The 922,746-nt window shown below is 27.8% G+C and carries 892 protein-coding genes, 6 tRNA genes, 1 pseudogene, 8 riboswitches and 3 other annotated features (1 of these 910 only partly in view); of the genes and pseudogenes, 234 read left to right on the top strand and 665 right to left on the bottom strand.

Translation table 11 applies throughout. From position 1 onward, the window contains the following. A protein-coding gene (locus GFJ41_RS04445) for an ABC-F family ATP-binding cassette domain-containing protein (protein ID WP_025162992.1) crosses the window boundary here: on the top strand, positions 1–984 show its 3' portion. It extends 645 nt beyond the left edge of the window; the window shows 984 of its 1,629 coding nt (coding positions 646–1,629); the start codon falls outside the window, past its left edge; its stop codon occupies positions 982–984. A gap of 381 nt (positions 985–1,365) precedes the next feature. Then, a complete protein-coding gene (locus GFJ41_RS04440; RefSeq protein ID WP_035115975.1) occupies positions 1,366–1,875 on the top strand; it encodes a TDE2712 family protein in 510 nt (169 codons plus the stop codon). Positions 1,876–1,957: 82 nt separating this feature from the next. Here GFJ41_RS04440 and GFJ41_RS04435 read toward each other — a convergent pair whose 3' ends face one another. The 7 genes from GFJ41_RS04435 to GFJ41_RS04405 form a co-directional block, all read right to left on the bottom strand. After that, complete coding sequence (locus tag GFJ41_RS04435) at positions 1,958–2,818, bottom strand: SDR family oxidoreductase (RefSeq protein WP_035115978.1); 861 nt, start codon at positions 2,816–2,818, stop codon at positions 1,958–1,960. A gap of 96 nt (positions 2,819–2,914) precedes the next feature. Further along, positions 2,915–3,652, bottom strand: coding sequence for an amino acid ABC transporter ATP-binding protein (locus GFJ41_RS04430; RefSeq protein WP_170074707.1), 738 nt, complete (start codon positions 3,650–3,652; stop codon positions 2,915–2,917). Next, complete coding sequence (locus GFJ41_RS04425; RefSeq protein WP_052169131.1) at positions 3,653–5,098, bottom strand: amino acid ABC transporter substrate-binding protein/permease; 1,446 nt, start codon at positions 5,096–5,098, stop codon at positions 3,653–3,655. A gap of 444 nt (positions 5,099–5,542) precedes the next feature. Beyond that, on the bottom strand, positions 5,543–6,358 hold the full coding sequence (locus GFJ41_RS04420; protein ID WP_035115987.1) for an alpha/beta fold hydrolase: 816 nt from the start codon (positions 6,356–6,358) through the stop codon (positions 5,543–5,545). Between the two features lie 105 nt (positions 6,359–6,463). Further along, positions 6,464–7,867: an alanine/glycine:cation symporter family protein gene (locus GFJ41_RS04415; RefSeq protein ID WP_170074706.1), complete on the bottom strand. Its 1,404-nt coding sequence runs from the start codon at positions 7,865–7,867 to the stop codon at positions 6,464–6,466. A gap of 357 nt (positions 7,868–8,224) precedes the next feature. Then, a complete protein-coding gene (locus GFJ41_RS04410) occupies positions 8,225–8,617 on the bottom strand; it encodes a lecithin retinol acyltransferase family protein (RefSeq protein WP_052169132.1) in 393 nt (130 codons plus the stop codon). Between the two features lie 57 nt (positions 8,618–8,674). Continuing rightward, a complete protein-coding gene (locus tag GFJ41_RS04405; RefSeq protein WP_035115993.1) occupies positions 8,675–9,535 on the bottom strand; it encodes a YitT family protein in 861 nt (286 codons plus the stop codon). Between the two features lie 265 nt (positions 9,536–9,800). On the opposite strand from GFJ41_RS04405, the gene GFJ41_RS04400 reads away from it, so the two are divergent. Further along, complete coding sequence (locus tag GFJ41_RS04400; RefSeq protein ID WP_035115996.1) at positions 9,801–10,361, top strand: TVP38/TMEM64 family protein; 561 nt, start codon at positions 9,801–9,803, stop codon at positions 10,359–10,361. Between the two features lie 19 nt (positions 10,362–10,380). Here the strand turns inward: GFJ41_RS04400 and GFJ41_RS04395 are convergent, their stop codons facing one another. Then, positions 10,381–10,545, bottom strand: a complete 165-nt coding sequence (locus GFJ41_RS04395) for a hypothetical protein (RefSeq protein ID WP_170074705.1) — start codon at positions 10,543–10,545, stop codon at positions 10,381–10,383. Between the two features lie 381 nt (positions 10,546–10,926). Here GFJ41_RS04395 and GFJ41_RS04390 point away from each other — a divergent pair, with 381 nt between their 5' ends. The 5 genes from GFJ41_RS04390 to GFJ41_RS04370 all read left to right on the top strand — a co-directional run bounded on the left by GFJ41_RS04390 (position 10,927) and on the right by GFJ41_RS04370 (position 15,922). Further along, a complete protein-coding gene (locus GFJ41_RS04390) occupies positions 10,927–11,490 on the top strand; it encodes a hypothetical protein (protein WP_035115998.1) in 564 nt (187 codons plus the stop codon). Between the two features lie 110 nt (positions 11,491–11,600). Next, positions 11,601–13,250, top strand: a complete 1,650-nt coding sequence (locus GFJ41_RS04385) for a hypothetical protein (protein ID WP_035116001.1) — start codon at positions 11,601–11,603, stop codon at positions 13,248–13,250. A 141-nt stretch (positions 13,251–13,391) separates the two neighbouring features. Further along, the gene (locus tag GFJ41_RS04380) at positions 13,392–13,811 is read left to right on the top strand and encodes a MarR family winged helix-turn-helix transcriptional regulator (protein ID WP_035116004.1); all 420 of its coding nucleotides are present in this window, start codon (positions 13,392–13,394) and stop codon (positions 13,809–13,811) included. Positions 13,812–13,824: 13 nt separating this feature from the next. Next, a complete protein-coding gene (locus GFJ41_RS04375) occupies positions 13,825–15,195 on the top strand; it encodes an MATE family efflux transporter (RefSeq protein WP_035116007.1) in 1,371 nt (456 codons plus the stop codon). 115 nt (positions 15,196–15,310) lie between these two features. Beyond that, positions 15,311–15,922 (top strand): hypothetical protein, encoded by a 612-nt coding sequence (locus GFJ41_RS04370; protein WP_035116010.1) that lies wholly within the window; start codon positions 15,311–15,313, stop codon positions 15,920–15,922. A gap of 43 nt (positions 15,923–15,965) precedes the next feature. Here GFJ41_RS04370 and GFJ41_RS04365 read toward each other — a convergent pair whose 3' ends face one another. Further along, positions 15,966–17,060 carry an AI-2E family transporter gene (locus GFJ41_RS04365; RefSeq protein WP_052169133.1) on the bottom strand — a complete coding sequence of 365 codons (1,095 nt, stop codon included), beginning with the start codon at positions 17,058–17,060 and terminating at the stop codon, positions 15,966–15,968. 155 nt (positions 17,061–17,215) lie between these two features. Between GFJ41_RS04365 and GFJ41_RS04360 the strand changes: the two genes are divergently transcribed. The 9 genes from GFJ41_RS04360 to surE all read left to right on the top strand — a co-directional run bounded on the left by GFJ41_RS04360 (position 17,216) and on the right by surE (position 24,927). Next, positions 17,216–17,932, top strand: a complete 717-nt coding sequence (locus GFJ41_RS04360; RefSeq protein WP_035116013.1) for a pseudouridine synthase — start codon at positions 17,216–17,218, stop codon at positions 17,930–17,932. A gap of 15 nt (positions 17,933–17,947) precedes the next feature. Further along, a complete protein-coding gene (gene mnmM / locus GFJ41_RS04355; protein ID WP_081949226.1) occupies positions 17,948–18,532 on the top strand; it encodes a tRNA 5-(aminomethyl)-2-thiouridylate-methyltransferase MnmM in 585 nt (194 codons plus the stop codon). Between the two features lie 404 nt (positions 18,533–18,936). Further along, on the top strand, positions 18,937–19,134 hold the full coding sequence (locus GFJ41_RS04350) for a 4Fe-4S dicluster domain-containing protein (RefSeq protein ID WP_021430740.1): 198 nt from the start codon (positions 18,937–18,939) through the stop codon (positions 19,132–19,134). Between the two features lie 18 nt (positions 19,135–19,152). Then, entirely contained in the window at positions 19,153–20,301 is a 1,149-nt protein-coding gene (locus tag GFJ41_RS04345) for a 2-oxoacid:acceptor oxidoreductase subunit alpha (RefSeq protein WP_035116019.1), read from the top strand. Then, positions 20,283–21,095: a 2-oxoacid:ferredoxin oxidoreductase subunit beta gene (locus GFJ41_RS04340; protein ID WP_021430738.1), complete on the top strand. Its 813-nt coding sequence runs from the start codon at positions 20,283–20,285 to the stop codon at positions 21,093–21,095. The genes GFJ41_RS04345 and GFJ41_RS04340 overlap by 19 nt, the downstream gene beginning before the upstream one ends. Before the next feature lie 18 nt (positions 21,096–21,113). Beyond that, a complete protein-coding gene (locus tag GFJ41_RS04335) occupies positions 21,114–21,653 on the top strand; it encodes a 2-oxoacid:acceptor oxidoreductase family protein (protein ID WP_021430737.1) in 540 nt (179 codons plus the stop codon). Positions 21,654–21,894: 241 nt separating this feature from the next. Next, entirely contained in the window at positions 21,895–23,145 is a 1,251-nt protein-coding gene (gene gltS / locus GFJ41_RS04330) for a sodium/glutamate symporter (protein WP_021430736.1), read from the top strand. A 131-nt stretch (positions 23,146–23,276) separates the two neighbouring features. Next, on the top strand, positions 23,277–24,149 hold the full coding sequence (locus GFJ41_RS04325; protein ID WP_021430735.1) for a MurR/RpiR family transcriptional regulator: 873 nt from the start codon (positions 23,277–23,279) through the stop codon (positions 24,147–24,149). 19 nt (positions 24,150–24,168) lie between these two features. Continuing rightward, positions 24,169–24,927, top strand: a complete 759-nt coding sequence (gene surE / locus GFJ41_RS04320) for a 5'/3'-nucleotidase SurE (protein WP_170074704.1) — start codon at positions 24,169–24,171, stop codon at positions 24,925–24,927. A gap of 42 nt (positions 24,928–24,969) precedes the next feature. Here surE and GFJ41_RS04315 read toward each other — a convergent pair whose 3' ends face one another. After that, complete coding sequence (locus GFJ41_RS04315; protein ID WP_021430733.1) at positions 24,970–25,506, bottom strand: deoxycytidylate deaminase; 537 nt, start codon at positions 25,504–25,506, stop codon at positions 24,970–24,972. A 159-nt stretch (positions 25,507–25,665) separates the two neighbouring features. On the opposite strand from GFJ41_RS04315, the gene GFJ41_RS04310 reads away from it, so the two are divergent. The 5 genes from GFJ41_RS04310 (at position 25,666) to GFJ41_RS04290 (ending at position 32,825) form a co-directional block, all read left to right on the top strand. Beyond that, positions 25,666–25,935, top strand: a complete 270-nt coding sequence (locus GFJ41_RS04310) for an ArsR/SmtB family transcription factor (RefSeq protein ID WP_021430732.1) — start codon at positions 25,666–25,668, stop codon at positions 25,933–25,935. Between the two features lie 251 nt (positions 25,936–26,186). Beyond that, on the top strand, positions 26,187–27,092 hold the full coding sequence (locus GFJ41_RS04305; protein ID WP_170074703.1) for a DUF4097 family beta strand repeat-containing protein: 906 nt from the start codon (positions 26,187–26,189) through the stop codon (positions 27,090–27,092). A 178-nt stretch (positions 27,093–27,270) separates the two neighbouring features. Further along, the gene (locus GFJ41_RS04300; RefSeq protein WP_035116034.1) at positions 27,271–28,176 is read left to right on the top strand and encodes an HD domain-containing protein; all 906 of its coding nucleotides are present in this window, start codon (positions 27,271–27,273) and stop codon (positions 28,174–28,176) included. Between the two features lie 21 nt (positions 28,177–28,197). Then, a complete protein-coding gene (locus tag GFJ41_RS04295) occupies positions 28,198–31,767 on the top strand; it encodes an AAA family ATPase (RefSeq protein ID WP_170074702.1) in 3,570 nt (1,189 codons plus the stop codon). Positions 31,768–31,847: 80 nt separating this feature from the next. Beyond that, entirely contained in the window at positions 31,848–32,825 is a 978-nt protein-coding gene (locus GFJ41_RS04290; RefSeq protein ID WP_170074701.1) for an HD domain-containing protein, read from the top strand. Positions 32,826–32,847: 22 nt separating this feature from the next. On the opposite strand, the gene GFJ41_RS04285 is transcribed toward GFJ41_RS04290, so the two are convergent. Then, positions 32,848–33,195 carry a winged helix-turn-helix transcriptional regulator gene (locus GFJ41_RS04285; RefSeq protein ID WP_035116041.1) on the bottom strand — a complete coding sequence of 116 codons (348 nt, stop codon included), beginning with the start codon at positions 33,193–33,195 and terminating at the stop codon, positions 32,848–32,850. A gap of 140 nt (positions 33,196–33,335) precedes the next feature. Between GFJ41_RS04285 and GFJ41_RS04280 the strand changes: the two genes are divergently transcribed. The 7 genes from GFJ41_RS04280 (at position 33,336) to GFJ41_RS18955 (ending at position 39,835) form a co-directional block, all read left to right on the top strand. Continuing rightward, complete coding sequence (locus GFJ41_RS04280) at positions 33,336–34,055, top strand: SDR family oxidoreductase (RefSeq protein WP_035116044.1); 720 nt, start codon at positions 33,336–33,338, stop codon at positions 34,053–34,055. 52 nt (positions 34,056–34,107) lie between these two features. Continuing rightward, on the top strand, positions 34,108–34,824 hold the full coding sequence (locus GFJ41_RS04275) for an SDR family NAD(P)-dependent oxidoreductase (protein ID WP_170074700.1): 717 nt from the start codon (positions 34,108–34,110) through the stop codon (positions 34,822–34,824). 136 nt (positions 34,825–34,960) lie between these two features. Then, positions 34,961–35,701: an elongation factor P 5-aminopentanone reductase gene (ymfI, locus tag GFJ41_RS04270; protein ID WP_170074699.1), complete on the top strand. Its 741-nt coding sequence runs from the start codon at positions 34,961–34,963 to the stop codon at positions 35,699–35,701. 23 nt (positions 35,702–35,724) lie between these two features. Further along, positions 35,725–36,429 carry a YczE/YyaS/YitT family protein gene (locus GFJ41_RS04265; RefSeq protein ID WP_170074698.1) on the top strand — a complete coding sequence of 235 codons (705 nt, stop codon included), beginning with the start codon at positions 35,725–35,727 and terminating at the stop codon, positions 36,427–36,429. 139 nt (positions 36,430–36,568) lie between these two features. Further along, positions 36,569–36,895: a NifB/NifX family molybdenum-iron cluster-binding protein gene (locus GFJ41_RS04260; RefSeq protein WP_170074697.1), complete on the top strand. Its 327-nt coding sequence runs from the start codon at positions 36,569–36,571 to the stop codon at positions 36,893–36,895. A 233-nt stretch (positions 36,896–37,128) separates the two neighbouring features. Further along, a complete protein-coding gene (locus GFJ41_RS04255; protein WP_035116056.1) occupies positions 37,129–38,325 on the top strand; it encodes a NupC/NupG family nucleoside CNT transporter in 1,197 nt (398 codons plus the stop codon). Positions 38,326–38,509: 184 nt separating this feature from the next. Next, the gene (locus GFJ41_RS18955) at positions 38,510–39,835 is read left to right on the top strand and encodes a sensor histidine kinase (protein WP_152333251.1); all 1,326 of its coding nucleotides are present in this window, start codon (positions 38,510–38,512) and stop codon (positions 39,833–39,835) included. 266 nt (positions 39,836–40,101) lie between these two features. Here the strand turns inward: GFJ41_RS18955 and GFJ41_RS04245 are convergent, their stop codons facing one another. From GFJ41_RS04245 to GFJ41_RS04235, 3 genes are read right to left on the bottom strand one after another with little or no spacing between them, the layout of a single operon-like run. Then, positions 40,102–40,749, bottom strand: a complete 648-nt coding sequence (locus tag GFJ41_RS04245) for an amino acid ABC transporter ATP-binding protein (RefSeq protein ID WP_170074696.1) — start codon at positions 40,747–40,749, stop codon at positions 40,102–40,104. 10 nt (positions 40,750–40,759) lie between these two features. Continuing rightward, complete coding sequence (locus GFJ41_RS04240) at positions 40,760–41,371, bottom strand: amino acid ABC transporter permease (RefSeq protein WP_170074695.1); 612 nt, start codon at positions 41,369–41,371, stop codon at positions 40,760–40,762. Between the two features lie 9 nt (positions 41,372–41,380). Further along, on the bottom strand, positions 41,381–42,172 hold the full coding sequence (locus GFJ41_RS04235) for an amino acid ABC transporter substrate-binding protein (protein WP_170074694.1): 792 nt from the start codon (positions 42,170–42,172) through the stop codon (positions 41,381–41,383). 99 nt (positions 42,173–42,271) lie between these two features. Further along, positions 42,272–42,539: a binding site (T-box leader), on the bottom strand. Between the two features lie 173 nt (positions 42,540–42,712). Between GFJ41_RS04235 and GFJ41_RS04230 the strand changes: the two genes are divergently transcribed. The 14 genes from GFJ41_RS04230 to splB all read left to right on the top strand — a co-directional run bounded on the left by GFJ41_RS04230 (position 42,713) and on the right by splB (position 56,854). Beyond that, entirely contained in the window at positions 42,713–43,990 is a 1,278-nt protein-coding gene (locus GFJ41_RS04230; protein ID WP_170074693.1) for a ClC family H(+)/Cl(-) exchange transporter, read from the top strand. A gap of 131 nt (positions 43,991–44,121) precedes the next feature. Then, positions 44,122–44,871, top strand: a complete 750-nt coding sequence (locus GFJ41_RS04225) for an alpha/beta hydrolase (protein ID WP_206001496.1) — start codon at positions 44,122–44,124, stop codon at positions 44,869–44,871. A 98-nt stretch (positions 44,872–44,969) separates the two neighbouring features. Continuing rightward, the gene (locus GFJ41_RS04220; protein WP_052169136.1) at positions 44,970–45,674 is read left to right on the top strand and encodes a C40 family peptidase; all 705 of its coding nucleotides are present in this window, start codon (positions 44,970–44,972) and stop codon (positions 45,672–45,674) included. A 98-nt stretch (positions 45,675–45,772) separates the two neighbouring features. Continuing rightward, on the top strand, positions 45,773–46,429 hold the full coding sequence (locus tag GFJ41_RS04215) for a 4Fe-4S binding protein (RefSeq protein ID WP_035116074.1): 657 nt from the start codon (positions 45,773–45,775) through the stop codon (positions 46,427–46,429). Positions 46,430–46,568: 139 nt separating this feature from the next. Then, complete coding sequence (locus GFJ41_RS04210) at positions 46,569–48,287, top strand: cache domain-containing sensor histidine kinase (RefSeq protein WP_332841115.1); 1,719 nt, start codon at positions 46,569–46,571, stop codon at positions 48,285–48,287. 9 nt (positions 48,288–48,296) lie between these two features. Continuing rightward, positions 48,297–49,046 (top strand): response regulator transcription factor, encoded by a 750-nt coding sequence (locus GFJ41_RS04205; RefSeq protein WP_170074692.1) that lies wholly within the window; start codon positions 48,297–48,299, stop codon positions 49,044–49,046. A gap of 168 nt (positions 49,047–49,214) precedes the next feature. Further along, on the top strand, positions 49,215–50,279 hold the full coding sequence (locus GFJ41_RS04200; RefSeq protein WP_035116080.1) for a BMP family ABC transporter substrate-binding protein: 1,065 nt from the start codon (positions 49,215–49,217) through the stop codon (positions 50,277–50,279). 12 nt (positions 50,280–50,291) lie between these two features. Continuing rightward, complete coding sequence (locus tag GFJ41_RS04195; RefSeq protein WP_035116082.1) at positions 50,292–51,596, top strand: pyrimidine-nucleoside phosphorylase; 1,305 nt, start codon at positions 50,292–50,294, stop codon at positions 51,594–51,596. A 39-nt stretch (positions 51,597–51,635) separates the two neighbouring features. Next, positions 51,636–52,301, top strand: coding sequence for a deoxyribose-phosphate aldolase (gene deoC, locus GFJ41_RS04190; protein ID WP_025162429.1), 666 nt, complete (start codon positions 51,636–51,638; stop codon positions 52,299–52,301). 63 nt (positions 52,302–52,364) lie between these two features. Then, on the top strand, positions 52,365–53,186 hold the full coding sequence (locus GFJ41_RS04185; protein WP_035116085.1) for a purine-nucleoside phosphorylase: 822 nt from the start codon (positions 52,365–52,367) through the stop codon (positions 53,184–53,186). A 129-nt stretch (positions 53,187–53,315) separates the two neighbouring features. Continuing rightward, entirely contained in the window at positions 53,316–54,599 is a 1,284-nt protein-coding gene (locus tag GFJ41_RS04180) for a NupC/NupG family nucleoside CNT transporter (RefSeq protein WP_053831992.1), read from the top strand. A 21-nt stretch (positions 54,600–54,620) separates the two neighbouring features. Beyond that, complete coding sequence (gene fsa, locus GFJ41_RS04175; protein WP_170074691.1) at positions 54,621–55,265, top strand: fructose-6-phosphate aldolase; 645 nt, start codon at positions 54,621–54,623, stop codon at positions 55,263–55,265. A 141-nt stretch (positions 55,266–55,406) separates the two neighbouring features. Next, the gene (locus GFJ41_RS04170) at positions 55,407–55,649 is read left to right on the top strand and encodes a small, acid-soluble spore protein, alpha/beta type (RefSeq protein ID WP_021433053.1); all 243 of its coding nucleotides are present in this window, start codon (positions 55,407–55,409) and stop codon (positions 55,647–55,649) included. Positions 55,650–55,831: 182 nt separating this feature from the next. Beyond that, positions 55,832–56,854, top strand: coding sequence for a spore photoproduct lyase (gene splB, locus GFJ41_RS04165; protein ID WP_170074690.1), 1,023 nt, complete (start codon positions 55,832–55,834; stop codon positions 56,852–56,854). Between the two features lie 48 nt (positions 56,855–56,902). Here the strand turns inward: splB and nhaA are convergent, their stop codons facing one another. Together nhaA and GFJ41_RS04155 are read right to left on the bottom strand one after the other, a co-directional pair. Next, positions 56,903–58,036 carry a Na+/H+ antiporter NhaA gene (gene nhaA, locus GFJ41_RS04160; protein ID WP_332841120.1) on the bottom strand — a complete coding sequence of 378 codons (1,134 nt, stop codon included), beginning with the start codon at positions 58,034–58,036 and terminating at the stop codon, positions 56,903–56,905. Between the two features lie 395 nt (positions 58,037–58,431). Beyond that, on the bottom strand, positions 58,432–58,749 hold the full coding sequence (locus tag GFJ41_RS04155) for a hypothetical protein (RefSeq protein ID WP_021433050.1): 318 nt from the start codon (positions 58,747–58,749) through the stop codon (positions 58,432–58,434). A gap of 508 nt (positions 58,750–59,257) precedes the next feature. Between GFJ41_RS04155 and GFJ41_RS04150 the strand changes: the two genes are divergently transcribed. The 5 genes from GFJ41_RS04150 (at position 59,258) to GFJ41_RS04130 (ending at position 65,095) form a co-directional block, all read left to right on the top strand. After that, complete coding sequence (locus GFJ41_RS04150; protein WP_170074689.1) at positions 59,258–60,454, top strand: S41 family peptidase; 1,197 nt, start codon at positions 59,258–59,260, stop codon at positions 60,452–60,454. 563 nt (positions 60,455–61,017) lie between these two features. Continuing rightward, on the top strand, positions 61,018–61,704 hold the full coding sequence (locus GFJ41_RS04145) for a sporulation protein (protein ID WP_170074688.1): 687 nt from the start codon (positions 61,018–61,020) through the stop codon (positions 61,702–61,704). A gap of 240 nt (positions 61,705–61,944) precedes the next feature. Next, the gene (locus GFJ41_RS04140) at positions 61,945–62,286 is read left to right on the top strand and encodes a hypothetical protein (protein WP_021429244.1); all 342 of its coding nucleotides are present in this window, start codon (positions 61,945–61,947) and stop codon (positions 62,284–62,286) included. Positions 62,287–62,307: 21 nt separating this feature from the next. Continuing rightward, positions 62,308–63,423 carry a hypothetical protein gene (locus tag GFJ41_RS04135; protein WP_170074687.1) on the top strand — a complete coding sequence of 372 codons (1,116 nt, stop codon included), beginning with the start codon at positions 62,308–62,310 and terminating at the stop codon, positions 63,421–63,423. 148 nt (positions 63,424–63,571) lie between these two features. Next, the gene (locus GFJ41_RS04130; RefSeq protein WP_021433044.1) at positions 63,572–65,095 is read left to right on the top strand and encodes a YfcC family protein; all 1,524 of its coding nucleotides are present in this window, start codon (positions 63,572–63,574) and stop codon (positions 65,093–65,095) included. A gap of 48 nt (positions 65,096–65,143) precedes the next feature. Here GFJ41_RS04130 and glsA read toward each other — a convergent pair whose 3' ends face one another. Then, complete coding sequence (gene glsA / locus GFJ41_RS04125) at positions 65,144–66,073, bottom strand: glutaminase A (protein WP_170074686.1); 930 nt, start codon at positions 66,071–66,073, stop codon at positions 65,144–65,146. A 163-nt stretch (positions 66,074–66,236) separates the two neighbouring features. On the opposite strand from glsA, the gene GFJ41_RS18855 reads away from it, so the two are divergent. The 11 genes from GFJ41_RS18855 (at position 66,237) to GFJ41_RS04075 (ending at position 75,181) form a co-directional block, all read left to right on the top strand. After that, entirely contained in the window at positions 66,237–66,362 is a 126-nt protein-coding gene (locus GFJ41_RS18855) for a hypothetical protein (protein ID WP_263346362.1), read from the top strand. A 135-nt stretch (positions 66,363–66,497) separates the two neighbouring features. After that, positions 66,498–67,943 (top strand): glycosyltransferase family 2 protein, encoded by a 1,446-nt coding sequence (locus tag GFJ41_RS04120; protein ID WP_170074685.1) that lies wholly within the window; start codon positions 66,498–66,500, stop codon positions 67,941–67,943. 59 nt (positions 67,944–68,002) lie between these two features. Then, a riboswitch (FMN riboswitch) is annotated at positions 68,003–68,119 on the top strand. Positions 68,120–68,300: 181 nt separating this feature from the next. Then, positions 68,301–69,398: a bifunctional diaminohydroxyphosphoribosylaminopyrimidine deaminase/5-amino-6-(5-phosphoribosylamino)uracil reductase RibD gene (gene ribD / locus GFJ41_RS04115; protein ID WP_170074684.1), complete on the top strand. Its 1,098-nt coding sequence runs from the start codon at positions 68,301–68,303 to the stop codon at positions 69,396–69,398. Beyond that, positions 69,399–70,052: a riboflavin synthase gene (gene ribE, locus GFJ41_RS04110; RefSeq protein ID WP_170074683.1), complete on the top strand. Its 654-nt coding sequence runs from the start codon at positions 69,399–69,401 to the stop codon at positions 70,050–70,052. 21 nt (positions 70,053–70,073) lie between these two features. Further along, positions 70,074–71,270: a bifunctional 3,4-dihydroxy-2-butanone-4-phosphate synthase/GTP cyclohydrolase II gene (locus tag GFJ41_RS04105; RefSeq protein WP_035116108.1), complete on the top strand. Its 1,197-nt coding sequence runs from the start codon at positions 70,074–70,076 to the stop codon at positions 71,268–71,270. Positions 71,271–71,308: 38 nt separating this feature from the next. After that, a complete protein-coding gene (ribH, locus tag GFJ41_RS04100) occupies positions 71,309–71,770 on the top strand; it encodes a 6,7-dimethyl-8-ribityllumazine synthase (protein WP_021432998.1) in 462 nt (153 codons plus the stop codon). Positions 71,771–71,922: 152 nt separating this feature from the next. After that, positions 71,923–72,492: a GNAT family N-acetyltransferase gene (locus GFJ41_RS04095; RefSeq protein ID WP_053832007.1), complete on the top strand. Its 570-nt coding sequence runs from the start codon at positions 71,923–71,925 to the stop codon at positions 72,490–72,492. A 27-nt stretch (positions 72,493–72,519) separates the two neighbouring features. After that, positions 72,520–73,167: a class I SAM-dependent methyltransferase gene (locus GFJ41_RS04090; RefSeq protein WP_170074682.1), complete on the top strand. Its 648-nt coding sequence runs from the start codon at positions 72,520–72,522 to the stop codon at positions 73,165–73,167. 54 nt (positions 73,168–73,221) lie between these two features. Continuing rightward, complete coding sequence (locus GFJ41_RS04085; protein WP_170074681.1) at positions 73,222–74,028, top strand: nucleoside phosphorylase; 807 nt, start codon at positions 73,222–73,224, stop codon at positions 74,026–74,028. Between the two features lie 117 nt (positions 74,029–74,145). Beyond that, positions 74,146–74,373: a hypothetical protein gene (locus GFJ41_RS04080; protein ID WP_035116114.1), complete on the top strand. Its 228-nt coding sequence runs from the start codon at positions 74,146–74,148 to the stop codon at positions 74,371–74,373. A gap of 37 nt (positions 74,374–74,410) precedes the next feature. Continuing rightward, positions 74,411–75,181, top strand: coding sequence for a class I SAM-dependent methyltransferase (locus tag GFJ41_RS04075; RefSeq protein WP_170074680.1), 771 nt, complete (start codon positions 74,411–74,413; stop codon positions 75,179–75,181). 163 nt (positions 75,182–75,344) lie between these two features. Here GFJ41_RS04075 and GFJ41_RS04070 read toward each other — a convergent pair whose 3' ends face one another. From GFJ41_RS04070 to GFJ41_RS04060, 3 genes are all read right to left on the bottom strand, one after another. Beyond that, the gene (locus GFJ41_RS04070; RefSeq protein WP_170074679.1) at positions 75,345–76,100 is read right to left on the bottom strand and encodes a sugar phosphate isomerase/epimerase family protein; all 756 of its coding nucleotides are present in this window, start codon (positions 76,098–76,100) and stop codon (positions 75,345–75,347) included. 95 nt (positions 76,101–76,195) lie between these two features. After that, entirely contained in the window at positions 76,196–77,269 is a 1,074-nt protein-coding gene (locus GFJ41_RS04065; RefSeq protein WP_170074889.1) for an MFS transporter, read from the bottom strand. A gap of 3 nt (positions 77,270–77,272) precedes the next feature. After that, complete coding sequence (locus GFJ41_RS04060) at positions 77,273–77,443, bottom strand: hypothetical protein (RefSeq protein WP_170074678.1); 171 nt, start codon at positions 77,441–77,443, stop codon at positions 77,273–77,275. 160 nt (positions 77,444–77,603) lie between these two features. Here GFJ41_RS04060 and GFJ41_RS04055 point away from each other — a divergent pair, with 160 nt between their 5' ends. Continuing rightward, complete coding sequence (locus GFJ41_RS04055) at positions 77,604–77,939, top strand: hypothetical protein (protein ID WP_206001495.1); 336 nt, start codon at positions 77,604–77,606, stop codon at positions 77,937–77,939. 5 nt (positions 77,940–77,944) lie between these two features. Further along, on the top strand, positions 77,945–78,100 hold the full coding sequence (locus tag GFJ41_RS18455; RefSeq protein ID WP_226890214.1) for a hypothetical protein: 156 nt from the start codon (positions 77,945–77,947) through the stop codon (positions 78,098–78,100). Between the two features lie 461 nt (positions 78,101–78,561). Here the strand turns inward: GFJ41_RS18455 and GFJ41_RS04050 are convergent, their stop codons facing one another. Further along, complete coding sequence (locus GFJ41_RS04050) at positions 78,562–78,912, bottom strand: hypothetical protein (protein ID WP_170074677.1); 351 nt, start codon at positions 78,910–78,912, stop codon at positions 78,562–78,564. Between the two features lie 378 nt (positions 78,913–79,290). Here GFJ41_RS04050 and GFJ41_RS04045 point away from each other — a divergent pair, with 378 nt between their 5' ends. The 4 genes from GFJ41_RS04045 to GFJ41_RS04030 all read left to right on the top strand — a co-directional run bounded on the left by GFJ41_RS04045 (position 79,291) and on the right by GFJ41_RS04030 (position 82,830). After that, positions 79,291–79,749: a GNAT family N-acetyltransferase gene (locus GFJ41_RS04045; protein ID WP_170074676.1), complete on the top strand. Its 459-nt coding sequence runs from the start codon at positions 79,291–79,293 to the stop codon at positions 79,747–79,749. Positions 79,750–80,323: 574 nt separating this feature from the next. Continuing rightward, positions 80,324–81,337: a DUF4932 domain-containing protein gene (locus GFJ41_RS04040; protein ID WP_170074675.1), complete on the top strand. Its 1,014-nt coding sequence runs from the start codon at positions 80,324–80,326 to the stop codon at positions 81,335–81,337. Between the two features lie 344 nt (positions 81,338–81,681). Then, on the top strand, positions 81,682–81,951 hold the full coding sequence (locus GFJ41_RS04035) for a GNAT family N-acetyltransferase (RefSeq protein WP_170074888.1): 270 nt from the start codon (positions 81,682–81,684) through the stop codon (positions 81,949–81,951). Between the two features lie 147 nt (positions 81,952–82,098). Further along, positions 82,099–82,830, top strand: a complete 732-nt coding sequence (locus GFJ41_RS04030) for a sugar phosphate isomerase/epimerase family protein (protein WP_170074674.1) — start codon at positions 82,099–82,101, stop codon at positions 82,828–82,830. Positions 82,831–82,925: 95 nt separating this feature from the next. Here GFJ41_RS04030 and GFJ41_RS04025 read toward each other — a convergent pair whose 3' ends face one another. Further along, a complete protein-coding gene (locus GFJ41_RS04025; RefSeq protein WP_170074673.1) occupies positions 82,926–83,567 on the bottom strand; it encodes a Type 1 glutamine amidotransferase-like domain-containing protein in 642 nt (213 codons plus the stop codon). 199 nt (positions 83,568–83,766) lie between these two features. Between GFJ41_RS04025 and GFJ41_RS04020 the strand changes: the two genes are divergently transcribed. The 6 genes from GFJ41_RS04020 (at position 83,767) to GFJ41_RS03995 (ending at position 86,647) form a co-directional block, all read left to right on the top strand. After that, a complete protein-coding gene (locus tag GFJ41_RS04020; RefSeq protein ID WP_170074672.1) occupies positions 83,767–83,973 on the top strand; it encodes a DnaA ATPase domain-containing protein in 207 nt (68 codons plus the stop codon). 62 nt (positions 83,974–84,035) lie between these two features. Then, entirely contained in the window at positions 84,036–84,221 is a 186-nt protein-coding gene (locus GFJ41_RS04015) for a hypothetical protein (protein ID WP_021429232.1), read from the top strand. Positions 84,222–84,470: 249 nt separating this feature from the next. Beyond that, a complete protein-coding gene (locus GFJ41_RS04010; RefSeq protein WP_170074671.1) occupies positions 84,471–85,187 on the top strand; it encodes a manganese catalase family protein in 717 nt (238 codons plus the stop codon). A gap of 362 nt (positions 85,188–85,549) precedes the next feature. Beyond that, complete coding sequence (locus tag GFJ41_RS04005; RefSeq protein WP_035116127.1) at positions 85,550–85,759, top strand: spore coat associated protein CotJA; 210 nt, start codon at positions 85,550–85,552, stop codon at positions 85,757–85,759. A gap of 9 nt (positions 85,760–85,768) precedes the next feature. Further along, on the top strand, positions 85,769–86,032 hold the full coding sequence (locus GFJ41_RS04000) for a spore coat protein CotJB (RefSeq protein WP_035116132.1): 264 nt from the start codon (positions 85,769–85,771) through the stop codon (positions 86,030–86,032). 42 nt (positions 86,033–86,074) lie between these two features. Beyond that, positions 86,075–86,647 carry a manganese catalase family protein gene (locus GFJ41_RS03995; protein WP_035116135.1) on the top strand — a complete coding sequence of 191 codons (573 nt, stop codon included), beginning with the start codon at positions 86,075–86,077 and terminating at the stop codon, positions 86,645–86,647. A 166-nt stretch (positions 86,648–86,813) separates the two neighbouring features. Here GFJ41_RS03995 and GFJ41_RS19595 read toward each other — a convergent pair whose 3' ends face one another. Beyond that, positions 86,814–86,966 (bottom strand): DUF378 domain-containing protein, encoded by a 153-nt coding sequence (locus GFJ41_RS19595; RefSeq protein ID WP_263346454.1) that lies wholly within the window; start codon positions 86,964–86,966, stop codon positions 86,814–86,816. A gap of 452 nt (positions 86,967–87,418) precedes the next feature. Between GFJ41_RS19595 and GFJ41_RS03985 the strand changes: the two genes are divergently transcribed. The 16 genes from GFJ41_RS03985 to GFJ41_RS03915 all read left to right on the top strand — a co-directional run bounded on the left by GFJ41_RS03985 (position 87,419) and on the right by GFJ41_RS03915 (position 102,020). Then, on the top strand, positions 87,419–88,060 hold the full coding sequence (locus GFJ41_RS03985; protein ID WP_170074670.1) for a DUF305 domain-containing protein: 642 nt from the start codon (positions 87,419–87,421) through the stop codon (positions 88,058–88,060). 255 nt (positions 88,061–88,315) lie between these two features. Continuing rightward, the gene (locus GFJ41_RS03980) at positions 88,316–89,512 is read left to right on the top strand and encodes a heavy metal translocating P-type ATPase (RefSeq protein WP_264318546.1); all 1,197 of its coding nucleotides are present in this window, start codon (positions 88,316–88,318) and stop codon (positions 89,510–89,512) included. Beyond that, a complete protein-coding gene (locus GFJ41_RS18850) occupies positions 89,469–89,897 on the top strand; it encodes an HAD-IC family P-type ATPase (RefSeq protein ID WP_263349580.1) in 429 nt (142 codons plus the stop codon). Before GFJ41_RS03980 ends, GFJ41_RS18850 begins: the two co-directional genes overlap by 44 nt. Before the next feature lie 151 nt (positions 89,898–90,048). Next, positions 90,049–90,594 carry a GNAT family N-acetyltransferase gene (locus tag GFJ41_RS03975; RefSeq protein ID WP_052169140.1) on the top strand — a complete coding sequence of 182 codons (546 nt, stop codon included), beginning with the start codon at positions 90,049–90,051 and terminating at the stop codon, positions 90,592–90,594. Positions 90,595–90,695: 101 nt separating this feature from the next. Beyond that, positions 90,696–90,857, top strand: a complete 162-nt coding sequence (locus GFJ41_RS03970; RefSeq protein WP_021432973.1) for a hypothetical protein — start codon at positions 90,696–90,698, stop codon at positions 90,855–90,857. 282 nt (positions 90,858–91,139) lie between these two features. Next, positions 91,140–91,808 carry a response regulator transcription factor gene (locus GFJ41_RS03965; RefSeq protein WP_021431271.1) on the top strand — a complete coding sequence of 223 codons (669 nt, stop codon included), beginning with the start codon at positions 91,140–91,142 and terminating at the stop codon, positions 91,806–91,808. Continuing rightward, on the top strand, positions 91,805–92,812 hold the full coding sequence (locus GFJ41_RS03960) for a sensor histidine kinase (RefSeq protein ID WP_035116138.1): 1,008 nt from the start codon (positions 91,805–91,807) through the stop codon (positions 92,810–92,812). Before GFJ41_RS03965 ends, GFJ41_RS03960 begins: the two co-directional genes overlap by 4 nt. Before the next feature lie 144 nt (positions 92,813–92,956). Then, positions 92,957–93,340 (top strand): GntR family transcriptional regulator, encoded by a 384-nt coding sequence (locus GFJ41_RS03955; RefSeq protein ID WP_021431269.1) that lies wholly within the window; start codon positions 92,957–92,959, stop codon positions 93,338–93,340. Beyond that, complete coding sequence (locus GFJ41_RS03950) at positions 93,340–94,452, top strand: DUF1648 domain-containing protein (RefSeq protein ID WP_170074669.1); 1,113 nt, start codon at positions 93,340–93,342, stop codon at positions 94,450–94,452. Before GFJ41_RS03955 ends, GFJ41_RS03950 begins: the two co-directional genes overlap by 1 nt. A gap of 146 nt (positions 94,453–94,598) precedes the next feature. Next, entirely contained in the window at positions 94,599–95,276 is a 678-nt protein-coding gene (locus GFJ41_RS03945) for a response regulator transcription factor (RefSeq protein ID WP_170074668.1), read from the top strand. Continuing rightward, positions 95,266–96,507, top strand: coding sequence for a sensor histidine kinase (locus GFJ41_RS03940; protein WP_206001494.1), 1,242 nt, complete (start codon positions 95,266–95,268; stop codon positions 96,505–96,507). The genes GFJ41_RS03945 and GFJ41_RS03940 overlap by 11 nt, the downstream gene beginning before the upstream one ends. Positions 96,508–96,617: 110 nt before the next feature. Continuing rightward, the gene (locus GFJ41_RS03935) at positions 96,618–97,382 is read left to right on the top strand and encodes an ABC transporter ATP-binding protein (protein ID WP_170074666.1); all 765 of its coding nucleotides are present in this window, start codon (positions 96,618–96,620) and stop codon (positions 97,380–97,382) included. Further along, the gene (locus GFJ41_RS03930; RefSeq protein WP_170074665.1) at positions 97,372–99,384 is read left to right on the top strand and encodes an FtsX-like permease family protein; all 2,013 of its coding nucleotides are present in this window, start codon (positions 97,372–97,374) and stop codon (positions 99,382–99,384) included. The genes GFJ41_RS03935 and GFJ41_RS03930 overlap by 11 nt, the downstream gene beginning before the upstream one ends. A 117-nt stretch (positions 99,385–99,501) precedes the next feature. Then, complete coding sequence (locus GFJ41_RS03925; protein WP_035116155.1) at positions 99,502–100,728, top strand: aminopeptidase P family protein; 1,227 nt, start codon at positions 99,502–99,504, stop codon at positions 100,726–100,728. 157 nt (positions 100,729–100,885) lie between these two features. After that, entirely contained in the window at positions 100,886–101,308 is a 423-nt protein-coding gene (mscL, locus tag GFJ41_RS03920) for a large-conductance mechanosensitive channel protein MscL (RefSeq protein WP_035116157.1), read from the top strand. A 151-nt stretch (positions 101,309–101,459) separates the two neighbouring features. Further along, on the top strand, positions 101,460–102,020 hold the full coding sequence (locus tag GFJ41_RS03915) for a hypothetical protein (RefSeq protein ID WP_035116159.1): 561 nt from the start codon (positions 101,460–101,462) through the stop codon (positions 102,018–102,020). 34 nt (positions 102,021–102,054) lie between these two features. Here the strand turns inward: GFJ41_RS03915 and GFJ41_RS03910 are convergent, their stop codons facing one another. Beyond that, a complete protein-coding gene (locus GFJ41_RS03910; RefSeq protein ID WP_021431260.1) occupies positions 102,055–102,555 on the bottom strand; it encodes an HdeD family acid-resistance protein in 501 nt (166 codons plus the stop codon). Between the two features lie 306 nt (positions 102,556–102,861). Beyond that, positions 102,862–103,038 carry a hypothetical protein gene (locus GFJ41_RS03905; protein WP_170074664.1) on the bottom strand — a complete coding sequence of 59 codons (177 nt, stop codon included), beginning with the start codon at positions 103,036–103,038 and terminating at the stop codon, positions 102,862–102,864. Between the two features lie 183 nt (positions 103,039–103,221). Here GFJ41_RS03905 and GFJ41_RS03900 point away from each other — a divergent pair, with 183 nt between their 5' ends. Beyond that, the gene (locus GFJ41_RS03900; RefSeq protein ID WP_035116162.1) at positions 103,222–104,391 is read left to right on the top strand and encodes an AI-2E family transporter; all 1,170 of its coding nucleotides are present in this window, start codon (positions 103,222–103,224) and stop codon (positions 104,389–104,391) included. 252 nt (positions 104,392–104,643) lie between these two features. Beyond that, positions 104,644–106,479 carry an FUSC family protein gene (locus GFJ41_RS03895; RefSeq protein WP_170074663.1) on the top strand — a complete coding sequence of 612 codons (1,836 nt, stop codon included), beginning with the start codon at positions 104,644–104,646 and terminating at the stop codon, positions 106,477–106,479. Between the two features lie 47 nt (positions 106,480–106,526). On the opposite strand, the gene GFJ41_RS03890 is transcribed toward GFJ41_RS03895, so the two are convergent. Together GFJ41_RS03890 and GFJ41_RS03885 are read right to left on the bottom strand one after the other, a co-directional pair. Further along, positions 106,527–106,808 carry a hypothetical protein gene (locus GFJ41_RS03890; RefSeq protein ID WP_035116166.1) on the bottom strand — a complete coding sequence of 94 codons (282 nt, stop codon included), beginning with the start codon at positions 106,806–106,808 and terminating at the stop codon, positions 106,527–106,529. Between the two features lie 68 nt (positions 106,809–106,876). Continuing rightward, positions 106,877–107,461, bottom strand: coding sequence for a DUF2284 domain-containing protein (locus GFJ41_RS03885; protein WP_035116168.1), 585 nt, complete (start codon positions 107,459–107,461; stop codon positions 106,877–106,879). A 146-nt stretch (positions 107,462–107,607) separates the two neighbouring features. Here GFJ41_RS03885 and GFJ41_RS03880 point away from each other — a divergent pair, with 146 nt between their 5' ends. Further along, positions 107,608–108,504 carry a glycoside hydrolase family 73 protein gene (locus tag GFJ41_RS03880; protein ID WP_035116171.1) on the top strand — a complete coding sequence of 299 codons (897 nt, stop codon included), beginning with the start codon at positions 107,608–107,610 and terminating at the stop codon, positions 108,502–108,504. Positions 108,505–108,522: 18 nt separating this feature from the next. On the opposite strand, the gene GFJ41_RS03875 is transcribed toward GFJ41_RS03880, so the two are convergent. Further along, positions 108,523–109,749: a VanW family protein gene (locus GFJ41_RS03875; RefSeq protein WP_035116172.1), complete on the bottom strand. Its 1,227-nt coding sequence runs from the start codon at positions 109,747–109,749 to the stop codon at positions 108,523–108,525. 148 nt (positions 109,750–109,897) lie between these two features. Between GFJ41_RS03875 and GFJ41_RS03870 the strand changes: the two genes are divergently transcribed. Genes GFJ41_RS03870 through GFJ41_RS03845 form a run of 6 tightly spaced genes read left to right on the top strand, consistent with a single transcriptional unit; the run spans position 109,898 to position 114,256 of the window. Continuing rightward, a complete protein-coding gene (locus tag GFJ41_RS03870) occupies positions 109,898–110,542 on the top strand; it encodes a histidine phosphatase family protein (RefSeq protein ID WP_035116174.1) in 645 nt (214 codons plus the stop codon). 12 nt (positions 110,543–110,554) lie between these two features. Next, the gene (locus GFJ41_RS03865; RefSeq protein WP_170074662.1) at positions 110,555–111,760 is read left to right on the top strand and encodes a BaiN/RdsA family NAD(P)/FAD-dependent oxidoreductase; all 1,206 of its coding nucleotides are present in this window, start codon (positions 110,555–110,557) and stop codon (positions 111,758–111,760) included. Then, positions 111,760–112,125, top strand: a complete 366-nt coding sequence (gene aroH, locus GFJ41_RS03860) for a chorismate mutase (RefSeq protein WP_035116179.1) — start codon at positions 111,760–111,762, stop codon at positions 112,123–112,125. The genes GFJ41_RS03865 and aroH overlap by 1 nt, the downstream gene beginning before the upstream one ends. A gap of 11 nt (positions 112,126–112,136) precedes the next feature. Continuing rightward, positions 112,137–112,784 (top strand): (d)CMP kinase, encoded by a 648-nt coding sequence (gene cmk / locus GFJ41_RS03855; protein WP_025161907.1) that lies wholly within the window; start codon positions 112,137–112,139, stop codon positions 112,782–112,784. Positions 112,785–112,806: 22 nt separating this feature from the next. Next, positions 112,807–113,406 carry a lysophospholipid acyltransferase family protein gene (locus GFJ41_RS03850; protein WP_035116183.1) on the top strand — a complete coding sequence of 200 codons (600 nt, stop codon included), beginning with the start codon at positions 112,807–112,809 and terminating at the stop codon, positions 113,404–113,406. Between the two features lie 10 nt (positions 113,407–113,416). Then, complete coding sequence (locus tag GFJ41_RS03845; protein ID WP_035116199.1) at positions 113,417–114,256, top strand: 4-hydroxy-3-methylbut-2-enyl diphosphate reductase; 840 nt, start codon at positions 113,417–113,419, stop codon at positions 114,254–114,256. Positions 114,257–114,301: 45 nt separating this feature from the next. On the opposite strand, the gene GFJ41_RS03840 is transcribed toward GFJ41_RS03845, so the two are convergent. Further along, entirely contained in the window at positions 114,302–115,528 is a 1,227-nt protein-coding gene (locus tag GFJ41_RS03840; RefSeq protein WP_170074661.1) for an aminopeptidase, read from the bottom strand. Between the two features lie 393 nt (positions 115,529–115,921). Between GFJ41_RS03840 and GFJ41_RS03835 the strand changes: the two genes are divergently transcribed. Further along, complete coding sequence (locus GFJ41_RS03835) at positions 115,922–116,878, top strand: magnesium transporter CorA family protein (RefSeq protein WP_035116206.1); 957 nt, start codon at positions 115,922–115,924, stop codon at positions 116,876–116,878. Positions 116,879–116,931: 53 nt separating this feature from the next. Next, positions 116,932–117,765, top strand: coding sequence for an alpha/beta fold hydrolase (locus tag GFJ41_RS03830; protein WP_170074660.1), 834 nt, complete (start codon positions 116,932–116,934; stop codon positions 117,763–117,765). A 181-nt stretch (positions 117,766–117,946) separates the two neighbouring features. On the opposite strand, the gene GFJ41_RS03825 is transcribed toward GFJ41_RS03830, so the two are convergent. Continuing rightward, a complete protein-coding gene (locus GFJ41_RS03825; protein WP_170074659.1) occupies positions 117,947–119,062 on the bottom strand; it encodes a tyrosine-type recombinase/integrase in 1,116 nt (371 codons plus the stop codon). Positions 119,063–119,341: 279 nt separating this feature from the next. Between GFJ41_RS03825 and GFJ41_RS03820 the strand changes: the two genes are divergently transcribed. Next, a complete protein-coding gene (locus GFJ41_RS03820) occupies positions 119,342–119,833 on the top strand; it encodes a hypothetical protein (protein WP_170074658.1) in 492 nt (163 codons plus the stop codon). A gap of 39 nt (positions 119,834–119,872) precedes the next feature. Here the strand turns inward: GFJ41_RS03820 and GFJ41_RS03815 are convergent, their stop codons facing one another. Further along, on the bottom strand, positions 119,873–120,178 hold the full coding sequence (locus tag GFJ41_RS03815; RefSeq protein WP_021431241.1) for a DUF1540 domain-containing protein: 306 nt from the start codon (positions 120,176–120,178) through the stop codon (positions 119,873–119,875). 165 nt (positions 120,179–120,343) lie between these two features. Between GFJ41_RS03815 and GFJ41_RS03810 the strand changes: the two genes are divergently transcribed. The 3 genes from GFJ41_RS03810 (at position 120,344) to trmB (ending at position 122,619) form a co-directional block, all read left to right on the top strand. Then, positions 120,344–121,438 carry a hypothetical protein gene (locus GFJ41_RS03810; RefSeq protein ID WP_035116219.1) on the top strand — a complete coding sequence of 365 codons (1,095 nt, stop codon included), beginning with the start codon at positions 120,344–120,346 and terminating at the stop codon, positions 121,436–121,438. A gap of 339 nt (positions 121,439–121,777) precedes the next feature. Continuing rightward, complete coding sequence (locus GFJ41_RS18845) at positions 121,778–121,906, top strand: hypothetical protein (RefSeq protein WP_021431238.1); 129 nt, start codon at positions 121,778–121,780, stop codon at positions 121,904–121,906. A gap of 71 nt (positions 121,907–121,977) precedes the next feature. Beyond that, entirely contained in the window at positions 121,978–122,619 is a 642-nt protein-coding gene (gene trmB / locus GFJ41_RS03800; protein WP_170074657.1) for a tRNA (guanosine(46)-N7)-methyltransferase TrmB, read from the top strand. Between the two features lie 10 nt (positions 122,620–122,629). Here trmB and GFJ41_RS03795 read toward each other — a convergent pair whose 3' ends face one another. Then, on the bottom strand, positions 122,630–122,821 hold the full coding sequence (locus GFJ41_RS03795; RefSeq protein WP_021432939.1) for a hypothetical protein: 192 nt from the start codon (positions 122,819–122,821) through the stop codon (positions 122,630–122,632). Positions 122,822–123,081: 260 nt separating this feature from the next. Here GFJ41_RS03795 and GFJ41_RS03790 point away from each other — a divergent pair, with 260 nt between their 5' ends. From GFJ41_RS03790 to lexA, 10 genes are all read left to right on the top strand, one after another. Beyond that, the gene (locus GFJ41_RS03790) at positions 123,082–123,285 is read left to right on the top strand and encodes a hypothetical protein (protein WP_021431235.1); all 204 of its coding nucleotides are present in this window, start codon (positions 123,082–123,084) and stop codon (positions 123,283–123,285) included. A 79-nt stretch (positions 123,286–123,364) separates the two neighbouring features. Next, positions 123,365–123,934: a hypothetical protein gene (locus GFJ41_RS03785; protein ID WP_170074656.1), complete on the top strand. Its 570-nt coding sequence runs from the start codon at positions 123,365–123,367 to the stop codon at positions 123,932–123,934. Between the two features lie 101 nt (positions 123,935–124,035). Continuing rightward, positions 124,036–124,509, top strand: a complete 474-nt coding sequence (gene accB, locus GFJ41_RS03780) for an acetyl-CoA carboxylase biotin carboxyl carrier protein (RefSeq protein ID WP_035116229.1) — start codon at positions 124,036–124,038, stop codon at positions 124,507–124,509. Between the two features lie 13 nt (positions 124,510–124,522). Then, entirely contained in the window at positions 124,523–125,878 is a 1,356-nt protein-coding gene (accC, locus tag GFJ41_RS03775; RefSeq protein ID WP_170074655.1) for an acetyl-CoA carboxylase biotin carboxylase subunit, read from the top strand. An 18-nt stretch (positions 125,879–125,896) separates the two neighbouring features. Beyond that, positions 125,897–126,793 (top strand): acetyl-CoA carboxylase, carboxyltransferase subunit beta, encoded by an 897-nt coding sequence (accD, locus tag GFJ41_RS03770; protein WP_052169142.1) that lies wholly within the window; start codon positions 125,897–125,899, stop codon positions 126,791–126,793. Then, on the top strand, positions 126,774–127,724 hold the full coding sequence (locus tag GFJ41_RS03765) for an acetyl-CoA carboxylase carboxyltransferase subunit alpha (RefSeq protein WP_206001493.1): 951 nt from the start codon (positions 126,774–126,776) through the stop codon (positions 127,722–127,724). The genes accD and GFJ41_RS03765 overlap by 20 nt, the downstream gene beginning before the upstream one ends. A 196-nt stretch (positions 127,725–127,920) precedes the next feature. Then, positions 127,921–128,181, top strand: a complete 261-nt coding sequence (locus tag GFJ41_RS03760; protein ID WP_021432932.1) for a stage V sporulation protein S — start codon at positions 127,921–127,923, stop codon at positions 128,179–128,181. A gap of 99 nt (positions 128,182–128,280) precedes the next feature. Next, positions 128,281–128,469 (top strand): small, acid-soluble spore protein, H family, encoded by a 189-nt coding sequence (locus tag GFJ41_RS03755; RefSeq protein WP_021431228.1) that lies wholly within the window; start codon positions 128,281–128,283, stop codon positions 128,467–128,469. Between the two features lie 758 nt (positions 128,470–129,227). Beyond that, positions 129,228–130,367: a tyrosine-type recombinase/integrase gene (locus GFJ41_RS03750; protein ID WP_170074654.1), complete on the top strand. Its 1,140-nt coding sequence runs from the start codon at positions 129,228–129,230 to the stop codon at positions 130,365–130,367. A 96-nt stretch (positions 130,368–130,463) separates the two neighbouring features. Then, positions 130,464–131,099, top strand: a complete 636-nt coding sequence (lexA, locus tag GFJ41_RS03745; RefSeq protein ID WP_021430583.1) for a transcriptional repressor LexA — start codon at positions 130,464–130,466, stop codon at positions 131,097–131,099. 51 nt (positions 131,100–131,150) lie between these two features. On the opposite strand, the gene GFJ41_RS03740 is transcribed toward lexA, so the two are convergent. The 4 genes from GFJ41_RS03740 to GFJ41_RS03725 form a co-directional block, all read right to left on the bottom strand. Next, complete coding sequence (locus GFJ41_RS03740) at positions 131,151–131,420, bottom strand: hypothetical protein (protein WP_170074653.1); 270 nt, start codon at positions 131,418–131,420, stop codon at positions 131,151–131,153. A 293-nt stretch (positions 131,421–131,713) separates the two neighbouring features. Then, positions 131,714–132,361: a DNA-binding protein gene (locus GFJ41_RS03735; protein WP_170074652.1), complete on the bottom strand. Its 648-nt coding sequence runs from the start codon at positions 132,359–132,361 to the stop codon at positions 131,714–131,716. An 87-nt stretch (positions 132,362–132,448) separates the two neighbouring features. Next, positions 132,449–133,072, bottom strand: a complete 624-nt coding sequence (locus tag GFJ41_RS03730; RefSeq protein WP_170074651.1) for an OmpA family protein — start codon at positions 133,070–133,072, stop codon at positions 132,449–132,451. Beyond that, positions 133,062–134,444, bottom strand: coding sequence for a MotA/TolQ/ExbB proton channel family protein (locus tag GFJ41_RS03725; protein ID WP_170074650.1), 1,383 nt, complete (start codon positions 134,442–134,444; stop codon positions 133,062–133,064). Before GFJ41_RS03725 ends, GFJ41_RS03730 begins: the two co-directional genes overlap by 11 nt. A 576-nt stretch (positions 134,445–135,020) precedes the next feature. On the opposite strand from GFJ41_RS03725, the gene GFJ41_RS03720 reads away from it, so the two are divergent. Further along, positions 135,021–135,695, top strand: coding sequence for a Crp/Fnr family transcriptional regulator (locus GFJ41_RS03720; RefSeq protein WP_025163144.1), 675 nt, complete (start codon positions 135,021–135,023; stop codon positions 135,693–135,695). Positions 135,696–135,923: 228 nt separating this feature from the next. Then, positions 135,924–136,553: a manganese efflux pump MntP gene (locus tag GFJ41_RS03715; protein ID WP_170074649.1), complete on the top strand. Its 630-nt coding sequence runs from the start codon at positions 135,924–135,926 to the stop codon at positions 136,551–136,553. 92 nt (positions 136,554–136,645) lie between these two features. Here the strand turns inward: GFJ41_RS03715 and GFJ41_RS03710 are convergent, their stop codons facing one another. Next, entirely contained in the window at positions 136,646–138,538 is a 1,893-nt protein-coding gene (locus tag GFJ41_RS03710) for a tetratricopeptide repeat protein (protein ID WP_170074648.1), read from the bottom strand. A gap of 174 nt (positions 138,539–138,712) precedes the next feature. Between GFJ41_RS03710 and GFJ41_RS03705 the strand changes: the two genes are divergently transcribed. Further along, positions 138,713–138,865 carry a hypothetical protein gene (locus GFJ41_RS03705; RefSeq protein WP_021432924.1) on the top strand — a complete coding sequence of 51 codons (153 nt, stop codon included), beginning with the start codon at positions 138,713–138,715 and terminating at the stop codon, positions 138,863–138,865. Between the two features lie 50 nt (positions 138,866–138,915). On the opposite strand, the gene GFJ41_RS03700 is transcribed toward GFJ41_RS03705, so the two are convergent. The 3 genes from GFJ41_RS03700 to GFJ41_RS03690 form a co-directional block, all read right to left on the bottom strand. Further along, positions 138,916–139,581, bottom strand: a complete 666-nt coding sequence (locus tag GFJ41_RS03700) for an N-acetylmuramoyl-L-alanine amidase (protein ID WP_170074647.1) — start codon at positions 139,579–139,581, stop codon at positions 138,916–138,918. Positions 139,582–139,742: 161 nt separating this feature from the next. Then, a complete protein-coding gene (locus GFJ41_RS03695; RefSeq protein ID WP_021430573.1) occupies positions 139,743–139,976 on the bottom strand; it encodes a hypothetical protein in 234 nt (77 codons plus the stop codon). 97 nt (positions 139,977–140,073) lie between these two features. Beyond that, entirely contained in the window at positions 140,074–140,349 is a 276-nt protein-coding gene (locus GFJ41_RS03690) for a hypothetical protein (RefSeq protein WP_021432921.1), read from the bottom strand. Positions 140,350–140,852: 503 nt separating this feature from the next. Between GFJ41_RS03690 and GFJ41_RS03685 the strand changes: the two genes are divergently transcribed. Together GFJ41_RS03685 and GFJ41_RS03680 are read left to right on the top strand one after the other, a co-directional pair. Continuing rightward, positions 140,853–142,178 (top strand): MFS transporter, encoded by a 1,326-nt coding sequence (locus tag GFJ41_RS03685; protein WP_021430571.1) that lies wholly within the window; start codon positions 140,853–140,855, stop codon positions 142,176–142,178. Positions 142,179–142,342: 164 nt separating this feature from the next. Next, entirely contained in the window at positions 142,343–143,107 is a 765-nt protein-coding gene (locus GFJ41_RS03680) for a lysophospholipid acyltransferase family protein (protein WP_142731106.1), read from the top strand. Between the two features lie 17 nt (positions 143,108–143,124). On the opposite strand, the gene GFJ41_RS03675 is transcribed toward GFJ41_RS03680, so the two are convergent. The 4 genes from GFJ41_RS03675 to GFJ41_RS03660 form a co-directional block, all read right to left on the bottom strand. Further along, entirely contained in the window at positions 143,125–143,964 is an 840-nt protein-coding gene (locus GFJ41_RS03675; protein ID WP_021431003.1) for a radical SAM protein, read from the bottom strand. 28 nt (positions 143,965–143,992) lie between these two features. Then, positions 143,993–144,793, bottom strand: a complete 801-nt coding sequence (locus tag GFJ41_RS03670) for an XdhC family protein (RefSeq protein ID WP_025162949.1) — start codon at positions 144,791–144,793, stop codon at positions 143,993–143,995. After that, the gene (gene yqeB, locus GFJ41_RS03665; RefSeq protein WP_170074646.1) at positions 144,794–145,603 is read right to left on the bottom strand and encodes a selenium-dependent molybdenum cofactor biosynthesis protein YqeB; all 810 of its coding nucleotides are present in this window, start codon (positions 145,601–145,603) and stop codon (positions 144,794–144,796) included. 216 nt (positions 145,604–145,819) lie between these two features. Continuing rightward, positions 145,820–147,211 (bottom strand): YfcC family protein, encoded by a 1,392-nt coding sequence (locus GFJ41_RS03660; RefSeq protein WP_035116268.1) that lies wholly within the window; start codon positions 147,209–147,211, stop codon positions 145,820–145,822. A 143-nt stretch (positions 147,212–147,354) separates the two neighbouring features. Between GFJ41_RS03660 and GFJ41_RS03655 the strand changes: the two genes are divergently transcribed. The 3 genes from GFJ41_RS03655 to GFJ41_RS03645 are packed head-to-tail and all read left to right on the top strand — an operon-like array spanning position 147,355 to position 148,599. Continuing rightward, positions 147,355–147,834, top strand: coding sequence for a permease (locus GFJ41_RS03655; RefSeq protein ID WP_035116270.1), 480 nt, complete (start codon positions 147,355–147,357; stop codon positions 147,832–147,834). Next, the gene (locus GFJ41_RS03650) at positions 147,831–148,349 is read left to right on the top strand and encodes a permease (RefSeq protein ID WP_170074645.1); all 519 of its coding nucleotides are present in this window, start codon (positions 147,831–147,833) and stop codon (positions 148,347–148,349) included. The genes GFJ41_RS03655 and GFJ41_RS03650 overlap by 4 nt, the downstream gene beginning before the upstream one ends. 40 nt (positions 148,350–148,389) lie before the next feature. Beyond that, positions 148,390–148,599, top strand: a complete 210-nt coding sequence (locus GFJ41_RS03645; protein WP_035116276.1) for a hypothetical protein — start codon at positions 148,390–148,392, stop codon at positions 148,597–148,599. A 594-nt stretch (positions 148,600–149,193) separates the two neighbouring features. Here the strand turns inward: GFJ41_RS03645 and GFJ41_RS03640 are convergent. The 4 genes from GFJ41_RS03640 to GFJ41_RS03625 form a co-directional block, all read right to left on the bottom strand. Further along, positions 149,194–151,518: a type IV secretory system conjugative DNA transfer family protein gene (locus tag GFJ41_RS03640; protein WP_170074644.1), complete on the bottom strand. Its 2,325-nt coding sequence runs from the start codon at positions 151,516–151,518 to the stop codon at positions 149,194–149,196. 10 nt (positions 151,519–151,528) lie between these two features. Continuing rightward, positions 151,529–151,783 carry a hypothetical protein gene (locus tag GFJ41_RS03635; RefSeq protein WP_170074643.1) on the bottom strand — a complete coding sequence of 85 codons (255 nt, stop codon included), beginning with the start codon at positions 151,781–151,783 and terminating at the stop codon, positions 151,529–151,531. Positions 151,784–151,795: 12 nt separating this feature from the next. Then, complete coding sequence (locus GFJ41_RS03630; protein ID WP_170074642.1) at positions 151,796–152,224, bottom strand: hypothetical protein; 429 nt, start codon at positions 152,222–152,224, stop codon at positions 151,796–151,798. A gap of 246 nt (positions 152,225–152,470) precedes the next feature. Next, positions 152,471–152,632, bottom strand: coding sequence for a hypothetical protein (locus tag GFJ41_RS03625; RefSeq protein WP_170074641.1), 162 nt, complete (start codon positions 152,630–152,632; stop codon positions 152,471–152,473). A gap of 329 nt (positions 152,633–152,961) precedes the next feature. Between GFJ41_RS03625 and GFJ41_RS03620 the strand changes: the two genes are divergently transcribed. Beyond that, positions 152,962–153,216 carry a hypothetical protein gene (locus GFJ41_RS03620; protein WP_170074640.1) on the top strand — a complete coding sequence of 85 codons (255 nt, stop codon included), beginning with the start codon at positions 152,962–152,964 and terminating at the stop codon, positions 153,214–153,216. Between the two features lie 120 nt (positions 153,217–153,336). Here the strand turns inward: GFJ41_RS03620 and GFJ41_RS03615 are convergent, their stop codons facing one another. Beyond that, entirely contained in the window at positions 153,337–154,245 is a 909-nt protein-coding gene (locus GFJ41_RS03615) for an HNH endonuclease (protein ID WP_170074639.1), read from the bottom strand. A 703-nt stretch (positions 154,246–154,948) separates the two neighbouring features. Here GFJ41_RS03615 and hcp point away from each other — a divergent pair. Both hcp and GFJ41_RS03605 read left to right on the top strand, forming a co-directional pair. Continuing rightward, positions 154,949–156,625, top strand: coding sequence for a hydroxylamine reductase (hcp, locus tag GFJ41_RS03610; protein WP_170074638.1), 1,677 nt, complete (start codon positions 154,949–154,951; stop codon positions 156,623–156,625). A 387-nt stretch (positions 156,626–157,012) separates the two neighbouring features. Beyond that, positions 157,013–157,387: an SH3 domain-containing protein gene (locus tag GFJ41_RS03605; RefSeq protein WP_170074637.1), complete on the top strand. Its 375-nt coding sequence runs from the start codon at positions 157,013–157,015 to the stop codon at positions 157,385–157,387. Between the two features lie 743 nt (positions 157,388–158,130). Here GFJ41_RS03605 and GFJ41_RS03600 read toward each other — a convergent pair. The 30 genes from GFJ41_RS03600 to GFJ41_RS03460 all read right to left on the bottom strand — a co-directional run bounded on the left by GFJ41_RS03600 (position 158,131) and on the right by GFJ41_RS03460 (position 177,464). Further along, positions 158,131–158,910 (bottom strand): N-acetylmuramoyl-L-alanine amidase, encoded by a 780-nt coding sequence (locus GFJ41_RS03600; protein WP_170074636.1) that lies wholly within the window; start codon positions 158,908–158,910, stop codon positions 158,131–158,133. A 162-nt stretch (positions 158,911–159,072) separates the two neighbouring features. Beyond that, positions 159,073–159,357, bottom strand: coding sequence for a hypothetical protein (locus tag GFJ41_RS03595; protein WP_170074635.1), 285 nt, complete (start codon positions 159,355–159,357; stop codon positions 159,073–159,075). A gap of 100 nt (positions 159,358–159,457) precedes the next feature. Next, a complete protein-coding gene (locus GFJ41_RS18840) occupies positions 159,458–159,559 on the bottom strand; it encodes a CD1375 family protein (RefSeq protein WP_264318545.1) in 102 nt (33 codons plus the stop codon). Positions 159,560–159,563: 4 nt separating this feature from the next. After that, complete coding sequence (locus GFJ41_RS03590) at positions 159,564–159,893, bottom strand: hypothetical protein (protein WP_170074634.1); 330 nt, start codon at positions 159,891–159,893, stop codon at positions 159,564–159,566. Between the two features lie 11 nt (positions 159,894–159,904). Beyond that, positions 159,905–162,736: a phage tail spike protein gene (locus GFJ41_RS03585; RefSeq protein WP_170074633.1), complete on the bottom strand. Its 2,832-nt coding sequence runs from the start codon at positions 162,734–162,736 to the stop codon at positions 159,905–159,907. Next, on the bottom strand, positions 162,723–163,115 hold the full coding sequence (locus tag GFJ41_RS03580; protein ID WP_035116298.1) for a hypothetical protein: 393 nt from the start codon (positions 163,113–163,115) through the stop codon (positions 162,723–162,725). The genes GFJ41_RS03585 and GFJ41_RS03580 overlap by 14 nt, the downstream gene beginning before the upstream one ends. Further along, on the bottom strand, positions 163,115–164,788 hold the full coding sequence (locus tag GFJ41_RS03575; RefSeq protein ID WP_170074632.1) for a phage tail tape measure protein: 1,674 nt from the start codon (positions 164,786–164,788) through the stop codon (positions 163,115–163,117). Before GFJ41_RS03575 ends, GFJ41_RS03580 begins: the two co-directional genes overlap by 1 nt. A 247-nt stretch (positions 164,789–165,035) precedes the next feature. Further along, complete coding sequence (locus GFJ41_RS03570) at positions 165,036–165,581, bottom strand: hypothetical protein (protein ID WP_035116304.1); 546 nt, start codon at positions 165,579–165,581, stop codon at positions 165,036–165,038. Between the two features lie 14 nt (positions 165,582–165,595). Beyond that, positions 165,596–165,874: a hypothetical protein gene (locus GFJ41_RS03565; protein ID WP_152333254.1), complete on the bottom strand. Its 279-nt coding sequence runs from the start codon at positions 165,872–165,874 to the stop codon at positions 165,596–165,598. A 23-nt stretch (positions 165,875–165,897) separates the two neighbouring features. Further along, positions 165,898–166,245, bottom strand: a complete 348-nt coding sequence (locus GFJ41_RS03560) for a hypothetical protein (RefSeq protein ID WP_035116308.1) — start codon at positions 166,243–166,245, stop codon at positions 165,898–165,900. Positions 166,246–166,281: 36 nt separating this feature from the next. Continuing rightward, entirely contained in the window at positions 166,282–166,677 is a 396-nt protein-coding gene (locus GFJ41_RS03555) for a phage tail tube protein (RefSeq protein ID WP_035116310.1), read from the bottom strand. Between the two features lie 13 nt (positions 166,678–166,690). Next, complete coding sequence (gene gp17, locus GFJ41_RS03550; RefSeq protein WP_035116311.1) at positions 166,691–167,071, bottom strand: tail completion protein gp17; 381 nt, start codon at positions 167,069–167,071, stop codon at positions 166,691–166,693. Further along, entirely contained in the window at positions 167,065–167,502 is a 438-nt protein-coding gene (locus GFJ41_RS03545) for an HK97 gp10 family phage protein (RefSeq protein WP_170074630.1), read from the bottom strand. The genes gp17 and GFJ41_RS03545 overlap by 7 nt, the downstream gene beginning before the upstream one ends. Then, positions 167,495–167,791, bottom strand: a complete 297-nt coding sequence (locus GFJ41_RS03540) for a hypothetical protein (protein ID WP_035116313.1) — start codon at positions 167,789–167,791, stop codon at positions 167,495–167,497. The genes GFJ41_RS03545 and GFJ41_RS03540 overlap by 8 nt, the downstream gene beginning before the upstream one ends. Continuing rightward, positions 167,791–168,096 (bottom strand): phage head-tail connector protein, encoded by a 306-nt coding sequence (locus GFJ41_RS03535; protein WP_052169147.1) that lies wholly within the window; start codon positions 168,094–168,096, stop codon positions 167,791–167,793. The genes GFJ41_RS03540 and GFJ41_RS03535 overlap by 1 nt, the downstream gene beginning before the upstream one ends. 33 nt (positions 168,097–168,129) lie before the next feature. Then, positions 168,130–168,339: a Rho termination factor N-terminal domain-containing protein gene (locus tag GFJ41_RS18450; protein ID WP_206001491.1), complete on the bottom strand. Its 210-nt coding sequence runs from the start codon at positions 168,337–168,339 to the stop codon at positions 168,130–168,132. Further along, entirely contained in the window at positions 168,329–169,309 is a 981-nt protein-coding gene (locus GFJ41_RS03525) for a major capsid protein (RefSeq protein WP_035116315.1), read from the bottom strand. Before GFJ41_RS03525 ends, GFJ41_RS18450 begins: the two co-directional genes overlap by 11 nt. A 30-nt stretch (positions 169,310–169,339) precedes the next feature. Continuing rightward, positions 169,340–169,990 carry a DUF4355 domain-containing protein gene (locus tag GFJ41_RS03520; RefSeq protein WP_052169148.1) on the bottom strand — a complete coding sequence of 217 codons (651 nt, stop codon included), beginning with the start codon at positions 169,988–169,990 and terminating at the stop codon, positions 169,340–169,342. Between the two features lie 119 nt (positions 169,991–170,109). Then, on the bottom strand, positions 170,110–170,874 hold the full coding sequence (locus GFJ41_RS03515) for a minor capsid protein (protein WP_170074629.1): 765 nt from the start codon (positions 170,872–170,874) through the stop codon (positions 170,110–170,112). Beyond that, positions 170,864–172,207 (bottom strand): phage portal protein, encoded by a 1,344-nt coding sequence (locus GFJ41_RS03510; RefSeq protein WP_170074628.1) that lies wholly within the window; start codon positions 172,205–172,207, stop codon positions 170,864–170,866. The genes GFJ41_RS03515 and GFJ41_RS03510 overlap by 11 nt, the downstream gene beginning before the upstream one ends. Before the next feature lie 12 nt (positions 172,208–172,219). Next, positions 172,220–173,452: a PBSX family phage terminase large subunit gene (locus GFJ41_RS03505; protein WP_170074627.1), complete on the bottom strand. Its 1,233-nt coding sequence runs from the start codon at positions 173,450–173,452 to the stop codon at positions 172,220–172,222. After that, positions 173,449–174,150 (bottom strand): phage terminase small subunit, encoded by a 702-nt coding sequence (gene terS, locus GFJ41_RS03500; RefSeq protein WP_170074626.1) that lies wholly within the window; start codon positions 174,148–174,150, stop codon positions 173,449–173,451. The genes GFJ41_RS03505 and terS overlap by 4 nt, the downstream gene beginning before the upstream one ends. A 60-nt stretch (positions 174,151–174,210) precedes the next feature. Then, positions 174,211–174,540, bottom strand: coding sequence for a hypothetical protein (locus GFJ41_RS03495; RefSeq protein ID WP_170074886.1), 330 nt, complete (start codon positions 174,538–174,540; stop codon positions 174,211–174,213). A gap of 59 nt (positions 174,541–174,599) precedes the next feature. After that, a complete protein-coding gene (locus GFJ41_RS03490) occupies positions 174,600–174,770 on the bottom strand; it encodes a hypothetical protein (RefSeq protein WP_170074625.1) in 171 nt (56 codons plus the stop codon). A 103-nt stretch (positions 174,771–174,873) separates the two neighbouring features. Then, positions 174,874–175,716: a hypothetical protein gene (locus GFJ41_RS03485; RefSeq protein WP_035116321.1), complete on the bottom strand. Its 843-nt coding sequence runs from the start codon at positions 175,714–175,716 to the stop codon at positions 174,874–174,876. Between the two features lie 25 nt (positions 175,717–175,741). Then, positions 175,742–175,885: a hypothetical protein gene (locus tag GFJ41_RS03480; RefSeq protein WP_170074624.1), complete on the bottom strand. Its 144-nt coding sequence runs from the start codon at positions 175,883–175,885 to the stop codon at positions 175,742–175,744. 45 nt (positions 175,886–175,930) lie between these two features. Next, entirely contained in the window at positions 175,931–176,092 is a 162-nt protein-coding gene (locus GFJ41_RS03475; RefSeq protein WP_170074623.1) for a hypothetical protein, read from the bottom strand. Positions 176,093–176,239: 147 nt separating this feature from the next. Next, positions 176,240–176,371 (bottom strand) — tRNA-OTHER (locus GFJ41_RS03470). A 163-nt stretch (positions 176,372–176,534) separates the two neighbouring features. After that, entirely contained in the window at positions 176,535–177,002 is a 468-nt protein-coding gene (locus tag GFJ41_RS03465) for a hypothetical protein (protein WP_035116323.1), read from the bottom strand. 18 nt (positions 177,003–177,020) lie between these two features. Continuing rightward, positions 177,021–177,464: a RusA family crossover junction endodeoxyribonuclease gene (locus GFJ41_RS03460; RefSeq protein ID WP_035116325.1), complete on the bottom strand. Its 444-nt coding sequence runs from the start codon at positions 177,462–177,464 to the stop codon at positions 177,021–177,023. 226 nt (positions 177,465–177,690) lie between these two features. Between GFJ41_RS03460 and GFJ41_RS03455 the strand changes: the two genes are divergently transcribed. Together GFJ41_RS03455 and GFJ41_RS03450 are read left to right on the top strand one after the other, a co-directional pair. Beyond that, positions 177,691–178,164: a hypothetical protein gene (locus GFJ41_RS03455; RefSeq protein ID WP_035116326.1), complete on the top strand. Its 474-nt coding sequence runs from the start codon at positions 177,691–177,693 to the stop codon at positions 178,162–178,164. A 112-nt stretch (positions 178,165–178,276) separates the two neighbouring features. Further along, positions 178,277–178,732: a hypothetical protein gene (locus GFJ41_RS03450; protein WP_035118887.1), complete on the top strand. Its 456-nt coding sequence runs from the start codon at positions 178,277–178,279 to the stop codon at positions 178,730–178,732. 29 nt (positions 178,733–178,761) lie between these two features. Here the strand turns inward: GFJ41_RS03450 and GFJ41_RS03445 are convergent, their stop codons facing one another. The 17 genes from GFJ41_RS03445 to GFJ41_RS03370 form a co-directional block, all read right to left on the bottom strand. Then, positions 178,762–178,917 carry a hypothetical protein gene (locus tag GFJ41_RS03445; RefSeq protein ID WP_170074622.1) on the bottom strand — a complete coding sequence of 52 codons (156 nt, stop codon included), beginning with the start codon at positions 178,915–178,917 and terminating at the stop codon, positions 178,762–178,764. Between the two features lie 26 nt (positions 178,918–178,943). Then, positions 178,944–179,108 carry a hypothetical protein gene (locus tag GFJ41_RS03440; protein WP_170074621.1) on the bottom strand — a complete coding sequence of 55 codons (165 nt, stop codon included), beginning with the start codon at positions 179,106–179,108 and terminating at the stop codon, positions 178,944–178,946. 55 nt (positions 179,109–179,163) lie between these two features. After that, positions 179,164–179,739, bottom strand: coding sequence for a hypothetical protein (locus GFJ41_RS03435; RefSeq protein WP_170074620.1), 576 nt, complete (start codon positions 179,737–179,739; stop codon positions 179,164–179,166). A gap of 76 nt (positions 179,740–179,815) precedes the next feature. Then, on the bottom strand, positions 179,816–179,944 hold the full coding sequence (locus GFJ41_RS18835) for a hypothetical protein (protein WP_264318544.1): 129 nt from the start codon (positions 179,942–179,944) through the stop codon (positions 179,816–179,818). Between the two features lie 2 nt (positions 179,945–179,946). Further along, positions 179,947–180,423, bottom strand: a complete 477-nt coding sequence (locus tag GFJ41_RS03430; RefSeq protein ID WP_170074619.1) for a hypothetical protein — start codon at positions 180,421–180,423, stop codon at positions 179,947–179,949. A gap of 16 nt (positions 180,424–180,439) precedes the next feature. After that, entirely contained in the window at positions 180,440–180,703 is a 264-nt protein-coding gene (locus GFJ41_RS03425) for a hypothetical protein (RefSeq protein WP_170074618.1), read from the bottom strand. Between the two features lie 12 nt (positions 180,704–180,715). Further along, positions 180,716–181,225 (bottom strand): dUTP diphosphatase, encoded by a 510-nt coding sequence (locus GFJ41_RS03420; protein ID WP_170074617.1) that lies wholly within the window; start codon positions 181,223–181,225, stop codon positions 180,716–180,718. Between the two features lie 12 nt (positions 181,226–181,237). Further along, positions 181,238–181,615 carry a hypothetical protein gene (locus tag GFJ41_RS03415; RefSeq protein ID WP_170074616.1) on the bottom strand — a complete coding sequence of 126 codons (378 nt, stop codon included), beginning with the start codon at positions 181,613–181,615 and terminating at the stop codon, positions 181,238–181,240. Positions 181,616–181,656: 41 nt separating this feature from the next. After that, positions 181,657–182,523 (bottom strand): hypothetical protein, encoded by an 867-nt coding sequence (locus tag GFJ41_RS18445; RefSeq protein ID WP_206001490.1) that lies wholly within the window; start codon positions 182,521–182,523, stop codon positions 181,657–181,659. Positions 182,524–182,545: 22 nt separating this feature from the next. Continuing rightward, a complete protein-coding gene (locus tag GFJ41_RS03400) occupies positions 182,546–183,268 on the bottom strand; it encodes an MBL fold metallo-hydrolase (protein WP_170074615.1) in 723 nt (240 codons plus the stop codon). 2 nt (positions 183,269–183,270) lie between these two features. Next, entirely contained in the window at positions 183,271–184,164 is an 894-nt protein-coding gene (locus GFJ41_RS03395; RefSeq protein ID WP_021429034.1) for a recombinase RecT, read from the bottom strand. A gap of 1 nt (position 184,165) precedes the next feature. Then, positions 184,166–186,127, bottom strand: coding sequence for an AAA family ATPase (locus GFJ41_RS03390; RefSeq protein ID WP_170074614.1), 1,962 nt, complete (start codon positions 186,125–186,127; stop codon positions 184,166–184,168). 40 nt (positions 186,128–186,167) lie between these two features. Beyond that, a complete protein-coding gene (locus GFJ41_RS03385) occupies positions 186,168–186,389 on the bottom strand; it encodes a hypothetical protein (RefSeq protein WP_170074613.1) in 222 nt (73 codons plus the stop codon). 10 nt (positions 186,390–186,399) lie between these two features. After that, entirely contained in the window at positions 186,400–186,525 is a 126-nt protein-coding gene (locus tag GFJ41_RS18830; protein WP_264318224.1) for a hypothetical protein, read from the bottom strand. A 15-nt stretch (positions 186,526–186,540) separates the two neighbouring features. Further along, the gene (locus GFJ41_RS03380; protein WP_021432847.1) at positions 186,541–186,729 is read right to left on the bottom strand and encodes a helix-turn-helix domain-containing protein; all 189 of its coding nucleotides are present in this window, start codon (positions 186,727–186,729) and stop codon (positions 186,541–186,543) included. Positions 186,730–186,742: 13 nt separating this feature from the next. Further along, positions 186,743–187,477: an ORF6C domain-containing protein gene (locus GFJ41_RS03375; protein WP_170074612.1), complete on the bottom strand. Its 735-nt coding sequence runs from the start codon at positions 187,475–187,477 to the stop codon at positions 186,743–186,745. A 75-nt stretch (positions 187,478–187,552) separates the two neighbouring features. Beyond that, complete coding sequence (locus GFJ41_RS03370; protein ID WP_170074611.1) at positions 187,553–187,750, bottom strand: helix-turn-helix transcriptional regulator; 198 nt, start codon at positions 187,748–187,750, stop codon at positions 187,553–187,555. 185 nt (positions 187,751–187,935) lie between these two features. Between GFJ41_RS03370 and GFJ41_RS03365 the strand changes: the two genes are divergently transcribed. The 3 genes from GFJ41_RS03365 to GFJ41_RS03355 all read left to right on the top strand — a co-directional run bounded on the left by GFJ41_RS03365 (position 187,936) and on the right by GFJ41_RS03355 (position 190,008). Next, complete coding sequence (locus GFJ41_RS03365; RefSeq protein ID WP_170074610.1) at positions 187,936–188,382, top strand: helix-turn-helix domain-containing protein; 447 nt, start codon at positions 187,936–187,938, stop codon at positions 188,380–188,382. Positions 188,383–188,448: 66 nt separating this feature from the next. Further along, positions 188,449–188,865 carry an ImmA/IrrE family metallo-endopeptidase gene (locus tag GFJ41_RS03360; RefSeq protein WP_170074609.1) on the top strand — a complete coding sequence of 139 codons (417 nt, stop codon included), beginning with the start codon at positions 188,449–188,451 and terminating at the stop codon, positions 188,863–188,865. A 15-nt stretch (positions 188,866–188,880) separates the two neighbouring features. Continuing rightward, positions 188,881–190,008: a site-specific integrase gene (locus tag GFJ41_RS03355; RefSeq protein WP_170074608.1), complete on the top strand. Its 1,128-nt coding sequence runs from the start codon at positions 188,881–188,883 to the stop codon at positions 190,006–190,008. 163 nt (positions 190,009–190,171) lie between these two features. On the opposite strand, the gene GFJ41_RS03350 is transcribed toward GFJ41_RS03355, so the two are convergent. The 10 genes from GFJ41_RS03350 to add all read right to left on the bottom strand — a co-directional run bounded on the left by GFJ41_RS03350 (position 190,172) and on the right by add (position 202,561). Continuing rightward, positions 190,172–191,188: a M42 family metallopeptidase gene (locus GFJ41_RS03350; protein WP_052169153.1), complete on the bottom strand. Its 1,017-nt coding sequence runs from the start codon at positions 191,186–191,188 to the stop codon at positions 190,172–190,174. 139 nt (positions 191,189–191,327) lie between these two features. Then, on the bottom strand, positions 191,328–192,038 hold the full coding sequence (gene sfsA, locus GFJ41_RS03345) for a DNA/RNA nuclease SfsA (protein WP_306343035.1): 711 nt from the start codon (positions 192,036–192,038) through the stop codon (positions 191,328–191,330). Positions 192,039–192,041: 3 nt separating this feature from the next. Beyond that, positions 192,042–195,263: an ABC transporter permease gene (locus tag GFJ41_RS03340; protein WP_170074607.1), complete on the bottom strand. Its 3,222-nt coding sequence runs from the start codon at positions 195,261–195,263 to the stop codon at positions 192,042–192,044. A gap of 2 nt (positions 195,264–195,265) precedes the next feature. Continuing rightward, positions 195,266–195,970 carry an ABC transporter ATP-binding protein gene (locus tag GFJ41_RS03335; RefSeq protein ID WP_021430993.1) on the bottom strand — a complete coding sequence of 235 codons (705 nt, stop codon included), beginning with the start codon at positions 195,968–195,970 and terminating at the stop codon, positions 195,266–195,268. Positions 195,971–196,037: 67 nt separating this feature from the next. Further along, positions 196,038–196,238: a hypothetical protein gene (locus GFJ41_RS03330; RefSeq protein ID WP_150842723.1), complete on the bottom strand. Its 201-nt coding sequence runs from the start codon at positions 196,236–196,238 to the stop codon at positions 196,038–196,040. A gap of 150 nt (positions 196,239–196,388) precedes the next feature. After that, the gene (locus tag GFJ41_RS03325; RefSeq protein WP_170074606.1) at positions 196,389–198,128 is read right to left on the bottom strand and encodes a Na+/H+ antiporter NhaC family protein; all 1,740 of its coding nucleotides are present in this window, start codon (positions 198,126–198,128) and stop codon (positions 196,389–196,391) included. 132 nt (positions 198,129–198,260) lie between these two features. After that, positions 198,261–198,435, bottom strand: a riboswitch (Lysine riboswitch). Positions 198,436–198,528: 93 nt separating this feature from the next. After that, positions 198,529–199,719: a pentapeptide repeat-containing protein gene (locus GFJ41_RS03320; RefSeq protein WP_170074605.1), complete on the bottom strand. Its 1,191-nt coding sequence runs from the start codon at positions 199,717–199,719 to the stop codon at positions 198,529–198,531. A gap of 234 nt (positions 199,720–199,953) precedes the next feature. After that, the gene (locus tag GFJ41_RS03315) at positions 199,954–200,595 is read right to left on the bottom strand and encodes a lactate utilization protein (protein WP_035116366.1); all 642 of its coding nucleotides are present in this window, start codon (positions 200,593–200,595) and stop codon (positions 199,954–199,956) included. 2 nt (positions 200,596–200,597) lie between these two features. After that, the gene (locus GFJ41_RS03310; protein WP_025162954.1) at positions 200,598–201,473 is read right to left on the bottom strand and encodes a YihY/virulence factor BrkB family protein; all 876 of its coding nucleotides are present in this window, start codon (positions 201,471–201,473) and stop codon (positions 200,598–200,600) included. A 92-nt stretch (positions 201,474–201,565) separates the two neighbouring features. After that, complete coding sequence (gene add, locus GFJ41_RS03305) at positions 201,566–202,561, bottom strand: adenosine deaminase (protein ID WP_035116367.1); 996 nt, start codon at positions 202,559–202,561, stop codon at positions 201,566–201,568. Positions 202,562–202,653: 92 nt separating this feature from the next. Further along, positions 202,654–202,754: riboswitch (purine riboswitch) on the bottom strand. Positions 202,755–203,102: 348 nt separating this feature from the next. On the opposite strand from add, the gene GFJ41_RS03300 reads away from it, so the two are divergent. Next, positions 203,103–203,711, top strand: a complete 609-nt coding sequence (locus GFJ41_RS03300; protein ID WP_170074604.1) for a DUF6198 family protein — start codon at positions 203,103–203,105, stop codon at positions 203,709–203,711. A gap of 80 nt (positions 203,712–203,791) precedes the next feature. Here the strand turns inward: GFJ41_RS03300 and GFJ41_RS18825 are convergent, their stop codons facing one another. The 16 genes from GFJ41_RS18825 to GFJ41_RS03225 form a co-directional block, all read right to left on the bottom strand. Beyond that, positions 203,792–203,923, bottom strand: a complete 132-nt coding sequence (locus tag GFJ41_RS18825; protein ID WP_021430567.1) for a hypothetical protein — start codon at positions 203,921–203,923, stop codon at positions 203,792–203,794. Between the two features lie 137 nt (positions 203,924–204,060). Continuing rightward, entirely contained in the window at positions 204,061–206,496 is a 2,436-nt protein-coding gene (gene recQ, locus GFJ41_RS03295; RefSeq protein ID WP_170074603.1) for a DNA helicase RecQ, read from the bottom strand. 114 nt (positions 206,497–206,610) lie between these two features. After that, complete coding sequence (gene cspD / locus GFJ41_RS03290; RefSeq protein WP_021430592.1) at positions 206,611–206,811, bottom strand: cold-shock protein CspD; 201 nt, start codon at positions 206,809–206,811, stop codon at positions 206,611–206,613. A 122-nt stretch (positions 206,812–206,933) separates the two neighbouring features. Beyond that, positions 206,934–210,164: an SNF2 helicase associated domain-containing protein gene (locus GFJ41_RS03285; protein ID WP_170074602.1), complete on the bottom strand. Its 3,231-nt coding sequence runs from the start codon at positions 210,162–210,164 to the stop codon at positions 206,934–206,936. 157 nt (positions 210,165–210,321) lie between these two features. Then, the gene (locus GFJ41_RS03280; RefSeq protein WP_170074601.1) at positions 210,322–211,077 is read right to left on the bottom strand and encodes an alpha/beta hydrolase; all 756 of its coding nucleotides are present in this window, start codon (positions 211,075–211,077) and stop codon (positions 210,322–210,324) included. Between the two features lie 137 nt (positions 211,078–211,214). Beyond that, entirely contained in the window at positions 211,215–211,769 is a 555-nt protein-coding gene (locus GFJ41_RS03275; protein WP_226890213.1) for an ECF transporter S component, read from the bottom strand. Beyond that, positions 211,762–212,904, bottom strand: coding sequence for a pyridoxal-phosphate-dependent aminotransferase family protein (locus tag GFJ41_RS03270; protein ID WP_035116378.1), 1,143 nt, complete (start codon positions 212,902–212,904; stop codon positions 211,762–211,764). The genes GFJ41_RS03275 and GFJ41_RS03270 overlap by 8 nt, the downstream gene beginning before the upstream one ends. A 282-nt stretch (positions 212,905–213,186) precedes the next feature. Continuing rightward, positions 213,187–214,077, bottom strand: coding sequence for a fascin domain-containing protein (locus GFJ41_RS03265; RefSeq protein ID WP_035116379.1), 891 nt, complete (start codon positions 214,075–214,077; stop codon positions 213,187–213,189). A 136-nt stretch (positions 214,078–214,213) separates the two neighbouring features. Next, a complete protein-coding gene (locus GFJ41_RS03260) occupies positions 214,214–214,444 on the bottom strand; it encodes a YgjV family protein (protein ID WP_021430586.1) in 231 nt (76 codons plus the stop codon). A 48-nt stretch (positions 214,445–214,492) separates the two neighbouring features. Further along, positions 214,493–215,185, bottom strand: a complete 693-nt coding sequence (locus GFJ41_RS03255) for a DUF3298 and DUF4163 domain-containing protein (RefSeq protein WP_170074600.1) — start codon at positions 215,183–215,185, stop codon at positions 214,493–214,495. Between the two features lie 102 nt (positions 215,186–215,287). Next, positions 215,288–216,571, bottom strand: a complete 1,284-nt coding sequence (locus tag GFJ41_RS03250) for a sensor histidine kinase (RefSeq protein WP_035116380.1) — start codon at positions 216,569–216,571, stop codon at positions 215,288–215,290. A gap of 145 nt (positions 216,572–216,716) precedes the next feature. Then, a complete protein-coding gene (locus GFJ41_RS03245; RefSeq protein WP_052169155.1) occupies positions 216,717–217,739 on the bottom strand; it encodes a YkvI family membrane protein in 1,023 nt (340 codons plus the stop codon). A gap of 115 nt (positions 217,740–217,854) precedes the next feature. Continuing rightward, a complete protein-coding gene (locus GFJ41_RS03240; RefSeq protein WP_035116384.1) occupies positions 217,855–218,388 on the bottom strand; it encodes a GNAT family N-acetyltransferase in 534 nt (177 codons plus the stop codon). 121 nt (positions 218,389–218,509) lie between these two features. Then, positions 218,510–219,751 (bottom strand): peptidase U32 family protein, encoded by a 1,242-nt coding sequence (locus tag GFJ41_RS03235; RefSeq protein ID WP_170074599.1) that lies wholly within the window; start codon positions 219,749–219,751, stop codon positions 218,510–218,512. A gap of 191 nt (positions 219,752–219,942) precedes the next feature. Further along, positions 219,943–220,929, bottom strand: coding sequence for a GIY-YIG nuclease family protein (locus GFJ41_RS03230; protein ID WP_170074598.1), 987 nt, complete (start codon positions 220,927–220,929; stop codon positions 219,943–219,945). A 39-nt stretch (positions 220,930–220,968) separates the two neighbouring features. Then, the gene (locus GFJ41_RS03225; protein ID WP_170074597.1) at positions 220,969–221,157 is read right to left on the bottom strand and encodes a hypothetical protein; all 189 of its coding nucleotides are present in this window, start codon (positions 221,155–221,157) and stop codon (positions 220,969–220,971) included. A gap of 204 nt (positions 221,158–221,361) precedes the next feature. Here GFJ41_RS03225 and GFJ41_RS03220 point away from each other — a divergent pair, with 204 nt between their 5' ends. Both GFJ41_RS03220 and GFJ41_RS03215 read left to right on the top strand, forming a co-directional pair. Next, the gene (locus GFJ41_RS03220) at positions 221,362–222,189 is read left to right on the top strand and encodes a sulfurtransferase (protein WP_170074596.1); all 828 of its coding nucleotides are present in this window, start codon (positions 221,362–221,364) and stop codon (positions 222,187–222,189) included. 71 nt (positions 222,190–222,260) lie between these two features. Further along, positions 222,261–222,791: a hypothetical protein gene (locus GFJ41_RS03215; RefSeq protein ID WP_035116390.1), complete on the top strand. Its 531-nt coding sequence runs from the start codon at positions 222,261–222,263 to the stop codon at positions 222,789–222,791. Positions 222,792–222,890: 99 nt separating this feature from the next. Here the strand turns inward: GFJ41_RS03215 and GFJ41_RS03210 are convergent, their stop codons facing one another. The 4 genes from GFJ41_RS03210 to GFJ41_RS03195 all read right to left on the bottom strand — a co-directional run bounded on the left by GFJ41_RS03210 (position 222,891) and on the right by GFJ41_RS03195 (position 227,665). Beyond that, entirely contained in the window at positions 222,891–223,634 is a 744-nt protein-coding gene (locus GFJ41_RS03210) for an FtsZ/tubulin family protein (RefSeq protein ID WP_025161925.1), read from the bottom strand. A 785-nt stretch (positions 223,635–224,419) separates the two neighbouring features. After that, positions 224,420–225,361: an L-lactate dehydrogenase gene (locus GFJ41_RS03205; RefSeq protein ID WP_150885605.1), complete on the bottom strand. Its 942-nt coding sequence runs from the start codon at positions 225,359–225,361 to the stop codon at positions 224,420–224,422. A gap of 113 nt (positions 225,362–225,474) precedes the next feature. Further along, positions 225,475–226,737 carry a hypothetical protein gene (locus tag GFJ41_RS03200; protein ID WP_170074595.1) on the bottom strand — a complete coding sequence of 421 codons (1,263 nt, stop codon included), beginning with the start codon at positions 226,735–226,737 and terminating at the stop codon, positions 225,475–225,477. A 34-nt stretch (positions 226,738–226,771) separates the two neighbouring features. Beyond that, the gene (locus GFJ41_RS03195; protein WP_170074594.1) at positions 226,772–227,665 is read right to left on the bottom strand and encodes a LysR family transcriptional regulator; all 894 of its coding nucleotides are present in this window, start codon (positions 227,663–227,665) and stop codon (positions 226,772–226,774) included. 179 nt (positions 227,666–227,844) lie between these two features. On the opposite strand from GFJ41_RS03195, the gene GFJ41_RS03190 reads away from it, so the two are divergent. After that, positions 227,845–228,666, top strand: a complete 822-nt coding sequence (locus tag GFJ41_RS03190; RefSeq protein WP_170074593.1) for a nitroreductase family protein — start codon at positions 227,845–227,847, stop codon at positions 228,664–228,666. 147 nt (positions 228,667–228,813) lie between these two features. Here the strand turns inward: GFJ41_RS03190 and GFJ41_RS03185 are convergent, their stop codons facing one another. The 11 genes from GFJ41_RS03185 to ebgA form a co-directional block, all read right to left on the bottom strand. Continuing rightward, a complete protein-coding gene (locus GFJ41_RS03185; RefSeq protein ID WP_021430553.1) occupies positions 228,814–229,320 on the bottom strand; it encodes a PaaI family thioesterase in 507 nt (168 codons plus the stop codon). Positions 229,321–229,437: 117 nt separating this feature from the next. After that, positions 229,438–230,331: a ribose ABC transporter substrate-binding protein RbsB gene (gene rbsB, locus GFJ41_RS03180; RefSeq protein ID WP_021432808.1), complete on the bottom strand. Its 894-nt coding sequence runs from the start codon at positions 230,329–230,331 to the stop codon at positions 229,438–229,440. Positions 230,332–230,346: 15 nt separating this feature from the next. Continuing rightward, positions 230,347–231,315: a ribose ABC transporter permease gene (gene rbsC / locus GFJ41_RS03175; protein WP_021430551.1), complete on the bottom strand. Its 969-nt coding sequence runs from the start codon at positions 231,313–231,315 to the stop codon at positions 230,347–230,349. A 2-nt stretch (positions 231,316–231,317) separates the two neighbouring features. Beyond that, a complete protein-coding gene (rbsA, locus tag GFJ41_RS03170; RefSeq protein ID WP_170074592.1) occupies positions 231,318–232,808 on the bottom strand; it encodes a ribose ABC transporter ATP-binding protein RbsA in 1,491 nt (496 codons plus the stop codon). Positions 232,809–232,839: 31 nt separating this feature from the next. Next, a complete protein-coding gene (rbsD, locus tag GFJ41_RS03165) occupies positions 232,840–233,235 on the bottom strand; it encodes a D-ribose pyranase (protein WP_025161930.1) in 396 nt (131 codons plus the stop codon). Positions 233,236–233,239: 4 nt separating this feature from the next. Further along, positions 233,240–234,148, bottom strand: a complete 909-nt coding sequence (gene rbsK, locus GFJ41_RS03160; RefSeq protein WP_025161931.1) for a ribokinase — start codon at positions 234,146–234,148, stop codon at positions 233,240–233,242. A 12-nt stretch (positions 234,149–234,160) separates the two neighbouring features. Continuing rightward, positions 234,161–235,165 (bottom strand): LacI family DNA-binding transcriptional regulator, encoded by a 1,005-nt coding sequence (locus GFJ41_RS03155; RefSeq protein ID WP_021430547.1) that lies wholly within the window; start codon positions 235,163–235,165, stop codon positions 234,161–234,163. Between the two features lie 239 nt (positions 235,166–235,404). Then, the gene (locus GFJ41_RS03150) at positions 235,405–236,448 is read right to left on the bottom strand and encodes an aldose epimerase family protein (RefSeq protein WP_170074591.1); all 1,044 of its coding nucleotides are present in this window, start codon (positions 236,446–236,448) and stop codon (positions 235,405–235,407) included. Beyond that, the gene (locus tag GFJ41_RS03145) at positions 236,438–237,967 is read right to left on the bottom strand and encodes a UDP-glucose--hexose-1-phosphate uridylyltransferase (RefSeq protein WP_170074590.1); all 1,530 of its coding nucleotides are present in this window, start codon (positions 237,965–237,967) and stop codon (positions 236,438–236,440) included. Before GFJ41_RS03145 ends, GFJ41_RS03150 begins: the two co-directional genes overlap by 11 nt. 9 nt (positions 237,968–237,976) lie before the next feature. Continuing rightward, the gene (locus GFJ41_RS03140; protein ID WP_170074589.1) at positions 237,977–239,143 is read right to left on the bottom strand and encodes a galactokinase; all 1,167 of its coding nucleotides are present in this window, start codon (positions 239,141–239,143) and stop codon (positions 237,977–237,979) included. Between the two features lie 130 nt (positions 239,144–239,273). Beyond that, positions 239,274–242,342: a beta-galactosidase subunit alpha gene (ebgA, locus tag GFJ41_RS03135; RefSeq protein ID WP_170074588.1), complete on the bottom strand. Its 3,069-nt coding sequence runs from the start codon at positions 242,340–242,342 to the stop codon at positions 239,274–239,276. A 211-nt stretch (positions 242,343–242,553) separates the two neighbouring features. Here ebgA and GFJ41_RS03130 point away from each other — a divergent pair, with 211 nt between their 5' ends. After that, complete coding sequence (locus GFJ41_RS03130; protein WP_170074587.1) at positions 242,554–243,375, top strand: AraC family transcriptional regulator; 822 nt, start codon at positions 242,554–242,556, stop codon at positions 243,373–243,375. Between the two features lie 47 nt (positions 243,376–243,422). Here the strand turns inward: GFJ41_RS03130 and GFJ41_RS03125 are convergent, their stop codons facing one another. The 6 genes from GFJ41_RS03125 to GFJ41_RS03100 form a co-directional block, all read right to left on the bottom strand. Next, positions 243,423–244,325, bottom strand: a complete 903-nt coding sequence (locus tag GFJ41_RS03125) for a CPBP family intramembrane glutamic endopeptidase (RefSeq protein WP_025161937.1) — start codon at positions 244,323–244,325, stop codon at positions 243,423–243,425. A gap of 114 nt (positions 244,326–244,439) precedes the next feature. Continuing rightward, complete coding sequence (nrdF, locus tag GFJ41_RS03120; protein WP_025161938.1) at positions 244,440–245,411, bottom strand: class 1b ribonucleoside-diphosphate reductase subunit beta; 972 nt, start codon at positions 245,409–245,411, stop codon at positions 244,440–244,442. A gap of 11 nt (positions 245,412–245,422) precedes the next feature. Then, positions 245,423–247,522, bottom strand: coding sequence for a class 1b ribonucleoside-diphosphate reductase subunit alpha (gene nrdE, locus GFJ41_RS03115; RefSeq protein WP_021430539.1), 2,100 nt, complete (start codon positions 247,520–247,522; stop codon positions 245,423–245,425). Positions 247,523–247,840: 318 nt separating this feature from the next. Further along, positions 247,841–249,334 carry a PH domain-containing protein gene (locus GFJ41_RS03110; protein WP_170074586.1) on the bottom strand — a complete coding sequence of 498 codons (1,494 nt, stop codon included), beginning with the start codon at positions 249,332–249,334 and terminating at the stop codon, positions 247,841–247,843. A 2-nt stretch (positions 249,335–249,336) separates the two neighbouring features. Then, positions 249,337–249,840 carry a PH domain-containing protein gene (locus GFJ41_RS03105; protein WP_142730089.1) on the bottom strand — a complete coding sequence of 168 codons (504 nt, stop codon included), beginning with the start codon at positions 249,838–249,840 and terminating at the stop codon, positions 249,337–249,339. 126 nt (positions 249,841–249,966) lie between these two features. Further along, entirely contained in the window at positions 249,967–250,680 is a 714-nt protein-coding gene (locus GFJ41_RS03100; protein WP_170074585.1) for a hypothetical protein, read from the bottom strand. 211 nt (positions 250,681–250,891) lie between these two features. Here GFJ41_RS03100 and GFJ41_RS03095 point away from each other — a divergent pair, with 211 nt between their 5' ends. Continuing rightward, the gene (locus GFJ41_RS03095; protein ID WP_170074584.1) at positions 250,892–251,578 is read left to right on the top strand and encodes a lysoplasmalogenase; all 687 of its coding nucleotides are present in this window, start codon (positions 250,892–250,894) and stop codon (positions 251,576–251,578) included. A gap of 30 nt (positions 251,579–251,608) precedes the next feature. On the opposite strand, the gene GFJ41_RS03090 is transcribed toward GFJ41_RS03095, so the two are convergent. The 12 genes from GFJ41_RS03090 to GFJ41_RS03035 form a co-directional block, all read right to left on the bottom strand. Beyond that, on the bottom strand, positions 251,609–252,514 hold the full coding sequence (locus tag GFJ41_RS03090) for a hypothetical protein (RefSeq protein ID WP_170074583.1): 906 nt from the start codon (positions 252,512–252,514) through the stop codon (positions 251,609–251,611). 130 nt (positions 252,515–252,644) lie between these two features. Continuing rightward, entirely contained in the window at positions 252,645–253,178 is a 534-nt protein-coding gene (locus GFJ41_RS03085) for a GNAT family N-acetyltransferase (protein ID WP_170074582.1), read from the bottom strand. A 101-nt stretch (positions 253,179–253,279) separates the two neighbouring features. Further along, the gene (locus tag GFJ41_RS03080; RefSeq protein WP_170074581.1) at positions 253,280–254,437 is read right to left on the bottom strand and encodes a hypothetical protein; all 1,158 of its coding nucleotides are present in this window, start codon (positions 254,435–254,437) and stop codon (positions 253,280–253,282) included. Between the two features lie 11 nt (positions 254,438–254,448). Beyond that, a complete protein-coding gene (locus GFJ41_RS03075; protein WP_170074580.1) occupies positions 254,449–255,330 on the bottom strand; it encodes an ABC transporter ATP-binding protein in 882 nt (293 codons plus the stop codon). 11 nt (positions 255,331–255,341) lie between these two features. Next, positions 255,342–256,205, bottom strand: a complete 864-nt coding sequence (locus tag GFJ41_RS03070) for a hypothetical protein (protein WP_170074579.1) — start codon at positions 256,203–256,205, stop codon at positions 255,342–255,344. Continuing rightward, entirely contained in the window at positions 256,165–256,752 is a 588-nt protein-coding gene (locus tag GFJ41_RS03065; RefSeq protein ID WP_025161955.1) for an RNA polymerase sigma factor, read from the bottom strand. Before GFJ41_RS03065 ends, GFJ41_RS03070 begins: the two co-directional genes overlap by 41 nt. Positions 256,753–256,936: 184 nt before the next feature. Further along, positions 256,937–258,841, bottom strand: a complete 1,905-nt coding sequence (locus tag GFJ41_RS03060; protein ID WP_170074578.1) for an FtsX-like permease family protein — start codon at positions 258,839–258,841, stop codon at positions 256,937–256,939. After that, positions 258,841–259,587 carry an ABC transporter ATP-binding protein gene (locus GFJ41_RS03055; RefSeq protein WP_170074577.1) on the bottom strand — a complete coding sequence of 249 codons (747 nt, stop codon included), beginning with the start codon at positions 259,585–259,587 and terminating at the stop codon, positions 258,841–258,843. Before GFJ41_RS03055 ends, GFJ41_RS03060 begins: the two co-directional genes overlap by 1 nt. Positions 259,588–259,736: 149 nt before the next feature. Further along, positions 259,737–260,930, bottom strand: coding sequence for a cytochrome c biogenesis protein/redoxin (locus GFJ41_RS03050; protein ID WP_170074576.1), 1,194 nt, complete (start codon positions 260,928–260,930; stop codon positions 259,737–259,739). A gap of 144 nt (positions 260,931–261,074) precedes the next feature. Beyond that, positions 261,075–263,213 carry a YhgE/Pip domain-containing protein gene (locus GFJ41_RS03045; RefSeq protein ID WP_170074575.1) on the bottom strand — a complete coding sequence of 713 codons (2,139 nt, stop codon included), beginning with the start codon at positions 263,211–263,213 and terminating at the stop codon, positions 261,075–261,077. Positions 263,214–263,231: 18 nt separating this feature from the next. After that, on the bottom strand, positions 263,232–265,379 hold the full coding sequence (locus GFJ41_RS03040) for a YhgE/Pip domain-containing protein (protein WP_170074574.1): 2,148 nt from the start codon (positions 265,377–265,379) through the stop codon (positions 263,232–263,234). Between the two features lie 146 nt (positions 265,380–265,525). Then, positions 265,526–267,403 (bottom strand): PAS domain-containing sensor histidine kinase, encoded by a 1,878-nt coding sequence (locus GFJ41_RS03035; protein WP_170074573.1) that lies wholly within the window; start codon positions 267,401–267,403, stop codon positions 265,526–265,528. A gap of 196 nt (positions 267,404–267,599) precedes the next feature. Here GFJ41_RS03035 and GFJ41_RS03030 point away from each other — a divergent pair, with 196 nt between their 5' ends. From GFJ41_RS03030 to GFJ41_RS19020, 3 genes are all read left to right on the top strand, one after another. After that, positions 267,600–268,106 carry a hypothetical protein gene (locus GFJ41_RS03030; protein WP_170074572.1) on the top strand — a complete coding sequence of 169 codons (507 nt, stop codon included), beginning with the start codon at positions 267,600–267,602 and terminating at the stop codon, positions 268,104–268,106. An 81-nt stretch (positions 268,107–268,187) separates the two neighbouring features. Next, positions 268,188–268,802, top strand: coding sequence for a hypothetical protein (locus tag GFJ41_RS19025; protein WP_332841111.1), 615 nt, complete (start codon positions 268,188–268,190; stop codon positions 268,800–268,802). After that, positions 268,760–269,434, top strand: a complete 675-nt coding sequence (locus GFJ41_RS19020) for a hypothetical protein (protein ID WP_332841110.1) — start codon at positions 268,760–268,762, stop codon at positions 269,432–269,434. The genes GFJ41_RS19025 and GFJ41_RS19020 overlap by 43 nt, the downstream gene beginning before the upstream one ends. Positions 269,435–269,560: 126 nt before the next feature. Here the strand turns inward: GFJ41_RS19020 and ocd are convergent, their stop codons facing one another. The 5 genes from ocd to GFJ41_RS03000 all read right to left on the bottom strand — a co-directional run bounded on the left by ocd (position 269,561) and on the right by GFJ41_RS03000 (position 273,819). Then, the gene (gene ocd / locus GFJ41_RS03020; RefSeq protein ID WP_170074571.1) at positions 269,561–270,586 is read right to left on the bottom strand and encodes an ornithine cyclodeaminase; all 1,026 of its coding nucleotides are present in this window, start codon (positions 270,584–270,586) and stop codon (positions 269,561–269,563) included. Positions 270,587–271,066: 480 nt separating this feature from the next. After that, on the bottom strand, positions 271,067–272,566 hold the full coding sequence (locus tag GFJ41_RS03015) for a thiol-activated cytolysin family protein (protein ID WP_170074570.1): 1,500 nt from the start codon (positions 272,564–272,566) through the stop codon (positions 271,067–271,069). A gap of 147 nt (positions 272,567–272,713) precedes the next feature. After that, the gene (locus GFJ41_RS03010; RefSeq protein WP_021429386.1) at positions 272,714–272,971 is read right to left on the bottom strand and encodes a hypothetical protein; all 258 of its coding nucleotides are present in this window, start codon (positions 272,969–272,971) and stop codon (positions 272,714–272,716) included. Positions 272,972–273,008: 37 nt separating this feature from the next. Further along, a complete protein-coding gene (locus tag GFJ41_RS03005; RefSeq protein WP_021429378.1) occupies positions 273,009–273,665 on the bottom strand; it encodes a pentapeptide repeat-containing protein in 657 nt (218 codons plus the stop codon). A 78-nt stretch (positions 273,666–273,743) separates the two neighbouring features. After that, positions 273,744–273,819: transfer RNA gene (locus GFJ41_RS03000), tRNA-Met, on the bottom strand. Positions 273,820–273,963: 144 nt separating this feature from the next. On the opposite strand from GFJ41_RS03000, the gene GFJ41_RS02995 reads away from it, so the two are divergent. Beyond that, the gene (locus tag GFJ41_RS02995) at positions 273,964–274,881 is read left to right on the top strand and encodes a patatin-like phospholipase family protein (protein ID WP_021432766.1); all 918 of its coding nucleotides are present in this window, start codon (positions 273,964–273,966) and stop codon (positions 274,879–274,881) included. A 52-nt stretch (positions 274,882–274,933) separates the two neighbouring features. Here GFJ41_RS02995 and GFJ41_RS02990 read toward each other — a convergent pair whose 3' ends face one another. Together GFJ41_RS02990 and GFJ41_RS02985 are read right to left on the bottom strand one after the other, a co-directional pair. Further along, complete coding sequence (locus tag GFJ41_RS02990; protein ID WP_170074569.1) at positions 274,934–276,838, bottom strand: beta-N-acetylhexosaminidase; 1,905 nt, start codon at positions 276,836–276,838, stop codon at positions 274,934–274,936. 20 nt (positions 276,839–276,858) lie between these two features. Further along, positions 276,859–277,866, bottom strand: a complete 1,008-nt coding sequence (locus tag GFJ41_RS02985) for a DUF4003 family protein (RefSeq protein WP_170074568.1) — start codon at positions 277,864–277,866, stop codon at positions 276,859–276,861. A gap of 202 nt (positions 277,867–278,068) precedes the next feature. Here GFJ41_RS02985 and sstT point away from each other — a divergent pair, with 202 nt between their 5' ends. After that, positions 278,069–279,283, top strand: coding sequence for a serine/threonine transporter SstT (gene sstT / locus GFJ41_RS02980; protein ID WP_029878091.1), 1,215 nt, complete (start codon positions 278,069–278,071; stop codon positions 279,281–279,283). A 43-nt stretch (positions 279,284–279,326) separates the two neighbouring features. On the opposite strand, the gene GFJ41_RS02975 is transcribed toward sstT, so the two are convergent. The 7 genes from GFJ41_RS02975 to GFJ41_RS02945 form a co-directional block, all read right to left on the bottom strand. Then, the gene (locus GFJ41_RS02975) at positions 279,327–281,021 is read right to left on the bottom strand and encodes a BCCT family transporter (RefSeq protein ID WP_170074567.1); all 1,695 of its coding nucleotides are present in this window, start codon (positions 281,019–281,021) and stop codon (positions 279,327–279,329) included. Between the two features lie 102 nt (positions 281,022–281,123). Further along, the gene (locus GFJ41_RS02970; RefSeq protein ID WP_150842681.1) at positions 281,124–282,188 is read right to left on the bottom strand and encodes a DHHW family protein; all 1,065 of its coding nucleotides are present in this window, start codon (positions 282,186–282,188) and stop codon (positions 281,124–281,126) included. Between the two features lie 12 nt (positions 282,189–282,200). Next, a complete protein-coding gene (locus GFJ41_RS20810; protein ID WP_021429400.1) occupies positions 282,201–282,539 on the bottom strand; it encodes a DHHW family protein in 339 nt (112 codons plus the stop codon). Positions 282,540–282,547: 8 nt separating this feature from the next. Beyond that, complete coding sequence (locus tag GFJ41_RS02960) at positions 282,548–283,852, bottom strand: MBOAT family O-acyltransferase (RefSeq protein WP_306343034.1); 1,305 nt, start codon at positions 283,850–283,852, stop codon at positions 282,548–282,550. A gap of 254 nt (positions 283,853–284,106) precedes the next feature. Continuing rightward, positions 284,107–287,232, bottom strand: coding sequence for an AAA family ATPase (locus GFJ41_RS02955; RefSeq protein ID WP_170074565.1), 3,126 nt, complete (start codon positions 287,230–287,232; stop codon positions 284,107–284,109). Beyond that, the gene (locus GFJ41_RS02950; protein WP_170074564.1) at positions 287,232–288,434 is read right to left on the bottom strand and encodes an exonuclease SbcCD subunit D; all 1,203 of its coding nucleotides are present in this window, start codon (positions 288,432–288,434) and stop codon (positions 287,232–287,234) included. The genes GFJ41_RS02955 and GFJ41_RS02950 overlap by 1 nt, the downstream gene beginning before the upstream one ends. A 72-nt stretch (positions 288,435–288,506) precedes the next feature. Continuing rightward, positions 288,507–290,279: a sensor domain-containing diguanylate cyclase/phosphohydrolase gene (locus tag GFJ41_RS02945; RefSeq protein ID WP_170074563.1), complete on the bottom strand. Its 1,773-nt coding sequence runs from the start codon at positions 290,277–290,279 to the stop codon at positions 288,507–288,509. Between the two features lie 183 nt (positions 290,280–290,462). On the opposite strand from GFJ41_RS02945, the gene GFJ41_RS02940 reads away from it, so the two are divergent. Then, the gene (locus GFJ41_RS02940) at positions 290,463–291,185 is read left to right on the top strand and encodes a DUF4184 family protein (protein WP_170074562.1); all 723 of its coding nucleotides are present in this window, start codon (positions 290,463–290,465) and stop codon (positions 291,183–291,185) included. A gap of 67 nt (positions 291,186–291,252) precedes the next feature. Here the strand turns inward: GFJ41_RS02940 and GFJ41_RS02935 are convergent, their stop codons facing one another. From GFJ41_RS02935 to GFJ41_RS02900, 8 genes are all read right to left on the bottom strand, one after another. After that, on the bottom strand, positions 291,253–295,575 hold the full coding sequence (locus GFJ41_RS02935; RefSeq protein ID WP_170074561.1) for a 2-hydroxyacyl-CoA dehydratase: 4,323 nt from the start codon (positions 295,573–295,575) through the stop codon (positions 291,253–291,255). A 174-nt stretch (positions 295,576–295,749) separates the two neighbouring features. Then, entirely contained in the window at positions 295,750–296,214 is a 465-nt protein-coding gene (locus GFJ41_RS02930) for a pyridoxamine 5'-phosphate oxidase family protein (protein WP_170074560.1), read from the bottom strand. Positions 296,215–296,324: 110 nt separating this feature from the next. Beyond that, on the bottom strand, positions 296,325–297,557 hold the full coding sequence (gene gltS, locus GFJ41_RS02925; protein WP_085281708.1) for a sodium/glutamate symporter: 1,233 nt from the start codon (positions 297,555–297,557) through the stop codon (positions 296,325–296,327). Between the two features lie 128 nt (positions 297,558–297,685). Continuing rightward, a complete protein-coding gene (gcvPB, locus tag GFJ41_RS02920; protein ID WP_170074559.1) occupies positions 297,686–299,122 on the bottom strand; it encodes an aminomethyl-transferring glycine dehydrogenase subunit GcvPB in 1,437 nt (478 codons plus the stop codon). Continuing rightward, the gene (gene gcvPA, locus GFJ41_RS02915) at positions 299,123–300,523 is read right to left on the bottom strand and encodes an aminomethyl-transferring glycine dehydrogenase subunit GcvPA (RefSeq protein WP_052169160.1); all 1,401 of its coding nucleotides are present in this window, start codon (positions 300,521–300,523) and stop codon (positions 299,123–299,125) included. 47 nt (positions 300,524–300,570) lie between these two features. Then, on the bottom strand, positions 300,571–301,683 hold the full coding sequence (gcvT, locus tag GFJ41_RS02910) for a glycine cleavage system aminomethyltransferase GcvT (protein WP_170074558.1): 1,113 nt from the start codon (positions 301,681–301,683) through the stop codon (positions 300,571–300,573). A 155-nt stretch (positions 301,684–301,838) separates the two neighbouring features. Continuing rightward, positions 301,839–301,942: riboswitch (glycine riboswitch) on the bottom strand. Between the two features lie 94 nt (positions 301,943–302,036). Continuing rightward, positions 302,037–302,864, bottom strand: coding sequence for a DUF2971 domain-containing protein (locus tag GFJ41_RS02905; RefSeq protein ID WP_170074557.1), 828 nt, complete (start codon positions 302,862–302,864; stop codon positions 302,037–302,039). 255 nt (positions 302,865–303,119) lie between these two features. After that, a complete protein-coding gene (locus tag GFJ41_RS02900; RefSeq protein WP_170074556.1) occupies positions 303,120–304,841 on the bottom strand; it encodes a S41 family peptidase in 1,722 nt (573 codons plus the stop codon). A 204-nt stretch (positions 304,842–305,045) separates the two neighbouring features. Here GFJ41_RS02900 and GFJ41_RS19810 point away from each other — a divergent pair, with 204 nt between their 5' ends. Beyond that, positions 305,046–305,588, top strand: a complete 543-nt coding sequence (locus GFJ41_RS19810; protein ID WP_170074555.1) for a metal-dependent hydrolase — start codon at positions 305,046–305,048, stop codon at positions 305,586–305,588. Positions 305,589–305,661: 73 nt separating this feature from the next. Here GFJ41_RS19810 and GFJ41_RS02890 read toward each other — a convergent pair whose 3' ends face one another. The 7 genes from GFJ41_RS02890 to GFJ41_RS02860 all read right to left on the bottom strand — a co-directional run bounded on the left by GFJ41_RS02890 (position 305,662) and on the right by GFJ41_RS02860 (position 312,890). Beyond that, entirely contained in the window at positions 305,662–306,771 is a 1,110-nt protein-coding gene (locus GFJ41_RS02890; RefSeq protein ID WP_170074554.1) for a glycoside hydrolase family 10-like protein, read from the bottom strand. A 141-nt stretch (positions 306,772–306,912) separates the two neighbouring features. After that, a complete protein-coding gene (locus tag GFJ41_RS02885; RefSeq protein ID WP_142730124.1) occupies positions 306,913–307,056 on the bottom strand; it encodes a DUF4177 domain-containing protein in 144 nt (47 codons plus the stop codon). 16 nt (positions 307,057–307,072) lie between these two features. Beyond that, positions 307,073–308,218: a DUF362 domain-containing protein gene (locus tag GFJ41_RS02880; RefSeq protein ID WP_170074553.1), complete on the bottom strand. Its 1,146-nt coding sequence runs from the start codon at positions 308,216–308,218 to the stop codon at positions 307,073–307,075. 177 nt (positions 308,219–308,395) lie between these two features. Beyond that, complete coding sequence (gene clpB, locus GFJ41_RS02875; RefSeq protein WP_170074552.1) at positions 308,396–310,990, bottom strand: ATP-dependent chaperone ClpB; 2,595 nt, start codon at positions 310,988–310,990, stop codon at positions 308,396–308,398. 236 nt (positions 310,991–311,226) lie between these two features. Then, entirely contained in the window at positions 311,227–311,634 is a 408-nt protein-coding gene (locus GFJ41_RS02870) for a hypothetical protein (protein WP_035116479.1), read from the bottom strand. A gap of 171 nt (positions 311,635–311,805) precedes the next feature. Then, entirely contained in the window at positions 311,806–312,105 is a 300-nt protein-coding gene (locus GFJ41_RS02865; protein ID WP_021429418.1) for a (2Fe-2S)-binding protein, read from the bottom strand. Between the two features lie 158 nt (positions 312,106–312,263). Next, positions 312,264–312,890, bottom strand: coding sequence for an FMN-dependent NADH-azoreductase (locus tag GFJ41_RS02860; RefSeq protein ID WP_035116481.1), 627 nt, complete (start codon positions 312,888–312,890; stop codon positions 312,264–312,266). 176 nt (positions 312,891–313,066) lie between these two features. Here GFJ41_RS02860 and GFJ41_RS02855 point away from each other — a divergent pair, with 176 nt between their 5' ends. Next, positions 313,067–313,540, top strand: a complete 474-nt coding sequence (locus tag GFJ41_RS02855; RefSeq protein ID WP_170074551.1) for a MarR family winged helix-turn-helix transcriptional regulator — start codon at positions 313,067–313,069, stop codon at positions 313,538–313,540. Positions 313,541–314,410: 870 nt separating this feature from the next. On the opposite strand, the gene GFJ41_RS02850 is transcribed toward GFJ41_RS02855, so the two are convergent. From GFJ41_RS02850 to GFJ41_RS02840, 3 genes are all read right to left on the bottom strand, one after another. After that, positions 314,411–318,064, bottom strand: a complete 3,654-nt coding sequence (locus GFJ41_RS02850) for a bifunctional 2',3'-cyclic-nucleotide 2'-phosphodiesterase/3'-nucleotidase (RefSeq protein ID WP_170074550.1) — start codon at positions 318,062–318,064, stop codon at positions 314,411–314,413. Positions 318,065–318,594: 530 nt separating this feature from the next. Next, positions 318,595–319,572 carry a TDT family transporter gene (locus GFJ41_RS02845; RefSeq protein WP_170074549.1) on the bottom strand — a complete coding sequence of 326 codons (978 nt, stop codon included), beginning with the start codon at positions 319,570–319,572 and terminating at the stop codon, positions 318,595–318,597. Between the two features lie 12 nt (positions 319,573–319,584). Beyond that, positions 319,585–320,034: a C-GCAxxG-C-C family protein gene (locus GFJ41_RS02840; RefSeq protein WP_263349039.1), complete on the bottom strand. Its 450-nt coding sequence runs from the start codon at positions 320,032–320,034 to the stop codon at positions 319,585–319,587. 306 nt (positions 320,035–320,340) lie between these two features. Here GFJ41_RS02840 and GFJ41_RS02835 point away from each other — a divergent pair, with 306 nt between their 5' ends. After that, positions 320,341–320,538 carry a hypothetical protein gene (locus GFJ41_RS02835; RefSeq protein ID WP_170074547.1) on the top strand — a complete coding sequence of 66 codons (198 nt, stop codon included), beginning with the start codon at positions 320,341–320,343 and terminating at the stop codon, positions 320,536–320,538. Positions 320,539–320,578: 40 nt separating this feature from the next. On the opposite strand, the gene GFJ41_RS02830 is transcribed toward GFJ41_RS02835, so the two are convergent. The 5 genes from GFJ41_RS02830 to GFJ41_RS02810 all read right to left on the bottom strand — a co-directional run bounded on the left by GFJ41_RS02830 (position 320,579) and on the right by GFJ41_RS02810 (position 323,726). Further along, positions 320,579–321,037, bottom strand: coding sequence for a hypothetical protein (locus GFJ41_RS02830; protein ID WP_170074546.1), 459 nt, complete (start codon positions 321,035–321,037; stop codon positions 320,579–320,581). Between the two features lie 89 nt (positions 321,038–321,126). Then, complete coding sequence (locus tag GFJ41_RS02825) at positions 321,127–321,414, bottom strand: DUF503 domain-containing protein (RefSeq protein ID WP_035116486.1); 288 nt, start codon at positions 321,412–321,414, stop codon at positions 321,127–321,129. 74 nt (positions 321,415–321,488) lie between these two features. After that, entirely contained in the window at positions 321,489–322,559 is a 1,071-nt protein-coding gene (locus GFJ41_RS02820; RefSeq protein WP_170074545.1) for a YdcF family protein, read from the bottom strand. 180 nt (positions 322,560–322,739) lie between these two features. Beyond that, positions 322,740–323,264 carry a dihydrofolate reductase family protein gene (locus GFJ41_RS02815; RefSeq protein WP_170074544.1) on the bottom strand — a complete coding sequence of 175 codons (525 nt, stop codon included), beginning with the start codon at positions 323,262–323,264 and terminating at the stop codon, positions 322,740–322,742. A 123-nt stretch (positions 323,265–323,387) separates the two neighbouring features. Next, positions 323,388–323,726 carry an SdpI family protein gene (locus GFJ41_RS02810; RefSeq protein ID WP_170074543.1) on the bottom strand — a complete coding sequence of 113 codons (339 nt, stop codon included), beginning with the start codon at positions 323,724–323,726 and terminating at the stop codon, positions 323,388–323,390. 202 nt (positions 323,727–323,928) lie between these two features. Here GFJ41_RS02810 and GFJ41_RS02805 point away from each other — a divergent pair, with 202 nt between their 5' ends. After that, the gene (locus tag GFJ41_RS02805; RefSeq protein ID WP_170074542.1) at positions 323,929–325,326 is read left to right on the top strand and encodes a glycosyltransferase family 2 protein; all 1,398 of its coding nucleotides are present in this window, start codon (positions 323,929–323,931) and stop codon (positions 325,324–325,326) included. A 94-nt stretch (positions 325,327–325,420) separates the two neighbouring features. Here the strand turns inward: GFJ41_RS02805 and GFJ41_RS02800 are convergent, their stop codons facing one another. From GFJ41_RS02800 to GFJ41_RS02715, 18 genes are all read right to left on the bottom strand, one after another. Further along, positions 325,421–326,494, bottom strand: a complete 1,074-nt coding sequence (locus tag GFJ41_RS02800; protein WP_170074541.1) for a DUF362 domain-containing protein — start codon at positions 326,492–326,494, stop codon at positions 325,421–325,423. 312 nt (positions 326,495–326,806) lie between these two features. Then, positions 326,807–327,493 (bottom strand): 5'-methylthioadenosine/adenosylhomocysteine nucleosidase, encoded by a 687-nt coding sequence (locus GFJ41_RS02795; RefSeq protein WP_170074540.1) that lies wholly within the window; start codon positions 327,491–327,493, stop codon positions 326,807–326,809. A 303-nt stretch (positions 327,494–327,796) separates the two neighbouring features. Next, positions 327,797–328,345, bottom strand: a complete 549-nt coding sequence (locus GFJ41_RS02790; RefSeq protein WP_035116491.1) for a GNAT family N-acetyltransferase — start codon at positions 328,343–328,345, stop codon at positions 327,797–327,799. Between the two features lie 251 nt (positions 328,346–328,596). After that, positions 328,597–330,501 (bottom strand): endonuclease MutS2, encoded by a 1,905-nt coding sequence (locus GFJ41_RS02785; protein WP_170074539.1) that lies wholly within the window; start codon positions 330,499–330,501, stop codon positions 328,597–328,599. Beyond that, positions 330,494–330,814: a CD3324 family protein gene (locus GFJ41_RS02780; RefSeq protein WP_170074538.1), complete on the bottom strand. Its 321-nt coding sequence runs from the start codon at positions 330,812–330,814 to the stop codon at positions 330,494–330,496. The genes GFJ41_RS02785 and GFJ41_RS02780 overlap by 8 nt, the downstream gene beginning before the upstream one ends. Positions 330,815–331,104: 290 nt before the next feature. Beyond that, on the bottom strand, positions 331,105–331,638 hold the full coding sequence (locus GFJ41_RS02775) for a DUF4825 domain-containing protein (protein ID WP_052169171.1): 534 nt from the start codon (positions 331,636–331,638) through the stop codon (positions 331,105–331,107). A 240-nt stretch (positions 331,639–331,878) separates the two neighbouring features. Then, positions 331,879–332,355 (bottom strand): hypothetical protein, encoded by a 477-nt coding sequence (locus GFJ41_RS02770; protein ID WP_035116493.1) that lies wholly within the window; start codon positions 332,353–332,355, stop codon positions 331,879–331,881. Between the two features lie 209 nt (positions 332,356–332,564). Beyond that, complete coding sequence (locus GFJ41_RS02765; RefSeq protein WP_052169172.1) at positions 332,565–333,536, bottom strand: hypothetical protein; 972 nt, start codon at positions 333,534–333,536, stop codon at positions 332,565–332,567. Positions 333,537–333,721: 185 nt separating this feature from the next. Beyond that, positions 333,722–334,882, bottom strand: a complete 1,161-nt coding sequence (locus GFJ41_RS02760) for an iron-containing alcohol dehydrogenase (RefSeq protein ID WP_170074537.1) — start codon at positions 334,880–334,882, stop codon at positions 333,722–333,724. A 148-nt stretch (positions 334,883–335,030) separates the two neighbouring features. After that, complete coding sequence (locus GFJ41_RS02755) at positions 335,031–335,717, bottom strand: ferric reductase-like transmembrane domain-containing protein (RefSeq protein ID WP_035116495.1); 687 nt, start codon at positions 335,715–335,717, stop codon at positions 335,031–335,033. A gap of 174 nt (positions 335,718–335,891) precedes the next feature. Then, on the bottom strand, positions 335,892–336,371 hold the full coding sequence (locus tag GFJ41_RS02750; RefSeq protein ID WP_035116496.1) for a dCTP deaminase/dUTPase family protein: 480 nt from the start codon (positions 336,369–336,371) through the stop codon (positions 335,892–335,894). Between the two features lie 89 nt (positions 336,372–336,460). Continuing rightward, positions 336,461–337,297, bottom strand: coding sequence for a MerR family transcriptional regulator (locus GFJ41_RS02745; RefSeq protein WP_170074536.1), 837 nt, complete (start codon positions 337,295–337,297; stop codon positions 336,461–336,463). An 81-nt stretch (positions 337,298–337,378) separates the two neighbouring features. After that, positions 337,379–338,275, bottom strand: coding sequence for an FAD-dependent oxidoreductase (locus GFJ41_RS02740; RefSeq protein ID WP_170074535.1), 897 nt, complete (start codon positions 338,273–338,275; stop codon positions 337,379–337,381). A 2-nt stretch (positions 338,276–338,277) separates the two neighbouring features. Then, positions 338,278–339,699, bottom strand: a complete 1,422-nt coding sequence (locus GFJ41_RS02735) for an NAD(P)/FAD-dependent oxidoreductase (RefSeq protein WP_170074534.1) — start codon at positions 339,697–339,699, stop codon at positions 338,278–338,280. 202 nt (positions 339,700–339,901) lie between these two features. Beyond that, a complete protein-coding gene (locus GFJ41_RS02730; RefSeq protein ID WP_170074533.1) occupies positions 339,902–341,989 on the bottom strand; it encodes an ABC transporter permease subunit/CPBP intramembrane protease in 2,088 nt (695 codons plus the stop codon). Further along, positions 341,979–342,782, bottom strand: coding sequence for an ABC transporter ATP-binding protein (locus GFJ41_RS02725; protein WP_021430823.1), 804 nt, complete (start codon positions 342,780–342,782; stop codon positions 341,979–341,981). Before GFJ41_RS02725 ends, GFJ41_RS02730 begins: the two co-directional genes overlap by 11 nt. A 135-nt stretch (positions 342,783–342,917) precedes the next feature. Continuing rightward, the gene (locus GFJ41_RS02720) at positions 342,918–343,688 is read right to left on the bottom strand and encodes a Tim44 domain-containing protein (protein ID WP_170074532.1); all 771 of its coding nucleotides are present in this window, start codon (positions 343,686–343,688) and stop codon (positions 342,918–342,920) included. A gap of 131 nt (positions 343,689–343,819) precedes the next feature. Then, on the bottom strand, positions 343,820–344,662 hold the full coding sequence (locus tag GFJ41_RS02715; RefSeq protein ID WP_170074531.1) for an MBL fold metallo-hydrolase: 843 nt from the start codon (positions 344,660–344,662) through the stop codon (positions 343,820–343,822). Positions 344,663–344,966: 304 nt separating this feature from the next. Here GFJ41_RS02715 and GFJ41_RS02710 point away from each other — a divergent pair, with 304 nt between their 5' ends. Next, positions 344,967–345,362, top strand: a complete 396-nt coding sequence (locus GFJ41_RS02710) for a ParB N-terminal domain-containing protein (RefSeq protein ID WP_170074530.1) — start codon at positions 344,967–344,969, stop codon at positions 345,360–345,362. A gap of 51 nt (positions 345,363–345,413) precedes the next feature. Here GFJ41_RS02710 and GFJ41_RS02705 read toward each other — a convergent pair whose 3' ends face one another. Beyond that, positions 345,414–345,824 carry a PH domain-containing protein gene (locus GFJ41_RS02705; RefSeq protein ID WP_021430819.1) on the bottom strand — a complete coding sequence of 137 codons (411 nt, stop codon included), beginning with the start codon at positions 345,822–345,824 and terminating at the stop codon, positions 345,414–345,416. Positions 345,825–345,936: 112 nt separating this feature from the next. Next, on the bottom strand, positions 345,937–346,398 hold the full coding sequence (locus GFJ41_RS02700) for a GNAT family N-acetyltransferase (RefSeq protein WP_206001489.1): 462 nt from the start codon (positions 346,396–346,398) through the stop codon (positions 345,937–345,939). A 207-nt stretch (positions 346,399–346,605) separates the two neighbouring features. On the opposite strand from GFJ41_RS02700, the gene GFJ41_RS02695 reads away from it, so the two are divergent. After that, on the top strand, positions 346,606–346,788 hold the full coding sequence (locus GFJ41_RS02695; RefSeq protein ID WP_039966453.1) for a hypothetical protein: 183 nt from the start codon (positions 346,606–346,608) through the stop codon (positions 346,786–346,788). 105 nt (positions 346,789–346,893) lie between these two features. Here the strand turns inward: GFJ41_RS02695 and GFJ41_RS02690 are convergent, their stop codons facing one another. From GFJ41_RS02690 to GFJ41_RS02675, 4 genes are all read right to left on the bottom strand, one after another. Continuing rightward, positions 346,894–347,484, bottom strand: coding sequence for a GNAT family N-acetyltransferase (locus GFJ41_RS02690; protein WP_021430817.1), 591 nt, complete (start codon positions 347,482–347,484; stop codon positions 346,894–346,896). Between the two features lie 244 nt (positions 347,485–347,728). After that, positions 347,729–348,409: a class I SAM-dependent methyltransferase gene (locus GFJ41_RS02685; RefSeq protein ID WP_170074529.1), complete on the bottom strand. Its 681-nt coding sequence runs from the start codon at positions 348,407–348,409 to the stop codon at positions 347,729–347,731. A 66-nt stretch (positions 348,410–348,475) separates the two neighbouring features. Then, positions 348,476–349,030, bottom strand: coding sequence for a GNAT family N-acetyltransferase (locus GFJ41_RS02680; protein WP_143709795.1), 555 nt, complete (start codon positions 349,028–349,030; stop codon positions 348,476–348,478). 237 nt (positions 349,031–349,267) lie between these two features. After that, positions 349,268–350,056 carry an EcsC family protein gene (locus GFJ41_RS02675; protein WP_170074528.1) on the bottom strand — a complete coding sequence of 263 codons (789 nt, stop codon included), beginning with the start codon at positions 350,054–350,056 and terminating at the stop codon, positions 349,268–349,270. Between the two features lie 192 nt (positions 350,057–350,248). Here GFJ41_RS02675 and GFJ41_RS02670 point away from each other — a divergent pair, with 192 nt between their 5' ends. After that, positions 350,249–350,887, top strand: a complete 639-nt coding sequence (locus tag GFJ41_RS02670; RefSeq protein ID WP_021430813.1) for a biliverdin-producing heme oxygenase — start codon at positions 350,249–350,251, stop codon at positions 350,885–350,887. A 73-nt stretch (positions 350,888–350,960) separates the two neighbouring features. Here the strand turns inward: GFJ41_RS02670 and epsC are convergent, their stop codons facing one another. From epsC to GFJ41_RS02650, 4 genes are all read right to left on the bottom strand, one after another. After that, complete coding sequence (gene epsC, locus GFJ41_RS02665; protein ID WP_035116507.1) at positions 350,961–351,476, bottom strand: serine O-acetyltransferase EpsC; 516 nt, start codon at positions 351,474–351,476, stop codon at positions 350,961–350,963. Between the two features lies 1 nt (position 351,477). Further along, positions 351,478–352,380: a cysteine synthase A gene (gene cysK / locus GFJ41_RS02660; protein WP_035116508.1), complete on the bottom strand. Its 903-nt coding sequence runs from the start codon at positions 352,378–352,380 to the stop codon at positions 351,478–351,480. A 256-nt stretch (positions 352,381–352,636) separates the two neighbouring features. Next, the gene (locus tag GFJ41_RS02655; RefSeq protein WP_035116509.1) at positions 352,637–353,212 is read right to left on the bottom strand and encodes a PepSY domain-containing protein; all 576 of its coding nucleotides are present in this window, start codon (positions 353,210–353,212) and stop codon (positions 352,637–352,639) included. 219 nt (positions 353,213–353,431) lie between these two features. Then, positions 353,432–354,205: a sugar phosphate isomerase/epimerase family protein gene (locus tag GFJ41_RS02650; protein WP_035116510.1), complete on the bottom strand. Its 774-nt coding sequence runs from the start codon at positions 354,203–354,205 to the stop codon at positions 353,432–353,434. Positions 354,206–354,352: 147 nt separating this feature from the next. Here GFJ41_RS02650 and GFJ41_RS02645 point away from each other — a divergent pair, with 147 nt between their 5' ends. Then, positions 354,353–354,682 carry a hypothetical protein gene (locus GFJ41_RS02645; protein ID WP_021430808.1) on the top strand — a complete coding sequence of 110 codons (330 nt, stop codon included), beginning with the start codon at positions 354,353–354,355 and terminating at the stop codon, positions 354,680–354,682. Between the two features lie 335 nt (positions 354,683–355,017). Here GFJ41_RS02645 and GFJ41_RS02640 read toward each other — a convergent pair whose 3' ends face one another. The 8 genes from GFJ41_RS02640 to GFJ41_RS02605 form a co-directional block, all read right to left on the bottom strand. Further along, positions 355,018–357,129 (bottom strand): DNA topoisomerase III, encoded by a 2,112-nt coding sequence (locus tag GFJ41_RS02640; protein WP_035116511.1) that lies wholly within the window; start codon positions 357,127–357,129, stop codon positions 355,018–355,020. 111 nt (positions 357,130–357,240) lie between these two features. After that, positions 357,241–358,092, bottom strand: coding sequence for a L,D-transpeptidase family protein (locus GFJ41_RS02635; protein WP_332841109.1), 852 nt, complete (start codon positions 358,090–358,092; stop codon positions 357,241–357,243). Between the two features lie 147 nt (positions 358,093–358,239). Further along, positions 358,240–358,656, bottom strand: coding sequence for a gamma-glutamylcyclotransferase family protein (locus tag GFJ41_RS02630; RefSeq protein ID WP_035116512.1), 417 nt, complete (start codon positions 358,654–358,656; stop codon positions 358,240–358,242). Then, positions 358,650–359,291 carry a pyroglutamyl-peptidase I gene (pcp, locus tag GFJ41_RS02625; protein ID WP_035116513.1) on the bottom strand — a complete coding sequence of 214 codons (642 nt, stop codon included), beginning with the start codon at positions 359,289–359,291 and terminating at the stop codon, positions 358,650–358,652. The genes GFJ41_RS02630 and pcp overlap by 7 nt, the downstream gene beginning before the upstream one ends. A gap of 33 nt (positions 359,292–359,324) precedes the next feature. After that, complete coding sequence (locus GFJ41_RS02620) at positions 359,325–360,257, bottom strand: DUF979 domain-containing protein (RefSeq protein WP_021430803.1); 933 nt, start codon at positions 360,255–360,257, stop codon at positions 359,325–359,327. A gap of 14 nt (positions 360,258–360,271) precedes the next feature. Further along, on the bottom strand, positions 360,272–360,937 hold the full coding sequence (locus tag GFJ41_RS02615; RefSeq protein ID WP_053832311.1) for a DUF969 domain-containing protein: 666 nt from the start codon (positions 360,935–360,937) through the stop codon (positions 360,272–360,274). A gap of 347 nt (positions 360,938–361,284) precedes the next feature. Further along, positions 361,285–361,545 carry a hypothetical protein gene (locus GFJ41_RS02610; protein WP_021428990.1) on the bottom strand — a complete coding sequence of 87 codons (261 nt, stop codon included), beginning with the start codon at positions 361,543–361,545 and terminating at the stop codon, positions 361,285–361,287. Positions 361,546–361,706: 161 nt separating this feature from the next. Next, entirely contained in the window at positions 361,707–361,847 is a 141-nt protein-coding gene (locus GFJ41_RS02605; protein WP_170074527.1) for a hypothetical protein, read from the bottom strand. Between the two features lie 467 nt (positions 361,848–362,314). On the opposite strand from GFJ41_RS02605, the gene GFJ41_RS18820 reads away from it, so the two are divergent. Next, positions 362,315–362,443 carry a hypothetical protein gene (locus GFJ41_RS18820; protein ID WP_021429136.1) on the top strand — a complete coding sequence of 43 codons (129 nt, stop codon included), beginning with the start codon at positions 362,315–362,317 and terminating at the stop codon, positions 362,441–362,443. A gap of 117 nt (positions 362,444–362,560) precedes the next feature. After that, positions 362,561–362,899, top strand: coding sequence for a phage holin family protein (locus GFJ41_RS02600; RefSeq protein WP_025161297.1), 339 nt, complete (start codon positions 362,561–362,563; stop codon positions 362,897–362,899). A gap of 56 nt (positions 362,900–362,955) precedes the next feature. Here GFJ41_RS02600 and GFJ41_RS02595 read toward each other — a convergent pair whose 3' ends face one another. From GFJ41_RS02595 to GFJ41_RS02560, 8 genes are all read right to left on the bottom strand, one after another. Continuing rightward, positions 362,956–364,182, bottom strand: a complete 1,227-nt coding sequence (locus GFJ41_RS02595; protein ID WP_170074526.1) for a dicarboxylate/amino acid:cation symporter — start codon at positions 364,180–364,182, stop codon at positions 362,956–362,958. Positions 364,183–364,354: 172 nt separating this feature from the next. Beyond that, positions 364,355–365,419 (bottom strand): lysylphosphatidylglycerol synthase transmembrane domain-containing protein, encoded by a 1,065-nt coding sequence (locus GFJ41_RS02590; RefSeq protein WP_170074525.1) that lies wholly within the window; start codon positions 365,417–365,419, stop codon positions 364,355–364,357. A 177-nt stretch (positions 365,420–365,596) separates the two neighbouring features. Further along, the gene (locus GFJ41_RS02585) at positions 365,597–368,125 is read right to left on the bottom strand and encodes an FprA family A-type flavoprotein (protein ID WP_035116516.1); all 2,529 of its coding nucleotides are present in this window, start codon (positions 368,123–368,125) and stop codon (positions 365,597–365,599) included. 162 nt (positions 368,126–368,287) lie between these two features. Beyond that, a complete protein-coding gene (locus GFJ41_RS02580; RefSeq protein ID WP_035116517.1) occupies positions 368,288–369,493 on the bottom strand; it encodes a CD0519/CD1768 family membrane protein in 1,206 nt (401 codons plus the stop codon). Between the two features lie 271 nt (positions 369,494–369,764). Next, the gene (locus tag GFJ41_RS02575; protein WP_170074524.1) at positions 369,765–370,589 is read right to left on the bottom strand and encodes a carbohydrate ABC transporter permease; all 825 of its coding nucleotides are present in this window, start codon (positions 370,587–370,589) and stop codon (positions 369,765–369,767) included. 18 nt (positions 370,590–370,607) lie between these two features. After that, positions 370,608–371,552, bottom strand: coding sequence for a carbohydrate ABC transporter permease (locus tag GFJ41_RS02570; RefSeq protein WP_206001488.1), 945 nt, complete (start codon positions 371,550–371,552; stop codon positions 370,608–370,610). Positions 371,553–371,616: 64 nt separating this feature from the next. Next, entirely contained in the window at positions 371,617–372,915 is a 1,299-nt protein-coding gene (locus tag GFJ41_RS02565) for an ABC transporter substrate-binding protein (protein WP_021429017.1), read from the bottom strand. A gap of 148 nt (positions 372,916–373,063) precedes the next feature. Next, positions 373,064–374,344 carry a Gfo/Idh/MocA family protein gene (locus tag GFJ41_RS02560; RefSeq protein WP_170074523.1) on the bottom strand — a complete coding sequence of 427 codons (1,281 nt, stop codon included), beginning with the start codon at positions 374,342–374,344 and terminating at the stop codon, positions 373,064–373,066. Between the two features lie 213 nt (positions 374,345–374,557). On the opposite strand from GFJ41_RS02560, the gene GFJ41_RS02555 reads away from it, so the two are divergent. Further along, positions 374,558–375,727 carry an AraC family transcriptional regulator gene (locus GFJ41_RS02555; RefSeq protein WP_170074522.1) on the top strand — a complete coding sequence of 390 codons (1,170 nt, stop codon included), beginning with the start codon at positions 374,558–374,560 and terminating at the stop codon, positions 375,725–375,727. Between the two features lie 30 nt (positions 375,728–375,757). Here the strand turns inward: GFJ41_RS02555 and GFJ41_RS02550 are convergent, their stop codons facing one another. The 5 genes from GFJ41_RS02550 to GFJ41_RS02530 all read right to left on the bottom strand — a co-directional run bounded on the left by GFJ41_RS02550 (position 375,758) and on the right by GFJ41_RS02530 (position 382,668). Continuing rightward, entirely contained in the window at positions 375,758–377,158 is a 1,401-nt protein-coding gene (locus tag GFJ41_RS02550) for a peptide MFS transporter (RefSeq protein WP_170074521.1), read from the bottom strand. Between the two features lie 78 nt (positions 377,159–377,236). Further along, entirely contained in the window at positions 377,237–379,030 is a 1,794-nt protein-coding gene (locus GFJ41_RS02545; protein ID WP_170074880.1) for an aminopeptidase P family protein, read from the bottom strand. A 259-nt stretch (positions 379,031–379,289) separates the two neighbouring features. Further along, positions 379,290–381,080: an aminopeptidase P family protein gene (locus tag GFJ41_RS02540; protein ID WP_170074520.1), complete on the bottom strand. Its 1,791-nt coding sequence runs from the start codon at positions 381,078–381,080 to the stop codon at positions 379,290–379,292. Between the two features lie 292 nt (positions 381,081–381,372). Further along, a complete protein-coding gene (locus tag GFJ41_RS02535) occupies positions 381,373–381,669 on the bottom strand; it encodes a rhodanese-like domain-containing protein (protein ID WP_021429132.1) in 297 nt (98 codons plus the stop codon). A 78-nt stretch (positions 381,670–381,747) separates the two neighbouring features. Beyond that, positions 381,748–382,668, bottom strand: a complete 921-nt coding sequence (locus GFJ41_RS02530) for a ribonuclease Z (protein ID WP_035116525.1) — start codon at positions 382,666–382,668, stop codon at positions 381,748–381,750. Positions 382,669–382,875: 207 nt separating this feature from the next. Between GFJ41_RS02530 and GFJ41_RS02525 the strand changes: the two genes are divergently transcribed. Beyond that, positions 382,876–384,282: an MATE family efflux transporter gene (locus GFJ41_RS02525; protein WP_332841108.1), complete on the top strand. Its 1,407-nt coding sequence runs from the start codon at positions 382,876–382,878 to the stop codon at positions 384,280–384,282. A gap of 154 nt (positions 384,283–384,436) precedes the next feature. Continuing rightward, positions 384,437–385,492, top strand: coding sequence for an NAD(P)H-dependent flavin oxidoreductase (locus GFJ41_RS02520; protein WP_035116526.1), 1,056 nt, complete (start codon positions 384,437–384,439; stop codon positions 385,490–385,492). A gap of 104 nt (positions 385,493–385,596) precedes the next feature. On the opposite strand, the gene rbr is transcribed toward GFJ41_RS02520, so the two are convergent. The 11 genes from rbr to GFJ41_RS02465 all read right to left on the bottom strand — a co-directional run bounded on the left by rbr (position 385,597) and on the right by GFJ41_RS02465 (position 394,640). Next, a complete protein-coding gene (gene rbr, locus GFJ41_RS02515) occupies positions 385,597–386,133 on the bottom strand; it encodes a rubrerythrin (RefSeq protein ID WP_170074519.1) in 537 nt (178 codons plus the stop codon). A gap of 184 nt (positions 386,134–386,317) precedes the next feature. Beyond that, the gene (locus GFJ41_RS02510) at positions 386,318–386,662 is read right to left on the bottom strand and encodes a rhodanese-like domain-containing protein (protein ID WP_052169175.1); all 345 of its coding nucleotides are present in this window, start codon (positions 386,660–386,662) and stop codon (positions 386,318–386,320) included. Between the two features lie 81 nt (positions 386,663–386,743). Beyond that, positions 386,744–387,355 carry an NUDIX hydrolase gene (locus tag GFJ41_RS02505; protein WP_170074518.1) on the bottom strand — a complete coding sequence of 204 codons (612 nt, stop codon included), beginning with the start codon at positions 387,353–387,355 and terminating at the stop codon, positions 386,744–386,746. Between the two features lie 36 nt (positions 387,356–387,391). Continuing rightward, on the bottom strand, positions 387,392–388,414 hold the full coding sequence (locus GFJ41_RS02500; protein ID WP_170074517.1) for an ABC transporter ATP-binding protein: 1,023 nt from the start codon (positions 388,412–388,414) through the stop codon (positions 387,392–387,394). After that, the gene (locus GFJ41_RS02495; protein WP_035116529.1) at positions 388,401–389,204 is read right to left on the bottom strand and encodes an ABC transporter permease; all 804 of its coding nucleotides are present in this window, start codon (positions 389,202–389,204) and stop codon (positions 388,401–388,403) included. Before GFJ41_RS02495 ends, GFJ41_RS02500 begins: the two co-directional genes overlap by 14 nt. Before the next feature lie 8 nt (positions 389,205–389,212). After that, positions 389,213–390,070, bottom strand: coding sequence for an ABC transporter permease (locus tag GFJ41_RS02490; RefSeq protein ID WP_035116530.1), 858 nt, complete (start codon positions 390,068–390,070; stop codon positions 389,213–389,215). Beyond that, entirely contained in the window at positions 390,063–391,274 is a 1,212-nt protein-coding gene (locus tag GFJ41_RS02485) for an ABC transporter substrate-binding protein (RefSeq protein ID WP_170074516.1), read from the bottom strand. The genes GFJ41_RS02490 and GFJ41_RS02485 overlap by 8 nt, the downstream gene beginning before the upstream one ends. A gap of 86 nt (positions 391,275–391,360) precedes the next feature. Continuing rightward, positions 391,361–391,786 carry a rhodanese-like domain-containing protein gene (locus tag GFJ41_RS02480; RefSeq protein WP_052169176.1) on the bottom strand — a complete coding sequence of 142 codons (426 nt, stop codon included), beginning with the start codon at positions 391,784–391,786 and terminating at the stop codon, positions 391,361–391,363. Between the two features lie 126 nt (positions 391,787–391,912). Beyond that, the gene (locus tag GFJ41_RS02475) at positions 391,913–392,788 is read right to left on the bottom strand and encodes a metallophosphoesterase (protein ID WP_035116532.1); all 876 of its coding nucleotides are present in this window, start codon (positions 392,786–392,788) and stop codon (positions 391,913–391,915) included. A gap of 21 nt (positions 392,789–392,809) precedes the next feature. Then, positions 392,810–393,310, bottom strand: a complete 501-nt coding sequence (locus GFJ41_RS02470) for a QueT transporter family protein (RefSeq protein ID WP_021429059.1) — start codon at positions 393,308–393,310, stop codon at positions 392,810–392,812. Positions 393,311–393,509: 199 nt separating this feature from the next. Beyond that, the gene (locus GFJ41_RS02465; protein WP_170074515.1) at positions 393,510–394,640 is read right to left on the bottom strand and encodes an aldo/keto reductase; all 1,131 of its coding nucleotides are present in this window, start codon (positions 394,638–394,640) and stop codon (positions 393,510–393,512) included. 378 nt (positions 394,641–395,018) lie between these two features. On the opposite strand from GFJ41_RS02465, the gene GFJ41_RS02460 reads away from it, so the two are divergent. After that, the gene (locus tag GFJ41_RS02460; RefSeq protein WP_021432663.1) at positions 395,019–395,954 is read left to right on the top strand and encodes a magnesium transporter CorA family protein; all 936 of its coding nucleotides are present in this window, start codon (positions 395,019–395,021) and stop codon (positions 395,952–395,954) included. A gap of 229 nt (positions 395,955–396,183) precedes the next feature. Further along, positions 396,184–397,179, top strand: a complete 996-nt coding sequence (locus GFJ41_RS02455; protein WP_170074514.1) for a calcium/sodium antiporter — start codon at positions 396,184–396,186, stop codon at positions 397,177–397,179. Positions 397,180–397,243: 64 nt separating this feature from the next. On the opposite strand, the gene GFJ41_RS02450 is transcribed toward GFJ41_RS02455, so the two are convergent. After that, complete coding sequence (locus GFJ41_RS02450; protein WP_206001486.1) at positions 397,244–399,631, bottom strand: transglycosylase domain-containing protein; 2,388 nt, start codon at positions 399,629–399,631, stop codon at positions 397,244–397,246. Between the two features lie 86 nt (positions 399,632–399,717). Then, the gene (locus GFJ41_RS02445; RefSeq protein ID WP_170074512.1) at positions 399,718–402,081 is read right to left on the bottom strand and encodes an ATP-dependent DNA helicase; all 2,364 of its coding nucleotides are present in this window, start codon (positions 402,079–402,081) and stop codon (positions 399,718–399,720) included. 141 nt (positions 402,082–402,222) lie between these two features. Between GFJ41_RS02445 and GFJ41_RS02440 the strand changes: the two genes are divergently transcribed. After that, positions 402,223–402,471, top strand: a complete 249-nt coding sequence (locus GFJ41_RS02440; protein ID WP_035116537.1) for a hypothetical protein — start codon at positions 402,223–402,225, stop codon at positions 402,469–402,471. A 185-nt stretch (positions 402,472–402,656) separates the two neighbouring features. After that, positions 402,657–402,833, top strand: a complete 177-nt coding sequence (locus tag GFJ41_RS02435; RefSeq protein ID WP_021428941.1) for a hypothetical protein — start codon at positions 402,657–402,659, stop codon at positions 402,831–402,833. 29 nt (positions 402,834–402,862) lie between these two features. Here the strand turns inward: GFJ41_RS02435 and GFJ41_RS18950 are convergent, their stop codons facing one another. From GFJ41_RS18950 to GFJ41_RS02425, 3 genes and pseudogenes are all read right to left on the bottom strand, one after another. Then, entirely contained in the window at positions 402,863–403,222 is a 360-nt protein-coding gene (locus GFJ41_RS18950; protein WP_306343040.1) for a PTS sugar transporter subunit IIB, read from the bottom strand. 192 nt (positions 403,223–403,414) lie between these two features. Beyond that, positions 403,415–404,218 (bottom strand): annotated as a pseudogene (locus GFJ41_RS18945) (PTS transporter subunit EIIC); the annotation flags it as partial. Positions 404,219–404,429: 211 nt separating this feature from the next. After that, positions 404,430–405,380 carry a SpoIVB peptidase S55 domain-containing protein gene (locus GFJ41_RS02425; protein WP_170074511.1) on the bottom strand — a complete coding sequence of 317 codons (951 nt, stop codon included), beginning with the start codon at positions 405,378–405,380 and terminating at the stop codon, positions 404,430–404,432. A 124-nt stretch (positions 405,381–405,504) separates the two neighbouring features. Between GFJ41_RS02425 and GFJ41_RS02420 the strand changes: the two genes are divergently transcribed. Next, positions 405,505–405,960, top strand: coding sequence for a staygreen family protein (locus tag GFJ41_RS02420; RefSeq protein WP_170074510.1), 456 nt, complete (start codon positions 405,505–405,507; stop codon positions 405,958–405,960). A 39-nt stretch (positions 405,961–405,999) separates the two neighbouring features. On the opposite strand, the gene GFJ41_RS02415 is transcribed toward GFJ41_RS02420, so the two are convergent. The 5 genes from GFJ41_RS02415 to GFJ41_RS02395 all read right to left on the bottom strand — a co-directional run bounded on the left by GFJ41_RS02415 (position 406,000) and on the right by GFJ41_RS02395 (position 410,565). Continuing rightward, on the bottom strand, positions 406,000–406,716 hold the full coding sequence (locus GFJ41_RS02415; RefSeq protein WP_170074509.1) for a glucosaminidase domain-containing protein: 717 nt from the start codon (positions 406,714–406,716) through the stop codon (positions 406,000–406,002). A gap of 499 nt (positions 406,717–407,215) precedes the next feature. Continuing rightward, positions 407,216–407,464 carry a hypothetical protein gene (locus GFJ41_RS02410; RefSeq protein ID WP_021432655.1) on the bottom strand — a complete coding sequence of 83 codons (249 nt, stop codon included), beginning with the start codon at positions 407,462–407,464 and terminating at the stop codon, positions 407,216–407,218. Continuing rightward, positions 407,425–408,039 carry a hypothetical protein gene (locus tag GFJ41_RS02405; RefSeq protein WP_035116542.1) on the bottom strand — a complete coding sequence of 205 codons (615 nt, stop codon included), beginning with the start codon at positions 408,037–408,039 and terminating at the stop codon, positions 407,425–407,427. The genes GFJ41_RS02410 and GFJ41_RS02405 overlap by 40 nt, the downstream gene beginning before the upstream one ends. A 111-nt stretch (positions 408,040–408,150) precedes the next feature. Then, positions 408,151–408,759 (bottom strand): DUF975 family protein, encoded by a 609-nt coding sequence (locus GFJ41_RS02400; protein ID WP_053832345.1) that lies wholly within the window; start codon positions 408,757–408,759, stop codon positions 408,151–408,153. Between the two features lie 102 nt (positions 408,760–408,861). Continuing rightward, the gene (locus tag GFJ41_RS02395) at positions 408,862–410,565 is read right to left on the bottom strand and encodes an ABC transporter ATP-binding protein (RefSeq protein ID WP_170074508.1); all 1,704 of its coding nucleotides are present in this window, start codon (positions 410,563–410,565) and stop codon (positions 408,862–408,864) included. Positions 410,566–410,954: 389 nt separating this feature from the next. Here GFJ41_RS02395 and GFJ41_RS02390 point away from each other — a divergent pair, with 389 nt between their 5' ends. After that, positions 410,955–411,407: a hypothetical protein gene (locus GFJ41_RS02390; RefSeq protein ID WP_035116544.1), complete on the top strand. Its 453-nt coding sequence runs from the start codon at positions 410,955–410,957 to the stop codon at positions 411,405–411,407. A 204-nt stretch (positions 411,408–411,611) separates the two neighbouring features. Here the strand turns inward: GFJ41_RS02390 and GFJ41_RS02385 are convergent, their stop codons facing one another. Both GFJ41_RS02385 and GFJ41_RS02380 read right to left on the bottom strand, forming a co-directional pair. Continuing rightward, entirely contained in the window at positions 411,612–411,983 is a 372-nt protein-coding gene (locus tag GFJ41_RS02385) for a NifB/NifX family molybdenum-iron cluster-binding protein (protein WP_021429165.1), read from the bottom strand. A 2-nt stretch (positions 411,984–411,985) separates the two neighbouring features. Then, complete coding sequence (locus GFJ41_RS02380; protein ID WP_021432649.1) at positions 411,986–412,351, bottom strand: ArsR/SmtB family transcription factor; 366 nt, start codon at positions 412,349–412,351, stop codon at positions 411,986–411,988. 155 nt (positions 412,352–412,506) lie between these two features. Here GFJ41_RS02380 and GFJ41_RS02375 point away from each other — a divergent pair, with 155 nt between their 5' ends. Next, the gene (locus tag GFJ41_RS02375; RefSeq protein WP_170074507.1) at positions 412,507–413,247 is read left to right on the top strand and encodes a tyrosine-protein phosphatase; all 741 of its coding nucleotides are present in this window, start codon (positions 412,507–412,509) and stop codon (positions 413,245–413,247) included. A gap of 73 nt (positions 413,248–413,320) precedes the next feature. On the opposite strand, the gene GFJ41_RS02370 is transcribed toward GFJ41_RS02375, so the two are convergent. Together GFJ41_RS02370 and GFJ41_RS02365 are read right to left on the bottom strand one after the other, a co-directional pair. Beyond that, positions 413,321–416,323 (bottom strand): helicase C-terminal domain-containing protein, encoded by a 3,003-nt coding sequence (locus GFJ41_RS02370; RefSeq protein ID WP_170074506.1) that lies wholly within the window; start codon positions 416,321–416,323, stop codon positions 413,321–413,323. A gap of 76 nt (positions 416,324–416,399) precedes the next feature. Beyond that, positions 416,400–417,248 (bottom strand): DegV family protein, encoded by an 849-nt coding sequence (locus tag GFJ41_RS02365; protein WP_170074505.1) that lies wholly within the window; start codon positions 417,246–417,248, stop codon positions 416,400–416,402. A 273-nt stretch (positions 417,249–417,521) separates the two neighbouring features. On the opposite strand from GFJ41_RS02365, the gene GFJ41_RS02360 reads away from it, so the two are divergent. Next, a complete protein-coding gene (locus GFJ41_RS02360; protein ID WP_035116547.1) occupies positions 417,522–418,076 on the top strand; it encodes a TetR/AcrR family transcriptional regulator in 555 nt (184 codons plus the stop codon). Positions 418,077–418,141: 65 nt separating this feature from the next. Here GFJ41_RS02360 and GFJ41_RS02355 read toward each other — a convergent pair whose 3' ends face one another. The 3 genes from GFJ41_RS02355 to GFJ41_RS02345 form a co-directional block, all read right to left on the bottom strand. Beyond that, positions 418,142–419,806 carry an ABC transporter substrate-binding protein gene (locus GFJ41_RS02355; protein ID WP_170074504.1) on the bottom strand — a complete coding sequence of 555 codons (1,665 nt, stop codon included), beginning with the start codon at positions 419,804–419,806 and terminating at the stop codon, positions 418,142–418,144. 66 nt (positions 419,807–419,872) lie between these two features. Further along, on the bottom strand, positions 419,873–420,268 hold the full coding sequence (locus GFJ41_RS02350) for an HsmA family protein (RefSeq protein ID WP_021432642.1): 396 nt from the start codon (positions 420,266–420,268) through the stop codon (positions 419,873–419,875). Between the two features lie 80 nt (positions 420,269–420,348). After that, entirely contained in the window at positions 420,349–420,768 is a 420-nt protein-coding gene (locus GFJ41_RS02345; RefSeq protein ID WP_029878171.1) for a MarR family winged helix-turn-helix transcriptional regulator, read from the bottom strand. A gap of 121 nt (positions 420,769–420,889) precedes the next feature. Here GFJ41_RS02345 and GFJ41_RS02340 point away from each other — a divergent pair, with 121 nt between their 5' ends. Beyond that, positions 420,890–421,537, top strand: a complete 648-nt coding sequence (locus GFJ41_RS02340; protein ID WP_170074503.1) for a ferredoxin-like domain-containing protein — start codon at positions 420,890–420,892, stop codon at positions 421,535–421,537. Positions 421,538–421,613: 76 nt separating this feature from the next. Here GFJ41_RS02340 and GFJ41_RS02335 read toward each other — a convergent pair whose 3' ends face one another. From GFJ41_RS02335 to GFJ41_RS02325, 3 genes are all read right to left on the bottom strand, one after another. After that, positions 421,614–422,321, bottom strand: coding sequence for a YybI family spore inner coat protein (locus tag GFJ41_RS02335; RefSeq protein WP_170074502.1), 708 nt, complete (start codon positions 422,319–422,321; stop codon positions 421,614–421,616). 97 nt (positions 422,322–422,418) lie between these two features. After that, a complete protein-coding gene (locus tag GFJ41_RS02330; RefSeq protein WP_170074501.1) occupies positions 422,419–423,252 on the bottom strand; it encodes a metallophosphoesterase in 834 nt (277 codons plus the stop codon). 141 nt (positions 423,253–423,393) lie between these two features. Then, positions 423,394–424,062 (bottom strand): YkgJ family cysteine cluster protein, encoded by a 669-nt coding sequence (locus GFJ41_RS02325; protein WP_170074500.1) that lies wholly within the window; start codon positions 424,060–424,062, stop codon positions 423,394–423,396. Positions 424,063–424,321: 259 nt separating this feature from the next. On the opposite strand from GFJ41_RS02325, the gene GFJ41_RS02320 reads away from it, so the two are divergent. Then, entirely contained in the window at positions 424,322–425,920 is a 1,599-nt protein-coding gene (locus GFJ41_RS02320; protein ID WP_170074499.1) for a peptide chain release factor 3, read from the top strand. Positions 425,921–426,009: 89 nt separating this feature from the next. Here the strand turns inward: GFJ41_RS02320 and GFJ41_RS02315 are convergent, their stop codons facing one another. The 3 genes from GFJ41_RS02315 to GFJ41_RS02305 all read right to left on the bottom strand — a co-directional run bounded on the left by GFJ41_RS02315 (position 426,010) and on the right by GFJ41_RS02305 (position 431,583). Next, complete coding sequence (locus GFJ41_RS02315) at positions 426,010–429,159, bottom strand: DEAD/DEAH box helicase (protein WP_170074498.1); 3,150 nt, start codon at positions 429,157–429,159, stop codon at positions 426,010–426,012. A 25-nt stretch (positions 429,160–429,184) separates the two neighbouring features. Further along, the gene (locus GFJ41_RS02310; protein WP_170074497.1) at positions 429,185–429,634 is read right to left on the bottom strand and encodes a hypothetical protein; all 450 of its coding nucleotides are present in this window, start codon (positions 429,632–429,634) and stop codon (positions 429,185–429,187) included. Between the two features lie 209 nt (positions 429,635–429,843). Beyond that, positions 429,844–431,583, bottom strand: a complete 1,740-nt coding sequence (locus GFJ41_RS02305) for an ABC-F family ATP-binding cassette domain-containing protein (RefSeq protein ID WP_170074496.1) — start codon at positions 431,581–431,583, stop codon at positions 429,844–429,846. A 292-nt stretch (positions 431,584–431,875) separates the two neighbouring features. On the opposite strand from GFJ41_RS02305, the gene GFJ41_RS02300 reads away from it, so the two are divergent. From GFJ41_RS02300 to GFJ41_RS02285, 4 genes are all read left to right on the top strand, one after another. Beyond that, positions 431,876–432,628, top strand: coding sequence for an ABC transporter ATP-binding protein (locus GFJ41_RS02300; protein WP_035116554.1), 753 nt, complete (start codon positions 431,876–431,878; stop codon positions 432,626–432,628). Continuing rightward, positions 432,615–433,418 carry an ABC transporter permease gene (locus GFJ41_RS02295; protein ID WP_035116555.1) on the top strand — a complete coding sequence of 268 codons (804 nt, stop codon included), beginning with the start codon at positions 432,615–432,617 and terminating at the stop codon, positions 433,416–433,418. The genes GFJ41_RS02300 and GFJ41_RS02295 overlap by 14 nt, the downstream gene beginning before the upstream one ends. A 90-nt stretch (positions 433,419–433,508) precedes the next feature. Beyond that, positions 433,509–434,072, top strand: coding sequence for an ABC transporter substrate-binding protein (locus GFJ41_RS02290; protein ID WP_170074495.1), 564 nt, complete (start codon positions 433,509–433,511; stop codon positions 434,070–434,072). 309 nt (positions 434,073–434,381) lie between these two features. Continuing rightward, complete coding sequence (locus GFJ41_RS02285; protein WP_170074494.1) at positions 434,382–434,591, top strand: hypothetical protein; 210 nt, start codon at positions 434,382–434,384, stop codon at positions 434,589–434,591. 54 nt (positions 434,592–434,645) lie between these two features. On the opposite strand, the gene GFJ41_RS18670 is transcribed toward GFJ41_RS02285, so the two are convergent. Then, the gene (locus tag GFJ41_RS18670; protein WP_500048745.1) at positions 434,646–435,089 is read right to left on the bottom strand and encodes a hypothetical protein; all 444 of its coding nucleotides are present in this window, start codon (positions 435,087–435,089) and stop codon (positions 434,646–434,648) included. 346 nt (positions 435,090–435,435) lie between these two features. Between GFJ41_RS18670 and GFJ41_RS02275 the strand changes: the two genes are divergently transcribed. Beyond that, positions 435,436–435,645 carry a helix-turn-helix domain-containing protein gene (locus GFJ41_RS02275; RefSeq protein WP_170074493.1) on the top strand — a complete coding sequence of 70 codons (210 nt, stop codon included), beginning with the start codon at positions 435,436–435,438 and terminating at the stop codon, positions 435,643–435,645. A 210-nt stretch (positions 435,646–435,855) separates the two neighbouring features. Here the strand turns inward: GFJ41_RS02275 and GFJ41_RS02270 are convergent, their stop codons facing one another. The 9 genes from GFJ41_RS02270 to GFJ41_RS02230 all read right to left on the bottom strand — a co-directional run bounded on the left by GFJ41_RS02270 (position 435,856) and on the right by GFJ41_RS02230 (position 443,443). After that, complete coding sequence (locus tag GFJ41_RS02270; protein WP_170074492.1) at positions 435,856–436,917, bottom strand: acyltransferase family protein; 1,062 nt, start codon at positions 436,915–436,917, stop codon at positions 435,856–435,858. A 226-nt stretch (positions 436,918–437,143) separates the two neighbouring features. Then, a complete protein-coding gene (locus GFJ41_RS02265; RefSeq protein WP_170074491.1) occupies positions 437,144–437,923 on the bottom strand; it encodes an N-acetylmuramoyl-L-alanine amidase in 780 nt (259 codons plus the stop codon). 162 nt (positions 437,924–438,085) lie between these two features. Next, positions 438,086–438,370 (bottom strand): hypothetical protein, encoded by a 285-nt coding sequence (locus GFJ41_RS02260; protein WP_170074490.1) that lies wholly within the window; start codon positions 438,368–438,370, stop codon positions 438,086–438,088. Between the two features lie 22 nt (positions 438,371–438,392). Beyond that, positions 438,393–439,103 carry a gp53-like domain-containing protein gene (locus tag GFJ41_RS02255; RefSeq protein ID WP_170074489.1) on the bottom strand — a complete coding sequence of 237 codons (711 nt, stop codon included), beginning with the start codon at positions 439,101–439,103 and terminating at the stop codon, positions 438,393–438,395. After that, on the bottom strand, positions 439,096–439,470 hold the full coding sequence (locus tag GFJ41_RS02250; RefSeq protein WP_170074488.1) for a phage terminase small subunit-related protein: 375 nt from the start codon (positions 439,468–439,470) through the stop codon (positions 439,096–439,098). Before GFJ41_RS02250 ends, GFJ41_RS02255 begins: the two co-directional genes overlap by 8 nt. 175 nt (positions 439,471–439,645) lie before the next feature. Further along, positions 439,646–440,347, bottom strand: coding sequence for a hypothetical protein (locus GFJ41_RS02245; RefSeq protein ID WP_170074487.1), 702 nt, complete (start codon positions 440,345–440,347; stop codon positions 439,646–439,648). Between the two features lie 144 nt (positions 440,348–440,491). Further along, a complete protein-coding gene (locus tag GFJ41_RS02240; RefSeq protein ID WP_170074486.1) occupies positions 440,492–441,199 on the bottom strand; it encodes a hypothetical protein in 708 nt (235 codons plus the stop codon). A gap of 787 nt (positions 441,200–441,986) precedes the next feature. Then, positions 441,987–442,661: a tyrosine-type recombinase/integrase gene (locus tag GFJ41_RS02235; RefSeq protein ID WP_170074485.1), complete on the bottom strand. Its 675-nt coding sequence runs from the start codon at positions 442,659–442,661 to the stop codon at positions 441,987–441,989. Between the two features lie 317 nt (positions 442,662–442,978). Beyond that, positions 442,979–443,443 carry a hypothetical protein gene (locus GFJ41_RS02230; protein WP_170074484.1) on the bottom strand — a complete coding sequence of 155 codons (465 nt, stop codon included), beginning with the start codon at positions 443,441–443,443 and terminating at the stop codon, positions 442,979–442,981. 602 nt (positions 443,444–444,045) lie between these two features. Between GFJ41_RS02230 and GFJ41_RS02225 the strand changes: the two genes are divergently transcribed. Then, on the top strand, positions 444,046–444,501 hold the full coding sequence (locus GFJ41_RS02225) for a hypothetical protein (protein ID WP_170074483.1): 456 nt from the start codon (positions 444,046–444,048) through the stop codon (positions 444,499–444,501). A gap of 81 nt (positions 444,502–444,582) precedes the next feature. Here GFJ41_RS02225 and GFJ41_RS02220 read toward each other — a convergent pair whose 3' ends face one another. The 12 genes from GFJ41_RS02220 to GFJ41_RS02170 form a co-directional block, all read right to left on the bottom strand. Beyond that, the gene (locus tag GFJ41_RS02220) at positions 444,583–445,059 is read right to left on the bottom strand and encodes a hypothetical protein (RefSeq protein ID WP_170074482.1); all 477 of its coding nucleotides are present in this window, start codon (positions 445,057–445,059) and stop codon (positions 444,583–444,585) included. 40 nt (positions 445,060–445,099) lie between these two features. Next, complete coding sequence (locus tag GFJ41_RS02215) at positions 445,100–445,264, bottom strand: hypothetical protein (RefSeq protein WP_170074481.1); 165 nt, start codon at positions 445,262–445,264, stop codon at positions 445,100–445,102. 1 nt (position 445,265) lies between these two features. After that, entirely contained in the window at positions 445,266–445,781 is a 516-nt protein-coding gene (locus GFJ41_RS02210; protein ID WP_170074480.1) for a dUTP diphosphatase, read from the bottom strand. Next, positions 445,774–445,944 (bottom strand): hypothetical protein, encoded by a 171-nt coding sequence (locus tag GFJ41_RS02205; protein WP_170074479.1) that lies wholly within the window; start codon positions 445,942–445,944, stop codon positions 445,774–445,776. The genes GFJ41_RS02210 and GFJ41_RS02205 overlap by 8 nt, the downstream gene beginning before the upstream one ends. A gap of 128 nt (positions 445,945–446,072) precedes the next feature. Next, positions 446,073–446,300 (bottom strand): hypothetical protein, encoded by a 228-nt coding sequence (locus tag GFJ41_RS02200; protein ID WP_170074478.1) that lies wholly within the window; start codon positions 446,298–446,300, stop codon positions 446,073–446,075. Positions 446,301–446,341: 41 nt separating this feature from the next. Next, on the bottom strand, positions 446,342–447,232 hold the full coding sequence (locus GFJ41_RS02195) for a phage replisome organizer N-terminal domain-containing protein (RefSeq protein WP_170074477.1): 891 nt from the start codon (positions 447,230–447,232) through the stop codon (positions 446,342–446,344). A 133-nt stretch (positions 447,233–447,365) separates the two neighbouring features. Then, positions 447,366–447,608: a hypothetical protein gene (locus tag GFJ41_RS02190; protein ID WP_170074476.1), complete on the bottom strand. Its 243-nt coding sequence runs from the start codon at positions 447,606–447,608 to the stop codon at positions 447,366–447,368. Positions 447,609–447,618: 10 nt separating this feature from the next. Then, complete coding sequence (locus GFJ41_RS18815) at positions 447,619–447,744, bottom strand: hypothetical protein (protein ID WP_264318543.1); 126 nt, start codon at positions 447,742–447,744, stop codon at positions 447,619–447,621. A gap of 38 nt (positions 447,745–447,782) precedes the next feature. Continuing rightward, a complete protein-coding gene (locus GFJ41_RS02185; protein ID WP_035118896.1) occupies positions 447,783–447,968 on the bottom strand; it encodes a hypothetical protein in 186 nt (61 codons plus the stop codon). 44 nt (positions 447,969–448,012) lie between these two features. Then, positions 448,013–448,516 carry an ORF6C domain-containing protein gene (locus GFJ41_RS02180; RefSeq protein WP_170074475.1) on the bottom strand — a complete coding sequence of 168 codons (504 nt, stop codon included), beginning with the start codon at positions 448,514–448,516 and terminating at the stop codon, positions 448,013–448,015. A gap of 3 nt (positions 448,517–448,519) precedes the next feature. Then, on the bottom strand, positions 448,520–448,759 hold the full coding sequence (locus tag GFJ41_RS02175; RefSeq protein ID WP_170074474.1) for a hypothetical protein: 240 nt from the start codon (positions 448,757–448,759) through the stop codon (positions 448,520–448,522). A 27-nt stretch (positions 448,760–448,786) separates the two neighbouring features. Further along, positions 448,787–448,999, bottom strand: coding sequence for a DUF739 family protein (locus GFJ41_RS02170; protein WP_170074473.1), 213 nt, complete (start codon positions 448,997–448,999; stop codon positions 448,787–448,789). A gap of 155 nt (positions 449,000–449,154) precedes the next feature. Between GFJ41_RS02170 and GFJ41_RS02165 the strand changes: the two genes are divergently transcribed. Together GFJ41_RS02165 and GFJ41_RS02160 are read left to right on the top strand one after the other, a co-directional pair. After that, the gene (locus GFJ41_RS02165; RefSeq protein ID WP_206001484.1) at positions 449,155–449,619 is read left to right on the top strand and encodes a helix-turn-helix domain-containing protein; all 465 of its coding nucleotides are present in this window, start codon (positions 449,155–449,157) and stop codon (positions 449,617–449,619) included. 16 nt (positions 449,620–449,635) lie between these two features. After that, positions 449,636–450,112 (top strand): ImmA/IrrE family metallo-endopeptidase, encoded by a 477-nt coding sequence (locus tag GFJ41_RS02160; protein WP_170074472.1) that lies wholly within the window; start codon positions 449,636–449,638, stop codon positions 450,110–450,112. Between the two features lie 227 nt (positions 450,113–450,339). Here the strand turns inward: GFJ41_RS02160 and GFJ41_RS02155 are convergent, their stop codons facing one another. Continuing rightward, positions 450,340–451,707 (bottom strand): SNIPE associated domain-containing protein, encoded by a 1,368-nt coding sequence (locus GFJ41_RS02155; protein ID WP_170074471.1) that lies wholly within the window; start codon positions 451,705–451,707, stop codon positions 450,340–450,342. A gap of 224 nt (positions 451,708–451,931) precedes the next feature. On the opposite strand from GFJ41_RS02155, the gene GFJ41_RS02150 reads away from it, so the two are divergent. The 3 genes from GFJ41_RS02150 to GFJ41_RS02140 all read left to right on the top strand — a co-directional run bounded on the left by GFJ41_RS02150 (position 451,932) and on the right by GFJ41_RS02140 (position 455,237). Further along, entirely contained in the window at positions 451,932–453,446 is a 1,515-nt protein-coding gene (locus tag GFJ41_RS02150; RefSeq protein WP_170074470.1) for a recombinase family protein, read from the top strand. A 336-nt stretch (positions 453,447–453,782) separates the two neighbouring features. Next, entirely contained in the window at positions 453,783–453,965 is a 183-nt protein-coding gene (locus GFJ41_RS02145; RefSeq protein WP_170074469.1) for a hypothetical protein, read from the top strand. 207 nt (positions 453,966–454,172) lie between these two features. Further along, positions 454,173–455,237, top strand: coding sequence for a 4Fe-4S dicluster domain-containing protein (locus GFJ41_RS02140; protein ID WP_170074468.1), 1,065 nt, complete (start codon positions 454,173–454,175; stop codon positions 455,235–455,237). Positions 455,238–455,304: 67 nt separating this feature from the next. Here the strand turns inward: GFJ41_RS02140 and GFJ41_RS02135 are convergent, their stop codons facing one another. The 12 genes from GFJ41_RS02135 to GFJ41_RS02080 form a co-directional block, all read right to left on the bottom strand. Continuing rightward, positions 455,305–456,276 (bottom strand): DUF2804 family protein, encoded by a 972-nt coding sequence (locus tag GFJ41_RS02135; protein WP_035118770.1) that lies wholly within the window; start codon positions 456,274–456,276, stop codon positions 455,305–455,307. A gap of 176 nt (positions 456,277–456,452) precedes the next feature. Further along, positions 456,453–457,328 (bottom strand): hypothetical protein, encoded by an 876-nt coding sequence (locus GFJ41_RS02130; RefSeq protein ID WP_035118837.1) that lies wholly within the window; start codon positions 457,326–457,328, stop codon positions 456,453–456,455. Positions 457,329–457,457: 129 nt separating this feature from the next. Beyond that, positions 457,458–457,943: a thiol peroxidase gene (gene tpx / locus GFJ41_RS02125; protein ID WP_035118772.1), complete on the bottom strand. Its 486-nt coding sequence runs from the start codon at positions 457,941–457,943 to the stop codon at positions 457,458–457,460. 143 nt (positions 457,944–458,086) lie between these two features. Continuing rightward, complete coding sequence (locus GFJ41_RS02120; protein WP_035118774.1) at positions 458,087–458,935, bottom strand: DUF4438 domain-containing protein; 849 nt, start codon at positions 458,933–458,935, stop codon at positions 458,087–458,089. A gap of 84 nt (positions 458,936–459,019) precedes the next feature. Continuing rightward, the gene (locus tag GFJ41_RS02115; protein ID WP_035118776.1) at positions 459,020–459,595 is read right to left on the bottom strand and encodes a TVP38/TMEM64 family protein; all 576 of its coding nucleotides are present in this window, start codon (positions 459,593–459,595) and stop codon (positions 459,020–459,022) included. Between the two features lie 146 nt (positions 459,596–459,741). Next, the gene (locus tag GFJ41_RS02110) at positions 459,742–460,881 is read right to left on the bottom strand and encodes a YncE family protein (RefSeq protein WP_035118779.1); all 1,140 of its coding nucleotides are present in this window, start codon (positions 460,879–460,881) and stop codon (positions 459,742–459,744) included. Between the two features lie 13 nt (positions 460,882–460,894). Continuing rightward, positions 460,895–462,349, bottom strand: coding sequence for a HAMP domain-containing sensor histidine kinase (locus tag GFJ41_RS02105; protein ID WP_035118782.1), 1,455 nt, complete (start codon positions 462,347–462,349; stop codon positions 460,895–460,897). Between the two features lie 2 nt (positions 462,350–462,351). Next, entirely contained in the window at positions 462,352–463,041 is a 690-nt protein-coding gene (locus tag GFJ41_RS02100) for a response regulator transcription factor (RefSeq protein ID WP_052169323.1), read from the bottom strand. A 19-nt stretch (positions 463,042–463,060) separates the two neighbouring features. After that, positions 463,061–464,899, bottom strand: a complete 1,839-nt coding sequence (gene asnB, locus GFJ41_RS02095; RefSeq protein ID WP_035118786.1) for an asparagine synthase (glutamine-hydrolyzing) — start codon at positions 464,897–464,899, stop codon at positions 463,061–463,063. 198 nt (positions 464,900–465,097) lie between these two features. Continuing rightward, the gene (gene cspD, locus GFJ41_RS02090; RefSeq protein ID WP_021429181.1) at positions 465,098–465,301 is read right to left on the bottom strand and encodes a cold-shock protein CspD; all 204 of its coding nucleotides are present in this window, start codon (positions 465,299–465,301) and stop codon (positions 465,098–465,100) included. Positions 465,302–465,411: 110 nt separating this feature from the next. Then, on the bottom strand, positions 465,412–467,256 hold the full coding sequence (locus tag GFJ41_RS02085) for an ABC transporter ATP-binding protein (RefSeq protein ID WP_035118789.1): 1,845 nt from the start codon (positions 467,254–467,256) through the stop codon (positions 465,412–465,414). Continuing rightward, a complete protein-coding gene (locus tag GFJ41_RS02080) occupies positions 467,249–469,453 on the bottom strand; it encodes an ABC transporter ATP-binding protein (RefSeq protein ID WP_035118790.1) in 2,205 nt (734 codons plus the stop codon). Before GFJ41_RS02080 ends, GFJ41_RS02085 begins: the two co-directional genes overlap by 8 nt. Positions 469,454–469,604: 151 nt before the next feature. Here GFJ41_RS02080 and GFJ41_RS02075 point away from each other — a divergent pair, with 151 nt between their 5' ends. Further along, complete coding sequence (locus GFJ41_RS02075) at positions 469,605–470,048, top strand: MarR family winged helix-turn-helix transcriptional regulator (RefSeq protein ID WP_035118792.1); 444 nt, start codon at positions 469,605–469,607, stop codon at positions 470,046–470,048. Between the two features lie 33 nt (positions 470,049–470,081). Here the strand turns inward: GFJ41_RS02075 and GFJ41_RS02070 are convergent, their stop codons facing one another. Then, the gene (locus GFJ41_RS02070) at positions 470,082–473,315 is read right to left on the bottom strand and encodes a ligand-binding sensor domain-containing protein (RefSeq protein ID WP_170074467.1); all 3,234 of its coding nucleotides are present in this window, start codon (positions 473,313–473,315) and stop codon (positions 470,082–470,084) included. A 153-nt stretch (positions 473,316–473,468) separates the two neighbouring features. Continuing rightward, entirely contained in the window at positions 473,469–473,657 is a 189-nt protein-coding gene (locus GFJ41_RS02065; protein ID WP_021432614.1) for a ferredoxin, read from the bottom strand. Positions 473,658–473,869: 212 nt separating this feature from the next. Between GFJ41_RS02065 and GFJ41_RS02060 the strand changes: the two genes are divergently transcribed. Next, entirely contained in the window at positions 473,870–474,580 is a 711-nt protein-coding gene (locus GFJ41_RS02060) for an N-acetylmuramoyl-L-alanine amidase (protein WP_052169324.1), read from the top strand. Positions 474,581–474,611: 31 nt separating this feature from the next. Here GFJ41_RS02060 and GFJ41_RS02055 read toward each other — a convergent pair whose 3' ends face one another. Continuing rightward, positions 474,612–475,019 carry a hypothetical protein gene (locus tag GFJ41_RS02055; RefSeq protein WP_021428978.1) on the bottom strand — a complete coding sequence of 136 codons (408 nt, stop codon included), beginning with the start codon at positions 475,017–475,019 and terminating at the stop codon, positions 474,612–474,614. Between the two features lie 56 nt (positions 475,020–475,075). Next, a complete protein-coding gene (locus tag GFJ41_RS02050; RefSeq protein ID WP_035118795.1) occupies positions 475,076–475,465 on the bottom strand; it encodes a hypothetical protein in 390 nt (129 codons plus the stop codon). A gap of 160 nt (positions 475,466–475,625) precedes the next feature. Here GFJ41_RS02050 and GFJ41_RS02045 point away from each other — a divergent pair, with 160 nt between their 5' ends. Then, entirely contained in the window at positions 475,626–476,771 is a 1,146-nt protein-coding gene (locus GFJ41_RS02045; RefSeq protein WP_035118797.1) for a DEAD/DEAH box helicase, read from the top strand. A 23-nt stretch (positions 476,772–476,794) separates the two neighbouring features. Here GFJ41_RS02045 and GFJ41_RS02040 read toward each other — a convergent pair whose 3' ends face one another. From GFJ41_RS02040 to GFJ41_RS02025, 4 genes are all read right to left on the bottom strand, one after another. Beyond that, positions 476,795–478,072 carry a methionine gamma-lyase family protein gene (locus tag GFJ41_RS02040; protein ID WP_035118798.1) on the bottom strand — a complete coding sequence of 426 codons (1,278 nt, stop codon included), beginning with the start codon at positions 478,070–478,072 and terminating at the stop codon, positions 476,795–476,797. A gap of 169 nt (positions 478,073–478,241) precedes the next feature. Beyond that, positions 478,242–479,159: a hypothetical protein gene (locus tag GFJ41_RS02035; protein WP_035118800.1), complete on the bottom strand. Its 918-nt coding sequence runs from the start codon at positions 479,157–479,159 to the stop codon at positions 478,242–478,244. Positions 479,160–479,193: 34 nt separating this feature from the next. Then, the gene (locus GFJ41_RS02030) at positions 479,194–479,832 is read right to left on the bottom strand and encodes a nitroreductase family protein (protein WP_170074466.1); all 639 of its coding nucleotides are present in this window, start codon (positions 479,830–479,832) and stop codon (positions 479,194–479,196) included. A 237-nt stretch (positions 479,833–480,069) separates the two neighbouring features. Next, entirely contained in the window at positions 480,070–480,462 is a 393-nt protein-coding gene (locus GFJ41_RS02025; RefSeq protein ID WP_021429220.1) for a single-stranded DNA-binding protein, read from the bottom strand. A 223-nt stretch (positions 480,463–480,685) separates the two neighbouring features. Between GFJ41_RS02025 and GFJ41_RS02020 the strand changes: the two genes are divergently transcribed. Continuing rightward, the gene (locus GFJ41_RS02020) at positions 480,686–481,204 is read left to right on the top strand and encodes a peptidylprolyl isomerase (protein WP_226890231.1); all 519 of its coding nucleotides are present in this window, start codon (positions 480,686–480,688) and stop codon (positions 481,202–481,204) included. A gap of 30 nt (positions 481,205–481,234) precedes the next feature. Here GFJ41_RS02020 and bioA read toward each other — a convergent pair whose 3' ends face one another. The 8 genes from bioA to GFJ41_RS01980 form a co-directional block, all read right to left on the bottom strand. Continuing rightward, the gene (gene bioA / locus GFJ41_RS02015; RefSeq protein WP_170074465.1) at positions 481,235–482,596 is read right to left on the bottom strand and encodes an adenosylmethionine--8-amino-7-oxononanoate transaminase; all 1,362 of its coding nucleotides are present in this window, start codon (positions 482,594–482,596) and stop codon (positions 481,235–481,237) included. Between the two features lie 15 nt (positions 482,597–482,611). Beyond that, complete coding sequence (gene bioD / locus GFJ41_RS02010) at positions 482,612–483,298, bottom strand: dethiobiotin synthase (protein ID WP_170074464.1); 687 nt, start codon at positions 483,296–483,298, stop codon at positions 482,612–482,614. 11 nt (positions 483,299–483,309) lie between these two features. Next, positions 483,310–484,260 (bottom strand): biotin synthase BioB, encoded by a 951-nt coding sequence (gene bioB, locus GFJ41_RS02005; RefSeq protein WP_170074463.1) that lies wholly within the window; start codon positions 484,258–484,260, stop codon positions 483,310–483,312. A 157-nt stretch (positions 484,261–484,417) separates the two neighbouring features. Continuing rightward, positions 484,418–484,552, bottom strand: coding sequence for a DUF2639 domain-containing protein (locus GFJ41_RS18810; RefSeq protein WP_152333296.1), 135 nt, complete (start codon positions 484,550–484,552; stop codon positions 484,418–484,420). 127 nt (positions 484,553–484,679) lie between these two features. Beyond that, entirely contained in the window at positions 484,680–485,249 is a 570-nt protein-coding gene (locus GFJ41_RS01995; RefSeq protein ID WP_035118811.1) for a hypothetical protein, read from the bottom strand. A 15-nt stretch (positions 485,250–485,264) separates the two neighbouring features. Further along, positions 485,265–486,005 (bottom strand): protein kinase domain-containing protein, encoded by a 741-nt coding sequence (locus GFJ41_RS01990; protein WP_226890210.1) that lies wholly within the window; start codon positions 486,003–486,005, stop codon positions 485,265–485,267. Next, a complete protein-coding gene (locus tag GFJ41_RS01985) occupies positions 486,002–486,226 on the bottom strand; it encodes a hypothetical protein (protein WP_170074462.1) in 225 nt (74 codons plus the stop codon). The genes GFJ41_RS01990 and GFJ41_RS01985 overlap by 4 nt, the downstream gene beginning before the upstream one ends. A 190-nt stretch (positions 486,227–486,416) precedes the next feature. Continuing rightward, positions 486,417–486,914, bottom strand: a complete 498-nt coding sequence (locus tag GFJ41_RS01980; protein ID WP_021428944.1) for a PTS sugar transporter subunit IIA — start codon at positions 486,912–486,914, stop codon at positions 486,417–486,419. Between the two features lie 393 nt (positions 486,915–487,307). Between GFJ41_RS01980 and GFJ41_RS01975 the strand changes: the two genes are divergently transcribed. Beyond that, complete coding sequence (locus GFJ41_RS01975; RefSeq protein ID WP_438943011.1) at positions 487,308–488,765, top strand: alanine/glycine:cation symporter family protein; 1,458 nt, start codon at positions 487,308–487,310, stop codon at positions 488,763–488,765. Between the two features lie 32 nt (positions 488,766–488,797). Here GFJ41_RS01975 and GFJ41_RS01970 read toward each other — a convergent pair whose 3' ends face one another. The 17 genes from GFJ41_RS01970 to GFJ41_RS01890 all read right to left on the bottom strand — a co-directional run bounded on the left by GFJ41_RS01970 (position 488,798) and on the right by GFJ41_RS01890 (position 505,949). Beyond that, complete coding sequence (locus GFJ41_RS01970; RefSeq protein WP_035118818.1) at positions 488,798–490,777, bottom strand: fructose-bisphosphatase class III; 1,980 nt, start codon at positions 490,775–490,777, stop codon at positions 488,798–488,800. 194 nt (positions 490,778–490,971) lie between these two features. Beyond that, positions 490,972–492,534, bottom strand: coding sequence for a murein biosynthesis integral membrane protein MurJ (gene murJ / locus GFJ41_RS01965; RefSeq protein WP_170074460.1), 1,563 nt, complete (start codon positions 492,532–492,534; stop codon positions 490,972–490,974). A gap of 62 nt (positions 492,535–492,596) precedes the next feature. Continuing rightward, entirely contained in the window at positions 492,597–493,037 is a 441-nt protein-coding gene (locus GFJ41_RS01960) for a zinc ribbon domain-containing protein (RefSeq protein WP_035118829.1), read from the bottom strand. A gap of 9 nt (positions 493,038–493,046) precedes the next feature. After that, a complete protein-coding gene (locus GFJ41_RS01955; RefSeq protein WP_170074459.1) occupies positions 493,047–494,399 on the bottom strand; it encodes a hypothetical protein in 1,353 nt (450 codons plus the stop codon). 58 nt (positions 494,400–494,457) lie between these two features. Further along, the gene (locus tag GFJ41_RS01950; RefSeq protein ID WP_170074458.1) at positions 494,458–495,555 is read right to left on the bottom strand and encodes a Nif3-like dinuclear metal center hexameric protein; all 1,098 of its coding nucleotides are present in this window, start codon (positions 495,553–495,555) and stop codon (positions 494,458–494,460) included. Continuing rightward, complete coding sequence (locus GFJ41_RS01945) at positions 495,556–496,242, bottom strand: tRNA (adenine(22)-N(1))-methyltransferase (protein WP_170074457.1); 687 nt, start codon at positions 496,240–496,242, stop codon at positions 495,556–495,558. Between the two features lie 67 nt (positions 496,243–496,309). Beyond that, positions 496,310–497,482, bottom strand: a complete 1,173-nt coding sequence (gene rpoD / locus GFJ41_RS01940; RefSeq protein ID WP_021429080.1) for an RNA polymerase sigma factor RpoD — start codon at positions 497,480–497,482, stop codon at positions 496,310–496,312. A gap of 18 nt (positions 497,483–497,500) precedes the next feature. After that, positions 497,501–499,318, bottom strand: a complete 1,818-nt coding sequence (dnaG, locus tag GFJ41_RS01935) for a DNA primase (RefSeq protein WP_035117851.1) — start codon at positions 499,316–499,318, stop codon at positions 497,501–497,503. Between the two features lie 259 nt (positions 499,319–499,577). After that, the gene (gene aroF, locus GFJ41_RS01930) at positions 499,578–500,351 is read right to left on the bottom strand and encodes a 3-deoxy-7-phosphoheptulonate synthase (protein WP_021432589.1); all 774 of its coding nucleotides are present in this window, start codon (positions 500,349–500,351) and stop codon (positions 499,578–499,580) included. Then, positions 500,335–500,838: a 2-amino-4-hydroxy-6-hydroxymethyldihydropteridine diphosphokinase gene (gene folK, locus GFJ41_RS01925; protein WP_021432588.1), complete on the bottom strand. Its 504-nt coding sequence runs from the start codon at positions 500,836–500,838 to the stop codon at positions 500,335–500,337. The genes aroF and folK overlap by 17 nt, the downstream gene beginning before the upstream one ends. Continuing rightward, positions 500,831–501,196 (bottom strand): dihydroneopterin aldolase, encoded by a 366-nt coding sequence (gene folB / locus GFJ41_RS01920; RefSeq protein WP_053830929.1) that lies wholly within the window; start codon positions 501,194–501,196, stop codon positions 500,831–500,833. Before folB ends, folK begins: the two co-directional genes overlap by 8 nt. 7 nt (positions 501,197–501,203) lie before the next feature. Further along, positions 501,204–501,995 (bottom strand): dihydropteroate synthase, encoded by a 792-nt coding sequence (gene folP / locus GFJ41_RS01915; RefSeq protein WP_021428985.1) that lies wholly within the window; start codon positions 501,993–501,995, stop codon positions 501,204–501,206. 10 nt (positions 501,996–502,005) lie between these two features. Then, positions 502,006–502,578, bottom strand: a complete 573-nt coding sequence (gene folE / locus GFJ41_RS01910; RefSeq protein ID WP_035117847.1) for a GTP cyclohydrolase I FolE — start codon at positions 502,576–502,578, stop codon at positions 502,006–502,008. A gap of 39 nt (positions 502,579–502,617) precedes the next feature. Beyond that, positions 502,618–503,289: a hypothetical protein gene (locus tag GFJ41_RS01905; protein WP_170074456.1), complete on the bottom strand. Its 672-nt coding sequence runs from the start codon at positions 503,287–503,289 to the stop codon at positions 502,618–502,620. After that, positions 503,282–504,028, bottom strand: coding sequence for an aminotransferase class IV (locus GFJ41_RS01900; protein WP_170074455.1), 747 nt, complete (start codon positions 504,026–504,028; stop codon positions 503,282–503,284). Before GFJ41_RS01900 ends, GFJ41_RS01905 begins: the two co-directional genes overlap by 8 nt. Continuing rightward, complete coding sequence (gene pabB, locus GFJ41_RS01895; RefSeq protein WP_035117841.1) at positions 504,018–505,361, bottom strand: aminodeoxychorismate synthase component I; 1,344 nt, start codon at positions 505,359–505,361, stop codon at positions 504,018–504,020. Before pabB ends, GFJ41_RS01900 begins: the two co-directional genes overlap by 11 nt. After that, positions 505,362–505,949, bottom strand: coding sequence for an anthranilate synthase component II (locus GFJ41_RS01890; RefSeq protein ID WP_170074454.1), 588 nt, complete (start codon positions 505,947–505,949; stop codon positions 505,362–505,364). Between the two features lie 217 nt (positions 505,950–506,166). On the opposite strand from GFJ41_RS01890, the gene GFJ41_RS01885 reads away from it, so the two are divergent. Then, positions 506,167–506,331, top strand: coding sequence for a hypothetical protein (locus tag GFJ41_RS01885; protein WP_021429032.1), 165 nt, complete (start codon positions 506,167–506,169; stop codon positions 506,329–506,331). A 14-nt stretch (positions 506,332–506,345) separates the two neighbouring features. On the opposite strand, the gene GFJ41_RS01880 is transcribed toward GFJ41_RS01885, so the two are convergent. The 12 genes from GFJ41_RS01880 to GFJ41_RS01825 form a co-directional block, all read right to left on the bottom strand. Further along, positions 506,346–506,669: a hypothetical protein gene (locus GFJ41_RS01880; protein WP_021429202.1), complete on the bottom strand. Its 324-nt coding sequence runs from the start codon at positions 506,667–506,669 to the stop codon at positions 506,346–506,348. A 92-nt stretch (positions 506,670–506,761) separates the two neighbouring features. Then, on the bottom strand, positions 506,762–507,457 hold the full coding sequence (locus GFJ41_RS01875) for a polysaccharide deacetylase family protein (RefSeq protein WP_035117837.1): 696 nt from the start codon (positions 507,455–507,457) through the stop codon (positions 506,762–506,764). 26 nt (positions 507,458–507,483) lie between these two features. Continuing rightward, on the bottom strand, positions 507,484–508,485 hold the full coding sequence (locus GFJ41_RS01870; RefSeq protein WP_170074453.1) for a CAP domain-containing protein: 1,002 nt from the start codon (positions 508,483–508,485) through the stop codon (positions 507,484–507,486). 189 nt (positions 508,486–508,674) lie between these two features. Then, complete coding sequence (locus GFJ41_RS01865; protein WP_035117835.1) at positions 508,675–509,487, bottom strand: MORN repeat-containing protein; 813 nt, start codon at positions 509,485–509,487, stop codon at positions 508,675–508,677. Between the two features lie 349 nt (positions 509,488–509,836). Then, the gene (locus GFJ41_RS01860) at positions 509,837–510,703 is read right to left on the bottom strand and encodes a YitT family protein (protein WP_035117833.1); all 867 of its coding nucleotides are present in this window, start codon (positions 510,701–510,703) and stop codon (positions 509,837–509,839) included. A 36-nt stretch (positions 510,704–510,739) separates the two neighbouring features. Further along, positions 510,740–511,432: an LrgB family protein gene (locus tag GFJ41_RS01855; RefSeq protein ID WP_021429213.1), complete on the bottom strand. Its 693-nt coding sequence runs from the start codon at positions 511,430–511,432 to the stop codon at positions 510,740–510,742. After that, positions 511,425–511,799: a CidA/LrgA family protein gene (locus tag GFJ41_RS01850; RefSeq protein ID WP_021432575.1), complete on the bottom strand. Its 375-nt coding sequence runs from the start codon at positions 511,797–511,799 to the stop codon at positions 511,425–511,427. The genes GFJ41_RS01855 and GFJ41_RS01850 overlap by 8 nt, the downstream gene beginning before the upstream one ends. Before the next feature lie 113 nt (positions 511,800–511,912). Continuing rightward, positions 511,913–512,887: a WG repeat-containing protein gene (locus GFJ41_RS01845; RefSeq protein ID WP_052169263.1), complete on the bottom strand. Its 975-nt coding sequence runs from the start codon at positions 512,885–512,887 to the stop codon at positions 511,913–511,915. Between the two features lie 250 nt (positions 512,888–513,137). Beyond that, positions 513,138–514,526 (bottom strand): tetratricopeptide repeat protein, encoded by a 1,389-nt coding sequence (locus GFJ41_RS19015; protein WP_085281632.1) that lies wholly within the window; start codon positions 514,524–514,526, stop codon positions 513,138–513,140. 115 nt (positions 514,527–514,641) lie between these two features. Then, complete coding sequence (locus GFJ41_RS01835) at positions 514,642–516,027, bottom strand: hypothetical protein (protein WP_035117831.1); 1,386 nt, start codon at positions 516,025–516,027, stop codon at positions 514,642–514,644. 110 nt (positions 516,028–516,137) lie between these two features. Further along, on the bottom strand, positions 516,138–516,941 hold the full coding sequence (locus GFJ41_RS01830) for a protein phosphatase 2C domain-containing protein (RefSeq protein WP_170074452.1): 804 nt from the start codon (positions 516,939–516,941) through the stop codon (positions 516,138–516,140). Positions 516,942–517,012: 71 nt separating this feature from the next. Then, the gene (locus GFJ41_RS01825) at positions 517,013–517,339 is read right to left on the bottom strand and encodes a hypothetical protein (RefSeq protein ID WP_021432570.1); all 327 of its coding nucleotides are present in this window, start codon (positions 517,337–517,339) and stop codon (positions 517,013–517,015) included. Between the two features lie 143 nt (positions 517,340–517,482). Here GFJ41_RS01825 and GFJ41_RS19010 point away from each other — a divergent pair, with 143 nt between their 5' ends. After that, positions 517,483–519,252: a peroxiredoxin gene (locus GFJ41_RS19010; protein ID WP_114542563.1), complete on the top strand. Its 1,770-nt coding sequence runs from the start codon at positions 517,483–517,485 to the stop codon at positions 519,250–519,252. 114 nt (positions 519,253–519,366) lie between these two features. Continuing rightward, positions 519,367–519,538: riboswitch (Lysine riboswitch) on the top strand. A 125-nt stretch (positions 519,539–519,663) separates the two neighbouring features. Further along, positions 519,664–521,088, top strand: a complete 1,425-nt coding sequence (nhaC, locus tag GFJ41_RS01815; protein WP_170074451.1) for a Na+/H+ antiporter NhaC — start codon at positions 519,664–519,666, stop codon at positions 521,086–521,088. Between the two features lie 28 nt (positions 521,089–521,116). Here nhaC and GFJ41_RS01810 read toward each other — a convergent pair whose 3' ends face one another. The 3 genes from GFJ41_RS01810 to GFJ41_RS01800 all read right to left on the bottom strand — a co-directional run bounded on the left by GFJ41_RS01810 (position 521,117) and on the right by GFJ41_RS01800 (position 524,116). Next, entirely contained in the window at positions 521,117–521,875 is a 759-nt protein-coding gene (locus GFJ41_RS01810) for an acyl-CoA dehydratase activase (RefSeq protein WP_035117822.1), read from the bottom strand. A gap of 13 nt (positions 521,876–521,888) precedes the next feature. Continuing rightward, positions 521,889–523,043, bottom strand: a complete 1,155-nt coding sequence (locus tag GFJ41_RS01805; protein ID WP_035117820.1) for a double-cubane-cluster-containing anaerobic reductase — start codon at positions 523,041–523,043, stop codon at positions 521,889–521,891. A gap of 119 nt (positions 523,044–523,162) precedes the next feature. Beyond that, on the bottom strand, positions 523,163–524,116 hold the full coding sequence (locus tag GFJ41_RS01800; RefSeq protein ID WP_085281627.1) for a calcium/sodium antiporter: 954 nt from the start codon (positions 524,114–524,116) through the stop codon (positions 523,163–523,165). A 181-nt stretch (positions 524,117–524,297) separates the two neighbouring features. Here GFJ41_RS01800 and GFJ41_RS01795 point away from each other — a divergent pair, with 181 nt between their 5' ends. Further along, positions 524,298–525,116, top strand: a complete 819-nt coding sequence (locus tag GFJ41_RS01795) for a pyridoxamine kinase (RefSeq protein WP_035117816.1) — start codon at positions 524,298–524,300, stop codon at positions 525,114–525,116. A gap of 36 nt (positions 525,117–525,152) precedes the next feature. Here the strand turns inward: GFJ41_RS01795 and GFJ41_RS01790 are convergent, their stop codons facing one another. Further along, complete coding sequence (locus tag GFJ41_RS01790) at positions 525,153–525,656, bottom strand: hypothetical protein (protein WP_035117814.1); 504 nt, start codon at positions 525,654–525,656, stop codon at positions 525,153–525,155. 134 nt (positions 525,657–525,790) lie between these two features. On the opposite strand from GFJ41_RS01790, the gene pdaA reads away from it, so the two are divergent. Further along, positions 525,791–526,654, top strand: coding sequence for a delta-lactam-biosynthetic de-N-acetylase (gene pdaA, locus GFJ41_RS01785; protein ID WP_081949288.1), 864 nt, complete (start codon positions 525,791–525,793; stop codon positions 526,652–526,654). 30 nt (positions 526,655–526,684) lie between these two features. Here the strand turns inward: pdaA and GFJ41_RS01780 are convergent, their stop codons facing one another. Both GFJ41_RS01780 and GFJ41_RS01775 read right to left on the bottom strand, forming a co-directional pair. After that, on the bottom strand, positions 526,685–527,179 hold the full coding sequence (locus GFJ41_RS01780; RefSeq protein WP_021428911.1) for a hypothetical protein: 495 nt from the start codon (positions 527,177–527,179) through the stop codon (positions 526,685–526,687). A gap of 150 nt (positions 527,180–527,329) precedes the next feature. After that, positions 527,330–528,925: a Na/Pi cotransporter family protein gene (locus GFJ41_RS01775; RefSeq protein ID WP_035117812.1), complete on the bottom strand. Its 1,596-nt coding sequence runs from the start codon at positions 528,923–528,925 to the stop codon at positions 527,330–527,332. A gap of 184 nt (positions 528,926–529,109) precedes the next feature. Between GFJ41_RS01775 and GFJ41_RS01770 the strand changes: the two genes are divergently transcribed. After that, the gene (locus GFJ41_RS01770) at positions 529,110–530,513 is read left to right on the top strand and encodes a CehA/McbA family metallohydrolase (protein ID WP_035117810.1); all 1,404 of its coding nucleotides are present in this window, start codon (positions 529,110–529,112) and stop codon (positions 530,511–530,513) included. A gap of 7 nt (positions 530,514–530,520) precedes the next feature. Here the strand turns inward: GFJ41_RS01770 and GFJ41_RS01765 are convergent, their stop codons facing one another. The 19 genes from GFJ41_RS01765 to GFJ41_RS01675 all read right to left on the bottom strand — a co-directional run bounded on the left by GFJ41_RS01765 (position 530,521) and on the right by GFJ41_RS01675 (position 550,179). Then, positions 530,521–531,522, bottom strand: a complete 1,002-nt coding sequence (locus GFJ41_RS01765; RefSeq protein ID WP_170074450.1) for a SpoIVB peptidase S55 domain-containing protein — start codon at positions 531,520–531,522, stop codon at positions 530,521–530,523. A gap of 195 nt (positions 531,523–531,717) precedes the next feature. Further along, the gene (locus GFJ41_RS01760; RefSeq protein ID WP_035117808.1) at positions 531,718–532,365 is read right to left on the bottom strand and encodes a Dph6-related ATP pyrophosphatase; all 648 of its coding nucleotides are present in this window, start codon (positions 532,363–532,365) and stop codon (positions 531,718–531,720) included. A 222-nt stretch (positions 532,366–532,587) separates the two neighbouring features. Further along, positions 532,588–534,066 (bottom strand): Na+/H+ antiporter NhaC family protein, encoded by a 1,479-nt coding sequence (locus GFJ41_RS01755; RefSeq protein ID WP_170074449.1) that lies wholly within the window; start codon positions 534,064–534,066, stop codon positions 532,588–532,590. 35 nt (positions 534,067–534,101) lie between these two features. Continuing rightward, positions 534,102–534,887: a lysine 5,6-aminomutase subunit beta gene (gene kamE / locus GFJ41_RS01750; protein WP_035117806.1), complete on the bottom strand. Its 786-nt coding sequence runs from the start codon at positions 534,885–534,887 to the stop codon at positions 534,102–534,104. After that, positions 534,887–536,464 (bottom strand): lysine 5,6-aminomutase subunit alpha, encoded by a 1,578-nt coding sequence (kamD, locus tag GFJ41_RS01745; protein WP_170074448.1) that lies wholly within the window; start codon positions 536,462–536,464, stop codon positions 534,887–534,889. Before kamD ends, kamE begins: the two co-directional genes overlap by 1 nt. A gap of 18 nt (positions 536,465–536,482) precedes the next feature. Then, entirely contained in the window at positions 536,483–537,910 is a 1,428-nt protein-coding gene (gene kamC, locus GFJ41_RS01740; protein ID WP_500048744.1) for a lysine 5,6-aminomutase reactivase ATPase KamC, read from the bottom strand. 45 nt (positions 537,911–537,955) lie between these two features. Then, the gene (kamB, locus tag GFJ41_RS01735; RefSeq protein ID WP_170074447.1) at positions 537,956–538,975 is read right to left on the bottom strand and encodes a lysine 5,6-aminomutase reactivase subunit KamB; all 1,020 of its coding nucleotides are present in this window, start codon (positions 538,973–538,975) and stop codon (positions 537,956–537,958) included. 110 nt (positions 538,976–539,085) lie between these two features. Continuing rightward, positions 539,086–540,336 (bottom strand): lysine 2,3-aminomutase, encoded by a 1,251-nt coding sequence (gene kamA / locus GFJ41_RS01730; RefSeq protein ID WP_081949286.1) that lies wholly within the window; start codon positions 540,334–540,336, stop codon positions 539,086–539,088. Between the two features lie 18 nt (positions 540,337–540,354). Next, entirely contained in the window at positions 540,355–541,386 is a 1,032-nt protein-coding gene (kdd, locus tag GFJ41_RS01725) for an L-erythro-3,5-diaminohexanoate dehydrogenase (RefSeq protein WP_035117798.1), read from the bottom strand. Between the two features lie 16 nt (positions 541,387–541,402). Continuing rightward, positions 541,403–542,062 carry a 3-oxoacid CoA-transferase subunit B gene (locus GFJ41_RS01720; protein ID WP_170074446.1) on the bottom strand — a complete coding sequence of 220 codons (660 nt, stop codon included), beginning with the start codon at positions 542,060–542,062 and terminating at the stop codon, positions 541,403–541,405. Then, on the bottom strand, positions 542,063–542,716 hold the full coding sequence (locus GFJ41_RS01715) for a 3-oxoacid CoA-transferase subunit A (RefSeq protein ID WP_170074445.1): 654 nt from the start codon (positions 542,714–542,716) through the stop codon (positions 542,063–542,065). It abuts the gene before it with no gap. A gap of 21 nt (positions 542,717–542,737) precedes the next feature. Next, positions 542,738–543,583: a 3-keto-5-aminohexanoate cleavage enzyme gene (gene kce / locus GFJ41_RS01710; protein ID WP_170074444.1), complete on the bottom strand. Its 846-nt coding sequence runs from the start codon at positions 543,581–543,583 to the stop codon at positions 542,738–542,740. Positions 543,584–543,606: 23 nt separating this feature from the next. Beyond that, a complete protein-coding gene (gene kal / locus GFJ41_RS01705; RefSeq protein ID WP_035117789.1) occupies positions 543,607–543,987 on the bottom strand; it encodes a 3-aminobutyryl-CoA ammonia lyase in 381 nt (126 codons plus the stop codon). Between the two features lie 77 nt (positions 543,988–544,064). Then, positions 544,065–545,039, bottom strand: a complete 975-nt coding sequence (locus tag GFJ41_RS01700; protein ID WP_332841105.1) for an electron transfer flavoprotein subunit alpha/FixB family protein — start codon at positions 545,037–545,039, stop codon at positions 544,065–544,067. A gap of 55 nt (positions 545,040–545,094) precedes the next feature. Further along, positions 545,095–545,892 (bottom strand): electron transfer flavoprotein subunit beta/FixA family protein, encoded by a 798-nt coding sequence (locus tag GFJ41_RS01695; RefSeq protein WP_035117785.1) that lies wholly within the window; start codon positions 545,890–545,892, stop codon positions 545,095–545,097. A 27-nt stretch (positions 545,893–545,919) separates the two neighbouring features. Next, entirely contained in the window at positions 545,920–547,044 is a 1,125-nt protein-coding gene (locus GFJ41_RS01690; protein ID WP_170074442.1) for an acyl-CoA dehydrogenase, read from the bottom strand. A 110-nt stretch (positions 547,045–547,154) separates the two neighbouring features. Then, on the bottom strand, positions 547,155–548,363 hold the full coding sequence (locus tag GFJ41_RS01685; RefSeq protein ID WP_035117782.1) for an acetyl-CoA C-acetyltransferase: 1,209 nt from the start codon (positions 548,361–548,363) through the stop codon (positions 547,155–547,157). 228 nt (positions 548,364–548,591) lie between these two features. Then, a complete protein-coding gene (locus GFJ41_RS01680; RefSeq protein ID WP_170074441.1) occupies positions 548,592–549,503 on the bottom strand; it encodes a LysR family transcriptional regulator in 912 nt (303 codons plus the stop codon). A 238-nt stretch (positions 549,504–549,741) separates the two neighbouring features. Continuing rightward, on the bottom strand, positions 549,742–550,179 hold the full coding sequence (locus tag GFJ41_RS01675; protein ID WP_226883764.1) for a DMT family transporter: 438 nt from the start codon (positions 550,177–550,179) through the stop codon (positions 549,742–549,744). Between the two features lie 130 nt (positions 550,180–550,309). Between GFJ41_RS01675 and GFJ41_RS01670 the strand changes: the two genes are divergently transcribed. Both GFJ41_RS01670 and mnmL read left to right on the top strand, forming a co-directional pair. Further along, positions 550,310–550,852, top strand: coding sequence for a DUF308 domain-containing protein (locus GFJ41_RS01670; protein WP_170074440.1), 543 nt, complete (start codon positions 550,310–550,312; stop codon positions 550,850–550,852). A gap of 125 nt (positions 550,853–550,977) precedes the next feature. Beyond that, on the top strand, positions 550,978–551,922 hold the full coding sequence (mnmL, locus tag GFJ41_RS01665; protein WP_021432555.1) for a tRNA modification radical SAM protein MnmL/YtqA: 945 nt from the start codon (positions 550,978–550,980) through the stop codon (positions 551,920–551,922). Between the two features lie 34 nt (positions 551,923–551,956). Here mnmL and GFJ41_RS01660 read toward each other — a convergent pair whose 3' ends face one another. Beyond that, entirely contained in the window at positions 551,957–552,904 is a 948-nt protein-coding gene (locus GFJ41_RS01660) for a DMT family transporter (RefSeq protein WP_021429163.1), read from the bottom strand. A gap of 285 nt (positions 552,905–553,189) precedes the next feature. On the opposite strand from GFJ41_RS01660, the gene GFJ41_RS01655 reads away from it, so the two are divergent. Beyond that, positions 553,190–554,530 (top strand): sigma-54 interaction domain-containing protein, encoded by a 1,341-nt coding sequence (locus GFJ41_RS01655; RefSeq protein WP_170074439.1) that lies wholly within the window; start codon positions 553,190–553,192, stop codon positions 554,528–554,530. A 72-nt stretch (positions 554,531–554,602) separates the two neighbouring features. Here GFJ41_RS01655 and GFJ41_RS01650 read toward each other — a convergent pair whose 3' ends face one another. The 3 genes from GFJ41_RS01650 to GFJ41_RS01640 are packed head-to-tail and all read right to left on the bottom strand — an operon-like array spanning position 554,603 to position 557,213. After that, positions 554,603–555,169 (bottom strand): DJ-1 family glyoxalase III, encoded by a 567-nt coding sequence (locus GFJ41_RS01650; RefSeq protein WP_170074438.1) that lies wholly within the window; start codon positions 555,167–555,169, stop codon positions 554,603–554,605. Positions 555,170–555,178: 9 nt separating this feature from the next. Continuing rightward, a complete protein-coding gene (locus GFJ41_RS01645) occupies positions 555,179–555,967 on the bottom strand; it encodes an HAD family hydrolase (RefSeq protein ID WP_021429024.1) in 789 nt (262 codons plus the stop codon). Positions 555,968–555,980: 13 nt separating this feature from the next. Further along, a complete protein-coding gene (locus tag GFJ41_RS01640) occupies positions 555,981–557,213 on the bottom strand; it encodes a competence/damage-inducible protein A (protein ID WP_170074877.1) in 1,233 nt (410 codons plus the stop codon). A gap of 191 nt (positions 557,214–557,404) precedes the next feature. Between GFJ41_RS01640 and GFJ41_RS01635 the strand changes: the two genes are divergently transcribed. After that, positions 557,405–558,553, top strand: coding sequence for an AraC family transcriptional regulator (locus tag GFJ41_RS01635; RefSeq protein WP_170074437.1), 1,149 nt, complete (start codon positions 557,405–557,407; stop codon positions 558,551–558,553). A 26-nt stretch (positions 558,554–558,579) separates the two neighbouring features. Here GFJ41_RS01635 and GFJ41_RS01630 read toward each other — a convergent pair whose 3' ends face one another. The 4 genes from GFJ41_RS01630 to GFJ41_RS01615 are packed head-to-tail and all read right to left on the bottom strand — an operon-like array spanning position 558,580 to position 562,582. After that, on the bottom strand, positions 558,580–559,554 hold the full coding sequence (locus GFJ41_RS01630; protein WP_170074436.1) for an N-acetylglucosamine kinase: 975 nt from the start codon (positions 559,552–559,554) through the stop codon (positions 558,580–558,582). 23 nt (positions 559,555–559,577) lie between these two features. Then, positions 559,578–560,516, bottom strand: coding sequence for a 1-phosphofructokinase (gene pfkB / locus GFJ41_RS01625; RefSeq protein ID WP_170074435.1), 939 nt, complete (start codon positions 560,514–560,516; stop codon positions 559,578–559,580). Beyond that, a complete protein-coding gene (gene gatY / locus GFJ41_RS01620) occupies positions 560,494–561,369 on the bottom strand; it encodes a tagatose-bisphosphate aldolase subunit GatY (protein ID WP_170074434.1) in 876 nt (291 codons plus the stop codon). Before gatY ends, pfkB (GFJ41_RS01625) begins: the two co-directional genes overlap by 23 nt. A 19-nt stretch (positions 561,370–561,388) precedes the next feature. Continuing rightward, on the bottom strand, positions 561,389–562,582 hold the full coding sequence (locus GFJ41_RS01615; RefSeq protein ID WP_170074433.1) for an SIS domain-containing protein: 1,194 nt from the start codon (positions 562,580–562,582) through the stop codon (positions 561,389–561,391). Positions 562,583–562,759: 177 nt separating this feature from the next. Here GFJ41_RS01615 and GFJ41_RS01610 point away from each other — a divergent pair, with 177 nt between their 5' ends. Both GFJ41_RS01610 and GFJ41_RS01605 read left to right on the top strand, forming a co-directional pair. Next, positions 562,760–562,948 carry a hypothetical protein gene (locus tag GFJ41_RS01610; protein ID WP_170074432.1) on the top strand — a complete coding sequence of 63 codons (189 nt, stop codon included), beginning with the start codon at positions 562,760–562,762 and terminating at the stop codon, positions 562,946–562,948. A gap of 108 nt (positions 562,949–563,056) precedes the next feature. Beyond that, positions 563,057–563,317: a DUF1294 domain-containing protein gene (locus GFJ41_RS01605; RefSeq protein ID WP_081949284.1), complete on the top strand. Its 261-nt coding sequence runs from the start codon at positions 563,057–563,059 to the stop codon at positions 563,315–563,317. Between the two features lie 80 nt (positions 563,318–563,397). On the opposite strand, the gene GFJ41_RS01600 is transcribed toward GFJ41_RS01605, so the two are convergent. The 10 genes from GFJ41_RS01600 to GFJ41_RS01555 all read right to left on the bottom strand — a co-directional run bounded on the left by GFJ41_RS01600 (position 563,398) and on the right by GFJ41_RS01555 (position 573,699). Continuing rightward, entirely contained in the window at positions 563,398–564,552 is a 1,155-nt protein-coding gene (locus GFJ41_RS01600; protein WP_035780102.1) for a sodium ion-translocating decarboxylase subunit beta, read from the bottom strand. Positions 564,553–564,618: 66 nt separating this feature from the next. Beyond that, positions 564,619–565,002 carry a biotin/lipoyl-containing protein gene (locus GFJ41_RS01595; RefSeq protein ID WP_206001483.1) on the bottom strand — a complete coding sequence of 128 codons (384 nt, stop codon included), beginning with the start codon at positions 565,000–565,002 and terminating at the stop codon, positions 564,619–564,621. 17 nt (positions 565,003–565,019) lie between these two features. Continuing rightward, positions 565,020–565,406, bottom strand: coding sequence for an OadG family transporter subunit (locus tag GFJ41_RS01590; protein WP_052169257.1), 387 nt, complete (start codon positions 565,404–565,406; stop codon positions 565,020–565,022). Positions 565,407–565,420: 14 nt separating this feature from the next. Next, complete coding sequence (gene mmdA / locus GFJ41_RS01585) at positions 565,421–566,968, bottom strand: methylmalonyl-CoA decarboxylase subunit alpha (RefSeq protein WP_035117765.1); 1,548 nt, start codon at positions 566,966–566,968, stop codon at positions 565,421–565,423. A gap of 27 nt (positions 566,969–566,995) precedes the next feature. Then, a complete protein-coding gene (gene mce / locus GFJ41_RS01580; protein WP_035117764.1) occupies positions 566,996–567,406 on the bottom strand; it encodes a methylmalonyl-CoA epimerase in 411 nt (136 codons plus the stop codon). Positions 567,407–567,421: 15 nt separating this feature from the next. Further along, entirely contained in the window at positions 567,422–568,357 is a 936-nt protein-coding gene (gene meaB, locus GFJ41_RS01575; RefSeq protein ID WP_021429070.1) for a methylmalonyl Co-A mutase-associated GTPase MeaB, read from the bottom strand. Between the two features lie 13 nt (positions 568,358–568,370). Beyond that, complete coding sequence (locus GFJ41_RS01570; RefSeq protein WP_021429170.1) at positions 568,371–568,772, bottom strand: cobalamin B12-binding domain-containing protein; 402 nt, start codon at positions 568,770–568,772, stop codon at positions 568,371–568,373. 13 nt (positions 568,773–568,785) lie between these two features. Next, complete coding sequence (locus tag GFJ41_RS01565; protein WP_170074431.1) at positions 568,786–570,456, bottom strand: acyl-CoA mutase large subunit family protein; 1,671 nt, start codon at positions 570,454–570,456, stop codon at positions 568,786–568,788. Positions 570,457–570,791: 335 nt separating this feature from the next. Continuing rightward, complete coding sequence (gene scpC, locus GFJ41_RS01560) at positions 570,792–572,285, bottom strand: succinyl-CoA:acetate CoA-transferase ScpC (RefSeq protein ID WP_170074430.1); 1,494 nt, start codon at positions 572,283–572,285, stop codon at positions 570,792–570,794. Between the two features lie 40 nt (positions 572,286–572,325). After that, on the bottom strand, positions 572,326–573,699 hold the full coding sequence (locus tag GFJ41_RS01555) for an aspartate-alanine antiporter-like transporter (protein WP_170074429.1): 1,374 nt from the start codon (positions 573,697–573,699) through the stop codon (positions 572,326–572,328). Positions 573,700–573,903: 204 nt separating this feature from the next. On the opposite strand from GFJ41_RS01555, the gene GFJ41_RS01550 reads away from it, so the two are divergent. Both GFJ41_RS01550 and GFJ41_RS01545 read left to right on the top strand, forming a co-directional pair. Next, complete coding sequence (locus GFJ41_RS01550) at positions 573,904–574,773, top strand: LysR family transcriptional regulator (protein WP_035117756.1); 870 nt, start codon at positions 573,904–573,906, stop codon at positions 574,771–574,773. A 75-nt stretch (positions 574,774–574,848) separates the two neighbouring features. Next, positions 574,849–575,493 (top strand): Crp/Fnr family transcriptional regulator, encoded by a 645-nt coding sequence (locus tag GFJ41_RS01545; protein WP_052169256.1) that lies wholly within the window; start codon positions 574,849–574,851, stop codon positions 575,491–575,493. Positions 575,494–575,507: 14 nt separating this feature from the next. Here the strand turns inward: GFJ41_RS01545 and GFJ41_RS01540 are convergent, their stop codons facing one another. Further along, positions 575,508–576,710 (bottom strand): alanyl-tRNA editing protein, encoded by a 1,203-nt coding sequence (locus GFJ41_RS01540; RefSeq protein ID WP_035117753.1) that lies wholly within the window; start codon positions 576,708–576,710, stop codon positions 575,508–575,510. Between the two features lie 80 nt (positions 576,711–576,790). After that, a complete protein-coding gene (locus tag GFJ41_RS01535; RefSeq protein ID WP_170074427.1) occupies positions 576,791–577,672 on the bottom strand; it encodes a YegS/Rv2252/BmrU family lipid kinase in 882 nt (293 codons plus the stop codon). Between the two features lie 166 nt (positions 577,673–577,838). Between GFJ41_RS01535 and GFJ41_RS01530 the strand changes: the two genes are divergently transcribed. After that, complete coding sequence (locus GFJ41_RS01530; RefSeq protein WP_035117752.1) at positions 577,839–578,147, top strand: hypothetical protein; 309 nt, start codon at positions 577,839–577,841, stop codon at positions 578,145–578,147. Between the two features lie 89 nt (positions 578,148–578,236). Beyond that, entirely contained in the window at positions 578,237–580,150 is a 1,914-nt protein-coding gene (locus tag GFJ41_RS01525; RefSeq protein WP_170074426.1) for an ABC-F family ATP-binding cassette domain-containing protein, read from the top strand. Between the two features lie 35 nt (positions 580,151–580,185). Here GFJ41_RS01525 and GFJ41_RS01520 read toward each other — a convergent pair whose 3' ends face one another. Further along, entirely contained in the window at positions 580,186–580,773 is a 588-nt protein-coding gene (locus tag GFJ41_RS01520) for a hypothetical protein (RefSeq protein WP_168931763.1), read from the bottom strand. Positions 580,774–580,948: 175 nt separating this feature from the next. Further along, positions 580,949–581,166: a binding site (T-box leader), on the top strand. Between the two features lie 85 nt (positions 581,167–581,251). Here GFJ41_RS01520 and GFJ41_RS01515 point away from each other — a divergent pair. Both GFJ41_RS01515 and GFJ41_RS01510 read left to right on the top strand, forming a co-directional pair. Further along, a complete protein-coding gene (locus GFJ41_RS01515; protein ID WP_226890208.1) occupies positions 581,252–582,631 on the top strand; it encodes a YjiH family protein in 1,380 nt (459 codons plus the stop codon). A 233-nt stretch (positions 582,632–582,864) separates the two neighbouring features. Further along, positions 582,865–585,012 (top strand): YhgE/Pip domain-containing protein, encoded by a 2,148-nt coding sequence (locus tag GFJ41_RS01510; protein ID WP_170074425.1) that lies wholly within the window; start codon positions 582,865–582,867, stop codon positions 585,010–585,012. A gap of 31 nt (positions 585,013–585,043) precedes the next feature. Here the strand turns inward: GFJ41_RS01510 and GFJ41_RS01505 are convergent, their stop codons facing one another. Both GFJ41_RS01505 and asnS read right to left on the bottom strand, forming a co-directional pair. Then, positions 585,044–585,619, bottom strand: coding sequence for a DUF3867 domain-containing protein (locus GFJ41_RS01505; RefSeq protein WP_025162006.1), 576 nt, complete (start codon positions 585,617–585,619; stop codon positions 585,044–585,046). A gap of 220 nt (positions 585,620–585,839) precedes the next feature. After that, entirely contained in the window at positions 585,840–587,240 is a 1,401-nt protein-coding gene (gene asnS / locus GFJ41_RS01500; protein WP_025162005.1) for an asparagine--tRNA ligase, read from the bottom strand. A gap of 55 nt (positions 587,241–587,295) precedes the next feature. Continuing rightward, positions 587,296–587,528: a binding site (T-box leader), on the bottom strand. A gap of 128 nt (positions 587,529–587,656) precedes the next feature. Here asnS and GFJ41_RS01495 point away from each other — a divergent pair. After that, positions 587,657–588,052: a hypothetical protein gene (locus GFJ41_RS01495; RefSeq protein WP_170074424.1), complete on the top strand. Its 396-nt coding sequence runs from the start codon at positions 587,657–587,659 to the stop codon at positions 588,050–588,052. 48 nt (positions 588,053–588,100) lie between these two features. On the opposite strand, the gene GFJ41_RS01490 is transcribed toward GFJ41_RS01495, so the two are convergent. The 4 genes from GFJ41_RS01490 to GFJ41_RS19005 form a co-directional block, all read right to left on the bottom strand. Then, entirely contained in the window at positions 588,101–588,295 is a 195-nt protein-coding gene (locus tag GFJ41_RS01490) for a CDIF630_02480 family spore surface protein (protein ID WP_035117747.1), read from the bottom strand. A gap of 61 nt (positions 588,296–588,356) precedes the next feature. Continuing rightward, complete coding sequence (gene cspC / locus GFJ41_RS01485) at positions 588,357–590,033, bottom strand: bile acid germinant receptor pseudoprotease CspC (protein ID WP_035117746.1); 1,677 nt, start codon at positions 590,031–590,033, stop codon at positions 588,357–588,359. A 19-nt stretch (positions 590,034–590,052) separates the two neighbouring features. Beyond that, positions 590,053–591,723: a S8 family peptidase gene (locus tag GFJ41_RS01480; RefSeq protein WP_170074423.1), complete on the bottom strand. Its 1,671-nt coding sequence runs from the start codon at positions 591,721–591,723 to the stop codon at positions 590,053–590,055. Between the two features lie 5 nt (positions 591,724–591,728). After that, positions 591,729–593,366: a S8 family serine peptidase gene (locus GFJ41_RS19005; RefSeq protein ID WP_152333283.1), complete on the bottom strand. Its 1,638-nt coding sequence runs from the start codon at positions 593,364–593,366 to the stop codon at positions 591,729–591,731. A gap of 138 nt (positions 593,367–593,504) precedes the next feature. Here GFJ41_RS19005 and GFJ41_RS01470 point away from each other — a divergent pair, with 138 nt between their 5' ends. Then, on the top strand, positions 593,505–594,593 hold the full coding sequence (locus GFJ41_RS01470) for an AI-2E family transporter (protein WP_170074422.1): 1,089 nt from the start codon (positions 593,505–593,507) through the stop codon (positions 594,591–594,593). Between the two features lie 142 nt (positions 594,594–594,735). Beyond that, positions 594,736–595,443 carry a hypothetical protein gene (locus tag GFJ41_RS01465; protein ID WP_170074421.1) on the top strand — a complete coding sequence of 236 codons (708 nt, stop codon included), beginning with the start codon at positions 594,736–594,738 and terminating at the stop codon, positions 595,441–595,443. A gap of 21 nt (positions 595,444–595,464) precedes the next feature. Here GFJ41_RS01465 and GFJ41_RS01460 read toward each other — a convergent pair whose 3' ends face one another. From GFJ41_RS01460 to GFJ41_RS01395, 14 genes are all read right to left on the bottom strand, one after another. After that, positions 595,465–597,057 (bottom strand): hypothetical protein, encoded by a 1,593-nt coding sequence (locus GFJ41_RS01460; RefSeq protein WP_170074420.1) that lies wholly within the window; start codon positions 597,055–597,057, stop codon positions 595,465–595,467. 245 nt (positions 597,058–597,302) lie between these two features. Next, positions 597,303–598,340, bottom strand: a complete 1,038-nt coding sequence (gene gap, locus GFJ41_RS01455) for a type I glyceraldehyde-3-phosphate dehydrogenase (RefSeq protein ID WP_170074419.1) — start codon at positions 598,338–598,340, stop codon at positions 597,303–597,305. Between the two features lie 177 nt (positions 598,341–598,517). Next, entirely contained in the window at positions 598,518–598,724 is a 207-nt protein-coding gene (locus GFJ41_RS01450; RefSeq protein ID WP_021428970.1) for a hypothetical protein, read from the bottom strand. Between the two features lie 89 nt (positions 598,725–598,813). After that, a complete protein-coding gene (locus GFJ41_RS01445; protein ID WP_170074418.1) occupies positions 598,814–600,811 on the bottom strand; it encodes a penicillin-binding transpeptidase domain-containing protein in 1,998 nt (665 codons plus the stop codon). 113 nt (positions 600,812–600,924) lie between these two features. Continuing rightward, complete coding sequence (locus tag GFJ41_RS01440) at positions 600,925–601,563, bottom strand: YitT family protein (RefSeq protein ID WP_226888348.1); 639 nt, start codon at positions 601,561–601,563, stop codon at positions 600,925–600,927. Positions 601,564–601,687: 124 nt separating this feature from the next. Then, positions 601,688–602,104 carry a hypothetical protein gene (locus tag GFJ41_RS01435; RefSeq protein ID WP_170074417.1) on the bottom strand — a complete coding sequence of 139 codons (417 nt, stop codon included), beginning with the start codon at positions 602,102–602,104 and terminating at the stop codon, positions 601,688–601,690. 86 nt (positions 602,105–602,190) lie between these two features. Next, the gene (locus GFJ41_RS01430; RefSeq protein ID WP_025161264.1) at positions 602,191–603,060 is read right to left on the bottom strand and encodes a methionyl aminopeptidase; all 870 of its coding nucleotides are present in this window, start codon (positions 603,058–603,060) and stop codon (positions 602,191–602,193) included. 129 nt (positions 603,061–603,189) lie between these two features. Then, the gene (locus GFJ41_RS01425; protein ID WP_035117735.1) at positions 603,190–603,603 is read right to left on the bottom strand and encodes a SoxR reducing system RseC family protein; all 414 of its coding nucleotides are present in this window, start codon (positions 603,601–603,603) and stop codon (positions 603,190–603,192) included. Positions 603,604–603,713: 110 nt separating this feature from the next. Further along, on the bottom strand, positions 603,714–605,891 hold the full coding sequence (locus tag GFJ41_RS01420) for a hypothetical protein (protein ID WP_170074416.1): 2,178 nt from the start codon (positions 605,889–605,891) through the stop codon (positions 603,714–603,716). Between the two features lie 158 nt (positions 605,892–606,049). Next, positions 606,050–608,227: a membrane protein gene (locus GFJ41_RS01415; protein WP_035117733.1), complete on the bottom strand. Its 2,178-nt coding sequence runs from the start codon at positions 608,225–608,227 to the stop codon at positions 606,050–606,052. Positions 608,228–608,384: 157 nt separating this feature from the next. Beyond that, entirely contained in the window at positions 608,385–609,764 is a 1,380-nt protein-coding gene (locus tag GFJ41_RS01410; protein ID WP_170074415.1) for a C40 family peptidase, read from the bottom strand. Between the two features lie 288 nt (positions 609,765–610,052). Then, positions 610,053–610,616: a hypothetical protein gene (locus GFJ41_RS01405; RefSeq protein ID WP_035113667.1), complete on the bottom strand. Its 564-nt coding sequence runs from the start codon at positions 610,614–610,616 to the stop codon at positions 610,053–610,055. 85 nt (positions 610,617–610,701) lie between these two features. Next, the gene (locus GFJ41_RS01400; RefSeq protein WP_035113669.1) at positions 610,702–611,214 is read right to left on the bottom strand and encodes a transcription repressor NadR; all 513 of its coding nucleotides are present in this window, start codon (positions 611,212–611,214) and stop codon (positions 610,702–610,704) included. Between the two features lie 90 nt (positions 611,215–611,304). Then, positions 611,305–612,642 (bottom strand): AAA family ATPase, encoded by a 1,338-nt coding sequence (locus GFJ41_RS01395; RefSeq protein WP_170074414.1) that lies wholly within the window; start codon positions 612,640–612,642, stop codon positions 611,305–611,307. 152 nt (positions 612,643–612,794) lie between these two features. On the opposite strand from GFJ41_RS01395, the gene GFJ41_RS01390 reads away from it, so the two are divergent. After that, the gene (locus GFJ41_RS01390) at positions 612,795–613,544 is read left to right on the top strand and encodes a sulfite exporter TauE/SafE family protein (RefSeq protein ID WP_035113671.1); all 750 of its coding nucleotides are present in this window, start codon (positions 612,795–612,797) and stop codon (positions 613,542–613,544) included. Between the two features lie 44 nt (positions 613,545–613,588). Here the strand turns inward: GFJ41_RS01390 and GFJ41_RS01385 are convergent, their stop codons facing one another. The 5 genes from GFJ41_RS01385 to GFJ41_RS01365 form a co-directional block, all read right to left on the bottom strand. Further along, positions 613,589–613,864, bottom strand: coding sequence for a hypothetical protein (locus GFJ41_RS01385; RefSeq protein ID WP_035113673.1), 276 nt, complete (start codon positions 613,862–613,864; stop codon positions 613,589–613,591). A gap of 117 nt (positions 613,865–613,981) precedes the next feature. Then, positions 613,982–614,170, bottom strand: a complete 189-nt coding sequence (locus GFJ41_RS01380) for a hypothetical protein (protein WP_035113675.1) — start codon at positions 614,168–614,170, stop codon at positions 613,982–613,984. 53 nt (positions 614,171–614,223) lie between these two features. Continuing rightward, positions 614,224–614,904, bottom strand: a complete 681-nt coding sequence (locus tag GFJ41_RS01375; protein WP_035113676.1) for a hypothetical protein — start codon at positions 614,902–614,904, stop codon at positions 614,224–614,226. 61 nt (positions 614,905–614,965) lie between these two features. Then, entirely contained in the window at positions 614,966–616,033 is a 1,068-nt protein-coding gene (locus GFJ41_RS01370; RefSeq protein WP_170074413.1) for an ABC transporter permease, read from the bottom strand. Further along, a complete protein-coding gene (locus GFJ41_RS01365; RefSeq protein WP_170074412.1) occupies positions 616,033–616,749 on the bottom strand; it encodes an ABC transporter ATP-binding protein in 717 nt (238 codons plus the stop codon). Before GFJ41_RS01365 ends, GFJ41_RS01370 begins: the two co-directional genes overlap by 1 nt. Before the next feature lie 154 nt (positions 616,750–616,903). On the opposite strand from GFJ41_RS01365, the gene GFJ41_RS01360 reads away from it, so the two are divergent. Continuing rightward, entirely contained in the window at positions 616,904–617,494 is a 591-nt protein-coding gene (locus GFJ41_RS01360; RefSeq protein ID WP_170074411.1) for a TetR/AcrR family transcriptional regulator, read from the top strand. A gap of 36 nt (positions 617,495–617,530) precedes the next feature. Here the strand turns inward: GFJ41_RS01360 and GFJ41_RS19590 are convergent, their stop codons facing one another. The 16 genes from GFJ41_RS19590 to cspBA form a co-directional block, all read right to left on the bottom strand. Further along, positions 617,531–618,082 (bottom strand): sugar O-acetyltransferase, encoded by a 552-nt coding sequence (locus GFJ41_RS19590; RefSeq protein ID WP_170074410.1) that lies wholly within the window; start codon positions 618,080–618,082, stop codon positions 617,531–617,533. A 14-nt stretch (positions 618,083–618,096) separates the two neighbouring features. Beyond that, on the bottom strand, positions 618,097–619,758 hold the full coding sequence (locus GFJ41_RS01350; RefSeq protein ID WP_170074409.1) for an alpha-glucosidase: 1,662 nt from the start codon (positions 619,756–619,758) through the stop codon (positions 618,097–618,099). 146 nt (positions 619,759–619,904) lie between these two features. Beyond that, positions 619,905–620,693: an endonuclease/exonuclease/phosphatase family protein gene (locus tag GFJ41_RS01345; protein WP_170074408.1), complete on the bottom strand. Its 789-nt coding sequence runs from the start codon at positions 620,691–620,693 to the stop codon at positions 619,905–619,907. Between the two features lie 4 nt (positions 620,694–620,697). Next, positions 620,698–622,353, bottom strand: a complete 1,656-nt coding sequence (locus GFJ41_RS01340) for a PTS transporter subunit IIBC (RefSeq protein WP_021432492.1) — start codon at positions 622,351–622,353, stop codon at positions 620,698–620,700. Between the two features lie 260 nt (positions 622,354–622,613). Further along, positions 622,614–623,618, bottom strand: coding sequence for a LacI family DNA-binding transcriptional regulator (locus tag GFJ41_RS01335; RefSeq protein WP_035113691.1), 1,005 nt, complete (start codon positions 623,616–623,618; stop codon positions 622,614–622,616). Between the two features lie 170 nt (positions 623,619–623,788). Next, the gene (locus GFJ41_RS01330; RefSeq protein WP_021429010.1) at positions 623,789–624,076 is read right to left on the bottom strand and encodes a hypothetical protein; all 288 of its coding nucleotides are present in this window, start codon (positions 624,074–624,076) and stop codon (positions 623,789–623,791) included. 129 nt (positions 624,077–624,205) lie between these two features. Next, positions 624,206–624,433 (bottom strand): hypothetical protein, encoded by a 228-nt coding sequence (locus tag GFJ41_RS01325; RefSeq protein ID WP_021429178.1) that lies wholly within the window; start codon positions 624,431–624,433, stop codon positions 624,206–624,208. 88 nt (positions 624,434–624,521) lie between these two features. Then, positions 624,522–626,645 carry a DEAD/DEAH box helicase gene (locus GFJ41_RS01320; RefSeq protein WP_170074407.1) on the bottom strand — a complete coding sequence of 708 codons (2,124 nt, stop codon included), beginning with the start codon at positions 626,643–626,645 and terminating at the stop codon, positions 624,522–624,524. A 72-nt stretch (positions 626,646–626,717) separates the two neighbouring features. Continuing rightward, entirely contained in the window at positions 626,718–626,894 is a 177-nt protein-coding gene (locus GFJ41_RS01315; protein ID WP_156317145.1) for a hypothetical protein, read from the bottom strand. Positions 626,895–627,015: 121 nt separating this feature from the next. Further along, positions 627,016–627,104, bottom strand: a tRNA-Ser gene (locus GFJ41_RS01310). A gap of 113 nt (positions 627,105–627,217) precedes the next feature. Next, positions 627,218–630,442: a ligand-binding sensor domain-containing protein gene (locus GFJ41_RS01305; protein ID WP_170074406.1), complete on the bottom strand. Its 3,225-nt coding sequence runs from the start codon at positions 630,440–630,442 to the stop codon at positions 627,218–627,220. Positions 630,443–630,526: 84 nt separating this feature from the next. After that, positions 630,527–632,554 carry a sensor histidine kinase gene (locus GFJ41_RS18650; RefSeq protein WP_148550925.1) on the bottom strand — a complete coding sequence of 676 codons (2,028 nt, stop codon included), beginning with the start codon at positions 632,552–632,554 and terminating at the stop codon, positions 630,527–630,529. A 163-nt stretch (positions 632,555–632,717) separates the two neighbouring features. Beyond that, positions 632,718–632,918, bottom strand: a complete 201-nt coding sequence (locus GFJ41_RS01295; RefSeq protein WP_053830997.1) for a hypothetical protein — start codon at positions 632,916–632,918, stop codon at positions 632,718–632,720. 153 nt (positions 632,919–633,071) lie between these two features. Beyond that, positions 633,072–633,962 carry a sulfite exporter TauE/SafE family protein gene (locus GFJ41_RS01290; protein ID WP_035113698.1) on the bottom strand — a complete coding sequence of 297 codons (891 nt, stop codon included), beginning with the start codon at positions 633,960–633,962 and terminating at the stop codon, positions 633,072–633,074. Positions 633,963–634,112: 150 nt separating this feature from the next. Beyond that, the gene (gene cspC / locus GFJ41_RS01285) at positions 634,113–635,792 is read right to left on the bottom strand and encodes a bile acid germinant receptor pseudoprotease CspC (RefSeq protein WP_332841103.1); all 1,680 of its coding nucleotides are present in this window, start codon (positions 635,790–635,792) and stop codon (positions 634,113–634,115) included. Between the two features lie 10 nt (positions 635,793–635,802). After that, positions 635,803–639,045, bottom strand: coding sequence for a bifunctional germination protease/germinant receptor pseudoprotease CspBA (cspBA, locus tag GFJ41_RS01280; protein WP_263348110.1), 3,243 nt, complete (start codon positions 639,043–639,045; stop codon positions 635,803–635,805). A gap of 225 nt (positions 639,046–639,270) precedes the next feature. On the opposite strand from cspBA, the gene GFJ41_RS01275 reads away from it, so the two are divergent. After that, positions 639,271–639,726 (top strand): staygreen family protein, encoded by a 456-nt coding sequence (locus GFJ41_RS01275; RefSeq protein ID WP_035113703.1) that lies wholly within the window; start codon positions 639,271–639,273, stop codon positions 639,724–639,726. A 57-nt stretch (positions 639,727–639,783) separates the two neighbouring features. Here the strand turns inward: GFJ41_RS01275 and hydF are convergent, their stop codons facing one another. The 5 genes from hydF to GFJ41_RS01250 all read right to left on the bottom strand — a co-directional run bounded on the left by hydF (position 639,784) and on the right by GFJ41_RS01250 (position 645,484). Next, positions 639,784–640,971: a [FeFe] hydrogenase H-cluster maturation GTPase HydF gene (hydF, locus tag GFJ41_RS01270; protein WP_035113706.1), complete on the bottom strand. Its 1,188-nt coding sequence runs from the start codon at positions 640,969–640,971 to the stop codon at positions 639,784–639,786. A gap of 9 nt (positions 640,972–640,980) precedes the next feature. Then, on the bottom strand, positions 640,981–642,357 hold the full coding sequence (gene hydG, locus GFJ41_RS01265) for a [FeFe] hydrogenase H-cluster radical SAM maturase HydG (protein WP_021429230.1): 1,377 nt from the start codon (positions 642,355–642,357) through the stop codon (positions 640,981–640,983). A 13-nt stretch (positions 642,358–642,370) separates the two neighbouring features. Next, entirely contained in the window at positions 642,371–643,423 is a 1,053-nt protein-coding gene (hydE, locus tag GFJ41_RS01260; RefSeq protein WP_035113709.1) for a [FeFe] hydrogenase H-cluster radical SAM maturase HydE, read from the bottom strand. A gap of 278 nt (positions 643,424–643,701) precedes the next feature. Next, positions 643,702–645,102 (bottom strand): [FeFe] hydrogenase, group A, encoded by a 1,401-nt coding sequence (locus GFJ41_RS01255; protein WP_170074405.1) that lies wholly within the window; start codon positions 645,100–645,102, stop codon positions 643,702–643,704. A 205-nt stretch (positions 645,103–645,307) separates the two neighbouring features. Continuing rightward, positions 645,308–645,484, bottom strand: a complete 177-nt coding sequence (locus GFJ41_RS01250) for a (2Fe-2S)-binding protein (protein ID WP_035113714.1) — start codon at positions 645,482–645,484, stop codon at positions 645,308–645,310. 176 nt (positions 645,485–645,660) lie between these two features. Here GFJ41_RS01250 and GFJ41_RS01245 point away from each other — a divergent pair, with 176 nt between their 5' ends. Continuing rightward, positions 645,661–646,275, top strand: a complete 615-nt coding sequence (locus tag GFJ41_RS01245) for a DUF4397 domain-containing protein (RefSeq protein WP_170074404.1) — start codon at positions 645,661–645,663, stop codon at positions 646,273–646,275. Between the two features lie 14 nt (positions 646,276–646,289). On the opposite strand, the gene GFJ41_RS01240 is transcribed toward GFJ41_RS01245, so the two are convergent. Next, on the bottom strand, positions 646,290–646,790 hold the full coding sequence (locus GFJ41_RS01240; RefSeq protein ID WP_035113717.1) for a hypothetical protein: 501 nt from the start codon (positions 646,788–646,790) through the stop codon (positions 646,290–646,292). Between the two features lie 118 nt (positions 646,791–646,908). Between GFJ41_RS01240 and GFJ41_RS01235 the strand changes: the two genes are divergently transcribed. Continuing rightward, entirely contained in the window at positions 646,909–647,721 is an 813-nt protein-coding gene (locus tag GFJ41_RS01235) for a carbon-nitrogen hydrolase family protein (protein WP_170074403.1), read from the top strand. A gap of 26 nt (positions 647,722–647,747) precedes the next feature. Here the strand turns inward: GFJ41_RS01235 and GFJ41_RS01230 are convergent, their stop codons facing one another. Genes GFJ41_RS01230 through GFJ41_RS01220 form a run of 3 tightly spaced genes read right to left on the bottom strand, consistent with a single transcriptional unit; the run spans position 647,748 to position 649,005 of the window. Then, on the bottom strand, positions 647,748–648,188 hold the full coding sequence (locus GFJ41_RS01230) for a DUF134 domain-containing protein (RefSeq protein ID WP_025161383.1): 441 nt from the start codon (positions 648,186–648,188) through the stop codon (positions 647,748–647,750). Beyond that, positions 648,158–648,631, bottom strand: coding sequence for a Fur family transcriptional regulator (locus GFJ41_RS01225; protein ID WP_170074402.1), 474 nt, complete (start codon positions 648,629–648,631; stop codon positions 648,158–648,160). The genes GFJ41_RS01230 and GFJ41_RS01225 overlap by 31 nt, the downstream gene beginning before the upstream one ends. A gap of 17 nt (positions 648,632–648,648) precedes the next feature. After that, on the bottom strand, positions 648,649–649,005 hold the full coding sequence (locus tag GFJ41_RS01220; protein ID WP_170074401.1) for a NifB/NifX family molybdenum-iron cluster-binding protein: 357 nt from the start codon (positions 649,003–649,005) through the stop codon (positions 648,649–648,651). Between the two features lie 183 nt (positions 649,006–649,188). Between GFJ41_RS01220 and GFJ41_RS01215 the strand changes: the two genes are divergently transcribed. After that, positions 649,189–649,812 (top strand): GntR family transcriptional regulator, encoded by a 624-nt coding sequence (locus tag GFJ41_RS01215; protein WP_035113728.1) that lies wholly within the window; start codon positions 649,189–649,191, stop codon positions 649,810–649,812. Positions 649,813–649,873: 61 nt separating this feature from the next. On the opposite strand, the gene GFJ41_RS01210 is transcribed toward GFJ41_RS01215, so the two are convergent. The 8 genes from GFJ41_RS01210 to GFJ41_RS01170 form a co-directional block, all read right to left on the bottom strand. Beyond that, on the bottom strand, positions 649,874–651,415 hold the full coding sequence (locus GFJ41_RS01210; RefSeq protein WP_185948575.1) for a BCCT family transporter: 1,542 nt from the start codon (positions 651,413–651,415) through the stop codon (positions 649,874–649,876). Positions 651,416–651,583: 168 nt separating this feature from the next. Continuing rightward, positions 651,584–652,369, bottom strand: coding sequence for a PIG-L family deacetylase (locus GFJ41_RS01200; RefSeq protein ID WP_170074399.1), 786 nt, complete (start codon positions 652,367–652,369; stop codon positions 651,584–651,586). A gap of 159 nt (positions 652,370–652,528) precedes the next feature. After that, positions 652,529–653,311 carry a PIG-L family deacetylase gene (locus tag GFJ41_RS01195; RefSeq protein WP_035113733.1) on the bottom strand — a complete coding sequence of 261 codons (783 nt, stop codon included), beginning with the start codon at positions 653,309–653,311 and terminating at the stop codon, positions 652,529–652,531. A gap of 129 nt (positions 653,312–653,440) precedes the next feature. Continuing rightward, the gene (locus GFJ41_RS01190) at positions 653,441–654,214 is read right to left on the bottom strand and encodes an EFR1 family ferrodoxin (RefSeq protein ID WP_170074398.1); all 774 of its coding nucleotides are present in this window, start codon (positions 654,212–654,214) and stop codon (positions 653,441–653,443) included. A gap of 104 nt (positions 654,215–654,318) precedes the next feature. Next, positions 654,319–655,662: a M20 family metallopeptidase gene (locus tag GFJ41_RS01185; RefSeq protein WP_170074397.1), complete on the bottom strand. Its 1,344-nt coding sequence runs from the start codon at positions 655,660–655,662 to the stop codon at positions 654,319–654,321. Between the two features lie 167 nt (positions 655,663–655,829). Next, positions 655,830–658,448, bottom strand: a complete 2,619-nt coding sequence (locus tag GFJ41_RS01180) for a cation-translocating P-type ATPase (protein WP_170074396.1) — start codon at positions 658,446–658,448, stop codon at positions 655,830–655,832. A gap of 213 nt (positions 658,449–658,661) precedes the next feature. Beyond that, the gene (locus tag GFJ41_RS01175; protein ID WP_170074395.1) at positions 658,662–658,808 is read right to left on the bottom strand and encodes a hypothetical protein; all 147 of its coding nucleotides are present in this window, start codon (positions 658,806–658,808) and stop codon (positions 658,662–658,664) included. A gap of 40 nt (positions 658,809–658,848) precedes the next feature. Further along, complete coding sequence (locus GFJ41_RS01170; protein ID WP_081949168.1) at positions 658,849–661,467, bottom strand: cation-translocating P-type ATPase; 2,619 nt, start codon at positions 661,465–661,467, stop codon at positions 658,849–658,851. Positions 661,468–661,827: 360 nt separating this feature from the next. Here GFJ41_RS01170 and GFJ41_RS01165 point away from each other — a divergent pair, with 360 nt between their 5' ends. Then, the gene (locus GFJ41_RS01165; protein ID WP_035113748.1) at positions 661,828–662,376 is read left to right on the top strand and encodes a DUF2238 domain-containing protein; all 549 of its coding nucleotides are present in this window, start codon (positions 661,828–661,830) and stop codon (positions 662,374–662,376) included. A gap of 3 nt (positions 662,377–662,379) precedes the next feature. Here the strand turns inward: GFJ41_RS01165 and GFJ41_RS01160 are convergent, their stop codons facing one another. From GFJ41_RS01160 to GFJ41_RS01145, 4 genes are all read right to left on the bottom strand, one after another. After that, complete coding sequence (locus GFJ41_RS01160) at positions 662,380–662,874, bottom strand: hypothetical protein (protein ID WP_035113751.1); 495 nt, start codon at positions 662,872–662,874, stop codon at positions 662,380–662,382. A 192-nt stretch (positions 662,875–663,066) separates the two neighbouring features. Further along, positions 663,067–664,962 (bottom strand): PTS fructose transporter subunit IIABC, encoded by a 1,896-nt coding sequence (locus tag GFJ41_RS01155; protein ID WP_170074394.1) that lies wholly within the window; start codon positions 664,960–664,962, stop codon positions 663,067–663,069. Between the two features lie 5 nt (positions 664,963–664,967). Then, positions 664,968–665,885, bottom strand: coding sequence for a 1-phosphofructokinase (pfkB, locus tag GFJ41_RS01150; protein ID WP_035113757.1), 918 nt, complete (start codon positions 665,883–665,885; stop codon positions 664,968–664,970). Positions 665,886–666,003: 118 nt separating this feature from the next. Next, entirely contained in the window at positions 666,004–667,785 is a 1,782-nt protein-coding gene (locus GFJ41_RS01145; RefSeq protein WP_170074393.1) for a BglG family transcription antiterminator, read from the bottom strand. A 176-nt stretch (positions 667,786–667,961) separates the two neighbouring features. Between GFJ41_RS01145 and GFJ41_RS01140 the strand changes: the two genes are divergently transcribed. Continuing rightward, a complete protein-coding gene (locus GFJ41_RS01140) occupies positions 667,962–669,095 on the top strand; it encodes an AI-2E family transporter (protein ID WP_170074392.1) in 1,134 nt (377 codons plus the stop codon). A gap of 14 nt (positions 669,096–669,109) precedes the next feature. Here the strand turns inward: GFJ41_RS01140 and GFJ41_RS18930 are convergent, their stop codons facing one another. From GFJ41_RS18930 to GFJ41_RS01110, 6 genes are all read right to left on the bottom strand, one after another. After that, positions 669,110–669,889: a L,D-transpeptidase family protein gene (locus tag GFJ41_RS18930; RefSeq protein ID WP_170074391.1), complete on the bottom strand. Its 780-nt coding sequence runs from the start codon at positions 669,887–669,889 to the stop codon at positions 669,110–669,112. Between the two features lie 239 nt (positions 669,890–670,128). Next, positions 670,129–671,544, bottom strand: coding sequence for a carbon starvation CstA family protein (locus GFJ41_RS01130; protein ID WP_170074390.1), 1,416 nt, complete (start codon positions 671,542–671,544; stop codon positions 670,129–670,131). A gap of 174 nt (positions 671,545–671,718) precedes the next feature. Continuing rightward, on the bottom strand, positions 671,719–673,641 hold the full coding sequence (locus tag GFJ41_RS01125; protein WP_170074389.1) for an FUSC family protein: 1,923 nt from the start codon (positions 673,639–673,641) through the stop codon (positions 671,719–671,721). A gap of 129 nt (positions 673,642–673,770) precedes the next feature. Beyond that, entirely contained in the window at positions 673,771–674,484 is a 714-nt protein-coding gene (locus GFJ41_RS01120; RefSeq protein WP_170074388.1) for a carbonic anhydrase, read from the bottom strand. A gap of 80 nt (positions 674,485–674,564) precedes the next feature. Continuing rightward, complete coding sequence (locus tag GFJ41_RS01115; protein WP_035113772.1) at positions 674,565–675,041, bottom strand: LURP-one-related/scramblase family protein; 477 nt, start codon at positions 675,039–675,041, stop codon at positions 674,565–674,567. A 160-nt stretch (positions 675,042–675,201) separates the two neighbouring features. Further along, the gene (locus GFJ41_RS01110; protein WP_035113775.1) at positions 675,202–676,077 is read right to left on the bottom strand and encodes a sulfite exporter TauE/SafE family protein; all 876 of its coding nucleotides are present in this window, start codon (positions 676,075–676,077) and stop codon (positions 675,202–675,204) included. A gap of 506 nt (positions 676,078–676,583) precedes the next feature. On the opposite strand from GFJ41_RS01110, the gene GFJ41_RS01105 reads away from it, so the two are divergent. After that, positions 676,584–677,747 carry an SLC13 family permease gene (locus GFJ41_RS01105; RefSeq protein ID WP_170074387.1) on the top strand — a complete coding sequence of 388 codons (1,164 nt, stop codon included), beginning with the start codon at positions 676,584–676,586 and terminating at the stop codon, positions 677,745–677,747. A 191-nt stretch (positions 677,748–677,938) separates the two neighbouring features. On the opposite strand, the gene GFJ41_RS01100 is transcribed toward GFJ41_RS01105, so the two are convergent. Further along, positions 677,939–678,538, bottom strand: coding sequence for a hypothetical protein (locus GFJ41_RS01100; RefSeq protein ID WP_035113778.1), 600 nt, complete (start codon positions 678,536–678,538; stop codon positions 677,939–677,941). A 303-nt stretch (positions 678,539–678,841) separates the two neighbouring features. Next, entirely contained in the window at positions 678,842–679,903 is a 1,062-nt protein-coding gene (locus GFJ41_RS18635; RefSeq protein WP_226890206.1) for a YHYH domain-containing protein, read from the bottom strand. A gap of 272 nt (positions 679,904–680,175) precedes the next feature. On the opposite strand from GFJ41_RS18635, the gene GFJ41_RS01090 reads away from it, so the two are divergent. Next, positions 680,176–680,649: a hypothetical protein gene (locus GFJ41_RS01090; RefSeq protein WP_170074386.1), complete on the top strand. Its 474-nt coding sequence runs from the start codon at positions 680,176–680,178 to the stop codon at positions 680,647–680,649. A 157-nt stretch (positions 680,650–680,806) separates the two neighbouring features. On the opposite strand, the gene GFJ41_RS01085 is transcribed toward GFJ41_RS01090, so the two are convergent. Both GFJ41_RS01085 and GFJ41_RS01080 read right to left on the bottom strand, forming a co-directional pair. Continuing rightward, positions 680,807–681,169, bottom strand: coding sequence for an HIT family protein (locus GFJ41_RS01085; RefSeq protein ID WP_170074385.1), 363 nt, complete (start codon positions 681,167–681,169; stop codon positions 680,807–680,809). A gap of 47 nt (positions 681,170–681,216) precedes the next feature. Beyond that, positions 681,217–683,763 (bottom strand): DEAD/DEAH box helicase family protein, encoded by a 2,547-nt coding sequence (locus tag GFJ41_RS01080; RefSeq protein WP_226890205.1) that lies wholly within the window; start codon positions 683,761–683,763, stop codon positions 681,217–681,219. A 120-nt stretch (positions 683,764–683,883) separates the two neighbouring features. Here GFJ41_RS01080 and GFJ41_RS01075 point away from each other — a divergent pair, with 120 nt between their 5' ends. After that, positions 683,884–684,192: a nucleoside triphosphate pyrophosphohydrolase gene (locus GFJ41_RS01075; RefSeq protein ID WP_035113793.1), complete on the top strand. Its 309-nt coding sequence runs from the start codon at positions 683,884–683,886 to the stop codon at positions 684,190–684,192. Positions 684,193–684,630: 438 nt separating this feature from the next. Here GFJ41_RS01075 and GFJ41_RS01070 read toward each other — a convergent pair whose 3' ends face one another. The 6 genes from GFJ41_RS01070 to GFJ41_RS01045 form a co-directional block, all read right to left on the bottom strand. Continuing rightward, the gene (locus tag GFJ41_RS01070) at positions 684,631–686,190 is read right to left on the bottom strand and encodes an ABC transporter permease/substrate-binding protein (protein ID WP_035113796.1); all 1,560 of its coding nucleotides are present in this window, start codon (positions 686,188–686,190) and stop codon (positions 684,631–684,633) included. Position 686,191: 1 nt separating this feature from the next. Further along, positions 686,192–687,319: an ABC transporter ATP-binding protein gene (locus GFJ41_RS01065; RefSeq protein WP_170074384.1), complete on the bottom strand. Its 1,128-nt coding sequence runs from the start codon at positions 687,317–687,319 to the stop codon at positions 686,192–686,194. 283 nt (positions 687,320–687,602) lie between these two features. Beyond that, positions 687,603–688,676: a 2,3-butanediol dehydrogenase gene (locus GFJ41_RS01060; RefSeq protein WP_170074383.1), complete on the bottom strand. Its 1,074-nt coding sequence runs from the start codon at positions 688,674–688,676 to the stop codon at positions 687,603–687,605. Between the two features lie 239 nt (positions 688,677–688,915). Beyond that, complete coding sequence (locus GFJ41_RS01055; protein ID WP_035113806.1) at positions 688,916–690,853, bottom strand: sigma-54-dependent Fis family transcriptional regulator; 1,938 nt, start codon at positions 690,851–690,853, stop codon at positions 688,916–688,918. A gap of 353 nt (positions 690,854–691,206) precedes the next feature. Continuing rightward, a complete protein-coding gene (locus GFJ41_RS01050; protein WP_081949170.1) occupies positions 691,207–692,592 on the bottom strand; it encodes a peptide MFS transporter in 1,386 nt (461 codons plus the stop codon). A gap of 453 nt (positions 692,593–693,045) precedes the next feature. Next, the gene (locus tag GFJ41_RS01045) at positions 693,046–695,034 is read right to left on the bottom strand and encodes a tetratricopeptide repeat-containing diguanylate cyclase (RefSeq protein WP_035113809.1); all 1,989 of its coding nucleotides are present in this window, start codon (positions 695,032–695,034) and stop codon (positions 693,046–693,048) included. A 165-nt stretch (positions 695,035–695,199) separates the two neighbouring features. Here GFJ41_RS01045 and GFJ41_RS01040 point away from each other — a divergent pair, with 165 nt between their 5' ends. After that, positions 695,200–695,505, top strand: a complete 306-nt coding sequence (locus GFJ41_RS01040) for a hypothetical protein (RefSeq protein WP_035113811.1) — start codon at positions 695,200–695,202, stop codon at positions 695,503–695,505. A gap of 467 nt (positions 695,506–695,972) precedes the next feature. Beyond that, the gene (locus tag GFJ41_RS01035) at positions 695,973–696,236 is read left to right on the top strand and encodes a hypothetical protein (protein ID WP_035113813.1); all 264 of its coding nucleotides are present in this window, start codon (positions 695,973–695,975) and stop codon (positions 696,234–696,236) included. An 86-nt stretch (positions 696,237–696,322) separates the two neighbouring features. Here the strand turns inward: GFJ41_RS01035 and htpG are convergent, their stop codons facing one another. Then, positions 696,323–698,197: a molecular chaperone HtpG gene (gene htpG, locus GFJ41_RS01030; protein ID WP_170074382.1), complete on the bottom strand. Its 1,875-nt coding sequence runs from the start codon at positions 698,195–698,197 to the stop codon at positions 696,323–696,325. Between the two features lie 187 nt (positions 698,198–698,384). Between htpG and GFJ41_RS01025 the strand changes: the two genes are divergently transcribed. The 3 genes from GFJ41_RS01025 (at position 698,385) to GFJ41_RS01015 (ending at position 703,088) form a co-directional block, all read left to right on the top strand. Then, entirely contained in the window at positions 698,385–699,047 is a 663-nt protein-coding gene (locus tag GFJ41_RS01025) for a TetR/AcrR family transcriptional regulator (protein WP_025161441.1), read from the top strand. Between the two features lie 76 nt (positions 699,048–699,123). Then, the gene (locus GFJ41_RS01020; RefSeq protein WP_035113817.1) at positions 699,124–701,217 is read left to right on the top strand and encodes an efflux RND transporter permease subunit; all 2,094 of its coding nucleotides are present in this window, start codon (positions 699,124–699,126) and stop codon (positions 701,215–701,217) included. A 2-nt stretch (positions 701,218–701,219) separates the two neighbouring features. Beyond that, positions 701,220–703,088, top strand: coding sequence for a methyl-accepting chemotaxis protein (locus tag GFJ41_RS01015; RefSeq protein ID WP_170074381.1), 1,869 nt, complete (start codon positions 701,220–701,222; stop codon positions 703,086–703,088). A gap of 46 nt (positions 703,089–703,134) precedes the next feature. On the opposite strand, the gene GFJ41_RS01010 is transcribed toward GFJ41_RS01015, so the two are convergent. After that, positions 703,135–705,126 carry a sensor histidine kinase gene (locus GFJ41_RS01010; RefSeq protein ID WP_170074380.1) on the bottom strand — a complete coding sequence of 664 codons (1,992 nt, stop codon included), beginning with the start codon at positions 705,124–705,126 and terminating at the stop codon, positions 703,135–703,137. A gap of 206 nt (positions 705,127–705,332) precedes the next feature. Here GFJ41_RS01010 and GFJ41_RS01005 point away from each other — a divergent pair, with 206 nt between their 5' ends. Next, positions 705,333–706,574 (top strand): peptidoglycan-binding protein, encoded by a 1,242-nt coding sequence (locus GFJ41_RS01005; protein ID WP_170074379.1) that lies wholly within the window; start codon positions 705,333–705,335, stop codon positions 706,572–706,574. Positions 706,575–706,711: 137 nt separating this feature from the next. Here the strand turns inward: GFJ41_RS01005 and GFJ41_RS01000 are convergent, their stop codons facing one another. The 35 genes from GFJ41_RS01000 to GFJ41_RS00830 form a co-directional block, all read right to left on the bottom strand. Continuing rightward, positions 706,712–707,185 (bottom strand): EutQ-related cupin domain-containing protein, encoded by a 474-nt coding sequence (locus GFJ41_RS01000; protein WP_021429301.1) that lies wholly within the window; start codon positions 707,183–707,185, stop codon positions 706,712–706,714. Between the two features lies 1 nt (position 707,186). Continuing rightward, positions 707,187–708,278: an ethanolamine utilization protein EutH gene (eutH, locus tag GFJ41_RS00995; protein ID WP_021429370.1), complete on the bottom strand. Its 1,092-nt coding sequence runs from the start codon at positions 708,276–708,278 to the stop codon at positions 707,187–707,189. Positions 708,279–708,280: 2 nt separating this feature from the next. Then, complete coding sequence (locus GFJ41_RS00990; protein WP_035113822.1) at positions 708,281–708,838, bottom strand: BMC domain-containing protein; 558 nt, start codon at positions 708,836–708,838, stop codon at positions 708,281–708,283. Continuing rightward, complete coding sequence (locus tag GFJ41_RS00985; protein WP_021429325.1) at positions 708,831–709,103, bottom strand: EutN/CcmL family microcompartment protein; 273 nt, start codon at positions 709,101–709,103, stop codon at positions 708,831–708,833. The genes GFJ41_RS00990 and GFJ41_RS00985 overlap by 8 nt, the downstream gene beginning before the upstream one ends. Before the next feature lie 13 nt (positions 709,104–709,116). Continuing rightward, on the bottom strand, positions 709,117–709,797 hold the full coding sequence (locus GFJ41_RS00980; protein WP_170074378.1) for a TIGR02536 family ethanolamine utilization protein: 681 nt from the start codon (positions 709,795–709,797) through the stop codon (positions 709,117–709,119). Positions 709,798–709,811: 14 nt separating this feature from the next. Beyond that, positions 709,812–710,444 (bottom strand): ethanolamine utilization phosphate acetyltransferase EutD, encoded by a 633-nt coding sequence (gene eutD, locus GFJ41_RS00975; RefSeq protein ID WP_035113826.1) that lies wholly within the window; start codon positions 710,442–710,444, stop codon positions 709,812–709,814. A 12-nt stretch (positions 710,445–710,456) separates the two neighbouring features. Beyond that, positions 710,457–711,215 carry a cobalamin adenosyltransferase family protein gene (locus GFJ41_RS00970; RefSeq protein WP_035113829.1) on the bottom strand — a complete coding sequence of 253 codons (759 nt, stop codon included), beginning with the start codon at positions 711,213–711,215 and terminating at the stop codon, positions 710,457–710,459. A 74-nt stretch (positions 711,216–711,289) separates the two neighbouring features. Then, positions 711,290–711,577, bottom strand: a complete 288-nt coding sequence (eutM, locus tag GFJ41_RS00965) for an ethanolamine utilization microcompartment protein EutM (RefSeq protein ID WP_021429341.1) — start codon at positions 711,575–711,577, stop codon at positions 711,290–711,292. 60 nt (positions 711,578–711,637) lie between these two features. Then, entirely contained in the window at positions 711,638–713,107 is a 1,470-nt protein-coding gene (locus tag GFJ41_RS00960) for an acetaldehyde dehydrogenase (acetylating) (RefSeq protein WP_170074377.1), read from the bottom strand. A gap of 2 nt (positions 713,108–713,109) precedes the next feature. Then, positions 713,110–713,712: a BMC domain-containing protein gene (locus GFJ41_RS18925; protein ID WP_170074376.1), complete on the bottom strand. Its 603-nt coding sequence runs from the start codon at positions 713,710–713,712 to the stop codon at positions 713,110–713,112. A 9-nt stretch (positions 713,713–713,721) separates the two neighbouring features. Continuing rightward, positions 713,722–714,375 carry an ethanolamine utilization microcompartment protein EutL gene (eutL, locus tag GFJ41_RS00950; protein ID WP_021429304.1) on the bottom strand — a complete coding sequence of 218 codons (654 nt, stop codon included), beginning with the start codon at positions 714,373–714,375 and terminating at the stop codon, positions 713,722–713,724. Between the two features lie 22 nt (positions 714,376–714,397). Further along, positions 714,398–715,279 carry an ethanolamine ammonia-lyase subunit EutC gene (gene eutC, locus GFJ41_RS00945; protein ID WP_021429297.1) on the bottom strand — a complete coding sequence of 294 codons (882 nt, stop codon included), beginning with the start codon at positions 715,277–715,279 and terminating at the stop codon, positions 714,398–714,400. Positions 715,280–715,290: 11 nt separating this feature from the next. Beyond that, positions 715,291–716,655, bottom strand: a complete 1,365-nt coding sequence (locus GFJ41_RS00940) for an ethanolamine ammonia-lyase subunit EutB (RefSeq protein WP_021429282.1) — start codon at positions 716,653–716,655, stop codon at positions 715,291–715,293. A 17-nt stretch (positions 716,656–716,672) separates the two neighbouring features. Then, entirely contained in the window at positions 716,673–718,106 is a 1,434-nt protein-coding gene (gene eutA, locus GFJ41_RS00935; RefSeq protein ID WP_035113839.1) for an ethanolamine ammonia-lyase reactivating factor EutA, read from the bottom strand. A gap of 160 nt (positions 718,107–718,266) precedes the next feature. Continuing rightward, the gene (locus GFJ41_RS00930; protein ID WP_035113842.1) at positions 718,267–719,643 is read right to left on the bottom strand and encodes a histidine kinase N-terminal domain-containing protein; all 1,377 of its coding nucleotides are present in this window, start codon (positions 719,641–719,643) and stop codon (positions 718,267–718,269) included. A gap of 4 nt (positions 719,644–719,647) precedes the next feature. Next, on the bottom strand, positions 719,648–720,223 hold the full coding sequence (locus GFJ41_RS00925; RefSeq protein WP_021429366.1) for an ANTAR domain-containing response regulator: 576 nt from the start codon (positions 720,221–720,223) through the stop codon (positions 719,648–719,650). 20 nt (positions 720,224–720,243) lie between these two features. Further along, positions 720,244–720,669 carry a EutP/PduV family microcompartment system protein gene (locus GFJ41_RS00920; protein WP_021432396.1) on the bottom strand — a complete coding sequence of 142 codons (426 nt, stop codon included), beginning with the start codon at positions 720,667–720,669 and terminating at the stop codon, positions 720,244–720,246. Between the two features lie 2 nt (positions 720,670–720,671). Continuing rightward, a complete protein-coding gene (eutS, locus tag GFJ41_RS00915) occupies positions 720,672–721,022 on the bottom strand; it encodes an ethanolamine utilization microcompartment protein EutS (RefSeq protein WP_021429273.1) in 351 nt (116 codons plus the stop codon). A 187-nt stretch (positions 721,023–721,209) separates the two neighbouring features. Then, a complete protein-coding gene (locus tag GFJ41_RS00910; RefSeq protein WP_035113844.1) occupies positions 721,210–722,340 on the bottom strand; it encodes a 1-propanol dehydrogenase PduQ in 1,131 nt (376 codons plus the stop codon). A 145-nt stretch (positions 722,341–722,485) separates the two neighbouring features. After that, positions 722,486–723,886 (bottom strand): sensor histidine kinase, encoded by a 1,401-nt coding sequence (locus GFJ41_RS00905; RefSeq protein ID WP_206001482.1) that lies wholly within the window; start codon positions 723,884–723,886, stop codon positions 722,486–722,488. Continuing rightward, positions 723,876–724,562: a response regulator transcription factor gene (locus GFJ41_RS00900; protein WP_170074375.1), complete on the bottom strand. Its 687-nt coding sequence runs from the start codon at positions 724,560–724,562 to the stop codon at positions 723,876–723,878. The genes GFJ41_RS00905 and GFJ41_RS00900 overlap by 11 nt, the downstream gene beginning before the upstream one ends. Positions 724,563–724,590: 28 nt before the next feature. After that, a complete protein-coding gene (locus GFJ41_RS00895; protein WP_142730294.1) occupies positions 724,591–725,709 on the bottom strand; it encodes an FtsW/RodA/SpoVE family cell cycle protein in 1,119 nt (372 codons plus the stop codon). A gap of 170 nt (positions 725,710–725,879) precedes the next feature. After that, positions 725,880–726,029 carry a hypothetical protein gene (locus tag GFJ41_RS00890; RefSeq protein ID WP_021429281.1) on the bottom strand — a complete coding sequence of 50 codons (150 nt, stop codon included), beginning with the start codon at positions 726,027–726,029 and terminating at the stop codon, positions 725,880–725,882. 100 nt (positions 726,030–726,129) lie between these two features. Continuing rightward, positions 726,130–726,969: a pantoate--beta-alanine ligase gene (gene panC / locus GFJ41_RS00885; protein WP_170074374.1), complete on the bottom strand. Its 840-nt coding sequence runs from the start codon at positions 726,967–726,969 to the stop codon at positions 726,130–726,132. A gap of 13 nt (positions 726,970–726,982) precedes the next feature. Further along, on the bottom strand, positions 726,983–727,810 hold the full coding sequence (gene panB, locus GFJ41_RS00880; protein WP_170074373.1) for a 3-methyl-2-oxobutanoate hydroxymethyltransferase: 828 nt from the start codon (positions 727,808–727,810) through the stop codon (positions 726,983–726,985). Beyond that, on the bottom strand, positions 727,785–728,663 hold the full coding sequence (locus GFJ41_RS00875; protein WP_332841100.1) for a Rossmann-like and DUF2520 domain-containing protein: 879 nt from the start codon (positions 728,661–728,663) through the stop codon (positions 727,785–727,787). Before GFJ41_RS00875 ends, panB begins: the two co-directional genes overlap by 26 nt. 163 nt (positions 728,664–728,826) lie before the next feature. Next, positions 728,827–729,801, bottom strand: coding sequence for an arsenic resistance protein (locus tag GFJ41_RS00870; protein WP_035113850.1), 975 nt, complete (start codon positions 729,799–729,801; stop codon positions 728,827–728,829). 268 nt (positions 729,802–730,069) lie between these two features. After that, entirely contained in the window at positions 730,070–731,002 is a 933-nt protein-coding gene (locus tag GFJ41_RS00865; protein ID WP_170074372.1) for an SH3 domain-containing protein, read from the bottom strand. 799 nt (positions 731,003–731,801) lie between these two features. Then, on the bottom strand, positions 731,802–732,188 hold the full coding sequence (locus GFJ41_RS00860; protein ID WP_170074371.1) for a hypothetical protein: 387 nt from the start codon (positions 732,186–732,188) through the stop codon (positions 731,802–731,804). A gap of 77 nt (positions 732,189–732,265) precedes the next feature. Further along, positions 732,266–733,723, bottom strand: coding sequence for a sensor histidine kinase (locus GFJ41_RS00855; RefSeq protein WP_052169032.1), 1,458 nt, complete (start codon positions 733,721–733,723; stop codon positions 732,266–732,268). Then, the gene (locus GFJ41_RS00850; RefSeq protein ID WP_035113856.1) at positions 733,707–734,372 is read right to left on the bottom strand and encodes a response regulator transcription factor; all 666 of its coding nucleotides are present in this window, start codon (positions 734,370–734,372) and stop codon (positions 733,707–733,709) included. The genes GFJ41_RS00855 and GFJ41_RS00850 overlap by 17 nt, the downstream gene beginning before the upstream one ends. Positions 734,373–734,446: 74 nt before the next feature. Further along, positions 734,447–734,698 carry an EAL domain-containing protein gene (locus GFJ41_RS00845; RefSeq protein WP_035113858.1) on the bottom strand — a complete coding sequence of 84 codons (252 nt, stop codon included), beginning with the start codon at positions 734,696–734,698 and terminating at the stop codon, positions 734,447–734,449. 8 nt (positions 734,699–734,706) lie between these two features. Continuing rightward, positions 734,707–735,750 (bottom strand): calcium/proton exchanger, encoded by a 1,044-nt coding sequence (cax, locus tag GFJ41_RS00840; protein ID WP_025163127.1) that lies wholly within the window; start codon positions 735,748–735,750, stop codon positions 734,707–734,709. A gap of 177 nt (positions 735,751–735,927) precedes the next feature. Next, on the bottom strand, positions 735,928–736,512 hold the full coding sequence (locus GFJ41_RS00835; protein WP_035113862.1) for an accessory gene regulator B family protein: 585 nt from the start codon (positions 736,510–736,512) through the stop codon (positions 735,928–735,930). Between the two features lie 460 nt (positions 736,513–736,972). Then, on the bottom strand, positions 736,973–737,611 hold the full coding sequence (locus tag GFJ41_RS00830) for a nitroreductase family protein (RefSeq protein WP_150842336.1): 639 nt from the start codon (positions 737,609–737,611) through the stop codon (positions 736,973–736,975). A 181-nt stretch (positions 737,612–737,792) separates the two neighbouring features. Between GFJ41_RS00830 and GFJ41_RS00825 the strand changes: the two genes are divergently transcribed. The 3 genes from GFJ41_RS00825 to tnpA all read left to right on the top strand — a co-directional run bounded on the left by GFJ41_RS00825 (position 737,793) and on the right by tnpA (position 740,746). Further along, a complete protein-coding gene (locus GFJ41_RS00825; protein ID WP_170074370.1) occupies positions 737,793–739,145 on the top strand; it encodes an MATE family efflux transporter in 1,353 nt (450 codons plus the stop codon). 122 nt (positions 739,146–739,267) lie between these two features. Continuing rightward, positions 739,268–740,335: an FUSC family protein gene (locus GFJ41_RS00820; RefSeq protein ID WP_035113868.1), complete on the top strand. Its 1,068-nt coding sequence runs from the start codon at positions 739,268–739,270 to the stop codon at positions 740,333–740,335. 9 nt (positions 740,336–740,344) lie between these two features. Further along, positions 740,345–740,746, top strand: a complete 402-nt coding sequence (gene tnpA, locus GFJ41_RS00815) for an IS200/IS605 family transposase (RefSeq protein WP_021429371.1) — start codon at positions 740,345–740,347, stop codon at positions 740,744–740,746. A gap of 58 nt (positions 740,747–740,804) precedes the next feature. Here tnpA and GFJ41_RS00810 read toward each other — a convergent pair whose 3' ends face one another. The 4 genes from GFJ41_RS00810 to GFJ41_RS18990 form a co-directional block, all read right to left on the bottom strand. Next, entirely contained in the window at positions 740,805–742,760 is a 1,956-nt protein-coding gene (locus GFJ41_RS00810; RefSeq protein ID WP_170074369.1) for a sensor histidine kinase, read from the bottom strand. Between the two features lie 151 nt (positions 742,761–742,911). After that, positions 742,912–743,136 (bottom strand): alpha/beta-type small acid-soluble spore protein, encoded by a 225-nt coding sequence (locus GFJ41_RS00805; protein ID WP_035113871.1) that lies wholly within the window; start codon positions 743,134–743,136, stop codon positions 742,912–742,914. Between the two features lie 107 nt (positions 743,137–743,243). Then, the gene (locus GFJ41_RS00800; RefSeq protein ID WP_170074368.1) at positions 743,244–744,509 is read right to left on the bottom strand and encodes an MFS transporter; all 1,266 of its coding nucleotides are present in this window, start codon (positions 744,507–744,509) and stop codon (positions 743,244–743,246) included. 266 nt (positions 744,510–744,775) lie between these two features. Then, entirely contained in the window at positions 744,776–745,495 is a 720-nt protein-coding gene (locus GFJ41_RS18990) for a ribonuclease H1 domain-containing protein (RefSeq protein ID WP_035113874.1), read from the bottom strand. A 197-nt stretch (positions 745,496–745,692) separates the two neighbouring features. On the opposite strand from GFJ41_RS18990, the gene GFJ41_RS00790 reads away from it, so the two are divergent. After that, positions 745,693–746,112, top strand: a complete 420-nt coding sequence (locus GFJ41_RS00790; RefSeq protein WP_035113877.1) for a flavodoxin — start codon at positions 745,693–745,695, stop codon at positions 746,110–746,112. Between the two features lie 281 nt (positions 746,113–746,393). Here the strand turns inward: GFJ41_RS00790 and GFJ41_RS00785 are convergent, their stop codons facing one another. The 16 genes from GFJ41_RS00785 to GFJ41_RS00710 all read right to left on the bottom strand — a co-directional run bounded on the left by GFJ41_RS00785 (position 746,394) and on the right by GFJ41_RS00710 (position 763,287). Then, positions 746,394–747,089, bottom strand: coding sequence for a response regulator transcription factor (locus GFJ41_RS00785; protein ID WP_035113880.1), 696 nt, complete (start codon positions 747,087–747,089; stop codon positions 746,394–746,396). Positions 747,090–747,105: 16 nt separating this feature from the next. Then, positions 747,106–749,802 carry an ATP-binding protein gene (locus GFJ41_RS00780; RefSeq protein WP_035113883.1) on the bottom strand — a complete coding sequence of 899 codons (2,697 nt, stop codon included), beginning with the start codon at positions 749,800–749,802 and terminating at the stop codon, positions 747,106–747,108. A gap of 15 nt (positions 749,803–749,817) precedes the next feature. Beyond that, positions 749,818–750,387 (bottom strand): potassium-transporting ATPase subunit KdpC, encoded by a 570-nt coding sequence (kdpC, locus tag GFJ41_RS00775; protein WP_035113886.1) that lies wholly within the window; start codon positions 750,385–750,387, stop codon positions 749,818–749,820. A 20-nt stretch (positions 750,388–750,407) separates the two neighbouring features. Next, positions 750,408–752,468 carry a potassium-transporting ATPase subunit KdpB gene (gene kdpB / locus GFJ41_RS00770; protein WP_035113890.1) on the bottom strand — a complete coding sequence of 687 codons (2,061 nt, stop codon included), beginning with the start codon at positions 752,466–752,468 and terminating at the stop codon, positions 750,408–750,410. Positions 752,469–752,493: 25 nt separating this feature from the next. After that, the gene (gene kdpA, locus GFJ41_RS00765; RefSeq protein ID WP_332841098.1) at positions 752,494–754,239 is read right to left on the bottom strand and encodes a potassium-transporting ATPase subunit KdpA; all 1,746 of its coding nucleotides are present in this window, start codon (positions 754,237–754,239) and stop codon (positions 752,494–752,496) included. A gap of 172 nt (positions 754,240–754,411) precedes the next feature. Then, positions 754,412–755,233, bottom strand: coding sequence for an N-acetylmuramoyl-L-alanine amidase (locus tag GFJ41_RS00760; protein ID WP_052169035.1), 822 nt, complete (start codon positions 755,231–755,233; stop codon positions 754,412–754,414). 189 nt (positions 755,234–755,422) lie between these two features. Then, positions 755,423–755,959, bottom strand: coding sequence for a hypothetical protein (locus GFJ41_RS00755; protein ID WP_035113893.1), 537 nt, complete (start codon positions 755,957–755,959; stop codon positions 755,423–755,425). A 208-nt stretch (positions 755,960–756,167) separates the two neighbouring features. Then, positions 756,168–756,692, bottom strand: a complete 525-nt coding sequence (locus GFJ41_RS00750) for a coiled-coil domain-containing protein (protein ID WP_035113896.1) — start codon at positions 756,690–756,692, stop codon at positions 756,168–756,170. A 118-nt stretch (positions 756,693–756,810) separates the two neighbouring features. Next, positions 756,811–758,040, bottom strand: a complete 1,230-nt coding sequence (locus GFJ41_RS00745; RefSeq protein WP_035113898.1) for a nitrogenase component 1 — start codon at positions 758,038–758,040, stop codon at positions 756,811–756,813. 322 nt (positions 758,041–758,362) lie between these two features. Continuing rightward, positions 758,363–758,779 (bottom strand): hypothetical protein, encoded by a 417-nt coding sequence (locus GFJ41_RS00740; protein WP_332841097.1) that lies wholly within the window; start codon positions 758,777–758,779, stop codon positions 758,363–758,365. Between the two features lie 216 nt (positions 758,780–758,995). Continuing rightward, complete coding sequence (locus GFJ41_RS00735; protein ID WP_170074367.1) at positions 758,996–759,994, bottom strand: GGGtGRT protein; 999 nt, start codon at positions 759,992–759,994, stop codon at positions 758,996–758,998. Positions 759,995–760,016: 22 nt separating this feature from the next. Beyond that, on the bottom strand, positions 760,017–760,709 hold the full coding sequence (locus GFJ41_RS00730) for an iron-sulfur cluster assembly scaffold protein (RefSeq protein WP_035113903.1): 693 nt from the start codon (positions 760,707–760,709) through the stop codon (positions 760,017–760,019). 35 nt (positions 760,710–760,744) lie between these two features. Further along, positions 760,745–760,930 (bottom strand): hypothetical protein, encoded by a 186-nt coding sequence (locus tag GFJ41_RS00725; RefSeq protein WP_035113906.1) that lies wholly within the window; start codon positions 760,928–760,930, stop codon positions 760,745–760,747. 228 nt (positions 760,931–761,158) lie between these two features. Continuing rightward, a complete protein-coding gene (locus GFJ41_RS00720) occupies positions 761,159–761,644 on the bottom strand; it encodes a hypothetical protein (protein WP_170074366.1) in 486 nt (161 codons plus the stop codon). A gap of 130 nt (positions 761,645–761,774) precedes the next feature. After that, complete coding sequence (locus GFJ41_RS00715) at positions 761,775–762,845, bottom strand: efflux RND transporter periplasmic adaptor subunit (RefSeq protein WP_170074365.1); 1,071 nt, start codon at positions 762,843–762,845, stop codon at positions 761,775–761,777. A 139-nt stretch (positions 762,846–762,984) separates the two neighbouring features. Next, positions 762,985–763,287 carry a YjgN family protein gene (locus GFJ41_RS00710; protein WP_035113914.1) on the bottom strand — a complete coding sequence of 101 codons (303 nt, stop codon included), beginning with the start codon at positions 763,285–763,287 and terminating at the stop codon, positions 762,985–762,987. A gap of 195 nt (positions 763,288–763,482) precedes the next feature. On the opposite strand from GFJ41_RS00710, the gene GFJ41_RS00705 reads away from it, so the two are divergent. Continuing rightward, positions 763,483–764,775, top strand: a complete 1,293-nt coding sequence (locus GFJ41_RS00705) for an HdeD family acid-resistance protein (RefSeq protein WP_170074364.1) — start codon at positions 763,483–763,485, stop codon at positions 764,773–764,775. An 11-nt stretch (positions 764,776–764,786) separates the two neighbouring features. Here the strand turns inward: GFJ41_RS00705 and GFJ41_RS00700 are convergent, their stop codons facing one another. The 8 genes from GFJ41_RS00700 to yjeM (GFJ41_RS00665) all read right to left on the bottom strand — a co-directional run bounded on the left by GFJ41_RS00700 (position 764,787) and on the right by yjeM (GFJ41_RS00665) (position 773,773). Then, complete coding sequence (locus GFJ41_RS00700; protein WP_170074363.1) at positions 764,787–765,677, bottom strand: potassium channel family protein; 891 nt, start codon at positions 765,675–765,677, stop codon at positions 764,787–764,789. A gap of 163 nt (positions 765,678–765,840) precedes the next feature. Beyond that, positions 765,841–766,380, bottom strand: a complete 540-nt coding sequence (gene hpf, locus GFJ41_RS00695; RefSeq protein ID WP_021431434.1) for a ribosome hibernation-promoting factor, HPF/YfiA family — start codon at positions 766,378–766,380, stop codon at positions 765,841–765,843. A 198-nt stretch (positions 766,381–766,578) separates the two neighbouring features. After that, entirely contained in the window at positions 766,579–768,117 is a 1,539-nt protein-coding gene (locus tag GFJ41_RS00690; RefSeq protein WP_052169036.1) for a phosphoenolpyruvate carboxykinase (ATP), read from the bottom strand. A gap of 290 nt (positions 768,118–768,407) precedes the next feature. Then, the gene (gene rsiV / locus GFJ41_RS00685; protein WP_035113924.1) at positions 768,408–769,268 is read right to left on the bottom strand and encodes an anti-sigma-V factor RsiV; all 861 of its coding nucleotides are present in this window, start codon (positions 769,266–769,268) and stop codon (positions 768,408–768,410) included. 12 nt (positions 769,269–769,280) lie between these two features. After that, entirely contained in the window at positions 769,281–769,787 is a 507-nt protein-coding gene (sigV, locus tag GFJ41_RS00680) for an RNA polymerase sigma factor SigV (RefSeq protein ID WP_035113927.1), read from the bottom strand. 200 nt (positions 769,788–769,987) lie between these two features. Continuing rightward, positions 769,988–771,175, bottom strand: a complete 1,188-nt coding sequence (locus tag GFJ41_RS00675; protein WP_170074362.1) for a trans-sulfuration enzyme family protein — start codon at positions 771,173–771,175, stop codon at positions 769,988–769,990. A gap of 117 nt (positions 771,176–771,292) precedes the next feature. After that, positions 771,293–772,114: a hypothetical protein gene (locus tag GFJ41_RS00670; RefSeq protein ID WP_021431429.1), complete on the bottom strand. Its 822-nt coding sequence runs from the start codon at positions 772,112–772,114 to the stop codon at positions 771,293–771,295. 114 nt (positions 772,115–772,228) lie between these two features. After that, the gene (gene yjeM / locus GFJ41_RS00665) at positions 772,229–773,773 is read right to left on the bottom strand and encodes a glutamate/gamma-aminobutyrate family transporter YjeM (RefSeq protein WP_035113930.1); all 1,545 of its coding nucleotides are present in this window, start codon (positions 773,771–773,773) and stop codon (positions 772,229–772,231) included. A gap of 888 nt (positions 773,774–774,661) precedes the next feature. Between yjeM (GFJ41_RS00665) and brnQ the strand changes: the two genes are divergently transcribed. Beyond that, positions 774,662–775,945 (top strand): branched-chain amino acid transport system II carrier protein, encoded by a 1,284-nt coding sequence (gene brnQ, locus GFJ41_RS00660; RefSeq protein WP_035113934.1) that lies wholly within the window; start codon positions 774,662–774,664, stop codon positions 775,943–775,945. Positions 775,946–776,087: 142 nt separating this feature from the next. Here brnQ and GFJ41_RS00655 read toward each other — a convergent pair whose 3' ends face one another. The 10 genes from GFJ41_RS00655 to fdhF all read right to left on the bottom strand — a co-directional run bounded on the left by GFJ41_RS00655 (position 776,088) and on the right by fdhF (position 786,791). Further along, positions 776,088–776,534 (bottom strand): MOSC domain-containing protein, encoded by a 447-nt coding sequence (locus GFJ41_RS00655; protein WP_021430899.1) that lies wholly within the window; start codon positions 776,532–776,534, stop codon positions 776,088–776,090. Beyond that, the gene (gene moaC / locus GFJ41_RS00650) at positions 776,527–776,997 is read right to left on the bottom strand and encodes a cyclic pyranopterin monophosphate synthase MoaC (RefSeq protein ID WP_021430898.1); all 471 of its coding nucleotides are present in this window, start codon (positions 776,995–776,997) and stop codon (positions 776,527–776,529) included. Before moaC ends, GFJ41_RS00655 begins: the two co-directional genes overlap by 8 nt. 45 nt (positions 776,998–777,042) lie before the next feature. After that, on the bottom strand, positions 777,043–778,938 hold the full coding sequence (locus GFJ41_RS00645) for a molybdopterin biosynthesis protein (protein ID WP_170074361.1): 1,896 nt from the start codon (positions 778,936–778,938) through the stop codon (positions 777,043–777,045). Between the two features lie 92 nt (positions 778,939–779,030). Beyond that, complete coding sequence (locus tag GFJ41_RS00640) at positions 779,031–780,257, bottom strand: molybdopterin molybdotransferase MoeA (protein ID WP_170074360.1); 1,227 nt, start codon at positions 780,255–780,257, stop codon at positions 779,031–779,033. Beyond that, complete coding sequence (locus GFJ41_RS00635; protein WP_170074359.1) at positions 780,258–780,887, bottom strand: energy-coupling factor ABC transporter ATP-binding protein; 630 nt, start codon at positions 780,885–780,887, stop codon at positions 780,258–780,260. It lies immediately after the preceding gene. 1 nt (position 780,888) lies between these two features. After that, the gene (locus GFJ41_RS00630; RefSeq protein WP_170074358.1) at positions 780,889–781,578 is read right to left on the bottom strand and encodes an ABC transporter permease; all 690 of its coding nucleotides are present in this window, start codon (positions 781,576–781,578) and stop codon (positions 780,889–780,891) included. 9 nt (positions 781,579–781,587) lie between these two features. Next, a complete protein-coding gene (locus tag GFJ41_RS00625; protein ID WP_021430893.1) occupies positions 781,588–782,448 on the bottom strand; it encodes an ABC transporter substrate-binding protein in 861 nt (286 codons plus the stop codon). Between the two features lie 16 nt (positions 782,449–782,464). After that, positions 782,465–783,235 (bottom strand): formate dehydrogenase accessory sulfurtransferase FdhD, encoded by a 771-nt coding sequence (fdhD, locus tag GFJ41_RS00620; RefSeq protein WP_170074357.1) that lies wholly within the window; start codon positions 783,233–783,235, stop codon positions 782,465–782,467. Beyond that, positions 783,222–783,833, bottom strand: coding sequence for a molybdenum cofactor guanylyltransferase (gene mobA / locus GFJ41_RS00615; protein ID WP_170074356.1), 612 nt, complete (start codon positions 783,831–783,833; stop codon positions 783,222–783,224). Before mobA ends, fdhD begins: the two co-directional genes overlap by 14 nt. A gap of 279 nt (positions 783,834–784,112) precedes the next feature. Next, positions 784,113–786,791 carry a formate dehydrogenase subunit alpha gene (gene fdhF / locus GFJ41_RS00610; protein WP_332841096.1) on the bottom strand — a complete coding sequence of 893 codons (2,679 nt, stop codon included), beginning with the start codon at positions 786,789–786,791 and terminating at the stop codon, positions 784,113–784,115. Positions 786,792–787,089: 298 nt separating this feature from the next. On the opposite strand from fdhF, the gene GFJ41_RS00605 reads away from it, so the two are divergent. Beyond that, on the top strand, positions 787,090–788,817 hold the full coding sequence (locus tag GFJ41_RS00605; RefSeq protein ID WP_170074355.1) for an NADH-dependent [FeFe] hydrogenase, group A6: 1,728 nt from the start codon (positions 787,090–787,092) through the stop codon (positions 788,815–788,817). Positions 788,818–788,996: 179 nt separating this feature from the next. Here the strand turns inward: GFJ41_RS00605 and GFJ41_RS00600 are convergent, their stop codons facing one another. The 12 genes from GFJ41_RS00600 to GFJ41_RS00545 form a co-directional block, all read right to left on the bottom strand. Continuing rightward, the gene (locus tag GFJ41_RS00600; RefSeq protein ID WP_170074354.1) at positions 788,997–790,271 is read right to left on the bottom strand and encodes a 5'-3' exonuclease; all 1,275 of its coding nucleotides are present in this window, start codon (positions 790,269–790,271) and stop codon (positions 788,997–788,999) included. Positions 790,272–790,435: 164 nt separating this feature from the next. Beyond that, positions 790,436–793,129, bottom strand: a complete 2,694-nt coding sequence (gene mgtA, locus GFJ41_RS00595) for a magnesium-translocating P-type ATPase (protein ID WP_170074868.1) — start codon at positions 793,127–793,129, stop codon at positions 790,436–790,438. A 419-nt stretch (positions 793,130–793,548) separates the two neighbouring features. Next, a riboswitch (M-box (ykoK) riboswitch) is annotated at positions 793,549–793,705 on the bottom strand. A gap of 107 nt (positions 793,706–793,812) precedes the next feature. Beyond that, on the bottom strand, positions 793,813–794,070 hold the full coding sequence (locus GFJ41_RS00590; protein WP_025162785.1) for a hypothetical protein: 258 nt from the start codon (positions 794,068–794,070) through the stop codon (positions 793,813–793,815). A gap of 79 nt (positions 794,071–794,149) precedes the next feature. Next, positions 794,150–794,659 carry a DUF6241 domain-containing protein gene (locus GFJ41_RS00585; RefSeq protein ID WP_035113966.1) on the bottom strand — a complete coding sequence of 170 codons (510 nt, stop codon included), beginning with the start codon at positions 794,657–794,659 and terminating at the stop codon, positions 794,150–794,152. 230 nt (positions 794,660–794,889) lie between these two features. Beyond that, positions 794,890–795,492: an energy-coupled thiamine transporter ThiT gene (gene thiT / locus GFJ41_RS00580; RefSeq protein ID WP_025162787.1), complete on the bottom strand. Its 603-nt coding sequence runs from the start codon at positions 795,490–795,492 to the stop codon at positions 794,890–794,892. A gap of 16 nt (positions 795,493–795,508) precedes the next feature. Next, positions 795,509–796,129 carry a thiamine phosphate synthase gene (gene thiE, locus GFJ41_RS00575; RefSeq protein WP_035113969.1) on the bottom strand — a complete coding sequence of 207 codons (621 nt, stop codon included), beginning with the start codon at positions 796,127–796,129 and terminating at the stop codon, positions 795,509–795,511. A gap of 12 nt (positions 796,130–796,141) precedes the next feature. After that, on the bottom strand, positions 796,142–796,744 hold the full coding sequence (thiT, locus tag GFJ41_RS00570; protein ID WP_035113972.1) for an energy-coupled thiamine transporter ThiT: 603 nt from the start codon (positions 796,742–796,744) through the stop codon (positions 796,142–796,144). After that, a complete protein-coding gene (gene tenA / locus GFJ41_RS00565; protein ID WP_035113976.1) occupies positions 796,732–797,409 on the bottom strand; it encodes a thiaminase II in 678 nt (225 codons plus the stop codon). The genes thiT (GFJ41_RS00570) and tenA overlap by 13 nt, the downstream gene beginning before the upstream one ends. Next, a complete protein-coding gene (gene thiM, locus GFJ41_RS00560; protein WP_170074353.1) occupies positions 797,409–798,194 on the bottom strand; it encodes a hydroxyethylthiazole kinase in 786 nt (261 codons plus the stop codon). Before thiM ends, tenA begins: the two co-directional genes overlap by 1 nt. Before the next feature lie 31 nt (positions 798,195–798,225). Next, complete coding sequence (thiD, locus tag GFJ41_RS00555; protein ID WP_170074352.1) at positions 798,226–799,029, bottom strand: bifunctional hydroxymethylpyrimidine kinase/phosphomethylpyrimidine kinase; 804 nt, start codon at positions 799,027–799,029, stop codon at positions 798,226–798,228. Between the two features lie 115 nt (positions 799,030–799,144). Beyond that, positions 799,145–799,247: riboswitch (TPP riboswitch) on the bottom strand. Between the two features lie 54 nt (positions 799,248–799,301). Then, positions 799,302–800,558: a dicarboxylate/amino acid:cation symporter gene (locus GFJ41_RS00550; protein ID WP_025162792.1), complete on the bottom strand. Its 1,257-nt coding sequence runs from the start codon at positions 800,556–800,558 to the stop codon at positions 799,302–799,304. Between the two features lie 320 nt (positions 800,559–800,878). Next, entirely contained in the window at positions 800,879–801,760 is an 882-nt protein-coding gene (locus GFJ41_RS00545) for an SH3 domain-containing protein (RefSeq protein ID WP_052169038.1), read from the bottom strand. Between the two features lie 262 nt (positions 801,761–802,022). Between GFJ41_RS00545 and GFJ41_RS00540 the strand changes: the two genes are divergently transcribed. Then, positions 802,023–802,217, top strand: coding sequence for a hypothetical protein (locus tag GFJ41_RS00540; RefSeq protein WP_021430869.1), 195 nt, complete (start codon positions 802,023–802,025; stop codon positions 802,215–802,217). 60 nt (positions 802,218–802,277) lie between these two features. Here the strand turns inward: GFJ41_RS00540 and GFJ41_RS00535 are convergent, their stop codons facing one another. Next, complete coding sequence (locus tag GFJ41_RS00535; RefSeq protein WP_021430868.1) at positions 802,278–803,726, bottom strand: amino acid permease; 1,449 nt, start codon at positions 803,724–803,726, stop codon at positions 802,278–802,280. 457 nt (positions 803,727–804,183) lie between these two features. Next, positions 804,184–804,372: a hypothetical protein gene (locus GFJ41_RS00530; RefSeq protein WP_021430867.1), complete on the bottom strand. Its 189-nt coding sequence runs from the start codon at positions 804,370–804,372 to the stop codon at positions 804,184–804,186. A 440-nt stretch (positions 804,373–804,812) separates the two neighbouring features. Here GFJ41_RS00530 and GFJ41_RS00525 point away from each other — a divergent pair, with 440 nt between their 5' ends. Further along, positions 804,813–806,477: an ABC transporter substrate-binding protein gene (locus GFJ41_RS00525; protein WP_170074351.1), complete on the top strand. Its 1,665-nt coding sequence runs from the start codon at positions 804,813–804,815 to the stop codon at positions 806,475–806,477. 116 nt (positions 806,478–806,593) lie between these two features. Here GFJ41_RS00525 and GFJ41_RS00520 read toward each other — a convergent pair whose 3' ends face one another. From GFJ41_RS00520 to GFJ41_RS00455, 14 genes are all read right to left on the bottom strand, one after another. Next, positions 806,594–808,960 carry an HAD-IC family P-type ATPase gene (locus GFJ41_RS00520; protein WP_170074350.1) on the bottom strand — a complete coding sequence of 789 codons (2,367 nt, stop codon included), beginning with the start codon at positions 808,958–808,960 and terminating at the stop codon, positions 806,594–806,596. A 224-nt stretch (positions 808,961–809,184) separates the two neighbouring features. Continuing rightward, complete coding sequence (dapD, locus tag GFJ41_RS00515; protein ID WP_021430864.1) at positions 809,185–809,898, bottom strand: 2,3,4,5-tetrahydropyridine-2,6-dicarboxylate N-acetyltransferase; 714 nt, start codon at positions 809,896–809,898, stop codon at positions 809,185–809,187. A 14-nt stretch (positions 809,899–809,912) separates the two neighbouring features. Continuing rightward, positions 809,913–810,659 carry a 4-hydroxy-tetrahydrodipicolinate reductase gene (dapB, locus tag GFJ41_RS00510; protein ID WP_025162733.1) on the bottom strand — a complete coding sequence of 249 codons (747 nt, stop codon included), beginning with the start codon at positions 810,657–810,659 and terminating at the stop codon, positions 809,913–809,915. A gap of 10 nt (positions 810,660–810,669) precedes the next feature. Continuing rightward, a complete protein-coding gene (gene dapA, locus GFJ41_RS00505) occupies positions 810,670–811,548 on the bottom strand; it encodes a 4-hydroxy-tetrahydrodipicolinate synthase (protein WP_021430862.1) in 879 nt (292 codons plus the stop codon). Positions 811,549–811,566: 18 nt separating this feature from the next. After that, entirely contained in the window at positions 811,567–812,565 is a 999-nt protein-coding gene (locus tag GFJ41_RS00500; RefSeq protein WP_021430861.1) for an aspartate-semialdehyde dehydrogenase, read from the bottom strand. 329 nt (positions 812,566–812,894) lie between these two features. After that, a complete protein-coding gene (locus GFJ41_RS00495; RefSeq protein WP_021430860.1) occupies positions 812,895–813,620 on the bottom strand; it encodes a gamma-glutamyl-gamma-aminobutyrate hydrolase family protein in 726 nt (241 codons plus the stop codon). 212 nt (positions 813,621–813,832) lie between these two features. Then, positions 813,833–815,356 (bottom strand): FAD-dependent oxidoreductase, encoded by a 1,524-nt coding sequence (locus GFJ41_RS00490; protein WP_170074349.1) that lies wholly within the window; start codon positions 815,354–815,356, stop codon positions 813,833–813,835. Between the two features lie 251 nt (positions 815,357–815,607). Beyond that, the gene (locus tag GFJ41_RS00485) at positions 815,608–817,317 is read right to left on the bottom strand and encodes an AbgT family transporter (RefSeq protein WP_170074348.1); all 1,710 of its coding nucleotides are present in this window, start codon (positions 817,315–817,317) and stop codon (positions 815,608–815,610) included. Between the two features lie 453 nt (positions 817,318–817,770). Further along, the gene (locus GFJ41_RS00480) at positions 817,771–818,694 is read right to left on the bottom strand and encodes an LCP family protein (RefSeq protein ID WP_170074347.1); all 924 of its coding nucleotides are present in this window, start codon (positions 818,692–818,694) and stop codon (positions 817,771–817,773) included. Between the two features lie 118 nt (positions 818,695–818,812). Beyond that, positions 818,813–819,688, bottom strand: coding sequence for an FUSC family protein (locus tag GFJ41_RS00475; RefSeq protein ID WP_035113993.1), 876 nt, complete (start codon positions 819,686–819,688; stop codon positions 818,813–818,815). A gap of 225 nt (positions 819,689–819,913) precedes the next feature. After that, positions 819,914–822,226, bottom strand: coding sequence for a glycoside hydrolase (locus tag GFJ41_RS00470; RefSeq protein WP_170074346.1), 2,313 nt, complete (start codon positions 822,224–822,226; stop codon positions 819,914–819,916). Positions 822,227–822,280: 54 nt separating this feature from the next. After that, complete coding sequence (locus GFJ41_RS00465; RefSeq protein ID WP_035113997.1) at positions 822,281–823,171, bottom strand: glycoside hydrolase family 73 protein; 891 nt, start codon at positions 823,169–823,171, stop codon at positions 822,281–822,283. Positions 823,172–823,308: 137 nt separating this feature from the next. After that, positions 823,309–824,682, bottom strand: coding sequence for a sensor histidine kinase (locus tag GFJ41_RS00460; protein ID WP_035113999.1), 1,374 nt, complete (start codon positions 824,680–824,682; stop codon positions 823,309–823,311). After that, positions 824,675–825,322: a response regulator transcription factor gene (locus GFJ41_RS00455; protein ID WP_035114001.1), complete on the bottom strand. Its 648-nt coding sequence runs from the start codon at positions 825,320–825,322 to the stop codon at positions 824,675–824,677. Before GFJ41_RS00455 ends, GFJ41_RS00460 begins: the two co-directional genes overlap by 8 nt. A 184-nt stretch (positions 825,323–825,506) precedes the next feature. Here GFJ41_RS00455 and GFJ41_RS00450 point away from each other — a divergent pair, with 184 nt between their 5' ends. Further along, positions 825,507–826,043, top strand: coding sequence for a GNAT family N-acetyltransferase (locus GFJ41_RS00450; RefSeq protein ID WP_035114002.1), 537 nt, complete (start codon positions 825,507–825,509; stop codon positions 826,041–826,043). Between the two features lie 137 nt (positions 826,044–826,180). Here GFJ41_RS00450 and GFJ41_RS00445 read toward each other — a convergent pair whose 3' ends face one another. Both GFJ41_RS00445 and GFJ41_RS00440 read right to left on the bottom strand, forming a co-directional pair. Next, positions 826,181–826,654: a hypothetical protein gene (locus GFJ41_RS00445; RefSeq protein ID WP_035114003.1), complete on the bottom strand. Its 474-nt coding sequence runs from the start codon at positions 826,652–826,654 to the stop codon at positions 826,181–826,183. Between the two features lie 81 nt (positions 826,655–826,735). Continuing rightward, a complete protein-coding gene (locus GFJ41_RS00440) occupies positions 826,736–827,041 on the bottom strand; it encodes a PadR family transcriptional regulator (protein WP_021430758.1) in 306 nt (101 codons plus the stop codon). A gap of 124 nt (positions 827,042–827,165) precedes the next feature. Here GFJ41_RS00440 and GFJ41_RS00435 point away from each other — a divergent pair, with 124 nt between their 5' ends. Together GFJ41_RS00435 and GFJ41_RS00430 are read left to right on the top strand one after the other, a co-directional pair. Continuing rightward, complete coding sequence (locus GFJ41_RS00435; protein ID WP_035114005.1) at positions 827,166–827,822, top strand: ABC transporter ATP-binding protein; 657 nt, start codon at positions 827,166–827,168, stop codon at positions 827,820–827,822. Beyond that, positions 827,822–828,568, top strand: coding sequence for an ABC transporter permease (locus tag GFJ41_RS00430; protein WP_021432301.1), 747 nt, complete (start codon positions 827,822–827,824; stop codon positions 828,566–828,568). The genes GFJ41_RS00435 and GFJ41_RS00430 overlap by 1 nt, the downstream gene beginning before the upstream one ends. A gap of 60 nt (positions 828,569–828,628) precedes the next feature. Here GFJ41_RS00430 and ulaA read toward each other — a convergent pair whose 3' ends face one another. From ulaA to GFJ41_RS00340, 19 genes are all read right to left on the bottom strand, one after another. Next, a complete protein-coding gene (gene ulaA, locus GFJ41_RS00425; protein WP_025161494.1) occupies positions 828,629–829,993 on the bottom strand; it encodes a PTS ascorbate transporter subunit IIC in 1,365 nt (454 codons plus the stop codon). 27 nt (positions 829,994–830,020) lie between these two features. Next, positions 830,021–830,293 carry a PTS sugar transporter subunit IIB gene (locus tag GFJ41_RS00420; protein ID WP_021430754.1) on the bottom strand — a complete coding sequence of 91 codons (273 nt, stop codon included), beginning with the start codon at positions 830,291–830,293 and terminating at the stop codon, positions 830,021–830,023. A 1-nt stretch (position 830,294) separates the two neighbouring features. Beyond that, positions 830,295–830,696 (bottom strand): PTS sugar transporter subunit IIA, encoded by a 402-nt coding sequence (locus tag GFJ41_RS00415; RefSeq protein WP_170074345.1) that lies wholly within the window; start codon positions 830,694–830,696, stop codon positions 830,295–830,297. Between the two features lie 17 nt (positions 830,697–830,713). After that, positions 830,714–832,729 (bottom strand): BglG family transcription antiterminator, encoded by a 2,016-nt coding sequence (locus tag GFJ41_RS00410; protein WP_035114010.1) that lies wholly within the window; start codon positions 832,727–832,729, stop codon positions 830,714–830,716. 172 nt (positions 832,730–832,901) lie between these two features. Beyond that, the gene (locus GFJ41_RS00405; protein WP_035114012.1) at positions 832,902–833,501 is read right to left on the bottom strand and encodes an SdpI family protein; all 600 of its coding nucleotides are present in this window, start codon (positions 833,499–833,501) and stop codon (positions 832,902–832,904) included. An 18-nt stretch (positions 833,502–833,519) separates the two neighbouring features. After that, positions 833,520–833,777 carry an autorepressor SdpR family transcription factor gene (locus tag GFJ41_RS00400; RefSeq protein WP_035114015.1) on the bottom strand — a complete coding sequence of 86 codons (258 nt, stop codon included), beginning with the start codon at positions 833,775–833,777 and terminating at the stop codon, positions 833,520–833,522. Positions 833,778–833,970: 193 nt separating this feature from the next. Beyond that, on the bottom strand, positions 833,971–834,855 hold the full coding sequence (locus GFJ41_RS18610; protein WP_226890204.1) for a metallophosphoesterase family protein: 885 nt from the start codon (positions 834,853–834,855) through the stop codon (positions 833,971–833,973). A 66-nt stretch (positions 834,856–834,921) separates the two neighbouring features. Next, positions 834,922–835,356: a metallophosphoesterase gene (locus GFJ41_RS18605; RefSeq protein WP_226890203.1), complete on the bottom strand. Its 435-nt coding sequence runs from the start codon at positions 835,354–835,356 to the stop codon at positions 834,922–834,924. Positions 835,357–835,387: 31 nt separating this feature from the next. Then, entirely contained in the window at positions 835,388–836,806 is a 1,419-nt protein-coding gene (locus tag GFJ41_RS00390) for a metallophosphoesterase (RefSeq protein ID WP_170074344.1), read from the bottom strand. A 159-nt stretch (positions 836,807–836,965) separates the two neighbouring features. Beyond that, positions 836,966–837,721, bottom strand: coding sequence for a permease prefix domain 1-containing protein (locus tag GFJ41_RS00385; RefSeq protein ID WP_052169042.1), 756 nt, complete (start codon positions 837,719–837,721; stop codon positions 836,966–836,968). A gap of 3 nt (positions 837,722–837,724) precedes the next feature. Then, positions 837,725–838,054: a PadR family transcriptional regulator gene (locus tag GFJ41_RS00380; protein ID WP_170074343.1), complete on the bottom strand. Its 330-nt coding sequence runs from the start codon at positions 838,052–838,054 to the stop codon at positions 837,725–837,727. A gap of 263 nt (positions 838,055–838,317) precedes the next feature. Then, the gene (locus GFJ41_RS00375) at positions 838,318–840,063 is read right to left on the bottom strand and encodes a methyl-accepting chemotaxis protein (protein WP_035114017.1); all 1,746 of its coding nucleotides are present in this window, start codon (positions 840,061–840,063) and stop codon (positions 838,318–838,320) included. A gap of 162 nt (positions 840,064–840,225) precedes the next feature. Beyond that, complete coding sequence (locus GFJ41_RS00370) at positions 840,226–840,687, bottom strand: HugZ family pyridoxamine 5'-phosphate oxidase (RefSeq protein WP_035114019.1); 462 nt, start codon at positions 840,685–840,687, stop codon at positions 840,226–840,228. Between the two features lie 13 nt (positions 840,688–840,700). Then, positions 840,701–841,912 (bottom strand): nitrogenase component 1, encoded by a 1,212-nt coding sequence (locus GFJ41_RS00365; protein WP_170074342.1) that lies wholly within the window; start codon positions 841,910–841,912, stop codon positions 840,701–840,703. Then, entirely contained in the window at positions 841,899–843,188 is a 1,290-nt protein-coding gene (locus tag GFJ41_RS00360; RefSeq protein ID WP_170074341.1) for a nitrogenase component 1, read from the bottom strand. Before GFJ41_RS00360 ends, GFJ41_RS00365 begins: the two co-directional genes overlap by 14 nt. Before the next feature lie 13 nt (positions 843,189–843,201). Then, on the bottom strand, positions 843,202–843,987 hold the full coding sequence (locus GFJ41_RS00355) for an ABC transporter ATP-binding protein (protein WP_170074340.1): 786 nt from the start codon (positions 843,985–843,987) through the stop codon (positions 843,202–843,204). Continuing rightward, the gene (locus tag GFJ41_RS00350) at positions 843,987–844,970 is read right to left on the bottom strand and encodes a FecCD family ABC transporter permease (protein WP_035114029.1); all 984 of its coding nucleotides are present in this window, start codon (positions 844,968–844,970) and stop codon (positions 843,987–843,989) included. The genes GFJ41_RS00355 and GFJ41_RS00350 overlap by 1 nt, the downstream gene beginning before the upstream one ends. 2 nt (positions 844,971–844,972) lie before the next feature. Further along, entirely contained in the window at positions 844,973–845,857 is an 885-nt protein-coding gene (locus GFJ41_RS00345) for an ABC transporter substrate-binding protein (protein ID WP_170074339.1), read from the bottom strand. 32 nt (positions 845,858–845,889) lie between these two features. Then, complete coding sequence (locus GFJ41_RS00340; protein WP_170074338.1) at positions 845,890–846,633, bottom strand: nucleotide-binding protein; 744 nt, start codon at positions 846,631–846,633, stop codon at positions 845,890–845,892. 156 nt (positions 846,634–846,789) lie between these two features. On the opposite strand from GFJ41_RS00340, the gene GFJ41_RS00335 reads away from it, so the two are divergent. Beyond that, a complete protein-coding gene (locus GFJ41_RS00335) occupies positions 846,790–847,497 on the top strand; it encodes a helix-turn-helix transcriptional regulator (protein ID WP_170074337.1) in 708 nt (235 codons plus the stop codon). Positions 847,498–847,642: 145 nt separating this feature from the next. Here the strand turns inward: GFJ41_RS00335 and metK are convergent, their stop codons facing one another. From metK to GFJ41_RS00230, 21 genes are all read right to left on the bottom strand, one after another. Further along, entirely contained in the window at positions 847,643–848,833 is a 1,191-nt protein-coding gene (gene metK, locus GFJ41_RS00330) for a methionine adenosyltransferase (protein WP_170074336.1), read from the bottom strand. Positions 848,834–848,855: 22 nt separating this feature from the next. Continuing rightward, entirely contained in the window at positions 848,856–849,734 is an 879-nt protein-coding gene (gene speB / locus GFJ41_RS00325) for an agmatinase (RefSeq protein WP_170074335.1), read from the bottom strand. Further along, entirely contained in the window at positions 849,724–850,575 is an 852-nt protein-coding gene (speE, locus tag GFJ41_RS00320) for a polyamine aminopropyltransferase (RefSeq protein ID WP_142730353.1), read from the bottom strand. The genes speB and speE overlap by 11 nt, the downstream gene beginning before the upstream one ends. 169 nt (positions 850,576–850,744) lie before the next feature. Then, the gene (gene speD, locus GFJ41_RS00315) at positions 850,745–851,170 is read right to left on the bottom strand and encodes an adenosylmethionine decarboxylase (protein WP_021430742.1); all 426 of its coding nucleotides are present in this window, start codon (positions 851,168–851,170) and stop codon (positions 850,745–850,747) included. A 30-nt stretch (positions 851,171–851,200) separates the two neighbouring features. Then, positions 851,201–852,700, bottom strand: coding sequence for an aminotransferase class I/II-fold pyridoxal phosphate-dependent enzyme (locus tag GFJ41_RS00310; protein WP_052169043.1), 1,500 nt, complete (start codon positions 852,698–852,700; stop codon positions 851,201–851,203). A 492-nt stretch (positions 852,701–853,192) separates the two neighbouring features. Continuing rightward, a complete protein-coding gene (locus GFJ41_RS00305; protein ID WP_035114050.1) occupies positions 853,193–853,954 on the bottom strand; it encodes an ABC transporter ATP-binding protein in 762 nt (253 codons plus the stop codon). Next, the gene (locus GFJ41_RS00300; protein ID WP_206001480.1) at positions 853,954–855,048 is read right to left on the bottom strand and encodes a FecCD family ABC transporter permease; all 1,095 of its coding nucleotides are present in this window, start codon (positions 855,046–855,048) and stop codon (positions 853,954–853,956) included. Before GFJ41_RS00300 ends, GFJ41_RS00305 begins: the two co-directional genes overlap by 1 nt. Before the next feature lie 27 nt (positions 855,049–855,075). Next, the gene (locus GFJ41_RS00295; RefSeq protein WP_170074334.1) at positions 855,076–856,098 is read right to left on the bottom strand and encodes an ABC transporter substrate-binding protein; all 1,023 of its coding nucleotides are present in this window, start codon (positions 856,096–856,098) and stop codon (positions 855,076–855,078) included. A gap of 16 nt (positions 856,099–856,114) precedes the next feature. Further along, a riboswitch (cobalamin riboswitch) is annotated at positions 856,115–856,292 on the bottom strand. A gap of 116 nt (positions 856,293–856,408) precedes the next feature. Continuing rightward, entirely contained in the window at positions 856,409–857,119 is a 711-nt protein-coding gene (deoD, locus tag GFJ41_RS00290; protein WP_170074866.1) for a purine-nucleoside phosphorylase, read from the bottom strand. A 346-nt stretch (positions 857,120–857,465) separates the two neighbouring features. Continuing rightward, positions 857,466–859,091 (bottom strand): Na/Pi cotransporter family protein, encoded by a 1,626-nt coding sequence (locus tag GFJ41_RS00285; RefSeq protein ID WP_021428883.1) that lies wholly within the window; start codon positions 859,089–859,091, stop codon positions 857,466–857,468. Positions 859,092–859,359: 268 nt separating this feature from the next. Then, on the bottom strand, positions 859,360–860,355 hold the full coding sequence (argF, locus tag GFJ41_RS00280; RefSeq protein ID WP_170074333.1) for an ornithine carbamoyltransferase: 996 nt from the start codon (positions 860,353–860,355) through the stop codon (positions 859,360–859,362). Positions 860,356–860,484: 129 nt separating this feature from the next. After that, positions 860,485–860,673, bottom strand: coding sequence for a hypothetical protein (locus GFJ41_RS00275; RefSeq protein WP_021428893.1), 189 nt, complete (start codon positions 860,671–860,673; stop codon positions 860,485–860,487). 103 nt (positions 860,674–860,776) lie between these two features. Beyond that, complete coding sequence (locus tag GFJ41_RS00270) at positions 860,777–862,153, bottom strand: aldehyde dehydrogenase (RefSeq protein WP_170074332.1); 1,377 nt, start codon at positions 862,151–862,153, stop codon at positions 860,777–860,779. A gap of 220 nt (positions 862,154–862,373) precedes the next feature. Beyond that, positions 862,374–863,756 carry a tryptophanase gene (locus tag GFJ41_RS00265; protein ID WP_170074331.1) on the bottom strand — a complete coding sequence of 461 codons (1,383 nt, stop codon included), beginning with the start codon at positions 863,754–863,756 and terminating at the stop codon, positions 862,374–862,376. A 138-nt stretch (positions 863,757–863,894) separates the two neighbouring features. Further along, the gene (locus tag GFJ41_RS00260) at positions 863,895–864,509 is read right to left on the bottom strand and encodes an ABC transporter ATP-binding protein (protein WP_170074330.1); all 615 of its coding nucleotides are present in this window, start codon (positions 864,507–864,509) and stop codon (positions 863,895–863,897) included. After that, the gene (locus GFJ41_RS00255; RefSeq protein ID WP_085283616.1) at positions 864,499–865,431 is read right to left on the bottom strand and encodes an ABC transporter ATP-binding protein; all 933 of its coding nucleotides are present in this window, start codon (positions 865,429–865,431) and stop codon (positions 864,499–864,501) included. Before GFJ41_RS00255 ends, GFJ41_RS00260 begins: the two co-directional genes overlap by 11 nt. A gap of 8 nt (positions 865,432–865,439) precedes the next feature. Continuing rightward, a complete protein-coding gene (locus tag GFJ41_RS00250; RefSeq protein ID WP_170074329.1) occupies positions 865,440–866,309 on the bottom strand; it encodes an ABC transporter permease in 870 nt (289 codons plus the stop codon). Further along, a complete protein-coding gene (locus tag GFJ41_RS00245; RefSeq protein ID WP_170074328.1) occupies positions 866,309–867,301 on the bottom strand; it encodes an ABC transporter permease in 993 nt (330 codons plus the stop codon). The genes GFJ41_RS00250 and GFJ41_RS00245 overlap by 1 nt, the downstream gene beginning before the upstream one ends. Positions 867,302–867,322: 21 nt before the next feature. Further along, positions 867,323–868,948: an ABC transporter substrate-binding protein gene (locus GFJ41_RS00240; RefSeq protein ID WP_170074327.1), complete on the bottom strand. Its 1,626-nt coding sequence runs from the start codon at positions 868,946–868,948 to the stop codon at positions 867,323–867,325. Positions 868,949–869,155: 207 nt separating this feature from the next. After that, entirely contained in the window at positions 869,156–870,715 is a 1,560-nt protein-coding gene (locus GFJ41_RS00235) for an oligosaccharide flippase family protein (protein ID WP_170074326.1), read from the bottom strand. A gap of 73 nt (positions 870,716–870,788) precedes the next feature. Then, positions 870,789–872,357: a ClC family H(+)/Cl(-) exchange transporter gene (locus GFJ41_RS00230; protein WP_035114088.1), complete on the bottom strand. Its 1,569-nt coding sequence runs from the start codon at positions 872,355–872,357 to the stop codon at positions 870,789–870,791. Between the two features lie 176 nt (positions 872,358–872,533). Between GFJ41_RS00230 and GFJ41_RS00225 the strand changes: the two genes are divergently transcribed. Then, complete coding sequence (locus GFJ41_RS00225) at positions 872,534–873,082, top strand: metal-dependent hydrolase (RefSeq protein ID WP_035114093.1); 549 nt, start codon at positions 872,534–872,536, stop codon at positions 873,080–873,082. Between the two features lie 231 nt (positions 873,083–873,313). Here the strand turns inward: GFJ41_RS00225 and GFJ41_RS00220 are convergent, their stop codons facing one another. Then, on the bottom strand, positions 873,314–875,179 hold the full coding sequence (locus tag GFJ41_RS00220; protein WP_170074325.1) for a hybrid sensor histidine kinase/response regulator: 1,866 nt from the start codon (positions 875,177–875,179) through the stop codon (positions 873,314–873,316). A 95-nt stretch (positions 875,180–875,274) separates the two neighbouring features. Beyond that, on the bottom strand, positions 875,275–876,420 hold the full coding sequence (locus GFJ41_RS00215; RefSeq protein ID WP_081949180.1) for a sensor histidine kinase: 1,146 nt from the start codon (positions 876,418–876,420) through the stop codon (positions 875,275–875,277). Positions 876,421–876,741: 321 nt separating this feature from the next. Between GFJ41_RS00215 and aspD the strand changes: the two genes are divergently transcribed. Then, the gene (gene aspD / locus GFJ41_RS00210) at positions 876,742–878,364 is read left to right on the top strand and encodes an aspartate 4-decarboxylase (protein ID WP_170074324.1); all 1,623 of its coding nucleotides are present in this window, start codon (positions 876,742–876,744) and stop codon (positions 878,362–878,364) included. A 50-nt stretch (positions 878,365–878,414) separates the two neighbouring features. Here the strand turns inward: aspD and GFJ41_RS00205 are convergent, their stop codons facing one another. The 5 genes from GFJ41_RS00205 to GFJ41_RS00185 form a co-directional block, all read right to left on the bottom strand. After that, positions 878,415–879,884, bottom strand: a complete 1,470-nt coding sequence (locus GFJ41_RS00205; protein ID WP_035114099.1) for an alanine/glycine:cation symporter family protein — start codon at positions 879,882–879,884, stop codon at positions 878,415–878,417. A 105-nt stretch (positions 879,885–879,989) separates the two neighbouring features. Next, positions 879,990–880,916: a hypothetical protein gene (locus GFJ41_RS00200; protein ID WP_170074323.1), complete on the bottom strand. Its 927-nt coding sequence runs from the start codon at positions 880,914–880,916 to the stop codon at positions 879,990–879,992. Between the two features lie 183 nt (positions 880,917–881,099). Next, entirely contained in the window at positions 881,100–882,641 is a 1,542-nt protein-coding gene (gene yjeM, locus GFJ41_RS00195; RefSeq protein ID WP_035114102.1) for a glutamate/gamma-aminobutyrate family transporter YjeM, read from the bottom strand. Between the two features lie 360 nt (positions 882,642–883,001). Then, positions 883,002–884,444: an adenylosuccinate lyase gene (gene purB, locus GFJ41_RS00190; RefSeq protein ID WP_021428812.1), complete on the bottom strand. Its 1,443-nt coding sequence runs from the start codon at positions 884,442–884,444 to the stop codon at positions 883,002–883,004. 77 nt (positions 884,445–884,521) lie between these two features. Next, positions 884,522–885,430 (bottom strand): tyrosine-type recombinase/integrase, encoded by a 909-nt coding sequence (locus GFJ41_RS00185; RefSeq protein ID WP_021428859.1) that lies wholly within the window; start codon positions 885,428–885,430, stop codon positions 884,522–884,524. A 139-nt stretch (positions 885,431–885,569) separates the two neighbouring features. Between GFJ41_RS00185 and GFJ41_RS00180 the strand changes: the two genes are divergently transcribed. Next, positions 885,570–886,382: an undecaprenyl-diphosphate phosphatase gene (locus GFJ41_RS00180; RefSeq protein WP_021428909.1), complete on the top strand. Its 813-nt coding sequence runs from the start codon at positions 885,570–885,572 to the stop codon at positions 886,380–886,382. A 25-nt stretch (positions 886,383–886,407) separates the two neighbouring features. Here the strand turns inward: GFJ41_RS00180 and GFJ41_RS00175 are convergent, their stop codons facing one another. From GFJ41_RS00175 to GFJ41_RS00015, 33 genes are all read right to left on the bottom strand, one after another. Beyond that, positions 886,408–888,186, bottom strand: coding sequence for a UvrD-helicase domain-containing protein (locus GFJ41_RS00175; RefSeq protein ID WP_150886164.1), 1,779 nt, complete (start codon positions 888,184–888,186; stop codon positions 886,408–886,410). 177 nt (positions 888,187–888,363) lie between these two features. Next, complete coding sequence (locus tag GFJ41_RS00170) at positions 888,364–888,639, bottom strand: hypothetical protein (protein WP_168931983.1); 276 nt, start codon at positions 888,637–888,639, stop codon at positions 888,364–888,366. A 63-nt stretch (positions 888,640–888,702) separates the two neighbouring features. Continuing rightward, the gene (locus GFJ41_RS00165) at positions 888,703–889,626 is read right to left on the bottom strand and encodes a DUF523 and DUF1722 domain-containing protein (protein ID WP_150886166.1); all 924 of its coding nucleotides are present in this window, start codon (positions 889,624–889,626) and stop codon (positions 888,703–888,705) included. Positions 889,627–889,761: 135 nt separating this feature from the next. Further along, on the bottom strand, positions 889,762–891,285 hold the full coding sequence (rny, locus tag GFJ41_RS00160) for a ribonuclease Y (RefSeq protein ID WP_021428821.1): 1,524 nt from the start codon (positions 891,283–891,285) through the stop codon (positions 889,762–889,764). Between the two features lie 153 nt (positions 891,286–891,438). Then, a complete protein-coding gene (gene recA, locus GFJ41_RS00155) occupies positions 891,439–892,491 on the bottom strand; it encodes a recombinase RecA (RefSeq protein ID WP_021428792.1) in 1,053 nt (350 codons plus the stop codon). 278 nt (positions 892,492–892,769) lie between these two features. Next, positions 892,770–893,312 (bottom strand): CDP-diacylglycerol--glycerol-3-phosphate 3-phosphatidyltransferase, encoded by a 543-nt coding sequence (gene pgsA, locus GFJ41_RS00150; protein WP_021428714.1) that lies wholly within the window; start codon positions 893,310–893,312, stop codon positions 892,770–892,772. Continuing rightward, positions 893,299–894,633 (bottom strand): 30S ribosomal protein S12 methylthiotransferase RimO, encoded by a 1,335-nt coding sequence (rimO, locus tag GFJ41_RS00145; protein WP_025162350.1) that lies wholly within the window; start codon positions 894,631–894,633, stop codon positions 893,299–893,301. Before rimO ends, pgsA begins: the two co-directional genes overlap by 14 nt. Then, complete coding sequence (gene mnmH, locus GFJ41_RS00140) at positions 894,634–895,683, bottom strand: tRNA 2-selenouridine(34) synthase MnmH (RefSeq protein WP_170074322.1); 1,050 nt, start codon at positions 895,681–895,683, stop codon at positions 894,634–894,636. It abuts the gene before it with no gap. A gap of 2 nt (positions 895,684–895,685) precedes the next feature. Further along, the gene (locus tag GFJ41_RS00135; RefSeq protein ID WP_025162351.1) at positions 895,686–898,037 is read right to left on the bottom strand and encodes a DNA translocase FtsK; all 2,352 of its coding nucleotides are present in this window, start codon (positions 898,035–898,037) and stop codon (positions 895,686–895,688) included. A 136-nt stretch (positions 898,038–898,173) separates the two neighbouring features. Continuing rightward, entirely contained in the window at positions 898,174–898,929 is a 756-nt protein-coding gene (locus tag GFJ41_RS00130) for a ClpP family protease (RefSeq protein ID WP_021428855.1), read from the bottom strand. A 30-nt stretch (positions 898,930–898,959) separates the two neighbouring features. Then, on the bottom strand, positions 898,960–899,112 hold the full coding sequence (locus tag GFJ41_RS00125; RefSeq protein ID WP_170074321.1) for a hypothetical protein: 153 nt from the start codon (positions 899,110–899,112) through the stop codon (positions 898,960–898,962). 60 nt (positions 899,113–899,172) lie between these two features. After that, complete coding sequence (dapG, locus tag GFJ41_RS00120) at positions 899,173–900,384, bottom strand: aspartate kinase (protein WP_170074320.1); 1,212 nt, start codon at positions 900,382–900,384, stop codon at positions 899,173–899,175. 9 nt (positions 900,385–900,393) lie between these two features. After that, the gene (locus GFJ41_RS00115; protein WP_021428747.1) at positions 900,394–900,639 is read right to left on the bottom strand and encodes a YlmC/YmxH family sporulation protein; all 246 of its coding nucleotides are present in this window, start codon (positions 900,637–900,639) and stop codon (positions 900,394–900,396) included. A gap of 66 nt (positions 900,640–900,705) precedes the next feature. Beyond that, positions 900,706–901,950: a M16 family metallopeptidase gene (locus GFJ41_RS00110; protein ID WP_170074319.1), complete on the bottom strand. Its 1,245-nt coding sequence runs from the start codon at positions 901,948–901,950 to the stop codon at positions 900,706–900,708. Between the two features lie 119 nt (positions 901,951–902,069). Further along, positions 902,070–902,813 carry a polysaccharide deacetylase family protein gene (locus GFJ41_RS00105; protein ID WP_170074318.1) on the bottom strand — a complete coding sequence of 248 codons (744 nt, stop codon included), beginning with the start codon at positions 902,811–902,813 and terminating at the stop codon, positions 902,070–902,072. 327 nt (positions 902,814–903,140) lie between these two features. After that, positions 903,141–905,270: a polyribonucleotide nucleotidyltransferase gene (locus GFJ41_RS00100; protein ID WP_170074317.1), complete on the bottom strand. Its 2,130-nt coding sequence runs from the start codon at positions 905,268–905,270 to the stop codon at positions 903,141–903,143. Positions 905,271–905,460: 190 nt separating this feature from the next. Then, the gene (locus GFJ41_RS00095) at positions 905,461–906,294 is read right to left on the bottom strand and encodes a DegV family protein (RefSeq protein WP_170074316.1); all 834 of its coding nucleotides are present in this window, start codon (positions 906,292–906,294) and stop codon (positions 905,461–905,463) included. A gap of 176 nt (positions 906,295–906,470) precedes the next feature. Next, positions 906,471–906,725, bottom strand: a complete 255-nt coding sequence (gene rpsO, locus GFJ41_RS00090; RefSeq protein WP_035114144.1) for a 30S ribosomal protein S15 — start codon at positions 906,723–906,725, stop codon at positions 906,471–906,473. A gap of 107 nt (positions 906,726–906,832) precedes the next feature. After that, a complete protein-coding gene (locus tag GFJ41_RS00085) occupies positions 906,833–907,756 on the bottom strand; it encodes a bifunctional riboflavin kinase/FAD synthetase (protein WP_170074315.1) in 924 nt (307 codons plus the stop codon). 24 nt (positions 907,757–907,780) lie between these two features. Then, positions 907,781–908,686, bottom strand: coding sequence for a tRNA pseudouridine(55) synthase TruB (gene truB / locus GFJ41_RS00080; protein WP_053831186.1), 906 nt, complete (start codon positions 908,684–908,686; stop codon positions 907,781–907,783). A gap of 11 nt (positions 908,687–908,697) precedes the next feature. Next, positions 908,698–909,678 (bottom strand): DHH family phosphoesterase, encoded by a 981-nt coding sequence (locus GFJ41_RS00075; protein ID WP_170074314.1) that lies wholly within the window; start codon positions 909,676–909,678, stop codon positions 908,698–908,700. 3 nt (positions 909,679–909,681) lie between these two features. Next, positions 909,682–910,071 (bottom strand): 30S ribosome-binding factor RbfA, encoded by a 390-nt coding sequence (gene rbfA / locus GFJ41_RS00070; protein WP_021428779.1) that lies wholly within the window; start codon positions 910,069–910,071, stop codon positions 909,682–909,684. Between the two features lie 21 nt (positions 910,072–910,092). Then, positions 910,093–912,030, bottom strand: coding sequence for a translation initiation factor IF-2 (infB, locus tag GFJ41_RS00065; protein ID WP_148551105.1), 1,938 nt, complete (start codon positions 912,028–912,030; stop codon positions 910,093–910,095). Between the two features lie 14 nt (positions 912,031–912,044). Further along, positions 912,045–912,365, bottom strand: a complete 321-nt coding sequence (locus GFJ41_RS00060) for a L7Ae/L30e/S12e/Gadd45 family ribosomal protein (RefSeq protein WP_025162355.1) — start codon at positions 912,363–912,365, stop codon at positions 912,045–912,047. Continuing rightward, positions 912,358–912,630 carry an RNase P modulator RnpM gene (gene rnpM / locus GFJ41_RS00055; RefSeq protein WP_021428756.1) on the bottom strand — a complete coding sequence of 91 codons (273 nt, stop codon included), beginning with the start codon at positions 912,628–912,630 and terminating at the stop codon, positions 912,358–912,360. Before rnpM ends, GFJ41_RS00060 begins: the two co-directional genes overlap by 8 nt. 18 nt (positions 912,631–912,648) lie before the next feature. After that, positions 912,649–913,722, bottom strand: coding sequence for a transcription termination factor NusA (gene nusA / locus GFJ41_RS00050; RefSeq protein ID WP_021428826.1), 1,074 nt, complete (start codon positions 913,720–913,722; stop codon positions 912,649–912,651). Between the two features lie 36 nt (positions 913,723–913,758). Beyond that, entirely contained in the window at positions 913,759–914,220 is a 462-nt protein-coding gene (gene rimP / locus GFJ41_RS00045) for a ribosome maturation factor RimP (protein ID WP_021428857.1), read from the bottom strand. Between the two features lie 191 nt (positions 914,221–914,411). After that, positions 914,412–915,356, bottom strand: a complete 945-nt coding sequence (locus GFJ41_RS00040) for an alpha/beta hydrolase (protein WP_170074313.1) — start codon at positions 915,354–915,356, stop codon at positions 914,412–914,414. A gap of 110 nt (positions 915,357–915,466) precedes the next feature. Then, positions 915,467–915,541, bottom strand: a tRNA-Thr gene (locus GFJ41_RS00035). Between the two features lie 5 nt (positions 915,542–915,546). Then, positions 915,547–915,622, bottom strand: a tRNA-Asn gene (locus tag GFJ41_RS00030). Between the two features lie 9 nt (positions 915,623–915,631). Then, positions 915,632–915,705: transfer RNA gene (locus GFJ41_RS00025), tRNA-Cys, on the bottom strand. 93 nt (positions 915,706–915,798) lie between these two features. Then, positions 915,799–916,458: a CPBP family intramembrane glutamic endopeptidase gene (locus tag GFJ41_RS00020; RefSeq protein ID WP_170074312.1), complete on the bottom strand. Its 660-nt coding sequence runs from the start codon at positions 916,456–916,458 to the stop codon at positions 915,799–915,801. A gap of 104 nt (positions 916,459–916,562) precedes the next feature. Continuing rightward, positions 916,563–920,870, bottom strand: a complete 4,308-nt coding sequence (locus GFJ41_RS00015) for a PolC-type DNA polymerase III (RefSeq protein WP_170074311.1) — start codon at positions 920,868–920,870, stop codon at positions 916,563–916,565. A gap of 134 nt (positions 920,871–921,004) precedes the next feature. Between GFJ41_RS00015 and GFJ41_RS00010 the strand changes: the two genes are divergently transcribed. Beyond that, positions 921,005–921,673: a hypothetical protein gene (locus tag GFJ41_RS00010; protein WP_148551109.1), complete on the top strand. Its 669-nt coding sequence runs from the start codon at positions 921,005–921,007 to the stop codon at positions 921,671–921,673. Positions 921,674–921,699: 26 nt separating this feature from the next. Here the strand turns inward: GFJ41_RS00010 and GFJ41_RS00005 are convergent. After that, positions 921,700–922,746: SH3 domain-containing protein (locus tag GFJ41_RS00005; protein WP_170074310.1), on the bottom strand; the 1,047-nt coding region annotated here is incomplete at its 5' end.

Below are 922,746 nucleotides of genomic sequence, written 5' to 3'. Positions count from 1 at the left end.
TTAAACCAAATATGTACAAACATAGTTGACGTTGACTTTGGTAAAATACAAATGTATGTTGGTAACTATGATTTCTGGTATGAGTCAAGCCAATTAGCATTACAATTAGCTAAAGATCAAAACAAAAAAGCTGAAGAAAAAATAGCTCAATTAAAAGAGTTCATCGCAAGATTCAGTTCAAATGCTTCTAAAGCTAAGCAAGCAACTTCAAGAAAGAAACAATTAGATAAGTTAGAAGTAGAAGATATACAACCATCAAGAAGAAGATACCCTTATGTAGGATTTACTCCTGAAAGAGAAATAGGAAACGAAGTTTTAGAAGTAAATAACTTAACTAAGACTGTAGATGGAGTTAAAGTATTAGACAACGTATCTTTCAGATTAGATAGAGAAGATAAAGTAGCATTCTTAGGAGATGAGATAGCTATAACTACATTATTCAACATAATAATGGGTGAAGATACAGCTGATAGTGGAGATTTCAAATGGGGAGTAACAACTTCTCAAAGTTACCTTCCTAAAAACCACAATAAATACTTTGATGGTGTAGAATACTCATTAGTTGACTGGTTAAGACAATACTCTGAAGAAAAGAGTGAAAGTTTCATAAGAGGATTCTTAGGTAGAATGTTATTCTCTGGAGAAGAAGCTTTAAAAGAAGCTCAAGTTTTATCTGGAGGAGAAAAAGTTAGATGTATGTTATCTAAGTTAATGTTATCTAACGCTAACGTTTTAGTATTAGATGATCCAACTAACCACTTAGACTTAGAGAGTATAACTTCTGTAAATAAAGGTTTAGAGAAGTTCTCAGGAGTATTAGTATTTAACTCTCATGACCAAGAGATGATACAAACTCTTGCAAATAGAATAATAGAGATAACTCCTAACGGAATAATGGATAGAAAAACTACTCTTGATGAGTATTTAGATAATAAAGAAATACAAAAGCAATTAAAAGAAATGTACGGAGATGCAAAGAAATAATTGCTAATGATTATTTAAAGGCACTTAATGTGTATTAGACAGTATTAAAACTTAATAATATAGGTTTTGGAATACCTTTTATATTTGATAAGATGAAGAACGTCAATGTTCTACTTTTTCAAATATAGGAGGTATTTTTTTAGAATTAGTGTAAAATTATGGTATAATATTGGTTAAAAAATTATAGAAAGAGGTAATATTTTTGATTTTGTGATATACTTGTAATATGGTAGAACTTTCAAAACTGTAAAATATTCAATCAGAGTTGTTTCTATTCACAAGCCAATTAGGGGGGTTACTGGGAACAGAAACTGAAGATTAATTTAAGTGGAGAGTAGTTCGTAGATAAAAAAATATTTAAAGAAAAAAGGGGGATTTAACTTGGCTAAAATTGTAATTAAAAGTGAAATTTTAGAAATGATGCTTTATATTTGGGATTCAGTACATCAAAAGGAAAAGATAGCAGATTCATTTTTTATAGGACTATCGGATGAAACGGATATGAAATATCTATATGATGAAGACTTTACAAAGGAATCTGTAAGAAAGGTACTTTCTGCAATTTCAAACAGAGAACTTCTGAATAAACCAACAAAAAAGGAAAGTAGATACTGGAATAAACATATGTGGATGCTTGAAGATTTGGAATTTACAAATATGATGATAGCACCAGTAAAGCAGCTTAATTTAGACTATATGCAAGATAAATTAAGTAAGGAAGAATATGAGGTAATATTTATTCCAGGACATATGGATGAATATTATATTGATGAAAATAAATTAATAATCAATTTCTTTAATATTACAGTAGATTTATTTGGTGAAGGCCCAGTAACAATAGCAGGAAAACCATTTAATGAATATATAGAAGAAAAGCTTCTTAGTATGTAATTAGGAGCGATAAACATTTAAAATAAAACACTCAATTTATATTATATAGATTGAGTGTTTTTATGTTTAAAAATTATTAAAACTATCCATTTATTATTTCTCCGCCGTTTACATGTATAGTTTGACCGGTTATAAAAGATGCCTCTTCACTTGCTAAAAATACATAAGCACCTGAACACTCTATTGGTTGACCAGCTCTTTTCATTGGATTATTACTACCGAATTTTGCAACTTCTTGTTCAGAGAAGCTTGAAGGTATCAATGGAGTCCATATAGGGCCTGGAGCTACGGCATTAACTCTTATTCCTTTTGTTGCTAATTGCATAGATAAAGATCTAGTAAATGTTGTTAATGCTCCTTTAGTCATAGAGTAGTCTAATAGTGTTTCATGTCCATGATATGCAACAACAGATGTTGTATTTATTATACTATCACCACATTGTAAATGAGGCAGTACAGCTTTTGTTAGATAAAATGATCCATAGACATTAGTTTTAAAAGTTTTATCAAATTGTTCATCATCTATGTCAGTTAAGTTTTGTTGTGTGTATTGTACTGCTGAATTATTTATTAATATATTTATTTTCTTATATTCTTTTAAAGTAGCATCTACAGCCTCTTTACAAAACTTACTTTCCTTTATATCGCCTTTAATTAAAAGACATTTTCGACCTTCGTCTTCAACCTTTTTCTTTGTGACCATAGCATCATCATCTTCGTTATAGTATATTATGCTTATATCGCATCCTGATTTTGCAAAAGCAATAGAAACTGCTCTTCCTATTCCGCTATCTCCACCGCTAATGATAGCCACTTTATCTTTTAATTTATCATTTTGTTTATTATATAATGGACTGTCATATATAGGGCTTGGTGACATCTTATACTCAAGTCCTGGTTGACAATCTTGATGTTGCTTTGGAAATGAAGTTGGAAAAACCATAATCTTATTCTCCTTTTAAAATTTAGTATACGACTATGATTTCCATGTTAGTATAAATTATTCTTACTTGATACCAAGTTATATCAATGAAATTATTTATACATTTAAAACAACATTTAAGAAATCGGCAGTTCTCTTACTTTTCGGGTTATTAAATACTTGTTCAGGAGAACCATCGTCTAAAATATGACCTCCATCCATAAATATTACTCTATTTGCTACTTCTTTAGCAAAGCCCATTTCATGAGTAACTATTACCATGGTCATACCTTGCTTTGCTAGACTTTTCATTACTTGAAGGACTTCTCCAACCATTTCTGGGTCAAGAGCAGATGTAGGTTCATCGAATAACATTATATCTGGATCCATAGCAAGTGCGCGGGCTATAGCGACTCTTTGTTTTTGTCCTCCAGATAAAGAGTCTGGATAGGCATCCTTTTTATGAGCTAGACCAACGGACTCTAATAATTTAATAGCTCTTTTTTCAGCTTTGTTTTTATCCATACCTTTTATATCTATAGGTGCTAGTGTAATATTATCTAAGACTGATAAATGCGGAAATAAATTAAACTGTTGAAATACCATTCCTATATGTTGTCTTACTTTATTTATGTTAGTGTTTTTATCTGTTAAGTCAAACTTATCAACTAGCACTTGTCCACTAGTTGGTTCTTCTAGTTTATTCAAACAGCGTAGAAATGTGCTTTTACCAGAACCAGAAGGGCCTATAACGCATACAACATCTTTTTCTTTGATGGATACATCTATTTTATCTAGCACTAGATGGTCACCATATTTTTTTTCTAATTTGTTAACTAATATTTTTGTGTTCATTTATCTAAATCTCCTTTCTAATACCTTAGCAAGTTTTGTAAGTAGTGTAATTATAACTAAGTATATAACTGCTGTAATCAAGTAAACCTGAGAACTTTGTAACGTACGAGCAACTATAATTTTACTTGTTTGAAGTAGCTCGATAAGACCTATAGCAGATAATATAGTTGTATCTTTTAGTGATATTACAAACTGATTTACAAAAGAAGGAATCATAATTTTTATTGCTTGAGGAAGTACGATTTTTCTCATTGTCTTAGTATAAGAAAAACCAAGGCTTCGTGCAGCTTCCATTTGACCAATTGGTACAGCTCCTACACCACCACGTACAATTTCTGCTATATAAGCACTAGCATTTAGGGTTAATGTTATAACACCAGCTACATATTCATTCATAGGTTTTCCTGTTATATTTGGAATTCCAAAGAAAATAAAGAATGCTAATACAAGTAGTGGTATACCTCTAACAACATCAACATAGAAAGCAGATAACATACGTAATGGTTTTAACGGTGAAACACTGAATAGGCCGAAAATTATTCCTAATATCATAGCAAAGCCAAATGATATAAGAGTTAGAGTTAAAGTTTTTTCAAGCCCGCTCAATAAAGCTTTGTAATTATTTTTTATTAATCCAACAAAAGTTGATTCATCAATTGTATTATCATTACTTGAAATAGGAGTAGTTGACGTGTACTTATTAATAATTTTATCGTACTCTCCAGTGTTTTTTAATTCTTTCAAACCATCATTAAACATATGTAGAAGCTCTTTATTAGTACCTTTTTTTACAGCAAAGGCATATTCGCAACGTTCTTGTATATCACCAACTCTTTTTAAAGGCTTACCTTTTGTAATTGAATAATCAATGATAGGGTAGTCATCAAATATAGCATCGGCACCTCCTACGTTTATAACATCATAAAGGGCATCAGCTGAGTCGAATGATTTAATTGTAAACCCATATTTATCTTTAATTTTATCTACATAATTAGCGCTAACTGTTCCGGTTTTTACCGCAACCACTTTACCTTTTAAGTCAGTATAAGACGTAATATCTGTGTTGTCCTTGCGAACGGCCATAGATATACCACCTGTAAAATATGAATCAGAAAAATCAAAGCTTTTTTTACGTTCTTCTGTAACGCTCATTCCGGCAATCATACCATTTACTTGACCTGATTGAACAGCCTGAACAGAGCTATTGAATCCTAATGGTTTTAAATCGATAGTGAAATTTTGATTATTGGAAATTGCATTTAGTAAATCAATATCAATACCTATGTATTCTCCTTTATCATTTTGAAATTCAAAAGGAGCGAATGTTAAATCTGTACCAACTTTATATTTTCTACCTTCTGCATATGTTTTTTGAGGAGTGATGCTCAAAAATAAAGTTAAGGTTATAAAAAATATAAAACTAAAAATAAAATGTTTTTTTCTCAAAGTGAAAACCTCCTAAAATATGTTGTCATTTAAATGAATTTTCTGAAATGTTTATAATTGAATATTAAACCATAATATATAACAAAACTCAACAAAAATTTTTGTTTGGATTTTACATAAAATGTGTGTAGGTTATATAAATATATGTAGGGTATGGGTATAAGAAATATTTAAAAATAAGGTTTAATAGTTGAAGTTGCTAACTTTAATGAATTTAATATGAAGTTTGATTTATTATTCGGATGAATAAAGATTGGATTTAATAATATTTTAGTTTACAAAGATTTAACATTTAAGTAAATACAAATTTAAATTTTGAAATAAGAATAAGGCGCGATAAATAAAGAAGTTAGAATTTGAAAAGTTGTATAAAAGTTATCCATTATAAAATAAAAGCACGCAACATATGTTAAGTGCTTTTATTTTATAATTTTTTAGATGAAGTTAATCAATATTTATAAAATCTTCAAGAGATTTATTTATTTCATTCCTACACTCATAAAAAGCTCCATGACCTCCATCGGTCAAAGAAACTAGAGTAGAATTTTCTATGGTATCCCTCATATATTCAGCAAAAGAATATGGACACACGGTGTCATGTACACCATGCAATATTAGAGTAGGTACCTTTATTTTAGATAGATCATTAAATAGTTCTTCATCTCTAAGTGCATACAGTGAATTTACACTAGACCAACCAGCAGCTTCTAAACACATGTCAAAGAACCAATCCAATATTCCTTGGCTAGTGAATTTATAGAAAAATGATTCAGATGTAGTTCTTATTGCCTTAGGTCTATCATTTTTAAAATTATCTATAATACTATTTACTTGGTCTATAGTATATCCATATGGCCAACTAATAGATTTTACCCATTTAGGAACGGCAGCACTAAGTAAGCAGAGCTTAGAAACTCCGTAACCATTAAATTTAGCCATATATCGTGAACAGATTGCACCACCCATAGAATGACCCATTAAAGTGATGTTTTCTAGTTTGAGAGCTTCAATTATATGTCTTATATCTTTAGCCATTCTATCATAATCATAACCTGATGAAGGTTTATCAGATTTTCCATATCCTCTAAGGTCTATAGCTATACATCTATATCCTTTTTGTGCAAAGTTTTCAATTATATATTCATACATACGGTGGTTCAAAGGCCAACCGTGAACAAATAACATTGCTTTTTCTGAATCCTTATTTATATCCTCAACAAATAACCTTACATTTTTTTCGACTTTAATAAAATATTTCATAATATATCTCCCGTAGATGTTGTCCTTATATATTATGGTAGTTTGTATATATTTGTTAATGAATTAAAAAAAGCACTCATTTAGAGTGCTTTTTATTATATAAACCTATGTGGTAGGATTTTTCTTTTTCTTTTTACTACTAATTCCACCGTTTATACGAATGTAATCGTTATGAACGGATTTAACAACTCCAGTAAGAGCTAATAGACCAATTAAGTTAGGTATAACCATCAATCCATTAAACATATCTGACATTGTCCATACTATTGATACTTCACCTAATGTACCAAGGAAAACACAAATAGCTACAAGTACTACGTATATCTTAACAGCTTTTGTACCGAATAAATATTTTATATTAGCTTCTCCGAAGAAGTACCATCCAATTATAGTAGAGAATGCAAAGAAGAACATACAAATAGCTATAAATATATCTCCGAACTTACCAAACACTGATGAGAATCCAGCTTGAGTAAGAGCAGTCCCTATAAGAGATCCATCTGGAGTAACTGAACGTGTTGTAATTATAACTAAAGCAGTTAAATTTAATATAACAAAAGTATCTATAAATACTCCCATCATAGCGACGAATCCTTGTTCTGAAGGGTAGTCAACTTTTGCAACTGCATGAGCATGAGGAGTAGAACCCATACCAGCTTCATTAGAGAATAATCCACGAGCCACACCTTTACTCATAGCTTTTTGAATAGTAGCTCCTACAACACCACCAGCTATTGATTGAGGTGCAAAAGCTCCTACAAATATTTCTTCAAAAGCTAAAGGAATGTTTTTGAAATTAACTAATATTACAATTAACGCACCTATAATATAAAATAATGCCATAATTGGAACTATTGTTTCTGTAACTTTTGCTATTCTAGTTATTCCACCAGAGAATATTAAAACAGACAGTATAGCTAAAATTATACCTATAACAGCCGGACTTATACCAAATGCTGTATCAAAAGCATCTGCTATAGAGTTAGATTGAACTGCATTTCCCATAAATCCTAATGCTAATATGATAAATACAGCAAAAAAGCTAGCTAAAACTTTACCAAATTTACCTTTAAATGCGGCTTCTATATAGTAAACAGGACCACCTGTTACTGTACCATCTGCACCTATTCTTTTGTATTTTTGAGCCATTGTTGCTTCGGCATAAATTGTTGCCATACCGAAAAATGCACTGACCCACATCCAAAATATTGCACCAGGGCCTCCAACAGCTATCGCAGTAGCAGCACCTGCCAAGTTACCTGTACCTACTTGAGCAGCTATTGCAGTTGCTAAAGATTGAAATTGAGACATTCCATCTTTATCGGCTTTTTCACCCCTTTTAAATAAGCCACCGAAAGTTCTTCTAAAACCTTCTCCAAAACCTCTAATTTGGATGAACTTTAATTGGAATGTATACCACACACCTGTTCCGACAAGTAAGAATAGCAAAATATTCTTATCCCACAAAACACCATTTACAGATTCTACGATTTTTGTTAGTAACTCCAATATAACACAACCCCTTCGCTATTTTATTTTGCATACTATTTTAAGTGAAAAGTACGCACAATATATATCAAAGAATTTTTCAATATGTAGTTATGAATCAAAAAATAGAAAAACTCTGTGATAACACAATAATTTAAAGTAATATGTGTTTTAAAATATAAGTTTTTATAATGTAAGTATTAAAAATTTAAGGATTTAGTTTAAAGATTAAATTTGAAATGATATTGAAAAAATTTAAATATAAAAAGGTATTTCAATTATATTGTATATCTGTTTATTTTTATCTGCAATATAAATTGCAATTTATATAAATAAAGCAAAAATAAATAAACCTATTAATAAAAAAACTCTTTATAACTATAAAGAGTAATTCAATAATATAGTGAAAATTATAATTAAAATTATGAAATCAACTTGATTGGACTTACTAACTCCAGTTTTACACCAATGGCCAAAATGTTCGCAGTTATTAAAAATTATATTGAAGTTTTGCTCTCCAATACGAGAATTAGCTCTTTTTACAACTTCACAAGGTTCTGTGAAATTATTTTTAAACTTACAAACTTCGAAGTTTTCATTACCTGCTAAAAATCTATCCATATTAGTTTTTCTAATACACATCTTACGTAAAAATTTATCATCTATTTTTCCATCATAATGTATAACGCAATCTTCATTTATATATATGCCAAAATGCTTATACAATACATGATCTGAACATATTAAGTCTCCATAATTAGCATTAGACATAAAAAATCCTCCTAAAATCATATATAAGTAAATTATGATTTTAAGAGGAGAATGTTACTATGCTATTGATTTAAATCCTCGGCCTAAAACTTCATGAACATCACTAACAATTATGAATGCTGATGGATCTATATTTTTTATTACTTTTTTTAGATGAACTTCTTGTTTTTTAGAAACCACTACTAGTAAAACATTTTTATCTTCATTAGTATATCCTCCTTTACCTTGAAGGAAAGTTACACCTCTATCAAGTTCCTTAGTTATACCATCTCTTAAAATATCAGACTCATTAGATATAATCATAAATGCTTTTGAGTAATTAAGACCAGAAACTATGGCATCAACTATTTTAACTATAATGTAAAGTGCTACTCCTGAGTAAAGTGCTGTTTCTAAATTTTTACTAGCAATACCAGCAGATATAACAACCATACCATCTAATATAACCATAAACTTTGAAAGAGGGACACTTGGGAAAGCTCTATTTAGCATAAGTGCAATAAGATCTGTTCCTCCTGTAGAAGCATCCATTTTTAGTACTATACCAAGTCCAATACCAAGGCATAAGGCACCTGATATAGAACATAGTAGAACATCTTTTGTTACATCAAAATTAGATAGTGAAGATGTAACACCTAATATTATAGAAAATACAGTCATTCCAATAAGAGTTTTTATCGAATCCTTAACTCCTAATATCTTAATTGAAAATATTACTAAAGGAATACCTATAGCAAGCATTACAACAGGTATAGGAAGACCTGTAAGTTTTCCTAATACTAATGAAAGACCGCTAAGTCCTCCAGGTGCAATTGTATAGGGTTTAAAAAACATATTTATTCCTATACTCATAAAAATACATCCAACCACCAGTCCTAAAGACTGAAATAAAAAATCCTTAAAAACGTTTTTCTTCATAAAAACACCTCGCAAAAATATTTGGCATGATTCCATAGAGTATAGTATAACAAAATTATACTTATAAAGGGAATATGTTTTCCATTAGTGGAAATTTTAAAATAATTTGAAATAATAAATTAATATTAAAAAATATTTTTAAATCTGATTTTATTAAATATATATATTAAGTTTGAATATAATAATAAGTATAAAAAATATAAATTTAATTTTATAAAAAATATAAAACTTATAGATAAAGTCTAGATTAGGTAGGTGCTAATATATGGAACAAATAATATATAGCTTACAAGAATATAAATTATTAGTGGCTGCAGTAGGATTTATAATAATAATAGTAGAAACTTTTATACCGGCATTACCACTTGTTGCTATAGTAGGAGCTAATGCGTTTGTTTTGGGAATAGGACTTGGATTTTCGGTATCTTGGCTTGGATCAGTTATAGGATCGATAGTTTTATTTTTGATTTGTAGGAAATTTTCAGATTCTAAGTTCATAAAAAGAATAAATAACGAAAAAGTAGATAAATTTAAGAAGTGGGTAAAAAGACAGGGGTTTAGCATGATGTTTATAGTTTATTTATGTCCTTTTATACCTGATTTTTTAATAACTATAACCGCTGGAATATCAAAGATGAAATTGAGTAATTTTGTACCGGGGATGATACTGGGTAAATTTATTATGTTCTTAGTTATAAGTTACATAGGAAATGATATAAAAACTTTTATAACAGATCCTTTAAAAGTTGCGTCATTAATAATATTAGTTTTAGTGTTTTGGATTTTAGGAAACAAAGTAAATAAAAGAATCAATAGCGTAAAATAAGACTATACAAAGGTATAGTCTATTTTTTATTTGATAAACAATTCGGACATAAGTCAGATTTGGAATTTTTCACGTTTGTATTTTGTTCAAAGTAAGTAGAGTATGATAAACCGTTTAATTTGCATCCGCACTCTATACATCTATTATCTCTTTTAAGTATTAATTGTTCTTGTGTAAGCTTCATTATAATGCCTCCTAATAAGATTTTAAAAAGTAAAGTTTAATTCAAATAAAATTTAAAAAGTAATAAAAAATGTTTTTTCAAACTTAGTATACTATATTATATTAAAGTTGATTAAAAATGAGACATGTTTAGACAAAGTATTAAAAAAGATAAGTTAATTTATAAAACAATGGAATAAATAAAATTGAATTTTATATTTTACATTAAAAATTAACTTTAAATACAATTTATAACAATTATTTTGAAGTTTAATATTTTTAATGTAAATAAATTAAAATTTAAAAAATTACAAAAACAATATTTGAAGTTTGATTAAAATGGTGATAAAATAGAGTAGTTATCATAAATATTATTATAAGCAAGACATTGGGGGGTTAAATAATGCAGAAGATATATATAGTAACAACATATACAGGAACTGCTCTTTCTTACTTAATAAAAAGTATATCTAAAACTCCTTATGCACACGTATCTATAGCTCTTAATGAGTATTTAAGACCTATGTATTCATTTGGAAGATTAAATCCAAAAACACCTTTATTTGCTGGATTTGTAGAGGAAAATATAAATGAAGGTTTATATGCTATAAAAACGAATACTAGATGTAGAGTATACTCATTATATGTAACTAATGAACAATACAACAATTTATATAAAAATATATTAAATATAAGTGCAAACAGAGATAAATATGATTATGATGTTTTAGCACTTTTATATTTATCTAGAAACAAACCTAGAGAAGCTGAGAATAAATATGTGTGCTCTCACTTTGTAGCAGATATGTTAGAAGATAGTGGGATAAACTTATTTGAGAAGCCATCATGTGCAATTAAGCCAAATGACTTCTTTAATCATAAGGATTTGACACTTGAGTATGAAGGATTATTAAGTGAATATAGAGCAAAAGAAAAAATATTTGAATATAGTTTAAGTAGTGTATAAAGATAAATACTCCTTATAATTTTAAGGAGTATTTATTTTTTTACAAAAAATGGTTATAATTAATATTAACAAATATTACAAATATTTTAAAAATTAGGAAGGAGTAATAAATGAAAAAAATTTTAAAAACGTATGGAATAGCGTTGGTAATGGTAGCTATATATGCAATAATAAAATTACCTGTACTTAGATTAGATTTTACCTCGCTATTTTCAACACTAGTTATATTTTTCGTAATAGCTGGAGTACTAGATATGATGTTTGATAAAGGAGAGCAAACATCAAAGTTAGCTAAACGAAACTTCTCAATAGCTGCAGTGTTAATAGCTTACATTATAGTAGTGCCATTTTTAACATCGTCACCGGTATTACACTCAAAAGCATATAGAAATTTAATAGGAGATGTTAAGGAAAGTAACTTTGCAAAAGATGTAAGCCCTGTGAATGCAAATGAAATTAGATTAGTAGACGAAGATATGGCTATGAAATTAGGGGATAAAAAATTAGGTGAAGTACCTGCTATAGGTAGTGTATCGAAACTTGGAAAGTTTCATATTCAAAATGTAGATGGAGAATTATGTTGGGTAGCACCATTAGTACATAGAGATGCAATAAAATGGATTACGAATATAAAAGGGACAAGCGGATATGTAAGAGTATCAGCTACAAACCCACAAGATGTTAGACTTGTTCAAGAGGTTGATGGAAAACCTATAAAAATAGTATATCAACCTGAAGCTTACTTACATCAAGACTTAAGAAGACACATGTATTTAAAAGGATATACTAATGTAGGGATGACAGATTTTACATTAGAAGTAGATGATAATGGCAAACCTTATTGGGTAGTTTCATTATATGAAAATGCTGTTGGATATGGAGGTCAAAATGCCATAGGAATAGCAACTGTAGATACTCAGACTGGTGAAATTAAAAGTTATGATATAAAAGATGCTCCAAAGTGGATAGATAGGATACAACCAGAAGAATTTATAGTTAAGCAAATAAATGATTGGGGTAAATTTGTAAGTGGATTTTTAAATGCTGTTATATCTGAAAAAGGTGTACTAGTAGCTACGGAAGGAACATCATTAGTATATGGTGAAGATGGAAAATCATATTGGTATACAGGTATAACTTCTGCAGGAGGAGATGATTCAACTATAGGATTTATGCTAGTTGACACTAGAACTAAAGAAGCTAAACTGTATAAACAACCAGGAGCAACAGAAACCGCAGCTATGGTATCTGCAACAGGTAAGGTACAAGAAAAAAATTATGAGGCAACATTCCCCGTTGTTTATAATATATTAGGGAAACCTACATATGTAATGTCTTTAAAAGATAAGGCAGGATTAGTTAAGATGGTTGCTTTTGTTTCTGTAGAAGATTTTAATATAGTTGGAATAGGTGATAACAAAGAAGATGCTTTTAGAAGCTATAGAGAGCAATTAAAATCAAAAGGAAATACTGTAGAGCTTGCAAGTGATGATACTAAACAAGAAAGTACGGGTATAGTACAAAGAATAAACTCAGATGTAATAGATGGTAATACTGCATATTACCTTACAATAGAAGGAATGAATGACTCTATATTTGTTGTAACTTCTAAAGTTTCTCATGAAGTTCCTTTAACAAAAGAAGGCGACAATGTAAAAATCGGTTATGATAAAGAGCAAAAAGGGTTGATAGAATTAATTGAATTTGATAATATTAGTATAAATCAAGCAAAAGCTGAAGAAAGTAAACCCGAAAAGTAAAGATAACAAATAAAAGACTACATATATATGTAGTTTTTTATTTTTGTAAAAATAGTTGCAATAACAACTAATTTGTTGTATACTAATTTAGTTGTTATTGCAACTAAATTGATACTATCTTTATGATAGGGGGATTTTAATGTGAAGAAGGATTGTAACTATATTGGAAGATATATCTCTCAAATTCATAGAAAAGGAGGATCTTTCATATCTAAAGAGTTAAGTGGATTGGGAGTTGGGGCTGGCCAATTTATGTTTTTATTAGAACTATATAGAGGAGATGGAAGAAGTCAAGAAGATTTAGCGGAAACTCTTAATATAGATAAAGGAACAACTGCGAGGGCTATAAAAAAGTTAGAAGAAGAAGGTTTCTTAACAAGAGAAAAAGATGAAATTGATAAAAGAGCTTATAAATTATATCTAACTGATAAAGGAAAAAGTGTAAAAGGAATTATATATGAAGTTTTATCAAAATGGGAAGTTTATATGACAACTAACTTAACGGAAGAAGAAAGCAAGTTAGTGAGGACGCTTTTACAAAAAATATGTATGACAATATAAAGGAGGACAATTTATGAAAAATGAACAAGAATTGAGAAATCACTCAATACCAAGACTTTTATTAACATATTCTGTGCCTGCTATTATAGGAATGCTAGTAAATGCATTATATAACGTAGTAGACAGAATATTTATTGGTAACATACCTGGAGTAGGTCCGCTTGCAATAACTGGAGTTGGAGTATGTTTACCGATAATGACAATAATGCTAGCCTTTGCTATGCTTGTGGGTATAGGTGCTACAACTAATATATCTATAAAGTTAGGCCAAGGTAAAAAAGAAGATGCTGAAAAGATTATAGGAAATGCTATAAAGTTATCTGTTATAATTGGACTTATAATTAGTGTAGTAGGAATTATATTTGGAGATACGATACTTAAGGTGTTTGGAGCAAGTGAAGCTACACTTCAATATGCGAAAGATTATATATATATAATCTTAGCTGGAAGTATGTTTAATATGTTAGGATATACATTAAATAATACTATAAGAGGTGATGGAAGCCCTAGATTAGCAGCAACTATAATGATTGTGGGATGTTTAACAAATGTTGTATTAGATGCTATTTTAATATTTGGGTTCCACTTAGGGATACAAGGAGCGGCTATTGCAACAGTTGTATCACAAATAGTAACGGCTATATGGGGATTCTTATATTATGTTAGAGGAAAATCTAATTTAAAATTCCATAAATCAAGTTTAAAATTAGACAGTTCTTTAGTTAAAAAGATATTTGCTATAGGATCTGCACCATTTGCAATGCAAATAGCTACAAGTTTAGTTCAAGTTATATCTAACAATGCACTAAAAACTTATGGAGGAGACTTAGCTATAGGTGCTATGGCTACTATATCATCTATTTCTATGCTATTCTTAATGCCTATATTTGGATTGAACCAAGGAGCTCAACCTATAATAGGATTTAACTTTGGAGCTAAGCAGTATGATAGAGCTAATAAAACATTTAAACTATCAGCTTTAGCTGCTATAGTAATACTTACAACAGGATGGCTAATAATTCAAACTATACCAGAAGTTATGGTAGGTATGTTTAATAAAGATCCTAAACTTATGGAAATATCAGTAAAAGGCGCTAGAATATACTTATTAATGATGCCTATAATAGGAATATCTATAACAGGATCTAACTATATTCAATCTATAGGAAAAGCTAAAATGGCAATGGTTCTTAGCTTGCTTAGACAGGTTATAATATTAATACCTATGATAATAGTATTACCAAAATTCTTTGGTCTAGATGGGGTTTGGTATGCACAACCAGTTGCAGACTTTCTAGCAACAGCTATAACTGCGATTATATTATATAGAGAATTAAAAAGTTATAAAAAAGTTAAAGTAAAAGAACAAGAAATAACAATATAAAGTAAAAGCATAGACACATGTCTATGCTTTTTTTTATTAAAGTGTAAATTTTATTGCATGTGTTTAATATAATAAATTAAGACTTGTCACAATATACATCAAGGAGAACAGCATAATGGTAAGTATGGAAAAGGAGATACTGGTTTTAATGAGCCAAGTTAGATGTGCAACAGAGCAACAGTTTAATAAGTTTTTTTCTAAAAAAAGAAAAATAATGAAATCTCCTCACAAAAAAACTCTAAGAAAAATGTGTAGAGAGTTTACTCTTAAAAAATATCCATGCAATGTAGTCTATGGGGAGTATAAAGATAGTTCAGGAATTTATTATTTAAATGGAGGCAAAACATATAAAGGAAAAGAACTTTTAAAAGTTATACTAGGCTCAGAGATAGTTTTAAAGATGGAATCTTCAGGCTATGAAATAAAAAGATTTTACAGAAATGTAACGGTAGATAAAGATAAATATGATATATACATTGAATATATAGATAAAGATAAAAAATTAAAACAAAAGCTTATAGACATCAAATTAACAGAGGTATTTAAAATGAGTAAATATAAAAACTTGCATGCGAAAATTTTAAATTCAACAATACCTTTTTATGAAGTGCCCGAAGTCTTGTTAATATCACAAGATAATAATTTTGATCAAAAAAGATTGATGTCTATTAATGAAAATGTAAAAATAGTTGATATAAAACTAGAAAATTTAATAAAATATTTATAATTAAAAAACGTCTAAATTTAACTTTAGACGTTTTTATTTTTTACTATTCAGATTTTGGTATGTTTAAACTTTTTTCAATATATTTATCTAAATATGTTTTTATTACAGCTGCTACTGGAACGGATAAGAAAACTCCTATCAATCCGAATAAAGCACCACCTATTAATACAGCACATATTATCCAAAGTGGATGAAGCCCTACAAATTCGCCCATGATTTTTGGAGCAATTAGGTTACCATCGACTTGTTGAAGTACAAGTAAAAATATAGCAACCCAAAGAGCTTTTATAGGGCTGTATGATAAAGTCATAAGTATTGGAAGCAAAGCTCCTATAAATGGGCCAAAATAAGGAATCATATTAGTTATAAATACTATAAAAGATAAGAATAAACTACCTTTTATATTTATAAAGAATTTAAATCCTATGAATGTTATTATTCCGACAACCAAAGAAACAATTAAACTACCTATGATATAATGATAAAAAATTTTATTTATTATATCAAAGAATTCAATTATTGCATTGGCTCTTTTTTTTGAAAAAGTTGAATATAATAAGTTTTTTAGATTTTTTAAAATATTTTCTTTATCACAAAGTATATAAATAGATAAAATAATACCCATTATAATATTAAAAATTATAGATGTTATGCTGAAAATATATATTAAAAAGTCTGAAGAAATTGTATTTAACATTTTGACAGCGTGCTTTAAAGCTGAATCTAAATGCGCTTGTATATGAGGCAAAATGCTATCAAATGAATGATTATTAGAAACATATTTATTTAAAAGGGCATCTATCTTTAGTGTATAGTTTGGTATTTCTGTTATTAAAGTGTTCAGTGTATCTATCAATGAAGGCATTATTAAATTTATACAAAAGCAAAAAAATAAAAATATAAAAAAATATGAAATAAATATATTTAAAAGCCTCGGCATCTTGAATTTTTTTTCTAAAAACATAATAACAGGATTTAAAAGTAAACACATTAATACAGCTAATAAAAAAGGACTTAAAAACTTAAACAAGTCGTTTATACTAGATATAAAAACTGCAGGGTTATCTATAGCCTTATAAATCAATATAGATATGAAGGCTACAAATATACAATATTTAATATTATCTCTTGAAATCAAATCACACACCTCTTTTATTAGTACTTGTATATTATTATTAATTTTTCCAATTAATAAAATAAAATAATATAAAAAGGTAAATTTATTTTATTTTATTAAAAAAAATATAGTATAATAATCTAATGTGAAGAAATAAAGAAATTAAGGAGATAATTATGAGAATTAATAAATATATAGCATCTTGTGGAATTGCATCAAGAAGAAAAGCAGAAGAATTGATAATTGAAAATCGTGTTAAAGTAAATGGAAAAATAGTAAATGAATTATCATTTCAAATAAATGAAGCTGAAGATAAGGTAGAAGTAGATGGAAAGGCAATTGGATTAGAAGAAGAATTAGTATATATTATGCTAAATAAACCTGAAGGATATGTTACAACTGTAAAAGATCAATTTGACAGAAAAAGTGTTATAGACTTAATAAAAGGTGTGGGAGCTAGAGTCTATCCAATTGGAAGGTTAGACTATGAAACAAGTGGATTACTACTGTTAACTAATGATGGGGATTTGACATATAAATTGACTCATCCTAAGCATGAAGTTGATAAAACTTATGTTGCGACAGTAAAAGGAATTCCAAATGAATCTGAAATTAACAATTTTGAAAAAGGATTATATATAGAAGATTACAAAACAGCTCCTGCTAAGATAAAAATAGTTAAAAAAAATATTGAAAAAAATTACGCTGTTTGTGAAATAAAAATACATGAAGGTAGAAATAGACAGGTAAGAAAAATGTGCAGGGCTATAAATCATCCTGTTATGAACTTAAGAAGAAAAGCTATGGGTAAAATTGTATTAAAGGATGTGGAGATAGGTCAATACAGATATTTAACTAATGACGAGGTAAATTATTTAAAGAAATTAAAGTAAAAGGATTGAAGAGAAATGATGAAAGTAAAATATTTAACTAAAGTAACTGACTTAAATAAGGTGCTATTAGAAGATGTTATAAACGAAGGCGATATAGTAATTGATGCTACTATGGGAAATGGATATGATACAAAATATCTTGCAGAAAAAGTAGGCGAAAATGGCTTTGTATATAGTTTTGATGTTCAAGAAGAAGCTATAAAAAGTACAAAAAAAAGATTGGAAAAAGCAGAACTTATAGATAGAGTAAATTTAATTTTAGATGGTCATCAAAATATGGACATGTATGTAAACAAAGAGGTAAGTTGTGTTATGTTTAACTTAGGATATTTGCCAAGAGCTAAACATCAAGTTATAACAAAACCAGAAACAACATTAGAAGCTATTAAAAAAAGCTTAGAATTGTTAAAACCTAATGGGGTTGTAAGTATAGCTATTTATACAGGACATGAAGGTGGTATGGAAGAGTGCGATGAAGTATTTGGATATGTAAGTAAACTAGATCAAAGTGAATATAGTGTACTGAATTGTAACTTTGTAAATCAAATAAATCATCCTCCAAGATTAATAATGATAGAAAAAAAGAATAACTACATATAAAAAAAATAAAAAAGCAATGAGTTAGAAGTTTCTAACTCATTACTTTTTTATTTTTTTTATATGTATACAATATATTTTTGAAAAAAAACTACAAAATCTTAGAAAAAAGCTATTATTTTAGATTTATATTGAAAGTATATATAAAAAAAATTCTTTTTTACGTTTTAGAAGGACATTTAAGTGCAGAAAGTTAAGTATATAACAATTGGATAATATCAATGAACTTATACTTTGATTATAATTCAATTTTAAAAAATATAATAATACAGAGCTATAAGTATGAAAGTTTGCATAGCAAAATTGCAAAAATATAGGAAACATCGTGAAAATGAAATAATAATTGCAATTGGCAGAAAAAATAGCTACTATTAAAGAGAAAGTAAAAGTTGTAGGGGGGGATAAGTTTGGAAAAAGGAAAACTTACAATAGATACTAATTGGTGTAAAGGTTGCGGTATTTGTGTAGAATACTGTCCTAAAAAAGTTTTAAAATTAGAGAATAATATAATCTCTGTAGAAGATATAGAAAAATGTATACTTTGTGGATTATGTGAACTTAGATGTCCAGATTATGCTATTTATATATCTAAGGATGAAAAATAATAAGGGGGGTAGAGAGTTATGCATAAAAAAGTAAAATTGTTACAAGGAAATGAAGCTTGTGTACATGGTGCATTATATGCTGGGATGAAATTCTTTGCAGGTTATCCGATAACACCATCTACCGAAGTAGCTGAAATTTCATCATATATGTTACCGAAAGTTGGTGGCAAATTTATACAAATGGAAGATGAAATTGCATCCATGGCAGCAACGATTGGGGCTTCTTTAACAGGACTCAAATCGATGACTGCAACTAGTGGACCAGGGTTTTCACTTAAACAAGAAAATATAGGATATGCATCACTTGCAGAAATTCCATGTGTGATAGTAAATGTACAAAGATGTGGTCCTAGTACTGGACTTCCTACATCTCCAGCACAAGCAGATTTAATGCAAGCTAAGTGGGGAACTCATGGAGATCATCCAATAATAGCATTATCTCCAACGAGTGTTAGAGATACCTTTGATTTAACAGTTAAGGCATTTAATTTTTCAGAAAAATATAGAACTCCTGTAATATTGTTATTAGACGAAGTTATAGGACATATGAGAGAAAAGGTTGAATTACCTAATGAAAATGAACTTGAAATATATGATAGAAAAAAAGTTAAAGCAAACAAAGATGAATACAAAATATATGATCAAACAACTCTAGTGCCGCCAATGGCAAACTTCTCAGATGGATACAGATATCACGTAACAGGTCTTATGCACGATGAAACAGGATTCCCAACAAATAGCACAGCACAAACAAAAAAACTTATGGATAGATTAATGGATAAAATTAACAAAAACTTAGACGATATATTACTTTATGAACAATACAAGATGGACGATTGCGAAGAGTTATTTATAACTTTTGGATGTATGAGTAGATGTACAAAAGATGCAGTTGATACATTAAGAAGCAAAGGGGTTAAAGCTGGATTATTTACTATAAAAACAGTTTGGCCATTCCCTGAAGAAAAGGTTAAAGAATTAAGCAAACACGTACAAAATATATATGTTCCTGAACTGAATTATGGACAAATGATACAAGAGGTTCAAAGAGTTTGCGATAGTGATTGTAATATAGTTGGAATTAATAAATATAATGGAGAAATTATAACACCGGAAGATATAGTTGATAAGGTTATGGAGGTGGTAAAATGCCAAGTAGCGTTGTAGAAAATAATTTTAGAGCAAATAGGTTACCACATATATGGTGTCCTGGATGTGGACATGGTATCCTTATGAGATCTATTGCGGTTGCTATAGACGAATTAGGTTTAGATAAGGATAACGTATGTGTAGTATCAGGTATAGGATGTTCATCTAGGGCATCTGGATATTTAGACTTTAATACTTTGCATACAACACACGGTAGAGCTATACCGTTTGCTACAGGTGTAAAATTTGCAAATCCAGATATGCATGTAATTGTTGTAACTGGAGATGGAGACTGTACAGCAATAGGTGGTAATCACCTTATACATGCGTGTAGAAGGAACATAGATATAACTACAATTGTTTTTAATAATAATATATACGGTATGACTGGAGGCCAGTACTCACCAACTACTAATACTAATGACTTTGCTACAACAGCGCCTTATGGTAATATTGATAAACCGTTTGATATATGTGAGTTATCTAAGGGGGCAGGTGCTACATTTGTAGCTAGAGGAACTGCATATCATGCAAAACAAATGATAGAATACATAAAAAAAGGTATAATTCACAAGGGATTTTCTATCATAGAGGGTATGAGTTTGTGCCCTACTTACTATGGTAGAAAAAATAAAAAGGGCTCAGCTGTAGCACTAATGAATATTTTAAAAGATAATTATGTTGATATAGCACTAAAAGATAAATTGCCTGAAGAAAAACTTGAAAATAAACAATTCTTTGGTGTATTTAAAAGTGAAAAAATGCCAGAGTATACAGAGGAATATAAAAAAATAATAAATAGGGTGAAATGATTATAAGGAGAAATGAATATGAGAAAAGAGATAAGACTTAGTGGATCAGGAGGACAAGGACTGATTTTAGCTGGTATAATACTTGCAGAAGGAGCTATATTATCAAACTTAAACTCTGTTCAAACTCAATCATATGGTCCCGAAGCTAGAGGTGGAGCAAGTAAAGCTGAAGTTATAATCAGTGATGGAGAAATTAATTTCCCAAAGGTCAGAGAAGCTGATATATTATTGAGTTTAACTCAAAAATCTTTTGATGAGTATTCACATACTATAAAAAATGATGGAATTATTATTATAGATTCTACTGTGGATGAAAAAAATATAGACACAAAAAATGCAAAAGTAATTAAAGTTCCTATCATAGATAGTAGTAAGGAAAAATTAGGAAAAATTATGGTAGCTAACATTGTAGCACTAGGTGTTATAAGTGAAACAATAGAAGGTGTAGATAAGGAAATGTTAAAAAAAGCTATATTAGCTAGAGTTCCGAAAGGAACAGAAGAACTTAATGAAAACGCTTTCGAACTAGGAAGATCATTAGTTAGTTATGCATATTAAAAAGAGAAAGGAATCTTCCTTTCTCTTTTCATTAAAAAACAAAAAATATTAAAAAGATTTCGTATTTCAAAACGATTTATGGTATAATTTGAAATACGAAAAAAAATAACGTTAATTTTCAGAAAATAAAATCAAAAGAAGTAAAAAAATATCACGAATCATTTAAAATTTATTTTTTAATATTGTAATTATTTTTCAAAAGGTATTTAGTTGTTTTTTATATAATTTAGGAGGGATGCGTATGTTTGAATTATCAAAAGAATTAGGGATGATGACAATGAATTTAGATATGGTTCAAAGTCTTGCATTTACAACAATAGTACTTCTTATAGGATCTTTTATCAAATCTAAGGTTAGTATATTGCAAAAATATTGTATACCAGCACCAGTTGTAGGTGGATTTTCTTTTGCGATTATATCATTTGTTTTAAGACAGACAGGTGTAATTGCTATAGTGTTTGATACGACGCTACAAGGGATTTTAATGACAGCCTTTTTTACAACTGTAGGATTCACAGCAAGTTTTAAAGCTCTAAAAAAAGGTGGGTTAGGGGTAATAAAGTTTTTAATTGTTGCAGTTTTATTAGTTTTGTCTCAAGATATAATTGGTATTTTATCGGCAAAAGCTATAGGTGTTAATCCTTTACTTGGACTTATAGCAGGATCAGTATCAATGACAGGTGGACATGGATCTTCTGGAGCATTTGGACCTCTTATGGAGGCTCAGGGACTGAATGGAGCTCTTAGTATAGCTATGGCATGTGCAACATTTGGATTAGTTGCTGGAAGTATTATAGGGGGACCTATTGCAAACAGATTAGTAGAAAAATACAATTTAGGAAATAAAGATGATGAGTATGATAATTTAATAGAATTAGAAGCTGCAGGATTAGACTCTGATGCAAGCGCATGTGAAGTTAACTTACCTAAACTGTCTGAGCAAAGTTTAGTAAGTGGAGCTATACAAATTATAGTAGCTATGGGATTAGGAACTTTAATTTCAGCAGGATTTTCGAGTGTAGGAATTACTATGCCGAGTTACATAGGTGCTATGTTAATTGCAGCTATAATGAGAAATTTATCAGATGTAAAAGGAGTATGGAAAACTCCTGAAAATGAACTTTCTAGTATTGGTGGTATTTGCTTATCTTTATTTTTATCAATGGCAATGTGTAGTTTAAAACTTTGGGAGCTTGTAGATTTAGCAGTACCTATAATAATCTTATTAAGTATACAAACTATTTTAATGATTTTATTTGCATATTTTGTAACATTTAGAATAATGGGAAAAGATTATACAGCAGCAGTATTAGCTGCAGGGCACTGTGGGTTTGGAATGGGAGCTACTCCAAATGGAATAGCCAATATGGAATCAGTTGCAAGTAAGTTTGGGCCTTGTCAAAGTGCGTTTTTTATTTTACCATTGGTTGGAGCTTTATTTATAGAATTCTTCAATTCTGCAGTTATAACTACATTTATAAATTTGCTATAAATAAATAATGTAAAAAACTTATATATTGTTTAAAAAATGTAGCAAAAGATGGTATAATATAGTTATGTGAAATGTAAAAAAGGCTTATAGCTTAATATAAATAAATCATTAGTAATTATGAGGAGAAAAAAATGAACGAAACTAAAGATTTTAAAGATAGCAAACAACTAATTGATGACATTCAAAAGCAATATCCAAGACTTAGTAAGGGTCAAAAACTTATAGCCCAATATTTAATATCAAGTTATGATAAAGTTGCATTTATGACTGCATCTAAACTTGGAGAAGAAGTTGGAGTAAGTGAGTCTACTGTAGTAAGATTTGCAAATGCTTTAGGATTTTCAGGATATCCAAAACTACAAGATGCTCTTCAGGAACTTATAAAAAATAAGTTAACAACTGTACAAAGAGTAGAAATGAATCAGGAGTATTCAGATGACTGCAAGATTTTAAGTAAAGTTTTAAAAAGTGATATAGACAATATAAAGGATACTTTAGAAAACTTAGATGAAAGAATGTTCCAACAAGCTTCTGATAAGCTTTTAAATGCTAGAAAAATATATATACTAGGTATGAGAAGTTCGTTTAGTATAGCTCAATACTTAGGCTTTTATTTAGACATCATATTAGATAATGTTCATATTATAAGGATGGATATGGGAGATGCGTTTGAACAGGTTGTAAGAATAACAGAAGAAGATGTTGTTGTTGCAATAAGCTTCCCTAGATATTCAAAGAAAAGCTATCAAGTAGTAGATTATGCAAGAAGTAAGGGCGCACACATTATATCTATGACAGATAGTCTGTTTGCTCCAATTGCTACGGTTGCAGATACAACACTTTTAGTAAAAAGCAATATGGCATCATTTGTTGATTCTCTTGTTCCGGCACTTAGCTTATCGAATGCTCTTGTAGTATCTATAGGAATGAAAGAAAAAGATGATATAAAAGAATACTTTGATGATTTAGAAAAAATTTGGGAGAAGTTCTCTGTATACGAATAAAATAAATTAGGAGGTATATATGAATATATTAATCACTAACGATGATGGTATTTATGCTGATGGAATTTTAGAACTTGCTAAAACTATAAGTGATATAGCGAATGTTTATATTGTCGCTCCTCATACTCAAAGAAGTGCTACGGGTCATGCTATAACAATTCATGATCCTATAATGATTAAAGAAGAGAATATATCAGATAAAATAACATCGTACTCTATAAGTGGAACCCCTGCTGATTGCGTCAAAGTAGGAATTGAATCAATTTTAAAAGATATTGAAATTGATTTGGTTTTAAGTGGAATAAACAATGGAGCTAATTTAGGGACTGATGTAATTTATTCAGGTACTGTCTCAGCAGCTATTGAAGGACTTATACAAAAAAAGCCGTCAATAGCTATATCGTATGATGGATTTGATGTATCAAGTAATAATTACAAAAATGCCTCTATTTATGTAAAAAACATAGTTGAAAGCTTAACAGGTAAAATGAATATATTTACTGATTGTATTTTAAATATAAATATACCAAATGGAGATATTAAAGGATACAAAATAACTAAATTAGGTATAAGGGAGTATGATAATGTCATAGAGGAAAGAAAAAGTCCTTATGGCAAAAGATATGTTTGGATTGGTGGTAAAGTAAGAAAACTTGAGCAGGAAAAAGATAGTGACATACAAGCTATAGAAGAGGGATATATTTCTATAACTCCAGTAAACATAGATATGACTAATTATAAAAAAATTGATGTTTTAAACAATATAAATTTATTATAAAAATAGGTGTACAATAATTAAAAAATCATTGTACACCTATTTTTAATATCTTTTTGGTTTTGATAAAAATTCTTCGATTCTTTTTGCTTCATCTTTTTGTTTTAATTCAACAGATTTTCTTTCGCTCTCAAGCTCATCTTCATACTTTATATACTCAACACCAGATTCTTCTAATAGTTGAAGACCTAGTCCAGTAGGGTATTCTCCTTTAAATACAACTTTTTTAATTCCCGCTTGTATTAATGCTATACAACAAAACACGCAAGGTTGAGTTGTTACATATAAAACTGCACCATTACAACTAGTTCCATTTTTAGCACATTGTGTAATTGCATTAGCCTCTGCATGACCAGCTCTACATAATTCAAGACCTTGGCCTGAAGGTATACCTCTTTTTCTTCTCTCACAATATCCTATATCTGTACAGTGAATAGCCCCAGAAGGAGCTCCATTATAACCTGTACTTATTATTTGCTTATCCATGCATATAACTGCCCCTACTTGCCTAGATACACAAGTACTTCTAACTTTAGTTTGCTCAGCTATATTCATAGCCCACTCTGTAAATAGTATCCTCATAAAAGCCTCCTTCTAAAACGTGATATTATAATAATACCATAAACGTATAAATCTATAAATAAATATCTTATTTTGCAAATTATTGAGTGTACAATATAAGTTTTAGTAAATAAGTGTTATAATATATATAAAGAAAAAGTATTTGGAGGAATATAGTATATGAGTTATGAAGAGATATTTAAAGCTCTAGCTGATAAAAAAAGGTTAGAGATACTTAGAACTTTAAATAAAAAAGGTAGCACTTGTGTGTGTAAGTTAGTAGATGAGTTTGAACTTTCTCAGTCAAAACTGTCATATCATTTAAAATTGTTACTTGATAATAATCTTATAGTCAAAATTTCTCAAGGAAAATGGAATTATTATGATATAAATAAAGAAACTTTAAAGAATGTGTTAAACGAAAATATAATAGAAGAAATTTTAAAGTAAAAATATAACTGCCTCAAAATTGAGACAGTTATATTTTTTATATTATTAAACTTTACTCAGGCATTTACAATTATTTTGTTTAACTGTAATAAAATAATATTAATGGAATATATAAAGTAATAGGCATGTATATTTTAGGATATATTAAAGTATAAATTGGATAAAATAAAATTCTAAAATTAATATTAGTTGAAATTTAAAATATATTTTATTAAATATTTTGGATATAAACTAACAAAGGAGTTGTAAATATGAAAATAAAAACTATAGTTAAGGTATGTGTACTTGCTATTGGAGTTGGATTTATATTTACTGGAATGGGGTATGCTTTTAACAAAAATGTATTTATAGAAAATAAAAAAATTATAGATAGCGATAATTCTACTAATGAAGAATATTTAGTTGATAGTAAACAAATAGAAGAATTTAAAAATATAAATATAGAAACAGATTTAAATAATATTGAAATCATACCATCAGATCAGTATAAATTAGATTTAAAATATAAAAAGGATTATATAAAAATAAAATATAAAGTAGAAAATGAAACTTTGAGTATAAAAGAAGAAAAAATTAAAAGTGATACATACAACTTAGAATACTATAAAAATAATAAAGATAGTAGTATCAGGATATATATACCTAAAGGGTCAAAATTAAATAATTTAAGTGCATCGTCAAATATATCTAACATACACTTAAATGAACTCAATGTAGATAATATGGATTTAAGTTGTGATACAGGAAATATAAACATAGATAAATGCAAAGTAGAAAAATTAAATATTATAACTGCAACAGGGAGCATAAATGTAAATGAATTAGATAGCCTAGATTCCAAATTTAAGAGTAATATGGGAAACATAAATATATTAAACAGTAGTATAAAGGAAAATTTAGAACTGAGTAATAATTTGGGACATACTAAATTTAAAGGTAAAATTTTAGGCAATATTAATGTTTCTAATAATTTAGGAAATATTGAGCTTGATATAGATAAAAATGAAGCTGAATATAACTATAATTTGAAGACTGATAGTGGGAATATAATTATAAATGATGAAGTTAAAAGTAGAAAGTTTACAAAAGACAATAAATCCGAATTTAATATGAATTTAAAATGTAACTCTGGAAATATAAATTTAAAATTTAAATAGATAAAAAAGTACTTAAATCAATAAATAGACTTAAGTACTTTTTTTATGCTAATTAAATTATACTTACTAGAAATATTGGATAAATTATAAAATGTAGACGAATTAATATACTTTATATATTTTGTAAATAATAACTTTAAAATAACTTAAAATACATATGATTTAAAAGGAGGATAACATGACTCATAAAAAGGAATTTCTAAAGGATATAGATATGAATAAAAATTTTAAAACATCATTAATGGTAATGAAAAAAATACATAAAGATAGCAATATGACAACGTATATACTTACAGATAGAAGTGAAGAAATTAAAGCGAGAATATCTAATAAATTTAGGTTAAAACCAGGTCAAGTTATAGAGATAGAGAGTAAAAAAGAACCGACTATGGATGAAGTTAAAAGCGTAAGAATAATAGAGTCTGATTATGAATTAGATGACTATTTACCAAAAGTAAAGAGACCTATTCAAGATATTTTAAAAGAGATAGAAGAGATAAGTGATGAATTTATAAAATCTGAAGAAGCTAAAGTCTTAAATGATTACTTTTTTAAAGATGAAGAATTTTTGGACAAGTTTAAAAAGGGAATAGGTGGGGTATCAATGCATCATAACTACATAGGAGGTTTAGCAGAACATACTCTTGGAGTTATGTACTTATCCAAGATACTTTGTGATAGATATAATTGTAAGAATAAAGAGATAGCGATATTAGGAGCGAAACTTCATGATATAGGTAAACTTTATGAATTAGATTACAAAGGTCCATTTAAGTATACTTTGCAAGGTGAGCTAGAAGGGCATATAGCAATAGGTGTTCAAATGATAGACAAAGCTATAAATGAAATAAGTTATGAGTTTAGTGAAGATTTTATAAGAAGAGTTAAAGGGTGTATAATACAACATCATGGAAAACTTGAATATGGATCTCCTAGAGAATGTAACATGGAAGAGTCGTTTATAATAAACTTTGCAGATGGGATAGATGCAACTATGAATAAGATTAATCAGATTAAAGAAAAATCACAAAATGATGGATGGTCTGATTATGATAGAAGATTAGACACGCGATTATATCTATAAACTCTTAGAAAGGGGATAAAAATGATAAATATAAATGAAAAATTTACAGAGATACAAAAAAGCCTAGAAAAGGAACTTATAGGACAAAATGAATTTATTAAAGATTTATGTAACTACTTTAACTATAAGTTTTCAAACAATGAAAAAGGTATTTTAGTTTTAGTTGGAGAAAAGGAAACCGCAAAAAAAACTAGTATAAGACGAATATTTGAAAATTTAAAAGGTACCGACTTATTATATAATCCACAGGTAGATGAAATTGATTTAGGATCATATAATTTTAATTTAGGGTATAATGCTTTTTTAACAGATTTGTATGAAAAATTAAGTTCAGATTCAGCTTGTGTAATGTTTAAAAATATAGAAAAAGCAAGCGGAGAAATTCTAAAAGTATTATCAAGCTTATATCCAAATTCATGCTTAAACTTAAATGATGATTATATTATAAAAAATAAGTTTTTAGTTAAAGCAGATAATAAGGAAACAGGTACTATAGATAAAATTGTTTGTCATAATAAATTTTTAGTATATATTAGCAACAATGAAGAATTTGAAATAGATAAATATTTTAATGAACAATTTAAATTGAATATAGACAAAACTTTACATACAAAACCATTAAATAGAAATGAACGAAATAAAGTAGTAAAAAGAGAAGTGTTAAAAACTATTAGAAATGTAGAAAAAGAATTTAATATTAAAATAACTCTAGATATAAATGAAGATGATAAGGGTGATGAATATTTTGGAATATGTAGATTCCTTCAAGAAACATATCAAAAAGACTCAAATTTTGGAATAAGTGAATATGTTTCTTATAAACTATGTAAGCCATTAACCAATTTAATAAGAGAAGAGAGATTAAAAACTATAACTGATGCGCTTATATATGTTAAAGATAATGATATATATTGCAAAATAAATGATGAAGAATTGAACTTGAATGAATATTCAATGCCTACAGTAGAAGAAGCTGAGTATAAATTAAATTCTATAATAGGTATAGAAGATTTAAAAATATTTTTAAATAATGTTAAAAACAATTATAAAGTTCAAAAAATAAGAGAACGTTTAGGACTTAAGACATCTAATATATCTTTAAATATGATTTTTGCAGGAAATGCAGGTACTGGTAAAACTAACGCCGCAAGAATAACATTTGAATATTTAAATTCTCTAGGAATTTTATCAAAAGGAATATACAGAGAAGTTAGTAAAGCTGACTTTGTTACAGAAAATGTAGCTGATACATCAAAAAGAACTATAGATATAGTAAACTCTGCTATAGGAGGAGTTTTATTTATAGATGAAGCATACTCATTATGTGAAAGTGACGATGATAAAGTAGGAAAAGAAATCGTAGATGCTTTACTTAAGGGAGTAGAAGATAATAGAGATGATTTAGTTGTTATTTTAGCTGGATATGAAAAAGATATGGACAAATTTTTAACATTTAACTCAGGTCTTAAATCAAGATTCCCAAACATTATTCATTTTGAAGACTATACTCCTACACAGATGTACGAAATTGCGTTAAATATTGCAAAATCAAAGGGATATAGAATTGCAAAAAATGTAAAACATGATTTAATAGATTTATTTGCAAAGAATCAAATAAATGGTAAAAATGACTTAGGAAATGCAAGATTTGTTAGGAATATAGTTGAAAATGCTATATTGGATGCTTCTAAAAAATATTTAACAGATAAATCTAAACAAATAGATTTACTAGAGAGAGATAACTTTAACTTTAAAGCAAAAACTAAATTTGATCTTGAGGAAAAATTAAGCTCAATAGTTGGATTAACAGAAGTTAAAAATTTATTAAGAAGTCAATATAAACTAATTGTAGCTCAAGAAAAGCGAAAATCAGCAGGAGTAAGTACAAAAATTGAACAAAATTTAAATATGGTGTTCGCAGGAAATCCTGGTACAGGAAAAACTAGTATTGCTAGGTTAGTGGCAGAGATGTTAAACAGTATGGGACTTCTAAAAGTAGGACAACTAGTTGAGACAGATAGATCTAGTTTTGTATCTGAACTGCCAGGACAAACATCTAAAAAAACAGAAGAGAAGTTTAAAGAAGCTATAGGTGGAGTGCTTTTTATAGATGAAGCTTATACATTAGCTAATGATTCACTAGGAAGAGAGGCTATAGAAACATTACTTAAATTAATTGAAGATTACGGAAAAGACGTGGTTGTTATACTTGCTGGATATGAAGAAGAAATGGAAGACTTTTTTGATGTTAATATAGGTCTTAAGTCAAGATTTCCTATATGGACAGTTTTTAAGGATTATAATCCAAATGAGTTGCTAGAAATGTCTATAAAATTAATTGAGAATAAAGGATTTAAGTTATCTAAAAATGCATATACATCTTTAAAAACAAGTTTTGAGGCTATATATGAAGAGGCTGATTCACAGTCAGGCAATGGTAGAATGGTAAGAAATTATGTTGAAAGTTTGATTAGAAATCAAAGTATTAGAATAGCTGAAGAAGACATAAGTGTTTATGAAATGAATTTAATAACGGTTAAAGATATAGAAAAGATAAACATGTCAGACTATGAAAACACTTTTGATTTAGAAGAAAAACTATGCAACTTAAAAGGAAATTGTAAAGCTAAAGAATTTTTAAGAAGTCAGTATAAACTAATGAAGATAGAAGAAAAAAGAGAGAAGCTAGGAAAGAGAAGTAGAATAAATAAATATAAAAATATTATCTTTACTGGAGATACAGGTACAGGCAAAAAAAGAGTTTTAAGTATTTTATCTGAAATGTATTTTAGCAAAGGTCTTATAAAAGCTAAAAGTATAGTTGAAATAGATAAAGATGAGATAGTATCTAGTATAAACAGTGGGATGGATCTAGAAGATATATTAAATAAGTCTATAGGTAAAGTAGTTTTAATAGATAAGTTTGATTTACTTATTAATGAATATAATTACAATGAAATAGTATCTATGCTTATCAAGTTTATAGATAAAAATAAAAGTAAAATAATACTAGTTATATCAGGCAATAAAGTTGGAATTGATAAAATATTATTAGAAAATCAATCACTTAATTACAGATTTCCTTTATATTTAGATTTTAATGGATACAATGAAGAAGAACTTTATGAAATATGTTTAGATACTTTGGACAATAAAGGATTTATTTTAAATGAAGAAAGTTATGAAACGCTGAAAAATACAATGAACGAATTGTATAATAATAAAAATATACTTTTAAAAAATGCTTTTATGGTAAAAAGTTATATAGATACTCTTGTAAGGATTCAAAGTTGTAGAGTATATGATAATAAAGTAAATCCAAAGGATATAAATACTATAGAAAAAGGAGATATATTAAAAGGAAAAAAAGAATTTATTGATAAAAATCTAAATCAAAAAAATATTGAAGAAGAAAATAAAATAAATTCAATTGAGTTAGATGCAATTCCTAGTAGAGATAAAGAAATTAAAAAATACTCAGAAGTATCTCAAATAGATGAACTATTAAAATTAAAAAATCTATTAGATTTAAATGTGATAGATGAAAATGAATTTAAGTTATTAAAACATAAACTTATAAGTTGTATATAGAATAAAAATACTAGGGTAAAACCTAGTATTTTTATATGATATAATATAAAAAGCTATAAGACGTTATTAAGGAGGGTTATATGGAAAATAAGATAGTAGATTGCATATATGGAGAATTTGAATTAGAGGATGTTTTGATAGAACTTATAAATTGCGATGCAGTGCAAAGATTAAAACATATACATCAAGTAGGGGCTACATATTTAATTAAAGAAGAATTAAATGTAAATAGATTTGAACATTCAATTGGTGTTATGTTATTGATTAGGTTATTAGGGGGAAGTTTAAAAGAACAAATAGCGGGATTGCTTCACGATATATCACACACTGCATTTTCACATGTAATAGATTTTGTATTCGATAATAGTGATGAAGATTATCATGAACTTATATTTGACGAAGTTGTAATAAATTCTAAAATTCCATATATATTAAATAAGTATGGATATGACTTTAAAGAGATATTAGAAAATGAAGAGCAGTGGACTATACTAGAAAGAAAAGCACCTAGGTTATGTGCGGATAGAGTTGATTATACTTTAAGGGATATGTATAAATACGGGTTTACTAATAAAAATGAAATAAATGAGTTTTTAAAAAATATACAAGTAGTAAATGGAGAAATTGTTACAAACGATATAGAATCAGCTAGATGGTTTTTAGAGCTATACTATACAGAGGTTATAGATTTCTTTATGAATCCCATAAATGGGTATTCTTATGATAAGTTATCTAAAGCAATAAAAATTGCAATTGATGAGAATGAGTTGAATTTAAAAGATATATTAAAAACAGATAATGAGGTAATAGACATACTTAACAGATCTGAAAATAATAAAATAAAAAGTCTAATGAAATCATTAAACAAAAATGTAAAACTTAGGATAAATGAAGATAAGTACGATATATTTATAAAAGGGAAAACAAGACTTATAGACCCTGGAGTGGGTATACGAGGGAAAGTATATTCGTTATCAGAGCTGGATAATAGTGTAGAACTTATAAATACAAAGGCAAAAGCAAAGATGGAAAAGGGTGTTTACATAGAAATATTATAAAGGTGTTTATACACCTTTATAATTATTTACACTGAGGGTTTATAAGTTCATATTTATTAGTTAAGTTTTTCTCTCCCCACTCGCACATTGCCTCAAGTATTGGGTATAAACTCATACCTTTATCTGTTATACTATATTCAACTCTAGGAGGAACCTCTGGATAAACTGTTCTAGATATTAATCCGTTAGATTCTAATTCTCTTAGTTGATTAGTTAAAGTTTTATGAGATACATTACAAATAAATGATTGAATTTCACCAAATCTTTTAGTTCCTTCTTCTATTAAATAATAAAGTATTAAAGGTTTCCATTTACCACCAATAGCATTTAATGTTATTTCTATTTCACATGTTAATATAGATTTTTTCATAAATTTCCTCCAATGAATCTGTTGAAAATGCACAATAGTTACTTCTAGTTCACTATATAACAATTATGTGCGTACTTACAATATAATATCAAAGAATATATAATTATTCCATAATAAAAATAGTTATATGGAGGTTATGTATGAAAAAATTAGCTATAATAACAGGAGCAAGTTCAGGAATAGGAAGAGAAATAGCAAAAAAATTATCTAATAATGGTCATCCGGTACTATTATTATCTAGAAGACTTGATAAAATGGAAGAATTAAACTTACCTAATTCTTTATGTAAATCAGTGGATGTAACAAATATAGAAAAAATGAAAGAAGCTATAAAAGAAGCTGAAGAAAAATTTGGAAAAGTTGATTGCTTGGTTAACTGTGCAGGTATAATGCTACTTGGAGAGCCTAATACACAAAGTTATGAAGAATGGAGCAATATGATAGATGTAAATATAAAGGGTATACTTACAGGAACTAATATTGTATTAAATGATATGGTTTCTAGAAATGAAGGTACAATAATTAATATAAGTTCTATAGCGGGAAGAAAGACATTTGATAATCACTCAGTTTATTGTGGTACAAAATTTGCAGTACATGCAATAACAGAAAATATGAGAAAAGAAGTTGCAAGCTCAAATGTAAGGGTTATAACTATAGCTCCAGGTGTTGTAGAAACTCCTCTTTTATCACATACAACAGATGTTAATATAAAAGATAATTACAATGAATGGAAAAAAACTATAGAAGTAGGTCTTAATCCAGAAAAAATAGCAAGTTGTGTAGAATTTGCTTATAACCAGCCTCAAGATGTATGTATAAGAGAAATTGTTATAGCAAAGACTAAACAAGAAGATTAATAAAATAATTAAATTATGTAAACTGTTAAAAGTGGGGAGGGAGTATAATACAATGTATACTAATAAAGTTGTAGCAGTTACAGGGGCAAGTAATGGTATCGGAAAAGCTATTGCCACAGAGTATGCAAAGTTAAATGCATTAGTTATAGCGATAGATATTAAAGAATATAATTTTAATGATAAGAATATAATTTTTTACAAGGTAGATTTAAAAGATGAAAAAAGAATTAGGGATATATTTGAAGATGTGGTAAAAAAATATAAAACTATTCATGTATTAATAAACAACGGAGCTATAAGTAAGTTTAATAAATCTGTATATGATATAACTTTAAATGAATTTGATGAAGTGATGGATGTTAATTTAAGAGGAAGTTTCATATGTTCTCAAGAATTTATAAAAGCGAATCAAAATGAAAGTTATGGAAGAATAGTAAATATAGCATCTACTAGATTCAATCAAAATGAAGCTGGATGGGAAAGTTACGGAGCATCTAAGGGTGGACTTATATCTTTAACTAATACAATGGCTATATCATTATCGAATACTCCAATAACAGTTAATGCAATAAGTCCTGGATGGATAGAAACTCAGGATTATGAGGGATTAAGTGAAAGTGATCATAAAATTCATCCATCAGGAAGAGTAGGTAAACCAAAAGACATAGTAAATACCTGCTTATTTTTAACACATTTTGAAAATGATTTTATAAACGGATGTAATATAATTGTTGATGGTGGCATGACTAAAAAAATGATATATGACTAAAAACATACTAAAGCCAAATTTTTATTTTGGCTTTAGTATGTTTTTTTAATACTTATACTATATTTCTTTTATTATAATAGGTATTCATATATAATAGTGATTGAATATTGAAATTTTATGTGAAAGGGAGAGGTTGATGAATAAAAAAACAGCATTAGTTACAGGTGCATCTAGAGGAATAGGCAAAGCTATAGCTACTTTGTTTGCTGAAAGTGATTATAATGTTTTAATAAATTATAATAATTCAGAGAAAGAAGCTTTAGAACTATATAATGATTTAAAAAGTAGAGGGTTGTCAGTAGATACATATAAAGCAGATGTTTCAAAAAAAGAAGAAGTAAATTTCATGGTAAACTATTGCATTGGAAGATTTGAAAGCATAGACGTTTTAGTTAATAATGCAGGCATTAGTAGAACAAATTTATTTACAGACATAAGCTATGAAGAATGGAGTGAGGTAATAAACACAAACCTAAATAGTGTTTTTTTCACAACTCAAAAAGCTTTACAATATATGATACCTCAAATGAGTGGAAAGATAATAAATATATCATCTATATGGGGAATGGTTGGTGGATCTTATGAGGTTCATTACTCTACTAGTAAAGCTGCTATAATTGGAATGACTAAGGCGCTAGCAAAAGAGTTAGGTCCTTCAAATATTCAAGTGAATTGTATTGCTCCAGGAGTTATAAAAACAGATATGTTAGACAATATATCAGATGATACTCTTGAAATGCTAAAAGAAGAAACCCCTTTAATGAGGCTTGGTACACCTAATGATATAGCACAGTGTGCATTATTTTTAGCAAGTAGCAATTCAGATTTTTTAACAGGACAAATTATAAGTCCTAATGGAGGTTTTGTTATAGTTTAAATCAAAATAGAGGAGCGAATATAATGAAGCATGGAATGAAAAATTTTATACGGTTAGTTATAGGTTTATTTGTTTGTTCAATTGGAATAGTTTTAACTATACAGGCCAATTTAGGATTATCACCTTGGGATGCATTTCATCATGGATTATCAAAAAATTTAGGAATTACTATGGGGCAGGCAAGTATGCTACTTGGAATAATAGTTGTTATAGTAGATATGTTTTTAGGTGAAAATTTAGGTATCGGAACAATTTTAAATATGTTTTTAATTGGAATATTTATGGACTTTTTTATGATAAATAATATAATCCCTACATCAACAAATATAGTTATTGGATTTATAATGTTATTTATAGGGATGTTTATTATAGGAATTGGTTGTGTAATTTATATAGGAGCTGGTTATGGAAGTGGACCAAGAGATGGGTTAATGGTAGCTCTTCATAAAAAAACAAAAAGACCAGTTAAAACAATCAAAACATGTATAGAAATGTTTGCTCTTATATTTGGATTTATACTAGGGGGAAGTGTTGGGATAGGGACAGTAATAACTACCTTAGTATTTGGATTATTTATAGAATATTCATTTAAAATTTGTAAGTTTGACACAAATAGTATCAAACATAGATATATACTAGATGATATTAAGTGTATAAAGTATAGACTTTTTAATGACTCTTACAAAGAATGTATAAATCAGACAAATGTAGATGAAAATTCACATTAATAAAAAAAGAAAGCTATGCTTTCTTTTTTTATTTGTATTTTAATGTGTGAAAATTAAAGTAATTTGTAGAAAAAATAACACCTTTGATAAAAAATCTTCATATATTATAGCAAAGAATTAAAAATAAGGAGGAATTACATTGAAAATATGTATACCAATAAAAGATGAAAAAAGTTTTCAAGTATGTAATGATATAAATAATACTCCAAATATATTGATTTTTGATACAAATACTAAAAATTTTTACGTTAAAAATACATCTGAAATGAATTTAGGTAGAATAGTAGATTATTTACTAGATAATAATATAAGCCGATTAATTTCTAATGTAAGTGTTATACACCATCATAAATATATAGCTTGTAGAGATATAATTATATACAAGCCAAATGTTAGCGTTGATGCTTTTTCTAATATAAATTTATTTTCAGCAAATAGATTAGTAATAGATCAAAAAAAACATTGAGAATATAGTTAAAATAAGCTGGAAGCTTAAAAGTTAAAATGGGATATTTATGATATCCCATTTTTACATAAAGTATAAATAAAAACCTCAAAAATGCAGAGAATAAGTAGTATAAATGACTAATTAAACCACATAAATAAATTAAATTGTAAAAATAATCAAAAAGTGGTAGAAAAATGTCGAAAATAGTGTATAATATATTATTGAGAAAACTAAAGAAAAAGGAGAAAGCTATGTCAATAATTTTAAACATTTTAGGAATCATAGTGTTATTAGCTGGACTTTACCTAGCATCTTCTGACAAATCGTCGGTAAACAAGAAATTGATAGGAAAGGCTTTACTAATACAATTTGTACTTGCCTTTTTCCTAGTAAAATTCCCTATAGGTAGAACTGTTGTACAAGTAGTTTCTGACTTTGTAACTAATGTATTAGGTTATGGAATGGAAGGTTTAACTTTCGTATTTGGACCATTAGCTGATGGAAAAAGTGGATTCATATTTGCAATATCAGTTCTTGGTAACATAGTATTTATAGGAGCATTAGTTGGAGCTCTTTATTACTTAGGAATTATAAACTTTATAGTTAAAGTAATTGGTGGTGCAATACAAAAGGTATTAGGAACAAGTGCGGTAGAAAGTTTCGTTGCAGTTGCTAATATGTTCTTAGGTCAAACAGAATCTCCAATACTTGTAAGTAAATACTTACACTTAATGACTACAAGTGAACTTATGTTAGTTTTAGTATCTGGTATGGGAAGTATGTCAGCTACTGTTTTAATGGGATATGTAGGAATGGGAATACCTATGGAATACTTACTTATAGCAGGAGCATTAGTTCCAATAAGTAGTATAATAGTTTCTAAGCTATTAATACCTGAAACTCAACATGAAGAAGTTGTTGAAAAGGTAGAAATGGATAGAAAAGGTGCACATACAAACATAATGTCAGCTATATCAGAAGGAGCTACTAATGGTATGCAAATGGCGTTTGGTATAGGAGCAGCATTAATAGCTATAACAGGATTAGTTGCTTTAGTTAATGGTGGCTTAGGTATAGTAGGATTATCTTTACAACAAATATTATCATATGTATTTGCTCCACTTGCATTATTAATGGGACTTGATCCTTCACATGTATTAACAGCTGGACAATTACTAGGAAGTAAAATGGTATTAAATGAATTCATAGCATTTGGGGACTTAGGACAAATAATCAATACACTTGATCCTAGAACTGCTCTAGTTATATCAATATCTTTAGCAGGTTTCGCAAATATATCAAGTATAGGTATTTGTATATCAGGAATATCAGTATTTTGTCCTGAAAGAAGAACAGAAATATCTAACATAGCATTAAAAGGTATGATAGGTGGTTTCTTAGTTAGTACTTTATCAGCTATGATAGTTGGTTTAATATTATTATTCTAATAAAAAAAGATTTGAGTTAACTCAAATCTTTTTTTATTTTTTGAAAAAAGTTAATGTATAAGAAAACATAGAAAATAAAGTTATAAACTTATATTTAAATTGTAGTAAAAATATTATAGATATGTTAATATGAAAATGTAGATAAATGTAAAAAAATGATGATAAATAGAGGCTTGTGCAAGGGGTGATTAATATAAGTATTTCAAATATAATTTTAATGGGTATCCCAGAAGCTGTAGTTATGTTTTATTCTATTGGAATAGCAATTAAAGATATTAAACGGAAAGATATAGTATATATGTCATTTTTATATGTTTTTATTTGGTATTTTTTGGATAAAATAGTTCCTTTAGGAGTTAGTAATGTTTTACTATTTGTTGCTTCAGCTATAATTGTAAAGTTTTTTAGTAATCTAAATATAGCTCAATCATTTATTATAACCGCTATAGTATTAGGAATAAGAATGACATCAGAAGTAATAACAATTACTCTTATAAATGTTATGGGAATAAATCTTGATTTTATATTGAATAATTCAATATTAAGGATATTAGCCTGTTATATGGCTATTTTATTTATGGCTATTTTTATGAAGTTAATAAAATATAAATATTTTAAGCAAACTATGGATTTAAAAAGCATATCGCAAAAAAATAAATACGCGCAACAAGTACTTTTATATGTAAGCGTATTAATAATGGCTATAATTGGAATTTTAATTTTACTTTTATACAGTGTAAGTGGAATGCACTACGATGCAGAAATTATAGCAAGGATTTTTGTAGTGCTATCATTAATATTAATACTGATTGTCTTAATTTTTATGGTAATAAATTATGATAAAAGAAAAGCTCTAAATGAACTAGAAAAAAGTTTAATGGAAAAAAACTTAAAACAAATGGAAGATAGTGTAGATGCGCTGAGAATTCAAAGACATGATTATATGAATCATTTGCAAATAATTCTTATGCAAGTTACAAGTGGTAAAATTGAAGATGCAAGAAGATATATTTTAAGTATGGCAGATTATGATAGTAATGTATCTGTCGATTTTGTAACGGGCAATCACTGCATAGATGCTATATTAAATACGAAAAAATTAAGAGCATCTAAATATAATATAGATTTGACTGCGTGTATTGATAGTATACTAGAAAATATAGAATTAACAGATTCAGAAATAAGTTCTATACTCTTAAATATAATAGATAATGCAATTGATGAACTAAAATTTTCTGAAAAAGATTACAAATACGTTCATGTAGATATTTACGAAGAAGAAAGTTATTATAATATTTGCATTAAGAATAATGGTTCAAAAATAAAAGATACTAAAAAAATATTTGAAATGGCATATTCATCAAAAGGCGAAAATAGAGGATATGGACTATATTCAATTAAAAAGTTATTAGAAGGTTATAAATGCTCTATAGATGTAGAAAGTGATAATATGGAAACTGAATTTAACATTAAATTACCATTTGCAAAACATATAACTAATACAAACTAAATAAAAGACTATATAATAGAAAATCTATTATATAGTCTTTTATTTTTTTAAAATTAATAATTAGAATCCAAAGTTTCATATTGAAGTATTAGTTTTTCGTTTTTTAAACAATACATATAAAATAAAAAGAATAAAAATAAAAACAAAGTAAAAACTGCCATGAAATAGCCCCCTACATTTAAATTTAACTTATACTATTAAATCTAATTAACTATTATATTAGATATATTAGACTAAAAATCATAATATCCTTTTAATTGTAAAAATTAAATTTTTATACATCCATTTTCCATAGTAATAATTTTATCTCCAACTGATTTTGCAAAATTTTTATCGTGAGTAACTATTAATATAGATGTTTTGTTTTCTTTTAAGATGAAAAGTATTTCTTTTAAAATGTCTATATTATATGAGTCTAAGGCAGATGTAGGTTCATCTAAACACAATACTTTAGGATTTAAAGCTAATGCACGAGCTATAGCAACTCTTTGTTTTTGCCCCCCAGAAAGTTCAAAAGGGTAAGCATTATACTTATCTTCTAATTTTAATTTCTTTAATAAAGACAGTGCATTTTCAACTGCATCAAATTTATTTTGTTTTAAAATATTTACTGGAGATAAAGTTATATTTTCACAAACAGACATATGAGGAAATAAGTTGAAATTTTGAAATACCATACCAATCTCGCCTTTTAAATTCAATATATCTTTATAACTATTAACAATATTCCCATTTATAATTATTTTTCCACTATCAAAGCTTTCAAGTCCACATATACATCTAAGTAAAGTAGTTTTACCGCTACCGGATTTTCCAAGTAAAACACATATTTCGCCTGGATCTATGCTTAAAGATGTATTTTGCAAAACCGTAGTACTATCAAAGGATTTATTTAAATTATTTACTATTATCATTTTATGTCTCCTAATTATAATATGAAAGTTTTTGTTCTAAAGTTTTGAATATGTTACTTAAAATAAATATTAATATCAAGTACAAAGCTCCAACCTCTAGAAGGGGAATTAAACTTAAAGTTCTATTTGAATTTATTTGAGCTATTCTTAAAATATCATTCAACCCTAAAATATATACAAGGGAAGTATCTTTTATTAAGGTGATAACTTCGTTTAATATTGGAGATAAAATAGTTTTAAAAACCTGAGGAAGAATTATTTTTATAAAAGTGAGCTTTTTATCAAGTCCTAACATTAGACAAGCTTCATACTGACCTTTATCTATTGACTGCATTCCTCCTCTAAAAATTTCTGCAAAGTATGCACTGTAGTTTAATGAAAAAGCAAGCATTGCAACTGTAAATCTATCAAATACAATGCCTATAAGAGGTAACCCATAAAATATAAAAATTAATTGTAGTAGTAGAGGAGTTCCTCGAAAAACTAACAAGTAAGTTTTAGCTAAAAAATTTAGATATTTTAAACTAGATAGTCTGCAAAATGAAATTAGTACTCCTAGTGGTATTGAAATTATAAGCGTAAATAAAAATATTATTAAAACCAACTTTAAACCTTCTAACATAAGACCCTCCTATTGGTTAAACCATTTATTATAAATTTTATCGAATGTTTTATCTTGTTTTACTTCATATAAAGCATTGTTTACTTTATCACGAAGCTTTATATTGCCTTTTTTAAAACCAACTACAAAAACTTCTTTGCCTAAAATATCATTTGAAATTTTGAAGTTTTTATTTTTAGACTTAGCTATATAATATTTTGCTAAGACTTCATCAACTACAACTGCGTCAATTCGATTAGATTCTAAATCTCTAAAAGCATTATCAAAAGTATCGTAAAGGATAGGAGCCTTGTTGTTAAAGGTATTGACTAATTTAGCATCTTTCTCAAGCATATCAAGTCCTGAACTTCCTTGTTGAGTTGCAACTATTTTATTTTTTAAATCGTCTATGTTCTTAATAGATGAGTTTTTCACTGTAACAATAACTTGATTATTATTTAAATAAGGATTAGAATAATCAACTTTTTTACGTCTTTCATCAGTTAATGTATAACCATTCCATAAAACATCAATATTTCCTGAATTTAATTCTACATCCTTCATCGACCAATCTATATTTTGAAATTTAACTTTCATATTGAGTCTAGAAAAAACTTCTTTTGCTAAATCTATATCAAAACCTGACGGAACTCCTTTATCATTTAAAAAACCCATAGGTACAAACGTATTGTCGTACCCTACGATAACAGTATTTTCATTATGCTTTTGTGCATTTTTATTAGAATTATAACATCCTGTTAATGATAAAATAGCTAAAAACACTAACAAGAATAAACTTGAAACTTTAATCATATTTTTCATGTAATATCTCCTTAAATAGTAAGTTTAAAATTATATTTGAGTATATTTCTCTGCGCGCATAATGAAATAAACTAAAAAACTCCCATCCTCTAGCTAATGCTAGAGGACGGGAGTTAAATCTCACGTGGTTCCACCTCTATTTTATTAATATCTCGCGATACTAACCTCTTTGAGTACGGCAAACAATATTTGCTTATACTCTAGCACTATAACGGGTGCAGGGAATCCGGAATCAGCCTACTAAGAGAATATCCTTTCGGTGTTCAGCTCAAAGATGTGTTCAAAGTAAAATCAATTGCACCTCTCACCAAACGGTAGCTCTCTGTTAAAGATAATTACTTTTACTATTTCTTTTCATAGCATTTAAAATTAGATTTTGTTATTGATTTAAATAATAAAGCTATTTTTTTTATATGTCAATATATTTTTTATATTTTTATTATTTTTAAAATTTAATACATATTAGAACTATAAAATTCAAATTTAATTTTATAGTTAGATATACTCAAATGAAGGGTAATATTATTTTGAGGTGATACAATGGAAAATGCTAAAGATAATTTGAAAATTATCCTAAAAAGTATAGTAATAGGAGGTTGTGGTGGATTTGTAGTATCTATGTATAGACTTTGTACAAGCTACGCTCAAAAGATAAGTTTGAGAGCATACCATCTAATGTCAGAACATTTTATATATACAATTTTAGGAATACTAGTGTTTGCTATTATCGGGTATGTAGTAGGGTATTCAGTAGAGAAGGAGCCTATGATATCAGGCAGTGGTATTCCACAAATTGAAGGTTGTTTAAAAGGAAAATTAAATATAATACATTCTTTTAAAATTTTAAAAAGCAAGTTTATAAATGGAGTATTAGCTATGGGTGCTGGCTTATCATTAGGAATAGAAGGACCATCGATTCAACTTGCTGCAAGCTTTGCACATGGGATATCATCTAAGTTAAAATTAGATAAATTAGAAAGCAATTATTTATATTCAAGTGGAGCAGGAGCAGGTCTTGCAGCCGCTTTTAATGCTCCATTTGCAGGAGTTATGTTTGTTTTAGAGGAAGTACATAAAAGCTTTTCTCCGATGATATTTGTAACATCTATAGCAGCATGTGTAAGTTCAGATTTAGTAACTTGGCTATTTTTTGGAGAACAACATACTTTAAAAATAAATAAGCTTATATCTATTCCGTCTAAATATTATATACTTTTAGTTATTTTAGGTGTTGTAATTGGCGTTTGTGGAGTTATATACAATAAAGGATTACTTAAAACTATAGATATTTTTTCTAATATAAACTGTAAAACAAGATATAAAATGATAATTTCATTTATGTTTGCAATTTTATTTGGTATATATTTACCACAAGTGCTAGGTGGAGGAGATGACCTTATAAACAATTTATTTTCTAGCGGAGCAACTATAAAAATGGCTATAATTCTTTTAGCCTCTAAATACATATTTTCACTTATAAGTTTTGCTCCTAATACGCCTGGGGGAATATTGTTTCCTATATTAACTTTAGGCAGTTTAGTTGGAATTATATTTGCAAAAACAAGTTTATTCCTAGTAGGTATAGATACGAATTTAATAAATAATATAATAATACTATCAATGTCAGGAATGTTTGCTTCAGTTGTACGAGCTCCGATTACTGGACTAATACTAGTATTTGAAATGAGTGGAGCATTTACTCAATTAGGGCCTAGCATAGTTGTTTGTGGAGTTGCTTATATGGTTGCAAATTTATTAAATTGCCCCCCTATTTATGATTCTTTACTTGAGAATAAAATAAAAATTCAAAATAAATAAAAAGTGATAATAGAATAAATCTATTATCACTTTTTATTTATTTTAAAAGATTTGATATAAACAACTATCATATAGACAAAACTAAGAATATATTATAGGATTAAAATGAAAATTAAAAAAGGAGCAGAATAATGAAAAAGAAATCTCTAAAATTTAAGATTAGTATTAGTATAGTTGCTATTTTAGCCATACTAGTAGGTATATTTTTTATTTATACAAGTTCTTATTATAAATCACAATCATATGCTATAGAGTCATTAAAGTCAGATTCTAATGTGAAAGTTGAAACTGAACAAAATGGGGATATTTTCTTTAATCCTAAATCAAATAAAAAGAAAGTTGGATTTGTTTTTTACCCAGGAGCTAAAGTAGAAAATAGTGCATATTCGCCCATGGCTAGAGAAATAGCGTCTAAAGGATATCCTGTTATATTAAGTAAAATGAAATTCAATTTAGCAATTTTATCACCTAATAAAGCTAAGAATATATTAGATGAGTACCCAGATATAAATTCATGGGTTATAGGAGGTCACTCATTAGGTGGGGTTATGGCTTCTGATTATGCATTAAAAGATAATAAAATAAAGGGTTTAGTGCTGCTAGCATCATATCCTAAAGATAATAAGGATTTTACAAAGAGTGGGATAAATGTATTATCTTTATGGGGAAGTAATGATAAAGTTGCAGATTTAAATAAAGTAAAAAATGCAAAAAAAGTAATGCCTGCAAACTCTAAATTTATTGAAATTCCAGGAGGAAATCATGCTGGATTTGGAGATTATGGAGAACAAAAAGGTGATGGAAAATCTTTAATAAGCAATAAAGAGCAAATAAATATTACATCTAGCGAGATTATTAAGTTTTTAGAAGCTATAAAGTAAATACAAATTAAAACTAAATAAAATTAAAAAATAACCGTATTAAATATATATGGTTATTTTTTGTTATTTAAAAAAAATATAGAACAAGGAGATTTAGAATGGATGTAAGCCAATTAGTCACAATTAAGCTTTTAAATGCCGTAAATCAAGCAAATACAAATAATAAAAATGAGTTTAATAATAACTCTGATTTATTTAATTTAATTTTAGAAAATGCAATAGAAAATATTCCAACAAACAATTGCAAGTGTAGTTGTCATTGCAATAATAATCAAGATGAACATAGTTTGGATTCATTGCAAACACTGCAAAGCAATATAAATAGCAGTAAGATTAGCGATTACAACCAAAATTCAAATAAAACTAATGTAGAAAGCTCATTAGTGAATGCCGCCAAACAGGTAGAAAAAAATAATACAAATATATCTACATCTAATAATATGGATAAAGCGGTTGAGTTAATAGAAAGCAAAGTAGGCAATAGATATGTGTGGGGAGCTACTGGACCTAATTCTTTTGATTGTTCAGGATTAGTTCAATATGTTTATAAAAATGCATTAGGAAAAGACATACCAAGAACTTCATATGAACAAAGTAAATTTGGAAAAGCTGTAGATAAAAAAGACTTACAAGTAGGAGATTTAGTATTCTTTGATACTATGGGAAAAGGTAGAGTAAGTCATGTAGGGATGTATGTTGGAAATAATGAATTTGTACATGCTGCAAATGAAAAGGCTGGAATTAAAAAGTCAAAATTAACAGGTTACTATGAAACCCATTATAAAGGAGCAAGAAGACCTTAGTGTAAAAAATAAGAAATGTTACAAAGTCACAGAAAAAAATATCAAATAATTATACTATGTATTCATAAGATAAATTAAATTTAACTAGGAGGAGAAATATGGTTAAAGAACTTTATAAAAAGTATGGATACTTAATATTTTTAACTTTTTTAATTTTATCATTATTTGATATGAGATTTGCTATTATAGCTATAATATGTATGGTTGCACCAATTGCAGTTGCATTTTCAGGAAAAGGACGTTATTGGTGTGGAAATTATTGTCCGAGAGGCAATTTTTATGAAAACGTACTATCTAGGTTTTCGCCTAAAAAGAAAGTGCCTAAAATTTTAAAAAGTAAATTGTTTAGAGCATTTATGGTATTTTTTATAATATTTAATTTCTCAATGGGATTATATAAAAATTGGGGAAACCTATATGGAATAGGGTTTGTATTTTATAAAATAATAGTAATAACATCTATGATAGGAATTATTTTAGGTCTTTTTTACAATCAGAGAACATGGTGTAATTTTTGTCCAATGGGAACTTTATCAGCAGTTGTAGCAAAAGTAAAAGGTAGAAAATTAAACTTAGAAGTTAATAATAGCTGTGTAAGTTGTGGTTTATGTACAAAAGCGTGCCCAATGGGAATTTCACCAAAGGAATATAAAGAAGGGTTAGTAGAAGGTTCTGATTGTATATTCTGTAAAAAGTGTGTTTATAAATGTCCGAAAGATTCTATTAAGTTAGAAGTTGACAAAAAAGATAAATAAAATATATAAAAATAAGCATATAAAATTGATACACAATTTTGTTATGCTTATTTTTGTATACTTGGTTTTAAATATAAAAATATTGATTTAAATAGTCACATAAGATAAAATTATTAGTTGGAAATCTAAGAGAAAAGGAGTGATTATAATAAAAACAAATAGCATTACATTTAAGCTATTTCTATTGATATTTGTTTTGATTGTATTTATAACAGGAATTATTAGTGCCTGGGTTATAAATGATAGTAATAAGATTGTCCAAGAAGAAATACAAGTAATGAGATTACAAGTATTAGATGAGATATCTAATAATATTTCAATATTGCTTTCAAATGTAGAAAGTATAGGAAATAATATTGTCGCAGATAACAAGCTAATAGACATATTATCTAATCCAAAAGATAAGTATCAAGATGACACAGTAAACAAAGAAAATTACGATTATGTGGAAGGCTTATTAATGGATCAAATTTTTAAATATGGAAAATTTAATATGAAGCCAGAGTTATACATAGTTGGAGAAAACGGTTTAAGCTATGGAACATACTCTAAAAATAAGTATAATTTAGAAAATATTAAAAATCAAGAATGGTATGAAAAAATAGTAAAAGCAAATGGAAATACAGTTCTTATAAATACATATAGAGATGAAAATGGGATTGGACCATATAAGAATATATTAAAAATGGGTAGAGTTATAAAAGATTTTATAACTAATGAAACTTTAGGAGTTTTAATTATAGATATAAGCGAAACAATGCTATATGATAGATATTCAGATCTTTTGGAAAAAGGAACCTCAGTTTATATAGTGGATTCTACAGACAATATAATTTCAAGTAAAGATAAACGATTAATAGGAACAAAATATAAATCTAATAAAAATTCCCATAATATGAACTCAAGTAATATCGAAATTAAATCTAATATAGACTCCTATGGATGGAAAATCATTCAAGTTATACCTTCGAATATAATGTCGCAGGTATCTAATAAAATTGCTCAAAGGACACTTTATATAATCGCATTAATAAGCATTCCGGCACTAATAATTACATATAAAATATCAGTTTGGATAACAAATCCTATTTTAAAGATAAAGGATAAGATGGAATATGTTATGAAAGGTAATTTAGAGGTAGAAGTAGAGGTTGATAGAGATGATGAGATAGGTCAACTTCAAAGCTCTTTTAACAGCATGGTAAAACGGTTACATGAATCAATAGAAGATATTAAGAAGTATGAAAAACAAAAAAGGGTAGCTGAACTAAGCTTTTTACAAGCTCAAATAAATCCGCATTTTTTATACAATACATTAAGTGGTATAAGATTTTTAGTTTCAATGAATAAAACAGAAATAGCTGAAGAAATGCTTTATAGGTTTACAAAACTACTTAGAAGTATTTTACCTAGAGCAAGTGAAATGATTACATTGGAAGAGGAGTTAGAAAATATAAAAAATTATGTAGAGCTACAAAAGATGAGATATCCAAATTGTTTTGACGTAGAATATGAATTTGATGAAAATATAAAAGATTATAAAATACCATCATTTATACTTCAGCCTATCGTAGAAAATGCAATATTATACAGCATGGAAAAGGAAAATAATAAAGGGTATATAAATATAAAAGGTTATAGTCTAAAGGATAGTATACGAATAATTATAGAAGACAATGGAATAGGAATGTCTAAAGATAAATTAGATCGCGTTTTAAATAAAGAAGCTAGCATAAATAGTGTTGGAGTTATAAATGTACATGAAAGAATACAATTAAATTATGGACAAGACTATGGATTAAAGATAGATAGTTTAGAAGGTAAAGGAACTAAAATTACTTTTATACTGCCAAATTAGGAGGTAAATATGTTAGATATAATAGTAGTAGAAGATGAAGCACCTATAAGAGATTGGATAGCATATACTATTTCAAATATTTCCGATGAATTTAATGTTCTAGCAAGCGCATCAAATGGAAAAGAAGCATATGAATTAGCATTAAACCTAAAACCTAAAGTAATTATAAGTGACATAAAAATGCCGATAATGGGAGGTATAGAACTTACAAAAAAAATAAAAGAAGTTTTTCCAGATATTTATGTTATATTACTTACAAATTATGCCGAATTTTCTTATGCAAAAGAAGCTATAAGTTGTGGAGTGTATGAATACTTAGTAAAATCAGATATTAGGCCAAAAGAATTAAAAGAAATTTTAGATAAAGTAAATGAGTCTGTGAAAGAATTAGAAAAGAACAAGGCAAGTAGATTACAAAAAGAGAACACCTTAAGTGAAAGTAAGGAGGGATATTCAAAAACTATAAAAAAATCAATTGATTATATACATAAAAACTATAAACAGCACATATCTCTTCAAGATATATCTAACTATGTATTCTTATCACATGAATATTTTTCAAGGTTATTTAAGGAAGAAGTTGGAGAAAACTTTAGTTCTTATTTAACTAACTATAGAATGAAAAAAGCGGAAAGTTTAATAAAGAATACCGATATGAAAATTTCTCAAATTGCAATAGAAGTTGGATATACAAATGCAAGTTATTTTTCAAGAAGTTATAAAAAGTTTAAAGGAATATCACCTGAGGATGATAGATAGGTAAAGAATAATGTATATCTATGTCAATATAGTGCAAAAAATGTCAATATATTTAGACATAGATATACAAACATATCAAAAAATTAAAACTTTATATCAATAGGGTTTATAGAGTGAAAACGTTTTATTTAATATAATATTATTAAAGCAGAAGGGAATAATTAATAAATGAAATTAAACTATAAAAAACTTGTTATATTAACTGGTTTACTATTAATTATGATAATTGCTTATAAACAAGAAAGCAAAGAAACTAAATCAGAGGTTAAAAGTAATGAAAGCACAAAGATAGCAATTATTTTTAATGAAGCTGGTTTAGGAGATAAGGCTTTTAATGATTTATGCTATGATGGAATATTAAGAGCTCAAGAAGAATTAGGGATCGAGTTTGATTACACTCAATCAAAAAGCAAGAATGATTATGAAAAATTTGCTAGAGAGTACGCTAGTCTAAAAGACTACGATTTAATTATTTCTGTTGGAGGAGAGCAAGAAAGTGCTGTTGAAAAGGTTTCGAAAGAGTTTCCAAATCAAAAATTTACTATAATTGATTCTAAATTAGAACTACCGAACGTTAGTTCTATAAGTACGAAATGGGAACAACAAACATTTTTAAATGGAGTTATTGCGGGACTTGAGCTAGCTGATAGTGAAAATAAGTCAGTTGGAATTATACTAGGAAAAGATTTAGAGTATTTAAATGAAGGTGCTATTGGATTTGAAGCTGGAGTTAAGTATGTAAATCCTGATGCAAATGTTATGAAAGCTGTAGTAGGAGATTTTTCAGACCCTGCAAAAGCAAAAGAAATTGCACTTTCTATGTATAATAAAGGAGCTGTTTATATTCAACAATTAGCAGGACAATCTGGAATAGGAGTTTTTTTAGCAGCAAAGCAAGTTAATAAGTATGCATTTGGAGTAGATGGAAATCAAAATTCTTTTGCTCCTGAACATATAGTAGCAACCGCTACAAGATATGCAAATGACATTATATACCAAGAAGTAAAAAATATTAAAAATAATTCATGGAGTTCAGGCGTACATACGATTGGCCTTGGAGAAAATGTAATTGATTATACAAGAGAAGGATCAAGCGTTGAAATTAAAAAAAATACTATTAAAAATGTAGAATTAATTAAAAATGACATAATAAATAAAAACATAATAATACCTAAGAGCTCTGAACAATTGAATTCCTGGATTAAGATAAACAACTATAAAACTAATAGATAAGGGGATATTAAAATGAGAGTATACGATATCATATCTAAAAAAAGAGATAAAAAGGAATTATCTAAAGAAGAAATAGAGTTTTTCATAGAAAAATATACTAATGGTGAAATACCAGATTATCAAGCATCAGCATTATTGATGGCAATATATTTAAATGGATTCACTAAAGAAGAAACAGCAAACCTTACTATGGCTATGGTTAACTCAGGGGATGTAGTAGATTTAAGTATGATAGAGGGAATTAAATTAGATAAGCATAGTACTGGGGGAGTTGGAGACAAAACATCTTTAATTTTAGTTCCTATGGTATGTGCAGCTGGAGGTAAGGTTGCAAAATTATCAGGTAGAGGACTAGGACATACAGGTGGAACATTAGATAAATTAGAATCTATACCTGGATTTAACATATCAGTTGATGAGGATAAATTTAAAGACATGGTTAAAAATGCAGGATTAGTTATAGCTGGGCAAACTCAAAACTTAGTTCCAGCAGATAAAAAAATATATGCATTAAGAGACGTAACTGCAACTGTTGATAGTATACCTTTAATAGCTGCAAGTATAATGAGTAAAAAAATTGCTTCAGGATCGGATGCTATATTATTAGATGTTAAGTATGGTGAAGGAGCATTTATGAAAACTGCAGAAGATGCAAAAGAACTTGCTACTGCTATGGTAAACATAGGAAATAGTTTAGGTAGAAAAACATCAGCAGCTATAACATTAAATGGAGAACCTTTAGGATATGCAATAGGAAATGCACTTGAACTAAAAGAAGTTATAGAAGTTTTAAAAGGCGAAGGACCTGAAGATTTAAGAGAATTATGCTTACAATTAGGGGCTCAAATGCTAAAAATAGGAGATATAGAACCAGACGTTAAAAAAGGAAGAGAAAAACTTGAAACCGTATTAAAAGATGGTTCAGCTCTTAACAAATTAAAAGAACTAGCAACTCTTCAAGGCGGAGATCAAAAAGTTATAGAGAACCCTGAATTATTTGAAATATCACCATTAGGACATCAAGTAAAGGCAACTAAAGAAGGATATGTATATGATTTGAATGCAGAAAAAGTAGGAATAGCATCATTACTTACAGGTGCAGGAAGACACACTAAAGATGATGAATTAGACTATGGAGCAGGAATAATACTTGAAAAGAAAATGGGTGACTCTGTAAAAGTAGGGGATATTTTAGCAACTTTATATTCAAGTGATGAAGATAAGTTTGAAAAAGCTGAAGAACAATTACAAGAGGCTTATGATATAAGAAATGAAAAACCAGTAAAAAGCTTTATAATACATGAAATAATAGAATAATTAAATTCAATAAAAACAATAGACACAAGGAGAGTAACTATGGATAAAAAAATGATTTTAAGTACTGTAGATCATACTTTATTGAAGCAGACAGCTACTTGGGAGGATATTAAAATAATTTGTGAAGATGCAATGAAATATGACGTGGCATCTGTTTGCATTCCACCATCATTTGTAAAGCAAGCAAAAGAATTTGTAGGGGACAATATGAAAGTTTGTACAGTAATTGGATTCCCAAATGGATATAATACTACAGCTGTAAAGGTTTTTGAAACAAAGGATGCTATAAATAATGGAGCAGATGAAGTTGATATGGTAATCAACTTAGGTATGTTAAAAGATAAAAAATTTGAAGAAATTACAAATGAAATAAAATCTATAAAAGAAGCTTGTAAAGATAAAGTATTAAAGGTAATAATCGAAACATGCCTTTTAAGTGAAGAGGAAAAAATACAAATGTGTAAGTGCGTAACTGAAGCTAAAGCTGATTTTATAAAAACTTCAACAGGCTTTAGTACAGGAGGAGCTACATTAGAAGATATAGTTTTATTTAGAGAAAATGTAGGTAATGATGTATTAATCAAAGCTGCAGGAGGAATAAAAGATTTAGAAACTGCTCAAAGATTTATAGACAATGGAGCTAAAAGACTTGGGACAAGTTCTATAATAAAAATAATAAATAATGAAGAAGTAACAGGATATTAAAAATTTACATAACAAGAAAACGTTTTAAAAAACAAACATAAATAGAAAAGTGAGGTATATATAATGAACAACGTATATGAAAAAATAACAGAAAGTGCAAATTATATAAAATCTAAAATAAATTCAAATCCAACTATAGGACTTATACTAGGATCAGGGTTAGGTGTTTTAGGAGATGAAATAGAAAATCCTGTGATAATTAGCTATGATGAAATACCAAACTTTCCTGTTTCAACAGTTGAAGGACATAAAGGGCAACTTGTAATAGGTAAATTAGAAGGAAAAGATGTTGTAGCTATGCAAGGTAGATTCCATTTTTATGAAGGATATAAAATGCAAGAAACAACATTCCCTGTAAGGGTTATGAAAGCTCTTGGAGTGGAAACTGTATTTGTAACAAATGCTGCAGGAGGAGCTAATAAAGAGTTTAATCCTGGAGATTTAATGATTATAAAAGATCATTTAAATTTAGGTGGAAATAATCCTCTAATAGGTAAAAATGATGATAGATTAGGCGTAAGATTCCCAGATATGTCAACTGCATATACTCCAAAATATGTTGAATTAGCTAAAGAATGCGCAAAAAAATTAAATATTGATATAAAAGAAGGTGTGTATGCATTCTTCACTGGACCAACATATGAAACACCTGCTGAAGTAAGAATGGCTCAAATATTAGGAGCTGATGCAGTTGGAATGTCAACAGTGCCAGAAGTAATAGTTGCATCTCATAGCAAATTAAATGTTATAGGGATATCTTGCATAACTAACATGGCAGCAGGAATACTTGACCAACCTTTAAATCATGAGGAAGTAATAGAAACTACTCAAAGAGTAAAAGAACAATTCTTAAGTTTAGTAAAAAGTATAGTTCATGAAATATAATTAACGTCAAATTAAAAACTAACATATAAAGCTAATCAGATACTATTGAAATTTAAAAATATAAATAGTATCTGATTAAAATCACACCAATCAAAAAACTTATCATATAGAAAAACGAGGGCGATTAAAATGGCAATAGTGTTAAATATAGTAGGGATAGCTCTTTTATTAGGAGGATTATATTTAGTATCTCCAAATAAAAAAGATGTCAACAAAAAGATGATATTAAAAGCTTTAGGAATTCAAGTAGTTTTAGCATTTCTATTATTAAAGTTTCCTTTAGGAAGAATGGGGATAGAAAAAATATCAGACGTTGTAACAAAAGTATTAAGTTATGGAGCACAAGGTCTTGGATTTGTATTTGGACCTTTAGCAGATGCAGGTGCACCAACAGGAATGATATTTGGTATTCAAGTTTTAGGTAATATAATATTTATATCTGCACTTGTAGCAGCACTTTATTATATAGGTCTTATAGGTTTTGTTGTTAAGCTTATAGGAGGAGCAATAGAAAAAGTATTAGGAACAAGTAAAGTAGAAAGTTTCGTGGCAGTTGCAAATATGTTTTTAGGGCAGACAGAGTCACCTATACTTGTAAGTAAATATTTATCTGGTATGACTGAAAGTGAGATAATGTTAGTTCTAATATCAGGAATGGGTAGTATGTCAGCTACTGTTCTTGGTGGATATGCAGGTCTTGGAATTCCAATGCAATATTTATTGATAGGAGGAGCTTTAGTTCCTTTAGGAAGTATAATAATATCTAAAATAATACTTCCAGAAAAAGTATATGAAGTTGAAAAAGTAAGTAGTGAAACAGTAGAAACTGAAAATGGAACAGACACTATTGCTGTTGTAGAATGTGCTGCAACTACAATAAATAGTGATGAGGTAACAATAGATAATAAAGGAAATAATAGTAATATAATGGAAGCGATATCTCAAGGTGCTACTGATGGAATGCATATGGCACTTGGAATTGGAGCATCATTAATAGCTATAATAGCCTTAGTTGCATTAGTTAATGGAGGACTTTCAATTGTAGGGTTATCATTAGAAGGTATATTATCTTATGTATTTGCACCTATAGGATTTTTCATGGGAATACCAAAAGAAAGTATATTAACAGCAGGACAATTATTAGGAAGTAAATTAGCTTTAAATGAATTTGTTGCTTTTGGAGAATTAGGACAAATATTAAACACTCTTGACTATAGAACTGGATTAATGATGGCGATATCTTTAACAGGTTTTGCAAATATATCTAGTATGGGAATTTGTATATCAGGTATATCAGTATTCTGTCCTGAAAAAAGAGGACAACTAGCAGAATTAGCATTTAGAGGTATGATAGGTGGATTCTGTGTAAGTGTTTTAAGTGCGTTAATAGTAGGAGCAATAGTAGCTTTATAAAAATAAAAAGGAGACATAAAAATGAAAATATTTATAGATACAGCTAATATAAATGAAATAAAGGAAGCAAATACTTGGGGTATAATAGATGGGGTAACAACAAATCCATCTCTTATAGCTAAAGAAGGTAGAGATCTTCAAGAAGTTATAAATGAAATATGTAGTATAGTGGATGGACCTATAAGTGCGGAAGTAATAAGTTTAGAGTGTGATAAAATGGTTGAAGAAGCTATGGAATTAGTTAAACTACATAAAAACATAGTTATAAAAATACCTATGTGTATAGAGGGATTAAAGGCAGTTAAGATATTAACTGAAAAAGGAATAAAAACAAATGTTACATTAATATTCTCATCACAACAAGCATTACTTGCAGCTAAAGCAGGGGCAACTTATGTAAGTCCATTTGTAGGAAGATTAGATGATATAGGTGCTATAGGAGTAGAGCTTATAAGTGAAATAGCAAACATATTTGAAGTTCATAATATGCAAACAGAAATAATTTCTGCAAGTATAAGAAATCCAATACATGTATCAGAGTGTGCTATGGCAGGATCTGATATAGCGACTATACCATTTAAAGTTTTAGAACAAATAGCTAAACATCCTTTAACAGACATAGGAATAGCTAAGTTTTTAAGTGACTATGAAAAACAAGGAAAATAATATGAAATTTTGTTTACAATATTAAAAGGCTCCTATATAGGAGTCTTTTTTAGATTTAATTTTAAATATAATCCATTGAATTATATTTAAAATTAAGTGCATCCTATTGTATAAGTAAAACAAATGAAAGGATGTATGTTAATGAGTAAAACAATAAACAGCAATGCAAAACAAGCTTTAAATATGTTTAAAATGGAAATAGCTAATGAACTTGGATATAACTATAATATGCTAAGTGGTAAAGTTGAAAGTAATGCACCTCAAAATACTATAGAAGGAATATCTAAAAACGTTCTTGCTGGAGAACAAGTTGGAGGAGCTATGACTAAATCATTAGTTTCTAAAGGTGAAGAAATTCTTATGAAAATGAACAAAGAAAAATAAGTTAATTAATAAAAATGCAATAGGTTAAAACTATTGCATTTTTTGTACTTAATAAAATTACGTTTACTAAATATTTTTATATACTTTATTATTAATTATTTATGAATTATTAACATGGAATCTTTTACTTTAAGCAAAATTGGAGAAGCTATAAGAAATAATTAATTTTGAGAGGTGAAAAAATGTTTAATCCTAGAAGAGTTATATTTGAAAAAGGCTCAATAGATACATACATTGGAAAAAAAATTTATGACATGGTGAAAGACAATAAAAATGTAGAAATTATACAATTAACATCAAATAGGGTAAAGAGCAACATTCCAGGAGAAAATTTATTTGAACAATACAGATCAGGAAAAGAAACTTTAGTTGTTGGAAAAAGAAGTAGCTTAAAGTTTCAAACCTGTAAACCTTCAGCACACTATCAATTGCCAATTGTAAGTGGATGTATGGGTAGGTGTGAATACTGTTATTTAAATACACAATTAGGAGATAAACCATTTGTAAAAGTTTTTGTAAACATGGATGATGTATTAAATCAAACTAAAAAGTATATTGATGAAAGAGAGCCAGAGATAACTATATTCGAGGGATCTGCAACGTCAGACCCAATTCCATTAGAACCTTATACAAATTCACTAAAGCGTGTAATAGAATTTTTTGGAAAAGAAGATAAAGGAAGATTTAGATTTGTAACTAAATATAGCGATATAGACAGTCTTTTAAATATAAATCATAATAATCATACAGAAATAAGATTTAGTATAAATACGCCTAAAATAATAGATTCTTATGAGCATTATACGGCATCTTCTAATAAAAGAATTGAAGCTGCTGCAAAAGCAGCTAAAGCTGGGTATAAAATAGGATTTATAATTGCACCAGTTTTTTTATACGAAAACTGGAAATATGACTATAAAAAATTAATAAAACATATAAAGGATACATTACCTGAAAATTATCATGAAACACTGACTTTTGAAGTTATTTCTCATCGATATACGACTAAAGCAAAAAATAGGATAATAGAAATTTTCCCAGAAACTACTCTTACGATGGTTGATGATCACAGAACGTTTAAATATGGACAATTTGGATATGGTAAATACGTATACACAAAAGAACAGTTATTAGATATGAAAGAATTTTTTAAAGAGAACATACTAAATGAATTTCCTAAAAGTGAAATTAAGTATATTATATAGCGAAAAAATAAAAGGATTGAAACAAGTTATTGTTTCAATCCTTTTATTTTAAGCAGTCTTTTTATGTTTAAATGTATAGTTTTTGTTAAACGCAGTATTTTTGCTAGCAAAAGTAGCTATTATATAAGTTGAAATTATTGAAATTAAGGATGCTAACAATATAGAAATTTTAGCAATACTTACAAACTCAGGGTTATTAGCAAAAGCTATTTCTGAGATGAATATAGACATTGTAAAGCCTACCCCGGCAAGTATTGATACAGAGAAGATTGATAACCAAGTTGAGCCCTTAGGCTTTTCTGTAAGACCTAGCATTGTTGCTATAAATGCAAATGTCATTATACCTAACGGCTTTCCTATTGATAGTCCAGCTATAATTCCTTTGATTAAAGTATCACTACTAGAAATGTCTATATTTAAATTTAGGGTTATTGCAGTATTTGCTAAAGCGAATAGCGGTAGTATAAACAAATTGCACAATGGACTTAATTTATGTTCTAACTTATATGAAATAGTTTTTTTTTCATTTCTAAGCTTGGTAGATGGAATTGATATTGCAATTAAAACACCACTTATAGTAGCGTGAACACCACTTAAATATATAAGTCCCCATATAAAAAATCCAATTATCAAATATGGATAAATTTTATTGATTCTAAGTCTTATGTTCATGTATATTAGAATACAAGTAAAAAACAGTGCTAAATATAAAAATTTAAAATTTATATTAGAAGAATACAAAAATCCAATTACAAATATAGAGATTAAATCATCTACAACAGCTAAAGAAAGTAAGAATATTTTTAAAGCTGGATTTAATTTGTTTTTTAGTATCATAAAAATACCTACAGCAAAAGCTATGTCAGTTGAAATTGGAATTCCAACGCCAGCTTCAAATTGAGTCCCTTTATTAAATACCATAAATATAATTGCTGGAACAATCACTCCACCCAATGCTGAAAATATAGGAAAAGAAGCTTTTTTGAAGCTAGATAAATTTCCATATAGTAATTCATGTTTTATTTCTAGTCCTACTAATAAAAAGAATATAGCCATTAAAAAATCATTTACTAACATATGTATATTAAAGTGACCTAAAAATTTGAATTCTCCCAATAGATGATGATAAACAGATGAAAATGGACTATTTGCTAAGGTTATAGAAATTATAGTTGCACATATAAGTAAGCTTCCTGGTAAACACCTCAGAAGATACTATATTTTTTATATTAGATTTCATAAAATTAATTATCCCCCCTAATAGTTTTAAAAACATATATATAATTAACATTACATTAAGGTATACTACTCTTACATAGATATGTTGTCAACAACATGAAGCTTAGAATAAAAAAATAAAAAGAAAAGTTTTCATAAAAATATTAATAAAACTAACATATGAAGTTTACTTAATTATTATTAACATATATATAGTTCGAAGTGGTGCGAATTATATACTAAAAAGCTTATGATAATTTTATTCGGAAAAAATTTTTATATGAATTTATTAATAAAATTTAAACTAAAATAATAAAAGTATAGGCTATAAACTTTTTATATAGCCTATACTTTTATTATTATATAAATATATGTGCAATAAAACTAAAGAATCCAACAATATTATTTATTCCTAATATTATAGAGATAAGTACTAAAATTGATTTATCTCTTTTTTTATCTATAGCTATAAAACCTAAAGCACAAGCTAGGACTCCCAGGATGAATATAATAAATAATACAGCTATATGAATTTGATTTTTTGCTATAAACTTAAATCCGTAATAAGAAAAATCCCAAGACATTAAAGAACCAACTATAAAAAATATTAGAGTTAAAGCCATAATTATTACGCTATACTGTCCTAATTTAGTTCTTGGTAAAAAGTTAATTTTCATTTTAGGATCCTCCTGTTAAAAGTTAGACTTAGTAAATGGTTAGTATTAGTTTAATATTTAAACATGAAGTATATATGAAATTGATTAAAAATATCCTACTATATAAATTATAATATTTATAGGTTAAGGGTTAAACAGAATATATGTTAAATTTTAATAAATAAATAAAAAAATTCATATAAATATTGCATAATTTTTCTAATTATAATATAATATAATATCTATTGATTTTGAAAATTACATTAATTAATAGGGTAAATAAAATCTGAAAAAATATTATATAACTACTCTTTTATTAAGTGCTACCATAATTTTATGGTAGTATTTTTTTTAACTAAATATGTACATAATTTTATTGAAAAATAGAGAATACTAAGGATTATATTAAAAAATATAAATTTTAACATAATTTAAATAACTTTTTAAATGATTAATTAGCAACCTGGATTTTGTTGGAAAGGGATGTTACAATGTTTAAGGTTATTAGTGCAATAAGGAAGTGAATTAAATGAAAAAGAAATTATTATTTTTAATAATTGTTTTTGGATCTATAGTTATCTTTGGAAATAAGGTATACAGTAAATCGGATCAATTATCTACAACTGAAAAAGTAAGTGATTTTAAGTATATGTATAATACAATAAAAGAAGGATATCCATATTTAGATGTAAATACAAGATTAAGTGGAAAAGACTGGATATCTAACAAGAATAAATATATAAAGAGAATTAAAAATACTAAAAATGATGATGAATTTGTAGCTGAGATGTCGGATATATTATCAGAATTAGGAAATAAGCATACCGAGGTAATAAATAATAAAAAAAGATATGAAATGTTTAAAAAAGCATATTCGAAAAATAATTGGTATGATTTTCTTAATGATAAAAAAGTTATAGAAAGATACGATAATATAAAATCAGAAATTAAAATTTGTGATGGTAGTTTTTTAAAAAAAGAATTAGTTTTACAAGATGTAGTAAATGGTAGTGTTGGATATATGTATTTACCATCTATGGCACCACAACATGGTTCTATGAAAAATGATTTAAATATGATTGGAGATTATATAAAAACACTAGAGAATTACAAGGCTTTAATTATAGATATAAGAGGAAATAAAGGTGGGAGTGATAGTTATTGGCAAGGAATTGTTTCAAAGCTTATAAATGATGATATTAAAATAAGTGGTTATAGAGCTTATAGAAACAAAAGTGAATTAATAAAAAATTATACGGATGAAAGAAAAATAAAATTAAACCCTATTGATAAATTACCTCAGAGTATAAGAAAAAATGCGCCAAAAGAAATTTTTAATAAATTCGATGGATTTGAAAATACGTCTTATACAATAAAAGCTAGTAATAATTTGAATTTTAAAGGTAATATATATTTACTTACTGATAAAAAGGTATATTCATCATCAGAATTCTTTGCTATGTTTTGTAAAGAATCTAAATTTGCAACTTTGATAGGAGGTACCACTGGAGGAGATGGGGGTGGATTAGACCCTGCTTTGTTTGAATTGAAAAATAGTGGCTTGATAGTTAGAATGGCTAGTGGAATGTATTTAAATAAAGATGGAATATGTGATGAGGAAGTTAAAACTATTCCTGATTTTGAAATAAATAACTGTGAAAGAACTAAAAATGTAAAAGATGATAAATGCATAAATAAAGTTTTAGAGTTAGAACATATAAATTAGAATATAAGTTTTATGAAAGTTAAAAATATTAATTTTGACACTATAAATATAAAGGTTTTTTTAAAATAGTATAGAATAATACTATATTAATAGTGTAGAGTAAATATAAATATTTTTTAATAAATTATTATGTTTGAATTAAAATTGGATTAATTTAAATACAAAATTTTTTTGATTAATATATTTGTAAGTTGTATAATAAAATGTACAAATTAACGTTATAACTGAAAGGATAGGTTAAAATGATAAAACAAGAAAAAAAATCAAAAAACTTAGGAATGAAAAGAGTTGCTATATTTTTAATAATAATAGCATTTGTTGTTACTGCTGTTGCACCTATAGCTAGCTTTTTTATGTAAATAATATAAGTTTTAGGCGGGATATATTATACAGTTAAAAATTATTATTTGTTAAATAAATTTATTATACCGAAACAAAATAAGGGATTATATGTTGGACTTTAAAGTTCTGTATATATCCTTTTATTTTGCTTAAATAAGCATATTTTAGAGGGAAATATAATTAATAATATAGTAAAGAGTATTTTTAAATAGGGGGAGTACATGAGTAATTTAAATGAAATTAAATTAAAAACATTTATAAACTCAAGAGAAATATATCCAGATGAAGATATAGAAGGAGTTTGCGTTTTAAGTGGTTTGGATTTAAATAAAAAATTACATGATATAAAAATATATATAAAAACTAACTATATTAAAGATAAATATAAAAATATAGGCGGAAAAAAAGTAGTTTTACAAAAGGTAGAAATAAATTTAGACAAAAGTATAACTGAGGGTGGATTAGTAAAAGTTCCATTTAAATTTAAGATAAATAAAAAAGTTCCAGTATCAATACACAAAAGTCATATATGGATAAAGACATGTTTAAAAGAAAATGGTAAAAATAAATTAGAAGAAAAATATTATATAGATATATTACCTCCAAAATACATAGAAAATACAATTTATGTTATAGAAAATTTAGGGTTTTCTTTAATAGAAGTAGAGAATAAATATACAGAAAACAAATATGATAATTTACCATTTATTCAGTGCTTTAAATTCAGAAAATTGAAAGAAGCTTTGGATCAAAATGAAAATGATATTGAAATTTTTTTTAAGCAAAAAAATGAGTTTATAGAAGTATATTTAAATCAAAATATAAAAGTTACATTTGAATATAAATATATAAATGATTTAAATTATTTAACTAATAAAATATATTCTGTTATTAAATTTAAAATTTAGCATAAACATATAGTATAGGAAGAAAAACTTCCATGTCAAAAAATATAAATTTAATATTGAAATACACAATACAATACCAGATATTTATTACTGGTATTTTTTCTTTTTTTTATTTAGGACGAACATGTATATTAGCAAGATAAAATGAATTATATTGATTGAAAAAGATAAAAAATGTGTATATAATTAAATGACGATGTCAGAGAGAAATAGATATTCATATAAAGGGGAGAGCTAATTTTGAGTGGAAATGTTTTTTTAAAATTTAAAGATTTAATAATGGATAAAGTATTCAATATATATAAGCAGTACATACCAGAACATATATTGGTAAAGGGCTTAGAAAGAGAAGATATAGTTGTTTTAGCAGAACAACTATTAAATATACATTACACATTGCCAAAACTTTTTAGAGAAAGAGTAGAGTACGTTGATAAAATACATGATAAACATAAACCTAATGAAATAATTTATGAGTTGTTTGATCGAGATGAACAAGTTATTTTGTTACTATGTAAGAATTTAAAAAATAATGATACTAGTATAAAATGGGTAGATAAACTATGGTTATACTCAGTATAAATTTGGAGGTTGGATAAAAAGTTGAAAAGAAAAATAATTATTTTAGGTTTAACAGCACTACTGTCAATGGCAGTAGTTGGTTGTTCTGCAACAAAAAACGAAAATCTTAAAAAAAGTATAGATGGTGCTAGTTCTCAGTTAAATAAAATAAACAATGAAGAAATTAAGGGCTTAACTTATGAACAAGCTCAAGATTTAATGAAAAAAATAAACTCAGAGTTGTCAGAATTTAAACCTCAGTTAACTCCAGACAATCAAACTATAATTTTAAATTTAGCAACACGAGAAGTATCAGATAAAATAGAACAAGAGTATATAATGATAAACACTGTAGCTGATAAAAAAAATTATACAATTCAAATTGAAGGAAACATATTTAAGGATGAAGATGGAAATGTAGCTAAAAATGACGCATCAGTACAGGCACTATATGATTTATTAACAGCTACAAAAAACATAAATAATATAAGTTTATCAGAATGTATGGATGTGTTAAATAATAGTGAAATAAATAATGAAAATCTAAATAAAACACTTAAATCATTTGATAATGTAGACTTTGATTTTACAAAAAAAGAAATACACTTTAAACTTGAAAAAGTGTATAAAAGAATAGAATCAGTTTCAAAAAATAGAAAAATAACATATGAAGATTATAAAAAGGAAAGAACAACTTTAAAGGAAAGTCTTAAAAAATACACTGAAGATTTTGCAAAAGCTAATAATTTAAAGACAATAATAAGTGAAAAAACTTCAGAAAAAAATAATATAAATAGTTTTGGAATAAAAAATGATAATAATTTAGCTCAATCTATAACATTGACTACAGATATATCTAGTTTAAATTCGAAAACAATTACTAATATGTATGAGTTTAAAGTTCCTAGCAATAATGGAGATCCTAAAAGCTTACAATTAAGTAAAGATTTTTTGGTTGGAGCTATAAGGATTATAAACTCAACAACAAATTCAGATATAAATTATGGAAAAATAGAAGATGTTATAAAATCAAATAACATAAGAACTAAATATTTAGATAAAAATTCAAATTTCGAAACGGTTTTTGAATATTCAGGAAGCTTAGAAAGATCATTAACTAATAACAATTACAGACTTACTGAAAAATTGGAAATATAAAAACAGCCACTTTCACTATAAAGTGGCTATTTTTATATTTCCAATTACTAGGAAAATATTTAAAAAATTCAGAAATAAAATTAGGTTATTTAAAAATTATCAAAGTAGTGATATTATCTTATTAACAAGAAAAAAAGGAGGTAATTTTATGAAGAACAAGAAAAAGTTTTCATTTCCTACAGCGTATACTGTAATTCTAATTGTAATGCTTGTAGTTATGGGGTTAACTTACATAATACCATCAGGAAAATATGCAAAACTTAGCTATGACACTAATAGCTCAAAATTTATTGTAGAGCTTCCAAATGGAGAGTCTAATCAATATGCTGGAACTCAGGAAACACTAAATAAATTAGGAGTAAATGTAAACTTAAAACAGTTTACTAGTGGGGCTATCTCAAAGCCAGTTGCAATACCAAATACATATGAAAAATTAGCTAAAGAAAAAACAACAATATTTGGGGCTATAACAACATTTTTAAAAGCTCCGATACAAGGATTATATGATTCTATTGATATAATAGCTTTCGTATTAGTTATAGGGGGATTAGTTGGAGTTATAAATAGTACAGGAGCATTTACAGCAGGGATAAATGCACTATCTAAAGCATTAAAAGGAAAAGAAAAATGGATGATTGTAATTATAGCATCTCTTGTTGCTCTAGGAGGGACTACATTTGGATTGGCAGAAGAAACAATAGCCTTTTATCCTATAGTAGTACCTATATTCATAGCTGCTGGATATGATGCTATAGTTGCCATCGCTACAATTTTCTTAGGGTCATGTATAGGGACAATGGCAGCTACAGTAAATCCATTCTCAACTATAATAGCTTCTAATATAGCAGGTGTAAGTTTTACACAAGGTATGCCTCTTAGAATTTTAGCATTAGTTATAGCTCTTGTAGTTACTTTAATATACATAATCAAATATGGAGAAAAGGTAAAAAAAGATCCTACGAAATCTTTAATCTACGCTCAAAAAGAGGAAATAGAGAAAAGGTTTTTAGCTAGTGAAAGTGGAGACGTTGAAGTAGAATTTACATTTAGAAAAAAATTAATGTTATTAATATTTGGTTTATCTTTCATAGTAATGATTTATGGAGTTAAAGAATTAGGATGGTGGTTCATGGAAATGACAGCACTATTCTTTGCAGTAACATTTATAATGGTTCCATTATCAAAACAAAAAGAAAGTGAATTTGTATCAAACTTCGTACAAGGAGCAGCTGATTTATTAGGAGTAGCACTTATTGTAGCACTTGCTAGAGGAGTTACAATTATAATGGACGGAGGACTTATAAGTGATACTATATTATATTCATTAAGTACTGTCGTATCAAGTATGGGTGGAATAGCATTCTCTGGAGTAATGTATTTAGTTTATATAGTATTAGGATTCTTTATAAATTCATCTTCAGGACTTGCGGTTTTATCAATGCCTATAATGGCACCTTTAGCAGATGTAGTAGGTGTTAACAGAGATATAATAGTAACAGCTTATATGTTTGGGCAAGGTTTAATTGGTATAATAACACCAACTGGTTTAATATTAGCATCACTTGCTATGGTAAATGTAACTTATGACAAATGGTTGAAGTTTGTTATGCCGCTTGTTGGAATAATAATGGTACTATCAATAGCATTGCTTTGTATAGGATCATTTATATAGAATAATAAATAAAAAAGCAACCTAATAGATATTAGGCTGCTTTTTTATTTATTCAAATATATCTAAATCTAAAGTTTTAGACAGTTCTTGTAGTAACTTAATTCCAGCGATACTATTTCCTTTTGAATCAAGAGATGGGCCAAATATACCAATACCCATTCTATTAGGAACTGTTGCTAAAATACCTCCTCCAACACCAGACTTAGCAGGGACACCTATGTGAACGGCAAATGAACCTGATTCATCGTATAAACCACATGTAACCATTATTGATTTAACGATTGTACAGATATCTTCAGGTATTAATCTTTTGTTATTCCAAGGGCAAACACCTTTATTAGCTAGAACAGATCCTATTTTAGCTAAATCTAGGGCACAAACAGACATAGAACATTGTTTAAAGTATGAGTCCAAAATATCATCAACATCTCCTGAAATTACATTTTTACCTTTAAGATAATAACCTAAAGATCTGTTTATATCACCTGTTCTTTTTTCAGATAAGTAAATTTCTTCATTTATATCTATAAAATCATTATTAGCTAACTTTCTAGTAAAATTTAAAATTCTATCAGTTTTTTCTTCACTATCTTTCCCTTTAATTAAAGAATTAACTACTATTGCACCAGCATTTATAAAAGGGTTAGACGGAACATCTTTATTATTTATATTCATATTAAGTATTGAGTTAAATGGAAAACCACTGGGCTCCGTACCAATTTTTTGAAAAACATATTCTGGAGAATGATCCATCATAGCCATTATAAGTGTAATAACTTTAGATGTACTTTCAATTGCAAAGTTAGTAGTATAATTTCCAGCAAAATAATCTTTATAGCCATCTTTTGTCAAATCGATAATAGCTATTCCTAGTTGATTTTTATCCACCTTAGAAAGGGCAGGTATGTAATTAGCAACATCACCATCTTTTATATACTCCTTATTTTTCTCAACTAGGCCTTCTAGTAAACCAAACATTAAAATCGCTTCCTTTTTTATGAAATTTATAACTAATATTTAATTACCCAAAAAAATTAAAATAAAACTAAAATGGATATTGACTCCAATTAAGTAACAATGCTTATTTTAAAGACATATTATAATAAGTAACTATATTTAAATAGTTATGATGGTGATTAATATGATAAAAAGAGTAATAAAAATTATTTTAAATAATCCATCTCTAATATTAATTAAAAATTTATTATTTTCATCTATAGGTTTTTTAACAAGTGCAAGTAAGGACTTTACTGGTAAAGATTTATAAATTTCAGAGGTTTATCATATTAATTATGGTAAGCCTCTTTTTTAAAATCAATAAAGTAAATTGTATATTTATAAAAGTAACTTTTTATTAAATTTATAATTGGGAGTGGATAGATTGAAGAGTTTGAGTGTTTGTATGATAGTCAAAAATGAGGAAAAAAACATAAAGAGATGTTTAGATAGTATAGAGTCAATAGCAAATGAAATTATAATTGTGGATACAGGATCAAATGATGAAACTTTAAATATATGTAGTAATTACAATGCAAAGGTAATAAACCATAAATGGAACAATGATTTTAGTGAAGCTAGAAATGTATCTTTAGAGTATGCTACCAAAGATTATATATTATTTTTAGATGCTGATGAAAAAATCTCAAAAGAAAATTTAGAAAAATTGAAAGCATTATTAAGTAGCAAAAAATTAGCAGAGGGATATTTTTTTAGACTAACAAATATAATCAACGGAACTGAAGTAGGAGAATATGTAGTTTTTAGATTTTTTAAAAATAAAAGAAAGTATAGATTTAGAGGGAAGGTACATGAACAAATAGCTAATTGTATTCAAAAGCATAATAAAGATAAGTGTATTGAAAATATAGATATTAAGATTTATCATTATGGATATGACCCAAATAAGGTTAATATAGAGTCTAAATATAAAAGAAATATGGGGATTTTAAATACATACACAGAAGAAGAAAAAGATGCCTATTATTTTTATGTTTTAGGGAATGAATACGCAAGAATTACAGACTTTAAAAGTGCGATAGAGTCTTATGAAAAATCTTTAGACCTTATGGAGTTGAAATATAATTATGTTTTTTATCCATATTTAATTTTGAACATAGTAAAGGCATATTCAAATGAAAAACAATTTTATGAGTCTATAAAATTTATAGAAAAAATTAGATTTTCAATTCCAAATTTTAAAGATTTATATTTTATGGAGTGCTTAGCATATATTGAATGTGGTAAAATAAGCAAAGCACTAGAGTGTTTAAATGAGTATATAAATTGCCCAGTAGGAAATACTTACGAATATCCACATAACAATTTCGAAAAAATATATGAGATAAAGGAAATGAAAAAAAATCTAGAACAAGCAAGTACTCCTAATAATAACTTATTAAGTGCCTTAATGATAATAGATAAGTATGAAACTAGTATTATTAATACAATAAAAAGTTTCAATGAAATAGTATCTAATTTTACTATAGTAACTAGCAACAAATGTTTAGAAGTAACTGAATTAAAAAACATAGGTGCTAAAATAATTTATTCCGATGATAAAGACTTAAATTTATTAATAGAAAAATGCAAAAGTAAATATATTTTTATGGTTGATATAGGTGAAATTTGTTCAACGTTAAGCCAGAAAAAAATAATAGAATTGCTATCAAATACGAATGAAAAATTTTTTACTGTAAACATTGTAAACATAGCAAATAACACTAATTGTAAAGAAGTAAGGATTATAAAAAATGAGAACTCAAACTTTATAAATGAATATAAATATGCATTAATAAAAAATAAAAATGTAGTAGATAGCAACATATATATTCATAAGTCATTTAATTAAAAAATTAATTTTATATGTTGACAATTTAACCTATAAGAATTATTATCTAATTAGAATTGAATAATCTTCAGGGCAGGGTGAAATTCCCTACCGGCGGTAAAGCCCGCGAGCCGTAAATGGCATGATTCGGTGAAATTCCGAAGCCGACAGTAAAGTCTGGATGAAAGAAGATAATGTATTGTAATGTATATAAGCATATACTATTATTTTGATTTGTAAGCTCTGAAATATTTTATATTTCAGAGCTTTTTTAATTAATTTAATATGTGTATTTTTATGATACAAAAGCCCTGAGTTTTAAACTCAGGGCTTTTATTATTTTCTTTTATAAATCACAAGATGTGAAAGGAGAATATAATGGATGAATATTATATGGGTTTAGCTATTAACCTTGCAAAAAAAGGAATAGGAAAAGTAAATCCTAATCCTATGGTTGGAGCAGTTATAGTTAAAGATAACAAAATTGTAGGTACAGGTTATCATGAAAAGTATGGAGGAAAACACGCAGAGATAAATGCAATTGAAAATTCAAAAGAGAGCTTAAATGGATCAACGATGTATGTAAATTTAGAACCTTGTTCTCATTTTGGTAAAACGCCTCCTTGTGTAGATAAAATTCTAGAAAGTAAAATAAATAAAGTTGTTATAGCATCTGTAGATCCAAATCCACTAGTGCAAGGCAAAGGAGTTAAAAAACTTAGAGATGCAGGTATTGAAGTTAAAGTTGGAATTTTAGATGAAGAAAATAAAAAATTAAATGAAGTTTTTTTAAAATATATAAAAAATAAAAAACCATTTGTAGTTATGAAAGTTGCCATGAGTTTAGATGGAAAAATATCAACAACTACAGGTCAATCAAAATGGATAAGCTGTGATGAGTCAAGAAGATACGTACATAAGTTAAGAAGTGAAGTAATGAGTATATTAGTTGGAATAAATACTGTTATAAAAGATAATCCAATGTTAGATTGTAGGTTAGAAAACGGTAAAAATCCAATAAGGATTATAGCAGACACAACACTTAAAATACCTATAGATTCAAACATTGTATCTAGTGCAAAATCAATTAGAACTATTGTAGTAACTACAAAACATGCAAATAGAAATGTAATGAAATTACTAGAGGATAAAGGTGTTGAAATATTAACTGTTAATTTAAAAAACAACTTAGTTGATTTAAAAGAAATGATAAATCAATTAGGAGAATTAAATATAGATAGCATTTTACTTGAAGGAGGATCGAGCTTGAATTTTTCAGCAGTGAATGAAAATATAGTTGATAAAATTCAAGTATATGTAGCCCCTATTATCCTAGGAGGAGAAAGCTCTAAAACTCCTATTGGAGGACAAGGAGTAGATGATATAAAAGAAGCATTTAAACTTCATAAATTAGAGTATAAACAAGTAGGTTCAGATATTTTAATAGAGGGATATTTGAAAGGAAGTGACAATTAATTGTTTACGGGAATAGTTGAGGAAATCGGTACTATAACGCACATAAAAAATGGAGTTAAGTCATCTAAGCTTATTATTAATTGTAATAAAGTTTTAGAGACAACTGAAATAGGAGATAGCATTTGTACAAATGGAGTTTGTCTAACTGTAACAAATATAAACAAAGGAACATTTGAAGCCGATGTAATGGCAGAAACTATTAGAAAAAGTAATTTAAATACTTTAAAAATAGGAAGTAAGGTAAATTTAGAAAGGGCATTGAGTTTAAGCACTAGACTAGGAGGTCATTTAGTTAGTGGACATATAGATGGGATAGGATATATAAAAGATTTAAAAAAGGAAGATAGTGCAATTTGGATAACCATAAAAACTTCAGTAGATATACTTAGATACATTGTATATAAAGGGTCTATAACTATTGATGGAATAAGCCTAACAATAGCATATGTAGATGATGATGTATTTAAGGTTTCTATAATACCACATACACTACAGCAAACTATATTATCAAGCAAAAATATTGGAGATAGCGTAAATCTAGAATGTGACATTATAGGCAAATATGTTGAAAAGCTATTAGGAATTAATAAGCCTAACAAACAACAATCTAACAATATAAATGAAATTTTTCTTAAAGAAAATGGATTTATTTAAAATAAATTGGAGGTAGAAAAAATGTATAAATTTAATCACATTGAAGAGGCAATAGAAGATATAAAGGATGGTAAGATAGTTGTAGTTATAGATGATGAAGATAGAGAAAATGAGGGAGATTTGTTAATGGCCGCAGAAAAGGTAACTCCTGAAGCTATAAACTTCATGGCAACTTATGGTAAGGGGCTTATCTGTATGCCACTTACTGAGGAATATTTAAAAAGACTAAATATACCTCAAATGGTAAAAGACAACACTGATAATCATGAAACTGCTTTTACTGTAAGTATAGATCATATAGAAACAACAACTGGTATATCAGCTTACGAAAGAGCTTTAACTATACAAAAGGTATTAGAAAAAGAATCTACTCCAAATGACTTTAGGAGACCAGGACACATATTTCCGCTAAAAGCTAGAAAAGGTGGAGTTTTAGTCAGAAATGGACATACAGAAGCAGCTGTTGATTTAGCTAGGTTAGCTGGGTTAAAACCAGGAGGAGTAATATGTGAAATTATGAGTAAGGATGGAACTATGGCTAGAACTGATGAGTTAATAGAATTTTGTAAAATACATAATCTTAAAATTATAACTATAAAAGACTTAGTTGAATATAGAAAAAGTAATGAATGTCATATAGAAAGAGTTGTTGAAACAAATATGCCAACAAAATATGGAGATTTCAAAATGTATGGATTTATAAATAAGTTAAATGGAGAGCATCATGTAGCTTTAGTAATGGGAGATATTTTACCAGGTGATGAAGTATTAACAAGAGTTCACTCTGAATGTTTAACAGGAGATGTATTAGGCTCTAAACGTTGTGATTGTGGAGAACAATATGATGCAGCTATGAAAGCAATAGCAAAAGAAGGTAAAGGGATATTATTATATTTAAGACAAGAAGGTAGAGGGATAGGTCTAATAAATAAACTAAGAGTATATGCCTTACAAGATGAGGGGTTTGACACAGTAGATGCAAATTTAAAACTAGGATTCAAAGCAGATATGAGGGAGTATTTTATAGGTGCTCAAATACTTAAAGATTTAGGAGCTAGAAAACTTAGGTTAATGACAAATAATCCAAGAAAAATAAATGATTTAAGTGAACATGGGATAGATATAGTAGAAAGAGTACCTATACAAATGAATCATAATGATGTTAATGAATTTTATTTAAAAACAAAAAAAGAAAAACTAGGGCATTTATTAGCATAATTGCAAATTACATAAATTAAACTAAAGGAGATATGTATATGAGAATAATAGAAGGTAACTTAGTAGCTAAAGATATTAAAATAGGAATAGTTGTTGGTAGATTTAATGAGTTTATAGTATCTAAATTATTAGGTGGGGCGTTAGATGGATTAAAAAGACATGGAGTAGATGAAGATAATATTGAAGTTTCTTGGGTTCCTGGGGCTTTTGAAATCCCATTAGTTGCTAAAAAAATGGCACAGTCTAAAAAGTATGATGCTGTTATATGCTTGGGAGCTGTTATAAAAGGATCAACACCTCATTTTGATTATGTATGTGCAGAAGCTTCTAAGGGAATTTCATCTGTATCACTGAGTGAGGAGTTACCTGTAATATTTGGAGTTTTAACTACTGATACAATAGAGCAAGCTATAGAAAGAGCTGGTACTAAAGCTGGAAACAAGGGATATGATGCAGCAGTTACAGCTATTGAGATGGCTAATTTACTAAAATTAATTTAATAAAATATAAAAATAGCTAAACCATTATTTACGGTTTAGCTATTTTGTTACGTTAACAAATAATTTTTATATATAAATTATATACTCGAAAGGATATATATTTATTTAGTTTAATATTTTATAGTAACACAAATTGAAAAGAGGGAATGCGTATGTATTTAAAAAAGCTAATCGGTAAAAAAATATATTTATCTCCAATTGATAAAGAAGACTATGTTAAATATGCAGAATGGGTAAATGATATGGATGTTGCTATAGGAATGACATTTGCAAGTATGTTAATTGATGAAGAATCTGAAAAGAATGCATTAGAGAGATTGTCAAAAGCACAGTTTAATTTTGCTATTATACTTAAAGAAACAAATGAGGTTATTGGAAATGTTGGGTTCCCAAGTTTAGATTATATAAATAGAATTGGTGAGGTCGGTATATTTATAGGAGATAAGGATAATTGGGGAAATGGGTATGGAAAAGAAGCACTAAGTTTATTATTAGATTTCGGATTTAATTTGCTAAATTTGAATAATATATTTCTTAAAGTATACTCATTTAATAAGCAAGCAATAAAATGTTATAGTAAAATTGGCTTTAAAGAAGCGGGAAGATTAAGAGAAGCTAAGATTATTGGTTGCAACAAATATGATGAAGTATACATGGACATATTAGCTAATGAATTTAAATCACCATATATAATATCGATTTTAGAAAATAAACTTAATTAAATTATATTTTAAAACTAGGGGGATTTTATGGTGAATTGGATAGAGCTATATAAATCAATAAAAGAATTATATGGAGATGAGCCTGAACATAAACTTATAGAATATTTAGGATTAATTGAGAAAGGCAAGGTTTTAGACTTAGGAACAGGGTGCGGCAGGAATTCACTCTTTTTTTCAGAGATAGGTTTTGATGTTGAAGCAATTGATATTTCTCATCAAAATATAAATAAGTATATACAAAAGTCTAGTCAATTAAACTTAAATACAAAAGCAAAGGTAATGGATATTAGAAACTTTGATATAAGTGAAGGTTCATATTCTCTAATAATAGTTTCATGGGTACTAAATTTCTTTAAAAAAAGTGAGATTGATTTAATTATTAATAATATAAAAAAAGGATTAAAACCTAATGGAATTGTATATTTTACTGCATTTTCAACATTAGATGATTATTATATTAAAAACTTAGATAAATCTTGTGGAGAGAAAAATACTTTATACTTTGATGACTATGATTGCTATAGATATTATTATGATAATTCAGATGAAGTTTTAGAACTTTTTAAAGGGTTAGAGGTATTATCTGTAAGTTCAGGTATGGAACTAGATATAGATGAAGAAATAGGCAATCATTATCATCATACAATAGAATATATAGGTAAAAAGGTAGAATAGATTATTATTACTTAAAAGTTTGATATTATACAAATAAGAATTCAGGAGGAATATATGATACTTAAAGAGTTCGATAAAAATAAATCTGCTATAATTAATGCTTTTGATATTATTAAACCAATTGATGGATTTCCTAAAATTGTAGTATCATGTTTTTCAAAATTTACATTTGATAGATTGGTAAATGAACTCAATGCTGTTAAAATTACTTCAACTTATATAGCAAATATGGAAATTCCTATTTACAAAGCAAATTACAAGGGTCTTGAAGTTGCTTTGTTTACATCTTATGTTGGTGCTCCAGGCTGTGTTGCAGTAATAGAAGATATTTTTGCAATGGGTGCTGAAAAATTAATTGTTTTCGGTACTTGCGGTGTACTCGATTCATCTATAGATGACTGTTCCATAATCATACCTAATAAAGCTATGAGAGATGAGGGTACTAGTTTTCATTATGCACCACATTCAAATGAAATAGATGTAAATCCAAAATATGTAGATGTATTTGAAAATATACTAGATCATTATAATTTGAAATACCATATAGGAAAAGTGTGGACAACAGATGGAATATATAGAGAGACACATGATAAGGTTAAATTGAGAAAATCACAAGGATGTATTTGTGTAGACATGGAATGTTCAGCACTTGCAGCTCTTGCTCAATTTAGAGAAAAAGATATATTTCATTTTTTCTACGCAGCAGATAATTTAGACTGTGAAGAATGGGATGCAAGAAGTCTATCAAATGAGGCCAATACGTTACAAAAGGATAGAATTGCTACACTTGCTATGGAGTTAGCATGGTGTATTGGCTACAATAGACAACTTTCAAGTTTAAGTGTTAATTTAAATGAATAAAACATATACATATCACTTAGATACTTGTGAGAATACCAACTTAATAGGATATAGTAAACATTGTTTATATATAGGTAGAAAGAGCGTTTAAGTCAATTATATTAAAGGGGTATTCATATGAAAAAAGAATTTTTATCTAACTTAGCATCAATAATTTCATTAGTTTCAATGTTATTAGTAATTTTAAAATTATTTGGGCTGATGGAAATACCTATAATGCTCATAGCCTTATTATTTATAACGTTGTTAAGTGTTATGACATTGATGAATTATAAGAACAATAAGAAGGTTCAAATGTTTATAGGAATTTTGATTCTAATTATTTTTATATATTTAATGATTTAGAGAATATAATTGTATTAACAAATAGTAGGGGGTACATATGGATATAAGAAAACACAATGAACTTGCTTGGGATAATGAAGTTAAAATAGGAAACAAATGGACAATACCCGTAAGTTCCAGCGATATTGAAAGGGCTAAAAAAGGAGAGTACACAATATTATTAACACCAACAAAAGCTGTTCCTAAAAATTGGATTGGAGATGTATCAGGAAAAAATCTATTATGCCTGGCATCTGGAGGAGGGCAGCAAGGACCTATATTTTCAGCGCTTGGAGCTAATGTAACTGTTTTCGATAACAGCAAAGAACAATTATCAAAAGATAAAATGGTAGCGAATAGAGATGATTTAAATATAAACCTTGAACAAGGTGATATGAGGGATTTATCAAGATTTGATAATGAAACTTTTGACTTTATATTTCATGCAGTTTCTAACTGTTTTGTTGATAATATCGAAAAGGTATGGGCTGAGTGTTATAGAGTTTTAAAGCCAGGGGGAGTATTAATATCAGGATTTGCAAATCCTATTTCATATATATTTGATTTATACGAATGGGAAAAAAATAATAAACTTATTGTAAGAAACAGCATACCATACTCTGATATAGAACAGCTTCCAAAGGACCAGTTAGAAGAAAGAATAGAAACAAAAGATACATTAGAATTTGGGCATTCTTTACAAAGTCAAATAGGTGGTCAAATAGATGTTGGTTTTGTAATTAGTGGTTTTTATGAAGATAAATTAGGGGATGGATTATTAGATAATCATATTGACACATTTATTGCAACTAAAGCAATCAAATTATAATTAATCACATCGTTGATCCACTCAATGAACCTAGTATAAAATTATTAGAAAAGTTAGAGTTTGCAAGAGAGGAATATATTGAAAAGCTTAAAAGCATTTTATATGTAAAAGTATAAATATAAAAATGACCTTAAAATCTTTTTTGATTATAAGGTCATTTATTTTAAAGTCTTATAAACTTTTCTAAAATTAAGTAAGAGCTTTCTATATCTGACTCACAAGTTTCAAGGCACCAGATAGCATTTGGTGAGTGATTTTCTAAATTTTCTAATACGCTAGATATTTCAATACTGCCTTTATCTAATCCATTATGCTCATCTATTTTTCCATTATTATTATGCAAGTGAACGTATCCGATTCTATTTCCTAGATTTTCTATCCAATTAATTAGTGATTCTTCTGAATGGGCATTAACATGACCCATATCTAAACAGACCTTGAAGTTACTTAAATTTACTTTATCAACTAATTTACATATGATAGAACTGTTTAGTTCAAATTGGTTTTCTATATAAAAATTAATATCATTCCTACTTTCTAAAAATGAAATCCATTTTTCAGATGCTCTTCCTATCCAAGCTGATTCCCATGAAGTATTGGGTATATAACCATTATGAACGATTATATCTGTACATCCTAGTTCTTTTGCGATAGTATATGTAAAATCAAACATTTTAATAGTTACTTCAGTAATTTCTCTCATTTTGCTGCCTAAATTTAATTCCCAAAATGGAGCATGAATTGATTTACTATAATTAAAGTTTTTAAATAATTCTTTATATGTAATTTTTAAATTAGGATTTGTTTCTAATATATAAGGATCATGAAATGATTGAACCTCAATACCTAGATTATATTTTTTACTTAAGTTATATGCAAACTTAGGATTACAATTATCAGTTATAACTATATTTTTCAATTAATTAACCCCCTTTAAAATACTCTTTTTATTTAAAGCTTAGCAAAATAGTAATAAAAATATATGTTAATATAATTTAGGTGAAATTATTTTACTTATTCAATATTATGCTTACACAATAGTATACATTTTCGTCTATAAAACAGTATTAAAGCAATATATGCAATAGCTGAAATGACATATGGAATAGCTATATACATATAATCAAATAACATTCCATAGAACAACTGTCCTAATGGAACTAATCCAATAAACATTGTAGTGATAATTCCGTTAGATCTACCTATATATTTAATATCTATAGAGTTTTGAATTAAGGTCATAATTGCAATATTAAGAGGTCCTTCAACTAAACTTATTATAAAAAATAATATTAAGTACAGTACATATGAACCCAATAAGTTGTTTATAAAATTAGTACTTATTAATGAGATTAATAATATAAGTATTGCAGATATAAATATTGATAATTGAAATAGTTTTTGAAGTGATATTTTATTTTTAGTAAATGCATATAAAACTGGACCCATAAATGAGGCTATGACGCCTATAGTTTCTATTAGTGAAAACTGTTCATTACTTACTTTAAATTGTAGTTTAGCTATATATCCCGTTCCTACAGAGAACAAAGGAGCGGAAAAGAAATTAAAAAGCATAATAGTAACAGCTAAATACCACAGATTTTTATTATTAAAAATGTATGTTATTCCTTGAATAAAATCAGAATTGAATTTTTTAAAACTTAACTTATCTATAGTTTCTTTTTTAAGAGGTATATGTATTTTAAACTGTAAAATAGCAGCTAAAATAAAGCTTAAGCCATTTAGTAAAAATATAATTTTCAATCCAAATAAGCTATAAACAATAGCACCTATCATTGGAGCTATCATATATTCTATTGAGTCAATAAAAGAATTTACAGCGTATGCATCAGATAGATTCTTGTCTTTTACTATTATTCTTATTACTCCAGCACTTGTAGGTGAATAAAATGCCATTATAAATCCTAAGGTAATAACTATTGCATATATTACACTTAGTGTTATTTTGTTATTAAATAACAAGATTGTTGGAACTATTATTACCATAGCACTAATAATGTTTAAAATTACCATAAACTTCTTCCTATCAACCCAATCGGATATAACCCCACAAAATGGTCCTAATATTAGTTATGATAGTGATGATAATACCAATACACTTGCAAATTTTACACTGGATTGAGTAGTATCTAAAACGTACAATGAAAGTGCAGTATTTTGTACTATTGTACCTACTGTAGATATAAAGGTTGCAGCCATTAATAAACTAAAATCCTTATTTTTTAATAAACTTTTATTCATATACACCTCTTTTAAATTAAATGAATTTTCAAACTTCTACTTAAAGTGTAGCAGGAGTTAAGTGGTATTAAAAGAAAATTATAAATATAAGATACTTTTATGAATAGTATTTAACTGATATTTATTATAGAAACTACAAAACAAATTTAAGGAGGATTAAATGCCTATTGATAAAATAAACCAACTGCAAATAATTTGCATAGACAGTAAATTAAGATTAAGAAGATTTGATGATGATTATAATTTTGCACTTCAATGGTATCAAGATTTAGAACTAGTAAAGCTAGTTGATGGGCCAGCTGCTAGTGTATATACAAAAGAAAAGCTTAAAAGGATGTATGAGTATTTAAATTGTAGAGGAGAATTATATTTTATAGAAGTTTTAGAAGAAAATAAATATAAGCCTATTGGGGATGTGGCTTTGTGTAAAGATAATTTACCAATTGTTATAGCGATAAACTATATCATAATAAGGGGATTGGAAAAGGTGTTTTAAGATCATTGATTTTAAGAGCGAGAGAGTTGGAACTTGAATGTATAAATGTTCAAGAAATATATGATTATAATATATGCTCTCAAAAACTATTTGAGAGTTTTGGCTTTAAACAATCTGGTAAAACTAAAAATGGCAAATCATATGTATTAAACTTAAAATAAGTTAAATATGTAATTAATAATATTAAAAATTCATTTATAATTATTAGTGGAAAATAAACTAATGAATAAAACCAAATATTTAAAAAGAAAAAAGCAATTAAAAATAAGGAAAGTGTATCTGTTGAATTCAATTGATACACTTTTACCTATTTATCCTAATTTAAGACTAAGACCAAATACATGTTTAGAAACTAATTTTTATTTGACTAAACACTATTACTCAATCTCTTTTAAGATCCCAGATTATTCATTTTTTAATTCATTGTTATTTATATCAAAATATCTACAATCAAAGTTTACCCCATCTTTATATTCACTTTTAGGGACCATATCTTTTAGTAAAATCATAGAAGGTTTGCCAGTTTTCAGAGATTTATTAAAAATACGTCCATTTATTGATATTTCTACCTTTGAAACGGTATCTCCATTTGAAATTACAATATATGCATTATCACTGTTTTCTAAACCATTATTAAATTGTATTTACCTATAAAGTGAGAAACTCCTAAATCACCCTGTGTGATGCCTTGAGCTACATTATCAGTAAGTATATAGTTTCCTTTTTTATTTTTTTCATATACTAGATATCCTTGTCCTGTATTAGATAAAAATCCTATTACTTTAGAATTATCTATATAGATAGTATCTACAATAGTTATATTATCCTTTCCTATAGTATTCATAAAATCACTTTTATATAAGTATTTTAAAATTTCATCATCATTATTTCCAACTATGCCATTATTTTTAGAACACCCTGTTACAAATATTATTGATAAAATCACACTAAGAAGTAGTATAGCTTTCTTCATCTTTACCCCCATAAATATTAGTTGAATTTTTATTAATTATAGTTTTTTTAGATCGTTGATATATATTGTCTAAAGAATAATTATTTAAGAAGAGAATTGTTTGATTACAATAAATTCCTTTTTAATATATTAACATATAATAAGTATTCTAAAATAAAAAACAAATATTTAAACGATAATAATACCGACATAAATGATATTTTATAGAAGGTTTGAATTGAAAAAATAATGCTTTAAATCAAGTTAAATTATCTAAAGAAAAGGGATTTAGCGATGTTTATGTAATTTAAATATAAATGTTCAATAAGATATTTATTTAGTGGAAACGTATTTTACAATCGTATTAAAGCTTAGAATTGTTTAATTAGGGGTGATTTTATGTATCAATATTATAAAGGTTTTATTATTAGAGAGGGTGCAGAAGGGCTTAAAGGAGATATGATTAAAAACATGTACAATGAGGTTGGTTGGATATCTACGAGTCAACCATCATGGCTAGATGAAAAGTATGAGATATGTTTTAAAAATTCATCATGGGTTTTTACTATATGGGATAAAGAAGATATGATAGGTATGGTAAGGGTTGTGTCAGATAGAGTTATGACTGCAACAATCCAAGACCTAGCCGTAAAAGAAGAGTACAGAGGAAAAGGTATAGGTAAAAAACTTGTGTGCATGTGCTTGGAAAAGTTACCCCATGGGAATTGGTGGGCACATACAACTCCAGAGAACTATGATTTCTATAAGAAATGTGGATTTGAAATTCCTCAAATAAATAATAGTTCAACAATGACATATATGGGATATACTAAGGCTAGATTAGACGGACATAGATAATAATTAAAAAATAGATTGAATTTACATAAATGACTGTACATGAAATTAAAGTTATATTTTAGTGTACAGTTTTTTAATTAATAAAGTACTTTTAAAATATATAGTTTTAATAGTATTGGATAGCGTAGCAATGGTTTTGTCTAATGAGTGATACCCCGAAAGTAGTTTCATACCTAAATCAAGTTGATTTTACTATTAGTATTATTAAATATATAAATTTGACTTAACATATTTAGTTGATTACACAAAATGTGAAGGTCGTATAAGTTGTATTGGAAGTATGTAATACAAACATTAGCTTAGGTCATTGTCAGAAAGAGATTGAAGTGGTTTGTGGACGCAGTAGTCTTAAATGTTAAGAATAGATAAGGATGCTTTATATTGGAGCTTAAAGAGATAAAACAATGCTTTAACTCAGGTTAAATTAGCTAAAGAAAAGGTATTTAGTGATGCTTATATAATTTAAATATAAATGATAAATATCTGTTTTAGTGGATAAGTAATACATTATCTATTCTGATATAATTTTATGTAAGTAAATCTATACTGATATATATTAAGGGGGGATAGAACGTTGATAAATGTAGAAGTAAATTTGCAAGTAGAGATGATGAATATTATTTTATATAGCAGTAAATATAATGATATTTGTAAAAATATCATTGGATTTGCACCTATTGTAGACGAAAAAAATTCATATACTGAAGAAATAGATTTGTACTTTAAAAAATTTGCAGATCATCAGATATATGACCAATTAGATAAAATGATCGAAAAGGGATTTTTCTTAGGGAGACCTATGGAGTTGTCTCTATCTCTAAAATCATCAAATTATTTAGAAAGTAAGTATGAACTAAGTGAACAATCTGTTTCTATGAGTGGTGGAGAAACAGATATAGAAAAATTTATAAAACTTTTTAATGATTTTAGAAAAGATACTGAATTTGATAAGTTTTTTCATAAAACTCAAAGCTACTATTGTAATAGTATTTCTTTTATGAATAATTGTCTCAATAGATATTCATTTATAGATGAATTAAATAATTTTTTTGGAGCTAGTAATATTCTTTATAATTTTATTGTCAGCAATTTATGTAAAGGGAATTTTGGTATACATTTTAAATTAAAAGATAAGATACATGTTTATTCTATTTATACTTGTTATGGACTAGATATAAACGATGAAAGTAATGATTTCGATAAAGGTCAGTTATGTAATACTATTTTTCATGAACTTAGTCATCCAGTTATAAATCCTTTAAGCCAGAAACATATAAAATTAATAAATAGCTACAATAATGTATATAGTTACTTAAAACAATATAAAGATGATAAATTTGCAGGATATAGTGATTGGGAGGAGTGTGTTAATGAACATATAGTTCGGGCAATTGCTATATACATGTTAAAAAAACATAATAAAAAAGAATATATAAATAATAGGATTGAATATGAGTATGATTTAGGGTATAGGTACATAAAAAGTATAATAAAAAAACTAGAATACTATGAAAATAATAGAGGTATTTATAATACTCTAGATGATTTTTACCCAGATCTAATAGCTGTATTTTCAGAAAAAATTTAAAAAGCTATTAATTAAATTATAATATATATATATTTATTAAAAAAATAATATGTCATAACAGGTTTAATTTAAATAAAAAAGTTATGGGATAAATAAAAATGAATAAATTATTTGTAAATTTTGAAAAGCTCGATATAGAGAATTATATAATTAGGAATATAAGTGAAAATGACTATGAAGATATATAAAGCATTTATGGGGATAGAGAGGTTATGAGATATGATATGGATAATTTATTAAAATCCTTAGATGATGCTAAAAATAATATTAAACTTATAAATAAAGCTATTTCAAATAAGTAGTTTATAAGATGGACTGTTATAGATAAATAGACAAATGATTTTATAGGAACTATAGCACTTCACCATTTTGAGTTTGATAAGAATAAAGTTCAGATAGGTTATAATTTGAAAAAGAGTTATTGGGGAAGAGGGATAATGAGCAATGTTTTAAACTCAATAATTGATTATTTAAAATCAAATTCATCAATAGAAATACTAGAGGCATCTATTGATATTGAAAATATAGCTTCTATAAAGTTAGCAGAAAAATTAGGATTTCAATTAAATAGTAGAGATAATGATAAATTAATTTTTGTGAAAAAACTTATATAATACATGTTACACAATAAAAGATTTTTACATTACTTGGTATTAATATTAGATGGGTGAGTTTACGTTTTATTAAATATGAATATAACAAAAGGGATTTCATAAATTAATTAAGATGATATTAAGTATTTATAAAAAGGGGGATTAGGTTTGATTGAAATAGGATGTTTAGCTAGATTTTTCAACAGATATGAGGATGAAGTTGAATTTGCGAAGAGGAACAATTTTGACTTGATGCAATTATGGTATGATAATAGGGGACTTTCTCTACACAAGGATGATGGTGATTTTATAAATACAATAAAATATTATAAATTTCCAACCATAGTACATGCCGTCTTAGACTTAAACGAGTTTGAAGAGCATATACCAAAACTATTAGATATATTGAATGAATTAGATCATAAAGAGATTATAATTCATCCTATATGTCAAAGTGAATCTATAGATGAGAATACTTTAGAAAAATTAGATAAGATGATTAAATTTACACTAGATATATATAGACCTTATGGTATAACTGTATTTTTAGAAAATAATAGTAAGTTAGATCCAATATTTACAGATACACATGAGATAGAAAAGATATTTAAGGAAAATGAAGAACTAGAATTTATATTAGATATAGCTCATATCGATAATATGCAGCATATAAGGGAGATGGTAAGTTGTAAAAACCCTAAAATACTTCATATAGCAGATAAACATTTTGATATTTTACATGAACATCTACCAATTGGCTATGGGGAAATAGATTTTGAATACATATTTAAAAATATATTAAATCTGTATGAAGGTAAAATAATATTAGAAATAGCTAATGATGATTCAGATATAGTTAATTCTAAAAAAATTATAGAGAATATTATTAGTGCAAAATAGAAAGTTCTTTTTAGGTTCAATAAAACTTATATTTTATTGAACCTAAAAGAGTAATAGTTTTTAGTTCTTGGCTAATTATAATTTATGATAAAATTTTATTTGTAAGGAATATGTTCATACTTAAAGTAAGTTCCATAGATCTCTATGGATTCATTAACTATTTTTATAAATGAATTATCACAAATTCCATAAATTACAGTATGGTGAGATGCTTCGTAAATTTCTTTCATATGTTCTTCACTTGCAGAATCTAAATGAGGCTCAACATTAATATCTACAAGTCCTATTCCACTATAAATAGATAATTCTGGTATATTATCATTTACATCCTTTGCTAGAACTACTTTTTTAGCCATGTTTATAGAGCCTGCACTCATTCCAATAGTAATTCCATTTCTATTCTGTAAAGATGGAATCAAGTTGTATTCTTTAAGATTTCTAATCTGTTTTAACGTATCTCCTCCTGAAATCCACACAATATCTGATTTATCTATGTATTGAATAGCCTTTTGAGATGTAGTCCTACTGTCTATTATATAGGACTTATTAAATACTATTCCTTTGCTTTCAAACATTTTTAGAAATATCTCTATATATTTATCAGTTTTTAAGTGCTGTTCAAAATCTGATGCAATAAATGTAAATGATCCATTATTATTATAAAAATACTTTATACACTTAATAAACTCATCTGTAAATCCATTAGGAAATCCACTAGTTAAAAATGAAATACTCATCTCATACCTCCTCTATTTTTTATCCTTCTTATAAATTTAGTATGTATCTTAGCAAAATTATTCTTAACTTGCATAATATAATAATTGTTAATTTTAATTTGATTATAAATTTAAGATTAACTAAATATCCGGTAAAACAAATGTTTTTGTGGGTATTATTAAAAATACTATTCACTAAAATACTAGAAATAATTTAATAATGTTTTTAGGAGAAGTAGGCTCAGGTAAAACTCATTTATCATCATCGATTGCAAATAAACTTATGGATAATTGTGTTGGAGTTTTACATATGTATTATCGAGAAGCTATAACTAAGATTAAACAAAATGTAATTGATATTGAAGAATATGAAAGGATTATTGGTAGATACAAAAGGGCAAATGCACTTTTATTAGATGATTTATAACTATGAATAATAAAGATTTAATAGATAAATAATATTAAAAAATACTTTAGGAGGTAACAATTATGGAAATGAACACACAAGATTGTTTAAAAAAAGCATTACTAGATACTCAAGAAAAAGTAAGGGATTTTATGCAATACGCTGACAGTGTAGATGATAAAGAGTTAAGTAAATGTTTTAAAGAATTTGCTGAAGAAGAAGGATTACAGGCTCAAAAGCTACAAAAACAAATTGAAAGATTTCAATAATATAAAAAAGACTATCTTTTAGATAGTCTTTTTTATATTAAAAACTTATTTTATTTTTATTACAGAAAATATTCTGAGTTTTTTAAAAATCATAAAAATATTAATATACACTTTTATTGATTATAAAACTTTAAACTTATTTTAGATTTACATATAGTATATTTTAAATTTTGATGTTTTATACATGAATAAATTTCAATCGAAAGGAAAATATATTTTTAGAGAAACTTAAATGGAGGTACATATCTAATGTTTAAACATTATAAGAAATTACTAAGGGAAGTAAAAGTGGAAAAGCCTAATCCACAATATGCAGTGTTAATGCAAGAACAACTAGGCGGTGGTAATGGGGAACTTAAAGCAGCAATGCAATATATGGCTCAAAGTTTTAGAATCAAAGATCCTGTTATTAAAGATTTATTTATGGATATAGCAGCAGAAGAGCTTAGTCATATGGAAATGGTAGCTCAAACTATAAACTTACTTAACGGTCATGATGTAAACTTTAATGCTGTTGAATCAGGAGAAATAGAAACTCATGTATTAACTGGATTATCACCTGTACTTATAAATTCATCAGGAGCTCCATGGACTGCAGATTATGTAACTGTAACAGGTGATTTAGTTGCAGATTTATTATCTAATATAGCTTCAGAACAAAGAGCTAAAGTTGTTTATGAGTATCTATATAGACAAATTGAAGATAAATATGTTAGAGAAACTATAGACTTCTTACTTAATAGAGAAGAAGCACATAATGCTTTATTTAGAGATGCTTTAAATAAGGTTAAGGACACGGGTTCAAATAGAGATTTTGGAGTTACAGAAGATTCTAAACTATACTTTGACTTATCAACTCCTGGACCTAATCATGATACTAAAATAAATATTACTCCACCATCATTTGATACACCTATAAAAAATGATAGTGTTCCTGTTGGAAAAGACAAAGACAATAAAAAATAAGTTAATTAAAAGATGATATAATTATTTTTATTAAAGTTAATGTTTTTGAATCCTAAGTAAATGGATTTTAAGAGCATTAACTTTAATGCTTTTTTGCATTAAATTAAATATCAATGTTTAACCCTTGACTTTTAAAATAAAAATTATTTCTAAGAGTTATAGTAAGATAGATTTAGTTTTTGTGAATTGAATTGTATTTCTAATGTCGAATTTTGTCACAAATTGAGACGGATTTTAATAATATATAAAGAACAGAGTTTTTCAAAAATGGGTAAGATTTGAATACAAAACTTTAAACTAACTAAAATTTATAGTCATTATAAACTCTGTTTAATCTATAGAAATATTCAAGGAGAGTGCTCATGGAAAGTTCAAGAGGTGTCAAACAAAATTGTGGCTGCGAATTAGCTAGGCCATATGTAAATTTTCAAGTATTTACTAGAGCATATGATGTAAGTAAAGCTTTAAAAAGAGGTACTTTATTCCCTGAGTTATATTTAATAGAGTCAAACAATTATAATTCTTGGTTATACAAAAATCCTGAAAACAGAGTTAAATCAAAAAAGTGGTGATAGATAGTGATGAGATTAACTAGAAGAGAACTTTTAGATGCAATATTAGAATATAACTTTGCATGTATAGAATTGAATTTATATTTAGATAACAATCCTTATGACGAAGATGCTCTAGAATTATATAACAAGTATAGCGAAAAATTTGAACAAGCTAGAGAGGCTTATGAATCTAAATATGGAGTGTTAACAAACTTTGGCTATGAATCTAGCCCATGTTATTGGAAATGGGTAGATGAGCCTTGGCCATGGGATAACGAGTTTTATGAATAAAATAAATAATTTTATATTTTTAACGAGGAGGAATAAATTTAGATGTGGATTTATCAAAAAACATTAGAATATCCGGTTAACTTAAAAAATTCAGACCCAAGAATGGCTAAATTCATAATGACTCAATTAGGCGGGCCAAATGGAGAACTAGCTGCTGCACTTAGATATCTCCAACAAAGATATACTATGCCTACTGGAAAGTCTCGTGCACTTTTAACAGATATAGGAACAGAAGAACTAGCACACGTTGAAATAATTTCTTCAATACTATATCAATTGATGAAAGATGCTAGCCCTAAGGAGCTTAAAGCTGCTGGATTGGGTCCTAATTATGCAACTTTTGGACAAGGCCTTCAACCTGTAGATGCTAATGGAGTAAACTTTACAACAAGTTATATCAATGTGTTCGGAGATTCAGTGACTAATTTACATGAAGATATGGCAGCTGAGCAAAAAGCGCTTGCAACTTATTATCAATTAATAAACTTAACTGATGACCCTGATTTAAAAGATATATTAAGATTTTTAGGAGAGAGGGAAATTGTCCATTATCAAAGATTCGGAGAAGCTTTAATGGATGTTTATGAGTTTACAGAATCTAAAAAATGCTTCTAAATTAAACTTAGAATTTTGTTTTTAGTTCTATTTATAGAACAAGTATAAATTATTAACCGTTTTAATAATTTATACTTACATATATTTCAGCGGAAGATAATAGAAGAGCTATTAACGGCTCTCCTATTTTTATGTTTAAAGATTATTTTATAAATATGTAACTAGACTACATCATATTAAAAAAGTATTCAAACCCAACATAAATTGCAGCTAACCCTACTAGACCATATATTATTCTACTAAAACTACTTATATTTCCAAACTCTCCACTACCTGCAAATAAAACAGCAACTACGTCAAATTTAAATAAGCTAACTATACACTAATTTAGAGCTCCAACTAAAACTAGAATTATACAAATATTATAAATAATTTCCATGTAATAAAATATAAATATATTCAATCAATTAGTATATTTTTACTTTTATTTAATTAATTACTAATTATAAAAATATAATATATGATAATAATATGTATAAACGATATGTATTTATATAGTATTGACATATCAGGTTTAGACTTGTGATTTACTTAGACATTTTCTAACTCTTCATGAATTAAATAAAAAAGTGTATCTAATAAATCTTAATGATTTAATATAGATACACTTTTTATTTATTATTAAGTTCATATATATTGTTGCTTAATGAATCTTTTAATTATAGTTTCAATTAAAAAATAAACTAGATGCTAGTTATTGGAATAATTAATTATAAGTATTTAGGCAAAACTAACACAAACTTATAATATTAAAATAATAGGAGAATAAATATGAATAAAAAATCAATATTTTATATTATAGTACTTTTAGTTTGTGTGTTTGCAAGTTTAGGATTTAGCAAAAAAAACAGTATTGTATACAAAGATGATAATATTAAAAAGTACTTAAATGAACAAAAATCAGAAATGAGTATAATGATGGAAGATATGAAAAATATAAAACACACAGGAGATACAGCAATAGATTTCTTGTATTGTATGATTCCACATCATAAAGCAGCAATTGAAATGTCTGAAAGTTTACTTAAGTATGGTGGGGAAAATGCAGAAATAAAAAAAATAGCTGAAAGTATGATAACAAATCAAAGTAAAGAAATAGAACAAATGAAAGATATGATTAAACGCATTGAATTAAATCCAAAGGTAGATGAAAAAAAAGAACAAGATTACTTCAAAAAATACAATAATTTGCTTAATAAGCATAAAAATAATGATATGAGCAATGTAAAAAGTGTAGATAAAGCTTTTGCTATGGAAATGATAAAACACCATGAAATGGCTGTTTCTATGTCTGAAATTGTTTTAAAGTATACAGATAATAAAGATGTAGTTGATTTAGCTCAAAATATCATTGAGTCGCAAAAAGCTGAAATAAAACAAATGAGAGAAATTATAAATAGTATGGAAAAATAAATAAAAATTACTATAAAAAGTATTATATAAAGTAATTACAAATAAGTTAAATACTATAATTACTAACGTTATAATATGAATAATAAGAAATAAAAAAGTATATCTTATAAATCTTAATGATTTAATATAGATATACTTTTTTATTTCTTATTATTCAGTTCATATATCCATTTTATTAAAATTAATTATTGAAAGTTGTAAGCTTTATTGGAATTTGTGTATAAAAATCATGCCCATGTGTTAAAAAAATTATAATTGAGGTTTTTTCCATTTGCCCAAAAACCAATAGCGACTTCAGACCGTACTAAAAAAGGTATTACACAACTTTTAAAACTTGTTCCTACTAAAGGTAGAAGAATTACTTATAAACTAGATGGAACTATAAAAGAAGAAATTGTAGATCCAGAAGAATTACAAGTTGATGATATTATAAGAGTTTTACCAGGAGAGACTATACCAGCTGATGGAATAATTGAATTTGGGCAAACATCTATAGATCAGTCTGTTATGACTGGAGAATCATTGCCTGTTGATAAAATTAAGGGAGACAATGTATATACAGGAACAATTAATTGTTTTGGTTCAATAGATATTAAAGTTAGCAAATCATTTTCAGATTCATCATTAAATAAGATGATATCATTAGTAAAGCAGGCAGAGGATAACAAAGCTCCAATGCAAAGAACTGTAGATAAATTCTCAACTTGGTTTGTACCAACGGCATGTGTTATAGCTATTATCACATATTTTGTAACTAAAGATATTACCCGTGCTGTTACAGTCCTTGTAGTATTTTGTCCGTGTGCGCTAGCTCTTGCTACTCCAACATCTATTGTAGCTGCGATTGATCAGGCAACAAAATTTGGAGTTTTGATAAAATCAGGTGAAGCGCTTGAACGCATGGGTCAAATTAATGTGGTTGCATTTGACAAAACAGGAACATTAACTCATGGAAATCTAGCTGTTTCAGATATTATTCCTATAAAGGTTTCAGAAAATGAGTTGTTAAAAATTGTAGGATCAGCAGAGATTCGATCAGAACACCCTATTGGAAAGGCAATAATTTCATTTGCAAAAGAGAAAAAAATTGATCTTTTTGATACAGAAAATTTTTCTATGGTTGTTGGAAAGGGAGTAAGTTCCAAAATCCAAGATAAAAGGATATTATGTGGAAATGAAAAGTTAATGTCTGAGGAGGTTAATAATTTAATTTCAGAATTAAGAGGACAGGGAAAAGCTATTGTCATTACATCAACACAAGGATCTGTCATAGGAATTATTGCTCTTTCGGATATAATAAAAGAAAATGCAAATAGTATGATAGATAAACTTTTAAAAAGTGGAATTTCAGACACTATACTATTGACTAGAGATAATAAAAAGGCTGCTGAGTACATAGGAAATAAAGTTGGTATACAAGGAGATAAAATCATCATTACTTCCAGAAGATAAAGTATCAGAGATAGTTAATATTCAAAATAGAGGGCAATTAATATGTATGGTTGGAGATGGTGTTAATGATGCTCCAGCACTTAAGACTGCTACAGTTGGAGTTGCAAGGGGAACTATAGGCAGTGATATTGCAATTGAAGCAGCTGATATTGCTATAATGGGAGATGACATTAGTAAAATAGGATATATTAAACGATTATCTAATGCTACACTAAAAACAATTAAGTTTAATATTATTGCAGCTATGGTAATTAATATTGTTGCAATAATTTTATCAGTAATAGGATTACTTAATCCAGTAACTGGAGCTCTTGTTCATAATGTAGGATCAGTATTGGTAGTATTAAATGCAGCATTATTATATGATAGAAAATATATACAATAGTATAGTTTTAATTTTATAAGATTATAAAACTTTATTAAACAAAAAGAGCATCGATGAATGATGCTCTTTTTGTTTAATAAAAAATACTAATATATAAAGGGGTAAATAAATACAGTAAATTATAAAATAAATATTTAGAGGGGGAATATAGGTGAATGAAATTAGTTGCAAATTTCCAATAATAGAAACTGACAGACTTATACTTAGAGAGTTAAAAACTAAAGATATTAATGATTTATTTGAAATCCTATCTTCAGAAAGAGTTACTAAATATTACGGAAAATACCCAATGGAGAATTTATCTGAAGCAGAAGATCTTATTTTGAAATTTCATAAAGCATTTGAGGATCAAAAGTCTATCAGATGGGGAATAGAACTTAAAGAAACAAATAGAATTATTGGAACATGCGGTTTTCATTGTTGGAATAAAAATCATTTTAGAGCAGAAGTAGGGTATGAACTTGGTGAAGCATTTTGGAATAAAGGTTATGCAAGTGAAGCGATTTGTGCTATTTTGAAATACGGATTTGAATTCATGGAATTGGAAAGAATAGAAGCTATTGTTTACCCTCAAAATAAGCATTCTGAAAAGTTATTATTAAACTTCGGGTTTGAGCATGAAGGATTATTAAAGAAATATGCTAATTTTAGAGATAAACAACAAGATTTAAATATATTTGCTATTTTTGAAAAGTAATTAGTTTTTAATCTGTATTATAATATGATATGATTTACAAGGGAATCATTACAATGAGGGAGTTTACTTATATTATAAAAAGGGGAGGGGAGTAATATATTATGAGTTTTACATATGAATTATTTTTTCAAATATTTAATACAATTTTAATTGTAGCAATTCCTGTATTAATTTATAAACTAATAAAAAAATTTGTATCTAATATAAAACTAATAAACAAAAGACTTGATGTAATTGAGAAAAAAATAGATAATATCAAATAATTAAAATAAAGCTTCTACGGATATTTAAATAGAACAAATGATTGAAAATTTTTAGTAACAAAAAAGAAGGCAAGAATACATAGTTTTGTACTGTGTATTCTTGCCTTTATAAATTTAAAATGAAGTAAAGTTTTTTAATTGAGATATTTATAATTATGATAGAAAACAAAAGAATATTCAGAAAATTAAATTATTTGTAATGTACATAAAAAAATGTAATACTTTAATAATAATTCTATAAATGATAAACTATTAAGAAAGAACAGTTTAAGGAGGCTATAAATGAATAAACTAATGATAATAGAAGACTCTCAAATTATAAGAGAAGAGTTAAAATCATTACTTACAAGATATGGATATAATGTAATTGCTTGTGAAAATTTCGAAAATATATTAGAAGATATAGAAAAAGAAAGACCAGAACTTATATTACTAGATATAAATCTTCCTGTATATGATGGATTCCATATATGTAGAGAGGTAAGAAAAACACTAAATATACCTATAATAATAGTAACTAGTAGGGATAGTGAAATAGATGAGCTTATGAGTATGAACTTAGGTGCAGATGATTTTATAACTAAACCATACAATACTCAAATACTTCTAGCTAGAATAAGTGCCGTTCTTAAAAGAACTTACACAGATGTTAGTTCAGATGTACTGGTTTATAAAGATTTAAGTTTGGATTTATCTAAAGGTACAATAACTGCTTTTGGACAAAGTGTTGAGTTAAGTAAAAATGAAATAAAAATCTTAGCTCACCTTATGAAAAATAAAGAAAAAATAGTATCAAGGGACGATTTAATGAATTATATGTGGAATTCAGATGTTTATATAGATGATAATACTCTATCTGTAAATATGACAAGAATAAGAAAAAAATTAGAAGAATTAGATTTAAAAGACTATATAGAAACTAGAAGAGGATTAGGATATATATTAAGATGAAACTAGTTGATTATATAAAAGATAATTTAATTTTTTTAATAATAAACTTTATGATAATATTTATATTATCTATAGGGTTATTAGCATCAAATGTTAGTTATCAACTTATCTTCTTATTAATTGTTATATGGGTAGGTCCATTTTTATCATACATGATTATTGATTTTAGAAGAAAGAAAAAATATTTTGATAATGTAATTAGTATATGTGAAAATTTAGATAAAAAGTTTTTACTATCAGAAGTTATAGAAAAACCAAAAAATCTAAATGAATATTTAATTTATGATATATTAAAAGAAACTAATAAATCAATGAGAGATAACGTTAATTATTATAAAAATATGCAAAACGATTATAAAGAGTATATTGAAACTTGGGTGCATGAAATAAAAACACCTATAGCTTCTACGATGCTCTTTGTAGAAAATAATTCAGATACGATTCCTAGCTATATAAAAGAGGAACTTCAAAAGATAGAAGATTATGTTGAACAAGTTTTATATTATTCAAGAAGTAATAATGTAAATAAAGATTATATTGTTAAATCTTTTAGCCTAGAAAACTCTATTAGAAAAGTAATAAGAAAAAATGCTAGGTCTTGTATTAATAAAAAGATTACTATCAATATAGGAAATATAGATCATACAGTTTATAGTGACCCTAAATGGGTTGAGTTTATAATAAATCAAATTGTGGTTAACTCTATAAAATATTCGAAGAATGAAAATCCTAGTATAAATTTAGACTGTGTATTGAATAAGAATAATATTGTGCTAAATATAGTTGATAATGGTGTAGGCATTTGTGAACGAGATATTTGCAGAGTTTTTGAAAAAGGATTTACAGGAGAAAATGGACGTACATATTCTAAATCAACAGGGATAGGTTTGTATGTATGTAAAAAATTATGCAATAAATTAGGACTTAATATTGAATTAGATTCAAAATTAGATGAAGGAACGACTGTAAGATTAGTATTCCCTCTAGGCGAAAGATACCTTTAGAAAATAAACTAATAAAGTGAGGATGTTATTCTTATTTTGTTAGTTTATTTTTTTAGAAAAATATTGCACGTTCATATTCTATCTGTTATATTGTTTATATAACAGATAGAATATATATCTAAAAATATGAAAGGATGTGACAACTTGATATTAAACTTAGATTTTAACAGTGATAAGCCTATTTATATACAAATACGAGAAGAAGTTATAAAATCAATTGCAAATGGAGAATTAGAAATTTATGAGTCTCTTCCGTCTGTTAGAAGTTTGGCTGATGAAATTGGAATAAACCTGCACACTGTGAGTAAGGCATATAACCTTTTAAAGGATGAAGGATATATAAGTATTGATAGAAGAAAAGGTGCAGTGATTAATAATCTTCCTATAGATAAGGATATTAACAATTTCAATCAAATTAAAGATCAAATAGAACTTTTAGTAGCAGAGAGTTATTTAAAAGGGATAGATAAAAGCGAGTTTATAGACTTATGTGAAAATTATTTTGAAAAATATGGGGTGAAAAAATAATGGGAAATTTAGCAATTTTTATTGTGATGATTCCAACAATAGTAATCATTCATCTATTAATGCTTTATGTTCAGGCTTTAAGTGGTAAAAATTATTTTTATGGAGTATACGTTAAAAATATAGAGCTAGAAGAAATTGATAAAAAGAAAATTGACAGAAGTTATAAAAAGAAATTAAATATTACTTTAGTAGTATTAGTAATCCTTGCATTACTAGGCCATCAAGTATTTAATCTTAATGAGGATATAGCATTGACATTTATCTTAATATTGTATTTAATACTAGATTTTTATTATTTAAGATCTAGCTATATAGATGTAATTCACTTAAAAAGTAAATTATTGAATACATCTAATAGTCATAAGGATAAAGATGCAAATGCCAAAACTATGTCTATAGATACTAAATTTATAAGTGAAAAATCTAAAGTTAAGAATAAGTTTAAAATTTTATTTGGTATATGTATACTAATATCTTTAATAACATTTGCATATGTTGTATTTAATTATAATAGTCTACCGGAAACTATCCCAACTCATTGGGGAATAGAAGGTAAAGCAGATACATTTGCTCCAAAAACATTTAAAAATGTTTTTATGTTAAATATTTTAGATATAGCAATGGTTTTAATGTTTAGTTATTTAACAATTGAAACTATAGGATCTAGAAGCTATATAGATACCGAAAATAAAGAAGAGATTAGAAAAAAAGCTTTAAAATATTTAAGCAAAATGGGGTACGCATTTTGGATATTAACTTTAAGTATACAATTAACTATAATACCTATGCAATGGTCTCTAGTTAGTGGAGGTAACATACCAACGTTAATATTTTTTATAAGTATATTTTTACCTATGATATCTATAATTTATTTAATATATATTATGATAATGATATCTACATTGAAGTCTAAAAATAAAAATTCATATATAATAGAAAGTGATGATGAAAAATGGATTTATGGATTTATATATTATAACAAAGAAGACCCATCATTTATGGTTGAAAAAAGGATTGGTGCTGGTTGGACATTTAATATGGCAAATAAAAAAAGTCAGTGGCTTTGTGTATTATTAGTTTTATTAATTATAGTGAGTATTATTGGATTTTAAAATAAAGATAAAAGGACTACAAATTTATGTAGTCCTTTTATCTTTATTTATGTTATATAAATTAATAATAAACAAAAAACTTTAAGTTTAATTAAAGGTAAAGCGTATATAATTACTATATTGATATAAACTTAGGAGGACAATTAATGAGAATTTTATTGGTGGAAGATAATGTTATTTTGGCAGATACTATAAAAGAAGAATTATCAAATCAAAACAATTTTAATGTTGAAGTTTTTAATAACGGAGAAGAAGCTTTGTATAATATAGAGAGAAATATATATGATATTATAATTTTAGATATAATGTTACCTGATTTAAGCGGAATAGAAATATTAAAGTCATTAAGAAATCAAGGCGTTAAGACGCCAGTTATAATGCTAACAGCAAAAGAAGAGTTAGATGATAAAGTTGGAGCATTTTCAATAGGGGCAAATGACTATATAACAAAACCATTTTATATGGAGGAATTAATAGCTAGAGTTTACGCAATTCTTAGAACAACAGGAGCAATATCTAGCGAAAATATAGTAGAATTTAAGAGCTTAAAGATAAATTTAAATTCTAGAAAAGTATATATAGATGGAGAGGAAATAGAACTATACAAGAAACAATATGATATTTTGGAATACTTTTTAATGAATAAAGGTCAAGTTTTATTAAAAGAACAAATATATGATAGAATTTGGGGAATTGAATGTGATATTCCGCTGGAAATAGTAGAGGTTCATATAAGTGGTCTTAGAAAAAATTTAGCGTGTAAAGGATATAATAAATATATAAAAACGAAAAGAGGAATAGGATATATATTTGATGATGAATAAAAATATATTAAAAAATACAAGAAAAAGATTAATTACAATAAATATGATAGTTGTAGGTATCGTCTTTATAGTATTTGCTTTGTTTATATATAAGTTTTTTTATGATTTAACTTATAATGGAGTTGATAAAGACCTACAAATGCAAATGCAAAAAACTGAAAATGATTTAATACATGGTGAAAGAAATCCAATTCCTAATAGGGATGATATTCATATGATGTCAAAAGGAAGCTTAGTATATGTGTGGGAAAATGGGACAATCATTAAGTCATATCCATACGATATTACTAACTACATGAAACCATATGAAAAAAGTAAAAATTTAAAGGAAGGTATAATTTCTTATGAGTATGAAGGTTCAAGCTTCAGAGAGTTTAAAAAAGTCAGTGGGCCATATACTATTGAGATAATCAAACTAGTGGATATTGAAGAGGGACTTTTAGCTAAGCTTAGACATGTGCTTATAATTTCGGCAGTTATAGCTTGTGCAGTTATATTTATTGCAAGCAAATTTTTAACTAGAAAATCTTTAGAACCAATAGAGGAATCTTGGAAAACCCAGGCTTTATTTGTACAGGATGCTTCTCATGAATTAAGAACTCCACTTACCATAATTTTTTCTAAAATTGAAAGTATAATAAAAAGGCCAAGTAATAGCGTTGAAGATGAGATGAAAAATTTAACAATTGTTATGAAAGAAGTAAGACGTCTTAATAAATTAGTTTCTGACTTGCTAAAACTTACAAAAGAAGATGCTATCGTAACTATAAATAAATCTGAGGTTGATTTAAAATCTATGGTATATGATATAACTGAACAATATGAAGATATATGCGAATTACAACATAAAAAGCTGGAGTTTGAATATAAATCAAAAGACAAAATTATATTTAGTGATAAGGAGAAGTTAAAACAAATATTAATAATACTTATTGATAATGCTATAAAATACACAAATAATGAAGATATAATAAAAGTTACTATATATGATGAAAATACAAATATAATAATTGATGTATTAGATACTGGGATAGGTATTAAAAATGAAGATCTATCACAAATTTTTAATCGATTTTTTAGGGCTAGTTCTCAAAGAGAATCTAATAGAGATGGATCTGGTATAGGGTTATCAATTGCTAAAGTATTAGTATCTAATTTAAACGGGAAAATATCTGCTGTATCTAAATATGGAGAAGGAAGTACTTTTACTCTTTCCATTCCTAAAAAATAGAAACTGTATTCTAAGTATTACCAAAATGTAAGTTTATTTTTTGCTTACTATAAGGCTTTTATTTTTAAAAAAGTGTAAAATAAGAATATGAGTTTCGTTAGGAGGTATACATGAAAAATATATTAGAAGTAAAAAACATCGAAAAGTATTATGGAAATAAAGATACTATAAATAAAGCAATTGATAATATAAGCTTTAGTGTGAGTGAAGGTGAATTTATAGGTATAATGGGCCCTAGCGGAAGTGGTAAAACTACGCTTTTAAATTGCATATCTACAATCGACAATGTATCAAGTGGAAGCGTTATAATAAATGATCAAGATATTACAAAGCTAAAAACAAGAAAGCTAGATAAATTTAGACAGACAGAACTAGGATTTATATTTCAAGATTTTAACCTTTTAGATACATTAACAGCTTACGAAAATATAGCATTAGCGCTTACTATTAAGGGTGAAAAAACAGCTAATATAGATAGTAAAGTTAAAGAAGTTGCTAAATACCTTGAAATAAATAATGTTTTGGATAAGTATCCATATCAAATATCGGGTGGACAAAAACAAAGGGTTGCCTCTGCTAGAGCTATTGTAACAAATCCCTCATTAGTTTTAGCTGATGAGCCCACAGGGGCTTTAGATTCGAAAGCTGCCAGATTGTTACTTGAAAGATTTGAAAAATTAAACCAAGAATTCAACACTACTATTTTGATGGTTACCCATGACGCTTTTACAGCAAGCTATGCAAATAGAATATTGTTTATAAAAGATGGTGAAATCTTTAATGAAGTAATTCGTGGAAATGATAGCAGGAAAGTTTTTTTTAATAGGATAATAGATGTAATCACCTTGCTTGGAGGAGATGAAAATGTATTTTAAACTTGCGTTTGAAAATGTTAGGAAAAGTTTTAAAATTTATAGAATATACTTTTTAACTATGGTACTTGCTGTAAGTATATTTTATAGTTTTAACTCCATCGAATCACAACAAGCTATACTTGATTTAAGTAAATCTAAAGAAAGCTACATTGATTTACTAATTAATTCTATGGAAATTATCTCTATTTTTGTATCATTTATATTAGGTGGTTTGATACTATATGCTAACAATTTTTTAATAAAAAAAAGAAAAAAAGAATTGGGTATATACAGAACGTTAGGAATGAGTAATTTAAAAATTTCACAAGTAATAGTTGTAGAGACAATAATAGTAGGTGTACTTTCTTTAGTAGTGGGTCTATTAATAGGACTTGTATTAAGTCAAGGACTATCCGCTTTTGCATCTAAATTATTTGAAGTTGATATGAGTAAATACAAATTTATAATTTCTTCAAATGCTATTCAAAAGACTATAGTTTACTTTGGAATAATATTTTTAATAGTTATGATATTTAATGTTATCACAATTTCAAGATACAAAATAATAGATTTAGTTAATGCTAATAAGAAAGTTGAAAATATAAAATTTAAAAACCCTATTGTATACGTACTTACTTTTTTGATAAGTTCATGTCTTTTATTAACAAGTTACAAATCAGTTATTAATCTAGTACCAAATGAAATTACAAATTACATTGTTTTAAAGATTATAGGGTTTGGTATTTTAGGTACATTTTTATTTTTTTATAGCTTAGCTGGAGTATTTATATATATAACTAAAAAGAATAAAAAAATATATTTTAAAAATTTAAATATATTTATAATTAAACAATTAAATAGCAAAATTAACACTAATTTTTTATCTATTTCAGTTATATGCTTAATGCTGTTTTTAACTATAGTAATGCTTTCCACTGGTATAGGTTTTAAAAATGCTTCAGAAAGAATTTTAATTGAGTCTACTCCTTTTGATGTGAGCATATCTTTATATGGGGATGATTATGTAAAAACTGTGGAGGAGTCTTTAAATGCTGTTAATTTTAAGTTTGATGATAACGAAAAATATGTATATTTCGACATATATGACTCTGGAGTAAAATTAAAAAATTTAATTAATAAAAAAGATTTAGTTAATAAATATATTTTAAGTGACGAATTTGATTTTTATAATATAGATCTGATAAAGATTTCAGACTACAATAATATTAGAAAATTAAAAGGTGAAAATACTATATCATTAAAATCAAATGAGGTTATACTAAGCTCTAATAATAGAATGATTTTAGATATACTTAATAAAAATTTTGAAAAAAACAAAAAAATTAACTTATACAATAAGGAGTACAAAATTAAGAATGGAGAAATATTTGAAGAATCTCTTAAATCTTCACCCTATCTCAACAATATGTTGACATTAGTAGTTAATGATGATATAGTTGCAAATGCAAAAAGTAGGTCTTCTAATTTAAATGTAAAGTTTACTAAAAATAACGAAAAGTCAGAAAAGAAATACCAATCATTACTCGATTCATTTAAAGAAGGTAAAATAGACTATAATAAGGCTGGATTTTTAAATGGAGACACTAAACAGGAAATATACCTAAATAACAAAGGTTCAGTTACAATTGTATTATTTATAGAAATGTATTTAGGTATAATATTTTTAATTTCTAGCATGGCGATTTTAGCAATTCAACAACTATCAGAAGCTAGTGATAGTATAGAAAGATATAAAGCTATAGAGCGTTTAGGAGCTAATGAAAAGATGATTAATAAAACTATATTTATCCAGACGCTTATCTATTTTGGATTACCAATATCACTTGCGTTTATACACTCCATTATAGGTATAAAGGTTATATATACTTTTATTGAATCATTGTATAATCCAGATATTAAATATACGTTAATAAGTACAGCTATTATTTTTGTAGTGGTATATTTTGCATATTTTTACACTACATATATAGGATATAAGAATATAGTAAAAAATTCAAAATAAAACTAACTTGACTATCAGGTTAGTTTTTATTTTTGGATTTTTTTATACTATTAAATTTAAACGCAATTAGAAACTGATATAATTAAATTGAATATAGCTATTAAGGAGGAGAAATTTATGTTTGATTTAAATCGTAAAAATCTTATTAAAAAAATGAAAGAAGAATCTTTACTTATATTATTTGCAGGAGATGCTCCTTTTAGAAGTGCCGATCAACAATATAAATTTACACCAAATAGAAATTTTTATTATTTAACGGGAATAAATGACAAAAAAGTTATATTGACTATATTAAAAACAGAAACAGAAGTTATAGAAAATGTATATGTACAAAGAGAAGATGAACTTATGGCAAAGTGGGTAGGACGATCTATAAATAAAGATGAAGCTAGAAAGATAAGCAAGGTTAAAAATATAAAATACATTGATGAATTTGAAAGTACTATTTCATCCTATATTGATAGAAGAGGAATAAAAAACATATATTTTGATTTAGAAAGACAATCAATAGACATTCCATCAACAAAGGCTCAAGATATGGCAAATTTAATAAAAATTAAATATCCATATATAAAAATTAAAAATATATATTCTCAAATTGTTAGTTTGAGAATGATAAAAAATGAAGATGAAATAAAGACTATAAAAAAAGCCATATCTATAACTGAAGAAGGTATTATTTCTATGGCTAAAAATATAAAACCTAACATGAAAGAATATGAGGTAGAGTCATATTTTGACTTTGAAATAAAACGATTAGGAGCTTCTGCACATGCATTTAATACTATTTGTGCTGCGGGTAAAAATGCAACCGTTCTTCATTATGAAGATAATAATCAAGATTGCACAGATGGAGATTTAATTTTATTTGATTTAGGAGCAGAATACAATTATTATTGTTCAGATATTTCTAGAACAATACCTATTAATGGAAAGTTTACAGAACGCCAAAAGCAAATTTATTCAATTGTTTTAAATTGCATGAAAGAGGTCGAGAAAGCAGCTAAACCTGGAATTACGTTAAGAGATTTAAATGATATTGCAAAAAAATCTTTATCAAAGGGATGTATAGATATAGGACTTATATCAAAAGAAGAAGAAGTTGGAAAATATTACTTCCATTCAATTGGTCATTCATTAGGATTAGATACACATGATGTTTGGATAAGTGATTCAAAACTGGAGGTTGGATCTGTGATAACTAATGAGCCGGGACTTTATATAGAAGAAGAGGGGATTGGCATAAGACTAGAAGATGATTTATTAATTACTGATTTTGGGTGTACAAATCTATCAAAGGATATACCTATCGAAATAGAAGATATAGAAAATTTAATGAGATAAAAGTTTAAAAGGCTTTTTAATGTATTTATTAAATTATATAAGTGCATTTTAAAGTCTTTTTTATGCTTAGGTAAAGTGAGTTTTATGTTTTAAACAATAAATATCAGGGTATTTAATTTTGGTAATCGGTAATTATATAATCAAAGGAGAACAATTTATGAGAAAGATATTAAATGAATTTAGAGAATTTGCAGTTAAAGGAAATATAATAGATCTTGCTGTCGGGGTTGTTGTCGGAGGTGCATTTTCTAAAATAGTTACATCATTAGTAAATGATATTATAATGCCTGTGGTTGGAATGTTAACTGGAGGTATAAACTTTTCTGAATATAAAATTATATTAAAAGAAGCTGTTGGCAAATCTCCAGCTGTTACTTTAAACTTAGGGAATTTCATACAAACAACAGTTAACTTTATAATAATATCGTTTTGTATATTTATATTTATAAAGGGATTAATGAAACTAAAAAATGCAACTCTTAAGGAAGAACTTGCTATTGAAGAAGAAAAGGCTGAAAAAATTTCTGAAGAGGTTTTATTACTTAGAGATATAAAAGATTTATTACAAAATCAAAATTAATTTATAAAAAAGGATAAAGTTTAACTTTATCCTTTTTCTTTATAAATTTAAATTTATTTTTTGCATAAAATATGATATGATATTAATATTATTTTAGTATAAAACAATTTATAAAGTTATACAATTATAAAGGTTAAAGAGGTGGTGTAAAATGAGACAAGGGAGTTCAATAAGAAGGGCAAAATCGTTTATTTTAATATTTAGTGTAATCTATTCTATGTTTGAATCTAATATATTATATCTAACTCCAATAATAACAGTATTAATTCCATATCAGTTTATGAGAAATAAAGAGGTTACAGATCAATCAACATTAGAAAATCAAAAAACTTTAAGTAGATTATTACTGTTCAACTTTATATGTATTGAATTAGTAAGCTTAACTACTCAAAGTGGAAACTTTGTTACATTTAACATTAGCGTTACTATGTTAATTTACTTTGTTTATTTCAAGATGCTATCTTCTAATGAAAAAAAGGTTTTAGCATTTAAAAATAATCCTAAAGTTGTATATGATAAAATGAAATTAAAGATAGATACATTAGAGAATATATATCAAAAAGGATTAAATGAAATGGAAAGTACTGATGACGAGAAAGTAAAAAAATCAATGCAAGCTAAACTTGATAAGTTAAAAATAAAAATCAATGCATCTAAGCAACAATTGGATATGATAGAAAATATTATAGATTCTAGTGAAAATAATAAGTAATAAAAAAGGTGAACCTTTAAAGGTTCACCTTTTTTTAAACTTCAAATCCTAGGCATATTTCACATATAGCAGATATTATAAAATAAATACCTATTATATATGGAGTTGCAAATAGTGTTACTATAGGATTTACAAGAATTAATATTCCAAGAACTATAAGTAATACATTATATAAAGTATTTAAATTGAATCCAATTTTTCTTCTTTTTATTGATATTATTAGTAAGTATATACCTCTTACAACTGCCCAGATTCCATAAAATAATATTAAAGTTTCTGTAGTTGATATAGGTGATAACCATACTATTAATCCGAATAGTATATTTATAATTCCACTAAATACATAATATGCTTTTTCAGTAGTTTTAAAGGCTCTTATTATTGTAAATATTCCTGCTATAATTAGTAGTATTCCTGCCACAGTTGTAAAGCTAAAGAAAGACTCTATTGGATTTATAAAAAATAATATACCTATTATCCCAAATAGAATTCCCTCCAATATTAATGTTGTTTCTAATTTTCTTTTATTTTCCATATGTACCATCTCCTCGAACATACATATACCCTAAAAAAATATTAAACTAAACATACTAACTTAAAGTTAAATAATTCTGAAATTTTTCAAAATAATATATTTAAAGTTAAAATGAATAAGTTAAATTATATATATTCATTTTAAAAATAAAAAACATTTATTATTAGGTATTTTTACCAAAATAGATAAATGATATTGAATAATATAAATTTATTTATTTAAAATACATAAAATTTAATCTTAATAACAAAAATATAAAAATGACTATATCTAATTAGACATAGTCATTAACGAAAATAAAAATGATTATTTTTTATTTTTTGTAGAACATGATCCTTTTAAATAAGCTTCTGAAGAATTTTTCAAAGTTGAAGTCCATTGATTATTGTTTTCATTTTTTTGTTTAGATTCTGACTTATTTGTTAAATCATTTAAAGAATTTGCCCATTGATTATTAAATTCAGTTTTAGTTTTTTTAGACATTTTTAAATCTCCTTTGTTTTAAGTATGTAGTTATTTTAAGCTTAAAACATTAAATTTATTCTAAATAAAATTTTGTAGTCAAATAGAATTTTATATGAATTTATACTCTAATCTATTGACACTTAATACCATTTAATGCTTATATTAAAGATATAAGTTTATATATTATATTAGGAGGTAAAAATGAAAGTAAATTGGAACAGTAAATATACGACTATATCTGTGTATTCGTTTATAGTTATTTGCTGTAGTATTATTTTTTATCGCATTGCAAGTGATACAAGTGTGTTTATGGGCAAAATAAGCAGTATTATATCTACGCTTCAACCATTTATAATAGGAGCTGTTATAGCTTATCTATTAAATTTCATATTAGTATTTGTTGAAGAAAGAATGCTTAGTAAAAACAAATTAAATAAATTAAAGCCTAAAAGTAAGAGGGCTATAGGGCTTTTACTTACTTATATAGTAGCATTTATCTTATTAGCTTTATTCATTCAATTTGTATTACCTCAATTAGTAGAAAGCATGCTTGGACTTGTTAATGATATACCTACATATTTAACTAATTTATCAGATCTTTTAACTAAATATACAAAAGATTTGAATGTAGATAAGGAATATTTAGATATAGCAGTTACAAAACTTACTGATTTTATAAACTATTTTATAAGCGTTGCTGCGGGATTACTACCAGTGGTAGGACAAGCTTTAGGAATAGTAGCATCTAGTATATGGAATATAGTTCTTGGAGTTATAATATCTATTTATTTGCTTATAGATAAAGAAAAGTTTTGTGCATTAGGAAGAAAAGTAGTATGTGCAGTATTTAATGAAAAACATTCTAAACGAATATTACAGTTAGTTGATAGAAGTAATGATACATTTGGAAAATTCTTGAGCGGAAAAATAATAGATTCTGCAATAATAGGAGTGCTTACTTTTGTAGTACTTACTATATTCAAAATGCCATATGTACTACTTATATCAGTAATTATAGGTATAACAAATATAATACCATTTTTTGGGCCTTTCTTTGGGGCTATACCTGCAACCATAATAATTCTATTCGTATCACCAATAAAAGCATTATGGTTCATATTAATAATTATAGTTATTCAGCAATTAGATGGAAATATAATAGGACCTAAAATTTTAGGAGACTCTATAGGTATTTCAGCATTTTGGATTTTATTTTCATTATTAGTTGCAGGAAAGTTCCTAGGTTTAGTGGGAATGATTATAGGCGTTCCTTTATTTGCAATAATTTACTCAATTATTAAGGAATTAATAGAGGAAAAATTAGATAAAAAAGGTCTACCTGTTAATACAAACGACTATCTTAAAAAGTAAAAATAAAAAACTACCTAAATTTAAATTTAGGTAGTTTTTTTATTTTTATAATTTAGATTCAAACGTTTGTTGGGGAATAGTTTTTTTATAGAATCTTTATTACTTAATGTCTGATAGGTAATTAAATAAAACTATCTATTTAAGTTTAAAGTATGTGTGGTTTCGAATTTTACTTAATTTGAATAAAATAATAAATCTGATAAAATTAATATTATCGTAAAAATTTAAAATATAATTCGAAAAGGAGGTTTTATGAAAAAACAGATTTTACCTAAAACATTACTGTTTATATTTATATTTGCATTCATAAATATTTTTATTTCTATATTTGGAAAAGAAAATTCTTTAATAGGGGTTATAGTTATAACTATGTTGCTAATGCTGCTACAACGAAACTTAGCTATATCTCCAATTAAAAATACATTTAAATTGGTAGGAATCAATTTATTTTTAGGAATATTTTCTTTTTTAGCTGTTCAAAATATTTTTTTAGGAATTGTTTGTAATTTAGTAGCTATGTTTATAGTAGCATACCTATTTAGTTATAATTTAAGAAGTCATTTGGATGTAGCATTTGGATTGTTATACTTATTTATGATTGGAGCGCCTGTGAGCTTAGATCAACTACCTTTAAGACTAACATCCTTAGCTGCTGGGGCTTTAATCATAATGATTTCACAAATACTAGTTAATAAAAATAAATTAGAAAAAACTAGTGATAAAGTATTAATGGATTTAGGTATTTATATAGCCCAAAAAGCTGAATACTTAAAAAATCAAAATGACTATAGTGAATCTTTGGATTTAAAAATAAACAATTCAATGAGAAAAATAAAAACTATTATTTATGATAATAGAAAAAAAGGTTTCTTCTTGACTGGTAATGGATCTAATGTTTTTAATATAGTTTTTAATTTTGAAAGAATAAATACTATGCTAGATGATTATAGACAAGATACAAGTTTGTATAATAGTGAAGATTTATCAACAATTAGCTACGAATTAAATAATTTAAAGTCTTATTTAAATAAAGATATAAATCAAAGTGAAATAAATTTTAAAAATTCAATGATTACAGAGTTATATGAATTTTACGATGCAATGGAAAATATATCTTTTTATTTAAATGAATATACAAATAATAGCAGTGAAAAAAATATATATGACAATTTAGAGATTCCATATAATTTTAAAAAATCTTATATTTACAAAGATCATATAAGTGCTAAGTCTATGAAGTTTACTTATGCTACAAAAGTTGCTATAGGAATTGCATTGGGTGGATTTATAATGGACTATTTCAACTTAAAGGAAGGTCGATGGATATTATATACTATATTTTCTGTTATACAACCGTACACTGAAGATGGAATAATTAAAACTAAGAAAAGACTATTTGGAACTATTTTAGGGTGTATATCAGTATTTATACTGTTTTCAATATTTAAAGATCCGACTTTGAGAGCAATTATTATAATTTTTACTGGATATATAAGTGGTTATGCAAAAGAAATAGATTATAAATATGAAATGATATGTATTACAATATCAGCTATAGGTTCTGTTAGCATGCTTACTTCACCTGATGTATTTATTGTAAATAGGGTTACGTTTATTGCATTAGGTATTATTATAGCATTAATTATAAACAAATTAATATTACCATATAATGCAAACACTGCATATGAAGTACTGATAGATATGTATAGAAATGTAATTAAAGAAATGGAAACAGCAGTTCAACTATCTGTTGATGGTGATGGAAATCTTCATAAAGTAAAAAATCTTCTATTAATATCTAATTTACTAGAAGATAAGTTAGTATCTATGAATAATTTAGTAAATGATAAAAATCAATATGAAGTATTAAATAAAAAGAGATTATTAATTAATAGTATGTATTGCATATATTTAAAATTTAAAAGAAATAATGAAATGCCTATATACTACAATTTAGCACAGTTAGAAGAAGCTAAGGATTTAATAATAGAAGATATTGAAACTACAAATGATATAGATCATAAAGTAATATGTAAAAATCTACTTTATATAATTGAAAATTCAGATGTTATTAAAACATATGCATAAGCTAAAAAAAGAAATTAGTAAATCAGATGATTTACTAATTTCTTTTTTTACATTAATTTATTTCTTTTTGAATAATCTGTGTGTTTATCATTATTATAACTTAACTTTGCGCAAACACTTACTGTGTGTTTATTTCTGTAATGTTTTATTTCTAAATCACTAAACTGTGCATCATCTGCATTACTTCTTAAGTAATTTCTTACAACATCTTCAGCTGATTTTTCATTAACATCATCATATGTTTTAAAGTAAGCATTTTCGCCTATTTCAAGTGTTAAATCATAATTACCATTATCTAGTTTATTTCTCATTTCACTCATATTATCCATAGTTTACCTCCAAAATTAATATTGTCATCACAATTAAGTTTATCCAAAGTAAACTAATTTTATTAGGATTATAAAAGTTTTAGTATAGCTTGTTTAAAGTCATCTTCATTAAAGTTCCCATTGAAATTTATAGAGCCGAGTACTGTGCAGTAATTAGCTTCACCAGTTTTACTCCATAAAATTGAATGATTTAAAATATCCTTACAAACTTTGTCTAAATCAATGCCCATAGCTTCCATGCTAAAACGCATTTTATCAGGATATCTACAAGGGATATTATCTATATATGTACATCTTTCACAATATCTACAACGGCCACCATCTGATAAAAGTCCATTAAATATTTCCTCTAATGGTATAAGTAAATCAGATAACACTTTTCTTAGATATGGATGTACAGTTTCTATTGAATTGTTATCATCGACATCCATATACATTGCTAAAACCAAAGAGTACTCGTGATTTTTTGTGTAGTCAGTAAATTTTGGACTGTTTGGAGGACATGTATAACTTAAATTATAGTGAGGGCATCCATCTTTACAAAGGCCTGTGAAATAGTTAAAATCCATATAATTTTCTAAAGTTTTATTTTTACATATATTTGCTTTTAGTTTTATATCATTTCCATCTTTTTTAAAATTTAGTGTAATCATAGTAACACTCCTATATATATTTTTTTACTAATACTATAATATTATTATATCATCATATATCTTACAACATTGTTACAGTAAAAATATACAAAAAGTGTTATAATTATTTGTATGTTTTGTGATTTTATAGCAGTTGGAGGTGTCTTTTGAGGAGAAAATTGTTTATATTAAGTGGGATTGCATTATTAGTTGTTTTATCTTTTGTTTGGTATGTAAAGGTATTTAATTTAAAAGAGATTAATAAAAACGAAATAGATGTAAATCAATTTATAAAATGTAGTGACGAAGTGAGTAGTTCGAAAGCTCAAGTTAATTGGCAGTATGTAGCAAGTATAATAGGTGTACAAAATAAAAATAATTTTAAAGATGTGAGTAATGATGAAATAAAAAATGTTGCTAATTTATTCATAATTAAAGATGGAGAAAAATACAAAGTTTTAAATTTAGATGATGTTTTAAAGAAGCTTGAATTTAGTTCTAAAGAAGTTAAGAGAACTCATGATTATATAAATGATTTAAAATATTTTGGTTTAAAGCCATCTAGATTAAATCCAGATGGAAAATATATGACATTTATAGACTCTGTAAAAAATAGTTCTATCTATAATTATAATAAGTACAAGATTTTACCATCTATTACTATAGCTCAATCTATACTTGAGTCTAATTGGGGTAAATCTGAACTATCTTCTAAGTATAATAATTTATTTGGAATAAAAGCAAACAATTCATGGAAAGGTAAATATGTTAATATAGAGACTAGTGAATATTACGATCAAGTAATCACAGATAAATTTAGGGTTTATAAAACAAAATCAGAATCTATACAAGACCATGCTAAATTTTTAAGTGAAAACCCTAGATATAAAGAAGTTTTTACTAAAGCTACTTATAAAGAACAGGCAGAAGAACTTCAAAATGCTGGATATAGTACTGTTTCAGATGAAAGTGGAAATTTAACATATAAAAACTTATTAATAGAGATAATTCAACAATACAACTTACAATTAATCGATAGTTATGTTCAAGAAATAAGAGAATAGAACAAATGTTCTATTCTCTTATTTCTTTTTGTATGTGTTTTTATTTATAAGTTCTTCTCTAATGATATTTCCTTCTTCATCTAAATATACTCTGTAAGTATCTACCTTAACTTTATCTTCTTCATAATTGCTTTTTGTTATAAGGTAAAGTCTTTCTCTGTCTTTATCACATCCATAAATTTTAGATGTAATAACTCCTTTATTTACTGTATTTTTAATATACACAGGATGCATAAGCGGATTTTCAAATTTAAAATCTGTATATCCATAAGATACTGCAGCATCCCGACCTGCAGGTGCATATTTTGATACAAATGTATGATTATGAACTTCTGATATATTCATTCCTGAAAGTAATGCAGCATTATATATTGTGGTAGATACTTGGCATACTCCACCACCTTCGCCATTTACATACTTGCCACCAACTATAACCTTAGCTGTTTTATATCCGTTATGCCATGTTCTAGCGCCTGTAGCATTATTATATGAAAACTCTTTATGAGGCATTATCAATTTATCACTCGTACTACTTGCTGCAACATTTATATTGTTCCCTCTAGAAGTCGTATAGTTAAAAGTAGTACTGAATTGACCTAGTACTGTATTTATAGAATTAACATTTTCTGTGGTTACTTTAGGATCAACAGTATTTACTGGAATTTTTAAATCTTTTATGTTCTTACTTGTTATCATATTATATATGGATTCTTTTAACTTAACCTTATCAACTTTCTTACCATGCTTAGATTCAGTTCTTTTAATAGAACCATCATCGTTTATAGCTATAGTAGCATTAACTTCTTTTATATCTATTTCTTTGCAGATATCATTAATTAGTTTGCTTAATTTAACTTCATCATAGGTACCAATTAATTTTATACTGTATTTGTCTTTAAATCTTAAATTTGATTTTCTTTTTAGATTTACTAATATATCCTCATTTCTAGTAAAAAAATAAGCTTCTTTAATTGCTTTATCTTTATTGAATTTTAAATTTATATCTGATGGATTTATAATGTAAGTCTTATCTTCATAGGTCAATTTAATTGGCTTTTCTTTATATTTAGATTCAACTAAATTTAGCGCTTCGTCAAATGTTAAGTATGAAATATCAATATCTTCTACGTATATATTTTTATATATTTTAGATGAAGTATCAATTTCTGATTTATTAACGCCTATTCCAAGCAATAAACAGGATATAAATATTATAATAATTAAATATTGATATTTGGATTTCATATTTTAAAAACTCCTTTATTATTATTCATATATATATTGTCCTTAAATGAATATTTGTATGTTTAAGTTTTTTAATTTGTCAAATTATGATATAATAAAATTTTGATGAACGTTAAAAATAAAGATATATAAATATAGGAGGCTACTTATGGCAAATACTTTTTATATAGTAAGACATGGACAAACTAATTGGAATATATTAGGTAAAACGCAAGGGCATGGAAATTCAGATTTAACAAAGAAAGGAATAGAACAAGCTACTGAGCTTGCTGATAGTTTAGCTAAAAATCATAAAATAGACTATATATTTTCAAGCGACTTAGGTAGAGCTGTTCAAACTGCTAATATACTTGGAGACAGTTTAGGAATAAGCGTTTGTGAAACGCCAGCTCTTAGAGAAATGGGGTTTGGTAAATGGGAAGGTTTATTAATAGATGAAATAAAGATGAATTATGCAGATATATATAATACATGGAGAAATGAACCACATTTAGTTGAAATTCCTGAAGGAGAAACTTTACATATAATAAAAGATAGAGTAGATAATTTTATAAATGAACTTAATAAGAAATATGATAATAAACACATATTACTTGTAACTCACTCTGTAACTGTTAGGGTTATGCTTTTATCTTTCTTAAATTCAGGTATGGAAAATATATATAGAATTAAGCAAGACAATACTGCTTTAAATATAGTTGAATACAGAAATTATGGACCAGTTATAATAAAAATGAATGACACTACTCACATCAAAAACAATGAAAAAATAAACAACTCAGCACTTGAGTAAGGAGATATAAATATGGCAAAAGTTATAGTTGTTGGAGGTGGCCCGGCTGGCATAATGGCCGCAATATCAGCTTCAAAACAAAATGAAGTAATTTTAATAGAAAAAAACAATGAAATAGGAAAAAAGCTTAAACTTACAGGTGGCGGAAGATGTAACATAACTAACAATAGAAATATAGAAGATTTTTTTGACAAGGTAGTTAATAACAAAAAGTTCTTATATAGTTCTTTTTACACATTTTCAAACTACGACCTATTAGAATATTTTAAAGAGAATAATTTAGAGTACAAGGTTGAATATGATGAAAAAGTATATACTAAGTCAGATAAGGCAGATGATGTTATAAATGTACTATTAAGCAACCTTTCAAAAAATAATGTTGAAATAATGTATAATACAACTGTTTGCGACTTAGTTATAGAGAATGATGAAGCTAAAGGAGTTGTAACTAATAAAGGAGAAAAAATTAGTTGCGATAAATTAATTGTAACTACTGGTGGTAAAAGTTATCCAGTGACAGGTTCTGATGGGTCTATGTTTGAAATTTTAAAAAAATATGGACATGAAATAAAACCTCTATATCCAGCATTAATCCCTTTAGTTACACAAGAGAGTTTCGTGAAAAATTTACAAGGTGTAGCTATGAAAGAGGTTTGCATAAGTACTAAAATTAAAAAGAAAAAAATCGAAACTCAAGGTGACATGATATTTACACACTTTGGAATATCAGGACCTGCAGTACTAAAATTTTCTTCATATATAAATAAAGCACTTGATAATAATCCTATTGAAATTATAATAGACTTTTTACAAAAAACTTCAAGTGATGAATTATCAAAGATAATAAGAGAAAATCCAAATAAAAATATACTAACAAACTTAAAAAGCATATTACCACAAAACTTTTTAAAAGAAATTTTAACTTTACTTAATTTAAGTGATAAAAAACCTAATGAATTAAAAAAAGAAGATGAATTAAAAATTATTGAATATATAAAGTGTATGAAATTAACTGTTTCTGAGATGTTAACAATTAAAGCTGCTATGGTAACTAGTGGCGGAGTTAGTGTAAAGGAAATAAATTCATCTAATTTAGAATCTAAAATAATTAAAAATTTATTCTTTGCTGGAGAGGTTATAGATGTAGATGCCGAAACTGGCGGATATAATCTTCAAATAGCTTTTTCAACAGGATATTTAGCAGGAAGTGATTATTAATGAAAGTATTAGCAGTTAGAGGAGCGACAACAGTTAATCAAAACTCCATAGAAGAAATATTAAATGAAACTAAAGTACTAATAGAAAACATAATAAAAGAAAATGACATATTAGAAGAGGATATTATAAGTATGGTCTTTACAATGACTAGTGATTTAGATGCGGTATATCCCTCTGTAGCTGTAAGAGATTTATTAAATATTTGTGATACACCTTTACTTAATTTTGAAGAAAAGTATATTCAAGGTAGTCTCAGAAAATGTATTAGAGTTATGGTAAATACAAATAGTGAAAAGTCAAAGTCTGAGATTAAACATATATATCTAAATAATGCTAAAAGTTTAAGACCAGACATAGTTGAATAGGAGTGAATAATATGAAAAATTTAGTAATAGCAGTAGATGGACCAGCAGGTGCAGGGAAAAGTACAATAGCAAAAATAGTAGCTGATAAAATGAATATAAATTATATAGATACAGGCGCAATGTATAGAGCTATAACATATAAAGTACTTCAAAGTGGAATAGATATTAATAATGAAAATGAAGTAATTGAAATTGCAAAAAAAAGTGATATAGATTTTAAAGATAATAATATCTATCTTGACGGAAAGATTTTAAAAGAGGAAATTAGAACTCCTGAAGTTAGCCATAACGTATCTAATGTAGCACAAATAAAAGATGTTAGACATTTAATGGTGGATGTTCAAAGAGACATTGGCAATAAAAGCTCTGTTATCTTAGATGGAAGAGATATCGGATCATATGTTTTCCCAAATGCTGACTATAAGTTCTTCTTAGTTGCTTCTTCAAAAGAAAGAGGAGAAAGAAGATATAAAGAACTTATAAAAAAAGGATATAATACTACTTTAGAAGAAGTTATTAATGATGTAATAAGAAGAGACGAAATTGATTCTAATAGAGAATTCGCACCTTTAGTTAAAGCTAACGATGCAATTGAAATTGATACTACAGGAAAAAGTATAGATAAAGTAGTTGAATCAGTTATAGATAAAATAAAGTAAGTCAAATTGAAGGGAGATTAATGTGAAATTTTATAACTTTGTAACAGGCATTTTAAATGTATTCTCACGCGTGTTTTTTAAATTTAGAGTTGAAGGAATTGAAAATATACCTCAAGAAGGTTCTATAATAATTGCCGCAAATCATAAGTCGAATTTAGATCCGATATTTTTAGCTGCATGTATGCACAAAAATAGACCTATTACAGCTGTTGCTAAAAAAGAATTGTTTAAAATAAAACCTTTAGGATATATATTAAATAAAATAAATGTTATTCCTGTAGATAGAGAAAATCCAACTGCATCTACAGTAAAAAGTATTTTAAAAATTCTTAGAAATGATGGATGTATAGGAATGTTTCCTGAAGGTACTAGAAGTAAGGATGTTGGTTTTTTAGAAGCTAAGGCAGGTCTAGGAATGTTTGCTGTAAAAGGAAAATCTTTAGTAATACCTATGTCTATAATAACTAACTATAGACTATTTAATAGAGTTACAATATACATAGATAAACCTATCTCATTTGAAGATTATTATAAAGAAAAGTTAACAAGTGACGATTACCAAAGATTATCTCAAAATGTACTAGATGTAATAAAAGAAAATTATTATAAGAATGCAAAATAGGGGGATCAATATGGAAGTTAAAATAGCAAAAAACGCTGGATTTTGCTTTGGAGTTAAGAGAGCTATGAAGATGGCTTGGGATGAACTTCAAAAAAGCGAAGACGGTATATATGCTCTTGGTCCATTAATTCATAATAAACAAGCGGTTTTAAAATATGAAGAAAATGGATTAAAAACTATTGATGAAGTAAGCGAAGTTCCTACATCAAAGAGCATGATCATTAGAAGTCATGGTGTAGGTGAGATTGTATATACAGAGTCAAAAGAAAAAGGTCTTAATGTAATTGATACAACTTGCCCTTTTGTAAAAAAAATTCATGAGGTAGCTAAAAAACATTATTCTCAAGGATTTGATATAATTGTTATAGGAGATGCAAAACATCCTGAAGTTATAGGAATTAACGGATGGTGCAATAATGAAGCTATAATAATTAAAACTTTAGAAGACTTAGAAAGTACAAACTTAGATAAAAATAAAAAATATTGTGTAGTTGCTCAAACTACAATTAATATTGATTTATACAATAAAATATTAGAAGCTTTATCTAATAAACTTGATAATGTAATATTCAATAATACTATATGCTCTGCTACTAAAGTTAGACAAGAGGCTGCTAAAGAAATATCAGCAGATGTTGACATGATGGTAGTAGTTGGAGGTAAACATAGTTCTAATACTCAAAAACTAGTTCAAATATGCCAGGAATATGTTCCTACATTAGCTATAGAAACAGTAAATGAATTGAATCCAGAAGATTTTAAAGGATTTAACAAAGTGGGATTAACAGCAGGAGCATCTACTCCTGATTGGATAATTGAAGAAGTTATAAGTTATATTGAATCTTTATAAAAAGTTTGTAAAAAGGGATATATTTATATATCCCTTTTTATTATTTTATGCCCAATTTCCATTTTTAAATATTTGTATTTCTTTACCATCGTTAGTTAAACCAAATATATTCATATCACTAGAACCTATCATAAAATCATCATGAGTTATACTATCATTTATACCGTATTTATCCATATCCTCTTTTGATATCTCACTACCATTTTCTATACTTGTTTTATATGCAGAGCCTAAAGCTAAGTGACAAGATGCATTTTCATCATATAAAGTAGTATAATAAACTATTCCAGTGTTAGATATAGGTGAGTTATTTTCAACTAACGCAACTTCACCTAAATAACAAGATCCATTATCTAATTCTAATAATGATTTTAATGACTCATAACCTACCTCTGCATTGTAATCAACAACTTTACCATCTTTAAATGTTAATGTGAATTTATCTATTATAGTTCCATTGTATATAAATGGTTTTGTATTAGAAACAACACCATTAACTTTGAATTTATGAGGTAGAGTATATACTTCTTCTGTTGGGATATTTGCTGTAAATTCTATACCATTTGGATCTACGCTTGAACCTCCAGCCCATATGTGTCCTTCAGGCAAATCTATATGTAAATCAGTTTTAGAAGATTTAAAGTGTAAAGATTTAAATTTATAGTTATTTAAAAACATAACTTTTTCAGCTAATTTAGAATTGTGATTTTTCCAAGATACTATAGGGTTATCAGTATCTACTCTAGTACACTTAAATATATAATCCCATAATTTATTTATAGCTTCATTTTCATCTAACTCGGGGAATACTTTAGATGCCCATTCTTTATTAGGTGCAGATACAATAGTCCACTTAATTTTATCTGATATAATAGCATCTCTCCATAACGGTATACTTTCACTAGATGCTTTACTAGCTTTTTGCATTCTTATAGGATCTACATCTTTAAATATAGTAGGGTTAGAAGAGTCTATATTTATAATACATACTCCTTTGTCTAATAATGAATTGTATTTTTCTATTTTCCATTTAGGAAATTCATCAAAAATGTCTTCTGGAGCTTTTATATATTTTACCAAAGAACTTTCTTCATCGCTCCACTCAATCTCAACATCTCTAGCACCTAAATCATAAGCAGCATTTACTATTTCTCTAGCAAAATCTGTACAAGATATAGGAGCTCTTAAAAGAAGTGTTTGTCCTCTTTGAAGATTTACCCCAACCTTTACTGCTAACTCAGCGTATTTTTTTAATTTAATTTTGAATTCCATAGTAACCTCCAATATCACATATTTATTAATTAAATTATATAATAATAAAGCATCCTTAAGTTGAAATTTTTATTATTTTTTTGAAATAAGTTTACATAATATTATTATATTAAACAAATTTAATGCACTTTTCTTTAAAGTGCATTAAATTCAATTTAAATACCTTTAAAAACTAAAATTAATATGTATCAACTAATTACATTAATATATATTTTAAAATAGCTTACATTTGCAATAAATTGATTGGTTTTAGTTTCGGTCTTGCAGAACAAATGTTCTATAAGGCTAAAACTACCATTACTAAATTATAGATAATAAATAAAGTATTTATGCAATGAATTAATATTTAATTTATATACATAATATATTTATAACAGGTTTGGAGTGAAGTGAATGAATATACTTAATTTAAATACACATAATCATTTAAATCAATTTAAGGATGATTTTTATGATAGTAATGAATGTTACTTGATATTATCAACACCTTACGAACTAAATAAAATAAAATCTATTTTAGATATAGATGAAATAACATTTAAAGATTGTTTAGACTTTGATGATAGCATACGATTAGATTTGTTTGATAACTATGATTTTTTAAGCTTAAATATATTTGAACTTATAAACAATAAAGCTATCATAAGTGAAATAAACATATATTTAGCTGATAATTACATTCTTGTAGTAAGTGACAAAGATACATTCATATATAAATACATTTTAAAAATGATGAAAGATAACTTTAAAGTAGATGAAAACCCAATTGTAGCACTATTTAAAATAAATTATTTAATTTTCAAAGAAATAATAGTAAATAGCTTTGAAAGCTTAGAGAAATTAGAAGATATGATATTGGAGTTAGAAGATAAAATGCTACAAGGGGTTAGAGATCAATATTTTCATGAAATTAGTGATATTAGAAATTTAACTAGGACTGTAGTTAAAAACACTAGACCATTACTTTATATAGGAGATAGAATATTAAAAGAGAACATACGATATTTAACATATTCAGATATAAAAAAACATAATCTTGAAAATTTACAAAGTATCGACTTTGGTATAGATAAGCTATACAATTTTGCTATTTCTACTAGAGAATTGGCCGATAAGTTGTTAGACATATACTCTTCACAAGTAGCTGAAAAAACTAATAATCTAATAACTAAATTAACATTACTTACAGCTATTTCAGCTCCACTTACTATAATAACAGGTATATATGGAATGAACTTTAGTTTCATGCCTTTTCTTCAATGGCGTTTTGGATACTATTGTACAATAGGGTTTATGTTTTTAATATTGGCATTAGGGATAATGATATTTAAATCTAAAAAAATGCTTTAGCATTTGAATTTTGCTATAATGTAAATACATTAATTAATTAATTGGAGGAGATTATGTATATAAAAACTAATGATAATATAAATCTTTATGTAAATAGAGAAGGAGAGGGCTTAGACTGTATATATGTACATGGAGGACCTGGTGCTTGGAGTAAAGATTTCGAAAAGTTTTGTGGCATTCATATGAATGACATGTTTAATATAACGTATTTAGACCAAAGAGGTTGTGGTAGATCTGAAGGTGAATATAACTCGAATTATTCTATTGATAGATTAGTTGAGGATATAGAAGAAGTTAGAGTGAAGCTTAACATACAAAAATTTATAATAATTGCACATTCATTTGGTGGAATTATAGCAACTTCATATGCAAGTAAATATGGAGAAAATCTAGAAGGTATAATATTAATAAACTGTACTCTAGATTTTAAAAAAGCTTTAAAAAGCCAAATAAAAGAAGGGTGTAATCTTTTGGGTGTAGATCAGATTGACTGTGATACAAACTTACAAAACTTAATATGTATTTGGAAAAAAGTAGTTTTTAATTTAGTTAGATATAACATGTATTATATGCTTCAATTTAAAAGTATAAGTAATTATGAGAAGTTAGAAAATTTAGATAAAGAAATTTTAAATACGAAAATGTCTGAGCTTGCATTTGAAAATAAAAGCTATTTTCTAGATTATACCTATTTAACTAAAAGCATAAACATTCCGACTTTAATAATAACGGGAAGTGAAGACTATGCAGTAGGAATAGAGCATCACGAAAGTTTTGAATTTAAAAATAGCATAATCAAAACTATAAATGGAAGACATACTCCTTACATAGAGGATTCATCAAAATTAATAAATATTATAAAAGATTTTGTATCTGTATTTATTTAAAAGAGACATTAGTTTACATAATATTATTATTTTAAACTATATTTTGATTTTATAACTTTAAATTTAGATAAAAGCTTTTATTTAGATTTTAAGAAGCTAATATTTTAATACAATACAAATATATAAAAATAAAAAACAGGCCTCTTATATCCTAAATATAAAGGTCTGTTTTTTCGCTATTTTATCCTAAATTAAATAAAGCTTCTGATATTTTATCGCTAGCTTCTTTATCCATTTCTTTAAGTACATGAGAGTAAATATTCAAGGTTGTATTTATATTTGAATGTCCGACTCTTTCAGAAATAACTCTTATAGGAACTTTTGAGTTTATTAAAAGTGTAACATGAGAGTGACGTAAATCATGGAATCGTATATGTTCCAAATTATGTTCACTTAAAAATCTGCTAAATTTTTTACTTAATACATCTTGAGCTATAGGATTTTCGTTTTTATCAAAGAATAATAAGTTTTTTTCATTTTTTATTTTGCCTTGAAGCTTCAATTCGATTTGTTCTTTTTTGAAATTTTTCAACTTATTCATAAGCTCTGTCGGAGCAGAAATTGTTCTTATAGAACTTTCTGTCTTAGGATCTTTTAAAATTACTTTCCCATTATTTCTTACAGTTATCTTTTCTACTGTAACAGAATTATTATTAAAATCTAAATTATTCCATGTGAGACCTAGTATTTCTGATATTCTAAGGCCTAATCCGCTGGCTATAAAAATAGGTAATTCTAAAAAAGTTCCTGTACATTTTTCTAATAGTTTTTGCATGTCTTGCTTATTATATATGTTATTTTTGAATTTTTTAACCTTAGGAACTTCTACATATTCTACAATATTTTCTCTTATTAACTTTAATCTATAGGCTTTTTTTGTAGCAAGTTTTAATATATTTATATGTATTTTTATTGTCTGTGGGCTTAAAATTCCAACTAAGTCATCTATGTAATTTTGTATATGTATTGGGCGAAGATCTTCAATTTTATATTTTCCTAGCATGGGAATTATATATTTATTGCATATTCTTGTGTAACAATTATAGGTTGTTATCGATAAATTTATCTTATATTTTTCTAAAAAATCTTTTAAGAATATATCAAAAGTCATAGCATTTGGAAGCAATAAATCTTCGTTATATATGCTATCTTTTATCTCTGCGAGCTTCTTGGAAGCATCTCTTTTTTTATCGTATGAACCCATATTTTTTTGAATTTTTTTATTGCTTGATGGGTCTTTATATTCTAAATATACTATGTAATTTTTACTTCTTTTTCTTATAAATGCAAAGCTCATCTTTATCCTCCAATAAGAAACATTATAGTATATATTGTAACATAAAAACAAAATAAAAAACATTTAAATATCTGACATAAAACTGACATAATAATGTATTTAATCGATATATACATTGAAACAACTAGGTTTTAATTTTTTGACATAAAACTATATATTTTATGTCTATATTTGTTTTGATGGGTAATTAAATAATGAAAAATGAATAAATGACCTATTTAAAAGTAATACTAATTTTAAGATAAGTAATATAAAATAAGATTATGTAAGGAGTTTATTATGAAAAAAATACTAATATCAGTAATTGCTTTTATTACAATAATTATGTTTAGTAATATTAATTCATATGCAAATATATACACCCAAAATTTACCGAGCAATACAAACTCAGTAGAAGAGAAATATATTAATGAATTGACTAGTATAGGAAATCAAATTGAAATTTTAGCTTCCAATTCACTTAATGCTGTTATTAATAAAAAAGATACAAAGGATCTTTTAAAAGAATCATTATATATAAAAACACAAATAAGAGAACTTAGGATACCACTATCTGATTATCATAAAGAAAAAAGTGGAGACGAAGAAAAAAATCCATTTTCTCTAGGACTTTTAAATACCCTAAATTATTATAGTATGTCTTTATCTTTTTTAACTTTGTTTTTACAGACTCAATCGATATCCGATAGAAATGAGTACTTAGAAAATTATTACTTTAGTAAAGCCTCTGGAGACCAAACATTAGGGTGGGCTAAATTACAAGTTAAGTGATTAAATAAAAAATAGGCGAGTTAAATTCTCGCCTATTTTTTATTTAGATATAAAGCTACAACAATTAGTTTGTTTAAAATTCTTAGCATCATTTCCTGACACGAATATATTATAGCAACTACATTCTGAATTTTTATTATGGATACAATCAATAGCATTACAGACAATATGCTCACATTCACTTTGAATATCACTTTTTAAGTTTTTATGTACACTTATAAATGATGTACAGTGAACATCCTTTAAATTGTTTGGTTTAGCTCCATCAACTTTAATTGCTCCACTATGGCAATTTCCGTTTATATTATAACTACATGTAATAGCACTACAGTTTATTTTTGACATAATAACATCACTCCTTATAAAATAAGTATTTATTATTAGTATGTACAAAAAATCAATAAAAAATTGATAAAAATAAGTACTATTTTAAGGGTAGATATTTAGTGTCATGTACCATTAAATAACCATATATTATATTGTGACTACTATATAAAGGAATGATAGACATTGGAAAATAATACTCAACATCCATATATAAGCAACAGCCTTAAATTAGCTTTATCAAGGCAATTTAACGTGCATATTTCAGATATAACAAAAGATTTCATGAAAGGATTAACAGAAATAGATTTATCAGGTAATAACATTAAGGATATAAAAGGAATAGAGTTTGCTATAAATGCTGTATATATAAACTTAAATAAAAACAATATTTGTGACGCTTCTCCTTTATCAAAACTCAACAAATTAGAAGAATTAGAGTTAAATGAAAATAAAATTGAAGATATTAGCTTTATAAAAAATTTAAAGAAGCTCAAAAGATTAGGATTAGATAGTAATAATATAAAAGCTATACCAAACATTAACAATACCGAATTACGAACTGTAAATTTAGATAATAACAGGATATCAAACTTATCAGAGTTCAATAGACCTAGTTTTAGAAACACTACTATTTTAGCAACTGATCAATGCATAATACTTGATCCAATTGAAATTGATATGGAAAAATCATTATTTTTTTCTTCTAATATAATTTGGGATATTAATTCTATTGTTTTTTTAGATAATATACAGGTCAACGGCAAGTACGATAGTATTCATACAAACGAAAGACCTTCTATGTTATATTCAATATCAGAGATAGTTATAAATAATATAAAATCTAATTGTATATTAAAGGCTGATTTTTATAAAGAAGACACAACTAGTTTTCCAAGAATCTTAAGTGGGACTCTAATTCAACCAATTTACTTAAAATCTAAAGAAGTTCAAGTAAATAGTTCTAATCCAGATTTTAGTTTATCTAAGATATTTGGATATATAAAACCAGAGGAGAAGTTAGTTGATTTAAAACAAAGTGAATCTTCTTCTTTTAGAGATAAAGTTGTTACACTTATTAATGAATATGGTGATATAGTTTATTCCTCTATTGATATTAATGGTAAGTATTTATTTAATAACATACAAACAGGAAAGTATACAATTTTATTTCCTGTTTTATCGGACTATGTATATACTTCACCTAGTGTAGTTGTTTTAAATATAGAAGAAAAGGGAAGTTTTATTATAAATTCATCAATAGAGTATATTGATCATTAGAGTAGTATTAATTTACTACTCTTTTTAATTTTGCAAAAAACTTTAAAAATTTAAGAAAAAAGTTTGATTATATACTCTATATGGGTATAATATATATATAAATTTGTTTTTATATAAATTTATGTAATAAAATTGAAAGGATGTATTAAAATGAAAGTTAAAGTTGCAGATACAGCTGTAAAAACATTAAAAGATATTTTAGCTGACAGTCAAGATAGACCTAAAAATATAAGAGTTTATTTTGCAGGAGTAGGATGAGGCGGTCCATCATTTGGACTTGCTCTGGATGAGCAAAGCGGAGATGACCTTAACTACGAAGTAGAAGGTTTAAACTTTATAATGAGTACAGAAGATTACAATAACTATGGAGATATAGTTATAGAAGATACTGGTTATGGATTTAGAGTTGCACCAGAAAACCAAGCTGACGGTGGATGCGGCGGAGGATGTTCTGGCTGCGGAAATTAATTAATAACTAATTAAAGAGTATTGGGCTTCCAATGCTCTTTAATTTTGAATAAATAAAATAGGAGTAAATCATGAGAAGACGTAAGAAAAAAGGCGCCGACATTAGATTATTAAGTTTTGAAGAATATGTTATAAAAGGTGACGATATAAACTTCAAAGGAAAGTGGAATGAAAAGTTTGAAAATCCAAACCCTATACACGTTGAATTTGGTACAGGAAGAGGTCAATTTATAACAACTTTAGCAAAACAAAACCCAGAGATCAATTACATAGCTATGGAAATAAAAGAAGAGGTTTTATTAAAAGCAGTTGAGAAGGCTGTTGAAAACAACTTAACTAACATAAAGTTTGTATGGGGAGATGTAAATAACATCTTAACTTATTTTGAGGAAAATGAACTTTCTAGAGTTTATGTAAACTTTTGTGATCCATGGCCTAAAAAAAGATGGAACAAAAGAAGATTAACATATAGAGGATTTTTAGAGAATTATAAAACTATATTAAATTCAAATGGTGAAATTCACTTCAAAACAGATAATGAAAAACTATTCGAATTTAGTTTAAATGAGTTTTCAGAAGCTGATTTAAAACTTAAAAATATAACTTTAGATTTAGCTAATAGTGAATTTGAAGGTAATGTAACAACTGAATATGAAGATAAGTTTATGTCTTATGGCATGAAAATATATAGAGTTGAAGGTATTAAACGATAAAAAAATGGAGTTAAAAAACTCCATTTTTTCTTTTCATACAATAAAGTCCGAATAAAATTATAACTACATATATGAAATATAATGTTATATTAACAAATTGAAGGTTAATTCCAAATATTGCATCGGGTAGTAAAGCTAAAATCGCTGATATAGAAATAAGTAATGGATTTATAACTATTTGCTTATCACTTCTTAAAATCATAATCTTCCCAGCCCATACAAAAGACAAAATGAAAAATAAAATTTTAAGTATAATCTCAATAGTATTTAACATAGTTAGACTCCCTTTTCCTCGATTATAAATAATAATTTAATAAATAAACATACAAAAAGTATACACAAAAGAATTAATTTTAACAAGATGATTTTAAATATAATGAAAATAATTTTAAAAACTTAGAATTTTATATCAAAATTATAAGTATAATATAAATATAAAAAAATTATTAAAAGGAGAGTATTATGTGTATATATTATTATAACAAGTTTAATTCTAACACTGTTGACGAGGAATCTTACTTCATTTTAAAACAAATTTTCGAATCTATAGATAATAATAACTTAAATAATGCTCAAAACTTAACTAAGAAGCTTATAGATATAGAAAAGGAAAAAGGAAACAACGATACAAAGTTTTTAGAAGACGCCTTAAAAACCTTAAGGTAAATAAAATTTAGTTAATACAAATAATATTAAGTGAATAATATCTTATATAGGGATATTATTAAATTACGGGGGAATGATTATGGACAAATCTTTTTTTAATTGGTATACACAATCACTCGGTGGAATTATAGGCCTTATAGCTTGTATGTGTGCTTATTTAAACGGGGACATGGCAGTTTATGGCAACATTCTTCACAATATAGATTCAATAGGCTTAGGAGGGCTTTTGGCAAGTTATACATTGATTCCTTTATGTATAGCCATAACAATTTTAGGAATTTTTGAATCTTTCTCAAAAAATGAAAATTTACCAGATATAAATAAGACTATAGTTATACTAACAACTTTAATTGGATTTATAGGATCTAAATTATTTTTTATTATTCCAGCTATATTTATCTTATTTAAATATTATTCAAATTTCATAGGTAACAGAAAAGAGCTAAATACAAAAGTTTCTCAAGCAGTTCAAGTAATAGAAAATAAAAAAACAATTGTTAAAAATGAAGAAGCTAATAAAAATCTTATGAAAACTAAAATAGATATGGCTGTAGAACTCCTATTAAAAGGAGCCGATAAAAAATTTATCTGTGAAATTACAGGTCTTACTATTCAAGAGTTAGAAAGTATAGAACAAAGAATTGAATAAAAATAAAAGTGCTACTTTTTATAAAAGTAGCACTTTTTACTTTGCAAAACCATTTTTTGTGATATAATGTTAGTACCAGGTAATAATACAAGGAGGTAATTATGAAAGTAAATGAGATAAAAGAATTATTATTGACTATAGATAAAACTAATTTGACATATGTAAACTTAAAAGATGAGAACTTTATTTTAGAAGTCTCTAAAGGTGAAGTTTCCGTAAATACAAAAACAGCGGAAAACAAAAAAGAGGAACTTAAACTAACGGAAGTAAGTAGCGCATATGATGAAGCTAATAAAGAAGAGGCTTCTGTTGATTTAGAAGTTAGTAATGACAATATCCATGTAATTAAAGCTCCTATAATGGGAACTTATTATGAAGCATCAAGTCCGGAATCAAGTACTTTTGTAAAAGTAGGAGATAAAGTTTCAAAAGGAGATACCCTTTGTATAATTGAAGCTATGAAACTTATGAATGAAATAAATAGTGATGTAGATGGTGAAGTAGTTGATATATTAGTGTCTAACGAAGATTTAGTAGAATATAATCAGGCTATATTTAAAATAAAAACAATTTAATAGGAGGCAGTTTATGATTAAAAGATTATTAATTGCAAATAGAGGCGATATAGCAGTTAGAATAATTCGTACATGCAAGGAACTAAACATAGAAACAGTTGCTATATACTCTGAAATAGATAAAGAAAGTTTACACAGATACTTAGCTGATGAGTCTATATGTATAGGACCTAATAATATAAGTAAAAGTTACAACAACATCGATAATATAATATACTTAGCAAAAAAAATGAATTGTGATGCTATACACCCAGGATTTGGATTTTTATCAGAAAATGCTAAATTTGCTAAAGCATGTATTGATAACAATATAATCTTTGTTGGGCCTACACCTAATCAAATAGAGCTAATGGGGAATAAATCAAAAGCACGTGAGACTATGATTAGTTTAGACGTTCCAGTTGTTCCTGGATCGAAATCAATTTTAGAAGATAGAGAAGAAGCTAAAAAATTAGCTAAAACTATTGGATATCCCGTTATGATAAAAGCCTCTAGTGGAGGTGGCGGTAAGGGTATGCGAATAATTTACAATGAAAGTGAGTTTGATTCTTTATTTGATATAGCAAAAGCAGAAGCACTATCTTCATTTGGAGACAGTTCTTTATATATGGAAAAATATATTGAAAATCCAAGACATATAGAAGTTCAAGTATTTGGAGATAGTTTCAATAATGCAATACATCTTGGAGACAGAGATTGTTCTATGCAAAGAAGAAACCAAAAGCTTGTAGAAGAATCTTTAAGTTTTTATCTAGACGATAATCAAAGAAAAAAATTATATGATACAGCTGTAAAAATAACTAAAGGTGTAGATTATATCGGAGCCGGTACTATAGAATTTATTGTAGATAAATACAAGAATTTTTATTTTATTGAGATGAACACAAGAATACAAGTTGAACATCCTGTAACAGAAATGATAACAGGTATAGACCTTATAAACTTACAGCTGCTTATTGCTAGTGGAAAAGAAATACCATTTAAACAAAATGAGATTAAATTTAAAGGTCATGCCATTGAGTGTAGAATAAATGCGGAAGACTCTGATAATGATTTTAGACCATGTCCAGGAAAGATTGAGTCTATTCATATACCAGGAGGATTCGGAGTAAGATTTGATACATTTATATATCCTGGATATACAGTACCACCTATATATGATTCTATGTTAGGGAAGTTAATTTGTATAGCTGACAGTAGAGAAGAATGTATACGTAGAATGAATAGAGCTTTAGATGAGATAATCATAGAGGGAGTTACTACTAACATAGATTTTCAAAAACAACTTATAAATTCTAATGAGTTTATGGATAATACTCATCATACTAAATTTATAGAAACTAGTTTTATAAAAAGCTTAAACGCTTAAGTTAAGGAGATTTTGATTATGATTAAGAAGTTCTTAAATAGAAAAGGTCAAAACTATGCAGTTGTTCATTTAAATCAGAATTTTAAAGAAAATAGTGTAGATGATAAGTTTTGGATTTATTGTGAAACTTGCAAAAGCCAAGTATTTAGAAAAGATATTGAAGAAAATTTAAATATATGTCCAAAGTGTAATAAACACTATGATTTTTCTGCTAGAAAAAGAATTAAATTGTTATTAGATGAAAATAGTTTTGAAGAATTTGATTATGATTTAGAATTTAAAAACATATTAAACTTCCCTGACTATGAGACTAAGATATCAAAGTATAAAAATGCTACAAACGAAAAAGAAGCTGTTATAACAGGTAAAGGGCTTATACATGGTGTAGAAGTCGTTTTATGTGTAATGAATCCTAAATTCATGATGGGAAGTATGGGAGCAATAGTTGGAGAAAAAATTACTCAGTCTATAGAGTATGCTATTGATAATAAACTTCCTGTGTTAATTTGTTGTGCATCTGGAGGCGCTAGAATGCAAGAAGGTATGATTTCTCTTATGCAAATGGCAAAAACATCTCAAGCACTGTCTAAGTTATCAGATGCAGGACTTTTATATATATCTATACTTACTAATCCTACTACAGGGGGAGTTACTGCTAGCTTTGCAACTCTAGGGGATATAATTATAGCAGAACCTAATGCTTTGATTGCTTTTGCTGGCCCAAGGGTTATAAAACAAACGATTAAGCAAGATTTACCTAAAGGGTTTCAAACATCTGAGTTTTTATTAGAACATGGTTTTGTAGATCTTATAGTTAATAGAGACCAAATGAAAGATACTTTATTTAACTTATTAAGCTTACATGGTTATGATTATTGTAAAGAAGGTGATTTAATTGCACATACAGAACGTTAGTTCGAAGGATGATATAAATAAGATAAAAGAAAGCATAAAACAATTAAAACAACTATCAAATCAAAGCAATATAGACTTAAGTTGCGAAATAGAAAAATTGGAAATAAAACTTATAAACATTGAAACTACTAGTCCTAAAGATTTATCTGCATGGGATAAGGTTTCTATAAGTAGAGATATAAAGAGGCCAAATGCCGAAAATTACATAAAGAACATATGTTCTTTATTCGTAGAACTCCATGGAGATAGACTTTATAAAGATGATCCATCAATAATTGGAGGAATCGGAAAAATAGGCGATTTTGAAGTTACGTTAATTGGTCATCAAAAGGGAAAAGATATAAATGAACAAATAAAAAGAAACTTTGGAATGCCACATCCAGAAGGATATAGAAAAGCTCTAAGACTTATGAAACAAGCTGAAAAGTTTAATAGACCAATAATTACTTTTATAGACACTCCAGGAGCATTTTGTGGAATAGAAGCTGAGGAACGTGGTCAAGGAGAAGCTATTGCAAAAAATTTACTTGAAATGAGTTCACTTAAAGTACCTATACTCTCTATCGTTATAGGAGAGGGGGGGAGTGGAGGAGCACTTGGCATAGGCGTTTCAAATGAGATAGCCATGCTTCAAAACTCAGTTTATTCAGTTATTTCTCCTGAAGGATTATCAAGCATTCTATTTAAAGATTCCTCTAAATCTAAAGATGCTAGTGAAATAATGAAGCTTACTAGTTCGGATTTAAAAGACTTAGGAATAATAGATCATATTATAGAGGAACCATCTGGTACAGCTCATAGTGATTTAGAAGCTGTGTCAAATGATATTAAAAATTATATAATAAACAGATTAAGTTTTTATAAAGATTTTTCTAAAGATGAAATAGTAAATCATAGATACGGAAAGTTTAGAAACATAGGAGTCTATTAAGTAACCCTTAATAGACTTTTTTTATGCTTATGGAATAGACTATGCAAATAATCTATGAAGCTTAGTTATATCAATATAATATTAAATTTAATATTAAAATAAAGGAGTTTTATTTTTTTTATAGAATTTGTAGTTAAATAGGATACTATACAATTTGATAATATTCTACAAAGAAACATAAGAGGGGGATGTTGAAATGGATGTATTAAAAGTTTCATCAAAATCTAATCCAAATTCTGTAGCAGGTGCTTTAGCTGGAGTTATAAGAGAAAATGGAAGTGCTGAAATTCAAGCTATTGGAGCAGGAGCTTTAAATCAAGCTGTTAAAGCTATTGCTGTGGCAAGGGGTTTCGTTGCACCAAGTGGTATAGATCTAGTGTGTGTTCCATCATTTACTGATGTCAATATAGACGGAGAAGAAAGAACAGCTATTAAGCTTGTCGTAAATCCAAGATAAATTTTTAGAAACTTAGAGACTATGAAAATAGTCTCTTTTATTTTGAATAAGATATTTATATTAGGAAAATATAAGTTAAGAAATATAAGGAGGTGTATTATGCAACTTAGAAGAGCAGCAGAGATATGCAATAATAATGAAAATAATAATATAACACTTTATTATTACAATAAACCAGTAAAACTAGTTAGTGTTGACAATAATATTGGTACAGCTTATGTTAAATCTCTAAATGATGATTCGAAATTTGAAGTTGATTTAGAATCATTACATGAAAACGAAAAATAATAAAAAACGTCATTTTAAGCTAATTTAAACTTAAAATGACGTTTTTTATTATAAATTTGTAGTTTATATTATATAGGTATAATTATACCTATATAATATAAACGTGTATAGCAACTAAAATTATATGTATATATGTGAAATTGCATTAATTATATATACATATATGAAGAGTAGTCCGTTTCTTAATATTTAACTATCCTTTAAATGTATATTTAGGGTATAGTTAGTATAGAAATAAATAATATAGATCTATTTAGCGCTTTTTTAGCATATATTTGTAACTTTTGCTATTTATATTATTTTCAACTTTTATAACTTCTCTTTTTGTTTGATTTTTGAATTTATTTTAAAATTATTTGTACGTTTTTATTTTTTTATTTTACAACTCTCAAATCAATTTATTTAAATATAAAAAAAACAAATTTTACTTTGATTTTTTCATATTTAATATTCTAAGCTTGAATTTTATAATATTTTCTTTTATGAATTTATTTTTGTACTTCTAATTATTATTTTATATATACTATTCTTACTTTGATAAATCTTACCCTAAACCGACCTATTTAAATGCATTTTAAAGGGTTTTAATTCTGTTGTCCGATAATTTATATTGTAATCAAGCTTCTGCTCCTACAAATTGATTTAAATCAATATTTTTATATAATTTACTTTCGTTGTATTATTTAAGGAATAGTTGAAGTCAAAAAAAGACTATGCTATATTAAAAATATTAAAAGTTTAAATTTGGAGGTTTAAAAATGGTAGAAAGCAAAACTATTAAAATACATAATAAATCTGATAAGCCAGATAATATCGTTCTTAGAGATAATAGAGTTATCGAAAAATGTATACAGGTTGAAAACAACCTTCCTAAGTTTATGAAGGATTACTGTATTTATTTAAAAGGATCTGTATCGGTTACTACTAGATTAGCTTATTTAGAAGATATTCAATTTTTTTGTTCATATTTAATAGAAACTAAAGAAATTACAATTGCTAATGAGATAAAAGATATTACGCTTAATGAGTTTAATCAAATAAAAGCACGAGATGTGAACCTATTCTTAGGAGATTATTGTACTAGATATTATAAGTATACTGATAAAAATACTCATATATATGAAAATAACAATAGAGCTTTAGCACGTAAAAAGTCATCTTTGTCTACTCTATTTAAATTTCTTTTTAGAAATGATCAATTAGAAGCTAATATAACAGATGGGTTCAATCCAATAAAACTTCCCAAACCACAACCTGATGCTATCAAACGTCTAGAAATAGATGAAGTTGCTAAAATGTTAGATGCTGTTGATACAGGTTTGGGTCTTACTGATAAAGAGAAAGTTTATTGGAAAAAGACTAAGCTTCGAGATAAAGCTATATTAGCTTTGTTTGTTACATATGGACTTAGATTAAATGAACTTAGAGAGCTTAATATTTCATCATTTAACTTTTCACGAGGAGAGTTTAAAATTTATAGAAAAAGAGGTAAAGAAGTATTAATGCCTATAAACAATACTTGTGAGTTAGTTGTTAGAGATTACATTTTAAATGAAAGACCTAAAAGTGAAATGTTAAGTGAAGATATGCAAGATGCATTATTTCTATCTCTGCAAAATAAACGAATGGATCCAAAGTCAATTAGGCAATTAGTTAAAAAGTATACGTCTATTTCTATGGATACTTCTAGAGATAAAGGTTATAGTCCACATAAGTTAAGAGCTACGGCAGCTACTTCATTAATTCAAAATGGATTTTCTATATATGATGTACAAAACTTACTAGATCATGATAATGTTACAACGACTCAATTATATGCAGCTCATAAGAAAAATGTTAAAAGAGATATTGTTAATAACTTTGAATGGATAGACGACTTAGATGATATTAATGAATAAAATTTAATATAAGAACAAATGTTTGTATAAAATTGGTCAATATGCTAAAATATATAGTATAAAACTAAAAATTAATATTAGAAATGAGATGATAACATGTATCTAGATTTAACGAATAAGCAAATACTGATACTTGAGTTTATAAAAGATCAATTAACTCAAAAAGGGTATCCACCTTCAGTTAGAGAAATTTGTGCAGCTGTTGATTTAAGATCTACATCAACTGTACACTCTCATTTAAATAAATTAGAAAAACTAGGGTATATTAGAAGAGATGCAACGAAACCTAGAGCAATTGAAGTTTTAGACTCTAATAAAGGTGAAGGTGTTAATGGTCTTAATCAAGAGGTTCTTCATTTACCTGTTATAGGTCAAATAACTGCTGGAGAACCAATTTTTGCAGAACAAAACATAGAAGAATACATACCATTACCTGCAAATTTTATTGTAGGCAAAGATAACTTTATATTAAAAGTAAAAGGCGAAAGCATGATAAATGCAGGTATTTTAGATGGAGACTATGTTATAGTTGATAAAGCTAACACAGCTTATAACTCTCAAATAGTAGTTGCATTAGTTCGAGAAGATAGTGCAACTGTTAAGAGGTTTTTTAAAGAAGAAAATCATATAAGATTACAACCTGAAAATGAATTTATGGAACCTATAATTTTAGACCCATCTGAAGTTAGTATACTAGGACATGTACGAGGTGTATTTAGAGTAATAAAATAAAGAGATATGTTTTATAGACATATCTCTTTATTTTTGTAATTTTAGATTTTATTATTTTAAATATTTCAAAATTATTTCTGCTAACATACATGAGATTCCTGCTACTAAAAAGCTATATCCACTTCCCTTTGATTTTTTTATTTCAGCTTCATACTTCTCTTCTATGTTTTTAATTTTATTATTAGTTTTTTTATCTTTCTTTACACCTTTTGATTGTTCTATACTTTGTAATTTTGTATCATATTCTTTCTTTGTATTTTTACAAGACATTAATAAACTTATACCTAAAACTAAAAATAGTACTCCCAATAATAAAAACATACCTTTTCCTCTTTCTTATTAAATTAAAGTTTCTATATATCATTTATTATATACTAAATTTTCTGATTTTTAAATTAACATATTGGAATAAATATACTATACTTATAATATATAGTATATAAGTAAACTTTTTAGGAGGGGATTTATGAGAAAAAATTCTGAAAAAATAGCTATACTAATACTTATCCCTATGCTCTTGTTTACTTTAGTTTTTACATTAAAAACTATGTGATAAATAAATAATAAATAAAAAAATAAATGAGCTGCAAATACTGTAGCTCATTTATTTTTTATTAAATTAAGTTCTTATATTGTTTTAAGAACTCCTTTATAGCTTGAGTTATTATTTCTTGTTTAGTATGGTCAGAATTGCTACATAATCGTTCAAACTCTTCCCATGTAGATTTTTCAACTTGAACTCTAGTGCTTTTTAAATCAGTCATATCACATTCTTCTATCAAAATATCCTTTTTAGATTTAGTTATCTTTGGCTTAAGTGATTTTATATCTTTAACCGATAAGTACCAGTCATAAACTTCACAAAGTTTATCTAAATCTTCAGCGCTCACATTAACCTTTGCTGGTTTAGATTTATATACCTTTTGGCTTTTTGTAGTGCTAGGTTTTGAACTTTTTTTAGAAGTAGTGCTAGAAGTATTATTTTTTTTTGCTTTTGTAGATGTTTTAGATTCTTTAGTTGCTGGTTTAAATGATTTAGTCGAATTCATTGTTAATTCTAATTGTTTTACAGCTTGATTTGAATCATTCACAGGAATATCATCTTTTTTTACATATTTTCCTTTTACTGATTTATATCCATTTTTATTTAAAAAACATCTTAAAGCTTTTATATCTGAATCTAATTGAGTTGCTATCTCATCAATTGAAATTCCTTTGTTTTGTAGTTTTAAAAACTTATCTAATTTTTGTTTATCCGTCATTTTTTTATCCCTCCAAACTAATCACTATAAATTATAACACGTAATTGGCATTAAATACAAAAAAACTCCAAACATATATTCGGAGTTTTAATTTACATTAACTTCGTATTTTATTTCTACTCTTCTTGATTTATCTCTATTGACACTATCATCATTATTTTTTATAGGTTCAGCTTTAGATCGACCTACAGCTATTATATCTTCTGTTAGTTTATCTTTATACTTATAATCCCCTATTTCTTCTCCAACTATAAAGTTTACAACACTAAAAGCTCTTCTTTGTGATAAGTCTAAGTTATATATATATGTTCCAACATCATCAGTATGCCCTTCTACTATAATTTTAGATATATAATCACCATAATCTTTATATATAGTTTCAGCGTACTTAGGAACAAATACTTTTAAAATTTCTTTAGCTTCTGGTTTTAACTGATCGCTATCTGTATCAAATAATGCAGTTTCTCCAAACGTAACTTCTCCACTTTCTTTATCAATTTCTATTGGAATTCCATTTTCTTTTAAAGTTTGTTTTACTGAGTTATTAACGCTACTTGCTATTCCTTGTTCTACTCCTCCAACCATACTTTCAGAGCTAATTAAAAGCATTATAACAACCATTAAAATAGTTGCTAATAAATCTGTAAATGTGGGCCAAAAATTGCTATGTTCTTCCTCTTTATTTACAGTTCTTCTATATTTATTTATCATACTCTAATTCCTCTTCTTCTTCATCATATAATTCAATTTCGTCTAATTCATCTAAATCGAAAGTTTGGTTGGGGTTATCATAATCTTCATTTATGTTATCCATCTTATACTCTTTAACAATTTCATACCCTTCATTATTTTTAACAATAGATTCTAGTGACATTGAATTTGACATGTCTAAAGCTTCTTTATATATGTCGATATACTTAAATACAAGTTCTAGTTGGTCAATGATTGATCTAGCCTGTTCATCTATAACAGATGTTAATTTATGTATATCCTCTTTTAAGTTTACATTGTTTTCATTCATACTATTTTGTTTTATAAGTAAATTATTTTCGTGAGAAATTAACTTCACCATAAGATCTTGTATATTTCTTTCATATAATGCAAATCCAGCATTTACATCCCTTATATAGTCTTTAATAGCAAGTTGACTTTGGTTTACTGTTTTTATATCTTTTGAAGACTCTTTTACATTTTCTACTATTTCATTGTAAATTTCACTTTGAGCTTCGTATGTATTAAATAATTTAACAAATTTTAAATTAAGTATACTAAATTGTTTATCTAATTTTCTTATACTTTGATCAAATGCCTTTATAGAATCATTTGATCCATTTAGCATATTGCCTAATTGCTCTATAGAAGATATAAAGTCATCGTTAAAGTCATGTAAATCTTTAGAAATTTTATCAAATCTTTCTATAGCGCTTATAGCTTTGCTAATATCCTTTATACATACCTTAATTTCATTTAACTTTGAATCTAAAACTTCTCCTTTGTCATTGCTAGATTTAACTGTCATAATATTTTCTAACTTAAGCATCAATTGTAATAGTATACTCTCACAATTTTTATATTTTATATATGCATTTATAGTTACTGAACATATTATCCCTACAATACTTGTAGCAAATGCAATTTGCATACTCCCAATAGCTAGAGTCATTGAATTTACGATATCGCTCTTATCGATACTTGCAAGAGTTATTGTAAGCCCTACAAATGTACCTAAAACTCCTAACAATATACATAATGAAGGTGAGCTTTTAACAGCCTTTATTTCATTTATTATTATTTTATTATCTTTAGAAAAGTCAGATATAACTTCTTCTACAAATGTATTCATGTTTATTTCTGCATATGGATATGTACTTTTATATGATTCGTACTTATTATTAGCAATAGATACTATATCACTTTCTTCTGGATTTAAATTTAACTCCTTCAATTTTTCTTGCACAAAATCATAGATTTTATTGTTTTTTATAACATTTATAACTGAGTGAATTATTGTAATACCTATAAATATTAATGTTATAGGATTTGTAAATATCGATGTAAATAAATTACTTATTATACTTCCCATACTAACCTCCTTAATTGAATGTGTTTTAATAATATATATGTACATACTAGTTAAAATAGACAAAAAATAAGAAGATACCTTTAGTTTAACTTCAAGGTACCTTCTAAGATATAAATACTATTTTTATACTCAAGCTACTTCTGATGAATTTATGGGTTTTATCTGTATTAATGTAGATAACTCAGAAGCTAATATTTAATGTAGAGAGTATTTTTAATAGTTAAATATTTAATCTTATTAAAGAATATGAATATACATATAAATATGTTACTTATTTTAGTATAAAAATTAATTTTAAAGGTAATACTATTATCAGTTAGGTTTTGAAGTTGGAAAGGGTCCAATACTCTACTTAAAGTTTTTAAGTAATTGTGAGAGATGCAGAATTACTCGCTCTGCCAAACCTAATTTAGATAGAAGAGTGTCTTTTATAAGGCACTCTTCATTTATGTTTAATTTAAAATATAAATTATGTATATATTTATATAGTGAAATTAAATACTTTGATATTAATATATATTAATATATAATTTTAGTATATAAAAATAATTTTAACTTATATTTAGGGGGGATCTTATGACAGTTTTTAAAGAACTATGTGATACATACAGTTTTATTAATAAATTAGATGAACCAATTAAAAATCTTATTGAATCTAGATTAGTGGTTGAAAGTTTCGATATAAACTCTGAAATAATAGCTAGAGGAGAACAGTGTAGAGGTTTTTCTTTAATTTTAAAAGGATCTATAAGAGTTTATAAAATTTCAGATAAAGGAAAAGAAGTAACTTTATATAAGCTTTCCAGCGGAGATACTTGCTATTTATCCATGTCTTGTATGTTATCAAATGAAGTTTTTCCGGCATTTGCAGAAGTTATAGAACCTACAAAGATAATTTTTATTCCAACTGACATTTTTAACAAGTATATATATAATACTCTAGATTTTCAAAAGTATATGGTTTCAAATTTATTTACTAAATATACAGAAGTGATAAATTTATTGGAAGAAATAGCTTTTGAACGTATGGATGTAAGAGTTTCTAAGTATCTATTAGATATTTCTAAAAGAACTAATAATAGTGATTATTTATATTTAACACAAGAAAAAATTGCTCAGGAGTTAGGAACTAGCCGTGAAGTAATAACTAGACTACTTACAGATTTTAAAAACAAAGATATAATAACATCTCAAAGAGGTAAAATAACTATAATTAATAGAGATAAATTGATTCACCTAAGCCAGTTATAAAGTTTTAATTGACTTATACTTACATATTATGTAAAATTATAAAAGAATTGAATAAACTTTCTATTCTCTTGTTGAGGGAGTAGCTAGCACGTAAAGTGTGATTAGATCAACATAATGACTATAAAGTCTGGTCTAGTCTTAAATAGCGAGACTCATACACGATTATTTTCGTGTATAAGTCTCGTTTTTTTTGTGCATATTATAAAAAGTTAAGGAGGAATAATAATTATGAGTTTAATATCAATTTTATTAACGTCAATTGCTTTATCTATGGATGCATTTGCGGTATCTATAACTAAAGGAATGACAATTAAAAATATAACCACAAAGTTAGCTTTTAAAATAGCTTTTTTCTTTGGTTTATTTCAAGGAGGAATGCCTCTAATTGGATGGGCACTAGGAATTAGCTTCGAAGGATACATAAAAGCTTTTGATCATTGGATTGCATTAATATTACTATCATTCTTAGGTATAAAAATGATATATGAATCTATTAAAGGTGAAGATGAGGATGAAGTTGCTTTAGATATCGCTCAAGATAATACTCAAAATAACTTTAATGAGAATGATATAAAAACAAAAGATTTAATAGTATTGTCTGTTGCTACTAGTATAGATGCACTTGCCGTTGGCGTTAGTTTTGCATTTTTAAATATATCTATAATCCCAGTTGTAAGCGCTATAGCTATAATAACTTTTATAGTGTGTTTTATAGGTGTTTTGATAGGAAAGCAAATAGGTCCAATATTAAAAAATTATGCCGAAATTATAGGTGGTATTATATTAATAGGTATAGGTATTAACATATTTAACGAGCATACAGGGTTTTTATCAAATTTTATTAACTTTTTTAAGTAAATTATAAAAAAATATGTGTTTTAACATAAAAAATGGATAAAATTAGCTTCTCGAACATTTGTTCGTGTATGCTTTTTTATCCATTTTTTCTATTATTTAGTTATATTTTCTATATTAAACTCCAAATGTCCATCTACAATCATATGAGTTAACTCATTTTCATATAGGTTATCTATTTTTTCATCTGTATATAATAAATACTTAGGCACATACATATCTTCTTCTTCATTAGGATTAATAGTTTCAAAAGGCGCTATGAGTATTTGATCAAAATTCAGAATTAACTTTGGAAGTTTTTTAAACACTTCTTCACTATTATCATAATTTTCTTTTGCTAAACTTTCATAAGCTTCAAAGCTCTTTTTATAATATAGGCTAGCTAGCATATATTCACATTTCTTATTACCTAACTTGCTTCCTTCTTTAAAATATTTTTCAGCTTCACTATCTTCATTTAATTTTAGACTCAATTGACCTAAATTAAATATAGATTCTATACACCCTTTTTCTCTTGTTTTTTCATACCAATACTTAGCACTTACATAATCTTTATAATAAATGCTATATATTATACCTAACATATGTTGTGAGTACCCATTATCCTCATTTGCGGGAACTTCAAATAACTTTTTAGAAAGCTCATATTCTTCTTTCTCAAATAAAATTTTCCCTAAATGAATCCTAGAATTTAAGTGATCTTTTTCAACAGCTTTTTCATAAAAACTTATCGCTTTATCATAATCATCTAATTCTTCATAAATAATCCCTAATCTATAAATTGCTTCGAGATCATTATTTTCAGCTGCTTTTAGATAATACTTAATTGCTAAATCAAAGTTTTTTAATTGTTCATATATATTACCAAGTTTGACTTGAACAGATGTTAAACCTTCTATCTGTTTGTAATAGTCAATTGCAGAATCTGTATCATTTATTTGTTTATAAAGATCTCCTAGATTTTCTACTGATTCTCTAAATCCATAATCTATACATTTTTTATACAGAGGAATAGCTTCCTCATACAATTTCTCTTCAAATAAAAGACCAGCTAAATTATTGGTAGCTTGTATTATGTCTTTGTCAGAAGCTTCTTTATAATACATTTTAGCTGTGTTTAAATCATTTTCTTTATTATATATATTGCCTAGTTTATAGCTAGATAATATATTGTTTTTATCATAAGCAATTTTATAGTAAAACTTAGCTTCTTCATAGTCTTCTTGCTCGTCATATATGTAAGCTAACCTAAAACTGCATTTTTCATTACCTTTTTCAGCAGCTTTTTTGTAATAAATTTTAGCTTCTTCATAATTTTGATCTGATTCAAATAAAAGACCTAAATTATAGCAAGCTTTTTCGTATCCTAATTTAGACAATTGTTTATAGTTTGAAATAGCATCTTTAAAGTCCCCATTTTCTTGATATATCATAGCTAAATTATATTTTGCATGATTATTTCCTAAAATAGAACCTCTTTTAAAGCAATCTATTGCATTTTGAACATCATTTGCATACCTATATAAAATACCTAGATTGAAAAGAGCATCAGAGAGTTTACCCTCACTAGCTTCCTTTAACCACCTTATAGAATTTTCGTAGTCTCTTAACTTAAAATAAATTACCCCTAAGTTATTTTGAGCTTTCAAATGCCCTAGTAATGCTATCTTTTCATACCAATATATAGCATATTCATATGCTTCTAAACTATAATAGATACTTCCCAAATCATAAGCAGCTTCTTCAACTCCACTTTTAAATGCAAGTTTAAGCCATTTTTCACATTCTTCTATATTACCCTCAGACTGATATAACTTGGCTAGAGTATATTGAGCCTTGTCATAGTGATTTATTGAAGCTTGAGTTAATAGCTCTATAGCATCATCAATCTTCCCTAATTTAATGTAAAGGCTAGCTTTAGCATACATTATCTTAGGATCAGTTGGGATATCTTTTATTTTTTTTATTGAAAATTTAATTTTATTCATAAACAATTCCCTACCTACCTTTTGTATTATATTATACATATTTTACCATAATATATCATTATACAATATATATCTAATATTATATATTATATCTCTATATTTTATATAAATTGCATATATTCTTATATTCTGTTAAAATTTATATAATTCTTATATGAATAGGAGGATAATAGTATGGATTTAGATATGTTATTTAAATTGCTAGTTTTTATAGTTATTGCAGGTATAGCTATAAAAAGTGTAAAGCTTATTGGAAATATAGTGTTTAAAATTGCTTTAATAGGACTTTGTCTACTAATATTATATAAAGTTATTATTTTAATATAATATTTTATACATAAACTACCACTGTATTTTTTACAGTGGTAGTTTTTAGATTACCTAGGAATTATATAAGCATCTTTAAATCCCTTATCTATAGCTTCTTTTAATACTCTATCTGCGTTTTCTCTTTCTTTGAAAGCACCTACACATACTGCCCATAACTGTTCTTTATTTGAGCTATTATCATACTTAAACTCAATTCCTAAAAATTTGCATATGCCTTTAGCTATTGCTGTTGTAAATTCATCTTGTTTATTTAACAACAGATCTATATCTTCAACATTGTCTATAAATGCTAACTCTATTAAAGCTGCAGCCATTTTTGTTTCTCTAACTACATGAAAATTACCTTCTTTTACGCCTCTATTTTCTGTGTATAAATGAGCCTTTACTAATTCTTCGTGTATATCATCTGCTAGCTTTCTATATTTCAACTTATAACAATATGTTTCTATACCTTTTGCTAATTTATTAAATGAATTGCAGTGCAATGACACAAAACAATCAGCTCCCCATTTGTTCGCTTCACTAGATCTATACTCAAGGGTTTTAAAAGTATCATTGCTTCTAGACATTTTAATATCTAAATCACAGTTTTTAAGTTTTTGCTCAAGTTTTTTTCCTATACTAAGTACTATATCTTTCTCAAGTATGTTATTAACTCCTATAGCACCACTATCATTTCCACCATGACCTAAATCTATATAAACTTTTTTCATATATTCATCATTCTCCTCTTGTAAATTTATATTATCTATTTACTTAAATAACCTTAATTCTACATTAGGCGTTTATATATCTTATTATGATTTCAAAGAAACTGTTACTAACATCTATAAAATAAAAATCGCCACCGATTCGCATATATCGGTGGCGATTTTTATTTTATACTATTTAGATCTATGTAAGCGTCCACTTGAGGAATATATAATAAGTCCTCTTTTATGTGTGTGTTTCCAAATTCTTTTAACTCTAATCCTTCTTCATCTTTTGTTATTTTATACTTAACAATTTGAGTTTCTTCATTTAACTCTCCAAAAAAATATGTACCCTCATATTGTTTAAACCTAAAACTAAAAGTATCTCTAGTTAATCGTATTTTAAAGCTTTTCATAACAAGTTCCTTTCGATATTAATTTAAAGTTATTAATATAGTATAAAAAAAATCATATTTATTCAAGCCTATATATTAAATTCATCGAAATTTAAACTTAATCTATATTTATTTTTATTAAATCATTATTTTTAGTTTTTATATTAACTATATTACCAGTTAAATTATAATCTAAAGCTTGCATAACTGTTTTTGCTAAGTTATCAGTATCTAAGACATCTGTTTTTAAATTAAGCCATTTAAGCCCATTTATTTTCACCATTCTTTTCACAAACTCAACAGGAAATTTTAAATTTATATTATCTCCACCACTAGATAGTATTTTAACTTTAAAAAGCCTATCATCAATTAAATTTACAGCTTTACTTCTCACCTTATAATTCCCCCTTGATACATATTTTTAACATCCTAAGTATTGAATTATATCTAATTACTTTAATAATATGCTATTATTCGAAGAAATATATTAACTTTATTTAAATTGAGATTATTTTAATAAAAGAAATTAAAATAAAGTGTATAACTAAATGTTTACGTTGTAGATAAAATTTTGAAAATTAAATTCAGTTTAAAATAAAGTTTTTTGAAAAATATATTAAAGTTTTAAAGATATTTAATATATTTTTAACATAAATTTACATTTGTATAAGTGTTTAAAAATTTAATCTATACACATATCATGTTAATTCTTAAATTTTGAATTTTAAGTATGAAATCTAACTATTTTAGTGAATTTATAGAATTTACAATATATTCCATAAATTTCCAAATATATTGAAATTTTCCCAATATAATATACAATTATCTTGACTAGGAAATGTTTTCCTAAGAGAGTTATTCCTAATAAAAATTTTATATGAAATGGGATGGTATTTTATGGATCAAAAAGAACTAAAAAGATTTAACTTTAATAGTTGGGCCTTTATTGTCAGCTATGCCTTTATGGGACTTATGAGTGGAGTTGCTTTTGACGTCTTAGTAACTTTTTTACAGCAAGTTAATATCTCTACAGCAAGTTCTTTCTCCTCTTTTATGGGGATGAGTAATTTCGTATGTGCCGCAATTTTAATTTTAGCACCAAAGCTTGGATACAAAAAGCTTATAATTACAGGGCCTATAATGACTATAGCTGCATTAATAGCTATATCATTTGTGGATGTAAGTTTTATTTACCCTGTTGCTACACTAGCAATACTTGTAGGTGTTGCATTATTTGATGTTGTGCTACCACCTTATCTTACAGCTTATACTACTGAGAAAGAAAGAACTAAAGTTTTTTCTAGAGCATTGTATATAAATGTTATAGGTATGGTATTGGCAACTTGGTTTGGAGGAACTATTGCAGTATCTAGATTTGCAAGTAGATTAAAAATATCTAACTCTCAAGCAAGTGCAATAACTGAAAATATTAAAGGAATGACTTCTCACCAATTACATGAATTTATATTAGCTCAAAGAGACGTATTACTTATGTTTGTCGTAATTGCAGCACTTTCGCTTATACCTCTTTTATTTATAAAAGAGAAAAAAGAAGATTACTGCGAAGAAACTACTAGTAAAGAGAAAAAATCTTTTGATTGGTCAATATTTAAAAACAAGTATGTTGTACTATGGCTTGTATACTATGCTATGATAAGATTTGGAGCATCATTAATTTGCCCTTACTTCTCAGTATTCTTAAATAATGAACTAGGTATATCAAGAGCTACAACTTCTCAACTTGTATCTTATCAATACTTTGCAATGGTTTTATTCTTATTAATATCACCATGGGTTGTAAAAAAACTAGGAAATGTTATTGCTTTAGGTGGATTAGCACTTTTATCTATACCATTTATGTTGATAATTGCAAATGGTACAGTATTTGGATCTGGAATGGTTTTAGCCGTTGGAGCTGGTCTATTCTTTAGATCAGGATTTATGAACTGTGCAAATCCTATAATGAACTCTCTCCCAATGGAGTTTGTTTCGAAAAACTCTAGACCTGCATATAATTCACTTATATTTGTAGCAGGAGGTGTTACATCTATAATAGCAGGTCAATTTACAAAATTATTCTTATTTAAAATACCAGGTGGATATTCAAAAGCTTATTATATAACAGCTGTTATTTATGTCCTATCATCTGTACTTCTAATAGTTGTGTATAATAAAAAATACAACAGACATGGACAAGATAACAAGGAAGATCAAACTGCATAATATACATAAAAAAAGGAACTATATCAATATAGTTCCTTTTTTATTCAACTAACTATCATTTCATATTCCTCTTTAATTAAATTTCATTTTATGATAAAATCTTTCTAGTATTGAATTAATCTAAATTAAATATTTTAACATGCATGAAGAGGAGATATATCAAATTGTTTAATTACATTAAATTTGCAACCTTTCAAATTATAGGTTTCTTATTATCTATTTTTAAATTAAAGAAGTTTTCAAAGTTTCCTGATAAATTCACAATGGAAAATAAATTTTCTTTTTTACAAAAACAAGCTAAAAACTCTTTAAAATTAGTTAATATAGATGTTCGTATAATTGGTGAGGAAAAAATTCCAAAAGAACCTGTGCTATTTGTTGTTAATCATTCCAGTATGCTAGATAGTTATATATTAATATCTAGTGTAAATAGACCTGTAGGTTGTGTAATAGCTGATGAACCAGTATGGAAAAACATACCTATAGTTTCTAAATGGGCCGCTATAATAAAATGTGTATATATAAATAGACACGACAATAGACAAGGTTTAAAAAGTATTATAGAAGCTTCTAATAATATAATAAACGGCCAAAGCATGGCAATCTTTCCTGAAGGAGATTTAACATGGGTAAAAGATGATCATTCTATAATATCAGAATTTAAAAGTGGGGCATTAAAAATAGCATATAAAGCTAAATGTCCAATCGTACCGATTGTTATAAAAAATTCAAAAGAAACTTACCATGGATATGAACCAGTAGGTAAGATTAAATCTACCAATGTAGAAGTTGAATTTTTAGACCCTGTTTATGATCATATAGAAAATCCTAAAATTAAAACTATTGATTTAGGAGAAAGTATTAGGGAAGATATGATAGAGTCAATTTTAAACTTTAATTTTAAATATAAAAAAGCTATATCTAAATAGATATAGCTTTTTTATATTTAATCATTTTTTGGTTTTTCATATATAGATTGTTTTATTATTTCTTTAAACATTAATGGTTTATTTATATAAGGTTTTGTATCTACAATTGTATTAGAGTTTATACAAGTTTTTATATATCCATTTTCATCTAAAAATATTTCATTACACTTTAAGCATATACTACACTTGTCATTATGAGTATCTCTACTTATTACACCTTTTGAATCATCTAACTTATAATAATCCATTCTTCCGTTTACATAATTTAATTTATGTATCTCTTTTATGCTTTCTAAAACTTCTTTAACATTTATATATCCTTTGTTAAAGAAGCTCATACAGTTAGGATCTGGAACAAGTTCAGAAAAAGAAACCTCTACTGGCAAATATTTTGTTAAGTTAATAAAATCAAAAACTTCATCAGTGTTAAAATCATTTATAAGAGTACAAATTATTTTTGTATTTAGTTTAAAGCTTATACATTTATTAATAAGATCTAATACTTCATTTATATTTATATTGTGATTTAACTTTTTATATTTATATTGCTTTAAGGATTCTAGTCTAACACTTATATTTGTAAGTCCATACGATTTAAGCTCACTAATTTTACTATATATTCCAAATCCATCTGTAACTATTCCTATATGGTTAACATTACACTCACTATTAATATAATTAATTATGTGGCATAAGCTAATTGAATCTATATTGTCATTTAGCTCAAATTCAATATCATCTATTCCCAAATTAATTAATTCTTTAACTACAAATTTTAAATTATCAATATTTAAAATAAAATCTTTACCTAAAGATATAACAAGTTTATGAATATCTCTTTTATATCTATCTATCATAATTACAACACCTCTTTATAAAACCAAACTACCTTTTATCTTTTCTATGTGAAAGATCACCATTATTTTTAACTAGTAATACCTCTGCCATAATTCCAAAAGCTATTTCTGAAACACTACTTGAAGAGATATTAATTCCTACAGGTGCATATATAGATTCTAATAATTTTTTCTCTACACCTTCACTTATTAATTCCTCTTTTAAAGCTTTCCATTTTTTACGACTGCCTATCATACCTATATAAGCTGCTTTGGAGTTTATAACCTCTCTCAAAGCTTCTATATCTTTTTCATAACCTCTAGTAGCAATTACTATATATGTATTGTCATCAATGTTAATTTTGTTTAAAATTTCACTTATATCACCTGAGTAAACTTTTTCTGCATCTGGGAATCTCTCTTCATTTGCAAATTCATGTCTATCATCTACTATAATAGAATAAAAATCTAATCCTTTTGATATATTATATAAAGAATGACCTATATGGCCTCCACCAATAATTAATAATTTTGGCTTTGGTTTAAATACCTTTATATAACCTTTTACATATCCTCCACATTTCATAGTGGTTTCTAGTGATTCCTCTGTAAGTGAATAATCAAAATTGAAATCTTCTCCTGTTTTAATACATTCCCTACATTTATTTATAACAACATTTTCTAGTATTCCGCCACCTATAGTTCCTATTACAGAATCATCTTTAAATACAGCCATTACAGCGCCTTGTTTACCAGGGCTTGAGCCTTTGACATCTGTAAGAGTTACAAAACACACTCTATTACCTAATTCTAAATCTTCATACACTTTCTTTAAAATATATTCATTCATCTATATATCACTCCAATTCATAAGGACAGCCTCTAAAACTCCTCCAGCTATGCATCTAGCTTTATCAGATATAGTTTCGCAATTTTTAAGTTCACTTTTTCTAGGGTCTATATCGGCAATTTTAAGATTTTTTTTAATTTTACTGTTATTTCTTATAATACCTCTTATAATACCATCCATAGTGGCTAACACATCAACTGAGTTTTTACCATTTTCTATTTTAGCAATAACTTGATTTTTATAAACTAAATCTCCTATATCACAAATGTTTTTTATAATACCATCTTCAGTTGAATAAATTACTCTTTCCTTACTAAAGCCATTAATATTTCCTGGGATACCTGTATTTTTAATTGCATAACCTTTAGTTATTATTCTTCCTAAATCATGCCCTCTCATTGTTTCTATTACAAAATCAACATCAAATCCAGCTTCAAATCCAGGACCTAATCCAATTGTAATAGGAGCCATATCTTTATTTGTACCTAAATTTTTTTTTGCAATTATAGCATCTATTACAACTTTTGGTTTTAATTTATTAATTAAGATACCCTCAGGATCAATAGTTACACAAACTTTTTTTGATAAAAAAGCTTTTTTTAAGTCATCTTCGTTATTTACAAATTTACAAATAACTCCATCTATACACACTTCACCATCGTAAATAGCTTCACTAAAACATACTTTTCTTCTTATAGACAAAGGATCTTTTACTTCCAATGCTAAAACATTAAATCCACATCTACTAAGTTTATGTATAACTCCAGTTGCTATATCTCCAGCACCTCTAACTATAATAAGCTTGTCCACTATTTCCTACCCCCCTTTAATATGTTAATACTATTATACAATACATACCCCCATATATTATAATAATTTTACATAATTATACAAATAAAAAATCTACGCAAATAGAAGAAGCCCTTATCTATTAAAAATAGATAAGGGCCCCTCAAAACAAATTATTATTATTATTTAACGGTAGTAACATTATAACAAAGGAACTTGATACTTTGCAAGTATATTTTATTTAATTCCTATAATTTGGCCTATTGTTAAAAATATCATACATGAAATAAACAGTTTTATAATTAGTGGCATTACAAATCTCAACCATTTAGAATAAGGTATATTTGCAAGAGCTAGTGCTCCCATTAAAACTCCCGATGTAGGAGTTATAACATTTGTAAGTCCTACCCCAAATTGATAAGCAGTAACTATTAGCTGAACCGATACTCCAACTAAATCAGATAGTGGTGCTAAAACAGGTATTGTAAGAGAAGCTAGTCCAGATGATGATGGAATTAAAAATGCCAATGCAGCTTCTAGAAACAACGTTAAGTTAACAAAAACTACTTTTGGTAAGTTTTGTAGGTATCCTGCTGCTGAATTCAACATAGTATCTATTATAAATCCATTTTGGGCAATTATAACTATTCCACGTGCTAATGCTATTGCAAGGGCTGCTGATACTAAATCCTTAGCTCCCTCTATAAATGAAATAGCAATAGTCTCTTGATTAAGTCCTCCTATAATACCAGCTAAAACTCCAATAGCAATAAAGATCATAGCAATTTCAGATATATACCATCCAAGTTTTAAAACTCCAAATATCATCATTGTCATTCCCACTGCAAATATAATTAATACTCCTATTTCTTTAGGTGTAAACTCTTTTATATTAGAACTCTCCATTTGAATATGTTTTTTAGTTTCCAAATCTAGATTATAAACTATAGATTTTTTTGGATTTTTCTTAATTTTTCTAGCATAAAAAATTACAAATGTAATAGAAATTGTTATCAAGATTATATATATTAAAAATCTAAAACCGATACCCGATCCAGGTGTTATTTGCGCTAATGCCTGAGCTATACCAACTGAAAAAGGATTTATAGTTGATGCTATATTACCTGTCATAGCTCCTAAAAATACAGTAGCTACAGCAGTAAGTGAATCATATCCAATAGTTAACATTAGAGGTACAAATATCATATAAAATGGTAATGTTTCTTCTGCCATTCCAAATACTGTACCTCCTAAGCTAAACAATATCATAGATATAGGTATTATTATAATTTCGTTTCCTCTTAGTTTTTTTACAACAGCATTAATCCCAGCTTCTATAGCACCTGTCTTATTAACTATCCCAAATGATCCTCCAACTAATAAAACAAATCCTACAATCTCTGCAGCATCTACAAAACCATCTATTGGAGCTCTAAATATATCATCAATGTTTTGAGGGTTTTCCTTGACATATTCATAGGTATTTGGAATTACCACCAACCTATTATCTATTTCTTTACGCTGAAATTGACCACTTGGTATAATCCAAGTTAAAATAGCCATAAAAACTATTAGTAAAAATATTATTGTAAATGTATGTGGGATGACTAATCGTTTTTGCTTATTCATAGAATAACTAATTCCTCCTTAAATAAAGCTTATCTCTATTAGTTATTACCAATTTTATAATTTATATATTTTATTACTTTAATTACCAGGTTACGATTAACCTACTTTCTTCATAGTATAAATTAATGTTAGGGGGGATTTTTGTGACATCTTTTATTATGTATGGTTTATGTATACTGATAACACTTATTTCTTTTTTTAAAGACAGGGAAAAAACCAAGAATGCTTATATAAATGCAGCGAAATCCTTTGAAAATATTATGCCTCAATTTCTTTGTATAGTTATAATAATTGCTATAATTCTAGCTATTACTAATCCTGTTTCTATTTCTAAGTTTATAGGTCCAAATTCAAGTATTTTGGGAGTATCGATAGCCTCTTTTATAGGTTCTATAACTACGATGCCTACATTTGTAGCTTTCTCTACTGGAGATATATTATTAAAAAGCGGAGCGGGTTACTCTCAAGTAGCGGCTTTCATATCAACATCTACAATGGTTGGAATCTTAACATTCTCACTAGAATCTAAATATATTGGCAAAAAAGCTGCATTCTACAGGAATTTTATAGCTTTCTTATTTGCATTTTTAGTAGCGGCTTTCATAGGAGGAGTATTAGTATGAGTACTTTAACATTAGTAATAAAAAGATATAAATATTTTTTTATAAGTTCATTCATTTGTATTTTAATATGTTTATATAATATAAATATAGGATATAAAATTTTTAATATTACAACTTCCAGTTTAATCCAAATGCTATCTATTCTTCCTCCAGTAATGGTTATGTTAAGTCTTTTAGATATTTGGGTTCCTAAAAAATATTTTATAAAGTATATGGGTGATAACTCTGGTATTAAAGGTATATTTATTTCTTTTTTAATAGCATTTTTTTCTGCTGGCCCAATGTATGCTGCATTTCCATTTACAGCTGTACTTATCAAAAAGGGAGTTAAATTTTCTAACATTATTATTTTTCTTAATGCTTGGTGTGTTACTAAATTTTCAACATTATTATTTGAAATTGGAGCGTTGGGATATAAGTTTACTATACTTCGATTAATAATTGATATTCCAGGAGTTATAATAATGGGATATTTAGTTGACTATCTTATGAGAAAGCGAATAGATATAAGTTAAAAATTTTAGTTGAATTTTATATGAAAAGGGGTAGTTTGATATGTCGTCTAACGTTTATGTTGTGATTCAAAAAGACTTAGGGTATATGCTAACTATAAATGAATCATCTGTAACTTGCGAAGAATTTAGAAAAACATGTGATGCAATAGTTCGTGAATTCGGAAAAGATGTGTTTATACTGCATCAAAAACTTATTGAAGTATATGGGTTTGAAAAGGCATCTATTCAGTGTACGTATATGGTTGAATAAATAAAAGATCCACAATTATTACACCTAATAATTGTGGATCTTTTATTTATAACACATGTAAAATTAAATATTTAAATATCTAAAATTTTTTTATACTCATCAGAGTTTAAGCGTTTAATAAATTCAGATATAAGTTTAACTGTATTATCATGATGTCATCTTTAAGCATTGATATAACTGAATTTAAATAAGGGTATATCTCCAAATGTCAGTAGAAGATGTCAGTGCAAATAATAAATTATGAAATTATAGATTTTATCAACAATTTATCCACAAAACTATCCACAATAAAAAGACTAGGTATGTTCCTAGTCTTTTTTAATAAAAAATATTTTTTATGTAAGGACATGCAACTTTTAATAGTTGTTTATCATATGCTATAACATGCGTAGCGAATGTATAAGCGTTAAACGACGCAGGTCGTAGTGTTACATGAGAGAAGTGTTTATGTTAGCCTATAGCAACTTAGGATACATATGCCTATTTTTTTAACATGTGTGAACGCATTGAAAATGCTACATCCTTTAATTTGGTACCGAAACTTATGTCGGTACCAAATTTATTTTTTAATATTTTAACATTATAAAATCCCTATTAAGAAGCAATAGGGATTTCTAATTTTTTAATAGGTTTTGGTAAGTCGACAACAAATGCACTATAATTCTTAGTCGTCTTTATTAATGCTAAGGCACTATATCTATCTAGGTTTAATAAATCTTCTTCCTCATACCCAAATGCAAGTAAATTAGATTTTAAATCTTGATACGCTTTAACATCTGCTCCTTGTAATAATAAGTAAGATGTACCAGAAGCCTTTAAAGCTTCTTTACATTGTTGGGTTAACTGATTAAGATAATGCAAAGCTACGATAGAAACTAAATCAAACTTTCTAGCTTCTACAAATATATCTTGATATAACAATTGGCAATTATGACACTTATAGAATTCATCAAATAATATAAAAGTCTTTGGTTGCTTTCCAGTAGCTAAAATCTGTTTTGCTAGCCAAATTTTACTTAGAAAAAATGTAGCTATTATATTTCTTATCATCTTAGATGGGAACTTACTCTCAGGTATCTTTATTAAGATAACCTTGTTTTGTTCTAATAACTCTACGAAGTTTAAATTATCTTTACTTGATTTCATAAATGCTAATTTTGTATGAGAACTAGTTTTAAGATGTATAGATCTGTCTATAATACCTTCGATTTTATTATCATTATTTGATATACTACCGTCTTTTTCTTTTTTATCTAATTCTTTTAATGTACAAACTTCATCCTCCAGTAATTCATGCATTTCCTCTTTTATAGATTCTATAAAATATTTTCTTTTGCTTGGTACAGTAAGACAATTTAAAATATCTTTCAAACTTGCATCATACTTACTTGTAAACACAATAGTTCCAGCAGCATATAGATATTTAAGCATCTTAGGACTTAACTTACTTGCATCATCATTTATAGAATCTAAAAGGACTGCTATTTGTTGTGTATGAAGTATAGCGTTTGAAATCTTTTCATAGTCTGTCATATTAGAATTTATAGCTACTTCATTATATGAAAAACATTGTATTTGATTCGGATTACTACAATCAATTTCAATTAGCTTTTCAGTAGGAGTTATAGCCTTTATAGCTTCAGATAGTTCACAGTTATTTATAATATCTATATTAACTAAACCATAACCTTTATTTATTATATCGTAAGCATTATTTGTCATGAATGTAGTTTTACCAGCTCCCATACATCCTAAATAAGCCATGCCTAATCTACCCAACTGTTCATCATCAGATTTAAACGAATCTGTTCTAGTTTCTTTAACCTTTACATTTCCAAGCCTAAAGAATCCATTTTGAAGTTCCTCTGGCACTTTATTTTCTAATACACTTATATGTTCCATGTCTTTAAATTGATTTATAAGCTCCCTTCCAGGCATAGCTAAGAAATTACTACACTCTTGAGTAGATGTTTGATTTATTCCGCAAGGAAACTTGTAATCGCAAATATCAAATGATTCCTTCATTTCATCATAAATCAATCCATTATCTTCATCTATTATGCTAAAAGCTTCAGCTGTAGCTCTAGCATTAATATCTTGATTTTGTTTGTCATCACTTTCTGATAAAACTACTATTTGGCTTCTGCATAATGTGCAATTTTCTTTTTTTACAGTAGCTTTTGAAAGTTCTCTATTTTGAAATAAAGTTATGTTGTTTTGAATTGGTTGCTTTAGATCCGCCTGTATTTTATCTATAAAACCATCTATAGAATTAATTAAAAATATAGCCGCTACTTTTAAAATGTATTTTATATTTTTCTTATTTTTATCTAAAGGTTTATGCTTATTAAATTTTTCAGTTATCTCTCTATGATACTCCTTGAATGAATTTAGAATAGTTTGACTTGACGGAACAAAATTATATACTATACCTAATTTATCATTAGTTTCCGATTCTAATATTTCTAGTAAATTCAAAGTACTAGATAAAAGTTCATTATTCCTTTTATCCACCGCCAAGCTTAAAGCATCTTCCTTCTTATAACTTAAACTATATTTAGTAGCATCTTCGTTGAATTGAGGTAACTCTTTAACTTCTTTTATTTCTATATTTCTCCATGTATCAGAAATTCTATCTTTAAATAGTCTCTTGTATGGTTTGGGTATTATGAAATAAAACTCAATTTTCTTTTTTTCTAAATATATATAGTAACTAACTTTAGATTTAGTTTTAAAAAATAACTTTTTTTCTTCCTTATAAATTCGTTTATTAAAATCTAAGTACAATTTATTTACTAATTGGGCTAGCTTATCCGATGAATTGTTTCTCGTTGATGAATGTGGAATAAGTTTGAAATAAACATACTCTGGATTTACTAACTCAAAATATTTATCTAGTCTTATACTCTTTGTTTTCATATTATACCTCCTATACCAAAACGGTAGCTAAGCATCTAAGGATAGCGTAAATAACTATGCTTATCGTAGCTCCGTTTTTTGTTTTTTTACATCCGCACATTGTAAGTATCAAACAAATTATAGCTGTTAATAAAAGAATCCAATGAGACATATCTACTACCCCGATTAAAATTTTGGTTGGATTAGTAATTAAATCCCATGCAGCTGTACAAAAATTCCACATTCCAGTTAATACATTAGATATATTTTGTAATGTTTCTAACATAATATTACCTCCCTAAAATAGACCTTTTATTAAATCAAATGCCCATGGTAAAAAGTACAATACTCCAAATCCTAATAAGTACATAATTACAATTGAACCTATATTTTCCGAATGACCTCTCATACCTTCTTTTACTACATCTTTAGTACAGGATATAATGCCTACCCAGTAACCTACTTTTCTTATTAAATTTAATATTTCCATGCCAGCTTTATCTATTGAAGCTGTATCTGCAGCTAACACAGTAATACCGCTTAAGTCAACAGTCATAGCTATAATATAAATAAGTAACATATACTTAGCTTTATTTTTCTTTAAGTGATTGATGGTTTTTTCTATTAGGCTTAAATTTATATTCTCTAACGCTAATTCTCTTTCTATTTCACATGATCTCACAAACTCCGGAACACTTATAACCTCTTCTTTTTTTATGAATAACATGAATAAATCCCCCTTAAATAGTAAATAATAATCTTATAAATTTATCTTTGGAGGTGTTTGGAATGACTCCTGGTATGATTTTCTTTGGTGGGTATATAACTTGCTGTGCTATAGCCGAAATAGCAGTTAAGTTTTTATAATTTTATAAAGGATTTTAAACTTTTTTATCGAAATAATTAGAGAATTATATTTTTATAATTCATCGATATTTGAGCTCTATGGATGGCAGTCCTGGAGCTCTTTTAATTAATTTAGTTTTCTTTTCATATCCTCTGCAATAAGAAGTTTAATGTAAGTACTTATTCCCATTATTTTAGATTGTTCTAACATAAAATTCATCAATTCTATTTCTTGCATATTTTCCTTAAAGCTAATTTGATACCTATTCCCCTTCTTACTTTGACTCATTAATATTCACCACCTTTCATTGTTTATAATTAATACTATGTGATTTTCATGAAGAATTTGCCTGTCCTTATAAATTTTTTCAAAATAAAAAGAGCTGGGATAAATCCCAACCCTCTTATGAATAAAAATCCACTAGTATAAACCAGAGGACAACAAGTAATTATTCACGTTAATTATAGTACTTTAATAAAATAGTTTCAATAAAAATATTTACAATAAATGTGGATTGTTGGATTAAATATAAACATATAAATAGATTGAACATAAGGTTGTTAACATTTGGATGTTTTGGTAATATTATAGATAAAAAAAGAGAGGGTTTTTATATTTTGAAAAACTTAGCTATACCAACTAAATTAACACAAGGAGCATCTAAAGAACAACTATTAATCGAAAAAGAAATGAATGAATTGTTAGTAAAAGGTAAGACAAGAGCAGTTACAATGTTTATATTAACATTTACTATTATAGGAATACCAGTAGTACTTTTACTTGCACCAAAGACATATAAAATATATAAACGACTAAAGCAGTTACAAGGGGAGTTAGATGATTTAATAATAAAAGAAGCATCTAAAAATTAATTATAAACATAAAAAATAAGGAGTGCTCATTGGCTTGAGCACTCCTTATTTCGTTTACTAGGTATAATAATGTAATTTTATAAAAACATAGAGACTCATTAGATCTTTTTTGATTATAATTTATATATTTACTTTTGCACCTTTTGTACGATTACACTTCCAGCAAAGTGTTTGTAAATTTTCTTCCGTAGACATGCCACCCTTTGATATTGGTATGATATGGTCTATTTCTAGCAATAAATTTCTTTCATCATTTGTAGATATACCACACTTTTGACAAGTGTAATTATCTCTTTCTTTTATTTTCTCTCTTAACTTTGAAGTCATTAATGCTCTTTGTCCTGCTACACTTTTTTTGAACTTAACAAGGTCTGAAAGATATTCTACAAAATCATTTAAATTATTTATATCTAATTTAATATTGCAACTAGTCGATTTATTCCCTCCAGGACTCACATATCTAAATGTATAAGTAGGAAAATACAATGTACTAAAATCAATTGTTTTAAAACCTAAATTTAACATAAATTTCTTCATGCTAAACTTTCTAATAAGAAATGGAATATCATTTTGGATAGATCCTTTAATTTTTTCGAGTTCATTATTAAGTAGCAATTTACCTTCTTCTGCAGCAGAAAAGTTATTTAAAACACTTTCAAAGTTTTCTAGTGATTCTTCATTAGCCTTTATATTAAAATATTTACATAGATATTTAAATGGTTGCTGTTCAGCGTTTTTGCATACAGATGCAGAACACTCGTGAATAAATTCAGATTTTTTCGCTTTCATTTGTTCTTTTCTTTTAAAGTTATATCTACTTGCATCCTTTAGTTCTGCATTTCCATAATTAATTCTTTTAATATCTGAATAAGTTTCTTTCAGTTCCTCAATGTGTTCATTCAAAGAATTGCAACTTAAAATGTAATCATTTAAATCTTTTTTTAATTTATTGAAATTTTCCCCTTTATAATATTCATATTCATAGACTTTCCAAACTATAAATAGTATTAAAATTATAACCAAAAACATTACTTTACCCCTCTTTCTTTTTTATACTCTCCTCAACCATATAATTATATCACAAGGGGTGATGAAATACATGTGAAAATAGGATATATCTACTCTAAATATGTTGTTTTAACTAAATTTAACTCTTTATTTTTAGTTATGTACCCCTTATCTCGTTTAATAGATACGATAACTACTTAACTTAACTTTACAATTCCAGTTCGTTGGTTGAAGAATTATAACATAGATTTGCAAAATTCAAAAAATAAAAAAGGAATCGTATTAGGATCACGACTCCTTTTTTCGATATCAAATTCAGGGAAAATGAATGATCTATATTTAAATATTATACTCTTTTAAAGCAAAAATCAATTAATAATAATTATTTTTTAAATAAACTTTTATATTAAATTTAATATTTATGTTCAACTACTTCTATATTTATTCCTAAAAATAAAAATCACTTACATAATGCAAGTGATTTTTGGGATAAATTGGATATAGTCTTCTTTCTTTATGGAATTACTATATGTGCAAGACAGTTTAGTATTAAACCTAAACTTAGGTTATGTAATTTTTTACTTATTATTCTTAGAACTCAGAAGTAAAAAAACTTTTTGTACAAATTTAAAACATATATATTAATATTTTTTTACTAATACTTATTTATTATAGTTAAATTGGTAATTATATTATATATATACAAAAAAAGGAGTGTATTTCTATGGAAAATAATATGGCTATTGAGTATCCAATGTTTTGTTACCAATGCGAACAAACGGTTGGAGGTAAAGGGTGTACTAAAATGGGTGTTTGTGGAAAAACACCAGAAATTGCTGCCCTTCAAGATTTATTAATATACCAATTAAAAGGTATAAGTTGTTATGCAAAAGAATTAATAGATAAAGGAGAACAGATAGATAAAGATATTGTAAGTTTTGTTGAAAATTCTTTATTCACAACTCTTACTAATGTCAACTTTGATGCTGATTTTCATGAAAAAATGCTTAAACAATCTCAAGAAATAAAACAAAGTTTAAGAAGTAAAGTTTCAAGTAATTCTGATTATTGTGAACAAGCTACATATAATTTAAGTGCTACTAGAGACCAAATGCTAAAAGATGCTAAAAAGGCAGGAATAATGTATGACCAAGATTTAGATCCAGATATAAGATCATTAAGACAAACAATAGTTTATGGTCTAAAAGGTATATCTGCATATGGGCATCAAGCTAGAGCCTTAGGTTACTTTAATGATCAAGTTGATGAATTTTATTTTAGAGCATTACAAGTAACAACAGACGATAAATTAGCAGTTGAAGAACTAATAAATTGGACACTACGAACTGGAGATATGAGTGTTGCAGTTATGCAAAAACTAGATGAAGCAAATACTACTATTTATAAAAATCCAGAACCTCACAAAGTTAATGTTCATATAAAAAAAGGTCCATTTATTATAGTTTCAGGTCATGATTTAAAAGACTTAGAAATGATATTAAAACAAACAGAAGGAAAAGGTATAAATATTTATACTCATGGAGAAATGATTCCTTGCCATGGTTATCCTGAACTTAATAAATACTCTCATCTAGTAGGAAACTTTGGTGGAGCTTGGCAAGATCAACAAAAAGAGTTCGATAATATACCAGGTTGTATTTTAATGACTACAAATTGTCTTATGAAGCCTAGAGATTCATATAAAGATAGGATATTTAGCACAAGTGTAGTTGGATGGGATGGAGTAAAACATATAGGAATATCTGAAAATGGAGAAAAAGACTTTAGTGAAATCATAAATAAAGCATTAGAACTAGGTGGATTTAAAGAAGATCAAGAACCACATGAAATATTAGTTGGATTTGGACATAACGCTACTTTAAGCAATGCTCCTGCTATAATTGATGCTGTAAAATCAGGTAAATTAAGACACTTCTTTTTAATAGGAGGATGTGATGGAGCGAGACCTGGAAGAAATTATTATACAGAGTTTGCTAAACAGGTTCCTAAGGACTGCATAATACTTACACTAGCTTGCGGTAAATATAGATTTAATAAATTAGACTTTGGCGAAGTTGCTGGATTGCCAAGACTTTTAGATGTAGGTCAATGTAATGATGCTTACTCAGCTGTAAGAATTGCTTTAGCGTTAGCTGATGCTTTTGACACTGATGTAAATAGTTTACCACTATCTATAATTTTATCTTGGTATGAACAAAAAGCTGTAGCTGATTTACTAGCCTTATTATCACTAGGGATAAAAGGCATCTATTTAGGACCATCACTTCCAGCATTTTTAAGTCCTAATGTGCTTCAATATTTAGTTGATACATTTGATCTACAAACTATAAGTACTCCAGAGAAAGATTTAGCATCATGCTTAGAAATTCCAATGCAGTAAATGTAGGTATATCTTGATTCTATAATATATAAATAGAAAACAATGAAATATAAAAAAAGAACCTATAATATTATAGGTTCTTTTTTTATTAAAACTATTAAATTAGAAAATAATTCGTCATCTAAAAATAAAAATCACTTACATAATGTAAGTGATTTTTAGGGAGAAATTGTATATAGTCTTCGTTGTTCCTGGAAATAGTTCTATGTGTAAGACAGTTTTAGTATAAAACCTAATCTTAGGTTATGTAATTTTTTATTTATTATTCTTGCAACTTAGAAATAAAAAATTATTATTTTTGTTATTTTTATAACATTTTCGAAGGATATTAGGATGTTTTAGTAGAAATACTATATATGTTAAATTTATACATAAGGGGGATTTTAAATGAAAAAAATAATTTTATCACTAGGGGTTTTATCAGCTTTAGCTTTACCGATAAACTCATTTGCTTCAACTCAGCAATCTGAAGCTGAAAGTGTTGCTCCAAAGGCGAGTGTAAGTATGTACTCAATTTATGGACCATATGAGCCTGATTTAGAAGGGACTATAAACTTTGCCTATGTAACAGCTGATGAATTAAATGTAAGGTATGCACCTGTAAATGGTAATGTTATTGAATCACTTTCATATGGAACTAAAGTTAGAGTCCAATCTATGAGAATGATCGATGGGAAGGCATGGGTATATATAGCCTATAATTATAGCGGAAGTTGGGATGGTAGAGGTTGGGTATCTTTTGATTATCTAAGATATCAATAAAATTAATAAATAAGCTAAATATAAAAGAAGAACCTATAATACTATAGGTTCTTCTTTTATTAAAGCTATTAAATTAGAATATACTTCGTAATCTAAAAATAAAATTTAAACTTCTAATCTAACTCCTTTGAGGTCTTTGTACTCTCGAAGATAATAGTTATTACTAAAAACAAAAATCACCTACATTATATAAGTGATCTTTGTTTTATATAAGGAGTTAACCTAGATTATGTCATATGTTTATAAACATGATATTAGAAAAATATTGTTTTTATTTCGTTAACATATTAAATCTAAATTACAAACAACTTAGATTGATATAATATATGAATTAGTTTGTTTTTATGTTCCATTTATAATTTAATAAAGTTCTACAAAAATGTAAATCCCCCATAATCTAATATGGGGGAAATTTCAATAAAAAAGAATATATAACTAAAGCAAGTCTATTACTTAATAAGGATTACAAAAATCTTTAGACTGTATTTATATTATACTTTAAATTTTTAAATTTATGTATATATCAGCTTTAAATTTGAAAAATTTTAAAATTTATATATAATCTAAAAATATCACAAAAATACATTTTAAACATATATTATATTAAGTTTAGATATATTCAGATATTTAAACTTACCTTCTTTTAGGCTTGAATTACCTCAAGCATATAGAGAAATTATATAGGACATTTTAATTTATTAGGTCACTCTTATTGACATTGGAGTGACCTTTTTATTATATAATTAGACTAACTCTAAATAATAAGAATTAACATACCCAAGTCCTTTGTTACCACTAAATCCATCGATACTTATCCATCCATTTAAGCAATATTGTAAGTTAACTATATCACCATTTTTAACTTGGCCTATAACATCATATTCAGTACCTCTATCCCATCTTACATTTAAAACATCTGCTGTAACTCTAGCTCTTTTTCCTGAGTAATCTCCATTTGCAAATCCTTCACTTGGTGATGTTTGACTATCATCTACATAAGTTACACCTAAATATGTACATATACCTTTAGCTATAGCTGTTGCAAACTCTTCTTGTTTATTCTTTAATAAGTTAGCATCTTCTGAGTTAGAAATAAATGCTAATTCTACTAAACAAGCATCCATATTAGTCTCTCTCACAACATGGAAATTACCTTCCTTAACACCTCTATTTTTAGTGTAAGTTTTAGAAGCTATGATTTCCTCATGAACCTTGTCAGCTAAGGGTCTATATGCAAACTTGTAACAATAAGTTTCTACACCTTGGGCAGAAGTTGCGTCTGCACTATTTGTATGTATAGATACAAAGCAATCTGCTCCCCAGCTATTTGCATCTGTACTTCTATATTCTAGAGTTTTAAAATCATCTGTTGTTCTTGCCATTCTTATGTCTAGATTACATTTTTTTAATTTTGATTCTACTTTCTTAGCGACAGCTAGTACTATATCCTTCTCTTTAATTCCATTTCCTATTGCTCCTGAATCTGTTCCTCCATGACCTGGATCTAAATAAACTTTTTTCATAATTAATTACCTCCTAAATTTAATAGTTCTATTTTTGATTTTGCTATTTTAAAATAGTCTTCATATTTTATAAAGGGGTTATGTTTTGCAAATGTAAACCCTGTATAAATGTTTTTTGTTTAATACTAATCATAATTTTTAATGTTATACATATTGTCATAATTAAACACTAACCTTTTCTAATATTTTATCTATTTTATTTTCTGTTCTAGTTATGTCATTTCTCATATCTTTTGCTATTATTTCTACGCTTTCTGCTAACTGTTCATTTGTAGCTAACAGTTTAGCATTAGTTTCTAATATTTTATCTTCTCTAACTCTATCTGCAATTTTATCTTCTTTTCTTTCTTCTCTATCTGCTTTATCTTTATTATTTAAATAGTATCCAAGAGCAGCACAACAAGCTATTGGAAATCCTACATTCTGTATTAATGTTATAAAATCCATCTATTCCTCCTCGGTTTTTAGTATTAAAAAAGACCTTCACTTTGAGGTCTTTTTTTAACTAAGGTTTTGTAAATTCTATTGTAAATATTTACATACCTCCTTATTGTTCAAGTCTTTTTTCAACTTGATGTTTTATTTCAATAGGAACATCTTCTACTTTTTTAATTCCTTTTTTTATTAAAATAGCATATATCTCTACCATATAATCACCCCTTTAAATTATTCTTTAAGTTAATTAACATTTCATACATTTCTGTAATAGCAAGCATATTAGCTATCATTTCATTGTTTTGTACATATTGCTCCTCTTTCAACAATTCATTTTCAGACTTATTGAACACATGGTTATTCTCAACAACCTCTAATATTTCAAACAAATTAGTTTTGGTTGAATCCTTAACTTTGAACTGCTTGCATTGAGATTGGAGTTCATGAAATTTATCATAATCTTCTTGTGTAATTAAAATGTCTCCATCTTTTTTCAACTCCTCTACGATAAAAGAATACTCACCGTTTTCATATAATCTAAGATACATAAACATACCTCCTAATAGCCTATAGCATACCATTTAATCATTCTACTTCTATCATTGAATCCATACATAAATTTCGTAATCACTTTAGCGTTTATCCTATTAACATCATAAGCGTGAACATCGAACATTGTATCTCTGTCACCTTCAAAAACTGGATTGAAATGAACACATTCATTAGGAAATTCAGTTGCATAATATACAGTCGTATCACCGTCACCGAATCCTGAGAATGTACCCCACTGAAGAATTAATCCAGTAGAAAAAATATGAAACCCAAATGGGGTAGAAGCGAAACCTTTACTAGTTATCACATCATGATTGTTAACTTGTAGGTTTTCTGAAATTGCCACGCTTCCACCTATATGCACCCCATTAAAAAAATCATTCAGATAATTTATATAAAGCTTGTTTGCTCCTATCTCGCTTACATTTCCAGTTCCAACTAAAGCCCTACCATTATTAATAACAACATCTCTCCCCCAAAGTACTATTTCTCCGTTTTGAGGATGTGTAACTTTAAAATGGCCACCTTTTGCAACAACATCACCATCTTTAGCAGATAGAATAGACGTATTATCTTTTGTGTCTGTAACTTCCATTCCATTAGTATCTATATTAGTTTTAGTTCTACAATTAGGACTTTCAATATTAACTCCAGTACCATCTAGTCTAACCGTTTTAGAATAAATTTCGTCTTGTCTACTGCTATATTCCCTTAATGGTCCTTTATTTATCATTATCCTTCCGATAAAAAATGTTCCAGGATGAATAGCATAAGCTACAAATGTATGGGTTTCCTTTGTTGCCACAAATTCAAATGTCCAGCGTTTGAAACCTGGCTCATTTTCAAGAGATATAACATTAATCCCTTCAATTCCTATATTTGTTACTAATGGTTGTAAGTTTTGTGCAAGGGCATAAAAGCTTACAGTGTATTTTTCACCAGGCATAGTTTTTATTTTTTGGAATAAACCACCACCGTAATTACTTGTAATACCAACCATCTTGCCATACTGATTGCCTAGGTAAGAATTTGCATTATAATCTATAGTAGCTCCTGCATGAATAAACCAATTATGTCCATCGGCTTCAAAGTCTGAGTTAGAAACTATATTAGGCGATCCAATTTCTGTAATTGTATGACTTAATTCATTTTTAGTAGCTAAAAGTTTACTTTCAGTTACTACACCTTCCTCTTTGCCATCAATCATCATTTTAAAAACACTTGGCATTAAGGTTATTCTTCCGAAGCTGTCGATATCAAATGTACGCTTACCATTACCATCTATAACAGAAGCTCCTTTTAATTCAACCCAATGAGCTTTTATAATTCCAGCTTCCATGTAATCAGCACTTAAAGATTGAACAACAGCTTTTCCTATAGCAATATCACTAAAATAATTTGACATATCTTCTTCTTTTTTAACAGTAATAGCAACTTGATTAGAAAATGGAGTCCTTCTGTTGTGGCTATTCTTAGCACATACTTTAAAATACCACGTATCACAAGCCATAACTTTGTAAGCAAAAGAACTCGATTTACCAGCATGGATTAAATCAAACGTATTAGGGGTAAAATCCTTGGTTTTACTAGCGTATAATTCATAGTCATAATACAAAGCACTATCAAAAGTCCATGACAATTCAATGGTTCCCATACCAAAAACTTTACCCGTTAATGTAGGTATAGCAGGCAGCGTGTCTGGCATATTCTCGATATCGCCATCTTTACCAGGGGGACCTTGTGCTCCGTCTTGGCCATCTTTACCATTTTCCCCGTCTTTTCCATCATTAGATGTTATTATATCTCCTAAAGTGGTTCTAGGTTCGCCAAGTTCCATTGATAAATACATTTGATTTATTACGTCATATTTATATTTAATAACTTTAGCTTTAGTGTCAATCCCGTATCGACTATCTATAACTGTTACTGTGTCACATATACTTATCCTATCCTCAATATCACTATACCCAATACACCTACTGAGCGGTATAAACTCAATCTTATAGTTAGCTTTAGGTATGTGAACTTTATTAACTAAATATTCTTGTTCCGCCAAATAATTAAGTTTGGCAACCGTAGGAACTTCGTCATTAGAAAATTTATCTGAATAGTCAATAGCCCTTATATATGAATGTGAAAACGAATCATGATTAGGCGAGTTAATAAAATCACCCTTTATAACAACTTCTTCATTATCTTCATTCTTATATTTTGCATAAGGCTTTATTTTGGTAATAAGTCCTTGGAAGTCTGTATTAAGTTCAAATCCCGTTAAGTTTTTACTATACTCTATCGTAACACTATTGTCGTGACCTCTTTTATTAAGCACATGAAAATTCGTGTTATCCCTTAATATTTCAGCTCCGTTACCAAAAGTATCTATAATAGATCCTTCTTTGCCAGCTATAGCCTCCAAACAATTTGCAAGTTCCATAGAATAATTTTGCGCTTGGATTATATCCGAATACCCTCTATAATGTTTTGAGAATTGAGACTGTCTAAAAATTTCATTTAAAGCATTTTCACAACTAGAATTAGTTAAAATCAAGGTATCTAAAAAGTCATAAGCCAAGTCAAAACTTATATGCCTAGCGTACACAGTTTTTACATTATTCATAAACTTAGTAGTATTATATATTCTAAATGCTTGATTATCTTGAATGTCATTAGGTTTACAAACTATTATATTTTCCTCTACAAAGTCATTAAAAAGAGGATTATTCAAAGGACAGTCAAGCACTGCTTCAAATAATCCATTTCTTTCCTCCTCAGCTTCACAAGAAAGGATTTTTTCGATATTTCCTATAAGGGTTATCCCGTCTTTTTTATATAACTGCATCCCTTACCTCCTTAGCTGAAAATACTATTGACACCTCATAAAAGTCATTAAATAACTCATTAAAAACTATCTGCCCCTTTACAATAGCATCAAACTTAAAACCATCCGAAAATTCTAACCTATGATAATTCTTGTCGGGTTTAAGTGATGATATTATAGACTTTTGCAAGTTTGGCAAGGGCAAACCTCTACCATCTAAATTGCACACTATTTCTATATCTTTATTCTTTTGACCTCCGAGGTCTATTATTAATGCCCCCGAAGCGCCTTGTATATCTCTTATCTCAACATTATCCTCAAAAGAATTGAGGTGGTTTGATTTCTTCCACTTCAACCCTAAATGAGTTTTAAAACTTATTGAATTGTATAGGATATCCATTAAACCACTCTCCTTCTTTTTAATTGGAAAGCTATCTCATTACATAAGCTTTCTATGTCTTGCTCTGTATTATTATTAAATTCTTCTATATTAACTACCAACTGTTTTCCTTCGTTTTTATCAAGTCCTAAAAGTTCTGGAAGCTTGTTCAAAGGCAATACAGCTTCCGCATTACTTCCAGCACCTCTGTGCTTATCTCCTACCCCGTACCCGCTACCTAATACTGTAGGTCTACGGAAGATACCACCAGCAGACTTCCACTCTATTCCGAAATGAGGTACAGAAGGTGGATTGATTGAGAATTTACCACTTGTTGTGATGTGTGGCATCTTAAGCTTTGGAAGGTCCCATTTAAAATTAACTAAAGATTTAAGCTTATCGACACCTCTTTTAACTGTATCTTTGATATTATCCCAAGTTTTAGAAACACTGTCCTTTACATTTCCCCATACTGTACTAGTTGTATCTTTTATACTATTCCATGCATTAGATACAGTGGTTTTAACCGTGTTAAACTTTTCTGAAGCCTTATCTTTTATCTCATTCCATTTATCTGATAATGCGCCTGTAATTATTCCCCAAGCTTCAGAAGATGCCGATTTAGTAATTTCCCAAGCTTGAGATACAGCGTCTTTTATAGCGTTAAACTTTTCAGAAGCCCAACCTTTAAGTTGATCCCATTTACCAGATATGTAACCCGTAATAGCGTCCCACGCTGGCTGTGTAACACTCATAACTTTGTCCCAACCTTCTTTAACCTTATCACCAACAAAATTAAGGCCATCACCTATAGTTGTTTTTATCCATTCCCAAGCTTGAATAACATAATCGCCACAGTTTTGCCATATAAATTGCCAAGGAAGAGTTATAATGTCAAAAGCTAACCCTATAAGATCGCCAACAAATTGTAGCCCAGCTTGAACAGCTAATTTAATCCACTCCCAAGCAGCCGATACTGTTTCAACACAACTATTCCAAGCGTTAGAAAATGAAGTTTTCATATTTTCCCAAGCGGTGCTTATAGATTCAACTATACCATTGTAAGTATCTACCGCCCATTGCTTAAGGTTATTCCAAGCTTCGCCTATTCTATCGCACATATCGGAAGCTGCTTGCTTTATTTCGCCCCAATTAGCTATTAACCATATACCAGCAGCAACTAAAATGCCTATAACAGCAACAACAGCCAATACAGTAAGAATAACAGGCATACTCGCCAAGGTTAGTCCAGCCATAGCCATAGCTATACTTCCTATAAGAGAAACGATTGGACCTACTATCAACATAAAGACCCCTATAGCACCTACAACAGCTAATATAGTCCGCGTAAGCTCTGGATTCTCTTTAACCCAATCAGCTATTTTCTCAACTGTTTTCATAAACTTTTCAATCAAAGGCTCTAATACAGGGAGAAGTTTTTCACCAATACTTGCAACAGTTTCCATTATCTTTTGTTTTAATAATTTCATCTTCATTCCGAACTGATCTGCTTCTTGTGCTGCTAACCCTTTAGCTGAAGCACCTTGTCTGACAACCTCATTATAAACAGCCATCATTTTTTCATTATCGGATAATTGATTCCATGACTTGCCTAAGCTTTTTACATACTCGCTATTCTCCAATGATGCAGCAGAAACATTGACTCCAAACGCATCTAAGGCCTCATAGTTCAATTTTGTTACCGTAAAGGCTTTTTATCCTTTACTTCTATATGTCACCATATAGTTCAGCATATATTTTCACCATATCAATATTGACTTAGGTGTCGAACACTCGTGGGAGAGTTATATTCTATACTTTTTGCATTAAAAAAGCATAGGTTCATCTCCTATGCGTTACGGTGATAATTAACTTTTAAATTAATTATTTACCTCGGTATTGTCTTTTGTTAAAAGATATCTACCGATTTTGCTCGATTATCTAAGCTGCATTTCTACAACTAGGGGCAACTACCTTACCCATAAGCCCAGATTTAAATCTACTCATTGCTTCATCAAACGGCATATCAGTTACAGCCGCTAAATCTGCAACAAGATTCATTGTTTTATCACTAAGATTAGCTGTTTCACTTGCGGTTATTCCCATATTAGAGAAATATGTTGCCATTGTAGTGGCACTGTTCTTGTATTGCTGTTCTGTAAGACCTATAGTTTCAGCTTTCTTAGCATCTGTAGAAATAGTTTTCTGTATAGCAGAATCTAAATTCTTATAAAGGAACTCTTGACCTGCAACCTGTGCCGACCAATCAGCACCTATTTTTACTATTCCAGCAACAGCACCAACCATAGCTGCACCCGCTGCCGTCATAACCTTTCCTGTAGTAACAAGTCCTTGACCAACATCCTTTGTAAACTGCCTAGTATCCTTAGTAACGTCTTTCATGGATTTTGTAATATCACCCATAGACTTTTTAAACTGATCTACTTGGGCGGTTATCTTGACCATTAATTCTTTTGTATTACTCAATGCTTACCTCCTTTCTACCAAGATTCTAAGTAAGCAACCAATTCAGCTCGTTCTTCATCGGTAACAGTTTTCTTTGAAACTTTTTTCTTTTCAAACAAATCTATATACTTGTAATTCTTAGCGAACGACCTTCCTATGGCATTTAACATATCCACATGGCTTAAATTGTGTTCTGTCTCCATCCTATTCATGCACTCTTTCATTACTTCAAGAACCTCATAAGGCTCAGAATAAAAAACGAAGTCCATAGGTAAACCATAGAAGCCTATACCTTTATTAATTATGGATTCCATTAACTCCAATTCACTAATAAATTCTACTTCTTGGTCTTCTCCTTCGACTTCGCTTTCTTTAAACCCTTATTAACTTCCTCACCCATTCCTAAGGCATTAGAGTATTCGGTTAATACAACTTCTATCAATCCTTCTAAAGTATTACCATCCTCTAAGTACTTATCTATTAATTCAAAAGCTTCAACTTCCGTGATATCCTTCTTATGAAACTTCATTCCATAATGGAAAGCTGTGTACAATCCATCAAGATTCATTTTTTCAACTTCCTCAGATAAAGTTACTAAAGTTATACCTCTTCTATTTAGATCTCTTAAAGGCATAGTTGCAAATTTAAATACATATTCCTTATTATCGATTTTTAATATTTTCATTATTTAATCACTCCCTATATTTTATTATTTATAATCTTATTCTGCTGGCTGTGGATGATCTTGCAATTCTCCTACGCCTTGGAAACTTACCGAATAAGTACACTTCTCTTTATTTGGCGCGTTCTCAGATAAAGATGATATAAGCGCCTTACCATGTTCATAGGCTTCTGCTGTACCGTATTTTATATCAACTAATTGTGCTTCTCTCCATGCCTTGTTCAAAGCTTTTAATGCAGCATCCCCAACAACAACCAATCCGTCACAATCCACTGACCATGATAACCCAGATACCTCCGGTTCTGCCCACATTCCAGAATCTTTAGTCGTTGTATCGGTTGTATCAGATTCCTTATTCATAGAAGCACCTGTTTGCCCTCCTATTAACTCTTCGCCGATACTAACTCTAATATCATTACCTTTTTTAAATGCCATTTAATGACCTCCTTTATATATTAATAACATCAATTAAAAGATTTGCTATTCCTTGATAACAAGTCTCTGTTTTAAACACTTCACAATTAGATATTTCTACACTATCTATATAATAGTTATCCTCTAACTCTGTATCATTACAGTCTTTCATATTAGTCTCTATTCTTTCAATCATTTCATTGGCTTCAAATTTACCATTATAGATAGAAAATACATTGATTTGAAAATTATAAGAATGGCCTTCGTCTTTCATCTCTAATTCTTCTACTTTTATATCACCTATAACTACACAAGGGAAAGAAGGGCCTTTCTCTGGTACTTCATCATAAACTGTATAATCTAATTCTTTGCATTTTGAATAAAGCAAAGCTTGAACTTTATTGATCTTTACCATTTAATTAATTCCTCCAAGTTTTTTAAAAATATAGGTGACTCCTTTTCAAATGCTGGTATTAAGTAAGGTTTGCTTTTACCACCTGGGTGATTTACCAATTTAACAGGGTGAGGGGCCCCTTTCCAATAAAGAAATTTACCTCTCTTAGGCTTTATAATATGTGGTTTAGTTCCCTCTTCAACTCCTAATGCATATTTAGTGTTAGCTTTAATCTCAGCTTCATAAGGTCTTATATTTTCATTTATACTTCTTCTTAAGTTACCTGTTTTAACAGACTTATTTTTAGTTAAGTTTTGCATAGCACTTCTTTTGATTTGCATAGCACTTTTAGAAACAGTTTGCTTAACACCTTTTTCAAAGCTAATTCCAGTTTTATCAATTTCAACTACAAATGCATTTAATTGTGAAGTATCAACTGTTATATTAGCCATTGTCTTCCTCCAAGGTTAAAAAAGTTTTATTTCCTTGTACATTGATTCTTATAATTCTATACAGTTTATCGTTATACCTAATCTTACTTAGTCTTTTATGTTTAGAATGAAGTACAACCTTAATCATAGATACCATTGTAGAACCATAAATTTTATAAACAAATTCTAAAGGCATTTCAATTACATTGGCCTTTACAGTAGAATCATATATATCTCGTTCTATAAACCCGCCTTGACCATCTTCTATCTTTTCTCTAACAAATATATCTACAGATTTATCAAAACGCATTATATCAACCTAACCTTTCTTACTTGTTGTTTACCTTCAATATATTTATCAAGAACAGTGTAATAGCTTTCTAAATCACTCTCGTAACTTTGAACTCTGCCATCTACGCTTTCAGACTTAAGACCTTCTGATCCTATGCGGTTATACCTTGATACAGTAAGTTCTATAACTATAAACTCTAATTCGCTAGGGATATCTTTTTCACCAATATAAGATAATACCTTAGATTTAGTTAGTTCTATAAGTTCATTTATAAGCTTATCTTCATCGCTAATATTTAATAAAAGCTTTATTCTTTCTAACATTTCATCACCTACTTTAAATAAAAAAGAAGCTGACTATTTAGCCAACTTCTCTATTAATTCAGACTTAACCATACTAGAATATCCTTCTATTCCAACTTCTTTAGCCATTGATTTTAAATCTTTAACAGTTAAATCTTCTAAGTTTTGTGGGGCTTCCACATCTTCCATCGTTTCAACACAAGGCTGATTTAAATTAACATTCTCATAATCGAAACTTGAAGCATTTGATTTGCTAGGCAGCAACTTCTACTTTAAATTTAAACTCTGCTAATGGTATATTCTTATCTTCATATTTTTTGGACCAGTTAGCTTTTGTTTCTAATTCTTGATTTGTAGGAGATATTCTTTCTCCTTCTGGTTCCTTCCAAGCTACTCCAAGTGGATGTAAAACAAATTGTTTTCTATTTATAAGAGCATTATCCCCTAATCCTTTTAATGCATCTCTGTATATTTCAGTACCAACTATTCCAGTTAAATCCTCAACGAATCCAAAAGCACCTTTACCAAACATATACATAGAAGCTATCTTACTTGAAGAATCAAAAGGAACAGCATCATCTACTATAATTTCACATTGTAAAGGTTTATATATTTTTATAGATCCAGTACCTTCTGAATTTTTCACAGTCTCTATTTGGTCTTGTTTTAACATTAATGCATATACCTTAGAGTGGACAGCAACCGCTCCTAGTTTATCGTGTGCATCACCTAATAAGAACTTAGCATCTATTGCAGAATCTACATTAAATACAGCTGATACTCCTTCTAGTAAAGATATATCATGCACATGACCTGTTAAAGAACTAAATACACCCTTGCATGTTGCTAGTAATATTTTATTATATTCTGTTGCCCAGTAATCCCCAAATCCTTCGGCTATTCTATCCATAACATTGTCACCAGATAAAACGGAAGCTAATTGATTTTCACCAAATACTTGAACTCTAAATTGTCTTCTAGCTTCATCTTCTGATGTTTCTATATCATTTATAGATAAATCTCCATCTTCTGTTGGTATTTGAGAATCACCACTTAAAGGCTTAACAAAAGGCATATGTATAGTTTTTCCACCCATGCTTAATAACTCTCTTAATTGAGGATTATCTACTAAAACTCCACTTCTAAAAAATGCATTCTTCTCTACTGCTTTCTCCGATACATAAGCATTGAAATTCTCAGGTATTATCATATTTGCTAATTTAGTCTTTGCCATAATTAAATCACCTTTCCTTTTTTATATTTTTTAATTGTTAGCTTGTTGCTTTAATTCTTGGGCTAATTCAGGATTATCTCTCTCTAGCTCCATTTGCTTAGTTAAACTCCAGTTTTTTCTTGAATATGGATTTACATCTGAATTACTTGTATTTGATAAAACTTTAGGAACATTTCTTTTTAACCTTTCATTTATAGCAGATTCCAAAGCTTTATTAAATTTATCTTCAAATACTTTTATATTTTCAAAGGTACTCTCAGCATCTGTTCCTTTTAACATATCTGCAAATTCAACAGGTAAGTTTTTTGCAGCTAACTGTTTTGTAGTTTCATTTAATAATTTTTCATTCTCAAATGCTTTTTTAGTTTCTTCAAACTCTTTTACCTGTTTGTCAAATAAAGCTTGTTGTCTTTCCTTTTCTGACATTTTAGCTAATTTTTCAGCTTCCTCTTTTTCAGCTTCTGCCTTTTCTTTTTCTCTTCTAATCCTTTTAGCTATCATTTTGTCTACTTCTTCTTGAGTAAAAGTCTTTTCTGTTTTAACATCTTCAATTTGCTCATTATCATCATCTTGAGTATTGTCACTATCTATATTGTTATCATCTATGTTTTGTTCTTCATCAGATGCCAATAATTGAATATTCATTTTTAACATTTCGTTAGTATTTTTCAAACCTTTCATTCTAAATCTCCTTCCAGGTTTTAAGTCTTTGTAGACTATAATCTCCGAGTTTTCTTTAAGCCTAAACAAGTAAAAAGGCAATAAAAAAAGAAGCTATCTTGCTTCTATACTAAACAGGTTTATTTAGTTATCGGTAATATGCAACTCCTACATCTTGGATGCATAGGAGGAGCATTGACACCTATACTCATATCTTTCATTTTAAATATCTGACCATTTAACTTTTGACATACACTAGATGTCTTTTCATCCATAAAAGCACAATACTCATATTCTTCAAGTCCATACTCTGTATAAGCATCTGTAGTAGCTTTTATTTGAATCCAACAAGTTTCTGTTCTAACTAACCTCTCAGCATCACTTAAAGCTACATTAAGCTTATCAGATATAACTCTACTCATATCATATATTGAATCACCTCTTATTAATCCTTTGGTAAGTTCTTCTTTTATTGTTGATATTAACTTCCTTTTACTTTCCCATATTCTTTCAGAGAATGTAAGTCCTGACCAATTTGTTTTCATTATTTCATAAACTGATCTTCTGTCTATATCTCCGAAGTTAGAATCTATATTTAATGATTTAATCTTAGAATTATAAACATCTACATACCTATCTATAAGGGTTTTATTTAATAACTGTTCTTCGCTATTATATAAATCATTAAGAAGCCTATCTATAGCTTTTAAAGTTTCGTTAACTATAAATTGTTCATAGCTAGTCATTTGAGATTGACTTGCATATAAATAAGCTAACTCTTTTTTTATTTCTTTTTTAGTACTAACTAATTCTTTTTTAAGAAGCTTAACAACTTTATTACTAGATTTTATCATTTTAGAATCATCGATCTTAGCTCTATTTAACCAGTATTCTTTACTCTTCATTCAAATCGACCTCTTCTGTTTCTTCATCTTCATCGAACAAATCATAGTCAGTCATTAGATCCTTTTCTTTTTTATCTAAGGAATTAATTTCAGCTTGAACATCTTCAACGAAAGGTATCTGAGCTAATAAAGTTTCTTGAGATACTATTCCATTTAATGATTTAACCATATTTACAGTTTCTAAATCATTGGAAGGTATGTTCCTTGTAAATACCGGCTTAATATCTAAATAAGTATGCAATGAATTAGTTTTTATATTTGAGAAATCAACTAATAACTCTATCCTTCTCATTAATCCTTTTCTAAACTTAGATTCTTTTATAGAACTCACATTTTCCATAGGATTAAGTTTAAATTTAAGAGCTACACCACTAAGATTTCCAGCGAAATTTTCATCCGACATATCAACTACACTAGAGAATTTATGTATATCTTTATTAAGTCTATTCTTATAGTTTTCTAATGCTGTATCATTTATATTTTTAATTAAATACTTAGCATCACCTTCATTAGTTGTAAAGTTAAGAACTCTATTATCTTTGAAGTTCAAAGGCCTTCCTTCCTCATCCTCTTCCTCGATTAAAGCTCCACTAATAATCAATAGTGCATTTGTGAAGTATTCAAAATCATTAGCGGTATCTGAGTTAGCTTGATCGTAAGCATTTATAAGAGTTATAACCTTCTCAAAGTCCCCTACACGTTGTCTGTTATTTTCATATATAGCTACTGGAACTTCATCGAAGTTATGATAGTTTATATCCTTCAACTCACTCACAGTTCCATTATCAAGTTCAACTGTATATTCATATTCTTTGTCGTAAATATATACAGTTGTTTTTTCATCATCCACTGGAGAGTATAATATAGCAAGTATTATGTTTTCTTCTAATGTATCATCATGAACAACTATCATATTTTCTGTATCTACACATTTAAATCTAGCCTGTGAATCTTCATCTGAGAATAACAATTCATATGCATAACCACAGATACTTTGCTCTTGAGCTAGAGTAGTATTGTTATCTATTTCATCGTTATATAAGAAGTTTTCATTAAGCTTTTCTAACAGTAGCTCATTATCTGATTTATAGCTTATAGGTTGCCCTACAATATATCCTACGTAGTTATCTGTTATGTAAGCTGCATAGTTATGAGATAGTTTATTCTGTGGCTTATTTTCATCAGTATATTTCCTATTTAATATATCATTCTCATTGTTATAATACCTTTTAAGCTTAAGTATTCGAGAACGTTCTGTAGCATGATTTTCAATAAGCTTTTGAATTAAATCTTTTGTTACCTCGATGTCTTCATCCATTTTAATTTTCCTCAATTTAACACCTCCTTATACTCCGTATCTACTTCTATTGAATTGTTTTCCACCTAATTTCATATCACTATAAATTGCATATCTAATACTATCAAGGACATCATCATATAATTTTATAGGTTCATCTTTACCCGATTTAGCCCACACATAGTTATATATTTCTTGTCTAAATCTAACTACTTTATCAATAACAAAGAATTCATTATTTTTAATCAAAGTTGCTATAGTTGAAATACCTTCCATAACACTTTTATTAGCGTTAAAAGCTTTAATTCCAGATACTAAAAACTTTTCTACATATTCTTGTCTAGCACTATCACAATAGAAGCTTATATTCCCATATCTCTTTTTAATATCTTTAGCTATACCAACCCATATATCTATATCATTGTGTTGTTTAGCATGTTCTTCTATAACATAATATTTATTATCTATAGATTTACCTACAACTACTATTGATCCATAATGCTCCCATCCCCAGTCAACTCCAGCTATATATTTTTTAAATTGAACTTTATCTAAAGAAGCTTGATTTATAAAGTGAATATTCTCATTAAAATCTTTGTATATAGCTCCTTCTGCAGTACACCATATCCCTTTAATGTTCCTATCATAAAACATTCCACTTGGAGTAGAAGCTTTTATATTATCTCTATATCTTTCACTTAGAAATGTATTATCATCTAATTCATAATTAAATGTTGCTATTGTCTTTCCGTCTGATTTATCAATATAATCTTTCTTAAGCCAATGCTCGGGATTATCTGGGTTTGTATCAACTAATACCCTTGCTCCCTCCCCACTACAACGAGATTTAATCTCGTCAAACACTTCTCTATTTGCCATTGAACCCTCATTTATGTAAGCTCCAAAAGAAGTCATACCTCTTATTCTTCCTAAGTCATTTATTTTAGAGTGTCCAAAGCAACAGACTTGAACTCCAAACAATATAAATCTATTATGTTTGTCTAATTTAAACTCTATTTCATACTTATTAGTTAACTCATTCAATACGTTTCTTTGTAAAGCTCCTAAGTCTGCTCCTGCTAATATATATTGAGGTAGCGGAATATTAAGTTTATTAGCTATCTGCCTAACTCTTCTAAGTTCATATAAGAATAAGTCATTATCTAAAATTGTCTTTCCAGTTCTTTTAGCTCCACTATTTATAAGCATGAAATAATCATTATTCATAGTAAAATCTAATACCTCTTGTTGTTTTTGGTGATATAATTCATCTAAACTCATTTCTTAAACACCTTCTCAAGAGTATCAAAATATTTATCAAGTTTATTTTCTTTATTTTTTTCATTTTTAGGCAACTTAGATTTCAACAACTCAATTCTAAGTTTCTGTTCCTCTGTAGCTAAATCCCAATTGTTATTAAGCATAGAATCATATTGTTTTATTAATGATCTCAATTCTCCCATAGCTCTACTTTGAGCATTTAAAAATGTAGCTTGTCTATCCCAAGCAAATTGGAACTCATATTCTATCTTTTGTCCATATTCACTTGTTTCTTCCTTCTTAAGCTCTTTTATAATTTCTTCTTTATTCTCAACATACATAATTTGTTGAGCTCTTATTATTGCTGCATATTGAATTGTAATTTGATCCCAAAGTATATCAAGTTGGGTTTTCTCTGATATCTCTTTCATTAATTCCAAAGTTTCTTTTGGCAAGTGTTTCGAGAAAAAACCAAACTTCTCAGCATTTTTATTTTTAGGCTGACCACCTTTGGTTCGTTTTTCTTTCGGAGCGTTCTGTTTATTCTTTTGGAACGTTCCATTTAATTTTTCTTCCCAGGCATCTTTATTTTTCCAACCTCTAACGGTCCCTGGTGATATATTTAAAATATTCGCAATCTCAACTAAATCAATATTTCCGGCATAGTCTTTGTATATATCAAAGGCTTTATCTCTATTTGGACTTCTTACCCTAGCCACATCACCACCTCACTTATTCGTTTTGGAGAATAAAAAAAGAACCTACTTAGTAAGTTCACTCTAATATAAAATATCTAATTTTCTCATTGATTCAACTATCTTAGGAAATTGAATAGCAAAATAGTCTACCATTTCCTCATTTCTAGCCCAATCACTAGAACATCTTAATCCACTTTCATTTAAGAAAGCATGTATGAGTTCATGTCTTATAACTTCTCTTTTATATCTTTCTAAATCCATTATAGAATTTTCATCCTCTTCAAAATCGCATACTACTATAGTGTTTATAGATGAATCGCAATATCCATCTATAGATTTTAATTTGGTGTCCTCTTCGGGTTTTTTAATCAATATTTCATATTCTTCTCCTAGAATTTCAATCTTTTTCATATCCACGAACTCACCTCCTAGTTTCTTTACATAAAAAAAGACTCTTCTAAGAGTCTTTTTTAATAGTTTAAATTTTTAGCTTCATGTGCATTTTTATGAAATTTTTTATACATCTCCATTACATCTTCAACACTACTAACTCCATATTTATCCATATACGCTAATGTAAGTTCTACAGCTACATCATTTAAATTTCTTTGTTTAGATAAAGTTATTTTTTCATCAGCCATATATATCACCTCGCTTTCAAGTATATAATTCTACTTAATTCGAGGTTTTCCTTCTTTTTTTGAAATAAAAAATCTGCTGAAGAGTTCTTTAAGTCAATATATATTATTTTGCTTTTTTGCACCCAAATATTGATTTTAATTCTTCTTCAAACTTTCTTTTTGATTGTATATCAATAACTACATTAAATTCTTCTTGTATATAATTTAATATATCGTCTGATAAATCTTTTTCATTTATAGATAACACAGTTTTTTCTTCAACTATGACCCTTTCATCATCCCAATTACTAACATTTTTTTCTCCATATCTAGATATCACATATCCCGAGCTATCAGACTGCTTCTCTATAAAGTATAAGATATCCTTTGTCCTATTACCGTTACATCCTAATAGTAAAACTTTATCAAAGTCAAGTAAGCTTATCATCGTAAAATTCTCATTATTTTCAATATATAATTCTCTTCTAGCTATAGGCTCACCTACTAAATCATATGTATCTGTGGGATCATAACTAGTAATTCTAAAACTAATATCACTTATCCTCGTTTTAGTATCATACCCTCCACTCCAGCGTTTCAAGTGTGCAAGCTTAAAATCATTTAATTTTCTATTTACCTTATACTTCAATATAACATCAACAAAATTCGTTTTTTCAATATTTTCTATTATGCATTGACCTATAAAATAGTCAAAATCATTTTCTGCATTTTTAATAACAGTTTCTATTTCTCTATGCAATACATTTCTTATTACTTCAACCTGAGTAACTTCATCATTGCATTCAATACATTCATTGTAAAAATTTAAATAAACTATATATTTATCTTTACGCTTTAAGTAGTTAACAACAGAAAAATCTTTAAAGTTATTATATTTCTTCGCTGTTAAATTTATTAACCCTTTAATATCTTCAAATTGCACTATATCTATATTAGTTTTTATCATAGCGACACCCCCGAAATACATATTTCTACTTAAATCGAGGATTTCCTTTTTTATTCCTTTTATCAAAATTAGGCTTTTTTACCATTTCTTTATCAATATTTCTTAATTTTTCATTAGGTAACTCATGGATCATCTTAATTACTTCATTAGCATCTTTCCATTTTTTCATATAATCACCTTTATATACAATTAAAACAACCTCCTTAATTAATTACTAAATCTCTTCTGATGCTCCCTTAGAATACATTTCATTCATTAGTTCTTCTGCTCTATCATATATAAATTGAATTTTTTCTTTATTGTCAAACCAATCATCATCTTCTATGGTTTCATTTATGCCTTTTATAACATCTAAACAATAGGCTTTATTATCCATAATTAATCCTCCTTAAAAATAAAAAAGACCAGAAATTAATCTAGTCTTTTACGAGAACGTGTATTTAGTTTATACTCCATACCGCTACAGAGTTATTTTTATACTCAACATGAGTTTGCTCAAAGAGCCGTAAGTTATATTATTTAGTGAGGATAGCAGGAGTCGAACCTGCAACAATTACTAGATAACTATACCTATTTAGATCATCAATGACTGTAAATGTTAAAAATATTAACAGTTAATCAAGTTGCCTTGTTTTACCACTTAAACTATATCCTCACGTTACCAGGGCAAAGGGGTTACCCTGGTCATTTTATATATAAAAAGGGGTATTGGGAGTAACAAACTTAGGTTGTCCTAAGTTGTCTATATTAATATAATATCACCTTTAAACCCCTAAAAAATCTTCACTTTGTAGTTAAAGTGTAGTTAAAGTGTTGGTTTAGTTAAATAATGGTAAATCTTCATATGTTGGATATAACATTCCCATAATTTTATATACTAATCTTTCCCTTACTGTATAACAATGACTACGATCCATATGTAGTTTCATACTTATATATTTCATATTGTTTTTAGATTTACTATTATAGAATAGTTCAAAGAAGTTAGTTTCATTTGCATCTAAACAACTCAATGCATTTTCTATTTTCTGTTTTTCTATTTCTTTTTCTAATTTACTTTGCAATAACTTAGATACCCTTTTTTCTTTAGATATAACTTCATTCTCTACACTTCTTGATATATTGTAAGTTACTCCACTTTTTTCATCATAACTTATAGCTCCACAACCTCTATATTCCATTTTCTCTTTCTTTATATCTAATTCTATATTATTGATTTGCATTTCTAAATATTTATAGTTGTGTAATTTACCTTCTACTTTTTTAAATAATTCTTTTTTATCCATAATAATTCCCCCTCTATATTAAGCTAAATCTTCTATTGTAACTTCTACACGAGCTCTTTCACTGTAGAATTTCTTAGAAACTACCTCTACAATCTGTGCATCATCTTTGTAAGCTATTCCATTTAAGCTATCAGCTATAGCCTTTATAACATTATCTAAATCTGGTTTCTTAGTTGGTCTTATAACTCCATCTAACTTAGCTCTAGCTTCTTTAAACTCTTTAGTTTTTATATTATTTTTAGCTATAGCATTTATATCTTTTTTAGTAATTCCGTAATAACAAACTATAGACATTTTTATATTACCTTCAAAATAATGCTTAACTGTAGTTCTATATAATAACTTAACCCAGTTTTCATAATGCTTAGTTTGCTCCGGTGTAAATGCTCTACCATTTTGAGTTGAAAACTTTGGTCTTTCTTTTCCTTTCGCTTCCCCATCTATCGTAAAATTAACTTTCATATCAATCTCCTATTTTTTTGAATATTTATTTTTAAAACTGTGCATAATATAATTGACTCAATTACAAACATTATGTACATGCATTTTTTTACCTATAAAGGCTAGATTTTTTCTAGCCTTCTTACTTTTTTGAAAATCTAATTCTCTACTTCATTTCTTTTGTTAAATTTTTCATCGCTATAGTTTATTAATACTACACATACTATTCCGGAAAGGATGTGTAGATATGTTTTTTAAAAAATTAAGTATAATACTTTCTATAACTTTATTAGTATTTTCTAGTAGCTCGATACCTATATCTGCTTTATATAATTCAAATCCAGATTCATATTTAACTATCGAAGTAATCATTAAAGATTTAGAAAATATAGATAATAAAATGTTATTGCTACTTAAATCTATTCCTAGACAAAATTTAGATAAAAATGATCTGAAAAATAGTATTTCACATATATATACATTAATTAATGATTTAAATGTGAAAACTTCTTATTTGCCAAAAGAGAATAAGCATGTAGCTATGGCTGTTAATTCTATACTTAGCATTTACCAGTTATCCCTTGTAAGTGCAGAAAAATATTTAAATAATTCTCAGCCAGAGGATTTGTTAAATTCTTCCTCTTATTTTTCAACAGCTTATTATTCCTTATCTAATATAAGAAATGTAATATATCAAGCGGCGAAACAAGTTGCCTCTTGATATATTATTTATTTTTATATTTATTAATCTACATTTTCTTATCATATAAAGTAATTAAAGCCTATAATTTACTTATTTCTACATATACTACTTGTAAAAAGGATGTGAATTTATGTCTTGGAAAAAGCTAAATATTGTTTTTGCTATAACTTTAATTTTATTTACAAGCACTATAAGTTTTTCTAATGCTTGTAATGTTTCTGCTCCTGTTCCGGTTAGCAATCGATTGATTAAAGACCTAGAATTGATTGATAATAATATGTACCTTCTAATTAAATATGTAGCTGCCGGAAACTATAAAGAAGATAAAGTTGAAAAGGATATTAAATTTATAGAAGCAGCAATTAACACTTTAACTGCTGAAACAGCAAAACTTCCTCAAAGAGATAATGATGTAATTCTATCTATGCAATCCATATTAAATTATTATAAAATTTCTTTAAGTAGGCTAAAAGCATATTTTGAAACTAAAGATGCTGATAATTTAATTGATGCTATTGTTTCATTTTCTTCAGGTTATGACAGCTCAAATAAGCTTAGACAGATTATAGGTGGAGCGGGAAAATAATATCCCGCTTTTCTATTGTTTATATTAATTTATATAGTCCCTAATATAACTTCGCCTAACAAATATGCAGCTGTTACTATCAACATAGCTTTCATTCCATAGAAAGCTAATGATCCTAACTTTTCATTTTTAGAACATATATGCAGTAATCCAATTCCTATAAATCCTACTAATATTTCTTTCATGTTCAATCTCCTATAATAAATATGTTTTAATTTATTTTTATAAAATCTGTATATGGAGCATAAAAAACTCTTCCATCATCACATCTAATTTGAAGTGTTCTGGCACTGCAAGTAGGATAATATGATTTTAAAAAGTAACCTTGTATGCCTAATTTTTTATGTACTAATCTATCTCCTGTTTTATATTCCATAATATCAACTCCTAATATTTAATTTAGTTTCCTGGACCATAAGATCCAGGGTATTTTACTTCTCTCCGAATATTTGTTCATAAGCCATTTTTAATCCTATTAAATAAGCTGTTAAATATGAACTTGGCTCAATTCCTAAATTAGGAACCCAATCCCACCAACAATCATATTCTTCACTTAACTCATCACTGTACTCATGTAATAATTCATTCCAAGTCTTTTGTCTGTTTATATACTTTGCAGAATTCAATAATCTGCTAAATACTGAGTCATTTAATTTAGTTTCTAACTCTTTGCCTTCTAATCCAAACTCTTCCAAGTATTCTTTTAATTCATCTTTAGCTTTTAAATAATTAAATTCTGTTGTATCTTGCTCCATTGTTGTTAATTTGCTATTGAAGTAATAAGAATTATAATCTTTAAAAATTTCTAAACTAGATATTTCTGTTAATGTAAAAATTGCCGAATATAAGTCCCCAGTTATATACAATTTGTTGCAATCCATAACGTATCTTACGTTCATATATAATGAGTCTGTTTTTTTCCACTCTAATATTTTTAAATCATCATTTATCTTTATATAATTTGCTTTATGATCCTTGAACCAAACCTCTCTAATTTTCTTTTCCATAATATCCTCCATTATTATTTAGTTATCATTATTAATACACTTAGATAAATATACTGATAATGACATGTATTCCTACTTATTTGTTAGTCATGCACCCACAACTTTTACATTGATAATACTCAGTTCCTCTAACCTCTATCACCATAAATTTCTTCGAACAGTGATGACAAGTTTTCTTAGTTACTAGCTTTAATATATGAGCCATAACTATTTACCTGCAATTCCTATTAAAGTGTATAGCTGGATTATATCCTCTACTTTCATAAACTTCTTAATATCTTCATGTGTGATAGTTCTAGTTACAAATTCAATCTCACAAGCCTTATCAACCTTATCTTTAAACTGTCTATACATTTCACCTGCTAATTCAACTTTCTTGTATAGATCCATATTAAATGCTTTTGCCTTATCCAGTTCTTTATCCCTCTCCTGGATGCACCATTCCATACCTTTGATTTGCTTGTCCCTTTTTTCTAGCTCTAGTTTTAATTCCTCAATCTCTCTATCTTTCTCTCTAACTGTGAAGTAGCTTGAATTCTTAAGTTCTTGGAAGTCTAACTTTAAATTTTCTATCTTTTTATCAGCTGCAGTTTTCACAGATTCTTGAACTTTAATATCTTTAACTAACTCGCTAGTTTCTCTTTCATAAGTACTTCTTAAAACCACTGGTAATTTTATTTTCATCTTTAGTTCCCCTTAATTAGTTTTCTATAAAAAATCTATTTACAAGATAATCTCCATACTCTTTACCCTCTTGATATGCTTCTTCTCTTTCAAATGTATTGAAGTCCGCATATCTCTTCTTACGCTTATTTTCATGCACATTTATAATCACGTTGTAGTTATCAGTTACAAACTTTTCTACTACTCTGTTATGAGTGTCTATAAATGATGAATCTATAAGATTATTCAATGTGACTACAAGTTTACAACTAGCTCTTTTGACTTCTCTATTTAAATTCATACAATTCCCCCCTTACTTAAACTTAGGATTTAGATAATTCTTTTCCATCTTCTTAAAGTAAGCTTCTTTTATCTGACCCATATCTAATCCTAATGAATATACAAGTTCTACATATTTAGTTACCAAAGTATCTAACTTATGCTTTCCAAACATCTTTCTCCAAGGTAATGTAGTTATCTTATAAGCTAAATATATAAACTGTCTTTCTAAGCTAGTTGTTTGTACTTCATCAACAGTTACTATTAAATCTACATCTAATTCATTTGCTAAGTTTCCTATATGACTTAATAGGTCCGATAACTCTTCTTTTAGCTTCTCTTCATTAACTGGAAGCCTGTCCCACCATTTATGTATCTTAGTTTCATTAAGTACCTCCATCAACTCACTAATCAAAGCTAATGTAAGCCACAGAGAGACTTGAAATTGTTCTTCTTGATATTTTATACCTTCAACACTTTTTAAATGTTCTAAAAAGCTTTTTTGTTCCTTTTTTACATAGTTTAAATCAATAACTTTACTCATACGTTCATCCCCTTAAATCATATCTAACCTAGGTTTTAAAACCTCAAATTCTATATTTATTTTATTTTTTAAAGTAGAGTATCTTCCACTTCTTAAATGTTTATATAAAGCTGGCTCACTTACACCAGAACGTTTAGCTGCATCTTTTATAGTAGATGTAATAAATACTGTCTCGTTTTTTCTAACTTGTATCTTACTTGAAATAAGTTTTTCTATAATATCTAAGAAGTAATTTTCAAACTCAAGATAATGTTCCTCATTTTCAAATACCATAAAACCTTTAGCATTTAATTTTAAATATTCTTCTAATTCATCACCCCAAACCATGCCTTCTTCCAATAGATCTTTAGCTATTGAAGTGGCAATGTTCTTTTGGAATTTTCTTAACAACTTCATTTCCCCCTTTTACTTCCAGGAGGGATTAACCCTCCTTAATTGAATTTGCCTTTTTGACTTTCCTGTAATATCTGCTCTAATTGCTCTGGAGCATACTTTTTAAAACTCTGATTTATATTGTGAAATCTAGTCTTTACACTAGGTATAGAATTATTAGTTTTGCCAATAATAGATTTATAATCTTCTTGAATTGCTTTTAGTAAGTAACCGACAACGTTTTTAACATCTGGTGTCTCACTTACTAACTTAAGCTTTTCAATCAAATAGTTTATTTCTTTGCCAGTAGCTAAGTATGTATTAGCTACTTTTTTTACGTCATCATCTTCTAATAGAAAGTATTTACTAATTTCATCAACAACCTCAGTCAGTACTTTTTTTACTTCTTCTTTTTCTTGTTGTTGTTTTTCTTTTTCTTTTTGTTTTTCTTTTTGTTTTTCTTTTTCCCCACCGTCCGTTATACGGGTCGTGTCACCTGTGGATAACTTATAAGCATCTAGGAATAAATTTCTTATTTTTTCTTTAGTTATGCCTGATAACATATACATTATGAAACTCTTATCCTTAACTTTTTTTAACTCAGATTCTATACAATCAAGTACTGGCTTACTGTGATTGTCCAAGTTGTATTTGGCCCAGTTTAATATGCATATCTCTCTAGTTTCCAAGTTATATTTTATTATCCTGTGATGATTTTCAAATCTATCCATGAGAGCATTTATACTTTCCGTTGAATATCCTAACTCAAATGCCATCTGTTTTTTAGTTATTTGATATATTCCTATTTGTGTTGTTTTAGGATTAGTTAATAAGTATAGGTAAAACAATTTATCCTCTGGTGTCATTTCTTCTATAACTCTAGGATCTTCCCAAAATTCGGTTTGTACAGCTCTATATTTTGCCATTTATCTCACCTTCTTCTTTTGCTTATAAATATATTTCTAGTCCTTTTCTAGCTACATCTATAGCTAATCCTGTTGCCTTTGCTGTCTCTTGTATGAAATAGTCTGAATCACTATTTGCTGAACTTAAATGTATTAATAATAGATTCTTTACTTTGCTTAAATCATTTGATTTTAAGAAATCTATTACATTGTTTAATTCAAAGTGACTTTTAACTATTCTGTTTCTTAGAGATACTGGAATAACTCCGTTTTCTATATTTTCATCTAGTATATTTTTACTGTAATTACATTCAATAAGTATGTGATTTAAATTATTAAAGTTGTATTCACAGTAATAACTATCTGTTAGAAAAAGTAGATTTCCTATTTCTTTATGATTTATTAAAAATCCAAGTGGCTCTTTTGCATCATGCTTAGTTTCAAAAGGCATTATAGTAAAGTTTCCAACTTTGAATAACTTTTCACTTTCTATAATCTTGGCCCTGTGATGTTCTATTCCTAAACTTTCAAAAGTTCCTTTGCTTGCATATACATCTATTCCATTTTTATTTAAATCTTCAATAGATTTAGAGTGATCCTTATGTTCATGGGTTACTAAACATCCAACCACATTTTCTAAATTGAAGTCTAATCCTTCTACTATTTCTCTGAATCTTATTCCACATTCCAGGATAAGAGTTTCATCTTTTAGTTGTAGCAAGTAGCAGTTGCCTTTACTGCCACTCGCTAATACTTTCAGTTTCATGTTTAAAACCCTGGTCCATCAAATGTATTTTGTCCTACTATATTTTGCTCTACATTTTCAACTTCTTTAAAAGTTGTATCTACTACATTTTCTTGAGGTATATCTATAGTTTTCTTATTAGCATTTTGAGCTATTTCTTCTTTAACTTCATTATCAACATACTCTGGCTTACCTTCATTATTCATAACCGCTTGATCATTGCTTATTGCATTTTGCATTTCTACTGATAATATTCCGTACTTGCTTAAAAGTCTTTTTATAACTGTTTTTATTGCCATTCCATCAAAGTCAGTACTCCATAAGCTAGAATCAACTACCCATTTTTTCTGACTACTATAACTTTGAGAATACTTTTTAGCGTGTCTTTCCATTTCTTCTTTTGTCATATATAATGTCTTTTCAAAACCGTTAAGTAGTTTAAAGTAAGCCATGTAACCAACTACTGTATCTCTATCTATTAAATCTTCATCATCGTTAAATTCGATTTCGCCTGTAAGTCTGTTTACTCTCTTTATTTCACCTTTATATATCTCTATTGCATTTATTGTTTTGTACTGTCCAGTTCTCATAGCTAACTGTATATATCCTCTATATCCCATTTGGAATTGAGCTTTTTTACCTTCTTTTGTGTTGTAAGGAACTATATATGCAAATCCTAAATTTTGGTCTATAGGTAAATCTAATGTTGCTGCTACTATAGCTGAACTTATAATACTGTTTGGATCTGAGTCTTTTAAACTTGGTAAATTTGAAACATTAACTATTGAAGCCATAAATGGTGCTGCTTTTTTACCCATGATTTCATTTATTCTTTTCTTATAAACATCCATATCTAAAAGTTGCTTTATACCCGCTACCTTTACATTATTTTTTTGTGTTTGTATTTGATTTGACATATTACATCACTCCTTCTATTGAATAATTTTGTATTTTTAATGGGTTATCTTTAGTAACCACAAGGTTTATAATTTGACTATCTATTTCTATAAGGTTATTTACGCTTTCTCTGTTGTCTATAAATATTGGAGCTTGTACATCAAAGTGCTTACTTAACGTATCTATAATATCTAATCCTGCATTTATTTGACCTGCAGTATTTGCATTAGAGAATGGAACTCCATTTACTAAAGCTTCGCAAGTTTCATCTATTCCACCGTTAACTTGCTCTTTGAATAACTTGAACTTAACATTTTTAAATTTGCTATTTATATTACTCTCAAGCATATTAACTCTTGTTTTTATAAATAACTCGCATAACATAACTATCTTTTCTTGTTTAGCTATCGTAACTCCAAGCTCTTTTTCTTCATCTAGTAACTCTTGTTTTCTAACTTCTAAATCCTTGTTTAATTCTTCTTTAGCTAGAGTTTTATTTAACTCATTTATTTGGTTTATAACTTCTCTTTTCTTAGATCTAAGTTCTTCAACATTTGTATCGTTAGGATTTAAAACCTTAGCTTCTAACTCTGCTATATCCTTATTGATTCTTTCTAAAGTTTCGCTATCTGTAACTAGGTAAATAGCTTCAACTTTAAGCTTTTCTATTTCTTCTTTTATTTGTGCTACTTTCATATTTTTTTCTTGTATGATTTCAAGCAACTGAGTTGCTTGCTTATTTAATTCATCCAATTCTAAAGTGATTCTTTCGACCTCTTTCTTCGCTCCAATACCTTTAGCTTGTATATCTTTTAGGACCTTAGATTTATTTAAATTAAAGTTTTCTAATAGCTCTTGTCTCTTAGCTTCTATATCAGTAGTTTCAAAGGCTCTTTTACAAGTTGGACACTCTGTTTCTATAGAACTTGTATCTAAGTTTTCTTGTTGTTTATTACTAAATTCAGCTCTTAATTTGGTCATTTCATTTACAAGTGTGTCTTTTTGATAATCCTTAGATTTCTTTTCATTATCAACAGTTATAAGTTTCATTCTAAATTCATTAACTTCATTTTCAGCAACTCTTAACTTGTCCATTAACTCTAATTTCTTAGCTCCACCTCTATTTATAGCCTGTTGATTTATTTCTTGTATTCTTTGCTTCATGGAAAATATAGTTTCTTTATCTTTTAAAATTTGCTCGTTAGCTTTGCTACTATCTAAAAGTTTATCTTCTGTATATTCTAGTAACTCATTAAGTTCATTGACTTCACTTTTTATAGCTTTAAAATCTATATCAACTATACTTCTATCACATTCATTTATTCGCACTGGTATATCTTTCTTTCTATCTCCAAGCTTCTTTATAGTAGCTTTTTTACTTTTCATAACCGTTTCTATGTCTTGACTTGCTAACTCTACTCTTAAAGGCTCTAGTTCATTTTTACTATCTATAACTTGATCTGTTGTTATATCTCCTGCAACTTCTAATATAAGTTGTCTAGCATCTTTCCAGTTTAATGAGTCACTAAAGTAATATGGATTAGTTAGTAGCTTAAATTGTTTTTCATCTGCTATTTCAGATATTTTATTTTGATACTCTGTCTTTTTAACTGGCACATCGTTTATTTCATATATAGTTTCATTACCAGTAAATGTTTTTTCGGCTTCTCCACGTTTCTTAGTCCATTTCTCTTTATATATCTTAGTAAGCTTAATCTCTGTTCCATCTATATCTAAAACTGCTGTTACTGTTGGATTTAATCCTCTTATTACAGTGTTATTTTCATCCAGTGGCTTTATATCAAAAGTAGTTCTATTCTTACTATCCTTATCAAACATAACCCAGTTAAAAGCATCGAATATACTTGTTTTACCTAATGCATTTTCTCCTTGGATATTAGTTACTTTTCCAAAATCTATTTCTAATGATCTTATTCCTTTAAAATTCTCTATACTTAACTTTCTTAAAAATATTGAACTCATATTTATCCTCCTGTATACTGTAATTAGTTTTATTTTTTAATTAGGGCCTCTGCAAAGGCTCTTTTTTTATGTTTATTTCTGTATTTACAAATTCTAATGTTTGCTCCCAAGCTTCTATTTTGTTTTTTAAACCTTCTGTATAGAAACTCATATAGTTTTCTTCTTTAGCTGGTATATCTTTTTCTATTGCTTGATTAAACATATCTTGAGTTACTTCTATTTGAGTTTGTAATATTTCTTTTATTCTAACTAAGCTATCCATTGTCTATGGCCTACTTTCTCTCTAATCTCATTCCTGCAAATTTTCCATCTGCATATATAAAGATCCAGTTCTTATTTTCATATAACTTTATGCAATCTTCTAAAGTTAGTTCGAAAAACGTTTTATTCATATTCATTTGATATCACCCCCTTTAAAATCCATCCCAATGATCTAACCAATCAAGAAAAGGTTGAGATGGTATTTTGTATAACCTTCCAATCTTTATAACTTTGAACATTTTGCCTGTTGTTTCAGCTTGTCTTATTAAACTGTATGCAGTTCTCTCACATATACCTAGTAACTCTTGTATGTCCTTAGCTGTGAATACTTTTTTAGTCATTTTATATTCCCCCTTATGCAAATGAAGCTTGTCTATTTAATCCGTTTATTGCAAATAATATAACTTCATCCGGACTCCAATTTTCTATATAATTAATTGCATCTTCAAAATCTTTAACTGCTGTATTTCTGTAACTATTAACTCTGAAATATTTTTTGTAGCTTCTCCATAAATCTTGGAATATTCTACTTTTAAGTTTTTTATATGCTTCACTGCTTTTACCATCTAGCAATTCAACTACAGTTCTATTTGCAGTCATTCTAAGTTCCTCTTGTTGGCTATAGTCGATAGTCATTGTATTTTCCAATTTTGATAACCTATTATCCATTTCAACTGTTTTCTTATCTATTGTGAATATAGCTTGTAATTCTTTTGATAACCCTTGTAAAGAATATGATCCATTACTTCTTAAAGATGGTAAAACATCTTCCATTACCCATTTCTCAAATTTTTCAGCAGATGAAAGTTTAGATTTTATTATCAATCTGTAAATATCTCCTTCTGGTATTACATTCATAATTTGAGTGAATCCGTTTCTATCTACCATATCGTGTTTCACGATACCCTTGCAGTGTCTGATTATTGCATCGTTAGCATTTTTATATCCTAATGCTTTTGCTATATCTGATGCTACTGCGTAAGGTTTACCTTCTATTTCTAATGCTCTAACTTGTCCGAATAATTCATTTGTAAAAGTTTCAACTTGGTTCATTTTTACATCTCTCCTATCTACTATTTGTGTTTCCATTCATATACCTCCTATATTAAAGTTGCTTTTGGGAAAACTATTAATGAATATCTAAAGTTTCTTTAAAAACAACTTTTAAGTTAAAAAAATTTTTACTACTTCTTCATCAGTAAGACTGAATATATTTTTTAGCTTTGTTACCTCATCTAAAGAAAATGGATTTTTACCATTCTCTTTACGAGAGTATGAAGCTTTACCTACTCCAAGCTTTTGAGCTAAAGCTTCTTGAGTTAAATCATATTTAGTCCTTAGTATTCTAAGCTCTTTTTTCATTCGCACCACCTCTAACTTAGTATTTTATGCTTTATGAGTTGTCTTTAGAACAACTTTATATCTAAATAATATTACATTAAAAACAACTTGTCAACGCTTCTTGATAAAAAAGTTTCTTTGTAAGTAACTTTTATTTATTTTAACGCAACTTCGTATATAATATTCATATTGGAGGTGTAAAACATATGGATAGTTTTGGAAAAAGATTTAAAGAAGAACGGTTGTTGAAAAGACTGACTCAAGAACAATTAGGGGATAAGTTTCATGTAAAGAAAAGTTCTATAAGTCGTTATGAAAATGATAAGCAAATGCCAGAAGTTTCTTTATTGAAACAATTTGCTACTTTCTTTGGAGTATCTATTGATTATTTACTTTGTAAAACTGATGATAAATTAGAAACAGAAAATTGTAGTTCTGAAAAAAGTACCGATTGTAATAGAAAAGTGAATAAATTTGAAACTGCACAAGAAGCTTTGGAATTTATATTACAACAACCAAGTTTAATGAATTATGGGGTGCCAGATTTAACTGATGAAGAGTTGGTTGAATTTGCAAATGATTTACTTCAACATATAGAATACTTAAGTTTTAAGTATCGCCAAGATAAAAATAAACAAAATAAAGACAAATAAAACAAATACAAATAATTTGAAGCAAAGTTAAATATAAGAATAATTAGGGGGATTTTTTTAAGAACTATGGAGAGTAAAGAGATTTACGATATAGTAGAGCAAATAGTTGATCAATTTAATACCGATGATCCTGAAATATTATGCGATAAGCTAGGCTTAGAAATAAAAGATGTAAATTATGGAAAAGCCTATTTTATGGGTGGAAATTTAAATTTAGTTTTTATAAATAAAAATTATAGTAAATTAGCTAGAAAAATCGTTTTAGCTCACGAGTTAGGCCATTTTATACTTCATAAAGGGGACAATGTTAATTACTTTAGAAGTACGCAACCAACTATTGATAATTCAGAAAAAGAAAGACAAGCTAATTTATTTGCAGCTTATATGTTATTTAGCGATAAGTTTTTAAAGATAAAATTCGCAGATATGACAAATTATCTATTAGAATCATTCTTTAATGATTTAACAGGAGAATTAAACTAAAAAGAGGTGCTTTATATGAATGAGGTAAAGTCAGTATTTATAAGAAAGCGAAACAAGAACTACAATGTTTATATAGAGTATATAGATAACACTGGAAAGACAAAGCAAAAAAGCCAAGGAAAATATACTATAAAAAAAGATGCCGAAAAACATCTTATAGAATTAAAAAATTCGCTAAATAATAATAATTTTGTTGTATCTAAAGATATAACATTTGTTGATAGATGCAAAGAATATATGGCTGATGAATTAAAAGGTTTCTCTAATAATACTTTAACAGTAAGAGATAGTATGATAAAAACTACTATATCGCCTTTCTTCAAAGATATTAAGTTAAAAGATATTACTCCCTCTATACTTCAAGAGTATGCTAATACAGTTTATACAAAACACACGCAGGCAAGTGCTAGACATAGACTTAGCTTTGTAAAGGCAGTTTTAAATGAAGCTTACAGATTAAAAGAAATCAATGATAATCCAACTCATTTCGTAAAAACCCCAGGTAAATCACTTAAGAGTAATAGAAAAGTTGCTCAAGTTTACGATAGGAATGAAGTTAAGCTTATAATAAATAGTATTGAAGGAGAGCAAATAGAATTGCCAATATTATTAATGCTAACATTAGGATTGCGAGCTGGAGAAGCTGTTGCATTAAGATGGAGAGATGTAGATTTCGAAAATAATATAATTCATATAAGACAAAATTTAGTATATACTCCAGGAGAGCCTATTTCATTTAAAAGTCCTAAAACAGAAGGTTCTGAAAGATCTCTATCTGCACCAGGTGAGTTAATGGACAAGTTAAAAGCTGCTAAGGTAAAATATGATAAGTACAACATGGCAGGCATACTTGAATATGAAGATTTAATTTGTCTTAATTCTGTATTAAAACCTCAAGTGCCTAGAGTTTTAATAAGCAACTGGTATAGATTTTTAGATAAAAATAATATAAGAAGAATTAGACTTCATGATCTGAGACATACTCATGCTACAATGCTATTATTAGCTGGAACAGATATGAAGACGGTAAGTAATAGATTAGGGCATACTGATATAAAGATAACCATGAATAGATATTCTCACGTTTTAGAAGAAATGGATAAAAAAGCATCTGAAAATATATCTGATTTGATGTTTAAATAAATGTCAGTTATATTATATATTGTCAGTTGAATAATACGTATATGTCAGTTTTACTTTTAAAAATGTCAGATTTATGTCATGTAAACAGAGTATGCTACTTAAGTATAAAGTAAGTTAACATTAGTATTTATAATGGTTATTGCATATAGCTTCGTGAATATGCTTATGCAATAATCATTTTAACTGTATTATCATAATCATCCTTATGAATTATACTAGCATGAGAGTGTATATATCTTGTTGGTATGCCAATGCTTATGCAAGGAGCTCCATTATGGGCCAAGTGCATCTGGCTAGCATCAGTGCCTCCAAGTGGAAGTGCATTTATCTGATATGGAATATTAAGTTCTTCAGATAAATTAATTAAATAGTTTTTAAGACCTACATGACCTACTAAACCTCCATCAAATATATGTATTTGAGGTCCGCTTCCAAGCTTACCATCTCCTAACTTCGTGTCGCATCCTACAGTGTCATTGGCAATACTTACATCTAGTGAAAATCCAATATCGGGATTTACTATATTAGAGCTAGTTTTAGCTCCTCTACATCCAACTTCTTCTTGAACAGTGCCTACTGCGTATACTATATTTTTATGATCTTCATTTTTTAAACTTTTTAATATATCTATAAATAGCGCACATCCAACTCTATCATCCCAAGCTTTAGCAAGTAGATATTTAGGATTTGCCATTTTCTCAAACTTAAAATATGGAGTTATCATATCTCCTTGTTTTATTCCTAACTTTTCAACTTCATCTTTTGATTCAACCCCTATATCTATAAACATATTTTCTTTATCTATAGAAGTTTTAACGTCTCTGGTATTTATTGAGTTTATTATTCCTGTATATTCATTTCCAGTTGAGGTTGTTATTATAACCTTTTGGCTATTCATAACCTTTCCACTCCACCCGCCTAATGTTTGAAAAGTTATAAATCCATTATCATCTATATTTGTCACCAAAAAACCTATTTCATCCATATGCCCCGCTAGCATAACTTTAGGTCCATCTTCATTCCCCATTTTCTTACAAATTAAACTTCCTAAATTGTCTGTAGTTACTTCATCTACATATTCAGATATATATCCTTTAATCAAATTTCTAACATCTTTTTCAAATCCTGGAATTCCTTTAGCTTCTGTTAATTTTTTAAACATATCTAACTGTGTACTCATATGCTCCCCCTTAATTTAAAAATGTATAATTACAATATTATACTTTCACAGTACAATATATATGCCTTAAATATAAAGCTAATATTCAAAATTTTATAAAAAAATAGTGTAATTTAATAAATTACACTATTTTTAAACCTTATAATATGACTTTAACCTCTTCGTTTATAGTTATAGAATTTTCACTTACATTGCAATCGTATGAAATTATGTTAACTCCACTTAAACTTGCTTTTTTTAACATATCTCCAAATTCTTGATGCATTTTAATATTAGGTGTAAAATACTTTACATTATCCATTTGTACAACAAATAATATATAGCTTACATATCCATCTTTAGATGCTTCTATAAGCTCTCCTACATGTTTGACTCCTCGTTCAGTTTTAGCATCGGGAAATAAAACCACACCATTTTCTTCTAAAGTAACTCCTTTTACCTCAACAAAAGCTTTCTTAGTTTTTGTTTCTATATATATATCAAATCTAGATGACTTATATGTTTTTTCAGGTTTTATAGTTATTAATTCTTCATCTAGCCCAGGAAGAATTATTTTTTTATTTACTAAAGCTTCATAGGCTATTTTATTCGGAACTTGCGAATCCATATTGATTAGTCTATTTCCTTTTACAACACTTATAAGTGAATACTTAGTTTTTCTCTTTGGGTTATCATGTTCTTGTAAATATAAAGTACAACCTTCAATTAAAAGTTCTTTACACTTACCTGTATTTTTCACATGAACAATTTCTTCTTTTCCATCTACAATACAATGTGCTATAAATCTATTTGGTCGTTTTACAAAAGTAGCTTTTACAATATTATCATAAATCATGTCATCATCCCTCATATATTAGTCTACAGATTTTAAAGATTCAACCATTTTTACTTTTTTTAGTTTAAAATACATACAAAGATTTACTAATGTAGCAAATATAAATGTAAGCATACCAGATAGTATAAAACTAATAGGTTTTATATCTCTTCCAAACATAACAAATTCAAGTTCAGCAGTCGTCATTATAAATCTATGTAAAAACACACCTAAAATTAGACCTAGAATTGTTCCTATTACAGTTAAAATTATATTTTCTCTAAACACATAGGAAGATACTTCATTATCATAAAATCCTAAGACTTTTATAGTTGCTATTTCTCTTATTCTCTCACTTATATTAACATTTGTAAGATTATATAAAACAATAAATGCTAAAGCTCCTGCAGATACTATTATAAGTATAACCACACTATTTAAATTAGTTATCATATCAGAAAAAGAACTTTTTGCACTTGTATTGAATGTAGCTGAGTTTATATTGTCTAGGTTCATCATATCTTTACCTAGTTTATATTGTGAAATACCATCTTTTGTATTAATTAATACTTCATTAAATTTAACATTTTCATTGAAAGTACTTTTATACAATTGAGGGCTCATATATAAATAATGTCCTACATAGTTTTCTACTATACCAGAAACTTTTACTTTAAACTCTTTATTATCTTCATTTTTTAATACTATTGAATCTCCATCTTTAACTTTTAATAATTTAGCTAATTTTTCAGTTATTAAAACACCTTTATTATTTAAAGTATACTTTTTATTACTTACCCTATTTTTTAAGTTTATAAATTTATTTATATCATTAATATTCTCAGGGACTACAATATTTACATCCTTTTCTACAGAATTACTAATAACCTTATAACTCTTATTTTTTATATTTAAATAATTATTTATTCGGTCATCACTATCTATGACTTTTTCTTCTTTAGTTTTAGAATTCTTATCAACATCTTTACCATAGTTTAAAGTCAAGTTATACTTAATTATCTGACCATATTGATTATCTACTATAGACGATATAGAGTCTTTTATTCCAAATCCAGTTAGTAAAAGAGCACTACATCCAGCTATTCCTATTACAGTCATAAAAAATCTTTTTTTGTATCTAAAGATGTTTCTACAAGTTACCTTTTGTGTGAAATTTAATCTATTCCAAATAAAACTTATTCTTTCAAGTAATATCCTTTTTCCTTCCTTAGGGGCCTTAGGTCTCATAAGTATAGACGGAACTTCTTTTAGCTCTTTATAGCAAGAATATATTGAAGCTAATGTAGTTGTTAAAACTGCTATTAATGTAGATAATATAATTAATTTTACACTAAATACTAGAGTAACCTTAGGTAGTGTATATGTCATACTGGCATATGCATTATATATAACTGAAGGAAATACAGTAAGCCCTATTAAATTTCCTAAGGCGCTTCCTAGAACACTCGCTAACAATGAATATAGTATATATTTTAACATTATAGATCCAGTACCATATCCTAAAGCTTTCATAGTACCAATATTTATTCTTTGTTCATCAACCATTCTAGTCATAGTAGTTAAACAAATTAAGGCTGCTAATGAAAAGAAAAATACAGGGAAAATTTTAGAAATAGATTCTATACTATTAGCAGAGTTTTTATAATCAACAAACCCATAATTAGTATTTCTATCTAAGATATACCACTTTCCATTTTTTATATCTTTAATTTTTTTCTCTTCTCGATTAATTTCATCCTGAGCTTTTTGTAACTTAGATTCTACTTCTTTTTTATTTTTTAAATATGTAGCTTGTCCTTTTTCAAGTTCTTTTTTACCTTGCTCCAATTTATCCCTGGCATTTTTAAATTCCGATTCAGCTTCTTTTTTCTTTACATCAAGATTACTTTTTTGACTATTTATTAATTCTTTATTTTTTTCTATATCTGTTTTAGCTAGTAATAATTTATTTTGAGTGTCGTTAAAAACTTGTTCTTGTTTTGTTATCTCTTTTCTTGCCTGTGATAAAGCTATTTCAGATACTTCAAGCTTTTGTTTGCTTTTTTCTAAAATAAATTCAAGTTCTTTTCTTTTTTCTTCATCTAAGTATTCATTAGATAAAACTTGTTCTATACTAGCTATATACTCCTTTAACTTACCAACTTCATCTTCTTGTTCTTTTAGCTTATCCTTAGCTTTGTTTATTTCTTGCTGAGCAGAATCTTTGCTTGTATTAAAAACATTTATTTGTTTATTCAATTCAATTTCACTTAAACTTAATTTTTCAGAAGCTGAACTTATTGCTTTTTCTGCAGAAGATATTTCACTTTTAACTTGATTTTCTTTTTTATCAAGATCCTGTTCACTATTTTTTATTTTAGACCTGGAGTTTTCAATTTTAGTTTTAGCTTTGTCAAGTTCATTATAAGCATTAGTTTTTTCTTTTTGTAACTTTGATTTACCTTCAGATAATTTTTCATTAGCATCATTAATTATTTCTTTATATCTTAAGCTAGCTCGGTCTTTTCCAAGATCAACTAATTTATCTTCTATATTTTGTACTTTATCTTCATATTCTTTTGAATAAGAATTTAAATCTTTCGCTCCATCTACAGTTATATAACTTTCTGTGTAGTTAGTTAGTTTAAATTCATTATTTAAAACCATTATAAAGCTATTTAAAGTTCCACTACCTATATTACTACTACCTTTTGCCTTTGCTATATAATATGGTGTTTCTACTTTACCAACAACTTTATATTCATTGTGTTTTAGAGTAGTACTTAAATCTTCATTGTTATCTCCATAAATTTTAATTGTACTTCCTAGTGGTATATCCTTAGAGTCCTCAATTAAGCACTCTCCCTCTGATTTAGGATATCTACCTTCAGTTATTTTTATTTTATTTATATAATCACTATTACTTTTTTCTGGCAATCCATGGACTTTTAAAACTAATTGATTTGTACCTATACTAGTTAAAACCTCTTTTGAATATGTAGGATACACATTAGAAATTCCATCTATCTTAGAAATTGAATTAATATCTTTATCTGTTAATCCTAAGTTTGAAACCACAGTCAAGTCCATTAAATTATTTTGGTCATAATACTTGTCTGCTGTAACTTCCATTACAGGAGATGCAACTTTTATTCCCGTAAAAAAAGAAACCCCTAAAGTTATTATTGCAAAAACAGATAAAAATCTACCTTTAGATTTTTTTATCTCCCTAAAAGTATCTTTAAATAAAGGATTTCTCATATTTACCACTCTATCCTTTCTATAGGAATAGGCGCTTCATTTTTTTCTACTTTATGTACTTTACCATTTCTTACAGTAATTACTTTATCACCCATAGGAGCAATTGCCATGTTGTGTGTAATTATAACCACAGTAACACCAAGTGTTTTATTTGTATCTTGAAGCACTTTAAGAATTGATTTACCAGTATTATAATCTAGTGCGCCAGTGGGCTCATCACATAAAAGTAATTTTGGATTCTTAGCAAGAGCCCTAGCTATGGCTACTCTTTGTTGTTCTCCGCCAGATAATTGTGATGGAAAATTATTTTTTCTATGGCTAAGTCCTACTGATTCTATAACTTGCTTGGGGTTTAAAGGGTTTTTACAAATTTGAGTAGCTAATTCTACATTTTCTATCGCAGTTAAGTTTTGAACTAAATTATAAAATTGGAATACAAATCCGATATCATGTCTTCTGTATTTAGTTAATTCTTTATCGTTATAATTACTTATATTTTTCGAATCAACAATTACAACTCCATCTGTTGAAGAATCCATGCCTCCCAATATATTTAATATGGTGCTTTTTCCTGCTCCACTAGCACCTACAATTATTACGAGTTCGCCTTTATCAATTGAAAAATCCACGCCATCTAATGCATTTATTTCAACTTCACCCATAGTATAGGTCTTTTTTACATTTTCAAATTTTATATAGTTTTTCATATCATCTCCTCCTGTTTCTTATAGTCATTATACACTATTTGAGATGATAACTAAATCTAATTTATAATTAATCTTTCTTTTGATTTGGCATTTCTAAAGCTGTAGATTTTCCAAAGTAATACCCTACAACCATACTAAATATAGGCATAAATTCAGATGGTTTTATACTTCCTATCACACTCAAGTAGCAAAATACAATAGTTAGACATATAGCTATCATCTTTCTTACACTTGAGAAAATATCTTTTAAAATAGTTGTAAATTTCATATACTCCCCCCTTGATATAGTTTATTATTTCGAATTTATGTATATGCCAAATAAACTGCACAAAAAAACTATCATCATAGTTTAACTAGATTGAAATAAAATCAATCAAATTTAACTTTTCAGATAGTTTTTTATTGTATGATTAATTGTTTAGATTAAAGTTTCTTCTACTTCACAAATCTCATATTCATCTGCTTTTTTCCCAAATAGTTGAACTCCTATGAAAATAGCTATTATCGAAATAGGTATAACTATATATATTGATATTCCTAGTCCTGCAGGAATATATCCAAATAATACAGTTATACTTGCTACAAATAATGCATAGGGCATTTGTGTTTTTACATGATCAATATGATTACATCCAGCTCCCATAGATGATAGTATAGTTGTGTCTGATATAGGTGAACAGTGATCTCCGAATATAGCTCCTGTAAGTACCGCACTTGTAGATATTACTATAAATGATATATCTGGGTTTATAGAATGAGCAAGAGGGATTGCAAGAGGCATTAGTATACCCATAGTTCCATAAGCAGTTCCTGTTGAAAAAGATATTATTGATCCTAATATAAATATTACACTAGGTAGTAAAAATGCTGGCATAGACCCTGATAGTAATGTAACTAAAAATTTAGCTGTACCCAAATCTTTTATTACTGAACTTAAAGACCATGCTAGTATTAATATGACAGCTGTCATTAATAAGCTTTTCATCCCATCTATCCAAATTTCTATAGCTTCGGATACTTTAAATATTTTTTTCGAAACAGCCATTAAAATAGCAACTATACTTGAAATAATAGATGATTGAAATAGTGCTACAGATGCATCGGCGGAACTAAAAGCTTCTTTTATAGCTAAAAATGATAATGGTGATTTACCCATTAAATTTTGAAGTTCAATATTATCACCATTAACGATTGATGTATAACCACTGTAATAGAAAAATATTAATGATGTAACTATAAGCGTTCCAATAGGTATAATAGCATTCCATACACTCAACTTCACTCCATCTTTAGGTTCTAACTCTGATTGAATTGAATCGTTATGTTTTGTATCTAAGTTGTTGAAATTAGATTGTTTAGCTTTAATCTCAGCTTTTCTCATAGGCCCAAAATCCTTCGCTAAAACAATAGTTATAATTACAAATGCTAAAATTAATATATTATAAAATCTATAAGGAATAGTTTGTAAAAATACCCCAAAAGCATCATTATTTAGGCCAATACCTGAAAATACATCATTTATAAGTCCAACCTCTAATCCTATCCATGTAGATATTATTGCAAGTCCTGCAATAGGTGCAGCTGTTGCATCAATTATAAAAGCAAGCCTTTCTCTTGAAATATTCATTTTATCACTTACCGGCCTCATAATAGGCCCTACTATTAATGAGTTTGCATAATCATCAAAGAACACTAAAAGTCCTAAAAACCATGTTATAATTTGAGTTCCTGTTGAACTTTTAGCTTTATCAGCTAAACTTATTGCTATTGCCTTAGCTCCTCCCATTTTTGCTACTAGATGAATAACTCCTCCAATAGCTAGAACTTGGAGTATTATACCTGCATTCCAAGGATCAGCAAGTGAATTAAGGGCTCTATATATAAAATCTATAAATCCTTGGGGTAAAGCTAAAAGTAAATTGGTACTATTTAAGCTAAGTAAAAAGCTACCAGATAAAATACCTATAAATAATGATATTACAACATTTTTAGTAATAAAAGCTAAAAGTATAGATACTATCGGTGGAATTAATGTTAAGAATTTAAATTTATTTGCATTTTGAAATGCTATGTCTGTTTCTTGAGCAAATGAAATTGGTGCTACTAAAATTATTAAAACTAAAGTTAATAAAGCTACAACATATTTTTTGGTCCTCATAAAAATCCTCCCTAAATTTAACTTTAGTGAATGCAAAGGGTAATAAATACTTAGGGCTTTAAATAAGAAAAAGCCTTGAGTATACACTCAAGGCTTTTTATATTATGCAAAATCTGCACAATATTAGATTCCTTAAATGATAGCTCAACACAAATATAATTTGTGACAGTGATGTATATATTTTATACATCCCCAGCATATAACCTTAAAGCATCAGTTATAAACTTCGGCGATAATTCCTTTCCTAGTAAATCTATGTGCTTAACTCATTACTAGTACTTATAAGTACCGCGCCTCTACCTTTTTTATTCACTTTTTATATTAAGTAAATTATATATATGTTATTGTAAATAATCAACTGTTTTTCCATTATTTTCTAAACTTTCATTATTTTTAAAACTTATCTAACAACTTTTCTAGTTAGAGTCCCTATACCTAATCCCATCATTACAACACCAATTAGGACTTCTAAATTTGTTAGTATATAACTAATTTCTGTTGGCTTACAATTTATAGTTCCAACGCCTCCAAAAGATCCTATACTTAAACTTAGTGTTTCATTTAAATCTTTTAAAACTTTAGAAATAGATAGTTTTTTTATAGTGCTCATATTATAAATAATTGTTTTATCATCTACTTCTACTCCTAAAAACAAATATAAAATTGCAAAAATAACTATAATAACTAACGATGAATATATTGCAAATTCAGGTCTTTCTCCGTATCCACAAGTTAGCCAGTATAAATAGGATTCTAACTTAGGTATTATTTTTAAAGACTTTCTTTGAGTGCTTTTACATAGGTAATAGTACTCTCCAAAGTTATTGTTTAATGAGTTTTCTTTAAACTTATCAGCTAAGGTTTCATATGTCATATAAAGACCTTCATATTCGTCTCTAGTTTTAAACTTAACAGGTAATTTATCAAAGAAGCTTTTTTCATCTAGTTTGGTTTGAAATTTATCTCTGAACTCTAAATCTTTAATATATGTTGAAATAGTTTTGGCACCACATAAATCACAGTCAGAAAAAATTATCATATCCAAATAACTGTCTATAATTATAATATTGTCTATTGCACTTTGTTCAAAATTAGTTGTTCTCAATTTGCATTTTTCAAAAATAGCAAAAGATAGTATACAATTTAAAAATTTTGAATAAATATCACAATTTATAAAATGACAAGAAAAATTATCATATTTATTTAAAGATGGCTTATTCTGACTATCTTCTTTAAAAAAGCTACAATTTTCAAAACTTACGCCTCCATCTTCAAATTTACAATTTTCAAATATACATCCTACAAACCTGCACTCTTTAAACTTTAAGTTTTTGAATGTACACCCTATAAACTTTGTACATATAATATCTTTATTTTCTATATTAGAAAAATTATCTTCATCTAAAATTCCTTGTTTTCCAAATATTTCATCGGTAAAAACTTTAAAACTGTACTGTTTGCAAGGGTTATATGTTTCAGGTAAATTCTTATGCCTCAATATGCTATCAAATAAGTTTTTATTGTTTATCTTCCTTTTGTGTAACTGATTTTTAGTTACATAAACTTCTTCTTTAAAATTTATATATCCCATCTAAATCTTATTTATACTTAAGTTGTATACCCTTAATATTTTTTATTTGATGAGCATGTAAAAAGTTTTTTATTATCATATAAATACCTCCATAGAAGACTATTATTTACTTATTGTCTCTTATTTGATTACATAATATTCCTACAGTTAAAATTAAACGCAAAAAAGCCATATCAATCCTTATTTAAAGAATTTAATATGGTTTTTTATTTAACATTGAGTTTTATTTAATTATTAATATCCAAAATTCTCATCTATAAAAATAACATGTATTCTTCCTTGAACTCTTTGTCTTTTTATTAAAGTATATTCACAGCATATTCTATCGCTACTTTTACAGTCCATGCAGTAACCAGAAACTTTACAAGGTGTTTTGGTATCTAATCTTTTAGCATTAGCAGGGGCAGAAAATTGTTCATTTCTTTTTATAGCCGCGTCTACATCTTTAACTATTTTATTTACTCCACATATAACGATAACTTTATCAGGTCCATATAGCATTGCGGCTACTCTATTTCCATTTCCATCAACATTATAAAGTTCTCCATTTTCTGTTATAGCATTCGTGCTTGTAAAATATGCATCTGCAAAAAATGATTTTCTATATATGTCTTTCATGTCATTAGGCTTAAGGCCCTCTTTATATCTATCAAGAAAATCGAATCTTCCTTCTCTTAAGTGCTCTATTACACCTGCTTCGAATAAAGTTTGTGAACCTCCACATGCAACAAAAGAGTTCTCTTCTACTAGCTCATCTATTTTTTTTATTAAATCTTCTTTAGATTTTACCAAGTATCCATTCATATTGTTATTTTCTAAAGCCTTAATAGTTCTTTCAATTTGTCTTTCGTATACCCACTGTAAATTCTTATCCATTTTTATATATCCCTCCTATTAAATTTATTAAAATTTTTACCCCTATAGTAGATAAGAGCATTTATTTCACATCCTAATAGCATAATCCAGCTACTTAAGTAAAACCAAGTAAGCAGGGCTATAATGCCTCCTATACTTCCATATATAACTTGATAATTTGAAAAGTTATTTGTATAAAAAGAAAATATAACTGAAACTAATATCCATCCAAATATAGATAAAATAGCTCCTGGCATTGCCTCTATTAAATTTATCTTTTTATTAGGTCCATATCTAAATAAAGAACTAACTATCCATATGGTTATGGCTATTACAAAAGAATATCTGAACAAATTCCATGTTGGCATAAACAGTTTACTAAGTCCTAAAAATTTAAAAATTATATATCCAACCTTTTCTCCATATAATAAAAATACCATAGATGAAATTATTAATACTATGAGTTCTACTGTAAAATAAAATGATATAAGTATTAGTTTGAAAAAAGATCTAGTTTCTTTTAAATTGTATGATTTGTTTATGCCCTTTATAAATACTCTAACTGCACGAGATGAACTCCATAAAGTAAAGATAAAACTGAATACAGTTAAGCTTATACTTTTATCACTTATTGCAGAGTTTATTATAGATTCAATCATAGCAAATGCACTATTGGGAATCAAATCATTAAATGAATTTAAAAACTTATTAATATGAATTATCGGTATATAACTTAATAAGTTTATCATAAATATCAAAAAAGGAAATATAGAAAGCAATAGGTAATAAGACATAGCTGCAGCTCTTGAATTAACATCATTTATGTTTACTTTTTTATAAATAACATTATTTTGAACATTGCTTTTTATATTATTTATATTATTTATAAGATCAACCACCTTTCACTCCTATAATATAATATCACATTATATTATATATCAAAAAATAAAAGTATTGCTAGTTTTTAGCAATACTTTTATTTTTTAATATATTATTTTATATAATTTCTTAATTTATTTTTTGTATTTTCATCTGCAAAAGAAGCTTCAACACTATTTAGATAAATTGTTTTATAGTCATTTTCACTCATTTCAAAGTTATTAAATATTATGTTATATTCATTAGTTAAATCAATATCTGAAACTGTTCTATTGTCAGTATTTAAAGATACTTTTATTCCATCTTTATGGAAATTATTTAACGGATAATTTTCTATGTTTTTTATAGCTTTAGTTTGTAAGTTACTTGTAGGGCACATTTCTAAAGTAACATTATTTTCTTTAACAAGATTATAAGCTTTTTCACAATCTTTTATAAACACTCCATGACCTATTCTTTCAGCTTTTAAAAGTGTGATGGCATCATATACATTTTCTCCTATTCCAGTCTCACCAGCATGTATAGTTACTCTATATCCATAGCTTCTAGCTAAAGAAATAGGTTCTTCAAATTTTTCACAAAATTGTTCATTTTCACTTGAGCATAAATCAACGGCAACAACTCCATTGTTTAAATATTCTTTTCCAGCTTCTATTACATCATAACTGCTTTCAACGCTCATAGTTCTCATACATGATAATATTAAATTGCCTTTAATGTCATAAATTAATTCAGCTTTTTTTATTCCCTTTAAAACACTTTCTATAACTTGTTTTGTATTTAAGCCTTTATTTATATGAAGTAATGGTGCAAATCTTATTTCCATATAAACTATGTTTTCTTTTGATGCATCCTCCATAAGTTCAAAAGCAATTCTTTCTAAACTATCTTCATCTTGCATTATAAGTCCTGGCAATTCAAATCTTTTTAAATATTCATCTAATGACTTACAGTCCTTAGGTGCAACCATCATATTTTTTATTTCTTCGATATTTTTTGAAGGTATATCTATGTTCTTCATGTTAGCTAATTCTATTATAGTGCTCGGTCTTACGCTCCCATCTAAATGGCAATGTAATTCTATTTTTGGTAATTTTTCAAAATTCATATATCTATCTCCCTTTATATATATTTGTTTTTATTATTTATTTTATATATTAAATATGTAAAAATGCAAAAAAATCCTGATTACAAAGAAAATACATTAAGCATTTTCTTTGTAATCAGGATTTTTTCGGAACCTGGTAGAAACTCCCAAACCATATTATTGGGATTATACAAAGTGAATTTTTATATTGTTAATGATTATATCATAAAGTCTAATAATGTCAATTGTTTTTAAAAATAAATATAAAAATAGGTATTGTTAGTTTAGTTTTACTAAATAAAACAAAAATTAATATAAACTAAAGATTAGGAAAACTAAACTTAATAACAATTAATATAAATTTTTTATTTTTTACATGTAGCTAAACCTATTGAAATCACTTGTTTACATTTAGATTTTTCAAAAACCAAAAAAAACTTCACAAAAATCATTGCAAATTTGCTTTTTTTTTCGTATAATATTTAGTTTGCTTTTTTGCTGTATACAAATTTGTATTTATTATATATAATGTTATTAAATACAAGAAAAAGGAAGGGATATTATGGCCAGGCGGCGATCTGTAGAACAAATTCTACTAGTACTGATAGGTTCTATTATACTATCATTTGGAATTTATAATTTTAATTTTCAAAACAACATTACGGAAGGTGGAGTGTTAGGATTTTTACTACTGTTAAAAAATTTATTTAACATTAGACTTTCATTAGCAAATCTTATCATAGACTGTGCTCTACTATTAGTAGGATACAAGTTTTTTGGTAAAAAATTCATTAAGTATTCGTTAATAGCAACGATTAGCTTCTCTTTATCATTCAGCTTTTTTGAAAGCATAGGTCCAGTTATACCTAAATTTGATAACTTAATACTGGGAAGTATAATTGCCGGTGTTTTTGTTGGTTTAGGATCTGGTTTAGTTGTTAGAGCAGGAGGTGCAGCTGGTGGAGACGATGCTTTAGCATTAGTAATTTCTAAGACTACATCTTTAAAAATTGGTAAAGTTTATATGATAAGTGACTTTTTTATATTAGGTTTATCATTAATATATTTATCATTTTCTCAAATAGCTGTATCTTTAATTGCGGTCAGCGTAAGTGGAAAAGTTATAGACTTTGTATACTCATACAAAAACAAAGACATTGTAAGAGTTTAATTATAAAAGGGATATAAGATTATATTAATATAATCTTATATCCCTTTAAAATTTTAAAATACTATGTCTATTTTATAGTATTATCTTTTATTTTCAAATATAGTTTTTGTAGTATCTAAATCCTTACCTACACATCTTTGACTGTTTATTCTCTCTAAAGCAAGTATTTGCTTTGAAAACCCATTGAATACTTCTGATAATTTTTTTAACATAATTAAAATCCCCTTTCATGTTTTACATATTGTATACAATATACTGTATATGATTTTTGATGCAAAGTCAAGTATTTTTACAATAAAAACAAAAAAAGAAATGTTAAAATTTAATTTTTTAACATTTCTTTTTTGTTTTACATAAGATTATAATATTTTTTTAATATTACAGCTCTTATAGATTCATATTTTATATTGTCAGGCAATTTTTTCTTTATAAGACTAATCTTGTCTATTCCTTCTTCTTCACATATTTTTAATATATGTTCTTCATCTTCTTCAGTATAATATTTTTCTAAATTCACCTTGAAATCTATTTCTGATCCATTCTTTATCATATCTGTTACATAACCTAATATAGTAGAAATAGATACCTCTATTTCATTGGATATGTCTTCCAATTCTTTACTTTCTCTTAGCATATCTAATGCTATTTCTTCATTAGTTCTACTATCTCCATCTATTATAACTTTCAATCTATTTTTTTCTTTCCAAATTTCAGATATATTATTTTCTTCTGTGTACCTATTAACTATGTCTAAAAATACATGTCCATATTTTTTTACTTTTACAGGACCAAACCCACTTATATCATTTAGTTGATCTTCATTTGATGGATACCTTCCACTAATTTCTTTTAATGAATTTTTAGATATTATCATAGTTGGCAATACCCCTTCATTTTTAGCAAGTTCACTTCTTTTTATATATAATTTTTCATAAAGTTCTTTATCTGTTTTAATATCTATAAAGTCAAGTTTTTCCTCTTGTGAACTTATAAAGTCACCCTGTATTTTTATATTATTTTCTTCAACATATTTGATTATTGCACTTTTAAATATTTCTCCATATTTCTCATATTTTATATTTCCGACACCTGGAATTTTTAGCATACTTTCTTTTGTTATCGGGTATTTACTAGACATAACTTTTAAAGTTCCATCTCCAAATATCATATAAGGAGCTATATTTTCTTCTTTTGATATATTATATCTAATTTGCTTTAGAGTATCATACAGTTCATTTGATATTTCTAAGTTTTTAGATACTTTGCTTTCTTTAAATTCTACCTTAATATCTCCCTTTAGCGTTTTCATTGAGTTTTCATTTAATTTTATGGTTGGGTAAGTTCCATCTATAGAATCTATAAAACCATGAGATATAAGTGTATTGATAAAAGTTTTTAAATCATCCGATGAGTAATGTTTCATTATTCCGTAAGTAGATAATTCATCAAATCCAAATTGTAATACTTTTTTGTTTTTAGATCCTCTAAGCACATCTATAATCATAGTTATTCCAAAACTTCTTTTCATTCTAGCTATACATGAAATAACCTTTTGAGCATCTAAAGTTTTGTCAACTAAGCTTCCATCATCTAAACAATTACTACAGTTTCCACATTCCTCTTTAAAATCTTCTCCAAAGTAATTTATAATACTTTTTCTATAACAATCATTACTATATACTAAATCTGACATATCCCTTAATTTTTTATATTGAATGTTTTTTCTATTTGGGTTTTCTGTACCAATTTCAATTAAATATTTTTGTATATGTACATCTCCAGGCGTAAATAAAAGTACACATTCACTTTTTTCACCATCTCTACCAGCTCTACCAATTTCTTGATAGTAATTTTCTATACTCTGTGGCATGTTATAATGTATCACGTATCGTATATTAGGTTTGTCTATTCCCATTCCAAATGCATTGGTAGCAACCATAACACTTACATCATCTTTTATAAAACTCTCTTGATTTAATTTTCTTTCTTCAGCTCCAAGTCCTGCATGATACCTAGATACATTGTACCCTCTTTTATTTAATCCTTCATATATCTTATCTACTTCTTTTCTGGTTGCCGCATATATAATTCCACTTTCAGATTTATGATTATTAATATACTCTAATAGATACTTATTTTTATTTGAAGCTTTTTCTATAGTTATAGTTAAATTTTCTCTGTCAAAACCAGTTATAAATAATTTAGGATTATTAAGTTCTAATAAGTTTATAATATCGTTTCTTACTTCCATTGATGCTGTCGCTGTAAATGCAGTAATTATAGGCCTTTTTTCTAAGTTATTTATGAATTGAGATATTTTTCTGTAGCTAGTTCTAAAATCATGCCCCCACTGAGATACGCAGTGAGCTTCATCTATGGCTATTTGGCTTATTTCTTTAGATTTTATTAAATTTGAAAATTCATATGAATCTAATCTCTCTGGTGCTATATATATAATTTTATATTTATCATCATCTATATTTTTTATTATATTTGAAAGTTCCATTGTAGATAAAGAACTATTTATAAAAGTTGCATCTATTCCCATTGTCTTTAACGAATCCACTTGGTCTTTCATTAGAGATATAAGAGGAGATATAACTATCGTTAGACCATTTAAAATAAGAGATGGTATTTGATAACATATGGATTTTCCTCCTCCAGTTGGCATAATCGCTAGAATATCATTTCTTTTTATAATTTCATTTATTATATCTTCTTGACCTTTTCTAAATTTTGGATATCCGTAATATTTAGATAGTACATCTAAAGGCTTTATATTCATCTATCTTCTCCTTTAAAATACTTATTATTGTAAAACTTTTTTCTTAAAACAAGAAAACTCCTTAAGTATGCATAAGCATACTTAAGGAGTGTTATATACTATATTATATATAAATTATGCTAAAGTAACATTAGCAGCTTGAGGTCCTCTAGCACCTTCAACTATTTCAAAGTTAACAGCTTGACCTTCTTCTAATGATTTGAATCCATCTTTTTGTATAGCTGAGAAATGTACGAATACGTCATCTCCACCTTCTACAGATATAAATCCAAATCCTTTTTCATTGTTAAACCATTTTACTGTTCCTTGTTTCATTATGGAATCCTCCTAAAAATTAAAGCACAATCTTTCAGTACTTCTTTACTATTTGTGTTAATGATATCATATATATTTATCAATTACAAGCGTTTTACCAAATAAATATTTAAAATATTCATTTAATTAGTAATTAGATTAATTAGCTCTTCCTTAGATAACATCTTTATAAAACTCTCATTTTTTAAGTCTTCACTTATAATTTTTTGTATAAGCTCTTTCTTATCTTCTTGTAGTTTTATTATATTTTCCTCAATACTTCCTTTAGAAATAAGTTTTATAACTTCAACAACATTTTTTTGACCGTATCTATGAGCTCTATCTGTTGCCTGACTCTCTATAGCTGGATTCCACCAAGGATCAAAATGTATAACTACATCTGCAGACGTAAGATTCAATCCTGTTCCTCCTGCTTTTAATGATATTAAGAATACTCTTACATCTTCACTCTTATTAAATTCATCAACTAATTCAACACGTTGTTTCGGATTAGTTTGACCATCTAAATAAAAATAATTTATATTTTCATTTTCAAGTTCTTTTCCTATATTCTTTAATACAGATGTAAATTGAGAAAAAATCAATATTTTGTGATTATTTTCAATATTCTCACTAACTATTTCATTTAAAACATTAATTTTACCACTTTCCCCATTGTAATTATCTATTTTTATAGATGGATCTAAGCAAAGTTGTCTTAGTGTTGTTAGGTATGATAAAATAGTTATCTTATCTTTATTAAAATCTGCATCTTTCATTTTCTCTTTTATATCATCTACATATGTTTTATATACTTTCTTTTGATCTTCTGTCATCTCAACAAAGAAATTAGTTTCAATTTTATCAGGAAGTTGAGATAAAACTTCCTTCTTTAGTCTTCTTAACATAAATGGCTGTATTTGCTTTTTGAGTTCTACTATATTATCAGTAGTTTTTAAAAATTTCTCTTGGAATTTATTTTTAGAATATAAATATCCAGGCATAATAAAATCAAATATAGACCACAATTCTAATAAATTATTTTCAATCGGAGTTCCTGTAAGCGCAAATCTAACAGAAGCTTTTACTTGTTTTACAGCTTCAGAATTTTGAGAATATGGATTTTTTATATTCTGAGCTTCATCTATTATACAGTAATCAAACTCTATATTTTCTAATTCACTAAAATCATTCTTTAAAATAGTATACGTTGTCAATATAACATCATTTTCATCTATGTTTTTCAACATTTCCTTACGCTCTGATTTGCTACCATGTAAAACCAATATATTTAAATTTGGTGCAAAAGTTTCAAATTCATTCTTCCAGTTATATATAAGTGATGTAGGTGCAACTACAATGCTTTTTTTATTTTTTTGTGAAAGTAAAAAAGCTATAGTCTGTATAGTTTTACCTAATCCCATTTCATCTGCTAGTATTCCTCCAAATTGTAAATGACTTAAAGTTTTAAACCATTTAAAACCTTGAATTTGATATTCTCTAAGACTTGCATTTAACTCTTTAGGCACTAAAACGTCCATATTATTTATAGTTTCAAAACTGGTTGATATCTCATCTATTTTATCCATTCCACTGATAAAAGAAATTTCATTTTCATCTATTAGGTTTTTCAAGTATATAGAACTTGCACTTCCTAAGCTATATAAAACCTCATTACTATCTTCATCAATTTGTTCATCATTATCTGTGGAAATGTTCCTATCCTTTATATCATCCAATAATTCAAGGAATTTAACCATTTGATCTTCTTCAAGATTTATATAGCTTCCATTTCCTAACTTATAATATTTACGTTTATTTCTTAATGCTTCTAGTATATTTTCTATTTCATGTTTTTCTATATCATCTATATTAAATGTAAATTCTAAATAATTTTGTTTATTTAAGTTAAAGTTAGCTTTTATATCACTGCCTTTATACACTTTTACTTTTTTCAATTTATCTGAATAATAAATTTCACCAATATTATTTAAATCAAAAATCTTTTCTTTAAAAAATTCGTATAATTCATCAGGTGATAACTTACACAATAATTTATCTCCAGATCTTTCAAATCCATAAGAACATACAGTATCCTCTATTTCATTTTCTTTTTTAAAGTTTCTAATAACATATCCATTTTTCTTGTTTTCAGTTTCATCAGTATATACATAATCTATAAAACAAGAAATATTATTTTTCATTTTATCGAAGTAAAATTTAACATCTAAATTATTACGTATTTGACTTTCTAAACTTTCATCAAAAGATATGTTCTTAGAAGCTCTTTTTAATACAGGAAGTACTCCATTAAATAGGCTATCTGCAACATCTTTCTTAAATGTTATACTACCATTTTTAGTAAATAAATTATGAAATGGAACATAATTATAACATTGCTTGTCTGATATAAGATATATTTCACTATCTAACAATACGACATCACCTTTAGCATTTAAAAGTGATATATCTTTACTATTAGAGCTTAGTACAAGCTTATTCCCATCTTCATTTATATGAAAAGATATATCTATGTCATTATTTCTTATATATGTTTTATATACTTTATCATCATAATTAAATATTATTTCCTTATTTCTTATATTTCTCAAAAAGTTTTTTAATCCACTTTCCAATATATTTAAGTATTTTCCATCTATAAGACTTATATCTACTTTAGAATCTTTGTATAAAGTTTGATCTATATTTATATATTCTTCTACAAAATTTATAATAGACTCATCCTCTATAGAAAAATAATCAGAAACAGGGTTATACTCAAAGTCTTTACCATATTTTATAGATATACGTTCTCTTCTAGAATATATAAATTCAGGAATGCTTTTTAATACATACATCTTATCTATTCCTATTTTAAAACTTACTTGGTAGTAATTTCCTATGTTAGAGTTTTGCTTTGTTAAAGTCATTTCCAGATTTACTTTTCTATTTTGTGATAGTTTTTCATTTGCTATTTTTATAATTTGAGTTGATGGATCTAGTTCTTCTTCTTTTTTCTTTCTATCTATTTTTTGTTGTTTTATTTTTCTTTGTAACATATCTATATAAACAAGAAAAGCAGCTATATTGTGTTTGCATATAAAATTCTTATTTTCATTTTCATTATTTACAAAGTCTATACAATTACATCTTGCACTTATAATTTCTTTTTTCTTCAAATCTATTTCAAGTGTCGTATAATGTATTTCATTTGAGAAATCTGCACCTATTATTCCATCAATTGTTAAAACTCCATTTTTTGTTTGAGGTGTCACTTGATCTACAATTCCTTTTTTATAATAAGTATATCCCCTCGCCCACATCGATTTTTGTGTACCTTCTCTTACCATGTCTATTAATTCTTTAAGTTGCAATTTTCTCACCTCTCATTTTTTGAACATCTTTTTATTATATCATATTTAAAATTATAATTTGATAAAATTAAATTTTTAATTTAAATTTTATCAAATTAATTTCATTAAAATAAAAAAGAATACTATGCTAAAAGTAACTTTAGTATAGTACTCTTTTTTATATGTTAAAAATTTCATCATTTTTAATTTCTATAAAATCTATTATCCGCTTAAAAACTTCTTCTTTTTTAGGTCCTAAGGTTAGACTATGAGTTGCATCATCAATCCAGTATAATTTTTTATAGTTACTATGTATCCCATTATATAATGCATATGCACCCTCTTTTTTAACTTGAGAGTCGTTTTTGTCTTGAAGAATTAATGTATCTGAATCTATATTTCTTAAGCAACTACTCGCTGCTCTTGATGCAAGATGCAATTGATGAACTGCATGTAATGGAAAAACATTATAATGCAATCTATATTTATCACAATCATCAGGTCTTTTTGAATTAGATGTTTCCCAACCAGTATATTTTTTAAAATATTTTAATACCCCTGTATATTTGACTAATCTATTATTAGGCTTAATAGCGCATGCTAATAATATTAATTTATCAATATGATAATTAGATGCTAAAATAAGTGCTAAAAGTCCTCCCATAGAATGGCCAATTACAATCACTTTTTCACATTCAAATAACAATTCTTCATATGCACTTTCAACATCATTATACCAATCTATATAAGATACTTTTAGTAATTCATCATGAGTTGTACCATGACCACTTAAAAGAATAGAATTCACTGTATAACCTTTATCGTTTAAGACTTTAGCTAAAGGATACATTTCTGCTGGTGTGCTTGTAAACCCATGTATTAATAAACACCCTATATTATTACCATTAAATTTATACGATTTTTTTAAATCCAATGTACCACTTCTCCCTTATAACAACAACTTTAATATCGATTTCCTAGTTTACTAAAATTATACCATTTATTGGTATATCTTACAATTTTAATATAACTAAAAAAAGACTATATCATTTCGATATAATCTTTTTATTACTATTTAATATATCTTTTTAAAACTTTAGATATAGGAATTCCAATTACCATTCCAACAACTATCTGAGTTATATTTCCTGGTATAGACCCTATCGGTTGAATATAATTTCCATATAATATGAATTCTGTTATATAGTATCCTATTACCATCCACACTCCAGAAATGCTTATTGCTATTATATTTGTTATTACGCTATTACCTTGCTTGTTTTTAGACCATGCTATACTCCCAATTATATATCCCATTACTCCTCGTATAATAAATGTAAATGGTGCCCATATAGCCCATTCTGACAATAAGTCAAATAAAGCCATTCCAAATGCTCCTGCACATGCCCCTTTTTTATTTCCAAATACTATTGCTGATATAAATAGCATAGTATTACCTAAATGTACTAATCCTCCATTCGATGCTATAGGAAGCCTTATGTTAATAAACCTAGTTGCTATAAATACTAAAGCTATAAGTAAAGATGTTTCAACTATATCTTTTGTTGTGAATTTTTGTTTATTTTTAGTAGTTACAGATTGCATCCAAATTCTCCTTTTATTCATAGTATTTATTAAATAAATTTACCAAACATCCGTTTCCTTTAAATCCTAAGTCGGCTAAGCTTTTATCTAAAATATTTAATATATATATTATATTTTCTAGCCTTGCATTTTCACCCATATGCCCCAATCTTAATAAAGAATTTTTATATTTCCCTAATGAAGTCCCTATGACTACGTTATAAGTATTTAAAATATAATTTACCAGATTTAGTGCCCCTATTTCTTTTGGTATTTCTATAGCTGTTACAGTGTTAGAAAATCCTGACTCAAGAAATAATTTTAACCCGAATTCTGATAATGCTCTTCGAGTTGCTTTAGATATTTTTTCATGCCTAGTTATAACATTTTCAAGCTCATCTTCAATTATATTATCCACAGCTTTTCTTAAACTTAATATATCACTTATAGGCATTGTATATGGAAAATATTTATTTTCATAATAGTTATCCCATATACTTAAGTTACAATAAAATCCAATTATATTTGTTTTTCTATTTTTTATAGATTTTTTAGCTTCTTCACTTAAACTTACTATCGTTAACCCTGGTTGAGCCGACAAAGCTTTTTGTGATCCCCCAAGAATAATATCTATTTTCCATTCATCAACTAAAAGCTTTTCTCCAAACATTGCTGCTACGGAATCTACAACTGTAAGTATATTATGTTTTTTAAGAAGTGGACATATTGTGCTCAAATCATTCAAAACACCGGTTGGAGTATCACAATGCACTATTGTTGCAAATTTAAAATCATTATCGTATTCTAAAAATTTTTCAAGTTCATCTGTATTTATACTGTTTCTATGATCTTGGCTAAAAAGAACCACCTCTCCACCGTACATACTAACGAAATCTTTAAACCCATTACCAAATATCCCATTATCTATAACTAGTACTCTATCTCCTTTTTCAATTAAAGAAGCGCATGCTGCTTCAAGTCCAAGTATTCCTTCTCCACATAATAAGTACACATCATTTTTTGTTTTTATAATATTAGCTAAAGTGTCGCAAGTCTCTTTATAAAATTCAACAAATTCTAAATCAATATCTGGATTTGTAGTTTTTTTAGATCTAGCTTGTCTTACATTTTCTCTTATGTTAGTAGGCCCTGGTGTATATACTATTTTATTATTCATAATCAAAACATCCCCCTTTTGATTCAAGTCTATGTTTTGATTGTATATTATAAAAGATAATAACGATACAATTTTTGTAAAATTTTAAAGTTTTTGCTATTTGTACCCATACAATTTTAACCCTAAAAAAATAGATGCATAATGCATCTATTTTTTTTAGGGTTAATGTTTTTGTTTTTAGGGTTGTATTATTACTTATTTGGGAGGTATATCCTATATTTAAATAATAATGCACTTTTATGAATTTAATATGAACTTAATATGAATAATTCTAAAATTTATCTAATTGCCAGGTCTAACAGATTTATAAATATTGAATTTACTACTTTCGGTTATTTCTTTTGAATCTGCAACTAAGTATTTGTCTGTATCCCTAACTCTTACAATATTTCCATCTATCGTTTTTAAGACTTTAGAAAGATCCCCTGTATTTTCTCCTCTAAATAATGAAGCTTCTTCCATTTTTTTCGTATCAGCTATTAATAAGCCTCCTTCTCCTATCCTTACATAATATCCTTTTTGGGTTTGTATAATAGCATTACCATCTAAAAATTGTAAAATATTAAATTCCTCATTAGCGGTTTGATTGAACTCAGTTGCCGATAAGTATGATCCACCACCATCTATTGCGGTAACAAACCTTTCTTCTGATACAGAAATCATTACTATATCAGTGTACTCTATTTTAGTTACTTCTTTGATTTTAAAAGACGTCCTTTCGTTTTGAATTAAATCGTTAGCTACTAAATATCCATTAGTTTCTACTTTTACATAGTATCCACCATCTGATTTTAATGCTACTTCTTTATCATTTATAGGCATTAAAGTAAATATTGTTGCATTTTCCTTTTCTTGAACCGATGCAAATAAAAAATCATTTTTAGAATCTATTTTAATATAATAACCTTCTTGAGTTTGAATTAAAACATTACCATTATCTATATCTTGTAAAATAAACCTATCTGATAATTGGCTATCTTCTTTATTAGCTATTAACCTATCATCTTCTCCATTTACAGATACATAATTTTCATTAAAAGTTGACTTTATAGTTACTAATTTATTTCTCTTATCATTTAAATCCCTTTTTGCTTTTTCATAAGTAGTTTTACTTATAAGTCCCTTTTTATATAAATACTTAAAATACATCAAGTGTATATTATTATCATTCACGCTAAAACCCCCTACACATTTTTTATAATAAGTTCTATTTCTAATATATGAAATGAATATATTTTTGTTTCTATTTGTATTTTATAATTCAAAACAAAATGACCTATAATTTAAAATTATAAGTCATTTTGTTTTATCAATTGTTTTTCCTAGATAACTTATATAAATTATAAAAATTAATAAGCACAATAAGAAAATTTGATATAGCCACTGGATATGCATTTACACTTACACCATATATGACAAATAAAATACATCCTATAGAGTTTATCACTCTAAGTTGCACTATAGATGTCATCATTAGTGAAATTACTATAAATACAGAAGCTAAATACCCTACATATTCAATTGGTGCAACACTAAACATAAAACTACTCCTTTTTATATAATTATGATTAGTGTTACTTTTTTTATTTTATTGTATGCATATATATTTAAGGTTTAAATATTGTTCAATTTCTTTTAAAGGAATATTAAATTTAGGAATTGAAACATAATATGGAGCTATCTCATAAATTTCAAAGTATACTACTAAGTTATCATCAGTCATATAAAATTCTTGATTATCTTTTATACCTTTAAATCCCTCATTTCCTTCAAAGAATATCTCCTTGTTTTTTTCAATATAACTTTGTATATAAGCATTGATAATTTTTTTATAATCTACACCTTTCTTAAATAAATCATTTAATAAAACTTTCTCACCTGTATCTAAATCATAATTGTAAGATTCCAAGTAAGTCATACCATGTGCTCCGCCAGTAAACTCGTAAAACTCAACGGGTATGCTTATAAAATTATTTTTATCATAAGTTACATCAAAGTTTGAATAGCCTTCATATTTAAATTTAACATCTCCTTTTTCATAAATTTTTTTATAGTTCAGCGATTCTTTTTCTAAATTATCTTTAAATTTAATTATATCATTATAAATTATTGTGTTTATACTTTGGATTATTTCCTTATTATAATCATTATGATAAATATATTTAGGATAAATTAAAATCTTAGGATAAGTAATTTCATATTTTAAAAACTCCGTTTCTTTTTTTAGTAGATATTCCCCTACACAAGAATTATTAATTTTACATTCAATCTTATTGTCCATATAAAACCTCCTACATAATAACGTCTATACTAGAGTATGTTGATTTTATAAATTTGTTTAAAATTAAACCTAGATTTTATTTAATCACAAAAAAAGAGCGTTTTACGCTCTTTGCATTATAGGTATTTGAATACTAAATTCAGTTTCCATATCATCACTATAGACCTCAATATTACATTTATGAGATTCTAATAATTTTTTAATTGAGTACAATCCAAATCCTCTATTTTTACCTTTTGATGAGTATCCAAGTTCAAAGATTTTTTTCATATCTTTAATCTTACTACCGTTATTTTTTATAGAAATATTATGGTAGTCTATATCACTATATATATCAACATGGATATATTTATATTCTTTATCGTATTTCTTTAATTCATCTATAGCATTATCTATTATATTTAAAATTACTGAACTAAGTTCTGAATCTGATAGTTCTATATCTTCTAATATACTATCTATACACGCAGTTAATTGTATATCATATCTTAAAGCTCTTCTCTTTTTAGTATTTAAAATTGCATCCATATATGAACTTCCTGTACAAAAACAACTTAACCCACTACTTGCATCTTCCGATAATCCAAGTATGTATTTTCTAGCATCTTCGTTTTTTCCACTTGATACTTGCATTAATATAACCTGTAAGTGATTCATATAATCGTGCCTTTGCATTCTTAATGCATCAACAGTATCTTCCATTTGTTTTAAGTTATTTTGCATAAGATTTTGTTGGATTTCATTTAAAGCTTTTCTTTTATTATAATTTATAAGTACTAATAACATTCCTGAAAGGATTAAAACAAATCCAGACATCAAAAACAATGTTAAAAATTGTGAAATCTCATATTTCAAACTTTTATTTTCATATACAATAAATACAACGATTCCAACAACTGTAATTATGCAAGTACTTATATAAAATATTAGTCCTTCTATTTTTTTACTTTTATACACCTTACTAGTACTATCAATTTCCTTAATAAATTTTTGATACTTAAACATATTTATAAACATGAACATAATAGATATAGGGATATAGTATATCAAAATTTTTAAAATCTGATTTTTTAAAACATAGTCTAAATTAACCCCTATAACATTTATAAATGTTACGGATATTATCTCCAAGCAAAACAATGTTGATGCTGTGATTATAGTAGTGACTACACATCTTATAAACTTTACTTTTGAAAAAATCTGCATAATCGTAATTATTATTCCTATGACAATAATTGTACTTATACCATTTGGAAAAATATTTTTTATAAAATAGCATAAAACCGAGTATATTAATGACATATAAAGTATTTGTATTTTTCTTATTCTTTTTTCTACTATTAAGCTCAGTGATGTAAAAAATACTAATCCCTCTGGTATCCCCATGAAAATTAAGTCGACAATATCTATCTTCCCCACCCCCTTTAGTTTAAATATTAACATAAATTTTCAAACTCTTCCATATTTAAACTAAACATTATATATTTATTTGTATTTCGTAATTTTATATTAAAAATAAAAAAAGAAAGTGTTAACACTTTCTAAAAATTAAAGATATAATTATTAAAACTCCTATAGTCCCTGATATAGGGTACATAAAACTTACAAGATATGAAAAAGGAAGCATACCTCCCATTATCCCTAGTATAGTACAAAGTACAGCCATTATATTAAAACCTTTTGATTTTTCTAAATAACAACTGCTACATACATTCCAAAGAAGTGGAGCTGCTGTAGTATATATACCAGCTATAAGTATTACAGAAAAAACACTTCCAACTAGTGGAGATATCTGTTTTGCCATATATAAAGTTGGAATTTCTTGATTATATGTATTTTGAATATCTGATAAAAGAGCTATATTTATAAACATAGCAGATAATATAAGTATTAACCCACCTATAATACCTGCATATTTACAGTTCTTTATATTATGTACAGTTTTTCCTGCTCCTACTAGAAATGGTGTTGCAAAGATTATATTCAGTCCACTATATACAAAAGCTGCTATAGGCCAACTATCAATAGCTTTTGTCATTTCTAAGTTATTCACTATATAATCTATGTTATATAAATTTTCATAGTTTATATTTATAGTTTTTAAGCTTACAGCTATTGCAACTATTGCAATTATTGGACCTATACTCCCTAATATATCTATTACTTTGTTCATACCTAATATAACAGATATCATAGTTATAATTGCAAGTAATAATCCGCCTAGATTTTTGTCTATTCCATAGTATTGATTCATAGCAGCTCCTGCTCCTGCAATCATAACTATAAAGCTGCAAAGTGAAAAGACTGGTATTATTATTTTAAATACACGGCCTAATTTCTCGCCAAATAAATATAAAAATATATCATTACTATATTTTAATTTTTTTGATTTTCCTATTATAAATAACTTTGATCCACAATACATCATAATAATCATGCATACAATTCCTGATAATATGCTCTTACTCCCTTGAGATGAAAAAAACTGTAGTATTTCTTGACCTGTAGCAAAACCGGATCCTATACATACCGATAAAAATGCCCCAGATAGCAAAACTATCTCTTTTATGTTTTTAGTAATTTTAACCCCCTCCTATATATTAGAACTATAGTACTAATATATAGGAGGGGGGCTATTTATATTACTTAATTTATTTAATTAATTTAAATTACAAAATCATCCCCATACAAACTATATTAAAGAATTCTCCATCTATATAAGTTTCATTTTTTAATATACCTTCTACTTCAAATCCACATTTTTTATACAGAGCTATAGCTCTTGGATTATCTTCTCTTACTGAAAGTGATATCTTTGTAGTTATTTTATTATCTCTACACCAGTCTATTAAACAATCCATCATTATTTTTCCAAGTCCTAAATCACAATATTTTTCAGTTATTACTATACCTAATATACCTACATGCTTACCTTTTTTCTTTTGATTTGATGATATCGTTCCTATTCCTATTATTTTATCATCTACTAAAGCAAGTATCATAAAGTTATTATCAGATGAATTAGTTGATTCAATCATAGCTTCTTGCTGTTCTAAACTTACATTGTATTCATCTCCTCCAAATGATAAATATGTAGTTTCAGCTCCTACAGTATTATAAAACTTTATAATACTTTGTGCATCTTCCTTTGTGGATTCTCTTAAAGTTATTGATTGATTATTTTTCATAATTGCTATATTCATAATTTATTGCCCCCTTAGGTTTGTATATATCTATATTATTATTAATTATTTTATTTTTCAATACGTTTATATATTATAATAATAAAAAACCAGAAGCTAAATATAACTTCTGGTTTTATTATTATAATACATTTATAGTTGTTATTGGCTTTCTTAACATATAATGTTCTTCAACCGGTATGTCTAATTTCATTTTTACTATTTGTTTTGCATGTGGAGCAGATTCTATAGGTTCATTCTCTTCATTGTACATTTCTAAAATTTTGCCATACATTGTTTCTTTATATGGCCCTATTATTTCTATTTCGTCTCCTACAAACATTCTATTTCTTTGTTCAACTATAACTAGTTCACTTTCTTCTTCATGTCCTCTAACTACGCCTATAAAATCATAGTTTCTTACATACGATGCAGATTCATAGTTTTGATCTCTAGTAGATGTTTTTCCTAAGTAGAACCCTTCACTAAAATGTCTATGACTTCCTTTTTTAAGTTCTTCTAACCACATCGGATTAAACTCCCAATTTTCAGGATCTTTCATATACTCATCTATAGCCATTCTATAAGCTCTAACCGTAGTTGCTACATAGTATGCAGTTTTCATTCTTCCCTCTATTTTAAAACTGTTTATTCCACTTTCTATAATTTGTGGAATATAGTTTATCATACACATATCTTTTGTATTAAAGAAAAACTCCGCATCTACATCATCTAAGACTTTTTCATAGTCTCCATTTTCTTGTTCCTCAACCAATGTGTACTTCCATCTACAAGATTGTGCACAAGCTCCTCTATTAGCATCTCTACCTGTTGTATAGTTACTTATTACACATTTTCCTGAATAAGACATGCACATAGCGCCATGTATAAATGCTTCTATATCCATACCTTCTGGAGAATTGTCTCTTATCTCTTTTATTTCTTCAAAAGATAACTCTCTTGCCATAACAACCCTTTTTGCTCCTTGATTATACCAAAATGTAGCTGATGCAGCATTAGTTGTACTAGCTTGAGTACTTATATGTATTTCCATATTTGGCACAATTTTTTTAACTACGCTAAATACTCCTGGATCACTTACTATAACCGCATCTACACCTATTTCTTCAAGTTCTTTTAAGTAAGCTTCTAACTGTTCAAACTCTTCATTTCTAGGTATTATATTTACAGTAACAAATACTTGCTTGCCTCTTTCATGCGCAAATTTAACACCTTCTGCCATATCTTCTTTATTGAAGTTCTTAGCAGCAGATCTCATTCCAAATATTTCACCACCTATATAAACGGCATCCGCTCCATATATAAATGCTGTTTTTAATCTTTCTAAATCACCTGCTGGTGCTAATAATTCTATTCTTTGCATAGCGTCTCCTTTATAAGATATTATTATCTAAAACACCCTCTTTAAAATTAGTTGATTTATACTTATTTTTAAAGAGGGCTATATATAGTATTTTTTATTATATTTTAAATATTTAATTTATACCCATAAAATAGTTTCGATAATCTATTTTTTTAAAATTATACTGAAACTATTTTATTATACCAAAGTGTCTAAATAAAATCTAGTTTAGATTTACTTTTTAAGTAATTATATATTGTACTAGCCATGTCTAAATCTTCTTTTTCTATATAATTTTTATTTTTTTCAATATAAGAATTTTCTTCAAAACATTTATAGAAATGCTCTTTTAAACTTTTGCCATTAAAATCTTTTTTTACTACTTTTGAGTACATTATATCTTTTCCCTTAATTATATACACTTTTTTTCTAGTGCAATCAATATCTATAGATGTTATTATTATCTTTTCTGATTTAATATAATTTATAACTTCACTTCTACTTAAAATAAGTTCTATACAATCTAAGTTTTCTTTGTACTTTGACGCTCTTTCAAAATCCAACGTATTCACTGATTCTATTATTTTTTTATTTAAATCATTTATTAGGTCTAAATTTACGCCATTAAGCGTATCTATCAATTTATTTATAGAATAACTATACTGTTTATTGTTTTTGATTTTACATGGTGCCATGCAAAATCCTAAATCACTATTTATACACCCTTTTAATTTATTACTACCTTTACATGTTCTTAATTTAAAGTATTTGCTCAAAACTTCTACTATGTTTTCTAATTTTTGAATTGATGTATATGGTCCAAAATATAATCCATCACAATTATTCTCTGGAACACATTCCACACATGGGTAATCTTCGTTGGTGCTTATTTTTAAATACGCATATTTTTTATCGTTTTTTAAAAGGGTATTGTACATAGGTTGTAGTTTTTTTATAAGCTTACATTCTAATACCAATGCATCTAGTTCCGTATCAGTTTCTATTATTTCTATGTCATCTATAAATTTAATCATTCTTGTAATTTTTTTTGATGGATTATATGATGGTAAAAAATATTGAGATACCCTATTTTTTAAAGCTTTTGATTTTCCTACATACATTATATTTTTATCTTTATCTTTCATAAAATATACGCCTGGTGTTTCAGGTAAAGATTGTACTTTATCTTTTAACTTCATATAAATCTCCTTTAATGTATTATAATACTTCTGTATATATTAAATAGTAAGTAGCAGACCATCTATTAAAAATAAAGCTTGGTCTAACCATACAGGGCCCTTCCAGTTATACCTTGAGTTATCAGTTTTGCTAGTCGTAGGAACTTGTATAAATTTATTTTCATCCATTACATTATCTCTAACTGCTTTAGCTTGTTCTTTGGTTGCTATGTTTGCCCATAAGGGCATTGATCCTTTCGTTTCTTTACATCTATTCACTAATAGTTTATATTTATCTTACTTAATTTGCAAATTATAATAATGTTTAATTTTGATATCGGATATATTTTATATATTCCTACTAGGTAATTATATTCATAATTTATTTAATAACTACAATTTTTACCAATTAAGTGTTATCATTAAATTATAAAAAATATCGGAGGTGTGTTCATGAAAAATTTCGTTGATTGTTCTTTTATAGTTAATTTCAAAGACCCTACTTCTCTATTTTTAATAGATTGCAGATTCGATTTATTCGATGAGTTTTCAGGGTATATTGCCTACAAAGAATCCCATATTCCAAATGCTCTTTTTCTTGATATAAATAAAGATATTTGTGGTGCTCCTCAAATTCACGGTGGAGCTAGACCTCTTCCAGACAACAATATTTTACAAAGCAAATTATCTTCATTTGGAATTAATCAAAACTCTACAATAGTAGTTTACGACGAAAAATTATATAGTTCTCCACGCGCTTTTATTCAATTAAAACATATGGGGTATAAAAATGTATATATACTAAATGGAGGTTTCAAAGCATGGAAAGATAATAATCTTCCTATTACAAATGAAATCCCTTCATTATTACAGCCCAAAACTTTTAACTTATCACCCGATACAAGTATGATATGTGATATAAATTATGTACGAGAATCAATTAAAAATACTAACATAGTTTTAGTAGATTGCAGGGATAATAGTAGATATACTGGAGAAATAGAACCACTTTATAAAAAGCCTGGTCATATACCTAGCGCAATTAATATACCTTGGCATAATAATATAGATGACAATGGTTTTATTAAAGATTTAAATTTCATTGATAAAAATTTTTCTATTTTAAAAAACAAGGAAATTATAACTTATTGCGGATCCTGCATAGAAGCCTGTATAAATTATACTTTGCTAGATGAACTATCTTATAATGCTAAAACTTATATAGGAAGTATGAGTGATTGGGTTAGCTATGATGAAAATGATGTTGAATCACTATTTTAGTATTTGATTTTGAAATATTTTTTTAATATGTTAAAATATCATAGTAAATTATAACAACAAAGGAGAAAGTCATGAAAAAAGAATTTTTAACTAGCGAGAAAGTATTTTTACAAGAAAGCAAATTTGCTGATGTATTAATATCAAGTAATGGATATGTAGATTTCCATGAAAAATTATCTAAAAGCGATTTAGATTACAGTGATGATAAAATTTTTGAAATAATGCCTAGTGGTTTTATAGATTTCAATCAACATTTATATGAGGATATAAATCATATGAATTCAATTAGTTGTGGTTTATATCTAGAAAGATCTTTAGTTACTTTTAGAATTTTCTTATGGGGTGCTAAAGGTGAAGGCTTCGAAATCTTCAAACATGTTTTACGTGGTGATGAAATAGAATCTTTAAAGTCTATAGATGATATGAAAGTATATGTATACAAACATTTAGATGAATTAGAAGAAGGAATTTTAAAAACATACAGTATGTCTGCTATGCACTCTTTTGAACAACTTGGAATGGGAATAGAGAGCAAAAAACTTCCTTTACATAGCATACTTCAGTTTATCACTATAGATAATAATATATCTGATTTCAGATAATAATATTTGAAATCAGATATATTATAAATAAAAAAATATAAGTTTTACTTCCTAAATTTAAAATAAATTTAAGTTGATAAAACTTATATTTTTTATTTATTAGTTATATAATATTCCCATTCTAATCTTATCATTTAAATTTTCATTTAAAGCAAGTGTGAATATTAAGTCACATTTTCCATCAATTTTACCTTGAATATTTTCTAATACTTCATTTAATATAGATAAAACTTCTTCAATTTTACAATATTCATTTCCAAGACTTATAAATACTATTCCTTTTTTCTTTGTTAATTCATCATTAGTTTTTATTATAGTATCAAATAGCATGTCTACTAATTCTTCTTTACTTGTTGAATTATCACTTTCTACAAATCCATGAGCTAACCCTTTTTCTTTTGATAAAATTTCTTTTAAATCTGTTAAATCTATATTTATAGTACATTCTTCTGAAACAGATTCTACCATCATATCAATTAACTCACATATTAAAGTAGAGTTATTATCTCTCATTACAAACTCTGCATTGAAATCAAATTCAACTTTCTTTTCATCTTGATTAACATCAATTCCAATAGATACAATTCTTCTTTCTTTTGCCATATAATTTATAGCTTTCACTATATCACATGTTCTTTGTTCTTTTGAATTATACGTAATAAAAACTATTTCAATTTCATCTAAAATTTTAGCTGCATAATCTTTATCTATATCTTGATTTATAGATATTTTTTCTGTATCTAATATTTCTTTATTATTTTTATAGTTCACTATGTATTCAAGATTTTTTATCCCATCTTCACTTACACCTATTATTTTTGCATACTTATTGTTAAAATTCATAATATTGTTGCTCCTTAATTTAATTAATAATTTATTAGTAGTAATAACTTTATTATTAACTTTCTATAACTTTCTAGTACTATATTACTAAAATTATGCATTATAGTAAAGTGTTAACTTTCATAAGTAAATTTACTTTTTAAAATTGCATTTGAAGTTTAAATAAACATATGTATATAATAAAAAAGAGCTATCTAATAAATGACTGATAGCTCTTTTTACGTATTTAAACTCGTGGTATACACCTCTTTTGTCCTCCTAAAATTTTAAAAGACTTTTTTGTTACTCAACCTCATAATCTGGTGAATAATCATAATCTATTTCCATTTCATATCCAAAGTGATCTAACATAACTACATTTTCCATATAGCTTACCTCCTTATTTTTAATTTTGCAACTTATTAAGTTAATTCTATCATATCCAATATTTGGTTTGCAATATATTTTTTGAATTTTTCCAAAATTTCAAATCATATTTTTTATTTTTTTAAAACAAAATTATTTTTTATTTCATTTTACTCTGTTTTATAATCTGGTGAATAGTCATAATTTAACTCTTCTTCATATCCAAAATACACCATTTCACTGAATTCTAACATTTTTTATATCTCTCCTTATTTGCAATTTATTTTTTTTATATTTCATTATACTTTAATATATGCAGAAGATAGTTAGAATTCTACCTTTTTTAAAAATTTTTTTATTCTTTTTTAATTCAAATAAAAAAAGGAGTATGCAACATCATACTCCTTTAATTTCTTTTTTCTATTTAATAAGTAATCTAATTATTCAAAATCTATTTTATTAATATTTTCCTTCATTATACATATAGATTTATCAAACTTTGATTTTTCTTCTTTGTCTAATGCTAATTCTATAACTCTTTCAACTCCATTTTTATTTACTACACTAGGTACAGCTATATATACATCATTATGACCATACTCGCCTCTTAAATACGATGATACCGTCAAAATGCTATTTTCATTTTCTAATATAGCTTTTGTTATAGCTGTTAAAGCCATTCCAATTCCATAGTACGTTGATTTCTTTCTTTTTATTATCTCATAAGCAACATTTCTAACTTCATCTTCTATTTTATCAAGATCATCAAAAGTTAGATTGCTGTGTTTAGATGCTATTTGATATATAGGTTGAACTCCTTGTAATGCATAGCTCCATGCAACAAATTGAGAGTCTCCATGTTCTCCCATTACATAAGCATGTATATTTTTAGAGTTAACATCTAGCTTTTCACTTAACATATATCTAAGTCTAGATGAGTCTAGTGTAGTTCCTGACCCGATAACCTTTCCTTTTTCATAACCTGATAATTCATAAGCAACATATGTCATTATATCAACTGGATTTGTTGCAATCAACAATATGCCATTAAATCCAGATTCTTTTATATTACCTATTATATTTTTCATTATTTTAGTATTTTTATTTAATAAATCTAATCTAGTTTCTCCTTCATTTTGTATTGCCCCAGCCGTAATGCATATTATATATGCATCAGAGCAATCTTTATAATCACCTGCATATATTTTCATTATTCTATCTCCAAAGTTAAGCCCATGATTTAAATCCATAGCCTCACCTTGAGCTCTATCTTTATCTATATCAATTAGAACTAATTCTTCACAAGTTCCTTGATTTACCATTGAATAAGCATAGCTCATGCCTACCATTCCAGTTCCAATGATTACAACTTTATTTTTCATTTTTTTCCTCCTATGCTAATCACATTATTAATACACATTAATATGATTTCATTAAACAAAAAATATAAACCATAAATTTTATTTTAATTTAATTTAATTTAATTTTTATAATATCAAATTGTATTTATTTTGCTTCTTAATTGATTTCTTAACTCTACTAAATCTTTATATTTATAGAAAAAGTTTATTTTCTGATCCTTAATACTATTTCCTTTAGGCTTATCATTAAGTACAAAATAACTAAATGCTTCAGCTATATCTTCACTCGGATCTGTTGATGCATATTCATCAACAAAACTGTTTTTATGTCTATCATAGAAGTATAAATTTTCTTTATTTATATTTCTATCTTCTAATATATCTTTCCAAAACTCATTGTAAAAATCATTTATGTACGAATTTTTATTAGATACTAATCCTTCTTCGCAGTAATTTTTCATATTATAGTTATCTGTATATTTTACTTGTTTATCATTTAGAGTCATATAGTGAAAATATTCATGTAATATTGTTTCATAAAATAATTTATTTTTATTTTTAAATACAACATCCTCTGGATCTATATTCATTATCCATCTACTTCCACTATTATTATTTACTTTAACTGAAGCTAACTCATTAAGTTTCCCATCAGTTGTAAGATAAAGTTCATCAAAATTTTCCAATCCTTTATTAGGTAAAATAAATTTTATTTTTTCCCATATATTTTTATATTCTTCACTTTCTTTATCATTTAAATATTCTGGGGTTAATCCTTTTATATATCGATACTTTAAATTTAAATTTTTAGTTATATCAAAAGATGCTTTCAAATCTAAAGAACTATTTTCAGTTAAATACATAACAATTACATCTGCATTCTTTTTATTGTATATAGATAAAATGTCATGCATTTTATCTATAGATTCATAATCACCTTGATTGTAATCTTCTATTAACTGTTTTAAAGTTTTATAATCACTTTCACTTAAAATTCCCTTTAATTTATTTAAAGTTTTATCTTTTTGAAGTCCCTCCGAATTATCAGGTTCATAGTTTTCATATTCGTGACCATTTAATAAATACTTTATTGTATATTCATTTAATTTATTATCTACTAAACTATATATTGAACTCTCTAAAAAACTAGGTTGAATTTTATTTTTTTCAATCCTTTTAAAAGTTAAATAGTTGCCTATAGATATTAATTTTTCAACTTCACCTCTTTCTTCTTTACTTACTTTATATTTTAATAATCCTAAGTTATCATCTACAATATTATTTATCTTGCTATAGTGCTCTACTTTAAAAAAGTCCACAGCTATATTTCCTAATATAAAAAACGTGCATACAAATACTATAATTATAATACTTACGCATTTTTTATTTAACTTCAAAATGCTCATCTCCCCATTATTTAATTCTTTAAATTTATTTAATATTAGCTGAACTAATTACATATTCTTTAAACTTCGTAGCTACTTTGCTAATTTTAGATTTCTTTGAAATCCCCATATATATAGTTCTCTCTTTTATGTCTTCCTTTATATTTATAATTGATAAAGTATTACTATTAATCATAGGTGTGTTTGGCACTATAGAAATTCCAGCTCCCATAGATACTAGCCCCTCTACTGCACTTCCAATATTTGCACCATCTGGCTGAATTGAAATTTTAGGTGCATATCCCAATATTTCAGTATATGACATAAGTTTTTCTTTAGTATTCTCACAAAATGCTATAAAAGATTCATTTTTTAATTCTTTTAAAGATATTTCGTTTCTACTTGCAAATTTATGTTTTTTGGGTACTATTAAAACATAATCTTGTTTTTTGACAGGTATAGATTCAATCTCAGATTTATTTTCATCTATATCTTTACTATCATAAAACCCTATATCAATGTTTCCTATACTTAAATCATTTATAACTTCTTGGGCTGACTGTTGGTTAAATTGAAACTTTACATTTGGGTATTCATTTAAAAAATCACTTATTATAAGATGCATAAAATATCCACCTATCCTTGGTGTAGATGATATAAATATAGTTTCATTTTTCTCAGTAAGCATGTTACCTATAGTTTTAATTCCATTTTCTATCTCAATCAAAGCTTTATTAGAGTATGTTAAAAATACTTCTCCATATTCTGTAAGCTTTATATTTCTACCCTTTTTCTCAAAAAGTGAAACTTTCAACTCTTCTTCTAATTTGGAAATAGCCTTGCTTAGTGCTGGTTGAGTTACTGAAAGTTCTTTCGAAGCCTTTGTGAAATTTTCTGTTTCAGCTATAACCTTAAAATACTCTAATTGTTGTAAATTCATAATACACTCCTTTTTATAACTAAAAGTTATAGTTATATGAAAAATTTGAATTAGACATAAATATTTTTATGATGGTATAATCAGTATAAATCAAATTCAAACATACTTGATAGTCATATAGAATTATAAATTTTATTTATTGATTAGTCAAAACTTTTATTTTTTAGGAGGTATTAATTATGATGAAAGTAGATAAGGATTTATGTATAGGGTGTAGCCTTTGCATAAAAGATTGTATTGTTAATGATATAGAGCTTGTTGATGGCAAAGCTCAAATTAAAAATGTTAGTTGCTTTAAATGTGGACATTGCATAGCAATCTGTCCTAAAAATGCAGTATCAACAGATGATTATAATATGGACGAAGTTTTAAATTATGATAAAGATAGTTTTACTATAAATGAAGATAATTTACTTAATTTCATAAAATTTAGAAGAAGTGTTAGACATTTCAAGAAACAAGACGTTGAAATTGAAAAAATAAATAAAATTATAGAAGCAGGGCGATTCACTCAAACTTCTACCAACTCTCAAAATGTTTCTTATGTAGTTGTAAAAGATAATATAGAGAAATTAAAAGAAATGGCCTTTAACAGCTTATACAATTTAGGAACAACTTTATTAGAAAATTTAAATGATGAAACAAAACCTTTTGAAAGATATGCAAAGATGTGGATTAATATGTACAATGCTTATAAAGCGAATCCTACTGGAAGAGATGGTTTATTCTTTAATGCTCCAGCAGTAATTCTAGTAGTTTCTGATTCACCTGTTAATGCATCTCTAGCATCTTCCAATATGGAACTTATGACTAATGCCTTAGGCCTTGGAACATTCTTTAGTGGATTTTTTATAAAAGCAGCTCAAGAAAATAAAGAAATCATGAGATTTTTAGGTCTTTCTGAAAATCAGCATATAGTTAATTGTATGATAATTGGCTATCCTAGTGTAAAGTATCAAAGAACTGTACCTAGAAAAGACGCTGTTATATCTTGGAAATAGATAACAAAAAGGAGTATTAAAATAACAAGTCTCATAGGATTAGACTATAATTTTTATTTAGATTACAAAATTAATAAAACTTATAATCTAATCCTTAGCTACTTATTTTTTAATACTCCATTTAATAAATAAATTCAAGTATAATTTTTATAATTCTATGTATTCCATGTCTTCCTCATTTTCTGCCTCTAACCATTCTCTTGCTAAATCATCTTCGTCTTCTATAATTCTACTTACCGGTAACTTCATATATTTTCCTTTTGCAGTTACAGCTACTTCACCATTCGGTAATATAATTTCTCCAGTTCCTTCAAATAACTTTCTAGTATCTCTAGTTATTCTTCCAACTACTTTTATAGTACAATCTGTTGGGACAGGCTTTTTATACTTTAAATCTAGAGAAACAGTAACTCCCCAAACTTCTCCATCTAACATAGTTATAGCTCTACCTATAGTTTCATCTAATATTGCAGCAGACATACCACCATGCATTCTTCCGGGATAACTTTGGTGCCACTCTTTAGTATCACATATTGCTAATAATTCATTATTATCTAGCTCATAAAAATTAGCTTTAAGACTTAAATCATTATCAACTCCACAAACTACGCAATTACTACTTATATTTTGTTTTTTTATAATTTTATGCTTCATAGTCTTACCTCCAATTTTATAAGTTCCTAATTCATTTAGTATTATAGCATAACAAAAACCTCAATGTAAGAAGGAATAAAAAAAATACTAAGATGATAAAATCATCTTAGTATTTTTTTATTTTGTTACTAACTGTAATTTAACAGGTACGAAATCTTTTACCTTTTCACCTTGTAAATATTTATTAGCCTCTTTTACTGCTGTTTCACCTATAAGTATTGGTTGTTGAGCTACTGTCGCTGCCATATCACCTTTTTTAACTGCATCTACAGCATCATCTGTTGCATCAAAACCTACAACTAAAACATCTTTCATATTTGCATCTGCAAGTGCTTTTGATGCTCCTAAAGCCATTTCATCATTTTGTGCAAATACTGCATCTATTTTCCCTTGAGATTGAATGATGTTTTCCATAACAGTAAGTCCCTTTGTTCTATCAAAATCTGCCGATTGTTTTGATACAATTTTTAAGTTACTTCCTTTTATTCCATCTTCAAATCCTTTACCTCTATCTCTTGTTGCTGATGATCCAGCTATACCTTCAAGTTCAACAATGTTTCCTTTATTACCTAATTTATCAATTAAAAACTTAGCAGCCATATCTCCACCAGCTATGTTATCTGATGCAATATGAGATGCCACTTTACCACCATTTGCAATTCTATCTACAGTCATAACTGGTAAATCTGCATTATTTGCAATCATAACTGATGCTACTGCTGAATCTGAATCAACAGGATTTAGTAATACTAAATCTACATTTTTAACAGTTATATCTTCCATGTTAGATACTTCTTTTGCCGGATCATTTTGAGAATCTAATACTACGACTTCATATCCAAGTTTTTTTGCTTCTTTTTCAACACCTTTTTTTAAATCTACAAAGAAAGGATTATTTAGTGTTGATACTATAAGTCCTATTTTTTTAGTTCCGTCTTCTTTTTGGCTACATCCTACCAACATAAAACTTGATAAAACTATAGTCATCATTATTGAAAGAAATTTTTTCATTCCTATCTTCCTTTCTTAGTTACTTTTTCTATCTAATAGTACAGCTATTAATATAACTATACCTTTAACCATCATTTGATAATAAGATGATACATCTAATATGTTAAGAGCATTACTTAAAACACCTATTATAAGTGCACCTATTATCGTTCCACTTATTTTACCCTTTCCTCCAGTAAGCTTTGTTCCTCCAAGTACAACTGCTGCTATTGCATCTAGTTCATACCCTGTACCTGCTGTAGGTTGAGCTGAGTATAATCTTGAAGTTATTATAATACCTGCTATTGCTGATAATATACCACTTATAGTGTATACCCATATTTTTATTTTATCTGTGTTAAGTCCTGATAACTTAGTTGCTTCTTCATTTCCACCTAATGCATATGTATATCTACCCATTTTAGTGTGATTTAATATATAATAACATGCTACAAATACTAATATAGTTATGATAACTGGTGATGGTATTCCAAATACTGTTCCTCCACCTATTTTACCAAATGCCATGGCTAAACCATTACTTCCTAGAGTTATAGGTTTTCCATCTGTAAACACTAATGTTACACCTCTAAGTATTGTCATTGTTGCAAGTGTTGCTATAAATGGTTGTAATTTTCCTTTAGATATTACAAATCCATTTAAAAATCCTACTGCTGCTCCACATACTATAGCTGCTATAACAGCAACTACTATACTTTGACCTGATGCTAAAAGAGATGCTGCAAAAGCCCCACTTAAAGCAAGAACAGATCCTACAGAAAGATCAATTCCTCCTGTTAAAATTACAAACGTCATACCTGCTGCAATTATAGCATTTACAGATGTTTGTCTAAGTATATTCAATATGTTTCTACTACTTAAAAATGATGGACTTAGTATTGAAACTACAACTATTAATAATAATAATCCAACTAATGATTTGTACTTTATTAATATACTTTTTAAATCCATTTGTTTATTTTCTTGACTCACTTTAGCTTGCATAATTAAGCCTCCTTCACTGTAACTGCATATTTTAATATACTTTCTTGAGTTGCATCTTTAATATCTAACTCTCCAGTTAATCTACCTTGACTTAAAACTAATATTCTATCACTTAGCCCAAGTATTTCTGGCATTTCAGAAGATATCATTATTACTGCTTTCCCTTGACTTTTAAATTTATTTATAAGATCATATATTTCTTTTTTTGCACCAACGTCAACTCCACGAGTTGGTTCATCAAGTATAAGTACATCAGGGTCTGTCATTAGAGCCTTAGCTATTGCAACCTTTTGTTGATTTCCTCCACTTAAGTTTTTAATTATTTGTTCTTCAGTTGGAGTTTTTATATTCATTTTTTTTATATAGTCTTTTACTTGTTCATTTTCTTTAGTTTTATTTAATCTAAACATGCTAGATAAACTATTTAATGATGATATTGTCATATTTTCTCTAACAGATAGTGAAAGAATTAAACCATCTCCTTTTCTATCCTCAGATACATATGCTATTTTATTTTTTAATCCATCTTTTGCCGACTTATTAGTTACCTCTTTACCATTTACAATAACTTGTCCGCTTTCTTTTCTTATGTCTCCATATATAGTTTTTGCAAGTTCTGTTCTTCCCGCTCCCATAAGACCTGCAATCCCTATAATTTCTCCACTTCTAACATTAAAAGATACATTGTCTACATATCTATTTGAAAGATTTTTCACATCTAATACAATATTTCCTTTTTCAATTTCATGTCTTGGAAATTGATCTGTAAGTTTTCTTCCAACCATCATTTCTATCATTTTGTCTTCGTCTAAATTGCAGATTTCTTCACTACCTACATATTTACCGTCTCTTAGAACTGTTATGTAATCACATATTTCAAATATTTCTTTCAATCTATGAGATATATATACTATTGCTTTTCCTTCGTTCTTTAAATCTTCTATTACTTTAAACAGGCTTTCTGTTTCTTTATCCGTAAGAGCATCTGTTGGTTCATCCATTATAATTATTTTTGCATCTAAAGATAAAGCTTTAGCTATTTCTACCATTTGTTGTTGTCCTAAACTTAAATTACCAACTAATTCTTTTGAACTAGTTTTTATATTTAGTTTATTTAAATATTTATCAGATTCTGCATACAACTTTTTAAAGTCTATTTTAAATCCTTTTTTAGGTTCTCTTCCTAAAAATATATTTTCACCTATAGTTAAATCTTGTATTAAATTTAACTCTTGATGTATTATTGCTATACCTTTTTCTTGTGCATCTTTTGGTCCTTTTATATCCTCTAAGTTTCCATTGTAGAATATTTGTCCACCATCTTTTTTGTAAACACCACTTAATACCTTCATAAGTGTTGATTTACCTGCACCATTTTCCCCCATTAAAGCCATTACTTTACCTGGATAAAGTTCTAAGTTAACTCCATCTAGTGCTTTAACTCCAGGGAACTCTTTAACTATATTTTTCATCTGCAAAATTGGATTGTTCATATAGGTGCTCCTTTCGATTTACAAAATTTTTCTAAAATACAACGCCTGATTTTAATATTATATTTGAGTATGGAGTACATTCTCCAGTTCTTATTACAGCATGAGAATCCTTTGTCATAACTTTAAACTCTTCATGTTTTACCACTGTAACTTTTACATTTTCAAATCTATTTAATATTTCTTTATACATTTGTTCTGCTGCTTCTTTTATTTCTTCAGCTATTATTATTTCTTCTACACATAATTCTTCAAGTACTGTATCTAATGTATCTAAAAAACTTGGAACTCCATATTTAAGAGCTAAGTCTATTCTTTTTACATCTTTTGGTATAGGAAGACCACAATCTCCTATAGTTAAACTGTCTGTATGTCCCATTTGAGATATAACAGATGAAATCTCACTATTTAATAATTTGCCTTTTTTCATGTCCTTACCCCCTAAATCTTTCAACTTCTGCTAGAGTTGGTAATGAACTTTGTGCACCTTCTTTAGTAACACATAAAGCTCCCACTCTTGATGCAAAATCCATAGCAACCTCTATATTTTCTCCTTTTGAAAAAGCTACAGATAAAGCTCCAGTATAACTATCTCCTGCTGCTGTAGTATCTACTGCATCTACTTTATATGATTTTTTAAACATAGATGTTTCTTTATTTATATATAAACTTCCTTTAGATCCTAATGTTACAATTAATTCTTTAACACCTTTTTCAATCATAGTTTGAGCAGCTTTTAATATATCCTCTTCACAATTTATGCTTACTCCACTTAAAATCTCTAACTCTGTTTCATTAGGTGTAAGTAAATCTACATTCTTGATTATTGAGTCTTCTAATTTAACAGCAGGTGCTGGATTTAAAATTGTATATTTACCTAAATCTTTAGCTGATTTTAGTGCATATTTTATAGTTTCAAGTGGTGTTTCAAGTTGAACTACTACTATATCACTATTTTTTATAGCATCAATATTCTTATCGATATCATTTTCTTTTACTTTAAAGTTTGCTCCTGGTGCTACTACTATTGAATTTTCTGCATTTTTATCAACAGTTATCATCGCAACTCCAGTAGGACCATCTTCTTTATGTACGTAAGTTGTATTTACATTATCATTTTTTAATGCATCTATTAAAGTTTGTCCAAAGCTATCTGTCCCAACTTTACCAATCATAGTTACATCTCCACCAAGTCTTGCCATTGCTACAGCTTGATTTGCACCTTTTCCACCTGGTACTTCCTTAAAGTCGCTTCCTATTAATGTTTGTCCTTTTTTAGGCATGTTATCAACATTCACTACTAAGTCCATGTTTAAACTACCTATTACACATATTTTTTTCATAATCGTCCTCCTCTAAAGTTTTTGAGATGTAGAACTTCTTATTATAAGTTCTGGCTTAAAAATCATTTTTTCTATATCATTAACTTCTTTTTTTTCTAAATTTTTTATTAATATATTAGCTGATTCATATCCCATATCATATGAATTCTGATTTATAGTTGTAAGTTGCGGTTCAATTATACTTGAAGTTTGAATATCATCAAATCCAACCACGCTTATGTCTTTTGGTATATGTATATTTCTTTCTTTTAAAGCTTTGATAGCTCCTATTGCTATTAAATCATTAGCTGCACATATAGCCGTAAAGTTTATATCTTTTAAACTTTGGATTATTTCATATCCCCAATCTAAAGAATATTCACCTTGTAATACTAATTTTTCATCATATTCAATATTTGCTTCTTTTAAAGCTTTTTTATAACCTTTTAATCTATCTCTCGCAATTTCATTTTTTAAAGGTCCACTTAAATAAAGTATTTTTTTATGATTATTTCCTACTAGGTGATTTATTTCTAAATAAGTTCCTTCTTCATTGTCTAAACTTACGATACCTTTTAAGTTTTTAATATCTAGTTTTTTATCAACTAAAACGATTGGTTTAGTTGATAAGTTATACTCTTTTGAATTTAAATCTATTTTAGAAGATGGAGCAAATATAATTCCATCTACCATTTTATCTGCTAATGTATTGAATGCTTTTATTTCTTTTTCTACATTTTCATCTGTGTTGCAAAGGATAATATTATATCCTTCTTTAACAGCCTTGTCTTCTGCGCCCCTAACTATATCTGTAAAAAATGGATTTCTTATATCTGGAATAATAATTCCTATAGTTTTAGTTTTCTTTGTTACTAAACTTTGAGCCATTTTATTAGGTCTATAGTTCTTTTCTTTTACTATATCTAAAATTTTTTTTCGTGTAGTATCGCTTATTTTTTCATCTTTATTGTTTAACACTTTTGATACTGTAGTTTTTGATACCCCTGCTAACTCTGCTATATCCTTAATTGTTACCACATAAATCCCCTCCCAAAATTTTAGTATAGTGTACTACTTTTAGGGTTACCGGTTATCCTTTTTTATTAATATATCACACTATATCCAATTAATGCAACATATTTTTATTTGTATATCATTTTGAAAATGTTTTCATAAATTAAATAAGCAAAAAAAACGTCTATTACTGTAGCATTTTCACCACTTATAATAGACACTTAATCATTTTTTATTTTTTATTTTTCTTTATGATACACTGTTTAATCATTAATATTATAGAATTTATACTCTGTAACCTGATTGTATATACTTCCTTTATTAAGAATTGAATTTTCTAAAAAACACATATTATGTCCTATTGGAGGAGCCTGTGTTTCAAAACAGATTCCATATCTTCTTTGTTTTGTTTTATTATTATATAAAGTTAATTCATCAGTAAAGTTCATGCTATATATAACTACACAGTCTTGATTTGTAGTTATATCCATAGCTCGTTTAGACATATTATCTTCTAAGTGTATATAACCTTTATTAAGCATAAATACATGGTCATAACCGAAACCAACTAGTATCTGCTTATCTTTTTTATCATCGATATCTTGGCCTATACACTTTAAATATCTAAAATCAAAAGGAGTTTTCTCTACATTTATATATTTACCTGTAGGAATACAATTTTTATCCAATTCTAGTATGTAGTTGCTGTCTACTTTCATACACTGCTTAGTAATAGATTCTTTTAAGTTGCCACTTAGATTAAAATAAGTGTGATTTGTCATATTAACTAAAGTAGTTTTATCTGTATATGCTTTATATATTTGTTTTATATGAAAATTCTCACTTAGTTTAAAACTGACTTCAACATCTAAATTTCCAGGATAGTTTTCCTCCATATCTTTGCTAAAAGCTTTTAACTTTAAAGTTATACTATTCCCCGCTTCTATAATTTCTACTTCATAAATTTTTTTATCAAATCCAAATTTTCCTCCATGACCTTGGTTTTCGCCGTAATTTTTAAATAATTTATATTCTTTATTTTCAATTTTAATTATTCCTTCATTTATTCTTCCTGAAGTTCTTCCTATTATAGCTCCCATATAAGAAGGATTTGCCTTATAACTATCTATACTGTTATACCCAGCTACAATATTTTCTAAATTATTGTCTTTATCTGGAGTTATTATCTTAGTTATTATCCCACCTAAATTTAGTATTTCAAATTCAAATCCATTTTCATATAAAATGTTATGAGCTATTATATCTTCATTACCTATTTTACCTACGATTTTTTTACTATATTTCATTTTTTACTCCCACATATTTTTTTAAACTCTCTATATATCTACCTCTAGCTTCTTCTCCAGTTTTATTATGTTTAAATACCCCACAATCTTCTAATACACGTTTAAATACTATTCCTACTTCATATTTTAAAATTTTATCTATAGTACTTTCTTCAAATATTGAGTATTTAGATTTTAAATACTTAATCCAATTTATATGGATAGGCACTTTTTCAATTATAAATTTTTCATCCTTTTCATTTAATAGGTAGTCTTTTATTATTTTTAGTTCATCTTTTAATCTAGATGGTAATACAGCTAATCCTAAAACTTCTATAAGACCTATGTTTTCTTTCTTTATGTTATGTAATTCTTTATGCGGATGAAATATACCGTCTGGATGAAGCTCACTTGTTTTATTATTTCTTAAAACTAAATCTATTTCGTATGAATCATCTTTTTTTCTAATAATAGGCGTTATTGTATTGTGACAAGTTATTCCCGTATGAGAATATATATCAACATATTCATCAGAGTAAGTTTTCCAATGATTTAGTATGTAGTTTGCCAGTTCACTTATTTTATATTTATCATCAGAGCAAAGTCTAAGTACAGATAGCGGCCACTTTACAATCGATACTTTAACATCCTCATATCCATCTATACAAAACTCACTAGTAACTTTAGCATTTTCCATAGCAAAGTTGTATCGCCCTCCTTGATAATGATCATGACTTAATATCGAGCCTCCTACAATAGGCAAGTCTGCATTAGATCCTATAAAATAATGAGGAAATTGGTCTACAAAATCTAAGTTTTTATCAAAGGTACTCTTATTTATTTGCATAGCTTCATGTTTATCTGAAAAAATTATACAGTGTTCATTATAATATGAATAAGGAGAATACTGTAAGTGATATTTTTTATTACATAAATTTATAGGTACGGTCCTTAAATTTTGTCTTGCAGGATGATTTAATCTACCTTTATAACCTACATTTTCTTTGCATAACAGACACATTGGATAAGATGATTCCTTCAAAAACTTAGCTTTAGCTATTGCTTTAGGATCTTTTTCGGGCTTAGACAAATTTATAGTTATATCTATATCTCCATACTCAGTGTTTGTTTTCCAAGTTATATTTTCTTTAATCCTATTAGTTCTAACATAATCACACGCTTTGCTTAAATTGTATAAATAATTTGTAGCACTTACCCTATCTTCCTTATACCTAATATTAAATTCTCGTATAACTTCAGATGGTCTTGGTATAAGTAAACTCATTATTTTTGTATCTAATAAATCTCTATATACTGATGTATTAGATTCTAATATACCCATGTCATAAGCATAATTTAATAAATTATTAATTATATCTTCTAGATTAGAAGTATAACTTACATCATTTTCTAAAATATATTCATCTAATTCAAATAATTCAATAAGAGAATTTCTTATATAGCAAATATCTTCATATTCAAAAAGATTGTGATTTAATCCATATTTTATAAGCCTTTCAAATTCCATATATATACTCATACTTCCCCCCTATAACAGTTCTTTAGTTCCATTTCCTATTTCAGCTTCATAAAAATCAACTTCATATCCTATTATTTCTTTGTAACGTCTTGAAACTTCGCTTATAAAACAATCCTTCAATTCTTTTTTTACAATAGATACAGTGCATCCTCCAAAACCTGCCCCTGTCATTCTTGAGCCTATAGTTGCTTTATGTTCTAATGCAAGTTCAACTAAAGTGTCTAATTCCTTTCCCGTTACTTCATAATCATTTTTAAGTGAATCATGTGATTCTACCATAAGCTTTCCAAATGTATGTATATCATCGTTTTTTAGTGCTTCTACAGCCTTTAATGTCCTTTGATTTTCATAAACTGCATGCTTTGCTCTCTTTTTGTTTATAGGGTTACTTATTAGGTGTTTATTCTCTTCAAATTCTTCTTCGCTAAGATCTCCTAAATGATTTATATTGAGCTTTGCTTTTAATTCTTTTAAAGCTTTTTCACATTCATTTCTTCTTTCATTATATTTTGAATCCGCAAGCCCTCTTCTTTTATTTGTATTTCCTATTACTATTACATTATCATTTAATTCTAACTTTGAATATTTATAATCTAAACTATTACAATCTAGTAAAATTGCACTATCTGATTTTCCCATACCTATAGCAAACTGATCCATGATTCCACAGTTTACTCCTATAAACTTATTTTCAGCTTCCTGACAAAATTTAACTAAGTCAATTCTATCTATTCCTAAATCTAGTACATCATTAACCATAACCCCCATCAATAACTCTATAGATGCTGACGATGATAATCCTGCTCCATTTGGAATATTTCCGTATACTACCATATCAAATCCACACTCTATTTCATACCCATGTTTTTTTAATGTATATAAAACCCCTTTAGGGTAATTTGCCCAGTCATCTTTGTCTTCATTTTTTAATTCATCTATATTAAAACTTATTATACCTAATTTATCGAAGTTCTTAGAATACATATTTATAACTTTATCATTCCTTATAAATATTGCTCCATAAGTTCCAAAGCTCAATGCACAAGGAAAAACATTACCTCCATTATAATCGGTATGTTCTCCTATTAAATTCACTCTTCCTGGGGAAAAAAACACTCTTATGTTTTCTCTTTCTCCAAAAATGTCTTTAAATAAAGCTGTTACTTTTTCCTTCATTTTAAATCCCCCTATTTAAATGTAGTATCTATTAACTTTGTAGTTAATGGTAAAAAAATATAGTTAACTCACTAAGTTCTTATTATATATATTCTATAGACTTAGTGATTAACTATATTTTATATTAACCTTATATTATAACTTCTCTTCCTAAATTAACCTCACTAATCTCTTTATTATTAAATATAGTTAGTCTAAAATCTAAATTAAACTCTTCAAATTTACATCTATATTTATCTAACTGCCATTGTCCACATGAGTTAGTTCCCACAGCATTTTGTTTATAATCTATATTAAATACTATATAATCTCTTTTTTGTAAATCTACAGTATGTTTAGCATACTCTAAATCTGTATCTTCATAATAAGAAGCACTGAAATCAAACTTATCTTTTGCTATAGCCATTAAGCTCATACCTCTATCATTTTTTAAGCTAACCCAAGAACAGTCACTTCTATTTCCATTTTCTTGTGGCTTTACATAATTTGTGAATAACCCTTCAACTGTATTTTCATAGACCCCAAATAAATTAGCTTCTTTAGTATCTGAATATGACTCCCCAGGTCCTCTCCCTTTATACTTAACATTCTCTAAGTCCTTATTTAGTTTCATCTGAAGCCCTATTCTAGGTAACATATCTGGAGCCATTTCAATTTTTCCAGCTGGTACCCCACTTACATTAATTAAAATATCTCCACTTCCAAATACCTTGTATTCATAATTTGACTTATAGTGCCAAGCAGAATTTGTAGTACCATTAATAGTTTCAACTTTAAATGTAAGTACATTATTATCTAAACTATACTCAATATTTCTAACAACTTCATGCATTAGGTGCATGAAATATTTTTTCTTGTAGTCTTCTACAATATACATATCATTGTCTATCGGAGCTCTCCAGAAATTTAATTTAGGTCCATCTTCCAGTATTTTATATCCATCTTTGTTTATATTTAGTATATTCCCTTTTACTAAGTCAAAATCTACTTGGAAACTTTCTCCTTTAACTATCAATTTGCAATGTTCTTTAATAACTTCAAGATTACCTTTTGGATCAATTTTAACTTTCTTAGTTTTTATTGGTAGTTCAAATTGTGCTGTAGCTAACTCATATCCTGACTTTGCCCAAGTACAATCTTTATTCAATACATACGATATATTTAAATAGTAATTGGCTCCATCAACTTTTTTGAAATCTAAATTATAAGGAAGTTTTATTTCACAATCATTTCTTCCTCCTATAGATGGCATATATACTCTTCCACTTTGGATTACTTTATCATCTTCCTTTATGTTGTAAATAAGATCTAATGAATTTAAATTCTTAAAATCATATCTATTTATAACTTTTATTAACCCTTTTTCTAAGTCAACAGGAAGTGTCTGTGCAGGCTCTATAACTTTCTTATATTCTAAAAGTCCTGGTGAAACTGTTCTATCTGGCATTATAAGTCCATCTATACAGAAGTTAATATTACTTGGATCATCTCCAAAATCTCCACCATATCTATAGTAAACCTCTCCGTTTTCATTTACTGTATGTATTCCATGGTCAAACCACTCCCATATAAATCCACCTTGTAACTTGTCATATTTGTAAAACAAAGCTTGATAATCTTTTAAATTTCCTGGCCCATTTCCCATAGCATGACAATATTCACATAATATATGAGGTTTCTTTATATCGTTTATTATAGTGTCCATTGTGAAGTTACTATCTCTTTCTAACCAAGTGTACATTGTACTATACACTTCTGATACAGGTCCATCTTCTTCTTGTACATTAAAATCTCCTTCATAATGTAAAATTCTTGTTGGGTCTAAGTCCTTACATTTTTTAGCCATAGCTTTAAAGTTACACCCAAATGAAGATTCATTTCCTAAAGACCACATTAATATAGATGGATGATTTTTATCTCTATTCATCATTCGTTCTAGTCTACTTACATGAGCTAACTCCCAATTTGGATCATCACTTATCCATGCATAGTCTCCTGTTAGCTCAAAACCATGACATTCTAAATCCGTTTCATCTATTACATATAAGCCATACTCATCACATAAGTCATATAAATAATGTGAATTAGGATAATGAGCTGTTCTAACTGCATTTATATTATGTTGCTTCATTAAAACTATATCTTTCTCTATTTCTTCTTTAGCAACGACTCTTCCATTTTTAGGATTATAATCATGTCTGTTTACACCTTTAAACTTTATAGCAACTCCATTTACTGTAAATGTCTCGCCTTTTATTTCAATTTTTCTAAATCCAACCTTCTGAGGTATAACTTGAACAATATCTTCGTCTTTATACACACTAATTAACAATGTATATAGGTTAGGTTCTTCTGCACTCCATTTTAAAGGGCTTTTTACATTTTTTGAAAACTTAAAGTTTGAATAAATATCTACTAATTCTTCAAAAATAACTTTCTTATTTATATCTAATAACTCAAATTTAATCTTTTGGTTTTCATATTTTCTAAATTTCAAATCAATATTTAAAGTTCCATCATTATAGTCTTCATCTAAATCTGTAACTACAGTTATATCCTCTACCCCTAACAAAGGTTCAGTGTATAGTTCTACATCCCTAAAAATTCCACTTAGCCACCACATATCTTGATCCTCTAAGTAAGTTCCATCACTCCATTGATATACTCTTACACAACATTCATTATTTCCACATCTTATATACTCTGTTATATCAAATTCTGATTGAATTCTAGCCCCTTTACTATATCCTACCTCTTGTCCATTTATCCATACATTATATGCAGAGTCAACTCCATTAAACTTTAATATTACTTTTTCACTTATCCAAGACTCATCTATAAAGAAATTTCTCTTGTATATCCCAGTTGGATTTTCTGTAGGAACATATGGAGGATTTATAGGGAAGTTATACCATAAATCAGAATAATGCATTTTACCATATCCTTGTAGTTGCCAATTTCCAGGAACTATTATATCATTCCAGTTATCTGTCTTAAATTCTTCTTTATAAAATCCTTCTGGCGAATACTCAGGAGCATCTAAAAATAAAAATTTCCAACTTCCGTTTAAGCATTTATAGTTATGTGTATACTTTTTTTCTCCTATTAACGCTAATTTTTCAGATGAAAAGCTTAAAAAATGTGCTCTTGAATTTAGCCTATTTATACCATCTATATTTATATTTTCCCAAAGCTTCATATAACTTCTACCTCTCTTAGTTCACTCATTTAGTTATCCCCCTATTTTTCCAGAAATCATTTTCCTATTTAATTTTATAATACACACTTTTGAATTGTGTCTCAATGTTCTAATGTTGCTATAATTTGTATTATTGTTGCATTTTAAATTGACACTTACATAATTTTAATTTAAATTCATATTAGGAAAACATTTTTAAGAAAGGATCTTTATGAATAAAATAGGAATTTTTTCAACAGATTTAAAACCAAGCTCAGAGTTATATATATTTGAATGCGGATTTGAGTATTGCGAACCTAGAGACCCTTATCAGTACGAACATATAGATTACTATTTAATACATTATATAATTGAAGGTGAAGGTTTATTTTTTATAAAAGACCAAGTACATCATTTAAAGGCTGGGGATGGTTTTTTTATACCACCTAACACAGATAACAATTACTATCCTACTAATGAAAATCCTTGGGTTTATCGTTGGATTGGTGTAAATGGTTCTAAAGCAAAGGAGCTTTTTAGTTTATGTAGTTTTTCAGATGAAAATTATATTTTTAAATATAATAAAGATAATAGTGTCGATAAATTATTTGAAAATGTGTATTTAAATTGCAATTCAAATAGTTTGTTTAATGCACTAGGATACTTATACCAAATACTATCATTACTTATGAGTGAACATTCAAATTTGTCTTTACAAAAAAAATCCATATCTCAGTGTTATATATCTAAATCACTGGAATTTATTGATAATAATTTTAATAAAAATATTTCTGTTTCAGATATATCTGATTTTTTAAATATTGATAGAAGCCACTTTTATAAAATATTTAAATTGCATATGATGACTACCCCTCAACAATATCTAATTGAGTATAAATTAAAAAAGGCATGCGATTTACTAAGAAAAAGTAGCTACTCCGTGTATGAAATTAGCAACTTAGTTGGCTTTTCTTCTCAGTCACACTTTTCAAAGACTTTTAAAAGAAATCTTAGTTTAACACCTCTTGAATATAGATATTTATTTATAAAATAAAAAGTAGTATATCAAAGATTTGATATACTACTTTCAAAACACTTTATCTAATAATTATATAATTTACCTTTAGCATTCATTTTTGATATTATTTTATAACATACTAAACCACCTAGTATAATTCCTATTCCTCCTAAAATTCCCATTGGCATAGGACCTATAAATGGATTCGATATATTGCCTTTCATAAATAGCACTCCAGTTCCTGCAAATCCATTTATCATAGCGTGTGATATAACTGCTGGTATACAGCTTTTAGTTTTTAATGTTACATAAGAAAGAATTGAACCTGCAAATATACAAAATATTGTCATTGCAAATATTCCACCCCAAGGTGCAGTAGGATAGCCAAGCCCATAGTTATGCCCCATAGCAATCATAGGAGTATGCCATATTCCCCATATTACTCCACTTATGATAGTTGCTTTTAGTGGTGTGAATTTTTCTAATAAGTTTGGAAGTAAATATCCCCTCCACCCAAGTTCTTCACCTAAACATGGAATAAAGTTTATTACAGGTGCTACAAAAATAGATGTAGCAATTTGAGTCAATAGCATTGCTTTTAATTGATTGTCACTTGGTATTGACTGCCCTGCTGAAGATAATTGTTCTTTTGTTGCATTTATCATTGTACTCATACTTCCATCAAAGTTTCCAGGGAATACTAAGTAATATACTACAATTCCCAAAATTATAAGTAAAAATGGTAAAAGCCATGCAATTAAGTAATATTTTATATTTCCCTTTAAATTTGGTTTAATCCACACATCTTTAATACTACCTTTTGTTATTATCGTTGTTAATATAACTCCTATAGCTGGCATAAACATGCATCCCATTATAATTACAATAGCATATGGATTTTTATATCCATCTTGTATCATAAGTCCAAACGCTATAACCCAAGTTAATATAAATGTTATAGCTAAAAAAGTCTTTACTTTTTTCATAAATTCAACCTCCTTTATAAGTTCTATTTGTTATATATATACTATAACAGATAGAAAAGTGTTCCGCAATATAAAGTAAAAAGATAGATCTTATTAGACCTATCTTTTTATTTGCTATATAATAAAATCCTCATCCTCTAGTTCTTCATAAATTCCTTTTTGATATCCATTACCTTTAGTTGAAAAGAAATCATGTGATTTAGTTTCAGTGCTTAATCCATTTAAAACTATAGGATTTATTTTTCCTACCTCATAATACTTATCAAACCCTAAATTTTCTAAAGCTCTATTAGCATTATACTGTAAGAATGTTATAACTTCTTCAACAAGTCCACTTTCGTTATAAATCTTTTTTGTATACTCTATTTCATTGTCCATTAAATTTTTAAATATCTTATACACATTGTTCTTTAACTCTAATTTATCTTCATCGTTAAAACTATCATATATTTCTTGAGCTAAAAGCCCTATATATTTGCCATGTAAAGATTCATCTCTAAGTATTAAAGATATTATTTCTCCACTTGCAACCATCTTACCTTGACCAGCTAAGTATAACGGGTAAAAGAATCCTGAATAGAACAAGAAACTTTCTAAAAACACACTCGTTACCATAGATAAGTATAGACTTCTTTGATCATTAGTATTTTCGTATTGAGCTAATATTAAGTCAGCTTTTTTTTGTAATGTTGGTTCTGTTTCTATCCAATTAAACAAGTCCTCTATTTGAGGAGTAGTTAAAAGTGTCATAAATATAGATGAGTAGCTTTTGGCATGTATTTCTTCCATTGTTCCCATAAAAGATAAAACAGCTTTTCTTTGAAGGTTATCAGTTAAACTCATCATAGACGGAACTCCATTATTTCCTTGTTTTGTATCTAATAATGTAAGTCCTGCTAAAACTTTTTTGTATAATTCTTTTTCACTTTCACTTAAATCTGCCCAAGTTTTTAAATCCTTAGAAACAGATATTTCTTCTGGTAGCCAAAACTGTTTTACATTTTGATCCCAAAACGCTTGTGTAAAACCATCATCTTCAACATTCCAGTTTACAGCTTTGTGTATTGCATTTGCCTTAAATGTCATCTAAAATCCCCCTATACTGAACACATTAAACACTCATTTGTGTCTCTTGTCATCTTTGTTCTTGTGTAATATAAACTTTTCAATCCTTTTTTATATGCATATATATAATATCTAGCTATATCTCTAGTTGTTTTATCATCTGTTACAAACAGTGTAGTAGATATTCCTTGGTCAACATGCTGTTGAACTGTAGATACAACATCTATTACATGTTTCATATCCATTCTATATGCTGATTGATAATAAAGCATATTTTCATTAGTTAAAAATGGCATAGGATAAATAGTTGTAGAATCTCCATAGGTTCTAACTTCAACAGGTTCCATAATTGGCATTATACTTGAAGTTGCATTTTGCACATAACTTATACTTTGTGTTGGAGCTATCGCTGTTAAATATGCATTATATATTCCATTTTCCTTTACTTTATCTAAAAGATTAGCCCAGTCTTTAGTCGTTGGTATATATATACCTTCAAATAATGACTTTACTTTGTCTGTTTTAGGTAAATAAGATTCTGTATAGTATTTTGAAATAACTTTACTTTTAATACCTTTAGCATATTCCGAATTTTCAAATCCATCAAATGTAGTCTTCTTTTCTATAGAAAGTTCCATAGAAGCTTTTATAGCATAATATCGTATCATAGCAAAAAATACATTTGAAAAATCTATAGCTTCTTTAGAAGTATATAGTATATTTTCTCTAACTAAATACCCATGTAAATTCATCGCTCCAAGTCCTATTGCATGTGATGCTTTATTTCCATTTTTTATAGTTGGAACTTCATTTATATTTGTATTATCTGATACAAAAGATAATGCTCTTATAGCTGTATTCACTGTTGATTCAATATCTTTATTATCCATAACATTTGCTATATTTAAAGACCCTAAATTACAACTTATATCTTGCCCCCATACATTATTTCCTCCATATCCTTTTATATCTGAAGGTGTCTGATATTGGAATATCTCACAACATAAATTTGACATTTTTATCATGCCTACATCTTTTAGTACATGTTCTTTATTTGCTGTATCTATAAATACTACATATGGATATCCACTTTCTTGTTGCATCTGTGCTATTTTAGTTAGCATTTGTCTTGGATTTATTTCTTTTTTTATTATGTCATTATCTTCAACTAACTTGTCATACCATTCATCCATGTATATTTCATCTAAGTGTACTCCATATTTTTTGTAAACAGAATGAGGATAAAAAGCATATGCAATTTCATTTTTTTCCGCTAACTCCATAAATTTATCGGGTATAATTGCACCTAAAGATAATGATGCTAATCTTATTTTTTCATCAGCATTTATTTTTTTAGTATCCATTAACATCTCAAAATCTGGATGAAAAACTGTTAAATAAGCTGCTCCTGCTCCTTGCCTTGCTCCCATTTGATTAAAGTATGTAAAAGATTGTTCTAACATTTTTGCAACTCCAACCACACCTCCAGCAGCTCCATCTATATCTTTTATAGGTTCCTTGCTAGCTCTAAGTCTAGATAAATTCAGTGCAACTCCACCACCTATTTTTGATAAGTGATTAGATGAAGATACTGCATAAGATATTCCTTCTGTACTATCTTCTACTGATATTAAAAAACAAGAAACCATTTCTCCAGCTCTTTGTCTACCTGCATTTAAAAATGTTGGTGTAGCTGGTTGGAATTCTTGTCTTATAAGCTTTATAGCTAAATTTAAAGCTAAGTCTTCATTTCCATCTCCTAATGCTAATGCAACTATTAAAACTTTATCATTGTAGTTTTCTAATATTTCTTTTCCATCATTACTTTTAAGTGCATAATTTTGATAAAATTTATTCGCACTCATATATGATTTAAACGAGAAATTTTCATTTTCTATCGCCTTATAAGTCTCTTTTATAAATTTTATAGAGTATTTATCTATTATGTCTTTTGAATAATAGCTATTTTCTAATAAAAAAGTTAATCGCTCTTCAAATGTATTAAACTTTTTCATTCTTGGATAAATGTGTTCATCTAAATAACTATTTAATGCCTCTATATCTTTTTCTAGTTGATATTTTCCATTTTTATCTTTGATTATTACTTCATTGTTGAGTTTAATATACTTCATTTTTTCCCACCTTTGCAAAATAGATAAATATTTTAAATACAATATATAGTAATAAAACTATTTTCATTGTACTACATATTGTATATACACCATTTTTATTTATCTTAATCTGATATTATTTACTTTAATTTTTTTATATTAATATCTTATAGATTTTCCAAGGTTTTCAGTTTTAAAAATTTTTTAAAATAAAATTTTATCTTTACATTAACAATAGTTTATATTATAATAAATATCAGTGGGAACTTATGCTCAGACATAAGTATACGCTAGCCCATAAAAAAGGTTGTGAGATTTTCTCACAACCTTTTTTTATTATCATTTAGAAGCTTCAATTAATTTCTCAACATAATTTTTATTCATATACATTAATTTTATTTCTTCTGATGATTCACTGTAATAATCAATAGTAATCTTACCTACATTATTTTTAGATTGAATAGGATTCGTTTTAAATTCAACAGCTTGTATATCTCTTCCTCTTAAAATATGTATAGTCCTAAATAATCCCCCGTTTACAGCTCTCACCTTTTTATTATCCACACTAATGTTTAAATTTCTTATTTTAAGTGCAGAGTTTATCAAAGTTAATATAATAGTTAAATTAATAAACCAAACCCATTGTGTTTTTAGTATTAAATAACACACTATAGAAGTAATAAAAATTAACAAAACTGGCTTTATTAAAATAGAGAATTTACCCTTTTCTATCCCATTCCCAGTTCCTTTAAAGCTCCATTCTGGAATAAATTCTTTTATAACATCATTAATTTCATTTAAAGATCCTATTGGATACATTATAATTTTCTCATTTCCTTCGCCTGTATAACCTTTAATAATTAAATTTAATTCATATATATTTAAAAATTGTCTTATTGGATTTGATTTAATTTTGATAAGTTTTATATTATTATCTTTAAATGAAAACTCTTTTGTACTAAATAAACCATAAGCTATCTTTATATTGTTGTTCTCTTTTAATAAAGTAAAGTTATAGTACTTAATAACATAATATACAGTCGCAATAAGTTTTAGTATGATTAAGAAAATTAAAAGTCCCGCAACAATCAATAAAATAGTCATACTTTGTGAATTATTTTTAAAAGCTCCATCTATAATATTTGATAAGTAGTCTGAACTTATAAAATCATCTAGCTTTCCTACGATATTAAAAATAAAAATCAATGCAACAAATAAGTTAAAACTTGTAAACCCATATATAACTAACTTTTTAGTTTCTATCTTTTTTTCTTTTATTTCTTTAGACTCTTCATTGTCTTTTATATTATTAACTACATACTCTTCATTTACATCACCTAAGCATTCCTTATTCAAATCATTAAGAGAAAAAGATTTTAGTATATCAATTTGTTCATTATTCAAACTCATTTTTATATCGTCTATACCAAAATCTTTTGAAGGACTTTCTATTTTCACAATTTTATATGCTAATAATCTTTCTATCAAATTCTGTGATATATCCATAGACTTAAAACTTTTCTTTGGTATTATTAATGTTTCCTTTGAAAATATTCCCTTATAATAATGTATTTCATTATCTTTTATACTTATATACTCATACTTCCATCCTATTATTGAAAATATAATGTCTAAAACTACAAACAACACTATCGCTATCCAAAACCATTGTTTTAGAAATACTATAAAAAGTACACCTAGTCCAAAATTGCTGATAGTCCCTTTTATAAGCTTATAAATTAAGCTCTTCCAATTATTTCTTATTTTTATGTTTTCATTTGTGAAGCTTTTATTTTCATAATTAGTTTTATTGCCATTAAGTTCTTCATTCATAATTATGCATCAAGCTCCTCTCTAACATTTTCATTGATTTTAATCTTTAAAAACTCTCTAATTTTCTCGACTTCTTCTTTATCAAGATTAGGAATTTTATAGCTTCCACCTGCAGTTCCAATCTTAACATCAGCTAAATTAAATTTTCTATTTATAGGTCCTTCTGATAAGTTTATATTTTGAATTCGTACAATTGGAATTGTGACACTTCTCTTTAAAAATATTCCTTCAGTAAAAAATATTTCTTCTTCATTTATCCTATAACTCCATTGCTTATATTCAAAGAATGGTTCTATGTATGCGGATATTGCAATTAAAACAACAATAATCAATATAATCATGTTTATCCATAATATATAGTTGTCAAGAATATAGTTAACTGTATTTATCTCAAGTATAGGTAGAACTAATCTTAACACTAAATAAATAGATATAAAGATTATTAATCCAATTGTTCTTCCTATAATCCAAGATTTAATAGCTTTATTACTAAGTTTTTTATCCATATCTAACCCCCATGAAAATTTGTTAATCTTTTCCTAAAATATCATATATCAAATAATAATTCAACTTACAAAAAAAGATTAACTTTTATTAATTAAAGTTAATCTTTTTTAGTCAAAATTTATAAACTATTTCTTTATTTTCATTACTAATCCTTCTATATCCATAACTCTATCTAAGTAATACCATTTACAATCAAACCCAAAATTAGCATACTTATCTTTCTTTTCATAATTAGAAGCTTTTTTAGTATAGAACTTATATTCTTTCTTTCCATCCTTTTTATTTACAACTTCATATCTTAAACTCTCTATAAATTTAGTTTCTAAATATCCATATAATTGAACTCTTTTTATATCATAAATATTTTTAACTAAATATTTTTTAATTGGATGTTTTTTATCTTCAACTTCTAGATTTAGATGTGCTCCAATATAATATTGGTTTTTATTTTTTGATTCGATTTCTTTTTTATCTATTATAAGTCTATTATGAATATCTTTATCTATATAAGTTTTTATACCTATTTTATTACTTTTTAAGATATCTGGCTTAAGACCCCTATATTTAAAATAATTTAAAACTGCACATTCTCCTATCTTGTCTGCAAATACTATTTGTTTTGCAATTTCTTTTTGCATTTTATCATCTTTAACAGATGCTGGTACTAATACTTTATAATCATTAGATTCTTCTATATATTTTTCAGCATATTTTTTACATTCTTCAATTTGATCTTCTGTTATATTAACCGATTTTGTTACTAATGTATCAAATTTATGCTTTACCTTAATATTTTTTACATTTATTAAATATTTACTTTTTGCATTTATATAAGTCACTTTTAAATCTCCTTAAATTTTATTGTTAAAATTTCACATAGTAATACATTACATTAAAAACAACTTATTTTCAAGAAGCATATTTAACCACATATATAATTTTTATATTATAAATTATATATTTTAATTATATTGTTTTTTATTTAATGTTTAATGCATAGTATGATACTATAGTTTTATATAGAGGAAAATTTAACCAGGGAGGGATTTTATGACTTACTTATTGTTACTTTTTATGTTTATTTCTTTAACATTCTTATTATATTTCACGTACAAACCTTATAAAAATTATCGTGGAATATCTAAAACAATAACTAGTATATTATTTGTATTTATTGCTATAAGTGGATACATTGAAAATAATACTAACTTTGCATATTTCATATTTATATTATTAGGTCTTATATTTTCATTATTTGGAGATGTTTTTCTTATATATGCAAAAGAAAGCGAATCTACTATGAGTAAAAACTTTATATATGGCCTTTTAAGTTTTAGCTTTGCACATATATTTTTTTCTGTAGGTTTTATATCAATTAGTGATTTTAGCATATACACTATAATTTTCACACTAATTTTATCATCTATTTCTCTATTATTTTTAAAGTCCATAAAAGGATTAGATTTTAAAGGAATGTTTAATTATGTGGCTTTTTACGCTATAGTTATTAGTTTTATGTTTGCTCAATCATTAAATTTGTATTTATCAAATAGCTTTAGCTTTGATATTTTAATAGTTACAATAGGTGCATTGTTATTTGTACTATCTGATTTAATATTAGCTTTTGATTATTTTTATAAAAATTCACCTAAAATTCTTGGAGCGTTAAATTTATTAGTTTACTATAGTGCTCAAGCTCTAATTGCACTAAGTGTATTCTATGTAAAAAAGGTTTAAGTATTAATTTAATACTTAAACCTTTTTTTGTTATACATTAAATGATAATTTAGGAATTTCAATATTTTTATCTTCTTTTATTTCTTTTACTTTCATATTTTTATAGAAATTGTAATATAAAAAGCTAATACTTGTTAACATAAATACTATAGATACAAAAACATCTATACAAAATGCTTTATTATCAATACTTGAGTTATTTTCAAAAAGTTTTGGTAAGCTAAAAAACGAATCATAATTTTGTCTTTTTTCATAATTGTTTATTGAAGCATTTTTTAGTTTGTTTTGTATTGTTTCATCTACTTTAGAACTTTTTTCCCAGTTATTATAATCATATCCAGTTACATTAACTGTAGTATTCCCAAAGTCTTTTTCTAACTGTGAATATATTTTATCATTTACTACTACAACCCATATTCCAACACCTTTTGGAAGTATTTTTCCTGTAGCAATACCTTTTACATTTAAATTATAAAGACCTATATCAAAATCTTTAAATTTGCTTATTTTATTTTTATATTTTTCATTATCAAACCTTGGTACAATTAAAGTTTCATTTACTCCTAAGTTAACCGTATCTAAATTAAGTTGTTTTGCTAATTTATTAAATTCTGAGTTCTTTATTGCATACTTACCTTCGTTATTTATATTTAATAACTTATAATCTGTTTTTTGATATTTATAGCCTGATTCATTTAATGTATCTTCAATAGATGATAATTGCTCATCATTCATATAATTATAACTTGAAGACATATAGTTTAATATAAATGGGTAATCTGATTTTTTTGTTTCTATTTTATTACTAACAACTAAAAGTATAGTACTTGTACATACTATGGCTGCTAAAAGTATAGCCATAGTTATATATACTAGTCTTAAATTCTCTTTTTGCTTGTAAAAATATTTAAATTCGTGAAATTTTAATATTTTCATGACTATCTGCAACCTTTCTTTATCTTTATGTAATAATAATATACTAATTATAAAGTTTTTAGTATCTATATAAATTACATTTAAGTTACACTTTTGTAAGATAGAATTTTGGTTGCAAATTATTTAATTGTTAAGCTTCAAAAAACTGTTTTGCATACTTAACTACTCCATTTACATTTTTTAATGAACTTGGTTCAAGCTCTATAACCATAAAGTTTTCGCTTGGTACATCAAATGGTGGATTTACTCCATATTCTTTAGCTTCTTTAAATCCAAATCTTGGATAGTACTTTTCACTTCCAAGAACTACAACCGAATTATATCCTAAGCTTTTCGCAATACGTAAGCCTTCACTTATTAACTTACTACCTATTCCTTGTCTTTGATATTTAGGTAATACCGAAAGTGGAGCTAATGCAAGTGATTCTGTCTTTAAGTCCTTGCTTTCTATTGATATTTTAGTAAACATAATATGCCCAACTATAGTTTTATCACAAGTTGCTACAAGTGATAACTCTTGTATATAACTATCTGAGTTTCTAAGTCTATTTACCAAATCTTGTTCACTTCCATCAGAGTGCTCTGCACTTTTAAATGATTCCTTTATTAGATTATATATTTCTTCTCTATCTTTCAACTGTTCTTTTCTAATATTTATACCCACTCTATTTCCTCCTTAAGCGTAAAAAAATATTACATAAAGTATATCAAATATAATTACCTTATGTAATATTTTAAATTGGAATTATTAATTATAATTAAAGTTTACACAACTTGTCTTTTACCTAGTTTATATATTAGATATAATACTATAGGTATACTTACAATCCCAATTGAAACTATGACATTTAAGTATAGTGTAGGATTTCCAAATATATTGTAGGTACTTATATTTCCAAACATACTTATTGGTCCTATTAAGTTTTCTATATTTAATTCCATAAAAATCTTAGTCAACATATATGTAGGCATAATTTTAGCTAAAAATCCAGGTCCTAGTAATATCACTACATTGATTGCAAAGGATATCATATCATTTTTGCTAATTAATGATACTAACATAACTAATAATGTAAATAATACAACTCCTATATAGCTAACCAATAACCCCATCATATAAAATGTCCCTATATTCATAATATATGGTGTCCTTGCATAACTAGGTAAAAATCCTAATGGTAAATTCCATCCATCAAAGCCATGCATACCCAGGATAGCAACTTGTATCCCATTTATAACCAAAAATATTATTGTAGAGAATAATAAACCCGATATAACTTTTGCTAGCGTTAATCTTCCTTGTCCATTTTTTGAACTAAATATTATTGATGCAGTGTTACTTTGATATTCATTACTAAATATAGTACATATGGATACAATTATCAAAATAGCCATCCACAGTGGATTTATATTAAATTCTGTTGCATTGTTCCAACCAAATTTAAAGTAAAATTTAGGGATTGGCTTTTTTTCAATTAAATCATGGATATATTTAAATTCTTTATATTCATAACTACTTTTATCTCCATCTTTTTCTAATTTAGCAATCTCTTTTTTTATATCATCAAATTTATAAAAGCTTCCGTTTATCATATATTCAGGGTTTACCCACATATAAAAATCAGATATTCCATATGCTGATACTCTCTCTTTATCTGTAACATACTCTCCCCTATTATCTTTTTCCCTTATCTGTAGACCATTCTTTTCTAAATAATCCTTTTTTTCCTCAGTTATAACTTGTCCTTCATATTCTTGTCCTAATTTTTTTATATTTTCATAACTTTTTAATCCTTTTCCCTTAATATCTAAATAATCAGTTATAGATGGTAATACAGATGATATTATGCATATTACTATCAATGCTAACACTGATTTTTTAGAAAATATCTTATATAATTCAAATTTTATTAACTCCTTCATAACCATTCCCCCTAAAAGCTAATCTTTTCATCAAAGTAATATAAAAACAAATCTTCCAAACTAGGATTTTCATCTATTACATCAACATCTTTTATATGTATATTTTCATGACCTACAACTCTAACTAAAATATGGTCTTTTTCCCTTACTATATTAGAAACTTTAAATTCATTTTGAACTTTATGAAGCATATCTTCTCTTATTCTTAAGCTATGTACTTTCCCTCTAATACTCTTTAAAAGTTCATTTGGAGTGTCTTTTTCAACTAATTTACCATCTTTCATAATAATTATTTCATTTGATATAAACTCTACATCTGAAACTATATGAGTAGATAAGATTACTATTTTATCTTTTGATATCTCAGATATTAAGTTTTTAAATCTTATTCTTTCATTAGGATCTAGACCTGCAGTTGGTTCATCTAATATTAAAACTTTGGGATCATTTAAAAGTGCTTGGGCAATTCCTAATCTTTGCTTCATTCCCCCTGAAAACTTACCTATTTTCCTATTTCTATCTTTTTCTAGATTCACAAATTTTAAAAGTTCATCTATTTTTACTTTTGAATATTCTTTTTCCAAACCTTTTAAGGTAGATACATACTCTAAAAATTTTTGTGCCGTAAATGTTTTATAAAACCCTACATCTTGTGGTAAGTATCCAAGCAAACTTCTATAATCTGCCCCTAATTCAGATTTACTTTTTCCATTTAAGTATACTTCTCCACTAGTTGCATTTGAAACATCAGCTATTATTCTCATAAGAGATGTTTTTCCTGCTCCATTAGGTCCTAATAAACCGTATATCCCATTATTTAAAGTAACATTAAAATCACTTACTGCTATTTTATCTTTAAATGATTTATTTATATTTTTTAATATTAATTCCATTTAATTCCCCCCTAAAAATCTAAGTTTTTATAATCTATAAAGTTTATACTTTTTTTATAAAATACTTTTGATGCAACCATTGTAAGTCCAAATAGCAATATAAGGACTAAAAACAACTTATAGTTCTTTACGTTTACTATGTAGTTAATAGTGTGGTTGTCTACCATATTGCTTACAACCATCCATATACTTGTAGATAATACTATACTGTTCATTCCCCTATAGATAGATGCTAATATCAGTGATATTAATGATATAAAACAAGTTGGAATTAAACATATATTTATTATCCTTAATAAGCTAACTTCAGAATAAGTTCCTGTTAATATTAAACTAGTTACTAAAGTTAAAGCTATAGCCGTTGTAGATATTATTACTAACTTTGCAAATAGTATTTCTCTAAATGAATATTTATAGCTTAATTCTAACTCCCACATATTTTCTTCTTTTCCTCTCAATATTTCAGCTAACCCAATAATTATTGGTATAGGAGATACAGTGTAGGCACATAAGTATGGATTTAAATTAAGTTTTATAGTTCCAATTACTCCACATAAAACAAGTATTATAGATGCAATTAAGTACAACTTATTAAATATCTTAAATTGCATTTTTAACAATCCTATACTAGTTCTAACTTTACTATATAAATCCATATTTTCATTTTTAATTATTTCTTCATTTTTATTTTGTGGCATATAATGTCTTAATTTATCTATAGTTAAATCTACGTTTTCTTCATCAACCTCTTTTACAATATAGCTATTTAAGAAATTTTCTATATCTAAAAATTCTTCATCTAATAAAATTTCAAAATCCTCATTTTCTATATCATCATATCTTAGATTTTCTTTTATCGTTGGTGTTTTGCTCATAATTATCACCTCCAAGTAATTTTTTTAGATTTTTAACTCCATTAAACAATCTAGATTTTATTGTGTTTTCATTTTCTCCTGTTATATCACTTATCTCTTTAATTTTTAAATCATTGTAATATTTAAGTATTAAAGCTTCTTTTTGAATTTTAGGTAAACTACTTAAAGCCTCTTTTATCTTAATAGCCTCTTCTTTTTTTGATAATATATCTATTACATTCGCCTTATCTTCTATTTCATAATTGCTAATATCGTCACTCCTCTTTCTTTGGTTGTAAATTTTACTTTTAAAATAATCTTTAGTTGTATTAAGTGCAATTTTTAATAACCAGCTTTTAAAATTTCCGTCTTTTAACTTATACTTATCTATGTTTTTCATCATTTTTATAAATGATTCTTGAGTTATATCATAAGCAATGTTGTAATCATTTACATTTCTATATACAAAACTATGTACCATATCATAGTATCTCTTTACTAAGACTTCCATTGCACTTTCATTTCCCTTTAATATTTCTTTTATTAATTTTTCATCTGATTGAGCCATTTTCATCCCCCTTTCACTTATATAACGAATTTAATTTATAAAAAGTTTTATATTTTGTAAAATTTTTCCTATATGATTATATCAATAAAAATCCATGTTCATTTAATATTTAATTTTATACAGCATAAAAAAGCCGATTAATATAAATTTTACTTTATATTAATCGGCTTTATATTCATTATATTTAATCTAAATATCCTGGTATTTCCTTTGCTATTTCTTTTATATATTTTGATTTTAAAGCTATAAAATAAACTAAGTATATAGCAAAGAATATAAATGATACAACTAATCCTTTAACTCCAACATTCATTCCTTTTGCTGAACTTAACATTATTACACTAAATATTGCATTTAAAAACCCTACAAAATAAGGAATAAAGAACATTGATCCTATTTCTATATTCAGTGTTTTTTTCATTTCATTATATGATAATCCTATTTTAGATAAATTTTTATATTTTTCTTTGTCAGTTATTAAATCTGTATAGAATCTAAAGTATAGGAAACTACAAGAACATATAAAGAATATAATTCCTATAAATGTTCCTATAAATAACAACGCTTTATTTAATTGAACCTCTTGATTGTAATTACCTGGCAAATTAGTAAAGTAATTATAGTACTCACGTGTATTATAATTATTTTTAGAAATCTTTTTAATTCCATCTTCTATTTTATCAGATGTTTTATAGCTATATTCCCAATTATTATAGTCATAACCAATTATATTAAAAGTAACATTATTCTTATCTTTTTCTAATTTAGAATACATATTATCGTTTATTACTAAAAGCGAATCCATCATTCCCACATCAGTTATTCTATTTGATGCAATTCCTTTTACTTTTAAATCTTCAAATCCTACTTTAAGACTATTTATTTCTTTTAATCCATCTCTATATTTAGTTGTATCAAACCTTGGTATTATTGATGTTTCATTTTCTTTTAATTCTACATTATCTATTCCTAATTTTTTACCTACTCTATTAAACTCTGAATTGCTTACTACATATTGTCTACTGTTTCCTATATTTAATATTTTAAAATGTGTTTTATTAAATTTATATCCATCTTCATGTAATGTATCTTCTATAATTTTAATTTGTTCACTTTCAGCCTTATTATTCTCAGATGATGTAAGGTTTAATATATATGGATACATAGATTTTGCATCATCTAATTGAGTTGCTACTACTGTGGATAATGCACTTATTGCAACCAATGTTCCTGATAACAGCATAGTATTTAAAAATAATAATCTAGAGTTATCTTTAACTTTGTAAACTAAATTACTTATCCATAATAAATTAGTCTTATTCATATAGTACTTTTTATTTTTTTTAAATATATTCAATACAAATACAGTAAATTGTGAAAAGAATAAATATGTTCCTACTATTACACATGCAATAACAATAGATTCCATACCTTCAAATCTAGTTCCTATGTATCCAAAAGATAATATAATTATGCTTAACACAGCTAAAAGCTTAGAATTTTTAGGTTCTACTTTTGGTTTTTTACTTCCATTTAAAAGTTCTATAATAGTTTTATTTTTTACTAAAAACATAGTTATAGGACTTGATATACTAAATAATATGGCAAATAAAACTATAGTTATTAACATTGCCTTTACTGGAACATACATTTGTGTTGCTTTTATGCCAAAAATACTACTTGTTAATGATAAAAATGGCTTAGCAAATATTAAACCTAATACTATTCCTGATACTATAGATAATAATCCTATTATTGTACCTTCTAAAAATATTAATTTTCTAAACTGTTTATCTGATATTCCTATTATTTTTAAAGTACCAAATTCTTTAAATCTTCCTTTTATAAAAGTACCTAAAGAATAAAGTATAAATAATAACGAAACTATACTAATAACAGTTTCCGTTGTTATTAGTGAATAATATAAAGTTGACCCATTTGATATTTGAAGGTTTGCAACATTTGGATGAAATAAACTTACAGCAAATGCAAAAAATATCATTATAGATATGGTTGAACTTAAATAATACCCTAAATACGACTTAAAGTTTCTAATTACACTGTTATATGCAAACTTCTTAAAATCCACTATCTAGCACCTCCTATTTGAGATAGCACTGATAATATTTCTTCGTAGAAGGCTTCTCTATCGCCCTTTTTATTAAGTTCTCTGTAAATCTCTCCGTCCTTTATAAAAATTATTCTATTACAAAAACTTGCAGTATAAGGTTCATGTGTTACCATAAGCGTAGTCATTTTATTTTCAGTATTTATTTTTGTAAATAAATCCATAACATCATCTGTAGATTTTGAATCTAGGTTTCCTGTAGGTTCATCGGCTAATAAAATTGATGGTTTATTTATTATTCCTCTAGCTATTGCAGCCCTTTGAGTTTGTCCTCCTGATACTTCAAACGTTCTTTTGTTTATTATCTGTTCTATACCTAATTTTTTAGATATTTCTTTTAATCTAATATTCATCTCGTTTACAGAAACTCCATCTAGCGTTAAAGGAAGTACTATGTTTTCCCCAATTGTTAGAGTATCTAATAAGTTAAAGTTTTGAAATACAAACCCAAGTTCATTCCTTCTGAAGTTTGCTAAATCCTGACCTTTCAAGTCATGCGGTTTTTTAAAATTTAATATTACTTCACCTTTTGTAGGTCTATCTATTGTAGATATAACATTTAATAAAGTTGACTTTCCACTACCACTTGGACCCATTACAGCAACAAATTCGCCTTCTTCAATAGACAAGTTTATATTTTTTAAGGCTTGATAAGATACCTTTCCTTCATAAGTTTTAGATAGATTATTAATTTTTAAAATTTCCATATATACACAACCTTTCATTTTAATCATGTGAATATGGTATCTTACTTTTAATATTTTTAGTATTCATTTACATTACATGAAAATTACAATTCTGTAAGATAAAAAATGACTCAACCTAAATTTGGTCGAGTCATTTTTTATAAATTTATTTATTTTGCTCCTTCTATAAGAGATTTCATAGTCTCTTTATCCATCGCCCCTGGTACATATTGTGTTACATATCCATCTTTATCTATTATAAACGTTGTAGGAAATGCACTAATTCCATATTGATAAGCCAAAGCCCCATCTTTATCCATTACCACAGGAAAATTATATTTATTTTGATTTAAAAATTCTTTAATATCTTCTTCTGAGCCTTCATTTCCTAAATTAGGAGATGCAACTCCTAGAATTACAACTTCATCCTGATTTTTATTGTATTCTTTATATAAATCTTCTATATGAGGCATTTCACCCCTACAAGGTGGACACCACGTTGCCCAGAAATTTAAAAATACAGTTTTTCCCCTATATTCACTTAGTTTATGTTCTTTTCCATATTGATCATATAAATTAAAGTCTATTGACATTATTTTATTATCATCTTTATCTTTATTTTCATTTTCAATATTTGAATTATCTTTGATTATTTCGCTTTTATTGTTACTAGAATTATACAGTTCTAAACCTCCATTTATAATCATTATTAGTCCAGATACTATAAGTATTATACCTCCTATTTTTTTTATTAATCCCATATAATTTTTCATATTGTCAATTGATTTAAACAATTTATTATAAAACATAGAAACTATTATAAATGGTAATATAAAACCTATTGTATAAATTAAAATCAGTAAGTTTGATGTAGCTATGTCTTTTGAATTTGATGCCATAACAAGTACAGATGCTAATATTGGACCTATACAAGGAGTCCATCCAAAACTAAATGTAAATCCTAATAAAAAAGCTGAAATTGGGTTCATCTCTTTAGGTTTTATATTAAATCTTTTTTCTCTATTTAATATAGATGACTTAATAATTCCTATATAAAATAGACCCATAACAATTATTATAATTCCTCCTAGAATCATTATGAAATCTTTATTTGTATTTAAAAATGATTTAAGTACATTTACCGATGATCCTAATATGAAGAATGTTACAGATATTCCAAGTGTAAAAAATATAGTATTTTTAAAAAGTGAACTATGTATAAATGTTTTTTTATCATTTTTTAAGCTATCTATACTACTATTTGATAACATACTTAAATAAATAGGTAATATCGGCAATATACATGGAGAAAAAAACGATATCATACCTTCTATAAAAACTACTATTAAATTAAATTTATCCATTGTACCTCCTATTTTTTCTTAATTTACCATAATTTATATCTTTAATAATTATATCAATTTAATAATTAATTTGTAATAAGTAACTTTAAAGTAACCCAAACTATTTTAATTAAAAAAGGCACCTAAAATAGGTGCCTCTTTGTTTTATAATCCTGATTCTTTAAATTTCTCATTTACAAATTCTGTAGCATTGTGGAATGTCTTCTTAAATACAACTAGTGCTAAGAATATTATAAAGAATAAAGCTAACATTATTAAGTCATGATAAACCGCATCCATACTAGGACCTGCTATAGCTTCTCTAAATCCATCTATAGCGTAAGTAAATGGCCAAAATGGCTGTAATACTTCAAATATTTTAGGATTTGTTTGTATTGGATATATACCACCAGACCCTGCAATTTGAAATACCATTATTACTATTGCAATAGCCTTACCAATATTACCAAATAATGATACTAGAGTAAATATCATTGTTGTAAATAAAATTGATGATACTATTGTAAATAAAAATAATAAAGGTACACTTACAGGGGCTTGGAATATAAATATATCACCTATTGCTATTATCAGTGATTGTATCAACGATACAGTCATAAATGTAAGCATTTTTCCAAAATGTTTTTGAACTAAATTTGTACGTTCTCCTTCTAATTCTTCACATTCTGTAGTAAGCAACGATGTAGCTAAAAGTGCTCCTACCCATATTGCAAGAACTGAATAAAAAGGCATTAATGCAACTCCAAATATTCCAGCCTTGTAAAGTTCTTCTGTTTTAACATTAACTGGAGATGCTATAAATGAAGCTATTTCTTTTGAATTTTTATCAAGTGTTGAAATTAGCTTATCTAAATTTTCATCTGTTAATATATTAGTTTTTTCAATTAATACATCTAAATCTTTTTCAAATTTATCTAATTGTTTAGCTATGTTTTCAGATTGTTTTATAGCTAAGTTGCTACTTGATATTCCAAAGTTAGATAGTGCATTTAACTGAGGTACTAAAACATTTATACTATCTAATACATTGTTCATATCACTTGAACTAGAAATCATAGAGTTCCCTACACTATTTAAAACACCTGATATATCTGAATTAAATGTTCCGCTTATTAAATTTAGCTTGCTATTAAATGCATTAGATAAATCTAATAAAGAATCTAATTGTTCATTTATTTTTTCTTTTCCTTCGTTGTTGCTAATTAATGATTTTATATTTTCAAGCTTTTCACTTTCTGAATCAAGCATACTACTTAACTTTTTAAGAGAACTTATTACATTATCAACTTTGTCACTACCTATTTTTTCAAGACTTGATATAAGGCTATCAAGATTACCTTGCATAGATGATATTGTATTTAGTATTGATTCTATAGCTTTTTCCAAATCTTCGCTAGATCCATCATTATTTAAATCTTTTAAATTATTAATTTGATTTTGCAAGTTACTATTCATGCTATTTATAGAACTCATACTACTACTTAAATTTTGAGAAGCATTATTGGTATTATTTTGAGTAACTAAAACCAAATCTTTACCATTATTTATAACTGATTTTAAATCATTTACTTCTTTTGTAATTAAAGGAAGGTTTCCTTTAGTATCTCTTAAATATTTTTTTAAATTGTTAGCATGTGTGCTAGCTTCTTTTACATAGCTATCAATTTTTTTCAAATTACTTGCTGTACTATCTAAGGTTTCTTTTAACTCAATTATTTGAGGTTTATTGTCTTCTAACTTAACACCTAGTGATGTAAGGAAACTAAATGCTTCTTTATTTACAGTATCTACAAAGTTAGATTTAACCTCTTCCACCAATTTATCTTTAGCAACATCTGTAATTTTTGTAGCTATTGCATTTACCTTTTCATTAGCCTTATATATTATATTTGGCTTTTGTGGGTTTTTAGTTGAAAGAGATGCTAAATCCTTTGAAAAGTCGCTCGGTATTTCAATTAAAGCATAATATTTACCCTCATTTAACTGATAATTACCTTGCCACTCTTCTGTAAACTCCCAACCTATATTATGGTCTTTTTTAAGGTTTTCAACAATTTCATCTCCAACATTTATAATCTTTCCATTAACTGATGCACCTTCATCTTTATTGACTACGGCCACAGGTATATTCCCTGTATTTATATATGGATTCCAGCATGCTTGTATATTTACCCATGCATATAGTGAAGGTATTAAACAAAGCCCGGCTATTATTATAAAGGCTGCTGGAATACTTGTTATGTGCTTTAAATCTCTTAAATATATTTTAAAAACTTTTTTCATTTCCTCACCTCTATAAAATTACTCTGATAATCCAGATTCTTTGAATCCTTTTTCAAATTTTCTAACAGATTCATTAAGTCTTTCTTTTAAGAAATACCCTATCATTATCGTAATACCTGCCATAAATATAAGCACAAATGTATTAAACATAATAGTACTTAAAAGTGGACCAGCTATAGCCTCTCTTAAATTGCTTAATGTATATGTAAATGGGAAAAATGGTTGAAGAATTCTAAATATTAAAGGGTCTACCTGAATAGGGTATGTTCCCCCAGAACCTGCTATTTGAATAACCATTAATATTATCCCTATCGCTTTTCCTATATTTCCAAATAATGATACTAGTGTATATAATATTATTGTAAACACAGCTGAAGATAACACTGTAGTAAATATAAGCAGCCCTAAACTATCAGTTTGAACTCCTAATACAAGTTTGTCTCCAAGCCCTACTATAAATCCTTGTATCATTGCAAAAAATACAAAAGTAATCATCTTACCAATATATCTTTTCTTTATACTTAACCCAACAAACTCATCAGCTTCTGTTGTAAGTAATGATGCTAGTACTAATCCTCCAACCCATAAAGCTAATGTTGTGTATATAGGAGCCATTCCTGAACCATAATTCTCAATCGGATATATTGGCTCTGATTTTAAGTTAAATGGATTTGACAAATAATCTCCCATAACTTGAGGCTTACTTTGTAGTATAGCTATTATTGAATCTAAATCATTATCATTTACTTTTTTAAGTTCAGTGCTTAATAAGTGTATAGTATCTTTGAATTGATTTAACTTCGTCTGTAAATCTTTTGTCATCTCTGCTGTTAAATCGCTTCCTTTTGATGCATATCCTAATATTTCATTAGTTGCTTTAACTAAACCTTTCGAACTATCAACTAAATTAGCTGCATCTTTTGTTGATGTTATTAAGCTATCTGCAGTTTTATTTAGGATAGGTCTAACTTGTGAATCATACGAATTTATAGAGTTGTTAGTTCTATTTGATAATTCACCAGCTGTTTCATTTATTGAATCAATTGCATCTTTCATAGAATCTGCTGATCCATTTAATTGACCTTTAAGATTATCTAATTTTGATTGTTGTTTATTAAGTAAGTCTTTTATTTTATTTAAATCCCCAATTAATGCTGTTATCTTATCATTTTCTCTTACATCATTAAATTTATTTAAAAGATTAATAACAGAATCAATTTGAGATTTACTATTATTTAGCTGACTTTCTAATTGTGATATAGATGAACTTACTATTTCTTTAGAATCAGAACTTGAATTGTTCAATCTATTTACTATGTCTTTTATTTGATTATTTTGATTATTAATTTGATTTAAAGTAGATTTAACACCATTTAATGAATCATTTAAATTATTTTTTATATTACTTAAGTTTTTACTTGCATTCATATTAGAATCAGCAACTGCATCAATACCTGTTGTAACTTGTGGTAAAGTGCTTTGAATATCTTTTAAATATGTAGCTAAATTTTCTGAATTTCCATTTACACTCTCAAGTGCAAAATTAACAGCATCCATATGCTCATCAAGCTCTATTATAGCTTTTTTTAATTTTAATATCTTGTCCTTGTTTTCATTAATATCTTTACCATATATATTTAAAGCTGAAAATACTGTTTTATTTACTGTAGCAATGAAATTTGAATTAATTTGATTAACAAGTGTTTCTTCAGCTACTTCTGTAATTTTACCAGCAACTGGGTTAGATTTTGTATCTACTTTATATATTATAGTTGGCTTAGTTGGATTTCCACTTGTAACACTAGTTAAATCTTTTGTAAAGTCACTTGGTAGCTCTATCATTGCATAATAAGTTCCATCAAGAACTCCTGCATTAGCTTTTTTTTCATTTACAAATTTCCATCCTATACTTTTATTTTTTCTTAACTCAGTTATTACATCATTTCCCACATTTAGATGTTTACCATCTAAAGTTGCTCCCTTATCATTATTAACTATAGCAATTGGTACATTACTAGTATTTTCATAAGGATTCCAACATGCTTTAATATTTATCCAAGCATATAAAGATGGGATGATACACAATCCTATAACTATTATAAGTGCTATTGGATTTTTAATTAGATTTTTCATATCTCTTTTAAAAATCTTTATTGAATCTCTCATATTCTCCTCCATTCATTTTAACTTTGTTAGAAATCTTAACATCAACGAGTATATTATACCATTATTTAACAAGTAAATTAACGTTTTATTACAACAAATAAAAAAATAGTCTGTATATTAAATATACAGACTATTTAGTCTTTTCACTATGTATATATGTCTGAAAATTCTACAGAAATTTGATTTTCATTATTAATATAATTGCTATTTTCATAACTATAACTTAAAGAATTTTTGATTAAAGTATTTGGTAAAATTATCGTAAACTTACTACCTTTTTCTAACTCACTTTCTACTTTTATACTTCCATTGTTCATTTCAATTAAAGACTTAACTAGATTAAGACCTATACCGCTTCCTTCTTTTTTTGTATTAGTTTTAACTTGCTCAAACCTTTCAAAAATTTTATCTATTTTATCTTCAGGAATTCCTATTCCCGAATCTTTTACACTTATTTCTATATCATCTTTACAACTTATAAAAACTTCAATTTTCCCTCCAGGTTTATTGAATTTAATTGCATTAGAAATTAAGTTTAAAATTATCCTTTCCATATTATCAGGGTCAAATGCAATAAGTTTTTCTTCTGTATCTGTATCAAATATTATAGATAAATTATTACTTTTTACAAATTCAGATACAGATAGGCATATATTTTCTACATAACTTATAATATCTTTATTTTTAGGATTATAGCTAAAACATCCTGACTCTAACCTAGTAGTATCAATTAAATTATTTACTAACTTTAGTAATCTTCTTCCGTTTTGATCTACTATACTTAAATATTTGTTAAAATATCGAAATAATTCTTCATCTAGTAAATTCATCTTTAAATTTAAAACTTGTAAAGAGCTTAAAATTAAGTTTATCGGAGTTCTAAGTTCATGTGATATATTAGCTAAAAAGTCCATTCTCAATTTTTCAAGTTCTAATTCACCCTCTTTAGTCTGAGTTATATCACTTATTACAAATATTTTTTTTATCACATTCCCATTTTCATCTAATAAAGATACTACCCTAACCCAAAACCACTTTTCATCTTGATTATTTCTAGTTGCTCTAAAAATTATTGATACTGGTTCCTTAGAATTATAATTATAGTTTACATTTCCTTGTGGTTCAAAGCTTTTCCAATTGTCTTTCCAAGTTTTTATATCATCATATAATTTATCTGGCTTTATCTCAAATACTCTTTCAAAAGAAGGACTTATGTAATGAGCCTTTTTTTCATCAGCTATAACTATTACCTCTTCAATATTATTTGCTATTTCTAAAAATGTTTTTTCATTTTGCTCTATATTTTTTAATACTTCAATTTTATTTGTTATTTCAATAGATATGCCTATTGTTCCTAGAAGTAAACTATTATTTTCTTCAGTGTAAGGCCATTTCGCAGTTTGTAAATACATATTTTTATTAGCACCCGAATTTATAAACTCATCATAAATCTCTAATTTGTTGTATTTAATAATCATATTATCTGTCCTAATAAATTCATTAGCGCTGTCTTTTGGAAATAATTCATAATCAGTATGACCTATAACTTCATCGTAAGTTTTATTAAAAAATTCTAGAAATTTCTTATTTACATCTACATATACTCCATTTCTATTTTTTATCCATGCTATAAAAGGTGAATTTTTTAAAGTTGATGATAAATTCATATGTTGTTTACTAACTTTAGTGAATCTAATATGATATTCATTATTTTCCGTACTATATACCTCAACATTAAAATATGAATTAATACTTTTTACATAAATTTCTTTTATATATTTTTCATTTACTTTTGATTTATTAAAAATACACTCCCATTCTTCCATTTCTTGTTTTGACATAGTATTCTTTATATAATCATTACTTTTTTGTTCACTTGCATCACCAAAAAATCGCTCATAAGCTTTATTCGCATCTTTTATTTTCATCCCTATATATTTGCTATTTTCATCTTTTATAATCTCTATATGTAAATATGCTATAGGGCTATCTTCTATCATCTTTCTATATATGTAATTTGACATATTCCCCCCCGATTTACTTTCTATAGTTTAATTTTATAGAATCTTTAATTAAATTTCAATATTTTACCTATTTTTTTATATATTTGTATATACGTTTAGCTTTATCTCCTATTTTCTACATTTAATACTAAATGGTATATTAAATATTTATTTAGGAATTATAATAATAAACTTTTTATAAGAGGAGGAATTCATATTGAAAAAAAAATATATAGTTGCCATTATGTTTACCTTAATAATGTATACTTCGATAAATTGTTTTTCTGTATCAAATGCAAATACAAATACTACAAATATTAGCTATAACACTATAAGCACAACTTTATCTGAGTATATAAAAAATTTAAGAATTTTAGATAATGATATTTATATTCTAGGCAAAGCTATTTTTACAAACTTATCTGAAAATAAAGAAATGAGCACTGATATACAAAAAGATATTGACTTTACTATGGAAAAATTGAAAACTATTAGAAATAGTCTTTTAACATACTCTAAAGGTATTAAAAATGATAATTTAGAAACAAGAAGTGCAACATCATTAATAATAGCTGCAAACTATTATTATTTAGCTTTAGAAGAACTAAATTTTATTTTAGATAATTATAAAGACTCAGATATATATGATGCTTCAGCTAATTTCTTTTATGATAAACTTTTAGGAAGCCAAACTGTAGACTGGGTAGATAATAAAAATAAATAAAAAGTATTTTTAAAATTCAAGAGTAACTAAGATAAAAACTTCTTCATATAATGGACTATCACATAGAAGGGGGATAGTCCTATGGTATTAAGTGGCGCACACTATATTTATGTTTTTTTCATCGTAATAATACTAATTGCTATGATGATGAAAAAGGATACAATAGTACCTTGTATACTAGGAGTTTTTTTCTTAGCATTATTTTACACAAATAATATAGCATCATCTATAGGTGCTGTCTTTAATGGATTAATTATATCACTGGTAGAATTAGGCCCTGTAATAATGATTATTTCCATTATGGTAGCACTATCTAAGTCGTTAGAAAGTAATTATGCTATAGAATATATGATCAAACCTTTTTCAAAAATAATTAAAAATGAAACTACAGCTTTTTTTATTATAGGATTTACAATGTTAATTTTATCTTGGTTTTTTTGGCCTAGTCCTGCAGTAGCTTTAGTTGGAGCAATATTTCTTCCAATAGCTATAAGATCTGGTCTTCCAGCTATTGGTGTAGCTGTATCATTAAATTTATTTGGACACGGTTTAGCCCTTTCAACAGATTTCATAATTCAAGGCGCACCTAGTATAACCTCAGGAGCGGCAGGTGTAGAAGTTTCTGATGTCATCAATAATGGTATGGTTTTATTTTGGATTATGGCTATAGTTACGATTGGTTTTTATTTTTATTAGATGTTGTAGCTATGTTCGCCTTTGATTTAAAAGGAGTAGATGCCACTGCATTACTCGGAGGAACTGCTATATTTTTATTAATTATAATTAATATAATTAACTATGGTAAAAAAAGTCTTGAACAAATATGTGATAACATTACCGATGGATTTTTGTTTGGTATAAAAATATTTGCAGTTATTATTCCTATAGGAGCATTTTTTTACATGGGTGAAGTCTCTCCTCTAACACAATTATTAGGCAATGTTTTACCATCAGGGTCTCAAGGATTGCTTTCTGATACAGGTATATATTTATCTCAAATAGTTCCTCTAAATAAATATGTTGTCTGTTCTATGGAAACTATAGTAGGATTTATAACAGGTCTTGATGGCTCTGGGTTTTCAGGAATGGCTTTGGCTGGATCAACAGCTTCTGTATTTGGAACAGCTATAAATGCTAATGTAAGTACTTTAGCTGCACTTGGTCAAATCGGAGCTATATGGACTGGTGGAGGCTGTTTGGTGCCTTGGGCAGTAGTTTCTGCTGCTGCTATCTGTGGTGTAAGCCCTTTAGAGCTTGCAAAAAGAAATTTAATTCCAGTTGTGACAGGTTTAGCTGTAACCACTATAGTTGCAATGTTTATTATTTAAAAGTATGTAGCTCAATAGCTACATAAGTTTTATTGTATTTAATGTTAATATCAATTTTAAAATATTCAACAAATAAAAACTCTAGAGGAATGTTCCTCTAGAGTTTTTATTTGTTGAATATTCACATTATTTTAACATACTATATAAGTTTTTAGGGTTTTCCAATTTAGGTACAAGAATTTGTGGAATACCTATATTTTCTTCTTTATCAATATCATACATTAATCGTAAAATTGAAAAATCTTCTAATGCAAAACCTACGGAGTCGAAAATAGTAATTTCATTAGGTTTTCTATCTATAGGCTTTCCAGTTTTAATTACATTCCAAATTTCAGTCACTTTAAAATCTTCACTCATATGCTGAATTTCTCCTTCTATACGACTTTGAGGTTCAAACTCAACATATACATCTCCCATCTTAAGAACGGCTGAATCTAGTTCAGTTTTACCTGGGCAGTCTCCTCCAACTCCATTTATATGAACACCTGGTTCAACCATATCTGGTGTAATAATTATGGCATTTCTCTTATCTGCCGTAACAGTTGTTATAATATCTACGCCTTTACATGCCTCTTTTGTGCTATTGCATTTTATTAATTTAAGATTTTTTACATCTTTTAAATTTTCCATTAATTTTTTAGTAGCCTCTGGATCTACATCATAGCAATAAATTTCTTCTATACCTAGTATATGATGAAATGCAAGGGATTGGAATTCACTTTGGCAACCATTTCCTATTAGTGCCATTTTTTTTGGATTAGGCTTAGCTAAATACTTAGCAGCCATCACTGATGTAGCTGCCGTACGAATAGCAGTTGTTAATGTTAGTTCACTTAAAAATAATGGGAATCCAGTTGATACTTCTGCTAAAAGACCTATACCCATTACTGTTAAATAATTATGTTTAGGATTTTCTGGATGTCCATTTACATATTTAAACGAATAAGTTTCTGAATCACCTATAGGCATTAATTCAAGTACTCCTATATCACTATGATGTGCAGTTCTTGGCATTTTTTGAAACTCATTCCAACGTCTGTAATCACTTTCTAGATATGGAACAAGACGTTTCATAACATTTTCTGGTCCAACTTTTTTTAAATACTTTGCCATAGTAGGCAGATCAATATATCTTGTTTTTAATGTTTCCATTTTAACACCTCTCATATAATTTTTAATTTAACATTAATACTTAAGCTTAATAATTATATAAAATGTCTAAAATGGTGAACTGTAATAAATATAAATTTTAATTCTGAAAATTTTTCTCACCATCTACAATTTAACCGTATCAGATTGTTAGATTTACGTCAATTATTATTAAAATACATCATAACCTCCAAATTCTAAATACTTTAAAATCTGATACATCATTATTTATAATTTCAAAAACTCAAAAATAATTACCAATTATAAAAATGTTATTTATATTATTTTTAATTATATCTTTGATTTCCTTTATGGTTAAGCAGGTAATTACATTAATTTGTATTTAATGAAATTGAAATTTTTTAATTATTTTCGTTAATTTTTTCACTTTTACAATTATATAGTTTTATATAAATTTTTATAAAAGCGTAAACTATAAAAAGCCATTTAGTTTTATCAACTATAATGGCTTTTGTTCATATTTTAATTAAATTCAATACTAGTCCTTGGACTAAGCGTAGTTCCCCAAATCGATACATTTATATTCTTAGATAGAGGAACATTATGTTCATCTATAACAGTTCTCCACCATTCCCAAGCTAGTCCAGTACATTCTCTAGCTAAAATGTTTATATTTTTAGAATTAGCTTCTAATGGTATTACTGTTGAAAAATGAGCCGTTCTATCACTATTGCTTCCATTCCATATTTTATGAGTTAAAACTTCATTCCCATTTTCATCGTAAGATACTTCATCCCAAGATACATCAAATTGAGCAACATATGCTCCACTGTGATCTAAATTAATTTTTCCTTTAGAGTACTCAGTGCTTGTAGTTTCTATATAATCCGTCTTATTGTGTACTGCAGCAATTGAGTTATCTTTTAAAAAAGTACTTGTATATGAAATTGGATATGCAGGATTTTTCAAGCTAAAACTAGCATTATTTTTTATAACATTTCTTATTTCATCAAAATCTTTACTTATTATTTTATTATGTTCTTGTGCATCTCCACCTAAAACAACAGCTGTAAATGAACTATTATCATATATATCTTGATATTGAGAACTGTTGCTCACATTATTATTTTTTATCAATGCTTTAAAAGCAGATTGAACATCTTTACTTTTAGATGTAGTTTCTAGTTTTACATATATAGTTCTCCCATAGGCTATATTAGACACCATAAGTGGTGGGGTTTCATTACTTACACCTTTTCTAACTAATTCTTTAAAAGTTACATTATCGTCAAATAATTCAGAAGGATTGTTTGGAAGTTGTGCACTTACAGTGTAAAATATTTGTTTATATGCTGCAATCATAACCTTCTTTTCTCCATTTGATATTGCATTGAAATCTATTCCAAGTGAATTATCAAGCAACTTTGCGTTAATATTAAGTGCATTAGAAATTTGAGATTTGCTATATACCATAGATTCTGTATATTGTGTTCTAGCAGGTAATGTATGTGTCTGAGAGTTTTTATCACTCCAGTTAGATACTAATTCATCAACAGCCCCTGATACATTTGAATATGTTGGATTTTGAACAGTAGTAGTATTTTCTTTTTTCATTCCAGGTAAATCAATACTTATATCAATAGGCTTTCTCTTACACATTAAAATATTAGGTCTATTTTCTACAAAAGAATCATCTGCAAGTTGCAGAGCTCCTGGATATGTACGATCTGTTACAGAATCTATAATAGATATATCTACTGGAGATGTTGTTAATGTTTTTTTATTTCTTTCAACTACAATAAATTTATTATTGGTCTTAAATCCTTCTCTTGGAGTTACATTTTCAATACTGTCCCCATTACTAGCTAATACTTCATTTTTATTATAACTTAAATTTGCTATACCGTTATCTATTTCTTCACTGTTTGAACTTTGTGCAAAACTTGTAAGTGTATTAAAACCAATACCTATAACGATAGTAAAGCATGCAACTATGTTTTTTATATTCTTGTGCCTTATCATAATATACCGCCCTCCTCTATTATATATATACGGCTATATATATTAAAAACTTAGAGTAAATGTTAAATTTTTAATAAAATCAAAAAAGAGATTCCCTGTATAAGGCAATCTCTTTTCATTTAACTGCTTAATAAAGACTTATGTTTTTTATAATTGACTTTTAGGTTTTAAGTCAGATTGGCTTAAATGCTTTCTTATAATATACACAGTTCCATCTTTCTTAAATTCCGCTTCATATGAATATCCATATTTTTCAACCTCATAATAGTCCAGTATCTTAACTTTATCCCCCGACTTTAAAGATATAGTTTTAGTGTTTGTTTCACTTCCATCAATATGAGCTTTAAGTCTTCTATTTTTTGCTATACAAGCAATATCATTTATTTCAAACTCTCTTTTTATCATGTATTCTCCTTAGTGTAATTTAATACAATTTTATTTATTATAAAAGACCTTGATCTTTATATGTTTGCAAAGTTTTTATTATATAGCTTAATGTCCAAAATTCCTTATCCATTTTTTCTGATATTAGTAATAGCCCATCAATTAATTGTTTTTCTTTAAAGTTTTCTAAAAGAATCATTATGCTTATACTATTTATTTCACCATCTTTTGTATCTAATGTTCTAGATTTTTTTACGAACTCATTTTGCATAGCTAATTTTATTGAGTCTTCAAGTTTCTCACTTACATCTAATTTAGGCATTTCATCAAATATCTTAACATCTGATGAATTAAATTTAATATTTACAGCTTTGCTTAAATCTGTAGATAAAAATATAGTATTTTTAAATTGAGCTCCTGAAAAGTCTACACCTTCTAAATTTACTGAATCAAACACAGTGTTTTCAAATTTAGCTTTTTTTAACTTACTCTTTTTTAGATTACTTCCAATTAACTCTGCATTTTTAAATGTGCATCCATAAAAATTACAAGATTTGAAATGAGCTCCTCTTAAACTTGTAAAGTCAAAATTAGACCCTGAAAAATCACTATTGTAACAATTACTTCTCTTTAAATCTTGATACATAAAATTTTTATTTAATTTTTGTATCTTATTGTATTTTAAACCTTGCTCCATATTCTGTTTTCTTACCATCTTGTCCTCCGCATTCTTTTTTGTATATTAAAAAAACTCTTATACCTAGTGATATAAGAGTTTGAAATTACTTATAATTGGTTGCGGGAGCAGGACTCGAACCTGCGACCTTTGGGTTATGAGCCCAACGAGCTGCCAACTGCTCCATCCCGCGATATTTAATTTATCTAATATAATAATATCACATTAAATACAATCCTGCAACAACATAAGAACTATTTTATCTGCTTTTAACTTTTTTTATTACTTTTCATATTATATAGAGTATTAAATTTTAATTGCGGTGGTGTGTTTATATATGAAAGCAAATTTAGTATGTAAAGGTGGAGGAATGAAAGGTATAGCATTAGTTGGTGCTATAGCATGTCTTGAAGATAGCGGTTATGAGTGGGATAGGTTAGCTGGTACTTCAGCTGGAGCTTTAGTTGCTTCATTATTGTCTGTTGGATATACATCATCTGAAATCGAAGAAATTTTATATGATATAGATTATCCCAAGTTTAAAGACAAAAACATTTTTCAATTTATTCCCTTTGCAGGAGATTTATTAAGTGTTACCTTTCATAAAGGGATTTATTCAGGAAAATACTTAGAAGATTTTTTACATGAAAAATTTAAACAAAAAGGGAAGACCAAATTTAAAGATGTTTCTGTTAACGGAGAAAGTAAACTTAAAATGATTGCTTCAGATGTAACTAGAAAAAAGTTACTAGTTTTACCTGATGATTTAGTTGACTACGGTTTAGATCCTATGGAATTTGAAATATCTAAAGCTGTTAGAATGAGCGTAAGCATACCCCTTTATTTTTATCCAGTTGAATTAAAGTATGATAATAAATCATGCTTTGTAGTAGATGGAGGACTGCTTAGTAATTTTCCTATATGGATATTCGACACAAACTGTAATTCTAAGTATCCAACAATTGGTCTTAACTTATCTGAAGATACAAATCAAGAAATTCATGAGTCTAAAAATCCAATTCATTACTTACTAGACATTGTAAAAACTTCACTATATACAAATGAAGATGTCTATTTTAAAGAAAAAGACTCCTTGAGAATCATAAATATTCCTACATTAAATGTTTCTGCAACAGACTTTAATCTTCCAAAAGAGACTATGGAAGAACTCTATAAGTCTGGATATAAGGCCTCTCAAGTATTCGTAGTTAATAGATACTTAGAAACTTATATCTCAAAATATGGTTTTAATTAAAATTAATTAAAGGTGATACTTATTTTACTAAAAAAGTATCACCTTTTACATTCTACCAGCTAATAATATTTTGTGTTGCTATATCTTTATATCTATTTAAATTTATTTGATTTGATTTTTCAGCGTTAACGCAATTATACATAAGTAGATCCTCTTCTAATTCTTCAATTATATCTATATCTTCTCTTATGTAACTTTCTAATCTATATAATGTTGATACAACCCTAGATTTTACTCCTCCAAGTCTTATATCTATTACTTCAAATCCTTGCCCTTTGCACTCTTTATACCAAAGTTTTCTAAAAGAATTTTGAAGATTATCAATTTTAATTAGTAAGTTTTTCAACTCTAGTTCACAAATTTGTTTTAACTTATATCTATCTTTGTTTTTATAAAAATTTCTTATTTTTAATCCAATCGTAGCCTTTATAGATAAAACTTTAGCTAAGTCTGAATACAATTTGTACATATCATAATATACTTCATTTTTATCAGCTATTTCTAATAACTTTTCGGACAAATTGCTATAATGTAGTTCTAAAAATTTTGTACCTTTATCCTTTACTAGTTTCTCTATATGTTTATCAAATGCCCCCAATAAAATATCCTGGTATAATAAATATTTGGAAGGATTAACAAATCTTAAATTTTCACTATCTCCGTCTTCTATCTTATCAAGATTCTGAAGCTCAAAGAAATTTTCTAGATTTAATTTAGTAATAAACTTACATTTTTCACTTATACACTTCATATTTACTTTGTCTGAATACGTATGTTGAGAAAATAATATTAATCCCGGTAAAATCGTATCAATAGGAGTTTCGTCTCCATCATCTCCCCATGCGGTTATGATTACTTCATCTATTCCTTTTTCTTTACAAACTATCATCGCTTCATTCATAGATTTAAAAGTTTGATCATAGCATGGTACTATTCCTGACCATTTCCATATACCACCTGCAAAAACTACCTTTTTATCAAATACTTTTCTTATTTCAAAAAACTTTCTGTATATATCAGATTCTTTGTGATAGTAGTCCCAGTATACTAATGACAAGTTTTCAGGTATAGAATTAACTACTTCTTCACTTATAACAGCATCTTGATCATAATAAAATCCATTTGGTGATCCAGTTCTGAAAAACATATCATCCCACATCATAGGTTTAAATTCATAAAAATCACATATTCTACAAACTTTTTTCAAATGTTCTACCATAATCTTATAGTGATGGGTGTATCCATTTTGATCTAAGTATCTACCTCTACCTAAATCAAATGCTTCGTCCATTCCTATATGTATTTTATTGCTTTTAAAGCACATTCTTAAAGACTTTATCATATTTTCTATAAAATCATAGGTCTTTTTATTCCCTACAAGTAATACATCCTCTGTGTCCTTTATATCTTTTGCATATTCCCATTTTAAAGTTTGCTTTAAATGAGCTAGTGTCTGTATGCATGGTATAACTTCAATACCTAAACTATCTGCAAAATTATCTATTTCTTTTAACTCATAAGAAGAATACTTACCTCTTAAATATCCAAAATACTGTAAGTTTTCTATTTCATATGTATCTTCTGTATATAGCATCATTTGGTTAAAACCTAGTATTGATAAGAATACTATTATATCTTTTAATTTATCAACTTTATAAACGCAGTTTCTTGATACATCTATCATAGGTCCTATACATTTAATTTTTTGCTTTTCTTTTATTCTTAATTTTTCATCCCATTCATTTTGTGCATACAAACTTATCGCCCTAAATAAATGATGTTTATTTTTATATTTTATAATACCTCTTTCTACTTCGATATCTAATTCATCTTCTTCATTGAGCTTATATACATATACTGTCTCTCCACTTATATCAAAATCTATATCTAAAACTCGTTTAATTTGAAAAACTTCTTTTTGTATTTGATCATCTATTCCCAATAAATTTAACTTCATATTTCCCCCCTAAAGTAATTTTAGTTTGAAGATGAAGCTGCACTCACTGCAGCTATCATAGCTACCATAATAGCAATTTCAATAGCTATAATTATTTCTAAAAATATGTTATTTGTTATTGTATCTAAATTACCTTCTTCTTTGAAACAATCAGCATATGCAGAAGCGACAATAGCAGCACTTATTATATTCCTATTATTCTTACCTAGTGCCCAATTCCCAAAACCTTTTACATCTTTTAACTTATCTGATACCTCTTTTATCTGTTTAGCCAAAACTTCTTCGTCACATTCTAATAATGATATAGCTCCTATTAATGGATATCCGTATCCATCTATTTTGCAATTATTAGTTTCTAAAAGTTTTTTTATTCTTAATACTTTGTTTAAACTTTCTTCGTTTTTATTTTTATCAAAAACCATTACATGTGAAAGTGATTGAAGATTATTGGATTTGTAGAATCCTTTTGAGTTAAGAACTTTGTAACAGTTTTCCATATATTCTAAATCACTATCTAAGTTTTTTGAGTTTATAGCTATAAGTGCTGCTCTACAATAATCGTCACTTGATGTCAAAAATGGATGATTATTTTTCATAAAGTCATATACATATTTAGTTCTATAAATAGCTGTATCTATATCTACCTTATTTTTATTTTGATCTATTATAATAGCTGTAAATGGTAGATATGTGTCATTGAAAAATTTATTTTCTTTTAACTTATTATAAGTATTTAATATTGAATTAAATGATTTTTCTTTGTTTTCTTTGTTTTCTTTATTTGATAATAAATTTGATAAATAAAACAAACTATGGCCTCTAAAATTTGAAAATATTCCGGTATTATTTTTAATCACCTCTATACTTTCTTCAACTTTATATGGTATTATATGCTCATTTTTTATTGTAGATGATAATATGCAACTTTGTTGCATCATTCCCATTTGCCAAGAACCTTTTACTTCTTTTATTTTTTCATTGTTGTGTATTAATAAATCTACTTTATTATTTATAGCAATTTCTATCATAACTTTATCCCTCTCCCCTAAAAATTATTATTTGATTTTATATGTATAAGTCTATCATATAGATATATTTATACATAATCTTTTTATTTATTTTTTAAATTTTCTCAAAATTCAAACATACGCTTTATATTTTTTTAATAATATTAACTAGAGATAACTTAACTATTTAAGCATCAAAATATTTCTTTAAATAGGAGGTACGATGAAAAATTTTCTTAATAAGTGGAACAAAATTAGTTTGGTTAAAAGAATTCTAATTGGTTTGATTATAGGTATATTACTAGCATTAACTATACCTAATGTAGCTAAGCCAATAGTTATTTTCGGATCATTATTCGTTGGAGCTCTAAAATCAGTCGCTCCGATTCTTGTATTTTTCTTAGTCATATCCGCTATTTGTCAACACAAGCAAGGTCAGCAAACTAATATGAAATCAATAATATTTCTTTATCTTTTAGGCACATTTTTAGCAGGGTTGGTTGCTGTTATCGCAAGTTTTTTATTCCCTATAACGCTAACTCTTGGTTCTGGCGTTAGTAAGATGGCTCCTCCCGGTGGAGTTGTAGAGGTTTTAAAGGCACTCCTTATGAACGTTGTTGATAATCCTGTAATGGCACTTTACAATGCTAATTATATAGGTATTTTATCTTGGGCTTTAATTATAGGTATTGCACTTAAAAACGCTTCTTCATCTACTAAAACAATGATTTCAAATGTCTCTGATGCACTATCTCAAGTGGTAAAATGGATAATTAATTTTGCTCCTCTTGGAATTATGGGGCTAGTATTTGATAGTATATCTACTCAAGGAATAGAGTCATTGCTTAGCTATGGACAGTTAATTATGTTATTAGTAGGTTGTATGCTTTTTATAGCACTTGTAGTAAATCCACTTATAGCTTTTATTGGAATTCGTAAAAACCCTTATCCACTTGTTTTTAAATGTTTAAAAAACAGTGGACTTACAGCATTTTTCACTCGTAGTTCAGCTGCAAATATACCTGTTAATATGCAATTATGTAAAGATTTAAATTTAGATAAAGATACTTATTCAGTATCTATACCACTTGGAGCCACTATTAATATGGGGGGAGCTGCAATTACAATTTCTATATTAACGCTTGCAGCAGTTCATACTCTTGGAATAGAAGTAAATATTATTATGGCTTTGTTACTTAGTTTATTATCTGCTATAAGCGCTTGTGGAGCTTCAGGAGTAGCTGGCGGTTCGCTTTTATTAGTACCTCTTGCATGTAGCTTGTTTGGTATCCCAAATGACATAGCAATGCAAGTTGTAGGAGTAGGGTTTATAGTTGGTGTAATTCAAGATTCTTGTGAAACAGCTATAAATTCATCTACTGATGTTTTATTTACAGCTGTAGCTGAATTTTCAAAACTACGTAAAGAAAGTAAATAATCATAGCTAAAAATGCGGTATAATTTTATATACCGCATTTTTACTATTTACACTCATCACTTTTCTTATTATCCAAAATCGAATTATTACGTGAAAGCCCACACGACATTGCATCTACTTCTGTTGTAGTTATGTCTTCAACTTCATGCTTTGTAGTTTTTACAATATAAGCTTCATCCTTATATTCATCCGTCCTATCATATAACTTGTGATTAACTAACATTTTTACTAGGCAAAATGCTAATGCTATCATAAAGAATAATATTGGAAAACCTGCAACAGTTGCAATTTGTTTAGTTGCATCTATACCACTAATTTTACCTCCTGCACAAATTAGGTTTACAATGGCCATAGAAGCCATTAATACTCCCCAAAATATATTTATTTTGTAGGAAGTTTTAGTTTTTTCATTCTTATCTGATTTTATTGATAGTCTTGTTATAGTTGTTGTAACAGAATCGCACATTGTAACTATTGAAATAAATATAGCCAATATAAAAAATATAGATAGTATTTTTACAAAAGGATATTTTGTTAAGAAAGCGAATAGTGATACTTCCATTCCTGAACTTTGTATGGATGACCACAAATCTCCATATGAAAGCTCTTGGTGTATAGCCGCTCCTCCAAATATAATAAACCATATCATACCAAATAATGCTGGTATTATTAAATTCATTACCATAAATTCTCGTATAGTTCTTCCTTTACTTATCATTGCAAAAAACATTCCATTTAAAGGCGCGTATGCTAGCCATATAGCCCAGTAATATATAGGCCACCATCTAGGCCAATCAGATCCATCAATAGGACTTAAGTAAGTTGATATTTGCAAGAAATTACTTGCAAAATTGCCTAAAGATTGTGTCCCTAGAGATAATATAAATGAAGTCGGTCCTAATACAAATATAAAAACCATAAGTCCTATAAATAACTTTGTATTTTTATCTGATATCCATTTGATTCCTTTATCTATTCCAGTTATGCTAGATATTATATATGTTATAACTATTATCGTCACAATACTAATCCACGTAAATTTATTGTTAGGAACTCCAAGTATTATATTTAACCCTTTACTAATTTGCATAGTTCCGACTCCCAATATAGCAGCTACTCCACCTGCCATAGCAAACAAACATATATTATCAATTAAAGACTCTAATTTATAATTTACCTTTTTATTGAATAATGGGTATAGTACAGAACTTACTCTACATGGTAATTTCATATTATATATTGCAAAAGCTATACATACTCCTGATATTGCATACATTGAATACGGGTAAAACGTCCAGTGTGTAAAAGATGTGTTCATTGCAAACATAGCTGCAGACTCACTTCCTGGAATTATACCCATAGATTCTGGAGGATTCATAAAATGGGTTATGGGCTCTGCTATTCCCCAAAATAATATCCCCGTCCCTATACCCGCCGTTAATGATATACAAAACCAATTCCAATAGCTCATAGTTGGTTGTGCATCCTTTCCCCCTAATTTTATAGATCCATATTTTGAAAACATAATCCATAAACATATAAACAAAAAAAATACAGCAGATAATTGAAATAACCATCCAAAGCTTTTAGTAGCCCATGTTACTATATTATTTTCAATGTTATACAGCATATTTGGTTTAATAACCCCTATTGTAATAACAAAAATAAATATTAGCGTCATAGGTATCATAATAGACTTTCTTACTTTCGCACATTCTTCTACATTTTTATTTATCACAACATCCCTCCTACTTTTTCAATAAATACTATACTAATAATTTATATGCGTTAGTATATAATAAATAATAAAAAAGGAATGTATTAATACATCCCTTTTTTATTATTTATTTAAATCTTTTATAGTATTAACTATTTTTTGTGTGTTTGCAGCAAACGCATTATTTATAAATAAAACTTCATTTGCATTATTTTCTTTTACTAATTTTTCTAAGCTCTCCTTATAATGTCTTGAGTCTATAACTATTACTTCTTTATAATGAGGTATTAAAAATGGAACAAATGCATTCCCATAAGATTCTTTTACTACAACCAATTTTTTATTATTTTTAGCATCTTTATTTTTTATATCTATTCTTGGAAAATCTCCATGTAGGAAAACTGAGTAAGCATTAGACCCTTTAGCATAATCTGCATATAAAGTCGTTTTAAGAGGTTTATTAGGGTTTTCTTTTTCATATCTATAAACACTATAATCACAAGGAATTTTATAATAATCCACTTTATCTGGATTGTTTTTAATCTTGCTATCTTGTGTTTGTGCATATAATGTTCCTAAAAAGCCTTCTTTAGTGTATTTGTCATAATTCGATAGTTCTGCAGGTTTAAATCCTGCTTCTTTTGCAAATGATTGATATGCATAGTATGCACCTAATGAAGTCCAGTGATGATCAGTGTTAAAGTATATATACTCATCTTTATGTTTTTTCAAGTTATCATAAGCATCTACAGTCTTTACATCTTTGTCCATATTTTTATATATACTGTCTATAGAATCTTTTTCTGATTTTGACATGTCTTTATATTTTTCAGGTAGTCCAAATTCAACATGAGTTGGGACTACCATATTATAAACTTGTACATCTTTTCCCAATGCTTTTTTATGTTCAGATATAATTTGAGAATATTCTTTTTCTCCAGCTTTATTTTCATTAAAAATCTCAAAGGCCTTATTTCCTATAGTAATAACTGATCCTGATTTTTCAGCAGTTGCATTACTATCAGTTTTATTATTTTGTGATGTATCTACTTTTTGTTCAGAATTAGTATCTGCTGCATTAGAATTTTCAGCGTCTTTATTTGAGCAAGCTACAACTTGACTCCCCATAATAAGCACTAAACACATTGCTAATATTTTTCTTGTTGATGGTTTTATTTTTTTATTCATTTTATTACCTCTCTATTTGTATAATTTTATTTCATCTTCACCTTGTCTTATTCCCTTTGATTCATTTATGTGAGAAGATATCTGTAAAAATTTATCTCTAAATGGAAATGTGTCATTATAAAAATTTTCAATTCCTTTAAAGTAGTCTCCAGAGAATAGTGATTCTTTTGTATACTTAGGAAATTTTGCTAATTCTCTTTTTTCTATTTCTGATACTGTCTTTTTTGGCATAATTACTGATAAAACAGAAAACATTATCAAGGTTGCCAAAAATATAAATATATTTATTTTATTTAATATTTTACTTAATTCATTTTTTCGTTTCTCTTGTCTTTTTAATTTACGGCTCATAAGACCTCCTAAAACCTAAAATATAAAAATGGATTGTAGCTGCTTGCTATTAACATTGAAGTACAACAAATCATTATCGCTACATTTAATAGAACTTCTACAACTTGTCCAAATGGTTTTATTCTACTTTGTCCTATATATTGTTTCAGATATGGATATAGAGGGGTACTAGCAACTATAGCTATTAAAATCCAATATATATTGTTTGTAAAAACTAACTTTAGCTCATTATTTGTAAACTCATTATTTGTAAATCCAAATAGTATCTTTATATATTCAAAAGCTCTATTTACATCTGTAAAGTAAAATAAAGTCCATCCAACTAAAAGTGCAACAATCAGATATATATGTGAAAATATTTTTGGTATTTTGTTTAAAACTCTAAATAAAATCTTTTTTTCTAAATATACTAATATACCAAAATAAAGACCCCAAAGTATAAAGTTCCAACTAGCTCCATGCCATATACCAGTTAAAAACCATACAACGAATAAATTAAATATCATGTTTTTTCTATTTCCACCTAATGGTATATATACATAGTCTCTAAAGAAACTCCCTAATGATATATGCCATCTTCTCCAAAATTCAGTTGCAGATTTTGATATATACGGATAGTTGAAATTCTCCATGTATGTAAATCCAAACATCTTCCCAAGTCCTATCGCCATATCTGAGTATCCAGAGAAATCAAAATATATTTGTATAGTAAACATTGCAATTCCAAACCAAGCTTCAAGAACAGTTATACTAGATAAATCTGAATTCATATATTGAGTTACAAACTGTCCTGCTACATTTGCAATTAATACTTTCTTTGCAAGACCTATAGTAAACCTACTTATTCCACTACTAAAATTTTCTACAGTAGTAACTCTACTTTCAATTTCTTCTTCTACATCTGAATATCTAACTATTGGTCCTGCAACTAATTGATGGTACAGAGATACATACATCAAGAACTTCGAGAAATTTTTCTGTGCTTTAACCTCTCCCTTATATACATCTACTGTGTATGATAAAGTTTGAAATGTATAAAAAGAAATTCCTATAGGCAATGAAAATTTAGGTATTTCTAACGATAAATTAAATATAGTATTTAAATTTTCATATAAAAATGCACTATATTTAAAAGTAATTAATAATCCTAAATTAATACATATAGATGATAATAAACCTATTTTAGCTAACTTAGTTCCTCTATACTTTTCAATAAATAGTCCATGTCCGTAATCTACTAAAGAACTAAATATTAAAAGAAATATCCACACCGGTTCTCCCCAAGCATAAAATGCTAAAGAAAAAATAATCAAAATAAAATTTTTCCATTTTCTGCTCTTAACTGCATAATACAGAATAAGATTAATAGGAAGAAATAAGTAAAGAAATAACGTATTTGAAAATACCATAACCCACCTCCATTAGTTTTTATAATCTTAAATCCTTTGACCTTAGCGTTAATTTATCATCGTTAAGTGACATTTATGTTACAGTTAAAAATATAAACTTCTTAAAAGTAAAAAAATCCAACTCTAAAATAGAGTTGGATTTTTAATTATTTAATCTTTTACAATATATTAAATTCAGCTTTACTTCCTTTTGATGTAGATACTACTTCTAATTTAGCATCTATTCTTTCTTTTAATTCTTCAACATGTGATATTATACCTACTAACCTTCCACCTCTTTGAAGTTCAAGTAGACTATCAATTGCGTTATCTAGTGATTGTGGATCTAATGTTCCAAATCCTTCATCAACAAACATAGTATCAAGGGATACTCCTCCTGCATTTGATTGAACTACATCTGAAAGTCCTAGTGCCAAAGATAAAGATGCTTTGAAACTTTCTCCTCCTGATAATGAGCTAACATCTCTAGAGCTGTCTGTATAGTTATCGTAAATTTCTAGTTCTAAACCTTTTTGCCCCGCTCCTTTGCTCTTACTTTTCTTTCTTATTAAGGAGAATCTATCACCTGTCATTTTTTCAAGTCTTATATTTGCCGCTTCTATTATATCTTCAAAGTATGAAGCTAATATGTATCTTTCAAAAGATATATATGGAGATTTTTTACCATTTGCCAAATCAGCTAATTCTCCTACAACCTTATACTCTTCTTCTATAGCTTTAAACTTAGCATTTAAACTTTCTACATTTTTAAGTATAGATTTATTGTTTTCTAATACTGAGTAAAGTTCTCTAAGTCTAAGCTCTAAACCTTTCTTTTCTTCTTGAAGTTTTTTTAGCTTTTCATCAATACTATCTATATCAATAAAAGATAAATCTTTAGTTTTAATAACTATGTCTTCTTTTTTAGATTTAAGTAAATTTAAATTTAAATAATAATCTTCTACTTCTTTTTCTAAGTCTTCAATTAAGTAAATCTTTGATTTAAACTCCTCATAATTGTTAAAATCATTGAATCCTAAGCTTTTTAATAAAGTATTAAATTCTAACTTTATCTTTTCTACATTAGACTTTAATTCTTCCATAGAGCTCTTAATTTCATTAGATTTAGAAACTTCACCTTCTAATTGTTTTGATATATTTTCATTATACTCTCTTAACTTATTTAAGTTATTTAAGCTTATTTCTAACTCTTTTGTTTTATCATTTAGTAAAATTCCAAGAGTTTTTATATCCAAAATATCATTAGGAATTTCTTTTTTATACGCTTCTATTCTAGTGTTTATTTGAGCTATTTCCGGTAGTAGTATCTTTTCAGTTTTTTCTAATTTACTCAGTTCTTTTTCAACTTCTATTAAACTGTTTTCTATGGTTATATTTTGTTCATCTATATTTTTTTTCATAGATAATTTTTCATTTGTTTTTATAAGTTCTTTATTTAAATCATCAATATTAACTTTTAATTCAAGACCCTTTAACTTAACTATCTCAGCTGTTTTAGCTGAATAGTTTTCATCTATATTTAAAGTTTTTGAAAACTTTAATAAACTACTACTTACAATCTCAAAATAATTTTTACAGTCAGTATTTAATTTAGTTAATTCATTTATCTTTAAATTATTTTCATTTTCAGCTTCTTCTAATTTTTCTTTAGCTATTTTCAATTCCTCTTTAGTCGGAACTATTAAGTTTTTACTTATAACTGCTGGATTTGGATGATTTTTAGATCCACATACAGGACAGGGTGTGTTTTCTTTTAAAGAATATGCAAGTATACCTGCTTGTTCTTTTTTATAAAGTTCATCCATATCATTATAATTTTTCTTTATACTTTTATATACTTTTTCAAATGAATCATATTCTATTTTTAAGTTATTATGACTAAGTTTTGATTTTTCATAACTTGCTATTATTTTAAACAACTCTCTAGTCTCTTGTATTATTTTTTCCTTATTAGAGATTTCATTTGCTATCTCTACTTTTTTGGTCTCTGCTGTAGCTATTTCTTTTAATTTATTTTCATTTTCTAATTTTTGTTTTTTTAAATTTTCATTAACTTTTTTATTATCTTCTATTTTACTTTTAATTTCCTCAATACTCTCAGTTTTAATAATTAAGCTATTTTTTAATTCATCAAATTCCGCTATTTTAGGTCTTATACTCTCTAACTTATTTATCTCTAATTTAAGAGCATCCCTTTCAGGTTCTTTAGCTTCTTCTATTTTTAAATTTGATTTCGCTATATCAGCTTCTTTATTTAGTCTTTCAATATTTAATAGAGTTTCTTCATATGATTTTTTTCTTTGTTCTAATATATTTTCATTTTCTATTAATTTATCTTCTATGTATTTAACTTCTTTAGCACTCTTACATTTATTTATAGTTTCTTTTTTTATTTCAAATTCTTTTTCTTTATTTATAAGATCTAATAAACTATTATCTATTTTTTCTTTTTCTTTCAATAAATTGTTATTGTTTTCTATTTTTACTTTTTCCTTATTTATAAGTTCTAATTCATTATATAACGCTTTATCATCTTCATTTAAATTTTTATAAACTTCACTATCCTTTGATATAAAATCTTTTAATTTTTCTATAACAAAAGGAAAATCTACATATTCTCCAATGGATATATCATGCTCACCTTTTATATTTTTTAAGTTAGTTTGCATTTCATCCTTACTTTTGTTTCTGTTTTTACTTAAACTTATAGCTTTTTCTTTAAGATCTATCTGTATTTTTTCAAAATCATAAGTGTTAAATATTTTTCTAAAAATACCTTCTCTTTCTAATGAATCTGCTAATAATAACTTTTTAAATTCACCTTGTGGAAGCATAACAATTTGTTTAAACTGATCTCTAGTTATACCCAATATCTCAATCAATTTATTTGTTACATTGGTAACTTTAGTTATAACTTTTCCATCTGGTAATGTAAGTGTTGCGTCTGCACTCTTTTCTGTAAATCCTTCGCCCCTTGATTTTTTCTTCTTTTGCTTTGGAACTCTGTTTACAATATATCGCTCACCTTTTAATTCAAATTCTAATTCTACAAAAGTTTCTACATCATCATCTGCAAAATGACTTCTCAAAGAGTCTGTTTCTCTTGACTCTCCACTAGCCTCTCCGTATAGAGCATAACTTATAGCGTCAAATATAGTAGTTTTACCTGCTCCTGTTTTTCCTGATATCACAAATATATTTCTACCATTTAATTCTTCAAAATCTATAACTTGCTTATCTGCATAGGGTCCAAAGGCACTTATGGTTAACTTTATAGGTCTCATTATTTCACCTCACTTTTTAAAACTTCATTTATAGTATTCATTAAAACTACTTCTTTTTCTTCTGTATAATCTCCGCTACCTAAATCTTCATAAAACTCTTTAAATAGCTCTAGCTTACTTTTTCTCTTATATTCACCTTTTGCTGAAGTTTTATCTTCACTAATTTCCCTTTTTCTCTCTCTTGTTATTAACATAGTATTTGGATAAACTGCTCTTAATTTTTCCATTGGATTTATAAGTTCTCCATCATCTGTTAATATAGCTTGTATATAATCTTCTTTTCCTTCTTCTAATTCTCTAGCTTCCTCTATTAAGTCTTCTATATTCCCTTTTACAACTCTTAAATCTCTTACTGGCTTTAAACATTTAAAATCTATATTTATTTCATCTTTATTGTCTATATCTAATATGTATACTCCTTTTTTTTGTTTAACTTCTGAGAAAGAATACTTTAATATTGATCCTGAGTACTTCATTTCTTCTCTTCCAATTTTTTGTCTTCCATGAAGATGACCTAGAGCTACATAATCAAAGTCATCAAATATTTTACCATCTATTAAATCTGTTCCTCCTATTGACAGCGGTCTTTCAGATTCTGATGTTTCAAGATTTGCTACTTCATATTTATTTTCAATACACTCTATTGCATCTTCTCTTTTCATAGTAACATATCCATGTCCTACTAGGATATTTATTTCTTCATAATTTATATTCTCCTTAATTTTTTCTACTACGAATTTCATTGCATCATTATGGCTTTTAACTTCTTTTTCATCTAAAACTTTCCTTGTTAATGCGGGATCCTTATATGGAATCAAATAAAAGTTTACATTTTTTTCTCCATCTTTTACAACTACATGCTTGTATAATTCATCGTCTCTACCAGCTATATATAATCCATGCTTTTCTAAAATTTCACTTCCAAAGCTTAGCCTTTCTCCACCATCATGATTTCCTGATATAGCTAATACTTTTACTTTTTTATCAATTATTAAATTACTTAAAGTTTCATTTAATAATTCTACAGCTTCCACAGGTGGAATTGATCGATCATATACATCCCCTGATATTATAAGTACTTCTGGCTTTTCTTTTTCTATTAAATCTATTAATCTATTTAAAATGTATTTTTGATCTTCAATCATTGAAAATTCATTTACTATTTTTCCAATATGCCAATCACTTGTGTGAATAATTTTCATAAATTTCCTCCTTAATCTTTTCTATAATTGATTATATCATAAAAAGCCTTCATTTAAATGAAGGCTTCTTTATTACATATCACTTTCTATTTCTTCAATAAAAGCATCTACAATCTTTGAATCAAATTGAGTTCCTGAATTTTTTATTAATTCTTCTATTGCTTGGTTTTTTGACATTGCCTTTCTATATGCTCTATCACTTGTCATTGCATCAAATGAATCTACAACAGATATTATCCTTGACAATAATGGGATTTCTTCGCCTTTTAACCCTAGTGGGTATCCATTTCCATCGTATCGTTCATGATGAGTTAAAATTCCATAAGCTACATGCGATAAATCAGGTGTGCAATTAGCTATTCTAAATCCTTTTTCACTATGATTTTTGATTAACCCATATTCTTCTTGAGTAAGAGGTCCCGGTTTTTCTATTATACTTTCACATACCCCAATTTTTCCTATATCATGTAGATATGCCAATAATTTTAATTCTCTAATTTGTTTATTATTTAAGTTTAATTTTTTACCTATTTTGTATGCATATTCTGCAGTCCTACTAGTATGATCTCTTGTTTCTAAGCTCTTTTCTTCTAGTGTTTTTTGTAGAGATTTCATTATGTAATTTTTTCTACTCTCTTTTGATAGTAACTTTTCTTGATACATTGTATCTTCTGCTTCTTTTATTAAATCTTCTATACTTAATTTATTGTCAACTTTTGTTGAGATCCCTAATGCTATACTTATTTTCATGGAATAATTACTAGCCTTTTTACAATTTTCTAAAATAATATTATATGTACTTTGGGCACAAATAGAATTTGTGTTTGGCATAAGAATTATAAATTCATCTCCACCCCATCTAAAAATAAGGTCCCTTTCATTACAACTATTTTTTAAAATTTCTGAAATTTTTATAATCAATTTATCCCCTTCTAAATGGCCTCTTGTATCATTTAATTTTTTTAATCCATTTGCATCTCCAATTATCATACTTAGAGGATAAAATTTTTCATTATTTAAAATCTTTATTTGTTCTTCAAAATATGCTCGATTAAAAAGTCCCGTTAATTTATCTGTATAACTCATTTGTCTTAACATATTTTCTAATTCTTTTCTTTTTGTTATGTCTCTTGATACGCCTACTACGCCTACTACTTCATTTTTTTCATTTATTACAGGTGTTTTTATACTTTCAAAATATGTAACTTCATTTTTACTATTTCTTATTTTTAATTTGGAATATATATTTTTTTTACTATCTATTACTTCTTTATCTTTTTTTATAAGATATTCTGCTAAATTTTTATCTTCACTTAATTCTACATCTGTTTTTCCTATAACATCACTCTTGTCTTTTTCATAAAACCCTTCAAAAAAAGCATTATTTCCTCCTACATATTTACCTTCTTTATCCTTATAAAATACTATATCTGGTATGCTATTTATTATAGTTTCAACTAATTTCTTCTGATAAATATTATCTTCTTCATATTGCTTAAACTCTGATATATCGTGTATTATACCAGTTACTGCAATTATTTCTTTATCCTTGTCAAGTACAGGGGTTAAATAAGCTTTGGTTATTTTATTTTTATGCTTATTTTCAAATGTCATAGGTTGTTTGCTTTCTAGTACTTTTTCATAGTTCATATCATACATTTTAGCTATTTCTACAGGGTATATATCTTTATTGAATTTGCCTATGATATCTTCTTTATTTATTTCTTTACTTATATATGTGTCTTTAAATTTTTGGTTTATGTCTAGAAATGCTCCTTCTTTTGATTTTATCCATATAGGTATAGGCAGCGTGTTAAATATTAAATCCATTAAATTTTCTTTCATATTTTTTCCTACTTCCTTTTACATATCATATCACTTATATATTACTTTAAATCATGTATTTTTTCATTTGGTAAATTTTGGGTTGCAAAGTAGCAATATGTATTAAAATTCAAAATTTATAGCATATTTTATTTATTTATATTATTATATTAAAATGAAATAAAAGTTTAAGGAGAATTTTTTATGCCATTTACATTAGCTCATCCAGCTGTAGTAATTTTTTCAAAGAACAAAAACTTTAATTTATTAGGATTGATTCTAGGCTCTATGGCCCCAGATTTTATATATTTTTTATTATTTAATCCAAGCAGTAACTTAGGACATACACTATTAGGATTTATAATTCTTAATCTTCCAATATGCTTTTTGTTAAACTACCTAATATTAAAGTTCATAAAAAATCCATTTATAATTAATCTCCCTTATAAGATCTGTAACTATTATACATATCTTATAAATTATGATTTTAATTTTAAAAGTCCTAAAGATATTTTTGTATTTACATACTCATGTATAGTCGGAATGCTAACACATATAATCTGGGATGCATTTACCCATAAAACAGGTTATTTTGTTGTTAACATAAATCTATTAAAAGAATCTATACATATACTTGGTTATCAAGTTCCATTTTTCAAATTGCTTCAACATGGTAGCACACTATTAGGTTTTTTTGTTATTTTATATTACTTCTATACTATAAGAAGGTATAGTAATAAATATATAAGATCAAATAAATTTCAATATCATTTAATAGCTATTTCTATACAAATTTTAATTATTATTTTAAGCTACCTTATATTTAAAAACTTTGGAATAGGTAGACTTGTAGTAACTTTTATAAATGGATTGTTTTTAGGATATTTAACCTCATCAATTATTTATAGATACAAATTATTTAAATAAGTTTTATAATATAAAAATAAGTAGTTAACGGTGTAACTTAGTTTCATTCCGTAACTACTTATTTTTATTAAGCTAATGCTTCTTTTTCTGTATTTTCAGATTCTATACTTTCAGGTTTTAAAGTTTCAATATTCATATTATTACATTCTAAATTTTTAAATGATGTTGAAAGCATAAGTTTTATTCTATTTAACTGATTGACTTCGCTAGCCCCTGGATCATAGTCTATTGGAACAATATTGGAATCATCGTAAATTCTTTTTAATTCCTTAATTACTCCTTTTCCAGTTATGTGATTAGGTAAGCAAGCAAAAGGTTGCATGCAGATAATATTTTTCACACCACTTTCGATAAGTTCCATCATTTCAGCTGTTAAAAGCCATCCTTCCCCAGCTTGATTTCCTAGAGAAATTACATTAGATGCTATACTTCCTAGAGTTTTAATATCTTTTGTCTTACTAAATCTCTTACTACTTTCCAAAGCATTCATATAATGCTTTTGGTATTTTTCAATTGCACCTATACCAAATTTACCACCTAGTTTTTTATATTTTTTATCTAAATGGTTATCAGCCTTATAATATGTATTGAAGCAACAACTTAAAAAGAAATTCATAAGTTCTGGAACAACTACCTCAGCTCCTTCAGCTTCCAACACATCTACAATGTTGTTATTTGCCAATGGATGAAATTTAACTAAGATCTCTCCAACTAATCCAACTTTAGGTTTTTCGACTTGTACTATAGGTAAATTATCAAAATCTCTTACTATATTATATATGTTTTCTTTAAACTCAATAAAGCTTCCGATTTCTAAACTTTTTTTACAAATCCTTATGTATTTTTCATATAGTTTATTAGCACTTCCCTTTACTTTTTCATATGGTCTAACTCTATATAAAACCTTCATAAGCAAGTCTCCATATATGGCTCCCATTAAAACTTTATTTACTAAGCTTAATGAGAAAGCACTATATAAATTACTTTTTTCTTCTCCATTTATAGATAAAGATAATACAGGTACATCTTCATATCCTGCATCACTTAAAGCTTTTCTTAAGAAACCAATGTAGTTAGTAGCTCTGCAAACCCCTCCAGTTTGAGTTATTGCCACCGCAGTCTTACTTAAATCATACTTTCCACTTTTTAATGCTTTAATAATTTGACCTACTACAATAATCGCTGGATAGCAAGCATCATTATTGACATATTTCAATCCTTCTTCTACAGCACCTTCATAATCTTTTAATAATACCATATTATATCCACATGATCTTACTCCATGTTCTACTAAATCAAAGTGTATAGGTGACATTTGAGGAACTAAAATATTATAATCTTCTTTTATAGCTTTAACTAAACTTCCTTTTTTATATTTTTTTTCAACTTTTATAATTTCTATATTATTTTTATCTCTTTCTTCTATGGCCGCTTTTAACGATCTTAATCTTATTTTAGCAGCTCCTAAATTATTTCCTTCATCAATTTTTATACAGGTGTATATTCTTCCCTCACTATTTAAAAGTTCTTGAACTTGATCAGTTGTAACTGAATCAAGACCACAACCAAAAGAATTTAACTGAACAAGTTCTAAATTTTTTGAATGACTAACATATTTTGCAGCTCTATATAATCTTGAATGATATGCCCATTGATCTACAACTCTTAAAGACTTATCTATTTTGCCTAAATGGCATATACTATCCTCTGTTAGGACTGCCATATCTAAAGAATTTATAAGTTCTGGTATCCCATGATTTATTTCTGGGTCAATATGATACGGTCTTCCTGCTAAAACAATACCCTTCATATTGTTTTTTTCTATTAATCGTAATGCTTTTTCACCCATATTCTGTATGTCTTTTTTAAATTTTTCATGTTCTTTAAAACCTAGATCTACACTTTTACTTATTTCATCTTTACTTATTTCTATAAAATCTTTATCATATAGTTTAATTTTATTTAACTCTTCAAAAAGACTTTTCTTTAATGCTTTTTTATTATTCATTGGCAAAAATGGATTAATAAAATTAATATTTTTATCTCGTATTTCACTAATATTATTTTTTATAACTTCTGAGTATGACATTACAACAGGGCAATTAAAATGATTATCTATATTTTCAAACTCTTTATGTTCATGTCTTATACATGGATAAAAAATTGTTTTAACTCCTTTTTCAATTAAATCATTTATATGACCATGGACTAGTTTCGCTGGATAGCAAACTGATTCAGAAACAATTGAATCCATACCTTTTTCATAAATTTGTTTAGACGATTTTTCTGATAAAATAACTCTAAATCCTAAGTTTGTAAATATAGTGTGCCAGAAAGGATAATTCTCATACATATTTAAAACCCTAGGTATACCAATGGTTTTTCGCTTTGCATATTTAGCTTCTAAGCTTTTATATCCAAATATTTTTTTATATTTGTATTCAAATATATTTATATGTTTATTTTCATTAACTTCTAATCCTGATCCTTTTTCACATCTATTTCCTGAAATGAACTTTTCTCTATTTCCAAAATTATTTATAGTAAGTAAGCAATTATTAGAACATTTTCCACACCTTGCAGTAATGGTTCTTAGCTTTATATTCTTTATATTATCTCTATCTAACAATAGTGTAGTGTACCCTTTTTTATATTTTTCTTTTGCAATTATACTAGCTCCAAATGCACCCATTATTCCTGCAATATTAGGTCTTACAACTTCTCGTTCCGTTAATATTTCAAATACCCTTAATACAGCATCGTTATAAAAAGTTCCTCCTTGAACAACAGGATATTGTCCAATATCTTCTTTAGATTTTGCTTTTATAACCTTATATAATGCATTTTTTATAACTGAATATGATAATCCAGCACTTATATCACTTACCGAATTGCCTTCCTTTTGAGCTTGTTTTACTCTTGAGTTCATAAATACCGTACATCTAGATCCTAAATCAACTGGATTTTCAGAGTATAGAGCTTTTTTAGAAAATTCTTTTATATCAAGTTCTAATGATTTCGCAAAAGTTTCTAAAAACGACCCACACCCCGAAGAGCAAGCTTCATTTAATATTATAGTTTCGATAACTCCATTATTTATCTTTAGACATTTCATATCTTGCCCGCCTATATCAAGTATAAAGTCTACATTTGGAGAGAAAAACTTAGCTCCCTTATAATGCGCTACCGTTTCTATTTCTCCTATATCTATCTTTAACGCTTGTTTTAGTAAAGCTTCTCCATATCCTGTAACTGCTGAATTCACTATTTTAGCTGTATTTGGTAAGTTTATATATATATCATTTAAAATATCTATTGTAGAGTTTAAAGGGCTTCCTTCATTGCTTTTATATGCCGAATATAGTAAATTGCCATCATCATCAATTAGAGCTACCTTAGTTGTTGTAGATCCTGCGTCAATACCTAAAAAGCAATCTCCTGAGTAATTTGATAACTCTTTTGTAGTAACTATATTCATACTATGTCTTTCTTTGAATTTTTCATATTCTTCTTCGTTTATAAATAAAGGCTTTAATTTACTTTGATTGGTATTTTGAGTTTCTTTTGAGTTCTTTAAGTTTAATAATAAGTCACTTATCATAAATGTTTTATTATTTGTATATGAAAGAGCTGCTCCTATAGCTATGTACAGTTGAGCATCTTTAGGAAATATAATATCGTGTTCGTCTAAGTTTAACATATCTATAAATGCTTGTCTTAGTTGGGATAAAAAGTATAGCGGTCCTCCTAAAAAAGCAACTTTTCCCTGTATTTTTCTTCCACAGGCTAAAACACTTATAGTTTGTACTGCTACTGCATGAAAAATACTCATTGCTATATCTTCTTTTCTTGCACCCTCATTTATCAATGGCTGAATATCTGTTTTGGCAAATACTCCACATCTGGCGGCTATGCTATATATATTTTTATAATCTTTTGCTAGTTCATTTAACCCGCTAGCATCAGTCTTTAATAAAGATGCCATTTGATCTATAAAAGAACCAGTTCCTCCTGCGCAAATTCCATTCATTCTTTGTTCTATTCCATTAGTTAAATAGATTATCTTTGCATCTTCTCCACCTAATTCTATAACTACGTCAGTATCTGAATTATAAACTTCCACAGCTTTAGTGCTTGCTATTACCTCTTGTACAAAATCTACACCTAAGTTATTTGCTAAATTCATTCCTCCTGAACCAGTTATAACTACAGAAACGCAACTATCTCCTATACTTCTATAAGTGTCTTCTAGAATTTTTATTACAGCGTTTTTTATATCAGATAAATGTCTTCTGTATTTTTTAAATACAATATTGTTGTGCTTATCTAATACTACTAATTTTACAGTAGTTGATCCAACATCAATTCCTATATGAAAAGTTTCCTTCATACACATCACCTCATTATTCTAGTTGTATTTTGATTGTTTTTGTATTTTATAATTGAAATTTAAGAATAATTATTGTTCCTTGTAATATTTACCACAAAAGATGTAATTTTAAACACCTTATATTCAATTTAAATAAAAAAAGAAGTTATTAGAAATAACTTCTTTTTTACCAACTTATACAATAGCTTTGCCTGAGATTTTATTAATGTTTATCTTTATTACTTTAGTTTTGTCTCCAGCATTTTTTATGTACAATTTACCTTTATCTATAAAATCAGGTGAATATTTTTTCAACAGCTCTAGTAAAGCTTCATTTTTTTCTTCTCCAAAAACTTCATTAGCCTCTCCAAATAAAATAGTACTTTCATATTTTGTGCTAAACTTTTCTGGAATTACACAAGTTTTGCCTACTACACAAAATGAAACTTTGTTATTATAATTAATGTTTTCTATCTTTTGTCCTTCTAATGCACAATGAAAATATACTGAGTTATTAAAATATACATAGCTTAGTGGTGTACCATATGAGTATCCATTTTCTCCATTTGTAGATAAAACCCCATACTCTCCATTTTTTAAAATTTCTTTAGCCTCTACAATTTCAATTTGTCTTTCTTTTCTTCTCATTTGCTTAAACATATCTACAAGTCTCCTTTTATACAGTTTAGTAAATTGTAGCACTTATAATATTTTTTGTGAATATTTATTCACCCTATTTATTACCAAATTATATTTTTTACTTTGGATAGTTAACTAAAAAAGTTTATAAAAGTTACAATTGTCGGTATTCCCACTAAATCTACTAAAAATGCTCCAACTAAAGGTACTATTAAAAAAGCCTTTGTTGAATTTCCATACTTAGAAGTAACAGAATTTATATTAGCTAATGCATTTGGAGTTGCTCCAAGTCCATGACCTAACATACCTGAAACCATAACTGCAGCATCAAAATCTTTTCCTAATAATCTAAATCCAATAAATATTCCATATAATGCTATAAATATAACTTGTGCAAGAACTATTACTATCATCGGTCCTGCAAGTCCTGCTAATTCCCATAATTTTATACTCATAAGTGCCATTGTTAAAAATATGCCCAAACAAACATTGCTTATTATATCAACTGAATATAGATCTATTTTCACAATATTTATCTTGTCATTTAAATTTCTAAATAAAACTGCAACAAACATTGCACCTACATATCCTGGAAGTACTACACCTGTAGCATTTGAAAACCATGACCCAAATAAATTTCCAATAGTCATGCAAGATGCTATAACTGCAATTTGAGTTATCATAGTACTTGAATTGAATGAGTCACTTAATTTTATTCCTGCCGTTTCTTCTACAGATATATTTTTATCATATTCTTCTACTGATGGTTTTAAATTGTACTTATCTATTAAGTATCTAGAAACTGGCCCTCCTATAATTCCTCCAAAAATAACACCAAATGTCGCTGCTGCCATCCCTATTGTAACCGCGCCATTTACACCTAACCCTTCTATAGTTGCCCCAAAGGAAGCTGCATTTGCATGACCACCTTCCATAGAAACAGCTCCACACATAATACCTATAAGAGGGTTTATATTTGTTAGCTTTGCCCCTATAACACCAATTACATTTTGAAATATAGCAAGTCCTCCACACAATATCCAATAAATTATTAATAATTTTCCACCCTTTTTTATAAGAGAAAAGCTAGCTCCTAATCCTATCGTAGTAAAGAAAGCTATCATAAACGGTGATTGTAAAGTAGTATCCATCTCTAAGTTAAATAAATTTACAGTCTTTGAAATAAATATTATAATTGCAAATAAAAGCCCTCCTATAACTGGTCCTGGTATGCAAAATTTGTCTAAAAAACTAATCTTTTTTCTTAAGTAATTTCCTAAAAGCAAAAGTAATGTAGCTAGTGCTAGAGTTGCTATCATGTCCAAATTCACAGTGAAAATTTCCTTTGTAATTTCAAATTCCATGAAATCCCCCCTAATTTATATAACATTAATAAATTACTATTCAATTGACTAAATCTATATACCTTATTTAGATATTTTAAAATGGTAAATAAAAATGAGATGCCTATAAATAAGCACCTCATTTTTATTTACCATTTTAAAATTTGTTTTTTAGCTGCTCTAGTTTCGTCTAATCGACCTACTGGTGTATTATGAGGAGAACTTATCAATATCTCCGGATTATCTTTTATTTCTTCTGATATTTTTATCATTGCATCTATAAAACTATCCAAAGTTTCTAAGCTTTCTGTTTCAGTTGGCTCTATCATTATTGCACTATCTACAATTAATGGAAAATACACTGTTGGAGGATGATATCCATAGTCTAAAAGTCTTTTTGCAACATCCATAGTAGTTACTTCTCCAAGTTTTTTTCCACTTAATACAAATTCGTGCTTACATACAGTGTCAAAAGGTAATGTATAGTACTTTTTAAGTCTTTCTTTTAAGTAGTTTGCATTTAGTACAGCCATTTCACTTGCTAGTTTCAGCCCATCTGAACCCATAGTCAAAATATATGAATATGCCTTTAGTATAACTCCAAAGTTCCCATAGAAATTTTTTATTTTCCCTATAGAATGCTCTTTATTATAATTCAATGAATATCTATTTTCATGCTTTTCGATTATTGGAACTGGTAAAAATGGGATTAATTCCTTTTTAACTCCAACTGGACCGCTACCTGGTCCTCCTCCTCCATGTGGAGTTGAGAAAGTTTTATGAAGATTTAGATGAACAACATCAAATCCCATATCCGAAGGCCTACTAATTCCCATAATAGCATTCATATTTGCGCCATCATAATACAATAGTCCACCTACTTCATGTACTAAATCTGCAATTTTAGTTATATTTTTTTCAAATATACCCAATGTACTTGGATTTGTAAGCATCAAAGCACAAACAGTATCATCTAGCACTTCTTTTAAAGCCTCAATATCCACACATCCATTTTCATCGGATTTTATTTGCACTATATTACATCCACATAGATTTGCACTCGCTGGATTTGTTCCATGCGCTGAATCTGGAACTATTATCTTATTTCTTTTAAAATCGCCTCTATTTTCATGATATGCTTTTATAAGCATCAAGCCTGTTAATTCTCCATGAGAGCCTGCCGATGGTTGTAATGTTATTTCATCCATTCCTGTTATTTCTTTTAACATATTTGAAAAATCATACATTATATGAAGTGAGCCTTGAACTGTCTTTTCATTTTGATAAGGATGTATATTAGTAAATTCTTCTATTGATGCTATGTCTTCATTTAATTTGGGATTGTATTTCATAGTACAAGACCCTAGTGGATAGAATCCTGTATCAACTCCAAAGTTCTTATTTGATAAAAGTGTAAAGTGTCTAACAACATCTACTTCACTTACCATAGGCAACTTCGGATTTATAGTTCTTTTTAAATTATCAGGAATTAAATTTTCATCCTCATCTATATCTAGAGGAGGAAGTGAATATGCAAATCTTCCTTCTTTTGAAATTTCTATTAATAATTTATTATAATCTTTCATTTATATAGCCCCCATAGTATCAATAATTTTTTCTTTACTATCTTTAAAGCCCATACTAGATATAACATTAACTAAATTATCAATTTCATCCTTACTTCTTTTTTCTGTAACACAATATAATGAACAGTTATTAAGTTCTTTAAATTTATTTTCTAAATTAAATCCACCAATTATGTTTTCTTTTAATAAATTTTCGTTAATACTATCTACGTTGTGATATTTAGATTTAACTGTAAATTCATTAAAAAACTCTCCTGTAAACACCTTTTCATACTCTCCAGTTTTTGCCAATTCATTACAAGCATAATGTGATTTTTGAATACACTGATTTGCTACCTCTTTTAATCCCTTATATCCCATTGTAGCCATATATATCGTAGCTGAAAGGGCATTTAAAGCTTGATTTGAGCAAATATTAGACGTAGCTTTTTCTCTTCTTATGTGCTGTTCTCTTGCCTGAAGTGTTAGAACATATGCTCTTTGTCCTCTTGAGTCAATAGTTTCTCCTACTATTCTTCCTGGAAGTTTTCTTATATTTTTAGATTTTGTACTCATAAACCCTACAAATGGCCCTCCAAAATTTAAAGAGTTTCCTAATGGTTGAGCTTCTCCTACAGCTATGTCCGCACCTAGCTCTCCTGGTGATTTTAAAACTCCTAAAGATATTGGATTGACATTCATAATAAGCATTGCTTTATTTTGATGAGTAATAGACTCTATTTCTTCCATTTCTTCAATAATTCCAAAAAAGTTGGGACTTTGAACTAACATACAAGCACTTTCTTTATCTATATTTGCTTTTAAACTATCTACATCAACTCTTCCTGTTTTTCTATCATAATCGATTTCTATAACTTCAATATCTTTGAATTTCATATATGTTTTTATAACTTCCATAATCTCAGGATTTATAGATTTTGCTACTAGTATTTTATTTTTATTTTTCCCACTATTTAGTGCCATTACACAAGCTTCTACACTTGCAGTAGCTCCATCATACATAGATGCATTAGCTATATCCATTCCTGTAAGTTCAGAAATCATTGATTGAAATTCAAATATAGTTTGTAATGTCCCTTGACTTATTTCTCCCTGATATGGTGTATATGCTGTATAAAATTCTGATCTTGATGTAATATGTTTAATTACAGATGGTATATAGTGATCATATGCTCCTGCTCCTAGAAAACAAGTCAAGTTATCTATGCTATTATTTTCTTTAGCTATAGATTTTATTTTTTTTAATACTTCTATTTCACTTTTGGAAGTTTCTAAATTTAGATCTCTATTAAGCTTTAATTCATTAGGAATATCACTAAATAACTCATCTACTGATTCTACTCCTATTTCACTTAGCATCTTTTCTTTATCCTCATCTGTAATCGGTATATATTTAAACATAACCCAACCTCCATAATAGTTTTATATTCAGTTTTTAATATCTATTTTTAAGCATGAATCTCTGTTGGTTTTTTGTAAAATCTTTTGTTAATAATTTTTGCTTTTACTTTTTTCTTTCTAATACATATATCTACATCTCTTCCAATTTCTGAATAATTAGCATCTATAAGAGCAAATCCTATACTTTTATTCAAAGTTGGAGATTTATATCCAGTTGTTACATATCCTATTACATTCTCATAAGCCATAACCTCATACCCTTGTCTTGCTATACCTTTACCTGTAAGTTCAAATCCAATAAGCTTTCTATTTAAACCTTTTTCTTTTTGCATTTTTAATTCATTTTTTCCTATAAAATTACCTTTATCTAACTTTACAAAGAATGAAAAACCAGCTTCTAGTGGCGTTATAGCTTCACTTAATTCATTTCCATAAAGGGGTAATCCAGCCTCAAATCTTAATGTATCTCTACAACCCAATCCACAAGGTTTAAGTTTATATTTTTCACCTACTTCCAATAATTTGTTCCATATTTTTTCTACATCTTCATTTTTGCAATATATTTCAAATCCGTCTTCGCCTGTATATCCAGTTCTAGATATTAGAACTGATGTTTGGTCAACTTTTATATTTTTATTGAAGTAAAATGATTTAATTTCATCTAAATTTTCGTTGCATATTTCTTGAAGTATTCTTTGAGATAAAGGTCCTTGAATTGCAAGTTCTGAAATTTCACTAGAGATGTTTTCTATTTCTATATCATAATCTTGTTTGTTTTCATTCATCCACTTAAAATCTTTTTCTATATTACTAGCATTTATTACTAAATAAAAATTATTTTCATCGAATCTATAAACTAATAAATCATCAACTACACCTCCGTTAGGATAGCACATAAACGTATATATAGCTTGATTATCTTCTAATATTTCTATGTCATTTGTAATTAAGTTTTGTAAGTAAGACTTTGCTTGTGCACCTTTTATAATAATTTCTCCCATATGAGATACATCAAATAATCCAGCATAATTTCTTACAGATTCATGTTCTTTTATTAAGCCTTCATATTCTAGTGCCATATACCATCCCGCAAAGTCTATCATCTTTGCGCCTAAAGCTTCGTGTGCACTCAGTAGATACGTTTTTTTTAAATTTTCCATATCAAACTTCTCCTTAATATATTTTTAGAAAATTAAAAAGAGGATATAGAAATAAATAATATTCCTATATCCTCTGTTTCTTGTACCTGAAAGTTTTAATACTTATAGTATCATTTCTTCTTCGGCGCCTTACAATTAAGGGCTTTCCAGAGATCCATCAGTTAACGATTCCTTTGCCTGAAAGTTTCTTTGAAAATTGGAAGTTATTCAAATTTCTCCGTCGGCTCTTTATTTAAAAAGTATCTCTCGCTAACATCACCTGGTTTATTTAATTTTTATATTTAAATTGTAGTATCTTAATTTATTAATTGTCAACAAATTTTATTAACTAATCAAATTTAAATTTATTTAATTTAATATATCTTCTGTGGTATCAATCTAAAATCAATCCCTTTAGAATATTCCATTTTATAAACTTTACAATTTAATTTTTTAGAAATTTCTATAACTCTTTCTATATTTTCTTTGCTACAATCTTTTCCCAAGTAAATAGCTTTTACTTTCATTAGACTTTTTTCTATCCCACATTCCCCACTATTACTTTTTAATATAATTCTCCATTCATTTTCATATTGCCAGCTTTTGTGTTTCATTGTCAATGTGAAATATAACAAAAACATAGAATTTAATTTTAACTCATCATTATTTATTAGATTAGATAAAGTATTTTTTAAGACTTCAGTTATTTCTACTTTTTTATCTATATAGCTTACTTTTAGCAAGCAATCATAAAAATCACTATTTCTATCTAAGTTATCTATATCATATTCAATACACATACCTCTATGGTTATCTCCATAATGAGTCCATAGAGGTATGTTATATATGCTAGTACTTAGAGATAGTATTTTTATATGGTCGCTAAAGCTATTTAAAACTTTATCTATCTTACTTATTATTTCTGATTTTGATAAGTTATTTGCTGGACAATCTTCTCCTTTTAAGAAGTCTATTATCTCATCTTCATTATAATGTACTGGTAGTAAGTCAAAGGGATCATTTAAGTGCTCCCTATTTGAAAAATATAGCTTTCCATATTCTAAATTTTTTAGTCTATTTTCATCTATTTTTTGGTATTTGTATAACTTACTTGGAACATGTATATTTTTTAAATCTTTAGCTTCTTGCACTTTTCCTTTAGTATATAGTTCGATAAATTTTTCTTCCCATTTCATTTTCATATATTTGTCTTTCCTTGATTTAATAATTATTTATTATTCCATTCTATATACTAATAATTATGTGCACATATTTAAATAAATATAAGGCTAGAAAATTTTCTAGCCTTATATTTATTTTTTACGCTTAAGTAATTTATAATTAACAAATATTTGTGAATAACTTATAAAGTATAGTCTATCAAAATCTTGGTAAAAGTAAAAATTTACATTTTGAGCAACGGACAAAGTCGTTGGCGACATGAGCGAAGCGAATTTTTATTTACTTTTTATAATTTCTATAGCTTTTTCTGAAAGTTCATCTCTTCCCTCTTTTATTCCATCTATAGTTGGCTTTATGTAAATATCTGGTTTAAGACCTATTTTCTGAGTTTGTGAGCTATCTGGATTATAAACTCCTAGCCCAGTTATTATAGTTGTTACACCTCCTGGCAAATAGACCTCTGTTATATTTCCATCGGTACCAATAGAGTTGCTTCCTATTACTTTAGCTTTTGTTCCTTTTCTTAGTGCCATTACAGTAAACTCCGATTGACTTTGACTTCTTTCATTCATTAATATCATTACTTTTCCTTTATAATGCTTTTTATCATCTGGGTTAACTATTTGATCTTTTTCAAATATAAATTCCCCTGGAACTGATTGACTGGGTGCAGATATTTTTGAAAAAATTGTTGGTTTTGAAATAATTATTTTACCTAAATCATAAACAATAAATTCAGATGGGTATTCTCTTAAATCTACTATAATTCCTTCTGTATTCATAAATTTGTCCATTATTTTATCTATTTCATTTTTAGATAATTGTCCTGGGTTAATGTATCCTATATTTCCATCTAGAAGCTTATGTGATGGCTCTTTTATATCAAACATTGATGAATCATTATAACACTTAACATTTTTAATTATGTCTTTACCATCTCTTTTTAGTTTTATCTTAATACTATCATTTGAAGTTCTAAATAAATATCCTTGTAAGCAATTTACAATAGCTTCTTTTCTTGAAAGAGATCTATATTTAGATTTTTCTTTTATAACTTCAAATATATCTTTATCATTTATTTCTAATACTATATCTCCTGGCTTCAATTCGCATTTATTCTTGTATTTAGGAAATATTTTTTTAATTACAATACTGTCTTCAACTAAATCAAATTCTATAGGAGCATATTTATTTCCCCAGTATTTAGTTAAAGTTTCATTTATATCATATACCGCTGCGTGTGGATCATGTATTTTTGTTGTAAGTTCTGAAATTGCTAATTTATAATCTAACTCACTTTTAGTATTTACAAACTTAGGTATAAATGTAGTTAATACTTCATCCCAATTTTCTTCTATTATATCTGTATATGGATAATAGTATTCTATTATATTCCAATATCTAAACAAAGCAAGCAATTTGTGACCATCGTCATCATAGTCCATTTCTTCATATAGGTTTTCATTTTCAAAGTTAGCAAGTCCTACATCTTTATCAAACGTAGTATAAGCTTTGTTTCTTTTTGAAATGTTAGAGTTTGAAATCTTAACTAGTAATTGACTTAAATCTTTATCTAGATAATTAGTATTTTTTATCCAACTTAAATCTCTTTCAAGAGCTATTTTTTTGTTTTCAGCATTTTTACCACTAGAATTTTCTTCTACATCTCCTATGTTCTTAACCCACGTATATATTACTTTATTAGCTTCTTGCGAATTTTTTGCATTTAACGTATCTGGCATAACTCTAAATAGTTCATAATCAAAGTTTACATTCCCAGCTACAACCTCAGGATGATAGTACTTTACAACACCCCATACTTTACATAATTTTTTTAAATTATCAATCTGATTTGTATTTAATTTTTCAATTTTTATATTGCTTCCACTGTCAAATTCCTTATCTGAGTTTCTTTTAGTTCCATTTACTATTACTAGTACAATTATTACAACAAGTAACCCCCCTATCCATAAGTTGTTTTTAATCCACTTTTTCATCTCATCCTCCCATATTTTACCACTTATTAATACCTAAATATTAGCATCATATACTACATTTTTCTACATATACACTTTCAACGTAACTTTTCCGTAATTTTTCAGAATAATTCGATGAAAATATTTCTATATTTTGAATATAATCTATGGGAGGTGATTTAAATTAAATATGACACTCATGTCAATGGAGGCATATTTTTAGGCATGTTATTTTTAGGTCCATTTTATAATTACATAATTTCCAATTTTAATTTAATAGAAATTTCTATTTTCCTATTATTATATATTTACTTCTTAAAATTAGGTTCTATTTTTCCTGACATAGATTGTCCACAATCTTATATAGGAAAAAAGTTTAATATTTTATCTAAAATAATTAACAATAAGTTTCACCACAGAGGATTTACTCACAGTGCCTTATTTATATACTTTTTAATTTTTTTATCATTATTAATAAATATTGGATTTAAATTATCCTATCCTTATATCTTTGTATTTTTAGATGTATATATATTTATAATATTTTATGGTTTTATATTAGGTTGCATATCTCATATACTTTTGGATATGTTCAACTCTAGTGGAGTTTGTCTTCTTTATCCATCTTGTAAAAAATACAGGTTACCTTTAGCTCCTGTAATAAAGGTCGGTTCTAATGCTGAGCTTTCGCTTAACTCTTTTTTGAGTTTACTTACAAATATTTTAATTGTAATGTATATTTTTAATTTAATTGAATATTTAGCATAAAAAAACCCTTATAATAGTTTTTTTAAACATATATTTCTATTGTTTAAATAAATCTTATTATAAGGGCTATTTTTTATAAGATACATGCCTTTTCTGAATATGCCTTTTCTAATTGTTGTACTATACCTCCATTATTACTAGCTATGTCTCTATAACTAAATAATATATTTCCTTTAACCTCTGGATAATCTCTATTTATAGCAATTTGTTTATCTAGCTCTTTAGCTGTTTCTGCTTTATTTATACTTTGTGCAATATATAATTTTACATTTGTACCTTCCACCACATTAGACCACCATCTAACTAGTGTTTCATATGGATTTTTTTTGTCGTTAGTTGCCCAATATATTTGTGGTGCTATAAAATCTACAGTTCCTTCTTGTATCCAAGTCAAAGGGTCTGAATATAAAGCGTAATAACCTTCTTGTGCATTTGTGTTAGATCCATTTATATCACTGCTCTTATTCTTCCATACTGGGAAAGGACTTATTCCAAACTGAACTTTTGGATTTGCAGCTTTTATAACTTTATATATAGTTTTTATTAAATAATTTATAGCTGATCTTCTGTAATCTCCAACATTCACACATTCCCAGCAACCACATTTACAAATCCATTTACACTCACATTTTGGCATAGGATAACCTTCTGGATAGAAATATTCATCAAATATTATTCCATCTACATCATAATTAGAAACTATTTCAAAAACTGTAGTTGCTAAATAATTTATTACCTCTCTATCTTCCGGATTATATGAAAGTGCATCATTAAATTCTAAAACCCAGTCAGGGTTTAATTTTGCTGGGTTATTATCTGCTAACACACTTAGATCAGTTCCTTTAGTAGTTATTCTATACGGATTCAACCATCCATAAAATTTCATATTTCTTTTATGTGTTTCATCTAACATAAATTGAAGTGGGTCATACCCTGGATCTTTTCCTTGTGTTCCTGTAAGATACGATGACCATGGATTGATTTTTGATTTGTAAAAAGTATCTGATGTAGGTCTAATTTGAACCATAACTACATTAAAATTTAGACTTTGCAATTTATCTAATAGCTGTATGAATTCTTTCTTTTGTGCTTCAGCATCATTTTTTGTCTTGGGCCAATCTATATCGTATACTGTTGCCACCCATACACCCCTAAACTCATATAGTTTGCAGTCTACCCTCATGAAACACTCCCCCTAAAATAAATTTTGTGCTTTTAATTACACTGACACTTTTTATTATATGTATTTCATTAGAATTTTGTTAAATACTATTTTAAAAAGCTAGTTAAAATAAACAAATTTATTTTAACTAGCTTTTTATTCTTATATATTTATCTCTCTCTTTAAATACTGCCTTCCACGTTGGTCTATTGCTACTAATTCCCAACCTTCTTGCCCGTATTTATTTAGTTCATCTTCTATATCTAATCCTTCAAGTGTTAATACTTGATATTCAAATCTTTTCATATTTACTCTCCAATTATTATTTTATTAACTTAAATACTATGCTTCGTTTTATATCTATAGCTTTTTTAGGACATAATTCGTGACAGCAAAAACATCTTATACATTTACTTAAATCTATTTCTATTTTTGAATCTAAACTTATAACCTTTGCTGGACATGCCTCTATACACTTTTTACATTTCACGCACTTATTGTAAGAAACAACTGGTTTTGGAGTTAATAATTTCGTAAGAGGTTCATGTATAAACTTAGGTAAAGTCGATGATAATAACCTAAAATCTTTGCTTGTTTTTGGTATTTTAAAATCCTTTACAACAAATTGACTTATATCATCACCTATTGCTTTAACATCGCTTAAATCGTTCTTTATGTATCCTCTTTTTATACTTCCTCTTACAGTTGGAACCTTGTTTATATCTAAATTTATAAGTTTGCAAGCTATTGAATCTAACGCATATGGACTTGTTGATACTAAAGTTGTTCCAATATGTCTCGGACTTCCTGCAGAAGGTCCTTCTCCTTCCATGCCAACAATTCCATCCATAATAGTTAGTGTTGGATTTACATATGAACATATATCTAATAATACATCTTCACAAAATATTTCTTCACTTGGAAATCTATAATGTATTTCTGCTTTTTTTAATCCCGCAATAGATCCATATAGATTTTTAACTCCTCCCGTAAATGTAGCCATACCATGAGTCTTTAATTTACATATATTAATTATATGATCAACTTCTTTTATTGGAGTTATTATATCCATAAATCTTAATGCTTTAGAGCTTTCATTTTCTACTTTTGCTTCACTCACATCATAGTTTAGAGTTACACCTAATTCATCCGCTATATCTTTCATTCCAGTTGATTTGTATATACCTTTTAAAGCTGATGTAGTATACGGGCCTCCTGGACTATCAGCAATTACTATCTCACAATTTAATTTAAGAAGCATTTCACATACAACTTTAACTACTGTTGGATGTGTTGTTGTAGCTTCTTCTGGTATCTTTTTCATAAGCAAATTTGGTTTTATTAATACTTTGCTATTTGGATTTATATATTTTTCTATTCCTCCAATATCTTCTAAGTTTTTCTCTATTGATTTTTTTATATTTTCATAGTTATAATCATCACATTTCCTTATTGATACAAATTTCATAATAATCCCCTCTTTTAACCATTTAAATTACATTCTTTTTTTATTTTAGCATAAAAAAATTTGGTACGTTTATATTTAAAGTTATATGGAGTTACAATTTTGTCACTCAAAATTTAAAATTACACAAAAAGTACTACCTAAGTTTTAGGTAGTACTTTTTAATTTTATTTCATTAAACTATTTTACAGATATATTTATATTTTCATTTTCTTCATCAACTACTATAGTGCATCCGTTATATATTTCTCCTGCTATTAACTTTTTAGCTATCATAGTTTCTAGTACATTACTTATATATCTTTTTAATGGTCTAGCTCCGTAAATTGGATCATATCCTTCTTTAACCATTATGTCTTTTGCTCTTTCTGTAACTTCAATTTCTATGCTCTTATCTTGTAATCTATTTCTTAAAGATTTCATAAAGATGTCTATAATTTGTTTTATTCCTTCTTTATCTAATGGTTTAAACATTATAATATCATCAACTCTATTTAAGAATTCTGGCTTAAATCTTCTCTTCATTTCGTTCATAACTAATTCTTTAGCTTCATCATTAATATCTTCTCCAGCTTCTAATAAATATGAGCTACCTATATTTGAAGTCATTATTATGATAGTATTTTTAAAATCTACTGTTTTGCCTTTATTGTCAGTAAGTCTTCCATCATCTAATATTTGAAGGAATAAGTTAAATACATCTTCATGTGCTTTCTCTATCTCATCAAATAATAATACAGAATAAGGATTTCTTCTTACAGCTTCTGTTAATTGTCCACCTTCCTCATATCCTACATATCCTGGAGGAGGCCCTATAAGTCTTGATACTGCATGTTTTTCCATGTATTCTGACATATCAATTCTTATAATATTGTCTTCACTATCAAATAGGTTGTTAGCTAGAGTTTTAGCAAGCTCTGTTTTACCTACCCCCGTAGGTCCTAAGAATATAAATGAACCTATTGGCTTATTCTCATCTTTAAGTCCTGCACGAGCACGTATTACCGCATTACTTACAGCAGTTACAGCTTCGTCTTGTCCAATTACTCTTTTGTGTAGTTCATCTTCTAACTTTAATAGTTTTTCTCTTTCTCCCTCTACAAGTTTAGTAACTGGTATACCTGTCCACTTAGCAACTATTTGAGAAATTTCATTTTCTGTTATTTCTTCTTTTAATAAAGCATTTTCATAGCTTTCTTGCATTTTTTCTTCATGTGCCTTTATTTTTTCTTCTAATTTAGGTATTACTCCATATTTTAGTTCTGCTGCTTTGTTAAAGTCATACTCTCTCTCATACTTTTCAACATTTCCTTTAGCTTCATCAAGCTGTGCTTTTAAATTTCTTATTTCTAATATTTGACTTTTCTCTTTTTCATACTTAGCAGTCATTTCGTCGTTTTTAGATTTTAATTCAGCTAATTCTTTTCCTAGTTTTTCAAGTCTTTCTTTACTTTTCTCATCATTTTCTTTTAGCAATGCTTCTCTTTCTGTTTCTAATGTTAATAACTTTCTTCTCACTGTATCAAGCTCTGTTGGAAGAGAATCTATCTCACTTCTAATCATAGCTCCAGCTTCGTCTATTAAATCTATAGCTTTATCTGGTAAAAATCTATCTTGTATATATCTATCAGATAATTTTGCAGCTGCAACTATAGCATTATCATGTATTCTTATTCCATGATGAATTTCAAATCTTTCTTTAAGTCCACGAAGTATTGAAATTGTATCATTAACACTAGGTTCTTCAGCCATAACTGGTTGGAAACGTCTTTCAAGAGCCTTGTCTTTTTCAATATATTGTCTATACTCATCAAAAGTAGTTGCTCCTATACAGTTTAGTTCTCCACGAGCTAACATAGGTTTTATTAAATTTCCTGCATCCATTGCTCCATCAGTTTTTCCAGCTCCAACTATTGTGTGTATCTCATCTATAAATAAAATTATCTTACCTTCTGCACCTTGAACCTCTTTAAGAACTGCTTTTAATCTTTCTTCAAACTCACCTCTATACTTAGCCCCTGCAATTAAAGATCCCATATCTAATGAGAATATTACTTTATCCTTTAATCCTTCAGGAACATCACCTCTAACTATTCTTTCAGCTAGTCCTTCTACTATAGCTGTTTTACCAACTCCTGGCTCTCCTATTAATACAGGATTGTTTTTAGTTCTTCTTGATAATATTCTTATAACTCTTCTTATTTCTTCATCTCTTCCTATTACAGGATCTAACTTGTTTTTCTTAGCTAATTCTACTAAGTTTGTAGCATATCTAGCTAATGCTTCATAAGTTCCTTCTGGATCTTGACTTTCTACTCTTTGATTTCCTCTAACTTTTGATAGTACATTTAAAAAATCATTCTTATTTATATTGTATTGCTTTAATATCTTACCTATATTTGTTTTTGATTCAACTTCCATTATTGCAATCATAACATGTTCTACACTTATATATGCATCTTTAAATTCTTTAGATATTTCTTCTGCTTTAATTAAAATTTCATTTATCTTTCTTGTAGCTGTTACTCCTTGTGAATTTATCCCTTCACCATGTATTTGTGGTAATTTATTAAGTTCTGAATTTATACTGTTATTAAATGCATCAACAGACACGTTCATCTTTTCTAGTATATTTGGAATAAGACCATCTTCTTGATTTACAAGTGCACTTAATAGATGTATTGCATCCACTTGTTGATTGTGATTTTTTACCGCTATATTAAAAGCATCATTTAAGCCTTTTTGTACTCTTACTGTCATTTTTTCTATATTCATATACACAATACCTCCGTTATCTATAATATATATTAATTATTTATAAGTAATAATTTCCAAAATAGTTTATTATCACTCTACTTAGTTGAGTGCTAATAAATCGTTATTAATATAATATATTTATGATTTAGCTTTGTCAATATATTTTTTTATTTTTATGTTTTTATACAAAATAAAGCTATATCTTAATATTAAGATATAGCTTTAAACTTATATAGGCTTCTTATTTTTCTACTCTAATTTAATTCTATTAATTGATTTATTAAATCTTTGATTTTTTGATATGCATCAGATCCCCATTTAACTATGCTATTGCTTTCATTGAATCCAAAACCATCCGAATTTTTCTTAAATATATCAATATTATCTTTAATATTACTTGGTAGTTCTTTAATTTTTTCTATCTCTCCTTCTCTGAAATCTTTATCGCCTATAAAGTCTTTTGTAAATCCAATTACATCAGAAGTAATATTTTCAACTGTTGAAGCTGCATTTTCTAGTATACTCGAGATAGAATATTCTTTATTAGAATCTGATTTTTGAAAAAGGTTAAAAGCGCCTAATGACTCACATCCTGTGGCACTGAAAATAACAATTGATAAAGTTAATACTATAGCTAATTTTTTATATATCTTAATATTCATTTAATCATCTCCTTAGTTATCTTATAAATACATTTTAATATTTAATTCTTAAACTAATCTTTCCTTAATCTTAAATAATTCTTAAAATTTATTTTCCAAAATTTTCAAACTAAAAAGGGATATGTGTTAATACATATCCCTTTCTAAATCCATAGTAAAAATCATAATTAATTATCTTTTATTTTCTATGATGTTTGATATAATTCCTTTACATCTTCCACATCCCGTACCTGCTTTAGTTACTTCTCCAACCTTTTCAACTGTATCAGCTCCATTTTTTACTGCTTCTACTATTGTTTCGATTGATACATTCTTACATTTACATGCATTTTTTATAAGAGTTTCTACTTCTTTAAGTTCTTCTTCATTTTCAATAACTATATCTGATATTTCTTTAAGTTCTTCAACAGTTCTAGCCCCTTGTCCTTGAGCTTTTCTTACTTTTAAATATTTTTCCATTTCTAATGCCATATCTATATCTCCTAACATTTAATTTAATATCTTAATTCTATAACATTGTTATGTAATATAAAGATATTTTAATCTTTTATATATGTATTCCCCATATTAACAGTTCATAAACAAATTATTTAAAATTAAAATTTTTTAACTTGCTAATCTTTTACTAACTAGAATTTAATTGCTAAATTTTTAGCCTCTTCAAGACCTTTAGCAATAATTTGTTCTGCTTTATTTGGGAATTTATTGTGACCTTCAATCACTACTTTCTCTATATCTTTTGCCCCAAAGAATCTCATCATATTTGTCACATATTTAACTGCCATTTCCATTTCAGCCCCAGGTCCTTCAGAGTATACTCCACCACTTGCGTTTAATAATGCAATCTTCTTATTCCCAATAAGACCTACTGGACCTTCTGACGTATACTTAAATGTTTTACCTGCACGGTTTAAGTAATCAATATATGTATGTAATACAGCTGGGATTGTTAAATTCCATAACGGAAAGCCAAATACAACTTTATCAGCTGAAAGAAATTGATATAAATATTTGTCAGCAACAGCTAATGCTTTTGCTTCTTTTTCTGTTAAGTCAAGTTCTTTACTAGTCTTAAAAATTCCGTTGATAAGGTCTACTCCCATATATGGCAATTCTTCATTGTATAAATCAAGCTCTATCACTGTATCATCTGGGTGTGCTTCTTTGAAACTCGCTAAAAAGGTTTCATATAATTTCATACTAACTGCCTGGTCTTCTGGGCGATTATTTGCTTTTATAAATAAAACTGTCGTCATTCTCTTTTCCTCCTGTTCCTCACTCTTGTGTGGTTATATATTTACTCGCTAAAAATAGTATCTTATTTAGATTATAACAAAAATAATATAGTCAACTTGATTGACTATACTTAATATAGTACAATGGAGTTCAGATAAAGTCAACTTAATTGACTTTATTTAGGGAGGTTTTATTTATGAATTATCAAAACTCTAGTGAATTAGATCTTACATCGCTTTTATCATTATCCTTTAGTACATTGATTGATAATTTAAATGATAGAATGGGTGAATTAGGATTTCGAGATATTAGACCTGCACACGGTTTTTTGTTTACATATATTACTCCTAATGGAGCAACAGGTATAGAAATAGCTGAATACTTAGGAATTACAAAGCAAGCTGTGAGCAAAATGGTGAGTTATCTTGAGGAGCACGGTTATGTAATGCGCCAAAATCATCCCACTGATAAGAGAGTCAAAATTATTATTTTGACTGAACGAGGTGAACTAGTAATGAAATCAAAAGAGAAAATTTTATCTGAACTTGAACAACATTGGATAGAAAAAATAGGTGCTGAGCGAATGCAAATGCTTAAAGAAGATTTAACAAAATTAGTGTATGAAGCAAATGGAGGTAAATTATCATCTAAGTCAAAACCTGTTTGGTAAAATTGATATCAAATATTGATTATATTTTATGTGATTACTTCTCTTTCTAGTTATAATTAAAAAAGCACTGATTTGATAGAATTAACTTTCAAAATCAGTGCTTTTTTTAGGCGTAATATTAAATTACATCCTATTCCTCTTTTGACTTTTACTAAATATAGTTTGCAATTTAGCTTGAACTCTAACCTTTGGACTTTAGACTAAAACTAACTGCACTCTAGTAGACCGAGGTTTTCTAGTAGATTCATTATATTTAATATGATACTTTTTCAAGTACCTAGTCCCCATCACTCCCAAAGACACTACCAAAAGGTTAGATATAATCTAGCTTTTGCGTAGTAAGTATTGGTTTGACAATCAATCTTGATTAACTGTCTGATTATATATTAACCATTATCATAAATAATATGTATCTTTTCATAAACTTTTTAATTATTTTTCTTTTTTATAATTTAAAATTATTATCTAGTTATTATTATATTTTTACAAATTAAAAAGCACTGATTTGATAGCATTCACTTTCAAAATCAGTGCTTTTTTAGGCGTAATATTAAATTACATCCTATTCCTCTTTTGACTTTTACTAAATATAGTTTGCAATTTAGCTTGAACTCTAACCTTTGGACTTTAGACTAAAACTAACTGCACTCTAGTAGACCGAGGTTTTCTAGTAGATTCATTATATTTAATATGATACTTTTTCAAGTACCTAGCCACCAGCACTCCCAAAGACACTACCAAAAGGTTAGATATAATCTAGCTTTTGCGTAGTAAGTGTTGGTTTGACAATCAATCTTGATTAACTGTCTGATTATATATTAACCATTATCATAAATAATATGTATTTAATTTAAATTTTTTTATTTTTAATTAATCAATTTTGCCATCAAAGTTCTGATCTAAATTTACTAAATTAGGATTTTTATTTATATCTGGTTTGTTTAATCCAATCGTTCCGTCATTATCACTATCTAATTTTGAAAATGCTTCAGTATATTTTTCAAAAGCTTCTAAATCACTCATAATAACTTCATAGTTTGCTTCTTTGAACGTAGTAAATCCGTCTCCGCCTTGTGCTAAAAATATATTAGCTACAGTATTTATCTTCATATCATCTGTTACTTGTGTTTTATTTTCATCTTTTAAGTTTATGCTATCTACTTTTACAACCCAATTACCATTAACAAGTTCTGGATGCCATTTATATGTAAATCCTTCTACTTGTAACATTCTTGGCCTGTTGTATTTTCCTTGTTGCATACCAATTACCCAATCATGTATATTCTGAGTTTCTAAAATCGTTTTTAATTGTGTCCCACTTAATAGAAGCTTTGTTAAATCATTTCCAAATGGTTGTATTGTGTAAACATCTTCATATGTTACATCACCTTGTTGTAAATCAGCTCTTACTCCACCTATATTCATCATTGATATCTGAACATCTTCACCTTTTTCTTTAGCTGCCCATAGTTGAGCATCTGCTATCATTCTTCCAAGTTCCGATTCTCCATTTGCGCCTTCTATATTTCTTGAAATAAATTCTTCTGCGAAACCTACTTTTCTTTCAAGTAAAGGTTTAACATCTTCCCTTGCTTTTTGAACCATAAGTGTGACAGCTTTATCTGCTGATATATTTTTAGGGTCTATTGGTAATATTTCTGATTTTGAAGATACTACATCTCCACTTTCTTTATCTATAACTAAATCTATATCACTTATATTAGTAGATTTAGAATACGCTTGAGTTACTACTATATCATCTTTTCCTTCTCTTTTTACAACTGAGTTTGCAAACTGATGATTATCAGCTGCCATTATTACATCAACCTCATCATTTACCTTTTGAGATATATCATATATATCGCTACTACCCTCTAAGTCTACAAGCTTTCCTGTGTCTTTATCTGTTAGTGCTGGCACATGAGATAATACTATTATAGTTTTCACACCTTGTTGTTGAAGCTCTTTAGTATATTTATCTATAGCACTAACCTCATCTATAAAGTCCACATCTTTTATACCTGCAGGTACAACTTTTCTTGCAGTATCTGTTGTTACTATACCTATTACACCTACTTTTACCCCATCAAATTCTTTTATAGTATATGGGCTTAGTATTGGCTCTCCTTTTTTTACTTCCTTATTTCCAAACTTCATATCTTTATTTGCTACAACGTTAGCTGTTACCCAATTAAAGCTTTGAGATCCTTCCCAATTAAGTCCTGATGAGTGAGTTCCACCTTGTATTACCCTAGCTAATTCACTTGTTCCTTCATCATATTCATGATTTCCCGTAGTCACTACATCTACATTCATTTCTTTCATTATCTCTAAAGTTGGTTGATCTTGTTTTAATGCTGTAACAGCAGGACTTCCTCCTACTGCATCTCCAGCTGAGAGTGTAAGTGTATTTTTATTTTCACTTTGTAATTTTTTTAAATACGCTGATAAATTATCTATACCTCCACCCAATTTAGAATCTACATCAAATTGCCCATGTAAATCATTAAACGATAACAATTGAACATCTACCGTATTTTTATCACTTTCTCCTTTACTTAAATCATAAGCATAAGTAGCCATTTCATTGTCCAAATCTTTTACTTTTTTCACACTCAGTATATCATTTAAATAAATTTCTCCATTTTTATGAGAATTAAATAAAACTTTAGCATTTGCTTTTACTGGCTTGATTTTCCAGTTATTATCTTTCGAAGGAGTTATTTTTCCTGTTTCTTTTATGTAATCCATTACTGCTTGTCTATTTTCATCAGGAGATGAGTAAACTACTTGTGCATCTTTAATTCCAGGGAAAGTTCCACTTGCTCTATAGTTATTAGTAACTACTAAAAATTCTTGATCTGTATCTAGGTTTTTACCATTGTATTTTAAATTTGATATTCTTTGTGAATCTTGATTTATAGTATTTCCATTACTGTCATATTTAGCTTTTTTAGTTACATCTATTTCATATGTAAGACCTTCTATAGAATCAAAGTTATATGATCTATATGCAGGATTAAACAATTGCTGATCTTCGTTTGAGGTAGGATTTATTGTGTTATACATACCACTTGTCATTTCTAACCATTCTTTTATTTGTGCTCCATTTATCTTTAATATACTTATAGTATTATCATATACATACAAGTTTGATAAGTCTTTTATTTTAAGTTCTCCCGATTTTATATCTACATAGTTAGTTGCATCATTGAATTCTCGTCCTCCTGCTTTAAATGGAGCTGCTGCAGATAATATAGGTAAATCTTTATATTGTTTAAGTTCATCTTGTCCTTGTTCTATTTTGTTTTTAGCATACCACTTTTGAGCTTGTGCTACTAATTCAACTGATTCATTATCTGATACTAGTGAAAAGAAACTATTTAACTCTTTAGTGGTTTCTCCTACAGGCTTATTTATAAATTCTATTGTAGCTTCATGTGCTTTTTTCAAATCTTTATTTTCAGTTATAATCGGATTATTTTCTGGCTTTAATTCTTTTACATTTTTCCTTGATATCTTACTTTCTTTATCATTAACAACCCAAGTTTTTCCCTTTTGTTCCAATTTTAAATCAACTATTCCTAACTCTTTTCCCCAGTTAGCAGGCTGTATAATTTGAACTCCATTCATTTCTGTTTGTGTTGTTGAATGCGAGTGACCTGCTACAACAACATCTAAACCTTTTACTTTTGTTAATTGATATGCAGCATTTTCAGAGTTCATTATATGCTCATCACTCTCACCTGTTCCAGTGTGTGCTAAAGCTATTACTATATCAACATTATGTTTTTCTTTCAATTCTTTGGTTATTTTCTCAACTGAAGTTTTCATATCTTCAACTTTAACTTTACCTTGTAAGTTTTTCTTGTCCCAATTTAAGATTTGAGGTGGCACAACTCCAGTTATACCTATTTTAACTTTTTGTTTTTTACCATTTGAATCTATTACTGTTTCATTTATTATATTATATGGGTTGAATATATTCTTCCCATTGTTATCTAAAACGTTTGCATTAACAATATTTGTTCTCATTACATTTTTCTTTGTTATTTGTTTTAAGAAATCAAGTCCATAATTAAATTCATGATTCCCTAATGTAGTTGCATCATAACCTAATATATCTAACGCTTCGTATACAGGGTATTTCTCTCCTGGTTTAACTTTTGTTTCTTCATTCATTGCATATACTGTGGATAATGGGTTCCCTTGTATTACATCTCCATTATCTACTAATATTGAGTTGTCTATATTTTTGTTTTTTGTATCTTTATCTACTTCTTTTTTTGACTTTTCGATTATAGTTGATAATCTTGATAATCCCATATTAGGATCTTGTTTATCTGTAAAATAATCATGATCCATTATATTAGCATGTAAATCAGTTGTAGCCATTATTCGAAAATCAACAGTTGAATTTTCCTTTTTTGCAGCTTCTGCAACTGTTGGTTGCATAATTGGTGCTATAACTCCTGCTGATATAGCTATTGCTGCTAGTCTTTTTACTCCCTTTTTATAACTCATAATATCTCCCCTTTATAAAAACATTTCATTTAAATTTCACTATTATCCTATCAAATTGTTATAATAATATCAATATAATTTTATTTTAATAAGTTTAAAATATATTATTTTAAGCTTCATATAAAAATAAAAAGCACTGATTTGACAGCATTTGCTTTCAAAATCAGTGCTTTTTTAGGAGTAATATTAATTACATCCTATTCTCTTTTGACTTTTATTAAATATAATTGGCAATTTAGCTTTGATTCTAACCTTTGGACTTTAGACTAAAACTAACTGCGCTAATAGACCGAGATTATCTATTAGATTTATCATATTTAATATGATACTTTTTCAAGCACCAAGCCACCATCACTCCCAAAGACACTACCAAAAGGTTAGATTTTATCTAGCTTTTGCATAGTAAGCGTTGGTTTGACAATCAACCTTAATTAACTGTCTGATTATATATTAACCATTTCATTAAATTATATACACATAATTTAAGTTTTTTAATTTTTATCATATTTAATATATAATTAATTATACTACTACATAGAATTTACATTTTTAGATTTATTTGCATTAAATTTTTTATATAAGAATTCAACTGTCTTTATTACTATATATCCAATAACTAATATAGCTATTATAACTTGAACATATAAAAACGCTCTAACTGTACTCTCTAGTGGAGATCCTACCTTACCTAGATATTTTGCATATCTCTGAGATGCAACAACACTTATTCCAAGTGGGAAAGTAAGTGGTGCAAGACCTGGAGAATAAGGTAGTTTTATAAGTTTTGGAAGTATTGTATACCCATATAAAAGCGACACGTATGAAACAGCTGCTAAAATACTTACAAACATAGCATTTGGCTTATCTGCAATTGCAAAATAAGCTGCTAAACATATATTTGCTGGAGCTACCATTATCATTAAAGTTGGAACTTTTGGTCCAGATAGCTTTTCCATATATAAAAGTCTGTATATCATAATAGGGAATAATACTATAAATGCTACAAGTGAATAATAAAATAATACTTTAGAAATTCCTGGCATATTCATAGGTTTACTTGTAACAGCTGCTAGTCCAATTCCTACAGTCGGTATAAACCAACTTGGAATCATATTTTCCATTTTGAAATCTTTAATCATATAAACTGCAAATATTATAAAAGTTAAAAAATGCAACACTGTTGCTCCTAACCATAATCCACTAGCTATTGTTGGATTTATCTCAACTAAATAAACTGCTACTAGCATAAGTGTCATAAATATAGTTGGATAAATACTTCCAGCCATTGGATGCTTTATCTCATTCATTACTTTATTTGGATGTAATATTAACTTTATTAATAAAAATCCTATACATAATATTGAAAATATTACAGCTAGATGACGTACCCAAGTTACGTTAAACTCAAGTAATGCTGTGGATATACTCATAAATCCAAGTGCAATCCCAGCTATTGCAACAGGCATGTCTTCAAAGTTTGACTTAACCTCTCTATTTTTAGCTTCCATATGTACACCTACTTATTTTAATTTTCCATCATCTATTAACTTTTCAGCTATATAAGCTGCAACTTCTCCTGTTATTTTAATACAGTGTGCTTTTCTTTCTGGTGATTGGAACTCAAAGTTTCTAGTCATCACTCTACAGCAAGTACTTTTATATAATTCTTTTATTCTATCGTGTAAATCAGCAGCATGTTTAAACATATCTTCATGCATTTCTTCTCCATGACATCGACCATATACCATTCCCAATGCCATAACGCCCCCACTTACAGCACCACAAAGGCATCCTGATTTACCTATACCAATTGGAAATCCTGAAGCTAACTTTGTAACTTCATCAGTAAATGGTTTTCCTAATTCATCATTTATAGTTTTTACAACTGCCTCTGAACAGAAAAATTCACCTCTTTCAAAATATCCTTCTGCTATACTTCTTATTTCTGACACTCTTTGATCTTTATTCACAAATTTCTCCTCCATTATACATTATTTTTATAATTTACACATTTATTATAATTTTTAATTTATTTTTTGTACAATCGATATTTTCTATATATAGTGGGTATCTTATAGATTATAACTATTAACTTAGTATAATTTTTAAAAGGGTGTGATTTTTTGATTTTTAATATTAAAGAAAGTGGAAAGTTAGCTATTGATAAAATGCTTAACGATTGTAAACAGCAATCTTTTAGAATTTACATACGTAGAGTAAGCAATTGACTTGGTCCTGTATTTGATATAGCTCTGGATGATGCTACTAAATTAGATTTGGTTTTTAAATACGATAATTATAATATAGTTATAAACAAAGAATTAGCTAAAAAAATTAATTCTATTGAAATTTTCTTTGAAAAAGGCATTAGCAAAAGTGGTTTTAGGGTTTTAACAGATATTTGTTGGAAATTCGAATATAGGTTTAAAGATTGGGCTAAAAATTCAACTAATATACAAATACCTATAATATAAGTTAAAATATAAAAAAGCTAATTTAATTAAATTAGCTTTTTTATATTTTAACTTTGTATACTTTTTCTAAAGTTTGCCTAAACCTGTCTAAAGACATATTTCCACCTTTATATTGAACTATAGAGTCTAAAAAATATGATTCGTAATTATTTTGATCTTCTAAATATAGTAGAATACCATTAATGGATAGTCTATATATTGAAGCAATGTAAAAAATAGTATCCGATTCTCTTCTTAAAAGATTTGAGTCTTGCTTTTTGTAGTTAGCATGACATCTATTAAATATCCCACTTAAAACTTCACTATCAAATTTAAGAGTTTTTTCCATAGATACCTTGTCATATTCACACGAAATAATTTTTTTGATAACTATATCTAAATCATTTTGAACTCTAATTAAATCTTTAACAGATGACATTACATGTTCGCCCGGTTGTGCAAAACTAATTGTAGTACATAATAAGGTTAGAATTAGCGTTAGTACAAATGTTTTTTTCATTGTGATAAAAACTCCTTTTTAATATATACTACAATTAGATTTCTCATAAATTCAAAATATATTCTTACTTAGTATAATTTTAAACTTTTCTATATGTTTAATATTTCATTTTCAATATTAATAATTTCTGCATCTGTATTTGTTTCTATAAAATTTATTATATTTTCTTTATTACTATAACAAACACTCTGGTCTAAAGATATTCCAATTATGCCTATTGTAACAAGTTGATGTACATCTTGGTTTTCAATTTCAGCTACAGAAATATTAAATTTATTTTTAAGCTTACTTGTTATACTCTTTACTACCATTCTTTTTTCTTTTAAAGAATGTACCCAAACAGCCCTTAAATCAATTTTTAAAATGTATATTTTCATATAAGCCCACCTTTCTTAGGTTAAATATATATTGTATATTATTATGTTTAATTAAAGTTAAAATTCATATGCATTTAAATAACTTTAGGAATAATTATCAAAATAAAATTTAAAACCAAAATAAATAAAAATATAGCTATATACCTTTTTTTATACATAGCTAATATAGCTATATACTCTCTAATGATTGCATTTGGTAAAAAATATTTGGCAGTTTTGCTTCCAATTCCTTGACTTTTTAGACCTGCTAACTTCGCATAGATCCCAGCTCTAAGTAAGTGATAGTTATTTGTAACAAATATACTATTATAAGAAGATGGATTTAAATCTTCCATTATTCTCTTAGAAAACTTCATATTTTCAAACGTACTTATAGATTTTTCTTCTACTATAGTATCTTCTTCTGGTATCCCTTTTTCTATAGCATACTTTTGCATTCCTAATGCTTCTGATATTTTTTCATCTGACCCTTGTCCTCCAGAAAATATAATTTTAGGTGGATTGGAGACAATAGCTTGCTTATTGTAAAATTCTATAGCCTTATCAATGCGACTAGCAAGTAATGGAGGAACCTTATCTCCTATTAATCTGCTCCCTAAAACTATAATAAAGTCTTGATTTAATTTAGGTTTGTTAAATTGATAAATAAATAATGACATTAAGAAATTGATTACGTCAAATACACAATATATACCTATAAAATAAAACCCATTTAAAAACATTATAATATCTGGAGGCAAAAATCTATCAATAATAATAATATTGATTATTAAATATACAATAAGGCCTAATCCCAAAAATAGTGTTAGTAAATTTGATACAGACTTTTGTTCACGTTTCATGACAATCCTTGCATTCCAAAGTGATACTATTATTAATGCATATATTCCAAATAAAAATATAATAAGTAAAACTGCCAGTAATCCCCATCCCATTAACTCTAAAGTAAAATTATTTGATCCTAATCCTATAATCACAAGAGTAGTTAATGTAACAAATAAAAATATATTAAATAAGAAGCCCGTTAATAATCTTCTTCTTTCATAGAAATATGAAAGAAAAAATATTAACAAAGTTATTATACTGAGCTTTAAAATTGAGATATACTGAATATCTTTATAAAAAGCTTCTAAAAAATTAATCATAGTCTATCCCCTTTCTGGGTAACCTTTCGAAATATATACTATATAATACACACATTCACTTAAATTAAATTTAATATAATCTTAACTAAACCTTAAATTTATAAATTTTTTTCATATCAATTAATTTTAATATATTATTTTCATTAATAAAAAAAGTAACTATATCAAATAGCTACTTTTTTATTTTTTTGAATATCTTAGAACTACAATCCCTTCGTCCGTTACATACTCATCTAAGTGTAAGTCTATTTTAGGATTATTCTCTAAAAATAATTTTCTGCCTTTACCTAATATTGTAGGGATAATTCCTATTATATATTCATCTATAGTATCAGCCTTTATAAATGGATCAATAGCTTTACCTCCTCCAAATAAAAATATGTTTTTCCCATTTTTTTCTTTTTCTTTCTCAATTATTTTTACTATATCTCCTTTTATAAAATGTATGTTTTCATAATCTTTTAATTCTTTAGATGTTGCAATATATATTTTTTTATTTTTAAAATCTTTATGAAAGTTTTGATCATAACAATTCTTCCCCATTACTACTACATCTATAGTATCTATAAATTCATTAAAATCCCACTTTTTATCTGTATCTAAACTTTTATCCCCATCTCCAACTATCCAGTCAAATCCACCATCTTCAGATGCTATATATCCATCAATACTTATAGCTAAGTTTAAAATTAATTTTCTATTCATTATATTTTTCCTCACTGTATTGTTTTATTTATTGTTTACTCATTTAAATCCTTGATACAATTTTATTATAAACTATAATAGTTAACAACTTATGGTTTATTTTATAGATCTTATATAAATTTATTATGAACTTTTACATATTTTATACAAATGATATTCAGTAAGTGAGATTATAGTAAACATCAAAACAGTAAATGACATTATTGATATTAAAATTTTATTACCAATATTAATATTAAATGTATCTATAATAAAAAAATATATAGTATATAAAACCCCTGATATTATACACACCTTCCCTGAATATTCATTACCTTCTTTCCAATAATAACTATTTCTTTTAGAAATTACAGACTTATATCCAAATCCATTAGGATACTCACCTGATAAGTATCTAATGGCAATACCAATCATTACTATACCTAGATGGTATATATCGTTTGGATAATATGCTTTGATCATCAAAGCCCTCCTCTCTTACCTCCAAATGTATGTATATTCAAGTTTTTAACAAATTATCCTTTATTTTTCAATTAATGCAAATCTATATATTTTACAAGCTTTATGTGTAATCTAACTTCATTTTCCTTAATTTTACACTAGAATTGCTTTATTTTTTTATGTAATATTGTCTAAGTCTATAAAATCTAAGGCGGTGTTTAACATGGAAAAAGTAGTTAGTGAGACAAAAAAAGAATTTAAAAATGCCCCTATTTATAACTCAAATATCTTAAATAAAAATCTTAATAATAATTCTACGGTTTATATAAGTGTAAAAAACAAATTTTTTATAAGCTTAACTATTTCTATATTATGGACTTTATTAGCAATTAGATTATCTGAACCTTGGATTAATGATTTATCTATTATGCTTAATTACTTTTGGTCTGTATTTATAATAAGTGGAATTGCTCTCGTACCTGGTTTTATGAACATATTTTTAATAGTCAGTTTATTGTTAGACAAACAGCCTAAATTGAATAATTGTAATGCAGATGATGATGTGACACTTTTGATCTCGGCTTTCAATGAGGAGATTGGCATTTTTAATACTTTAAAATACGTTAAAAAGCAAAACTATAATGGAAGTATACACACAATAGTAATTGACAATAATTCCAATGATAACACTAGCTTAGAAGTAAAAAGAGCTATGAAAGAACTAAATATGGATATATTGTTATTATCTGAACCTACTCCTGGAAAATTCAACGCACTTAACTATGGGTTGAAGCATGTAAATACAGAGTTTGTAATAACATTAGATGCTGATACCTTAATTCATAAAAATGCTATAAGAAACCTTGTTGGAAGAATAAAAACTTCATCAGATGAAGTTTGTGCTGTTGCTGGTTCAATGCTTGTTCGAAATAGTAGAGATAATTGGTTGTCTAAAATCCAAGAATGGGATTACTTCTTAAGTATATCGTCTATTAAAAGAATGCAAGGATTATATCAAGGAACGCTAGTTGCACAAGGGGCATTCTCCTTATATAAAACTGAAGTTGTGTCTGAACTAGGAGGTTGGTCGGATGCTATAGGAGAAGATATAGTTCTTACATGGAAGATGCTTGCTAAAAACAAAAAGGTATATTTTGAACCTATGGCAATAGCATTTACAGATGTTCCAATAAAGTTTTCACACTTCATAAAGCAACGTTCAAGATGGGCTAGAGGTATGATTGAAGGTCTTAGAGAAGTTAAACCATGGAAACAACCCTCTATGTTTTCTAAATTTTTAACTGGAATAGATTTAATAATTCCATATATGGACCTTAGTTATACATTTTTCTGGATTCCAGGCTTAATTTTAGCTCTATTTTGGGGTAACTACGCTATAGTTGGACCTATGATGTTATTAGTATTGCCTCTTACTTTTATAAGTTTCGGTATACTATACTATTACCAATCTAATGTAGTTTTTAAAAACTTAAACCTGAAAGTTAGAAAAAATTTAATTGGATTTCTTTTATTTATTTTATGCTATCAAATTATCATGTCTCCAGTTTCTTTATATGGATATATTCAGGAGTTATTTGGAGCAAAAAGAGTTTGGAAATAATTTTAAAATTAAAATGCCGCCCATAAACTCTTATAGGCGGCTTAAATATATTTTATAGGTATACCATATATATTTTTCTAAAAAATTTTTAGTTTTAAACTTTTATTAATTCATATTCTTTATCACCCATTCCCATTTCATGTGCATAGTCTACAACTCTCATTCCATTAACCCCTGGATGTGCATGTTTAAATACATCATGTTTCATTTCGGCACATACCAAATCATAGCAAGCTTTATCAAGTGCAACTGGATCTTTAGATGCAAGTATTCCTATATCGTGAGATATAGGTCTTCCTGACCATGGAACACAATCACAAAGTGGAGTTACATTCATAATAAATGTTATAAATCCTACTTTATCTTTTTTGTTGCTAATAGCTCCATACGCATATTCAGCCATTTTTTCTACAAATATATCAGAGTCAGTTTCCCACTGTATAGTTACAGCTCTAGTTGGACATACAGTTGGACACTCTCCACATCCATAGCAAATTTCATGATTTATTTTAGCTTTCTTTTCTTCTATGTTTATAGCGCCTACTGGACAAGATTTAACGCATTTACTGCATCCAATACACTTATCCTTATCTACACCTGGTTTTGCATCTGAATGTTGCATTTGTTTTCCTGGTGCGCTTGCACATCCCATAGCTAAATTTTTAAGAGCACCTCCAAATCCAGCCATCTCATGCCCCTTAAAATGACTCATTACAATCATTGAATGAGAATTGTATATTTCTCCACCAATTTTTACTTTGTCAAAATGCTTTTGATTAATTTCTACATCTACTGAATTTCTACTATACAGACCATCTGCTATAATTATTGGAGCATTTACGACCGCATAAGCAAACCCATTTTCAATAGCCGTTGTTATATGATCTACTGAATTTGTTCTACTCCCTGAATAAAGAGTGTTTGTGTCTGTTAAAAATGGTTTTCCACCATGTTCTTTTACTTTGTCAACTACTTGTCTAACAGCAACAGGACTCATATATGTAGTATTTCCTTTTTCCCCAAAATGCAACTTAATAGCTACTTGCTCATTTTCACTTATAAATTCTCTAAAGCCAGCCCTTTCAAATAATTTTTTTACATTGTTCGGTAAGTTTCTACTTTTTGAATCTGAATATAAACTACAATAGTAAACCTTTGACATTTCCATTTAATTACCTCTCTTTTTTAACTTTATATCTTTAAATATAGACTAATACTTAGGATTTAATTCTACTATAGGTTCAGATTTAAATTTTTAGTTTATATTTTTTAGAATCTTACAGTGATTTCTAAATATCTCTAATTTATTTTCTCTTTTTATTGTTTTTCATAAGTTTAATTTTACTTATAAAAACTTTCATATTATTTATAATAATGTAAACAAAAATACTGTATCAAAATGTTTTTGTTATCAACGACTATAACTTTTTAGCTATATTCTTATTGATCATAATTTTGATACAGTCTAATTATATTGTTTCTATTTTTCCATAAGATTTAACATGTTTATAACTAATTTTGCAGAATTGTTTGAAGCTATGATTTCAAATTCTTTATATGCTATTGCCGCATTATCATCTGCATTGTCAGAAATGCTTCTTACTATTAAAAATGGTACATTATTTATATCAGATACATGTGCTATTGCTGCGCCTTCCATCTCTACACAATATGGACTATAATCGTTTATTAATCTATATTTTAAGTCCGTATCAGCTATAAATGCATCTCCTGTTATCATTCTTCCAATATGACAATTATGGCCATTTAAATCACTATTTTTATATGCTTTAAGTGCTATATTTTTAAGGTCTTCATCTGAATTAAAATATTGCTTAAATGGAAAACAGTTCTTCATCTGAATTGGCCTAACATCATGATATGTAATATCGTCTGAAATAACTATATCCCCAAGTTTTACATTCTCATTTAAGCTTCCTGCTATTCCAGTATTAATTATTTTCTTTACATTAAATTTATCTATTAATATTTGAGTACAACTTGAAGCATTTACTTTTCCAACACTACAACTTGTAACTACAACATCTAACTCTTTATACTTACATATATAAAAATCAAATCCTGCATACTTCTCTTTTCTTTCTATGAACATATTATCCTTTATAGATTGTATTTCGATACTAGTTGATCCAATTATACCAATCATTTAACTCTATCTCCTCATTTTCAATTAATATATTATAGTCATATATAATATTACTTACGTTGAATCGTTCTAAATCTTTAGATAAAGTAAAGTTATTTTAATTTTACAAATATGTTATATTAAGGTTAATTATAGCACACTGTCCTTATTTTTTATCTAAATTGCAAAAATAATTTAGTAAAATTTTATTTAACTTAACATTAAAAATAGTTGCTATATCTCTTTAAAAAGGTCGTAATTCAAATTTAATCTATAGATTTAGATTTTTTAAGAGTATACATTATCGTTAATATTGCAAAGCACTTATTTTTCTTCAAATAATTCAAAATAGTCTTCACGCTTTATAGAGTAAATTAAATGCTCCATTTCCTTTTTGTCGTAGATTTTTATATATTTATCTACTTGCTTCATATTTAACCTTTTAGCCACATTTTTAGAATTTATATTATTGGTTCTTATTTGTGCTATAACTTCATCTGAATTTAATTCATTGAAAGCATACCTTATACACGCTTTTGCTGATTCTGTTGCATATCCTTTATTCCAAAATTCCTTTTTTAGAATATATGCAATGCCTATAAATTTTTCTCCATCTATGTTTTCAATTAAAGGTCCTGCAAGGCCAACCGTTTTCCCCGACATTTTTTCAGTTACTAAAAAATAACTATATCCCTCATTTTTATATCTTTTTATATTTTCATCTATCCAATTCTCAACCTCTTCGTCTGAAAAAGATTTTTCCCATGCATACATTACCTCAATATCTTGAAGTATACTTGCAACCTCTGCATAATCTCCTTTTAAAATTTTTCTAAATAATAATCTATCCGTTTTCAAAAAAACATTTTCCATATACCCACCCCATATACACATTTATGTTTTCAAAACATTATGTCTGTATTTTCATATATATATCAACAATAATCCTCTTATTTTTTAAGCACTAAGTCTATTATACAATATTTTTCGAATATTTTCTGTTATTTTGCATAATTTCGTTTGTTTTTATTTATTTTAACATTTACATTTATGTAAATTCACTTATTTTTGTGAAAATTATTAAAACAAAATATCCATAGCAAATTTTAAGCTATGGATATTTTTTATCTTAGTTTATTGTTTTTTATTTCTTTTTGAATGTTTTTTAAAGCTTTTTTAGAACCTCTTTTAATATCTTTTTCTAATTTTCTGTTTTCATATGAAATAAATAAGCTATTGATATCATAACCATCCGGATATAGCTGTGATGCTTTTAAATATAGACTTATTTTCTTTGTATTCATTTTAATAAATTCATCTTTGTATAAAACTTCTACGTTGTTAAACTTATCGGCTTCTTTATGAATAATTGCATAATCATCTTGTTCTAATAGAAAGACCTTATCACCTATGCTATAATCATTTTTTATTATATACGTTTCTTCTACTTCATCCTTTTGTTCTATTTTGCTTCTCTTAACTAATTCTAAATTATATTGTTTTTCATTAATATATAACTCAGCTCTACTTAAAACTTTATCTCTTATTCCCATTTTTTTTGAAATGAATAGTGCATTACTATCTTCAGATTTACCTATTACTAATTTGTATAAAGGTTCTAACGTTTCTTTATCAAATAGCATTCCTGCATTTTCAAATTCTGGGTGCATATCAGCAAAATTTTTAATCTCGCCATAATGAGTAGATGCAAGCAATATGCATCCCATATGATAAAACTCTTCTAATATTGATATAGCTAGCGAAGCTCCTTCATTCGGTTCTGTTCCGCTTCCTATTTCATCAAATAGTACCAATGTAGACTTATTACTAGAGTTCATAATTTCTGCGATGTTTTTTATATGCGATGAAAATGTACTAAGGGCATTTTCTATACTTTGATTATCTCCTATATCAACAAATATATTTTCAAATACACTAATTTCAGTATCACCTTCTGCACTTATGTCAAATCCACACTGAGCTATTAATGTAAGTAATCCTACTGTTTTTAGTGATAATGTTTTGCCTCCTGCATTTGGGCCTGTTATTATTAAACTTCTATAGTCTTTCCCTATTTCAAAATCAAGAGGAACAACCATTCCTTTTAGAAGAGGATGTTTTCCTTTTATTATTTTTATATACCCTTTATTATTTACCAATGGTGTTACACATTTATTATTTAAACTGTATTTAGCTTTTGCAAAAACCATATCATACTCACCTATGATTTCAACATTCAGCTTAATTTCATCTAATTTTTCAAATATTAACTCTGTTAAATATGATAATATTTTGTATTCTTCTATACTTTCCTCTGCTCTTAAACTAATTAGTTCTAAACTAAATTTAGATACATTATTAGGTTCTATAAAAACTGTAGTTCCTTTTGATGATGAGTCTAAAATTGTTCCATCAACTTCATTTTTATATGAAGACTTTATAGGTATAACATATCTATCATTTCTCTTTGAAATTATAAATTCTTGAATATACCTTTTATTATTACTAGATGTTAAAAACTTATTTAATCTTTCTTTTATCTTATCTTCATATACTTCAATGTTTCTTCTTATTTTTTTTAATTCTTTAGAAGCGTTAGAATCAACTTTATTTCCTTTTATACTGTAGTTTATCTCATTTTCTATAAAGTCGCACTCAGCTATATTGACTGAATATGAACTTAATGTAGGTGCGTAAAATTCTTTTTCATTCATAAACTGTTTGATTTTTTTGCACCCTCTTAAAAAGTCATCTACTTTTATAAGTTCCAATGGATCTAAAACCATACCTTTTTCAGCTTTTTCAATAATTGAGTATATATTAAATAGCCCCTCTAAAGGTATATGATTACTATTTAAAAGTACATTTTTAGCTTCCTTATTTTCATTTAATCTTCTTTTTACGACGCTTAAATTCTTGCTTGGACTTAATTTATCTATGAGATCTTTACCTAGAGAACTAACACAATGAACTTTTACCATTTCTTTAAACTCATTTAGCTGTAATTTTTCTAAAGTCATTTTATTCATTTGTAATACCTCCTAGGTTTAAATCACCATTATCTTTATCAGTTTCTTTTTTTATTTTTGATATTATTTTTCTTATACTAGATTCAGATAAATTATATATGTTTACTATTTCATCAATTGAGTAACCTTGTTTATATAACTTAAATATGCTTTTATTTATAGTATATATAGCTTCTCTAGCTCCATTTTTTCGTCCCCATGGTATTTTTTCATTATTATCTATAGGTATATAAATTACATCACCTTGAATGTATTGTTGTATTTGTTGTAGTAAATCTTGAGGTAATATATTTTTTGCATTTTTATATTTCAATTTTATAATCTCCTTTATTTTTAAGTTGTACATTCTTCAAACTTAACAAATAAGGAGTCCATCTATTTGTAACTCCTTATTTGTTAAGAAGTACAACTCCCAGCTCTTTATAATTATTATTTTTCATAATTTACTCTCCTTCTATATTTTCTTTAATATATATTATTTCATATAACATATATTAGTTCAATGTAAAAAATAACTATAATTAAACTTTCCAATTTAGTAAAAAAGAATCTAAGCAAATCTTACTTTTGTATGCTTAGATTCTTAACTATATATTATTTATTTTATACTTCTCCTGTTAAAAAACTTTCTAGACTCGTTTTATTCTCTATTATTTTTTCTAATTTTTTTCCGTATTTATCTCCATAGGCATCAACTAATTCGGATTTTTTATATGTAATAGTTGATCCGTCATCTAATTCTAAATTTATAATATCTACATTTTTTATAAGAGAAAATAAAACCATTGAATTTTTTATCATTACATCTGAAAACGGAAGAGTAATTGTTTCATTTGTGCTTATAATAATTTGAGACTCTTCAAATCCTTTATACTTTAATGTAATTTCATAAGGTTCTTCTCCAGTTTTTAATTCAAATCCTTGTAGATTATCACTTGCAAGTAAATAGTTAGAAATATTTCCAACAGCACTATTATCTCCTATATTAGAACCTTTATATTTTAATAGTTTTTCAACTTTTTCTCCTAGTGTTATTTCACTTTGTTCTTTATTATCTTGACTACACCCAATTATACTGAATACTCCAATCAATATTATAAATAATAATACTCTCAATTTTAAACGTGTATACTTCACTTGCACCCCTCCCTAAATTCGCTCTAAGTACTAATGATTATACATAATTAGGTAACTAATTTTAATATTTGTTACCACACTGTAACTAATCTTTTTACAGCTTAATAATACTTTTTAAAATTTATAAAAATCAAAGTAAATTATTATTATTAATATATTCGTATTTTTAATTAATATTATTAATTTCATTTATTCAAACAAATAAAAAACTATGGACTATTTTAGACCATAGTTTTTTATTTAAATAATTTTTTTTGCTAAAATCGTAAATCCAATTTGTATAACACTATATAGCATATTTATAATTACCATTATTGAAAATGAATTAAATTTTTTATTATTTTTATATAATGTGTATGCCGAAACAAAAATAAAAGATGGTATAAAAATTATAATTGCATAAGGTAAACTATAGTTTTGAATTCCTGAAAGTAATATTGCAGTTATAGATGTTATCATAAATTTATTGTCTGTTGCCTGCCCTATAAGTTTACTAACTATAACTATTAATATAGACTCAACTATTGGTCCTATAATAACAGCTACTAAAAAGCCCCATCCAAATGACATAGTCCCTGAAAATTCTAACCCCATGTATGTGTTAGAATAAATTTTGAAAAAATCAAAAGGTACTGTACAGACTAATGCTACTAGTATAGATAAGGCTATGAATTTACCTTCACTTAAGTTGTTTATATAATCTAAAATTTTCTTCATAATTCCCTCCTTACTCTATTTTAGCATTAATTAATAATATTACAAATATATATTAAACTTATTATTTACTCTATTTAATTGATATTGATTAGAATAACTATACTTACATGTTGATAGTTAAATTTTATATTGTGTTGTAAAATGCATTTTGAATTAATTTATTTAAAAGAAAAAATCCGAGTTAATTAACTATACTCGGATTTTTTCTTTTAAGAATTTTTCTTTTCTAAACAGCTCTCAGGGTTTATATATATAACTTCCCACTTACCATTCTTATTTTTCTTGTAGTCAGCTATTTTTATATCATATCCATTAGTTAGTTGATAGAAAAGCACATAGTAATGATTTCCATCTTTGTCTTTAAAATATACTTTTTTCTCATAACCATCTTGTTTTACCTTTACGTCCCCTGATACTAAAGAACACCAATCTCTATATTTAATCTCTACTACTAGTTTAGCATCATAGTTCCAACCATGATATGGTGCACATAAATAATTCTCAGGTGCATACTGCATATCTTTTATCTTGTAAACTCCATTTTCTTTGTTAAGATAAATATATCCATAATAGTAAGCAAAAACACCTTTCTTTTCATTGGTTCCTTCTATTATTTCTAATTCAACAAAGTATTTTAAATCTGTTTTATTATTTTCATCACTAGGCAACTTATTAAGTTTAATTAAATTTATATGAAGCTTATTTTCAAATGATTTTAAATACTCTTCATAGCTATGACCTTGCTTATATGAATTCGATAAAAAGTTATATGCAACAGGGTAAGGTCCTCTTGTATCTCCTAATGATCCACATCCTGTATGGTTATCTTCAGTTGGATTTGCAGCTTCTCTTAAAACACTAAAATAATTTATTATCGTATCTTCTGGAGTTTTTAAAAGGTTGTTTGGTATCTTTAAATTTACATCTTTACTACCATACATATTATAAAGTGAACTTTCGTCTTTATCATTTAAAACTGGAAGTTTAGATGGTCTGAAAAATCTCTCTATAATATTTTCTTCGTCATAATTTTTTGTTCTTTTATCACTTTTTACTTCGCATTGTTTTAACTTACATCCACCTAAAATCAGGTCTTGTGTGTTAACTTCATTTGCATTTGACACTATTGTGCTTCCCATTAAAGCCACTAAAATTAAAATTGTAATTTTTGTCTTTAGCATAATTAGTCTCCTTTTAGTTTTAGTAGTTTTATTATTCTCATTTTATAATTAAATAACTCGTTTTTTGTATTTTTAATTTTTTTGATACACTAATTTAATATAATATATTTTTCTATTTATAAATAAAAGCTATAGTTTTATAAGTTATAAAACTATAGCTTTTATTTTAATTTAAAACAAAATAATTAAAGTGCTTTTTCTATTATTTTGCGACTTATATTTAATCCTAAATCTCCTCTTTCTGATAAATTAGTCATTCCATGACATTCAAGAGAATTTACAACAGTATCTACATCTTCTTTCTTAAGTCCATATACTGATAAATGAGTTGGCATATCTAAGCTTTCAAAAAACTCACGAGTTTTTCTTATCGCTAGATCTATTTTTTCATCATCACTACCTTCTTTTATATTCCATACGCGCTCAGCATATTGAATTAGTTTAGATCCTTTCTCATTTCTTCTAACCTCCCAAAGTGCCGGAAGTATAGCTGCTAAGGTTTTAGCATGATCTATTCCATATAAAGCCGTTAATTCATGTCCTATTTTATGTGTTGTCCAATCTTGAGGAACTCCTGCAGCTATAAGACCATTAAGTCCCATCGTTGCACACCAAACTAAGTTCGCTCTTAAATCATAGTCTGTTGGATTATCTATAGTGTCTCTTCCAATTTCTATTAAAGTCTTTAATATTCCTTCTGATGTTCTATCTTGGAATCTTGCGTCAACAGAATATGTAGCATATTGTTCTAATACATGTATATATGTATCTACTACGCCATTAGCTACTTGTGTCTTAGGTAAAGTAAATGTCAGTGTTGGGTCTAAGATTGAAAATGTAGGGAATGATAAAGGACTTCTAACAGAGAACTTACCTCCATTGTAAGAAATAACTGCTCCTCCATTCATTTCTGATCCAGTTGCTGGAAGTGTAACTATTGTTCCTATAGGTAACCCCTTAGAAACCGGAACAGGATTAAAACCATAGTTTAATAAATCAGTTTTGTCTTCACCGTCATAGTTAGCTGCTAAATTTACAAACTTAGTTCCGTCCATTACTGAACCACCGCCAACCGCTAATAAAAAATCTATATTTTCTTTTTTAACTATTTCTGCCGCTTTTATTAATGTTTCATATTTAGGATTTGGTTCTATACCCGAAAATTCAAATATTTCACGACCTTTTAAAGCACCTTTTACCTTATCTAAAGTTCCAAACTTTTTAATGCTTCCTCCTCCATAAAGGATTAAAACTCTTGAATCCTCTGGTATAAGTGAATTTAATTCTTCTATTTTATCTTTTCCAAATACTATTTTAGTTGGATTGTGAAAAGTAAAGTCTAACATTGTTGATCAACTCCTTATTGTATATATCTATATATATAATACCATATTTTCCTATTTTATTTTGTAACATTAAATTGACAGTAATCTTAGAATCATAAAATGGATACTTTAAATATTTAAAGTATCCATTTTATATGCTTATCCTGAATTAGCTATTAGTATTTTTATTTTTCAACTTATAATTTTTTATAATTTTAAGTAGGAAATATCCTAAAAATAATACTGTATATATACTTAACTTAATTATCTCAATCTCATCATCATTAAGAAGGGCAAGTACTATATGTACATATGCTAAAAAGTAAAATGGATATGCCCACCTTTGAACCTTTTTCCAATCTGCATATGACATTTTTGACCTAATATTTTTAAATGAAGTTATAAATAGTGGTATCATTATTATAAATGCTATTAATCCAACTATCAAATATACTATGTAAAGTGTTGTTATTGGCTTATGAACTAATATTTTATTAACAAAACGTACTAGATACATTATTCCATGTGGAAGTAAAAGTATACACCCTAGTATAGCAGATTCAGCTCTTATGCTTAATAACTTTTTTGTTAATTTCCACTTAGGATTTAATGCTCCTGCAAACATTACCAATAAGAAAAATGCTATTGATACATTTCCTTTCATAAAAGCTTTTTCTAATTCACCTATAAATCCTTGCATTTTTGTATCGCTTATTAACCTATAAATTTCATAAATTATTGTAATCGATGCTATAGCCGTAGCTACACTATAAAAAATTTTAGAATGCTTTTTTATACTTTTTGTATAAATTAGTGCGAGCGCTGCTGTAAATATTAATGAATAAACTAATCTCATACTCATTCTCCTTTTATTTTTAGAATTTTTATCAATTCGTATTTTATATCATTTTATAATGATAATTAATTTCATTAATATTCTATGCTATTAATATTTTTTTGTCAATGATTTTTTAATACTCAAAAGACCCCTATATCGCAATTTACGACATAGGGGTCTTTTGAGTATTTATTATTTACCTGTACTTCCAAATCCACCAGTTCTTAATTCACCAGTTTCAAAGTCGTCTCCGTCTGCTAAAAGTATTGGCATGAATATAGCTTGTCCTATACCATCACCTACTTTAACTTCCCATGATTTTTTTCCTCTATTAACTAACTTTATAAAATAATGACCTTCATTAGATTCACAATTATAATAGTCACCATCCCCTATACCTACAGTATTTGCTAATTGTATTTGATATTTAAATCCCATTCCACTTCTTGGAAATAATGCTAGCATTTCTCCAACTTGCATATATGCTTTAAAACCAGTTGGAATTACTATATCTTCTCCTGGTTCCAATGTAAAATTCAATGTACTTTTTATATCATATCCTGCAGCAAATTTTGTTGCTCTATTAGGTAATGTTAACTCTTCATATGCTATATCTGCATTTGCTTCTTCAAATTCTGCTTTACTTACTTTTTCAAATCCTCTTACTTTCATTATGTTTCTCCTTTAAAAATATCTTTGATACTTATAATAACATATCTATTTTTGTATAACAAATCAAAAACAGATATATTATTAGTTTTTTATATAAGTGAATTGAGTTTCATTATAATTTGAGCAAAGTATTTATCATCATCAACTTTTTTAGGAATATAAAAGTCATATTTTATAAACACCTCTGTATCTAAATTATTATTTTTATTAAAATGTTTATTCATCAACATCAAATACTTTTCTAATTCATCTAAATCACCATAAAAATTGGTGGATACAAATTCACCAGCGACTACTTTCTCTAATAAATCTAAATTTTCATCTTTATATTTTTTTGTTATATATTTATTTTTTTCTTCTTCTTTTAAAAATAGAATACTTTCATCTTCTATTATTTTTTCATTATTAATAACATTATACAAAGTATAGTAACATTCTTCATTCATGCATTTTAAATTTTCATCCAAATATTCTACATATTTTATGCTGTTTTCCTTTTCTAGCATCTTCTTTATCTCAACACCATAAAATTTATATGTACTCTCATATATACTTATTTTATTAAAATCATACTCATTTTCATAATTTTCTATAGTTTTTATTATTTTATTTAAATTTTTTAATTGAGCATGTTTTTTCTTTAACTCTTCAATCTTTTCTTCTATCATACTTTCTTGCTTTGTAATTAACTCTTTATATTCACAAAGTTCTTCACTTTCTATAGTTTCTTTTATATCAGATAAAGATATATCTAAATCTTTTGTTAAAAGAATTAAATTCAATTGATCTAAATGTTTTTGAGAATAACATCTATAGCCATTTTGTTTATTTATATCAGGCTTTAAAATCCCTAAATTGTCATAATACCTTAATGTGTCTTTACTTATTCCGAATAACTTACTTACTTGTCCTGTTGAAAGTTTCATAATATCACCTCAAAAATAATTATAGCCTATAGAACAACTCTATAGGCTATAATTATTTTTATTTACTTTATAAATTAACACTTACTTACAAACAATATTATCTATAACTTCTTTACATTCACTTTCTATATCTTCTATAGAGTTGTGTATAAAGATTCCATTTCCGCATGCATATATATTTTTTCTTGATGTCATAAATGTTTTATCAACTTGCGGGCCTGTAGTTACTTGATTTAATTTAATATCACTTCTCATAGCTACTAATCCATCTGAAAGCATTGGATTTGAAAATATCAAAGTATCACAATCTACAAATATCTCTTGATCTCCTTTAGATAACTTAACTCTATTTATTCTTCCTTGTCCATATATAGATTCTATTGAATAGTTATCATATATATTATCAGTTAATCCATAAGTATTAGCATCTTTATCAGTCGTAATAATACCTACTACATTTATATTGTTATCTTTTAATTCCTTTTCTATCATGTACAGTGTAGCATTTCCAGCTATAAGTATTTCTTTACCTGGAATCATATGAGGCATATTGAATATCTTTTTAGCCATTCCTACAGTAAGAATTCCAGAACATCTATCTCCTACCATATTTACAGGTTTTCTTGACCCTTCTTTTGCCCCATTTGAAAGTATAATATTTGTACCTTTTATTTTTTCTATACCATTTTCAGGACTAGTGCAAAGAACTTCATTATTATCCTCTATTTTTAAAACCATAGTATTTAATTTTACATCTATATTGCATTTATCTAATTTATTTAATAAACTAACTTTGTAATCTTTTCCTAATATAGTTTTTTCTTTACTTATATTATAATCACCTAAATTTAAAGCTCCACCTAATACAGGGTCTTTTTCAATTAATAATATATTCTTGATTCCTTTTTCGTTAGCGTCTATAGCACATAGTATACCCGCTGCTCCACCACCAACTATAATTAAGTCATATGCTTTCATGATTAAACCTCCTTATATCCAATAACTGTAGAAGATTTGCAGTTTTTATTTACTTTACTTATATCTATTCCTAATTCTTTACTTAATATCATGCTTATTGGAATCATACATCCACTTCCTTGACATCCACCCATCATAGCACGAGTTCTTCTCTTGATTCCATCTAATGTCGTAGCACCTAGTGGTCTTCTTATTGCATCAATAATCTCACCTTCTGTTACAAATTCACATTTACATATCATTTTCCCGTAAGAAGGATTTTGAGCTATTAATTTATTTTTTTCTTCAATGTTTAATTCACTCATTCTAACCATTTTAGTTCTAGTCTCTTTAAAGTTTTCTTTTTCTTTTAATTGAATATTTTTAGAAACTATATCTACTACATATTTAGCTATAGCTGGCGCTGCTGTTAATCCCGGTGAGTCTATTCCTATTACATTTATGAAATTTTTGCAATCTCTAGACTCTTCTATTATAAAATCTCCTCCACAAACTTTAGGTCTCAATCCACTGAATGTATTTAAAACTCTAGCTACAGGAATATCTTTTATAGTCTTTTGACTCTTTTCTAATATTTCATCTATACCTTCTCTTGAAGTTTCTATAGTATCACTATGTTTTGCATTAGGACCTATTAATAAATTTCCATCTACTGTTGGTGTAACTAAAACACCTTTACTTAATTTACTAGGTACTTGGAATAAAGTTTTTTCGCATAATGTTCCTGCAACTTTATCAAATAAGCAATACTCGCCCTTTACAGGATCAATTTCATACTTTTCATTGCTAACTAAATAAGTTAAATAATCTGCGCCTAATCCAGCTGCATTTATAACTATCTTACTTTCAACAACTTCTTTATTATCAAGTTCTATTTTATAAGAATTTAACTCTTTTTTTATATTCACTACAGAATTTCCTAGTTTAAATTCAACTCCATTTTCAACTGCATTTTCACCTAATGCTAATGTCATTTCATAAGGACTTACTATTCCAGAACTTTTTACATATAAAGCTCCAACTACATTTTTATTTATATTTTTCTCTAACTCTAAAACTTCGTCTTTATTTAAAATTTCTAATCCCTTAACACCTATTTCATCTCCATTAGCCTTTAATTCTTTTACTTTTTCTAATTCTTCTTCATTAAATGCTAGTACTAAAGCTCCATTTCTTTTAAAAGGGAATTGAAGTTTTTTAGATAGATCATCCATCATTTCATTTCCTTCTAAATTTAATTTTGCTTTTAGAGTTCCTTTTTTTTCATTATACCCACCATGTATAATACCGCTATTTGCTTTTGATATTCCCTCAGCAACATCTTCATTTTTGTCTATTACTAATATATTTAAGTCATATCTAGATAACTCTCTAGCTATGGCACATCCTACTACACCTGCTCCTATTACAGTAATATCTTTCATACTGATTCCTCCTTCATAAAGAGCTTTCATATCATTTTTTGTCAAATTTTAGCTTTTCTAATTTCAAATATAGTATATACCCATTTTCACTATAAGTAAAATTTATAATTTTAATAATAATCATTATTTTTTTTAATAATAACACAATAGAATTTAAAATTTTTTAGCAAATACAGTCTCCTTAAGCGAAAAAAAGAGTTAATTAAATTAACTCTTTTTCATTGTTAGATTTTATTTTATTTTTCTTATTTATACTAAGTAGTTTAATTCCTATAAACACTAATATTAAACTTATCATTATAAGGATAATAAGCTTAAATACCTCAAAATTACTAAAGTCTATAGTTAAAGCTTCATTTAATTTGCTTATTAATCCATCAGATTTTGTTGAGTGCATTGCAAATACAGATATTGAATTATTTAAAAAGTGCATTATCATAGGTATAAATATTGATTTGCTCTTATAAACAGCATATCCTAGTGCAATTCCTAAAATACTAGTTAGAATAACTCTTATAAAGTCAATGTGCATAAATCCAAATAATATACCACTAAAGATTACACCCCATAATTGAGCTTTCTTCTCTTTACTTTGAGTAAATGAAGTAAATACGAATCCTCTAAAAAATATTTCTTCACATATAGCCGGCATAACTGCTATAACTATTAAATTTAATAATATACTATCATCTACTTTTAATGCCTCGTTTAGACCTTCTACAACCTGCATATTTTGAGGGAATAAATAAAGTAATATTTGACTTATTAAGTTAATAAATACAAATACACCACCCCAAAGGATTATCCCTCCTAATACATGTTGTATTTTAGGTATCTTTATATTAAATGTATTTTTAAAATCAGACTTAATATACCATGCAAATATTAATGGCATACCAATAATCATAATTTGCGTAGCTGCTATCCCAGCAGTTCCAAATTTTAATTGAATTAAACTTCCTAAATATATTAACAATACTACTCCAACTGCGTACAAAGTAACTCCATCTGCAACAGAAGGCATAGTTCCTTTTTTAATATTGCTTCTTTTCTCTAGTAATGCAAAGTTTTTACTACTTCCAAATAAAATTTCTTCCGAGTTAAACATCTTCGATAATAACAATACAGCTATTATAACAAACACAAGATTTGATAATAAAACTAAAGCTATTAAACTTATATTACTATTAAATGTTAGTACACTTTTAATAAGTAAAGATATATTAACTACAGGTATTGTAGCTGTGAAGCTATCTAATTCAATAGTAGGAACCATAGAAACATAAGATGGTATCATAACAAATAGTGTAACTGGTGTTATATAGTTTTGAGCATCTTTAAAGCTCTTAGCTAAAGAACATACACACATACTTACAGCTGACACTACCATAGCAAATAAGCATACACATATAAGTGTAATTATTCCAGGGAGCATCATTTGTGAATAATCAATGCTTATCATCCCCATTTCACTTACCATACCTTGAGTTGCAAGTAAAAATGCCATTGTTATAAATATAGATAAAATATTTAAAATTGCAGAAACTACTGCACAAAGCGATACAGCTAAATATTTTCCCATAACCAACTCTAAATTTGTTATAGGTAATGTAAATAAAGTTTCTAAAGTACCTCTTTCTTTTTCTCCTGCCATAACATCTATCGCAGGATATATAGCTCCCATTAAAAGTCCCATAATTAATACAAATGGTAATATCTGTCCTATTAAATGACCAGCTACTTCTTCATTTTTTGCCACATCTAAAGTTTTATAGCTTAATGGCTCAAGTGTAGATTTTGTATCTAATCCACTTTCTTTTATTTTATTTTCTACTAATTCTTCCTTATATGTATTTAATATTTTTTCTACTTCTTCTTTTGCAATGCTTGATGAATTTTCAGATGAGTCTATATAAACATTAAAATTTAGGTATCCATTTTTATCATTTATATTTATATAAGCATCTATATTTCCATCTTTTAAATCTTTTTTATAATCATCAGTAGTTTTTAACTCTATCTGACCTACTTCACTATTATCTTTTTTTCTTTCTTTATTAGTTTCATCAATTACTGAAACTAAAGCTTTGTTTGGATTTTTATTAAAAGCTATATTTATATTTTCTTTCTCCATACTATTCATAGACATAGACATAACCTGAGTCATACCTACCATAAGTATAGGGTATAAAATTATTGGTAGTATAATCATCATAAATATAGTCTTTTTATCTCTTAATATATCTAAAATTTCTTTTTTAAATATTTGTTTTACTATTTTATTCCTCAAATAAATTCCCCCTCTCACTTGCAAGAGTTATAAATGCATCTCTTAAATTGTTAGTTTTTGTATTTTCCTTTAATTCTTCAGGGGTCCCAATTGCAATAATTTCTCCTTGATGTATCATAATTATTTTGTCACACAAAGTTTCAGCTTCTTCCATATAGTGAGTTGAGTATAGTACAGTTTTTCCTCTTTGCTTTTCATTTTTCATAAAATCTATTATAGACTTGCTACTAATTACGTCTAACCCTAGTGTTGGCTCATCGAATATGTATATTTTGGGTGAGTGAACTAGACATCTTGCGATTGATGTTCTTTGAGTTTGACCTGTTGATAAGTTTTCGATTCTATTATCTATAAAACTTTCCATATCCATTATATTTATAACTTCATTTATAGATTTTTCAATTTCATCTTTTGGCATTTCATATAAGTTTGCAAAAGTTGTTAATAATTCTCTTGGAGAAAGTCTATTATAAAGTTTTGTATTTCCAGATAGATATCCAATTTCTTTTTTAGCTGCATTTTTATCTATTGAATAATCATATCCGCAAACTTCTATGTGTCCAGATGTAGGCGTTAATATTCCTCCAAGCATTCTAAGCAAAGTTGTTTTTCCTGCTCCATTCGGACCTAGTATTCCTAAGATTTCTCCTTCTTTTGCATTAAATGAAATATTATTTACTGCTAAAAATTCTTCTTTTTTTGTTTTAAATTTAGTTAAATTTTTCTTTTTTTTAGAATTGTCATCTTTTACAACTCTAGTAAAAGCTTTGCACAAGTTGTTTACTTCTATCATTTTATCCCCCTTAACTTCTAATTTAACAATTTTTGGATCTTTAAAACTATTATACTCCTTAGATTTGTAATTTAAAATAAAACTGGATTGAAATCGTTAAAATAAGGACTAAAATTAAATTTATCAAAATATTTTTTAATGTCTATAAATTTTTACAATTTTTATATTAATTTCATCTAATGTTTTTGAGTTACCTCGTTGTCTTATTTCATCCAACTTCCATATACCATTTTCATTTTTAAATTTCCAATACTCTACATAAGAAGTTGGAATGTACCTATTTCCTTTAGTTATATTTCCGTCTACTTCTATGTAATCTATCATAAACCCTCTTATATAAACCCATATTTCCCCTATATTTTCTTTGTTTGTATTATCTATCCCAATTATCTTGTGTGATAACAATTTAGGAATCCTCAATACATTCCTCTCCCCTTTAACCTTCATCCACTCAAGCTGTGTTTTATGATTTTGATATAACTTTTCAGTAGAGTAATCAATAGCTATATCCTGATTCATATTTGTCCAAGCATCCGACATAATATAAAATGTTTTTTTAATATCTTTATTAATTTTTTTCAAATTCCAATTCTGATCACATTTGCTTAAATCTACTAAAGCTACTTTACATTGCTTTTGCTTCTTTACTGCTTTAATACAGCAAATTATACTATTTGATTTTATAGCTATAATCATAAAAATAAAAAGTATAGCATTCTCAATTGGGTTTGATGATTTTTTCGAGTTGTAATTATATGAACTTGCATGACCTCTGCTTGAACTATGTCCTCCTGAAGAACTACTAGATCCCCCACCATGTCCACCTCCACCAGGTCTTGCAAAAGATATAGATGTAAACATAACAAAGATAACTATTAATACTATCAAAACGCTTAATTTTTTCATGTTACTCCCCTTTAACTAAATAAATAATTTTATAATATTTTTACAAAAAATAACAATTTTATATTTTATTATAATATATAATTTAAGTTAAGGAGTGTATTTAACAATTTTGTTACGTGCATATAATATATCTAAATTTCAATTTCCATTCCATCATATGCAAATTTTATATTTTTATATTGTTTTTCTAGTTTAGTATAATCATCATAAGACTTACCCCAATCTTCTTCTAAGTGCGTTATAATAACATTTTTTATGCTATAATTATTTTTTAAATTTTGTATTTCATCTAATGTAAATAGCTCTTTTCTAAGGGGATTATCTGCCTGTAGAATAAATCCATCTTTAAGTTCATCTCCAACAACCGTATTTCCTATTATAAGCAAATCTGCGCCTTCAAATATAATATCATTTGGAAATGGTTTTACATCACAAGGAGCGTATATAACTTTTTTATTATCTTTTTCAAATACAAATACAGTGGCATGATTAACCTTAAAGAAACTTGTTTTTATTCCATCTATTATTATAGAACTTTCTATAACTTTTCTTCTTATTAACTTTCTAACATTTTCATAATAATCTAAATATGACCCAAGTTTAAATTTTATAGAATTTATATCTTCCATTACATGCTCCATAGCTAGCACATTTACTGGATTAGTACATTCTTTTCCTTTAGAAATTTCTAACCAGTTTAATCTTATATGTTCAAATACCCTCATGCCAAGGGTATGGTCCGGATCAACATGACTATATAAAACATAATTTATTTCATCAATCTCTGAAAAATTGATTGCTTGAGTTATATCTTCAGGAGTGTCTATTAACATCCCCAAATCTTCTATAAATAAGCTACATCCATATCTAGAATACGGATTTCCTTTTAATCTAGCTTCTTTGCAAATTCTACATTTACACAGTGGCTTAGGAAGTGCAACACATCCTCCACTTCCAATTATTTTTAACTTCATAATTTTCAACACTCCTTTTATTTAGTAATACATATTTTCCCATTCACATTTTAAAATTGTCTTGATAAGCAGTTTATGCTAGAACTAAACTCTAATTTTTAAAATTTCTTACTTTTTTTATTGTTTATATCCGTATTTAATCTATATACTGTCTTAATTCTACTTTTATTTAACTATTCTACGATTTATACTACTTACCTCTTTTATTCTTTGTTTTAATAAAAAAACATTAAATTAAAGGACATTTTGCTCGTATATCTAATATATTAAATCTAGTTGATAATTTTGAAAAAGGGGGGCTAAAATGATATTAAAAGAACTTCCAATAAAGGAATTAAGACCAAATAATTTTTATATAAATAAAGATAAATTAAAAAAAATAAGAAAAATATATAACGAAGATAAAAATCCTGTCTTTCCTCCAGTACTAGTTGGGGTGATTGATGGAGAATACGCACTTATAGATGGCCACTCAAGGGCTATGGCTGCCTTTGAAAACGGCAAAGAATTTATATCTGCACAAATTCATCCAATAGAAGAGGTTCCCGGACCTACAAAGCTTTATTTAACTATTCATAATAAATCTAAAGAAATGGGACTTGAATCTATAGAAAGTTTAAGTGACAGGATAATATCTAATTTTGAACATGAAATTTTATGGGTTAAGTACTGTGATAACTTGCTTAAAGAATTACAATAAAAATACACTTAGTAAATTACTAAGTGTATTTTTATTGTAATTTATATTTACTTATCTAACTAAGTAGTTTATCTTTACAAGTTTAACAATTTCTCTAGCTTCTTCAGCCTGAGCTTTAGGAACTTTAAATGAAATAGGTGCATTATGAGGTATACCACTTTGACTTATAACCGTATTTCCATCAACTCCTATTTTTATATCAACATCTAAATCAAATGTAGATGCAGATTCAAAAGATATACTTTTTACGTTTTTAGAAGGGAAAAATTTAACTTCTACTTTTTTTCCACTAACACCTTGAACATCTACTAAGTATATACCATAATTTGTTAATATTATAGAGTCTCTTATAAAAGTAAATGCTTGTATTATCTCTTCTCCATCTATTAGGTAATCTTTAATTTTATTTCCTGCTGAACTATCTATTGATCCATATCCTGCTAACTTATTAAAAAAAGCCATTAAAAAATCTCCTCCAAAATAGTTTATTTTATGTAACATTATCATATTTCAATTCGCATTTCAAGTAAAGTGTATAGTATTTTAATTAAATGATTTATAATCTGTCGTATAATTATAAATCCATACTCATTCTAATCATATCTATACATTCTATTCCGTTTTCTATTATTTTCTCGTTATAATGTTTTTTAAAAAAGTCTTTATCTACCCCTGTTATTCTAAATCCGCACTTTTGATAGAAAGCTAACTGATATATACTTGAGTTTCCCGTCCCAACTTCTAGTGTTTTAATATTTAAATTCTTACTTGTACTTATAGAATTTTTTATTAAAACTTTGCCAATACCTTTTTTCTGATACGCTTCATTTACTGATATATTCATAATCTCTGCAGTTAATGCTCTAGTCTTTAATATTACATATGCACCTACAACTTCATTTCCAATAGATGCAACATATAAGTTACCTCTACTTATATAATCATTTATTGATTCTTTAGATGGATCTGCTAAGTATAATAATTCATATGGTATTTTTTCATTTTCATCTACTCTTTTTATATTGATTTTGTTCATTTTTCCCTCCAAAACATACTAATTAATTAGATTTTTTATCATATATACTATAAGTTTAAAGGATTTTCGAACTTAAAGTCGAATTTTATTTATAAAAATAATTCATATAATAATTGGGCTCATGTTTATTTTTTATGGTTATGGTAATTATAAATACAATTAGACTTATTTTTTAAACAATTTATAAAATTTAAAGGTGGTATTTTTATGAACAGAGATTTGAAGTTGAGACGAAATATTTGGTTTTGTTTAGGATTAATATTATTTCTAGCTACTATATGGAATATTTCATGTAACAGTAGCTTTGGATTTGTTTATTTAATTTTAACTATAATTTCTTCTATTGGAGCTCTAAGAAATCATAAAGAACTCACTGGTTATACTGATTAATTTTTAAATTCATTGAATTATATATTAAAGTTGTATATATTAAATATTTCTTTAATATATAATTCAATTTAAAATTATCATTTATATTTTTATATAAAATATAACTTATCTATATGTCATTAAAAATTCTTTTTCAAATTCATATTTATAAATTTCCCATTCTTTTTTTATTAAGTCCATATAAACTACATCTGAAAATTCACCAAACCTACTATCAAAGTACCCATCTCTAATTATTCCTATGTTTTTAAACCCAAGTTTTTTATATAATTGTTGTGCTCTTTTATTGTCAGCCATTGTTGTTAACTCTATTTTATTTAAATTTAAAAACTTAAACATGAAATCTATAAAATGATATAGAGCATCTAATCCATGACCTTTACCTTGTTCATCTATATTACAAATCTTGATTCCTAACTCTGCTTTTTGGCTTCTACTATCCCAGTTACAATAATTGATTTCTCCTATTGGTGTTGAGTCATCTTTTTTGCAAATTATAAATCTTTTGTCTGTAGGAAACATTGTTTCGTTTTCAAACTCTTTGAATAGTTTGCGTTTTATTGCTTCCTTGCTATTTAGAATTCCGAATGCATGTGTAGAGTGCTGCATCATTTCTCCATCATTCCACCATCTATATAAAAATTCTTCATCTCCCAATTCTAATGTTCTTATGAATAAATTCTTGCAAATTATCATTTATATCCCCCTAAATTATTTATTTTAAAATTTTCACACTTAAAATAATCTTATTTTTTTATTATCCTATTTATTCTCTTACTTTGATATATTTTAGATATATATGCTTAAAATCCTTTAATAAATGTAAATTTATTAACTAAATTTCTGAAAAAATCAATTTGCTATTAATTAACAATTGAAATATTATTTGTACTTTTTAAAAAAAGAGGGAGTTTAAACTCCCTCTTTTATCTTTATTATTTTAAGATTTTTTTAAATATACAACCATACAATTTCCATACTCATTGTTTTGTGTATTTATAGTTTTTTCAATTAAAAATCCAGCATCTTCTAATTCCTTTATATGATTTTTCCAATTTATAGATCTATATGAAGTAGATGCAACCATAACTTTTTTGCCTTCACTATTATTATTTCTTTCTTGGATTTCAAATGCTTTAGATGTATCAGTTTTTCCCTCTACTTCTCCATTTCCCATGTTTACTAAGATTGCATGCCCTCCCCTATCTAGCATATTATAAATTGATTTTAAAAATAAATTTCTATCGCTATCATCTACAAGCATGTGTAAAACTCCTACTGCATATATCCATTTATATTTTGTAATTTCTCTACTATCTAAATTTATTATTTCTTCAACTTCAAATTCAACATTTTCTAAGTTTTTATTAGCTAACTCTTTACACTTATTTATTGCAGATTCTGATGCATCAATTCCTTTTACTTTATATCCTTTAATTCCTAGGTACAAAGCATCTCTTCCTTCTCCACATCCAACTTCGCATATTTTATCTTGCTTTGAGATATTATAGTATTCAATCCATTTTAACAAATCTGGAGTTGGATTCTTAGAAAACCATAAAATCCCTTCAGAATGTACTTTTTTATATCTTTCATCATATGCTAGATAATATTTTTTCATGTGCCCTCCTAATATCAATTTTTATAATGGCTTTATAAATATAATAATATAATTCCTTTTTACATCTTACAAATAACCCTTTTTATTTTTCTTTGATATAGAATAGACAGCTAGATTTGTTTTACATTTAAACTCTCCTTCGTATTTCATTTTACTTTTAAGTATTACCTTTTTAGATGCAATATTTTCAACATCATGCATAGCAATAATTCTCCATATCTCAGTTTCTTTAAATATAAAATTTATAGCTGAAGCTAATGCTTCTGTAGAAATCCCTTTATTCCAGAATCTCTTACTTATGCATATTCCAATTTCACAACACCTTCTTTTCTGCTTTATATTAAATATATATATTTCTCCAATAACTTCTTTTGTTTCTTTTAGTTCAACTGCCCAGTGATATGACATTTCAGTTTTATAATCTCTAATCCATGTCTCAATTACTGATTTTGTATATTCCTCACTTATGTGAGGTTCCCATTGTAAAAACTTAGTTACTTCACTGTCAGATGCCCAGTTTTTAAACATATCTCTAGTATCACTTATATTGAATTTCCTTAGTATTAGTCTATCTGTAATAATATTTTTATCTTGTATAGATTCTAACACTTCGTTTTTCAACTCCCTTTTGAATTGCTTCAAAGTATATACGTTGTGAAATATAAATTTTCAATGTATATATACAATTAGATTTATGATATAAAAACCCTTTATATGTTATTTTAGTAAGTTTTCAAATAAAAAAAGCCCTGGAATAGATTTTTCACCTACACCAAGACTTTTTACTTAAGTTTCTATTTTATCAAAAATTTTTAATTTAAATAATGATATTTGCTATAAACTAATTTTATAGTTTAATCATTTGACTCTTGCTATAATTTTTTTATAACTTTTAGATAAAAAACTCTCATTTTCTTTTATATATCCGCTAGTATCTAACAGCCTCATATGATAAGAATATATTGCATACTCTCCCAACTTATCTACTAATTTATTGTTTACGTATGCACCAACAAAAGCCCCTATCCCAGGAACTAGTTGCAGTAACTTAGCTAAATCTATATAATCTCTATATTCTTGCTGAAACTTTCTCCAATCAAAATCGTTTATATCATCTGATAGTATATCTTTTGATTCATTAAAATGCTCTATATCTTTAAATATAGTATTAACATGATTTTGACTTGAAAATGCTAATTGAAATATATTTAATAAATATATCCTTTCTTTATAATCCTTAGTATCAAATCCATAAATACTTGCAATCTCATATAGAAGTTTTATTTTTATACTTAAAAGTAAAGGAAAGTCAGCAAGACCAACAATAATTCCTCCAGCTCCAGTACCTGCTCCTTCTAGCATAGCAGTTTTTTTGTATAATCTAATCTTTTCATAAGCTAGTTCATCTCGCTCTTGTAATGAAATGTTTTCAATCGGAGCTTTTGTTGTATATTTTGACCCAAACAAAACAACCTTTGTCATGTTCTTTATAGCTGTAGTAAGTATATTATGATAATTTTCAGGAAGTACTGAATTTAGTTTATTTTGAGCTTCTTTAGATGCTTTATTTATTATTGATGGCTTCTTTTTCATATTTTCTTTCCAATTTTCTAGTTCTCTTATCTGTATATTGTTATAGTCTTGCATTTTATCACCTATCTTTAATTATCTTAATTAAAAGTTTCCTCTTAGTAATTATAGTATATTTTATTATACATTAAACCTTATTGGTCTAATATATCAAAATTGTAATAACTGTTAAAATTAATGTTTTAGTTTTAATTTCATAGGGTATTTATTTTATTAGTAATCACAATACAAAAGAAAGAAGATGATTTTATGGATATGAACTTTTTAAAAGTCATTCAAAGTAGCACAAAAAGATTACACGATATGGCTGAAAATACAGGGTTCATAAAAAGATTAATTGATGGAGATGCTAATGTTGAAACATACGGAGAGTACATCTATAATCTTTATTTTATTTACAAAGCAATAGAGGAGAATCTTGAAAAGCATAAAGACGATGAAGTCTTAAAAGAATTTATAACTCCTGAAGTATTTAGAGCTAATGCTTTACTTGATGACTCTAAGTTCTTATTAGGATATAAGATTGATTCAATAGAAATTTGCGATTCAACAAGGGTTTTCGTTGATAGATTAGATGAAATATCTCAAACAAATCCTAAATTGTTAGTTGCTCATGCTTATACACGATATTTAGCAGATTTATTTGGTGGTAGAACTATCTTTAAAATAATAAAAGAAAACTACTCTATAGAAAATGAAGGTCTTAATTATTATATGTTCGACCATATAAAAGATTTAAAAGCTTTTGTGATGGAATATCATCAAAAACTTGATTTAATAAATTTAAGTGATGAAGAGAAAGCTAAATTCTTAAATGAAATTTCGCTTTCATATGTTTTTAACATAAGTATATCTAATGAATTAGATTACGTGAAGTTTGATAAGTAAAATTTAGTTTCCCCCTATTCGACGTACATTATTTTAAACTTTACACTGAAATAAAAAAGGAATAACTTCTTAGTTATTCCTTTTTTATTATTTTGCCAGGTATCCCAACCACTGTACTATTTGGTGGAACATCTTTTAATACAACTGCATTTGCACCTACTTTAGAATTTTCACCTATAGTTATTGGCCCTAAAACTTTAGCTCCTGCTCCTATTACTACATTATCCCCTACAGTTGGATGTCTTTTACCGCTGTCTTTTCCTGTTCCTCCTAATGTGGTTCCATGATATATAGTAACTCTGTTTCCAACCTCTGCAGTTTCCCCTATTACAACTCCCATACCATGGTCAATTAAAATTCCACTTCCTATAGTTGCACCTGGGTGTATCTCTATTCCCGTTATAAATCTATTTACTTGCGATATAAATCTTGCTATAAAGAACATTTTATATTTATAAAAGTAATGTGCAATTCTGTGACCAATCAAAGCATGAACTGATGGATAAAGTAAAAAAACTTCTATCTTAGATCTTGCAGCTGGGTCATTTTCAATTATATACTCTATGTCAGCATTTATTTTTTTTAGCATTCTATCCTCCAATTATATCCATAGATAGATACTTCTCAATTCCATCAGGAGATATTGTTACAATGTTTTTTCCTTTAAACTTCTTAGCTATCTCCATACTTGCATATACATTTGCTCCAGATGAAATCCCTACTAGTATTCCTTCCTTTTCTCCCAGTAACTTGATAGTGTTTATAGCGTCTTCATCCTTTACAGTTACTATTTCATCTACAATACTCATATCTAAATTTTTAGGTATAAAGTTAGCTCCTATTCCTTGTATCTTATGGGGCCCACTATGTCCTTTAGATATTAAAGGAGAACTTTCTGGCTCAACTCCAATAATTTTTATGTCTTTGTTTAATTCTTTTAAATATTTTCCAACTCCACTTATTGTTCCACCTGTTCCTATACCACATACAAATATATCTATATTTTTAATATCTTCATATATTTCTATTGCAGTTGTAGCATAGTGTTTCTTAGGATTACTTTTATTTTCAAATTGCTTCAAAGATTTATAACTTCCATTTGAACTTATTAATTCACTTGCTTTATCCATAGAGGCTTGCATTCCACCTTCACCTGTCAGTATTATATCTGCTCCATATGCTTTCATCAAATCTCTACGCTCTTTGCTCATAGAACTAGGCATAACTATAATAATCTTAAGCCCCTTTAGCTTTCCAATCATAGATAAAGCAATTCCCGTATTTCCACTTGTTGCTTCTACTATAGTATCTCCTTTTTTTATATCTCCGCTTTCCATAAGGTCTTCAATCATCCCAAGAACAGCTCTATCCTTTATACTTCCACCTATATTGTATTTTTCTAACTTTAAAAATATATTATTTTCACTTTGAATATTATTTAGCTTAACTATTGGAGTTTTTCCTATAAGATCTAAAACATTATTATATAACATATATTACCCCTCCTATTTTTTTAATTATATGTATAAGTACCTATAAATGTTTATAAATTTTTATACATACAAAATTCAGTTTTTAAATTAGTTTTTCTAATTTTACTAAATTTGTTATTTGCTTTCAATAAATATAGCTTAATTCTATATTTATTGTTATATTAATAGTTTTAGTCTATACAATTTTATTTATATTTAAATAAAAAAAGTGTAACCATCTAATTCTTAATCGTTAGATAACTACACTTTTCTTATTTTAGTCATTGATCTCTATATCTCCATATTGATTATCTTTATCTGCTTTTGTGTCTTTTACTTTTATTTGTTCATGACTAAACTCTTTTATATCTCCAGTTTTTGCATCTACTGTTATTTCATATTTTGTATCCGCTTTTGTAAGTATACCTTCATACTCAGCATTTTTTCCATCTTTGTCTAAGTTAAATTTTTGAACTGTAGCTTTAGGAACCTTGTTAATCATTATATCCATAGCTTTATCTTCACTTATTAGCTTATCTGAAGTTTTTCCATTATTTTGATCTTTAAGTACTTCTTGTTCAAAGTTTATTATTTTGCCAGTTTCAGCATCTACATCCACTTGGTATTTCATAGTATCCTTAACTATTTCTGATTCATACTTTGGTGAATTATTTTCATTATCATAAGAAAACTCTAATATCTTACCATCTGGTACTTTTTCTAAAATAATATTTTTTGCTTGGTCTTTTGTTAGATATTCTGCTTTGTCATCTTTTACTAGGGAATAACTTACTCCAACCCCACATATAACAACTAATCCTAATGCTATAATAATTGCTTTGTTAATTTTCATATCTATCCCTCCTGAATAATTATTAAAATTTCAACATTAATATATATACCATCTTTTTACATATTCAAACATATCTCACAGTTTCAAATTTATAAAATTAACAATATTGTTAAGTTACTTCTATGTTATATATACCAATTCGAATACCAGTAACGAAGATTTACTAAAACAAATAAAAAAGTGTAGTCTTTTTATATTATTTTGACTACACTTTTTTATTTATTTTCGACTCAAAACATTCCTTACTCTATTTACTTCTTCTGATACATTTTCAAAGCTATATTCTAGCGACAGTATAGGATTTATTTTAGTTTCTTCTATTATGTTTTTAAAATAAATTAGTTGTTCATAACTTGGTTTACTATGAGAATCATTTTTTCCGTCATTAAAGTGTAAATGTATATAAGTTATAAAATCTTTTGCAGAAACTATCCATTCTTCTAAAGATTTTTTAGAGTATGCTAAAATATGACCTGTATCTAAACATATTCTAAGTTTAGGAGAGTTTACTGATTCAACAATATATAAAATCTCTTCAGGATTTTCATCATACTCATTTTCTAATAAAATAGTCACATCTATATCATCAATTTCGTTCATAAAATCTTGCCAAAATTTTATTTGATTGTCTAACTTAAGTTTTCTTATTTTCTCTACACTTAATAAAGGGTTTAGTTGACTATGAAAAATTACGTATTTAGCACCTATTTCCTTGGCAATTTCAACTGATTGCATGTATCTATATTTAGTTAACTCAATAACTTTTTTATCCGTACTCCCTGGGTTTAAATCAAATGAAGATCCATGTAATGATATTACATTGCTAAAGTTTTTTAATTTATTCTTACAATCACTTATTATTGTACTATAATCCTCATCCAAAATATTTTGAGGAAAACTCTGAATTTCTACTCCAATTCCTAAATTGTTAATTTCATCTATATTGCTTTTATTTATATCTCCAATAAGTTTTACTAACTTAATATCCTTCATCATTACACCACCTTTGTTTTAAATTTTTTATCACAACAATAACTTATTTTTAATAATTATATATAGTAACTAGATTACCCTTTTTTCTATTGATTAAATCTATTTAAGTCTATACAATTATATTAAAAAAATTAAGGAGGTATATATTTGAAAAAACTTTTTATTGGAATCTTAACTCTATTTATAATAGTTTTAGTTAACCACCTAATAAGCAATTCTTTAAAAGTATCTTTTCTTGACATGTCTTTAATAATAGGAGTTTTATTCACAACAATTATAGGATTTTTTTCAACAGAGGATAACATCTATAATAGGTTTTTAGACTATTGGACCGCAATATCAATTGATAAAGAAACAACTCGTAATTATGGTCTTAAGTTCTTTAAAAGCACTCCTTTTTTTGTATCTCTTGCTTACACATTAGTTGCATTTATTTTAAGTATATATACTTATTGGGATTACTTTTTCACAGCTTAAAAATAAAGCTTATAAGTTACTTAAATTTAATTATGTCAACTAATTTCATCTACAATCTTAATTCATATACTAATTCATAAAACTGTTACAAATATTAATTTAGTAGGTTTATATAAAAGGGGTAAATCAAATAATAAAAGAATCTATCGTTATTTATGATATAAACTATTTAACAACTATAAAATCAGTTAGCTACTTAAAATAAATTGTCATCAAATATTATTAACATAAATATAGTAAAAAATGATTTATTTTAATTATAAAAGAGGTTATATCTATGATGTAGTGACGTTTCAAGCATCATAGATATAACCCCTTCATGTTAATTTAAATAACTATTTTTTAAGTTTAGCTAATGCCTCTGCAAAAGGATTATTGAAACTTTCTTCTTGTTTATTTTGATTCTTTAAATATTTATTAACATCTCTTTTAGATGCTTTGTTATTTTCTTCTTTCTTTCTCTTATTAAAAGTACTTAGTTTTTCACGATGTCCACAGCTACAAACAAAAGTCTTCCCTTCCCCTTCGCCTCTAAGTTCAAGTTTTTTATGGCAAACAGGACATCTCGCATTGGTAGTTGTAGAAACCATCTTTCTAGTGTTGCAATCTCTATCTTGGCAAACTAGCATCTTTCCTCTTTTTCCATTAACTTCAAGCATATACTTTCCACATTCAGGACACTTATTTTTAGTTAAGTTATCATGTTTAAATTTAGCATCACTACTTTTTATATCTTTTACAATATCTTTAGTGTAGTCTTTCATTTCATTTACAAATACATCTTTCTTTAACTTACCACATGATATTTCATTAAGCTTCTTCTCCCAAGAAGATGTAAGCTCTGCCGATTTTAACTCGCTAGGAACTAACTCTAATAATTGCTTTCCTTTAGATGTTATAAAAATGTCTTTTCCTCTTTTTTCAACCAAGAAGGAATTAAAAATCTTTTCTATTATATCTGCACGAGTTGCAACTGTTCCGAGACCTTCTTTTTCCATTTGAGCTAATAAACTAGCTTCATTTAATGGTTTTGGAGGTTGTGTTTTGCCACTAGTTAAACTACATTTAACTACCTTTATAACATCATCTTTATTTAAGTTTGGAAGATTTTGATCATTGTCATCATCTTCATCTATATTAGTATAGTTTTCTTTCCATCCTAATTTAATAATTTTTTTACCTTTAGCTACAAAAGTTTCACCTTCTATATTAGCCTTTATAGTTGTTTGTTCATATTCAAAAGGATCACTTAAAACACTTAAAAATCTTTTTACTACTAAATCGTAAATTTTTCTTTCTCTATCACTTAAATCGCTTAAGAATACTCTCTCCTCAGTAGGTATTATCGCATGGTGATCTGTTACTTTAGAATTATCTACAAATGATTTATTAGTTTTTATTTTGTCTTTTAATATTTTAGTACAAACTTTTGCATAGTCACTTACACTCACAGCTCTAACTCTATCCTTTAAAGTGTCTACTATATCAGTACTAATGTATTTGGAATCTGTTCTAGGATATGTAAGAACTTTATGGTGTTCATATAGTTTTTGCATTATAGATAAAGTCTCTTTTGCAGAAAAATTAAATATTTTATTTGCATCTCTTTGTAATTCTGTTAAGTCATATAGTCCTGGTGAATATTTCTTTTTATAAGTTTTATTAACTTCTAATATATCAGCATTTTTATTTTCTATCTTAGTTAATATATTTTCTACTTTTTCTTTATTAAAGCTATTTTGGCTATTATTCTTAGAATCTACCCAGTTTAAAGCAAACATAGGTGCTTGCAATTTAATACCATAGAATTCTTTTGGTTTAAATTTTTGAATTTCCTCTTCTCTTTTGTAAACCATATTTACAGTAGGAGTTTGAACTCTACCACAAGAAAGTTGTGCATTATGCTTCGTTGTAAGTGCTCTTGTAGCATTTATTCCAACTAACCAATCAGCTTCTGCTCTAGCAACTGCTGAGCGATATAAGTTTTCGTATTCTTTTCCATCCTTTAATTTTGAAAATCCTTCTTTTATAGCTTTATCTGTGCTAGATGATATCCATAAACGCTTTGTAGGCTTTTTAACTTGTGCTTTTTCTATTATCCATCTTGCTACAAGTTCTCCTTCTCTACCCGCATCTGTAGCTATTACAATCGATTCAATATCATTTCTATTTAGTTGAGCTTTCACTGTGTTGAATTGTTTAGATGTCTTTTTTATAACTACCGTCTTTAAATATTTAGGTAATATAGGCAAATCATTTATGTCCCAATTTTTATATTTATTTGAGTAACTTTCAGTTTCAGCAAGTGTTACTAAATGGCCCAGAGCCCATGTTACTACATAATTACTACCTTCTATATATCCATTTTTTTCATTTTTACAATTTAATACTCTAGCTAAATCTCTTCCTACAGAAGGTTTTTCTGCTAGTACTAGTGTTTTTCCCATTATATCTTTTTCCTTTCATTAATGCTTTAGTATATAATAACATAGTTTCCTAATATATGTTAAATATATAAGGGAGTTTGAAATTTACATTTATACAACTCCCTTATATATTTAATGTATTACCACTGTAGTAGTATCTAATATATTATTATATATCCATTTAGCATTTTCGGTATCTAGTCTTATACAACCATGGCTCAAAGCTTTCCCTAACCTTCCATCTATTATATAACTTCCTGTAGAATCATACAGTACTGAATGATAATAGTATCCGTCTTTTATACGTGTTGCATATTTAACTCTATACTCATCAGTCCCAAAATACGGCTTTCTTCCATCTATATAAAAAATTCCGGTTATAGTTGGAGTGCTAGGTTTTCCAACAGTACATTTCCATTTAAACAACTGTACCCAAGAGTTATTATCTTTTTTAAAAATATAGGTATACTTATTTTTCAAATCAGTTACTAATAAATTGTTTGTAGGGCTCTTTATATTGTTTTGATTTACAAATTTAGTCATGTCACTATAAAAATATTTATAATCTAATACATCATGTTTATTCCCATCATCGGATAAAAAGTAATTAAATACATACCCTTCTATGTCATTATATATTATATTGCTCCAGTCTCCTATATTTTCTATAACTTCTACTCTAGATTCTTTTGGTATCGCAATTATTATATTTGATTGAGTATTCGGTTCTTTTCTAAGGTTTAAGTTACTCCATGTATATTTAGTAATTGATAATAAATCATTGTGTATATATCCTATATTTGATTCATATCTTACTTTACTCCATTCATCATAAGCTTCAATAAGTTCAACCTTAGAACCTTTAGAAATAACAGTAATAATATCAGAACTAGTTGAGGGATCTTTTCTTAAGTTTGAGTTTTTGAGAGTATACTTATGTTGTGGAAGCATATTTATTTTTATAAAATTCTTATCTATATTCAATAATACACACATCCTTATTATATAACTTATATAATTTTATGTACTTATTTATATATAGGTGAATAGTCACGTAAAAATTTCCTTGGTTTAAATATAAAAAAGCTATCCTAATAAATTTCAAAATTTTATTAAGATAGCTTTTATTCTTTATTTATTTGACATATATTCTTTCCAGTCCCCCGATTTTATAGAAATTAATACATCATCTTTATTAATTTCAGCATCTTTATTGTACTCATAAAAATATGCCTTTTCTATGCTTCCATCTGGAAGAGTAACATCTACTTCACGCCTATTATATTCATTGTTAAATCCATCTAACTGGTAATTCTCCATATCATCTAGTTCTTTTAACGTTGCTTCAAAATCATTAAGTTCCATTAATTCCCCTAGAATCTTTTTATTACCTTTTACAACTGCTGGGTAGCCTTTGTTGCCTAAATGATATAAGTTACCATTTATATATCCTTTCTTAGAACTTTTTACTTTTCCATTTAAATATATATTGTAATTAAACATATCGCTTCTTAAACTACCATATACAAATATCTTTTTTACTAACATATTTCTCCACCTATTGCTCTTATATCTTCATTATATATAGTACATGCTTCTATTGCTAATTCAAGCCCAGTGACAATTTCATCTAAACTCATATAAGGCATGTTTTTCTTATCTATAACTTGTCCTGTCATATATGGTATATGAATAAATCCACCTTTTATATTCGGATATTTTTTATCTATCAAATATAGTATCCCATACATTACATGATTACAAACAAAAGTTCCTGCAGTGTTTGAAACCGATGCTGGTATCCCATTTTCATTCATATGTTTTACCATACCTTTTATTGGTAGATTAGAGAAGTATGCCGGCTGTCCATCAATTTGTATAGTTTCATCAACAACTTGATTACCTTCATTATCTTTTATTCTAAAATCATCTAAGTTTATAGCTACTCTTTCTGGAGTTATATCAAATCTTCCTCCTGCTTGCCCAACTGATATTACTATATCTGGATTGTGCTTATCTATTGCCTGTTCTATAGCTTCAACTGATTTTGTTCTAACTGTAGGTATAGTCAACTTTATAACCTCAGCTCCATTTATTTCATCTTTTATTCTTTTAACAGCTTCTTCAGCTGGATTTATAGGCTCTCCTCCAAATGGATCAAATCCTGTTATTAATATTTTCATTCCACTTTCCTCCTTTAAAATTTTACTAAATAATTAAAATGCAAATGTGTACATTACAAATATGTGTATAGCTAATAATACAATAGCAACTGGTGCCTGATATTTAATTACACTGTATTGATCTTTAGCTTCTAGTAATGCTGCTGGTACTATATTAAAGTTTGCAGCCATAGGCGTAAGTAAAGTTCCACAATACCCTGCTGTTAATGCTAAAGCTCCAACTATGGCTGGATCTGCACCTTGTGATAATACAAAAGGTATCCCTATACCTGCTGTTATAACTGAAAATGCTGCAAATGCATTACCCATTATCATAGTGAAAATTGCCATTCCTAAAACATAAGCTACTACTCCAAAAAATCTACTATCCGCTGGAACCACTCCTGATATCATATTAGATATTACATCTCCAACTCCTGCATTTGTAAATAAAACTCCAAGTGCAACAAGTAATTGAGGTAGCATACTAGTAGGTCCCATTTGTTGAAGTAATCTTGCTCCATCTTCAACTGCTTCTTTAGGTTTTGCTCTTGTGATTATAAATGCACTTATAAGTGCTACTATTGCTCCAGCTCCTATTGCAAATTGTGATGAGCTAGCATATGAAGAAAGTGACATAGCTACCGCAACTGCTGCAAATGCTAATATAAGTGAAGGTAAAAATATTTTACTCTTTATTTTTTCTGATTTAGCTTGACTAAACTCTTCAGTTGCAACTTCGTATTTCGCAAACACAACTTGCTTAGTAAGAGTTAATAAACTTAATAATACTAATATTCCTCCAATAAATGTTGCTGGTAGTACTTTTCCAAATATAAACGGTAAACTAAGTAATACCCAAAAAGCAAATGTTCCATATTTTTTATTATTATCAATTGTTTTAAGTGATTTAACACCAATGACTAGCATTAAAATTCCCATTAAAACATAAAACGATTCTAGTCCTATATTTATAAAGTTTTGCACTTATGAATCCTCCCCTATTTGTTATATTTTCTGTTTAATTTTTTATCAAATAAATAGTTTTGTAATGCAGAAATTAAAAATGCTATTACAGCCATTATTATACTAGCCTTAGCTATATCTAGTTCGCTTACTGCATATCCAAATCCAGTTAAAGTCGATGCTATTAATAATACCCCTGAACTCCCAGAGAATAAATTTTGACCATAAAAGTTTCCATAGTTTTCACTAGCTGCTGATAAAGCCTTTATAGCTTCTTCATCTTTTACATCTACATTTTTATACTTACTCTTTGCTGCGGCTTGTGCCATAGGCTCAACTAAAGGTCTAACAAATTGAGGATGTCCACTTATTCTTATTGAAAGTGCACCAGCTATTTGCCTTATTATCATATATATAGAAAATACACCTCCTGTAGTTAACTTTCCAAGCTTTTGTATTAAATAAACAGCCCTTTGCTTTAATCCGTATCTTTCTAGTATTCCTATTACTGGCAGAGTCATTATAAATAATGATACCGCTCTATTGTCTACAAACGATTGCCCCAATGTATTTAGAATATCCATAATATCCATTCCTGCCACTAATCCAGTCGCAATCCCCGCAACTAATACTGTAAATAAAGTTTCTACTTTAAATACAAATCCTAAAATGACAACTAAAATACCTATTAATTTTATCATGCTTTACTTCCTTTCTTTACTCCTTAACTTTATAATGTTATTTCAAATTATATTTAAAATGAGATTTATTGTCAATCAATTTTTATATTTTTTTAAATTTTTTGATAATTTAGTTTAATTTCTTACCTTTCCCATTTAATCTAACATTAATTATATTTTTATGGTAAAAAATCCTTTTTTATTTTATAAAGTTCAATAAATTTTGAATATAATTTTATTTTTATATTCAATTTAAGATTTATTATAAAAAATTATCTTATTTTGATCTTTAAGCATGCAAGTTTTATTTTATTAAATAAAAAAGCTTATAAACTTTGTTTTTAAACAAAATTTATAAGCTTTAATTTTTATAGTTCTTCCTCTAATTCCTTTATCTTCTTATCAAGTTCTTTTATTCTAGCTTTTAATTCATAACACTTATTATCTACCTTCATGGCTGAAGTATAGTTCATTTCATTGCTATGATATTTCCTCCATAATTCTTCATATTTATTATGATGTTTATTAAATTCTTTCTCTAAACACTCTCTTTCACTTTTTAGTTCACTTATTTGTTCTTGTACTTTCTTTTTGTTGGTTTTAAAAAAATCGAAAAAAAACATATCCATATTTCCCTTCTATCTATAATTAAGTTTATAACATTTTAACATTATGTTACCTTTTATTTACTCCATTTACATTATATTATTAATACATATAATATTATACCTGTTTATTATACTATATTACAATAAATTTAATTATATATATACCCTTTTGGATAATTCTTCTAAACATTTATTTCTTTATATTTAACATAAGTTCCATCTATAAATATAATTCCTTCCTCAGTTATTTTTGCTAAATTGATAAAACTTTCTATAAAAGAATATAATCCATCTATTATCAAATAAATCAGTGCTAAATACATAGCTCTATTATAATATGAGTCTCCATAAAAAATATTTACCGTATAATTATTATCTTCTACTTATTAGGTTGAACAATGTATTATTACATACATAAAATAATTTTACATACAATTCCAAGGTTATTCAATTTTATCATCTCCAAATATTCCCTTAGCTTTTATTATATCAATAATTCCTTAATTATTCCTTAACAATATTGTCATTTATTTTTATTTAAATTAGGGTATATTAATAAATATTAAAATATAAAGGATGTGTTTTTATGATTATAAATATTAGTAATCCAGCTAAAAAAGAACTAAATAATATTTTTGAATCTTATAATTTAGATGCTAAGTATCTAAGAGTATATATAAAAGAAGTAAGTGCATGATATGGTCCTATTTTTAGCGTAGCTCTGGATGAGCCTACAGAAAATGATTCAGTCTTTGAATGTGATGATTTTAAAATTATTATAAACAATGATTTGTGTAATAAAATAAATGTAATTAACATTTTTTATAAATCAGCTTTATCTAGTGATATATTTAGAGTTTCTACAGATTTATTATGGAAAGAAGAATATTATGAAGCTCCATGGGCTAAACCATGGTAATATAATTTTAGGTCTAAATTTTACATAAAATGTGTAATTTATTTTTTTATGGGAATATATTATTATATATTAAGCTTTAATAAATTAGTAAATTTTATTGAAAAGGAGTTTTTTAGTATGAAAAAAGTATCTTTATTTATAGTAGTTAATGCTATATCTTTATATATAGTATCATTATTAATGAGTAGTGTTTCTATAACATCTTTTAGCTCTTTACTTATACTAACAGTCATTTTTGGTGTTTTAAACTTAACAATTAAGCCTTTACTTCAGTTATTCTCATTACCTATAACATTTTTAACATTAGGTTTATTCTCATTAGTGATAAATGCGGTTGTTTTAAAACTAGCTTTTAGTATAGTTCCTGGAGTACACTTATACGGATTTGTTAGTGCTATAGGTGCTTCTATATTATTATCTATTGCAAATACAATTATATATAATGTACTTGATTAATAGAATAAATTCATTATAAAAAAGAGTTATCTCTAAATTGAGATAACTCTTTTTTATTAAGCATTAACTTCTTTATATTCTTTTTTCTTTTCTCGTCTAATTGATTTATCATTTATCTCATCTATTACTACAGCTATTGCATTATCTCCTGATACGTTAGCCGCAGTACCAAAACTATCTTGAGTTATGTAAAGTGCTATCATTAAACTTGCAAGGCCTCCATCTGATGGTATTCCTACCATAGGTAAAAACGGAAGTGCACTCATTATAGCCCCACCTGGTGCACCTGGTGCTGCAACCATGGCAACTCCTAACATAAGTAAGTATGGTAATATTACCGCTAAACTATAATTCATTTGATTCATCATTAAAACAGCTACTGTGAATGATGTTACAGAAATTATACTTCCAGCTAAGTGAATAGTTGCACAAAGAGGTACAACAAACTCTCTTATTTGTTTAGATACTCCATTTTTTTCAGCACACTCTACGTTTACTGGTATAGTAGCTGCTGATGACTGAGTTCCAACTGCTGTTAGATATCCTGGTATTTGATTTTTAAGTAATTGTATTGGATTCTTTTTAGTATATGTTCCAGCAAGAGTAAATTGGAAGCATATGTATATGATATGAAGTGGTATTACGATTAAATATACCTTACCAAATATTTTTAGTATATCCCATACTTGTCCTGCAAAAGTTATATTAGCAAAAGTTCCTGCTATATAAAGAGGTAGTAACGGTATTATTATTTTCGCTAAAGTAGATTTTATTATTTCTTGGAAATCCATAGCAATGTTGAATAATCCTTCTCCTCTTCCACGACCTCTAAGCGCTGAAATTCCAAGTCCCATCATGAATGCGAAAACTATCGCAGCTGTTACATCTAACATTGGCTCTAGTGGTATAGTAAATATTGGTGAAAGCATACCTGCGTTTGGATCTCCTATAGCTCCAGCTGAACTAGCGTTTATAAAAGAAGGGAAAATAGTTATTGCAACTGTATATGCAAGCAATCCAGCTATTATTGTAGAACAATATGCTATACCAGTTGTTATTCCTAATAACTTTCCTGCTCCTGATGTTAAGTCAGCTATCCCAGCTGTAACAAAACCTAAAATTATAAATGGTATTACAAACTGTAAAAATGAAGCAAATAAACCACTTATAGTAACTAAAATCTCGATTACTCCCTTAGGAGCATAACTACCTATAATGATACCAAGTATTATTGCTATTATTAGTTTCGGTACCAGTCCTATTTTTTTCTTTGCTTTTGTCAAAATAATTCCTCCCCTTATGAATAAATTTTATGATAAAAACATTTTCCCCTTTGACTAAAATGGTATACATTTAGACACAAAAAGTCAAGTTACTTGTAAAAAGTAATATTTTTGCGAAATTTCTGTAAAATAAAAAGCATGCCGTTTCTACGGTATGCTTTTTATAATAATATTAAGCTGCATATTCTTTATTTTTTCTTTTAATTTTCTTACTTTTTCGATCCATATTATGATGAGTTATCATTGTAAATATTCCACTTCCTATTAGTACTGCATAGTATACAAATCCTCCATATAAGAAAATTGCATACCCCATAAGAGGTTGTGGGAACACGCTTTTAAATATTGCAAAGAATGCTAATTCACTTGCTCCTGCGTTACCCGGAGTTGGAATAGGTGATATAGCCATATATAAGAATGCTTGTAATGTAAGCATATATATATATGTATATCCGCTTAAATTAAATGCTTTATATATCCAAAATGATATACTAAAGTATACACTTAACTGAACTACAGTTATCAAGAGCGTTAGCACAAGCGCTTTTCTATTCTTTATAAATAAATTAACAGACTTACTATATTCATCTGCAAAACTCTCTACTTTCTCAACTTTGCCTTCTAAAAATTTAAATAATTTAAATTTAACTAAAAGATTGATAATACGTTTAGATACTTTCTTAATTAATTCAGGATTATATATAATCATCATAGAAACGATTAATGTAAATGCATTTATTGCAATCCCTATTAATATCAAAGGCATTACGCCTCTTAATTCCTTTAATATAGCTGTATTTAAAAGAACTAGAACAGAACAATATACTGTAACTACAACTTGATATATTATAGATTTATTCATTATAACTGCAGTTGCCTTACTAGCTGGCATCTTACATTTATTTAATACATATATTTGCATAGGCTGACTTCCTGATGCAAATGGCGTTATTAAATTATAATAAAACCCCATAGTTGCTAATTTAAAACCTATAAATCTTGTCTGAACTTTATGAATGCTATCTATTACTATTTTTAAAACTACACCCTCTAATAACATGTGTGTAATCACTGCACATATTCCCAAAAATATAAATTTTTTATCTACCATATCTACAACTTCATTAAGCATATCTATGTCTAAAGTTCTATAAACTAAGTAACTTGTCATTCCTAATATAAATACCAAAAAGCCATATTGTAATATATTTTTATTTAATGTCTTTTTCTTTTTCATAGGAAACCTCCATCCCCTTTAATTTGACACTACCTATTATACAATACATTTAGTTTTTATGGTATGAATTATTTCTTACTTTTTTGTAATAAAAAAGAAAAAGATTCACCCCTATTGCTCTACATACTTTTATAAATAAGTATTATAGATTGTTTGGAAATGAATCTTTTTAATTAATTATAATAAATTTTCACTTAAAACTTTATTAAGATTAGCTTTTTCTTCTATTAATCTTATAATATTTACATTTTTACTTAAATCATTTATGCATATAGCCCCTACTAGCACATCATCTTTAAAGAATAGTTTTTTATAAGCATCTTTTTTATTTAATGTTATAAAACTATCTATATCATTTATATTTCCTATACTAAACACTTTTGTTTCAAATACATCTAGTCCTACTGGGTAATTTTCTGCTTTAAATTCAATTTTATCTCCACATGCATTTGCACCTGCAACTTTTCCCATATCTATAGCTGCTGGCCATATAGCCCATATAATCGAATCAATTTCAGCTACGTCTCCACATGCATATATTTCTTTTGATGAAGTTTGCATATACTTATCTACAACTATTCCTTTATTAACTTCTATATTAGTGTTATTAGCAATTTTAACATTAGGTCTAACCCCTATAGAAAATACTACCATATCTACATCAATAGAACTTCCATCTTTAAATATAGCTTTAGATACTTTTTTATCGCCTTCTAGAGAATCAATGAATTTACCTAACATTAGGTTTAATCCATTTTCTTTTAATATATTTTCTAGAACTACACTTCCATCTTTATCTAGTTGTTTAGTTAATAAATTTGGCATAGCTTCAACTACTGTAACTTCTTTTTGTGCTAGCTTCATTTCATATGCAGCTTCAAGACCTAACAGTCCTCCACCTATCACTAAAATGTTTTTTGCTTTTTCTAAATTCACCTTTATTTTATCTAAATCATTTTTATTTCTTAAAGTATAAACTCCATCTAAATTATGTCCATTTATCGGTGGTACAAAGTTAGAACTACCATTTGCAAGTATTAACTTATCATAATTTATACTTGAGTTATTATCTAAAATAATTTTTTTATTTTCTTCATCTATAGTTTCTACATTTACTCCTAGTAAAACTTCTATATTATTTTTTTCGTACCAGTCCTTACCTTCAATATAAAAATCCTCTTTTTTAATTTCTTCATTTATAAAATCTGAAAGAGCTGGTCTATAATAACTTAACTCTTCTTCATTGCTTAAAAGAGCTATTTTAGCTGTTTTATTTCTTTTTCTAATAGAATCTGCTGCATAAAAACCTGCTGCCCCATTACCTACAATAACAAACTTATCTTCTGTATCATTTTGATAATTTATATTTTCTTCTATAACCTCTATAAATTGATCATGTTTTGCCCCACATACAGGACACACATCTGGAGCTTCTTCTCCATCAAATACTTCATTACATATTACGCATTTCCATTTTTTAGTACCTTCTTTTTTAGTATTTGCATCTATAGTTTTTTCAATAAATTTCTTGCCTAGTAATTGAGCTTCATATAAATCTACCTCACTAGGTTTAAAATTAACAACTAATGGATCTATAGTTTTCATTCTAAGTTGTTTTAACCTATCCATAACATTTGGTATTCCTTCACCACTCCATCCAAATGAACCAAAACATGATGCAATTTTATTTCCATGAACAATAGGATTTAGACTAACAAGAATATCCCAAATAGGCTTTAATGCGTCACCATTTATTGTTGGAGTTCCAAATAAAACTCCTTGTGAGTAAGTTATAGAATTTATTATTTCATCTATATTATGATTTATAACATCATACATTTTAACATTATAATCGCTATGCTCTTCAATTCCTTTTTTTATGTTTTCAGCTAATTCAGCTGTATATCCATAAGCACTTACGTAACATATAGTTATATCTTTATTAGTAACTATTATCTCATCTCTACTCCATTTTTCATATATATCAACTATTTTTCTTGGATTATCAACTAATACAGGTCCATGTCCTGGACATATAATATCCACCTTTAAATCTTTTATTTTTTCTATAGCTTTTAATACATATGGCTTAAAAGGCCCCATAATACAATCGTAATAATATCTTAGAGCTTCCATATAGTGTTCTTCATTATCTATTTTAGTATTAACCACACCTTCACAACTATAATGACTTCCAAATGAGTCACAAGTTACTAATACATTGTCCTCTTTAATGTACGTGTATATAGTGTCTGGCCAATGAAGAAGTGGAACTGAATAAAACTTTAAAGTTTTGTTTTCTATCTTAATTTCATCGTTATCATTTGCAACTATATATTCAAATTCACTATTTACAATTTCTTTTAAATAATTAACAGCATTTTGAGATGCTATGATTTTAGCTTTGGGAGAAAGTTTCAATATTCTCTCTACGCTACCTGCGTGATCTGGTTCTGTATGACTAACTACAATGTAATCTATATTTTGTAAATCTACATTTAAATCTTCTAGTCTAGCCAAATAACTATCAAAATGTTTAGCTTTTACAGTTTCAAATAAAATCGTTTTCTTTTCAGCTTTTAAAACATATGAATTATAAGTTGTTCCATATGGCGTATACATTATTATGTCAAATACTCTTAAATCAGGATCTAAAGAACCTACCCAATATAAATCTTTCTTTAATTTAAGCGATTTTAATTCCATATATATTCCTCCAATATATGTTTGTTTATTATTTAACTCTTATTCCTTTTATACCTTTTATTAATTACTTTAAACATATATTTAGCATATTTTAATAATATTATTTTTGTGCATAAAAAAAGAGTATCTTAAATATTTAAGATACTCTTTTTTATTCTTTATCTAAAATAAAAGCATGTATATAAAGTGAGCAGATATACCTGCTAATAGTCCACCTATAGTATGAGAAATTATTGCTTTACTAGTAAGTTCTCTTGCATTTAACGCATCCATCATACCTACATGTGTACTTAAGTATCCACTCCAGCACATACCCATAGCCGTAAATACAGCTATATCATTAGGTGTTACAACTCCTTCACTTATAAATCTTGGAACTAAACTCATCGCAGCTCCAACAGCTCCTAATGAAGTAATCGGGAATGCCATTGCCTGAGGATCTGTAAATCCAAATAGAGGGCCTAATATAAACATTAATTTATCACCTAATGCTGGTAATAGCGCTATCCCTTCATAAGCAGCACCTGTATAAACTTCAGCTCCTGTTTTAGGATCTATTGTTGGTCCAAATGTTAATAACATAACTAAAGTACATACAACTAATACCCCTGGGATTATAGCCATACCTAACTCAACACCATTTTTTCCGCCTTCTAACATAGAGTCAAGTAATCTTTGGAATAAACTTCCACTTCTTATTTCTCTATATTCCATTGCTTCTACTTTTCCATCAGCTTTATTTTCGCTCTTTGGATCGTAGTTATAATACTTCTTAGTAAATGTAAGCATTATTCTAACACTTATTATACTTCCTATTATTGCGCCTATATTTCCTACTAATGCAGCTGATACAAACTCAGACCCTTGAGTCATCATAAAAGTCGTAACTATAAGACCCATACCAAAAGATGTCCCTAAGTTACATAAAGCAGGAATTTGATACTGCTTAAAATACTTAGTAAAACTCTTATCATTAGCAAACGCTATTATAGCCGGGTTATCTGATAGATAAGTTGTTACTGCTCCTGCTATACTTGCTCCTGGTAAGTTATATAGTGGTTTCATAAACATTGCAAAAACTTTATTTAAAAGTGATATTACTCCAAATTCTGAAAGTAGTGCACTTAGTGCACCTGCAAGCACAGCTAGTGCCATTATTAAAAATACCGTGTTTAATAACAAATCGTGAGCTGTGTTCATAATAGTTTTAAACATCAACCCTGCACCCATTTTACTCCCTACAAATCCAAATCCTGCTAATAAGACCCCGATAAATACAAAAGTTTCTAAACTTACTGCCTTTACCTTCTTTTTTCCACCAGAAACCTCCTTGGCGACAACGTTTTCTTCTAAATTCGTAATCTCCATTGTATTCCCTCCTTAGTATTTTGTGGATACCATTAAAAAAATTATTAAAATTTAATTTTATTTTCGTTTTAATTTTAACAATCAAAACAAATAAAAATATATTGATTTATATAAATTATACTATATATATCTATATATTTCAACTTTTTCGAATTGTTTAGTATTTCATTTATTTTCAGAATAGTAAAAAACAGGCTAATTTCAAACAATTAACCTGTTTTATTTTTTTAAATTCATATAATATTTTTCTTGTTTTTGTCAAAATTTTAGATTACTCTTTTCCAGCGGAAACTGCTATACTTGATATAAATTTCTTTTGGAATAAACTAAATACAACAACCATAGGAATTATAGAAAGTACTGCTCCTGCCATCATTCTAGGATAATGCGTACCATATTGTCCTACAAAAACTCTAAGCCCTGCTGCTAATGTCAGTTTTTCTGGAGTTGAGTTTACAATTAGTGGCCATAAGAAACTGTTCCAAGCTCCTAATCCTCCAAGTATAGCCACAGTTCCTAAAGCTGGTCTAACAATTGGAACCATTAATTTGAAAAATATTGTAAATTGAGATGCTCCATCTATTATTGCAGCCTCCTCCATGTCTCTAGGTATAGACTTAAAGTGTTGTCGTAATAAAAACGTATAATATATACTAAATATTCCAGGTAATACTATTGCTGTTAGTGTATTTAAAAGTCCCATATCTTGTATTATTTGATATTGTGGAATCAAATACATCTGACCAGGTACCATCATAGCTGCCATAAGGATTAAAAATATAGCTTCTTTAAATTTAAAATCTAATCTTGCAAATGCGTATGATGCTGGTGTTACTATAATTAACTGTAATACTACAGATGCTATTGTTACTATTATTGTATTGAAATAATACTGTGCAAAAGGAAATTCTTTGAATATTTGAGTATAGTTTTCAATTCTTACAGATTCAGGAAATATTTTAGACGGAATAGCTTCTGCTTCTGCCAATGTTTTAATAGATGTTAAAATCATCCATATAAAAGGTAATGCAATAAATCCTGCCATAAGTATAAGCCCTATGTGAGTTAAAACCTTAGCACTTCTTTTCGTTTCCATACGTTTCCCCCCCTAATCTTATTCATCTGAATAATGAACCCATTTTTTTTGCAACTTAAATTGTATTAATGTTACCGTCATTATGATTAAGAATAAGATTACAGCTACAGCAGATGCATACCCCTTATCACCTAATGTAAATCCTAAATCATAGAAATATCTTGTCATAGTTATTGTGGATTCATAAGCTGGACTTCCTTGTTTTATAAGCATGAATACAACATCAAATAATTGGAAAGATCCAATTAAAGACCATATAACAATAAAAAATATACTTGGAGTTAAAAGCGGGATAGTTATATGAGTAAACTGTTTAAATGACGAAGCTCCATCTATAGATGCTGCTTCATAATAAGATTCAGGTATTGATTGAAGTCCACCTAAGAAAATCATTATCTTGTATCCTAAACCACTCCATATAATGAATACTATTATTACCACTCTAGCTAAGTTTGGATCTGTAAACCATAATTTCCCCTCTAATCCTATAGCTTCTAAAAATTGGTTAACAAGTCCAAATCTTGAATTAAACATCCATTGAAATACTAATGTTGATGCAGATGCCATAGTCACAACAGGTAAGAAATATATAGTTCTATAAATTCCTTTTCCTTTTATGTTTTTGTTAAGTAGGTTTGCTATGCAAATAGATATAATTACCATAGGAGGTACAGTCACTACCACATATAAAAAAGTATTCCCTACAGCTTTATAAAACAACGGATCCTTAAACAACCTTAAAAAGTTTTCAGATCCTACAAAGTTCCATCCTCCAAATGCATTTAAATCTGTTAAGCTATAAAATAAGTTCAGTATAAATGGTATAAAGTTAAATACTAAAACCCCTATTAAAAGTGGCATTATAAACATATATCCAGTTAAGTTGCGCTTTAGGTTTTTCTTTTTTTTAGCTTTTAATTTATCTAAATTACTGGGCTTTTCATTATATACCTCTGCTTGCAATTAAAATCCCCCTTTTATCTATTCTAAGAGGATGTCTAAACCGTAGACACCCTCTAAAAAATCCCTATTTTTTCTCTTTATCTAATATAGATTGCATTTCTTTTTGTGCATTTTCAAGTGCTTGATCTAGACTTATTTCATCTTGCATAAATTTAGTTACATTATCAACTATAGCTTTATCCCATTTTGAAGTTTCAAAACTATTAGGAAGTGGCATAGCATTTTCTGCTACCTTAGACATAACAGAAGTATCTATCCCTGTTTTTTCTTTCATTACTTTACCAAATAAATCTTGAACATTTTTATGAGCTTGAGGAACTAAAGCTAATTCAGTATATTTTTTCATCGACTCTTCACTTGACATGTAATTAATAAAATCAAAAGCTTCTTCAGGATGTTTAGAGTTTGAAGATATTACATTTCCTAAACCATGTATTACAGTTTTAGATTTATTTCCTTCTTTTATAGTAGGTATTTCATATAATTTAAAGTTTCCTGCAACTTGTGCTTGTTCTTTATCTGAGTATGGTAATAATCCGTATGACCCCATTTGTAAAACTAAAGCTTTTTCAGATTTAAATAATGTTCCAGCTGTAACTTCTAATGTTATATCATATGGACTATGTAAGTCACTCTTTACTAAATCATAATACTTTTTAAATCCTTCTTTAGTTTCAGGTGTTGTTAACATAGCTTTAGTCTTATCATCACTTATTACCTTCCCTCCTGCTGAAGCAACTTCATTAAACACGCCTGACTGTGTACTTTCTGTTGCATAAGAAGTAAAAGGATATATATCTTTTGGCAATTTTGATTTAGCATCTGTCAACCAAGCTATCATCTCATCCCAATTCCAATTTTCCTTAGGCTCAGGAATTCCGTATTCTTCCATAAGCTTTGTATTAACCATTAAAATATTGTTATCCCAGAATGTAGGAATTCCATACTGATCTCCTTTATAACTGTATAAACTACTTAAACTTTCTAAATATTGGCTCATATCAACATTTTTATCTTTTATATAGTCTTTCATATTAACTAACATTCCATTGTCAGCATACTTATTAAAATTAACAGCATTCATCCAATATATATCAGGAGCTGACCCCCCAGCTGCTGCTGTTTCCATTTTAGTCCAGTAGTCTGCAAATGAATATTGTTCTACCTTAATGTCTACATTTGGATTTTCTTTTTCATACCCATCTATCAAAGTTTCTACAGCTTCCATATGAGTTTTATCCCATATAGCATATCTTAGTTCAACTTTCCCATCAGCACTATTTCCTCCAGCAGAACTACATCCCGTTAGCCCTAGTACTAGAGATAAAACTGCTCCTGTTATAATTCCCCTTTTTAAAAACATATCAAATCCCCTTCCCACAAATTAAACTAATTAACTATATTTTTTCCTGAATATTTCGATAATTCTCGTTAATTATATGATATATAAATGTGAACTCATTGTATTTGTAAATTTATACACTTTTTTTATAATTTTGTGTAATAATATATTATGCTTCAGCCTTTATCTTTTCTATTGCTTCATCCCAAAACTTTTCAATATTAACAACTTCTTTATTTAATCTTGAATACTCAGCTGCAAATGCCATGACATGACTTTCAACAGATTTTTTAGCACTAGTTCTTCCTTCTCCACCGTTTTCTGAAACTAACTTAACAAAGTCTTCCATTATTCCATAATCACCGCCTCCATGGCCTCCTTCGACCTCTTCTGGAATAATAGTTTCTATAGTATTTTCCCCAAATTTCTCAAACTTTTTGACTTCTATAATATTTTTAACGTGATTTCCTCCTACTTCACCATGAGTAAACATCAGTTTAATAGTTCTATTGCATTCTTCAGTAAATGCAGATAAGTTAAATGTAGCTGTTATATCATCTTCAAATTCAAGTATAGTTACCATGTGATCTACAACATTATTATCACATTTATATACACATCTTCCATATGGACCCGTTCTTAATGCTTCTTCTAAATTTTCTTTACTAGGTACTGGATGTACTACTTTTGCAAATATAGGCTTTTCCGATAAATATAATTTTTTAGCTGAGTATGGACATCTTTCTTCTATCTTACAGTCTAAACATCTATCGGCCATTCCTTCTTTAAAATTTTTATCTCTCATATGAGTCAAATGTCCAAATGCAGATATATTATTGCATTTTTTACCTGTTAACCATAATAATATATCCATATCATGACAGCTTTTAGCTAGTATCAAAGGACTTGTTTCATTGCTATTTCTCCAGTTTCCTCTAGTAAATGAATGGGCAAAATGCCAATACCCTATATTTTCATTGTGTTGTATGCTAACTAGCTCTCCTAGCTCTTTACTATCTACTATTTCTTTCAATTTTGAGAAAAATGTAGTATATCTAAGCACATGACAAATCATAAACACTTGATTTGGATACTGTTTAGCTAGCTCACCTAATTTTACTATATCTTCTAATTTGTTTGACATTGGTTTTTCAAGCAATACATGATACCCTTTTTCAAGAGCTATCTTAGTTGGCTCATAGTGTGACTCATCATTATTAGCTATTATAATCGCATCAGCCAATCTTTCTTTTTCCAGTAAATCTTCCCATGTTTTAAACACATTTTCAGATTCTATATTATGTTCTTTTACACATATATACCTTCTTATATCATGTGGTTCTGCCACTGCAACAACTTTCCCTAATTCTTCATGATGTTTAAAATATGGAGCATATGCATGCATACCTCTTGCCCCCGCACCTACTACCGCTACTGTAATTTTCTTCATTAATCATTCCCCCATTAATTTTGAAGTTTTTTATTTACTTATTAAGTATATTCTAATACTTTATTGCTTATATGTATTTGCACTTTTGTATAAATGTTTTACATTTTTATGTATTATATTAAACCTTACACTATAACTAAATTTGATTTTTTATGCTATTTTTTGTAAAATATTATTAGGAAAAAGATTTCATGGTTTTAGGGGGATATTAAATTGTTTAAACAAACTACTTGTTTATCTTTTAAAAAATATGGGGAGGCTTTATCATCTTTACCTGATGATATTATAATTTGCGAGAAAAAAACATCTATTACACTTTTAGAAAAATCTATCACTAAACTTTTTTATACAGAATTTGACATTCATATAAAGTTGCAAAGTGGAGTCGTTCTAATTGTTGTTTCTAATGATTCTAATTTTAATAGTATAGAATCGTTTATTTTAAATAGTAAAATAAAACTAAATAAAGGAGTTTTTTATAATTTTATACCAATATCAGATAATTGTAATGTAGATTTGTATGGAAATAGTCTTTTTTTAAATTCAATAAACATTGTTCAGGCTTATACTTATAAAGAAATAGTGCCTAAAATTTTAATAAGTAAAATTTATACTAAATTTTATCAAGAAAAGCCAACTAATTATTTATTCAAAGGTGAAAAACATAACTTTTGGGAACTTACATATGTAGATAGAGGTGTTTTATATACCGAAGTAAATGGAAAGGAGTTTAAGTTAAATCAAGGGGATTTATTTTTCTATGCTCCAAATGAATATCACTCACAATATACTGATAATAAAAAATCTTGTTCATACTTAACAGTAAGTTTTGAAATGGATTTCAATGATACATCTCTTCTTTCAAATAAGGTATTTAGCTCTACAAAGGACTTATACACTATAATAACTAAGCTTATGAAAGAACTTAATTCTACACATTTATATTGTGATGAGCTTTCTATTTGTTATTTAAAAGAATTAGTTTTGAAAACTCTAAGCATTGATTTTGAAACTTCTATTGTGAAACCAGCTAATAAAATTCAACAATTTTATGACGACGAACTTTTAAATTCAATATTGAAATTTATAAATGAAAGCATATATGATTGTTTGGATATTCAAACTATATGTGATAAGTTTTCAATAAGCAGTTCTAAATTGCATTTATTATTCAGATCTAATTTAGACACTACGGTTAAACTTTATATAAACAATTTAAAGTTAAAAAAAAGCAAAGAACTTATAAAAGAAACTAATTATACTATAAGTGAGATTTCTGAAATTTTAGGATTTAATTCTATTCACTACTTTTCCAATAAATTTAAAAAAGTTTATGGTTTTTCTCCAAGCGAATATCTAAAATCAGTAAACAAAAACTATTAAAGACTAGGATATAATCCTAGTCTTTATTTATTAAGCAGTTATTTTTTCATCATCATCAGTACCTATCATTGCAGTTAATTTTTTATTAAATGCAAGTAATATGAATGTACCAACTACTAAAATTACAGGTATAGAAATGAATGTTTGCATAAGACCCATTTTTTCTATTATCATTTGAACATATCCTGCTGCTTTGTTTGCAAAGAAAGTCGCACATGCCCAAACACCCATAAGTAAAGATAAATATTTAGCTGGTGCTATTTTACTTACTAGTGAGTTACCTAATGGTGAGAAACACATTTCTCCTATAGTTTGGAATAAAACGAATAACATTAACCAAATAACACTAGTTTTTACAGTAGCAGGTGATCCTACTCCTCTTGAAAGTTCAGCAGCTATTACGAATCCAAATGCTACTGCTAAAAATACATATCCTAATGCTATTTTTTGAGCCATACTTAAGTCACCTTTTTCTCTTTTAGATAACATAGTCCATATAGCTGCCATTATTGGTCCTAAAACTACACATAAAAATCCATTTAGTGCAGTTTCTATCCACATTACAGGTATCTCAAAGTTTCCTACATACATATTTACATAATCTTTCATATATAAAGTTAATGAAGAACCTGCTTGGTTATAAAATACCCAGAAGAAAATTGAGAAAAATGATAATATGAATATTACTTTTACTCTATCCTTTTCTTTCTTAGTTAAAGGTCTATCTGGTGATTTTTCTCCTTTAGTATCTCCAGCTTGTTTATCAAGCATTTTTTGAGGATGTTTACCAGCTTCCCCTAAAAACTTCATAGTGCATGTAAATAATAATCCTCCAAGTAACGTAACTATTGCAGCTAACATGAAACATTGTCTAAATCCATATTCAACAACATGTCCATTTTCTATAACTGCAAAAGTTTTAGTATATAATATACCTATAGTTAAAGATCCTACAAATGATCCTAAGTTAACAAATGTATATAATAAAGAAAAGGCTGCATCTTTTCTAGTATTATCATCATATAACTCCCCAACTAGTGCATTTAAATTACCTTTAAAGAAACCAGTTCCTATTGATATTAAAATTATCATTGCATGAACCCATATTACACTTGTTGCAAAATAACCTAATGCATATCCTGCTGCCATTATAATCGATCCTATAATTACACAATATCTAGCCCCTATCCATCTATCACATATCATACCCCCAAATATTGGCGCTAAGTATGTGAATGCTGCTAAGTTTGCTGCTATAGCTGCTGCATCAGCATTGTCTATTCCTAGTCCACCCTGAGCTATCGAATATGATAAAAATAGTAATAATAACGTTTTAGAACCATAGTATGCGAATCTTTCAAACGTGAATGTTAACCCACAAACATATAACCCCTTAGGATGTTTTGCAGGTGCAGATGTTGTATTTGCCATCTTAAGTCCCCCTTAAATGTTTAATTTTATATTTAAGGTAGCTTTGTATTTAAAAAGCTACCTTATTATACTTTTACTCTATACTCCCCTAGTATATTTTTTTAACCATACATTTTCTTCTTCAGTTAAATATGGAGATATTTTTTCATAAACTAATCTGTGATAATTATTTAAATAATCTCTTTCTTCTTTATTTAAATCATCAACATTTATTGCATCTAAATCTATAGGTGCAAATGTTACCACTTCAAATTCCATGAATTGTCCATATTCATTTTTTTCTGCTTTTTTAGTTATAAGTTCATTTTCGATTCTTATTCCATGAGAACCTTCAATATATATTCCAGGCTCATTAGTTGTTACCATACCTTCTTCTAACGTAGCTGTTTCTAATCTGTTAGGAGCTATTTTCCATCTAAATCCATTTGGAGCTTCATGTATAGTTCCTAAGAAACCTACCCCATGACCTGTTCCACATTTGTAATCTAAACCTACATTCCACATTGGTCTTCTTGCTAATATATCTAGGTTATATCCTTTTGCTCCGTATAAGAACTTAGCCATAGATAAATTTATCATTCCCCTAAGAACTGCAGTAAAATGCGTCTTTAGCTCACTATTTACTTCCCCTAAAGCAATAGTTCTTGTTATATCTGTTGTTCCATCAAAATATTGACCACCTGAATCTATTAAAAATAAATCACTAGCTTCCAATTTATAATCACTTTCAGGTGTAGCGCTGTAGTGCATCATAGCTGCATGTTCTCTATATCCAGCTATAGTTGCAAAACTTGGCTCTATAAATCCTTCTTGGGCACGTCTTAACTCTTCTAATTTTTCTGATGCACTTATTTCAGAAATTTCTATTTTTCCTACATTATTCTTTAACCAATACATAAATTTGGTAAATGCTATTCCATCTTTTAAGTGGCTATTTCTAACGTTATCTAATTCAATATTATTTTTTACAGCTTTAAAGTTCATTGTAGGATTAGGCTCTTTTATTTTTTGAACTTCATTTGGTAAATTATTATATATTGAGTAGCTAACTTTTCCATCATCTAATAACACTATTTCAGTTTTATCCATAGTTTTAACAAATTCATATATATCATCGTATTTTTTTATTATTACATTTTCTGTTTTTAATTCATTTATTATTTCTTCATTTAATTTGTTTTCATCTATGAATAAGTAAACTTCACCTAATGTTATTATTGCGTATGAAAGAACAACCGGAGTATACTTAACATCTCTGCCTCTTATATTAAATAGCCATGCTATATCATCAAGAGTTGTTATAATATGAGATGTTACATTTTTTTCTTTCATAGTTTCTCTAAGTCTTTCTAATTTCGAACTAAATGTCTCCCCTGCATAATTAACCTTTAATAAAAACGCTTTCTCATTTGATAGAGAAGGTCTATCGTTCCATACTTTATCAACTAAATCATACTCGTATTTTATGCTTACATTTTTTTCTTTTAACTTTTCTTCTAAACTCTTGCCCTCATTTGCAGATATTAACCTACCATCAAATCCTAATGTAGATCCTTTAGATAACTTCTCACATATAAATTCTTGAGTAGTAGGAACACCTTCTTCGCCCATTTTAAATAATTTAATCCCCGTATTTTTCAATTGATTTTCAGCCTGTATAAAATATCTTCCATCTGTCCAAAGCCCTGCTTCATCCATAGTTACTACTAAAGTTCCTGCTGAACCTGTAAATCCAGATATGTACGCTCTTGATTTAAAATAATCACCTACGTATTCACTTTGATGATTGTCTGAAGATGGTATTATATATGCATCTATCTTATATTCCCCCATATATTGCCTTAAACTCTCTAATCTACCACTTATCATAATACTCCCCCTTATCCTACATATAAAATTTTATGCATCATCTATCGCCCACTTACATAGTATCATCTTATGACATCGTTTTCAATATATTTACATTCTTTTTCTTATTTTTAAAATTTTAAAAATTAATTAAATTTTTTCAAGATTGTAAAAAATGCAAATTTATAAATGTTATTTTTTTATCTATATTAATATTTTTTTATTAACATAAAAACAAAAGGATATGACTTTTAGCCATATCCTTTTTATACAAAGCACTTACTTATATTTCTTTAGTATACTCTTTTAACCATTCTTGTTCTTCATTAGTCAAGAATGGAGATACTTTATCATAAACTAATTTATGATACCAATTTAAATATTCTCTCTCTTCTCTATTCATATCATCTACAACGATTGCATCTAAATCAATTGGCGCTAATGTTACAACTTCAAATTCCATAAATTGTCCATATTCATTTTTTTCTGCTTTTTGAACAACTAATTCATTTTCTATTCTTACTCCATGAGATCCTTCAACATATATTCCAGGCTCATTAGTTGTTACCATACCTTCTTCAAGTTCAGCACTGTCAAATCTATCTGGCACTATTCTCCATCTAAATCCATTTGGAGCTTCATGTACATTTAATAAGAAACCTATTCCATGACCTGTTCCACACTTATAATCTATTCCCATATTCCACATTGGTCTTCTTGCTAGTATATCTAAGTTGTATCCTCTTACTCCATGTAAAAACTTAGCCATTGATAAGTTTATCATACCTCTTGCAACTGCTGTAAAGTGTGTTTTAAGTTCATCGCTCACTTCACCTAATGCAATAGTTCTTGTTATATCTGTTGTTCCATCAAAATATTGACCACCTGAATCTATTAAAAATAAATCTCTTGGCTCTAATTTATAGTCACTTTCAGGAGTTGCACTGTAGTGCATCATAGCTGCATGTTCTCTATATCCAGCTATTGTACCAAAGCTTGGTTCTATAAATCCATCTTGAGCACGTCTTAAATCTTCTAATTTTTGTGACGCGCTTAATTCAGATATATCTGTCTTTCCTACATTATTTTTTAACCAATACATGAACTTAGTAAATGCTACACCATCTTTTATATGACTGTTTCTTATGTTTTCTAACTCAACTTTATTCTTTTGAGCTTTCATAAACATAGTTGGATTAAACTCATCTATTTTTCTAACGTCATCAGGTATATTATTTAATATAGCATAGTTTATTTTTGTTGAATCTAATAATATTGTTTCATCTTTATTTAAAGCTTTTATAAATTCATATATATCATTATATGGTTTTATAACTACATTTTCTTTGTTTAATTCACCTAATATTTCTTCATTTAGCTTAGCTTCATCTACAAATAAGTAAACTTTATCTAAAGTTATTAAAGTATAAGATAATACTACAGGATTGAATTTAACATCTCCTCCTCTTATATTAAATAACCAAGCTATATCGTCAAGAGTTGTTATTACATGAGTTGTTGCTCCTTTTTCTTTCATAACTTCTCTAACTCTATTTAACTTTGAGCTAAATGATTCACCTGCATATTTAACATCTAATAAAAATGCTTTTTCATTCGATAAAGCTGGTCTATTTTCCCAAATTTTATCTACTAAATCATATTCATATGATATTTTTATATTTTTTTCAGATAATTTTTTCTCTAAATTTTGTCCTTCCCTAGCACATATAACTCTACCATCAAACCCTAATACTCCATCTTCCTTTACATTATTAAATATGTACTCTTCAGTAGTTGGAACTCCTTCTTCTCCCATTTTAAATAATTTTATACTGCTTCCTTTTAATTCACTTTCAGCTTGTATAAAATATCTTCCGTCTGTCCAAAGTCCTGCTTCATCCATAGTTACTACTACAGTACCTGCTGAACCTGTAAATCCAGATATAAACTCTCTACTTTTAAAGTAATCTCCCACATACTCACTTTGGTGATTGTCTGAAGATGGTATTATATATGCATCCATACCATTTTGTTTCATATAATTTCTAAGCATAGATAATCTTTCTTTTATCATATTAAAGCCCCCTAAGTTATATTTATATATGTTTATAAAGAGGTTGAGACCTCTTTGTTAAAACCTAAATTATTTTATGTAAATTCACAATATTTTTTGTTAAATATTTCTTAAACTTTCTTTGAAAAGTTATAATTTTTCAATTTTCATTTGTTATTAAAATAAATTTTACCACCTCATGACATCGTTTTCAATGATTTTTATAAAAAATTTATATATATTTAATATTTTTTATCTATACTAAAAAATTCAAAACGAGTAGATTTATGCTTATCCACTCGTTTCAAATTATCTATTTATAACTTAAAATTCCATATTTTAAATTATAAATATTATTAAATCCTTCTAATTCTAATAAATTACATGCTGTAATACTTCTATGTCCACTTCTACAGTACACCACTATGTTCTTTTCTTTAAAATCTTCAATCTCATCTATATTGTACATCAAGTCATGTAAAGGTATATTAATAGCACTGTTTATATGATTTTCTTCAAATTCTTCTTTCGTTCTTATATCAATTAACAATGTATTTTTATCTTTGGCTAATTCTTTTAACTTATCATTATCTATATCTGTAAAATTCATAATGTCCTCCATGATGTATGTTTTAATATTTTATTATATACCCATGTAAAAATTATTAAAACTTCAATACTACAATTGTCATTCTTTAAAAAGCAAATTCAACTTTAATCTATCAGTTCCTATTATTGTATTTTCAAACACTTCCATCGCATTTTCAATATACATATTAGGGTCTTTTATAATTGGACTAAAATGTGTTAAAACCATAGTTTCTACATTTGATTGTTTTGCGATTGTTGCACTTTCTCTAAATGTCATATGTTTATTTTTTATAGCCCTTTCTAAGTCACAATCATCTCCATACATACCTTCACATACCAATAAATCACTATTATCTACAAAGTCCATAATTTCTTTTATTGGTCTTGTATCTGTAACAAAACTTACTTTAATTCCTTTTCTAGGTTGACCTAAAACCATATCTTTTGTATATATGTTACCTTCCAATTTTATTTCTCTTCCATTTTGAAGTTTGCTCCAAAGAATTTTTGGCACATTATTTTTCATTGCTTTTTCCATGTCAAACTTAGCTTTTCTTTTTATATAAAAACTATATGCAATGCATGGAGTTGAGTGTTCTACCTCTAAAGTAGATATAATAATGTCTTTATTAATATAATTATTACTTACTAATATATCTTCTTTAGGATTTTCTATTATATTTATATCATATGGAAGTTCTTTTACTATTAATTTAAAGGCCTCTATAATCTCTTTTATTCCTTTAGGCCCAATTATTGTTAACATTTCTGTTCTACCACAATTCCCAATTGTAGATAGTATGCCGGGAAGCCCAATTATATGATCTCCATGTAAGTGAGTTATACAAATATAATCTATAGTTTTGAATCCACAATTTGCAATTTTCATAGAAACTTGAGTTCCTTCACCACAATCTATAAGTATTTTTCTTCCTCTATAATTTATAAGCAAAGATGAAAGGTACCGATTTGGCACTGGCATGCTTCCACCACAACCTAGTAAAGTTATTTCAACCATATTATCACCTCTTTTAACAGTTAAAATATACTACTTTTAAGTCTTTTAAATCGAATATCTAGCAAAATAGCAATTTAATCTTTGTATTTATTATATACTGCTAAGTATATGTTAATTCAAGTATTTAATTTTAAAACCAACTTTATATAGAGAATATTCTAAATATTTGCTACTATATTATTAATAACTTATTTTTAATAAATCGAGGTGATATTTATAAAAGATTTAACAATCGGAAATGAAAGTAAATGTATATTTAACTTTGCCCTCCCAATGCTAATAGGAAGTTTATTTCAACAATTATACAATACAGCTGATAGCATTATTGTTGGACGGTTTGTTGGTAAAAATGCTATGGCAGCAGTATCTGGCGCAAATCCAATTATGTTTTTACTTACTTCTTTTTTAATGGGCATAACCTTAGGCTTCTCAATTCTTATATCTCAATATTATGGTTCTAAAAATATGATTAAAGTTAAAGCAGCAATAGATACCACATATGTATTCATTTTTATAGCTTCATTTTTTATAACTTTAATAGGAGTTTTTTTTAGTGGAAATATACTTCATATTATGAATACCCCAAGTGAAATTTTTGAACTTTCTAAGGGATATCTAATTATAATTTTTGCTGGTACAGTTTTTTCAACAGGATATAATTCCGTGTGTGCTATACTAAGAGGTCTTGGTGATTCTACTAATCCATTATATTTTTTGATAATAGCTACTATTTTAAATATAATTCTAGATATTGTCTTTATAATTTATTTTAATATGGGTGTAAATGGTGTAGCTCTTGCCACTATAATCGCTCAAGCTGTAGCATTTATATTTAGTGTAATATATCTTAATAAACGTCATGAAATCTTAAAAATTAGAATTAGAAATTTGAAGTACGACTCTATAATATTTAAAACTGGATTAAAACTTGGTCTGCCATCTGCAGTTCAGCAAACACTATTCTCTATTGGTAATATAACCTTACAATCTTTAGTTAATGGTTATGGTACATCTGCCATGGCTGCCTTTGGAGCTGGATCTAAAGTTGAAACTTTCATATCACTTCCTATTATGAATTTAGGCAGTGCTGTATCTACTTTTGTTGCCCAAAATATAGGGGCTGGAAAAGTTGACAGAGTAAAAAAAGGTGTAAAATCTTCTATTACTATGGCTTTGTGTATATCTATATTTGTATTAATAGTATTTTTATTATTCAAAGAAAATTTAATAAAATTGTTTAATACTGATCCTGAGGTAGTTTCTATAGGCTCTAGGTATTTACTCACTATAGGTCCATTTTTCATATTTATAGGAACATCATTTATGTTAACTAGTGCAATCCGTGGTGCTGGTGCCTCAATGTTTGCAATGATAAGTTCTATGATATCGTTATGGATAGCCAGAATTCCTGCATCATATTTATTATCATCAATATTTGGTGTGAATGGAATATGGATGGGAATTCCTATTGGTTGGTGTGTAGGATTAATTGTTACCGGAATATATTATAAAAAAGGATATTGGAAAAACAAATCCGTTATTAACTTCAAGGAAAGCGACCTCTCCTCTAACAAAAAGTTTAATCCTGAGTTTGCATCAACAAAATCTGATTAAAAAGCAAAATGCTCTTTTAAAGAGTATTTTGCTTTTTTATTTGTACTTTAAAATACTGATTGATTATTTTTAATTTTATAGTATAATTTAATTATTACTAGGTACTAATACTTAATATAATAATCTAGTAAAATTATTTTTTTGGAGGAAATTAATGAAACCATTAATAATAGGAGATTTAATTGCTAAAGTGCCTGTAGTACAAGGCGGAATGGGAGTTGGTGTCTCTAGATCATCTCTTGCCGGTGCAGTAGCTAGTTGTGGTGGTGTTGGAGTTATATCTGGTGCACAGGTAGGTTATGACGAAGATGATTTTGAAATAAATCCTCTTAAAGCTAATTTAAGAGCATTAAAAAAACATATATTAAAAGCAAAGGAAATTTCTAAAGGTGGTATAATAGGTGTAAATCTTATGGTCGCTATGAATTATTATGAAGATCATGTTAAAACTTGTATAGAATCAGGAGTAGATTTAATAATTTCTGGAGCAGGACTTCCTACTGCTTTACCGAAACTTGTTAAAGATAGTTCTGTTAAAATAGCACCTATAGTTTCCACATCTAAGGCATTAGGAGTTATTTTAAAAATGTGGGATAGAAAGGAAAATACTACTGCAGACTTAATAGTAGTTGAAGGTCCTAAAGCTGGTGGACACTTAGGTTATCATAATGATGAGTTAGATAATATAGACAACATAGATTATGATGGGGAATTTATTAAAATCTTAGACATAGCTAAAAACTATGGAGATAAATTTAATAAAAATATTCCGGTTATAGCTGCTGGTGGTATATTTACAGGCGATGACGTAAAGAAATACATAGATATGGGTGCAAGTGGGGTTCAGGTAGGAACTAAATTTGTAGCTACTCATGAATGTGATGCGGCTTATGAGTATAAAATGACTTACGTAAATGCTAGTCAAGACGATATAAAGATAGTTAAAAGCCCGGTTGGAATGCCTGGTCGTGCAATTGGAAATAGTTTTATTGAGTCAGTTAGTTCTGAAGGTAGAAAAATTAAAAAATGTTATAATTGCTTAATACCTTGTAATCCAAGTAATACACCTTATTGTATTTCTAAGGCACTTATAGATGCAGTTCGTGGAGATATTGAAAACGGTCTATTATTTTGCGGAAGTAACGCTTATAAGGTTGATCGATTAAAAAATGTATCTGAAGTTATTGATGAATTAACATCTAAACTATAATAAACTTAAATATGGGTGTTTCTATTATAAACACCCATATTTTTATATCTATATTTTCTTCTTACATAATATGTATATAAACCTAAAATTTAAAATTAACAATATTAAAACTTATCAGCTTTTATTTCAAAAAATGCCTTTGGATGTTGACATACAGGACAAACTTCTGGTGATTCTGTACCTTTGTGTAAATGTCCACAGTTTTGGCATCTCCACTCTACAACTTCATCTTTTTTGAAAATTTTATCATCTTCTAAAGCCTTAAGTAGTTCATTATATCTTTTTTCATGTTCTTTTTCTATAGCACCTACTGATCTTAATAAGAATGCTATTTGATCAAACCCTTCTTCTTCTGCTTCTTGTGCAAACTTTTCATACATACTTACCCATTCATAATGTTCTCCAGCTGCCGCATCTTTTAAGTTATCTTCTGTTGATTTAATTCCTTCGTGAAGTAATTTAAACCACATTTTTGCATGTGCCATTTCATTTTTTGCAGTTTCTTCGAAAAAGTCTGCTATTTTATTATAGCCCTCTTTTTTTGCTTGTGATGCATAAAAACTGTATTTATTTCTAGCTTCAGATTCTCCTGCGAAAGCTGTAGCTAAATTTCTTTCAGTTTTAGTCCCTTTTATATCCATAGCTAGCCTCCAAATATTCACTATATTTGTTGGGGTACGTTTTCATTAACCCTCTACAGGTGGTATTATATACCATTAGTCAAACTTAGTCAATATAGTAAGATTTACTACTTTATTTACATTTTTTATTTAATAGTTTTTTGTAATATAAAATAAAGAAGATGATTTTATTAAATCATCTTCTTTATTTTCTTTTTGCATTTAAATATGAACCCATTCCGCCTTTTAAATTGTATATATTTTCAAATCCTTCTTTGTATAAAAAATTAGCTGCAGACTTACTTCTAGCCCCAGAAGCGCAATAAAGAACTACGTCATTATGTTTGTATTTTATTATTGAATTAACTTTCGATCTTAACTCACTAACAGATATATTTTTTGCTTTTTCTATATGTCCACTTTTAAATTCTTGAGCAGTTCTCACATCTATTATTATACAATTTCTATTATTTGTTAATAAGTCAATTAGTTCATTTCCATTTATAGTTTTGTATTTGTTATTTTTAAATAAGTTTGATAAAAATCCCATAAAGTACTCCTTTACCCCATTAAGTTTATTAAACTCATTCTATAATTTTAATAAATTTTTTTCTGTGACTTTATCACATAATTAAAACTTTAAAAAATCATCTCCAAGTAAAACAAAACTTTGTAATGTCATAAATGCTTTTATATCCATTTTCACATTTTTCTCTAATAGTTTTTTAGCTTCTTCCCTACTAACTAACATAGGTTTAATATCTTCTTCTTCTTCTAAATATTCAGTACTTAATTCACCATCACATAAACAATAAACTAGACTCGCGCTTTCTTCAGTCATACCTGGAGATAAGTATAATTGATTGTTTCCTAAGTTTTTCTTTATCTCTAACAGGTTAAGTCCTGTTTCTTCTTTTAACTCTCTTTTTGCTGCAATCTCTATATGCTCATCGTTCTCTACCAATCCAGCTGGCAGTTCATATACATAATCATTCAATGGCACTCTAAATTGTTTGACAATTACTAACTTTTTAATTTCCTTATGAAACGCGGCTATAACAACAGCATCTACATCATCTTTTTTACCTTTGAAATATTTTTCTGATAAATTTTCATATCCTTTTCTAGATGCTATCATCCAGTGATTTTCATTTCCTAATTTATTAGTATATGTTGCATCATAGATACTTAAAAACTTAGTTTCAGCAAGTGGTTTTAATTTTTTTATTCTATTGTCTACCATAAAGCACCTCCATTAGTTTTAATGTATAAATATTATCTATTTAAAGTATACTACATTCTTAAGATTCACTTCTAATTTTACATGTTCTCCTATTTCATATGAACCATTGTTAGAACTCACTTTTAATAATAAATTTTTAACTTTCACATTATAATAAGTTATGTCTCCTGCATAAATCTTACTTTCAACTGTACCTTCAATTCCTGTTTCATACTCTAAATCACATATATTTATATTCTCTTTTGAAATCATTAGTTCTACATTATCTATGCTTTCTTTAACATTTAAATCTAGATTTAATACACTAGATTTAAATTGACCATTATCTATATCTCCAATGATGTAATTCCTTTCTCCAAAAGAGTTTGCCACTTCTTTTGAGTTGGGGTTTTCATATAAATTTCTGGGAGTATCAAATTGAGCCACACGTCCATCTATCATAACTGCTATCTTATCGCTCATCATTAGTGCCTCTTCCTTATCATGAGTTACTAGTACAGTAGTTATTCCTAAGTCTTTTTGTATTTTTAAGATAAACTCCCTCATTTCCCCCCTCAAATTTATATCTAAACTTGAAAATGGCTCATCTAACAATAATATCTTAGGATTCACTGCAAGGCACCTTGCAATCGCAACCCTTTGTTGCTGACCTCCAGATAATTCATTAGGATATTTATCTTCTAACCCTGTTAATTTTACTAAGTTTATAAGTTCTAAAACTTTGTTTTTTCGTAAATTTTTATCTATTTTATTAACTTTCAGTCCAAACTCTATATTTTCAAATACATTCATATGTGGGAATAGAGAATAGTCTTGAAATACTATTACTGCATTTCTATACTGTGTTTTTAAATTTAAAACTGACTTTCCATCAAATAAAATATCCCCGCTTTCTGGTTTTATAAGCCCTGCTATTAATTTAAGCGTCGTACTTTTTCCACAACCAGATTTTCCAAGAAGAGTTATCAACTCACCTTGATTTATTTCTAAATTTATATTTTCAAGTATATTTACATTGTTAAATTGTTTTGTTAAGTTAACAATTTTAACTGATGACATTTTTTATCTCCTTATCATTTCTATAGTACTTGCGTATACTACCTTCCATTAAAGCTACTACAATTAAACTTATTAATATAAACACTATGCTATATATAGAAGATATCATCCTATCTCCACTTTGTATATAAGGAAACATTATTAAAGGATACGTAATTACACTTCCTCCACCTATTAATAAAGTTAAAAAATACTGACTAAAAGATATTATAAAACACATGCTAGATGCTCCTATTACACCTGGAAGTATCAGTGGAATTGTAACATATCTTAAAGTATCTAATTTTTTAGCCCCTAACATATTGGCTTGTAATTCATATTTATCACCTATTAATTTGTACACATCCGTTATCATTTTAACTCCATATGGTATACATGGAATTATATTTATAATAATTACTCCTAGTACAGTATTTGCTAATCCCATCTTAATAAAAGTTAATTGTATTCCCATAGCTACAGATATGACAGGTATTATTATAGGAGATAAAACTAATAACTCGAATAATTTTTTACCTTTAAATTCATAAAGTGCTATCGCCTTAGATGCTGGTATACATATAATCATAGTTAAACCTACAACTGATATAGATATAAGTGTGCTGTTTATTAGTACGCTTATGTTTTCACTATTCAAAATGTATTCAAAACCTCTCAGCGAAAACTCAGTTGGTATAATTTTAGGAAATACCCACGATGAAGATATAGCCCAAATAAAAAGTATTATTAAAGGCATTAATAACGAAATTAATATTATATTTATGATTAGATTTTTAAATTGCTTCTTCATACGATCACCTATAATTTATTTTTCTTTAATTTAGTAAAAATTAAATTGTATAATATTAATAATATAAAACTTATACCAGTTAATATACTATTCATAGCCATTGATAAAGGTCTTTGAGCTAAATCTGTATTTATATAGTTTATATATGCATTAACAGGAAGTGCTTTAGGATTTGTAGCCCCAATTAAATATGGTACTTCAAATGATCCAAACGAAAACGCAAATATTACAATGAATGATGAAAGTATTGTAGGCATTATCTGTGGCATTATTACCAATTTAAGTACTTGAAATTTATTAGCTCCTAAATTTAGCGCTACATCTTCTAACTTAACATCTAAACTCTTCAATATATTATACACTGTAATCGCTATAAAGGGCATACCCTTGTATATATATACAATAATTATGCCAATACCAGCTTTATCATTTACTAGGCTTACAAATTCACTAGAATCGCTTATTATATTTAGATTATATAATATTCTAGCTATTATACCTGTTTTAGAGAAAACGGCAAATGCAAGCATTACAGCTATTATATGAGGTACTATAATAGGCAAATTCAATAAAAAATATCTCAACTTAGAAACCCTATTTTTTGTCATTAAATACGCTAATAAAACTCCTATTACAGTTGCTATTATCGATGAAATTATTGATGTTTTTAAACTTAATATTAATGAATTTATAAATTGTTGATTAGATAATATCTCTTTGTAGTAATCAAAAGTTATACTATCTAATCCAATCAAAGGGAAATACCCCAAGCTTTGCAATATGCATGTGCAAATCCCTACTCCCATTATAAATAATAATAGTAATGCGGCTGGGGCAATAAGCAAATATGGTTTTATTTTACTCATTAACGTTAGCTACCTCTTCTAACCATATTTTTTCTATTATAGGCACTAAACTTGCCTTAATTTCTGGAACTGGATTCTTTACTTGTACTGAGTTTTTAAATTTTGATTTGTCTTCTTTAGGTATCTTATTTAGATCTAATATAGTCATATCTCCCCAATTTTTAGATTCACTCTTAGAAGCTTGTGCGTCTATACTTGTTAAATAATTTATTAATACCATTGCTCCAGCTTTATTTGATGAGTTTTTAGGTATCGCTAAAAAGTGAGTATTTGATATATTTCCTTTATCAAAGTTTATAAATTCTGTACTTTTATCAAACTCCCCAGAATTTATCTTACCTTCAATCTCATTTGGAGCATAAGTCATACTAAAATTAACTTCTCCATCAGAATACATATTATCTAGTTGCGCCGTAGTAGATGGATAAGTTTTTCCTTCATTCCATAAATAAGGCTTTATTTCTTTTAAATAGTCCATGGCTGGTTGAATTACTTTTTTAACTGTAGCTTCATCTTCAGGTAAATCCTTTAAATTTTCATAGCCTACTATATCATATATTACATTTCTTACAAATGCACTTCCTGTAAAATCTGGTGGTGCTGGGTATGTAAACTTACCTGGGTTTTTCACTATAGCTTCTTTTAATGTATTAGTGTCTACTATATTCTCACTTACTTTATCTGAGTTTTTTAGTACTGTAAATGAAGCTTTCCCCCACGGAGACTCCATATTGTCTACAGGTGTACCAAAGTCAGTTGTTATGTCTTTTGAGTTCGTATCAACATACTTTTCATAGTTTTCTATTTTATTAGTAAATGGTCCAAATAAAAGTTCATTGTCTTTTGCCGTTTTAAAGTTTTCTCCATTTACCCAAAAAACATCTATATTTCCTTTATCATTTTTAACTTGTTTCTCAGATATTAATTGATTCATTATGGTATCTATATCCATCCCTACTCTTTTTACATTTATATCGTATTTTTCTTTCATGTTTGGGATTACATAATTATCAAACCATTTATTCAGTACTTCATTTCCTCCCCATCCATAAAAGTTAACAGTAATTCCTTTTGCACTTTTTTCAATTTCCTCATAGTTTTTGCTTAAAAGTTGGTCATCCGATTGGCTAGTAACCTTTCCATTGCCGCATCCAACTAAAAACAATAGGGATATCGTTATTCCCAAGGCAATAATTTTTTTCATGTTGTTCCTCCTCTGTCGTTTTATTTATAATAATAATATAACCTCCCAACTAAATATTATAAAGCTGGGAGGTTATTTTTATTAACTTACTTAACTAATTTGTAGTCATGCTCTTCAACACCGTCTGTAGCATTATATATTTTTGTAAAACCATGCTTTTCTAAAATTTTTGCTGCCTTTTCACTTCTGTTCCCTGTCTTACAATAAAGCAAAACAGGTTTTTCTTTATAATCATCTAATATAGTTAAATTATTTTCAAAATTATCAAAATCTATATTCATAGCCTTATCTATATGACCTGTGTTAAATTCACCTTTTGTCCTAACATCCACAACAGCTATATCATCTCCAGTAGCTAATAAATCCTCAGTTTCTTTTGCATTTATATTTTCATATTTGGCGGATGTTTTATCATCACTATCAGTTTTTTGAGTACATCCAACTAAACTTCCAACACTAAATGTGATTAATGCCCCTGCAATTATAACACTTATTTTTTTATTTAATTTCATAGCTATTCCCCTTTACTCCGTAATTCGTCATAAAATTCTAAATTTCTTATTCAATTATACCAAACTTATAATCGCTTCATTATAGTTTTTTTCTATATATCATTATCGTCATATAGTTTTTAACTATTATTCGCTTTTTAAAGTTATACTAACTATCTCAGGTCTACAGTTAAATCTTATAAGAACTTTAGATCCTCCTAAGCCTTTACTTAATATCATTGTTGTATCATCTTTTTTATAATTTCCAAAATCATACTTTGGGAAAAATTCTCTATTAGGGGAAAGTACGCCACCTAATAAAGGTAGCCTTATTATACCTCCATGAACATGACCTGATAATACTAGATCAGCTCCATAAGCACTGTAATCTTCAAAGAAAAATGGTGTATGTGCTAGCATCACATTATATTCATTTTTATTTATTTCTCCTAATGATTCTTTTATAAAGTCTTTATCTAATCCTTCTTTTCTATTTTTAAAATTCTTGAAAAAGTAAGGATATTTTTCTAATGGAATTATAAGTCCAAAAATATTTATACTAGAATTTTCTTTATTTACTACCACTTTTTCATTTTCTAAATTTATAATTGACTTTTTACTAAATTCCTTAAAATAAAGTTCATACTCTTTTTTGTATTTTTTTATTAAAGACTTTTGTTCATGATTTCCTATTATATGATAAACTTCATAACTTTTAGTTAATTCATCTAAAAAATTTAATGAAACATGAAAGTTATTTTTATCGCCTTCTACTAAATCTCCTGTTATAACTACTATATCAGGTTCTTCTTCATGAATTTTTTTTAATAATTTTTCATTGTTCTTTCCAAATGTTTTATTATGTAAATCACTTACTTGAACAATTTTAAAATTATTAAATTCTTTTGGTATTTTTTTATTTTTTATTTCATATCTAGTTGTTTCTAAACTATTTATCTCTCTATTTAAAAACAAAGTTGTTCCTAAAACTATGGTTGAGCCTAATAAAACTTGCGTAAACATAATATTTCCTTTCTGATTATATTAAAATGCATCTTTTAATATTTTAAAGTATTTACCTTCTAATGATTTATACAGCGGTACACCTATTATTGTTATAACTACAAATTGTCCAAATCCAACTTGTGCCATAGATAACATAAGTGGTAATCCAAAGAATATATTAAGCATTATGCCTATTATTATAGCATTTATAACAGTAGGCCAAATTGATGATACTAATAAAGCATATTTTTTACCATCCATTATTTTGCTAGTCATATAAACTGCATATACACTTAAAAATGTTGCAGTTGTACCAAAAATTATATCTGGTACTCCATAAGGCCCTATAATATTAGCTAAAAAACATCCTATTGTTAATCCCCATATATAGTCCTTTTTTATAAATGGAAGTAATACCATAATTTCTGCCACTCTAAATTGTATCGGCCCATAACTTATGGCACCTAATACCAATGTTAAAGTTGCATATATAGCCGCAACTAATGCTGTTGTAACTAGTTTTTTTATATTTGTCGTCATAAAATTTCTCCTTTAAGTCCTAAAATCTAAAAAACCGCAGAAAAATCTACGGTTTTATAATCTAAATAATAATATAAATATTATATTTTAAGACTTAACCATAGTTTTGTTTAAAGACAGGAGGCTTTCGAACTGTCTTTTTAAGTTTTAAGATAATTTATATATTATCAAAAAAAAACTTTTTTTTCAATAGAGTTAATTACTTAAACGTTTCCTTAACTTTCTTTAATTTATTTATTATATCAATATGTTGAGGGCAACTTTTTTCACATTTACCACATTCTATACATTTAGATGCGTCAACATCTTGTTCAATTAAATATTTATACATATTATTTTTTATACCTTCTATATCATTAAACATTGATGAATTATTTAAACATTCAAAACATGCCGGTATGTTAACACCATTTGGACATGGCATGCAATATTTACAATCCGTACAATTTATTTTTATTTTAGACTTTAATGTATCTCTTAATGCTTCTATTACCTTTTCATTTTCTAAGTTCATAGAATCTGCAACTCCATCCTCGTTACATATTCTTATATTATCAATAACCTGTTCCATGTTTGACATTCCACTAAGGACAATTCCTAGTTCTGGCTTATTGTATAAAAATTTAAAAGCCCATTGAGCTGGAGATTTTTTACTATCTGATTTGTTAATTATTTCTAATATATCATTAGGTAAATTATTAGCAAGCTTTCCTCCTCTAAGAGGTTCCATTATAATAACACCCATATCTTTTTTACTTGCATACTCAAGGCCTTTAGTCCCTGCTTGGTATTCTTCATCTAAATAGTTGTATTGAATTTGTGTAAAATCCCAATCATATGAATCTATTATTTCTTTAAATACTTCATACTTATCATGAAAAGAGAATCCTACATATCTTACCTTTTTACTTTTCTTTATTTCATTTAAAAAATCAAATATGTTATTTTCAACTAAGTTCTCCCATAGGCCTTTATCTAATGCATGAATTAAGTAAAAGTCTATCTTTTCTGTTTGAAGTTTTTTTAACTGCTCATTAAAATACTTATCCATATCTTCTCTTGAATTAATTTCCCAAGATGGCAATTTAGTTGCTAGATTAACTCTTTCTCTATATCCATCCTTTAAAATTTTCCCTACTACAATTTCACTTTCTCCATTGTGATATGGGTATGCAGTATCTATGTAGTTTACTCCATTATCAATTGCATACCTAACCATCTCAATAGTTTTTTCTTCATCAATTTTCCCATCTATTTGAGGAAATCTCATACACCCAAATCCTAAAATAGATATTTTTTCCCCTGTTTTTCCAAATTCCCTATATCTCATATCTACCCCTCCTAAATTTAATTTAATTAAATTATACAATAAATAACATATTCCAATATACTAACATTTTATGCTTATATATTTTTTAATTTACACATAATTTAATGAGGTATTTTTATTGTATTAAAAATTAATATATGATATTATTAATTTATCTGACCTCTTAAGCAGTGATGCCGATGTGGTCTTTTTTAATAAAAATAATACATAAAGGAGTGGTATAAAAAATGGACAGTATTCCATTGCGGATATGTTTGTTTATTAAATCACTTAATGAATCTTAATTATTGCTTAATACCTTTATTCAATTATATGTTTAAGCAATTATGTAGATAATACTTAAGTGATTGCTTTAAAACTGAATAAAGGAGTGATCAAATGATAAGATACTATAAAACTATCGACTCTAAACTTGAAAAATTAAAATCATTTGAAAGTGGTTGTTGGGTTAACTTAGTTGAACCTAGTACAGCTGAAATACTTGAAATATCTGCAAAGCTTAATGTTGATATAGAAAGTGTTAGAGCTGCACTCGATGAAGAAGAGCGTTCTAGAATAGATATTGAAGATAATCATATTTTAATACTTATAGATATACCTGTAGATGAAAGTGATGCATCTTCTACTCACTACTCTACTATTCCACTTGGTATTATTCTTTTAGATGATACTATTGTTACAGTATGTATAGGTCAAACAAAAATCTTAAATGACTTTATAGTTGGACATGTTAAAGATTTTTTCACTTTCAAAAAAACTAGATTTATTCTTCAAATTCTTTATAAAAATGCTAGCTATTATTTACATTATCTAAGAAGAATAAATAAAATGACTATAGCCATAGAGAAAGAAATATATAAATCTATGAAAAATAAAGAATTAGTTCAGTTACTAGAACTCGAAAAATCTCTGATCTATTTTTCGACTTCGCTAAAAGCAAATGAACTTGTTCTTAACAAAATGCTTAGAACAGAATCTATTAAAAAGTATTCAGAAGATGAAGACTTACTTGAAGATGTTATTATAGAAAACAAACAGGCTTTAGAAATGGCTACTATTTATGGAGATATTTTAAGTAGAATAATGGATGCATTTAGTGCTATTGTTAGTAATAACCAAAATACAGTTATGCAATTTCTAACATCTATTACACTTATAATGTCTATACCTACTATTGTATCTGGATTTTTCGGTATGAATGTACCTGGATTGCCATTTGAACATCATCCTAGTGGATTCTGGCTTGTTATTTTAATTACATGTATTATGTGTTTAATTCTTACATTTATAATGTCTAGAAATAAATTATTATAAATCAGTTGACATTTTCCAAAATTTGAATATAATTAAATTATAAAATTAAATTCCCTAGAAGGGGAGTAGCTTACACTTAGGTGTTAATTAGTCGTCATACCAGTGATAATCACTCGGTTAATTAGCGAGTTTAATCTTGTTAGCAAGACCTTCTAAATGAGTAGAAATATTTCTACTTATTTAGAAGGTCTTTTTTATTTTTATTTCATAAAAAAAGGGAGATGTTTGTATGGTTTATGTGTTTTTATTATTTGGGTTCTTACTTTTAGTAAAGGGGGCTGATTATTTCGTCGATGGTTCTTCAAGTATTGCAAGGTCTCTCAGGATTCCGTCCTTACTTATAGGTCTTACAATAGTTGCATTTGGAACTAGTGCTCCTGAAGCCGCCGTCAGTGTCACTGCATCTATCGAAGGGCAAAATGGAATAGCACTCGGAAATATTATAGGCTCAAATATTTTTAATCTTTTATGTGTTGTAGGTATGTCAGCTTTTATAAAGCCTTTGTCGGTTAAAAAGTCTATACTTTTGAAAGAATTTCCATTTTTAATACTTTCTTCAGTTTTACTTTTAATACTTTGTAATGATTTTGTTTTTCAAAACTCACAAAACTCTATTTTGTCTCTTAGCGATGGATTAGTATTTTTAATGTTCTTTGGTATATTTATATACTATTTAGTAGAAGTTTCAATTAACTCTAGAAATAAAAATAGAAGTTTAATTACTAATACTAACATTGAATTATCAAATGATGATTTAACTTATACAGAATCAAATATTTCTTTATCAAAATCTATAGTTTTATCTATCATAGGTATTTTAGGTATAATAATTGGAGGTAAGTTAGTTGTTGATTGCTCTTCTAATATAGCCTTGAGCTTTGGAGTAAGCCAAAAAATGATAGGCTTAACAATTGTTTCTATAGGAACGTCTCTACCCGAATTTATAACTTCCGTTGTAGCCGCCAGTAAGGGTGAAAGTGATATAGCTTTAGGAAATGTTATTGGTTCAAATATATTTAATATTTTATTTATACTTGGTGTATCTTCACTTATTACTCCTATATCAGTTGATCCTAGCCTGTTTTTAGATATACTTATAATGATAGTTGTTACTATAGTAGCTTATATATTCGCCATTAGAAAAAAAGATATTAGTAAGTTTGAGGGTATCGTATTAATAGGATCTTACATTTTATATATGATTTATGTCGTTCTTAAAAATTAAAATAAAAAGATATAGGTTAAAACCTATATCTTTTTTTATATTAATTTTAATTAAGTTTTTAATATTAAGCTGCTGGAGGATTTTGACCTTGATTCGGATCTGGGTTCGGATTCGGATCTGGGTTCGGATTCGGATCTGGGTTCGGATTCGGATCTGGGTTCGGATTCGGATTCGGGTTTGGATTCGGATTTGGGTTCGGATTCGGATCCGTTGGTTGCTCCGGTTGCGTTGGTTGCTCCGGTTGCGTTGGTTGCTCTGGTTGTATTGGTTGCTCCTCTTGTTGTTGAGGTTGTTCTTCTGTTTCTTGTTCTTTTGGTCTTGTACTTACTGGAGCACTGTAGCTTATATCAACTTTAGCAAACGGTCCTTCTTTTCCAAATTCTCTACCTTCTAGTCCATCATGTATAGGGTCCATAACATCTTTCCATAATGCAGTAGCTATTTTACTTCCTTGTGGAAGTGATTTAAGTCTGTCATTACCAATCCAAACTGATGCAGTATAATATGGTGTATATCCACAGAACCACGCATCATTATTACTGTTTGTAGTTCCTGTTTTACCAGCAACGGCCATGTTTGATAATTTAGCCCTTTTACCAGTACCATCATTAACAACACCTTCTAGCATTTTAGTCATGTAGTAAGCTGTATTTTGAGAGTATACTCTCTTAGTTTTAGGCTTATGATCAAGTAATAAACTTCCATCTGATAATTCTATTTTAGTAAATGTTGTAGGTTCCACATAAACCCCACCATTTGCTATAGCTGCATAAGCAGCTGTCATTTCAAGAGGAGATACTCCTCGAGCCATTCCTCCTAAAGCAGTAGGGTAATGTCTATCTCTTACATCATCTACAGTTGTTATTCCTAAATCTTTTAATGAATCTAAAACTATTTTCATAGATTCTGATTCACTGTTACCAAGCATTGCAGCTCCGTGAACAGCAGCACCATTATATGATTGTTTTACGGCTTGAGCCATACTTACACCACCATGGTATGAACCACCTGCATTCTTAGGCCAATCTCTACCATTTACTTTTTTAAGTGGTGAATCATTTAAAGTTGAGTAAGGAGTAAGTCCAGCTCTCTCCATAAGTGGCATATATACTGCTAATGGTTTTATTGATGATCCTGGTTGTCTTGGATTTGTAGCTCTATTATATAAACTTTCTCCTCCTATTCCACGACCACCTATCATTGCCTTAATTTGTCCATTATTATTGTCCATAACAACCATAGCTGATTGTGGTTGTAAGTTTCCATTTTCATCTCTATAAGTTCCTGGGAAGTTAGAACCATCTTCATATTCTTTTTCTACAATATTTTGCATATCAGAGTCTATTGTAGAATGAATTCTAAGTCCTCCATTGTATAGCATATCTTTAGCTTCATCTTCAGTATAACCTTCCTTAACTAAAGCTTTTACTACATCTTTTTTAACTAAAGAGTTAAAGTATGAAGAATTTTTACTTTCAACATCTTCTCCTACATTAATTTTTATATCTTCTTTTATAGCCTTATCATATTCACTTCTTGATATATATCCAAGTTCTAACATTCTTCCTAAAACAACTTCTTGTCTCTTTTTAGAATTTTCATTAAACTCAGCTTTATATATTACTTTTCTACCCTTTTTTAAGGCATCATATGTAAGCTTATCAATTCTATCATTTTCAAGTAACGTTTCATACATATCAAGATCATCATCTGTTGGTACATAGTCTTGAGCATATATTATTATTTGTGCATTTTTCAAATCATCATCTTTTGTTAACTGTGATGTTTTATAAGCAGCATATTTACTTGGATATTTAGTTATACCTGCTAAAAGGGCACTTTCTGCTAAGCTTAATTCAGATACATCTTTATCAAAATAGTTGTGAGATGCAGCTTGAACCCCTCGATTTCCTTGACCTAAAGACATTGTGTTTAAGTATGATAAAAGTATTTCATCTTTATCTAACTCTTTCTCTAACTGAAGTGAGTAGTAAAGTTCTTTTATTTTTCTTTTATATGTTTTTTCATTAGTTAGATATAAGTTTTTAGCTAACTGCTGTGTTATTGTACTAGCACCTTGTGCTTTATATCCTGATTTTATATTTTGTACAAATGCGCCTATAGTTCTTTTAATATTTATACCATGATGCTCATAAAAAGTATGGTCTTCTATAGCAAGCACTGCATTTTTTAAATTATCAGGGATATTATTCATATCTTTTACTACATACCTTGACTCTGCACCTTGAATTGTCTCTGTAACTTTATTATTTGAATCATATATAATAGAGTTTTCTGCAAATACCATATTTTTTGGATCTATGTCTGGAGTATTAAACAGTATAGCCATAACAAATATACTAACTGATGCAACTCCTAGCCCAAATATCGCTAAAAAGCCTATTGCTATTTTTTTCATAAGGCTATTCTTTTTCACTTTTTTGTCACTCATATTTTCGTTATTGCCCCCAATCTTAAATTTTAATCTGGTTTTTTATAGTTTAATATAAGTCCTTTTTTTATTATTACATATAATTTTTATTTCTCCTTCATATTTTTCCAAAAATTTTTACAAATAATGCTTATATCTTCAGTTTTTCTAGCTACTTTATTTGGATACCACTCTCTTGGAAATATTTTTTTATACTTTTCTTGAGAGTATCTATTATCAATAAGCATTATTACTCCTTTGTCAGAGTCTGTTCTTATACATCTTCCCGCGGCCTGAAGTATTTTTATCATTCCTGGATAAGTATATGCATAATCGAAACCATCATAGCCTTTTTTATCAAAATGCTTTTTTATGATGTTCCTGTCAACTCCTATTTGTGGCATTCCAACTCCCACTACTATAACTCCTATAAGTTTATCATTGGTAAGATCTATACCTTCAGAAAAATGACTGCCTAAAACGCAAAAACCAATGTGAGTGCAGTTATTACCTTCTTGAAAATTTTTCAAGAAACTTTCTTTTTTAGTTTCACTCATATCCTTTTCTTGAATTTCAATATTTAAATCTGTATAGTTTTTTATCATGTAATCGTACACCAGTTCCATATAACTATATGATGGAAAAAACACCATATAATTCCCCCCATTACTTTTTACACAATCTTTTATAGATTTAGATACATCTTTACAAGTTTCATACCGTCTATTATAAGTGGTATTTATATTATTTGCAAATATTAACTCTCTTTTATTTACATCAAATGGAGAATTTAAACTTATAAAATAGTCTTTTTCTTCACCACCATACATACTTTTAAAATAATTTATAGGAAGTAATGTAGCTGAAAATATTATTGTAGATTTGGCACTTTTCATTCTTTGTTCAATAACTCCAGATGGATCTATACAATAAATTCTTATAAGTACTTCTTTCCCATCTTTTTCATAAATAGTTACGAAATTGTCATCGTAAAATTCTGCAATTCCCAAAAAACTATGAACATCAAAATATAATTCTATAAGTTTTTCATTTTCCTCTGAATTATCTTCTAAATACTCATCTATTTTTTGAGTTAAAGCTTTCAAAAGATTTATAAACTCTGTATCTAAGTCCTTGCTTTCTATATGATTTGATAATTTCATATCCTTATATATTATTAATTCTTCATCTATTTCTTTAAAATATGACTTTATCTTATTTATAGAATAGTTAATACTTCGATTTTTTCCTTTCATTATTTTACTAATTTCTTCAAACTGAAATTTGCCTAAAGATTTAGAATACATATCTCTAGTTCTATCAACTAAATTGTGAGCTTCATCAATTAAAAAAACATAATCATTTTTTTTAGTATCAAAAAATCTTTTTAAATATACCTTTGGATCAAAAACATAATTATAATCACATACTATAATGTCACTAAATAATGCTAAATCAAGAGATAGTTCAAATGGACATAGTTTATATTTTTCACTTAAACGCTGTATAACTTCATATGAGTATGTATTTTCATATTTTAAAATTTCCTTTAAAGCACTATTTATCCTATCAAAATATCCATTTGCATATTCACAATATTCTGGGTTACAATTAGCTTCATCTTTTTTACATACATTATCTTTTGAAGATATTATTATGTATTTTATATCTAAACCTTTTTCATTCATTAATTTCAAACTATTTTCGCATACATCTTTTGTTATGTTTTTCGCAGTTAAATAAAAAATTTTAGATGCATATCCCTTACCCATAGCTTTTATAGATGGAAAAAGCGTTGAAATTGTTTTTCCAGTTCCTGTTGGAGCTTGAGCAAAACATTTTTTATTATCTACAATACTTTTATAAACGTATACCGCAAATTCTCTTTGTCCTTTTCTATAGTTTTCAAATGGAAATTTTAAATTTTCTATATTTTCATCTCGTTTAGATATATGGTTTTGTTCTATATCTATCCATAATTTGTACTCATTTATAAGATTTAAAAAATCTTTTTCAAGTTCTTTAACTTCATAATGCGTTCTAATTTTATTTATTTCCTTAGTTTCTAGGTTGTAATATGTAAGTTGTACATAAATAGCCCCTAAATTATTTAACATACAGTATATATATGCATAGCACTTTGCCTGAGCTAAATGTAGTTGATTTATATTTTTGTTATAGTCATTTACATCCTTTAACGTAGATTTTATTTCATCAACTATAATCTTCCCATCTTCTTTTAATATTCCATCTGCTCTTCCTTCTACTTTTATACTTATTCCTTTATATTCAAATTCATATTTCAATTGGTACTCTGCATCATAATTTTCATCATATGAATTTTGAATCATTTGATGAGCTAAAGTTCCTTCTATTGGTTTTATAGATGCACTCTTTGTATTGTCTATACTTCCATTCCTCATTATAAACTCAACAAGATTTCTTACAGATATTTTTATTTCTCTTTCCATATTTTTAGTCCCTCTAAAATTTTTCTATGTTTTATTATATAATAAATTTATATATTTTTCTATTCTCTACCAAATTTTACTTAATACATATTACAATTTTTAGGAATACTAACTATGTAAATTTATATAGGAGGTGTTCATATGAACGATAGTTATTTAAGAAGAAAAGCTTCTGAAGAAGCAAAATCTATTTATGAAGATTATTTTACTGCATCTAAAACTTTAGATACATTTAATTCTATTCCGGGTATAGAAGTTTATAATATACCTAAATATCATCACAGTACATGTTGTCGCTGCCTTAACGCATTTCCTCATAGTGAAAATAATTATTTTCCTGAAGAAGGATTTGTTTGCGACAATTGTTTAAATAATCAAACATTATCTTAACCTCTAATTTTACATTTAATTTATCTTGTTATATAATTAAGTAAATTCGACTTAAGGAGCTAGACATGAATATAACAATATATAATTCTGCTAAAGCAGAACTTAATAAGCTATTACAACAAGAAACTAATAAAAAATATATAAGAGTATTTATTAGAACTATAAGTTTCTGATGTGATGCTAGAGTGCATATAACTCTGGATGAGTTACAGGATAATGATGAGTTATTTGAAGTTGATGGATATAAATTGATATTAAGCAAAAGATTAGCTTCTCAGATTAATAATCTATATATATCATTTGGAGGTTTATTGAGCCCTAATGAGTTTAGTGTAGATTGCGACTTTAATGAATATTATTAAAAAAAGAGTGCCATTTGACACTCTTTTAATTATTTAAGTAAACTTTTTATTCCATCTGCAACAAATTCAACAGTTGTTCCAACTATAACTTGTGCACTTGTCTTATTTAATTTTACAACACCTTTTGCTCCAATAGATTTTAATGCTTTATCATTCATTTTATCAGTATCTACTAATTCTAATCTTAATCTAGTAGCACAGTTGTCTACCTTAGTTATGTTTTTTTCTCCGCCTAAATATTCTATATATTTTTTAGCTAAATCCAAATCACTATTTATGTCTGTAGAGTCTCCTTGATCAAATTCATCACAATCTTCTTCTCTACCAGGAGTTGGTAAATTTAATTTTGTAATTAATAAATAAAATACAATAAAGTATATTATAGACATTCCTAGCCCAACCAGTAATAAAGTAATAGGCTTAGTAGCTAGTCCAAAATTCATTAAATAGTCAATTGCTCCAGCTGAGAATGTAAATCCATGTAATATTCCTAGACTGTCTACTACAAAGAATGATAGTGAAGTTAAAATCGCATGTGCAATTAATAATATTGGTGACAAGAATATAAATAAAAATTCTATAGGTTCAGTAACACCTGTCAAGAAAGATGTAAGTGCTAAAGATAATAACATTCCTCCAACAGCTTTTCTCTTTTCTTTTTTAGCTGCAAAGTATATTGCAAGAGCTACAGCTGGCAATCCAAACATCATTATAGGGAAAAACCCTGTCATAAAATGTCCTGCATTCGGGTCTCAAGCAAAGAATCTAGCTATATCTCCAGTTTTTCCATTATAAGTTCCTAATTGGAACCAGAAAAATGAGTTTAAAACATGATGTAATCCCATAGGGATTAGTAGTCTATTAAATAATCCAAAAATTGCAGCTCCAAATGCTCCCATTCCAACAATAGACATTGAAAAATCAGTTAAAGCACCTTGAACTGTTGGCCATATCATACCTAAAGGTATGGCAATCACAACAGATATAAGCCCCGACATTATAGGAACAAGTCTTCTTCCTCCAAAAAATGCTAGAAACTCAGGAAGTTTTACTTTTCTAAATTTGTTGTAACATAACCCACCTATTAAACCTGCCAGTATACCACCTAAAAATGATATATTTAGTGTTGCTACAACATCTTTACTTAAATTCATTATCCAATATTGTTTTGATACATTCGTCAATGTAAAATACGATATAACCCCAGCCAATGCTGCTGCTCCATTTTGGTCATCTGAAAACCCAACAGCAACTCCTAATGCAAATAATAACGGTAAATTATCAAATAAAGCAGATCCTGCTGCTCCAAAGAATGGTAAAATCGTTTGCAAGAACGGTATGCCACCAAGCGCATCAACAATATCAGGTTGACCTAATCTTAACATTATACCTGCTATAGGTAATGCTGCTATAGGTAGCATAAGTGACTTACCTATACGTTGCAAAAATTTAAGCATAAAATAACCTCCTTTTTTAATTTTTTTTAAATTATAAATTAATTATACGTTTTAATTTTCCATTTTTCAACATTTTATATTGTTATTGTAAAATGCTAATAAAGGATTGAATTTAATCAATCCTTTATTAGCATACTATTTATTTTCTACAACTCTTACCTTCTGGGTTTAACATATAATCTATATTTGATATAAACCCAATTTTGTGATTGTATATGAAGCTAGATCTTATTCCTCCAACTAACTTTCCATCTTGTATTACAGGTGATCCACTCATTCCACCTATTACTCCACCTCTATATTCTTTAAGTTCTTTATCTTTTACTTTTATTTTAGCTCCATCTTCATATATTTTTGTTATTTCTATTTCATGTAATTTTTTTTCGTTAGTAACAGGTGACTTGCAATAAATATATGCTTTACCTTTCTTAGGTCTTGTTACTTCTAAAGCGTTCTTATCATTAAATGTACTTTCTTTTAATTTTCCTTTTACTCCATATTCACTGTATTTATTTATATCTCCAATATAATTTAATTTTCCTTCTTTATTTTCTTTTAAATGCGGTTTTAGTCCACCATCATTAAATAATGTTGCTTTAATTGAATGCACATACGCAGTCTCAAAGACTTGAGTACTAAGTGCTACTTCAGATCCATCTACATTATGACTCAAACCTATAAAGCTTCCATCTTCACTTACTGCAGTTACAGTTCCGCAAAACTGTTGAGTAAAACTCAAATAAATCCCTCTAAAATCCTTGCCTGTAAAAACCTGAACATTCTCTTTTCCTTCTCTTAGAAATCTTACTAAAACTTTCTCATCTTCTGATTTATAAAGATCTGTTAAATCATTTAAATCATATTTTAATTTTTTCTTCATAGAAATTGCTGATAATATAATATCGTTCTTTTTAAAATCCGTATCTTCATTTACAAGCATATCAACCATAGGATATTTTAAATTTAAATTAACAAAAACAACTTCTGCTGATGGCATAAGTTTTCCTACGCTGTTTTGTCCAAAGCATAAGTTAGTTGATAAAAGTATAGCTACAATCATTAATGATAAAATGTTTGTTAGTCTTTTCATAGCGTATCCCTTCTTAAAATTATTTTGATATTTATATTATTTTTCTATAAAATCATGTTTTTTATTATACTTTTATATAATTAGGAATATATTTTATTATTTACTAATATTTAGGTGGTGTTTTATGAATTTTGATAAGAATAAACTGGAAGTTAATTTTATTTTTCCAATGACAAAAACTTATATATTAAAAGATAGGAAATATACGCTTACTCATAGCGATGATACAGGTATATTATATCTAGATATCGCTAATTTTTATAACTATAAAAAAATTAATATAAATTTAAGAGATGAAGTTTTAGGAGGTTGGGTTTTTATTGAAAAAAATAAGTACGCATTATTACTCAACATTTGTTTGAAAGGAAATTCCACATATGAGATTAAAAGAAAATATGAAATTTTCAAATCTCATTTGGAATTAGCCATTACAGCTATATTATATGGAGATAGAGATTTTTTACTTGAAAATAAATTTTTATTAGATTCTAATATAATAGTTAATTTTTCGTCTTCATATTTTATGTACAATTGTTCTGAATATTACGGTTTAGTAAAAAATCATTTAATAGAAATTTGATACTTTTTTAAAAGAGGCTCTTTCATATTTTGCCTCTTTTTATTTTTTTAAAATTTGAATATGGTTTTTAAAAAGTTGATTATAAGTATTCAAAAATGAGTTAGATAGTTCATTAACCTTTCCTTCCCAATTCTTGTCAAAATCTTCATCTGGACAGTAACTCACTTGAATTGCATCAACAGATAAACCTTTATAATATGCAGCTCCTTCTTTTAAGTAGTTTTTACTTAAGTGCCTGGCTGTTTGAAGTATAGATTCCTGTTGGCTTGGAAATAATTTTCCCTCAGAATTATCACTGTATACTTCATATCCTGTTAAGTTATTGTCTTCTACAGCTCTTCTTGAAGTTGCAAACCCACTTTCAAGAGCAACTACACCCGCCATGAAAAAAGCATTTACTCCATACTTTTGCTCAGCTTCTACAAATGCGTCCGATAAATGAATCATACTTTTAGCTCCTGTAGTATTTTCTAATACTTCTTTCATCTCATCCTTACTTATATGGCTTATATATGTCACATTATCTCTATTATAGCTAACGTTTAATATTCTAGCTTCTTCAGCTGTAATTTTATTTTGTTGTTTAGTTTTGTCTTCGTTTTTACTTACTATGCTTTTAACTTCACTTTCTTGTATCTTTTCATTTATTTTATTTGAATTTTCTTTCTTTATTAATTTTTGTTGTGATGATAAATCACAGCCTATCAGCATAGATGATAAACATACTAAAACTATTAGTTTTTTCCATAATTTCATATTTATTTATCTCCTTATTAAAATTTAAATATTTATCCTTAAAATTCAATATTTATATCCAACTTCCTCTTCGCAAGTTATATCAATAAATACGATTAATATACATTTTTATTTATTTTTTATCATAATAATAGTTTAAACAGTATTATCATATTAATTTTTTAGAATTTAATTCATAAAAAGGTAATAATATTTAATTATATATTCTAATACGTAGGTAATACTATTATTACAACTTAATAGAAAATATAATGTCTCATTAATAGGTAGGTTAATCTTATGTTAACTTCATTTTTTTTAATTTGACTTTCAATCTTCATGGTATTTACAATTTTACCTCGTAAGTTGAAGTATGTATTTTCTATAAGTTTATCTATATTTTCGAAAACAATTGGTTTAATACTACTTGTTTTCATATTAATATCTAGTTGTAATTTTCTAATATAAATTATAATTAGATATATAAAAAGGACATCGTACAAACGATGTCCTTCTTTATTTAAACCATTTTATTTTTTATTATATTTTCTATAATTTTTTCTAAAGTTAAATCTTCGGTGTCAATATTTTCCAATTCAAGTATATACTCCTCGAACTCCACTTCTACAAACCTATCTGCCTTATTATCTTCATTTATATAATCCACTATTTTGTAGTCTTTAATTTCTTCTTCTAAATACTCTCTTAGTTCATTATATTCTTCTTCACTTATTTTATTTTTGTTACATCTGCAATTTGGGCATCCCATAAATATTTCTCCTTTTTTATTTGATTTAAATCTAGCGTAAGCTGTTCTATTAAAAGTTTATTGTTTTTATTTTTACTTATTTCCTTTTTTGTTTCTTTATTATCTTGTATAACATTAATTTTTAAAAGTAACTTTTTTAAAGAAGATAAGTTATCAATAGATATACTTTCATTATTAACAATTAAGGTATATCCTACTCCAGTTTTCTTAATTGTTAAGTTAGGATCATCCATCTTTATAGATAAAACCTTAGAATCCATATATTCCACTGAAAATGTATTTTTCTTTTTTGAAAACAATTCTATTAGCTTATCATTTAACACTTTTTCTTTTTTTGATTTTGACTTTTTCATCTCTATTGCACCCATTCTTATAAGTAATGGTTCTAATAATTTTAAGTCATTTAAAAATATAGGTCCTCCCTTTAAATTAACACTGTATCCTTTACTTGAGGCTTCTATTTTTATATCTTTTTCATTTATATATATAGACGTTATTTTTCCATCAACATATTTAACTTCATAAGATTTATCTATTTTAGCTAATACACTTGTTACTTTATTTGGCAAATACATACAAATTCCTCTTTTATTTTAGTTTTTTACTTAAAATATATCATTTATTGCAAATTATTGCAACATAAAAAAATAGACTATATTTAAGTATAGTCTATTTTCATAATTTTTTTAAAGTTCGCTTACTTTTAAATAGAAGTTAGTTAATGTTATTTCAAAGTATGGAACAAGCCATAAAAATCCTATACCAAGTGATAATACACATAATATAGACCAACCTATAAAGCTTAGCTCTAAAACAAAATAATCAAATTTATGACCTTTCATCATTCTAGCGCTTTCTTTTATACATTCCATAGCTGATTTATCAGGATTTTCTGCTAATATATAATTAGCTTGAGAAAACATTATTCCTACTATAATTCCCGGTATAACAAATAATATAGTTCCTATAAATACACATATCCATATTATAAAGTTCATCACTAATGCTTTTATAAATACATCAAACCCTGAAAATAAATCATTAAATTGTGTAGTTGAATCTTTACGTGCTAATTTAAGTGAAAATCTACTGATTCCAACTTGAAGTGACCCATAAACTAAAAGTCCTATTATATTTAAACTTAGTCCAATCATAGATCCTTCTGTAGAGTTAGTTAATTCTACATTCGCTAATTGAAGAATAGCTGAATAACAAACAAAAACTAATATTGCTACAAGCCATCTTCCTTTTAGTTGATCCTTTGCACTACTTTTTAACTCTGCTCTTGTAAACATATTTACACCTCCATATTCAATTATTAATATTTATACCTTAAACTCGGTTTACTAAACAATTATATACATATAATGAAAATTATTACATATATAAATTTTTTATTATATCTTTTCATTTTGTATATAATATAAGCTATAAAAATATCCTTTAATATCTATAAGTTCTTCAAAACTTCCTTTTTCTATCACCATTCCATCTTTCATTACTATAATTTCATCATAATTAGTAAGTAAATTTTTTATAAGTTTATGTGTAACAACTATCATTGTTAAATTTTCTAAATTCAAAAGTGATTTTTCTAAACTATATGCAGTTTCATTATCAAGTGCTGATGTAGATTCATCTAATATTAATATCTTAGTTTCATTTATCAAAGCTCTCGCAATTGCAATTCTTTGTTTTTCTCCACCTGATAATTTATTTCCATTTTCTCCAACTAGTGAATCAATACCATCTTCTAGCCTATTTATAAGTCCCATTATTCCAGATCTTTTGCAACTCTCAATTACACTTTCATCACTATAATTCGAGAACAACCTTATGTTTTCTTTTATAGAGTCATCAAACATAAAAACATTTTGCTGTATCATAGATATAGTTTTATATAAATCACTACTATATATTTTATTTAAATCTTTATTATCAATAGTTATTTTGCCCTCATATTCATTATAATATCTCATAATTAACTTAATTAATGTACTTTTGCCACATCCACTTTCACCAACTATTGCATATTTTTTATTTCTTTCAAATTTTAAATTTATATTTTTTAATGCATTTCGTTCTTTTGTATATGAAAAATTAAGATCTTTTATATCTATGCAATCTCTAAAGCTCTTTATTTCTTCAGATTCTTCAGATTCATTATTTACATTTAATATATCTTCAACTTTTTTACCAATAAGAGATACTGATTTTATTTGATTTATAAGTGATATACTAGTTTTAACAGGTCCAACTATATGAGTACTAAGTTGAATTATTATTATTGCTGTTCCTACAGATATACTTTTTTTATACATTAAGTATCCACCTAAAATTAAAACTCCTAAATATATAGTTACACTAAAAGCTAACGAAAAACCCTTTATAATCGCTTCTAATATAGAACACTTTCTTTTTGAGTTTTCCACATTTAAAGAATTATTAACGAAAATCTTATTTATTTTTTTGCTTATGTTGAATCCTTTTATAACTTCAAACCCCGAAAATAAATCTTTTGTTACAGAAGTTATTTCTTCTAAATTTTTAGAGTACTCATTTTTTTCTATGACTAGCTTTTTTGAAAGTGCATTAGGAATTATAAATCCTAAAACTCCAAATATATATATAAATATTACTATATATGGACTTATGTAAAATAATGCACATAAAGAAATTAAAAATGATAACAGTGATGATATAACTAAGAATATATTATTTAGAAAATTATCTTCTATTAATTTTATATCATTATATAATACTGATATGTATTTCCCACTATTGTCCAAAGAAAAATCTTTTATATCTTTATTCATTAATTTAGAAAACACATCGCATCTTAAGTAATTAACAGTATTTTTGATATAGTTTGACATAACAAGTCCATCTAAATATTCTGTAAAAAACATTATTATTATTAGTGCAATAGTTACTGTAACTATTGGGATAAATTTTTCTACTTGCCCGCTCGCAAATATATCAACTATAAATCCCATAATAAAATCAAAACATATACTTGCTAATGCTACTAATGATATGGTAATCACTCTAAGAAAAAACTGCCATTTATACTCTAGAGCATATTTAAAGAGTATCCTCATACTTAATCCTCCTATTTTTTATTTTTCAAAAACTTAAAAAAGGCCTATTATATAGACCTTTTAAGTTTACTATTAAAATTTAGTCATGTCCAATGTATTCGTTTGATTAAGCTATATAATATTTAGTAAAATTAACTTTCATACAAATCTCCTAATTTTTTTGAATATCTATTTTTAAAAATTCACATAATATAACTAACCTTCTGGGTACAATCATCGTGACAAACGCATTTTTTACCGAAAAGACTAGATTTTTTCTAGTCTTCTTATTTTTGCAAATCTAATTTTCAAACACATATATTTTAAAATAAGTTTATTTTGTTAAATTTTTCTACAATATAGTTTATTGATTTCTACACATACTATTTAAAAAAGGATGTGTGATTATATTGTTAAAAAAATTTAGTATTATTATATTTATAACTTTAATTATTTTTACAAGTAATATAAATGTTTCTCATGCTCTTAGCATTACCGCTCCAGATTCAGTTAACAATCAATATATTAAAGATTTAGAAATAATCGATAATTATATGTACCTATTAACTAAATCTGTAATTATGGGAAACTATAAAGAGGATGAAATAAATAAAAATATTAAATTTATAGAAACTTTAATTAATGACTTAAATATAAAAGTTTCAAAACTTTCTCAAGAAGACACTGATGCCATACTATCTATGCAATCTATACTAAATCTTTACAAAATATCGCTTCTGAAGATTCAATCATATTTGGAAACTAAAGATCCTGACAATTTAATTGATGCTATTAATGCATTTTCACTAGCTTCTAACGCTTCAAAAGAATTAGGAAAAATTATAAGTGATGCGGGAAAATAAAATCCCGCTTTTTAAATTTATATAGTTCTTAATATCCCCACCATACTAGTATATATAGTATCCTATTTAAGTAGTGTCATTTTAATTGTCAGTGAAAATTAAAAATGTCAGTTAAAGTCAGTAAATTTATACTGACCAAAACTGACATTTTTATTTAAATACTAGTTATACACTCATTTGTGTAAATTAATACTCATAAATTTTTTAGTGGTGTCCACATCCGTCGTGAGAACAAGTATGGTTACTTGGGAACTCACTTAATTTATTTTCTTTAAATAAGTTTAAGTTATCTTCAAGAGTATCTGCTTGAGCTTTAAAAACTTTTATTCCCATAGAATTTAATTTAACAATAGCACCTTGCCCTATTCCACCTACTATTACAGCGTCTACAACATTTCCTGATAATGCTTTTATAGGTTGACACTTACCATGTTCATGTCCTAAGTCTCCATTGCTTATTTCTGATAATTCCTCATTTTCTAAGTTATAAACTAGGAACATAGGAGCTGATCCAAAATGTCCAAATGGTTTACTTTTTAATCCTTCATTCACTTCTACTGGTATACAAACTTTCATTTTTAAATCTCCCTTCTTTTGCAGCACTTTCTTATAGACTTACAATTTTTGCTACAATCAGTGCTATCTAGTTTGATATTTGAAGTATCTAATAAATTATTATTTATACTTCCTATTGAATTAAAAAAAGATATACATTCATCAAATGCGCTTTCATTTACATGATAAAAAACATAATATCCTTCTTTATATCCAGTTATTATTTCAGCTTCTTTTAAAACTTTGATATGTTGTGAAACTGATGAGTCAGTTATTCCTAAGTACTTTGATATACCTTTTTGGCATATATCTCGTTTCGAGACTAATAATAAAACTTTAAGTCTTGTTTCATCACTTAGAGCTTTAAATATTTTAGCTACTTTTTCCATATGAACCTCTTTTTGATTAAGTAATTACTTAATTAGATTATAATACTCTTAACTATTTTTTTCAACCAACATTTTACAAAAACTTTTAAATTTATTTTATTAATAGATTTATTTTTTGTTTTTGTGGTATCTATTTTAATAAAGGAGTGATAGTTTTGATTAATTTTAGAGATATAGGTGGATGCAAGTCATCAGATGGAAGAGTTGTTAAAGAAGGTTTGTTTTTTAGATCTGCTAATTTAGTTAATTTATCTAAAAACGACTTACAAATGTTAAAAGATTTAAACATAAAAACTATATTTGATTTTAGAGATGAAAGTGAAAGATTAAGCAGTCCTTCTGACATAGTAGAAAATATAAATTATATAAGAATTCCTGCTATGCCTCAATTAAAGTCAAATATAGCCCAATTAGGTTCAATAAAAGAAATGATGGAAAATATGTTTGATAAAAACAATGCATTTGAACTGTTAAAAGAGGCTTATTATAATTTACCAGTTAATAACCCTGCGTATAAAGAACTAGTAAAGCTTATGCAAAATGATTCAAACCTTCCAATTCTTATGCACTGTACAGCAGGAAAAGATAGAACAGGGGTTGGATCTGCGATAATTCTAATGATTTTAGGAGTTAATCGAAGTTCTATAGTTGAAGATTATCTTAAAAGTAATCAATCTGCCAAAGATTCTATAAATGAAATTTTATCAGTTCAACCTGAATTAAAAAATGTGCCAAAAGATAAGTTAAAATATATATTTGGAGTTAATGAAATCTACATAAATGAAGTTTTCAAAAGGATAGATAGTGATTTTGACTCAACAGAAGATTATTTATTTAAAGAATTTAATTTAACTAAAAATGATATAAAAAATTTACAATCTAAATATTTATATTAATTCAAAATAATAAATGAGCTGTTTTTAACTTAAATTGCTTTACGTTAAACCCAACTCATTTATTATTTTTATCTTATTTATATGATATTTTTAACTTTTTATTTTTTATGTCTATATCCTTTATATATAAAGCTATATTTCTTTTTGATACTTCTTCATTTATATAGTCAATTCTATTCATTTCGTTATTGTTTTTATATATTATTTTCATAGGACTATATATATCACATTTAATGTCTTTTAAAATTTCTCTAAATGTTTCTAGCTTCCAACGTTTAAAGTCTTTACTTATACTATCAATAACATAATCAGTATTAACTCTTTTTATATCACAATCATGCAAATCTCTTTTTAGTTTATTTATAGTGGTGTTATTGTGACCTATATCTAAGATTATAAAGTATCCATAATCATATTTACTTCTTATAAGTCTTCCATAAGCTTGTTTAGCTTTTATACTTAATTGAGGATAGTTAACATCGTCATATGTAGTTCTTTTGAAACTTCTTATTGATGAGTACAACGGATCATCCAAACTTTTATTCGGGAGTTTATCAAGAATTACGCAAGTTAACCCTTCTCCTTGTATATCAACCCCTTCAAAACAACTCTTAGAAGCTAAGACAACACACTTTTTACTCAAATCTCTTAAGTTATTAACTGCTGATTTATCCTTATACAGTTCTATATTATGAATATTTAATCTATGAACAAGCTTTTTATAAACTTTTTCTAATCTATTCTTACTTGTAAATAAAGCTAGTACATGTCCATTACTATTTACACATATATTTTCAATCAACTTCACAGTGTCATTTATAAATTCATCATTTAAAGCATTGTATTTTGGAAACTCTTCCATTGCTAAAATTTTAGTTTTTCCTTTATAATCATATATAGACTCAATTGTTTTTTCTATAGTCTTGTGCTTATCTAATCCCAATGTTCTTTTAAACGTACTCATATTATTATTTATATTTAATGTTGCTGATAAAAAAACAACTGTATTTACAGTACTTAAAAACATACTTTCAAACATTTCAGCTACATCAATAGGTATAACCCTTATGTTAAAATACTTATATTCATTATTTATATCAATGATCCTACAATAGTTGTCTAACTTTTTTTCTATAAAGCTTTCAATGGTTAATATATTGCAATCTATATCCATTGTCTTTGCGCTTATTGTATTAAATATATAACTATCATCTTCTCCTTCTTTTTCACATTGATCTATTATATAGTTTAAAGATCTTAATATTTCTTTTAAATATATAACAATGTTTTCAAATTCACTTCGCATATATCCACTTATATCCACTCTATTTTTAAAAGATACATTGCTAAGGGGAGCTTGCTGCCTATTTATTTCCCAAGAATGGTCATATAGCCCACTCTTTAAAGACTTTCCACATCCATTTAGTATGTTATTTATACTTTGTTTTGCTAAAGTTATTTTTTCTTGCAATTTTGCTTTTATATTACTATCTAGTTGAAGTTTTCCCGCAACACTAATATAAAATTTATCCATAGTACTTACATTTTTATGATTGATCTCACTATGAGGATATAATTCATCTAATAACTTATCTAATAAAATACTATTACACTCTGAGGTAAAGAAATCATAGCTTTTTTCCATTAAATTATGGCCTTCATCTATTATTAAATAATCCAATTGTTTTTGCTCTTTATACGGCCATTTTGCAAGTAAAGAATGGTTAATAACAGTTATATGTTCTTTTTTCAATTCTTTTATTCTATTTTTATAAAAACATCTTTCAATGCACTTTTCTGGATAACAGATATCTGATTCACATCTTAAATTAAAAATTAACCCTTCTATTTCAGAGAAAATATATTTAACATTGTTAGGAATTTCCTCTATATCTCCATATTCTCCATTTTCAATTAGTCTTTGAATATATAAAAACTCTAGCAATTCACTTTGACTTTTAAATACTACGCTTTTTTTGTATTCTTCCAATCTTCTATTACATAGGTAATTATTTTTACCCTTCATACATCCATAGTTTATTTTACTTTGTAAGTTTAAGGATTTTAAAACTGTAGGTATATCTTTGTTTATAAGTTGCATCTGTAAATTTTTTGTATCTGTAGATATAACAATTTTCTTTCCATTATAAAAAGACTCCATAATTGCTGGAATTAGATATCCAACACTTTTCCCGATTCCTGTAGGAGCTTCTATACACCCTATTTTAGGTGCATCCTCTTTACTGTTAAACACATCTTTTATAAACTTGGTAAATTCATGCTGCTTTGGTCTAAATATATAACTAAAATTTTTAGAGCTTGTCCAAAGTTCATTTAATTTTAATAAATCCTCATATGAGTTTTTATATTTTGATAAATTTACATTATGTCTATTTCCTTGGGAATCTTTTTCATTTATTTCAAACAACACACTTTGTTCAAATTCATTTTTTTCATCTATTTCTTTTAAATATTTAATCCATTCCCAAGACTTTATATTGGAGCTTTTAAAATATTGTTCTAAATTAAAATAAAGTTTATCTAATCTAGTCTCCTCACTCTTCCAAAGTCTAATCAAAAGAGCATTTACTAATTGTATATTTAGTAAAACATCGTTTAATGCTCTATTATTTACCTGTTTATTAATATCTGTAACTTTATTTATAAGATAGTTAAGTTCATAATTTATATGAAATGGCTCTAAAATAATAGCTAGCTGCATAGAATCTAAAAGTTCATTTTTTAATCTTTTATTTTCAAAAATATATTTATCTAAGAAGCACTTTTTTGATTTTAAATCATGACAAATTATAGGACAGTCTTTTATAAAATCTATAAATTTATTTCTTATTTGATATATAGTAGGTGCCTTATCTAAATCATTTTGCTTAAGGTTTTTACAAGTCCCAAATACACTTACAGGAACTTCCTCATAAGGTTTAATCAAAGTATTAAACTTAAAAACTTCATTATTTATAACTTTAATAGCTGCAATTTCTATTATTTCAGAGGTATTAGGGTTTAATCCACTAGTTACTATATTTAAGTATACAACATCATTTAATATGCTTTTCATATAATACCTCCTCCATTTAGAATAACCTTAATTATACCATTTAAAATATATAAAAAACAAAAAACTGTCTAATTAATTAGACAGTTTCTAATATACCTATTAATATTGCACCTTTTGATGTATATGTTCCCATAACAGATCCAACCGAACTTATTGTTATATCTTTAAAATCATACTCTTTTGACATAATCTCTTTAACCTTTAATGCTTTTTCTTTACAATTAGAATGACCTATTGCTAAACTATATTTCTTTTCACTACTAATATTTTTATATATGTTTTCTATAACTTTTTTAATTGAATTACTATCCCCTCTTGCTTTATCAACAGGTTTTACAATTCCATCTATAACTTGAATTATAACTTTAAAATTCAATGCATTTATAAGTTTTCCAGCTAAAGGATTTACTCTACCACCTTTAATTGCATTTTCTAGTGTTTCAAGTGAACCATAAAAAGTAACTTTTTCTTTTAGACTTTCTATAGTCTTCACTATCTCATCTAAATTTTTCCCTTCCTCTGCTAACTGAGCAGCTTTAATAACTAAAAGCCCTTGACCAACTGATCCATTAGCAGTATCAATCACTTCTATTCTTTTGTTATTATTATCTTCCTCAAACATGTTTTTTGCAAGTACCGCTGTTGAATATGTAGCTGATAGCTTTGAAGATAAAGTTAAAACTAAAATTTCTTCTTCTTCACAATCATATACATTTACAAACTTTTCAGGTGATGGACACGATGTTTTAGGAAGTTCCTTTGAACTTGCCATTCTATTGTAAAATGCATCACTATCCATATCTCCATCAGCGTAAGTATCTTCCCCAAATGAAACATTTAACTTTACTATTTCTATATTATATTTCTGTACTAACTCTTTATTTAAATCACAAGAACTATCTGTTATTATCTTGATTTTTTTCATTCATATATCTCCTTATTTTTTCAGTCGGCCGGTCGGCCGATATATCTTTTATTTAATTGTACATTTGATTTATATTAAAGTCAATCATAAAAAATTCTCTTCTCTCGATGTATTACGTCTTCTAACTTTTCATATCTCCAAAGACTTTGCTGGTTACTCAAAAAACCTTATTTTAAACGTATTTTTGCTATATGTTACTTTGTTGACAATAAAAATTTATAAGCTTATAATTATTTTATTAAAATAGCAGTTAATTGTAGAAAGGTTGACTTTATGAAATCAAATAATACTAATATGAAAGAAAATATTTTATTATCTGCAACAGAATTGATAACCAAAAACGGAGTTAAAAATACTAGTTTATCTGATATAGCAAAAGCAGTAAATATAAGTAAAGGTACTTTATATTATCACTACTCATCAAAAGATGCATTAATCTCTGAAATTGCCAATACTCACTTAAATGCAATCAGTGAATCTATACTCCAATGTATTCAAGGTATGGATCCAAATAATCCAAAAGAGCAAATGATAAACTTAATAATGGAGAAAATCTCCGATATAGAAGATAGAGGTAGAATACACATGTACATTCTTTGTGAAGCTATTACAGGGAATGATACTTTAAAAGAACAAATAAAATTAAAATATATAGAATGGCGTAATACATTAAAATCAGAAATTGTTAAAATAAGTTCAAAAGATGCTGAAGCTCTTTCATTCTTACTAGTTTCTATAGTTGATGGATTAGTTCTTCAAGGATTATTAAAAACTGAAAACTTACCATTTGAAAATATAGCTGATTTTTTAGTTACAAATTGGTATTAGTTAAATATAAGATAATACTTAATAGGCCTAACACTAATTAGTGTTAGACCTATTTTTATTTTTATTTATTTTTGAGGATTGCCGGCATTAATTTGTAAGAAATAAGTTGATGAATCTTTCATAGTTTTAAATTCCTTAGAATCTTTATATTTATCAACGTTTTCAGATGTAACACCTACTCTATCTATTGCATCTGTTTCATATAGATTAAGCGCTGAATTCGCATCTTTAACTATCTTTGTATTTATCTCATCTAATTTGACAGCTGAATTATCCCAATAAGTAGGATTCTTTGTCATTGAATAATGATCTTCTATTTTCCATTCACTTAATGTAAATGGTCCATTGTATAAAGTAGACTTAGCTGTTGTTCCAAATGTATCTCCTTGAGATTCAACAAATTTTTGATTTTGAGGTAAATAAACTCCAAATGCCATTAATTTATCAAAATAAGTAACCGGTCTTACTAATTTCACTTCTAAAGTATAATCATCTATAGCTTTTACTCCTACAGAATCAGGATCTTTATTTTCTCCTAAATTGTACTCTTTTGCACCAACTATATCATGCATTATAAATCCATATTGCGATGCTGTTTCTGGATTTAAAGTTCTCTTCCATGAGTATTCAAAGTCTTTTGCAGTAACTTCATCCCCATTTGACCACTTAGCATCTTTTCTTAATTTAAATGTCCATGTTAATCCATCTTCAGATGTTTCCCAGCTTTCTGCAATTCCTGGTATAGCTTTGTTTTCTTTGTCTATTCTAACTAATCCCTCCATAGTATTAGTCATTACCTCAAATGAAACAGTATCTGTAGCTTTACTTGGGTCTATAGTTGGAATATCAGAAGTACTTATTAAGTTTAATTGTTTTTTCTCTTTATCAACATCTGCCCACTTATATGACCATGGAACTGTAGGGAATTTAAACATATCGCTTACATATTCCTTTTGCATATAAGCCATTCCTGATTGAATTAATGGAGCAATATATGCATCCTCTAACATAAGTTTTTCAGCTTCAGCAAATTTTTTCCAACTTTCATTTTGTTCTGGCATTGCTTTTGCTTCATTTACTAATTTATTATATTCATCACTTTTATAACCTGTATTAGATGCATAACTTACACCCTTCATCATAGTGTCTAAAAATGTTAGAGGGTCTGGGTAATCTGCTCCCCATCCTGCGTAAGCTAATTGGAATTTACCTTTTTGCTCTAACTCTATTTTTTGCTTAAATGGTTGAGTTTTGATTTTTATTGTTAATCCAGGTAAATTTTCTTGAAGCTCAGATTGCATAAACTCAGCTTGTCGCTTACTTGTATCACTATCAAAAGTTACTAGCTCTAAAGTTACAGTACCAAATCCAACTTCTTCTTTTGCTTTATCCCAGTACTTTTTAGCTTCTTCACCATTATAAGAATATCCAATTTTCCCAGCAACATCTCTATAGTCTTTTCCATCTTTGTTTATAGCTAACTCATTAGGTACAAAGTAATCAGCTGGAACAGATCCATTATTTAATATAACATCACATAATTCCTGTTTATCTATAGCCATATTTATAGCTATTCTTGCATTTTTATTTGCAAGCACATTATATGGATCAGCTTCCTTACCTGAATTATTTGATCCTGTCGTACCTTGATTTGATGTACACCCAGCTAAACTAGACATTCCTATTGTTGATATAGTTAACAATGCTAATAACCTTTTTCTATGAACCATAAAACCCTCCTAAATATAATTATTTTTATAATTATATTTAGGAGGGCCTATAAAAATTCCTAAAAATTAATGTGACATTCCAATTATTGCTCCTATTACATAAGGTATTAACCATATACACCAAACAAATATACTAAATTTATGGAATACTCTTTGTTTTTCTTTGTCATTTTTATAAAGTACCCAAGTAGCCCAAACTGCATGAAATAGCATTAATAATATTGCTATAGTCCCTGTGATACCATGTATCATTTCTGCAGTTGGTGAAATTCCACTAACTCCTGTTTTAGCAATTTGACTCATTAAAAAAGTACCTGTTGTATCACAAATTAAACCTAAATAAAAAATTATTACATGATTTTTCTTTAAAACCTTAGCTTTTCTCTCACTAAATACACCTATTGTATAAAATACTAAAGCTAATGTTATAGCTGTTATAGCCGCTATTAATTTAAAACTCATAATTGTTCCTCCTTATTAGTTTGCATGCAAACTATTTTGTTATAATAATGTTATACCCGAGATTATATTTTGTCAAACAATTATTTTAATTTATTTTTTAATAAATTTAACGACTTAATGATTTCAGTTCTTTCATCTTCATTTAAATTATCAAATAAGTTTCCAAAAGTTTCTTCTGATTTTCTTCTAAAATATTTTGCAAATTCTAGTCCTTTAGTAGAAAATTGTATATAAGTGTTCCTTTTATCATTATCGTATTTTACCTTTTTTATATAATCGGCTTGCTCAAGTCTATTAACAATACCAGATACTGTTCCTTTTGATAGATACATTTCATTGCAAATTTGGCTTATATTTATTTCCTTATTGTGTGCAACTAATTTTAATACCATTATTTGTTGATGAGTTAACCCACTTTCAGATAATCCTGCCTCTATCTTACACATAGATTTTGAATATATCTCTTTTATTAACATTAATATTTCAAATGAATCGCTCATTATAATTACCTCCATCTTTACAAATATATTGTTTCTTTTATATACTTTATATAATACATTTATTTATGTATTATATAAAGTATATAAAAGAATATTAAAACAAATTAAAGGATTTTTACATATGGAGAAATTTATTAAAAAACAAAAAACTTTAAGCACAAAAGATAAGTTTACTATAACCCCCAATTTTAAAACTCCATTTATATCACCTGAAAATATAATTCATATAGGTGAGATTGCACAAAAATATAATGGTGTACTTAAAATTGGAACTAACCAAAAAATTTCAATAATAAATATTGAGGAGATAAGTTTACAAAGAGTTATAGACGATTTAAATTTTGATTGTGTTCCTAAAGGCAAAAACTTGCTAACGAATATAACAGTTTGTACTTCTAATTTTTGTAGAATGTGTAAATACCCTACAATAGGCATCTATATGAAAATAGTAAATGAATTTTACGGTATAGAATTACCTTCAAAAACTAAAATAGCAATATCTAGCTGTAAAAACTCATGTGTAAGTGCATATGTTAAAGATATAGGTATTTTAGCTGATTCAAATGGTAAGCTGTTTATAACTGTTGGAGGTTGTGCTGGAACCAGTCCTAAATCTGGATATGTACTAGCATCTGACTTAGATGAAAAAAGCACATATAAACTTTTTAAAAGTATTATTAACTATTATCAGTCAAATGCTAATTCAAAAGAAAAACTTAGAGAGTTTATAGATAGAATAGGTTTTGAAAATTTCAAATCTAATCTGTAACATAAAAATTTTACCTAACATGAAAAAGCCTGAAAATACAACTTATATTTTCAGACTTTTTTATATTATTAATATTTTAGTTTTCAGTTCCTTCCCCCGGTAAGAATAATAAACCTTTGTATATTATATTACTTTTGCTATCTTCTACACTCAGTAAAGTTTGTATTGATGCTAAAGTGTCTGAGTTTACTAATCCAACTACTCTTTGCAAAATAATAAGTTCATAAAAATTATTATATATTTGTATTGTAGGTAGTATAGCACTTGGAGCATCTACATATGGTTCATATGTAGACTTAACTTTTCCATCTGGATTATATATTAAATTCAAATATTCTTTAGGCCTTGCAGCTAAATTTAATGAGTATTTATTTTCTCCACAATTAATGGTCAACTTATAATTATCTTTATAAGCTGCTTGGCACTTATTATTATCATAAAATGAATTTTGATTAAAAATCTCTATTAACTTTCCATTTTCATATTTATATATAACCCCTATTTCAAAGCCTCCAGATCCTCCAAACCCGCCTCTTACCATTATGTCTGATCTATTGTTTCCAGTAAAATCCCCTAAAAAAAGTTGCATCTCATATCCGCTATATGGAAAATCAATTGATATAGAATTTCCATTTTCTTGATTTAAAACAATCTCTATTTCATCTACATAAGAACTCTCCTTATACGGTGAAATACCTATTAAAATTACATCATCTTTTGAATGTTCCCCAGTTATATTGCCATTTGCAAAATCTACCATAACTTTTTCAGTTGAATTATTCATAGTTATCCTCCAATTAGATTTTTCAATTATATTATTTTATGTTATATGATTTTTTTAGTTACTATAAAAATTCACTATCATGTAATACAACTGAATTCTAATTTACTGAAATATTAAATACTACAATTTCTGGAGGATTTAAAAACCTTAACGGAATGCTTGTCATGCCAATCCCGCTACTGACATACATTTTTGTACTATCATTTATTCCTACATTCTTTTCTGAGTATAGTCCTTTAACATATTTACGTGCTCCTACTGGAAGTATTTTATCTGTTAGAAATGGGATAGTTACTTGACCTCCATGTGAATGCCCACTTAGAATAAAATTCTTGCTTGAAGATGTCATTAATTCCACAACATCTGGTTCATGAGTGACTACTAATTTGAATTTATTTTCTTCAATTTTGTAATCAGATTTTTTAGTATTTCCAAGCAAGTAATCATCATATCCGATTATGTTTAAATCATTTATATATGAATTTTCGTTTTTTAGAACTTTAAATCCACCTCCACTCATAAATTTTTCATATACTCTAGAAGCTCCACCTCCATAATCGTGATTTCCAAACACGGCATATTTCCCATATTTTGCTTCAATTTTACTTAAACTCTTCTGAAGACTATCAGTATCTAGTAAAGAGTAATCCCTTGCATAATTATCTAAAAGATCGCCTCCAAATATAACAATATCTGGATTTTGATTATTTATCTTTTTAACTATCTTATCTATATTACTTTGAGAGTATAGTTTCCCAAAATGTGTATCTGTAAAAAGTACAATCCTACAATCTTTTATATCTTTAACTTTCAAATCTACATTTTTAACCCTTAACATAGGAAGCTCTATGTATCTTGCATATGAAAACATAAGCAAACATATAATAATTGTTAAAATTATTAGTTTAAATATTTTGTTTAGTAATTTCAAATTCTATCTCCTTTTTTATTGCCTTTTAATAAATATAAATTTATCATTTTTATATTACATATATGTTACATTTCAATTATAAAAAAAGCTGTAAATAGTTTATTTTTTCATAAATCTATTTACAGCCTTAATATAATTGAACTAAATAATTCCTAGTTTATTTTTTACCTCAGGTAGATTTTTCATAAATGTAGAATAAAAATCTTTACCTTCTTCTATTTCAACACTATAGCAATTATCTAATAAGCTTTTATTAATTTCCTCAATTTCTTTTTCATCTCTAACAAACTTCAAACGGAAAGTTAGTGCTTTAATAAACTTATACCACTCTAATATAAATTTCTTATTCTCGTCGTAGTTATCGATTCCTACCCATTGTCTTACTTTTATATCCTTTAAATCTTCTTTGGGACAGTTTCCTACCTGTAAGAAGTACTTAAAATCATCATCTTTATATACTCTTCCAAGTGGAAATAAGCGACAAATATTCGGGCGCTTAGAGTGAATAGTACATCTTCCTTCTTTATTTAAAAAGCTACAGTTTTTGTTATCATCATTCATTTTTAAATACGGCAATAAAATTTTATTATTTTGACGTAATTCAATGTTTTGTCCTATTAGTTCATCAAACTTAACTCCTAAATATGTAACCATTTCATATACATCAAAAGGCGTAAGAACTACTAATTCTCCGACATCACGACAGCAATCATTACATCCATCACAACCACATGTATCTGCTTTTACTATATCTTCAATATCATATAATTTCCCATCTGAAATTTCTTCTAGTATATTTATCGATCTCATTTACTTTTTCCTCTTTCTTTAAAATACTTAATAAGTATTATTATACTAAAAATTTACTTACAACTTAATATATTTTCTATATTATTCAAAATAAAATATCATTCTTTTAATTTAATTTTAAAGCTTAAATAAATCTCCTTATTGCTATAATTTAGTCCGTTTCTATATTGACAGTTTTGCAATAAAATTATAATATCAATAGGGTTATAGTTTTTTTATATTTGGATAATCATAAAATTAAAATAAAGGATGATAAAAAATGACAGAACAAAATTTAAACTTGATTGATGAAGTTAAAAGAAGAAGAACTTTCGCAATCATTTCCCATCCCGATGCAGGAAAAACCACATTAACTGAAAAGTTTCTACTATATGGTGGAGCAATTCGTGAAGCAGGATCTGTTAAATCAAGAAGATCTCAAAAACATGCAGTATCTGACTGGATGGAAATTGAAAAACAAAGAGGTATATCTGTTGCATCAAGTGTTCTTCAATTTGAATATAACAACTTTTGCATAAACATTCTTGATACTCCAGGACATCAAGATTTCAGTGAAGATACTTATAGAACTCTTATGGCAGCAGACTGTGCAGTAATGGTTATTGACTCTGCTAAAGGGGTTGAGGAGCAAACAAAGAAATTATTCCACGTTTGTAAAATGAGAGGAATTCCAATTTTCACATTCATAAATAAAATGGACCGTCAAGGAAAAGACCCATTTGAACTACTTGAAGATATTGAAAATGTATTAGGAATTCGTTCTTGCCCAGTAAACTGGCCAATTGGTTCTGGTAAAGAATTTAGAGGTGTATTTAACCGTCATAAAAATCAAATAGAATTATTTGATGATGGTAACCACGGACAATCTATTGCTAAGTCTATAACTGGAGAGGTAACTGATGAAAAATTCAATACTTTATTAGGTGATGCTCTTCATGAAAAATTACTAGAAGATATAGAACTTTTAGATATAGCTGGTGATAATTTTGATTTAGATAAAATATTAAATGGTGAATTATCTCCTGTATTCTTCGGAAGTGCCCTTACTAACTTTGGTGTTGAACCATTTTTAGAGTCATTTTTAGAGATAACACCACCACCTATGCCTCGTAGCAGTAACTTAGGTGATATAGACCCTAATTCTGATAACTTCTCAGGATTTATATTTAAAATCCAAGCTAATATGGATAAAGCTCACAGAGATAGAATTGCATTCCTTAGAATTTGCTCTGGTAAATTTGAAAAAGGTATGTCCGTAAATCATGTTCAAAGAAATAAGAAGATAAAACTTTCTCAACCACAACAGTTTGTGGCACAAGACCGTGTTATAATAGATACAGCTTATCCAGGAGATATTATAGGTATACACGACCCAGGTATATTTAATATTGGTGATACTTTAAGTGAAAAACAATCAAAGCTTGAGTACACTGGTATACCACAATTTGCTCCTGAACATTTTGCAAGAGTTTCTACAAAGAATGCTCTTAAGAGAAAGCAATTTGTAAAAGGTATTACACAATTAGCAGAAGAAGGTGCTATACAAGTATTCAAACAACCTAACTTTGGTATGGAAGAACTTATAGTAGGAGTTGTTGGAGTTTTACAGTTTGAAGTTTTAGAATATCGTCTAAAGCAAGAGTATGGTGTTGAGATGATGATGAATACACTATCTTACCGTTATATACGTTGGATTGAACCTGAGACTTTCAATTCAGATAAGCTTTCGATGACAATGGATACAATACTAGTTGAAGATAAAAATAGAAATCCAGTATTGTTATTCCAAAATGAATGGTCTATTAGACATCTTCTTGAAAGAAATGAAGGTTTAGTTTTAAGAGAAACTTCTTTATAAATATCAATCCCCCTACGTCTGCTTTTTTTACATAGGGGGATTAATTTTATATTCTCCACACATTCTCTATGTTTTTTTAAGTGTATTTTTTACAAAGCTTTTTCTACTTTGACAGCAATACTTGCAGGCAATGTATTTTTAAGCTTCCACACAATATTTATAGGTTTGCTACCACTATAACTTACTATATCTGCTGGTCCTAAATAAATATACGGAGATGTGATTCCATCTTCTCTTTTATTTTCTCTCACAAATAGCAATACATTGTTATTTGTATTCATGTGATTTACATACCTTTGTCCCGTAGGCGAATCTATACTTGTCCTACTTTGACTTTGCCAATTAAATACTTTATCATTTATAGCATAATCTTCATACATAGTAGATGGAGAAAAATGTTTTTCGACTTTATTTAAAGTTATTAAAAATATATCTGTTTTTATTTCTTCAATGTATAAAACACCTTCTCTAAGAGGATATTGTTTATCTATAGTATTTTTCCCAAATGCTGCTAGTATTTGTTCTTTAGTATAAGTTGAATGAACTTCTAAATTACTTTCAAATTTAAGTCCATCACTTAATGTTTTTACCTTTATATGATTTAAGTTGTATTTAAGTACCTCTAAAATTTCTTCATACATTAATCTATTAGAATACAATCTTTTTAAAAACTCAATTATATTGTTTATACCTAATTCTTTAGGGCTCTTAGTATACAAAGTATAATACAACATAAGTAACATTTGCTCTTCACTATCAGTTAAATTCGCAATTTTATTTTCATTTTTATAATTTTGTAATGTTTCTATCCAAAATTTAAGAAGTTTTACAGAATCAGTATTTGTAAGTCTAATCATTCCACTACTTAAATATTTTTCATCTATATCAGAAAAATCTTCTTTAACTTTTGCATTTACACAAAGTCTATAAAAACTATTTTTAGTTTTGTAAATTTCTTTTAACGTTATATTATAAAATTCTATAAAGTTTTCTAAGTTTAACTTTTTACCACTTTCAATTTCAAAAGTTTTAATTTTATTTGTTATAGTTATTTTATTATTTATAAATGAATTAATATTTCTTAATATATACTCCTTAGCTTGCTTCTCCATATGAAGATGACAACCCTTAGGTAGTGTTATAAATCCATTTTCTATTTCTTCTTTTAGAACTTTTCCTTTTTTTCTTGCTATTGATGAGAACTTTTCATAAAAATTATAATTTTTATGTGCTTGTCCTACATAGTCAAGTACTGTTAAGCATTCTTTGTTATCACTAAGTCTAAGTCCTCTTCCTAGCTGTTGTAAAAATACAGTTAAGCTTTCAGTAGGTCTTAAAAATAGTATTGTATTAACTTCTGGGATATCTACACCTTCATTATATAAATCAACTACAAAGGCAAATTTGTACTTTCCGTTTATAAGGCCTGATTTTGCTTTATCTCTTTCATCTTTAGTGGTTTTTGAGCTTATGGTAACTGAAGGTATTTTTTTATCATTGAAATAATTAGCCATAAAATTTGAATGTTCTATACTTACACAAAATCCAAGTCCAACTACTTCATCAATATCTGATATATAATCATGCAAGCTTCTAATAACTAAGTCTGCTCTTTTCTTAGAATTTAACTTATCTATTGTAAGTAATTCTGTAAGTTCTTTATTGTCATACCCACCTTTTGACCATTTAAGTTTGCTTAAGTCAAGTTCATCACTTATACAAAAATATTGAAATGTAGATAATAACTTTTTATCTATAGCTTCACATAATCTCATTTCACTACTTATTCTTCCATCAAAATATTCTAAAACATCTTTTCCATCCATTCTTTCAGGTGTTGCAGTAAGGCCTAATAATACCTTAGGTTTAAAATGTTCTAATATCTTTTGATAACTAGGTGCACTTGCATGATGGAATTCATCTATTATTATAAAATCATAAAACTCTTTATCTAAACATTCATCAAACTTCTTAGAATTAAATGTTTGTATAGTCATAAATACATGATCTATATTATTAGGTGTAAAATTACCACTATATAATCCCCCAAAATTTCTATCTCTTAGTATTGTTCTAAAAGTTTTAAGACTTTGTGATAATATATCTTCCCTGTGTGCAATAAATAGTAATCTATTTACTTTACCTTTATTTTGACTTTTAAAATTTTTATAATCAAATGCAGATATAACAGTTTTTCCAACTCCAGTTGCTGCTACAACCAAATTTTTATTGTGCCCTAGTACATCTCTTTCAACACTTAAAGTATCTAGTATTTCTTGCTGATAATGATAAGGTCTAACATCAATATTAACTATATCGTTATTTTCATTTTTCAACTCACTTACTCTAGCTTTTTTTAGTTCCGTTTTTAATTTTTCTTCATCTTCTTCTGTAAAAGTTTTAAATTCTTCATCATTAAAATAACTTTCAAATGTAGCTTTAAATTTATCCACTATGTTTTTAGAATCTTTTTCGCTAACTTTCATATTCCATTCAAGACCTGTTGTCATTGCATCTTTTGATATATTCGATGACCCAATGTATGCTGTCGTAAATCCTGTGTTCCTATTAAACATATAACTTTTAGCATGTAGCCTTGTTCTTTGTGTATCATAGGATATTTTTACTTCTGTATTTGGAAGTTCTGATAAAAACTTTATGGCTTTAAATTCACTTGCTCCCATATATGAAGTAGTTATTATTCTAAGTTTTTTAGTTTGTGTATGTTCTATAAGTTCATCTTTAATAAGCCTCAGTCCACTCCATCTTATAAAAGATACTAATATATCTATATTATCACTACTTAATATTTCTCTTTTTAATTCACTTATTAAATCTGGTTCATTATTAGAATTTGTAAATAAATAGCTTTGTGATATAGGAGTTAGTGGTCTTATATTATTGTTTTTTATTTTAGATTTATTTATTTTTTCTTCTACACTTAATAATATTTCTCCATCTTTATGTATATTATTTTCTTTTATTTCTTTATCTTCTACTTGCTCAGATAAATAATTTATTATTTGATTACATATCTCAATTTGTTTATTTATATCTTTGTTTTTAATTAGATTTAAGCTTTTTTTAGTTACTTCTTGTAAATATTTAGAAAGAATTACTTTAGCTTCTTCTTTTTCTATTTCCTCTTTAAATATATTTATTTCATCTTCCCTAATTTTAAGTTCTTCATGTATTTTATTAGATATTACTTGTTCATATATCCCCTTTTTAATTTTCATTTTCTACCTCTTATTTTAATTATTATTAAAAAAATCTTTTTTCTACTCCTTCTATTCTTAAAATAGAATCAATAATATACTTATCTTCTGAGATTATATCACAATACCCTTCATGAGATGATGTACTTATCCAACTTTCATCCCCATTTATAAAGCATAAATCTTCAGGTAATTCAGGCTGCTCCCAAGAAAATAATGAATCAACTTCTTCTTTTAATACATTTTTAGAATTATCATCTATTTTATAATAATAAACTTTAGCTGTTGACTCAGTCAACATAGCACTTGGCCATTCAGATTGTTCTTTCATATCTATTAATGAACTTTCTAATTTTTTTAGAACATTTATTAGATTGTCACTTGAACTCATATCATTTCTTTCAACCAATAAAAACTTATCAGATAAACTTGTTACCAAATCTATAAACTCCTTATATCCTCTTCCTTCAACATTTCCTATTTCTATATGAAACATACTCTCCAACTCCTTATATTCTATAAAAATTCGCTTCGCTTGAGCGACTACATCTGCGAACCATTTCATAAGTTTTCCACAAATATTCGTTAATCATAAATTCTTAAGCGTAAAAATTAGGATTAGAGTTTTCAAAGCACATATGCCCTACTCTAATCCTATTTATTTTCCATTTATATATTAACTTGTCACTTTAGACTATATAATACTTAAAGTAATTTAATTAGTTCTTCTAAATCTTGACATAAAACTTTCGCAAGTTCAAAATCCATATCTCTTAAAGCTTTTGATATTTTTGTTTCAACTAATTTTTTCTTTTCTTCGATTTCTAGATAGTCTCTATCAAAATGGTTAGAATAAATCATTTTTCTAAACTTTTTCATACTAACTTTTCTAATTTTCTTATCTTCAATCATTAAAACATAGTCCATGCAATTATTTATAAATTGGTAATCATGAGAAACCATTAAAATTGCACCATTATAATCTTTTATAGCTTTTTCAAGTGCTATTTGAGAATAAGTATCTAGATGACTTGTTGGTTCATCTAAAAGTAGCATATTGGCCTTAATGTATGATACTTTAGCTAATTGAAGAATATTTTTTTCTCCACCAGATAAATCTTTTACCTTTTGTTCAATAGCATCTTGCCCAAAACCGTAATTTGAAATATATCTTCTAACATCTCTACGATTTTCAAATCCTAACTCAGAAAATTCTTTAAATATCGTGTTAGACTCATCTAAAATCTCTGATTGTGACTGAGATAAATAAGCTATCTTAATATCATCATTTATTTCAATTGATTTATTATTATTTTTGAATATTTCTCTAAGTATAGTTGTTTTCCCAACCCCATTTGTACCAGCAAGTGCTACTTTATCATTAGATTTAATTTCAAAATTAACATCTTCTAAAAGAACTTTATCAAAAGCCATTCTATAATCATTAACTTTTAAAGCAATAGTTTCTTCTATTTCGTTATCAGTGTCTAATTTAATATTTGGTTGTTTAATATCTACAAACGGTGCTTTAATTCTACGAGCTTCTAATCTTTCTTGTATTTTAACTCTAGCTTTTAAAGCTCTTCCGTTAGAAGCTTCAGCATTATAAGTTGCTCTTTCTCTTAACTTTTGGATTAAAGCTTCATTTCTCTCAATTTCTTCATCATCAGCAATAGATAATTCTTGTAATTCAATTTTAGTTTGAAGTAATGAGAAATTATAATCAATATATCTTCCATCAAATTCTTGAAGTTGTGCATTTTCAAGGTGTATAATTTTATTAAAACAATGATTAAGTAGATATCTATTATGTGTGATAACTAGTATTGTTTTCTTGTGAGAATTAATTAAATTCTTTAGAGCATTAAGATTTTCAAAGTCTAAAAATACATCTGGTTCATCCATAATCATCAAGTCAGGATTATTAAGCATTTCCTTAATTATTTGGATAAGTTTAAATTCTCCTCCACTAATTTCAGATAACTTTTTATCTTTATGATTACCTAAGTTTGCAAGATTTAGTTTTCTATTAATATTACTTTCATAATCATCACCATCAATTGCATCAAATGCATCTAAAGCTTCTTGGTACTTTTCTAAAAGCGCATCAATATCCGAAGATGTTTCCATTTCAGTACATATAGATGAAATTTTTTCTTGTAATTTTATAAATTCTTCTGCTATATATTCAAAAACTGTAGTTTCTTTACTTTTATTTTCTTGTAAGAACTGACTTACATATCCAATTTTGAAGTTTGGGTCTATTTCTAATGTTCCATCATACAAATATCTTTCTGGATCCATAATTATATCTATAAGTGTACTTTTTCCACTCCCACTAGCTCCTATGAAAGCACAGTGTTGACCTTCTTCTAATGTAAATGAAATATTGTTGTATAGATCTTTGTTTGGAAATGAGTAGGACAAGTTGTCAATTTTTATCATATTTATTACCTCTCTTTATCATTTAAAAAGAGCTTAAGTAAATAAGCTCTAGTATATATCAAATCCCAATTTTAAAATTGATTTTATATATAATAACGACATTCTTTTTAGATTTTCTTTTGATAGAATACCATTTTTTAAGACTTATTTCAATGGTTTTATATTGAAACCTGACTTGATTGATAGGTTTATTTATATGTATTCTTTTTAACTTATTTATTATATTGGTACAAAACTCATTTGTTCTTAATACTATAAAGTATACTAGCAAAATCTATGGAGGTGACATCTTATGACATCAATAGTAGATGTAAAAAATCTTACCAAAAACTTTTATAATAAAGATGGTGAAATCCAAGTTCTAAATGACATTAACTTTTCTTTAAGTGAGGGAGAAATTTTAACCCTACTTGGCCCTTCTGGAAGTGGTAAATCTACTATTTTAAACATTTTAACAGAGCTTCTAAAACCAACATCTGGCAAAGTTAATATAACTGGAAATATAGGTTATATGTTTCAAAAGGATCATCTTTTAGAGTGGCGAACTATAATGGATAATATTTTAATAGGACTTGAAATTCAAAAAAAGAAAACTCCTGAAGCTATTTCTAGAATTGAAAGATTATTAAAAACCTATGGTTTATGGGACTTTAGAAATATGTATCCAAAAGAACTATCCGGTGGTATGAGACAAAGAGTTGCTTTAATTCGTACACTTGCTGTAAATCCCGATATTCTTTTGCTTGACGAGCCATTTTCAGCCCTTGATTATCAAACTAGAATATTGGTTAGTGACGATGTTTACAAAATTATTAGAAATGAAGGTAAATCCGCAATATTAGTAACCCATGATATATCTGAAGCTATATCCATGTCAGATAAAATAGCAGTCCTTTCAAAGCGTCCTGCAACGATTAAAAGTATCTATACTATAGACTTGAAAATATCTGGAGAAAGAACCCCTATTATATCACGTAGTGCTGAAAACTTTAAAGATTATTTTAACATCTTATGGAAGGAGATCGATTCAAGTGAAACAAAATAATCTTTCCACAGGTCATATGGAGTATTTAAAATCAATAAAAAAAGAAAAGAGAATAGTATTTTTTTCTCAATGGCTTTTATTAATCGGATTTCTAGCATTGTGGGAAATACTAGCTCGCTTAAATATCATAGACGTATTTTTATTTAGTAAACCAAGTGATATATATACTTTATTTGTTAAATATCTGCAAACTGGTGAGCTATTAAAACACGTTTTAATATCTAGTTATGAAACAGTTGTCGGTTTGGTAATTGGTACAGTTTTAGGTATATTAATAGCTATTTTTCTTTGGTGGTCTGAACGTCTATCAAAAACTCTAGACCCGTTTTTGGTAGTTTTAAATGCACTCCCTAAGACTGCTCTTGCTCCTATTTTAATAGTTTGGGCTGGTGCTGGTATGAAGGGTATTATAGTTATCGCTATTACAATTTCTGTAGTTGTTACTATCCTTTCAGCCTATAACTATTTTATATCAGTAGATGAAGAAAAAATAAAAATGCTTAAGAGTTTCGGAGCTACTAAGTTTCAAATTTTAACGAAGTTAATTTTCCCTTCAAATATAGGAAATTTAATTAACTTAACAAAAATAAATATAGGTATGGCATGGGTTGGAGTTATAGTTGGAGAGTTCTTAGTTTCTAGATACGGACTTGGATATCTAATAGTTTATGGAGGTCAAGTATTTAAATTAGATTTGGTTATGATGGGTGTAATAGTATTAGCAATATGTGCTTTAGTAATGTATCAAGTTTTAAATATAGCTGAAAAAATTTATAGATCTAAAAGATAATTTTTATGCCATATAGTATTAACTATATGTAACATGTATTCTAAATTTTTAATAAAATAAATGGTATAAATTTTTTAAAGGGGGTTATTTATGTTCAAAAAAATCTCAACTTTATTGGCAGTGGCAACAAGCCTTGCATTAGGTGTTACTGGTTGTACAAAAGGTGCTTCTTCAGATGCTACTGATAAAGATATGACTAAGTTAACAGTAGGAGAAGTAACTCATTCTATATTTTATGCCCCTCAGTATGCAGCAATAACTCAAGGATTCTTTGATGAGGAAGGTATAGAAATAGATCTTATAAATACACAAGGTGCTGATAAAACTATGGCAGCCTTACTTTCAGGAGAGGTTGACATAGGTCTTATGGGGCCTGAAGCTTCTATTTATGTATATAATAAAGGCAATGACAACTACGCAGTAAACTTTGCACAATTGACTCAAAAGGACGGTAGTTTTTTAGTATCTCGTGAGAAAAATGATAATTTCTCTTTTGACCAATTAAAAGGTAAAGAAGTTTTAGGTGGTAGAAAAGGTGGAGTTCCTGAAATGACATTAGAATATGTTTTAAAGAAAAATAATCTATCTTTAGGAACAAATACTAAAAGTGGTGAAGTAAATGTACGTACAGATATTCAATTATCAGTTCCATGATAACAGTAAAACATTATGTATTACATCTAGTTATTTCTAAATACCATTTAATTCCTGATAAATTTTATTAAGAAGATTGCGAAAATGTTAAAACTTGAGTATATACTTAAGAAGAATTCGGTTGAAAAGTCTACTTTAATTAATGGCAAAATTATATGAAAATTTTTCTAATAAAATTCAATATAGTAAAAATATGAGTCCAAAAACTTATAAAATTATAGTAGATAATAAAAAAGTACATTTATTCGAATAAAGATTTTGAAAAAAATTCCGTAATATAATATAGACTCGCTTAGAAGAGAATATAATATGAAGCATTTTAAAAATTCAATATTCGTTGCATGTATAATTGTGTGTATGATGATACTGCAATCAATTTTAATATCAAGCCAAAATACACCTGAGTTTATTTTAAATTTAGGAAAGAGTTTATTTTATTTTGAAAAATTGATTGGTGCAGCAATATTAGCTTTTGCTATTGTAACAGATTTAAAAAACTATATATTATCTAGATACTAAAAAGAAGATGCCTTTAAAAGCATCTTTTTGATTTATTTTTGATAATTAATTAAATTATCCTGTAGGTAAAACCTTTGATAATACATTAAAGATATATTTTATCAGATTTAATGGTTCCAGCTTCTTCATTTTTTGTTTTGGAACTATTATTTTATTTAACTCTTCAACAAATGAAGTCCAGTGTAAGCTCGCTCCTACAATCTCAAAACTAAGTATTTTTAATTCATCATTTAGATATTTATAGTTTATAATAATATAATTTTTAGATGTAGTTTTACTTCCTATTCCAGTCATACCCCCAACAATAGCTCCTAAAGGACCTAATAGTACTCCTCCAATTACAACTCTTCCAACTACACTTTTTTCTTTTTCCTTTTCTAAAATTTCTTTTTCATTAGCAACTGTAACGCCTACTAGTCTATCCATATCTATACTTACTTCAGGTAAATGTTTGAAAGCTCTAGGTCTAACAGTTAAATAGTTTTTGTCTTTCTCTATGCTTAAAGCAACAGCTGTACCTCTTCCATATCCAGGAATACCATATATAAATGATAAGTTTACAGATCTATCTCCATTTTTATTTTTTTTGTAAATATTCCCATAATAATCTCCTTAAATATTTTTACCAAAATTATACAATAAATAAAATTTACAAATTAGAACTAAAACATCTAAATGATACCAATTACATATTGTAAGGAGAATTATAAGTTTGGTTAATAATAAAAAACTGGGATGACCAGAATCTATTAAAGCTTAAACTATAACTTTTATAAGTGTTTAAATTTAAATATTTTAATACTTTTTAAATGAGAGGGTGTATAATGTTATACACTAGATATGAATGGGAGTTGAAAATATATGTAGATTTAAAGGTTTATATTCATTTGCAGAAGTCACTAAATTATGGAGATTAAAAGATTCTACCTTAAGGAAAGCTGTTGAAACTGGAAAATTAGTAGCTGATGAAGATTGTAAAAAGTTTGCCAGAGATTGGGTAGTAAAAGAAACTTCAATGATAAGGGAATATGGAGAATTGAAAAACAATGAATAAACAAACTATATGCAAAGATAAGAATTGTAAATTTTTTAAAACCTGTTTAATAAAGGATGTTGAAATTCTTAAAAAATGAACAGAAAGAAAAAAAATGTGAAAGTTGAAAAGTAGTAGGGTTAAGCTCCTACTACTTTTATATATATAGATTTATCTTTGTTAATAATCTAAATAACTAATAATTAGCTTAAGATAACTACAAATATTTATCTATGCTATGTTTTTAAATTTTACTCTAAATACATTAACTATTTCTCTATGGTTTTTTTGTAAATATATAAAAGGCATAATAGATATAATAGATCCTACAGTATATAGAAAACCAGTTAAAAGTTCTGGTAATTGACCTATGTTTAATAAGTAAACTATTTTGTCTACAACAACAAATCCAATAGGTAAATGTAATGCGAAAAATGTTAATGAATTTTCTCCTATGAATGATAATTTTTTACTTTTTCCTATTAACTTTGAAATATAAACAAATGTATATATACCTGCAATAGATAGAAACACTTCTCTGAATAGAGAATATATTCCAATGGGAATATTAAATCTATTCTTAAATAAAAAATTTACGGTATTTTGGTCAAAACACATAGATACACTTATGAATGCTAATATTATAAAAAGAAAGCTTCTATATTTATTTGAAACAACTATATGTTTTACTTTTAAAAAATACCCAATTGCAAAGAATAACATATAATAAATTGACGCATCGAAACTCCATACTAAGGTATTTACAGATCCTGGAACAAGTAGAACTACACAACCTATATATGCAGATATAACCAAAATAATCCATATAAAAAATTCTTTTCTTACGTATTTTATAAGTATAAAAAATAATATTTCAACTGTAAAAATAGATGTTAAAAACCATAGCGCAACATTAAATGGTATAAAATTACGCTTTGATAGAATTAGTTGATTAATCCAAAAGTTTAAATCTATTTGACTAGTATTCACTCCTATATTTGACGTTAGATATACTATAATCATTGATATAATTGAAAAAATTAAATATGGTAAAAGTAGTGATTTTGCTTTAGTTTTAATAAACTTTAGCAAGTTAGGATATTTTTCATATGTAAATAAATATCCTGATAAAAAGAAAAATAACGGCATGTGGAATGAATAAATATAGGGGAACATAATACCTTTATGTCCTAAAATTACAGCAATGATTCCTAGCCCTTTACAAATATCAATCCACTCTATTCTTTTACGATTAACACTGTTTAATTTTAATGTTTCTGCTTGAATTGTCATAACCCCCTTATATATTTTAAAAATTGATTATAATTTCATATATTATTTTACATATATTGTAATTTTTTTACAATGAAAATTTATCTTTTTATTAACTATATAAAGATTAAATACTAAATATTAGCATTGAAAGAGCTCTAATAGAATTTTGTAATATACGGATCTTGTTAGCAATCTAAATAACTAATAAGTTATTTAGATTGCTAACAAAGCTTATCTAGAATCTCTATAAAAGTTCTAAATACGTAGTACTAACATAACCAAGCCCTTTATTGCCATTAAACCCTTCTATGCTTATCCATCCATTTAGGCAATATTGTAAGTTAACTATATCACCATTTTTAACTTGACCTATAACATCATATTCAGTACCTCTATCCCATCTTACATTTAAAACATCTGCTGTAACTCTAGCTCTTTTTCCTGAGTAATCTCCATTTGCAAATCCTTCACTTGGTGATGTTTGACTATCATCTACATAAGTTACACCTAAATATGTACATATACCTTTAGCTATAGCTGTTGCAAACTCTTCTTGTTTATTCTTTAATAAGTTAGCATCTTCTGAGTTAGAAATAAATGCTAATTCTACTAAACAAGCGTCCATATTAGTCTCTCTTATAACATGGAAATTACCTTCCTTAACACCTCTATTTTTAGTATAAGTTTTAGAATTTATGATTTCTGTATGTACTTTGTCAGCTAATGGTCTATATGCAAATTTGTAACAATAAGTTTCTATACCTTGAGCAGAAGTTGCGTCTGCACTATTTGCATGTATAGATACAAAACAATCTGCTCCCCAACTATTTGCATCTGTACTTCTATATTCTAGAGTTTTAAAATCATCTATTGTTCTTGCCATTCTTATGTCTAAATTACATTTTTTTAGTTTTGCTTCTACTTTTTTAGCAACAGCTAGTACTATATCATTCTCTTTAATTCCATTTCCTATTGCTCCTGAATCTGTTCCTCCATGACCTGGATCTAAATAAACTTTTTTCATAATTAATTACCTCCTAAATTTAATAGTTCTATTTTTGATTTTGCTATTTTAAAATAGTCTTCATCTTTTATAAAGGGATTATGTTTTGCAAATGTAAACCCTGTACAAGTGTTTTTTGTTCAATACTAATCATAATTTTTAATGTTATACATGTTGTCATAATTAAACACTAACCTTTTCTAATATTTTATCTATTTTATTTTCTGTTCTAGTTATGTCATTTCTCATATCTTTTGCTATTATTTCTACGCTTTCTGCTAACTGTTCATTTGTAGCTAACAGTTTAGCATTAGTTTCTAATATTTTATCTTCTCTAGCTCTATCTGCAAGCTTATCTTCTTTTCTTTCTTCTCTGTCTGCTTTATCTTTGTTATTTAAATAATATCCAAGAGCCATGCAACAAGCTATTGGAAATCCTACGTTTTGTATTAATGTTATAAAATCCATGAGTTCCTCCTATTCAATTAAATTAACTTCCTATGGCAAACCACTTTATTGTTCTTGCTCGATCATTGAAACCACTTACAAATGTAGTAGTTATTTGTGATCCGAAATTTGATGTACCATCTACTGTTGCTCTGAAAAATCCTGTACTATCACCTGTAAATTGTGTAAACACTCCAACGCATTTATTTTTAAATGGCTTTGGAAATGAAATATACGTCGTCGCATCACCGAATCCACTAAAAAATCCCCATTGAATTATTAAACCACTCGAAAAAATGTGATATACCGCTTCAGAATTATTAAACCCTAAATTCGAAATTACTTCATTACCTTTATTTGTAAGTCTTCCTCCAATCTCAACTCCATTTCCGAAGTCATTATTATAATTTAAAAATAATTTATTTGCTCCAACTTCTAAATCTCTATCACCCGCTCCAACTATAGCTCTTTTACCATTTATAACGATGTCCCTACCCCATAAAAGTGTATATCCATTTGTAGGATGATCCACATAAAAACTTCCACCTCTTGCTGTAACTCTATTTTTTGTAACACTAAAAAGACTATTGTTTGTAGCTTTATCCACTATGACGATACCATAATTATTTATAATATTCGTTGTAGAAGCATTGATACTGTCAATTTCAATTCCATTTATATCTATTTTTACACTAGAAGAAAAAATTTCATTGCTTTTTTTATTATATAATTGCAATTCACCTTCATTAACCATTATAATTACATACTTTTATAAAATAACTTTTAACCATTGAAGTTAAGCCATTTTTAGGTAATATATCTTGCATCCTTGATAATATTCTATCTGCAGACATATACGCTCCATGTTGGACACTATTTGTATTTACCTTTTTCCCTCCTGGCCCACCTTTATTTCCTTTTGCATTCTGATTTCCTTTAGGGGCTCCAGGCTTAGGTATTCTTTCAGACCATTTATCATTATATTTCCAAGTTCTAATATTAGCTGGCTTTTCATTTAACATAGATGCAATCTCAGTTAATTTTATATTGCCTCTTTTTTCTATGTAAATTTCACATGCCTTTTCTCTGTTTGGATTTTTTACTCTTGCTATATTAATCACCTCTTTCCAACTATTCCCTAAGTATCGTTATATGTATTTAAAATAAAATAAACACCCTTACAATCCATTTAATGGTCTATAAGGGTGTTTTTACTAGATTATTTAAATATATTTTTAAGTGATAGTGAATAAGAAATTTAGTATTTCATGACAGTATATATCATTATTTAAAGACTTACTTGTCTATACTGAAAGTTGTTATCTTACTAAACTCTATATGTTCTTCTCTTTTGGTGAATGGTCCCATATCCCCAGTCTTTTTGAAGCAGTATCTTCCTCTTCCAACTCCTTTAGCTAATTCATCATACCAATTGACAAAAGCTGTTAATTCTTTATCTGATAAGCTATATTCCTTTTGTATTTCATCTTTCATTGTTATTGTTAAAATGGACTTAGCGTTTGGATCTGGGTCTGGGTCTGGCTCTGACTTTGAACCAAAATATAAGCCCCACTCTAATACTTTGTATGTATCTTTTATATACTTCGGATGATCCATAAACATATATGCTTTTTTAACATCATCGTAAGTCTTATCTAAATCATATATTCCACCATCTCCTACAAATGTTTTACTTTTTATAGGGAATATATGTACTCCTTTAGAATCTACAAATGCCAGAGTAAATAAAAAACCTTTTTTCTTAGCTATCTCATCTACCTGTAATTTGTATTTACTTATTGATACAGGATTTTCAAAGTCGTATACTAAAAAGTCTGATTCACTACCTGCTAATGATGTAGTTAATTCAAATCCAGTTGTTTCATTTCCGTCAGTTACTAATGGAGTAGTTCCGTTAATAGTATTGTAATTCGTCCCATGTATTACATTTTTTCCTAATAATAATTCTTTAAAGCTTTCATCTTTTTTAATTGTCATATTCTTTCTCCTTTTTATATAAAAATATTAGCAATTTATCTACATGACGTATTATGTAAATACTCGCTTAAAACTTTTCATTTAATCCTTCTATTTTAATATTTTCAAACAAACATCATTTCACATGAAGATTTAGTTTATTTACTATGCTTGCTTGTCTATACTGAAAATTATTATCTTACTGAATTCTATATGTTCTTCTCTTGTACTGAATGGCCCCATATTCCAGTTCTTATCGAAACAGTATCTTCCTCTTCCAACTCCTTTGGCCACTCCATCATACCAATTAACAAAAGCTGTCACTTCTTCATCTGATAAGCTATATTCTTTTTGTATTTCATCGTTCATTGTTATCGTTAAAATGGACTTAGCATTTGGATTTGGATCTGGATTTGGATCTGGATCTGAACCCAAATATAAGTCCCACTCTAATACTTTGTATGTATCGTTTATATACTTAGGATGATCTATAAACATATATATTTGGTGAACATCATCGTAAGTCTTTCCTAAATCATATATTCCATCATCTCCTACAAATGTTTTACTTTTTATAGGAAATACCTCCTCTCCTCTAGAATTTATAAATGCCATAGTCAGTAAAAACCCTTTTTTCTTAGCTACCTCATCTATCTGTAATTTGTATTTATTTACTGATACAGGATATGCAAACCTATATCTTAAAAAGTCCGATTGAAGACCTGCTAATGATGTACTTAATTCAAATCCAGTTGTTTCATCTCCATCAGTTACTAATCGAGTAGTTCCATTAGTACTTAGTGGACTCGTCCCATGTATTATGTCTTTCCCGGATAATGCTGCTTTTAAATTTTCATCTTTTTTTGTTTTCATATTCTTTCTCCTTTTATATAAAAATATTATCAATTTATCTAGATAGCTTATTATGTAAACACTCATTAAAACTTGCCATTTTAATCTTTCTATTGCACATTTCCTAATAAACATCATTACATCTTAAGATTTAAAACATTTTACTATCTTATAAAACTCAATATTTTAACCATTTAATTACTTTTTCTGCTCTGAAGAATCTATACATTCCAACTATGCCCTAAATATAATTTTTCGGTATAGTCAAACAAGAATCTAGTATTTCCAATAGCTATATCATTTTTCTTCATTGCTACTTATGCAACTCAGTGCTAAAAATACTGTTTTTTGCTAAAAGTTTAGTTGTAGTAAACTAAAACCTCTAGTTTTACATCAAAATTGTATTTCATTATTATCAACTCTTATATAGTTACTGCTTATATTTTTTTGAATTTGTGAGTCATAGCCCTATAAATGTACTCATATACCACTTTAACAAACACTTTTTAACCTCAACCTCTATACCTATTCCAATTACTGGCATGTAGAATTGTCTTTGTTTCCAGATTAAATCTGTTTATTATTTTTTTTATTTCTTTATTAGGTTTATATATACAAGACTACTCAACAAATTGAAATTACTTAATTTAAGACTAGTTTTAAAAAAACAATACTTATGCTCCAAAACTATATAGATTACACATATCTTTAATTAGGCTTTTTACCTATATATAAATAGAAGGTATTTTCATTAGTTTTTCCTATTTGCGATAGTGTTCTTTTTTGGAGCATATATTTTATAAAAAAATTAGAGCATACTGGATATTATCCCAGCTGCTCTCTTTTTATCTTTTCTATCTATACCTATATACTTCATAGTTGTTTCTGGACTTTTATACCCTAACTGTTTACTCACAAATACTATATCATTGGTCATCTCATATAACCATGTAGCATAAGTTTTTCTTAAACTATGTCCTGAAATATGTTCTAGCCCTAGTCCTTCGCCAATGTTCTTTAAAACTCTACTAAAAGACTTTGCTGTTATATACCCATACTCACCATTCGAGAAAAATGCATATCCACTATTTTTCTTTCCTTTTACATAATCTTTTAGTGCTTTTTCTAACTCAGATCTAGGTTCTATTTCTGCATACCTCTTATTAGGTTTCTTCCTTTTTGAGTTTGGATTCTCCTTAACATGTGTTAACCATGAGTTATATTGCTTTTTCTCTTGTATTAGGAAATTTCCATTTTGTATAGCCTCTCTTATGTCCCCTATGGTTAAATCAACTATATCTTGGAGTCTGTATCCTGTAGCTATACCAACTAAAAATAATATTGAATTTCTTTCTGCATTAACTTTACTATTTTCTTGTAATTTATACTTAAACCTTTTGTAGTAATTATGTGGTATAGGATTCGATGGTACCTTTAAATCGGCTTTATCTATTTCTTCAGTCAAATAAAAGTCTTTAATCATTATAATTCATCACCTCCTTTTTAAAATAAGGATGGAGACAAACTATTACATATTATATTTAATTTTCAATGTGCAATTTTAGGTATAGAAATAAGCCCTTAGTCAGTCGACTAATTGGCCTATTTAACAGTAAAGCATATCTAGTATTTTTCACCTATTATTTTCTTCTTTACTGTTTTGCAATAAAAAAGGATTAACTCACTAGATCGGAAATGAGTTAACCCTTTTTTATATACCATTGCTATATTAATATTCTAACACATCTTTTTTCCAAAGTGTGTCCACTCTTTTTCCAATTTTTTTCCATTAAATTTCCACTAAAAATATATTGAATCTTCTCCATATATATAAAATGCTAGTTTATCTATTGCACTATCATGAATGTTAGCAACTGAACTCTTAGAATATTTTACTTTCTCTGATATACTTGCAAATGATTTTTTTTTCTTATTATCTAAGTATCTTAAGTTTAATATTTTTTTCTCAATACTATCTAATTCTCTAGAATATAGTTCATACATTCTTATATCGTGGTCTATCCTATCTATTTGAACTTCTTTTGATGTAATTTGAGTGTCATAGCTTATTATCATATCGCTTATATCTTTAGTTCCTGGTTGACTTCTTATGCCTAGTTCACTAAAATTAATTCCTCCATTTAAACTTTGTCTTTCTTTTAATAGCTTTATTTCATCACTTATCATATTTTTTCTGTTTATTTTTTTTCTTAAATCTTCTAGATATTCTTTTGTTTTTTCTGCAAAATCTTTTTTTATGTTCATAATTAATTTCCTCCAAACTCTTATGTTTGTATCCTCCTACATCCTTAATTAACTCCTAAAACTTCCACAGTTAACTTTTATAAAAATCTCCTAATTTTTTGAATATTTATTTTTAAAACTGTACATAATACAATTGACTCAATTATAAATATTATGTATATGAATTTTTACCGATAAAGGCTAAGTTTTTTCTAGCCTTCTTATCTTTTGCAAATCTAATTCTCCACTGTATTTCTTTTGTTAAATTTTACATCACTATAGTTTATTAATACTACACATACTATTCGAGAAAGGATGTGTATATATGTTTTTTAAAAAATTAAGTGTGATATTTTCTATAATTTTATTAATTCTAGTATCTATAGATAATTACTTAAAGCCCAATGATTCTTATAATTTTACAAATGCTATTACTTATTTCAACAGGTTATTATTCTTTAACTAATTTAAGAAATATAATATATGAAACGTCGAAATAATTTACCGCTTTTTTATTATTTATTTTAATATTCATTAATCTACATTTTCTTATCATATATAATAATTTAATCCTATAATTTACTTATTTCTACATATACTACTTTTAAAAAGGATGTGACTTTATGTCTTGGAAAAATCTAAGTATTGTTTTTGCTATAACTTTAATTTTATTTACAAGCACTATAAGTTTTTCTAATGCTTGTAATGTTTCTGCTCCTGTTCCGATTAGCAATCGATTGATTAAAGACCTAGAATTGATTGATAATAATATGTACCTTCTAATTAAATATGTAGCTACCGGAAACTATAAAGAAGATAAAGTTGAAAAGGATATTAAATTTATAGAAGTAGCAATTAACACTTTAACTGCTGAAACATCAAAACTTCCTCAAAGAGATAATGATGTAATTCTATCTATGCAATCCATATTAAATTATTATAAAATTTCTTTAAGTAGGCTAAAAGCATATTTTGAAACTAAAGATGCTGATAATTTAATTGATGCTATTGTTTCATTTTCTTCAGGTTATGACAGCTCAAATAAGCTTAGACAGATTATAGGTGGAGCGGGAAAATAAAATCCCGCTTTACTATTTTTTATGTCTTACATATCTAATTTTATTTATAATTTAATTATCATCTGTAATATCCAATCATAACTATTTGCCTGCAATACCTACCAGATTGTATAGATGGATTATATCTTCTACTTTCATAAACTTCCTAATATCTTCATGCGTAATAGTTCTAGTTACAAACTCAATCTCACAAGCCTTATCAACTTTATCTTTAAACTGTCTATACATTTCACCTGCTAACTCAACTTTCTTGTATAGATCCATATTAAATGCTTTTACCTTATCTAGTTCTTTGTCTCTCTCCTGGATGCACCATTCCATACCTTTGATTTGCTTGTCTCTTTTTTCTAGCTCTAGTTTTAATTCCTCAATCTCTCTATATTTCTCTCTAACTGTCAAGTAACTTAAATCTTTAAGTTCTTGTAAATCTGACTTTAAACTTTCTATCTTTTTATCAGATGCATCTTTTACACCTTCTAAAACCTTTATATCTGAAACTAACTCATTAGTTTCTCTTTCATAAGTACTCCTTAAAACAAATGGTAATTTTATTTTCATCTGCTACTCCCTCCCCCTATTCTTCTCTACCTTTTATTCCTCAGGCATTCATTACCTTATCTGGGCTAATTGGATACCTTATTTCTCCGTTTATCTCTTTTCCACATATACACTGTTCTAATGCCATATAATTGGGATATGTTTTGTCATCACTTGCCTTAAAGAATGTATCTTTTATACTTGTTATAGTAGTTTCTTTTTTCATATCAACTCTCCATAAACTTAGGATTTAGATAATTCTTGTCCATCTTCTTAAAGTAAGCTTCTTTTATCTGATCCATATCTAATCCTAATGAATATACAAGTTCTACATATTTAGTTACTAAAGTATCTAACTTATGTCTTCCAAACATCTTTTTCCAGGGCAATGTTGTTATCTTATAAGCTAAATATATAAACTGTCTTTCTAAGCTAGTTGTTTGTACTTCATCAACAGTTACTATTAAGTCTGCATCTAATTCATTTGCTAAGTTTCCTATATGGCTTAATAGGTCCGATAACTCTTCTGTTAACTTTTCTTGATCAACTGGAAGCCTGTCCCACCATTTATGTATTTTAGTTTCATTAAGTACCTCTATTAACTCACTAAGCAGAGCTAATGTAAGCCACATAGGCACTTGAAATTCATCGTCTTGATAATTTATCCCTTCAACACTTTTTAAATGTTCTATAAAGCTTTTTTGTTCTTTTTTTACATAGTTTAAATCAATGACTTTACTCATTACTCCCCCCCTCTTTATATGTAATTTTGTATCTTTTTCTAAATAATCTACCATCTGCTATAACTTCATTTACTGCATGTCTAGTAGATCCTAAATATTTACATGCCTTATTTAAACTTTCAAACTCCATAGTTTTATTATTTATAGTATCTTCAACTATCAAAGGCTTTCTAATAACTTTTCTTATAGGATCTAAACCTATTATTCTGTATCTCTTTTTAAACCTTCTATTAAGCTTTATATAAGTTGTTATATCTGCTCTTCTTATATTTAAAAACTCGCAGCAATCTGTTAATCATATTCTTTGTTTTCAACTTCATCTATTACCTTGACTCTATACTTCTGACTCTGTATCACTTTACTCGGTTGTCTATATTCCCCACCATTTTTATCTTTTACATCTTCTAAAGTTATATATTTTACAGCTTTTCCTATACTTAATTTTGGATTTAATATACAAGCTAACAAAGCCATATAATTATCTGTTAATTCAAAATCACATGAGTTTGTGCAATTCATTTTTATTCCCCCTTTTAATTTCCAGGAGATATTAACCCTCACTATTTAAATTTATGTTTTTGATTTTCTAGTATCATTCTTTCAAGCTCTTCCTCAGAATACTTGCTATAACCATCACTACCGATAAAATTATGAACTTTAGAATTTTGCTTTCTGTCTGAATTATTTTTATCAGAGTTGGTTATACTTTCATTAGTAAAATCTTTATTTATTGCCTTTACAAGAAATCCAACCAGGTTTCTAATATTAGACTGGCTCTTAGAAAGAGCAATCTTTTCTTTTAGATAGTCTAGGTCATAGTTCCCCCTTTTATCTGATAACGTATCAGCTATTTTTTTTATGTCTTTATCTGCAAGTTGGTTATAAGCTTTTTTTAATTCAACAATAACTAAGCTTCTTTCTATTTCGTTATCAACAACAACCTCATCTATATGTTGTTGTTCTATATCTATATCTATATCTATCTCTTTCTCTATCTCTGTGTAACGATTTTCCTCATTTAAGTAACTGTCGGGTAACATCAAGGTAACATTGTTACCACTTTCAATTACCTTTTTATCTTTTTTCCTTTTATTTCTCATTAATTGAGCTTTTGAAGTTTCACTTCCAACCATATTTTGAAGTTCAGCTATATAGATTTCTCCATTTTCTAATATCTGAACTAGTCCAATTCTTTTAAAAAGTTCCATAGCAACTCTAACTGTATCTGCCTCAGTATTAGTAACTCTAGCTAGTGTTTTTATGTCATATGGGACTAGCATACTTCCTACATTTCTTATTAGTAATCCATTAGTCTTTAACGATTTTAAGCATAGCTTCAAGTAAAATAAACAGTAATCTTTTCCGTTTTCCTGCTCCTCAATCCAGCTTATTGCATCTTCTTCAAAGAAATCTTCTTTTAGCTTTAGCCAGTAGTATTTTTTATTAGCCATATATCTCCCCTTCTTCTTTTGACATTGACTTTGTATCTGCTATTACTTTTGCATCTAAATACTTTATAAATTTTTCATACTGAGATAGTATTGCAACTTCGTTCATAATATGTTATTCTCCTAGTAATTCTTTTTATTGCCAAGGACCTATTCCATAAGTTTCGCCGCTTATTGGTTCTTGGTATATTTGTGCTGTTTGAGATTCTAATTCAGCTTCATTCAATTCTTCTAATATTAAATCTTCAAAATCAGTTTCTTCATAATTCAAATCCTTAAGCTTTGTAGCTCCTTTTATTGAGTTTTCTAAGATTTGCATTTCTTTTTTTATACTTAACATGTTTTTTAATAACTCTTTTATGTTTTCATTAGGACTCATTATCAATCACCTACTTTCTCTCAAGTCCCATTCCTGCAAACTGCCCATCTGCATAAACTAAAAACCAATTTTTCTTATTATAAAGTTCTATACAATCTCCTATAGTTAATTCAAATAAAGTTTTATTCATATTCATTTATTTATCTCCTTGTCCCAAATTTATATATATAGCTACTATTTGTTAGTAGCTAGTTTTCCTTCTTTATATAATCTTGAAGCAATCCTATAATTTACTAAATTTATCTGTTGTAATATTTCATCTATTTCTTCTTGCGTTTGTTCTCTTCCTAATCTAATATGTGGAGGTACAATAGTTATTGTTGCTCTCTCTGTTTCTGTTTTAAAGATACCTCTTTTCAAACTAATCATCCCCTTTATAAATTATATGTTCCTCTAAAATTGTCCTATGCAAATGATACTTGTTCATTTAACATATTAATCTGTTCTTTTAATGCTATTGTTAAGTTATAGTCATCTACTATATCAAGTGCATCACTTAAGTATTTTCTCTTTATAGCTTTATAACTGTTAACATCGAACTCTCTTTTTAATTGTCTATGTATATCGCTATATACCTTTGCTCTTACTGATTTGTTGTTATATGCTTTACTTCCATGTCCACCAAGAACTTTAGTCCCTACTCTCTTGACAGATTTTGATATTTCCTCACACTCAACTGTAAAAAGCGGTATATACTCTTTAAAATCTTTTAAATCTTCTTTTACTTCTTCTATTTTTTGATCTTGTTCTTCTAATGCCTTGTATTGTAGTTTTAATAATTCCATAGAGGTTAATGGTTTTAATGATTCTTTTAATTTATTTTCTAAAGATTCTATGTACTGTTGTGTTTTATATCTAACTAATGCACTTTCCTTATTTAACATTTGCATTATTCCTGATTTATTCATTTTTTAGCATGGTCTTTCTTCGCCTTTTGTATCTTTATATTTAGCCACCGTAAAATTTCGGTCGTTAGTAATCCCTACTTTTTTAAGTGTTTCAAGTTCTTTTCTTATACTTCTTATAAAATCATCATGTCTTTTAACTATTTCATTTCCTTCTTCTTTCCTGAAGTCATTTATCAATTCAACAACTTCTAAACTTGTCATTGTTAAAGCTTCACCATTGTTCATCTTAATTGTTTCATTCATTCTTTATACCTCCTCCTTTAGTGTCTTTTAAGACACTAAGTCGTCAAAAAAAATTTCTATAGCATTTTCTTTTTTTAAATCTAGTATTCCTATCAATCTAGCAATTTCACTTCTTGTAAATTCACTCTTCCCATTTAACTTTCTATACAATGAAGTTCTACTAATCCCTAAATCATTTGCTATGTTAGGTATTTTTTTACCTTTCAATACTATTTTTGATTTTAAAAGATTCACATTCATCATTTCACCTCCGTGTCCTTTAAGACACTTTAAGTATATATCCATTTTTTTACACTGTCAACACTTAAAAGACACTTTTCGAAGAAATATTTTTATTTTTGTTGCATAAAAGACACTTTTTCTATATAATTTACTCTTGAAAGGATGTGGAGTTCTTGGAAATCAAAGACTTAATAAAATTAAGAAGGCAAGAGCTTGGATTAACCTATGAAGAGTTAGGTAAGTTAGTAGGAGTAGGTAAAAGCACCGTCAGAAAATGGGAAACTGGAATGATCGAAAATATGAGAAGAGATAATATAGTTTCTTTATCTAAAGCTTTAAATATATCCCCCTCAATTCTAATGGGTTGGGAAGAAGTCGATATAAAAAAAGAAATTAATAAAACTACGGATACAATATCCATCAAAGAACGTAAGTTTTTAAATAGTTTCAATAAACTTAATGAAATCGGAAAAAATGAAGCAATTAAAAGAGTTTCTGAGTTAACTCTTATTCCGTCTTACATAAAAGATCCATTAGCCTCTAATATAAAAACAATCGCCGCTCATAACGATCACTTAACTGAGCATGGTGAAATGGATAAAGTTATGCAAGATATAGAAGATATGGACAATTGGTAAAAGCTAGGTGAATTATGTGAATATATATGAGGAGTTACAACAAGAGGCATATGAAAATAATATAATTTTAAAAGAGGTCGGTCTTAAATCTAATTCTGATGGTTTATACTATGATGGTAAAATTGCTATTAATAAAAATAGATTAACTACAACTAAAGAAAAAGCATGTGTATTGGCTGAAGAACTGTCTCACCACTATACAAGCTATGGAAATATATTAGATTTAAATGATATATCAAACTCAAAGCAAGAATATAAAGCTAGGTTATTTTCGTATGATAAGTTAATTGGATTGAATGGTCTTATTAATGCATGGAAAAATCGTTGCAGGTCTAAAGAAGAAATGGCTGAATTTTTAAATGTAACTATATCCTTTTTAGATGAAACCTTGGAGTGCTATAAGAGTAAATATGGGGTATCTACTCAAATAGATAATTATAACATATCATTTTATCCAACATTTAGAATTATTGAATTAATAGATATAAAATAAAAAAAGATGTAGTTGTTATCCTACATCTTTTTTATTTTATTATTAATATAATAAGTAGCTGGTTTAAATAATACTCTATAATCTATCCGCTTATTTTTAGCAACTAAATTTGTTTGTGATTTTAAATAATTATTATACCTACTCTACTCGTTTATTATAAAATCTTTACTTTCTTTTTCTTCTTAATATGTAAAATCCAAACTATTTCTTTCCACATGACTGAGTCTCTAAATATTAGTACTACAGATAAATTCTGATTTATTTATATTGTCCTTGTTCTCCAATGCTAATGATTTTCTATACTCAACAGCTTCAGCTATTTTAGTAAATTCAATAACTGCATTATGATTCATATTGACCTCTTTTTCTATTTCTTCAAGGGATACATTGAAGAACTCTTTTCTTAAATTTATTTTATTGACACTTCTATTTTCAAACTTCTTATGCAATGCATGTTCTAGAGAAGGAGCATCCTCACTAAATATCATAGCATGAACATCAAATTTAAAAGGAACCGATGCATCTCCTAATTCTCTAACTCTATCCATAGGTTCAAGTCTTCTAGTCATACCTATTTTATACACATCTTCACCAAATGAACCTATATTAGATATTATGTAAACATAGCCTGCTCTAGTATTTTTTTCTCTATTCGCAATATCTTGCTTAACTTTTTCTATTTCAATTAAATTATCTTCTAGTTCTTTAAGTTTATTTAAAAGCTTTTCTTTTTCTTCATCATTAGATGTTGATATTTTAACCTTTAAATCAGATATAGCATTATTAAAATGGGTTTGCTCCTTCTCGATTTTCTTCATAGCCGCTTCTAATTCTTTTAATGCTTTTGCTTCTTCTCTCATACGCTCTTTAATTAATCTTTGTTCTTCTTTTTCATCTTGTACTTTACATTCGTACTCATATTTAAGGTACATTTCTTCTATTTTTAAATCAAGGTAAGCGTGTTTTATAGAAACATCTTGCATATCTGTAAGCTTATTTAAATCTTCAAAAACTTTTTCTAATTTCTTCTTAGAAGCATCTATATTATTAAATTTAACTTTTGATATTATATTGTCACATTCATTATTAAATGCTCTTAAAAGTAATTTAATAGTATCTAATATAAACTCTTTACCTTTCTTTTTATCATCATTTATGTTCCAATCTAATCGATGATGAGTTGCTAATTTAGCCTTAACAAGTTCCTTTTGTTTTTTTCTTATCTCTTCTAGTTTGTTCTTATAACCTAATGAGTTTTCAAACCCATATTTAGGTTCATAAAACCCATAAGAGTTTATTTCTAACTCATCTTTCAATAGATTAATCTCTTTTTGTAGATTACCCGCATTTGATTTTAAACTGTCTATTTCATTTATAGTTTCATTTTTTATAACTTCTTGTTTTTTTATTTCTTCTTTATTATGCACTATTTCTTCTTTTAAATTTAGATATTCAAGTTCCTCTTTTGTTAATTTCATATTAGAAATATCATTATTTAAACTTTCATTATTTCTTTGTAAACTTTCTACTTCAAATTGTAGCCTATCTATCTCTTTCTTATATTGATTAACTTTAAAAAAATCAAATATGCCCATAATATTATTCCTCCTTCATATTAGCATAAAACATTCTATCATACTTTGTTTCTGCATTTTGTCAAATTTTGTCATATATTAAGTATTATTATGTAGTTATAAAATAAAGAACCGTAAGTTAATACTCCTTTAAAGAGAACATATTTTCGATTAATCATTGCGATTTACTAACATATATTTTAATATAATATTATATTTACACATATAAAAAAGGGGGCATTATCTTGAAAACTTGTATTTACTTAAGAAAATCTCGTTCAGATGAGGAAGCCGAAAAACAAGGTGAATTTGAAACGTTAAGCAGACATAGGTCTACTCTTCTAAAAGTAGCAAAAGAACAAAATTTAAATATAGTAGAAATAAAGGAAGAACTAGTATCTGGTGAAAGCATTGCTTATAGACCTAAAATGTTAGAACTTTTAGAAGAAGTAAAGAATAACTTCTATGATTCTGTTTTAGTTATGGATATAGATAGACTTGGTAGAGGTAACATGCAGGACCAAGGCCTTATACTCGAAACATTTAAAAAATCTAAAACTAAAATTATAACTCCTAGAAAAACTTATGATTTAACTAATGAATTTGATGAAGAGTATTCTGAATTCGAAGCATTTATGGCCCGTAAGGAGCTTAAATTAATAACTAGACGTATGCAAAGAGGTAGGATAAAAAGCGTTGAAGAGGGCAAGTTTATAGCTTCTAAACCTCCTTATGGTTACAAGTTTATATTTGACGAAAATGGCAAAAAGTCAATGGTTATAGATGAAGAAAAAGCTAATGTAGTTAAACTTATTTTTAAGTTATATACTGATGGAAATGGAGCATCTAAAGTTGCTAATCATCTCAACTCTTTAGGTTTAAAAACAACTACAGGTCGTTCATGGTATGAAAAAGGTGTACGGGATATAATAAAAAATAAAACTTATGCAGGCTATGTGGTTTGGAATAAAATTGAAAGAACAAAAACATCTTCTAAACCAAGAAGTCAAGATGAAATTATAGAATCCAAAGGGCTCCATGGTCCTATAATAAGTGAAGATCTTTGGAATAAAGCTCAGCGTGTCTTGAAAGGAAATGCAATTTTACCGACTCCTGTATTTAAAGAAATAACTAATCCACTTGCCGGTCTGATTATTTGTCGTTGTTGCGGTCATAAAATGCTAGCTAGAAGTTCTACTTCTAAAAATGTTTATGAGAAATTTATTAGATGCACTAATTGCGGAATGAATAGAGGATCCAAACTTTACATAGTTGAAGAAGAAGTAATAAAACAACTTAGGGAATGGGTGAAAGTTTATAAAACTAATTTTAAAAACATACCTTCAATTGAGAATTCTAATTCTAATTTAGATGCTTATAGTAAATTGCTTAAAAACCTTAATTCTGAATATGAAACTTTAGTTAAGCAAAAAGAAAATCTACATAACTTATTAGAACAAGGAATATATGATGTTGATACTTATTTAGATAGATCAAAAACTTTAACTGATAAAATTGAAACTAATAAATTTAATATTGAATCAGTAAAAAAGGATATAGCTAAAGAACAAAAGGTAAATGTATCAATAGACGATATTATACCTTCTGTTGAAGATGTACTTGATCTTTACTATAAAACTGATTTAATGAGCGAAAGAAACGATTTATTAAGATCTGTTATAGATTATATTGATTACTATAAAGAACCAGGTTCTAAAAAGTCAAAATTAGATATTGTAATAAATCCAAAACTAGATTAAAATAACTGTCATCATAGAACTGATAACCAATTCAACGTTTTATCAGGTTCATTTGCCGGTGGTGAAGGTGATTATGTTGCATTATTTGAACCTGCTGCTTCTGAAATAGAAAAGCAAGGTAAGGGCTATGTAGTAGCTTCTATTGGTGAAGAATCTGGACTTATTCCTTACACTGCTTATTCTGCACCTAAAGATTATATAAAGAATAATAAAGAAGTAATCCAAAGATTTACAAATGCAGTTTATAAAGGTCAAATATGGGTTAAAAATCATACAGCTGAAGAAGTAGCTACAGCTATAGAACCTTTCTTTACAGATTTCGAGAAAAAAGATTTAGTGTCAGTAGTTGAAAGATATAAATCTATAGATGCGTGGTCTTCTGACCCTGTATTAAAAGAAGACAGTTTAAATCTTTTAATGAATGTAATGGAAGAAGCTAATGAACTTGATAAAAAAGCTCCTTATGAAAAAATAGTTGATACAAGTTTTGCTAATGAAAGTATCAAAAATATAAAATAATTTAGTAACATAAATAGTAATAATTTAATATACTTTAATATATACTATTATTAGTATATATTGGATTCGACCTTACTATAATAATTCTACTCCTATTTATTATAGGCGAATACCTTCTAAGGGAAAAGCTTGTCTTTTTAAAGATAATCTTTTCCCTTTTTTAATTAAGATAGTATATAATTTTATTATAGGGATAGGGGGAATATTATGAATAGAGTTGATGAAAGAGATCTTATATTTTCAAGGGCTAGCTATGAAAGGAACTCACCTGCTTATAATGATTATTATGAAAAAAATCCAGATAAAAAGGCTATAGATGATAGTATTAGGTCTAGACCAGAACTTTGCGGAGAAGGTACTATGACATACAATGAAGTTAATTCTCCTATGGCGTCTTCTGCATTTGAATTTTTATCAGATATTAAACACCTCTGTGAAGGACAAGTTAGCGATACAAAAATCGAAGTTAATAAAAAAGTTATAACTAAGCGTATTAAAGGTTTTGCTTCACATTACGGAGCTAAATTAGTTGGAATTACAAAACTTAAAGATTATCATTTTTACACTCATAGAGGTAGACATGAAGATGTTTACGGAAAAAAAGTAGATCTTAATCATAAATATGCTATAGTTTTTGCAGTTCCAATGGAAAAGGATATGATAAATAGAGGTCCTATGCTAGCTGAAGTGGTTGAAACAAGTAAAGCTTATGTAGATGTTTCAGTTATAGGTATGATTCTTAGTTACTATATAAGAAATTTAGGATATGATGCTAGAAATCATATGGATTCAAACTACCTTTTAATGCCTGTTTTAATAGCTAAAGATGCAGGTCTTGGTTGTATTGGAAGGAGTACAATTCTTACTACTAAGGAATATGGTTCTTGTGTAAGACTTGGAGTTGTAACTACAGATTTAGATTTAGATGAAGATTCACCTATGGATTTTGGTTTAGATGATTTTTGTAGTGTATGCAAAAAATGTTCTTATAACTGCCCTTCTACTTCTTTATCTAATGAGTCGTCTAAAGAGTTTGATGGGGTTTATAATTGGAAAATAGATGCCGAGTCATGTTATATAAAGTGGAGATACCTAGGAACTGACTGTGGAATATGCATTGCTGTTTGTCCATTTTCTCAGCAATTAGAAAGCATAAAAAATATAGATACATTTAAAGATAACTTACCTGCTATAAAAGAGGTGCTTCAGGAATATACTAAAAAATTTGGTAAAAGACCATTTGTACCTGGAAATCCAAGTTGGATGAGATAATTTCAGCCGTCTAAATAATATTTTAACATATTATTAGACGGCTATATAATTGAATTCTTTAATATCTTCACCACTTAGCAAAATGATTTTCACACCACCCTATTTCATTATTGAAATTAATTTTCTTATCTTTATACATTACATATCCACTTAAATATCCTACAATTTGTTTTAACTTATATTTAAATACTTTTATATTATCAGGCTTTATATCACTAATTATAGGTTTAAATTTTAAATTTATTTCATCATCTATAGTTGATTTTATATCTATAGTTCCATCGTTGTTGTAATTGAAATCAACATCACTATCAAATTTATATATCTTGTCATCAATCTTTAATGCATTTTCATTTACACCTGTATAATCAGTGTACTCTGTTCCTAAGTTTATAGATATATGTTCATGCTCTTCATTTGTAAAGTAGCTAGTTAGCCATTCTCTATCACACTGTCGTTTTAAAACACCTCTACCGTAATCTATAAAACATCTTGAATCACTTAAATCATACTGCTGATTTCCTATTCTTAATATACCTTTAGTTATTAAGTTCATATGCTTTGATGTATAATGAAAATGTTCTACATCCCATGGAATAAGTACATTTAATGATTCATAATCTAAGTATATAGTTGAGGTAATATCAAAATTATCTATTTTTAAATCCAGATTTAAGTAACCTGAGCTTCTTAATATATTTATAAATTTGCGTTTCCCTTTGTAATGTGCATATGAGTTTATTTTATCATCAATCACAATATATTTAATTATAGGATGTCTATATATTTTACTTATTTTTATATCATCTTTTAAATTATAAAAGTCTGCATGTATAATTGAACAATGTCCTAAATCTGATATTACAAAGTTAAATATAAAATTTTTCCCTATCCAAACATATTGATTCCATTTCTTTTTCTTTAGAAAGCTTTGATTTATAGAACAATCTTTAAATGGTATATCATTCCATCCAATAGCATACTCATTTAAAAATCCATTGTTATTACATATAGATTTGTTATCTCTTACTCGCCTCATGCCATTCCCCCTTTATATAAATATAGTTATTAAGTTAGTATATTATTCTTTTTTAAAAAAGTTACACTATAAATAAAATTTATCTTAGTTCAGTCAATTTATATGGCTATATGCAAAAAAGAGGCTCCTTAAAAAGTTAGTATATTATCATACTAACTTTTTAAGGCCTCTTTTTATTATGCATTTTTGTAAATATACAACGCTTCTACTCTAGCACAATAAATTTCCTTTTTATCGTACCCTATATATTTTGCATATTTTTCAATTTTTTCTTTTTCAATTTCAATGTCACAACCATGATTTTCTTCTATATTTTCTACATATTTATTCATTAAATATTCTTTATATTTTTTTACATCATAACCTAAAAACTTAGTTAATCTTTCTATTTCACTATTAAAATCACCATCTTCTTTTATAAAAAATTCATATATGTCTTTTCTATACGGGTTTAGAGCAATTATTTGTTTTATAACATAGCTTTCATTAGTTTTATCTATAAATCCATCTTTATAATTATTAAATAGCGCATTTGCCTTTATTATATTTTCTTCTTCTATATAACTAGATACTATATCTACCCCATTATCTAAGAGAGCATCAATTACTGCATAATGTATTTTAAAACAATCTTCAAATAAATTATCTGCTAATATATTTATTAACTTTTTATCTTCCATTGATTTTTGTGCCAAGCTTATTTTTTTATTTTTATTTTGTATTAAATAATCTTTTGATAAGTTTTTAGATTTTTTAGAGTATGTTAGATATTTTAGGCAATAGTTCTTTTTGAAAAGGTTAGTGTCAATAGTTATAATTTCATAGTTAACAACTATTTCTACGCCTTTTTTTATGCAATTATCTATATACTCTTCATAGAGTTTTACTCCAACTTCATTTATATCTTTTGATGTGTAATCTTTAGACAATTCTTTTTTCAATTTGCATTTATACTCAGTTGCTTGATTTAAAAATTCTTTTCTAATAGAATTATATCTTACTTTTTCTTCAGGAAATTTTATCAAAGCTCCATTTATATCAAATTCTTCCACCAAATATATCCCCCCTAATATTTCAATTAAAAACAAAGATTATATATACTTTGATAAAGTACACTCTTTTTCCTTCTTAATATTAAAAAAAGATGTCTCAAAAACTTTTTTTGAGACATCTTTTTATTATTACTTAACAGCTTCTATTGCTTTTTCATAGTTAGGCTCATTTGTTATTTCTTCTAAGTACTCTGTATATACTACTTTATTGTCTTCATCTACAACTATAACAGCTCTTGATACAAGCCCTAATTCTTTTATATATAAACCATAAGCTTTAGAGAATTCTCTATCCTTATAGTCTGATGCAGTAACAACATTTTCAATTCCTGCATTTCCGCACCATCTAGCTTGTGCAAATGGTAAATCCATTGATATAGTAAATACTTTAACATCATTTAACTTTGCAGCTTCTTGATTAAACTTTCTAACTTCTATATCACACACTGGAGTATCTATTGATGGAACTGCTACTAATATTTTTTTACCCTTTGTTTCACTAAACTTTATAGGACTTAAATCATTTCCTACTACTGTAAAATCAGGTGCTACATCTCCTACTTTAACTTGATTTCCTTCTAATGTTAATGGTGCTCCACTAAATGTAACTTTCATATATATATCCTCCTAATTATCTTTCAATTTTATTTTTGTCTTTAATTCAAATATTATGCAAAATAAAAGAGCATAATTTCTTATACTCTTTTATACCCGCTCAAATTGTTATTAAACAATAATGATTATAGTTAATTTTTTATTTATATATGTTTAGATATATTTGCATTTTCGTCTATAATTCCTTCAATTATAGGCATTTTGCTAACCATTATAGTAGTAACTCCAGGACCATGACCAAGCGTTACACAATCACTATGGACAATTACACCTATGCTAACTGCTCCTTTTAAATATCCCCTTCCATATGTATTATCGCAGTCTTCTAATAAAACTAAATCTCCAAATTTCAACTTATCAAGTCCAAGTCTTTTTATTTCATCAAAGTCAGCAGTCATTATATCATAATCTCCAGTATAAGCACTACTTGAACCTATTCCTGATCCCATTAAGTATGGTGGAACTTTTGCAACAACTGGAACTTGTATTTTACCATCTTTTTCTATTATTCCTAGCTTTTCAAATAAGTTTGGATCTATACTCATTATATGTATATCATCAAACCCTTCTAATTTTAAACCTTGACCATATGCTTTGACCATAATTTTATCATCTATAGCTAAGTTTTCCAAAGTTTCTTCATCAAAGTGTACAAGTACATGTTCTATTCCACCATGCATACCTGTAACATATCCTTTTGCACCTTTGGCTTCTCCACTTACAACCTTAGCCTCATTTCCTATACATGCAAACGTCATAAGTGCATTGCTCTCTCTTACATCTTCATTTCTAATAGAAACTCCTGGTTCAACATGATCTCCTGCTAAACCATAAACACAATCCCCTATCTTTACATTGTATGAAATTCCTCCTGTCGAAGGCAATATAACAGGTTTTCCTTCATGGGTTACTCTATAGCTTAAAGCTAGTGGATGATGTATTTTCCCTTGAACTGACCATTTTACAACTTTATCTTTATTTGTTTTCAACATAAAATTCCCCCTATATTTTTAATAATATTTAAGAAAATTAAAAATTCTCTAATAATATACTATTAGAGAATTTTTTAATTTATGTTAATTATGATGTTTAGCTTCAATTCTTGTATTTATTTTTCTTCCAACTAAGAATGATATAATAGTTAATGCTGTTACAAATATAATTCTCATAGGACTATGTATAAATCCTACTAAATCATTACCTATATAACTTGCAATTAAAAACATTAATATCCTACCACTTATCATAGCTGGTACAAAACTTTCGCTACTCTTATTTGAAACCCCGCAAGCTATAGTAACCAAGCATCCAGGTATAAACGGACAAGAATACGCAATAAATAATGTAGCAAATCCCTGGTGTTTTACCCAGTTTATAGCCCTATCAACTTTATTATTTTCTATTCTTTCAAATATTTTTATATGGCTAAATTTATTTGATAATAAAAATAGTAAATATGTGCCTGTACAAGATCCTAATACTGAACCTAAAAGTCCAAATACCCATCCCATCATAACACTATTTGCAACTACTATCCCCATTAGTGGCAATGCAGGAATAAAACTTTCTAAAAAACTTGCAAATGTCCCTACTATAAAAACTAAAATAAAGTTGTCTCTAGCTAATGTAAATAATGTCTCTATATGTTCCATACTCTATTCTCCTTAAATCTATAAGCAAATTCTATTTGTTGTCTGCCTTTAATTTAATACTATTTTACTCCTATTGTTTTTTTATATCAATATTTATTACTTAATTGTAATGTAAATATAACAAAAATGACAACTCTTATGAGTTGTCATTTTTTACTCGATATACTATATGTATATATTTCGCTTTCACCGAATTTATTACCTTCTATAGAATATGCTAACTTGTTGTTATCACTTATTGCTATATACGGTATTCCTTTTATCATAGGTATGCTGCCTAGTTTATATACATCTACATTCTCACTATACATACCTAGTTCATATACATCTATAGTACTTTCATTATTACCCGTATAATATACAGTTACCAGTTTGCTTTTATCTTTACTTAAATACATTTCATCTAAATGTACTCCATTTATTATTTTTTTAGACTTATGCTCAGTATCATATATATATACATCTTTCTTGTCTGCATTAGTTCCTTCAATTAATAAATGTGTATCGTCTATAACATCAAAGTCAGATATAAATTTTATATCATCAATTTTAGATACTGAATTGTTTTTCAAATCATATATATCAATTTTATTTTTATTTACATTTAGCATATAAAGCTTTGTTCCATCTTGGGAAAATAAAATTTTATTTACATAATCACTCTTTTTAAGTTCATAAGTTTTAATAATTTTTTCTTCATTTATGTCATATGAAAATAATTCGCCATTTTTATAACCATAAAAACCACTGCTATCTGGTACCCAGCCTAATAAATCAAAATAGTAAGGTAAGGTAATATAACTATCGTCTTTTAAATTATATAACACACTCTTTAAGTCTTTATATTTATCATTCTTTTCATGTTCAGCTGTATTATATGCTAGTATTTCCTTTGATGGAGACATACTCTCCAAATTATACATAGTAAAAGCACCATCATTTAAGGTTTTTACATTTAAAATACTTTCATCATCAGGATTTATTTCATATATGTTTATTCCAGATTTGTTGTTGTCTGTATAATTACTTATAGCTAGCAAGTTATCCTCATTGAATTCTAAGTCTAGAATATAGTCATCTATAGGTATAACAGAGTCTAATTTTATACTTTCATCTTTATTTTTATAGTTACTTTCATTGTAATCATAAGTTTTTCCATCTAATTTTACATTTTTGCTATATTCTTTATTCTCATATACACTTACATATACAATAAGCGAAAGTATCCCTACAATAAAAAGTAAAAGTATTATATTCTTTATATCTTGCTTTATATTCTTTAGCATTATATAGTTCTCCTTAACTTATTGTAGGAAGTTTTATAGAAACCGCAGTTCCTTTATTAACCTCGCTTTTAATGTCGATTTTCCCATTATAACTATCAACTATTGACTTGACAATAGCAAGTCCTAATCCAGTACTGCCTAATTCTCTAGTTTCACTTTTAGATACTCTATAAAAAGGAGATAATATATTTTCAAGTTCCTTTTCTTCAATACCTTCTCCTGAATCTATAACTGATATATTTGCAAATTTACCTTCTATATACGCGTTCACAAATATGTCTGAATTAACTTTTCCATATTTAATAGCATTATCAAGTAAATTTATTATAATTTCTTTAATTTTATCTTCATTTGCAATTATTTTTATATTTTTTCCAACATTGATGTTTATACTCATATTATATTTTTTAGCTTTATGAGTCATGTCTTCACACATACTTACTATTATTTTAGATAAATCTATCTTTTTTAATTCATAATCAAAGTTTTTATTACTATTTTTAGATATATCAAGTAATTGTACAATCATTCTATTTAATCTATTGGCCTCAGATATGATTCTATTTATTCCTTTATTAAAAAACTCTTCATCTGTAAATTGGTTGTCTTTTATAATCTCACTATATCCAATTATAGTTGTCATAGGAGTTTTAAGTTCATGAGTTACATTATCAAAAAATTTCTTTTGTTTTTCTGATAACTCCCTTAAATTATCTCGATCTTCTTCTATAGTTTTTATCTGAGTATTTATTGTCTCAATCATATTATTAAAATCAGATGCAAGCATTCCTAACTCATCACTAGAACTTATATCTATATTTACATCAAAATTACCATCTGTAACTTCTTTAGTTTTATTTGCTAAATTTTTTATTGGAGATGTTATTTGCTTTGATATAATATATGCAATAATCATACTTACCGCAAAAATCATCACAGAAAAAATCAATGTTTTATTTATAAATAATTTAGTTTTATTAAATAAAGGTGTATAATCATTTGCAAATCTTATCATACCTATAAGTTTATCTTCTCTAAAAATAGGATATGATACATATACTAAAGCCTTATCGTCTTTATACTCAATTGTATATGATAGTTCTCCATTTAATGCATTTTCCATATCTTTAGTTCTTTTTAGTTGTTTATATTTTTCTGTTCTTGGATATAGTAGTCCTCCCATATCATTGTAAATATAAACAGTTTTATCTAATCTATAAGTCAAATCTCTTGAAATTGAACTACTTTTTGACGCAAATGAAATTTTATTAAATTCCATTTTATTAAATCTAAAATACTGATGTAAATATAAATTAATACTTTTAGTTGTATCTTTAATTTCATTATCAATTAAATATTCTACTACATTATTAAGTACTGAGTTGCTATAAATAACTATAGAAAATATAACAAAAAAGATTATAACTAAGAAAAACAACATTATTTTGTTGGTTATGGAGTTTTTCATATTTATATTTTTTGTCCAGATAACTTATACCCCGCTCCAATTACAGTTTCTATACAATTGTAATCACCTAGTTTTTTTCTAAGCCTTTGTATATGAGTATCTACGGTTCTGCTTTCACATTCAAAGTCTATACCCCATATATTATCTAGTAATTGAGCCCTGTTTAGTACTGTGTTTATGTTCTCCACAAAATATAAAAGAAGTTCGTATTCTTTACTTGTTAAATGAATAATTTCATTATCTAATCTAACTTTCATTTCTTTTTTATTTATTTCTAAGCCATTTGCTAATTTAACAACTTCTATATCTGATTTAATATTGTCTTCTAATAAGCTTATTCTTCTAAATATAGACTTAACTCTTGCAACTACTTCTCTTATATTAAACGGCTTAGTTATATAATCATCCGCTCCTAATTCTAAGCCTAAAACTTTATCTATAGTATCTGACTTCGCAGTCAACATTATTATAGGTATGGAGAAATTAGTTGTTACATTCTTACAGATATCAAGTCCATTCATATCTGGGAGCATTAAATCTAATATAATTAAGTTTGGTCTGAAACTCGAAACAAGTTCAATAGCAGATTTTCCTGTATCTGCTATTTTAGTTTCATAACCTTCTTTTCTTAGAGAATAAGATAGTATATCCGATATATTTTCTTCATCTTCAACTATTAATATCTTCTTCATATCTACATCCTTCTTTCGTTTATAAAGAATCTATATTTTTTCCTTCTATAAATATTTGGTGCCATAAACAGAATACAAATATTGTCCAAACTTTTCTTGAGTTATCTTTACTTCCTTTTATATGTTCATCTAATAAACCTATAGCATACTCTTTATTTATAAGATCATCCGTTTTTGATTCAGTTATTATATTTCTTACATATTTACCTAAATCATCTTTTAACCACACTCTTATAGGTGTTGGGAATCCTAGTTTTTTCTTTTCTACCATATGTTGAGGTACTACATCTTTAAATGCTTCTCTTAGTAAAACTTTTGTATTCTTATTGCTTATTTTTTGATCTAATCTTAAATGTCTAGCAACTTCAAATACTTCTTTATCTAAAAATGGTACTCTAAGTTCTATAGATGATGCCATTGACATTTTATCACCTTTTAGTAAAATATCGCCTTCTAACCATGTATTTATATCTATATCTTGCATAGTTGTTACATAGTCATAACTTTTTCTTTTGCAATCTCTATATAAATCTCTAACTACTTTACTATATGTGTTATTATCATCATACTTATTTATTATACTCTTTACTTCATTATTTTCAAATATTTTAGCATTTCCTATATATCTTTTTTCTAAAGGTGTAGTTGCTCTAACTAAGTAGTTTTTACCTCTTAGTTCTGGCATTTTTGTAAATATTTTATTTAAAGTTTGGTTTAAACCTTTAGATAATCCTAAAAATGGCTTAACAGCTTCATATTCTTTGTATATATTGTAACCTGCAAAGAACTCATCAGCTCCTTCTCCAGATAATACTACAGTTACATGTTTTCTAGCCTCTTTTGATAAGAAGTATATTCCAACACATGATGGATCTGCTAATGGATCATCTAAACTGTAGATTACTTTAGGAAGTGCTTTTATATAATCTTCTTGAGTTACTCTTATTTGTATGTTTTCAATTCCTAATGCATCTGCACTTTTCTTTGCAACACTTAATTCATTGTATCCGTCTACTTCAAATCCTACAGAGAAAGATTTTATTTTAGGATTTATTTTTGATGCTAATGCAGCAATTATAGTTGAGTCTATTCCACCTGATAAAAAAGTTCCAACTTCAACATTAGATATCATATGATGCTTTACAGAATCGTCTAATATATTGTATATATCTTCTTTTGTAACTTCTTTTTCATTTGTAAATCTAGGTTCAAAATATTTTTCAAATCTTATTTGATTATTTTCAATTGTAAAACAAGTTCCATTAGGTACTTTTTTGATTCCTTCCATCATAGTATTATATCTTGGAACATATTGGAATGACAAATAGTTTTGTAAGCTTTTATCATCTACATTTTTTTCATTTACTATTGGCATTAAAGCTTTATATTCTGATGAAAATGCTATATATTCATCATTTTCAGTGTAGTATAATGGCTTTATACCAAAATGATCTCTAGCCCCAAATATAGTATTTGTGTTCTCATCATAAATTACAAATGCAAACATTCCTCTAAAATCTTTAACAGCTGATTTTCCATATTCTAAATAAGAAGTAAGTAATACTTCTGTATCTGATCCTGTTTTAAACTCATGCCCTTTAGCTATAAGTTCATCTCTTAACTCTTCATGGTTATAGATTTCCCCGTTAAATATTATCGTACTCTCTTTTTTACTAAATGGTTGATGTCCATGAGATAAATCAATTATACTAAGTCTTTTAAATCCAAACCCTACATTATCTTTTACAAATAATCCTGTATCATCAGGTCCTCTATGATTAATTTTTTCAGTTAATTCGCTTAATAAAGCCTCATCAACATTTCCTTTTTTACTATATAAAAAAACGTGTCCACACATAAAATTTCTCCTTCTGTCATAAATACAAATTATTCCTACTTTTTCCTGCCTATTTTACATATTTTATCATACCCCTGTAACAAATTGATTACGCATATGTAACAAAACTGTTACACGATCCTAGTTTACAATAAAAAAAACTAGAGAAAACTCTCTAGTTTTAATTTCTTAATTGTGTTTTATATATTATAAACTCAATTATTCTGCTATTGTTACGTTAGCAGCTTGAGGTCCTCTTGCTCCTTCAACTATCTCAAAGTTAACTGCTTGACCTTCTTCTAATGATTTGAATCCATCTCTTTGTATAGCTGAGAAATGTACGAATACGTCATCTCCACCTTCTACAGATATAAATCCAAATCCTTTTTCATTATTAAACCATTTAACTGTTCCATTCATCATTTTGGAATCCTCCTAAAACCTTGTAAAAAAATTTAACATTTACTAATGTTATCTTAATTTTAACATAATTGTAATTACTTTACAATATGTTTATTATCAACTTGGAAAACTTATTCACAGTCTTCAAATTGACTATTATATAAAGATGCATAGAATCCATCAGCTTTTAATAATTCTTCATGGCTTCCTTGCTCAATTATATCTCCATCTTTCATAACTAGTATTAAATCTGCATCTTTTATAGTTGATAATCTATGAGCTATTATAAAGCTTGTTCTACCTTCCATAAGATTTTCCATAGCTTTTTGTATTAAAACTTCTGTACGAGTATCAACTGAACTAGTAGCTTCATCTAATATAAGTATTTTAGGATCTGCTAAAATCGCACGAGCTATAGTTAAAAGTTGCTTTTGACCTTGAGATACGTTACTAGCTTCTTCATTTAATTCCATGCTATATCCTGCTGGAAGAGTTTTTACAAAGTGATGCACATGAGCTGCTTTAGATGCCTCTATAACCTCTTCATCAGTAGCATTAAGTTTAGAGTATCTTATGTTTTCCATTATGCTACCATTAAATAGCCATGTGTCTTGTAAAACCATTCCAAATAAGCTACGTAAGTCAGCTCTGTTAAAATCATTTATATTTTTACCATCTATCAGTATAGCACCTTTATTTACATCATAAAAACGCATTAATAATTTTACAACTGTAGTTTTACCAGCACCAGTAGGCCCAACTATAGCTACTTTTTGTCCTGCTTTTATATTTGTTGTAAAGTCATTTATTATTATTTTATCTTCAGAATATCCAAAGTTAACATGATCAAAAGAAACATCCCCTTCGATATTTTCAACGCTAACTGGATGATCACTTACTTGGATTTCTTCTTCTTCATCTAAAAATTCAAATGCTCTTTCTGCTGCTGCTGCCATAGATTGCATTATATTTGCAACTTGTGCAGTTTGAGCTATTGGTTGGTTAAAACTTCTTACATATTGTATAAATGAAAGTATATCCCCAACTTGGATAGTTTTCTTTATAGTAAAGTATCCACCTAGTATAGATACTAAAACATAACCTAAATTACCTATAAACGTCATCATCGGCATCATCATTCCAGATAGGAATTGAGATTTCCATGCAGATTCATATAACTTATCATTTAACTCATTAAACTCTGCTATAGCTGCATCTTCTCTATTGAATGCTTTAACTATATTGTGTCCACCATAAGTTTCTTCAACTTGACCATTAACATGACCTAAATATTTTTGTTGAGATTTAAAGTGGCTTTGTGAGTTCTTAACAATAAAACCTATTATTATCATAGATATAGGTAATATTAATAATGAAGCTATAGTCATTTGCCAACTTATAGATAACATCATTATAAGAACCCCTATTACAGTTGTAACAGCTGTGATAATTTGAGTCATAATTTGATTTAAGTTTTGACTTAACGTATCTATATCATTTGTAATTCTTGATAGTACTTCACCATGTGTTCTTTTATCAAAATACTTAAGTGGCATACGATTTATTTTTTCTGAAATTTCTTTTCTCAGTTTATATGAAACCTTTTGAGATATTCCAGAAACTATAAATGATTGAACAAATGAGAATAACGCACTTATTACATATAGTCCTAATAAAATTAAAAGAACTTTGCCTATATAATTAAAATCTATCCCAGCATTTCCTTGATTACTAACTTTTCTAATCAGTCCTTCAAATATCTCAGTAGTAGCTTTACCTAATACCTTAGGTCCTACTATAGAGAATGCAGAACTCCCTATTGCAAATATAACTACTATAAATATAGATATTCTGTAAGGTTTTAAATAATTGAAAAGATTTTTCATTGTACCTTTAAAATCTTTTGCTTTTTCTGTTCCTCTCATTCCTCCCATAGGTCCGCCCATTTTAGGAGTAGATTGCTTTTTATTACTCATTGTCAAGTTCCTCCTTTGAAAGTTGTGATTGGGCAATTTCTTTGTACACTTCACAATTTTTAAGAAGTTCTTCATGTTTTCCAATTCCTACAATACTACCTTGATCAAGTACTATTATTTGGTCAGCATTTAATATCGTACTTATTCTTTGAGCTACTATAAGTACTGTAGAATCTCCAGTTTCTTCTTTTAGTGATTTTCTAAGTGCTGCATCTGTTTTTAAGTCTAAAGCAGAGAAACTATCGTCAAAAATATATATTTCTGGATTTTTAGCTATTGCTCTAGCTATTGAAAGTCTTTGTTTCTGACCTCCTGAAACATTTGTACCACCTTGTGAAATTTCACTTTCAAACTTATCAGGTTTAGTTTCTATAAACTCTAAAGCTTGTGCTATCTCCGCTGCTTTTCTAACTTCTTCATCCGTAGCACTTTGGTTCCCATATCTTAAGTTAGAGTCTATGTCGCCTGAGAATAAAACTCCTTTTTGAGGTACATATCCAATTCTATCTCTTAAATTATGTTGACTAGCATCTTTTACATCTATACCATCTACTAATATTTCACCTTCTGTTACATCATAGAAACGAGGTATTAAATTTATAAGAGTTGATTTTCCTGATCCTGTACTTCCTATAAACGCTGTAGTTTGGCCTGGGTTTGCAGTAAATGTTATATTTCTTAAAACATCTTCTTCTGCATTAGGATATCTGAAGCTTACATTCTTAAATTCAACTATCCCCTTTTTATTTTCATCAAATTCTTTAGTATTTTTCTTATCTTTTATATTTACATCTTTGCTTATAACTTCATCTATACGATCCATAGAAACTATAGCACGTGGTAATATCATAGATACCATTGATATCATTAAGAATGCCATTATGATTTGCATAGTATATTGTATAAATGCCATCATATCTCCAACTTGCATATTCCCTGAATCAACACGATGAGCACCATTCCATACTATTAATATAGTAATTAAGTTCATTATTAGAGTCATAGTTGGCATCATCATAGACATAGTTCTATTGACAAATAAATTAGTTTTCATTAAATCAGTGTTTGCATTATCAAATCTTTTTTCTTCATGCTTTTCAGTGCCAAATGCTCTTATTACTAACATTCCTGTAAGCATTTCACGAGTTACTAAGTTCACCTTATCAACAAGCTTTTGAACAGATTTAAACTTAGGCATAACTAATGCAAATAAAACTAATACTACAGATATTATTGCAAGAACTGCAACACCTATTATCCAAGCCATAGAAGTATCAGTTCCTAATACTTTTATAACTCCACCTAAAGCAAGTATAGGTGCATAAAATACAATTCTAAGTAACATTACCATTAGCATTTGTACTTGTTGTATATCATTTGTACTACGAGTTATTAAAGACGCAGTCGAGAATTCATCCATTTCTTTATTAGAGAATGAAATTACTTTATGGAATACATCTTTTCTTAAGTTTCTACCAAGCTTTGCTGCAACTTTAGCACCTAAGTATCCAACTGCAACTGTAGCTAACATACTTATTAAGGCTACTCCTAACATTATCGCACCCGTTTTGAATATGTAGTTAGTTTGAAGTTTATCTACATTTATTCCCATTGCTTTGTATTCACCTTTTACATATCCTATAGCACCTTGAGTTACCATACTTTCTGGCATTTTATCAACTTTTTCATCAAACTTAGATTCTATTTGCTTTAAAGAATCTTTAGGCATAGACTTAAAAGTAGCCATTATATCCATATTAGGGTTAACCGGAACTCCCGGTGGTGTCATTTGTTTTACAATTTGAGTCTTGTTTTTTTCTATACCAGATACTATCATAATAGATTTTGACATTATAGGGTTTAACTTATCTATTACTTCTTTATCATTTGTATTAAGCTTATATACTTTTTCATCAATCTTAATATCTTTAAACTCACCCTTATCAAGTAAGTCATAATGTTTCATTACTTCACTTTTGTCTTTGTCACTCATAAAGATAGTAAGATTATTTAGTTCGCTCTCTCTTATAACTTCTGGAACTGCATTTTCAATACCATTTTGCTGAATACCAATATTTACTATATTAGATGTATAATCAGGTAATGATAAATCACATATAGCTTGAATCGTTAACAGTCCAACTATAAGTACTACAGAACCGACTGAGTTTCTTAAATGTTTAATTAACTTAATCATTTTGCTACTTCTCCCTTTTAGATTTTAATAGTTATGTTTTAATAATTATTATATTTTTATAATTATTATAAGTCAATAACTTTTTTAAATTGTATAAAATTTTATTTTAGTTTATAATAGTAATATAATCACAGATTAAAGGAGATTTTATATGGATAAAAAAGATTTAACTAAAACATCTGATGCATTATTCAACTTGTTAATTCAACTGAATAATAAAGTGTTTAATCAAGATAAAATGGTTAAATGCTCACCTCTTCCTCCATCACATGTTAAGGTTATATTTTATTTACTTAATAATGGATCTTCATCTATATCAGATATAGCTTCTAACTTAGAAATATCTAAGCCAAACATGACGCCTATTATAGATAAACTTTTAAGAGACGACCTAGTTCATAGAACTGAAGATCCTAATGACAGAAGAATTGTCAGAATAGCGTTAACACAAAAAGCTTTAGACATATCAGCTGAACATAAAAGAAGACTAAAGGAGTCTCTTTTCACTAAATTGTCAACGCTTTCAAATGATGACTTAATCCAAATGCAAGATTTAGTTTCTCAGCTTACTAATATAATAGTCAAGCTAGATTAGATTAAATAAAAAAGAACTCTGGAGAGTTCTTTTTTATTTAACTTTTTCAGGTAAAATTATAACAAATTCGCTACCCTTTCCAACTTCACTTTTAACATATATAGTCCCACTATGTAGATCTATAATTTGTTTAGTAATTGTTAATCCTAAACCACTTCCTCCTTTGACCTCTGAATTAGCATCCACAACTTGGTTAAATCTATTAAATATCGATTCATGGAATTTTTTTTCAATGCCAATTCCACTATCCTTTACACTTATCATTACTTTATCGTTTAAATCTTTTATTTTTATTTCTATCTTTCCACCTCTTGGTGTAAATTTAACTGCATTTCCAATTAAATTAACTATACATCTTTCAATTTCATACTTATCACATTCTATTATTTTCTCTTCAATTTCAGGGTCTATTATAAACTCAATGCCTTTGTTTTCTATAAAATCTCTTAGTCCTAAAACTGTTTCTTCAACAATATAAACTATATCATTGTTTTGTAATTGAACTATATACTGCCCATTTTGTAATTTAGTGCTATCTATTATATTGTTAATAAGATTTAAAAGTCGTTTTGAATTTTTATCTATAACATCCATGTAATGACTTATTTTTTCCTTACTTATTCCTTGTTGCTTTTTATTAAGCTCACTTATAAGTTGCCTTGTACTATTTATTACATTTAAAGGAGTTCTTAATTCATGAGATAAATTTACAAAATAATTATTTTTACTTTTTTCTAATACAATAACTTTATTCAAAAGATTATTATTTTTTTCCATTTCATTTTTTAGTTGATAAGTTCTTTTTTCTACAAGTCTATCTAATTTTTTCATTCTATTTATACTCATATAAATTATTATTATTATTATTACCGCATATATAGCTAAAGCTATATTACTTATCCAACAAGGTTTTTTTATAGTAAAATTAATACTGCTTTGTTCGCTAAAATTTCCATTATCATTTCTAGAAACCACTTTAAATGTATAATCTCCAGCATCTAAATCACTAAAAACAACAGTGTTCTCATAAGTTATGTTCCAATCACTATTTTTTTTCGAATACAGTTTAAAAGGATTATTTTTATGCTCTAACTTGTAATAATATTGTGTTTTTTTTACATCTTTATATGAAGTTAAGAAAAAGCTTATACTTATATTATTCTCATAACTAGTAAATTTTTTCCCATTTATATCTTTGTAATTTTTCCCATTTATATTAAATTCATCAAATTCTACATGCCCAACAAAGTTTGATTTTTTTATATCTTCAGGATAGAAAACATTTAATCCATTTATTCCACCAAAGAAAAACTCTCCGTTTTTATTTTCATAGGATGCATTACTGTTGAACTCATTACTTTGCAATCCATCAGCAACTCCTAATGTCTGGAATTTGTCACTTTTTATATCTAATTTAGCTATTCCTAAGTTAGTGCTAACCCACGGATTATTTTTTTTATCAAACAAAATTCCATACACAGTATTATTGGGTAAACCCTCTTTAGTTGTGTAAACTTTAAAAGTTTTATCATTAGGATTGAATTTATTTAGCCCATATCTAGTTCCTATCCACACATTTCCATATGAATCTTCTTTTATATCTTTTATACTATTACTACTTATGCTGCCAGCTTTACTCTTATCAACTTTATAAACTTCATGTTCATACGTATCTAAATTTAATCTTATAAGTCCTCCTTGTAAAAAAAGACCTATATACAGATACCCATTTTTATCCTCATATATAGAGGATACGTATGTATCATTTTTATTAATTTTTTTCAGTAAATAAGTATAATCTTTGATAGTATTGTCATTTGTATTCAACATACTAATTCCGTCAATTGTTCCTATCCATAAATATCCACGTTTATCTAAAAATAATGATTTAATATTATTATTTGCAATATTATTTTCTTTAAAATATTTTTCAACTTTTTTTGTTTTCTTATTTAATACGTTTAACCCATTGTCAGTTGCTATGTATATATAGTCGTCTTTTCCAGTTATATCATTTATAGAGTAATCACTTAAAGTAAACTCATTGTGTTCTTTATCTATTCTTCTCACTATATTTTTTTCTCTATCTATTATATTAATTCCCTTTGAGTTTGTTCCTACCCATAAAAGGACTTCATTATCTTCATATATACCTTGTATCAAATTGCTGTTTATAGAATTTTCATCTGATGGGTTAGTTTTATAATGTTGGATTTCATTATCTGGATCAAACATACTTATTCCTGCATACGTCCCTAACCATATTAACCCACTTTTATCCTCAATTATACTAATTACGTCATTAGCTATAAGACTAGTTTTATCATATATTTCATTTGAATATATAATAAAATTATTAGTCTTATAATTGTATTTAGCTAAGCCTTGGTTTGTGCAAACCCATAGATTACCTCTACTATCCTTCATAATATCATTTACACGATTTCCTGGTAATGAATTTTTATTATCTAAATTATTGCTATATCTAGTAATTTCGTTATTTGATATATTAATTTTAATTAATCCTGAATTGCTTGTCCCTAACCATATATTTTCTTTTTCATAATAAACTTTATTTATACTACTTTCACTTATAGAGTTTTTACCTTTATTTTGGTAAAACTCCAATCTATTTTTTAAATTTGCATCGTATTTATCTAACCCTTTGTCAGTTCCTATCCATATATTCCCTTTTTCATCCTCAGTTAATGATTTTACCATTTGATTGGTTAACTGATTTTCACTACTCAACACTCTTTTAAATTTATCATTTTCTTTATCATACAAGTTTAATCCATTTGATGTTGCAACTATAATGCGATTATCTTTAGTTACTAAAATATCTCGGATATTATAATGCGATAAATTACCATTGTCATTTCTATCTAAATAATTATTTATACCTCCAGTTTTTAAATTTATTTTACTTAATCCATTTGCTGTTCCTACCCATATATTTCCACTATTATCTTCTGTAACATCTATAATAAAGTTGTTGCTTATGCTATTTTTATCCTTATCGTTATATGAATACACCTTAAAATCATATCCATTGTATCTATTAAGCCCATCATTAGTTCCTATCCACATATATCCATTTATATCTTGATATAAAGTGTTTACAGAAGATTGAGAAAGTCCATCCTCAATGGTTATATTTTTAAAGCTCATATCATTGTATGCATATGCTAAATCTAGATTAATCCCACAAAATATCATTATTAGAACAAATATAGTAAATTTTTTTATTAATTTATTTTTTTTCATATCAGTCCTCCATTCAATCTGTTCCATTTTTTCGCATAGGCACAATTATACTATATTTCGATTTTTATAACCATATTTGTGCAATTATCAACTCTTATTTTACAACTAAAAAAAGCTATCTCTTTTATAAGATAGCCTTTTTATCAAAAATTATTATTCTATTATTATAGCACTTACAGGACATCCATCTTGAGCCTCTACCGCACTATCTTCTAATTCACTTTTTAATTCGTCTTTTATAGCTATTGCCAGTCCATCATCATCCATATCAAATACTTCTGGGCATATACCTGTACATGCTCCACACCCTATACATATATCTTTATCTACAAATGCTTTCATTTTTAATGTCCTCCAAATTTTTTAATATTAATTTGCTAGCATTTATTATTTACCCAAACAAATTTTTATTTAAACATATATTCTGATTTTTTTTAAAAATAAAATTTTTCTCAATAAATAAAATATATATTTATTTAATCGAACCAAATTTAATTGTATTTCATAATATATTTTAGTACATTATGTATAAATGTGCTTTCAAGGAGGTAATTATGAGTAAAAAAATATTTATAGATCCAGGCCATGGTGGTATAGATAGTGGTGCTGTAGGTATTAACAATTTACTTGAAAAAAATATAAATTTATCAGTAGCTAAAAAAGTTGAATCATTGTTAAAAAAGCAAAATCTTGATGTAAAGCTAAGTAGAACTGATGATTCTACACTTTCTTTAGATGGAAGAACTTCTGCCGCTAATAAGTGGAATGCAGATTGCTACGTTTCAATACATTGTAATTCATTTAATAATTCAGCTAGTGGAGTTGAAACTTTTAGTTATACTGATAAAACTAACGATTTAGCTAATTGTATACATGAAGAAATACTAAAGACTAACGCTTATACTAAAAATAGAGGTGTAAAAACTGCAAACTTCTATGTTTTAAGAAAAAGTAGTATGAGATCTTGTTTAATTGAGCTTGCTTTCATAGATAATGAACTTGATGCTAAGCTCCTAAGAGAAGATCAAGATAAATTTGCCCTTGCAGTTGCTAAAGGAATATGTAAGTATGTAGGCGTAGAATTTAAAACTGAAAATCCTACCCCAAATACAAAACCTACGAATCCTCCAGTAGAAGATTCAAATGTATTTTATAGAGTTGTTTGTGGTTCATTCAATAATAGGGTTTATGCAGAAGAGATGATTGAAAGTTTAAAGGCTCATGGATATACAGATATTTTTATAGATATATTCAACAAAAAATAAAAATAAGGGTATCTTCTATAGATACCCTTTCCTATTTTATAAACTCTATATCAATAGGCATTTTTATAATTATTTCTTTTTTATCATTCCAAGTTTTATAATCTTTTATAATATCGCCTTTTATTTCTCTATATACAGGTCTTACCTTTACATAACCTTCATTATATTTATTTTCTATATCTTTATTATTTATATTTATCCCTTTAAATATATTAGTTTTTATTTCATAATTTATAGCATCTTGCTCGTCTTTGTTTAAGTTAACATTATAAATTGTCTCATAATTTAAATTTGTATTTAACTCTTCATAACTTCCTTTTATTATTTTATCATCTGTTTTTTGAAAGTATAAATCATAATAATTAAGTGCTTTTGCACTTCCTGTAAATAAATACACAATAGTTATAGCTAAAGCAAATATTTTTATTATTTTACGCACAATTTCACCTCTATAATTTCAATATTTAATGTTATTGTGCTTCTTTTCTTATTTAATTATTTATTTTTTTTGATTATTTTAAAGTTATCATCTAAAATTTTGATTACTATAAAGTCAGCAATTTCTAAAATAATTAATATAAAAAATAGTTTTTGATTATTTATAAGGGTTAATATGTACAGTATAGGTGTTGTTATTATAGTAAATATACCTAATTTAGTTAAACTTTCAGACTTCTTATCTTTATATGAAGTTAAAAGTTTATCAAACAATTCATCTATATCTATGTTTTTTGCAATTATTACTAAGTTTATAATTCTATCTATTATAACTACTATCCAAAAAAATTTATTCGCATAATCATACATTAAAGTATAAGCAGGTATATATAAAACCTCTCTCCATAAAATTAATCTCAATAAAATTTCCTCAACTTTGTTGCTCATCATATTATGCTCCTTTTTGATTTTCATAGTTTATATTATATTACAACTATATATACTAATTCAAATTTATTTACCTTTAATTAATACTTTTGAATTATGTTTAAATTAGTGTTATACTATAAATCTAATTTAAACATAATATATAAAAAAGGAGTAAAAGATGAATAAACCTCAAGATATTAATTTAGATTCTAATCTAGTTAAAGCCTTACAAATTCAAGGTATAAACAATTTAAATAAAATTCAATCCCTAGTTTATGATGATATAAAAAATCATACAGATTTAATAATTCAATCAGAAACTGGAAGTGGAAAAACACTAGCTTATTTACTTCCTCTATTTGAAAAAATAGATACTTCAAAGAGAGAAACTCAAGTTATAGTTTTAGCTCCAACACATGAGTTAGTTATGCAAATAATAGACCAAGTTAAGTTACTTGCTAAAAATTCAACTATCGAAGTAACTACACTTCCTCTAATAGGAGAAGTTAATATTCAAAAACAAATAAAAAATATAAAAAGTATAAAACCTCATATAGTGGTTGGTACTTCAGGTAGAATTCTTGATTTAGTAAAACAAAAGAAATTAAAAGTTCATAATGTAAAGACAATCGTTTTAGATGAAGTAGATAGTCTTCTTTCATCTAAAAATGTAAATACAGTTAAAGATATAATAAAATGCACACTTAGAGATAGACAATTATTAGCATTTTCTGCTAGTGCAAATGATAAGTGCATAAAAATATTAAGTGAAATAATGAAAGAACCTAAAATAATAAAAACTGAACCTAAAGTAAGTGCTAATAAAAATATAAATCATATGTATTTATCTTGTGATAAAAGAGATAAATTCAAATATCTTAGAAAGTCTTTAGCTGCTCTTAATCCAAAAAAATCTATAGTATTTGTAAATGACGAAGAAAGCATAGAGATAATAAACGATAAGCTAAACTTCCATAACAGAAATTCTGTATGTATATACGGTAGCATGAGTAAAGAAGATAGAAAAAATGCTTTATACAAATTCAGAACAGGAAAATCTAAAGTGTTAGTTTCTTCTGATTTATCAGCTAGAGGACTTGATATTAAAGATGTAACCCATGTCTTTAACTTAGATTTCCCTGTTAGTAACAATGAATATATACATAGAAGTGGTAGAACTGGTAGAGGAAACAATACAGGTGATACAGTTTCTATAGTTACTAACAATGAATTAGCTGCTATACGTATTTTATCAAAAGAATTTAACCTAAATATAGCACATAAAGATTTATATGAAGGAAAATTAATAGACTATAAAAAATAAACCCTCATTTCTGAGGGTTTATTTTATTTATTCTTTTTCATGTATTGATATGCTTTTAAAGTTCCCATTTTTGAGTGATCAAATGTTAATCCACCTTGGAAATACACATTATATGGAGGCTTTATAGGTGCATCTGCACTTAGTTCTATAGACGAACCTTGTATAAATGCTCCTGCAGCCATTATAACTTCACTATCATATCCTGGCATTGCCCAAGGCTCTGGCTTAACAAATGAGTCAACCGGAGCTGCTGCTTGAACACCCTGACAGAAAGCTATAACCTCATCTGCACTATTTAATCTTACACATTGTATGATATCACTTCTTAAATCATCATATTTTGGTAGGACATCATAACCTAATTTTTCAAACATTCTAGAACAGAATATAGCTCCCATTAAAGCTTGTGAAACTACATACGGAGCCATAAAGAAACCTTGTAAAACAGTTCTACTTGTACCAAATGTAAGTCCACACTCTTTTCCTATACCAGGAGATGTAAGTCTGTATGATATAAGTTCTACTAATTCTTTTTTACCAACTATATATCCTCCAGTTAAAGCAAGTCCTCCACCTGGATTTTTTATAAGTGACCCTGCCATTATGTCTGCACCTACGTCTGTTGGTTCTTTAGTCTCTATAAACTCACCATAGCAATTATCTACCATTACTATAGCTTCTGGTTTAACACTTTTTACTGTTTCTATAACTTCTTTTATATCTTCTATAGTTAAAGATTTTCTCCATGAATATCCTTTTGATCTTTGGATCATAACAAGTTTTGTTTTATCATTAATCTTTTCTTTTATTCCTTCAAGATCAACTTCTCCATTTTCTAAAAAGTCTACTTGATTATATGTAACTCCAAATTCCTTTAAAGATCCTTTCTCTTCTCTAATCCCAATTACACCCTCTAGTGTATCGTATGGTTTTCCAGTTACAGATAATATTTCATCTCCTGGTCTTACTATACCTTGTATACAAAGTGTTAATGCATGAGTTCCGTTAACAATAATGGGTCTTACTATCGCATCTTCTGTATTGAAAACTTTTGAATATATTTCTTCAATTTTTTCACGACCTATATCGTTATATCCGTATCCAGTCGTCCAGTTAAAGTGATTATCACTTAAATTAGACTCTTGCATAGCTTTTAAAACTTTATATTGATTATATTCTCTTGTTTCTTTTATTTCTTCAAATCTACTTTTAATATCTTCCATAACTTCATTTGATAAGTTGAATATTTCATCGTCTAAACCATAGAAGTTTTTTAATAATTCTTTTGTTTCATTAAGCATTTTATCACCTGTCTTTATTAAGATTAAATTAACATCTGAATTTTATCATATATACTATATTATCGCAAGTTTACCAATTTCTCCTTATTAGCACTTACTTTGTTTTAAATTATATTTATTTTAAAATCCAAGCAGTCCATTGCGTAAAATAAGACCTATATAATAGGTCTTATTTTACAAACTTATTTACAAAGTTTATCATCATCACTTTAAATATACCACTGTAATCAACTACTTGAGCTATTTTTTGATTATTAGCTGCCTCATCGTTAAAGTTGGATATCTTAAAACAAAGCTCACCGTTAGTTTTTTCTATTATATATCCAAAGTCTCTAACTTGAGAAATTTCTAAATCTCCCATATCACAATCTAATTCTGTTATAGTTTCTCCATTTGCACATAATATACCTTGAGAATACGAACTTGAATCTACTCCAAAAATAACATATAGACTATTATTTTCTAATGTATTTAATATATCTTCTTTATTAAGATTCTCTTTATTTAATGTTTGTTTTTCCTCTTTTACAAAAAGTCTATCTGTAAGCGAGCTTTTTCTCATTATAGATGGTATATATTCTTTATCTATAGCTTCATCTAAAGAGTCCCTTGTTGTTTTTATGAAATTCTCTATATCAAAGTTTTTTTCATTTATTTTTAAAATATTTAAATTTTCTATGTTTTCTTTTGGTATATACTTTACCACATTTTGAAACACATCATATATATCACAAATCTCATAACCTTTTTTTATATAATTTAGCTTTATTTCATATTCCTTATCAAAATCGTTTAATAAATTATTTAATTCATCTTTAGTTTCACTATCTTTTATACTACTCACAAAAGGAATAATTTTATTTGGCTTCATTAAAAATGTTTCAAGTGGTTTTATAGTTTCATTCGCCTCAATTATATCAGATTCTTCAAATGCTCTTTCTATACCATCCTCTAAAAAAGCTACTTCAACTTCCATTTCATAATCATCTTTAGGTATAGTGTTTGTTCCAACTGGATACATTACTATTAATTTGCTTTTATCATATACATATCCAAATGAATATGCTATATCTAAACTATTACTCATACTTATCGCTCCTAATCTTTTGTCTATATTTATTCTAATCTATAAAAGAAAGTACTTCTTCTATAGGTTTTCTCTTTGGTCTTGGATGTTTTTTATCACTTGGTACCCCTAATGGAGTCATACATACCAATTCAAATCCTTCTTTTTCAAATTGCACACAATTTTTTATTTCTTCTCTAGCAAAGTTAGGTCCAGCCATCCAACATGTTCCATAACCTAACGCACTAGCTGCTAACAGTATATTTTCCATAGCCGCACCTATATTTTGTATTCCAGGATCTGAAAATAAAGCTTTTTTCTTTTCTTCTTTACTTGCACCTATTAAATTTAGTACATTATATTCACTATTTGGATAATCACTACCATATACTAGTATTAATATAGGTGCATTTTTAAATACTGTATAATATGGTAACATTTTTCTAAATGAATCTCTAGCTTCTTCATCACAAATTTTTTCTGATAAATCAAGTCCCTTTTTTTCAACAATGTTTGCAATTGCTTTTACTTTTTCTTTATCTGTTACTACTACAAAGTGCCAATTTTGAAGATTTTTTCCGGAAGGTGCATAAGTTCCTGCTTTGATTATCTCAATAATATCTTCTTTAGGAACTTCCTCTTCCTTATAACTTCTTATACTAACTCTATCATAAATAAAATCTAACCTTTTCATTATACCATCTCCCTTTATTTATTTAAATTAGTTTATTTTTAATATAATTATATAACTTATATGCTTTGTGTGATTAAATACTTATTAATTTTTCAAATAAAAAATTTTATGACCTTAAATATCCTTAATCTAATAGTCAATTAGTATAACAAAATAATTTATTTATCTCTCAAAAAACTACTTAATTTGTTATATGAAGTTTTTGTAATTTCAATAACAAATTAAGTAGTTTTTTATCTAAAATGGAAGCATAGCTTCATCCATATTAACTTTTTCACCTTCAAATATGTCAATTCCATTTACTTGTTTTTTACTATGTTCTAGTAAAGTAACATTATAAGTAGTAATTTTAGTGCTGTATCTTCTATTTTCTTCTTTATCTAAATATTCATCTATTCTAAGCTCTCCTTTTACAGATACTAAATTTCCTTTTTTAATTTTATTTGCACATATGTCTGCAGCTTCTTTCCAAGCTTCAATTCTTATAAAATCTGTTTTTTGACCTTTGCTTTCTTTTTTTGATTTTCTATCAACAGCTAATGTAAAATTTGTAACAAGTATGTTCTTTTCTCCTACATATTTAACCTCTGGGTCTTTAGTTAATCTTCCAACTAATATAACACTATTCATTTTATTTTCCTCCTATCACTTCAATCGATTTATATTTCAATTATAACCAAACATTTGTTCTTTATACATTTATTGTTATTTATTTCAAACCAACTATATCTCGTATGATATAATCTAAACTATAAATAATTTGGAAGGTGATTTAATGAGTACTGATAGTAATTTTTTATCTAAAATGTTTAAATGTTTTGGTGGATCTAAAAAAGAATTTAAAAACGAAATAATGGAGGCTCCAAATGAACTTCCTATAGCCTATATTGATGTAGAAAATATAGGAGTTATAGAAGCTGAACTTTATCCTCATATTGCTCCAAATACAGTAAATAATTTTATTTATTTGGCAAACAATAATTTTTATGATAATTTAACTTTTCATAGAATTGTAAAAAACTTTGTTATTCAAGGTGGATGCCCTGAAGGATCAGGTATGGGTGGCCCAGGTTATTCAATAGAAGGAGAATTTAATAAAAATAATTTTAGGAATGATTTAAAACATACAGAAGGTGTTTTGTCTATGGCGAGAAGTCAATCTAAAAACAGTGGAGGTAGCCAATTTTTTATAATTACTAAATCTGCTCCTCATCTTAATGGAAAATATGCTGGTTTTGGTAAAGTAATAAATGGAATGGATTTAGTTTATAAAATAGAAGATTTAGGAAGTAAGGGTACATTATTTATTATTAAATCTATAAAAATAGATACTAAAGGTGAAACTTACAATGAACCTATAAAATATAAATAAAAAGCTGCAAAAGCAGCTTTTTAAATTATATTATAAAACTTCAACTTTTAAACTTTCTAAAACTTCATCCATAGTCTCTTTACAAACTCTTACCATCTTTTCCATATCAGATTTACTTATAACATATGGAGGGTTAAAGTAAATTACATTTCCTAGCGGTCTTAATAGTACACCTTTTTTAAGTGCTTTTTGATATATCTTATATCCTACTCTAAGATCTGAATCAAATCCAAGTTTAAGGTTTTTATCTTCAACTAATTCAATTGCATTTATAAGACCTATAGAACGTATTTCCCCAACATTTTTATGTTCTTTAAAATTTTCATTTAAAAGATTTGTAAAATATTTTGCTTTTTCTCCATTCTCATATAATACATTTTCATCTTCAAATATATTTAAAACTTCATTTGCTATACTGCATCCTATAGGATTTCCTGAATATGTGTGGCTATGCATAAATGCTTTATATGTATTGTAATCATCATAAAACGCATTATATATACTATCTTTAGTAAGAACTAAAGCCATAGGAACATATCCTGCTGTTAAGCCTTTTGATAAACACATAAAATCAGGAGTTATATCTGCATGTTCACATGCAAACATTTTTCCTGTTCGCCCAAATCCAACAGCTATTTCATCTGCGATTAAATGTATATCATACTTATCACATAACTTTCTTAATTTTTTTAAATATACAGGTGAATAAATCTTCATACCTGCCGCACCTTGTAGCATAGGCTCTATTATTATTGATGCAATTTCTTCATGACTTTCTTTTACATAGTCTTCCATACTTGCAAAACATTCAGCATTACAAGTTTTTCTTTCTTTATTATATTTACATCTGTAACAATCTGGTCCATCTACTCTTTTAATGTCTAACATAATAGGCTTGTACACTTTGCTATATAAGTCTAAATCTCCAACGGAAAGAGCCCCTATAGTTTCTCCATGATATGCATCTGTTATAGCTACAAACTTTTGTTTTTTTATATTTCCAACTTGAGCATGGTATTGAAAACTCATTTTTAAAGCGCATTCAACTGATGCTGATCCATTATCTGTAAAAAATACTTTATTCAGACCATTTGGAGCTAAGTTTATTATTCTTTCACAAAGTTCTATCGCTGGCTTATGTGTAAAATTCGCAAATATTACATGTTCTAATTTATTTATTTGATTATTTATAGCATTATTTATCCTTTTATTTGAGTGTCCAAATAAATTACACCACCAAGAGCTTATAGCATCTATATATTCGTTCCCATTTATATCATATAAATATATTCCTTCTCCCTTTTCTATAACTATTGGCTTAAAAGTTTCATAGTCTTTCATCTGAGAGCATGGATGCCATATGTATTTTAAATCTTTCTCTACTAAATTCATTTCAATCCCCCAATATTATTCTAATATTTTATCTAAATCAATATTAATATCATCACTTTCATTTTGATACTTAGGAATAAAGGCAACTATATTGACATTAGTAAGTTTTTCTATAACTTTCGCATTATCAACATGAACTATATTGTTTTTATCATACTCATTTAATATAATTCCTCTTACCTTTATATTTTTTTCTTCAAGGTACTTAACTGTTAGTGCAGTATGATTTATCGTACCTACAGATGATCTTGCAACAACTAATACTTCAAAACCTAGTAATTTTATTATATCTTCTAATAATATACACTCTCTATCATCAATTTTTATGGGGCAAACTATACCTCCACTTCCTTCTGCTAATATAAACTCATACTTATTTGATAAATTCTCAAAATCATATTTTATTTTTTCTAGTTTAATTTCTTTATCTTCAATAACTGATGCTAAGTGTGGTGAAACTGCTGTTTTAAAAGTGTAGGATACCATTTCATCATAATTCGAATCAATACCTGAAATATCACATACATACTTTGCATCTCCAGGAATTAATTTATTTTCTATTTCATCTGCACCACTTAAAGCGGCTTTAAAATATGTAGCATTTATATTAATTTTTACTAAGCTTTTCATTATCATAGCGCTTATATAAGTTTTTCCAACATCTGTGTCTGTACCTGTAATAAATATACCTTTACTATTCATCGAATCCCCCCTTATAATTTAAATCCTAAAGATTTAATCATTTCGATATCATTTGAAATTGTATTTCCACATGTAGTTAGTAAATCTCCTGTTATAGTTGCATTTGCACCACCTTCAAATGCAATACGTCCAAAGTCTGTTAATAAATTTCTTCCTCCTGCTAACCTTATGTAACTTTTAGGATTTATAAATCTAAAAATAGCTAATGATTTTAAAAACTCATCTTCTGTTATAGGATTTTCTATATTTATGCTTGTCCCTTCAATATAGTTTAAAACATTTAATGGAATTGATTTTATATTTAAACGTCTTAATTCAAAGGCCATCTCTATTCTATCTAGTTCACTTTCTCCAAGTCCGAAAATCCCTCCACTACATACTTCAAGCCCCACTCTTTGTGCATCCTTTATAGTGTTTATTTTTTCATCATATGTATGAGTTGTACAAATTTTTTCAAAATATCGTCTCGAAGTCTCTAGGTTATTATGGTATCTTTTTACTCCTGATTTTTTTAGTTTACTCAAAGCATTCTGATCTAATAGCCCATGTGATGCACATGTTTCAATACCAACCTCATCAACTATACACTTATATACTTCACAAATTTTATCAATTTCATTTTCACTTAAATTTTTACCTGATGTAACAATTGAATATCTTTTAACTCCTTTTTTCTTGTGATATATTGCATCATTTTTTAAATTATCTTTACTTAATAGAGGATATATTTCTATATTAGTTTCATGATTGGATGATTGTGAGCAAAACTTACAATCTTCACTGCATTTTCCGCTTTTGCCATTAACTATAGAGCAAATGTCAAATTCATTTTTTAAATAGAAATTTCTAATTTCATTTGCATACTTAAGCAAGTCTTTAGTTTCATATTTCAAAAGTTCTATAGCTTCTTCTTTGCTTATTTCGTATCCATTTTTTATATCTTTACAAATTTTGTGTATCATTTTAAAATCTCCTTGAAATAATCAATTTTACTTAAATTGTAATTCTTAATTTATTTTTAGTCAACCATTTTATATTGCTAAGTTAACATTTTATCTGTAAGTTTATTTAAAATCATAAAAAAAGCCGCAAAAGCGGCTTATATATATATGCAATTTATTATTCTTCTTTTTTAAAATATTCATACCATATATTAACTATTTCTGAAGTTTTTAAACACTCCAACTTTTTTCTATTTATTGGATGTCTTCTAATATTTACAGAATGCAAATCTCTTATTAATTGGCTTTTCATAAATTTTCCCCCTTTGTTATAATATAAATCTATATTAAAATATATTGTCCATATATAAAAAAAATTCCTAAAATTTATATTAAATAAAAAAACTCCACTTATAATAAAGTGGAGCCCAAAATTTAGATTATGCACCCTTAACAATATCAGCTATAAATCTATCAAAATTTCTTCTTTGGCTATGCTGATTTCCAGGGTAAATTTCATTTGAAGCTACAGTACTATTTAAAACCTGTGGAGTTAAATAATACATTTCATAATATGAACCCTTTTCATATAAATATCTTAATATTTTCCCAGTTTCAAGTAAAGCTTCATAATGCTTTCCATTAGAGAATCCTCTTATTCTTGATTTTGGTACATAGTCATCTTGAAAAAATAGAGACTTAGCTAGCCAACCTTCTTTGCCAATTCCTCTTCTTGTCGATGCTGTTAAAGCCGAATTAATAAAATCTGTAAATTCTGTAAATGGACCAGTATGAGTTTTTATACCTACTATAGGATACCATAAACCTTTCATTTTACCATTATTGGTTCCTGATGATCTATAAAAAGGTAATGTTACTCTTTCTGTTTCACCATTATATTGTATATCTACATCTATTAATCCAATCATTCTAAAGGGTTCAATATTATAAATGTTAGCTCTAAAACTTTTATTGTGTATTTTTACTATCTCTATTGAACTAATTGACATATAAACCACCTTAAATTAATTAGTGTTTCTTAATTTTAAATTTTCTAAGTCTCTCCTTATTTCTTCAATACTTTTATATGGTTCTTTAATTGACATAAGTTTTTTAAGAAAAATAGATTCATCTTTGGTAAGGTCCAGTTCATCGTACCATGGTCTCTCTACATAATCTACTGGTTCATAGGTTGTGTAATACAAGTGAATTAGAAAGTCTCCTAAAAACCAATAATCTATTTCTTTTTTATATCTTTTTGAATCCATATATCTAGCTAATCCAAAATCAATTAATGCAAGGTTTCCATCTTGTTTTAATATAACATTTGGTAATCTAATATCTCGATGAACTATTTTGTTTTCATGAAGTATTTCAATTATATCTAAAAGTTGTCCTCCTACTTTGTAAATATCTTCCCTAGTAAAAATACAACTATCTCTTACCAAAATATCCTCAAATACAGGCCCTTGTATATACTCTAATATATATCCTTCCCTATCTTCATCCTTAAATTTACATATAAACTTAGGAAATGCTGGATTATTTATTTTTTTTAAGATTTCTTCCTCATAGAAAAGTTTTGACCTGCTTTTTTCAATCATTTCATTTTTAAGTTGTTTAATTACGCATTTTTCAAAATCTTGATTTTCACCCAAATAAACAATCCCATATCGCCCTTGCCCTATTAAATTTATTATTTTAAAACCATTTATGATTTCATTTTTTTTATAATGCTTGTCCATATCATCATTTATAAATTTCAATTATCTTGAATAGCTATATGATTTACTATATGAGTTGCTGTATGAGTTACTATTTGAATTACTATTTGAACTATATGAGTTACTGTTTGAATTGCTATTTGAGTTACTATATGAACTATATGAATTACTGTTTGAATTGCTGTTTGAGTTACTATATGAACTATATGAGTTACTATTTGAGTTACTATTTGAGTTACCTTTTTTGTAATATCTACTACCATTATCAGAGTTTGATCTTAAAAAGTCCATAAATTACACCTCTATAATATATATTATCTAAATTTTCAGTATTTAGATAATATATATTATGCTAATTTTCGGTTTTATGTGACATATTTTGTGTTTTATAATAGTTAATTTATATATTAACAAATAAAAAAGAACCTTTTCATAGGTTCTTTATTTTCAATATTATTTAGCTATTTCAACTCTGTTAGCTTCTCCAACTTTAACAGGTCCTTCTACAACTTTAATAGATTCATTAGAGTCTAAGTTTGTAAATATAACTGGACTTATTGATGACTTAGCATTAGCTTCTATAAATGGTAAATCCATTTTAACTAATTTATCTCCAGCTTTAACTTCATCTCCTACATTTACAAATACTTCGAAGCCTTCTCCTTTTAAATTAACAGTATCTATACCTAAGTGTATAAGAACTTCTTTACCTTCTGTAGATTCTAATATTACAGCATGCTTAGTTTCAAATACTACACCTACTTTACCATCTACAGGTGATACGATTATTCCATCAGATGACTTCATTGCAAATCCATCACCCATCATCTTAGTTGAAAAAACCTCGTCTGGTACTTTAGTTATATCTAATAGTTCTCCATTTGTAGGTGATACTATTCCTTTAACTTGTTCTTCATTTTTTGATTTTTTAAATATATCAAATAAGCCCATTTTCTACACTCCTTAGCATTAAATTACGTTTTCACAAACAATAAAATTAAATTCAATTTAATTACATATATTATTATATAATTATTTTTTTGTAGAATCAAGTTATTTTATTTATATTAGGATAACTTTTTCTCAATTTATTTTTTGCAATTATATATATATATATTCATTATTTTGTTAAGTAAAATACTAAAACCCCTTCTTTATTTCAATTAGATTCAATACCTTTTTGCAATTTTATTTATCTCTCATTCATTTATTTTTTACTTTAGATAACGTTTTTCTTTATTTTTCAAGTATTTTTCTTGTTGATTTATTTCAAATTTCATTATATAATTTTTAAAAATGCATAATTTAATTCAGAAAATTTCTTTTTCAAGAATTCAATAAATTATTTTTATATTAGGAGGGATTTATTTGAGTATTTTAAATGATATAGTTTTATCATTAAATGACTTTTTATGGTCTTATGTTTTAATTGCTTTACTATTAGTTCTAGGAGTGTATTTTACTTTAAAAAGTAACTTTGTACAATTTAGATACTTTAAAGAAATGATTAAACTTTTAGGTGCCTCTAGCACTAACAAGAAAAAAGGGCAAATATCATCTTTTCAAGCCTTTTGTATAAGTACAGCTTCAAGAGTTGGTACTGGTAATATAGCCGGTATTGCTATAGCTATTACTTTAGGAGGCCCTGGTGCAGTATTTTGGATGTGGCTTGTAGCTTTAATAGGTGGTGCTTCTAGTTTTGTTGAGTCTACTCTTGCGCAAATATATAAAGTTAAAGATGGCGATGGGTTTAGAGGTGGTCCTGCATATTATATAGAAAAAGGACTTAACAACAAATTTATGAGTATTGTTTTCTCTGTACTTATAACAGTAAGTTTCGGATTTGTATTTAATGCAATACAATCAAATACAGTTGCTCAAGCTTTCCAATCAGCTTTTGGTATTGATAAATCTATCATGGGTATATTACTTGCTGTTTTAACAACTGTTGTAATATTTGGAGGAGTTCACAGAGTTGCAAAAATTTCAGAAGTTATAGTTCCTATATTTGCAGTTGCATATATTTTAGTAGCAATGGTTGTTATCTTACTAAATATACAAAACCTACCTGAGATATTTACACTTATAATGGAAAATGCATTTGGATTACAAGCTATAGCAGGTGGTGGGTTAGGAGCCACTATGCTTATGGGTATAAAAAGAGGTCTATTCTCTAATGAAGCTGGTATGGGTAGTGCCCCTAATGCTGCAGCTACTGCAACGACTTCTCACCCAGTTAGCCAAGGTTTAATACAAGCACTTGGTGTTTTCACAGATACTATAGTTATATGTAGTTGTACTGCATTTATAATATTAACTTGTGGTGATTATGCAACATCTAATTTATCAGGTATACAATTAACTCAATACGCATTATCATCACAAATAGGTTCTATAGGAAATTACTTTATAGCAGTTTGTATATTCTTATTCGCATTTAGTTCAATAGTTGGTAATTACTACTATGGTCAATCTAATATAGAATTTATAAGTGGTAGTAAAACTTTATTATCTACTTATAGAGTAGCTGTTGTAGGTATGGTTATATTCGGTTCTTTAACTGCAGTAGATATAGTGTGGAATTTAGGGGATTTATTTATGGCATTAATGGCTATTATAAACCTATTTGCAATAGCTAAGCTTAGCAAATTTGCATTCTTAGCACTTAAAGATTATACTAATCAAAAAAAATCTGGCATAAAGGAGCCTATATTTAAATCTTCATCAATAGATGGTTTAGTAGGTTGTGAATGTTGGCAAGACAAAGACGACAGTAACGATAACGATATAGAAACAGCATAAGAAAAAGTGGATATCATATTGATATCCACTTTTTAAGTTTCTTTTACTATCCCTTTTCTATATGCTAGAAGTAATAATTTCAAATCATTTATACGCTCAACTATTTCTTTTCCTGCATCTGTATCTCTTATGTATTTTCTTTTTTTATTTCTTTCCACAATAGATGTAATTGATAATATATCACTTTCTTCAAATATAACTTGTTCTGTGTTAGTAAAATGTTGATGTGATACAAGTTGTAAGCTATATGAGTTGTATATTAATGTATATCCAGCTATACCAGTTTTTTGCTGATAAGCTCTTGAGAATCCACCATCAATAGCTATTAATTTACCATTTGCTTTAATAGGACTCTCTCCTTTTTTACACTCAACAGGAACATGTCCATTTATAATATGAGAATCTTCACTGTCAAGATCAAACTCTCTAAATATCATATTGCACATATTTTCAGTATCTCTCAACTTAAAGTATGAGTTTTTATTTTCCCTATGTGTCTCTTTGTCTGATATAAAGTATCTTTCAAAAGTAGCCATGTCATCCTTTCCAAACAACGGAGAAGCCTCCCCAGTCCACAAGTACCACATTATATCCATACCATACTCTTTTTGCTTATTTCCTTCTCTATAGAAATATCCTTCTCTTGCTAATGAATCAAACTTATCCATCAAGTCTTTACCTCTATATGCATTCCCTTCTATTGTGAATGTTTTAAATGTACCATCTTCATTTAAAGGAATACATCCATGGAATAGTAAATTAGAATTACATTTTAAATATATACTTCCTTTTGAAAATAAAAAAGACGTATGTTTTTGAAGTTTTTCACTATTTACAAAAGATGACTTTAACTTCTCGATAACAACTTCTTCTTCTTTAGTTAATTTATAAGGATTTTTAGGATCTACTGTAGGAAAGTTATTATCTTTTATTTTATAACTTTTTCCTTTTATATTTATAGTTCCATTTTCATAGTTAATTTTATCTAATAAACATCTATGTTCCATTTTAAATTCTGGTCTTCTCTTTACAACCTCGTTTTCTAACTTAAACTGTATAATAGATATAGCTTTGTGCATCTTAGCTATTAATGATATTTCACTTGTATTGTATTCACCTTCTGATATTTTAGGTAAAAAGCATTCACAAGGATCATCTTTATATACATTTAAAGCAAATGTAGCTAAAGGCAATATATTTATCCCATATATATCTTCAATTATGTCTAAATTAGCATATCTAGCTGAAATTCTAAGAGCATTAGCTATACAAACTTTTTGACCTGCCGCAGCTCCCATCCATAAGATATCATGATTTCCCCATTGAATATCCACACTATGGTAATCCATCAAAGTATCAATTATAGCATCAGGTCTAGGCCCTCTATCATATATATCACCTATTATATGTAATCTATCTACCACTAATCTTTGGATCAACTTAGATATTGCTATTATAAATTCTTTAGATCTATCTATATCAATTATAGTATTTATAATTTGTTGATAATATTTTTTCTTATGATCTATATTGCAATCTGTATTTAAAAGCTCTTCTATTATATATGCAAAATCTTTAGGAAGATACTTTCTTACCTTGTCTTTAGTGTATTTAGTTGATGCGTATCTACATAGTTCAACTATTCTATGAAGTGTAACTCTATACCAATCATTTATGTTTTTTTCTTCTTTTAATACTATATCCAACTTTTGTTCTGGATAATATACTAATGTAGCTAATGCTTTTTTTTCGCTCTCCATAAGAGAATCTCCAAAAAGCTCTTCTATTTTTCTCTTCACTACTCCCGACCCATTTCTTAACACATGTACAAAAGGCTCACTTTCTCCATGAATATCTGATAAAAAGTGTTCAGTCCCCTTAGGTAAATTCAAAATCGATTCTAAATTAATTATTTCTGTTGAAGCTTGAGAAATCGTAGGATATTGTTTAGAAAGCAGATTTAAATATCTTATATTTTCTCTGCATACTTTTTCTGATATTTCTAAACTCATTTTATTCCCCCCTATCTTTTATATTACATACTAATTATACCATAAGTACTATTTAAACATATAATACTAAAATTTTTGCTTTTTTAATTAATGAAATATTCAATTATGTCATCACATATACTCAATATGTTATAAAAATTCAACTTAACTCTATCAATTTCATCTATTCATTAAAAAAGTAAGATGATTTCATCTTACTTTTTTAATATTTGGATATATTTCATTTTTACTTGACTCACTATATCTCTAACTTCTTTTATATTAAACAGCAAACTTAATATCAAATATACTATAGCCCCTACAGAACTACTTACAACTAGTCCTATTAGTACTAATTTTTTAGTTTCATGTGTAAAGTTTCCACCTAGAAACATAATTAATGTGTATAGTTCTTTACATATAATACCCATTATTATAGAGGCTACAATAGATTTCAATCCTGTGATTAGGCTACTTTTAATTCCTAATTTACCAACTTTTCGTCTTAAGGATATTATAAGAAGTAAAGCCCCTACTGTAGTTGCAATAGAAGTAGATAAAGCTAGGCCGCCTATTCCCATAACTCTCACCAATAATATAGAAAAAACTATATCAATAATAACTGCTACCATAGCATTTTTTACCGGTGTCTTTGTATCTTGTAAAGAATAAAACCCTCTAGAAACTATATCTCTTATACCAAATGAAACCATACCCAAAGAATAACAAAGTAGTGCTTTAGATGTAAGCTGAGTATCTCTACTAGTAAATGATCCACCTTCAAATAATAACTGAACTATAGGTTTTGAAAATATAATCATCCCTACCATAATAGGAATCATAACTATCATCACAATATCTATACATCTTCCTAAACTACTTTTAAAAGCTCTCATATTTTTTTGACTTGCAAATTTAGAAAGTACAGGATACATTATTGTGGATATAGATATAACCAATACTCCTACAGCAAATATATTTAACTTATTTGCATAATTTAATGCTGTTATACTCCCTGTATCTAAGCAAGATGCTAATGTTCTGTTTATAACACTATTTATTTGATCTACATACGATCCTAAAAAAACAGGTAAAATTAAGTAAATTACACTTTTGACATTTTCATCTTTAACATCAACTATTAGACTATGTTTATACCCACATTTCTTTAAAAATGGTATTTGAAAAAGAAGTTGTGCTATATATGCAAATAAAGTTATCCAAACCATTGTATATGAATTTGTCATACCTCCAATAATTATAGCTAATATACATATTATATTAAAAGGTATTGATAACACTCCTGATATATAAAACCTTCCATTGGCTAATAAATAAGAAGATACTAATCCATTTGCTGCTATAAATACAATAGATGGCATTAATATTTTTGAATACTCTACTGTTATTCTTAGTTCCTCTCCTTTAAATCCCATAGCAAATAATTTTACTATATATGGAGTAAATATACTTCCTAAAAATACAGTTATTAATCCCAAAATCACAACTATATTTAAAACATTGCTCGTAAACTTATTTACGCCTTCTTGCCCTTGTTCTTCTTTTATTTTAAAAAACATCGGTATATAAGTAGTTCCTAATGATGAACTTATTCCTGTGAATAATACAACAGGTATGTTAAGAGCTGTTATATAAGCATCTGTTATAATACTGGCGCCAAAATTTTTAGCTAATATTATATCTCTGAAAAATCCTGTAACCTTAGATATTAGCGTTATAATCATCAAAATAACTGCTGATTTTTTAGTTTTTGACATATGTAAATTTCCTTCTTCCTTTTTCTTAACTATATAATAGAGGTTCCTCTCTACTCTATTAATTACATATTTTTTCTAACTTTATTTCCACAGCATGCACAGAAATTTGCATCTTCACTTATTTCACTTGAACAAAATTCACAAGTTTCAAATTCAACTTCTTCTTTTATTTTTTTACCGCATTGGCTACAAAACTTACTTTCATCATTTAAAATATTTCCACACTCACACTTAGTACTATTTTTAAATTGAATTTTTTCAAGTTTTAAATTAGATTCATATATAATTTTATCAAGTTCAACCATATTATCAAATAAATTAATAAGTTCTTCATTAATTATATTTTCTTTTCTAACCAGTTCATAAAGTTTCATACCTGCATCAACAAAAATTTTAGTTTTATCTTTTTTTGCTTTTTCTATCTCTTTATTTAATTTATTTTTTTCCTTTATACTCTCTAAAGATAATTTCTTGTTATTTATATTAGATTTTATACTATTCATATCTTTCTCCTATTCCTTATTCAACTTATATCCAATGTTTATCAATATATAACTATACACAAACGATATAACGAGTCCTATAATAGCGCTTGATCCTATATATGAATACATATCATAATTTTGAGATTCTAATAAAGATAAACTCCCACTAGTATCTATCTTACTTAAAAAAATAGAACTAGCTATTATCATAGAATATACTACACTAAAATATTTTATATATTTTTTATTATTGACTCTGCCCTTTAAATCATAACCAGATACAACTAATATAACTATATTTAAAAGCATTATTGCATATATCAATAAAACCATACTATTGTTTAAGTATAAATTTATATCTCCCATATTAAATATAGATATGATAGAATTTCCTAATACAACTGGAATTAAATTAACAAAATGCAATATATATAAGGCAAGTTGTGGATATGCCATTACCTCACTTAACCCATTTCCACTTAAAAATATTTTATTGAAAAACATTCCTAAAACTATTAATAGTAGTATTAGTAAATATATAACTCCTACCGTCTTTAAAGCCCTATTAAAAACATTAAATTCTGCTTTTTTATCTCTAGTTTTGGCATATAAAGCTATATATATAGGAAGAAAAGATATTATTATCCCATTTAAAACACTTCTTAAAAAGCTGTATTTAACAACTATAGACATAGTATAATATTCCCCCATAGATAAATTAATAAATTGCTTTCCTAGTATAGAGATAACCCCTAGAATTAATCCATAAATAAAACTTAACATAAAAGCTTCTTTAATAATATCTTTGTCTTTTAAAAATTCTTTTTTTATAAAAAACAAACTTGAAACTAAAATTGTTATAAATGGTATTATTAAAATACTTATCAAACTCATACTTATACCTATATTGCCAAGTCCTATAACAGATGACGAAACAATCTTTAATGGAACTAAATTTAACGCTAAAATAATACTAGATATATTTAAAAATTTATTTACTTCTAACCCTGCAAAATTTATAAAAAGTTTTATCCATATAGATATTACAAATAGTACGCAAATAGAAAATAATGGAGCTAAAATCCTTCTTTTAATTTCAAGATCATTTATCCACATTTTAAGCTTTTCTTTTTTATTCAAATCTCCATCTAATAAATTATATATAGTTAATTTTTTTTCACTTTCACCTGTTAATATTAATTCATTCCCACATTCTTCACAATATAAACTTAAGTTATTATAAACTTTACCACATTCATTACATACTTTTTCATAATTTAGTTTAATTGAATCAATTTCCAAATTAGATAAATCATGTCCATCTGTTTCACAATAATTTTTATGATTTGAAAAAGTTAAGTCATTATTTTCATTATTCATACTTTTCCTCCATATTTTAAATAGCCTTAAGGCTATCTTAAGGCTATTTTAATCATAGTTATATTATATCAAAAGGATTTAAATTCACATCACTTTTTATAACATCTATGTCAAATTCATTTTTTACATAATCAAACATTATATCTGAAAATACTTTTTCAGTATCAAAATGCCCACAGTCAATCACTTTCATTCCCATATCAAGAGTATCTTGTGCATCATGATATTTCATGTCACCAGTTATTAAAACATCACAACCTGATTTATATGCTTTTTTTACCATATCAGCACCTGAACCTGTAACTATTGCAACTTTAGATACAACACTATCTAATTCGCCTACTACTCTTAAGTGTTTTATATCTAGTTTTTCTTTAAGTATCATTCCTAAATCTTTAAATGTCATTTTAGATTTAAGTTTTCCATACCTTCCAAGCCCTACAGCTTCACCTTTATTTTCTAGCTTATATAAGTCATATGCAACTTCTTCATATGGATGTGATTTAATCATTGCACTTATAACTTTATCTAATATCTTTTGAGGAACTATAGTTTCTATTTTAACTTCATGAACGCTTTCTAATGCGTTAGTCTCTCCAATATAAGGATTTGCTCCATCACAAGGCTTAAATCTACCTTCGCCTTCAGTAGTGAATGAGCAATCTTTATAGTTTCCTAAGTGTCCAGCTCCAGAATTTCCTAAAGCTATTCTTACATCATCTATATGTGTCTTTGGTACATAAACTGCTAGTTTATATAGATTTTCACTGCTAGTTTTATCTAAAATTTTTACATTTTCAAGTTCTAGCATTTCTACAAAATAATCATTCAATCCGTCAAAAGCTATATCAAAATTAGTATGCATAGAATATATTGATATATTATTTTTTATTAATTTATGTATTAATTTTCCTTTCAAATCTGAAGTAGTAACTTTTTGCATTTTAGAAAAAATAAAAGGATGGTGAGTTATTATCAGATCTATACCTTTATCTATTGCTTCATCTACAACTTTTTCATTAGCCTCTAAACAAACCATTACTCTTTTAACTTCCTGTTCATAATCTCCTACTATAAGGCCTACATTATCCCAATTATATGCTAAATTAAGAGGATATTTTTGTTCTATTTTTTTTATAAAACTTTTAAGTTTCATTTACAACATCTCCTTAAGCTTTTCTATAACTTTAATAGTCTCATTTCTCTTATTCTCTATAGCTTCTCCACTTTTACCTTCTAGTTTTTTTATTATATTTTCATATGCAGATATTTTTTTATTTAAAAATTCAGCTAAAAGTTCATCCTTTTTTTCTATAATTTTTTTTGAAACTTCATAATATATTTCATCTGTAACCTCTGTTTTTCTTCCAGTATATTTAGCTACTATTATTTCATATATTCTAAAGTCTTCTTTTACTAAAACTTCATCTATAACTTCAAATCCGTTATTATAAAGATATTTTCTAAGTTCAGCTTGTGCTTGCATTGGTTGTAATATAAGTTTTTCAGCATTTTGAGTAACACTTTTTTTCGCTTCTAGCAGTTCCCCTATAAGTATACCACCCATACCTGCTATTATAATTTCATCTACTTCATTATCATTTAAAACTTCTATTCCTGACCCTAGTCTTAAATCAACTTTGTCATCTAATTTATTATGTCTAACTTCTTTTCTTGCATTTTCTAAAGGCCCTTTATTCACATCTGCCAATATAGCAAAATCTATCTTTTTATTATTTAGAAGAAATACTGGTATATATCCATGATCCGTCCCAATATCTGCGATTTTTTTCCCTTCGTCTACAAGACTTGCTATTTTTAATAATCTATCTGTTAACTTCAATTTTCGTCGTCCTTTCATATATCTTTTATATACATAAAAATTCGCCTATTATAGACGAATTTTTTTATTAATCTAAGTAATCTCTAAGCTTTTTAGATCTACTTGGATGTCTTAATTTTCTTAAAGCCTTAGCTTCTATTTGTCTTATTCTTTCTCTTGTTACATCAAACTCTTTACCTACTTCTTCAAGAGTCCTAGCACGCCCATCTTCTAATCCAAATCTTAGTTTTAAAACTTTTTGCTCTCTTTCATTTAACGAACCTAAAACTTCTTCTATTTGCTCTTTTAATAAAGAATATGCTGCAGCTTCTGCTGGAGCTGGAGCATCGTCATCAGGTATAAAGTCTCCTAAATGACTATCTTCTTCCTCACCTATAGGAGTTTCTAAAGATACTGGATCTTGAGCAATTTTCATAATTTCTCTAACTTTATCTTCTGTCATATCCATTTCTTTTGCAATTTCTTCAGGTTTTGGATCTCTACCTAATTCCTGTAATAATTGTCTAGAAACTCTTATTAATTTATTTATAGTTTCAACCATATGAACAGGTATTCTTATTGTTCTAGCTTGGTCTGCTATTGCACGAGTTATAGCTTGTCTTATCCACCATGTAGCATAAGTACTAAATTTAAACCCTTTTGTATAGTCAAACTTTTCAACAGCTTTTATAAGCCCTAAATTTCCTTCTTGTATTAGATCTAAAAATAACATTCCTCTTCCTACATATCTTTTTGCTATACTTACAACAAGTCTTAAGTTGGCTTCAACTAATCTTTGTTTAGCTATTTCATCACCTTCATGCATTCTTCTTGCAAGTTCAGCTTCTTCATGAGGCTTAAGTAGAGGTATTTTCCCAATTTCTTTTAAATACATTCTAACTGGGTCATCTATACTTATTCCTTTTGGAAGAGTTAAGTCTATTTGTTCAATTTCCATAGTATTTTCTTCTTTAGATATATCCTCATCGATACTATCATCTATATCCATGTTTGATATATCCATATCTTCTGAAGTAAATTCTATATCTGCATCAGCTTTTTCTTCTTTCTTTTGAATTACTTCAATTCCTAAGTTTCCAAGGGTCTCATATAAGTTTTCAACTTGATCTTTGTCTAATTCTGTTTCAGAGAAAGCTTCCATTATTTCCATAAGTGTAAGACTTCCTTGCTTTTTACCCTTTTCTATAAGTGATTTTGCTGTTACTCTTTTAGATTCTTTTTTTGGTGTTTTAGTTTCCATACTTCAGCCTCCCTTCCTTTATATATTTTGTAATGTTTTTCTTAGTTCAACTATCTTTATAGCAATTTCCATAACTTGTACATCTACCTCTTTCGCATTTGAATTATCATTAGACTTTCCATTTTCTAATTCTTTTTGCTTCTTCAATAAATTATCTATATCATTTTGAAGCTTATTTCTTTTTATTTGTTTAACTATTTCTTCTATACTCTTTTTGTCATTAATATTAATATTTTCTATCTTCATACTATACAAATTCAAAAGATAATCTTCGGATAAGTTTAAACTTTTTAATTTGTCAATAGTTATTTTATCCATTTCTTCATTTTTAATTATAAATTTTAAAATTTCTTTATTTTCACTTAATGTAAAATCATTTTCATCTAATTTTAAAATTAATAATCTTCTTATTTCTTTTTCTTCTAAAAGCAATCTAATTAATGTTTTTTCTATAATTTCATTTCCATTATTTATTATAGTCGGTCTTTTATATGCATTTTTATCTATTTGAACATGTCTATCATTTTTAAGCTTTGGATTATAATTAGATTTATAACTCTTTCCATAGACTTCTTTTTTTAAGGATTCTACACCTATTTTACTTTCTGAGCTTAAAAAGTTTATATAATAATCTATATCAACTGGACTTTTTAAACCTTTTATTATCTTTGTAGACTCTTTAGTAAACTTTAATCTTTGTTCATCTTTAGACAAATCATAGTTTTCTTTACATTTAACTATTTTATATCTAATATAGTGAACAGCATCTGCTATGGATTTTTGGTACCCTTCAAGACCATATTTTCTTATAAACTCATCTGGGTCTTTTACATCTTTTAAATTTAAAACTTTAACATTTATACCTACGCTAGTTAATATATCTATAGCTCTTAGCGTGGCCTTAACCCCTGCATCATCTGAGTCATAAGAAATTACAACTGTATCTACATATCTTTTTAATAAATTCCCTTGATCTATCGTAAGGGCTGTTCCAAGTGTAGCACACACATTTCTTATTCCATATTGATACAATGAAATCAAGTCCATATATCCTTCTACTAGAATTACAGTTCTATCAGTTATATTTTTTCTAGCAAAGTTAAGACCATATAAATTATACTTTTTATTAAATGCTAGTGTGTCTGGTGAGTTTAAGTATTTAGGAAGTGAATCATCAAGAACTCTTCCTCCAAATCCTATAACATTTCCTCTATAGTCAAATATTGGAAATATAACTCTGTTTATGAACCTGTCATAATATTTGTTTCCATCTTTTTTATATGTAACGAGACCGCATTCAACAAGTGTTTCTTTATCATATCCTTTACTAATTAAATATTCCATAAGATTAGTCCATGCCTTAGGTGCATATCCTAAACCAAACTTCTTTATGATTTTGTCATCAAGACCTCTTCTTCTTAAATATTCATACCCATAATTTTTTTCTTTAATTAAATTTGAAAAATAATATCTGGCAGCTTCTGTATTTATGTCTTGAATCTTCTTAACCTTTTCCATCCTAATTTTGGATTGCTCATCCATATTTGTGTTTATTTCTATTCCACAATCTTTGGCTAACAATTTGACCGCATCCATAAATTCAAGATTTTCTATCTTCATAACGAAGTTTATTACATCTCCACCTTCTCCACATCCAAAACATTTATATATTTGCTTTGATGTATTTATGTAAAATGAAGGTGTTTTTTCCCCATGAAATGGGCATAATCCTTTGTAGTTTATTCCCGATTGCTGTACTTTAATGTAGTCTGATATTACCTTCACTATATCAGATCTGGATTTAATTTCTTCTATTATATCTTTTATATCATTCATATTATCACCTTCTGGTGTAATTTTTTTAACATTACTATTTTACAACATATTAGAAATTTGTCAAATATTCATTATACATAATTCGACTTTTTTTATTCAATTCCTTCTTTTTTATCTAATTTTATTTTTCAATTTAGCAAATTAAAAATATCACTTTACTATTTTGTATAATTAACACAAATTCAATACTATTTTTTTAATTTTCACAAATTTATTTTTAAAAACAAAAAATAAAAGAGGCTTAAAGCCTCTTAATTTTTTATAATTTTTTTATACTTTCCATTAAATCTTTAAACTCTTCAAAATGAAGAGATTGAGGACCATCCGATAAAGCTTCACTCGGATTAGGATGAACTTCAACCATTATACCATCTGCTCCTGCTGCTAGTGAAGCTATAGACATTGGTTTAACTAAATATCTAACTCCAGTTGCATGGCTAGGATCTACTATAACAGGAAGATTTGTTTCTTTTTTTATTATAGGTACTGCTGCTATATCTAATGTGTTTCTAGTATAATCATTATATGTTCTTATTCCTCTTTCACACATTATGATCTTATTGTTTCCACCTATTGCAATATATTCAGCTGCCCCTATCCATTCTGTTATTGTAGAGCTTATACCTCTTTTTAACATTACAGGTTTATCTTGTTTACCTACTTCACTTAAAAGAGTAAAGTTTTGCATATTTCTAGACCCTATCTGAATTACATCTGCTACTTCATATAACTTATCTAAATCTCTAGCATCCATAAGCTCAGTTATAACAGGTAAGTTAGTTTCTTTCTTTACAGCTTTTAAAATTTCTAGTCCTTCTTCTTTTAAACCTTGGAAAGATTTTGGAGATGTTCTTGGTTTAAAAGCTCCACCTCTTAACATGTTTGCTCCATTTGATTTTATAAATTTTGCAGTTTCTAAAAGTTGTTCATAACTTTCTATAGCACAAGGCCCTGCCATTATAATTTTATCATTTGGTATTTCTAAATTCTCAGTTATATTTATATTTAAATCATTACTAAATAGATTTTTCATTACCTATAAACTCCTTTACTTCTTCTCTTTCCTCAGTCGTCAAAGATTTTAGGTATTCATTTATACTTATATTATCTATTTTTAGTTTATCATTTAAATCTATAAGTGGTATCAATACAAATGCTCTTTCCTTTATTCTTGGATGAGGAATTTCTAAATTTTCTTCTTGTAAAATTATATCATTAAAAAATAATATATCAACATCTATTGTTCTTGGCCCCCATCTGATTTTTCTTTCTCTGTTTAAATCTTTCTCTACACCCTGACAAGCATTTAAAAGTTCATACGGATTTAAGCTTGTCTCTATTTCAATACACATATTCAAAAAATCTGCTTGCTCTTTATACCCCCAAGCTTTTGTTTCATAAAGCTTTGACTTTTTAGTTATATTTATGTTTGGATTAGAATTTAAAATTTTTAAAGCTTCATTTATATATCTTATTCTATCTCCTATATTAGTTCCTAACCCTAAATAAGACTTACTCATCTCTACTTCTCCTTATCTCAACTCCAAAGTAATCATAAATACCCGGAACAGGAGCTTCTGGTTTTTTCACTCGAACCATAACCTCTTGAATTAATCCAAACTCACCTAAAACTTCTTTAGATATGTTCTCAGCTAAGGCTTCTAGTAAGTTAAATCTTTTATTCTCTACTATTTTTTTTACTAACTCATATACATCACCATAACTTACAGACTTTTCCATTTGATCAGTTAAGCCTGCTTCTTTTGTATCTAGATATAACTCCATATCTATAAAAAACTTTTGTCCTAATACACTTTCTTCTTTAAAAACTCCATGATAGCCATAAAACCCCATATTGCTTAATAATATTTTATCCATTTTATACCTACCTTCTGCATATAGCATCTGCCACTTTTATCGCTCTTATATTTTCTAATACATCATGTACTCTAACAATATCTACTCCAGATTTAATTCCTAATACGGTAGTTGCTATAGTTCCTTCCACTCTATCTTTAGGTTCTAAATCTAAAATTTTTCCTATCATAGACTTTCTTGATGTACCTAGAAGAATTGGATATCCTAGATCTTTTAATTCATCTAGCCTTGCCATAACCTCTATGTTTTGTTCTAATGTTTTTCCAAATCCTATACCTGGGTCTAGCACAATTTTTCTATCATCTATTCCAGCACTTTTAGCTATTTTTATACTTTCTATTAAAAATTCCTTAATAGATTCCATTATATCTTTATCATAATCTGTTCCATCTTGATTATGCATTATACATACATGCGCATCATGTTTTGCTATAACACTTGCCATATTTGGATCTTTTCTAAGCCCCCAAACATCATTTATCATATCAGCACCTAACTTTAAAGTTTCTTCTGCTACAATAGCTTTATATGTATCTACAGAAACTTTAACATTTAGCTGTTTTTTTAATTCTTTAACAACCGGTAAAACTCTTCTCAATTCTTCTTCAGCATCTACTATTTGGTGTCCGGGTCTAGTTGATTCTCCACCTAAATCTATTATATCTGCTCCACTATCTATCATTTCTTTGGCATGATTTAAAGCTTTTTCTATACTTGTATAACTTCCTCCATCTGAAAAACTATCTGGAGTAACATTTAAAATTCCCATTATATAAGTTTTTTTGCCATATTCAAACATCTAACCGCTCCTATCTCATGTTAATTAAGCTCATAGCTTCTGCTCTTGCAGCTATGTTCTTTTCAAATATACCTCTTACTGCTGAAGTTATAGTTTTAGATCCTGGTTTTTTTACACCTCTCATAGTCATACACATATGTTCAGCTTCAACTACAACTATAACTCCATATGGTTTTAATTCTTCCATTATAATGTCTGCTGTATCTTTAGTTATTCTCTCTTGAAGTTGAGGTCTTTTTGCTAGATCCTCAATTACTCTAGCTAATTTAGAAAGACCCGTTAATCTACCATCTTTAGGTAGATAAGCAACATGTGCTTTCCCAAAGAATGGAACTAAGTGATGTTCACAGCAAGAATAAAAAGGTATATCTTTAACTAAAACTAATTCTTCATGTTCTTCAGATTGGAAAAGTATTTTTAAATGATCTCTAGGGTCTTTATGTATTCCTGAAAATATCTCTTCATACATTTTGGCAACCCTACTTGGGGTATCTATTAATCCTTCTCTATTTGGATTTTCACCTATCGCTTCTAAAATATCTCTTACAGCATTTTCTATTTTTTTCTTATCTACATTATGCATATAATTGTCCCCCTTAAAATTAGTAATTATTTTTCACATCTAATCTTTTTTAAATACATATTCATATACTTTTTTAAGATTATTATAGTTATAGTCTTTATACACGTTTTTTGACAATTCAAATAATTTTTTTTCATTTTCACTTAAATATTTAAATATTTTTTTATCCTTAGGCATCCATTTGCCACTTATAATAAAGTATCCCTTTATTATATCTTTTAGATATATATTAGTCAAAAACTCATATTCATAATTTTCAAAATCATCTTTTTTCTCTAACCTAGATATATTCTCTAGTATAGTGTTTTCCATTACAAGGATTTCTTCATTAGATAATTTTTTAGGACCTTCATTATATTTTTCTTTAGATAAGTAAATTAGTTTATCAGATATATTTTTTTTATCATATATAACTTTTGCATTTCTCATTTCATTTATAAAAAAGTATTCTTTATTCTCTATCATAAATTCAATATATCTTTTAGAAAATTTATTAATATCAAATTCTACGCCATTAAATTGTTCTTGTTTTCTAATTTGATTTTCATTTTGTTCAGAAACTATAAAAAGATCTATATCTGTTATATTTTCGATATTTTTTTTATTGTATATATCTTTACTTGATCCTACTAAAAATATAGCTATTGTATTTTCATCATCTTTAATATTTTTTATTTTTTGTTCATAGGTTTTGATAAAGTTTTTAATCATTAATTTTGCTCCATATTTTTTCAAAAATATTATTAAAACATTCGAATTTTATTTTATTTATTTGACTTACTTTCATAACTCCCATTAAACTATTACTTAAAAAGCAAAACTCGAATTTTTCTATATCCGTTATTTTTATATCACATTGTTCTATATTAATTTTTAGTTCTACACATAACTCCATAATCCTTCTTTTCATAGTTCCATTTAAGATAGGTAGTCTTTCATGTGGAGTATATATTTTACCTTCTTTTATAAAAAATATATTACTCATAGAACACTCTAAAATCCTACCATAACAATCTGTAAAAATAGCATCATCACATCCATTATCAGCTGCAAACTTTTTAGTATATATACTTTCAAAGTAATTAGTAGTTTTATGTCTATATATTATGCTATCTCCTCTTGTTATAGGAGATATGCACAGCTTAAATCCTCTGTTGTATATTTCTTGATTGTAAACAATATCTCTAGTTGACAAATTGTACCCTTCATCAAACATAGTTAATCTAAGTGCTTTGTTGTTTATTTTTTCACATTCTATATATTCTATTATTTTTGTTTCTATAAAACTTCTACTTTCATTTATATCTAAATCCAAATCATTTATAGATTTAAACATCCTATCTAAATGTAAACCTAAGTACATGGGATGCCCATCTTTAATTTTTATGGTTTCAAATACTCCAATTCCAAATTTAGTTAATTGACTGTTAAATGATACATTATTCTTCATAATATCCTCTAACTGCTTTCATTATAGATTTAGCTTTATCTAATGTTTCTTGGTATTCTTCTTCTGGATTAGAGTCCCATGTTATTCCTCCACCAACTTGGAAAAATATATTTTCATCTTTTTTAATTAAAGTTCTTATAGCAATATTAAAATCCATATCTCCATTAAACCCTATATATCCAACTGAACCAGTATATACATTTCTCTGTGTAGGTTCTAATTCATCTATTATTTCCATAGCTCTTATTTTAGGTGCTCCAGTTATTGACCCTCCAGGGAATGTTGCCTTTATAATATCTGTACTACTTAAAGAATCTTTAAGCTTCCCAGTTACCGTAGATACTAAATGACTAACATTTGCATAAGGTTCTATAACAAATAACTCAGGTACCTTAACTGTTCCTATTTTAGATACTTTTCCTAAGTCATTTCTTTCTAAATCTACTATCATAAGTAGTTCAGCCTTATCTTTTTCACTGTTTCTTAATTCTTCTTGAAGTCTAGTGTCTTCTTCTACTGTTTTCCCCCTAGGTCTAGTTCCTTTTATAGGTCTTGCTTCTATAGTGTTATCTATACATTTAATAAATCTTTCTGGTGAGTTTGATAAAACTTGATAGTTTTCAAAATTTAAGAAAGCAGCAAATGGAGCTTTACTTACATCACGTAATCGCTTGTATAATTGATAGCTAGATAAATTAGTTTTGCCTGAAAATCTCTGAGTTAGATTTGCTTGATATATATCACCTTGTTTTATGTAATCTCTAACTTTTTCTATTGCATTTATGTACTCACTTTTTTTAAAGTTAGAACTTAATTTAACTTCGTCTATTTTTTCATTTTTATCAAATTCTAAATCTTTTTTATTCGCATTTAAAATTTTCATCTGTATATCTTTTAATATATTAGACTCTATTTGTTCATCAATACCAGGAGTTGCTATAAAAGTCTTATTCAGTAAATGATCTACAACTATTACAAAATTATAAAATCCAAAATATAAATCATATACATCGGTATCATCTATAGCTGTTCTTGGCAATTTTTCTATATAATTTCCTATATCATAAGATAAGTACCCTACTGCTCCTCCTATAAACGGAATTTCAGTATTATTTTCAACCTTATATCTATCTAATTTTTCTTTTAATTTATCCAAAGGATTTTCCTTGCAATTTTTTAGCTTTATACAATCAAATGGTCTTGAGCTTATAAATGAGTATCTTCCCAATTTTTTTTCATCCATACCACTATCTAATATAAAACTGTCTTTTTCATCTTTAAATAAAGTATATATTTCAAATGCATTTAGATCTGTATAAATTTCTTTTAACATCTATTTGACCTCCTCATTCCCTCTAAATTGATTTATAAAATTTCTTAATATATCATGTCCTTGCTCAGATAAAATAGCTTCTGGATGGAACTGGACACCTTCTATATGGTAATTTTTAGATCTAACTCCCATAATTTCTCCATCTTTTGTTTTTGCTGTAACTTCTAACTCATCTGGCAATGAACTTTCATCTATTATTAGAGAATGATACCTAGTCACATTCAACGGATTTTTCAAATTTCTAAATACACCTTTATTGATATGTTCTATAGGATGCACCTTTCCATGTACAGGCTCATTAGCTTTGATTATATTTCCTCCAAACGCATGTCCTATTATCTGATGTCCTAAGCATATTCCTAAAATTGGTTTAATTCCTTTAAAGTAATTTACTAAATCAACACATATACCCGCCTCTTTAGGAGAGCAAGGTCCTGGTGATAAAACAATAATCTCAGGATCTAGATTTTCTATATCCTTTATAGTTATTTCATCATTTCGTTTTACTATGATTTCTTCTCCTAGTTCACCTAAAAACTGAACTAAATTATAAACAAAAGAATCATAATTATCTATCATTAATATCATAAAATACCCCCTCCATCTCAACAAACTTCATAAAATTTATTTATTTTTTATTTTTTTTATTTTTCTTACAAGTTAATTATATCTTTGTTAAGAAATCCATGTCAATATAGTCGTTTTTGGTGAAATTATTGGTAATATGTTGAGTATATTTATTTTGCTTAATCAAAAACTAGTATTGATATACTTACTAATTTATACATTATCAGGAGGCTTTGCAATGAATAAATATATTATAATAAGATCTGATACAAAATCAATATCTTCACCTATGTCTAAAAAAGAAGCCTTAAAGACTATGAAATCTTATGACAGACAAGGCATATCATCTTTAATAATATATGAAAATAAAGAAATCAATTTAAACTTTTCTAAAGTTAGATAAATTAAAAAAGGAGCTTAACAGCTCCTTTTACTCCATCTATAACCTACGTTATAATATTTTTCTTTCTTTCCTTTTTTACTTCTAGTTTCTATAAGTTCATTTATCTTGTCAACGTATTTATCATCATTAGTTAACCTGATTAAACTAGTTAGATAATATGCATTTGTGCTTTTTGGTATCTTTTTATTTATGACTAAGTCTATAGCCTTTTTAGCTGCGTTAAAGTTTTTTAAATGTGTATGTCCTTCTTCAAATGTTTTCTTAGTGTTATAAGCTATATAACCTTCTTTAACTTGAAATATAATGAATTCTTTTTTTTCAAATACTTTGTTATACATACACTTCATCCTTTTTAGAAATAGTCTTATTATATAATATTAAAATTTCTAAAAAAGTGAATCAATTTTTAATTTTTTATATTAAATTTATTTTATTCATAAAGTTCTGACACGGTTACAAATTTATAACCTCTTTTTTGCATTTCAGGTATAAATATATCTAGAGCTTCTACAGTGTTATTTGTAGCATAATCATGAAGTAAAATTATATCTCCATTTTCAACATTATTTATTATTTCATTTGCTATATTATTAGCTCCTGGATTTTTCCAATCCTTTGCATCTACATGATCCCATAATACAACTTTATATCCGTGTTTTTCTGCTATTTTAGCTAACTCTTCCTTTTTAAAACTTCCATATGGAGGTCTAAATAAAGTTGGCTTTTTGCCAGTCATTTTAACTATTATTTCCTCGCATTTTAAAATTTCTTTTTCTAATTGATCATTTGATAAGTTTGAAATATCAGGATGATTAAAAGTGTGATTTCCTATCTCATGACCTTCTTTGCTAGCTCTAATAAGAGGTTTACTATACCAATTTGCGTGTTTTCCAGCTATAAAAAAAGTAGCTTTTACATCGTGCTTTTTCAATACATCTAAAACTTCATCAGTTTCTTTTGGGTGAGGGCCATCATCAAAAGTTATAGCTAAATATTTTTTATCCCTAGGCCCGTTTTTTATAAATACTTCTTCATTTTTTTCACAAAATGATACTTGAGTAATAGATATCATAAAAAATGCAGCTATTAAAATTATTGAGTACAGTCTAAATTTTTTATTTTTCATTTTTGTACTTCCTTTCATTATGTCAATTATTCACTAAAAAAGTTTTGAGTGTAATATAATTTATAATGTCCTCCAAAACTAACTCCTACTCCTATATTTTTATAGTCACCTAAAATATTTTTTCTATGCCCTATAGAGTTCATTAATGCCTCATGAGCATAAATAGCATTTATTTGCCCTGCAGCTATATTTTCACCAGCTAAGCTGTATCTTATGTGTTCTTTTTTCATTCTATCAAAAGGACTTTGTCCTTTTTTATTTTCATGATCAAAATAGTTTTTGTCTCTCATATCCTCGCTATGTTTTAGCGCACTAACACTAGCTTTAGAGTCAAAACTTAATCTATTTAAATTTTCTCTATCTCTAACACTATTTATAAGGTCTATAGTTTGTTTTTCAAAACTAAGTTTTAACTCCTCACTATATTTAGGGTAAATATCTTTTGAACTTTCTTCAATATACTTGTCTATAACTTGATATGATGTAACTTTACTTTCATTGTATAAATCATAAAATACAGTAATATATTTATTATCTTCTATAAAAATATCAAATTGATCTCTAGAATCAATCATAAATTTAGTATTTCCTTTTTTCTTATATTCTATTGATTTATGATTTTCTCTAGTAAAATCAATACTATCTCCGAGTTTTATTCCATTTATATCAGATGAGTCTATAGAGTTGCTATAAAGAGCTACTACTTTTTGATTTTTTATTCCTACCATAGAAAAATTGTTTTTAACATTGTTGTATACATACCAATCAAAGCCATACTCACTTATATCTTTTCTATTAGGATTTCCAATTTTGTTTATTACGCTTTCTTCTGTATCTCCAATTTTAATTTCCATATATCTTTTTATGCTCGTGTCATTTAAAGATACAACAGCTTTTACATCTTCATTTTGACTTGTATCTCTAACTTCTTCATTTTGTTTAAAATTCAAATCAAAATCAATCTTGGTTTTATCTATAAATATACATATCGTTAATATAAATATCATTAAATATAATAATTTTTTCAAACAATCACTTCCTCGTTATAATAACTATTTGTAACGTTTTTTAATTATATACATTTATTTATATTTATATTCTTCTTTAGCAAATAAAGTAATCATAAAATTTATTTTTACTTTGTAAACTATGCAAGCTATTTCATTGATTATAATTTACTTAAACGAAAAAATAGACTAGCCTCTAAATCTGCTAGTCTATTTTATACTTGAGATAAGTTCATCTAAACTTTTGTTAAAAATACTTGGCTTATCAAACTTCCAATTTCCTTGATAAGATATTTCATCATTTATATAAAAAGTTCCAAATCCATGTCTTTTACCGTGTTTAAATTCACCTACGTATCTTTTATTATCTGGCCATGTGTAAACACCTTGACCATGAGGTAAATTATTCTTAAACTCGCCTTCATATATTATAAATCCATTATAATCATAACAAGTTCCTATTCCTTCCATTTTGCCATGTTTAAACTCACCTATATACATACCACTATCTTTCCATGTATATATCCCATGCCCTTCTTTTTTACCATGTTTCCAATTACCTAAATATTCATCATCACTTGAATAAATCATTTTTCCTATACCTTCCATTACATCATCTTTCCATTGACCTATATACAAGCACTTATTAGGTAATTCACATACTCCATTTCCATTTTTCATATCATCTTTAAAATCGCCTACATATTCAAGTTCACTTCCATCATCTTGTAAAAAAATATATGTTCCTTTTCCTGTCATTTGTCCATCTATTAATTTGCCTATATATTTATCTCCATTATAGAATGTATGTATTCTACCGGAAGCTTTTTCACCAAAATTATCTGTATTAGGTACATGTATGCCTTGCCCATTTTCTAATGCTAGTACCTCTTGTTTGCAGTGCGATGATTTTTTTAATCTAAACTTATTAAAAAAACTTATACGCTTAACTTCTTTTTCTATGTTATGTACAGTTTTTTTGTATATTTCTATTAAGTCTTTGTTATTTACTTCTGCATTCATATAACTACCCCACCACTTCCAAATTACATTTTTTCATGTTTAATATTATTATATATTAAAATTCTACTTTTTTTCTATAGTTTCACTAAATTTTAGTCTTTTAAATAAACAAAATAAAACAAAGAACACGCAAAAACGCATACTCTTTGTTTTATTTTTCGATCTTAATTTAATTTTTTCTAGTAATCCGCTCTAAATTTTTTACGTACAAATAAAAATTTACACTGTAGAAACTATTATGTATATATTTTATAGTCAACCCGAATTAAACAAATCTAGATATTGTTAAGTGATGATTCTATACATCACATAATCTATTTTATCTTTATTTTTATTTTTTATACATAATTTATAAATATTTTTCTTTAAATCCTCTACCTTTAACTTCATTTACATCATTTACTGATATAAATGCTTTTTTATCATGTTCTAATGCTATCTCTTTAATCTTAGGAATCTCATTAGAAGAAACTATACAGTATATTATTTGTTTTTTCTCATGAGTGTAAGCCCCCTCAGCTTCTATTAACGTAACCCCTCTTATAAGATCTTTCATTATACATTTAGCAATTTCTTCACTTTTACTAGAAATTAGCATCACTGATTTTTGATTATTCATCATATCTTTTACTATATTCATAGAATATACATTTAGAAACATTGCAATTAAAGTGTACATAGCTAGTTCTAATCCAAATAAGCTAGCTCCGATACAAACTATTAAAAAGTTCATGAAAAGCCCAGTATCTTTCATCGCAATATTTTTCTTTACTTTCAAAATGGCTGCTATTATATCTGTTCCACCTAATGATGACTTAGCTTTAAATACGATTCCTAATCCTACTCCACCTAGTATACCTCCGTATACAGTTTGTAGTAATACATCATTTACAGGTATATAGTGCCCTATATTTTGAGTTATACCTAATATAAAAGAAAATAAAATCATGTTGATTAAACTCGTTATACAAAATTCTTTTTCCAAGAAAATAAATCCTAATATAAATATAGGTATGTTAATTAAAAATGATAATACCCCTATATTCATATGAGTTACAAAGTTTAATGCAACTGATAATCCAGCAACCCCTCCACCTAGTAAGTGTGCTGGTTTTAAAAATCCATTTATTCCTATCGAGGAAATAGTTATTCCAAGTATTATAACTAGGTATCTAAGCGCGATGTTTTCTTCTAATGTGTTGTTAACCTGACTCATTATAATTCTCCCTTCAAAATCAGTTAATGTATAATATTATTTTAAAAAGTTTATTAGTATAGGTATTAGTATTACCGTTATTGTTCCTGATATCCCTATAGCTAATCCGCTCATTGCCCCTTCAATTTCTCCTAATTCTAAAGCTTTAGTAGTTCCTAGAGCATGTGATGCTGTTCCTAATGCAATACCTTTTGACACTGGATGCTTAGTGTTTATAAATTTAAATATAGGTGTAGCTATCATAGCTCCTACTATACCCGTTAAAATTATAGCAACAATAGTTACAGACTCAATTCCTCCTAATGTAGAAGTTAAAGAAATTCCCATAGGTGTAGTTATAGATTTACCTAATAATGAGTCCATTATTAATTTATTAGAATTTGTTAACCTACTTATGACTACAATACTTGCAAATGAAACTAAAACACCTGTTGTTATTCCTATTATAATTTCATGTAAATGTTTCTTTAATAAATCATATTGTTTATATAGAGGTATTGCTAATACTATAGTTACAGGTGATAAGAAAAAGTTTATAGTATCTCCTCCTATTTTATAGCTTTCATATGAAATATGACTTAACTTTAAAAATAATATTATTCCTAAAATAGCTAGTAACAAAGGGTTGAATACAGCTAATTTTGTTTTCTTCTGAATATACACTCCTATACTGTAAAATACTATAGATACTACAATTCCAAATATAGGTGTCTGTAATACGTTATACATTTCCTTGTCCTTTCTTGCTCTTAATTTCTATCATTTTTTCAACAACGATAGCAGTTATAACCATAACTAAAGTAGTACTAATTATTATTGTAGCAGCTAAAACTATAATATTTGAACCAATTAAATCTAGTGAATTGATAAGAGACACCCCTGCAGGCACGAAAAAGATAGCCATGTTATCTAAAAAGAAGTTTCCAAGTTCTTCTATAGATTCGACTTTTATAATTTTAGATTTTAAGAGTACAAATAATATAACCATTCCTATTATACTTCCAGGTATAATAATTATATTTGATAAAAATGAACTAATGTATTCTCCTACAGCCCATATAGCTAGTATTAGAGCCAGTTGTCTTAGTAATTTCATTTATCTTCTCCTCTTTTTTTTGTAAAATTAAAGGGATATTTCCTACCCCCTTTAACTTCCATATATATATTACTACTATATGTTTATTTTTTCAAACCTAATTTTAGTATGTTTTACCCTAATTTTATCAAAATTTCCCCATTTTTATCTATATAGTTATTGTTATCTCCATCAATTATCTGTGCATATCCATTTTCAAAATCTGAAACTGATTTTAAGGTAGGAAGTATTTTTATTTTTCCTTCTTTATTTAAAAATCCCCATAGACCTCCTTTGGGTATACTCATACCCCTAGTAAGTGCATTTGAGCCTATATTAAATCTTGCTAAACCATCATTAAATTCACAAGCATAGTCAAATATAGGTTCGATAACGATTTCACCAGAGGTATTTACATATCCCCATTTATCATTTATACATATAGGAGCTAGCCCTTCACTAAATGATTTGGCTCTATCAAATTTAAAATCTATTATTTGTTCTCCATCTTTATTGACATAACCCCATTTGTCATTTAGCCTTACCCCTGCCAATCCTTGTGAAAAATCATTAGCTATATCAAATTTAGGCTTTATAATAAACTCTCCAGTTTTGTCTATATAACCGTATTTATTCTTAGTCTCAACTAAAGATATACCTTCTTTAAATTGATTTACATAGCTAAATGTAGGTTCTATTATAACTTCTCCTTTCTTATTTATGTAACCCCATCGTTTATTTATTTTCACTGATGCCATTTCCTCACTAAAATTTGATGCAGCTTCAAATTTTATGTCTATAACTTGGTTTAAACCTTTATCAAAAAAACCGTATTTTCCATCAATCTTAACTCTCGATAATCCTTCACTAAAATCCGATGCACTATCCAAATGTAAAAATATATTATTATACCCACTTTCATCCATGTATCCAAAAACCCATCTAACCGACTTTCCAATGCGTTTAATATACGTTACAATACAATACCCATCTCTAAATCGTTCTGATACATATTTAAATTTTGGTTTTATAACTATGTTATTATTTTTATCTATAAAACCATACTTTCCATCTCTTAGTATAGGAAGAAACAATTTTTTAGTTGGCATATATTACCTCCTTTTTTTTAATTATTAACACTTCTCTAATAATTAATATTATATTTTTTAATTTCCTATACTAATTTTCAAATATAAATAAATAATTTATAAAATTTAATGCTCTTATTACATAAATACCGTAATTATTTTCTTTAGACTTTTCATATCAAAATTGTTTTCTATATAAATAAGACTGTCAGTTTTCTAAATTTTTACTAAATATAATTTATTTAAATAAAAAAAAGAGTGCATAGCACTCTTATCTTTCTTTTAATATTGATTCTACTTGTGAGTTATTATACATACTATCTGGGTCTTCAGCTCTTAAACTATAGAATGTTTGTTGAGCCTTTTCTAAATCTCCTTGCTTATAATAAAGCATACCCATATTGTAATAACTGTCATCATAATAATTATCTGATGGCTTATACGTATTTACATATTTTTTATAATATTTTATAGCTTCTTCATTATGTTTAGTTTTTTCATTTAATTGAGCTAATTGGTATATAGCTTCTGATATATATTTCTTTGTTTTACCATTTTTAACTACTAATTCTAAATATTTTATAGCCTCTTCATTTTTCCCTTCTTTTTTAAGGTCCATAGCTTGGTTGAAAAGTTCTTCTTCATCTCCAACTATAACTTCAGATTTAGCTTGTTCTTCTTTTGTCTTATCAGTTTCCGTTTTAACTTCTTTTAACTCATCTTTTGTTTTATCTAGCTTTTCACTTGTTTCTGTTAACTTTTCTTCTTTTGCAGCTACTTGATCATTAAGATGATTCATCTTTTTCTTATTGTTTAAGTATAAGGCCCCAATTGCTAATACTAATACAGCTATTAATGTATATAATGGCATGTGACTTTTCTGTTTTTTTGGAGCTTCTTTCTTTTCTTCTTCTTTTTTAGGAGTTTTTACAATATCTTTTTCAAATAATAAGTTATCTTTATCAACTTCTCTTAACTTATCCATATACTCATTAGCTTTTTCATTATCACCTAATTTTTCATATATTAAGTGTAAAAGTAAATAAGGCTCTATAAGTTCAGGTTCTTCCGTTCTTATATTTTCAAGTATTTGTATACTTTCTTGGTATAATTCATTATTTACAAATCTTACAGCATGATTATATCTACTTAAAAATATATTAAATTCTTCTGAGCTTAATATATTTACATACTTCTTAGCTAATTCATTATTATCATAACATGAACTTTTATAAAAACTTTCAAATGCTTCATCAAAGTTACATTTTAAAAGTTTCAATAGACCTTTTAAATTTAAAATGTCTACATCTTTAGGATTTAATTCTAATGCTTCTTCTATTATATCAATAGCACTAGTCATAAATTTTCTTTGAATCATATTTAATGCTTCATTATACTTTTTATAAGATTCTAATTTTAATTCTCTAGTATCTTTTTTTTGTTTTTTAGTTTTATGTTTTAAGTTTAGTATAGTTTCATCTTTACTATTACTTGTTACATACGTTTTTTTAAGCGTTTTTAAAGTTTCATGTATTTCTTCATCATCTATGTTAAAAAAAGTAGTATCATTGCTATCTTCACTTATTAACGATATATCAATTATTTTTTTATGTAGATTTTTTATATCGTTTTCTATATTTAACCTTAAAATAATAATCACCCTCTCTCAAAAATATCATACTATTAAAATACCATATTAAATCAAATTAGTCAAAAGTATACATTTTTTTACAAAATCTAAATATAAAAAATAAAAGCGTGAATTCACGCTTTTATTAAACTTTATTTACACTATTTTCATCCACTTTATAAATTTCTTTTGAGTATGGATTTATTAGATAAACTTCTTTAGATTTAAAGAATCCTCTATTTACTACAGCATAATAATATATATCATTTTTCTTTCCAATAAATTTATTAACAACTTCTGGTTTATCTACATATTTTAATGATTTTTCTTTGTCTTCAATAGTTACATATTTAAACTTTTCATTTTTTTCACTTAATTTCTTTTCTAAGATACTTTGAGCTGTGCTTTTGCTTATAGTAAACTCTACAGTTCCATTTGATGCTGCTCTCCAGTGTCCATCTCCATATCTATTGTTATACGATTTTTGTTCATCTAGATATGAGTATACCTTTTTATTTCTAGGGTCAATTAAAAATTCATCTATTTTATCTTTACCAACAAATGTTTCAGCATAATAGTATTTACTACCATTTAACATTTGTTGGAATATATTAGCTTTTAAATCTGCTACGTCTATTCCACTTTTTTTAGATATTAACTGTATTACTTCTTCATTAGTCATATTATACATTTCTAAGTTCTTCTCAAACTCTGAAGACAATGCGTCTAACTCGTCATCATCTAAGTAATATTGCTTTAGATAATCTATGTATTCTAAAGCTTTTTGATAATTTCCATTTTTATTTTCTGTTTTTGCCATCTCTACATAATAATCATACATTTCTTTTATACATTCTTCTTTTTTATCCTGAGCCAATTCATAGTATCTTTTATCATCAGTTATAACTTTATCAAAATCTTCAATAGCCTCTTTGTACATTTTTTTGTTTTGATTTTCTACACCTTCGTTATAAACCTTCCTTGAATCTTCTATGACATCTATTTTTTTTGCATATACATATATCTCATTTTTTGATATCTTTAATGTTGATACTGCTTGTATATATCCCATTGCTGTATTGTAGCTTATTTTTTCTTGTAAATATAAATCATTTACTCGTTTGGCTTGATTAATTATACTATCGGTATCTATGTAAACTGTATCTAATTCGTTAATTATATTTATTAGCGAAATAAAGTAATCCTTACCTATCTCACCTTTTATATATTTATCTCCATATGTTACAAGTATTTTATTTACTTTCTTAGATAAGCTTTTACTAAGTCTATTCATTTTAGTGTCAGAAAACTCTTCTTTAATTTTATCATAGTACGATATTGCCTCTGAGTAGTTTCTTTTTTCTATGTACCCTACAAGTTTATTACTTTCACTACCTACGCTAAAATTATCAGCAGTAAACATTATAAATATTCCTATCAAAATTATGCCTAAAACAGTCAATGCAGATTTTATTATTATTTTATTGTTTCTATCTATAAATTCTACTATTTTTTCAAAAAAACCTTTCATAATCAATCTCTTACCTTCCTTTAACAGCAATATAAATGTTTTACTATTAATTATACCATATATATCTAGTATTAACTATATTTTCTAGTTTATATCAAAAAAACAACATATTATTTCAATGTTGTTTGTAATATAAAAACTATACTTATATCATCCTTACTATTATTAGTTGATAAAGTTTCTAAATATTTTTTGTATGTTTTTTTTAAATTATATTTAGTGAATACATTTTTTCTATACTGGTTTATAGTATACTTCAAATTATCATCTAAATCTTTATAAGTTCTAAAGCTATTTGTAAATCCATCTGAAAACAACACTATGGAATCAACATCCAATTTATTAACTTTTTCTATTTTTAAATCTATATACTTGTAAGCATCATCTAAATACATAGAATTCAAAACCCCTTTTACCTTACTTTCTTTTGTATACTCCACTAAATTAAACTCGTTATCATATTCAACGATGTTTCCATCTCCTATTTGCAAGTATAGTTTAATGTTGTTTGTTACTAAAACACCTATAAGGGTAGTTCCGTAAAGTACATAATCTATATCATAAACATTTGGAATTTTAGTTTTAAAGTGATCTATAACATATTCTCTCCATTTTTTTTGAATACTTTTTTCTATACTTTTATTTTCTTTTAATTCTTTAATACCTGTTTCTAAATTATCTCCATCTAAATTCTTTATATTATTGTACAAATCCGTTAATATATCAATACATGCATTACATGCAAATTCTGAACCTTTATAACTATATTTACATCTTCTTATTCCATGTCCATCACCTATTGCACAGATCACTCCATTTTCCAATTTTTTGTGAATTAAGTAATCCTGTGACCCTTTATTTTTAAGCTTGTTTTTGTATCCAACCGTACTGCTTGAAAATATATCGTATTTCATCCAACCCCCCCTTAACTTACTATTTATTATATTAGTGAACATAAAAAAAAGTACAGTGTACCCTGTACTTTTTAAGATATTTTTCTTTTTCTAATTGACTCTCTACTTCTAGTAGATCTTTTAGCTGGTTTAACAACTTGCTTTCGTCTTTGAGTTCTAGCACCAAATATTCTCTTGCTATCACATAAAACCCAGCATGGTGTTAGTGTTAAAACCATAGCCATAGTTAACATAATATAATATCTAAATCCTATGAATATCCCATTAAAAGCATTTACCAAAATTAAAACACTAATAATGCTTACAGATATTACAGATGATAATACAAAAATTCTCGAAATGTCTGAAAATGTTCTAGTAATTCTTGCCACTTTTTTATTTTTTCGGCTACTTTTCATGTTTATGCCCCCTAATTACAACAAATAATACATAGTTCTAATATAATAAATATAACAAATTTGTATTAAAATAGCAATTCTTATTAGTAACATTAACCAGTTATAATTAATAAATTAAATATTAAGAATAACTTTACAAAGGAGTGATTTATTTGCCATGTCTTCCTAACTTAGGTACTAAAGCACCTAATTTCAGCGCAAATACAACTCAAGGACCTATCAAGCTATCTGATTATAAAGGTAAATGGGTTGTATTATTTTCTCATCCTGGTGATTTTACACCAGTATGTACAACAGAATTTTTATGTTTTGCAAAATATTATTCTAATTTTAAAAAAAGAAATACTGAACTTATAGGTCTTAGCGTTGATAGCAACAGCTCTCATTTAGCTTGGCTATACAATATATTTTTGCATACAGGTATTGAAATTCCATTTCCTGTAATAGATGATAGAAAAATGGAAATATCTAGATTATATGGAATGATTTCAGAACAAATGAGCGATACATCTACTGTTAGATCTGTTTTTATAATTGATCCAAATCAAATTTTAAGAACAATATTATATTATCCTTTAACTACAGGAAGAAACATTCCTGAAATAGTTAGAATAATAGATGCTCTTCAAACTTCAGATGAACATAATGTTTTAACACCTGCTGACTGGCTTCCTGGAATGCCTGTAATTTTGCCACCTCCTAAAACTTATAATGAATTAAAAGAAAGAATTAAGAGTTGCGACAAAAATAAAAGCTGTATGGATTGGTATCTATGTTTTATAGATGATAAAGATCCTAATAATAAAAAGTTAGATTATAATACTAAAACTAATTCTAAAGGTAGACCTCAAATAGATTCTCCTACAAATGTTATTCCAGTTAATCCAAATTGTCCTGACTTAAACAGATTAGTTGGAACATACGTTTTAGGAGACCCTACAAGTGTTGATGCATTTTTACTTGATTTCGTAATATATGCATTTGTTGAAATTAAACCTGATGGCACTTTATTTGTTCCAACACCACGTTACTTACGTCAATTACTTGCACTTAGAAAAGATAATCCAGACCTTCAGGTAATTGCAGCAATAGGTGGATGGGGTCAAGACGGATTTTCAGATGCTGCTGCGACTCCAGCTTCTAGATATAATTTTGCTAGACAAGTAAATGCACTTATAAAACAATATGACTTAGATGGAATAGATATAGATTGGGAATACCCTGGAACTAGTGGTGCAGGTATCAAATCTAGACCTGAAGATAGGGAAAATTTTACACTTTTACTAACAGCCCTTCGAGATGTAATTGGACCCGATAAGTGGTTAAGTGTTGCAGGTACTGGAACAAGAGAATATCTAAATAAAAGTGCAGAAATAAACAAAATAGCTCCTTTAATTAACTATTTCAATTTAATGAGCTACGATTTTACTGCTGGTGAAACAGGTGCACAAGGTCAAAAGCATCAATCGAACCTATATGAGTCTCCACTTTCTTTGCCTGGGTATAGTGTAGATATTATGGTTAATAATTTAATTGAAGCTGGAATGCCATCAGAAAAAATATTAATGGGAGTTCCTTTCTATGGAAGATTGGGAGCTACAATAACGAAATCTTTTGACCAACTTAGAAAAGATTTTATAAACAAAAATGGATATGTATATAAGTTTGATAAAGAGGCACAAGCTCCATATTTAGTAAGAGATGATGAATTTGCTATGTCTTATGACGATATGCTATCTATTTATATAAAAACTCAGTATGTAATAGATAACTGCCTTGGAGGTATTTTCTCTTGGATGGCTCCTTATGATAAAGCAAATATCCTTGCCAAAGCAATGAGTGATGGGATTAATAACCCTAGTGAATTAAGACGTGAGATAGAAGAAACATATGGACCAAACTTTTTAATTTAAAAAACAGTCTATCTTAATAAGATAGACTGTTTTTTATTTTCATAAAATTTAAATTTATATTTACAATTTCATTTAATATGTTATAATTAAATACATAAATTTAAACAGAATATAACTAATGGTAGAGGTTGCATTATTAAATAGTACTATTATTGAGGGAAAGCACCTAAGATTTAATAGGAAAGGTAATGATGCCGAAATATATAAGTTAAGCTTAAAACTTATATATTGGGGTTATGTATAAGATATATAACACTGTCACTTTATGTGGAGGGCTATCTTTAGATTAAAGTTATTATATTTTCAAATTATAATTTCAGGTCTAGGAATATCTCTTAATATTCTTAGACCTTTTTTATTATCATTCTCCATTCCCGTTATATTCTCAATACACCATTTGGAGGTTAAATTATGTTAAAAAGAGAAAAAAGGCAGGCATCGCTTGGCGATTCACTTCTATGTTTAGGATTTTTAATTTTTACACTATCAATATCTTTAACTAAACTAGGACTTTCAGCTCATATTCCCCTAGTTTTAGGTGGCGTTTTCTGTGGATTTGTTGCAATATTTAAATTAGGATTTACATGGAAAGAGCTTGAAGAAGGTATATTATCAACTATAAATTCTACTATGCAAGCTATTATAATTTTATTAATTGTTGGTATGTTAATTGGTACATGGATAATTTCAGGGGTTGTTCCAAGTATGATATATTGGGGATTGAACATACTTTCTCCAGGAATATTTTTAGTTGCTACAACTATTATATGTTCTATAGTTTCTATATCTACAGGTTCTTCTTGGACTACAGCCGGTACTATAGGTATAGCCCTTTTAGGTATAGGAAGTGCTTTAGGTATTCCTAAGGAAATAATAGCTGGTGCTATTATCTCAGGTGCATACTTTGGTGATAAAATGTCTCCTCTTTCAGATACAACAAACTTAGCTCCGGCTATGGCTGGCACTAATTTATTTACACATATAAAGCACATGCTTTATTCAACTATTCCGGCATATGTTATTGCTCTTATACTATATGCTGTAATTGGATTTAAATATGCAGGACAAGTTATAGATAATAGCCAAATTTTACAAATACAACAAGCTTTAGCTTCAAATTATAATACATTATCTCCATTATTACTATTAATACCTGTAATGGTTATAGTAATGGTTATCTTTAAAGTTCCTGCTATTCCAGGTCTTGTTATAGGTACCTTACTTGGAGGTTTTGTAGCTATAGTTTTCCAAGGTGCTTCAATTAAAGATGTTTTAGAAGTTGCTCAAGTTGGATATACATCAAATAGTGGAATGGCCTTTGTGGACGAACTATTAACTCGCGGTGGACTTAATAGTATGTTAGGTACAGTATCTCTTATGTTATGTGCTTTAACTACAGGTGGAATACTTGAAAAAACTGGAATGTTAGAAGCGCTAGCTTCTGCTATATTAAAATTTGCAAAAGGAACTTTTGGTTTAGTGTCTGCAACTATCTTTACATGTATAGGAACTAATTTAGCAGTTGCTGATCAATATCTAGCAATAGTAATGCCTGGAAGTATGTACAGAGAAGCATTTAAAAAGCAAGGTCTTTGTCCAGAAAATCTTTCTCGTTCTCTAGAAGACAGTGCAACAATAACATCTCCTCTTATTCCTTGGAATACATGTGGAGCATATATGAGTGCTACACTTGGAGTTGGATCATTTGTATTTTTACCATTTGCATTTTTTAATCTTCTATGTCCTTTAATGTCATTGACGTTAGCTGCTACAGGATTCGGAATTACAAAATTATCAGATGAAAACTCAGAAGAACTTGAAAGTTCTATTGCATAATAAAAGGATGGCTATCAGCCATCCTTTTTTATTTTTTATATCCAATAATCGCAGCTCCTAGTGCCCCTATTATTTGAGTATCATCAGCTATAAAGATTTTCTTTCCTAAATTATTTTCTATCATATTTACTAAAACGTTGCTTTTAGCAACCCCTCCAGTAAATGCAATATCATCTAATATATCAATTCTAGATAACATAGACTTAGATCTATTTGCTATAGATTGTAATATTCCTGACGCTATTGATTCTTTAGATATATTTTTTGCTAATAAACTAATAATTTCTGATTCAGCAAAAACAGTACACATACTTGATATATCTTGTGGAATTGCATCCTTAGCTAACTTATCAATGCTTTCTACATCACTTCCTAGTAAATTAGATGTAACTTGTAAAAAACGACCTGTCCCCGCTGCACATTTATCATTCATTATAAAATTAGATACATTTCCATCATTATCTAAGTTTATAACTTTACTATCTTGTCCGCCAATATCTAATATTGTCCTTATATTGTTATTTAAAAAATGTATTCCTTTTGCATGACATGTTATCTCCGTAACTTTTTTGTCTACAAAGTCCATGCTCACTCTTCCATATCCTGTTCCTACAACTTTATTTATTTTATCTTTTTCTATATCATTAGCAAGTTTTTCATAAACTTCTAATGATGCATTCTTAGGACTCCACCCTGTTGGTATAACAATTTTGTTTACTATTTTTTCTCCATCAAATAATACACCTTTTGTTGCTACAGATCCAGAGTCTATACCTATACTGTACATAAAATCCACCTACTTAGTCTATCATTTCTATAAAAGCTTCAAATCTAGTTCTTAATTGTTCTGTATCAGATTTAGAATAATCTGTTTCTATAGCCATATACGGTTTATTTTTAACGTTATTTACAAATTGTTTAATTCTATAACTTTCTACATTGAATGTATGACAAGCCTGAAGAACAACATCTATAACCCCATCTATCTTATATTCATCCATAAGTCTATCTATTAACTCTATTCTTGCATCATTATTTACCATGCATGAACAAGCTATGTTTATATATTTTTTAGCAATTGCATCTATTGGATCTGGATTACTTTCATCAACTAACTCATCATTAGATCTAATTCCTCCACAAAGTTCATATGCAACAACTACAGCACCACTTTCTTCTATAGTTTTAACTATTTTTTCACTAACTCCACCTATTGGACATCCTGTTATAAGTATCCTTGGTTTATCTTCACTTACAGGTCTTTCACCTTTTTCATATTTTTCTTTTATAGATGCAGTTAAATCCCTTACGCTTTGTTTTAATTCATCTCTATCAAATTTAAATCCTGAGTTATATAAAACTTGGTGCATATCAAATCCATTCATTGGTGGTGGCACTAATTTACCTAGTTCATAAAACTCTTTTAATAATCTTCTCTCTTCATTTTTATCTTTTATAGCATCTCTTATATCATCATCAGTTATTTTTACTTCAAACTTATTTTCTATTTCTTCCTTTAAAACTACTATTTCATTTTTCCAAAGGTCAAATGAATGCTTCCCAATCTTACTATTTGGTAATTGCATTAAATGTAAGTCTTTAATTTTTGCTAGTTCTTCATACATTTTCTTTTTACCATCACATGTAGTTTCTGCTATTAATAAATCTGAAAAATAAAAATATGGACAAGTATCTGTTATTGCATGTCCAAAACTTGATTTTATAAGTGGACAAAGATTTCTTGGTAATATTTTTTCAGCTTCTGCTATTGGTTCTTCACTTACCCCACAAACTCCAACTGTTACAGCTTTTGCAGCCATTGGTATCTCAACTGGAGTAAATGCACAAAATACTCCAACTAATTTTTTCCCGCTCTCTTTTAATTCTTTAGCTTTTATAAATCCATTTCTTCTAGCTTCACTAAACTCTTCAAATTTTTCTGGTAACGATATCATATCATTTCTCCCCCAACAATTTTAATGATTTATATCAAATTTTATCATATTTGGTATTTTTATGTAAAATAGTTAAAAACTATACTTCTTATACGAAATATAGTTTTTAACTATAACTGCTATTGTCTTATAATTATAAATATCATATATGCTATATATGTTGCCGTTAAAATTATACCCTCAAATCTATTAACTTGTTTTTTACTTATTGCAAATACATAAGTAATCCCGGTAACAATTAACATAATAATCATATCTACAAATACGATAGGTTGTACATGTATAGTATGTATTATTGATGATGCTCCTAATACAAACAATATATTAAATATATTGGATCCTATAATATTCCCCATGGCAATGTCGCTCTCACCCTTTCTTGCAGCTACAACACTAGTTACAAGTTCAGGTAATGATGTTCCTATAGAAACTATAGTAAGTCCAACTAAGTTTTCACTCATTCCTAAATCTATAGCTATATTTGTGGCACTATCTACAACTAAATTCCCACCTATTATAATACCTATAATACCACCTATGCTTAACAGTATACTTTTTGCTATAGGATCTCTAGAACTTCCTTGTTCAACATCCATTTCTTCCTTTGAAGATAATGCCATTTCCAATAAGTAATACATAAATATAGAAAACAATGCAAACAACATAAGACCATCAGATCTTGTAAGTGCATTCTCATTGTATCCTTGAAATTTTATATCGTGAGACAATATAAGTAAAACCAATGATGCTAACAATGCAAATGGAAATTCTTTTATTATAGTCGTCTTTTGAACCTTTACAGGAGCTATAATTGCTGATATCCCTAAAACAAATAGTATATTAAATATATTGGATCCTACTACGTTTGCTATAGCTATATCATTTTGTCCTTTCATAGCTGCAGAAATACTTACTGCTGCTTCTGGAGCACTTGTCCCAAAGGCTACTATGGTTAGACCTATTATTATAGTGGGTATATTTAATGCCTTTGCAATTGAGGATGCTCCAACAACAAAGTAATCGGCAGACTTTATAAGTAATATAAATCCAATCAAAAGTATTACATACTTCATAAAATTGTACTCCTTTTTTCTTTTAGATTTATATTAACCATATCTACTAATATTTATTACATGTAGTAATTAGTAGATAATTAATTGTATTAATACAATTAATTAATTTTATATATCTATATAAATTAATTAACATTAATAGTAATATATAGTTATATTTTTATTTAAAGGAGTTTGTTTTATGTTAAAAAAAGTGGCCGCTATTCATGATTTATCTGGTATAGGAAGATGTTCTTTAACTGTAGCTATTCCAATACTTTCAGCTTTAAAAGTTCAATGTTGCCCATTTCCAACAGCCATACTGTCAAGTCAAACAGGATTTTCAGAGTATTCATTTTTGGATTTGACAAACGAGATGAATAAATATAAAAATGTTTGGAATAACCTTAATATACATTTTGACTGTATATATAGTGGTTTTTTAGGATCTAAGGACCAAGTTAATATAGTCTCTAAATTTATAGATGATAATAAAGACTCATTAGTAATCGTAGATCCTGTAATGGGCGATGACGGAGATTTATACCCTATATTTGATAATGAAATGTGTAGTAAAATAAAAAGCCTAGTACAGAAATCGGATATAGTTACACCTAACTTAACAGAAGCGCTTATTCTAATTGGAGAAAATTTAAATAATACCAACTTAGACAAATCCAATCTAGTTCGTATTGCAAAGCAAGTTTCTAATTTAGGTCCTAGTAAAGTTGTTATTACAGGTATAAAAATTAAAGATTATATTTATAATTTATCATTTGATAAAAATTTAGATGAAGCTTATTTTACATCTTCACCATTTAATAATATTTCGTATAGTGGTACTGGCGATATCTTCACGTCTATTCTTGCCGGTATGATATTAAATGGACATTCATTAAAAAATAGCGTTATAAAAGCTAACAACTTCATCAGTAATGTAATTTCATATACATCTAAATTCGATACAAACAGAAATGACGGAGTTATGTTTGAAATGTTTTTAAATGAGCTTACAAATTAAACCTAAACACTTAATCTAAGTGTTTAGGTTTAATTTCTATTTTTTATATTTTAACTCTAAAATTTCTTGATTTACTTTTAATTTAAATTTATTGTCCTTTAATACAATTTTATATCCACTTAAGTATATATCTTTTAAACTTTTAACTATATCTGGCTTATTGTCTATAAAGTTAAATCTGTGCATGCATATATTATTATAAGTATTAACATCATTTAATATGTTAATTTCTGATTTTAAATTTTGTTTTGTTTGCATATTTCTAACGTTTTTTTTATACATTTTATCAAATTCTAATTGATAGAAGTTTAATTTAACTTCATTATAATCAACTATTCTTTCTATAATTCTTTCCTTTATATTTATATCATCTATATTGACAAGATTATGATCTATATAAGCTATTATATACTTTGATTCTATATCATTTTCAATAAATTTATTTAACTTATTATTTATATAGCTATCATTACAAAATACATTAATATTTATATTTATAAAAACTATAATTAAAGTAAATATTATTATTATCTTTTTCATATTTATCTCCTTTGAATTCCATATCTTAATATATTATTTCCTAATTTTTTATTTATTTATCCTATTTTTTCATAGATTATATTTGGATAATGTGTAAAAAATATAATTAACGTTTAAATTATAGAGGTGATAAAATGAAAAAATCAAAAAAAAGAAACTCCTTTTTTATAATTGTATTTTTTATAATTTCAGGATTTTTAATTAGTGGTAAGCTTGATTTATTTGATAAAATTAAAACTCAAATACTGAATACAGATCCAACAACTAGAGAATATAGTTGGTACTTTAATCCAAGAAATGACGGAAAACAGCCTACACCTATTAAAGAAGCTTCATTTTTTAAAAAGTATAATGCTTACTATGTAGGAGATCCAAATGAAAAGGTATTATATTTGAGTTTTGATGCAGGGTATGAAAGTGGAAATACAGAAAAAATACTAAATACTTTAAAAAAACATAATGCTCCTGCTGCTTTTTTCGTAGTAGACCATTACCTAAAATCAAATCCTGAAATGGTAAAAAGAATGACTGAAGAAGGACATTTAGTTTGTAATCATTCAAAGTCTCATCCTTCTATGGCTAGTATAACTGATTTTAATAAGTTCAAAGAAGAAATTGTAACTGTAGAAAATAGGTATAAAGAAATCACAGGAAAAGAAATGCCTAAATATTTTAGACCTCCTATGGGTAAATTCAGCGAAAAATCACTTGAATATACTCAGCAATTAGGTTATGACACTATATTTTGGAGCTTTGCTTATGTAGACTGGTATGAAGATAAACAGCCTAGTCACGAAGAAGCTAAAGAAAAAATATTCTCTAGAACTCATCCTGGAGCAGTGCTACTTCTTCATCCTAATTCTAAAACAAATGCAGACATATTAGATGATGTTTTAACTCATTGGGAACAAGAAGGTTATACAATAAAAAGCTTAGACCATCTTACAAATAAAAAATCATCTAATAATACGGATTTAAAAATTTTAGAAAATAAATAAAAGCAGATATTTTAATATCTGCTTTCTTTTTTATGCTTCTAGTAATACTGATTTTCCATTATATATTCCTACCCAATAAGGCTTATATATACTTTTAATGTCTAAAACTTTTATATCATGTATATGACACTTACTATTTATAACATTATTTTTTATTACTTTAATCATTTCATTTTTTATATTTTCTAGCATATGAATTTCATCCATTTCAGATTTTTTTATATTATTTTTAGATATATTTACTTTGTATGTATCTGGAGCTTTAGTTATAGATTTTGAAAACCCAGTATGAGTATTTACTAACATTGTAATTTTGCTCCTATTTATATCTTGTTTAAATATATTCTTACCTTTTATTTTAATAACTATATCATAAGTTATAACTTTATGCTCTATGTACTTAAGAGTTGTATTTTTTATCCTAGGGTTTAATTGGACCACTTTACTCATTAATGGTATATTATCTCTCTCAAATTTTTTCACATCATTTTTCTTCACTTTTACTTCTATTGCATCTATTATCATGCTGATTCCTCCTAAGATATAATTAGTCTTTTATAAATTATATTAAACATATCTTAGGTTTAATGTCTGTACAATTTAAAATATATAAATTTTTACTTAATATAATATCCTTAAAATAAAAAACAAGTAAGCATTTAAGCTTACTTGTTTTTACATTACTCTTTGTGCAATATTTAAAGAATGGTCTGCAATTCTTTCTAAGTTGCTAAGCAAATCTAAATATAAAACACCAGAATCAACACTGCATTTACTTTGATTTAATCTTGACATATGATTTGATCTAAATGCTTTATCCATAGCATCTACTTCATTTTCTATTTCCAAAACTTTTTGAGCTAAAATTTGATCATTTTCTTGCAATGCTTTAATAGCATACTCTATGCTAAGTAAAACTTTATCATATATTTCTTTAGTTTCAGTTTGACTTTGACTAGATAAGTTTATACTAGAATCCATAGATGATTGAGCTAATTCAGCAATATTTTCAGCATGATCTCCAATTCTTTCTATATCATTTACAGTGTTAAACATTAGATCAACTAATTCTCTTTCGTTATCATCCAGTGGACATTTGGATAATTTTAGTAAATAGTTTAAAATATGCTTTTGTAATTTATTTATATTTTTTTCTTGCTCTAAACACTTAAGAGCTTTTTCATTATCTTGATCTAAAAATGAATTTATTGCGTTTTGTAAGCTTTCTTTCGCCTGATTTCCCATACTTACAATTTCTTTTACAACATTTCCAAGTGCAATAGACGGTGTTTCTAACATTCTTTCATCTAAGTATTTTGTTTCTTTGCTTTCTTTTTCATCTTTATCTGGTACTAATTTAATTGCTATATTTACTATAAACTTAGCAAAAGGAATTAAAATTATAACATTTATTAAATTAAATAAAGTATGTGCATTTGCTATTTGTCTTGCTGCATCCCCAGGATTTATACTCGTTACTAATGCAACTATAGGCTTATTTAAAATTAACACAAATAGTAATGTTCCTATAATATTAAATGTTAAATGCATTACCGCTGCTCTTTTTGCATTTGTATTAGCTCCTATACTAGATAATAAAGATGTCACACAAGTCCCAATGTTATCTCCATATAATATTGGAAGTGCAGATGTTATAGGTATTAACCCTTGAGTAGCTAGTGCTATTAACATCCCCATAGAAGCACTTGAACTTTGAACTATTCCAGTAATAGCAAATCCAGCTAAAATACCTAAAAACTGGTGTTGTCCAAAGTATACAAGCGCATCTCTAAATCCTTGATACTCAGCTAAAGGTCCTACTGCATCTTTCATAAACTCCATACCTGTAAATAATATCCCAAATCCAATTAATATTTCTGCAATATTTTTTATCTTTGCCTTTTTAGTAAATAGAAATAGAACAATACCAATACCTAAGGCTATTGGAGCTAAACCTTCTAGGTTAAATGATACTAATTGAGCTGTTATAGTAGTTCCTATATTAGCTCCCATTATTACTCCTATTGCTTGTGTCAAACTCATTATACCTGCATTTACAAATCCAACTACCATAACCGTAGTTGCACTACTACTTTGTATAATTCCAGTTACAACTGTACCAACCAAAACCCCCATAAATATATTACTTGTGAGTAATCCTATAATTTTTTTTAACTTCTCACCAGCTGACTTTTGTAGACCATTCCCCATTAAATTCATCCCATATAAAAATAGCCCTAATCCGCCAATTAAATTTATAGCTATATCCAATTTAAAACCTCCTTTGTAATTAAATTGATATAAATAAAGCGACTAATTATTATTGTGTTAATTTTTTATATTTTATATACTTTAACAATTTATAAATTATATATTTTTTGCATTATTTTACATGAATTGAAAAATAGAATTTGATAAATATATAATTAAAATAACATTTAAAGGACTGATTATTATGACACAATTTAAATATATATTCATATTATTTTTTATATTTATTTTTTCAACTTCAAATGTACATTCTTTAAATCTAAAAGATACTACAGCTCCTAAAATAGATATTGTTTCTCCTGTTAATGCACAGCAATACATTATTTCTAAACCTACTATAAGAGCTACTTTCCAAGATGAAAATAATATAGATTTAAAAAGTGTTAAGTTTTTGGTTAATTATAAAGATGTTACTAAGGATTGCAAAATCGAAAATAATTCAATTTCTTATAAACCTAAAAATAAATTTAAAAGAGGCACTCAAATAATAGAAGTTTATGTTAGTGATGTAAATAAAAATAAGTCTAAAGCTGAATGGTATTTTAATGTAGGATCTCCAAATTATAACCATTATTATGGTTTAATCCATGCTCATACATCAAATAGTGATGGCCATGGTAGTTTTGAAGATGCTTACTATACTTCTAAATTCAAAGCTAAACTAGATTTTTTTGCAATAACAGATCATTCAAATATGTTGGATAAAGATACAGAAGTTACTTTAGATGATGGAAGTTTAAGCTCTAAATGGACAAGTTTAATTAATGTATCAAATGATTATACGTCTAATGATAAATTTTTAGCTCTTAAAGGTTTTGAAATGACTTATCCTTTTAAAAATAAAAAAGACCCTATAGGGCACATAAATGTGTTTAATACTAATGGCTTTATATCTACAAATGATTCTCTTTACTCTAATTTAGAAAGCTTTTACAAGGAAATTTCAAAACATGATGATTTAATTGCTCAGTTTAATCATCCCTGCGATACATTTGGAAGATTTAATAATTTAAAATACAATAAAGATGCAGATAGCGTAATTTCTTTAATTGAAGTTTGTAATGGATATAAAAGTGATATAACTAAAAACAAAATAGCTTTTGACGAATATCAAAAATCTTTAGATTTAGGTTGGCATCTAGCTCCTACATCTAACCAAGATAATCATCGAACTGATTGGGGAATTGCAAATGAATTCAGAACAGTTGTTTTATGTACAGGTTTAAACGAAAATTCATTTTATGATTCTTTAAGAAACATGAGAGTATATGCTACTCAAGACAAAAATATAAAAATAGATTATAGTATAAATGATGAAGTAATGGGTTCTACTATAAAAAACACATCCAATTTATATTTTAATATAAGCGTAATCGATAATGATCTTAAGGACAAAATTAAAAGAATCGAAGTAATTTCTAACAATGGGAAAATAGTTGCATATAAAAATTTCAGTTCTAACTTAGCTAAACTTGAATTGAAACTTTCTACGTTAAAAGATTCTTATTATTATGTAAAAGTATATCAAAATAATAATAAAATATCAGTTACAGCACCTATTTGGATTGAATTTAAAAAAGAACAATGATGAAAGATTATTCTTTCATCATTGTTTTTATATAAACTCCATTTCCATTTAAGGTATCCTTAGTCATTACATATGATAATGATCCTATTAACTTATCATTTTGAATAATTGGAGATCCACTCATTCCTTGTGTTATTCCTCCATATTTTTTTATTAACTGTTCATCTTCTACTTTAAAATCAAAACTTTCTATTTCTTTAGCTATTTTATTAATTTTTGTAACGTTTATTTTATAATACTTAGCTTCATTTTCATTATGTTTCATAACCACAAAAGCTTGACCTATTTTAACTTCATTTTCATTTGCAATTTTGCATATTTTGTTCTCCTTGTTATTTTGTAGAAAATTCACATTACCTTTAACACTATAGCTTCCTATATTTGAAATTGTTCCTAATAAATTTTCACTTTTATCCCCACTTATATTTCCTACATAATTTTTAGATGATTTTTTTATACGCGATAAATTTGATTTATATATTTCTCCTTTATTTGTAATTAATTTTTCATTTCCTTTAAATTCAATATCATGGCCTACTGCTCCAAAATTTAAATTTTGTGGATTTATATAAGTTAAAGTTGCTGTATATGGAATTTTATCTACTAAATACTCTGGTTTAAGTTGTTTTTTATCAATACTTACCTTTATTTTTTTATTATTTCTTATTAAACTTAAGTTTATTTTTTCATCTTCTTTCATAGAGATAAGAGTAGTTATTATATCTCGTTTAGATAATATATTTTTTTCATTCTGATTAAATATTCTTTTTACTGAATCTCCACTTACACAGTCTATTAAATCATAATTTTTAATAAAAGAATTTTTTTCTATTCCAAATATCATTACTTTTTCAGTATTTAATTCCATATGCAATAATTCTCCCCCTATTATAACTTCTTGAGATATTTTTTGATTTTTTTGCATTGAATAAACATCATTTGGCAATAATACTATTATCATATTTATTATTAAAAAAATAAAAAACTTAATTCCTTTAGATGATTGCATTTAGTGTCACCTTCTTAAATTAGTTTAGTATTTATTTTTATTATTATTTGCTTTAATTTAAGTTAATATAATGGTTACTATTTTACATAATTCCCATAGCTATATTTACCTCTTCAAATTTAAATTTATGCCCATTAATATGTGTATTTTTTGATTTGTAGCATAAAAAAGCCATCTTTTTTAAGATAGCTTTTTCTATACAATATTTAAATGTCCATAATTTCTTTCAATTACAATACCTTTATTTTCAAAAGATACTTTTTCTTTAAATAATGGCCCATCTATTACAAACGTATGATATTCTCCATTTTCACCACAAGCATCTGCCCCAGCATTTTTAATTTCAAGAACAACATTTTTTGTAAGTTTTTTACCTAATAAACTTTCATTTAAATAATCTAAATTTACAGTTTTTATTATAGTTGTAAATCCACTTTCTATAAATTCATAAACTAATGATTCTCTATCTTCTTGCCATAATGGAAAACTAGCTTCGATTCCTGAATTTTTACATCTTTCCACATCCCAATTTTTATGTTCTTCGATATCTATATCTCCAAATACACAAATACTTGCGCCAAGTTCCTTTGCTTTTGTTAAGCTCTTTTCAAACTCTTTTTCATACTCACAAACATCGCATTCAACTTCTAATAATGGGATGTCTAAGCTTTCACTTACTTGTTTTAATAACCTTTTATTTATTCCATGTGTCCATGATTTATCAGCATCTTTTTTTACAGTTGTCAAAAGAGCTACTGGCTCATAACCTTTTTTTATCATTCGATATAATGCCAATGTGCTATCTTTTCCCCCGCTAAATGACATAACAAATTTATTTTTCATTATTATATCTCTCCTAATGTATTTTATTTACATTAATTTTATCACATATATTGAATTTGCCAAATATGTATATTTATGCAAATTTTACAAAACTACATTAGTAATTATTAAATTTTTCTCAACAAAGTTTATTTCTGTGGGCTAAGAATCATTATATAAGCAAAGTAGTTTCCATACTATTGCCTTTTTAGTGCAAAAGAAATAGAGTCCTACGGACTCTATTTATATTATCTGTCCCTTGACTTTTTCTTCTTTCTTTAGTTTAACTTTTGGTTCACTTGGTAAACCAAACTTAGGAATAAATCTATCAAGTCCAGTTACTGTTAATATAAGTATAGACCCAACTGTAACAAATGCCATTATATTGTATTTTATTATATCAAGTGCTACAAATTTATGCAGTGGATACACTGCTGATAATATTCCTAAGTAGAACCCTATATAAACATGCCATGGTATTAATTGAGAACCAAATACCCCTAGGGAACTAGAGAAAGTAGCATTTCTTAAACGTAGTTGGTATAACTCTTCTTCACTACCCTCTACATTCTTTTCAACTAATTCTTTAGTTACAGGTCCTACTGTAACAATTTGAGCCATTTCATCTGCAAGTGCAGCATTTCCTATTAAACACAATAAACCATTCATAAACATTAGTTGCTTTACATTTCTAGCAAGATACATTATTGCATTTGATAATGGTTCAAAAGCTTTCATCTTAGACATCACTCCACCGAATGCCCCTACCCACATCATCATTACTATAACCCAAGAACCTGCATCTTTAAATCCACTCATCATTAACTTTAAGAAACTATTTAAAGAGTCTACAGTCCCTGCAAAAGAACCAAATATAAATGATGACGCTATACCAACACCTAAACATACTAGTGTAGGTAATCCTTTAATAGCTACTGCTAAAACTAATAGTAGTGGTATTGCCATATAATATGGTACCCCTGCTTTCACCTGATTTAAAAGATCTACGGCTGATGGTCTTGCAGTTTCTAAGTCAACCATTACTTGAGCAGGTATTTGCTCTATTGCTAATGCAGCATTAGCAGCTTCTGATGGCAATCCCTTATATACACTCCATCCATATATGAATATCATTGATATTACTAGACATACTATAGACCATGGTCCTTGAGATTTAATTCTATCTATTACCTCAACCCCCTGTATACCAGAACTTACAACTGTTGTATCTGATATAAGCCCTATGTTATCTCCAAAGCAAGCTCCCCCAGCTATTGACGCAGTTGTTAATAATATATCTCCACCAACCATATGGTTTAACCATAAAAATATGGGAGCACATGCTGCAAAAGTTCCCCATGAAGTTCCCGTAGCTACTGAAAGTACACAAGTAACTATAAATGCAACTAATGCAATAGTTCTACCTGTTACACCTAGGGAAAGTGCTATATTAACTATTGAAGCTCCAACCCCTGTAGTCATAAATGCTTCTGCCATAGCATAAGCAAACATTAATATAAAGAAAACTAAATTTAAATGTTTTACATTATCAACAGCACAATCCACTAAATCATTAAACTTAAACTTATCTGTTATTGAAGCTACAATAAATGCACATATTGTAGCTATTGGTGCTGCTATTAAACAATCCACTTTAAAAATCATTAAACCTGCTAATACAAATACTGGTGAAAACTTAAATAATCCAACTAAAATATTCACGACGGAATAGTCCCCCTTAATATAATCCTTTTTTATTATACTAGATTTCTATTAACTAACTCTTCTACAAAGAAACTTCCAACATCTTGTGCAAATTTTCCTGGCCCAAATCCTGCATCATACCCTAATTCTTTTGCAAGTTCATGACTTATTCTTGGTCCACCACATAAAAGTACTACTTTATCACGTAATCCTTCAGCTTCTAATAGTTCTACTAAATTAGTTAGGTTTTCTATATGAATATTCTTTTGTGTTACAGTTTGAGAAACTAATAATACGTCTGCTTTAAGTTCTACTGCTTTTTTTATAAATTCTTCATTTGGAACCTGGCTTCCTAAATTGTAAGCTTCTATTCCTTCATATCTTTCTAATCCATAGTTTCCTGCATAACCCTTCATATTCATTATTGCATCTATTCCAACTGTATGTGCATCAGTTCCTGTACTTGCACCTACTACTACTACATCTCTTTTTATATTTTCTTTTATGTATTCTTCTATTTCATATTTATCCATAGTATCTTCTTGTGCTACTTCTACATGTATATCTTCGTAGTTTACACCTTTTTCTAAACTTCCATATACTACATAGAATGTAATTTCGCTATCAAGTGCCTTGTGATGTGCTACATTTATATCACCAAGCCCCATATTTTTAGCTGTAAGTTTTGCAGCCTCTATACCTTTTTCATCATCTTTTATAGGTAATGTAAAGCTTACTTGCACTTTAGAATCATTTAATGTGTCTCCATAAGGCTTTACATTTTTTAAATCAAGATTTTGATCGTATTCTTTAGCTTCCATAGAATATAGTCCGCTCATTAACAGTCCCCCCCTAACACTAACTCTTTTTCTAGCATTAACTCTACAAATGGATTGAAGTATGCATTCTCTTTCATAACAACTCCATCAAGACCTTTTCCACCATCTACTGGTCTTTTTATACCTGCAAACTTACCTTGTTCTAATGTTTTAAATAGTCCTTCTTTTTCTATCTCAGCTATTAACTCATATGCATTATTTAAAACTTCATTAACTCTAGTGCACATGATACCATCTTTTTTAAACTCTATTTCACTACCTAAGTCTTTCATAGTATTAAATATATATTGAGCATTATCTATAGATATAGCTCTATCTGATATAAATGGAGTATGTATTGCTTCTGTAAGCATTCCTAATAAGTGTAACTTTTGGCCTGTCATTATAGTTACCATATTAAATAGTGCGTCTTGTACTTGACCTTTAAATATATCACCTGTCATAAATTTAGTTGGTGGCATATACTTAAGAGGTGCTTTGGGGAATATTTCCCTAGCCATTTGAGCTTGAGCTAATTCATATAAGAATCCATTTTCAAAATCAGGACTTATTTCAAAAGCATGTCCAAGTCCCATTTGCTCTTCAGGTAGCCCTGCAACTAATGCAAATTGTTCATTTATAAATTGAGATGCAAGTACAGTATGCGCTTCTTCTACAGCATCTGCTGTTGTTAAGTAGTTATCTTCACCAGTGTTTATTATAACTCCAGCATATCCATTTATTATTCTTGAGAAGTATTGATCTATCATAGTTCTCTTCATATTTATATCTCTAAATAATATTCCATATAAAGCATCATTTAACATAACATCTAATCTATTTTGTGCTCCAAGTGCTGCTATTTCTGGCATACATAATCCTGAACAGTAGTTACAAAGTCTTATATATCTTCCTAATTCTTTTCCAACTTTATCAAGTGCTTCTCTCATTAATCTAAAGTTTTCACCTGTTGCATATGTTCCACCAAATCCATCAGTAGTAGCTCCATATGGAACATAATCAAGTAAACTTTGCCCGGTTGTTCTTATAACTGCTATTATATCTGCACCTTGTTTAGCTGCAGCTACTGCTTGAGTTATATCTTCATATATATTTCCTGTTGCAACTATCAAATATAAATACGGACCTTTTTTATCGCCATACTCATTTAAGAATTCTTCTCTTTTATTTCTATTTTCTTTTATTTGATTTACACTTTTTCTAGCTATTTCATTTATTTTAATCTTAACTTCAAATACATCATTTTCCTTAAGTGAAGATAATTCTAATTCCCCTTTAGATACTTCTTCTGCTATTTCTTGTGGATTAAGACCTGTGTTTATCATAGCATTACCTATATAGTAAGCAACACCCATTCCTAAAGATCCATTGTTAGAATTCTTTATACTATCTACAACTATATTTGGAAGTGGTACACCAAATTCATCTACCCCATCAACACCAAGCAATCTTAGTATACTTCTTTCAACAGTTACTGTAGTGTGCTTGTTTATAAATTCTTGTGTGTCTAATACTATGTTTTGTGCTGATTTACGAGCTTTCTCAACTATACTAAAATCTAAATTTAACTTACTCATATTATCCCCCTTGGCTTCCTATTTACTTAATTTATTTGCTATATTAATTATTTCATTATCAAGCCCTAATAACTTACATATATTTATAGCATCTTTTGGAACTTTAGTTTCTTTGCTTACTTTTTCCATTCTATAGTCCATATACTCTTGAAGTATTTTTACTCCATTTGAACTTTTATCTGTACCTATCTTTAGATTTATTTGACGTTTTAAACCTTCAAAGTTTACATTTCTAAGTCCTATTACCTGATAATAGTCAACATCGCTAATATTTATATCATCTAAGTGAGTAGATATTAAGCTTATTGAATTATACTGTTTAAAATATTCACATATTGATTTTAAAAGTAATCTCCCTTCTATTGGATTAGTTCCTCTTGCAAATTCATCTAATGCTATGAATCCATCTCTTAACTTAATGAGCTTTGTTATTTCCTTTAATTTTATTATCTCTGCTCCAAAGGTACTTAAACCTTTGTTTATATCTTGCATATCATCACTTACTAAATATATAAAGTCTAATATGCATAAGTTAGCTTCTTTAGCAAATATAAAAAATCCACATTGAAATAAATATAAATTAAGTGCTATAGTTTTCATACTTACACTTTTTCCACCCATGTTAGCTCCACTTATTATGGTTATTTTCTTGTCAAGCTCTATACTTATTGGTATATATTTCTTTCCTTGTAAATCTAAAATTCTTTGAAGATTTGGATTTACTAGATCTTTAAAATAGATTTTATTTTCTTCATTTATACTTGGTTTTATAGCATTATATTTTATTGCTAAATCAGCTTTTGCAATAAGCAAATCCAATTTTCCTATATTAGTTGTATTTTCTTTTACATCTATTAAATAATTGTATAGCTCTTCAGTTAAAGCTTTCCTTATTTTTAGGACTTCTTTATCTTCTTGAATAACTATCTCAAGTCTTTTCTTTTTTAACTTTTCTATGTTTTCTATATCTGTTGAACTAAATATTTCTTTTTCTACGTTAAGTTTATTTTGCCTTATAAGTAATAACTGTTTACTATAAGCTTCATATATTCGAAAGGTTGTTAGCTTCAAGTTGTCTGGGTCTAATAGTTTTACAACTTTACCTAAACTTTTAAAATTTATATAATCTACATTTAAATTCAACTTTGAATAGTATTCCATTATTTTATTAACGTTTATAGCAAAATTTTTTATTTCAAATAACTCTATTTCATCTAATATATTTTTATTTTCTAGCCTTACAATTGTATTTTTAATATTCTTTACTTTACAGAATTCATATTGTATATTCTCATACACAGCTTTGTTTTTTTTAAAGCTATTAATCATATCTTCAACATAGCTCAGTTCTTTTATTAACTTAAGCTTATTTTCTTTTCTATATATCTTGATACTACCTTTTTCTATTTCTCCATATGGTGTAATCGTATTTACTTCGTTCGTTATAAATGATTTAATATTATCACCTTCTTGTTCCTAAAAGATTATTTTTTAAAAACTCATTACATTAAATACTTTTATATCAGTCTTACTTTGTATAGTATCTATAAAATATTTTTCATCAAAGCTATAACCTTCTATCGAAGTTGGGTTTATACTTACCCCTATCAGGTTTACTTTATTTATTGCTCTAATGTTTCCTTTAAGCTTTATAAACTTTTCAAATACATCTTTTTCTAAAAATATTTTCGTACTGTCCTCAACTAATATAGTTATGTTTTTGTAATCTTTACCACTTCTTAGCATTGTGTTTATAAAATCATCAGTAACTATTCCATTAAAAACTATATACTTAGTATTCCTATCTATATTGTCTATGATTTCTTTTGAAGAGCTTAAAGTTGTATTAATATCTAAGCTTTTATATGTATAGTCATTGTTTACTAAGCTAACCTTTTTACCCTTTATATTTTCATAAACTTCATAAAATTTATTATCATTAACTTTATCAAGATTTAAAATATTAGCTTCATATACAATTTTTTCTATAGCCTTATTTATATCCTTATTTATTACAGCTCCACTACAAAATATAGTTGATTCTGTTATTGATGGTGAGCCTAGTGTTTTTCTAGATAAAGCTCCATCCACTATACTCAAATCTGCTCCATAATGCTTTAGCCTATCACATACATATTTTATCTGAGTATTTATAGATGGACCTGCAAGTTCTATATATCCATCGCTTAAAGATTTAAATATAACTATATTTCCTAGGGGTGTTGTTATATTTGTTATTTCTAGAATTTCTTTTGTTATATCACTTCCTAAAACTAAACTACTGGCTGTGGCTATTATTGTATTTCTATTTACATATATTCTAGGTTTATAAGTATTAGTAACTGAATCTACACCTTCTCCATCTACTCCAATCGATGTAATTCCAAGTATTACGTTTTCGCTTATACATTCTTTAAGTATGTAATTTAAGGTCGTAGTTTTTCCAACATTCTTATAGTTACCTATAATAGACATACTTTTATACCTTAATATTTCGCTTAATTTATTCATAGTTTATTCCTTATAAATTTAATATAATTTCAATAAGCCATGCATACTTTTATTAGCAAAAGATATTATAGCTTTATTCTATAATATCTTTTGCCTTATAGTTTTTTATATTAAACTAATTGAGCACATAACTCTCTTTTCTTTCTTTCTAGTTCACTTGGTTCAAGTATCATTCTTTCATTATTTAAAAGTCCAGCTACGCCTACCTTATGACCTTCTTTCTCTCCTATACAAACTTCGCATTGGCACGTATAGCTGTAATTCTTTGGCTCTGAGTATGTTGTTATAACACCTTCAAAGTTTCTAAGTATTACTTTATCATGACTTTGAGATATTACATAGTTTGGCATAACTGGCGTTTTCCCACCACCACCTGGTGCATCTACAACAAATGTTGGTACACAGTATCCTGATGTATGCCCTCTTAATCCTTCTATTATTTCTATACCTTTAGAAACAGGAGTTCTAAAGTGCTCAATACCGTTAGATAAGTCACATTGATAAATGTAATATGGTCTAACTCTTATTTTTACTAAATCGTTAACTAATTTTTTCATAACATGCATACAGTCATTTACTCCACGTAGTAAAACACTCTGGTTTCCTAAAGGTATACCTACATCCGCCATTTTTTTACAAGCTTCCATTGACTCTGGTGTTATTTCATTTGGGTGATTAAAGTGAGTATTTAACCATATTGGATGATATTTTTTAAGCATATTTACTAAATCATCAGTTATTCTCTGAGGCATAACCACCGGAACTCTACTTCCTATTCTTATTATTTCAACGTGTGGTATTTCTCTTAATTTACTTATTATGTACTCTAATCTTTCGTCACTCATTAAAAGTGCATCTCCACCTGATAATAATACATCTCTTATAACTGGTGTACTTCTTATATATTCTATAGCTTTATCTATTCTATCTACTGGTTGAGCTCCATCATTTTGGCCTGCAAACCTTCTTCTTGTACAGTGCCTACAGTACATTGCACATTGGTCAGTGATTAATAGTAATGCTCTATCTGGGTATCTATGAGTGAGACCTGGTACTGGTGAATCTCCATCTTCATGAAGTGGGTCATCTAAGTCAGCATCAGAAACTTTAAGTTCCAATGATACTGGTATTGATTGCTTTCTTATCGGATCATCTGGATTTGACGGATCAATTAAAGATAAATAGTATGGAGTTATACTCATTCTTAAAGTTTTAAGACATTCTTGAACTCCTTGTTCTTCACTTTCTGTAAGTGGTACGTATTTTTTAAGTTCTTCAACAGTTGTTATTCTATTTTTAACTTGCCAATTCCAGTCATTCCATAATTCATTGTCAATTTCTGTAAATATTTTTCTATCCATTATTATTTATCCCCCTAATTATACATATAATTTTTTGAATATATTTTTTAAATTTTCACTTTCTCTTAATGCAGTTAATGTAACATCCGCATGCCCCTTAGTGTATCCATTTCCTATTATCATATCTACATCTTTACCCACACCTTCAGCTCCAAGTGCTGCTTTTGTAAATGTAGTTGCCATTGAGAAGAAATATACTACTCCTTTATCTCTAACTGGCAATATTGTACTCATTTCTGTATTAGGAACATTTACACAGTTTATAGCTAAATCTACTTCTTTCCCATTGTTTACTTCTAATACTTTATTTAAAACTGCATTAGGATTTTTAGCATCGACTATTATTGCTTCATCAACAAGATTATTTTCTTTTATAAATTCTGCGTCTTTACTGTTTATTACAAGCCCTATTACTTTACCAGCCTTACCTGCTTTTTTTCTAGCTTCATAACAGCATAGCATTCCAGACTTTCCAGCAGCCCCTAGTATTAAAACACTATTACCTTCCTTAACTAACTTTTGAGTTTGAGCAGGTGCTCCTGCTACATCTAAGGCAGCTAGTGCTAATGTTTCTTCCATATCCGTTGGTAATTTTGCGTATATACCACTTTCAAATAATATCGCTTTCCCCTTTATTTCAACTCTATCTATATCTGGCTTTATATCTACTATTTCTTCTATTTTTAATGGTGTTAATGATAAAGAAACAAGTGTAGCTACCTTATCCCCTACTTTTAAATCTATGTTCCCTTCTAAATCAGAGCCTATCTTTTCTATAGTTCCTATTAACATTCCTCCAGAACCTGTTACTGGATTTTGCATTTTACCTTTTTCTTCTACTATTTCTAGTATTCTTGCTTTTATTTTTTCTATATCCTGATTACAATCTTCTTCTATTTGAGTAAAACTTGCTGAATCTATATTTAAAGCTTGAACATCTATTAATATTTCATTATCATATATATTCATATCATTGTTTATTTTTTTAGCCGGTTGAGGTAGAACGTTTTCCCCTATTACTCTATGTGTCCCATACTTACATCCTCTCATCTTTATATCCCCTTTGTTATATTGTTTGTGGTTCTCTATATACTAAATCATCTGATATGATTAAGTCTGCCTCAGTCATTTCTATTAACTCTTCAACAGTTACTTCTTCACTGATCTCTGTTACAAGTAATCCATTTTCAGTTACTTTCATAACAGCAAGTTCAGTTACTATCATATCAACTACATGCTTTGCAGTTAATGGAAGAGTACAGTTTTTAAGTATTTTAGACTTTCCTTTTGCAGTATGTAGCATTGCAACTATTACCTTCTTCGCTCCAACTACTAAATCCATAGCTCCTCCCATACCAGGAACCATCTTCCCAGGAACTATCCAGTTAGCTAAGTTTCCATTTTGATCTACCTCTAAGGCTCCTAGTACTGTTACATCAACGTGCCCTCCTCTAATTAATCCAAAAGACATTGCTGTATCAAAGAAAGCTCCATCATAATTTATAGTTACATATTGTCCGCCTGCATTAGTTATATCTAAATCTATTTCATCTTCATCTGCAACTTTTCCCATTCCAACCATTCCGTTTTCTGATTGAAAAGTTACATTTATTCCATCCTCAATATAATTTGCAGTTAAAGTTGGAAGTCCTATTCCGAGATTTATTAATTGCCCATTTTCAAACTCTTTTGCAACTCTTCTTGCTATAATTTCTTTAGGATTCATTTAATTAGCCTCCTTTACAATGTAATCCACTACTACACCTGGAGTCATAATCATTTCCTTATTAATTTCGCCAGTTTTTATAAATTCTTCTGCTTCAACAATTACAATATCACTTGCCATTGCCATCATTGGATTAAAGTTTTTAGTAGTTCCTTTGTACACTGTGTTACCAAATTCATCTACTATACTACCCTTAACAAGTGCTACATCCGCTCTTAATGGGTATTCTAGCAAGTACTCTTTATTATTTATACTTATTTTTTCTTTATTTTCCTCTACTAATGTTCCTACTCCAGTTGGAGTTAATATTCCACCTAAACCAAACCCTCCTGCTCTTACTCTTTCTATAAGAGTTCCTTGTGGAGATAATTCTACTTCAAGCTTACCTTCATTCATTAACTTACCAGTTTCTGCATTAGTTCCAATATGTGAAGCTATGACTTTCTTTACTTGATTATTTACTATTAATCTTCCTATTCCTCTATCAACAAAGGAAGTGTCATTTCCTATTATAGTTAAATTCTTAACATCTGATTCTATAAGTGAATCTATAAGTTTCTCTCCGGTACCACACCCTAAAAATCCGCCTATCATAATAGTCATATCGTTTTTAAAGATGTCTTTTAATTTTTCTAAAGATATAACCTTACTCATATTTTTTCCCCCTAATATATTTTAAGCTTCTTGTTCTGTTAATATCTTAGCTTCTAAGCCTAATATCTCACGAGCTTCTTTTGGTGTAGCTACTTGTCTTCCTAATGCTCTAATGATATCTACAGCTTTTTGAACTAATTCTCCATTAGATTTAGCCTTTATTCCTTTTTCCATATAAACATTATCCTCAAATCCTACTCGGATATGCCCTCCCATTAACACACTTAGTGCTATCATGTCAAACTGGCATCTTCCTACACCACTTACAGTGAAGGTAGCATTACTTGGTATACTTTCTCTCATAAACATTAAATCTCTATATGTTCCACTTATACCACCATTAACTCCCATTACAAAGTTAAAATGCATATTATCATTTATGAAGCCTCTTTTATTAAGTCTTAAAGCCATGTCTATCATACCTTTATCAAACACTTCTATTTCTGGCTTAACACTTAGATCTATCATTTTTTTTCCAAATTCCTTTATAGTATCTTCCGTGTTAACAAAGATATCATCTCCACCAAAGTTACAAGTACCACAATCTAGTGTTGCCATTTCTGGATATAAGTTTACAGGTTGTATTCTTTCTTCATTGCTCATCCCAACTGCTCCTCCAGTTGAAGGTTGAACAATTGCATCTTCACACACCTTTTTTATTGCATCTATACATTCTTTAAATCTATTTATATCTTGAGTTGGAGTCCCATCATCATTTCTTACATGAAGATGTATTATACTAGCTCCAGCATCATAAGCAGCTTTTGCTTCTATTGCTACTTCTTCTACAGTGTATGGGACATTTTCATTGTGTTCTTTTGTTACCTCTGCACCACATATAGCTGCTGTAATTATTACTTTTTCCAAATTAACCGCCTCCCCCTTTTAAACTAGTATCTTTGCTTGTCTTTAGGTACTACACAAGTTCCACTTGCCTTACAAACTATCATTGCTTCTTCTAAAACATCAGCTGCTGAATCACTTATATCAAATCTTGGTACTATAACTTTTCTAGCTTCAAATACCATTTTTCTTGAACTATTTCCTATATTCACTATTTCTCCAACAGCTTCGATATAATCTCCTGCATATACTGGTGCTAAAAATTCAACACTATCATATGCTTTGAATAATCCTTCATCTCCATCATTTTGAATAAGTAACTCAGTAGCTACATCTCCAAACAATTGAAGCATCTTAGCTCCATCTACTAAATTTCCACCATAATGTGCATCATGGCTTCCCATTCTAATTCTTATCATTGCTTTCATGTGAAATCCCCCTAATAAATATATATTAGCTAATTGGTATAGATTTTTGCCTATACCAATTAGTTAAAATCTTTTTGTTATGCTAACTCTTGTATTAAGTTTTTAATTACTTTGTTAACATCTCCTACTAAAGAAAGGTCTGCTACTTCAAATATTGCTGCATCACTATTATTATTTATAGCAATTATATATTCAGACTCTTCCATACCAGCTAAATGTTGTATTGCTCCTGATATACCACAAGCAATATATACATCTGGTCTTACTGTCTTACCGGTTTGACCTACTTGTCGAGATTTATCAATCCATCCTGCATCAACTACAGCACGAGAAGCACTTACTTCAGCTCCTAATAAATCTGCTAATTCATATAAAGCATCCATATTTTCTTTGCATCCAATTCCTCTACCTGCTGATATGAGAATCTTTGCATCTTCTATGTTAACCTTTTTTACGTTTTCTTTAACATATTTTAATACTTGTACATTTTTGTAGTCCTCTAAAAACTTAGCATCTATCTTTTCTACATTTCCTGTTCTATTTATATCTTTTTCTAATTTTTTCATAACACCAGGTCTTACAGTACTCATTTGTGGTCTATGATTTGGACATATTATTGTAGCCATTATATTCCCGCCAAATGCTGGTCTCGTCATTAATAACCCTTGATTTTCATCATCTATTTCAAGTGATGTACAGTCTGCAGTAAGTCCTGTTTCTATAGTAGCACTTACTCTTGGAGCTAAATCTCTACCTATTGTAGTTGCTCCTACTAAAACTATATCTGGATTTTTTTTATTTATTACTTCTGTAAGGGCTTTAGTATATGTACTAGTTAAGTATACATCTAAATTTTCATCTTCAACGTAAACTACTTCATCTGCTCCATATTCTATAAGTTCTTCACTTAATTTTTTTATATTATGGCCTAATAATACAGCACTTAATTTATTATTTATCTTATCAGCTAACTCTCTACCTTTTCCTAATAATTCCAAAGAAACATTTTGTATTTCTCCTCTTCTTTGTTCAACAAAAACCATTACACTCATCGTTTTTCCTCCCATTAATAACTATTGCCTTAGTAATTCTTTGTCAAATCATTTTTTAAGCTTTTGCTTCAGTTAATATAAATTTTTCTTTTAAAGAGTTTACAATTAATATTGCTGCTTCTTTTTCACCTACATCATGAAGTGTTCCTTTAGCCTTAACCCCTTTAGTAAAAGACTTCTTAACTTTAGTTGGTGAACCTTTTAATCCTATTTCTTCTGTATTAACTTCTATATCCTTTAATCCCCAAGTTTCTATATTATCTTCTGACATACAGTCATATATTCTAGATACTTTCATGTATCTTGGACTATTCATTTCTTTTAAAGTAGTTATAAGTACTGGCATCTTAGCCCTTATAACTTGGTATCCATCTTCAAATGCCCTGTCTACTGTTATGCTATCCCCTTCAATTTCCATTTTTTCAACATATGTTATTGATGGTATATCAAGATGATTTGCAATTTGAGGACCAACTTGCGCAGTGTCTCCATCTATCGCTTGTCTTCCTGCTATTATTAAATCATACTCGATATTTTTTATAGCACCTGCTATTGTTTTTGAAGTTGCAAGTGTATCAGCTCCAGCAAATGCCCTATCTGTAAGAAGTATAGCTCTATCGACACCCATTGCTAAAGCTTCTTTTAGTGCATTTTTAGCTTGAGGAGGTCCCATTGTTAATACAGTTATAGTAGCTCCCATTTGCTCTTTTATCTTTATTGCTTCTTCTATACCTGCTTTATCATCAGGATTTATTATACTTGGAATTCCATCTCTTATTAATGTCCCAGTTTTAGGATCTAACTTTACTTCTGTTGTGTCTGGCACTTGCTTTATACAAACTAATATATTCATGTTTTTCCTCCCAAATTTCTTTCAAGGCTATTTAAGTAAGTTGGCACTTATCACCATTTTTTGAACTTCACTTGTTCCTTCATATATCTCAGTTATTTTTGCATCTCTCATCATTCTTTCAACTTCATATTCACGCGTATATCCATATCCACCATGAAGTTGAACTGCTTTAGTAGTAACCTCCATTGCAACTTCTGCAGCGTAAAGTTTTGCCATTGCAGCTTCTAAACCGTATGATTTGCCTAAATCCTTTTTAGTTGCAGCATTATATACTAAATGTCTTGCAGCTTCAATCTTAGTTTTCATATCAGCTAACTCAAATTGAGTGTTTTGGAATGCGGCTATACTTTTGCCAAACTGTTTTCTTTCTTTAACATAGCCAACAGTAACATCTAATGCTCCTTGAGCTATCCCAAGAGCTTGTGCTGCTATTCCTATACGACCACCATCTAGTGTCTTCATAGCTATTTTAAAACCTTGACCTTCTTTTCCTAATATATTTTCTTTAGGTATTCTACAATTTTCAAATATTAACTCACAAGTTGCAGAACCCCTTATTCCTAATTTTTTTTCTTTTTTTCCTATAGAGAAACCTTGAGTTCCTTTTTCAACTATGAATGCTGATATTCCACGAGTTCCTTTAGATTTATCAGTCATAGCCATTACTACATATATATCAGCTGGGCCTGCATTAGTTATAAATACCTTTGTACCATTTAATACATATTCATCTCCATCTAATATAGCTGTAGTTTGTTGTCCTGCCGCATCTGTGCCTGCATTAGGCTCAGTTAAACCAAATGCACCTAATTTTTCACCTTTTGCTAGAGGAGCTAAGAATTTTTCTTTTTGCTCTTTTGTACCAAACTCAAATATTGGACTTCCACATAATGAAGTATGAGCTGAAACTATTACCCCTGTAGTTCCGCATGCTTTAGATAATTCTTCAACAGCTATTGCGTAACCTAAATAGTCTCCGCCTTCTCCACCATACTCTTTAGGGAATGGTATCCCTAAGAATCCATATTTACCCATTTTTTCAACAGTTTCATATGGAAACTTTTCTTCCTCATCTATTTCATGAGCTATAGGAGCTACCTCATTTTCTGTAAACTCACTATACATTTGTTTTAATAATTCATACTTTTCCATTAAAAATATCCCCTCTTTTCTAAAAATGATTAGCTTTTTATAATTAAACTAGTTACTCAACATACATCTTTAATAATATTTTAACAATTCATTTTAAATATATGTGTTTCCTATATTATTAATTTAACTATTACACAAGTTCCCATTCCCCCTCCTATACAAAGAGATGCTAACCCATGTTTTAATTTTCTCTTTTTCATTTCATGTAAAAGTGTCGTTATTATTCTAGCTCCAGATGCACCTAATGGATGACCTATTGCTATTGCTCCACCATTAACATTTGTTCTTTCTTCAAACCAATCATCATCCACACCATAGTTTTCTTTTAACTCTTCGATTACTCCAAGAGATTGAGCTGCGAAAGCTTCATTTAATTCAACTAAATCTATTTCTTCTAATTTCATATTAGCTCTTTCTAATGCATCTTTAACTGCTGGTACAGGTCCAAGTCCCATAACTGATGGATCTACTCCACCTTGACCTACTGCTACTAACTCAGCTATTGGTTTTAATCCATATTCCTTAACTGCCTTTTCAGATGCTACAAGCACTATACTAGCTCCATCATTTATACCAGATGCATTTCCTGCTGTCACAGTCCCGTCTTTTTTAAATGCTGGCCTTAATTTTGAAATTGCTTCTAAGCTTGTATTTCTATTTGGATATTCATCAGTATCTACTATTACTGAACCTTTTCTTGTTTTTACTTCTATTGGAACTATTTCATCCACAAATCTTCCGTTATCTATTGCATTTATTGCTTTTTGTTGAGATTTAAAAGCAAATTCATCTTGCATACATCTTGTTATACTATACTTTTGAGCTATATTTTCAGCAGTTATTCCCATGTGGTAATTGTTAAATGCATCAGTTAGACCATCTGCTACTAAACTATCTTTAAGGTTCATACCACCCATTTTGCTACCCGTTCTTATTATAGTTTCCGTTACATATGGAACTTGAGACATCACTTCTACTCCACCTGCTACTATTAAGTCTCCATTTCCTGATTTTATTTGTGAGTATGCGGTCATAACTGTTTTCATACCACTTCCACATATTATATTTACTGAATAAGCTGGAACTTCATATGGTATATTAGCATATATTGAGGCTTGCCTTGCTATACCTTGTCCTTGACCTGCTGGCAATACATTCCCTAGTATTACTTCATCTACGTTACTTGCATTTACGTTATTGGTTTCTATTACTGATTTAATTACTTGACCAGCAAGTTGTGCTGGTGCTACTGTAGATAATCCCCCTAAAAACTTACCAATTGGACTTCTTTTTGCATCTACTATATATACTTTAGACATTCTTTTTCCCCCTATTTTTTAAATCTTTGAAACTTGTATTTATCCCAATTTTATATCCTTTTTTTAAGTTTTCTCTTTAAGATAAGTATATATAGGTAAAGCTTTATTGTAAAATTCCAAAAAACTATGTGTTCATAACTTTTAGTTATGATCTCTATTTATTGCCTTTATAAAAAAATACTTTTAATCATTTAATTAAAAGCATTCAATATTTTATCCTATTTGTGATTAATTATCTTCTTCGTGATTGCCGTACTCTTTTCTTATATGATCTGTTGCGTATTCTGCAAATAACTTTAGTGTTTTAGACATATATTTATTCTTTTTAACTATAAAACCAATATTCCACTTTATTTCAGGTTTAGAGATAGGTATCATATTTACTCCATTCATTTTGTATCGTTGAACTATTAGTTTTGGCATTATTGATATTCCCTCATTCAAAGCTACCATCTCTAAAATAAAATCCCATTGTGAGATTTTCATTACTATGTTAGGTTCAAATCCTGAAGCTTCGCAGGCATTTATTGTTTTATTGTACATCATAAAGTTTTCATTAAATACAATGAATCTTTCATCTTTTAGTTCTTTAACATCAATGCTTTTTCTATTAGATAACGGATGATCTTTGCTTATAACTAACACTACATCCCCACTTACTATCTCTGATGCTATTATACTGTCTTCTTCTACTGGAAATATTACTGCTCCAAGCTCTATACTTTCATCTACTACTTTGTATTTTATATTATTTGCGCCTTCTTCTACTATATGTATATCTATGTCGGGGTATTCTTGTTTAAATTTAGCTACGACAGATGTAAAGTACACGCTGCCTATAACTGGTGGTATGCCTAGTGTTAACGTTTTCCCAAAATTTGTTATACTATCTTGGAGTTTGAATAGCTCTGTATTTATAATATCAATTGATTTTTTTGAATTTTCATAAAATATTTCACCTTCATAGGTTAATTTAAAGTTTTTTGTATATCTTTCTATTAGTTGTGTTTGTACTACTTTTTCTAAGTTTTTTATTGCCTTACTAAGAGCAGGTTGTGATATATATAAATTATTTGCAGCTTTAGTGAAGTTTTTTTCTTTTACTACCTCTAAGAAGTATATTATTTCTTTTATATTCATATTCTGCTAACCTCCTTTTTTTATTTTTTATACACTTATTAGTATTTAATTATATATATCTAGGGTTATATAAGAGGTGTCTATGATATTATACTAACACAAAAACTCTTATAGTCTGAAAAAAACACAGGAATTGATAAAATCACAAGTATAATTTTGTCTTAATCGACCTTATTTTCAATTGTATTTTAGAACAATTGTAGTCAGATATCTAAATATGTATAATAATTAAATAGATTTAACTTACTATGAAAAATGTTCCTATAAATAGTAAAATTGCACCTACATATTTATATAAATACATAGTTTGCTCTTTAAGAACAACCACATCTATAAAAAATCCTATCAGAATTTGTGAAACTACTATTATAGTTAATGTGCTTGAAAGCCCTATTCCATCCATTGCCTTAACTGTAAAATAAATTATACATCCTCCAAATATACCCCCAAGTAGTAATTTAGGACTTATAGACTCTGTTGCTAAAAAAGTTTTAATTTCCCCAGTTAAAATCATGTTTATTAAAAAAAATACTGAACCTACTACTAAACTTATAAAAGTTGCTGTAACTGCTGATGTACTTTTCCCTAACTCTCCATTTATAAAAGCCTCCAGAGCTGTGGATCCTCCTGCTAGTATTGCAAATATTATAGATACTAATTTTATCAATTGGCTCACTCCTTTACATAATAAAATCTTATGATACAAGCATTTTTAAAATTACTTTAAATAGAAATTTAAAAGAAAGTATTTTATAGTTACTTTTTTTTTGTTATAATTTTTTTAATGATTTAAAGAGGTGATATAAATGAATATAAATTTTAACTTTAATAATTTTAATCAAAAAGAAAATGCAAATAATTTTATAATGATGGGAATTTTACTTTTACTTATTGGAACTCTTTCCCTTTTATTTAAAAATTTAGGCATTAAAGTATTATCATTTGGCTTAGGAGCAGTTTGTTTGTTTTTAGCATACTTAAATCTAAAAACTATAAACGAACTTAAAAGATATGAGTCTAAAGAAACTCTAAAGCCTTATAAAAACAGAGAAATTATTCTTATACTTGTTGCGCTATTATTTTTTATTTTCCCTCAACAAATACAAGGATTCTTTTCATCTATACTTGGTGCATATCTTTTAGTAACACAAATTATTGCTTTTTTTAATAGCAGAAAAAATCCTTATATAAAGTTTAATGGTTTTAATGGTTTTTTATTAATATGTGGATTAATACTAATCCTTTCACCTTTATTCTTATCAGGATTTATAGCTACATTTTTATCTTTAATTTTCGTTTTAATCGGGTTCCAACTTTTATCAACTGGAACTAAGTTAAAAAAACTATAAAAAATAGTACCTTAAATTAAGGTACTATTTTTTATAGTTAAATTAATCCTTGGTTTGTATAAGATTGTTTTTTATGTTAATATTGTATAAGTAAATTTAATACAAACAAAGAAAAGGTGATTAATTTGACAAATTTTAAATATGCCTTTGATAATAAAAGGTATCATACATGGAATTATTACCTTAGAAGCAATTTTGGAGAAAAAGTTTTTAAGGTATCTATAAATGCAGGTTTTTCTTGCCCCAATATAGATGGAACTGTTGCTTATGGTGGATGTACTTACTGTAGTAAACAAGGTTCTGGAGATTTTGCAGGAAATCCTAACGATAATTTAATAAAGCAGTTTGAAGATATAAAAGAGATGATGCATAAAAAATGGCATAACGCAAAATACATTGGATATTTCCAAGCTTTTACTAACACTCATGCTCCAGTAAGTGTATTAAAAGAAAAATATGAAACTATATTAAATTTAGATGATGTAATAGGACTTTCAATTTCTACTAGACCAGATTGTTTACCAGACGATGTTTTAGAATATTTATCTGAACTTAATAAAAAAACAAACTTATGGGTTGAACTAGGACTTCAAACAATTCATGATGAAACATCTAAAATTATAAACAGAGGTCATGATTATAATACGTTTTTAGAAGGTGTTGAAAAGTTAAAAAAGCATAATATAAAAACAGTTGTTCATATCATAAATGGATTACCTGGAGAAGACTATAATATGATGATGGAAACAGCTAAAGCAGTTGCTGATCTTGGTGTTCATGGAATAAAGATACACTTACTTCATGTTTTAAAAGAAACACCTATGGAAAACATGTTAAAAAAAGGTATGTTTAACTTAATGGAGAAAGATGATTATATAAACTTAGTGTGTGACCAGTTAGAAATTATTCCTCCTGAAATGGTAGTTCATAGACTTACTGGAGACGGTAAAAGAGATGAAATAGTAGGCCCTATGTGGAGTCTTAAAAAGTGGGAAGTTCTAAATGCTATAGATGATACTATGAGAGAAAGAAATTCGTATCAAGGAATTAAATACTGTAATAAAAAATAAGCTATCTAATTAGATAGCTTATTTTTTATTACAGTTAATTTGCTGTATGAAGTTTTATTTTATTTCCTGAGCTAATATTATCATTATCTTCTTCAAATTTATTGTTAGGTTTTTTAATTGATATAATTGCAGAAACAACCATAAATAAAACCCCTATAGCTTTCACTATAGAAAAGTTTTCTCCAAGCAATGTCCAACCTATTATTACAGATACTATAAGCTCTGCAGATGCTAATATTCCAGCTATTGATAAATCAATACCTGTTGAAATTCCATTTAAATAAAATATATATGCACCAGCTGCAGGTATTATCCCTAATCCTAATATAGTAAACACAGTACCTATATTATTTGCATATGAAATAATTTGTATAGGATTGGCTAAAGGTATCATTAATATAGACCCGATTAGAAATCCATATATCAACAGGGTTATCCCTTCACATTCTTTTAATGCACCTTTACTTATTATGGACATACATGCATATGTTATAGCTGACATTATACCTAGTAAAATACCTTGTGTACTAAGTTGACCTAAATCTAAACTTCCTCCTGTTACTGCTAGTATAGATCCACAAAAACAAATACATAGTGACATAACTTTAGACTTATTAAGTCTTTCTTTAAAAATTGCCATTGATAGCATTGCTAAAAACAATGGAGATGTGTATAGAAGTACTGCAGATGCCGAAACTCCAATAGAATCTATAGCATTAAAATAGCATATATTAAACCCAGCCTGGCTTATTATACCTACAAGAATACAATACATTAATCCTTTTCTATTTATCTTAAGTGCATTTGGCATTTTTACACAACTATAAATAAATAATATCAAAAACCCTAAAAATAATCTTAAAAATGCAACTTGTTCTGGAGTTAGCCCTAAGTTTAATAATGAATTTGCAAATAATCCAATAGTAGCCCATAAAACTCCTGCTGTTACAACAAATATATACCCTTTACTTCTTTGTTCCATAAAAAAACCTCCTATCTATACTACTATTACGATTATTTTAGCAATTTCTATGCCAAATCACTCCAAGCTTTTTCTAATTGAAATCACTTACTTTGGAAACATTTTCTAATTGTATATAAGTCAAATCAAACTCATTTCTGTTTTTTATATAAGTTAAAATAGACTTGTAATATTAAAATCCATTAAGTATTCATTTATAATAAGTTGATTTTGACTTATATATATACTATAATTAAGGAGTTTTAAATACATAGTTTATAATTTACTATTTCGGGGGATATATTAATGCAATACACTAAAGATTTTTTTGAAAGAATAGTAGAATCTTCTCATGATGAAATTTTTGTATGTGATAAAGATGGGTATATGATTTATTGTAATAAAGCATTCGAATCTAACTACGGTATAGATAGAGATGATATGATAGGAAAAACAGCAATGTTTTTAAATGAAGCTGGGTACTCTAATCAAACCCCTATTCCTTCTGTTGTTAAACATAAGAAAAAAGTTTCTATGGAACAGAAAACTATAACTGGAAAAACACTTATAATAACCGCAACACCTGTTTTCGATGAAAATGGTGATATAGAATTTATAGTAGAAAATTCTAGGGATATAAGCGAATTAAATAGTATCAAAGAAAAAATAAAATTATATAAAAATACAATAAGTTCATTTAATAAATCTCAGTCATTAATTTATAATGATACTACTATAAAAGGATCCAGTATGAAATCAATTTTAGAAATAGCAAAAAATGTTGCTAAAACAAATGTAAATGTATTATTACTTGGTGAATCAGGATGTGGTAAAACTACACTTGCTAAACACATACATTTAAATAGTAAAAGAGCTGGAAAACCATTTATAACAATAAATTGTTCAACTATTTCTCCAAATCTTCTTGAATCTGAATTATTTGGTTACGAAGGTGGTGCATTCACTGGAGCTAATTCAAAGGGTAAAATAGGACTAGTTGAGTTAGCAAATGAAGGGACTTTATTTCTTGATGAAATTGGCGATATCCCCAAAGAACTTCAATCAAAATTTTTACAACTTATTCAAGACAAAACATTTACTTCAGTTGGAGGAGTAAAAACTAAAAAAGTAGACATACGCTTTATTTCTGCAACTAATGTTGATTTAATAAATTCTGTAAATCAAAAAAAATTTAGAGAGGATTTATATTATAGAATAAACGTAGTAGAACTAAAAATTCCACCTCTTCGAGATCGTAAAGAAGATTTATTAGAACTTATTTTTCACTTTTTCAAAAAATACTCAAATATTTTCAATCTAGATAAACGTATGTCTACAGAAGTTATAAACGTACTTTTGAACTACAATTACCCTGGAAATATGAGAGAACTTGAAAATATAATTCAAAATATTTTAGTTACTTCAAGCTCAGACTACATTGAATTACACCACTTACCAAAATCAGTTCTTCACCACGTAGATTTTGTAAAAGATGAAGAAAATAATTCATTAGATAATTTAATGGAAAATTATGAGAAGCTTTTAATTTGTAAATACTATAAAAACAATCCAAGTTCATATAAGTTAGCTAAAGCATTAAACATATCTCAATCTAAAGCAAGTAGACTTATACGAAAATATTTATAAATATAAAAAAAATGATAAATATATAAGCTAAGCTTATATATTTATCATTTAATAGTTTTTAATTAATAATTTTTATTTAAATTCGTTATAAAAGTTTACTAACATACCTTCTTTTATTTCTTCATATTCTTTTTTATATCCAAGTTTCTTCAGTATTGCTAATGAAAATTCTATAGCTGTTGCTGGTCCTCTACTAGTTATTATATTTCCATCCTCTACAACTATTTGATTTTCTATATAGTTTATATTACTCTTATCTTTTATAAATCCTGGATATGATGTGCATTTTTTCCCATTTAATATATTAAAACTTTCTAGTGCTTCTGGAGCTGCACATATAGCAGCTATAATTTTCCCATCATTATTAAACTTTTGTACTATTTCTCTAACTTTTTCACTATCTCTTAGATTATATGCTCCTGGAAGTCCTCCTGGTAATACAACTCCATCATACTCATTTATGTTTATATCGTTTATATTTACATCTGATTTAACTTCTATATTATGAGTACCTTTTACATATTCAGTACCAAGACTTCCCATATGACAAATCACTTGAGCTCTTCTTAATACATTAACTACACTTAAGGCCTCTATTTCTTCAAATCCATTTGCTAATAAAACTAATACTTTCTTCATAACTTCCTCCTATGAATTTAAATCTTCATTGATTTCTTTTATTTTTCTAATTGCATCTTCTACAGAACTAGCAGTATAATTTGCACTTTCTTTAACTTCTTTTCTTGAATTTTTCATTGCAAAACTATATTTAGTAGTTTTAAGCATACTTATATCATTTGGAGAGTCTCCTATAGTTGCTACTTCATCTAAACTAACTCCTAAAACTTTGCATACATTTTTTATAGCTGCATGTTTTGAAACACCTTTAGGAACTAAATTTAAAGTATATTCAGATGAAAAATATATGTCTAAAACATCATTGAATTCTTCAATTAAAAAAGATTCTAATCTATATAGTTCATCTACATCTTTAGATACTATACCTATATTACCTACAAGGTCATTGTAGGTATTTTTATTTGCAAATTCTTTGTCTACTAAATATTCATCTGAATAAATCTTGAAACAATCATTTTCTTCTAGTAGTACTACTTTTCCATTGTACTTAAAGTATAATGTTGCGTTATCTGATTCATATAAAGCAATCACTTTTTTTACTATATTATCATCTATTGTTCCTTTAAAAACTAAATTTTTATTGCAATCATATATATATGATCCATTTTCACATATATAATATCCATTCATATCAATATCATCTTGAGTCATCTTTACAGCTTGAGAAAAAATTCTTCCAGTAGCTATATTAAATGTAACTCCTTGTTTTTCTATATTATTTATAGCATTTGCATCTTCTTTAGATATTCCATTGTGATATAATGTTCCATCTAAATCACAAAATATATATTTTATCATTAGCTTACTCCTTTTACTTTATAAGTTCTGTTCTAACTAAGTTTAGTGCTTCGCTTGTCGCTCTAGATCTTATTTTTTCTCTACTTCCAGCTAGATTACATTTTTTAACTTTAATTTCTCCATTTATATAAAGTCCTATGTAAACTAACCCAACCGGTTTTTCATCAGTTCCGCCTCCAGGACCTGCTATTCCAGTTGTAGATACCCCAATATTAGCACCTAAAGACTTAGCAACTCCCATAGCCATCTCAATAGCTGTTTCTTCACTTACTGCTCCAAATTTATCTAAAGTATCTTTTTTAACCCCTAGCCTTTTCATTTTAGCTTCATTGGAATAAGTAACACATCCTTCTAAGAAACTTTGAGAAATTCCAGGATAGTTTATTAGTTTTGATGAAACCATTCCTCCTGTACATGATTCACTTACAGCTATAGTCATATTCTTTTCAACCAATAATTTTGCTACTTCTTCCTCTAAAGTAGTATCATCATAACCATATATGTAATTTCCTACCCTATTATTGATTTCATCTTCTACATTTTTTATTAGTTTATTTGCTTTTTCAGTATTTTCAGCTTTTGCAGTTATTCTAATAGTTACTTCACCCTCTTTAGCATAAGGTGCAATAGTAGGATTTTTTTGATTATTTATCATATCTATTAACTTGTCTTCTAATGAAGATTCACCTATTCCAAAGAATCTTAATGTTTTTGATACAAGTTTATAATCAGTTAAACATAATAAGTGTTTCTTTAACTCATTATTGAACATAGGTATCATTTCTTTTGGGGGTCCTGGTAATAGTATTATCATTTTATTATCTTTTTTTAATATTGCTCCTGGAGCCGTTCCATTAGGATTATTTAATATAGTGCAGTCTTTTGGAAAATATGCTTGCTTTTTATTATTCTCAGTTAAATCTAACCCTAACTTGTTAAAATAAGATTTAATATCTTTCCAAATATCCATATATAAAACCAATTCTTGACCAAAACACTTAGATGCTACTTCTTTAGTCATATCATCTTTCGTTGGGCCCAGACCTCCAGTGGTAATTATTATGTCACTTCTTTTTAAACCTTCATTTAAAGACTCCATAAGTCTTGTTTCATTATCTCCAACTGTGCCTTGATGATATACATCTATCCCAATATTTGCTAATTCCTTTGCTAAAAACTGAGAATTTGTATTTACGATATCACCTAATAAAATTTCTGTTCCTACAGTTATAATTTCAGCTCTCATTTCATCACCTTTTTCCTTAATATATTTATACCCTAATATTACCATATTTAAATTAGTATTGCTTTCTACTTTTTTAGCTTATTCACATTCATATCTAATTTAGATATACAAAATATTTTAATCCTATAATTATAGTATTTAGTATTTAACATTCATATAATATATATTATATCCTATAATTGGAGGTTGTTATGTTTGATAAAATCACATCTCCTAAGTTTAAATTTTTTGGAGAAGTAATAAATACTTATAATGAAATTGATAACTCTTATCTTCATAGTTTTACAAATAAGAGTATTAGTGATTTAAAAGTTTTAACAAACGATGAGGTTTTTATAAAAATTTTATCTGGCGTTGTTATGATTTTAGTGTCATTTGATTCTTCTAGCTTAAACTCGTTTATAGTTAATAGACCTATAATGTTAAAAAAAGGACTTCATTTCAACTTTATATCGATATCAGATAAGTCTTCAATATATATATCAAAACCTTCATATAAATTTAATTCAATACCTTTAACACACGATTACGTATACTCTTCTATATCCCCTTCATTACATATAAAAGAAATTTATACCAAATTTTATCAAGAAAAAGGTTGTAGTTATATCTTCAAAGGAGAATCACATCCTTATTGGGAACTTACTTATGTAGATAAGGGAGTATTAAATACAGATATAGATAAAAACGCTTATACTCTAAAGCAAGGTGATTTGATATTTTATGCACCTCTTCAATTTCATAACCAGTATACAATAGAAGAAAATACGTGTTCATATCTAACCATAAATTTTAATATGGATTTTAATGATTATGAGTTTCTATGCAATAAAGTATTTACATTAAACCGCGATTCACATCATATTATTCAAAACCTTATTAATGAGTTATCAAATCAAGATATATATTCTGATGACCTATCACTTTGTTACTTAAAGCAACTTATTATAAATACTTTAAGATTTAAAAACTTACAAGGCCAGCACAAACCAACTACACATATGCAACAATCTTATGAAGACGATCAGTTAAATAATATTTTAAAATATATTGATAAAAACATTAATAAAAAAATAAACATAAGTACATTATGTAATGAATTTTGTATAAGTAGTACAACCTTACATTCTCTATTTAAAAAAAATACAAATAAAACAGTTAACAATTATATAAACGATATAAAACTAAAGAAAAGTAAAGAACTTATAAAAAGTTCTAGTTATACATTTAGTCAAATTTCTGAGTTATTAGGTTTTTCTTCCATTCATTATTTTTCCCGTAAATTTAAATCTCATTTTGGAATATCCCCCACTGAATATTCCAAATCTATATATAAGTAAAGGAAGGTAAAATTACCTTCCTTATTTTATGAAAAACTATATTCAGTTTTATTAATCATATTATTTAAAACTTCATTACTTACATGATTATTTTTTATTTTATAAGCTAGTAAACACGCTCCCATATCTGGTTCCAATATAGGTTTTATAAGCTTTACATTATATCCGCTTAAATTATTTTTTATCGGGTTAATAATTAAGTCTCCACTTTTAAATACTCCACCTGAATAAGATATAGTTATTTCATCTTCAAATTCCAATTCATTTATTATCATCTTTACTAATAAACTAAGCTCATATCCAGCTAAATTAAATATATCTAATGCATTTTCATCATTTAATTTAGCACTTTCAAAACATATTTTAGAAAACTGTGCAATTTGAGTTCTATCTTTATTTATTTTATTTAAAACATAGTCAATTATTGCAAAATCATCATCTATATCTAAATATTCCCTAACCTTTTCATAAATCAAACCTCTATTTAGTCTTTTATCAGCTTCTTTTGAAAATACTTCGATAGTTTTTTTTCCTATCCAATGTGCAGATCCTTCATCGCCTACATAATCTCCCCATCCACCACATCTTATTGTATTTCCATATAAATCTTTTCCAAGTGCAATCGAGCCCGTTCCACTAACTATGTTTATTCCAGGTTTACCTGCTAGAGAACCTTCAAACCCAGCTTCTACATCATTTCCAATTCTAAAGTCAATTTTATTAAATACTCGTTCACATATACAATTTATTTTTTTTACAACATTTTTAACTTCTCCATATCCAGGAATACCAAGAAAAACACTATCTATTTTATCAATATCTGCATTTGATTTTTCTATAATTTTACATAATCCTTCGTTCAATATATCTTCTAATCCATCAAATCCTACTTGCTCATAATGAGTCGTTTTCGTTGTATATTGTGTAATTTTTTCCCCCATATTATTTATCATGGTAAATGTAGTTTTTGTACCTCCACCGTCTACCCCTATATAATACATATACGCCCTCCTATATTGGTAGATTAAGTTTTTTTAACATATTCATTTACTTCAATTTCATCTATAAATTTATTAATATCATCTAAATTTATAGATCCTGTAGATATGTTCATTGCATTTGACATTCCACATGCATTTGCTAATTTCAAAGTATTTTCTAAATCATAACCTTTAGCTATTCCTAAAGCAAAACCAGCTATACTAGAATCTCCACTTCCAACAGGGTTTACAACCTCTATTTTAGGTATTTCAACTTTATATATATAATCTTTATTTATAAATACCATTCCATCTTTTCCCATTGATACACATATATTTTTTACTCCACTTGAAAGCATACTTTCTGCTACACTTATAATATCCTCTATACTTTTTATTTTTACTCCACTTAAACTTTCTAATTCATCAATGTTAGGTTTTATAAGATATGGACTTGAGTTCATCCCTAACCTAAGACTCTCTCCACTACTATCTAAGATAAACTTTATATTCCTTTGATTGCATATTTCTCCAATTTTAAAATAATAATCTATTGGCAAGCCCTTTGCTAAGCTACCTGATGCAACTAAAACATGTGTATCTTTTAAAACTTCTTCTAAGTCTTTTTCAAATCTATTAATTTCTTCTTTACTTATATTTGGACCTTTTTCTAACACCTCTGTACTTACATTGTTTGAATCCATTATATTTAAACAAATTCTAGTCTCTTCTTGTATAGGTGTAAATTTGTTTTCTATTCCTATATCTTTTAATTTAGATTTTATATATTCACCATTAAATCCACCTAAAAACCCTATACAATTAACATCTTCTCCTAGCTTCCTTAGAACTTTTGCTACATTTAACCCTTTTCCGCCTGCAGTTGGGTTAACTAACTCAGCTCTTTGAACAGAACCAATTTCAAATTTATCTAATTTATATAATCTATCTATAGATGGATTAAATGTTATAACTGATATCATGTGCTTTATTCTCGCTCTTACACATCTTTATTTTTTCAACTACAACATCATACATAGCATTCTTTGCAGGCACTAGATATTGTCTTGGATCAGATGCATTAGGATTTTCATTAAAATATTCTTTTATAGCATTTGAAAAAGGTATTTTAAGTTCTGTTGCTATATTTACTTTACATATACCTTTTTCAATTGATTTTTGAACTGATTCATAAGGTACTCCAGACGCACCATGAAGAACTAATGGTACCTTAACCATATTTTTAATTTTTTCTAATCTATTAAAGTCTAATTTAGGTTCACTTTTATAAAGTCCATGAGCTGTTCCAATTGCAACTGCTAGTGAATCAACTCCTGTGATTTTTACAAATTCATACGCTTCTTTTGGATCTGTTAAAAATGCATCCTTTTCATCTACATTTAAATCATCCTCTATTCCACCTAGCTTTCCTAGTTCAGCTTCTACAGTAGCTCCATATAAATGAGCGAATTCAACTACATCTTTTACAATTTCTATATTCTTTCTAAACTCGTGCTTCGATGCATCTATCATAACTGATTTGCAACCAAGCTTTATTATTCTTTTTATGTCTTCTACATTTTCATGATGATCTAGATGAAATGTTAATGGTATATTGTTTAGCTCACTTGCTTTTTCAATTATAGCTAAAAGGTAGTTCTCATCTGCATACTTTACAGTTGATGGAGTCGCAGCTAAAATAACTGGTGATTTCAAGTTTCTAGCTGCATCTAAAACAACTTGTATTGTCTCTAAATTGTGTATATTAAAAGCCGGAACTGCGTATCCCTCTTTTTGAGCTTTTATTAAAATTTCTTTAGTTGATAACAAACTCATATTCCTTTCCCCCCTATTTTTATTTATTTAAATCATGTAGTATAACCCCTTGTACTACTCTGTTTACCTCTCCTGTTGGACATGGATTATCTGGTGTAATTCCTAACTCTTTAGATTTTAAAAATGATAATATCTGACCAAATATTATTTGTTGTAATGGAAGTAAGGCTTCATTTTCTATGTTGTAATCAATATTTTCTATATTAAATACATAATCAGCTTTGTCTTTTAAATTTTGATTTATGTTTGAGCCTATTAATACAACTTTATCTTTTTTTCTATGCGCTAACATTTCTTTAGCCAAATCTAAATCATAAAGCCTAGTGTAATTTTCATTTGATATATAAATTACAGTTATACTTTCATCGTTTATAACGGATTTAGGCCCATGTCTAAAACCTAAAGGCGTATCATAACTTGCATTTACTTTACCAGCTGTTAGCTCTAAAACTTTCAGTGCACTCTCCCTAGCTATACCTTTACTTGTTCCAGAACCTAAATATATTATTCTTTCAAATTTTTCTTTTGCTAGTTTATCTATTGATTCTAAATTTGTTTCTATAAATTTTTCTACAGATTTTGAAAGATTTTTTATATCTTCTATAAACATTTCAATTTCTTCAATATTAAATACTCCTAAACAACTTAAAACCATAGTTGTAAAACTACTTGTCATTGCAAAGCCTAAATCATTTGTCTCTGATGGCATAAGAAGTAATAAACTTTTTTCATCATCTTTCGTATTTAATGCCAATTTACCATTTTCATTACAAGTTATTATGATTTGGTATAAATCATCTATAATTTCATTTGCTAATTTTACTGCGTGTACACTCTCTGGTGAATTACCTGATCTTGCAAATGAAACTAAAATAGTTGGTATATCTTTTATAAGGTAATTACTAGGACTTGCAACTAAGTCTGTTGTAGCTATTGCTTCCACTTTTTTGTTTAATAATTTTGTTAAATAAGGTTCGCAAGTTTCTCCTGCAAATGCAGATGTTCCAGCACCTGTTAATATAATTCTGCAATTTTTTTTACTAGTAACATCTTCAATAAATTTTTTTATATCACCCCTATTGTCATATAAATTACTTGCAGCCTCTCTCCATACTCTAGATTGCTGTGATATTTCTTTTGCAGTGTTTAATCCCTTACAAGATTCTAGTATTTCTATGTCTATCCCCAATATTTTTTTAGATACAGCTTCCAATTGTACTCCTCCTTATTATTCTTTATATTAATATTGTATTGATTTAAGTTTAATAAGTATTTGCAATTTCGTACTTACGTTTTGTACTTTTATACGTTTTTATCAATTTTTATATTTATTGAATAATTATTAATTCAATTGTCAATCCTCCTATTACAAGTTATTAGGAGGATAATTATGTTTTATTTATTAACTTCAAACAAAGCCGAAAGAAACAATGATATTTATACAGTTGGATGTGAATTGATAAAAAAAGTTGATTTAATTTTAGATTGCCAAAACCCAGGAATTTTAAATTCAATTTTTTTAGATTCAGATATAGAAAATGAAATTTATAATAACAAAGTTAAAGAACCTATTGTTTAATTCACAAAAATAAAAACTAGATTATATTTTATAATCTAGTTTTTATTTTGATTTTTTTGTTTTTATGATATGATTTAAATGTTTAAATAAATTTATGAGGAGGTTATAATGAAAATTTTCAACATATATTTTTTAATTATATCCTGTATATCATTTTTACTTATGTACATAGATAAACAAAGAGCAATTAAACATGAATGGAGAATTCCTGAATCAACCCTTATGACTTTATCTTTAATTGGAGGAGCAATAGGTACATATCTAGGAATGTATACATTTAGACATAAAACAAAACATAATAAATTTACTATAGGAGTTCCTATTTGTATAATAATTAATATAGTTTTATATTATTTTTTAGTTTCATAGATTATCCATATTTTTAGTAAATATAATTTCCTTAATTATAAAAAGGATGTCTTAAAATATTTTAAGACATCCTTTTTGTTTTAGCCTCCGAATAAACTTAGTAATATTCCGGCTGCCACAGCAGATCCTATTACACCTGCAACATTAGGTCCCATAGCATACATAAGTATAAAGTTTCCTGGATTTTCTTCTTGAGCTACCTTATGCGCAACTCTTGCTGCCATAGGTACTGCAGATACTCCAGCTGCTCCTATAAGCGGATTTACTTTATCCTTTGTAAATCTATTCATAAACTTAGCACAAAGTACTCCCGATCCTGTTCCTATACTAAATGCAATTATTCCAAGTGCAAATATTTTTATAGTTTGTGCACTTAAGAAAACTTGAGCTTCTGCTGATGCTCCAACAGATAACCCTAAAAATATTGTAATTATATTCATTAAAGCATTAGTTGCCGTATCTGAAAGTCTATCAGTAACTGTACACTCTTTAAGTAAATTACCAAACATTAGTAGTCCTATTAATGTAGCTGCTGATGGTAATAATAAAGATACTACTATAGTAACTACTATAGGGAATATAATTTTAACTTTTTTAGATACTGGCTTTGATTGTTTCATTATTATATTTCTTTCTTCCTTAGTTGTTAACGCTTTCATTATAGGTGGCTGTATTATTGGAACTAGAGCCATATATGAATACGCTGCAACTGCTATAGGTGCTAATAAGTGAGGTGCTAGCTTTGTCGTTAAATAAATTGCAGTTGGTCCATCTGCTCCTCCTATAATTCCTATAGAAGATGCTTCTAACCCTGTAAATCCTAAAGCTAGTGCACCTATAAATGTAAAAAATATTCCAAACTGTGCTGCAGCACCTAATAATATACTTTTTGGATTAGATATCATTGGTCCAAAGTCCGTCATTGCTCCAACTCCTAAGAATATTAACGGTGGGAATATACCCAGTTTACATCCTTGGTATAGATAGTAAAGTAAGCCCCCCGGAGTCTTGGTCGCAATTGATCCATTTATTGATTCTTGTGTAAGTGAAACATCATTTATAGATGAAATTGGTGTATTCATAGCACCTGCTAATGGAAGATTTGTAAGTAACATACCAAAAGCTATAGGCACTAATAATAACGGTTCAAATCCTTTTGCTATTGCTAAATATAATAATACACAGGCGATTAATATCATTACAATTTGTCGCCAATCCATATTAACAATACCCATTGATTGAATAAAATTATTAATAACTTCTCCCACGGGTAAGTCCCCCTTTTAAAAATTTGTAATTATTTAACCTATAGTTATTAAAGAATCCCCTGCGCTTACAGACGCTCCTTTTGATACATCAACTGACTTAACTGTACCATCAGAACTTGCCATTATTTCATTTTCCATTTTCATAGCTTCAAGTATTAATAATACTTGCCCTTTTTTAACACTATCTCCAACTTTTACACGTACATCATTTATTGTTCCTGGCATAGGTGCTGATATAGTTCCTCCTCCAGCAGACGGTGTATTTTGAGTTTGCTTAGGTTGCGCTTTTGGTGCTGCTTGTGGCTGCACTTGTTGAGTTGCTACTTGTGGTCTTTGCACAGATGCCTGACTGCCTAACTCTTCCACCTCTACTTCGTATGTATTTCCATTTACAGTTATATTATATTTTTTTATCATCGTAAACTCCCCCTGTTTTACTTTGTAATATTTTTAGGCATTCTTTCCCAACTTGATTTATTATTATTAGTTCTTTGTATTTTTCTAACTATTATATTATTTGTACTATTTCCTGTAGCTGCTGCAATTGATGCAGTTATAACTGAAACTAACTCTTCTATATTTTCATTACTACTTTTATTTTCAATTGAAGCTTCTTGAATTGGTTCTACGTTAGCTACGTTTTTTTGTTTTCCACTTCTGTCTACTTGCAGTATTTTTATTATAAGAGATATTAGAATTAAAACTATAAAAACTACTACCATTGAAAGAATTGCTACACAAACTCCCGCTAAAAGTTTTTCCCCTATTGAAATTGAAGCTGAAGGATCTTTTAGAGCTTCTAATAATTGGCTAATATTCATAATTTACCACCTTCCTATAAAGGTATATTTCCATGTTTTTTAGGAGGTCTCTCTTCACGCTTAGATGCTAATGTATCAATAGCATCTGCTATTCTTATTCTAGATAATGAAGGTTCTATTACATCATCTATATATCCTCTTTCAGCCGCCTTATATGGAGTTGCAAATTCATCTGTATATTCTTTTATCTTTATTTCTCTCATTTCTTTTTGATCTTTAGCATTTTTAATATCATTTTTAAATATTATATTGGCAGCTCCACTAGGTCCCATAACTGCAACTTCTGCTGTTGGCCAAGCAAATACCATATCAGCTCCTAAATCTTTAGAACACATTGCAAGGTATGAACCACCATAAGCTTTTCTAGTTATTAATGTAATTTTAGGAACTGTAGCCTCACTATATGCGTAAAGCATTTTTGCACCATGACGGATTATACCTCCATATTCTTGAGATGTTCCTGGTAAAAATCCTGGTACGTCAACTAAACTAAGTATAGGTATATTAAAAGCATCACAAGTTCTTATAAATCTTGATGATTTATCTGATGCATTTATATCAAGTGATCCAGCCATAATCTTTGGTTGATTTGCAATTATTCCGATACTTTCACCATTTACTCTTGCAAAACCTGTTATTATATTTTGAGCAAAGAATGGTTGAACTTCATAAAAATCACCATCGTCTATTATTTCATATATAATTTCTTTCATATCATACGGTTTATTTGAACCATCTGGTATTATACTATTTAAAGCATCATTTTTTCTATTTGGATCATCTTGACATTCTACTATAGGTGCTTTTTCAGAGTTGTTGGAAGGTAGAAACGATAATAATTTTCTTATTTGAGCTATACAATCTTCATCATTTGAAGCCATAAAGTGAGCAACTCCAGAAGTTGTATTATGAGTTGATGCTCCTCCTAATTCTTCAGCTGTTACTTCTTCTCCTGTAACAGTTTTGATAACTTGAGGTCCTGTTATAAACATTTGACTAGTTTTATCTACCATATATACAAAGTCTGTTAATGCTGGAGAATAAACAGCTCCTCCTGCACAAGGCCCCATTATTGCAGAAATTTGAGGAACTACACCTGATGCAATTGTGTTTTTATAAAATATTTCTCCATATCCTGCAAGTGCATCAACAGCTTCTTGAATTCTAGCTCCTCCTGAATCATTAAGTCCAACAACAGGTGCCCCTAGCTTTAAAGCAGTATCCATAACTTTTCCAATTTTTTTCGCATGCATTTCCCCCAGTGACCCACCAAGCACAGTAAAGTCTTGTGCAAATGCACAAACTAATCTTCCTTCCACTTTACCATATCCTGTAACTACACCTTCTCCTGGTATTTCCTTATTTTCCATTCCAAAGTTTGTACATCTATGTTTTACAAATGCATCTAATTCAACGAATGTATTTTCATCAAATAATTGATTTAATCTTTCTCTTGCAGTTAATTTGCCTGATGAATGTTGTTTATCTATTCTTTTTTGTCCCCCACCTTGTTCTATTTTATGTCTTTTTTCATAAAGTAAATTTAACTTTTCTTGTGACACAAAATCACCCCCAAATTTTTGTTATATTTAATTTCTTTCACTTAGTTCTAATAAAACTCCATCTGTTCCTTTTGGGTGGCAAAATGCTATTTTAGCATTACCAGCTCCATATCTTGGTTTTTCATCTATCATTTTATATCCCTTAGCCTTAACTTCTTCTATAGCTTTTTCTATATTGTCAACTCTAACTGCAACGTGTTGTATTCCTCCACGTCCACCATTTTTTGCTATAAATTTAGCTATTGGTCCATCTTCTGTTGTAGATTCTAATAGTTCAAGTTCTGTATCTCCAACTGGTAAAAAAGCTACTTTTACCTTTTGGTCTTCAACAATTTCAGTCCCTTGGCATTTTAATCCCAATACATCTTCATAGAACTGTAAAGTTTCCTCTAAGTTATTAACCGCTATTCCTACATGATCAACTCTTAATATATCCATAACTACTCCCCCTTGTTATTTTGTAACTTTTTCAAATAACATATTACTTATAGAGTATGGGTCAATTTCTTTACTTATAGTTTTTAATAATAAATCATCAACCTCTTTTGTATACTCTAAATTTTTAACTAAACTAGATACTTTCTTTTGGACTAATTCCTTAACTTCAATTCTATTTCTTTCTAATCTTTTTTCATTTAATTTATTACTTTCTTCTAAAAACTTCCTATGTTTCAATATATTTTCATAAACTTTGTCTACTCCATCACCAGTTTCAGCAATAGCTAAACTTACAGGTGGTCTAAATTCCCAATCTTTCTTAAAGTCTAACATCATTTCTATCTCTAATGATGTTCTCTTTGCCCCATCTTTATCTGCCTTATTTACTGCAAATACATCTGCAATTTCCATAACTCCAGCTTTTATTGCCTGTATATCATCACCTAAGCCTGGTACCATTACAATAAGAGTTGTATCTGCAGTTTTAACTATATCTATTTCTGATTGGCCAACCCCTACAGTTTCTATAAATATATAATCACATCCATAAGCATCTAAAACTTTTATAGCAGCTTGAGTTGCATTAGATAATCCACCTAAACTTCCTCTTGTTCCCATAGATCTTATAAATACATCTTTATCTGTATTTAAGTCATTCATTCTGATTCTATCCCCAAGTATAGCTCCTTTTGTAAAGGGGCTTGTTGGATCTATTGCTATAATTCCTACTTTTTTACCCTCTTTTCTTATAAGTTTAACTAACTTATCAGTTAAAGTAGATTTTCCAGCACCAGGAGGACCTGTTATCCCTATAACATAGGCCCTTCCAGTGTGTTTATATATGTCTTTTAAAGCATCTTCATATCCAGGCTGCTCATTTTCTACAATAGTGATAAGTCTAGCACAATCTCTTTTTTTGCCTTCTAGTACCCTATTCACTATATCTTTCATATTTATCTCCTTTTTAAGCTAATGCTCTTTTAAGATTCTCTCTAATAAAGTCTATAGTCATTGAAGTTGGAGTTCCTGGAGTAAATATTTCTGCAATTCCTTTTTCTTTTAAGTATGGAATATCATCTTCAGGAATTACTCCTCCACCTATTACTAATATATCATCAGCTTCTTCTTCATTTAACAATTCTACAACTTTCGGTAGTAAGTGGTTATGAGCTCCTGATAATATACTCATTGCAACAACATCAACGTCTTCTTGTATAGCTGCTGCTACAATTTGTTCTGGAGTTTGTCTAAGCCCTGTATATATAACCTCCATACCAGCATCTCTTAATGCTCTTGCTATTACTTTAGCTCCTCTATCATGTCCATCTAATCCTGGTTTTGCAACTAATACTCTTATTGGTCTCATATCAATATACCCCCTATATCATAACCGTTTGTTTATATTCACCAAACTCTTCTCTCATAACGCCACAAACTTCTCCTAATGTAGCATATTCTCTAACTGCTTCTAATATATATGGCATTACATTTTCATCAGAGTTGCAAGCTTTTCTAAGTGCTTCTAGAGCTTGTTTAACTTTTTCACCATTTCTTCTCTCTTTAAGTTCTTGTATCTTTTCTTTTTGTCTTTCTCCAACCATTGGATCAACTTTTAATAATCCTTTTGGAGCTTGTTCTTCTATTTGGAATTTATTAACTCCAACTATAATTCTATCGTTATTTTCAATTTCTTTTTGATATCTATATGCGCTATCCATTATTTCTTGTTGTATAAATCCTTTTTCTATAGCTTGTGGTGCGCCACCTAATTCATCTATTTTTTCTATTAATTTTAATGCTTCTTCTTCTATTTGGTTAGTTAAACTTTCTACATAATAAGAACCTGCTAATGGATCTATACTATCTGCTACTCCACTTTCGTGTGCTACAATTTGTTGTGTTCTAAGTGCTACTCTTACTGAATCTTCTGTTGGAAGTGCTAGTGCTTCGTCTTTTGAATTTGTGTGTAATGATTGAGTACCTCCAAGTACTGCTGCTAATGTTTGAATTGCCACTCTGACTATGTTATTTTCAGGTTGTTGTGCTGTAAGTGTACAACCAGCTGTTTGAGTATGGAACTTAAGTGCCCATGATTTTGGATTAGTCGCTTTAAATCTTTCTTTCATAACTTTTGCCCATATTCTTCTTGCTGCTCTAAATTTTGCAACCTCTTCTAGTAAGTTGTTGTGTGCATTGAAGAAGAATGATAATCTAGGTGCAAAGTCATCTACATTTAAACCTGCTGCTATAGCTGAGTTTACATAAGCTATACCATCAGCTAATGTAAAAGCTACTTCTTGAACTGCATTTGATCCTGCTTCTCTTATATGATAACCTGATATACTTATCGTGTTCCATTTAGGTACTTCTTTTGAACAATATTCAAATATATCAGTTATTAATCTCATGGATGGTTTTACTGGGAATATATATGTTCCCCTTGCTACATATTCCTTTAATATATCATTTTGTATCGTACCTCTTAATTTGTCAGCTGAAACTCCTTGCTTTTCAGCAACTGCTATGTACATTGCTAAAAGTACTGATGCTGGTGCATTTATAGTCATTGATGTTGATACCTTATCTAAAGGTATTCCATCAAATAATATTTCCATATCTGCTAATGAATCTATACAAACTCCAACTTTTCCAACTTCTCCCTCTGATATTGCATCATCTGAGTCATAACCCATTTGAGTCGGAAGGTCAAATGCTACGGAAAGCCCCATAGATCCTTGGTCTATTAGATATTTATATCTTTTATTTGATTCTTCTGCTGTTGCAAATCCAGCATACATTCTCATAGTCCAGAATTTTCCTCTATACATTGTAGGTTGAACACCCCTTGTATATGGATACTGTCCTGGATATCCTAGATCATTTTCATAATCAAATTCTGCATCTAATGGTGTATATAACCTTTTCATTTCTTGCCCTGTGTCAAACTCGAATTTTTCTTTTCTTTCTGGGAATCTAGCTATAGACTTATTAACTTTTCCTTCCTCCCATTTATTAAAGCTCTCTTGAATTTGTTCCTTGTTTTTCGTCATATGAACTCCCCCTATTCTTTATCTCTAAACAATTATGATTTTTTAGAGATTATATATATTAAGTTTTAATATAAATTTTTAATAAATACCCCTTCACTAAAATTATTACATACCTTCACCTAAGATTGCAATCGTTTTTATGCAAGTTTTATTTCATCACTGAATTACACTTTAAAATTTGAAATTTTCAAAATTTAATCTTTCATACTGTCAAACTTTAATTTTGAAAATATAGATAAATTCAATCAATTCATATACGTTTTGATTGAATTTATCTACTTACAATGCAACTATTACTTATTTTTCTTCATTATTATAATAAAAAATTTTAATTTTTATTTAATCATACTTCCATCATCTAGAAATTTTTTATGCCACGATAAAGATTCTTCTAAAATATGTGGTGTATGTTTATACTTACCCTCGCAAGCTCTATTAAAGTAATCATATAAAGCATCTTTATAGTCAGGATGTGCACAATTTTTTATTATTTCTTCCGCTCTTTCCTTTGGAGATAGTCCTCTTAAATCTGCTACACCTTGTTCTGTTACAATTACCATTACATCATGTTCTGTATGATCATGGTGTGATACCATAGGCACTATACTAGATATTTTTCCATCCTTAGCTATTGATTCTGTTGTAAAAATAGTTAAGTAACCATTTCTAGAAAAATCACCTGATCCTCCAATTCCATTCATCATTCTGCTACCCATTATATTAGTTGAATTAACATTTCCATATATATCTACTTCTATTGCAGTATTTATAGCTATTACGCCTAATCTTCTAGCAACTTCAGGACTATTACTTATCTCTTGAGGTCTAAGAATTAATTTATCTTTATATTTACTAAAATTCTCATAAAAATTATCTAGTCTTTCTGGAGATATAGTTAATGATGTCCCCGATGCAAATTTTACTTTTCCACACTCTATTAAATCTATAACACTATCTTGTATTACTTCTGAATACACTACCAAGTCTTCAAATTTTGATTCTACGAGACCTCCAAGAATTGCATTTGCTACACTTCCAACTCCAGACTGAAGAGGTAATAAATTTTTTGGAAGTCTCTTAGCTTCTACTTCTTTTTCTAGGAAATTTATAAGATTTTTAGCCATTTTTTCTGATACTGAATCAATAGGTGCAACAGATCTTGTTTTATCTTTTATATCTGTATATACTATTGCTGCTATTTTATCTTTATTACAAATAATATATGGAGTTCCTATTTTATCATCAGGTTTGACTAATGGAATTGGATTTCTATTTGGAGGAGCTTCTAAGTTATAAATATCATGTATTCCCTCTAAATCCATTGGTTGAGATGTATTTATTTCTATTATTACTTTATCTGCACACTCTACAAATACATTTGAATTTCCTATTGATGTAGAAGGAATTATATATCCTTCTTCTGTTATAGCAACTGCTTCTACTAATGCTATATCCATCTTCCCAAAAAATCCATACTTAACCCATTGCGGAGTATGACTTAAATGCATATCTGAATAATTTATAGATGAATTGTTTATAGAGTTTCTACAACTTGAATTTGTTTGATAGGGATACCTTCTTTTTATAATTCCAAGTTCACTTAAAGCTCCGTCTAGTTCTGGTCCAACAGATGCCCCAGTTATAAGTGTAATACCTATATTTTCTCCATTTTTTACTCTATCAGCTAAAGCTAGTGGTACTGCTTTGGGATATCCTGCAGGTGTAAATCCACTAGTTCCTACAACCATATTATCCTCAAATAATTTAGCGGCTTCTTTAGCACTCATTACTTTGCTTTTTAATTCATCACATCTTAATCTTTTATCCATAAGTTTCCCCTCCTAGCATATTTTATTTTAAATCCAATAACTACATCGGTAATTTATGAAGTATTATAGTGAAAATAACCATTCCTAAAAGCGCAAATGGGTACGTTGCTCCATATCCTGCAGCTGGTTCATCACCGCCTAAAGCCTCAACAGCTGCTCCTAGTCCAGGTGTAGATGTCATACCTCCACATATAGCTCCAGATAACATTGGCCAATTGATCTTTAGTACATATTTACCTAAGAAAAATCCAACCATCATACCTACTGTTCCAACTACAACAGAAACAATTCCTAGATATGCTCCAGCTCCTACTAACGCATCCACAGCCTTGTATCCATATCTTAATCCTACAATGGCTAAGAAAAATGCTAATGCAACATCTCTTATAACTCCTAGAACCTTTGAGTCCATTCTAAAACTTATACTTCCAACTTTACCTATATAGCCTAGTATTAATGATCCTATCAAAACCCCACCCGTTGACCCTAAGCTAAAATAACCTATAAATGGTAGATATATATTTATGTTTCCAATTATATATCCGAATGTACATGCTATTACAAATCCTAAAATATCAAACTTACTTTCTTTTATTTCTTTGGATGAATTGCTTGATTTCTTTGCATCCTCTAATTCTTTTTTATATTGCAATTTCTCTTTTTCTACATCTATTTTAAATATTGTTGGGAAGAAATTTACAGCTAATATAACTATCAATACTCCAAATGGATATCCTATCGCATGACCTGCCCCAATGCTTGCTTCTGCATTTACTATATACTGTTGCTTTATATCATCTGTTAATTTAAATTCATTTAAATCTTTTGGTATATCTTTTATTCCAGCCATTTTTAGAAATTGTTCTTTTTCTACTAGGTTCATACTGTCAAATTCTGATACTCTTTGAGTTGCATGCCCCCTAGCTGTTTCTATTGCCGCTGCTAAGCCTGGGGAACTTGTAAGTGCTCCAGTGTACACCCCAGATACTTCATATGGATTTGAGTCATCACTAAACATTGTAGCTCCATACGTTGCTACGTCACTTGTAAATGTTATTATCATCCCAAGTACTACAAATTTAAGGCCATATTTTTTTAATACTATCCCCATATCTTTTGCTGCTAATAATCCTACTGCACAAACAAATAATATTAAAAATATTTCAAAGAAATCACTCGATACTACGCCTACTGATAATAATTCCTGTGCAGACTTAAATGCTTGAGAACCTTCAGGTACATTTGCTGCGTATTTAAAAGCCCCCCATCCAATTATAAGTCCCGTAAATAATGCTCCTGATATACCAAACTTAAATTTTCCAAACTTAAGTTTTCCAAATATAAGTCCCGTGACGATTGCTATGAACATAAGCATAAATTGGCTTAAAAATACATCTGCAAAATTAAAACTCATATGCATTCCTCCTATTAAATTTTTATTATAAATTCCTGAAAGTTAATTAGATATGATTTGATTTGCTTGAATAAAACGTTGATAATTAGTAAATATATTGCCTTTAAGAATATTCTATATAACTATTTAATAAATGTATAATACATAGTTTGTTATATATTTATAGCAAATTTATTATATAGTTTAGGATGGTGATTTTATTAAATGGAGCTCCTTCATCTCAAATATTTTCAAACAGTTGCAAAAACTCAACATATGACTAATGCCGCTAAAAAATTACATATAGTTCAGCCTGCTTTAAGTAGAATTATTAACTCATTAGAAAAGGAAATCGGCGTCGATTTGTTTGATAGAAATGGAAAAAAGATAATTTTAAATTCAAATGGAGAGATGTTTTTAAAAACGGTTAATGAATCACTTTCAATTTTAGAAAATGGAGTTAAGGAACTTCTCGATACTAACAACCAATCAAAACCAGAGATAAAACTTTTAGTTCTAGCTGGATCTAATACCTTGCCTAATTTAATTTTAAACTTCAAAAAAGCTCATCCCGACACTACCTTTAAACTTCTTCAGCATGTTGACGGTGAAATAGATTATAAAAATTTTGATTTTTGTATATCCTCTACATTAGATGAGGTCCATGATCCATTTTCTATAACCTTATTAGAAGAAGAATTATTTATAGGTATGCCTAGCAACCATCCTCTTGCTACTAAAAGTGCTATATTTTTAGAAGAAATCGCAAATGAAAATTTTATAAGCTTTCAATCTAATAAACCTTTTAGAACTATTTCTTATTCACTTTGCAAGTATGCAGGTTTTAATCCTACTATAGTATTTGAAAGCGATGTACCTTCAATAGTTAAACAATTGATTATTGCTGGTCTCGGTATAAGTTTTATACCTGAAATCTCATGGGGTATACATGCAGATGATTCTCTAAAGTTGCTTAGAGTTATAGACCCTGTTTGTAAAAGATACATAAATATTTCTTGGCATCCGGATAATTATATTAGTAAATATGCAAAAGAATTTCGAGATTTTGCAGTTGAATACTACTCTATGTTATAATTTATTAAAGCCTATCTTAAATTCTTAAATTTAATTAAATTGGGCTAATAATAATTTATTTTATAAGGTGGAATCATGTTTAAAAACTTAACTAAAAAAGAAATACTCGATTTATTTAAAGATTCTAAATATACAATAAAAAGCTATAATAAGGAAGATATAATAGCCCTTGAAGGTCATCCTTGTAATTCTATAGGTCTGATTTTAGACGGCGGTGTTGATATTAAAAGATTTTTACCTGGTGATAAAATTATTTTAATGTCATCTTTTTCAAAAGGAAATTTATTTGGTGAGGTCATAACTTTTTCAGATATAAATATATATCCAGCTACAGTTGTATCTAATTCAAAAACTGAAGTAATGTTTATTGATAAATATGACTTTATAGACTTTTGTTCTAATCACAAAAACATATTAATATCGTTTTTAAATGATATCACAAATAAAATTGTAGAACTTAATAAAACAGTTAAAACTATTTCTTTTGTAAGCATCAGGCAAAAAATTGTAAGCTTCTTATTAGATGAGTATAACTTACAAAATAGTAATTTTATAAAAATGCCTAAAACTAAAACAAAACTAGCAGAAACTTTAGGAGTGCCTAGACCTTCTTTATCTAGAGAGTTCATAAATATGAAAAATGATAATCTAATTGATTATACTAATGATTATGTGAAGCTTCTTGATATAGAAAAACTTAGGAATATAATAACAGAGTAGGTAATCCTACTCTGTTATTTTAATAAATTTGATATTTTCATAGATGCATAATCAAACATTGAATCTATATTTCCATTATTTTTTCCTGCTCCTTGGGCTAAAACTTTACTTCCCCCACCTTTACCATCTACTAGCTTTATAGAATCCTTTAATAAATCATTCATATCAAGTTTTTCTATTCCTTTTGATGTAGCAAATATAAAGTTAACTTTATCTTCATTTTTAACTGCTACTAAAGCTATTGTGTTTTCATTTTCAACTAACTTAGAAACAATTTTAGATGCGTATTTTATATTTTCATTTTCATATATTTTTTTAATTAAAGATATATCTCCTATTTTTTCTCCTAAATCTATCATTTCTTTAACTTGATATCTAGCTATTTCACTTTCTATTTTTTTATTATATTGTAATGTATCTTCTAAGTTTTTATGTAAGTTCTTAATTCCATTAATAGCGTCTTTATCTCCACACTTTAGATATCTACATATATCACTTAAACAATTATCTCTGTCCATGCTGTACTCAATTGCTCTTTTACCTGCCAAATACTCTATTCTAGTAGCATTTCTACATTTTTCAAATCTTTTTATTTTTATCATTCTAAGAGATAGTGTTGATCTTGGATGTACACCACAACATGCATTTATATCTAAATCTCCTATTTTTACAACTCTTATTTGTTCATTAGTCTTAGGCAGATCTCTTCTTAATCCCATCTTTTTTAATTCTTTTTTATCAGGAGTTAAAAACTCTGCATATATATCTCTGTTTATAATTTCATTTGCAAAGTTTTCAGCTTCCTTAATTTGTTCGTCAGTTAAAAATCCTTGTATATCTACAGTGCTAATATCTTGTCCTAAGTGAAAACCTACTGTATTTGCATTAAATAACTTGAAAAAACATCCAGATAAGACATGTTGCCCAAAATGTTGATTCATGCCATCTTCTCTTTTTTCCCAATCTATACTACATTTTACTTTATGTACTTTTATAGGCTTAGTTTTTGTTACATGAAATACTAATCCATCTTCTTCATATACATCTATTACTTCGTGATTATCAATTTTACCAGTATCACAAAACTGACCTCCTCCTCCAGGGAAAAATGCAGTTTTATCTAATTGAATGTGAAAATTAGAATCTTTTTCTTTTATATCAACAATTTCTGCTGTGAATTCTTTTATATATTGATCTTTGTAATATAACTTTTCCATTTTGTACTCCTTTTTATTTGATATATACAAGTATAAACTAAAATCCACATTTCTATCAATGTGGATTTTTATAATTTACCTTATTCAATTCCTAAAATCTTAATACCTTCTTTATTACATTTTATATGAAGAGGGAAATCAGGACCTCTTTCTCCATCTATATCTGTCACTATATTTTCTTCACAATCTATATACAAATCATCTGTTTTAAAATATATAATTTCATTGTATTTATCTATAGGTGCTCCTTTTATAATATCTAAAAGAAGTGGAATAGTTTTAGGTATTGGCATTGCCTTAAAAATTATTACATCTAAGTATCCATCATCTAACATAGCATAATGCGCTAAGTTTATATTTCCTGCAGTTCTTCCATTTAAAACTAAAATCAAGTACATATCACCTTCGTACTCTAACTCTTTTGACTTAACATGTACACTAAATTTTCTTAAATGAAGTGCATCTTCTATTCCTTTTATTATATATGATACTCTACCTATAGAATTTTTTAGATTTTCATCTACTCTTTGTGAAACATCTGTAAACATACCCGAACTTGCAATATTTACAAAGTAATCTTCATTAATAATTCCTAAATCTATATTTGTAGGTTTTGAATTAATTATCTTATCTATTGCTAAATTTATGTCTAATGGTATCTTAAGCACATTTGCAAAATCATTTGCAGTTCCAGTAGGAAGTATTGCAATTGGCAAATCTATATTATTTTTTTTCATGAAGTTTACAAGTCTATCTATACTTCCATCTCCTCCGGCAACTAAAATATACTCATAGTTATCATTAATATCTTCTAACCCTTTTTCCATGGTATTGTTTTTAGATACTCTATATGGCACAATTGTATATCCATTATCTTGAAATTTAGATATTATATTATCTAGCTTGTACACTATTTTTTTATCACCAGAATTTGGATTGTATATAAACTTAATTTTTTTCATCTACATCACCACTTTTCAATTATGTATATAACAAGTTCTATATCTATTTTAATATTATGTTTACTTATAAGCAATTATATTATAAAAATATATTTATATTAAATTTTTTGTTCCATTTTTATAATATATCCATATACTGTTATTATATATTTTTTAAGGAGGTTATATGTCCAAACAAACAAATTACTATAATAACTGTAATTCATTTGCTAACCAATATATGTTTTTAGTAGCGATATTCGCATCTATAATAGGTCAAGAAATTGATGATGATGAGGATTTGGGAATATTGGGATCTTTTTTGGTTGCACTTGGAGAAGAGCTTGCTCTAGCTTCAGAAATTAGAATAACTTGTAAAGCCAGACTTGAAAGTGACAATAACACTGAAACACAAACTCTAGATTCATTTGACAGGTCATACATAGTAAAAAGAAAAAAGAAAAAAGTCATTAAAAAGAAAGGTACTAGTAAGTAAAAACTGTATCTTTCTTTTTTTAAATTCCTATATAATACAAAAACTGTTATAATAGTTTAGTAAATTAAAATAACTATAAGGGTGATAAAATGAACTTAATTACATTAGAAAATATAACAAAGAGTTACTCTGAAAAAGTACTAGTTAACAATATATCATTAGGAATAAATGATGGAGAAAAAATAGGCCTTATAGGTGTTAATGGTACTGGTAAATCTACTTTACTTAAAATAATATCAGGTGCAGAAGAACCTGATAGTGGTACTGTAACTAAACCTAATAAAGTTAGAATAGAATACCTTCCTCAAAATCCATATTATGATGAAAATGCTACAGTTCTTGAGCAAGTTTTTAAGGGAACATCTAATGAAATGAAAATTCTTCGTGATTATCAAAGTATATTAGATAGTTTAAGCGAAAACTTTAATGAAGATTTAAATAATGATTTAATAAAATTACAAGAAAAAATTGATGCGCTTAATCTTTGGGACCTTGAGAGCGAAGCAAAATCAGTTTTAACAAAGCTTGGTATCGTTAATTTTAATCAAAAAATTGCTGAATTATCTGGAGGTCAAAGAAAAAGAATATCACTTGCGTCAGCACTTATAACACCTTGTGAGCTATTAATTTTAGATGAACCTACAAACCATTTAGATAATGATACTATAGATTGGCTAGAAGAATATTTAAATAACAAAAACTTATCATTACTTATGATAACTCATGATAGATATTTTTTAGATAGAGTTACAAATAGAATAGTTGAACTTGATAAGGGTAGACTTTTTAGTTATGATGGAAATTATTCTGCATTTCTTGAGAAAAAAATGGAAAGATTAGCTCTAGAGTCTAGCATGGAACAAAAAAGACAAAGTTTAATAAGAACTGAACTTGCTTGGGTTAGACGAGGAGCTCGTGCTCGTACAACTAAACAAAAAGCTAGACTTCAACGATTTGATGACCTTGTCAATACTGAGGTATTATCAAATAATGAAAATCTTGAAATAACTACTGCATCAAGTAGACTTGGTAAAAAAATTATAGAAATTCATAATATATCTAAATCATTTGGAGAAAAAAAATTAATCACCGATTTAGAGTATGCAATTGCTAGAACTGATAGAATTGGAATAATAGGTAAAAACGGTATAGGTAAATCAACTTTAATAAACATATTAAATGGTAAATTAAATCCAGACTCTGGACATATAGAAATTGGTGAAACAGTAAAAATCGGTTGTTTCGCTCAAGATGATGCTCATATGAATTTAGAAATGCGTGCTATAGATTATGTTAAAGAAGTTAGTGATTACATAGAAACGTCTGATGGTCAAAAAATAACTGCATCTCAATTGTGTGAAAGATTTTTATTTGACGGAACTATGCAATATACACTTATTAAAAAACTTTCAGGTGGAGAAAGACGTAGACTTCATCTTTTAAGAACCTTAATGTCCGCACCTAATGTGCTTCTTTTAGATGAGCCTACAAATGACTTAGATATAGAAACATTAAATAGACTTGAAGATTATTTAGATGAGTTTCCAGGCGTAGTTATATGTGTTTCTCATGATAGATATTTCCTAGATAGAATATGTAATAAAATATTTGCATATATCGGAAATGGTGAAATAGACATTTTTACTGGTAACTATAGTGATTATCTAATATTTAAAGAAAGTCAGCCTGAAGAAATTGAAATCGTTGAAGAAAAACCTAAAAACGAAGTAAAAAAAGAAAAACCTAAAAATAATAAAAAATTAAAATTCACATTTAATGAACAAAGAGAATTCGATACTATAGATGATGATATATCTTCTCTTGAAAATAAAATTCAATCTATTGATGATAATTTAGATAAATATTCAACTGATTTTACTAAATTACAAGAAATGCTTGATGAAAAATCAAATTTAGAAAAAGAACTTGAATTTAAATATGAAAGATGGGAATATTTAAATAACTTAGCTGAAGAAATAGATAGTAATAAAAATATAAATTAAAAAATGACCTTTTAAAGGTCATTTTTTAATTTATTTTAATCTTCAATTATATAGAAGCTATCAAAAATAGAATCTATTACATCGCTATATTCATCAACTAAAAATTCATCCACATCTATTTTAAATTCATATATCCCCTTATTTCCAGAAGTAATTAAGGTGTAGTTTATAGTTCCTTGAATAGACTTACTTACTATTATTTTTCCATTTTTATAATTTCTAATCTCATCTATATTTGACATGTTTTTTATAACAGAATCAACAGAAACTAAATCAATACAACCATCTGGAATTTCTATTAAAAATCCATGTGTTTTTATATTATAAAAATCAAAATCCTCATCTTTTTCCATAGTTATAGTGTCAAAACATTTGTCATCTATAGTGTTTAACTTTATGAAATGAGTTGGTATTTCTACTACATATCCAAGTTTACTTTTTATTTTATCATATGTTAAATTTTTTACTATTTTTTTACATTCATGCTCTTCTTTCCTAATTTTTCTCAAGTAATACAATGACTTTTTAAATCCTTCTTCATATGCTTTTAAAAAATATTTTTTAGCCTCTTTAGATTCATCATTCTCGAATAAATCTATTGCTTTTTCATAATTATTAGACAAGAACATCCCCCCAACTATTTTTTATTTCTTACTTAAGATTTTAATATATATTATGCTTTAACTATTGTTAAAATTCTATCATTATTTTATTGCTATTTTGGAAATTTTTAAATAATTCATTTTTTTTATTGACAACATTCATTTTTTTTATTACGATAGTTATAAAATAAATATTAAAAATTCTGTGAAAAAGAGAGTAACTCTAAATGGATTTTCAGCGAACTAGGGTTGGTGTGAGCCTAGTAATGAAGTTTATTGTGAAGAGAGCTTTTGAGAATATAGTTTGAAATTAAGTATGACTATAGGTTTTCTCGCCTTAAGAGATTAAGTGGATAGGATAATTTTTTATTTCTATCAACCAGAGTGGTACCGCGGAAAATTTTCGTCTCTTGGCTTTTGCCAAGGGACTTTTTTAATTTAAAAATAAATGCATTTATAGAGACGTTTTAATATAAAATTCAAAAGGAGATATTATTTTATGGAGAACAACATTAGCTTTTATAACAAGCCTACATCAAATAGTTTTATTAAGTTTTTAATCCCATCATTATTAGGATTAATATTATTTGTAATACCTCTTCCATATGGAAATATGGTAGCAATTGAAGGAATTTCTTCAATAAACATAGGAATTGGATTTTTAGCTGAATTAATAAAAATATCATTTTCTAATTATTTAGATTATATAGCACTTATAGTAATTGTTTCATCAGCACTTTTATCTATATTAAGTAAATTTGTAAACATTAAAAATGATTTTCTTAAAAGCATACTAGATGTTCCTTTATTTTGGTTATCTTTTAGAGTATTAGGTGCTATATTTGTATCTATGACGGTTTTAGGATTTGGTCCTGAATTCGTTAAGTCTGAAGTTACTGGACAAACAATTTTAGGAATTTTACCTAGTCTTTTAGCAATTTTCTTAGTTTCTGGATTTTTATTACCTTTAGTTGTAGACTTTGGTCTTATGGATTTTGTAGGAACTTTAATTTCTAAATTTATGTACAATATATTTAAAGTTCCTGGTCGTTCTGCTGTAGATGCTATATCTTCTTGGTTGGGTGATGGTACTCTTGGTATTATGATAACAAATACTCAGTATAAACAAGGATTTTATACTGCAAAAGAAGCGTGTATAATATCTGTTTGTTTTTCATTGGTATCTTTACCTTTCTCAACAGTCATAGCTGATCAGTTAGGATTGATGAGCTTGTTTGTTCCTTTTTACGGTTGTGTTTGTGTTGCTTCTTTAGCCTGTGCTATTATAATGCCTCGTATATACCCTTTAGCTCATATTAAAGATAAAACTTATAACAATGTAGACCATTTAAAAGAAGAACTTATTCCAGAAGATGAGAATGTATTTTCATTTGCTTTATCTAAAGCTTTATATAGAGCTGAAAATGCACCTTCATTAAATCTAATAATTAAAAATGGATTTAAAACTGTTATAGATATGTATTTAGCTTTACTTCCTCTTGTAATGGCATGGGGAACAATTGCACTTATAGTAGCTGAGTTTACACCTATATTTACTTGGATATCATTCCCTGTAGTATTTTTACTTAAGTTACTTCAAATACCTAATGCCGTAGAAGCTGCTCCAGCTGTATTAGTTGGATTTGCTGATATGTTTTTACCTTCTATAATGGTATCAGGTGCTCACTTTGATATATTAACAAAATTTATAATAGGAGCTTTATCTATAACGCAACTTCTATACTTAACAGAAACAGGTGCAGTTATATTAAAATCAGATATTCCATTAAATTTAAAAGATTTATTTATTATATTTTTGACAAGAACTTTAATAGCTTTACCAATTATAACGATATTAGCTAAGTTAATATTAAAGTAATAGTAAAATCTTAGATGGTCAAATAGACCATCTTTTTTAATTTCAATTTTAATCAATATTATGTCGACATAAGCAAAGTATTTTTTTTATTTGTCATATACTTGATTACTTTGGTTATAATTACTATATAAGTATAATTTTTAATATATTTTAATTTTAATATTGACTATTTGGACTAAAAACATTATAATTTAAATTTGTTAGAATTCTTACTTTTGGAGGTGAATATTATATTGAGAAACATCCTTAATATATTCAAAAAAGATTTAAAAGACATATTTACAAATTATGCTATGCTTATAGTTGTAATCGCACTTTGTATTTTACCTTCTTTATATGCATGGTTTAATATAAAGGCATCTTGGGATCCATATGGTAGTACTAGTAACATATCTGTAGCTATTGTAAACAACGATAAAGGTACTACTGTAAGGGACAAAGAAATAAATATCGGTGATGAACTTGTAAAAAACCTAAAAGATAACTCTGATTTAGGTTGGAAATTCGTTAATAAAGACAATGCGTTAAAAGGTGTTAAAGATGGTAAGTATTATGCATCTATTGAGATACCTGCAAATTTCTCAAAAGATTTAACTTCTCTGATATCATCTGATGTTAAAAAAGGTGAATTAATTTACTCTGTAAATGAGAAGATAAATGCTATTGCTCCAAAAATTACGGATAAAGGAGCATCTACTATACAATTACAAATAAATCAAACTGTAGTTGAAACAGTAAGTCAAGTTTTATTTGAGGTATCTAATGAATTAGGAATAGAACTTGAAGGACAAATTCCTAAACTAAACGATGTTGAAAATTCTTTAGTTGAAGTACAAGGTAAATTTGGAGATTTAAACGAAACAATAAATCTTGCATCTAATGGTGTTGTTAAAGCTACCGATTTAGTTAAAGATATTCAAAAAGATTTACCGTTAATAAAAAATACTATAAACCAAGCTCAAGGATTGTCAGCTGATGTTCAAAAGTTTTTAAAGAGCTCTCAAGATAGTATAAATAAAGTTGCTCCTATAATAAAAAATGATATAGGCTTAATGAATGATATATCTAACTCTATTATGGATACTGCAAATGCACTTAATAATGCAATAAAGAATGGTTCTGATGATGCTTTAATGTTAATAGATAATCTATCAAGTAAGTTACATAATTTAGCAACTATAAATAATTCTGTTTTAGAGTTTTTAACTAAATTAAATAACCTTACTCAAAACCATCCTTTAACTGATACTATAAATAAATTAAAGGATTTAGATTCAAAATTAACTCAAGGTATGAATTCGTTAAGCTCAATAAAGAGTCAAATTCAAAGTGGACAGACACCTGCTGATGATGTTTTAGGTAATGTCTTAAAAATAGGATCTGATATACAGTCAATTACATCTTCATTATATAATAATTTTGATGGTAAAGTTTCAGGCCCTATAAATGATATATTTGAAAAAGGATATTCTGTTAGCGATGATGTTATAAAAACACTTCAAGAAGCTGAAAATAAGCTTCCTCAGGCTGAAGATATACTAAATACTACACTTAAGTTATCAGATAAAGGCCTTGAAGGAATTAATTACGCTAAAGAAAAATTACCTAAAGTTGAAAGTATGGTTAATGAACTTACTGATGCAGTTAAAAAGGTAAATGATGAAGAAAATCTTAATGATTTAGTTAAGTTACTTAAAAATGATATAGTATCTAAAAAGAACTTCTTAAAAGAACCTGTTACGGTTAAAGAAAATAAATTATATCCAATAGAAAATTATGGATCAGCTATGACTCCATTCTATACAGTATTATCATTGTGGGTTGGATTACTTTTATTATCTTCACTTTTATCTGCTGAGGTTCATGGAAACTATAAATCTTATGAGGTTTATTTTGGTAGAGGTCTTACATTTGTATCAATTGCAATAGTCCAAGCATTAATAGTAAGTCTAGGAGACATTTATGTACTTGGTGTAAAACCTGTAGATCCAGTTCTACTAGTATTAGGTTCTGTATTTACAAGTATAGTATTTACAGCTATTGTTTATTCTCTACTTTCTGTATTTGGTAATATGGGTAAAGCTATGGGAATTATACTTTTAGTTATACAAGTAGCTGGTTCAGGTGGTACATTCCCAATAGAAGTTACACCTAAGTTTTTCCAAATGGTAAATCCATATCTACCATTTACTTATTCAATTTCTATGTTAAGAGAATCTGTTGGTGGGGTTTATACTCCTGTATTATATAGAGATTTAGCTATTCTAACATTCTATATAGCAATTTCTCTTATAATTGCATTACCACTAAAAAAACCTATAAACAAAATTTATCATAAATTTAATGAAAAATTCAGTGAGAGTGGTCTTTCTGAACATTAAAAAAAGAGATAGGATAATTCCTATCTCTTTTTTAATAATCATATTCTGTTATGTTTTCACACATAGTTATATTTATAGTCTTATCTAGTGAATTTTTGTATGATAGTAAAAGTTCATTAAGCTCTGCATCAACAAGGTTTATCTTGCCTTGACTTATTAAAGTAACTTGTTCTTGATCAAATATAATTCTTATATCATTATGATCATTTTTTATATATGTTTCTACAGAAGCTTTTGGTTTTATCTTATAATTATATTTTTCGTAAAACCCTATACTTTTTTTTATTTCCTCAAAATTGACATTATCCATATTACTTAAATCTATATTTTTAGGATCTATACCAAGGTTCTTTAATTGCTCATCAATTTCAGAAGAATCCATTCCATATCTCTCCATAAATTTCTTTTGAATATTTATAAATTTTTCTTGAGATATGTTATTTTCATTCATATATTCCATTATTTTTTTAGAAAACTCCACCATACTCATACTACCATTCATTACTGAATTATAAAGAGTATATATATATTGTTCAAACTTATCTACATCAGAATCTTTTACTTTATTTTTTAATTCATTAAAATCAATTATTCTATCGTCTGACATCGCTTTACCTCCTGATTAACCTTTATCTTTTAACCTTATTACTATTATATTCTAATAAAGTTTTAATGTCTACATATTGAAATTTAGCTTATATTTAATTTATATTTTCCATTAAACTACTATATTATCATATATTTTGATTTTAATTTAAATGTTAAAAGCCCTTAGATAATAGCTAAGGGCTTTTGTATATAATAAAATTTTGTTATATTAAATAAAATTAGAATTCTGCATTTTTTGGAGTTCTAGGGAATGGTATTACGTCTCTTATGTTTGCCATACCAGTCATATACATTATTATTCTCTCAAATCCTAATCCAAATCCTGAGTGAGTAGCTGTTCCATATTTTCTTAATTCTAAATACCACCAGTAATCTTCTTCATTTAAATTCATTTCTTTTATTCTATCTAATAATACATCATGTCTCTCTTCTCTTTGAGATCCTCCAACTATTTCTCCTACACCAGGAACTAAAAGGTCCATAGCTCTAACAGTTTTTCCATCTTCATTCATTCTCATGTAGAATGCTTTTATGTCTTTTGGATAATCTGTAACAAATACAGGAGCTTTAAATACTTGTTCTGTTAAGTATCTTTCATGCTCTGTTTGAAGATCGTCTCCCCATTGAACTGGATATTCAAACTCATGACCTGATTCTTGTAACATTTCTACAGCTTTAGTATATGTTATTCTAGTAAATTCAGAATTTACTACATTGTTTAATCTTTCTATTAATCCTTTATCTATGAAACTATTGAAGAATTCCATTTCTTCTGGAGCATGTTCCATAACATAGCTTATAACATATTTTATCATATCTTCTGCAAGTTCCATGTTATCTTCTAAGTCAGCAAATGCTATTTCAGGCTCTATCATCCAAAACTCTGATGCATGTCTTTGTGTGAATGAATTTTCTGCTCTAAATGTTGGCCCAAATGTATAAACATTTCTAAATGCAAGTGCCATTATTTCAGCATTTAATTGTCCACTAACTGTTAGGTTAGCTTCTTTTCCAAAGAAGTCGTTAGAGTAATCTATTGCACCTTCTTCAGTTTTAGGTATACTGTTTAAATCCATAGTTGTTATTCTAAACATTTCTCCAGCACCTTCACAGTCACTTCCTGTTATAATTGGTGAATGTGCATATACGAAGTTTCTATCTTGGAAGAACTTGTGTATAGCATAAGCTGCTAAACTTCTTACTCTGAACACTGCTGAAAAAGTATTACTTCTAGGTCTTAAGTGAGCTATAGTTCTTAAATATTCTAAAGTATGTCTTTTCTTTTGTAATGGGTATGAACTATCTGATTCTCCTTCTAGTTCAATATTAGTTGCATGTATTTCTACAGGTTGCTTTGCCCCTTCTGTTGATACAAGCTCACCTTCAACTAGTATTGATGAACTTATTGGAAGCTTAGTTATTTCTTTGAAGTTTTCTAACTTCTCATCTGATATTACTACTTGCATGTTTTTGAAGAAACTTCCGTCATTTAATTCTATAAATCCGAAATTCTTAGACGCTCTAGATGTTCTTATCCATCCAGCTACTTTTATACTTTTACCGATATATTCTTCTTTGTTTCTGTAAAGATCTTTAATTTCTATAAAATCTCTTTGCATTTTATGTCCTCCTAAAAATTAAATTTAAATATTAAAAAAAGCCCTTCATCCCAAATAAAGGGACGAAAGACTATTACTATCGCGGTACCACCCTAATTGCCATAAAAATGGCCTCTTAGCTAAGCATTGCTTATGGTCTGTAACGGGACCTTCCGTCTAAGCCTACTTTCTTAAATTTCGGTTAGAGACTCCGAGATGTTCTTCAATATAAACTTCGTATTGAGCTTTCACCATCCTCAAATCGCTGTAACTACCTTTTATATCTACTCTTCTCTTCACTGTCTTTATTTTTATATTATTTCAATTATTACTAAGATTATACCAACTTATATTTTTCTAGTCAATGTTTTATTTTTCATAAAATTTGTATATTTTTCACAAATTTTATAATACTCCTATGTAGGAGGGTGTTTTATATGAAATATGTATTATTAATTATAGTTGTATTGCTATTCATAGGCCCTGTGGTTGATGATTGCACATCTTTGTCTCAAGTTTTCAAAGAAGCTATCTATAATTATATAACTTGTTTAGATACTTCTGTAAATTATTTATCTGAAAATGTACCTGCTTTTAATGATTTAACTGAACTTTCTTATACCAAAGCTTATAAGAAAGTTATGGATGGGCGTCACTTTGTAAAGCACTTGGTCAACTCAGGTGAAACTATAGATGATATAATAAAATCTTACAATACCAATATAGAAGACATTGATGATTTTAGAAAGGTTGTTTACAAAGAAAATATAGATATTATTTCTAGTGATTATAATATAAAGTCAGGTGAATATATACTAGTGCCTAGTGAGTAAAAAGTGAATAAAAAACGCTACTTAATTTAAATTAAGTAGCGTTTTTTATTATAATTTACTTCCGTTATCTACCCAATCCTTAGCTTCTTCAACATTATTTAATGATGGTATAGATACATTACTATTCTCTTTTAACTCTTTAGTTCCTGCCCATGCTGCTGTATATTCACTTTTTACAGGTCTGTGAGCTTTTAATCTTTTGTTTCCTTCTCCATTTAATGGCTTACTTTTTTCATTTGTCATACTAATCACCTCTTTTTTCATTTTGTAATTAGTTTTTACATTATGATATATAAAATTCATCTTATTCAAAGTTATTTCCAATTTCTATTATAGTATTTTTTAAATTTAATATTCCGTATCCTTGAGTAATATTAGGATATATATATATATCTTTTTTGGTAGCACCAAGCATTAAATATGTTTTTAATGCTTGAATTGATAATAATTCCTCTTGAGGAAATGCATATTCTGCTGTTATATATTCAATTATAACCGCTAGTACTCCACTTACTATGGAAGAACTAACTCCTGTTCCAATAGATGTATTGTACGAGCTATTGATATAAGTTGATATTATATCTACTCCTGGAGCAACTATATCAGGTTTGATAAGGGTTAATTTTACAGGTCCTTTTGAAGATCCAATCCATATACTATCTGTTTTATCATTATAAGTTCCTATAGTAATTACATTTTCAGATGCAGCATACATAGTTATAGTAGCTTCTGATGCCGGATCTGAAAATCTTGTTTCATTGGAAATTATATTTTTATTAGGTAAATAAACATCGTAGTTTCCATCTATTATAAATTCTGGAATCAATCTAAGTGTCCATATGCCCGGTTTTATATTATATAAACTAATTGTCAATTCTTCATTCCCTGACTCTAACCAAGGATAAGAAAACCTCATCTCATAATCCGTATCTTCTAAATTAAATTTCCCTTGATACACATAGTACTCTGGAGTATACATAATTTTATAACTCATTTCTCCAGATGGTGATATTAATGTTGCTCCAATTTTATCAGGTCCATTTAGTACTAGTGTTATATCTAAGTTCGTCTGTTCTCCTACTTGTATTACTATATCATCAATCTTATTTTTATCCTTTACCTTACCTCTGTAATGAATATCAGTATTACCTTCATTTCCAGCTCCACTCACTACAACAATTCCCGGCTCTGACAATTCATTAAACGTAGATAGCATAGTTGACTCAACTATGGATTTAGAAATTAATCCTATAGTCAAGTTTATTATCATGTTCTTATTTTCTTTCTTTGCCACATCCAATACATATCTTATAGCTGCTAAAAAATCTGATTTTTGGTAATTTATTTTTCCTTTTTTATAAGTATCTTTATACTCTCTTAGTTTAACGACTACTAATTCACTATCAATAGCTACTCCTTTATACTGAGAATTTAAATTTCCTCTTCCAGCTGCTATGCCTGCTGCTGTAGTCCCTGTTCCTATAATATCTTCACTTAATGTTTTATCTTTTTCTTCTATAGCTTTATTTATATCGTCCCTTGTAAATTCACTTCCAAATATCAATCCATCTGGAGGCTTTTTTTTATTACTTTCTTGGTCCCATATAGACACGATTTTTGTTTTATTATCCTCAATAAAATCTGGGTGTAAATAATCTATTCCAGAATCTATTATTGCAATTAAAACATTTTTTCCAGTTGATTGTATATATGGGTTTTTATATATATAATCTGTTCCAACCGCATCTGAAACTGAAACCCCTTGCTCCATGTTTTTAGTAATTTCAATTAATGAACTCATTGGAACTGAAATTTGCCACCAAGTAATACTTTGGACTCTATTTAAATTTTCTTCCCTAAATTCAATTGGAACATATATTACCGCAAGATTATTATTCAATACCATAAATTTTTCTATTCCTGCTTTTTTTAAATCTGATTGAATATCACCTTGATAAATTATAAGGTAGGATTTTTCCAAAATAAAATCCCCTCCTTTTTTATTTTAATTGTTCGAAAGCACCTCTAATATCTAAAAGTCCATATCCATAAATATCATTTGGATATACTATTTCTGAGTTTCGTTTTGCTCCTGCCTGAATGTAAGTTCTTATCATATTTGTGAAACCTTTTAGCGGATAATAATTATCTACTACTGCATATTGTAAATATAGAATAACTGCTCCTGCTAAATAAGCTCCAGAAGCTGCTGTTCCTGTAATTGTCGCATAACTATTCCCAGGATATGTTGATATTATATTCACTCCAGGAGCTACTATATCTGGTCTGCCTAGGCCGTTTATTGTTGGTCCTCTCGATGATGGAGGCCATATGCTATTTTCTAACAAGTTAAATGCACCTGTTCCAATAACATCTCCATAAGTAGAAGGGTAGTTAATAGTATATGATGATATAGAATCTCTAAACTTAGTTCCAGGGTTTATTATAGCCCGATTTGGCAAATAAGCATTATAAACCCCATTTGTGATATACTCTCCTCTTAACCTTATCTTCCATATACCTTTTGTTGCATTTTTAAGAAGTACTGTTATTTGTTCTTGCCCTGAATATTTTGTTGGATATATATATGTTATTACATACCAAGTAGCTTCTAAGTCAAATAAGCCTGTTACCTCATTGTAATTAGCTACTTTTATATATTTACTTTGCTCTCCACTAGGTGCTACAATTGAGGCACTTATTTTATCTGGTTTATTTATCCAAATATTTATTTCTAAAAGACTTTCATCTTCAAAAATTTCTAGCTCAATATCTTTTTGCTGACCTACAAAATCAATTTTTCCCATAGAGTGCGTTTGAGTGTTACCTTCATTTCCAACTGCAGAAACTATGGACACTCCTTTTGTAAATGTAGGCTCCTCTTTTAAAACTTTTTGTGCTGCTCCTATTAAGCTGTTACTTCCAAGCGATAAATTTATAACTATTGGTTTTTTTAATTCTATCGCTTTTAAATATGCATATCTTATTCCTGCTTGAAAAAAAGAACTATCATAGTTTCCATAAATTTTTTTTAATTTTACAACTATTAGTTCTGAATCTGGAGCAACTCCTGAATATTGCTTATTTATATTTCCAAGTCCTGAACAAATTCCACTTAGCATAGTTCCATGCCCTGATTCATCTTTAGTTAGGTTTTTATCATTAGATTGAATAGCTCTATTTATATCTTCTCTTGTATATTCAGTTCCTATTGTATAATCTTTTGGAGGTTTTCCATCTATAGTTTGATCCCATATATATGCTATTTTTGATGTTTTATCAGGGTATATGAAATCTTCATGTAAATAATCTATACCAGAATCTATTATTGCAACTAATACACCTCTTCCAGTAATAGGTATATTTGAATTGTTTTGCAAAAAATTTGCTCCTATTTCTTCTTTTGCTGTTATTCCATTGCTAATATCTCGGCTTATAGTGCCTAACTGATTCATGACTATACTTGGCTCAAATGACTTTACAGATTTTACCTTTAACATTTTAGTATACCTATTAGGATCTCTAACTGGTAATATTAATACACCCTCTTCATTACTTATTTCATAATAAGTATATTTTAATCCAGTTGAGTTCATCTCTTCAATAAAATTTGGTCCATGTATAACGTGATATCTAAATGCTAAATCAAGCGGAAGTTCTAATCTATTCATGTTTTTTAAGTTTTTTTTTTCTTTTTTCTATAAGATAAGTCATATCCTTTATTTATTTCGGAAAAACTCTCTAATCTTACATTTGTCAAGTCTAAAAACCCAAATCCCATAGAATCATTTGGATATGTATAAAGTGGATTTCTTTTTGCTTCTTTTAATAAAAATGCCTTTATTTTTTGTGAATAAAAGAATAAATCATTTTTATCTACTATCCCCCATTGCATTAATAAAGATACCACTCCAGTAACATGCGGAGTTGCCATACTTGTTCCAGTTAATGCCCCTATGCTTCCACCGGGAAGTACCGATAAAATATTTTCTCCTGGTGCTAATAAATCTGGTTTATATACACTTTGACTTATATCACCTTCTCCAGAAAAAATAGATACTGTATCTGTAGTTGAATTAAAGCTACCTACTGTTATAACTTTATTAGCTGTACCCGGTACTGTTACTGTTAGATTTTTATTAGCTTCTAGAAAACGTGTATCCTTACTTATGCCTTCCGATGTCGGTAAATATATACTTATATCGCCCATAACTATATTTATAGGTGTAAACACTAATTTCCATATACCTGGGTTTATAGATGTTGGAGAACTTAGCTGTATTGATAATCTTCTTGATAAAGAATATGGAGCTATAGGATAAAAATATCCTTTTATCCTAGTGCTGCCTAATACATTTCTTATTTCTCCTGATGTTAAAGATATTTCTTGACTTTTTACATTTGATGGACTAACTATATAAACACTAAAATCATCAATAAATTGCGGCCATATATTTATATTTAATATTCTTTCATTTTCTCCAACTACAAATTCAACTTCCTCAACTTCGCTTCCTAATTTTATATTTTTATGACCATCTTTATCTCCATTATTTCCAGCTGCTACAACTATATTATTTTTCCAAAATGCAGACATATCATCAATGTATTGTTCAAATAGGGATAATCCTCTGTGTGACCCTTCATTACTGCCGTAACTTATATTTATAGCTACTGGCATGTTTAGCTCCAATGCTTTATCCAGAATAAATTTAATAGCTCTCATAAATTCAGTACTTTTTGAAAAAACATCTGTAGATACACTTCCAACTCTTACTACTATTAGATTGGCATCTTCAGCTATTTGACATGCTATTCCTGCTACATGAGTGCCATGAGTACTAGTCGTAGATATAGGTATATTTGATTCTCTTTTAATTGCTTTATTTATATCTTCATTTGTATATAAGGTTCCATATTGAAATCCTTCTGGCGGATTTCCTTGAATTGATTGGTCCCAATAATAAAGTATTTTTGAATTTCCGTTTGAATCCTTAAATAAATTTATATTGTAATCTATACCTGAGTCTATAATTCCTATAATAGTTCCCCTACCTGTTAATCTATTAGTACTTTTAAATCTTGTAATTCCAGTTCTAGAGAAACTTTGTACATCTTGAGTCGTTAATATAAATGGTTTTTCTAAATATTCTATTTGTGGATAATTCAAGAGTAAATCAATTTTATCAGGACTTTCAGTACTTATTATTGCATAGTTATACCCTAGTATTTCTACTGATACACCTAGTTCTTTTTCTATTATAGATATATCTCCGTTATACTTAACAATTACTTCGTAATTTATAAAAAACACCTCCTACCTAAAAAGATGACCTCAATTCTATATTTTAGAATTTATTTCCATTACTATATATATTCATATTACTTTTATTGTATAATAGATATATTACTTTATTTTTAATTTTAAAATTTATTGAAAGGATGATTCACATTGAAAGGTAGTAAAATCAACGTTAATTTAGTTTTAACACTTATAATAACATATGTATTTATCAAGTTTATAGACAACTATAAGTACTTTTTCAATATAGTGAAACTGTTATTGTCTTTACTGACACCTTTTATTATAGCTTTCATTTTAGCTTACATATTTTCACCTATTGTAAATTTTTTAGAGCGTAAATTAAAACTAAAAAGAATTTATTCTTTATTTATAACCTATGGAATTTTAATATTTATTATAATTTCATTTGTATTTTTTACAGCTCCTATCATCGTAAATAGTTTAGCTGATATTATTAGCCAATTTCCAATATATGCAAAGCAAACACAATCTTTCTTTATAGAAATTGGAGACCAATTAAAAAATATTGACCCTAAAACTTTAAAAGAAGTTGCGGATAAAATATTTTCAGCTATGCCTCAAATAAGTAACCTACTTATTGGATATTTAGGTGATATATTTACAACAACTTTTTCTATTTCTAAGTTTATAGTTCAGTTTATATTAGCTTTTATAATTTGTTTCTATATAATTTTAGAAAAAGAGAGCTTTATTTCATTTTCAAAAAAAACGATGCATGTACTAATAGGCGAAAAAAGAACATCGTTTATTTTAGAAGTAGGAAACAGCTTAAACGAAAATATAGGAAAGTACTTCGCTGGTAAAATTTTAGATTCATTTATAGTGGGAGTTATATCTGGAGTTGGACTTTATCTTATAGGGTCTCCATACGCTCTATTATTTGGAACTTTAATAGGTTTTATGAACATGATTCCATATTTTGGTCCTGTAATAGGTATGACCCCTGTTGTTTTAATCAATTTATTTTATAATCCTAGTGTTGCATTATTTTCATTAGTATACTTAATTCTTGTTCAACAAGTTGAAATTGCATTTATAGAACCTAAAATAGTAGGTGGACAACTAGGTCTTAGTCCATTTTTCACAATTTTAGCTGTTACAGTAGGCGGTGGTTTTTTTGGTATCCCAGGTATGATTCTTTCTGCACCTTTAATGGGTGTTTTAAAGATCTATTTAGTTAACTTTATAAACCATAAATATAATTCTACATTATAGTAAATAATTATACTTTTTAAACATTTTTTTAATTACAATTTAGTAACCTCAAGTAACAAGTATGTAACTGTTATAATACAATTGATTTATGGTAATATTTATGTATAGAAGATAACATATATATTTGAAAAGAGGTAATGATATGAAAAAATTAGTTATTGTTTTATTCGTTTTCTGTAGTGTATTATTTGTTACTAATCCAATTTTAAAATCTTCATTTGCAAATAATGATTCAAAACCTAGTAACGAAGTCACAAAGGCTGAAAAGCCAGTCGTCGAAGAAAATAGAAATAATAAAACATTAGAAACTAATACTGTATCTGATATAGATAATAGTGATTCTAATAAAGATATCACAGCTAAAGAAGTTAGTACTTCTACTAACAACAAAAACTCTGATTTAGAATCTAAAAAAGAAGTTTCTAATACAGTAGATTCAAGTAAGAAAGAAGTTTCTAAATCTAATGAAACTAATAAAAAAGATGATGTTGTAAAAAATAATGCTTCTAGTAATACTGAAGCTAACAAAGATCAAGACGTTGTTAAACCTGATGATTCTAATAAAGATGTTGAAAATAATAAATCTGATGAAGTTAACAAAAACGAAAACACTAACGTAGCAAAAACTTTAAGCAAAGATGATGCTTTAAATTTACTATTAAATATGAATCCAAATTTAGTTTATGCTTATCAAGGTGATGAAAATACATTCCCTGTTTTAAAGGATAAAGGTCTTTCTGGATATGTATTTTTACCTAATGTAGATACTGATTTAGGATATTTTGTAGATAAAAATACATCTAGTATCTACTACTTCCATCCAAGTGGATACTTAGAAAAAATAAGATAATAAAAATCCTGAGAATACATTTTAAAATGTACTCTCAGGATTTTTTATTTGTAAAATTGGCTTTTCAACTTCAATTTCAGTTTTCTTTTTTTCTAAATTTAAAACATCACTGCTTTTACTAGATCCTTGGGATGAATTTGCAACAATATATACATCCATATTTATATCTTCTAATAAATTGACTGGAATAGTTATATTATTCTCACTTACTCCATGTTGATATAACTCAAACCCTCCATTTGGTGAAGTTATATTATTTCGTACATATATACTATATGTACAATCAAAGTTTTCTAACTTATCCCATGAAAGATTTATATTACCATCATCAGAAATAGTTCCTTCTAAATTTTCAACTTTGTAATCTTGAATATTTTCTTCACTTGGATGTTCTTTTTTAATATTTATTGTATCACTTCGTTGAGTATATACTCCATCAGATTTACCTACAACATATAAATCTATATCTGGTTTATCTATGCCTTTTAAGTCTATACTAATAGAAGCTTTTACCTTCTTATTTTTATCTAATTCATCTTTTTCTACTTTTATTGATTTAATTAAGCTGAAATCTTTTTCTCCTTTAGAATTATTTTTAAGATATATTTCATACTCTGGAACATCATCTAAATAATCCCATGAAAGATTTATTTCTAAATTATCTCCATTTATTATAGAACTAGCTTCTAAGTTTTTAATTTTTTTAGATTCTGTATTTTCTTTTAAGACGTTTACAGTTATAATTTTACTTTTTCCACCACAAGTAACTTTTACCTTCTCAGTACCTTCTCTAAGTCCTGTTACAACTCCATCACTTGAAACCTCAATTGCAGTTGATATTGGTAACTTAAATCCAACAATTTCATAATTAACCTTAGGATGTTCTAAATTTTTAGGGTATGTTTCTACTTTTACACCTAAGCTTTTTTCTTCATTTATATGAACATTTATATTATTGTTACTGTATAAATTAGAAACCTTAGCTTGTATGTTGAATTTGTACTCTTTAGTTTTATCTCCAGCTTTTATTTTCAATGTAGAACTTCCAACTCCAATAGCTTTAACTTTGTTATTTTCAATTTTTAAAACTTTTTTATCAGAGATTTCATATGTATACTGATCTTTATCATTAAATTTAAAGTCAACGTCTACATTTACATCTATAGGAGAAGTATCTCCTACATATTTTAACTGATTTATAGATACATCTAGATTTTCTACTTTTGGGTTTACTACCCTTATAGTAGCTTTTCTTATAGCTCTACTATCTTTCATAATCATAATTGCCGAGTATCCTTCTTTTATACCAGTTATTGTATCACCTTTTATTGATAAAATATCGGAATCAGATGCTTTATACCCAATATTAGGCTTTGATGCATATGGTGGTATAACAATATATTCTCCACTATTTACTTTTATAGAATCGCCTAATTTTATTACATATTCATCTATATTCTGAATATATTCACCTTTAGTTATCCGCAGTTCTACACCTTTTACTAGTGGACTTACTATTCCATATTTGAAAAGAAAATACTGGCCTATGAGTATAGCTATAATAACTATACTACAAAAATAAAATTTATTTTTTTTCTCCCTCCAAAAATTCATTAATCCACTTCCTTATTAAATTAAAGGACTACCTTATTAAGTAGCCCTCTAATATGATATTTCTTATTAAAATTATATACTATAATGTACATTTTTAAAACTATTTAAAAATATTTTATGCTATTATTTAGGTTATAAATTTCATTTATTCATAAATTTAGATTAAGTAAAACTCTGAAAGATAACAATTTACTTTGTTTAAACATAAAAAAAGCTTACAGAAAACTTCTGTAAGCTCATTTTAGCTATGCACTAACTTTGCTAGCTACTAAAAGCTCTTTTGCAACATATGCTACTAGATCTACAGTTCTGCATGAGTATCCCCATTCATTATCATACCATGCTACTACTTTAACTAGATTTCCATCATTAACCATAGTTGATAGTCCATCTACTATTGATGACTCTGAAGTTTGTTTATAATCTACAGATACCAGTGGTAAGTCTGAATAACCTAATACTCCAGTTAATTCCTTCTTAGCAGCATTTTCTAAAGCTCTGTTTACTTCTTCAACTGTTACATCTCTACTAAATTCACAAACTAAATCTACCATAGAAACACTAGGACTTGGAACCCTTACTGCAAATCCATTTAATTTACCTTCTAAATCTGGTAATACTTTTGCTACAGCTTTAGCTGCACCTGTTGTTGTTGGTATCATAGAAACACCTGCGCTTCTTGCTCTTCTAAGATCTTTATGTGTTTTATCTAATATTTGTTGATCATTAGTATAAGCATGAATAGTGGTCATTAACCCTTTGTTTATTCCAAACTCTGCATCTAAAACTTTTACTACTGGAGCTATACAGTTTGTAGTACAAGAAGCATTAGATATTATATGATGTATGCTATTGTCATACTCATTTTCATTTACACCTATTACTATAGTCTTGTCTTCATTTTTTCCTGGAGCAGTAATTATTACTTTTTTAGCTCCTGCATTTATATGCTTTTGTGCATCCTCTTTTTTAGTAAATTTCCCAGTTGACTCTATAACTATATCTACTCCTAATTCTTTCCATGGTAAGTTTTCAGGATCGTTTTCTTTTAATACTTTTATTTTTCTTCCATTTATAATTATATTTTCTTTTTCATCTGTTTCTACTTTTCCTCTAAATATTCCGTAAGAAGAGTCATAAGTAAATAAATGTGCTAAAGTTTTAGCATCACTTCTTGCATTTATAGCTACTATTTCAAACCCATCCAAACCGTTTTCCTCAACTATTCTTAAAACCATTCTTCCAATTCTTCCAAATCCATTTATTGCAACTCTTGTCTTCATAATAAAGTCCTCCCAGTTTTTTTATATTAATTTATAGTATGTTTTATTTGTTTATTTAGTGTAACGTTTTTAACTTTTCTCACTTATATATATAACACTTTATTTTATTTAGGTCAACACTTTTACTAAAAAAACCAACTAAAAAAGATTGCTTGATTTTTATCAAGCAATCTTTTTTTAAATATTTTCTTCTATTTTTTTATTCAATCTAGCTAACATGTTATTTGCAAAGCTAGCAATATCTGCTGGTACACCCATACTCGTAGCTAATACTGTATAACAGTGAATAGCTCGTTTATAGTCTTTTTTACCAGCATAAGATTTAAAAGCTTCTTCTGATAAATCTTTGCATATAATTTGCATTCTTTCATATCTTCTTCTCAAATCTATTCCCCCTATGAAAGTAGTGTATATTTATATATATGTTTTTATATACACTAGTTACACTAGAAATAGATTATTTTATTTTAATTTTATTTTTTTAGATAATACTCCATAATATTTTTTACTTTTACAGTAGGTATTTCACTACCACCTCTTCCTTTAACATTTTCTATAATCATAGATATAGAAAGTTTTCCTTCATCTGTATCTACACCTGCAAACCATCCATTTTCATTTGCGTTTGTATCATCCTTATCTTTTTTTAATTCAGCTGTACCTGTTTTACCAGCTATATTTATGCCCTCAATTTTAGCTGAGTGACCAGTTCCTTTAGGGTCATTTATTACAGCTGAAAAACAGTCTTTAAGTCTATCTACATATTCTGTTTTTATAGCTTGTTTATACACCTTAGGCTCTGATGATTTTGTTATATCTAGCTTTGGCATCATTATTTTACCATCATTTCCTAAACTTGAGTATATCATAGTCATATTTAAAGGAGTTGTTAAAACTTCTCCCTGTCCATATCCAGTTGCAGCCAATAATGATTTGTTATCTAGTTTTCCATTATTAGATATTTGTGATTTCTCTATAGGGTACCCAAATTTGATATCTTCTCCAATTCCAAAATTTTTAGCTCCATTGACAAAATCTTTTCCACCTATATTAAGTGCAGCTTTTGCAAAGTATATATTATCAGAATAAACTGTTGCGTCTTTTAAATTTACAGGCTTTCCTGGATCTGTAACTCTAGTAACATCATATTCTTCCCAAGTCTTACCTTTAATATCAACAGCTTCATCTGGGTCTATTTTTTTATCTTCAAGACCTATAGTAGCAGTTACTAACTTCATTGTTGATCCAGGTGAATATGCAGTTTTAAATCTTCTCTGTAATTGAGCATTATTATCAGCTTCCCATTTTGCCTTTTCACTCTTTGTTATGTATGTCATATAGCTATTTGGATCAAATGAAGGCGAACTTACCATTGCTAAAACTTCACCAGTTTTTGGATTTGTAGCTACACTTGCTCCTTTGTCATCTTTCATTTCATCATAAACCTTTTTTTGCAAATCAAGATCTATAGATAGTTTTACATCTTCTCCATTTTTTGCCTTCTTCTCAACTAAAACTTCCTTTTGACCATCAGGAGTTAATATGTATACACAGCCCCCATCTTCTGCTCTTAACTTATCTTCATATACTTCTTCTATTCCACCTATACCTATTTTACTATTTTCGTTATAACCTTTATTCTTCTTTTCTTTTAATTGTTCTTGAGTAATATTTCCAGTATACCCAATTAAACTACCTATTGCTTCTCCTCCATTATACACTCTAGCATTTTTAGTTGTTGTTATTTGAACTCCAGGTATTTGAACTAACTTTTCTATTTTTTCATTATCTGATTCTAATAAACTTACTATATCTACAGCATGATCTGGGTTTGTACTTGAATTTATTTTATTTTCAATGTAACTAGGACTTATATCTAAGATATTAGCCATATCAGTAATTTTGTTACTTTCACTTCCATCTTTAAATTTTTTCAAATCTAATTGTACTTGTTTTAGCTGTCCTTCTCCTGCAATTAAATTGCCATTTCTATCATAGATACTACCTCTTTTTCCTTTGTAAGAATCAGTGTCTATTCCTACCTTGTCCTCTTTTTTAAAATCCGGAAGTATTAATCCATAGTCCCAATTAACTTTATATCCTTTACCTTCCTTAATCATATCTATTTTAACCTTTGATGAGTCTATCTTCCCACCAAGCGTATCCATACTAACATTTAAGTAAGTATCTTTGCCTTCTTCTAATTCTTGATCTGATTTAGAAATTTTAATATTTTTAGCTTTTATACGAGTATATATATCTGTATATGTTTGTACAAAATCCTCTTTACTTATATTTTTTTGAGATTTTTCTGAAAGCATAGTATACATTTTTTCAAAATCTTGATTTTGCCAAGATTTATTATACTCATCCATTGCACTTTCAATTTTTGATTTTGAACTACACCCCACAATAAACATTGTACCTAACATTATTATTAAACTTACAGTTATTAATTTAAATTTCTTCAATATTTTTCCCCCGTTCTTTTGAATTGTCATATTTTGCATTTAATATTATGCCCACACTTAAATATACCCTAAATAGCAAAAAATAAGCACTTATTAATAAGTGCTTATTTTTTCTAAACTAATATAGTTTCTTCTTGTTCATCTTCTTTATCGCTATCTTCATCTTGATCTTCATCATTGTATATAATACTTATTATTTTCCCACTTATAGTAACTGCTATTAACGAAAATACTATCTGTTTAAAATCTAAATAAACTAATGACAAAAATAAAACTATACCATCACTTATCAAATATATATGATTAACTTTCAGTGGTGTAAATTTATTGCCTATAAGTGCTATTACATCATCGCCACCCGAGGCTCCACCACCTCTTACAACAAGTCCTACGCCTATTCCCACTCCTATTCCTGCTAATATACTTGCTAATAGCATATTGTGTTCAAGGTTTGGTACTAAAAATCCAATTCTCTCAAATGTATTATACATAGTTGAAAATGTAAATGTTGAAAGTATTGAGTATAGTAAAAATTTCTTACCAAAAAACTTTGTTCCTAATGCAAATAAAGATAAATCAATAACTAAACTAGTTAAAGATGGAGATATATCAAAAACATTTTTGATTAGTAATAATAATCCTAAAACCCCACCTTCTGTAACACTATTTTGGTAATTAAAGTTGTAACTTCCAAATGCTAATATTGTAGCTCCTATCATAATAGTTGCCACTTTTTTTAACTCTGACCGCAAAATATCACTCCTGTTAATTTTTTTAAGTTCCCCTTATTTAATTATATATATTTATTGAATATAATTCACTGATTTTTTAATTTTTATCTATAATTTAATATAAAAAAGACTTAATTTTAATTTATTAAGTCTTTTTTTTCTTTACTTTTGTTTTTTTTATATTTTTTCTTTTAGTTTTATTTCTAACCAGTATTGGAATATCATCTAATGTATCTTCTACATCTAGTACATCTAAAGCATCTGATTCTTCAGCTTGATTTGCACCAGATTGGGATAGCTCTATAGCTCTTTTAGTTCTTATCAATGCTAAATCTGCCGACACTTGACTCAAAAATACTATTAGAAGTGCTAAGTCTTCATCACTTAGCTCTTCCCCTATAGCATAGGCTATCGTAGACGATAAAATAACATAATCTGCATATGTATATCTAGACAAACCAACATTTTTCTTGGTGTTCTTGCATTTAATCTTTTGCTTATTAGCAGTAGTAGCATTATTAGAACTAGTAGTATTTGTTACTTTACTTTGATCTCTTGTCATAAATCACCTCTTTGAAAGTAACTTTATAATACTATAAATATGCATGATTTATTAGTTTTATTAGTTAATTATTACTTACTTTTCCTTTACTTCGCTATTATCTCTACTCCATCTTCTGTTACTAAAATCATATGTTCCCACTGAGCAGATAAAGAACCATCATCTGTATATGCAGTCCACTCATTATCAGCATCTATGTATAAATCATATCCGCCTTCATTTATCATAGGCTCTATAGTAAATATCATCCCAGGAGCTAATACCATTCCTTCTCCTTTTGATCCATAATGGAATACAAATGGGTCTTCGTGGAAACTTAATCCAATCCCATGACCTCCAAAATCTCTAACGACCGAATATCCATTTTTTTCAGCATGCTGTTGAATAGCAAAACCTATATCTCCTATATGTCCCCATGGCTTTACGGCCTCAATTCCCTTTTCTAAACATTCTTTTGTAACTTCAACTAATTTTTTAGCTTTTTCACTCACATTTCCTATCATAAACATTCTTGATGCGTCTGAAAAATATCCATTATATATAGTTGATACATCTACATTTATTATATCTCCATCTTTTAATACAACATCTTCACTAGGTATCCCATGGCAAATTTCAGAGTTTATAGATGTACAAACACTTTTTGGAAAACCTCCATATCCTAGAGGCGCTGGAATAGCACCTTGAGATACTGTATACTCATGTACTATTTTATTTATATCTTCAGTAGTCATACCTGCTTTAATTTTTTCCCCTACTAAATCTAATACTTCATTATTTATTCTTGCACTTTCTTTTATTTTTTCTATTTGGTCTTTATTTTTTATAATATCATGTGTTGGAACTTCATTTCCTGCTCTTTTTAAATCTTCTAGTTTCATATCAAATTCCATGTGACATTTTTTATATTTTTTGCCACTTTTGCACCAACACTCATCATTTCTATTTAAATTCATTAAATCATCTCCTTACTTATTCTATATTAAATTATACTACGTCATGTTAATAAATGCTAATAAATTTAAAAAAGAGACCTCCACATAGCTTTACCAAACTAACTATGGAATATCTCTTTTTACTATCATTTATAAAATTTTTATTATATCAGGTTTTATATTTATTTCGTCTTTATTTTTTTCTTTGTAATAATCTTTATATATTATAGCTATAGTACATATAATACAAGAAAACGTTACTTCATATAATAAGCTAGGTTGTTTTATTACTATCGCCATATAAAATCCAATTAATAATCCTAACAAAGCAAATATTATTGGCTGTATATACAATATATAAATTAACTTAAAAGATTTTATGTTGTTAAATTCTATGCAAACACATTGCCCTGGCTTAGCACCTATATAATTGTTTGCCGTTATTATATTATCTTTATTTCCTTGGTAATTTATAAGGTTTAAGCGTTTTTTGCTAGGTTCAATTTTAACTTTAGCACTATTTTCATTTGAGTACATAACTGTTCCTAATTTCTGCTTTTTCATAAAAACTCCCCCATTTTCTACCTAGTGCTTTTCATTTATTATAATTTATGATTTATTAGTCTAAGTTGTTACTTGATAAAAAAAAATAGCGTATAAAATACGCTATTTTTTTATTTTTCTTTTAAAACCACTTTATTAATTAAAAGTATTAAAAACGGGATAATTATATATAACATGGTTGTTGCTGCTGAAACTACACCTGAGTCATTTACCAGAAATGTTATTACGGCACCTGCTCCAATTGATATTAAGGCTTTTTTAATGTAACTACCTTCACTCATAATATCTTTAAATTCTTTTTTACAAGAAATTTTACTTATTATTAATCCTGCAATTCCAATATATATTATATATACCCATGAACTAGTTTGCATAAGTTGCATGTTCATAGAAATTTTTCTTCCAAAAGTCTCTATTATAGCTGCTGGACCACCAACTAATATTTGATTAATAAACAGTGCTAAATGCGACTCTGATCCACTAAGCATATCTATGGCTGCAAATCCAAAGACTACAAGCCCAACTGCTATAAACACAAATATAATTTTTCTAATATCTAGTTTTATATCAAATACAAGCATTGTAAATAATATTAATGCTAGTGTTGCTGATATAGCAGATCCTACATTTGCTCCCATTGCTGGAGTAGAACTTATAAACACTATGACAACAGATATAATCGGAACAAATATTTTTTTTAACTTTTTATCCATTATTAAAACAGTCATAGCTACTATTGAAGATCCTATTACAATACCTTCGTATTCATTTCCTATACCATAGTATCTAGCACCTACTATTGGATTATATGACATTACGCTATTTTGCATTAGATATGTTCCAAATACAGCATCAACTAAAATAGCTACAATAGTTAATGTTGCGTAAAATCCTATTTGCTTAAAATCTGTTTTAAATGCTAACTTTCCTATCCCATAAATAATCATTCCCATTAAAGCTATAGATGTGTATATACCTATCCTCGAATTTAAGTTTAAAATAGGACCTAATAAAAATGCTGCAGGCATTATTATTCCAAACTTATTTAACTCTTTAACTAGATAAAATACTCTATCTGTTTTCATTGAAAGTTTATTTTTTACTTTTTTTCTAAAAGTTAATAATATAATACTTAAAAGAAGTATTATAGATACAAAGTTTACAAAAAATTGAATTATCCCACTTCTAACACTAGCCATATTTACAATTTTTGAGTATTCATTCGTTATAAAATCTATATTTTTATCATTTTTTATATTATCTAATTTTCTACCTACCATTTTTTCTGATGTCAAATTGTAGTCTGAAAGTATACTTGCTCCAATATCTGAATTTCCTATTATACCGTATCTTCTAGTTGTTGCTGATGTTAATAATCCTTTATCACTTCCATCGAATTTAACAACAGGTGATAACCTTCTTTGATTTTTATAGTCTATATCTTTTGGAAATGCACTTATTATGTATACTTTATCATTTTCTCCAATAAGATTAAAAACTTCTTTTAGATATGAATCTATATTTTTATGTATTTGTCCTTCCATATCTTGATAAGTTTTTTCATTCAAATACTTTTTATATAAATCTAATCTATATGTATCCCCTAATTCTACAAACAATGTATCACTTTCATTGTAATATTTCTTTGTTTCCTTTTTTAGCTTTTCATAATCTGTACTTATACCAAAAGGCATCTTATCATCTTTTTTATTTATATTGTCGACATTCCCACTATCTACTCTACCATAGTTATCCATTGCCATTGCAGCAATATTTCTATTTAATTCCTCTGGTTTTGTTCCTATATCAGCATTTCCTAGCACAGATACGCTTAGTTTATTATCACTTAGGGCTTGCCCTAATGCTCCTAGTGTAGATCCATATTTACCTTTTTCTAAATTGTCATTTATAGATAAATTGATATCAACATCATTTACACCTTTTGACTTTTTCCCTGTGGCACTTTCATAAATTACACTATTGTCTTTATCCACATTTTTAAATCCTGAAAAATCGGTATCATATGTATTAACTCTTCCTCCAGCTCCAATACTTGCATAAGCTCTATTGTCACCGGTTCCTTGATCCCCTCTTATATTCATTAAAGCAACATACCCACGATTTTCTAATTCTTTTTTTAGAGTAGGTATTTCTAAAAAGTCAGATAAATTACTTCTATTCAAATCTATAACAATAGTTTTATGTTTACTATCAGCAAATATATTCGTCGGAATAATACATGCTAATATAATAATCATTGAAAATAATTTCTTTATTTTACAATTCACTCTTTTCACCTCCAAAATATATAATTTAATTATAAAGTATATTTTGCCTTTAAACTATATTATTCTCTAAATAATTTTTTATAATATGTTAACTTTATGTAAATATTTTTATGAATTTTATTAAACACAAAAAAAATAGCGTATACAGTACGCTATTTTTATCTTTCTTTAAATATAACTTTATTAATTAAGATTATTAAAAACGGTATAATTATATATAACATAGTTGTTGCTGCTGAAACTACACCTGAATCATTTACTAAAAATGTTACTATAGCTCCTGCTCCAATTGACACTATAGCCTTTTTCCCATAACTTTCATTTTTCATCATTTCTTTAAACTCTTTTTTGTAAAAGATGCTAGTTACTATTAAGCCTATAACACCTACGTATATTATATATACCCATGAACTATTTTGCATAAGCTGTATGTTCATAGAAATTTTTCTTCCAAATGTCTCTAAAATTGCGGTTGGCCCATTTACTAAAATTTGATTAATAAATAATGATAAATGAGATTCCGATCCACTTAGCATATCTATAGCTGCAAATCCTAATACAACCAATCCAGCTCCAAATAAAATTAAAATAGCTTTCTTAAAATCTATTTTCACATTAAATACAAGCATTGTAAATAATATTAATGCTACACTTTCTGAAATAGCAGACCCAACATTTGCTCCCATAGTTGGAGATGCACTAATAAATAAAATTATTAGTGATAATATTGGAACAATTATTTTAGGTAGCTTCTTATTTATAATTAAAATAGACATTGCAGCTATTGAAGATCCTATGATTATACCTTGATATTCATTTCCTATTCCATAGTATCTAGCTCCTACTATTGCATCATATGACATTATACTATTTTTCATTAAGTATGAACCTAATAGTGCGTCTACTATTATAACGAAAATTGATAAAGTTGCATAAAATCCAATTTGCTTATTATCTGATTTAAATATCAATCTCGAAATAAAGTATATAGCTAGAGTAAGTGCAAATATCGATAAGTAAATACCTATCTTAGTGTTAAAATTAAACATAGGTGCTAATAAAAATGCTACTGGCATTATTAGCCCAAATTTACTTAACTCTTTTAAAATATTAAATGCTTTTTTAATACTTTTATTATATTTATTTTCTAATTTTTTTCTAAATATTAGTAAAACTATACTTAATCCTAATACTATAGATGTAGAGTTTATAAAAAATTGAATTATCCCACTTCTAACATCTGAAATATTCACAATTTTACTATATTCTTTTTCGATAAAGTTTATATTATCTTCATTTTTTATATTCTCTAGTTCTCTTCCTACCATATTATTTGATGTTAAATTATAGTCTGCAAGTATTCCTGCTCCTATGTCTACATTTCCGATTACACCATCTCTTCTAGTTGTTGCTGATGTTAATAGACCTTTTCCAGTACCATCAAACTTTACAACAGGTGATAATCTTCTTTTATTCTTATAATCTATATCCTTAGGAAATGCACTCATTACATATACCGTGTCATTTTCATCTACAAGGCTAAATACTTCTTTTAAGTATTCATCTATATTTTTATGAATCTTCTTTTCCATAGATTTATATGTATTTTCATTTAAATATGGTTTATATAAATCTAGTCTATACGTATCTCCTAATTCTACAAATATTATATCACTTTTATCATATTGATTTTTTGTTTCATTTTTTAGCTTATTGTAATCTGTACTTAACCCAAATGGCATGCTATCATCTTTTTTATTTATATTATCTACATTACCACTATCTATTCTTCCATAGTTATCCATTGCCATTGCAGCAATATTTCTATTTAGTTCTTCTGGTTTTGTTCCTGTATCAGCATTTCCTAGTACTGATACACTTAAATCCTTTTTATTTAAAGTTTGACCCAATTCTCCCAATGTAGATCCATATTTTCCTTTATCTAAATTATCATTTATAGATAAATTAATGTCTGTATCGTTAACACCCTTTGCCTTTTTACCTGTAGCACTTTCATATGTAATTTTATTGTCTTTGTCTACATCTTTAAAACCTCTAAAATCTGTGCTATATGTATTCACTCTTCCCCCAGCTCCGATACTTGCATATGACCTATTATCCCCCGTACCTTGGTCACCTCTTACGTTCATCAATGCTATGTATCCTCGATTTTCTAATTGTTTTTTTAACGTCGGAATTTCTAGAAAATCTACAAAATTACTTCTATTCATATTTATAACAATAGTTTTATGATCGCTATTTGCAAATGCATTTATCGGTGTAATACAAATTAGCATTATAAGCAATAAAACTAAAGATGTTGCTTTTTTCTTCACTTCTCCACCTCCAAATTTATCTAAATTAATTATAAAATATATTTAAGTTTTACACTATAGTATTACCTTAAATAATAAAAAAATTCTGCGCAAAATTCACTTTAAAATTACGATAGGGAGATATTTTCCTTGAAAATATCTCCCTATAACCTAATACCTATAAAACTCTCTTTGCTTTAACATATGTGTTTTGCCAATATGATGAATTTATATTAGTAGTTTTTACAACATCATTTGAATTTGGAGCATGTATCATTTGTCCATTTCCTATATATATACCTACGTGGTTAACTCCTCCACTACCATCAGTACTTGAGAAAATTAAATCCCCAGGTTGTAATTGAGATTGGCTTATAGTAGTTCCTACATTAGCTTGCTCTCTTGATGTTCTTGGCATTTTTATTCCATGTTGTCCATATACATAATATACTAATCCAGAACAGTCAAAACTATTAGGTCCTTCAGCTCCCCATACATAAGGCTTTCCAAGTTGAGCTTTAGCTGTATTTATTATAGCTTGAGCCTTATTAGTTTCAGATGATCCACCACCTGAACCTTCAGAACCACCTGAACTTTCTCCGCCTTTACTTATGTAATCACTGCTTCCCCATCCTACTTGTCCATTTGATAATTTTACTTTGTACCATCCATTTGAACTACTTAATATATCTACAGTATTTCCTTTGTATGCTTTTCCTACTATTGAGTTACTTGTAGATGGTCCACTTCTTATATTTAAAGCACTTGCTGTTACTGTTCCTTTACCTGTTGATGGAGTCTCTGTTGATCCTCCTCCATTGTTAGATCCGTTATCTGAACCTCCAGATGTGCTTATATAATCTCCACTTGCCCATCCTATTTGTCCATTTGATAATTTTACTTTATACCATCCATTTGAACTACTTAATATATCTACAGTGTTTCCTTTGTATGCTTTTCCCACTATTGAGTTACTTGTAGATGGTCCGCTTCTTATATTTAATGTACTTGCTGTTACTGTTCCTTTACCTGTTGATGGAGTCTCTGTTGATCCTCCTCCACCTTGCCCAGATGTACTTATATAATCACTACTTGCCCATCCGATTTGTCCATTTTGAGTTTTTATTTTATGCCATCCATTTGAACTTTCTAATATAGTTACACTTTGACCTTTGTAAACCATAGTCACTTTACCATAGCTTGTAGATGGTCCACTTCTTACATTTAATGCATCCGCTGTTATTGTTCCTGTTTTTCCACTTGATGGAGTTTCTGAACTTGAATCTCCAGATACATTTATATATTTTCCGCTTCCCCAACCTGTTTTTCCATTTGAAAGCTTAACTTTGTACCATCCATTTGATGTTTCTAATATTTGTAATTTATCGCCTTTATAAGCATACCCCACTACTGAGTTGCTTGTTGATGGCCCACTTCTTATATTTAATGCACTTGCTGTTACTGTTCCTGTTTTAGCATTAGCAAATACAGCAGTTCCTGATAGCACTATACCTAAAGATGTTACTGATATAGCTGTTGCAATTTTTCTATCAATCATACTTAATCTCCCTTCTTTTTATAAAACTAAACCAAAGCAAATTTTCTAAATTTGTATTTTTTTTGTAACCTTTTGATCATATTTTATGTCCAAAATTTTACTTCTATATATATATTATCGGTTCAATATGAATTTTCTGTGAAATTATATATATTTTTCTACATTTACTTTAAATTTCCTATTATATTTTATATTATAACTTATTTTATACACATTTTTAACATATATATTAAATTTTTATATAAAAAAATAACAAGATTAGATAAAAAATCCAATCTTGTTATTTTTTTATGCTTTAACTGCGTCTATATTTTTTAATTCTTTAGGCATCACATTCCATATATAAACTGATAGCCCAAAGTCTAACATACTATGAATTATAGTTCCTACCCCTACTAATAATAAAACAGATGTTAAAAAACCTTGTTCGTAATATCCTTGAGATAAGCTTGACCCAAAATAAAATGGAATAACTACCAATACTTCACCTATTGCATGTAAAATCCCCATAATCAATGAAAATCCCATCGACGACTTTATGCTAGATATAACATTTTTGTTTTTCTTTAAATAAAGAGATCCAAAACTTACAAATACTAAATGGCTAAATGCCCTCGCTACTACAACTATCGGAAATCCTCCTAATAAAAATCCTATCGTTGTACCCAATGTAACAAATATTGCAGTGCTTGGTGAAATAAACATTGCTATAAATATAGCAACATGGCTAGCTAATGTAAATGATGCAGGTTCTAAAATTAGCTTAATTGGAGAAAACATAGGTATTATAATTCCTAAAGCACATAATAGAGCTGACATAACAACAGCTTTTGTATTGATTTTGCTATTCATAAAAAATCCCCCTATACATATGTAATTATAGGTGTCTTTACACCTGTCATTATAAGTGTATAGTCATACAACTTTTTTGTCAACTCTATAATAAATAATCTTTTTCCTTTAATGCTTTTATTACACTATCTAAAACTTCCTCATTTTCACATTTTATAGTATGAAGATGAACTCCATCAGTTAATTGTGATAATGGATTAGTTGTATCTTCACCTAATTTTTTCATAAATTCTCTTATATCTCGTCTAGATGATACATGTAAATTGCCAGTTAGCTGACCATATACACTATGTTCAACTATAACATTTAATACAGTTGCTCCTTCATCTACAATTATATTAAGTTCATCCTCGATAAATTCTTTAGAATGTCTACATGCTATTGTCTTTATTAAACTATTTTCACATGCTTCCTCATTTAATATATATCCTTTCGGAGTTGATACAATATTTATACCTGTAGCTCTTATTAATGCAACATCAGAAACTATAAGTTGTCTACTTACATCTAAAATTTTAGACAAATCTGAACCACTCACTGGTTTTGATGAATTCTTCAAAATTTCTATAATCTTTTCTCTTCTTTCATTACCATTCATAATAAACTCTCCTTTTTTATATTCCTGTACTATATTATAACTTACTATATAAAATAAAAAATCCCTGATATTTATCATATAAGGGATTTTTTAATCATCAAATAATTTTTTAATTATATCATTTATATAGCTTTTCTCTTTATTTGTCATATAGCTTCTTATTAAAGGTTCTATATCTCTTTTTATTACTTGCCTATACCAACTGTCCACTATATACTCATCAATTTTACTAGATAACATAAAATAACTTTGTCCTATCTTATAGTTTTTGCCTAAATCTTCATCTTCATCTATTATCTTATTCAATTTGCTCATATTACAGACTACTTGGTCTGCCATCTCTACACCTAAACATTCTCCAAGGTAATTTCTAAAGTCTATATTTTCAAAAACAGGTTCTATATCTATAAATCCAAACCTTCTTCTTAATGGATAACCTATGTCTTTTAGATTTTTATCAGCAGTATTTAATGTTGCTATTATATAAACATTGTCTGGAATATAAAAACTCTCATCACTCTCGCTATAAATAAGTTTGATAGAATTTTCTTTTCCCCTTTTGTTATTTTCGATTATAGAGTTTATTTCTCCAAATATTTTATTGGCATCAACTCGATTTATTTCATCTATTATAAAGTAATGCTTATGCTCCGGATAAGACTGAGCTTTTTTTATAAAATCATAAAATACCCCATTTTTTATATAGTCTTCTCCATCTTTTCCCTTTTTATATCCTCTTACAAATTCTTCATAGGTATAATTTTCATGAAATTGAACCATTTCTATATTTGAATTATCTCTGTTCCCTTGATGAAAATAGCAAATTCGCTTTGCTATAAATGTTTTTCCAACACCTGAAGGGCCCTGCAATACTATATTTTTTTTAAAGTCTAAATTAAAAATTATATCATCTAAAACTTCTTCTTCCATAAAAACTTCTCTTAATAATTCTGTTTTTGTATATCCAAAATTCCCAGCAAAGTTGAATATTGCATCTACGTATTTTTCTACTATTTTTTCTATGGCTGATTTAAACTTTAGAAATGCATGCAGATATAATTTTCTATACTCCATAAGTTCATTGAAATTGTCAACATCTATTTCAAATCCCATTCTAACCCAATCTTTATTTTGCTTTCTTTCACTTATACCAAGCTCATATCCTACTTTTCTTGATATAAACTCATTTTTTTCATAGTAAATATCTTTTAAAAATTGAGCCCCTTCTGCATCTCTTGACTCTATGTATAATCCTAATTGTTCTTCTTTCCTAAAATATTTAAATACATAATATATGGGTTGCCCTAATATTTTACCACTAGAAAAGTAATCTCTTTGCTGGCTATAACTTACATCTACATCTGCTTTATTTTCTATATCTATAGATAGTTTTGTTAAGAAATCTATAACTATATCTCTAGCCACCATAATCACTCCCCTTTACCATATATTATACCTTAGTAAAATATATGAGCTCTATTTGATTAATATGATTGTGATTTAATATTAATCAGCCTAATTACATTTGTATTTCTTTTATATTATAATAATTATAAATAAATTTTACTGTTGGAGGAATTATGCTTACAATTTTATTTCTTTGTCTTGGTGGTTTTTTAGCTGCTTTCGTTGATTCAATAGCAGGTGGTGGTGGCTTAATAAGTATGCCCGTTTTATTAATGGCAGGTCTTCCCGCTCATTTAGCTCTTGGAACCAATAAGTTTGCAGGTGCTTTTGGTTGTTTTTCTAGTGCATACAAGTATTCAAAGTCAGGTAAAACTAATATCGAGTTATTAAAAAAATTAATTCCATTTACAATTTTAGGGTGTCTCCTAGGTGTTAAATGTGTTTTATCTATAAGTGAAAATATTTTAAATATTTTAGTTTTTCTTATGATACTAATAGTTGCACTATATACATATTTAAAGAAGGATTTAGGTAAGGAAGATAAATTCGAAAACCTTAGTAAAGAAAACATAAAAAAAGGAATTATTATGGCTTTTGCCTTAGGTTTTTATGATGGGTTTTTTGGACCTGGCACAGGTACATTTCTAACATTTGCTTTTATAAAAATTTATGGATTTGATTTTTTACATGCATCTGCAAATACTAAAATTTTAAATTTTACAAGTAATTTTACAGCACTTATATTATTTATGTTTAGTGGTCAAATACTTTACAAAGTAGCAATTTTTTATGCTATTTCTATGGTATTAGGTGGATATATAGGAGCTAAAGTAGCTATAAATAAAGGATCTCAACTAATAAAACCAATTTTTTTATTTATGGCTGTAGCTGTGGCTATAAAGCTTCTTTACCAAGCATTTTAATAAATAAAAGCTGTATAACTTTTATGTTATACAGCTTTTATTTATTATTTCACTTCTATTATATAAACTTGAGTTTGTGGTGGTATACTCATAGTCATTACATTAGAATGAAAAGCTACGATTTTATCACCTATCTCTAAATCATCTATGCTTATTTCATTATATTCACAATCAAGAATTAATGTTTGATCACTATAAATAAGCTTAGTGAAAGTATATATATCTTTTGGATTTGTAGCTATTGTTATAAACTTATATGGTTGACCCTTGATATTACTTATATCAACTATATTTCCAAATTTATAATTTGCATACTTCATAAAAATTCCTCCTAAGAAAGGTTACTCAATTTATTATCTTTTATATATTATGATTTACATTGAAAATATGTTAATATAGCATGTAAAAAAGTACAATGCAAATGCATTGTACTTTTTTTAATATGTTCCCTTTTTTTCTATCTTATCATATAATTTTTCATCTTTAGTTTTACTTGACCCTGAGTTTCTAGCCCCTATTTTTTTACCATCTACTATTCCAATTTCAGACCCATGTTCAAATAAAACTTTTCTTTTTTCTGCATTAGTTTTTGGTCTATCTTTATGTCTATTTTTATTATTTTTCATGATAAAATCCTCCTCGATGATAAGTGTATTTCATATTTAATTTAACCAAAAACTTAGTTCATATTCTGATTATATGCAATTTCTTGACTTTCAATAATCTTTATCATGCTCATATTATTTTTTTCATCAACTTCAAATCCATACTTCCTATAAATTTTATTTAAAGATTCTTGTGTTATTATACTTTTAGAAGGTATTGCTACTCCCTCTATTCTCTTTATATAGTTAAACGTGTATTCTTCAAAATAATGATTATATAAGTCTAATTTTATATTTATTTTTTTCACTATATAATCTAGATTTTCTAATATTATCTTTCCATACCCATTATTGGGTTTTCCTGATGTAAATTCCTTTATATAAAGAATTCCACCATCTTCCAAGTTATAATAACTACAATCCATATATGTCTCTTTAGCATCACCTATGAATACTCTTATATCTATAGGCATATAAATTTCCATATCATTTTTACTTAATTTTATTGCCAAGCAAACTATCCTATTTAATTTATCATTTTTAACTTCAAGTATTATATCTTCTTCTGTTTTTAAATATTTTTTTAATTTTTTAATAAGCTTGACATAATAATTATAAGTAGTAATAATTTGTTTATTTTCTTTATTTATTTCTTTTGTGGATATAGTCTTTAATTTACTTTTTTTTATAGATTTAATATCTTTAGAATTTAAGTTCAATTTCATTTCATCTATCTTATGCAATAAATCTTCCATAACCCCTCCACATATAAAACTTCTTTATTAGTTTTTATATGTGGAAAGTTATACTTTATTACTATATTTTTCTATATCTCTTTAATCCAAATATATTAAATGTATATAAAACTATTATAAATATTATTAAAATAATACAATCATTATATATATTATAAAAATTAAAACCTTTTACAAAGATACCACTTAGAGCACTTGCTCCATAGTATAGAGGCATTATTCTAGCTATATTTTGCAGCCACATACTCATACTTTCTATAGGTATTAACCCCGTGAAAAATATTTGAGGAACTATTATTATAGGTATAAACTGCATAATTTGAAACTCTGAATTAGCAAATGTAGATAAAAGAAGTCCTAATGATAATGCTACAAGAGCAATTAATATGTTTACTATAACTACTAATGATATGCTTCCTTCAATAGTTATATTCAATACATAAATAGAAAATAAAACTATTAATATAGTTTGTATTACAGCAAATATTCCATATCCAATTAAATATCCTAATACAATTTCACTTCTTTTTATAGGAGTAGATAATAGTCTATCTAGTGTACCTGTTGTTCTTTCTTTTAATAAAGATATTCCTGAAACTAAAAACACAAAGAAAAATACAAAGAATCCAATAAGTGTAGGACTTAAAGTATCAAAATATGTTAAGTCTTCATTTGAGTATACATAACTTGAGTTTATCGATATTTTATTACTTTCTCCAATGTTTTTATTAATTTTTGAAGAAATTTTTAAAAATTCATCTTTTAATATAGTTGATTGTACTTTTGCTTTAATTTCTTTTGTATTTATTGGTGAACTATTTTCATATGTTATTTCTAATTCATTATTATTTTTAACTATAAACGCATCTAGATTTTGATTTGTTATTTTATTTTTAATATTATTTTTATCACTGTAATCTTTTATATTAAGATCTGCATCTTTAAGTGATTCATTAAACTCTGATGATGTATTATAAACCCCTACATTTAATAAATTTTCTTCATTAGAGTTAAATAAAAAATAAACTAAAGTCATAACAATCATAGGTGCAACCATCATAAGTGCTAATGTTCTTTTATCATGAATGGTTTGTTTTATTATTCTTATTATAATAGCTTTTACCCTCATTAAATTTCACCTCCTATTTTTAAGAATATATCCTCAATAGTATCTACTTTAAATTCATCCTTTAATTTACTAGGTGTTCCATTTGCTATAATTTTACCATTTCTTATTAATGCTAACTTGTCACATCTTTGAGCTTCATCCATTACGTGAGTTGTTATTATTATGGATTTCCCATTTAATTTTAATTTATTTAGCTCATTCCAAATACTAAGTCTAAGTTTAGGATCAATTCCTACAGTAGGTTCATCTAGTATTAAAATCTTTGGGTCCTGTATTAATGATATAGCTAATGATAACCTTCTTTTCATACCCCCTGAATAATATTTAACCTTTTTATTTAAATCATTTTGCATATTAACTAAATTTGATACATACTCTATTCTTTTATTTATCTCATACTTATTTATTGAAAATATTTTAGCAAAAAATTCTAAGTTTTCGTTACCAGTCAAATCCTCATATAGAGCATCAGATTGAGCCATATATCCAATACTTTGCAATACGTTTCTATTTGGTATTTTCTTTCCTAATATGAATACTTCTCCACAAGTAATTTTTTCCATACCTATAATAGATTTTATAAATGTACTCTTTCCAGACCCAGATGGTCCTATTAATCCTAAGATTTCTCCCTCTTCAATTTCTAAACTTACATTATCAAGAATTTTAATTTTAGAAATTTCCTTAGTAATATTTTTTACTTTAACAATACTCATGTTAACCTCCTTTTAATCGACACAGTGTTGATTAATCCTTATATTATAATTATAATTAAGTCATAATATATAACAATAATTAAAAACTCTCGATGTGTTTATTATTAAACACATTTCATGATTTTGTTGATTATATTTAGTTTAGGAGGCTATTATGGATAGAAGAATTTTAAAAACTAGAAGTGTAATTAAGGACTCTTTAACAGTATTAATGAAAGAAAAACCATTTGATAAGATTACTATAAAAGATATTACTGACAAAGCTAATATTAACAGAGCTACTTTTTACCTACATTACATGGATAAATACGATTTATTAGAACAAAGTCAAAATGATATATTAAACGAAATAAGAGAAGTATTAGCTGATGCATTTAAAATATTTAACCCTCAATCTTTACCCATACAAGATGCAACTACTATAATTCCTTTTTTAAGCTGCGTTTATGAATGTATAGGTAAAAACTCTGACTTTGTAAAAGTTATACTAGGCGGAAATGGAGACTTAAATTTTCAATTGAAGTTTAAAAGTCTAATCGAAGAATTGATAAAAAAAATATCTGTAATAAAAACTCCAGATGCATTTTGTATCCCTCTAAAATATTTAATTGAAACAGCAACATCAATGCATATTGGAATTATATCCAGATGGCTTGAAGATGGAATGATTGAAACCCCTTCTGAGTTAGCTTGTATAACATCTAATATTATAGTTTCTGTTTCTAATTCAGTTATAAAAAATTAAACGGCTATCTCATAAGATAGCCATTTAATTTTTTATTTAAATATTTTTAATTACTTTACACGGATTTCCTACAGCTACACAATTAGATGGTATATCTTTTGTAACAACACTACCAGATCCTATAACAGCATTATCACCTATGGTTACACCTGGATTTATTATAGCACCCCCGCCTATCCATACATTATCTCCTATTGTTACTGGAGATCCATATTCGATTCCTGAAATTCTTAATTTAGGATCTATCGGATGATAGGCTGTGTATATTTGAACATTTGGAGCTAACATAGCATTTTTACCAATTTTAATTTCGCATACATCTAACATTATACAATCAAAATTAGCATAAAAATTTTCACCTAAATGTATATTGTAACCATAATCGCATTTAAAACTTGGTTCTATATATACATTTTCCCCTGTAGATCCAAGTAATTTTCTTAAAATTTCATTTTTTGTATAATCATCAGTCTCTATAGTTTGATTATATAATCTTGTTAATATCCTAGCTTTTTGTCTATCTTTTACTAGCTCTGGATCAGATGCAATATACGCATCTCCTTTTAGCATTTTTTCTTTTTCAGTCATATAAATACTCCTTATTATATTTTATATAATCTACATTCCCAAGGGTTTAAATTCACCGAACTTATTATATCATGCTCTTTTACTTCTATATTTGATAAAATTAAGTTTCTGTAATTTAATTTTACTTCATCGTAATTATATAAAACATTATCATTAGACATATTAGTAATTACTAAAAATTTACTATTATCTAATACTCGTTCATATGCATATATCTTTGTATCATTTTCTAATATTAATTTATACTCACCATATATTAAAGCTTCATATTCTTTTCTAATTTTAATCATACTTTTATAAAAGTTTAATATAGAGTTTTTATCTATTAGTTGATTTTCAACATTTATATTTTTATAGTTTGGATTTATTCCTATCCAAGGTGTTACACTACTAAACCCTCCAAAATCGCTAATACTCCACTGCATAGGAGTTCTTGCATTGTCTCTAGATAACCTCCATGCTCGTTTCATAAGCTCTTCATGACTATCACCTGAATCTAATCCTATATAATAGTTATTTTTAGTTTTTACATCATTGTAATCTTCAATATTTTTAAATTCTACATTTGTCATCCCTATTTCTTGACCTTGATATATAAAAGGAGTCCCCTCTTGCATAAAATACATAAGCCCTAAGCACGTAGCACTTTCATACCAATACTCTTTATCATTACCTAACATAGATACAATCCTAGGTATATCATGATTTTCTATGAATAAAGCATTCCATCCTAATCCATGTAAATTGGTTTGCCATTTGCTTAATACTTTTTTAAATTCAACTAAATCAAGAGTCTTATCCATATCACTATTCCACAAATCTAAATGCTCAAACTGAAATACCATATCAAACTTACCGTCTTTTTCTGATACCCAAAGATGAGCATCCTCAGGAGTTACTCCATTAGCTTCTCCAACTGTCATAACATCATAATTTCCATAAGTATTTTCTTTTATATCTTTTAAATAATTGTGAATTCCATCTACATTCATATGCTTTTCAAAACATGAAACATATTTTAAATTATCTGGATTTGGCATATCTAAAAGCCCTTTTTCTTTGTTTATATGACTAATTGCATCTACTCTAAATCCATCTATACCTTTTTCTAGCCACCAGTTCATCATGTCATATATAGCTAATCTCATATCTTTATTTTCCCAGTTTAAATCTGGCTGCTTTTTAGTAAAAAGGTGTAGATAGTATTGATTTGTTAAATCATCTTTAACCCATGCAGATCCTCCAAATATACTTTCCCAGTTATTTGGTTCTTTACTATCCTTTCCATCTTTCCATATATACCAATCTCTTTTTTTGCTATCTTTAGAAGATCTAGATTCCACAAACCAAGGATGTTCATCGCTAGTATGATTTATTACTAAATCTATAATTAACTTCATTCCTCTTTTATGAACTTCATCTAATAGTTCATCAAAATCTTTCATACTACCAAATTCATCCATAATATCTCTATAATCACTAATATCATATCCATTATCATCATTAGGAGACTTATAAAAAGGTGAAACCCATATTACATCTATTCCTAAATCTTTTATATAATCTAACTTTTGTATAATCCCTCTTAAATCTCCAATTCCATCTCCATTAGAATCTTTAAAACTTCTAGGATAAACTTGATACGCTACGGCTTCTTTCCACCAAGTTTTCTTCATATATATCAACCTCCATAACTTTCCATTCTCTTACATCGTTTCTATGATTTGTGGAGAATGTAGCTGTTGACGAAACACTTAAGGTACGTTTTTTGTACCTTGTGTGAAGGAAACAACTACATTCTCCACAAATCCACTTACATACACTATATACTTACAACTACCTCTACCCCATAATGGTCTGATACCACATTTTTATTTATTCCATTAAAAATAACATTAGAACTTTCTACTTTAATTTCTTTATTTGAAAGAATTAAATCTAGCCTTAAGTTTTCTTTATTTTTATCCCACCCTGCAATTTTTCCTTTTACAGTTATTCCTGAATCTTTATTTTTTGATAAATTATATGTGTCAAATAATTTTTCACAAATATAATCATATCCTTCATTTTCTACATTAGCATTATTATTAAAATCACCCATCACAAATGCAAATTTATCATTTTCAATTTGCATAAAAAGTTTATCAAACTGTTCTTTGAATGGCTCTTCTTCGTCATTCCACCATCCTAAATGACACGAATATAAACTAATTTCATAATTGTTATAAACTACATTTAACTTAACTATTTTTCTAGTTTTCCAAAAATTAATATCATCGCTTATAGATATGTTAAAACTTTCCTTTTTAACTACAGGAAGCTTTGTCATAAGACAAAGCCCCTCTTCATATATATCATAGCCTATATGAGCAACATCCCAATGGAGTGTGTAATTCTCATTTCCAAGTTTTTTTAATTCATCTTGAAGTAATAATGCAAAGTTATTTGCTTTCACATTATCATAAGCTATATCTGAACATATTAATTGACTTACTTCTTGAAGAGCTATAGCGTCATATTCTTTTTCATTTATGACCTTAGCTATATAAGATATTTTTTCAATTTGATTATCTTCTTGCCAAGAGTGGCAATTCAATGTTAAAAGCTTCACTGTTTTACACTCCTAACATATCTAATATATTAGATTTTAAAACATCAGCCTTTGGTCCATATATCGCTTGGACCCCTCTATCTTTAACAATAAGTCCTAATGCTCCAAGTGCCTTCCAATCTTTTTCACTTCCAACCAAGCTCACATCTTTTACAGTTACTCTTAATCTAGTCATACATGCATCTACATCTTCTATATTATCAGCTCCTCCAAGTAAGTTGATTATTTTACTTGATAATACATCTTGAGCTATATTATTAGTATCTGTCTTTTTGCTCTCTTCTTCATTACTTTCTTCTATATAGTTTCCTTTACGTCCTGGTGTTGCAATATTAAACTTCTTGATTAAGAAATTAAATATTCCAAAGTTTAATAAGAAAAATACAGCACATGATATAAAGAAATTAACTAAATCCATTGTAAGTCCTGCTTTAACAAGCATTGGAGTACGAGTTAAAAATTCTATAAATCCAAAAGCATGCACTCTTAAGTGAATTATATCTGCAAGTGCAAATGCAAGTCCTGTAAGAATTGCATAAACTATATATAAAACTGGTGATATAAACATAAACATAAATTCTATTGGTTCTGTAACCCCAGTTAAGAAACATGCTAGCATAGCAGATATAAATATAGGTTTGTAATTTTTAGCTTTATCTTTATCAACATTTTTGTACATTGCTAAAGATATACCTGCAAGTGATGCAGTTGATAATATAACCTGCCCTGCTTTAAAACGAGCTGGTGTTATACTTGTTAATAACTCTTTATACGATGCCATATCTCCTGCAGATTTAAAGTTAATTAAATCAGTTATCCATGCAAGCCATAATGGATCTTGCCCTGCAACTGTAGTTCCTGCAGCTGCTCCTGTTGCAATATGATATATACCTCCAAGTTCTGTATAGTTCATAGGCACAGTTATCATATGATGAAGTCCAAATGGTAGTAATAATCTTTCAAGTGTTCCATATACAAATGGCGCTAAAACCGGAGCAGTATCTTTAGAAGATGCAATCCACATACCAAAAGCATTTAAAGCTCCCTGTGCAAATGGCCAAATTATAGATAATATAATTGCAGCTATTACAGAACCTAATATAACAACAAATGGAACAAAACGTTTTCCATTAAAAAATGCTAAAGCCTTAGGAAGTTTATCAAAGTTGTAGAATTTATTATAAAGTACAGCTCCCATAAACCCTGATATTATACCAACAAACACTCCCATGTTAAGTGCTGGTGCACCTAATATAGATGTGAAATAATCTTTAACTAAAAGTGTAGATCCTGTTAAAGAAGTTACTGTTGCTTGTGGATCTAAAAGCATATCTGCATTTACACCAAGTACAACTCCCGTGATACGATTTATTAATATAAATGCAATTACAGCAGCAAAAGCTCCTCCTGCTCTTTCTTTTGCCCAAGATCCTCCTATTGCAACAGCAAATAGTATATGTAGGTTTCCAATTATTCCCCAACCTATATCTTCCACAACTTTTGCTGTTGTCATTATTAAGTGAGCATCAGATGACATACCTATAAGTTTGCCTATAGAAACCATAAGCCCTGCTGCTGGCATAACCGCTATAACCACTAATAAAGCTTTACCTAGCTTTTGCCAAAAGTCAAATGAAATTAATTTTGTTTTACTACTCATTTTAAACTCATCTCCTTTTTAATTTAAGTATTATCTCCATTCAATGCAATCGATTGCATTGAATGGTAAAAAAATATACAACTTTTTTATTTCCCACCTTTATTATAAGCAAATTATAACATCCTATGAAAATGTTTTCAAGGATTTTTTAATTTTTTTCTAAATTTAATACAAATCATTAATTTCAACAATGCAACCATTTGCACAAAGTTATTATATATAGAATAGTTTAAGACAACCTTAAACATTCTATATATAATTTATTTAAAAGATTCTCTTTCTATAAACTCTGTGTTTACTATGTAGTGCGTATTTACTATGTCTTCATTTTCTAATTTTTCAATAAGCAGTTTTGCAGCATAGTATCCTAGCTCATCTGCATTTATGTCTACAGATGCTAATGGTGGTGTCTGGTATTTTGAAAGTTGGATATTATTAAATCCAACTAATGATATTTTTTCTAATCTTTTTTCATTTAATAACTGAGACACTCCAAATGCTAATAAATCATCTGTAGTTACAATAGCTGTAGCCTCGTGTTTACTTAGCAATTCTTCAGCTCCATCATATCCTGCATTTTCTTTAAAAAGTTGTTTATGTATAACTAACTCTTCATCATAATTTAATCCATTCACTTCCAAAGCCATTTTATATCCTTTTAATCTATCTTTCGACATATTTAAAGTTTTTATAGCTCCTATAAATCCTATTTTTTTATGACCTTTTTGAATAAGTCTATTTACTACATTATACATAGCTTGAAAATTATCGTTATCCACCCACAATACATCTTCTGTTTTTTCGGGCCTTCCAATTGCTACAAAAGGAAATTCTATAGTATCTAAAAACTTAATACTTTCATCATTTTCATTTACTCTTAGAAGTATAATTCCTTCAATTAAGTTCGTATTAGTAATTTCTTTTATACTTTCAAACTCGTTTTTACCATCTTTTGCAAACACATATGTAATATAATAGTTTTTATTTTGTGCATAAATACTCATCCCCTTCATGGCATTTATAAAAAATGGATTTGTAAGTAAGTCATCTGCTTCACTGGGTAAAACTACCCCCAATATTTTTGTTTTATTATTTGCAAGGCTCCTTGCAATTGCATTAGGTTTATAATTTAACCTTTCTATTGCTTCATTGACTTTAGCTTTAGTTTCTTCACTGATTTTAGGATTATTAGACAAAACTCTAGACACGGTGGAAGTTGCAACTCCTGCCTCTTTTGCAACTTCTTTTATAGTTACTTTACTCATACCAAATACCCTCAATATTTTTTATTTTTATATAAATTTTTATCATATTATTTCTATTCATGTCTAATTATTATATCATATTTAACTATAACTTCTCTATTCATTATTTTAAATAGCAAAAATAACTAAGACTTTATAACATTCATTATAGCCTTAGTTATTTTTATCATTTAGCAAAATATTTCTGCCTCTATACTTATTTTTTTTAACTCTTTATAAATATCACTTATTTCCTTACATCTATAAGTTTTTAAAGCTTTTATTAAAGGAGTATAGCAATCACTAATATCATATTGTATGTATTTTCCAAATGTATCTTTTGTAAAAATAACCTCTTGTTCCTCATCTATAAAACTATTTTCCAAAATACTTTCATAATCAAAATTGGATCTTAACACCTCATCAGCCTCTAATAATAATTCATAAGAACTTTTTAGTAATTCCATTTTATTCCCCACTTTTAATTCTCCTTTCTGATTTATATTGTGCTTGATTATTATAACTCATTCTTTTGTCGTTTTATGTAATATCGTGCTAATTCCAATATTTACACAATAAAAGGGAGTATAAAACTCCCTTTAGTGTATCTATTTTCCTTTAATGTTATCTTTAACTTTTTTACCTACATTTACTCCTGTATTTATAGTTTCTTTAGCTATGTTTCCAACTCCATTTATAACATCTTTTCCTACATTTAATCCTGTGTTTATAGTTTCTTTCCCTATATTTCCAGCTCCATTTAAAACTTCTTTACCTACATCTGTTACCGGTTTTGTTACTTTTTTTATATTATCTTCTACCTTCTTTTTTGCCATTTTTTAAACATCTCCCATATTATTGTATAAGTAGTTTTATCTACTTATACAATAATATGTAGTTTTTTGGATTTTTGTTACATCACTTCTATTTGAATAATTCTATTAAGTCTTTTTTGCTTAATCCTTTTAAATTCGTAGAATTAGATAAGCTATCGTCAATAATATTATCAATCATATCCTTTTTATTTTCTTGTAATAAAACAATCTTTTCCTCTATTGTATCTTTTGATATTAATTTTATCACTTCAACTACATTTTTTTGACCTATCCTATGAGCTCTATCACTTGCTTGATTTTCTACGGCTAAATTCCACCATGGGTCAAAATGTATAACCATATCAGCACTAGTTAAATTTAATCCTGTTCCTCCAGCTTTTAAAGATATTAAAAAAACATTAATATTTTCATTTTCATTAAATTCATTAACTAAATTTATACGATCTTTAGCATTAGTTTTTCCATCTAAATACATAGATTTTATATTTTTATTTTTAAGTTCTTCTTCTATCAATCTTAAAACACTTGTAAACTGAGAAAATAATAATACCTTTCTACCATTTGAGATAGCTTCATTTAAAATTTCTATACAAATATCAATTTTAGAACTTTTACCTGTATAGTCTTTTAGCAAGGTCTTAGGATGAAGACATAGTTGTCTCAGTTTAGTTAAATATGAAAATATTGTTATTTTATCATTTTCATATTTAGCATTTTCTAATTTTTCTATTACATTTTTATTGTAAATATCATATATTTTCTTTTGTTCTTTATTTAATTCTACAATAAATTTCTTTTCTATTTTGTCTGGCAATTCCTTTATAACTTCTTTTTTTGTTCTTCTTAATATAAAAGGTTTTATTAATTTTTTTAATTTTTTAATATCTCCATCTACAAATTTATTTTGAAATTCCTTTTTATCATATAAATACCCAGGCATTATAAAATCAAATATAGACCAAAGTTCTAATAAGTTATTTTCTAAAGGAGTCCCTGTTAAGGCAAACTTAGAATTAGCGCTAATGCTCTTTATAGATTTAGTTACTATAGCATCTGGATTTTTTATATTTTGCGCTTCATCTATGAACATATAGTCAAATTTTTTGTTTTTATACTTCTCAAAATCATTTCTAATTGTAGAATAAGTAGTTAGAACGACATCATAATCTCTATAATTTTCAATTATTAATTCTCTTGATTTTTTATCCCCATATGCTATTCCTACCTTCAAATTTGAAGCAAACTTATCAATTTCATTTTTCCAGTTATGTATAAGTGATGTAGGCGTTACTACTATATTCTTCGAATTTTTTTGACTACTAATAAACGCAATTGTTTGTAGTGTCTTTCCAAGACCCATTTCATCCGCTAAAATCCCTCCAAATTTATAGTTACTGATACTATTAAACCAATTAACACCTTCTAATTGATATTCCCTTAATATATTTTTAATATTTTGCGGAATCTCGCAATTTATTTTATCATTAAATCTAGACATTATTTTATCTATGTATTCTTTTCCTGATATGAAATTAAGTTTATTTTCTTTTATATAATTGTCTATATATAAAAGTTTACTATTTTCAACTTTAAAATCATCTGCTTCAACTGGAATTCCTAACGTATCGATAAGTTCTAATAATTCCTGTATATCTTTATTATGTAAATCCAAGTATATAGATTCTTTCAATCTATATAGGCGTTTATTTTCTTTGTATGCACTAAATATCTCATTATATCTTTTTCTATTTAGATTTCCTATATTAAAAGAAAATCTCAAATTATTATCTTCATCCAAATCAAACTTATATGTTACTTTAGCCCTAGCATACGATACTTCATTATTATTAAGTTTATTTTGAGTGCTTTTTATATTGTTCTTCTTGTTTGTAAGATCATCTATGCACTTATAAATAGCTGCAACTATATGCTTACAGACAAATGTATTACTTTCCATGCTTTTATTTAACCAATCATTACAATCACAGCTAGTTGAAACTATCCTATTAGTTTTTTCACTTATAGTTATTAAAGAATTATTTTTTTCATTAAACATTTCATTCCCAACTACAGCATAAAAATTTATATTATCATTTTCTTTTTTTATATAGCTCTCACTCACTAAGTTATTTTTATAAATTGCAACTCCAGAGTTATGTCTATTTTTTTCTGTATTATTTAAAATAATAGTCTTAATTGTACTTACTTTCATACTTTCACCTACCTTAGATTTTAAAATATATTTAAAATATATAAGACCTGCATTTACAGGTCTTATATATTTTTATTTATGTTTTTTAGTTTTCTTTTTAATGTTATCCGAATTTAAAGATAAAAATAAATTTGTAAGAGTATTATCCATATCTCCACTTAAACTATCTATATCATTAAAATTCATATTTTCGTACATTGTTACTTCTTCTATATTTTTCTTAGTGTCATTATTCTCTTTTTTTCTCATATCTATATACCTCTCTTACATTATTAATTTTAATTATTTTATGTTTTATAATAAAGAATATTCAAATATATAGTTTTATAAATACAAAAAAAGCACCTTAAATCTCAGGTACTTTTAAAACTGGCGGAGAGGGTGGGATTCGAACCCACGGCCCCTTTCGGAGTCACTGGTTTTCAAGACCAGCTCCTTAAACCACTCGGACACCTCTCCGTATTTCATTAACTTATGTAAATAATATATCATAATTTCATCAACTTGTAAATATTTTTTACTTTTTTTTACAAAAATGGTGAATACCTTTTGATATTCACCATTTTAAGAGTTTATATATTTTTACTTTTAGAATTGTATTCATTAGGATTTACAGGAAGTATTATAACAAAATTACTACCTTTACCAATTTTACTTTCAACATATATTTCACCTTTATGTAACTTAACTATTTGACTAGTTATAGTAAGTCCTAACCCACTTCCACGCTTTACCTTGTTATTTTCCTCTAAAACTTGGTTAAATCTATCAAATATAAGCTTATGATATTTTTCCTCTATTCCTACACCTGTATCTAAAACACTTATCATAACTTTTTCTTCTAAATCTTTTATAGTTATAGTTATACTACCACCTTCTGGTGTAAATTTAGCGGCATTTCCTACTAAGTTGACAACACATCTTTCAATTTCATATTTATCACATCTTATAAGCTTTTCTTCTATTTCAGGGTCAATAATTAGTTCAATTCCCTTAGTGCTTACATAATCTTTTAAAGTCAATGCTGTTTCTTCAACTAGATAGACTATATCTGTTTCTTCTAATGTTACTCTGTACATATCATTTTGCAACTTAGCACTATCTACTATATTATTGATTAAATTTAAAAGTCTTTTACAGTTTCTTTGAGACACATCTATATGGTGACTTAAATTTTCTTCTTTTATATGTCCATCTTTTTTCAGTAATCCTAAAATCAATTGATTAGTACTGCTTATTACATTAAGAGGAGTTCTAAGCTCATGAGATAAGTTAACAAAATAGCTATTCTTATTTTGTTCTAATTTTATATTTCTTTTTAATAAAACATTATTTTTTTCCATCTCTTCTCTTAATCTTAAAGTTTTCTTTTGAACTAATTTATCTAATTTTTTCATCTTGCGCTTGTGATTAGCTATAAGTCCAAGCCCTATTAATATATATATAATTACTGCATACCAACTTAACCATATTGGAGGTTTTATAGTAAATGTTACATAATTTTCATCACTTACATTTCCACTTGTATCAATAGCTTTAACTCTAAATCTATATTTACCTGGAGGTAAATCATTATAAGTTACATAATTATCTTTTGTTCTAACTGCATCTCCACTACTTCCATCTAAGTTATATTCATATGTTGTATTTTTATAATTTGAGTAATCTGGAGTAAAAAATTTAATAGTTATAGTGTCTGTACTCTCACTAAATTTCATTTCATTTATATTGTTATATTCCTTGTTGTTTATAATAAACGTATCAAATAATATTTTAGGCTTTTTATCTGATTTTATAATTTTTTCTGGGAAAAATGAGTTTAACCCATTTACGCCCCCAAAGAAAAGTTCTCCACTCTTACTTTTGTATGCTGCATTTCCATTAAATTCATTCCCTTGAAGTCCATCTGTTATACTAAAATTTTGTACTTTATTGTTTAAACTATTAATTTTAGAAATTCCTTTATTAGTACTTATCCATATATCATCTTCATCATCTACTAAAACCCCATAAATAGTATTATTAGCTATTCCATCTTTAGTATTATATCTTTCAAATTTTTCAGTCTCTTTATCAAATTTATTTAGTCCATAACTAGTTCCTATCCAAATATTTCCATGACTATCTTCATTTATATATCTTACATAGTTATTACTTAAACTATATTTGTCTTGTTTACTATTTTTGTAAGTCTTTATAGTGTTATTTTTAGGATCTATTTTACACAAACCATCATCTTTTAAAAACCCTAAATAGTAATTTCCTTCACTATCTTCAAATATATATCTTACATATTTGTTTCTGTCTTGACCCTTATTTATATACTTATTTATATCTATAGTTTTTTTAGTCTTAGTATCTAATATACTAACCCCATCTGGAGTCCCCATCCATAAATACCCTTTACTATCTAACAAAACATCTTTTATTCTATCATTGACTAACCCATCAGCTACTCCATAGTGGTTTATAGATTTATTAGATTTATTTACTTCTATAAGACCTCCATCGGTTGCTATATATATTTGATTTCCTTTTCCAGTTATGTCATTTACAGAATCATTTATAAAGTTTTTTTCTGTTTTAGTATTTAAGTATTTAGATTTATTATTCTTCCTATCTATTATGTTTACTCCTTTTGAATTCGTACCTACCCATAACTCTCCATCATCATCTTCATATATACCATGTACTATATTTTCACTTAGTAAGTAATCTTTATCTTGACCAGCCTTATAATGTTTAATTTTACTTTCAGTATCAAATACGCTTAATCCTGAATATGTACCTACCCATATAAGCCCATTGCTATCTTCCATTAAGCTCTTAACATCATTATTAACTAAACTATTCTTATCGTATATTTTATGAGTATATACCTCAAAATTATCTTCATTCTTATTATAAAGAGCAAGTCCTTTAGACGTCCCAATCCACAGGTTCCCTTTGCTATCTTTTTTTATTGCTCCAATTGAATAGCAAGGAATTGAATTTTCATCAAAAGGATCACATTTATAACTAATTATTTCGCCAGTTTTCATATTAATCTTAGCTAAGCCTGAGTTAGCACTCCCAACCCAAGTATAGCCAGCTTCATCATCACATAAAACATTATAAGTTTCATTTTTCCCTATATCAGATTCATCTATCATAAAGTTTTTTATAACTTTAAAATCTTTAGATATTTTGCTAACACCTAGCTTTGTTCCCACCCAAATATTACCTTCTTTATCCTCATCAATACAATATATAAATTGACTGGCTAAATCATTTTTTTCAAATAAAATTCTATCAAATCTATCTTTTTCAGAATTATATATGTTTATCCCATCATCTGTTGTAACTAATATTTTATTATCTTTTGTAATTAGTATCTCTGTTGCATTTCCACTTGAAATCAAATTATTTTCCTTTAAATAATTTGTAAACTTTCCACTTTTTTGATCTAATTTATTTACTCCATCTATAGTAGCTATCCATATATTTTTACTTTTATCTTCTTTTATATCAGTTATAAAGTTATTACTAATACTATTCTCATCTTCTTCATAATTATAAACTTTAAAATCATATCCATTAAATTTATTTAATCCATCATTTGTACCTAACCACACATACCCTTTACTATCTTGAAAAATAGATTCTATGGTTGTTTGGCTTATACCTTGATCTATATTAAAATCATTAAAAGTTATATTATTACTATTTGCATTTATATCTAATGTTGAATATGCGAATAGCAAAATATTAATTAATACAAATATATTAAATTTATTAAATAAATTAATTTTCCTCATATACTTTCCTTTCAAAGCTGTTAATAGAATTTGTATTTAATATTATATACTAAGCCCCTTATTTTAACAATATTCACCAAAATTTTAATATAACTCATATATATCAGAAAGCTCTAATTCAATCTTTTGAACATCTACTTTATAATCTTTTGTCTCATCTTCAATAATATCTCCTAATAGTTTTTTATTAGGTAATAAAATTTCAAATTCTGCTCCATTTTCTCCGTCACTTTCTAAATAAATTTCCCCTTTATTTAATTCAACCATAGCTTTTACGATACTTAAACCTATTCCGCTTCCTTCATTCATTCTAGTCAATGATTTATCTGCTTGTACAAATCTTTCAAATATCAAATCTTGCATGTGTATAGGTATTCCAACTCCATCATCTTTTACAATTATTTGTACCCAATCTTTATTTATATGTACATTAACAAATATATTGCCATTTGGCTTTGTAAACTTTATAGCATTAGATAATAAGTTTAAAATTGCCCTTTCTATCATTTCTGGATCACATTTTATAATATTTTCTTCTTCATCTGTATCAAAGACTATATTTATTCCCTTTTGTTTGGCATATATTACAACTGACATAGTTATTTCTTCAATTAACCTTACTATATCACAATTTTTCATATTTGGCTTTGTGTATCCAACATCAATTTGGGTTATGTCAACCATATTATTTATAAGTCTTAACATTCTCTGACAATTGGTCTTTAAACTTTGTCTATATGTAGAATAGACTTTTCTAAAATCAGCTTCATCATCATATGATTTAACATCTAGTAATTGAGTTGTTGAATAAAATATATTTAAAGGAGTTCTTAATTCATGACTTATATTAGCAAAAAATTCATTTTTTAACTTCTCATGATCTTTGATTTTTTCATATTCTGATATGTATTTTTCCATTCTATGTTCTTCGGTTATATCATTAAATGTAACTACTAATTTAGCAGTTTCTCCATGTTCATCAATTCCTTTTAAACTTGAATCTATAATTTTTTGAATTCCACAATCAATAATATTTCTACCATCATTTATTTCAATTTTTCCACTCCAGCATCCATCTTCTTTAACACTATCTTCTATAGTTTTCATAATGTCTTTATCTATAGTAGACATAACAAGTTCAATTCTTTCTGTTAATGCAGAATTTTTATAATCATCATTTCCAAAGAAATAGTTTTTTGTTTTTTTATTAGAATAAATTATATTTCCATCCATATTACTTATAAATATACAGCTCGCTTTATTTTCTTCTACAAGATTAAAAAATATTTTTTTCTCTTCTTCTAATTCTTTCTTTTTCTTTATACTTATAGTTGTTTCTAAGAATAAACCTACTATAAGTACTATAAAAGCCATATATGTTATTGATATTGATATAAATTTAATTTCTATTATAGGTATTCTTGCTCCCACTATAGCATAGAATGCCTTAACTAAAAACATCAATATACTAGCTCCAATAACCGAGTATGTGTAATCTCTTTCTTTTATGCTCTTTTTAAATAAAATAGTACTGGTTATACTATAAACAAAAATTAACATAAGATTATAAAGAATAAAAAAATCTGTTTCTTTCCTTATTGGAAATATAATACTTTTACTTTCTAAATATCCAAATATTGTTGCACTTAAAACAACTATTAATATAGAGTAAATCTTATTTTCTATAATAAATTTCCTTACCTTTTTTAAAGGTAATGTTGCTATTAAAATTATAGATATTCTCATTAATGAAGTAGATATAGCTATATATCCCTTCATACTTATAATAGTATTTTGTAAAGTTAAATTATCAAATACCCCTAAAGTTATATCTATTACAAATATCATATACATTAGAGAAACTATAAATAGCTCTTCTTTTTTTGTACTATTGTAACATAGTATGCAACTTACTGTAGCCAAAAAAGCTAAGACTATATTAAAGATTCTTATAAAGTCTTCTGGCTTTATCATCAAAATTAAATTATATTTGAATATGTATATTAAACTTAATATATAAAATACAACTAAAAAAGCTGATATGCCGATTGTTAATATGGTGGCTAATTTATTACTAGCCTCAAACTTTTTACTTTTACTAATTCCTAACATATTTCTCTCCCCTAATTTTAATCAATACACACTATAACATGTTTTCATGGTGAGGTCTATCATTTCGACAATAAAAGACAGACTATTACATAACAGTCTGCCTCTTTAAATAAATTATTTATCCCCCTATTTTAAATTTTGTCTATTTATATAAATTTCTAATCTATTTTTCGCCCCTGTTTTTTCGTAATAATTCTTTTACTTCATCACTATTTGGATGCACAAATGAATATGGAGTATCATCTGATAGTTCCTCTATCACTCCACCTGTAAATAAATCTTCATATGGAGTTTTTTTAGGTATAAATAAATTTTCATATAAATTACCTTCAAATGGTACACGTTCTTTGTCTTCTCTTTTCATAGTTTTTCCTCTTTCTTGCTTAAAGTTTGTTGTTAATTATTCTGCTCATATTATTAATATATATAACTAATACCCACTATTTTAATTTTTTAAATAAAAAAATCATAAAACTTAAGTTACTTAAGTTTTATGATTTTAAAATTCAAATTTATATTAACTTACTTGTTCAAGTTCTAAAGTTTCATCTTTACTAAGCCCTGCTTTAAACATAGTTACAGCAGTGTAACTTACAACAGCTACTACTAACCATTTTAACCAATATACTGGCATATTTGTAACAAATAGCAATGCTAGTATAGATCCAACTACTCCCCCTATAGTTATACCCATAGATATTTCTCTCTCATAAGCTTGTTCTTTTACAAACTTTGTACTAGCTATTGGTCCTACAAATGCACAGGCTCCCATCATTATAGGGAATGCAGCCTTAGGGTTCATACCAAGTAATGCAACCATTGCCATACATGGTGCATATAATCCTATACCTGCTGTCATAAGAGCTCCTAAAATAAAGTTTCCTACTATACCTATAACTAATTTTGATCCACTAAGACTCATAGCATCTCCTCCAGCTGGCATTAATCCAACTTGTCCTAGTATTATCAGTATAGCAGTTCCAACTAATGCTACCCCCATAGTTAATTGTACCTTTTTTTCTGGTAATTTGGATATAATTCCAGCTCCAATCCAAGATCCTGCTACCGCTGCTATAATCATACTAACTAATGTAACTAAATCAACACTTATCGAATTTAACGACATAAAAGCTTGTACTATCATAGGCAGTGCATGTGCAACATTTAACGTTCCTGGTAATAGTTTATCTGGAATGTTAATGTGTTTATTTAACTTTAATATTCCTGTAGTTGTTGCAAAAGATCCTACCCCTATAGCATCTAAAAAGTCAGTTATAAATCCTATAAATATACCTGTCTTAAATATTTTATTTTTACTTTTATCCCTATGTTGTTTAAAGTCTTTTACATAGACTGTTGAAAACCCAGCTGTTATAACTGCTAGTAATCCTAAAATTGCATTTAACATCTTCTTTCTCCCTTTTTATAAAAATTTATTATGACCTGTCAGATTATAACACATCTAGGATAACATTTTCCACATTTTTTTACTTTTATCTAAATTTTTTTATTACAATAAAAATAAGAAAGGTGAACGTTTACTCGTATACACCTTTCTTTATAAATTCCTAGCAATTTGTCTAAAAGTATCTCTAAGATTAAAAATTCCATAACCCTGTGAAATATTTGGGTATGTGTATATTTCTTGTCTAGTTGCGCCTATCATTAAATAAGTTCTTAAAGGCTCTGTAAAAAGAGATAGTTTAGGTACTCTGCTCTCTTCTTCTAAATATTGCATTATAAGAGCTAATGATCCACATACAATAGAACTACTTACACCAGTTCCAGTAGCTGTATTATACTCATCAAAATTATAAGTTGATATTATATCAACACCCGGCGCTATTATATCTGGTCTTACTTTGTTTCCACTTAAGTTTCCCTTTGATGATCCAATCCACAAACTATTAGTTTTATCGCTGTATGTACCTATTGTTATTACTGGATTCGCTAACCCTATAAATGTTATAGTAGCGCTTGATGTTGAATCTACAAATCTAGTTGAAGGGTCTATAATTGATTTATTAGGGAGGTATACATTGAAATCTCCATGAATTATAAATTCTGGACTGATTCTTAAAGTCCAAATTCCAGGTTTTATATCAGTTAAATTTATCCTTATATTTTGATCTCCTGATCTAAGCCATGGAAATGTATTTAAGACTGTATAAGAAGTTTTTTCTATATAAAATCTACCTCTATATATTCTATCGTCTGGTGCATACCTTATTGTTTGACTAACATCACCCGATGGAGATATAATTTGTAAAAACAATTTATCTGGACCTCTTCCTCTTATTACAATCTCCAAATTTTTATTATTTCCATTTTGTATAATTACATCTGTATAGCTATCTTCTCTATTTATATTTCCCTGATAGTGTATGTCTGTATTACCTTCATTACCTGCTCCACTCACTATAACTATTCCTGATTTATCAACTATCCCATAGGTTTCTAATATTGAAGCTTCTATATTAATAGCTGACATATTTCCTATTGTTAAATTTATTATCAAAGGTTTATTTTCTTTAATTGCAATTTTAAAAACATAAGTTAGGGCGGCTAAAAAGTCTGTTACAATATAACTTATTCTATCATCATAATATATCCCTTTATACTCTCTTAGTTTTACAACTATTAAATCTGCATCTTTTGCAACACCTCTATATTCTCTATTTATATTTCCTTGCCCCGCTATAATTCCACAAGCCATAGTCCCTGTTCCAGTGTTATCACTACTTAAACTTCGATCTTGATTTTGTATAGCTGTATTTATTTCCTCTCTAGTAAATTCGCTTCCAAATATCATCCCTTCCGGAGGTGTTTTACTATTATTTTCTTGATCCCATAAATACAGTATTTTACTAATTCCATTCTCATCAATTAAATCTTTGTGTAAATAGTCTACTCCAGAATCTATTACAGCAACTAAAACCCCCTTCCCTGTAACATTCAAATATGGGTTAGTCTCTAGATAAGATCCTCCTATAGAACTATTTATAGATTCACCATTAGTTATATTATTAGTTATATTTATAAGAGAACTCATAACATCAGATGGACTCCACCAGTCAACTGTTTTAATATCATTTAATATTTCAGGTTCAAAAGTATCAGGTACATATATTGCCGCTAATTGATCATTTAAAATTATATATTTTTCTATATTATTTTCCTCAAATGATTTTTTTATATCACCACTATAAAGTAAATAATAAGATTTTTCATCAATCACAAAATCCCTCCTACTTTAATTGCTCAAACATTCCTCTAAAATCTAAAGTTCCATATCCATTAGTATTATTTGGATATTCAACCCCTGCAATTCTACTTGCTCCACCTTGCATATAAGTTCTAACTTTTTGTATAAAACCTTTATTTCTATAAAAACCTTCGACCATAGTGTATTGATAGTACAATGCTACAACCCCTGATGCATGTGCCCCTGCAGCAGAACTTCCTGTAACAGTTGCATATGTGTTCTTAGGGTATGGAGCTATTATGTTTACTCCAGGGGCAACTACATCTGGCTTCACAGTCCCTATAATATTAGGTCCCCTTGATGATGCTGGCCATAGGCTTTTATTTATAGAATCGTACGTTCCTATGGTTATTACATCCTCCCTTACAGCTAAGTAATTTATAGTATATGCTGGATTTGGATCTCTAAATTTAGTTCCAGGATTTAAAAAAACCCTATTTGGTAAGTATATATTATATAATCCACTAGATATATAAGCTCCTTCTAATCTAAATTTCCAAATACCTTTTGTCGCATTTTTTAACGTTACAGTAGTATGCTCTTGACCTGAGTAGCTAGTTGGGTATGAATATCTTATAAAATATTGAGTATTTTCTAAGTCAAATAGGCCTTTAACCTCGTCATAATTTGATAAATCAACTATTTTACTTTCCTCTCCACTTGGAGATATAACTATTAAGTTTATTCTGTCCGGTCTACTCATCCAAATTTCTACAATTAAATTATTTTCATCTTCTACTATCTCTAGTTCTACATCCACTACCGCTCCTGCTCTATTAATATGACCAGAAGTATGTGTTTGAGTATTTCCTTCATTCCCAGCTGCAGCTACAATTGATAATCCATTTGTAAAATATGTCTGTTTGCTATTTGTTTTACTTGCATATCCAGCTAATAAATTACTCCCCATAGATATATTAATTATAGTTGGCATTTGTAACCTTCTTCCAACTTCGTATATATATGATATTGCAGTTTCCATCATTGCACTTGTATAAAATCCATTAACTTTTGCTAATTTTACAACTATAAGTTCTGCTTCTGGGGCAATACCTTCATATTCTTTATTTATGCTACCAAGGCCTGCGCATATTCCGCTTATCATAGTACCGTGTCCTTCTTCATCTTCAGATAAACTACTGTCATTTTCATTGATAGCTTTATTGATGTCTTCTCTAGTATATTCGGTTCCTATGAAAAATCCATTCGGTGGTTTTCCTTCTTTACTTTGATCCCATAAATATCTTATTTTACTCGTACCATCTGGATAAATAAAATCTTTATGAAGATAATCTATTCCTGTATCTATTATTGCAATTAAAGTTCCTGATCCAAGTAATGTCAAATTTGGATTTGTTTTAAAAAAATTAACTCCTATATCTTCTTTAGCGGTTACACCATTTTCAGTTCCCCTAGTTATCTGACCTAATGGGTTTATAGCTACAACATTTTCTATTATATAAACGGAGTCTAATCTTAATATAGCTTCTATGTATTCCCTTTTTAAGCTTTCAAAAAACATTAATGTGTATAACTCACTTAAGTTTATTGAGTTATATGGATACGGGAAATTAGCTATTTCTTTATTAAATTCAGGCGAGTGACTCACTAATATAGATTCTGATATGCTATTTTCAAACCTATAATTTCCATTTTCATCTAAACTTCTAGATAGATATTCTAAGTCTAAATTATTTAAATTCAAAAGTCCATACCCGTAAGAAGAATTGGGGTACACTCTGTTATCACTCCTTTTTGCACTCCTATTTATCATTGATCTAGTTTTTTGAGAATATAAGTATGGATCATTTCCATCTACTATACCCCATTGCATCAAAAGACAACATACTCCTGTCACATGGGGTGTAGCCATACTAGTTCCTGTCAAAGCTCCTAAAGTCCCTCCTGGAAGGTAAGATATTATATCTTCTCCTGGAGCAAGTATATCTGGTTTTTGTACCCCATTTGCAAAATCACCTTCTCCAGAAAATGATGATCTCACATCAGTCCTTGAGTTAAAACTTCCTACAGTTATAACTTGACTTGCAGTCCCTGGTACAGTTACCGTTAAAATTTCACTAGGTTCTAAAAATCTAGTGTCTTTTGATAGGCCTTCAGCTGTAGGCAAATATATATCTATAGTTCCTTCAACTATATCTTTTGGTATGAAAACTATAGTCCATATTCCTGGAGTAATTTGAAGAGCTGAACTCATTTGTATAGTAACCCTTCTGAGTAAAGCATATGGAGGTATTTCATAAAATACTCCATTTATAGTAGTTGTTCCTATCCTATTATTTATATTAGGATTTTGTTGGGAAAGCTCTTGTGTATTTCTATTTGATGGATTTCTTAATAAAACAGAAAATTCATCTATATAATTTGGCCAAATGTTTAAATTTAAAATTTTTTCATTTGCACCTACAACAAATTCAACTTCTTGTGTTTCTCCATTTTTCAATTGAATTCTTTTATGACTTCCTTTTGATGCATTATTACCTGCAGCTACAACTATATTATTTTTCCAAAATAAACTCATATCATCGATATATTGTTCAAATAAAGATAATCCTCTATGTGAACCTTCATTACTTCCATAACTAATATTAATAGCAACTGGCATTTTTAGTTCTAAAGATTTATCTAATATAAATTTTATAGCTCTCATAAATTCAGTACTTTTTGAAAATGTATCTACTTGTCGTCTCCCAACTCTAACAGCAATTATACTTGCTTTGTTTGCAATACTTGCTGCAATTCCTGCAACGTGAGTTCCATGCACGCTCGTAGGTTGTACGGGAGCTTCATTTATATTTTCACTTGTATATAATGTTCCATGGTTAAACCCTGTAGGAGGTTTTCCATCTATAGACTGATCCCAATAATATAATATTTTTGATGTTCCATCCTCAAACTTAAATATTGGAAGAGTATGATCTATACCTGAATCTATTATTCCTAAAATTGTGCCGTCTCCATTTAAATTTGTATTTCTTTTAAATGATGTTATCCCTGTACTTGAAAAGCTTTGTGTATCTTGCGCTTCTAGAATAAATGGCTTTTCTACATATTCAATTTCAGGATAATCAATTAATCTATCTAAATCATCTTGACTAGTTGACGTTATTATAGCGTATGTTGGGCTTAAAATTTCTACAAATATATTCAATTCATTTTCTAATCGCTTTACGTCTGAGTTATATTTAACTATAACTTCATATTCTATATCAATCCCTCCTAACCATATGCTAAAAAGTTATATTTAATAATAATATATTAATTAACCTTATATATATATGTATATTATTGTTAAGTATTAATATATAAACTTTAATTTTTTGAAAAAATATCAATAAATTTTAATTCCTTCTCCTTAATATATATACTTTTATCACACTTTTTATCTTTCTAAATATAATAAATTACATAAATATTTGAGGATGTGATCTTAATGGTTAATTTGGATTCTGCAAAGGTTAATGTTATAATCAGAGACCCTTATACAAGTACTGAACCAGTTCGCTTTAGAAAATATACTGTAGAACACAAAAATGATTCTAAGATAATTGATGTAATTATAGGTCCTGAATTTGAAGACCTTGACCTTAGTACAGTAAGTACAGATATAATTTATGGTCAATGGTTTTGGTTTGTTCAAGATATATATCAACTGAACTTATTTGCATTTGTTGGTGATTATGAATTTGCAACTGCTAGGGCAAGGTATGAGCAGTTTTTAGCTAAAATGCCTATAACAATTAGCGCAATTGTTAATGGCGATATTGAGTTTTTAAATAATAGACCAATACTTAAAAATACGCCTATTTTTGTAAGGTTTATATCCACATATCCAGATTTTAATAAAATAACTTCTTATGGTGTAGTTAGACAGTATATACAAGATTAATATATTTAGATAATAAAAAATGGTGAGCATTATTTTATATAAGCTCACCATTTTTTATTATCTAAATATACTTACAGACCTATCTAATATCCCAGTAAAATAAGCTATAACCATACCATAATTAGTTATAGGTATATTTTTTTCTTTACAAGTATTTATCTTATTTATTACACTCTTCCTATTTACCATACATGCTCCACAATGAATTATTAGATCATACTCTTCTATACTTTCATCAAAATCATATCCAACTTTATATTCTATATTAATGTCTCCGCCAGCTATTTTTTTAAGCATTCTAGGTATTTTTACTCTTCCTATATCTTCATGAGATACATTATGTGTACAGCTTTCACATATAAGAACTTTATCATTTGGCTTTAAAGTGTCTAGTTTTTTTGTCCCTTCTAAAAACTCACTCAACTCACCTTTTTGTCTTGCAAATAATATCGAAAAGCTAGTTAAGTTCATTTCTTTAGGAATTATGGATTCAACTTCTTTAAAAGCTTGAGAATCTGTTATAACAAGATCTATATCATGTAATTCATTAATAGCCTCATTTAGTTCTGTATCTCTTACTACGTAAGTTTTTATACCATGATCTAAACAGTCCCTTATAACTTGAACTTGAGGAAGAATTATCCTTCCCTTTGGAGCCTCAGAATCTATAGGTACTACTAAAACAACTTTAGATCCATACGGTAGCAAGTCTCCAACTATAGGTTTATCCTCTTCTTCTTGCTCTAAGTTTTTTATAAGTTCTTCTTTTAAAGTTTCTATGCCTTTATTATCTTTTACAGAAGTAAAAATAACATCATTGAACAATTTTTTAATAATGCTTATTTCTTCTTCAGTTAATAAATCTATTTTATTTACAACAACTATATGTTTTACATTATATTTATTAGATTCTTTTTTCCAAACTTTATAAGTGTCAAAATCTATATTCTTTCCGTCTACTACATATATAGCAAAATCTAATCTTTTCAAATATTCATAGCTTTTTTTAATTCTAACTGATCCAAGTTCACTTTTATCTTCAAGGCCTGCTGTATCTACCAAAAGTATAGGCCCAAATGGTATTAGTTCCATAGCTTTTTGAACTGGATCAGTAGTTGTTCCTTCTACACTAGATACTAATGATACCTCTTGATCTAAAATTTTATTCATAAGTGAAGATTTTCCACTATTAGTGTTTCCATATATTCCTATATGTTTTCTATTTGCATTTGGAGTAATGTTCATATATACCTCCTATAAGTAGAAATCTCTTTCTCCTTTTTTCATTTTTTCCATACTCTCTTTAGTTCTTTCTTTTATATCTTCTCTTTCAATATTTTCTACTTCCGTGCTTATAATTGCTTGCGCTTTATCATATAGCTCTTTGTCTCCATAATCTAATGTAAATTCAAGCAATGTCATTAATGCATTAGGCTCACAAACATATTTAATGTTTCCTGATTTAGCAAGTTGCATAAATCTATCTCCAGTTCTTCCCTTTCTATAACAAGCAGTACAGTAGCTTGGTATGTATCCATCACTTAAAAGTTCTTTTAATATTTCTATTGGACTTCTCTCATCGTTTGTTTTAAATTGTTTACTCTCTTTTCCTTCTTCTCTATCCTTATATCCTCCAACTCCAGTTGATGATCCTGCTGAAATTTGACTGACTCCATAACGTAATAACTCTTTTCTCATAGCTGCAGTTTCTCTAGTTGATAATATAAGACCTGTAAATGGTACTGCTATTCTAAGTATTGCAACAATCTTTTTAAACATATTATCATCTAATAAGTTTGGATAATTTTCAAGAGTAACCCCTGTTGCTTCTTGAAGTCTTGGGACTGATATTGTGTGGAATCCAACCCCAAATTTTTCTTCTAAGTGAGCATTATGCATCATAAGTGCTAAGACTTCAAATCTTGGATCTGCTAGTCCAAATAGTACCCCTGCTCCTACATCATCAATTCCAGCTTCCATAGCTCTATCAAATGAAGTTAAATGATAGTTATAATCCCCCTTTAATGATTTCGGGTGCATATTATCATAAGTCGGCTTATGATATGTTTCTTGGAATAATATATATGTTCCTATCCCTTTTTCATGTAATGCCTTATAATTTTCTACAGTTGTAGCTGCTATATTTACATTAACTCTTCTTATTTCACCATTTGCATTTTGAGTTTTATATATAGTATCTAGACATTCCAAAACATAATCAATCGGAGCATTTACTGGGTCTTCACCTAATTCAAGTGCTAATCTTTTATGCCCCATTTGTTCTAAAATTTTAACTTCTTCTGCAACTTCATCCATAGTTAATCTTCTTCTGCAGAACTCATTATCTCTTCTATATCCACAGTAAACACAGTTATTTACACAGTAATCACTTACATAAAGAGGTGCAAATACAACTATTCTTTTCCCATATATATCTCTTTTTATCTCACCTGCTAAAGAATATATTTCTGATAAATCTTTTTCATCTTCTGCTTGTAATAAAATAGCTATATCTTTATATGATAATCCTTCTCTTTTTTTTGCTCTACTTAAAACTTCTTTAATTTCTTCATTTGATGGATTTTTAGTTTCTTCTAATATATTATATATTTCTTCATGATTTATAAACATAATACAATCTCCTTTATTCTTTAATAAATTCAGGATTATCTCCTCTACTCACTTCTATCTCAAACCCAGCTTCATTTATCTTTTTTTCTATCATAACGCGATATTCTGCATCTTCATCTAATATATATGCTTTATTATCATATAAAGAGTATTTTTCTCTTACAGACATAGGCGATAAATTTGGCATTATTACATTTCCACCAGCCTTTAATCCTTCTTCTCTACCATGTTTATCAATGCTAGAAAGTGCAGTAGTTGCTGGTAATAGTACATTTGGTAGTAATAATCTTACTATACTTAAACATATAACTGTTGTTTCTAAACTTCCATGTTCATAATCTTTAAGAGGTGTATCTTTATGTGGTATGAAAGGTCCTATTCCACACATCGCTGGTTCAAATTCTTTTACAAATCTCAAATCATTAACTAAATCTGAATTAGTCTGATTTGGAATTCCAACCATAAATCCTGCCCCAGATTGATACCCTATTTCCTTTAAATTCTTTAAACAATTTCTACGTTTTTCAAAAGGTTCTCCTGGATGTATGCTTTCATATAGATCTTTACTAGCACTTTCATGTCTTAATAGGTATCTATCAGCACCTGCATCATATAGTTTTTTATACGATTCATAGCTTCTTTCTCCTAATGATAAAGTTATTGCATTATGTGGGAATTCACTTTTTATAGCCTTAATGATTTCTATAATTTTTTCATCTGTAAAATATGCATCTTCTCCACCTTGTAATACAAAGGTTTTATAGCCTAATTTATCACCTTTTCTCACACATTCAAGCACTTCATCTAAGTTTAATCTATATCTTTGCGCTTCTTTGTTGTGTCTTCTTAATCCACAGTATAGACAATCTTTTTGACAGAAGCTTGTTAGCTCTATAAGACCTCTCATGTAAACTTTATTTCCATAGTATTTCATTCTAGTTTCATGAGCTCTTTTAATTAGCAGTTTCTTTGATTCATCATCTATATTATCTAATAAGTACAATAATTCTTCTTTTGTTGCATCATTAGTTTCATATAGTTTTTCTATAATAGCTTTAACATCCATAAATTCACCTCAATTTTAATTATTATAAAATCAATATCCAAACATAATATTTAAAATGAGCATTTTATCTTAAATACTATATTTAAACATTAATTCCTCTAATATTAAGACTATTTATAGTTTAAATATATTTAGTAATATTGTGGTATTATATGTTTATATTTTTTGCTTATAACCAAATAATACCACAATTTTCACTTTATTGTTCTTCTATTTTATAAGACAAAGTTGTAATATTACTTATGTACACTTAGACAAGTAATATTACAACGACTCTCTTATCCTATATCACTTACATTGTTATCTTCTTTTAATCCTAGCATATCATGTTTAGATTCAAAAGTAGTGTGTAAAAGTTCATGTGATAAATGTGATAAAGGTTGCTTAAAGAATTCCTTATATACATTTATTACATCTGGATTTTCATAACTACATTTTACAGCTATATGCTTATCTTTGTCGTATAATCCCTCTATACGTTTTAATCTCATTTCATTTGATATTCTAGCTTTCATTTTAGGTTGGCCAGCTCCACCTATACATCCGCCTTTACAAGTCATCACTTCTATAAAATCATATTCAACTTCACCTGATTTTAATTTTTCTATTAAAGTTCTAACATTTGCAGTCCCTTGAACAGCAGCTAATCTTAAAGTAGTATCTCCTATAGTAAGTGTTGCTTCTTTTACATCTTCAAGCCCTCTAACTGGATTAAAATGTAATAATTCTTTGTGTGGATTCTCATGAGTAAGTATATTGTATACAGTTCTGACCGCAGCTTCCATAACCCCTCCACTATTACCAAAGATTATACCAGCTCCACTACCAAGACCTAATATATTATCAAATTTAGATCCTTCTAAAGCATTAAAATCTATTTCTTCATCCCTTAACCATTGCGCAAGTTCCTTAGTTGTTAATATTATATCATTATCTCGCATATTTTCAGACTTATTGTACTTAGCTGAAGCATTCATCTCTGGTCTATCAATTTCATATTTTTTAGCAGTACAAGGAGTTATAGTAACATTTACTATTTTTTCTGGGTCTATATTAGCTTTTTGTGCAAAGTAAGTTTTTATAACAACTCCTTGTATCCCTATTGGACTCTTTGTTGTTGATAAATTAGGTATTAATTCTGGGTAAAAAGTTTCTGCAAATTTAACCCATGATGGACAGCAACTTGTAAATTGTGGAGTTTTACCTTTTCCATTTTTTATACGGCTTACTAACTCATTAGCCTCTTCCATTATAGTCATATCTGCACCAAATGTTACGTCAAATACATAGTCTCCACCTAATTTTCTTAAGGCATCAACCATTTTATCTTCTACATAAGCGCCTTCTTCTAAATTAAATTCTTCTCCAAGTGCAACTCTAACAGCTGGAGCTGTACTAAATATAACAATTTTTTCAGGATCATTTATAGCTTCTTTAACTCTATCTACATCAATAACTTGAGTTATGGCTTTTTTAGGACAAGCTTGCACACACTGACCACAGTTTATACATATAGCTATGTCCCCAGTCTTTTCTAAATCAAAATATCCATTAACTCCAATTTCATTTTCACATACTCTTTTGCATAATCCACATTTTATACATTTATCAAAGTCAATTTGTATAGATGGGTTGTCTAGTTCTATTGGAACTACCTTTTCTGTAAATAAGTGTTTCATATTAAATCTCCTTTAGTGTTTGTTTGATTCATAAAGTAAAATATTAAATTAACTTTAACTTAATTGCATATTTCGACAATTAAACAGTTACTAGAGTTTATACCCAAAAAAATTAACTTCTATCATATTTTTTATTGTAATTTAGTAAAAAAATACCGTCTACCCCTAAACATTTTGGAATAAACGATATCTTAATTTCATTTTTTTATTTATTTTCTTCTATTAATTTTTCAATAGTAGCCTTACATCTTCCACCATGGCAAAATCCAGTTGTAGCTCCAGTTGCATCCTTTACTCCTTCAACACTATTAGCACCATTTTTTATTGCATCTACTATAGTTTCTTTTGTTATTCCTTTGCATAAGCATACTTTTTCTGACATTTTAAATCCTCCTAATACGTTTTATATTAATTTCTTATATTCTTATTATACCCATATAATAATGATACTAACTACTATTTTTAATTTTATATTATTTTTTGTGATAAGAACAAATATATAAACTTTTTCATACTCTATATAAGTGAGGTAAATTGTATAAAGGGGGAATTATATAAATGGATTGTTTTAAAACTCAAGAAGGAAGTTCTATCGTAAGAGTTATTCATGCATCTCCTAATGCACCAGAAGTTGATGTTTATATAGATGGGCAATTAGTAGTTGAGGACTTGTCTTTTACTAATTTTTCTGATTACTCTTATTTAGAAGAGGGAATGCATACAATACAAGTAACACCTACAAATGATTCATCAACTGTTGTTATAAATAAAATGGTGGATGTTCCTGATGATAGAATTTTTACTATAGCAGCCGTTGGAAATTTAGAAAATATAGAACTACTATTAATAGAAGATGATATAAATGAAGTGCCTTCAACTAAGGAGGCCACTCTTAGGGTTGTTCATCTATCTCCTGATGCACCTAGTGTTAATATTCTTGCTAATAACACTACTCTATTTGAGGATCTTAATTTTAAAGAGAGCACTGACTATATTAAAGTACCTGCTGGTATGTATGACATAAATGTAGCTTTATCTGAAAATGGAGATACCGCACTTTCAAGTAAAGTAAACCTTAAAGCGAACAGAATATATACTATATTTGCGATAGGTAATCCTCCAAATTTAGGATTAATACAATCAGTAGATGTAAATACCTATCTATGTAGATAAAATAAAAAGGACAGTTAACTGTCCTTTTTATTATTTATTATTACATTAATTAAATTAAATATACTCATTCCTATAGTTTCATCTTGCGTCAAACTCCACTTTATATACTTTTTAAATTTCTCCCAAGTTAAATATTTGTTTAAATTTTCACTATGTATTTTTTTAATTTCATATATTACTTTGACTGCCTCAAATTTTTCTTCATTATTTAAACTACTATTGCTTTCTATATTTTCCTGTACACTACTTATTAACTTATCTACATTTATATACTTATCTATATATTTATTTAATATTTCATCTCTTTTATGTTCAAGATTTCTCATTAAAACCTCAAGATCTTTTTTTGTAAAATTCCATACCCTACCATTTGATAGTTCTATATCGTCAATACTGTCTTTATATTTATCTGTAAGTTCTTCTATAGCTATAACAATTTCTAAGTAATTATTATCTCTTAGTGTTTCTTCACACCTTTTTATATCTGAATTTATATTAACTAAAAAATCATTCAATAGTTTTATTCTCCTTCCTCACTTAAATGTAATTAATATTATATCATTAAGATGCCATATCATATAAAATTATATTAAGATAATATTATAGAGTATATGAAAGGCTGGTTAAACACATATGAGTAAATGTAAAATAGCCATCGTACAAATGAGTGTACATGAAAATAAATCTACAAATCTTAAAAATCTAGAATCTATATTAAATGAAATTTCAAAAGATATTGTTGATATGGTTATACTTCCTGAAATGTTTTGTTGCCCTTATGAAACACATAAGTTTCCTTTATATGCAGAGTATGAAAATGGAGATACTTTTACATATTTATCTAATTTAGCAAAAGAAAATAATATATATTTAGTTGCTGGATCTATGCCGGAGTTAGATAAGGAAAATAATATTTATAATACGTCTTACGTATTTAATAGAGAGGGTGTAAGGATAGCTAAGCATAGAAAAATTCATTTATTTGATATGCAACTAGGTGATAAATTTGTGCATGAATCTAAAACTATAACTCCAGGTAATAATGTAACTGTTTTTAATACTGAGTTTGGTAAATTCGGACTTTGCATTTGTTATGATTTAAGATTTCCTGAAATATTCAGAACAATGGTCAATGAAGGTGCTAAAGCAATTATAACACCAGCTGCTTTTAATATGAAGACAGGGCCTTGTCATTGGGAATTATTGTTTAAAGCTAGATCTGTTGATAACCAAGTTTATACAATAGGATGCGCTCCTGCTAGAAATTATGATGATGCATACATTTCATTTGGAAACTCTATAGTTGTTTCTCCTTGGGGTGATATTGTGAATAAGTTAGATGAAAAAGAAGGCTTCTTTATTTGTGATATAGATTTTGATTATGTTGATAAAATCAGAAATGAACTTCCTGTTCTTAATCACCGCCGACTAGATTTATATAAATAAAACTATCTCTATATATAGAGATAGTTTTATTTATTCTTATCACACCACTTTTTACAAATTCCAGCTTTTTTGCTACATATAACCTCATCAGATCCACAAGATGGACACTTGTGTTTATCTTGTTCATAATTTATTTCATATAATTCTCCGCAATTAAAGCACTTAAACTTACAAAAGCTTGCTCTATAGTTACCACCGTCAATTTTTATAGCTTTTCCATCAGTTAATGCTATAGCAACTTTTTTTCTAGCACTATCTATTATATTTTGAAAAGTTTGCCTAGATACTTGCATTCTTTTAGCACACTCTTCTTGATTTAAATCTTCTATATCTTTAAGTCTCATAGCTTCTAGTTCTTCTAGCTTTAAAGTCATTTCATCTACTTTGCACCCTTTCTTATCTAATGGTGTAAAATATGTATCTTCGGGGAAAAATTCTACCCGTCTAAATTTTGTTGGTCTTGCCATTTAATATCCTCCTTGCATTTATCACATATACCTGTAAACATAATATCAGAATCATCTATTTGGAAATTTTCTTCAAATTCAACTTTTCTTATTATACCAATATAATCAATATTTATATCTTTATTGTTTATATCAATTATACTATCACATTTAGAACACTTAAAGTGTATATGAAATGGGTTTTTGCTAAAAATTTTCATTTCATAATAAGTTATATTGTCTATATCTATCTTTTTTATTATGTTTAATTCTATAAATAAATTCAAGGATCTATAAATAGTAGCAAATCCTATATTTTTTTGTTTTAACTTGTTATATATATCTTTTGCACTTAAGTGATGTCTACTACTAATCATAACTTCTAATATTAATATCTTTTGGGGTGTTACTTTATGTCCACTTTTGCTTATTAACCTTTTTAAATATTCTAAATTATGATCCATAATTAATCCCTTTTATTCTATTCATTGCAGTATCCTTCGTGTTCATGATCTGTACATACAAAACCTGTTGATTTTAAACTTCCATTTATATATTTTTCTATAGCTTCTATAAAATTTCCTTGAGCTCCAACTACTACTTCGATATTATTTTGTTTAAATAATTGTTGCGCTGTTTCACCCATCCCCCCAGATATTATAGTATTTACATTTAGTTCTTTTAAAAATACGGGTAAATACCCAGGTTTATGCCCTGGATTTTTAACAAACTTTTCTTCTACTATTTTTCCATCTTGTACTTCACAAGTATAAAATCCTTCACAATGACCAAAATGTCCACTCACTAATTTACCTTCACATGCAACTGATAATTTCATAAATTTTACTCCTTTTTGTTTTTGGCATTTGCTAATTAAATCTTAACACCTCTTTTTATTATTGTCAAATGCCAACAATAAAAAATTATTATTTTATATATATAAAATGTCTATAGACATCCATTTACATGAGGTATACAATATTTAAGTGTTAGAATATATTTATATAATTTTGGAGGAATCATGGAAAAATCGTATACTATGCCTATATATCAAAAAATTGCTATAGATATAGCAAATAATATATGTAATGGTTATATAGCTGAAGGAACTACTCTTCATGGAAGGTCTGCACTTGCTGGAAAATACAATGTATCTCCTGAAACAATTAGAAGATCTGTAAAAATACTTGAAGATTTAAAAGTTGTTGAAAGTATAAAAGGTAAAGGAATTATTGTCCTATCTCGCAGTAAAGCTGAATCTTTTTTAAAAAAATATCAAAATATAACAAATGTTTCTTCATATAAATCACAATTGTCAGAGCTTCTTAGTTCAAGAAGTCAATTAGAATCTCAAATTCTAGAAACTATGAATAAAATAGTAGACTACTCTAGTAGGTTATCTACAATAAATCCTCTTGTTCCTTTTGAGTTTCTAATAAAGTCTAATTGTAAATTAATAGGTCAAACACCAGGCCAAACTAACTTTTGGCAAAATACTGGTGGAACTATTGTTGCGATTAAAAGAGGTGAAGAACTTATAATATCTCCTGGACCTTATATTGAATTTTTAGAAAATGATATACTTATGGTTATTGGTGATACTCATGTCAATACATCTGTACCTATGTTTCTTTATGAAAAATAATTACAAAAAAGGAGTATCTTAAGCTGATTATATAATCATTTTAAGATACTCCTTTTTATATTTAATAAGCTTCTTTTTTTATTTTAACTACAGGCTTTTTATATTCCTTTTTACTTACAAATTCTTTTTTCGCTTCATTTTCTACTTTAAATTCTGTTTTTAATGCTTTTGTTATCGATACTATACTCACTATCATTATTATAGCAAATGGGAATGCAGAAACTATAGACACAGTTTGTAATGTTTCTAGCCCTCCAGACATTAGTAACGCTAAAGCTAATAGCGCTTGTATTATACCCCAAGTAATTTTCTTTTTATTACTTGGATTTAAATCTCCATTAGATGTAAACATTCCAAGTACATAAGTAGCTGAATCTGCTGATGATATAAAGAATGTACATAATAGTACCATAGCTACTAATGATAGTATATTTCCAAATTGATAATTTGAAAACACTTTAAAAAGTGCCGTTTCAGTTACCATAGTTGCATCTTTTGCAAAGTCTAATCCTAAATTAGTACCTAATGTCCCAAATACAGAAAACCAAACTATACATGCTAACGCTGGTACCAAAGTTACTCCAATTATAAATTCTCTTATAGTTCTTCCTTTAGATATTCTTGCTATAAATATTCCTACAAAAGGTATCCAAGCTATCCACATCGCCCAATAAAATACTCTCCACTGAGCAATCCATTCACCTGTAGGATCCATATATAAACTTTGAGATATAAATTGTTCTACATATAATCCCATTCCATTTGAGAAGTTTGAAATCATATGTGTAGTAGGTCCAATAATAGCTGCTCCGAATAATAATAAAGCCGCTAAAGCTAGGTTTATATTTGATAATAATTTTATACCTTTATCTAATCCACTAGTAGAACTTTTAATATATAAAACTGTTGCTATTGCTATTATAACTATTTGCAAATATATAGTATTTTTTATTCCAAACATATATTCAAGTCCACCTGCAATTTGCATTGTTCCCATACCTAAAGATGTCGCTATACCTGTTACTGTTGTAAATACAGCTAAAATATCTATAGTTTTTCCTATAGGCCCCTTTACCCCTTCTTCTCCTAAGATAGGTAAAAATACACTACTTATTAACCCCGGTGCATCTTTTCTAAATTGAAAATATGCTAATGATAATCCCATTATTGCATAAGCAGCCCATGGAGTTACTCCCCAGTGTATAAACGATTGTTGCATTGCAAAGTTTGTGGCCGCTAAGCTTCCTGATTCTACACCTATTGGATTTACAAAATGCTTCATAGGTTCTACTGCTCCGAAAAATACTAATCCTATTCCCATTCCTGCTCCAAATAGCATAGAAAACCAAGATAAGTTACTAAATTCCGGTCTATCCGTATCTTTTCCTAATCTTATATTTCCATATTTACTAAAAATTAAAAAACCTGCAAAAATAACTAATGCTAACATAACGATTAGATATACCCAGTTAAAATTATTTACTACTATATTAAATCCTTTATTAGATATATTTTTAAACATTGTAGGTGATACAAGACCTAATATTACAACTACACTGGTCAGTAATAAAGATATATTAAATACAATATTATTTTTTTTCATACTCAACCTCCGATATATTTTTTATGTCAAAAGTAACAACTTTAATTTCTGAACAAGTTTTTTCTTGAAACAACTTAATCTTAACATAAAGTTGTTTCTTTTGCAAATTTACATCAATTAAAAGATGCATATAAGTAAATTTTAAAAATTTACTTATATGCATCTTTCCTAGTAAATACTTAACACCGATTTATATTGAGGATCATTATATAGATGATCAAAGTACGTGTGAGCTGATATATATCCGATTCCATAAAGCTGTTCTTTTTCATTTCTTATTCTATATGAATTAAGGGCACATTTTATTTTAGCTTTATCTTCTATAGTGTCTGATAAGTACACGTCTCTTTGGCTTTGGGGAATATATTTAACATACGAAGGTTTAAGGAAGTATCTAGCATCATTTACTTTTCCTTCATCACTAAGTTTCTTTAAAACTTCTCCGTTTTTTCTGTGCATTGGATGATTGTCATATTTATAGTGTTGAGCTATATGAGTAACACTGCCAAATTTATTTTCAAAATCTAATATCGTATTTTCCATAAGGTCAAAGTGTGGTTTCTCTTCTTTTGTTTTATCAGCTAGAATTATTATATTACTACTTTTTACTCCTAAACTTTTTAAAGCACATTTAAATTCATTATTTCTTAAACAACACTTTTCTCTTCTATTTATACCTTTAAATTCTGGCATTTGATCAAATGCATTAACTCCTGATCCATCTGAAACTAATACAATATATACATTGTCTGCTCCACAAGTATTTATAGCTTTAAGTATTGCACTACCTCCCCAAAGTACTTCATCATCTTGATGTTGAGGATAAAAAACTACATGACTGACAAGTTTCTTATGTTCAAGTTTTTCACTTTTAAACTCTTGAAACTTAACTCCAAGCCCAATTATAAAAATAATTAATATTAGAACACCTATTCTAATATTTGTTTTTTTCATATTATCCACCACCTAGTGTCGTTGTTAAAAAATTTATGATTTACTACTAAGTGTACTTATTTTTTCACTCTTATTTATAAATATTCATTTCTTATTTAATTGCCACATTAAACTAATAAAAAAACTATCTAAAATTAAATAATTTTAGATAGTTTTTTATTAGTATCTACTTAATACTGATGTATATTGAGGATCATTGTATAAATGATCAAAATATTTATGAGTTGACATATATCCAATTCCATAAAGTTGTTCTTTTTCATTTTTTGTTTTGTATGCATCTAAAGCACCTTTTACTTTTGCTTTATCTTCTTCATTATTTGCTGTGTATATATCCCTTTGATCTTCTGGTATATCTTTTACATATGCTGGTTTTACAAAATATCTAGCATCTTTTACTTTTCCTTCATCACTAAGTCTTTTTAAAACCACTCCATTTTTTCTATGCATTGGATGATTATCATACTGATAATGCTGAGAAACTTGAGTAACACTACCAAACTTATTTTCAAAATCTAATATAGTTTTTTCCATTAAATCATAATGAGTTCCTGTTTTTTCTGTTTCATCTGCTAAAATTCTTATATTACTATTTTTAACTCCTAAGCTGTTTAATGCTGCCTTAAATTCATTATTTCTTAAAATTTCTTTTTCTTTTCTACTTATCCCTTTAAATTGTTCAAGTTGATTAAATACATTTACACCTGAACCATCTGAAACTAATACAACATATACATTATCTGCTCCACACTCTCTTATAGCTTCTATAATTGCACTTGATCCCCATAGAGTTTCATCATCTTGATGCTGAGGATAAAAAACTACATGATCCTTAAAATTCTTATGCATTGGATCTTCAGCTTCTCCATATACAAACTTAGCACCTAATCCTATTATTAAAATAATCATCATACAAATAACTATTTTTATCTTCTTGCTCATTTTCGCACCACCTAATATCTTTTATAAGGGGTTTATACCCTTTAGATATTTATAGTACACATTTTTACAATATATTTCTACATTTTTGTCGTTTTTGTTCCATTTCTGTAATATTTTGCAATATTTCCTTCATTTTATATAATCTTCGATTTTATATGGTATAAAAGACTCATTTTTAAATAAAATAGCATTTGTCGGACATCTATGAATACATTTTTCACATCCTATACACTTATTATAAAACTCTATATTTTTTTCATTCATAACTATATTATTAGTAGGACACTCTTTTTCACATATCTTACAATTTATGCATTTACTTGTATCTACAGAAAAATTTCTCTTTGCATATTTTTTAGCGTAAATCAAAAAACTATCATAAACTAATTTCGTTCCAACAGTGATTTTTTTATAATTTATATCACTTCTTTTATCATTTACGAAATCTTTAACAATAGCTTTTACCTTGTTTGGTGCTAAATCTAAAACTTTTTTTATCTCCTCATCTGTATCTCTTTTGAAAAATTTATGATAATAGTTATTAGGCATTTGTATAGATGTATTTATAACTACATCTAGCCCTTTTTTATTTAATAGTTTTGCTAAATAAACTCTACCTTCACTATGTTTATCTCCTGCTAGTGTGTGATATACTATACACTTTTTAGGCTCATTGGGTATATTTTTATTTATCCAATCAGTAAGTATTCTTGGTAACATCTCTGCATGTATAGGACCTCCAAACACATAGAAATCATATTCTTTCTTTAATCCACTTTCTTTTTCTATATTTATAACATCCAAGTTTATATTTAGTCTTTCAAATTCTTCTTTGAAAATCTTAGCTATGTATTTAGAGTTTCCAGTTCCTGAAAAAAACACAACTGCTCCATTTTTTAACATCTAATCATCCCCTTCCTTTTAACTATTATTAATTATTTTTTATTTTTATTACAAATAAGGAACCTTTCAATTATAGAAAGGTCCCTTATTTATTATACATCAAATTATCTAGTTAGTTCATATAATGTAAGCGCATAAATTTCAGTAGCTTTTATTATATCTTTTATTTCGACACATTCATTCGGTTGGTGTTCTGTTTTTTTGCCCCAAGGAAATATTGCTCCAAATGCAACACAGTTATCTATAGCTCTTGCGTAAGTAGCTCCTCCAGATGCCATAGGTGTTGAATCGCAATTTGTTTCTTGTTCGTATACTTTTCTCAAAGTTTTTATTAAAAAATGGTCACTAGGTATATATATTGATTTAAGCCAATCATATTCAATATAATCTAATCCATAATTATTCGCTTTTTCTCTTAATGCACTTACAAATTCATCTTTTTCAACTGTAACAGGTATTCTAACATCTAAATAAATTTTTTCACCATCTTCATTTAAATCAATTTTCCCTAAATTAAGAGTTAACTTACCTGATACATCTTCGCAATTTGGCAATATATAATTTGCATGTGCATCTTCTTTTATTACTTCAGATATAAAATCTATAGCTGGAGTGTTTATTCCGATATTTTTAAGTGCTATACACAACCTAGATATAGAATTTATGCCTTCATTACATTTTTGCGAATGCACACTTTTTCCTATAACTGTTATAGCATTTTCTTCTTTTTTATATTCAAATCCTAATTTATCTAATTCACTTTCTAATTCAACTAAATTTATACTGTTGTATGTAGCTTTGCTTGGAACTGCATTAAAAGCGTCTCCTGCTTTTAAGTTTACTTTTGATGCTTTATTTGATGATAATATACATTGTAATAATCCTTTTTCAGCATTTATACAAGGAAATGCACTATCTGGTGTAAATCCAAAACTAGGTATCTCTTCTTTATTTTCATTGTACTTAGCCATGTCTCTCCATAAAGTTTCTTCATCTGTTCCAAAGATAAATCTAACTCTTTTATTTAATTTAAAGCCTGAATCTATTATTGCCTTTGTTGCATATATAGCCGAAATAGTAGGCCCTTTGTCATCTTGAGTTCCTCTTCCATAAAGCTTCCCATCTATTATGGTTCCCTTAAAAGGTTCTACATTCCATGCACTTAAATCTCCAGCTGGAACTACATCTAAATGCCCTAAAATCCCTACTAAGTCTTCGCCTTCTCCTATTTCTGCATAGCCATAATATCCTTCTTTATCTTTATAAGTTTTAAATCCTAATTTATCACACAAATCTAACATATGGTTTAGTACATCATCTATATCTTTTCCAAATGGATATTGCTTACTTTCTTCACCAATTACACTTGGTATTTGTACACTTTCAATAATTGAATTAACCATTTCATCTTTAATATTTTCAACGCTTTTTATAATTTGATCTCTCATATCACATACCCCCTTATTCAAAATCTACTCTCAACTATAATTATATCAATTTATATTTTTATTTCTATAAATAATACATACTATTTATTTTAATATGAAATAATAAAACGGCTGAATATAGACATTTTAACTTCCATATTCAGCCTTATTGTTATTTAAAATAATTTTTATTTTCTTTTTAAAAACTCACTTATCTCCATAGAACATGTGGATAAAACTGCAAGTCCAAAACAAATTAATAATATGTTAAAGTTAAAGCTATAAGGAATGTTGAATATTTCTCTCATAAAAGGAAGCTGTGTTGACATAAACATTGTCAAACAAATACAAACTGCACCTAGCACGTATTTATTACTAGTAAATCCTAATTCAATTATTGATTGAGTATTAGATCTAGAAGCAAATGTCTGCATTATTCTAGAAAGTGTAAGTGTTGAAAATGCCATTGCAACACCTAATTCATGAGAATATCTAAGCCCTATTAATTGAGCCATTATTGTAACTGCCCCAATTATATACCCTCTAGTTAAAACAAATCCAATTGTATCTTTAGTTAATATCTTTTCATCTTTATCTCTTGGCGGATTATCCATAACACCTTTTTCAGGCTCTTCAAGTCCTAGTGCTATTGCTGGCAATGAATCTGTTACAAGGTTTATAAATAGTAGCTGGATTGTAGTAAATGGATTTGGTAATCCTGCAATTACAGCAAATAATATAGCTATTATTCCTCCTAAATTTCCTGAGAATAAATACGCTATTGATTTTTTAATATTTGTATAAACAGTTCTACCTACTTCTATTGCATTTACTATAGTTGCAAAGTTATCATCTACTAAAATCATATCTGATGCATCTTTTGCTACTTCTGTTCCACTTCCCATTCCTATACCTATATCTGCTTGTTTTAAAGCTGGAGCATCATTCACTCCATCTCCTGTCATTGCACAAACTTTTCCTTTTCTTTGCCATGCTTTTACTATTCTTATTTTATTTTCTGGTGAAACCCTTGCAAACACTGATATTTTCTCTAAATCCTTATCTAACTCTTCATCAGTTAATGCATCTAGTTCATGCCCTGTTAATGCCATATCTCCATTTGTAAATAACCCGATATCTTTAGCAATAGCTTTTGCCGTTGTCTTATGATCCCCTGTTATCATAACAGTTTTTATACCAGATTTTTTAGCATTTTTAACAGCTGGATAAACTTCTTTTCTTGGTGGATCTATCATCGCTGTAAGTCCTATTAAAGTTAGATTTTCTTCATCATTTGGTGTCGGGATAAAACCTTCGTCTTTAATACTTTTGCTAGCAAAAGCTAAAACTCTTAATGCTTTATTAGAAAATTCTTCATTCATACGCTTATATCTATTTAAAATCTTATCATTTACTTTAACTACTTCATCTCCTACTAATGCATATTTGCACCTACTAAATATTACATCTGGAGCTCCTTTTGTAAACATAACTACATCTTCATCTAACTTATGTACAGTAGACATTCTCTTTCTTTCACTATCAAATGGTAATTCACTTATCCGAATATTTTCATTTCTTATTTGTTTATAATCAAAACCTTTTTTATTTGCATAATTTATAAGAGCAATTTCTGTAGGATCCCCTATTTCAACCCCTTCACTAGTTATATCTGAATCATTACATAAGCTTGAGCACATTATTATAAACTCCTCTTGCTTTGATAATGCTTTTGCTGCTGCTGCTTCTAAGCTTATATTATATGCTAGTGATCTTTCCGGATTATATATATATGTATCTACAACTGTCATCTTATTCTGAGTTAAAGTTCCTGTTTTATCTGTACATATAACACTTGTTGATCCTAAGGTCTCAACTGCTGGTAACTTTCTAACTATCGCTTGTCTTTTAGCCATAACGTTTGTCCCAACTGCAAGAACAATCGTTACTATAGATGATAATGCCTCAGGTATTGCAGCAACTGCTATAGCAACTGCAAACATAAATGAGTCAATTAATTTAGCTCCCCTTAATACATCTATTAGAAATATAAAAGCTGCTAATATTACTATACCTACACCAAGTTTTTTACTAAACTCGTCTAATTTTATTTGAAGAGGTGTTTGCTTACTTTCTGCATTTTCAAGTAGATCTGCAATTTTTCCCATTTCAGTATCCATAGAAGTTTGTGTTACTACATACTCGCCTCTTCCATAAACGACCATAGAACCACTGAAAACCATATTTTTTTGATCCCCTAATGCTACATCCTTTAATATCTCTTTGTTATGCTTTAAAACTGGTTCTGCTTCACCTGTAAGCATACCTTCTACAACTTTAAGAGTTTGGGATTCTATAATCCTTCCATCAGCAGGAACATAATCTCCAGCTTCTAAAATTATTATATCTCCTGGTACTATATCTTTCGAATTAACTGTTATTTTTTTATTGTCTCTGATAACTTTTGCATTTGGAACTGATAGTTTTTTTAAACTTTGAAGTGAACTTTCTGCTTTTTTAGTTTGTACTACAGATAGTATTGAATTTAAGATAAGTACTGCAAATATAATTAAAGATTCCATACCTTCGCCTAAAAATATTTGTACAAGTGCTGCTATTAATAAAATAATAACCAATGGATCTTTAAATGTTTCTAGGAATAACATCCAAATAGGCACCTTGGATTTTTCTTTTAATTCATTCGGCCCATACTTTTTTAGCAATTCACTTGCTTTCGATGAGCTCAATCCTTTTAAGCTAGAATTTACCTGGCTTAAAGTCTCCTCTACACTTTTTTTATAAAACATATACTTCCTCCACCTACATTAATTTAAATAAAATTATTAGCTAAATTTGCTAAAATACAAAAAACCCAAGCAAAATTTTATGGTCTTTAAAATTCACTTAGGCGTCTATAATCTCTTTTTAATATATATTTATATAAACATTATATACGTTTAATTTATTTTTGCAATACGTTGGATAAAAAAAGAGTATCGAAATTTTCGATACTCTTTTTATTAAGCTTCTAATTGTAATTTTATTATTTGTTCTAAACAAATATAAAATTTAATTATACTCATCATGTGGTTTATTATATACTTTATAAAAATGGTTGGAGAAGTTAATATAAGAGTCGTTATTGTCATTACTATAAACTCATACATATATATACCTCCAAATTTTTTATTTATAAAGTATATGAATTTATTTTCTTTTTATAACTTTACTAACTTCCATTGCTAAGGTTGCAAGTACTGAAAGACCAAAACAAGTCATTAAAGTTGTAAAGTTAAAGCTACTTGGCATTGTAAATATTTCTCTCATAAATGGTAATAATGTTAAAGAGAACATTATTAAACAAACCCCAACTGCACCTAATACATATTTATTACTCTTAATTCCAAGTTCAAATATTGTTTCTGTATTTGATCTTGATGCAAATGTCTGCATTATTCTAGATAATGTAAGAGTTGCAAATGCCATTGATACTCCTAATTCAGCTGAATGTTTCATTCCTATAAATTGTGCAGCTATTGTGACAGCACCTATTATAATCCCTCTAGTTGCAACAAATCCTAAAGAACCTTTTGATAAGATACTTTCATTTGGATCTCTAGGAGCATCCTTCATAACGCCTTTTTCTGGCTTTTCAAGACCTAGCGCTATTGCTGGTAATGAATCTGTTACTAAGTTTATAAATAATAATTGTATTGTAGTAAATGGATTTGGTAAGTTTGCAAATACTGCAAATAATATAGCTATTATTCCCGCTAAGTTTCCTGAGAATAAATACATTATAGATTTTTTAATATTTGTATAAACTGTTCTACCAACTTCTACAGCATTTACTATTGTTGCAAAGTTATCATCTACTAAAACCATATCCGATGCGTCTTTTGCAACTTCTGTTCCACTTCCCATTCCTATACCTATATTTGCTTGTTTTAAAGCTGGAGCATCATTTACTCCGTCTCCTGTCATTGCACAAACTTTTCCTTTTCTTTGCCATGCTTTTACTATTCTTATTTTATTTTCTGGTGAAACTCTTGCATATACTGATATATGATCTAAATCTCTATCTAACTCTTCATCAGTTAATGCATCTAATTCACTGCCTGTAAGAGCCATATCTCCATCTTCAAATATTCCGATATCTATAGCTATTGCTTTTGCAGTTGTTTTGTGATCTCCTGTTATCATGACAGTTTTTATACCAGATTTTCTAGCATTTTCTACTGCTTCATAAACTTCTTCTCTAGGAGGATCTATCATTGCAGTAAGTCCGATTAAAGTTAAGTTGTTTTCATCTTCAATTGTTGGTACAAAACTTTCATCTTCTACTCTCTTTGTTGCAAATGCTAAAACTCTTAATGCTTTATTAGAAAATTCTTCGTTCATTTTCTTGTATTCATCAATTATCTCATCACTAGCCTTTACAACTTCGTCTCCTACTAATGCATACTTACATCTATTAAAGATTACATCCGGAGCCCCTTTTGTAAACATAACTACTTCTCCATCAACCTTATTAACAGTAGTCATAAGTTTTCTATCACTATCAAATGGTAATTCACTTAATCTAGTATTTATTTCTCTTATTTCTTTATAATCAAATCCACTTTTGTTAGTGTAATTCATAAGTGCTATTTCTGTAGGATCCCCTATTTCAGCGCCTTCATTAGTTTTATCTGAATCATTACAAAGTGCTGAGCTTAATATAAGGAAACTCTTTTGTTTAGTTAACTCATTTGTTATTGCTGTTTCAAAATCTTCATCATTTTCTAATATTTTTTCCGTATCGTAAACAAAATCATCTACAACTGTCATCTTATTTTGAGTTAATGTTCCAGTTTTATCTGTACATATAACGCTTGTTGATCCTAATGTTTCAACTGCTGGTAATTTTCTAATTATAGCTTGTTTCTTTGCCATATTATTAGTTCCAACTGCTAAAACTATAGTCACAATAGAAGATAACGCCTCTGGTATAGCTGCAACTGCTATAGCTATTGCAAACATAAACGAATCTACTACTGCCCCACCTCTAAATACTTCTATTCCAAATATTAAAGCTGCTAATATTACTATACCTACACCTAACTTTTTACTAAACTCATCTAGTTTTATCTGAAGTGGTGTTTGCTTATTTTCTGCATTTTCTAGTAAATCTGCAATTTTACCCATTTCTGTGTCCATAGCAGTTTGAGTTACTAAATATGTCCCTCTACCGTAAACTACCATAGATCCGCTAAAGACCATATTCTTTTGATCTCCTAATGCTACCTCTTCGCTTATTACTTCTTCATGCTTTAACACAGGTTCTGCTTCTCCTGTAAGCATTCCCTCTACAACTTTTAAGTTTTGAGATTCTAAAATTCTACCATCTGCTGGTACATAATCACCAGCTTCTAAAATTATTATATCCCCCGGTACTACATTTCTAGATGGAACTGTAACCTTTATACCATCTCTTATAATTTTTGCATTTGGTACTGATAGCTTTTTAAGACTTGCTAGAGATCCTTCTGCTTTTTTCGTTTGAACTACCGATAATATAGAGTTTAAAATTAAAACCGCAAATATTATTCCACACTCTACAGCCTCTCCTAAGAACGCTTGAACCAATGCCGCTATTAATAATATGATAACTAGTGGATCCTTAAAAGTTTCTAAAAATAACTTCCATGTAGGAGTTTTTTCTTTTTCTTTTAACTCGTTGTATCCATGCTCTAATAGTATGTCGTGTGCTTTGTCTGAACTTAAACCATTTAAACTTGAGTTTAATTGACTTAATATTTCATCGATACTTTTTTTGTAAAACATAATTTGCCTCCACCTAATTTATTTAAATAATAAAGACCTCCAAGCAAACTTTATTTTAAAATCAAAATAGAGTTTACTTGAAGGTCTCGCTAACAAGGTTTATCTTGCTAATCAACCGGGATCTTTAAATCCGAAATTGACGATTGATTATCGTTTTTTAACGAAAGCTACTCCCCTTCAAGGAGTACTGAATTATTTATATAAATTATTATATACTTTTTTTTAATTTTTGCAACAGATCTGTAACATGTTTTTGTTTTTTAACATTCTTTTAACATTTCATGTATTTTACATATGTAATAAATTTAGATAACGTACACATACTAGTTATAAATATTTTTTATATAGGAAGGTATGCTTATGAATAAAAATAGTTTAAAAATATTTAGATATTTACTTTACGCTATATACATTTTTTCTATAGGTTACTTTTTATTTACTAAAGAGTATGGAAAAAGTTCCATTAGTTTTTTATGTTTAATCATACTATTTATACTTACAAAAGCTTACATGAAAAACTTTTACTTAATAGATACACCATTGTATGTAGTAGGAAATCTATTTGTACTTTTTTCATTTTTAATAGGTTCATGCTATGGAATGTACGATATATTTAAACCTTATGATAGCTTTCTTCATTTTTGGTCAGGCTTTATAAGTTTAAAAATAGGTTGGAATATTTTAAAACACTATAACACTCCAAATCTAACAGATAAAATATTATTTTTCATAGTCATTTTTTTCTTTTCATTAGGAGTGTCTGGATTTTGCGAAATAGTAGAATATTTACTTGATAAATTCTTTAATATGACAACTCAAGCTGGTGGCTTAAAAGACACTATGCAAGATATGATATATGCAATGACCGGAGCATTTTTAATGGTTATTTACTATATTAGGAAGAAGTAGGAATTACTCTTCTTCCTTTTCTATATTAGCTTCTAAAACATTATACTCACCTAATTTTGTATCATAGTCTACAAACACCATTTTACCATCTTCGTTTACTTTAATATTTATACTTTTAGCTTCTATATCACTTATATCTCCACTTTTTGGACCAAAGCATTTTATATCATCACTTGTCTGTCCTGGATTAAGTGTTTTGTTTGATGCTATATAAGTAGTTTCTTTATCTCCTATTTTAAGTTCAACCCTTATGCTAGTTATTGTTAAGTTTGAATTATTTTTTACCTTTGTTTTTATATATCTCTGACCGATTGAATCTGGCTGTGATATTTCTAACCCAACAAATTCTATATCGTCAACCTCTATAGGTGATTTTTCTGCATTGTTATTTATATTCACTTTGTTATCTACACTTTGATTGCTATTTGTGCATCCAGTTAACATAAATGCACATAGTAAACTAATTATAATTATTCCTATAGATTTTTTCTGTTTCATATTTTTTCCTCCACGTATTAATTCATTGATAATATTATACAAAAACCATGTTGTCGTAATTTGTTACACTTGGTCTTTTTAATATAATTTTATATAAAATTATTTTTTTAAGGTAAATGCAAAATAGACTATGTATAAAATGCTCTCCATAGTCTATTCTTATATTTTTATTAATTATTATTCTAATTTATACTAATTTTCTATAGGTTTTTTTAATACTGCTAGTGCAAACATACCTACTAAAGATCCTGCTATTATAGCTCCTAAGTAAGCTATAGGATGCCCCACAACTGGAACTACGAAGATTCCTCCGTGCGGTGCTCTAAGTGTTGCATTAAACATCATACTAAGAGCTCCTGCTGTAGCTGATCCTAAAACACAAGCTGGTATAACTTTTAAAGGATCTGCTGCTGCAAATGGTATAGCACCTTCTGTTATAAATGATAATCCCATTACATAGTTAACTTTTCCTGATTCTTGTTGCTCTTTTGTAAATCTATTTTTAAAGAAAGTTGTAGCAAGAGCTATTGATAATGGTGGTACCATTCCGCCTGCCATAACCGCTGCCATTATCTCATATTGACCTGATTGAAGTGATGCTACCCCAAATACATAAGCTGCCTTGTTTATAGGTCCACCCATGTCTATAGCCATCATTCCGCCTAGTACTAATCCAAGAACTAACTTTGAACTTGTTCCAAGTCCATTTAATAAATTAGTTATACCAGCATTTAATGCTGCAACTGGAGGTATTATTACAAAAGTCATTATAACCCCCATTAAAAGTGTTCCAAATAGTGGATATAGCAATACAGGTTTTATACCATCTAATGAATCTGGTAATACACTAAATACTTTTTTAAGGCCAAGAACTAAATATCCTGCTAAAAATCCTGCAAGTAATGCTCCTAAGAATCCTGACCCACCTGCATTTGCAAGTGCTCCACCAACAAAACCTACAACTAGAGCTGGTCTATCAGCTATACTATATGCTATATATCCTGCAAGTACAGGTAACATAAATCCAAAGGCAACGTCTCCTATAGATTTAAAGAATGCAGCAATTGGTGTATTTGATCCAAAGTTTGCTGGATCTATAGAATAGTTATCTAATAAAAACGCTAGTGCGATTAATATACCACCACTTACAACAAACGGTAACATATTAGATACTCCATTCATTAAGTGCTTATACACTTTTCTAAATGCAGTTTCATCCTCTTTTTCTTCTGCCGATTCTACATTTCCTCCATGATTATATATAGGAGCATCTCCATTTACAGCTTTAGTTATTAATTCCTCTGCTTTATGAATTCCATTAGCAACTTTAGTTATTATAACTTTTTTGCCATTAAATCTTGCCATATCTACTTTTTTATCAGCTGCAACTATTATAGCATTTGCATTTTCAATTTCTTCTTTAGTTAAAATATTCTTAGCCCCTGATGACCCGTTAGTCTCTACTTTTATACTAACTCCCATCTTTTCAGCTTGCTTATTTAAGCTTTCAGCTGCCATAAAAGTATGAGCTATACCTGTTGGACATGCTGTAACTGCTAAAACTTGAGGATATTTTGAATTTTTAACTTCTCTTTGTTCTAAAACTTCTTCTTTTTCTTCTTCTGGGAATTTTTCTTTTTCTTTATAATCTATTAAATTTAAAAACTCATCTTCATTTTGTGCACTTATTAACTTTGATCTAAATTCTTCATCCATAAGTATAGTAGATAATCTAGATAATACCTCTAAGTGAGTATTATTTGCACCTTCTGGAGCTGCTATCATAAAGAATAAATGAGACAAACTTCCGTCAAAAGATTCGTAGTCTACGCCATTTTTGCAAACTGCTGCTGCTAAACATGCACTTTTAACTGCTTTAGTTTTAGCATGTGGTATAGCTATTCCTTCTCCAATGCCTGTTGTACTTTGATTTTCACGAGCTAGTATAGCTTCTTTGTACTCTAATCTATCATTTAAATTTCCACTGTTGTTTACTAAATCTACTAATTTATCTATTGCCTCTTTTTTATCTTTTGCTTTTAAAGCAAGGCTTATAGATTTTTTGTCTATTAAATCGACTATTCTCATAAAATTTATCTCCTTTCAACTTTGATTTCATCTATTAATTTGTATATATAATCTTTATTTGCTAAATCATTTGAAAATGCTGTTGCACCTCCACTAGCTGCTCCTAATTGTAGTGCTTTTTCGTAAGAGTTTGATTCTAAATATCCCGCAATAAACCCTGCTACCATAGAATCTCCTGCTCCTACAGAATTTTTAACTTCTCCATTTGCAACATTACTTACAAAAATCTCTCCATTTTCACTAATTAAAAGTGCACCATCTTTTCCCATAGATACTAATACATTTTTAGCACCCATTTCTTTTAGCTTATTTGCATAAACTATTATGTCATCAATATTTCCTAATTTAACATTAAATAACTCTTCTAATTCATGGTTATTTGGTTTTATTAAAAATGGTTTATGTTTTAAAACATTCATCAATAAATCTTTAGTTGCATCTACTACAATTTTTATATTTTTATTTTCTAATTTCTTCATTATATTTTCATAAAGAGAAGAATCTAATGTATTTGGTATACTTCCTGCTAAAATCAATACATCGTTTTCCTTAAGTTTATCTAGCTTTGTATATAATTCATTTAAAGCCATCTCATTAATTATTGGGCCTTGTCCATTTATTTCAGTTTCATTGCTACTTTTTACTTTTACATTTATTCTTGTAAATCCATTTTCTAAATTTATAAAATCTTCTTCTAAACCTTTATATCTTAAAGTATCTTTTATATATGCCCCTGTAAATCCGCTTACAAATCCTAATGCCTTGTTATTATATCCAAGCTCATTTAATATTAAAGATACATTTATTCCTTTACCACCTGGGTATACATATTCTTCATTTGTTCTATTTACTTCTCCAGTTTTTAAATCATCTAGTTTTATTACATAATCTATAGATGGATTAAGTGTTACTGTGTAAATCATATTATCACCTCGCTAGTGTTATCTTATATACTTATAATAACCTTGAATACATTTTCCTAAAAGACAAAAAATTTCTCTTAATCAAAAGAGAAATTTGTCGAAATAGATATATTTACTTTTATTTAAACATAGATATAAATTTTTCATACTTCTTAGATTCACATATACTTATTACCTTGGCAATAGAATCTATTCTTTTATATATATTAGAAAATAAATCTTCATAGTTTAATATACTTTCTTTTTGAAGAGATAGCATTACAACAAGTTTTACTTGTCCAACATCCCAAGGTATACTTCTTTTTAAAATACCTATGGCTATAGCATTTTTAAAAACTTTACCATGTGCTCCGTGAGGTATAGCTACCATATTTCCGATTTCCGTAGTAGCAATTTTTTCTCTTTCTATATAAGAATTTTTCATTTCTGCATCTATATAATTGTTTTCTAATAGTTTATCTGACATATAACTTATTACATCATACTTATTATCAAAATCTAAATCTATAAAAAATAAGTCTTCGCTAAATATCTCTGATAAATTAACATTATAATATATGTTTCCTGTATCTAGGAATTTTTCAATTATCTTTACCTCTTTATCATCTAAAAAAGGTGATATTTTAATTATTGGAATATTTTTAACTTCCACAGGAACTGTAGCTATTATAAAATCTACATCCATCACACCTACATAATGTATTAAATATGATGGAATCACTTTCAAAACTTCAAGTCGTTTTTCAAACTTTGCCTCTAATTTAGCCTTTATAAGCATTGATGTGCCTATACCTGATGCACACACTATTATAGTTTTTAAAACTTTATGATTTTCATTACTTGAGCTTCTTTGAAGTGCTCCTCCTATATGAATAGCAATGTTTGCTACTTCATTTTCATTTATATCTATATTTAGATCTTCTTCTAATGTAGTTTTAGCTATATTAGCTAGTTCAAATGCAAATGGATACTTAAGTTTAATATCATTAGATATAATGCTTTGATTGTTTATATTCAAATCATTTTTTATACAAAAGTTAATTATATGTTTGCATAGATAATCCTTAAAAACATCATCATCGCTTAAATCAATAGATGTTGCAAGCTTTAAGTTTTTGATAAACTTATCTATAGAATATAACACCTTATTTTTTGTACTTTCAGTATTTTTATTTTGTACCTTTTCTTTATAATTAATTATATATTTATCTATATAATCTTTATAATTAATCTTATTTTCTAAAGACAAATACAAAAGTATGTAATTAAATATATTATTAAACTCATAATCAGTAAAAATAATATTTTCATTTTCAAGCTTATTTAAAATTTCATTTCGGATTGATATCATATTTAAGCTTACAAATTCACTAAAAAAATCTTCAATATGTATATCTTCATACTTTAAGCTAATTTCTATTATACATCTAATCAAGTTATTTTTATCTCCATCAATTCCAATACCTAATTTATGCTTTGATATTACTTTTAGATTATACATTTTAAGAATTTTTTTAACTTCTTTTAAGTCATTTTTTATAGTTGATAGACTAACATACATTTCATCCGCTAAGTTTTCTATTTTTAATGTATCCCCATTATATAGTAAAATTATTTTTTTAAGTATATAACTAATTCTATCAAAATCATCTCTTATAGACTCATCTTTTATATCCTTTAAACTATCTATATCTCCAACTAAGTTATATCCTACGCCTCTTGCGGATTCTATTTTCACACTATCCATTATAGAGTTTATATTTTTAACTTCTACTTGAATTGTCTTTGTAGAACAACCTATATCTTCCGCTAATGCCTTACTACTTATAGGTTGTTTACTATTTTTTAATATATTAATAATTTTACTTTGCCTTTTATTTAAAGTACTATTCAATATCATCAACCCTTATCATAATTGTTTATATTACTTCTTAATTTTACTATAACTGACCTATAGCTTTCAAATAAATAAAAATACATTTAAACTTTTGTTATATTTTTGTGGTTTAAAGTTAATAAAAAAAATGTTATACTACATAGAATATTAATTTTCAAAATTTACTTTTAGGGGGACATATGAAAAAATTAATTGACGAAATTTCAAATTCGGTACGGTATATAATTCCTATTGTAGTATTTTTTATAGGAGTTATACTTTACAAAAATTTTGATCACATTATAACATTTACAAAAACTAATATTACAATAATCTCAGGTGTGTTAACTCCTTTTATAATAGGTTTCTTAATTGCTTATATACTTAATAAGCCTATGACTTTTTTACAAAATAAGTTTAAGCTAAATAGAGGTATTAGTGTAGCTATAATATACGGAATACTACTAGCTTGTTTAGTATTCATCTGGTTATATGTTGTTCCAATTATACAAAAAAATATAACTGATTTATATTCATTTATGCCTCATAATATAAATGAAATCGAGGATTTAATAAATTCTATACTTTCAACATTTAAAATAAGCACTAAAAATCCTGAGTCTACACTACAAATAAAAGAGTTTATTACAAATTCTATAATCCCTACAATGACATCAATTGCAGGAGTTCTTAGTCAAACATTACTAGAGCTTATAGGCTTAGTAGTAACTTACACAGTAAATATATTCTTAGGAATTGTTATTTCTATTTACTTCTTAATTTCTAAAGAAAAAACAATTCAAATAGTTAATGACTTATGCGAATGTTTATTTGGTAAATTCTATTTAAAAGCAAAAGAATTTGGTAAAATACTTGATAAAAATATAGGTTCTTATATAATTGCTAAATTTATAGACTCTTTGATATACGGAACATTTTGTACTATAATCTTAGTTTTATTAAAATCTCATTATCCCGTATTTGTGGGAATAATAATTGGTGTAACAAATATGATTCCATTCTTTGGACCAATTATAGGTACTGTAGTTGCAGTTTTCATAAACTTATTCTTCTCATTTAACAAAGCACTTTGGGTTTTAGTTGTAATGATAGTAGTTCAGCAATTAGAAAGTGCTATATTAGAACCTCATTTCGTAGGAAAACAAGTTGGAGTTCCTCCTGTTCTTACAATACTAGCTGTTACACTTGCTGGTAAATATACAGGATTTATCGGAATGATGTTATCAGTTCCTATAATGGGAGTAATCATCATATACGTTAACAGATATATGGCTAATAAAAAGCAACCTCAAAAACTATCAAAAACAGACTAGAGTTTAACTCTAGTCTATTTTTGTAAATTAATATTATAAGATGTTCCGATTTGCTTATAGCTTTGACTTGAATCACTTATTATAACTGTAGTTTGCTTTGGAACTTGGTCAAATAGCCATTTTATATCACTATTATGCATTCTAACACATCCAGCTGATACACTCTTGCCGATACTACTTTCACTATTATTTCCGTGTATAGCATAAGTAGTTCCATAAGTGCTACCTACTTGAAGCCCTAACCATCTATTTCCTAAAGGATTTCTAGGATCTCCACCTTTTATATTGTCTTTATAATAAGGTCTGTTTACAATTTTATTTACTATCTTAAATTTTCCCTTTGGTGTAGGAGTTGATTTTTTTCCTGTAGCTACATTAAATTCTTTAACCAAAATACCATCTTTATAATACGCCATAGTATTATTAGATGTTTTTATTATTATAAAATCTCCCTTTGATAAATTTTGATTATTATTATTTGATGTTCCATTATTATCATTTGTATTATTTACTTGTACTAAAAAGTCTCCACTACACCACCCATAACTATTTTTATACTTTATCTTGTACCAAATTCCACTTTTATCTATTGTATCAATAACAGCTTCTCGTTTTAAGCTTCCTATTTTCTTATAATTTGTACCTGGTCCGCTTCTTATATTTAATGAGCTGGCATTTACTTTCATCTTATTAATTGTATTTTGAGCTATAGCATACTTAGTGTTTTTTTCATTGGATTTATAGCTGTTAGCAGCTACATAGGCAGTGTTTCCAGCTACCATGAGTACACACACAATAAAAGCTACAAATTTTTTTATGATACTCACTCCCTTTAAGTTTTTTCTTCCTATATATCATATAAAATTTGCTTTGTAATGGTGTGTTAAAAAATATATCATTTCCGTAACAACTTAATTTAATACTTATTTATATATCATTTTCTATATAGCATATCAAGATGAGGAATAAATAAAGGTAGAACCTTTAAAAGATTCTACCTTTATTATATATATATGAAATACTAACTTAATGCCTATGCTAATTCTTTATTTTCATTTCTTAAATTTTTAGCTTTTCTAGCAAATAATATAGTGAATAATATAGCAACCCCAATACCTATTGCATTAGATATTCCAGCGTGTAATCTAAATCCTTCTGGTGCTTGCATTATATATGCAAATGTTACAGCTGTCATGAATATAGCAGGTATAGTACTTATAAAGTGATTTTTATTATGTTTTGCTAAGTATGCTGATCCTGTCCATAACATTATCATAGCTAATGTTTGGTTAGCCCAAGAGAAATATCTCCATATTATGTTGAAATCTATGAAAGTAAGTGCTATACCTATTACAAATAATGGTATAGATATCATAAATCTATTTTTTATACTACTTTGATCTATCTTCATTGCATCTGCTATTGTAAGTCTTGCACTTCTAAATGCTGTATCTCCACTAGTTATAGGACAAACTACAACTCCTAATATTGCAAGAGCTCCACCTATTGGTCCCATTAAAGTATTTGATATAACATTTACAACTGTAGCTGGTCCACCTTGAGATAATATAACATCTAATTGAGGAACTCCTCCAAAGAATGTCATAGCTGCTGCTGCCCATATTAAAGCTATTATCCCTTCTGCAACCATTGAACCATAGAATACTCTTCTAGCTTCACTTTCTTTTTCAACACATCTTGCCATCATAGGAGATTGTGTTGCATGGAACCCAGATATTGCTCCACATGCTATTGTTATAAATAAGAATGGGAATAATGGTTGTCCTTGTGGATGTAAATTGTGAAGTGCTATATTTGGGATATCATAACCCTTAAATATTAACCCTCCTGCAACTCCAACAGCCATTATTAAAAGTGCTGCTCCAAATAGTGGATATATCTTTCCTATAACTGCATCTACTGGTAAAACAGTGGCAGCTATATAGTATATTACTATTACAACAACCCATATCTTAGCATCTATTGATGTTAAAGTTGTTAAAAGTGCTGCTGGCCCTGTCATAAACACAGTCCCAACTAATATTAAAAGCACAACTGTAAATACTCTCATTAAGTTTTTAGTTGAATTTCCTAAGTATTTTCCAACTAACTCAGAAGCTGAATCACCTCTGTTTTTCATTGATAAATATCCAGATAAGAAGTCATGAACTCCTCCTGCAAATATTGTTCCAAATACTATCCATAAAAATGCTGCTGGTCCAAATAAAGCACCTTGTATTGCTCCAAATATAGGTCCAAGTCCTGCTATGTTTAAGAATTGTATAAGGAATATTTTTTTCCATTTCATTGGAATGTAATCTACACCATCTTCAAGTGTAGTTGCTGGCGTTTTGATGCTATCATCAATGCCAAACGTTCTTTCTACAAATTTACCATAAGTATAATACCCAATTATAAGTAACGCTATTGATCCTAAAAAACTTATCACATCAATCGCTCCTTCCCTAAAAGTTAATAAAAAAATGATGTTAAGAATTTCTTTTCTTAACATCATTATATATTGCTTTATGTTTTAATTTGTCGATTAGCGAGTAAAACGTTATTTTATATTCATGAAATGCATTTTTTATGTAATGAAATGCATTTCATGTATAAATTTAAATTATAATTCATTTGAAATTTGTTTAGATAGTTTCTTAGAATTTATTATATTTTCTTTTAATTCTAAAACATCCACTAAAACTAATTGGCTAAACTTATCCGATCTTTTATTAAAGCACTTAATTATATCCTCTTTAGAATTTTCTCTATGCATTAGCTTATCTACGTCATAAACTAGATCCATTACACCTGTATTATTTTTACTAAATCTTCTAAAGTTATTTACTAAAAATCTAATGTCATTCATAAACATTCGTTGATTGTATAAAAAGTCATCAATACTATTTGATAAAAGTGTTAAGTTGTTTGTATCTATTTTTTTATTTATTAAGTTGTTAACAAATAGCATCTCTTTTACATCTTCATCTATTTTTAATTCTAATCTACCTAATTCATATAATTTTGAAAGTACTTTTTCATTTATCATTATAGATTTTTCAATATCTTTTTTAGTTATATCTCTCATTTTATAAGGTAATATAACCTTATTTGCATATAATGCAATTATAGTACCTATAACAACAAATACTAGTCTATTTATAGATATCATCTCTAAGCTACTAGTCATAGCTGCTGCACCTAATGCAGATATTGTTGTACATATCATTTGGTCTTTGTATTTAGTTTGGAAATTGCTTATATACCCAACTGCAAGTATAACTAATACTCTAGCTGAATTATCTTTTATTAAGTAAAATAAAATTTCAAAAATTACCAATCCTATTACAGTACCTACAAGTCTATCCCTACCTTTTACTTTACTAGCTTCAAGATAAGGTTGAACTATAGACGATAAACTAAACACTAACCATTTTCCATATTCGATGTTAAAAATACTAACTATAAAAACACCAATACTTGTAACAATAGCTCCTCTTAATGCAAAAGTAAACTTAAGAGAATCCTTACTCATATTATTTTTTAAATCATTTACTCTATCTAATAAATCTGTTACAAAATAATTTCCCTTAATTTTATCTATTTTTTTATCCCTAGAGTCTTTTAAATCATAACTTAATAAATATGCTGCATCTTTAAGTTCATATATTAAATAATAATTTAGTTCTATTTTATCTGTATCTTCAGCATATTCACTTAGTTTATTTATTAATTCGTCTATGCTTAAATTTTCATTTGTAAAATTATCAATTTCTACTAATAAGTTCTTTACTTCATTTAATGTTTTAAAATAACCTTCATTATCATTTCTATCATCCTTAATTTTACCTATTGTTAAATTAATACTTTCTAAAAATCTACTTATAAATAAACTTTGCATAATTTCAATAGGTAAGTTTATATCTTTATCTATTCTTTTGTACATATCAGATACTAAGTCTCTTATTCCTATGTATGTTTTTTTGTTTAACTCATTTACAGAATCTAAATTTTTATTTTCTAATATGCAGTTTATTTCCTCACTTATGTACTCTATGGAACTCTTTATTGTTTTTTTAGATTGTGTTTTAAGCTTATTTTTATTAGCTATCATCTGAATTGCCATTATTGCTAATCCACAAAATACAAGAGCTACTATTCTAGTTGGTAACTCTTTTATGTCAACAGGACTGTATAACATAAATAAATACCCTAATGTAAATGCTACATAAGTAGGCTTTTTCGTATTATATGTAAAGTTATATAAAACTGTAAATATTAATATAAAAGTTATAATTAATGCTAAAATTGAATTATTTGCTGCTAGAAAAGCTCCTACACCTAATACAACCTCTAAACCTACAAAGTACACTGTGTTTCTTAGTGGGTTTATAGTATAATCTGTTCCTAGTAATGATAAAGCAGCTGTAATTCCTGCTACTCCAACCAATGTATTTTCATCTCCAAAAATACTTTTAAAACCTATAATTGCTGCTACTATAACTACAAACATTATGGTAGTAGATAAGATTTTTTTCTTCTCCATAATAAAATCTCCTTTGATGTTTCTCTAAATTTTCTATAGAATAATATACCACTACTTATATACTTTTAAAACACAAAGGGAGTAATTTTGTATTACTCCCTCTAAGTTTAAATTTTTCGAATTATAAAATTAGTCCAACCATTTAACTAAACCTGTTTCCATATCGTAATTAGATCCAGTTACTTTAACTTTTTTCTCATCAATATATTTTTTAATAATTTCATTTTCTTTAATTAGGTTAATCGAGTTCTCAGTATTAAACTTAACTGCATTATTATAAATTTCTTCTTGTGAACCACCTTGTAGCTTTGCTTTTTCATAACTTGGTTTAATTTTCTTAACTATAGTTTCTAGTTTTCCATTTATATTTTTTTCAGATGCTCCTTTTACAACTCCACAATCATCATGCCCCATAACTACAACCAAAGGTACATCTAACTTAGTTATCGCGTATTCAATGCTTCCTAATACAGTGTCATCAACTACATTTCCAGCAACTCTAATCACAAATAGTTCACCTAACCCTGTGTAAAATATATTTTCAGGAACTACTCTTGAATCAGAACAAGTTAAAATGACAGCATATGGTTTTTGTTTACCCTCATTAAGTTTTTTTCTTGTATTTTTATCAATTATATTTTTATTGTATGTAGCATCTAAATATATTTCATTTCCTTTTTTCAATCTACTTAAGGAATCTGTTTCTGTATTACTATAAGTTTGAATACTATTTTGAGTGTCATTACTTAAGCTCTTTTTTTCTAAATCTTCAACAAATATTTTCGCACAAAATAATGCTGCAAGTATAAAAATTGCTAACAATAACTCCTTTTTCTCTTTCATATATATCACCTAATATAATTTTTTTGTTTCAAACTTATTGTTTCCTAAATGTGTACATTGATACAAAAATAATTAGCTTATTATTTACTTCTTTGTTTATCAATTATATCGTCAACTATAACTGCTAAAGTTAAAATAAATGCTTCATCTTCAAAATCAGTTTCTACATTATAACTATCTGTAAAAGTAAAAACTTCTTTATGAATTCTAGCTATTTGCTCACTTCTTTTATATATTTCATAATTGTGATCAATTATATCCCCTGTTACATTTAAATCCCCATATTTACTTTCTATCTTTATACTATCTCTCATAAACGAAGGTTTTTTATTTACTTCTGCTACGACTTCATTGCCTTCTTTAACTTGATATTTAGCTAGCAGTGATATTACAGTTTCTTTAACAGAATATAATGTTTTTTCATCTTTAATAAGGTCAAATTGAAGCCCTACTGCAAATAATTTATTATCTACAAAGAATATCTCTTCATTTTCTTCATTTTGTATCCAGAAGTCTTCTTTAATTTTAAACAACTTAGATTTCATATAATATTTCATTATTTTTCCCCTTTAACTTTAATATTTACCTATATTATCTATTATATAGTTTACTTGTATTCATAATGATAATATCAATAGATTTTAAGTTTTTCTAGTTATAAATTTTAATACAAAAAAAGAAAGCGATAAAAATCACTTTCTTTTTTATTATATTAAATTATTCTGCTCTTTCAGGTTTAAATGCTTTTTTTAACATTGATATAGAAGTGTAAGTTATAACTACTATAACTACCCATTTTAGTATATCAATTGGCATACTCTTAACTATAAATGCAGCTATAAATACTCCTACAACTCCACCTATTGTTATAAAGAATGAAGTTTTCTTAGCATAAGCTCCTTCTTTTATAAACTTAGTACTTGCAACTGGCATTAACATTGCACAAGATCCCATCATTATAGGGAAAGCAACGTCTGGTGACATTCCTAAGAAGTAAACCATAGCCATACATGGAGAATATAATCCAACACCTGCAGTCATTAGTGCTCCTAATATAAAATTACCTATTATTCCTATAACTAATTTTGCTCCACTTAATCCTGTAGCAGTTCCGCCTCCAGGCATTAATCCTAATTGAGCTAATAACATTAAAAGTGCAGTTATTGCTAATGCAATTCCCATTATAATTTGTATCTTACGTTCATCCATCTTAGCTATAACTCCAGCTCCAAGGTATGAACCTACTACAGCTGCTCCTATTAAGCATATTAAAGTTACTGGATCTACCTTTATAACAGTTGTAAATATAAATGCTTCCAAAACAACTGGTATAGTATGACATACATTTAATGTACCAGGTATTAATCTATCTGATATATTCATCTTTAAAGCATTAAACATTGCAACTGTTGGTGCAAAAGATCCTATTCCCAGTGTATCAAAAAAGTCTGTTACAAAACCTGTTGCTACTGCTTTACCTGCTGATACATCTTCAAAGTTGTTTTCTGATTTTGCTTTTGCTATATCCTTGAAGTATGAAAATCCAAAGAAAGCTGTAAATACGCCTAGTAAAACTCTTATTACGTTAATCATAGTTGAACCCCCTAATATATACTTGTTTTTTCCCCTTAATCATCACATTCTTGAGTCGGCTCATTTTAACTTTCACCCCCTGTAAAAGCCTAATACCTTTTAAAAAAGCAAGTATTGTGCCACTTGTTCTTTTATTAACAATAAAATTTTAAATCGTTGAAATCTTTCAAATCTTTGGTATTTTATATATATTTGTACTTGAATCTATTTATTCATAAAATTTTGTGTAATTTATTCTAAACTTGTCAAAAAGTCAATAAACAGACGTGTTTTTTTAATACATCTAACAAAAACATTCTATTAATGGCTATTTTACTTGTTTTTTAGATTTAATTTTTATAACGTCAATTTTCAGACTATTGTCATTTTTTAGACGTATCTTTCATTAAGTATATGATGTCCTAAATTATAATTTTTTATGATATTTTTTAATTTTACTTATAGATAAAAATAAGCTTCTATTGTAAAATCTTTTAAGGTAGGAAAAACATATAGGGAGATTTTAAATGCTTAATAATAACAACCAAGAACTATCAATTCCAATAATTGATAATCATAACTCTAATAAAAATAATTTTAAAAACTTTATAAAAAAAGAAATAGTACTAATACTTTCAGTTTCTTTAGCAATTATAACTTCTTTTATATCTAGTCCAAAATTATCGTATATTGATTTTAAAGTTTTAATACTACTATTTAATCTTATGGTAGTTGTTGCAGCTTTTAAGGAACTTAAAGTCTTAGATAGCATCGCTATATCATTATTAAGAAAATGTAGTACTTATACGTCAATATCATTTTCACTTGTGTTTATAACTTTTTTAGCATCAATGGTAGTCACAAATGATGTAGCACTTATTACCTTTGTTCCTCTTAGTATAGTGGTTGCTAAAAAGTCAGATATTAATGTGTTAAAAATAGTTATTTTACAAACACTTGCTGCAAATCTAGGAAGTAGTTTTACTCCTATGGGTAATCCTCAAAATCTATTTATATACTCTTTTTATAATTTAGATCCTAGTGACTTTTTTAAGATAACTGCTCCTTTGGTAATTTTATCTGTACTGTTTTTAAGTGTTATCATATTAAAAAGTAAAAAAATAAAGTTAGATTTAGACTTAGAAGATGTAAAAATTGAAAATAAAAAAGATGTAATTTTCTTTTCTATATTATTTGCTATTATACTTTTATCTGTTTTTCACATAGTAGACTATAGACTAGCATTTATTATAACTATATTAACTGTACTTATATTAAATAAAAAATTACTAACACAAATTGATTATTCATTACTTCTTACATTTATAGGATTTTTCATATTTATAGGAAATATTTCTACAATGGATTCTATTAGAAGTTTTATGATGGGTATTTTAAATAGCCCTAAGTCTACTTTTATAACTTCAATACTATCTAGTCAGGTTATAAGTAATGTTCCAGCTACTATGCTTTTATCTGGATTTACAAATAACTTTAAAGAACTATTACTTGGTGTGAATATTGGAGGTATGGGTACTCTTATAGCCTCTTTGGCTAGTGTTATTTCATATAAGATTTATACTAATGAGTTTAAAGATGATAGCTCTACTTATTTAAAATATTTTACATTTTATAATGTATTAGGACTTATAATTACAATTCCAATAGTTTATTTAATATTATTTGTTTAAACGTAAAAAAGGTGTATCCCAAAGTTTCGGATAAATATATAAGTTTTTCTCCCAAAGCTATAAAAATGCTTTAAATGTCGATAAAACTTATATATTTATCCTTTTATAATTTTGGTATACACCTTTTTTTAATTTATATTATTAATTTCCGCTTATAAATCCCCATTTATAATTTTTTGTATTACTTTTAATTATTTTTTTATAACATACTCATCATCTGGAACAAATTTAACAGTTACACTTTTTAAATTTATAGTTGCTCCATCTCTTAATGCTACATTTTGTTGCTCCCTTTGGTAGAAGTCTGAACTTCCGTTAACTCCCATTATTAAGTTTACTTTAAAGTCTGAAGATTGTACGTTTCCTCCACCTTTAACTGCTGTTAAGTCATATACCCCTTCTGGTATATCCTTACCTACTAAATATGTACCATTCCCCAATGTTACACTTCTAGCATCTAACTCAGCTTGTTTCTTTTCTTTTGCTACTCTTTCTTGCTCTGCTTTAAGTTCCGCTTCTTTTTTCTCAGATTCAATTTTCATAGCTTCTTTTTCAGCATTATCCATCTTGAAAAATGGCTCTGCTTCTTTAACTTTTCCCTGTAACTCAGTTATAGTTTTTTTAGAATTATCTAATTCACTTTTAGTCGTTTCATAGTTAGATTTTACTTTGTTGTATTCATCTTCACTTATCCCCTTTGGTGCTACTCCTATCCCTAATATAAAGCACACCACTCCAACTATAACTAACGCTTTGTTGTTTCTTAAAAATTCTTTGATTCTGTCTTTCATTTATTTCTCCTTTTACCTATAAATATTAATAATTGCATATTAGTACTCAAATAATATATCATATCATTCATAAAAAAATTGCCTTTTCTTGTCGAAAAAATAATTATTTTTATAGTAATTGGATTTTCTAATAATAATAACCCCTATGTCGAGTTTTACGATATAGGGGGGTATGCATTCAGCAGTTTAGTGATTCGGATATAATATAAGTTTTTCTCCCAAATATAAAAGATACTTTAAAGGTCGATTAAACTTATAAACTTTAGCATACACATGCTTTAAATTTATAATTTCAAATGTTTATTAACTGCTTTTCTTCTTTTTAATCTTCTTAAGTGCTACAACTCCAGCAACACCTACAACAGCTGTTCCTCCAAGTCCCATAGCTAAATCTTTTTTACTTTCTTTTTCCCCTGCATTGTACTGCTTTTCTATATCTGATTTTATTGGATTAAATTTCTCATCAAACTTTAATGCTTCACCTTCATAACCTTGGTTAAAACTGTCCTCTAGTACTTTAGACCTATCGTCTTTCCCTATATTAAATCCTTCATCATAGCTAGCTTTATATTTTGAATCTATTTTATTATTATACTTATTTATAATTCCGTTTTTATAACCAATAGCTTTATGTTCTTCATTTTTTATATTTGTATATGTATCTTCATATGACTTTTTATATGCATCTATAAACTCAGAATCCACCCCTGATTCAAAGTTTCTATCTTTTATATTATTCTCACAATCATTTTTTCCAAGCTCTTTATATTCAGCTATTTTTTCATCTTTATATTCTTTGTTTCCCTTATCAAAGTTTTCTTTGTATGATTTTACAACTGTTTCTTGCACATATACATTGTCGTAATTATTTGATTTACCATCATTATAACCCTTTTCTTTTGCTTCACTTTCCTCTTTTTCTAACTTTTCTTTACCCTTATAAAAAGCCTCTCTGTATGCCTCTTGATAATCCGATTCATAACTACCTGAGTATGAGTACTCCCTACTATCCCTCATATTATACCCATCATTATAACCTTCATTTGAACCTTTTTCAATTATACTTTGTCTTGATGGTCCACTTGGTACTTGAGCTTTGGAACTGCCATTGCTTTGAGAATTTGAGCTGCTTCCTCCTTGAGATGATGAAGAACTATCACTTGATCCTCCTGTATAAGGACATCCATTTGTGTGTAAGTGCGCTGGGTATCCTCCACAATGATAGTGATATGATCCTAACCCAGACTTGTTTTTGTTGTCTCTATGACCCCCAGATGAATCAGTTCTTCCTGAATGTGCATCTACTACAAATGGTTGAGCTATAATCATAAGTGCTGATGCTAATACTACAAACCTTTTTTTCATATTTATGCAAAACCTCCATATTTTTTGTCCTCAAACATTTTAACATCATTTGCATAAAATTTAAAAGAACTTTTAAAATACATTTTATTCCATTTTTTGACATCGTGTTATTTTCTAATACTCAACTAATATAATTCTTATATTCTATAAATGTGCCTATATAAACTGAATAATTAATTTTTAATTATTCAATTTATATCTTTATTGACATAAGTTCCCTTAGTTGTTAATCTGAAAAGACATTATATAAAATTTATTAAAGGGGAGTTTTCATGAAATTAATTAAAATACTAAGTTTAATTGGAGTATTACTTTTACTTAATGTAGGATGCGCTAATACAAAGTCAAGCTCATCAGAGTCTGAAACTAAAACTACTTCTATAAATAAAGAGATTCAAATTTTAGAAGTTAATTCTAACTTAAAAGATCGGTCTAATAAAGGGGAAAATAGTATATCATTTCTTCAAGAAGAAGCTAAAGGTGGTTTGGATTCAGGATCTAAAAAAGCATTTAATATTGATTTAAAAAAAGGTCAATCTTTAAAGATAAATACCGAAACAGAATACCCTATTACAATAATGTTAAAGGATAATTCTACTGAAAAATATGTATATAACAAAACTCAAATTCCTAAAAACAATTCTATTTTATTGAATGATGTTGATAAAAATGGTAATTATGAGTTAATGTTGGATTTTAATGAAATTGAAGTTTTTAATTTTCAAGTTTATATAGTTAATAACTAAAATTTTAAAATTAATACCCCTATGTCGAGCTTTACGATATAGGGGTATTATGCATAAGCAGTTTAGTGCTTCGGATAAAATATAAGTTTTTCTCCCAAAGCTATAAAGATGCTTTAAAGGTCGATAAAACTTATATATTTATCCTTCGCCAATTTTATTAATACTTCATTTTTTCAGGTATTACCCCTCTTACTCCACCTTTTGGGCAATTAGTATCTCCAAAATACCTTGGAATTAGATGTACATGAACATGCATCACAGTTTGTCCCGAAACTTCTCCACAGTTAACCCCTACATTATATCCATCTGGTGAATACTTTTCATCTAATAACTTCTTTCCTTCATCTACAAGTTTAAAAATAGCTTCTCTTTCCTCGTTAGTTATATCAAAGAAGTCTTTCACATGTCTTTTAGGAATGAATAACATATGCCCTTTATTTACTGGAAACTTGTCAAATATAGCATAAGCCAAATCATTTTCTAAAACATAATTTTCCATATCACAAAATATACAACTCATACTTTGCTCCTTTCTACTTTCATCAAAACTCAAACTTTATATGATTTTTACTTCTCAAATTTATCTTTATAAAACTTTTTCAATCTATAATCTATACAATCTTTAAACTCCTTAATAAAGATATCATTATCTAAAAACTCTAACATACGATTATCTAAACAAAACATATCTTCTTCCATATAAAAATATTCACTACTAGTTTTTAAAAAGGCATCTATAGGATTTTTCTTTGCATTATTTATAAACTTATCAGTGTATATAGCTTTTTCATCTTTTATATCTTTATCTTTCATAATAAAATATTTATTAGTTCCTGATTTATAAAAACTAATAAAAGATTCATTTAAATCACTATCACTAACTTTAGCTTTAACATTTCCATTATTATAGAAAGCTGATAATATAGGTATTTTATAAAACTTTTGCATCCCTGTAGTTGCTACCATATTTAAAAACTCTCCTGCAAATGAGTCTTTTAAAACTTTTTCAGCATCAGTTATTTCACCTATCTCTTGTAAATACACTAAGTAGTCTTTAAATATATCATTCTTACCTTTTATATTTATGTATATCTCATCTTCAGCATAAGTAAATATATCTAACCTAGATGGTCTATGTCCTACATATGACTTAATTCTAAAATACTCTTCAGTTATCTTGTCTTTTACCTTTTGATTTTCTTTTCTCATTCTTTCAAAAATATCCACAAGCCTAAAATCAAAATCTATAAAACAATCTTCAGGGAAATCTTCCTCCGAAGGCATATTTCTATTTGATGATGCATTTACTTTATTTTCACCTATTAGAAGATATGGTACTAAATTAGCCTTTTTATAGTTACCTATAAAATCTAATACATTTAAATACTTTTTATTTTTATCTTTTCTAAGTCCTCTTCCTAATTGTTGTAAAAATATAGTTGGTGACTCTGTAGGTCTTAAAAACATAACCATGTCTATACTTTTAACATCTAACCCTTCATTAAACATATCAACTGAAAATATAACTTTTAATTCTTCATCTCTTAGCTTATTTAAAGCTATATTTCTATCCTCGTTATATTCTCCTTCACTTCCACTATATACTGCACATGAAGGTATCCCTTGTTCATTAAAATATTTAGCCATAAATTCTGCATGAGATTTACTTGTACAGAACCCTAACGCCCTAGATGATTTATATTTTTTGTAATGATTAAATATTAAATCTGCTCTTTTATTTATGCTCAAAGCTTCTTGTAATTCCTTTGTGCTGTATTTTCCATTCTTATACTCTACTTCATCATAATTTACACTTTCATCATATATTCCATAGTATCTAAAAGGAACTAGCCAACCTTTATCAATTGCAGTTTTTAAAGTAGCTTCATAAACTGTGTTGTAGTCACATACACTAAAAACATCTTTATTATCTAACCTCTCTGGAGTAGCCGTAAGACCTAACATAAACTTAGGTTCAAAATAATTAATTATATTTTGATAGTTATTTGATACTGCATGGTGAAACTCATCTACAACTATATAGTCAAAATAGTCTCGTTCAAAATAATCTTCATTTAAATACGATTCTTTACCTAAGCTTTGTACAGATGCGAAAATAATATCTTTATTAGTATCTCTCTGAGAGTTCATAAAAAAGCCCATATTAAACTCTTCTTCACATCTTTTATAATCTTCAATCTCTATATTTTCAGATACCTTTAACGGTGTTTCTTTTTTGTTTTGTAGATAATCATAACTTTCTATATTGTTATCAACTACCACTATATTTTTATCTATTCGCTTATCTATTCTTATGGTCTTGAATGTTTCATAAGCTTGTTTTAATATTTCTTCTCTATGTGCGATAAATAATACTCTATTAAACTCTCTACTATCAAAAGCCGCTAAATATGTCTTTCCTATGCCTGTAGCTGCTACTACTAATCCCTTATCATTTCCAGCTTCTCTAGTTTTTCTAAGTTCATACAAAGCTTCTATTTGTGCACCTCTTGGCTCAAATATACTCAATACATTATTTTTTTCTTTTACATCCTTTTTAAACTCATCTACACCTATATTAGAATATACCTTAGGTCTTTTCCATGTTTTTGAGTAAGTCTCTAACTCTTGATCATTTACTATAATTGATTCATTGTAAAATAAATCTTCAAACATACCTTTAAAATATTTATAGTCATCTATATTTTTATATTGATCTATACGGTAATTCCATTCTATCCCTTCAGTTAGTGCTGATTTTGATAAATTTGAAGATCCTATAAATATTTCTCCTCCATCTTCATATTCAAATATATAAGCTTTGGGATGGAAGCTCCTTTTTGTGTCATTATAAAATCTTAAATCTACATTATCACCTAGTATATCTTTTATAAGATATAGTGCTGATGGTTGAGTTATATTTAAATAATTCCCTGTTAAAATTCTTATTGGTATATTTTTATTTGATATTTCTTCTAAGTCTTTTCTTAATAGCTTGACCCCGCTTTCCATAAGAAAAGATACTATAATATCTATACTTTTAGCTTTATAAAAGCTTTGTTTTATATGTTTATATAAATGGTCATTATTTCCTGTTATACAATTTAAGTTCATATACTCCCCTTTCATAAATATATATTATTACATATTTTTACTTTTATATTTTATCATGTTTTGACAAAGGTTATATGAACTTCTATAATTTAAATTGTAATTTTAAATTTGGAGGTAATTATGAAAGGTTACGATAAATTAGTCAGAGATAGAATACCTGAAATTATTGAATCTAGTGGGAATAAATGTGAAATTGAAGTTGTTAGTGATGAGATTGCACTAGAGTATCTTTATAAGAAGCTTAACGAGGAAGTTAGTGAACTTTTAGAAGATAAAAATCTTGATGAGATAGTTGATGTTATGGAGGTTTTATTTGCTATTGGATCTAAGTATGGTTATAGTGAAGAGGATGTTTTGAATAGAAGAAATGAGAAGAAAGATGCTAGAGGTGGTTTTGAGGGTAATTTAATATTGAAGAAAACTTGGTAATAATTATTTTTAAAAATATGTAAATTTTTAAATGTTTTAATTATCCTATTTTATACTTAATTTTTCAGATAATAAAGAGATATGTACAGTATATTTTAGCCACATTTCAAGCATCTTTTAGCTTGTGTAGCAAAATATAATATCCCTTTCCCCCACTATATAAAAGTCTAATCAGAACAGTATCTTAACAAAAACCGCAGCAAACGGTATAGCTATAATAGTTCTTTCTATCTGATGCCATAATTAAACAATTCCCTCAAAAGTTCAAGTAATTAATACGTAATAATTGATTTTATATACTATATTTATTAATTGTACAGACGTAGCTACTTTACTGCTCTTCTCTACCTAAATAAAGAGGGAGCCATATATGTTACAGCTACATTTCAAGCTTTTTCACAGCTTGTGTAGCAAAACATATATGGCTCCTTCTTGCCCCTACTCTTTAATTAACTTTTGTTCTATTAAAAACTCTTTTGCTACAGTATCTGGGTCCATATGTAGCTCATCTACCTTATAATTAAGCTCCATCATAATTTCCTCTGTTAAAACCGCACCTAAATCATTTAAAACAGGTTCAATTTCAGGATACTTCTCTAAAACATCACTTTTAACTATAGGCGTTACATAATATGGAGGGAAAAATTGTTTATCATCCTTAAGTAGTTTCAAATCAAATTTTTTGATTAAACCATCTGTAGTAAACGCATCTATTACATCTACATCTCCATTTTTTAAAGCAACATATCTAGGAGAACTATCTAATGCAACTTCATCTTTTAAATCAAAGTTGTACGCCTTTTTTAATCCTAAAAGCCCATCAGCTCTATTTAAAAATTCAAATGTAGTTCCTGACTTAAAGTCCTTTGAAACCTTAGCAAAATCACTTATTGTCTCTAAGTTATATTTTTTTGCTGTTTCTTTAGTTACAGCTAATGTATAAGTATTATTAAATTTCATTGGACTTAATACTTGTAAATCATTTTTTTCTTTCAAGTCACTTTTGACAGTGTTATAAACCTTATCCATATCATTCATAGGAGGATATTTAAGTATATCAGAATATGCAGTCCCCATATATTCTAAATACATATCAATCTCACCTGTGTTTAAAGCTGAAAAAATAACTTGTGTACCTCCAAGGTCAGTTTTCTTTTTAACTGATATATCAGTATTTTCTTCTATCATATATGCTGCTAAATTTGTTAAAATTGATTGTTCTGTAAAATCTTTTCCACCAATCGTTATAGACTTATCTTTTTTTACCCCACCTGTTATTGATGATGCAATTAAAGCTATTATTACAACAGCAGCACTTATTCCTATAATAGTTTTTGTGTGCTTTTTACTTTTAGTGTTTGTATTTTTTTGCATATTTTTAGGTGTAACTAATTTCTCTATAGTTGCAACAATAAAATCTACAGCTAAAGCAAGTAAACATGCTGGAATTGCACCCGCTAATATTTGACTATTGTTAACAGTTCTTATTCCTGAAAATACAAGGTATCCTAATCCTCCAGCTCCAATAAATGCAGCCATCGTCATAAGTCCTACCGCTGTTACAGCTGATATCCTAACCCCTGCCATAATGACAGGCAATGCTAGAGGAATTTGAACTTTCACTAGTATTTGAAATTTTGTTAATCCAATTCCTTTAGCTGCTTCTAAAGTATTTGGATTTATACTTTCTAACCCTGTATATGTGTTTTTAATTATAGGCAATAAAGAGTACATTATAACCGTTACTATTGCCGGTATTTTACCTATTCCTAAAAAAGGAATTAAAAATCCAAGTAATGCCATACTAGGAATTGCCTGAACTACATTTGCTACACTTAAAATTGGCTTACTCAATTTCTTTTTATAACTTATTAAAATCCCCAATGGCATTGCAATTAAAATAGCAATACATACAGATATTACAGTTAAGTTTATGTGTTCAATTAATAATGTTATTATTTGTTCTTTATTTTGAATAAAGTAGTTTAATAAATTCATTCTATTCCTCCTCTACTTCTAAATACTGCTGACTCAATGTAGTAACTAAACTACTTTTTGTAACTAATCCCTCAACAATTTTATTTTCATTGATAACTGGAATAGCTGAAATTTTATGTTTGTTTGTAATATTTAATGCATCTAAAATAGTGTCATTTGGTGTAAGTGTTGGAGTTTCATTCTTTACAATATCTCCAATTCTTTGAGACTTATTTTCTATATTTCTTATAAATTTAGCTTTTACAACTCCTATAAACTCTTTAGTTGTAGCATCATTAACTATAAGACTATCGACTTTATTTCTTCTCATTTTCTCAATACACTTTAATATTTGTAGTTCTGAACCACACATAATTGGATTTTCAATCATGATATCTGAAATTTTTATAAATTCAGGAGATGACCATATACGATTTTTACCTATGAAATTTGATACAAAGTTGTTTATTGGATTTTTTAAAATATTTTCAGGCGTGTCATACTGTACTACTTTTCCATCTTTCATTATACATATCATATCTGCAATTCTTATTGCCTCATCCATGTCATGCGTAACAAATATAATAGTTTTTTTAAATTTCGACTGTAATTCTACAAGCTCATCTTGTAAATCTACTCTTGTAATTGGATCTAATGCTGAGAAAGGCTCATCCATTAATATTATCTCTGGATCTGTTGCAAATGCTCTTGCTACACCTACCCTTTGTTGCTGTCCTCCACTTAGTTCAGAAGGATACCTATCTAGGTATTTTTCAGGATCAAGTCCTACCATGTTCATTAATCTATACGTACTCTCTTCAATCTTTGCATTATCTACTTTTTCAATTTTAGATATGATTTCAATATTTTCTCTGACAGTCATATGAGGAAATAATCCCGTTTGCTGAATGACATATCCTATATTTCTTCTAAGTTTAATAGGATCTATCTTTGAAATATCTTTTTCATCTATATAAATTTTTCCGTGACTTGGTTTTATTAATCTATTAATCATTTTTAGTAATGTTGTTTTTCCACATCCACTCGCCCCAATGATAGCTACAAGATTTCCTTTTTCTATTTCGAAAGAAACATCTGATAAAACATAATTACCATTAAACTTTTTTACTATATTCTCAAATTTGAGCATACTACCCCTCCCATCTTTTCAACATACAACTTATTTTTAATATAAAGTTGTTTCTTGTCGTAATATAATAGTAACACTTAAATTAGTCTCTTGTCAAATTTCACTAACTAAAACAAGAGAGATAAACAGTATATTTTAGCTACATTTCAAGCTTTTTTCCACCTTGTGTGGCAAAGGTTCCTTGCCCTTACATAAAGAAGGAGCCTTATATGCTGCAGCTACATTTCAAGCTTTTTTCTAGCTTGTGTAGCAAAGCATATAAGGCTCCTTCTCCCCTTCAACTTTATAGCAATTCTTTATCCGGAGTAACTAAAATCTTAACATGTTTTTTCTTTTCAGGCCCAGTTAACGTACCAAACCCTTCTTCAACAATATCATCTAAATGAATCTTCTTAGTTATATAACCTTCAGCTTTAATTCTTCCATCATTCATTTGAGCCATAGTTGCAGGAAACTCATGTCTATAAGCTAGTGTTCCTACAATTTTCTTTTCAGTAAACACCAAATCATTAGGATTAAAGTTTATAGGTTTTTCCCAAATACTAGTTATAACCATAGTACCTTCAAACTTCAAACTCTTAATACCTATATCAAATCCTATTTGTGCTCCAGTAGTTTCAAACACAGCATCTACACCCAATCCATCAGTAAGCTTTTTCACTTCTTCTGCTATATCAACTTCATTAGGATCTAAAACAAAATCTGCTCCAGCTCTTTTAGCATACTCTTGTCTAATAGACTTTCTTTGAAGAACAACTACTAACTTAGCTCCTGCTGCTTTTAAACATTCTATAGTTGCCAAACCTATTGGTCCTGACCCTAATACTAATACACTATCCCCTATTTTAAAATTAGATATTCTAATTGAATGTAGTGCAACAGCCATAGGTTCAACTAATGCTGCTTGTTCATAATCCATTCCATCTGGTATTTTATGAATAAATTCTTCTGGAAAAACTGTATACTCAGCAAGTCCTCCTCCACTTCCACAAAGTCCATGGAAGCCTAAAGATGAACATAAATTATACTTACCTTCTAAACAAGCTTCACATTTACCACATGCTACAATAGGCTCAACAATGACTCTATCTCCAATTTTAAATTTACTTACATCTTCACCTATTTCTACAACTTCCCCTGAAAACTCATGTCCTAAAACTACAGGTGCAACTCCTTTACTTACAGGATGAGGTTGCCCTACTGGAATAAATATAGGTCCTCCTAAGTATTCATGTAAGTCTGACCCACATATTCCACACCATTTAACTTTAATTTTCACATTATTTTTCGTAGCTTTTGGCTCTTCAATATCTTCTACCCTAACATCTCTTTTTCCATACCATAGTGCTGCTTTCATTCCCAAATCCTCCCTAAGTTTCATTATATAAAGTGTTAATTTATTCACATTTTATATAGCAACACCTATGCCAAAATATAAGTTATATATTTTATTTAATATACTTCTGTTGAAACCTAGTATTTCCAAGGAATTAGGTTATTTTCTTATATTTGTATAAATTTATATTTTACAAATTTACTTAAAATAAAAATAGCAAGTGTATCATTTCAATACATTTGCTATACCATTTTGAAACACTATATATTTTCTGTTTCATTTTGATACATTATATTATATTTATTAATTTTTCTATATAATGTAGACCTTCCTATATTTAATAATTTAGATACCATGACCATGTTTCCATTGCACTTTTTCATAGCTTCTTGTATGGCTTTTTTCTCTAACCAATCTAAAGGTATTATTTCTTTTTCTTTGTTTTCTTCATTTTTAAACATGTTTATATTATCTAATCTACTTATATTTATTAAGTTATTTTCACTTAGATAATAATCTCTTTCTATTATATTTCTAAGCTCTCTTATATTTCCTGGCCAATTATATTTTTTTAATTCCTGTATATATGAATAACTAACCTCTACATTATTACTTTTGTTCTTATGATTTAATTTTTCTACAAAGTGATTAACTAACACATCTATATCATCTATTCTTTCTCTTAAAGGAATAGTGTTTATATTCATTACACTTAACCTATAATATAAATCTTCTCTAAAGTTCTTTATAGCTATTTCATTTTTTAGTATCCTATTTGTTGCCCCAATAATTCTTACATCAAGTTGCTTTTCATATGTACCACCAACTCTAATCACTTTTCTATTATCTAAAACTCTAAGTAGTTTACTTTGCGTATCTAGTGGTAATTCCCCTATTTCATCTAAAAATATAGTCCCTCCATCAGCTAATTCAAACTTTCCTGGATGACCTTCCTTTGATGCTCCAGTAAATGCTCCTTTTTCGTATCCAAATAGTTCACTTTCAACTAACTCTCTAGGTATAGATGCACAGTTTATAGCAACAAAAGGTCCATTTTTTCTTTCACTAAAATTATGTATTGATTGAGCAACTAATTCTTTTCCTGTTCCACTTTCCCCTTCTATCAAGATATTACAATCTGTTTTTGATATCTTCTTTGCAAAAGAAATCATAGCTTTCATTTTTTCATTTTCAGTTATTATATCTTCAAACTTATATTGGGCTTTGTATCCCACTACTTTATTTACTAATTTATGAACTTTCTTTGCTTCATTAAAAGTTATTACAAAACCAGTATTGTTGCCATGTGTGTTTAATATAGTTATATTTACTACACACTTTATTCTATTAGAATTAATATAAAAATCGCACTCTATATTAGTTACTCTTTTATCTTCATTTAAAATCTCATAAAAATCTATATCTTTTAATATATTTTCAACATTTACCTTTATTAAATTATCTAATGATGTATTTAATATTTTTAAAGCTCTTCCATTTACTTTTTTTATGCTTAAATCTTGATTAACAACAATCATACCTTCTGATATAGAGTCAAAAGTAATATTTAGTAATTTATATGAAAGAGTTAAAGCTAGTTGATTTTGAATTGACTTAGCTGCAGCTGTTACAATTCCTAGAGTATGTGAATGTGCATCATAATAATTTCCAGACATATTTATACAACCTATTAAGTTGTTATCCTCATCATAAATTGGAGATGCTGAACAAGTCCAAGAATGTTGATTTTTACCATAATGCTCTGCTCCTATTGTTTGTATCGGTTTATTAAGATATATAGCGGTTCCTATTGCATTTGTCCCAACTATATTTTCAGTCCATAGCTCTCCTTTTAAAAAGTTTAACTCGTTAGCCCTATCCATTATATCTTTATCTCCAATAACTTCGATAATATATCCATCCTTATCAGCTAACATAATTGCAAATCCTGAACCTGAAACCATACTATATATACCTTCCATAATAGGCTTTGATACAGAAATAAGCTCACTATTTTTTTCTATTAAAATTTTAATATTATGATGCTTTACACTTCCACAACCATTATTATAATCAACACCATAAGACTTACATCTTATCCAAGAATCTCTTATATCTTTTCTAACACTTAAATCAACTTCCCCTGTATTAATAAATCTCTTCCACGCATTTTCAATAAAGTTTATATAATCTCCCATATGCATAACTCCAATACCTGTATATTTACTAATCTATATCTATTTTATTTCAAATACCAACCTTATACAATCACCTTTCAAAATAAGATGGATAGATAATATATTTTAGGCATATTTCAAGCATCTTTTTAGCTTGTGTGCCAAAACTTTACTTGCTCTTTCCCCTAATATAAAGAGGGATGGTTATTGTATTTTAGCCACATTTCAAGCTTCTTTCCAGCTTGTGTGGCAAAATATAATAACTATCCCTCGCCCCCAACACAAAGAGGGAGTACTATTGTGTTTTAGCTACATTTCAAGCATCTTTCCAGCTTGTGTAGCAAAACATAATAGTACTCCCTCTACTTTATTATCTATGCTATAGACTTTTCTTTTCCATTAGTTTCTTCATCTTCAACAAGACTATTTAACTTCTTATCAAATATAAATAGTAATGCAGCTGCAACGAATAATATAACAGGTATAACAGTGTATACAGTTATCATATCGAATTTTAAAGTAAAGTCATATAAATATCCGTAACTCTTTCCAGCAACGAAAGTTGCGAAAGTCCAAACTCCCATTAAAACTGCTAATACTCTCTTAGGAGCATACTTACTTACAAATGAGTTTCCAAGTGGTGAGAAGAACATCTCTCCCATACTTAATAAAACTCCAAATGCAACTATCCAAAGTATACTAGCCTTAGCTGTATCAGGAGCACCTATTCCTCTTGCAAACTCTGCTCCAACTAGCATAAAGAATGATAATCCTAAGAATATAAATCCTAATCCAGTTTTCTTAAATAAACTTATATCCCCTTGAGGTCTCTTTGAAAGCTTTAACCATAAAGCTGCAAATATTGGACCTAATACTATACAAGTTAATGCATTTAATGAGTCAAACCAAGCTAAAGGTACTTCAAATCCTCCAACATTCATATCAACGAATGCTGCACCATAATCATAAACCGCAAGATAAGTTAAATACCAGAATAGCCAGAATAATACAGAGAAAGCAGAAACTAAAACTATAGCCCATATTCTCTTTTTATCTGTACGAGTTAAAGGTGTATTATCCTTAGCCTCAGTTTTCTCAGCAACAACACCTTCTTTGAAAGGTCTCTTTCCTGCATCTCCTAAGAATCTCCATCCAAAGATGAACCATAATCCACCTACAACACATAAAATTGCTGCAAGGAAGAAACATTGAGAAAATCCTAATACTCCATTTTTAGCAAATGTTTGAGCATATAAAACTCCAACTGCTGTAGTTCCTACAAAAGAACCTATATTAACAAATGAATATTGAACAGAGAAAGCTGAATCTAGCTCTTCTTGATTCTTAAACAATTGTCCATTTACAGCTGAAACATTTCCTTTGAAAAACGCTGTCCCAATTGCTACCAAAATAACCATTAAACCTACCATAGATGATGATGTAGCTATTGATCCTATATAATAACCTGCCCCCATAATAAACATACCTAAAGGTATTGTATATCTAGCACCTATCCATCTATCAGATATATATCCACCGATTATAGGTGAAAGATAAGTAAATGCTACAAGGTTTGCTTGCATCATAGCTGCTTGCCCTTTTTCTATACCTAAACCACCGTTAACTACTGCTGTAATTAAGAAGATATAGATTAGGTATTTTGAAGCATAGTACGCTGCTCTCTCAAATGAGAACGTAGTTGCACAAATATAAAATCCCATTGGAAATTTATTTTTTTTCTTCACTGCTGTTGTACTCATAATTTCACTCGTCCTTTCTTAAGTATAATATAATTTCATGTTCATTGGTGATAACTTAAGATAATTACGCATGTTATTGTTTTCCTGGCCCCTTTATTTAAGGTTAACGTTTTCATTTTTAATCAAATTATAATGTCTGATGTCATGCCTTAATGCCCTCTATACAAAACCCCTCGTAGTTATCTTGTTGACTAAATATTATCATATTCGACAAGTTTGTACAATCCCTTAAATTATAAATTAATTATAAATTTTCTTTTTGTTTACAATTTTCAAATATATTAGAATTTAATTGTTAAATTTTTCATAAAAAAGTCAGGCAACAAAAGTTGACTGACCTATTTTAACTTATACTTTTTTATTTATAATAGTACTTAGAAATCCCAATTTAAATTTAATATTTTTCAATTTACAACAATTTCAATATCGAAATTTCCTCGGAAATAAGATATTTTAAAAGCAAGTATATCTATTTCTTCCATTTGTTTTGGATTTATATAATCTTTCATCCGCATCTGTTATAATTTGTTCTACATCTTCTTTAGATGCTATTTTCCCACATTTAATTCCAATACTAAGAGTAACTCTATCACTTGCTTCAGAAAAATCATGTTTTATATTTGCTTTATACAACTTATCTCTTAAAATACTTATTGATAGTAAAGTTTCTTTTAGATTCCCTTCTGAAACAATAGCAAACTCTTCGCCTCCATATCTAAATACATAATCTTCGCTAAATGTGCTTTCAAGTATTTTAGATACCTTTATTAACACTTCATCACCTTTTAAATGTCCATAATTATCGTTAAAAGCTTTGAAATAATCTATATCTATCATTATAAATGTAATATATTTTTGCTCCTCTGAAAGTTTCTCTAGCACATTGTAAAAGTGTCTTTTATTATATACATCTGTTAAAGGATCTTTTATAGATATTTCTTCTAAATCTTTATTTAGCCTATTTATCTTGCTATTTTTTATAGCTACTATAAGTGCGAGTATAGAAATTAATGCTAATAAAATTATAGAAAATAATAATTTAAGATTTTGAGCTTTTTGGCTTTCTTTATATATTTTAGCTTGTAAATCAAAAAATATTGTATCTGTAGATTCTGCATTTTCAGATTTATTTTCGTATTCATCTAAAATTTTATTATACTTTATAATATTTTTATAATCATTGTGTTCTTCTGTTAAACTGATTATATCTTTTAATACAGTTATGTATATATCTGATTTTATGCCTCTTTTTTTAATTTCATTTAATAATTCATTATAACTTTCTAGGGTTTGTGAATATGTGATATTTGAATCACCTTTATAATCATTTCCAATCTCTAATTTTTTTAAATATAAGTCTGAATTAGGATACGCATTTAAAGAATTTTCATTATACAATTTCTTAGCTTTATTTAAGTATTCCTTAGATACTTTTAAATTATCTTGATCTAATTTAACATTTGAATAAACCATATACAGCCATATTAACTCTTTATTTTTTTCGGTAGGTTCTAATTTATTTGTAATCTCTTCATACTTAGCTCTTAATTTTTCTGCCTTTTCATTTTCATTTAACTTAAAATATGATTCCATTAAATACCCTATCACTGACAAGTTTTTATCATTCATTTTAAACTTATCATCCTTAAGAATTGACTCGTATACATATGCGGCTTTTTTATAATTTTCTTGAACATAATAATTTTCACCTAAATTTATAATTGCTTTACACATATTTTCATAGTCTTTATTCTCATATGCAATTTTCCAACCCTCCATAACATAAGTTAAAGATAAGCTAAATTGACCGTTAGACCTATATAAAGATGCCAAAAAATTATATTCTGCCATTTTTGTTTTATCTGTACTTTCTAATTTTATAGCTTTTTTCATTAAATCAATACTATCGCACATGTTTCCTTTGTATCTTAAATTCATCCTTGCTAGTGAGTAGTAAAAATTTGATAGTTCATCAGTTAAATTTGATTTAGTTGCAATTTTTTTAGCTTCTTTAAAGTATTTTTTAAATTGCTTAATATCATTTGTACGAATAGCATTAAATGATAAGTTTCTATATATTTTAAAATCTACCTCACTATTTTTATTTTCCATATATCCAATAGATTTTATTAGGTAGTAGTTTGATTGTTTATAATTTTTTTTCAATGACTCTATTTTCCCCAGAGCATAATAACTATTTTTTATATTTTTTTTATTTTTCATAAGCTTTTGATTAAGCTCATTTCTCAACTCATTTTTTATTTTACCTTCATATTCATTTATATCTTTTTCAGATAAATCCCCTACCATTTTTTCATTTTCAGTGTTTATCAATTTTATGGTGTATATATTATCATATATACCATCTATAGCTATCACTCCCAAAGATATAAACGTTATAACTAATACATATATAAATATTTTTTTCATATTGTTTCTCAAAATCTTTTCTCTCCTCAAGTTTCCCGTGTTTAAACTATATTAATATTACCCTAAATTTATATTATCAAACAATACCCAAAAATTAGTATAAAATTTTGTTACTTGACTTTTTTATTGTAAAATGATTACGATTATAGTAAATATGATTTTTTAGGGGGTTTTTTAATGATTGGTACTGAAATTGGAATAAGAGCTATTCTAGGATTATTATTTATAGCTTATGGGCTTATAGTTTCCGGAATAGAGAAGTACAGAGGACTTCCTTTCTTTTATTCTAAAGACCAGATAAATGGATCTATAAATGGTTTTATATGCTTATCTGTAGGGGTACTATTATTATGGACTAATCCAAAACAAGGTATACTTTGTGCTATTATTGCTATTGCTTTATACTCTATAGTAAAATTTTCAGTAGGTAAAGTAGTTGAAAATAAAATAAAAAAACAAGAAAAAAATAATAAAAATATGTAAAATCAATATGATAAATTATAACTAATAAGGGTTCATTATTATACTCAAAATACGACAAAGCTTTTAGCTTGTATTTTAATATAATAATGAACCCTTTTATACTAATTTCATTTTAATATTCAACGTAATACACTATAGAAATACCATATTGTACCTACGGAGCTTAAACAGTTTTATTCTTTCTTTTTTGGTTTAGATATCCAATTAATGTTATAACTGATAATATAAGCATAAAACATACTGATAATAATTTTTTCATAATCATGTCCCCCATACTTTTCTGTTATTTTACAAACATTTTGTTTTTACATTTCAAATATACCATTTTTGTATATATATATCAATCTATTTTCGGAACCTTCCAAATTTTCACACCAATTATTACTGTTAATATTCAATTTATTTTTACCCCCGCATATAATAAATTAGCTACCATTTAAATTATCTATAATGAGGATGTGTTAAATATGTTTACCAAATTAGTAGGTCTAAGATTGGTTATAGGTATATGCTTTATAGGTTATGGCCTTTTATTATCTGCACTTGAAAAATATGATGGTTTGCCTACTTTTAATATTAAAATCAAAACAAATGGATATATAAATGGATTTACCTTTATGGTAGTTGGAATATTAATTTGTTCTACCAGCTTTATAAACTTTATAATCTCAACCATAGCTTCAATAGCACTACTGCTTATTGAATCTTATTTCATAAATAAAAAATTGTAACATAAATAAGGAGTACTGATATGTTTTAGCTACATTTCAAGCTTCTTTTCAGCTTGTGTAGCAAAACATATCAGTACTCCTTTATTCTATAAACCTATTAACATATTCATAAGTTTATTATTTCTACTTATAAACTCATCTAATTCCTTAGCGTCTAATTCTTTATTTGCAAGTAATGCAACATCTACAATTTGATTACATATTAACTCTATTTGATCTTTTTTACTTTCATCGTCTTTTAAAGATACTAACTTTTTAATTATAGGACTATTGTCATTTATAACTAAAGTTTTTTCTTCTTCAAAGTTCATTCCAAGATCCATTCCTGCAAATTGTGATTTCATTTCAGCCATTCTTCTAGATTGTTCAGATACTAATATTATAGCTGTAGTATCCTCACTCTTTAAGCTTTCTACTGAATAATCTTTTACTTTATCTTTAACATATTCTTTGAATAAATTTTCTATTTCTGTTTTATTTTCTTTGTTTTCATCTTCATTTTTGTCTTTTAATACATCTGATAAATCTGCATCTATTCTATTAAATGTAACTCCTTGATTTTTAAATTCTATAAAAGATATAAAATGATTATCTATGCTAGAGTCTAGTATAACTGCATCTAAATCATAATCTTTAAATAGCTTAATGTATTGTGATTGCTGTTCTTCATCACTTACATAGAATACTTTATTTTCATGTTTTTCCTTACATTTTTCTAAGTAATCATTAAGTGTAATATAATTTGAATTTATATCTTTAAATAATAAGATATCTTTTATCTTATCATAGAATCCTTCGTCTTTTAAGCATCCAAACTTAATAAATACTTGTATATCATCCCAGAATTTTTCAAAGTTGTCTCTTTCATTTTTATAAAGTGATTTTAGTTTATCTGCAACTTTTTTAATTATATGCTTAGATATTTTACTTACATCTTTATCATTTTGTAAGAAACTTCTAGATACATTTAATGGTAAATCTGGACAATCTATTACTCCTTTTAGTAATAATAAGAACTCTGGTATAACTTCTTTTATGTTATCTGCAACGAAAACTTGGTTATTATATAATTTAACTTTACCTTCTATAAGTTCAAATTCATTTTTTAATTTAGGGAAATATAGTATTCCTTTTAAATTAAATGGATAGTCTACGTTTAGATGTATCCAGAATAATGGCTCATCAAATGTGTTAAATACTTTTCTGTAAAACTCTTTATATTCATCATCTGTGCAATCTTTTGGAGATTTTAACCATAAAGGATAAGTATCATTTAATGGTTTTATTTCATTTTCACTATTTTCATCTTTCTCTTTAGAGCTATCCCTAACATCTAAATAAATATTTACAGGTAAGAATGAACAATATTTATCTATTATGCTTCTTACTGTGTACTCTTCTAAAAACTCTTTGCTATCATCCGCTAAAAATAAAGTTATAGTAGTACCTCTTGATTTTCTATCTTCACTTGCTGAAAGTTCATATTCTGTTTGACCTTCACTTACCCATTTTACAGCTTGAGCACCTTCTTTATATGATAAAGTATCTATTTGAACTTTTCTAGATACCATAAATGCTGAATAAAAACCTAATCCAAAGTGTCCAATAATATCATTTTCTTCGCTCATTTTATCTTTATATTTATTTACAAAGTCTTCAGCTCCTGAAAATGCAACTTGATTTATATATTTTTCAACCTCTTCTTCAGTCATCCCGATTCCATTGTCTTCAAATATAAGAGTTGAATTATCTTTGTCTATTGTTACATTAATTTTATAATCTTGATCTTGTTTATTTTCTATTTCTCCTAGTGATACTAATTTTTTGTATTTATTTATTGCATCACAACCATTACTTATAAGTTCTCTTACAAATATATCCTTATCAGAATATAGCCACTTTTTTATTATAGGAAATATGTTTTCTGTATGTATTGATATGTTTCCTTTTTTATTCTCCATATTTATCTCCTCCTTAAATTTATCTTTATTAAATAAAATTGGGATAAAGTAAATCCCCCTACATTTATTATTTTATCATCTTTGTTAGCACTGTCAATACTAGAGTGCTAATTTTTTTAAAATAGATTACAAATTAAAAAAATGTTGTTAAAATGATACTATAAACAAAATTAAAGGGGTGATCAATGTGGAGTTTGAACATAAGGATGACATTAGAAATACAATAATACTAGAAGCATCTAAGCTTTTTATTCAGCAGGGGTATACAAAAACAACAATAAGACAAATAGCACAAGTCTGTAATTTAGGTAGAGGTCATTTATACTACTATTTTAAGAAAAAAGAAGATATTGTTTTATATCTTTACAAAAACTTAATCGAAAAAATTTATTTTCACACAAAGAGATCAAGTAGTGAGTCTATAGATCCTCTGCTTAGTTATGCTATAACCCAATATATATACATAAAGACTATAGCAACTAACCAATCTTTATTTAGAGTTTACATAGAAGCATCTGAAATAGACTCAGTAAGAAAGGAATATCTTAAAACTCTAGGTGAAATATTAAAAGCTAATTTAAGAGAGTTAAATTTTGATTTTAAAGAAAAGGATATAAGTCTAAGCATTGTAATTGGTTCAGCTGGGGAAGATGAACTTTTGCGTAGATTTTATAAAAATGATATCAACTTAACACTAGATGAAATTATTGAAAGTACAATAAAAACTAGACTTTTGTTATTAAATATCAGCCAAGAAAAAGTAATTCAAATTATTTCAGACACTAAAGAGTCAACTAATAACATAGAAATTAATGAAATAATAAAAAACATAAATATACTTGACATATAGGTTGTACTACTCATACAATCTATTTTGTAAACAAATTTGGGCATGCCTAAATATTTTAGAGGGGGGTAAACTTTAGATGAGGGGATTGTCAAAACAAATAGCTAAAAGAAGTAAGTTAATTTTAGTAATAGCTATACTATTATTAGTTCCATCAGCAATTGGCTTTTTAAACACAGACATAAACTATGATATCTTAAGTTATTTACCAGATAATTTATCGACAACACAGGCAGAGAAAATACTTAAAGACGAGTTTGATTGCGGATCTTTGGCTATGTTAATAGTTGAAAACATGGAAGATAAAGATGTAGCTAAGCTCAAAGAAAAATTAACTAAAGTTGAAGGTGTAAAAGATGTTTTGTGGGTTGATGATGTTGTAGATTTATCAGTACCTAGAGAGCTTTTACCAAAAGATGTAACAGACTTATTGTATACCGAAAATTCAACTCTTATGGTTATTAAATTAGAAGAAGGTTCTGCAGCTCTTAAAACATTAAATGCTGTAGAGGAAATAAGAAAAGTTACAGGAAAGCAAGCATTTCTAAGTGGTATGGCAAGTATCATAAAAGACACTAAAGACATTTCAGATAAAGAAACTCCACTATATGTAGTAGTTGCTGTAATACTTACATTAATAGTTTTAAGTTTTACAATGGATTCATATGTTACTCCATTTATATTTTTACTTAGTATAGGATTTGCTATAATCTATAACTTCGGTAGTAATATAATATTTGGTGAAATTTCTTATTTGACCAAGGCACTAAGTGCTGTATTACAACTGGGGGTTACCATGGACTACTCCATATTCTTACTTCACAGGTATGATGAAGAAAGATCCAGATATGATAGTCATATAGATGCAATGGCCGTAGCTATTTCAAATACCACAACAGCAGTATTTGGTAGTTCATTAACCACAGTAGCAGGATTTTTAGCTCTTTGTGCAATGGATTTGGCCCTTGGAATGGATATGGGCTTAGTTATGGCAAAAGGGGTTTTACTAGGAGTTATATGTACAGTTACTATACTTCCTGCTCTTATACTAATCTTTGATAAGCAAATTCATAAATACAAACACAAACCAATTTTACCTACATTTAAAAAATCATCAAAAATAGTTGTTAAACATTACAAATTATTAGTAGTTTTATTTTTATTGATGTTTATACCATCTGTAATAGGTTCATCAAATGCAAAAGTTTATTACAACCTAGACGAATCTTTACCTGATGATTTACCATCTATAGTTTCTACAAACAAATTAAAAGATGACTACAAAATGAATAGCACAAATATCATTTTAGTTAAAGATTCACTTGATTCTTATAAAGTTGACCAGATGATTAAAGAAATTGAGAATTTAGATGGAATAAATTCAGTTGTTGCACTTGAAAAAGTAATAGGCCCTGCAATAGTTGAAGATATACTTCCAAATGATTTAATAAGTTCAGTTAAGTCTGGCGGATACGAACAACTCATAGTAAATTCAGAATATCGAGCTGCAACAGATGAAGCTGGCATTCAAATAGATAAACTAAATAACATAGTTCATAAATACGATAGAGATGGTCTAGTTGGAGGAGAAGCACCTTTAACTGATGACCTTATAAAAATTGCTGACACAGATTTTAAGAAAGTAAGTTTAGTTTCTATAATAGCTATATTTGTAATTATAGCAATAGTATTTAAATCACTTTCTCTACCTATTTTATTAGTTTTAGCAATTGAATCAGCTATATTTATAAATCTTGGAATACCTTACTATACAGGTACCGTAGAACCTTTTATCGCATCAATAGTAATAGGTACTATTCAGCTTGGTGCAACCGTTGACTATGCAATACTTTTAACTTCTAGGTTTAAAGAAGAATTAGCTGTAAATGATAACAAGTTTGAGGCTATGACAGCTTCAATACAAAGCAGTGCAAGATCAATTGTAACAAGTGCTTTATCATTCTTCTCCGCTACAATAGGTGTTGGTCTTATTTCTAAACTAGAAATGATAAGTGCATTATGTTCACTTATGGCAAGAGGAGCTATCATAAGTATGTTTATAATCATTTTTATGCTTCCTGCAATTTTATTAGTTTGCCACAAATTTATAATAAAAACTAGTAAAGGGTTTGTGACTCCACAACCTAAAAATTTAAATAAGGGGGATATATAAGGATGAAAAGAATTAATTTACCAAAGGCTTCAATAGCTACTTTAACTACACTTATGATATTTTTAAATACTGGGATTTGCTTTGCAGATGTAAAAAAAGAAGAAACTGTATATGCCATATTAAATAATAATGGTAGTGTTGAAAAGACTATTGTTTCTACTTGGATAAACAGCGATGAAAAACTTGGAAAATTTACTGATTCTAGTAATCTTAAAAATATAAAAAATGTAAAAGGTGATGAAAAACCTGTAATAAATAATGATTCAGTTGAGTGGAATGTTAACAAAGAGGATTTATACTACCAAGGAGAGAGCTCTAAAAAACTTCCTATTGATGTAGATATTCAATATGAATTAAATGGCAAAAAAGTTAGTGCTAAAGAAATTGATGGTAAATCAGGTAAATTTAAAATAACTATAGACCTTAAAAACAATGAAAAGAAAATCCGTAAAGTAAATGGTAAAAATAGAGATATGTATGTACCATTTTTAACAGCTACTGAAGTTTTATTTGAAAGAGATAATTTTAAAAATATAAAAATAAACAGTGGAGAACTTCTAGATGATGGTAAAAAATCTAGTGTAACATTTGCATCTTTCCCTGGTTTAAAAGAAAGCTTAGACTTAAGTAAAGATATAGAAGATTATTTAGAATTAGAAGACACACTGGTTATTGAAGGAAATGCTAATAAATTTAAAATGCCTAATATAATGGTTATGGCAACTCCAAAAATTCCAGAGCTTAAAGGAATTGATAAAAACTCTACGTTAGATGATTTATCTAAATCTTTAAATGATTTAAGAAAAGGCGGAGATGATTTATTAGATGGATCCAAAAAATTATTGGACGGAAATAATGAACTAAACACTAATTTCGCCAAATTTGATCAGGGCGTAAAATCTTTAGATAAAGGATCTAAGGATTTAAGTAGTGGTATAGATAAATTAAATCAATCAGCTCCATCTTTAGATAACGGTGCAAAAAGCGTAAGTAGCGGTCTTAGTCAACTAAATGATTCTCAAGGTAAGTTTTCTAATGGTGTTGAATCTTTTGTAGGAAATACTAATAAGCTTTATGACGCTTACTCAGCTATTAACAATGGTATTAATAGTGCTAGTGAAGGTGCTAATGCACTTAGTTCTGGACTTTCTAATGGTGCTTCTGGTGTAGATAGTTTAATAGCTTCTACAAATAATATAGACCAAGTTTCTGGAGGATTAAACAATATAGCTGGAGCTTTAGATGAATCTAATCCAGAAGTTGCTAATCAGTTAAGAGGATTAGCAGGTTCTTTAAGTCAAGTTTCTGAAGGTCAAAGGGGTGGCCTAAATAGTTTGAAAGATGGAATGGGCAGTGCTGTAAGTGGAGCTAATAACTTAAGTGCTGGACTAGAAAACTTAAAATCTGGTTCAAATAGCTTTAGTTCTAACTTCAAATCTTTAGTGGATGCTGGTTCAACTTTAAGTAGTAGTTCAAAACAATTATCAGCAGCTACTAATAAACTTGAAGATGGTAGTAAAAAATTGGCTGCTGGAACTGGTGAATTAAGCAAAGGTACTAACCAACTAGCTCAAGGTAGTAAAAGCTTAGTTAGTGGTACTAAAACTTTAAATGATAATTCAAGTAAACTTTTAAAAGGAACAAATGATCTAGCAAAAGGATCTAATGAATTATATAAAGGCGTTAATAAATTAAAGAAAGATGGGCTAGATAAAATATATAAAGAAGGAAATACTAAATTATCAGATATACAAGGCTTAGTAGATGTTAAAGATGAAATAGTTAAACTATCTAAAGATTACAATAACTTCTCTGGTCTTAATAAAGATATGGATGGAAAAGTTAAGTTTATAATGAAAATAAATGAATAACATAAAAAAAGAAGCTATTTTCATAGCTTCTTTTTTTACTCTTTATTTAAATATCTGATAACTCTAAATTAACCATTTTATTTGTATCTACATAATTTGAAGGATCATATTCTGGTAAACTTTCATCTATCTTTATAGGAAGAATAATTCTAAATAAAGATCCTTCTTGTAGTTTGCTTTCTATCTCTATCTTACCACCATGAATTTCTACTATTTCTTTTGATATACAAAGGCCTATACCACTGCCTTCATTTTTTCTAGTATATAAATTATCTACTTGATAGAACCTTTGGAATATGTAGTTTAACTTATTATCCGGTATTCCTACTCCATTATCTTTTACTTCTATAATAATATCCTCTTTATACTTGTATATCGATAATTCTACAACTCCATTTTCATTTGTAAATTTAATTGCATTTGATAAAAGGTTTAACACTACCCTTTGTATTTGATAAACATCCACAGCAGTATTTAATTCTTCATATTTTGTATCAAATATCATTCCTATATTTTTTATTTTAGCGAATTCAATACTTGATTCAAAAACATCTTCTATTACACTAACTATATTGCAATTTTCTAAATTTAGACTAAGCATTCCACACTCAGCTTTTGTCATATCTATTATATTATTTGATATCTTTAATAATCTATATGAGTTTTGATTTATATTTTCTAATTTATCTATGACATCATCTTCTTTAGCTTTACCCTTAGATATATTGTATTCTAAAAGCTTAGTTGTGCCCAATATTATGTTTATAGGTGTTCTTAGCTCATGGCTTAAATTTACTATAAAATCAGATTTTAGCTTTTCACGTTCCTTTGCCTTCTCTTCATCTTCTTGTTGTTTTTTAATATCTTTTCTATATCTTGAAGTTGCTTTAACAACAAACACAATAGATATTAAAAAGAATACAAGTAAAGTAAGTAGTAAGTGTTTCATCCACTTTGGAGCTAATAGTTCATATTGCCCTTTATTTATTAAGTTTACACTTGTTCCTACATCAAAAGGATCTATATCATATTCATATATACTTTTATAATCAACATACGCCTTTGCAGATGGCTCTATCTCATTTTCAATCTTTTCAATAGGAATGCCATTTTTTATTTTAGCTATCACATCACAAATAATTTTTGCCTGTTCTTGACCTATATCTACGTGTCCTCCAAGAATACCTGCATGTAAATAAGTCTGATCATTCGAATATATAGGTGCACTACTATACTTTTTAATATCATCTATTAAATCCTTAGGTTCTACATACCCACTTGATTTTTTGCACTGAAATTCACCAGCTATAATGTTTATAGTATCTGGTTTATCATCTGACTTTTTTATTTTAGATATTATATCTTCAGTGTAGTTACTTTGTATGTAGTTTATATCTATTTGATTGTTTAAATAAGTATCTATAAGTTTATTAATTTCGCTTTTTACAGACTCTCCATACTTAGACTTTTCAACTATTAAATTTATATTTTCAGTTTGTTGATTAAGTGAATATACCAAGTTCATTAAATTTAAGCTATCATCACCATGATATATACCTGCCATGTATTTTTTTTCTTCTTTGCTTCCATCTAGTTTTCCGTCTACTCCACTAAATACTAATGGAATTTTATAAAAACTACTACTTGGATTTAGTACCTCTTTATTAAACACTTCAAAAGACTCATCATTTACAGTATATATAGCATCTATGCTGCCCTGTGGGTACTTTTCATTTAACATGTGCTTTAATGACTCTATGTATTCATCATTATAATTATTTCTAAAATCTAGGTATTCAATTTTAAAATTTATACCCTCGTCAGGATTTTTTTTAGAATAAGATTTGAGCCCATCCATTATAGCCGCTTCCCAGTGATGTCCTTGATTGTATGAGTTTAATACCAAAACATTAAATCCACTTGATTCTTTTTCATATGCTTCATATGCTTCCACTCTATAATTAAACATTTGGAAAAAGATTATAAAAATAAATATTAATATAAAAATATATTTTTTCATTCCCCGTTTTTTTTTCATTAAAAAATTCTCCCTGCCCTTACTTAAATGTACTTCACATATAATAATTCTACATAGATTAGCTTTTTACCTCCTGTTTTTCAAAATTTTTACATTTTTTAATTTATTCTATTTTCATCATAAAATTAACTTGATACTGCAAATGGTACACTTTAAATATTTTATTCATACATATAAATTAATAGATTATTTAGGGGGGGATTTTTTTGTATAAAGGATTGTTGACAATTAAAGTAACTGATGAAATTACAAACTTCCCAATTGAAGGAGTTTCTATAAATATATGTGCAATGCCTAAAGAGGGAAGCACCAAAAGTAAATATATTTATAAAAATCTCATTACCAATTCATCTGGGATGGTAAAAAAAGTATCATTAGATGCGCCAAATTTTATTTACTCTCAAGTTCCTAATTCTCCTAGGGCTTATAGTACTTATATACTAACAATATCTAAAGATGGTTATCAAAGTGTTGTAATACAAGGAGTTCAGATACTTCCTCTTGTAGAAGCTATTCAAAACATTTCGCTGTCAAAAATTTCTGCTTTTACTACTACAAATAAAAAGATTTATAAAATTGGGGACAACGTATTATACGGAAACTATCAACCTAAAATACTTGAAGATGATTTAAAAAAGGTCCCTTATGTATTGTCTAATGTCGTAGTTCCAGAATATATAATAGTTCATGACGGTATGCCAAGTGATAAAAATGCACCTAATTATTGGATTCCATTTAGAGATTATATTAAAAACGTGGCAAGTTCTGAGATTTACGCTACGTGGCCAACTGAAACAATATATGCAAATGTAGTAGCCATAGTTTCATTTACTTTAAATAGAGTTTATACTGAATGGTACAGAAATATGGGATATGATTTTACAATTACATCTACTACAGCCTATGACCATAAATTTATATACAATAGAAATATTTTCGATACTATAAGTGTTGTTGTTGATAATATATTTAATGTCTATATTCAAAGACCAAAAGGAAATCCTCAACCACTTTTAGCTCAGTACTGTGATGGAATTCAAACTCAATGCCCTGGAAAAATGACTCAATGGGGAAGTAAGTACCTAGGAGATCAAGGTTATAAATTTGATGAAATTTTAAGATATTACTATGGCCAAAACATAGGCCTTCAAGGTACAGATATGATAAAAGGAGTTCCTTCTTCATTCCCTGGATATACGCTTACACTTTGGTCTACAGGAGAACCAGTTAAAACTATACAAAATCAATTAAACGCTATAGCTAATGCTTATCCTGCTTTACCTAAGGTTGATGTTGATGGTATTTACGGTCCAAAAACACAAGAAAGCGTTCGTAAATTCCAAGAAATATTTAGAATGACCCAAAGTGGAAACGTTGATTTTGCTACTTGGTATGCTATATCTAAAATTTATGTAGCAGTAACTAAAATAGCAGAGTTTGAAATATAAATTAAAATAATACAAAATAGCGAAGTATACAATGTAAGTTTTAGCGACCTTTAAAGCATCTTTCCAGCTTTGGAAGCAAAACTTATATTGTATTCTTCACCTATATAGTATTTTGAATATTAGTTTTTAAATCTAATTTAATTTTGTGAAGCCCAATCAGCAGGATAAGTTACATATATAAATCTAGCATAATCCTTAACTGAGAATTGTATACTACTACCTTTTGGTATTAATATTAATTCCCCTGCAGATGCTGATACCGTTTTTCCATTTATTATAATATCTAATGTTCCTTCTATTACATAATCTACTTCATCATAATTTAATGTCCAATCAAATGTAGTTTCTTTCATCTCCATTATTCCGCATCCTAATCTTGGACTTTCTTCTAATGTAAATAAATCTTTGGTATATACTACATCACTTGGATTACCAGTATCTAATCTATTTGATTCATCAACCTTTACAGTTGGAAGTTTTATAGAAATTACTCCGCTTTCATCTTTATCTCTTAAAAAGTCAACACTGTTTTCGCTGCCATTTATCTTTTCTTGTATAATTTGTCTTACTAACTGTTCTAACATAGATTTATCTAAATTCTTTATATCCATCTTAAGCATTCTCCTTTTTTAACATTTTGTTTGCTAATCTCATAGCTAAAATAACTGCAGTAATTCCTCCAACTAACTTAGCTACTATCATTGGTGCTATCATGTCAGCATTAAATCCAGCAGTAAATCCTAAATGATCTCCAAATACAAATGCTGCAGATACAGCAAATGCCACATTTATAATCTTACCTCTATCATCCATATCTTTCATCATACCAAACATAGGTATACAGTTAGCTAAACTTGCTACTAATCCAGCTGCTGCTATATCATTCATTCCTAAAAGTTTACCTAAAGCCATAAGTGGTTTATTGAAAACTTTAGTTATAACAAATACTAATGGGAATGCTCCTGCTAAAACTATAGCTATATCTCCAACAATTTCTATTCCCTCGCTAATAGGGTTCATTCCTGGTATTACAACAATACCAGTTAAAGCTTCAACTATTGCTGCTGCAAGTCCTAAAGTTATTACTATAACAACACCTTTACCAAAGTAAGTAAATCCTTTTATCATTGCACTTTCAAACTTCAATAATCCTAAAGCTATTATTGCTGCAAAGATTATTATAGGAATTAAGTTTCTAATTATCATCATTACATCAAATCCTGCAACTAATCCTCCTATAAACGCTCCTATAGGTATAGTTATTATCCCTGCAAGAATTCCTGTTGCTAAGAATTTTTGATCTTCTTTATCTATTATTCCAAGTGCTACCGGTATTATAAATACTATAGTTGGTCCCATCATAGCTCCAACTATAAGTCCTCCAAACAATCCTGCATTTGGATCTTTTGCAAGTTCCATTGCTAGAGGTGCTCCTCCCATATCATTTGCTAATATAGAACCTGCAAACATAGCTGGGTCAGCTCCTAACATATCAAATACAGGAACTATAATAGGTCTTAATACATCTGCTAGTACTGGAGCTAAACATATTACCCCTACCATTGCAACTGCAAGTGATCCCATAGCAACAATACCTTCTTCAAATTGTTCACCTAACCCAAATTTATTGCCTATGCACTTATCTATAGCACCCAATACCATAAATGCTACCATTATATAGATTATAATTTCATTTATACTCATGGCTATCCTCTCCCTATTAAATGTTTTATTATTTTTTCATCTACATGAGGCATTACTAAAGCTTGTATTACATCCTTGTCCTTCAACACTTTTTTACCTTCATCTATTCCGTAATTTACGCTACTTAAACTTCCACAAACTATATATACAAGTTTTCCACCTATTGCAAATGATAATTGAAGTTTAATTATGGTTGTATCGCTACTTTTTAAGGTTTTGTCTAATGCTTTTAATCCTGCACATACTTTGCTAGTTTCCATAACCCCTATGCAATTAACTTCATTTATAGGTTCATATTTGTTTTTCAATGCACCTATTATACTTTCGTGTACTGCGTTTATAACAAAACTATCTACTACAAATCCTTGTGATATACTAAGTCCATACTCAATAGCTGTGTTAACTTCTCCTGTATCACCACTTATAATTATTATAAACTTTCCAGGACAAATACTTTTTAAGTATAATATATCAACATAAGATTTTTTAACCATTTCATTAGATACTTCAATTCCCTTTGCAATACTTCTAAACTCTATAGAGCCTATGCTTTTATTCATCATGTACCTCTAGTGAATCTACAACTCCAACTATAGTAGCATCAACCGGTATAGATCTATCCTCCAAAGATTCTCTAGCTCCAGATCCTCGTGTTACTAATACTAAATCTCCATTACCTGCTCCTGCATTATCAGCTGCAACTAAAAATCCATCACAATATGAATCGTTATCTTTTAAAAGTTTTAAAACTAATAGTTTTTGTCCACATAATTTCTCATCTTTTCTTGTGGCCCAAACATTTCCAACTACTTTTCCAATCTCCATAAGAATATCTCCTTTACTCTTTATCTAATTTTAAGTTGTGTATTCTTATAAAATCATTAGCTAGTGGTGTTATTATACTTTTCTTACCTAATAAAATTTTATCTATACCATTTATTTGAGGTTTTCTTAAATCAGATTCTGATATAAGTTTTTTACTTCTCAAATCAAGTGTATTCTCATTTAAGTTTACAGCTACGTTTATTTCTTTATTTTCTTTTACATATTCCTCTTTGTAGATAAACTTAGTTTCATTTAATATGCTTTTAGGGTTATTTATAATTTCTACTCCATAGCTCTTAATTTCTTTTTCAAAGTTTAAATATTTATTATATAAAGTCTTAGGTGCTGTTTGCTTGTACCTTTTATATTCAAGTCCATCTTCCATTACATAAACTTTTTTTCCGCTCATAATCATCTTCAATATAAAACGTTCTTCATCTGATACGCTATTTCCCATAGCTAAATTACAAAGCCCTCTCAAACAAAGTCTTGATATTACTAAAACATCACAATCTTTTATATCTTTGTGATAGTTTAAAACTTTAAATTTATCATTTAAGAATTTATATTTGTCTTCATCTCTTTCCCACATTAATACACACTTAGGAAGATCATTATTTTCTTTTACACCTTGATTTTCAAGTTTTTTATATATTTCATCTACTATAAATTCTATAAGCTTATCATAATCCATACATATCACCTACCTTATAGATTATTTTTTATTATTCTAGCTAAACATCCTTTGCTAAATCCGCATGCATTGGCTTCATCATAATCAATATGCATAAATGTCTCAAAGTTTTTGTTAACTCTTATAACAACATCGTCAAATATTAATGGTCTTCTTCCAAATACCTTAACTTTTACAACTTCATTGTCACAAACGTTAAACTTTCTAGCATCTTCTTCATTCATATGCACATGTCTTTTTGCTACCATAAGACCTTTTTCTAATTCAACACTATCTTTTTCTGTATATATTTTTACACCTAGTGTTCCGTTTAAATCTCCACTTTGCTTTATAGGTGCTTTTAATCCTAATTGAGAACAATCAGTTAAAGACACTTCAACTTGAGTTTGTGGTCTTTCTGGTCCAAGTACTATAACATTTTTAAATTCGCCTTTAGGTCCACTTATGCAAACTCTTTCTTTACAAGCATATTGCCCTGGTTGAGATAAGTCCTTTATCTTTGTAAGTTGATAGCCTACTCCGAATAATTTATCTATGTCCGCTCTACTTAAATGAATGTGTCTTCCAGATGCTTCAACTTCTATAAATGCTTCTTTTTTTACTCTTTTTACAACTTCATCTACGATATTATCTAATGCTATATTCATGCTATCCTCCAACTATTTATATTTATTTGTTCTAATTTTATAGATCATAATCCAAAATACTGAGGATAATCGGTTTAAAGCTTTTATTAAATCTTCTCTTTCAACTTGTCCATATTCTCCTTTAAAAGCTTCATATGCAGCAAGTTCAACCTCTCTTGTTAGTGTTCTTATACTATTTATCTCAACTACCATTTCTCCCATTTCATAATTTGGAAACTCATGTCCTATTCCAAAGTATTTTTTAGGATAATGAGATTGTTCTCTTAGTTCTTCAGGTGTCAATCCTAAAAGTTTAAATTCTTCTAATTTTTCTTCTAAAACTTCACATCTCATTATAGTTCTGACAAACACTAAAACTTCTTGAAGATCTTTTAGTAACTTTTTCATTTCATGCTTTTGACATAAAATCTGAGCTTGTAAAATTCTAGCTTCTAAGGAATCTACCTTACCTCTTAAAATAATTCTTTTATGATCTTTAAATACAAGTAAATTACCGTTTAAAGAAGTCATATGTTCAGGTTTTTCGTCTAAGTTAGCTCCAAATACAGTAACATACTTATATTTTTTTTCTTGTTTTACATCAGCTTTTTCTTCATTAGATTTATTTTTTTCTATTTCATCTAATGAGTTTACGTATTTTAAAACTATATTTTTATCAGTTAAATACGATTTTGCTGAAGGAGTTATAATCTGCCCCTTTTCTATATAAAACTCTTTTACATCTGTATGTCCTATTTTTTTTCTTACTTCACTTTCTGTTAAAACACCCATATCCTCACAACTCCTATCGGATGTGTAAAAAGGGGTGTCTCAATTGAAACAACCCCTATTTACTTAAATTTTTATTACTTTTCGCTAACTTTTGGTAATATAGCGTCTACTTCAAAGTGTGGTCTTGGTATAACGTGTACTGATACTAATTCTCCTACTCTTTCAGCTGCAGCTGCTCCTGCATCTGTTGCTGCTTTAACAGCTCCAACATCTCCTCTTACCATTACTGTAACTAATCCTCCACCAACTTGCTCTTTTCCAACTAATTGAACGTTTGCTGCTTTAACCATTGCATCTGCTGCTTCTATTGCTCCTACTAATCCTTTAGTTTCTATCATTCCTAATGCGTTTGCGTTTGCCATAATCTTATCCTCCAAAATTTTTATAGTTTATTTTAATTTTTATTTAATATACTTTTTTAATTATCTTAATTCTTCAATTATTCTTTTCACTAAAATATTTATTAAGTCTTCGTTATCACCTAAAGATATGTTTGCATTTGTATTTTGAGGTCTATCTCCTCTTATTTCTTCCATTTCTTTAACTCCATAGGCTACTTTTTTAATGTTTATTAAATCAAGTGGTCCTATATTGTTAGATGTTGAACTTCCACCTATAGCTCCACATCCTAATGTTAGAGCTGGAGTTAAGTTTGTTGAAGCTCCTATTCCTCCAAGAGTAGATGGAGTATTTACTAAAACTCTAGATACTGGCATATGAAGAGCAAATATTTTTACTAGTTCTTCATTGTTAGCATGCATTGAGAATGTATGCCCAGCCCCTTCATTTAATAATATTTCTATACATCTAGTTATTACAGAATCTATATTTTTTTCTACATAGAATGCAAGTATTGGTGTAAGCTTTTCTCTAGAGTAAGCCACATCTGGTCCTACTTTTGTTTCTCTTGCAACTAAAACTTTAGCTGTACTTGGTACGTTGTTTAAATTTGCTAATTTACAAATAGTTTCAACACTTTTACCAACTATTTGAGGATTCATAGTTCCATTAGCTCTCATTATGAATTTAGAAAGTTTTTGGCTTTCCTCTTCATTTAATAAGTAAGCTCCTTGATTTTTAAGTTCACTTACAACTTCATTTTCAATAGATTCTTCTATTACTATAGATTGTTCTGATGCACATATAGTTCCATTGTCAAATGTTTTAGAATCTATTATTCTTTTAATAGCTAGTTTGATATCTGCACTTTTATCTATAAAAGCTGGTCCATTTCCAGGTCCAACCCCTATAGCTGGTGTTCCTGATGAATATGCAGCTTTAACCATTGCTTCTCCACCTGTTGCAAGTATTAATGAAGTTAATTTATGCTTCATTAATTCACTTGTACCTTGTAGGCTAGGTGTTGTTATACATCCTATTGCATCTTTTGGGCATCCTGCATTAACTGCTGCATTTCTTATTATTTCTACAGTTTCAAGGATACATTTTTTAGCATTTGGGTGTGGAGAAAATACTATAGCATTTCCACCTTTTAAAGCAATCATAGCTTTATATATTACAGTAGATGTTGGGTTAGTTGATGGTATAAGTCCAGCTACAACTCCAACTGGTGTTGCTATATCTATAGTTTTATTTTCTCTATCTTCACCTATTATTCCAACTGTTTTTGTATCTTTTAAAGTTTCATAAACCATCTTAGATGCAAATACATTTTTAATTATTTTATCTTCATATTTTCCAAATCCAGTTTCTTCATTAGCCATTTTAGCTAGCTTTTCAGCATTTTCAAATCCTGCATCTGCAATAGCTTTTACTATTTTGTCTATTTGTTCTTGGTTCATAGATTCTAGTTTTTGCTGTGCAGCTTTAGCATTTTTCACAAGAGTTCTAACTTCTTGTATTGATACTAAATCTTTATCTAAAAGTGTCATTTTTACTCATCCTCTCTATAAAACTTATCTACTAAAGAAATTAACTCTTCTTTCTTTAAAGCATTTAATTCTTTAGATGTCTTAGTTGATCCTAATGACTTAGCTAAGTTTTTAAGTTCTTTTACACTAAGATTTGATAAATTAGGTTTTTCTAACTCATCTTTCTTATCGTTGTGTTCTTCTACTTCTACCTCTATGGTATCTATTTCTATCTCTTCTTGAATATCTTCTACTTCTTTTATTTCAACTTCTGTTTCTATTTCTTTTTCTTCTATTTCATGTACAGTTTCTTCTTCTATTTCATGTACAGTTTCTTCTTCTACACTTTTAATATCTTCTTTTTTAAATAAAGCATCGTGTACATCTGCATGTAATCTTGGTATAACATGTGTAGCTCTTAATATGCCTACTTTCTCAGCAGCATACTTAGCAGCTTCTACTGCTGATTTTACGGCTCCAACATCTCCACTTACTTCAATTGTAACTATGCCTTGTCCTACCTTTTGTATTCCAACAACTTCTACGCTTGCAGATTTTAAACAAACATCTAGAGCTTCTATCGCAGCAACATAACCAATTGTTTCAACTAATCCTAAAGCATTCATTATCTAACCTTAAAATCCTGTTGGGTTATCTGCTACAGCTATAACAGCTTGTGCAAAAGCATCACATGCTGCCTTACAAGCTGACTGCGAACCTGTAAGAAGTGCTCCTGCAAAGTTTGTTTCTGTAGGTGGTTCAAATAACTCACATAAAGAAACGTCTGCTGCTTTAAGTGCTGCATCTAAAGCATACATTGCTTCAAGCGGAGGTGCTACTAGGTAAGCTAATGCCTCTCCTTCTCTTATGTTTGCTACCTTTGAAAGGTAAGTTCCTGTTCTTGAAACACAGTGAGCATAATATGCTATTGAATCATCATCATTAGCACTTATAAAAGTTGCTCCATATTCCATAAAATCTAAAACTGCATTTAATCCACTTCTTACTTCTGCTGGGCTTGGTCCTGCTATAATCCCGATTACTTCTCCAGCTAATTTCGTTGAAGCGTTTGCCGCTCCTGCATACATTGATTTTGCATAAACTACATCTACTTCAGCAGCTTTTGTTGCTTCATCAAGAGCAGTATATGTTACATCATCACAATCAGCTGTTATTAATCCTAAACTTTTATGATGTTGTTCTAAATTTAATTTTTTAGCCATTTCCGGACTTACATTTGAAATTATCTTTACTCCTAGGACATTAGGGCGTATTGCATCATTTTTCATAGTTTAACTCCTCCTATATAGATTACTTAAGATCTATTCCTGAAACTTTTTTCTCTAACATAGTTTTTATTAATTCTGCTATGTGTGCACCAGCCTCAACTGCTGTAGTTCCACCTTTGTGGATATTTGATATAACAGTTCTCTTAGCTTCTGCCATTCCTATATATGGTTTGTATGCAATGTATGCTGACATAGATTCTGCAGTTACAAGACCTGGTCTTTCTCCTACTAACATACATATAACTTCGCTTCCTAATTCTTCTCCTAGGTGATCCATAGCTCCAACTCTACAATGTTTAACAAATAATATTTCACTAGAATCTATTCCATACATTTTTAAACCTTGCTTTATAGCTGGTACTATATCTTTTAAGTTAGCTTCTATTGCTGCTGAACTTAATCCATCTCCTGCCATTAATAATACTTTTTGATTAGTTCCAAACTTAGACTTTACTTTATCTATAGCTTCTTTTGAAAATCTTCTTCCAAGATCTGGTCTTGTTATATATTCATCTTTACTTTCACAAAGTGTTTCAACTTCAAATAAGTTGTTTTCTTTTATAAATTCATCAGAAACATATGAGAAAACAGAGTCTTGCGCCGCAGCATGGTCTGCTCTAAATCTTAATGCAGTAGCTGTTTTATATCTTGCTCCACATCTTCCAGTTCCTAATCTTGCAGGAGTTTTTGCTTTCATATCTAAGTAAGCATCTTTATCCTTTGGATTTTCAACTAATAATTGTTTCTTTATATCTACTGTTGTTATATCTTCTATAAATTCATCATTTCCATCTATTTGTGTAGCAACCTGCTTTGTTACCTCGTTTATTGAGTTTGTATCAATTTGTCCAACCATTTGGCCAACTAGTTGCTCTACTAATGTTTTTAAATCTTTTTCGTTCATAACTTAGCCCCCTATCCTAATAATATAGATCCATCTCCTGCTTTTTCTAATAACTTACCATCTTTACTAAATTCCATATTTTCTAACCAGCTGTCAAACTTCTTAATTGCTGTTAATCCAAACATTTCTCTAAGAGCAGCTGTTTCATGGTATCCTGTTGTTTGATAGTTAAGCATTACATCATCTCCATGAGGTATTCCCATAAAGTATGTACATCCTGCTGCTGTTAATAAAATAGCTAAATTTTCTATATCATTTTGATCTGCTTTCATATGGTTTGTGTAACAAGCATCAACACCCATTGGTAATCCGCTTAATTTACCCATAAAGTGGTCTTCAAGTCCCGCTCTTATAACTTCTTTCGCATCATATAAGTATTCAGGCCCTATAAAACCAACAACTGTATTTACTAAGAAAGGATTAAATCTCTTTGCAAATCCATAACATCTAGCTTCCATAGTAACCTGATCTATTCCATGGTGAGCTTCTGATGAAAGTTCTGAACCTTGTCCTGTTTCAAAGTACATTACATTCGGTCCTGTGCAAGTTCCTTGTTTTAAAACTAATTGTCTTGCTTCTTCAATTGTTGCAGCATCAAATCCAAATGCTTCATTTCCCTTTTGAGAACCTGCAATTGATTGGAATATAAGGTCTGTTGGAGCACCTTTTCTAACAGCTTCCATTTGAGTAGTAACGTGTGCAAGTACACAAATTTGAGTAGGTATATCAAATTTTTGTTTTACTTCTTCAAATCTTTTTAAAACTTTAGTTACACTCTCAACTGAGTCATCAACAGGGTTTAATCCAAGTACTGCATCTCCTATTCCATAAGTTAATCCTTCTAAAAGTGATGCTAAAATTCCATCTGGATCATCTGTTGGATGGTTTGGTTGAAGTCTTGCTGATAAAGTTCCTGGTTCTCCTATTGTTGTGTTACAATGTGCTTTTACTATTATTTTTTTAGCTGCATAAACTAAATCCATATTAGACATTAATTTTGCAACTGCAGCTATCATTTCAGAAGTTAATCCTCTTGAAATTCTGCTTATATCATCACCTGTAGTGTTTGAGTCTAGTAACCATTCTCTTAAGTCTGATACTGTCCAATCTTTTATTTCCTCATATATTTTTTCATTTAAGTCATCCATTATTATTCTTGTAACTTCATCTATTTCATAAGGTACCGCTGGGTTATTTTTTATATCTTCTAACTTTATATTAGATAAAACAACCTTAGCTGCAACTCTTTCTTCTGAAGAAGTAGCCGCAACGCCTGCTAACTTATCTCCTGATTTTTCTTCATTAGCCTTAGCCATTACATCGTATAACCCATTAAACTTATACGTATGCCCAAATAGTTTCGTTTGTAAAATCATTGACTTACCTCCTTTTATTAGTTAAAAACCAGTGTCTTTATTACTACTGGTAATACTTGACCTTGTGCTATTGGCTTTCCAATATCTATATAATCTCCATTTTCAACTTTAACGCTATCTAGGCATATTAAGTTCTTTTTAAAGTTCAATTTGGAATACATACTTTGACCTAAAACTTTAGCCATATCACATTCAACAATAACTATAAATTCTAAATCTCTATCGATTATTTCTTGCATTCCATCTACTAGCCCCTCTGCATATGTTTGTATGTCTGAGAAACTAGGATTTGATTTACCTTCAATAGCAATTACAATATTTTGAAGATCATTTTCTAATTTAAACCAATTTAATTTATTTTTTATTGCTTTACTTATGTGCTGACTATCTCCTATTTCATCTTCCTTTGATAATTTTAAAACTGGTAAATTTTTAAGAGGAAAACTTTCGCTAGTATATGTTATAGTACTTCCACTAACCTCAGTTGTATGAGACCCTGCTCCTACAACAGTTGCTCTTATAGTTTCCATAGATCTTATAATTTTAAGATTTTTGAATTCTTCACAGTTTTTAATAGCTTGACCAAGTAAAATACCTATGTCGCCATATTTGAAGTAGTCATCGATTTCACCATCATAGTAAACGTAATCTGCAACTCCACCAGAGAAAGATATACATTTTATATCTTCATCTAATTTAATATTTTTGTTGGTAACTATATAATCAAATAGTTCACTTTTAGGTCTTATGCCTACACTTTCAAGCAACAGTTTAACCATCATATCTATAACAGGCTTTAAATTTTCAACTGTAGCAATAGTTCCTAAATCTAAATTTAAATTGTTATTTTTTATAATATCTTTGATTTTAGGTGATATATATATAATTTCTTTTGTTGACTTATCAATTTTTATAAGCCTTCCACCTATGTCTAAACATCCAGTGTCACAAACTTCTCCTCTTTTAAAAAGTGCTAAGTTTGTTGTTCCTCCTCCTATGTCTAGATTCACAACACTCGTTGAGTGTTCTTTTGAATATATATGTGCTCCTGCTCCTTTTCCAGAAATAATACTTTCTAAGTCAGGTCCAGCTGTTGCAACTACAAAGTCTCCTGCAAAACCACTTAATGAATGAAGTACATCATTTGCATTTTCTTTTCTAGCAGTTTCACCTGTTATAATAACTGCTCCAGTTTGTATATCTGATTTACAAATATTAGCTTTTTTGTACTCTAGTTCTACTAATTCTTTAATTTTATCTCTATCAATTTCAGTGTTAGAAATAAGTGGAGTAAAATAAACTTCACTCTTGTAAATAATTTCTTTATCTACAATACTAATTCTTGGAACTGAAAAGCTTGAAGCCATATTCTCTACTATTAACTTTGAAAATATAAGTTGTGTAGTACTTGTTCCTATATCAATTCCAACACTTAATAACTCTTCTTTCATTTATTCACCTCCATACACAAAGTGTGTTTTAAACAAGCAAAGAGGCTTAAAGTTATAATAAGTTTAGGCATATATTTACCTAACTTATCAATAACCTTAAGCCCCTTTGCTTAATTAATACTACCACCTTGTAGATATAGTTATTAATACATATATTAAATTATTTTGGAATTTTAAAAATTATTTTTGTTCCTTTATCAGTGGATATTTTTTCAACATCACCTTTTAGAACCTGTTTTATGTAGCTATCGATTATAAATGTACCTAAATTAGTTTTTAATTTAGCATCATTTTTAAATCCAATTCCATCATCAACAATAGCTATAATATTTTTATTTCCTTCTTCATTTACTAGTACTTGTATATTCCCACTCTCTTTACCTTCAAAAGCATGGTCATAACAGTTTTGGATAGCTTCATTTATAGCTAGTAGCAATGCACTGGATTTTTCTCCATTTATTTTAAAATCTTCACCTGTAATGTATATGTTTATATTTTTATCATCACAATATCCACCTTGAATATTGCTGATTAATAAATTTATAGCCTGTAAAATACTTATACTATTATCCATTTGCTTTGATAACAAATGATGATTAGATAGTATTGCAAATACCCTGTTAGTCACATTGTCTAGACACATCTTAACTTCTTCGTTATCTGTTAGTCTACTTTGTTTTCTAAGCAAGGAAATTACCGTTTGAAGATTATTTTTTACTCTATGATGAGTTTCTTTAACTGCAATTGATTTGAAAACAAGCTCAGCGTCTTTTTCTTTCAATTCAGTTATATCTTGTATTATTTGAATTACTCTAAGTTCTTCAGATTTTCTAACTATTGTTTTTACTTCAAAGAAACAATAATTTATATTTACTTCTCTTACTTGTTCTATTTTATGACTTTTTATAATATCAATAAATTTCTCACTTTCTAATGATATCTCGTCATATTTAACATCTTCTAAATCTTTTTTCATTCCTATAGCTTCATATATTTTTACAGTATTTTTATTCTTAAATTTTAAATTTCCGTATTTATCAAACACAAGTATAGCAGCATTTAAATTATCAGTTATAAAACTGTTTTGCTTTATTAAGTTTATTAATTCTTTTGATTCTTTTTTATTTGTATCAAATTCATCTTTTAACTCTTTACTTATGTCTTTTTCTACAATCAATACTGCAATTGTTTTATCATTTAGTTCTATAGGTTGTATGCTTTGCCTCACAAGTTTATACTCTTGTGTCAAAGCTTTTATATCTTTTGAGGTAACTCCTGTTAGTAGTGTATTTATAACTCCTGGTTCATTTATACTCAAAGCCTTTTTTCCTACTACAGTATTTTTGTAAATAGAATTATTTTTAGCTTTTCCATGAGCCACTACAATAGCCTCTTCTTGGTTTTTAGTTAATATGTCTATAAAAACATCGCTTTCATAAAAGTTAGCCATTAGATCTAAGGATTTTGAAATATCAATTACTTTGTCAATTTCTTCACTATTTAAGTTAGAATACTCTTGACATAACTCTTTTATCATATGATTATTCCTCGTAACCTATAATAATAGTTTTTGCAATTTCAAGCATAGAAGTTCTTTTATCCATACTAAGTTTTCTTATTCTTGTATATGCTTCTTCCTCATCAATTTCAAATTCTCTTATAAGTATCCCTTTAGCTCTTTCTACTAACTTCCTTTCAGTCAACTTATTGCTTATCTTATCGAGGTCTTTTTTCATCTTTTCAAATTCTCTTACTTTACCTATACACATTTCAATTGTAGGTATAAATATTTTTTCATTAATAGGTTTTACTAGGTATCCAAAGGCACCTATTTCTTTTGCTTTTTTCAAATACTCATCTCCTTCAAAAGAAGTTGATAAAAGTATTCCTCCTGCTAAGTTATCTTTTGTTATTATCTTACCAGCTTTAAGTCCATCTAACATTGGCATATCTATATCCATTATAACTAAATCGGGATTATACTTTTTACATGCTTCAACAGCTTCAAATCCATCACATGCTTCTCCAACAACATTATACCCTCTATCAGTTAAAATGTCTTTTATATCCATTCTGATTATTGGCTCATCATCGACTACCAATATATTTCCTTTCATATGTTGCCACCTCACTTTAGCTAACTTAAATATTCAAATAACTCTTCAATACCTATGCCTTTGATAGTATCTACTAAAAATATCTCATTAACACCTGCCATTTTCAGCTTTTCTTTTGCTAGTTCAATTTCATCTTCATTTGCTATATCTATTTTTGTGATTATTCCTATTACATTTTTAGCAAACATACTAGCAAATCCTGGTGCAATATATCCTTCGCCTTGTGTAGGGTCGTATACTAATGCTATAGTTTTTGCATCTACAGCTGTAGTTATAAGTGCACTATACAAACTTCTATTTTCAATATATTCTCCAGGTGTATCTATTGATTGATTGTATAATTCAACTGATTGAGTTTTATTATACTTTATTTCTAAATCATCAAGCTTTTGGCATAGTGTTGTTTTTCCACTACCTGTTTTACCCATAAATATTATATTTTTCATAATTAAGTCCTCGTTATCTTTGTTGATGTAAAGTTTAACATATTTCCTAGCACTTCTACAACCTCATTAAGTGCTGATTCAACAGAACTTATATCTCCTGTGACAACTACAGATCCACTAAATCTATCTATAAATCCTAATTGTACACCTGATGCTTTTGTTGCTACATCTGCAGCTATAATCGATGCTTCACTTGGAGTTATTGTAAGTATGCCTATTGCATCTTTTTTATCTATTATAAGTCCTAATTTCTTGTATATATCTTCATTTGGATTAGCTATTACATGTGCTAATGTAACTTGTTTTCCAGGAACGTATTCCTGAATAACTCTACTTTTAGTTTCTTCTGTCATTTTGAAACCTTCTTTCTTAAATCAAATAAAGCTCCTTAAAAATATATACTATCAATATATCTTTAAGAAGCTCCGTTGCTTTTTAATCAATTATCACGCCCTTGTGATAATTTAATTATAGATATACGTTTTCCACTTGTCAATATTTATTTCAAAATATTTAAAAAACCATTTTACTAAGTTTTTATTAAATTATTTGTTTTAATATGTCGATTATTCCCGAATCATTTGGAATTCTAGGGTTTGTCTTAGTGCATCCATCTTTTAACGCTAATTGTGCAATTTCTGGTAATAAATTTTCCACATCAACTTTATTAACTTTACAGTCTGTTAATTTCATCGGCATGTTCATACTTTTTTGCATTTTCTTAATTTCATTTACTAAATTTTTCACACCTAATCTAACATTAGAAGATTCTAGCCCTAACATTTTAGCTATTTGTGCATATTTTTTAGCAGTGTCTGAGTAAGATGCATTATTGTATCCTGAAATATTAGCATTATATTCTATAACATAAGGAAGTAATATTGAATTAGTTCTTCCATGAGGTATATGGAATTTTGCACCTACTATATGTGCTATTCCATGATTTAATCCTAATGAAGCTTGGTTAAATGCTAATCCTGCCATACATGATGCATTGTGCATTTTTTCTCTAGCTTCTAAATTTGATCCATCTTTATATGCATCAATTAAATATTCGTGTACAAGTTTTATTGCCTTTTCTGCTAATGCATCAGAAAAATCATTACTATCTGTTGATACATAAGCCTCTATAGCATGAGTTAATACATCCATACCAGTGTCTGCTGTTATAAAATTTGGAACAGTCTTTACTAGTTCTGGATCTAATATAGCTTTATTAGGTATTAAATCAGCTGAAACAAGCGGGTACTTTGTACCTTTTTGTGCATCTGTTATTACAGAAAAAGATGTTACTTCTGACCCAGTACCACTAGTTGTAGGTATTGCAATAAACTCGATTTCATTTATCTTAAATATTTGTTTTGAAAAATCCATAATTGCTTTAGCTGCATCAATTGCTGATCCTCCACCTAATGCAATAATTATATCCGGAGAGTAATCTTTTATTTTTTCCATACCTTTTACAACTATTTCGATTGGAGGATCTGGCACAATTTCACTAAATATATTACAATCATTTCCTTCTAGATTGATTAATATTTTATCTATTGTTTTAGATTCAATCATAAATGGGTCTGTTATTATAAATATTTTTTTATTTTTTATATCTTTTAATGATTCTAAAGCTCCTATACCGCAGCTTATTTTTGTCTTTATTTCAAAGTTGTACATTTGTATTTCCCCTTTTCTTTTTTAAGTACAAAAAAGCTCCATAGATTAATCTATGGAGCTTCGTTGCTTCCTAATGCACCTCTTTGTGCTATTTTAAATATACTATATAAAATTTATCATTGTCAATAAATAAGTTATATTTTATTTACATAACTGGAAGCTTAATTACAAACTCACTTCCTTTACCTAATTCACTATATACTAAAATATTTCCTCCATGCTCAGCTACTATAGCTTTTGATATAGCAAGTCCAACCCCTATACCTCCAGTGTCTTTAGATCTTGACTTATCAACTCTATAAAACCTTTCAAATATATAGTGTAGTTCTTCTTTAGGTATTCCAATTCCATTGTCTTTTATAGCTATATTTATACTATCATCATAATTTTCTACTTTAATTAAAATAGTTCCTCCATAGTTTGTGTATTTTATTGCATTGACTAAAATATTGACTATAACTTGAGAAAATTTTTCTTTATCTACATATGCAAAAACTTCATTTAATTCATATTCAATTTTTATATTTTTTTCTAAAGCTTTTGATTCATAAGTGTATGTTATATTTTTTATAAAATCACTTAAGTTAGTTTTAGTTTTATTCAACTGACTTAGTGAACTATCAAATGTCGATAAATTTTTAATTGAACCTATTAACTTTCCTAACCTTTGAACTTCTTCTCTTATGCTTGTAAGTCTTTCTTGTGTTGGATCCCAAATTCCATCAATAATAGCGTCTAAATGTCCTTGAATATTGGTTACAGGAGTCCTAAGTTCATGTGCTATATCAGTTGTTAACTGTTTTCTTAAAAGTTCTTGCTTGTTGAGTTCCTCAGATAACATATCTATAGATTTTGTAAGTTCATTAACTTCTTTTATATTACTTTTATAGTTCAATCTATTTTTATAGTTTCCACTTCCTATGACTTTAGCAATTTTAGATACATTTTTTATAGGGTTAGAAATAGATTTTGAAATTATTGCAGATATAATTATAACGCTTATTACAGCTACTATACTTATAAATACCATAAATTTATTCATAATATTTAAAAATTCAAGATCATCTTCCATGTAGTAAATAGAATCATAATGTATTATCCTTTCATATCCTACTAACTTTTTATCATCATATATGTCAAACTTATATTCTTTGAGTTTTCCATTCCAATTTTGATTAATACTTTTCATATTCTTTTTTATTGTATTCAATCTTTGATTTGATAATAGCTTTTCATCTTCAAAAACACTCCAAACCAAGTCACCATTTTTATTATAAACCTCTAGAGCTATCCCTTTTCTTATTGCATCTTCACCTAAAAGTTTTATGTTTTCTACATCCCATTTATCATTGTCATATACATTTTGTAAATCAAATACAAGGTGATTTACCTCATCCTTATTATTCTCATCAACATATTTACTAAATACATTTTTAAATGATGAATTTATGAATATAGAAATAATAATTGTTATTAAAGTAACTATGACTGAAAATGCTATTAAAATTTGACTATTTAGAGAAATGTATTTTTTATTATTCTTCAAATTTATACCCTACTCCATAAACAGTTTTTATTATTTTGCAGTTTCTAGAATCAACCTCTATTTTTTGTCTTAAATTTTTTATGTGACTGTCTATAACTCTATCAAATTTTTCTAAATGGTCTTCTACTACATTTTCTAAAAGTTCTTCTCTAGTATATATTTTTTTAGGATTTGATGCCATTACTAACAATAATTTGTATTCTGTATTAGTTAAAACAACACTTTTTCCCCTAACTTTCACTTCATGGGTTTTTGTATTTATTTCAATTTGATTTTTAAATCTTACCTTTTCATTATTTTTTAAATCATGACTTCTTTTTAATACAGATTTTATTCTTAGAATTAATTCTTTCACATTAAATGGTTTGCATATATAATCGTCACAACCTAACTCAAAACCTTCAATCCGATCATCATCTTCTGTTTTTGCACTTAGCATAATTATAGATACATTTATCAATTTACAATTGTTTCTTATATAATTACAAATTTCTTCTCCACTTATATCAGGTAACATTCTGTCTAATAAAACTATATCATACTGATTTTTATCAAGATAATTAATAGCATCATTTCCATTGTATGCTACATCTGTTTTATATCCTTCTTTATCTAAATAAGCTTTTACAAACTCACAAATTTTTTTTTCATCATCTATAAGTAGTATATTTATCATCGCCTACCTCATCTCTTATTAATTTTTCTTAGAAATTAATTTTTCTTTTTCTCATTCCTACATTAAGTACTAAACCTAGAGCTGCTAAAGAACCAACCAACGAACTTGCTCCATAACTAATAAATGGAAGTGTTATTCCTGTAACAGGTATTAATGCCATAGTCATACCTATATTTTGAATAATTTGATATGCAAACATACTAGTTACTCCAATTATAATTAAGGTTCCATAAAAATCCTTTGATTCTTCTGCATCCTTTATCATCGTTAATAAAAATGCTCCATATAATAGCACTAAAGCTCCCATTCCTATTAGCCCTAATTCTTCTCCTATAACAGCAAATATAAAGTCGCTATCTGGTACTGGTAAGAAACCATTTTGACTTTGTGTTCCTTCATAAAGACCTTTACCCTTTACACCTCCTGATCCTATAGCTATCATAGACTGGACAACTTGATAATTTCCTTTATAACTTAAATCATTAGGATTTAAGAAAGCTTCTATTCTAACTTTTTGATGCGGAGCTAAACACGTGTAAATTAATGGTAATAATAATACACCTATTAAAATAGTATTTCTTATTATTTTACCATTAAGCCCTGATACAAATAGCATTCCAAACATTATACATATAAAAACTATAGTCCCTCCTAAATCTGGCTGCATTAACATTAAAAATAAAACTGGCATAGCTTTTAATACTGCTGGTATTATTTGTTTTATGGTATTTAGTTTACCTTTATATCCTTCTGCAATTTTAGCGTAACTTATTATGAAAGTAAGCTTGGCAATTTCTGATGTTTGAAGGTATAGTGGCCCTAGTTTTATCCATCTTCTAGACCCTTCTTGTACTACTCCTAATCCAGGTACCCATATAACTAATAATAATATTATAGTGAATATATAAAAAACATTATAAAATTTACCTATTTTAATATAATCAATTTTTATAGTGAAAATTATTAACGCAACCCCTATTCCAAATGCCAACAATTGTTTCATTATTTCTCTATAGTTGCCGGTTCTATTTGCATGAGTTGCAGTTGTTAGCATTACAAGTCCAAATATAAATATAAGTGTAACATTTAATATTAATCTCCAGTTTAAATTTTTTATATGCTTAAGTGTTAATTTTTCCATAATCATAATCCTCTTTCTCATTTCTATTTTCCAGTTATATAAACTACAAATTTATAAATGGATTATAAAAATTAATTATGGAGAAATTATGGAGATTATTTGAGAGTAAATATAAAAGGGATATTTTCAAATATCCCTTTTATGTGTACTCTATTTATTTATAAATAATTTAAATCTTATAATCTTTTCATTGGATCTAATTCTTTTTCTATTTCTAAATCTTTATGTTCTTGTTCTAACTCTTTTTCTCCAAATAGTTCTCTATCTTTCAGTTCTTCATCTTTTTTTATTTCTTCATACTCTTTTTCATTCATATTAGATTTCATTTCATTTTTCTCCAATCTTTGTATAATTATGTTAATAAATATACCCTTAATTTTTCTATATAATCATACAGCCAAATTGAATGAAATTTTTTTACACAACTTAGAAAATAAAATTATCTATTAATCTTGTATTTCCGATAAAAACAGCTACTGCAATCAACGAACCATCCTCAATAGTTTTTGTGTTTTTTATAGTGTTATTATCAACTATACTTACATAATCAATTTTTGCTAAAGGTTCTTTATTAATTTCATTTTTTATAAAGTCAATTATATTTTTAGAATCTCTTTCTCCACTTTTTATTAAAGTTTTTGCTTTTTTTAATGATTTGTTTATTATAGTTGAAGCTTGTCTTTCTTCTTTACTTAAATATGTATTTCTTGAACTCTTAGCTAATCCATCAGTTTCTCTTACTATAGGGCAACTTACAATTTCAATGTCAAAATTTAAATCTGTTACCATTTGCTTTATTATAGAAAGTTGTTGCGCATCTTTTTGTCCAAAATATGCTTTATCTGGATTTACTATATTAAATAACTTACTCACAACTGTACAAACTCCTCTAAAATGAGTTGGTCTGCTTTTCCCGCATAGTCCAGAAGTTAAATTATTCAAATCTACAAAAGTGCTAAATCCATCTGTATACATTTCTTCAACACTTGGATTAAATATTAAACTAGCTCCATTTTTTTCACATATATCACTATCCCTATCTATATTCCTTGGATATGTAGATAAATCTTCATTTATTCCAAATTGCATTGGATTTACAAATATACTTACAATCACTTTGTCATTATCCTCACTAGCCTTTTTTATTAAGCTTTCATGTCCTTCATGTAGGTATCCCATAGTGGGTACAAGTGCTACACTTAATCCATCATTTTTCCAACCCTTAACTTGTTTTCTTATTTCTTTTATGTTGTTTATAATCTTCATGCCCAAATCCCCTTTAATATAGTTTTTCTATTATATCTTCATTTATCTTAAAACTATGTTCTTCACTTGGAAAAACTTCTGTTTTTACTTCATCTATATAATTTGAAAATGCATTTTTCATCTTTTCTCCTATATTTTCATACTTTTTCACAAATTTAGGTGTAAAATCACTAAACATCCCCAACATATCTTGATATACAAGTACTTGTCCATCACAACTAGCACCTGCTCCAATTCCAATAGTAGGTATATTTAGCTTTTTAGTTATAAGTGATGCTAACTTTGATGGCACTCCTTCTAATACAACAGCAAATGCACCTGCATCTTCTACTGCTAGTGCATCTTCAATAAGTTTTTTTGCTGCTAATTCATCCCTACCTTGCACCTTAAATCCACCAAAAGCATTTACAGATTGTGGAGTCAGTCCAATATGCCCCATAACCGGTATAGAAGAGTTAACTATTGCTTGTATTTGGTTAAAAACTTCTACTCCGCCTTCTAATTTTACTGCATGTGCTCTTCCTTCTTTTATAAGTCTCCCCGCATTTACCACAGCATCATATGTTGACGTTTGATAAGACATAAAAGGCATATCAGCAACTATTAAAGTATTTGTACATCCTCTTGATACTGATTTTGTATGGTGTATCATATCCTCCATAGTTACAGATAGTGTATCTTCATAACCTAAGCACACCATTCCTAATGAGTCTCCAACTAATATTCCATTGATCCCACAGCTGTCAATTAACTTTGCAGTTGAATAATCGTAGGCTGTAAGCATAGTTAGTTTTTCATTTCTTTCTTTAGATTCTTTAAAAGTTACAACTGTATTTTTCATATTGTTCCCCCAAGTATTTTTCAATTTTAGAATAATCTTTTTCACAATTTTTAGTTTTAGTTATTTTTAATAAGTGTCTAGATAAAATAGTATATAATTCTTTATCTTCATCATCTAAAACATCATAGTGATCTTTTATAGTTTCTAAATCACATCTTTCTATCGGCCCTGTTAAACTGTTCAAAATACCTTTTTCCTTTATGTTTTTTATATTAAATTCAATTAACGGATATAAAGCTTCAATAGCTATATTTTTTTCAAATCCGCATTTTTCAAGATGTTTTATACTTCGATCAATTATAGGAATTATTAAGTTACTAGCGCTTACACAGGCTTCATGATATAAGGATTTATTTTCTTTATTGATTAACAAAACCTTGTTACCAATTGACAAAAATATATTTTTTAAATAATTTATGTATTTTTTGTCTCCTTCAATTGTAATAAATGCTTTAGAAATATTTTTATAAGAATTATATTTATCTGAAATTGCTAATATTGGGTGAATTGAATAACCATATGCACCATATTGGTTTATATTCGAAAAGATTTCTGAGGATTTTGCTCCACTTAAATGACATATTATTTTATTATTAATAGGAAAGCTAATTAGATTCTCCCACACAGTTTTTATTTGTGAGTCTTGAGTAGTGATTAATATAACATCACTATCTTGTACTAAATTTTCTAATTTAACATATTGTTTGGTATTTGTGAAAGTTGATGCTTCTTTAGAAGAATGCTCACTTTTGCTATAATACCCAACTAAATTTATATTGTTTTCTTTTAAATATTTTCCCAGGGAAAATCCCATCTTCCCCGCTCCAATAATTCCAAAGTTTATAGTTACCACCTCCTAATGAGTGTGATACTACTAATCAGTCTCATTCTAAAAAGATATGAGCTTCCTATAATAAAATTTTTAATATCCAATTGGTGCAGTTTAATTAAAATACCACCCATGATAAATGTAACTTTATTTTTGTGACATGTCAATAAAATAAAAATGAAAGTGACTACTTTGAGACACTTTCATTAATTGCAAAATTATTCTTTAAAAGTATTTTTGATATTATGAAAAGTACGGGTAATTCTATTAATGGGCCTATAATAAGAGCTAATGATATCAATGGCTTATCTGGGAAAGTAGCAACAGCTATAGCTAATGCTATAGGTGAATTTCTAGCAAGCGTTGTGAAATTTAATGCGATAGAGTCTTCCCTATTTAAATTTATTCCTATAGATACAAATATTCCTACTATTAAATTGATTGCAAAGAACAACAATACAGGTACAAGTAATTGCAATAGAACTTCCGGATGTTGAATTAAAACTTTACCTTGAGATGCAAACATAGCAACAATGGCTATATTTAAAAAATGACCTTGGTAATCACAAGCTTTTGAAGTTATTGTTTCCTCAAAAAAATCTTTGCCATTTTTACTTATAATTATTTTTCTTAAAATAATAGATAGTATTAATGGAATAATTAAACTCATAACTACTCCCTTTAGTAAACTAAGTACTTCGATTTCTACACTAGAACCGCCTATAAGCAATACATATATTGGCAGAAGTAATAATTGCAATATTAAATTTAGAGGCAATATCGACGCCCCTAATGCAACATTTCCTTTAGTTATTCCAGTGAATATTAGGTACCAATCTGTGCAAGGTGTTACCATCAACATAACAAATCCAATCAACAAACTTGGGTTATTTCCTAAAAACAATTTTCCAAGTATAAAAATAAGAATCGGTGTCCATATAAAATTTATACAAATCGATGTTATTGTAAATTTTTTATTACTAAATGACTTAACTATATCCTTTAAAGGAATTTGTAAAAATACTAAAAATAACATTATCATGAGAGCGGGCATTATTAGATACTCACTATACATTCTAATTATGTCAAATTGTCCAATAAAAATTCCAATAGCCACCATTAATAAAATCATAAAACTTTGAAATTTATTTATATTTTCCATAGCTAGTCCTCCTTTCATTATTCTAATAGTATATCATAGTTAATAATGATTTTCATTATTCCTATTTTGTGTTTATTTTAATTAATACAATAAAAAAAGCAGACTTAAAAAGCCCACTTTTTTCCACTCTCATATTTATCCAAATTTACGTTTTCTTTCATTCCTTAAGCACAGTTGCCCCTAAAGCATCAATATGATGCTTAAAATCGATTTAAATAACTTTTAAAGCATATAAAAAAGAAGCCTCCATCGAGACTTCTCCTATTTATTATCCTAATATTTGTATTTCTATGTTTTGTCTTCCGAAAGTTGTACACTCAGATTCACTATTCATGAATATATCTATTTTATTTCCTTTTATAGCTCCTCCACAGTCTTCTGCAGTGAATACCATATCAAACTTAGGTATATAAACCTTTGTTCCGTAAGGTATAACTGAAGGGTCTACAGCTATAGTTCCCCACTTAGGAGTTGTTCCTGTAGCAGTTATAGTATGACCTGAATATGCACTTGCATTTACAGTCATTAATCTTCCACTATTGTTGTTTGATGAAGTTGTTTCTTCAGTTTTTGCTGATTCATTTGAATTATTATTTTGGTTGTTATTTTGTGTACTATTTGAAACTGCTTCTTCTGACTTCTCTTCTTTAACAGTTACATCATTCTTTTGTTCTACTGTATTTGTTGTAGCAGCTTTTACTTCAGTCTTTTTAGCTTGTTGCTCCATAGCTTGAGATTCAGTTAATGCATAATCTCCACATATCCATCCTTCTTGATTGTCATCAAGCTTAACTTTATACCAATCATTTTCATGCTCTAATACTTCTACTACAGTTCCATTTGCTAATGATCCTATTTTATCATTTTCTATAGATGGTCCTTTTCTTACGTTTAGTTCAGTAGCTGTTACAGTTGCTTTTTCTTTTGCAGTGTAATCTCCGCTTACCCATCCTTCATTTCCGTCTGAAAGTTTAACTTTGTTCCATCCATTGTTGCTTTCTAATATTTCAACAACCATTCCTCTATCTAATGATCCTATTTTATCATTTTCTACAGATGGTCCTTTTCTCACGTTTAATTTTTCTGGTGTAACTATTTCTTTCTCTGCAGCAAATATGCTGTTTGTTGAAGCATACATACCTCCAACTACTAAACCTAATGTTAATACTATTGATTTCTTTGCTCTTTTATTCATACTCATAAAATTCCTCCATTCAATTAAATAAAATTAAAATTATATATTATTGACCTTATTGTCTTTTAAAATTCATATTGTTTGTGTTTGTTACTTTTTCGTAACTTTTTTTAACTTGTTATTAATGTTAATACACTTTTTTCTTTTTGTAAACACCTAGAACCAAAAAAAAGCAAATTTGGTTACAAAAGAGTTACAATTGGTAACAATGTTTATCTATTGAAATTACAAGGATTCATAGGTATGTGAAATTCACTTAAAAATTTTTTAAATTTTTTTTGTAACTATTATAATTTATGCTATTTTTTACTTGTTTTATATAAAAATCATTGTAAAAAATAGCATAAATTATAGCTTAACCACCTTTTCTATTTTAAATTTTGTAAATTCACTTTGTAACTTTTAGTTTTTACAAATGCATTTACTCTTTTTTGTTAGCTCTGCTTATATATTTTGTTACTAATTAAAAAATCAAATTATCCAGTTTATAATTCAAACTCAATTTAATATAAATCTTAAATTTTTAATTTCGACACAATACTAAAATTCTAATTTGTTAATTTTTTTAATATTGATTGATAATATACATAGCTTTTATTTTAATTGTTTTATATGCATTATATATTTGTTATAGATTTTTTCTATGTTAATTTAATGTTAAGTTATTGCATAGATTCCATTTGTCTACTTATCTATAACGATAAATATTTATCATTTCCTCATATAAATAAAAAATAAGGTTAGTAAAACTAACCTTATTTTTTATTTATATTAACTTTTATCGTTGATTACACATACCTCTACCTTATCCTTGTCCATTTTTCATATGTCCATTATTTAATCTTTCAGATCTGTTTTGCTTCATATTTTCTAAAAAATCACTTCCTAAATACTTATATGCTCTATCATGAATTTCAAAGTATTTGTTTAATTCTTCATCAGTTAAATTATTTTTTGGTTGTTTGTAGTACTTATCAAATATTGTTTTTTCATCTTTTGTAAGTTCATTATAGCCTTTGTCTATAAGTTTTTGTTGCTCATCTGTAAGTCTACATTCTTGTCTATTTTGGTACCTGTAACTAAATGAATTATCTGTAGATGATTTTTCATTTGCATTTGCTATAACCCCCATAGATCCAAATCCAATAGCTGATATAACACTAAGTGATAATATTATTTTTTTTAATTTCATAAAACTACCTCCTGTTAAATTATCTTTAATATAATTATGACTATCGATTGTTACAACTTAGTTACAAGTAAAAAATTTTACAATTTTAATTCAAACCAAAATTCGACACCATCTTTTTTGTTCAAAACACCGCATTTACCGTCATGAAGATTTATTATTTCTCTTATAATAGACAATCCCAGCCCCACTCTATTGTCACTATATGTTCTGGATTTATTAATTCTCATAAAAGAATCCCATATCTCATCTAAATATTCATCTTCTATATTTTCTCCACTATTATATATAGATACTTTTAAATTTCCCTTACATCTATATGTAGTTATATTTAAAATACGCTTATTATCTATATGATGTATAGCATTATCTATAAAATTGTATAAAACTTGTTGAATTCTAATTTTATCTACATATATATAGATATCATTTATGTTTAAGGTTACATTTATATCTTTTTCTTTAATCTTTATTTCAAAATTTCTAATAGTTTCTATTATTAAGTCTTTTATATTTATTTGTTCTTTTTTTATACTGAACGTCTTAGACTCTAGCTTATATAAATCTAATAAATCTTTAACTAATACCCCCATTTTTTCACTTTCTTCATATATTACATCTATATAGTATTCTCGATCCTCATAACTTTTCGCTACATTACTTTTTAAGCCTAAAGCATATCCACTTATAACCGTTATCGGAGTTTTTAGCTCATGAGATACACTAGACACAAATTCTCTTCTAAGATTTTCTTGCTTTTCTTTATTTTTAATAAGCACTTCTAATTCGTCATTTTTATATTTTAAGTCATTTAAGCTACTATTTATCTTATCAGACAATTTATTTATACTTTGTCCTAATTTTTCAATTTCATCGTTAGTTTTTATATCAACTCGTTCATTAAAATCTAGATTTGAAATTTTATCAGTTACTTCATTTAGTTTTCTTATAGGTTTTGTAAACTTAATTGAAAAAATTATAGCCATTATAATAGAAATAATTATTATAGGAATAAAAATAATTATTAAAAAACTAGAAGCTATCTTTATACTATTTTCAATTAAACTTATAGGTGTTTTAATAACTATAGTGTATAAGTTATCATCTGTGCTAGATATGATTGATAAAAACTCTATATTTTCTGAGTTTTCATGTATTATATATGAAGTTAAGTTTCTATTTATATAGTATTTATCTACTACTTCATATTTGTTTTTCATCTTCCCCATCATATGATTATTCATGCTCATTCTGTTCTTAAATACTAAGTTTCCTTCTTTATTATATATATCTAGATTTAAGCCCTTACTTTCGGTTAATTTTAGAAGCTTATTCGATGTATTCTCATCCAAACTTTCATTCAATATTACTTTTATTTCATTTGAGAATTTGTCTAATTGTAAACTAGTATACTTTATATATATATCTTTAAAGCTGATAGTAAATATCAATATTCCAACTAACATCATTGAGTTTATAAGTATTATTCCTGTTAATAATTTATTTTTTATAGATTTCATATTAGCGCCCAAAAACATAGCCAAAACCTCTTATATTTTTAATCAATTCTGATTTATAACCTAGTTTTTTTCTTAATCTTGTTATATGTGTATCTAATGTTCTAGGATTCCCATAATAATCATAACCCCATACTAAGTCTAATAATTTATCTTTTTTTAATGATATTCCTACATTATTTAAAAATATAAACATTAACTCATATTCTATAGGTGTAAGTTCAACTTCTATTTCTTCTATTTTTATTACATTATTATTTAGTTGAAGAATTATATCTTCATACTTAAATATTTGATTTTCTTTCAATGAGTTAAATCTTTTTAATAAATTTTTTACTCTAGCAATTAGTAACTGTGGATTAAATGGCTTTGACATATATTCATCTGCTCCTATATCAAAACCGAAGAGTTCATCTATATCACTGTCTTTTGCTGTTAATATAAGTACTGGAATATCTGATTTTGATTTTATATGTTTGCATACATCCCACCCATCTACAATAGGCATCATTATATCTAATATAGCTAGTGATATATTTTCTTTTTCAAATAACTCAATTGCTTCTTTTCCATTTTCTGCTTTATATACATTAAATTCTTCTAATTTTAAGAAATCATTTATTAACCTTAGTATTCTTGAATCATCATCAGCAACTAATATGTTAACCATTTCCCATTCTCCTTCATACTTTTTGTTTTATGTTAACATAAAACAAGCTCCGGTTAAACACCAGAGCTTGTCTTCTATTTAAATAATTTCAATTTTTCTACTATATATATGCTTTCAATTTCTTTAAGTGATAAGTTTATAGAAATATAAAATTTTTCATTTATATTCTCTATATTTTTCAATCTTTTAAAGTTCTCAACTATTCTCTTTAATATCCAAACAGAAACTTCTTCCATCATATCGCACTTATTAATTTCTTCTATTATTATATTAGGCATAATTAGTTTATTTTTCAATTCTAACCTGATTAGAGCCTCAAATCCCATAATTCTATCTATAATATGAAAAATCCTGCTGCAATAATGAAATAAACAGATAATAATTGTACACCTTCTAGCCAATTTGATTCTCCATCACTTGCAACTCTATTTACAATAAGAACAGACGCAATTAATGCTACTAATTCAAACGGATTAAATACAATACTCATAGGCGTAAACAGTAAACTTAAAAATATTAATACAGGCGCAACAAATAATATTATTTGTAAACTAGATCCAACTGCAATTTCTACAGCAACATCCATCTTATTTTTCATTGCCATTACAACAGCAGTAGAATGTTCTGCCGCATTTCCTATTATAGGTATTATTATTATACCTACAAAAAATTCACTCAATCCTAATGTTGCCGTTAATGAATCTACACCACTAACTAAAAATTCACTTTCAATAGCTATTAATATAGTAGCTATTGCTAAAACAAATATAGACTTTTTAAGTGACCACTTAGCCTCTCCATCATTCTCAGGCTCTGATGAATATATATCTTTATGTGTATAAAACGAAAATACTAAACTTAATATGTATATTATAAACATTATTATAGCTACAATAATGCTTAGTCCCTCATACTTTGTATTTAGCAAGCTAGGATTAATTGTATGCGTAAAAATTGCTGGCACACAAAGTCCTATAACTGCAAATAAAAGCATACTTGATGATACCTCTATAACTTTTTTATTGAATTTCTGATTTTTATGCTTTAGTCCTCCTAATAGCATACTAGCTCCTAGTACAAGTAGTATATTTCCTATTACCGACCCTGCGATAGATGCTTTTACTACGTCAAACAGTCCTGCTTTTAAAGCAAAGAACGAAATAATAAGTTCTGTTGCATTTCCGAATGTAGCATTTAAAAAGCCTCCTATTTTAGGTCCTGTATAAAAAGCTATTTCTTCTGTAGCTTCTCCCATAAGTCCCGCTAGTGGTATAATTGATAATGCTGCCAATAAAAACATTACTGTTGGTGGCAAGTGCATAAATTCTCCAATTATACTTATCGGTATAAATATAAGTAAATATTTTAATATTTTCATATTTTCACCTCTTAGATATTTAGTTTTTTATAGTATTTTTTCTAACTTATTATATTCCTATAATTTTCCTTTGTCTATATTATCTACCTTATTGTATATAAAAATAAGCATAAAAAATAAAAACATTTATAGGTAAGGATTTCCTAATTTAAAAATCTACCCATAAATGTTTTTTACTTAATTGTTTATGTAATTTTTTATAGTCCCCAGTACTAACATAAATGCACTCCAATATAAAGCACTACAAGTAAATGCCGCATATTCATTTATAATTTCTACCCTTAATAATGTAATTGTTAAAAAAGTAATTATTGTGGCTATTACTCTAGATATAATTTTTTTTCTTAGTACATCATTAAAATCCATTTTATTTTTTATATTCTCTACAGGCGCTAAAACATATATACATCCCCAACTTAATACTGTAAATAAAACAATTAAAAACTTATACGTTGTTAAATCCTCATAACTACTCGAATATATAGTAAATATATATATCCCCATAAACATTAGTAATCTTATAATGTAACTTTTAGCTTTATATCCACAGGCAAATTTTCTTATTATCAAATAACATATTAAAAGTATTATTCCTTGAGTAACTTTCCCGAAGATAATCCCAACTAAAATTACACTTACAAAGCTTATTGCCAAAAATATTAAAGATTTTATTTTATCTCTATATTTTTCAAATTTTTCTGTGTCTATTATATTATTTAGCACAAGAAATGACACAAGTCTGTCGGTAAGTGATTCAATCATTAAGTCCTCCCTTTTTACCTTTTTACCTTTTTACTTTAAATTACCATCTTCTATTTGTTTATTCAATACAAATTAAAAAACTAGTCATTAAATGTTTATATTTACCATTTTTTAATGCAAAAACTGACTTTTCCAAACAAAAAAGACTGTTTTAAAAACAGTCTTTAAATAGTATTATTGTACTTTTAGGGGGATTTTGAAAACTTCCTTAAGTCTTCTTTGTTTAAAATATATTTATATTAAAGTGCTTTAATTTTATATAAATTATGTCATTTCCTATTGTCACGTTGTTTTTTGTCTAATCTCGTTGTCTATGTATACAATATACCATTTATTTTTTTATTAGTCCATAGTATAATTATTTTTTTATGTAAAATTTTTTTAATTTGTTTTTTATTGTATTTAAAATGAAGAGCCCAAATTAGTATGCTAATTTGAGCTCTTTGTTTTAATTTAGGTTTTAATCTATAAATGTAGTAACATCTTCTAATGGTTTTCTAGGTGGTTGTTGTGGTTGATTATCCTCTGCAACACCTAAAGCTATCATTGACATTAACTCATATCCAGGCTTTTCAAATCCTATCAGATTTTCAATTTCAGTTTTTGCATGAGTAGGACCTGTCATATAACAAGTTCCATATCCCATTTGAGTTGCTGCTAGTAAGAAGTTTTCAACTGCTGCTCCTATGCTTTGAGCTCCTGATTGAGGAGATACTAATACCTCTAATAGATCCTTTGGAGCATCATTTTCTTTTAAAATCTTGTATTCTATCATTTTATACTCGCATCCATAAACTAATACAACAACAGGAGCATTTTTAAAACATGTATAATAGTTTATAACACTCATATGTATTTTTTTATCTTTTTCAGTTTTTGCTAATTCACCTATTTTTTCATGGCTTCTAGTAACTATATCAGCCATTTCATTTATCATATCTTTGTTTTGAAGTACTACAAAATGCCAGTTTTGCTGATGCTTTGCTGATGGAGCAAATGTTGCAGCCTTTAAAAGTTCCATTATATCTTCTTTTGGAATAGGTTCATCTTTGAATTTTCTTATACTTTGACGGTTATATATAAAATCTAAGTTTGTCATTTTAAATTCTCCTTTGTCTATAAACTAATTTAAATTATATAAATAAAATAGTTTTATGTCAAACTATTTTATTTATATAATTTATTATCCTTTTTTAATAATTTTAATATAATAGTATTGTCGGAATTTTTAAATAATGCTATCATATGCAAGCATATATTTTTTTACAAAGGGGGATTTTATGACAAAAGATATGACCGCTGGTAATCCAGTAAAACTAATTTTATACTTTTCTATACCACTTCTCATAGGTAATATATTTCAACAATTTTATAGTATGGTTGATACTATAATAGTAGGAAGATTTTTAGGGGTCAAGGCTCTTGCCGCAGTTGGATCAACTGGATCCATGAATTTTTTAATAATAGGATTCGTATTAGGTCTTACTTCAGGCTTTTCTGTTTTAGTGTCTCAAAAGTTTGGAGCAAATGATGTTGATGGAGTAAAAAAAGCAGTTGGAAGTGCAATTGTTCTATCTATTATTATGTCAATTTTAATAACATTTATAAGTGTTATTACATCAAAATCAATTTTGCACTTAATAAATACACCTAGTGATATTATAGATGACGCGCAATCTTATATAGTAGTTATCTACGGAGGAATATTTGCTACTTTTTTCTATAATATGATATCGAGTATACTCCGTGCTCTTGGTGATAGTAAAACACCTCTATATTTTTTAATAGTAGCATCAATTTTAAATATAATTCTTGATTTATTCTTTATAATAAATTTATCTATGGGAGTTGCCGGAGCAGCTTATGCAACAGTAATTGCTCAAGGCGTTTCGGGAGTTTTATGTTTATTTTATACTGCTAAAAAATTTCCTATATTAAAACTTGAAAAGAAACATTTTAAATTTGATAGTTTATATTTTAAAAAACATTTAGGTATTGGAATCCCAATGGCTCTTCAGTTTTCTATAACTGCTATAGGAGCAATTATACTTCAAGGTGCAGTTAATGCATTTGGCTCAACAGTTGTAGCCGCTCATACTGCTGCATCTAAAGTAGAGCAATTAGTTATGCAACCTAGTATAACATTCGGAGTTACGATGGCAACTTATTGTGCTCAAAATCTAGGGGCCAGAAATATAGATAGGATAAAAGAAGGCGTTAAAAAATGTACTATTATAAATATTATTATAGGTCTTGTGGGAGGGCTTATACTATTTTTATTTGGTGATCAATTTGTTAAGCTATTTGTATCAAATTCTGATCCAGATGTAGTTGCTTACTCTATGAAATACCTAACTACAGTTGCATTTTTCTTCATACCACTTAGCTTAATATTCATATATAGAAATGCACTTCAAGGAATGGGCTACACTTTAGTGCCTATGTTGGCTGGAGTTTGTGAATTATTAGCTAGGACAGTTGTTGCATTTACACTACCTTTATTCTTAGGTTATTTTGGAGTTTGCTTAGCAGGTCCTATGGCTTGGATTGCAGCTTGTATTCCATTAATACTTGATTATATTAAGAAAATAAATACATTAAGTGAATCTAATGTTGTATCTATTCATATTTAACAGTCTTAAAACATTTTAAGACTGTTTTTAGTATCAGTTTTTGTATTAAACTGATATTTTTGTTGCAATTAATCTATCTAACCGATACAATATTGTAATATAATTTAATCGGAGGACTAATTATGAGTCATAATAAATTTATATTACAAAGATTGTCAATAAAAGATGAAACTAGAGCTTTAAAAGTTCTTTTATCATCTATCATATCCATTTATTTATGTAGTTTAACTAATTATTTAAGAGTGTCAACTACTGTAATAACAGTAGGAATTGTATTTGCAATGCTTCCAACTGTTTCAGGTGCTAGAACTTATTGCATACAAAGATTCTTTGCAAATATATTAGGAGCAATACTCACTTTTTGTATAGGTACTATTTTTAATTGGAATATATATTCCCTTGCATTAATTTGTTCTTTAAATGTATTTATTTTTTATAAACTTAACCTAAATAAAACAAAACTCAGTTTAATGAGCTTAGTCTCAGGTAGTTTAATTTTATTTTTTACTATGAGTGATCCATCTAAAATAATAGTAAGACTTTCATCTATTTTGGTCGGGTCACTTATAGCAATTACTATAAATGAATTAATTTTGCCAATTAACCAAGGATTTAAAGTAGAGGAATTGATTTTTAATTTTTCCAAAGAAGCTTTTAAAATTACTGATTATATGCTTTTTAATATCTCTAATTTAGATGTTTTAAATCTTCAAAGTTTAAATCTATATAGCCAAGCTATAAAACCCAATTTATTAACTTTAGATAAAGAAGCAAAAATTAATTCACTTAAAAATCACTTGAAAAATTATAAATATAAAATTAATACTCTAGATTATCTAGGAATTGTTTGTGAAAGTTATTATGATCTTTTAAGTTTGATTTCTAAAAATTTAGGTGAATTTAATAGTTTATCGATTGAAGAAAAGTTATATATAAAAGAACTTTTATCTAATTTTACTATCCAGAATAAATATTTATTAGATAATGTGCTAAACAATAATCATATTCAAGTTTTTGAGCTACTAGATATAGATCATAGTAAATTTGAGCTAAATAATTCGCTAAGTGTTTTATTGTTAGGGCGAGTTTTAGAATATAGGGAATCCCTAATTAAATTAAAAGAATCTATCGATAGTATTAATCTAAATAATACTTATCAGAGTGTTGAATTTTTTAAATTTAATATGTAATATATTTATATGAGAGAAAAATATAGGATAGATAAAAAAAGAATAAGCTATTTGAAGTACAATTACGTATTTTGTCCTAGGTATAGAAGAAAGATTTTTGAGAATGATGAGGTGAAAAAAAGATTTTATGATGTAATAAAGTCTGAAGCAGAACTTTTAAATATAAAAATCTTATCTATATATTGCGGAGAAGATTACTGTAAACTTCAAGTCAATGCTCTTTCTGATATAAGTCCACATGATATTATTGTCAAATTCAAAGTAAATTCTTCTAAGGTTTTGAGAAGTGAGTTTGAGCATCTTAACCACTTGGAAAGTCTTTGGACTAGAGCCTCTTTTGTAACTACAGAAGATGAAATTGACGATGATGTTTTAAATGAGTACTTAGAACTTCAGAAAAAAAGAGGTTAACATTAAATTAAATGGCATGATATAGTTTTACTTATATACATGCCATTTTTTAATATATTTAAAAATTTATATCCGAAAATTCTACTGCAGCTTTTGAGTTGCTTGAACTATAAGAGTTTATTTCAAAATCATTATCTTTTTCAGTTTCAATAAATCTAATCGGTAAAATTACTATAAACTCACTTCCTTCTCCGAGTTTTGAATTTACAATAACATCACCTTTATGCATATTTGTAAATATTTTAACAAGAGATAGACCTATTCCGCTTCCTTCATTTTTTCTGACCATAATATCATCCACTTGCGTAAATCTATCAAATATTCGTTCCAAATCTTCAGGTTTCATTCCAATTCCAGTATCTTTTACTGAAAATTCAAGAACATTTTTTTCTTCATCTACATCTACATTTATATATATATTTGTATTGTCTTTTGAAAATTTAATAGCATTTGATATTAAATTTAATACTATTCGTTCTATTTTATCAGGATCTACGCTCATAATTAATTCTTCACAATTAGTATCAAATATTATATCTATATTCTTACAGTCCGCGTATGGTATAACAGATGTAACTATGCTTTCTAGTAAAAATATTATATCCAAATTTTTTAATTTCAAGTTCATAAATCCCGAATCAACTTTAGCTATATCAATAATATTATTAGTAAGTCTTAAAAGCCTATTGCAATTTTGCTTTATTATATTTGTTTTATTCAAATTGCTTTCTGAATAACTATTATTAACTTTTTTCATATTAATATCTAATATTTGATTTGCAGACATTATAACAGCAACTGGAGTTCTTAACTCATGACTAATATTAGATATAAAATTACTTTGTGATTTTTGCATATTCTCTGCTGTTTCTTTTGCTTTTATTAACTCTTTTTGATAGTTTATTTTTTTTACAGTATATAATATTAATGAAGCTATAACAATTAATAAGCTTATTGTTAATGACAAATACCCATATACCATTTCTTTATATTTATAAAGAGTGTCAATTGGACTATTAACTACTTGAGAGTCATTTGGCAATTTTTTTATATTTATATTATAAAATTTTAACTTATTATAATCAAATATGTAATTATCTAGCTTATTACCATCAATAATTTTTTCTTTTGGACTTTCACCATTTAATATTTCCTTTGCTATTTTACCTGCCGCTTTTCCTTGTTCAGCATGACTAACTACTTTGCCACCAATAAATCCACATTCTATTCCATAATTCATAGTTGAATATATTGGTACATTTGTACTTTCACTAATTAGCTTATATGAACCTTTTATAGACTTTACATTTCCCAATTTGTCTCTATATGCATACATTACAAACAATACATCATTGTCCCCTAAAGTTTTTAATTTCTTTTTAAGTTCTTCAAAACTCATATCTTTTAAAGAAATCAAATTAAATTTTGTATCTTTGAATTCTTTTTTTAATATATCTAAGTTATAATCTAAATTTAAAGAATTTGAATATGCATCAGTTACAATTGTTATCTCTTTGTTTTTATGAAGTTTCCTTATTAAGTCTATATTTTCCTTTATAGATTGTGGTTCTGTTATTCCATAAACTAATTTTGATTTTTTTGCTAATTCAATATTATTATTAGAACTTACACCTAAAAAGATTATTGGAGTATTTTTAAATAATTCATCTCTATGTTCCATACCAAATTCAAAAGCTTGGTCATCCCCTAAAATAACAGCATCATACCCTTTTTGATCTCTTAACCTATGCTTGAGTAATTCATAAAATTTCTCTTTGTTTTCTTCTCCTAAAAATGTTCTTGAATCCATATACTCAATTTGAAGATTTACATATTCATTTATTCCAGACTGTATCCCCTCAATTTGGTCTGAAAATGTTTCAACATTAGGATTATAAGAGCTTATAAATAAAACATGCTTTTCTTTTTCAGATGCATACGTTGTATTAAAAATCAAAAACCATGCTAATCCAACTAAAATACATAATAAATTTATTTTATTTTTTTGTATCATTCTCCCCCAACCCTTACTTGTTTAATATCTTTTGTATGAATTTGTTCTATCAAGTAATATTATATCAAGTTTTCTCTTATCCTGCTTAAAATTTCCAAATTAAAACATAAAAAAACAATTTAAAAATTGGGCTAAAATTTAGCCCAATTAATTAATTGTTTTTATTCTTATATTCTCTAATTAACTCTCTTTCCCCTAATTCAACTAATTTTTTGCTCATCATTCCACCTAAATTTCCACCCATAACTCCGCTTTCATAAGACGTTTTATTTGCTCCATTAATATGTTCACTTTGTATCCCTAATTCTCCAGCCATTTCTAACTTCATTTGATTTAAAGCTTTTTTTGCATTACTTACTAACGGTTTATTTGTCATAAAAATTACCTCCTTAAACTGTAATTATCTATAATTTTTACAGTTTTAAAAAGTATTATTATGCATTTTCTGTTAATCAACTGTAAATTTTAAAATTTATTAATATTTTACCTTTTTATATCTTCTAAATTTTGGATTTCAGGATTATAGTTTAAAATTTTCTTTGTACTTCTACTAAAAAATAAAGGTATACACCCTATCATACAAATTAAAAAACAACCTATCATAATGCTTCTTGGATAAAAAATATCACCAAGAACTCCACCTATTAATGTTCCTATTGGTTGTATAGCTATAGAGCAAGTCATAACTATACTCATGACTTTCCCTCTCATATCTTGTGGAACAGTAACCATCATTGATGACATCATAACTGTATTTGATATTGTATTAAAAAATAACCCAAAAGAAAAGCATACACACATTACATAAAATTTATTTATAAGTACTCCTAAAAAGAAAAAAACGATAGTTAAAAATAATGATATAAGCATTGTCTTAGCTCTATTTTCAGCTTTTATATTTATATTTGTAAGTAATATACTTGCTACAATCATCCCTATGCTTTGGAAGGCAGATATAACTCCATATCTTGCCACTCCCAAAGATTCTTCCATCATAAACCATGGTCTTAAAAGTATCGAAAAAATAGCAAAGAAAAAATTTAACGCAAAACATACAGCAAGCAATACCACTAATCCCCTAAAACCAAATGTAAAGTTTAGTCCTTCTTTAAAATCTTCTCCAAATGTCAATTTTGATTCTTTTTGCTCTACTTTAGGTATACTTATAAATATTTCAGTTACAGTTGATATAATGTAACTTATTCCATTAAATATAAACATTACTGAAGCTCCAAGAATTGAATATATAAACCCACCTGATAGGCTACCTACTAGACTTGTTGTTGACACTGCCATTTGCTGTGCTGAGTTTGCTTTTACTATGTTATCATTAGAAACTAAATCTGGAATAACTGAACTTATTGCCGGATTGAAAAATGCAGAACATACACCACATATTACTCCAATTAAAATAACCATCCAAACTTCTAATATGTTTTTATATGCTGCGTACCCTACAAATAAAATTCCTATTCCCCTTATTAGATCTCCTAAAATTATCATCTTTTTTCTATCAAATCTATCTACTATAACTCCTGCAAAAGGTCCAATTATAATTCTAGGTAAGCTTATAGCTGCCATCAATATTCCCATTATAGATGACGATCCTGTTTTATCTAGAACCCAAAACCCTAAAGCCATAGAGTAAAATGCGTCCCCAAGACACGAAACTAACTGACCTTGCCACAATAAAAAAAAGTTTTTATTCCATAATTTTTTAGGTTTTTCAAAGCTTTTTATACTCTCCACAATTAACCCGCCTTTTAGTTTTAGTTTTTTATTTATACTATAAGTATATACACGAGAGTAATATTTGTCACTAATTCACTTAAAATATTCAATTTCATTTTTAATTTATTCAATTTTAAGCATTGATTTTATTAATTTTATCAATTTATATATTCCATTATTAATTATTTAAATATTTAAATTATTCTAAAATTTAAATAATAATTTCCTTAAAACTAAAAAAGGCCTACATAAAAGTAGCCCTTTCTAGCTATATTTTTTATTATTTATAAATATTCTTCTATTGCTTCTCTAGCTAATCTATCTGCTATATCATTATATTTATTACAACTATGTCCTTTAACTTTTATAAATGTTATTGATAAATCTTTGCTGTAATCTTCTACAAATCTAACATATGATTGAGTGTATTCATTTTTAGCCTGCCAAGCTCCAGCTGCCCAAAGTGCAATGTTCTTTAAATCATGATATATACATAACTTTTTTAATCCTTCATCATGAGCTAATTTTATAGCATATTTAGCAGCCTCTATTTCACCTACTATATTCCATTGATCCCACTTATCATGTCCTGCTGTTTTATATTCTTGAATTAAATCTTTTTCAATATCAATTACTGCAATACCTGATCCAAAAGTTTTTGATACTCTATCATAACTTCCATCAACGAAAGCTATCATATCATAATTACATTTTATATCTTCTGGTTCAATGTAGTTTTCAAAGTAATCTACATTTGCTTTACTTTTTATTGGCTTTAATTCTTTATCTTTAGATTCTGATGTTAATTTACTTTTAACATTAGATTTAGATTTCTTTGATATGTTTTCTACCTTTATTCCTGCAAATTTTTCAGCTTCTTCTAATATTTTAAAACTCTTATATATAGAACCTGGAAATTTATTAACCTGTTCTTTACATTCATCCCAAGTTGTATAAACTCCCGGTTTTTTTCCTACTTTAACTGCATAAAATTTTTTACTCACAGCATACTCTCCTATCTTTAGTTTCCTTGTCTATAACTTAATATTATTATGAATCTATTAATTTATCAAATATTTTATAAACTTTATAAACTTTTTTTCTATATTTTAACTTTTTATATTGACAGAGTAATTGAAAACAATTATCATTAAATTAAGCAATTGATATTAATTATCAATTCCATTTAGGAGGTAAAACTATGAAAATTATATATTGGAGTGGTACTGGCAATACAGAAACTATGGCAAATCTTATAAGTAGTGGTTTATCTAATCAAGGTAAGTCAGCTGAGCTTTTAAGAGTAGAGTCAGTAAATGTAGATGATTTAAAAAATGAAGATATATTAATACTAGGTTGCCCATCAATGGGTGATGAAAATCTAGAAGAGGTTGACTTTGAGCCTTTCATAGAATCTTTAAAAGGTCTAGGTGCAGGTAAGAAAGCATTTTTATTCGGCTCTTATGGATGGGGCGATGGTGAATGGATGAAAAAATGGGAAAAACAAATGGATTCATACGGCTTTGAACTTCCATTAGAATCAGTAATAGTAAACGAAGCTCCCGAAGGTGATGATAAAGACCTTTGTATTAAATTCGGAGAAAATATAGCTAAATTATAAATTTTTTAAAGTCAATAAATGCATCCTAAAATTATTATGTTCATAAAAATAGAGCTAAAAAATTAGCTCTATTTTTTATATTAAGTTTTTTTAAATTTATTCAATTTAATATTGACTTTTTAATTGAAAACAATTATCATTATATTAGAGCAAATGATAATTAATATCATTTCACTCAGCTCATAAGTAAGCCTATATTTTAAAATATTGTATATTTCCTAAAACAAACAAATTTCAAAAAGGACTGTCCCCCAATTTATCAATTGTAACAGTCCTTTTTGTTATTCGTCATTTAATTTATAACCTACCCCAATTTCAGTTATTATATATTCAGGATTGGCTGGCTCTTTTTCTATTTTTCGTCTTAGTGTTGCCATAAATACTCTTAATGATTTTATTTCACTACCAAGTGCACTTCCCCATATTTCTTTTGCAATAAAATTATGAGTTAAAACTTTTCCATGATATTTTACGAGTAATGATAGTATGTCATATTCACTAGGTGTTAAATGTATCTCTTCACCATCAACGCTAACTTTTCTTTTTTCAAAGTCTATAAATAAACCTTTATATTCAAAATCAGTTTTCGAGTTTACCTTCGGTTTATTTTTTTCAGAGTGTCTAATAGCTACCCTAACTCTTGCTAGTAATTCTGCTATTGAAAATGGCTTAGTTATATAATCATCAGCTCCCATATCAAATGCTTCTACTTTTTCTCTATCTTGTTCTCTTGCGGATACTACAATTATTGGAACATCAGATAAGTTCCTTATATTTTTTATTACATCTATCCCATCCATATCTCCTAAACCTAAATCTAACAATATAACATCTGGAGAATGTGACATAGCTAGCGATATTCCTTCCTTCCCATTTATTGCCTCTTTTATTATATAATCTTGAGTTGTAAGAGAGGCATTTATAAATTTACGAATTGTATCATCATCTTCAACAATCAAAATACTATACTTATTCATATTGTCCCCCATTTAATTAATCTTCCTTAGGTAGTGTAAATTTGAAAGTTGCACCTTTACCTAAGTTGTTTTTGACGCTTATTTCGCCTTTATGAGCATTTATTATTGACTTACAAATTGATAGTCCAAGACCTACTCCTTTTCTTGAGTCTGAATAATTTAATTCTCCAGTAAAAAATCTATCAAATATATTCTCTATTACTTTCTCATTAATTCCGGGACCATTATCTATAACTTCAAAAGCTACCTTATTACCTAATTCATATACACTTATTTTAATTTCGCATGCTCCATTTGAATACTTTATAGCATTATCAATTAAATTTATAAAAACTTGCTCTATAAGCTTTGCATCCATTGGCACAAAAAGTATTTTATCTGGCATTTCTATTTTAATTTTTATATCTTGGATTCTCTTTTTTATATGAGATAAAGATTGTGATATAACCTCTTCAACTATTTCTGGATTTTTAGTTACCTCAAGTTTGCCTTCATCTATCCTCGTCATACTAAGTAAATTCTCTACTAATCTAATTAACCATTGTGTATCTTCAAATACTCCATTTAACAGTTCATCAATAATACTTTCATCTATCAAGCTTTTATTTTTAATTATAGTACTCACAGCACCACTTATTCCAGCGAGTGGTGTTCTTAAATCATGAGAAATAGCTCGTAATAAACTGCTTCTTAATCGTTCACTTTCTATTTCAAGACTAGCCTCTTTTTGAACTTCTGATAAAATTTCTCTTTCTAGTGCTATAGCCATTTGAGCAATTACTGCTTCAATTAAGCATATATCTTCATTATCAAGTTTTTTATCAATACAAGCTACTCCTATCACTCCTAGCGTTTCGCTCATCCCAATTATAGGCATATAAAATCCATTTGCCCCTGGCAAAGTATCTGTCCCTGTACCTGCTATAGAATTATTATTAAAAGCCCAAGTTGCAACAGCTTTTTCAGAATCATTTATAAAAAATTCTTCGTCTTGTTTGTTTTTTATATTTTTATAAAGATTTAACTGCTTTTTATTTTTATCACTTACATAGCATGCAACATTTTTATTTAATCCTATTGATAAAAGCTCTAAACCAGTATTTATAATATCTTCTTTATTTGATAATCTTAAAAAACTTCTTCCAACTTTATATAACATCTGTGTATTTTGTTCACGCTTTGAATAAATTTCTACTTGCTGCTTTATTCTTGATGTAAGTGATGACGTTATTATTCCAACTATACAAAATACAAATAAAGTAATTATATAGTTAGTATCATCTATATCTAGTGTATATAATGGGCTTGTAAATAAATAATTTAATAGAATTATATTTAAAATAGAGCTTATTATACCTGTTCCATATCCATTTGTAAATACAGATATTAATGCTATATCCAGCATATACATTAAATATATATTTTCTTGTATAAACCCAGCATTTTTTAATACATGTGCAATGAGCGTTGTTATCGTCGTTATAATAAATATTTTAACTATATCTATTCCACTAATTTTAAATTTAGAAATAAATCCATTTTGTTTTTTAGGTCTATAATATCTGCTTTTTTCACCTTTATATGGTATTACATGCACATCTATATGATCTGCCTCATCAATTAATTTATCAACTACATCTCTTTTTACAAACCTCGAAAATACACTATGTTTTCTATGATTTCTTCCAATTATAATTTTAGTTACATTTCTCATTTTAGAATACCTTAGTATATCTTCTACCATATTATCTCCATGCAATAATACAACTTCTGCTCCTAACTTTTTTGCAAGTTCTAAATTAGAATCTAGTTGAGATTTTGCTTCTTTGGATAATTCTTCTTTGTTAGGGTCTTTTATATAAATAGCAATTACCCTTGATAGTGATGATTGAGAAATTCTAGATGCAGTTCTTATTAACTTAGCAGTAGATGGTGATGGAGATATGCAAACAAGAATAGTCTCACTTGTTGGCAATACTTCTACTCCACCTTTTGATAATCTGGTTATTTCAACTTCTTTATTAACTTTTTCAGCTGTTTTTCTTAAAGCTAATTCTCTTAATGCTACTAAGTTTTCTTTTACAAAGAAATTTTCTTGTGCCTTTACAGCTTGCTCTTTTTTATATATTTTACCTTGGTTAAACCTTTCTAGCAAAACATCTGGCTCTACATCTATAAGTTCTAATTGTGATGAAATATCAATTAACTTATCAGGTATAGTTTCTTTAACTGAAACATTAGCTACAATTTCAATTATATCGTTTAAGCTTTCTAAATGTTGTACATTTACAGTTGTATATACATCTATTCCAGCTATTAAAAGTTCCTCTATATCTTGCCATCTTTTGCTGTGCCTACAACACTTAGCATTTGTGTGTGCTAGTTCATCTACTAGTATAACCTCTGGTTTTCTTTTAAGTGCTAAATCTAAGTTAAATTCTTTTAAATCTATAGTTTTATATTTTATATGTTTTAATTCAAGTACCTCTAATCCATCTAGAAGAGCTAGTGTTTCTTTTCTAGAATGAGGTTCTATATATCCAACTACTACGTCTATTCCACTTTCTTTTAAACTATGTGCAGACTCAAGCATGGAGTAGGTTTTACCTACTCCTGCTGCATACCCAAAGAAAATTTTTAATTGACCTCTTTTTTGGCTTTTTTCTTCTTTATTTATTTTATTTAATAAACTTTCCGGATCTGGTCTATTCATAAATCCCCCTACTAATTATTTAATTTTCTCCAAATCTAGATTAAGCTGTAATACATTTACTGTAGGTTCTCCAAACATACCTATAAGCTTAGAATTTGTATTTTTATCTATAAGTTCTAATAATTTTTCTTTAGAAATTTTACTATACTTAGAAACTCTATCAACTTGGTATTTAGCTCCTCTTACCGATATATCTGGGTCTAGCCCACTTGCTGATGCAGTTACTAAATCTACAGGAATTTTTTCTGTATTTTTTTCATCATATTTTTTGTACATTTTTATTCTTTCATTTAATACTTTGTCAAATGCTTCGCCAGTTGGAGACATATTGCTTCCAGAAGACCCTAACGGATTATATGGATAATCTTGCGTTTCTGATGGTCTTGACCAGAAATATTTTGGGTCTGTAAAGTTTTGCCCCATAAGCTTTGATCCTATCTTTTTATCATTTTCTTCAATTATACTACCATTTGCTTTATTTGGTACAAATATTTGAGCAAAAGCAGTTATTGTTAATGGATATATAATCCCAGTTATGACTGTCATAATTAAAAGTATTAACGATGCTCTTTTTACATATTTCATATCTCAATCTCCTTATAATATTATAAAATTGTACCTATAATCATGTCTATAATTTTTATACATATAAAAGGTGTTATAATCCCACCTATACCATATATCATTAAATTCCTTGATAAAAGTTTACTTGCAGGCAATTCTCTATATTTAACTCCTTTAAGTGCAAGTGGCACTAATGCAATTATTATAATCGCGTTATATATAACCGCACTCATTATAGCACTTTCAGGGCTATTAAGGTTCATTATATTTAACTTATCCAATTGTGGATAAACTCCTAAAAATAATGGTGGTATTATTGCAAAATACTTGGCAATATCATTTGCAATACTAAAAGTCGTAAGAGCCCCTCTTGTCATAAGTAGCTGTTTACCTATTTTTACTATTTCTATTAATTTGGTTGGACTAGAATCTAAATCTACCATGTTTCCTGCTTCTTTTGCAGCTTGTGTACCTGTATTCATAGCAACAGCAACGTCTGCTTGGGCAAGTGCAGGAGCATCATTACTCCCATCCCCTGTCATAGCTACCAAGTGGCCCTTTCTTTGATACTCATGAATTAAATCAAGTTTAGCTTTAGGTGTCGCCTCTGCTAAAAAATCATCAACTCCAGCTTCTGCTGCTATTGCTGCTGCTGTTAAAGGATTATCTCCTGTTATCATTATTGTCTTTATTCCCATCTTTCTTAAATCATTGAACTTTTCATATACCCCTTTTTTAAGAATATCTTTTAAATATATAACTCCTAATACCCTATTGTTTTTACAAACAACTAAAGGAGTCCCACCTTTTTTTGAAATTTCCTCAACAATTTCATCACATTCCTTTGGATACTTTCCACCCTGTTCTTCTACAAACTGTTTTATAGCACTTGCTGCACCTTTTCTTATTTTATCTTTAATTATGTTAGCTCCACTCATCCTAGTCTTTGCTGAAAAAGGTACAAATTCTATATCATTATCTGATAAATCATTATAATCCAATGAATACATCTTTTTTGCAAGCACAACTATACTTCTTCCTTCAGGAGTTTCATCTAATGCAGAACTCAATTTTGCACAATCCACAAACTCTTCCATGTCTACATGTTTAAGAGGTATAAAATCACTTGCTTGCCTATTTCCATGAGTTATAGTACCTGTTTTATCTAAAAGTAGCACATCTACATCTCCAGCTGCTTCTATAGCTCTTCCTGATGTCGCTAGAACATTTTTATTATTTAATCTACTCATTCCTGCAATTCCAATTGAAGAAAGTAACCCCCCAATAGTCGTTGGGGCTAAACAAACTAATAAAGCTACCAGTGAAGTTATAGAAACTACAGTCCCTACTCCATTTTGTTTTACTGCAAAATAACTAAATGGATATAAAGTTACTGTTACTATTAAAAATATTGAAGTTAATGCAATTAGTAATGTTTGTAAAGCTATCTCATTCGGTGTTTTTTTCCTTTTAGCTCCTTCTACCATAGCAATCATCTTATCTAAAAAACTTTCACCTGGACTTGATGTTACTTCTACTATTAAATAATCAGAAACCACTGTAGTTCCACCTGTTACTGCACATCTATCCCCACCTGATTCTCTTATAACTGGAGCACTTTCTCCAGTTATAGCACTTTCATCTACTGAAGCAACTCCTTCTATAACATCTCCATCTGCAGGAACTTGCTCATTTGCATCAACTAAAACTATATCTCCTTTTTTTAATAAGCTTGATTGTATCATTTCAAACTCACTATTTTTATTGCAATACTTTAACTTTTTAGCTAATACATCTTTCTTTGCAGCTCTTAGACTACTAGCCTGAGCTTTACCTCTTCCTTCTGCTATAGCTTCTGCAAAGTTTGCAAATAATACTGTAGACCATAAGAAAATACTTATCATTAAATCAAATGATGTGTTGTCATTCGTCATATTAAAAAATGACATAATAGTCATTAAACTAGTAATTATTGATCCTATATATACTACAAACATAACTGGATTTTTAAGCTGTACTTTAAAACTTAACTTTTTAATAGAATCTTTTATAGCATCTTTTAAAATATCTTTGCTTACAAAGCTTTTATTTGAATTACTCATAATAATATCTCCCTTATACTAAAGTTTAAAAAAACATATTCAAATGTTCTGCGATTGGTCCAAGAGCTAGTGATGGTAAAAAGCCTAATGCCCCTATCATAAGAACAACTCCAACTAATAAAAATACAAATAACATATTATTAGTTGCTAGTGTTCCTACACTTTGTGGTACTATTTTTTTACTAGCTAATGATTGTGCTATTTTTATAATTAAAACTATTGGTATAAAACGAGCTAATATCATTATTAAACTTGTTAATATATTCATAAAACTATTATTTACATAAAATCCTGCAAATGCACTTCCATTGTTGTTTCCTGTAGAACTTAGTGCATATAAAATTTCTGTGAATCCATGTGGTCCATTATTAGTTAAGAAAAAGTCTATATTTGGAACCATACATGTGATAGCACTTCCAACTAATACTAATGCTGGTGTAGTTATTATTAAAATTGACGCCATTTTCATTTCAAATGGTTCTATTTTTTTCCCTAGATATTCTGGAGTTCTACCTACCATAAGACCCGATATGAACACCGTAAGAATTACGAATGCAAGCATTCCATAAAGTCCACATCCAACTCCTCCAAATACAACCTCACCTAATTGCATAAGTAGTGTTAGAATCATTCCTCCCATTGGTGTAAAAGAGTCATGCATAGAGTTTACAGATCCATTTGATGCTGAAGTAGTTGTTACTCCCCATATAGCTGAATTTATTACTCCAAACCTAGCTTCTTTTCCTTCCATATTTCCACCAGATTGGTCAGATTTAAATTCACTTGTTATATATTTATTATCTGCAAGCTCTGGAGTAGCTTTAAATTCAAAATACATTGCAGATGATATTGCTAGTGTGAATATAATCATCATTGCACATAAAATTACATTTCCTTGCTTTCTATCGTTTACCATCTCTCCAAATGTAAAGCATAATGCTGCAGGTATTAAAATTATAGAAACAGCTTGTGCCATATTTGATAAGTAAGTTGGATTCTCAAATGGATATGCTGAATTTGTACCAAAGAATCCACCTCCATTAGTTCCTAATTGTTTTATGGCAATTTGACTTGCTGCAGGCCCTCCTGGAATTATTTGATTATCTATTACACCTTTATTTTCTGTTTCTACACTCTGTACTAACTTAACTTCTTGATAAGGCTTTAAATTTTGTACTACGCCTTGTGTAGTTAAAAATATAGCTAAAACAAGTGAAAGTGGTAATAGTATATATAAAGTTGATTTAGTTAAATCTTTCCAAAAGTTTCCTATAGAGTTACATTTACTTCTTTTAAACCCTCTTATTAATACCATAAGTACACTTATTCCTACCGCTGCTGATAAAAAGTTTTGAACAGTTAATCCTATCATTTGAGTTAAATAGCTTAAAGTACTTTCTCCACTGTAAGCTTGCCAGTTTGTATTTGTAACAAAACTTGTAGCTGTATTAAACGCTAATTTCCAATCTATATTTTTTAGCTTTTCTGGATTTAATGGAAGTATATATTGAATCATTTGTAATAAGAATACAAATATTAAGCTTATTAAACTAAATGAAATAATACTTAATATATATTCTTTACCATTCATTTCTTCATCTTTTTTTACATTTAACACTTTATATATAAACTTTTCAATCGGTGATACTATCCTAGTTAAAAACACCTTTTCATCTTTAAATACTTTCGATATATAAATACCTAAAGGTTTTGCTAGTAATATAACTACTGCAATAAAAACAAATACTTGAATTACAATACTCATCTTCATAATCTCCTCCTAAATTTTCTATATACTCATTTTATGTGTTTTAGTATAAAGTGGAGGTTAAGATAATTATTGCTGTATTAAGATTGTATAAAGATTAAAAGAGTAAACAAAATTTACTTAAACTAAAAAAAGGTTACCTAATTTATTAGATAACCTTTTAAAATACTATTTATTATTTTACATATACGTTAGATACATATCCACATTGTCCATTAAACTTTATTTTATGCCAATCAAACTTAGTGTCTAAAACTTCAACTTTTTCTCCCTTTGATAAATAACCGATTGTGTTAAACATACTACCTCTTCCATTTCTTACACAAACTCCATCAGATAAAGCTATAGCTACATTTTTATTAACTTTAAGCCCTTTTTCATCTTTAAATCCTAAATTAGAAATAACTCCGTCAACTATACCATTAGCTATCTTTTCTTGATATTCATTAGTTGTTAACTTATTTCCTTCATCATCATTGGATATGAACCCACACTCTACAAGTACTGCTGGAGCTTCATTGTCTCTTAAAACTTGTAAGTTTCCTTTTTTAACGCCTCTATTAAGTCCATTAGTGCTACTTAATAAACTTTTTTGAACTACATCTGCAAACTCTTTATTTTCATCGTTATAATAAAAAGTTTCTATACCTTTTGTAGTTGTATCTTCTGCTGCATTTTGATGAATAGATACAAACATATCAACATCTGCTAAGTTTGACTTATTTGTTCTTTCTCTTAGTGACACATATTCATCACTTTTTCTACTAGTCATAACATCTATTCCACGTTTTTCTAGCTTTGCTTCAACTTTATTAGCTATTTGAAGATTTAAATTATCTTCGATTCTATTATTATAAGCAGATCCATTATCATTTCCACCATGGCCTGCATCTATGAACACCTTATAATTATTTGCGTGAGAAACTGTCATTGTCGACATAAATGCTGTTGATAAAACTACAGCTACTACACTTTTTCTTATTGTCGTAATTTTCAAAATATTCCTCCTTTTTAACTTTTGTGTAATTTTTACTACACAAACTATTATACATAATTTTTCATTTTTTTCAACACCATTATTTTTTTTGACATTTTATGAGTATGTACCTAAGTTTTATAAAATTAATAATTAAAATAAAAAAGGTGCATTCAAGTTAGATTGAATGCACCTTTTTTATTTTAATTATTAATCACAATCACATCCAGGTTCTTCAGAATCATTATCGCAGTCATCCCAAGGTATCAATACTGGCGGTTTATCTCTTTTCTTTAAACAATTAACAGTTTTTTCAAATGATTTTTCTAGCTCATCAACTAATACATTTATATCATTTTGTTTACCTTGAGCATCTTTTATATCCTTAATAGCTGTATTTTGTGCTGGAACAGCTTTTTCTAATTCATCCATTATGGATTTCAAATCACATGCTGCTTGCGCTAGTGCGGCTTCTATTTCTCCTAAATTATTTGCCAAGTTTCCAACATTATCATTAATTGCAACTAGTGCTGATTTTACTTCTTTTTGATTTTCTTTAGCATCTTTTAAATCATTTCCCAATTCTTTATTTTTTACTTTTATACTTTCTATAATACTTTCTGTTTTCTCTATATCCTTTTTACAATTTTCGCCACTACACCCACTATCATTGCATTTATAATAACATACATTTTCCCATTTATTTATATGTTCGCATTCATTCCATCCATTTTGTTTTCTACTCATCATTAAAACCCCCATTAAAAAATTTAAGCTTTTAGCCTGTAATCCATATTATGCCTAACACATGCTTTTGTTTACTTTTTATGCTTAAAATATGATGTATTTGTATAACTAAGTTTCATATGTTATCCACAGATTTTTATTAATCATAGTCTCTTTAATCATAAAAAAGGAATGTAAATATATTTACATTCCTTCAAATATTATATAACTAGCAATCACAACCCCAGTCTGGCTTTTCTTCTTTACAATCATCCCAAGGTATTAATATAGGATTTCCATCTCTCTCTTTTAAACATTCTACTGTATCATCAAAAGCATTTTCTAAATTATTTATTAAATCTTTTAAATCTTTTTGTTTGTCTTGTGCATCTCTTATATTTTCTAATGCTGCATTTTGCGCTGGTATAGCATTATCTAAATCTTTCACTATGCAATTTAAACTCTTCACAGCATTAGTTAAAGCATTTTCGATATCTCCAATGTCTTTAATTAAGTTAGATACATTATCATCTATATTTTCTAATGCTGATTTTACTTCTTTTTGGTTTTGTTTAGCATCTTTCAAGTCTTTTCCTAATAAATTATTTTTGTCTCTTATATCATCTATAAGGCATTTTGTTTTAGCTATATCTTTATTACAATTTTTAGAACAACTGTTTTTACATTTGTAATAACATACGTTGTCCCATTTGTTACTTTCACAGCTATTCCATAAATTATGTTTACAACTCATAGATAAACACACACCCTTTAATTTATTTTGCAGATTTTTTCTCTGTAATATATAATATGCCTAAATAATATATTTGTTAACATTTGTTTCTATTTTAAAACAAAAAAATAGAAGCTATCTAAGCTTCTATTTCACTATTTATATCTATATTTAAAATCTGATTAATTATATACATACATCCCTTAAAACCAATATAAGGTGTATCAATACATTTATCAACTAAATCTAAACTGGTGCTGCTTATTTGTAAATCTTTTTTAGATTTATGTCTCATATCAATACTGACCTTATCCCCTAAAAGTATCAATAGTTCTTTATCATTTAAATATTTGGTTGTTTCTAGATATAACTTCTCATTTACAATGTTTACATCATCGCAAGTCTTATAAATTATTTCTTTTCTATCAACATTAAATCCTAATTCTTTTAGCATTTCACTAATTCCTAAAACAGTGTCAAAGTCTCCAAATATAGCACAGTCTTTACTTCCTTTATAAAAATAAAATTTCTTTTTTACTTGAAGCAATCTCTTTTTTACTTGGTTCATTTCATCATTGTATTTTTCTTCATTTAATTCATATCCATCTATTTTCTTTATAGATTCTATAAATTTTATAGCATTTTTAAATCCGTATAAATTTATATAAATATATGGAATTCCATACTCTTCTTCCATATATTTAGCAGCTTTCAATGCTTCTTTTCTAGCTACTATATTCAACGATGCCTTAGATGCATTTTCTATTTGTTCAATACTCGAGTTAACTGTAAACATAGTATTTACTTCTTTATTAAATAACTCTTTCATTATCCTTTGTAACTCTTTTATATCTGCTAAATAATTGTACTTATCAACGCTAAATCCCATTATGTTATACTTATTCATATCTTTTTCATTATGCTTTACTATTTTTTTAGCTAAAAACTCTAATGCAAATTCTCGTCCTATATTATAATCATAATTTAAATTACTCATATTTATAGGTAATAACTTACAACTTGCAATACCTTTTAAATCTTTGCATAAATCTAATATCTTTTCACCAATTATACATGGCTGAGAAGATTCTACAATAAAAATATATTTAGGTTTAATATCATTATCTAAATTTATAATAGCATTTTTCAATTTTCCAAATATATTGCAAACATTTTCTTCTTCGTCAATATGTATAGAATATATCTTACATTTATTCTCATTGCATATTTTGTTTATATTTTCTACAACATGATGAGTCTTTATATGCGTTCCAAATTCAATAACACATATATCACTTATACAAGATAACGTCCATATCATTCCTATTTTATCATCAGGTATTTTTAAATATTTAAATTCTTCATCCATAATATAATTCCTCCAATGGTGCCAACATAAAATTTTTATACAATCATTAAACTTCAGATTGTATAAATAAGTTAAAAGCTATTTTTAGCTTACATATTGGAATTCCATTTTGGAAAAGATTTATTTTAAATAATTTATATACTATTTAGATTTTTAATTTTACTATATAATTTTATTAAATCATTTAAATATTCACAATTTCAAAAGCAATAATTGGATTATCCCATATATAAGCTTTTACATTTAACATTACTTATTTAAACGTTTATTTTTGTTTATACCCATTTTTTTTTATTTGAATCATATTTTTTATTTTTTTAAATTAATTTTTAAAGCTTTCTAAATAAGCACATAATTTTTTAAATTCATCTATATCTTTTATATCCTGAAGTTCAGCAATTCCAATCATATAGTGGCTATATATGTGGTATAAAAACTGAACTTTATGCGTTTCACATCTTTCAAATCCAGACTTAAAGGAGTATGAATATGGTATAAAATCATCTACGTTATTTTCAAAATATTTAATCTTAGCGAAGCAAAGTTTATGTATTTGAAATACCATAGCAAGCGCGGAATGTTTTTCCACAAATTTCTGTGAAAAGTATTCAATAGGCTGATACTTTCCTTTTGGGTGTATATACTCCCAATTACAATTAGAGTTTAAATGTAGTCTATATTCTTGTATAACCTTTTTATTTTGTTCTTCTAATCTGCAATCCATTGAATTTAAATTCACAATAATCCCCCCTTTTCTTCTATTATATCAAGTTGATTTGTATTTATGAACGATAGTCTCTTAGTATAGTTTTTTTCTATTAAAGTACTTATATAAATCATTAAATACTATTATCTAATTTGTATAGTAAATGTGAAAATTGTAATATTTTTAATAAAAAAAGGTAGTGATTAAAAACTTTAATCACTACCTTTTTTATTTTACACCAAATAAAATCTATTTAAAACTTTCTTCCACTGCAACTGCAATTGCAACTGTAGCTCCAACCATAGGATTATTTCCCATACCTATAAGTCCCATCATTTCAACATGAGCTGGTACAGATGAAGATCCAGCAAACTGTGCATCAGAATGCATTCTTCCCATAGTATCAGTCATACCATAAGATGCTGGTCCAGCACCCATATTATCAGGATGAAGAGTTCTTCCCGTTCCTCCTCCTGAAGCTACTGAAAAATATTTTTTCCCCTCTTGGTAGCATTCCTTTTTATAAGTTCCTGCTACTGGATGTTGAAATCTTGTTGGATTAGTTGAGTTCCCAGTTATAGATACATCCACTCCCTCATAGTGCATAATTGCAACTCCTTCTCTAACATCATCGCATCCATAACATTTTACTTTACTTCTATCACCCTTTGAAAAAGCCTTCTCTTTTACTACTTTTAATTCACCTGTATAATAATCAAACTCAGTTTGTACATATGTAAATCCATTTATTCTTGATATTATATATGCTGCATCTTTTCCAAGTCCATTTAATATAACTCTTAAATTTTCTTTTCTAACTTTATTAGCTTTTTCAGCTATTTTTATAGCACCTTCAGCTGCTGCAAAAGACTCGTGTCCTGCTAAAAACGCAAAACATTTAGTTTCATCTCTTAAAAGCATTCCACCTAGGTTCCCATGTCCTAACCCAACTTTTCTATCATCTGCAACAGAACCTGGAATACAAAATGCTTGTAATCCTTCTCCTATTGATTCTGCCGCTTCTGCTGCTTTTTTGCACTCTTTTTTTATAGCTATAGCTGCTCCTAATGTATATGCCCAGCATGCATTTTCAAAAGCTATGTTTTGAGTATCTTTAACTATTTGATAAGGATCAAATCCTTTTGATTTACAAAGTTCTCTACATTCTTCTATAGAATTAATTCCGTATTTTTCTAATACTGGAGTTATTTGGTCTATTCTTCTTTCATAACTTTCAAATAAAGCCATTATAGTTCACCTTCCTTATTATTTATTCATGTCTTGGGTCAACAAATTTAGCGCCTTCATCAAATCTACCATAGTTAGACTTAGCTTTTTCTAGGGCTTCATTTGCTTCAATTCCCTTAGCCACCATTTCCATCATTTTTCCTAGGTGAACATATTCATATCCTATTATTTCGTTATCTTCATCTAATGCTAATTTAGTAATATATCCTTCTGCCATTTCTAAATATCTAGGTCCTTTTTCAAGACTTCCATACATAGTTCCAACTTGACTTCTAAGTCCTTTTCCAAGATCTTCAAGCCCAGCTCCTACAGGTAATCCACCTTCTGAAAATGCAGTCTGACTTCTACCATATACTATTTGTAAAAACAGTTCTCTCATAGCAGTATTTATAGCATCACATACTAAGTCTGTATTTAATGCTTCTAATATAGTTTTGCCTGGAAGAATTTCAGACGCCATTGCTGCTGAGTGTGTCATACCTGAACATCCTATTGTTTCAACTAAGGCTTCTTGAATTATACCATCTTTAACATTTAGTGTTAGTTTACATGCGCCTTGTTGAGGGGCGCACCAGCCTACACCATGCGTTAATCCTGATATATCTGTAATTTGAGTTGCTTTTACCCATTTACCTTCTTCTGGTATTGGAGCTGGTCCATGATTTGGTCCTTTGTTTATTTTACACATATTTGTGATTTCCGTTGTGTAAATCATAAGAAATCTCCTTCCTCGGTGTAATTTTTCTCTTCTTATAAATCATCCACATCTTGTATTGGTCTAATAGCTTCTCCTTTAGGACATCCTGTATAGTGTCCATCTGGATCTGACTTGCTAGTACTTTCACTTAATATAGAGTTTACAACAGAGTTAATTCTTTTCTCTTTTTTTTGTAAGTTTTCACCTTTAATATTTTTTTTAATATTGTTTTCCTTCATATTAAATCACCTCATAATTAGGATTTCCATCTAAACTAAATATTAAAAGTAAAATTTTTGAAAATTTATTATGCATTTATTATATGACTACGTTAAAATTAAATCAATATTAGACTTATAATACCTAATATTCTTATTTTTCTCACTTTTCTTATTTAATCTTTATAATAAATCAAAAGCAACACTATATTTGAAATAGTGTTGCTCTTAATTAATACATATTATTTATTAGCATTCGCAATTATCATTGTGACTACATTTATTTACATGATTACAGTCGTGATTGCATTCATGGTTACACTCGTGTTTACATCCATGATTTTCATTTAAGCATGGTTTATACCCATAGTCGACCATATTGCATCCAAAATCTTCTTTGTAACAATCTTTATAGCATTTCACACTTGCTTCCATACATTTTTTAGCTTCATTCATTAAAGATTCACCTTGTTTAGCTAGTCTTCTATATTCTTCCCATAAACAATTTGCTCTTGCACATTCTTCTAGTGCTTGTTGTTTTAAACAATCCGCTCTTTGTTCTGCTTGTTTAGCTTGTTGAGCAACTCTACTAGCTTTGTTTATCATACAGTTAGCTTGTTCGCATTTTTCATGAGCTAATTGTTGGTACTTACTACACTCACTACAGTCATTTAAACATTCTTCATTACAACCTGGATTACATTTATTAAACTTGTTTTTGTAGTTACATGTCATAAATTTATTCACCCTTTTTATGTTATTAAATGAGATATATAAATATCAACATCTTAATAATATATATGCATGTTTTCTACAAAATGTTATATAAATAACCATTTTTTTATATTTATTCTTATAAAACTAGTTAATCTTCCATTGTATTTTCTTTGCTAGGATAAATATTTTCTCCCTCTTTTATATTTTTATCATTTGCAGATTTTATTATTTTATCTTTTTCTCCTACACCTTCAGTTATTACTGCAAATTCATTATTTGTCTCCCCTGTTTTAACTTCTTGTTTATATACAATTCCATCTATTACCTTATAAACAAATCTTTTTTCATCCTGTTGTAACAATGCAGTATATGGAACTTTTATAGGATTATTAAGTACTTCTATAGTAGTTTGAACATGAAATCCATTTTTAATATTTTTTAAATCTTGGTTTTCTAAAAAATTAACCTTTATATCATAGTAAGATAAACCTTGCTTTGAATCCTTTTTTGATGTAATTTTATCAACTGAAGGTCGCTCCCCGATAAAAGTAACTTTTCCTTTTACCTTTTCTTTAGTAGAGTTTACCATTACTTGTACTTCTTGATTTAGATTTATCTTTGATAAATCCTGTTCACTAGCTTGTCCTTTTACATAAAGATCTTCAGAGTCTAATGTCATAATTGGAGTAGGCTCATTTTCGCTACTGTTTTGATGGCTTATATACACCTTACCTGCAAAAGGAGCTTCCACTGAATAACTAGATTTATCTTCAATTATTTTTATCTTATCATTTAATTTAGTTATTTCTTCCTCCATGGTTTTCTTTAAAGTTTCATCTTGAATAACTTTTAGTTCCTCTTCTTTTGTTGTTAACTGTTCTTTTAAATTATCGATTTCCGGAGAAATATTTTCATTTTTATAAGTAAATAATACCTGCCCTTGATCAACCTTTTGTCCATCTTCTACTGCTATATTTTCTATCTCTCCTTTACTAGGTTCTGCAAAAAAATCTTTTGATTTACCTGGCATAACCTTTCCATCTATAATAATTTTTTCTTTTTCTGGAACATTGTATATTTCAGGAACTTGAGCTTTTTCATTTGCATTGCTCATACTGTTTTTTATTTTAATTCCAAAAAAAACCGCCATAAAAATAGCTATTACTACCACGCCACCTATAATAGCTTTCTTTTTATTTAGATTTATGCTTTTTTTCAAAGAAATCCCCCCAAAGTATATTTTGTCTTTTATATATTCATTATATAGTAGTTTGGTATAATTTGTCATTCAAATTGTTCTCTAAATTAGGTTACAAGTTTTTAACTTTAATCATAAATTAATGAGGATAAAATCCTCATTAATTTATGAACTCAGTATTTTCAACTCTCCATTTAATTAGGTTTATATATAACCAAAATCCATATATACCAAAAGTTATTATAGTTAGTATCCACCATTTTATATAATGCACAAATAAATCAGTTCCACTTCCTACAAATTTCAATTTTTTTCCATCTATTGTAGTGTTATCTATTTCCCATCTATACTTAATACACATAGCCCATGGAGTTGCTATTCCTATTGTAAAAAAAATTATAATTGCTGCTAAAATATTAACTCCTATAAATCCTAAAATATTGCCTTCAAATCTTGATTTCATCTAATTTTCCTCCTTCGTTGTCTATGTATATATTATATACTTAGGTAAAATTATAGTCTATAAACTAAAATTTAAATAAATCTTAAATTTAAAATTTTTTATGAATTATCTAAATTAACTCTATTTTTTACTTATATCTATTTAATGGTATAATTCTTTTATACAAATTTACATAATTTAATTTAGGAGGTTTTCATGAAAGTAAAAACTATTTCTCCATTTACGATATTATTATCTTCTATATCTGTATTTATCTTTGGAATAGTAGTTCTTTTTAATATAAGTTTTATAAGTAATTTAACTTTAAATATGATATCAATATATCTTTTAATTATAGGAGTTTTACATATACTATCTTATATATTTAATAGAAAAGATACGATGTTAGGCAAATTTAGTTTAGGTATATTATATATAGTACTTGCACTATATATAAAGCTTCATCCTGAATTTTTTAGAATTTCAGCAATTAGAATAATAGGTATATATGCATTATTAAACTTTTTAGCCCGAATTACTGCTGCTTTAATTTTATATAAAAACAAGGTAAAAGGATGGTTATCTGGGTTAATAGTAAGTGTTGTATCATTAATTTTTAGTGTTGTACTTTTATTTCATCCACAAGAATACATGATATTTGTTTCAAAGCTAGCAGGTATATATGTAATACTTTATTCACTTACTCTTTTAGCTGATTTTTTCAAAGAAATTTCTGATGAAAATATAGTTCCTGATAAACTCAAAAGAAAAGTTAGAATAGGATTGCCTCTACTTTATTCGGCATTTATACCTCAGCAACTTCTTGAAAAAGTAAATGAATTTGTTAAATTAGATTCTGATGAATACACATTTATAGAAAATAAAGATGTTTTAAATGCAAGCAAACCTTATTCAACTGTTGATATATTTATACATCTTGCTCCTGACTGTGCAAATGGGTTTGGCCATATAGATATCTCATTCGAAAATACTACATACTCATATGGAACTTATGACAGTAGCTCTAATAGGTTATTTACACTTGTAAGTGATGGTGTGTTAATTGAAGTTGAGACTGATAAATATATCGAAATTTTAAATACGCAATTTAATAGATCATTAATTGGTTTTACATTAGCTCTAACTAAAGATCAACATGAGTTAATAAAAAATAGAATAAATAAAATTAAATCTAATTGTTATTTGTGGAAATGTCCAGCTCAACTCAGTCCAAATGGAGATTATACAGATGAGACAAATATAATGTATCTTGAAGCAAATTGTAAGTACTATAAATTTAAATCTGGATATTTTAAAACTTATTTTACTTTAACTGCAAATTGTGTTAGATTAGCTGATACAATTGTAGGTTCAGCTGGTCTAGATTTAATAGCAGTTAATGGTATTATAACTCCTGGAACTTATTATAATTATTTAGAAAATTTATTTAGAAGGAAAAATTCTATTGTAATAAAAAAGAAAATTTATAAAAAATATACAAATAATTAAAGATGAGTTATCTAATCCTTAGATAACTCATCTTTATATGAAAGCATACTACTTAAAAACACACTCAAACAAACAACGCTAGTTACAGATATTAACATTGATGTTATCTTCGCAAGTACTGTAACAGGAATTATATCCCCATACCCAATAGTAGTAAAGGTTATTACCGTATAGTAAAATAAATCAAATTTATTATTAGCATTTAAAAATGCACCTTGTTCTAATCCATTAATTAAACAAACAATTAAATATAAATTTATAATTAACATTATCAATATAAGTATAGACGCAATAATAATTCTAGAATATCCGTTATCTTCTTTTTTTATAGATTTAATATTTGAAGGATTTGCTATTAATGTTATTAATGTTTTTACATTTAAGTAATAGCAAACTATCATCCCTATTAGCCCTATATATACATGATTTGTAAACTCCTTTGGGAAAATTAAAGCTACAGTTAAATAACTGCTTATAAGAAAATAACTTAGTATAAAATCTACTTTTAAATTTTTATGTTCAACATTGTGGATAAAATTTTGAATTTTTAAACTCAGTGCCAATATATATCCTATAGCATAGTGTACTATAATAAGGCAAATTATTGCTAAAGAAAGATTGAAAATCCATTCAACCTTACTATTTAATAAATTTATATGTAAATATTTTAAAATTCCTGCATAAATCGTTATAAAGCTAGTCCCTTCAGCTACAACAATAAGAGTTGCTTGCATTATCCTTGTTAAAATAGCCTTATCTGTAAATAAAATTTTATAAGTATAATTTATCTCTTTTATAGATTGTGAAATTGATACTTTCAATTTTTTATTAATTCTTCTATTTCTAGTTAATAAAATTCCTATAGTAATCATAGTAACTATAATAATTATAAAACTTCCCATATATTCTCCACCTTATAAATAATTCTATTATTTATATTACTTACTTTTGCTTTAATGTCAAATATTTATATCATTATTTTACATAAGTTATCCACAAAATTAGTTAAGTACAATTTTCTTAAGCATAAAAAAATCGATTGCAATAAAGCAATCGATTTTTATTTTATTGTTCCTCAATTATTCCATAACCTAATCCATGTCTTTTATATACAGTGTTTATTTTATCAGTTTCTGAATTTCTAAACATATAGAAGTCATGTCCTAGCAATTCCATTTGAAGTATTGCTTCTTCACTGCTCATAGGTTTTATTGAAAACTTTTTAACTCTTTCTATGTGAATATCTTTTTCATCTATATTACTTTCAAAATTATAATCTTCTATGTTTTCAAATCTTATACTTTGATGACTATTTTTTCTATTTTTTGATCTAGTTTTATACTTTCTAAGTTGTTTATATAACTTATCATAAACTCCATCTATAGCTGAGTATAAATCTTTTTGACCTTCTTCTGCTCTTATTATAGGTCCTTTTATTGGTAATACAGTTACTTCAACTGTTTGTTTTTCTTTTTCAGCGCTTATAGTAACTTTTACATCTGTATCTACGTTTAGGTACTGTTGTAATTTCTCCATCTTACTCTCAATCTTAGCGTTGATGCTTTCTGTTGGATTTATATTTTTACCGATTACTCTTATATTCATAAGTAGTACCTCCTTGTATAAACAATTGTTAAATACTTAATCTTTTGTAAGGTTTTATATTTAACTTACCTTAATTCTATAGCAACTTCTTCCAGATTTCCATTCTATATTTTATATTTTTTTCGTGGTATAATATTAATTGTGGGGTATTTTACCAAATGCAAAAAGAGCTATCTTAAAAAGACAGCTCTTTCTTTATTATATTGAAACAGTAGCAGCTATTTTTTCCTCTGGAGACCCTTCGTATTTAGCTAACCACACTTTTCTTTCTAACTTTAATTTATTTGCAATTTTATCATACTCTTCTTTAGTGTAATAATTTCTTGGATTATATTTATTTATATCTATTCCATCTACTTTTGAAGGAACCATATAACCCCATTCTTCATCTTCTACCCAATCTATGTTATCTCTTGCTATTTCTTTCATTATAGTAGTAGATACTTTGATAGTTAATTTTTCACCATCAAAATCATCTTTGGCTCCAACACTTCCTGTATTTAGTATGAAACATTCCATATCAGGGTTGTTTTGTAATATTTCTCTAAGTTTTATACCTTCTTCTATTTCAGGTCCCATTATAAATGGATTTGTTCCAACACATCTTTTTGATTGACCTGCTTTTGTTGGGTCCCCTGCTGAAGTTTCTATAGACTCTCCTAACATAAATGTATCTAAAGCTTGTTTTGGATCTAACTTAACTACCGGAGGTACTACATCTTTTCTTCTAGTTATAAATATTATCTTATTTGCCTTTTCTAAATTAACAGTGTCATCTGTTGTATCTATTTCTTCTCTTAATATAACGCCTCTACCATTTGAAGTTAAACTTGTATCATAAAAATCTACTTTTCCATCTTCATAAACTTTAATATTTTCTAATGCTGCATTTTCACTAGTAGCTGCTTTATATAATACACTTTGTTGTTCTGGATTTAATCCTTCAGTTTTTATATAGAATCCATTTTCAGTTCCTACGCAATATCCATTTTCATCCATGAACACAACGTCATCTTGTCTTACTATAGCTTTTTCTTCTCCAGTTAATTCATGATCATGTATAGTTAATGTTGTTTTTCCTGTTCCACTTAGCCCAAACATTATGAAACCAACATCTTTTAATTTTTTGTTTTTATCATATACTCTAAGGACTTTACTACCTGCGTGGAATCCTAATCCTCCAGCTTGTTTTACCTTATACATAGCCATTCTTAAGAAAGATTTCTTAGATTCTCCAAAGTAGTCACTTCCTAGTATAAACGTAACTCCACTTTCTGGGTATGCAAACATTATTCTTTCTGGCCATTCTGGAACATATATACTTACTAAATCTGGATTTTCACTATCAGTTGGATTAAATAATGTATTGTTCCACATGTGAGCTATTCTTGCATATTTTTTAGATATATATAATCTACAGTTATATGAAAACTTATCGCTCATACCCATTTTTCTATCTACTCTTATCATTTCTTTATCTTTTATATATTCAAATACTTTAGCTGCAATTTCATCAGCTTTAGCTTTACTTATTTCTTGTTGATCTACACCAGTTTTTATTTCATCCACTATATAAGTATTTTTAGCACTTCTACTTCTAACTTCACTTATATAACTAGCACTTTTAAATTCTGTTGTTTTTTCCATATCTTTTGCTAAATCTCTTAATTCTTTTCTAGTTGGATTTGCTATAACCTTTCCAAATAACCCATCATTTATATTATTTATACTAAACATACGTCCCCTCCACCTTCAATTAGTGTATCTTTTTTACATTATTAGTATATCATTTTTTTCAAAAATGTCTACTAATTTTACGTATTTTTTATATTCTTTCATACAATTTATTTTCTAACTATTATTTTACATAAAAAAAGAGCCTATCCTTTAATAGACCCTTTACATATTAATACCTTAATTTTAAATAGTCAAACTAGGAACTATCATAAATATGGTTAAAAATAGCCCTATCCACCCTATAATAGATAAAACCCTAATATAAGCTCTAGTTTCCATTATTATCCTCCCTAATTCATTAGTGGCTGTATAATATCATTTGGAATTGTAAATTCAACTAATCCCATGTATCCTGGTGATACTTCGTATTTATCAAAGCAAATAACAAGTTCTCCATCTTTATTGATATAAAAATCTTGATTTTTATCTATAGATTTGAAATTTTCATCTCCCATTTCTTTATCATCTAACCAATATATTTTATTTTCATCTTGTTTCATTTGATTTTTCATTTGCTCTTTTATATTGTTGCTTATAGCATCTATATAGTTGTCATTTTTAAACATACCTTCTAGTGTTAATATAACCTGATTTTTCTTGTCTATATTATAGAATTTTCTTGTAGTGTTAGAAGACCCTTGTGCTTCATAATTGTATATTACTAAAGATAGTATTTCATCATTATCCGTTTTAACTTCATACCATGATTCTGCTGCTTTATGACCTGCTGAGTTAGAATCTTTTAAAGATTTAACCTCTTGTAGATATTGATCGTATAATTTTTTACCTTCCGATTCAAATTCCTTATTTAATTTATACTCTAAATCTTTATTATCTAAACCTTCAATTTTTGGTACTTTTATAGATGCCTCGTATCCATCTTCTTTTATTTGATAATTAGAAAAGTTTATTATCTTTATTACACTGCCTATTACAGGTATTTCTTCTAAGCTTTGTGCAAATGATTTATTTGTATTAACTGCTCCTATAACAACACATACAGATGCTGCAGCTACTATCCATTTTTTATGAATCCTCTTATTTCTGTGTTTTGAATTTATAGCATCATTTACAACATCATTTAAATTTTCAGGTATTTTTATATCATTATAATTTTCTTTCAATTTTTTTATTTTATCTATATCCTTCATAAACTTCACTCCTTAATAATCTTCTGTTTTTATTTTTATCTTAAGTCTTCTAAGTCCCGTATAAAGTTTAGTTTTTATTGTATTTGTATTTTGTGATAGTACATTTGCTATCTCATCTATTTTCATATCTTCAAAGTATCTTAAAACTATAATAACTCTATATTCTTCTGGCAGTTTTTCTAATGCTCTTTGAAGATCTATATCCGTATATGTGTCATTTGAGTTATATTCATCAGATAACAACTCTTCTTCTAAAGTTACATACTTACTATTTTTTCTTATGTAGTCTATAGAACTATTTATTAAAATTTTATAAAACCATGGTTTAATAGCTTCTTCATCTTTAAGAGAATCTAATTTTGAAAGTGCCTTGCATATAGAATCATGTACTATATCTAATGCATCATCTTGATTTTTTACATAACTATATGCTACCTTGTAAAAGCCTTCTTGATTGTTTACTATATAGTCTTTAACTTTCTTTTCTTTAATTTTTTTATTTGAGCTCAATAATTTCATCTAAATCTATAGACCTCCTTTCACCTTACATATATATAGACGCTTTATACATACTGAAAAGTTTTAATTTTTTTAATTTAATATATAATTTTTTATAATTTCTTATTTATTTTAGTTTTCATCAATTTAAAAAGAGTATCATTATCTAATGATACTCTAAAAAACTTCATTTCATTTTTAATAGTTTTTCTAATTTTAATTTATAATATGCTAAGTGCTTTTTCTAAATCACATATTAAGTCATTATAATTTTCTAATCCTATAGAAAGTCTTATACTACCTAAACTAATTCCCATAGCATCAAACTTGTCCGGAGTCATCTCTTTTAAATAACTTATAGCCGGAGCATAAACTAAGCTTTCAAATCCGCCCCAACTTACGCCTATGTAAAAATATTCTAATCTATTTACAAATGCTTTTATCTTATCAAGGTCTTTACAATCTAAATCTATAGCCATTAGTCCTGTATATCCATCCATTTGTTTTTTTCCTAGTTCATATTGTTCAAAACTTTTAATTCCTGGATAATATACTTTTTTTACTTTTGGATGACTTTCTAAAAATTTTGCAACTTGTAGTGCATTTTCTTGATGTTTAGCTAATCTTATAGGCAATGTCCTTAAACTTCTCATTATTAGCCAAGCTTCGAATGGAGCTATTTTTCCACCATATAAAGCATGTTCCTTTTCAAATATATCTTTTATATCTTTTTTACTTCCTATTATAACTCCTGCTACTATATCACTATGTCCTCCTATATATTTAGAACAAGAGTGAACCTCTAAATCGATTCCCATTTTTAAAGGTTTTTGATATATAGGTGTAGCCCAAGTATTATCTATAATAGTTTTTATATTATGTGCTTTTGCAAGTTTTGAAATTTCATTTATATCTTGTAAACTAAAAACTACACTTGAAGGGCTTTCTAGGTATATTAAACAAGTATTTTCTCTTATGCTTTCCCTAAACTCATTTATGTCTTTTCCTGATATGTATGTAACTTCGATATTCATTTTTTCTTTTAAATAACTCCCCATAAAGTTGTTAGCTGGTCCATATATATTCTTTAATGTAATTATATGTCCATTTGGTTTTACAAAGTGCATAATGGCCGAAGATATGGCAGCCATTCCTGATGTAAACAGCTTTGCTTTTTCTCCACCTGCCAATTTAGATAGCTTTTCTTCAACAATTGATACAGTAGGATTTTTTCCTCTTGTATATATGCAATTGTTTACAGGATCATCGAAAGCTTTATCTATAGAATCCCAGTCCTCAAAAGTAAATAAACTATTTTGATAGATAGGTGGTACTACTGCTCCTTTATAATCTTTTTTATCCTCACCATAGTGCAAAAGCATAGTTTCATCATAATTACTTTCTCTCATAAAACCCCTCCTAAATATACTTATTTATAGAGTTGGATACATTCATATATATATCCTTTTAAAAAATTAAAAACAGCTGTATTTAGTCCATTTTATACTAAATACAACTGTTTTATATTATATATCGCTATTTAAAATTTGTCTTGGCCATGATAATAAATCCTTTTTAGCTATTTTAAGCCACTTTTCCTCTGGGAAATGTAAATCACAGAAGTAATTATGATAATTAGCTGTCCAAACATACTTATCCCAAACTACTATATTTGTTTTATGCTTGTTTAATAGTTCTTCAAGCTTCTTTTTATGTCTAAATAATAACTCTTGTTGAACTCTCTCAAATTCATAGTCATTACTACACTCTGTGTAATATTTAAATATAGTATTTAGATAATTTAAAAACCACTGACCATCACTATCTATAAGTATCTTATTTTTTTGCGGAGCTACATCATAATAGTTTATATATTTTTGTAACCTTTTTACAGTCTTGTCATCTAATACGATTCTTGGATAACAAGATACTTTACTTTCTGTATTATGTGCATCTAGAAGAGCTGGCCCAAATACTATATCATCATTTATATAAAAATCTCCAACACTAACTCCACCTCTTACAAATAAACCTTCTAAAGATAAGTTAAACTGATACTCTGATACATTTTCTAATATCTCATCTAATTCTTCTTCTCCATCTCCATTTATAGGATATGCAACAACCATATTATCAGTAAATATTTTAATCTTTCCTTTACTATATTTATTAGGGATTATGCACTGTTTATTTTTATTTATAAGATAATTGATTTCTTTAAGTAGCTTATCTCCATATCCTTCTTCGCAAGAATCTACTATCATTTGAGAAAATCCAAGTATGTCTATTGCACATACCATAGAGTTCACTAAACTCGGGTTATCCTTATCATATATTTTTACACTCATTTACACACATCCTTAAATACTAATTATAGTTTCAATTTATTATACAATAATTTTAAATTTTCTAAAACTATTTACAAAAAATAAAAAAGAGAGCAAATTGCTCTCTTCCTTTATCTATCCTACAACTTTTTTACTATTTTTAGCTTTTTCTCCATGCTTATTTTCATAAACTGTGTATAGTGTAAATCCTACTATTGAGAATAGTAATGGTCCACCTATCATAGTTAAAGTCTTAGAAATACCTTCTGGAGAAGATAATGCTGGTTCTATTATAGTAAACAAATTTGCAAATCCAACAACTGCAGTAACTATAACCGCTAATACTGTTGCAATTGTTTTAGTCTTATATACTACGAATGGCTTTTCTATTTCACCATTTAATTGCTTTCTCTTGAACACAGGGAATGCTGCAGATAAAAACATATATGGTATTGTCATTGCAACATTAGTCATTAAAGTAAGGATAGCAAAGAACTCAGCTGCACTGCTTCCACCAAATGATACTAAAAGTATCATAACTATAACTATAATTGCTTGAACTTTCATAGCATTTACAGGCATTCCATTTTTTAATTCACCTAATTTACCAGGCCATAACTCTTTTGGAGCTCCTTGTATTAATGTCTTAAGTGGTGAATAAGTTAATGTAAAGAATGCTCCTGTTAATGATAAGAACATTGAGAATCCTATGAATCTAGCAGTCCAAGCTCCCATCGTAAGAGCTATACTTTCAGATAATCCAAATCCTATTCCTAATTTATATCCTAAGTTACTCATTAATATGTATGTAGCATTTGCCATGTTGACATGCTCTCCACCTAATACGTCACTCCAATTAGTAAACATACCACATGCAAATATTCCAAGTGCATATCCTACAGATATAACTATTGCAGATATAGCAAGTCCTTTAGGGAATGTTTTTTCAGCATTTTCAGTTTGGTCAACAAGCCCCCCTAAAACCTCTAATCCTCCAAATGCAAACACTGCAAATGTTAAGAATGATAAAACTGTAAGTGGTGTTTGATAGTCAGGACTTGGTGATACAGTGAAAGATTTCGCTACATCAGCTATAGGTTGAGCTAGTTCTCCTGTTAATGCAACTACTAATACTCCACCAACTAATAGTACTATATTAAGTAATGCAACAGCTGTTCCACCTATAGAAGTTATTTTACTTATTTTATCAACACCTTTAGTAGCTACAAATGTAACTATAGCTATCCACACTACCCCTAAAATACCTAGTGTTTGAACTGATGTTAATCCAAATAAGCTCCAAGTTCCAGTCATATCTTTACCAAATATAGCATTTGATAATGGTACCCATAAACTAGAAGAAACACTTACCATCCAAATTACATAAGATGCATACCACATAAATGTACCTATAAAAGCATACTTAGCTCCTACAGATTTTTCCATCCATGAGTACATACCTCCACTTTCTTTTTTAAATGCAGATCCATATTCAGCCATCATAAATGCATATGGTATAAAGAATAGTACAGCACTTAATACGTACCACGGTATAGCTGCATACCCCATTAAGTAGAATGCTCTTGGCATATTACCAAATCCAAATACCGATGTAAATATCATAAGTATTAATGGTACTAGCGTAAGCTTTTTAACATTATTATTGCTTGGTTGTGACATGTGAATCCCCCTTAAATATGATTTCTTTATTTTGATAAATGAATAACTTTTTTGTCATTTATTTATCAGCCCCTTATTTATTGTTAGATTATCATCATTGTTTTTGCTTTTCAATAGATTTTAGTTTAATTTAAATATTATGATTTTTTAAACTATTCCAAAAAGTATGATATTTGAAAACATTTTTTCAAAACGTTTATATCTTAAATTTCTTTATTTTTTTATAATTTAAGACTATATATAACTAATTTTAGTAGAAACCTCATTATTATTTCATTTTTCTACATATTTCTATACTAAATTTCATATTCCAATATTTTTTATTTTAATTTGCAAATATTAAATTTTATTTTCAATTATTTTGACGAATTTTCACCTTTTAAAACATACTAATTCTATGTTATTTTTTAATCAATTTTATAGTTTTTTTATTTCTTTCCTTCAAATTTCTCTAAATTCAACTAAAAAAAAATTTATAATTTTTTTAATCTTTTTATGGATTTTAATTTCTATTTTATAAATTTTTTTAATTTTTTTAAAATTCACTATTGCATTTTTTATAATTAACTCATATAATTATTTCTAACAAAAACAAATTTTATGAGGAGATTAAATGAAAATGATTAATATAAACTTAACTAACAAATTACAATTTAATAAATTTTATTTTAGCTATTATAGTTAAGTTTGTATTTATGATATAAATCGAAAATCATAGGTACAAACGGAAAATTGTTTGTATCTATGATGGCTAAATTTAGCTTGTACTTAGGCCACATAGATAATACTATGTGGCTTTTTTAATCCTAGGCAAAAAAGGCTGCATAGTATCCACTATGTGGCCTTTTTGCATATACTTTATAAATTATTAAGAAAAGAGGATTAATTATGAATAAAAATAAAGATATTTTAATAATAGGATTTGCTCTATTCTCGATGTTCTTTGGAGCAGGAAACTTGATATTCCCCCCATATATAGGTATTTCCTCTGGAAGTAGCTGGTTAATAAGCTTTTTAGGTTTCATATTAGCTGATGTTGGAATAATTTTATTATCAATAATTGCAATTTCTAAAGCTGGAAGTCTTCAAAATGTAATAGGTAGAGCCGGTAATAAGTTCGGAATTACCTTAGAATTTTTAATGATGTTATGTCTTGGTCCTATATTGGTTATTCCAAGAACTGGAGCAACAACATTTGAAATGAGTATATTACCACTTGCAAAAAACTTTAACCCGATTTTATTCTCTGTAATATTTTTCTCTATAACACTTTTACTTACAATAAAACCTACTAAAGTTATGGATATAATAGGTAAATTTTTAACTCCAATTTTATTACTATCACTTGCATTTTTAATAGTAAAGGGCATAGTATCTCCTATAGGAAATTTAGAAGATGTTAATTCTTCAGATCTTTTTATAACAGGAGTTACTCAAGGATACCAAACAATGGATGCCTTAGGAATAGGCGGAATAGTAGCCTTAATTATGACTTCTCTTGTTAGTAAAGGTTATACAGATAAAAATGAAAATATATCACTAGCAATAAAATCAGCTTTAATAGCATGTGTTGGGCTTACAGTGGTTTACGGTGGGTTAACATTCCTAGGAGCTACAGCTTCTAGCTTATACGATACAAATATATCTCAAACAGCTTTACTTATAAATATTACTCATCAGTTATTAGGAAGTACTGGAACTATTATGTTAGCGGTTGTAGTTGGGTTTGCATGTCTTACGACTTCAATAGGTTTAACTTCTGTTACAGGTAAGTTCTTCGAAGATTTTACTAATAAAAAATTAAAATACGAGCATATAGTTATATTCATTTGTGTATTCAGTGCAATAGTTTCAAACTTTGGTGTTGATAAAATTATACAAATAGCAATTCCTATATTAAGTTTAATCTATCCTGTAACTATAGTTTTAGTAGTTATGAATATATTTAAAAAGATTATTCCTAATGATATGACATTAAAAGGTGCAGCTTACTCAACACTTTTAATAAGTTTACTTAATATTATAGATAGCTTAGGATTAAGCATACAATTTGTTCATCAAATTCCACTTGCTAGCTTAGGATTTAACTGGATTTTACCAGCTATAATAGGAGGAATAGTATTTAGCTTAATTCCAGCTAAATCGAAAGCTACTACTACCCCATCTCTTTAACATAAAATAAGGGTAAGTTTTAAATAGATAGCAAAAGATAAATATATAAGTTTTAGCGCCCTTCAAAGCATTTTTTCAGCTTTGGAAGCAAAACTTATATATTTGTCTTAAGCGTCTTACTATTTAAAACTTACCCTTATACCTACTCTTCTATTACTTCTATTGTATCTCCAGGTCTTACTTCTCCACCTTTGATAATTTTTGTAAATATACCTTCTCTAGGCATTACACAATCCCCGACTTGATTTTTTATAGCGCATCCAGCATGACACTTTTTCCCTATTTGAGTTACTTCTTGAATAGTATCTCCTATCTTAAGCTTAGTACCTACTGGTAATTCATATAAAACTATATCTTTTGTAGTTATGTTTTCAGCAAATTTTCCAGTACATAGACCTTCTATTCCCATTTGTCTTATTTTTTCTATACTTTCATCTCCTAGCAAACTTACTTGTCTATGCCAGTTACCTGCATGAGCATCTCCTACTAACCCATGATCTTCCTTAAAAGTACCTACTTCTATTGGAGTTTTTATAACTCCTTTTTTCTCACTTATATTAATAGCTAATACAGTTCCTTTTTTATTCATGTCTGTTATACTCCCCACTTTTTCCGCCTATTTTTTTCATAACTCTTATGTTTCCTATTACCATATCTTTATCTACAGCTTTACACATATCATATATAGTTAACATTGCCGTAGATACTGCAGTCAATGCTTCCATCTCAACTCCAGTTTTTCCTACCGTAGAGACTGTAGCTTCAACCTCTATCTCATTTTCTAAAACAGTAAACTTTATATCTGAACCTGTAAGAAAAATATTATGGCACATAGGTATAATATCCCAAGTTTTTTTAGCACCTGTTATTCCACCAATTTGGGCTACCGACAAAACATCGCCTTTTTTCATTTTATTATCTTTTATCATTTGTATAGTTTCAGGTTTCATTTTTATACTACCTTTTGCTATAGCAACTCTTTTAGTTTCATTTTTTTCGCTAACATCTACCATTTTGGCTTTTCCATATTCATTAAAATGAGTAAACTCCATGCTTTTTAGCCTCCTAATTAAATCAATGATATTATACCTTTTATATTATATATAAATAATTTCTCCTATATTGTCAAATCCATATCCACCTAGCTTTTCTACTTCCTTCTTAAATCCAGTGCTTTGTAACACTTTAATAAACTTTTTAATTTTATCATCATTTAAGTTACTTTCTCTTACTAAAAAATCATAACTTTCATAACATACTGGTATAAAATCTAAATCCATAGCTTTTGCTACTGATAAAACACCTAATCCAGTATCTGCACTTTCACTTTTTACTGTAACTGCAACTGCCATATGTGTATTCATTTCTCTATCATATCCAATCACGTTATCTGTATCTATATTTAATTGATTTAAATTATAATCAAGTAATAACCTAGTCCCTGCACCTCTTTGTCTATTTATATAGCAAACATCTTTTCTCGTTAAGTCTTTAAATCCCTTAATATTTTTAGGATTTCCTTTTTGAACAATAAAACCTTGAAGTCTTTTTACACCTTTTATAAGTGCCATCTTTTCATTTTTAAAATACTTTTGTATATAACTTATATTATATTCACCTGTGTCTGTATCTAGTAAGTGAATAGGTGCAATATGTGCTTCATCTCTTTTTATTGCCATGACTCCACCCATGCTTCCAACATGACCTGATGATAAATTCATTTTATTTGCTATTATATCCATGACAATATCATGACTTCCAATTGACACTAAAGAATTTTTTATGTGGTTCATGGGTTTTAGTAATTTAACACTTACTTTGCTTCCAGCTTCTACACCCTCAATATTTCTAGGAATTTCTATCATTCCATCTGCTTTTACTAAGCTCATAGTAACTCCAGCACCTCTAGTTAGTGGAGTAGCTACTAGTTTATTACCTACATATCCTAAATTAACCCTTACTATTTCCTTATGTTTTAAAGATGAAACTAATCTTTTAGATATTGTGGCTTCATACTTATCTTCTTCTTGTTTTTCTAATCCATTAAGCTTTAATATTAGTCTTTTAGCAATTTCTTCAAATACTATATAAGCTGACACTGGATATCCTGGAATCCCTACTACAGGAGTATTGTTCACAACTCCTAAAATAGTTGGTTTCCCTGGTTTAAGTGCTATTCCATGTACCACTACTTCTCCAATTTCTCTTATAACCTTAACTATGTAATCTTTACTTCCTGCAGATGTTCCTGCATTAACTATTACTAAGTCACTATTTTTACTTACACTATCTATTGTATTTTTTAGACTTTCATAATCATCTACTTGAGGTGAGTATCTATTCGGTATTCCGCCATACTTTATAACTAAACTTTCAAATACTCTTGAATTAGAATCTAGTATCTTACCCTTTTCAATATCATCTATATTCTCAATAATTTCATTTCCTGTAGGTATTATAGAAACAACTGGTTTTTTTATTACCTTTAGTTTTTTTATTCCACCACAAATTAATGCTCCTATATCCATAGGCCTTATCTTATGATTAGATGGAATTATCATTTCTCCTGCTACAATATCTTCTCCAATAGGTCTTATGTGTTGCCATGGATAAGCAGGAGAAATTATTTGTACTTTATTTTCTTCTATTTCCATAACATCTTCAATCATTATTACTGCATTATATTTATCATTTATAACATTTCCCGTATTTACATATTCAAAGTCTTTGCTTATCTCTAGTATTTTAGGTTTTATTTCACTAGCACCCATAGTTTCATCTGAAATAACAGCGATTCCATCCATTGCTGCACTATTATAATGAGGTGATGAATTTCTTGCAAAAACAGGTTCTATAGTTACTCTATCTAGTGAATCATACACTTCTATTTCTTCAAGGTTGATTGAATCAAATTTTATTTTAGAAAAATACATGTTCATAGCATCATCTAAATCAATATTTGATATATATATATTTCTATCTTCTTTTTTCATATTGCCCCCCTATAAAACTTAGAGACTGTATTTTAAAACTCATTTATACTCGCACTCCCTAAGATTTAAAATATACTAATTTGTACTATTGTTTATAATAAATGTACTTTAACTTTTTCTTTTTTGTATAGTCCTTCGCAGTTTTCATCTATAATCACATATCCACAAGCTTTTGAAAGTAATGTTATCATCGATGATTTTCCAAATATTGGATTCGCATAGTATTTATTATCAATTTCTTCTAAGGAAACCATCTGATATGTTTTCTTGCCAGGAGAAGAATGTAAGTTTTGATTTATTATAGCATCAATTAAATATTTATTTTCATTAATTTCTAAAATTTCATTAACTAAATACTCTATAAATATTTTAAAAACTATTATTGCTGAAACAGGGTGTCCCGGAAGTCCTATAACAACTTTATTCTCGCATTCACCTATTATTGTAGGCTTTCCTGGTTTCAAAGCCACTCCATGTACTAATACTCCTTGTCCATTAAATGAGTTTATTACATCATGGGTAAAATCCCTAGTCCCAACAGAGCTTCCTCCTGAAAGTAAAACAATATCACTATTGTCTATTCCAAATTGAACTTCTTCTCTTAGCAAATTATAGTCATCCTTAACTATAGATTTTTTAACTACGGCTCCACCAAGTTTCTTTATGAGTGAACAAATTGCATATCCATTTATATCTCTAATTTTACCAAACTCTAGATCTTCATCTAAATCTATAATTTCATCTCCTGTTGAAATAACAGTAAACTTAATAGTCCTATATACTTCTATTTCATTAACTCCTAAAGCTGCTAAAACACCTATATCTTGAGAGTTTAATTTTTTTCCTTTTTTTATAACTATCTGATCTTTTTTTATATCATCACCTTTATAAACTACATTTTCTCCAGTTGAAGTTGGTTTATGGATTGCTATCGTAAATTCATCTAGCTTTTCAGCATGTTCAATCATTATAACAGCATCACAACTGTTAGGAATCATTCCTCCAGTTGGCACATACATACATTCACCACTTTTTATATCGCCACTTACAGATTCCCCCATCCTTACTTCTCCAACTATATCTAAAAATATTGGCATACATTCGCTACATCCATGACTTTCTTTGCTTTTTATTGCATATCCATCTACTGTTGACCTATTAAATTCTGGGACATTAAACTTAGAAACTATATCATTACTTAATACTCTTCCTTCACATTCTAAAATATTAACTATTTCTGTTTCTATTTTCATATTTTTAAAATTGTTAGATAAAATTTTTTTAACCTCATCAACAGTCATTACATTAAAAAACTCCATTTAATTCCCCTCCTGTTTATCTAAAACAATTACATTATCACATAAAGATTTTATTTGTTCCTTATCATGCGAGATTAATATAATCGTATTATTTTCACACTTGTTATAGTTTACAATTATTCTTTCAATAGCTTGTTTAGATTCTATATCTATATTAGATGTAGCTTCATCTAACATTAAAACTTTAGGCTTAAATACTAGTGCTCTAGCAAGTGCAACCTTTTGCATTTCGCCTCCAGAAAGCTTATTTGCATTTTTATTTTTTAATTCTTTAATTTCCAATAAGTCTAATACATTATCAACTTTTGTATTTATATCTTCTTTTTTTATATTTCTAACTTTTAAAGGATATTCTAAGTTTTTGTATACCAGAGTATTTAAAAGCCTTGGTTTTTGAAAAACCAAGGTTATACTCTTTTGAATATTTTTATTTAGTTTCTCACTATCATAGTAGATTTCTCCAGTAAAATCCTTATCAATTCCACTAATTAAATTTAGCAAAGTACTCTTTCCTGCCCCATTTTCGCCTACAATTCCAGTTATCTTACCTCTTTTAATCTCTAAAAATTCAATATTTAAAACTAACTTATCTTTATAGTACTTTTTTAAATTTTTTATAACTATATTCATATTAATCCTCCATACTATAATTGTAAGTTATATTGTTTATAATAAATGAAATCAAAAGTAATACTATCCCTAATGCTATAGCCATTGAATAATCTCCCATAGAATTGTACATTGCAATTGATGTAGTCATTACTCTAGTATCTCCTTTTATATTACCTCCAACAACCATAACTGCTCCAACCTCAGATATAGCCCTAGAAAATGCAGTTATAACATTCATTACAATATCTTCTTTTAATTCCTTAATAATAAGAGTTATAACTTGTAATTTATTAGCCCCCAAAGTTATCCCCATGTCTTTTATATACTTACCTCTACTTTTACTTAGATTATATGTAAGGCCTAAAATTAATGGAGAAACTAGTATACTCTGAGCTATTATCATTGCAGTCTTTGTATACATTAAATCTAAAAAGCCTAAAGGCCCATTCCTAGTTAGTATAATAGAAATTATAAGCCCAACAATTACTGATGGAATACTCATAAACGTATATACTATTCTAGAGAATAAAGCCTTTAGCTTAAAATCTGTTATACCTATATAAACTCCTAAAGGAATCATTATCATAGAAGATATAAAAGTAGCAATACACGATACTTTTAATGATAAAAATATAATTTCATATATTTCTTTATTAAAACTAAATAGTAAATAAATGCTATTTTTAAATCCTTCTATTATATAATCCATATAACTCTCCTATTTTGCATTTGGTGTGAATAATGATTGTCCGTATTCTTCTTTCTTAAATCCTTCTATTTCCTTTTGTACCTTTGGTGATAGTATCCACTCTTCAAATTCTTCAGCTTCTTTATTATTTACACTTTTAAACTTATCTGGGTTTACACACATTACACCATATTGATTTTTTAAATCTTTATCATTTTCAACAACTACATCTAAGTTTAATTTATCTTTCATAGATAAATAAGTTCCTCTATCAGTTAAAGTGTATGCCTGCTTTTCACTAGCCATTTTTAAAACATCTCCCATACCAGCACCTGATTCTACGTACCAAGCTCCTTCAGGGTCTACATTTAAAGCTTCCCATAACTTTAATTCTTTTTTGTTAGTTCCTGAGTCATCTGCTCTAGATATAAATGTTGCTTGATTTTCTTTGATTTTCTTTAAAGCTTCTTCAGTCTTGTTTTCACCTTTTATTTCTTTTAATTTTAAAGGATCTTCCTTTGGTCCAACTATAACAAAATCATTATACATTACGTCATGTCTTTCCTTAGAATTTCCATCTTTTACAAATTTATTTTCAGACTTTGTATCATGTACTAATAGTACATCAGCTTCTCCTTCTTCACCCATTTTTATAGCTTTACCAGTTCCAACAGCTATAGTTTTAACTTTTATTCCTGTATCTTTTGTGAATTCAGGTAATAAATAATCTAGTAATCCACTATCCTGTGTACTTGTTGTTGTTGCTAATATTAAATCTTTTTGATTAGCTTGTTTACTATCTTTTTTATCTGTATTTCCACTACAAGCTGTAATTGATACAGCTGTTAATACTGCTAATGCAGAAGTTAATAATTTTTTGCTAAATTTCATAAATTTTCCCTCGCTGTTAGTTATTTTTATTATATACATTTAACTTATTGCCTCTGGCAAATCCGATAATTTCTATATTTAATTTTTTCCCAGTATCTATTGCTAAATTAGTCGGTGCTGATCTTGAAATTATACATCCAATTCCAAGTTTCGCACACTTTAGAACTATTTCAGAAGTTATTCTCCCACTAGTAATTATAGCTTTATCTTCTATATTCACATTATCTATTAAACAGCTTCCAATAATTTTATCAAGTGCATTGTGTCTGCCTATGTCTTCTTCAAAATATAAAATATCATCACCGTCTATCAATCCTACACTATGTACTCCTCCAGTTTCTAAAAACAATTCTGATTTTTTATTAAATAACTTCATTATATCTAATAATTTTTTATAATCTATATCTAAATTATTTTTAAACTGCTTGCATTTTAGTGAGTCTAGAGCATTATAAAATATACTCCCTTTCCCACAACCTGTAGTTATTACTCTTTTACCATATAGTTGTTTCGCAAACTTACTTACATTTCCAATTTTTATATATGCATATCCCATTTTTTCATCTATATTAATACTGTCTATGTCACTTGCTGATTTTATAATTCCTTCAGAATACAAAAAACCTATAGATAAGTTCTTTAAAGATTTAGGTGAGCAAAGAAGTGTTATAAACTCTTGATCATTTAAAAATATAGTAAGCGGATACTCACAGACTACTAAATCTTCAACTTCATCTACTTCTTCATTTTGATATTTTTTTATAATATATTTTTTAGTAACGTCCATTTAAATTGACTTCCTTTACAAAATTTTGTAAGTCTTTTTGATTATTTAAATTAATAAAAATGTTTTTATTAAAGTTATTTTTATTAAAATCATCTTTATTCAAGTAAACAATATTTTTAGCTTCTAAAAATTTAGTTATAGATTTCTTATCGCTGTTTAGCAAAAACTTTTCTATATCATTAAATAAACTTTTTTTGTAAATTCCATGAAATGGTTCTGCAAATTTATCTAATTTAGTAATATAAGCATCATATAACGTATTTATATTTTCTTTTAAATATTCAATATAATTATTATCAATATTAGGCATATCACATGCTAAAAAATAAACATATTCACTATTAGCACTCTTAAGCCCTATATGTATCCCACTTAAAGGTCCGCAGTCTTTTATCTCATCTACAACAACTTTATAACCACAATCATTATAAAACTCAGGCTTATTTGTAACAATTATAATTTCATTAAAATGTTTTTTTAACTTAGTTGCTAAATCATATATAAGCCTTTTTTCATCTATTACTAAAAATTGCTTATCAAATTTCATCCTACTACTCTTACCGCCAGCTAATATAACTGCACTTTTACATAGACTCATAATTTCTTCTCTCATCTCAAATTTTACAGTCTGTAATCTCAAAATTAGCGAAGGGATATTATATAAGTTTTAGCGACCTTTAAAGCATCGTTTAGCTTTAGGAGCAAAACTTATATATCATTCTCCCCTTCACAAATAAATTTTTTAATTGGGTTTTCTAAAATTAGCGAAGGTTAAATATGTAAGTTTTAGCGACTTTTAAAGCATCTTTTGGCTTTAGTAGCAAAACTTATATATTTAACCGACGCGCCCTAATTTTAATAACCCAACTAAAATTTATTAACTTACTTTTTCAACTTTTATAGCACATAACTTTAAATCTGGTATCTTACATATTTCATCTAAAGTTGTATTACTTAAATAGTTAGCTGCTCCATCTGCAAAATGGAATGGCATAAAGAAAATCTCTTCTTCAACTATATCTGTTATTTTTGCAGTTGTTTCAACTTCTCCTCTTCTTGAAGAAACCTTTAATTTTTCTCCATCTGCTATATTTAATTTTTTAGCAGTATTTGGATTTATTTCTATAAATGACTTACCACTTATCTCATTTAGCTCATCTACTTTACCTGTCATAGTTCTTGAGTGATAGTGGTATAATACTCTTCCATTTATTAATAAATAAGGATATTCTGAGTTTATTTCTTCATAACTTTTTATATAATCAGTAGGTACAAAAGTTCCTTTTCCTTTCATAGGTCCATTAGCATGAAGGTATTTAGTTCCTTCGTGATCCTTTGTTGGACAAGGCCATTGTAATGCTTTTTCCTCTAATCTATCATAGCTCATTCCTCCATATTGAGGTGTAAGTCTAGCTATTTCATCAAATACGTCTGATGGAGAGTTGTAATTTACTTCATATCCTAACTTATTCATAACCTCAGTAAGTATCATCCAGTCTGGTTTAGAACCTCCGATTGGCTCTATTGCCTTTCTAACTCTTTGAACTCTTCTTTCTGTGTTTGAGAAAGTTCCATCTTTTTCTGCAAATGATGCTCCTGGTAAAACTACATCTGCAAGTTGAGCTGTTTCTGTTAAGAATAAATCTTGAACAACTAAGCATTCAACTGTTTCTAATGCATGTTTTATATGATTTATATCAGGATCTGATATCATTGGGTTTTCTCCCATTATATATAAGAATTTTATCTTTTCTTCTTCTACCTCATGCATTATTTCAGGTATAGTAAGTCCATCTTTTCTATTTAAATTTACATTCCATTCATTTTCATACTTTTTAATAACTTCATCAGTATATTTTTGGTATCCAGTTAGTACGTTTGGAAGTCCTCCCATATCACAAGCACCTTGTACGTTATTTTGTCCTCTTAATGGATTAACTCCACTAAACTCTTTACCTATGTTTCCACAAAGAAGAGCTAAGTTTGAAACAGCCATAACGTTGTGTGTACCGTTACTATGTTGAGTTATACCCATACAGTAGTATATAGATGCTTTGTCTGAATTTGCATATATTCTTGCTGCTTTTCTTATATCTTCTGCACTAACACCACATATTTGAGATGCTTTTTCTGGAGTATAATCTTTTACTAATTCAACTAATGCTTCATAATTTTCAGTATGTTCTTTTATGTATTCCATATCTTGAAGATTTTCTTCTATTATTACATTCATTATAGAATTTAAAAGAGCTATATTTGATGCTGGACTTAGTTGGAAGTAAACATCAGCATATTCTGCTAACTCAATTCTTCTAGGATCTGCTACTATAAGCTTCGCACCCTTTTCTATAGCCATTTTCATCTTAGCACCTATTACTGGGTGGTTTTCTGTTGTGTTTGAACCAATTACAAAAATAACATCATTATTTTCAACTTCATCAATACTATTTGTCATAGCACCGCTACCTAATGTAGTTGCAAGACCTGCAACTGTAGACGAATGTCATAAACGTGCGCAGTGATCGACGTTGTTATTTTTCATAACAGTTCTAACCATCTTTTGGAATAAGAAGTTTTCTTCATTAGTACATCTTGCTGAAGTTAATCCTGCAAAAGCTTCATGTCCATGATTTTCTTTTATAGAATTAAACTTATCTGCTATAAATTCATAAGCTTCTTCCCAAGTAGCTTCTTCAAATTTTCCATCTTTCTTTATTAAAGGAGTTTTAAGTCTTTCTGGATGATTTACAAACTTGTATCCAAACTTTCCTTTAACACATAATAAACCTTTATTAGAGTCTCCATTTGCTGGTTCAACTCCTACAATTTCATTATTTTTTACTTTTAAATCAAATTGACATCCTACTCCACAATAAGGACATGTTGTTCTAACTTTTTTTACGTTATAGAACTCACCTTTTTTAGGAGTTAATGCTCCTACTGGACAAACTGAAACACAGTTTCCACAAGAAACACATTCTGGTTTTCCAATTTTTTCAATAAGTTCATCTCTTCTTTCTATTTTATAACCTCTTAACTCACACTCTATTCCATGAGTACTTTGAAGTTCTTCACAAACTCTAAAACATTTTTTACATTTAATACATTTATTTGGGTCATATGTAAATAGCGGATTGCTATCATCTATAGGTAGTAATTTTTTCTTGGCAGATTCTTCTTGGACTCTTATTTTATCTATTCCATAAGAATATTCATTTGAATAGTCTTGCAATTTACAGTTTCCTGTTCTTATACAAGTAGTACACTCAAGGGCATGATCACACATTATGTTTTCTAAAACTTTAGCTCTTTGTTTTCTTACTTTTCTACTGTTAGTAAGTATATTCATTCCATCCTCAACCTTTGTTGCACAAGCTGGAAGTAACGCTTCTCTTCCTTCAACTTCTACTACGCATATCCCACAATAAGCATGTGGAACTAATCTCTCGTCGTGACAGAAATTTGGTATATCTATTTTCATTGTTTTGCAAGCTTCAAGTATTGTTAATTCATTACTTACTTGAGTTTCTATATCGTTTATCTTGATCTTTAACACTTATCTCACTCCCGAAGTATTATTTTAGTATTGAATTTTGTATACATTTTAAAATTTTTTTTAAATATTGGTTTTAATTTTAACAATTTAAACATTTGTTTAACATGAAAATACAATTTTTTTGGATTTTTTTGCAAATTAATTTTTATGAAATATTGTAAAAATTCTTTCAAATCCAAATAATTTTTATTTAACAAATATTATTTTAATTGCCCGCTACCCAATATTTTATAGTATAATCATTTTAAGTTCGACTTTTTTAACAAATATAAAATATCATAATATAGGAGTTAATACAATGAGTTTTATTAATATATTTTTAAATGATACCAGTGTAAAGATTGATAAAAATAATACAATACTTGAAATTGCAAAATCTTTAAATATAGATATACCACATTTATGTAATTTAAAATTTAAAGACATAAATATAAATGAATGCGCTTCATGCGGAGTGTGTAAAGTTGAAACAAATTTAGGATTAGTTAACTCTTGTTCTTCTTATCCTATTGAAGATATGAGAATATACACTCATTCTAAAAAAGCAATAAACGCTCGTAAAGATGCTGTAGAAAAAATGCTTGAAACACATCCTCAAGACTGTTTATTATGCGAAAAGCATCATGATTGTACGCTACAATCTATAGCTGCTGACTTAGGTATAAGAAAATTAAATGTTAATAAACCATCTTTAAGATATGAAATAGATAACTCTAGTAAATCTATAGTTAGAGACCCTGAAAAATGTATTCTTTGTAGAAAATGTGAAGTTATGTGCAATAAAGTTCAAACAGTTGGATTATTAACTGAAATTAATAACGGCTGTAAGACTGTTATTAGTTCTGAAGAAAAATCTTTAGCAAACACATCTTGTACATATTGTGGTCAATGTGTTGCAGTCTGTCCTACTGGTGCATTAACAGAAGTTAATAATATAGGTGATGTATGGAACGCCATAGATGATAATAATAAAAAAGTCGTTGTTCAAATAGCTCCTGCAGTTAGAGTTGCTCTTGGCGAAGAGTTTGGTATGGAAATTGGTTCTATAGTTACTGGTAAAATAGCTACAGCTCTTAGAAAATTAGGATTCGATTTAGTTTTCGATACAGACTTTGCAGCTGATTTAACTATAATGGAAGAAGCAAATGAATTTTTAACTAGATTACAAGCTGGTGAAAATCTTCCTATACTTACAAGCTGTTGTCCAGCATGGGTTAAATTTATAGAACATCAAAAACCAGAACTTTTAAATCATCCTTCTTCATGTAAGTCTCCACAACAAATGTTTGGAGCAATAGCAAAATCTTATCTAGCTGAAAAAATTAATAAAAAACCTGAAGATATGTATGTTGTAGCAGTTATGCCTTGTGTAGCTAAGAAATTCGAGGCTTCTCGTGAAGAGTTATCTGTTGATAATATCCAAGATGTAGATAAAGTTATAACTACGAGAGAACTAGCTAGAATGATAAAAGAAGCTGGCATAAACTTTGATTCTTTAGCAGAAAGTGATTTTGATCATCCACTTGGAGAGTCTACAGGTGCTTCTGTAATATTTGGTACAACTGGTGGGGTTTTAGAGGCTGCACTTCGTACTGCTTATGAGTGGATAACTAAAGAAACTTTAGAAAAAGTTGAATTTAAAGAATTAAGAGGAATAAAAGGTATAAAAGAAGCTACTTTAAATATAAATGGAATGGATGTTAATGTAGCGGTTGTATGTGGATTAGGTAATGCAAGAAACGTTTTAGATCAAATAGAAGCAGGAACTTGCAAATATCATATAATAGAAGTTATGGCATGTCCAGGCGGATGTGTTGGTGGTGGTGGTCAACCATACCACAATGGAGATTTTGATATAGTTAAAAAACGTGCACAAGGTTTATATCAAATAGATAAAGATAAACCTTTACGTAAATCTCATGAAAATCCATCTATTATAAAATTATATGATGAATATTTAAAATCACCTGGAGCTCATAAGGCTCATCATATACTTCATACTCATTACGTTAAAAGAGAAAAGTAAAAAACACAATTTATATAAATAAAAAGGAAATCTCAAAACAAGTATTCATTAATGTTGCTCAAGTTAGAGATATAGTTTTTGCTCCCAAAGCTGGAAAGATGCTTTGAAGGTCGCTAAAACTGATATCTCTAACTCTAGCTTATTTAAAAAGTTGTTTTAAGATTTCCTTTTTCTGTTTTTTATAATTTTATGCTTTTCATTTCGTACTTATCTAGTTGTTCTCTTAATATGTCTTTGTCTATATTTATTTTTAGGTCATCTAAAGTTAAACCTACATCTATATCAGTTTTTATTGTTGCTAACTGTTTAGACATAAATGCATTGTCTTTTTCTGCAACTAACTTTTTCATAGGATTTCTTATTCCTAATTCATTTTTCCAATCTGTTGCTTTTAACTTTAATCCTTTTTCATCTAATCCTTCTATATCTTTATATATATCTTCTAGTGTATTATATTTTTGAAGTAGCGGTATACTTGTTGTATCTCCTAATCCTTTTATACCTGGAATGTTATCTGAAGAATCTCCAGATATAGATTTATAGTCAATTATTTGATGAGGTTTTAATTTTTTAACTTTCTTTAATAAATCAACTGTATATTCAAATGTATTGTTTGGTAAGTTACATTCTTTCAAGTTTATATCACAAGTTTTAGCTATATCAGTTGCTTTTGATGTATTCATCCATACAACTGTGTTGTGGTCAACTAATTGTAAATAATCTTCATCTTTAGTATATAGCGCAACTGGAATTTGATCTTGGAATTGCTTTGATAAACTTCCTGCAAAGTCATCAGCTTCAAATACATTGCTATAGTCTTCACTTGGAGTTGAAATTAAAACCTTAACCCCTATAGTTTCAAGCATTTCTCTTAATAAATCATATTGTTCTTTTAAAGGAACTTCTATAGGTTTTCTTGTTCCTTTGTAATCATCATATATTAACTTTCTAAAAGTCATTCTAGTAGAATCTAGGCACACTGCTAAGTGTGTAGGCTTTTGATCTTTTATCATAGATAGCATAATTTGCATAAACCCAAAAACTCCGTTTGTATATATTCCATCTTTTGTTTGAAGTATCTTATCATAAAATTGTTCTTTTTCTTCAATTGTTTTAGCAAACATTATTTGTCTTGGAAGTCTTGCAAAGTAACTTGTGCTAAGTAATGATGACCCATCTATAATAAGTAGTTTTTCTTTATTATTGTCTTTATCTATTTTTAAATATTTAACTTTTTCACTTTCTTTTATTTCAATATTTTTAGTTTCCTTAACATCTTTTATTGTATCTATTTCTTCTTTTATATTATTAGCTTTTTTATTTTTCGTTCTGAAATCTGTATTTAATCTAGATCCAACATAACTATTAAGTCTTATATGATCTCCTCTAGATAATTCAGATTCTTTGATTTTTTCGTTAGCTTCTTTTTGTTCTAATAAATCAAATAAATCCATAATTCTCTCCTCTTTTTTAATGGTCATTAATCTCAATGTATTAATTATAACATATACATTTTATTATTTTGAAATTATAGATATATTAACTATATTTACTATAGAAAAAGAAGGATATATTGCCTTTTATCAGCTCAATATACCCTTCTTTTTTATTCAGTCATTTATAATAATTCCCCATATTTTCTTATATATATTTTTTTAACTATAGTAACTAAAACCATATATGCTATTATTGTAGCTATTAACCATGCAAAGTATATCATTGGCATAGGATAAAGGTTTAATGCACTTCCAAATGGAGTATATGGTATTATTGTTCCTACAGCTATACCCATAGTTGTTAATATAAGTAGTGGAAGTGATGCTCTACTTTGAATAAATGGTAATTTTGGTGTTCTTATCATGTGAATTACCAATGTTTGAGACCATAATGATTCAACAAACCATCCTGCATTAAATAACATCATGAATAAAGTTTTGTCTACTCCCGGATCATTATATCCGCCACCTAATACAGCAGGACATATAACAAAGTACATTAATAGATATGTTGTTATATCAAATACTGAACTTGTAGGTCCTATCCATTTCATAAAGTTACCAATTGATGCTGCTTCCCACTTACGTGGTACTTTTAAGTAATCTTCATCTACATTATCCCATGGTATTGACATACAAGATATATCATATATAAGGTTTAGCATTAATAATTGAACTGGAAGCATTGGTAAAAATGGTAAGAATATACTTGATGCTAATACACTAAACATATTACCAAAGTTTGAACTTGCAGTCATTTTTATATACTTAATTATATTTGCATAAGTTTTACGACCTTCTTTTATTCCATTTTCAAGAACCATTAAATCTTTTTCAAGTAATATTATATCTGCTGACTCTTTTGCTATATCTACACCTGTATCAACTGATATACCAACATCTGATTTTCTCATAGCTGGTGCATCATTTATTCCATCTCCCATGAAGCCAACTACATGACCATTGATTCTTAACATTGATACAACTCTAGATTTTTGCTCTGGTGAAAGTTTTGCAAATACATTTGTACTTTCTACTACTTCTTTTAATTCTTCATCTGACATTACTTCAACCTGATGTCCAAGTATTATATTACTTACATCTATTCCAACTTGTTTACATACATATTTAGTTACTTGTTCATTATCTCCAGTTAATACTTTTACATCTACTCCATATTCATTTAAAGTTTTTATAGCTTCATATGAAGACTCTTTTGGAGGATCTAAAAATGCTATATATCCAACTAAAATCATATCTTTTTCATCAGCTGTTGAGAATTCTGTATGTTTTGATACGTTAGCTTTTCTAGCTACACCTATAACTCTCATACCTTTGCTGTTTAGATCTTCTACTGTTTTTAAAACTTTGTCTTTTAAGTCCTCAGTTAAATCAACTATTTCTCCTCTATACTCCACTTTACTTGAAATGTCTAACATCTCTTCTACTGCACCTTTTGTTAGTAGCTGATTATTATTATCTTCATCATTTAATACTACTGACATTTTACGTCGAGTGAAGTCAAATGGAATTTCATCAACTTTTTCATATGAACTTACAATATCAGCTAAATTCTTTTTTTCTCCATATTCAAGTATAGCTACATCTAGTAAATTTCTAAGTCCTGTTTGGAATTTACTTATTAAATATCCATGTTTTAAAACACTTAAATTTTCATTACCTTCAACATCTAAATGGCGCTCTAATATTATTTTATATTCTGTCAAAGTTCCTGTTTTATCAGTACATAATACATCTATAGCTCCGAAATTTTGAATAGAGTTTAAATTTTTAACTATAGCTTTTTTCTTAGACATTGCTACTGCACCTTTTGCAAGATTTGTAGTAACTATCATAGGTAACATTTCAGGAGTTAGCCCTACTGCAATTGATATACCAAATAAGAATGCTTCTAACCAGTCTCCATCAGTTAATCCATTTATTATGAAAATTGTTGGAGCCATTATTGCCATAAATTTGATTAAAATCATACTTACTGAATTTACACCTTTATCAAAACTTGTTTCTTCTCTTTTTTCTGTAACTATATCAGCTATATTACCTATAAAAGTGTCATCTCCTGTAACTACTACAACTGCTGTTGCTGATCCGCTTATTACATTAGTTCCCATAAAAGCTAAGTTTTCAAGTTCAAGTATAGATTGGCTCATCACAGAAACTGTTTCTAGTTCTTTTCCAAACTTTTCAACAGGTTCAGATTCTCCAGTCATTGATGCCTGGCTTATAAATAAATCCTTAGATGATAATATTCTTATATCTGCTGGAATCATATCTCCTGCAGCTAATTTTATCATGTCTCCTGGAACTAGTTCATTTATTGGAACTTCTACTTCTTTTCCACCACGTAATACTGTAGCTGTAGTTATTATCATTTCTCTTAGCTTTTTACCTGCATTACTTGATTTTCCTTCTTGAACAAACTTTAATACTCCACTTAATGTGACCATACTACCTATTATAATTACAGCTGTTAAACTTCTATCCTCTGGAGCGGCTATAACAAAGTCTGTTATAAATGATATTAGTGCAAGCACTACAAGTATTATTGTAAATGGGTTTACAAATGAATTAAATAATCTCTTATACCATGTATCATTGTTTTTATCTGTTATTTCATTTAATCCATATTCTTCTATTCTATCTTTAGCAATTTTATCACTTAGTCCATTTGAATCTGTTTGTAAAAAATCAAATAATTCTGTTTGTGATAATACCGCAGCTTTTTTTAATTTAGTTTCTGTTAAATTTCTTCTTTCCTCTTTTTTCACTTCTATTTTTTTTGTTTTCATGTTCATGATTTTCATATTATTCCCTCCTCACTATTTTGCAAGTGCATGAGAATAAATGACAAAATAAATGCCTGTTACTATATTTTTAGTAAACAGGCAGCATAAATAAAACTCTTGTACTTTATTTTTAAAGTGAAAACAAAATGAACTTACATAGTTAGTATACAAGTAAATAGCATATTACTTTTACTAACTGTTTTGTTTTCAATTTTATAATAAAAATAGAGCCAATCTGAGTCTTCTTCAAATTCTATGCCATCTGTTCTCATACACAACCTACTTTCTAAGTCCACCTTATTTTCACCTCCGTATTTTAATTTAATTCATTTTTAATTAATGCTTTTAATTTTAGCATTAAAAAATCCTCGTTTCTTTTGGTAAACGAGGATAATGAAAGCGTAATTAAAAAGTATCTTTTACATATACTTAATAATCTTCGTCCAAGCTTTAGCTTCTTAGGGCAATGTAATTGCATTAGAATACGCCTTCTCCGACGTATACTGCTAACCATCTAATAGTGTCTCCACTATTTCGCGGCAGCAACCCGTATCCCTAAGGTAACCTCACCTACCGAAACTATTTAGTTATATCTTACTTCCCTTTCATTATATTCACAACTTTTAAAATTGTCAACTCTAAAAACAAAAAAGTTCTAAGACTTTTTAGTCTTAGAACTTTTTTATTAATTACTATGCATCAAAGTCTACATGAACTTTTCCTATCGGAGTGTTTATATCTATGTAAGATAAGTTAAAGTTTTCATCCATAACATCTATCTTATATTCAAAGAATATATCGTCTTCTTTCTTAGACATAAATATGTAGCTTCCATTCTCTTTTTCTTCTATTTCATCACATATTTCTTCGTATATTTCTTCTCCGCTTACATAGCCATTATAACCTGCAGCTTTTATTTTATCTTCTATTAATTTATATATTTCTTCCATTTATTTACCTTCTTTCTATATATCTATAAAATACAGTCTACAATCAGTTTTTATATATTGTCAACTATATATACATATTTTATTTATAATACTTTTCTTTTAATCTATTTATCTCATATTCATCTCTATCGATAGCTCTTCCTACATTTCCATCTAGCATCTTCCAAGCCGTGTTATGAACTTCTTCAACTTCAACAAAGTTTCCTTTTTTCCACTCGTTTAAAGATTTTATAAAAAATTTATGAGGTCCTAATTGAGATTTATCTAATATATATATCATCTTATCTACATTCTCTGGATTCGGTTCTAAAAACCCTACCCTTTTGTTCTTTTTAGACTTTATAACTGGATTAGATATCCAATGCACCAAGCTGTATAGTTCTTCGTCCTTATACTCAAATTTTTCTGAAGATTTTGCTCTATCATACGTCTTATTTAAAATTTCTTGAATTGACCCTGAATATTCAAGACTACTACTAACATTTTCATCTAATTTCACTTTCTTATCATCTTTTAAAACATTAACCCCAACAAACAAAGCTCCAACTAAAATTAAACTCATTACCCCTATAATTATTTTCTTCCCCATTAAACCCCTCCAAACTTATATTTACATACTCCTCTATTTTAATATTTTTGTAGGATTATGTACACCCTTGCTCCCCACATCCACATCCTACCGCTTAAGAAAAAAGATAAATATAAGTTAACTAAAATGAGGTTATTCTATAAGTTTTAGCTCCTTTTAAAGCATCTTTCCAGCTTTAGGAGCAAAACTTATATAATAACCTCTTATTTTTAAAATTTATTTATCTTTATTTAGTTACCACTTACATTTATTGCTCTATTTAATCGTTCAAGTGGAAGTATCCAAATTATAAGTGCAGACAATAACCCCTCTACGCCTTGACTTGATACATTATACAAGAATGAGTATACAAATACATTCATTCCTTCTGGAGCATAATCTCCAAAGAATACACATCCTGATATTATATTCATAGATACACTAAGAACTACAGCAAATAAACAACCTAGTATAACCTTTGATTTCTTATCTTTTCCAAATGATCCTGCTAATCCAAGTAACATTGTTGGTAATATATAGTCTAGTAAAAATTGTGCTGGATGTATTATATACACGCCCTTTAATAATTTTAATACTCCATAAATAAGTCCACCAGTTATACCTACCGTATTCCCAAATAAAACTGAAAGTAACATCGTTGGCAACATTGAAAATAAAGATATTCCTCCACCTTGTGGATATTTTATAAATTCTATCATACTAAGTATATATGATATCGCACTAAACATACCTATCATAACAACTGTTTTGGTAGTGAATTTAGTATTTTTTAAACCTTTTAGATAGTATATAAAAAATCCTATACTACCTAATATTATGATTGCATTTATCATAATTCACCTCCTGTATCTATTTTTGCAAAGACTTTGTCCATTTTAAACATTCATTATATATATCATCGCACTTTAATATAGCCGATACTATTGCATATCCATCTATGTTTATACCCTTAAATGTATCTATGTTACCTAAATTTATACCACCGATTAAAACTTTAGGTATATCAAGCTTTTCATCAATTTCTTTTAGTTGATCTACTGTAACTATTGTAGCATCATTTTTAGTAGTTGTATTAAACATAGCTCCTACCCCTATATAATCTGCTCCACCATTTTTTGCAGTAGTGGCTTCCTCTATATTATGAGCTGATATTCCTATAATTTTATCTTTTCCTATTAATCTTCTCACTTCTTCTAAAGGTATATCACTTTGTCCAACATGAACACCATCTGCATCACAAAGCATAGCAATGTCTACTCTGTCATTTATTATAAATAAAGCATCATATTTTTTAGTAAGAGTTCTTAATTTATATGCTTTTTCTAAAAACTCTTTTCCATTTGCATTTTTTTCTCTTAATTGTAAAGTTGTTATCCCACCTTTTAATGCATCTTCTATACATTTATAAAAATCTCTTCCATTTAGTATTTCTGAGTCAGTCACTAAATATAATTTTAATTTTTCTTCCATTTTGTTCTCCCTTTAATTAGTTGATAATTTCAACACTTTTTGAAATCTTTTTATAGGTAATAAAACTAGTATTATACTAGAAAGTAATCCTTCAACTCCTGCGCTTGATATATTATATATACAAGAATAAAGTACTATATTCATTCCCTCTGGCGCATACTGTCCAAAATATACTACTCCTGATATTATACTTATCAATACACTTAAACTACTTGCAAATAAGCATCCTTTGAACATATCGCTTTTTTTCTCTCTTCCAAATTCTCCAGCTAATCCAAGCGCCATATTTGATAATATATAATCTAGTAAAAATTGTGCTGGATGCACTACATAAGCTCCATTTAATAGTTTTAGTAATCCAAATATCAATCCACCTGTTAGCCCTGCCTCACGACCATATAATATAGCTAGTAACATCGTAGGTAGCATCGAAAATAACGTTATACCTCCACCTTGCGGATATCTTATGAATTGTATCATATAGAGTATAAATGATATAGCACTAAACATAGCGATCATTACTATATCTTTAGTAGAAAACTTCTTTTTATTTATATCTTTTGCATACATAAATAACATTACTAAACTTATTATTATAATTACTACGCTTGACATTTTTTCTTCGCCTCTTCATATGCCATATTCCAAAAATCTAATTCATATAAACTTGATTTAACAAATATTTCTTTAAGCTTCTTTGTCTCATCTTCAGTTAAATCTTTACATAACTCGTTTGTGTATTCTAACCAATCTATTAATACATCATCAAATTCTTGATCTGCATACATCTCTATCCATTCTTTATAATAATTATTATCTAAATTATCTTTATAAGTTTCATATAAATAATGACCTATATAATTGTAACTCCAGTTACAAGGTAATGTAGCCATTACAATTTCTTTAACTCCTCCTGTTAATGAAACAGCTTGCATATAACTTGTATAGCTACTTGAAACTAGTTCATATTTACATTTTTCAGCCTCAATCGGAGGTACTCCTAATTTTTTCATATATTCAACATGTATAGCAGTTTCGTCTTCCATAGATCCCTTAGCTGCTTTATTGAAAAACTTCATTTCTTTAACTGTATCTGCTTTTATTACTCCCATTGCAAAAACTTTAGCAAATTCTTTTAAATATAAGTAATCTTGTATAAGATATCTTTTAAATTTATCTTTTGGTAAAGTTCCTTCTCCTATTTCTCTTACAAATGGATGATTTAAATAACTTCCCCATATATCTTTAACTTCTTCAAACAAGCAATCTGTAAATTTCATTAAAATACCTCCACCCTTGAAGACTCTTTTAACTTATCTTCATTTAATTTATATATATTGTCCATTAAATTTACTTTAAAGCTTCCAATTCCTATCTTATCTATATCTGCTAATTCTCCACATAAACTCATTGTAAGAACACCCATTGCTGCAGAATTTAAAATTTCATTACTAGCTCCTAAATAACTACCTATTAAACTAGCACTCATACATCCAGTGCCTGTTATTCCTTTTAGTTTAGGAGTTCCATTATGTATTTTTATAATTTTATCGCCATCAGTTACTACATCTACTTTTCCAGTAGCTACTACCACACATTCTAGTTTTTTAGCAACTTTCTTAATAATATCATCTATGTTTTCATCATCGTCAAATGAATCTACACCTTTTCCTTTTACATTAAATCCACCTATATACTTAATTTCAGCTGCATTACCTTTAATTACGTCAAACTTTACTTCGTTTAATAAAGTTTTTACTAACAAAGATCTTGAAGGTGTTGCGAAAACCCCTACTGGATCTAATATAACTGGCTTTTTATGCTTATTTGCTATTTTACCAGCATTTACAAATAATTCTCTATGAGAGGAATTCATTGTTCCAATATTTATTACTACAGAACTTGCAATAGGTATTATTTCTTCTGCTTCTTCATAAGAATAACTCATCAGTGGACTTGCACCTATAGCTAAAGTTATATTTGCACAATCATTAATTGTAACTTCGTTAGTGTAATGAAGTACTAATGGGTTAATTTCTTTAACTTTATTTAATAATTCAAACATAATTTCATCTCTCCCTTTTAAATGCTTATATCTATTTAATTGAGTCAAATTTATAAAAATGGTGTACTGGTCCTACTCCTCCACCTATATCAAAGCTATGTCTTATGGCGTTAGTTATATAGTCTTTTGCATTTGAAACAGCTTGTACTATATCAAATCCTAGTGCTAAATTTGCAGTTATTGCAGATGATAAAGTACATCCTGTTCCATGAGTGTTTTTTCTATCCAATCTTTCGCTTTTATAAATTTCAAATGTATCCTTTCCTATTAAAACGTCTACTGCATCCCCGTCTAAGTGTCCACCTTTCATTAACACATACTTAGGTCCTAGTTCTAATATTTTTTTCCCAACTAATTTCATGTCATCTACATTATCAATTTTAATCCCTGTTATTTCCTCAGCCTCTAATGTATTTGGTGTTATTATGTATGCTTTAGGTATAAGATATTTTATTAAATTATCTTTAGCCTCAGGTTTTAAAAGTGAATATCCACTTTTAGATATCATTACTGGATCTACTACTAAGTACTTTGGATTGTACTTATCTAAAGATTCAACAATCGCCTTTATTATTTCTGGGCTAGATACCATTCCTATTTTTACTGCTTTAGGTGGTATATCATCAAATACTACCTCTATTTGTTTTTGTATTATTTCTTTACTTAAATCCTCTACTAAAAATACTCCATGAGTGTTTTGAGCAGTTATAGCTGTTATTACACTCATTCCATAAGTTCCTATAGCACTAAATGTCTTTAGGTCTGCTTGTATACCTGCACCTCCTGATGAATCTGAACCTGCTATTGTAAGTGTTGGCACTTTATACTTTTCCATTAGATGTTTCCCCCTTGATTTATATATGTTTTATTTAGTATAGTTTTGAAATATAAAAAAGCTATATTCCTGTAGGAATATAGCTTTTAATTTACTATGCAAATAAATTTCATTTGTATATTTAATAAAGCTTTCCTACGCTGGCATTATCCAGATCAGGTTTAAGGGTTAATGAATAAATTCATCTCTCAGCCGTTGGGGCACCCCTAGCTATTCATTTTAGATTACAGTTTAATTATAGCTCACTAAATTTATATGTCAATAAAAATTTATTACGCTACTTCTGCAGCATCTATATTAGTTACTTCTAACTCTTTTTCACTACTTGCAACTACAAGTGTACAAGTATTGTCTCCCATAACATTTACTGTAGTTCTAAACATATCTATAATTCTTTCTACTCCCATTATAAGTCCGATACCTTCAAGTGGAAGTCCTACCGATTGAAGCACCATTGATAACATTATCATACCAACACCTGGAACTCCTGCTGTTCCAACTGATGCTAAAGTCGCTGTTAAAACTATTGTTAACATATCATTTATACCTAAATGAATTCCATAAACTTGTGCTATAAATAAAGCTGCTACGCCTTGCATTATAGCTGTTCCATCCATGTTTATAGTAGCTCCCATAGGTATTGTAAATGAACGTATACTTTTACTAACTCCCATTTCTTCCATAAGCTCTAAACTTACCGGAACAGAAGCATTACTTGATGCAGTTGAAAAAGTAACTGCAGCTACTTTTGAAAATTTACGTACAAATCCAATGAAACTAACTTTTGTAAATACTTTTAACGATCCTCCATAAACCACAACTACATGTAGTAATAGTCCTAGTAATACAACTAATATATATTTAACTAATGATCCTATTGCATCTGCTCCTACTGTAGAGAAAGTATTTGTAATAAGTGCAAATACTCCAAAAGGTGCAAACATCATTATTACACTAACCATTTTCATACAAACTTCATTTGCACACTCAAATAATTTCTTTAAAGGTTTTGCCTTTTCACCTACTAAACTTATTGATACTCCTGTAAGCATTGCAAAGAATATTATTTGTAACATTTCACCTTTTGCAAAAGCCTCTATAGGGTTTGATGGTATCATATTTAATATTATTTCTGATAGTGACTGATTTTTTGCTATTGTAGTAGATTGACTAGCTACGGTTCCTAAATCAAGTCCTGCACCTGGCTTTAGTAAAACTCCTAGAGCTAATGATATACAAATAGCTACAGCTGTTGTCATTAAATAGAATCCCATAGTTTTAAATCCAATTCTACCTAATTTCTTTATATCTTCCATAGCAGATACACCGCATACTAATGAAACAAATACTAGTGGCACTACCATCATTTTTATAGCTTTTGTGAATCCATTCCCTATTACATTTATAATTCCACCTAATAAAACTGTATCTTTAATATAACTACCTGGCATTTTGCTAAGTATTACACCAAATAACATTCCTAAAAATAATCCAATTAATATTTTACTCGTTAATCCAAGTTTCCTCATATGTGTTTCCTCCATCTCTTTATCATATTAATATTATACACCAAAAATCGACTTTTTTGTAATTTTTTAAAGTTTAAGCATATTAAAATACTTTTTAACTTAATATAATTAAGTTAGTGCAATTTTAACTTTATTATATTTTGTTTATCTTGGATATAGCTTTATATATATTCCAAAATCAGCTTAAAAAACTTAATTTTCAAACTATTACATTTTTTAACTTATTTTTATTCATATATGTACGATTATTCTTTGTGTTTTCAATAAAAAAAGACGGTACGTAAGTAACTTTACTTAGCGTACCGTCTTTTTTATGTTAACTATTTTAATATTTTTATTTCCATGTTTTGTCTTCCGAACTTAACACATTCTGCTTCACTGTTCATAAATATATCTATTCTTTTACCTTTTATAGCACTTCCACAATCTTCTGCTGTAAATACCATGTCAAACTTAGGTATATATACTTTTGTTCCATATGGTATTACCGTTGGGTCAACTGCTATAGTTCCCCATTTAGGAGTAGTTCCTGTTGAAGTTATAGTATCTCCAGCATATGCTGTTGCTTCTATAGACATTGATGTTCCATTGTTGTTATTAGATGAAGCTTCTGCTTGTGAGTTAGAAGATTCATTTGTTGTTGCATCAGATACTGTAGACGCACTCTTAACTTCTTTAACTGTATCATTAGCTTGTTGTTTAGCTTGTTTTTGTTCTTGTTCTTTAGCTTGAGATTCTGTTAAAACATAATCACCACAAACCCATCCTTCTTTTTTATCATCTAATTTAATTCTATACCAATTATTTTGTTCTTCTAAAAGTTTAATTTCTGTATTTTTATCTAATGTATCTAATTTATCATGTTCTGTAGCTGGCCCTTTTCTTACATTTAATTTGCTAGCAGTTACAGTTCCATTTTCTTTATCAGTATAATCTCCACTTACCCATCCTTCGTTCCCATCAGTAAGCTTAATCTTATTCCATCCATTATTTGTTTCTAATATTTCAACTACCATACCTCTGTCTAATGATCCTACTCTTTGTTCTTCTATTGATGGACCTTTTCTTACATTTAACTTCTCTGCTTTAACTACTTCTCTTTCTGCTGCATATATATTACTTGTAGATGTATAAAGTCCTCCTACAACTAATCCTAATGCTAATATTAATGATGATTTCCTCGCTCTTTTATTCATACTCATAGTATCCCTCCAGTTAATTTAAATAAATAAAAAATTATATATTATTGACCATTATGTCTTGTAAAATTCGTATTTTATGAATTTGTTACTTTTCTGTAACTTTTAATTAATGATAATATATTTTTGGGCCTTTGTAAACACATTTTCTATAATTACCAGAAAAAGGGTTACAAATTAGTTACAAATTTAGTAGCAATTTAATGTTTCATACCTCTAAGGATGAGTGTATAAATATCCATATATTAATATGGAGGTATTAAATATGATAAGTTTTTGCTCAATGTGTTCTGGTGTTAGCGAGGATGAGTTAAAAAGAGCTTTATTAGAAGTTGATATAAAAGAAGATTGTATATGTGAATGTGGATCAGAATTTACAGCTTATGTAGATACTGAATTAATAACAGCAAAAGATAAAGAAGACCTTATAGCTCAGACTCTAGAAATATTAAATAAATAACAAAAAAATGAGTGAAGTTTCCTTCACTCATTTTTTATATCTATTTATTAACTAAGTTTATTAGTTAGATGCATTTTCACTTCCATTAGTTTTCTTAGCTATAACAGGTAATATTAATCCTATTCCCATTAATACTATAGGTGTTATAACATTTAAAGAAACTCTAAATATCCATTCTTTACTAAATGCAGGAACATCTGTTGGGAACATACCCATTATACAAGCAAATGCTGTAAATCCAAAACACCAAGCTCCAACTAAGAATCCTAATTTATCACTCTTTATAAACTTGTATTCAGTTTTAAATTTACTACTCATCTTCTTAAGACCCATGTAAGCTAAGAATACCCATAAGTATCTCATTGGCATTACAACTGAGTTTAATTTTAATAACCAGTTAAATAACTCATTAGTGTTACCTATTCCTAATGCTGGTATTACTATTAATATAGAAACTAATATAGCTGTCATTATATATCCATTAACTAAAACACCATTCTTATTTGTTTTAGATAATTTCTTAGGTATAAATCTAGAATCAGCTTCTCCTAATAATACTCTAAGCGGAGCATCTATTGAGAATACTAAAGCTGATAATTGTGCTGCAGTATTTGCTAATGCATAAACTATAACAAATAAGCTACCTAATCCATAATGCTCTCCTAATAATTGGAATGCATAGTATTGACCATTCATCATTAAATCTTCTGGTATAGCGTTAGCATTGAACATCATACCCATAGCTATTGATCCTAAAAGTGCACATACAGCAACCATTCCAGCTAAAACTAACATTCCTTTAGGGAAGTTTTTAGATGGGTTTTTAGTATTATTTACGTATGGAGCTATTTTTTCACATCCCCCAACAGCAAATACTAACATTGATAAAGTTGTTAAATATGCAAAGTCAAATTTAGGAATAAATGACTTAGGTGTTATATCAGGTGTTGCAACATGTCCAGTTATAGCTGGAGCTGCTAATCCTAATACTATGTATAATAAAGACATAACAAACATTGACATACCTGCTACGTTACCTATAACCTTTAATACTTTTACTCCCTTTGTTGAAATATATAAAAATATTAAAAATACAACAAGTACCATTCCTTGTAATATTAAAGGGTTTAATTCCTTTAATGTTGTAGCAAGTTCGCCTGATGGACTAACTGCCCAAGAAAGTGCTATTAATAATGCTTGTGGTTTTTGTGCTAAATAAGGTACATGAACAACCCAGTAAGTCCACCCTGCCATAAATGCAAGCATTGGTGTTGTAGTAGAACTTATCCAAGCTGAAACTCCACCTTGAGAATCTTTAAATGCAGACCCTAGTTCCCCAACCATTAATGTGTATGGTACAAAGTATAAAGCTATCATAAATATCCATGAGAATACTACAGTAAGTCCTTGATTTGCAAAGTTATTAACAACATTTCCAAATCCCCATACCATAACAAATCCCATTAAGGCAATATTTTGCCAAGTTAAATTTCTATTTTGATCAGACATTGATCTTTTACCTCCCAAAATTTGTATGATTACGGTTTCTATTATATATTGTTATAAGTTATTGTCAATACACTATTGTAAATCGTTTTCTTCCTGTATTTTCCTTCTTTTTTCTCAATCTTTTGACAATTAATTTTTTCTATTTACAATCTTTTCAAAATCTAAACATATATATTTTATTAATTTTCATTATTTTTTTAAATTAGTATTATTCATGCATTTAGTTATATATTATATTAATTTTTTTTGATATATTTTTTATTACTTCTTTCATTTTATATAATTTAATTTTAATTTTTAACTTTTTATTTTCTTCAAAATTTTTTTATTAATCTATTTATTCAATATATGTAATTTTAATATATATTTTCAATTAAACCTTTTATTTTTTTAAGTTATTATACCTATCTTTATTATTAAATAAAAAAGAAAGGCTTCAATAGCCTTTCTTTTAACATTATTTAAATCTTTTTTCAATGTGTTCTTGTAACTTTTGAGCTTGTAAACCTTCAGCTTCAGCAAAGTCTTTAAAACATTTGCTTAATTCTTTGTCATCAACATTATCAGCATATTGCATAAAATCTCTTACTTTTTCTTGAGTGTCTAATAATGCTTTTTTTAAACAATCTTGTGTATTCATTTCCATAATTATCACCTCACTATGTATTTGTTAATATTATTCGTATATTTATACTTTATTATTCATGGTTAAAATTTCAAATGATACCCTGAATCATTTTTAAATTTTAAATTGTATAATGTTAAATTGATCTTGTATAATTTTCATTAACATGAAATGATTTAAGTGAATTTTTATATTTTTCAATATTTTTCAAAAATTCTATTTAATTACTTTATAATATTATTAAATACTGCTATACTCATAATATATTTTACTTTTCACATAAATTTTTCAAATTAATATTTGATTATTTTGCAATCGAATATTAATATTACTTAAAAATTTTAACTACTTTTAAATTAATCTAATCTTGATCTACTTTTCAAATTCACGACTCATAAATAACTTCTTTTGTTTATCTTAAATTTTTTATTATAATTAATATGTTTTTAGGGGGTATTTTTATGGTACTAAGAAAAAAATTAGCTTTAATATTTGCACTCTCGTCAGTTGGGGCATTGTCTTTAGTCGGTTGCTCTAGTACAGGTTCAAATCAAGGCAATTCAGGTTCTTCAAAATCTATAGACCCTTATGCAGTGCTTGCAAATGAAAATGCTCGAAAGGCCATAGTTATGTCAATAGACAGATCTGAAATTACCGATGTACTATTAAACAATGGTTCTGAACCAGTTTCATTTATTACACCTAAGGAGTTAGCATTTACGAAAGATGGACAAGATTATAGAGATATTGTAGGAGATATGGGATATCAATCAAATGATGAAGAAGCTAAAAAAGCTTGGGCTAAAGCTAAAGACGAGTTAGGGTTTGATACTGTTACACTTGAATTACTATCTTATGAAGGTGAGTCTGGAAGAAAAACAGCTGAATTTATACAATCAGAACTTAATTCTAATTTAGAAGGTCTAAATTTAGAAATTAAGCAGCAACCTTTAAAGCAAAAACTAGATTTAGCATCTAAAGGAGATTATCATATAGATTTAAATGGTTGGTCTGCTGATTATCCAGATCCTCTAACATTTTTAGAAATTTTTACAACGCAAGGTATGTATGGACAAAGATTATCTTATTCTAATCCTGATTACGATAAATTAATTGAAGAAGCAAAGGTAGCTGAAACTCCTGAAGAAAGTTTTAAAAAATTTGGAGAAGCTGAAAAAATTTTCTTAGATTCTGCTAATGCTGCCCCGCTTTATCAACAAGGGACATCCTTCTTACAAAAAAGTTATGTTAAAGATATAGTTAGATATACTTATGGTTCTCAAGCTTCATATAAGTGGGCTGATGTAGATAAAGAGTCTAAACAATTGAATTTAACTTTGGCTGGAGATATTCCTACACTTGATGTTAGTAAAGCATCAGATATGGACTCATTTTATATGATAACAAATACTATGGAAGGTTTAACAAGAGTAGATGCAAGTGGAGTTGCAACTCCTGCTATGGCAGAGAGTTGGGAACAGTCTGAAGACGGTAAGACATGGACGTTTAAAATTAGAAAAGATGCTAAATGGTCAAATGGTGACCCCGTTACAGCTCGTGACTTTGAATACTCTTGGAAAAGAACTTTACAACCTGAAACTGCATCACAATATGGATACGTTATGTATGATATAGAAGGTGCTAGTGATTACAATAACGGTAAATCTGAAAATGCAGATAATGTTGGAGTAAAAGCAGTAGATGATTATACTTTAGAGGTTAAGTTAAATAGACGTGTTAACTATTTTGACCAACTTATGTCTTTCTGTGTATTCTTCCCTCAAAACCAAAAGTTTGTAGAAGCTCAAGATGGTAAAAATGGTACTACAGCTGAAAACTCTGTATATAACGGACCTTTTACTATGTCAACTTGGAAAATGGATGATTTATGTGTTTTAAGTAAAAATCAAAATTATTGGGATAAAAATGCTGTAAAATTAGATACAGTCAATTTAAAAGTTGTTAAAGATACTAATGCAGCTATAAATTTATATGAAACTGATCAAATAGATGTAGTTGGCTTAAATTCTGAAAATGTTGATAAGTATAAAGACTCCAAAGAATTTATGACGACTAAAAAAGCTGAAACATTCTTCTTATTAATTAACAATAAAGGTGCTAAATAATTTTTCTATAAATTCCAAAAAAATGTTTAGAAACCTAATTATAGTGTATATATATAAAGATAGCTGCCTTGAAATAGAGGTGAATCTTGCCAATAAAAAAGGCTGACACACGGGTGTCAGCTTTTTTTGTTTTGCTTCATTTTGCTTTTATATTTAACATATTTCATTACAATATAAGTTACTATTTTTCTAATAAACTTATATATAGGTATAACTGATAAAATTAACGGCATATATAGTATCATAATTTTTAAATTAATAATATTTACAAATGAGAATATATTCCTAAAAAGTATAATAGTTAAAACAAATATAGTAACTAATGTAATTATCATAAATCCTACTTTTTTATCAATCGGTTTAGATATATGCCATAAGGATGTAAAGCAAACTGATCCTGTTAGTAATACACATAAAGTTGATATAACCGATTCATTAAAGTTTAACATATTCCCAACAACTGAAATTATCATTATATAAAAAACTGCACAAATTCCAGATGTTAATGCCGGTATGGAAATATTTAATAATAGATTTTCTTTTATTTGCGAATAGTTTGGTCTAAATGCTAAAAAAAATGATGGAATTCCAACTCCAAGTGAAGTTATCGGCATCAACTGTATAGGATGAAATGGGTAAGATCCCTTCATAAATATAAAAATTATAGCTAATATAATTGAATATACTGTTTTCATTAAATACTGAGATGCCACTTGCTGTATATTATTTACTACTCTTCGCCCTCCCATGACAACACCTATCATGGAATCAAAATTAGAATCTAAAAGTACAAAATCAGAAATTCCCTTTGCTGCATCACTACCTTCTGCCATTACTATACTACAATCAGACTCTTTAAGAGCTAAAATATCATTTACTCCATCACCTGTCATTCCAACAGTATGTCCTTCATCTTTAAATATTTTTACAAGCTCCTTTTTCTGTTCGGGGCTAACTCTCCCGAAAATCTCATATTTACTTATATAATTTTTTAAGTCATCATTATCTGAAATACTACTAATATCTATGTATTTATCAGAATTATCAACACCAGCTCGTTTTGCAATTTGTGAAACAGTTTTTGGATTATCTCCTGATATAATTTTGATAGCTACTCCTTGTTTTTTAAAATAATTCAATGTATTTGCAGCCTCTGGTCTTATTGTATCTTCCATAATAGAAATACCTATTAATTTTCTATCTTTTGGAAGTTCATTATCAACTATAGAGTCATTTGAATGTGCAAAAACTAAAACTCGCTCTCCTTTATTAGTATATTCATCGATTATGCTTTGAATACTTGGTGATATTTTTTCAAAAACAAATTCAGGAGCTCCCATTATATAACTACCTTCTTTTTCAAAAGTAACTCCACTCCACTTTCTAGCTGATGAAAATTGTACCCTATTAATAGGTTTCCAAGATTTCGGACTTGGAAGTTCTACCTTTAATGCTTTACTTGTTGCGTTTTCTTCTAAATTTTCTACTAAAGTTGAAATTCCTTCTTTCAGTTTGTCTATTTCAAAATCTTCACATGTGATTATATCTACTAACTTTATATTACCGTCAGTTATAGTACCTGTTTTATCTAAACATAATAAATCTACACGAGCTAAGTTTTCAATAGATCCCATAGTTTTTACGAGAACTTTTTTCTTGCTTAAATTAATAACCTCAACTGCTAGTGCAATAGAAGTTATTAATATTAAACCTTCTGGTATCATTCCAATCATAGCTGCTGAAACACCTAATATAACATCATTTGTATTTATACCCGAAGTTGACTTTGATAAAAATAGTGCTATTCCAATTGGCACTATAAAAAAAGCAAGTCCTTTTATAATTTGTTTAAGAGTTTTTATTAATTGACTATTTATATCTTTTTCTTTCTTTGCTTCCATTGCAATTTTAGACGCATAGCTTTCTTCTCCAACATTTACAACTTTTACATATGCCATCCCACTTATAACATAGCTTCCTGACATAACTTTAGAATCTACTGTTTTTAAAATTGGATCAGATTCTCCAGTTAGTTGAGATTCATCTACCTCTATACCATCAGTCTTAACAACTACTCCATCTGCACAAATTTGAGAACCTCTATTTATTACCATCAAATCATCTTTTACTAAATCATGTTGATTGATTTTACTCTTTTGATTATCTCTTATAACTGTTATTTTTGATTGATTTAATAAAGATAGCTTATCTATACTTTTTTTAGCTCTTACTTCTTGGAATATACCAATAGATACATTCGAGATTAAAACGCCTAAGAACAATAGATTTTTATAACTTCCAGTATATATGATTAAAGTAGCAATTATAATATTTATAAGATTAAATAATGTACATATATTATCTTTAAATATTTTATTATAACTTCTAGTTAATGGCTTTATCGGAACATTTCTTTCCCCACGTTCAATTCTATCTATGACTTCTTTAGTCGATAATCCTTCTTGATTAAACTCTATACTCATAGACTAAACCATCCTTTCCGCATAATTTTTAAACATTTATTAGTACCATAGTTATATACTATTTTTAACATTTAAATATAAAAATATATTAACCTATAAAAAACTAATTAAACTATATTTTTCAAATTTTTTCACATATTTTCAGATATTTAAAATTTCTACATATACTATAATTTTATAAATAAAAAAAAGCTGATATTAATATCAGCTTCTTTATCTTTTTATTAATCTAGATTTCTTAAATCATCCATTAATTTTGTTTTATCAGCAGTTTTCTCATCTTTCATTTTTATTACTTTAGCAGGAGAACCAGCTACTACTGCTCCAGCAGGAACATTTTGTGTAACTACAGATCCAGCAGCTACTACTGCACCTTCTCCTATTCTTACTCCTTCAAGGATAACTGCGTTTGCACCGATCATTGCATCATCTTCTATTATAACAGGATCTGCTGAAGGTGGTTCTAAAACACCTGCTACTACTGCTCCAGCTCCAAGGTGTACATTTTTACCAAGTGTACCTCTAGCTCCTATTACTGCATTCATATCTACCATAGAACCTTCTCCAACTACAGCTCCTATGTTTATAACTGCACCCATCATTACTACTGCATTTTTACCTATAGTAACCATATCTCTTATATGAGCACCTGGCTCTATTCTTGCATGTTCATGTAAGTAGTTATACATTGGTATAGCAGAGTTTCTTCTGTCATATTCCATGTGTATATCAACTAATTTATCCTTTTGAGCATCTAAAACTGATTTTATAGAATCATAATTTCCTATTATAGTGTATGATCCATTGCTTCCGAATACTTTGTAGTCTTCAGTTGACTTAGCATCTAACTCTCCATTAACATAAACCTTCACTGGTGTCTTTTTTTCTACTGTTTTTATATACCTTGCTATTTCATATGCGTCATTTAAGTTTATCATCTGTACCCTCCTAATTACTTTAACATGTCATCCATATTATAATATCCAGCTTCTTTATTTGCTAAATATTTAGCTGCTGTTATTGCTCCATTTGCAAATATATCTTTAGATTGAGCTCTATGAGATATCATAACCTCTTCATCTAATCCTGCAAATATAGCTTCGTGTTCTCCAACTATTGTTCCACCTCTTATAGCATGTATACCAATTTCATTTTCATTTCTTTTGGCATCTCTACCATGTCTTCCATAGTTATATATAGAATCAGGTAAAACTTCTTTCATAGCATTTGCTACCATTATAGCAGTTCCACTTGGAGCATCTACTTTCTTATTATGATGCTTTTCTATTATTTCTATATCAAATCCTTGTAATGCTTTTGCAGCTTCTTTTACAAGCTTTAACATTACATTTACTCCTAAAGACATATTAGAAGAATGGAATATTGGTATTATTTTTGAAGCTTCTTTTATTTTTTCTAATTGTTCTTTAGTAAATCCTGTTGTAGCAATTACTAAAGGTGTTTTTGTTTTAAGTGCATAATCTAAAACATCATCAAGTGCAGAGAAATGTGAAAAATCTATTATAACATCAGCACTTTCTTGTATATCACTCATTTTAGTGTATAGTTTATAATCAGTTGTCTCACCTGTTGGCATTGAGCATCCGCAAACTAACTCCAAATCTTTGTCTTCATTTACGCATCTAGTAAGTACTTTTCCCATCTTACCAAGAGCGCCATTTACTATAACCTTTATCATGTCTTTCCTCCTATAACTCAAACCCATAGTTTACAAGTTCGTCTCTTAATGTTTTTAAATTACTTTCTTCCATTGGAGCTAAAGGAAGTCTTAAATCTCCAACCTCAAAACCTAATAAATTCATAGCAGTTTTTACAGGTATTGGATTTACTTCGATAAATAGTTTATCTATTAATGATTTCATACCCAATTGTAATTTTCTTGAACCTTCAACATCACCATTTAAGAATTTTTCTACTAAATCATGAGTTTCTTTAGGACATATATTAGCAACTACTGATATAACTCCTACTCCACCAAGAGATAATAGAGGTAATATTGAATCATCATTTCCTGAGTATATTGCAAATCCTTCTGGAACTAATCTAGCTATTTCTGCTACTTGCGCTAAATCACCGCTAGCTTCTTTAACAGCTACTATATTTTTAATTTCAGCAAGTTCTGCTATGACACTAGGTTTTATGTTAACCCCAGTTCTTCCTGGAACATTATATAAAATTATTGGTAGCTTAGTGCTAGCTGCTATTGTTTCAAAATGAAGCTTTAATCCTCTTTGATTTGTTTTATTATAATAAGGAGTTATTACTAATAATCCATCTACTCCTAATTTTTCAGCTTCTTTACTTAAGTAAACTGAATGCATAGTATTATTAGAACCTGTTCCAGCTATAACTGGTATTCTTTTATTTACTTTTTTAACAGTAAAGTCTATAACTGCAAATTGCTCTTCATCTGACATAGTTGTAGATTCTCCAGTAGTCCCACAAACTATTAATGCATCCGTTTTATTTTCTATATGGTATTCTATTAATTCTCCAAGTTTATTGAAATCTACACCAGTTTCATTAAAAGGAGTAACTAACGCAACTCCAGATCCCTTAAATAACATAATTTATACCTCCCAATTTTATACTAAATCATATTTTAAAAGAAGTTCAGCTATTTGAACAGCATTAGTCGCAGCACCTTTTCTTATATTGTCAGCTACTACCCACATATTTATTCCGCTGTCTACACTGAAGTCTCTTCTTATTCTTCCTACAAATACTTCGTCTCTTCCACTTAATTCAAATGCAGTTGGATATACATTGTTAGCTATATCATCGACTAATTCTAAGCCTTCAAAACCAGCTAATACACCCTTTAATTCATCTATTTCAAAATCATTTTCAAACTCAACGTTAACTGACTCACTATGTCCGTTTACTACTGGAACTCTTACTGTAGTTGCAGTAATTTTTAAGTTATAGTCATTTAAAATCTTCATAGTTTCATTAATCATTTTCATCTCTTCTTTTGTGTATCCATTTTCCATAAATACATCTATATGAGGTAAACAGTTATAAGCTATAGGGTGTGGATAAAATTGATTAGGAACACCATTTATTCCATCTTCTAAATCTTTAGTACCCTTTACTCCTGATCCTGAAACAGCTTGATATGTTGAGTATACTATTCTTTTTATTTTATATTTATCATGAAGAGGTTTTAATGGAACCATTGCTTGAATAGTAGAACAATTTGGATTTGCAATTATTCCTTTATGTTCTTTAACAGCTTCTGGATTAACCTCAGGTACCACTAAAGGAACATTTTCATCCATTCTCCATGCACTTGAGTTATCTACAACTACTACACCTTTTGATGCTGCTATTGGTGCATATTTTTCACTTATACTTCCTCCTGCTGAGAAAAGTGCTATTTGTATATCTCTATCAAATGAATTTTCATTTAGTTCTTCTACTGTATATTCTTTTCCTGCAAATTCTACTTTAGATCCTGCTGATCTAGCTGAAGAAAATAGGTATAAGTTATCTATTGGAAAGTTTCTTTCTTCTAATACTTTTAAGAACGTTCTTCCTACCATACCTGTCGCTCCAACTATAGCAACGTTTACTTTTTTCATATCCATACGCCTCTTTCTTCTTAAAAATTTCATCATCTAAATAATATATACGTAATTCTAGTATATATTATTTTAAATATCAATATATTGTAGATAAACATAGCATTAATCGCAATAATTTAGAAAATTTAAGCACTAATATCCATGTTACTATCATCTATAATTTATACTATGATATTAATATTTCTTTAGTGAACTAATTACTATCTTAATTTATATTGCAAACGCTTAACAATTATGGTATAATTCACTTAATTTGAATACATCACAAAAGGAAAAACCGATAGATAATAATTTATTTCTATCGGTTTTTCCTTTTTATTTTAACTTTAATCTTCTTTACACTCTTTTATAAATCTTTTAAATATATTTAGCATATGTTCACTATGATCTACCATTAGTTCTGGATGCCATTGAACTCCAAGAACAAATTTTTTACCTATTTTTTGAACAGCTTCTATTACACCATCATTTGAATATGCTATTACTTTTAAGTTATTTCCTAATGTTTTGACACTTTGATGATGATAGCTATTTACTAAAACTTTTTCATCAATAATCTCTTTTAATATAGATTCTTCTTTTATATCTATATAGTGAGTTCCTAAATATGGCTTTGTTTGTTGATTATGTTTTATATGACTACTTCTTATATATTTTAAATCTTGATATAAGCTTCCGCCTAGTGCTACATTTAGTATTTGTAATCCTCTACAAATTCCCAGTATAGGCTTATCTTTTTCTAATGCTACATTTATAGCTTCTATATCGAATTCATCTATATCTTGGTAAATATAACCTAACTCTCTAACTGGTTCTTCTTTGTATAATGTAGGATTTACATCATCTCCACCTGAAATTATAATTCCATCCACAGCTTCAATTTGTATTTTTATATTTTCTTTATCTCCATTTACAGGAATTACAACTGGAACCCCACCAGCTTTTTCAACTGCATGTATATACGAATTTGGCAAGTGAACTCTCTCTATTCCAGTAAACGCTCCGCTATCTATAGTCGCTAAATTTGCCAATATACCTATTAAAGGTTTCATACTTATTCCCCCACCTTATAAAATTATTTAAATCAAACTAACTTTTAATTTGTAGCTACATTTATACTATGATTCTATTTACCTAAGTTTCCTCCCTCTAAATTTATTTCTTTAATATATATATTTAATTTGTTTTAAATTAATTCTTTCATTGAATACAAAAAACCTACCATTAAATCTATAAAAAAAGATTTATATGATAGGTTTTTTATTTACAATATTTTAGGATCTATATCATTTTTTTCTTCATCATATCTATTTAAATTTCTTAAAGCAGGACCCTCTATTACATTTCCTTTATAATCAAATCTAGATGCATGACATGGACAATCCCATGTTTTTTCTGCTGAGTTAAAAGTTAACTCGCATCCTAAATGTGTACAAGTTATATCTACTATATATAGCTTTCCATCATAGTCTTTGTATGCACCACATCTTTTTCCATCTACATTAACTATTTTACTTTCGCCTTTTTCTAATATTAAATTATTATCACCTATTTTTAGCTTTCCACTTACATATTTCCAAGCCACATTAATATTTTGAGTTATAAATTCAGTTGTAAATACGCTACCTGTTCTAGAGGGATTAAATATATCTTCAAACTTTGACTCTCTATAACATATTAAATCTCTAATTATCATAGATGCTAATGTACCGTTTGTCATTCCCCATTTGCAAAATCCTGTTGCAACATAAAAATTATCTTCTTTTTTATTTACATACCCTATATATGGTATATTATCAAAGCTTATATAATCTTGTGCTGACCACTTACATTTAAATTGCTTAACTTTAAATTTTTCACCTAATTCATGTATTAACTCTTCGTATATTTCACCTTCATTTTTACATTGTCCAACTTTATGATCTCCTCCACCTAAAATAATTAGATTTTGACCATCTCCACAATAAGGTTTAAATGTAAATCCACTGTCTTCAACACTTAAATACATTCCTTTTGGTATATCTCTTTCATACTCTCCAGCTAATAAGTAGGATCTTTCACCTTTTTCTTTAGCAAAATAAAGATTTAATCCATCATACCAAGGAACATGAGAAGCTAATATAACATTTAATGCTTTTATTGTGTTTCCATCTTTAGTCTTTAAATTATATATATTTTCTTCTTCATGATCTACTATAGGAGTTTCTTCATACACTTTAACGCCTAACTTTAAACATTCCTTAGTTAGTGCATCTAAGTATTTTTTAGGATTGAATTGAGCTTGGTTAAAAAATTCTATCGCTCCTTTTACATCAAATGGTATATCCAAACTCTTATGATACTTACAATCAATTCCTAACTTTTTACAAGTTTGATATTCTTCCTCAAGCTCTTCTATGTAGTTTTCATTATCTGAGTATATAAAGGAAGATAATCTTTCAAAGTTACAATCAATATTATTACTCTTTACAATTTCTTCTATTAAATCTATAGCACTTTCATTTCCTTCATGATATAGTTTAGCACTGTCTAATCCATATTTATTTCTTATTTTTGAATATACAATTCCATGCTGAGAAGTTACTTTACCTGTATTTCTTCCGGAACTTCCATATCCTATTTTATGAGCATCTACAATTGCAGTTTCTATTCCCTTTTTTGATAGTAAGTAAGCAGTTGTCACACCTACTATACCACCACCAACTATAATAGTATCTACTTCTAAATCTTCTTTTAGCTTTTCATAACATTCACCTTTAGAACTTAATATCCAATATGATTCTTTCATAAGTTTATATATAACTAGCTAACCTAGTTACTCCTTTCTATATTATTTCCTTATATTTGTATAATTCCCATTTTATTAAATTTAATCTAAATTAGAGCAAAAAAATAAAGTATCGCATTTACGATACTTTATTTTTTCATTTAACGATATTAGGCGAATGTATTATAGCTAATATGACGAAACGTTAAAGCCGAGCTCTACAGGCTTTAGTGAAGGAATATTAGCTATAATACTGAGCCATATCTATCCTTTTAGTATTGATTTATAAAGAAGAATTCTCCCGGTCCTATAGGAGCTCCTAATAATGCCCATGCTACTGCAAATACTGTCCATGCTAATAAAAATCCTATTGATATCGGTAGCATCATTCCCATTAAGTTTCCTATACCAAAGTTTTTCTTATACTTTTGTCCGAATATAACTATAACTCCCATATAACTCATAAGTGGAGATATTATATTAGTAGATGAATCCCCTATTCTATACATTAACTGTACTCCAGCAGGTGAGAATCCAGCACTCATAAGTATTGGTATAAATATTGGTGCTAATAATCCATACTTAGATGTACCTCCTGCTATAAATAGGTTAATTATTGCAGTGAACCATATGAATGCAATCATTAACATCATAGCCATAAAAGTATTGTCTGTTGGTATTTGAGCTACTAATTTTGCACCTAATGAAGCTATTAATATACCTAAATGTGAATCATTAAAGAAGTTTAAGAATTGTGCAACAAAGAATAATATAACTATTATAGAAGCCATACTCTTCATAGATGTAACCATTGCACCTATAACATCATCTTTAGTTTTAAATGTTCCTGACTTGAATCCATAAACTAAACCAGGTACTAAGAATACGATAAACATTAACATCATTATCATATCTCCACTAAAGAATATAGAATCTAAGAAGCTATTTACTCCCTTTAGTGCCATAGTTCCTTCAGGGCTTATTGATGTTAAAGAAACTGAAGTAGATAAATCTCCAACTATAGGTATTACATTATTTTTATCAAATGGTAAAACTGTTAATACTATAAATGCTATTACTCCTAATAAACTAAAATTAGCTGCTTTAAATGCTTTCTTTTCTTGATCAGTTAAATCTCCTGATTTTTCAACAACATCAGCTTCACTCTTATCATATTTTTCCATTCCTGGCTCAACTATTTTATCTATTATAAAAGTACCTATTGCAACGATTATAAATGTTGACGCCATTAAGAAGAACATATTAGATGTAGACTTTAACATTGGTGCAAAACTTGTTCCAACTAAAGCATCTCCTGTTTCTGCCGCTGCTTGAGTGAATGGTATTAATAATGCATCAAATGACCCTATAAGTAAGTTTGCACTAAATCCTCCTGAAACCCCTGCAAATCCTGCTGCTAATCCGACCATAGGATTTCTTCCTATTGTATAATATACCAATGCAGCAAGAGGTATTAAAACAACATACCCTGCATCAGATGCTACATTTGACATAACCCCTAAAAATATTACAACAGGTGTTACAAGCTTAGCTGGTGTAGCCTTAACTATACTTTGTATTCCTATTGATAAATATCCACTTTGTTCCATTACTCCTATTGATAGCATTATAATAAGTATTGCTCCTAGAGCTGTCATCCCCATAAAGTTTTGGATAACTGAACCTATAATATATGATAATCCATTTGAGTAAGTCTCTGAAACTGCAGTTCCAGCTGCCGTTACTTTTAAAATTTCTATAGGCTTTTGACCTAAAAGGTTATTTATAGGGAATTTACCAAGTTCCGTTTCAGCAACTACATTAAAAGTTCCTAGTATTGCTGATAGTATAAGTACAGCTACAGATATATAAACAAATAATAACGCTGGACTTGGTAACTTATTCCCAACTCTTTCGATAACACCCATACACGACTGGAGCCTCGACTGTTTTTCTTTTTTACACGTTACGTTTAATTCCATTATAATTCCTCCTAAAAAAAATTTTATACATATGAATTCGTTTTCCCGAGATTCATTATACTACATATGTTTTATTTTTTCTACAATTTAGAATATTTTAATATTTGAAACTTTTCTTCTTATTTCGAGTTTTTTTGTCGAATTCATTTCATTTTTTGTAAATTTAAAATTTAATTTTATATATAAAAGTATTTTTATATATAAAAAGTAAGTTAGATTTCTTATTGTAATAAAAATATAAACTTTCAGTATATATTCTTATTATAAATATTTTTAATAAGATTTCTTATTTTTCAGTTTTATTTATAAAATTGAATATTTTTTTGTATATAATTCATTTTTTTGTTTATACTTTTAATATAATTTCAAATGCAATTTTTAATTATATCACTAAACATACTATACTTATTTCTCCTTTAAAAAAGACGGGTGCTCCCACTGACACCCGTCTTTTTATTTTATATATTTATGTAATTGTTTTATATTATCTTCCATGTTAGCATCAATGACCCACATTCCATTAATTGTTTTCGTTTCAAAACTACCTTCAACTGGGATCATATATTGATTTATTTTATAATTTTTTTCATTTTGTATTTTTTCTTGTATGTATTTTATATCATTTACTGGTATATTTGTACTAACTTGAGACATCATTTCCATATTCACTTCAAACTTTTTATCAGAATCTAAGCTTTCATATTTATTTATTATAGACTTTAAAACAGCTCTTTGTCTTTGAGTTCTTTCGTAATCTCCATTTCCTTCTTTTCTTATCCTACAATATGCAACGGCTTGTCTTCCATTTAAATTTTTAGTTCCCATTCCCTCAATGTAATCAGTTCCATGAGGTAATTTTTCTATATTATTAATTTCATCTAAATTTTTATTTATTTGATTTGATTCATAATCTTTGAGTTCTATATCTACGCCACCTACTAAATCAATTAATTTAGCTAAACTAAAAAAATCTACACTTACATAGTTCTTTAAATTCAAATCAAAATTTGAGTTTAAAGTATCAAGTGCTAGTTTAGGCCCTCCATATGCATATGAATGATTTAGTTTTTCTTTTCCATGACCATCTATCTCTACCAATGTATCTCTTAGTATAGATACCAAGTTAACTGTTTTATTTTCTAAATCTATGTTTGCAATCATTATAGAATCGGCTCTAGCTTTTTCTTCTTTACTTCTTCTATCTAATCCAAATAAAGCTATATTAATAATCTTCTGATTTTCAATTTTTTCACTTTTTATTTGCTCCTTAGCCACCTTTTGCTTTTCATTGCTATCTTTTATTAATAAGTACAATGCTGATATAGGTAAAATGATTACTATTAATAAAATCAAAATAATTTTTTTATTAAGTTTCACAAGTTCACATCCTTATTTATTTATGTATGCTTTAATTATTAATGATTAACTAAGTTTTATAAATAATACAAAATTTCTTAAGCGTAAAAAATATCCTCGGTATTTTAACCCAGGACATTTATTCAATAGATTCATTAAACTCTTTTAGAGTTTTTATTTCTTCTATTATCTTACTTAAATGGTAATTAAATACAGGACTCTTATTTTCTTCAACATCAAAACAAATTTCCTCTGTGTTGTACAATTCTTTTATTGCATTAAAGTTTTCTTTATTTAGATACAACTTATTTTCTAATAACTCTATAGACTGCATATGGAAATAAATTTCCCTGCATATGCTTATAGATTTTTCTAAGTTTTCTATATCTGCTTCGTATTTACCACCATAATCTAACTCATCAGTTAATTTTGAATATATCTTATCTAATTGTTGTATGTTCTTTTTGAATATATTTATATCTAAGTTTTCTTCATTTACAATTTTTGACTCTATAAGTTGTATAGCTGACTTTTCTATATTTTTAAATTCATTTATAGTCTTGTCTAAGTAATTAGGTCGTGCTATTAAGTAGTTTGTAACCACTCCTATAACTACCCCCACTGATGTATCTATAACCCTATGTATAGAGTAGTATGCTGGATTGTATGTTCCAACACCTAAGTGTATTGCTAAAAATGTTACACATGATACTACTACAGAGTTCACTTTTAATAAATTACACGCATAGATAGTTAGCATTATACCTATTCCACATAAAATAGGTTCTCCTGGCTGTATAAGTGCAAATAAAAATCCTATTATACCTCCTACAATTGTTCCTTTTACTCTGTTTAGACCTGCTTTCATAGATCCTTTAACTGTATCTTGAACAGAAATTACACATGCTATTGCGCAGTAAAAAATTTTTTGAACAAGAAATTGCCCCAATAAGATACATAGCATTACAGCTATTCCTGTTTTTATGGTTCTCATGCCCATTTTCTGTAGCTTCACTATATTTACCTCCTAGTATATCTACGATTAGTCATTACTATTTATTTTGTCATTAATATAGTATAATTTATTATTTAACATTTTGGTATACTTAAAAGTATTTATTTTGTAATTTATTTTTACCCCACTTTTTTCAATATAATCAGTTAATAGTTATACTATACAATTATAGCACATTAAAGTAGAGTATCTTATTTAGATACTCTACTTTAACTATTTTAAAATTTATTTGGGACTATAAACAGTTTTTTCTCCCTTATCATATATAATAAGAGAATTTGATCTTACAATGTCGTTTTTGTATTTAAAGTCTTTATTAGAGAAGTTTGCTACAACTCTCAAATCATCTCCATAGCAAGTAGTTTGTACTAATCTGTCACTACTTAAAAATTCGAAGTCAGTCATAGGTTTATTTATAGCTTTTTTATCAAACTCTGACCAAACTTTATCATGGTTTAGAATCTCTTTTTTATGTTTTTCCCATTCACTCTTATCTATATGATACATAGGAGCTGTATTATATAAAACTTCTTTCATCATTCTATTTTCAACTTCACCTTGTATTTTGAAACTACCCCATAGCCAATGATCAGAAGTTACAACTGAATCATTATAAACTAGTCTAAATAGAGGAAGTGAATATGCTGAATCTATAAATATTTTTTTATATAAATCTTTAACAGGAACTTGTTTTGCAAATACTTCTGGAACTCCCCCTGTAGGTGAATAATATTTACCTACATAATACTCACTATCTTTATTTTTATTCATGTCTGGATCTACCCATGAAAAAGCAGGTGTCTCAAGTCCATGTGCAAATGCTATAGTCGTACTCGCAAAATCATTTCCGCCTTCTGATCCTACAACCATATTTTTATCATCTCTTATATAACTCATTCTTTTTAATCTTGCATTTAAATCTTGTTCTTGTGTTGTAATGTGATTTTTAGAATAATCATCATAGATTTCTCCAGTTGCATCACAATCTATAAACCATGAGTTAAATTTATATCCCTCATTAAGTATCTTATTTACTCTTGATTTTACACTAGGCATAGCCAATGTAGGATTTAGTTTTCTGCCTGTTCCTTGGAACCCTTCTAATTTTTTTCCATCTTTATCTTCTACTGTTGCATTATCATATAGTGATTTATCATCAAACTTAGCTGTACTCCATTTTTCCTCACCTGGCTTATGAATTGAATGGTATGAATCATAAGGTCCAACTAAATATCCATAGTCATTAGCTTTTTTTACAAACTCTGGAGAAACATATCCTGCCTCTAAATCATCAAATCCTATCCAAGCATTATCTAATCCTGATTTTTTCATATCATCTAATACATCTATTGTATTGTTTCTTGCCCAATAAGTTGTTGGAGTTGTTGAATCTTTAAGCTTTGATTTTAATAACTCTTTATTTAATAAAATTAATTCATTTCTATTTAAATTGTTTATTCCCTTTTTTACAACATCTTCAGTTTCTTTATTTAAATCTTTAAATACATTAGGATTATAAAATTCTTTTAACATCATAACTGAATTGAATCCTCTTACTATAGTTTGTTTTTGGTACTTATCTACATAGTCTTGATTTTTTACAGCATCTAAAACATTTGACACTTCTTTTCCATCTTCTACTTTTGTATTTAAAAGCTCTTTCATCCAGTTTATGAATTCTTCATCCATGTTTTGTCTTAATAAGTTCCACTTAATATCATCAACAGTAATTATAGATTTATCCCAGAAGTAAATCTGTGGTGCTCCATATAACTTTTCTATGTTTTTGTTTTCCTTTGCTTTTTGTGCTAATGTTTTAAATTCTCCGTTTTCAATTACAAAATTCTTATAATTTTTAGCTACATCATTTACATTTTTATCTGTTATATATACTCTAAATCCATAATCTTTATTTTTGTTTATACTTGGATATTCATGAGTAAAATCAAACTTTATATTATTTTTTGTATCAAATTTTATTTCATCATTATATTTATTTTTCATTATATAAGTGGCTGCAAAGTTACTTTTATTTACTGAGAAAAATTGCATAGAAAAACTCTCTATAGTATTAAATATTTGCTCATTTAAATACTCTTTCCAGTACTTATCATTGCTTGGTATAAACTTTCCTTCATTTATAGGAAGTACATAACTTTCACCACTAACGCTTGGCCAAGTAAAAGTGTTAGCTTCTTTAGATGTTGATTTGATATCTACATCTAAATAGTTATCTTTCTTTTTTATGTCTACATTAATATGTTCATCTGGATAGGTCCACGAAATTTCATTATCTTTCTTTTTTAAGTTAGTAACAGATCTCTCTTTCATAGGTTCTGATATAATTTCCTTTTTCCCATCAACATCTACAGATACTTGAAAGTTTTTAGGATTAACGTCATATTTAAAATCTAAGTTATTAACTTTTTCTACCTTAGCTGATATATCTTCATCACTTTTAGTAAGCCCGTTACTACACCCTGCTAAGCTTGTTCCTATAAGTACAAAGCTTAACAATAACGATATTTTTTTATTCATCTTTATCACCTCAAAGTCATTTTAGTTTATTTTTGTTACACGTATGTTACAGTTTTATTTGCTCTGAACTTCATTATCTATAAGCTGTAAATTATATTGCTTTATTATTTCGATTAATCTGTTTGCATAAACCTTTTGGCCTTTTTCATTTGTATCCGTGCTATAACCTGCATTTTGTAGAGCTTTTGCCTGATATATATATGTCTTAGAACTAAATACCCCGTTGTTTTGGTATCTCTTATTTTCATATAAAAACTTTGCATGGTCATCAATTGATTGTCCTGCATCTTTATATTTTCTAAACTTTCCATTTACAGTGTTGCTTTTGAATTCTCTAGTTTCTAAAGTTACATACTCCCCTTTCCAATTTACGTCTGCTTTTATTCCAAATAAGTTATTATAATCCTTAGCTAATCTTGACTGACCCCATCCTGATTCTAATATTGCTTGTGCTATAGTTATAGATGGTAAAACTTTGTATCTTTCATAGTTTTGTATTGCATAATCTTTTATTGAATTTATAAATTTTGTGTAATCACTATTTTTACTCAACCTTTGTGGCATTACTCCAAAATCACTAAGTTGATTTATATAGCTATGTGTTAGATTTTTTTCAATCTTATTAAATTTAAGTTTGCTTGTAACCTCATCAACACTATTTAAAACTTTTGCTTCATTATTATCATTTAAAAATAATTTAGATACTTTTTTCATTTCTTCTTCTTTAACATTATTTAAATCATTCTTTTCCATAACTCCAATTATAGCCGCCACATACTTCCAGTTAATTTGAGCTTTATTATCACTAATTTCATCTGCTATATTTATAAATTTTGAAACATCTATATCTTCTTTATTTATATCTTTTAAAGAATAAAAACTTATCATTATATAAATTAAACCTATTAAGACAACTATAATGGCCAAAAAACCTTTATTTTTCATAATGTCACACTCCTTATGTATTTGTTATGTGATTATTATAAAAAAAGTTTGTTTCATGAATGTTACAAAACGAAAAAGTTTGCTTAAGCATAAAAAAAGAGGCTATATAAATTTAGCCTCCTTAATGTTACTTTTATTTAGAACTCTATAAAAAATTCTATATAATCATTTTTTAATTTTGTTCCGTATGTTAATTTTTGTGCATCTAAAATTTCCTTTACTAAGCTAAGTCCTAATCCTGTTCCAGATAATTGTCTATTTCTTGATTTTTCTAATACGTAAAATGGCTTCCATATATTATCTAATTCAGATTCTATTATTCCATTAGCCTTATTAGATACAGATATATATACTTTTTCTTTTCTTATTAAAGATATGTATATCTTATCATCAATAGTATATTTTATAGAATTACTTATTAAATTTCTTAGAACAATTTTTATTCCTTCTATATCCCCCTCAATCATGAATTCATTTTCATCTATATTTAAATTAACCTCTACATTATTTTCATTTATAATCAATTTATATTCATCTATAATTGACAATAATATTTCTTTCAAGTCAAATGAATTTATTTTGACTTCTCTTTTTTCATATTTTGAAAGATAAATTAAGTTGTTTATTATATCATTCATCTTTTCACTTTCTTCTATTATTGTATCTAAATAAGTTCCATCATCTATTCCATCTTGAATTCCCATAGCATAAGCTTTTATAAGTGCTATAGGTGTTTTTAGCTCATGCGATGCTCCACCTATGAATATTTTTAAATTTTCATTTCTTTTATTTAATTCATTTTGTGCTTTTTGTAAACTTACGCTCATTTGATTAACACTATCCGCTAATTCTTCTATTTCATCATTTGTTTTTATTTTTTCGGTTCTGAAGTTTAACTTTGCTATATCTTTAGATAGTAGTTTTATTTTTTCAAGTGGATCAATTATCTTTTTAGATAAAATAAATGTCAATAATATTACTATTAACACCGAAAAACTATTAAGTATTAAATTAAATTTATTTATTATAGAAATAGTTTCTTGAGAATGTTCTATAGGCATTGATATTGCAAATATATAATTATCTTTCAATATAAACTTTACTAATAAACTGTATTTTAGATTTCCCTGATTATATATTTTATTAACACTCTTTTCCTTCATATCATCAATTAAGTAATGAGAAATCCAAAATTTCTTAAGTTTTATATCTTTCTTTTCAAACTCTTTTATCAATCCTTCAGTTATATCACCTTCGTTTATTCCATTTTCCGTATCTAAGTGAGTATAGATTATATTTATTCCATATTTTCCCTCTATATTGTCTATGTCTTTAATAATAGTACCTGAGCTTAATTTTTCGATTTCATCTCCAACAGTATTTATAATTTTCTTCTTTTCATGTAAATAATACTTATGAATAAAAATATTATTTATAGTTAGTGATATTATAGATACAATTACTACAACTAAAGATATACTAATAGCTAGTTTTTTATTAAGTTTAGTCATTATGTTCCTCCAAGCTATATCCTAATCCTCTATGTGTAACTATAAAATTCTCCCCTATTTTTGTTCTTAACCTTCTTATATGAGTATCTACTGTTCTAAAATCACCAAAGTAATCCATACCCCAAACCAAATCAAGTAATTTTTCTCTTGAAAGTATTACACCTTTGTTGTTTATAAAGCATTTTAATAACTCAAACTCTGTTTTTGTAAGTCCTATATCCACATTATCTTTAAATGCTTTTGTAAATTTAAAATCTATTTTTAAATTTTTAATTGTAACTATATCACTATACCCCATAAGTTTTTTGGCCCTTATTATTAAAATTCTAGGATCAAATGGCTTTCTAACATAGTCATCAGCTCCAAAATTGAGAGCATCTACCTCATCATCACTCTGACTCTTTGCTGTTAACATCATCACCTTGATATTACTGCTTTCTTTTATCTCCTTGCAAACTTCTATTCCATCTATTTTAGGCATCATCCAATCCAGTATAGCTAAATCAATTTTATTTTTATAGAATACATCTAAAGCTTCTTCTCCATTGCTAGCAGTAAAAACATTAAATCCTTCTTTTCTTAAATAAGCTTCTATAATTTTTAGCATACTTAATTCATCATCCGCAACTAATATATTCATCTTTTCACGTCCATTCGTATTTAAGATTTATAAATATATTATATATTATCATCCAATTTTTACACTAATGTTACAAAACTATTATATAATTTCTTTAATCGTAAAAAAGGATTCATAAGTTTTACAAAGAATCATATTTATTTAAATAAGGTTTATTAATCTTTGAATTAAAAGGAGGTTTTATATGAAAGAAATTAAATTAAAAAATGGTAAAACTGCAATTTTAAGATCACCAATAAAAGAAGATGCCCAAACAATGATAGACTACCTAAATATAATAGGTGGTGAAAGTGATTTTATAACCTTTGGTAAAAATGAATTTTCAATGAGCGTAGAGGCAGAGCAAGATTATATTGAAAGAATAAATAGTATGGATAATTCTAAAAATGTACTAATTATTATAGAAAATGAAATCGTTGGAATAGCTTCTATTACTTCTGTTCAAAAGGAAAGAATGAAGCATAACGGAACCTTAGGAATAAGTATTCGAAAAAAATATTGGGGTATAGGTCTTGGAAGTGAGATTATGGCTTATCTTATCGACTGGGCCAAATCTAATAAAATAACAAAGAAAATCAACCTTTTAGTTAGAGAAGATAATATTAGAGGAGTAAAACTTTACGAAAAGTTTGGATTTGAAAAAGAAGGACTATTGAAGAAAGATATATGTGTAAATGGTGTTTATTACAATACTATAGCTATGGGGTTGTACATAGATTAAATTTTACTTTAGACAAGTACGTTATAGTTATTTCATTCACACAAAGACTTGAAGTTCAGTCTTTAAGTGTTTCTTCAATAACTATAACGCACTTATCACTAATACAATTAATGGCTTAACTATACTCTTTTTTATCTCTATTTAAAGTATTTTCCATATGGCTTAAATTCTTTTAATTCCTCAATAATTTCATCTAATTTGTTAAATTCTTTTTTTACATCATTTCCAATTAAGCTTGTTAAATAGTCAAATAAAACTTGCCCATTTCCCTCCATTATAAATCCTGATAAATTAACTTTATCTTTACTCTCAAGAACTATGATAATTAACTGTCCAGTACTTATTTTATCTAAATAGGAAGAATCATCATTATCTATATTATTTAGATGTTCTATAGTCAATTCTATTTGTGATTTTTCTTCTTCACTTAATAGTTTTTCAATAACACCCTCATTATCTATTTTGTAAATTTTTGAAATATCTTCAAAACTATATTCTTCATTGTTTTCATCCATATTAAAAAAATCCTCTAGTGTAATTTCTTCTGCCCCATAATTCTCAATTAAGTTTTTTGATATATTATCTATGCTATATTTATTTTCATTGTTCATTCCCCAACATCCCCCTTAACTTAATATATATTTTAAATAGTATATAATCTACTCTATATTTACAATAAAAGTCATACTAAATTATTCAAGTTCTTTAAAAAGTTCTTTAGCTTTTATCTTAGATTCTTTTAGTACAAGTTCTCCATCAGGTGTAATCTTATAGTATTTTCTAATTTTACCACCTACTACTATTTCTTCTTTATCTAATAAGTTTGATTGTTCCATTGCTTTAAGTATAGGATACAGTGTTCCTGGACTTATATCATATCCATGCGTTTTTAGTTCTTCTATCATCCATGAGCCATAAAAAGGTTCCTTTTTTGCATGATGAAGTATATGAATATGTATAAAGCCTAGAAATATTTTTCTTAGTATTTGTTCTTGCATTATTACCTCCATATGTTATATAATCATATCGGCTTAATATCGCATTTCGATATCGATTTTAGACATTATAATATATATTATCATTTTAATTATATAAAATGCAACTACTTAAGGAGGTGTTGAGTTGAGTATACTCAGACTAAAAGACATAAGATATATTTCAGACAATACACAGATACTAGATTCTGTAAATTTAAATATAGAAAAAGGCGATTGTGTATCTATAATAGGCTCTTCAGGAAGTGGTAAAAGTACACTTCTTAAAATCTGTTCAGACTTAATAAGTCCTACAAATGGGGAAATATTTTTTGAAGAAAAAAATTATCTAGATTATGATCCCATAGAACTTAGAAAAAAAATTAGCTACTGTGTTCAAATCCCTTATCTTTTTGGTAAATCAGTATTCGATAATCTTTCATATCCGTTTATTATTAGAAAAAAAGAAATCGATGAACACAGAATCCTTCAATTTATGAAGAAATTAAATTTAGATTCAGACTATCTACATAAAGATATAAATGCTTTATCTGGTGGAGAAAAGCAAAGAGTTGCACTTATAAGAAACCTAATGTTTACACCCGATATATTATTGTTAGATGAAGTTACATCTGCATTAGATAAAGAGAACGCTAAAATAGTTGAGTCTTTAATAAAAGAAATGAACGATAATGGAATTACTGTTATTTGGGTTACTCACAGTTTAGAACAAAGTGAGTCTATATTTAATAAAAGAATTCAAATGGATCAAGGCCAAATTTGTACTGAGGAGGACTTAAGATAATGAATACAATATCACTTATTATAGCATCTGCACTTATTGCAATTCCTATATTTATTTCATATAAAGAAGATTTAAAACTTGAAAAAGAAATTATTATAAGTATGATAAGAGCTATAATTCAACTTATATTAGTAGGTTACATATTAGAGTATGTTTTTAATTTAAAAAACTCTGCATTTACAATTATTATATTACTTATAATGACGTTTATAGCTGCTTTAAATACTAAAAAAAGAGGTAAGGAAATAAAGAATGTAGTCTTTGTATCGTTCATATCTTTAATTGTTGGAAGCTCTATAACATTAACAATACTAGTTTTATCAGGCGCTATTAAGTTCGTTCCAAATCAAATAATTCCAGTTGCAGGAATGGTTATTAGTAACTCTATGGTTGCTATAGGGCTTAGTTATAGAAATCTTAGCAATAGTTTTAAAACTAGACTTAATGAGGTAGAAGTAAAACTTTCTTTAGGAAGTGATATTTATTCAGCTTCAAAAGAAATAATAAGAGATAGTGTTAAAACTTCAATGCTTCCATCTATAGATTCTGCTAAAACATTAGGAATAGTTTCGCTTCCTGGAATGATGACCGGATTAATTTTAGGTGGTACATCTCCACTTATAGCTATAAAGTTTCAAATAATGGTTACATTTATGATTTTAGCTTCAACATCAATTTCTAGTATAATGGCTACATATATTGCATATAAAAGCTTTTTTAATGAAAGAAAACAAGTACAAATTTAAATATAATTTTTATTTTTAAAAAGCCTACTAAAAGAAAGTTTCTTTTAGTAGGCTTTTTAATTAATTTTCTATTTTTGATGATTTATTTTTATTAGAACTAACTGTTAAAATAACTAGTATTGCAAGTATTCCTAAAAGCACTGCTGTAAGTCCATATCCTCCAACTAAAGCTTGTACCTTACCTAAGAATATTCCAGCTACTCCAAAATCTCCATCTGAGAAAGTAGAGTTTGCAACTCCTAAACTACCAAGTACAGGAAGTAATGCTACTGGTAATAGTGATATTATTACTCCATTTACAAAAGCTCCAATTACAGCTCCTTTTCTACCACCTGTTGAGTTTCCAAATACTCCTGCTGTAGCTCCTGTGAAGAAGTGAGGCACAACCCCTGGTATTATTATTACAAGTCCTGCTGCTGCAAGAGCTAACATCGAAACTATACCTCCGATGAATGAACTTAAAAATCCTATTAATACTGCATTTGGTGCATAAGGGAAAACTATAGGGCAATCAAGTGCTGGTTTTGAATTAGGCACTAGTTTGCTAGCTATTCCTTTAAACGCAGGCACTATTTCATTTAAAACTAATCTAACTCCATTTTGGATTAATATAAATCCTGCTGCAAAAGTTAATGCTTGTATCATTGAAAATACTATAAAGTTTTTACCACCTGATAACTCTGATTCAATAAACTTAGGCCCTGCAACAAGTGCAACTACTATATATAGAATTAACATAGTTATTGATATAGAAACTGCTGAATCTCTTAAGAAACTTAGAGACTTAGGAACTTTCATTTCCTCTGTTGATTTTGAATTTTTTCCAACAGCCTTTCCTATTGATGCAGATATCGCATATCCAACTGATGAAAAGTGACCAAGTGCTACTGAGTCATTTTTAGTTATCTTTTTCATGAAAGGTTGACATATAGCAGGAGAAATTACCATTAAAAGTCCTAGTGCAAGTGAACCCGTAAATATTAAGTGAGCTCCACTCATTCCACCTGATATTAATATAACAGCTATCATACAAGCCATAAATAATGTATGATGTCCTGTTAAAAATATATATTTAAATTTCGTAAATCTAGCTATAAGAATATTTACTATCATACCAAATGTCATTATAAGCGCTGTAGCTGTACCGAATTTATCCATAGCAAGTGCAACTACTGCCTCATTATTAGGTATAACTCCACTTACATTAAATCCATATTCAAACATTTTACCAAATGGTTCTAATGAACCTGCTATTATACCTGCTGAAGCTGCTATTACAACAAATCCAACCATAGCCTTTAAAGTTCCTTTTATTATATCTTCAATAGGCTTCTTTTGTAATAAAAGTCCTACTAAAACTATAAATCCTACAAGCACTGATGGCTCAGATAAAAAGTCGATAGTTACTTTTAAAAAACCACTCATCTATGATGCCCCCTCTTTATTTAGGTTCTAGCAACCTAATTTTTCTTGTAATTTAGCTTTTAATTCATCTTTGTCAAATAACGCATCTAAAACTATTAAATTTGGTAAGTGAGATGCACTATCTTCTAAGTCTCTTGCTGTTATAAATATATCTGCTTGATCAGCTGTTGCATCTGCTAAAGAACTATGAGAAACTTCATATCCACTTAATCCTAATTCACTTAATACTTCATTAACATTCATCTCTACCATAAAACTTGATCCTAATCCTGATCCACAAACTGCCATTATTCTATTCATACTACATTACCCCCATTATCTCTTTTTCATTATTTAAATTTAATATTGTATTTAATTTATTTTGATCCATACATACTTTAGCAACCTTTTGCATAATTTCTAGATGTGAGCTACTATCAACTGCACTTAAAGTGAAAAATAAACTAACTTCTTTACCTAAAAAATCTACTGGCTTATTTAGCTTCAATAAACATAAATCTGTTTTTAATGCTCCATCTTCTGGTCTTGCATGCGGCATTGCAATTTTAGGTGCTATGCAAAAATATGATCCAAATTCATCAATTTTATTTAGTATTGCTTCATAATAAGAACCATTTATTGAATCCCTTTTTTGTAAAATATCACAAGTAATTTTGATAGCTTCTTTATAGTCATTTACATTGTCTAAAACTTTAACTATCATCTCTTACCCCCCCTTGCTTATCTTGAGTATTTATTTATAACTTCTAAAACTTCATTTTTATTTTTACTATTTAAAATTTTATCTATATTTTCTTTTTTACTAAGCATTTTAGTCAGACAAGCAAGTGCTTTTATATGTGTTTGATTATCTTTTGGAGCTAAACTTATGAAAATCTTAACTTTATGTTGCTCTTTCCCAGAAAAATAAATTTCTTCTTTAAATGTTGTAAGAGTCATGCTAACTTTATTTACTCCATCTTCTGGCCTTGCATGTGGCATCGCAACCTTTGGAGCTATAACTATATATGGGCCTAATTTTCTTACATTTTCTATCATAGCTTGTATATAAGAATCTTTAATATATCCTAAATCCTTTAGTGGATTCGCACTAACTCTTATTGCGTCTTCCCAATTTGTTGCTTCTTGGTTTAAATAAATAGTATCCTCATTTAGAAGTTCTCTTAATGTTGCTTTATAGCTTTTTCCTTTTTCTCTAGAAGAAATTACAATGTTTTTAATTTCTTCTCTTAGCTTTTCCTTATTTGAAATAGTTGCGTATTTTTCTACTCCATTTATAATTTTATTTATAAATTCTTGTTCAAAATTAAATACAGATTGCGTATTTGATATTTGAGAAAGTAAATTTTGCTTATCTAAATCTGTAAGGATAGGATTTACCTTTATAGCTTGTTTTTGGTTTAAATCAACAGTAGTTATAGCAAAATCATAGTACTTTTCATAATTTTCAAAATTCTTCAGGGACAATATATCTTGAATTTCTATCAAATCAAATAACTGCTCTATCTGATTTTTAAGAAGCTGTGAGGTTGCCATGCCTGAATTACATACTATAACAATTTTAGGAATTTTAATTTCAACTCCCATTTTTGAACTATATCCTCCAAAGTACATAGCTATATATGCTATCTCATCATCATTTAAATATATATCTAAGTTTTTCTCAATAGTTTTTACAACTTGTTTTGTAAATTGATATATTGATTTATACTTTTGCTTTACTTCACTTTTTATTAAGTTTAAGTAGTAAATTCCATACCTTATTTTAAATATAGAAGGTATAAGATGGTTTAATATATTTTTAGATAACACATCATAATCTTCTATTGATATACAAGAAATCTTTTCAAACTCTTTTACCATCATATTAACAGGAAGAATATATTTACTATTAAGTTCATTTTGATAAAAATAGTTTCTTATATCTTCATCTTTTGTAAAAAACGTTTGTATATAATATACTTCATCTTCATCAATATCATTTTTTAGGACTTTTCTAATTATATTTAATAATCTTTTAACCTCTTTGTGATACTCCAGACCATCTAAGAAATTCTTATCTTCATTTTTAAAAGTTATAGTATATTTATTTTTGATATAATAGTTTTTATAAAAAATTGATAAATACATAAGTATATAATTTGCGTTAGTATTTTTTAAAATATTTAAATCTTCTTCTTTCATTAAAGACTTTATATCTTCAAATACTTGCATATACCCGTATTCATCGAAAAAATAATTGTATTCATTGTATAAATTTATAAATAGATATCTTTTAGAATTATTGCTTCCAACTAACTTATATCCATTTTTAGCTTCTAATTCTAATTTATATTTACTTATATATTCTCTAACATTTTTGATATCGTTTAAAACAGTGTTTCTGCTTACTAAAAGCTTGTTACAATATCTTTCTATTGTTAATTTTTCTAAAGATAAAAATAAATCGATTATTATACTTATGCATCTTTCTTCTGAAGATAATATATAATCATCTTTAGAGTACTTAAGCACCTTTCTTATCTTATCTTTATCTTCTGATGTTATATGATAACCTAAGTTTCTTACATTCGATATTTCTAAATTATATTTTTTTATATGATCATTAATTTTTGAAATATCGTAATAAACTGTTCTTCTAGAAATATTTAATAACTTAACTATTTTTTCAATTTTTACATATTCATGATTCATAAGTATATCTAATATATCTTCTAGTCTTTTATTAAGTTTCATATGTTCTTCCTTTCTTAAGTTCATTATATAACTTTTTATTTTTGCACAAAAGACAAAATATACGCACATTTTTCATGCAAATTTTTGTACTCATCTTAATATATTAACCTATATCAACAATTTATTTAAATCAAAAATATAAAAAATACCTATCAAATTTAATAGGTATTTTTTATGCTTTTAAACCCTTCATTTTTTTATAATAAAATATAAATGAATACGCCCCTGGGATTATTATCCACAATAATATGCATATAGTTGAAGATGTTTCTATTTTAAAGAAAAATGCTGATATAAACATAATAATTGCTATTGGAAAAGAAATATATCCTAAAATTTTATGAGCTAATTTCCAAGTATCTTCATCTCTTATAGTCCAAGGAAGTCTTAATCCTAAATATCTATTAAATGGTATTTTGGGTGCAGAGTTTCCAAATACCATAATTAGAATAGATACCAAAGTAACTATCACCATATCATTATTTTTTAAGTTTAATAAATCCTTAGTTGATGGCATAATAGTCAATAAGTAAAACCCTGTAAAAACTAACATACTAAGTCTATTCAAAAATCTCATAGTCTTAATTTTAGGATTTCCTTCTGATAAATTTGATACCTTTGATGCTTTGATATCTAAAATTATCATTGAAATAATAGCGAGTGCTACAACAACAGTAAAACTCAAATTATTTTCTGGTGCTATTGTCCCCCAAATTATAATTAATAACGATGCTATAGAAAGCACTATACCTGTAATATCAATCTTTCTCATATATACATTCCCCCTTTATTATTTTTGAAATATATCTAAAAAATTCCCTAAAACTTCTTGGATTACAGAAGTATTTATAGAATAAATTACAAACTGTCCCTTCTTTTCAGAACTTATAAGTTCTGCATCTCTTAAAATATCCAAATGTTTGGATATAGATGGTTTTGACATGTCAAAGTGGTTAGATATCTCCCCTGCACTTAAATCCTTATTATTCAAAAGTTTTAAAATTTCTCTTCTTGTTTCATCACTTAAAGCTTTAAATACTTTTCCCATAAATGTATTCCTTTCTTTATATATTTAGCTAATTAGTTAAATATCTATATACTTATTATATTCTAGTTACTTTTAAATTGCAATATCTACTGAATATCATATTCTATCACCTTTCTTTTATTAAGGTTAATTTTCTTAAACGTAGAAAAAGATATCACACTAAGTAATATGCGATATCTTTTTTATAAGTATCTTATTGTCCTACATAATTTAAGTTAACTATAGGAAGTCCATATAAAGGTTCTTTTTCACTTCTATCAATTGAAAACTTGTCATTCTTCCCAGGGATAATTTCTAAAACATTTCCTTTAAAATCATTATCATTAAAGTTTATGCCAAATCCAGTCATTTCTTTGTTCCCATATAAGTAACATACTACTTTGTTTTCTTTCATAAAAGCAACTTGATTAAACTCTCCAACTTCTGATTCCCCAATATTTAAGAACTTATATCCAATAGTTTTATAAATTTCTTCTTTTGGAGTTCCTATCTTAAATGCATATGCCTTATCCCATTCAAAAGGTTTTAATTCACCTATATTAACTTCTTTAGTATATTCACTTAAATCCATAATTTTAATATGTAAATTTCCTGGATTATTACACATATCTTCTAATTCTTTCTTACTTTTTTCAAACTGGACTATTTCGCTAGATTTATCAACTACATCCCATCCATCTTTAGTTTTTTCTATATTGAAATTTATCTTGGATATACATTCCCCATGTTTCCCAGGTTCTGTTACTATAACATTTTCACCAGCTTTATTTTTATAATCATGTTGTTTAATTTGAACATGGTTATGCCCTGCCACAATTGCATCTATACCATCAACTTGAGTAGCTAAATCTTGTATTCTATTTCCTGGGTGTCTTGGTTTTTTAGGCTTTTCTCCAGTGTGAGCAACAGCTACGATAACATCAGCTTTGTCTTTTTCTTTCATAACCTTAACCCATTTTTTAGCATCTTCTACTAAATCTGTCATATACAGTTCTTGGTTGTAATTTGGTAAATCTTTTAATTCTACATCCCCTTCTCCAACTTCTTTTATTGTAAGCCCTAAAATTCCTAATTTCAAAGTACCTTGTGGCGTATTTATTTTTTTTATAACATATGGTTTTGTATAATTATCTCCATTATTTTTCTATGCATTTGCTGATAATACATCTATTTTTTGTTTTTCAAAATCAGATATTAAATTGTCTAGATAAAACTTATTATTAGATACAAATTCATGATTTCCAAGAACTACCGCATCATACCCTATATCTTTCATTTCCTTTGCTATAGGTGCTTCTATGTATTCTTCAATATTTCTATTTTCTCTACGTTTATCAAAATATCTATTCATATCGTCAGATGCTCCAAACCCTAAGTCAAAGAAATCTCCTGCATCAACTAAAGTAATATTCTTATCTTTACTTTTTTTATTTGCAACATAATCACTTAACTCATATGGTAAGATTCCATGTAAGTCTGTAGTAGCTAATACACTTATATTTGTCGTTTTTGTAGATGTGCATCCCCCTATAAAAATTGTAACTATTCCTATAGTTATATATAATAATTTTTTATTCATAAAATCTCAAAACCCTTCCTTCATCTTAACTCTACTTAGATGTATAAACAAACTTAATCATAGGACTATTCGTATATGTATTTTCTTCTCCTTCTTCCATTCTAAAGCAGTCATTTTTATCAGCTCTAATAGTTAAAACTCCATCATTAAAATCTGATTTTTTAAAATCAAAGCTCCATGGTGCACATTTATCTTCTCCGCTTAAGTATAAGACAACTTCATTTCCATTCATAAATACTAACTGTGGTTTATTACTTTCAGCAATGTTTAAAAACTTATAGCCAACTGTTTTATAAATTTTTTCTCTTGGTGTTTTTGGACTAAACACATATAGTTTATTCCATTTAAAAGGAACAGTTTTACCAAAACTTATTTCTTCACCTAATTTGTCTTTATTCTCAAATAATAAAGTTCCAAATATGCCTATATTGTTACACATCTCATTTAGAGCTTTTTTACTTTTTTCAAATTGAACTATATCACTTGATTTATCAATAACTTCCCATTTGTCTCCATCTTTTTCTAACTTTAAATTTATTTTTGAAATACATTCTCCATGTTTTCCAGGTTCTGTTACTATAACATTCTCTCCGGATTTATTTTTATAATCATTTTGTTTAATTTGAACATGGTTATGCCCTGCTACAATTGCATCTATACCATCAACTTGGGTAGCTAAATCTTGTATTCTATTTCCTGGGTGTCTTGGTTTTTTAGGTTTCTCTCCAGTGTGAGCAACAGCTACTATAACATCAGCTTTATCCTTTTCTTTCATGACTTTGACCCATTTTTTAGCATCTTCCACTAAGTCTGTCATATACAGTTCTCCCTTAAAACCAGCTTGATCTTTAAGTTCCAAAGATTTATTTTCTACTAACTTTTCTCCATCCCAGTATTTACTTTCTCCAACTTCTTTTATAGTAAGTCCCAGTATTCCTAATTTTACAGTTCCCTCTGGAGTTTCTACTTCTTTTATTACATACGGCTTTGTATAACTTTCTCCATTTGATTTATATGTATTTGCTGATAAGACACTTACACCTTGTTTTTCAAAGCTAGTTATCATATTATCTAATTCTTTTTTACTTCCTAAAAACTCATGATTTCCAAGAGTTACAGTGTCATATCCAATAGCTTTCATTTCTTTTGCTAAAGGCATATCCCTATATTGTATATTATTCTCTAACCTATCCTGCCCTGTCTGTTCAAAGAATTTTTCCATATCCCCAGATACACCGAATTCACTATCACAAAAATCACCAGCATCTACTAATGTTATATTTTTATCTTTCTTTTTTTCACTTGCTACATATTCACTTAATTCATTTGGAAGTACTCCATGTAAATCTGTAGTCGCTAATAAATTTACATCTGTAGTTTTAGTAGATGTACACCCCGATATTAATAACATACTTGTTATTAATAATCCTCCAAATAGTTTTTTATTCATAATGCACCCCTTATTTGTCATTTTTTACCAATATTATTAATTATTCACCATATTTTCTTAATTACCTTTTAACTTAATATTCTAACAATTCACAATTTTTAATCCATAAGCATAAAAAAGGTGTCGTAACCCTTCGACACCTACAATTAGTTTTATAGATTAAACTTCTCTATAGATTAATTTTTTCCTAAATTTAATTTTGTATCTTATTAATAATACGATGTAAGTAATTAAAGTAATTATACCAACATAAAAAATTCCAGTTAAAAAACTTCCAGTTCTTAATACAGGTCTATAATCTACCCCAATTTCAAAGTTTGCCGCTTTTCCATTCTTATCTCTAGGACCTATGTCTTGTCCCCTTATGGCTATAGATTCAGTTTGATTTGAATTGTCAGTATATCTATAAATAGGTTTTTTGTCAGGATCTGGATTAATTTCTAAATATCTTACATACTTAAAATCTTTACTTTTTAATATATCTTCAATTTGTTTTTTATATGTTTCTGGCTTATCTATTCGTTTTGCAATTCCCGCTTTATAAATCTCTCCACCTAGCATAGGTGATATGAACTCTAATTTATCTACTAATCTATCACAATAAACCATAGTTGCAAGCCATAATATTAATGATATTATAAACATATTCCTAAATATATTTACAATCTTCTTATTTAATTTTTCATTATCCTTTTTACTTTCCTTAAGCGATTTATGCAAATCTTTTAGCATTTCAGTTCCACCATCAAATTGATTTATAGCTTCCCTTTGCGCATCTTCTTCTGAGTATCCATTATCAATAAATTCATTAGTTGATGTTATTAAATGCTCCCTTAATTCTTCTTTTAACTCTTTTACTTCCTTACTTTTATCATTTTTATATAATGACTTTAAATATTCATCAATAATTTTCATAACTTATTTTCTCCCCTTTAAAAATTGATTCATTATGTTTTGGACAAAATCCCACTCTTGTATTTTTATATCTAAAGCGGTTCTTCCTTCATCAGTTATGTTATAATACTTTCTTCTACTGCCTGCCCCTTGTTCATTTCCCCAGTAAGATTTTATCAATCCTTTTGTTTCTAATCTTTTAAGAGAAACATACATTGTTCCATCTTTTAATTCAAATGTAGTTTTATCCCTAACAATTTTAGCTATTTCATATCCATAAGAATCTTCTTCATCTAAAATAGCTAAAATTAATGTATCTATATGCCCTTTTAAAACTTCTTTATTTAATTCCATAAAATCACCTCCGTTCATTAAGTACCTCACTATGCGATGTAGTTACATAAATATAGTAAATCAAAATACCTCGTAATGCAAGTGTAATTTCAAAAACAAAAAAATAAAAGGTGTCGCAACTCCACGACACCTTCAATAAAATTCAGTTTGACTTTTTTCAAGCTAAGTTATGATATATAGTCTGACAAAACGTTAAAGCCACGCTTTTAGGCTTTAGTTCCCGAAGACTATATATCATAACTAGCATATAAAACTAGCTAAATTTAAACATTTTTAGCTCCAAAATAATTATCTAATTCTTCTTCAAAGTTTATATTTTTACTTGAACCATTTTCACTTTTTAACTTAAATCTTTCTATAAGTGATTTTAACATTTGTGCTTGTCCACTTAATTCTTCACTAGCAGCTGCACTTTCTTCTGAAGTTGCTGAATTTGTTTGAACTACTTCAGATATTTGATCTACTCCTAGTGTAACTTGATTTATTGCATTAGCTTCATCTTCAGATGTTTTTGCTATATCATTAACTACTGCAGTTGTTCTATTTGTTGTATTTATTATTCTCTTGAATGAATCAGCTGTATTTTCCACTATTTCATTACCTTTATCAACGGCTTCTATTGAATTTTCAATAAGTGTAGCTGTATTTTTTGCGGCCTCAGCTGATTTAGATGCTAGGTTTCTAACTTCATCTGCAACAACAGCAAATCCTTTACCAGCTTCTCCTGCACGAGCCGCTTCTACCGCTGCATTTAATGCTAATATATTAGTTTGGAATGCTATGTCATCTATTGTTTTTATTATTCTAGCTATCTCATTAGAAGTAAATGATATTTCTTCCATGGCTTTTATCATATGAGTCATTTGGTCATTTCCTTCTTTAACTTGCTTACTTGAATTTAACATTAATGAATTTGCTTTCTTTGCATTATCAGCATTTTCTTTAATTTTATCTGATATTTCTGCTATAGTTGCAGATAATTCTTCCACTGCACTTGCTTGTTCTGTAGCACCTTGTGCTAAAAGTTGTGATCCACTTGATACTTGATTTGATGCACCTTCAACTTCTTCTGATGCTAAGTTTATTTGTAACATTATTTCACTTAGATCTTTAGTTATTTTTAAAACAGAGCTTTCTATTACTTTGAATACACCTACGTACTCAGTACTAGTTTCAACATCAAAGTTTCCAGATGCAACTTCTTCTAATACGTGTGTAGTATCCATTATAATCTCTTTTGTTCTATTACTCATTTGACGCATACTATCTGATAATGACCCTAATTCATCTTTTGAATCATACTCAATATCTATATCAAAATCTCCACCTGCCATCTTATTTGCAGCAGATTCTAATTCTTTGATTGGAGTTTGTAATTTTTTTGTTATAAATATACATATACCAAGCCCTGTTAATATAACAACTGCACTTATTACTACAGAAGATGTAATAGCTTTTGATGATCTTTCTTTTATCTCTTTATCAAATTCTACACTACGAGCTTTTTCATCTTCATATACAGCTTTTGCTGCATTTATAGATGCAACATATCCATTGTAGTATCCACTTCCATCTGTTATTGCAATTTGTTGTGCTTCCTGTGCTTTTCCTTGATGTAAAAGTGAATATATATTGTTATTTTCTTTTTTAAGATTTTCTATAGATGCTTCAAGATCGCTAACTAGCTTTTTATCACCTAAAGCTTTTTCTCTAAGTATTTTCATACTATTTTCAATACTTTCAAAGTCTTTTTGAGCCGATGCTTCATGCTCTTCAGGCTTGTTCCCCGCAATAGAGTTCATAACATTTTGATCTATAGATACTAAATCTCTTCTAATACTCATAGATTCATTTGTTACTTGAAAAGGACCTGTATATAAGTCGTGACTTTGATTTGCAGATTTTTTTAGGTTACTTATTAAAAATAAATTTGATAATGCTGTAAGCACTAATAAAATAACAAATGCCAACCCTAACTTTTGTCCTATTTTTAAGTTTTTTAAATTCATATATTTTCCTCCCTGTCCTCTGTTGATTATGATAGCTTTTCTTAAAAATTAGTATAATAACTTCTAAAATATAGCTAATTTGATACCATCTATTTGTATACGGATAAAAACTTATATACTTTAATAAAAATAAGGCATTACACATAGTGCAATGCCTTACTTTTATTTATGTCCTCCACCAGTTACTTGATTTAGTACAAACTCATCATCCAAAACTTCAATATCGAAAGCTTGCCCAAATCCTTTAACTAATCTTCCACTTTTTATATTTAATTCAAAAATATCAAAATCTAAGCTTTTTAATACCATCATTATTTGACTTCCATGAATTTTTTCAAACTCATCTAATATATATCTTTCATCATCTTGTTTAATTTCTACTTCACAAGAAAAGCTTACTCTCTGTCTTGCAAATATAGATTTACTTTCATTTTCATCTTCAATTATCATAACTGAGCATTTATTATTTTCTAATAAGTTGAAATAATGATTAGCAGCTTTACTTATATAAATATATAATTTATTGTTTTTCATTATAAAAGGTGCATAACTTACTTCTGGACCACTGTTCTTACTCAATGAACTTATCATTAAACTTTTTTGTGATTTTAGTAAATTTTCCATAATGTCTATTCTCCTATGATTTTATATTTAATATTTGTTCAATAATATATAAGCATCCTCTAAATCCAACAAACGGTGTGTATGGATATATATTTACTTTTTCAAGATTAGGATTACTTACTTGTATATCTAGTTTAGAATCATGCTTCATATCTATACTAGGTCCATCCCCTAAAAGAATCATTAATTCATTTTCTTTTAGGAATTTCATCCTTTCTAATTCACTTTTTCCAACTAGAATTTCATCATCTTCACATGTAATTTTATATAAAATTTCTTTTCTAATTACATTTAGACCTAATTCAGTTAGCATATCATTAAAGCCTAAAACAGTATCATAGTCTCCAAATACTGCACAAGCTTTTATTTCATTATAGAAATAAAACTTTCTCTTTAATCCAAACATATGCTTTTTAACAAGCTGAACTTCTTCATCAAATTTCGCTTTATTCAAGTCGTATCCTTCAATTTGATTTACTTCTTCTATAAAATCGATAGTGTTCTTTAGTCCGTATAGATTTTTATAAATATATGGTATATTATATTTTTCTTTCATATACTCAGCTGCCTTTAAAGCTTCTTTTCTAACAACTATATTTAGTGATGCTTTTGTTGAATTTTCAATATCTTCTATACTAGAATTAGCTGTAAAGATCGTATTTAAATCTTTATTAAACAGGTCTCTCATTAATCGCTCAAGCTCTTTAGCATCAGATAAGTAGTTGTATTTATCTATATTAAATCCTAATATATTATATTTATTGATATCTTTTATATTTTCTTTTACAACTTGAGACGCCAATAGCTTAAGCATATACTCAACACCAACGTTATAATCATCTTTTAAACCGCCGGTAGTTATAGGTATTAGTTTTGCTTTAGTCCTGTTTTTTAATATATCACAAATGCTATTTATATCTGCTCCTATAATAGATGATATAGAAGATGCTATTACAAATATATACTTTGGAGATATGTTTTCATCAATTTCTAATATTGCTTTTTCAAGTCTATCATATTTTCCAAATGTAACATCACTTTGATCCATATGTGTAGAATATACCTTTGCTTCATCTTCTCCATTTAAACTGCCTATTCCTTCTATTGCATAATGAGTAGTTCCAGCTGGCCCAAACTCTATAACACATGCATCTTTTATAGATGACAAAGTCCATATAATACCCATTCTATCGTTTGCAACTGGGAAATACTTATAAACTTCCATGCATCATACCTCCCATTTTGTTATTTTTCATCTGAAATAATTTAATTAAGTCTTTCATCATAGCTATCGGTAATTCATATCCTATTTTTTGAGCATGAGAATCCATAGTTATTTGCATAAGTCCTTTTTCTCTAAGTAACATAGGATTTTCGTGACCTATATACAAGTCAGCTCCTATAGAATCATATAAGTATCTTAGTGGAGCAATATTAGCTATTCTACTAACATATGGGTTAAATCCTTTTTCTATCAAATTCTCTTTAAATATTTTATCTTGTTCATATAGCTCTCTTACTTGCACAAATATAGGTATAGCACCTAAGTCACTTAAAAAATCTACAGTCTCAAATGCCATCATTGGAGTATTTCCGTATATAAGTTTTTTTCCTTTTAATATCTCGCTTAATTTTAAGAATAGTTCATCGTATTCTTTTCTTTGTTCACTTAATTTTTTATTAAAATCTATATCTAATATTTTGCTTAACTTATGATAGTTTTCAAAAATTATATTTTTACTCATATGCTTATCAAAATAAATATAATCGATACTAAACTTTTCTTTCATATATTTTGCAAGATCTATTGCAATCATATCTGTAACAATATTTAATTTTACATTAGAAGCATTTTTTATATCTTCTATATCACATTTGGAAGGTATAACTGTGTTGATTTTTATACCTTGACTTTTTAAAAGGTTTACTAATTCTGTTTTTTCAACATCAGATTGTCTATGTCCTAATATGTTTACCCCTTCATTATACTTAGGCTTATTCATAGCATTCCCTAATGATTTTAAAGCTCTAGTCATTCCTGGTATATGAGAATTACATTTAAAATGCTCTGTATTTACTACAAATATAGGTATATTAATTTCATCTGATAAACTATACTCTATAGATGAATAATCTTCCCCTATAAGTTCTGGAACACATGTAGTAACTATCATTATCGCATCAGGTTCTTCTATTTCCACAATTTGCTTTATTGCTTTCTCGACCTTTATTTGAGCTCCAAACACTACATCTTTTTCTTTAAGTGCAAGTGAATATACACTATCTTTACCCTTTTGCCTATGATATGCAAAATTTTTAGTGTAATAAGTACACTCGCTAGTTCCAACAACTAAAACTGGCATATTTTTTATATAGCTTGCTGTAAGCATAACACCAAATAATGGACAGTGTGTTCCTGGAAATATTGCGTGAGACAAAGACTTTATATCTTTATCTTCATTTATTTCATCTAATTTATTTAAAACGTCTAAACTATACATAAATCTCAATCTCCTAAGCTATCTTTATAGTCTGTATTGGATGGATTCTTGGTTTATTAGAAATTGGGTCATTATCTATATCACATTCTATTTTATAAACTTGTTTTATAGTTTCTTTGTTTATAATCTCTCTTGGGCATCCATCTGAAACTACCTCTCCATCTTTCATAATAACCAACCTGTCACTATATTTACTTGCCTGATTTAGTTCATGAAGTACCATGACAATAGTTATATTAAACTTTTCATTGATTTCTCTTACCAACTCCATAACTTCTAATTGATATGATATATCTAGATATGTAGTTGGCTCATCTAGTAAAAGTATATCTGGTTTTTGACAAAGGGCCTGCGCGATATAAGCCCTTTGTCTTTCTCCTCCTGATAAAGAATTTATAGGAGTGTTTTTATATTTTTTTAATCCTGTATTTTTTATAGCCCAATTTACAATCTCTTCATCAGATTTAGTTTTACTTTCGTACCATTTTTTATGAGGCATCCTTCCAAAGTAAACTAGTTCTTCAACTGTCAAATCTCCCGGTGCATCATTATGTTGAGATAATAAGCATACTTTTTGAGATATATGCTTACTTTTTAATTTTTTTATGCTTTCATTTTGTATATATATTTCTCCGCTCATAGGTTTTATAATTCTAGATAAAGTTTTTAATAATGTTGATTTTCCACAACCATTAGGCCCTATTATAGAAACTACTTCACCTTTATTTATGCTTAGGCTTAAATTTTCAATTATTACTTTTTCCTCATATCCAACTTTTAAATTCTTACAACTAATCATTAAAAGTTCCCTCTCTTTCTTAGCAAGTATAAGAAGAATGGTCCTCCAACTATAGACATTATTACACCTACTGGTATTTCTACAGCGCCTCCAATAGTTCTGCCTAATGTGTCTGCAACTAATAAAACTATACTTCCTAAAATCATACTAAATGGTATGGTAAACTTATGATCACTTCCCATTATCATCCTTGCTATATGAGGAACTATAAGACCTACAAAGCTTATAATTCCAACTACCGCTGTAGATGTAGCTGCCAAAAATACAGCTACTCCTGATATCAATAGTCTAGTTAAGTTAACATTAAATCCTAAGTTAGTAGCTGCATCATCCCCTAATTGAAGTACATTTGCACTTCTTATAAGAAATAATGATATAACTAATCCTACTATTGAATATATAAATAGCATTTCAACATCTGCCCAAGTCTTGGTAGCTAAACTACCATTTAACCAAAGCATAGCGCTTTGTATTCTATCACTATACATAGTTGATAAATATGAAATTACACCTCCTAATATAGTGTTTATAGCAACACCAGCTAGCACTATCCTTCCTGGCTTTAATCCATTTTTATAAGCCATTAAAAATACTAATATGCAAGCTATAGCCCCACCTATAAATGCAGCAATAGGAAGTATTCCCGTGTATTTTGGTAGAAGTAATAGGATAAAAATAGCTGCTACACTTGCTCCACTCGAAACTCCTGTTATTCCAGGGTCTGCTAGCGGGTTTTTCATAACTGATTGTAAAAGAACTCCACTTACAGCTAAGTTAGCTCCAACTAATGCTGCTAATATATTTCTCGGTAATCTCATTTTATAAACTATTGTAGTCACCATTTTATTATCATTGTTAATTAGTGCATTTATAATCTCTGTAAAGCTTAAGTTAACACTTCCAATAGTAGTTAATAGCACTAAGAGTATAAGTAGTGATGCTAGTGATAGACCTATTGTTAAATATTTTTTATTAATTTTCATAATTAATTACCGTAAAAAATTTCTCCAAGAGTCTTTATAGCGTCTTTTACTTGTAAGTTTGCTGATATATTAAATACACTTGGGTCTAAATCTATTACTTTATTGTTCTTAACTGCATCTAACTCCTTATATGCTGAGTTTTTATCAAAAGCTTGGTCAAATGCCTTTTTAGTTTGTTCTAACTCTCCATGAGCAAATCTTAGTATGTAATCTGGATTTTGCTCAAGTATTTGCTCTAAACTAAATTGTATATATGGTGATTTCACATTAGTATCTAAGTTATTAGCTATATTTTTAGCACCTAACGTTTTAGTTAAATCCCCTAGATAAGATGTATCTGTTGCAAGCATGAAGTTTTCTCCTCCACCAAATAAAATTGCTACTGTTGGAGCCTCTCCTTTTTTATTAGCCTTAGCTTCTTTTTCTACATCTTTTAATTCATTTATAAGTTTTGTAGCTTCTTTTTCTTCGCCTATTTTAGCTCCTAGTTTTTCTATACTAGATAAAAAGCTTGTGTATGTACTTGTGTCAAAGAAAAATGTGTTTAAATCATACCCCTTCATACTTTCTTCAACTTTTTCCTTAAACATATTATCCATAACAAATAAATCTGGTTCTAAAGATGCTACAATTTCTAAATCAGGACTCATAGCTTGACCTACTTTTGGTAGATCTTTATATTTTTGTGGTAATTCCATCTTTGTTGTAGGAACCCCAAGAACTTCTGCATCTAATTTATCTAATACTTGAGTAGCTGATACAGTAGCACTTACTACACTCACTTTTTCTTTTTCTTCTTCTTTTGATTGCCCTGTACTTGAAGCTTGGCAACCCGTTAAAAATAATGCTGATATCATAAAAACTGACGCTAATTTTCTAAATTTCATAATATTCTCCTCCGTATGTATTTTCAAATTTTTTATCCTATTACTTTTTTAGCTAATTCCAAATAAACATTAGCCATATCGCAATTTTTATCTTTTTCTATAACTGTTTTTCCATCGTTTTCTGATATTTGTACCATTTTTTCTCTAGGTATATAATGGAAAACTTCACTATTTATTTCATCTGCTAAAGTTTCAACTAAATCCATTTCACCTTCAACATTTTTAGCATTTAATATTAATCCTTTAAGGGATGCATATCCCCTATTTTTAAATTGATTTACAGCAGTTGAAATATTACTTGCTGCATACATAGACATCATTTCTCCAGAAGTTACTATATATACTTCTTCTGCATACCCATTTCGAATAGGCATTGAAAATCCTCCACATACAACATCTCCCAAAACGTCATATATAACTATGTCTGGGTTATATTTTTCAAATGCATTAAGCTCTTCTAACTTCTCAAATGCAGCTATTATACCCCTTCCTGCGCATCCAACCCCAGGAGTTGGGCCTCCTGCCTCTACGCAAAGTACTCCATTATAACCTTTAAATACTATATCTTCTAACTCAACTCCATCGCCTTTAGTATTCATGACATCTAAAACTGTTGGAATAAATTTCCCCTTCATTAAATTTTTAGTAGAATCTGCTTTAGGATCACACCCTATTTGCATAACTTTATATCCTAAACTAGATAAAGCTGCTGATAAATTTGAAGTAGTGGTAGATTTTCCAATTCCACCCTTCCCATATATAGCTATTTTCCTCATTGACATTCTCCTTAACTTATTTCATAATATTAATATGTTGTTTTTATTTGATATCAATTATCATTTACAATTACATTATATTATCTATAAGATTTTATTTCTTTAACTATATTTTCAAAATTTATAAATATATTTGCATTCAAGGGAGGTTAATCAATGAAAAGTTTAGAAGGTTTATTAAGTGATTTTTATGATTTATTAGAAATCCCAATTCAGTTTTTAGATAAAAATTTAAAACTTATAAGTAGTAAGGGGTATTCAGATAAGCTATTTAGACTATGTGATGATTTAGGTATCCTAAATAATATAGATAGAAATTCTTCATCTACTATTAAAATTAATTCTAGTGAGAATATACATTTTATAATAATCCCTAAGTTAAATCTTATTAACCAAAAAGGATATTTTATAGTTGGACCATTTAAATCAGAAAGTATGTGTAAGGAATATGATATTCCATTTAAGCCATTGTCATGTTCTGATTATTTTTCGTCTGTTCTAGAAACTATAATAAAAAATAAGTACTATAAAAAACATAAGTTTAGTGTATATGTAAAAGAAGGTATAGATTATATTCATAGGAATTATTACAATGATATAAATCTCAATACAGTCTGTGATCATCTAAATATAAACAAAAGTTATTTCTGTTCTATTTTTAAAAAGGAAACAGGCTATACATTCTCTAATTTTTTAAATAAATTAAGAGTTGAAAAAAGCAAAGAATTTTTACTAGAAAATGATGAGTCAATTTTAGATATAGCCTTATCTGTTGGGTATAATAACCACACATACTACTCTTCAGTATTTAAAAAGTATAATGGAATTAGTCCTCAAGAATATAGACACACTACGCTACAATAAAAAAGGGTATCGAATTTATCGATACCCTTTTCATAACACATAGAAATAGCGAATGGACTATATATAACATGACGAAACGTTAAAGCTGCGCATTTTTAGCTTTAGTGCATAAATGTTATATATAGTCCCAAGCTATACTATCTAACTATATATTTGCTTGTTCTCTTAAAGTTTCAGCTTTATTAGTTCTTTCCCATGGTAAATCTAAATCAGTTCTACCAAAGTGTCCATAAGCTGCAACATTTTTGTACATAGGCTTTCTTAAGTCTAAATCTCTTATTATTGCTCCTGGTCTTAAGTCAAAGTTCTTGTTAACTAAATCAACAAGTAATTCTTCACTTACTTTTCCAGTTCCAAATGTATCTATGAATACAGATAATGGTCTAGCAACTCCTATAGCATAAGCTAACTCTATTTCACATTTGTCTGCAAGTCCTGCTGCTACTATATTTTTTGCAACGTATCTTGCAGCATATGCTGCTGATCTATCAACTTTTGTAGGATCTTTTCCTGAGAAAGCTCCTCCTCCATGTCTTGAGTATCCACCGTAAGTATCTATTATTATCTTTCTTCCAGTAAGACCTGTATCTCCTTGAGGTCCTCCTATAACGAATCTTCCTGTTGGATTTATATATATTTTAGTTTCTTCGTCTAAAAGTACTTCTGGTATAACAACTTTTATAACTTTTCCTATTAAATCTCTTCTTATAGTTTCATTATCTATGTCTTCACTATGTTGAGTAGATATTAATACTGTATGAACTCTAACTGCTTTATTTCCATCGTATTCAACAGTAACTTGAGTTTTTCCATCTGGTCTTAAGTATTCTAATTCTCCACTTTTTCTAACTTCTGTTAATCTTCTTGATAACTTATGAGCAAGAGATATTGGAAGAGGCATTAATTCCTCTGTCTCATTACATGCAAAACCAAACATTATACCTTGGTCTCCAGCTCCTATTTTTTCTATTTCATCTTCAGTTAATTCTCCGCTTCTATTTTCTAAAGCTTCATCAACTCCCATAGCTATATCTCCTGATTGCTCATCTATTGAAGTTATAACTGCACAAGTATCTCCGTCAAATCCAAATTTTGCTCTAGTATATCCTATTTCTTTAACTGTTTCTCTAACTAATTTAGGTATATCAACGTAAGTGTTAGTACTTATTTCTCCTGCAACTAATACTAATCCTGTTGTAACTGTTGTTTCACAAGCAACCCTAGCTTGTGGGTCATTTGTTAAAAGTGCATCTAATATTGCATCTGATATTTGATCACATATTTTATCTGGATGCCCTTCTGTAACTGATTCTGATGTAAATAAATGTCTTGCCATTTAATTATCCTCCTAGGTTTACTTATTTTATCTTATCGCTTACTATAAGTGCTAATTCTCTTAATATTTTACATGCCGTAACTGTAGAAACATTTGTATTATCATAATCTGGACTAAGCTCTACAATATCTAATCCAACTAAATTTATATTTGAATTTTTTAGTATTTTAAAAATCCCCTCAAACTCTTTATAAGTTACTCCTCCTGGTTCTGGAGTCCCAGTTCCCGGAAAAATAGATGGATCTAAAACATCTAAATCAATAGTTAAATATATATTTTTATTTTCTAGTTTATCTACTATTTCTTTAAAAGTATTTATAGTGTGAGTTTCCATATATGTATGCTTATACTTTAATGCAAATTCAAACTCTTCTTTAGTTCCAGATCTTATTCCAAATTGAAATATTTTATTATCTCCGACAATATCCCATATACGTTTTATAACTGTCGCATGTGAATTTTCATTATTATTATACTCTTCTCTCAAATCTGTATGCGCATCAAAGTGAAGCACATATAAATCATTGTATTTTTCATGTACTGCTTTAAATGCAGGTAATGTTACTAGATGTTCTCCACCTATCATAAAAGGTACTTTATTATCTTTTATAATACTTTTTGTACCTTCATATATTTCATTTAAAACTGTGTCTGTATTTCCTATGCTAAGCTCTAAATCTCCAATATCACAAATCTTATAATCATCCATATCTAAGTCAAGTATAGGGCTATAAGTTTCTAATCCATAAAACTCAGGTCTCATTGAAGATGCTGCAAATCTAGTTCCCGGTCTATTTGAAGTGGTTCCATCAAATCCTGCTCCAAATACAACTAATTTACTTTCTTCATAAGAGTCATCCATACTCATAAATGTAGGTGTATTATAAAATTTATTTTTCATTTAACATATCCACAACATATTGAGGTAACATAAATGCCCCAGTATGTATATTGCTATTGTAATATTTAGTCTTTAAGTTTAAACTTTCCCAAGCTTCTTTGTTTTGATCTTTTATTGGATCATATTTTTTAGATGCAAAACCAAATAACCAATGTCCTGATGGATAAGTAGGTATATGAGCTTGGTAAACCTTAGCTATAGGAAATAAATTAGTTATTTTTTCATTAGCTCTTTTCATTTCTTTAGCATTAAAGTCAAAGTATGGGCTTTCATTTTGATTTACAAGTATACCTTCATCACTTAATACTCTGTAACAATCATTGTAAAAGTCAACTGAGAATAACCCTTCTCCAGGTCCTATTGGATCTGTTGAATCCACGATTATTAAATCATATGATTTATCTTTTGAATTTTTAACAAAAGCAACTCCATCTTCAAAATACAAGTTAACTCTAGGATCATCTAATTTACAAGCACATATATCTATATACTCTCTTGATACATCCACTACCATTTTATCTATTTCAACCATATCAATTTTTTCTATTTGAGGATATCTAGTTAACTCTCTTACAGTACCTCCATCTCCTCCACCTATGACTAATACATTTTTTATATTCATATTAGTTGCCATAGGAACGTGAACTATCATATCATGATATATAAATTCGTCTTTGTAACTTACCATCATAAGTCCATCTAAAGTTAAAAACTTTCCAAATTCCTTACTTTCAAATACATCAACCCTTTGAAAATCTGATTGATCGCTAAATAAGTGTTTATCTACTTTTATTGAGAAACGAACATTGTCTGTCCACTCTTCTGTATACCAAAGTTCCATAAATTAGACCTCCGAATTTTGAATTTAATTTTTTATTTTTATATGTTTTTATTTTTATTTATATATATTTTTAACCGTCAGTTTTTTGACCGCTTTTTATTTATATGTTATAATTGAATTTGAATTTAATTTTTTATTTTTTATTTATATTTATTTAGGTTATTATTATTTATATAGCTTCTTGCTCGTCTTGTGGCTTATGAGTAATATTGCCTAAATCTTTTTTTGCAAATTTTTGTATCTTTGATGTTAATCCTCTAGGTATTTCTGTTGATTCACTTCTTTCAGCTTTAAGTAATTCTTCTAACATTTCAAAGCTTTTCCAAGGGTCTATATCTCCACAAGTAAAGAAATCTGCAGCTGCATATCCATATTCTGGCCATGTGTGTATAGTTAAATGAGATTCTGCTATTATTACAGCTCCCGATACTCCCCATGGATTAAAGTGGTGAAATACTGAATCTACTATAGTTGCTTTTGCATTTAAAGCTGAGTCATTCATATATTTTTCAATAAGCTTTGGATCTCTAAGTATATCCTCATCACAATTATAGTACTCAACCAATATATGTCTTCCTAAAGTTTCAAACTTCATAGTCGTCACTCTCCTTATTAAGTTTTCAATTTATTTTTTTATAACTAATATATAATTTAAGTCTTTGTCTTTCATATCGCTTAAATATGCATTATTGTCTTTTAACAACTTTATATAATCTATAATTTCTTTTGTAATTATTTCTCCAGGAGTTACTATCGGAATACCTGGTGGATAAGCCATTATAGATTCTCCAGAAATTCTTCCAATACATCCATCAAGTAAGACCATTTCTTTATCTTTATAAAAAGCATCTCTTGGTTTTAGTTTCAATATTGGGTTTATCTGCTTTATATCTATATCATTTATCTTATCAGGCTTCTTATATATTTTAGATATAACTTCTAATGCATTTATTAATTTGTCTACATCTTCTTTTTCTGTACCTATAGATATTAAAGCTAATATATTATATAAATCTCCTAATTCAGCTTGAACTGCAAACTCTTTATATAATAAATCATAAACTTCAAGTCCTGTTAAATTTAATCTTTTAACATTTATGCAAAGTTTTGTCTCATCTATAAACTTTACTCCTTCGTCATTTAAACATTCCGTAGATACAACCTTTATACCTTTTACTTTATTGAGCCTAGCTTTAGCGTATCTTGAAAGATTTAAAGCTTTCGATAATTGTTCCTGCCCATTTGACACTAAATTGGATCTAGCCCCATCAATGCTACTCATTAACAAATATGATGCTGATGTTGATTGCAGCATGTTTATACATTGAAGAACCTTGCTAGACTCTATACTTTTGTTGTTTAAAAGTAATGCTGAAGCTTGAGTTAATGCCCCTCCTGTTTTATGTATGCTAACCGCCGCCATATCTGCTCCTAGCTTCATACTTGATGGTGGTAAATCATCATGAAACGGGAAGTGAGCTCCATGTGCCTCATCTACTAAAACTAATACATTATGTTCATGACATATGTCTATAATTTCTCTTAAATCACTACATGCTCCATAATAAGTTGGATTAAGTAAAAATAAAGCTTTTATCCCCTTATTTGTTTCAAGTGCATGCTTTACATCTTTAGCCCTTATATTAAGACTTATTCCTAGTTCTTTATCAAACTCCGGTTGAATAAATACAGGTTCTCCTCCACTTAATATTAGTGCATTGATAACTGATTTATGTATATTTCTAGGAAGAAGCAATTTATCATTATCCTCTATGATGCTTAATATCATTGCATGTATAGCTCCTGTAGTTCCATTGGTTATAAAAAAAGCATCATCTGAACCATAAGCATCCGCTAAAAGCTTTTGAGCATTTTTTATGACTCCCTTAGGATTAGATACATTATCCATTAATGGAGATGAGTTTATATCCATTTTCATCAATTCTTCTCCATAATAATTATTTAATATATCTACTCCTTGATGTCTTACATGACCAGGTACATCAAAACATGCTATATCTTTTTTTGAATATTCTTTTAGTGAGCTTAGTAGTGGTATTTGACTATGATTTAACTTATAACTTCTCTCATATTCTAACTCTAAGTTTTTACCTATAGCTTCCAAATCGTTCCTCCCTTCTTTATTTTAAAGATTGATTTAACTTTTTAAAGGTTATTATTTCTATTCATAAAATTTAGTTTTATTAAACTCACAATATTTATTATATAAAGTTTCAGCTATTTTGCAAGCACTTTTTTTATTTTTTTATTTTCAATATTAATTTTTCTATTTCTAGTTATTTCAATGTATATACATATTTTTTCATTTTTATGTTTATATTAATTTTTATTATGTTTAGTTAAGGTAAACTTTTGTTTATATTAATTTTTATTATGTTTAGTATAACTAACTCAATTTTATCGTTTTACCAATGCTTTTATTTAATATTACTAATCATCAATGTATATTACTGCTAAACTTTTTTAAAATAATAAATTTTCACTTTTTTTAACCAAATTGATTTTTATTTAGAAATAATTAATTTATTACATAAAAAAAAGCTAAAAAATATTTTCAAATTATTTTTTAGCTTTCTATATTTATTTTTTAATTTAATTATTTTTTAAAAATTATATTTATATTACCATCAGTTTCATCTTTTAAAATTTTAGCATTAACTCCATAAACTTCCTTTATAAGTTCTGTAGTTAAAACCTGCTTTGGAGTTCCATAAGCCCTAATGTCTCCATCTTTTAACACATATATTTTATCACAATACATAGCTGCAATATTTAAATCATGAATAGCTGCTATAACTTCTATACCTAACTCTTTAACAATACCCATTAATTGTAGCTGATATTTAATATCTAAATGGTTGGTTGGTTCATCAAGTATTAAACACTTTGTATCCTGAGCTAAAGCCCTCGCTAATATAACTCTTTGTTGCTCCCCTCCCGATAAAGTATTAAAGTTTCTATTAATTAAATGCCTTATATTTACTTTATCTATGGCATTATATACAATTTCATAATCTTCCTTAGTATCTCTATCCATAACCTTTTTATAAGGACTTCTTCCCATAAGTACCATATCTAATACCGAGAAATCAAAGTTATTATGATTATGTTGAGCTACAACTCCAATTTTTTTAGCACTATCTTTAGTTGATATACTTTTAATATTAATATCATCTAGGTATATTACACCATTACTTGGGGTTAAGTTTCTATATATACACTTTAAAAGAGTCGATTTTCCACTTCCATTAGGCCCTATAATCCCTACAAATTCTTTATTTTTAATATCAATATCTATGCCTTTTAATATTTTATTTTCATTTATAGAAAGCTCTAATTTTTTAGTTTCTATTCTCATTAATTAGTACCTCCAAACCCATAACTTCTTCTTATCATTAGATAAACAAAGCAAGGAGCTCCTATCATAGATATAAGTATTCCAATCGGAAGTTCTGCATTTTTTATTATTATTCGAGATAATACATCTGACCATATTAAAAATATAGCTCCCAAAAGTGCAGATATTGGAATTATTTTTTTATGGTCAGTCCCAAATAAACCTCTAACAATGTGAGGTATTATAAGTCCGACAAATCCAATCATACCAGATGAATAAACTACTAATCCTACTAGGAGAGATGTTACAATTAGATATACTTGTCTATACCTATGTAAATCAGTGCCTAATGTTATGGCTACATCATCTCCCAATAACATTAAATTTAATATTCTATACTGACTTAAAAAGAATATAGTCCCTATTAAAATCAATGGAAGTATAAATACTATTTCCTCCCATTTAGCTCCAGCTAAACTTCCCATAAGCCAAAATGTTATATTTTTCATTCCTTCTGCATCATTCTTTATATAAACTATAAAACTTGAAAATCCACTACACACAGAACTCAAAGCCATTCCCGCTAATAATAGTTTTGTAGAGTTAGATCTTGACCCTGTGTTTGAAATCATTAAAACTAACATCGAAACTAAAAATGCACCAAAGAATGCAAATATCCCTATCGAGTTTTGTCCTAATAAAGTTGTAAATCCTAACATTATAGCTATTGTAGCCCCTAAGGATGCTCCAGATGATACACCAAGGATATACGGATCTGCTAGAGGGTTTTTTACTATAGCTTGCATTACAACTCCACATACAGACAGTCCTATTCCCACACATAAAGCTAAAATTATTCTAGGTAGCCTAATAAACCATACTACATCATGGATAGCTCCATTAGATAAAGTATTTTCATTTCCTATACTAAATAGTTTATACCCTATTATTTGATATACTTGCTTTATGCTGATGTCACTTGAACCTATTGTTACAGCAAATAAAATAGATAAAATTAAAGCAACAATAAGTCCCATAATAACTAATATATATATAGGCTTTGTTTTCACAAAGCCCTTTTCTTCATTATTTCCATATTTTCTTAAGCTTTTCATTGATTGCATATGTCCATGTCCCTCTTTCTATTTACTTGGATAAAGTCCATTTGCAAAAGTTTCTATTCCATCTATAGTTCTTACTCCACTACAATACATTTGTCCTAGTTCTATTGGATAAACTCTATTATTTTTAACTGCATTTAAACTTTGTAATGCTTTGTCTTTCATAACTAAATTTTTAGTTTCTTCAGCCTTTTTACTATCATCATCTCTATTCATATATACTACAAATATACTGTCTGGATTTAATTTTACTAAATCTTCTTTACTTAGTGGATTGCCATCTTCATTTAATAATTTCGCACCTAGTTTAGTTACCATATCTCCTCCTAGAGTGCTTTTTCCATATCCACTAATTTTATCATCGTAAAATTCAACTATTAAAGTAGTTTGTTGCTTTTTGCCTTTTTCAGACTCTACAACTTCATCTACTTTCTTATTTATATTATTAACTATATTTTTAGCTTTATCTTCAACGTTAAATATTTTCCCTATATTTAATATATCTTCACATTCATTTTTAATAGTTTTATGCTCTACTGCTCCACTATTTAATGCCATGTATGTATTTGTGCCTTTATTTTGCCAAAAATCTACTGTTCCTAAAGTTTTATCGGTAAACAAAGAATCCCATCCTACTATAAGATCTGGTTGTAACATCATAGTATTTTCTTTAGACGGTGTAAACTCATCTAAATACTTAACCTTTTTAAAAGCTTCTTGATATTCATCTTTAACCTTATGGTCTAACCCAGCCGCTGCAACTATATTATCTTCTAACCCTAGTGCTAGCATAGTTTCTATAGAGTCTTGATAAACTGCAAGAGCCTTTTTAGGTTTTTCTTTTATAGTAACCTTTATTTCTTCTTTGTTGCTATTGTGCGTAGTAATAGTTACCGGATAATAATTATCCTTTGTTTCATTTGTTTTTTCTACCTTCTTTGTAATAGTGTCTTCAGTTTTAGTTTCGGTTTTACTGCACCCTACAAAGCTTAGCCCTATAACTAAGCTAAGCAAACTTAATTTGATTTTTTTTGATATTTTCATTTTGTCTCTCCCTCCGAAAGTTTGTTTTATCTAGGCAGGTCTCCTGACTTATACATCATCCTAATCTTTACCTTCCCAAAGAAATTCTTCAGTGGCTAAAAAAAGACTCGTCCGTAATTACAGTAGCGGGGGCTGTTGATGATTTTCACATCATTCCCTATTAATTAATAAAAACCTAGTATTTATATTTATCATTATAATGTTATCATAATCCGATTCATTTTTCTATAAATTGCAAAATTTAGACATCTTATTTTTTAACATAAAAAAACTCACTTTCATAGTTATACTATAAAAGCGAGTTTTTATGTTAAGCTAATTCTAAAGCTATATTCATCATTCTTGTAAATGCAGTTTGTCTTTCCATAGCAGTAGTTGCTTCTCCTTTAAAAGGACAATCAGAAATTGTTAATATACAAAGAGCATTAACTCCAGCTCTTGCAGCGTTCATATAAAGTGCAGCTGATTCCATTTCTACAGCTAACACTCCCATTTTAGTCCATTTTGCTAAAGAATCTAATCCTTCATCTCCATAGAATACATCACTGCATAGTATGTTTCCAACTTTAGGCTCAACTCCTTGGCTTTTTGCAACTTCTACAGCTTTGCTAAGTAATTCATAGCTTGCTACTGGCGCAAATGTTCCTGGTAAGTTGTATTGAGATGCATAATTAGAATCTGTACAAGAACCCATACCTATTACTATATCATGCATTTTTAAATCTTCATGTAAAGCTCCTGCAGAACCTATTCTTATAAGATTTTTAACTCCATAAAAATGGATTAATTCATATGTATATATTCCTATTGATGGACATCCCATACCTGTACCTTGTACTGATATTTTTTTGCCATTATAGTATCCAGTGTAACCATCCATACCTCTTACAGTGTTGTATTGGACAACGTCTTCTAAGAAAGTTTCTGCTATAAATTTAGCTCTTAAAGGATCCCCTGGTAATAATACTGTTTCTGCTATATCTCCTAATTTACCGCTATTGTGTGGTGTTGGTGCTCCCATTGCCATAATTTCATTCTCCTTTAACTATCATTAATATTATTTAAACTTAATTATCATCTTATTTAATATCAATAATTATATATACAACTTAAAATTGAAATACTATTTCTTATAACATATATGTACTTGTATATATTGATATCTTATTTAGTCTACACTCTTTATCTTTTAGCATACACTATATTATATGTATATATTACAATTTTTTATTCACTAGTACAATACTTTCTGCCAATTTTTATAATTTTTAAAATTTAATTACATTTATAGTTTAATTAAATACAAAAAGCTTTATCAATCATAATATTATATTATATCGATAAAGCTTTTTATTTAAAGTCTTATATTATGCAAATTTCTTATTACTCGATTTTATAACCTGTTGAGCTATATTAGCAGAATGATCTGATACTCTTTCTAGATTACTAATTAAATCTAAGAATATAACTCCAGAGTCCACACTACAAGAACTTGCGTTTAGTCTTCTCATATGATTTGCTCTACAGCTTTTTTCCATCATATCAACTTGTTCTTCCATCTTTATTACTCTACACGCCAAATCCACATCTGACTTCTCTAAACTTTCAAGAGCTAAACTGTACGTGTCTACAACCTTTTGGTATAATTCTTTAAGTTCAACAGATCCATCTTTAGATAAACTCAAATCATTATCTATAACTGTAGTTGCAAGCTCTGCTATATTTTCTGCATGATCTCCAACTCTTTCTATATCATTTACAGTATTAAATAATAGATCTACACTTTCTCTAGAATTATCATTTAATGAAGTTTTAGATAGTTTCAATAAATAATTTAGTATGCTTTTTTGTAAAATATTTATTAGCTTTTCATTTTTAAAAGATTTATCTACTTTTTCTTTTGATTTATTTAAAAATCCTGTCATTGCATTGTCTAAACTTTCTTTAGCTTTTTCACCCATTCTTAAAGTTTCTTTTATAGTGTTTGATAAAGCTATAGATGGAGTTTCCATCATTCTATCATCTATGTAATGAACAGTCTTTTTGCTTTTTATTTCTTCTTCTCTTTCTGGCATAAGCTTCATAGTAAGCTTTACTATGTATTTAGAGAAAGGAAGTAATAATATAACATTTGTTATATTAAATAATGTATGAGCATTCGCAATCTGTCTACTTACATCATCTGGGTTTAAATTTTGAACTATCATAGTTATAGGTTTTGTTAAAATTAACATAAATACAATGGTTCCTATTATATTAAACACTAAGTGCATTAAAGCTGCTCTTCTAGCATTTATACTAGCTCCTATACTAGATATTAAAGATGTAACACATGTCCCTATATTTTCTCCATATAGTATAGGCAGTGCTGCAGTTAACGGTATTAATCCTTGAGATGCAAGTGCTAACAACATCCCCATAGAAGCACTCGAACTTTGTACTATTGCCGTTATTCCAAATCCTAATAAGATTCCAAGAATAGGTCTATTTCCAAAAGCAACTAGTGCATCAGTAAATCCTTTGAATTCTGATAATGGTTTTACTGCATTTTTCATAAAATCCATTCCAGTAAATAATATCCCAAAGCCTATTAAAATTTCAGCTATTGTTTTTGTTTTTTGATTCTTTGAAAATAAATACATTACTATACCTATACCTAATGCTAAAGGTGCCATTCCTACTAAATCAAGAGATACAAGTTGAGCTGTTATAGTCGTTCCTATATTAGCCCCCATTATAACACCTATAGCTTGAGGTAATGTCATGATTCCTGCGTTAACAAATCCAACTACCATAACTGTAGTTGCACTACTACTTTGTATAATTGCTGTTACTAGAGCCCCTACTAAAACTCCCATTAATACATTACTAGTTAAAAGTCCAATTATTCTTTTTAATTTTTCTCCTGCTGATTTCTGAAGACCATCTGCCATAAGATTCATTCCATATAAGAATAGTCCCAGTCCTCCCATCAAATTTACTGCTATTTCCACTAATAATTTCCTCCTTAAAAATCAAACGTGTTTTCTGTATTTTTTCATTAATTTGATTTTAACAAATATTTTGTCAATTTAAGTTAAGGCTATGTTAAGAAACACTCTTTTTTGTTAAGTTGCTGTTAATTATTAAATTGAGATTAAACTTTAGTTAAAAAACAAACTTTTTCGTTAATTTTTTGTTAATTATACTTATATATAAAAATAAGAATATGCTCCTATACCCTTATTTTTATATACATTAATTCAATTAATATCATTTACGTTAAAATCCTAAAGTTGCAACGATTATAGCTTTTATTGTGTGCATTCTATTTTCACTTTGATCAAATACAACAGAGTAATTAGATTCAAAAACATCATCTGTGACTTCCATTTCTTTTATTCCAAAGTCTTCATAAAAATCTCTTCTGAATTTAGTTTCTAAATTATGAAAAGCAGGTAGACAGTGCATAAATATAACATTTTTATTACAATTATTCATAAGTTCCATACTAACTTTGTAATTTGTTAGCTTTTCTATCTTATCTTTTGAAATATCATTTGATTCCAGTATAGATTTCCATGGGGAAGTGTAAATTACATCTGCATCTTTAGTTCCTTCGTGAATATTTTCAGTTAAATTTATGTTAGATTTATTTTTTTTGCTTATGTTTTTACATTCATTAACCAATGATTTGTCAGGATATAGGTCACTTGGAGCACATATAGTAAAATTAATTCCCATTTTTGCACATGCTATCATTAAAGAGTTTACTACATTATTTTTTGCATCTCCAACAAATGTAATCTTTGCACCTTTTAAATGTCCTAACTTTTCTTCTATAGTTAATAAGTCTGCTAAAACCTGAGTAGGATGATACTCATTTGTCATTGCATTCCATATAGAAATTTTAGCAAACTCATTCAATTGATTTAAATTATTCTGAGTTCCTCCACAATAAGCTATACCATCATATATTTTTCCAAATGTTCTAGCAAAATCTTTCGTAGATTCTTTTTTATCAATTTGTAGTTCATTAGCACCTATATATGTTACTCCTATTCCCAAGTCCATAGCAGCAACGTCAAATGCACATCTTGTCTTAATTGAATCTTTTTCAAATATAAGCGCAATATTTTTAGTATCTAATTTTTTATGAGGTCTATCTAATTTTTTAGCTATTTTATAAAGCTTTCCTAGGTCTAATAGGTATCTTATTTCTTCTTCTGTATAATCTAATAAGGTCAAAAATGATCTTCCCTTTAGATCTATAGTCAATTTAATCCCCCCTAATAATTGTTGTCTATTTATTTTACTCTTTTATTCGTTTATATGTGATATGTCAAAGGTAAAAATAAAGAAAGAATACACCTATAACATAAGTGTATTCTTTCTTTATTTTTATCTTTATTCAAATTTTTGATTTATTGTATTTGGCTGATCAGGTCCTGCTCCTGCTCTATAGTAAGTAGTTTTATTTCCATACTTATCTATTTCGGTTACTTTTTCTCTATCTGTATTAGTGTTTTCACTTTCCATATATAGCATTTCTTTGAATATGCCTCTTACACTATTTAAAAATGAATTCTCTTTCAAAATAAGCACCTCCAAGTAAAATATATTGAACTAAATATACATCACTTTTAGTTTTCTCTTATTTTCATTAACAAATACAGTAAAATTTTTACATTTTTAAATTTTATTTCATTACTTTTTTTATTAATTTTAATTTATCTTTATATGGTGGAAATACTAAATTTATATCTATTTTACTACTTCTTTTTACAATTGCTTTTTCATATGTAAAAGTTTTAAAACTATTATATCCATGATATCTTCCAATTCCAGATGTTTTAACTCCCCCAAATGGAAGATTTGTAGATGCAACATGTGTTATTGTATCATTTATGCATCCACCTCCAAAAGTAAAGTTTTTAATTATATAATCACTAAAATATTTATCTTCTGAAAAAACATATAACGCCAGTGGTGTTTGATGTAAGTTTAAGTAAAACCTTATATCGTCAAGTTCACTATATTTTATAATAGGCATTATAGGGCCAAAGATTTCAGCTTGCATAACTGCGTCATTGTAGTTAACATCTTTTAAAATAGTAGGTGAAATATATCTTGTTTTCATATCAATCTCTCCACCAAATACTATTTTTTCATGATCTTTATCTAGTATATCTTTTAACCTACTCATGTGACGGTCATTAACAATTCTTCCAAAGTCTTTACTGTCTTTTATTTTTTCTCCATAAAAATTTGTTATAGTACTCTTTAACTTTTGTATAAATTCTTCATATATATCTTCATGGACTAATAAATAATCCGGTGCTACACAAGTTTGGCCAGCATTTGCAAATTTTCCCCATACTATACGTTTTGCTGCCACGTCTAGTTTTGCAGTTTTATCTACTATAGTTGGTGACTTCCCACCTAATTCTAAAGTTGTAGGTATTAAGTTTTTACTAGCTTTTTCCATAACTATTTTGCCTACATTTACGCTTCCTGTAAAAAATATATAATCAAAATTTAAGTCTAATAAATTGCTATTTACAATATAATCCCCCACTACTATATCAATATAATTTGAATTAAAACACTCTTTAATAATTTTAACTAATATATATTCAACATTAGTAGTGTATTCTGAAGGTTTAATAACAGCTGTGTTTCCACCAGCTATAGCTCCTATAAGCGGTTCTATAGTTAATTGGAAAGGATAATTATAAGGCCCTATTATAAGAACACTTCCATATGCAGAGTTATATACATATGACTTTCCTGGAATTTGTGCTATATCATTTCTTACTCTTTTTACTTTATTCCATTTTTTTATATTTTTCAGTGCATGATTTATAGATCTATATATAAATCCAACCTCTGTTGTATAACTTTCAAACTCAGGTTTTCCTAAATCTTTATAAAGTGCATCTATAATTTCATTTTCATATTTTTTTATAGTTTGTTTTAAATCTTTTAAAGCTTTAATTCTATCTTCAACACTAATTATTCCAACTTCATTTAAATGCCTTCTTTGATTTTCCAATATATCTATATAAGGTTTCAAAATAACTCATCTCCAATTGTATATTTATAACTTTATTATATATTATTTCTCTACCCATTTGAACTCCATCCCAACATAAAAAAGAGATACTTCAAAATAATTTGTTTAGGATAAATATTTGAGTTTTAACGACCTTTAAAGCATCTTCACGCTTTGGGAGTAAAATTTAAATATTTATCTTTCTCACAATATTATTTTAAGTATCTCTTGCTAACTCACCCTACTCTATTGGTCTAAGTTTTGATGTAAAGTGTCTTAAAACTTTAGGTTGCCAAGTTATTTCATAACCTTTTATTTGATCAGCTCTTTCTTTTATAGATATTAATGCATCTACAATAACATCTAGATGAGCTTGAGTATAAACTCTTCTCGGAATCGCAAGTCTTGTAAGCTCTAATTCTGATTGACGTTGCTCACCTGTTACAGGATCGTTATCTAACATATACGAACCTATATCACAAGTTCTAATTCCAGCTTCTTTATATAATTCTATTGCAAGTGCTTGTGCAGGGAATTGGTAATATGGTATATGTGGAAGTAACTTCTTAGCATCTACAAATACTGCATGACCTCCAACTGGAGATTGATAAGCTATACTCGCCTCATCAAGCCTATTTGCAATATACTCCATTTGTCCTATACGATATTTTAAATAATCAAAATCAATTCCTTCATAAAGGCCAACAGATAAAGCCTCTAAATCACGTCCAGCTAAACCTCCATAAGAAACAAATCCTTCAAATGATATTGTACGAGCTTTTACATTGTTATATAACTCTTCGTCATCTCTAACCCCTATAAGTCCTCCCATGTTAACTATAGCATCTTTTTTAGAACTCATAGTCATCATATCTCCATAGCTAAACATTTCTTTTACAATTTCTTTTATAGTTTTATCTGCATACCCTTCTTCTCTAGTTTTTATGAAGTATGCATTTTCTGCATATCTTGCAGCGTCTATCAATACAGGAATTTTATATTTTTGAGCGACTTTATAAGTTTCTCTCATATTTTCCATTGATACAGGTTGCCCACCTGCAGTATTGTTAGTTACTGTCATTATTATAACTCCAACGTTTTCTACACCAAACTCATTTATTAATTTTTCCATTCTAACTATGTCCATATTTCCTTTAAATGGAGCATAAGTCACTGTATCTAAGGCTTCAGGAACTACACAGTCAATAGCTTTAGCCCCAGTTAACTCAACATGTGCTCGAGTTGTATCAAAATGCATATTTGATATAGCGTATTTTCCTTGTTCTACAAATAAAGGAACCAATACTTTTTCTGCAGCTCTACCTTGATGAACTGGTTGTATATATTTATATCCAAATATATCTTTTGCCGCTTCCACCAATTTGAAGTAACTACTCGCTCCAGAATATGATTCATCTCCTAGCATTACTGCTGCCCATTGCTTTGAACTCATTGCCCCTGTTCCACTGTCTGTTAATAAGTCTATGTATACGTCATCTGCTTTTAATGAAAATAGGTTGAAATTTGCTTCTTTGATTTTTTCTTCTCTTTCTTCCTTTGTAGTCATTTTGATAGGTTCAACCATTTTGATTTTAAATGGCTCTGCAACATATTTTTTACTCATAATAAAGACCCCCATTTTAGTAGTTTAACTTTATTTATGATGTATTTAAAATGCCTTTGATATGATTTTGATTTTTGTTCCTAATTTTAATATATCAAATTAGAAATCTAGTATCAATATATATTTTTTATTTTAAAACTAAATTTTCACCTTGAATTTTTCTAAATTAACAACCCTGTCACAAATTCTTTGAATTAAGGTTTTCTCATGACTTATTACTATAAGCCCTATATTATTTTGTTTGATATAATCTAAAACTACATTCCAAATTTGTGCTTGAGTTATAGCATCTAACATAGTTGTCATTTCATCAGCAATTAAAAACTTAGTATCTTTAGATAAAGCTCTTATAACACAAAATCTCTGTAATTCCCCTCCTGAAAGCTCATTGGGATATCTGTTTAACCACTCATTTTTTATTCCTATATAATCTAAAAGTTCTTTAGGTGGATTAAATGATTCTGTTAAAATTTGACGCATTTTCCACTTGGGATTAACAGCTTTTTCTGGATGTTGAAAAATTAATTGTACTGGATTGTACTTATTTTTTTTATTTATACCTTCAATTTTTACAGTTCCTGTATATGAGTTTTCATATCCGGCTAAAATTTTTGCCAAAGTAGTTTTTCCAAATCCACTTGGCGCAACTAATCCAACTATTTCCCCACTGTTAATTTCAAAATCTACATTTTTCAAAACATATGTATTGCTATTTTTATACTTAAAACTTATATCCTTGGCTTTAAGTTGCATTTAGACACCTCACCATTCCACCTCTAATATACTTACTATTAGGTCTTTTGTTTTTACAATCATTGGATCTAATTTCACATCGTTCATAAAATAAACATCCTTTAGGAATCTCAGTTGGAAGTGGTTGTGATCCAGGTATTGGTTTAAATTCATTTTGAGGTAAAGCATTGTAAAGAGCTTTTGTATAAGGATGTCTAAGTTTTTCATTCCCACTTTTAAAATCTATTACATTAGCAACTTCCAAGGTAGTTCCTGCATAAAATACAGCAATTTTATCAGCTACCTTTAATGCTGCATCAATATCATGCGTTATCATTAAAACAGCACATCCATTATCTGCAATATCTCTAAAATGTCCTAATGCTTCATTTAATGATTTTTCATCCAATCCAGGAGTAGGTTCATCTGCTATTATTACTTTCGTATCACTTACCAATGCTGTTGATAGCAAAACTTTTCTTGCCATCCCCCCTGATAATTGAAAAGGAAACATTTTATCAACTTTTTCATTTAATCCATACTTAGAAAAAATATTTCTTTGTATTTTACTTGCTTCTTTTTTATTTTCTAATGATAATTTAACTTGGTCAGAAACTTTCATAAGAGGATCTAGGTAATTTATTGATTGTGGTATTAACACAATTTCTTTTCCTCTTAATTTTTCTTTTCTTTTTTTATCTAAAATTTCATTTTTATAAATTATGCTACCTTCAACATTAGAATTTCTAGGAAGTATTCCAAGTATTGCGTGAGCTAACAAACTTTTCCCCGATCCACTTGATCCAACAACAGCTAGTATTTCACCTTCATATAAATCTATATCTAAATTTGTTATAACTTTTAAATTTCTTTTTCTTAATCCTTTCGTATATTGAGAAAAGCTAACTTCTAAATTTTTAACACTTAGTACTGGCTCTTTCATACAACCTCCTATTTATGTGCTAACTTAGGATTTATGAGTTTACTTATTTGTTTACCTATATTATCAACCATTAACGAAACTAAGACCAAACTTATCCCTGGGAAAAAAGCTAACCACCATCTACCACTGCTTAAATATTTCATAGCTTCTGATAAAATTATTCCAATAGCAGGTTCATGAGGTTGAAGTCCAAATCCTAAAAAAGTTATAGAAGCCTCATGTAATATAGCATGTGGAAATATTAATACTACTCCTACTAAAAGTTGAGGGATTATATGTGGCAATATGTGTTTTGTAGCAATATATAAGTTGGATTTACCAAAATTTTTGGACAGATTCACATATTCAGAGTTTTTTATTTGCATTACTTCTACCCTTATTATCCTTGTTAATGATGGCCAGTGTGTAATAGCTACACCTATTATAATTCCTTTTAGTCCTCCACCTAGAGATATAGATATAAGTATTATAACTAAAGCATGTGGCACAGAAAGAAATAAATCTATAATCCATGTAATTATAGAATCAACTGTATTTCCCATAGTAGCACTCATTAGCCCTAAAGTTAATGCTATTAATCCACTTATCATAGATGCCATAACACCTATCTTCATACTTAAGCTAAGACCCTTTATAGTTCTATAAAACATATCTCTTCCCATCCAGTCTGTACCAAACAAATAATTTAAATTTGGGGATATATTTTTTTGAGTTAAATCTATAGATATTTGCTTTTCACTTATAAAGCTACCAAATACAATTATTCCTATTAAAAAACAACTAAAAATTAATATAGATAAAATGGTTTTTTCTCTTATTCCTATATTAATCTTACTGTTAGAATGAGTTTTTTCTTTTATATATTGAAGTTGTTCCATTAGTTAGTATTTCCCTCCTTCATTCTAGGATCGATAACTTTATATAAAATATCTGCAATTAAATTTCCAGTAAATACAAATATTAAACTTATTATAACCACACCCATTAAAAGAGGTAAGTCTCCTTTAATCCCTGCATCAACTGTAGCTTGTCCAAGTCCTGGATATGAAAAAACTTGTTCTGCAAATATAGTGCCTGCAAATAATTCACTAAATGATAAAAACTGAAGGGTTATAGCTGGCAGTGCAACGTTTCTTATAATATGATTAAATATTATACTTTTACTACTTTCTCCTCTTGCTTTTGCAAAAAGTACATAATCACTATTTGAAATTTCAATAACTTTTTCTCTCGTATGTAAACATATATTGGCTACACCTATAACACTTAAAGTCAATGCTGGAAGTATTAAGTGTTTTAATAGACTTTTTAATGTAACTTCACTTGCCAACACTCCAATAGGTACACCTAGTGCAACCGGAAATAATTTTAACTTAACAGAAAATATCATGATAAGTAAAATACCTAACCAGAAGGTAGGAGTTGAAATTAAAATATGACAATACCCCCTTATAATTTTATCAACTATGCTACCTTCTTTTATTCCAGATATAACCCCCATAACAAATCCTAATATGCCAGAAATTGTCCATGCCACAACCATAAGAGCTAAAGATGCCATAAATTTTTCGGTTATAACATCTATTACAGGTCGTCTATATATCATCGATGTTCCAAAATCACCTTTCAATATTGAGCTAAACCATGAAATAAATCTTTCAACAGGAGGTTTATTAAGCCCCCAATGATTAGCTATTTCTTCCCTTTGTTCTTGTGTAACACTTAAATCTGCACCTACATAAGCCTTGATAGGATCTATCGGTGACTTTTCCATTAAAATAAAACTTACTATACACACAGCCATTAAAAGAGTTGCAAGTCTTATAATTTTTTTTATTAAAAATATTCCTATATTATTAGGGTTATTCATATGAGTATCTCCTTGAAAAATTTACTTTTTCCATTTCCATTCTGTTATATTATCAAGAATTCTACCTCCATGTGGTTGAACAACTGGAGTTCCTATATCTAGATTTTCATCAGCTATGTATAAATGACCTGCATTTACAAGCCATGCATATGTTAAATCTCCTTTAGTTGAAAACCCGGTTTCTCCATCCCATTGAGCTTTTTTCCAATATTCAATAGCTTCATTTTCATTTTCACTTTGCAAGGCTTTACTTATATAGTCATCAACTTTTTCATTTTTATAGTATCCAGCATTATTCCAAGGAACTCCAACTCCTATAACTTTGCTACTATATAAATAGTTAAGCTCTGATGGATCTCCTGATCCCCATCCAAATAATACCGGTTGAGAGTTTATCTCAGGTTCTATAGTATCCCATGTTTTAGCTTCTAAATCGATTTTTATACCTAATTGTTTTGCAGTTTCAACTACCGATAAGCCTAATTCTTGTCTGTATTTTCCATCTGTGTAAAGCAATTTAAACTCAGCTTTAGTACCGTCTTTTTCTAAAATGCCATCAGAGTTTGAGTCCTTCCATCCGCCTTCTTTAAGTATGTTCTTAGCTTTTTCTATATCTCCATCACCTTTTAATATTGTTTCCTTATTAAGCCAAGGCATTTTTTCAAGACCAGTTGTTGATACAGCTCCAAATCCATCTAAAACTCCATCTACTAGCTCTTGTCTATTTATAGCATAATTCAAAGCTTCTCTTATTGATTTGTCACTTGTTACATCATTACCAACAGGATGTCCATCTTTATTTTTTTCTCCACTTTTTTGCATAGGGAATTCTATCCCATAAGTTTCTATACTATCTAACTCAATTACCTTTTTCCCCTCTACTTTATCTTTCGCAAAAGATCCTGGTATAGAGGCTATATCTACTTCTCCCGATTTTACAGCTGCATAAGCTGCATCATCATCTAAAAACACCATAGTTAATTTTTTTATACTAGGCTTTTCCCCATAATAATTTTCATTAGCTTCTGCTATAACTTGTTGACCTTTATCCCATTGAACAAATTTATATGGACCTGATCCAATTGGATTTTGTGCAAATTTTTCATTATGTGCATGTTTAGGAACTATACCTATCGATGCCATTTTCTCTATAAATGTAGATTGAGGTTCTTTTAATTTAAACTCTATATTATGATCATCCATTACTTTTACACTGTCTAAGATAGTTAAATCTATATTAGATCCACTTTCTTTTGCCTTTTCATATGTATATACAACGTCTTCAGCTGTTAAATTTTCTCCATCGCTAAATTTAACCCCATCTCTTATAGATACATTCCATGTTAACCTATCATCGGAAACCTTATATCCTGTTGCTAAATCATTTTCCATTCCTAAATTTTTATCTCTTTTAAATAGTGTTGAAAAAAATACTCTAGTCATTGATCCATGACCACCAGTTGTAGCATCAAACCCCTCATCTGGTTCATATGCTACTGCAGCAACAAGTTCACTATTCTCTATTCTGGAGCTTGTATTACCTTTAGCGCTCGATTTTTCTCCTTCTTTTGAACTTGTACATCCTGTAATCGTTCCAACAGTAAGCATCATAGTTAATGCTATAGATATCGACCTTTTTAGTTTCATAAATTATCCCCCTTATTTAAGCGTAAAAAAAACCACAAAAGTTACATGTCTTACGACATGATTAACCTTCATGGTTTTAATTTCATTTATATACTATTTTTTTCTACACGTTAATTATATCCATATATTTCTTAATATTCAATAATTTCTCAAAATTTATTTCTATTTAAATACAAGAAAAGAGTTTGCAATATGCAAACTCTTTTCTTATATATATCTATCACTATATAATTTTATACTATGTACATTTATATCTTTTGCTAGCCTAAAGCTATCTATTACCCAATTAAGATCTTTTATTCTTATACATCTAGTTATTATAAGCATAGCTATATATATAGCCATAGAAATAAATATTTTATTTATAATATTGTATCCTATAAATGAAGCTACTATAACAGCTACACCTATGCATAAAATTGGTTTTATAACCCAATTAAACATTTTAAATTGTAACTTAGTAGTTTTTAAAACATTTATCATATTTAATCCAAAGTTAATAATATTACTTACAAATATAACTAATATAAACCCTTCTATGCCCTTTGTAGGTATTATAAAGTATATTATAAGAATTCTAATAACCATATCAAACAAATTTATTTTTAACAATGCAACTTGCTTATTTAAAGAATTTAAAATCCCATCCATTATTCTTTCTAAATACATTATAGGTATTACTGGGGCTAAAATTCTAATTATAGGCCCTATATCTTTATTGCTATAAACTGCGATTCCTATATCACTTGCAAATGCAATAAAAACACCTGATGCAAATATTGATATTATAAATGTTATTCTAAATACATTAGAAATTATAAAATTGACCATTTTATTCCTATTTAACGAGTGTGCTTCTGATATTTCTGGTATTATCAAAGTTGCAAAGGAACTTAAAAATACTGCTGGAAAATTTATTATAGGAAGTGCCATACCTTTTATCATTCCAAATATTGACAAAGATGCTGAAATTGAAGTTCCAGACATTCTAAGAGCATTAGGTATTAATATATCTTCTATAGTTCTAAGTCCACTTTGGATATATGAACTTGATGCTATTGGAAATGCTATTTTGCTTATGTCACTAATTCTACATTCATTGTAATTACTGCAACATACAGTTCTGCTTAATGGTCTTGTTTTAAGTGCACACAATATGTAGGCATATATGCAAGATACTATATTACCTACAGCCATACCTACACATATAAGTGCACATATGTTTTCTATATTAGTATCTACAAATATAGTAATAGCTGCTATTGAAATTGCCATCATTAACAAATGCTCTAAAATTTCTGCGGAAACAGATTTAACAACTTCTCTTGCTCCATAAAAGTAACCACTTAAACAAGAAGAAATTCCTATAAACGGTAAACTGTAAGCTAATATTTTTAAGGATAGCACAGATCTTGCATCTTTTAAAAATACATTTCCTATATATTCCGCTCCATAAAAAAGCACAATAGATGTTACTATACTAAAAAACAAACTGTATATGCATCCTTTATTTACTATAGTTCTTATACCCTTGTTATTTCCTTTTCCTACTTGTTCTGCAACAAGCCTTGTAATTGCTATTCTGATTCCAGCACTCGAAAATGTTACAGCCATAATATATACAGACATTATAAGCTGATACAATCCCATTCCTTCCGGTCCTATTTTCTTGGATAAATATACCCTGAAAAACATAGATATAAATCCAAATATAATAGTTGAGAATGTCATTATTATTGCATTTATTATAAGCTTTTTTCTTCTCATGCAATCACCTATCATATATCAAATTTGTACCTTGTACATTTTTAATATATATGTGATTACACTCAATAAAATTCTATAATAATTTTATATTAGATGTTAAATCTGTTACATAATCTAGAGCACATGCAGAATTTTCTTCATCTGCCATTATCGTTAAATAATCCCCTCCGAGTAATGTAGTGTCACCTCTTGGAATTATTTCTTTACCGCCTCTTGTTATAGATACTATTAAACAATTTTCTGGCCATTTTACATCTTTTATTTTTTTATGTTCTATTTCACAACCTAAATGGATTGCAACTTCCATTAAACTCTTTCTAGATGAGTTAGATTCAAATTTATCATTTCCGCTCTCTAAGCATCTTTCAAGTAAGCTTTCATATATAGGTTCTGATTTAAATAAATCTGATGTAACATATGCTACTACACATACTATTGCAAGAGATAATAAATGGTCAAAACTTCCTGTCATTTCACATATTAGTATAATTCCCGTTATAGGAGCTTTTACTATAGATGCAAAGTTTCCTGCCATAGCAAGTATTATAAAGTTAAGGATATATATACTAGGAATGTCAAACACATTAACTGCTACTATACCAAATATATTACCTATTAATGCTCCTAATACTAATAGTGGGAAGAATATCCCTCCTGGAACTCCTGATCCAAATCCTACAAATGTAAGTAAATATTTAACTAATAAAAATAATAATAGCATTTTTAATGTCATAGAGCTTTTATCTAAAGACATTATAAGTTCATGTCCTCCACCTAATAAAATTGGTGCAGTTAATCCCACAACACCTGTTATTAAAAACGGGATTATTACTTTTATTTCAGTACTTAATTTTGATTTTTTAAATATTGATTGAGTTTTTAAAATTCCGCTATTAAATATAACACCACTTATACCTACTATGATACCTAATATTATTAATAACCAATAATACTTTAAATCTAATACTTTAACTCCTACAAAATTAAGAGATTTACCAATTCCTAAAAATGTTTTTGTAATAAAATCAGACATTAATGCAGATGCCATAACAGAAAGTAGTACTAATGGTGAAAAGTTTTTATGAACTTCCTCTAAGGCAAACATTACACCTGATATAGGAGCATTAAAAGCTGCTGCTAACCCTGCACTTGCTCCACTAGTTATTAAATATTTTTCTTCAACACTAACTCTTTTAAATATTTTTGCAAATCCCTCACCTATACTGGCTCCCATTTGAACAGAAGGGCCTTCTCTTCCTAGAGATAATCCAGCTCCTAAGGCTATAAGTCCACCTACAAATTTATTTATTAAAACACTTAACCAACTGCCTTTTAATTTTTTCATTAGTATTCCTTCTACTTGAGGTATACCACTACCACTAATTAATGGTACTTTTTTTACCATAAGACCTACTACATATCCACTTATGATTAATAATCCAAATAACAATATAGTATTTACTAAATTTCCTCTACTATTAGAGTAAAACCACATAAATACATTAGTTACTTTTTCTAATAATATTCTGTGAAGTACTATCGTAACTCCAACAATCGCACCTATTATAGTACTTTCTAATATAAGTTTAAACTTTAAATTTTCAGTATGCTTTAATAGATTGCATGTTTTTTCTTTCTCCATTTAGCATCCTCCTTTTTTCCCATCATTTTTATTATACTACTAATTGTTATATTTTTAAATTGTATACAGTATATTATTTTCAAATAAATTAAGTTTTTATATTTGTTCGATTCCATATTCATTTTTTTTGATATATAATAAGGTTTAAATAACCAATTATTAGAAAGGGTATTTTAATGACAAAGGAAACACATTCATCTGGAGGATACTTAATTGCAGCTCTTACGTTTTCTGCTTTTAGTAATGCATATTTAGATAACTTTAATACTTTATATAAATTGATGCTTTTTTTTATTTATTTTCAGTTTGCTAATTTGGGATCTTTGTTACCTGATTTAGATACTAGAAAGTCTTATATGAGTAAAAAATGGCCTCACTTGTCAAAGTTTATTTCAAAGCGAACAAAACATAGAGGATTTACTCATAGTCTTTTATTTTTATTAATTCTATCAGAGTTTCTAAAATTAGTAGTTTTAATAGGTGATAAAAATATTATATTGATTTGTTCCGCATATGGTATGTTTTTGGGATATGCCTCTCATATATTATTAGACATTTTCACATATGAAGGTGTTGATTTATTTTTCCCTTTAGGTTTTAATTTCAAGCTATCCAGATTAAAAACCAGTTCAAAAGGTGAAAGATATGTTAATAAGGTTTTAAAATTTATTTCTATAAATTTAATATTTTATAACTTATACTACTTACTCAATATAAAAATTTAGTACAACATGTTAATAAAAAATTCGCTTCACTTGAGCGACTACGTCTGCGAACCACTTTATGTCGCCAACGACTCCGTCCGTTGCTCAAAATGTCATTTTTTACTTTTACCAAAACATTTGCATAACTATGTTACATAAGTTATCCACAAAAGTTAGTTAAGTATAATTTTCTTAAGCGTAAAAAAGCCTAAATTAAGTAATTGTTACTACATACTTGATTTAGGCTTTTTATTAATATATATCAGAAAACTCTATTTGTATTTTTTTGTCTATATCAATAGATTCATTTTGAATAGAATTTTTACTTGAATCTTGTAAAACTATTTGATTTGGAATTTTCACTTCAAACTCTGTTCCAACTCCTACTTTGCTGTTTACATTTATAGTTCCATCATGTAATTCAACTAAAGACTTAACTATAGATAATCCAATTCCGCTACCCTCACTTATTTTAGTCAATCTATTATCAACTTGCTTAAATTTCTCAAATACATCATTAATTTTATCGTTAGGTATTCCTACTCCAGTATCTTTAACACTTATATTTATATGTTCTGGGTTACATCTAATACCTACATCTATTTGACCATTTTCCTTATTATATTTTATTGCATTAGATAATAAGTTTAGTATTACTCTCTCCATTTTGTCACTATCAAAAGATACTACTTTCTCTTCCTGATCAGTGTCAAATATTAGTTCTATGCTTTGAGACTTACTAAACTCTACAACTGAATCGCATATATTTTCTACAAAACTTATTATATCTTGATTTTGAGGATTATAATCTACACACCCTGAATCAATTCTTGTTGAATCAATTAAATTATTTACTAATTTTAAAAGCCGCATACCATTTTGATCTATTATATTTAGATATCGTATTAATATATTAAGGTCCCCTTTTTCTATTTTTGGGATACTTTGGTCTATTAACTGAAGCGATGAAAATATTAGATTTAATGGAGTTCTAAATTCATGAGTTAAATTTGAAAAAAAGTCTAATCTAAGCTTTTCAAGTTCTCTTTCGGTGGCTTTTTTTTGAGTTAAATCTATTATAATCCCAATTACACCTATTACCTTTTTTCTATAATCCCATAAAGGAACTTTAGTTATTTCTACATATTTATCCCCTGCGCTTCTTTCCATAAAATCTTCATATACATTTGTAATTTTATGTTTTATTACTTTGTCATCAGCTTCCCTATATTCTACTATTTTGTCTTCTTTTAAATTCAAATCATAATCTTTTTTACCAATAATTTTTTTTCTATCTAATTCTAGTAATTCTCCAAAAGCTTCATTGCAATATAGGTACACACCTTGTACATCCTTATAAAAAATAGGTATAGGTAAGTTATCTACAATTATCTCTAACATTTTATTTCTATTTTCTATTCCTATTGGAGTTTTTGAATTTACATAATCATAAATCTTAAAACCATATGTACCTATGACATTTTTATCTTCATCAATCATTGGATGTATAAAAATGCTTACCCATTTATTATCTTCAAATATTATTTTTTCAATAGCATCTTCTTTTTTGTCTAATATAAGCTTTTCATATTCTTCCATATGTTCAAATCCATTGTGAATTTCAAGTTCTTTATTTTTTTTACCTATTATTTCCCCTTTAGGCATGCCTACTAATTCTTCAAAGTTCCTATTGATTTTTATGTATCTACCATTAATATCTTTTGTCCAAATTATAGCTTTCAAATTATTTTGGATTAGTAAGTTGTAATTGCTACTTACATGATAAACCTGAAACCACATATAAAAATTATCATATTTATCTATATTTAAAGTTACTTTATATATATCTTTTAAATTACAAACATACTGATATCTTGTAAATTTATTATTACTTACTTTATCAAATAATTCAATTTCATCTTTTGATATCCCTAATATCTCACATACATCCTTATTTAATATCTCCTCCTCACTTTCCATTTTTAATTTTTTTAGTAGTAATTCATTTCCACCCTCAATTATATAGTCAAAACTTCCATTTTTATTACTTATACGTTTTCCCCATACATACGGTATAGGACATACTTGCAAAACATCTTCATAACTATGAACGACCAAATTTATCTCCCCTTATTCTGTATCCCGAATTTATACTTTAATTATAGCAAATAAATACAAAAATCTCGATTACAATTTGTAATCGAGACCTTTGTTTATGCATAAATATCAGAAAATTCTACTTTTATTTTTTCTATATACGAATTTTGTAGGTTTTTTTCTATTATATTACATTCATATTCTTCTTCTAATTCGGCAGGTATCCTTATCTTAAATGTTGTCCCAGATCCAAGTTCACTTTCAACAGCTATATCCCCACCATGCATATCAACTAAGCTTTTCACTAGGTATAAACCTATTCCACTACCTTCTCCACTTCTTATTGTATTATTTTCTACTTGTTTAAATCTTTCAAATATAGAATTTAGTTTATTTTGAGGTATTCCTATTCCATCATCAGATATTTCTATTTCTAGCATTTCATTTGATTCTCTTATGTAAATTTCTATTTTTCCTTGTTCTTTTGTAAATTTAATTGAATTAGATAATATATTCAATATTATTCGCTCCATTTTATCTAAGTCGAAAGAAATTATTTTTTCTTCTATATCCGTATCAAATATAACTTCTATATTTTTTTGCTTAGCAAAGTCTACGATAGATTGGCAAATACTTTCTACAAAATATACAATATCGTAATTTTGAGGATTATATTCAAAGTATCCAGCTGTTATTTTGTTTGAATCAATTAGATTGTTTACTAATTTAAGTAATCTGTAGGTATTTTGAGTTGCCATATTTATGTATTTTGTGATTGATTGATCTTCTTTTTTTTCTATATTTTTTAATTTTAAGTCTAAAACCTGAAGTGAACTAAAAATTATATTTAATGGTGTTCTAAGTTCATGAGATAGATTAGCAAAAAAATCACCTCTTATTTTATTGTTGATTTCATGTTCTATTTGTTCATTTTTATCAACAAACCAAATTACATAATTATTATCATATAAGTTTGTAGATATTAATTCAAAATTCGAGTTACTATTTTTAATATTAACGCTTACTTTTTTTTCATTTATTATATGCTCAAATATATCTATGCTTTTATTTTCATCTAAAATATGAAATTTTTCTTCGCCTACTATCTCAGTTTCATCCGTAGCTAAAATGTTTTTTAGTGTTTCACTTATAGAATTGATTTTTATTACATTTTTTTTATCTGTTGTTTTGCATATTTCTCCAACTATATATGGAGTAGGCGAGGATTTTAATATATCTTCCTCAATACATTTATATTTCATTTTACCCCCCACTTATAAAAACCAAATTAAAAATAATTATATTAAAAATTTCTATTTTTTTCTCATGATTTCCTTTGATATTTTCATTTTTTTTTTAGACATTTTATTTAAAACCAAACAAATTAAAGTATTTTTCGACTTTCGTATTATTAATTTAAGTTTTAATATATTTAAACTTTATTAAATTTTCTTTCTTTTTATTTTATACTTTATTTTTCTTAAAAATTATATATAATAATATATATATTAAATGGGTAAACTTTTTAATATTTTGTTACATTATAGATATTAATTGCAGATAAAAAAGGAGTGTGTATATATATGCGCAGATATAACTTTAAAGAAATCAATGATGTTTATGGAAAAATTAGCCCTTTTGAATTTAAAGACAAGTTAATAAAGCTTGCTAAGTTCAGAGCTATGGAAAGCGGAAGGAGAGTTTTAGATGCTGGTCGTGGTAATCCAAACTGGACAGCAGCAACACCTCGTGAAGCATTTTTTACATTTGGGCAATTTGCAGTTAACGAAACTCGTAGAACTTGGAACGAAGGCGATTTAGCTGGTATGCCAAAAAAAGAAGGAATCGCTACTCGTTTTTATCAATATATTTATGACAATTTAAATATGCCTGGAGCTAATTTGGCTAAAGATATTGTTGATTATGGAATAGAAGAATTTGACTTTGATCCAGACTCTTGGGTATTTGAATTAGCTGATGCAATAATAGGTGATAACTATCCATCTCCTGATAGAATACTCGTTCATATAGAGCAAATAGTTACTAAGTATTTAATAAAAGAAATGAAATACGATACTAAAAAAGGTGGTCCTTTAAGCATCTTTGCAGTAGAAGGTGCAACAGCTGCTATGTGTTATATATTCGACTCTTTAATGGCTAATGAGTTATTAAGAAAAGGTGATAAAATAGCTATTATGACTCCTATATTTACACCTTATTTAGAAATACCACATTTACCTAGATATAACTTTGATGTAGTTTTTATAAATGCAGATGAAATAGATGAAAATAATAATCACACTTGGCAATATTCTAAAAAAGAATTAGAAAAACTTTGTGATAAATCTATAAAAGCTTTATTTTTAGTTAACCCTAACAATCCAGCATCTATAGCATTAGATGAAAATAGCTGTAATAATTTAGTTGATGTAGTTACAAACCATCATCCTAACTTGATGATAATATCTGATGATGTTTATGGAACTTTTGTACCTGGTTTTAAATCTTTAATGGCTAGCTTACCTTATAACACTATAGGAGCTTATTCATTCTCTAAGTACTTTGGTGTAACTGGTTGGCGTTTAGGTACTTTAGCTTTACATGAAAATAATGTATTTGAAAAACTTATAAATGAATTACCTGATAACTTAAAAGCATCTGTAAATAAACGTTATAGCGATATGAGTTTAAACCCAGATAAAATATCATTTATGGACAGAATAGTTGCAGATAGTAGAATGGTTGCACTTAACCATACTGCTGGTTTATCAACTCCTCAACAAGTTCAAATGGCATTTTTCTCAGCATTTGCTTTAATAGACAAAGATGATAATTATAAAGGCGTAAATATATCTATATGTAAACGTAGACAAAAGCTTTTCTATGATGCTTTAGGAGTAGAGTTAATAGAAAACAAAAACGATGCTTCTTATTATGTAATATTCGATATAATGAAGTGGGCTACAAATAACTACGGTGAAGATTTTGCTAATTTCATAAAAGACAATTATAAGCCTGCAGACATGTTATTTAAACTAGCTAACAATTACTCTATAGTTTTACTAAGTGGTCATGGATTCTTTGGTCCTGAGTGGTCTGTTAGAGTCTCATTAGCAAACTTAGATGATGAGTCTTATACATTCATAGGAAATTCAATAAAAGAAGTATTAAGCTTTTATGTATATACATGGAAAAAAAATAAATAACAATAATAAAAATAGCTTCTAAAATTTAGAAGCTATTTTTATTATTTTGCTTATTTTTTATTATTTACTCTTTGCTCCCAGAAAGTTGCATTTTTTATTCCAAGTTTAATTGGGTTAAAGTCAATTTTTTCTCTAGGTATTCCCAGTTTCTTTTGCTCTTCATAATCTTTTAGTGCTATAAGTGCTGGTTTTGCAATTATTAATATAGCTATTATATTTATCCAAGCCATAACACCTACACCTATATCACCTAAAGTCCAAGCTAATGTAGATGTTTTAACACATCCATAATATGTTGATGCTAGTATAACTACTTTTAATATATTTATTAATACCTTTTTAGTTTTTTCATTATTGTTTAATATTCTCTTTGCTAAATAAGCTAAGTTAACTTCTGAAATATAGTAATATGCCATAAGTGTTGTAAATGCAAAGAAGAAAAGAGCTACAGCAACAAATGCCGATCCAAATCCAGGTATCAATGTATCTACTGCACTTTGTGTAAAGGCAGGCCCAACTTCAACCCCAGGTAAATTTTGAACAATAAATTGATTGCTTGCATTATATACATTATATTTACCTGTCATTAATAACATAAATCCAGTAGCTGAACAAACAAATAATGTATCTACATATACAGAAAATGCTTGAACAAACCCTTGTTTAGCAGGATGAGATACTTCTGCAGCTGCAGCTGCTTGTGGACCTGTACCTTGCCCAGCTTCATTAGAGTATACCCCACGTTTTACTCCCCAAGCTATAGTAGAACCTAAAATACCTGCAAATGCCTGTTCTGCTCCAAATGCTGATTTAAATATTAAAGTTATAACTTCTGGCAATTTTTCAATATTTACAGCTATAATAACCAGTGACATTAATATATATGCTAACCCCATAAATGGTACAATAAGTTCTGCTGAAGAGCTAATTCTTTTTATTCCACCAAATATAATTAATCCAAGCAGTATTATAATTCCTAATCCAGATATAGACTTACTTATTCCAAATGCATTTTCTATTCCCGCTGAAATTGAATTTGATTGTACTCCTGGAAGAAAAATTCCCATAGCAATTAACGTTGCTACTGCAAATAATATAGCATACCATTTAACTCCCATACCTTTTTCAATGTAGTATGCAGGTCCTCCTCTATACTCACCATTGTCTTCTTCTTTGTAAATCTGAGCTAATGTAGATTCAACAAAAGCTGACCCAGCTCCTAGAAATGCAATAGCCCACATCCAAAATAAAGCTCCTGGACCTCCCATAGCAATAGCTGTAGCAACGCCTGCTATATTACCAGTACCTATCCTTCCTGCCAATGATGTGCAAAGCGCTTGAAATGATGATATACCTTTATCCGATTTTTCGCCTTTTGCCAAAAGTATTACCATCTCATTTAAGTGTCTAACCTGTAAGAATCTTGTTCTTAACGAGAAATATAATCCTGTTCCTAAGCATAATGCAATAAGTGCATTACTCCATAAAATGTTATTGATGGAATTTATTATACTTTCCATAAGCCCTCCTATATTTTTAGAAATTTTTAATTTCTTAATAGAATATATTCAGACTTATGAATTTGTTTCCATTTTTTCTTTCATTTTATATAGTTTATTAATTAACTATCGTCTCAGGCTGTACCTTATTTGGTATCTACCAATTTTACATTCACCACACTTTAATCGTTCGGTTATTTCACTTTTGTTCTTACCAAAAAAATCGGCACAATCATCTAATGATTTAAATACGTCTATGACTTCATTTTTTTTATCTACAAGTTCAATTTTTTTCTTACCACCACGACGAATTATTTTACCATACTTCTTATAGTAATCATCATATTCATCATCCATTATTTCAAATTTATAGTGCATATGCACTGGATCTATTTTTTCGCTACATAGAATTTCTTCTCTTTTTTCTTCATCCATATCAGGGTTCCATAATTCATTATGTAAAAAATTAAATATTTCAACTATATTTTTATCGCCCATAGATTTATTACTTACATCTAATTTAAGCTTTTTACTTAAAAAGTTTACAGCTTCTCCAAAAAAGTCAGTATATCCATATTCTAGATTTTCTTTTATATATTGCATTGGAACACCTAATGATTTACTACAATCTTTATAACTTTCAAATATGATCTCATCATTTGTGTAAACATCTATAGCTTTTATTTTTTTTTCTCTTTGTATTTTTATTAATTTTACATATTGTTTTTCTTCTTCTGGAATTTCTACTGTAACATTTTCTTCTTTAGTTATATTTATATTATCTTCACAGTTTATTTGTTTTTTTACAACAACTTGATCCTCTAGTTGTATGTCCTCAACTTTTTCATTTTTCATTTCAATTACATCTTCAATTATATTATTTTCTAATTCTTTACTATTCAAATTTATCTCTACATCTTTGATTTCATATATAGTTTGTACATCAAAATCAGTAGTGTTTTCTTCTTCTACTTTATCTTTAATTTCAACTTCTTCTGTAGATGTTTTTTCTTCTTTAGTAACTTTTATAAAATTTAATAATTTCTTGAACAATACTTGTACCTCCCATGTCTTTTGTATCTTTAATTAGCTTTAGTACTATTATAGTATACTAAATATTTGTTTATTTATATATAAAAATATACTCATTTGTCAAAATAAGTATATTTTTATATATAAATAAATACACCTACTAATTTAATAGTAGGTGTATTTCTCTATAATATAGCTAAAATATTAGCTTGCTTTTCTATTATTGTCACTATTCTTTACATGTTTCTTTTCATATCTACTATATAAGAAGAATCCTATAACTCCGAATAGTACTGGTCCAGCTATCATAGTTAATGTTTTGCTTAATCCTGCTGGAGAAGATAATGTTGGTTCTATTATAGTGAATACGTTAGCAAATCCAACTAATATACCTATTATTACAGCGAAAGTTGTTGCCATTCCAACACTCTTATAAACTACGAATGCTTTGTCAACTTTACCTTCTAATTGCTTTTTCTTAAATGCAGGGAATGCACTTGATAAGAATAAGTAAGGTATTGTCATTGCAACGTTAGTCATAAGTACTAGTAAAGCGAAGAACTCACTTGCACTCTTACCACCAAATGATACTAAAAGTATCATAGCTACAACTATTATAGCTTGAACTTTCATAGCATTTATAGGCATTCCATCTTTTATTTCTCCTAATTTACCAGGCCATACTTGCTTTGGTGCTCCTTCTATAAGAGTCTTTAATGGAGAATAAGTTAATGTGAAGAATGCTCCCGATAATGCTAAGAACATTGATAATCCAACGAATCTAGCAACCCAAGCACCCATAGTTAATGCTACTGATTGACTAGCTCCAAATGCCATACCTAATTGGTATCCTAAGTTTTGCATTAATACATAAGCAACGTTAGCCATGTTTACATTTTGTCCTGATAATACTTCACTCCAGTTAGTGAACATACCACAAGCAAATATACCTATTGTATATCCTACAGATATTACTATAGCTGCTAAAGTAAGTCCTTTAGGGAATGTTTTTTCAGCATTTTCAGTTTGGTCAACTAATCCACCTAAAACTTCTAATCCTCCAAATGCAAATATTGCAAATGTTAAGAATGATAATACAGTTAATGGTGTTTGATAAGCTGGGTTTGGAGAAGTTGTAAACGCTTTAACTACGTTTGTTACAGGCTCTTCAAATTGTCCTTTATTCATTATTACGACTAAAACCCCACCTACTAGTAAAACTATATTTAATAATGCAACTGCTGTACCACCTACAGAAGTAACCTTAGTTATCTTCTCTATACCTTTAGTTGATACATAAGTAACTAATATTATCCATAATGCTCCTAGTATTCCTAGTGTTTGAACTGAAGTTAATCCAAATAAAGACCAGCTAGCTGTAGCATCATATCCAAATATTGCGTTTGATAATGGAACCCATAAAGTTGATGCAACGTTTACCATCCATACAATATAAGATGCATACCACATAAATGTTCCTACGAATGCATATTTAGGTCCTACAGATTTTTCCATCCATGAATACATACCACCTGATTCTTTTTTGAATGCAGATCCGTATTCAGCCATCATAAATGCATACGGTATAAAGAATAAAATTGCACTTAATAAATACCAAGGTATTGCTGCGTATCCCATTAGGAAAAACGCTCTCGGCATGTTAGCGAACCCGAATACAGATGTGAATATCATAAGTACTAGGGGTACTAATGTTAATTTTTTAGCATTGTTAGTATTTCCTGCCATTTGTTTTCCTCCTCATGAAGTATAATAATACTGTTTACATCAAAGGTCATTTCATTAGATTTCTATCTATTTAAATGTTTAACCTTTTCCGCTTTACATATAATATCATAATTCTACAAACTTTCCAATACTTTTTAAGTTTAATTGAATTTTCAGATTTTATTAACTTAATTTAACAAAAACCTACATTTTACCTTATATTAATGCCTATTTTTTATTTTTAATACTATTTAGTATTTCCGCTATATTTTTAAATATTTACATATATATATATCAAATTTTTCCTTTATAATTTGTAAGTGAAATTTTAAAATTTAATTTTAAAATCCACAAAAAATAGAGGTTAAAAACCTCTATTTTTTATACATTTAAATCTATTTTCATTCCTATAGAATCTTTATACTCACTTATAGCAGGATTTATTACATCCTCAACAAACTCAACAACTTGTTTTGGAGCTCTTCCTACAAAGTTTTTAGGATCCATTATTGATAGAATTTCTTCTTTTGACATCTTAAATGTATCGCAATCTATAAGAATTAGCTCTAATAAGTTATTATCTTTTCCTTCTTGTTTAACTCTCTTTGCAGCTTGCATTGAATATTCTCTTATAACTTCATGTAGCTCTTGTCTATCTCCACCTCTTTTTACAGCTTCCATAAGAATAGTCTCTGTAGCCATAAAAGGTAGTTCTTCATTTATATGTTTGTTTATTATGTTTTCATAAACAACAAGTCCATTAGTTACATTTATACCTATTTCAAGTATAGCATCTACTGCCATAAAAGCTTGAGGTATAGCTAATCTTTTATTTGCAGAGTCATCTAAACTTCTTTCTAACCATTGAGTAGCTTGCACTAATGCAGGACTTAAAGATTCCCCTATAACAAACTTAGATAATGAAGCTATTCTTTCACTTCTCATAGGATTTCTTTTATACGCCATTGCAGATGATCCAATTTGATTTTTTTCAAATGGTTCTTCTAACTCTTTTAAACTTTGTAAAAGTCTTATATCGTTAGTCATCTTATGCATACTTTGAGCTATTCCTGATAAAATAGATATAACTTGGTAGTCTAATTTTCTAGTATATGTTTGTCCACTTACTGCATATGATGCTTTATAACCCATCTTCTCACATACAAGTTTATCTAATTCTTTTACTTTTTCATCATCACCTTCAAATAGACTTAAGAAACTAGCCTGTGTTCCAGTTGTTCCTTTTACACCTCTAAGCTTCATATTTTCTATTCTAAAGTTTAAATCTTCTAAATCTATTACTAAATCTTGAGCCCAAAGGCATGCTCTTTTTCCTACTGTTGTAAGTTGAGCTGCTTGGAAATGAGTAAATCCTAAAGTTGGTATATCTTTATTCTCTAAAGCAAACTCTTTTAAATTATTTATTAAGTTTACTAATTTTATTCTTATAAGTTTTAATGCTTCATTCATTTGAATTACATCCGTGTTGTCTCCAACATATGCACTAGTTGCTCCTAAATGTATTATTCCTTTAGCACTATCACATTGTAATCCATAAGCTTTTACATGACTCATAACATCATGTCTTACTTCTTTTTCTATTTTTCTAGCTTCATCAAAATTTATATTGTTGATATTAGCTTTTAATTCATTTATTTGTTCATCTGTTATATTAAGCCCTAACTCTTTTTCTGATTCAGCTAATGCAACCCAAAGTTTTCTCCATGTAGAAAATTTGCATTGTGGAGAAAATATATAACTCATATCTTTACTGCAATATCTATCTATTAATGGATTTGCATATGTACTATATTTATTTTCCATTCTATTTAGCACCTTCCTTGTGTCTTTATATTATTATTATAATTTTAATTATATATAATTAAACGAACAATAACAAGTTATTTTTTATTTATGTTCATTTTATCACTTGATATAATATAATCAATACTCTCACTATCTACAAAGTTAAGCACATATTTATATCTTATTGCATAATATTTATCACTCCAACCAAGTTGATTTTTCACTTCTTCTTCTCCAGCTCCAAGCCTTAAACTTATAGCTGCAAATGAATGTCTAAAATCTTTTGCTGAATAATTGCTAAGTCCTGCCATATCCAAGGCTTTTTTCACAATTATCCTTACATTTCTATCTGTTATAGAATTTCTTTGTTGGCTAGTAAATACAAAGTCTTCTGTTGGCATTATACACGACGGCAGTCCTTGGTATATTCTATATTCTTCTATTTTAGAAAAACAATGTGGATGTAATTTTACAACCCTTTCCTTTCTACCTTTTCCTAACCTTACGTATGCATTGTTGTTTTCATCAACCATCAAGTCTTTCCACTTTAAATTTACTAATTCATTTAGTAAGCATCCAGTCGTTATAAGAAATACCATTATTAATCTATCTCTCATATTTAATCTAGGCAACGTATCTATAATTTGGTTTATTTCTTGAATACTAAGAACGTCATCCTTAGTTTTTATTCTACTTACTTTTGGTTTTTTAACTAGCTTAAAAGGGTTAATTTCTATGTACTCTTCATTTTTCATATAATTATAAAAACTATGTAAGTAACTATATATTTTTTCAGATGTAGATTTTGCATAGTTATCTTTTACAAATTCTATAAATCCACTACAATCTTCTTTAGTTACACTTACTAAGTCTTTATTATTTACGTATTCTTTAAATAATATAACTTTGCTTAAGTAGTCATGCTTAGTTGCTGGATTATGCTTTTTTGAAAATCCTTTAAAGATTTCATATTCATATTCATTTAAAATTGCATTTTCTTCCATGTGTAGTCCCCCTGTCTTTTTATAATTATTAAATTTCTAACTTATTTTTAAATACCTTTTTAAAATATTGAATATATTTATTAATATTGGTATACTTTAACGTATGGTTAAATTAGTTTAAATTAGGAGGTAGTTAAAATTGTTAGAAATTTTTAAAGCCATTATACTTGGTATAGTTCAAGGTATAACTGAGTGGCTACCTGTAAGTAGTACAGGTCATCTTATATTAGTTGAACAATTCGTTAAATTTGATTTATCGCAGGTGTTTGTAAGCACATTTATGGTTGTAATCCAATTAGGTTCTATACTTGCTGTTTTAACACTTTATTTTAAAAAATTAAATCCTTTAGATTCTTCTAAAACAGAAAAAGAGAAAAAGGATACAATTAACTTATGGATTAAGGTTATTATAGCAGTAATTCCATCTGGAATACTAGGTGTTTTATTTGATGATGCTATAGACTCATTATTTTTCAACCCTACAACAGTTTCAATAACTCTTATAGTTTATGGGGTTATAATGATCTTAATTGAGAACAGAAATAAAAAACCTAAGGTTAATGATTTTTCACAGCTTACATATAAATTAGCTTTAGGAATAGGACTATTCCAATGTTTAGCTTTAATACCAGGTACTTCAAGATCTGGATCGACTATTATAGGTGCTGCATTATTAGGTACATCTAGATATGTAGCTGCTGAGTTTTCATTCTTCTTAGCAATACCTACAATGTTTGGTGCAAGTGCACTTAAACTTGTAAAAACTGGTGCTGCCTTCTCTGGATTTGAGTGGTTAGTATTAGGTGCAGGATTTGTAACAGCATTTATAGTTTCTGTATTTGCTATTAAATTCTTAATGGATTATATCAAGAAACATGACTTCAAGGCATTTGGTTATTATAGAATAGTACTTGGTATAATAGTATTTGCATACTTTACATTTTTAATATAAATAAAAGAAGCACTATGTGCTTCTTTTATTTTTTTGACTCTACCAATAACCTTATGATGTCACTTGCACCTTCATTAAAAGTAGTTATAATGCTTAAGTAATCTGTAGCTCTATTTATAGCAAGATATACTTTATTTAAATCTCCTACAAAGTCATTAACTTGATAGTCTTGACTTATATCATTAATACTATGGTTATATAGCATTTCTAATTCACAAAATATAACAGCTTTATATTCTAAGTTTTTTATAGTATATATATTCGCTATTGTAACTCCAGCTTTTTTTGCTACATTAGTTAATTCATCATCACCATATATATATGGTATTTCATTTTCTTCCAAGTCTTTCTTTAACATATATTGGAAATATATAGTTTTCCCATTTTTTAATTTTTTCTTATTAAATGGATATACAATTGCTATATCAGAATAACTAAGTCCCTTTTGTGTAGTTAAATATTCAATTTCCCATATTACAGAACTTATTTGTTCTTCTATATCAGAAACTTTTATTATATCTACAGCCTTATTACTCTTTCTAATGTAGTTTGATAAATAATACATATCATTTGTAACATTAGGTCTTATGCTCTTTATATAATCATTTGAATTTTTATCAAAATTATTTACAAATTCAACTAAATTATTGCTCTGCCTATAGTTATCATTTAATTCTATTACATCATTGAACTCTATATTGTCCCAAGAGTTTTTAAATATACTTAAATTGCTAAATATATTTAATCCTTTGCACTCAAATGCATTAAATATATACTTAGACTTATATAAGAAGCTTCTTATAAAATCAATCTGTTCTGGTTCGAAACATTCAATTTCATCTATAAATATTCCTTTGAACATACTTTTATTTTTTACAGTATTTTTAGCTTGTAAAACAAGGTTTTTATATACCTTATCCGGAGTATTTTTTAGCATATTATAATCAAATACTAAGTTATATGCTTTTGCTAATTTAAATAAGAAAGAAGTAAATGTATGAATTTCTATATTGTTGTTATCTTTATATAAAATATCTAATCTTTCTTTCAGCTCATTTCTAAGCTGCTTTGTATAAGTAAATATTACAAATTTATGGTGTGGATATATTCTAGCTAATTTGATAGCTCTTGCTAATAATATTGTAGTCTTTCCACATCCAGATGCTCCTTTATATAAGGTGTCTCCATATTTAACTGAGGCAACTTTCTCAATTTGATTTCTTTCTAGCATAGTAGCCGTATAACTATAATCTTCATTTGAAAAAGATATTTTCTTTAAATTTTTATTTAAGTTAAGATTATTATTTATCACATAATATTCAGGACAAATTTGTAACATAAATAAGTTAAGTAAAATTTCATCATTTGGATTTCCTAAATATTCATCTATGCTAATTTCATAGTTCATTATTTTGTATAACTTCTCTTTATCTATTATATTATTTTCTACAAAGTCATTATCTCCATTATCATATATAGATACGTGGGGCATTATAAATATGTAGTTATATTCAATATCATTACCTATTTTGCTCATTTGCTTTCTTAAAAGATCATATTCTTCTTCCATTACCTCTAACAATTCATCTTCTAAGAGCATAAATAAATCTTCTGTTGTATCCATAAATTTTATAAACAAAACTCTCTTATCTTTTATATATAAAAGATCTGTGTTTATTCCTTTAAAAGGAGTCACCTTTGGCACTACATTAGCTTCCTCTTTCATACTTTGATAAAAAACCTTTTCAAATGCTTTTATCTTTAATGCATCTAGCTCGGAATTTATATTTATGTACTGGCTCAATTTCTCATCCCCCTCATTTTATATAATTATATCATTTTAAATAGTTTTTTGCTATATTTGATATATTTAATATATTATTTCCATTTATTATTTCCACGAAACATCCTTATTACTCTTTTTTTATAAAAATTTGCTAAATAATAAAAAATAGGTACTATTTAAAGTACCTATTTTTTATTATTTGTAGTGGCTCTCTAGCCATATATTCATTTTTCTTCTTATTTCATTTTTCTTTACCTCTTCAAAATCAGCATCACTTATACTGTAGCTTTGAACTAATTTATCCACATTAGGAGGATATTCTAAGAAATTTCCATTTTTATTTTCAAATCCAATACTCATTATATCGTAATTATCTTCATTTTTATTTACAACAACTCCATATTCAACATCTTCGTTTTTGTTGCAATTTGATATTTTTACATATTGATTTTTAGCAAGAGTATTTAACATATCATTTCTCCTTTCATTTTTCTTTATTATTATTATCATTTTATAATTTTTTATTATATAGATTTATAAACTTCTTCCTTTACCAGAATCCATTAAATTTATTAAGCTCTCTGGATATGGATTAAATATAGTTTGACTTAAAATTTTTTCGTCTTCAAATCTAGCTGCATATATTTTTACATTATTTAAAACTGTACTAAGTGGTATTTTATCTTTGCTGTACTTAACTATATTATCAACAAATACTTCTTTTTCTTTTAAAGATAAGTATTTTTCATATTTATTATATATATCTAAAATAGTTTGAATATTTTTTTTTGTATTTCTATTTTTATTTAAAAGTTGAAATAATGTTTTTGCGTAATTTTCATATTCTTCATTTTTGCACATATTGTTTAAATGGCTAAAAATTTTAACATCATAATTTTTTAATAGCAATTCATTATTTTGATGAAATTTTTTTATATCACATTTTTCATTTTTAAAGTTATTTATCATAAATAATTTAGTCAAAAACTCATCTCTTATTGAATAGTTTTTAAGTCTACCTTCATTTTCTATAGGCAAATAACCATGTGAATTTAATATTTCATCTGCGAAAAAGCCATTGCTTTCATTAGTTAAAGTTGATTGACCACTTTTATGATAAACTTTAACATCTCTTACCCCGCATGATGGTGATTTGCTTTTTAATATACATCCATCAATATCTTCCAATTTAGAAATGTAATTTTGAGAAAATTTTTTCATCTGGTCAGTATAATCTTTATTACTTTTCGGTTGAATAAGTTTTTTTTCATTATTATAGTCAACAATCCTTATAGCTTCTCTAGGTGTAGAAAGTCCTATTTCAACCTCAGGACATACTGTACAAAATTCAACATAATCTTTTAAAGAGTCAATGAACTTACTGCTTGATCCTTGTCCATTGTATCTACAATTTTCAAATCCTAAACATTTACTGATTAATAACTTGGGACGTCTCATAATTATATCTCCTATTATGTTTATAAATTTTAATATTAGTATTTTAATCTTATTTAAAATAAATTATTCTTTTTGTTTAATTCAAAAATCAAAAAAGCGAATATATCATTTGATATATTCGCTTAAATTATTTTCTTATTTAGCGTATTCTATTGCTCTTGTTTCTCTTATTATGCTAACTTTGATTTGTCCAGGATACTCTAATTCATCCTCTATTCTCTTAGTCATATCTCTTGCTAATAAATGTATATCTTCATCATTTACATTTTCTGGCTTAACCATTATTCTGATTTCTCTACCAGCTTGTATTGCAAACGATTTATCTACGCCATCATATGAATTAGCTATTTCTTCTAATTTCTCTAAACGTTTAATATATGCTTCTAGTGTTTCACGTCTAGCACCAGGTCTTGCAGCTGATATAGCATCTGCAGCTGTAACTAATACAGCTTCTATAGTTTGTGGCTCATAATCTCCATGATGAGTACTCATAGCATGTATAACATCTTTAGATTCTTTGTATCTTCTAAGTAAGTCCATACCTATCTCAACATGAGTTCCTTCCATTTCATGGTCAACTGCCTTACCTATATCATGAAGTAATCCAGCTCTCTTAGCTAATTTTACGTCTGCTCCTATTTCTGCAGCCATTATACCAGCTATATGAGCTACTTCTATAGAATGTCTTAAAACATTTTGTCCATAACTTGTTCTATAGTTAAGTCTACCTAGAAGTCTTACTAATTCTGGATGTAATCCATGAACCCCTGTTTCAAAAGTAGCTTGTTCTCCAAACTCTTTTATTATATTATCAACTTCTTTTCTAGCTTTCTCAACCATTTCTTCAATTCTTGCAGGATGTATTCTTCCATCTGCGATAAGCTTTTCAAGCGCAATTCTTGCAACTTCTCTTCTTATAGGATCAAATCCAGATAATATTACTGCTTCTGGAGTGTCATCTATTATTAAATCTATTCCAGTAAGAGTTTCTAATGTCCTAATATTTCTACCCTCTCTACCTATAATTCTTCCCTTCATTTCATCGTTAGGAAGGTTAACCACTGTTACAGTAGTTTCTGCCACATGATCGGCTGCGCATTTTTGTATAGCATATCCTATTATTTCTCTAGACTTCTTATCTGCTTCATCTTTAGCTTGAGATTCTATTTCTTTAATCATTATAGACATCTCTCTTCTTACTTCTCTTTCAGCATTAGTTAATATAATTTCTTTTGCTTGGTCTGAAGTTATTCCAGATATGCTTTCTAATTTTTCTAATTGTTGAACTTTAATCGCTTCAACGTTTTCTTCTTTTTTCTCAATTTTTTTAAGTTTATCATTAAGAACTGTTTCTTTATTCTCTAGAGCTTGAAGTTTTTTATCTAAAACCTCTTCCTTTTGAATTATTCTTCTTTCAAACTTTTGAACTTCAATTCTTCTTTCTTTGTTCTCTTTCTCTGCTTCATTTCTCCACTTATGGATCTCTTCTTTTGCTTCTAATAGTTTTTCTTTTTGTAAAGTTTCTGCATCTTTTTTTGCCTTATCTATTATATCATCGGCCATCTTTTCAGCTTGACCAATTTTAGCTTCAGATATGTTTTTTCTTACAAAATAACCAACTATAATACCCACAAATATTCCCAATAAAGCGCTTATCATTGCCTCTATGACATCCACCTCCTTTGTTAAATAAACCGTCAACTACAGTATTTATAACATCTATTTTTATAAACTAAATAAGAATATTTTATTCTTATTTAATTTTATAATTTTTTCAATCTGGTGTCAAGTTAATAGGAGGTATACAAGCTATTATTCTCCAATATTTTCTATTGAATCTTCATTTTCCTCTGCGCTATCTGCATTTTCATCTAATTTGTAATATTTTCTTACTAAACCGTCTACTTCTTCTGTTAAATCTTTATTATCCTCTAAGAACTTTTTAACATTTTCTCTACCTTGTCCTAATCTAGTCTCGTTATAACTATACCAAGCTCCTGATTTTTTAATTATGTCTAAATCTGCAGCTATATCTAATAGGTCCCCAACCTTTGATATACCTTCTCCATACATTATGTCAAATTCACATTGTTTAAATGGAGGTGCAACCTTGTTTTTAACAACTTTTACTCTTGTTCTACTTCCCATAACTTTATCGCCTTGTTTTATAGTGTCTATTTTTCTAACATCTAGTCTTACTGAAGAGTAGAATTTAAGAGCACGACCACCTGTTGTAGTTTCTGGGCTACCAAACATAACTCCAACTTTCTCTCTTAACTGGTTTATAAATATTGCTACACAATTAGATTTTTTTATAGATCCTGTTAGCTTTCTTAAAGCTTGCGACATAAGTCTTGCTTGAAGACCAATATGAGAATCTCCCATGTCCCCTTCTATTTCAGCTTTTGGAACTAATGCTGCTACTGAGTCAACTACTATTATATCTATAGCACCACTTCTTATAAGTGCTTCTGCTATTTCTAACGCTTGTTCTCCTGTATCTGGTTGTGAAACTATTAAGTTATCAACATCTACACCTAATGCTTTTGCATATACTGGATCTAATGCATGTTCAGCATCTATGAATGCTGCTATTCCACCTTGTTTTTGAGCTTCTGCTACTGCATGTAAAGTAACTGTAGTCTTACCAGAAGATTCTGGTCCATATATCTCAACTATTCTACCCTTTGGAAGACCTCCTATACCTATAGCTATATCAAGCCCAATAGAGCCTGTTGGTATAACATCTATAGCCATTCCCTTAGCTTCTCCAAGTTTCATTACAGATCCTTTACCAAAATCTTTTTCTATTTGAGATAACGCTGAATTCAGCGCTTTTAATTTTTCATCTTGTATTCCTGCCATTTATGTTACCTTCCCTTCTAAAAATCATTTATTAAAATTTTACTTAAAGTAAAATATTCATCAAACACTTGTTCTATATTTATTATATATTTTTTATGACTTAAAGTCAATTAAATAATACCTTATTAGTATTAACTTTAATTATATCAATTTATACATATTTTTCCATAAGTTTAAATTATCTTTCACCTAAAAATCTAAGCTTACTTTTAAACTTGGTTTAGAAACTTATTAAGCACAAAAAATGGATAACTAACAGTTATCCATTTTTTATATTATTATTTACTTTCCATAAATAAGTTTTTATTTTTGTAAACATACTCCCATCCTGAGTAAAGAGTAAGTAATGTAGCTATTAATATAGTAAATTTACCTATGTTTAAAAATACAGGATTTCCTGTATGCGCACCTAGTAAAAGAATTACTATAGCTACCATTTGTGAAATAGTTTTTAATTTTCCTCCAGAACTTGCAGCTATTACTTTTCCGTCTGCAGCTGCAATTGCTCTTAATATACTAACTGTAAGTTCTCTAGCAACAATTATAATAACCATCCAAGCAGCCACTAAATCATACTCTATCATTGTTGTAAGAGCTGATATTACAAGCAGCTTATCAGCAAGAGGATCCATAAATTTACCAAAGTCAGTTACTAAATTGTATTTTCTAGCTATATGTCCATCCATAGCATCAGTTACAGACGCTACTATAAATATCATACAAGCTATTAAAAATTTACTTGGTAAATTTAACATCATTACTATTATAAAAACTGGTATTAAAAATATCCTAAATAAAGTTAATTTATTAGGCAAGTTCATTAACTACATCTCCCATCAAATCATACTCTAAGGCATTATTTATTTTTACTTTTACAAATGATCCTATTTCAAGTTGATTTTCAGACTTAACATAAACTATGCTGTCTATTTCTTCTGCATCTCCTTGAGTTCTACCTATATATACCTTATCTTCAATTTGCTCTTCGATTAAAACTTCATATTCATTATCAATTTTTTGTGCATTTAAATTTTGTGATATTTCTTGCTGAACTAACATAAGTTGATCTCTTCTTTGTAGTTTTACATCTTCATCTAAATGATTAGGAAGTTTATCCGCTGGAGTGTCTTCCTCTCTAGAGTATGCAAAAGCTCCCAGTCTATCAAACTTCATATCTTTTGCAAATTCAACTAATTCATTAAAATCTTCGTCAGTTTCTCCAGGGAATCCAACTATTATAGTTGTTCTTAATGTAGCATCAGGTATATATTTTCTTATCATTTCAACTTTAGATTTAATGTCTTCTTTAGTCGTGTGTCTATTCATTAATTTTAAAACTTTATTACTTGCATGTTGTATAGGCATATCAAAATAATTACATATGTTATCATATTTTTTAATTACTTTTACAAGCTCTTCAGTTATTGATTCAGGATATGAGTACATTATTCTTATCCATTTTATTCCATCTATTTGTGCAAGTTCTTCTAATAATTGTGGAAGTTTAACTTCTCCATATAAATCTAAACCATACTTTGTAGTGTCTTGAGCTATAACTACTAATTCTTTTACTCCTTTAGAAGCAAGATCTTTAGCTTCTTTTATTATATCTTCCATTTTTCTACTTCTATATCTACCTCTTAATTTTGGTATTATACAGTACGTACAGTGATTGTCACAACCTTCACCTATTTTTAAATATGCCATATATTCTGGAGTTGTAACGTATCTTGGAAGATCTTCATTGTAAGCAAATTCAATATCATTTAAACTTACTATGTTATTTTCCTTTTCAAGATTTGCTATTATTTCATCTATTTGTTGGTAACTTCCTGTTCCAACTATAGCATCTATTTCTGGAATTTCTGCTTGCAATTCCTTAGCATATCTTTGAGCTAAACATCCTGTAACTATAAGTAACTTTAAATTTCCGTTTTCTTTTAATTGAGCTAAGTCTAATATAGTATCTATAGATTCTTGTTTTGCTGATTCTATAAATCCACAAGTATTTACTAAAATTATATCAGCTTCCTCAAACTCACCTACTAATTTATATCCTTTTCTATTTAAAATCCCCATCATTATTTCTGCATCTACTAAATTTTTAGAACATCCTAATGACTCTAATGCTATTTTTAACATTTAATTTGCTCCTTCCTTCGCTGCCTTATGAAAATCTATTAACTCTAAAACTGCTTCTTTCATGTTATCACAATTAAGAACTCTATTGTACTCATATTTTTGAACTGAATGCCCATATAATGCATCGTAATAATCTACTAAATAATGTTCTACAACTTGATCGTATTTACCTTCATTAAATAATTCAATATAATAATCAACTTTTTGATTTCCTAATCTTTTTCTAAATTTATTAATACACTGTATTAATGCTTCAAAGTTCTTATTCTCTGTATATATGTAGTCTCTACATAATCTATCTACTCTAGACTTCACACTACATTCTAATAATATATGGTATCCGTCCCTTACTATACCTTCATATATTTCATGAGGTACGTTAACATGTCCGACTCTTTTACTTTCACTTTCTATAAATATATAGTTACTTTTTGAAAAATATAGTTTTTCGAAAATATTAGTTTCAAAATTCTTTTGTGTAGGAGGTTTTTCGTTAAACATTATAAATCCAAATGTAGATCCACTATTTTTAGCTAAACCTTCTAAGTCTATAATATCTATCCCATTTTCTTCTAACATAAGTAATGCATCTGTTTTTCCAACACCAGTTAACCCATGAAGAACTATAAATTGTTTTGTATCCATAACTGTTTTAAAGTAATCTAATACAAAGTTTCTATATGCTTTATATCCACCTTGTAATTGATATACATTTACACCTAATGTTGAAATCATATTTACTAAACTTCCACTTCTCATACCGCCTCTTGCACAGTATATAACTATATTTTCATATTCATTAGCTAAACTTAAAACTTCCATGTACATATGTTTTAACTTATCTTTTACATAGTCAAATCCCTTTTGTACAGCTTCTTGTTTTCCTTGCATCTTATATATAGTTCCTATATCTTTATGCTCATCATCATTAAACAATGGCATATGAAAAGCATCACGTATGTGGTCTTCTTGAAATTCCGCTTGCGTTCTAACATCTATAAATATAGTATTTGGTAGATCTAACGCACTCTTTATGTCTATTGTCTTCAAATTTATTCACCCTCTAAATTTTCTAAGTCTTGTTTACTTACTAAAACCTTTCTAGGTTTACTTCCTTCACTTTGACCAACTATAGATCTCTCTTCCATAGAATCTATAAGTCTTGCCGCTCTATTAAATCCAATTTTAAATTTTCTTTGAAGCATAGAAGCTGAAGCTTGCCCACTTTCAACTACAAATTCTATTGCATCTCCTAAAAGTTCATCAGCATCGCTATCTTGCTCTTTAGATATTTTAGCTATACTATCTACTATGCATTCTTCATATTTAACTTCTTCATTAACTTGACTCTTTACATAATCTACTACTCTTTCTGATTCTGATTCTGATATAAACGCACCTTGTAATCTAACTGGTTTAGCTGCTCCTAAAGGATAGAATAACATATCTCCTTTTCCTAGAAGTTTTTCTGCTCCACCCATATCAAGTATAGTTCTAGAGTCCGTTTGAGATGAAACTGCAAATGCAATTCTAGATGGAATATTAGCTTTTATAACTCCAGTTATAACATCTACTGAAGGTCTTTGTGTAGCAACTATTAAATGCATTCCTGCAGCTCTTGCCATCTGAGCTAATCTACATATATAATCTTCAACATCACTAGCACTAACCATCATAAGGTCTGCAAGCTCGTCTATTATTATTACTATCTTAGGAAGTTTTTCTTCACTTTTTTCATTATAACTTGTTATGTCTTTTACACTTGATTCTGCAAATAATTTGTATCTTCTATTCATTTCAGTAACTGCCCAGTTTAAAGCATTAGCAGCTTTTTTAGGATCTGTTACAACTGGTATTAATAAATGTGGTATTCCATTGTAATTTGCAAGTTCAACAACTTTTGGATCTATAAGTAAAAATTTAACTTCATCTGGGTTTGCTTTATATAAAATACTGTTTATTAAAGTATTTACACACACACTTTTACCAGAACCTGTAGATCCTGCTATAAGTAAATGAGGCATTTTTCCAATATCAGCTATTATAGGTTTACCAGCTATATCTTTTCCAAGTCCCATAGCTAATGGTGATTTAAAATTATTAAATTCTTCACTTTCAAGAACTTCTCTTAAAGTTACCATCTGAGCTTCTTCATTTGGAACCTCTATACCAATAGCACTTTTACCTGGTATAGGAGCCTCTATTCTTATACTTTTTGCCGCTAAGCTAAGGGCTATATCATCTGTTAAGTTAACAATTTTACTAACTTTAACACCTGGACTTGGTTGAATTTCATATCTAGTTATAGTAGGTCCAACAGTAACTTGATTTACTTTCGCTTCAACTCCAAAGTCAGATAGAGTTTTTTCTAATAATGAGGCATTTTTTAAAACTTTTTTCTTGCTTTTGTCATCAGTCTTTGAATCTATTTTATTTAATAGCTCAATACTAGGTTTTGTATAATTTTCATATTTAGAATTTGTTTGAATCCCTATAGGCTGTGTACTTTCTATATTGCTTTCTTTTACACTTGTAACCTCTGTTTTTTGCGTAGGTTTAGCCTTTTGTAATTCTTTTAAAACTTCTAATTCAGGCATACTTTGAGTGCCCTCTAATATTTCTAAGTAATCATCTTCAGCTTTATTAAATCCAACAATTTTTATTGTTTTATCATTGTCGTATTCTTCAATACTTTTTTCTTTATCCTTAGATTTATTTGACTTATTTTTTAAGTCATTCTTTGTTACCATAGTATTTTCATCAACTTCTTCAGTTACCATGTTAACCATAGCATTTTTTAAACCTTTAGCTTTTTCTTTAAAAGTAAGATTACTATCTTTACTGTTTTTAGCTTTTGCTTTTATAGTATAAATTAAGTCTTTTAAAGATATATTAAAAGTAAATAGACCTGTTATTAATAATGCAAATATACTTATTAGCCATGCTCCTGTTACACCTAAAATCTTTGTAACGTAATATGTGATAAATGTAGCTATAAGTCCACATCCTTCACCTTGAACCGCAGCTTTACTTACTTCTTTAATTACATACGAATTAGTCGGACTATCTATAGGTAAATTTTTCGCATTTAAAAGTCCGTAGAATATGAATATAAAAAATACACCTAAATAGTATATTTTAGCATTTTTAATTCTGTATATATATTCATTCTTCTCGAAAAATCCTAAGATACCACTAATAATGATTATAAACGGAATTGCTACTGCTAATCCTCCAAATAATCCTTTAAATATATTTTGAATAACCGTACCTAATAACCCCATTGAACTAGAGTTTAAACTATATAATAAAAATATACCAATAAATATAGTTATAAGGTTATTGTACTCAGCTGAAAAACTTGATTCTATCTTCTTTTTCTTTTTAGATTTTTTCTTAGCCATCAATCTCACCTCTTAAAAATAAATTTATACAAGAATTAATAAATTCCAAAATCATAGCAAAAAGTGCTAATGTATTTAAACACTAACACTTTTATATCTTTTAATTATATCATATTTTATGTTATTTAAACAAATTTTATTTAATTACATTGTTGTTACTATCATTATCGTCTTCATTAATTAATTCTCTTAATTTAGCCATTGCCTCTTTTAATCCACCAACTTCATCAATAAGACCACAATCAACTGCCTCTTTACCTATTAAAACACTACCTACATCACTTACTAATTCCTCTTTTGAATGCATAAGCTTTTCTAATTCTTCTCTTTCTATATCTGAAGTTCTAATTATAAATCTAGTTATACGCTCTTGCATTTTTTTAAAGTATTCAAATGTTTCATTAACTCCAATAACAAGTCCATTTGTTCTTATAGGGTGAACAATCATAGTTGCAGTTGGAGCTATAAATGAATAATCACCTGCAGTTGCAAGTGGAACTCCTATACTATGACTACCTCCTAATACTAATGTTACTACTTTTTTAGATACACTGTTCATAAGTTCTGCCATAGCAAGTCCAGCTTCAACATCTCCTCCAACAGTGTTTAAAATTACTAATACCCCTTTTATATTTTGATTTTCCTCTATTTCAAATAACATAGGTATTATATGCTCATATTTTGTAGATTTTTTTTGTGGGTTTCCTGCAAAGTGACCTTCAATTTCACCAATTATAGTTATACATTGTATGTCCTTTATGTTTTGGTTAGGCATATTAGGAACACCCATTTGTTTTATATTTTGTATATCTTCACTTTCTTCTTCTCTTTCATCATCTTCTTCTGACTTCAGCTGTATTTTTCTATTTTTTTCATCATTGAAAAGATTCATATGTAGCCTCCTTCTAAGACTTATTTTTATCTACTTTTCTTTTGGATGTTTATTTATAGGTCTTGATGTATTTTGAGCTACTGATCCACTTTTTCTAGGTCTAGAGTTAGCTGGTAAATTTAATTCTTCTGCAAATTCTAATTTAGTATTTGGCTGTTTATTTTTTGTTTTTTTATTAGACATAAAAAAATCCTCCTATTTGTTTAACTTTACATATAAGTTAACCAAAAAAGGAGGATATTATTAATTTAATTTAAATTCATCATGTATAGCATGAACAGCTGATTTCATATCTTTTTCTTCAACTAAACAAGATATAGTCATGTTTGAATCCGATGTTTGTAATAAGTTTATTTTAGCTTTAGATAAAGCTCTTACAATCTTTGCCATAACTCCAGGAATACCTGTCATTTTTGTACCTATAAGAGTTACTTTTGCACAGTTTTCTTTAACAGTATACTCAAGATCATGATTATTAAGTATATCTTTTAATATATTTAACTTTTCATGTTCTATTACAAAAGCTTTTTCTTCAACAAAGAAGTTTATCATATCTAAACTAATTTCATTTGATTCAATTTCATTCATTATATCTGTAAATATATCTTCTTTAGATTTAACTTTTATTTGAGTAATTCCATTTTTATGTGCTACTGCAGTCATAGTGTGTAAAGATTTTGCTTCTTTGTTTACTTCAAATTTAGGACTCATCCCGCTTATTCTAGTGCCTGGATGAGATGGGTTTAAAGTGTTTTTTATATTTAAAGCTATAGATCCACTTTTTGCAATTTCAACAGCTCTTGGATGAATTACCTTTGCACCTTTATCTGCCATTTGAAAAACTTCTTCATAATTTATATAATCTAAAACTTTAGCTTCAGGTTCTACTCTAGGGTCTGCCGTCATGATTCCATCAACATCTGTATAAATTTCAACAGTTTCACATTCTAAAGCTTTACCTATAGCAACAGCAGATGTATCGCTTCCGCCTCTACCAAGAGTTGTTACTTCTCCACTTTCTGTAGTTCCTTGGAATCCGGCTACAATAACAACTTTACCTTCATCTAATTCTTTATATATTCTTTCTGGTTTTATATCTAATATTCTTGAATCAGAAAATTTCCCATCTGTATATATACCAGCTTGACTACCAGTTAAAAATACTGCATCTATCCCATTGCCTTTTAGCATATTAGTAAGTATAGTTCCTGATATTATTTCTCCACAAGACATTATTAAATCCAATTCTCTTTTAGAAGAATTTTCATTTACATTTTTACACAGATTTATCAATGTATCAGTTGCATATGGAGCTCCTTTTCTTCCCATAGCAGAAACTACTACAACTAAGTCTAATCCTTTTTCTTTATAGTTTTTTATTATATTGCAAACTTGTTGCATTTTTTCATAAGATTCCACAGATGTCCCACCAAATTTTTGAACTACTATCGTCATATTATCCTCCTAGTAAACTCCTTCGTATTCTATTATAATCATGTCATTACCAATTTTTTTTACATTTCTCCATGGTACTTCTAGTACCGATTTATCTTTTCTAAATCCTAAAAATCCTCTTTCCCTAGGGATTAATAAAGCTAGTATTTTTCCTGTAGTGTCTTCAATTATAAGGTCGCACTCTCCAACAACTCCTAATCTTTCTCCTGTAACTAAGTTTACAATCTCTTTACCTGCTACTTCAGATAAATTCATAAGTATCCCCCCATATAAACTAATATGTATCCAATATAGATAACCTTGATTATATGTCTAGTCTAGTTAGTCTAAAGTTATACCCTCTACATCTCTTCCTACAATACAGACTCCAATATTTTCTCTATTAAATACCTTGTCTATAATTAAGTCTATTCTAGCCTTGTCAATATTATTTATACTTTCTATAATATCATTAGGATTTTTCACCTTTTTTGTTAATACCATTGCTTTACCAATTGACATCATTCTACTGCTAGTACTCTCTAATCCAAGAATATAACTTCCTTTTAACTGTTCCTTACTTTCTTTTATCTCTTTATCTGTAAGATGATTCTGTCTTAGGTTGTCAATTTCTTCTAATACTAAATTATATACTTTTTTTAGATTTTCGTTACTCATACTAGCATAAATTCCAAGTTCTCCGCTTTTCCTATAAAGGCTAGGCGCAGAGTATATTGAGTATACTAGTCCTTTATTTTCCCTTATATTTTGAAATAATCTTGAGCTTATACTTCCTCCGAAAATATTATTTATTATAGATAATGCATAGGCATCTTCTCTACACTCTAGAGGAATAGCTTTTAAACTTATCGCTAAATTAACTTGTTCTGTATCTTTGTTTCTAGCTATAAAACACGGATGAAACTCAGGTTCAGTTATTTTGATATCTACATTTCCCATAGCTAAGTCTTTAAACTTGGATTCTATTAACTTTACCATTTCTTCAAATTTAAAGTTTCCGCTTATAGATATTACAGAGTTACTTGCTACATAATACTTATTGAAATACTCTTTTATAGTATTTCTATTCATATTATATAACGATTCTTCCGTACCAATTATATTCATACCTAAGGCATCAGTTTTGTATATTCCTTCCATAAGAAGATCGTATACTAAGTCCTCAGGAGAATCTTCATACATTTTTAATTCTTCTATTATAACTTGTCTTTCCTTATCTATATCCTTTTCATCAAACAAAGGATTTAAAAACATATCACTTAATATATCAATTCCAATGTCTATATGTTCATCTAATAACTTTACATAATAACAAGTACATTCCTTACTCGTAAAAGCATTTATTTGACCTCCTAAGTTATCTATAGTGCTTGCGATTTCTTTAGAAGTTCTATTTTTAGTACCTTTAAAAAGCATATGTTCTATAAAATGCGATATCCCACCTAGCTCTTCATTTTCTATTCTAGACCCTGCATTTACCCAAACACCTAATGTTATAGATTTTAGATAAGGTATCTCTTCCCCTATTATTGTTAGTCCATTACTCAATGTGTGCGTTTTATACATACTCATCCTCCAATTTTTGTGCATTAAAATATTTATGATAATCATATAAGCTTTTTATCTTAATCAATGTCTTTTAAATTATAAGTTAGTAAAGTCAATTATTCAATATCAAAATAATTTTATAAATTAAATACATCACTAAGTTTACCTGGCTTTAATTCCTTTTCTTCTATGATTTTTATTATATCATCAATTCCCTCTGCACTTGCATATGTAGGATGCATAAGTATTATGCTAGAATCTTTCATATCTTTAGATTTAACCCTTTGTATAATAACTTCAGGTTCTTGTCTATTTTTCCAATCTATTGTGTCTATATCCCATTTATAAGGTATATAACCTAAGTCGTTACACGCTTTTACTGTGTCTTTATTAAATGATCCTCCTGGAGCTTGAAAAAACTTAGTTTCTGTTTTTGTTATATTTTCAATTATTTCTTTTGATGTCTTTATTTGTTCGTAGTTTTTATCATAATCTAAAGTTCCATAGTCTAGATGTTTATATCCGTGATTTGCAATTTCATGTCCCTTTTTTTGAATTTCTAATAGAAGCTCAGGATTTTCTTCTGCCCATCTACCTGTTACAGCAAAAGTTATTTTAGCCTTTTTTTCATCTAATACTTTTAAAATTTTTTCTAAGTATTCAGTTTCCCACCCAAGGTCTACGTTGCAACTTATTGCAACGTATCCACTTTTTGCTTTTGTTCCACTGTAATATGGCTCACCAGCTCTATAAAACATGTTAAATGTAGGCTTAGATTTATCTTTTGTCATAAATGCAACGCCTATAATTGCTAATATTATAACTAATGCTATTATGAAAATTTTTTTTAGCTTTTTTTTATTAAGCACCATCATTATCATAAAAGTCCCTCCCAATATGTACAATTTATTTATTCATTAAATTGTATTAGGACAGTTTCCCTTTTATGCATTTTTATTATATATTATATATTCAAACTTCCCTATAACTTAAATTGCTTTTATTATTGCAAAAAATGCTTATTGTGGGGGCGCTCGATTAAAAGCTGTATATTTCCTTCACACGACAAGCTTTGCTTGTAAGTGTTTCGTCAATATACAGCTTTTAATCTTCGTTTCTTTTGTGAGGTGTAAATAAAAAAGGAGACATATCTAAGCGTTAGATATGTCTCCTTTTTTTATTTATATATAATCTAAACAGACTATAATTTATTTTTCTTTATTTTCTTTTGCTTCTTTAACTTCTTTTTTCTCTGGTTTTGGTAAAAGTGCTTTTCTAGATAAGTTAACTCTACCTTTTTCATCGATTTCAGTTACCTTAACTGTTACTTCATCACCTATGTTTAAAACATCCTCAACCTTATTTACTCTTTCATGAGCTATATGAGATATATGAAGTAATCCTTCTTTTCCTGGAAGTACTTCAACGAATGCTCCGAAATTCATTATTCTTGTTACTTTACCTGTGTAAGTTTCACCTACTTCAGCTTCTGCAACTATATTATTTATAAGTTCTTGAGCTTTAGCTATCATTTCAGCATCTATTCCACTTATAAATACTTCTCCAGTTTGTTCTATATCTATTTTAACTCCAGTTTCATCTATAATCTTAGTTATTATTTTTCCACCAGGTCCTATAACGTCTCTTATCTTATCTGGATTTATGTTCATTGTTACTATCTTAGGTGCATATTTAGAAAGCTCTGGTTTAGGAGCAGCTATAGTTTTTCTCATTTCATTTAATATATGAATTCTACCTACTTTAGCTTGCTTTAAAGCAGTTCTTAAAACTTCTTCATCTATACCAGCTATTTTTATATCCATTTGTATAGCAGTTATCCCGTGCTCAGTACCTGCAACTTTAAAGTCCATGTCTCCTAAGTGGTCTTCCATACCTTGTATATCTGAAAGTACTGCAACTTTATCATCATGTTTTATAAGTCCCATAGCTATACCTGCTACCATATCTTTTAATGGCACACCTGCATCTAAAAGAGATAATGTTGATCCACATACACTACCTTGAGATGTTGATCCATTAGAACTTAAAACTTCAGAAACAACTCTTATTGCATATGGGAAATCTTCTTTAGAAGGTATAACAGGAAGTAATGCTCTTTCAGCTAATGCTCCATGTCCTATCTCTCTTCTACCTGGACCTCTTGAAGGTCTAGCTTCTCCAACACTGTATGCTGGGAAGTTGTAATGATGCATATATCTTTTACTTTCTTCTTCATCAAGTCCATCAAGTATTTGAACATCACCTAAAGCTCCTAAAGTTGCTATAGACATTACTTGAGTTTGTCCTCTTGTAAATAATCCAGATCCATGAGCTCTTGGTATAAATCCATTATCACACCATATAGGTCTTATTTCATCTGGTTTTCTATTATCTGGTCTTACATTTTCATGTACTATAAGCTTTCTTACTTGCTCTTTTATTATAGCATGTAATGTTTCTTCTATATCTTGACCAAATTCTTCTACTATATCTTCAAAGTTTTCAAAAGTAGCTTCTTTTACTGCATCCATTTTTTCCATTCTTTCAAGCTTTTCTACAGTTTTAACCGCTTCTTTCATTTTATCTGTAGCAAATTCACGAACAGCTTTTTCTACGTCTGCATTTATTTCAAAAAGAGTAACTTCTATTTTTTCTTTTCCGACTTCAGCAACTATAGTCTCTATAAACTCAACAACTTTTTTAATTTCTTCATGAGCAAATAATATAGCTTCTAACATTAATTCATCTGGTATTTCTTCTGCACCTGCTTCAACCATCATTATAGCATCTTTCGTTCCTGATACTACAAGGTGTAGAGAACTCTTTTCTCTTTGCTCAGCAGTTGGATTTATAACAAATGCACCATCTACTAATCCTACTAATACAGATCCTGTAGGTCCATTAAATGGTATATCAGATATAGATAATGCTATAGATGAACCTATCATTGCTACTATATCAGGTGTACAATCTTGATCAACTGATAAAACTGTTGCTACTACTTGTACATCATTTCTAAATCCTTTCGGGAATAAAGGTCTTATAGGTCTATCTATAAGTCTTGATGTAAGTATAGCTTTTTCTGAAGGTTTTCCTTCTCTTTTTAAGAATCCTCCAGGTATCTTTCCTACTGAATATAATTTTTCTTCATAATCAACACTTAAAGGGAAGAAATCTATTCCATCTCTTGGTTGCGCTGACTTTGAAGTATTAACCATAACCATAGTCTCACCATACTGAAGTATGGCACTTCCACTAGCTAGTTCGGCAATTTTTCCTATTTCAACAGAAAGCTCTCTTCCTGCAAAATCCATTTTAAAAACTTTATGTTCAAACATTAATGCTTGTACCTCCTCTTTATTAAAAACCGCGTTTAGTATCCTATGTACTATCTTATCAAAAATACTATAATTTAACAACATAAAAGTAAATTACTAGCTTTCATCGATATAATTTAGAGATACAAAACGTAATTAGCAAATATTTGTTTTTATCTATTATTTGCTTATTATGTAAAATTTAATACATTTAATTTGAACAACTAATAGCAATTATATCCGGTCCTGTATGTGAACAAATACAAGCTCCTCCTCTAGTAAAGTAAAGTTTTTTAACTTTTAAACTTTCTTCTACTTCTTTTTGTAACACTTCAAAGTCACCTACATTAGCTCCGCACCCAATCATTACATTTTTATCTTCAAAATTGTCATATTGAGATTTTAATAAGTCTATTAGTGTATGTACTACATGCTTTTTTCCTCTTACCTTTGTAACTAACGCTATATTTCCATCTTTCATTGAAAATACAGGTTTAAGACTTAACATGTTACCTATTGCAGCTGTAGTTACAGAAACCCTTCCACTTCTTTTTAAGTATTCTAAGCTATCTGGCACAAAGAATAGATTCACACTTTCTCTTAATGCCTCTAACTCATTTATGATGCTCTTAGCATCCATATTTTGCTCTATAAGCTCACACGCTTTTATAACAAACTGACCACTTCCTAAGGATAGATTTAATGTGTCAAATATGTGTATTTCTCCTTCTGTATCATTTTTTGCCATCATAGCACTTTGATACGTTCCAGAAGATTTCGATGATCCATTTATACAAATTATTGAATATTCATCCTTATATTTATCAAATACCTCTTTAAATTGCATATATGTCGCTTGAGATGTTTTTGGTACGGTATGTATTTTCCTCATAGTATTATAAAATTCTTCATTTGTCATATCTATACCGTCTTTAAATTCATTGTCTTCTATAATTATAGTTAATGGAATTATTTCTATTTCATGTTTTTTTGCTAGCTCCATAGGAATATCACATAAACTATCGCATATTAATTTTATTTTCATAGCAAATCCCCTCCTAAAAGAAAAATTTCTATATAAATTATACTATTCCTTTATATATTTTAAACTAATTTTAGACAATTTGTAATTTTTTTGTCTATATTTGAAACTTAACTTTATTAAAGTATCTAAACAAAAAAAGAAGGCTTTAACCTTCTTTCTTTATCTAAATAATCTAATTATTTTCTTAATCCTAATTTAGCTATTAAAGCTCTGTATCCTTCTAAGTCTTTCTCTTTTAAGTAAGCTAATAAGTTTCTTCTCTTACCAACCATCTTTAAAAGACCTCTTCTTGAGTGGTGGTCTTTTTTATGAGTCTTTAAGTGACCGTTTAATTCATTTATTCTAGCTGTTAATAAAGCTATTTGTACTTCTGGAGAACCAGTATCTCCTTCAGCTCTTCCGAATTCTTTTATTATTTCAGTTTTGTTCATTTGTGAATACCTCCATTATTTTATTAAATCCCCAATTACTAAGCATTGATTGGAGTATTCAAATGCTGAGTAATGGTTTACGAATCTTATTTTACCATAAAGCATGTCTATTTGTAAACATACTTTTTGTATACAAAATTAACGTCTTTTCTCAATTGCGATTTCAATTCATCTAAAGAGTTAAACTTTTTTTCATCTCGTATTCTATCTAAAAATTCAACTCTTATTATTTCACCATATATTTCTTCATCAAAGTCAATTATATTTGTTTCTATAGATAATGCTTTTCCATTTACAGTAGGATTATATCCTATATTGGTTGCTCCATAGTAAACCTTATTTTTAATATATACTTTAACTGCATATATGCCATTTTTAGGTATAATCAACTTATCTTCAGCCTTTAGGTTGGCAGTTGGAAATCCAATTGTTCTTCCAATTTTTCTTGCATGTATAACTTCGCCTTCTAAAAAATAATTTCTACCTAAAAAATCTTTAATTTCACTTACATTACCATCATTTATAAGATTTCTTATATAACTACTGCTGACCCTTCTGCCTTTTATTTTTATCGGTTCTATTACTTTAACCTTCATATTATAATTTTTCCCAAGACTTTCAAGCAAGCTGGCATTTCCTTCTTTATTTCTAGCAAAAGTGAAATCATGCCCAACTATAACCATTTTACATTTTAGTTTTTCATGCAAAATAGTTTTTACAAAATCAGTCGCAGATATTTTTGTCATATATTCATCAAATGGGATCATAAAAACTATGTCCACACCTAGATCTTCAAATATCTTAACTTTCTCTTCATTTGTAATAATATGCTTTATAGAATCAGCTCTAAAATACCTCATAGGGTGATTTTCAAATGTAAATACTACACTTTTATAATTCTTTGTTTTTGCTTCTTTTACAGCTTCTTTAATAAGCTTTATATGGCCTTTATGAATACCATCAAAATTCCCAATAGTTACAACAGTATTTTCAACATTTATTACTTCATCTAATGATTTTATAATAGTCATAATAAATTCCCCACTACTTATATTCTATACAAATAGTTTATCACTTTTTAAGCATAATGTCCCATCAACTTTTAAGAATTTACCTACTCCTAAAAATTTTCCTTCACTATATACTCTTACAAATTCATCAGTTTCTTTAAAATCACCTTTTAAAAAACCTTTATTGTAAACTATAGCTCCATTTACATAAGACTTAACTGCAAGCGGATTTATATGTATACTATTAAAATTTGATAAAACATAATCGATATCATATAAATGTTCATCTAACATATTTTCTTTATAAAGTTCTTCTAATTGCTCTAAAGTTATAGCATTGTCTATATTAAATTTTCCTGATGAAGTTCTAAGTAAGAATGACATATGACCACCACAACCTAACTCTTTACCTATATCGTAGCATATACTTCTTACATAAGTTCCTTTAGAACACTTAACATAAAACATTACTTTATTTTCTTTAAATGATAAGATATTAAGCTCCTTTATGTTAACATCTCTATATTTAAGAGTAATTTCTTCAGCTCTTCCAGCTCTAACTAAATCACACATTCTTTTTCCATTTACTTTTAAAGCCGAATACATAGGAGGAAGTTGTTTAATTTCTCCCCTTTGAGTATCAAATGCTTTTTCAAGTTTTTCAATATTTATATCTTTAACTTCAGATCTTTCTACAATTTCACCTGATGAGTCATAAGTATCTGTAGTTATTCCTAAAGTCAGTTCACAGATGTATGACTTATCCTTATTAAGAATAAGTTCACTAACCTTTGTAGCTTTTCCTATACATATAGGTAGTACCCCTGATGCATCTGGATCAAGGGTACCTGTGTGACCAACTTTTTTTATATTTAATATTTTTCTAACCCTACCTACGACGTCATGAGATGTCATTCCCGTAGGTTTTAGTATATTTACTATTTTGTTCATATCAATCATCCTTAAATATGTTTTAAGACTTCGTCAATCACCATTTTTTTTGCATTTTCTATACTATCATTTATAGTACATCCTGAGGCTCTAACGTGGCCTCCTCCTCCAAATTTCTGTGCAATAGAACTAACATTCACATAGTTTTTAGATCTAAAACTTACTTTAATTTCATTTTCTGCTTTTTCTTTGAATAAAAGCCCTACTTCTACTCCATCTATATCTCTAGTATACGATGTAACTCCATCTGCGTCATTAAATGAAATATCATTTCTATTTAGCATATCTGTAGTTAATATCATACTAGCTATTTTACCATCTACAATATCTAATGTATCCAATGCTTCTCCTAGTAATTTATAATAATTATATGGATTACTTTGGAATATTTTTTGAATTATAAGATCCTTTTTAGCTCCTATAGTAACTAGATCATATGCCATTAAATAACTGCTTGGATTAGTATTTGAGTAAGAAAAATTACCTGTATCAGTTAAAAGTCCTGTATACAAATATGTAGCTATATTCTCATCTATCAATTGATCATTAATAGTATGAGAATACTCTTTAAGTAAATTGTAGACTAATTCACATGTAGATGATTCATTTGGATTTATATAATTTAAATCTCCGAAATTATCATTACTTGCATGATGATCTATGCATATTAATTTACTAACAGATGTTTTTATTTTGTCACTTACACAAATTCTATTAATATCTCCACAATCAAGAGATATTAAAGTGTAATCGCTTAAATTAACATCTGTTTCTTCTGATTTTAGTATGTTTACATTTTCAACTAAAAATCTTAAATTAACAGGTATACTATCATCAAGTACATATAATACATTTTTTCCTAATTTTTTTAAAACATAGTACATAGATAATGTTGATCCTATGTTGTCCCCATCTGGGCTATAATGAGAGGTAACAATAAAATTGTTACCCTCTTGTATAGCATTTATAATATTTTTCACATTTTTTTTCATTAATTATTCTCCTTGAGAATCATCTGAAAAATCTTTTTTATTTTTGCTGTTGTCTTCATTTACTTTCTTTATAAGACTTTCCATATACATTCCCTTTTCAATAGAATCATCAATCTTAAAGATAATTTCTGGAGTATGTCTAAGTTTTACATTTTTTCCTACTTCTTTTCTTATATATCCACAGGCACTCTTTAGACCTGCCATGCTTGATTCTTTATTTCCACCTAATATACTTACATAAACATAAGCATAACTTAAATCACTAGTTACCTCAACATCGGTAACACTTATAAGAGAATTTATTCTATAGTCTTTTATTCCACTTATAAGCATTGTACTTACAACTTTTCTTATTTCTTCGCCTATTCTTTGCGTTCTGCTATATGATGCCATAATATCGACCTCTTTTACTTACTATTTTAGTTTTCTTTCTACTTCTTTAGTTATATAAGCTTCTACTATGTCGCCTTCTTTTATATCATTGAAGTTAGTAAATGTTATACCACACTCATATCCATGATTTACTTCTTTTGCATCATCTTTAAATCTCTTTAATGCTGCTATTTCACCTTCATGGATTATTATTCCATCTCTAACAATTCTTACTTTACCATTTCTAAATATCTTACCACTTAATACATAAGACCCTGCTACTGTACCAACTCCAGATATTTTAAATGTATTTCTTACTTCTGCTTTACCTGTTTCTTCATCTACATACTCAGGATCTAACATACCTGTCATAGCAGCTTGTACGTCTTCTATAGCCTTGTATATTATTGTGTATGTTCTTATATCTACTTCTTCTTTTTTAGCCATTACTTCAGCTGTAGCTACTGGTCTTACGCTAAATCCTATTATTATAGCATTAGATGCTCTAGCTAGCATAACGTCAGACTCAGTTATTGCTCCAACACCACAGTGTATAACTCTAACAGCAACTTCTTCTGTAGATAATTTTTCTAATGATTGCTTAACAGCTTGAACAGATCCTTGAACGTCAGCTTTAACAACTACGTTTAACTCTTTAACTTCAGCATCTGACATTTGGCTAAAGAATTCATCAAGGCTTATTCTTTGATTAGATTTTAGCATTTCTTCTCTTGCTATATGTTGTCTCTTTTCAGCTACGTTTCTTGCTATTTTTTCAGTAGCAACTGCAACGAATTGATCTCCACCTTGTGGAACTTCTGATAATCCTAATATTTCAACTGCAGTAGCTGGTCCAGCAACTTTAACTCTTCTACCTTTATCGTTTATCATTGCTCTAACTTTTCCACAAGCAGTACCTGCAACTATAGGATCTCCAACTTTTAAAGTTCCTCCTTGAACAAGTACAGTTGCAACAGGTCCTCTTCCTTTATCAAGTTGAGCTTCTATAACTGTTCCTACTGCTCTTTTGTTTGGGTTAGCTTTTAATTCTTCCATCTCTGCAACTAATAATATCATTTCAAGTAATGTATCTATATTAGTTTGTTGTCTAGCTGATACAGGAACCGATATAACATCTCCACCCCAGTCTTCAACTAATAATCCTTGATCTGCTAATTCTTGTTTAACTCTGTCTACATTAGCATCTGGCTTATCTATTTTGTTTATAGCAACTATTATTGGTACCTCTGCTGCTTTAGCATGGTTTATAGCTTCTATTGTTTGAGGCATTATACCATCATCTGCAGCAACAACTAATATAGCCATATCTGTTACTTGTGCTCCTCTAGCTCTCATAGATGTGAAAGCCTCATGTCCTGGTGTATCTAAGAATACTATTTTTTCTCCATTTATAGTAACTTCAGATGCACCTATATGTTGAGTTATTCCACCCGCTTCTTTATTTGTTACACTTGTTGATCTTATAGCATCTAATAAAGATGTTTTACCGTGGTCAACATGTCCCATAACTGTAACGATAGGAGATCTCTTTACTAAATCTTCTTCTTTATCTTCTTCTATTTCCATTAATGCGTCTATTTCTGCTGCTTCTTGTTCTGATGTATCTTTTTCTACTAATTCAAATCCATAGTCTTTAGCTACTAAAGAAGCTATTTCAAAATTCAACTCTTGGTTTATTGTTGCCATAGTTCCCATTTTCATAAGCTTCATTATTATTTCTGTAACTGGTTTTTCTAAACTGTTAGCTAATTCTTGAACAGTTAAACTACCTTCCACAGATACTGTTGGAAGTCCACTTCCTTTAGCTTCTTCTAATAATTCCATAGCCATATCTGCATCTTCTTGACTTAACTCATCATTCTTATCATTTACGTTTATATCTAATTCTCCTAGTTTAGCTATAAGTTCTTCACTAGTAATTCCTAAATTTTCTGCTAATTGGTATACTCTTGTTGACACAAGACCACCCCCTATTATATTTTTGTATTTTCAATAAGTTCTAAAACCTTATTTGCAAAACTTGCGTCCTTAATTCCAACAACTGCTCTGGGAGCTTTTCCTATAGCTAACCCTAATTGCAATTTAGTTGAATATGTAACACAGTTTATATTTCTAAAAGATGTTTTATCTTTAAATAACTTTTTCGTGTTATTCGAAGCATCATCTGCTACTATAACTAGTTTTACCCTATTTTTTTTAATTTCAAGCATAGTTGAATCATCACCCGATACTAGTTTACCTGCGCGCTGTGCGAGACCTAGAAAAGAATAAATTTTTGCTTCATTATTATTCATTATCTTCAATCTCCTTAATTAGTGATTCATACACTTCTTCAGGAATTTCCATTTTGAAAGCTCTACTTAGGGCATTGCTTTTAATAGCTTTTTTTAAACATTCGCTACAGTTACAAATATATGCACCTCTACCGTTTGCTTTTCCTGTTTTATCTAAAAATATATGTCCTTCTTTATTCTTAACAATTCTTATTAACTCTTTTTTATTGTCTCTATCTTGACAAGCTATACACTTTCTCTGAGGAACTTTTTTTACCTTTTGCAAATGTATCACTCCTTATATCTAAGCATCTAGTTCATCTTGATTTGCTGCTTCTTTAGCTGCTTGAGTTTCACTTTTTATATCGATTTTCCAGTTAGTTAACTTAGCTGCAAGTCTAGCATTTTGACCTTCTTTACCTATAGCAAGTGATAATTGATAATCTGGAACTATAACTAAAGCACTCTTTTCTTCTTCATTTACATCTACAGACATAACTTTTGATGGGCTTAGAGCTGCTGATATAAATTCAACTGGGTTTTCACTGTACTTGATTATATCTATCTTTTCATCACCTAGTTCATCAACTATATTTTTAACTCTTGATCCTTTAGGTCCAACACATGCTCCTATTGGATCTATATTTTCATCTACTGAGCTAACTGCCATCTTAGTTCTAGATCCAGCTTCTCTTGCAATACTTTTAACTTGAACAGTCCCTTCAAATATTTCTGGAACTTCCATTTCAAATAGTCTCTTAACTAAACCTGGATGACTTCTTGAAACACTTATTTGAGGTCCTTTATTAGTTTTCTTCACTTCTAATATATAAACCTTTATTTTTTGTCCTGCTTGATAATGCTCTCCTGGTATTTGCTCCGCTTGAGTCATTATAGCTTCTATTCTTCCAAGATTTACGTGCACTATATTTTTGTTTACTCTAGCAACCTCTCCAGTAACTATTTCATCTTGTTTGTCTATAAACTCATTATATACTATATCTCTTTCAGCTTCTCTTATTCTTTGAACAACTACTTGCTTTGCAGTTTGAGCTGCTATTCTTCCGAATTCTGTAGTAGTTATCTCATTTTCTATTATATCACCAATTTCATAGTTAGGGCTTATTTGTCTAGCCTCATCTATTTCAATTTCTAAGAAAGTATCATAGATATCTTCTGAGTCAACAACTATTCTTTGAGAGTAAACCTTTACATCTCCTTTTTCTCTATCAAAATATACTCTAACATTTTGAGCAGATCCAAAGTTCTTTTTATAAGCAGTTAATAACGCTTGTTCTATAGTATCTATAAGTATTTCTTTATCTATTCCTCTATCTTTTTCTAATTCTTCTAATGCTTCTACAAACTCGTGGTTCATTTCTTTATCCTCCTATTTTTCGATATTAAGTTTTAATTAGAATTTTACAGCAAGTCTTATAAGTGCTATATCTTTTTTATCAAATTCCATCTCTTCACCGTCTACTATTAATTTAACTACTTTATTTTCAGCTAGTTCAACTAATTCCGCTTCAAAATGTTTTAATCCATTTATAGGTTTATATAATTTAACTTCTACATCTCTACCAGCATATCTTACAAAGTCTTTTTCTTTTTTAAGTGGTCTATCAAGTCCTGGTGAAGATACTTCTAAGAAGTAGTTTTCTTTTATTGGATCTTTTTCATCTAATATAGGGTTTATAGCTCTAGTTACAACTTCACAGTCGTTTAAAGATACACCCCCATCTTTATCTATAAATATTCTTAAGTAATATTCGCCCGCTTCTTTAACATATTCAACATCAACGATTTCGATGTTATTTTCATTAGTTATTGGAAGTACTAATTCTTCTATCATTGCCTCTGTACTTTTTTTCATTCGACTTACCTCCTATTCAGTTGTTATTTTATAGTCTATAAGTACTATAAATAAAAGAGTGAGAACTTTCCGTCTCACTCTTAGTTTTTACATTTTATACTATTTTATATACTATAATACCATACATTGTTTTTATTTGCAAACTTTCTAGTATTATTCAATGTTTTATCCTATTTTTAATAGCTTAAAATTTAATTTTTTTGAACTTTATTATCAATAAATTTATATATTCTATCAAAATATTCTTTTCCTAATATATCATATCCATTAACATGTTGAACTCCATCGATTAACCATAACTCTTTCTTGTTATGAGGTATATTGTCATAAATTATTTTGCTACTATTTGGAGAACATACTTTATCCTCTTTTCCATGTATTAAAAACATAGGAGTTGTAATATGCTGAACAGCTTTATATGGCTTTACGTCTTCATAACTAAATCCAGATTTAACTTTTGTATATAAATTACCCATAAATTTAGCATATCCAACAGGTAATAGAGGTATATCTTCATCTTCAATTCCTAGTCTTATCGCATCTTGCATCTCATGATAAGGAGAATCTGCTATATAAAAATCTACATACTTATTTTTTTCATTAATTTTTGAATGCATAACAACCGTTGCAGCTCCCATCGAATGTCCATGAGCTCCTAATAACCCATTTGGATATTTTTTCTTTACAAACTTGGCTACATTTTCTAAATCATATCTTTCATAAAGTCCAAATGTATAATTATTTCCACCAGTATGGCCTGTATGTCTTTGGTTATATAGCATTACATTGTAACCATGTTCTAAATATTCATATGCCTTTTCTAGATATTCATAATAATTACTTTCAATTCCATGAACTAAGATTATGCTTTTATCGGTAGGTGTATTTGACTTTATAAATTTACCTTCTATTTTGTATCCATTTTCAGGTGAGTTTATAAAAACATCTTCATACTTATATTTTTTTAACCTATCCAAAGGCTTCCCTTCTCTATGTGAAAAAACTTCTACTATATCTTCATTTTTTATTTTTTGACTAGATCCAACAGATCCATCATACACTAAATACCCTACTACACAAGATCCTATTAATAAAACTAAACTGATTAAAAACACTACTAAAATTGACTTCTTCATTAATCCCTCCCATTTTATCACTTGGTACTAATACTTAGTATACAATAAAATCAAATTCTTTTCTACTTTTTTAACACAAAAAAACAAGCTATTATTAGCTTGTCTATAATTGGAGCTAGTGATAGGAATCGAACCTACAACCTGCTGATTACAAGTCAGCTGCTCTACCGTTGAGCCACACTAGCGGATATGGCGGGAATAACAGGACTCGAACCTGTGACCCATTGATTAACAGTCAATTGCTCTACCAACTGAGCTATATTCCCATTTTATTTTGGAGGCGACACCCAGATTCGAACTGGGGATCAAGGAGTTGCAGTCCACTGCCTTACCACTTGGCTATGTCGCCTCATTTCTTACAGTATTATTATATTATGTTTTTTAAATTTTGTTAACCTTTTTTATTAATTTTTTCACTTTTTCTTTCGATTTTTTTCGACACTTAGCATGTACATAACTTCAGTTTATCATTTCCTTTTTTAATTAGATAAAATCCTACTATTAAATATATTACATTCATCCATAATCCTATTGGATTTGGTATTATAATTAAAAAATTATTTAATATATGGGTAAATATAGTTGCTTTAATAGACTTAGTATAATAATAAATTAAACCTAATATTATTCCTCCTCCAAATGCAGCTACACCTTGTATAATATTTAAGTGAACAATTCCAAATATCAAAGCTGAATATACTATAGCTTTTATAGGTCTATTACTAAATTTTTCTAATAGCTTTCCAAGTAAAATTTTTCTAAAGATTAATTCTTCAATTATAGGACCTATTATAATAACTTGAATACTAATTACTATCGTATTTATGATAGTAGCATTTTGCATATATGTATTGAAAATATTTTTAGATGGAACTATATGTAAATATAAAATCCAATTTGATATTATAACACTTTTCACTAAAACGAATCCTAAAATCATGCATATACAACTCACCATACTTTTTTTTAATAAAAACCTACTTTTACTTTCATTAAACTCCTTATTTTTCCCCGGAAATATTTTTTTCGATATTTTTAAGCAAATAAAAATTATTAAAACATCACAAATTCCTATAATCAACGAAATTAAGTTTGTATTCATAGTAATTCCCCCTTTTTATATTCATTTTAATTATATACTCAAAGTCCTCATATGTACAAATAGGATTATAACTCACAAGTTTCCATAAGCTATAATCCTATTTATTAGAATAATGATAATTGATTCTTATCACTCATATTTTCTAAAGATCCATGATTTGTTAAAGTTTCAATTACAGTTTTTGAAATTTTAGTTCTCTTTCTAAGATCTTCTTTAGATATAAATTCTCCATTATCCCTTTCATTTTGAATATTTATTGCTGCATTCTCTCCCACCCCTTGTAGAGCTATCATAGGTGGCAATAAAGTTTTTTCACCTACAACTTGGAAATTTTTAGCATCCGATTTATATATATCAACTGGTATTATCTTTATACCTCTTGCATACATTTCAAGAGCAACTTCTAAAACTGTTAGCATATTTTTTTCTTTAGTAGTTGCTTCATTTCCTAATTCTTCAATTTCTCTTATTTTTGATTTTATCGCCCCTAATCCTTTTACAATTAAATCTGCATCAAAATCTTCTGCCTTAGTTGTAAAATAAGTTGCATAAAAAGCTTCTGGATAATGAACCTTGCAATATGCAAGTCTAAATGACATCATTACATATGCAACAGCATGCGCTTTAGGGAACATGTATTTAATTTGTTGGCATGACCATATATACCACTCTGGGACATCATTTTTCTCCATTTCTTCTATATGCTCAGGTTTTAACCCTCTACCTTTTCTAACACTTTCCATTATTGTAAAGGCCATTTTTGGAGGTAATCCTTTAAATATAAGGTAGTTCATTATATCGTCACGAGTAGATATAACATCCTTAAGACCTACTATTTCCTTTTGAACTAACTCTTGAGCATTATTTAGCCAAACGTCAGTACCATGAGAAAGCCCAGATATACGAACAAGCTCTGCAAATGTAGTTGGCTTAGTATCAAGTAGCATTTGTCTAACGAACTTAGTTCCAAACTCTGGTATTGCTAGTGACCCTATTGGACAATTTATTTCTTCTGGTGTTACTCCTAATGCATCTGTTGATGTAAATAATGACATAGTTTCTTTATCATCTAATGGTATTGTTGTGGCATCTATCCCTGTTATATCTTCAAGCATTCTTATTATGGTCGGCACATCGTGCCCTAGTATGTCTAGTTTAAGTATTCTACCACTTATAGAGTGATAGTCAAAGTGAGTAGTTATTACTCCACATGAAGTATCATTTGCAGGATATTGTATAGGCGTAAAATCATACACATCTTTGTAATGAGGAACAACCATAACGCCACCAGGATGTTGCCCTGATGTTCTTTTTACTCCTGTACATCCATTTGCTAACCTTAATGCTTCTGCTGAAGTAGTGTTTATATTATTTTCCTCTATATATTTTTTAGCATATCCAAACGCTGTTTTTTCTGCTACTGTACCTATAGTTCCAGCTCTATAAACATATCCTTCACCAAATAATTCCTCTGTATATTTATGAATTATTGGCTGATAATCACCAGAGAAGTTTAAGTCTATATCCGGTTCTTTATCTCCTTCAAATCCTAAGAAAACTTCAAACGGTATATCATGACCATCTTTTTTTAGAGGCCTTCCACACTTTGGACAATCTTTATCTGGCAAGTCTGCTCCTGATCCCCACTCCCCTATTTCATAAAAATAAGAATATTTACATTCTTCATTTTCGCATATATAGTGAGCAGGTAATGGATTAACTTCTGTTATATCACTCATAGTAGCCGCAAAAGATGACCCAACCGATCCCCTAGATCCAACTAAATATCCATCTCTTAATGACTTAGTAACAAGTTTTTGAGAAATGATGTACATAACCGCATACCCATTTCCAATTATAGAGTTTAATTCTCTATCTAATCTTGCTTCAACTACTTCTGGCATAGGATCACCATAAATTCTTTTTGCCTTTTCATAGCACATTTCCCTAAGTTCTACATCAGAGCCTTCTATTACAGGTGGATATGTATCATCCGGGATTGGTTTTATATCCTCAATCATATCTGCTATTTTATTAGTATTTGCTACAACTACTTCGTACGCTTCTACTGGATCTAAATAGCTGAATTCTTCTAGCATCTCATCTGTAGTCCTAAAATGAAGATATGTTTCTTCCTCATCTACTTTAAACCCTTGAGAATTTTTCAAAACTTTTCTAAGAACAGCTTCATGCTTATCCAAGAAATGTACATCTCCTGTAGCTACTGGTATTTTATTAAACTTCTTAGCTACATTGATTAATTTTCTGTTTAACTCCCTTAATTCTTCTTCGTCTTTAACTTCACCTTTTTCAATCATGAACCTATTATTATCAATTGGCATAACTTCTATATAGTCATATAGATCTATTATCTTTTCTATTTCTTCGTCTGGTAAATTTTTCTTAACAGCAGCGAATACTTGTCCTGCTTCACATGCAGACCCTATTATTAAACCTTCTTTATGCTTTTCTAATACACTCCTTAATATCCTAGGAGCTCTGTAAAAATGATTTACATGTGCATCCGATACAATCTTATATAAGTTTTTTAATCCAGTGTAATTTTTAGCAAGTAAAGTTATATGGTTTGTTGCAATCTTTGTATAGTCAAGGCCTCCAAGTTTTTCATTTACATCACTTAACTTTTCAACACCTTCTTTTTTAAGCATTTCTAAAAACTTTATAAATATATGGGCTGTAGCCTCTGCATCGTCTACTGCTCTATGATGATTCAAAAGAGGTATTCCTAATGCTTTAGCAATAAGGTTCAATCTATGTCTTTTTAATTGTGGTAATAAAACCCTAGCTAAAGTCAACGTATCTACACTCTTATTTTTAAACTCTAAACCTTGTTCTCTACTTTTTTGAGATATAAATCCCATATCAAAATCCGCATTGTGTGCAACTAAAACATCGTCACCTACAAATTCTAAAAACTTAGGTAGTATAGCCTCTATCGTTGGTTTATCTGCTACTAAGTCATTAGTAATTCCTGTTAATTCCTGTATTTTATACGATATGTCCGTTTCAGGATTTACCAACTCACTAAATCTATCTACAACTTTAAAGTTTTCTATTTTAACAGCACCAATCTCCGTTATCTTATCATTTGTATTAGAAAATCCAGTGGTTTCTATATCAAATACTACAAAACTTTGAGATAGCTCTTTATCATTTGGATCTTTTATTATAGGAACTTCATCTTCTGCTAAATATCCTTCAACACCATAAATAGCCTTTATACCATGTTTTTTAGCCGCGTCCATAGCCTCTGGAAATGCTTGTACCACTCCATGATCTGTTATAGCTATTGCAGGATGCCCCCATTTCGCAGCTCTCTCAACTAGTTTTTTTGTTGGACATATAGCATCCATTGATGACATTTGAGTATGAGCATGAAGCTCAACTCTTTTAACATCTGACTTATCTATACGTTCTTCTTTAACTTCTTGTTTTATCCCACTTATAGTCATAGTTAGTTCTCTCTGATAGTTATCATAAAGTGCATCACCTTTTATTTTTAAGTACGCACCTTTAGTTACTGAATCTATAACTTTATCTTTATTCATATCATTTAAGAACAGTTTACAACTTATTGAACTTGTGTAATCTGTTACTGCTGCTATTAAAAGAACTTTACCATTTCTTAACTCTTTTAATTCAACATCAAAAACTTCACCTATTACACACACAGTTCCTGAATTAGGGTTTAATCTATTTATTTTTTCAACTGGAGCATTTACATTTTCTCCATAAATATATTCTTCTTTTGATAAAGCTACTATAGCTTCATTTCCTTCAATTTCAGCTTCATTTTCATCGTCTAATTCTAATGATTCTGCTATTCTTTCTTTTACCATTTGTTCAACTAAATTATCATTTTTCATAATTAATTTTTCTACATCAGGTCCTCGATTAACAGATTTTTCAAAAACTATGTCTATTTCGATTCCAGCCTCTTCTGCTAATACATTTTTTAAAACCTGTATAGCATTTTGATTTGTAAGTCTCCTATAAAATAAATCTGATGGTAACTTTATTTTTAACGTATCATCTATACACATATACTCAACTTTTTTCACCCAACCACTTAGTGATGGACATAAATTAATTAATATATGTAGTATATTTGACCAATATTTTTTTATGATATCTTTTGTTTTCTGTTTTTCTAATTTAACATACCTTACTTTAATTTTCACATCACTAAAGTAGTCAAGCTTTTCCTTAATTTCTTCTCTTAGCATGTCTGTGTATATATAACTGATTATATTTTTTGAAGATAAATATATATATATTATTTTTTCTTCCTTAAAGTATATTACTTTTGTTACATCTACATCTGCTAATTGTTTGTTTAAAATATTATTTTCTATTTCAAGTTTTTCTAAATAATCTTTAATAGTTTCCATAAGAAGTTCCCTCCTCTCCATCAAATCATTATATCATATATACTACTTTTTTTATTAGGATTAGCTACAAAATATATATTTTTTAATAATATATTAGTAAGTAAGTTAGATGACACATTTAAGGTGGTGATTTCATGGATAACGTTGATAGCGTTTTAATAAATAAAATTTTACTTTCTTATGAAGATTTAGGAGAAAAAAAAATAATAAAAGAAATTGTAAAAAGTGTAAATGTTAATAAAAAATTATATATGCTTTATTTTAAAAAAAGATTCATACCTATATGTACCCTGCCTAGGTTAAGACTTATACTAGTTTCAAAGCAGGGATTTGTATCTTTTTGTTATAACTTTTTTTCATTCTTACATTCTAAAAACATTTTTTTAAACATATCTAGTAAAAACATTTTTTCTATAGCTAAATTTGTTATATATCATGAGATTGGCCATATACTGGATTCAAGCATAGATGCTAGCAGGGCTGAATACAGTCAATTAATCAAAATCTTTATAAATAAACTTGTTGAATATGATATAGATATAGATATAGAAAATCTTCATAAAAAAAGCTTGCCGGTTGATTTAGAAGAATGTGTTATAAATCTAAAGAAAAATCTTATAAATAGAGAGTCTATAGCTTGGTCTATAGCGCATAGACTTATAGACTTTGAGGATAAAAATGAAGAGTTTATTTTTGATAATATGAGAGAGTATGCATTAGCTACTTATAATTTTGGCAATATAAAAAATATTATTAGTGAAAACAACATAGATGTTTTTTTAAAGTATAAAAGAATTGCGTAAAAAATGAGGGGATCCCCCTCATTTTTTTATTTTTTATGAACTGGAACTTCATAAACTAAATTGCTAGTTGTGTCATACATTCCTACCAATTTATTCATTACTCCTGATATAGCATTTGCCCAGTTTACATCTGTAGCATATTGATGCCATAAATTTTCATAGCTCCATCTCATTTTATATAAAGTGTTTTGTCCGTATTTACTACTATGTATGTAATTTGAAGATAACCACTTAGCTGAACCATCTATAGTTTTTTCAACTGTTGTCCATCCATTTTTATATGCAGCTTCAGCACCTGAAAGATTTGCAGTTCCATCGAATGCTCCAATTCCAAAGAAGTTATAAACTTTTACAGGTTGAGGTAGTGGTTTCCCTTGATAAGATGTTAAAACTTGTCCTTGTGCAAGAGTAGATCTTCCATAACCTGTTTCTAACATAGAATGTCCTACTAAGTATACTAAATCTATATTATGTTTTTGCGCAGCATTTATAAATGCTTGTCCTTGATTATAGAAAACATTAGATCCTCCTGATGTAGGACTTAAACTATTTAAATATCCATTTAATTCACTTGCAGTTATCCCACCTTTATAGCTATCTAATCTTAAAAATTGTAGCATACTACTCTTACTGCCTGTAAAGTTACTTGGGTTTATATAGTGTTCTATATCAGATCTACTAGCTTGTACAAACCCACGTGATGCAATCATATTTCCATTCCCTTTCGTAACTTGTTGGTTAACATGTTGTGTTAAAGTATAGCTTACAGGCGTATTATTAACTGTAGCTCCATCTACAACCTCAGAGCTACCTCCTCCACCTGTGCTTCCTCCACTATAGTCTTTTAAGTAGTCACTTGATACGTAACCTTCTTTTCCGTTGAATTTAATTTTTGACCATCCATTACTTTCTGATATTACCTCTACTACTTCATTTTGTCTTAGAGATCCTATTTTACTACTACTTGTTGATGGCCCACTTCTCACATTTAACGACGTTGCTGTTACTATTTTATTATTACTTGGATTTGGATTTTCACTTCCTCCACCAGTATTTCCACCATCAGAGTCTTT

Origin of the sequence: Paraclostridium dentum (genome assembly GCF_012922555.1) — a bacterium.
Taxonomy (GTDB): Bacteria; Bacillota; Clostridia; order Peptostreptococcales; family Peptostreptococcaceae; genus Paraclostridium; species Paraclostridium dentum.
Note: the sequence above shows the minus strand (reverse complement) of the source record. Positions and strands in the feature narration are given on the sequence as shown.

Excerpts from the sequence above, each read along its gene's own strand:
- GFJ41_RS04435 (WP_035115978.1), bottom strand. The coding sequence starts at position 2,818 with ATGGTTTTTCCAACTTCATTTCCAAAGCAACATCAAGATTGTCAACCA.
- GFJ41_RS04430 (WP_170074707.1), bottom strand. The coding sequence starts at position 3,652 with ATGAACACAAAAATATTAGTTAACAAATTAGAAAAAAAATATGGTGAC.
- GFJ41_RS04420 (WP_035115987.1), bottom strand. The coding sequence starts at position 6,358 with ATGAAATATTTTATTAAAGTCGAAAAAAATGTAAGGTTATTTGTTGAG.
- GFJ41_RS04410 (WP_052169132.1), bottom strand. The coding sequence starts at position 8,617 with ATGTCTAATGCTAATTATGGAGACTTAATATGTTCAGATCATGTATTG.
- GFJ41_RS04405 (WP_035115993.1), bottom strand. The coding sequence starts at position 9,535 with ATGAAGAAAAACGTTTTTAAGGATTTTTTATTTCAGTCTTTAGGACTG.
- GFJ41_RS04400 (WP_035115996.1), top strand. The coding sequence starts at position 9,801 with ATGGAACAAATAATATATAGCTTACAAGAATATAAATTATTAGTGGCT.
- GFJ41_RS04395 (WP_170074705.1), bottom strand. The coding sequence starts at position 10,545 with ATGAAGCTTACACAAGAACAATTAATACTTAAAAGAGATAATAGATGT.
- GFJ41_RS04390 (WP_035115998.1), top strand. The coding sequence starts at position 10,927 with ATGCAGAAGATATATATAGTAACAACATATACAGGAACTGCTCTTTCT.
- GFJ41_RS04385 (WP_035116001.1), top strand. The coding sequence starts at position 11,601 with ATGAAAAAAATTTTAAAAACGTATGGAATAGCGTTGGTAATGGTAGCT.
- GFJ41_RS04375 (WP_035116007.1), top strand. The coding sequence starts at position 13,825 with ATGAAAAATGAACAAGAATTGAGAAATCACTCAATACCAAGACTTTTA.
- GFJ41_RS04370 (WP_035116010.1), top strand. The coding sequence starts at position 15,311 with ATGGTAAGTATGGAAAAGGAGATACTGGTTTTAATGAGCCAAGTTAGA.
- GFJ41_RS04360 (WP_035116013.1), top strand. The coding sequence starts at position 17,216 with ATGAGAATTAATAAATATATAGCATCTTGTGGAATTGCATCAAGAAGA.
- mnmM (WP_081949226.1), top strand. The coding sequence starts at position 17,948 with ATGATGAAAGTAAAATATTTAACTAAAGTAACTGACTTAAATAAGGTG.
- GFJ41_RS04345 (WP_035116019.1), top strand. The coding sequence starts at position 19,153 with ATGCATAAAAAAGTAAAATTGTTACAAGGAAATGAAGCTTGTGTACAT.
- GFJ41_RS04340 (WP_021430738.1), top strand. The coding sequence starts at position 20,283 with ATGCCAAGTAGCGTTGTAGAAAATAATTTTAGAGCAAATAGGTTACCA.
- GFJ41_RS04335 (WP_021430737.1), top strand. The coding sequence starts at position 21,114 with ATGAGAAAAGAGATAAGACTTAGTGGATCAGGAGGACAAGGACTGATT.
- gltS (WP_021430736.1), top strand. The coding sequence starts at position 21,895 with ATGTTTGAATTATCAAAAGAATTAGGGATGATGACAATGAATTTAGAT.
- GFJ41_RS04325 (WP_021430735.1), top strand. The coding sequence starts at position 23,277 with ATGAACGAAACTAAAGATTTTAAAGATAGCAAACAACTAATTGATGAC.
- surE (WP_170074704.1), top strand. The coding sequence starts at position 24,169 with ATGAATATATTAATCACTAACGATGATGGTATTTATGCTGATGGAATT.
- GFJ41_RS04315 (WP_021430733.1), bottom strand. The coding sequence starts at position 25,506 with ATGAGGATACTATTTACAGAGTGGGCTATGAATATAGCTGAGCAAACT.
- GFJ41_RS04310 (WP_021430732.1), top strand. The coding sequence starts at position 25,666 with ATGAGTTATGAAGAGATATTTAAAGCTCTAGCTGATAAAAAAAGGTTA.
- GFJ41_RS04305 (WP_170074703.1), top strand. The coding sequence starts at position 26,187 with ATGAAAATAAAAACTATAGTTAAGGTATGTGTACTTGCTATTGGAGTT.
- GFJ41_RS04300 (WP_035116034.1), top strand. The coding sequence starts at position 27,271 with ATGACTCATAAAAAGGAATTTCTAAAGGATATAGATATGAATAAAAAT.
- GFJ41_RS04295 (WP_170074702.1), top strand. The coding sequence starts at position 28,198 with ATGATAAATATAAATGAAAAATTTACAGAGATACAAAAAAGCCTAGAA.
- GFJ41_RS04290 (WP_170074701.1), top strand. The coding sequence starts at position 31,848 with ATGGAAAATAAGATAGTAGATTGCATATATGGAGAATTTGAATTAGAG.
- GFJ41_RS04285 (WP_035116041.1), bottom strand. The coding sequence starts at position 33,195 with ATGAAAAAATCTATATTAACATGTGAAATAGAAATAACATTAAATGCT.
- GFJ41_RS04280 (WP_035116044.1), top strand. The coding sequence starts at position 33,336 with ATGAAAAAATTAGCTATAATAACAGGAGCAAGTTCAGGAATAGGAAGA.
- GFJ41_RS04275 (WP_170074700.1), top strand. The coding sequence starts at position 34,108 with ATGTATACTAATAAAGTTGTAGCAGTTACAGGGGCAAGTAATGGTATC.
- ymfI (WP_170074699.1), top strand. The coding sequence starts at position 34,961 with ATGAATAAAAAAACAGCATTAGTTACAGGTGCATCTAGAGGAATAGGC.
- GFJ41_RS04265 (WP_170074698.1), top strand. The coding sequence starts at position 35,725 with ATGAAGCATGGAATGAAAAATTTTATACGGTTAGTTATAGGTTTATTT.
- GFJ41_RS04255 (WP_035116056.1), top strand. The coding sequence starts at position 37,129 with ATGTCAATAATTTTAAACATTTTAGGAATCATAGTGTTATTAGCTGGA.
- GFJ41_RS04245 (WP_170074696.1), bottom strand. The coding sequence starts at position 40,749 with ATGATAATAGTAAATAATTTAAATAAATCCTTTGATAGTACTACGGTT.
- GFJ41_RS04240 (WP_170074695.1), bottom strand. The coding sequence starts at position 41,371 with ATGTTAGAAGGTTTAAAGTTGGTTTTAATAATATTTTTATTTACGCTT.
- GFJ41_RS04235 (WP_170074694.1), bottom strand. The coding sequence starts at position 42,172 with ATGAAAAATATGATTAAAGTTTCAAGTTTATTCTTGTTAGTGTTTTTA.
- GFJ41_RS04230 (WP_170074693.1), top strand. The coding sequence starts at position 42,713 with ATGGAAAATGCTAAAGATAATTTGAAAATTATCCTAAAAAGTATAGTA.
- GFJ41_RS04225 (WP_206001496.1), top strand. The coding sequence starts at position 44,122 with ATGAAAAAGAAATCTCTAAAATTTAAGATTAGTATTAGTATAGTTGCT.
- GFJ41_RS04220 (WP_052169136.1), top strand. The coding sequence starts at position 44,970 with ATGGATGTAAGCCAATTAGTCACAATTAAGCTTTTAAATGCCGTAAAT.
- GFJ41_RS04215 (WP_035116074.1), top strand. The coding sequence starts at position 45,773 with ATGGTTAAAGAACTTTATAAAAAGTATGGATACTTAATATTTTTAACT.
- GFJ41_RS04205 (WP_170074692.1), top strand. The coding sequence starts at position 48,297 with ATGTTAGATATAATAGTAGTAGAAGATGAAGCACCTATAAGAGATTGG.
- GFJ41_RS04200 (WP_035116080.1), top strand. The coding sequence starts at position 49,215 with ATGAAATTAAACTATAAAAAACTTGTTATATTAACTGGTTTACTATTA.
- GFJ41_RS04195 (WP_035116082.1), top strand. The coding sequence starts at position 50,292 with ATGAGAGTATACGATATCATATCTAAAAAAAGAGATAAAAAGGAATTA.
- deoC (WP_025162429.1), top strand. The coding sequence starts at position 51,636 with ATGGATAAAAAAATGATTTTAAGTACTGTAGATCATACTTTATTGAAG.
- GFJ41_RS04185 (WP_035116085.1), top strand. The coding sequence starts at position 52,365 with ATGAACAACGTATATGAAAAAATAACAGAAAGTGCAAATTATATAAAA.
- GFJ41_RS04180 (WP_053831992.1), top strand. The coding sequence starts at position 53,316 with ATGGCAATAGTGTTAAATATAGTAGGGATAGCTCTTTTATTAGGAGGA.
- fsa (WP_170074691.1), top strand. The coding sequence starts at position 54,621 with ATGAAAATATTTATAGATACAGCTAATATAAATGAAATAAAGGAAGCA.
- GFJ41_RS04170 (WP_021433053.1), top strand. The coding sequence starts at position 55,407 with ATGAGTAAAACAATAAACAGCAATGCAAAACAAGCTTTAAATATGTTT.
- splB (WP_170074690.1), top strand. The coding sequence starts at position 55,832 with ATGTTTAATCCTAGAAGAGTTATATTTGAAAAAGGCTCAATAGATACA.
- GFJ41_RS04155 (WP_021433050.1), bottom strand. The coding sequence starts at position 58,749 with ATGAAAATTAACTTTTTACCAAGAACTAAATTAGGACAGTATAGCGTA.
- GFJ41_RS04150 (WP_170074689.1), top strand. The coding sequence starts at position 59,258 with ATGAAAAAGAAATTATTATTTTTAATAATTGTTTTTGGATCTATAGTT.
- GFJ41_RS04145 (WP_170074688.1), top strand. The coding sequence starts at position 61,018 with ATGAGTAATTTAAATGAAATTAAATTAAAAACATTTATAAACTCAAGA.
- GFJ41_RS04130 (WP_021433044.1), top strand. The coding sequence starts at position 63,572 with ATGAAGAACAAGAAAAAGTTTTCATTTCCTACAGCGTATACTGTAATT.
- glsA (WP_170074686.1), bottom strand. The coding sequence starts at position 66,073 with ATGTTTGGTTTACTAGAAGGCCTAGTTGAGAAAAATAAGGAGTATATA.
- GFJ41_RS18855 (WP_263346362.1), top strand. The coding sequence starts at position 66,237 with ATGATAAAAAGAGTAATAAAAATTATTTTAAATAATCCATCTCTAATA.
- GFJ41_RS04120 (WP_170074685.1), top strand. The coding sequence starts at position 66,498 with ATGATAGTCAAAAATGAGGAAAAAAACATAAAGAGATGTTTAGATAGT.
- ribD (WP_170074684.1), top strand. The coding sequence starts at position 68,301 with ATGGATGAATATTATATGGGTTTAGCTATTAACCTTGCAAAAAAAGGA.
- GFJ41_RS04105 (WP_035116108.1), top strand. The coding sequence starts at position 70,074 with ATGTATAAATTTAATCACATTGAAGAGGCAATAGAAGATATAAAGGAT.
- ribH (WP_021432998.1), top strand. The coding sequence starts at position 71,309 with ATGAGAATAATAGAAGGTAACTTAGTAGCTAAAGATATTAAAATAGGA.
- GFJ41_RS04095 (WP_053832007.1), top strand. The coding sequence starts at position 71,923 with ATGTATTTAAAAAAGCTAATCGGTAAAAAAATATATTTATCTCCAATT.
- GFJ41_RS04090 (WP_170074682.1), top strand. The coding sequence starts at position 72,520 with ATGGTGAATTGGATAGAGCTATATAAATCAATAAAAGAATTATATGGA.
- GFJ41_RS04085 (WP_170074681.1), top strand. The coding sequence starts at position 73,222 with ATGATACTTAAAGAGTTCGATAAAAATAAATCTGCTATAATTAATGCT.
- GFJ41_RS04080 (WP_035116114.1), top strand. The coding sequence starts at position 74,146 with ATGAAAAAAGAATTTTTATCTAACTTAGCATCAATAATTTCATTAGTT.
- GFJ41_RS04075 (WP_170074680.1), top strand. The coding sequence starts at position 74,411 with ATGGATATAAGAAAACACAATGAACTTGCTTGGGATAATGAAGTTAAA.
- GFJ41_RS04060 (WP_170074678.1), bottom strand. The coding sequence starts at position 77,443 with ATGAATAAAAGTTTATTAAAAAATAAGGATTTTAGTTTATTAATGGCT.
- GFJ41_RS04055 (WP_206001495.1), top strand. The coding sequence starts at position 77,604 with ATGCCTATTGATAAAATAAACCAACTGCAAATAATTTGCATAGACAGT.
- GFJ41_RS04050 (WP_170074677.1), bottom strand. The coding sequence starts at position 78,912 with ATGAAGAAAGCTATACTACTTCTTAGTGTGATTTTATCAATAATATTT.
- GFJ41_RS04045 (WP_170074676.1), top strand. The coding sequence starts at position 79,291 with ATGTATCAATATTATAAAGGTTTTATTATTAGAGAGGGTGCAGAAGGG.
- GFJ41_RS04025 (WP_170074673.1), bottom strand. The coding sequence starts at position 83,567 with ATGAGTATTTCATTTTTAACTAGTGGATTTCCTAATGGATTTACAGAT.
- GFJ41_RS04020 (WP_170074672.1), top strand. The coding sequence starts at position 83,767 with ATGTTTTTAGGAGAAGTAGGCTCAGGTAAAACTCATTTATCATCATCG.
- GFJ41_RS04015 (WP_021429232.1), top strand. The coding sequence starts at position 84,036 with ATGGAAATGAACACACAAGATTGTTTAAAAAAAGCATTACTAGATACT.
- GFJ41_RS04010 (WP_170074671.1), top strand. The coding sequence starts at position 84,471 with ATGTTTAAACATTATAAGAAATTACTAAGGGAAGTAAAAGTGGAAAAG.
- GFJ41_RS04005 (WP_035116127.1), top strand. The coding sequence starts at position 85,550 with ATGGAAAGTTCAAGAGGTGTCAAACAAAATTGTGGCTGCGAATTAGCT.
- GFJ41_RS04000 (WP_035116132.1), top strand. The coding sequence starts at position 85,769 with ATGAGATTAACTAGAAGAGAACTTTTAGATGCAATATTAGAATATAAC.
- GFJ41_RS03995 (WP_035116135.1), top strand. The coding sequence starts at position 86,075 with ATGTGGATTTATCAAAAAACATTAGAATATCCGGTTAACTTAAAAAAT.
- GFJ41_RS03985 (WP_170074670.1), top strand. The coding sequence starts at position 87,419 with ATGAATAAAAAATCAATATTTTATATTATAGTACTTTTAGTTTGTGTG.
- GFJ41_RS03970 (WP_021432973.1), top strand. The coding sequence starts at position 90,696 with ATGAGTTTTACATATGAATTATTTTTTCAAATATTTAATACAATTTTA.
- GFJ41_RS03965 (WP_021431271.1), top strand. The coding sequence starts at position 91,140 with ATGAATAAACTAATGATAATAGAAGACTCTCAAATTATAAGAGAAGAG.
- GFJ41_RS03960 (WP_035116138.1), top strand. The coding sequence starts at position 91,805 with ATGAAACTAGTTGATTATATAAAAGATAATTTAATTTTTTTAATAATA.
- GFJ41_RS03950 (WP_170074669.1), top strand. The coding sequence starts at position 93,340 with ATGGGAAATTTAGCAATTTTTATTGTGATGATTCCAACAATAGTAATC.
- GFJ41_RS03945 (WP_170074668.1), top strand. The coding sequence starts at position 94,599 with ATGAGAATTTTATTGGTGGAAGATAATGTTATTTTGGCAGATACTATA.
- GFJ41_RS03940 (WP_206001494.1), top strand. The coding sequence starts at position 95,266 with ATGATGAATAAAAATATATTAAAAAATACAAGAAAAAGATTAATTACA.
- GFJ41_RS03935 (WP_170074666.1), top strand. The coding sequence starts at position 96,618 with ATGAAAAATATATTAGAAGTAAAAAACATCGAAAAGTATTATGGAAAT.
- GFJ41_RS03930 (WP_170074665.1), top strand. The coding sequence starts at position 97,372 with ATGTATTTTAAACTTGCGTTTGAAAATGTTAGGAAAAGTTTTAAAATT.
- GFJ41_RS03925 (WP_035116155.1), top strand. The coding sequence starts at position 99,502 with ATGTTTGATTTAAATCGTAAAAATCTTATTAAAAAAATGAAAGAAGAA.
- mscL (WP_035116157.1), top strand. The coding sequence starts at position 100,886 with ATGAGAAAGATATTAAATGAATTTAGAGAATTTGCAGTTAAAGGAAAT.
- GFJ41_RS03915 (WP_035116159.1), top strand. The coding sequence starts at position 101,460 with ATGAGACAAGGGAGTTCAATAAGAAGGGCAAAATCGTTTATTTTAATA.
- GFJ41_RS03910 (WP_021431260.1), bottom strand. The coding sequence starts at position 102,555 with ATGGAAAATAAAAGAAAATTAGAAACAACATTAATATTGGAGGGAATT.
- GFJ41_RS03905 (WP_170074664.1), bottom strand. The coding sequence starts at position 103,038 with ATGTCTAAAAAAACTAAAACTGAATTTAATAATCAATGGGCAAATTCT.
- GFJ41_RS03900 (WP_035116162.1), top strand. The coding sequence starts at position 103,222 with ATGAAAGTAAATTGGAACAGTAAATATACGACTATATCTGTGTATTCG.
- GFJ41_RS03895 (WP_170074663.1), top strand. The coding sequence starts at position 104,644 with ATGAAAAAACAGATTTTACCTAAAACATTACTGTTTATATTTATATTT.
- GFJ41_RS03890 (WP_035116166.1), bottom strand. The coding sequence starts at position 106,808 with ATGGATAATATGAGTGAAATGAGAAATAAACTAGATAATGGTAATTAT.
- GFJ41_RS03885 (WP_035116168.1), bottom strand. The coding sequence starts at position 107,461 with ATGATTACACTAAATTTTAAAAAAGATGGAAATGATATAAAACTAAAA.
- GFJ41_RS03875 (WP_035116172.1), bottom strand. The coding sequence starts at position 109,749 with ATGAAATCCAAATATCAATATTTAATTATTATAATATTTATATCCTGT.
- GFJ41_RS03870 (WP_035116174.1), top strand. The coding sequence starts at position 109,898 with ATGGCAAATACTTTTTATATAGTAAGACATGGACAAACTAATTGGAAT.
- GFJ41_RS03865 (WP_170074662.1), top strand. The coding sequence starts at position 110,555 with ATGGCAAAAGTTATAGTTGTTGGAGGTGGCCCGGCTGGCATAATGGCC.
- aroH (WP_035116179.1), top strand. The coding sequence starts at position 111,760 with ATGAAAGTATTAGCAGTTAGAGGAGCGACAACAGTTAATCAAAACTCC.
- cmk (WP_025161907.1), top strand. The coding sequence starts at position 112,137 with ATGAAAAATTTAGTAATAGCAGTAGATGGACCAGCAGGTGCAGGGAAA.
- GFJ41_RS03845 (WP_035116199.1), top strand. The coding sequence starts at position 113,417 with ATGGAAGTTAAAATAGCAAAAAACGCTGGATTTTGCTTTGGAGTTAAG.
- GFJ41_RS03840 (WP_170074661.1), bottom strand. The coding sequence starts at position 115,528 with ATGGAATTCAAAATTAAATTAAAAAAATACGCTGAGTTAGCAGTAAAG.
- GFJ41_RS03835 (WP_035116206.1), top strand. The coding sequence starts at position 115,922 with ATGAATATACTTAATTTAAATACACATAATCATTTAAATCAATTTAAG.
- GFJ41_RS03830 (WP_170074660.1), top strand. The coding sequence starts at position 116,932 with ATGTATATAAAAACTAATGATAATATAAATCTTTATGTAAATAGAGAA.
- GFJ41_RS03825 (WP_170074659.1), bottom strand. The coding sequence starts at position 119,062 with ATGAGCTTTGCATTTATAAGAAAAAGAAGTAAAAATTACATAGTATAT.
- GFJ41_RS03820 (WP_170074658.1), top strand. The coding sequence starts at position 119,342 with ATGAAAAAAATACTAATATCAGTAATTGCTTTTATTACAATAATTATG.
- GFJ41_RS03815 (WP_021431241.1), bottom strand. The coding sequence starts at position 120,178 with ATGTCAAAAATAAACTGTAGTGCTATTACATGTAGTTATAATATAAAC.
- GFJ41_RS18845 (WP_021431238.1), top strand. The coding sequence starts at position 121,778 with ATGAGTACAGAAGATTACAATAACTATGGAGATATAGTTATAGAAGAT.
- trmB (WP_170074657.1), top strand. The coding sequence starts at position 121,978 with ATGAGAAGACGTAAGAAAAAAGGCGCCGACATTAGATTATTAAGTTTT.
- GFJ41_RS03795 (WP_021432939.1), bottom strand. The coding sequence starts at position 122,821 with ATGATTTTAAGAAGTGATAAGCAAATAGTTATAAATCCATTACTTATT.
- GFJ41_RS03790 (WP_021431235.1), top strand. The coding sequence starts at position 123,082 with ATGTGTATATATTATTATAACAAGTTTAATTCTAACACTGTTGACGAG.
- GFJ41_RS03785 (WP_170074656.1), top strand. The coding sequence starts at position 123,365 with ATGGACAAATCTTTTTTTAATTGGTATACACAATCACTCGGTGGAATT.
- accB (WP_035116229.1), top strand. The coding sequence starts at position 124,036 with ATGAAAGTAAATGAGATAAAAGAATTATTATTGACTATAGATAAAACT.
- accC (WP_170074655.1), top strand. The coding sequence starts at position 124,523 with ATGATTAAAAGATTATTAATTGCAAATAGAGGCGATATAGCAGTTAGA.
- accD (WP_052169142.1), top strand. The coding sequence starts at position 125,897 with ATGATTAAGAAGTTCTTAAATAGAAAAGGTCAAAACTATGCAGTTGTT.
- GFJ41_RS03760 (WP_021432932.1), top strand. The coding sequence starts at position 127,921 with ATGGATGTATTAAAAGTTTCATCAAAATCTAATCCAAATTCTGTAGCA.
- GFJ41_RS03755 (WP_021431228.1), top strand. The coding sequence starts at position 128,281 with ATGCAACTTAGAAGAGCAGCAGAGATATGCAATAATAATGAAAATAAT.
- GFJ41_RS03750 (WP_170074654.1), top strand. The coding sequence starts at position 129,228 with ATGGTAGAAAGCAAAACTATTAAAATACATAATAAATCTGATAAGCCA.
- lexA (WP_021430583.1), top strand. The coding sequence starts at position 130,464 with ATGTATCTAGATTTAACGAATAAGCAAATACTGATACTTGAGTTTATA.
- GFJ41_RS03740 (WP_170074653.1), bottom strand. The coding sequence starts at position 131,420 with ATGTTTTTATTATTGGGAGTACTATTTTTAGTTTTAGGTATAAGTTTA.
- GFJ41_RS03735 (WP_170074652.1), bottom strand. The coding sequence starts at position 132,361 with ATGACGGATAAACAAAAATTAGATAAGTTTTTAAAACTACAAAACAAA.
- GFJ41_RS03730 (WP_170074651.1), bottom strand. The coding sequence starts at position 133,072 with ATGATAAATAAATATAGAAGAACTGTAAATAAAGAGGAAGAACATAGC.
- GFJ41_RS03725 (WP_170074650.1), bottom strand. The coding sequence starts at position 134,444 with ATGGGAAGTATAATAAGTAATTTATTTACATCGATATTTACAAATCCT.
- GFJ41_RS03720 (WP_025163144.1), top strand. The coding sequence starts at position 135,021 with ATGACAGTTTTTAAAGAACTATGTGATACATACAGTTTTATTAATAAA.
- GFJ41_RS03715 (WP_170074649.1), top strand. The coding sequence starts at position 135,924 with ATGAGTTTAATATCAATTTTATTAACGTCAATTGCTTTATCTATGGAT.
- GFJ41_RS03710 (WP_170074648.1), bottom strand. The coding sequence starts at position 138,538 with ATGAATAAAATTAAATTTTCAATAAAAAAAATAAAAGATATCCCAACT.
- GFJ41_RS03705 (WP_021432924.1), top strand. The coding sequence starts at position 138,713 with ATGGATTTAGATATGTTATTTAAATTGCTAGTTTTTATAGTTATTGCA.
- GFJ41_RS03700 (WP_170074647.1), bottom strand. The coding sequence starts at position 139,581 with ATGAAAAAAGTTTATATAGATTTAGGTCATGGTGGAAATGATAGTGGT.
- GFJ41_RS03695 (WP_021430573.1), bottom strand. The coding sequence starts at position 139,976 with ATGAAAAGCTTTAAAATACGATTAACTAGAGATACTTTTAGTTTTAGG.
- GFJ41_RS03685 (WP_021430571.1), top strand. The coding sequence starts at position 140,853 with ATGGATCAAAAAGAACTAAAAAGATTTAACTTTAATAGTTGGGCCTTT.
- GFJ41_RS03675 (WP_021431003.1), bottom strand. The coding sequence starts at position 143,964 with ATGATAGATAGATATAAAAGAGATATTCATAAACTTGTTATATCTTTA.
- GFJ41_RS03670 (WP_025162949.1), bottom strand. The coding sequence starts at position 144,793 with ATGAATGAATATATTTTAAAGAAAGTGTATGAAGATTTAGAATTAGGT.
- GFJ41_RS03660 (WP_035116268.1), bottom strand. The coding sequence starts at position 147,211 with ATGAATAAGCAAAAACGATTAGTCATCCCACATACATTTACAATAATA.
- GFJ41_RS03650 (WP_170074645.1), top strand. The coding sequence starts at position 147,831 with ATGAGTACTTTAACATTAGTAATAAAAAGATATAAATATTTTTTTATA.
- GFJ41_RS03645 (WP_035116276.1), top strand. The coding sequence starts at position 148,390 with ATGTCGTCTAACGTTTATGTTGTGATTCAAAAAGACTTAGGGTATATG.
- GFJ41_RS03640 (WP_170074644.1), bottom strand. The coding sequence starts at position 151,518 with ATGAAAACAAAGAGTATAAGACTAGATAAATATTTTGAGTTAGTAAAT.
- GFJ41_RS03635 (WP_170074643.1), bottom strand. The coding sequence starts at position 151,783 with ATGTTAGAAACATTACAAAATATATCTAATGTATTAACTGGAATGTGG.
- GFJ41_RS03630 (WP_170074642.1), bottom strand. The coding sequence starts at position 152,224 with ATGTTATTCATAAAAAAAGAAGAGGTTATAAGTGTTCCGGAGTTTGTG.
- GFJ41_RS03625 (WP_170074641.1), bottom strand. The coding sequence starts at position 152,632 with ATGAGTCAAAGTAAGAAGGGGAATAGGTATCAAATTAGCTTTAAGGAA.
- GFJ41_RS03615 (WP_170074639.1), bottom strand. The coding sequence starts at position 154,245 with ATGTTTTTGGTTATAATTTTAATACTATTTATAGTTTGGAAAGTCTAT.
- hcp (WP_170074638.1), top strand. The coding sequence starts at position 154,949 with ATGGAAAATAATATGGCTATTGAGTATCCAATGTTTTGTTACCAATGC.
- GFJ41_RS03605 (WP_170074637.1), top strand. The coding sequence starts at position 157,013 with ATGAAAAAAATAATTTTATCACTAGGGGTTTTATCAGCTTTAGCTTTA.
- GFJ41_RS03600 (WP_170074636.1), bottom strand. The coding sequence starts at position 158,910 with ATGAAAAAAGTTTATTTAGATCCAGGTCATGGAGGAACAGATTCAGGA.
- GFJ41_RS03595 (WP_170074635.1), bottom strand. The coding sequence starts at position 159,357 with ATGGATTTTATAACATTAATACAGAATGTAGGATTTCCAATAGCTTGT.
- GFJ41_RS18840 (WP_264318545.1), bottom strand. The coding sequence starts at position 159,559 with ATGGTAGAGATATATGCTATTTTAATAAAAAAAGGAATTAAAAAAGTA.
- GFJ41_RS03590 (WP_170074634.1), bottom strand. The coding sequence starts at position 159,893 with ATGTATCTTAGATTATATGAAAACGGTGAGTATTCTTTTATCGTAGAG.
- GFJ41_RS03585 (WP_170074633.1), bottom strand. The coding sequence starts at position 162,736 with ATGCAGTTATATAAAAAAGACGGGATAACCCTTATAGGAAATATCGAA.
- GFJ41_RS03580 (WP_035116298.1), bottom strand. The coding sequence starts at position 163,115 with ATGGATATCCTATACAATTCAATAAGTTTTAAAACTCATTTAGGGTTG.
- GFJ41_RS03565 (WP_152333254.1), bottom strand. The coding sequence starts at position 165,874 with ATGGAATCCATAATTAATAAAGGTATAGGCTTCTATGGTTTACCTATG.
- GFJ41_RS03560 (WP_035116308.1), bottom strand. The coding sequence starts at position 166,245 with ATGAAAATATTAAAAATCGATAATAAGGAATATGTATTTAAATTTGCA.
- GFJ41_RS03555 (WP_035116310.1), bottom strand. The coding sequence starts at position 166,677 with ATGGCATTTAAAAAAGGTAATGATATTAGAGTTAGTATCGGCGAAGAG.
- gp17 (WP_035116311.1), bottom strand. The coding sequence starts at position 167,071 with ATGGTAAAGATCAATAAAGTTCAAGCTTTGCTTTATTCAAAATGCAAA.
- GFJ41_RS03545 (WP_170074630.1), bottom strand. The coding sequence starts at position 167,502 with ATGGCTAATATAACAGTTGATACTTCACAATTAAATGCATTTGTAGTT.
- GFJ41_RS03540 (WP_035116313.1), bottom strand. The coding sequence starts at position 167,791 with ATGCGTTTTGATAAATCTGTAGATATATTTGTTAGAGAAAAGATAGAA.
- GFJ41_RS03535 (WP_052169147.1), bottom strand. The coding sequence starts at position 168,096 with ATGTTAGAAAGAATAAAGCTTTTATTAAATATTAGCGATGAAGATAAG.
- GFJ41_RS03525 (WP_035116315.1), bottom strand. The coding sequence starts at position 169,309 with ATGGCAAAGACTAAATTAGCAAATATGATAATACCTGAGAATTTCAAT.
- GFJ41_RS03520 (WP_052169148.1), bottom strand. The coding sequence starts at position 169,990 with ATGAAAGGTTTGAAAAATACTAACGAAATGTTAAAAATGAATATTCAA.
- GFJ41_RS03515 (WP_170074629.1), bottom strand. The coding sequence starts at position 170,874 with ATGAAGAGTAAAGAATACTGGTTAAATAGAGCTAAGATCGATGATTCT.
- GFJ41_RS03505 (WP_170074627.1), bottom strand. The coding sequence starts at position 173,452 with ATGAGTTTAGATGAATTATATCACCAAAAACAACAAGAGGTATTAGAT.
- GFJ41_RS03495 (WP_170074886.1), bottom strand. The coding sequence starts at position 174,540 with ATGAAAAAGATTGAAATTCTAGGAGAAGAATATGAAATATTGATTAAA.
- GFJ41_RS03490 (WP_170074625.1), bottom strand. The coding sequence starts at position 174,770 with ATGGCTGATGAAAAAATAACTTTATCTAAACAAAGAAATTTAAATGAT.
- GFJ41_RS03485 (WP_035116321.1), bottom strand. The coding sequence starts at position 175,716 with ATGATAAAAACTAATATAGATATAGTGCAATTTGAAGATATTAAAGGG.
- GFJ41_RS03480 (WP_170074624.1), bottom strand. The coding sequence starts at position 175,885 with ATGAAAAAATGGAAAGATGCTAATGAAGTAATTAAGATGATCCATGAG.
- GFJ41_RS03475 (WP_170074623.1), bottom strand. The coding sequence starts at position 176,092 with ATGGATAATAAAGCCTATTGTTTAGATGTTATAAAAGGCATAAATGAA.
- GFJ41_RS03465 (WP_035116323.1), bottom strand. The coding sequence starts at position 177,002 with ATGGATAAAAAAGAATTATTTAAAAAAGTAGAAGGTAAATTACACAAC.
- GFJ41_RS03460 (WP_035116325.1), bottom strand. The coding sequence starts at position 177,464 with ATGAAAGTTAATTTTACGATAGATGGGGAAGCGAAAGGAAAAGAAAGA.
- GFJ41_RS03455 (WP_035116326.1), top strand. The coding sequence starts at position 177,691 with ATGTTTTTTAAAAAATTAAGTATAATACTTTCTATAACTTTATTAGTA.
- GFJ41_RS03450 (WP_035118887.1), top strand. The coding sequence starts at position 178,277 with ATGTCTTGGAAAAAGCTAAATATTGTTTTTGCTATAACTTTAATTTTA.
- GFJ41_RS03445 (WP_170074622.1), bottom strand. The coding sequence starts at position 178,917 with ATGAAAGAAATATTAGTAGGATTTATAGGAATTGGATTACTGCATATA.
- GFJ41_RS03440 (WP_170074621.1), bottom strand. The coding sequence starts at position 179,108 with ATGGAATATAAAACAGGAGATAGATTAGTACATAAAAAATTAGGCATA.
- GFJ41_RS03435 (WP_170074620.1), bottom strand. The coding sequence starts at position 179,739 with ATGGAAAAGAAAATTAGAGAGGTTTGGTTCAAGGATCATAAAGCAAAT.
- GFJ41_RS18835 (WP_264318544.1), bottom strand. The coding sequence starts at position 179,944 with ATGGCTCATATATTAAAGCTAGTAACTAAGAAAACTTGTCATCACTGT.
- GFJ41_RS03430 (WP_170074619.1), bottom strand. The coding sequence starts at position 180,423 with ATGAAAATAAAATTACCAGTGGTTTTAAGAAGTACTTATGAAAGAGAA.
- GFJ41_RS03425 (WP_170074618.1), bottom strand. The coding sequence starts at position 180,703 with ATGAATTTAAATAGAGAAGTCAAAAGAGCTAGTTGTAAACTTGTAGTC.
- GFJ41_RS03420 (WP_170074617.1), bottom strand. The coding sequence starts at position 181,225 with ATGAGTAAAGTTATTGATTTAAACTATGTAAAAAAGGAACAAAAAAGC.
- GFJ41_RS18445 (WP_206001490.1), bottom strand. The coding sequence starts at position 182,523 with ATGGCAAAATATAGAGCTGTACAAACCGAATTTTGGGAAGATCCTAGA.
- GFJ41_RS03400 (WP_170074615.1), bottom strand. The coding sequence starts at position 183,268 with ATGAAACTGAAAGTATTAGCGAGTGGCAGTAAAGGCAACTGCTACTTG.
- GFJ41_RS03395 (WP_021429034.1), bottom strand. The coding sequence starts at position 184,164 with ATGTCAAATCAAATACAAACACAAAAAAATAATGTAAAGGTAGCGGGT.
- GFJ41_RS03390 (WP_170074614.1), bottom strand. The coding sequence starts at position 186,127 with ATGAGTTCAATATTTTTAAGAAAGTTAAGTATAGAGAATTTTAAAGGA.
- GFJ41_RS03385 (WP_170074613.1), bottom strand. The coding sequence starts at position 186,389 with ATGGATAGCTTAGTTAGAATAAAAGAAATATTACAAACTCAAATAGAA.
- GFJ41_RS18830 (WP_264318224.1), bottom strand. The coding sequence starts at position 186,525 with ATGAATATGAATAAAACGTTTTTCGAACTAACTTTAGAAGATTGCATA.
- GFJ41_RS03380 (WP_021432847.1), bottom strand. The coding sequence starts at position 186,729 with ATGACTAAAAAAGTATTCACAGCTAAGGACATACAAGAGTTACTAGGT.
- GFJ41_RS03375 (WP_170074612.1), bottom strand. The coding sequence starts at position 187,477 with ATGGAAACACAAATAGTAGATAGGAGAGATGTAAAAATGAACCAAGTT.
- GFJ41_RS03370 (WP_170074611.1), bottom strand. The coding sequence starts at position 187,750 with ATGAAAAAAGAGCTTAGAATACTAAGGACTAAATATGATTTAACTCAA.
- GFJ41_RS03365 (WP_170074610.1), top strand. The coding sequence starts at position 187,936 with ATGGATAGTTTTGGAAAAAGATTTAAAGAAGAACGGTTGTTGAAAAGA.
- GFJ41_RS03360 (WP_170074609.1), top strand. The coding sequence starts at position 188,449 with ATGGAGAGTAAAGAGATTTACGATATAGTAGAGCAAATAGTTGATCAA.
- GFJ41_RS03355 (WP_170074608.1), top strand. The coding sequence starts at position 188,881 with ATGAATGAGGTAAAGTCAGTATTTATAAGAAAGCGAAACAAGAACTAC.
- GFJ41_RS03350 (WP_052169153.1), bottom strand. The coding sequence starts at position 191,188 with ATGAGTACACAGTTAGATATGTTTAAAAAATTAACAGAAGCTAAAGGA.
- sfsA (WP_306343035.1), bottom strand. The coding sequence starts at position 192,038 with ATGAGGGATGATGACATGATTTATGATAATATTGTAAAAGCTACTTTT.
- GFJ41_RS03340 (WP_170074607.1), bottom strand. The coding sequence starts at position 195,263 with ATGAGAAATCCTTTATTTAAAGATACTTTTAGGGAGATAAAAAAATCT.
- GFJ41_RS03335 (WP_021430993.1), bottom strand. The coding sequence starts at position 195,970 with ATGAAAAACTATATAAAATTTGAAAATGTAAAAAAGACCTATACTATG.
- GFJ41_RS03330 (WP_150842723.1), bottom strand. The coding sequence starts at position 196,238 with ATGAAATTTACAACTATTTTAAAAGATATTTTCTCAAGTGTAAGAAAG.
- GFJ41_RS03325 (WP_170074606.1), bottom strand. The coding sequence starts at position 198,128 with ATGAGGACCAAAAAATATGTTGTAGCTTTATTAACTTTAGTTTTAATA.
- GFJ41_RS03320 (WP_170074605.1), bottom strand. The coding sequence starts at position 199,719 with ATGGGATATATAAATTTTAAAGAAGAAGTTTATGTAACTAAAAATCAG.
- GFJ41_RS03315 (WP_035116366.1), bottom strand. The coding sequence starts at position 200,595 with ATGGATAAGAATTTACAGTGGGTATACGAAAGACAAATTGAAAGAACT.
- add (WP_035116367.1), bottom strand. The coding sequence starts at position 202,561 with ATGAATTTTGAAAAATTACCAAAAATAGAATTACATTGCCATTTAGAT.
- GFJ41_RS03300 (WP_170074604.1), top strand. The coding sequence starts at position 203,103 with ATGGCCAGGCGGCGATCTGTAGAACAAATTCTACTAGTACTGATAGGT.
- GFJ41_RS18825 (WP_021430567.1), bottom strand. The coding sequence starts at position 203,923 with ATGTTAAAAAAATTATCAGAAGTATTCAATGGGTTTTCAAAGCAAATA.
- recQ (WP_170074603.1), bottom strand. The coding sequence starts at position 206,496 with ATGAATATAAAGCCTTTAGATGTACTATCTAAATATTACGGATATCCA.
- cspD (WP_021430592.1), bottom strand. The coding sequence starts at position 206,811 with ATGAAACAAGGAACAGTAAAATGGTTTAACAATGAAAAAGGATTTGGA.
- GFJ41_RS03275 (WP_226890213.1), bottom strand. The coding sequence starts at position 211,769 with ATGAATAAAAGGAGAATTTGGATGCAATCTGTAACTACTAAAAATAAA.
- GFJ41_RS03270 (WP_035116378.1), bottom strand. The coding sequence starts at position 212,904 with ATGAATAATAAAATAGTATATACACCAGGGCCTACTAACATAAGAGAA.
- GFJ41_RS03260 (WP_021430586.1), bottom strand. The coding sequence starts at position 214,444 with ATGTTTAGTGTTGCACCAATTGAATATGTAGGGTATTTAGCTTCTGTA.
- GFJ41_RS03255 (WP_170074600.1), bottom strand. The coding sequence starts at position 215,185 with ATGGACAATAAGATTGAATGTAAAATTAATAATTCTTGTGTAGGGGAA.
- GFJ41_RS03250 (WP_035116380.1), bottom strand. The coding sequence starts at position 216,571 with ATGGGGATACCAGAGGGATTAGTATTTTTTACATCACTGAGCTTAATA.
- GFJ41_RS03240 (WP_035116384.1), bottom strand. The coding sequence starts at position 218,388 with ATGAATATAGCAATTATGAAAAATAATCAATCAATAACTTTAAGAGAA.
- GFJ41_RS03235 (WP_170074599.1), bottom strand. The coding sequence starts at position 219,751 with ATGCAAAGAATAGAATTATTAGCACCAGCAGGTGATTTAGAAAGATTA.
- GFJ41_RS03230 (WP_170074598.1), bottom strand. The coding sequence starts at position 220,929 with ATGAAGTTAAAAGATAAAGTACAATCTTTACCTGAAACACCAGGCGTA.
- GFJ41_RS03225 (WP_170074597.1), bottom strand. The coding sequence starts at position 221,157 with ATGCCCTTATGGGCAAACATAGCAACCAAAGAACAAGCTAAAGCAGTT.
- GFJ41_RS03220 (WP_170074596.1), top strand. The coding sequence starts at position 221,362 with ATGAAAAATTTCGTTGATTGTTCTTTTATAGTTAATTTCAAAGACCCT.
- GFJ41_RS03215 (WP_035116390.1), top strand. The coding sequence starts at position 222,261 with ATGAAAAAAGAATTTTTAACTAGCGAGAAAGTATTTTTACAAGAAAGC.
- GFJ41_RS03210 (WP_025161925.1), bottom strand. The coding sequence starts at position 223,634 with ATGAATTTTAACAATAAGTATGCAAAAATAATAGGTGTAAGTGAAGAT.
- GFJ41_RS03205 (WP_150885605.1), bottom strand. The coding sequence starts at position 225,361 with ATGAAAAATAAAGTTGTAATCATTGGAACTGGAATGGTAGGCATGAGC.
- GFJ41_RS03195 (WP_170074594.1), bottom strand. The coding sequence starts at position 227,665 with ATGAATTTACAACAATTAGAGTATTTTAAGGTTATAGCTGAAACAGAA.
- GFJ41_RS03190 (WP_170074593.1), top strand. The coding sequence starts at position 227,845 with ATGATGAAAGTAGATAAGGATTTATGTATAGGGTGTAGCCTTTGCATA.
- GFJ41_RS03185 (WP_021430553.1), bottom strand. The coding sequence starts at position 229,320 with ATGAAGCATAAAATTATAAAAAAACAAAATATAAGTAGTAATTGCGTA.
- rbsB (WP_021432808.1), bottom strand. The coding sequence starts at position 230,331 with ATGAAAAAATTTCTTTCAATAATGATGACTATAGTTTTATCAAGTTTT.
- rbsC (WP_021430551.1), bottom strand. The coding sequence starts at position 231,315 with ATGCAAGCTAAAGTGAGTCAAGAAAATAAACAAATGGATTTAAAAAGT.
- rbsA (WP_170074592.1), bottom strand. The coding sequence starts at position 232,808 with ATGAACAATCCAATTTTGCAGATGAAAAATATAGTTAAAGAGTTCCCT.
- rbsD (WP_025161930.1), bottom strand. The coding sequence starts at position 233,235 with ATGAAAAAAGGCAAATTATTAAATAGTGAGATTTCATCTGTTATATCT.
- rbsK (WP_025161931.1), bottom strand. The coding sequence starts at position 234,148 with ATGAAAAAAATATGTGTAATAGGTAGTTTAAACATGGACTTAGTAGTG.
- GFJ41_RS03150 (WP_170074591.1), bottom strand. The coding sequence starts at position 236,448 with ATGAAATATAGTAAAAAAATCGTAGGTAAAATAGGTAATGAAGATATA.
- GFJ41_RS03145 (WP_170074590.1), bottom strand. The coding sequence starts at position 237,967 with ATGAGTATATATATGGAATTTGAAAGGCTTATAAAATATGGATTAAAT.
- GFJ41_RS03140 (WP_170074589.1), bottom strand. The coding sequence starts at position 239,143 with ATGAAGGAAAAAGTAACAGCTTTATTTAAAGACATTTTTGGAGAAAGA.
- ebgA (WP_170074588.1), bottom strand. The coding sequence starts at position 242,342 with ATGAAGCTTTGGGAAAATATAAATATAGATGGTATAAATAGGCTAAAT.
- GFJ41_RS03130 (WP_170074587.1), top strand. The coding sequence starts at position 242,554 with ATGAATAAAATAGGAATTTTTTCAACAGATTTAAAACCAAGCTCAGAG.
- GFJ41_RS03125 (WP_025161937.1), bottom strand. The coding sequence starts at position 244,325 with ATGAAAAAAGTAAAGACTTTTTTAGCTATAACATTTATATTAACTTGG.
- nrdF (WP_025161938.1), bottom strand. The coding sequence starts at position 245,411 with ATGACATTTAAGGCAAATGCAATACACAAAGCTGTAAACTGGAATGTT.
- nrdE (WP_021430539.1), bottom strand. The coding sequence starts at position 247,522 with ATGAAGTATATTAAACTCAACAATGAAGTAATAATCAAAGATAAAAAT.
- GFJ41_RS03110 (WP_170074586.1), bottom strand. The coding sequence starts at position 249,334 with ATGAATGAAGAACTTAATGGCAATAAAACTAATTATGAAAATAAAAGC.
- GFJ41_RS03105 (WP_142730089.1), bottom strand. The coding sequence starts at position 249,840 with ATGGATAAAAAACTTAGTAATAAAGCTATTAAATCTTGGATTATAGGA.
- GFJ41_RS03095 (WP_170074584.1), top strand. The coding sequence starts at position 250,892 with ATGACTTACTTATTGTTACTTTTTATGTTTATTTCTTTAACATTCTTA.
- GFJ41_RS03090 (WP_170074583.1), bottom strand. The coding sequence starts at position 252,514 with ATGAAAATATTAAAATTTCACGAATTTAAATATTTTTACAAGCAAAAA.
- GFJ41_RS03080 (WP_170074581.1), bottom strand. The coding sequence starts at position 254,437 with ATGAAGGAGTTAATAAAATTTGAATTATATAAGATATTTTCTAAAAAA.
- GFJ41_RS03075 (WP_170074580.1), bottom strand. The coding sequence starts at position 255,330 with ATGGAATTAATATTAAAAAATATAAATAAATCATTTAAAGATAAAATA.
- GFJ41_RS03070 (WP_170074579.1), bottom strand. The coding sequence starts at position 256,205 with ATGAGCAAAACACCAACGATAAAAGAAAATCTAAGATATGATGATATA.
- GFJ41_RS03065 (WP_025161955.1), bottom strand. The coding sequence starts at position 256,752 with ATGGCTCAATCAGATGAAAAATTAATAAAAGAAATATTAAAGGGAAAT.
- GFJ41_RS03055 (WP_170074577.1), bottom strand. The coding sequence starts at position 259,587 with ATGGAAATTTTAAAAATTAATAATCTATCTAAAACTTATGAAGGAAAG.
- GFJ41_RS03050 (WP_170074576.1), bottom strand. The coding sequence starts at position 260,930 with ATGGATAAATTTAATTTAATAGTAGTTTTTATAGAAGGTATGATATCG.
- GFJ41_RS03045 (WP_170074575.1), bottom strand. The coding sequence starts at position 263,213 with ATGAAAAAAGTTTTTAAAATATATTTAAGAGATTTAAAGCACATAACA.
- GFJ41_RS03040 (WP_170074574.1), bottom strand. The coding sequence starts at position 265,379 with ATGAGAGATTCAATAAAGATTTTTAAAAGAGATATGAAAAATCTAATT.
- GFJ41_RS03035 (WP_170074573.1), bottom strand. The coding sequence starts at position 267,403 with ATGTCAAATTACATATATAGAAAGATGATAGAAGATAGCCCTATAGCA.
- GFJ41_RS19025 (WP_332841111.1), top strand. The coding sequence starts at position 268,188 with ATGGTATTAAGTGGCGCACACTATATTTATGTTTTTTTCATCGTAATA.
- ocd (WP_170074571.1), bottom strand. The coding sequence starts at position 270,586 with ATGGAAACATTAAAAACAAGATATATTGATCTGCCTACTATGGCAAAG.
- GFJ41_RS03015 (WP_170074570.1), bottom strand. The coding sequence starts at position 272,566 with ATGATAAGGCACAAGAATATAAAAAACATAGTTGCATGCTTTACTATC.
- GFJ41_RS03010 (WP_021429386.1), bottom strand. The coding sequence starts at position 272,971 with ATGATAAAAAGAGAGTTTGAAATAAATGATATTGCTTGTATAGCAAAA.
- GFJ41_RS03005 (WP_021429378.1), bottom strand. The coding sequence starts at position 273,665 with ATGGTAAGAAAACAGAATATGGAGCAAGGTTTAAAATACAATAAGATA.
- GFJ41_RS02995 (WP_021432766.1), top strand. The coding sequence starts at position 273,964 with ATGAAAGCAAATTTAGTATGTAAAGGTGGAGGAATGAAAGGTATAGCA.
- GFJ41_RS02990 (WP_170074569.1), bottom strand. The coding sequence starts at position 276,838 with ATGAAGTTAAATTTATTGGGAATAGATGATCAAATACAAAAAGAAGTT.
- GFJ41_RS02985 (WP_170074568.1), bottom strand. The coding sequence starts at position 277,866 with ATGATAGAAATTGCTATAAATAATAAAGTAGATTTATTAATACACAAC.
- sstT (WP_029878091.1), top strand. The coding sequence starts at position 278,069 with ATGAAAAATTTTCTTAATAAGTGGAACAAAATTAGTTTGGTTAAAAGA.
- GFJ41_RS02970 (WP_150842681.1), bottom strand. The coding sequence starts at position 282,188 with ATGAATAAAAAAATAAAACCATCAACAAGAAAAATATTAGCAATGTGT.
- GFJ41_RS20810 (WP_021429400.1), bottom strand. The coding sequence starts at position 282,539 with ATGAGCCGTAAATTAAAAAGACAAGAGAAACGAAAAAATGAATTAAGT.
- GFJ41_RS02955 (WP_170074565.1), bottom strand. The coding sequence starts at position 287,232 with ATGAGACCTATAAAGTTAACCATAAGTGCCTTTGGACCCTATGCAGAT.
- GFJ41_RS02950 (WP_170074564.1), bottom strand. The coding sequence starts at position 288,434 with ATGAAAATTATTCACACAAGTGATTGGCATATTGGAAAAATAGTAAAT.
- GFJ41_RS02945 (WP_170074563.1), bottom strand. The coding sequence starts at position 290,279 with ATGAAAGAAAATTTAATGGATTTAATATTTAACACGCTGCCTATACCT.
- GFJ41_RS02940 (WP_170074562.1), top strand. The coding sequence starts at position 290,463 with ATGCCATTTACATTAGCTCATCCAGCTGTAGTAATTTTTTCAAAGAAC.
- GFJ41_RS02935 (WP_170074561.1), bottom strand. The coding sequence starts at position 295,575 with ATGAAGGAAACTTTTCATATAGGAATTGATGTTGGATCAACTACTGTA.
- GFJ41_RS02930 (WP_170074560.1), bottom strand. The coding sequence starts at position 296,214 with ATGTTTAAGCAAATGAGAAGAAAAGAAAGACAAATTGAAATTGTAGAG.
- gltS (WP_085281708.1), bottom strand. The coding sequence starts at position 297,557 with ATGGAATTTGAAATTACAAAGGAAATTTTCACTGTGAATTTGGACATG.
- gcvPB (WP_170074559.1), bottom strand. The coding sequence starts at position 299,122 with ATGAAAGATTATAATAAATTATTAATAGAAATTTCAAAAGAAGGAAGA.
- gcvPA (WP_052169160.1), bottom strand. The coding sequence starts at position 300,523 with ATGTTTAAATATATACCGATTACAGATGAGGATAAAGAAAAGATGCTA.
- gcvT (WP_170074558.1), bottom strand. The coding sequence starts at position 301,683 with ATGGAAAATTTAAAAAAAACGTATCTACTGAGTGCACACGAAGCTTTA.
- GFJ41_RS02905 (WP_170074557.1), bottom strand. The coding sequence starts at position 302,864 with ATGAAAATGAAATGGGAAGAAAAATTTATCGAACTATATACTAAAGGA.
- GFJ41_RS02900 (WP_170074556.1), bottom strand. The coding sequence starts at position 304,841 with ATGAAAAAGTGGATTAAAAACAACTTATGGATAGGGGGGTTACTTGTT.
- GFJ41_RS19810 (WP_170074555.1), top strand. The coding sequence starts at position 305,046 with ATGTTATTTTTAGGTCCATTTTATAATTACATAATTTCCAATTTTAAT.
- GFJ41_RS02890 (WP_170074554.1), bottom strand. The coding sequence starts at position 306,771 with ATGAGGGTAGACTGCAAACTATATGAGTTTAGGGGTGTATGGGTGGCA.
- GFJ41_RS02885 (WP_142730124.1), bottom strand. The coding sequence starts at position 307,056 with ATGAAAAGATTTGAATATCAAGTATTAACACTTGAAGGATTAGATATA.
- GFJ41_RS02880 (WP_170074553.1), bottom strand. The coding sequence starts at position 308,218 with ATGAAATTTGTATCAATAAGGAAATGTGATGATTATAACTATGAAAAT.
- clpB (WP_170074552.1), bottom strand. The coding sequence starts at position 310,990 with ATGAATATAGAAAAAATGACAGTAAGAGTACAAAAAGGCTTAAATGAT.
- GFJ41_RS02870 (WP_035116479.1), bottom strand. The coding sequence starts at position 311,634 with ATGAATATTAAGATATATAAAAAATTAGCTATAGTATTAACTTTATCA.
- GFJ41_RS02865 (WP_021429418.1), bottom strand. The coding sequence starts at position 312,105 with ATGGCATTAGAAATGGAAAAATATTTAAAAGTAAGAAAAGCTCAAGGA.
- GFJ41_RS02860 (WP_035116481.1), bottom strand. The coding sequence starts at position 312,890 with ATGACGACAGTTTTATTTATAAAAGCAAATAATCGCCCAGAAGACCAG.
- GFJ41_RS02855 (WP_170074551.1), top strand. The coding sequence starts at position 313,067 with ATGAATTATCAAAACTCTAGTGAATTAGATCTTACATCGCTTTTATCA.
- GFJ41_RS02850 (WP_170074550.1), bottom strand. The coding sequence starts at position 318,064 with ATGAGTTATAAAAAGGGAGTAAAAAGACTAGCAGCAATAGCTATATCA.
- GFJ41_RS02845 (WP_170074549.1), bottom strand. The coding sequence starts at position 319,572 with ATGGAAGCTAAAAATAGAGAGGTTAAGTCAAACTTTGAAGACATGCCT.
- GFJ41_RS02830 (WP_170074546.1), bottom strand. The coding sequence starts at position 321,037 with ATGAAAAAAACATTTGTACTAACGCTAATTCTAACCTTATTATGTACT.
- GFJ41_RS02825 (WP_035116486.1), bottom strand. The coding sequence starts at position 321,414 with ATGAAAATATACATTTTAAAAATTGATTTAAGGGCTGTTTGGGTACAT.
- GFJ41_RS02820 (WP_170074545.1), bottom strand. The coding sequence starts at position 322,559 with ATGATTAATTTTTTAGAAGCTTTTTATAAAGATATTCAGTATATCTCA.
- GFJ41_RS02815 (WP_170074544.1), bottom strand. The coding sequence starts at position 323,264 with ATGAATAGAAAATTAATTTTAAACTTAGCTATAAGTATTGATGGATAT.
- GFJ41_RS02810 (WP_170074543.1), bottom strand. The coding sequence starts at position 323,726 with ATGATCAAAGCATATTATCCAAACGATATATACCATCTAGGTATAGTA.
- GFJ41_RS02805 (WP_170074542.1), top strand. The coding sequence starts at position 323,929 with ATGGAAAAAGTAGTTAGTGAGACAAAAAAAGAATTTAAAAATGCCCCT.
- GFJ41_RS02800 (WP_170074541.1), bottom strand. The coding sequence starts at position 326,494 with ATGGAAATGTCAAAGGTTTACTATTGTAGTTTATATTCAGATTCAAAA.
- GFJ41_RS02795 (WP_170074540.1), bottom strand. The coding sequence starts at position 327,493 with ATGATTGGTATAATTGGATCAACTAGTATCGAAATACAATCTATAAAG.
- GFJ41_RS02790 (WP_035116491.1), bottom strand. The coding sequence starts at position 328,345 with ATGGAAAATGTTTTTTTGAAAACGGATAGATTATTATTTAGAAAAATT.
- GFJ41_RS02785 (WP_170074539.1), bottom strand. The coding sequence starts at position 330,501 with ATGAATAAAATGACTTTAGAAAAATTACAGCTAAATGAGTTTAAAGAA.
- GFJ41_RS02770 (WP_035116493.1), bottom strand. The coding sequence starts at position 332,355 with ATGAAGAAAATTTTAGATTATATAAACAACTTAAGTGAAGGTAAATTC.
- GFJ41_RS02765 (WP_052169172.1), bottom strand. The coding sequence starts at position 333,536 with ATGCTAAAGACAAAAATTACAATTTTAATTTTAGTGGCTTTAATGGGA.
- GFJ41_RS02760 (WP_170074537.1), bottom strand. The coding sequence starts at position 334,882 with ATGTTAGACTTTACTTTTCACAATCCAACTAAAATAGTATTTGGAAAA.
- GFJ41_RS02755 (WP_035116495.1), bottom strand. The coding sequence starts at position 335,717 with ATGAGATTAGTTTATTCATTAATATTTACAGCAGCGCTCGCACTAATT.
- GFJ41_RS02750 (WP_035116496.1), bottom strand. The coding sequence starts at position 336,371 with ATGAAAGTAAGAGGATTTGAAAAAGTAAGTAAAGCAGAATTTGAAGAA.
- GFJ41_RS02745 (WP_170074536.1), bottom strand. The coding sequence starts at position 337,297 with ATGAAACTTTCAACAGGACAAGTAAGTAAGTTATTCGGAATAAGTAAA.
- GFJ41_RS02740 (WP_170074535.1), bottom strand. The coding sequence starts at position 338,275 with ATGAAAGCATATGACTTAATTATAGTTGGTGGTGGAGCAGCGGGTATA.
- GFJ41_RS02735 (WP_170074534.1), bottom strand. The coding sequence starts at position 339,699 with ATGAAAGATATTACTGTAATAGGAGCAGGTGTAGTAGGATGTGCCATA.
- GFJ41_RS02725 (WP_021430823.1), bottom strand. The coding sequence starts at position 342,782 with ATGATAGAAGTAAACAACTTGTGCAAAGCTTTTACTAGAGTTGTAAAA.
- GFJ41_RS02720 (WP_170074532.1), bottom strand. The coding sequence starts at position 343,688 with ATGAAAAAATTAAGCGTTTTGATAGTATTAATAGTTATCTTTGTTATG.
- GFJ41_RS02715 (WP_170074531.1), bottom strand. The coding sequence starts at position 344,662 with ATGAAGTTAAAAATAATTGGAAGTGGAGGATGTGTTGCACTTCCTAAG.
- GFJ41_RS02710 (WP_170074530.1), top strand. The coding sequence starts at position 344,967 with ATGATATTAAAAGAACTTCCAATAAAGGAATTAAGACCAAATAATTTT.
- GFJ41_RS02705 (WP_021430819.1), bottom strand. The coding sequence starts at position 345,824 with ATGGCTTTTTTTAATAAGTTAGCAGGATATGGATCAATAGATAGTTCA.
- GFJ41_RS02700 (WP_206001489.1), bottom strand. The coding sequence starts at position 346,398 with ATGAACAAAATCAATATAAAAAGAGTAGATGAAAATGAAAAAATACCA.
- GFJ41_RS02695 (WP_039966453.1), top strand. The coding sequence starts at position 346,606 with ATGAACAGAGATTTGAAGTTGAGACGAAATATTTGGTTTTGTTTAGGA.
- GFJ41_RS02690 (WP_021430817.1), bottom strand. The coding sequence starts at position 347,484 with ATGATAATTTGCAAGAATTTATTCATAAGAACATTAGAATTGGGAGAT.
- GFJ41_RS02685 (WP_170074529.1), bottom strand. The coding sequence starts at position 348,409 with ATGAAAAAATATTATCTAGCATATGATGAAAGATATAAAAAAGTACAT.
- GFJ41_RS02675 (WP_170074528.1), bottom strand. The coding sequence starts at position 350,056 with ATGCAAGACTATAACAATATACAGATAAGAGAACTAGAAAATTGGAAA.
- GFJ41_RS02670 (WP_021430813.1), top strand. The coding sequence starts at position 350,249 with ATGGATATGAACTTTTTAAAAGTCATTCAAAGTAGCACAAAAAGATTA.
- epsC (WP_035116507.1), bottom strand. The coding sequence starts at position 351,476 with ATGCTAAAAAAAATAAATGCTGACATAGAGTATATAATTGAAAATGAC.
- cysK (WP_035116508.1), bottom strand. The coding sequence starts at position 352,380 with ATGTTATATAATAATGTTTTAGATCTTATAGGAAAAACTCCAATAGTT.
- GFJ41_RS02655 (WP_035116509.1), bottom strand. The coding sequence starts at position 353,212 with ATGAAAATTAACAAAGCAATTATTATAGCATTAGGATTAGTTGTTATA.
- GFJ41_RS02650 (WP_035116510.1), bottom strand. The coding sequence starts at position 354,205 with ATGAAGGATATTAAGTTAGTAAAACTTATTGGAGATATAAATAAAAGC.
- GFJ41_RS02640 (WP_035116511.1), bottom strand. The coding sequence starts at position 357,129 with ATGGGAAAAACACTAGTACTAGCAGAAAAACCTTCTGTAGGAAGAGAT.
- GFJ41_RS02630 (WP_035116512.1), bottom strand. The coding sequence starts at position 358,656 with ATGTTAGTAAAAAAGATATTTGTATATGGTAGTTTAAGAAGCGATATG.
- pcp (WP_035116513.1), bottom strand. The coding sequence starts at position 359,291 with ATGAAAATATTAATAACAGGATTTGATCCATTTGGAGGAGAGCCTATA.
- GFJ41_RS02615 (WP_053832311.1), bottom strand. The coding sequence starts at position 360,937 with ATGATAAAATTAATAGGTATTTTAGTTGTCATTTTAGGATTTGTATTT.
- GFJ41_RS02610 (WP_021428990.1), bottom strand. The coding sequence starts at position 361,545 with ATGGATATGTTTTTTTTCGATTTTTTTAAAACCAACAAAAAGAAAGTA.
- GFJ41_RS02605 (WP_170074527.1), bottom strand. The coding sequence starts at position 361,847 with ATGTATTTAGCACTGATTTATTTGATAATAGATGGATTATATTCTTTT.
- GFJ41_RS02600 (WP_025161297.1), top strand. The coding sequence starts at position 362,561 with ATGAAAAAAGTATCTTTATTTATAGTAGTTAATGCTATATCTTTATAT.
- GFJ41_RS02590 (WP_170074525.1), bottom strand. The coding sequence starts at position 365,419 with ATGAAAAAGAAAAAGACATTAAATAAAAATATATTACAATATGGCTTT.
- GFJ41_RS02585 (WP_035116516.1), bottom strand. The coding sequence starts at position 368,125 with ATGGAATTAAAATCGCTTAAATTAAAGAAAGATTTATATTGGGTAGGT.
- GFJ41_RS02580 (WP_035116517.1), bottom strand. The coding sequence starts at position 369,493 with ATGGAGATTACGAATTTAGAAGAAAACGTTGTCGCCAAGGAGGTTTCT.
- GFJ41_RS02575 (WP_170074524.1), bottom strand. The coding sequence starts at position 370,589 with ATGGAAACGAAAAGAAGTGCTAAGGTTTTAACTCACATAGGGCTTATA.
- GFJ41_RS02565 (WP_021429017.1), bottom strand. The coding sequence starts at position 372,915 with ATGTTTTTAAAAAGGGGAATTATAACAGGAGCAGTTTTATCTCTAGTA.
- GFJ41_RS02560 (WP_170074523.1), bottom strand. The coding sequence starts at position 374,344 with ATGAAGAAAATTACAGTAGCGGTAGTAGGTGCGGGGGCAAGAGGTATG.
- GFJ41_RS02550 (WP_170074521.1), bottom strand. The coding sequence starts at position 377,158 with ATGGCAAATACAACATCTGCACCTGCAAAACATCCTAAGGGGTTATAT.
- GFJ41_RS02540 (WP_170074520.1), bottom strand. The coding sequence starts at position 381,080 with ATGATAAAAGAAAGATTATCTATGCTTAGAAATTATATGAAACAAAAT.
- GFJ41_RS02535 (WP_021429132.1), bottom strand. The coding sequence starts at position 381,669 with ATGAATTTTACAGATATAGATAATGATAAGTTAAAAGAATTAGCCAAA.
- GFJ41_RS02530 (WP_035116525.1), bottom strand. The coding sequence starts at position 382,668 with ATGGTTGAAATAACTTTACTAGGTTGTGGTGGAAGCATGCCAGTGCCA.
- GFJ41_RS02520 (WP_035116526.1), top strand. The coding sequence starts at position 384,437 with ATGAAACCATTAATAATAGGAGATTTAATTGCTAAAGTGCCTGTAGTA.
- rbr (WP_170074519.1), bottom strand. The coding sequence starts at position 386,133 with ATGGATATAAAAGGGACTAAAACTGAAAGAAATTTAGCTACAGCTTTC.
- GFJ41_RS02510 (WP_052169175.1), bottom strand. The coding sequence starts at position 386,662 with ATGGGATTTTTATCAAACTTATTTAAAAATAACAAATACAAAACTATA.
- GFJ41_RS02505 (WP_170074518.1), bottom strand. The coding sequence starts at position 387,355 with ATGGTAGACAATAGAATAAAAAAATTAAAACCACTTGCTGAAACTAAG.
- GFJ41_RS02500 (WP_170074517.1), bottom strand. The coding sequence starts at position 388,414 with ATGTCATCAGTTAAAATTGTTAACTTAACAAAACAATTTAACAATGTA.
- GFJ41_RS02495 (WP_035116529.1), bottom strand. The coding sequence starts at position 389,204 with ATGAAGAAGCAATTTAAAAATCTAATCATAAATATAATATTAATTTCG.
- GFJ41_RS02490 (WP_035116530.1), bottom strand. The coding sequence starts at position 390,070 with ATGAGTAAAATAAAACCATATTTGCTTATTGCCCCAGCCGCATTACTA.
- GFJ41_RS02485 (WP_170074516.1), bottom strand. The coding sequence starts at position 391,274 with ATGAAAAAAATTATTGCCTTGGGAATAACGATATCCCTATTGTTTTTA.
- GFJ41_RS02480 (WP_052169176.1), bottom strand. The coding sequence starts at position 391,786 with ATGAAATTAAATAAAAAAATAAGTGTTATAATTGCAGGGGCATTAATC.
- GFJ41_RS02475 (WP_035116532.1), bottom strand. The coding sequence starts at position 392,788 with ATGTTTACGCAAGTTTTATTAGGCTCAACCATAGTTTTAGGAACAACT.
- GFJ41_RS02470 (WP_021429059.1), bottom strand. The coding sequence starts at position 393,310 with ATGACGACAAATATAAAAAAACTAGTTACAACAGCATTAGTTGCGGCT.
- GFJ41_RS02465 (WP_170074515.1), bottom strand. The coding sequence starts at position 394,640 with ATGAGATATAGGGAATTTGGAAAAACAGGGGAAAAAATATCTATTTTA.
- GFJ41_RS02460 (WP_021432663.1), top strand. The coding sequence starts at position 395,019 with ATGATAAGATACTATAAAACTATCGACTCTAAACTTGAAAAATTAAAA.
- GFJ41_RS02455 (WP_170074514.1), top strand. The coding sequence starts at position 396,184 with ATGGTTTATGTGTTTTTATTATTTGGGTTCTTACTTTTAGTAAAGGGG.
- GFJ41_RS02450 (WP_206001486.1), bottom strand. The coding sequence starts at position 399,631 with ATGAGTGACAAAAAAGTGAAAAAGAATAGCCTTATGAAAAAAATAGCA.
- GFJ41_RS02445 (WP_170074512.1), bottom strand. The coding sequence starts at position 402,081 with ATGGAAAGAGAAATAAAAATATCTGTAAGAAATCTTGTTGAGTTTATA.
- GFJ41_RS02440 (WP_035116537.1), top strand. The coding sequence starts at position 402,223 with ATGAACGATAGTTATTTAAGAAGAAAAGCTTCTGAAGAAGCAAAATCT.
- GFJ41_RS18950 (WP_306343040.1), bottom strand. The coding sequence starts at position 403,222 with ATGTCTATAATATACTTTATTGTATTTTATTTATTAATTACAAAATTA.
- GFJ41_RS02425 (WP_170074511.1), bottom strand. The coding sequence starts at position 405,380 with ATGAAAAGACTAACAAACATTTTATCATTAATGATTGTAGCTATACTT.
- GFJ41_RS02420 (WP_170074510.1), top strand. The coding sequence starts at position 405,505 with ATGAATTTTGATAAGAATAAACTGGAAGTTAATTTTATTTTTCCAATG.
- GFJ41_RS02415 (WP_170074509.1), bottom strand. The coding sequence starts at position 406,716 with ATGAAATTATGGAAAAAACTAATAGTTTTAGTATGTTTATCATCTATG.
- GFJ41_RS02410 (WP_021432655.1), bottom strand. The coding sequence starts at position 407,464 with ATGGGATGCCCAAATTGCAGATGTAACAAAAATAAAATAAGTGAAGAA.
- GFJ41_RS02405 (WP_035116542.1), bottom strand. The coding sequence starts at position 408,039 with ATGTATTTGCCAAATAAAGTAACAAGTGTATTAGCTAAAATAGATAAA.
- GFJ41_RS02400 (WP_053832345.1), bottom strand. The coding sequence starts at position 408,759 with ATGTTTACAAGAGCAGAGTTAAAAAGTAGTGCAAAGGATCAACTAAAA.
- GFJ41_RS02395 (WP_170074508.1), bottom strand. The coding sequence starts at position 410,565 with ATGAGGATACTCTTTAAATATGCTCTAGAGTATAAATGGCAGTTTTTT.
- GFJ41_RS02385 (WP_021429165.1), bottom strand. The coding sequence starts at position 411,983 with ATGAAAGTTTGTATACCAGTAGAAGTGAATGAAGGATTAAAAAGTAAA.
- GFJ41_RS02380 (WP_021432649.1), bottom strand. The coding sequence starts at position 412,351 with ATGGAAAAAGTAGCTAAAATATTTAAAGCTCTAAGTGATGAAACAAGA.
- GFJ41_RS02370 (WP_170074506.1), bottom strand. The coding sequence starts at position 416,323 with ATGAAAAGCATATTAAATGATGTTGTATACTTAAATATAGTAACTAGT.
- GFJ41_RS02365 (WP_170074505.1), bottom strand. The coding sequence starts at position 417,248 with ATGAAAAAAATCAAGATAATAACAGATAGTTCTTGTGATTTAAATAAA.
- GFJ41_RS02360 (WP_035116547.1), top strand. The coding sequence starts at position 417,522 with ATGAAATCAAATAATACTAATATGAAAGAAAATATTTTATTATCTGCA.
- GFJ41_RS02355 (WP_170074504.1), bottom strand. The coding sequence starts at position 419,806 with ATGGTTCATAGAAAAAGGTTATTAGCATTGTTAACTATATCAACAATA.
- GFJ41_RS02350 (WP_021432642.1), bottom strand. The coding sequence starts at position 420,268 with ATGAGTTTTAAATTAATAGCGGCTATAACAGCTATAACATTAGCTTTA.
- GFJ41_RS02345 (WP_029878171.1), bottom strand. The coding sequence starts at position 420,768 with ATGAGCGATTCATTTGAAATATTAATGTTAATAAAAGAGATATATTCA.
- GFJ41_RS02340 (WP_170074503.1), top strand. The coding sequence starts at position 420,890 with ATGGAGAAATTTATTAAAAAACAAAAAACTTTAAGCACAAAAGATAAG.
- GFJ41_RS02335 (WP_170074502.1), bottom strand. The coding sequence starts at position 422,321 with ATGAATAATTCAACTGAAAAAGTTATGGTAGATTTTGCAAATGGCAAT.
- GFJ41_RS02325 (WP_170074500.1), bottom strand. The coding sequence starts at position 424,062 with ATGAGATCGATAAATATACTAGAAGAAATTTCAGATGGGAAATTATAT.
- GFJ41_RS02320 (WP_170074499.1), top strand. The coding sequence starts at position 424,322 with ATGACAGAACAAAATTTAAACTTGATTGATGAAGTTAAAAGAAGAAGA.
- GFJ41_RS02315 (WP_170074498.1), bottom strand. The coding sequence starts at position 429,159 with ATGAAAATTAAAAAGGGGATATATGAACAAGTAATATCTAATAAAATA.
- GFJ41_RS02310 (WP_170074497.1), bottom strand. The coding sequence starts at position 429,634 with ATGTTTCATATAGAAATAGGAAATGTTGAAGGAAGAGGATATAAGGAG.
- GFJ41_RS02305 (WP_170074496.1), bottom strand. The coding sequence starts at position 431,583 with ATGATAAAAATTGACAACTTGTCCTACTCATTTCCAAACAAAGATCTA.
- GFJ41_RS02300 (WP_035116554.1), top strand. The coding sequence starts at position 431,876 with ATGACATCAATAGTAGATGTAAAAAATCTTACCAAAAACTTTTATAAT.
- GFJ41_RS02290 (WP_170074495.1), top strand. The coding sequence starts at position 433,509 with ATGTTCAAAAAAATCTCAACTTTATTGGCAGTGGCAACAAGCCTTGCA.
- GFJ41_RS02285 (WP_170074494.1), top strand. The coding sequence starts at position 434,382 with ATGAAGCATTTTAAAAATTCAATATTCGTTGCATGTATAATTGTGTGT.
- GFJ41_RS02275 (WP_170074493.1), top strand. The coding sequence starts at position 435,436 with ATGGGAGTTGAAAATATATGTAGATTTAAAGGTTTATATTCATTTGCA.
- GFJ41_RS02270 (WP_170074492.1), bottom strand. The coding sequence starts at position 436,917 with ATGACAATTCAAGCAGAAACATTAAAATTAAACAGTGTTAATCGTAAA.
- GFJ41_RS02265 (WP_170074491.1), bottom strand. The coding sequence starts at position 437,923 with ATGAAAAAAGTTTATTTAGATCCAGGTCATGGAGGAACAGATTCAGGA.
- GFJ41_RS02260 (WP_170074490.1), bottom strand. The coding sequence starts at position 438,370 with ATGGATTTTATAACATTAATACAAAACGTAGGATTTCCAATAGCTTGT.
- GFJ41_RS02255 (WP_170074489.1), bottom strand. The coding sequence starts at position 439,103 with ATGGTTAATGAAGGTGAATTGCAATTATATAATAAAAAAAGCAATGAA.
- GFJ41_RS02245 (WP_170074487.1), bottom strand. The coding sequence starts at position 440,347 with ATGACAATTAAAAAAGATGAAAGCTTTAAAGAATTATTATTAGGAAAA.
- GFJ41_RS02240 (WP_170074486.1), bottom strand. The coding sequence starts at position 441,199 with ATGAAAACAAAAAAAGATGAAAATTTAAAAGCAGCATTATCCGGGAAA.
- GFJ41_RS02235 (WP_170074485.1), bottom strand. The coding sequence starts at position 442,661 with ATGATTAAAGACTTTTATTTGACTGAAGAAATAGATAAAGCCGATTTA.
- GFJ41_RS02230 (WP_170074484.1), bottom strand. The coding sequence starts at position 443,443 with ATGAACATAAAAAAAGATTTTGCAGAAAAAACAAAAGAATATCTAGAA.
- GFJ41_RS02225 (WP_170074483.1), top strand. The coding sequence starts at position 444,046 with ATGTCTTGGAAAAATCTAAGTATTGTTTTTGCTATAACTTTAATTTTA.
- GFJ41_RS02220 (WP_170074482.1), bottom strand. The coding sequence starts at position 445,059 with ATGAAAATAAAATTACCATTTGTTTTAAGGAGTACTTATGAAAGAGAA.
- GFJ41_RS02215 (WP_170074481.1), bottom strand. The coding sequence starts at position 445,264 with ATGAAAAAAGAAACTACTATAACAAGTATAAAAGATACATTCTTTAAG.
- GFJ41_RS02210 (WP_170074480.1), bottom strand. The coding sequence starts at position 445,781 with ATGAGTAAAGTCATTGATTTAAACTATGTAAAAAAAGAACAAAAAAGC.
- GFJ41_RS02200 (WP_170074478.1), bottom strand. The coding sequence starts at position 446,300 with ATGAATTGCACAAACTCATGTGATTTTGAATTAACAGATAATTATATG.
- GFJ41_RS02195 (WP_170074477.1), bottom strand. The coding sequence starts at position 447,232 with ATGGCTAATAAAAAATACTACTGGCTAAAGCTAAAAGAAGATTTCTTT.
- GFJ41_RS02190 (WP_170074476.1), bottom strand. The coding sequence starts at position 447,608 with ATGAGTCCTAATGAAAACATAAAAGAGTTATTAAAAAACATGTTAAGT.
- GFJ41_RS18815 (WP_264318543.1), bottom strand. The coding sequence starts at position 447,744 with ATGAATATGAATAAAACTTTATTTGAATTAACTATAGGAGATTGTATA.
- GFJ41_RS02180 (WP_170074475.1), bottom strand. The coding sequence starts at position 448,516 with ATGAATAAATCAGGAATAATGCAAATGTTAAATAAGGAAAGTGCATTA.
- GFJ41_RS02175 (WP_170074474.1), bottom strand. The coding sequence starts at position 448,759 with ATGAATGAAACAATTAAGATGAACAATGGTGAAGCTTTAACAATGACA.
- GFJ41_RS02170 (WP_170074473.1), bottom strand. The coding sequence starts at position 448,999 with ATGAATGTGAATCTTTTAAAATCAAAAATAGTATTGAAAGGTAAAAAA.
- GFJ41_RS02155 (WP_170074471.1), bottom strand. The coding sequence starts at position 451,707 with ATGGGCATATTTGATTTTTTTAAAGTTAATCAATATAAGAAAGAGATA.
- GFJ41_RS02140 (WP_170074468.1), top strand. The coding sequence starts at position 454,173 with ATGAATAGAGTTGATGAAAGAGATCTTATATTTTCAAGGGCTAGCTAT.
- GFJ41_RS02135 (WP_035118770.1), bottom strand. The coding sequence starts at position 456,276 with ATGAGGCGAGTAAGAGATAACAAATCTATATGTAATAACAATGGATTT.
- tpx (WP_035118772.1), bottom strand. The coding sequence starts at position 457,943 with ATGAAAGTTACATTTAGTGGAGCACCATTAACATTAGAAGGAAATCAA.
- GFJ41_RS02120 (WP_035118774.1), bottom strand. The coding sequence starts at position 458,935 with ATGTTGAAAACAAATAAAGATAAAGTTGTAAAATGGTCAGTTCAAGGG.
- GFJ41_RS02115 (WP_035118776.1), bottom strand. The coding sequence starts at position 459,595 with ATGGAACATATAGAGACATTATTTACATTAGCTAGAGACAACTTTATT.
- GFJ41_RS02110 (WP_035118779.1), bottom strand. The coding sequence starts at position 460,881 with ATGCTAAAGAATATAAAGCAAGATATAAAGAATATAATACTTTTACTT.
- GFJ41_RS02105 (WP_035118782.1), bottom strand. The coding sequence starts at position 462,349 with ATGAAAAACTCCATAACCAACAAAATAATGTTGTTTTTCTTAGTTATA.
- GFJ41_RS02100 (WP_052169323.1), bottom strand. The coding sequence starts at position 463,041 with ATGAAGAAGATATTAATAGTTGAAGATGAAGAAAATATATCGGATATA.
- asnB (WP_035118786.1), bottom strand. The coding sequence starts at position 464,899 with ATGTGTGGACACGTTTTTTTATATAGTAAAAAAGGAAATGTTGATGAG.
- cspD (WP_021429181.1), bottom strand. The coding sequence starts at position 465,301 with ATGATGAATGGAACAGTTAAATGGTTTAATAATGAAAAAGGATTTGGA.
- GFJ41_RS02085 (WP_035118789.1), bottom strand. The coding sequence starts at position 467,256 with ATGAGTAATAAAAAGCAATCTACTCCTAAAATGGGCGGACCTATGGGA.
- GFJ41_RS02080 (WP_035118790.1), bottom strand. The coding sequence starts at position 469,453 with ATGATTAAGTTAATTAAACATTTAAGAAACTCAGTCGGTTCTGTAGTA.
- GFJ41_RS02075 (WP_035118792.1), top strand. The coding sequence starts at position 469,605 with ATGGATAAAAAAGATTTAACTAAAACATCTGATGCATTATTCAACTTG.
- GFJ41_RS02070 (WP_170074467.1), bottom strand. The coding sequence starts at position 473,315 with ATGAAAAAAAATAAATTAATAAAAAAATTTACTATATTTGTTCTAATA.
- GFJ41_RS02065 (WP_021432614.1), bottom strand. The coding sequence starts at position 473,657 with ATGAAAGCATTTGTAGATAAAGATATATGTATAGGGTGTGGAGCATGT.
- GFJ41_RS02060 (WP_052169324.1), top strand. The coding sequence starts at position 473,870 with ATGAGTAAAAAAATATTTATAGATCCAGGCCATGGTGGTATAGATAGT.
- GFJ41_RS02050 (WP_035118795.1), bottom strand. The coding sequence starts at position 475,465 with ATGAGCAACAAAGTTGAGGAAATTTTATTGAGATTAATTTTATGGAGA.
- GFJ41_RS02045 (WP_035118797.1), top strand. The coding sequence starts at position 475,626 with ATGAATAAACCTCAAGATATTAATTTAGATTCTAATCTAGTTAAAGCC.
- GFJ41_RS02040 (WP_035118798.1), bottom strand. The coding sequence starts at position 478,072 with ATGCTTAATGAAACAAAAGAATTATTAAAAAACTTCTATGGTTTAGAC.
- GFJ41_RS02035 (WP_035118800.1), bottom strand. The coding sequence starts at position 479,159 with ATGAGTAATAGTTTAGATATAGCATATTCATTTGGATATGTATATGAT.
- GFJ41_RS02030 (WP_170074466.1), bottom strand. The coding sequence starts at position 479,832 with ATGAAAAGGTTAGATTTTATTTATGATAGAGTTAGTATAAGAAGTTAT.
- GFJ41_RS02025 (WP_021429220.1), bottom strand. The coding sequence starts at position 480,462 with ATGAATAGTGTTATATTAGTTGGAAGATTAACTAAAGACCCAGAGGTT.
- GFJ41_RS02020 (WP_226890231.1), top strand. The coding sequence starts at position 480,686 with ATGGAGGCTCCAAATGAACTTCCTATAGCCTATATTGATGTAGAAAAT.
- bioA (WP_170074465.1), bottom strand. The coding sequence starts at position 482,596 with ATGAATTTAGTAGAGAAAGATTTAAAATACATATGGCATCCATGCTCT.
- bioD (WP_170074464.1), bottom strand. The coding sequence starts at position 483,298 with ATGAATAGTAAAGGTATATTTATTACAGGTACAGACACAGATGTTGGA.
- bioB (WP_170074463.1), bottom strand. The coding sequence starts at position 484,260 with ATGATACACAAAATTTGTAAAGATATAAAAAATGGATACGAAATAAGC.
- GFJ41_RS18810 (WP_152333296.1), bottom strand. The coding sequence starts at position 484,552 with ATGAAAAGCCAATTAATAAGAGATTTGCATTCTGTAAATATTAGAAGA.
- GFJ41_RS01995 (WP_035118811.1), bottom strand. The coding sequence starts at position 485,249 with ATGTCAATTAGTTCAATAGAGATAGTAAAAATACACAATAAAAGTTTT.
- GFJ41_RS01985 (WP_170074462.1), bottom strand. The coding sequence starts at position 486,226 with ATGGTAGTAGATATTACAAAAAAGGTAACTCAAATAGTAACTCAAATA.
- GFJ41_RS01980 (WP_021428944.1), bottom strand. The coding sequence starts at position 486,914 with ATGGGCTTATTTGATATATTTAAAAAATCAAAAAATGAAGAACAAGTT.
- GFJ41_RS01970 (WP_035118818.1), bottom strand. The coding sequence starts at position 490,777 with ATGAGTTTAGAAATATCAGAAAAAGTATGCAGAGAAAATATAAGATAT.
- murJ (WP_170074460.1), bottom strand. The coding sequence starts at position 492,534 with ATGTCAAAAACTAAAAAATCAGCAGTTATTTTGATGATTATAACGCTA.
- GFJ41_RS01960 (WP_035118829.1), bottom strand. The coding sequence starts at position 493,037 with ATGAATAGTATAAAATCTAATATAAATAACAAGAAATTATCTTTAGAG.
- GFJ41_RS01955 (WP_170074459.1), bottom strand. The coding sequence starts at position 494,399 with ATGAATAATGAAAATAATGACTTAACTTTTTCAAATCATAAAAATTAT.
- GFJ41_RS01950 (WP_170074458.1), bottom strand. The coding sequence starts at position 495,555 with ATGAAACTTAAAAGTTTTATAAAAAAAATAGAACAAAAATATCCTCTT.
- rpoD (WP_021429080.1), bottom strand. The coding sequence starts at position 497,482 with ATGGAAACTAAAACACCAAAAAAAGAATCTAAAAGAGTAACAGCAAAA.
- dnaG (WP_035117851.1), bottom strand. The coding sequence starts at position 499,318 with ATGAATGATATAAAAGATATAATAGAAGAAATTAAATCCAGATCTGAT.
- aroF (WP_021432589.1), bottom strand. The coding sequence starts at position 500,351 with ATGAAAAATCTATTTAGTAATGATTTAAATATAAATATAACTGAGAAT.
- folK (WP_021432588.1), bottom strand. The coding sequence starts at position 500,838 with ATGAGTAAGTCTTATTTAGGGTTAGGAACTAATATAGGAGATAGAATA.
- folB (WP_053830929.1), bottom strand. The coding sequence starts at position 501,196 with ATGGATAAAATATTATTAAGCAATATGGGGTTTTATGGCTATCATGGA.
- folP (WP_021428985.1), bottom strand. The coding sequence starts at position 501,995 with ATGTTTGAATATGGCAAAAAAACTTATATAATGGGAATTTTAAATGTT.
- folE (WP_035117847.1), bottom strand. The coding sequence starts at position 502,578 with ATGCATAATGTAGATAAGAAAAAAATAGAAAATGCTGTAAGAGATATT.
- GFJ41_RS01905 (WP_170074456.1), bottom strand. The coding sequence starts at position 503,289 with ATGATTAAAAACTTTATCAAAACCTATGAACAAAAAATAAAAAATATT.
- GFJ41_RS01900 (WP_170074455.1), bottom strand. The coding sequence starts at position 504,028 with ATGAAGAATAATGTATCATTTAACAGTCAATTAACTAAATTTGGAATT.
- pabB (WP_035117841.1), bottom strand. The coding sequence starts at position 505,361 with ATGTTAAAAGAAATTTATACAGATCTAAATGCATTTGAAATATATACT.
- GFJ41_RS01890 (WP_170074454.1), bottom strand. The coding sequence starts at position 505,949 with ATGATATTAATGATAGATAATTATGATTCTTTTGTTTATAATTTAGTT.
- GFJ41_RS01885 (WP_021429032.1), top strand. The coding sequence starts at position 506,167 with ATGAATAAATATATTATAATAAGATCTGATACAAAATCAATATCTTCA.
- GFJ41_RS01880 (WP_021429202.1), bottom strand. The coding sequence starts at position 506,669 with ATGTATAACAAAGTATTTGAAAAAAAAGAATTCATTATATTTCAAGTT.
- GFJ41_RS01875 (WP_035117837.1), bottom strand. The coding sequence starts at position 507,457 with ATGAAAAATAAAAAATTTAGACTGTACTCAATAATTTTAATAGCTGCA.
- GFJ41_RS01865 (WP_035117835.1), bottom strand. The coding sequence starts at position 509,487 with ATGAATGCAGAAGTAAATAACAAAGACTTAATAGAAATATACAAAAAA.
- GFJ41_RS01860 (WP_035117833.1), bottom strand. The coding sequence starts at position 510,703 with ATGAGTCAGGTTAACAACACATTAGAAGAAAACATCGCGCTTAGATAC.
- GFJ41_RS01855 (WP_021429213.1), bottom strand. The coding sequence starts at position 511,432 with ATGTATAACGTATTACAGACACCTATATTTGGAATTGTAGTATCTATA.
- GFJ41_RS01850 (WP_021432575.1), bottom strand. The coding sequence starts at position 511,799 with ATGAAATTACTAAGACAACTGGCTCTAATACTAGCTATATGGGCTGTA.
- GFJ41_RS01845 (WP_052169263.1), bottom strand. The coding sequence starts at position 512,887 with ATGCCAACTAAAAAATTGTTTCTTCCTATACTAAGAGATGGAAAGTAT.
- GFJ41_RS01835 (WP_035117831.1), bottom strand. The coding sequence starts at position 516,027 with ATGAAAGGTTTTTTTGAAAAAATAGTAGAATTTATAGATAGAAACAAT.
- GFJ41_RS01830 (WP_170074452.1), bottom strand. The coding sequence starts at position 516,941 with ATGAAATACGATATATTTTCAAGCAGTACGGTTGGATACAAAAACAAG.
- GFJ41_RS01825 (WP_021432570.1), bottom strand. The coding sequence starts at position 517,339 with ATGAAAAGTAGCCGAAAAAATAAAAAAGTGGCAAGAATTACTAGAACA.
- nhaC (WP_170074451.1), top strand. The coding sequence starts at position 519,664 with ATGTTAAAAAGAGAAAAAAGGCAGGCATCGCTTGGCGATTCACTTCTA.
- GFJ41_RS01810 (WP_035117822.1), bottom strand. The coding sequence starts at position 521,875 with ATGTACAGTATAGGTATAGACTCTGGATCTGTAGCAACAAAAGGTGTA.
- GFJ41_RS01805 (WP_035117820.1), bottom strand. The coding sequence starts at position 523,043 with ATGATATCGTTACCAGAAAAATTTGAAGAGTTTAGTGAAGCTAGAAGA.
- GFJ41_RS01800 (WP_085281627.1), bottom strand. The coding sequence starts at position 524,116 with ATGAAGTATGTAATACTTTTGATTGGATTTATATTACTTATAAAGTCT.
- GFJ41_RS01795 (WP_035117816.1), top strand. The coding sequence starts at position 524,298 with ATGTTAAAAAAAGTGGCCGCTATTCATGATTTATCTGGTATAGGAAGA.
- GFJ41_RS01790 (WP_035117814.1), bottom strand. The coding sequence starts at position 525,656 with ATGAAAAAGATAATAATAATATTTACTTTAATTATAGTTTTTATAAAT.
- pdaA (WP_081949288.1), top strand. The coding sequence starts at position 525,791 with ATGAAAAAATCAAAAAAAAGAAACTCCTTTTTTATAATTGTATTTTTT.
- GFJ41_RS01780 (WP_021428911.1), bottom strand. The coding sequence starts at position 527,179 with ATGATAATAGATGCAATAGAAGTAAAAGTGAAGAAAAATGATGTGAAA.
- GFJ41_RS01770 (WP_035117810.1), top strand. The coding sequence starts at position 529,110 with ATGACACAATTTAAATATATATTCATATTATTTTTTATATTTATTTTT.
- GFJ41_RS01765 (WP_170074450.1), bottom strand. The coding sequence starts at position 531,522 with ATGCAATCATCTAAAGGAATTAAGTTTTTTATTTTTTTAATAATAAAT.
- GFJ41_RS01760 (WP_035117808.1), bottom strand. The coding sequence starts at position 532,365 with ATGAAAAATAAATTTGTTATGTCATTTAGCGGGGGAAAAGATAGCACA.
- kamE (WP_035117806.1), bottom strand. The coding sequence starts at position 534,887 with ATGAGCGGACTATATTCTATGGAAGCTAAAGAATACGATCAAAATCTT.
- kamD (WP_170074448.1), bottom strand. The coding sequence starts at position 536,464 with ATGAGTAAGTTAAATTTAGATTTTAGTATAGTTGAGAAAGCTCGTAAA.
- kamB (WP_170074447.1), bottom strand. The coding sequence starts at position 538,975 with ATGAATAAATTAAGCGAAATATTAAGGTATAAAAGTATGTCTATTATA.
- kamA (WP_081949286.1), bottom strand. The coding sequence starts at position 540,336 with ATGGATAGAAAAATATTTACAGAAATTGACAATGAATTATGGAATGAC.
- kdd (WP_035117798.1), bottom strand. The coding sequence starts at position 541,386 with ATGAGAGGATGTAAGTATGGGACACATAGAGTAATAGGGGAAAACGTT.
- GFJ41_RS01720 (WP_170074446.1), bottom strand. The coding sequence starts at position 542,062 with ATGAATCCTAAAGAAATTATAGCAAGAAGAGTTGCAAAAGAGTTTGAA.
- GFJ41_RS01715 (WP_170074445.1), bottom strand. The coding sequence starts at position 542,716 with ATGAGTAAGGTTATATCTTTAGAAAAATTAAAAGACATCTTTAAAAAC.
- kal (WP_035117789.1), bottom strand. The coding sequence starts at position 543,987 with ATGAAAGCAATGATAAGAATTAGAATGGGAAGCCATGATGCACATTAT.
- GFJ41_RS01700 (WP_332841105.1), bottom strand. The coding sequence starts at position 545,039 with ATGAGTGTAATGGTTTTTGTTGAACAAAGAAGAGGAGAAATACAAAAT.
- GFJ41_RS01695 (WP_035117785.1), bottom strand. The coding sequence starts at position 545,892 with ATGAATATATTAGTTTGTATAAAGCAAGTGCCAGACACAACAGAAGTA.
- GFJ41_RS01690 (WP_170074442.1), bottom strand. The coding sequence starts at position 547,044 with ATGGAAAAGTATGAATTATTAAAACAAATGTATAGTGAGTTTACAGAA.
- GFJ41_RS01685 (WP_035117782.1), bottom strand. The coding sequence starts at position 548,363 with ATGTCTAAAGTATATATAGTAGATGCAAAAAGAAGTCCAATTGGTAAG.
- GFJ41_RS01680 (WP_170074441.1), bottom strand. The coding sequence starts at position 549,503 with ATGAATATAAAAGAAATAATATACTTCTTAGAGGTAGTAAAAGAAAAA.
- GFJ41_RS01670 (WP_170074440.1), top strand. The coding sequence starts at position 550,310 with ATGAATATAAATTTTAACTTTAATAATTTTAATCAAAAAGAAAATGCA.
- GFJ41_RS01660 (WP_021429163.1), bottom strand. The coding sequence starts at position 552,904 with ATGGAACAAAGAAGTAAAGGGTATATATTTGTTGTAACAGCAGGAGTT.
- GFJ41_RS01655 (WP_170074439.1), top strand. The coding sequence starts at position 553,190 with ATGCAATACACTAAAGATTTTTTTGAAAGAATAGTAGAATCTTCTCAT.
- GFJ41_RS01650 (WP_170074438.1), bottom strand. The coding sequence starts at position 555,169 with ATGAAGAAAGTATTAGTTTTATTAGCAAATGGATTTGAAGAAATAGAG.
- GFJ41_RS01645 (WP_021429024.1), bottom strand. The coding sequence starts at position 555,967 with ATGATAAAATATATATTTTGTGATTTAGATGGAACATTATATCACAAT.
- GFJ41_RS01640 (WP_170074877.1), bottom strand. The coding sequence starts at position 557,213 with ATGAGAGCTGAAATTATAACTGTAGGAACAGAAATTTTATTAGGTGAT.
- GFJ41_RS01635 (WP_170074437.1), top strand. The coding sequence starts at position 557,405 with ATGTTTGATAAAATCACATCTCCTAAGTTTAAATTTTTTGGAGAAGTA.
- GFJ41_RS01630 (WP_170074436.1), bottom strand. The coding sequence starts at position 559,554 with ATGTATTATATAGGGGTAGACGGTGGAGGTACAAAAACTACATTTACC.
- pfkB (WP_170074435.1), bottom strand. The coding sequence starts at position 560,516 with ATGATATCAGTTATAACATTTAATCCATCTATAGATAGATTATATAAA.
- gatY (WP_170074434.1), bottom strand. The coding sequence starts at position 561,369 with ATGAGTTTGTTATCAACTAAAGAAATTTTAATAAAAGCTCAAAAAGAG.
- GFJ41_RS01610 (WP_170074432.1), top strand. The coding sequence starts at position 562,760 with ATGTTTTATTTATTAACTTCAAACAAAGCCGAAAGAAACAATGATATT.
- GFJ41_RS01605 (WP_081949284.1), top strand. The coding sequence starts at position 563,057 with ATGAAAATTTTCAACATATATTTTTTAATTATATCCTGTATATCATTT.
- GFJ41_RS01600 (WP_035780102.1), bottom strand. The coding sequence starts at position 564,552 with ATGGGTATTGTTAATATGGATTGGCGACAAATTGTAATGATATTAATC.
- GFJ41_RS01595 (WP_206001483.1), bottom strand. The coding sequence starts at position 565,002 with ATGATAAAAAAATATAATATAACTGTAAATGGAAATACATACGAAGTA.
- GFJ41_RS01590 (WP_052169257.1), bottom strand. The coding sequence starts at position 565,406 with ATGAATATTAGCCAATTATTAGAAGCTCTAAAAGATCCTTCAGCTTCA.
- mce (WP_035117764.1), bottom strand. The coding sequence starts at position 567,406 with ATGGATATATTAAGAGTTGATCATGTAGGAATAGCGGTTAATAACTTA.
- meaB (WP_021429070.1), bottom strand. The coding sequence starts at position 568,357 with ATGAAAGATATAGTGAATAGGGTACTAGAAGGCAAAAAAAGAGATTGT.
- GFJ41_RS01570 (WP_021429170.1), bottom strand. The coding sequence starts at position 568,772 with ATGAGACCAATAAGAGTATTAGTTGCAAAACCAGGATTAGATGGACAT.
- GFJ41_RS01565 (WP_170074431.1), bottom strand. The coding sequence starts at position 570,456 with ATGACGAAAAACAAGGAACAAATTCAAGAGAGCTTTAATAAATGGGAG.
- scpC (WP_170074430.1), bottom strand. The coding sequence starts at position 572,285 with ATGGATAAAAGATTAAGATGTGATGAATTAAAAAGCAAAGTAATGAGT.
- GFJ41_RS01555 (WP_170074429.1), bottom strand. The coding sequence starts at position 573,699 with ATGAGTTTTAATTTTGCAGATGTATTTTTAAGCCAATTTATGCTTATG.
- GFJ41_RS01550 (WP_035117756.1), top strand. The coding sequence starts at position 573,904 with ATGGAGCTCCTTCATCTCAAATATTTTCAAACAGTTGCAAAAACTCAA.
- GFJ41_RS01545 (WP_052169256.1), top strand. The coding sequence starts at position 574,849 with ATGTTTAAAAACTTAACTAAAAAAGAAATACTCGATTTATTTAAAGAT.
- GFJ41_RS01540 (WP_035117753.1), bottom strand. The coding sequence starts at position 576,710 with ATGGAAAAGTTATATTACAAAGATCAATATATAAAAGAATTCACAGCA.
- GFJ41_RS01535 (WP_170074427.1), bottom strand. The coding sequence starts at position 577,672 with ATGAAAAAAATTAAGTTTATATACAATCCAAATTCTGGTGATAAAAAA.
- GFJ41_RS01530 (WP_035117752.1), top strand. The coding sequence starts at position 577,839 with ATGTCCAAACAAACAAATTACTATAATAACTGTAATTCATTTGCTAAC.
- GFJ41_RS01525 (WP_170074426.1), top strand. The coding sequence starts at position 578,237 with ATGAACTTAATTACATTAGAAAATATAACAAAGAGTTACTCTGAAAAA.
- GFJ41_RS01515 (WP_226890208.1), top strand. The coding sequence starts at position 581,252 with ATGGAGAACAACATTAGCTTTTATAACAAGCCTACATCAAATAGTTTT.
- GFJ41_RS01505 (WP_025162006.1), bottom strand. The coding sequence starts at position 585,619 with ATGTCAGACGATAGAATAATTGATTTTAATGAATTAAAAAATAAAGTA.
- asnS (WP_025162005.1), bottom strand. The coding sequence starts at position 587,240 with ATGCAAAGAGATTTTATAGAAATTAAAGATCTTTACAGAAACAAAGAA.
- GFJ41_RS01495 (WP_170074424.1), top strand. The coding sequence starts at position 587,657 with ATGAAATATGTATTATTAATTATAGTTGTATTGCTATTCATAGGCCCT.
- GFJ41_RS01490 (WP_035117747.1), bottom strand. The coding sequence starts at position 588,295 with ATGACAAATGAAAAAAGTAAGCCATTAAATGGAGAAGGAAACAAAAGA.
- GFJ41_RS01480 (WP_170074423.1), bottom strand. The coding sequence starts at position 591,723 with ATGAATAGATTAGAACTTCCGCTTGATTTAGCATTTAGATATCACGTT.
- GFJ41_RS01465 (WP_170074421.1), top strand. The coding sequence starts at position 594,736 with ATGAAAAAATTAGTTATTGTTTTATTCGTTTTCTGTAGTGTATTATTT.
- GFJ41_RS01460 (WP_170074420.1), bottom strand. The coding sequence starts at position 597,057 with ATGAATTTTTGGAGGGAGAAAAAAAATAAATTTTATTTTTGTAGTATA.
- gap (WP_170074419.1), bottom strand. The coding sequence starts at position 598,340 with ATGAAGACAAGAGTTGCAATAAATGGATTTGGAAGAATTGGAAGAATG.
- GFJ41_RS01435 (WP_170074417.1), bottom strand. The coding sequence starts at position 602,104 with ATGACAAGAGATCAAAGTAAAGTAACAAATACTACTAGTTCTAATAAT.
- GFJ41_RS01430 (WP_025161264.1), bottom strand. The coding sequence starts at position 603,060 with ATGAATTTAAATAGAAATGATGAGTGTTGGTGCAAAAGTGGCAAAAAA.
- GFJ41_RS01425 (WP_035117735.1), bottom strand. The coding sequence starts at position 603,603 with ATGAAAAAGCAGAAATTAGGAACAGTTATGTACTCAAATGAAAATAGT.
- GFJ41_RS01410 (WP_170074415.1), bottom strand. The coding sequence starts at position 609,764 with ATGATTGATAGAAAAATTGCAACAGCTATATCAGTAACATCTTTAGGT.
- GFJ41_RS01405 (WP_035113667.1), bottom strand. The coding sequence starts at position 610,616 with ATGAATAGCAAAATCAATACAAAAGCTGTTGTTATGTCAGCTCTATTA.
- GFJ41_RS01400 (WP_035113669.1), bottom strand. The coding sequence starts at position 611,214 with ATGAATGGTAATGAAAGAAGAGAAAAGATTATAGAAATTTTGAAGAAT.
- GFJ41_RS01395 (WP_170074414.1), bottom strand. The coding sequence starts at position 612,642 with ATGGTGGCTAGAGATATAGTTATAGATTTCTTAACAAAACTATCTATA.
- GFJ41_RS01390 (WP_035113671.1), top strand. The coding sequence starts at position 612,795 with ATGCTTACAATTTTATTTCTTTGTCTTGGTGGTTTTTTAGCTGCTTTC.
- GFJ41_RS01385 (WP_035113673.1), bottom strand. The coding sequence starts at position 613,864 with ATGAAGTATGCAAATTATAAATTTGGAAATATAGTTGATATAAGTAAT.
- GFJ41_RS01380 (WP_035113675.1), bottom strand. The coding sequence starts at position 614,170 with ATGAAAAATAATAAAAATAGACATAAAGATAGACCAAAAACTAATGCA.
- GFJ41_RS01375 (WP_035113676.1), bottom strand. The coding sequence starts at position 614,904 with ATGGAAGATTTATTGCATAAGATAGATGAAATGAAATTGAACTTAAAT.
- GFJ41_RS01370 (WP_170074413.1), bottom strand. The coding sequence starts at position 616,033 with ATGAGGGTAAAAGCTATTATAATAAGAATAATAAAACAAACCATTCAT.
- GFJ41_RS01365 (WP_170074412.1), bottom strand. The coding sequence starts at position 616,749 with ATGAGTATTGTTAAAGTAAAAAATATTACTAAGGAAATTTCTAAAATT.
- GFJ41_RS01360 (WP_170074411.1), top strand. The coding sequence starts at position 616,904 with ATGGATAGAAGAATTTTAAAAACTAGAAGTGTAATTAAGGACTCTTTA.
- GFJ41_RS19590 (WP_170074410.1), bottom strand. The coding sequence starts at position 618,082 with ATGACTGAAAAAGAAAAAATGCTAAAAGGAGATGCGTATATTGCATCT.
- GFJ41_RS01350 (WP_170074409.1), bottom strand. The coding sequence starts at position 619,758 with ATGAAGAAAACTTGGTGGAAAGAAGCCGTAGCGTATCAAGTTTATCCT.
- GFJ41_RS01340 (WP_021432492.1), bottom strand. The coding sequence starts at position 622,353 with ATGAGTAGTAAAACAAAATTAATTTCATTTGACTTTTGGCAAAAGCTA.
- GFJ41_RS01335 (WP_035113691.1), bottom strand. The coding sequence starts at position 623,618 with ATGAGTAAAGTAACTATAAAAGAAGTTGCAAAAGAGGCAGGAGTTGCA.
- GFJ41_RS01325 (WP_021429178.1), bottom strand. The coding sequence starts at position 624,433 with ATGGCAAAAAAGAAGGTAGAAGATAATATAAAAAAAGTAACAAAACCG.
- GFJ41_RS01320 (WP_170074407.1), bottom strand. The coding sequence starts at position 626,645 with ATGAAAGTAAGTACAATTAAGACTATTATTTTAAATAATACAGAAAAA.
- GFJ41_RS01315 (WP_156317145.1), bottom strand. The coding sequence starts at position 626,894 with ATGAGAAAAAAAGAGAATAATGACACTAAGAAAAATATAGAAGAAGTA.
- GFJ41_RS01305 (WP_170074406.1), bottom strand. The coding sequence starts at position 630,442 with ATGAGGAAAATTAATTTATTTAATAAATTTAATATATTTGTATTAATT.
- GFJ41_RS18650 (WP_148550925.1), bottom strand. The coding sequence starts at position 632,554 with ATGTTAGGAATTAGTAAAAGTAAAAAGTTTGAGGCTAGTAATAAATTA.
- GFJ41_RS01295 (WP_053830997.1), bottom strand. The coding sequence starts at position 632,918 with ATGAAAAGAGAAGACAAAGAACGTGTACCATTTGAAGGTAATTTATAT.
- GFJ41_RS01290 (WP_035113698.1), bottom strand. The coding sequence starts at position 633,962 with ATGTTAAATGCAATTTTAGGATTACTAGCAGTTATAACAGCTGGGTTT.
- GFJ41_RS01275 (WP_035113703.1), top strand. The coding sequence starts at position 639,271 with ATGGTTAATTTGGATTCTGCAAAGGTTAATGTTATAATCAGAGACCCT.
- hydF (WP_035113706.1), bottom strand. The coding sequence starts at position 640,971 with ATGAACATTACTCCAAATGCAAATAGAAAACATATAGGAATATATGGA.
- hydG (WP_021429230.1), bottom strand. The coding sequence starts at position 642,357 with ATGTTTATAAATCATGAAGAAATATATAATATATTAGAAGAAACTAAA.
- hydE (WP_035113709.1), bottom strand. The coding sequence starts at position 643,423 with ATGGATGTTAAAGCTATTATAGAAAAACTATATGAAACTAATGATGCA.
- GFJ41_RS01255 (WP_170074405.1), bottom strand. The coding sequence starts at position 645,102 with ATGAAACACTTATTTACAGAAAAGGTAGTTCCAATAGAACTAGACAAC.
- GFJ41_RS01250 (WP_035113714.1), bottom strand. The coding sequence starts at position 645,484 with ATGTCAGAAAAAGTATGCTTATGCAAAGGAATAACAAAAGAAACTATA.
- GFJ41_RS01245 (WP_170074404.1), top strand. The coding sequence starts at position 645,661 with ATGGATTGTTTTAAAACTCAAGAAGGAAGTTCTATCGTAAGAGTTATT.
- GFJ41_RS01235 (WP_170074403.1), top strand. The coding sequence starts at position 646,909 with ATGAGTAAATGTAAAATAGCCATCGTACAAATGAGTGTACATGAAAAT.
- GFJ41_RS01230 (WP_025161383.1), bottom strand. The coding sequence starts at position 648,188 with ATGGCAAGACCAACAAAATTTAGACGGGTAGAATTTTTCCCCGAAGAT.
- GFJ41_RS01225 (WP_170074402.1), bottom strand. The coding sequence starts at position 648,631 with ATGGATCATAATTTAGAATATTTAAAAAGGTTAATAAGCAAAAGTGGA.
- GFJ41_RS01220 (WP_170074401.1), bottom strand. The coding sequence starts at position 649,005 with ATGAAATTATCAGTTGCATGTGAAGGTAAATTAGTGAGTGGACATTTT.
- GFJ41_RS01215 (WP_035113728.1), top strand. The coding sequence starts at position 649,189 with ATGGAAAAATCGTATACTATGCCTATATATCAAAAAATTGCTATAGAT.
- GFJ41_RS01210 (WP_185948575.1), bottom strand. The coding sequence starts at position 651,415 with ATGAAAAAAAATAATATTGTATTTAATATATCTTTATTACTGACCAGT.
- GFJ41_RS01200 (WP_170074399.1), bottom strand. The coding sequence starts at position 652,369 with ATGAAAAAAACAAATATTAGAATAGGTGTTCTAATATTAATTATTTTT.
- GFJ41_RS01195 (WP_035113733.1), bottom strand. The coding sequence starts at position 653,311 with ATGAGCAAGAAGATAAAAATAGTTATTTGTATGATGATTATTTTAATA.
- GFJ41_RS01190 (WP_170074398.1), bottom strand. The coding sequence starts at position 654,214 with ATGTTAAAAAATGGAGCAGTTGTGTTTTTTTCAGGAACTGGAAACTCT.
- GFJ41_RS01185 (WP_170074397.1), bottom strand. The coding sequence starts at position 655,662 with ATGAGAGATCAAATTATAAAAAGCGTTGAAAATATTAAAGATGAAATG.
- GFJ41_RS01180 (WP_170074396.1), bottom strand. The coding sequence starts at position 658,448 with ATGTTTTATAAAAAAAGTGTAGAGGAGACTTTAAGCCAGGTAAATTCT.
- GFJ41_RS01175 (WP_170074395.1), bottom strand. The coding sequence starts at position 658,808 with ATGTATGAGTTTATAGTAATGACAATAACGACTCTTATATTAACTTCT.
- GFJ41_RS01170 (WP_081949168.1), bottom strand. The coding sequence starts at position 661,467 with ATGTTTTACAAAAAAAGTATCGATGAAATATTAAGTCAATTAAACTCA.
- GFJ41_RS01165 (WP_035113748.1), top strand. The coding sequence starts at position 661,828 with ATGAATAAAAATAGTTTAAAAATATTTAGATATTTACTTTACGCTATA.
- GFJ41_RS01160 (WP_035113751.1), bottom strand. The coding sequence starts at position 662,874 with ATGAAACAGAAAAAATCTATAGGAATAATTATAATTAGTTTACTATGT.
- GFJ41_RS01155 (WP_170074394.1), bottom strand. The coding sequence starts at position 664,962 with ATGAGAATAGTCGATTTAATAGACAAAAAATCTATAAGCCTTGCTTTA.
- pfkB (WP_035113757.1), bottom strand. The coding sequence starts at position 665,885 with ATGATTTACACAGTAACACTTAATCCATCTATAGATTATGTAATAAAA.
- GFJ41_RS01145 (WP_170074393.1), bottom strand. The coding sequence starts at position 667,785 with ATGATATTGAATAGTACTTTAAATAAAAGGCAAAGTAAAATTATTAAT.
- GFJ41_RS01140 (WP_170074392.1), top strand. The coding sequence starts at position 667,962 with ATGAAAAAATTAATTGACGAAATTTCAAATTCGGTACGGTATATAATT.
- GFJ41_RS01125 (WP_170074389.1), bottom strand. The coding sequence starts at position 673,641 with ATGGAGAAGAAAAAAATCTTATCTACTACCATAATGTTTGTAGTTATA.
- GFJ41_RS01120 (WP_170074388.1), bottom strand. The coding sequence starts at position 674,484 with ATGAAAGAGAAAAAGGAGTTATTGTTAGCAATTTTTATACTTGCAGCA.
- GFJ41_RS01115 (WP_035113772.1), bottom strand. The coding sequence starts at position 675,041 with ATGAAATATTATATGAAATCTAAGTTGTTTAAAATTAAAGAAGACTTC.
- GFJ41_RS01110 (WP_035113775.1), bottom strand. The coding sequence starts at position 676,077 with ATGATTAACGTAATAAGAGTTTTACTAGGCGTATTTACAGCTTTCTTT.
- GFJ41_RS01105 (WP_170074387.1), top strand. The coding sequence starts at position 676,584 with ATGCTTAATAATAACAACCAAGAACTATCAATTCCAATAATTGATAAT.
- GFJ41_RS01100 (WP_035113778.1), bottom strand. The coding sequence starts at position 678,538 with ATGAAAGACAGAATCAAAGAATTTTTAAGAAACAACAAAGCGTTAGTT.
- GFJ41_RS18635 (WP_226890206.1), bottom strand. The coding sequence starts at position 679,903 with ATGAAAAAAAGGTTTGTAGTATTAGCATCAGCACTTATGATTATAGCT.
- GFJ41_RS01090 (WP_170074386.1), top strand. The coding sequence starts at position 680,176 with ATGAAATTAATTAAAATACTAAGTTTAATTGGAGTATTACTTTTACTT.
- GFJ41_RS01085 (WP_170074385.1), bottom strand. The coding sequence starts at position 681,169 with ATGAGTTGTATATTTTGTGATATGGAAAATTATGTTTTAGAAAATGAT.
- GFJ41_RS01080 (WP_226890205.1), bottom strand. The coding sequence starts at position 683,763 with ATGAACTTAAATTGTATAACAGGAAATAATGACCATTTATATAAACAT.
- GFJ41_RS01075 (WP_035113793.1), top strand. The coding sequence starts at position 683,884 with ATGAAAGGTTACGATAAATTAGTCAGAGATAGAATACCTGAAATTATT.
- GFJ41_RS01070 (WP_035113796.1), bottom strand. The coding sequence starts at position 686,190 with ATGAATTTATTAAACTACTTTATTCAAAATAAAGAACAAATAATAACA.
- GFJ41_RS01065 (WP_170074384.1), bottom strand. The coding sequence starts at position 687,319 with ATGCTCAAATTTGAGAATATAGTAAAAAAGTTTAATGGTAATTATGTT.
- GFJ41_RS01060 (WP_170074383.1), bottom strand. The coding sequence starts at position 688,676 with ATGAAAGCAGCACTATGGTATGGAAAAAGAGATGTTAGGGTAGAAGAT.
- GFJ41_RS01055 (WP_035113806.1), bottom strand. The coding sequence starts at position 690,853 with ATGGGAGATTATATAAACTTTATTGAAAATGCGTGGAAGAGATTTATT.
- GFJ41_RS01050 (WP_081949170.1), bottom strand. The coding sequence starts at position 692,592 with ATGAGTACAACAGCAGTGAAGAAAAAAAATAAATTTCCAATGGGATTT.
- GFJ41_RS01040 (WP_035113811.1), top strand. The coding sequence starts at position 695,200 with ATGATTGGTACTGAAATTGGAATAAGAGCTATTCTAGGATTATTATTT.
- GFJ41_RS01035 (WP_035113813.1), top strand. The coding sequence starts at position 695,973 with ATGTTTACCAAATTAGTAGGTCTAAGATTGGTTATAGGTATATGCTTT.
- htpG (WP_170074382.1), bottom strand. The coding sequence starts at position 698,197 with ATGGAGAATAAAAAAGGAAACATATCAATACATACAGAAAACATATTT.
- GFJ41_RS01020 (WP_035113817.1), top strand. The coding sequence starts at position 699,124 with ATGAGGGGATTGTCAAAACAAATAGCTAAAAGAAGTAAGTTAATTTTA.
- GFJ41_RS01015 (WP_170074381.1), top strand. The coding sequence starts at position 701,220 with ATGAAAAGAATTAATTTACCAAAGGCTTCAATAGCTACTTTAACTACA.
- GFJ41_RS01010 (WP_170074380.1), bottom strand. The coding sequence starts at position 705,126 with ATGAAAAAAAAACGGGGAATGAAAAAATATATTTTTATATTAATATTT.
- GFJ41_RS01000 (WP_021429301.1), bottom strand. The coding sequence starts at position 707,185 with ATGGATATAAAGAATTTAGATAAATCTATGTTAGAACAGTTAGTAAGA.
- eutH (WP_021429370.1), bottom strand. The coding sequence starts at position 708,278 with ATGAGTATAAATGAAATTATAATCTATATAATGGTAGCATTTATGGTA.
- GFJ41_RS00990 (WP_035113822.1), bottom strand. The coding sequence starts at position 708,838 with ATGAATAAAAGCATAGGCTCTATAGAGTTTAGAAGTATTGCAAAGGGA.
- GFJ41_RS00985 (WP_021429325.1), bottom strand. The coding sequence starts at position 709,103 with ATGGAGATTGGAAAAGTAGTTGGAAATGTTTGGGCCACAAGAAAAGAT.
- GFJ41_RS00980 (WP_170074378.1), bottom strand. The coding sequence starts at position 709,797 with ATGGATTATGATAAGCTTATAGAATTTATAGTAGATGAAATATATAAA.
- eutD (WP_035113826.1), bottom strand. The coding sequence starts at position 710,444 with ATGAATATAGCATTAGATAATATCGTAGATGAAGTTGTAAAAAGAGTA.
- GFJ41_RS00970 (WP_035113829.1), bottom strand. The coding sequence starts at position 711,215 with ATGGGTGTTTTAACAGAAAGTGAAGTAAGAAAAAAAATAGGACATACA.
- eutM (WP_021429341.1), bottom strand. The coding sequence starts at position 711,577 with ATGGCAAACGCAAACGCATTAGGAATGATAGAAACTAAAGGATTAGTA.
- GFJ41_RS00960 (WP_170074377.1), bottom strand. The coding sequence starts at position 713,107 with ATGACACTTTTAGATAAAGATTTAGTATCAATACAAGAAGTTAGAACT.
- GFJ41_RS18925 (WP_170074376.1), bottom strand. The coding sequence starts at position 713,712 with ATGAATGCTTTAGGATTAGTTGAAACAATTGGTTATGTTGCTGCGATA.
- eutL (WP_021429304.1), bottom strand. The coding sequence starts at position 714,375 with ATGAAAAATGATGCAATACGCCCTAATGTCCTAGGAGTAAAGATAATT.
- eutC (WP_021429297.1), bottom strand. The coding sequence starts at position 715,279 with ATGAACGAAAAAGATTTAAAAACATTAGTAGAGCAACTAGTTGGCCAA.
- GFJ41_RS00940 (WP_021429282.1), bottom strand. The coding sequence starts at position 716,655 with ATGATTTTACAAACGAAACTATTTGGGCATACGTATAAGTTTAATGGG.
- eutA (WP_035113839.1), bottom strand. The coding sequence starts at position 718,106 with ATGAAAGAAGAGTTATTAAGTGTTGGAATTGATATAGGAACAAGTACT.
- GFJ41_RS00930 (WP_035113842.1), bottom strand. The coding sequence starts at position 719,643 with ATGATAAAAGAGTTATGTCAAGAGTATTCTAACTTAAATAGTGAAGAA.
- GFJ41_RS00925 (WP_021429366.1), bottom strand. The coding sequence starts at position 720,223 with ATGAAAGGAAATATATTGGTAGTCGATGATGAGCCAATAATCAGAATG.
- GFJ41_RS00920 (WP_021432396.1), bottom strand. The coding sequence starts at position 720,669 with ATGAAAAATATAATATTTATGGGTAAAACAGGTAGTGGAAAAACAACA.
- eutS (WP_021429273.1), bottom strand. The coding sequence starts at position 721,022 with ATGACAGAAGAAACTAAAAGTAGAGTTATTCAGGAATACGTTCCTGGA.
- GFJ41_RS00910 (WP_035113844.1), bottom strand. The coding sequence starts at position 722,340 with ATGTACAACTTTGAAATAAAGACAAAAATAAGCTGCGGTATAGGAGCT.
- GFJ41_RS00900 (WP_170074375.1), bottom strand. The coding sequence starts at position 724,562 with ATGATAAATATACTACTTATAGATGATGAAAAAAAAATTTGTGAGTTT.
- GFJ41_RS00895 (WP_142730294.1), bottom strand. The coding sequence starts at position 725,709 with ATGATTATGGAAAAATTAACACTTAAGCATATAAAAAATTTAAACTGG.
- GFJ41_RS00890 (WP_021429281.1), bottom strand. The coding sequence starts at position 726,029 with ATGAAATCTAATATGAATGAAAAAGAGTATGAAGAAATAAAAAAAGAT.
- panC (WP_170074374.1), bottom strand. The coding sequence starts at position 726,969 with ATGAAGATTATAAACAACATAAAAGAAATAAGAAAACAAGTTAAGGGT.
- panB (WP_170074373.1), bottom strand. The coding sequence starts at position 727,810 with ATGAAAAATACAGTTGTAACTTTTAAAGAATCTAAAGAAAGAAATGAA.
- GFJ41_RS00870 (WP_035113850.1), bottom strand. The coding sequence starts at position 729,801 with ATGGAAAATATAAATAAATTTCAAAGTTTTATGATTTTATTAATGGTG.
- GFJ41_RS00865 (WP_170074372.1), bottom strand. The coding sequence starts at position 731,002 with ATGAGTATGAATAAAAGAGCAAAGAAATCAATAGTATTAACATTAGGT.
- GFJ41_RS00860 (WP_170074371.1), bottom strand. The coding sequence starts at position 732,188 with ATGAAATTAAAAAAAATAATATTATCACTTAGTGTTATATCAGCTATT.
- GFJ41_RS00855 (WP_052169032.1), bottom strand. The coding sequence starts at position 733,723 with ATGTTTTTGGGCGCTAATATGAAATCTATAAAAAATAAATTATTAACA.
- GFJ41_RS00850 (WP_035113856.1), bottom strand. The coding sequence starts at position 734,372 with ATGGTTAACATATTAGTTGCTGATGATGATTCAAGAATACTAAGGTTA.
- GFJ41_RS00845 (WP_035113858.1), bottom strand. The coding sequence starts at position 734,698 with ATGGGATTTGAGGCTCTAATCAGGTTAGAATTGAAAAATAAACTAATT.
- cax (WP_025163127.1), bottom strand. The coding sequence starts at position 735,750 with ATGAAAATATTAAAATATTTACTTATATTTATACCGATAAGTATAATT.
- GFJ41_RS00835 (WP_035113862.1), bottom strand. The coding sequence starts at position 736,512 with ATGATTGAATCACTTACCGACAGACTTGTGTCATTTCTTGTGCTAAAT.
- GFJ41_RS00830 (WP_150842336.1), bottom strand. The coding sequence starts at position 737,611 with ATGACAAACTTAGATTTTATATATAACCGTCAAAGTATAAGAAAATTC.
- GFJ41_RS00825 (WP_170074370.1), top strand. The coding sequence starts at position 737,793 with ATGACAAAAGATATGACCGCTGGTAATCCAGTAAAACTAATTTTATAC.
- GFJ41_RS00820 (WP_035113868.1), top strand. The coding sequence starts at position 739,268 with ATGAGTCATAATAAATTTATATTACAAAGATTGTCAATAAAAGATGAA.
- tnpA (WP_021429371.1), top strand. The coding sequence starts at position 740,345 with ATGAGAGAAAAATATAGGATAGATAAAAAAAGAATAAGCTATTTGAAG.
- GFJ41_RS00810 (WP_170074369.1), bottom strand. The coding sequence starts at position 742,760 with ATGATACAAAAAAATAAAATAAATTTATTATGTATTTTAGTTGGATTA.
- GFJ41_RS00805 (WP_035113871.1), bottom strand. The coding sequence starts at position 743,136 with ATGACAAATAAACCGTTAGTAAGTAATGCAAAAAAAGCTTTAAATCAA.
- GFJ41_RS00790 (WP_035113877.1), top strand. The coding sequence starts at position 745,693 with ATGAAAATTATATATTGGAGTGGTACTGGCAATACAGAAACTATGGCA.
- GFJ41_RS00785 (WP_035113880.1), bottom strand. The coding sequence starts at position 747,089 with ATGAATAAGTATAGTATTTTGATTGTTGAAGATGATGATACAATTCGT.
- GFJ41_RS00780 (WP_035113883.1), bottom strand. The coding sequence starts at position 749,802 with ATGAATAGACCAGATCCGGAAAGTTTATTAAATAAAATAAATAAAGAA.
- kdpC (WP_035113886.1), bottom strand. The coding sequence starts at position 750,387 with ATGAAATATGTAAAAAGAGCATCGTTAATACTTTTAATTATGACAGTC.
- kdpB (WP_035113890.1), bottom strand. The coding sequence starts at position 752,468 with ATGAGTAATTCAAATAAAAGCTTTGTAAGCAAAGATATTTTAAAAGAT.
- kdpA (WP_332841098.1), bottom strand. The coding sequence starts at position 754,239 with ATGAAGATGAGTATTGTAATTCAAGTATTTGTTTTTATTGCAGTAGTT.
- GFJ41_RS00755 (WP_035113893.1), bottom strand. The coding sequence starts at position 755,959 with ATGAGTAGAAAACAAAATGGATGGAATGAATGCGAACATATAAATAAA.
- GFJ41_RS00750 (WP_035113896.1), bottom strand. The coding sequence starts at position 756,692 with ATGAGTTGTAAACATAATTTATGGAATAGCTGTGAAAGTAACAAATGG.
- GFJ41_RS00745 (WP_035113898.1), bottom strand. The coding sequence starts at position 758,040 with ATGGATGAAGAATTTAAATATTTAAAAATACCTGATGATAAAATAGGA.
- GFJ41_RS00735 (WP_170074367.1), bottom strand. The coding sequence starts at position 759,994 with ATGGCTTTATTTGAAAGTTATGAAAGAAGAATAGACCAAATAACTCCA.
- GFJ41_RS00730 (WP_035113903.1), bottom strand. The coding sequence starts at position 760,709 with ATGATTTACACAACGGAAATCACAAATATGTGTAAAATAAACAAAGGA.
- GFJ41_RS00725 (WP_035113906.1), bottom strand. The coding sequence starts at position 760,930 with ATGAAGGAAAACAATATTAAAAAAAATATTAAAGGTGAAAACTTACAA.
- GFJ41_RS00720 (WP_170074366.1), bottom strand. The coding sequence starts at position 761,644 with ATGACATGTAACTACAAAAACAAGTTTAATAAATGTAATCCAGGTTGT.
- GFJ41_RS00710 (WP_035113914.1), bottom strand. The coding sequence starts at position 763,287 with ATGAAATCAAGATTTGAAGGCAATATTTTAGGATTTATAGGAGTTAAT.
- GFJ41_RS00705 (WP_170074364.1), top strand. The coding sequence starts at position 763,483 with ATGAAAGTAAAAACTATTTCTCCATTTACGATATTATTATCTTCTATA.
- GFJ41_RS00700 (WP_170074363.1), bottom strand. The coding sequence starts at position 765,677 with ATGGGAAGTTTTATAATTATTATAGTTACTATGATTACTATAGGAATT.
- hpf (WP_021431434.1), bottom strand. The coding sequence starts at position 766,380 with ATGAATATAAGAGTAATCGGTAAAAATATAAATCCAACAGAAAGCATC.
- GFJ41_RS00690 (WP_052169036.1), bottom strand. The coding sequence starts at position 768,117 with ATGTTTAGTATAAATAATATAAATGATGGGTTATTTGGAAAGGTTATA.
- rsiV (WP_035113924.1), bottom strand. The coding sequence starts at position 769,268 with ATGAAGGATATAGATAAAATAAAAAAATTGAAAGAAAATTATAATGAT.
- sigV (WP_035113927.1), bottom strand. The coding sequence starts at position 769,787 with ATGAAATTATTGAGCTCAAATAAAAAAATTAAAGAAAAGAAAGTTAAA.
- GFJ41_RS00675 (WP_170074362.1), bottom strand. The coding sequence starts at position 771,175 with ATGAGAGAAAGTAATTATGATGAAACTATGCTTTTGCACTATGGTGAG.
- GFJ41_RS00670 (WP_021431429.1), bottom strand. The coding sequence starts at position 772,114 with ATGAGTGTAAAAATATATGATAAGGATAACCCGAGTTTAGTGAACTCT.
- yjeM (WP_035113930.1), bottom strand. The coding sequence starts at position 773,773 with ATGTCACAACCAAGCAATAATAATGTTAAAAAGCTTACGCTAGTACCA.
- brnQ (WP_035113934.1), top strand. The coding sequence starts at position 774,662 with ATGAATAAAAATAAAGATATTTTAATAATAGGATTTGCTCTATTCTCG.
- GFJ41_RS00655 (WP_021430899.1), bottom strand. The coding sequence starts at position 776,534 with ATGAATAAAAAAGGAACTGTATTAGCTATTAATATAAGTGAGAAAAAA.
- moaC (WP_021430898.1), bottom strand. The coding sequence starts at position 776,997 with ATGGAGTTTACTCATTTTAATGAATATGGAAAAGCCAAAATGGTAGAT.
- GFJ41_RS00645 (WP_170074361.1), bottom strand. The coding sequence starts at position 778,938 with ATGAAAAAAGAAGATAGAAATATATATATATCAAATATTGATTTAGAT.
- GFJ41_RS00640 (WP_170074360.1), bottom strand. The coding sequence starts at position 780,257 with ATGGAGTTTTTTAATGTAATGACTGTTGATGAGGTTAAAAAAATTTTA.
- GFJ41_RS00635 (WP_170074359.1), bottom strand. The coding sequence starts at position 780,887 with ATGAATATAGTTATAAAAAATTTAAAAAAGTACTATAAAGATAAGTTA.
- GFJ41_RS00630 (WP_170074358.1), bottom strand. The coding sequence starts at position 781,578 with ATGGATTATATAATAGAAGGATTTAAAAATAGCATTTATTTACTATTT.
- GFJ41_RS00625 (WP_021430893.1), bottom strand. The coding sequence starts at position 782,448 with ATGAAATTTAGCAAAAAATTATTAACTTCTGCATTAGCAGTATTAACA.
- fdhD (WP_170074357.1), bottom strand. The coding sequence starts at position 783,235 with ATGGACGTTACTAAAAAATATATTATAAAAAAATATCAAAATGAAGAA.
- mobA (WP_170074356.1), bottom strand. The coding sequence starts at position 783,833 with ATGAGTCTATGTAAAAGTGCAGTTATATTAGCTGGCGGTAAGAGTAGT.
- GFJ41_RS00605 (WP_170074355.1), top strand. The coding sequence starts at position 787,090 with ATGAGTTTTATTAATATATTTTTAAATGATACCAGTGTAAAGATTGAT.
- GFJ41_RS00600 (WP_170074354.1), bottom strand. The coding sequence starts at position 790,271 with ATGGATTTATTTGATTTATTAGAACAAAAAGAAGCTAACGAAAAAATC.
- mgtA (WP_170074868.1), bottom strand. The coding sequence starts at position 793,129 with ATGAACATGAAAACAAAAAAAATAGAAGTGAAAAAAGAGGAAAGAAGA.
- GFJ41_RS00590 (WP_025162785.1), bottom strand. The coding sequence starts at position 794,070 with ATGGAAGAAATATATAAATTAATAGAAGATAAAATAAAAGCTGCAGGT.
- GFJ41_RS00585 (WP_035113966.1), bottom strand. The coding sequence starts at position 794,659 with ATGGGGAAGAAAATAATTATAGGGGTAATGAGTTTAATTTTAGTTGGA.
- thiT (WP_025162787.1), bottom strand. The coding sequence starts at position 795,492 with ATGATAAATGCAATCATAATATTAGGTAGTATAGGATTTTTTATATAC.
- thiE (WP_035113969.1), bottom strand. The coding sequence starts at position 796,129 with ATGGAAGAAAAATTAAAATTATATTTAGTGACTGACTCAGAAATACTA.
- thiT (WP_035113972.1), bottom strand. The coding sequence starts at position 796,744 with ATGTCAAGCGTAGTAATTATAATAATAAGTTTAGTAATGTTATTTATG.
- tenA (WP_035113976.1), bottom strand. The coding sequence starts at position 797,409 with ATGAAATTTACAGATTGCTTGTTTGAAGAAGTTAAAGATATATGGGGA.
- thiM (WP_170074353.1), bottom strand. The coding sequence starts at position 798,194 with ATGTTTGAATTATTAAATAAAGTTAAAGAAATTAACCCATTAGTACTT.
- thiD (WP_170074352.1), bottom strand. The coding sequence starts at position 799,029 with ATGGAAAAGTATAAAGTGCCAACACTTACAATAGCAGGTTCAGATTCA.
- GFJ41_RS00550 (WP_025162792.1), bottom strand. The coding sequence starts at position 800,558 with ATGAGGAAACTTGGATTAACGAGTAAAATATTAATTGGATTATTTTTA.
- GFJ41_RS00545 (WP_052169038.1), bottom strand. The coding sequence starts at position 801,760 with ATGAGTATGAATAAAAGAGCGAGGAAATCATCATTAATATTAGCATTA.
- GFJ41_RS00540 (WP_021430869.1), top strand. The coding sequence starts at position 802,023 with ATGATAAGTTTTTGCTCAATGTGTTCTGGTGTTAGCGAGGATGAGTTA.
- GFJ41_RS00535 (WP_021430868.1), bottom strand. The coding sequence starts at position 803,726 with ATGTCTGATCAAAATAGAAATTTAACTTGGCAAAATATTGCCTTAATG.
- GFJ41_RS00530 (WP_021430867.1), bottom strand. The coding sequence starts at position 804,372 with ATGGAAATGAATACACAAGATTGTTTAAAAAAAGCATTATTAGACACT.
- GFJ41_RS00525 (WP_170074351.1), top strand. The coding sequence starts at position 804,813 with ATGGTACTAAGAAAAAAATTAGCTTTAATATTTGCACTCTCGTCAGTT.
- GFJ41_RS00520 (WP_170074350.1), bottom strand. The coding sequence starts at position 808,960 with ATGAGTATAGAGTTTAATCAAGAAGGATTATCGACTAAAGAAGTCATA.
- dapD (WP_021430864.1), bottom strand. The coding sequence starts at position 809,898 with ATGATAAACTTAAATGACGCATATGAAATAGCAAGGTATATAAAAACA.
- dapB (WP_025162733.1), bottom strand. The coding sequence starts at position 810,659 with ATGATAAAGGTTATAGTAAATGGCGCTCTTGGTAAGATGGGAAAAGTA.
- dapA (WP_021430862.1), bottom strand. The coding sequence starts at position 811,548 with ATGTTATTTAAGGGATCTGGAGTTGCGTTAGTTACTCCTTTTAATGAA.
- GFJ41_RS00500 (WP_021430861.1), bottom strand. The coding sequence starts at position 812,565 with ATGAAAAAAGTAAACGTTGCTATAGTTGGAGCGACAGGTATGGTAGGA.
- GFJ41_RS00495 (WP_021430860.1), bottom strand. The coding sequence starts at position 813,620 with ATGAAACCTTTAATAGGTATATTGGCAAATTTAGCGACTATAGATAGC.
- GFJ41_RS00490 (WP_170074349.1), bottom strand. The coding sequence starts at position 815,356 with ATGAAAGAATCATATTGGATATTAAGTTCTAAAGGTGAATGTTATGAA.
- GFJ41_RS00485 (WP_170074348.1), bottom strand. The coding sequence starts at position 817,317 with ATGGAATTAAACGTAACGTGTAAAAAAGAAAAACAGTCGAGGCTCCAG.
- GFJ41_RS00470 (WP_170074346.1), bottom strand. The coding sequence starts at position 822,226 with ATGAATAAAAAAATATCGTTATTGTTAAGCTTTGTACTTATAGGAACA.
- GFJ41_RS00465 (WP_035113997.1), bottom strand. The coding sequence starts at position 823,171 with ATGAAAAATAAAGGTTTTTTGGCCATTATAGTTGTCTTAATAGGTTTA.
- GFJ41_RS00460 (WP_035113999.1), bottom strand. The coding sequence starts at position 824,682 with ATGACTAAACTTAATAAAAAACTAGCTATTAGTATATCTTTAGTTGTA.
- GFJ41_RS00455 (WP_035114001.1), bottom strand. The coding sequence starts at position 825,322 with ATGAATATATTAGTTGCGGATGATGAATTAAGTATGCTAAAAATTATA.
- GFJ41_RS00450 (WP_035114002.1), top strand. The coding sequence starts at position 825,507 with ATGAAAGAAATTAAATTAAAAAATGGTAAAACTGCAATTTTAAGATCA.
- GFJ41_RS00445 (WP_035114003.1), bottom strand. The coding sequence starts at position 826,654 with ATGAACAATGAAAATAAATATAGCATAGATAATATATCAAAAAACTTA.
- GFJ41_RS00440 (WP_021430758.1), bottom strand. The coding sequence starts at position 827,041 with ATGCAAGAACAAATACTAAGAAAAATATTTCTAGGCTTTATACATATT.
- GFJ41_RS00430 (WP_021432301.1), top strand. The coding sequence starts at position 827,822 with ATGAATACAATATCACTTATTATAGCATCTGCACTTATTGCAATTCCT.
- ulaA (WP_025161494.1), bottom strand. The coding sequence starts at position 829,993 with ATGAGTGGTTTTTTAAAAGTAACTATCGACTTTTTATCTGAGCCATCA.
- GFJ41_RS00420 (WP_021430754.1), bottom strand. The coding sequence starts at position 830,293 with ATGAATAGAATAATGGCAGTTTGTGGATCAGGATTAGGATCAAGTTTT.
- GFJ41_RS00415 (WP_170074345.1), bottom strand. The coding sequence starts at position 830,696 with ATGATAGTTAAAGTTTTAGACAATGTAAATGACTATAAAGAAGCTATC.
- GFJ41_RS00410 (WP_035114010.1), bottom strand. The coding sequence starts at position 832,729 with ATGAAACTTAATAAAAGACTAGAAGATATATTAGATATACTTATGAAT.
- GFJ41_RS00405 (WP_035114012.1), bottom strand. The coding sequence starts at position 833,501 with ATGAGAAAGATTGATATTACAGGTATAGTGCTTTCTATAGCATCGTTA.
- GFJ41_RS00400 (WP_035114015.1), bottom strand. The coding sequence starts at position 833,777 with ATGGGAAAAGTATTTAAAGCTTTAAGTGATGAAACAAGAAGAGAAATT.
- GFJ41_RS18605 (WP_226890203.1), bottom strand. The coding sequence starts at position 835,356 with ATGAATAAAAAATTATTATATATAACTATAGGAATAGTTACAATTTTT.
- GFJ41_RS00390 (WP_170074344.1), bottom strand. The coding sequence starts at position 836,806 with ATGAATAAAAAACTATTTGGAGGATTATTAATAACAAGTATGTTATTA.
- GFJ41_RS00385 (WP_052169042.1), bottom strand. The coding sequence starts at position 837,721 with ATGAAAATTATTGATGAATATTTAAAGTCATTATATAAAAATGATAAA.
- GFJ41_RS00380 (WP_170074343.1), bottom strand. The coding sequence starts at position 838,054 with ATGGAATTAAATAAAGAAGTTTTAAAAGGGCATATAGATACATTAATT.
- GFJ41_RS00375 (WP_035114017.1), bottom strand. The coding sequence starts at position 840,063 with ATGAATTTAAAAAACTTAAAAATAGGACAAAAGTTAGGGTTGGCATTT.
- GFJ41_RS00370 (WP_035114019.1), bottom strand. The coding sequence starts at position 840,687 with ATGGAAAATTTACTAAAATCACAAAAAAGTTTAATGATAAGTTCATTG.
- GFJ41_RS00365 (WP_170074342.1), bottom strand. The coding sequence starts at position 841,912 with ATGGAAGTTTATAAGTATTTCCCAGTTGCAAACGATAGAATGGGTATT.
- GFJ41_RS00360 (WP_170074341.1), bottom strand. The coding sequence starts at position 843,188 with ATGTATAGTTTAGACGTTTTAAATAAATTAGATGAAATAAATGAAGAT.
- GFJ41_RS00355 (WP_170074340.1), bottom strand. The coding sequence starts at position 843,987 with ATGATTAGTTGTAAGAATTTAAAAGTTGGATATGAGGAAAAAGTAATA.
- GFJ41_RS00350 (WP_035114029.1), bottom strand. The coding sequence starts at position 844,970 with ATGAAAATTAATAAAAAATATTTAACAATAGGTCTATCACTAGCATCA.
- GFJ41_RS00345 (WP_170074339.1), bottom strand. The coding sequence starts at position 845,857 with ATGAAATTTAGAAAATTAGCGTCAGTTTTTATGATATCAGCATTATTT.
- GFJ41_RS00340 (WP_170074338.1), bottom strand. The coding sequence starts at position 846,633 with ATGAGGAAAATAGCTATATATGGGAAGGGTGGAATTGGAAAATCTACC.
- GFJ41_RS00335 (WP_170074337.1), top strand. The coding sequence starts at position 846,790 with ATGAAAAGTTTAGAAGGTTTATTAAGTGATTTTTATGATTTATTAGAA.
- metK (WP_170074336.1), bottom strand. The coding sequence starts at position 848,833 with ATGGCAAGACATTTATTTACATCAGAATCAGTTACAGAAGGGCATCCA.
- speB (WP_170074335.1), bottom strand. The coding sequence starts at position 849,734 with ATGAAAAATAAATTTTATAATACACCTACATTTATGAGTATGGATGAC.
- speE (WP_142730353.1), bottom strand. The coding sequence starts at position 850,575 with ATGGAACTTTGGTATACAGAAGAGTGGACAGACAATGTTCGTTTCTCA.
- speD (WP_021430742.1), bottom strand. The coding sequence starts at position 851,170 with ATGAAGTTTGAAACTTTAGGAAGACATATATTGGTTGAGTACTATAAT.
- GFJ41_RS00305 (WP_035114050.1), bottom strand. The coding sequence starts at position 853,954 with ATGAGAATAGAAACTAAAAAATTAGAGCTTTCTATAAATGAAAATAAA.
- GFJ41_RS00300 (WP_206001480.1), bottom strand. The coding sequence starts at position 855,048 with ATGAAAAGCTTAAGAAAATATGGAAATAATGAAGAAAAGGGCTTTGTG.
- GFJ41_RS00295 (WP_170074334.1), bottom strand. The coding sequence starts at position 856,098 with ATGAAAATATCAAAAAAAATCAAATTAAGTTTGCTTAGCTTAGTTATA.
- deoD (WP_170074866.1), bottom strand. The coding sequence starts at position 857,119 with ATGGGAGCACCAACACCACACAATAGCGGTAAATTAGGAGATATAGCA.
- GFJ41_RS00265 (WP_170074331.1), bottom strand. The coding sequence starts at position 863,756 with ATGAGTAAAAAATATGTTGCAGAGCCATTTAAAATCAAAATGGTTGAA.
- GFJ41_RS00260 (WP_170074330.1), bottom strand. The coding sequence starts at position 864,509 with ATGCAACTTAAAGCCAAGGATATAAGTTTTAAGTATAAAAATAGCAAT.
- GFJ41_RS00255 (WP_085283616.1), bottom strand. The coding sequence starts at position 865,431 with ATGAAAGAGCCAGTACTAAGTGTTAAAAATTTAGAAGTTAGCTTTTCT.
- GFJ41_RS00250 (WP_170074329.1), bottom strand. The coding sequence starts at position 866,309 with ATGGAACAACTTCAATATATAAAAGAAAAAACTCATTCTAACAGTAAG.
- GFJ41_RS00245 (WP_170074328.1), bottom strand. The coding sequence starts at position 867,301 with ATGAATAACCCTAATAATATAGGAATATTTTTAATAAAAAAAATTATA.
- GFJ41_RS00240 (WP_170074327.1), bottom strand. The coding sequence starts at position 868,948 with ATGAAACTAAAAAGGTCGATATCTATAGCATTAACTATGATGCTTACT.
- GFJ41_RS00235 (WP_170074326.1), bottom strand. The coding sequence starts at position 870,715 with ATGAGAAGAAAAAAGCTTATAATAAATGCAATAATAATGACATTCTCA.
- GFJ41_RS00230 (WP_035114088.1), bottom strand. The coding sequence starts at position 872,357 with ATGGAGAAAGAAAAAACATGCAATCTATTAAAGCATACTGAAAATTTA.
- GFJ41_RS00225 (WP_035114093.1), top strand. The coding sequence starts at position 872,534 with ATGACAAAGGAAACACATTCATCTGGAGGATACTTAATTGCAGCTCTT.
- GFJ41_RS00215 (WP_081949180.1), bottom strand. The coding sequence starts at position 876,420 with ATGAAATATAAATGTATTGAGGAAGATATATTAAAATCCTCGCCTACT.
- aspD (WP_170074324.1), top strand. The coding sequence starts at position 876,742 with ATGCGCAGATATAACTTTAAAGAAATCAATGATGTTTATGGAAAAATT.
- GFJ41_RS00205 (WP_035114099.1), bottom strand. The coding sequence starts at position 879,884 with ATGGAAAGTATAATAAATTCCATCAATAACATTTTATGGAGTAATGCA.
- yjeM (WP_035114102.1), bottom strand. The coding sequence starts at position 882,641 with ATGGCAGGAAATACTAACAATGCTAAAAAATTAACATTAGTACCCCTA.
- purB (WP_021428812.1), bottom strand. The coding sequence starts at position 884,444 with ATGGAAAATAAATATAGTACATATGCAAATCCATTAATAGATAGATAT.
- GFJ41_RS00185 (WP_021428859.1), bottom strand. The coding sequence starts at position 885,430 with ATGGAAGAAAATGCAATTTTAAATGAATATGAATATGAAATCTTTAAA.
- GFJ41_RS00170 (WP_168931983.1), bottom strand. The coding sequence starts at position 888,639 with ATGTTAAATACTCTTGCTAAAAATCAATATGTAAAAATATCAAATTGC.
- GFJ41_RS00165 (WP_150886166.1), bottom strand. The coding sequence starts at position 889,626 with ATGAGACGTCCCAAGTTATTAATCAGTAAATGTTTAGGATTTGAAAAT.
- rny (WP_021428821.1), bottom strand. The coding sequence starts at position 891,285 with ATGATAAGCGCTTTATTGGGAATATTTGTGGGTATTATAGTTGGTTAT.
- recA (WP_021428792.1), bottom strand. The coding sequence starts at position 892,491 with ATGGCAGGAATACAAGATGAAAAATTAAAAGCGCTGAATTCAGCGTTA.
- pgsA (WP_021428714.1), bottom strand. The coding sequence starts at position 893,312 with ATGAACTTGCCTAATAAATTAACTTTATTTAGGATATTTTTAATACCA.
- rimO (WP_025162350.1), bottom strand. The coding sequence starts at position 894,633 with ATGTTAAAAATAGCATTAGAGTCATTAGGATGTTCTAAAAATTTAGTA.
- GFJ41_RS00135 (WP_025162351.1), bottom strand. The coding sequence starts at position 898,037 with ATGGCTAAGAAAAAATCTAAAAAGAAAAAGAAGATAGAATCAAGTTTT.
- GFJ41_RS00130 (WP_021428855.1), bottom strand. The coding sequence starts at position 898,929 with ATGAATCTTTTCAATGATGAAAAAAATAGAAAAATACAGCTGAAGTCA.
- GFJ41_RS00125 (WP_170074321.1), bottom strand. The coding sequence starts at position 899,112 with ATGTCTAATAAAAAAACAAAAAATAAACAGCCAAATACTAAATTAGAA.
- dapG (WP_170074320.1), bottom strand. The coding sequence starts at position 900,384 with ATGACGATAGTAGTTCAAAAATTTGGTGGGACATCTGTGGAATCTTAT.
- GFJ41_RS00115 (WP_021428747.1), bottom strand. The coding sequence starts at position 900,639 with ATGAATTTATCTGAAGTAGCAGGTAAAGAGATTGTAAACTTAGTTACA.
- GFJ41_RS00110 (WP_170074319.1), bottom strand. The coding sequence starts at position 901,950 with ATGTATAAAACGCACACATTGAGTAATGGACTAACAATAATAGGGGAA.
- GFJ41_RS00105 (WP_170074318.1), bottom strand. The coding sequence starts at position 902,813 with ATGATAATGATGGTGCTTAATAAAAAAAAGCTAAAAAAAATTTTCATA.
- GFJ41_RS00100 (WP_170074317.1), bottom strand. The coding sequence starts at position 905,270 with ATGTTTGAACATAAAGTTTTTAAAATGGATTTTGCAGGAAGAGAGCTT.
- GFJ41_RS00095 (WP_170074316.1), bottom strand. The coding sequence starts at position 906,294 with ATGAAAATAAAATTAATATGCGATAGTTTATGTGATATTCCTATGGAG.
- rpsO (WP_035114144.1), bottom strand. The coding sequence starts at position 906,725 with ATGAACAAAACTGAAATAATAAAAGAATTCGGAAGAGCTGAAGGAGAT.
- GFJ41_RS00085 (WP_170074315.1), bottom strand. The coding sequence starts at position 907,756 with ATGACTATTATAAAATCATTAGATGAAGTAATAAATGTTGAAAATACT.
- truB (WP_053831186.1), bottom strand. The coding sequence starts at position 908,686 with ATGAACAAAATAGTAAATATACTAAAACCTACGGGAATGACATCTCAT.
- GFJ41_RS00075 (WP_170074314.1), bottom strand. The coding sequence starts at position 909,678 with ATGAAAAAAAATGTGAAAAATATTATAAATGCTATACAAGAGGGTAAC.
- rbfA (WP_021428779.1), bottom strand. The coding sequence starts at position 910,071 with ATGGCATCATATAGCAGAACGCAAAGAATAGGCGAAGAAATAAGAAAA.
- GFJ41_RS00060 (WP_025162355.1), bottom strand. The coding sequence starts at position 912,365 with ATGAATAATAATGAAGCAAAAATTTATTCTTTTCTAGGTCTCGCACAG.
- nusA (WP_021428826.1), bottom strand. The coding sequence starts at position 913,722 with ATGAACCACGAGTTTGTAGAAGCATTAGAAGAATTAGAAAAAGATAGA.
- rimP (WP_021428857.1), bottom strand. The coding sequence starts at position 914,220 with ATGAAAAAAAGTACAGAGGCAATGATAGAAGAATTAGTACTTCCAATA.
- GFJ41_RS00040 (WP_170074313.1), bottom strand. The coding sequence starts at position 915,356 with ATGAAGAAGTCAATTTTAGTAGTGTTTTTAATCAGTTTAGTTTTATTA.
- GFJ41_RS00020 (WP_170074312.1), bottom strand. The coding sequence starts at position 916,458 with ATGAATACAAACTTAATTTCGTTGATTATAGGAATTTGTGATGTTTTA.
- GFJ41_RS00015 (WP_170074311.1), bottom strand. The coding sequence starts at position 920,870 with ATGGAAACTATTAAAGATTATTTAGAAAAACTTGAAATAGAAAATAAT.
- GFJ41_RS00010 (WP_148551109.1), top strand. The coding sequence starts at position 921,005 with ATGGATAACGTTGATAGCGTTTTAATAAATAAAATTTTACTTTCTTAT.